The 922746-nt window shown below is 71.0% G+C and carries 834 protein-coding genes, 10 tRNA genes, 3 rRNA genes, 5 pseudogenes and 4 riboswitches (2 of these 856 running past the window's edge); of the genes and pseudogenes, 354 read left to right on the top strand and 498 right to left on the bottom strand.

What is annotated here, in order from left to right:
- Both DEJ29_RS07280 and DEJ29_RS07275 read right to left on the bottom strand, forming a co-directional pair.
- On the bottom strand, positions 1 to 86 hold the start of the coding sequence (locus DEJ29_RS07280) for a peptide deformylase (protein WP_027465234.1). The gene continues 418 nt to the left of window position 1, outside the view; only the first 86 of its 504 coding nucleotides appear in the window; its start codon is at positions 84 to 86; its stop codon lies beyond the left edge, outside the window.
- Between the two features lies 1 nt (position 87).
- Complete coding sequence (locus tag DEJ29_RS07275) at positions 88 to 3498, bottom strand: pyruvate carboxylase (protein WP_111095398.1); 3411 nt, start codon at positions 3496 to 3498, stop codon at positions 88 to 90.
- A 60-nt stretch (positions 3499 to 3558) separates the two neighbouring features.
- Here DEJ29_RS07275 and DEJ29_RS07270 point away from each other — a divergent pair, with 60 nt between their 5' ends.
- On the top strand, positions 3559 to 4371 hold the full coding sequence (locus DEJ29_RS07270) for a ParA family protein (protein WP_027465232.1): 813 nt from the start codon (positions 3559 to 3561) through the stop codon (positions 4369 to 4371).
- 523 nt (positions 4372 to 4894) lie between these two features.
- On the opposite strand, the gene DEJ29_RS07265 is transcribed toward DEJ29_RS07270, so the two are convergent.
- The 5 genes from DEJ29_RS07265 to DEJ29_RS07245 all read right to left on the bottom strand — a co-directional run bounded on the left by DEJ29_RS07265 (position 4895) and on the right by DEJ29_RS07245 (position 9044).
- Positions 4895 to 5455 carry a MerR family transcriptional regulator gene (locus tag DEJ29_RS07265; RefSeq protein ID WP_027465231.1) on the bottom strand — a complete coding sequence of 187 codons (561 nt, stop codon included), beginning with the start codon at positions 5453 to 5455 and terminating at the stop codon, positions 4895 to 4897.
- 184 nt (positions 5456 to 5639) lie between these two features.
- The gene (ftsR, locus tag DEJ29_RS07260) at positions 5640 to 6344 is read right to left on the bottom strand and encodes a transcriptional regulator FtsR (RefSeq protein WP_111095397.1); all 705 of its coding nucleotides are present in this window, start codon (positions 6342 to 6344) and stop codon (positions 5640 to 5642) included.
- Positions 6344 to 6823, bottom strand: a complete 480-nt coding sequence (locus DEJ29_RS07255; protein WP_051596676.1) for an FHA domain-containing protein — start codon at positions 6821 to 6823, stop codon at positions 6344 to 6346. The genes ftsR and DEJ29_RS07255 overlap by 1 nt, the downstream gene beginning before the upstream one ends.
- Positions 6824 to 6981: 158 nt before the next feature.
- Positions 6982 to 8013 carry a FecCD family ABC transporter permease gene (locus DEJ29_RS07250; RefSeq protein WP_258375976.1) on the bottom strand — a complete coding sequence of 344 codons (1032 nt, stop codon included), beginning with the start codon at positions 8011 to 8013 and terminating at the stop codon, positions 6982 to 6984.
- A complete protein-coding gene (locus tag DEJ29_RS07245; RefSeq protein ID WP_110864611.1) occupies positions 8010 to 9044 on the bottom strand; it encodes a FecCD family ABC transporter permease in 1035 nt (344 codons plus the stop codon). Before DEJ29_RS07245 ends, DEJ29_RS07250 begins: the two co-directional genes overlap by 4 nt.
- Positions 9045 to 9203: 159 nt before the next feature.
- Between DEJ29_RS07245 and DEJ29_RS07240 the strand changes: the two genes are divergently transcribed.
- Positions 9204 to 10694: a trypsin-like peptidase domain-containing protein gene (locus DEJ29_RS07240; protein ID WP_258375975.1), complete on the top strand. Its 1491-nt coding sequence runs from the start codon at positions 9204 to 9206 to the stop codon at positions 10692 to 10694.
- 21 nt (positions 10695 to 10715) lie between these two features.
- On the opposite strand, the gene DEJ29_RS07235 is transcribed toward DEJ29_RS07240, so the two are convergent.
- Positions 10716 to 11873 (bottom strand): hypothetical protein, encoded by a 1158-nt coding sequence (locus DEJ29_RS07235; RefSeq protein WP_111095396.1) that lies wholly within the window; start codon positions 11871 to 11873, stop codon positions 10716 to 10718.
- A 553-nt stretch (positions 11874 to 12426) separates the two neighbouring features.
- The gene (locus tag DEJ29_RS07230; protein WP_258367174.1) at positions 12427 to 12684 is read right to left on the bottom strand and encodes a hypothetical protein; all 258 of its coding nucleotides are present in this window, start codon (positions 12682 to 12684) and stop codon (positions 12427 to 12429) included.
- 33 nt (positions 12685 to 12717) lie between these two features.
- On the opposite strand from DEJ29_RS07230, the gene DEJ29_RS07225 reads away from it, so the two are divergent.
- Positions 12718 to 13080, top strand: a complete 363-nt coding sequence (locus tag DEJ29_RS07225; protein ID WP_071405402.1) for an RNA-binding S4 domain-containing protein — start codon at positions 12718 to 12720, stop codon at positions 13078 to 13080.
- Here the strand turns inward: DEJ29_RS07225 and DEJ29_RS07220 are convergent.
- From DEJ29_RS07220 to DEJ29_RS07200, 5 genes are all read right to left on the bottom strand, one after another.
- Positions 13074 to 13451 (bottom strand): hypothetical protein, encoded by a 378-nt coding sequence (locus tag DEJ29_RS07220; RefSeq protein WP_181438194.1) that lies wholly within the window; start codon positions 13449 to 13451, stop codon positions 13074 to 13076. The two genes, DEJ29_RS07225 and DEJ29_RS07220, sit on opposite strands and share 7 nt — an antisense overlap.
- Positions 13452 to 13551: 100 nt before the next feature.
- Positions 13552 to 14481: a J domain-containing protein gene (locus tag DEJ29_RS07215; RefSeq protein WP_071405400.1), complete on the bottom strand. Its 930-nt coding sequence runs from the start codon at positions 14479 to 14481 to the stop codon at positions 13552 to 13554.
- Positions 14482 to 14594: 113 nt separating this feature from the next.
- Complete coding sequence (locus DEJ29_RS07210) at positions 14595 to 15671, bottom strand: winged helix DNA-binding domain-containing protein (RefSeq protein ID WP_111095033.1); 1077 nt, start codon at positions 15669 to 15671, stop codon at positions 14595 to 14597.
- Positions 15668 to 16414: a phosphotransferase enzyme family protein gene (locus DEJ29_RS07205; RefSeq protein WP_111095034.1), complete on the bottom strand. Its 747-nt coding sequence runs from the start codon at positions 16412 to 16414 to the stop codon at positions 15668 to 15670. Before DEJ29_RS07205 ends, DEJ29_RS07210 begins: the two co-directional genes overlap by 4 nt.
- A gap of 102 nt (positions 16415 to 16516) precedes the next feature.
- Positions 16517 to 17485 carry an NUDIX domain-containing protein gene (locus tag DEJ29_RS07200; protein WP_111095035.1) on the bottom strand — a complete coding sequence of 323 codons (969 nt, stop codon included), beginning with the start codon at positions 17483 to 17485 and terminating at the stop codon, positions 16517 to 16519.
- Positions 17486 to 17553: 68 nt separating this feature from the next.
- Positions 17554 to 17649: riboswitch (TPP riboswitch) on the top strand.
- Here DEJ29_RS07200 and thiM point away from each other — a divergent pair.
- The 3 genes from thiM to thiD all read left to right on the top strand — a co-directional run bounded on the left by thiM (position 17638) and on the right by thiD (position 20932).
- A complete protein-coding gene (gene thiM / locus DEJ29_RS07195; protein WP_181438195.1) occupies positions 17638 to 18504 on the top strand; it encodes a hydroxyethylthiazole kinase in 867 nt (288 codons plus the stop codon). It overlaps the preceding riboswitch by 12 nt.
- Positions 18501 to 19250, top strand: a complete 750-nt coding sequence (gene thiE, locus DEJ29_RS07190) for a thiamine phosphate synthase (RefSeq protein WP_111095036.1) — start codon at positions 18501 to 18503, stop codon at positions 19248 to 19250. Before thiM ends, thiE begins: the two co-directional genes overlap by 4 nt.
- Complete coding sequence (gene thiD / locus DEJ29_RS07185; protein ID WP_284174262.1) at positions 19247 to 20932, top strand: bifunctional hydroxymethylpyrimidine kinase/phosphomethylpyrimidine kinase; 1686 nt, start codon at positions 19247 to 19249, stop codon at positions 20930 to 20932. The genes thiE and thiD overlap by 4 nt, the downstream gene beginning before the upstream one ends.
- A gap of 103 nt (positions 20933 to 21035) precedes the next feature.
- On the opposite strand, the gene DEJ29_RS07180 is transcribed toward thiD, so the two are convergent.
- From DEJ29_RS07180 to DEJ29_RS07165, 4 genes are all read right to left on the bottom strand, one after another.
- Complete coding sequence (locus DEJ29_RS07180; protein ID WP_111095037.1) at positions 21036 to 21545, bottom strand: metallophosphoesterase family protein; 510 nt, start codon at positions 21543 to 21545, stop codon at positions 21036 to 21038.
- Positions 21542 to 22012, bottom strand: coding sequence for a MarR family winged helix-turn-helix transcriptional regulator (locus tag DEJ29_RS07175; protein ID WP_051596672.1), 471 nt, complete (start codon positions 22010 to 22012; stop codon positions 21542 to 21544). Before DEJ29_RS07175 ends, DEJ29_RS07180 begins: the two co-directional genes overlap by 4 nt.
- An 83-nt stretch (positions 22013 to 22095) precedes the next feature.
- Complete coding sequence (locus tag DEJ29_RS07170) at positions 22096 to 22557, bottom strand: VOC family protein (protein ID WP_071405394.1); 462 nt, start codon at positions 22555 to 22557, stop codon at positions 22096 to 22098.
- A gap of 21 nt (positions 22558 to 22578) precedes the next feature.
- On the bottom strand, positions 22579 to 22875 hold the full coding sequence (locus tag DEJ29_RS07165; protein WP_027465216.1) for a GNAT family N-acetyltransferase: 297 nt from the start codon (positions 22873 to 22875) through the stop codon (positions 22579 to 22581).
- A 76-nt stretch (positions 22876 to 22951) separates the two neighbouring features.
- Between DEJ29_RS07165 and DEJ29_RS07160 the strand changes: the two genes are divergently transcribed.
- Complete coding sequence (locus DEJ29_RS07160) at positions 22952 to 23587, top strand: NADPH-dependent F420 reductase (protein WP_071405392.1); 636 nt, start codon at positions 22952 to 22954, stop codon at positions 23585 to 23587.
- 148 nt (positions 23588 to 23735) lie between these two features.
- Here the strand turns inward: DEJ29_RS07160 and DEJ29_RS07155 are convergent, their stop codons facing one another.
- Positions 23736 to 24704, bottom strand: coding sequence for an aldo/keto reductase (locus tag DEJ29_RS07155; RefSeq protein ID WP_111095038.1), 969 nt, complete (start codon positions 24702 to 24704; stop codon positions 23736 to 23738).
- A gap of 97 nt (positions 24705 to 24801) precedes the next feature.
- Between DEJ29_RS07155 and DEJ29_RS07150 the strand changes: the two genes are divergently transcribed.
- A complete protein-coding gene (locus DEJ29_RS07150) occupies positions 24802 to 26049 on the top strand; it encodes a hypothetical protein (protein WP_146248339.1) in 1248 nt (415 codons plus the stop codon).
- 169 nt (positions 26050 to 26218) lie between these two features.
- Here DEJ29_RS07150 and DEJ29_RS07145 read toward each other — a convergent pair whose 3' ends face one another.
- Complete coding sequence (locus DEJ29_RS07145) at positions 26219 to 27076, bottom strand: LysR substrate-binding domain-containing protein (RefSeq protein ID WP_071405389.1); 858 nt, start codon at positions 27074 to 27076, stop codon at positions 26219 to 26221.
- A gap of 136 nt (positions 27077 to 27212) precedes the next feature.
- Between DEJ29_RS07145 and DEJ29_RS07140 the strand changes: the two genes are divergently transcribed.
- Positions 27213 to 28535 carry an MFS transporter gene (locus tag DEJ29_RS07140; RefSeq protein WP_110865086.1) on the top strand — a complete coding sequence of 441 codons (1323 nt, stop codon included), beginning with the start codon at positions 27213 to 27215 and terminating at the stop codon, positions 28533 to 28535.
- Positions 28536 to 28712: 177 nt separating this feature from the next.
- Here the strand turns inward: DEJ29_RS07140 and DEJ29_RS07135 are convergent, their stop codons facing one another.
- The gene (locus DEJ29_RS07135) at positions 28713 to 29360 is read right to left on the bottom strand and encodes an NAD(P)-dependent oxidoreductase (protein ID WP_111047413.1); all 648 of its coding nucleotides are present in this window, start codon (positions 29358 to 29360) and stop codon (positions 28713 to 28715) included.
- Between the two features lie 108 nt (positions 29361 to 29468).
- Here DEJ29_RS07135 and DEJ29_RS07130 point away from each other — a divergent pair, with 108 nt between their 5' ends.
- Entirely contained in the window at positions 29469 to 29831 is a 363-nt protein-coding gene (locus tag DEJ29_RS07130) for a winged helix-turn-helix transcriptional regulator (RefSeq protein ID WP_071247254.1), read from the top strand.
- A 148-nt stretch (positions 29832 to 29979) separates the two neighbouring features.
- Positions 29980 to 31011, top strand: coding sequence for an NADPH:quinone reductase (locus DEJ29_RS07125; RefSeq protein ID WP_111095040.1), 1032 nt, complete (start codon positions 29980 to 29982; stop codon positions 31009 to 31011).
- Between the two features lie 96 nt (positions 31012 to 31107).
- Here DEJ29_RS07125 and DEJ29_RS07120 read toward each other — a convergent pair whose 3' ends face one another.
- Both DEJ29_RS07120 and DEJ29_RS07115 read right to left on the bottom strand, forming a co-directional pair.
- Positions 31108 to 31293 (bottom strand): hypothetical protein, encoded by a 186-nt coding sequence (locus DEJ29_RS07120; RefSeq protein WP_027465208.1) that lies wholly within the window; start codon positions 31291 to 31293, stop codon positions 31108 to 31110.
- Positions 31294 to 31334: 41 nt separating this feature from the next.
- Positions 31335 to 32144, bottom strand: a complete 810-nt coding sequence (locus DEJ29_RS07115; protein ID WP_110865089.1) for a GAF domain-containing protein — start codon at positions 32142 to 32144, stop codon at positions 31335 to 31337.
- Between the two features lie 113 nt (positions 32145 to 32257).
- Between DEJ29_RS07115 and DEJ29_RS07110 the strand changes: the two genes are divergently transcribed.
- Positions 32258 to 33154 carry a patatin-like phospholipase family protein gene (locus DEJ29_RS07110; RefSeq protein ID WP_111095041.1) on the top strand — a complete coding sequence of 299 codons (897 nt, stop codon included), beginning with the start codon at positions 32258 to 32260 and terminating at the stop codon, positions 33152 to 33154.
- The gene (locus tag DEJ29_RS07105; RefSeq protein ID WP_111095042.1) at positions 33151 to 35205 is read left to right on the top strand and encodes a S9 family peptidase; all 2055 of its coding nucleotides are present in this window, start codon (positions 33151 to 33153) and stop codon (positions 35203 to 35205) included. The genes DEJ29_RS07110 and DEJ29_RS07105 overlap by 4 nt, the downstream gene beginning before the upstream one ends.
- 22 nt (positions 35206 to 35227) lie before the next feature.
- On the opposite strand, the gene DEJ29_RS07100 is transcribed toward DEJ29_RS07105, so the two are convergent.
- Positions 35228 to 36409 carry an acyl-CoA dehydrogenase family protein gene (locus DEJ29_RS07100; RefSeq protein ID WP_111095043.1) on the bottom strand — a complete coding sequence of 394 codons (1182 nt, stop codon included), beginning with the start codon at positions 36407 to 36409 and terminating at the stop codon, positions 35228 to 35230.
- A gap of 59 nt (positions 36410 to 36468) precedes the next feature.
- Here DEJ29_RS07100 and DEJ29_RS07095 point away from each other — a divergent pair, with 59 nt between their 5' ends.
- A complete protein-coding gene (locus tag DEJ29_RS07095) occupies positions 36469 to 37077 on the top strand; it encodes a QsdR family transcriptional regulator (RefSeq protein WP_111095044.1) in 609 nt (202 codons plus the stop codon).
- The gene (locus DEJ29_RS07090) at positions 37074 to 37517 is read left to right on the top strand and encodes an acyl-CoA thioesterase (RefSeq protein WP_111039501.1); all 444 of its coding nucleotides are present in this window, start codon (positions 37074 to 37076) and stop codon (positions 37515 to 37517) included. Before DEJ29_RS07095 ends, DEJ29_RS07090 begins: the two co-directional genes overlap by 4 nt.
- 5 nt (positions 37518 to 37522) lie before the next feature.
- Here DEJ29_RS07090 and DEJ29_RS07085 read toward each other — a convergent pair whose 3' ends face one another.
- Together DEJ29_RS07085 and DEJ29_RS07080 are read right to left on the bottom strand one after the other, a co-directional pair.
- Positions 37523 to 37963 (bottom strand): VOC family protein, encoded by a 441-nt coding sequence (locus tag DEJ29_RS07085; protein ID WP_071405380.1) that lies wholly within the window; start codon positions 37961 to 37963, stop codon positions 37523 to 37525.
- A gap of 224 nt (positions 37964 to 38187) precedes the next feature.
- On the bottom strand, positions 38188 to 41670 hold the full coding sequence (locus tag DEJ29_RS07080) for a proline dehydrogenase family protein (protein ID WP_111095045.1): 3483 nt from the start codon (positions 41668 to 41670) through the stop codon (positions 38188 to 38190).
- Positions 41671 to 41775: 105 nt separating this feature from the next.
- On the opposite strand from DEJ29_RS07080, the gene DEJ29_RS07075 reads away from it, so the two are divergent.
- From DEJ29_RS07075 to DEJ29_RS07060, 4 genes are all read left to right on the top strand, one after another.
- Positions 41776 to 42678 carry a LysR substrate-binding domain-containing protein gene (locus tag DEJ29_RS07075; RefSeq protein ID WP_111047392.1) on the top strand — a complete coding sequence of 301 codons (903 nt, stop codon included), beginning with the start codon at positions 41776 to 41778 and terminating at the stop codon, positions 42676 to 42678.
- A 178-nt stretch (positions 42679 to 42856) separates the two neighbouring features.
- The gene (locus DEJ29_RS07070; protein ID WP_111095046.1) at positions 42857 to 44707 is read left to right on the top strand and encodes a hypothetical protein; all 1851 of its coding nucleotides are present in this window, start codon (positions 42857 to 42859) and stop codon (positions 44705 to 44707) included.
- Positions 44708 to 44960: 253 nt separating this feature from the next.
- Entirely contained in the window at positions 44961 to 46565 is a 1605-nt protein-coding gene (locus tag DEJ29_RS07065) for a putative Ig domain-containing protein (RefSeq protein WP_111095047.1), read from the top strand.
- 141 nt (positions 46566 to 46706) lie between these two features.
- The gene (locus DEJ29_RS07060; RefSeq protein WP_111095048.1) at positions 46707 to 47339 is read left to right on the top strand and encodes an FMN-dependent NADH-azoreductase; all 633 of its coding nucleotides are present in this window, start codon (positions 46707 to 46709) and stop codon (positions 47337 to 47339) included.
- Between the two features lie 21 nt (positions 47340 to 47360).
- Here DEJ29_RS07060 and DEJ29_RS07055 read toward each other — a convergent pair whose 3' ends face one another.
- Positions 47361 to 48404, bottom strand: coding sequence for an MBL fold metallo-hydrolase (locus tag DEJ29_RS07055; protein ID WP_181438196.1), 1044 nt, complete (start codon positions 48402 to 48404; stop codon positions 47361 to 47363).
- Positions 48405 to 48561: 157 nt separating this feature from the next.
- Between DEJ29_RS07055 and DEJ29_RS07050 the strand changes: the two genes are divergently transcribed.
- The 3 genes from DEJ29_RS07050 to DEJ29_RS07040 all read left to right on the top strand — a co-directional run bounded on the left by DEJ29_RS07050 (position 48562) and on the right by DEJ29_RS07040 (position 50072).
- Positions 48562 to 49605, top strand: coding sequence for an ATP-dependent DNA ligase (locus DEJ29_RS07050; RefSeq protein WP_111095050.1), 1044 nt, complete (start codon positions 48562 to 48564; stop codon positions 49603 to 49605).
- Between the two features lie 165 nt (positions 49606 to 49770).
- Entirely contained in the window at positions 49771 to 49932 is a 162-nt protein-coding gene (locus tag DEJ29_RS07045) for a hypothetical protein (RefSeq protein ID WP_156155271.1), read from the top strand.
- Positions 49929 to 50072 carry a hypothetical protein gene (locus DEJ29_RS07040; RefSeq protein ID WP_017886554.1) on the top strand — a complete coding sequence of 48 codons (144 nt, stop codon included), beginning with the start codon at positions 49929 to 49931 and terminating at the stop codon, positions 50070 to 50072. The genes DEJ29_RS07045 and DEJ29_RS07040 overlap by 4 nt, the downstream gene beginning before the upstream one ends.
- 34 nt (positions 50073 to 50106) lie before the next feature.
- Here DEJ29_RS07040 and ligD read toward each other — a convergent pair whose 3' ends face one another.
- A complete protein-coding gene (gene ligD / locus DEJ29_RS07035; protein WP_111095051.1) occupies positions 50107 to 51129 on the bottom strand; it encodes a non-homologous end-joining DNA ligase in 1023 nt (340 codons plus the stop codon).
- 153 nt (positions 51130 to 51282) lie between these two features.
- Here ligD and DEJ29_RS07030 point away from each other — a divergent pair, with 153 nt between their 5' ends.
- The 3 genes from DEJ29_RS07030 to DEJ29_RS07020 are packed head-to-tail and all read left to right on the top strand — an operon-like array spanning position 51283 to position 53939.
- Positions 51283 to 52119 carry a DUF429 domain-containing protein gene (locus tag DEJ29_RS07030; protein WP_111095052.1) on the top strand — a complete coding sequence of 279 codons (837 nt, stop codon included), beginning with the start codon at positions 51283 to 51285 and terminating at the stop codon, positions 52117 to 52119.
- Positions 52120 to 52128: 9 nt separating this feature from the next.
- A complete protein-coding gene (locus tag DEJ29_RS07025; protein WP_111095053.1) occupies positions 52129 to 53331 on the top strand; it encodes a glycosyltransferase in 1203 nt (400 codons plus the stop codon).
- Positions 53328 to 53939 (top strand): uracil-DNA glycosylase, encoded by a 612-nt coding sequence (locus DEJ29_RS07020; protein WP_111095054.1) that lies wholly within the window; start codon positions 53328 to 53330, stop codon positions 53937 to 53939. Before DEJ29_RS07025 ends, DEJ29_RS07020 begins: the two co-directional genes overlap by 4 nt.
- Positions 53940 to 53990: 51 nt before the next feature.
- Here DEJ29_RS07020 and DEJ29_RS07015 read toward each other — a convergent pair whose 3' ends face one another.
- On the bottom strand, positions 53991 to 54419 hold the full coding sequence (locus tag DEJ29_RS07015) for a DUF6892 domain-containing protein (RefSeq protein ID WP_051596670.1): 429 nt from the start codon (positions 54417 to 54419) through the stop codon (positions 53991 to 53993).
- 97 nt (positions 54420 to 54516) lie between these two features.
- On the opposite strand from DEJ29_RS07015, the gene DEJ29_RS07010 reads away from it, so the two are divergent.
- A complete protein-coding gene (locus DEJ29_RS07010) occupies positions 54517 to 55971 on the top strand; it encodes an APC family permease (RefSeq protein ID WP_071404196.1) in 1455 nt (484 codons plus the stop codon).
- A 380-nt stretch (positions 55972 to 56351) separates the two neighbouring features.
- Positions 56352 to 56972 (top strand): hypothetical protein, encoded by a 621-nt coding sequence (locus tag DEJ29_RS07005; RefSeq protein ID WP_111095055.1) that lies wholly within the window; start codon positions 56352 to 56354, stop codon positions 56970 to 56972.
- Between the two features lie 4 nt (positions 56973 to 56976).
- On the opposite strand, the gene DEJ29_RS07000 is transcribed toward DEJ29_RS07005, so the two are convergent.
- From DEJ29_RS07000 to DEJ29_RS06990, 3 genes and pseudogenes are all read right to left on the bottom strand, one after another.
- Positions 56977 to 57411 carry a hypothetical protein gene (locus DEJ29_RS07000; protein ID WP_111095056.1) on the bottom strand — a complete coding sequence of 145 codons (435 nt, stop codon included), beginning with the start codon at positions 57409 to 57411 and terminating at the stop codon, positions 56977 to 56979.
- 96 nt (positions 57412 to 57507) lie between these two features.
- Positions 57508 to 57996, bottom strand: a pseudogene (locus tag DEJ29_RS06995) (DUF6264 family protein); the annotation flags it as partial.
- Positions 57966 to 58346 (bottom strand): DoxX family protein, encoded by a 381-nt coding sequence (locus DEJ29_RS06990; RefSeq protein WP_111095058.1) that lies wholly within the window; start codon positions 58344 to 58346, stop codon positions 57966 to 57968. The gene DEJ29_RS06990 and the pseudogene DEJ29_RS06995, both read right to left, overlap by 31 nt.
- 90 nt (positions 58347 to 58436) lie before the next feature.
- On the opposite strand from DEJ29_RS06990, the gene DEJ29_RS06985 reads away from it, so the two are divergent.
- Entirely contained in the window at positions 58437 to 58769 is a 333-nt protein-coding gene (locus DEJ29_RS06985) for a hypothetical protein (RefSeq protein WP_111095059.1), read from the top strand.
- A 7-nt stretch (positions 58770 to 58776) separates the two neighbouring features.
- On the opposite strand, the gene DEJ29_RS06980 is transcribed toward DEJ29_RS06985, so the two are convergent.
- On the bottom strand, positions 58777 to 59277 hold the full coding sequence (locus DEJ29_RS06980) for a DUF427 domain-containing protein (RefSeq protein ID WP_181438197.1): 501 nt from the start codon (positions 59275 to 59277) through the stop codon (positions 58777 to 58779).
- Between the two features lie 136 nt (positions 59278 to 59413).
- On the opposite strand from DEJ29_RS06980, the gene DEJ29_RS06975 reads away from it, so the two are divergent.
- Positions 59414 to 60826: an amino acid permease gene (locus DEJ29_RS06975; protein ID WP_111095060.1), complete on the top strand. Its 1413-nt coding sequence runs from the start codon at positions 59414 to 59416 to the stop codon at positions 60824 to 60826.
- A 49-nt stretch (positions 60827 to 60875) separates the two neighbouring features.
- Here the strand turns inward: DEJ29_RS06975 and DEJ29_RS06970 are convergent, their stop codons facing one another.
- Complete coding sequence (locus DEJ29_RS06970; protein ID WP_111095061.1) at positions 60876 to 61859, bottom strand: AraC family transcriptional regulator; 984 nt, start codon at positions 61857 to 61859, stop codon at positions 60876 to 60878.
- A 116-nt stretch (positions 61860 to 61975) separates the two neighbouring features.
- Positions 61976 to 62173: a hypothetical protein gene (locus tag DEJ29_RS06965; protein WP_027465181.1), complete on the bottom strand. Its 198-nt coding sequence runs from the start codon at positions 62171 to 62173 to the stop codon at positions 61976 to 61978.
- Positions 62174 to 62295: 122 nt separating this feature from the next.
- On the opposite strand from DEJ29_RS06965, the gene DEJ29_RS06960 reads away from it, so the two are divergent.
- The 5 genes from DEJ29_RS06960 to DEJ29_RS06940 all read left to right on the top strand — a co-directional run bounded on the left by DEJ29_RS06960 (position 62296) and on the right by DEJ29_RS06940 (position 68805).
- Positions 62296 to 65727 (top strand): DEAD/DEAH box helicase, encoded by a 3432-nt coding sequence (locus tag DEJ29_RS06960; protein ID WP_146248341.1) that lies wholly within the window; start codon positions 62296 to 62298, stop codon positions 65725 to 65727.
- Between the two features lie 71 nt (positions 65728 to 65798).
- Positions 65799 to 66581 carry an HNH endonuclease family protein gene (locus DEJ29_RS06955; protein WP_258375948.1) on the top strand — a complete coding sequence of 261 codons (783 nt, stop codon included), beginning with the start codon at positions 65799 to 65801 and terminating at the stop codon, positions 66579 to 66581.
- A gap of 76 nt (positions 66582 to 66657) precedes the next feature.
- On the top strand, positions 66658 to 67323 hold the full coding sequence (locus DEJ29_RS06950) for a GOLPH3/VPS74 family protein (RefSeq protein WP_111095063.1): 666 nt from the start codon (positions 66658 to 66660) through the stop codon (positions 67321 to 67323).
- Positions 67324 to 67480: 157 nt separating this feature from the next.
- Positions 67481 to 68284 carry an SDR family oxidoreductase gene (locus DEJ29_RS06945; protein WP_110865118.1) on the top strand — a complete coding sequence of 268 codons (804 nt, stop codon included), beginning with the start codon at positions 67481 to 67483 and terminating at the stop codon, positions 68282 to 68284.
- A 95-nt stretch (positions 68285 to 68379) separates the two neighbouring features.
- On the top strand, positions 68380 to 68805 hold the full coding sequence (locus tag DEJ29_RS06940; protein WP_146248342.1) for an SseB family protein: 426 nt from the start codon (positions 68380 to 68382) through the stop codon (positions 68803 to 68805).
- A gap of 208 nt (positions 68806 to 69013) precedes the next feature.
- Here DEJ29_RS06940 and DEJ29_RS06935 read toward each other — a convergent pair whose 3' ends face one another.
- Both DEJ29_RS06935 and DEJ29_RS06930 read right to left on the bottom strand, forming a co-directional pair.
- Positions 69014 to 69328: a hypothetical protein gene (locus tag DEJ29_RS06935; protein ID WP_111095065.1), complete on the bottom strand. Its 315-nt coding sequence runs from the start codon at positions 69326 to 69328 to the stop codon at positions 69014 to 69016.
- 83 nt (positions 69329 to 69411) lie between these two features.
- Complete coding sequence (locus tag DEJ29_RS06930; protein ID WP_111095066.1) at positions 69412 to 72921, bottom strand: TM0106 family RecB-like putative nuclease; 3510 nt, start codon at positions 72919 to 72921, stop codon at positions 69412 to 69414.
- Positions 72922 to 73057: 136 nt separating this feature from the next.
- Between DEJ29_RS06930 and DEJ29_RS06925 the strand changes: the two genes are divergently transcribed.
- The 5 genes from DEJ29_RS06925 (at position 73058) to DEJ29_RS06905 (ending at position 76511) form a co-directional block, all read left to right on the top strand.
- On the top strand, positions 73058 to 73312 hold the full coding sequence (locus DEJ29_RS06925; RefSeq protein WP_111233936.1) for a hypothetical protein: 255 nt from the start codon (positions 73058 to 73060) through the stop codon (positions 73310 to 73312).
- Between the two features lie 17 nt (positions 73313 to 73329).
- On the top strand, positions 73330 to 74112 hold the full coding sequence (locus tag DEJ29_RS06920) for an ABC transporter ATP-binding protein (RefSeq protein WP_181438198.1): 783 nt from the start codon (positions 73330 to 73332) through the stop codon (positions 74110 to 74112).
- A 1-nt stretch (position 74113) separates the two neighbouring features.
- On the top strand, positions 74114 to 74359 hold the full coding sequence (locus DEJ29_RS06915) for a hypothetical protein (protein ID WP_110865124.1): 246 nt from the start codon (positions 74114 to 74116) through the stop codon (positions 74357 to 74359).
- Positions 74356 to 75813 (top strand): hypothetical protein, encoded by a 1458-nt coding sequence (locus tag DEJ29_RS06910; protein WP_146248343.1) that lies wholly within the window; start codon positions 74356 to 74358, stop codon positions 75811 to 75813. Before DEJ29_RS06915 ends, DEJ29_RS06910 begins: the two co-directional genes overlap by 4 nt.
- A 203-nt stretch (positions 75814 to 76016) precedes the next feature.
- On the top strand, positions 76017 to 76511 hold the full coding sequence (locus tag DEJ29_RS06905) for a hypothetical protein (RefSeq protein WP_146248344.1): 495 nt from the start codon (positions 76017 to 76019) through the stop codon (positions 76509 to 76511).
- Between the two features lie 63 nt (positions 76512 to 76574).
- Here the strand turns inward: DEJ29_RS06905 and DEJ29_RS06900 are convergent, their stop codons facing one another.
- The gene (locus DEJ29_RS06900; RefSeq protein ID WP_258370832.1) at positions 76575 to 76793 is read right to left on the bottom strand and encodes a DUF1653 domain-containing protein; all 219 of its coding nucleotides are present in this window, start codon (positions 76791 to 76793) and stop codon (positions 76575 to 76577) included.
- Positions 76794 to 76884: 91 nt separating this feature from the next.
- Here DEJ29_RS06900 and DEJ29_RS06895 point away from each other — a divergent pair, with 91 nt between their 5' ends.
- The 18 genes from DEJ29_RS06895 to DEJ29_RS06810 all read left to right on the top strand — a co-directional run bounded on the left by DEJ29_RS06895 (position 76885) and on the right by DEJ29_RS06810 (position 106282).
- Positions 76885 to 77637, top strand: a complete 753-nt coding sequence (locus tag DEJ29_RS06895; RefSeq protein ID WP_111095069.1) for a hypothetical protein — start codon at positions 76885 to 76887, stop codon at positions 77635 to 77637.
- Positions 77638 to 77728: 91 nt separating this feature from the next.
- On the top strand, positions 77729 to 78208 hold the full coding sequence (locus tag DEJ29_RS06890; protein ID WP_111095070.1) for a thioredoxin family protein: 480 nt from the start codon (positions 77729 to 77731) through the stop codon (positions 78206 to 78208).
- Positions 78205 to 78684, top strand: a complete 480-nt coding sequence (locus tag DEJ29_RS06885; protein ID WP_111095071.1) for a DUF4395 domain-containing protein — start codon at positions 78205 to 78207, stop codon at positions 78682 to 78684. The genes DEJ29_RS06890 and DEJ29_RS06885 overlap by 4 nt, the downstream gene beginning before the upstream one ends.
- A gap of 103 nt (positions 78685 to 78787) precedes the next feature.
- On the top strand, positions 78788 to 79390 hold the full coding sequence (locus tag DEJ29_RS06880) for a hypothetical protein (RefSeq protein ID WP_146248345.1): 603 nt from the start codon (positions 78788 to 78790) through the stop codon (positions 79388 to 79390).
- A 5-nt stretch (positions 79391 to 79395) separates the two neighbouring features.
- Complete coding sequence (locus DEJ29_RS06875) at positions 79396 to 79989, top strand: hypothetical protein (RefSeq protein ID WP_146248346.1); 594 nt, start codon at positions 79396 to 79398, stop codon at positions 79987 to 79989.
- An 87-nt stretch (positions 79990 to 80076) separates the two neighbouring features.
- The gene (locus tag DEJ29_RS06870) at positions 80077 to 80820 is read left to right on the top strand and encodes an ATP-binding cassette domain-containing protein (protein WP_111095074.1); all 744 of its coding nucleotides are present in this window, start codon (positions 80077 to 80079) and stop codon (positions 80818 to 80820) included.
- The gene (locus DEJ29_RS06865) at positions 80820 to 82112 is read left to right on the top strand and encodes a DUF7224 domain-containing protein (RefSeq protein WP_111095075.1); all 1293 of its coding nucleotides are present in this window, start codon (positions 80820 to 80822) and stop codon (positions 82110 to 82112) included. The genes DEJ29_RS06870 and DEJ29_RS06865 overlap by 1 nt, the downstream gene beginning before the upstream one ends.
- Positions 82109 to 82696: a hypothetical protein gene (locus tag DEJ29_RS06860; protein ID WP_146248347.1), complete on the top strand. Its 588-nt coding sequence runs from the start codon at positions 82109 to 82111 to the stop codon at positions 82694 to 82696. The genes DEJ29_RS06865 and DEJ29_RS06860 overlap by 4 nt, the downstream gene beginning before the upstream one ends.
- 56 nt (positions 82697 to 82752) lie before the next feature.
- Positions 82753 to 83649, top strand: coding sequence for a MurR/RpiR family transcriptional regulator (locus DEJ29_RS06855; protein ID WP_181438199.1), 897 nt, complete (start codon positions 82753 to 82755; stop codon positions 83647 to 83649).
- A gap of 8 nt (positions 83650 to 83657) precedes the next feature.
- Positions 83658 to 84581, top strand: coding sequence for an N-acetylmuramic acid 6-phosphate etherase (murQ, locus tag DEJ29_RS06850; RefSeq protein ID WP_111095077.1), 924 nt, complete (start codon positions 83658 to 83660; stop codon positions 84579 to 84581).
- Positions 84582 to 84624: 43 nt separating this feature from the next.
- Positions 84625 to 86133 (top strand): PTS transporter subunit EIIC, encoded by a 1509-nt coding sequence (locus tag DEJ29_RS06845; protein WP_111095078.1) that lies wholly within the window; start codon positions 84625 to 84627, stop codon positions 86131 to 86133.
- Between the two features lie 19 nt (positions 86134 to 86152).
- Positions 86153 to 87190 carry a MupG family TIM beta-alpha barrel fold protein gene (locus DEJ29_RS06840; protein WP_258375952.1) on the top strand — a complete coding sequence of 346 codons (1038 nt, stop codon included), beginning with the start codon at positions 86153 to 86155 and terminating at the stop codon, positions 87188 to 87190.
- Between the two features lie 414 nt (positions 87191 to 87604).
- Complete coding sequence (locus tag DEJ29_RS06835; RefSeq protein WP_181438201.1) at positions 87605 to 88462, top strand: PASTA domain-containing protein; 858 nt, start codon at positions 87605 to 87607, stop codon at positions 88460 to 88462.
- A 323-nt stretch (positions 88463 to 88785) separates the two neighbouring features.
- A complete protein-coding gene (locus tag DEJ29_RS06830) occupies positions 88786 to 91758 on the top strand; it encodes an SNF2-related protein (protein WP_258375949.1) in 2973 nt (990 codons plus the stop codon).
- Positions 91759 to 91761: 3 nt separating this feature from the next.
- The gene (locus DEJ29_RS06825) at positions 91762 to 96450 is read left to right on the top strand and encodes an Eco57I restriction-modification methylase domain-containing protein (protein WP_111095082.1); all 4689 of its coding nucleotides are present in this window, start codon (positions 91762 to 91764) and stop codon (positions 96448 to 96450) included.
- Positions 96447 to 102845, top strand: a complete 6399-nt coding sequence (locus DEJ29_RS06820) for a DEAD/DEAH box helicase (RefSeq protein WP_111095083.1) — start codon at positions 96447 to 96449, stop codon at positions 102843 to 102845. The genes DEJ29_RS06825 and DEJ29_RS06820 overlap by 4 nt, the downstream gene beginning before the upstream one ends.
- A gap of 1 nt (position 102846) precedes the next feature.
- A complete protein-coding gene (locus tag DEJ29_RS06815; protein WP_111095084.1) occupies positions 102847 to 105084 on the top strand; it encodes a 3'-5' exonuclease in 2238 nt (745 codons plus the stop codon).
- 10 nt (positions 105085 to 105094) lie between these two features.
- Complete coding sequence (locus DEJ29_RS06810) at positions 105095 to 106282, top strand: PDDEXK-like family protein (protein ID WP_258375950.1); 1188 nt, start codon at positions 105095 to 105097, stop codon at positions 106280 to 106282.
- On the opposite strand, the gene DEJ29_RS06805 is transcribed toward DEJ29_RS06810, so the two are convergent.
- From DEJ29_RS06805 to DEJ29_RS06795, 3 genes are read right to left on the bottom strand one after another with little or no spacing between them, the layout of a single operon-like run.
- A complete protein-coding gene (locus DEJ29_RS06805) occupies positions 106283 to 107737 on the bottom strand; it encodes an McrC family protein (RefSeq protein WP_111095085.1) in 1455 nt (484 codons plus the stop codon).
- Positions 107709 to 109313: a hypothetical protein gene (locus DEJ29_RS06800; protein ID WP_111095086.1), complete on the bottom strand. Its 1605-nt coding sequence runs from the start codon at positions 109311 to 109313 to the stop codon at positions 107709 to 107711. The genes DEJ29_RS06805 and DEJ29_RS06800 overlap by 29 nt, the downstream gene beginning before the upstream one ends.
- Positions 109303 to 111831 (bottom strand): GmrSD restriction endonuclease domain-containing protein, encoded by a 2529-nt coding sequence (locus DEJ29_RS06795; protein ID WP_111095087.1) that lies wholly within the window; start codon positions 111829 to 111831, stop codon positions 109303 to 109305. The genes DEJ29_RS06800 and DEJ29_RS06795 overlap by 11 nt, the downstream gene beginning before the upstream one ends.
- A 270-nt stretch (positions 111832 to 112101) precedes the next feature.
- Between DEJ29_RS06795 and DEJ29_RS06790 the strand changes: the two genes are divergently transcribed.
- From DEJ29_RS06790 to DEJ29_RS06780, 3 genes are read left to right on the top strand one after another with little or no spacing between them, the layout of a single operon-like run.
- Complete coding sequence (locus DEJ29_RS06790; protein WP_220037332.1) at positions 112102 to 113937, top strand: nuclease-related domain-containing DEAD/DEAH box helicase; 1836 nt, start codon at positions 112102 to 112104, stop codon at positions 113935 to 113937.
- A complete protein-coding gene (gene proA / locus DEJ29_RS06785; RefSeq protein ID WP_111095088.1) occupies positions 113934 to 121928 on the top strand; it encodes an anti-phage protein ProA in 7995 nt (2664 codons plus the stop codon). Before DEJ29_RS06790 ends, proA begins: the two co-directional genes overlap by 4 nt.
- Before the next feature lie 8 nt (positions 121929 to 121936).
- A complete protein-coding gene (locus DEJ29_RS06780) occupies positions 121937 to 123910 on the top strand; it encodes a hypothetical protein (RefSeq protein ID WP_111095089.1) in 1974 nt (657 codons plus the stop codon).
- Between the two features lie 102 nt (positions 123911 to 124012).
- Here the strand turns inward: DEJ29_RS06780 and DEJ29_RS06775 are convergent, their stop codons facing one another.
- Positions 124013 to 124945 carry an NADP-dependent oxidoreductase gene (locus tag DEJ29_RS06775; RefSeq protein WP_111095090.1) on the bottom strand — a complete coding sequence of 311 codons (933 nt, stop codon included), beginning with the start codon at positions 124943 to 124945 and terminating at the stop codon, positions 124013 to 124015.
- A gap of 139 nt (positions 124946 to 125084) precedes the next feature.
- Between DEJ29_RS06775 and DEJ29_RS06770 the strand changes: the two genes are divergently transcribed.
- The 6 genes from DEJ29_RS06770 (at position 125085) to DEJ29_RS06745 (ending at position 129316) form a co-directional block, all read left to right on the top strand.
- Complete coding sequence (locus DEJ29_RS06770) at positions 125085 to 125210, top strand: hypothetical protein (RefSeq protein WP_258375951.1); 126 nt, start codon at positions 125085 to 125087, stop codon at positions 125208 to 125210.
- Between the two features lie 84 nt (positions 125211 to 125294).
- On the top strand, positions 125295 to 125657 hold the full coding sequence (locus DEJ29_RS06765; RefSeq protein ID WP_111095091.1) for a hypothetical protein: 363 nt from the start codon (positions 125295 to 125297) through the stop codon (positions 125655 to 125657).
- 164 nt (positions 125658 to 125821) lie between these two features.
- The gene (locus tag DEJ29_RS06760; protein WP_181438203.1) at positions 125822 to 126661 is read left to right on the top strand and encodes an ABC transporter ATP-binding protein; all 840 of its coding nucleotides are present in this window, start codon (positions 125822 to 125824) and stop codon (positions 126659 to 126661) included.
- Positions 126658 to 127455, top strand: a complete 798-nt coding sequence (locus DEJ29_RS06755) for an ABC transporter permease (RefSeq protein WP_111023905.1) — start codon at positions 126658 to 126660, stop codon at positions 127453 to 127455. Before DEJ29_RS06760 ends, DEJ29_RS06755 begins: the two co-directional genes overlap by 4 nt.
- A 29-nt stretch (positions 127456 to 127484) precedes the next feature.
- Positions 127485 to 128687, top strand: coding sequence for a sensor histidine kinase (locus tag DEJ29_RS06750; protein ID WP_181438204.1), 1203 nt, complete (start codon positions 127485 to 127487; stop codon positions 128685 to 128687).
- The gene (locus DEJ29_RS06745) at positions 128684 to 129316 is read left to right on the top strand and encodes a response regulator transcription factor (RefSeq protein WP_111095094.1); all 633 of its coding nucleotides are present in this window, start codon (positions 128684 to 128686) and stop codon (positions 129314 to 129316) included. The genes DEJ29_RS06750 and DEJ29_RS06745 overlap by 4 nt, the downstream gene beginning before the upstream one ends.
- Positions 129317 to 129443: 127 nt before the next feature.
- Here the strand turns inward: DEJ29_RS06745 and DEJ29_RS06740 are convergent, their stop codons facing one another.
- The 11 genes from DEJ29_RS06740 to DEJ29_RS06690 all read right to left on the bottom strand — a co-directional run bounded on the left by DEJ29_RS06740 (position 129444) and on the right by DEJ29_RS06690 (position 140804).
- Positions 129444 to 130775 (bottom strand): hypothetical protein, encoded by a 1332-nt coding sequence (locus DEJ29_RS06740; RefSeq protein WP_111095095.1) that lies wholly within the window; start codon positions 130773 to 130775, stop codon positions 129444 to 129446.
- On the bottom strand, positions 130772 to 131092 hold the full coding sequence (locus DEJ29_RS06735; protein WP_071247159.1) for a hypothetical protein: 321 nt from the start codon (positions 131090 to 131092) through the stop codon (positions 130772 to 130774). Before DEJ29_RS06735 ends, DEJ29_RS06740 begins: the two co-directional genes overlap by 4 nt.
- A complete protein-coding gene (locus DEJ29_RS06730) occupies positions 131089 to 132372 on the bottom strand; it encodes a hypothetical protein (RefSeq protein WP_111095096.1) in 1284 nt (427 codons plus the stop codon). The genes DEJ29_RS06735 and DEJ29_RS06730 overlap by 4 nt, the downstream gene beginning before the upstream one ends.
- The gene (locus DEJ29_RS06725) at positions 132369 to 132686 is read right to left on the bottom strand and encodes a DUF6507 family protein (protein ID WP_071247155.1); all 318 of its coding nucleotides are present in this window, start codon (positions 132684 to 132686) and stop codon (positions 132369 to 132371) included. The genes DEJ29_RS06730 and DEJ29_RS06725 overlap by 4 nt, the downstream gene beginning before the upstream one ends.
- A 70-nt stretch (positions 132687 to 132756) precedes the next feature.
- Positions 132757 to 132942, bottom strand: coding sequence for a hypothetical protein (locus DEJ29_RS06720; RefSeq protein ID WP_111095097.1), 186 nt, complete (start codon positions 132940 to 132942; stop codon positions 132757 to 132759).
- A gap of 143 nt (positions 132943 to 133085) precedes the next feature.
- Positions 133086 to 135200 (bottom strand): glycoside hydrolase family 36 protein, encoded by a 2115-nt coding sequence (locus tag DEJ29_RS06715; protein ID WP_111096097.1) that lies wholly within the window; start codon positions 135198 to 135200, stop codon positions 133086 to 133088.
- Positions 135197 to 136090 (bottom strand): ABC transporter ATP-binding protein, encoded by an 894-nt coding sequence (locus tag DEJ29_RS06710; RefSeq protein WP_110865154.1) that lies wholly within the window; start codon positions 136088 to 136090, stop codon positions 135197 to 135199. The genes DEJ29_RS06715 and DEJ29_RS06710 overlap by 4 nt, the downstream gene beginning before the upstream one ends.
- The gene (locus DEJ29_RS06705; protein ID WP_111055606.1) at positions 136087 to 137043 is read right to left on the bottom strand and encodes an ABC transporter ATP-binding protein; all 957 of its coding nucleotides are present in this window, start codon (positions 137041 to 137043) and stop codon (positions 136087 to 136089) included. The genes DEJ29_RS06710 and DEJ29_RS06705 overlap by 4 nt, the downstream gene beginning before the upstream one ends.
- Positions 137040 to 138080, bottom strand: coding sequence for an ABC transporter permease (locus DEJ29_RS06700; protein WP_111023919.1), 1041 nt, complete (start codon positions 138078 to 138080; stop codon positions 137040 to 137042). The genes DEJ29_RS06705 and DEJ29_RS06700 overlap by 4 nt, the downstream gene beginning before the upstream one ends.
- Positions 138081 to 138094: 14 nt before the next feature.
- Entirely contained in the window at positions 138095 to 139084 is a 990-nt protein-coding gene (locus tag DEJ29_RS06695; protein WP_071247140.1) for an ABC transporter permease, read from the bottom strand.
- Positions 139085 to 139118: 34 nt separating this feature from the next.
- Positions 139119 to 140804 (bottom strand): ABC transporter substrate-binding protein, encoded by a 1686-nt coding sequence (locus DEJ29_RS06690; RefSeq protein ID WP_111055607.1) that lies wholly within the window; start codon positions 140802 to 140804, stop codon positions 139119 to 139121.
- A 116-nt stretch (positions 140805 to 140920) separates the two neighbouring features.
- On the opposite strand from DEJ29_RS06690, the gene DEJ29_RS06685 reads away from it, so the two are divergent.
- On the top strand, positions 140921 to 143476 hold the full coding sequence (locus tag DEJ29_RS06685) for a glycoside hydrolase family 2 protein (protein WP_111096098.1): 2556 nt from the start codon (positions 140921 to 140923) through the stop codon (positions 143474 to 143476).
- 343 nt (positions 143477 to 143819) lie between these two features.
- Here the strand turns inward: DEJ29_RS06685 and DEJ29_RS06680 are convergent, their stop codons facing one another.
- The 9 genes from DEJ29_RS06680 to DEJ29_RS06640 form a co-directional block, all read right to left on the bottom strand.
- Positions 143820 to 145979, bottom strand: a complete 2160-nt coding sequence (locus DEJ29_RS06680; protein WP_258376042.1) for an alpha-galactosidase — start codon at positions 145977 to 145979, stop codon at positions 143820 to 143822.
- Entirely contained in the window at positions 145976 to 147991 is a 2016-nt protein-coding gene (locus tag DEJ29_RS06675; RefSeq protein ID WP_111096099.1) for a beta-galactosidase, read from the bottom strand. The genes DEJ29_RS06680 and DEJ29_RS06675 overlap by 4 nt, the downstream gene beginning before the upstream one ends.
- 105 nt (positions 147992 to 148096) lie before the next feature.
- Complete coding sequence (locus tag DEJ29_RS06670) at positions 148097 to 149227, bottom strand: ROK family transcriptional regulator (protein ID WP_111096100.1); 1131 nt, start codon at positions 149225 to 149227, stop codon at positions 148097 to 148099.
- Between the two features lie 127 nt (positions 149228 to 149354).
- A 5S ribosomal RNA gene (rrf, locus tag DEJ29_RS06665) occupies positions 149355 to 149471 on the bottom strand.
- 152 nt (positions 149472 to 149623) lie between these two features.
- A 23S ribosomal RNA gene (locus DEJ29_RS06660) occupies positions 149624 to 152752 on the bottom strand.
- A gap of 433 nt (positions 152753 to 153185) precedes the next feature.
- Positions 153186 to 154707, bottom strand: a 16S ribosomal RNA gene (locus DEJ29_RS06655).
- The 16S, 23S and 5S rRNA genes sit together here, the layout of an rRNA operon.
- A 556-nt stretch (positions 154708 to 155263) precedes the next feature.
- Positions 155264 to 156496, bottom strand: a complete 1233-nt coding sequence (rlmN, locus tag DEJ29_RS06650; RefSeq protein ID WP_017885785.1) for a dual-specificity RNA methyltransferase RlmN — start codon at positions 156494 to 156496, stop codon at positions 155264 to 155266.
- A 93-nt stretch (positions 156497 to 156589) separates the two neighbouring features.
- Positions 156590 to 157543, bottom strand: a complete 954-nt coding sequence (locus tag DEJ29_RS06645) for a C40 family peptidase (protein WP_110865562.1) — start codon at positions 157541 to 157543, stop codon at positions 156590 to 156592.
- A 182-nt stretch (positions 157544 to 157725) separates the two neighbouring features.
- A complete protein-coding gene (locus DEJ29_RS06640) occupies positions 157726 to 158475 on the bottom strand; it encodes a pyridoxamine 5'-phosphate oxidase family protein (protein WP_111096001.1) in 750 nt (249 codons plus the stop codon).
- A 21-nt stretch (positions 158476 to 158496) separates the two neighbouring features.
- Here DEJ29_RS06640 and pdxR point away from each other — a divergent pair, with 21 nt between their 5' ends.
- Positions 158497 to 159939 carry a MocR-like pyridoxine biosynthesis transcription factor PdxR gene (pdxR, locus tag DEJ29_RS06635; protein ID WP_111096000.1) on the top strand — a complete coding sequence of 481 codons (1443 nt, stop codon included), beginning with the start codon at positions 158497 to 158499 and terminating at the stop codon, positions 159937 to 159939.
- Positions 159940 to 159973: 34 nt separating this feature from the next.
- Here pdxR and DEJ29_RS06630 read toward each other — a convergent pair whose 3' ends face one another.
- Entirely contained in the window at positions 159974 to 160168 is a 195-nt protein-coding gene (locus DEJ29_RS06630; protein ID WP_071406076.1) for a hypothetical protein, read from the bottom strand.
- A gap of 258 nt (positions 160169 to 160426) precedes the next feature.
- Positions 160427 to 161188 (bottom strand): SDR family NAD(P)-dependent oxidoreductase, encoded by a 762-nt coding sequence (locus DEJ29_RS06625; protein ID WP_111095999.1) that lies wholly within the window; start codon positions 161186 to 161188, stop codon positions 160427 to 160429.
- Between the two features lie 80 nt (positions 161189 to 161268).
- On the opposite strand from DEJ29_RS06625, the gene DEJ29_RS06620 reads away from it, so the two are divergent.
- Positions 161269 to 162864 carry a D-apionate lactonase family protein gene (locus DEJ29_RS06620; protein WP_111095998.1) on the top strand — a complete coding sequence of 532 codons (1596 nt, stop codon included), beginning with the start codon at positions 161269 to 161271 and terminating at the stop codon, positions 162862 to 162864.
- 32 nt (positions 162865 to 162896) lie between these two features.
- On the opposite strand, the gene DEJ29_RS06615 is transcribed toward DEJ29_RS06620, so the two are convergent.
- From DEJ29_RS06615 to DEJ29_RS06595, 5 genes are read right to left on the bottom strand one after another with little or no spacing between them, the layout of a single operon-like run.
- Positions 162897 to 163814 carry a phosphogluconate dehydrogenase C-terminal domain-containing protein gene (locus tag DEJ29_RS06615; RefSeq protein ID WP_071406073.1) on the bottom strand — a complete coding sequence of 306 codons (918 nt, stop codon included), beginning with the start codon at positions 163812 to 163814 and terminating at the stop codon, positions 162897 to 162899.
- Entirely contained in the window at positions 163811 to 165469 is a 1659-nt protein-coding gene (locus DEJ29_RS06610) for a triose-phosphate isomerase (RefSeq protein WP_258376032.1), read from the bottom strand. The genes DEJ29_RS06615 and DEJ29_RS06610 overlap by 4 nt, the downstream gene beginning before the upstream one ends.
- Positions 165469 to 165954, bottom strand: coding sequence for a ribose-5-phosphate isomerase (locus tag DEJ29_RS06605; protein WP_071406070.1), 486 nt, complete (start codon positions 165952 to 165954; stop codon positions 165469 to 165471). Before DEJ29_RS06605 ends, DEJ29_RS06610 begins: the two co-directional genes overlap by 1 nt.
- Positions 165955 to 165979: 25 nt before the next feature.
- A complete protein-coding gene (locus DEJ29_RS06600) occupies positions 165980 to 167743 on the bottom strand; it encodes a dihydroxyacetone kinase family protein (protein ID WP_111095997.1) in 1764 nt (587 codons plus the stop codon).
- The gene (locus tag DEJ29_RS06595; protein ID WP_111024851.1) at positions 167740 to 169158 is read right to left on the bottom strand and encodes an MFS transporter; all 1419 of its coding nucleotides are present in this window, start codon (positions 169156 to 169158) and stop codon (positions 167740 to 167742) included. Before DEJ29_RS06595 ends, DEJ29_RS06600 begins: the two co-directional genes overlap by 4 nt.
- 284 nt (positions 169159 to 169442) lie before the next feature.
- Here DEJ29_RS06595 and DEJ29_RS06590 point away from each other — a divergent pair, with 284 nt between their 5' ends.
- The 4 genes from DEJ29_RS06590 to DEJ29_RS06575 all read left to right on the top strand — a co-directional run bounded on the left by DEJ29_RS06590 (position 169443) and on the right by DEJ29_RS06575 (position 172379).
- Positions 169443 to 170192 carry a FadR/GntR family transcriptional regulator gene (locus DEJ29_RS06590; RefSeq protein WP_110865573.1) on the top strand — a complete coding sequence of 250 codons (750 nt, stop codon included), beginning with the start codon at positions 169443 to 169445 and terminating at the stop codon, positions 170190 to 170192.
- Positions 170193 to 170399: 207 nt separating this feature from the next.
- Entirely contained in the window at positions 170400 to 171077 is a 678-nt protein-coding gene (locus DEJ29_RS06585; protein ID WP_111095996.1) for a class I SAM-dependent methyltransferase, read from the top strand.
- Positions 171078 to 171087: 10 nt separating this feature from the next.
- Positions 171088 to 171897 (top strand): DUF6807 domain-containing protein, encoded by an 810-nt coding sequence (locus tag DEJ29_RS06580; RefSeq protein ID WP_111095995.1) that lies wholly within the window; start codon positions 171088 to 171090, stop codon positions 171895 to 171897.
- The gene (locus DEJ29_RS06575; protein ID WP_111095994.1) at positions 171894 to 172379 is read left to right on the top strand and encodes a tetratricopeptide repeat protein; all 486 of its coding nucleotides are present in this window, start codon (positions 171894 to 171896) and stop codon (positions 172377 to 172379) included. Before DEJ29_RS06580 ends, DEJ29_RS06575 begins: the two co-directional genes overlap by 4 nt.
- Positions 172380 to 172385: 6 nt before the next feature.
- Here DEJ29_RS06575 and DEJ29_RS06570 read toward each other — a convergent pair whose 3' ends face one another.
- Together DEJ29_RS06570 and DEJ29_RS06565 are read right to left on the bottom strand one after the other, a co-directional pair.
- The gene (locus DEJ29_RS06570) at positions 172386 to 172598 is read right to left on the bottom strand and encodes a PLDc N-terminal domain-containing protein (RefSeq protein WP_258376034.1); all 213 of its coding nucleotides are present in this window, start codon (positions 172596 to 172598) and stop codon (positions 172386 to 172388) included.
- A 133-nt stretch (positions 172599 to 172731) separates the two neighbouring features.
- A complete protein-coding gene (locus tag DEJ29_RS06565; RefSeq protein WP_110865578.1) occupies positions 172732 to 173637 on the bottom strand; it encodes an AraC family transcriptional regulator in 906 nt (301 codons plus the stop codon).
- Between the two features lie 110 nt (positions 173638 to 173747).
- On the opposite strand from DEJ29_RS06565, the gene DEJ29_RS06560 reads away from it, so the two are divergent.
- Positions 173748 to 174545, top strand: a complete 798-nt coding sequence (locus DEJ29_RS06560) for an SDR family NAD(P)-dependent oxidoreductase (protein ID WP_111095992.1) — start codon at positions 173748 to 173750, stop codon at positions 174543 to 174545.
- Between the two features lie 594 nt (positions 174546 to 175139).
- On the opposite strand, the gene DEJ29_RS06555 is transcribed toward DEJ29_RS06560, so the two are convergent.
- A complete protein-coding gene (locus tag DEJ29_RS06555; RefSeq protein WP_284174174.1) occupies positions 175140 to 176552 on the bottom strand; it encodes a protein kinase domain-containing protein in 1413 nt (470 codons plus the stop codon).
- A gap of 248 nt (positions 176553 to 176800) precedes the next feature.
- Here DEJ29_RS06555 and DEJ29_RS06550 point away from each other — a divergent pair, with 248 nt between their 5' ends.
- Positions 176801 to 177220: a CBS domain-containing protein gene (locus tag DEJ29_RS06550; protein WP_111095991.1), complete on the top strand. Its 420-nt coding sequence runs from the start codon at positions 176801 to 176803 to the stop codon at positions 177218 to 177220.
- 208 nt (positions 177221 to 177428) lie between these two features.
- Here DEJ29_RS06550 and DEJ29_RS06545 read toward each other — a convergent pair whose 3' ends face one another.
- A complete protein-coding gene (locus tag DEJ29_RS06545) occupies positions 177429 to 179384 on the bottom strand; it encodes a glycoside hydrolase family 43 protein (RefSeq protein ID WP_111095990.1) in 1956 nt (651 codons plus the stop codon).
- 104 nt (positions 179385 to 179488) lie between these two features.
- On the opposite strand from DEJ29_RS06545, the gene DEJ29_RS06540 reads away from it, so the two are divergent.
- Positions 179489 to 180094 (top strand): dihydrofolate reductase family protein, encoded by a 606-nt coding sequence (locus DEJ29_RS06540; RefSeq protein ID WP_111095989.1) that lies wholly within the window; start codon positions 179489 to 179491, stop codon positions 180092 to 180094.
- Between the two features lie 12 nt (positions 180095 to 180106).
- Here DEJ29_RS06540 and DEJ29_RS06535 read toward each other — a convergent pair whose 3' ends face one another.
- From DEJ29_RS06535 to DEJ29_RS06525, 3 genes are all read right to left on the bottom strand, one after another.
- The gene (locus DEJ29_RS06535) at positions 180107 to 180595 is read right to left on the bottom strand and encodes a hypothetical protein (RefSeq protein WP_111095988.1); all 489 of its coding nucleotides are present in this window, start codon (positions 180593 to 180595) and stop codon (positions 180107 to 180109) included.
- Positions 180596 to 180689: 94 nt separating this feature from the next.
- Positions 180690 to 181553: an ABC transporter permease gene (locus tag DEJ29_RS06530; RefSeq protein ID WP_111055522.1), complete on the bottom strand. Its 864-nt coding sequence runs from the start codon at positions 181551 to 181553 to the stop codon at positions 180690 to 180692.
- Complete coding sequence (locus DEJ29_RS06525) at positions 181550 to 182482, bottom strand: ABC transporter ATP-binding protein (protein WP_111095987.1); 933 nt, start codon at positions 182480 to 182482, stop codon at positions 181550 to 181552. Before DEJ29_RS06525 ends, DEJ29_RS06530 begins: the two co-directional genes overlap by 4 nt.
- A gap of 289 nt (positions 182483 to 182771) precedes the next feature.
- Here DEJ29_RS06525 and DEJ29_RS06520 point away from each other — a divergent pair, with 289 nt between their 5' ends.
- Positions 182772 to 183305, top strand: a complete 534-nt coding sequence (locus tag DEJ29_RS06520; protein WP_111095985.1) for an ArsR/SmtB family transcription factor — start codon at positions 182772 to 182774, stop codon at positions 183303 to 183305.
- Positions 183302 to 184531 (top strand): MFS transporter, encoded by a 1230-nt coding sequence (locus tag DEJ29_RS06515; RefSeq protein ID WP_111095984.1) that lies wholly within the window; start codon positions 183302 to 183304, stop codon positions 184529 to 184531. The genes DEJ29_RS06520 and DEJ29_RS06515 overlap by 4 nt, the downstream gene beginning before the upstream one ends.
- On the opposite strand, the gene DEJ29_RS06510 is transcribed toward DEJ29_RS06515, so the two are convergent.
- From DEJ29_RS06510 to DEJ29_RS06490, 5 genes are read right to left on the bottom strand one after another with little or no spacing between them, the layout of a single operon-like run.
- The gene (locus DEJ29_RS06510; RefSeq protein WP_111095983.1) at positions 184532 to 185389 is read right to left on the bottom strand and encodes a hypothetical protein; all 858 of its coding nucleotides are present in this window, start codon (positions 185387 to 185389) and stop codon (positions 184532 to 184534) included.
- A 27-nt stretch (positions 185390 to 185416) separates the two neighbouring features.
- Positions 185417 to 187165, bottom strand: coding sequence for an AMP-binding protein (locus DEJ29_RS06505; protein ID WP_111095982.1), 1749 nt, complete (start codon positions 187163 to 187165; stop codon positions 185417 to 185419).
- A gap of 19 nt (positions 187166 to 187184) precedes the next feature.
- On the bottom strand, positions 187185 to 187835 hold the full coding sequence (locus DEJ29_RS06500) for an HAD family hydrolase (protein WP_111095981.1): 651 nt from the start codon (positions 187833 to 187835) through the stop codon (positions 187185 to 187187).
- Positions 187832 to 188494: an HAD-IA family hydrolase gene (locus tag DEJ29_RS06495; protein ID WP_111095980.1), complete on the bottom strand. Its 663-nt coding sequence runs from the start codon at positions 188492 to 188494 to the stop codon at positions 187832 to 187834. Before DEJ29_RS06495 ends, DEJ29_RS06500 begins: the two co-directional genes overlap by 4 nt.
- On the bottom strand, positions 188491 to 189006 hold the full coding sequence (locus DEJ29_RS06490; RefSeq protein ID WP_111095979.1) for a GNAT family N-acetyltransferase: 516 nt from the start codon (positions 189004 to 189006) through the stop codon (positions 188491 to 188493). The genes DEJ29_RS06495 and DEJ29_RS06490 overlap by 4 nt, the downstream gene beginning before the upstream one ends.
- Before the next feature lie 197 nt (positions 189007 to 189203).
- Between DEJ29_RS06490 and DEJ29_RS06485 the strand changes: the two genes are divergently transcribed.
- Positions 189204 to 189887 carry a hypothetical protein gene (locus tag DEJ29_RS06485; protein WP_110865654.1) on the top strand — a complete coding sequence of 228 codons (684 nt, stop codon included), beginning with the start codon at positions 189204 to 189206 and terminating at the stop codon, positions 189885 to 189887.
- 710 nt (positions 189888 to 190597) lie between these two features.
- Here DEJ29_RS06485 and DEJ29_RS06480 read toward each other — a convergent pair.
- The 4 genes from DEJ29_RS06480 to DEJ29_RS06465 form a co-directional block, all read right to left on the bottom strand.
- A complete protein-coding gene (locus DEJ29_RS06480) occupies positions 190598 to 190819 on the bottom strand; it encodes a cold-shock protein (protein ID WP_306789659.1) in 222 nt (73 codons plus the stop codon).
- 4 nt (positions 190820 to 190823) lie between these two features.
- Positions 190824 to 191933 (bottom strand): fatty acid desaturase family protein, encoded by a 1110-nt coding sequence (locus DEJ29_RS06475; protein ID WP_110864824.1) that lies wholly within the window; start codon positions 191931 to 191933, stop codon positions 190824 to 190826.
- A gap of 134 nt (positions 191934 to 192067) precedes the next feature.
- On the bottom strand, positions 192068 to 193108 hold the full coding sequence (locus DEJ29_RS06470) for an AraC family transcriptional regulator (protein ID WP_181438152.1): 1041 nt from the start codon (positions 193106 to 193108) through the stop codon (positions 192068 to 192070).
- Positions 193102 to 193434, bottom strand: a complete 333-nt coding sequence (locus DEJ29_RS06465; RefSeq protein WP_181438153.1) for a hypothetical protein — start codon at positions 193432 to 193434, stop codon at positions 193102 to 193104. The genes DEJ29_RS06470 and DEJ29_RS06465 overlap by 7 nt, the downstream gene beginning before the upstream one ends.
- Before the next feature lie 183 nt (positions 193435 to 193617).
- Here DEJ29_RS06465 and DEJ29_RS06460 point away from each other — a divergent pair, with 183 nt between their 5' ends.
- The 4 genes from DEJ29_RS06460 to DEJ29_RS06445 all read left to right on the top strand — a co-directional run bounded on the left by DEJ29_RS06460 (position 193618) and on the right by DEJ29_RS06445 (position 196958).
- The gene (locus DEJ29_RS06460) at positions 193618 to 194406 is read left to right on the top strand and encodes a helix-turn-helix transcriptional regulator (protein ID WP_146248308.1); all 789 of its coding nucleotides are present in this window, start codon (positions 193618 to 193620) and stop codon (positions 194404 to 194406) included.
- Positions 194399 to 195112 carry a GAF and ANTAR domain-containing protein gene (locus DEJ29_RS06455; protein ID WP_111094625.1) on the top strand — a complete coding sequence of 238 codons (714 nt, stop codon included), beginning with the start codon at positions 194399 to 194401 and terminating at the stop codon, positions 195110 to 195112. Before DEJ29_RS06460 ends, DEJ29_RS06455 begins: the two co-directional genes overlap by 8 nt.
- Positions 195109 to 195822: a GAF and ANTAR domain-containing protein gene (locus DEJ29_RS06450; protein ID WP_111094626.1), complete on the top strand. Its 714-nt coding sequence runs from the start codon at positions 195109 to 195111 to the stop codon at positions 195820 to 195822. Before DEJ29_RS06455 ends, DEJ29_RS06450 begins: the two co-directional genes overlap by 4 nt.
- An 89-nt stretch (positions 195823 to 195911) precedes the next feature.
- Positions 195912 to 196958, top strand: coding sequence for a LacI family DNA-binding transcriptional regulator (locus DEJ29_RS06445; RefSeq protein WP_111094627.1), 1047 nt, complete (start codon positions 195912 to 195914; stop codon positions 196956 to 196958).
- Between the two features lie 124 nt (positions 196959 to 197082).
- Here DEJ29_RS06445 and DEJ29_RS06440 read toward each other — a convergent pair whose 3' ends face one another.
- Genes DEJ29_RS06440 through DEJ29_RS06425 form a run of 4 tightly spaced genes read right to left on the bottom strand, consistent with a single transcriptional unit; the run spans position 197083 to position 202774 of the window.
- Positions 197083 to 199587, bottom strand: coding sequence for a glycoside hydrolase family 31 protein (locus DEJ29_RS06440; protein ID WP_111094628.1), 2505 nt, complete (start codon positions 199585 to 199587; stop codon positions 197083 to 197085).
- A gap of 10 nt (positions 199588 to 199597) precedes the next feature.
- Positions 199598 to 200509 carry a carbohydrate ABC transporter permease gene (locus DEJ29_RS06435; protein WP_111038946.1) on the bottom strand — a complete coding sequence of 304 codons (912 nt, stop codon included), beginning with the start codon at positions 200507 to 200509 and terminating at the stop codon, positions 199598 to 199600.
- Positions 200506 to 201477, bottom strand: coding sequence for a carbohydrate ABC transporter permease (locus DEJ29_RS06430; protein WP_111033103.1), 972 nt, complete (start codon positions 201475 to 201477; stop codon positions 200506 to 200508). The genes DEJ29_RS06435 and DEJ29_RS06430 overlap by 4 nt, the downstream gene beginning before the upstream one ends.
- A gap of 25 nt (positions 201478 to 201502) precedes the next feature.
- The gene (locus DEJ29_RS06425) at positions 201503 to 202774 is read right to left on the bottom strand and encodes an ABC transporter substrate-binding protein (protein WP_111094629.1); all 1272 of its coding nucleotides are present in this window, start codon (positions 202772 to 202774) and stop codon (positions 201503 to 201505) included.
- 365 nt (positions 202775 to 203139) lie between these two features.
- Between DEJ29_RS06425 and DEJ29_RS06420 the strand changes: the two genes are divergently transcribed.
- The gene (locus DEJ29_RS06420; protein ID WP_258375916.1) at positions 203140 to 204969 is read left to right on the top strand and encodes a BCCT family transporter; all 1830 of its coding nucleotides are present in this window, start codon (positions 203140 to 203142) and stop codon (positions 204967 to 204969) included.
- A gap of 76 nt (positions 204970 to 205045) precedes the next feature.
- Here the strand turns inward: DEJ29_RS06420 and DEJ29_RS06415 are convergent, their stop codons facing one another.
- The gene (locus DEJ29_RS06415) at positions 205046 to 206200 is read right to left on the bottom strand and encodes a low temperature requirement protein A (RefSeq protein ID WP_181438154.1); all 1155 of its coding nucleotides are present in this window, start codon (positions 206198 to 206200) and stop codon (positions 205046 to 205048) included.
- 151 nt (positions 206201 to 206351) lie between these two features.
- Here DEJ29_RS06415 and DEJ29_RS06410 point away from each other — a divergent pair, with 151 nt between their 5' ends.
- The 4 genes from DEJ29_RS06410 (at position 206352) to DEJ29_RS06395 (ending at position 213007) form a co-directional block, all read left to right on the top strand.
- Positions 206352 to 211823 carry a discoidin domain-containing protein gene (locus DEJ29_RS06410; RefSeq protein ID WP_111094631.1) on the top strand — a complete coding sequence of 1824 codons (5472 nt, stop codon included), beginning with the start codon at positions 206352 to 206354 and terminating at the stop codon, positions 211821 to 211823.
- A gap of 59 nt (positions 211824 to 211882) precedes the next feature.
- Complete coding sequence (locus DEJ29_RS06405; protein ID WP_258375917.1) at positions 211883 to 212239, top strand: nuclear transport factor 2 family protein; 357 nt, start codon at positions 211883 to 211885, stop codon at positions 212237 to 212239.
- Positions 212240 to 212447: 208 nt separating this feature from the next.
- A complete protein-coding gene (locus DEJ29_RS06400; RefSeq protein WP_146248309.1) occupies positions 212448 to 212693 on the top strand; it encodes a hypothetical protein in 246 nt (81 codons plus the stop codon).
- Complete coding sequence (locus DEJ29_RS06395; RefSeq protein ID WP_284174163.1) at positions 212690 to 213007, top strand: hypothetical protein; 318 nt, start codon at positions 212690 to 212692, stop codon at positions 213005 to 213007. The genes DEJ29_RS06400 and DEJ29_RS06395 overlap by 4 nt, the downstream gene beginning before the upstream one ends.
- Here the strand turns inward: DEJ29_RS06395 and DEJ29_RS06390 are convergent.
- Both DEJ29_RS06390 and DEJ29_RS06385 read right to left on the bottom strand, forming a co-directional pair.
- Complete coding sequence (locus DEJ29_RS06390; RefSeq protein WP_111094634.1) at positions 212976 to 213896, bottom strand: NmrA family NAD(P)-binding protein; 921 nt, start codon at positions 213894 to 213896, stop codon at positions 212976 to 212978. The two genes, DEJ29_RS06395 and DEJ29_RS06390, sit on opposite strands and share 32 nt — an antisense overlap.
- Positions 213893 to 214486, bottom strand: coding sequence for a MarR family winged helix-turn-helix transcriptional regulator (locus tag DEJ29_RS06385; RefSeq protein WP_071404274.1), 594 nt, complete (start codon positions 214484 to 214486; stop codon positions 213893 to 213895). Before DEJ29_RS06385 ends, DEJ29_RS06390 begins: the two co-directional genes overlap by 4 nt.
- 93 nt (positions 214487 to 214579) lie before the next feature.
- On the opposite strand from DEJ29_RS06385, the gene DEJ29_RS06380 reads away from it, so the two are divergent.
- Positions 214580 to 215761 carry an epoxide hydrolase family protein gene (locus DEJ29_RS06380; protein WP_111094635.1) on the top strand — a complete coding sequence of 394 codons (1182 nt, stop codon included), beginning with the start codon at positions 214580 to 214582 and terminating at the stop codon, positions 215759 to 215761.
- Here DEJ29_RS06380 and DEJ29_RS06375 read toward each other — a convergent pair.
- Genes DEJ29_RS06375 through DEJ29_RS06360 form a run of 4 tightly spaced genes read right to left on the bottom strand, consistent with a single transcriptional unit; the run spans position 215667 to position 218732 of the window.
- Complete coding sequence (locus tag DEJ29_RS06375; RefSeq protein WP_181438156.1) at positions 215667 to 216326, bottom strand: signal peptidase I; 660 nt, start codon at positions 216324 to 216326, stop codon at positions 215667 to 215669. The genes DEJ29_RS06380 and DEJ29_RS06375 overlap by 95 nt on opposite strands.
- Positions 216323 to 217591 carry a fibronectin type III domain-containing protein gene (locus DEJ29_RS06370; RefSeq protein ID WP_111094637.1) on the bottom strand — a complete coding sequence of 423 codons (1269 nt, stop codon included), beginning with the start codon at positions 217589 to 217591 and terminating at the stop codon, positions 216323 to 216325. Before DEJ29_RS06370 ends, DEJ29_RS06375 begins: the two co-directional genes overlap by 4 nt.
- Positions 217588 to 218139 (bottom strand): hypothetical protein, encoded by a 552-nt coding sequence (locus tag DEJ29_RS06365; protein ID WP_111094638.1) that lies wholly within the window; start codon positions 218137 to 218139, stop codon positions 217588 to 217590. The genes DEJ29_RS06370 and DEJ29_RS06365 overlap by 4 nt, the downstream gene beginning before the upstream one ends.
- A 23-nt stretch (positions 218140 to 218162) precedes the next feature.
- On the bottom strand, positions 218163 to 218732 hold the full coding sequence (locus tag DEJ29_RS06360) for an alternate-type signal peptide domain-containing protein (RefSeq protein ID WP_111033128.1): 570 nt from the start codon (positions 218730 to 218732) through the stop codon (positions 218163 to 218165).
- Positions 218733 to 219072: 340 nt separating this feature from the next.
- Between DEJ29_RS06360 and DEJ29_RS06355 the strand changes: the two genes are divergently transcribed.
- The 7 genes from DEJ29_RS06355 to DEJ29_RS06325 all read left to right on the top strand — a co-directional run bounded on the left by DEJ29_RS06355 (position 219073) and on the right by DEJ29_RS06325 (position 226392).
- Positions 219073 to 219720 carry a MerR family transcriptional regulator gene (locus DEJ29_RS06355; RefSeq protein WP_111057399.1) on the top strand — a complete coding sequence of 216 codons (648 nt, stop codon included), beginning with the start codon at positions 219073 to 219075 and terminating at the stop codon, positions 219718 to 219720.
- Positions 219717 to 220679: an NAD-dependent epimerase/dehydratase family protein gene (locus tag DEJ29_RS06350; RefSeq protein ID WP_111094639.1), complete on the top strand. Its 963-nt coding sequence runs from the start codon at positions 219717 to 219719 to the stop codon at positions 220677 to 220679. The genes DEJ29_RS06355 and DEJ29_RS06350 overlap by 4 nt, the downstream gene beginning before the upstream one ends.
- Positions 220676 to 221620, top strand: coding sequence for a hypothetical protein (locus tag DEJ29_RS06345; RefSeq protein WP_258375918.1), 945 nt, complete (start codon positions 220676 to 220678; stop codon positions 221618 to 221620). Before DEJ29_RS06350 ends, DEJ29_RS06345 begins: the two co-directional genes overlap by 4 nt.
- A 131-nt stretch (positions 221621 to 221751) precedes the next feature.
- Entirely contained in the window at positions 221752 to 222924 is a 1173-nt protein-coding gene (locus DEJ29_RS06340; RefSeq protein WP_027464817.1) for an ROK family transcriptional regulator, read from the top strand.
- A gap of 196 nt (positions 222925 to 223120) precedes the next feature.
- A complete protein-coding gene (locus DEJ29_RS06335) occupies positions 223121 to 224233 on the top strand; it encodes a sugar ABC transporter substrate-binding protein (protein WP_111094640.1) in 1113 nt (370 codons plus the stop codon).
- A gap of 129 nt (positions 224234 to 224362) precedes the next feature.
- Positions 224363 to 225127 (top strand): ATP-binding cassette domain-containing protein, encoded by a 765-nt coding sequence (locus DEJ29_RS06330; RefSeq protein WP_111038920.1) that lies wholly within the window; start codon positions 224363 to 224365, stop codon positions 225125 to 225127.
- Positions 225124 to 226392, top strand: a complete 1269-nt coding sequence (locus DEJ29_RS06325; RefSeq protein WP_071404281.1) for a sugar ABC transporter permease — start codon at positions 225124 to 225126, stop codon at positions 226390 to 226392. Before DEJ29_RS06330 ends, DEJ29_RS06325 begins: the two co-directional genes overlap by 4 nt.
- Positions 226393 to 226578: 186 nt before the next feature.
- Here DEJ29_RS06325 and DEJ29_RS06320 read toward each other — a convergent pair whose 3' ends face one another.
- The 3 genes from DEJ29_RS06320 to DEJ29_RS06310 all read right to left on the bottom strand — a co-directional run bounded on the left by DEJ29_RS06320 (position 226579) and on the right by DEJ29_RS06310 (position 228883).
- Entirely contained in the window at positions 226579 to 227586 is a 1008-nt protein-coding gene (locus DEJ29_RS06320; protein ID WP_152377666.1) for an SPFH domain-containing protein, read from the bottom strand.
- Between the two features lie 225 nt (positions 227587 to 227811).
- Positions 227812 to 228729: a phosphotransferase family protein gene (locus DEJ29_RS06315; protein ID WP_110864791.1), complete on the bottom strand. Its 918-nt coding sequence runs from the start codon at positions 228727 to 228729 to the stop codon at positions 227812 to 227814.
- A 22-nt stretch (positions 228730 to 228751) separates the two neighbouring features.
- The gene (locus DEJ29_RS06310) at positions 228752 to 228883 is read right to left on the bottom strand and encodes a hypothetical protein (RefSeq protein ID WP_258370797.1); all 132 of its coding nucleotides are present in this window, start codon (positions 228881 to 228883) and stop codon (positions 228752 to 228754) included.
- Positions 228884 to 229107: 224 nt separating this feature from the next.
- Here DEJ29_RS06310 and DEJ29_RS06305 point away from each other — a divergent pair, with 224 nt between their 5' ends.
- Positions 229108 to 229257 carry a hypothetical protein gene (locus DEJ29_RS06305; RefSeq protein WP_181422693.1) on the top strand — a complete coding sequence of 50 codons (150 nt, stop codon included), beginning with the start codon at positions 229108 to 229110 and terminating at the stop codon, positions 229255 to 229257.
- Positions 229258 to 229263: 6 nt separating this feature from the next.
- On the opposite strand, the gene DEJ29_RS06300 is transcribed toward DEJ29_RS06305, so the two are convergent.
- Both DEJ29_RS06300 and DEJ29_RS06295 read right to left on the bottom strand, forming a co-directional pair.
- Positions 229264 to 229866: a hypothetical protein gene (locus tag DEJ29_RS06300; RefSeq protein WP_111094641.1), complete on the bottom strand. Its 603-nt coding sequence runs from the start codon at positions 229864 to 229866 to the stop codon at positions 229264 to 229266.
- Positions 229860 to 230726 carry an SMP-30/gluconolactonase/LRE family protein gene (locus DEJ29_RS06295; protein WP_111094642.1) on the bottom strand — a complete coding sequence of 289 codons (867 nt, stop codon included), beginning with the start codon at positions 230724 to 230726 and terminating at the stop codon, positions 229860 to 229862. The genes DEJ29_RS06300 and DEJ29_RS06295 overlap by 7 nt, the downstream gene beginning before the upstream one ends.
- 70 nt (positions 230727 to 230796) lie before the next feature.
- On the opposite strand from DEJ29_RS06295, the gene DEJ29_RS06290 reads away from it, so the two are divergent.
- Entirely contained in the window at positions 230797 to 231189 is a 393-nt protein-coding gene (locus tag DEJ29_RS06290) for a VOC family protein (RefSeq protein WP_110864788.1), read from the top strand.
- A gap of 73 nt (positions 231190 to 231262) precedes the next feature.
- Positions 231263 to 232294, top strand: coding sequence for an LLM class flavin-dependent oxidoreductase (locus DEJ29_RS06285; RefSeq protein ID WP_111094643.1), 1032 nt, complete (start codon positions 231263 to 231265; stop codon positions 232292 to 232294).
- 161 nt (positions 232295 to 232455) lie between these two features.
- Here DEJ29_RS06285 and DEJ29_RS06280 read toward each other — a convergent pair whose 3' ends face one another.
- From DEJ29_RS06280 to DEJ29_RS06270, 3 genes are all read right to left on the bottom strand, one after another.
- Positions 232456 to 233670, bottom strand: coding sequence for a glycosyltransferase family protein (locus tag DEJ29_RS06280; RefSeq protein WP_027464806.1), 1215 nt, complete (start codon positions 233668 to 233670; stop codon positions 232456 to 232458).
- Positions 233667 to 234479, bottom strand: a complete 813-nt coding sequence (locus DEJ29_RS06275; RefSeq protein ID WP_111094712.1) for an HAD-IIB family hydrolase — start codon at positions 234477 to 234479, stop codon at positions 233667 to 233669. The genes DEJ29_RS06280 and DEJ29_RS06275 overlap by 4 nt, the downstream gene beginning before the upstream one ends.
- A gap of 185 nt (positions 234480 to 234664) precedes the next feature.
- On the bottom strand, positions 234665 to 235357 hold the full coding sequence (locus DEJ29_RS06270) for an SDR family NAD(P)-dependent oxidoreductase (RefSeq protein WP_111094644.1): 693 nt from the start codon (positions 235355 to 235357) through the stop codon (positions 234665 to 234667).
- Between the two features lie 116 nt (positions 235358 to 235473).
- Here DEJ29_RS06270 and DEJ29_RS06265 point away from each other — a divergent pair, with 116 nt between their 5' ends.
- From DEJ29_RS06265 to DEJ29_RS06255, 3 genes are read left to right on the top strand one after another with little or no spacing between them, the layout of a single operon-like run.
- Entirely contained in the window at positions 235474 to 236358 is an 885-nt protein-coding gene (locus DEJ29_RS06265; protein WP_111094645.1) for a helix-turn-helix transcriptional regulator, read from the top strand.
- Between the two features lie 42 nt (positions 236359 to 236400).
- Positions 236401 to 236940: an RNA polymerase sigma factor gene (locus DEJ29_RS06260; RefSeq protein WP_083389453.1), complete on the top strand. Its 540-nt coding sequence runs from the start codon at positions 236401 to 236403 to the stop codon at positions 236938 to 236940.
- 25 nt (positions 236941 to 236965) lie between these two features.
- Entirely contained in the window at positions 236966 to 237745 is a 780-nt protein-coding gene (locus DEJ29_RS06255) for a hypothetical protein (RefSeq protein ID WP_111094646.1), read from the top strand.
- Between the two features lie 61 nt (positions 237746 to 237806).
- On the opposite strand, the gene DEJ29_RS06250 is transcribed toward DEJ29_RS06255, so the two are convergent.
- Together DEJ29_RS06250 and DEJ29_RS06245 are read right to left on the bottom strand one after the other, a co-directional pair.
- Complete coding sequence (locus tag DEJ29_RS06250; RefSeq protein WP_111094647.1) at positions 237807 to 238877, bottom strand: magnesium and cobalt transport protein CorA; 1071 nt, start codon at positions 238875 to 238877, stop codon at positions 237807 to 237809.
- Positions 238878 to 239116: 239 nt separating this feature from the next.
- Positions 239117 to 239680: a hypothetical protein gene (locus DEJ29_RS06245; RefSeq protein ID WP_111094648.1), complete on the bottom strand. Its 564-nt coding sequence runs from the start codon at positions 239678 to 239680 to the stop codon at positions 239117 to 239119.
- A gap of 99 nt (positions 239681 to 239779) precedes the next feature.
- Here DEJ29_RS06245 and DEJ29_RS06240 point away from each other — a divergent pair, with 99 nt between their 5' ends.
- A complete protein-coding gene (locus tag DEJ29_RS06240) occupies positions 239780 to 240475 on the top strand; it encodes a helix-turn-helix transcriptional regulator (protein ID WP_111094713.1) in 696 nt (231 codons plus the stop codon).
- 131 nt (positions 240476 to 240606) lie between these two features.
- Positions 240607 to 240984 carry a VOC family protein gene (locus DEJ29_RS06235; RefSeq protein ID WP_111094649.1) on the top strand — a complete coding sequence of 126 codons (378 nt, stop codon included), beginning with the start codon at positions 240607 to 240609 and terminating at the stop codon, positions 240982 to 240984.
- Between the two features lie 10 nt (positions 240985 to 240994).
- On the opposite strand, the gene DEJ29_RS06230 is transcribed toward DEJ29_RS06235, so the two are convergent.
- Complete coding sequence (locus DEJ29_RS06230; protein ID WP_111094650.1) at positions 240995 to 241390, bottom strand: MerR family transcriptional regulator; 396 nt, start codon at positions 241388 to 241390, stop codon at positions 240995 to 240997.
- A 55-nt stretch (positions 241391 to 241445) separates the two neighbouring features.
- On the opposite strand from DEJ29_RS06230, the gene DEJ29_RS06225 reads away from it, so the two are divergent.
- Positions 241446 to 242156, top strand: a complete 711-nt coding sequence (locus DEJ29_RS06225; protein WP_111094651.1) for an SDR family oxidoreductase — start codon at positions 241446 to 241448, stop codon at positions 242154 to 242156.
- Positions 242157 to 242165: 9 nt separating this feature from the next.
- Here DEJ29_RS06225 and DEJ29_RS06220 read toward each other — a convergent pair whose 3' ends face one another.
- The gene (locus tag DEJ29_RS06220) at positions 242166 to 242819 is read right to left on the bottom strand and encodes an FMN-dependent NADH-azoreductase (RefSeq protein WP_111094652.1); all 654 of its coding nucleotides are present in this window, start codon (positions 242817 to 242819) and stop codon (positions 242166 to 242168) included.
- Between the two features lie 124 nt (positions 242820 to 242943).
- On the opposite strand from DEJ29_RS06220, the gene DEJ29_RS06215 reads away from it, so the two are divergent.
- The gene (locus DEJ29_RS06215) at positions 242944 to 243378 is read left to right on the top strand and encodes a winged helix-turn-helix transcriptional regulator (protein ID WP_308201655.1); all 435 of its coding nucleotides are present in this window, start codon (positions 242944 to 242946) and stop codon (positions 243376 to 243378) included.
- A 336-nt stretch (positions 243379 to 243714) separates the two neighbouring features.
- Positions 243715 to 247572 (top strand): TIM-barrel domain-containing protein, encoded by a 3858-nt coding sequence (locus DEJ29_RS06210; RefSeq protein ID WP_220037324.1) that lies wholly within the window; start codon positions 243715 to 243717, stop codon positions 247570 to 247572.
- Between the two features lie 257 nt (positions 247573 to 247829).
- Here the strand turns inward: DEJ29_RS06210 and DEJ29_RS06205 are convergent, their stop codons facing one another.
- Positions 247830 to 248669 carry a helix-turn-helix domain-containing protein gene (locus tag DEJ29_RS06205; RefSeq protein WP_111094653.1) on the bottom strand — a complete coding sequence of 280 codons (840 nt, stop codon included), beginning with the start codon at positions 248667 to 248669 and terminating at the stop codon, positions 247830 to 247832.
- 162 nt (positions 248670 to 248831) lie between these two features.
- Between DEJ29_RS06205 and DEJ29_RS06200 the strand changes: the two genes are divergently transcribed.
- Genes DEJ29_RS06200 through DEJ29_RS06190 form a run of 3 tightly spaced genes read left to right on the top strand, consistent with a single transcriptional unit; the run spans position 248832 to position 251676 of the window.
- Positions 248832 to 249737, top strand: coding sequence for a hypothetical protein (locus DEJ29_RS06200; RefSeq protein ID WP_111094654.1), 906 nt, complete (start codon positions 248832 to 248834; stop codon positions 249735 to 249737).
- The gene (locus DEJ29_RS06195; RefSeq protein WP_111094655.1) at positions 249725 to 251017 is read left to right on the top strand and encodes a hypothetical protein; all 1293 of its coding nucleotides are present in this window, start codon (positions 249725 to 249727) and stop codon (positions 251015 to 251017) included. The genes DEJ29_RS06200 and DEJ29_RS06195 overlap by 13 nt, the downstream gene beginning before the upstream one ends.
- Positions 251014 to 251676 (top strand): ABC transporter ATP-binding protein, encoded by a 663-nt coding sequence (locus DEJ29_RS06190; protein ID WP_111094656.1) that lies wholly within the window; start codon positions 251014 to 251016, stop codon positions 251674 to 251676. Before DEJ29_RS06195 ends, DEJ29_RS06190 begins: the two co-directional genes overlap by 4 nt.
- 70 nt (positions 251677 to 251746) lie before the next feature.
- Here DEJ29_RS06190 and DEJ29_RS06185 read toward each other — a convergent pair whose 3' ends face one another.
- Positions 251747 to 252130, bottom strand: a complete 384-nt coding sequence (locus DEJ29_RS06185; RefSeq protein WP_111094657.1) for a hypothetical protein — start codon at positions 252128 to 252130, stop codon at positions 251747 to 251749.
- Between the two features lie 82 nt (positions 252131 to 252212).
- On the opposite strand from DEJ29_RS06185, the gene DEJ29_RS06180 reads away from it, so the two are divergent.
- A complete protein-coding gene (locus DEJ29_RS06180) occupies positions 252213 to 252518 on the top strand; it encodes a hypothetical protein (protein ID WP_111094658.1) in 306 nt (101 codons plus the stop codon).
- 49 nt (positions 252519 to 252567) lie between these two features.
- Positions 252568 to 252942, top strand: a complete 375-nt coding sequence (locus tag DEJ29_RS06175; RefSeq protein WP_146248311.1) for a hypothetical protein — start codon at positions 252568 to 252570, stop codon at positions 252940 to 252942.
- A 495-nt stretch (positions 252943 to 253437) separates the two neighbouring features.
- Here the strand turns inward: DEJ29_RS06175 and DEJ29_RS06170 are convergent, their stop codons facing one another.
- The 3 genes from DEJ29_RS06170 to DEJ29_RS06160 form a co-directional block, all read right to left on the bottom strand.
- Positions 253438 to 253644, bottom strand: coding sequence for a hypothetical protein (locus DEJ29_RS06170; RefSeq protein ID WP_111094660.1), 207 nt, complete (start codon positions 253642 to 253644; stop codon positions 253438 to 253440).
- A gap of 107 nt (positions 253645 to 253751) precedes the next feature.
- Positions 253752 to 254330, bottom strand: coding sequence for an NADPH-dependent FMN reductase (locus tag DEJ29_RS06165; RefSeq protein ID WP_111094715.1), 579 nt, complete (start codon positions 254328 to 254330; stop codon positions 253752 to 253754).
- Positions 254331 to 254768: 438 nt separating this feature from the next.
- A complete protein-coding gene (locus DEJ29_RS06160; RefSeq protein ID WP_111094662.1) occupies positions 254769 to 255281 on the bottom strand; it encodes a GvpU-like protein in 513 nt (170 codons plus the stop codon).
- A gap of 937 nt (positions 255282 to 256218) precedes the next feature.
- Here DEJ29_RS06160 and DEJ29_RS06155 point away from each other — a divergent pair.
- The 3 genes from DEJ29_RS06155 (at position 256219) to DEJ29_RS06145 (ending at position 262456) form a co-directional block, all read left to right on the top strand.
- The gene (locus tag DEJ29_RS06155; protein WP_111094663.1) at positions 256219 to 257058 is read left to right on the top strand and encodes a hypothetical protein; all 840 of its coding nucleotides are present in this window, start codon (positions 256219 to 256221) and stop codon (positions 257056 to 257058) included.
- Entirely contained in the window at positions 257055 to 258542 is a 1488-nt protein-coding gene (locus DEJ29_RS06150) for a Shedu anti-phage system protein SduA domain-containing protein (RefSeq protein ID WP_111094664.1), read from the top strand. Before DEJ29_RS06155 ends, DEJ29_RS06150 begins: the two co-directional genes overlap by 4 nt.
- A gap of 194 nt (positions 258543 to 258736) precedes the next feature.
- Entirely contained in the window at positions 258737 to 262456 is a 3720-nt protein-coding gene (locus DEJ29_RS06145; RefSeq protein ID WP_111094665.1) for a YobI family P-loop NTPase, read from the top strand.
- Between the two features lie 222 nt (positions 262457 to 262678).
- On the opposite strand, the gene DEJ29_RS06140 is transcribed toward DEJ29_RS06145, so the two are convergent.
- The 4 genes from DEJ29_RS06140 to DEJ29_RS06125 form a co-directional block, all read right to left on the bottom strand.
- A complete protein-coding gene (locus DEJ29_RS06140; RefSeq protein WP_146248312.1) occupies positions 262679 to 262969 on the bottom strand; it encodes a hypothetical protein in 291 nt (96 codons plus the stop codon).
- A gap of 193 nt (positions 262970 to 263162) precedes the next feature.
- Positions 263163 to 263236: transfer RNA gene (locus DEJ29_RS06135), tRNA-Pro, on the bottom strand.
- Between the two features lie 83 nt (positions 263237 to 263319).
- Positions 263320 to 263922 (bottom strand): DUF2238 domain-containing protein, encoded by a 603-nt coding sequence (locus DEJ29_RS06130; protein WP_146248313.1) that lies wholly within the window; start codon positions 263920 to 263922, stop codon positions 263320 to 263322.
- Positions 263919 to 264749 carry an endonuclease/exonuclease/phosphatase family protein gene (locus DEJ29_RS06125; RefSeq protein WP_111094668.1) on the bottom strand — a complete coding sequence of 277 codons (831 nt, stop codon included), beginning with the start codon at positions 264747 to 264749 and terminating at the stop codon, positions 263919 to 263921. Before DEJ29_RS06125 ends, DEJ29_RS06130 begins: the two co-directional genes overlap by 4 nt.
- 70 nt (positions 264750 to 264819) lie before the next feature.
- On the opposite strand from DEJ29_RS06125, the gene DEJ29_RS06120 reads away from it, so the two are divergent.
- Entirely contained in the window at positions 264820 to 266295 is a 1476-nt protein-coding gene (locus tag DEJ29_RS06120) for a hypothetical protein (protein ID WP_111094669.1), read from the top strand.
- Positions 266296 to 266371: 76 nt separating this feature from the next.
- On the top strand, positions 266372 to 268528 hold the full coding sequence (locus DEJ29_RS06115) for a RecQ family ATP-dependent DNA helicase (RefSeq protein WP_220035331.1): 2157 nt from the start codon (positions 266372 to 266374) through the stop codon (positions 268526 to 268528).
- 93 nt (positions 268529 to 268621) lie between these two features.
- On the opposite strand, the gene DEJ29_RS06110 is transcribed toward DEJ29_RS06115, so the two are convergent.
- The 15 genes from DEJ29_RS06110 to DEJ29_RS06040 all read right to left on the bottom strand — a co-directional run bounded on the left by DEJ29_RS06110 (position 268622) and on the right by DEJ29_RS06040 (position 282612).
- Entirely contained in the window at positions 268622 to 269143 is a 522-nt protein-coding gene (locus tag DEJ29_RS06110) for a hypothetical protein (RefSeq protein ID WP_017885892.1), read from the bottom strand.
- Between the two features lie 58 nt (positions 269144 to 269201).
- Positions 269202 to 269828 (bottom strand): hypothetical protein, encoded by a 627-nt coding sequence (locus DEJ29_RS06105; protein ID WP_146248314.1) that lies wholly within the window; start codon positions 269826 to 269828, stop codon positions 269202 to 269204.
- 114 nt (positions 269829 to 269942) lie between these two features.
- A complete protein-coding gene (gene der, locus DEJ29_RS06100) occupies positions 269943 to 271463 on the bottom strand; it encodes a ribosome biogenesis GTPase Der (RefSeq protein WP_071405612.1) in 1521 nt (506 codons plus the stop codon).
- 109 nt (positions 271464 to 271572) lie between these two features.
- Complete coding sequence (gene cmk / locus DEJ29_RS06095; RefSeq protein WP_111094716.1) at positions 271573 to 272268, bottom strand: (d)CMP kinase; 696 nt, start codon at positions 272266 to 272268, stop codon at positions 271573 to 271575.
- A gap of 215 nt (positions 272269 to 272483) precedes the next feature.
- Positions 272484 to 273596, bottom strand: coding sequence for a prephenate dehydrogenase (locus DEJ29_RS06090; RefSeq protein ID WP_111094672.1), 1113 nt, complete (start codon positions 273594 to 273596; stop codon positions 272484 to 272486).
- Positions 273597 to 273654: 58 nt separating this feature from the next.
- Positions 273655 to 274443: a pseudouridine synthase gene (locus DEJ29_RS06085; protein ID WP_231495626.1), complete on the bottom strand. Its 789-nt coding sequence runs from the start codon at positions 274441 to 274443 to the stop codon at positions 273655 to 273657.
- Positions 274444 to 275764: 1321 nt separating this feature from the next.
- Positions 275765 to 276454 carry an SMC-Scp complex subunit ScpB gene (gene scpB / locus DEJ29_RS06080; RefSeq protein ID WP_258375919.1) on the bottom strand — a complete coding sequence of 230 codons (690 nt, stop codon included), beginning with the start codon at positions 276452 to 276454 and terminating at the stop codon, positions 275765 to 275767.
- A complete protein-coding gene (locus tag DEJ29_RS06075; protein ID WP_181438159.1) occupies positions 276444 to 277247 on the bottom strand; it encodes a segregation and condensation protein A in 804 nt (267 codons plus the stop codon). Before DEJ29_RS06075 ends, scpB begins: the two co-directional genes overlap by 11 nt.
- On the bottom strand, positions 277231 to 278106 hold the full coding sequence (locus DEJ29_RS06070) for a ParA family protein (RefSeq protein ID WP_017885900.1): 876 nt from the start codon (positions 278104 to 278106) through the stop codon (positions 277231 to 277233). Before DEJ29_RS06070 ends, DEJ29_RS06075 begins: the two co-directional genes overlap by 17 nt.
- Before the next feature lie 59 nt (positions 278107 to 278165).
- The gene (locus DEJ29_RS06065; protein ID WP_111094675.1) at positions 278166 to 278981 is read right to left on the bottom strand and encodes an SseB family protein; all 816 of its coding nucleotides are present in this window, start codon (positions 278979 to 278981) and stop codon (positions 278166 to 278168) included.
- Between the two features lie 4 nt (positions 278982 to 278985).
- Positions 278986 to 279732 carry a bifunctional 1-(5-phosphoribosyl)-5-((5-phosphoribosylamino)methylideneamino)imidazole-4-carboxamide isomerase/phosphoribosylanthranilate isomerase PriA gene (gene priA / locus DEJ29_RS06060; protein WP_017885902.1) on the bottom strand — a complete coding sequence of 249 codons (747 nt, stop codon included), beginning with the start codon at positions 279730 to 279732 and terminating at the stop codon, positions 278986 to 278988.
- 97 nt (positions 279733 to 279829) lie between these two features.
- Positions 279830 to 280468, bottom strand: a complete 639-nt coding sequence (hisH, locus tag DEJ29_RS06055) for an imidazole glycerol phosphate synthase subunit HisH (protein WP_111023215.1) — start codon at positions 280466 to 280468, stop codon at positions 279830 to 279832.
- Entirely contained in the window at positions 280465 to 281067 is a 603-nt protein-coding gene (gene hisB / locus DEJ29_RS06050; RefSeq protein ID WP_027464776.1) for an imidazoleglycerol-phosphate dehydratase HisB, read from the bottom strand. The genes hisH and hisB overlap by 4 nt, the downstream gene beginning before the upstream one ends.
- Entirely contained in the window at positions 281064 to 282170 is a 1107-nt protein-coding gene (locus DEJ29_RS06045) for a histidinol-phosphate transaminase (RefSeq protein ID WP_111094676.1), read from the bottom strand. Before DEJ29_RS06045 ends, hisB begins: the two co-directional genes overlap by 4 nt.
- 64 nt (positions 282171 to 282234) lie before the next feature.
- The gene (locus tag DEJ29_RS06040; protein ID WP_111094677.1) at positions 282235 to 282612 is read right to left on the bottom strand and encodes a LysM peptidoglycan-binding domain-containing protein; all 378 of its coding nucleotides are present in this window, start codon (positions 282610 to 282612) and stop codon (positions 282235 to 282237) included.
- Between the two features lie 236 nt (positions 282613 to 282848).
- Between DEJ29_RS06040 and lexA the strand changes: the two genes are divergently transcribed.
- A complete protein-coding gene (gene lexA, locus DEJ29_RS06035; protein WP_027464773.1) occupies positions 282849 to 283493 on the top strand; it encodes a transcriptional repressor LexA in 645 nt (214 codons plus the stop codon).
- A 199-nt stretch (positions 283494 to 283692) separates the two neighbouring features.
- Here the strand turns inward: lexA and hflX are convergent, their stop codons facing one another.
- Positions 283693 to 285234: a GTPase HflX gene (hflX, locus tag DEJ29_RS06030; RefSeq protein ID WP_111033176.1), complete on the bottom strand. Its 1542-nt coding sequence runs from the start codon at positions 285232 to 285234 to the stop codon at positions 283693 to 283695.
- A gap of 61 nt (positions 285235 to 285295) precedes the next feature.
- On the opposite strand from hflX, the gene DEJ29_RS06025 reads away from it, so the two are divergent.
- A complete protein-coding gene (locus tag DEJ29_RS06025; RefSeq protein ID WP_111094678.1) occupies positions 285296 to 285907 on the top strand; it encodes a class I SAM-dependent methyltransferase in 612 nt (203 codons plus the stop codon).
- A gap of 133 nt (positions 285908 to 286040) precedes the next feature.
- Here the strand turns inward: DEJ29_RS06025 and dapF are convergent, their stop codons facing one another.
- From dapF to DEJ29_RS05955, 14 genes are all read right to left on the bottom strand, one after another.
- Positions 286041 to 286931, bottom strand: a complete 891-nt coding sequence (gene dapF, locus DEJ29_RS06020; protein WP_027464770.1) for a diaminopimelate epimerase — start codon at positions 286929 to 286931, stop codon at positions 286041 to 286043.
- Positions 286928 to 287866 (bottom strand): tRNA (adenosine(37)-N6)-dimethylallyltransferase MiaA, encoded by a 939-nt coding sequence (gene miaA, locus DEJ29_RS06015; RefSeq protein WP_258375920.1) that lies wholly within the window; start codon positions 287864 to 287866, stop codon positions 286928 to 286930. Before miaA ends, dapF begins: the two co-directional genes overlap by 4 nt.
- A gap of 31 nt (positions 287867 to 287897) precedes the next feature.
- Positions 287898 to 289394: a tRNA (N6-isopentenyl adenosine(37)-C2)-methylthiotransferase MiaB gene (gene miaB, locus DEJ29_RS06010; protein ID WP_111094679.1), complete on the bottom strand. Its 1497-nt coding sequence runs from the start codon at positions 289392 to 289394 to the stop codon at positions 287898 to 287900.
- Between the two features lie 26 nt (positions 289395 to 289420).
- On the bottom strand, positions 289421 to 290335 hold the full coding sequence (locus tag DEJ29_RS06005) for a regulatory protein RecX (RefSeq protein ID WP_111094680.1): 915 nt from the start codon (positions 290333 to 290335) through the stop codon (positions 289421 to 289423).
- On the bottom strand, positions 290332 to 291393 hold the full coding sequence (gene recA / locus DEJ29_RS06000) for a recombinase RecA (RefSeq protein ID WP_027464767.1): 1062 nt from the start codon (positions 291391 to 291393) through the stop codon (positions 290332 to 290334). Before recA ends, DEJ29_RS06005 begins: the two co-directional genes overlap by 4 nt.
- Before the next feature lie 272 nt (positions 291394 to 291665).
- The gene (locus tag DEJ29_RS05995) at positions 291666 to 291890 is read right to left on the bottom strand and encodes a DUF3046 domain-containing protein (RefSeq protein WP_071405602.1); all 225 of its coding nucleotides are present in this window, start codon (positions 291888 to 291890) and stop codon (positions 291666 to 291668) included.
- A gap of 86 nt (positions 291891 to 291976) precedes the next feature.
- On the bottom strand, positions 291977 to 292285 hold the full coding sequence (locus tag DEJ29_RS05990; protein WP_027464765.1) for a helix-turn-helix domain-containing protein: 309 nt from the start codon (positions 292283 to 292285) through the stop codon (positions 291977 to 291979).
- Positions 292286 to 292439: 154 nt separating this feature from the next.
- Positions 292440 to 292967: a CinA family protein gene (locus tag DEJ29_RS05985; RefSeq protein WP_110864739.1), complete on the bottom strand. Its 528-nt coding sequence runs from the start codon at positions 292965 to 292967 to the stop codon at positions 292440 to 292442.
- Positions 292964 to 293608 carry a CDP-diacylglycerol--glycerol-3-phosphate 3-phosphatidyltransferase gene (gene pgsA / locus DEJ29_RS05980; RefSeq protein WP_502866890.1) on the bottom strand — a complete coding sequence of 215 codons (645 nt, stop codon included), beginning with the start codon at positions 293606 to 293608 and terminating at the stop codon, positions 292964 to 292966. The genes DEJ29_RS05985 and pgsA overlap by 4 nt, the downstream gene beginning before the upstream one ends.
- Before the next feature lie 5 nt (positions 293609 to 293613).
- Entirely contained in the window at positions 293614 to 296547 is a 2934-nt protein-coding gene (locus DEJ29_RS05975; protein ID WP_111094682.1) for an FtsK/SpoIIIE family DNA translocase, read from the bottom strand.
- 124 nt (positions 296548 to 296671) lie between these two features.
- Complete coding sequence (locus DEJ29_RS05970) at positions 296672 to 298348, bottom strand: ribonuclease J (protein WP_111094683.1); 1677 nt, start codon at positions 298346 to 298348, stop codon at positions 296672 to 296674.
- A gap of 49 nt (positions 298349 to 298397) precedes the next feature.
- The gene (gene dapA / locus DEJ29_RS05965) at positions 298398 to 299375 is read right to left on the bottom strand and encodes a 4-hydroxy-tetrahydrodipicolinate synthase (RefSeq protein WP_017885921.1); all 978 of its coding nucleotides are present in this window, start codon (positions 299373 to 299375) and stop codon (positions 298398 to 298400) included.
- A 125-nt stretch (positions 299376 to 299500) separates the two neighbouring features.
- Positions 299501 to 299998 carry a dihydrofolate reductase gene (locus DEJ29_RS05960; protein ID WP_111094684.1) on the bottom strand — a complete coding sequence of 166 codons (498 nt, stop codon included), beginning with the start codon at positions 299996 to 299998 and terminating at the stop codon, positions 299501 to 299503.
- A complete protein-coding gene (locus DEJ29_RS05955; protein ID WP_111094685.1) occupies positions 299998 to 300828 on the bottom strand; it encodes a thymidylate synthase in 831 nt (276 codons plus the stop codon). Before DEJ29_RS05955 ends, DEJ29_RS05960 begins: the two co-directional genes overlap by 1 nt.
- 38 nt (positions 300829 to 300866) lie before the next feature.
- On the opposite strand from DEJ29_RS05955, the gene DEJ29_RS05950 reads away from it, so the two are divergent.
- Positions 300867 to 301781 carry a TIGR01777 family oxidoreductase gene (locus DEJ29_RS05950; RefSeq protein ID WP_111038871.1) on the top strand — a complete coding sequence of 305 codons (915 nt, stop codon included), beginning with the start codon at positions 300867 to 300869 and terminating at the stop codon, positions 301779 to 301781.
- A gap of 19 nt (positions 301782 to 301800) precedes the next feature.
- On the opposite strand, the gene DEJ29_RS05945 is transcribed toward DEJ29_RS05950, so the two are convergent.
- Together DEJ29_RS05945 and DEJ29_RS05940 are read right to left on the bottom strand one after the other, a co-directional pair.
- On the bottom strand, positions 301801 to 302265 hold the full coding sequence (locus DEJ29_RS05945) for a tetratricopeptide repeat protein (protein WP_017885925.1): 465 nt from the start codon (positions 302263 to 302265) through the stop codon (positions 301801 to 301803).
- Positions 302266 to 302279: 14 nt separating this feature from the next.
- On the bottom strand, positions 302280 to 303026 hold the full coding sequence (locus DEJ29_RS05940; RefSeq protein WP_258375921.1) for a 4-hydroxy-tetrahydrodipicolinate reductase: 747 nt from the start codon (positions 303024 to 303026) through the stop codon (positions 302280 to 302282).
- A gap of 23 nt (positions 303027 to 303049) precedes the next feature.
- Between DEJ29_RS05940 and DEJ29_RS05935 the strand changes: the two genes are divergently transcribed.
- Positions 303050 to 303541, top strand: a complete 492-nt coding sequence (locus DEJ29_RS05935) for a GNAT family N-acetyltransferase (RefSeq protein WP_111094687.1) — start codon at positions 303050 to 303052, stop codon at positions 303539 to 303541.
- A 49-nt stretch (positions 303542 to 303590) separates the two neighbouring features.
- Here DEJ29_RS05935 and DEJ29_RS05930 read toward each other — a convergent pair whose 3' ends face one another.
- The gene (locus DEJ29_RS05930) at positions 303591 to 304193 is read right to left on the bottom strand and encodes a histidine phosphatase family protein (RefSeq protein ID WP_111094688.1); all 603 of its coding nucleotides are present in this window, start codon (positions 304191 to 304193) and stop codon (positions 303591 to 303593) included.
- A gap of 8 nt (positions 304194 to 304201) precedes the next feature.
- Positions 304202 to 305536: a M16 family metallopeptidase gene (locus DEJ29_RS05925; protein ID WP_111094689.1), complete on the bottom strand. Its 1335-nt coding sequence runs from the start codon at positions 305534 to 305536 to the stop codon at positions 304202 to 304204.
- 251 nt (positions 305537 to 305787) lie between these two features.
- Between DEJ29_RS05925 and DEJ29_RS05920 the strand changes: the two genes are divergently transcribed.
- Together DEJ29_RS05920 and DEJ29_RS05915 are read left to right on the top strand one after the other, a co-directional pair.
- On the top strand, positions 305788 to 306435 hold the full coding sequence (locus tag DEJ29_RS05920) for a TetR/AcrR family transcriptional regulator (RefSeq protein ID WP_110859266.1): 648 nt from the start codon (positions 305788 to 305790) through the stop codon (positions 306433 to 306435).
- A 308-nt stretch (positions 306436 to 306743) separates the two neighbouring features.
- Complete coding sequence (locus DEJ29_RS05915; RefSeq protein WP_111094690.1) at positions 306744 to 307271, top strand: YbhB/YbcL family Raf kinase inhibitor-like protein; 528 nt, start codon at positions 306744 to 306746, stop codon at positions 307269 to 307271.
- Between the two features lie 89 nt (positions 307272 to 307360).
- On the opposite strand, the gene DEJ29_RS05910 is transcribed toward DEJ29_RS05915, so the two are convergent.
- On the bottom strand, positions 307361 to 309640 hold the full coding sequence (locus tag DEJ29_RS05910; protein ID WP_111094691.1) for a polyribonucleotide nucleotidyltransferase: 2280 nt from the start codon (positions 309638 to 309640) through the stop codon (positions 307361 to 307363).
- A gap of 281 nt (positions 309641 to 309921) precedes the next feature.
- Here DEJ29_RS05910 and DEJ29_RS05905 point away from each other — a divergent pair, with 281 nt between their 5' ends.
- On the top strand, positions 309922 to 311139 hold the full coding sequence (locus tag DEJ29_RS05905) for a coiled-coil domain-containing protein (protein ID WP_111046605.1): 1218 nt from the start codon (positions 309922 to 309924) through the stop codon (positions 311137 to 311139).
- A 34-nt stretch (positions 311140 to 311173) separates the two neighbouring features.
- Here the strand turns inward: DEJ29_RS05905 and DEJ29_RS05900 are convergent, their stop codons facing one another.
- From DEJ29_RS05900 to DEJ29_RS05865, 8 genes are all read right to left on the bottom strand, one after another.
- Positions 311174 to 311500, bottom strand: coding sequence for a ferredoxin (locus tag DEJ29_RS05900; protein WP_284174134.1), 327 nt, complete (start codon positions 311498 to 311500; stop codon positions 311174 to 311176).
- Positions 311497 to 312762, bottom strand: a complete 1266-nt coding sequence (locus DEJ29_RS05895; RefSeq protein ID WP_111094693.1) for an NADH-ubiquinone oxidoreductase-F iron-sulfur binding region domain-containing protein — start codon at positions 312760 to 312762, stop codon at positions 311497 to 311499. The genes DEJ29_RS05900 and DEJ29_RS05895 overlap by 4 nt, the downstream gene beginning before the upstream one ends.
- Entirely contained in the window at positions 312759 to 313316 is a 558-nt protein-coding gene (locus DEJ29_RS05890) for a ferric reductase-like transmembrane domain-containing protein (protein WP_111094694.1), read from the bottom strand. Before DEJ29_RS05890 ends, DEJ29_RS05895 begins: the two co-directional genes overlap by 4 nt.
- On the bottom strand, positions 313316 to 314278 hold the full coding sequence (locus tag DEJ29_RS05885; RefSeq protein WP_111094695.1) for an FAD:protein FMN transferase: 963 nt from the start codon (positions 314276 to 314278) through the stop codon (positions 313316 to 313318). Before DEJ29_RS05885 ends, DEJ29_RS05890 begins: the two co-directional genes overlap by 1 nt.
- Positions 314275 to 314607, bottom strand: a complete 333-nt coding sequence (locus tag DEJ29_RS05880) for a hypothetical protein (RefSeq protein WP_146237708.1) — start codon at positions 314605 to 314607, stop codon at positions 314275 to 314277. The genes DEJ29_RS05885 and DEJ29_RS05880 overlap by 4 nt, the downstream gene beginning before the upstream one ends.
- Before the next feature lie 134 nt (positions 314608 to 314741).
- The gene (locus DEJ29_RS05875; protein ID WP_071245007.1) at positions 314742 to 315359 is read right to left on the bottom strand and encodes a CE1759 family FMN reductase; all 618 of its coding nucleotides are present in this window, start codon (positions 315357 to 315359) and stop codon (positions 314742 to 314744) included.
- Positions 315360 to 315682: 323 nt separating this feature from the next.
- On the bottom strand, positions 315683 to 315952 hold the full coding sequence (gene rpsO, locus DEJ29_RS05870; RefSeq protein ID WP_017885935.1) for a 30S ribosomal protein S15: 270 nt from the start codon (positions 315950 to 315952) through the stop codon (positions 315683 to 315685).
- A 100-nt stretch (positions 315953 to 316052) separates the two neighbouring features.
- Positions 316053 to 316502, bottom strand: coding sequence for a VanZ family protein (locus DEJ29_RS05865; protein WP_084741173.1), 450 nt, complete (start codon positions 316500 to 316502; stop codon positions 316053 to 316055).
- Positions 316503 to 316684: 182 nt separating this feature from the next.
- Here DEJ29_RS05865 and DEJ29_RS05860 point away from each other — a divergent pair, with 182 nt between their 5' ends.
- The 3 genes from DEJ29_RS05860 to DEJ29_RS05850 are packed head-to-tail and all read left to right on the top strand — an operon-like array spanning position 316685 to position 319168.
- Positions 316685 to 317761, top strand: a complete 1077-nt coding sequence (locus DEJ29_RS05860; protein ID WP_146250689.1) for a glycoside hydrolase family 6 protein — start codon at positions 316685 to 316687, stop codon at positions 317759 to 317761.
- Between the two features lie 58 nt (positions 317762 to 317819).
- Positions 317820 to 318869, top strand: coding sequence for a M4 family metallopeptidase (locus DEJ29_RS05855; RefSeq protein WP_111094697.1), 1050 nt, complete (start codon positions 317820 to 317822; stop codon positions 318867 to 318869).
- A gap of 29 nt (positions 318870 to 318898) precedes the next feature.
- Positions 318899 to 319168, top strand: coding sequence for a protealysin inhibitor emfourin (locus tag DEJ29_RS05850; protein WP_111094698.1), 270 nt, complete (start codon positions 318899 to 318901; stop codon positions 319166 to 319168).
- A 150-nt stretch (positions 319169 to 319318) separates the two neighbouring features.
- Here the strand turns inward: DEJ29_RS05850 and DEJ29_RS05845 are convergent, their stop codons facing one another.
- The 3 genes from DEJ29_RS05845 to DEJ29_RS05835 all read right to left on the bottom strand — a co-directional run bounded on the left by DEJ29_RS05845 (position 319319) and on the right by DEJ29_RS05835 (position 322848).
- Positions 319319 to 321562 (bottom strand): HelD family protein, encoded by a 2244-nt coding sequence (locus tag DEJ29_RS05845; protein ID WP_258375922.1) that lies wholly within the window; start codon positions 321560 to 321562, stop codon positions 319319 to 319321.
- A 78-nt stretch (positions 321563 to 321640) separates the two neighbouring features.
- Entirely contained in the window at positions 321641 to 322477 is an 837-nt protein-coding gene (locus DEJ29_RS05840) for an aldo/keto reductase (RefSeq protein ID WP_111094700.1), read from the bottom strand.
- Positions 322477 to 322848 (bottom strand): FKBP-type peptidyl-prolyl cis-trans isomerase, encoded by a 372-nt coding sequence (locus DEJ29_RS05835; RefSeq protein WP_173035534.1) that lies wholly within the window; start codon positions 322846 to 322848, stop codon positions 322477 to 322479. The genes DEJ29_RS05840 and DEJ29_RS05835 overlap by 1 nt, the downstream gene beginning before the upstream one ends.
- Positions 322849 to 322917: 69 nt before the next feature.
- Here DEJ29_RS05835 and DEJ29_RS05830 point away from each other — a divergent pair, with 69 nt between their 5' ends.
- The gene (locus DEJ29_RS05830) at positions 322918 to 324237 is read left to right on the top strand and encodes an MFS transporter (protein WP_111094701.1); all 1320 of its coding nucleotides are present in this window, start codon (positions 322918 to 322920) and stop codon (positions 324235 to 324237) included.
- 191 nt (positions 324238 to 324428) lie between these two features.
- The gene (locus DEJ29_RS05825) at positions 324429 to 325514 is read left to right on the top strand and encodes a YihY/virulence factor BrkB family protein (protein WP_111094702.1); all 1086 of its coding nucleotides are present in this window, start codon (positions 324429 to 324431) and stop codon (positions 325512 to 325514) included.
- Between the two features lie 51 nt (positions 325515 to 325565).
- Here DEJ29_RS05825 and DEJ29_RS05820 read toward each other — a convergent pair whose 3' ends face one another.
- From DEJ29_RS05820 to DEJ29_RS05810, 3 genes are all read right to left on the bottom strand, one after another.
- Complete coding sequence (locus DEJ29_RS05820; protein ID WP_258367025.1) at positions 325566 to 327026, bottom strand: aspartate ammonia-lyase; 1461 nt, start codon at positions 327024 to 327026, stop codon at positions 325566 to 325568.
- Between the two features lie 673 nt (positions 327027 to 327699).
- The gene (locus tag DEJ29_RS05815; protein WP_111094703.1) at positions 327700 to 327996 is read right to left on the bottom strand and encodes a hypothetical protein; all 297 of its coding nucleotides are present in this window, start codon (positions 327994 to 327996) and stop codon (positions 327700 to 327702) included.
- The gene (locus tag DEJ29_RS05810; protein WP_035807670.1) at positions 327996 to 329252 is read right to left on the bottom strand and encodes an inorganic phosphate transporter; all 1257 of its coding nucleotides are present in this window, start codon (positions 329250 to 329252) and stop codon (positions 327996 to 327998) included. The genes DEJ29_RS05815 and DEJ29_RS05810 overlap by 1 nt, the downstream gene beginning before the upstream one ends.
- Positions 329253 to 329367: 115 nt before the next feature.
- On the opposite strand from DEJ29_RS05810, the gene DEJ29_RS05805 reads away from it, so the two are divergent.
- The 3 genes from DEJ29_RS05805 to DEJ29_RS05795 all read left to right on the top strand — a co-directional run bounded on the left by DEJ29_RS05805 (position 329368) and on the right by DEJ29_RS05795 (position 332985).
- Positions 329368 to 331056 (top strand): cation:proton antiporter, encoded by a 1689-nt coding sequence (locus tag DEJ29_RS05805; protein ID WP_111094704.1) that lies wholly within the window; start codon positions 329368 to 329370, stop codon positions 331054 to 331056.
- 52 nt (positions 331057 to 331108) lie between these two features.
- On the top strand, positions 331109 to 332539 hold the full coding sequence (locus tag DEJ29_RS05800; RefSeq protein ID WP_111094705.1) for an ABC transporter permease: 1431 nt from the start codon (positions 331109 to 331111) through the stop codon (positions 332537 to 332539).
- Between the two features lie 158 nt (positions 332540 to 332697).
- Positions 332698 to 332985, top strand: a complete 288-nt coding sequence (locus DEJ29_RS05795; RefSeq protein ID WP_027464737.1) for a hypothetical protein — start codon at positions 332698 to 332700, stop codon at positions 332983 to 332985.
- Positions 332986 to 332995: 10 nt separating this feature from the next.
- Here the strand turns inward: DEJ29_RS05795 and DEJ29_RS05790 are convergent, their stop codons facing one another.
- A complete protein-coding gene (locus tag DEJ29_RS05790; protein WP_181438160.1) occupies positions 332996 to 333520 on the bottom strand; it encodes an 8-oxo-dGTP diphosphatase in 525 nt (174 codons plus the stop codon).
- A 64-nt stretch (positions 333521 to 333584) separates the two neighbouring features.
- Between DEJ29_RS05790 and DEJ29_RS05785 the strand changes: the two genes are divergently transcribed.
- Both DEJ29_RS05785 and DEJ29_RS05780 read left to right on the top strand, forming a co-directional pair.
- Positions 333585 to 333935: a tryptophan synthase subunit alpha gene (locus DEJ29_RS05785; protein WP_111038858.1), complete on the top strand. Its 351-nt coding sequence runs from the start codon at positions 333585 to 333587 to the stop codon at positions 333933 to 333935.
- Between the two features lie 19 nt (positions 333936 to 333954).
- Positions 333955 to 334845: an aminodeoxychorismate lyase gene (locus tag DEJ29_RS05780; RefSeq protein WP_111094707.1), complete on the top strand. Its 891-nt coding sequence runs from the start codon at positions 333955 to 333957 to the stop codon at positions 334843 to 334845.
- An 88-nt stretch (positions 334846 to 334933) separates the two neighbouring features.
- Here the strand turns inward: DEJ29_RS05780 and DEJ29_RS05775 are convergent, their stop codons facing one another.
- Positions 334934 to 336133, bottom strand: a complete 1200-nt coding sequence (locus DEJ29_RS05775) for an amidohydrolase (RefSeq protein WP_111094708.1) — start codon at positions 336131 to 336133, stop codon at positions 334934 to 334936.
- Positions 336134 to 336309: 176 nt separating this feature from the next.
- Between DEJ29_RS05775 and DEJ29_RS05770 the strand changes: the two genes are divergently transcribed.
- Together DEJ29_RS05770 and DEJ29_RS05765 are read left to right on the top strand one after the other, a co-directional pair.
- On the top strand, positions 336310 to 337509 hold the full coding sequence (locus DEJ29_RS05770; protein WP_111096048.1) for a Fic family protein: 1200 nt from the start codon (positions 336310 to 336312) through the stop codon (positions 337507 to 337509).
- Between the two features lie 29 nt (positions 337510 to 337538).
- On the top strand, positions 337539 to 339710 hold the full coding sequence (locus DEJ29_RS05765; RefSeq protein WP_111096049.1) for a S9 family peptidase: 2172 nt from the start codon (positions 337539 to 337541) through the stop codon (positions 339708 to 339710).
- 111 nt (positions 339711 to 339821) lie between these two features.
- Here the strand turns inward: DEJ29_RS05765 and DEJ29_RS05760 are convergent, their stop codons facing one another.
- Entirely contained in the window at positions 339822 to 341351 is a 1530-nt protein-coding gene (locus DEJ29_RS05760; protein WP_181438293.1) for a CYTH domain-containing protein, read from the bottom strand.
- A gap of 58 nt (positions 341352 to 341409) precedes the next feature.
- On the opposite strand from DEJ29_RS05760, the gene DEJ29_RS05755 reads away from it, so the two are divergent.
- Positions 341410 to 341682 carry a mycoredoxin gene (locus tag DEJ29_RS05755; protein WP_071405571.1) on the top strand — a complete coding sequence of 91 codons (273 nt, stop codon included), beginning with the start codon at positions 341410 to 341412 and terminating at the stop codon, positions 341680 to 341682.
- Positions 341683 to 341794: 112 nt separating this feature from the next.
- Here DEJ29_RS05755 and DEJ29_RS05750 read toward each other — a convergent pair whose 3' ends face one another.
- The gene (locus DEJ29_RS05750) at positions 341795 to 343921 is read right to left on the bottom strand and encodes a DEAD/DEAH box helicase (protein ID WP_071405570.1); all 2127 of its coding nucleotides are present in this window, start codon (positions 343919 to 343921) and stop codon (positions 341795 to 341797) included.
- 567 nt (positions 343922 to 344488) lie between these two features.
- Positions 344489 to 345733 carry an aminoglycoside phosphotransferase family protein gene (locus tag DEJ29_RS05745; protein ID WP_111096052.1) on the bottom strand — a complete coding sequence of 415 codons (1245 nt, stop codon included), beginning with the start codon at positions 345731 to 345733 and terminating at the stop codon, positions 344489 to 344491.
- Between the two features lie 80 nt (positions 345734 to 345813).
- Between DEJ29_RS05745 and DEJ29_RS05740 the strand changes: the two genes are divergently transcribed.
- Positions 345814 to 346908 carry an FUSC family protein gene (locus DEJ29_RS05740; protein WP_111096058.1) on the top strand — a complete coding sequence of 365 codons (1095 nt, stop codon included), beginning with the start codon at positions 345814 to 345816 and terminating at the stop codon, positions 346906 to 346908.
- 10 nt (positions 346909 to 346918) lie between these two features.
- On the opposite strand, the gene DEJ29_RS05735 is transcribed toward DEJ29_RS05740, so the two are convergent.
- Positions 346919 to 347233, bottom strand: a complete 315-nt coding sequence (locus DEJ29_RS05735) for a hypothetical protein (RefSeq protein WP_110864838.1) — start codon at positions 347231 to 347233, stop codon at positions 346919 to 346921.
- Positions 347234 to 347428: 195 nt separating this feature from the next.
- On the opposite strand from DEJ29_RS05735, the gene DEJ29_RS05730 reads away from it, so the two are divergent.
- Together DEJ29_RS05730 and DEJ29_RS05725 are read left to right on the top strand one after the other, a co-directional pair.
- Positions 347429 to 348106, top strand: coding sequence for a response regulator transcription factor (locus tag DEJ29_RS05730; protein ID WP_017885962.1), 678 nt, complete (start codon positions 347429 to 347431; stop codon positions 348104 to 348106).
- On the top strand, positions 348103 to 349614 hold the full coding sequence (locus tag DEJ29_RS05725; protein WP_111030518.1) for a sensor histidine kinase: 1512 nt from the start codon (positions 348103 to 348105) through the stop codon (positions 349612 to 349614). Before DEJ29_RS05730 ends, DEJ29_RS05725 begins: the two co-directional genes overlap by 4 nt.
- Before the next feature lie 10 nt (positions 349615 to 349624).
- Here the strand turns inward: DEJ29_RS05725 and DEJ29_RS05720 are convergent, their stop codons facing one another.
- The 15 genes from DEJ29_RS05720 to rplU all read right to left on the bottom strand — a co-directional run bounded on the left by DEJ29_RS05720 (position 349625) and on the right by rplU (position 365912).
- On the bottom strand, positions 349625 to 353035 hold the full coding sequence (locus DEJ29_RS05720; protein WP_111096053.1) for an error-prone DNA polymerase: 3411 nt from the start codon (positions 353033 to 353035) through the stop codon (positions 349625 to 349627).
- Positions 353036 to 353069: 34 nt separating this feature from the next.
- On the bottom strand, positions 353070 to 354698 hold the full coding sequence (locus DEJ29_RS05715; RefSeq protein WP_111096054.1) for a DNA polymerase Y family protein: 1629 nt from the start codon (positions 354696 to 354698) through the stop codon (positions 353070 to 353072).
- Positions 354695 to 355564, bottom strand: coding sequence for a DnaE2-dependent mutagenesis accessory factor ImuA' (gene imuA', locus DEJ29_RS05710; protein ID WP_181438294.1), 870 nt, complete (start codon positions 355562 to 355564; stop codon positions 354695 to 354697). The genes DEJ29_RS05715 and imuA' overlap by 4 nt, the downstream gene beginning before the upstream one ends.
- A 46-nt stretch (positions 355565 to 355610) precedes the next feature.
- The gene (locus DEJ29_RS05705; protein ID WP_111096055.1) at positions 355611 to 357128 is read right to left on the bottom strand and encodes an anthranilate synthase component I family protein; all 1518 of its coding nucleotides are present in this window, start codon (positions 357126 to 357128) and stop codon (positions 355611 to 355613) included.
- The gene (locus DEJ29_RS05700) at positions 357107 to 358030 is read right to left on the bottom strand and encodes an aldose 1-epimerase family protein (protein ID WP_111096056.1); all 924 of its coding nucleotides are present in this window, start codon (positions 358028 to 358030) and stop codon (positions 357107 to 357109) included. The genes DEJ29_RS05705 and DEJ29_RS05700 overlap by 22 nt, the downstream gene beginning before the upstream one ends.
- Before the next feature lie 79 nt (positions 358031 to 358109).
- Positions 358110 to 358182, bottom strand: a tRNA-Ala gene (locus DEJ29_RS05695).
- A gap of 108 nt (positions 358183 to 358290) precedes the next feature.
- Positions 358291 to 358665 carry a ribosome silencing factor gene (gene rsfS, locus DEJ29_RS05690; RefSeq protein WP_027464721.1) on the bottom strand — a complete coding sequence of 125 codons (375 nt, stop codon included), beginning with the start codon at positions 358663 to 358665 and terminating at the stop codon, positions 358291 to 358293.
- A 132-nt stretch (positions 358666 to 358797) separates the two neighbouring features.
- Entirely contained in the window at positions 358798 to 360312 is a 1515-nt protein-coding gene (locus tag DEJ29_RS05685; RefSeq protein WP_284174133.1) for a hypothetical protein, read from the bottom strand.
- On the bottom strand, positions 360309 to 360908 hold the full coding sequence (nadD, locus tag DEJ29_RS05680; protein WP_110859233.1) for a nicotinate-nucleotide adenylyltransferase: 600 nt from the start codon (positions 360906 to 360908) through the stop codon (positions 360309 to 360311). Before nadD ends, DEJ29_RS05685 begins: the two co-directional genes overlap by 4 nt.
- An 11-nt stretch (positions 360909 to 360919) precedes the next feature.
- Positions 360920 to 361120, bottom strand: a complete 201-nt coding sequence (locus DEJ29_RS05675) for a hypothetical protein (RefSeq protein ID WP_110859232.1) — start codon at positions 361118 to 361120, stop codon at positions 360920 to 360922.
- A gap of 40 nt (positions 361121 to 361160) precedes the next feature.
- Positions 361161 to 362426 carry a glutamate-5-semialdehyde dehydrogenase gene (locus tag DEJ29_RS05670; RefSeq protein WP_111096112.1) on the bottom strand — a complete coding sequence of 422 codons (1266 nt, stop codon included), beginning with the start codon at positions 362424 to 362426 and terminating at the stop codon, positions 361161 to 361163.
- Between the two features lie 405 nt (positions 362427 to 362831).
- On the bottom strand, positions 362832 to 363650 hold the full coding sequence (gene proB / locus DEJ29_RS05665; RefSeq protein ID WP_258376045.1) for a glutamate 5-kinase: 819 nt from the start codon (positions 363648 to 363650) through the stop codon (positions 362832 to 362834).
- A 7-nt stretch (positions 363651 to 363657) separates the two neighbouring features.
- A complete protein-coding gene (gene obgE / locus DEJ29_RS05660; RefSeq protein WP_111054875.1) occupies positions 363658 to 365235 on the bottom strand; it encodes a GTPase ObgE in 1578 nt (525 codons plus the stop codon).
- Positions 365236 to 365339: 104 nt separating this feature from the next.
- Positions 365340 to 365591 carry a 50S ribosomal protein L27 gene (rpmA, locus tag DEJ29_RS05655; RefSeq protein WP_017885976.1) on the bottom strand — a complete coding sequence of 84 codons (252 nt, stop codon included), beginning with the start codon at positions 365589 to 365591 and terminating at the stop codon, positions 365340 to 365342.
- A 12-nt stretch (positions 365592 to 365603) separates the two neighbouring features.
- The gene (gene rplU, locus DEJ29_RS05650) at positions 365604 to 365912 is read right to left on the bottom strand and encodes a 50S ribosomal protein L21 (RefSeq protein WP_027464715.1); all 309 of its coding nucleotides are present in this window, start codon (positions 365910 to 365912) and stop codon (positions 365604 to 365606) included.
- Positions 365913 to 366091: 179 nt separating this feature from the next.
- Between rplU and DEJ29_RS05645 the strand changes: the two genes are divergently transcribed.
- On the top strand, positions 366092 to 366364 hold the full coding sequence (locus tag DEJ29_RS05645; RefSeq protein ID WP_071405560.1) for a DUF4031 domain-containing protein: 273 nt from the start codon (positions 366092 to 366094) through the stop codon (positions 366362 to 366364).
- Positions 366365 to 366459: 95 nt separating this feature from the next.
- On the opposite strand, the gene DEJ29_RS05640 is transcribed toward DEJ29_RS05645, so the two are convergent.
- Together DEJ29_RS05640 and DEJ29_RS05635 are read right to left on the bottom strand one after the other, a co-directional pair.
- Positions 366460 to 367389 carry a hypothetical protein gene (locus tag DEJ29_RS05640; protein ID WP_111096111.1) on the bottom strand — a complete coding sequence of 310 codons (930 nt, stop codon included), beginning with the start codon at positions 367387 to 367389 and terminating at the stop codon, positions 366460 to 366462.
- Position 367390: 1 nt separating this feature from the next.
- Positions 367391 to 370420: an Rne/Rng family ribonuclease gene (locus DEJ29_RS05635; RefSeq protein ID WP_181438303.1), complete on the bottom strand. Its 3030-nt coding sequence runs from the start codon at positions 370418 to 370420 to the stop codon at positions 367391 to 367393.
- A 347-nt stretch (positions 370421 to 370767) separates the two neighbouring features.
- On the opposite strand from DEJ29_RS05635, the gene DEJ29_RS05630 reads away from it, so the two are divergent.
- Positions 370768 to 371370, top strand: a complete 603-nt coding sequence (locus tag DEJ29_RS05630; RefSeq protein WP_244993419.1) for a vitamin K epoxide reductase family protein — start codon at positions 370768 to 370770, stop codon at positions 371368 to 371370.
- 31 nt (positions 371371 to 371401) lie between these two features.
- Entirely contained in the window at positions 371402 to 372265 is an 864-nt protein-coding gene (locus DEJ29_RS05625; RefSeq protein WP_111096110.1) for a DsbA family protein, read from the top strand.
- A gap of 80 nt (positions 372266 to 372345) precedes the next feature.
- Here DEJ29_RS05625 and DEJ29_RS05620 read toward each other — a convergent pair whose 3' ends face one another.
- The 5 genes from DEJ29_RS05620 to ileS are packed head-to-tail and all read right to left on the bottom strand — an operon-like array spanning position 372346 to position 378968.
- The gene (locus DEJ29_RS05620; protein WP_111039262.1) at positions 372346 to 373194 is read right to left on the bottom strand and encodes a DsbA family protein; all 849 of its coding nucleotides are present in this window, start codon (positions 373192 to 373194) and stop codon (positions 372346 to 372348) included.
- A gap of 14 nt (positions 373195 to 373208) precedes the next feature.
- Positions 373209 to 373628, bottom strand: a complete 420-nt coding sequence (gene ndk, locus DEJ29_RS05615; RefSeq protein WP_017885984.1) for a nucleoside-diphosphate kinase — start codon at positions 373626 to 373628, stop codon at positions 373209 to 373211.
- Positions 373629 to 373663: 35 nt separating this feature from the next.
- Entirely contained in the window at positions 373664 to 374149 is a 486-nt protein-coding gene (locus tag DEJ29_RS05610; protein ID WP_146248368.1) for a DUF4233 domain-containing protein, read from the bottom strand.
- The gene (locus tag DEJ29_RS05605; RefSeq protein ID WP_181438234.1) at positions 374146 to 375714 is read right to left on the bottom strand and encodes a bifunctional folylpolyglutamate synthase/dihydrofolate synthase; all 1569 of its coding nucleotides are present in this window, start codon (positions 375712 to 375714) and stop codon (positions 374146 to 374148) included. The genes DEJ29_RS05610 and DEJ29_RS05605 overlap by 4 nt, the downstream gene beginning before the upstream one ends.
- Positions 375711 to 378968 (bottom strand): isoleucine--tRNA ligase, encoded by a 3258-nt coding sequence (gene ileS, locus DEJ29_RS05600; protein WP_111095434.1) that lies wholly within the window; start codon positions 378966 to 378968, stop codon positions 375711 to 375713. Before ileS ends, DEJ29_RS05605 begins: the two co-directional genes overlap by 4 nt.
- A 244-nt stretch (positions 378969 to 379212) precedes the next feature.
- Here ileS and DEJ29_RS05595 point away from each other — a divergent pair, with 244 nt between their 5' ends.
- Positions 379213 to 380235 carry a cation diffusion facilitator family transporter gene (locus tag DEJ29_RS05595; protein ID WP_111095435.1) on the top strand — a complete coding sequence of 341 codons (1023 nt, stop codon included), beginning with the start codon at positions 379213 to 379215 and terminating at the stop codon, positions 380233 to 380235.
- Between the two features lie 143 nt (positions 380236 to 380378).
- On the opposite strand, the gene DEJ29_RS05590 is transcribed toward DEJ29_RS05595, so the two are convergent.
- Complete coding sequence (locus DEJ29_RS05590) at positions 380379 to 380978, bottom strand: acyl-CoA-like ligand-binding transcription factor (protein WP_110864855.1); 600 nt, start codon at positions 380976 to 380978, stop codon at positions 380379 to 380381.
- Positions 380979 to 381010: 32 nt separating this feature from the next.
- Between DEJ29_RS05590 and DEJ29_RS05585 the strand changes: the two genes are divergently transcribed.
- From DEJ29_RS05585 to DEJ29_RS05570, 4 genes are read left to right on the top strand one after another with little or no spacing between them, the layout of a single operon-like run.
- Positions 381011 to 382630, top strand: a complete 1620-nt coding sequence (locus DEJ29_RS05585) for an ABC transporter substrate-binding protein (protein ID WP_111095436.1) — start codon at positions 381011 to 381013, stop codon at positions 382628 to 382630.
- Between the two features lie 5 nt (positions 382631 to 382635).
- Positions 382636 to 383631, top strand: a complete 996-nt coding sequence (locus DEJ29_RS05580) for an ABC transporter permease (protein WP_111095437.1) — start codon at positions 382636 to 382638, stop codon at positions 383629 to 383631.
- Positions 383628 to 384527: an ABC transporter permease gene (locus DEJ29_RS05575; protein WP_111095438.1), complete on the top strand. Its 900-nt coding sequence runs from the start codon at positions 383628 to 383630 to the stop codon at positions 384525 to 384527. Before DEJ29_RS05580 ends, DEJ29_RS05575 begins: the two co-directional genes overlap by 4 nt.
- Complete coding sequence (locus DEJ29_RS05570; RefSeq protein WP_111095439.1) at positions 384524 to 386263, top strand: ABC transporter ATP-binding protein; 1740 nt, start codon at positions 384524 to 384526, stop codon at positions 386261 to 386263. The genes DEJ29_RS05575 and DEJ29_RS05570 overlap by 4 nt, the downstream gene beginning before the upstream one ends.
- A 148-nt stretch (positions 386264 to 386411) precedes the next feature.
- Here the strand turns inward: DEJ29_RS05570 and proP are convergent, their stop codons facing one another.
- On the bottom strand, positions 386412 to 387977 hold the full coding sequence (gene proP / locus DEJ29_RS05565; RefSeq protein WP_258375982.1) for a glycine betaine/L-proline transporter ProP: 1566 nt from the start codon (positions 387975 to 387977) through the stop codon (positions 386412 to 386414).
- 266 nt (positions 387978 to 388243) lie between these two features.
- On the opposite strand from proP, the gene valS reads away from it, so the two are divergent.
- Positions 388244 to 390838, top strand: coding sequence for a valine--tRNA ligase (gene valS, locus DEJ29_RS05560; protein ID WP_258375983.1), 2595 nt, complete (start codon positions 388244 to 388246; stop codon positions 390836 to 390838).
- 65 nt (positions 390839 to 390903) lie between these two features.
- Entirely contained in the window at positions 390904 to 391155 is a 252-nt protein-coding gene (locus DEJ29_RS05555; RefSeq protein ID WP_027464702.1) for a hypothetical protein, read from the top strand.
- Between the two features lie 176 nt (positions 391156 to 391331).
- Here the strand turns inward: DEJ29_RS05555 and DEJ29_RS05550 are convergent, their stop codons facing one another.
- Entirely contained in the window at positions 391332 to 392171 is an 840-nt protein-coding gene (locus DEJ29_RS05550) for an alpha/beta fold hydrolase (protein WP_111095440.1), read from the bottom strand.
- Positions 392172 to 392293: 122 nt separating this feature from the next.
- On the opposite strand from DEJ29_RS05550, the gene DEJ29_RS05545 reads away from it, so the two are divergent.
- A complete protein-coding gene (locus DEJ29_RS05545; protein WP_071245042.1) occupies positions 392294 to 392875 on the top strand; it encodes a TetR/AcrR family transcriptional regulator in 582 nt (193 codons plus the stop codon).
- Between the two features lie 227 nt (positions 392876 to 393102).
- Positions 393103 to 395127, top strand: coding sequence for a M3 family metallopeptidase (locus DEJ29_RS05540; protein ID WP_111095441.1), 2025 nt, complete (start codon positions 393103 to 393105; stop codon positions 395125 to 395127).
- Positions 395128 to 395244: 117 nt separating this feature from the next.
- Here DEJ29_RS05540 and clpX read toward each other — a convergent pair whose 3' ends face one another.
- On the bottom strand, positions 395245 to 396525 hold the full coding sequence (clpX, locus tag DEJ29_RS05535; RefSeq protein WP_017886000.1) for an ATP-dependent Clp protease ATP-binding subunit ClpX: 1281 nt from the start codon (positions 396523 to 396525) through the stop codon (positions 395245 to 395247).
- A gap of 236 nt (positions 396526 to 396761) precedes the next feature.
- On the opposite strand from clpX, the gene DEJ29_RS05530 reads away from it, so the two are divergent.
- Together DEJ29_RS05530 and DEJ29_RS05525 are read left to right on the top strand one after the other, a co-directional pair.
- On the top strand, positions 396762 to 397490 hold the full coding sequence (locus DEJ29_RS05530; protein ID WP_181438026.1) for a YcnI family copper-binding membrane protein: 729 nt from the start codon (positions 396762 to 396764) through the stop codon (positions 397488 to 397490).
- A 50-nt stretch (positions 397491 to 397540) separates the two neighbouring features.
- Positions 397541 to 398149 (top strand): copper resistance CopC family protein, encoded by a 609-nt coding sequence (locus DEJ29_RS05525; RefSeq protein WP_181438235.1) that lies wholly within the window; start codon positions 397541 to 397543, stop codon positions 398147 to 398149.
- 63 nt (positions 398150 to 398212) lie between these two features.
- On the opposite strand, the gene DEJ29_RS05520 is transcribed toward DEJ29_RS05525, so the two are convergent.
- The 5 genes from DEJ29_RS05520 to DEJ29_RS05500 form a co-directional block, all read right to left on the bottom strand.
- Positions 398213 to 398872 (bottom strand): ATP-dependent Clp protease proteolytic subunit, encoded by a 660-nt coding sequence (locus DEJ29_RS05520; RefSeq protein ID WP_027464696.1) that lies wholly within the window; start codon positions 398870 to 398872, stop codon positions 398213 to 398215.
- Between the two features lie 26 nt (positions 398873 to 398898).
- Complete coding sequence (locus DEJ29_RS05515) at positions 398899 to 399528, bottom strand: ATP-dependent Clp protease proteolytic subunit (RefSeq protein ID WP_071405541.1); 630 nt, start codon at positions 399526 to 399528, stop codon at positions 398899 to 398901.
- Between the two features lie 167 nt (positions 399529 to 399695).
- Positions 399696 to 401003 carry a trigger factor gene (gene tig / locus DEJ29_RS05510; RefSeq protein WP_027464695.1) on the bottom strand — a complete coding sequence of 436 codons (1308 nt, stop codon included), beginning with the start codon at positions 401001 to 401003 and terminating at the stop codon, positions 399696 to 399698.
- Between the two features lie 53 nt (positions 401004 to 401056).
- Positions 401057 to 401133: transfer RNA gene (locus DEJ29_RS05505), tRNA-Pro, on the bottom strand.
- Positions 401134 to 401227: 94 nt separating this feature from the next.
- Entirely contained in the window at positions 401228 to 401503 is a 276-nt protein-coding gene (locus DEJ29_RS05500) for a hypothetical protein (protein ID WP_111095444.1), read from the bottom strand.
- A 54-nt stretch (positions 401504 to 401557) separates the two neighbouring features.
- Here DEJ29_RS05500 and DEJ29_RS05495 point away from each other — a divergent pair.
- A tRNA-Gly gene (locus tag DEJ29_RS05495) sits at positions 401558 to 401631 on the top strand.
- Positions 401632 to 401654: 23 nt separating this feature from the next.
- Here DEJ29_RS05495 and DEJ29_RS05490 read toward each other — a convergent pair.
- The 7 genes from DEJ29_RS05490 to DEJ29_RS05460 all read right to left on the bottom strand — a co-directional run bounded on the left by DEJ29_RS05490 (position 401655) and on the right by DEJ29_RS05460 (position 410783).
- Complete coding sequence (locus tag DEJ29_RS05490; protein ID WP_111095445.1) at positions 401655 to 401945, bottom strand: DUF1905 domain-containing protein; 291 nt, start codon at positions 401943 to 401945, stop codon at positions 401655 to 401657.
- A 221-nt stretch (positions 401946 to 402166) separates the two neighbouring features.
- The gene (locus tag DEJ29_RS05485) at positions 402167 to 403144 is read right to left on the bottom strand and encodes an endo-beta-N-acetylglucosaminidase H (protein ID WP_111095446.1); all 978 of its coding nucleotides are present in this window, start codon (positions 403142 to 403144) and stop codon (positions 402167 to 402169) included.
- Between the two features lie 40 nt (positions 403145 to 403184).
- The gene (locus tag DEJ29_RS05480; protein WP_111095447.1) at positions 403185 to 406211 is read right to left on the bottom strand and encodes an alpha-mannosidase; all 3027 of its coding nucleotides are present in this window, start codon (positions 406209 to 406211) and stop codon (positions 403185 to 403187) included.
- 14 nt (positions 406212 to 406225) lie between these two features.
- Positions 406226 to 407623 (bottom strand): glycoside hydrolase 5 family protein, encoded by a 1398-nt coding sequence (locus tag DEJ29_RS05475; RefSeq protein ID WP_111095448.1) that lies wholly within the window; start codon positions 407621 to 407623, stop codon positions 406226 to 406228.
- Positions 407623 to 408600 carry a carbohydrate ABC transporter permease gene (locus DEJ29_RS05470; protein ID WP_220037351.1) on the bottom strand — a complete coding sequence of 326 codons (978 nt, stop codon included), beginning with the start codon at positions 408598 to 408600 and terminating at the stop codon, positions 407623 to 407625. The genes DEJ29_RS05475 and DEJ29_RS05470 overlap by 1 nt, the downstream gene beginning before the upstream one ends.
- Positions 408597 to 409475: a carbohydrate ABC transporter permease gene (locus DEJ29_RS05465; protein WP_027464687.1), complete on the bottom strand. Its 879-nt coding sequence runs from the start codon at positions 409473 to 409475 to the stop codon at positions 408597 to 408599. Before DEJ29_RS05465 ends, DEJ29_RS05470 begins: the two co-directional genes overlap by 4 nt.
- A 33-nt stretch (positions 409476 to 409508) precedes the next feature.
- The gene (locus DEJ29_RS05460) at positions 409509 to 410783 is read right to left on the bottom strand and encodes an ABC transporter substrate-binding protein (protein WP_111095449.1); all 1275 of its coding nucleotides are present in this window, start codon (positions 410781 to 410783) and stop codon (positions 409509 to 409511) included.
- A gap of 118 nt (positions 410784 to 410901) precedes the next feature.
- On the opposite strand from DEJ29_RS05460, the gene DEJ29_RS05455 reads away from it, so the two are divergent.
- The gene (locus DEJ29_RS05455) at positions 410902 to 411933 is read left to right on the top strand and encodes a LacI family DNA-binding transcriptional regulator (protein WP_110864883.1); all 1032 of its coding nucleotides are present in this window, start codon (positions 410902 to 410904) and stop codon (positions 411931 to 411933) included.
- A 368-nt stretch (positions 411934 to 412301) separates the two neighbouring features.
- Here DEJ29_RS05455 and DEJ29_RS05450 read toward each other — a convergent pair whose 3' ends face one another.
- A complete protein-coding gene (locus DEJ29_RS05450; RefSeq protein WP_111095450.1) occupies positions 412302 to 413132 on the bottom strand; it encodes a helix-turn-helix domain-containing protein in 831 nt (276 codons plus the stop codon).
- Positions 413133 to 413264: 132 nt separating this feature from the next.
- On the opposite strand from DEJ29_RS05450, the gene DEJ29_RS05445 reads away from it, so the two are divergent.
- Genes DEJ29_RS05445 through DEJ29_RS05435 form a run of 3 tightly spaced genes read left to right on the top strand, consistent with a single transcriptional unit; the run spans position 413265 to position 416438 of the window.
- Positions 413265 to 414848 carry a sensor histidine kinase gene (locus DEJ29_RS05445; protein ID WP_111095451.1) on the top strand — a complete coding sequence of 528 codons (1584 nt, stop codon included), beginning with the start codon at positions 413265 to 413267 and terminating at the stop codon, positions 414846 to 414848.
- A gap of 39 nt (positions 414849 to 414887) precedes the next feature.
- The gene (locus DEJ29_RS05440) at positions 414888 to 415550 is read left to right on the top strand and encodes a response regulator transcription factor (protein ID WP_027464682.1); all 663 of its coding nucleotides are present in this window, start codon (positions 414888 to 414890) and stop codon (positions 415548 to 415550) included.
- A gap of 30 nt (positions 415551 to 415580) precedes the next feature.
- Entirely contained in the window at positions 415581 to 416438 is an 858-nt protein-coding gene (locus DEJ29_RS05435) for an EamA family transporter (RefSeq protein ID WP_111095452.1), read from the top strand.
- Between the two features lie 16 nt (positions 416439 to 416454).
- Here the strand turns inward: DEJ29_RS05435 and DEJ29_RS05430 are convergent, their stop codons facing one another.
- The 9 genes from DEJ29_RS05430 to DEJ29_RS05390 form a co-directional block, all read right to left on the bottom strand.
- The gene (locus tag DEJ29_RS05430) at positions 416455 to 416607 is read right to left on the bottom strand and encodes a hypothetical protein (RefSeq protein ID WP_181420993.1); all 153 of its coding nucleotides are present in this window, start codon (positions 416605 to 416607) and stop codon (positions 416455 to 416457) included.
- Between the two features lie 102 nt (positions 416608 to 416709).
- Positions 416710 to 417039, bottom strand: coding sequence for a hypothetical protein (locus DEJ29_RS05425; RefSeq protein WP_111095453.1), 330 nt, complete (start codon positions 417037 to 417039; stop codon positions 416710 to 416712).
- A gap of 248 nt (positions 417040 to 417287) precedes the next feature.
- Positions 417288 to 418949, bottom strand: a complete 1662-nt coding sequence (locus DEJ29_RS05420) for a dipeptide ABC transporter ATP-binding protein (RefSeq protein ID WP_111095454.1) — start codon at positions 418947 to 418949, stop codon at positions 417288 to 417290.
- Positions 418946 to 419527 (bottom strand): GbsR/MarR family transcriptional regulator, encoded by a 582-nt coding sequence (locus tag DEJ29_RS05415; RefSeq protein ID WP_110864889.1) that lies wholly within the window; start codon positions 419525 to 419527, stop codon positions 418946 to 418948. The genes DEJ29_RS05420 and DEJ29_RS05415 overlap by 4 nt, the downstream gene beginning before the upstream one ends.
- Positions 419524 to 420933, bottom strand: coding sequence for a serine hydrolase (locus DEJ29_RS05410; RefSeq protein ID WP_258375984.1), 1410 nt, complete (start codon positions 420931 to 420933; stop codon positions 419524 to 419526). Before DEJ29_RS05410 ends, DEJ29_RS05415 begins: the two co-directional genes overlap by 4 nt.
- A gap of 70 nt (positions 420934 to 421003) precedes the next feature.
- Positions 421004 to 421894: an ABC transporter permease gene (locus DEJ29_RS05405; protein WP_110864890.1), complete on the bottom strand. Its 891-nt coding sequence runs from the start codon at positions 421892 to 421894 to the stop codon at positions 421004 to 421006.
- On the bottom strand, positions 421891 to 422832 hold the full coding sequence (locus DEJ29_RS05400) for an ABC transporter permease (RefSeq protein WP_027464675.1): 942 nt from the start codon (positions 422830 to 422832) through the stop codon (positions 421891 to 421893). The genes DEJ29_RS05405 and DEJ29_RS05400 overlap by 4 nt, the downstream gene beginning before the upstream one ends.
- Positions 422832 to 424226 carry a M14 family zinc carboxypeptidase gene (locus tag DEJ29_RS05395; protein WP_111095455.1) on the bottom strand — a complete coding sequence of 465 codons (1395 nt, stop codon included), beginning with the start codon at positions 424224 to 424226 and terminating at the stop codon, positions 422832 to 422834. Before DEJ29_RS05395 ends, DEJ29_RS05400 begins: the two co-directional genes overlap by 1 nt.
- Before the next feature lie 8 nt (positions 424227 to 424234).
- Positions 424235 to 425821 carry a peptide ABC transporter substrate-binding protein gene (locus DEJ29_RS05390; protein WP_258375985.1) on the bottom strand — a complete coding sequence of 529 codons (1587 nt, stop codon included), beginning with the start codon at positions 425819 to 425821 and terminating at the stop codon, positions 424235 to 424237.
- Positions 425822 to 425999: 178 nt separating this feature from the next.
- On the opposite strand from DEJ29_RS05390, the gene DEJ29_RS05385 reads away from it, so the two are divergent.
- On the top strand, positions 426000 to 426659 hold the full coding sequence (locus DEJ29_RS05385) for an FMN-binding negative transcriptional regulator (protein ID WP_110864894.1): 660 nt from the start codon (positions 426000 to 426002) through the stop codon (positions 426657 to 426659).
- Complete coding sequence (locus DEJ29_RS05380) at positions 426656 to 428128, top strand: amidohydrolase (RefSeq protein ID WP_111095456.1); 1473 nt, start codon at positions 426656 to 426658, stop codon at positions 428126 to 428128. Before DEJ29_RS05385 ends, DEJ29_RS05380 begins: the two co-directional genes overlap by 4 nt.
- 41 nt (positions 428129 to 428169) lie before the next feature.
- Here DEJ29_RS05380 and DEJ29_RS05375 read toward each other — a convergent pair whose 3' ends face one another.
- From DEJ29_RS05375 to DEJ29_RS05365, 3 genes are read right to left on the bottom strand one after another with little or no spacing between them, the layout of a single operon-like run.
- Entirely contained in the window at positions 428170 to 429099 is a 930-nt protein-coding gene (locus tag DEJ29_RS05375) for an Fpg/Nei family DNA glycosylase (RefSeq protein WP_071246661.1), read from the bottom strand.
- Positions 429100 to 429135: 36 nt separating this feature from the next.
- Positions 429136 to 429624 carry a ribose-5-phosphate isomerase gene (locus DEJ29_RS05370; RefSeq protein WP_027464669.1) on the bottom strand — a complete coding sequence of 163 codons (489 nt, stop codon included), beginning with the start codon at positions 429622 to 429624 and terminating at the stop codon, positions 429136 to 429138.
- 46 nt (positions 429625 to 429670) lie between these two features.
- On the bottom strand, positions 429671 to 430312 hold the full coding sequence (locus tag DEJ29_RS05365; protein WP_110864896.1) for a helix-turn-helix domain-containing protein: 642 nt from the start codon (positions 430310 to 430312) through the stop codon (positions 429671 to 429673).
- On the opposite strand from DEJ29_RS05365, the gene DEJ29_RS05360 reads away from it, so the two are divergent.
- Positions 430311 to 430829: a GNAT family N-acetyltransferase gene (locus tag DEJ29_RS05360; protein WP_111095457.1), complete on the top strand. Its 519-nt coding sequence runs from the start codon at positions 430311 to 430313 to the stop codon at positions 430827 to 430829. The two genes, DEJ29_RS05365 and DEJ29_RS05360, sit on opposite strands and share 2 nt — an antisense overlap.
- A gap of 121 nt (positions 430830 to 430950) precedes the next feature.
- Here the strand turns inward: DEJ29_RS05360 and DEJ29_RS05355 are convergent, their stop codons facing one another.
- Positions 430951 to 431511, bottom strand: a complete 561-nt coding sequence (locus tag DEJ29_RS05355; protein ID WP_244993485.1) for a mycothiol-dependent nitroreductase Rv2466c family protein — start codon at positions 431509 to 431511, stop codon at positions 430951 to 430953.
- Between the two features lie 213 nt (positions 431512 to 431724).
- Here DEJ29_RS05355 and pepN point away from each other — a divergent pair, with 213 nt between their 5' ends.
- The 3 genes from pepN (at position 431725) to DEJ29_RS05340 (ending at position 435962) form a co-directional block, all read left to right on the top strand.
- On the top strand, positions 431725 to 434304 hold the full coding sequence (pepN, locus tag DEJ29_RS05350; RefSeq protein ID WP_111024196.1) for an aminopeptidase N: 2580 nt from the start codon (positions 431725 to 431727) through the stop codon (positions 434302 to 434304).
- A gap of 75 nt (positions 434305 to 434379) precedes the next feature.
- Positions 434380 to 435444, top strand: coding sequence for a mechanosensitive ion channel family protein (locus DEJ29_RS05345; protein ID WP_111095458.1), 1065 nt, complete (start codon positions 434380 to 434382; stop codon positions 435442 to 435444).
- Positions 435441 to 435962 (top strand): globin, encoded by a 522-nt coding sequence (locus tag DEJ29_RS05340; RefSeq protein WP_284174118.1) that lies wholly within the window; start codon positions 435441 to 435443, stop codon positions 435960 to 435962. The genes DEJ29_RS05345 and DEJ29_RS05340 overlap by 4 nt, the downstream gene beginning before the upstream one ends.
- 305 nt (positions 435963 to 436267) lie before the next feature.
- On the opposite strand, the gene DEJ29_RS05335 is transcribed toward DEJ29_RS05340, so the two are convergent.
- Both DEJ29_RS05335 and DEJ29_RS05330 read right to left on the bottom strand, forming a co-directional pair.
- Positions 436268 to 437110: an NAD-dependent epimerase/dehydratase family protein gene (locus DEJ29_RS05335; protein ID WP_111095459.1), complete on the bottom strand. Its 843-nt coding sequence runs from the start codon at positions 437108 to 437110 to the stop codon at positions 436268 to 436270.
- A 76-nt stretch (positions 437111 to 437186) separates the two neighbouring features.
- On the bottom strand, positions 437187 to 437888 hold the full coding sequence (locus DEJ29_RS05330) for a DUF8185 domain-containing protein (protein ID WP_071405518.1): 702 nt from the start codon (positions 437886 to 437888) through the stop codon (positions 437187 to 437189).
- A gap of 91 nt (positions 437889 to 437979) precedes the next feature.
- Between DEJ29_RS05330 and DEJ29_RS05325 the strand changes: the two genes are divergently transcribed.
- Complete coding sequence (locus DEJ29_RS05325; protein ID WP_111047794.1) at positions 437980 to 438843, top strand: acyl-CoA thioesterase; 864 nt, start codon at positions 437980 to 437982, stop codon at positions 438841 to 438843.
- On the opposite strand, the gene DEJ29_RS05320 is transcribed toward DEJ29_RS05325, so the two are convergent.
- Both DEJ29_RS05320 and ettA read right to left on the bottom strand, forming a co-directional pair.
- Positions 438830 to 439282, bottom strand: a complete 453-nt coding sequence (locus tag DEJ29_RS05320; protein ID WP_071405517.1) for an acyl-CoA thioesterase — start codon at positions 439280 to 439282, stop codon at positions 438830 to 438832. The genes DEJ29_RS05325 and DEJ29_RS05320 overlap by 14 nt on opposite strands.
- Before the next feature lie 32 nt (positions 439283 to 439314).
- Entirely contained in the window at positions 439315 to 441000 is a 1686-nt protein-coding gene (gene ettA, locus DEJ29_RS05315; RefSeq protein WP_071405516.1) for an energy-dependent translational throttle protein EttA, read from the bottom strand.
- A gap of 189 nt (positions 441001 to 441189) precedes the next feature.
- On the opposite strand from ettA, the gene DEJ29_RS05310 reads away from it, so the two are divergent.
- Positions 441190 to 441927: a hypothetical protein gene (locus tag DEJ29_RS05310; protein WP_111033444.1), complete on the top strand. Its 738-nt coding sequence runs from the start codon at positions 441190 to 441192 to the stop codon at positions 441925 to 441927.
- Positions 441928 to 441999: 72 nt separating this feature from the next.
- Here DEJ29_RS05310 and DEJ29_RS05305 read toward each other — a convergent pair whose 3' ends face one another.
- The 3 genes from DEJ29_RS05305 to msrA all read right to left on the bottom strand — a co-directional run bounded on the left by DEJ29_RS05305 (position 442000) and on the right by msrA (position 443577).
- On the bottom strand, positions 442000 to 442689 hold the full coding sequence (locus tag DEJ29_RS05305; RefSeq protein ID WP_111095460.1) for a single-stranded DNA-binding protein: 690 nt from the start codon (positions 442687 to 442689) through the stop codon (positions 442000 to 442002).
- Between the two features lie 119 nt (positions 442690 to 442808).
- Complete coding sequence (locus DEJ29_RS05300; protein WP_027464651.1) at positions 442809 to 443012, bottom strand: hypothetical protein; 204 nt, start codon at positions 443010 to 443012, stop codon at positions 442809 to 442811.
- Positions 443013 to 443049: 37 nt separating this feature from the next.
- Entirely contained in the window at positions 443050 to 443577 is a 528-nt protein-coding gene (gene msrA, locus DEJ29_RS05295) for a peptide-methionine (S)-S-oxide reductase MsrA (protein WP_111095475.1), read from the bottom strand.
- Between the two features lie 150 nt (positions 443578 to 443727).
- On the opposite strand from msrA, the gene DEJ29_RS05290 reads away from it, so the two are divergent.
- On the top strand, positions 443728 to 443994 hold the full coding sequence (locus DEJ29_RS05290) for a hypothetical protein (protein ID WP_111095461.1): 267 nt from the start codon (positions 443728 to 443730) through the stop codon (positions 443992 to 443994).
- Positions 443995 to 444083: 89 nt separating this feature from the next.
- Positions 444084 to 445421, top strand: coding sequence for a hypothetical protein (locus DEJ29_RS05285; protein ID WP_181438236.1), 1338 nt, complete (start codon positions 444084 to 444086; stop codon positions 445419 to 445421).
- Between the two features lie 62 nt (positions 445422 to 445483).
- On the opposite strand, the gene DEJ29_RS05280 is transcribed toward DEJ29_RS05285, so the two are convergent.
- Positions 445484 to 445556, bottom strand: a tRNA-Arg gene (locus DEJ29_RS05280).
- A 152-nt stretch (positions 445557 to 445708) separates the two neighbouring features.
- Between DEJ29_RS05280 and DEJ29_RS05275 the strand changes: the two genes are divergently transcribed.
- From DEJ29_RS05275 to DEJ29_RS05265, 3 genes are all read left to right on the top strand, one after another.
- A complete protein-coding gene (locus DEJ29_RS05275) occupies positions 445709 to 446500 on the top strand; it encodes an acylneuraminate cytidylyltransferase family protein (RefSeq protein ID WP_111095462.1) in 792 nt (263 codons plus the stop codon).
- On the top strand, positions 446497 to 447369 hold the full coding sequence (locus tag DEJ29_RS05270) for an N-acetylneuraminate synthase family protein (protein ID WP_071405510.1): 873 nt from the start codon (positions 446497 to 446499) through the stop codon (positions 447367 to 447369). The genes DEJ29_RS05275 and DEJ29_RS05270 overlap by 4 nt, the downstream gene beginning before the upstream one ends.
- A 67-nt stretch (positions 447370 to 447436) precedes the next feature.
- A complete protein-coding gene (locus tag DEJ29_RS05265) occupies positions 447437 to 448990 on the top strand; it encodes a DUF6716 putative glycosyltransferase (RefSeq protein ID WP_111095463.1) in 1554 nt (517 codons plus the stop codon).
- Here DEJ29_RS05265 and DEJ29_RS05260 read toward each other — a convergent pair.
- On the bottom strand, positions 448934 to 449194 hold the full coding sequence (locus tag DEJ29_RS05260) for a thioredoxin family protein (RefSeq protein WP_027464648.1): 261 nt from the start codon (positions 449192 to 449194) through the stop codon (positions 448934 to 448936). The two genes, DEJ29_RS05265 and DEJ29_RS05260, sit on opposite strands and share 57 nt — an antisense overlap.
- Before the next feature lie 29 nt (positions 449195 to 449223).
- Complete coding sequence (locus tag DEJ29_RS05255; protein WP_071405508.1) at positions 449224 to 449514, bottom strand: hypothetical protein; 291 nt, start codon at positions 449512 to 449514, stop codon at positions 449224 to 449226.
- Between the two features lie 83 nt (positions 449515 to 449597).
- Here DEJ29_RS05255 and DEJ29_RS05250 point away from each other — a divergent pair, with 83 nt between their 5' ends.
- The 5 genes from DEJ29_RS05250 to DEJ29_RS05230 all read left to right on the top strand — a co-directional run bounded on the left by DEJ29_RS05250 (position 449598) and on the right by DEJ29_RS05230 (position 453336).
- Entirely contained in the window at positions 449598 to 450047 is a 450-nt protein-coding gene (locus DEJ29_RS05250; RefSeq protein ID WP_110864908.1) for a MarR family winged helix-turn-helix transcriptional regulator, read from the top strand.
- Positions 450044 to 451285, top strand: a complete 1242-nt coding sequence (locus tag DEJ29_RS05245; protein WP_111095464.1) for an MFS transporter — start codon at positions 450044 to 450046, stop codon at positions 451283 to 451285. The genes DEJ29_RS05250 and DEJ29_RS05245 overlap by 4 nt, the downstream gene beginning before the upstream one ends.
- 778 nt (positions 451286 to 452063) lie before the next feature.
- Positions 452064 to 452702: an oligoribonuclease gene (gene orn, locus DEJ29_RS05240; RefSeq protein WP_071405505.1), complete on the top strand. Its 639-nt coding sequence runs from the start codon at positions 452064 to 452066 to the stop codon at positions 452700 to 452702.
- A 75-nt stretch (positions 452703 to 452777) separates the two neighbouring features.
- Positions 452778 to 452853, top strand: a tRNA-His gene (locus DEJ29_RS05235).
- Positions 452854 to 452991: 138 nt separating this feature from the next.
- A complete protein-coding gene (locus tag DEJ29_RS05230) occupies positions 452992 to 453336 on the top strand; it encodes a metallopeptidase family protein (RefSeq protein WP_035807616.1) in 345 nt (114 codons plus the stop codon).
- 36 nt (positions 453337 to 453372) lie between these two features.
- Here the strand turns inward: DEJ29_RS05230 and DEJ29_RS05225 are convergent, their stop codons facing one another.
- Both DEJ29_RS05225 and DEJ29_RS05220 read right to left on the bottom strand, forming a co-directional pair.
- Entirely contained in the window at positions 453373 to 454638 is a 1266-nt protein-coding gene (locus DEJ29_RS05225) for an acyl-CoA dehydrogenase family protein (protein WP_111095465.1), read from the bottom strand.
- Positions 454635 to 456068, bottom strand: coding sequence for an LLM class flavin-dependent oxidoreductase (locus DEJ29_RS05220; protein WP_111095466.1), 1434 nt, complete (start codon positions 456066 to 456068; stop codon positions 454635 to 454637). Before DEJ29_RS05220 ends, DEJ29_RS05225 begins: the two co-directional genes overlap by 4 nt.
- Positions 456069 to 456170: 102 nt before the next feature.
- Here DEJ29_RS05220 and DEJ29_RS05215 point away from each other — a divergent pair.
- A pseudogene (locus DEJ29_RS05215) lies at positions 456171 to 457412 on the top strand (MFS transporter); the annotation flags it as partial.
- 282 nt (positions 457413 to 457694) lie between these two features.
- Here the strand turns inward: DEJ29_RS05215 and DEJ29_RS05210 are convergent.
- From DEJ29_RS05210 to DEJ29_RS05190, 5 genes and pseudogenes are all read right to left on the bottom strand, one after another.
- On the bottom strand, positions 457695 to 458423 hold the full coding sequence (locus tag DEJ29_RS05210; protein ID WP_258376043.1) for a nucleoside/nucleotide kinase family protein: 729 nt from the start codon (positions 458421 to 458423) through the stop codon (positions 457695 to 457697).
- Positions 458416 to 459129 (bottom strand): annotated as a pseudogene (locus DEJ29_RS18365) (energy-coupling factor transporter transmembrane component T family protein); the annotation flags it as partial. The gene DEJ29_RS05210 and the pseudogene DEJ29_RS18365, both read right to left, overlap by 8 nt.
- Before the next feature lie 237 nt (positions 459130 to 459366).
- Positions 459367 to 461085 (bottom strand): annotated as a pseudogene (locus DEJ29_RS18360) (ABC transporter ATP-binding protein); the annotation flags it as partial.
- 2 nt (positions 461086 to 461087) lie between these two features.
- The gene (locus DEJ29_RS05195) at positions 461088 to 461726 is read right to left on the bottom strand and encodes an ECF transporter S component (RefSeq protein ID WP_110865637.1); all 639 of its coding nucleotides are present in this window, start codon (positions 461724 to 461726) and stop codon (positions 461088 to 461090) included.
- A riboswitch (TPP riboswitch) is annotated at positions 461721 to 461832 on the bottom strand. (Overlaps the previous gene by 6 nt.)
- A gap of 81 nt (positions 461833 to 461913) precedes the next feature.
- Positions 461914 to 462234 carry a hypothetical protein gene (locus tag DEJ29_RS05190; RefSeq protein WP_027464636.1) on the bottom strand — a complete coding sequence of 107 codons (321 nt, stop codon included), beginning with the start codon at positions 462232 to 462234 and terminating at the stop codon, positions 461914 to 461916.
- A 128-nt stretch (positions 462235 to 462362) separates the two neighbouring features.
- Here DEJ29_RS05190 and glgX point away from each other — a divergent pair, with 128 nt between their 5' ends.
- Genes glgX through treZ form a run of 3 tightly spaced genes read left to right on the top strand, consistent with a single transcriptional unit; the run spans position 462363 to position 468843 of the window.
- Positions 462363 to 464594 (top strand): glycogen debranching protein GlgX, encoded by a 2232-nt coding sequence (glgX, locus tag DEJ29_RS05185; RefSeq protein ID WP_111055658.1) that lies wholly within the window; start codon positions 462363 to 462365, stop codon positions 464592 to 464594.
- The gene (gene treY, locus DEJ29_RS05180; RefSeq protein ID WP_111096103.1) at positions 464591 to 467092 is read left to right on the top strand and encodes a malto-oligosyltrehalose synthase; all 2502 of its coding nucleotides are present in this window, start codon (positions 464591 to 464593) and stop codon (positions 467090 to 467092) included. The genes glgX and treY overlap by 4 nt, the downstream gene beginning before the upstream one ends.
- Entirely contained in the window at positions 467089 to 468843 is a 1755-nt protein-coding gene (gene treZ / locus DEJ29_RS05175; RefSeq protein WP_110865629.1) for a malto-oligosyltrehalose trehalohydrolase, read from the top strand. The genes treY and treZ overlap by 4 nt, the downstream gene beginning before the upstream one ends.
- A gap of 106 nt (positions 468844 to 468949) precedes the next feature.
- Here treZ and DEJ29_RS05170 read toward each other — a convergent pair whose 3' ends face one another.
- Together DEJ29_RS05170 and DEJ29_RS05165 are read right to left on the bottom strand one after the other, a co-directional pair.
- Positions 468950 to 469744 carry a polyprenol monophosphomannose synthase gene (locus DEJ29_RS05170; protein WP_111096102.1) on the bottom strand — a complete coding sequence of 265 codons (795 nt, stop codon included), beginning with the start codon at positions 469742 to 469744 and terminating at the stop codon, positions 468950 to 468952.
- Between the two features lie 183 nt (positions 469745 to 469927).
- Positions 469928 to 470932 (bottom strand): aldo/keto reductase family protein, encoded by a 1005-nt coding sequence (locus DEJ29_RS05165; RefSeq protein WP_027464631.1) that lies wholly within the window; start codon positions 470930 to 470932, stop codon positions 469928 to 469930.
- A 620-nt stretch (positions 470933 to 471552) separates the two neighbouring features.
- Between DEJ29_RS05165 and DEJ29_RS05160 the strand changes: the two genes are divergently transcribed.
- The 4 genes from DEJ29_RS05160 (at position 471553) to DEJ29_RS05145 (ending at position 475081) form a co-directional block, all read left to right on the top strand.
- Positions 471553 to 472332, top strand: coding sequence for a putative endonuclease domain-containing protein (locus tag DEJ29_RS05160; protein WP_284174108.1), 780 nt, complete (start codon positions 471553 to 471555; stop codon positions 472330 to 472332).
- 109 nt (positions 472333 to 472441) lie between these two features.
- Complete coding sequence (locus tag DEJ29_RS05155) at positions 472442 to 473002, top strand: YceI family protein (protein WP_111096071.1); 561 nt, start codon at positions 472442 to 472444, stop codon at positions 473000 to 473002.
- A 526-nt stretch (positions 473003 to 473528) separates the two neighbouring features.
- Complete coding sequence (locus DEJ29_RS05150) at positions 473529 to 474095, top strand: TIGR03086 family metal-binding protein (protein ID WP_111096070.1); 567 nt, start codon at positions 473529 to 473531, stop codon at positions 474093 to 474095.
- A complete protein-coding gene (locus DEJ29_RS05145) occupies positions 474092 to 475081 on the top strand; it encodes an aldo/keto reductase (RefSeq protein WP_111096069.1) in 990 nt (329 codons plus the stop codon). The genes DEJ29_RS05150 and DEJ29_RS05145 overlap by 4 nt, the downstream gene beginning before the upstream one ends.
- An 82-nt stretch (positions 475082 to 475163) precedes the next feature.
- Here DEJ29_RS05145 and DEJ29_RS05140 read toward each other — a convergent pair whose 3' ends face one another.
- Entirely contained in the window at positions 475164 to 476090 is a 927-nt protein-coding gene (locus DEJ29_RS05140; RefSeq protein WP_111096068.1) for an oxygenase MpaB family protein, read from the bottom strand.
- A 95-nt stretch (positions 476091 to 476185) separates the two neighbouring features.
- On the opposite strand from DEJ29_RS05140, the gene DEJ29_RS05135 reads away from it, so the two are divergent.
- Positions 476186 to 477868 (top strand): long-chain-fatty-acid--CoA ligase, encoded by a 1683-nt coding sequence (locus tag DEJ29_RS05135; protein ID WP_111096067.1) that lies wholly within the window; start codon positions 476186 to 476188, stop codon positions 477866 to 477868.
- Positions 477869 to 477921: 53 nt separating this feature from the next.
- Here DEJ29_RS05135 and DEJ29_RS05130 read toward each other — a convergent pair whose 3' ends face one another.
- The 4 genes from DEJ29_RS05130 to DEJ29_RS05115 all read right to left on the bottom strand — a co-directional run bounded on the left by DEJ29_RS05130 (position 477922) and on the right by DEJ29_RS05115 (position 482696).
- Entirely contained in the window at positions 477922 to 478929 is a 1008-nt protein-coding gene (locus tag DEJ29_RS05130) for an EamA family transporter (protein ID WP_111096066.1), read from the bottom strand.
- On the bottom strand, positions 478926 to 480827 hold the full coding sequence (locus DEJ29_RS05125; protein ID WP_217500037.1) for an APC family permease: 1902 nt from the start codon (positions 480825 to 480827) through the stop codon (positions 478926 to 478928). Before DEJ29_RS05125 ends, DEJ29_RS05130 begins: the two co-directional genes overlap by 4 nt.
- 154 nt (positions 480828 to 480981) lie before the next feature.
- Positions 480982 to 481260, bottom strand: coding sequence for a hypothetical protein (locus tag DEJ29_RS05120; RefSeq protein WP_111046348.1), 279 nt, complete (start codon positions 481258 to 481260; stop codon positions 480982 to 480984).
- Between the two features lie 11 nt (positions 481261 to 481271).
- Positions 481272 to 482696, bottom strand: a complete 1425-nt coding sequence (locus DEJ29_RS05115; RefSeq protein WP_181438296.1) for a PspC domain-containing protein — start codon at positions 482694 to 482696, stop codon at positions 481272 to 481274.
- Positions 482697 to 482810: 114 nt separating this feature from the next.
- Between DEJ29_RS05115 and DEJ29_RS05110 the strand changes: the two genes are divergently transcribed.
- Both DEJ29_RS05110 and DEJ29_RS05105 read left to right on the top strand, forming a co-directional pair.
- Entirely contained in the window at positions 482811 to 484049 is a 1239-nt protein-coding gene (locus DEJ29_RS05110) for an ATP-binding protein (protein ID WP_111096064.1), read from the top strand.
- On the top strand, positions 484046 to 484708 hold the full coding sequence (locus tag DEJ29_RS05105) for a LuxR C-terminal-related transcriptional regulator (RefSeq protein ID WP_111096063.1): 663 nt from the start codon (positions 484046 to 484048) through the stop codon (positions 484706 to 484708). The genes DEJ29_RS05110 and DEJ29_RS05105 overlap by 4 nt, the downstream gene beginning before the upstream one ends.
- Positions 484709 to 484766: 58 nt before the next feature.
- Here the strand turns inward: DEJ29_RS05105 and DEJ29_RS05100 are convergent, their stop codons facing one another.
- From DEJ29_RS05100 to DEJ29_RS05060, 9 genes are all read right to left on the bottom strand, one after another.
- Positions 484767 to 485615: an ABC transporter permease gene (locus DEJ29_RS05100; RefSeq protein ID WP_051596514.1), complete on the bottom strand. Its 849-nt coding sequence runs from the start codon at positions 485613 to 485615 to the stop codon at positions 484767 to 484769.
- The gene (locus DEJ29_RS05095) at positions 485612 to 486613 is read right to left on the bottom strand and encodes an ATP-binding cassette domain-containing protein (protein WP_111022661.1); all 1002 of its coding nucleotides are present in this window, start codon (positions 486611 to 486613) and stop codon (positions 485612 to 485614) included. Before DEJ29_RS05095 ends, DEJ29_RS05100 begins: the two co-directional genes overlap by 4 nt.
- A 59-nt stretch (positions 486614 to 486672) precedes the next feature.
- Positions 486673 to 487470, bottom strand: coding sequence for a hypothetical protein (locus tag DEJ29_RS05090; RefSeq protein WP_071405482.1), 798 nt, complete (start codon positions 487468 to 487470; stop codon positions 486673 to 486675).
- A gap of 877 nt (positions 487471 to 488347) precedes the next feature.
- Positions 488348 to 489949, bottom strand: coding sequence for an inositol monophosphatase family protein (locus DEJ29_RS05085; RefSeq protein ID WP_111096062.1), 1602 nt, complete (start codon positions 489947 to 489949; stop codon positions 488348 to 488350).
- The gene (locus DEJ29_RS05080; RefSeq protein WP_258376040.1) at positions 489946 to 491022 is read right to left on the bottom strand and encodes an ABC transporter ATP-binding protein; all 1077 of its coding nucleotides are present in this window, start codon (positions 491020 to 491022) and stop codon (positions 489946 to 489948) included. The genes DEJ29_RS05085 and DEJ29_RS05080 overlap by 4 nt, the downstream gene beginning before the upstream one ends.
- 83 nt (positions 491023 to 491105) lie before the next feature.
- Positions 491106 to 491918, bottom strand: a complete 813-nt coding sequence (locus DEJ29_RS05075) for an ABC transporter permease (protein WP_017886992.1) — start codon at positions 491916 to 491918, stop codon at positions 491106 to 491108.
- On the bottom strand, positions 491915 to 492730 hold the full coding sequence (locus DEJ29_RS05070) for an ABC transporter permease (protein ID WP_284174107.1): 816 nt from the start codon (positions 492728 to 492730) through the stop codon (positions 491915 to 491917). The genes DEJ29_RS05075 and DEJ29_RS05070 overlap by 4 nt, the downstream gene beginning before the upstream one ends.
- A gap of 229 nt (positions 492731 to 492959) precedes the next feature.
- The gene (locus DEJ29_RS05065; RefSeq protein WP_110891788.1) at positions 492960 to 494114 is read right to left on the bottom strand and encodes an extracellular solute-binding protein; all 1155 of its coding nucleotides are present in this window, start codon (positions 494112 to 494114) and stop codon (positions 492960 to 492962) included.
- Positions 494115 to 494565: 451 nt separating this feature from the next.
- Entirely contained in the window at positions 494566 to 495516 is a 951-nt protein-coding gene (locus tag DEJ29_RS05060) for a hypothetical protein (protein ID WP_111094774.1), read from the bottom strand.
- A gap of 125 nt (positions 495517 to 495641) precedes the next feature.
- Here DEJ29_RS05060 and DEJ29_RS05055 point away from each other — a divergent pair, with 125 nt between their 5' ends.
- Positions 495642 to 496064: a DUF3054 domain-containing protein gene (locus tag DEJ29_RS05055; protein ID WP_220037328.1), complete on the top strand. Its 423-nt coding sequence runs from the start codon at positions 495642 to 495644 to the stop codon at positions 496062 to 496064.
- Entirely contained in the window at positions 496061 to 497074 is a 1014-nt protein-coding gene (locus DEJ29_RS05050) for a LacI family DNA-binding transcriptional regulator (RefSeq protein ID WP_027464613.1), read from the top strand. Before DEJ29_RS05055 ends, DEJ29_RS05050 begins: the two co-directional genes overlap by 4 nt.
- A gap of 301 nt (positions 497075 to 497375) precedes the next feature.
- Here the strand turns inward: DEJ29_RS05050 and DEJ29_RS05045 are convergent, their stop codons facing one another.
- Both DEJ29_RS05045 and DEJ29_RS05040 read right to left on the bottom strand, forming a co-directional pair.
- Positions 497376 to 498029 (bottom strand): spermidine/putrescine ABC transporter substrate-binding protein, encoded by a 654-nt coding sequence (locus DEJ29_RS05045; protein ID WP_111094772.1) that lies wholly within the window; start codon positions 498027 to 498029, stop codon positions 497376 to 497378.
- A gap of 70 nt (positions 498030 to 498099) precedes the next feature.
- Positions 498100 to 499074, bottom strand: coding sequence for a DUF3097 domain-containing protein (locus DEJ29_RS05040; RefSeq protein ID WP_111094771.1), 975 nt, complete (start codon positions 499072 to 499074; stop codon positions 498100 to 498102).
- 80 nt (positions 499075 to 499154) lie between these two features.
- Between DEJ29_RS05040 and DEJ29_RS05035 the strand changes: the two genes are divergently transcribed.
- Entirely contained in the window at positions 499155 to 500204 is a 1050-nt protein-coding gene (locus tag DEJ29_RS05035) for a zinc-dependent alcohol dehydrogenase family protein (protein WP_111094770.1), read from the top strand.
- Positions 500205 to 500313: 109 nt separating this feature from the next.
- On the opposite strand, the gene DEJ29_RS05030 is transcribed toward DEJ29_RS05035, so the two are convergent.
- The 9 genes from DEJ29_RS05030 to mnmA form a co-directional block, all read right to left on the bottom strand.
- Positions 500314 to 501036 (bottom strand): methyltransferase domain-containing protein, encoded by a 723-nt coding sequence (locus DEJ29_RS05030; RefSeq protein WP_111038782.1) that lies wholly within the window; start codon positions 501034 to 501036, stop codon positions 500314 to 500316.
- Positions 501033 to 502208 (bottom strand): type III polyketide synthase, encoded by a 1176-nt coding sequence (locus DEJ29_RS05025; protein ID WP_181438166.1) that lies wholly within the window; start codon positions 502206 to 502208, stop codon positions 501033 to 501035. Before DEJ29_RS05025 ends, DEJ29_RS05030 begins: the two co-directional genes overlap by 4 nt.
- 109 nt (positions 502209 to 502317) lie before the next feature.
- Entirely contained in the window at positions 502318 to 503823 is a 1506-nt protein-coding gene (gatB, locus tag DEJ29_RS05020) for an Asp-tRNA(Asn)/Glu-tRNA(Gln) amidotransferase subunit GatB (RefSeq protein ID WP_035807593.1), read from the bottom strand.
- On the bottom strand, positions 503823 to 505370 hold the full coding sequence (gene gatA / locus DEJ29_RS05015) for an Asp-tRNA(Asn)/Glu-tRNA(Gln) amidotransferase subunit GatA (protein ID WP_027464607.1): 1548 nt from the start codon (positions 505368 to 505370) through the stop codon (positions 503823 to 503825). Before gatA ends, gatB begins: the two co-directional genes overlap by 1 nt.
- An 11-nt stretch (positions 505371 to 505381) precedes the next feature.
- Positions 505382 to 505681 (bottom strand): Asp-tRNA(Asn)/Glu-tRNA(Gln) amidotransferase subunit GatC, encoded by a 300-nt coding sequence (gene gatC / locus DEJ29_RS05010; protein WP_017887005.1) that lies wholly within the window; start codon positions 505679 to 505681, stop codon positions 505382 to 505384.
- A 138-nt stretch (positions 505682 to 505819) separates the two neighbouring features.
- A complete protein-coding gene (locus DEJ29_RS05005; protein WP_111094769.1) occupies positions 505820 to 508174 on the bottom strand; it encodes a transglycosylase domain-containing protein in 2355 nt (784 codons plus the stop codon).
- Between the two features lie 260 nt (positions 508175 to 508434).
- Positions 508435 to 509841 carry an alpha/beta hydrolase gene (locus tag DEJ29_RS05000; RefSeq protein WP_111094768.1) on the bottom strand — a complete coding sequence of 469 codons (1407 nt, stop codon included), beginning with the start codon at positions 509839 to 509841 and terminating at the stop codon, positions 508435 to 508437.
- 186 nt (positions 509842 to 510027) lie between these two features.
- Positions 510028 to 512358 (bottom strand): NAD-dependent DNA ligase LigA, encoded by a 2331-nt coding sequence (gene ligA / locus DEJ29_RS04995; protein WP_110864472.1) that lies wholly within the window; start codon positions 512356 to 512358, stop codon positions 510028 to 510030.
- Positions 512359 to 512424: 66 nt separating this feature from the next.
- Positions 512425 to 513531, bottom strand: a complete 1107-nt coding sequence (gene mnmA, locus DEJ29_RS04990) for a tRNA 2-thiouridine(34) synthase MnmA (RefSeq protein ID WP_031259645.1) — start codon at positions 513529 to 513531, stop codon at positions 512425 to 512427.
- Between the two features lie 56 nt (positions 513532 to 513587).
- Here mnmA and DEJ29_RS04985 point away from each other — a divergent pair, with 56 nt between their 5' ends.
- The 3 genes from DEJ29_RS04985 (at position 513588) to DEJ29_RS04975 (ending at position 516036) form a co-directional block, all read left to right on the top strand.
- Entirely contained in the window at positions 513588 to 514895 is a 1308-nt protein-coding gene (locus DEJ29_RS04985) for an MFS transporter (RefSeq protein ID WP_111094767.1), read from the top strand.
- A gap of 208 nt (positions 514896 to 515103) precedes the next feature.
- Positions 515104 to 515184: transfer RNA gene (locus DEJ29_RS04980), tRNA-Leu, on the top strand.
- 144 nt (positions 515185 to 515328) lie between these two features.
- Positions 515329 to 516036 (top strand): DedA family protein, encoded by a 708-nt coding sequence (locus DEJ29_RS04975; protein WP_027464603.1) that lies wholly within the window; start codon positions 515329 to 515331, stop codon positions 516034 to 516036.
- 87 nt (positions 516037 to 516123) lie between these two features.
- Here the strand turns inward: DEJ29_RS04975 and rdgB are convergent, their stop codons facing one another.
- From rdgB to murI, 3 genes are read right to left on the bottom strand one after another with little or no spacing between them, the layout of a single operon-like run.
- Complete coding sequence (rdgB, locus tag DEJ29_RS04970) at positions 516124 to 516717, bottom strand: RdgB/HAM1 family non-canonical purine NTP pyrophosphatase (RefSeq protein ID WP_027464602.1); 594 nt, start codon at positions 516715 to 516717, stop codon at positions 516124 to 516126.
- Positions 516714 to 517451: a ribonuclease PH gene (gene rph, locus DEJ29_RS04965; protein WP_111094766.1), complete on the bottom strand. Its 738-nt coding sequence runs from the start codon at positions 517449 to 517451 to the stop codon at positions 516714 to 516716. The genes rdgB and rph overlap by 4 nt, the downstream gene beginning before the upstream one ends.
- Positions 517448 to 518293 carry a glutamate racemase gene (murI, locus tag DEJ29_RS04960; protein ID WP_111094784.1) on the bottom strand — a complete coding sequence of 282 codons (846 nt, stop codon included), beginning with the start codon at positions 518291 to 518293 and terminating at the stop codon, positions 517448 to 517450. Before murI ends, rph begins: the two co-directional genes overlap by 4 nt.
- A 115-nt stretch (positions 518294 to 518408) precedes the next feature.
- Between murI and DEJ29_RS04955 the strand changes: the two genes are divergently transcribed.
- On the top strand, positions 518409 to 519698 hold the full coding sequence (locus DEJ29_RS04955; protein ID WP_084741090.1) for a nicotinate phosphoribosyltransferase: 1290 nt from the start codon (positions 518409 to 518411) through the stop codon (positions 519696 to 519698).
- Positions 519699 to 519869: 171 nt separating this feature from the next.
- Here DEJ29_RS04955 and DEJ29_RS04950 read toward each other — a convergent pair whose 3' ends face one another.
- The 3 genes from DEJ29_RS04950 to DEJ29_RS04940 all read right to left on the bottom strand — a co-directional run bounded on the left by DEJ29_RS04950 (position 519870) and on the right by DEJ29_RS04940 (position 523099).
- Entirely contained in the window at positions 519870 to 520130 is a 261-nt protein-coding gene (locus DEJ29_RS04950) for a DUF3039 domain-containing protein (RefSeq protein WP_099051947.1), read from the bottom strand.
- A gap of 129 nt (positions 520131 to 520259) precedes the next feature.
- A complete protein-coding gene (locus DEJ29_RS04945) occupies positions 520260 to 521831 on the bottom strand; it encodes an ABC transporter permease (RefSeq protein ID WP_111094765.1) in 1572 nt (523 codons plus the stop codon).
- The gene (locus DEJ29_RS04940; RefSeq protein ID WP_258375926.1) at positions 521807 to 523099 is read right to left on the bottom strand and encodes an ABC transporter ATP-binding protein; all 1293 of its coding nucleotides are present in this window, start codon (positions 523097 to 523099) and stop codon (positions 521807 to 521809) included. The genes DEJ29_RS04945 and DEJ29_RS04940 overlap by 25 nt, the downstream gene beginning before the upstream one ends.
- A gap of 297 nt (positions 523100 to 523396) precedes the next feature.
- Between DEJ29_RS04940 and DEJ29_RS04935 the strand changes: the two genes are divergently transcribed.
- From DEJ29_RS04935 to DEJ29_RS04920, 4 genes are all read left to right on the top strand, one after another.
- A complete protein-coding gene (locus DEJ29_RS04935; RefSeq protein ID WP_110862735.1) occupies positions 523397 to 524092 on the top strand; it encodes a phosphocholine cytidylyltransferase family protein in 696 nt (231 codons plus the stop codon).
- Between the two features lie 44 nt (positions 524093 to 524136).
- Positions 524137 to 524961 carry an ABC transporter permease gene (locus DEJ29_RS04930; protein ID WP_258375925.1) on the top strand — a complete coding sequence of 275 codons (825 nt, stop codon included), beginning with the start codon at positions 524137 to 524139 and terminating at the stop codon, positions 524959 to 524961.
- Positions 524961 to 525731, top strand: coding sequence for an ABC transporter ATP-binding protein (locus DEJ29_RS04925; RefSeq protein WP_111094764.1), 771 nt, complete (start codon positions 524961 to 524963; stop codon positions 525729 to 525731). The genes DEJ29_RS04930 and DEJ29_RS04925 overlap by 1 nt, the downstream gene beginning before the upstream one ends.
- 116 nt (positions 525732 to 525847) lie before the next feature.
- Positions 525848 to 526150 carry a hypothetical protein gene (locus DEJ29_RS04920; RefSeq protein ID WP_071405447.1) on the top strand — a complete coding sequence of 101 codons (303 nt, stop codon included), beginning with the start codon at positions 525848 to 525850 and terminating at the stop codon, positions 526148 to 526150.
- Positions 526151 to 526197: 47 nt separating this feature from the next.
- Here the strand turns inward: DEJ29_RS04920 and DEJ29_RS04915 are convergent, their stop codons facing one another.
- From DEJ29_RS04915 to DEJ29_RS04895, 5 genes are all read right to left on the bottom strand, one after another.
- The gene (locus DEJ29_RS04915; protein ID WP_111094763.1) at positions 526198 to 527430 is read right to left on the bottom strand and encodes a CDP-glycerol glycerophosphotransferase family protein; all 1233 of its coding nucleotides are present in this window, start codon (positions 527428 to 527430) and stop codon (positions 526198 to 526200) included.
- 42 nt (positions 527431 to 527472) lie between these two features.
- On the bottom strand, positions 527473 to 528348 hold the full coding sequence (locus DEJ29_RS04910; protein ID WP_110864506.1) for a glycosyltransferase family 2 protein: 876 nt from the start codon (positions 528346 to 528348) through the stop codon (positions 527473 to 527475).
- Positions 528349 to 528392: 44 nt separating this feature from the next.
- Entirely contained in the window at positions 528393 to 529214 is an 822-nt protein-coding gene (locus tag DEJ29_RS04905; RefSeq protein ID WP_110864465.1) for a CDP-alcohol phosphatidyltransferase family protein, read from the bottom strand.
- Positions 529215 to 529218: 4 nt separating this feature from the next.
- A complete protein-coding gene (locus tag DEJ29_RS04900; RefSeq protein WP_071405450.1) occupies positions 529219 to 530262 on the bottom strand; it encodes a glycosyltransferase family 2 protein in 1044 nt (347 codons plus the stop codon).
- A 183-nt stretch (positions 530263 to 530445) separates the two neighbouring features.
- Entirely contained in the window at positions 530446 to 532383 is a 1938-nt protein-coding gene (locus DEJ29_RS04895) for a S1C family serine protease (RefSeq protein WP_258375924.1), read from the bottom strand.
- 191 nt (positions 532384 to 532574) lie between these two features.
- Here DEJ29_RS04895 and DEJ29_RS04890 point away from each other — a divergent pair, with 191 nt between their 5' ends.
- Positions 532575 to 533783 carry an aminotransferase class I/II-fold pyridoxal phosphate-dependent enzyme gene (locus tag DEJ29_RS04890; protein ID WP_111094762.1) on the top strand — a complete coding sequence of 403 codons (1209 nt, stop codon included), beginning with the start codon at positions 532575 to 532577 and terminating at the stop codon, positions 533781 to 533783.
- A gap of 32 nt (positions 533784 to 533815) precedes the next feature.
- Here DEJ29_RS04890 and DEJ29_RS04885 read toward each other — a convergent pair whose 3' ends face one another.
- The 4 genes from DEJ29_RS04885 to DEJ29_RS04870 form a co-directional block, all read right to left on the bottom strand.
- A complete protein-coding gene (locus tag DEJ29_RS04885; protein WP_111094761.1) occupies positions 533816 to 534655 on the bottom strand; it encodes a carbon-nitrogen hydrolase family protein in 840 nt (279 codons plus the stop codon).
- A gap of 153 nt (positions 534656 to 534808) precedes the next feature.
- Positions 534809 to 534885, bottom strand: a tRNA-Met gene (locus tag DEJ29_RS04880).
- 63 nt (positions 534886 to 534948) lie between these two features.
- Positions 534949 to 537963: a UPF0182 family membrane protein gene (locus DEJ29_RS04875; protein ID WP_181438165.1), complete on the bottom strand. Its 3015-nt coding sequence runs from the start codon at positions 537961 to 537963 to the stop codon at positions 534949 to 534951.
- Between the two features lie 165 nt (positions 537964 to 538128).
- The gene (locus DEJ29_RS04870) at positions 538129 to 539238 is read right to left on the bottom strand and encodes a YlbL family protein (RefSeq protein WP_111022636.1); all 1110 of its coding nucleotides are present in this window, start codon (positions 539236 to 539238) and stop codon (positions 538129 to 538131) included.
- A 152-nt stretch (positions 539239 to 539390) separates the two neighbouring features.
- Here DEJ29_RS04870 and DEJ29_RS04865 point away from each other — a divergent pair, with 152 nt between their 5' ends.
- Both DEJ29_RS04865 and DEJ29_RS04860 read left to right on the top strand, forming a co-directional pair.
- Positions 539391 to 540809 carry a zinc-dependent metalloprotease gene (locus DEJ29_RS04865; RefSeq protein ID WP_110864460.1) on the top strand — a complete coding sequence of 473 codons (1419 nt, stop codon included), beginning with the start codon at positions 539391 to 539393 and terminating at the stop codon, positions 540807 to 540809.
- A gap of 60 nt (positions 540810 to 540869) precedes the next feature.
- Positions 540870 to 541727 (top strand): TOMM precursor leader peptide-binding protein, encoded by an 858-nt coding sequence (locus DEJ29_RS04860; RefSeq protein ID WP_111094760.1) that lies wholly within the window; start codon positions 540870 to 540872, stop codon positions 541725 to 541727.
- On the opposite strand, the gene DEJ29_RS04855 is transcribed toward DEJ29_RS04860, so the two are convergent.
- Together DEJ29_RS04855 and nudC are read right to left on the bottom strand one after the other, a co-directional pair.
- On the bottom strand, positions 541618 to 543384 hold the full coding sequence (locus DEJ29_RS04855; RefSeq protein ID WP_181438164.1) for an ATP-dependent helicase: 1767 nt from the start codon (positions 543382 to 543384) through the stop codon (positions 541618 to 541620). The genes DEJ29_RS04860 and DEJ29_RS04855 overlap by 110 nt on opposite strands.
- Positions 543381 to 544316 (bottom strand): NAD(+) diphosphatase, encoded by a 936-nt coding sequence (nudC, locus tag DEJ29_RS04850; protein ID WP_111094759.1) that lies wholly within the window; start codon positions 544314 to 544316, stop codon positions 543381 to 543383. Before nudC ends, DEJ29_RS04855 begins: the two co-directional genes overlap by 4 nt.
- Positions 544317 to 544432: 116 nt before the next feature.
- On the opposite strand from nudC, the gene DEJ29_RS04845 reads away from it, so the two are divergent.
- Positions 544433 to 545431: a phosphotransferase gene (locus DEJ29_RS04845; RefSeq protein ID WP_110864457.1), complete on the top strand. Its 999-nt coding sequence runs from the start codon at positions 544433 to 544435 to the stop codon at positions 545429 to 545431.
- A 220-nt stretch (positions 545432 to 545651) separates the two neighbouring features.
- Here DEJ29_RS04845 and DEJ29_RS04840 read toward each other — a convergent pair whose 3' ends face one another.
- Positions 545652 to 548960: an ATP-dependent helicase gene (locus DEJ29_RS04840; protein WP_258375923.1), complete on the bottom strand. Its 3309-nt coding sequence runs from the start codon at positions 548958 to 548960 to the stop codon at positions 545652 to 545654.
- Entirely contained in the window at positions 548957 to 552112 is a 3156-nt protein-coding gene (locus DEJ29_RS04835) for a UrvD/REP family ATP-dependent DNA helicase (RefSeq protein ID WP_181438163.1), read from the bottom strand. The genes DEJ29_RS04840 and DEJ29_RS04835 overlap by 4 nt, the downstream gene beginning before the upstream one ends.
- A 127-nt stretch (positions 552113 to 552239) precedes the next feature.
- Here DEJ29_RS04835 and DEJ29_RS04830 point away from each other — a divergent pair, with 127 nt between their 5' ends.
- Complete coding sequence (locus DEJ29_RS04830; protein ID WP_031259670.1) at positions 552240 to 552464, top strand: DUF3107 domain-containing protein; 225 nt, start codon at positions 552240 to 552242, stop codon at positions 552462 to 552464.
- A gap of 4 nt (positions 552465 to 552468) precedes the next feature.
- Positions 552469 to 552765 (top strand): hypothetical protein, encoded by a 297-nt coding sequence (locus DEJ29_RS04825; RefSeq protein WP_027464580.1) that lies wholly within the window; start codon positions 552469 to 552471, stop codon positions 552763 to 552765.
- 73 nt (positions 552766 to 552838) lie between these two features.
- On the opposite strand, the gene DEJ29_RS04820 is transcribed toward DEJ29_RS04825, so the two are convergent.
- Positions 552839 to 553552, bottom strand: coding sequence for a ferritin-like fold-containing protein (locus tag DEJ29_RS04820; RefSeq protein ID WP_239001467.1), 714 nt, complete (start codon positions 553550 to 553552; stop codon positions 552839 to 552841).
- A 158-nt stretch (positions 553553 to 553710) separates the two neighbouring features.
- Here DEJ29_RS04820 and DEJ29_RS04815 point away from each other — a divergent pair, with 158 nt between their 5' ends.
- Positions 553711 to 555231, top strand: coding sequence for a DEAD/DEAH box helicase (locus DEJ29_RS04815; RefSeq protein WP_111094757.1), 1521 nt, complete (start codon positions 553711 to 553713; stop codon positions 555229 to 555231).
- 177 nt (positions 555232 to 555408) lie between these two features.
- On the opposite strand, the gene DEJ29_RS04810 is transcribed toward DEJ29_RS04815, so the two are convergent.
- A complete protein-coding gene (locus DEJ29_RS04810) occupies positions 555409 to 556281 on the bottom strand; it encodes a PHP domain-containing protein (protein WP_110864454.1) in 873 nt (290 codons plus the stop codon).
- 70 nt (positions 556282 to 556351) lie between these two features.
- Between DEJ29_RS04810 and DEJ29_RS04805 the strand changes: the two genes are divergently transcribed.
- Both DEJ29_RS04805 and DEJ29_RS04800 read left to right on the top strand, forming a co-directional pair.
- Positions 556352 to 557836: an aminopeptidase P family protein gene (locus DEJ29_RS04805; RefSeq protein ID WP_111094756.1), complete on the top strand. Its 1485-nt coding sequence runs from the start codon at positions 556352 to 556354 to the stop codon at positions 557834 to 557836.
- 15 nt (positions 557837 to 557851) lie between these two features.
- Complete coding sequence (locus DEJ29_RS04800) at positions 557852 to 558322, top strand: GNAT family N-acetyltransferase (RefSeq protein ID WP_071405472.1); 471 nt, start codon at positions 557852 to 557854, stop codon at positions 558320 to 558322.
- Between the two features lie 380 nt (positions 558323 to 558702).
- On the opposite strand, the gene DEJ29_RS04795 is transcribed toward DEJ29_RS04800, so the two are convergent.
- A complete protein-coding gene (locus tag DEJ29_RS04795; RefSeq protein WP_111094755.1) occupies positions 558703 to 559590 on the bottom strand; it encodes a YflT domain-containing protein in 888 nt (295 codons plus the stop codon).
- A 130-nt stretch (positions 559591 to 559720) separates the two neighbouring features.
- On the opposite strand from DEJ29_RS04795, the gene DEJ29_RS04790 reads away from it, so the two are divergent.
- From DEJ29_RS04790 to DEJ29_RS04775, 4 genes are read left to right on the top strand one after another with little or no spacing between them, the layout of a single operon-like run.
- Positions 559721 to 561040, top strand: coding sequence for a magnesium transporter MgtE N-terminal domain-containing protein (locus DEJ29_RS04790; RefSeq protein WP_027464574.1), 1320 nt, complete (start codon positions 559721 to 559723; stop codon positions 561038 to 561040).
- Between the two features lie 52 nt (positions 561041 to 561092).
- Positions 561093 to 561590 (top strand): DUF1003 domain-containing protein, encoded by a 498-nt coding sequence (locus DEJ29_RS04785; RefSeq protein WP_042539423.1) that lies wholly within the window; start codon positions 561093 to 561095, stop codon positions 561588 to 561590.
- Positions 561583 to 562743 (top strand): P-loop NTPase, encoded by a 1161-nt coding sequence (locus DEJ29_RS04780; RefSeq protein ID WP_111094754.1) that lies wholly within the window; start codon positions 561583 to 561585, stop codon positions 562741 to 562743. The genes DEJ29_RS04785 and DEJ29_RS04780 overlap by 8 nt, the downstream gene beginning before the upstream one ends.
- A gap of 9 nt (positions 562744 to 562752) precedes the next feature.
- Entirely contained in the window at positions 562753 to 563601 is an 849-nt protein-coding gene (locus DEJ29_RS04775) for a class I SAM-dependent methyltransferase (RefSeq protein WP_111094753.1), read from the top strand.
- 82 nt (positions 563602 to 563683) lie between these two features.
- Here DEJ29_RS04775 and DEJ29_RS04770 read toward each other — a convergent pair whose 3' ends face one another.
- Positions 563684 to 564052, bottom strand: a complete 369-nt coding sequence (locus tag DEJ29_RS04770) for a twin-arginine translocase TatA/TatE family subunit (protein WP_110894138.1) — start codon at positions 564050 to 564052, stop codon at positions 563684 to 563686.
- A 64-nt stretch (positions 564053 to 564116) separates the two neighbouring features.
- Here DEJ29_RS04770 and DEJ29_RS04765 point away from each other — a divergent pair, with 64 nt between their 5' ends.
- Positions 564117 to 564749, top strand: coding sequence for an O-methyltransferase (locus DEJ29_RS04765; RefSeq protein WP_017887052.1), 633 nt, complete (start codon positions 564117 to 564119; stop codon positions 564747 to 564749).
- Positions 564750 to 564776: 27 nt separating this feature from the next.
- On the opposite strand, the gene DEJ29_RS04760 is transcribed toward DEJ29_RS04765, so the two are convergent.
- The 4 genes from DEJ29_RS04760 to dapE form a co-directional block, all read right to left on the bottom strand.
- The gene (locus DEJ29_RS04760) at positions 564777 to 565496 is read right to left on the bottom strand and encodes an AAA family ATPase (protein ID WP_111094752.1); all 720 of its coding nucleotides are present in this window, start codon (positions 565494 to 565496) and stop codon (positions 564777 to 564779) included.
- A gap of 123 nt (positions 565497 to 565619) precedes the next feature.
- Positions 565620 to 565790: a DUF3117 domain-containing protein gene (locus DEJ29_RS04755; protein ID WP_017887054.1), complete on the bottom strand. Its 171-nt coding sequence runs from the start codon at positions 565788 to 565790 to the stop codon at positions 565620 to 565622.
- Positions 565791 to 565937: 147 nt separating this feature from the next.
- Positions 565938 to 567182 (bottom strand): hypothetical protein, encoded by a 1245-nt coding sequence (locus tag DEJ29_RS04750; RefSeq protein ID WP_111094778.1) that lies wholly within the window; start codon positions 567180 to 567182, stop codon positions 565938 to 565940.
- Positions 567167 to 568249 carry a succinyl-diaminopimelate desuccinylase gene (dapE, locus tag DEJ29_RS04745; protein WP_111094751.1) on the bottom strand — a complete coding sequence of 361 codons (1083 nt, stop codon included), beginning with the start codon at positions 568247 to 568249 and terminating at the stop codon, positions 567167 to 567169. The genes DEJ29_RS04750 and dapE overlap by 16 nt, the downstream gene beginning before the upstream one ends.
- Before the next feature lie 152 nt (positions 568250 to 568401).
- On the opposite strand from dapE, the gene dapD reads away from it, so the two are divergent.
- The 3 genes from dapD to DEJ29_RS04730 are packed head-to-tail and all read left to right on the top strand — an operon-like array spanning position 568402 to position 570233.
- Positions 568402 to 569367 (top strand): 2,3,4,5-tetrahydropyridine-2,6-dicarboxylate N-succinyltransferase, encoded by a 966-nt coding sequence (gene dapD / locus DEJ29_RS04740; RefSeq protein WP_111094750.1) that lies wholly within the window; start codon positions 568402 to 568404, stop codon positions 569365 to 569367.
- A 34-nt stretch (positions 569368 to 569401) separates the two neighbouring features.
- The gene (locus DEJ29_RS04735; protein ID WP_220037327.1) at positions 569402 to 570031 is read left to right on the top strand and encodes a hypothetical protein; all 630 of its coding nucleotides are present in this window, start codon (positions 569402 to 569404) and stop codon (positions 570029 to 570031) included.
- A gap of 25 nt (positions 570032 to 570056) precedes the next feature.
- Positions 570057 to 570233, top strand: coding sequence for a hypothetical protein (locus DEJ29_RS04730; protein ID WP_163343370.1), 177 nt, complete (start codon positions 570057 to 570059; stop codon positions 570231 to 570233).
- 123 nt (positions 570234 to 570356) lie between these two features.
- On the opposite strand, the gene DEJ29_RS04725 is transcribed toward DEJ29_RS04730, so the two are convergent.
- The 7 genes from DEJ29_RS04725 to typA form a co-directional block, all read right to left on the bottom strand.
- Positions 570357 to 571655: a citrate synthase gene (locus DEJ29_RS04725; protein ID WP_111022616.1), complete on the bottom strand. Its 1299-nt coding sequence runs from the start codon at positions 571653 to 571655 to the stop codon at positions 570357 to 570359.
- A gap of 164 nt (positions 571656 to 571819) precedes the next feature.
- Positions 571820 to 572938 carry a succinyldiaminopimelate transaminase gene (gene dapC, locus DEJ29_RS04720; protein ID WP_111094748.1) on the bottom strand — a complete coding sequence of 373 codons (1119 nt, stop codon included), beginning with the start codon at positions 572936 to 572938 and terminating at the stop codon, positions 571820 to 571822.
- Between the two features lie 13 nt (positions 572939 to 572951).
- A complete protein-coding gene (gene fdxA / locus DEJ29_RS04715; protein WP_017887060.1) occupies positions 572952 to 573269 on the bottom strand; it encodes a ferredoxin in 318 nt (105 codons plus the stop codon).
- A 35-nt stretch (positions 573270 to 573304) separates the two neighbouring features.
- Entirely contained in the window at positions 573305 to 574489 is a 1185-nt protein-coding gene (locus tag DEJ29_RS04710; protein ID WP_111094747.1) for a PIG-L family deacetylase, read from the bottom strand.
- 19 nt (positions 574490 to 574508) lie between these two features.
- The gene (locus DEJ29_RS04705) at positions 574509 to 575057 is read right to left on the bottom strand and encodes a hypothetical protein (RefSeq protein WP_110864442.1); all 549 of its coding nucleotides are present in this window, start codon (positions 575055 to 575057) and stop codon (positions 574509 to 574511) included.
- Positions 575058 to 575174: 117 nt separating this feature from the next.
- Entirely contained in the window at positions 575175 to 576368 is a 1194-nt protein-coding gene (locus tag DEJ29_RS04700) for an amidohydrolase (protein WP_220037326.1), read from the bottom strand.
- A gap of 100 nt (positions 576369 to 576468) precedes the next feature.
- Entirely contained in the window at positions 576469 to 578391 is a 1923-nt protein-coding gene (gene typA / locus DEJ29_RS04695; RefSeq protein ID WP_027464562.1) for a translational GTPase TypA, read from the bottom strand.
- A gap of 121 nt (positions 578392 to 578512) precedes the next feature.
- Between typA and DEJ29_RS04690 the strand changes: the two genes are divergently transcribed.
- The 3 genes from DEJ29_RS04690 (at position 578513) to DEJ29_RS04680 (ending at position 580563) form a co-directional block, all read left to right on the top strand.
- Complete coding sequence (locus tag DEJ29_RS04690; RefSeq protein WP_035807570.1) at positions 578513 to 579262, top strand: CPBP family intramembrane glutamic endopeptidase; 750 nt, start codon at positions 578513 to 578515, stop codon at positions 579260 to 579262.
- Positions 579263 to 579338: 76 nt separating this feature from the next.
- Positions 579339 to 579818 (top strand): peroxiredoxin, encoded by a 480-nt coding sequence (locus DEJ29_RS04685; protein WP_111094745.1) that lies wholly within the window; start codon positions 579339 to 579341, stop codon positions 579816 to 579818.
- A gap of 193 nt (positions 579819 to 580011) precedes the next feature.
- Entirely contained in the window at positions 580012 to 580563 is a 552-nt protein-coding gene (locus DEJ29_RS04680) for a PH domain-containing protein (protein WP_181438022.1), read from the top strand.
- A gap of 71 nt (positions 580564 to 580634) precedes the next feature.
- Here the strand turns inward: DEJ29_RS04680 and DEJ29_RS04675 are convergent, their stop codons facing one another.
- A complete protein-coding gene (locus DEJ29_RS04675) occupies positions 580635 to 582353 on the bottom strand; it encodes an ABC transporter family substrate-binding protein (protein WP_111094743.1) in 1719 nt (572 codons plus the stop codon).
- Between the two features lie 255 nt (positions 582354 to 582608).
- On the opposite strand from DEJ29_RS04675, the gene DEJ29_RS04670 reads away from it, so the two are divergent.
- From DEJ29_RS04670 to DEJ29_RS04660, 3 genes are read left to right on the top strand one after another with little or no spacing between them, the layout of a single operon-like run.
- Positions 582609 to 583589: an ABC transporter permease gene (locus tag DEJ29_RS04670; RefSeq protein ID WP_110864437.1), complete on the top strand. Its 981-nt coding sequence runs from the start codon at positions 582609 to 582611 to the stop codon at positions 583587 to 583589.
- 3 nt (positions 583590 to 583592) lie between these two features.
- Positions 583593 to 584531 carry an ABC transporter permease gene (locus DEJ29_RS04665; protein WP_083404166.1) on the top strand — a complete coding sequence of 313 codons (939 nt, stop codon included), beginning with the start codon at positions 583593 to 583595 and terminating at the stop codon, positions 584529 to 584531.
- The gene (locus tag DEJ29_RS04660; protein WP_111094742.1) at positions 584524 to 586668 is read left to right on the top strand and encodes a dipeptide ABC transporter ATP-binding protein; all 2145 of its coding nucleotides are present in this window, start codon (positions 584524 to 584526) and stop codon (positions 586666 to 586668) included. The genes DEJ29_RS04665 and DEJ29_RS04660 overlap by 8 nt, the downstream gene beginning before the upstream one ends.
- A gap of 104 nt (positions 586669 to 586772) precedes the next feature.
- Here DEJ29_RS04660 and DEJ29_RS04655 read toward each other — a convergent pair whose 3' ends face one another.
- The 8 genes from DEJ29_RS04655 to gcvT all read right to left on the bottom strand — a co-directional run bounded on the left by DEJ29_RS04655 (position 586773) and on the right by gcvT (position 597774).
- On the bottom strand, positions 586773 to 587279 hold the full coding sequence (locus tag DEJ29_RS04655; RefSeq protein WP_071404172.1) for a PH domain-containing protein: 507 nt from the start codon (positions 587277 to 587279) through the stop codon (positions 586773 to 586775).
- A 62-nt stretch (positions 587280 to 587341) separates the two neighbouring features.
- A complete protein-coding gene (locus DEJ29_RS04650) occupies positions 587342 to 589084 on the bottom strand; it encodes a dipeptide ABC transporter ATP-binding protein (RefSeq protein ID WP_111094741.1) in 1743 nt (580 codons plus the stop codon).
- Positions 589081 to 590031 carry an ABC transporter permease gene (locus tag DEJ29_RS04645; RefSeq protein WP_071404174.1) on the bottom strand — a complete coding sequence of 317 codons (951 nt, stop codon included), beginning with the start codon at positions 590029 to 590031 and terminating at the stop codon, positions 589081 to 589083. Before DEJ29_RS04645 ends, DEJ29_RS04650 begins: the two co-directional genes overlap by 4 nt.
- A complete protein-coding gene (locus DEJ29_RS04640; protein WP_110864435.1) occupies positions 590021 to 590950 on the bottom strand; it encodes an ABC transporter permease in 930 nt (309 codons plus the stop codon). The genes DEJ29_RS04645 and DEJ29_RS04640 overlap by 11 nt, the downstream gene beginning before the upstream one ends.
- Before the next feature lie 221 nt (positions 590951 to 591171).
- Positions 591172 to 592797 carry a peptide ABC transporter substrate-binding protein gene (locus tag DEJ29_RS04635; RefSeq protein WP_110864434.1) on the bottom strand — a complete coding sequence of 542 codons (1626 nt, stop codon included), beginning with the start codon at positions 592795 to 592797 and terminating at the stop codon, positions 591172 to 591174.
- Positions 592798 to 593328: 531 nt separating this feature from the next.
- Positions 593329 to 596250: an aminomethyl-transferring glycine dehydrogenase gene (gene gcvP / locus DEJ29_RS04630; protein ID WP_111094740.1), complete on the bottom strand. Its 2922-nt coding sequence runs from the start codon at positions 596248 to 596250 to the stop codon at positions 593329 to 593331.
- A complete protein-coding gene (gcvH, locus tag DEJ29_RS04625) occupies positions 596247 to 596624 on the bottom strand; it encodes a glycine cleavage system protein GcvH (protein ID WP_111094739.1) in 378 nt (125 codons plus the stop codon). The genes gcvP and gcvH overlap by 4 nt, the downstream gene beginning before the upstream one ends.
- A 4-nt stretch (positions 596625 to 596628) precedes the next feature.
- On the bottom strand, positions 596629 to 597774 hold the full coding sequence (gcvT, locus tag DEJ29_RS04620; RefSeq protein WP_111094738.1) for a glycine cleavage system aminomethyltransferase GcvT: 1146 nt from the start codon (positions 597772 to 597774) through the stop codon (positions 596629 to 596631).
- 49 nt (positions 597775 to 597823) lie between these two features.
- Positions 597824 to 597925: riboswitch (glycine riboswitch) on the bottom strand.
- Positions 597926 to 598062: riboswitch (glycine riboswitch) on the bottom strand. It abuts the riboswitch before it with no gap.
- A 96-nt stretch (positions 598063 to 598158) separates the two neighbouring features.
- On the opposite strand from gcvT, the gene DEJ29_RS04615 reads away from it, so the two are divergent.
- The 3 genes from DEJ29_RS04615 (at position 598159) to DEJ29_RS04605 (ending at position 599852) form a co-directional block, all read left to right on the top strand.
- Positions 598159 to 598533 carry a BlaI/MecI/CopY family transcriptional regulator gene (locus tag DEJ29_RS04615; RefSeq protein ID WP_111094737.1) on the top strand — a complete coding sequence of 125 codons (375 nt, stop codon included), beginning with the start codon at positions 598159 to 598161 and terminating at the stop codon, positions 598531 to 598533.
- A gap of 13 nt (positions 598534 to 598546) precedes the next feature.
- Positions 598547 to 599284 (top strand): M48 family metalloprotease, encoded by a 738-nt coding sequence (locus DEJ29_RS04610; protein WP_110864430.1) that lies wholly within the window; start codon positions 598547 to 598549, stop codon positions 599282 to 599284.
- 85 nt (positions 599285 to 599369) lie between these two features.
- A complete protein-coding gene (locus DEJ29_RS04605; protein ID WP_027464546.1) occupies positions 599370 to 599852 on the top strand; it encodes an FBP domain-containing protein in 483 nt (160 codons plus the stop codon).
- Between the two features lie 298 nt (positions 599853 to 600150).
- Here DEJ29_RS04605 and DEJ29_RS04600 read toward each other — a convergent pair whose 3' ends face one another.
- Positions 600151 to 601035, bottom strand: coding sequence for a LysR substrate-binding domain-containing protein (locus DEJ29_RS04600; protein ID WP_111094735.1), 885 nt, complete (start codon positions 601033 to 601035; stop codon positions 600151 to 600153).
- Between the two features lie 68 nt (positions 601036 to 601103).
- Between DEJ29_RS04600 and DEJ29_RS04595 the strand changes: the two genes are divergently transcribed.
- Together DEJ29_RS04595 and DEJ29_RS04590 are read left to right on the top strand one after the other, a co-directional pair.
- Entirely contained in the window at positions 601104 to 601592 is a 489-nt protein-coding gene (locus tag DEJ29_RS04595) for a GNAT family N-acetyltransferase (protein WP_111094734.1), read from the top strand.
- An 80-nt stretch (positions 601593 to 601672) separates the two neighbouring features.
- Entirely contained in the window at positions 601673 to 601858 is a 186-nt protein-coding gene (locus DEJ29_RS04590; protein WP_017887087.1) for a hypothetical protein, read from the top strand.
- Positions 601859 to 601886: 28 nt separating this feature from the next.
- On the opposite strand, the gene DEJ29_RS04585 is transcribed toward DEJ29_RS04590, so the two are convergent.
- The gene (locus tag DEJ29_RS04585; protein WP_111033251.1) at positions 601887 to 602267 is read right to left on the bottom strand and encodes a hypothetical protein; all 381 of its coding nucleotides are present in this window, start codon (positions 602265 to 602267) and stop codon (positions 601887 to 601889) included.
- 148 nt (positions 602268 to 602415) lie between these two features.
- Entirely contained in the window at positions 602416 to 603603 is a 1188-nt protein-coding gene (locus DEJ29_RS04580) for a MalY/PatB family protein (RefSeq protein WP_245164561.1), read from the bottom strand.
- A 112-nt stretch (positions 603604 to 603715) separates the two neighbouring features.
- Here DEJ29_RS04580 and DEJ29_RS04575 point away from each other — a divergent pair, with 112 nt between their 5' ends.
- Entirely contained in the window at positions 603716 to 604492 is a 777-nt protein-coding gene (locus tag DEJ29_RS04575; protein WP_110864425.1) for an isocitrate lyase/PEP mutase family protein, read from the top strand.
- A gap of 84 nt (positions 604493 to 604576) precedes the next feature.
- Here DEJ29_RS04575 and DEJ29_RS04570 read toward each other — a convergent pair whose 3' ends face one another.
- Both DEJ29_RS04570 and DEJ29_RS04565 read right to left on the bottom strand, forming a co-directional pair.
- Positions 604577 to 606448 carry an amidase family protein gene (locus DEJ29_RS04570; RefSeq protein WP_111094733.1) on the bottom strand — a complete coding sequence of 624 codons (1872 nt, stop codon included), beginning with the start codon at positions 606446 to 606448 and terminating at the stop codon, positions 604577 to 604579.
- Positions 606445 to 607254, bottom strand: a complete 810-nt coding sequence (locus tag DEJ29_RS04565; RefSeq protein WP_111094732.1) for a hypothetical protein — start codon at positions 607252 to 607254, stop codon at positions 606445 to 606447. Before DEJ29_RS04565 ends, DEJ29_RS04570 begins: the two co-directional genes overlap by 4 nt.
- Positions 607255 to 607393: 139 nt before the next feature.
- On the opposite strand from DEJ29_RS04565, the gene DEJ29_RS04560 reads away from it, so the two are divergent.
- Positions 607394 to 608005 (top strand): HD domain-containing protein, encoded by a 612-nt coding sequence (locus DEJ29_RS04560; RefSeq protein WP_111094731.1) that lies wholly within the window; start codon positions 607394 to 607396, stop codon positions 608003 to 608005.
- A gap of 272 nt (positions 608006 to 608277) precedes the next feature.
- Positions 608278 to 608565: a hypothetical protein gene (locus tag DEJ29_RS04555; protein WP_017887091.1), complete on the top strand. Its 288-nt coding sequence runs from the start codon at positions 608278 to 608280 to the stop codon at positions 608563 to 608565.
- Positions 608566 to 608647: 82 nt separating this feature from the next.
- Here the strand turns inward: DEJ29_RS04555 and DEJ29_RS04550 are convergent, their stop codons facing one another.
- Positions 608648 to 609112 carry a DUF8821 family protein gene (locus tag DEJ29_RS04550; RefSeq protein ID WP_111094730.1) on the bottom strand — a complete coding sequence of 155 codons (465 nt, stop codon included), beginning with the start codon at positions 609110 to 609112 and terminating at the stop codon, positions 608648 to 608650.
- 101 nt (positions 609113 to 609213) lie between these two features.
- On the opposite strand from DEJ29_RS04550, the gene DEJ29_RS04545 reads away from it, so the two are divergent.
- Positions 609214 to 609420, top strand: a complete 207-nt coding sequence (locus DEJ29_RS04545) for a helix-turn-helix domain-containing protein (protein ID WP_111094729.1) — start codon at positions 609214 to 609216, stop codon at positions 609418 to 609420.
- Here DEJ29_RS04545 and DEJ29_RS04540 read toward each other — a convergent pair.
- The 3 genes from DEJ29_RS04540 to DEJ29_RS04530 are packed head-to-tail and all read right to left on the bottom strand — an operon-like array spanning position 609392 to position 611481.
- Positions 609392 to 609763, bottom strand: a complete 372-nt coding sequence (locus DEJ29_RS04540; RefSeq protein ID WP_111094728.1) for a hypothetical protein — start codon at positions 609761 to 609763, stop codon at positions 609392 to 609394. The genes DEJ29_RS04545 and DEJ29_RS04540 overlap by 29 nt on opposite strands.
- A gap of 12 nt (positions 609764 to 609775) precedes the next feature.
- Positions 609776 to 610849 (bottom strand): redox-regulated ATPase YchF, encoded by a 1074-nt coding sequence (gene ychF / locus DEJ29_RS04535; RefSeq protein ID WP_027464533.1) that lies wholly within the window; start codon positions 610847 to 610849, stop codon positions 609776 to 609778.
- A gap of 59 nt (positions 610850 to 610908) precedes the next feature.
- Positions 610909 to 611481, bottom strand: coding sequence for a hypothetical protein (locus DEJ29_RS04530; protein WP_111094727.1), 573 nt, complete (start codon positions 611479 to 611481; stop codon positions 610909 to 610911).
- 74 nt (positions 611482 to 611555) lie between these two features.
- Between DEJ29_RS04530 and DEJ29_RS04525 the strand changes: the two genes are divergently transcribed.
- Both DEJ29_RS04525 and DEJ29_RS04520 read left to right on the top strand, forming a co-directional pair.
- Positions 611556 to 612191 (top strand): exonuclease domain-containing protein, encoded by a 636-nt coding sequence (locus tag DEJ29_RS04525; protein WP_111094777.1) that lies wholly within the window; start codon positions 611556 to 611558, stop codon positions 612189 to 612191.
- 139 nt (positions 612192 to 612330) lie between these two features.
- On the top strand, positions 612331 to 613089 hold the full coding sequence (locus DEJ29_RS04520) for a GntR family transcriptional regulator (protein WP_027464530.1): 759 nt from the start codon (positions 612331 to 612333) through the stop codon (positions 613087 to 613089).
- A 143-nt stretch (positions 613090 to 613232) separates the two neighbouring features.
- On the opposite strand, the gene DEJ29_RS04515 is transcribed toward DEJ29_RS04520, so the two are convergent.
- From DEJ29_RS04515 to iolC, 11 genes are all read right to left on the bottom strand, one after another.
- On the bottom strand, positions 613233 to 613640 hold the full coding sequence (locus DEJ29_RS04515; protein WP_111038829.1) for a tautomerase family protein: 408 nt from the start codon (positions 613638 to 613640) through the stop codon (positions 613233 to 613235).
- Positions 613641 to 613701: 61 nt separating this feature from the next.
- Positions 613702 to 614895: a Gfo/Idh/MocA family protein gene (locus DEJ29_RS04510; protein ID WP_071405738.1), complete on the bottom strand. Its 1194-nt coding sequence runs from the start codon at positions 614893 to 614895 to the stop codon at positions 613702 to 613704.
- A 218-nt stretch (positions 614896 to 615113) separates the two neighbouring features.
- Positions 615114 to 616226, bottom strand: coding sequence for a transaldolase family protein (locus DEJ29_RS04505; RefSeq protein WP_111029577.1), 1113 nt, complete (start codon positions 616224 to 616226; stop codon positions 615114 to 615116).
- On the bottom strand, positions 616223 to 617092 hold the full coding sequence (locus tag DEJ29_RS04500; protein ID WP_110864413.1) for a sugar phosphate isomerase/epimerase family protein: 870 nt from the start codon (positions 617090 to 617092) through the stop codon (positions 616223 to 616225). Before DEJ29_RS04500 ends, DEJ29_RS04505 begins: the two co-directional genes overlap by 4 nt.
- 3 nt (positions 617093 to 617095) lie before the next feature.
- Positions 617096 to 618169: a Gfo/Idh/MocA family protein gene (locus tag DEJ29_RS04495; RefSeq protein WP_110864412.1), complete on the bottom strand. Its 1074-nt coding sequence runs from the start codon at positions 618167 to 618169 to the stop codon at positions 617096 to 617098.
- A gap of 44 nt (positions 618170 to 618213) precedes the next feature.
- Positions 618214 to 619167, bottom strand: a complete 954-nt coding sequence (locus DEJ29_RS04490) for a sugar phosphate isomerase/epimerase family protein (RefSeq protein ID WP_111029580.1) — start codon at positions 619165 to 619167, stop codon at positions 618214 to 618216.
- Positions 619168 to 619200: 33 nt separating this feature from the next.
- The gene (gene iolD, locus DEJ29_RS04485) at positions 619201 to 621090 is read right to left on the bottom strand and encodes a 3D-(3,5/4)-trihydroxycyclohexane-1,2-dione acylhydrolase (decyclizing) (RefSeq protein WP_111094776.1); all 1890 of its coding nucleotides are present in this window, start codon (positions 621088 to 621090) and stop codon (positions 619201 to 619203) included.
- Between the two features lie 17 nt (positions 621091 to 621107).
- Positions 621108 to 622031, bottom strand: a complete 924-nt coding sequence (iolB, locus tag DEJ29_RS04480; RefSeq protein ID WP_110864411.1) for a 5-deoxy-glucuronate isomerase — start codon at positions 622029 to 622031, stop codon at positions 621108 to 621110.
- Positions 622032 to 622039: 8 nt separating this feature from the next.
- Positions 622040 to 623551: a CoA-acylating methylmalonate-semialdehyde dehydrogenase gene (locus DEJ29_RS04475; RefSeq protein WP_111094726.1), complete on the bottom strand. Its 1512-nt coding sequence runs from the start codon at positions 623549 to 623551 to the stop codon at positions 622040 to 622042.
- A complete protein-coding gene (locus DEJ29_RS04470) occupies positions 623548 to 624537 on the bottom strand; it encodes a class I fructose-bisphosphate aldolase (protein ID WP_035807563.1) in 990 nt (329 codons plus the stop codon). The genes DEJ29_RS04475 and DEJ29_RS04470 overlap by 4 nt, the downstream gene beginning before the upstream one ends.
- Positions 624530 to 625570 carry a 5-dehydro-2-deoxygluconokinase gene (iolC, locus tag DEJ29_RS04465; RefSeq protein ID WP_110864409.1) on the bottom strand — a complete coding sequence of 347 codons (1041 nt, stop codon included), beginning with the start codon at positions 625568 to 625570 and terminating at the stop codon, positions 624530 to 624532. The genes DEJ29_RS04470 and iolC overlap by 8 nt, the downstream gene beginning before the upstream one ends.
- A 190-nt stretch (positions 625571 to 625760) precedes the next feature.
- Here iolC and DEJ29_RS04460 point away from each other — a divergent pair, with 190 nt between their 5' ends.
- Together DEJ29_RS04460 and DEJ29_RS04455 are read left to right on the top strand one after the other, a co-directional pair.
- On the top strand, positions 625761 to 627023 hold the full coding sequence (locus DEJ29_RS04460; protein WP_111094725.1) for a DNA recombination protein RmuC: 1263 nt from the start codon (positions 625761 to 625763) through the stop codon (positions 627021 to 627023).
- Between the two features lie 23 nt (positions 627024 to 627046).
- On the top strand, positions 627047 to 628147 hold the full coding sequence (locus tag DEJ29_RS04455; RefSeq protein WP_111094724.1) for a DUF1266 domain-containing protein: 1101 nt from the start codon (positions 627047 to 627049) through the stop codon (positions 628145 to 628147).
- 30 nt (positions 628148 to 628177) lie between these two features.
- Here the strand turns inward: DEJ29_RS04455 and DEJ29_RS04450 are convergent, their stop codons facing one another.
- The 9 genes from DEJ29_RS04450 to glpX form a co-directional block, all read right to left on the bottom strand.
- A complete protein-coding gene (locus DEJ29_RS04450) occupies positions 628178 to 628753 on the bottom strand; it encodes a hypothetical protein (protein WP_111094723.1) in 576 nt (191 codons plus the stop codon).
- 179 nt (positions 628754 to 628932) lie between these two features.
- Positions 628933 to 629499 carry a PoNe immunity protein domain-containing protein gene (locus tag DEJ29_RS04445; protein WP_220037325.1) on the bottom strand — a complete coding sequence of 189 codons (567 nt, stop codon included), beginning with the start codon at positions 629497 to 629499 and terminating at the stop codon, positions 628933 to 628935.
- Positions 629500 to 629693: 194 nt separating this feature from the next.
- Positions 629694 to 630245 carry an RNA 2'-phosphotransferase gene (locus DEJ29_RS04440; protein WP_111094721.1) on the bottom strand — a complete coding sequence of 184 codons (552 nt, stop codon included), beginning with the start codon at positions 630243 to 630245 and terminating at the stop codon, positions 629694 to 629696.
- Between the two features lie 3 nt (positions 630246 to 630248).
- Positions 630249 to 630749: a hypothetical protein gene (locus DEJ29_RS04435; protein WP_284174092.1), complete on the bottom strand. Its 501-nt coding sequence runs from the start codon at positions 630747 to 630749 to the stop codon at positions 630249 to 630251.
- Positions 630750 to 630779: 30 nt separating this feature from the next.
- Entirely contained in the window at positions 630780 to 631325 is a 546-nt protein-coding gene (locus DEJ29_RS04430; RefSeq protein ID WP_111094719.1) for a suppressor of fused domain protein, read from the bottom strand.
- Positions 631322 to 632092: an ankyrin repeat domain-containing protein gene (locus tag DEJ29_RS04425; protein ID WP_111094718.1), complete on the bottom strand. Its 771-nt coding sequence runs from the start codon at positions 632090 to 632092 to the stop codon at positions 631322 to 631324. Before DEJ29_RS04425 ends, DEJ29_RS04430 begins: the two co-directional genes overlap by 4 nt.
- A gap of 9 nt (positions 632093 to 632101) precedes the next feature.
- On the bottom strand, positions 632102 to 633580 hold the full coding sequence (locus DEJ29_RS04420) for a GH-E family nuclease (RefSeq protein ID WP_284174091.1): 1479 nt from the start codon (positions 633578 to 633580) through the stop codon (positions 632102 to 632104).
- A 107-nt stretch (positions 633581 to 633687) separates the two neighbouring features.
- On the bottom strand, positions 633688 to 634584 hold the full coding sequence (locus tag DEJ29_RS04415) for a hypothetical protein (protein WP_111038843.1): 897 nt from the start codon (positions 634582 to 634584) through the stop codon (positions 633688 to 633690).
- 83 nt (positions 634585 to 634667) lie between these two features.
- Positions 634668 to 635657 carry a class II fructose-bisphosphatase gene (gene glpX / locus DEJ29_RS04410; RefSeq protein ID WP_017886722.1) on the bottom strand — a complete coding sequence of 330 codons (990 nt, stop codon included), beginning with the start codon at positions 635655 to 635657 and terminating at the stop codon, positions 634668 to 634670.
- Between the two features lie 159 nt (positions 635658 to 635816).
- Between glpX and fbaA the strand changes: the two genes are divergently transcribed.
- Both fbaA and DEJ29_RS04400 read left to right on the top strand, forming a co-directional pair.
- On the top strand, positions 635817 to 636845 hold the full coding sequence (gene fbaA / locus DEJ29_RS04405) for a class II fructose-bisphosphate aldolase (RefSeq protein WP_017886723.1): 1029 nt from the start codon (positions 635817 to 635819) through the stop codon (positions 636843 to 636845).
- Positions 636846 to 636950: 105 nt separating this feature from the next.
- Positions 636951 to 638210, top strand: coding sequence for a M18 family aminopeptidase (locus DEJ29_RS04400; protein WP_111029591.1), 1260 nt, complete (start codon positions 636951 to 636953; stop codon positions 638208 to 638210).
- A 450-nt stretch (positions 638211 to 638660) separates the two neighbouring features.
- Here the strand turns inward: DEJ29_RS04400 and DEJ29_RS04395 are convergent, their stop codons facing one another.
- Together DEJ29_RS04395 and DEJ29_RS04390 are read right to left on the bottom strand one after the other, a co-directional pair.
- Positions 638661 to 639407: a DUF6264 family protein gene (locus tag DEJ29_RS04395; RefSeq protein WP_111096021.1), complete on the bottom strand. Its 747-nt coding sequence runs from the start codon at positions 639405 to 639407 to the stop codon at positions 638661 to 638663.
- Positions 639404 to 640468: a 4-hydroxy-3-methylbut-2-enyl diphosphate reductase gene (locus DEJ29_RS04390; RefSeq protein ID WP_502866887.1), complete on the bottom strand. Its 1065-nt coding sequence runs from the start codon at positions 640466 to 640468 to the stop codon at positions 639404 to 639406. The genes DEJ29_RS04395 and DEJ29_RS04390 overlap by 4 nt, the downstream gene beginning before the upstream one ends.
- A 126-nt stretch (positions 640469 to 640594) precedes the next feature.
- On the opposite strand from DEJ29_RS04390, the gene xseA reads away from it, so the two are divergent.
- From xseA to DEJ29_RS04365, 5 genes are all read left to right on the top strand, one after another.
- A complete protein-coding gene (gene xseA / locus DEJ29_RS04385; RefSeq protein WP_111055645.1) occupies positions 640595 to 641830 on the top strand; it encodes an exodeoxyribonuclease VII large subunit in 1236 nt (411 codons plus the stop codon).
- Positions 641831 to 641901: 71 nt separating this feature from the next.
- Positions 641902 to 642147, top strand: a complete 246-nt coding sequence (locus DEJ29_RS04380) for an exodeoxyribonuclease VII small subunit (RefSeq protein ID WP_017886728.1) — start codon at positions 641902 to 641904, stop codon at positions 642145 to 642147.
- Positions 642144 to 642779, top strand: a complete 636-nt coding sequence (locus DEJ29_RS04375) for a DUF4245 domain-containing protein (RefSeq protein WP_110864396.1) — start codon at positions 642144 to 642146, stop codon at positions 642777 to 642779. The genes DEJ29_RS04380 and DEJ29_RS04375 overlap by 4 nt, the downstream gene beginning before the upstream one ends.
- A 56-nt stretch (positions 642780 to 642835) precedes the next feature.
- Positions 642836 to 643450, top strand: coding sequence for a carbonic anhydrase (locus tag DEJ29_RS04370; protein WP_027464510.1), 615 nt, complete (start codon positions 642836 to 642838; stop codon positions 643448 to 643450).
- Positions 643451 to 643576: 126 nt separating this feature from the next.
- Positions 643577 to 644980, top strand: a complete 1404-nt coding sequence (locus DEJ29_RS04365; protein ID WP_111096022.1) for a class II fumarate hydratase — start codon at positions 643577 to 643579, stop codon at positions 644978 to 644980.
- Between the two features lie 93 nt (positions 644981 to 645073).
- Here DEJ29_RS04365 and phoH2 read toward each other — a convergent pair whose 3' ends face one another.
- The 3 genes from phoH2 to DEJ29_RS04350 all read right to left on the bottom strand — a co-directional run bounded on the left by phoH2 (position 645074) and on the right by DEJ29_RS04350 (position 648936).
- Positions 645074 to 646435, bottom strand: coding sequence for an RNA 5'-3' helicase PhoH2 (phoH2, locus tag DEJ29_RS04360; protein ID WP_181438288.1), 1362 nt, complete (start codon positions 646433 to 646435; stop codon positions 645074 to 645076).
- Positions 646436 to 646956: 521 nt separating this feature from the next.
- Entirely contained in the window at positions 646957 to 648066 is a 1110-nt protein-coding gene (locus DEJ29_RS04355) for an aminotransferase class V-fold PLP-dependent enzyme (RefSeq protein WP_111096023.1), read from the bottom strand.
- Positions 648067 to 648150: 84 nt separating this feature from the next.
- Positions 648151 to 648936, bottom strand: coding sequence for an isoprenyl transferase (locus tag DEJ29_RS04350; protein ID WP_111096032.1), 786 nt, complete (start codon positions 648934 to 648936; stop codon positions 648151 to 648153).
- Positions 648937 to 649032: 96 nt separating this feature from the next.
- Here DEJ29_RS04350 and trhA point away from each other — a divergent pair, with 96 nt between their 5' ends.
- Positions 649033 to 649746, top strand: coding sequence for a PAQR family membrane homeostasis protein TrhA (trhA, locus tag DEJ29_RS04345; protein ID WP_258376037.1), 714 nt, complete (start codon positions 649033 to 649035; stop codon positions 649744 to 649746).
- A 202-nt stretch (positions 649747 to 649948) separates the two neighbouring features.
- On the opposite strand, the gene DEJ29_RS04340 is transcribed toward trhA, so the two are convergent.
- On the bottom strand, positions 649949 to 650254 hold the full coding sequence (locus DEJ29_RS04340) for a hypothetical protein (RefSeq protein WP_111096025.1): 306 nt from the start codon (positions 650252 to 650254) through the stop codon (positions 649949 to 649951).
- Complete coding sequence (gene mca, locus DEJ29_RS04335) at positions 650251 to 651141, bottom strand: mycothiol conjugate amidase Mca (protein WP_027464504.1); 891 nt, start codon at positions 651139 to 651141, stop codon at positions 650251 to 650253. The genes DEJ29_RS04340 and mca overlap by 4 nt, the downstream gene beginning before the upstream one ends.
- Before the next feature lie 19 nt (positions 651142 to 651160).
- Between mca and DEJ29_RS04330 the strand changes: the two genes are divergently transcribed.
- Together DEJ29_RS04330 and greA are read left to right on the top strand one after the other, a co-directional pair.
- Positions 651161 to 651652 (top strand): DUF4307 domain-containing protein, encoded by a 492-nt coding sequence (locus tag DEJ29_RS04330; protein WP_017886738.1) that lies wholly within the window; start codon positions 651161 to 651163, stop codon positions 651650 to 651652.
- Positions 651653 to 651723: 71 nt separating this feature from the next.
- Positions 651724 to 652212: a transcription elongation factor GreA gene (gene greA, locus DEJ29_RS04325; RefSeq protein WP_017886739.1), complete on the top strand. Its 489-nt coding sequence runs from the start codon at positions 651724 to 651726 to the stop codon at positions 652210 to 652212.
- Positions 652213 to 652344: 132 nt separating this feature from the next.
- Here the strand turns inward: greA and ilvA are convergent, their stop codons facing one another.
- Together ilvA and DEJ29_RS04315 are read right to left on the bottom strand one after the other, a co-directional pair.
- Complete coding sequence (gene ilvA / locus DEJ29_RS04320) at positions 652345 to 653604, bottom strand: threonine ammonia-lyase (protein ID WP_111096026.1); 1260 nt, start codon at positions 653602 to 653604, stop codon at positions 652345 to 652347.
- Between the two features lie 48 nt (positions 653605 to 653652).
- Positions 653653 to 654912 (bottom strand): AI-2E family transporter, encoded by a 1260-nt coding sequence (locus DEJ29_RS04315; RefSeq protein ID WP_258376038.1) that lies wholly within the window; start codon positions 654910 to 654912, stop codon positions 653653 to 653655.
- Positions 654913 to 655005: 93 nt separating this feature from the next.
- On the opposite strand from DEJ29_RS04315, the gene DEJ29_RS04310 reads away from it, so the two are divergent.
- A complete protein-coding gene (locus tag DEJ29_RS04310; RefSeq protein WP_111096028.1) occupies positions 655006 to 656289 on the top strand; it encodes a winged helix-turn-helix domain-containing protein in 1284 nt (427 codons plus the stop codon).
- A 4-nt stretch (positions 656290 to 656293) separates the two neighbouring features.
- Here the strand turns inward: DEJ29_RS04310 and DEJ29_RS04305 are convergent, their stop codons facing one another.
- Positions 656294 to 657196 (bottom strand): M48 family metalloprotease, encoded by a 903-nt coding sequence (locus DEJ29_RS04305; protein WP_111096029.1) that lies wholly within the window; start codon positions 657194 to 657196, stop codon positions 656294 to 656296.
- A gap of 19 nt (positions 657197 to 657215) precedes the next feature.
- On the bottom strand, positions 657216 to 657797 hold the full coding sequence (locus DEJ29_RS04300) for a LemA family protein (protein ID WP_027464499.1): 582 nt from the start codon (positions 657795 to 657797) through the stop codon (positions 657216 to 657218).
- 218 nt (positions 657798 to 658015) lie between these two features.
- Between DEJ29_RS04300 and DEJ29_RS04295 the strand changes: the two genes are divergently transcribed.
- Both DEJ29_RS04295 and DEJ29_RS04290 read left to right on the top strand, forming a co-directional pair.
- Positions 658016 to 660406 (top strand): Ig-like domain-containing protein, encoded by a 2391-nt coding sequence (locus tag DEJ29_RS04295; protein ID WP_284174087.1) that lies wholly within the window; start codon positions 658016 to 658018, stop codon positions 660404 to 660406.
- 210 nt (positions 660407 to 660616) lie between these two features.
- Positions 660617 to 662398 carry a class I adenylate-forming enzyme family protein gene (locus DEJ29_RS04290; RefSeq protein ID WP_284174086.1) on the top strand — a complete coding sequence of 594 codons (1782 nt, stop codon included), beginning with the start codon at positions 660617 to 660619 and terminating at the stop codon, positions 662396 to 662398.
- 67 nt (positions 662399 to 662465) lie between these two features.
- On the opposite strand, the gene DEJ29_RS04285 is transcribed toward DEJ29_RS04290, so the two are convergent.
- The 8 genes from DEJ29_RS04285 to DEJ29_RS04250 form a co-directional block, all read right to left on the bottom strand.
- Entirely contained in the window at positions 662466 to 663806 is a 1341-nt protein-coding gene (locus DEJ29_RS04285) for a threonine/serine exporter family protein (RefSeq protein ID WP_027464496.1), read from the bottom strand.
- 270 nt (positions 663807 to 664076) lie between these two features.
- Positions 664077 to 664150, bottom strand: a tRNA-Leu gene (locus DEJ29_RS04280).
- Between the two features lie 71 nt (positions 664151 to 664221).
- Positions 664222 to 665697 (bottom strand): NAD(P)/FAD-dependent oxidoreductase, encoded by a 1476-nt coding sequence (locus DEJ29_RS04275; RefSeq protein WP_017886746.1) that lies wholly within the window; start codon positions 665695 to 665697, stop codon positions 664222 to 664224.
- A 40-nt stretch (positions 665698 to 665737) separates the two neighbouring features.
- Positions 665738 to 666286 carry a DUF501 domain-containing protein gene (locus DEJ29_RS04270; protein ID WP_071406119.1) on the bottom strand — a complete coding sequence of 183 codons (549 nt, stop codon included), beginning with the start codon at positions 666284 to 666286 and terminating at the stop codon, positions 665738 to 665740.
- 75 nt (positions 666287 to 666361) lie between these two features.
- Entirely contained in the window at positions 666362 to 666895 is a 534-nt protein-coding gene (locus tag DEJ29_RS04265; protein ID WP_110865051.1) for an FtsB family cell division protein, read from the bottom strand.
- Positions 666896 to 667360: 465 nt separating this feature from the next.
- A complete protein-coding gene (gene eno, locus DEJ29_RS04260; RefSeq protein ID WP_111095798.1) occupies positions 667361 to 668644 on the bottom strand; it encodes a phosphopyruvate hydratase in 1284 nt (427 codons plus the stop codon).
- 123 nt (positions 668645 to 668767) lie between these two features.
- Positions 668768 to 670012, bottom strand: a complete 1245-nt coding sequence (gene hisS / locus DEJ29_RS04255; protein WP_110865050.1) for a histidine--tRNA ligase — start codon at positions 670010 to 670012, stop codon at positions 668768 to 668770.
- 270 nt (positions 670013 to 670282) lie between these two features.
- On the bottom strand, positions 670283 to 671032 hold the full coding sequence (locus tag DEJ29_RS04250) for a MazG family protein (protein WP_111095799.1): 750 nt from the start codon (positions 671030 to 671032) through the stop codon (positions 670283 to 670285).
- A 90-nt stretch (positions 671033 to 671122) separates the two neighbouring features.
- Between DEJ29_RS04250 and nhaA the strand changes: the two genes are divergently transcribed.
- Positions 671123 to 672301 carry a Na+/H+ antiporter NhaA gene (gene nhaA, locus DEJ29_RS04245; protein WP_110865048.1) on the top strand — a complete coding sequence of 393 codons (1179 nt, stop codon included), beginning with the start codon at positions 671123 to 671125 and terminating at the stop codon, positions 672299 to 672301.
- 159 nt (positions 672302 to 672460) lie between these two features.
- Here nhaA and mfd read toward each other — a convergent pair whose 3' ends face one another.
- The 15 genes from mfd to DEJ29_RS04170 form a co-directional block, all read right to left on the bottom strand.
- The gene (mfd, locus tag DEJ29_RS04240; RefSeq protein ID WP_111095800.1) at positions 672461 to 676069 is read right to left on the bottom strand and encodes a transcription-repair coupling factor; all 3609 of its coding nucleotides are present in this window, start codon (positions 676067 to 676069) and stop codon (positions 672461 to 672463) included.
- 81 nt (positions 676070 to 676150) lie between these two features.
- A complete protein-coding gene (pth, locus tag DEJ29_RS04235) occupies positions 676151 to 676735 on the bottom strand; it encodes an aminoacyl-tRNA hydrolase (protein ID WP_110865046.1) in 585 nt (194 codons plus the stop codon).
- A gap of 29 nt (positions 676736 to 676764) precedes the next feature.
- A complete protein-coding gene (locus DEJ29_RS04230) occupies positions 676765 to 677388 on the bottom strand; it encodes a 50S ribosomal protein L25/general stress protein Ctc (RefSeq protein ID WP_071405234.1) in 624 nt (207 codons plus the stop codon).
- A 328-nt stretch (positions 677389 to 677716) separates the two neighbouring features.
- Complete coding sequence (locus DEJ29_RS04225; RefSeq protein WP_111095801.1) at positions 677717 to 678691, bottom strand: hypothetical protein; 975 nt, start codon at positions 678689 to 678691, stop codon at positions 677717 to 677719.
- Positions 678692 to 678699: 8 nt separating this feature from the next.
- Complete coding sequence (locus tag DEJ29_RS04220; protein ID WP_111095815.1) at positions 678700 to 679356, bottom strand: response regulator transcription factor; 657 nt, start codon at positions 679354 to 679356, stop codon at positions 678700 to 678702.
- Positions 679353 to 680612: a sensor histidine kinase gene (locus DEJ29_RS04215; RefSeq protein ID WP_111095802.1), complete on the bottom strand. Its 1260-nt coding sequence runs from the start codon at positions 680610 to 680612 to the stop codon at positions 679353 to 679355. Before DEJ29_RS04215 ends, DEJ29_RS04220 begins: the two co-directional genes overlap by 4 nt.
- A gap of 84 nt (positions 680613 to 680696) precedes the next feature.
- Positions 680697 to 681623: a hypothetical protein gene (locus DEJ29_RS04210; RefSeq protein WP_111095803.1), complete on the bottom strand. Its 927-nt coding sequence runs from the start codon at positions 681621 to 681623 to the stop codon at positions 680697 to 680699.
- A gap of 31 nt (positions 681624 to 681654) precedes the next feature.
- Positions 681655 to 683007 carry a D-mannonate dehydratase ManD gene (manD, locus tag DEJ29_RS04205; RefSeq protein WP_246521547.1) on the bottom strand — a complete coding sequence of 451 codons (1353 nt, stop codon included), beginning with the start codon at positions 683005 to 683007 and terminating at the stop codon, positions 681655 to 681657.
- Entirely contained in the window at positions 683004 to 684287 is a 1284-nt protein-coding gene (locus tag DEJ29_RS04200; RefSeq protein WP_111095804.1) for a mannitol dehydrogenase family protein, read from the bottom strand. Before DEJ29_RS04200 ends, manD begins: the two co-directional genes overlap by 4 nt.
- Complete coding sequence (locus tag DEJ29_RS04195; RefSeq protein WP_110865040.1) at positions 684284 to 685171, bottom strand: sugar phosphate isomerase/epimerase family protein; 888 nt, start codon at positions 685169 to 685171, stop codon at positions 684284 to 684286. Before DEJ29_RS04195 ends, DEJ29_RS04200 begins: the two co-directional genes overlap by 4 nt.
- Positions 685168 to 686379, bottom strand: a complete 1212-nt coding sequence (locus DEJ29_RS04190; protein WP_110865039.1) for a Gfo/Idh/MocA family oxidoreductase — start codon at positions 686377 to 686379, stop codon at positions 685168 to 685170. The genes DEJ29_RS04195 and DEJ29_RS04190 overlap by 4 nt, the downstream gene beginning before the upstream one ends.
- Complete coding sequence (locus DEJ29_RS04185; RefSeq protein WP_111095805.1) at positions 686376 to 687212, bottom strand: sugar phosphate isomerase/epimerase family protein; 837 nt, start codon at positions 687210 to 687212, stop codon at positions 686376 to 686378. Before DEJ29_RS04185 ends, DEJ29_RS04190 begins: the two co-directional genes overlap by 4 nt.
- Before the next feature lie 93 nt (positions 687213 to 687305).
- Positions 687306 to 688265, bottom strand: a complete 960-nt coding sequence (locus DEJ29_RS04180) for a carbohydrate ABC transporter permease (protein ID WP_220037362.1) — start codon at positions 688263 to 688265, stop codon at positions 687306 to 687308.
- Entirely contained in the window at positions 688262 to 689284 is a 1023-nt protein-coding gene (locus DEJ29_RS04175; RefSeq protein WP_027464479.1) for a carbohydrate ABC transporter permease, read from the bottom strand. The genes DEJ29_RS04180 and DEJ29_RS04175 overlap by 4 nt, the downstream gene beginning before the upstream one ends.
- Positions 689284 to 690639, bottom strand: coding sequence for an ABC transporter substrate-binding protein (locus DEJ29_RS04170; protein WP_181438268.1), 1356 nt, complete (start codon positions 690637 to 690639; stop codon positions 689284 to 689286). Before DEJ29_RS04170 ends, DEJ29_RS04175 begins: the two co-directional genes overlap by 1 nt.
- Positions 690640 to 690759: 120 nt before the next feature.
- Here DEJ29_RS04170 and DEJ29_RS04165 point away from each other — a divergent pair, with 120 nt between their 5' ends.
- From DEJ29_RS04165 to DEJ29_RS04155, 3 genes are all read left to right on the top strand, one after another.
- Positions 690760 to 691902 carry a LacI family DNA-binding transcriptional regulator gene (locus DEJ29_RS04165; RefSeq protein WP_181438269.1) on the top strand — a complete coding sequence of 381 codons (1143 nt, stop codon included), beginning with the start codon at positions 690760 to 690762 and terminating at the stop codon, positions 691900 to 691902.
- A 47-nt stretch (positions 691903 to 691949) separates the two neighbouring features.
- A complete protein-coding gene (uxaC, locus tag DEJ29_RS04160; protein ID WP_111095806.1) occupies positions 691950 to 693389 on the top strand; it encodes a glucuronate isomerase in 1440 nt (479 codons plus the stop codon).
- A 140-nt stretch (positions 693390 to 693529) separates the two neighbouring features.
- Entirely contained in the window at positions 693530 to 694138 is a 609-nt protein-coding gene (locus DEJ29_RS04155; RefSeq protein ID WP_111095807.1) for a class I SAM-dependent methyltransferase, read from the top strand.
- A 32-nt stretch (positions 694139 to 694170) separates the two neighbouring features.
- Here DEJ29_RS04155 and DEJ29_RS04150 read toward each other — a convergent pair whose 3' ends face one another.
- From DEJ29_RS04150 to DEJ29_RS04140, 3 genes are all read right to left on the bottom strand, one after another.
- On the bottom strand, positions 694171 to 694548 hold the full coding sequence (locus DEJ29_RS04150) for a type II toxin-antitoxin system death-on-curing family toxin (RefSeq protein ID WP_110865036.1): 378 nt from the start codon (positions 694546 to 694548) through the stop codon (positions 694171 to 694173).
- On the bottom strand, positions 694545 to 694802 hold the full coding sequence (locus DEJ29_RS04145; RefSeq protein ID WP_254699648.1) for a ribbon-helix-helix protein, CopG family: 258 nt from the start codon (positions 694800 to 694802) through the stop codon (positions 694545 to 694547). The genes DEJ29_RS04150 and DEJ29_RS04145 overlap by 4 nt, the downstream gene beginning before the upstream one ends.
- Before the next feature lie 122 nt (positions 694803 to 694924).
- Positions 694925 to 695464: a gluconokinase gene (locus DEJ29_RS04140; protein ID WP_111054909.1), complete on the bottom strand. Its 540-nt coding sequence runs from the start codon at positions 695462 to 695464 to the stop codon at positions 694925 to 694927.
- Positions 695465 to 695576: 112 nt separating this feature from the next.
- Here DEJ29_RS04140 and gnd point away from each other — a divergent pair, with 112 nt between their 5' ends.
- Positions 695577 to 697034, top strand: coding sequence for an NADP-dependent phosphogluconate dehydrogenase (gnd, locus tag DEJ29_RS04135; RefSeq protein ID WP_027464472.1), 1458 nt, complete (start codon positions 695577 to 695579; stop codon positions 697032 to 697034).
- A gap of 81 nt (positions 697035 to 697115) precedes the next feature.
- On the opposite strand, the gene DEJ29_RS04130 is transcribed toward gnd, so the two are convergent.
- A complete protein-coding gene (locus DEJ29_RS04130) occupies positions 697116 to 697808 on the bottom strand; it encodes a hypothetical protein (RefSeq protein WP_146243532.1) in 693 nt (230 codons plus the stop codon).
- Positions 697809 to 697980: 172 nt separating this feature from the next.
- On the opposite strand from DEJ29_RS04130, the gene DEJ29_RS04125 reads away from it, so the two are divergent.
- On the top strand, positions 697981 to 699615 hold the full coding sequence (locus tag DEJ29_RS04125) for a molybdopterin-dependent oxidoreductase (RefSeq protein WP_111095809.1): 1635 nt from the start codon (positions 697981 to 697983) through the stop codon (positions 699613 to 699615).
- A gap of 363 nt (positions 699616 to 699978) precedes the next feature.
- On the opposite strand, the gene DEJ29_RS04120 is transcribed toward DEJ29_RS04125, so the two are convergent.
- The 10 genes from DEJ29_RS04120 to DEJ29_RS04075 all read right to left on the bottom strand — a co-directional run bounded on the left by DEJ29_RS04120 (position 699979) and on the right by DEJ29_RS04075 (position 711701).
- Entirely contained in the window at positions 699979 to 700758 is a 780-nt protein-coding gene (locus DEJ29_RS04120) for a putative protein N(5)-glutamine methyltransferase (RefSeq protein ID WP_111095810.1), read from the bottom strand.
- Positions 700755 to 701732 carry a ribose-phosphate diphosphokinase gene (locus DEJ29_RS04115; protein WP_027464468.1) on the bottom strand — a complete coding sequence of 326 codons (978 nt, stop codon included), beginning with the start codon at positions 701730 to 701732 and terminating at the stop codon, positions 700755 to 700757. The genes DEJ29_RS04120 and DEJ29_RS04115 overlap by 4 nt, the downstream gene beginning before the upstream one ends.
- 61 nt (positions 701733 to 701793) lie before the next feature.
- Positions 701794 to 703221, bottom strand: a complete 1428-nt coding sequence (gene glmU, locus DEJ29_RS04110; protein WP_111095811.1) for a bifunctional UDP-N-acetylglucosamine diphosphorylase/glucosamine-1-phosphate N-acetyltransferase GlmU — start codon at positions 703219 to 703221, stop codon at positions 701794 to 701796.
- Between the two features lie 150 nt (positions 703222 to 703371).
- Positions 703372 to 704754: an MFS transporter gene (locus tag DEJ29_RS04105; protein WP_111095812.1), complete on the bottom strand. Its 1383-nt coding sequence runs from the start codon at positions 704752 to 704754 to the stop codon at positions 703372 to 703374.
- A gap of 514 nt (positions 704755 to 705268) precedes the next feature.
- On the bottom strand, positions 705269 to 706300 hold the full coding sequence (locus DEJ29_RS04100; RefSeq protein ID WP_111095813.1) for an NAD(P)-dependent alcohol dehydrogenase: 1032 nt from the start codon (positions 706298 to 706300) through the stop codon (positions 705269 to 705271).
- On the bottom strand, positions 706297 to 707574 hold the full coding sequence (locus DEJ29_RS04095) for an ROK family transcriptional regulator (RefSeq protein ID WP_284174075.1): 1278 nt from the start codon (positions 707572 to 707574) through the stop codon (positions 706297 to 706299). The genes DEJ29_RS04100 and DEJ29_RS04095 overlap by 4 nt, the downstream gene beginning before the upstream one ends.
- A gap of 39 nt (positions 707575 to 707613) precedes the next feature.
- Complete coding sequence (locus DEJ29_RS04090) at positions 707614 to 708663, bottom strand: sugar phosphate isomerase/epimerase family protein (protein ID WP_110865026.1); 1050 nt, start codon at positions 708661 to 708663, stop codon at positions 707614 to 707616.
- A 34-nt stretch (positions 708664 to 708697) separates the two neighbouring features.
- Positions 708698 to 709816, bottom strand: a complete 1119-nt coding sequence (locus DEJ29_RS04085) for a Gfo/Idh/MocA family protein (protein ID WP_111095646.1) — start codon at positions 709814 to 709816, stop codon at positions 708698 to 708700.
- The gene (locus tag DEJ29_RS04080; RefSeq protein WP_071405217.1) at positions 709801 to 710508 is read right to left on the bottom strand and encodes a ThuA domain-containing protein; all 708 of its coding nucleotides are present in this window, start codon (positions 710506 to 710508) and stop codon (positions 709801 to 709803) included. Before DEJ29_RS04080 ends, DEJ29_RS04085 begins: the two co-directional genes overlap by 16 nt.
- A complete protein-coding gene (locus DEJ29_RS04075; protein WP_258376001.1) occupies positions 710505 to 711701 on the bottom strand; it encodes a Gfo/Idh/MocA family protein in 1197 nt (398 codons plus the stop codon). The genes DEJ29_RS04080 and DEJ29_RS04075 overlap by 4 nt, the downstream gene beginning before the upstream one ends.
- 97 nt (positions 711702 to 711798) lie before the next feature.
- On the opposite strand from DEJ29_RS04075, the gene xylA reads away from it, so the two are divergent.
- The 3 genes from xylA to DEJ29_RS04060 all read left to right on the top strand — a co-directional run bounded on the left by xylA (position 711799) and on the right by DEJ29_RS04060 (position 715553).
- Complete coding sequence (xylA, locus tag DEJ29_RS04070) at positions 711799 to 712992, top strand: xylose isomerase (protein ID WP_111095671.1); 1194 nt, start codon at positions 711799 to 711801, stop codon at positions 712990 to 712992.
- Positions 712985 to 714469 carry a xylulokinase gene (gene xylB, locus DEJ29_RS04065; RefSeq protein WP_111095647.1) on the top strand — a complete coding sequence of 495 codons (1485 nt, stop codon included), beginning with the start codon at positions 712985 to 712987 and terminating at the stop codon, positions 714467 to 714469. Before xylA ends, xylB begins: the two co-directional genes overlap by 8 nt.
- Positions 714470 to 714551: 82 nt before the next feature.
- Positions 714552 to 715553, top strand: a complete 1002-nt coding sequence (locus DEJ29_RS04060) for an acetylxylan esterase (RefSeq protein ID WP_111095648.1) — start codon at positions 714552 to 714554, stop codon at positions 715551 to 715553.
- Here the strand turns inward: DEJ29_RS04060 and DEJ29_RS04055 are convergent.
- The 3 genes from DEJ29_RS04055 to DEJ29_RS04045 form a co-directional block, all read right to left on the bottom strand.
- On the bottom strand, positions 715546 to 715737 hold the full coding sequence (locus tag DEJ29_RS04055) for a hypothetical protein (RefSeq protein ID WP_111095649.1): 192 nt from the start codon (positions 715735 to 715737) through the stop codon (positions 715546 to 715548). The two genes, DEJ29_RS04060 and DEJ29_RS04055, sit on opposite strands and share 8 nt — an antisense overlap.
- A gap of 10 nt (positions 715738 to 715747) precedes the next feature.
- Entirely contained in the window at positions 715748 to 716608 is an 861-nt protein-coding gene (locus tag DEJ29_RS04050; protein ID WP_220037358.1) for a helix-turn-helix transcriptional regulator, read from the bottom strand.
- Positions 716609 to 716706: 98 nt separating this feature from the next.
- A complete protein-coding gene (locus tag DEJ29_RS04045) occupies positions 716707 to 716874 on the bottom strand; it encodes a hypothetical protein (protein ID WP_181438252.1) in 168 nt (55 codons plus the stop codon).
- 196 nt (positions 716875 to 717070) lie between these two features.
- Here DEJ29_RS04045 and DEJ29_RS04040 point away from each other — a divergent pair, with 196 nt between their 5' ends.
- The 3 genes from DEJ29_RS04040 (at position 717071) to DEJ29_RS04030 (ending at position 719394) form a co-directional block, all read left to right on the top strand.
- Positions 717071 to 717829: a helix-turn-helix domain-containing protein gene (locus tag DEJ29_RS04040; protein WP_110865022.1), complete on the top strand. Its 759-nt coding sequence runs from the start codon at positions 717071 to 717073 to the stop codon at positions 717827 to 717829.
- Between the two features lie 106 nt (positions 717830 to 717935).
- Positions 717936 to 718313, top strand: a complete 378-nt coding sequence (locus tag DEJ29_RS04035; RefSeq protein WP_071245963.1) for a DUF7882 family protein — start codon at positions 717936 to 717938, stop codon at positions 718311 to 718313.
- A 55-nt stretch (positions 718314 to 718368) separates the two neighbouring features.
- On the top strand, positions 718369 to 719394 hold the full coding sequence (locus DEJ29_RS04030; RefSeq protein WP_110865021.1) for a glycosyl hydrolase family 18 protein: 1026 nt from the start codon (positions 718369 to 718371) through the stop codon (positions 719392 to 719394).
- A gap of 97 nt (positions 719395 to 719491) precedes the next feature.
- On the opposite strand, the gene DEJ29_RS04025 is transcribed toward DEJ29_RS04030, so the two are convergent.
- The 4 genes from DEJ29_RS04025 to DEJ29_RS04010 form a co-directional block, all read right to left on the bottom strand.
- The gene (locus DEJ29_RS04025; protein ID WP_502866897.1) at positions 719492 to 721894 is read right to left on the bottom strand and encodes a glycoside hydrolase family 3 N-terminal domain-containing protein; all 2403 of its coding nucleotides are present in this window, start codon (positions 721892 to 721894) and stop codon (positions 719492 to 719494) included.
- 113 nt (positions 721895 to 722007) lie between these two features.
- Positions 722008 to 722889, bottom strand: coding sequence for a carbohydrate ABC transporter permease (locus DEJ29_RS04020; protein WP_017886791.1), 882 nt, complete (start codon positions 722887 to 722889; stop codon positions 722008 to 722010).
- Entirely contained in the window at positions 722889 to 723911 is a 1023-nt protein-coding gene (locus DEJ29_RS04015) for a carbohydrate ABC transporter permease (RefSeq protein WP_111095650.1), read from the bottom strand. The genes DEJ29_RS04020 and DEJ29_RS04015 overlap by 1 nt, the downstream gene beginning before the upstream one ends.
- Before the next feature lie 2 nt (positions 723912 to 723913).
- Entirely contained in the window at positions 723914 to 725209 is a 1296-nt protein-coding gene (locus DEJ29_RS04010; protein WP_111088877.1) for an ABC transporter substrate-binding protein, read from the bottom strand.
- Positions 725210 to 725355: 146 nt separating this feature from the next.
- Between DEJ29_RS04010 and DEJ29_RS04005 the strand changes: the two genes are divergently transcribed.
- Positions 725356 to 726399 carry a LacI family DNA-binding transcriptional regulator gene (locus tag DEJ29_RS04005; RefSeq protein ID WP_181433144.1) on the top strand — a complete coding sequence of 348 codons (1044 nt, stop codon included), beginning with the start codon at positions 725356 to 725358 and terminating at the stop codon, positions 726397 to 726399.
- 13 nt (positions 726400 to 726412) lie between these two features.
- Here DEJ29_RS04005 and DEJ29_RS04000 read toward each other — a convergent pair whose 3' ends face one another.
- Positions 726413 to 727345 (bottom strand): AraC family transcriptional regulator, encoded by a 933-nt coding sequence (locus tag DEJ29_RS04000; protein WP_284174070.1) that lies wholly within the window; start codon positions 727343 to 727345, stop codon positions 726413 to 726415.
- Positions 727346 to 727514: 169 nt separating this feature from the next.
- Between DEJ29_RS04000 and DEJ29_RS03995 the strand changes: the two genes are divergently transcribed.
- Positions 727515 to 727961 carry a MarR family winged helix-turn-helix transcriptional regulator gene (locus DEJ29_RS03995; RefSeq protein WP_111095674.1) on the top strand — a complete coding sequence of 149 codons (447 nt, stop codon included), beginning with the start codon at positions 727515 to 727517 and terminating at the stop codon, positions 727959 to 727961.
- Positions 727962 to 728056: 95 nt separating this feature from the next.
- Here DEJ29_RS03995 and DEJ29_RS03990 read toward each other — a convergent pair whose 3' ends face one another.
- From DEJ29_RS03990 to DEJ29_RS03975, 4 genes are all read right to left on the bottom strand, one after another.
- Positions 728057 to 728905, bottom strand: coding sequence for a carbohydrate ABC transporter permease (locus DEJ29_RS03990; protein WP_258376002.1), 849 nt, complete (start codon positions 728903 to 728905; stop codon positions 728057 to 728059).
- Positions 728905 to 729873, bottom strand: coding sequence for a carbohydrate ABC transporter permease (locus tag DEJ29_RS03985; RefSeq protein ID WP_181438254.1), 969 nt, complete (start codon positions 729871 to 729873; stop codon positions 728905 to 728907). The genes DEJ29_RS03990 and DEJ29_RS03985 overlap by 1 nt, the downstream gene beginning before the upstream one ends.
- Positions 729870 to 731189, bottom strand: coding sequence for an ABC transporter substrate-binding protein (locus DEJ29_RS03980; protein WP_111095652.1), 1320 nt, complete (start codon positions 731187 to 731189; stop codon positions 729870 to 729872). Before DEJ29_RS03980 ends, DEJ29_RS03985 begins: the two co-directional genes overlap by 4 nt.
- A 373-nt stretch (positions 731190 to 731562) precedes the next feature.
- Positions 731563 to 732579 (bottom strand): LacI family DNA-binding transcriptional regulator, encoded by a 1017-nt coding sequence (locus DEJ29_RS03975; protein ID WP_258376003.1) that lies wholly within the window; start codon positions 732577 to 732579, stop codon positions 731563 to 731565.
- A 201-nt stretch (positions 732580 to 732780) separates the two neighbouring features.
- Between DEJ29_RS03975 and DEJ29_RS03970 the strand changes: the two genes are divergently transcribed.
- The 8 genes from DEJ29_RS03970 to DEJ29_RS03935 all read left to right on the top strand — a co-directional run bounded on the left by DEJ29_RS03970 (position 732781) and on the right by DEJ29_RS03935 (position 741000).
- Positions 732781 to 734016, top strand: a complete 1236-nt coding sequence (locus tag DEJ29_RS03970; protein ID WP_071405204.1) for a sugar ABC transporter substrate-binding protein — start codon at positions 732781 to 732783, stop codon at positions 734014 to 734016.
- 2 nt (positions 734017 to 734018) lie between these two features.
- The gene (locus tag DEJ29_RS03965) at positions 734019 to 734984 is read left to right on the top strand and encodes a carbohydrate ABC transporter permease (protein ID WP_027464443.1); all 966 of its coding nucleotides are present in this window, start codon (positions 734019 to 734021) and stop codon (positions 734982 to 734984) included.
- On the top strand, positions 734977 to 735864 hold the full coding sequence (locus DEJ29_RS03960) for a carbohydrate ABC transporter permease (protein WP_084740987.1): 888 nt from the start codon (positions 734977 to 734979) through the stop codon (positions 735862 to 735864). The genes DEJ29_RS03965 and DEJ29_RS03960 overlap by 8 nt, the downstream gene beginning before the upstream one ends.
- A 32-nt stretch (positions 735865 to 735896) precedes the next feature.
- Entirely contained in the window at positions 735897 to 736730 is an 834-nt protein-coding gene (locus DEJ29_RS03955) for a ThuA domain-containing protein (RefSeq protein ID WP_110865016.1), read from the top strand.
- Positions 736727 to 737830, top strand: coding sequence for a Gfo/Idh/MocA family protein (locus DEJ29_RS03950; RefSeq protein WP_111095654.1), 1104 nt, complete (start codon positions 736727 to 736729; stop codon positions 737828 to 737830). Before DEJ29_RS03955 ends, DEJ29_RS03950 begins: the two co-directional genes overlap by 4 nt.
- 180 nt (positions 737831 to 738010) lie before the next feature.
- Entirely contained in the window at positions 738011 to 739384 is a 1374-nt protein-coding gene (locus tag DEJ29_RS03945; RefSeq protein WP_111095655.1) for a sensor histidine kinase, read from the top strand.
- Positions 739381 to 740004 (top strand): response regulator, encoded by a 624-nt coding sequence (locus tag DEJ29_RS03940; RefSeq protein WP_111095656.1) that lies wholly within the window; start codon positions 739381 to 739383, stop codon positions 740002 to 740004. Before DEJ29_RS03945 ends, DEJ29_RS03940 begins: the two co-directional genes overlap by 4 nt.
- Positions 740005 to 740118: 114 nt before the next feature.
- Positions 740119 to 741000: a hypothetical protein gene (locus DEJ29_RS03935; RefSeq protein ID WP_111095657.1), complete on the top strand. Its 882-nt coding sequence runs from the start codon at positions 740119 to 740121 to the stop codon at positions 740998 to 741000.
- 82 nt (positions 741001 to 741082) lie between these two features.
- On the opposite strand, the gene opgC is transcribed toward DEJ29_RS03935, so the two are convergent.
- The 4 genes from opgC to DEJ29_RS03915 all read right to left on the bottom strand — a co-directional run bounded on the left by opgC (position 741083) and on the right by DEJ29_RS03915 (position 747024).
- Complete coding sequence (gene opgC / locus DEJ29_RS03930; protein ID WP_146248379.1) at positions 741083 to 743581, bottom strand: OpgC domain-containing protein; 2499 nt, start codon at positions 743579 to 743581, stop codon at positions 741083 to 741085.
- Complete coding sequence (locus DEJ29_RS03925; protein WP_111095659.1) at positions 743578 to 743988, bottom strand: ATP-binding protein; 411 nt, start codon at positions 743986 to 743988, stop codon at positions 743578 to 743580. The genes opgC and DEJ29_RS03925 overlap by 4 nt, the downstream gene beginning before the upstream one ends.
- Complete coding sequence (locus DEJ29_RS03920; protein ID WP_258376004.1) at positions 743985 to 746057, bottom strand: glycosyltransferase; 2073 nt, start codon at positions 746055 to 746057, stop codon at positions 743985 to 743987. Before DEJ29_RS03920 ends, DEJ29_RS03925 begins: the two co-directional genes overlap by 4 nt.
- Positions 746058 to 746247: 190 nt before the next feature.
- On the bottom strand, positions 746248 to 747024 hold the full coding sequence (locus tag DEJ29_RS03915) for a TetR/AcrR family transcriptional regulator (protein ID WP_111095660.1): 777 nt from the start codon (positions 747022 to 747024) through the stop codon (positions 746248 to 746250).
- A gap of 155 nt (positions 747025 to 747179) precedes the next feature.
- On the opposite strand from DEJ29_RS03915, the gene DEJ29_RS03910 reads away from it, so the two are divergent.
- Entirely contained in the window at positions 747180 to 748103 is a 924-nt protein-coding gene (locus DEJ29_RS03910) for an NAD-dependent epimerase/dehydratase family protein (RefSeq protein ID WP_111095661.1), read from the top strand.
- A gap of 88 nt (positions 748104 to 748191) precedes the next feature.
- On the opposite strand, the gene DEJ29_RS03905 is transcribed toward DEJ29_RS03910, so the two are convergent.
- The 3 genes from DEJ29_RS03905 to DEJ29_RS03895 form a co-directional block, all read right to left on the bottom strand.
- Positions 748192 to 749526, bottom strand: a complete 1335-nt coding sequence (locus DEJ29_RS03905) for a fibronectin type III domain-containing protein (RefSeq protein ID WP_181438255.1) — start codon at positions 749524 to 749526, stop codon at positions 748192 to 748194.
- 319 nt (positions 749527 to 749845) lie between these two features.
- Positions 749846 to 751654 (bottom strand): DEAD/DEAH box helicase, encoded by a 1809-nt coding sequence (locus DEJ29_RS03900; RefSeq protein WP_111093013.1) that lies wholly within the window; start codon positions 751652 to 751654, stop codon positions 749846 to 749848.
- A 91-nt stretch (positions 751655 to 751745) separates the two neighbouring features.
- Positions 751746 to 752210, bottom strand: coding sequence for a MarR family winged helix-turn-helix transcriptional regulator (locus tag DEJ29_RS03895; protein WP_181438256.1), 465 nt, complete (start codon positions 752208 to 752210; stop codon positions 751746 to 751748).
- A 96-nt stretch (positions 752211 to 752306) separates the two neighbouring features.
- Here DEJ29_RS03895 and DEJ29_RS03890 point away from each other — a divergent pair, with 96 nt between their 5' ends.
- Together DEJ29_RS03890 and DEJ29_RS03885 are read left to right on the top strand one after the other, a co-directional pair.
- Positions 752307 to 754526 carry an MDR family MFS transporter gene (locus DEJ29_RS03890; protein ID WP_258370873.1) on the top strand — a complete coding sequence of 740 codons (2220 nt, stop codon included), beginning with the start codon at positions 752307 to 752309 and terminating at the stop codon, positions 754524 to 754526.
- Positions 754527 to 754602: 76 nt separating this feature from the next.
- Positions 754603 to 755190: a TetR/AcrR family transcriptional regulator gene (locus tag DEJ29_RS03885; protein WP_051596480.1), complete on the top strand. Its 588-nt coding sequence runs from the start codon at positions 754603 to 754605 to the stop codon at positions 755188 to 755190.
- Between the two features lie 311 nt (positions 755191 to 755501).
- Here the strand turns inward: DEJ29_RS03885 and DEJ29_RS03880 are convergent, their stop codons facing one another.
- The 3 genes from DEJ29_RS03880 to DEJ29_RS03870 all read right to left on the bottom strand — a co-directional run bounded on the left by DEJ29_RS03880 (position 755502) and on the right by DEJ29_RS03870 (position 757357).
- Positions 755502 to 755924 (bottom strand): hypothetical protein, encoded by a 423-nt coding sequence (locus DEJ29_RS03880; protein WP_111095663.1) that lies wholly within the window; start codon positions 755922 to 755924, stop codon positions 755502 to 755504.
- A complete protein-coding gene (locus DEJ29_RS03875) occupies positions 755921 to 756487 on the bottom strand; it encodes a nucleotidyltransferase domain-containing protein (protein WP_181438257.1) in 567 nt (188 codons plus the stop codon). Before DEJ29_RS03875 ends, DEJ29_RS03880 begins: the two co-directional genes overlap by 4 nt.
- A 111-nt stretch (positions 756488 to 756598) precedes the next feature.
- Positions 756599 to 757357 (bottom strand): SDR family NAD(P)-dependent oxidoreductase, encoded by a 759-nt coding sequence (locus DEJ29_RS03870; RefSeq protein WP_111095665.1) that lies wholly within the window; start codon positions 757355 to 757357, stop codon positions 756599 to 756601.
- Between the two features lie 68 nt (positions 757358 to 757425).
- Here DEJ29_RS03870 and DEJ29_RS03865 point away from each other — a divergent pair, with 68 nt between their 5' ends.
- Together DEJ29_RS03865 and DEJ29_RS03860 are read left to right on the top strand one after the other, a co-directional pair.
- Complete coding sequence (locus DEJ29_RS03865; RefSeq protein ID WP_111095666.1) at positions 757426 to 758004, top strand: TetR family transcriptional regulator; 579 nt, start codon at positions 757426 to 757428, stop codon at positions 758002 to 758004.
- Between the two features lie 48 nt (positions 758005 to 758052).
- Positions 758053 to 758463: a VOC family protein gene (locus tag DEJ29_RS03860; RefSeq protein ID WP_111095667.1), complete on the top strand. Its 411-nt coding sequence runs from the start codon at positions 758053 to 758055 to the stop codon at positions 758461 to 758463.
- 19 nt (positions 758464 to 758482) lie between these two features.
- On the opposite strand, the gene DEJ29_RS03855 is transcribed toward DEJ29_RS03860, so the two are convergent.
- On the bottom strand, positions 758483 to 758752 hold the full coding sequence (locus DEJ29_RS03855; protein ID WP_071245932.1) for a hypothetical protein: 270 nt from the start codon (positions 758750 to 758752) through the stop codon (positions 758483 to 758485).
- Between the two features lie 94 nt (positions 758753 to 758846).
- Here DEJ29_RS03855 and DEJ29_RS03850 point away from each other — a divergent pair, with 94 nt between their 5' ends.
- Positions 758847 to 759722, top strand: coding sequence for a DUF808 domain-containing protein (locus tag DEJ29_RS03850; RefSeq protein WP_111095680.1), 876 nt, complete (start codon positions 758847 to 758849; stop codon positions 759720 to 759722).
- 318 nt (positions 759723 to 760040) lie between these two features.
- On the opposite strand, the gene DEJ29_RS03845 is transcribed toward DEJ29_RS03850, so the two are convergent.
- Positions 760041 to 760922 (bottom strand): NAD-dependent epimerase/dehydratase family protein, encoded by an 882-nt coding sequence (locus tag DEJ29_RS03845; RefSeq protein WP_111095668.1) that lies wholly within the window; start codon positions 760920 to 760922, stop codon positions 760041 to 760043.
- Between the two features lie 85 nt (positions 760923 to 761007).
- Here DEJ29_RS03845 and DEJ29_RS03840 point away from each other — a divergent pair, with 85 nt between their 5' ends.
- From DEJ29_RS03840 to DEJ29_RS03830, 3 genes are all read left to right on the top strand, one after another.
- Positions 761008 to 761586: a TetR/AcrR family transcriptional regulator gene (locus DEJ29_RS03840; protein WP_071405182.1), complete on the top strand. Its 579-nt coding sequence runs from the start codon at positions 761008 to 761010 to the stop codon at positions 761584 to 761586.
- Between the two features lie 59 nt (positions 761587 to 761645).
- Positions 761646 to 762080, top strand: coding sequence for a VOC family protein (locus tag DEJ29_RS03835; protein ID WP_110894521.1), 435 nt, complete (start codon positions 761646 to 761648; stop codon positions 762078 to 762080).
- A 61-nt stretch (positions 762081 to 762141) separates the two neighbouring features.
- Entirely contained in the window at positions 762142 to 763539 is a 1398-nt protein-coding gene (locus DEJ29_RS03830; RefSeq protein WP_111095669.1) for an FAD-binding oxidoreductase, read from the top strand.
- A gap of 120 nt (positions 763540 to 763659) precedes the next feature.
- Here the strand turns inward: DEJ29_RS03830 and DEJ29_RS03825 are convergent, their stop codons facing one another.
- A complete protein-coding gene (locus DEJ29_RS03825) occupies positions 763660 to 764055 on the bottom strand; it encodes a hypothetical protein (protein ID WP_111024640.1) in 396 nt (131 codons plus the stop codon).
- Between the two features lie 277 nt (positions 764056 to 764332).
- Between DEJ29_RS03825 and DEJ29_RS03820 the strand changes: the two genes are divergently transcribed.
- Positions 764333 to 765016: a hypothetical protein gene (locus DEJ29_RS03820; RefSeq protein WP_110865654.1), complete on the top strand. Its 684-nt coding sequence runs from the start codon at positions 764333 to 764335 to the stop codon at positions 765014 to 765016.
- A 140-nt stretch (positions 765017 to 765156) separates the two neighbouring features.
- Positions 765157 to 767580 carry an excinuclease ABC subunit UvrA gene (locus tag DEJ29_RS03815; RefSeq protein WP_111095476.1) on the top strand — a complete coding sequence of 808 codons (2424 nt, stop codon included), beginning with the start codon at positions 765157 to 765159 and terminating at the stop codon, positions 767578 to 767580.
- Between the two features lie 54 nt (positions 767581 to 767634).
- On the opposite strand, the gene DEJ29_RS03810 is transcribed toward DEJ29_RS03815, so the two are convergent.
- From DEJ29_RS03810 to DEJ29_RS03800, 3 genes are all read right to left on the bottom strand, one after another.
- Entirely contained in the window at positions 767635 to 767790 is a 156-nt protein-coding gene (locus DEJ29_RS03810) for a hypothetical protein (protein ID WP_155896774.1), read from the bottom strand.
- 236 nt (positions 767791 to 768026) lie between these two features.
- Positions 768027 to 768734 carry a 5'-methylthioadenosine/S-adenosylhomocysteine nucleosidase gene (mtnN, locus tag DEJ29_RS03805; protein ID WP_110864380.1) on the bottom strand — a complete coding sequence of 236 codons (708 nt, stop codon included), beginning with the start codon at positions 768732 to 768734 and terminating at the stop codon, positions 768027 to 768029.
- Between the two features lie 57 nt (positions 768735 to 768791).
- Positions 768792 to 769748: a serine hydrolase domain-containing protein gene (locus DEJ29_RS03800; protein ID WP_111095477.1), complete on the bottom strand. Its 957-nt coding sequence runs from the start codon at positions 769746 to 769748 to the stop codon at positions 768792 to 768794.
- Positions 769749 to 769814: 66 nt separating this feature from the next.
- Here DEJ29_RS03800 and DEJ29_RS03795 point away from each other — a divergent pair, with 66 nt between their 5' ends.
- The 4 genes from DEJ29_RS03795 (at position 769815) to DEJ29_RS03780 (ending at position 772592) form a co-directional block, all read left to right on the top strand.
- The gene (locus tag DEJ29_RS03795; protein ID WP_111025009.1) at positions 769815 to 770147 is read left to right on the top strand and encodes a hypothetical protein; all 333 of its coding nucleotides are present in this window, start codon (positions 769815 to 769817) and stop codon (positions 770145 to 770147) included.
- Between the two features lie 107 nt (positions 770148 to 770254).
- A complete protein-coding gene (locus DEJ29_RS03790) occupies positions 770255 to 771382 on the top strand; it encodes an NAD(P)/FAD-dependent oxidoreductase (RefSeq protein WP_181438238.1) in 1128 nt (375 codons plus the stop codon).
- Positions 771382 to 772404 carry an arsenic resistance protein gene (locus tag DEJ29_RS03785; protein WP_181438239.1) on the top strand — a complete coding sequence of 341 codons (1023 nt, stop codon included), beginning with the start codon at positions 771382 to 771384 and terminating at the stop codon, positions 772402 to 772404. The genes DEJ29_RS03790 and DEJ29_RS03785 overlap by 1 nt, the downstream gene beginning before the upstream one ends.
- Positions 772401 to 772592, top strand: coding sequence for a hypothetical protein (locus DEJ29_RS03780; RefSeq protein WP_146243421.1), 192 nt, complete (start codon positions 772401 to 772403; stop codon positions 772590 to 772592). The genes DEJ29_RS03785 and DEJ29_RS03780 overlap by 4 nt, the downstream gene beginning before the upstream one ends.
- A gap of 8 nt (positions 772593 to 772600) precedes the next feature.
- Here DEJ29_RS03780 and DEJ29_RS03775 read toward each other — a convergent pair whose 3' ends face one another.
- The gene (locus tag DEJ29_RS03775) at positions 772601 to 772894 is read right to left on the bottom strand and encodes a hypothetical protein (RefSeq protein WP_111033864.1); all 294 of its coding nucleotides are present in this window, start codon (positions 772892 to 772894) and stop codon (positions 772601 to 772603) included.
- A gap of 155 nt (positions 772895 to 773049) precedes the next feature.
- A complete protein-coding gene (locus DEJ29_RS03770) occupies positions 773050 to 773652 on the bottom strand; it encodes a TetR/AcrR family transcriptional regulator (RefSeq protein ID WP_111095480.1) in 603 nt (200 codons plus the stop codon).
- 153 nt (positions 773653 to 773805) lie between these two features.
- Here DEJ29_RS03770 and DEJ29_RS03765 point away from each other — a divergent pair, with 153 nt between their 5' ends.
- The 4 genes from DEJ29_RS03765 (at position 773806) to DEJ29_RS03750 (ending at position 777738) form a co-directional block, all read left to right on the top strand.
- Positions 773806 to 774750 (top strand): alpha/beta hydrolase family protein, encoded by a 945-nt coding sequence (locus DEJ29_RS03765; protein ID WP_181438240.1) that lies wholly within the window; start codon positions 773806 to 773808, stop codon positions 774748 to 774750.
- Positions 774747 to 775724, top strand: coding sequence for an SDR family NAD(P)-dependent oxidoreductase (locus tag DEJ29_RS03760; protein ID WP_111095482.1), 978 nt, complete (start codon positions 774747 to 774749; stop codon positions 775722 to 775724). Before DEJ29_RS03765 ends, DEJ29_RS03760 begins: the two co-directional genes overlap by 4 nt.
- Before the next feature lie 61 nt (positions 775725 to 775785).
- Complete coding sequence (locus DEJ29_RS03755) at positions 775786 to 776241, top strand: GNAT family N-acetyltransferase (protein ID WP_258375987.1); 456 nt, start codon at positions 775786 to 775788, stop codon at positions 776239 to 776241.
- 30 nt (positions 776242 to 776271) lie between these two features.
- Positions 776272 to 777738, top strand: coding sequence for an SDR family NAD(P)-dependent oxidoreductase (locus DEJ29_RS03750; protein WP_111095484.1), 1467 nt, complete (start codon positions 776272 to 776274; stop codon positions 777736 to 777738).
- 25 nt (positions 777739 to 777763) lie between these two features.
- Here DEJ29_RS03750 and DEJ29_RS03745 read toward each other — a convergent pair whose 3' ends face one another.
- From DEJ29_RS03745 to DEJ29_RS03725, 5 genes are all read right to left on the bottom strand, one after another.
- Entirely contained in the window at positions 777764 to 778222 is a 459-nt protein-coding gene (locus DEJ29_RS03745; protein WP_220037352.1) for a MarR family winged helix-turn-helix transcriptional regulator, read from the bottom strand.
- A complete protein-coding gene (locus tag DEJ29_RS03740; RefSeq protein ID WP_111095485.1) occupies positions 778219 to 779490 on the bottom strand; it encodes an FAD-dependent monooxygenase in 1272 nt (423 codons plus the stop codon). Before DEJ29_RS03740 ends, DEJ29_RS03745 begins: the two co-directional genes overlap by 4 nt.
- Before the next feature lie 113 nt (positions 779491 to 779603).
- On the bottom strand, positions 779604 to 779984 hold the full coding sequence (locus DEJ29_RS03735; RefSeq protein ID WP_111040179.1) for a hypothetical protein: 381 nt from the start codon (positions 779982 to 779984) through the stop codon (positions 779604 to 779606).
- Positions 779985 to 780028: 44 nt separating this feature from the next.
- Entirely contained in the window at positions 780029 to 780640 is a 612-nt protein-coding gene (locus tag DEJ29_RS03730; protein WP_181437931.1) for a nucleotidyltransferase family protein, read from the bottom strand.
- A 180-nt stretch (positions 780641 to 780820) separates the two neighbouring features.
- Positions 780821 to 780892, bottom strand: a tRNA-Gln gene (locus tag DEJ29_RS03725).
- Between the two features lie 79 nt (positions 780893 to 780971).
- Between DEJ29_RS03725 and DEJ29_RS03720 the strand changes: the two genes are divergently transcribed.
- Together DEJ29_RS03720 and DEJ29_RS03715 are read left to right on the top strand one after the other, a co-directional pair.
- Positions 780972 to 781466, top strand: a complete 495-nt coding sequence (locus DEJ29_RS03720; RefSeq protein WP_111095487.1) for a MarR family winged helix-turn-helix transcriptional regulator — start codon at positions 780972 to 780974, stop codon at positions 781464 to 781466.
- 47 nt (positions 781467 to 781513) lie between these two features.
- Positions 781514 to 781990: a VOC family protein gene (locus DEJ29_RS03715; RefSeq protein WP_111095488.1), complete on the top strand. Its 477-nt coding sequence runs from the start codon at positions 781514 to 781516 to the stop codon at positions 781988 to 781990.
- Between the two features lie 6 nt (positions 781991 to 781996).
- On the opposite strand, the gene DEJ29_RS03710 is transcribed toward DEJ29_RS03715, so the two are convergent.
- From DEJ29_RS03710 to DEJ29_RS03680, 8 genes and pseudogenes are all read right to left on the bottom strand, one after another.
- Entirely contained in the window at positions 781997 to 783352 is a 1356-nt protein-coding gene (locus DEJ29_RS03710; RefSeq protein ID WP_411913892.1) for an ABC-F family ATP-binding cassette domain-containing protein, read from the bottom strand.
- A gap of 23 nt (positions 783353 to 783375) precedes the next feature.
- A pseudogene (locus DEJ29_RS18355) lies at positions 783376 to 783844 on the bottom strand (ATP-binding cassette domain-containing protein); the annotation flags it as partial.
- A gap of 212 nt (positions 783845 to 784056) precedes the next feature.
- The gene (locus DEJ29_RS03705; protein ID WP_111095489.1) at positions 784057 to 784731 is read right to left on the bottom strand and encodes a hypothetical protein; all 675 of its coding nucleotides are present in this window, start codon (positions 784729 to 784731) and stop codon (positions 784057 to 784059) included.
- A gap of 2 nt (positions 784732 to 784733) precedes the next feature.
- Complete coding sequence (locus DEJ29_RS03700) at positions 784734 to 785132, bottom strand: PLDc N-terminal domain-containing protein (RefSeq protein WP_042537802.1); 399 nt, start codon at positions 785130 to 785132, stop codon at positions 784734 to 784736.
- Positions 785133 to 785217: 85 nt separating this feature from the next.
- Complete coding sequence (locus DEJ29_RS03695) at positions 785218 to 785658, bottom strand: molybdenum cofactor biosynthesis protein MoaE (RefSeq protein WP_111046707.1); 441 nt, start codon at positions 785656 to 785658, stop codon at positions 785218 to 785220.
- On the bottom strand, positions 785655 to 786167 hold the full coding sequence (locus DEJ29_RS03690; RefSeq protein WP_111095490.1) for a MogA/MoaB family molybdenum cofactor biosynthesis protein: 513 nt from the start codon (positions 786165 to 786167) through the stop codon (positions 785655 to 785657). Before DEJ29_RS03690 ends, DEJ29_RS03695 begins: the two co-directional genes overlap by 4 nt.
- Positions 786164 to 786679: a cyclic pyranopterin monophosphate synthase MoaC gene (moaC, locus tag DEJ29_RS03685; protein WP_220037353.1), complete on the bottom strand. Its 516-nt coding sequence runs from the start codon at positions 786677 to 786679 to the stop codon at positions 786164 to 786166. Before moaC ends, DEJ29_RS03690 begins: the two co-directional genes overlap by 4 nt.
- Positions 786676 to 787920: a molybdopterin molybdotransferase MoeA gene (locus DEJ29_RS03680; RefSeq protein WP_111095491.1), complete on the bottom strand. Its 1245-nt coding sequence runs from the start codon at positions 787918 to 787920 to the stop codon at positions 786676 to 786678. Before DEJ29_RS03680 ends, moaC begins: the two co-directional genes overlap by 4 nt.
- A 107-nt stretch (positions 787921 to 788027) precedes the next feature.
- On the opposite strand from DEJ29_RS03680, the gene DEJ29_RS03675 reads away from it, so the two are divergent.
- The 11 genes from DEJ29_RS03675 to DEJ29_RS03625 all read left to right on the top strand — a co-directional run bounded on the left by DEJ29_RS03675 (position 788028) and on the right by DEJ29_RS03625 (position 800155).
- Positions 788028 to 788960: an MTAP family purine nucleoside phosphorylase gene (locus DEJ29_RS03675; protein ID WP_110864360.1), complete on the top strand. Its 933-nt coding sequence runs from the start codon at positions 788028 to 788030 to the stop codon at positions 788958 to 788960.
- Positions 788957 to 790027: an NAD-dependent epimerase/dehydratase family protein gene (locus DEJ29_RS03670; RefSeq protein WP_111095492.1), complete on the top strand. Its 1071-nt coding sequence runs from the start codon at positions 788957 to 788959 to the stop codon at positions 790025 to 790027. Before DEJ29_RS03675 ends, DEJ29_RS03670 begins: the two co-directional genes overlap by 4 nt.
- 384 nt (positions 790028 to 790411) lie before the next feature.
- On the top strand, positions 790412 to 791161 hold the full coding sequence (locus DEJ29_RS03665; protein WP_027465082.1) for a glycosyltransferase family 2 protein: 750 nt from the start codon (positions 790412 to 790414) through the stop codon (positions 791159 to 791161).
- Positions 791158 to 791829, top strand: coding sequence for a TIGR04282 family arsenosugar biosynthesis glycosyltransferase (locus DEJ29_RS03660; protein ID WP_111095493.1), 672 nt, complete (start codon positions 791158 to 791160; stop codon positions 791827 to 791829). The genes DEJ29_RS03665 and DEJ29_RS03660 overlap by 4 nt, the downstream gene beginning before the upstream one ends.
- A complete protein-coding gene (locus tag DEJ29_RS03655) occupies positions 791826 to 792488 on the top strand; it encodes a class I SAM-dependent methyltransferase (protein ID WP_071406012.1) in 663 nt (220 codons plus the stop codon). The genes DEJ29_RS03660 and DEJ29_RS03655 overlap by 4 nt, the downstream gene beginning before the upstream one ends.
- A gap of 137 nt (positions 792489 to 792625) precedes the next feature.
- Positions 792626 to 793576, top strand: coding sequence for an alpha/beta hydrolase (locus DEJ29_RS03650; RefSeq protein WP_181438241.1), 951 nt, complete (start codon positions 792626 to 792628; stop codon positions 793574 to 793576).
- Positions 793573 to 794736 (top strand): sensor histidine kinase, encoded by a 1164-nt coding sequence (locus tag DEJ29_RS03645; protein WP_111095495.1) that lies wholly within the window; start codon positions 793573 to 793575, stop codon positions 794734 to 794736. Before DEJ29_RS03650 ends, DEJ29_RS03645 begins: the two co-directional genes overlap by 4 nt.
- Complete coding sequence (locus tag DEJ29_RS03640; protein WP_111039929.1) at positions 794733 to 795329, top strand: response regulator transcription factor; 597 nt, start codon at positions 794733 to 794735, stop codon at positions 795327 to 795329. Before DEJ29_RS03645 ends, DEJ29_RS03640 begins: the two co-directional genes overlap by 4 nt.
- Before the next feature lie 126 nt (positions 795330 to 795455).
- A complete protein-coding gene (locus DEJ29_RS03635; RefSeq protein WP_111095496.1) occupies positions 795456 to 795701 on the top strand; it encodes a hypothetical protein in 246 nt (81 codons plus the stop codon).
- A gap of 143 nt (positions 795702 to 795844) precedes the next feature.
- Positions 795845 to 797464, top strand: coding sequence for a phosphoglucomutase (alpha-D-glucose-1,6-bisphosphate-dependent) (gene pgm / locus DEJ29_RS03630; RefSeq protein WP_111095497.1), 1620 nt, complete (start codon positions 795845 to 795847; stop codon positions 797462 to 797464).
- A 222-nt stretch (positions 797465 to 797686) separates the two neighbouring features.
- On the top strand, positions 797687 to 800155 hold the full coding sequence (locus tag DEJ29_RS03625; protein ID WP_111095498.1) for an MDR family MFS transporter: 2469 nt from the start codon (positions 797687 to 797689) through the stop codon (positions 800153 to 800155).
- Positions 800156 to 800364: 209 nt separating this feature from the next.
- Here the strand turns inward: DEJ29_RS03625 and DEJ29_RS03620 are convergent, their stop codons facing one another.
- Positions 800365 to 801255: a DNA-methyltransferase gene (locus tag DEJ29_RS03620; RefSeq protein WP_111095499.1), complete on the bottom strand. Its 891-nt coding sequence runs from the start codon at positions 801253 to 801255 to the stop codon at positions 800365 to 800367.
- Positions 801256 to 801369: 114 nt separating this feature from the next.
- Between DEJ29_RS03620 and DEJ29_RS03615 the strand changes: the two genes are divergently transcribed.
- The gene (locus DEJ29_RS03615) at positions 801370 to 801660 is read left to right on the top strand and encodes a GNAT family N-acetyltransferase (protein ID WP_027465074.1); all 291 of its coding nucleotides are present in this window, start codon (positions 801370 to 801372) and stop codon (positions 801658 to 801660) included.
- Positions 801661 to 801697: 37 nt separating this feature from the next.
- Here DEJ29_RS03615 and DEJ29_RS03610 read toward each other — a convergent pair whose 3' ends face one another.
- The 3 genes from DEJ29_RS03610 to DEJ29_RS03600 all read right to left on the bottom strand — a co-directional run bounded on the left by DEJ29_RS03610 (position 801698) and on the right by DEJ29_RS03600 (position 804243).
- Positions 801698 to 802027: a hypothetical protein gene (locus DEJ29_RS03610; RefSeq protein ID WP_110864355.1), complete on the bottom strand. Its 330-nt coding sequence runs from the start codon at positions 802025 to 802027 to the stop codon at positions 801698 to 801700.
- Positions 802028 to 802192: 165 nt separating this feature from the next.
- Positions 802193 to 803242 carry a lipoate-protein ligase LplAB gene (lplAB, locus tag DEJ29_RS03605; protein ID WP_110864354.1) on the bottom strand — a complete coding sequence of 350 codons (1050 nt, stop codon included), beginning with the start codon at positions 803240 to 803242 and terminating at the stop codon, positions 802193 to 802195.
- Between the two features lie 131 nt (positions 803243 to 803373).
- On the bottom strand, positions 803374 to 804243 hold the full coding sequence (locus DEJ29_RS03600) for an alpha/beta hydrolase (RefSeq protein ID WP_181438242.1): 870 nt from the start codon (positions 804241 to 804243) through the stop codon (positions 803374 to 803376).
- An 87-nt stretch (positions 804244 to 804330) separates the two neighbouring features.
- On the opposite strand from DEJ29_RS03600, the gene DEJ29_RS03595 reads away from it, so the two are divergent.
- From DEJ29_RS03595 to DEJ29_RS03585, 3 genes are all read left to right on the top strand, one after another.
- On the top strand, positions 804331 to 805488 hold the full coding sequence (locus DEJ29_RS03595) for an inorganic phosphate transporter (protein ID WP_110864352.1): 1158 nt from the start codon (positions 804331 to 804333) through the stop codon (positions 805486 to 805488).
- A gap of 11 nt (positions 805489 to 805499) precedes the next feature.
- Positions 805500 to 805769 (top strand): hypothetical protein, encoded by a 270-nt coding sequence (locus tag DEJ29_RS03590; RefSeq protein ID WP_111095501.1) that lies wholly within the window; start codon positions 805500 to 805502, stop codon positions 805767 to 805769.
- A gap of 175 nt (positions 805770 to 805944) precedes the next feature.
- Entirely contained in the window at positions 805945 to 806886 is a 942-nt protein-coding gene (locus tag DEJ29_RS03585) for an acetamidase/formamidase family protein (protein WP_111095502.1), read from the top strand.
- A gap of 180 nt (positions 806887 to 807066) precedes the next feature.
- Here DEJ29_RS03585 and DEJ29_RS03580 read toward each other — a convergent pair whose 3' ends face one another.
- Positions 807067 to 807819 carry an SDR family NAD(P)-dependent oxidoreductase gene (locus tag DEJ29_RS03580; protein WP_111095503.1) on the bottom strand — a complete coding sequence of 251 codons (753 nt, stop codon included), beginning with the start codon at positions 807817 to 807819 and terminating at the stop codon, positions 807067 to 807069.
- Between the two features lie 95 nt (positions 807820 to 807914).
- Here DEJ29_RS03580 and DEJ29_RS03575 point away from each other — a divergent pair, with 95 nt between their 5' ends.
- Together DEJ29_RS03575 and DEJ29_RS03570 are read left to right on the top strand one after the other, a co-directional pair.
- Positions 807915 to 808325, top strand: coding sequence for a MarR family winged helix-turn-helix transcriptional regulator (locus DEJ29_RS03575; RefSeq protein ID WP_111095504.1), 411 nt, complete (start codon positions 807915 to 807917; stop codon positions 808323 to 808325).
- Complete coding sequence (locus tag DEJ29_RS03570; protein WP_349775194.1) at positions 808322 to 809659, top strand: MFS transporter; 1338 nt, start codon at positions 808322 to 808324, stop codon at positions 809657 to 809659. Before DEJ29_RS03575 ends, DEJ29_RS03570 begins: the two co-directional genes overlap by 4 nt.
- 170 nt (positions 809660 to 809829) lie before the next feature.
- Here the strand turns inward: DEJ29_RS03570 and DEJ29_RS03565 are convergent, their stop codons facing one another.
- A complete protein-coding gene (locus tag DEJ29_RS03565; RefSeq protein ID WP_071406023.1) occupies positions 809830 to 810723 on the bottom strand; it encodes an alpha-E domain-containing protein in 894 nt (297 codons plus the stop codon).
- Positions 810724 to 810855: 132 nt separating this feature from the next.
- Between DEJ29_RS03565 and DEJ29_RS03560 the strand changes: the two genes are divergently transcribed.
- Together DEJ29_RS03560 and DEJ29_RS03555 are read left to right on the top strand one after the other, a co-directional pair.
- The gene (locus DEJ29_RS03560; protein WP_111091855.1) at positions 810856 to 811374 is read left to right on the top strand and encodes a MarR family winged helix-turn-helix transcriptional regulator; all 519 of its coding nucleotides are present in this window, start codon (positions 810856 to 810858) and stop codon (positions 811372 to 811374) included.
- A gap of 10 nt (positions 811375 to 811384) precedes the next feature.
- A complete protein-coding gene (locus DEJ29_RS03555; RefSeq protein ID WP_017886198.1) occupies positions 811385 to 811588 on the top strand; it encodes a hypothetical protein in 204 nt (67 codons plus the stop codon).
- 50 nt (positions 811589 to 811638) lie between these two features.
- Here the strand turns inward: DEJ29_RS03555 and DEJ29_RS03550 are convergent, their stop codons facing one another.
- From DEJ29_RS03550 to DEJ29_RS03525, 6 genes are all read right to left on the bottom strand, one after another.
- Positions 811639 to 812475 (bottom strand): NAD(P)-dependent oxidoreductase, encoded by an 837-nt coding sequence (locus tag DEJ29_RS03550; protein WP_284174400.1) that lies wholly within the window; start codon positions 812473 to 812475, stop codon positions 811639 to 811641.
- Positions 812476 to 812548: 73 nt separating this feature from the next.
- Complete coding sequence (locus DEJ29_RS03545) at positions 812549 to 813163, bottom strand: M23 family metallopeptidase (RefSeq protein WP_181438243.1); 615 nt, start codon at positions 813161 to 813163, stop codon at positions 812549 to 812551.
- 325 nt (positions 813164 to 813488) lie between these two features.
- Positions 813489 to 813833, bottom strand: a complete 345-nt coding sequence (locus DEJ29_RS03540; protein WP_111095508.1) for a hypothetical protein — start codon at positions 813831 to 813833, stop codon at positions 813489 to 813491.
- Between the two features lie 135 nt (positions 813834 to 813968).
- On the bottom strand, positions 813969 to 814715 hold the full coding sequence (locus DEJ29_RS03535) for a lysophospholipid acyltransferase family protein (RefSeq protein ID WP_111095509.1): 747 nt from the start codon (positions 814713 to 814715) through the stop codon (positions 813969 to 813971).
- 87 nt (positions 814716 to 814802) lie between these two features.
- On the bottom strand, positions 814803 to 816671 hold the full coding sequence (gene recQ, locus DEJ29_RS03530) for a DNA helicase RecQ (RefSeq protein ID WP_111095510.1): 1869 nt from the start codon (positions 816669 to 816671) through the stop codon (positions 814803 to 814805).
- A 9-nt stretch (positions 816672 to 816680) separates the two neighbouring features.
- Positions 816681 to 817829 (bottom strand): CPBP family intramembrane glutamic endopeptidase, encoded by a 1149-nt coding sequence (locus DEJ29_RS03525; RefSeq protein ID WP_111095511.1) that lies wholly within the window; start codon positions 817827 to 817829, stop codon positions 816681 to 816683.
- A 36-nt stretch (positions 817830 to 817865) separates the two neighbouring features.
- Here DEJ29_RS03525 and DEJ29_RS03520 point away from each other — a divergent pair, with 36 nt between their 5' ends.
- Entirely contained in the window at positions 817866 to 818789 is a 924-nt protein-coding gene (locus DEJ29_RS03520) for an EamA family transporter (protein ID WP_111095512.1), read from the top strand.
- A gap of 151 nt (positions 818790 to 818940) precedes the next feature.
- On the opposite strand, the gene DEJ29_RS03515 is transcribed toward DEJ29_RS03520, so the two are convergent.
- On the bottom strand, positions 818941 to 819402 hold the full coding sequence (locus DEJ29_RS03515) for a GNAT family acetyltransferase (protein ID WP_111095513.1): 462 nt from the start codon (positions 819400 to 819402) through the stop codon (positions 818941 to 818943).
- A 94-nt stretch (positions 819403 to 819496) separates the two neighbouring features.
- Here DEJ29_RS03515 and DEJ29_RS03510 point away from each other — a divergent pair, with 94 nt between their 5' ends.
- Positions 819497 to 820306, top strand: a complete 810-nt coding sequence (locus DEJ29_RS03510; protein ID WP_244993373.1) for a class E sortase — start codon at positions 819497 to 819499, stop codon at positions 820304 to 820306.
- On the top strand, positions 820303 to 820479 hold the full coding sequence (locus DEJ29_RS03505; protein WP_156463787.1) for a hypothetical protein: 177 nt from the start codon (positions 820303 to 820305) through the stop codon (positions 820477 to 820479). The genes DEJ29_RS03510 and DEJ29_RS03505 overlap by 4 nt, the downstream gene beginning before the upstream one ends.
- Before the next feature lie 22 nt (positions 820480 to 820501).
- Here the strand turns inward: DEJ29_RS03505 and DEJ29_RS03500 are convergent, their stop codons facing one another.
- The 4 genes from DEJ29_RS03500 to DEJ29_RS03485 form a co-directional block, all read right to left on the bottom strand.
- The gene (locus DEJ29_RS03500) at positions 820502 to 823492 is read right to left on the bottom strand and encodes an AAA family ATPase (protein WP_111095514.1); all 2991 of its coding nucleotides are present in this window, start codon (positions 823490 to 823492) and stop codon (positions 820502 to 820504) included.
- A complete protein-coding gene (locus DEJ29_RS03495; RefSeq protein WP_111095515.1) occupies positions 823492 to 824655 on the bottom strand; it encodes a metallophosphoesterase family protein in 1164 nt (387 codons plus the stop codon). The genes DEJ29_RS03500 and DEJ29_RS03495 overlap by 1 nt, the downstream gene beginning before the upstream one ends.
- A gap of 61 nt (positions 824656 to 824716) precedes the next feature.
- Positions 824717 to 825916: a S24/S26 family peptidase gene (locus tag DEJ29_RS03490; RefSeq protein WP_111095516.1), complete on the bottom strand. Its 1200-nt coding sequence runs from the start codon at positions 825914 to 825916 to the stop codon at positions 824717 to 824719.
- Between the two features lie 68 nt (positions 825917 to 825984).
- Positions 825985 to 826584 carry a M73 family metallopeptidase gene (locus DEJ29_RS03485; RefSeq protein WP_110864334.1) on the bottom strand — a complete coding sequence of 200 codons (600 nt, stop codon included), beginning with the start codon at positions 826582 to 826584 and terminating at the stop codon, positions 825985 to 825987.
- 208 nt (positions 826585 to 826792) lie between these two features.
- Here DEJ29_RS03485 and DEJ29_RS03480 point away from each other — a divergent pair, with 208 nt between their 5' ends.
- Entirely contained in the window at positions 826793 to 827371 is a 579-nt protein-coding gene (locus DEJ29_RS03480) for a MarR family winged helix-turn-helix transcriptional regulator (protein WP_111095517.1), read from the top strand.
- Positions 827372 to 827407: 36 nt separating this feature from the next.
- The gene (locus DEJ29_RS03475; RefSeq protein ID WP_071406037.1) at positions 827408 to 827917 is read left to right on the top strand and encodes a mycothiol transferase; all 510 of its coding nucleotides are present in this window, start codon (positions 827408 to 827410) and stop codon (positions 827915 to 827917) included.
- A 141-nt stretch (positions 827918 to 828058) separates the two neighbouring features.
- Here DEJ29_RS03475 and DEJ29_RS03470 read toward each other — a convergent pair whose 3' ends face one another.
- Positions 828059 to 830206 carry a DEAD/DEAH box helicase gene (locus tag DEJ29_RS03470; protein WP_111095518.1) on the bottom strand — a complete coding sequence of 716 codons (2148 nt, stop codon included), beginning with the start codon at positions 830204 to 830206 and terminating at the stop codon, positions 828059 to 828061.
- A gap of 270 nt (positions 830207 to 830476) precedes the next feature.
- On the bottom strand, positions 830477 to 831331 hold the full coding sequence (locus tag DEJ29_RS03465) for a polyphosphate kinase 2 family protein (protein WP_181438244.1): 855 nt from the start codon (positions 831329 to 831331) through the stop codon (positions 830477 to 830479).
- A 106-nt stretch (positions 831332 to 831437) separates the two neighbouring features.
- Between DEJ29_RS03465 and DEJ29_RS03460 the strand changes: the two genes are divergently transcribed.
- Together DEJ29_RS03460 and DEJ29_RS03455 are read left to right on the top strand one after the other, a co-directional pair.
- A complete protein-coding gene (locus DEJ29_RS03460) occupies positions 831438 to 832454 on the top strand; it encodes an alpha/beta hydrolase (protein WP_111091869.1) in 1017 nt (338 codons plus the stop codon).
- Between the two features lie 124 nt (positions 832455 to 832578).
- Positions 832579 to 832875 carry a hypothetical protein gene (locus tag DEJ29_RS03455; RefSeq protein ID WP_111095519.1) on the top strand — a complete coding sequence of 99 codons (297 nt, stop codon included), beginning with the start codon at positions 832579 to 832581 and terminating at the stop codon, positions 832873 to 832875.
- On the opposite strand, the gene DEJ29_RS03450 is transcribed toward DEJ29_RS03455, so the two are convergent.
- The 3 genes from DEJ29_RS03450 to yczR all read right to left on the bottom strand — a co-directional run bounded on the left by DEJ29_RS03450 (position 832872) and on the right by yczR (position 838677).
- A complete protein-coding gene (locus DEJ29_RS03450; protein ID WP_111095520.1) occupies positions 832872 to 836333 on the bottom strand; it encodes an efflux RND transporter permease subunit in 3462 nt (1153 codons plus the stop codon). The two genes, DEJ29_RS03455 and DEJ29_RS03450, sit on opposite strands and share 4 nt — an antisense overlap.
- A 109-nt stretch (positions 836334 to 836442) precedes the next feature.
- Positions 836443 to 837117 (bottom strand): DUF6518 family protein, encoded by a 675-nt coding sequence (locus DEJ29_RS03445; RefSeq protein WP_111095521.1) that lies wholly within the window; start codon positions 837115 to 837117, stop codon positions 836443 to 836445.
- Positions 837118 to 837225: 108 nt separating this feature from the next.
- Positions 837226 to 838677 (bottom strand): MocR-like transcription factor YczR, encoded by a 1452-nt coding sequence (yczR, locus tag DEJ29_RS03440; RefSeq protein WP_258320810.1) that lies wholly within the window; start codon positions 838675 to 838677, stop codon positions 837226 to 837228.
- Between the two features lie 61 nt (positions 838678 to 838738).
- On the opposite strand from yczR, the gene yczE reads away from it, so the two are divergent.
- The 3 genes from yczE (at position 838739) to DEJ29_RS03425 (ending at position 841019) form a co-directional block, all read left to right on the top strand.
- Complete coding sequence (gene yczE / locus DEJ29_RS03435) at positions 838739 to 839422, top strand: membrane protein YczE (protein ID WP_284174038.1); 684 nt, start codon at positions 838739 to 838741, stop codon at positions 839420 to 839422.
- A 167-nt stretch (positions 839423 to 839589) separates the two neighbouring features.
- Positions 839590 to 840441: a DUF4097 family beta strand repeat-containing protein gene (locus tag DEJ29_RS03430; protein ID WP_111094942.1), complete on the top strand. Its 852-nt coding sequence runs from the start codon at positions 839590 to 839592 to the stop codon at positions 840439 to 840441.
- Entirely contained in the window at positions 840438 to 841019 is a 582-nt protein-coding gene (locus DEJ29_RS03425; RefSeq protein WP_027465044.1) for a PadR family transcriptional regulator, read from the top strand. Before DEJ29_RS03430 ends, DEJ29_RS03425 begins: the two co-directional genes overlap by 4 nt.
- A 79-nt stretch (positions 841020 to 841098) precedes the next feature.
- On the opposite strand, the gene DEJ29_RS03420 is transcribed toward DEJ29_RS03425, so the two are convergent.
- Positions 841099 to 841887, bottom strand: a complete 789-nt coding sequence (locus DEJ29_RS03420; protein ID WP_111094943.1) for a MerR family transcriptional regulator — start codon at positions 841885 to 841887, stop codon at positions 841099 to 841101.
- A gap of 130 nt (positions 841888 to 842017) precedes the next feature.
- Between DEJ29_RS03420 and DEJ29_RS03415 the strand changes: the two genes are divergently transcribed.
- The 4 genes from DEJ29_RS03415 to DEJ29_RS03400 all read left to right on the top strand — a co-directional run bounded on the left by DEJ29_RS03415 (position 842018) and on the right by DEJ29_RS03400 (position 845964).
- A complete protein-coding gene (locus DEJ29_RS03415) occupies positions 842018 to 844264 on the top strand; it encodes an APC family permease (protein WP_111094944.1) in 2247 nt (748 codons plus the stop codon).
- Positions 844265 to 844275: 11 nt separating this feature from the next.
- Positions 844276 to 845031, top strand: coding sequence for a hypothetical protein (locus DEJ29_RS03410; RefSeq protein WP_071248333.1), 756 nt, complete (start codon positions 844276 to 844278; stop codon positions 845029 to 845031).
- 107 nt (positions 845032 to 845138) lie between these two features.
- A complete protein-coding gene (locus tag DEJ29_RS03405; RefSeq protein ID WP_017886246.1) occupies positions 845139 to 845414 on the top strand; it encodes a DUF3072 domain-containing protein in 276 nt (91 codons plus the stop codon).
- Positions 845415 to 845523: 109 nt separating this feature from the next.
- Entirely contained in the window at positions 845524 to 845964 is a 441-nt protein-coding gene (locus DEJ29_RS03400) for a DoxX family protein (protein WP_071405836.1), read from the top strand.
- Between the two features lie 127 nt (positions 845965 to 846091).
- Here DEJ29_RS03400 and DEJ29_RS03395 read toward each other — a convergent pair whose 3' ends face one another.
- Positions 846092 to 847237, bottom strand: a complete 1146-nt coding sequence (locus tag DEJ29_RS03395; RefSeq protein ID WP_111094945.1) for an NAD(P)-binding domain-containing protein — start codon at positions 847235 to 847237, stop codon at positions 846092 to 846094.
- A 158-nt stretch (positions 847238 to 847395) separates the two neighbouring features.
- Here DEJ29_RS03395 and DEJ29_RS03390 point away from each other — a divergent pair, with 158 nt between their 5' ends.
- Complete coding sequence (locus tag DEJ29_RS03390) at positions 847396 to 847614, top strand: DUF3073 domain-containing protein (protein WP_017886249.1); 219 nt, start codon at positions 847396 to 847398, stop codon at positions 847612 to 847614.
- A gap of 423 nt (positions 847615 to 848037) precedes the next feature.
- Here the strand turns inward: DEJ29_RS03390 and purM are convergent, their stop codons facing one another.
- A complete protein-coding gene (gene purM / locus DEJ29_RS03385) occupies positions 848038 to 849153 on the bottom strand; it encodes a phosphoribosylformylglycinamidine cyclo-ligase (RefSeq protein WP_110858852.1) in 1116 nt (371 codons plus the stop codon).
- 73 nt (positions 849154 to 849226) lie between these two features.
- Here purM and purF point away from each other — a divergent pair, with 73 nt between their 5' ends.
- Positions 849227 to 850684: an amidophosphoribosyltransferase gene (purF, locus tag DEJ29_RS03380; RefSeq protein ID WP_027465037.1), complete on the top strand. Its 1458-nt coding sequence runs from the start codon at positions 849227 to 849229 to the stop codon at positions 850682 to 850684.
- A 145-nt stretch (positions 850685 to 850829) separates the two neighbouring features.
- Here the strand turns inward: purF and DEJ29_RS03375 are convergent, their stop codons facing one another.
- A complete protein-coding gene (locus DEJ29_RS03375; protein WP_110858851.1) occupies positions 850830 to 851231 on the bottom strand; it encodes a hypothetical protein in 402 nt (133 codons plus the stop codon).
- Positions 851232 to 851339: 108 nt separating this feature from the next.
- On the opposite strand from DEJ29_RS03375, the gene DEJ29_RS03370 reads away from it, so the two are divergent.
- The gene (locus tag DEJ29_RS03370) at positions 851340 to 853928 is read left to right on the top strand and encodes a helix-turn-helix transcriptional regulator (RefSeq protein ID WP_146248329.1); all 2589 of its coding nucleotides are present in this window, start codon (positions 851340 to 851342) and stop codon (positions 853926 to 853928) included.
- A 320-nt stretch (positions 853929 to 854248) separates the two neighbouring features.
- On the opposite strand, the gene DEJ29_RS03365 is transcribed toward DEJ29_RS03370, so the two are convergent.
- Positions 854249 to 854620 (bottom strand): sterol carrier family protein, encoded by a 372-nt coding sequence (locus DEJ29_RS03365; protein ID WP_071248502.1) that lies wholly within the window; start codon positions 854618 to 854620, stop codon positions 854249 to 854251.
- Between the two features lie 57 nt (positions 854621 to 854677).
- Here DEJ29_RS03365 and purD point away from each other — a divergent pair, with 57 nt between their 5' ends.
- Positions 854678 to 855946: a phosphoribosylamine--glycine ligase gene (gene purD / locus DEJ29_RS03360; RefSeq protein WP_110864321.1), complete on the top strand. Its 1269-nt coding sequence runs from the start codon at positions 854678 to 854680 to the stop codon at positions 855944 to 855946.
- Complete coding sequence (locus tag DEJ29_RS03355; RefSeq protein ID WP_111094947.1) at positions 855943 to 856812, top strand: phosphoribosylaminoimidazolesuccinocarboxamide synthase; 870 nt, start codon at positions 855943 to 855945, stop codon at positions 856810 to 856812. The genes purD and DEJ29_RS03355 overlap by 4 nt, the downstream gene beginning before the upstream one ends.
- Positions 856813 to 857312: 500 nt before the next feature.
- Here the strand turns inward: DEJ29_RS03355 and DEJ29_RS03350 are convergent, their stop codons facing one another.
- Positions 857313 to 858536, bottom strand: a complete 1224-nt coding sequence (locus tag DEJ29_RS03350) for a PP2C family protein-serine/threonine phosphatase (protein ID WP_111094948.1) — start codon at positions 858534 to 858536, stop codon at positions 857313 to 857315.
- Positions 858537 to 858624: 88 nt separating this feature from the next.
- On the opposite strand from DEJ29_RS03350, the gene DEJ29_RS03345 reads away from it, so the two are divergent.
- Entirely contained in the window at positions 858625 to 858942 is a 318-nt protein-coding gene (locus DEJ29_RS03345) for a hypothetical protein (RefSeq protein ID WP_071405843.1), read from the top strand.
- Positions 858943 to 858981: 39 nt separating this feature from the next.
- Here the strand turns inward: DEJ29_RS03345 and DEJ29_RS03340 are convergent, their stop codons facing one another.
- Entirely contained in the window at positions 858982 to 860601 is a 1620-nt protein-coding gene (locus DEJ29_RS03340; protein WP_284174037.1) for an MFS transporter, read from the bottom strand.
- Positions 860602 to 860682: 81 nt separating this feature from the next.
- Entirely contained in the window at positions 860683 to 861414 is a 732-nt protein-coding gene (locus DEJ29_RS03335) for an alpha/beta fold hydrolase (RefSeq protein WP_111094949.1), read from the bottom strand.
- A 282-nt stretch (positions 861415 to 861696) separates the two neighbouring features.
- Between DEJ29_RS03335 and DEJ29_RS03330 the strand changes: the two genes are divergently transcribed.
- The gene (locus DEJ29_RS03330; RefSeq protein ID WP_111094950.1) at positions 861697 to 862236 is read left to right on the top strand and encodes an MmyB family transcriptional regulator; all 540 of its coding nucleotides are present in this window, start codon (positions 861697 to 861699) and stop codon (positions 862234 to 862236) included.
- 41 nt (positions 862237 to 862277) lie between these two features.
- On the opposite strand, the gene DEJ29_RS03325 is transcribed toward DEJ29_RS03330, so the two are convergent.
- From DEJ29_RS03325 to DEJ29_RS03310, 4 genes are read right to left on the bottom strand one after another with little or no spacing between them, the layout of a single operon-like run.
- Entirely contained in the window at positions 862278 to 863135 is an 858-nt protein-coding gene (locus DEJ29_RS03325) for a helix-turn-helix domain-containing protein (protein WP_111094951.1), read from the bottom strand.
- Between the two features lie 38 nt (positions 863136 to 863173).
- The gene (locus DEJ29_RS03320) at positions 863174 to 863992 is read right to left on the bottom strand and encodes a helix-turn-helix transcriptional regulator (protein ID WP_146248330.1); all 819 of its coding nucleotides are present in this window, start codon (positions 863990 to 863992) and stop codon (positions 863174 to 863176) included.
- The gene (gene lepB, locus DEJ29_RS03315) at positions 863989 to 864636 is read right to left on the bottom strand and encodes a signal peptidase I (protein WP_111094953.1); all 648 of its coding nucleotides are present in this window, start codon (positions 864634 to 864636) and stop codon (positions 863989 to 863991) included. The genes DEJ29_RS03320 and lepB overlap by 4 nt, the downstream gene beginning before the upstream one ends.
- Positions 864633 to 865208 carry a hypothetical protein gene (locus tag DEJ29_RS03310; RefSeq protein ID WP_146248331.1) on the bottom strand — a complete coding sequence of 192 codons (576 nt, stop codon included), beginning with the start codon at positions 865206 to 865208 and terminating at the stop codon, positions 864633 to 864635. The genes lepB and DEJ29_RS03310 overlap by 4 nt, the downstream gene beginning before the upstream one ends.
- Before the next feature lie 127 nt (positions 865209 to 865335).
- Between DEJ29_RS03310 and DEJ29_RS03305 the strand changes: the two genes are divergently transcribed.
- Entirely contained in the window at positions 865336 to 866121 is a 786-nt protein-coding gene (locus DEJ29_RS03305) for an SDR family oxidoreductase (protein ID WP_111094955.1), read from the top strand.
- Between the two features lie 26 nt (positions 866122 to 866147).
- On the opposite strand, the gene DEJ29_RS03300 is transcribed toward DEJ29_RS03305, so the two are convergent.
- The 6 genes from DEJ29_RS03300 to DEJ29_RS03275 all read right to left on the bottom strand — a co-directional run bounded on the left by DEJ29_RS03300 (position 866148) and on the right by DEJ29_RS03275 (position 870855).
- Complete coding sequence (locus tag DEJ29_RS03300) at positions 866148 to 867032, bottom strand: VOC family protein (protein ID WP_111094956.1); 885 nt, start codon at positions 867030 to 867032, stop codon at positions 866148 to 866150.
- Between the two features lie 207 nt (positions 867033 to 867239).
- Entirely contained in the window at positions 867240 to 868316 is a 1077-nt protein-coding gene (locus DEJ29_RS03295; protein ID WP_111094957.1) for a hypothetical protein, read from the bottom strand.
- A gap of 11 nt (positions 868317 to 868327) precedes the next feature.
- The gene (locus tag DEJ29_RS03290) at positions 868328 to 868930 is read right to left on the bottom strand and encodes an ATP-binding cassette domain-containing protein (protein ID WP_111094958.1); all 603 of its coding nucleotides are present in this window, start codon (positions 868928 to 868930) and stop codon (positions 868328 to 868330) included.
- Positions 868921 to 869964: a peptidoglycan-binding domain-containing protein gene (locus DEJ29_RS03285; RefSeq protein WP_111094959.1), complete on the bottom strand. Its 1044-nt coding sequence runs from the start codon at positions 869962 to 869964 to the stop codon at positions 868921 to 868923. Before DEJ29_RS03285 ends, DEJ29_RS03290 begins: the two co-directional genes overlap by 10 nt.
- Positions 869964 to 870317 (bottom strand): hypothetical protein, encoded by a 354-nt coding sequence (locus DEJ29_RS03280; RefSeq protein WP_111094960.1) that lies wholly within the window; start codon positions 870315 to 870317, stop codon positions 869964 to 869966. Before DEJ29_RS03280 ends, DEJ29_RS03285 begins: the two co-directional genes overlap by 1 nt.
- 253 nt (positions 870318 to 870570) lie before the next feature.
- Positions 870571 to 870855 carry a hypothetical protein gene (locus DEJ29_RS03275; protein ID WP_111029808.1) on the bottom strand — a complete coding sequence of 95 codons (285 nt, stop codon included), beginning with the start codon at positions 870853 to 870855 and terminating at the stop codon, positions 870571 to 870573.
- Between the two features lie 104 nt (positions 870856 to 870959).
- On the opposite strand from DEJ29_RS03275, the gene DEJ29_RS03270 reads away from it, so the two are divergent.
- Positions 870960 to 871526, top strand: a complete 567-nt coding sequence (locus DEJ29_RS03270) for a GNAT family N-acetyltransferase (protein ID WP_071405850.1) — start codon at positions 870960 to 870962, stop codon at positions 871524 to 871526.
- Between the two features lie 138 nt (positions 871527 to 871664).
- On the opposite strand, the gene DEJ29_RS03265 is transcribed toward DEJ29_RS03270, so the two are convergent.
- A complete protein-coding gene (locus DEJ29_RS03265; RefSeq protein WP_111094962.1) occupies positions 871665 to 873182 on the bottom strand; it encodes a catalase in 1518 nt (505 codons plus the stop codon).
- A 95-nt stretch (positions 873183 to 873277) separates the two neighbouring features.
- A complete protein-coding gene (locus DEJ29_RS03260) occupies positions 873278 to 873742 on the bottom strand; it encodes a Fur family transcriptional regulator (RefSeq protein WP_071404389.1) in 465 nt (154 codons plus the stop codon).
- Positions 873743 to 873911: 169 nt separating this feature from the next.
- Here DEJ29_RS03260 and DEJ29_RS03255 point away from each other — a divergent pair, with 169 nt between their 5' ends.
- On the top strand, positions 873912 to 875225 hold the full coding sequence (locus tag DEJ29_RS03255; RefSeq protein WP_111094963.1) for an acyltransferase family protein: 1314 nt from the start codon (positions 873912 to 873914) through the stop codon (positions 875223 to 875225).
- A 166-nt stretch (positions 875226 to 875391) separates the two neighbouring features.
- Entirely contained in the window at positions 875392 to 876213 is an 822-nt protein-coding gene (locus DEJ29_RS03250) for a cytochrome c oxidase assembly protein (RefSeq protein WP_111094964.1), read from the top strand.
- Between the two features lie 98 nt (positions 876214 to 876311).
- On the opposite strand, the gene DEJ29_RS03245 is transcribed toward DEJ29_RS03250, so the two are convergent.
- Positions 876312 to 877856 (bottom strand): DHA2 family efflux MFS transporter permease subunit, encoded by a 1545-nt coding sequence (locus DEJ29_RS03245; protein WP_111094965.1) that lies wholly within the window; start codon positions 877854 to 877856, stop codon positions 876312 to 876314.
- Positions 877853 to 878461 (bottom strand): PadR family transcriptional regulator, encoded by a 609-nt coding sequence (locus DEJ29_RS03240; protein ID WP_111094966.1) that lies wholly within the window; start codon positions 878459 to 878461, stop codon positions 877853 to 877855. The genes DEJ29_RS03245 and DEJ29_RS03240 overlap by 4 nt, the downstream gene beginning before the upstream one ends.
- A gap of 178 nt (positions 878462 to 878639) precedes the next feature.
- Between DEJ29_RS03240 and purS the strand changes: the two genes are divergently transcribed.
- From purS to DEJ29_RS03220, 4 genes are read left to right on the top strand one after another with little or no spacing between them, the layout of a single operon-like run.
- Entirely contained in the window at positions 878640 to 878891 is a 252-nt protein-coding gene (purS, locus tag DEJ29_RS03235) for a phosphoribosylformylglycinamidine synthase subunit PurS (protein WP_017886272.1), read from the top strand.
- A gap of 5 nt (positions 878892 to 878896) precedes the next feature.
- Positions 878897 to 879592, top strand: coding sequence for a phosphoribosylformylglycinamidine synthase subunit PurQ (gene purQ / locus DEJ29_RS03230; RefSeq protein WP_111095030.1), 696 nt, complete (start codon positions 878897 to 878899; stop codon positions 879590 to 879592).
- A gap of 17 nt (positions 879593 to 879609) precedes the next feature.
- A complete protein-coding gene (gene purL / locus DEJ29_RS03225) occupies positions 879610 to 881991 on the top strand; it encodes a phosphoribosylformylglycinamidine synthase subunit PurL (protein WP_258370675.1) in 2382 nt (793 codons plus the stop codon).
- A 13-nt stretch (positions 881992 to 882004) separates the two neighbouring features.
- The gene (locus DEJ29_RS03220) at positions 882005 to 882925 is read left to right on the top strand and encodes a 2-hydroxyacid dehydrogenase (RefSeq protein WP_111094967.1); all 921 of its coding nucleotides are present in this window, start codon (positions 882005 to 882007) and stop codon (positions 882923 to 882925) included.
- Between the two features lie 140 nt (positions 882926 to 883065).
- Here the strand turns inward: DEJ29_RS03220 and DEJ29_RS03215 are convergent, their stop codons facing one another.
- Positions 883066 to 884154 carry a lactonase family protein gene (locus DEJ29_RS03215; protein ID WP_111094968.1) on the bottom strand — a complete coding sequence of 363 codons (1089 nt, stop codon included), beginning with the start codon at positions 884152 to 884154 and terminating at the stop codon, positions 883066 to 883068.
- The gene (locus tag DEJ29_RS03210; RefSeq protein WP_111024253.1) at positions 884151 to 884474 is read right to left on the bottom strand and encodes a chorismate mutase; all 324 of its coding nucleotides are present in this window, start codon (positions 884472 to 884474) and stop codon (positions 884151 to 884153) included. The genes DEJ29_RS03215 and DEJ29_RS03210 overlap by 4 nt, the downstream gene beginning before the upstream one ends.
- Before the next feature lie 60 nt (positions 884475 to 884534).
- Between DEJ29_RS03210 and DEJ29_RS03205 the strand changes: the two genes are divergently transcribed.
- Positions 884535 to 884939, top strand: a complete 405-nt coding sequence (locus tag DEJ29_RS03205) for a DUF1304 domain-containing protein (RefSeq protein WP_111094969.1) — start codon at positions 884535 to 884537, stop codon at positions 884937 to 884939.
- A 114-nt stretch (positions 884940 to 885053) separates the two neighbouring features.
- On the opposite strand, the gene DEJ29_RS03200 is transcribed toward DEJ29_RS03205, so the two are convergent.
- On the bottom strand, positions 885054 to 886061 hold the full coding sequence (locus tag DEJ29_RS03200) for an iron-siderophore ABC transporter substrate-binding protein (RefSeq protein WP_258375939.1): 1008 nt from the start codon (positions 886059 to 886061) through the stop codon (positions 885054 to 885056).
- A 58-nt stretch (positions 886062 to 886119) separates the two neighbouring features.
- Here DEJ29_RS03200 and DEJ29_RS03195 point away from each other — a divergent pair, with 58 nt between their 5' ends.
- Positions 886120 to 886986 (top strand): shikimate dehydrogenase family protein, encoded by an 867-nt coding sequence (locus DEJ29_RS03195; protein ID WP_181438185.1) that lies wholly within the window; start codon positions 886120 to 886122, stop codon positions 886984 to 886986.
- Positions 886987 to 887019: 33 nt separating this feature from the next.
- Here the strand turns inward: DEJ29_RS03195 and DEJ29_RS03190 are convergent, their stop codons facing one another.
- The gene (locus DEJ29_RS03190; protein ID WP_111094972.1) at positions 887020 to 887406 is read right to left on the bottom strand and encodes a YchJ family protein; all 387 of its coding nucleotides are present in this window, start codon (positions 887404 to 887406) and stop codon (positions 887020 to 887022) included.
- 10 nt (positions 887407 to 887416) lie between these two features.
- Positions 887417 to 887848: an organic hydroperoxide resistance protein gene (locus DEJ29_RS03185; RefSeq protein ID WP_111094973.1), complete on the bottom strand. Its 432-nt coding sequence runs from the start codon at positions 887846 to 887848 to the stop codon at positions 887417 to 887419.
- 258 nt (positions 887849 to 888106) lie between these two features.
- On the opposite strand from DEJ29_RS03185, the gene DEJ29_RS03180 reads away from it, so the two are divergent.
- The 3 genes from DEJ29_RS03180 to DEJ29_RS03170 all read left to right on the top strand — a co-directional run bounded on the left by DEJ29_RS03180 (position 888107) and on the right by DEJ29_RS03170 (position 890271).
- Positions 888107 to 888793 (top strand): hypothetical protein, encoded by a 687-nt coding sequence (locus DEJ29_RS03180; RefSeq protein WP_111094974.1) that lies wholly within the window; start codon positions 888107 to 888109, stop codon positions 888791 to 888793.
- A gap of 3 nt (positions 888794 to 888796) precedes the next feature.
- Positions 888797 to 889432 carry a hypothetical protein gene (locus DEJ29_RS03175; RefSeq protein ID WP_111094975.1) on the top strand — a complete coding sequence of 212 codons (636 nt, stop codon included), beginning with the start codon at positions 888797 to 888799 and terminating at the stop codon, positions 889430 to 889432.
- 107 nt (positions 889433 to 889539) lie between these two features.
- Complete coding sequence (locus DEJ29_RS03170; protein ID WP_111024260.1) at positions 889540 to 890271, top strand: SOS response-associated peptidase; 732 nt, start codon at positions 889540 to 889542, stop codon at positions 890269 to 890271.
- Between the two features lie 86 nt (positions 890272 to 890357).
- Here the strand turns inward: DEJ29_RS03170 and DEJ29_RS03165 are convergent, their stop codons facing one another.
- The 3 genes from DEJ29_RS03165 to DEJ29_RS03155 form a co-directional block, all read right to left on the bottom strand.
- Complete coding sequence (locus DEJ29_RS03165) at positions 890358 to 895889, bottom strand: Ig-like domain-containing protein (RefSeq protein WP_146248332.1); 5532 nt, start codon at positions 895887 to 895889, stop codon at positions 890358 to 890360.
- Between the two features lie 225 nt (positions 895890 to 896114).
- Complete coding sequence (locus tag DEJ29_RS03160; protein ID WP_258375940.1) at positions 896115 to 896444, bottom strand: hypothetical protein; 330 nt, start codon at positions 896442 to 896444, stop codon at positions 896115 to 896117.
- A 119-nt stretch (positions 896445 to 896563) separates the two neighbouring features.
- Complete coding sequence (locus DEJ29_RS03155; protein ID WP_111094978.1) at positions 896564 to 896893, bottom strand: hypothetical protein; 330 nt, start codon at positions 896891 to 896893, stop codon at positions 896564 to 896566.
- Positions 896894 to 897152: 259 nt separating this feature from the next.
- On the opposite strand from DEJ29_RS03155, the gene DEJ29_RS03150 reads away from it, so the two are divergent.
- Complete coding sequence (locus tag DEJ29_RS03150) at positions 897153 to 897617, top strand: VanZ family protein (protein ID WP_111094979.1); 465 nt, start codon at positions 897153 to 897155, stop codon at positions 897615 to 897617.
- A gap of 69 nt (positions 897618 to 897686) precedes the next feature.
- On the opposite strand, the gene DEJ29_RS03145 is transcribed toward DEJ29_RS03150, so the two are convergent.
- The 4 genes from DEJ29_RS03145 to gmd form a co-directional block, all read right to left on the bottom strand.
- Positions 897687 to 898250, bottom strand: coding sequence for a hypothetical protein (locus DEJ29_RS03145; protein ID WP_110864288.1), 564 nt, complete (start codon positions 898248 to 898250; stop codon positions 897687 to 897689).
- A 379-nt stretch (positions 898251 to 898629) separates the two neighbouring features.
- On the bottom strand, positions 898630 to 900450 hold the full coding sequence (locus DEJ29_RS03140) for a DUF4012 domain-containing protein (RefSeq protein WP_111094980.1): 1821 nt from the start codon (positions 900448 to 900450) through the stop codon (positions 898630 to 898632).
- A 35-nt stretch (positions 900451 to 900485) separates the two neighbouring features.
- Positions 900486 to 901457 (bottom strand): GDP-L-fucose synthase family protein, encoded by a 972-nt coding sequence (locus DEJ29_RS03135; RefSeq protein WP_111094981.1) that lies wholly within the window; start codon positions 901455 to 901457, stop codon positions 900486 to 900488.
- The gene (gene gmd / locus DEJ29_RS03130) at positions 901457 to 902485 is read right to left on the bottom strand and encodes a GDP-mannose 4,6-dehydratase (RefSeq protein WP_111094982.1); all 1029 of its coding nucleotides are present in this window, start codon (positions 902483 to 902485) and stop codon (positions 901457 to 901459) included. Before gmd ends, DEJ29_RS03135 begins: the two co-directional genes overlap by 1 nt.
- A 243-nt stretch (positions 902486 to 902728) precedes the next feature.
- Between gmd and DEJ29_RS03125 the strand changes: the two genes are divergently transcribed.
- Together DEJ29_RS03125 and DEJ29_RS03120 are read left to right on the top strand one after the other, a co-directional pair.
- Positions 902729 to 903853: a glycosyltransferase family 4 protein gene (locus tag DEJ29_RS03125; RefSeq protein ID WP_181438186.1), complete on the top strand. Its 1125-nt coding sequence runs from the start codon at positions 902729 to 902731 to the stop codon at positions 903851 to 903853.
- Complete coding sequence (locus DEJ29_RS03120) at positions 903850 to 904281, top strand: serine O-acetyltransferase (RefSeq protein WP_111094984.1); 432 nt, start codon at positions 903850 to 903852, stop codon at positions 904279 to 904281. The genes DEJ29_RS03125 and DEJ29_RS03120 overlap by 4 nt, the downstream gene beginning before the upstream one ends.
- Positions 904282 to 904306: 25 nt before the next feature.
- Here the strand turns inward: DEJ29_RS03120 and DEJ29_RS03115 are convergent, their stop codons facing one another.
- Entirely contained in the window at positions 904307 to 905557 is a 1251-nt protein-coding gene (locus DEJ29_RS03115; protein WP_258375941.1) for a glycosyltransferase family 4 protein, read from the bottom strand.
- Between the two features lie 119 nt (positions 905558 to 905676).
- Here DEJ29_RS03115 and DEJ29_RS03110 point away from each other — a divergent pair, with 119 nt between their 5' ends.
- From DEJ29_RS03110 to DEJ29_RS03100, 3 genes are read left to right on the top strand one after another with little or no spacing between them, the layout of a single operon-like run.
- On the top strand, positions 905677 to 906207 hold the full coding sequence (locus DEJ29_RS03110; RefSeq protein WP_239001400.1) for an LbetaH domain-containing protein: 531 nt from the start codon (positions 905677 to 905679) through the stop codon (positions 906205 to 906207).
- Entirely contained in the window at positions 906200 to 907315 is a 1116-nt protein-coding gene (locus tag DEJ29_RS03105; RefSeq protein ID WP_111094987.1) for a glycosyltransferase, read from the top strand. Before DEJ29_RS03110 ends, DEJ29_RS03105 begins: the two co-directional genes overlap by 8 nt.
- Positions 907302 to 908435, top strand: a complete 1134-nt coding sequence (locus tag DEJ29_RS03100; RefSeq protein ID WP_181438187.1) for a glycosyltransferase family 4 protein — start codon at positions 907302 to 907304, stop codon at positions 908433 to 908435. The genes DEJ29_RS03105 and DEJ29_RS03100 overlap by 14 nt, the downstream gene beginning before the upstream one ends.
- 12 nt (positions 908436 to 908447) lie before the next feature.
- On the opposite strand, the gene DEJ29_RS03095 is transcribed toward DEJ29_RS03100, so the two are convergent.
- A complete protein-coding gene (locus DEJ29_RS03095; protein WP_111094989.1) occupies positions 908448 to 909077 on the bottom strand; it encodes an acyltransferase in 630 nt (209 codons plus the stop codon).
- A gap of 49 nt (positions 909078 to 909126) precedes the next feature.
- Here DEJ29_RS03095 and DEJ29_RS03090 point away from each other — a divergent pair, with 49 nt between their 5' ends.
- Complete coding sequence (locus DEJ29_RS03090) at positions 909127 to 910596, top strand: O-antigen ligase family protein (RefSeq protein WP_111094990.1); 1470 nt, start codon at positions 909127 to 909129, stop codon at positions 910594 to 910596.
- Here DEJ29_RS03090 and DEJ29_RS03085 read toward each other — a convergent pair.
- The 6 genes from DEJ29_RS03085 to DEJ29_RS03060 are packed head-to-tail and all read right to left on the bottom strand — an operon-like array spanning position 910486 to position 917401.
- Positions 910486 to 911232, bottom strand: coding sequence for a hypothetical protein (locus tag DEJ29_RS03085; protein ID WP_146248333.1), 747 nt, complete (start codon positions 911230 to 911232; stop codon positions 910486 to 910488). The two genes, DEJ29_RS03090 and DEJ29_RS03085, sit on opposite strands and share 111 nt — an antisense overlap.
- The gene (locus DEJ29_RS03080) at positions 911229 to 912428 is read right to left on the bottom strand and encodes a lipopolysaccharide biosynthesis protein (protein ID WP_146248334.1); all 1200 of its coding nucleotides are present in this window, start codon (positions 912426 to 912428) and stop codon (positions 911229 to 911231) included. The genes DEJ29_RS03085 and DEJ29_RS03080 overlap by 4 nt, the downstream gene beginning before the upstream one ends.
- Positions 912429 to 912457: 29 nt before the next feature.
- Positions 912458 to 913534: a glycosyltransferase gene (locus tag DEJ29_RS03075; protein WP_111094992.1), complete on the bottom strand. Its 1077-nt coding sequence runs from the start codon at positions 913532 to 913534 to the stop codon at positions 912458 to 912460.
- Complete coding sequence (locus DEJ29_RS03070; protein ID WP_111095031.1) at positions 913531 to 914973, bottom strand: sugar transferase; 1443 nt, start codon at positions 914971 to 914973, stop codon at positions 913531 to 913533. Before DEJ29_RS03070 ends, DEJ29_RS03075 begins: the two co-directional genes overlap by 4 nt.
- Positions 914974 to 914987: 14 nt before the next feature.
- A complete protein-coding gene (locus DEJ29_RS03065; RefSeq protein WP_111094993.1) occupies positions 914988 to 915935 on the bottom strand; it encodes a beta propeller repeat protein in 948 nt (315 codons plus the stop codon).
- A 14-nt stretch (positions 915936 to 915949) separates the two neighbouring features.
- Positions 915950 to 917401, bottom strand: coding sequence for a tyrosine-protein kinase domain-containing protein (locus tag DEJ29_RS03060; protein WP_110864273.1), 1452 nt, complete (start codon positions 917399 to 917401; stop codon positions 915950 to 915952).
- Positions 917402 to 917553: 152 nt separating this feature from the next.
- On the opposite strand from DEJ29_RS03060, the gene DEJ29_RS03055 reads away from it, so the two are divergent.
- Both DEJ29_RS03055 and DEJ29_RS03050 read left to right on the top strand, forming a co-directional pair.
- Positions 917554 to 918276 carry a CPBP family glutamic-type intramembrane protease gene (locus DEJ29_RS03055; protein ID WP_110864272.1) on the top strand — a complete coding sequence of 241 codons (723 nt, stop codon included), beginning with the start codon at positions 917554 to 917556 and terminating at the stop codon, positions 918274 to 918276.
- Between the two features lie 74 nt (positions 918277 to 918350).
- Positions 918351 to 919634 carry a PP2C family protein-serine/threonine phosphatase gene (locus DEJ29_RS03050; protein WP_111094994.1) on the top strand — a complete coding sequence of 428 codons (1284 nt, stop codon included), beginning with the start codon at positions 918351 to 918353 and terminating at the stop codon, positions 919632 to 919634.
- 177 nt (positions 919635 to 919811) lie between these two features.
- Here the strand turns inward: DEJ29_RS03050 and DEJ29_RS03045 are convergent, their stop codons facing one another.
- Positions 919812 to 920450, bottom strand: a complete 639-nt coding sequence (locus DEJ29_RS03045) for a TetR/AcrR family transcriptional regulator (RefSeq protein WP_111094995.1) — start codon at positions 920448 to 920450, stop codon at positions 919812 to 919814.
- A gap of 116 nt (positions 920451 to 920566) precedes the next feature.
- On the opposite strand from DEJ29_RS03045, the gene DEJ29_RS03040 reads away from it, so the two are divergent.
- A complete protein-coding gene (locus DEJ29_RS03040) occupies positions 920567 to 921061 on the top strand; it encodes a hypothetical protein (protein ID WP_111094996.1) in 495 nt (164 codons plus the stop codon).
- Positions 921062 to 921092: 31 nt separating this feature from the next.
- On the opposite strand, the gene DEJ29_RS03035 is transcribed toward DEJ29_RS03040, so the two are convergent.
- Both DEJ29_RS03035 and DEJ29_RS03030 read right to left on the bottom strand, forming a co-directional pair.
- Positions 921093 to 921764 carry a response regulator gene (locus DEJ29_RS03035; protein WP_110892023.1) on the bottom strand — a complete coding sequence of 224 codons (672 nt, stop codon included), beginning with the start codon at positions 921762 to 921764 and terminating at the stop codon, positions 921093 to 921095.
- Positions 921761 to 922746: the 3' portion of a sensor histidine kinase gene (locus tag DEJ29_RS03030; protein ID WP_111094997.1), read on the bottom strand. 385 nt of this gene lie beyond the right edge of the window; 986 of the gene's 1371 nt are visible here — the last part of the coding sequence; the start codon falls outside the window, past its right edge; the stop codon is at positions 921761 to 921763. Before DEJ29_RS03030 ends, DEJ29_RS03035 begins: the two co-directional genes overlap by 4 nt.

Below are 922746 nucleotides of genomic sequence, written 5' to 3'. Positions count from 1 at the left end.
GCGCTCCCGAGCAGTTCGGGGCGGATCGGGTCGGCCGGCGAGCGGAGGACGGGGTCGCCGAACAGGCGGATGGGACGAACGGTCAATTTACTGCAGCACCACCAGGAGGTCGCCGGCGTCCACCTGCTGGGTCACCGGGATCGCGAGTCGGCCCACGGCGCCCGACACGGGCGCCGTGATGGCCGCTTCCATCTTCATCGCCTCGATGCTCGCCACCGGCGTACCGGCCTCGACGACGTCACCGACGGCGACCTTGAGCGTCACCACGCCGGAGAACGGCGCGGCCACGTGCTTGGGGTCGGACGCGTCGGCCTTCTCGGCCGCCTTCGTCTCGACCTCGACCGAACGGTCGCGGACGGCGACCGGGCGGAGCTGCCCGTTCATCGTCGCCATGACCGTGCGGATGCCCTTCGCGTCCACCTCGCCGATCGCCTCGAGCCCGACGAACAGGTCGACGCCCTTGCCGAGCGGGACGCTGTGCTCCTGCCCGGGGCGCAGCCCGTACAGGTAGTCGACGGTCGGCACGACGGACAGGTCGCCGTACTGCTCCCGCACGCGCTGGAACTGCTGCGTCGGCTTCGGGAAGAGCAGGCGGTTGAGCGCCTGCTGGCGCGCCGGCCCGGGGGTCTCGAGGTGCGCGCGCTCGTCCGCGGGCACGGGGGTGATCTCGAGTCGGACGTCGCGCCCGGCCAGGACCTTCGAGCGGAACGGCTCGGGCCAGCCGCCGGGCAGGTCGCCCAGTTCGCCGGCCATGAACCCGACCACGGAGTCCGGGATGTCGTACTTGTCGGGGTTCTGCTCGAAGTCGACCGGGTCGGCACCGACCGCTGCGAGCTGCAGCGCGAGGTCACCGACGACCTTCGACGACGGCGTGACCTTCGTGGGGCGTCCGAGGATCCGGTTCGCCTCGGCGTACCAGTCCTCGACCTGCTCGAACCGGTCACCGAGGCCGAGGGCGATCGCCTGCTGCCGGAGGTTCGACAGCTGACCGCCGGGGATCTCGTGCTTGTAGACACGCCCGGTCGGACCGGCGAGCCCGGACTCGAACGGGGCGTACACGCGACGAACCGACTCCCAGTACGGCTCGAGGTCACCGACGGCGTCGAGGGACAGACCGGTGTCGCGCTCGGTGTGGGCCAGCGCGGCGACCAGGGCGGACATGCTCGGCTGGCTGGTCGTGCCCGCCATGGGTGCTGCGGCCACGTCGACGGCGTCGGCCCCGGCGCGCGAGGCTGCGAGCAGGGTCGCGAGCTGGCCGCCGGCGGTGTCGTGGGTGTGCACGTGCACGGGCTGGTCGAAGCGCTCGCGCAGCGCGGTGACGAGCTTCTCGGCCGCACCGGCACGGAGGAGCCCGGCCATGTCCTTGATGCCGATGACGTGCGCGCCGGCGTCGACCATCTGCTCCGCCAGGCGGAGGTAGTAGTCGAGCGTGTAGAGGTCCTCGGCGGGGTCGAGGAGGTCGGCGGTGTAGCAGAGCGCCGCCTCGGCGACCGCCGTGCCGGTCGCGAGCACGGCCTCCAGGGCTGGACGCAGCTGGCTGACGTCGTTCAGCGCGTCGAACACGCGGAAGACGTCGACGCCGGACCGGGCCGCCTCGTCGACGAAGGCGTCGGTGACCTCGGTCGGGTACGGCGTGTACCCGACCGTGTTGCGGCCGCGCAGCAGCATCTGAATCGGGATGTTCGGCATCGCTTCGCGCAGCGAGGACAGGCGCTCCCAGGGGTCCTCACCAAGGAACCGGAGTGCCACGTCGTACGTGGCACCTCCCCAGGCCTCGACGCTGAGCAGCTGCGGGGTGAGCCGCGCGACGTGCGGCGCGACGGCGACGAGGTCCTTCGTGCGGACCCGGGTGGCGAGGAGCGACTGGTGGGCGTCGCGCATCGTCGTCTCGGTCACCGCGAGGGCCGTCTGGGCGCGCAGGGCCTTCGACCACTCGGCCGGCCCCATGGCCAGCAGGCGGTCGCGCTGTCCCTCGGGCACCGGCGCCGTCAGGTCCGTGGCCGGGAGCTTGTCGGCCGGGTCGGTGACCAGCGGCGACCGCTCCCCGTTCGGCTTGTTCACCGTGACGTCGGCGAGCCAGGTGAGCACCTTCGTGCCGCGGTCCTTCGAGACGTGGCCGCCGAAGAGCTGCGGGCGTTCCTCGATGAACTTCGTCGAGACGTCACCGCGGGCGAAGTCCGGGTCCTCGAGTACGGCCTGCAGGAACGGGATGTTCGTGCTGACGCCGCGGATGCGGAACTCGGCGAGGGCGCGCTTGGCACGGGACACCGCCGCCGGGAAGTCCCGGCCGCGGCACGTCATCTTCGCGAGCATCGAGTCGAAGTGCGGGCTGATCTGCGCGCCGGTGGCGACCGTGCCGCCGTCGAGCCGGACGCCGGCGCCGCCGGGGCTGCGGTAGGTGCTGATCCGGCCGGTGTCCGGACGGAAGCCCTGCGTCGGGTCCTCGGTCGTGATGCGGGTCTGCAGCGCGGCGCCGTGCACGGCGACGGTGTCCTGCGACAGTCCGAGGGCGGCGAGGGTCTCCCCCGCCGCGATGCGCATCTGCGACTGCACCAGGTCGACGTCGGTGACCTCTTCGGTGACCGTGTGCTCGACCTGGATGCGCGGGTTCATCTCGATGAAGACGTGCTGCCCCTCGCGCTCGCCCTCGGTGTCGAGCAGGAACTCCACGGTGCCGGCGTTCACGTACCCGATCGACCGGGCGAAGGCCACAGCGTCACGGTGCAGTGCCTGCGCGATCGCGGGGTCGAGGTTCGGCGCCGGCGCGATCTCGACGACCTTCTGGTTGCGCCGCTGGACCGAGCAGTCCCGCTCGAACAGGTGGATCGTGCCGGCGTCGGTGCCGGTCGCGTCGGCGAGGATCTGCACCTCGATGTGGCGCGGACGGATGACGGCCTGCTCGAGGAACATCGTCGGGTCGCCGAACGCGCTGTCGGCCTCGCGCATGGCTGCTTCGAGGGCGTCGCGCAGCTCGGGCTTCGTCTCCACCCGGCGCATGCCTCGGCCACCACCACCGGCGACGGCCTTGGCGAAGACCGGGAACCCGATCGCGTCGGCGCCGGCGATCAGTTCGTCGATGTCGCGGCTCGCCGGGGTGCTCGCGAGGACCGGGACGCCGGCCGCGATCGCGTGCTCCTTCGCGGTGACCTTGTTGCCGGCCATCTCGAGCACGTGCTCGCCCGGACCGATGAAGGTGATGCCGTTCGCGGCTGCTGCCGCGGCGAGCTCGGGGTTCTCGGACAGGAATCCGTACCCCGGGTAGATCGCGTCGGCCCCCGACTCGCGGGCGACGCGGATGATCTCGGAGACGTCCAGGTACGCCCGGACCGGGTGGCCCCGCTCCCCGATCAGGTAGGCCTCGTCGGCCTTGAGCCGGTGCAGGGAGTTCCGGTCTTCGTACGGGTAGACGGCCACCGTACGGGCCCCCAACTCGTAGGCGGCACGGAACGCGCGGATGGCGATCTCGCCACGGTTCGCAACGAGGATCTTCGTGAACACGACGTCCCTTTCAGCCCGGGTTGAGGTGAGACAACCCTAGTGGCGGTAACGTTGCTCAACGTGCATGTACTCAGCGTGAGCTCCCTCAAGGGTGGTGTCGGCAAGACGACGGTGACGCTCGGCCTGACCTCGGCCGCGTTCGCCAAGGGACTGCGCACGCTGGTGGTGGATCTGGACCCGCAGTCCGACGTCTCGACGGGCCTCGACATCAACCTCGCCGGCCACCTCAACGTCGCCGACGTCCTCGAGAACCCGAAGGAGAAGATCGTCCGTCAGGCGATCGCCCCCTCGGGCTGGACGAAGGGGTCGCAGGGCAAGATCGACGTCATGGTCGGGTCGCCCTCCGCCATCAACTTCGACGGGCCGCACCCGTCGATCCGCGACATCTGGAAGCTCGAAGAGGCCCTGGCGAACGTCGAGCAGGACTACGAGCTCGTCCTTATCGACTGCGCACCGTCGCTGAACGCCCTGACCCGCACCGCGTGGGCCGCGTCCGACCGCGTCACCGTCGTCACCGAGCCGGGCCTGTTCTCCGTGGCCGCCGCTGACCGTGCGCTGCGCGCCATCGAGGAGATCCGCCGCGGGCTCTCCCCGCGCCTGCAGCCCCTCGGCATCATCGTGAACCGTGCCCGGGTGCAGTCGCTCGAGCACCAGTTCCGCATCAAGGAACTCCGGGACATGTTCGGCCCGCTCGTGCTCTCCCCGCAGCTGCCGGAGCGCACGTCGCTGCAGCAGGCGCAGGGTGCCGCGAAGCCGCTGCACGTCTGGCCCGGCGAGTCCGCGCAGGAGATGGCGAAGAACTTCGACCAGCTGCTCGAGCGCATCATGCGCACCGGCAAGATCGGTCCGTACGCCGAGGGTGGCGCCGCGTAGGTCGGTGCTCGTGCGGTCGCGTGTTCGCGGTCGCGGTCGCGTGACATGCCGCTCACATCCGCCGAGCGGTCACCAACTGTCGGCAGGCGGCGTCGCAGGCGACAGTTCGTGACCCCCCGGCGCCGCGCACACGACGGTTCGTGACCGCGCGCCGACTGCCGGGAGGCCCGCCCCGGCCCCGGCAGACACGCCCGACCCCGGCTCGCCCAGCGGCTACAACACACCGCTCACATCCGCCGAGCGGTCACCAACTGTCGGCAGGCGGCGTCGCAGGCGACAGTTCGTGACCCCTCGGCGCCGCGCACACGACGGTTCGTGACCACGCGCCGACTGCCGGGAGGCCCGCCCCGGCCCCGACAGACACGCCCGACCCCGGCTCGCCCAGCGGCCACAACATGCCGCTCACGTCCGCCGAAAGGTCACCAACTGTCGGCAGACGGCGTCGCAGGCCACGGTTCGTGACCCCTCAGCGACGCGCACACGGCGGTTCGCGACCGTTGAACCCGGGCCCGAACCCGAAAGGTCAGGAAGCGCGGGAAGCGCGACGAGCGGCGAGCTCGTCGGAGGGGTCGGCCGCGGCGGTGGCGTCGAGCTCGACCAGGGAGCTCTCGACCTCACGCAAGACCTTGCCGACCGCGATGCCGAAGACACCCTGGCCGCGGGACACGAGGTCGATGACCTCGTCGTCGGAGGTGCACAGGTACACCGAGGCGCCGTCGGACATCAGCGTGGTCTGCGCCAGGTCGGAGACGCCGGACTCACGGAGCTGGTTGACCGCGGTGCGGATCTGCTGCAGCGAGATGCCGGTGTCGAGCAGGCGCTTCACGAGCTTGAGCACGAGGATGTCGCGGAACCCGTACAGGCGCTGCGATCCCGAGCCGGCGGCCCCACGGATCGTCGGCTGCACGAGTTCGGTGCGGGCCCAGTAGTCGAGCTGGCGGTACGAGATGCCGGCTGCCCGTGCGGCGACGGTGCCACGGTAGCCGTTCTGCTCGTCGTGCTCGGGCAGACCATCGGTGAAGAGCAGCCCGAGGTCGTACCGGGTCACATCAGACTCGGTGCCAGGGGTGTCGTTCCCACTCATGAGCTTGCCTTCCACGACGATCGAGCTCCCACCCGAAGCTTCAACGACGGGTTGAGAGTTGTTCCGAGGTCCACGGTAGCGACTCCGACCGCTCCCGCGCGGGACATCCGACCCGGCGCGTCCGGCGTGTCGAGGATACGCCTCGGCCACTGACACACAAGCCCTGTCGGAGCACCGGACGGCGTCATGCGTCGAGACGACCGATGGCCTGGCGGATGAGGTTCGACCGGATGATCTCGAGGTGCCCGGCGATCTCGCGCGCGAGCTCCGTGGCCTTCGCGCGAGAGGTGGCGTCGCCCCGGCGGGAGACCGGCATGAGGGCGGACTCGATGAGACCCACCTCGCGCTCGGCGGTGCTGCGCAGCGTGCGGAGGTGTCGCGGCTCGATACCCGTGCGCTGCAGTTCGACCAGGGCCTTCAGCACGGAGACGCCGTCGTCGCCGTAGGTGTCGGTGGCCGGGAGCAGCGAAGCCGAGACCGCATCGGCGAGGAGCATCGGGGAGGCGCCGGCTGCCCGGACCGTCTCGTCGCGGGTGTACCGACGCTCACGGCCGAGGATCGACGGCTTGGGTGCGTCTCCGCCGCCGGGCAGGACGGGTTCGCGCCCGGCATCGAGGTCGGCGAGGTACTCCTTGATGACCTTGAGCGGCAGGTAGTGGTCACGCTGCAGTCCGAGGATCACCCGGAGCCGCTCGAGGTCGCCAGCGGAGAACTTGCGGTACCCGCTGGCCGTGCGGATCGGGGTGACGAGCTCGCGCTCTTCGAGGAACCGCAGCTTGGAGCTCGACAGGTCCGGGAACTCGGGCTTGAGGCGAGCGAGGACCTGCCCGATGGTGAGCAGGTCCGGTGCCGCGGACCCCGCCCGGGCCGCAGCGGACCGTGCGGCCACTACGCGTTCGCCAGGCGCGCCAGGTCGACCCGAGATGCGTAGAACGTCAGGCGGAACTTGCCGACCTGGACCTCGGCCCCGTCGGTGAGCAGCGCTTCGTCGATGCGGACACCGTCGAAGTACGTGCCGTTCAGCGAACCGTTGTCCTTGACGCTGAAGCTCGTGCCGTGGCGCAGGAACTGCGCGTGCTTGCGCGACACGGTGACGTCGTCGAGGAAGATGTCGGCGTCGGGGTGTCGACCGGCCGTCGTGACGTCGGAGTCGAGGAGGAACCGCGCACCCACGTTGGGGCCGCGACGGACCACGAGCAACGCCGACCCGGAGGGCAGTGCGTTGACGGCTTCACGTTCTTCGGTCGAGACACCGGACTCGGCGGTGAGCGCCGCGCCCATGTCCATGCTGAAGGTCAGCGTGGTGTCGACCAGCCGCTGCTCCGGGGTCTTCTGACCGCCCGGCTGCGGGACCACTGGATCTGGCATCGGTGGACCTCCTCCTCTTGGCCCACCAGCGTATCGGAAACGACGGCCCGAGCGGCAGCCCCGATCTGGGACTGTGGAGGGACTTCCGCGATCCGCGAACGCACGAGCCGCGTCGGCGACCCGTGGGACCCGACGTCAGCGCCCCGTGGGACCCGTCGTCACCGTCCCCGCGCGAGCAACCAGAGCAGGTACGGCGCCCCCACGACGCCCGTCACGACGCCCACCGGCAGCGCGGTGCCGGGGAAGGCGAACTGTGCCAGCAGGTCGCTGCCGAGCGTGATCGCGGCTCCGACGGCAGCGGCCGGCGCGAGCGCCACCCGTCCGCCGCCGACGAGGCGTCGGGCGATCGGCGCAGACATCAGCGCCACGAACGAGACGGGTCCCGCGGTGGCGACGGCTGCGGCGGTCAGGCACACGGCGGTGAGGAGCAGGAGCACCTTCGCTCGGTCCGGCCGGAGTCCGAGCGCGGCGGCGACCTCGTCCCCGAGGCTCAGGACCTGCAGACGGGCGGACTGCAGCAGCGCGAGCACGCCGAGCACGACGAACGCGACGCCGAGCACCCCGACCAGGTCGCGGTCGACGGCGTTCAGGCTGCCGGAGAGCCAGAGCAGCGCGGTGCCGGCCTGGGTGACGGTGCCGCTCGTGAGCATCCAGCCGGTAATGCTCAGGCAGATGGCCGCGACGCCGATCCCGACGAGGATCACCCGGTTGCCGGTGATCCCCCGTCGCCAGGCGAGCCCGGCGATGACGATCGAGACCACCACGGCGCCGACGAGCACGACCGAGAAGAGCGTGCCACCGCTCGCACCGAACAGCACGATGGCGGTGAGTCCGGCGGCGCTGGCCCCCGAGGTGATCCCGATGACGTCGGGGCTCGCGATCGGGTTCCGCACGACGCTCTGCACGATCGCGCCGGCGACGCCGAGACTGGCCCCGACGAGGACGGCACCGAGCACCCGCGGCCCGCGGAGCTGCCCGATCACGAAGTCCGAGATCCGGTCCCCCTGGCCGAACAGGGAGGCGAGCACCTGGCCCGGGGTGAGCGGGATCGAACCGGCGCCGAGCCCGACCAGGACGAGCACCACGACGACCACGAGCACGGCGACGAGCACCGCGACCTCACGACGCAGGCCGGCCGAGCGGCGCAGACCGCCGGACCGCGGGCGGCCGGAGCCGAACAACTGCCTCACAGTCCCCGCACCGCCCTCGACCGCACGAGCGCGATGAACACCGGCGCGCCGATCAACGCCGTGACGATGCCGACCTGCAGCTCCCCCGGGTACGCCACGACGCGGCCGATGACGTCGGCGACGAGCAGCAGTGCTGGGGCGACGATCGCCGACAGCAGGATGGTCCAGCGGTGGTCCGGGCCGCTCAGCCGGCGGACGGCGTGCGGCACGGCGAGCCCGACGAAGGCGATCGGCCCGGCGGCGGCCACCGCGGAGCCGGCCAGCAGCACCGCGACCAGACCGCCGACGGCGCGGACGAGCACGACCCGCTGCCCGAGCGACGCCGCGAGTTCGTCCCCGAGCGCGAGGGTGTTGAGCGACCGACCGAGACCGAACGCGATCACCAGCCCGACGAGCACCGGCGCCGTGATGATCCCCGCCGTGCCGAGGTCCTTGCCGGCGAGGGCACCGACCTGCCAGAACCGCAGCTGGTCGAGCAGGCTCTGGTCGGTCACGAGCACCGCGGTGGTGACCGACGACAGCGCTGCGGCGACCACAGCTCCGGCGAGGGCGAGCCCGACAGGAGAGAGGCCGCGTCGGGCGACGGTCGCGATCCCGTACACGAGCACGGCGGCGAGGGCGGCCCCGACGAACGCGAACGGCAGGTAGGCAGCCGTGCCGCTCACGCCGAAGACCGCGATCCCGGCCACCACGGCCAGGGTCGCTCCGGAGTTGATGCCGAGGACGCTCGGGTCGGCGAGCGGGTTCCGCGTCACGCCCTGCATGACCGCCCCGGCCACCCCGAGCGCGGCCCCGGCGAGCAGTCCGACGACGGTGCGGGGCACGCGGTTGCCGAGCACGATGAGCCCGATCTCGTCGCTCCGCCCGGGATGCATCACCGTGTCGAGGACGGTGCCGAGCGGGATCGGCCGCGAGCCGTACGCGATCGACAGCGCACACGCCACGGCGAGGACGACGACCGCCAGCACGGTCGCACCGACGAGTCGGGGGACGGAGCTGGGAGCCGGGGGCGTGGACGTCGATGGAGGCATGGAAGTAAGGCCACCCTAACGCCGGAGCACCACTCGGCGTCCCCCGAGCAAGCCCGGAGCGTGCGCAGGGTTCGTTCATAGGCTCGTCATGGGGAAGCGCCCTGTACTGGTCTCCATCGACGCCCGACCGGGTCGTCGAGGGACGACCGGAGAGCACCGATGAACGAGACCCCGAACCCCGCAGCCGCCGACCACGACGAGGACGGCACCCCCGCCGCGCAGCAGCAGGCTCCCGGGATGTACTGGGAGGCGCCGCACGCCGACCCGGCCTCCCTGCGCCCGGCGTACGCGTTCGACGGCTCGGGTCCCTACCTCTACGGTCCGGACGGCTCCGGCCCCTACGCCTACACGCCGGACGGCCGTGGACCGTACCTGATCGGCAGCCCCGCCCTCGCCGGCGCGAACCACGCCTGGGCGTACTCGGCGGCGACCGCGAACCACCCCGGTACGACGAAGCGTCCGCGTCGCCTGGGACTGATGATCGGCTCCGGCATCGCTGCACTCGCCATCGTCGGTGCGGCCGGTGGCACCGCCCTCGGCCTGTCCTCGCAGGGGACGACCACGACGTCGAGCCAGTCGCAGGGCACCACCACGCTCCCCGGCACCGGATCCGGCACCGACGGGACCGACGGCACCGGCAGCAGCGACGGCACGAACGGCTTCACGGTGCCCGGGGACGGCAGCGGCACCAGCGGCGACGGCAGCACCGGCACCGGCACGACCCAGTCCCCCGCCACCGCGGCGACGGCCGCCGACAAGAAGGGCGTCGTGACCATCAACACCGTCCTGAACTACGACGAGTCGTCACAGGCGGCCGGCACCGGCATGGTCCTGACCTCCGACGGCACGATCCTGACGAACAACCACGTGATCCAGGGCGCGACGAGCATCACCGTCACCGACGAGACCACCGGCAAGGAGTACAAGGCCGACGTGGTCGGGGCCGACGCCACCAACGACGTCGCCGTCCTGAAGCTCGAGAACGCCTCGGGGCTGTCCACGGTCACGCTCGACGACGACGGCGAGCCGAGCACCGGTGACACCGTCAAGGACGTCGGCAACGCGGAGGGCACCGGCAACCTCGTCGCCGCCGAGGGCACCGTCACCGCGACCGACCAGGACATCCAGGTGCAGAGCGAGTCCGGCACCGGCACCGAGTCCCTGACCGGCCTGATCGAGATCTCGGCGGACATCGTCTCCGGCGACTCCGGCGGACCGGTGCTCGACAGCGAGGGCGAGGTCGTCGGCATGGCCACGGCAGCGTCCTCCGGCACGGCCGACGTCACCGGCTACGCCATCCCGATCACCACCGCGAAGACGATCGCCGAGAAGATCCTCGCCGGGGAGTCCTCGAGCACGATCACCATCGGGCTGCCCGCGTTCCTCGGGGTCGAGGTCAGCAACACCTCCGGCACCACGGGCGGCGTCGCCGTCGCCGGCACGGTCGAGGGCTCCGGCGCCGCGAGCGCCGGCCTGACCGCCGGGGACACGATCACGAGCATCGACGGCACCGCGGTCACGAGCTCGGACCAGCTGACCAAGGTCGTCCAGTCGCACTCGGTCGGCGACAAGGTGAGCGTCCGGTACACCGACAGCACCGGCGCCGCGAAGACGGTCACGATCACCCTGACCGCCGGCCCCGCCGCGTAGCGCGGGAGAACCCGGGCGCGCTCAGCCCAGCAGCGCCCGCACCACCGACCGGTAGACGTTGGCCGGGGAGTCCGTCCGGAAGGCGGTCTCCCCGGCCTTCGTCGCGCCCACCCGCGCGAACCCGTGCCCCTCGGCCCGCACGATCGTGATCGGCTTCGGCTTGCCCGGTCGACGCAGGTACGAGACGGTCCACGGCGCGGCCCAGAACCGCGCGAGGCGCGGGTCCGCCTCGGCGAGGGCCTCCGGCAGGTCCGGTGCGTCCGGACCGCCGGCCAGCTTGCGGCCGAGCAGGTGCCCTGGGAGCGACCCCGTGCGGAACGGGAAGGTCCACGTCGGACCGATGCCGAGCCTCCCGGCCAGCAGCGCGACGGCCCGGTCGGGCGTGACGGACGCGACCACGGCACCCGCCGCGTCGGTCCCGTCGACAACGGTCTGCGACCAGGCCTGGAGGCGCGGCTCGCCCCCGTCGGGCAGGTGCTGTTCCAGCGTGACCGGCTGGGCATCGCCCTGCCAGGGTTCGAGGAGTGTCTGGGTCGACTCCGGCAGCGTGCCGAGCCGGCCGACGAGGCCCGCCTCGATGAGTTCGCGGCCCGCCGCGGTGCGGAGGAGCGTGGGGTTCCACCGGCGTCCGGCGAGGCTCTGCAGGGTGCCGATCGCGTCCGTGCTGAGCCGTGGGCCGTCGAGCGGTGCCGACGGGGCGGGGGCCGGCAGGGGTTCGAGGTCACGCTCGGGGCGGACCGGGGCCGTCTCGGTGGCGCGGACGCTCTCGAGGACGGCGAGCACGAGGTCGTCGGTCTCGAGCAGCCGGGCGAGCGGGCGTTCGATCGTCAGGTCGACGCGGTGCCGACCGGTGACGAAGAGCAGGTGGGTGCCGGCGACGTCGCCGTGCTCGTCGGGCCGGACGTACTCGACCAGCCGGGCCGGGGCGCCGGCGGTGGTCCACGGGTCGCAGCCGACGAGCAGCAGGCCCTCGACGGAGCCGGGCAGCCGTTCGAGCAGCCCGGTGTTCTCGTCGCCGATCGCGCGGTCGCTGGGGCGGGATCGGACGGTGAGGACGACGTCGTCGCCGGTGACGCGCAGGTCCGCGTGGGCTGAGTCCTCGCGGCGCCAGGAGTCCGGGCGGCGGAGGGTGAGGCGGGCGGTGCGGTCCTCGGTGCCGAGCGGGACGGGGACTGCCATGGGATGAGCGTATGTCGGGAGCGGGGCGCGGGGGCCTGCGGCTCGCCGGGGTGGGCGGGGCCGGGTGGCGCGGCGGGGTGGGGTGGGGTGGGGTGGGGTGGGGTGGGGTGTACGGGGGGGGCGGGGCGCGTCGGGTTCGCACGGTGCGAGGTTCGTCAGCCGGTGCGGGGCTGGTGGCTCCGTGCGGCACCACAACCCCGCACCCAGCCTCCGACGACGCACCCGCCGACGAAGTCCGCACCGTGCGACCCCGGCTCCGCGAATGCCGCACGGTGCCGCCTCCGCCACACCGTGCGGGGCTGGTGGCTGCGTGCGGCACCACAACCCCGCACCCGGCCTCCGACAACGCACCTGCCGACGAAGTCCGCACCGTGCGACCCCGGCTCCGCGAATCCCGCACCGTGCCGCCTCCGCCACACCGTGCGGGGCTGGTGGCTCCGTGCGGCACCACAACCCCGCACCCAGCCTCCGACGACGCACCCGCCGACGAAGTCCGCACCGTGCGACCCCGGCTCGACAGCACGACAAGTCCGCACGGTGCGAGCCGAGCGCGTCAGCGCCGCGCGGGCCGCGCGGGCGGGGGCGGCGGGACGGGCTTCGCGGCGACGACGTCGGCGAGCCGGACCTCGACCGGGCCGCGGCGGGTGGCGATCGTCACGGCGTCGGGCGTCTGGGCGACCAGGTCACCGAGGGCGTCCTGCGCGCCGTCACCGTGGTGCGCCCGGACCACCAGGCGGTCCCCGATCGCGGCGTCGTGCAGCACCCCGAGGGCACGGGCCCGGGCGATCGCCGCCTGTTCGTCCGCATGCACCGCCCCAGGGTACGGGCCGCCTAGAGTGTCGGCATGGAGAAGGCCCGGGTCGACAGCTGGATCTGGGCCGTCCGGATCACCAAGACCCGGTCGGCCGCGACCGCCGCGTGCAAGGCCGGTCACGTCCGGGTGAACGGGGAGCGCGCGAAGCCGGCGCAGCCGATCGGCCCCGGCGACGAGGTGCGGGTGCGCCAGAACGGCTTCGACCGGATCGTCATGGTGACCGGCATCATCCTGAAGCGGACGAGCGCCCCCGAGGCCGCGAAGCACTTCGAGGACAAGACCCCGCCGCGGCTGTCGAAGGAAGAGGCCGGGTTCGTCCCGATGCGTGATCGCGGCGCCGGACGGCCGAGCAAGCGGGAACGCCGCGACCTCGAGAAGCTCCGCGGCTACTGACGCTTCCCGGGCCCCGACCCGGGCACGTGGACATGGACCACGATCTCGAACGTGTCGGACTCGACCTCGATCCGTTCTCCGGTCCAGGGCACCTCGAGGTGCCCGTCGTCGTCCGGATCGGATCCGCCCAGCGCGCGACCGGACGGGATGCGGTGGACGGGGATGCGGGTGCCGTCCTCCGCGACGACGAGCAGATCGGCCACCCGACCACGGAACTCCGTGATGCCGAACGGGTCGTCGTGGTGCCGGGACTCGGCGAACCGCGGCGTCCTGCCGTACGCGGTGAACGCCGCCGTGGTCTGCCGTTCGTAGGCGGGCCCACAGCAGTCGTGCTCCCACCCGCCGACCACGACGACGACCTCCTTGCGCATGCCGTGATCGTACGACGCGTCGGACGGTGACGGTCGGAGCCCGGAGCCCGGAGCCCGGAGCCCGGGGCCAGCGCCACGCGTCAGGCCGCAGGCGTCAGGGTCAGACGAAGCGGACGGTCTGCTGCAGGCGGTCGCGGATCTCGAACACGTCGACGGAACCGGCCGGCGACCAGACGCCGTTCAGCACCTGGGCGAGCGCACTCCGGCGGACGACGAGCGCGGTGGGCTTCTTCGGGGAGCCGACGAGCTGCACGTCCTCGGTGACGGCGGCGTCCGGCACGACGAGCAGCCGCCCGGAGAACCGCACCCGGGTCTGCTTCTGCACGGCACGGGCGGCGCGGACGAGTTCCTTGACGGGTCGCTCCCCCGGCGCGAGCGTCTCGCCGACGATCTCGCCGTGCTCGACGCGGACCGGAGCGCCCCAGTCGATGGACTCGACGGCCCAGAGTCCGCTCGGGGTGAGGACGGCGTGGTCGAGCTTGCCCTCGGCTCCGGCGTCGAGGTCGTGCCACACCGTGACGCCGATCCCCATGTCGGAGACGATCAGCGCGGTCGCTTCTTCGGCCAGGGCCTCGGCGAGCAGGCGCCGGATGTGCCGCGGCGCGGAGCGGATGAGCGTGGGGTCGTAGGGGTCCTCGATGGGGTCGCCGAGCCCGACCCACTCGCGTTCGGCCTGCAGGAAGACCTCGCGCGACCGACCGCCGGGGTGTCCGTGGGACCGGGCCCGGGGGCGGGTGTCGCGACGCGCTGCCGGGGGCGCGTAGGCGTCGCGACCGGTGTCACCCCTGCCGGCGGTCGCCCCGGACGCGCCGTACGCGCGGGACCCGACGTCGTACGCCCGCCGGGCTGCCGGCGTGCCGATGCGCTCCCATGCGAGCTGGACCTGGCGGAAGCGCTGGGCGTCGCCGCCGAGGTCGGGGTGCGTCTCGCGGGCGGCCCGCCGGTAGGCACGGCGGAGCGCTTCGTCGTCAGCCGTCGCGGGGACGCCGAGGACTTCGTAGGGGGTGGCGTCGGCCGGGCTGTCCGTCATGGCCCTGCGACATTACCGGAGGCAGTGTCGGAGTCCGCCGCATGGTTGCTGGGTGCGGTCTGGAGGGGCGGTGCGGCCGGGCAGCCTCGGCACACGGTCCGCAGGTGGTCGCGTCAGACCACCGTGGTCGCGACGGGCGCACCGAGGAACGCCGCGTACCGCGCGGCCGCCGCCTCGAGCGCGCGGACCGATGCCGCGTCGAGGGCACCGAATTGTGTGACGGTGACGAGGTGCCCGGCCCGGCGCTCGGTGCGCTTCCAGGTGCCGACGACGCGACCCCGGACGACGGCCATCGGCAGGAACATGCCGTTGGCCCCGGGGACGACCCGGTCGGCGTGCGCCGGGTCGAGCTGCGCGGACCGGTCGGCGTACCCGAGCAGGTACTCGTCGAAGCCGGGGAGCAGGTGCCCGGTGGGGACGCGCGCGGCTGCCGGCCGGTCGGCGAGGTCGAGGAGCCCGTCGCCGAGGTCCTCCACCGCGTTCCCCGCCGCCGACCGCGCTCGGCGGAGGTCACCGAGCGGCAGCTTCGTCCAGCTCGCGGCGTCGGCCTCGGTCGCGGGGCCACGGCCGCGCAGGTACCCGAGCAGGACCCGGCGGAGGGCTTCGTCGCGGTCCGGCAGCTCAGCGGTGGCGGGTGCCCACTCGTTGAGCAGCACGAGCCCCTGCCCGACGCGGGCGGTGGGGCCCCAGGCGACGAGGCCCTCCTGCGCGAGCTGCAGGACCAGGTGGTAGCCGCGGCCTCCGGCCGGGTCGATGCCCGCAGCGCGGTACGCCGCGAACAGGTCGTCCCGGACCAGCGCACGACCACCGACCAGGGCCGCGATCGTCGCGTCCCGGGCCCGGCCGAGCAGGGCGTCGTCGATGCCGAGCTCGGCGGCGCGTCGGGCGATCGTGCGGAGCGTCCGCTCGGCGGTGAGCGAGAGCAGCAGGCGCAGGTCGTCGGACCGCAGGGCGTGCAGGGTGCCGCGCATCGGCCACGAGCGGACGAGTTCCCCGCGGTCGAAGGCCTCGCGGACGTCGTCCCGCGTCGATCCGGGAGCGCGGACCCCGATGGCCCAGAGCACCTGGCCGAGGTCCTGCCCCTGCACCGCCAGCATCCGCTCGACGACCTCGGTGGGTCGCAGCCCGGGCACCGCGATGCCCTGCGCCGCGAAGCGCGCCGTGCGGAGCCGCGCGGGGCTGGTGGTCACGCGACGGCGGCGGTGACGGCGTCGGCGTGCTGCTCCAGGTAGGCGACGTCGGCGCGGTACAGGTCGGCGTGGCCGTGCTGCAGGTCGCTGACGAACTTCGGGTTGCCGGCGGCGGCCTCGTGCTCGATCGTCGTGACCAGGGCGACGAGGGACGCGATCATCGTCTCGGCCAGGACGCCCCGGGAGCGGTCGTCGAGGGCGTAGGCGCGGCAGAACTCGGCGGCCCGCGCGAGCCGCTCGTCGAGGTCGGGGGCGGTCGATCCCTCGACAGCGCCGGTGGTGAACGGCGCGAACCGGTAGACGGCACTCGCGACGTCCCAGACGCGGGGCCCGGGGTGGGCGGTGTCGAAGTCGATCAGGCCGACGGCGGCGATGCCGTCGTAGACGCAGTTGTACGGGGCGAAGTCGCCGTGCACGATCGTCTCGACGGGGGCACGGTCGGCCTGCGACCAGAGGTCGTCGGTGGCGCTGCGCGGGAAGCTGGCGGCAGCGTCGTGGAACTGGCGGAGCAGGCGGGCGCTGGTGACGAGGGCGGCCTCGCTGGCGATGTCCTCGGTCCAGGGGTACTCGCCCGCGACACCGGGCACGAACGAGACCGTCTCGAGGGTGTCACCGAGGGCGATCGGTTCGGGGGCTGCGACGAACCCCTGCTCGTGCAGGTGGGCGAGCAGCCGGTGCACCGTGGGGGTCCACGGCCCGGCGGGGCGGTGGACTCGGTCGTCGGCCCTGGTGATGCGCTCCAAGGGGAACCTCCTGCGTGTTGCGTCTCCGTTGACGGAGGGTCAGCGTACCGGCAGCGACCGACGGCCGCTCGGTCACCATCCGGAACACGGCGGTCCAGGCGGCTACAGCTGGTCGCGCAACCAGGACGGCCCGTGGACGACCGCGCCGAGGGCCTCGACGCGGTCGCGGAGTTCGCGGTCGGCCGTCACGACGACGACCGGCCCGTCGCCGGCCTGCACCGCGGCCCGCGCGGACTCGACGATGGCGTCGTCGCCGGAGGCCGGAGCACGGACGACGTCGACGGCGCCGGTGGCGGCGCCGGTGGCGGCGCCGAGGCCCGCGCCGGCACCGCGATCCGTGTCGGCACCGCGGTCTGCACGAGCACCGCCCACGTCTGCGGCGGCCCGGGCCTCTCCCTCGAGCACCACGGTCCACCGCGGCCACCACCGTGCGAACGGCAGGTCGAGCAACGATGCGGAGACACCGCCCGCGGCGAGCGCCGACACCTGTGCGAGCAGGCGTGACGCGGCGCCGGCTCGGTCCTTCCACCAGCCGTCGGGCACGCTGCCGACGACGTTCGCCGCGTCGACGACGACGTGCGGGGTGGTCGCGACCGTGGCGCGGAGCGCCGGCCACGACCTGCCGAACCCGGGGTGCAGGGGCAGGTCGTCGACCTGGTCGATCGGGATCCACGACAGCGCGAGGCTCTCGCGGTCGGCGATGACGGGTTCGAAGGGTCGGGAGGCGCGCCCGACGACGGTCGTGTAGGTCCAGAACCCCAGGTCGAGCAGCGCGGTGTGGCGCAGGGTGATCGCGTCGTCGGGGACGCCGGCCTCTTCGGCGGACTCGCGGAGGGCGGCGGTCACGGCTGCTTCGCCCTGGTGCCGTGCGCCGCCGGGGATGCCCCAGGTGCCGCCGTGGTGGCTCCACTCGACGCGGTGTTGCAGGAGCACGCGGCCGGCGCCGTCGTCGACGAGCAGGCCGGCGGCGCCGAAGCGTCCCCACGCCCTGGTGCCGTCGGGGCCGACCGCCCAGGCGTCGCCGGGATCGCGGGGGCCGGGTGGGGGCCCGGGGGGCGTTGCATCTGGCACGGTCCAACCCTGGCACACGGTGCCCGGAGCGGGCCTCGAAGTGGTCACCGGGCGTCGTGTACGGTGTCGCTCGAGACACGGGGTGCCGCATCCAGCGGCTGAGATCACACCCGTCGAACCTGCTCGAGCTCGTACTCGCGAAGGGATCGTCCATGGAAACCGCTGCGCCCTCCCCTGCCTGGGCCCACCGAACCGCCGAACTGCTCGAGGCCGTGCGTGCCCGGGCGCCGCTGGTGCAGTGCATCACGAACACCGTGGTGCAGAACGTCACGGCGAACGTGCTGCTCGCACTCGGGGCCTCGCCCGCGATGGTCGACGTGCCGACCGAGGCGGGGCCGTTCGCCCGCGTCGCCGATGCCCTGCTGGTGAACACCGGTACCCCGCACGCCGAACCGCGGGTCGCCGCGCTCGAGGCCGTGCACGCCGCCCGTGACGCGGGGACCCCGTGGGTCCTCGATCCGGTGGCGGTCGGCTCGCTGCCGGTGCGGACCGCCCTGGCGCGCGATCTGCTCGCGCTGCGCCCGACGGTGCTGCGGGGCAACGCGTCCGAGGTGCTCGCCCTGCTCGGCGACTCGGCCGGTGGCCGCGGGGTCGACAGCACGGTGGGCACGGAGGACGCCCGGGTCGCGTCCGTCGCCGCTTCGGACGGGAGGCTCGTGGCCGCGGTGGCCGTGTCGGGTGCGGTCGACCTGCTGGTCGCGCCCGGCATCGGTGTGGTCCGGGTCGCGAACGGGACCGACCTGCTGACGCGGATCACCGGTGGCGGGTGTGCGCTCGGCGCGGTCGTCGCCGCGTTCACGTCGGTCGCGCCGGAGGACGCGGGTGCCGCTGCCGTCGCCGCCACCGCCGTGCACACGATCGCCGCGGAGCTCGCGGCGCGGGATGCCGGTGGGCCGGGGACCTTCCAGCCGCTGTTCCTCGACCGGCTCGCGTCGCTGACCCCGGAGGACGTCGTCCGCGAGGCCCGGATCACGGTCGAGACGACTCCGGTGGTCGATGCCCGGGCGGTGTCGGCATGAGCGGGCTGCAGTCTGCGGGGTTCGGCGTCTACCTGGTGACCGACGGCGCTCTGGCCGACCGGCACGGCATCGGGGTGCTCGGGGTCGTCCCTGCCGCCGTGCACGCCGGGGTCCGGATCGTGCAGGTGCGGGACAAGGACGCCTCGGCGCGTGACCTGCTCGCCCTGACCGCCGCGGTCGCCGGCGCCGTCGGGGACCGTGCGACGGTGGTGGTCGACGACCGGCTCGACGTCGCCCTCGCCGCACGGCACGCGGGACACCGGGTCGCGGGCGTGCACCTCGGCCAGTCCGACGTCCCCGTCACCGCTGCCCGTGCCCTGCTCGGCGCGGACGCCCACGTCGGTCTCACCGCGAACACGCTCGCGCACCTGGCTGCCGTCGAGCGACTCCCCCGCGGCACCTTGGACCTGCTCGGCGTCGGGGTCGTGCACCCCACGGCGACGAAGGCGGACCACCCGCCGGCGCTCGGCCACGACGGGTTCGCCCGGCTGGCCGCCGCGACCGACGTGCCGTGCGTGGCGATCGGTGGGGTGACCCTCGACGACGTCGCGCCGCTCCGGGCTGCCGGTGCCGCGGGCGTCGCGATCGTGTCGGGCATCTGCGCCGCAGCCGACCCCGGATCCGCGGCGGCGGCGTACGTGGCCGCGTGGGGCCCTGGACCCGGCCACGGGACGGAGGCGAGGCCGTCAGATGCCGGCGATCCGTCCCTCCAGGCCGACGCCACGCACCACGGGGCGGACGCATGAGCGTCCCACGGGTGCTGACCATCGCCGGGACCGACCCGACGGGCGGGGCCGGGATGCAGGCGGACCTCAAGGCGATCGCCGCGCACGACGGGTACGGGATGGGGGTCGTGACGGCGCTCGTCGCGCAGAACACGCACGGGGTGCGGTCGGTGCACGTGCCGGACGTCGGGTTCCTGCGGGAACAGCTCGACGCGGTGTCGGACGACGTCGTGGTCGACGCGGTGAAGATCGGGATGCTCGGCACCGCCGACGTCGTGCGGGTCGTGACGGACTGGCTGCGGGAGCACCGGCCGCCGGTGGTCGTCGTCGACCCGGTGATGGTGGCGACGAGCGGGGACCGGCTGCTCGACGAGGACGCAGCCTCGGCGATGGGTGCGCTGTTCGGGCTCGCCGACCTGGTGACGCCGAACGGGGCCGAGCTCGTGGTGCTGGCGGAACTGGCCGGGTCCGGTGTGCCCGGTCGTGGTGCGTCGGCGTCGGCTTCGTCGCTGGCGGCGGCGCGTGCGGTGGCGGCGCGCTGGGACGTCCTGGTGCTGGCGAAGGGCGGGCACGACGAGGGGCCGACCTCGGACGACGTGCTCGTGGCACCGGACGGCACCGTGCGGGTGTTCACCGGTCCCCGGGTCACGACGACGAACACGCACGGCACCGGGTGCTCGCTCTCCAGTGCGATCGCGACGCTCGCCGCGCGGCACGGCGACTGGGAACTCGCGGTCGGCGTGGCGAAGGAGTGGCTGACGGCGGCGCTGCGCGGGGCCGACGCACTGTCGGTCGGGAGCGGCAACGGCCCGGTCGACCACGGGGCGCAGGCGCGATCAGCCCTGCCGGCGCTGTCGTACACGGACGTGTGGTGGGCGGATGCGGCGTCGGTGCTGCAGGAGACGATCGGCTGCGCGTTCCTGGTGGGGCTCCGGGACGGGACGCTCGAGCCGGAGGTGTTCGCGGGCTACCTGGCGCAGGACGTCCACTACCTGCGGGCGTACGAGCGGCACCTGGCGGCACTCGGGGTCGGTGCGCGCGGTGCTGGTACTGCTGGCGATGCTGCTGCGTTCTGGGCGGCGGCTGCGCAGGGGTGTGCCGACGAGGCGCGCGACCTGCACCACCGTCGGCTGGCCGATTCGCACGCCGACGATCCCGTGCACCCCACGTGTGCCGGGTACCTCGCGCACCTACAGCAGGCCGCCGACTCCGGCTCCCGTGCGGTGCTCGCCGCCGCGGTGCTGCCCTGCTTCCGGGTCTACGCCTGGGTCGGGTCGCAGCTCGGGGTCGCGCCGGACGGGCACGCCTTCGCGGACTGGATCACGGCGTACGGTGACCCGGGGTTCGCGGCGTCGAGCGCCGAGGCGACCCGGCTCGTCGAGGAGGCAGCCCGTGCGGCGACACCCGACGAGCGGGGGCGGATGGCGCGGGCGTTCCGGCGTTCGGCGGAGTGGGAGCTCGCGTTCTTCCGGATGCCGACGGCAGGGGCTGCTGGTGCCGGGGCCACCGCGGCTGCGGGCGACGCGGTCACGGCGGGCGGTGCGGTCGGTGCCGCCGCGGCTGCGGGCGACGCGGTCACGGCGGGCGGTGCGGTCGGTGCCGCCGCGGCTGCGGGCGACGCGGTCACGGCGGGCGGTGCGGTCGGTGCCGCCGCGGCTGCGGGCGACGCGGTCGGTGCCGCCGAAGCGACACTGCTGCACTGACGGCCGTCGAACACCCCGCGAAAGCGACAGATGTCCGGAGAAGTTCCGCGGGGATCTGTCGCTTTCGGGAACGGGGCGCGCCGACACAGGCCGGCGACCTGGGCTAGCGGGCGACCGGGGGCAGCCGCACCAGTTCGACGGAGAGCTCGGCACCGTTGACCGTGCCGCGCATCCACGTGTGGTCGGGCTGGCGACGGCGGTCGGTCGGCGAACCGGGGTTGAGCAGGCGCATCCCCGACGGCGCCACGGTGTCCCACGGGATGTGCGAGTGGCCGAAGACGAGCACGTCGGTGTCCGGGTACTCGGCGTCCATCCGGCGCTCCCGACCGGTCGACGCCCCGGTCTCGTGCACCAGGGCGAAGCGCAGGTCCTCGACACCGAACCGGGCGACGAGCGGCAGCCGGTCGTCGAACTCCGGACCGTCGTTGTTGCCCCGCACGCCTTCGAAGCGGCTGGACCGCGCCTGCACGGCGTCGAGGGTGGCCAGGTCGACCCAGTCCCCCGCGTGCACCACGAGGTCGGCCGCGTCGACGTCGTGCCACAGTCCGGGCGGCAGGTCCTTCGCGCGTTTCGGCAGGTGCGTGTCGGACAGCAGGACGAACGACGTCGTCACGACTCGGTGGGTGCCGGCATCGGGAGCCCGGCCTCGTCCGAGGCGCCGAGGCGCTCCAGCAGCCCGGCGAGCAGTGCGATGTCGTCGTCCGACCAGTCGGCGAGCCGTTCGTCGAGCGCGTCCCGGTGCAGCTGCACCGACCGCTCGAGCGCGGCGCGGCCGGCGTCGGTCGCCTCGAGCGGCTTCGCGTTGCCGCTGCCGCCGTCGGTCGTCCGCACCAGTCCGGTCGCGAGGAGCCCGGACAGCTGCCGCGAGATCGTCGAACGGTTCAGGCGCAGGTAGCGGGCGATGTCGATGGCCATGCAGCCCGGGTGCTGGACGACGAAGTCGACGAGGGACTGGTCGACGACGCTCAACACCTGGTCGGAGCCGCGGGCACGGATGCTCGCCCGACGGGTGATGCGGGCGAGCTCCGTGTACGCCCGGCTGATGTCGCTGTTGCGGACCCTCGAACTCGGGTGGTCCATGGTGGCTCCAGCCTGTCTGTGCCGGCGCCGGCCGGCGGTCTTCTGGTCCGGTCACACTACCGGCGGGTCCGCGGAGAGTGGGGTCAGCGACCGGCCGCGGCAGCCTGCAGTGCGGGGATGTCCAACTTGACCATCTGCATCATGGCCTCGAACACGCGGGCGTTGGCCTCCGGATCACCCGATCCGCTCATCAGCTCCCCCAGCATCGACGGGGTCACCTGCCACGCCAGACCCCAGCGGTCGGTCAACCACCCGCACGCCGTCGGGCTCCCGCCGTCGGCGAGCAGGGCGTCCCACAGCCGGTCGAGCTCGTCCTGCGTGTCCACGTCGATCTGGAACGAGACGGCGTCGGTGTGCGGGTGCCCGGGGCCGCCGTTCATCGCGCGGTACGGGGCACCGAGCAACGTGAACTCGACGACGAGCGCACGGCCGTCGGGCATCCGGCTCACGCTGTCGACGTGACTGTCGGGGAACAGTCCGACGTAGTACTCGGCCGCTTGTTCGGCCTGGTCGTCGTACCAGAGGAACGGGGTGATGGTGGGCACGGGAGCCCCTTCGTTCGGTGCTCAGTCCGCGGCGCTGCGGCTGAGCAGGTCGGCTTTCTCGGGGTGTTCGTCGAACCACTTGCCGACGAACCAGCACATCGGGACGATGCGCTTCGTGGTCGACGACTCGACGTCGGCGACGGCGTACTCGACGAGCTGCGCCGCGTAGCCGTGGCCGCGGTGCTTCGGGACCGTGTAGGTGTGCGGGAAGGCAACCGCGTCACCGTTCACCCGGTAGTCGAGCACGCTCACGAGCTCGCCGCCGACGTACATCGCGTAGCGGTCCTGGTCGGTCTCGTCGCGGAACTCGTGGTCCATGCCGCCATCATGCTCCCGGCGGGGCGTTCGCGCCTCCCGGGGAATGCACGACGGCGGGCAGCGTTGCAGGGACACCATGACAACCATCGGAATCATCGGCGCCGGCAACATCGGATCCCAGCTCGCACGACTCGCGGTACGGAACGGCCACCAGGTCGTCATCGCGAATTCCCGCGGCCCGGAGACCCTGACCGACCTGGTCACGGAACTCGGCGACGGCGCACGCGCAGCGACCCGCGACGAGGCAGCCGCAGCGGGCGAGATCGTCGTCGTGACGGTGCCGCTCGCCGCGATCGAGACGATCCCCGTCGAGCCCCTCGTCGGCAAGGTCGTCATCGACACGAACAACTACTACTGGGAGCGCGACGGCCACATCGCCGCCCTCGACGACCAGTCCACGACCACGGCCGAGATGCTGCAGGACCACCTGCCCGGCGCCCGTGTCGTGAAGGCGTTCAACCACATCGGCGCCGACGACCTGACCGGCCACGCGACGCCCGCCGGCACCCCTGATCGTCGTGCCCTGGTCATCGCCGGCGACGACGACTCCGCCAAGCAGACCGTCGCCGAGCTCATCGACGCGTTCGGCTTCGACGTCGTCGACGCCGGACCGCTCGCCGAGGGCTGGCGCATCCAGCGAGACACCCCCGGCTACGGCCCGCGGATGACCGCCGCCGAGCTGCGCGACGCCCTGGCCGCCGCGACGCGCTAGTCCGCAGCGCCGCGCGGCACCGCACCGCCGCTGTACCGCGCCGCCGACGCCGTTTCGCGCTGAGCGACACCTCACGGGCTCCGCAGCCCGTGACCTGTCGCTCAGCGCGAAACAACCGGGCGCGAAACCACCCGGCGCGAAGGCCCGCTCAGGCCCGGTCGAAGATCGTCGTCATGTCGGCGATGTCGTCCTCGGTCGGCGTCCACGTTGTGCCGGCCTCGACGTTCTGCGTGATCTGCTCCGGCTTCGTCGCCCCCGCGATGACGCTCGACAGCCCCGGCTGCGCCAGGAGCCACGCGAACGTCGCCTGCAGCATCGTCACACCCCGGTCGTCGCAGAACCGCTGGTAGTCGTCGAGCACGTCCCACGGGGCGTCCTCGAGCACCTGCGGCTTCGAGGTCGTCAGCCGACCGTCGGCCGGGCCGCCCGCCTTCGTGTACTTGCCGGTGAGCAGCCCGTTGTACAGCGGGAAGAACGGCAGGAACCCGAGCGCGTACGCCCGCACGGCCGGCAGGACCTCGGCCTCGGCATGCCGGGCGAGCGGGCTGTACTCGTTCTGCGCGGACACGAACGCGGTGGTGCCGGCGATCGATGCGGTGAGCTCGGCCTCGGCGATCTGCCACCCCGCGAAGTTCGAGTGCCCGACGTACCGGATCTTGCCCTCGCGGACCAGGTCGTCGAGGACCGACAGGGTCTCCTCGATCGGGGTCACCTCGTCGGGCCGGTGCATCTGGTACAGGTCGATCCAGTCCGTGCCGAGGCGGCGGAGCGACGACTCGACCGCGAGCCGCACGTACCGGCGGGACCCGCGGACGCCCCAGTCCGGGCCGTTCGCGCCCTGCATGTCCATGCCGAACTTCGTGGCGAGGACGATCTCGTCGCGGCGGCCGCGGATCGAGCGTCCGAGCATCTCCTCGGACATGCCCGGCACGCCGCCGTACATGTCCGCGGTGTCGAAGAGCGTCACCCCGGCGTCCAGGGCCGCAGCGACGACGGCGTCGGTGCCCTCCTGCGACTCGGACGCGGTTCCCCGCCGCCCGAAGTTGTTGCAGCCGAGGCCGACGGTGGAGACGACGAGCCCCGAGGGGCCCAGCGGACGGTGTTCGATTCCGGTCATCACCCGAACGTACCGGCGACCCCGAACTGGGGCTGCGATCCACACAGCGGTTGCCGCTACAACTGAGCATGGATCAGTCGACGGAAGGAGCGCCGCAGTGGCAGCGCATCGCATGCCCGAATCGGACCGGCCCCGTCGGCCCGTCCCGGCCTGGGTGACCGCGCCGCCCGTCGACGAGGTCGCGCCCGAGCGGGTCGCCGCCGCCGGTCACGTGAACGCCTCCGGCCGGGAGGCCCGCCCCACCCCCGCCTCGTCACGCGCCGCCCACGCGGCGCCGGTCCCACCGACCACGGTCGCCCCGGCAGGGAACGCCGCGGCTGAGCAGGCACCCGCCGCGCATGTGCCGGTCGCGCACGCACCGACGTCCGAGCCCGCGTCGATCGCCGCCCTGGTCGAAGCCGACGCCCCGGTGCCCGACTTCCCGCCGCAGCAGGACCTGCTGCCCCCGGCCCCGACGTCGCCGAACGTGCACACCGTGCCGTTCGAGACCCCCGCGGTGCCGCCGTCGTCGGTCGTCCCCGCCTCCGGGCTCGTGGTGCCGGTCTCCCCGGTCGCCGCCGCACCCGCCTCGGCGGACGCCGCACCACTCGTCGCGCCGCTCACCACCCCCTCGCCGGAGGCGTCCCCGGCAGCGCCGACCGCCACACCCGCGGTGCCCGTCGCCGGACAGCCCCGGTTCTCGGTGCCCGGCCTCGAACACGTGGTCGTCGAGGGCACCGAACCCGAGCCCGTCGGCCCGATCGGCTACCGGACGCCCCGACGCTTCGCCCACCAGCAGGCCGCCGCACGGTCGGCCGCACCAGCACCCGCAGCCGCGGGGTCGTTCGACGCCGTGCTGCACGCGGCGCCGACCACCGCCGCTCCCGGCGGCACCGCCGTCGCGACCCCGAAGGCCCGGGCGACCACGGCTCTGGTCGCACCCACCCCGGTGCCGCAGGGTGCCGGCGGGGGCGAGGCGGGCCTCCCGACCGAACTGCTCGACCAGCCCGTGGCCGCAGCCGCCCTGCCAGAGCCACGCCGTGCGCTCGGTGCGACCGCCGGCGCAGTGCTCGGCGCCGTCGCCGGGATCGCGACGATCGGTCTGGCGGCCTGGTGGTTCACCGCTCCCGCGATCGTGCACGGCGTCGGCGTGGTGCTCGGACTGCTCGCGTTGGTGCTCTCGATCGTGACACTTCGCGACCGGACGGCCACGTGGCAGCGGCCGGTCGCGCTGCTCGGCGCCGTGCTCGGTGGCGTCGGCACGATCGTGCTGCTGTGGGCGGTCGCGGCGGCGCTGCTGCCGCTCGCGGGCGTGACGCTGCCGGACGTCACCGGCACCGGCACGACCCCGACGCTCGCCCCGTAGCGCGGCGAGCGCTCAGACGCCGTCGTCTCGGCAGGACGCCGCGTCGACGTCGAGACGCCCCCGAAAGTCGCGGCGTCTCGACGGCTCGGCGGTGTCGAGACAACACGCCGGCGTCTCGTCGCGCTCTCCATCCCGGAACACGCCGGCGTCTCGCCGCCCATGCACGCGCTCAGACGGCGCGGACGACCCCGCGGGACAGGATCGCGTTCGTCAGCGCGTCGATCGGCTCCCGCTGCACCGTCGGGTTCGCGATGAGGACGTAGTCCACCGCAGGCAGGTCCGGCAGCCCGAGCCGCTGCGACACCTTCACCAGGTCGGCCGGGATCAGCGAGTGCGGGAACACCGCGACGCCGATGCCCGCGCGCACCGCGGCGAGCACCCCGTTGACGTCGCGGGTGTTGCAGGTGATCCGCCAGGTGCGGCCGGCGGCCTCGAGGGCGTCGATCGCCATCTGCCGGCTGATGCTCGGCGCCTGGTACGCGATCAGCGGGACGGGTTCGCCGGGTTCCAGGGCGATGCCGTCCTGCGCCATCCACACCATCTGGTCGGTGGCGACCCGGGTGCCCTCGGCGGACTCCCCCGCCGTCTGCTTGATGAACACCAGGTCGAGCTGGCCGGCGTGCACCCGGCGGAGCAGCGGTGCCGACTGGTTCACCGTGAGCTCGAGGTTCACCTGCGGGTGCAGCCGTCGGAAGTCCCGCAGGATCCGCGGCAGCTGGGTGATGGCGAGGTCGTCCGCCGCCCCGAACCGCAGCCGCCCGCGGGTGGCCGCGCCGGAGAAGTAGGCGTCGGCGGTGGCGTGCGCGGCGAGGATCGTCCGTGCGAACCCGGCCATAGCGTCCCCGTTGTCGGTCAGGGCGACGCCGCGGGTGTCCCGGGCGACCAGGGTGCGCGCCACCGCGGTCTCCAGGCGCCGGACGTGCTGGGACACCGTCGGCTGGCTGATGCCGAGCCGGGTGCCGGCCTGCGTGAAGCTGCCGGTCTCCGCCACGGCCAGGAACGTCTGCAACAGGACCGGATCGAGCACGTCGCGCCTTCCGTCGGTGCGACCTCATTCGACATCGCAATGGAGTGATAGCCACCATAGGGGTATCGAATGGCCCGGCGCCACGTAGTTTCGTTGGGGTACCAGATCCACACCGACGTCCGGAGAACCCCGCACCGTGAGCGCGTCACCGACGACCCTCCCCCCGCCCACCGAACCGCTCCCGATCCAGGCCACGCGACCGCCGTGGCGCCACACGCTCATCGCCCTGTCCGTGCCGAACTTCCGGCTGTTCACGGCGACCAACCTGGTGGCGATGACCGCCGGCTGGATGCAGCGCATCGCGCAGGACTGGCTCGTGCTGCAGCTGACCGGGTCGGTCGCGCAGGTCGGCATCACGGTCGCCTGCCAGTTCGCGCCGATGCTGCTGTTCGGGCTGCTCGGCGGCGTCCTGGTCGACCGGTTCTCGAAGCGCGCGCTCATGATGATCACGCAGGGAGCCTTCGCGGTGCTGTCCGCGCTGCTCGCCGTCCTGACACTCGCCGGCGTCGTCGAGGCGTGGCACATCTGGGTGATCGCGTTCCTGGTCGGCATGGTCACCGTGATCGACAACCCGGCACGGCAGGTGTTCGTCACCGAGATCGTCGGGCACAAGCACCTGCGGAACGCCATCAGCGTGAACTCGTCGGTGTTCCAGCTGGGCGGCATGATCGGTCCGGCACTGTCCGGTGCCCTGCTCGTCGCGGTCGGCGCGGGGTGGTCGTTCGGCGTGAACGCGATCGCCTGCGTCGCCGTCGTCGTGACGCTCGGGTTCCTGAAGGTCTCCGAACTGCACCGCACACCCCCGGCGCCCCGCGGCAAGGGGCAGCTCGTGGAGGGCCTGCGTTACGCCGTGCACAAGCCGACGATCATCGTGCCGGTGATCCTCGTCGCGTTCTTCTCGGTGTTCGCGCTGACGATGCCCGTGCTGCTGTCCGCCTTCGCGTCACAGGTGTACGACGTCGGCGCTGGCGGCTACGGGGTGTTCAACTCCGCCGTGGCGATCGGCGCCCTGGTCGGTGCACTGCTCTCCACCCGGAGGGCCGTCGTCCGGCTCCGCACCATCGTCGGCGGGGTGTTCTGGACGGGCGTGCTGCTCGTCGTATCCGGGTCGATCCCGGCGATCGCACCGTTCACCGTCGCGCTCGTGGCGGTGGGGATGTCGCAGCTGCTGTTCCAGACCGCGTCGAACTCGCTCGTGCAGCTGTCGTCGAACGTGGCGATCCGCGGCCGGGTGATGTCGCTCTACGTCCTCGTGCTGCTCGGTGGACAGGCGATCGGCGGACCGCTGATGGGCCAGATCGTCGACCGCTTCGGTGCGCACGTGGGGATGATGGTCGCCGGAGGCGTGCCTGCTGCTGCCGCCGCCGTGATCGCGCTCGTGCTCGCCCGCCGGGGCGGCCTGCACCTGGCGGTGCGGATGCGCCACCACCTGCCGGTGCCGGCGATCGTTGCGCACTGACGCGGGCCCTGGCGGTGACCACCCGCCGGCCTGGAGGCCCGTGGCGGCCCCGCCCCGCGCCTCCCGGCCGCCCGTTGGTCGGGTCCGGCGGTGTGCAAAACACCGGTGTTCACGCTCGACACCGCGGGATCCCGCGGTGCGTTGCGTGAACACCGGTGTCTTGCGAGGGGCAGTGCCTCAGTAGGCGACGCCGAAACGCGTCTGGTGGTGCGCCGGGGTCACGATCTCGTCGACGAACGCGATCGCGTAGTCGGCGCCGGAGATGTCCGAGTTGCCCTCGGCGTCGGCGAGCAGGACCTCGTCCGAGGCGCGGTAGGTGCCGCGACGCTCGCCCGGGTTGTAGCTGCCGAAGGCCGCGGCGGGGCTCACGTAGAACCAGTCGACGTCGGTGTCCGACGCACGGAGGGCGTCGAGGATCTGCGCGTGGCTCTTCGCCTCGCCCTTGAAGGCGTCCGGGAAGCCGTCGGTGTCGAAGAGGCGGGGGCCGTCCTCGGACACGCGCATCGAGCCGGCACCGCCGACGATGCCGAGCCGCGCACCGGCTGCAGCGGCGGCGTCGACGAAGTGCTGGAACTTGTCCTTCAGCTCGCTGCCGTCGGCCTGCACGGCGTGGAGCGAGACGATGACGACGTCGGCACCCTTGGTGACCTCGGACACGAAGTCGGCGTCGAACGCGTCACCCTGCGCCAGGGTGAGACCCTCGGCCGGCTCGAGCTTGCTCGTGTCGCGGGCGACCGCGGTGACGGTGATGCCGCGGGAGAGTGCCTCGTGGGTGATGGCGGAGCCGGCGTAGCCGGTGCCTCCGAAGACGACGATGTTGGTCATGGTGTTCCCTTCGTGGACGTGCTGGGCGTCGGTGACGTTGACAGTCACCGTACAAGAGTTACTCTCTTTGAGTAAGTAGGCACCTGGCGGTGCGTGACGGAGGACACCATGTCAGCACTCGAGTACAGCCCCTACGCGGCGGACTGCCCTAGTCGGCAGCTGCTCGACCGCATCGGCGACCGGTGGAGCGTGCTGACGATCGGCGCCCTCGCCGACGGTCCCGCACGGTACTCGGCGGTGGCAGCCCGGGTGCAGGGGGTCTCGCAGAAGATGCTCACCCAGACGCTGCGGGCCCTTGAGCGCGACGGCATGGTGACGCGGACGGTGTTCCCCGAGATCCCGCCGCACGTGGAGTACGAACTGACCGAGCTCGGGCGGTCGCTGCGCACGGTGCTCGTGCCGCTGGAGGACTGGGCCACCTCGCACATGCCCGACGTCGCCGAGGCGCGCGAGGGGTACGACGCGCGCTGAGGCGGTGCGCGGGCGCGGGGCGCGCTGGGCGCTTGGTGAGCAGAAACGGTCGGGTCCGAGGACCGCACGCGACACCTTCTGCTCACGATGTGGCCCCGCGGCCCACGCACTCGGAATCCCCGACGGCGACGAGTGGTTGCCTGGGGACATGCGATCGATCGTCTACACGAAGCCCGGTGCCAGCAGCGTCCTCGAACTCGTCGAGCAGGAGATCCCGGAGCCCGGTGCCGGTGAGGTCCGCGTCCGCGTCGTCGTCTCCGGCGTCAACCCGACCGACTGGAAGGCCCGTGCCGGCGGCACGTACGGCGACGGACTGCCGTTCCCCGAGATCACGCCGAACCAGGACGGCGCCGGTGTCGTCGACGCCGTCGGCCCCGGAGTCGACGGGCTGACCGTCGGTGACCGCGTGTGGCTCTTCATGGCGGCTGCGTCACGGCCGACCGGCACGGCACAGGAGTACACGGTCGTGCCCGAGTCGCGCGTGGTCCCGCTGCCCGACGGCGTCTCGTTCGACGTCGGCGCCTCGCTCGGCGTCCCCGCGATGACTGCGCACCGAGCGCTCACCACCCACGAGGACGGCCCCGCACGCCTGGGGCCCGGAGCCCTCGACGGCTTCACCGTGCTCGTCGCCGGTGGTGCCGGTGCCGTGGGGCACGCCGCGATCCAGCTCGCCCGCTGGGCCGGAGCGACCGTCATCACGACGATCAGCTCGGACGCGAAGGCAGCCCTTGCCACGGCAGCCGGCGCCCACCACGTCGTGAACTACCGCGAGGAGGACTCCGCCGAGCGCATCCGGGCGATCGCGCCGGACGGTGTCGACATCGTCGTCGAGGTGTCGATCCCGCAGAACGCCGCGCTGGTCGCCGACGTGCTGGCGAACCACGGTGTCGTGTCGATCTACGCGAACAACGGCGGCGACGAGGCGAGCCTGCCGATCCGCCCGAACATGAGCGTGAACGCCCGCTACCAGTTCCTGCTGCTCTACACGATCGGCGACGAGGCGCTGTCCGCGGCGGCCGAGGACGTCACCGAGGCGCTGCACGACGGTGTGCTGCCGGTCGGCGAGGACGCCGGGCTCCCGCTCACCCGCTTCACGCTCGGGCAGACCGCCCAGGCGCACGACGCGGTCGAGCAGGACACGGTCGGCAAGGTGCTCATCGACGTGACCGAGGCGCCGTAGCTGCGACACCGGGGCCGGCTCCGGCTCCGGCTCGCAGACGACGAACGGCTCCCACGCATGCGTGGGAGCCGTTCGTCGTGGACGATGCGGGAGGGGTCAGCGACCCAGACGCGCGGCGATTGCTGCGGTGACCCGGAGCCGGGCTGCAACGCGCTCGCGTTCGATGTTGGCGGCGATGACGTCGAGGTCTTCGTAGTCGGCGTCGGTGGTGGTGTCGTTCCAGTTCGGCGAGGAGATCCGGGCACGCCCGAACGACGGCGGAGCAGGGTTCACGGTCGTCATGGGGGCATCGTACGTCGAGCGTCCGACAGAGCGTGTGAGCATCACGGGCCTTTCCTTGGATTGCGGTCGCGCTCGGGGAACGAGTAGGTCAACGAGAACGCGACGGCCATGAACGACGCCATCATCGCGATGTTCTTGGCGTCGAGTTCGGTGAAGGCGTCGGGGACCGGGGAGTCGACGGTGAGCATGCCGAACGAGTACTGGTCGGACCGGATCACCACCGAGACGTACGAGGTGTACCGCGGCTCGAAGCCCGGCAGGTCCTGGTCGACGTCCACGTCGGCCGAGCGGTCACCGACGATCCGGGGTGATCCCCCGACCAGCACCCACTCGAGGTTGCGGTCGCCGTAGGGCGTGCCCGCTCGGAAGACCCCGGCGGTGTCGCCGGCGCCACCGTGACCGATCGGCTCGAGCGCCCGCAGATCGGTGGACAGCTGGTACACGTTGGCGCGGACGTCGGGCACCTTCGGCAGCAGGTAGAACGCCAGGGCCACGGCGACGCGGTCGGCGACGACCGAGAGTTCGCCGTGGCGCTCGGACCGGGGCAGCTCGGTGAACCGGACGAGCCGGGTGGCGATCTGGCCGAACGCGTACCGGACCGCCGTCGACTGCTCGAGCTCCGCCGCGGTGGCGTTGTCCTCGGCCACCGACCGAGCTGCGTCGCTGCGCCGGGTCCGGACCACCTGCACGGTCACGGCGCCGACGAGCACGACGAGCCCGAACGCGACGAGCGACAGCCGGACCGCCGGCGTGACGAACAGGTTCGGCAGCTGGAACGCCGCGGTGGGCGCAGCAGCCACCACGATCGGCCACACGACCGTGCCGACCCGTCCTGAACGCTGGTTCCCCATGACCACGACGCTAGGTCACGCCACCGACGCGGACGGAGTTGTCCACAGGCGGGTTCTCCACAGGATCCATCGGCCTCCACCGGCCCGTCGCACGCAGCTGGTAAGCAGGACCCATGACCGACGTCAGCACGCCCGTTCCCGGATCCAGAGCCCTCGTCCTCGGCGGCGGAGGTGTCGCCGGCATCGCGTGGGAAGTCGGTGTCCTCGTCGCCCTGCAGGAAGCCGGCGTCGACCTCGACGCCGCCGACCTCGTGGTCGGCACCAGCGCCGGCAGCGTCGTCGGCGCGTTCGTCCGGAACGGTGCCGTCCAGCAGGCCTACGACCAGCAGCACACCCCGGCGCCCACCACCTACGAAGAGCCGGCCCCCATCGACGTCGAGGCCGTGCAGCAGCACATCGGCGCAGCACTGCAGGGTGCGACCGGCGAGCAGGACGCCCGCGCTCGACTCGGCCAGGCCGCCCAGCAGGTCGTCGGCGGGCAGAGCGACGACGAGCGCACGGCGACCTTCGGCGAGACGCTCCCGTCCACCGAGTGGCCGGAGAAGCCGCTCGCCGTCACCGCGGTTGACGCCACCGACGGCACCTTCCGCCTGCTGACGGCAGCCGACGGCGTGCCGCTCCCCCGTGCGGTCGCGGCCAGCTGCTCGGTGCCCTTCGTCTGGACCCCGGTCACCATCGACGGCCGCCCGTACGTCGACGGTGGTGTCCGCTCGGGCACCAACGCCGACGCCGCCGCCGGGTACGAGCGCGTGCTCGTCATCGCCTGCGGCCCCGAGGGCCCGTCACCGTGCGGGCCCTGGCTCGACGTCGCCGTCGAGACCCTGCGGGCCGGCGGTTCGTCGGTCGAGGTCGTGGTGGCGGACAGCGCGTCCCAGCAGGCCTTCGGCACGAACTCGCTCTCGCTCGCCACCCAGGCACCGTCGGCCGAGGCCGGCCACGCCCAGGGCACCGCGGTCGCCGAGCAGGTCGCCGCCTTCTGGGCCGAGGACCTGGCGAGCGTGCACGCATGAGCACCCCGTTCTCCGACCTCGACCAGTACATCGCGCTCCCCCGCGTCGACGGGATCGACATCAGCCCTGACGGCACCCGCGTCGCGCTGACGGTCGGTGCGCTCGACACGGACGCAACCGGGTACCGCCGATCGATCTGGCAGGTGCCCGCGACGCCGACCGTCGACACCCCCGCGCGCCCGGTCCGCCTGACACGCTCCGCCAAGGGCGAGGGCGGCATCGCCTTCACCCGCGCCGGCGACCTGCTCTTCGTCTCCGCCCGGCCCGACGCCGACGCCACCGACCTCGAGGCAGCCCAGCTCTGGGTGCTGCCGGCGACCGGTGGCGAGGCACGTCCGCTCACCCGCCTGGCCGGGGGCGTCGGTGGGGTCCTGTCCACCGCGGCGTCGTCGGACGTCGTCGCGCTGACCGCCGACCTGCTGCCGGGGGCCGGCTCCGACCCCGCGACCGTGCTCGAGGCCGACGCGGAGCTCCGGAAGAGCCGGAAGGACAAGCAGGTCCGCGCGATCCTGCACGAGACCTACCCGGTCCGGTCCTGGGACCACGACCTCGGGCCGGCCCAGACGCACGTGCTGACGCTCGACACGGCCGACAGCGACACCGGCAGCGACGCCGTCGGCGCCAGCGCCGAGCCCGTCCAGCCCGTCGACCGCACACCGGCCCCCGGCCGCTCGCTCGACCACGTCAGCGGGGCGCTCACGCCCGACGGCTCGGTCCTGCTGGCATCCGTCGGCGTCCGGGAGGCCCGTGGGGACCGCTCGACGCTCGTCACCATCGACCTGTCCAACGGCCACCGCACGGTGCTGTTCGACGACGTCGACGTCGACCACGAGATGCCGGCGCTCAGCCACGACGGCCGGACGATCGCCTGGGTCCGCACCGTCCGCTCCACCCCGGCCGGCGCGAACCAGCAGGAGGTCTGGGTCGCCGGCATCGACGGCTCCGACGCCCGCCGCGTCGCGACCGACTGGGACCGCTGGCCGGGCGAGCTCGTGTTCGAACACGGCGACCGCGCGCTCCTGGCGGTCGCCGACCAGGACGGCCGCGCGCCGGTCTTCCGCATCCCCCTCGACGGCGGCGCCGTCGAGCAGCTGACGCACGACGACTGGGCGTACTCGAGCCTGCGCGTGGCGGCGGCGACCGGCGTGGTCGTGGCGCTCCGGGCCTCCTGGGCGGCCCCGCTGCACCCGGTGCGGATCGCGACGGACGGCACGGTGACCCCGTTGGCGACTCCGGCGCCCCTGCCGGACGTGCCCGCCCACCTGGAAGAGGTCGAGACGACCGCAGCCGACGGCGCCCGCGTGCGCGGCTGGCTGGTCGTGCCCGAGGGTGAGGGGCCGCACCCGCTCGTCCTGTGGATCCACGGCGGACCGCTCAACTCGTGGAACCAGTGGTCCTGGCGCTGGAACCCGATGCTGCTCGCAGCCCGGGGCTACGCCGTGCTCCTGCCGGACCCCGCGCTGTCCACCGGTTACGGACTCGACTTCGTGAACCGCGGCTGGAACGCCTGGGGGCAGGCGCCGTACACCGACCTGATGGCGATCACCGACGTGGTCGAGGCGCGGGCGGACATCGACGCGACCCGGACCGCAGCGATGGGCGGGTCGTTCGGCGGGTACATGGCGAACTGGGTCGCCGGGCACACCGACCGGTTCCGCGCGATCGTCACCCACGCCAGCCTGTGGGCGCTCGATCAGTTCAACGGCACGACGGACATGTCGCAGTACTGGTCGTCGATCTTCGACGCCGACGGGATCGCGGCGAACGACCCGCACCGGTTCGTGGCCGAGATCACGTCACCGATGCTCGTGATCCACGGCGACAAGGACTACCGGGTACCGATCGGCGAGGGGCTGCGGCTCTGGTCCGAGCTCGCGGAATACCACGCGGCGCCGGACGGCTCGATGCCGCACCGGTTCCTGTACTTCCCGGACGAGAACCACTGGGTCCTCGCCCCGCAGCACGCCGTGGTCTGGTACCAGACGGTGTTCGCGTTCCTCGGGCAGCACGTGCTCGATCAGGAGTGGGAGCGGCCAGCGCTGCTCGGGTAGCGCGGGCGGGCCGGGCGGGCCGCTAGACGAACGCGGCCTGCCCGGTGATCGCCCGCCCGACGATCAGGGTGTTGACCTCGCGCGTGCCCTCGTACGAGTAGATCGCCTCGGCATCGGCGAAGAACCGGGCCACGCCCTTGTCGAGCACGATGCCGTTGCCGCCCTGCACCTCGCGACACCAGGCGACGGTCTCCCGCATCTTCGCGGTGGCGAACGCCTTGGCCATCGCCGAGTGCTCGTCGCCACCGACCCCGGCGTCCTGCATGGCCGAGGCCTGCGTGCAGAGTGCGATCGAGGCCGTGATGTTCGACAGCGACTTGACGAGCAGGTCCTGGACGAGCTGGTGCGCGGCGATCGGCTTGCCGAACTGGACCCGCTCGCGGGCGTAGGCGAGCGCGGCCTCGTACGCACCGACCGCGATGCCGACGGCCTGCCAGGCGACCTCGGTGCGCGTCAGTCGGAGCACCTCGGCGGTCGAGCGGAACGACGTCGCGTCCTGCAGCCGACGCGACTCGGGCACCCGGACGTCGTGCATGACGATGTCGGCGTTCTGCACGCCGCGCAGTGCGATCTTGTCCTCGATCTTCGTCGCGGTGAAGCCCGCGGTGTCGGTGGTCACGAGGAAGCCCTTGACCTGGCCGTCGGCGACGTCCTTCGCCCAGATGACGACGACGTCGGCGAAGGTGGCGTTGCCGATCCAGCGCTTCTCGCCGTCGAGCACCCACTCGTCGCCCTCGCGCCGGGCGGTGGTGCGCAGACCCTTCGCCGAGTCGCTGCCCGAGTACGGCTCGGTGAGCCCGAACGCCCCGACGACCTCACCCGTGGCCATCCGAGGGAGCCACTCGCGCTGCTGCTCGTCGCTGCCCGCGACCGCGATCGAGTTCATCGCCAGGCCGGACTGCACGCCGATGAAGGTGGCGACGCTCGCGTCCACGCGTCCGAGTTCGAGGGCCGCCCAGCCGCGGTACACGGCCGAGTTCTCGAACTGCCGCACGAGCGGGACGCCCGGCCCGTACATGCCGAGCTCGGCGAGCGGCGCGATGACCTGCATCGGGAACTCGGCGCGCGCCCAGTACGCGTCGGCGATGGGCGCGACCTCGCGCTCGAGGTACTGCCGGAGCTGCCCGAGCGACGCGCGCTCCTGCTCGGTGAGCTGTTGCTGGAAGCCGTAGAAGTCCGATTCGAGCAGGGGCGTCGCGGGCATCGTCGTTGACATGGGAACCACGATGCATCATTCTCGAAAACGTTGCAAGAGAGGATCGCGTGTACACATCAGACTCTGCGCTGCGCGCCTTCCGGGAGGCCCGTCACACCTTCATCGCCGGCTCGCGGATCGACATGGGGGCGTTGGCTGCTGCACTCGGCGTCGACCGCACGTCGCTGTTCCGCTGGGTCGGCAACCGTGACCGGTTGCTGTCCGAGATCCTGTGGTCCCTCGCAGTCCCGACCCTCGACGGAGCCACTCACGCCGCCGACGAGATCGGGGCGTCCGGAGCAGCCCGGCTCGTCGTCGTGCTCGACCGGTTCACCGCCGACCTGATCGACGCCCCGTACTTCCGGGCGTTCCTGACGCGCGAACCCGCTCGGGCGATGCGTCTGCTCACCACCTCGGACAGCGACGTGCAGAGCCGGTTCGTCGCCCGGGTGACCGCTCTCATCGAGCAGCAGGAGTCGTCCGGTACGTTCGATCCGGCACCGTTGTCGGCTGAGGAGCTCGCACGGCTGCTCGTCCGGATCTCCGAGTCGTTCACCTACGCCGAGTTCATCTCCGGTGAGACCCCTGATCCCGACCGGGCACGTGCGGCGTTCGAGTACGTCCTGCGGCCCGACGCGGTGCACGCCACACCCGCACCACCGATCGGAGACCGATGACCATCGACGAGTACCCGTTCCGCCGCTCCTACCCCACCAGGTGGAACGACAACGACATGTTCGGGCACGTCAACAACACGATCTACTACTCGGCGATGGACAACGCGTCGACGTACTGGTTCCGCGAGGCCGCCGGGCTCGACCCGTTCTCGTCGGAGTGGATCGCCGTGCTGGTGTCGTCGAGCTGCCGGTTCGTCGAGTCCGCCGTCTGGCCGGACGTCATCGAGGTCGGGATGCGCTCGAAGCACCTCGGCACCACGAGCCTGTCGTGGGAGTTCGGGCTGTTCCGGCAGTCCGACGGCGCCCTGCTCGCCACCGGTGAGTTCGTGCACGTCATCATCGACCGCGAGGGTGCGCGCCGACCGATCCCGCTGCCCGCCGAACTCCGCGAGCTCGTGACCGGGTCGATGGTCGCGCAGCAGCCCGCCGTCGCCGACTGACGACCTCAGCCCTTCAGAGCGGCCAGCTCGAGGTTGATGTCGTCGGGGTCCTGCACGGACAGGATCACCATGCCGGCGTCGCCGAGGTCGGTGACCTCGCCGTGCTCGACACCCGCGGCATCGAGTCGGGCGGCCGCTTCGTGCAGCTCGTCGACCGAACCCACGACGAAGCTCACGTGGTCGAGGCCGACGGTGTCCGGATCGAACGTCTGCCCCGCGGGAGCGACCGGACGGAGTCCGAACACCTGGTCACCGAGCCGGAACACCGATCCGCCGTAGAAACGCTCGCGGTCCTCGCGGACACCCGGCTCGTCGACCTGGTCGCTGAAGTCGATCGCCGGATCCGTGCCGAGCAGCAGCTGGTAGAAGGCCTTGCTCCGGTGGATATCGGTCACGGTGACACGGACGTGGGCCAGGGCGGTCGGGCGTGCGAACGGCTCGGTCATGGTGGAGCTCCTCAGGGGTTGCGCGCCGTGGTTGCGACGCGCACCCGAGGCAACGCTCGGTCCCTCCGAAGCACCCGAGGCGGTGCGGCGACCGGACAGCCCCGTGCACGGCGTTCCGCACGCCGCTCAACCGAAGTGCCCCCGAACCACGCGATCGCGCGGTTCGGGGGCACTTCGGTTGTGCAAGCGGCGCTGGACCCGAACGCCAGCGCCGCAGTCCGGGGTCAGATCAGGTCGTCGGTCAGGTGGTTCGGCGTGCCGAAGCGGTGCGCCGTGATGGACACCGCCTGCTCGCGGACGAAGGGCAGGATCTCGAGCCGCCCGGCCTCGGTCACGGGGCCGCCGTAGACCGCGACGTCCGGGCGACCACCGACGGCCGAGTACAGCGCCGAGGTGTCGCCGCCGATGAGCCGCACCCGGGTCGACGGACCCGAGGCGACCGAGCTCGCGAAGGCCGCGTCGGACACTGTCTGCGACAGCGAACGGACGATCGGCAGCGAACGGATCGCCGCGGCGACGGACGACGGCAGCGTCGCGGCCGTGGAGACCTCGATCGTCGTGCCGGCACGGAGCGCTGCGGCGACGACGCGGACGAGGTCGACCACCGAGGCCTCAGCGTCCGTGTCCGAGTCGGCAACCGCGGCCAGCCGCACCTGCACCGACGGGAACGGCAGGTACCGGGCGATGTTCCGCTCGGCGGAGAGCGCCGAGACGTCGGTCGCGGTGCCGAACAGCGTCGACCACGCCTGCTCGTCGGAGGCCAGCGCACGGTCGAGCATCGGCGAAGCGACCTCGGCAGCCCGGGCGAACGCCGAGACCGGACCCGACACGGCGACACCGGACGCAGCGACCGCCGGTGCGGGCGTCCAGGACCCGAGCCCGAGCAGGTAGTTCAGCCCACCGGCCTTCGTGCCGGCGCCGACCGCCGACTTCTTCCACCCGCCGAACGGCTGGCGGCGGACGATGGCGCCCGTGATGCCGCGGTTGACGTAGAGGTTGCCCGCCTGGATCCGCGACAGCCAGGTACCGATCTCGGCCGGGTCGAGCGAGTGCAGGCCCGAGGTCAGGCCGTAGTCGACCTCGTTCACGATGTCGATCGCCTCGTCGAGCGAGTCGGCGGTCATCATGCCGAGGATCGGGCCGAAGTACTCGGTGCGGTGGAACTCCGAGCCGCGGCGGACGCCCTGTCGGACACCCGGGCTCCAGAGCTTGCCGGTCTCGTCGAGCGGCTTCGGCTCGACGGCCCAGGACTCCCCCGCGCCGAGCTTCGTCAGGCCGTCGAGCAGCTTGCCCGAGGCCGGCTCGATGACGGGGCCCATCTGCGTCGCGGCGTCGGTCGGGTAGCCCACCGTGAGCGAGGCCACCGCGTCGAGCAGCTGGTTCCGGAAACGCTTCGACTTCGCGACCGAGCCGACCATGACGACGAGGGACGCGGCCGAGCACTTCTGGCCGGCGTGCCCGAACGCCGACGCAACGACGTCCTTCACGGCGAGGTCGAGGTCGGACGACGGCGTGACGATCACGGCGTTCTTGCCCGAGGTCTCGGCGAGCAGCGGCAGGTCGGGGCGGAACGAACGGAACAGCTCGGCCGTCTCGTACGCACCGGTGAGGATGACCTGGTCGACCATCGGGGACGCGATGAGCTGCTGCCCGAGGTCGTTCTCCGACACCTGCAGGAACGCGAGCACGTCGGCCGGGGCCCCGTGGGCGTCGAGCGCGGTCTCGATGATCGAGGCGAGCACGGCGCCGGAGCGCTCGGCGGGCGGCGCGGGCTTCAGCACGACGGCGGACCCGGCCGCCAGCGCGGCGAGGGTCGATCCGGCGGGGATCGCGACGGGGAAGTTCCACGGCGGCGCGACCAGGGTCAGCGCAGCGGGCGTGAAGGTGGCGCCGTCGACGTCGTCGAGCGAGGACGCCAGGGTGCCGTAGAAGTGCGCGAAGTCGATCGCCTCGGACACCTCGGGGTCGGCCTGGTCGATGGTCTTGCCGGTCTCCGACGCCATGACCTCGATGAGCGCAGCGCGGTTCGCCTCGAGTGCGTCGCCGACGGCGTGCAGCACGGCACCACGCGCACCACCGGACCAGGTCCCCCAGACCGCACCGGCGGCCCTGGCGCGGCCGAGCGCGGAGTCGAGGGCCGTGGCGGAGTCGACCCGGGCCTCCTGGACGGCGCGGACGCCGAGCGTCGACGAGGCGACCCGTGCGGTGATGGCGTCGCCCCAGGCGCGGACGGCGCCGACCGAGGGGTCGCTGTCCGGGGTGTTCTCGAAGTGGCCGGGGCCGGGGCGGCCGACGGCGGCGTAGCGGTCGGCGACACGGTGGGAGGCCGGCGCTTCGAGACCCTCGGGCGTCGCGAGCGGCACCAGGGAGGCGCGGAAGCGCTCCTCTTCGCGGGCGAACAGTGGCGGCGAGGACACCAGCGAGAAGACCGCGGACATGAAGTTGTCCTGCGAAGCGCCCTCCTCCAGGCGGCGGATCAGGTACGCGATCGCGACGTCGAACTCGCCCGGGTGGACGACCGGCGTGTAGAGCAGGAGCGAACCGACGGTGTTCTTCACGGCCGATGCCTGACCCTGCGCCATGCCGAGCAGCATCTCGAACTCGATGCCGTCCCGCACGCCGCGCTCACCGGCGAGCAGCCAGGCGTGCGCGACGTCGAACAGGTTGTGCCCGGCGACACCGACGCGGACGTTCTCGACGCGCGATGGGGTGAGCGCCCAGTCGAGCACGCGCTTGTAGTTGGTGTCCGAGTCCTGCTTGGTGTGCCAGGTGGCGAGCGGCCAGCCGTGGACCGAGGCCTCGACCTGCTCCATCGGCAGGTTCGCGCCCTTGACCAGACGGACCTTGATGCCGGCACCACCGCGGGCACGGCGGGCGGCGGACCACTCCTGCAGCTCCTGCATCGCGGCGAGCGCGTCGGGCAGGTACGCCTGCAGCACGATTCCGGCTTCGAGGCCGAGGAACTCGGGCTCGTCGAGGAGCTTCGTGAAGACCGCGATGGTGAGGTCGAGGTCCTTGTACTCCTCCATGTCGAGGTTGATGAACTTGGCCGGGGTGGCGGCTGCGGCACGCTGGAAGAGCGGTCGGAGCTGCTCGACGATGTCGTCCACTGCGTGGCCGAACGCCCACGGCGAGTGCGGGTGCACGGTCGAGGACACCTTGATGGAGACGTAGTCGACGTCGTCGCGGGCCAGGAGCTTGTGCGTGCCCTCGAGTCGGCGGGCGGCTTCGCGCTCCCCCAGGACGGCCTCGCCGAGCAGGTTGACGTTGAGGCGGACGCCGTCGCGCTTGATGCCGGCGATGGCCGGGCCGAGCTTGGAGTCGGTGGCATCGACGATGAGGTGGCCGACCATGTTGCGGAGGACGCGTCGGGCGATGGGGACCACGACGTTCGGCAGCACCGGGGCCATGCCGCCGCCGAGCCGGACGAGTCCGCGGAGCGCGGCGGGCAGGAACCCCGGGGCATCGGGGGCGATCTGGCGGAGCTTGCGGGCGGCGACGGCGAGGTCTTCCGGTCGCACGACCCCGTCGACGAACCCGACGGCGAAGTCGAGTCCGGCGGGGTCGGCGAGCACGCCGGCGAGCTGCTTCGCCGAGCCGTCGACCGGGTAGGTCTCGGCCTCGGCGAGCCACTGTCGGACGAGCGCGACGGACTGGTCCGCCAGGGCGTCGTGGTCGATGGCGGAGTCCTCGTGCAGCGTCGTCATGGGTTCAGTGTGGAGGTTGGGGATGCGGTAGCGGAAGTGAGCGTTCCTGATGGATACCGTTCAGTTCCGCTACCGTTCCGGTCCTGATCCGGCTAGCGTCGGACCATGCTCGACGTCCGCCGTCTCGTGCTCCTCCGTGAGCTGTCCATCCGCGGCACGATCGCGGCCGTCGCCGAGGCCGTGAACTTCACCCCGTCGGCGGTCTCGCAGCAGCTGAGCGCCCTGGAGCGGGAGGCCGGCGTGCAGCTCCTCCGCAAAGCCGGTCGTCGGCTCCAGCTCACCCCGCAGGCCGAGGTGCTGGTGGCCGCAGCGGGCCAGGTGCTCGACGTCCTCGAGCACGCGCAGTCACAGGTCGAGGACACCCTGTCGTCCGTGCAGGGGCGTGTGCGGGTCGCGGTGTTCCAGTCCGCGGCCCTCGCCCTGATGCCGAGCGCCCTGCACGAGATGGCCACGGAACACCCCGACGTCCGGGTCGAGATGGTCCAGCGGGAACCGGAGACCGCACTGAACGAGACGTGGGCTCGTGACTTCGACATGGTCATCGCCGAGCAGTACCCGGCGCACGCCGCTCCGCATCTGCCCGGGCTCGACCGCTCCGACCTGACGACCGACGCCGTCCGGCTCGCCCTGCCCCCGCTCGACACGGCCCTGCGCCCGGTGTCGTCGCTGGAGGACGCCCGCACCATGCCCTGGGTGATGGAACCCCGCGGCACCGCGTCGCGGCACTTCGCCGAGCAGGTCTGTCGGCGCTGGGGCTTCGAGCCCGACGTCCGGTACGAGACCGCCGACCTGCAGACGCAGATCCGTCTGGTCGAGTCGGGCAACGCGGTGAGCCTGATGCCGGACCTGATGTGGACCGGGCGGACGACGACCTGTCGGCTGCTCGAGCTGCCGGAGGGCCCCCGACGCACGATCTTCACCGTGGTGCGGTCCGCGGGGTCGTCGTCCCCGGCGGTCCGCGCACTCCGTGACGCGCTCGAGCGTGCGGCGGCGGCCGTCGGCGACTGATCCGCCGGCGCGCACGCCATCCGGCGCACTCCAGCCGACGCGCACGCCAGCCAGCGCGCACGCGAGACGGCGCCGTGACCGGATCGAGACCTGTGCATCCGTCAGGATCTCGTCGACGCAGACATCTCCTGGATGAGGGCACCTCCCGGTGCCCCGACCGGCATCCGAGGGGGATCCCATGAACCAGCCCTGCACCTCCACCACGCGACGGGTCGCTGCCATCGGCGCAGCGGTCGCCATCGTCACCGCGTCGTCGGTGTTCGGCATCGGCACCGCGACCGCCGTCGCGGCCGAGCCCACGGCCGCCACGAGCACGGCGACACCCGGGACGCCGGCCGAGCCCGGTACGCCGGCCGAGCCCGCCGCGCCCGTCGCGACGGTCGACACCGACGAGCAGCCGGGAGGCCCGTCCACCGACCCGACGCCGACTGCGGTCCCGGAAACGGCGACACCAGAGCCCACGGCACCCGCCGCACCGGCGACACCTGCGGCACCCGCGGCACCCGCGGCCGACGACGGCAGCGACCTCGCCTTCACGGAACCGTCGACCGCCGAGGACCCGATCGAGCTCACCGCCACCAGCGGCACGCCCTTCACTCGCACCTTCGAGACCACCGGCGGCGACGGCACCGTCGGCTACGCCATCCAGGACGCCCCGTCCTCCGACTACTGGGTCAACGTCGACACCGGCGTCCTGAGCGGCGACCCGAAGGAGGCCGGGACCTTCCGGTTCCAGGTCGTCGCCCTGAGCGCCTCGACCGAGATCACGCAGTACGTCGAGCTGACGGTCGCACCCGGCGACCCCGTGGGCGTGACGTTCGGCGTCGCCACCCCCGACTACAACGGGCTGTGGCAGGTCGAGACCGACGGCACGATCTGGGAACAGGCAGCCGGTCAGGGCCGCGTCCGCATCGTGCCGAGCATCCCCGTCGCCGAGGACACCCCGCTCACGCTCGCCGGGCTCGCGGTCGACGCGTACGGCAACCGGACCACGCCGGGTCTGGACTACCCCCGGTCGACGGTCACGAGCACGGACGACTCCGACTCGGCGGTGTGGAACGACGGGGACTCCTCGAACACCGTGACCTTCGGTGGCACCGGCACCCGGACCGTGACGGTCTCCGAAGGGGGCGTCTCCACGTCCTTCGAGGTCGTGGTCGGCGCCGAGGACACCGACGAGCCCGCCGCCCCGGACACCATCACGTTCACCGAGCCCTCGACGCCCGAGTCACCCATCCGCATCGAGACCACCGCGGGCGAGCAGATCGAGCGCACCTTCACCGCGACGGGGTCGTCGACGGAGCTGCGCTACGTCCTGCTGACCGGCCCGACGGCGTTCCCCGTCCCGGGCAACGAACACCCGATCGCACCGCTCGGCCTCGCCGTCGGTGACACGAGCGGGGTCCTGAGCGGCGCTCCGACGGTGGCCGGCGAGTACGACTTCCAGGTCATGGCCATGAACGGGTCCCGCGCTGCCACCCAGTACGTCCACCTGTCCATCCGTCCCGCCGCGACGGAGGAACTCAGCCTGCTCGTCGGCACGATCGGGTCGCCGAAGGGGTGGCTCCGTGACGCCGAGGGCCTGCGCGAGATCTTCGCGGAGAGCCCGAAGTCGATCCCGGTCGACGCCGTCCCGGTGGCCCAGGGGGCGACGATGGTCGTCCGGGTGACGGCCCTCGACGCGTTCGGGAACAGCACGAAGGAGTCCGACGGCGCGCAGCCCGTCGTGACGAGCAGCGTGGCCAGCGACGAAGTGACGCTGCCGTACGGCGAGTGGGAGCCCCGCGTCCGGTTCCCGCGCGCGTCGCCGCACACCATCACGGTCGCCCTCGGTGACGTCTCGACCACGTTCGACGTGGACGTGCGGCCGTCGGTCGCGACCGTCGGCGACACGACCCCGACGGCCGGCGGCGGTGGGCACCTCGCCTACACGGGCGCTGACGCCTCCGGGCCGCTCGCGTGGGCGCTGGGCCTGCTCGCCGTCGGCGGCGGTCTGCTGGTCCACCGTCTGCGTCGCCGTCGCGCCTGAGACGCGGCCCCGGACGGACGGGAGGCGCGGTGCGGGCCCGCACCGCGCCTCCCGTCCGTCCTGCCGCGCCCACAGGGCGCGCCGCGCGTGCGGGGGTCCGGCGGTTTCCCGCACGCACCCCCAACCCGGGTCACATTCCGGTGAATCGTCACAGCCCGGCAACGTCATCCCGCTACGATCCGAGAACGCCGACATTCTCGGCAAATTCACATGATCTGGGCGATGAGCCCGGACCGAATCCCTGGGGGATCCCGTGCACCGCAGCACCTCCACCGTCCGTCGCGCCTGCGCCGTCGGCACCACCGTCGCCCTGGTCGGCCTGACCACCGGCCTCGGCATCATGACCGCGACGGCCGCCAACGCCGAGACGCTCGACACCACGCAGCCGATCGTGGCCGCCGAGACGCCGGCCCCGACCCCGGCCGAGGGCAGCGAGACGCCCACGCCGACGGACCCGCCCGTCGAGACCGCGCCCGAGACCCCGGCTCCGGCCGAGGAAGCCCCGGCGCCCACCCCCGAGGCCACCGAGCCCGCCGCGCCGGAGACCACCGCGCCGGCCGCCACCGAGGCTCCGAAGCCGACCGAGACCCCGAAGCCGGACGTCACGGCCAAGGCCGCCGACGCCGCCGTCACCATCGAGGGCACGGCCAAGGTCGGCACCCGACTCGTCGCCGTCGTCACCGGCTTCGACGACGAGGCGGGGTACAAGTACTCCTGGACCGACCAGGACGGCAACGTCCTGTCGAAGGCCGCGAGCTACGTCGTCGACCCGACCGACGTCCGCAAGACCATCACGGTCGCCGTGACGGGCACGCTGCCCGGCGCGACCGAGACCTCCACGGTCGAGTCCGAGGCCACCGCCGCCGTGACCCAGACCCCGGCGTTCCTCGGCGAGGACGGCCAGCCCACCAAGGCCGGTGCCACGCAGGACAGCCCGCTCGAGCTGAGCACCGCCGCCGGTGACGCCTTCTCGCACACCTTCCGTGCGCAGGGCTTCCCGGAGCCGAAGTACAGCCTCGCCTGGTTCGACGACGAGGAGCTCGAGGACACCACGTACTTCGACGAGAACGGCGACGAGTACATCCCCGAGCCCGACGAGCAGCTGCCCTACGGCATCTCCTTCGACGCCTCGACCGGTGAGCTCAGCGGCGTCACGACCGACGCGTGGGACTACCAGTTCGCGGTGACCGCGACGAGCGGCACCGAGTCCGTCACCCAGTACGTCTCAGTGACCGTCGAGGCGGGTGCGCCCGCGGGCGTGATGGTCTACACCACGGATCGCGCGACCCTGCTCGCCGACGAGGAGAGCGATGACCAGAAGACCTGGATCATCGAACCGGACGGCAGTGTCATCACGCTGACCCCGGACGAGTTCATCATGGGCGGCCGACCGACGATCAAGCAGGGCGGCACGCTCGTCGTCACCGGCGATCTGGTCGACCGATGGGGCAACTCGATCGAAGACGGTGACGATGAAGAGGTGCCGGAGTCCGCGATGACTCCCCCGACGGTCACGTCCGACGTGGCCAGCGACGTGATCGCGCCCGATCCCGAGTACGGGCCCGACCTGGTGAACGTCACGTTCCCGCACGCCTCGATCCACAACCTGTCCGTGACTGCAGGCGCGTTCAGCACCACGTTCGCCGTGGACGTCCAGCCGACCGCGGTCGCCGGCATCGCCGACCCGACCCCGGTCGCGCCGGCAGCAGCCCCGGTCGCCCCGGTCAACACCGGCGGCCAGCTCGCCTACACCGGCTCGGACACCACCGACGCACTGCCGTGGGCCCTCGGCCTGCTCGTCGCCGGTGCCGGCCTCATCGGCGCCCGCTTCGCGCGTCGTCGTCGCGCCCAGCGCTGACACCCTGAGACGTCTCCCGTCCGTCGCGTGCCCGCGCGGTGGACGGGAGGCCCGTGACGGCCCCGCCTGCTCCTCCACCGGAGCAGGCGGGGCCGTTTCGCATCCGCGCCCGGCCGGGTCCGCGCCGGTAGCGTTGGCGACATGCCCACGCTGCTGCACATCGACTCCTCGGCCGACCTCTCCCACTCCCGCTCGCGCGCACTGACCGCGGCCTTCGCCGACGCCTGGCGCACCCGCGGCCCGGAGTACACGGTCGTCCGGCGGGACCTGCACGTCGACCAGCTCCCCCACCTGGAGACCTCGGCGTTGCACTGGGCCGCAGCCGACCGCACCGCCGAGGAGGCCGTCGCGCCCGAGGCCGAGGCCCTGCGTCAGGAGGTCATCGACGAGCTCCTGGCCGCCGACGTCGTCGTGGTGGGTGCGCCGCTGTACAACTACACGGTGCCGTCGACCCTGAAGGCCTGGATCGACCGCATCCACGTGCCCGGCATCCTGACCGGCGGCGTGCAGCCCCTGGCCGGTCGACCCGTCGTCACCGTGGTGAGCCGCGGCGCGACCTACGACGCCGGCACCCCGACCGAGGGCTGGGACCACGGCTCCCCCGTCCTGCACATCGTGCTCGGCACCGCGCTCGGCATGAAGCTGTACCCGATCACCGTCAGCGCGACCCTGGCCGACCGGCTGCCGGACCTCGCACCGCTGGCCGACCACGCCGCCGCGGAGTTCGCCGACGCGAAGACGACGATCGAGCGCCTGGCGACGACACTCGGCTGACCCGCGCGGCTGCGGCGCTCGTCAGACGGGTCGCACCTCGTCTGCCCGCCCGAGCAGGTCCGCGTGGAAGGCCGTCTGCGTCAGCGCGCTCGCGAGCAGGAACCCGGTCATCGACTCGATCCCGCCGCTGAAGGGCACCCGAGCCGCGACCTCGAACAGGGTCGGTCGGTCCATTGCGTCGAGGGCATGGGCGACGTGGCGGGAGCGTTCCTCCCGGTGCCGGGCCAGAGTCCGCGCACGGGTGACGACGTCGCGGAACCGGTACTCGTGCCCCGGGCAGACCTCGAGATCGGCGTAGGGGTCGAGCCGCGCGAGCGACGCCAGGTAGTCGCCGAGCGGGTTCGTCCCGGTCCGGCCGCCGAGTCCGATGCCGGAGTTGATCCGCGGCAGCACGTGGTCGCCGGAGAACAGCAGGCCGTCGGCCTCGTCGAGGAAGCACACGTGCCCGCTCGTGTGCCCCGGGGTCCAGAGCGTGCGGATCGTCCGGCCGGGGATCGGCAGCAGATCGCCGTCCTCGAGCAGCACGTCGGCGTACGGCGCCTCGATCCGGCCCATCCCGATCCGGCGTCCGCTGCCCCACGCCTCAACGACCCCCGCCCGCAGGTCTTCCGGCAGCCCCCACGTCGCGATGTCCGCGTCGTTCCACTCGGCGTCGGCGCGTTCCCGTTCGAGCGCCCGGACCTCGAGGCCGTGCATCGCCACGCGTGCACCCGTCGCCCGACGGATCGCGGCCGCGGCGCCCAGGTGGTCGGCGTGCAGGTGCGTCACGGCGACGAGCGACACGTCGTCCAGGGTGCGTCCGATCGCGGCGAGCCCGTCACGCAGCTCGGCGAGTCCGCCGTCGGCCGACCACCCGGGGTCGATCACCGCGAGCGAGCCGTCCGCCCCCTCGACGACGTACACCAGGGTGGCGTCGGGCACCCCGAACCGGAACGGGACCGCGAGGGTCCAGATGCCCGGCCGGACCTGCTCGACGGGTGGCAGGACGCCGTCGCGGAGCGCGGCGGCCTGCACGGGGCTGATCGGTTCCGGGGCCGGCGCTGCCGGCGGGGGCACGGTCGTCACGCCGGCCACCCTACCGACGCTGGCCGACCTGCCCGGGGTGATCCGGGCCTCCCGGCCGCGCATCGTGAGCAGAAGATGTCGGGTCGTCGAGCCGAACCCGACCATTCCTGCTCACGAAGTGCGCAGCCCCGCCGACTCTCGCGAGTAGACAGGACCCATGGAGATCGCACCGATGCTCGCCAAGGCCGTCGCCACCGTCCCCGACCCGGACAGCACCAAGGGCGGGCTGCGGTACGAACCGAAGTGGGACGGCTTCCGCGGGATCGTGACCATCGACGGTGACGACGTCGAGATCGGCAGCCGCGGCGCCAAGCCACTCACCCGCTACTTCCCCGAGCTCGTCGAGGCCTTCCGTTCGCAGTTCGGCGGCCGCGACCACCCGGTCGTCCTCGACGGCGAGGTGATCCTGCGTTCCGGCGAGCCCGGTGCCGAGCGCCTGGACTGGGAAGCCCTGTCGCAGCGCATCCACCCCGCGGCCTCGCGGATCGCCAAGCTCAGCGTCGAGACGCCGGCGCAGTTCGTTGCCTTCGACCTGCTGGCCGTCGACGGACAGGAGCTCCTCGACCTGCCCTTCGACGAGCGGCGCGAGCGCCTGGAGCAGCTCGGCGGCGACATGACCGATCCGCTCTTCGTCACCCGCACCACCCTCGACGTCGAGCAGGCCCGTGAATGGCTCACCACGTTCGAGGGCGCCGGGCTCGACGGCGTCGTCGCGAAGCCGCGAGCGCGGCCGTACGAACCGAACAAGCGCTCGATGCTCAAGATCAAGCACCACCGCACCGCCGACGTCGTCGCGCTCGGCTACCGCGTGCACAAGAGCGGCTCCGGCGTCGGGTCGCTGCTGGTCGGCCTGTTCGACGCCGACGGCGAGCTCCGCCAGGTCGGCGGCGTCTCCGCCTTCTCCGACAAGCGCCGGGCCGCGTTGATCGACGAGCTCGAGCCCGTCGTGCTCCTCGATGCGGACGGGAGGCCCGTCACCGGTGACGGGGAACGCTCGCGGTTCTCGTCGGGTCGCGACACGTCGTTCGTCCGGCTGGAGCCGGAGCTGGTGCTCGAGGTCCGGTACGACCAGATGGAGGGCGACCGGTTCCGGCACACCGTGCAGTTCGAGCGGTGGCGGCCCGACCGAGAGGCGACGTCGTGCGGGTTCGAGCAGCTCGAGGTACCGAGTGCGTACGACCTGAGCGACGTGCTGTCCTGACGCGTTCTCTGCCGTGTCCTGACGGCCGAACGCACTGCGGTGTCCGTTTGTCGCTGTTCTGTCACGTTCCGGGTTGAGTAGTTAGCCGAACTAGCGAAGCCGTGTCAGGATGTTCCCAGCAGCACGAGGCACCCAGTCCGGATGCCCAGATCGAAAGCGGTCGACATGAGCACCAGCACGCTTGTCCGCCACCCTCAGCGGAGCCCCTTCACCGAAGTCCGAGAGGCACGGCGCCAGCGCGTCCTGCAGCTCAGCGCGGTCATCAGCGCCATCGCCGGCGTGACCGCCACGGCACTCGCACTCGTCACCATCGGACTCGGCGCGTGATCGTCGACGGCATCACCGACGCGCACCGCGGCACCTGGTCGCGGCTCACCCGCCTGCACACCGCGAGCGTCGGGCTGCCGACGCACACCACCCGCGTCGAGGACCCGGACCGCCAGCGGGACGTCTCCTCCGCAGCCTGAGGCTCGGCACGGCCGGCTGCCCGGCCGCTCGGCCTCAGCTGGGCTTCTTCGCCCGTGAGGGCTGCACGCGCGGCGGCTCCCCCGGCATCTTCGGGAAGTCGGGCGGGAACGGCAGCTCACCCTCGCCGTTCGCCAGGTCACGCTCCCACCACTCCAGGAGCGGCGCGATGCTGCCCGGCTGCTCCCCCATCGACTCCCACGGGTCGCCAATGGTGTGCAGCCGCTCCGGCACCGTCCGGATCGTGAAGGTCGTCGGGTCCGCGGTGCGCAGTTCGTCCCACGCGATCGGCGTGGACACCGACGCGTGCGCCAGGGCACGGGGGCTGTAGGCGCCGGCCATCGTGCGGTCGCGGTTCGCCTGGTTGAAGTCGACGAAGATGCGCTGCCCCCGCTCCTCCTTCCACCACGCCGTCGTGACCCGGTCGGGCATCCGTCGTTCGAGTTCGCGCGCCGCAGCGATCACCGCGTGCCGCACGTCGAGGAACTCGTGCTCGGGGCGGATCGGCGCGAACACGTGCAGACCACGGTTGCCGCTCGTCTTGATCCAGGTGGTCAGGCCGACCTCGTCGAGGACCTTCCGCAGTTCCTCGGCCACCGGCACCGTGTCGCCGAAGTCGGTGCCGGGCTGCGGGTCGAGGTCGATGCGGAGCTGGTCCGGGTGGTCGCTGTCCTCGGCACGAGAGGCCCACGGGTGGAACACCACCGTGTTCATCTGTGCGGCCCACACCGCCACGGCCGGCTCGTCGATCACGAGCTGCGGGTGCGACCGGGCACTCGGGTAGGTCACCGTCACCGAGCGGACGTAGTCGGGGGCACCCTTCGGCGGGTTCTTCGAGAAGAACTGCTCGCCGTCGACGCCGCCCGGGAACCGCTGCAGCGAGATCGGCCGGTCGCCGTTCGCCCGGACGAAGGCGTCGCCCACTGTGACGAGGTACTCCGCCAGGTCGAGCTTCGTGATGCCCGCCTCGGGCCAGAGCACCCGCGAGGGGCTGCTGATCCGGACCTCGCGGTCACCGTCGGGGCCGGGCACCCGCACCGTCGTCGCTTCGCTCGCCATGCAGCGGACCGTACACGTGTGCCGGATGCCCGCCCGCAGCCGGGACCGCTCTTGTTCCCGCAAGACACCGGTGTTCCCTGGTCGAACACGCGCACGCCGGTGTTCAGCGCGCGGACACCGGTGTCTTGCGGGCAGGGTCGGCAGGATGGGCGGGTGAACGCGTACCTCGGCATCGACCTGGCGTGGGGGCTCGGCTCCGAGCGGAAGGCCGCGAACGAGACGGGGCTGGTGGCGATGGACCACGACGGCACGATCACCGACGCCGGGTGGGCCCGCGGGGTCGACGCCGTCACGGACTGGATCGCCGAGCACCTCGGGCCACGATCCCTGATCGCCGTGGACGCCTCGCTCGTCGTGACGAACCCGACGGGCATCCGCGAGTCCGAGCGGCAGGTCGGGCAGCGGTACGGCCGGTGGAAGGTCGCCGCGAACCCGACCAACCAGGCATCCGCGGCGAGCGCCGGCTCAGCGCTGCTCGACCGGCTGACCACGCTGGGCGTCGGCTACGTCTCCGACACGGACTCGATGCGCCGACGCACCGGTCCTGCGATGTTCGAGTGCTACCCGTACACGACGCTGGTCGGCGTGGAGGAGCTCGGGTACGACGTGGAACGACCCCGGTACAAGCGGCTCGACCTCCGGATCCCTGCCGCCGAGGCTCGTGCCCGTCGCGCCGAGGCCTTCGACGAGCTGGTGCTGCGGCTGCGCGAGACCCCGCTCGACCCGCCGCTGCTGCTCGACTCGCACCCGCTGACGCGGCGGCTCGCCGACCCGTCGGTGCTGCACGGTCCGACGCACAAGCACCGCGAGGACCTGCTCGACGGGGCGCTGTGCGCGTGGACGGCGGCGTTCTGGGAGCGAAACGGCGACGACCGCGTGCAGATCCTGGGAGGTGATCGGGGCCTCCCCGCCGACCCGCTGGACGAGGCGGGCCGCCGGCCCGTCGTGGTGGCACCCGCACGCCCGTCGCAACGGAGGCCGCGCGGCTAGGGTTGAGCGGTGAGCGCGACGACCGAACCCCTGCACATCGGGCTGGTGTCGCTGCACACCTCCCCCGGAGACGAACCCGGTTCGGGCGAGGTCGGCGGCATGAACGTCGTCGTCCGGCACCAGGCCGAGGCACTGGCCGACCTGGGCCACCACGTGGACATCATCACGCGCCGGTCAGCCCCGACGCAGCCGGACTCGGTGTCGCTCGTGCCGGGCGTGTGCCTGCGGTTCCTGTCCGCGGGGCCGGCCGAGCCAGTGCCGAAGGGCGAGCACGACGCGTTCATCGAACCGTTCCGTCACGAGCTGCAGCAGCTCGGGCCGTTCGACGTCCTGCACTCGCACCACTGGTTCTCCGGTGCCGCCGCGCTGCCCGTCGCCCGCGAGCGCGGCATCCCCCATGTGCAGTCGTTCCACTCCATCGCCGCCGACCCGGCCACGCCGCTGTCCGAGGGCGAACGCCCCGAGTCCGCGGGCCGCATCGCCGGCGAGGAACTGCTGGCCCGCGAGTCGGACGCCGTCGTCGTGGTGTCCGAGGCCGAGGCGTCGACCGTGCGCACCCGGCTCGGCGGCGACGACGCCCGCATCTGGATCGTGCCGCCGGGGGTCGACGGGTCCGTCTTCCGGCCCGCGGCGGTCGGTGCGCGCCGCGCCGCCACCCCCTACGTGGTCGCGGCGGCCCGCGTGCAGCCGCTCAAGGGCCTGGACCTGGCGATCGAGGCGATCGCCGACATCAGCCTGGAGGCCCGCCCCACCCTGGTCATCGCGGGCGATGTCTCGAGTGAGGCGGGCGACTACGTGGACGAACTGCGTCGGCTCGCCGACGCGCGGGGCATCGCCGACCACGTCACCTTCATCGGGCCGCAGTCGCGTGCCGACCTGGCGTTCCTGTTCCGTGGCGCGGCAGCCGTGCTCGTGCCGTCCCACTCCGAGACGTACGGGCTCGTCGCACTCGAGGGCTCCGCTTCCGGGGTGCCGGTCGTGGCCGCCGCTGCCGGGGGCCTGCGTGAGGCCGTGGTGGACGGGGAGACGGGCGTCGTGCTCGAATCCCGCGACCCGCAGGCGTGGGCGGACGAGATCGAGCGGATCCTGACGGATGCGCCGTACGCCGCCGGGCTCGCCGCTGCAGGCCGGGAGCACGCGGAGCGCCTGAGCTGGGAGCGGTCGGCCGCGGGACTCGAGGACGTCTACCGCCGGGTGCTCGGGCGCTCGTGAGCGGGACGGGCGGGCGGTTCGCGGCGTTCTGGGCCGCGCTCGACGCCGTGCCCGTCGAGTCGGACGCCGAGGCGCTCTACGACGTCGGATCGGCCGAGGGACGGCTGCGGCGCGCGAACCTGACGCGGTACCTGGAGCTGTCCGGGGCGGGGGCCGACACGTTGCTCGTGGCCGAGGCCCCGGGGTGGCGCGGCATGACGAACACGGGTGTGCCGTTCACGAGCATGCGCGAGCTCGGGCCCGGGTTCTCGTCTCCACCGGAGCCGACGGCACCGTGGGAGGCCTCGTCGCGCGTCGTGCACGCTGCGCTGGAGGGCTGGCGCGGTGCGCTCCCGGTCGCGTGGGCGATCTTCCCGCACCACCCCTTCGTGACACCGGACCGGCTGACGAACCGGACGCCACGGCCCACCGAGGTCCGCTCGGGCGCACCCGTCGCGCTCGCGCTGCTGGAGGCCCTCGGCGGTGCGGACCGGCTCCGCGTGGTCGCGGTCGGTCGGAAGGCGCAGGGAGCGCTCGCCCTGGCCGGCATCGAGGCGATCGCCGTGCGGCACCCGGCGCAGGGCGGCGCGACGCAGTTCACCGAGCAGCTGCGGGCGCTGGACCGCTAGCCAGCTGGTCGATCGCGCGGGCGTCCCGGTCGTGTCCCGGTCGCATCCCGCTCAGGCGGAGCGGACCTCGACGCCCTTGGCCGCGAGCCGTTCGGCCACGTGGGCGGGCAGTGGAGCGGCGGCGTACACGGTACGGAGCTCCGGCAGGTCGAGCAGGTCGTCCCAGTTCTGCGGGTCGAAGCGGTCGTCCGAGCCGTCCCAGCCGGGGTGGACGTCCCGCAGCACCTCGAGGTCGGAGTCCACCGTGATCTCGGTGACGAGCGACAGGTGCGACGGCAGCAGGTCGAGGTCGTCGTAGTACTCGCGCGCCCGGTCGTCCTGCCCGTCGACGTCGAGGTCCTCGTCGGTCTCGTCCTCGGCGTCCGGGTCGTAGGGGTCCAGGACGTCGAGGTCGTAGCAGAGGACGTCGAGCACCAGGAGCTTCGCGTTGAAGTCCGCGAACTCGATGGGCTCCTCGGTGGTGTTCGACTGCTGGTCCATGGCCGGAGCGTATCCGTCGCCGAGCGACCGTGTTGCGATCGCGAGAAACCTTCCTGTGGGACTGGACAGAAAGGCATTCCGCGCGCAAGGGTGACGCATGGCCACCACCAAGACGGACCGCCCACAGCAGGAGCAGCACGAGCTCCGCCGGGTCATCGGTCCCAAGCTCCTGCTGCTCTTCATCGTCGGCGACATCCTCGGCACGGGTGTCTACGCGCTCACCGGCCAGGTCGCGGCCGAGGTCGGCGGGGCAGCGTGGCTCCCGTTCCTCATCGCGTTCGCGGTCGCGCTGCTGACGGCCTTCTCGTACCTCGAACTCGTGACGAAGTACCCCCAGACCGCCGGTGCCGCGCTCTACGTGCACAAGGCGTTCGGCATCCACTTCGTCACCTTCATCGTGACGTTCATCGTGATGTGTTCCGGGATCACGTCGGCGTCGACGGCATCGCGGGCGTTCGCTGCGAACCTCGGCGCCGGGTTCGGCATCGAGCTGCCGAACGGCGTGGTGATGCTCATCGCGATGGGCTTCATGCTCGCGGTGATGTTCATCAACTTCCGCGGGGTGAGCGAGAGCGTCAAGACGAACGTCGTGCTGACGCTCGTCGAGCTGTCCGGTCTCGTCATGGTGATCCTGATCGGGTTCTGGGCGATCGCGGGCGGCAACGCGGACTTCTCGCGGGTCGTGATGTTCGAGACGCCGGAGGACAAGTCCCTGCTGCTGTCGATCAGCACCGCGACGTCGCTGGCGTTCTTCGCGATGGTCGGGTTCGAGGACTCGGTCAACATGGCCGAGGAGACCAAGGACCCCTCGCGCATCTTCCCCAAGATCATGCTCACCGGCCTCGGCATCACCGCCGTGATCTACGTCCTCGTGTCGATCTGCGCCGTGGCCGTCGTGCCGATCGGTGAGCTGGCCGGCAACGAGACCCCGCTCGTCACCGTCGTGCAGACCGCCGCGCCGGACTTCCCGATCGCCGACCTGCTGCCCTTCATCTCGATGTTCGCCGTCGCCAACACGGCCCTGATCAACATGATGATGGCGTCGCGCCTGCTCTACGGCATGAGCAAGCAGGGTGTGCTGCCGGGCTTCCTGTCCCGCATCTCCCCCGCCCGTCGCACCCCGTCGACCGCGATCGTCTTCACCACGCTCATCTCGCTGCTGCTGATCGGGTGGGTCTCGCTCGACCCGGACTCCCCCATCGTCGTCGTCCTCGGTGGCACCACCTCGCTGTTGCTGCTGACGGTGTTCGCGGTCGTGAACGTGACCGTGCTCGTGCTGCGCCGCGACAAGGTCGACCACAAGCACTTCCGCGCGGGCGTCATCATCCCGGTCATCGGCATCATCACGTGCCTCTGGCTCGTCCTGCCGTTCTCGTCCGGTCGTGACCCGCAGCAGTACCAGATCGCCGGCGCACTGCTGGCCCTGGGCGTGCTGCTCTGGATCCTGACCTGGTTCACCCACGGACGGAAGCAGGCCGAGAAGGCCCCGACCGGACTCGTGACGGAGCCGACGAAGGTGCAGCGCCCGCCGCACGACCACCGCGACGTCTGATGGACGCGACCAGTGTCATCTGGACCGTCGTCATCGCGGTGATCGCCGCGCTGTCGCTGTCCGCCGGAGGCTGGCGCCTGCGTCGGGGTCGACGGGCCGACCGACGCGACCGGTGACCGCCGCGCACGAGTGACCCGTGACGGTTCTGGTTCGCGAAGCCCCCGCTTCGTGAACCAGAACCGTCACTCGTTGCCGGGGAGGCACCTTCCCCGCGGCGAGCAACCCGCGGCGAACCCCGAACGCCGAACGCCGAACGCCGAACCCCCGAACGGGCGATCACGGCGGGCCGCCGCAGGCTTCCCAGGAGGCGCCCGTACGCTCGTGCTGCTCTTCCCGCTCCGCCCGCCCAGCACCCGCCCAGCCCCTCGAGAGGTCCCGTCATGCGCCGTGTCGGCATCACCCTCGCCTCGGTGTTCGGCGCCGGGATCGTGGCGGTCGGCATCGGCGTGGTCGTCCTCGTGGTGATCGCGGTCAACTCGCTCGCCGGCATCGCGAAGTCGAGCGCCGCCACCCCGACGCCCGCGTGCCCGGCCGTCGCCTCGAAGACGATCGGCGGGATGGTCGTGCCGGCCGGCCCCGTCGGTGGTTTCTGCCAGGACCGCCTGGTGAACGCCGCACACGTGATCGAAGCCGCCCAGGCGCTCGGCATCGGCCCCCACACGCAGGCCGTCGGGGTGATGACCGCGATCGGCGAGTCGAGCCTGGTGAACCTGGACCACGGCGACGCCGCGGGCCCGGACAGCCGCGGCCTGTTCCAGCAGCGCGACAACGGCGCCTGGGGAACGTACGAGCAGCGGATGGACCCGTACACGGCCGCGACGATGTTCTACACGAAGCTCGTGAAGGTCCCCGGCTGGAAGACGATGAGCCCGACGCAGATGGCGCACGCGGTGCAGATCAACTCCGATCCGGAGCACTACGCAAAGTCGTGGCCGCAGGCGAAGGCGATCGTCGAGGAGCTCACCGGCCAGGACGTGCCGGACGCCGCTCCCCAGGGCTGACCGCTCACGAGGCCACCGCCTGCGTCTCCTCGTCGAACTCGACGATCGCGGCTCCCCCGGAGTGCACGACGACCTGGGCGCGGAGCCGGACCGACTGCTCGTCGAGGGCACAGGCGCAGGCGTCGACCCACTCCCAGTCCACCGGGTAGAGCCGGTCGGCGTCGGGGCGTTCCCACACGAGCACGACGTCGACGGCCCCGAGCTGCGCCACGATGTCGGCGACCAGGGCCGCGAAGTCGTCGACGTGTTCGTCCGGGGAGTACGGCAGGTCGGCGATCGGCAACAGGAACGGGATCGACATCCCGCGGTCGTCGAGGAACAGCACCCAGCACTGCCGGCGCAGCGGCCGTTCGACGACGGCTTCGACGAGTCTGACGACGTCGTCGTCGGTGCGGACGGGTTCACGGATCAGGCGGTCGAGCATCTCGGTGTCAGGCATGACTCCAGCGTGGCTGCCCGACCGCCGCCACCGAGGCGCACCCCGGCTTCTGTGGAGAGACACGCGACTCTCCCCCACCTGTGGAGGAAGAAGCGTTCAGATGCCGTGCGTGACCGAGCTGTCGACGAGCAACAGCGAGGCGAAGAACACCGCGACGATCGCCGCCATACCGACGAGCACCACCGGCCAGGTCAACCGCCGCCGCACGAGCCGCAGCACGCACACCACGATCGTCGCGACGAGCACCGCCGCCACGATGATCGGCCCCGCGACGACCACGGAGTCACCCAGCGTCTCGTTGCAGGTGTTGCCCGGCGCCGCACACGACACGAACGCCAGCGACATGAGCTTGATCCCCCACCCCGCTGCCAACGCGCCGACCGTGAGCACCACGAGCAGGGCGGTGGAGGCGACCACGTCCGCGACGCGGCTACGGCCTGCCAGGGGGTGGCGGGCCTCCCGACCGAAGCGTGCCGGACCGGACCCGAGCGGATCGGGGCCCGACCCGGGGCCCACGCCGGAGGCCGGGCCGGTCTGCCGCGCGGGCGCGCCCATCAGGAGCGCCGACCGCGCGTCGACCACAGGGCGAGCGCGATGAGGACGGGCTGGCCGAACAGGCGGACGAAGCGCTTCTCGTCGCTGTCCAGGCCGAAGGCGTCGCGCCGGTTGACCCACTGCGACAGGTTGCCGGGGAAGATCACCGTGAAGAACAGGGCCGCGACCGAGCCGACGAAGCGGCGGGCCGGCTTCGGCGCGAACACCAGGGCCGAGCCGAGTGTGATCTCCGCCACCCCCGAAGCGAGCACCGTCGCGTCGTCGTCCAGGGGGACGAACTCGGGCACCTGCGCCGTGAACTCCTTGCGCGCGAAGGTGAGGTGACTCGTGCCCGCGACGACGAGGGCCAGGCCGAGCAGGACGCGGAAGACAGAACGCATGCCCCCATGGTGCCCGTTCCCGCGATCGGGTGCCCGCGCTGCGCGACCTGGACGCGCACGAAGCGAGGTTCACTCGCTACCATGCGGTCCATGGGAGCAGTCGCTCGGGACCACGAACCGCCGGCAGCTCCGGCGACCTTCGCGGTGGTGCTCGGACCGGTCGCGTTCTACCTCGGCATCATCGTGCCCGCCCAGTCGACCGTGCAGCACGTGCTGCTCGGTGCGGTGTTCGGGCTGGTGTGCGTGCTCAGTGGCTGGCGGGCGATCCGGATCGCCGGCCGTCGCCGGGCCGTGCAGGTGTGGTCGTGGATCGGCATCGTGATCGGGAGCGCCGGGCTCGTCATGCTCGTCTGGCAGGTACTCGTGATCGTGACCGGGGGCGCGTTCCCGCCGCCGTTCTGGTCGCCGTACGCCAACCGATGACGCCGGGTCACCAGCCGAGCGTGCCGGGGGCGCCCTTGAACGGCCCGACGATGTCCGCCGTGATCCAGCCGCCGTAGAAGTCGCCGTCCTGCGCCTGGACCCGTTCGCCGCCGACCTCGCACGAGTCCATCGCCGACGGGTAGATCGCGACGCGTTCCCGCAGCGACTCGTAGCCGGGCACGGGCGTCGGGTAGTTCCAGGCGGCGCGGCTCGCGACCGTCCCGTCACTGCCGACGACGTCGAAGTAGCGCGCCAGGCCCTTGAACTCGCACATGCTCGAGCCGGGTGCCCCGACGAGCGCACCCTCGGCCAGGTCGGCCATCGGCAGGTAGTAGACCGGCGGGTGCGAGGTCTCGAGCACGCGGACGGCGTCGGTCGTGTCGGCGACGACCGTGCCGCCGAGACGGACGACGACGCGGGCGGTGACCCGCTCGACGGCGGGTGGGCGGGGGTAGTCCCAGACGGATTCCTGGCCGGGGCCGGGCTCGATCCTCTTCGGGTGGCGCATGCTCCAGGTGTACGCCCGGTGCCTGCGGTGCAGCCGCGTGCGTGCGGGTGCGGGCGGGCCGGGGCGTTCTTCGCCAGCCGCCGGAACGCCCGCAGCCGACCGTGCGCACGACCGCCTCCGGGTGCACCATGGGCGGGTGACGACGACGACACGCACCCTGTTCCGACGGAAGCCCATCGACACGATCGATGACGAGGCCGGGGGCGAGGGCGGCCTGAAACGGCACCTCGGCCTGTGGCAGCTCACCGCGATCGGCATCGGCGGCATCATCGGCGCCGGCATCTTCACCCTCGCCGGCACCGTCGCGAACGGCGTCGCCGGGCCCGCGGTGCTGATCAGCTTCCTGGTCGCCGGGGTCGCGAGCGCCGCCGCTGCCCTGTCGTACGCCGAGTTCGCCGGGCTCATCCCGAAGGCCGGCAGCGCGTACACGTACGGCTACGCGGTGCTGGGCGAGATCGTCGGGTGGTTCATCGGCTGGGACCTGCTGCTCGAGTACACGGCGATCGTGGCGGTGGTCGCGATCGGCATCTCCGGCTACGTCGGGTTCCTGGTCGGTCAGTTCGGCATCGACCTGCCCGCGTGGATGCTCGGCGCCCCGGGCACCGGTGACGGGCACGTGATCGACGTCTTCGCGATCGCGTTGTGCCTGCTCACCGCGTTCGTGCTCACGCGCGGCATCCGCAGCGCCGCCCGGTTCGAGTTCGTGGCCGTCGGCATCAAGGTGGCGCTCGTCGTGCTCATCGTGGTGCTCGGGGTGTTCCACATCAACAGCGCGAACTACTCCCCCTACTTCCCGTTCGGCTTCGGCGGCGTGATGACCGGTGCCGCCACAGTGTTCTTCGCCGTGTTCGGCTACGACGCGATGTCCACCGCGGCCGAGGAGTCCACCGACGCCCGCAAGCACATGCCGAAGGCGATCCTGCTGTCCCTCGGCATCTCGATGGTGCTGTACGTGCTCGCGACGCTCGTGCTCACGGGCATGCAGGACTACAAGGACATCGACCCGGCCTCGGGCTTCTCGTCGGCGTTCGCGTCGGTCGGGCTCGGCGGTGTCGCCAACGTCATCGCGATCGGTGCCATCGTCGGCATCGTCACGGTGCTGGTGACGTTCATGCTCGGTGCCTCCCGCGTCTGGTTCTCGATGAGCCGCGACGGCCTGATGCCGAAGTGGTTCGCGAAGACCGACCCGAAGCGGCACGTCCCGACCCGGGTCACGTGGATCCTCGGCATCGCGTCGGCGATCCTGGCCGGGGTGCTGCCGATCGGTGTCGTCGCCGAGCTCACGAACATCGGCATCCTGCTCGCGTTCGTGGTGGTGTGCTCGGCCGTGGTGGTGCTGCGCTACCGGCAGCCCGACCTGGACCGCCAGTTCCGGCTGCCGTTCATGCCGGTCATCCCGATCATCGGCGTCATCGCGTCGCTGTGGCTCGTGACGTTCCTGCAGTGGGAGACGTGGGTGCGGTTCGCGATCTGGTTCGCGATCGGGCTCGGCGTCTACTTCGGGTACTCGCGGAAGCACAGCAAGCTCGCCGCGCCAGCGAAGCGCTGAGGACAGCAGCCGTAGCAACCGACGTCGGCAGCGCCCACGCCCCCGCCGTTCAGCGCCGCAACGTCTCCCGCGGGTACTCCCCGAACCGGTTCGCGTACACCGAGGCGAAGCGCCCCATGTGCGCGAAGCCCCACCGCCGGGCGACGTCCGCCACCGAGGTGGCCTGCGGGTCCAGGATCCGCAGTTCCTCGTGCACCCGGCCGAGCCGCACCTCGCGCAGGTACGTCATCGGCGAGCGCTCGAACGCCCGCTGGAACGACTCCTGGATCCCGCGGATGCTCAGTCCAGCGGCCTCGGCGATGTCGGCGACGGTCAACGGCTGGTGGGCGTGCGCCTGGATGAACTCGACCGCGGCCCGGAGCCGACCGTCGCTGCGCGTGCCGTAGCCGGCGGGGAACCGTTCGGCCTGCAGCGGGTAGATCCGGAACAGCGCACGGGCGACGTCGCGCTGCGCCTCGTGCCACGCGAGCGAACCCTCGCCCTCCTCGCGCAGAGCCCGGAGCGCTCCGGACACGGCGGTGCGCCACAGGGCCACCGCGGAGGGGTCCGGCGCGACGGTGGTGTCGAAGGCCATGGTGCCGTCGACCAGGTGGTCCTCGGCGGCGACGTCGAGCACCAGGTCACGGCGCAGGTGCACCAGGCGCTGGTCCCAGTCCTGGTACTCCATCTCGAACCGGCGCTCGACGGGGAACATGGTGGGGACGCCCGGCTGCATGCGCACCTCGTCGCGGCCGACGTCGACGCGGGCCTCGCCGCGTTCGAGCCACTGCACGACGACCTCGCCCTCGGTGGCGACGTCCCCGCGCAGGTACCCGTGCATCTGCGAACGGCGGATGCTCAGTCGTTCGTCACCGACGCCGACGTACTTGAACCAGTACTCCTGGTCGAGGGCCCGCGAGTACCAGGCCTTGCCCGCGTACATCCCGGCGAGCGAGCTGATGGCTTGGTCGATGTCCTGTCCCGCCACGGCGACGAGCGAACGCGGCGGAGCGGGCAGGTGTGCTGGTGACTGCGACGGGGTCGTGTCGGTCATGGGAACACCTCTCTCTCCTGGAGCAGAGCGGTGTGGTCACCTCCGGGTGACCCCCGGCCTGCTCTCTCACGCTAGGGAGCAGCGGGTGGACGTACAACCGGGTTGCGCTCTGCGGCCTAACGGCCGGTCCAGCGAACCCAGCCGTGCACCTGAGCCGCCGCGCTCTCGAAGGACGAGTGCCCGCCGGTCAGCGAGTGGTCCGGGGAATCGACGGTGTACGTGTCCGTCCGGGTGATGTCGCACACGACCTCGGCGTCGATCCACCCGTTCCAGTGGTCGGCTGAGTCGCGTACCCACCGCAGTCGGTCCGGCATGCGTTTCCAATCGGTTCCGTGGACCGCAGTCGTCGCGCTCCGAGTCGGACGGTAGTCCTGTCAGATGTTCGTCGCACAGGGTGGCGGCCCGGATCGTCGGTGGTGACTGGCACGATGGTCCCGTGCCTGCTGCCCCGATGATCGACGCCGTGGACGTCATCCGCTTCGTCGGGCCGCAGACCTTCGGTCGCGCACGCGACGTCGTCCGCGCCGGCCTGGTCGACGACGCCACCTGGCACGACGACGACGGCACGGTCACCGCGGTCGTGTCCGGCACCGCCGACGACCCGTACGAACTCCGCGTCGACACCACCCCGGCGCGCGGCGACTTCGTCCGCCCGGTCCGCAGCACCTGCAGCTGCCCGCTCGGCGGCGACTGCAAGCACGTCGCGGCCGCGCTCCTCACCATCAACGCGCGTGCCCTCGCCGCGAACGCCGGCCCACGCCCGGAAACGCCGGCTCCGCCGCCCTCGGACTGGAGGCACGACCTCGCCCGCCTCGCCGGTGACGACGAGCGGGCGCCCACCCCGCAGGGCACCCGGATGGGACTGCAGTTCGAGTTGCGTGACGCGGTCCCCGCCAAGCTCGCCTCGCGAGCCCGTGCCGCCGGCCGCGCCCTGCCGGCGCCCTCCCGCAGCGTGCGGCTCGGGGTCCGTCCGGTGACCCGCAGTGACGCCGGCAACTGGGTGCGCGGGCAGCTGACCTGGGGCACGCTCCCCTACTCGCAGAACCGGCTCGGTGTCGGTGCCGAGCAGCACGCCTGGTTCCTGCAGCTCGCCGCCCTGCACCGCGCCGGGCAGCTCGCGGGCCTGCCGGGTGAGACCGATTGGCTGCACCTCGACGACTTCCGGAGCCCCCTGCTCTGGCCGCTCCTGCAGCAGGCCGCGGCGCTCGACATCGCGTTCGTCACCGGGAAGCGCGAGGGCGGTGCGGTCCTCGGCACGCAGGCCCAGGTGCTGCTCGACGTCGCCCGGCACGACGACGCCGTGGTGATCGGCGCGAGTGCCGTGCTCGACGGCCGACCCGTGGTGCCCGGAGCAGCGCGGATGATCGGCGACCACGGCGTCTACGTGTTCCGCGAGAGCCCCGAGTTCACGGTCGCCGTCGCCCCGACCCCGGCGCCGGTGCCCGAGGACCAGCGGCGGATGCTCGTCGAGGGCACCCGGATCACCGTGCCGACCGCCGAGGTCGACGAGTTCCTGGCCGACTGGTCACCCCGGTTGCGCGGTGCCCTCGGCCTGGTCAGCTCCGACGGCTCGGTGGAGCTGCCCGAGCGCACCCCGCCGGAGCTCGTGCTCACCGCGACGTTCGAGCCGGCCCGGGCGCCGCGCACCGACGACCGCGTGCACCTGCACTGGCGCTGGCACGTCGACGGCCGGAAAGACCCGGTGTCCCTGCACGGCCCGCTCCCCGACCTGTCCGGGCTCCGTGCCGCCGACGATCCGACGGGCGCCGACGACGCCCCCGTGTCGGATCCGGCCGCGGCGGTGGAGCCGACCACGGCGACGACGCCGGCCGACGACGCGACGCAGGCCGGGCCTCCCGTCCGCCCTGCCGGACCCGGTGGCGGACTGGACTGGTTCCAGGACGGCACCATCGACGGGGCCGACGTCGCGGTGTTCGCGAACGAGTTCCTGCCCGAGCTGCCGTCGCTCGGCGTCCGCACGGTCGTGCAGGGCGAGCGGCTCGACTACGAGCGGTTGAGCGGGCGGCCGCACATCCGTGTCACGACGATGCCGTCGGACAAGCACGACTGGTTCGACCTCGGCATCATCGTCAGCGTCAACGGCAAGCAGATCCCCTTCACGCCGCTGCTCACCGCGCTCGCGGGTCGGCAGCGACGACTCAAGCTCGTCGACAACTCGTACCTTTCGCTGGCCGACCCCGCGTTCGACCGGCTCAAGGAGCTCATCGACGAGGCCCGTGACCTGGACGAGTGGGAGCCCGACCAGCCGATCGCCGTCACGCCCCTGCACGCAGGGCTGTGGTCGGAGTTCGACCTGCTGGCCGACGAGACCTCGCACGATGAGCGGTGGCAGGCGATCGCCTCGGGGCTGCTCGGGGCGACTCCCCCGGCTGACGTCCCCGTGCCGGACACCGTGCACGCCGACCTGCGGCCGTACCAGCACGCCGGGTACGCGTGGCTGTCGTTCCTGGTGACGCACGGCATCGGCGGGGTGCTCGCCGACGACATGGGGCTCGGCAAGACGCTGCAGGTGCTCGCGATGGTGGCCGCCCGTCGTGCCGCGGAGCCCGACGCGCCCCCGTTCCTGGTCGTCGCACCGACCTCGGTCGTCGGCAACTGGGCGGCCGAGGCGGCCAAGTTCGTGCCGTCGCTGCGGGTCGCGACGGTGACCTCGACGTCGTTGAAGGACCCGGGGCTCGTCGCGCGCACCGCCGCCGCGTCGGACATCGTCGTCACCTCGTACGCGCTGCTCCGGCTCGACGCCCGCGCCTGGACCGACCTGCCGTGGTCGGCGCTGGTGCTCGACGAGGCCCAGTTCGTGAAGAACCCGCAGTCCCAGACCCACCGTGTGGCCTCGGAGCTGCAGGCACCGGTGAAGTTCGCGATCACCGGGACCCCGCTCGAGAACGGCCTGACCGACCTGTGGGCACTGTTCCACATCGTCGCGCCCGGGCTGCTGTCCACCTGGACCCGGTTCGGCGACGACTACGTGAAGCCCCTCGCCTCGCCCGAGCTCCGCGGCGAGGCCCGGCAGGAGCTCACCGGGCGGCTGCGCCGACGGATCCGGCCGCTCATGCTCCGCCGCACGAAGGAAGCCGTCGCGGCCGACCTGCCCCCGAAGCAGGAACAGGTCGTCCGGGTCACGCTCGACCCGGCGCACCGGGAGCTGTACGAGCGCACGCTGAACCGGGAGCGCCTGAAGGTCCTCGACCTGATCGACGACCTGTCGAAGAACCGGATGATCGTGTTCCGGTCGCTGACGCTGCTGCGGATGCTCGCGCTGTCGCCGGCGCTGGTGTCGGCCGGAGCGTCCGCATCGGCCTCGTCCGACACGGACGTCACGTCGGGCTCGACCCCGATCCCCTCGGCGAAGCTCGACCTGCTGCTCGACGAACTCGAACAGCTCGCGGCAGAGGGCCGTCGCGCCCTGGTGTTCAGCCAGTTCACCTCGTTCCTGCGGATGGTCTCGGACGCCCTCGACGCCCGAGGGATCGGCTACGAGTACCTCGACGGCTCCACCCGCAAGCGCCCCGAGGTCATCGAGCGCTTCCGGCAGGGCACCGCCCCGGCGTTCCTCATCTCGTTGAAGGCCGGCGGGTTCGGGCTCACCCTGACCGAGGCGGACACCGTGTTCGTGCTCGACCCGTGGTGGAACCCCGCCGCCGAGTCCCAGGCTGTCGACCGTACGCACCGCATCGGCCAGACCCGGTCGGTCAGCGTCCAACGGTTCATCGCCGAGGACACCATCGAGGAGAAGGTCCTCGCCCTCGCCGCGCGCAAGGCCGAGCTGTTCGCCACGATGATCGACGACGACGCCCTGTTCGCCGACGACCTGACCGCCGACGACATCCGCTCCCTGCTGACCTGAGGCGCCTCCCGCCGCCGCACCACCGTTCCGCCCGCACCACGTTCCGCCCCGCACCACTGGAGTCCCACCGCATGACGTCCCGCCGACGCCGCAGCCGCATCACCCTGACCTCCGTCCTCGTCGTCCTGGCCCTCGCCGTCGGCGGGTACGCGCTCGACGCCACCGGTGTCCTCGGACCCGACACCGACGCCGATGCCGCGGGCGGTCCCACGGCGGTGGAGACCACCACCATCGGACCGCAGCAGGCGTCGGCGGGGGCGAGCGCGGCCTCCAGTCCGACCGTCAGCCGCGGAACCGACGCCGACGCGGTCCGCGCACGCACCCAGCTCGCCGACCTGCCCGTCAAGGGCAAGGCACCGGCCACCGGCTACGACCGCACCGGTGACTTCGGCAGCGCCTGGCTCGACGTCGACCACAACGGGTGCGACACCCGGAACGACGTCCTCGCCCGCGACCTCGCCGACATCACCCGCGAGGGCCGCTGCAAGGTCCTCACCGGCACCCTCGTCTCGCCGTACACGGGTGCGACGGTGGACTTCGTGCGTGGCAACACGACCTCGACCCTCGTGCAGATCGACCATGTCGTCGCACTCGAGAACGCCTGGCGCACCGGAGCGCAGCGGCTCACCGAGACCGAGCGGCACGCGCTGGCGAACGACCCGGTGAACCTGTTCGCCGTCGACGGCCGGTCCAACTCGCAGAAGGGCTCCGGCGACGCGGCGACCTGGCTCCCCGCGAACAAGGCGTTCCGCTGCACCTACATCGAGCACCAGGTCACGGTGAAGGCGAAGTACCGCCTGTGGGTGGCTCCGGCGGAGCGGGACGCGATGGTGCGGGTGCTGGACGCCTGCTGACGTCCGGCAGGCTGCCGCCGCTGGGTGTCGGTTCGGAGGCCCGGCGCACCTCCGCCCCGCGTGGCAGGCTGCGGGCATGGCTGAGCAACTCACGGTCCCACAGGCGTTCGCGCTCCTCCAGGTCGAGCCCGACGGACGCCACGCTCTCGATGGTTCGACGCTCGACACGGGTCTCGCGGGAGCGGTCCTCGCCGACCTCGCGCTGCGCGGCGTCGTCTCGCTGCAGGACGGACTCGTGGCCGTCGTGAACGGCACCGCAACGGGCGACCACGTGCTCGACGGCGTGGTCGGCTCCATCGCGGCGGCCGGTGCACCGCGCAAGGCGAAGTGGTGGGTGAGCCGACTCGGCAAGCGCCAGCTGCGCGACGACGTGTTCGCCGGACTCGTCGAGCGCGGCGTCATCAGCATCGAGCAGGGGAAGGTGCTCGGCCTCTTCCCCACAACGAAGCACCCGGAGCGGGACGGAGCTCCGGAGGCGCTGCTGCGATCGGGCATCGCGGACGTGCTGGCTGGCCGGGCGCGACCCACGCCGTTCTCTGCCGCGGTCATCGGCTTGCTCGACGCGACGAACACCCTGCGCAAGCAGTTCGGTGCCGTCGACAAGGACCTGGTCAAGGAGATCACCTCGGGCACCTGGGCGAGCCCGGCGGTGAAGGCCGTGCTCGAGGAGATCGAGGCCGCGACGATGGTCGTCATCATGGCGGGCACCATCGCAGCGACGGGTTCGATCACCGCGAGCTGAGGTCGGCAGCGCGACGGGGCGCCTGCACGCCGGCTGACTGCGTCGTTAAACGACAGGTGTAGTCTAGGCATCTCGATGCAGATGCATCGATCGGACTCGCTGCCCCACCGCGGACCCCGAGCCCTTCACCGTCGAAGACCTCAGGAGGCCTCCCACCATGCCCGAAACCACCACCGGCACCACCCGCTTCGCCGACCGCGTCGTCCTCATCACCGGCGGTGGCTCCGGCCTCGGCCGCGCGACCGCCGTCCGCCTGGCCGCCGAGGGCGCTGCGCTCTCCCTCGTCGACGTCTCCGAGCAGGGACTCGAGGCGACGAAGGCCGCCGTGCTCGAGGCCACCCCCGACGCGCAGGTCCTGACGACCGTCGCCGACGTGTCCGACGAGGCCCAGGTCGACGCCTACGTCACCGCCACCACCGAGCGCTTCGGCCGCATCGACGGCTTCTTCAACAACGCCGGCATCGAGGGCAAGCAGAACCCCACCGAGTCCTTCACCGCCGCCGAGTTCGACCGCGTCGTGTCGATCAACCTCCGCGGCGTGTTCCTCGGCCTCGAGAAGGTGCTCAAGGTCATGCGTGAGCAGGGCTCCGGCATGGTCGTGAACACCGCGAGCGTCGGCGGCATCCGCGGCATCGGCAACCAGTCCGGGTACGCGGCCGCCAAGCACGGCGTCGTCGGGCTCACCCGCAACTCGGCCGTCGAGTACGGCCGCTACGGCATCCGCATCAACGCCATCGCCCCCGGCGCCATCTGGACGCCCATGGTCGAGAACTCGATGAAGCAGCTCGACGCGGAGAACCCGCGCAAGGCCGCCGAGGAGTTCATCCAGGTCAACCCGACGAAGCGCTACGGCGAGGCTCCCGAGATCGCTGCCGTGGTCGCCTTCCTGCTGTCCGACGACGCGTCCTACGTCAACGCGACGGTCGTCCCGATCGACGGCGGGCAGTCGGCCGCGTACTGAGTCCGTCACCTCCGACGCCCGGCTCACGTCCGCGTGCGCCGGGCTTCGGCCTGGAGGCGCGGCTCGGCCCCGCCGTGTCCGCCGACCGTGACAGCATGGCTGGTGTGAGTACCGATCAGACCAACGGGTCAGCCTTCGGCCGAGGCGTCGACAAGGCCCCGCCGACCGCTGCTGCCGAACTCCGACGGAGGATGGCGGCCTCGCCTGCGGGCTTCCTGCGCAGCGCGGCGTGGGTCCCCTGGAAGGCGGCGGGTACCCCGGAGGCCGGCAGCGTCGCCCACGTCATGATCCGGGACAAGCCGTTCGTGCCGGTCTTCACCGACCCGGGCGAACTCGCCGCTGGGCTGCCCGACGCCGAGGGGCGTCCGGTGCCGATGTCCGAGCTCGTGTCCGCGCTCCCCGAGGAGTTCGGCATCGTGGTCGACCCCACGAGCGCGGCCGAGGCGAACTTCCTGCACGCCGACGTCCTCGCCGAGATGCGGGCGCAGATGCAGGGCGGCGTCCCGACCAGCGACGACTGACCCGCTCCGTCGGAGAGTCAGACCGTTCGGCGGTGGCACGCTCGCCCTCGACCAGCGCAGGGTGCAGGTGTTCCAGGAGGACGCTTGGTCCGGCCAGCCCTCGTTCTGGCGTCACAGCGCGGCGGGCGGACCCATGGTTTAGCGCCGTTGACGGTTCTGGTTCACGATCCCCGGGGTTCGTGAACCAGAACCGTCACGCAGCGCTGACTCAGCCGGCGTGCTCCGCGACGACCACCCAGGTCACGGAGACCACGATCGCCATGACGGTCGCGGTGCCGAAAGCGACCGCCCATCCCTGCGGCCTCGTCCGCCGAACTCGGGCGGCCACGATCGCACCCCCGACGAAGACGGCGACGAGCACGATGCTCTCGACCAGGCTCGGGAGCCACGCGACCCACGGCGTGCACGGACGCGTCGACGTCTCCCAGTCACAGCTGTACTGCGACAGTCCTGCGAACACCCACCCGATGAGCACAGCGGCGATCCCAGCCAGCGCTGTCGCGACGAACAGTGAAACCGTCACGACGAGGTCCGCCGTCGACGCCCGAGAGCGCCACGGCGAGCGTCGGCTTGCCCATTCCTCCAGCATGTCCCTTGCCTTCGCGATCAGGCTCGGACAGCCTGCGGGCGCGGCTCGACGAGCTCGATGAAGCGGGACAACAGGGACAGGCCCGCGATCGACGGGGGCAGTCCGGTGGTCAGCGCCGGTGAGTGCACGAGGTAGGCCGCCCACTTCGCCCGCGAGATCGCCACGTTCAACCGGTTCGGCATGAGCAGGAAGTCGAGGCCGCGTGGGATGTCCGCCGCACTCGACGCCGCCAGGGACACGATGGACACGACGGCCTCGCGACCCTGGAACAGGTCGACGGTGCCGACCTGGGTGCCGGTGAAGCCAGCGCGGTCGAGTTCCTGCCGGATCAGTGCCCCCTGCGCGTTGTACGGCGCCACCACGATGACGTCCTCGTCGGTCAGAGCCCGTGTATCGGAACCGTCCGTCCACGTGCGACCGACGACGTCGCCCACGAGTGCGACGACCCGGGCGGCCTCTTCAGCAGAGGACGTCGTGTTGCCCACGTGCACGACCGGCACGGGGTGCACCCCGGCGTCGATGCCGTCGAGGTGCCGCCCGGAGACCATCGAGGCGAGCTGCCCGTCGTAGGACAGGGCCGAAACGGACTCGGTGAGCGCAGGCTCCATGCGGCGGGTGCGAGCCAGGAAGTACCCGAACTTCGGCGGCAGGACGTGCTGTCCGTCAGCGAGCCAGCCGAGCGCGGACTCGTCGACGGGCTCCGGGTGCGAGCCCTGGGACACCTGGGGCAGCTGCTGGGGATCCCCGAGCAGCAGGAGCCGGGTCGCGGCGACGGACGACGCGATGGTCGGGGCGAGGGAGAACTGCCCGGCCTCGTCGACCACGAGCAGGTCGAGGGAACGGCGCTCGATCGTCGACTCGTTCGCGAACGTCCAGGCCGTGCCACCGACGACACCGCCGGTGCCCGAGGCCTCGCACGAGGATAGGAACGCGGCGACCGCGGCGCCGTTCTTCACCGGGGTCCAGGCTGCGGAATCGAGCTCGTCCTCGGTCGCGCCGGACTTCGGCACCTTCACGACCCGGTCCGCGAGGACACCGGCGTTCACGACCGAGGTCAGGAAGTTCTCCGACGTCGCGTGGGACTGCCCGACGACCCCGACGCGCCAGCCGTACTCGCGGACGAGCCGGGCGACGACGTTCGAGCCGACGTAGGTCTTGCCCGTACCGGGAGGGCCCTGGACCGCCAGGTACGACCGGTCGAGGCCGAGCAGGGTCGACACGACGGCCGACACCGTGTCGTCGCCCTGCACCGGGACGATCGGGCCACGCGGGGGCACCCGACGCAGCAGGTCGAGCGCCGGGTCGGGCAGCATCGCCGGCAGCTCGTCGAGCACGGCCTGGCCCCACCACGCGATCGCCTCGGGCTGCGGCTTCGCGCGGGGCGGTGCCGACGGGGCGAGCGCGACGGGGAACTCGTGGTGCGGCTCGCCACCGACGGGCAGCCCTTCCTTCACGAGGACCTCGACGGCATCACCGTTGTCCCACACGTCCACGATGACGGCGCGCGACGACGCGCCCTTCGACCCGGGGCCCGGTGAGGCGACCGATGGCGGAAGCGGGTCGTCGTAGACCAGGGGGGGCGTGCCTCCCGGCCGGAGCCGCGAACCGGGCGCGAGCGTCCCCGACAACCGGAGTTCCCGCGACTGCGAGCGGGCACGCGGCAGCGTGTCCCAGTCGCGCTCGACGGACGCCCGCTCCACGACCAGGACGTCACGCGTGTCGGCCCAGTCGTCGACCGGGTTCCGCAGGCGGTCGAAGTGGTCCTGCCAGAAGGTCTTGGCCTCGCGGCGGTGGTAGTCGATCGCGGCTGCGGCGAGCGCCAACGCGGTCTGGTCAGGGGTGCGGTCGAGGGCGTCGACGTCCTCGAGTTGCGCGGCGAGCGCGACGTACACCGGATTGGGCTCGCGCTCGACGGGGATCGGCGGGACCTCGAGCTCGAGCACGGGGTCGGCCGCGTCGGGGTCGTCGGTGCGCAGCGAGCGGAGCCAGTCGCGCAGGCGCAGGGTCGAGCGGCAGTCGTAGGCGTTGTAGTCGGCGACCTGGTCGAGCATCCGCTGCCCCTCGACGGCGTCACCGTTCCGGAGCTCCTCGATCGCGTCGACGTAGGCGGTGATGCTGTCCGCGGCGTTCGTGACGTCGCTCTCGCGCAGGTCCGAGCCCATGTACAGCGGTTCGAGTTTCTTGATCGAGTAGCTGTGGCTGCCGACGACCAGGGCCTTGCGGACGATCGGGTACAGGTCGACCAGGACGCCGGCTCGCAGCAGGTCGTCGACGGCCTCTTCACCCACCCCGTGCCGGGCGGCGAGCGACAGCAGGTGCGTCCGCTCATAGGCCGCGTAGTGGTAGATGTGCATGCCCGGGTACTGCTGCCGCCGGGCCTCGATGAACGCGAGGAACTGCTCCAGCGCGACCCGTTCGTCGCGGATGGTGTGCGCCCAGAACGCGGTGAACTCGGCGCGGTCGTCGACCAGGCCGAACAGGTAGTCGAGGCCCCAGTGCACGCCGTCCTCGGTGTGCAGCGGGTCGCCCTCGAAGTCGAAGAACACGTCGCCCGGGTCGGGTGCCGGGATCGCGTCGAGCGCACGGGCGTCGAGGACCTCGAAGCGCGGCTTGACGGGTTGGCCCGGCCCGTCGGCGCCCGTCCGTCGGGCGTCTTCCGATTCGATCTGGAGGCTCGCCTGATGTACCAGCCGATCCAGCGTCGCGCGGGACAAGCCCGGTACTGCCCGGGTGCGGACCGCCAGGTCGTCGATCGTCCGCACCTCGTGCTTGATCAGCTTCGCCCGTTGGTCCAGGCGCATGCCCGCGACGAGGACGAGGTCGCGGTGCTCGGCAACCTGGGTCGAGCAGACGGCGCATCGGCCACAGCTCGAGTAGCGCGGGTCACCCCATCGCAGCGACTCGTCGGCGGCGATGCGCTCGGCGATGACCCGCTGCAGTTCGGCGCGCTGCATGCGGTACACCGGCGCGATGTCGGCGAGGTCGTGCGTGGTGGTCGTCCGGTCGCCGAGCACCAGGTGCACCTGCTGCCCGGTCGGGATGCCGTGCGCCTGCATCTGCTCGGCGTACGCGGCGAGCTGCAGCAGGGCGCTGATCTTGGCGTGGCGGGCGAGCTTGGTGTCGTAGACCTCGTACTCGCCGCGGTCGTTGCGGATGATGAAGTCCGCGAAGCCGATGAAGCCGGGGGCGTCGGCGCTCGGTGCTGCGTGGAACGTCGGCTGGTACAGGACGTCGGCACCGTCGGCGAAGGCCTGTCGCGCTTCGGCTGCGGCGCGTGCGTAGGCCGGCGGTGCGGGACGGTCGAACTCGACGACGTCACGGGTCTGCTTGAGGATCTCGAGGTAGTCGAGCTCGTGCTGGTCCCCCAGCCGAGCCGTGCGCTCGAGCATGTCGTCGTGCACGTCCGGCAGGGCCTCCCCGCGGCCGAGCTTGGCGTCGAGGCGGCGGAGGAACGCCCACTCGCAGGCCGACCACGTGCTCAGGTCACTCGGGCTGAGCAGCACGTGCCCGTCGACGCCGATCTGCATGCGCTCCCCCTTGCTGTCCGGTGCGCTGAAAGCCTAGGGGCGGCGTCAGACAACGGGACGGGTTCCTCGAATTCGCTCTTGACATACTAGATTCCGTCGGTGATACGTTAACGCTCGACCAGAAAGGGGATGGTTCATGTCGAACCTCGTGCTCAACGGAGCGCTCTATTCACAATCGGCGATCACCGACAGAGTCGAATCGATCCGTGATCGGCTCGCTCTCAAACAGGACCGAGTCGTTGTGCTCGTGCTCATCGCGATCGCGCTGTTGCTCGCGGTCGGCCTCATCACCGCGTGGTGGATCACCTGCCAGAACAAGGGCATGTACCCGGCAATGGACATGCCGTCCTTCAGTGCCGGCGGCACATGGAAGGTGTACTGCCGAAAGTGAACATGCACGAGGAGCCCGTGAATCCTGTCCTGGAGGTGATCGGAGTCGACAAGTCGTACAGCGGGCGCCCTGCACTGGTCGACTTCTCGATGACCATCGTCCCCGGAAGCATTCACGGGCTCCTCGGCTCGAACGGCTCCGGGAAGAGTACAGCCTTGCATGTGATCACGGGCATCATCGACCCGGACCGCGGATCAGTCCTTCACCATGGCGTGACGGTCAGCCAAGCCGTCGCTCGGATGCGGTTCGGTTTCGCACCCGATGATCTCCCGCTTCCCCAGTCTTTGACGGGCCGCGAGTACCTGCGCCTGCATGATTCACTCCGTCGCCGCGATGACTCGTCCCGAGCAATGTCCCTCGCACGTGTCCTCCAGGTACGAAACGCACTCTCAAAGCCGATCTCCTCGTACTCCCACGGCATGAAGCGAAAGCTTCAATTGGTGTGTGCGCTCGCGCACAGTCCCTCGCTCCTCATCCTCGACGAACCGTTCAGGGGGTTGGACCCGGACACAGCGCAAGTCCTCCAAGAATGCCTCTCCTTGTTCACCGCGGCAGGCGGAGCGGTCCTCATGGCGACGCACGACCTGTTGCGCGCCGAGACGCATTGTGAGGCCATAACCATGCTGCACAACGGAGCAATTGTTGCTTCAGGTCGCACCCGGGAGATCGTTTCCAGCCATGGCTCGGTCGGCCAGTGCTTCTCCGCGCGGATCAGCAGCGCTTCGTCGATGGCTACCCGCGCCGACCGGCTCCGTGCCCTGTTCACCCCCGACGAAAAGGAAATTCATGAAGACCGCTAGCGTGACGTTCATCGGGCTCGTGCTCGGCATCGCTATCACTTTCCTTGCCATCGCTGCCACGATCGCCACCTCAGCCGTCAGTGGGACACCCGCTGAGATTCCGTTCGTGTTCTCGGCCACAGTCGGCACGGAGAACGGGCTGCCATCGGTGGAGTTCACGCCGAACGGGTTGGGGCTTCTCGTGACGGTCGTTCTCATCACGGTCGGCTACGCCGCCCTGCGCCTTCGCGCTCGCCCCCACCCGTGAGTCAGACCATCACGGTCGCGCGCGCCACCGCGTTGGTCTGGATGTCAGAACTCGCTGGAGCCTTCAACGTCTCACGTCGGCGAGTCCTCCTCTGCGCTGCGTTCACAGTTGCAGGCATCCTTGCACTCGGACTTGCCCTCGGGTTGACGACAGTCTCGACGTTGAGCGGCCAAGTGCCGGCACCGATCGCAGCGTTCATGGTGGAGACCGCGGCGAGTGGTGCTTTGCTGAGCGCGGCGCTGGTGACGGTCGTCCTCGCGCTCACTGCCCCAGCGGGCTCGGCCCTCGACCACCTTCTGTGCCTCCTACCGGTGACGAACAGCGCTCGAGCAATGGGCAGATCGCTTCCACTGACCGTGCTCACCACAATCGGCTCGACGGCGCTGTGCGTCCCGGCGATGCTCGTGGCAGGCCGTGTTCTCGACCTCAGCGAGGCGACGCGATACGTGGTCGCGCTTCTCGCGGGCGTCGCTCTCGTTGAAGCGCTCGCCCAAGGCCTGCTGCACGCAGTAGGGAGCTTGATGCAGTCTTGGCTCCGAACACCCTTCGCCGTCTCGTCGACGATCAGTGGCGCAGTGACGATCGGCGCTGCGCTCGTCGCTTTCGGCCCCGGCGTCATCGTGCCCTCGGGTTTGGCTACCGATGACGCGCCCGCATTGTCCCTCCCAAGGCTGATCAGCGATGTCGCGACCAGCCGGAGGCCTGATCTGGCGTGGCCGGTCTTCGTGAGCTACTTCGTCGTGACGATTGTGTTCGTGTGGGCAGTCAGCAAGATCTCGACTTCAAAGGCGGTCCCGTCCGCGTTCGCGCTTCTCCCTGCCGATCGGATACTCCGTGGACCGCAGGGGCCTTTCCTCTCTCAGCTCCTGGTGATGATTCGTGCGCCGCAGACTTCCCTAGCGATTGCTGGCTCAATCTGCTTGTTGGCGACAACGGCGTGGGCGCTCCCGCCGAACGTTCCAGCAGAGGTACGCGACGGCTTGGCCATGGCGGTTCCTTCGGCGGGATGTGCTCTCGTCCTCTTCGGCCCGGGGCGCGTCCTGCCATGGGCTTGGACCGGCACCGCGCTCGGTCGTCGCCGCACGTGGTGGTTCGCGCCCGTTGCAGTGGCGCACATCGTCGCCGCTGCCCTTGCCTGGACAGGCTTGAGCGGCGCAGCCCTCCTCCTGGGCGTCGTCCAATTCGACGAGCTCCCGGGGATGGTCTTCCGTGCGACGCTGCTCTTCCTGTCAGCGGCACTCGCTGGCGCCCTCGTCCCGTGGAGCGACACACAGCCCATGTCAGGCAGCGTCGGCCTGATGCTGACGACCGTGCTGTACCTGGGATGCAGCTCCCTCATCTCCTATCTGGATCAGCTCGCTGGACCATTGAAGGTGCTCGGAAGTATCTGCTGTATCTGCCTGCTGGTAGCAGGGTCGGTGACCACGTGCATCCGACTGACCTCGTCCCGATGATCTCCCGACTGCTGCCGCCGTGCTGTAGTCCGGAGGGCCCTGCCGTTCGATGTGAAGAGTTCGCACTGTCGCTCCGGACCGACACGAACGCGAGGCGTCGCGCAGCGATCGACCACGGATTCATCGCTGGAGGCGAGAGCCGATGGAGAACGGCCTTCACTGCGGGAGCGCTTGTGGATTCTGGCGATGCGAAGAGATTCTCGGTGTACGTGCGCCTCGTCCTGGCAGTCGTCGGTTCTGCGGCACTTCCTTTGACGGTGACGACCGCACTCGCAATGGCGACGCTTCTCGGCAGCGGAGCGACGTACGGACCGTTGCTGGCGGTGCTCGCGTTTCTCGTCTCAAATCTCTGCCATGAACTCGGTCATCTCCTCGCCATTGGCCTGCTGTCGGCGCAACGGTCGCACGTCCACGTCGTCGCGAGGCTCGGTTTCGCCCACGTTGTGCGCAACTCCTTGCCACCTCTCCGCGAGGCCGTCGTCGCGGTGAGCGGGCCGCTCCTGGTTGCGTCGTGTTGCGCCGCCGGGATGATCTTCGCGACCCACGTCATCGAGGTGGTCGTTCTCGCCTCGATCGGGGTAGGTCACCTTGGCACCCTGCTTTTCCCGGTCGGGGACGGCGCCAATCTGCGCGACGCCGTCAGGTCTGCCCGCTCGTCAAAGGTCCCCGAGCGCCGAGAACAGTCCAGCCGACAGTGAACCCTCGCGAACCGCCGGACATGAGCGCTCTCAGCGGGCCGGCAAACAGTCCGGCCTCCGCGATCAGTCGGTCAAGGGTACGAACCGCGGGCCGTCGTACCCGTCACGTGTCACGTGTGCCGTGAACTCGGCGAGCGAGCGCACCCAGTGCCCGCGTTCGCCGTACAGCGCCTGGTACACGACCACGGGCTCCTCGGTTTCCACGTCACGAGCGACGAGCAGCACCTCGTAATCGTTGCCCTTGAAGTGCCGGTAGCGGCCCGCGGTCACGTCGTCAGTCACCCGACCGAGGGTACGGCGCGAGCGGTGGGACCATGACCGCGCGTTCTGCTTGACTGAGCAGCACGGGGAACGAGCACCACGGGGGAACCAGATGACCGCACTGAGCACGCGCGAGCGGGACCGTCGCGCACAGCGCGTCTTCTTCGTCGTGATGGCGGTCGTCATGGCGGGGGCGGACGTCTGGCTGCACTACCACGCCGGCGCCGTCCGCCCCTCGGCCTTCTGGGTCCCCACGGTCGTCGGACTCGTGTACGGCGCCGTGCTGTGGCCGCTCGGCCTGCGTCAGGAGTCGAGGTGGTGGCCGAACCTGGTCTGGGCGGGGTTCCTCGGTGGCTTCCTCGTCCTCATCGCGACGAAGACGTTCTCGCCGTACGCCTGGTTCCTCGCGGTCGTGATCGGGACGTTGCTGTTCCAGGCCGTCCTCACGCCGAGACGACCCGCGGCGCGGGTCGCCGCCAGGCTCCCCCTGACCGAGGTGCGACCGTGGACCGGCTCGGGAGTCAAGGCCACTGCCGTCGAGCACCCCTTCGGCAAGAGTCGGACGAAGCCGGCCGTCGCCCTCACCACGCAGGACGGGGCCACCGCGTTCCTGGTGATGGAGCTCGCCTCGTTCTTCGACGGTGAAGCGGCGATCGCAGAATCGACGAACGGCGAACAGCTGACCTTCCTCACCAGGAAGGGCGTCGCGGCGAAGTCGTCCATCCTCAGCGACGCGACGCCGGGGATGGCCGACGGCACGCTGTTCCTGCACTCGGCGAAGGACGAGTCGCGGCCTTCCGCCGTCTTCAGCGACGACGACGCCGCCGCGTTCGAGCAGTGGGTCCGCACGCTCCCCGAGGACTGAGCCCCTGCCAAGCCCGGCACGACGCGCACACCTCGGCGTCACATCCGGTCACGTTCGACAGCAGTTCGTCGGCTGCGCGTACCGTCGCCGTGTGACCTTCGGAACCGCAGTGGCCGTGCTCGTCGGGGTCATCGCGCTCGCGACGGTCCTCGGTCTCCTGCTCCGCCACCGGACCGGTCGAGCCCGATCGACGGGCACCGCCTCGTCGACGAGGCAGGACGCAGACGGTCTCGCGCTCGACACCGACTACGGCACCGCCGCCACGTTCGTCCAGTTCTCCACGCCGACCTGTGCGCGGTGCCCGGCCACCCGGCGCCAGCTCGCCGTCGTCGCGGACCAGCACGAGGGCGTTCGCCGCATCGAGGTGGACCTCGTCGAACACCCCGAGCTCGCCCGGCGTTTCGACGTGATGCAGACCCCGACGGTCCTGCTGCTCGACGCCGACCGCTCGGTCCACACCCGCTTCGGAGGCCCACCCCGCCCACCCGAGCTCGCCGCAGCCCTCGACACCGTCCTGACCGCAGGAACCGCAGGCACCGCAGACACGACCGGCACCCAGGAGTCCCGATGACCACCACGAACGACACCGACCGCGGCATCGACCCGCGCTCCCCACGCTTCGGCGCCGCCATCACCACGGTGCTCCTCGCCGCGACGATCGTCCTCACGCTGATCCCCGAGACGTGGGTCGCCGGCATCGTGCTGCTCGCGGTCATCGTCGCGCTGTTCGCCGTCGGAGGCATCGCCGGCATCCGCCGCCACCCCTACGGCGCACTCTTCCGACGGGTCGTCCGCCCACGCCTGGCCCCGCCCGCCGAACTCGAGGCCCCGGAACCCCCGACCTTCGCCCAGCAGGTCGGCCTGTTCGTGACCGCGGTCGCCCTGCTCCTCGCGCTGCTCGGCGTGCCGTACGCCGCCCCGATCGGTGCCGCGGTCGCCCTGGTCGCCGCGTTCCTCAACGCTGCCTTCGACGTCTGCATCGGCTGCCTGCTCTACGTGTGGCTGGTCCGGGCGGGCGTCTTCCGTCCGCGGCGCGGCGTCGCCTGACGGCGTCCGGCCTGGAGGCCCGCCCCACCTCGACCACACCGCCAGCGTCCGACAGGTGCTCGGCTCCAGAACACGGCTCTGCCCCGCCCCGTAGGGTGAGCGGGTGGGGGAAGACGAACAAATCATCCGGCGCGCGTGGCGTCGTACCGCCCTGGTCGTGGCGATCGCCGCGGTCGCGGGGGCAGTGGCCGGTTGGGCAACCTCGCGGGACGAGGACGGTTGGACCGTCGCCCTGGCGATCTGCACGTGCGTCGCCGTGCTCGTCGGCTTGGCCGGGATGCTCTCGTTGCTCCCCACCACAGCACGCGCGTCGTCGATCATCACGCAGGCGACCGAGGACCTGACGAGAGACCGTCGCAAGATCATCAAGGGAGCCATCCGCTCGGGCGTTCCGCTCAAGGAGGACGCAGGCCCAGAACTGCAGCACCGCGCGCTCACCCTCGCCCGCGGGACCGCCGCGTTCAACGGGCTGATCCTCGTCCAGAACCTCATGCTGTTCGCAGGAGCCGCAGCTCCCCAGTTCGCCCGGGTCGTCACCGGCGATGGCAACGCGATCATCAGCCGGATCTTCCTCGCGCTCTTCGTCATCGAGATGGTGTTCGTCGCGCCGTTGCTGGTCGTCCGAGGCCGCCGAGCTCAGCGCTACGCGGATGCCGCGACGGCCGAGAACGATCGCCGCGCCACTACTGCGATCCCTCTCGCATGACCGCCGTGTCGGAAGCGACAGCCACCCCCGAGGCCGTTGCCCGCCGAGCCTGGCGCAGAACCGCCGTCATCGTCACGATCGGTGTGGTCCTCGGTGCGGTCGGCGGGTCGCTCTTCGCACGGCAGGACAGCGCGCTCGAGACCACCCTCGCGATCGTCGGCATCGCTGCAGGAGTGGGTGGTCTTCTCGGCACCTTCTCGATGCTCACCACGACGCTCCGCCGATCCTCCGACATGCAGGCGCCGATCGATGGGCTCTCACGCTTCGGCCGGAAGACGCTCGCGCAGGCGATCGCGAGCGGGACCCCGATCGAACCAGCCGACTCCGACCTCGCACGACCGGCATTCGACCTCGCCCGTCTCCGCGCCGCCTACCAACCGGTCGCGCTCGGCCAGTTCCTGCTGCTCTACGTGGGGATTGCTGGCCCGCAGATCCCGAACCTGTTCGACGACGACTCGTTCGTAGCTGGGCTCAGTCGCATCATCTGCGGAGCACTCCTCGTCGTGGCTGCCGCCATGTCCCCCGTCATCCTCCGCCGGATCCGGGCTGCCCGACGCTACGTGCAGGCGGCCACCGAAGCAGCCGCCCGCCAGCGCTGACTCAGGAGGCCTGCCGCACCTCGTGCTCCTACGGTGATCCTTCACCTTGTACGGTGAAACACCAGTACAAGGTTTCAAGGGGGCGCAGTGGGCATACAGATCGACGAACTCACCTTCGGGTACCGGCGCGACCACACGGTGCTCTCCGGGTTGTCGACGGTGTTCCCGACCGGAGCGAGCGTCCTGCTCGGGCCGAACGGCGCTGGCAAGTCGACCCTGCTCGGGCTCGTCGCCGACACGCTCCGCCCCCGCGCCGGGACGATCAGCATCGAGGGACTGGGGGAACCGGGGACGCGCGGAGACCGCCGACGGTACCGCCGAGGGGTCGCATGGCTTCCGCAGCGGAGCGGCGCCTTCCCGGGCCTGACCGCTCGAGAGCACGTCGCCTACTGCGGCTGGTTGAAGGGCTTGTCGCGCGCCGACGCCTGGGATCGCTCGACGGCCGCCCTGACCTCCGTCGATCTCGCCACCCGAGCCGACGCACGAGCGTCCTCGTTGTCGGGCGGCCAGATCCGGCGGCTCGGCGTTGCCGGGGCGCTGGTGTCTGGCGCACAGTGGATCCTGCTCGACGAACCGACGGCCGGACTCGATCCGGCACAGCGCGCGCGGTTCGCTCGGGTGATCCAGAACCTGCCGACGGAAGTGTCCGTCGTCGTCTCGACGCACCAGACCGAGGACGTCGCCGCGACCTACGACCACGTGACCGTCCTCGTCGACGGCCGGGTGCCGTTCGCTGGTTCGGTCGGGGCGTTCGCCGAGCCGTTCGCTGGCTTCTCGCCCGCCGAGGCGATGACCGCTTCGTACGCGCGGTTCACGGGCGAGGACGACTGATGCGCCCGATCATCCCGTGGCGCAGCCGAGCGGCAGTGTGGCTCCTCATTCCTGGGCTGCTCGGCGTCGTCGCGTACAGCGTGCAGTTCGCAGATGAGACGACGGTCGCCGGCTACTGGCCCGCGGCGATGGCCGGCTCCGCGATCTACCTGGTGTTCTCGTGCGGCGTCGCTGCCACGGCTGGGGCCTGGGAAGGGAAGCGCTTCCGGGCTGCGGCGCCCGCAATCGAGACCAGCAGCCGATCCAGTGCAGCAGTCGTCACCGATCACCTGTGGACACCACTGGCCGCCGGGCTGTTGCTCCAGCTCGTCGCGGTCGCACTCATGAGTCGGGACACCTGGGGCGCTCCCGGTGGCCCGTCGCCCTCCGTCGGCCTGGCCTTCGCGGGGATCCTGTTCTTCCACAGCTGCATCGGATTCGCACTGGGGCGGTGGCTCCCGCCGGTGGCGTCCATCCCCCTGAGCCTGCTCGTCTCGTACAGCTGGCTCGGCTTCACCTGGTCCGTGGACTACTTCCCACTCCGGTACCTCGCCGGTCTCGTGATGGCGGACTGCTGCTCGGTCGAGACCGCGCTCGACATCCGGGCACCCGTCATCGCGACGGCGTTCAGTCTGCTCGCCGGGTGCAGTCTGCTCGTCATCGCGGTCGCCCGACGCTCGAGTGGTGACCGTGCGCGCCGGTTCGGACTCCAGATCGGCGCGAGCTCGTTCGTCGCGATCACCCTCGTCGCGCTGACCGCCGGCTCCGGCCTCGGTGCGGCACCGATCGTCGACCGCCCGCAAACGCAAGCGATCTGCAGCGGCGCAGCGCCGACGATCTGCCTCTTCCCGGAGCAACGCACCGCCGACGACTCGCAGTCGGTGATCCGGAAGGCCGTGGAGAACCTCGGCCGCTCGGGCATCACGGTGCCGTCGACCATCCGGGCGAGCAACGCACCGTCGTCGCCCGACGTCCTGAACATGATCGTCCAGGTCGGGATGACCGACGCGGACGTGCTCCACAGCATCACCACCTCCTTGCTCGGCGACGCCGAGGTGGCGTACTGCGGCACCGAGCAGGACGACGCCGAACGCCTCAACGATGCCGCTGTCGCCAACCGATGGCTCATCGACGTCGCTGCCGAGGGCATCGTGAACGCCGACCAGGTGGAACCCGCCCTCGAGCTGGATGACCCCGACGTTCTGCGAGCCCTCCGTCGTGCTCCGGTCCCCGCTCAGGCCGCGTGGGTCACCGCGACGGTCGACCGGCTGACGGATTGCTCGGTCGGCCACATCCCGGTGCCGTCCTCGTGATCTGGTGGCTGCGCGTCCACCGCACCCTGCCGTTGCTCGGACTCACGACCGCCCTGACGGTGCTCTCGATCGCGCTCGGCCCGATCGGCATGCTCTTCCCCTCGTTCGGCGGCGGCGCACCGTTCGCGCTGATCCCCGTCGCGGCCGTGCTCCCGCTGGTGATCGCCATCGCGACGAGCGCTTCGGTCACCCGCGCACCGTTCCCCGCGCCCACTCGGCGGACGGACTTGCTCGAGCTGGCCACCGTCATCGCGGTGGTCGCGCTGGTGAGCGTCACCGCGAGCATCGGCCTCGCGGTCGGCGCCGAACCCGAGGCCGCGGTCGCGACCGCCCGGAACACGATCGCGTTCTGCGCACTCGCACTGGTCAGCCGAGCGGTACTCGGCGACCGGTACCAGTCCGTGCCGGGCGTGCTCTACCTGTTCGTCGCAGCGCTGTACGGTCGCGGGATCCCGGATCAACCAGCCGGATGGGCCGGAGTCGTGTCGACGAACACCGACCCGGCGTCGTGGGCGTTCGTCCTCCCCCTGGTGATCGCCGCCACCGTCAGTCTGCTGGCACACAAGTCGGGCAGAACGACGTAACACGCAATTTACTTTCAGCACTGGCGCTCACCTGCGAAAGACGCTTTCATAGCGGGATGACGATCACCGAGCGGCCCGAGCGGTCCGAGCGCGCCGACGCCTTCGCCCTCGTCCGCACCCAGTCGGCGAGCATGCCGTCGAGCATGCGCGCCATCGCCGACGCCGTCCTCGACGACCCGGCAGCCGCGGCCACCACGAACGCCACCGACCTCGCCGGCCGAGCCGGGGTCTCCCCTGCCACGGTCTCCCGCTTCGCCCAGCACCTCGGCTTCGCGAACTTCGCCGCCCTGCAGCGCAGCATGACCCGGGCCGTCGAACGCGGGATCCACGAGCGTGAGTCCACCGAGATCCACGCCGGGGTCGCGGTCGATGACGACGTCGCCACCGTCATCGCGAAGGTGACCGAGGACGTCCGCGCCGTGATGGCCGACACCCGCGCCGCGCTCGACCCGCACGCGCTCGAGGCAGCGGCAGCCGCCGTGAGCGATGCCCGCCGCGTCGTCCTGTACGGCGTCGGCGCGAGCGGCATCGTCGCCCGAGACCTGCACCTCAAGCTCGAACGCATCGGCATCGTGAGCTCGATCGCCGATGATCCGCACAACGCCCTGACCCTGGCGAGCGTCATCGGCGAACACGACGTCCTGGTGCTCGTCAGCCACTCGGGCTCCACCGTCGAGACCCTCGAGGTCGCCCACGCCGCCCGCGCCCAGCACGCCACGATCATCGCGATCACCGGCCACGCCTCCGCTCCGCTCGCCACGACCGCCGACCACGTCCTGCTCGGTGTCGCCGGTGCCGAGAGCGCCCTGCGCCCCGCGGCCATGGGCAGTCGGATGAGCCAGCTCGCCATCGTCGACACCCTGTTCATCGTCGTCGCGCAGCGCACCGACGAGCGCTCCCAGCCGCTCCTCGCCCGCAGCCGCGATGCCGTCCGCACCCACCACCGGAACTGAGCACCACCATGACCACAAGGCACGAGACCCACGACACCCTCCGCGACGAACTCGCCGCCCTCACCACCGAGGCGACCGACCACTCGCTGGACGACATCGACACGATCTCCACGCTGGAAGCTGCCCAGCGCATGAACGCCGGAGACCGCAGCGTGCCTGCGGCACTGGAGCCGTGCCTCCCGGCCATCGCCTTGGCGGCAGACTCGATCGCCGCAGCCTTCGCGCGTGGCGGCCGACTCGTCTACGTCGGCGCTGGCACGCCGGGCCGGCTCGGCGTCCTCGACGCCAGCGAGTGCCCGCCCACCTTCGGTACGGACCCGAGCCAGGTGGTCGGCGTGATCGCCGGCGGCGGCCCCGCCCTGACCACCGCGGTGGAGGGCGCGGAGGACGACGCAGCGGCCGCCGTCCGCGACCTCGACGCGCTCGGCCTGACGGCCGACGACGTGGTCGTCGGGATCAGCGCGTCCGGCAGGACGCCCTACGTCATCGCAGCCATCCTGGAGGCCCGGCGCCGCTCCGCCCTTTCGGTCTCCGTCGCGTGCAACCCCGACTCGGCCGCGGGGCGGGAAGCGGACATCGCCATCGACGTCGTCGTCGGCCCCGAGTTCATCGCCGGGTCGACCCGCCTGAAGGCGGGCACCGCGCAGAAGCTCGTCCTGAACATGCTCACCACGCTCGCGATGGTGCGCAGCCACAAGACGTACGGCAACCGCATGGTCGACGTGCGGGCGACGAACGCGAAGCTCGTCGCCCGGGCGTTCTCGCTCGTGCAGGACGTCACCGGCGCTCCCCCCGCCGAGGTCCAGGCAGCGCTCGACGCCTCGGACGGCGAGGTGAAGACCGCCATCGCCGTGATCCTGACCGGCGCCTCTGCTGCCGACGTCCGTTCTCGCCTCGATGCTGCTGCCGGCTCGTTGCGCGCCGTGCTGTAGACCCCGTTCCCTTTTCCGTTTCCTTTCCCCCGAGGAGCACGCCATGCCCGATGCACAGCAACTCGCCCAGCAGATCCTCGACGCCGTCGGCGGTTCCGCGAACATCGCCGATGTCGAGAACTGCATGACCCGCCTGCGGGTCGAGGTCGTGTCCGACTCCTCCGTCGCGCTCGAGGACCTCAAGGCCACCGACGGCGTCATGGCCGCCATCGCGGCCGGCTCGAACCTGCAGATCGTGCTCGGCCCGGGTCTGGTCGACCGCGTGGCAGACGGACTGGAGGCCCTGCGCGCGACCGCCCCGCCGGCTGCGGCTGTTGGGCCTGGTGCGTCGCCCGAGGAGCTCGCTGCTCGCGGTGCGTCCATCAAGGCGACCGCGCGGTCCCGTTCCGACGGCCGCACGATGCGCGCGATCCGGAAGATCTCCGCGATCTTCATCCCGCTCATCCCCGCGCTGATCGCCTGCGGGCTCATCGCCGGGATCAACGGCATCCTGACGAACCTGGGGTGGGTGCCCGGCGTGACGCCGTTCCTCGGGGTGCTCTCGTCCGGCTTCCTGTCGCTGCTCGCCGTGTTCGTCGGGATGAACGCCGCGAAGGAGTTCGGCGGCACGCCCATCCTCGGTGGTGCGGTCGGCGGCATCATCGTCGCGGCCGGCGTCGCGAACGTCACCGTGTTCGGCGAGACCCTGGCCCCCGGGCAGGGCGGTGTGCTCGGCGCGCTGGCCGGTGGCATCCTCGCCGCCTACGTCGAGCGCTTCATGCGGCGCGTGACTCCGGACGTGATCGCGCTCATCGTTGTGCCGACCGTCACCGTTCTGGTCGCCGGTTCGGTGACGCTGGGGATCCTGATGTCCGTCGCCGGTGTCGTCTCGGTCGCGATCGGGACCGCTGCGACCTGGCTGCTCGCGAACGGTGGAGCCTTCGCCGGCTTCGTGCTCGGAGGCCTCTTCCTGCCGCTCGTCATGACCGGGATGCACCAGGGACTCATCCCGATCCACACCACCCTGATCGACCAGACCGGGTGGACCGTGCTGCTGCCCGTGCTGGCGATGGGTGGTGCCGGGCAGATCGGTGCGTGCATCGCGCTGTGGGTGCGGTTCCGGTCGAACGCCTCGCTGGTGCGGACCATTCGGGGTGCGCTGCCGGCCGGGTTCCTCGGTGTCGGCGAGCCCCTGATCTACGGGGTGACGCTCCCCCTGGGTCGGCCGTTTATCACCGCATGCATCGGTGGTGCGTTCGGCGGTGGCGTCGTCGGGCTGTTCGACCAGCTCGGGCACTCCGTCGGGGCGATCGCCATCGGGGCCTCGGACCTGTCGCTGATCCCGCTGCTGAACGGATCGTCCGGCTACGGGTGGGCGCTGCTCGGGTACGGGTCGGGGCTCGTGGTGGCGTACGTCGTGGGGTTCGTGGCGACGCTGCTGTTCGGGGTGTCGGCGTCGGTGCGGGCTGATCTGGAGGCGCAGTCGTCCGCGCCGTCCGGCGACCCCGTCGCTCCGCACGCCCCGCTGGACGTCCAGGTCACGCCGGCCGACTCCGTTGAAGCTGCGCGCTGATGCGATTGGGCGCGAGCGCGTGCCTGGCGCACGGTCCGCTGGCTGGTCCCACCTTCGAGGCCGCCGCGACCGCGGGTACGACGCTCGCATTCACCTCGTTGCACATCCTGGACGACTCGCCTTCGGGCGCCCGAGCCGCTGCGACCACGATCGTGCGGCCGCTGCCTCCTCGGGGCTGTTAGCCGTCGCCGGTGTCTCCCCCAACACCGCCCGGTTGCTCGGTGCTTCGCCGTGGGAGTTCCTGCGGTCGATCGGAGTGGCGCGGGCGCGGATCGACTTCGGGTTCTCGGTCCCTGAGATCCTCTCGATCGCTGCCGTCCTGCCGATCGCCCTCAACGCGAGCACGCTGCGAGCCGCCGACCTGGCGCCGTTCGCTGACCTGGACGTCGAGCTGATCCACAACTTCTACCCGCGGGAGTGGACCGGGCTGGCGTTGTCCTCGGTCGCGGCGTCGGTGTCAGTCGCCCGCGAGTTCGGGTGGCGGGTCGGGGCGTTCATCGCCGGCGACTCCGTGCGGCGTGGGCCGCTCGGCGAGGGGCTGCCGACCGTCGAGGGGCACCGAACCATGCCGCCGTTGTTCCAGGCGCTCGAACTCGTCGACGTAGGTGCGGACGATGTGTACGTCGGGAATCCGGCGCTGACGGATCACTCGTGGTCTCGGTTGGGGTCGTTCGTGCGCGATGACGTTATCGTGCTCGACGGGACTGCTGCCTCGGGTGTGCACCCGGCGGTCATCGAGGCGCTGGCGATCCCCGATCGGAACCGGCCCGATGCTGCCGAGGCGATGATCCGGCTGGAGCATTCGCGGGAGCGGTTCGCCGGGTTGCCGCTGCCCGAGGTGGGTGGGCAGTCGAGGCCGACGGGCTCCGTCACCGTTCAGCTGCCGTCAGCCGGGAGGTACTGCGGCAAGGTGGCGATCACGCTGCGCGGTTTGCCCACCTACGACCGCGTCGCGTTCCTTGGCTCAGTGCCGATGGGAGTGCGCGCGATCCATGCCAGCGGCCGGAACCTGATGTTGGCGATGGCTTGCGGCCCGCAAGCCTCCGGAGGGCGATAGCGCCAGGAGCCTGTCTGCCGGTGATCGCTCTGCGACCTGGCCGGCCTAGCCTCCGCTGCGCGATACCGCAGATCTCGTGAAATACCCCGTCTTGGGGGCGACCGTCCACTTTCGTGAGTGGACGTCAATCCGTAAGGTGAGCCCGTCTGCTCATCTGCTCTTCTGCTCGAACACGGAGTCGCCATGTCCGGGATGTACCCGCCAAACGGTCAGCCGCCCATGCCGCCGAACGGGCAGCAGCCATATACGACCAACGGACCTCCGCTGTACCAGCAGAGCAATCAGCCGCCGTTCTCTCCCGGGTCGCCGTTCCCTCCAAACGGACGACCGCCATTTCCGCAGGACGGCCAACCGCCGTTCATGCAGGGCCCGCCTCCTCAGCCCCGCGGCAACGGCTTTGCAACGGCGGCCCTGGTGCTCGGCATCCTCACGCTCCTCTTCGCCTTCGCCTCGGCGGCAGCGTTGGCGGTTCTTCTCGGGGCGCTGGCGCTGACGTTCGGCCTCATTTCGCTGCGGCACCGAACCGGTCGAGGAATCGCGGGAACGATCATGGGTTCCGCAGGCCTCGTCATCGCGATCGCGATCGGAATGATCAACATCAGCAGCAGCGACGAACCCGTGGACGCCTCTGAACAAATCGTTGCTGAGCCAGATGGCAGCTCTGGTGACAGGACTGTCCCAAGCGTCACCGGCAAGACAATCGACGAAGCTCGCGCAGAGCTCGAGAAAGCGGGCTTCGAAGTCGCGTCACCGGGCGCGGGCAGCGAAGACGAGGTCTCGAGGCAGAGTCCGACCGCGGGCACGCCGGCCGAAGCCGGCAGCACGGTCACCCTAAAGGCGACCAGCTCTGCCGGCATCTCGGTCACAAACCCCGCGAAGGCCGGAACGAAGTTCGGGATGGATTCCTGGGGTCGACCTGGCGACGACGACCCGGAGTATCGGATCTGGTTCGACGGGTATACCGGGAGTCAGCCGGCAACTGACTCCTGGAACGCTCCGGACACCGGCATGAAGTACGTGACGGTCGTTGTACACGTGGAGGCGCTCCAGGCAGGCGTGCACACCGGCGTCGAGACCTGGGACGTCAACCTCACGGACAAGCAGGGCAAGGTCTACGAGGAGTCGTACCTGTCCGGTGTGGAGGACATCCCGAGTGTGACGCTCGGCAAGGGCCAGTCGTCCAGCGGCCGCATCGCGTTCGAGGTTCCGAACGACTTCAACGGCGGGGTGCTTTCGTTTGCAGACGCAACAATCTTCGTGCGAACGAACTAGAGCCCAGCTTTCGTGCTTTGCCCGGCAATGTGCCTCCGACCGGTCATCGTTTCGGCTCGTTCATTACCGGACATCGGAGGATGCGGCAATGGGACGCGGACGAAGCTCGGCGATGACAAAGGCGGGTTTCGGCCGACGAGACACCTCACCCAAACGCGGACTGCGACTAGAGCTGCAGGGTGTCGCCCTGGCCGGAGACATCTGGCCAGCCCATCAACTGGACGGTGAGCCCCGGCGTGGGCGGTGTTCGAGTCCACGGCCCTTAGGGTGAGAGATGGTGCAGCCAACCAAGCTGGCTACACAGGGGCGAGAGGGAAGAACGCGTGTCGTTGATCGACGTCGATTCGACAACTGCCAGCCGAGCGTGGCCGAATATCGCCCCGGGCAGCGTGGTGCTCGTCCGCGACGCCGAGTGGCTCGTGCTGTCGACTGCGCCGACGGGCTCCGGCCTCCTCGTCACCGCGCAGGGACTGTCCGAGCTCGTCCGGGACACCACCGCGACCTTCTACAGCGACCTCGACGCCATCGAGCCGCTCGACCCCGCTCAGGCGAAGGTCCAAGCTGATGACTCGTCGGGGTACCGCCGCGCGAAGCTCTGGCTCGAGGCCACCCTCCGGAAGACCCCGGTGCCACTCCACGAGGATGCTCTGACGGTCTCGACGCAGATGCTCGCCGACCCGCTCGACTACCAGCGCGCAGCGGTCCGCAAGGCCCTCGACCGAGACAATCTCCGACCTCGTCTGCTCATCGCTGACGCAGTCGGACTCGGCAAGACGATCGAGATCGGCATGATCCTCTCCGAGCTCGTTCGTCGCGGCCGCGGCGAGCGGATCCTCATCGTGACGCCGAAGCACGTGCTCGAGCAGATGCAACAGGAGATGTGGACGAAGTTCGCACTCCCCTTCGTCCGCCTCGACTCCCTCGGGATCCAACGCGTGCGCCAGAAGCTCCCCGCGACACGCAATCCCTTCAGCATGTACAAGCGCGCCATCATCTCGGTGGACACTCTGAAGCAGAGTCAGTACCGCAGTCACCTCGAGAAGCAGCGATGGGACGCGGTCGTCATCGACGAGGCGCACAACGTCATGAACAACACGACGTTGAACGGCGAACTCGCGGTTCGTCTCGCACCGCAGACCGACGCACTCATCCTGGCGTCCGCGACGCCGCACAACGGCAAGAAGGACTCCTTCGCACGACTCGTGCGCTTGCTCGACCCGACAGCGGTGACGCCCGAGGGCGACCTCATTGAGGACGAGGTCAAACGGCTCATCATCCGCCGGCACCGGAACAGTCCCGCAGTCGCGATGGAGGTCGGCGCCGCCTGGGCGGAACGGCAGGAGCCGAACAACGTCCTGGTGGCCCCGTCAGCGGCTGAGGCTGTTATCGCTGCCGAGCTCTCCACGACCTGGCTCCACCCGAAGGGCGGGCACTCCCCGTACTCCGGGGAGAACGCTTCGCTCTTCCCGTGGACGCTTGCCAAGGCCTTCCTGTCGTCACCGAGTGCGCTCGACGAGTCGGTGCGCGAGCGTCTCAAGCGACTCCGGAAGGGCGATGCTGACGCAGACGTGCAGCAAGAGATCGACGCGTTGGAGCGGCTGGAGCAGCTGATCGTCACTGCGCTCAGCTCGAGCTCGGGCAAGTACGACGCACTCCTGCAGCACGCGAAGAGCATCGGCGTTGGACCGAAGTCCGAGGAACGCCTCGTGGTGTTCTCGGAGCGCGTGGCCACCCTGCACTGGCTCCGGCAGAAGCTCGCGAAGGACCTCAAGCTGTCGGACAAGCAGATCCGTGTGATGCACGGTGGTCTGACGGACCAGGAGCAGCAGGAGCTCGTCGACAGCTTCAAGCAGTCCGCCTCCCCCATCCGCGTCCTGATCACCGGCGACGTCGCGAGTGAGGGGGTGAACCTCCACTCGCAGTGCCACGAACTCGTGCACTTCGACATCCCGTGGAGCCTCATCCGCATCGAGCAGCGCAACGGCCGCATCGACCGGTACGGCCAGAAGCACTCCCCGCGCATCACGACCCTGCTGCTCGACGTTGACGACGACGAGTTCTCGGGCGACATCCGCGTGCTCAGGAACCTGCTCGAACGCGAGACCGAGGCACACACGGCACTCGGCGACGTCGCATCGCTGATGGGCGAGTACAGCGCCGCCGCTGAAGAGTCGGCGATCCGCGACGTGCTGCTCCGCAAGCGCACCTTCGATGACGCTGTGCCGTCGGTGGAAGCGACCCTCGAGGACGGCGACGAGATCACGAGGCTCATGGCCGAGCTTGCAGCGGAGCAGGCGAGCGAAAGCAACAAGGACTCCGCAGGTGCGCCCGGGAGCGCGCCGGTGGTCACCACGGGTGGCGGAGAGCAACACGACAACGTAGACATCGGTACCGGCCTGTTCCCGGACCTCGTTTCGTTCCTCGACACAGCGTTGGCCGAACGCTTCACCACGCCGACTGCCGACGTCGACCACGGCGGCGTCGCCTGGTCTCGCACCAACGCCATCGCGCAGATCGAACCCACGGCCGATCTCCGACAGCGGCTCGAAGTCCTGCCGCAGTCGTACCTCCGCGACCGGCGCGTCACGGAGCGACTGCTCCTGGCGACCACATCGATCCAGGGCAAGGCCGAGGTCGTCAACGCGATCAACGACAAGTCGAGCCCCTCGACCTGGCCGCACGCGCACTTCCTCGGCCCGCTGCACCCAGTCCTCGACTGGGCGGCGGACAGCGCGCTCTCCCGACTCGGCCGCAACCGGGTCTACGCCGTCCGCGGTGCCGTCGATCATCCGGTCGTGGTGGTCCACGCCACCCTGACGAACCGCGCCGGTCAGGTCGTCGCAGGGTCGTTCCTCACCGTCGACTTCCCCGACGTCGAGCAGCACTCGTTCCACTTCACCCAGCCGCACGCCGATGCGCGCGCGGCGCTGGCCCACGTCGGGTTCACGTCCGAAGTGAAGACGAACCCGGGTGCGGTCGACGCCGCACCGCTACAGCGGTTGATCCCCACGGCAGTCGAGGCCGCTCGCAGCCAGGCGGTCCAGCAGATGGAGGCAACGGCAGACGACATCCGCCGTCGCGTGCACCAGTGGGCCGCGCGGATCGACGACTGGCAGGGCTCAGCCGCCGAACAGACACAACTGCGCGGGCTGCGCGAACACCGCGACCGTGTCGACGACGAATCGAAACTCGTGGACCGCATGACGCCGAACCAACACTTCGTGCGCCCCCTGCTGGTCGTCGTCCCCGCGGACAGCCCCACAGCCCCCGAAGAACACCCTGGAAGCGAGCACTGACGCGTGGGAAACCTAACCTCGGAAGCGATCGTCGTCGGCGAAGACTGGATCAGCGAGCACTACCTCACCACCGACGCGAAGTCGCAGTCCTTCCAGAGCCGGGTGCTCGAGCGTCGGGCGGCCTGGGACGCCGAGGACGCAGAGGGCGGTGCATCGACGCGCTCTCGCTTCACGGCGAAGCGCGCCGAGCTGATGGACCTCCTCGCCACCGTCAACCCGGAGGGCGCCGATGACGCTGCTGACGGCCAGGAGGCTCTCCACGCCCTGTCGACGCACCTGCGGTCCGTCCTTGGATACGTCCAGGGCGTCTTCCACCTCGACGAAGCAGGTCCGGTCCGACACGTGGCCATCCACGGGCTCGAAGACGCTGCGCCGCTGGCCCTCATCGATGCCAAGCCAGTCGCGCAACTGGAGGACGTGCTCGCCAAGGACGGCGACACGCTGTTGGCCCCGTGGACGCCGGACGACGACGACCCGAAGCCGCTGACCTCGGTCGTCCGCGCACTGTCCGTCGTGTTCGAGGGCAGCGCGAAGTTCGCGCTCGTCTTCGCCGGCCGGTGGCTCCTGGTCGCCGAACGCGACCGGTGGTACGAGGGCCGCCACCTCGCACTCGACCTGCAGCTCGTGTGCGAGCGCAACGACATCAAGCGCGGCGGCGAGATCGACCGCGTCCTGACCTGCGTGGAAGCCGCATCGCTCGCACCCGACGGTGATGGCGATGTCTGGTGGACCTCAACGCTCGACGACGCGGTCAAGCACACGGTCGGCGTCTCCGAGGACCTCCGTGAGGGCGTCCGCGAGTCGATCGAGATCATTGCGAACGACGTGGTGCAGCGTCGACTCGAGCAAGGACTCGAGCCCCTGCCGAAGGACCAAGCACAGCCGCTGGCGAAGCAGTCGCTGCGGTTCCTCTACCGGATCCTGTTCCTCCTCTACGCCGAGGCTTCGCCACAGCTCGGCGTCCTGCCGGTGAACGCGCCGGAGTACGAGAACGGCTACAGCCTCGATCGTCTCCGTGAACTCGCGCTCGTCGTGATCGAGAGCCCGCAGGGCGAGCGTGCCACGCACCTGTACCAATCACTCGACGTGCTGTTCCGCCTGGTGGACCGCGGCCACACAACCGAGGCGAGGGATGACGACGGAGCCGAGCCGGGCCTCAAGTTCGAAAGCCTGCGAGCAGACCTGTTCAAGCCAGAGGCGATAGCCCTGATCGGCGAAGTCGGTCTCAGCGACCGCAACCTGCAGCAGGTGCTGCGCCGACTGCTCCTCAGCAAGGAGACCAAGGGCAGGGACCGGGGCTACATCAGCTACGCCGACCTCGGAATCAACCAGCTCGGCGCGGTCTACGAGGGCCTGATGTCCTACACGGGCTTCTTCGCCGATGAAGACCTGTTCGAGGTGGCGCCGAACGGCGACCCGTCGAAGGGCTCGTGGGTCGTCCCCGTCGGGCGTGAGAACGGCATCGAGTCGCACCACTTCGTGACACGGGAAGATCCGATCACGGGCCAGCCGAAACGGGTGCGTCATCCCGCGGGCTCGTTCGTCTACCGGCTCGCCGGCCGTGAGCGCCAGCAATCGGCATCGTTCTACACGCCCGAGGTGCTGACGCAATTCACGGTGTCGCAGGCGCTTGAGGAGTTGCTCGACCAGGACGGTCAGCGGACGAGCGCGGAGGACATCCTCTCGCTGACGGTCTGCGAACCGGCGCTCGGCTCAGGCGCGTTCGCGATCGAGGCCGTCCGCCAGCTTGCTGAGCAGTACTTGAAGCGCCGAGAGGAGGAGCTCGGCGAGCGCGTCGATCCGGACGACCGGCCGCGCCAGCTGCAGAAGATCAAGGCTGCGATCGCGCTCCACCAGGTCTACGGCGTCGACCTCAATGCGACCGCCGTCGAGTTCGCCGAGATCACGCTGTGGCTCGACACCATGTCGGAGGGACTCGACGCTCCGTGGTTCGGCCTGCACCTCCGCCGTGGCAACTCGTTGATCGGTTCCCGCCGCGCCGTCTACGACCGCTCATCGATCTCGAGCAAGGCGTGGCTCAAGCAGGTGCCGCGGGACGTCCCGCTCCTCAACGAGACGGAACTCGGCGAGGGTCAGCTCTGCGCGTCGATGGCAGGCGCTGTGCACCACTTCCTCCTCCCCGCTGAGGGCTGGGGTAGCGCGGTCGACGCGAAGGAAGCAAAGGAACTCGCACCGGAAGCGCTCGCGGCGTTGAAGACGTGGCGGCGCGGCATCCTGGCGAAGCCGACGACAAAGCAGATCGACCAGCTCGTTGCGCTCGCCTACCGCGTCGAGACCCTCTGGGACCTCGCGCGTCGCCGACTGACCATCGCCGAACAGGAGATTCGACGCGAGATTCCGCTATGGGGCCGCGATCGACCGGACTCTGTGCGGAAGCCCGTCGTTTCTCGTGAGGAGATCGAGCGGACCCTGAACGACCCGGACGGCGCGTACCAGCGACTCCGTCGGGTGATGGACGCGTGGTGCGCGATGTGGTTCTGGCCGCTTACGAACGCGCTCACCGACGGCGCAACGCCACCGAGCCTCGACGAGTGGATTGCGACCCTTCGCGAGATCCTCGGGGAACAGACTGTCTCGAAGCCTAAGGCAGTCGCCCATGGCCAGGTCACGCTCGGCTCGTCTCGGTCCGGATGGGACGCACTCAACGACGAGGAGCGCGACGACCTCGATTTCGCGAGCGCACGCCACGTCGATGACGTTCTCCGGGACCACCCGTGGCTTGCGGCCTCGCAGCGGATCGCCGAGCAGCAGGGCTTCTTTCACTGGGAACTCGACTTCGCGAGTGTGTTCGAGCGCGGTGGCTTCGATCTGCAGGTTGGGAATCCGCCGTGGGTGCGACCCCGCTCGGACGTCAATGCGCTCCTCGCCGAGGGTGACCCGTGGTGGCAGCTCGCGGTTAAGCCGACGCAGTCGATCGTTGCCTCGAGGCGGTCGCAGACGCTCGAGTTCCCTGGCATCCGGGACCTGCTGGTGGATGGCACGTCCGAAATCGCGGCCCTGTCGAGCTTCGTCGGTTCGCCCGTGAACTTCCCCGTGCTGTCAGGGCTTCAACCGGACCTTTACCGCTGCTTCATGGCACAGACATGGAGCCACAGGAGCGGATCAGGAATGATTGGGCTCATCCACCCTGAAACACATTTCACGGATGAGAAGGCCGGCGCACTCCGTGCCGCCACGTATGCGCAACTTCGACGCCATTGGCAATTTGTCAACGAGCTGAAGTTGTTCGATATCGACAATCACGTCACTTATGGCACGCACGTCTACTCGAGTCCCGGCGAAGTCGGCTTCTCGCAAGCGACCAACCTTTACCACCCTCAGACCGTGCTCGGATCGCTCCGCCACAACGGTGAAGGGGAAGAACCAGGTTTGAAGAACCGTGACGGCAAGTGGGACCTCCGACCGCATCGCTCCCGTCTCGTCCGCGTAAATCTTGATGAACTCGCGACATGGCATGCAGTTTTGGAGAACGACTCCACTCCGATCATCCAGTCGCGCATGATTTACACCGTCAATCGCTCCATCGCGGCCGTTCTCGGCAAAGTCGCCCGTTCGCCGCGGACAGCAAGTGATGAACATCTCCTCTTCTCCCCGGGCCTCACCGAAACACAGGCCCGCGAAGACAAGGTCATCGCCTTCGACTGGGGCGAGGCACGCACACCGCGCGATGTTGTCCTTCAGGGACCGAATATCTTCACATTGAATCCGTTCTATAAAGCACCCAATGAATCAATGCGGAACAATAAGGATTGGGTACAGCTAGATCTGGAGCAACTCGCAAGGGACGCTCGACCAGTTACCTCATACACCCCAGAAGCCGGATTCGACGCTTACAGAAACAGTTACACGAACTGGGGGCAAGGAAGGCCGATCGACTACCCTCGAGTGAGCTGGCGCGCCATGGCAGCAAACACGGGGGAACGCACGTTGATACCGACCGTTCTTCCTCGCAGCTACGGGCACGTGAATGTTATATTCAGCGCCGGAAGCCCCGCTGCGAAAGTAGAAGACCTGTTGCGGATTGCGGCCGGTATGAGCTCAATGATCGCCGACCTAAGCGTGCGAGCCGCACCGAAGAGCAACATTTACATGTCAGTCACGAACAGGCTCCCGGTGCCAGCGCAATCTTTTCGAGGGAACCCCGGCCTACGCTTGAGGGCAGCGCGGCTTGCTGCCCTCACCGAGGACTTCGCCGAATTCTGGGTTCCGAGCGCCTTCGCTTCCGGCACGAGGCTCGGAGAGTGGGCAGGAGGAATTCCTTACGAAGGACGCCCGCCACTCAGCATCGAATCAGCCTCCTGGGATGCCGACGTGCCGCTTCGCCGAGCGTCCGACCGGCGTCAAGCTCTCGTTGAGATCGACGCGCTTGTCGCGCTGGCGCTTGGCCTGAGTGCCGACGAACTGTGCACGGTCTATCGAACCCAGTTCCCCGTGCTGTACGGCTACGACCGCAACGTGTACTTCTACGACGCGAACGGACGGCTGGTGCCGAACGAGGTGCTCAAGGTGTGGCGTCAGAAGCAGGACGCGATCAGTGAGGACGAGCGCACTGCGACGAACGCGTCGGGCAACACCTACACGTACGAGCTGCCGTTCCGGACACTCGACCGCGAGGCTGACATGCGCCACGCGTACGCCCACTTCGAACAGCTCTTGAAGGACGAAGAATGAGCGAGCTGCTCCCCTCCGTGCAGGCTGGCGAGATCACCAAGGGCCTCGTCGACTTCCTGACGACCACGTTCGCGCTCTCGGAGCCCGAGGCGCAGGCGACGCTGGAGCAGTTCCTGCAGACCCCTGAGGACGGGATCTTCCGTGGGCCGTACGTCCGGCTACGTCTGCCGTTCCGCGCAGCAGATCCCGGCTGGGAAACGGCGCTCGAGTGGACTCCCGCGTTTCCGCCCTACGGGCACCAGGCAGAAGCAATCGCCCGGCTCTCCAGCTTGCGGACGCCCGAGCACGACGGCCCGCAGCCGACGCTGGTCACGACCGGGACCGGTTCGGGCAAGACCGAGGCGTTCCTCTACCCGATCCTCGACCACGTCCTCCGCGCGAAGCGCCAGGGCGTCGAGGGGATCAAGGCGCTCATCCTCTACCCGATGAACGCGCTGGCGAACGACCAGGCGCGACGCATTACCGACCTGATCACGACCGACCCGGCGCTCGGCGGAATTCGTGCAGCGCTCTACGTCGGTGAAGAGGGCCCGCAGCGATCGACCGTTACACCGGACGGCCTCATCACCTCGCGTCCCGCGATGCGTGAGCAAGCGCCTGACATCCTGCTCACCAACTACAAGATGCTCGACCAGCTGCTGCTGCGTCCATCGGACGCGACCCTGTGGGACCAGAGCGCCACGAGCCTCCAGTACCTGGTCCTTGACGAGTTCCACACCTACGACGGTGCGCAGGGGACGGACGTGGCCATGCTGCTGCGGCGGCTCGGCCTCGCACTGAAGGGGCGCTGGGCCGACGATGACTTCGACGCTGCGGCGCGTCAGCGCCCGCTCGGCGTCGTGACGCCGATCGCGACGTCAGCGACGCTCGGTGACGGCAGCGACCCGAGCGCGATGGTCGCGTTCGCGAACACGGTGTTCGGTGGAGGGTTCGACGAGTCGAGCGTCGTCACCGAAACGCGACTGTCGGTGGACGAGTGGGCTCGTGAGTCCATCGAGTCGATCGAGAAGCTACACCTGGCACCGGTTCCGGTGATCGACGCTCGCGCCGCGCAGCTCCAGGAGCGACTCGGTGGGCAACGCCGCAGCCCGGAGGAGATCACGGCCGCGGTGCTCGAGCTGTTCTACGTCGCGATGGAGGCTGAGGAAGGTCAGGAGCGCTACGAAGCCGCGCTTGCTTCGGCGACCGACGACGCAGACCGACTCGAGCTCGAGTTCGCGCTCATGCTGGCTCATCCCTTCGTCCGCACGCTCGTGAGCGCGAGTGAGCAGGCGACCTCCCTCGCAGAGCTCGCGCGGACGCTGTTCCCCGACGAACTCGTCGCCGGCGAGCGGCCCGCAGACCGTGACGACGCTCGCCGAACCACGATCGTGATGGTGCTCGCCGCGCTCAGCCACCTCCGTAAGGAGTTCGGACGCAGGTCCGTGTCGGTCGATCTCCATCTCTGGGTCCGCGCGCTCACACGCGTCGACCGGGCGGCACAGTCGCTGCCGGAGTTCCGCTGGGCCGACGATGGGGAGCTGCGCACCGATGTGGGGGCTGGAGACACCGCCGCCCTGGTCGCCCCCGCCTTCCCTGCCCTCTACTGCCGGCACTGTGGTCGGAGTGGCTGGGGCGTCGAGCTGGCACCGACCGGCTGGGACTTGGCGCAGACCGACGCGAACATCCGCCGGAACCACGCCACCAAGCAGTCGAAGAGCCGGTTCCGCGCACTCATCCATGCCCCCCGCGAAGGAGAACTGGCCCTCGCTGGGGCGAGTGACGACGACGGTCTGACCACCGGCCCATGGTGGTTCCGCATCGTCGACCGGCAGATCACCAGCGAGCGCCCGAGCGCGGACGACGAGGGCGTCGCCGTGCCGGTCCTCACCCTGACGGGCAACGACGCGGACGAGGAGTCACGCGACGACGTCTGCCCGAACTGCGGCAAGACGAACGGCGTCCGGTTCCTTGGATCGGCGATCGCCACGCAGTTGTCGACCGTCGTCACGACCCTCTTCGGCGATCGGCACCTCGACGACGGCGAGAAGAAGGCGCTGGTCTTCACCGACAGCGTGCAGGACGCCGCGCACCGAGCCGGCTTCATCCAGAGTCGGGCGCGCGTCTTCAACTTGCGCAATGCCGTGCGACAGTCCGTCGCAGAGGAGACGACGCTCGATGACATCCCGGCGGCGATGATGACATCCGCCCGGACGCCGAGCGAGCGGTACCGGCTCCTCCCGCCAGACCTCGCTGAGCGCGAGGGCTTCCGTGCGTTCTGGGACACGGAGAAGGCAGCGTCGGCAGTCGTCAAGAAGCGCGTCCAGCGACGGCTCGCGTTCGACCTCGCACTCGAGTTCGGTCTCGAGTCGCGGGTCGGGCGGACTCTCGAAGAGACCGGCAGCCTGGCGGCGCACGTCGAAGCGGGGCCAGCCACCCGACTGGAGGCTGTTGGTCGCGTTGCCGTCGAAGGTCTCGAGGTCGACTGGTCACTCGACGATGCCCGTGACGGACTGATCGACGCCGCTTCCGTCGTTCGATGGGTGCGCGGCACATTGGAACGGTTGCGTGAACGCGGCGCGATCGACCATCCGTGGCTGAACAAGTACGTCGAGAACGACGGCAACCGCCATTGGGTCTGGAGCGGCCGTCCGCGCCAAGAGGGGATGCCTGCGTTCCCTCGCGGACGCGAAGCGCCGGCTTTCGCCCGGGTGGGCAAGAAGACGACTGGTGCACGCGAATCAGCGCTCGACACGGTCACCTCCTCGCAGAGCTGGTACGCACGATGGACCGCTCGCTGCCTCGGCGTCGTCCCGTCCGCGGGTGAGAAGCTCGCTCGACGGCTCTTCGAGACGCTCGACCGCGAAGGGATCGTGACGTCGAGACCGATCGCAGGCGGTGACACCCGTGCCTACGGGCTGGCGCCGAGCAGCATCATCATCGGACCGGTCTCCGGAGCCGGAGTCGGCCAGACACTCGTGTGCGACACGTGCGAGACCGAGACGCCGTCCGCTCACATCACCGCCGATCAGCTCGCTGGTGGCCCGTGCACCACGGCGCGGTGCCCGGGAACGCTCCTGCGCAAGGACGCGAAGCCGGAGAACTTCTACCGGGACCAGTACGACAACGGGCAGATGCGCCGGGTCGTCGCTCGTGAGCACACGAGTCTGCTCGCGGACAAGCTCCGGCTCGACTACGAAACCCAGTTCAAGAACAGCGAGGCGAAGCCGGACGCCCCGAACGTGCTCGTCGCGACACCGACCCTCGAGATGGGCATCGACATCGGTGACCTCTCGACCGTGTTCCTCGCGGGGCTCCCCCGCACCGTGTCGTCGTACCTGCAACGGGTCGGTCGCGCCGGCCGGCTGACGGGAAACGCTCTCATCCTCGCGTTCGTCCTCGGACGCGGTGACCAGCTCCCGAAGATCGGCGATCCGTCGTCGGTCATCAACGGAGTCGTACGGCCTCCTGCGACCTACCTGAACGCGGTCGAGATCCTGCAGCGTCAGTACACCGCCTTCGTCATTGACCAGCTCGCCGCGGACGGAGCGTTGCCAGAGATCCAGTACGCGCCGAAGGTCTTGAACGACTCCGAACCGGGCTCGTTCCTCGACCTGGTCATCACGAGTGCCGAGCAGCACGTGGACCAGCATCTGGCACGCTTCACCGGCGCCTTCGACTCGCTGAACGAGGAAGTGGTCAGTGGGCTGTCCGACTGGGCCCGGCCCGTCGGTTCAGAGGCTCGGTCGAGCCAGCTCGCTCGGTCGTTGCTCGACGCGAGCCTGCACTGGAACCAGGAGCTCGAGCGGCTCCGGGTCCGGACGAAGGCCATCGAGGAGTCGTTACCGGAGCTCAAGCGCATGGCAGAGCTGACGAAGGAGAGCGAGGACGTGTCGGCCCACAACGCGGCTCGGGCCTCGCTGCGCTTGACGAAGAAGCAGGCCGGCCAGCGACGGACGGAGTTCTGGGTCGCGGCCCTCGAACGGTACGGAGTGCTCCCGAACTACACGCTGCTCGACGACCGGGTCCAGCTGGACGTCGGACTCACCTGGGTCGACCCGGAGTCCGGTGAGTTCGCGGAAGAGCAGCGGAGCTACGAGCGAGGACGCAGCCGGGCGATCAGCGAATTCGCCCCCGGCGCACACTTCTACGCGCAGGGGCTCGACGTGACCATCGATGCCGTCGACCTCGGGACCGACGGCGAACGCGTCCGGACCATGGCCTTCTGCCCAGACTGCGGTTTCGCCCGAGACCTGGACGAAGGTGCGGTCGCGACGTGTCCGCGGTGTTCGAGCACCGCCATCGCAGACGTCGACCAGCGGCTGCGGGTCGTCGAGATCGAGCACGTCTCGGCGGAGGTCCGCCGCGACGAGTCGAGCATCAGCGACTCCAGCGAGGACCGCGAGCGGGTTCGCTTCACAGTCCAGCTCGCTGCCGACCTGGACGAGGCGACCATCTCGGCGCAGTGGTACGTCGACGAGGTCGGGTTCGGCTGCAAGTTCGCGCGTGCGATGACCTTGCGCTGGGTGAACCTCGGTCGGGCAGGCCTCGGGGCGACGCGGTTCATCGCCGGCGCCGAGCACGCTTCGCCACTGTTCCGTTTGTGCAAGGGCTGCGGGAAGCTCGACCGCGAAGGTGACACGAACTACACGTGGGAACATCGCGTCTGGTGCCGCTATCGGAAGGACCGGTCCGAGCACACCGACACGATCGCGCTCACGCGGACCCTCACGACGCAGGCGATCGTGCTGCGCATCCCGCCGTCGATGACCGTCGGTGACGCGTTGTCCATGCCGAGCCTGTCCGCCGCGATCCAGCTCGGTCTGCGCGAGGTGATCGGTGGTGACCCCGACCACCTCCAGCTCAGCACCATGGCCGAACCCGTTCCGGGCGAGGACGTCAACAATCTCGCGCTGCTGATCCACGACACCGTCCCCGGTGGGACCGGCTACCTCGCCGACCTCGCGGACCCGTCGCGCATCCGCGAGGTCTTCGAGCGGGCCCTCGCCGCACTCGAGCGCTGTGACTGCGCCACTGACCCCGTCCGAGCAGCATGCGACAAATGCCTGCTGCCCTTCGCTCCTGGTGGGGACGTGGGCAGCGTGTCGCGAACGAGCGCGCTGCACAACCTCCAGGTGCTCCTACAGTTCCGGGATGGTTCCGCGTCGGGCTGGTCGACGACGGAGATCGATCCGGGCGTCCAGGACCCGGAATCGCATCTCGAGCAATGGTTCCGCAAGGTCTTCAAAGAGCGCGTGACCGCCCTCGGTGCGAGCCTCAAGGAGATCCCGGGTGAGTGGGGTTCGACGATCCAAGTCACTCTCCCTGGGCAGCACCGCACGTGGTCGTTGCGACCGCAACAGCTCGTTGGAGGCACTCGACCGGACTTCGTGCTCGAGGCATCGGGAGCTCATGTTCCACCGGTCGCGATCTACACCGACGGGTTTGCCTACCATGCATCACCGGCGAATCTTCGACTCGCGGACGATGCGATGAAGCGCCAGGGTCTGCGCGATCTCGGCTACCGCGTCGTTGCGCTGACATGGGACGACCTGCGCCGCCTGCGGGACGGCGAAGCGGAGCCCGATCTGAACGTCTTCGACCCCAGCTCCTCGTTGAAGTTCGCCGGGCCGTTCCAGCTCACCCCGGCAGACGTGGGAATGCTCGAGGAGAACCCCGTCACGATGTTGATGGGTTGGATCCAGAACCCTGAAGAAGCCGCTGCGCGAACGGAGCGTCTTGCAGATGCGCTCCCGATCCTCGCGATACCGCGCGGCCGGATGGTCGCCGAGTCCGGCTCGATCGTGGAGCAGGCCATCGTGCTTGCGCTCGACAGCGCGGGCTCACTCTCGGCCGGTCCGACGTCCTGGACGCTCCGCTCTGCGCATCTCGCGATGCTCGCGCGGCGTCCCGTCGGTGTGAAGGGCTCGACGCCGCCCGAAACAGCGCTCGTGCTCGACGACGGCCCAGAAGCGCTGACCGCGCCCGACTTCCGGGAGGCTTGGCAGCGGTGGCTCCGACTGTCGAATCTGCTCGGTGCCCGCCTGGCGGAACCAGTGACCATCACAACGGCCAGCGCCGCTGCTGTCGTTCCGGTGGGCCATGCAACTCTGGTTCCTGAGGAGACGCGTGATGATCTCGCGTCGGAGTGGAAAGAGTTGATCGCGCTGGCTGAGCCAGAAGAGGCATCGATCCTCGGACGACTCGCCGAGCTCGGCGTCTCAGTTCCCGTCCTCGGTCACGAGACGACCAGTGGGCTCCCGGTCCCAGTGGCCTGGCCGGGGGAACTCATGGCACTCGACGCAGGGTTGAACGACGCGGACCGCGACGAATTGCTCAGCGACGGTTGGTCGCTCGTGTCGCCGTTGGACAACCCCTCGCTCCTCCGACTACCGCGCAACCGGAAGGACTCCTGACATGCCCTTGCTCGTCATGGCGAACATGCAGCAGAAGCTCGAAAAGGTCGTCCAGTTGAAGCTGTTCGCTTTCATGGCGAAACTGCAGACCGACGATGCCCTGCCCGGGCTGCACATCGAGCCGATGGTGAATGCAGCGGACCAGCGCGCTCGTACCGGTCGTGTCGATCAGGGCCTCAGGGCTGTGCTCTACAAGATCGAAGTGCCGTCTGGACCGACCACGTACGTGTGCGCAGGTGTCTACGAGCACGACGAAGCCATCAAGATCGCCAAGTCGCAGATCCTTCGGGTGAACCCGGTCAACGGGGTCACAGAACTGATCGCTGCGCCAACGCCCGTGACGCCGGCGCCGCAAGACGCGTGGAATGCGCCGAAGCTGCAAACGGCGTCGCCGCAGGTGTTCCTCGACCAGTTCGGGTACACGATCGACGACTTGACGACCTCACTCGGGTTCGAGGCCGAAACCGCGGAACGTCTCCTCGCGATCCGTGCCGAGGACGAGCTCCTGGCATTCGCCGAGTCGCTGCCCAACCAGTGGCAGCAGAACGCGGCGCTCGGCCTCGCGGTCGGGGACTCGATCGAGGGGATCAAGACGTCGCTCGGCCTCGGCGATCCGGAAGCAGACGCGGCCCGCCCGGGAACGGACGAGCGTCTCGACGAAGTGGCGCCCGGCGTCACTACGGATGAGGCCGAGGCCTCGAAGCTCTTCGTGTCGCTCACCCGCCCTGCATCGCAGATGCAGTTCACGTTCGTCGAGGACGACGAAGAACTGCGGCGTGTCATCGAAGGTGGTGATTTCGGAGCGTGGCGGGTCTTCCTGCACCCCGAACAACGCGCCTACTCGACGCGCGCGTACAAGGGGCCGTTCCGCCTCACAGGCGGCGCAGGCACCGGCAAGACCGTGGTCCTCCTCCACCGTGCCCGCGAACTCGCTCGGGACGACAAGGCACGGGTGGTGCTCACCACCTTCACTAGAACTCTGGCCGGGATGCTCGACCGTGACCTACGACGGCTCGATCCGCAGCTCCCGCGCGCAGCGCAGCTCGGCGAGACCGGTGTCCTCACCGCCGGAATCGACCAGCTCGCTCACTCGGTCAGGGACGCCGCGGAGCCAACTGGGTGGGAACGGGCGTCGATCGAGGCCATCGGTTGGGACGCCGAACGTTCGGCTTCCCTGGTCTCGAACGCCACCGGGTGGGACGAAGCCCTGTTCGATGCCAAGCCCGACCTGCCCGGTGAGCTGCTGTCGCCCGCCTTCATGGAGAGCGAGTACCTCCAGATCATCCTGCCCAATGGAGTGACGTCACGAGCGGACTACTTCGCTGCCCGACGTCCCGGCCGTGGGGTGGCGCTTGACCGGACGAAGCGCGCGCAGGTGTGGTCCGTCGTCGAGCAGTTCCGGCGCAACGCACGAGCCCATCGCCGGCTCTCGTGGGCGGAGCTCTCGTCCGTGGCGGCTGCGTACCTCAATGCGCACCCCGAGGAACGGCCTGCAGATCACGTCCTCGTCGATGAAGCCCAGGACCTGACCCCGAGCCACTGGGCAATGCTCCGCGCTCTGGTCGGGGAGCACGGCAACGACCTCTTCGTCGCCGAGGACTCGCACCAACGGATCTACGGGCAGCGCGTCGTGTTGTCGCGTCTCGGGATCAAGATCGTGGGGAGGTCGCGGCGCCTCACCCTCAACTACCGGACGACGCAGCAGAACCTGCGGTACGCACTCGGTGTCCTCGAAGGCGGCGAGTTCACGGACGGTGAGGGCGGGCCGCAAGACGAGCACGGATACCGGTCCGCGCGGCTCGGGCCCGAGGTGCAGGTCCGCGGACATCAGACGCCTGCGGCACAGTACGACGCCCTTGCGGCACAGCTCGGGGAATGGACAGCGAAGTCGGGCGACCCGGAGTCGATCGCCGTGCTCGTACGGACCAAGACCGCGACCGAGACGGTCGTCCAGCAGCTCACCACGCGCGATGTGCCCGCGACGGAGAAGTCCGCACGCGGCAAGGTACGGGTGATGACGATGCACAGCGCCAAGGGCCTCGAGTTCTCCCGGGTCGTCCTGTTCGACGTGTCGGAAGGTGTCGTCCCGAACAAGCTAGCCCTGCAGCATGCTGCCCCTGAGGAGGGGGCCGACGCCGAGCTCCGCGAGCGATCACTGCTGTACGTCGCGGCCAGCCGTGCGCGTGACGAGCTGATCGTCAGCTGGCAAGGAGCACCTTCTTCGCTCCTGGCGCGGTGACGAGTTCGCTGTGGCTCTGGACGAAGTTGCGCTGACGCGCTTGGTGACGGGGCTCGTGCCGACGATGTCGAGGAGCCTGGCCGAGCAGTTCAACGTGTTCCGGGTGATGCACCACGGAACCCACGAGAAGCAGTTGTCGAACGTGTTCGCATGGCTCCTGCGCGCGGAGGCGACGCACCACCTCGGAGACCTGTTCCAACGCATCCTGCTCCTCCGCGTCAACAAGGCGCGCCCCTCCGGCGACCAGCTGCCGCTCTCAGGTTTCCGCGTGCTGCAGGAGGTGGACACTACGATCTCTGCCGAGCCTGGCAAGGACATCGCCGACATCGTCCTGCTGGGTGACGACACGGCAGTCATGATCGAGAACTTCGAGACGTCGGACGGCCATGGGCACGACTACGAGAGCTACCGCACGTACGGCAGCGCGAACGAAAGACGGAGCGTCGTCGTGATGCTCTGCGCGCGCCGGGAACGTCAACGCTTGTCCATGGGTTGGGAGGACGCCGTCGTGGTCACCTACTCCGAGGTGCTCGACGATCTCCGCACCCACCTCGACACAGATCGCGGTTGGCGCGAGGAGAACCCCCGGCAGAACGTCTTCATCAACGAGCTCGTCGACCAATTCGTGGAAGGACCGCAGGCGATGACGGTGCACGATCAGTTGGAGTTCATCAAGACGATGTGTGAGACCGGCGAGTCCGCTCGCTACGGGCGGCGCAACCGGGAAGCAGTGGCGGCCGAGTTCGCCGCGCAGGTCGCTCAGCACGCGCAACGACAGTTCGAGGACAGCCGCAAGACGCTGGGCCTGATCAAGCAGTCGTTGCGTCGGTACGCGGAGCCAACGCTTCGCGTGCTGGTCAGCGAGGCAACCGGCGGCGTGGTCCAGTCCGTCTCGGCAAACTTCCAAGGGCGGTGGGAGTGGAGTACGACTCTCGTGACAGGGGACGGTGAGCCGAACATCTTCCTGGCGTTCGGCCCGACTGCCGCGACGGAAAACGAGCGAGCACCGGAGCCTGTGAGCGATCCCGACTACTCGAGGGTGTTCGTGGCGAGGCAAGCGGGAGCGCGAGCGGGGATCGACCGGATCGTACAGACCGAGGTGACGCTCGAAGAAGTCCTCGCGGGGCTCGCCGACGACGACCAACGCCTTTCCCGAGCCGTCATCACGCTGGTCCAGGATCGTCCGACCGATTACTGATCAGGAGAGTTCTACTTCCGGCTCGAAGAGCGACCACAGCCGGGTAGTGATGCGGTCGACTGGTTGGTCGAGGTCGAACGCATGCTGTCGCACGTCAGGCCCGTCGATGACTACGACCTGACGCGGTTCGGCATCCCCCGCCGCGTACACAAGGTGCCCCTCCGCCAACCCGAACCGCCTGCAGTAGGCCGCCATCTGGTACAAATCCGCGTTCGGGTACTGCCCGTGCTTCTCGACCTTGTACTTCACGTCGATGCACGCCCGCACCTCCCCGTCGACGAGCCACACGAGGTCCGGCGCGATCTTCACCGTCCCCTCTACGTCGAGCGTCGACTTGTACTGCGACACCAGCACTCCCCCGTACGGCCTGAAAGCCTCACGCAGGGCAGCCGACACGAAGTCCTCGAACACCGACCACATGTCCACCAGGAACCCCGACGCGACGACCGCCCCGGCGCGTTGCTCGACCGACGACCCTGACAACACGAGGGACGCCAGAGCTAACGCCGATGAGTACCGCGCGTTCCGTCGATCCGGCCGGACGACCGGCACCGGCGCCCCGACGGGGATCACCGACACCCCATCGAGCACCCGCAAGATCCGCCGCAGCGCCCCGAGCACGTCGGCAGGCACACCCGGCAGTCGCAACAACCGCGTCGCTGCGGACAGCAGCACCTGGTTCTCCGCGATGTCCTCGACGTAATCGTCGAACGACACCTCGACCGGCAGCGGCTGCCCGCCTCGACGCGTCAGCTGGTCTCCGATTCGCCACCGACCACGCACGAGCGGCAGCGCGTCCTCGCGCGTGACGTACCCGCGGAGCGGTCCTCCGGCCAACGTCCGCGAGGCCTGCCGCACGAATGCGTGCGCCAACGCTGGCACGAGGTCCTCGTCCTCTTCGAACTCGAAGTCGTCATCCGTCCAGATCGCGCTCACGGCACGCGCGTACCCGAGCATCGCGAACAGCCGCCGCACCGGCGTCTTCGGCTTCAGCCACACCGTGTGCTCGGCGATCCGCACGACGCCGACCTTCCGGACATCGCTCACGCGGTACTCGTCTTCTCCAAGAGTCGGCGCGACCGTCGCGATGCTGGCCGATGCGAGTCCGACGGCAACAGCGCGCGGCAGCCGGTGCACCACCGGCTGGTCTGCTTCCCGCAGCTCAATCGTCGAAGGAGGCACCTTCGGCCCCGTCCGCAGCCTCGCGCGTCGCCTGGTGACGCAGCGTTGCCAGGCGTAGCGTGCCTCTAGGTCGACGCCTTCGCCGTAGTGGTGCTCCGCCTGGAGCGGCAGGATCTCGTACCGCCACTCGTCCTGCAGACCGGTCCCGGGGAGATCGCGCATCAGGAACGACGGCCCGACCTTGGCATCGTGGTCCTGGATCTGCGCGTTGACTCGCGTCAGCAGGTCGACGCCGCTATGTGGATCAGCTTCGAACTGAGCGCAATCCTTCATCTGAAGCGGCGGCCTCGAGCAGGCTGACCGCCGGGATCTCCTCCGCAGGCAGGTTCATGAAACTGGCGATCAGCTCCCCGAAGCCTGCCGCGGATCGGCGCGCTGGACCCGTCTTCGCCCACGCGGGGAAGCGGAGGGTTACGTCCGCGTCCTTGGTGATGATCTCGACGACGGGTGGCCGCTCCGGAGCGTCCGAACGACGGACGTACCGGATGTTCGCGAGGCTCAACTCGGAGTCGATCGCACCAACCCGTCGCAACGAGTCCTGCTTGGTCAGGAGCAGACGTCGGTCGGTAACGGCAACCCATCCGTCGCTCAATCGGGGAAGGGTGATCCGGTCGAACGAGACGTCAGCAAGCGCGAGGACCTGCTCCCCGGGCTGGAGGCGGAAGGGGAGGATCCGAGTGAGCTCCTCCGGAACGTCGCCCTCGAAGACCAGCAAGGACGGAAGCTGAAGGGGCTCTCGGTCGCGGGCCGCCTCGAGGCCTCGGATGTGCCCGAGGGCGTCCTGGAGCTCGCGCACCATGAGGTGCGACTCCTTCGCCGCTCGTGCGGTGCCCCCGATCTTGAACGTCCGCTTGCCCGGCAGTTCGGCGATGATCGCGAACTCTCGAGCGAGTTGGTCCAGCAGTTCGTCTGTCTGGGCAAGCGACTGCTCGTGCAGGTCGCGGGCGTCGGTCACCAATCCATCGAGCAGCTTGGCGTCTGCGTCGTTCGTCTTCGCACTCCGCAACAGGTGGCCGGCGCGGAGGGATTGGTAGACGAACCAGGATGTCTGCGAAAGCAGCAGCGCCTGGACATCGGCGATGATCGCCTGTCCGTTGTCGGCGAGGTACTGCTGGCGGTCCTTATGCCCGATCTTCTTCTCGAGCTCGTCGGCATATCGCTTCACTGCATGCTTGTTCGCATCCCACTGCGAAGTGAGTTCACCCTGGTAGCCGCGCACCTCAGCGAAGACCGCGTCGGTTACTTCCCCGATCCGTCGGGCGTGCCGCAGCTCGCGGATGAGAGTCTCGTAGTGGCCGGTCACCGCGGACCACTGGCCCTGGCGCACGACCTGCAGCACCTTCGAGGTCAGTTCCAGATTGTGCTGAGCAACGGCAGCGATCTGGTTCAGCTGGAACTGGATGACCATCAACGTGATCGCGGGCCCCATCGAGGCGAGGACCGAGGCAGTCGTCGCCGCAGTGGCGGGGAGCCAGCGGACTGACGCTGTGAACGAACCGCCGCCGCTCGCGAGGGTCCCGAGGTTCCAGCCGTCCTTGACTATCGGAGTCGCTGTCTTGAGCGCTTCGAGAGTCTGCGGTGCAAGTCGCACGAGTCCCTGGGCCTGCATCGCTGCGGTGACGCCCTGCGCGCCGACGCTTCCGAGGCCGACGGCGTTTCCGACGGCCGTCGAGACCGCGCGCAGCGTTGGCTCGTCGATGAACGAGAAGGGAACGACCTCGAGTCCATCCGGGACATCGGTGCCGAAGAAGATGGCGAGACCGTCCTCGAACTCGACCAGCGCCGACGAGGGTGCCTCGTCGTTCTGTGGCTCATCCTCGTGCACTTGGTCGTGGAGCTCATCGCTCATCGGTGTCTCCTTCAGCGTTCTGTGTGTTGGGGTTGAGCTGGTCGACAAACCACCGCAGCGCATCAATGACCTGCTCGCGGGCAGCGGTCGCGTTGAGCACGTCGATCGGGAACGACGGCCTCTTGTCGATCCTGCTGGCTGCGAGGTCGATCCCTGGCACGGCGTTGAGCCGGCTACGGAACTCCTGTCGCAGTGAGAGGTCATCGAACGGCGGGCGGACTCGTAGGTGCTGGAACACCACCTCGATGCTCCCGGAGATCGGGTAGATCGCGAAGGGCCAGTGCGACGGCCCCTCTTCGGAACGACGCGGTGCCGTCATGAACGCGCTGCTCTCCCGGTTCGACCCGAACTCGACAGTCCCGCCGAGTTCCTTCCACGCGACGAAGAGCTCGGAGACCGCGTGGAACGTCGTCGGAGGGTTCGCGCTGGAGAGCTGTCCCATGAAGGTGCCGTCTGACTCCGCATCCGTCCCGTTGCGTCCATCGGCGACGAGGCCGACGCGCTCGGCGAGCGCCGCGGTCGAGAGACGGGCCGCCTCGTCAGCAGCGCCGTTCGTCCAGAATCGCAGGCCCTCTTCTTCGAGCACGTCACGTGGGTCTCGATCATCTGACGGATCCGGCCAACGGAACCCCGGTGAGATCGTCCCACCACCCTGAAGGACTCGGTGTGCACCCGCGACCTTGGTGGTGCTCAAATGGTTGCCGAGCGGAACCGGGTGCGTGCCGATGAGCGCCGCGACGTCACCGTACGACGACCAGTGGCCGGCGGGGATGGCCATGATCGCCTGGTGCACGAGCGACCAGTCGCGCCCGGTGTCGGATGACTGCATCCGTTCGTTCGGGCCGGCCCACTGTTCGACGATCCGTTCGGCGAACCATTCACCACGAGCAAGGATCTCTGCGCGTCCCCACGTCGAAGCTTCGAGGACAAGCCGATTCAGACCGCTGAAGCTGCTCTTCCGGAAATCTTCCTGCTTCGAGGGGAAGGGCCGGTTGCTGAGCTCGGAGTTGTAGCCGGTGAGGGTCAGGTTTCCGAGCGAGTGCACGAGCTGCTCGTGCACCAGGTCCACGGTCTCGTCGTCGGCGAGGTCGACATCGAGTGCTGCACGCCATTCCGGGGTCAGCGTCTGCGGCAAGATGTGCTCGATCGTCGACTTCTCGACGTCGACGGGTTCCTTCGCGTTGAGTTCCTCCTGCACCCACTTCAGGATCAGCTTCTGCTGGGTCCGCAGACCACGCAGGTAGAACGGCTGGGTGCGGACCGCGTCGCGGATCTGGTCGTCGGTCGAGAAGTACTTTCGCCCGGTCGAGAAGTAGTCGACGAGAACCCGGTCGACCGGTCGATCATCAAGGACGCCGCACGCCTGCAGGATGGTGCGGTTGAGGCCCTGGCCCGAGCGCCCACCGATGGTCCGGCGAACGATGTAGGACTCGACCGCTGCGAGCGCGCCCGCGACCTGCTCCGTGCTGCTGGCGCCGGCGGCGCGCCGTGCGAGGAGCCGAAGGGTGAGCGGCACGGTGGTCGTCGATCCCCACTCCGCCAGGTGCTGCAGGTGCTTGCGAACACCGGCGTCAGGCTCGCGGGAAGGCTCCCGGATCACCTCGAGCTGCTCGGACAAACGGCTGAAGCGTTCGATCTCTGCGAGGATCTGCTCGTCGTCCATCTTGGCAAGCCGCGCCTGCTGGTAGCTGTAGATGTCGCCCTGCTTGAGCAGCGGTTCGTCTGCGACGGCGTCGAGCCAGAAGATCAGCTCGAGGTCGTTGACGCTGAGCCGGCGCTGCATCGGGAGCCACCACGACGTGTACACCGACTCCCCACGGGACCCGAGTCGCATGAACAGGTAGTTGCGGACGAGGTCACCCTGCGTCAGTCGGAGGCCCGTGTTGTTGAGCGACTCGAAGATCCGGTAGACGTTGTCTTCGTCGCGAGCAGTGATGGACACGAAGCTCAGACCGCCGAGGACGGCCTCGCGGATCCGTTCGATGTCGTGGGGATCATCCGGGTCGTCGGCGAGCTCGAGCTCGCGACGGAAGAACGAGTAGGCGTCGCCCACCCCGGACGTGGAGTCGGCACCGACTGCGCCGTCGACGACGGCTCGGAAAGAGTCGCGATCCGCCTGCGTGGGCAAGAGCTTGAGTCGGGCGTCGCCGGGCTTGAAGCGGTCCGCGATGTACTGCTCGTGGATGCTCTCGGCAAGCATCGGTTGGTCGGTCTGGTGCATCCGCTGGTAGTCCCGGAGCGCGCACAGCAGGATCGACAACGTCGTCAGTCGCTGCTGGCCATCAACGACGAGGAACTCCATGCCGGTCGGCACGATTGCTCCGGTCGAGAGCACGAGTGAGCCCATGAAATGCGTCGCGCTCGGGTTCGTCCGGCGGGTCTCGGCGAGTTCGAGGATGTCGCTCCACAGGCGCTTCCGCTGACGCACCTCCCACGCGTAGGGCCGCTGGTAGAGCGGCACCAGGTACTGCTTGGGTCCGCCGAGCAGTTCCTGCAGGGTGGTTTCACGTACGTCCATGTGTCGTCCTCCGTCATCGAGATCCTAGGGACAGAACCGAGTCCTTCTCGACACTGGCGGCCGCTGTCCATGCTTCGTCTCGGCACTTCGGCGGGAACCCGCAAGCGATCGTTTACTGATGTGTAACGTATCGATTGGAAAGCCGTCGCGCCGAAGCACCCCAGAACAGGTGCTCCCGGAGCGGCGTCGCATCCACGAGGATGAATCAGCACCGCACGCTCCGGGGACGGCGAACGGTCGAGACGAACAGATCCTCCGAGGGGCAACACCATGACGATGGCCGGAGAATCCGCAGGGGTCGAGGCACACCGCCAGCGCAGCCATGCACGCGAACTCCGCCGCCAGGCGGACGACGCCGAGCAACGCGCTGCCCGCTTCGAGATCGCCCACCGCACCGAGAGCGAGACCGCGCGGATCCTCGCCCCCCTCGCCGGCATCGGCTACCACCTGCTCGCGGACCGCAGCTGGCCAGGCAGCCGCACAGCGCAGGTCGACATGGTCGTCGTCGGCCGCGCCGGCGTCTTCATCGTCGACACGAAGGCCTGGCGCGAGGTCGCGGTCCACGGCGACCGGATCACCCGCGGCCAAGAGGACGTCACCGACGACATCGCCCGACTCGCCGATCTCGCGTACAGCACCGAGGCAGCACTGGCGGACACGGGCCTGGCGCCCGGCGAGGTGCATGCGGTCGCCGCACTCGCAGGCCAGAAGCGCATGCACGCTCGCGTCGCCTCGGTCGATGTCATCGGGGCACACGACCTCGTCGGCCACATCACGAAGCGTGGAGCCCGATTGTCCGCGTCCCGCGTCGACGAGGTCCTCGCCGCGATGCTGCACCACTTCCCCGTGATCGGCGACGGCGGAGCAACACCGCCACAGGTCGTCGTCCCGGCACCGGTACTCCCCCGCGAACCCGACGTACTCGTCCCGACGGTCGACACCGCGGACGACGAGCTGACCGACCAGCTCCTCGACGGCGTGCTCGAAGCGCCGATCGAGGACTGGATGGCGTTCCTCGACCCGGCACAGGCCAAGCTCGTCCGCCGCAGCTTCAACGGCCCGGCACGCATCCGCGGCGCTGCCGGCACCGGCAAGACCGTCGTCGGCCTGCACCGGGCCGCGTACCTCGCACGCGCGACCGGCGGTCGCGTGCTGTTCACGACGTACATCAGCACCCTGCCGAAGGTCCTCGAGTCCCTCCTCGAACGCCTCGCGCCCGACATGGTCGGTCGCGTCGACTTCATGGGCGTCCACGCGTTCGCCACGCGCCTGCTGAAGGAACGCGGCATCGCGTTCCGCACTCCTGGACGGGAGGCCCAACGCGACGCGGTCCGCGCGGTGCCGCTCGAGCGGTACGACGCGGTCATCGTGGACGAGGCGCAGGACCTGTCCTGCGCGATGGTCTCGCTGGTGCACCAGCTCGTGGGTGACCGGACCGACGGCCTGACGCTCATCGGCGACGGCCAGCAGACGATCTACCCCGGCGGGTACACGCTCGGCGAGGTCGGCATCAGCCTGTCCGGACGCGGTGTCGTGCTCGACGTGAACCACCGGAACACCGCCGAGATCCTCGAGTTCGCGAAGGAGATGGTGGCGGACGACCAGTTCGTGGACATCGAGGGTGTCGACGGAGTCGGTGACGCGGTGTCCGACGTCTCCCGCTCCGGTGCCGCCCCGACGACGACGCAGTTCGCGAGTCGTGCGGACCACGACCGGGCGATGCTCGACCGGTTGACCGAGGTCCTCCGGCTGGTCGGGACCGGTCACGGTGACGTCGGCATCCTCACGGCGACGAACCGGCAGGCGAACGATGTAATGGAGGCGCTCGGGCGAGCTGGCGTCGCGACCGTCTCACTGCAGCAGTACGCGGGGCGGAGCTCCGACGGGGTTCGAGTGGGGACCGTCAAACGTGCGAAGGGTTTGGAGTTCAAGCAGGTGCTCCTCGCGCACGTCGACCCCCGGCTGCTCGATGCCGCGGGCGAAGGATGGTCCGACGCAGCCCGTGAACGTCACGAGCGCGGAAAACGAGAGCTGTACGTCGGTATGACACGAGCACGGGACGGGCTCTGGGTAGGAGTCCGCGCCCGGGAAGGAAACAACCGGTGACCAACAAGGGCTTCGCAGTGGTCGACCTCGAGACGACGGGGCTGTCTCCCAAGACAGGCCACCGAGTGATCGAGATCGCCGTCGTCCTCGTCGACGAACACGGGCGGATCGAGCGCGAGTTCGAGACAGTCGTCAACCCGAACCGAGACCTCGGGCCCACGCGCATCCACCGTCTCCGCGGAGCGGACGTCATCGGTGCGCCGACGTTCGGGGACATCGTCGGCGACCTGACCGACCTCCTTCAGGGACGGACGCTCGTCGCCCACAACGTGCGCTTCGAGGTCTCCTTCCTGCAGGCGGAGTTCGCTCGCGCCGGCGCGCCGTTCCCGTGCACGACGGACAACTCGGTGTGCACGATGCGGCTCGCGAGCACCTTCCTGCCCGGCGCCGCGCGGAACCTCGCCGACTGCTGCTCCGCGTTCGACATCGACCTGGTCGACGCGCACGAAGCACTCGCGGATGCCCGCGCGACCGCTCGGCTCCTCGGCGCCTACATGCAGGACCCCGCGGAGGACCGGCGGCGCTGGGACGAACGTCTCGAGACCGGCGTCACACTCACGTGGGGACACCCCCGAGCGAGTGGACCGGAGTGGCTGCCCCGACGCCGCACCTCGGCCGCCCCAGCCACGAGCGCGATGGACCGCGCGGTCGAACTCCTGCCGGCGAGCACCGACCACATCGAGCGGGAGTACCTCGCACTCGTCGACCGCGCCGTCGCGGACGGGTTCCTCAGCATCGACGAATCAGTCGCGCTCGACGATCTCGCCGAGCACCTCGCGATGCCGGCGGATCAGCGTGCCCAACTCCACCAGGAGTACGTGCACACGCTCGCCCGCGCCGCCCTGTGCGACGGCGTGCTCGATCCCTCCGAACGGGCGCAAGTCGACCTCGTGGCCGAACTGCTGCGCGTCCCGTCCGACGTCGTGCGGGCGGCGCTCGCACGGTCCGCCGGGAGCCCGATGCCGTTCGGCACACCGGCTGCTGAGCCGCGGCCACAGCTCGACGCAGCGACGATCGTCGTGCTGACGGGCGAGATGCGTCGCCCCCGAGCGGAAATCGAAGACGAGCTGCGCGCGCTCGGTGTCACCGTGGGCGCCGCGGTGACGAAGAAGACGACCCTCCTCGTCGCGGCAGACCTGGACAGCCTGAGCGGCAAGGCGAAGAAGGCGCGGCAGTACGGTGTCCCGATGGTCGACGAGGCGACGCTCGATTCAGCGCTCATTTCAGCCCGTGCCAGTGATGACGGCGGCTCGTGGCAAGGTGAGTCGGTGTCGGCGGGGGTTCCCGTACAACCGTCGGCTGCTCCGGAAGCGCCGTTCACCGAACCGCGCTCACGACCTGCACGAGAGGACGCTGCGATGATGAACGGCCCCGAGGACGTCGAGTACGTCGGAGCAGCGCTACGAGTCGCGGTCGCCGGCCTGGAGCCGTTCGTCAGTGACGTCCTGCAGCCCCGCATCTCGTCCGGAGCGCGGTGGCCCCAACTCATCCAGCTGCTCGACCAGCAGAAGCACGGCCGGTCGAACACCCAGTACGACGAACACGACCTGCAGGTGGTCCTCCGTGCCCTGACAGAGAAGTTGCCGCAGCTCGGATTCCCCTTCGACCTCGACCACAACGGGCGACGACTCGCCGGCGAGCTGCGCGATGTCCGGAACCGATGGGCACACAACGCCGTCTTCGACGAAGCAGACACCTACCGGGCCCTCGACACGACAGTCCGCCTCCTCGAGGCCGTGGGTGCCGAGGAGCAAGCTGCGGAGGCGACCGAGCTCCGGCGGGCGTTCCAGTCGTCAATGGCAGAGCGGACCGCGACGCGCGCGACCACGGCGCCCGTGGAGGCGACGCACGCAGCCTCGGCAACCTATTCTGCCTCGGCTGCATCGGCATCGGGCGCGGCAGGGGCCGCGACGAGGTCCACGAAACTCGCGATCGAGTGCGCACCGCTCATCAGCTACGCGATGGCGCACAACCGGATCGCGGTGGTGAACGCTGTCCGCATCCGTCACGACGGCGCGAACGTCCGAGACGCGCGGCTCACCATCGAGGTCTCCTCTGCCGGGCTCTCGCTCGGCGAGCCGAGGGAGCACTTCTTCGACCTCGCGCCCCAGTCCGAGATCGAGAAGCACGACCTCGGGTTCCGGCTCGACCCGGCCGTCACCGCGACGGTCGAGGCCGCTCGTCCTGCCGTCGTCACGGCCACGCTTCGCGACGGCGACGAGCTTCTCGCCACGGCCGCCGCTGAGGTTCACCTCGTTGCCGCCCACCAGTGGGTCGACGGCGGCACCCAGCTGTCGGAGGAGATGCTCGCGGCACACGTGCAGCCGAATCATCCGGCGCTGACCTCGCTGCTCGACGAGGCGTCGACGATCTTGGCGGCCGAGACGGGGCGAGCGAGCCTGAGCGGCTACCAGGAGGGGCCGGAGCGCGTCGATGAGACGGTCGCTGCGATCGTGCGGGCGATGCGGGACCGACAGGTCCGCTACAGCATGCCGCCCGCGAGCTGGGCCGGCGCGGGTCAGCAGGTGAGGACCCCGGCAGAAGTGCTCGAAGGCCGGTTCGGCACCTGCCTCGACACGACGGTGGTGTTGGCTGCTGCGCTGGAGTGGGCGGGGATCCGCCCGCTGCTAGTCGTCATGCGCCGGCACGCCTTCCTCGCCTACACGCGCTTCGACACACCGATGCCGTCACTCGTCTCCCCCGGGGTCACGCTGAAGAACCTGGTCGACATCGGTGCCGTGACGCCGATCGAGACCACGATGCTCACCACGGACGGCTTGGCGGCTTCGCTCGCCGACGTGATCGCCGCCGGGGCACGTCACCTGTCGGAGGAGCTCCACGACATCCAGGGTGTCGTCGACGTCTTCCTCGCACGCCGGAGCGAGATCCTCCCGTTGCCGGCGAGGACCGTCACCGAGGACGGAGAGGTGCGAGTCGTTGAGTACCAGGTCGAGCACGCGCGTCTCGCTGAGTACGTTCCAGCGAACTCCGGTGCAGCGACCGAGTCCGCAGAGGACTCCACGCCCCCTCGCGTGAAGCAGTGGAAGAACAACCTGCTCGACCTGAGCCTGCGGAACCGCCTGATCAACTTCACGGACCGGGCCCGCTTTGAGCTGCACCTGGCGTCGAATGGACTCGCCGAGTTCGAGGACTACCTGAACTCCGGCAAGCCCTTCACGATCCGGGCCTCGAACGACCTCCCCGAGGTGCTCCTGCAACGCGGAGTGCGGTCAGCGGCGTCCCTCCCCGATGATGACAAGACCGAGCTGTTCCGAGGCAATAAGACGGTCTACGGGGACGTCTCCGTCGACCGCTACTCACGCCACTTCCAGACGCTCGCGCACAAGGCGAAGACCGTCGTCGAGGAGACCGGATCCAACAACCTGTACATCGCACTCGGGTCGATGGTCTGGACGGTCAAGAGCAAGCAGGTCCGTTCCCCGCTCATCCTCGTGCCCGTCACGCTGAAAGCCCGGACGCGCGGCGGCGCGTATGAAGTCGTCCTCGACGAATCCGGCATGTCCACTCCGAACTACTGCCTCCTCGAGAAGATCTGGGCCGAGCACCGCATCCGGATCCCTGCGCTCGCCGACCCGAAGTCCGACGCGTCGGGCATCGACGTGGAGCAGGTCCTGGCGGGCACGCGAGCGGCGATCCTCCGTGCCGGCATCGACGCCGTCGTCGAACCCACGGTCGACCTCGCCATCCTGCAGTTCGCGAAGTTCCGCCTCTGGAAGGACCTCGACGAGAACTGGGCGGCACTGTCGACCAATCCGCTCGTGCAGCACCTGATCGAGTCACCGACCGAGCGCTTCGTCGGCGACCAGGTCGACCTCGAACACGCCTCGGCCGGGACGGACGAGCTCGACGAGCTGTTGTCCGACCTCCCCGTGCCGGCTGACTCTTCGCAACTCGAGGCGGTCGCTGCTGCGATGGCCGGCCGCACGTTCGTGCTCGAGGGCCCGCCTGGAACGGGGAAGTCGCAGACCATCACGAACCTGCTTGCGAAGTCGATCGCCGACGGCAGGCGCGTGCTGTTCGTTGCAGAGAAGCGCGCCGCCCTCCAGGTCGTTCAACGACGACTCGACGCGGTCGGACTCGCGCCCTTCACCCTCGACCTGCACGACAAGGGAGCGAAGCCCGCTGAGGTTCGCGCTCGTCTCCGAGAGGCTCTCGCGCAACGGCCGCGGGTCGACCAGGAAGCAGTGGTCCGCACCGGCGACGCAGTCTCGCAGAACCGCCGCGGCCTCAGCCGGTACGCCCGGAGGCTGCACGAGACGAACGAATCTGGTCGCTCGTTCTACATGGCACGCAACTCGGAGCTCGCGACCGCAGACATCACGCGGACACTCGAGATCCCGGTCGACGTCGCGGCACGCATCACCGAGTCGGACATCAACTCGATCCGTCGAGCGCTCAGAGAAGCGCCGGACGTCGCACTGCGGGCGCGCCCGGTCGCCGACCACCCATGGGCCTTCGCCTCGGCCGGTACTGATCCCGAAGTCCTGCGTGCCCGCGCCGTTGCGTTCGATCGTGCGGTCGACATGGTCCCGGCGCGCGACGACCCGACGCTCGGCTCCTACGCCGAAGCCCTGACCAACGCTACGAGGCCAGAGCACTTCCGAGCCCTCGCCTCGATCGTCGAGGCACCGCCGGTCACCGCGGCCGTCCTCACCGAAGCCGGGACGCAGCGGTGGCGTGATGCGACAGCCGCCGTTCAGGACCAGGTCCACTCGTTCTCGCAGCGCTACGCCGACGTGCTCGCAGTGATCCGCCCGGAGTCGCTTCGAGCGGATCTCGCTGCGATCGCCAGGGAGGCCGCCACCGCCGCGACGTCGAGCATCTTCGGTCGCAAGAAACGCCTTCAGAGCGTTGCCGACGAACTCGCGCCGCACGGGGTTCCGGGTGTGGTCGTCGACCCGGACCGGCTCGTGGCGCTGACGGCGCGCGCGGCGGACATGCAGCAGGCTGCTCGGGACCTCGCGAGCAGCATCGCTGTGATCCCGGGCCTCGTCATCCGCGCGGGATGGAGTCCGCTCGACCAGGACGCCCCTGCGTCGCTCGCGACCGAGGTCCGGTGGTTGAGCTGGTTGGCCGATGTGACCGGCGGTACGAGCGAGGATGCGAAGGACCGACAGTTCCGTCGATCGTTGTTCGCCTACACGACCCGTTCCGGTGCTCCGCAGCCCGAGCTCCGCGACCAGGTCGTCGCATTCTCGTCCGCTCTCGAAGTGCTCGCCTCGAGCGCGGCGTGGCTCCGCTGGCTCGGCGAAGAGCTGCCGACCAACCGCTGGAACGCGACCCGCGACGGGCGTTCGGGAGCATCTCGTGAGGGGTGCACTCCCGAGGCCTGGGCGGACTGGCTGTCGGTCCTCGAGCCGCTCCGCGTCGCGGGACTGCTCGACGCGTACGAGGTCCTGCTGACCGGCGCCCAGGGATCCGAGGACGCGCTCGAGGCCTTCGACCGGGGGCTCGCGACCGCGATGCGACTCGAACGGGCACGCGCCACGGGGCTCGACCAGTTCGACCCTGCCGCCCACGAACACAAGATCGGACGGTACGTCGACGCCGCTCGTGACCTGCGGGAGCACCTCCCGCGTGTCATTCCCGAGAAGGTCGTCACCCGGCGGACGTTCAACGAGACCACCGCGTCCGGCGGCGCCGGGCAGTTCCTCGCCGAGGTGCGCTCGTCGAAGGTGCGCAAGCTCATGCCAGTCCGCGAGCTCATGTCGCGATACGGCCAGTACGTGACCGAACTGACCCCTTGCGTCCTGGTGAGCCCCGACTCAGTCGCACGGTTCTTCGAAGCAACACCGGGCCTGTTCGACCTCGTCGTCTTCGACGAAGCCTCGCAGGTGCGAGTGGCGGACGCGATCGGTGCCATGGGGCGGGCGAAGGCGGTGGTCGTGGTCGGTGACTCGAAGCAGATGCCACCGACCTCGTTTGCGGAGACCTCGATCGACGACTCGGACGACGACGAGAACGGCGCCGCCGAACAGGTGGCGGTCGACGAGGAGTCGATTCTCGCCCAGTGTGTGCAGGCCCGCGTGGACCGTTTCCAGTTGACCTGGCACTACCGCAGCCAGGACGAGTCGCTCATCGCGTTCAGCAACCGGTACTACTACGACGACCAGCTCACGTCCTTCCCCGCACCTGCTCTCGGTGAGGCATCCGCAGGCGTCGACGGTCACGGGGTGTCCCTCCGACGCGTCGACGGCCAGTTCATGCGCGCAGGGCAGGAGGGTACGACCCGGCAGAACCTCCGGACGAACCCGGTCGAGGCCCGCGCGATCGTCGCGGAGATCCAGCGGCGGTTCGCGGCTTCGTCCGACCTCGTCCCGTCGCTCGGTGTCGTGACCTTCAACGCGCAGCAGCGGTCCCTGGTGGAGGAACTCCTGCGTGCGCTCGAAGACCCACGCATCAACGAGGCGCTCGATTCGGCCGTGGACGGCTTGTTCGTGAAGAACCTCGAGAACGTGCAGGGCGACGAGCGCGACACGATTCTGTTCTCCACCGCCTTCAGCAAGAATTCGCGGGGCATCCTCCCGCTCAACTTCGGGCCGCTCACGAGCCCTGGCGGTGAGCGGAGACTGAACGTGGCGGTGACCCGTGCACGACGGCAGGTGGTGCTGTTCTCGAGTTTCGACCCGCAGGACCTCCGCGCTGACGAGACGACCTCATTGGGCATCAAGCACCTGCGCGCGTACCTCGAGCTCGCACAGCGCGGTGCCCGAGCGGCCCTCGGCGCACGGGACGACGCCATCTTGACGGATCGGCATCGCGACGAGATCGCCTCGGAGCTGGCTGCGCGCGGGCTCGCCGTCCAGACGGACGTGGGTCTGTCCGACTTCAAGGTCGACATCGCGGTGGCCCACGCGTCGAACCCGACGGAGCCGCTGCTCGCGGTGTTGCTCGACACCCCCGCCTGGGCAGCACGCGCTACGGTCGCTGACCGGGACGCACTCCCCCTGGAGGTCCTCGAGAACCTGATGCACTGGCCGAGCGTCCGACGGGTGTGGATGCCGCAGTGGCTGGCGGACCACGACGTCGTGGTCGACTCGATCGTCGACTCGCTCCAGAAGGCGCATGAGGAGCGAGTCGTTGCCGCTGAGGCGACAGCCGCCGTTTCGACGGCGATCGACGAGGCGCTCGAGGAGCTGCGAGGGGAGCTGGCGTTCTCAGGAGGTCCGGACGGGTCCACTGTTGACCACTCGCTTCCGGTGTCCCCGATCGACTTCGCAGCCCGGGCAGACCTCGTCGAACCAACTCCCGAGCCCTCGGATGACCCAGTCGACGTCCGCCTCGACGCTCGCGCTGGGGGCGGCGGCCCCGATGGGCCAGGCACGTCGCGCTCGCACGTCGCCCCTGCCACGCAGGTCGAGCAAAACGACCTCGCTCGTGAAGTGGTCGCGACCGGAGAGGTCGAACGGTTCCGTCCGTGGTCGCAGGCTGATCTGCACGGGGATGTCTCCGTCCTCGACGCGATCGATCTTCCGCAGAACGCTGCTCGTGTCCAGGCGCTGTTGGTCGAGGTGGTCCAGGCGGAGGGGCCGATCGCCGAGGAGCGTTTGGTGCGCCTGGTCGCGAACTCGTTCGGGCTGGATCGCGTGCACGCTGCTCGGGCGCTGGCGATCTCGGCGCTCGTGCCACCCATGCTGCGCTGGAGTGCGTTGGAGCGCTTCGTCTGGCCGATCGGCGTCGACCCCGAAGGCTGGTCGGGCTTCCGGGCATCCACTCCTCAGGACTCCCGGCCGGTCGAGGTCGTCGCGCTCCGGGAGATCGGCAATGCGATGGTCCACCTGGTCCGTCACGGCGGACCTCGGTCCGAGACGTCACTCTTGCGCGAGACGCTCGCGCTCTTCGGTGGAACGAGGATGACGCAGAACGTCAGCGACCGTATGACGATGGCGTTGATGGTAGCGCTGACCTCTCAGCGGGTCGCTCGGACTGCTCAAGGCGATGTTGACCTGGGCCGGATGGCTGATCGATGAGGAGAAACGTGGCAACGCAGGAAGTCGCCGGGAGCGCCGGCGCGTCAGCTGCGCAGGCAGCAGTGCTCGACCACGCAGTCGGCTACCGGGCAGTGCTTCGTCTGCCAGAGGACGTCTCTGCGCTGGACTTGTCCGATGAGGAGCTGCGGCAGTGGCTGCGCTCCAAGCTTCGCTCAAAGCACCGCGGAACTCTCGAATCTGCGGACTGGGACGGCGAAGGCGACGTCCGGCTCGGGAAGAGTGCAGTTGTATCGGTCACCATCGACGACGATGCTCACGGGGCCCGGAGGCGCCTTACGCGTTTCGTCGAGACCAACGATCGTGGTACCTGGCTCATCTCGGTGTTCGCGCTGTCGTCTCGGTCGAACGGCGAGGCGGTGGTGATCGAGGCGGGCATGCTCGACGTTGAGCCGGAGCGAGCGATGCGAGATGTCGCACCTCCTCGCATCGTCAAGAACCTCCTCGCTCGGACCATCGTCCGCGACGGGGCGGCTCACCTCACATCGGCGCCGGTCCGTGTCGATGTTGATGACGTCGCAGCGCTCGTGGCCGTCATCAACGACGCAGAACGCCGAGTACCGGTGGTCGTGGCGACCTCCCTGAGCCGCGACACGGACGAGGTCTGGCAACGGACGATCGCCGACTTGACCACGATGAGCGTCGGCGTGGCGGCCACGTATGTCGTGACAGATGCCGCTGCCGTTGCTCTCGCTGCAATGCTCCCGCCGTCACATGCTGTCTCACCGGGACGGGTCCGCACCTTTGTGACGGACGTCGACTTTGCACTTCCCGCCGACGGTGCTCGACACCGTGTCCTCGGCCCGGCGACCTTTGCTCGCTCGATCCGTGGCGGCCGAGTTGCTTTGCCCCTCCAGTCTTTGCACGCGGAAGGCATCCGGAAGCACTTCCTCGGCCACGAACTCCCGAAGGACGTTCGCCGTGGAATGCGACTGCTCATCGACGCCGAAAGTCGGAGGATTCGGGACGCTCGGATCAGTACGATCGTCGCGGAGCGCGTCGAGACAACGCTCGCGACGGACGAGGCTCACGAAACGCCCTCGGCCACGGACACGGGGACGACCGCGACGACGGTCGGTTCTTCGATTGAGTCGCCAGAATCCGGTGCCTTCTCCGTCGGGCTGAAAGACCGGATCGCCCGATTCGTGCGACGGTGGCTCGGTGCTTCGAACTTGGAGCACGACCACTTCGATGCTCTGGATTCGCTCCTCGCGAAGGCTGCGGGCGAGAAGTCAGCCTACGAAGAGCTGTTCGCTGAAGCCGGTGCCCGAGAGGGTCGGCTCGCCGATCAACTTCTCGCGCTCAACGAGCGCATCGATGAGCTTGAGTTGGTCGCGGCCAGCGAAGCGCAGGATGCCCTGGACCTGAGGCGGGAGCGGGATTGGCTCCGCACTTCGATGACCAGCGAGCAGCGTGCCGAACTGGCGATCGTGCCCGATGACAGCGCCTGGGCGGATCCTGAAAGCGTGAGGGAGCTGGTTGCGCGACTGACGCCCGGTGACGAAGAACACGCGGCGATTGCAAGAGTTCAGTTCACCGGCGACGATGCTGGTCCCCTGTCTGTCGACGAGCGAGATCCCATCGGGCGCTACGCTTCCGCGCTGTGGTTGTACGTTCGCGTTCTTCACGACTACGCCGAGGCGAAGGCGGGCGGCTGGAGCGGAAACCTACACATGTATCTCACCAATGACGATGGACCAATCGGAACCCGATGCCCACGCGATCGGCACGCCTCCACGGAGAGCGATTCAGTTCTGCAGAACAAGGGCTGGCGTCAGGAACGCGTTTTCGCTATCCCCGATTCCACGGGCGCCCTGGTCCCCAGGGAGATGTTCGCGCACTTCAAACCAACCCATCGCGACACGTTCGCTCCACGCATGCACTACTTCGATGACACGGACCGGACCGGCAAGGTCTTCGTCGGCTACATCGGGCCGCACCTCACGAACACGAAAACCAACTAGCCCTCGTCCGCGTACGGCGCGCCCGCCGCAATCTCTCGCTGACGACCGAGAGCCACAGCACCAACCGGCACCGCGCCTCCCGTGCATCACCGCATCATCAACTCACCACCTGAGCACGAGCCGCCCCCGCGTCCCCCCAGCCTCCAACCGCTCATGCGCTTCCACAGCCCGAGCAGCCGGCAGCACCTCGGCGACCCGCGGAGTCAACGTCCCACTCTCCACCGCATGCCGCAGCTGCTCGAGCTTGTCGAAGGACCGGTACTCCGAGAAGACCATGATCTGCACGAACTCGATCCCCCGGTCCCCGTTGCCCTGCCACCCCCGCACGTCGAAGAACACTCCCCCGTCGCGAACGGCGTCCACGACCTCGTCGCGCTGCACGGCAGCATCGGCGAGCGCATCGACCCCGTCCGGCACGAGGTCACGGACAGCGGAGGCGAAGGAAGCACCTCGCGGCACCACGTGGTCCGGCCCGAGCGACCGGACCAGAGCCTCGTCCGCCGGAGCAGCATCCGCGATCACGGTCAGCCCGGCGGCCTTCGCCAGCTGCACCACGTAGTTCCCGAGCAGCCCAGCAGCCCCGGTCACGGCGAGCGTCTGGCCCGGCGCGAGCGAGGCGTGCGACAGGATCTGCAACGCCGTCAGCCCGTTCATCGGCACCGTGGAGGCGAGCGGAAGAGACGTCCCACGAGGAATCCGCGTGAACGACCCGACCGGCGCGACGAGCTCCTGCACGTAGGCGCCACCGTGGGCGCTGAGCGGCAGCGCCATCGCCATGACCTCGTCGCCGACCTGCCATCCGGTGACGTCGGGCCCGACCTCGTCGATGACGCCGGCGGCGTCCATCCCCGGCACGTACGGCGGCGAGGCCTGCGAGCTGTCCCGCTGCCCGGCACGCACCCCCGTGTCGGTCGGGTTCACGGCGAACGCCTGCACCCGGATCCGCACGGATCCCGCACCGGCGTGCGGCTCCGGCACCTCGTGGACGGCGAGGGCCTCGGGCCCTCCGAACTGTTCGACTCCGACAACCTGCATCCTCCCCGTCTACGCGCACGTTGCTTGACGCAACCTGACGCGAACACCCCACGGCCTGGAGGCACGGCGCCAGGTCACCACGGGCCTCCAGTCCGTCACGGGGTGACGTCCACTGCGCGTGGTGCGCCATGCTGACAGCGTGCGTTTCGACGAACTCCTCACGCAGTCCGACGGTCCCGCGATCGCCGAGGAGCTCGCCGCCCTCCGCCGACGCGCCCGGTACGTCCTCGAGGGCATCCACCAGGAGTCCCGGCAGCAGCACTGACAGTTCCGCGTCGACATCGACGAGCCCGCGCAGACCTGGACGCTCGTCCGCCAGCGCGCCAAGCCGGTCTCCTACTGCGACGGCGTGCTGCACGACCCCGACGACGGCCCGCACGAGGTGTCGTTCGCCCGGAGCATGGTCTCCGATCCCGTCGTCCGGATGGCCGTGCTCGACCTGATGCTCCGATGGGGTCGCGGCCCCGAGAGCTTCCACCCCGTCCTGGTCCAGCACATCGGCGAGCACTCGATCCTGGTGACCTCCGAGCACCGCGGGGACCCGGCGACCCGCGCGACACTGGTGATCGACGAACGCGACGGCATCGCCCGCCTCTTGTCGGAGTACGGCGAGGACACGATCATCACGAGCGTGCGGACTGCCGAGCCGGACGAAGTCCTGCCCCGCGCCCGCTTCGTGCAGCCGACGGACTGGATCCGGCCGCAGTACTGAGACGGTGACGGTTTCGGTTCACGATCCCCGACGATCGCGAACCAGAACCGTCACCGGCCGGAAACCGAACCACCTCCCCCGCCGGCACCATCCCCCGATCGGACGATGCCGAGACCACCGCCCCGGCCGATCCCCCACGGCCACCGGGCGGCGAAGCTGGACCCATGCCCGAGTCCCCCGCCATCGAGGTCCAGCACCTCGGCAAGCAGTACGCCACCGGCAAACGTGTCGTGGACGACGTCTCCTTCACGATCGAACGGGGCGAGACCTTCGCCCTCCTCGGCCCCAACGGTGCCGGCAAGTCCACGACGGTCGAGATCCTCGAGGGCTACCGCTCCCGCACCGCCGGCGAGGTCCGCGTCCTCGGCCACGACCCCGCCCGCACGAGCCGCAGCCACAACGCACGCATCGGCATCGTCCTGCAGACCAGCGCGGAGTCCCCGAACGTCACCGTCGCCGAGCAGCTGAACCACTTCGCCACGCTGTACCCGAAGCACCGCAGCTTCGAGGAGCTCCTCACCGCGACGGGGCTCGAGACGCAGCGCAACACCCGCATCAGCCGCCTTTCTGGTGGCCAGCGCCGCCGCGTCGACGTCGCCCTCGGCATCATCGGCCGCCCGGAGGTCCTGTTCCTCGATGAACCGACCACGGGCTTCGACCCCGAGGCCCGCCGGCAGTTCTGGGATCTCCTGCGCCACGTGCAGCACGAGGGCACGACGATCCTGCTCACCACGCACTACCTCGACGAAGCCGCCCAGCTCGCCGACCGGGCCGCGGTCATCGCCGACGGGAAGCTCCTCGACCTCGCACCCATCGACGAGATCGGCGGCGCCGAGGCCCGCACGCCCCGGGTCCGCTGGCGTGACGACGACGGCGGACACCACGACGAGCGCACGACCGACCCGACGGCGCTCATCCGAAGCAGCACGACGCCCATGCACGACCTCGAAGTCATCCGTCCGTCCCTCGAGGACGTCTACCTCGACATGGTGGGACAGCAGTGAAGACAGCAACCAGCCGCATCTCGTACGAGATCCGCACCTACTTCCGCGCTCCCGACGCGGTCTTCTTCACCTTCCTGTTCCCGATCATCATGCTGGCGCTGTTCTCGGTGGCGTTCTCCGGCGCCGCCGACATCCAGGCCGGCCCCGACGTCAGCGTCGACTACGCCACCTACTACCTGCCCGGCCTGGTCGCGACGGGCATCCTGCTCTCCGGCACGCAGTCCCTGGGCGTCGACATCGCCACGGAGCGCAGCGACGGCACGCTGAAGCGTCTCGGCGGCACACCGCTCCCGGTCCTGTCGTACTTCGTCGGCAAGATCGGCATGGTCCTCGTCACCACGCTCGTGCAGACCGCGCTGCTGCTGGCGATCGCGAGCCTGGTGTTCGGCGTCGACCTGCCGACCGACGCGAGCAACTGGGGTGTCTTCGCCGGCGTGATGGTCCTCGGCATCGCCACCAGCTGCGTCCTCGGCATCGCGGTCTCGGCACTCCCCCGCGAGGGCCGGCGCGCCACCGCCACCATCGTCCCGATCGTGCTGGTGCTGCAGTTCATCTCCGGCGTCTACCTGCCCTTCACGCAGCTCCCCACCTGGTTGCAGGACGTCGCCTCCGTCTTCCCCCTGCGCTGGATGGCGTCCGGCATGCGGTCCGTCTTCCTGCCCGGTGCGTTCGAGTCGGGTGAGCCGGGAGGCGCGTGGCACCTCGGCCTCGGAGCCCTCGTGTTGGCAGCGTGGCTGGTCCTGGGCACGGTGGCCTGCCTGCTGACGTTCCGGTGGAACCGCAAGGACGCCTGATGGCGCCCCGCTGGTGGGATGCTGGGCACATGAACGGCGAGACGTGGATGCGCAACCGGTGGTTGCACGTCTTCTTCGCGGGCACGATGCTCCTCACCGCCGTGATCACCGTGTTCGGCTGGTCCCCGTGGTCGATGCGCTGGCCCGCGTACACCGCGGTCGTGGTGCTCGTCGTCGCCTACGCCGTGTTCGGCCACCGCGGCTACGACAGCCCCCGTGCCGCCGCGGCCTTCCTGCCGCTGGTCCTCGTCGCGGCCCCGGTGCTGCCCGCCGTCGTGCCGAGCACCGCGTTCGTGCAGTGCATCGCGTTCCCCCTCGTCTGGGTGCAGTCCGAACGGGTCCGGACCGCCGTCCTGCTCTCGGTCGCGGTCGGCGTCGCGAGCGGCATCGGCCTGCAGGTCTCCGGCGGCCCGGACGCCCTCGTCAGCACCGTGCTCATCGAGGGCATCAGCGTCATCGGTGCCTGCGCGATGGGCGTGTGGATCTCGAGCGTCGCCGGCCTGTCCGAGGAGCGCCGCCAGCTCCTCGACGAACTCCGCGCCACCCAGCAGTCCCTGGCGAATGCCCACCGCAGCGCCGGCGTCGCGAGCGAACGGGAGCGCCTGGCCCGCGAGATCCACGACACCGTCGCGCAGAACCTCGCCGGCATCGTCATGCTCACCGAACGTGCCCGCAAGGACCTGGCGAACGACCGCGCCGATGCCCTCGACGAACGGCTGGCGGTCCTCGAGGAGTCGGCACGAGCGGCGCTCGAGGACTCCCGCGCCCTCATCGCCGCCGGGGTCGCCGGTGCCACGAGCGGCAGCCTCGCCGGGGCCCTGCACCGCCTCGCCGAGCGGTACACCCGTGAGACCGGCACACCGGTGACGGTCGACGCGACCGACGGCCCGCTCGACCGCGACGCCCAGGTCGTGCTGCTCCGGGTCGTCCAGGAGTCCCTCGCGAACATCCGTGCCCACGCCGATGCCAGCTCGGTCCGCATCGTCCTGCAGCACGCGCCCGAACGGGTCGGCGTCCGTGTGACCGACGACGGCGTCGGGTTCGACACCGGCGTTCCGACGGCCGGGCACGGTCTCCGGGGCCTCCACGAACGGTTGGTGCTCTCCGGCGGTGCCTGCGCCATCACGAGCAGCCCGGGCGGCGGCACCGTCGTCGACGCGAGCCTGCCCACCGGACCCGAGCCGAGCCTCCCGGCCGTCGATCGTCACCCCGTGGCAGAGGTGACCCGGTGATCCGCGTCGTGGTCGCCGACGACCACCCGATCGTCCGGTCGGGCATCGTCGCGCTGTTGCAGGACGCCGACGACATCGACGTGGTGGGGCAGGCCAGCGACGGCCGTGCAGCGGTGTCGGTCGTGCTGGCCGAGCGCCCCGACGTCGTGCTGATGGACCTCAGGATGCCCGAGCTCGACGGGGATGCGGCGACGGCGGAGATCCTCGCGGCGGAACCGGGTGTCCGTGTCCTGATCCTGACGACGTACGAGTCCGACGACCAGATCCTGTCGGCGATCGAGGCCGGGGCCACCGGCTACCTGCTCAAAGCGGCCCCGGAGTCCGAGATCCTCGCCGGCGTCCGGGCGACCGCGCGCGGCGAGACGGCGCTCGCTCCTTCCGCGGCCGCAGCGCTCGTCCGTCGAGCGACGGGCACGCTCCCCGCCGCGGCCGGCCCGTCGCTGACCCCGCGCGAGCTCGACGTCCTGCGCCTCGTCGCCCAGGGCAACAGCAACCCGGCGATCGGCCGGGCGCTGTTCCTCAGCGAGGCCACGGTGAAGACCCACCTCGGCCACGTCTTCGAGAAGCTCGGCGTGAACGACCGCACCCGCGCCGTGACCCGGGCGATGGAGCTCGGTCTGCTCCGCTGACACCTCGTCGACCTATTTTCGAATAGTCGACTACGGGATCGAGGAACGCGCCTCCGGAACGAGAGGAACCTCACCGCAGTCATCGCTCTTGACGAAGCAGAGTTCGAATGGCATGGATCCGCCCGGACTACTGAGCGTTCGACCCGTCCGGCGCGCTGAAGACCGCCAGCACGGATCGGAGGACGGACCCGGACGGCATCGGCTCCAGACGCACCCGTCCGTCGTCCAGCACATCGCGGCGGAACCATCCAGCAGCACCGGCAGCGATGACGTCCAGCCCGTACGGCGTCCGGTCTCCCCACAGACGGAGGCGGATCCAGACGGGCTCACGCCACAGGCGATCTGCGACGAACCCGGAGATCGGGGCGGCACCGTCGGGCATCCCGATTGACGCGATCCGTGCGTCGACGACCTGCGCCGGCAGGACGAGTTCGTCGTCGCTGGCGATCGCCCAGGCCGGCGATACCCGCGCCCAGGCGAGCAGGTGCCCGACGGCGCGGCCCGCGGGCACCACGTCGTACTGCGCGATGGTGTCGTCACGCAGCCGGTCGTCGACCAGGTCGGCGACGTTGCCTCGTGCGCGCACCAGCGCGGTGTCGCCGCCGAGCCACATGCTCCACTCGACCGAGCGACCAGCGTGGTCCGCCGCGGCTCCGTACCGGTAGCCGGGTCGTTCGAGCAGGTTCGCGATCCGCTGCCCGTCGCCGGCGAGCGCACCGAGCGCGCCGGTGAGACCTGCCTCGGCGAGTTCGACGCCCTCGGGCGACCGACGCTTCCCGCGCGAGATGATGCCCCGGCCCCGTAGCGACCACAGGTGCTGGAGCGCTTCGTCGCTGAGCATCCAGCGGCCCACCGGGCGGGGCTGGGCGAGGACGACACCGTCGAGGGCTTCGAGTGTCGCGCCGATCCGGTCCGATGCGCCCGGATCGATCCGTGGCGACGCCGACGGGCTGTCCTCGGGGACGTCGGAGTGGTCGATGCGTCCGGTCGACGGGTCGTCGTCGTCCGTCCCGGTGTCGGCGATCGATGCCGCTGCCAGCACACTCCGGAAGAACGGGACGAAGTCGATGAACTCCTCGACCGCACAGCTGCCGGTGACGTGCACCTGGTGTCGACCGATCACGGCGATCCACTGGCGCACCAGCACCGTGGTGTGCTCCGCTTCGTAACCCCACTCGACGGTCCGGGACGGCACGCCGAGCACGTCGTCGAGGTCGTTCGGTTCGACCGCGAACACCTGTGCGCGAGGCTGCAGCGCGAGGATCGACGCGATCGCGTTCGACGACACCACGTGCAGTGGCGCCTCGGCGAGCGCCGTGGTCAGCACGATGTTGGGGCGGAACCTCGCCTCGGGGACCTCGGGCGCGGCGAGGACGACGACGTTGTCGGACGACTCGATCCGTTCCCAGTTCGAGGGCAGCGGCAGGCTCATCGGTCCGACCTCGGTCGGGGCGCTCACCGTTCACGCTCCACTCGGTACCAACGGGGCTGGAGCCGTCGCGGAACGCCGGACAGCAGGATCCACAGGCCGAGCGCACCGGTCACGGCGGCGGCGACAGCGAACACGAAGGAGAACCCGAAGACCGGCGTCCGGATGAAGCTCGCCGCGAGTCCCATCGACAGCACCGCGAGTCCCAACCAGAACCACCCGAAGACGACGTTCTGGTGGAGCCGACCGATCCACGAACGCCAGACGCCGGCGTAGGCCAGCGCTCCGAGGCCGCCGAAGAGGAGCCCGATGGCGAACAGCACGACGACGAACCCGAGCGGGGTCATCCGAACACCTTCTTCCACGTGTCTCGCACCCATCGCTGGGCTTCGGACCCATCGTAGAAGTTCTCCTTGCCCCAGGTGCCGAGTGCTTCGCCCGCTTCGCCGCCCGCCCAACCTCCGGCAGCACCGCCGACGACCCCGCCGACGGCTCCACCGAGTGCGCCGACACCGATCGTCCCGATGACCGGCAGGACGACCGTGCCCCCGCCCGCTCCCGCTGCCGCACCGGCAGCGGCACCGACCGATGCGCCGACGGACGCTCCGATGGTTCCGAGGATGACCGAGGGCCCGCCGACGATGACGACGTTCTCGAGGCTGCTCTCGATGCGCTGTGAGGTCGACCACTCCGGGTGTTCTTCCTCGTCCTCGACCCACTGCTCCTGGCCGGCGGAGTAGAGGGTGAGCGCGGCGCCACCGATGCCGAGCGCTTTCCCGAGGTGCTTCGCCCAGGTCGGGAGCGCTCCGCGCGACACCTCGGGATCGGTGACGACCGTGCTGTGACTCGACGTCGGTCCGGTGAGCCGGAGTTCGGGCGGCGTCGGAGGATGCGGCGACAGCACACCGCTCGGCGTCTTCCAGTACTTGACGCCGTTCTCCATCTCGTCCCACATGGGGATCGTCAGCTGCACGTTGATCGACGATTCCGGCACGATGTGGATGCGTCGCCACCGCTCGAGCGCGCCCTCCGCGACCGACGATCCGACACCGACACCGGTGCCGACGACACCCGATCCGCCGACGACTTCGACGAAGGACTGCACGGCGGTCTTGCTGTACTTCTCGAGCCGACCGAGTGCGTCGGCGCAGTCCTGGTCGGCCTGCTGCGCGTTCGCGTTGAAGGTCGCGATGAGCTCTCGGACGTGACTCGACGACGTCGCGGGATCAGGGCCGGGGGTCGGGGACGGTGTGGGTTCCGCGGTGTTCGAATCGGGCTGCTGCGCCACTTGCCGCTCCGCCTCGTTGGCATCGGCGATGTCCGTGAGGATCGAGGCCCGTCGGGTCTGCAGCCCGGACACGGTCGACGCGTAGGTCTGCAACGCCGTCGCCGCGAAGTCCGCGTTCTGCTTGATCATCTCGGCGATGAGTGCAGGGTTGTTCATCGCGTCGAGCACGATGTCACGTTCGGGCGTCTGGTAGACGTCGGCGGCGGCGAGTCCCTTCCACTCGGTCGACACCGCCTCGACCCGCGCGACGACGTGTGATCCGAAGGTACCGAGCGCTGTGGCCGCCGATTCGAGTGCAGCAGGGTCGGGCAGTTCCTGCAGGTCGCTCGTGGAGATCACTGCGGGATACCGTTCTCGTAGGTCGCCGCCATCTGCTCGTCGCCGGCCTCGTAGGCGCCGATGGCTTGTCGCGTGGCACTGATCGCCCGCTCGATGTGCTGCTGGGCGGCGAGCAGGTCGATCTCGAACGGGTTCGACTGGATCGACGCGAGCTTCGCCGCGGTCGAGGGCCCGTGTCCGCCGAGCGCCGCGAGGGCGTCGCTCAAGGCCGACACGAGGTCCGTCTCGAGGGTCGGGAACTCCTGGGTCTCCCCTTCCGCGTTGTCGATGGCACCGCGCGCGGGTCCCGGGTCGATTCGCCAACCATCAGTCACGTTCTGCTCCCCCTGTCGTGATGCCCGTCCACGATAACGAGTCCGGCGCGCGCGGGCGAGCTTCTGTCGCTCACCGCTGGTCGAGCACGTCGCGGTACCAGCGGGGTGTCATCCACCGTGGCACCCCGAGCACGAAGAGGAAGACCGACGTGACGATGAGGACGAACGCGAGCACGATGGCGACCGCTGTCACGACGAACAGCCTGGTCTCCAGCAGTGCGGCGAACGTCGCCAGGAGCATCCCGCCGACGTGCACGAGCGGGGATCCCGTCCTGCGCCCCCCCCCCCCCCCCCCCCGCCGTGGACGCGACCACCGACGAAACGCGAGGCACGGTGCCTGCCCGCACCGTGCCTCCCGTCCGCTCCAGCACGCGCCCTGCCATCGCGACGCGCGCCCGCTCAGGCCCCCGCGTCCGCCTCCTGCGACCGGACGCGGAGCACCCGCGCTGTGGGGGTCGATCCACCGTTCGCGACCTCGAGCGAGCCCGAAGCGGCGTCCCACGCCACGGACCACGACCCGAGTGCCGTCGGGAACAGCGGCTCGACGACCACCGCCTGCCCGGCGAACGCCGGCAACGGCAACGACACCGACGCTGACGCCGACGCACCGGGCAGCGACCACACCGACAGGTACAGGTCGCCCGAGGCGGCGTGCAGACCGAGTGCGGTCCAGGGGTCCTCCCAGGCGGGCAGCCCGAGGGGCCAGACCGGGACGGACGCCTCGACGACGTCCAGGATCTGCCGGTGTGCCGCGACAGCGTCACCGACCACCGCCCGCTGCGACGACGACATCTCGTTCAGGTACCCGGACAGGTACATCCGCCCGAGCACCCCGTTCACGAGCGACAGCGTGAACAGCTCCGGGTCCATCGTCGGCGCCGGGTACGCCCAGTTCCCCGCCTGTTCGGGCAGCATCGCAGCGGGAGCGGCGGCGGCGATCGTGGCGGACAACACCGGGTCCTGCTGGTCCGACGTCGACTGCATGTGCAGGCGGGACAGCATGGCCCAGTCGGCGCGCATCGCTCCCGAGGCGCAGTTCTCGATGAGCAGTGCCGGGTACCGCTCCTGCACCGCGTCGAGCCAGTCGAGCAGCGCACGCTCGTGGTCGAGCATCCCGGCGAACGACCCGGTCATCGTGTTGTTGTCCATCTTGAAGAACGTCACCCCGAGCTCTCCGACGAGCCGGTCGACCACCGAGTCGAGGTGTGCGCGGGCCTCCGGCGAGCGCAGGTCGAGCAGGTGCCGCCCGTGCTCCGCGACCCGGACCCCGTGGTGCTCGACGAACGCGGACGACGGCAGGGTCGAAGCCAGCGGCGAGTGGATGCCGATGACCTCGGGTTCGAGCCAGAGGCCGGCCTGCATGCCGCGCGCACGGATGTGGTCGATGACGGCCCCGAGCCCCGTCGGGAACCGCGACGCCGCTTCCTCCCACGCTCCGACGGTGTCCCACCAGTGCCCCTCGGCGTACCAGCCGGCGTCGATGCAGAACAGGTCCGCTCCGGCGTCGGCGGCCGCGTCGATCAGCGGCAGGAGCTTCTCGGTGGTCGGGTCGCCCATGAGCGTGTTCATGTAGTCGTTGAACACCAGGGGCAGGGCACGGTCGGCCTCCCGCACGTGCCGGAACGCCCGACGCTGCCGGGTGAGCACCCCGAAGGCGTCGTCGATCGACCCGGCGATGCCGACGGACACCGGCACCGAGGTGAACGGCTGCTCCGGCGTGACGACGGTGGTCCACTGGTGTTCCTGGTCGGTGGGGCCGCTGAGCAGCACGTACGCGTGCCGCCGGGTCTCGCCGAGCTCGTACAGCCACGGCCCGTTGTGCTCGACCTGCCAGACGAGTGCGTACGGAAGCGACACAGCGCCCTCCGCCCGCAGCACCCCGATCGGCAGCGCCTCACCGGTCGACCACGAGCCGCGGTTCTGCACGACGGCGCGGCTGCGGGGCGGGTGGTGCTGGGCCTCCCGGTCGATGCGCGCGAGCCCGATCGATCGCAGCGGATCGGTCCGCCACCGGCTCTCCGCTGCCCAGTCGTTGTCGGCGTGCACGAGGGAGAGCTCGTCGACGGTGGCGCCCGAGTCGGTCAGGAACGCCCCGGTCGCGAACGACGACACGGAGTCGATGACGTGCTCACCGTGCTCGGCCGACACCTCGGTCCACGTCTGGAACGCGGGCACGCCGGCGCGCGCCCGGAACACCGACTCGGCCTGGAGGCCCGTGGCCGCGTCCGCCTGCACGATCCGGAACCACAGGTCGGTCCCGTCGTCGTGCACGTGGTGCGACACGGGGCGCAGTCGAGCCCCGATCGTGGAGTCCACGTGCCGGAACCCACCCGGGAACCGCCCGTGCCCGATCGTCGTCAGCTCGACGAGCGGCTGCGGGTCGTCCGGCCCGTCGGCGAGCACTCCGCCGCTCGGCACGAACGACACGAGCGCCGCGGGCTGGTCCGCACCGACCCGGAACCGTGCCGCGAACCCGTCGGTGACCCAGTCGACGAACGTCGACCCGTCGCTCATCGCGCCCCGACCGGTGCGGGCTCGCTCGACACCCAGTCCCCGACCGTGTGGTCGTAGCAGGTGGTGTTGTCGATCTTCGTCCGGTCGAGCGGCGGCCCCGCGGTGATCCGGCGCTCGATGCGCTCCGGGTCGGGGGCGGCCTCGGCGAGCAGCCGGGTGTAGTCGTGGTGCGGGTCGAGGATGACGGCGTCCGACGGACCCCGCTCGACGACCCGGCCGCGGTAGAGCACGAGGATCTCGTCGGAGAAGTGCCGCGCGGTCGCCAGGTCGTGCGTGATGTAGAGCACGGCGAGCTCGTCCTCGCGCTGCAGCCGACCGAGCAGGTTGAGCACGCTCAGGCGGATCGAGACGTCGAGCATCGACACGGGTTCGTCGGCGATGAGCACCTGCGCGCCCGGGGCGAGTGCGCGGGCGATGGCGACGCGCTGCCGCTGCCCGCCGGAGAGCTCGTGCGGCCGCCGCGACGCGAAGTCCTCGTCGAGGTTCACCCGGCCGAGCAGTTCCCGCACCTTGTCGGCGGTCTCGTCGGCGCCGCGGGCCCGGTGGTGCAGCTGCAGCGGCCGGGCGATGTGGTGCTCGATCGAGTGGAACGGGTTGAGCGAGGCGAACGGGTCCTGGAACACCATCTGCACGTGCCGCCGGTACATGCTGCCCTCGACGGGGGTGCCGTCCTCGAGCCGCACGTCGATCGAGCCGCGCGTCCGGGTCTCGAGCTTGGCGAGCATCCGCGCGATGGTGGACTTGCCCGAGCCGGACTCCCCCACGAGCGCGACGGTCCGGCCGGGCAGCAGGTCGAACGACACGTCGTCGACGGCCCGCAGGGTGGTGCGCTTCAGGCCCTTGCGGGTGTGGAAGTCCTTGCCGAGGTGGCTGACGGTCACACTGGTCATCGGTCCGTCTCCTGTGCTGCCTGGACCACGACGGCCCGGGTGTCGGTCTCGGGTTCGGCGCCGTCCTCGACCCCGGTGCGGATGAACGCGCCGCGGGCTCCGGACAGGCTCGGGAACGACTGCAGCAGCTTCCGCGTGTACGGGTGCTGCGGGTCGTGCTGGATCACGCTGGCTCGGTCGCACTCGACGACCTCGCCGCGGAGCATGATCGCGATCCGGTCGCTGATCTCGAGCAGCAGTGGCAGGTCGTGCGTGATGAACACGACGGCGAACCCGAGCTCGTCCCGCAGTCGGACGATCTCGCGCAGGATCTCCCGCTGCACCACGACGTCGAGCGCGGTGGTCGGCTCGTCCATGATCATGATCTGCGGTTCGAGCAGCATGGCCATCGCGATCATCACGCGCTGCCGCATGCCGCCCGAGAGCTCGTGCGGGTACGCGGTGATGCGGGACGGGTCCACGCCGACGCGGCGCAGGGCGTCCTCGGCGATCGCCCGACGTTCCTTGCGCGGCAGGCCCTTGCGGTGTTCGACCAGGGCATCGTCGAGCTGGGCGCGGATCGTGGTGACCGGGTTGAGCGCGTTCATCGCTCCCTGGAACACCATCGACAGCTTCGACCACCGCACTGCCCGGAGCTGCTCGTGCGGCAGGCCGAGCAGGTCGACGTCGGTGCCGTCCCGGTCGTGGAACGTGATGCTGCCCGATGTGACCTTCGCCGGCGGCCGGTGCAGCCGGGTGATGGCGTACGCCAGGGTCGTCTTGCCGCAGCCCGACTCCCCCGCGAGCCCGAGGATCTCGCCGGGTGCCAGGGTGAGCGAGACGTCCTTGACGGCGTGCACGGGGTGCTCGGTCTCGTAGACGACGTCGAGGTGGTCGATGGTCAGCACGGCCGGCCGGCGGCCGTCGCCCGTGACGTCGGAGGTGACCGGTCGTGCGGTGTCGGTGGCGCTCATCGGGCGACCCCCTTCGTGTCGTGACCGGCGGTGGCGACGCGGGCCGGGCCTCCCGAGCGGGCCGCACGCTTCGCACGACGGTCGCGCCGTCGCTGCGCACGCACGTTCGCGAGTCGCGGGTTGATGACCTCGTCGATCGAGAAGTTCACCAGGGACAGGCCCATGCCGAGCAGGGCGATGAGCAGGCCCGGCGGCACGAACCACCACCAGGCGCCGTTCGCCAGCGCGAAGCCGTTCTGGGCGTAGAAGAGCATGGTGCCGAGCGTCGAGGAGTTCGACGCCCCGAGCCCGAGGAACGACAGCCCCGCCTCCCCGAGGATCGCGGCGATCACCGCGAACACGAACTGCGACGCGAGCACCGGCAGCAGGTTCGGCAGGATCTCGACGGCGATGACCCGCCAGGGCCGTTCGCCGGCGACCCGGGCGGCGGACACGTAGTCGCGGTTGCGGATCGACATCGTCTGCGCCCGCAGCACCCGGGCGGACCCGGCCCACGACGTGATCGCCAGGACGACCGCGATGGTCCAGAGCCCTCGGGCCTCACGCGGCACCAGGCCGGAGATGACGATGACGAGCGGCAGGCCGGGGATGACGAGGAACACGTTCGAGAACAGCGAGAACGCCTCGTCCATGATCCCGCCCAGGTAGGCGCCGAGGATGCCGAAGAACGCGGACAGCACCGTGGCGAGGACGCCGACGATGAGCCCGATCTGCAGGCTGCCCCGGGTGGCGAAGGCGAGCTGGGCCAGGACGTCCTGACCGGTCTGGGTGGTGCCGAGGACGTTCGAGCCGCTCGGTCCCTGCAGCCCGGTGTCGCGGATGGTGGTCGGGTCGCCGACGAGCAGCGGTCCGATCACCCCGAACAGTGTGACGCCGGCGACGAGCGCGATGCCCGTGACGAGCCACGGCGTGAGCGTCGGGAGGAACCTGCGGATGCCGCCCTTCGACGCGCGCCGGGTGGCGATCGACGTGGTGCTGTCGGCCTCCTCGGTCAGTGCGCCGATGGTGGGCTCGGTCTCCTGCTGGATGTTGGTCATGGTCGTCTCCTCCCCTAGCTCCGGGCCCGCGTGCGCGGGTCGATCAGTCCGTACAGCAGGTCGACGACGAGGTTCGCGCCGAGGACCGCCAGGGTGATGAACAGGAAGATGCCCTGCATGAGCGCGTAGTCGTTGTTCGTCACCGCGGACAGCAGCTTCGACCCGATGCCCGGGTACGAGAACACCTGCTCGGTGACGACGGAGCCGGACACGATGAACCCGAGGGAGATCGCGAACCCGGCGACGGACGGCAGCACGGCGTTCCGGGCGGCGTAGTTCCGCAGGATCTTGCCGTCGGACAGGCCCTTCGCCTGCGCGGTGGTGATGTAGTCCTCGGACAGCGTCGACACCATCATGTTGCGCATGCCGAGCAGCCAGCCGCCGAGCGACGCGAGCACGATCGTCACCGCCGGCAGCACTCCGTACTGCACCGCCGAGACGATGAAGTCCCAGTTGAACCCGGGCGTCAGGATGACGTCGTAGCCGCCCTGCGCCGGGAACAGGTGGAGCCCGGTGGCGAAGAAGTACACCAGGATCAGCGCGAGCCAGAAGTACGGCACCGCGGCGAGCAGGGTGGTGGCCGGCACGAACGAGTCGAGCCAGGTGCCGGGCCGCCACCCGACGAAGGCCCCGAGGCCGACGCCGATGATCGCGGCCACGATGGTGGCGATCCCGACCAGGGCGATGGTCCACGGCAGCGAACTGCCGATCACCTCGGTGACGGGTGCCGGGAAGTAACTGACGGACACGCCGAGGTCACCGCGGAACACGTTGACCAGGTAGTGGCCGTACTGGGAGATGAGCGGCTCCGAGGAATCGCCACCGAGGAGCAGCTCGTACGCCTCCCGGGTCGCCGGGGTCACCTGCCCGCCGCGCTGCTGGAGCTTGGCGAGCAGGATGTCCACCGGGTTGCCGGGTAGGAGCCTGGGGATGATGAAGTTCAGCGTCAGGGCCGCCCACAGTGCGACGACGTAGAAGCCGATCTTGCGCAGGAAGTAGGTCATCGTCGAGTGCCCCTCGGTCGCGATCCCATCGGTGTCAGCCCTTCGCCGGCTTGAGCGCCTTGAAGATCTCGGCGTTGTCCGGGCTCGCCCAGACCGCCGGGAACGCGTACAGGTCGTCCTCCGTCGGCCAGCCGGTGAACTTCGCCGCGTGGAACTCGCTCGTCGTGCCGCCGGTCATCACGGGGATGTAGGGCAGGTCCTCGACGATGTGCTCCTGGATCGTGTCGAGCTCGGGCTGGGTCGCCGCGGTGTCCTCGGGGTTGATCGTGGCGAGCTTCGCGATGGCCTTGTCGACGTCGGGGTTGCTGTACCGCGAGATGTTCATCGGGGCCGCTTCACCGACCTTCGCGGTGTTGGCCGTCGTGAAGTAGTTGTTGTACAGGTAGTACGGGTTCGCCGTCGGGCCCTGGCCGAGCGAGTCGATCGCGAGCTCGAAGTTGCCCTTGGTCTTCTTGTCGGTCCACTCGTTCCACGACGACTGCTGCGCCTTGAGCTCGATGCCCGCGGCCTTGAGCTGCTGCGTCATCGTGTCGATCGCGGTGATGTAGTCGGTCCACCCGGTGACGACCTCGACCGTCAGGGACAGCTTCTTGCCGTCCTTGGCGTAGATGCCGTCGGAGCCCTTCTTCCACCCGGCGTCCTCGAGGGTCGAGGCGGCCGCATCGGTGTCGGCGGTCTCCGGCATCACGGCGGGCTCGATGTCCTTCGAGATGGTGTCCTTCTGCGTCGTGGTGAGCGCGAAGGTCGGCGAGATCTCGCTCGCGGTGTTCTCGAACGCCAGCGAGTTGAGCTGCTTGCGGTTGATGGCATCGGCGATCGCGTGGCGGACGGCCGGGTCGGTCTGCGGGCCGGCGCAGCCCAGGTCGGTGTTCGCGCAGGTCAGCAGGGCCATCTGGTTCTGGCCGACGGTGATGCCGTCGTAGCCGTTGTAGTTCGCGGGGATGTCGTCCATGTTCGGCACCGGGCCGGTCTGCCAGTCGATCGACCCCTGCTTCAGTGCGTCGGCGCCGGCGGTGTTGCCGGAGAGCGACAGGTAGCGGATGGTCTTCACGGCCGGGGCGCCGTCCCAGTACTTCTTGTTCGCCTCGAGGGTGAACGCCTGCGCCTTGAAGGTGCCGAGCGTGTACGGGCCGGTGCCGACGGGCTCGCGCACGACGTCGGTGGTCGGGTCGATGTCCTTCCACAGGTGCTCGGGCACGATCCAGGTCTTGCCGAGCAGGTTCGGGCCGAGCACGAACGACGGCTTGTCGAACGAGACGACCACCTTGTCGTCGCCGTCGGCCTTCGCGGTGCCGTCGTAGCCGATCGAGTTCAGGGCCTTCTGCTTCTTGAGCATGTCGAGCGTGAACACGACGTCCTTCGAGGTGAAGGGCTCGCCGTCGCTCCAGGTGGCTCCGTCGCGCAGCGTGATGGTGAGCTGCGTGCCGTCGTCGTTCCACTCGTAGGACTTGCCGAGCAGCGGCTTCGGGTCCTTCGTGTTGACGTTGGTGATGAAGAAGAGCGACTCGTAGATCGTGCCCACGCCGCCGATGTTGGACGGCGACCACGGGTTGAAGTTGATCTGGTAGTCGCCGGACTGGCCGGTGTACGCCACCAGGGTCGAGGCAGCGGCGTCGTTCGTGCTGGCGGTGCCGCTGGAGCTGCAGCCGCTGAGCGCGAGGCCGGCTGCGAGGAGAACGGCGCCGCCGATGGCGAGCCGTGAACGGGTTGGGTTGAACATCGTTGTCCTCTCGGTCTGCGTCGTCGCAGGGTCCACGTTGTGAGCGTGATTGTTACACGCGTAAACTAAGGCGGTCAAGGGGTCGGGTCACGGCCCCGTAACGATGAGGAGACGCAATGGAGCGGACCACCCTGGACGGCACGTGGACCCTCGAGGCGGTGACCGGGCCCGAGCAGTCGGCGGAGCACCGCGAACCGGTCGAGGCACAGGTCCCCGGCTGCGTGCACACCGACCTGCTGCGGGCCGGCCGGATCCCCGACCCGTTCGACGGTGACGGCGAGGCCGCCACGCAGTGGATCGGGGACACCGTCTGGCGCTACCGCCGCACGTTCGAGTGGACCGCGCCGGACGAGACCCGCCACGACCTCGTCGCCGAGGGCCTCGACACCCTCGCCACGATCGAGCTCAACGGCATCGTCGTCGCGACCACCGCCAACCAGCACCGCTCGTACCGGTTCCCCGTCGGGCACCTGCTCCGACCGGGCACGAACGAGCTCGTCGTCACGTTCGACGCGCCCGTCCCCGCAGCCGAGCGCCTGTCCGCCCTGCACGGCGGCGAGCTGCCGCACGTCAACCACCACCCCTACAACGCACTCCGCAAGAACGCGTCGAACTTCGGGTGGGACTGGGGCGTCGACGTCGCCACGAGCGGCATCTGGAAGTCGATCGGCATCGAGTCCTGGAGCGGCGTCCGCATCGCGGCCGTCCGCCCGCTCGTCGACCTCGACGGCACCACCGGGGTGCTGACGGCCCACGTCGACGTCGAGCACGCCGGCTCCACCGGCTCCTTCTCGCAGGCCATCGGCAGCGCGCCCGTCGAGTCCGCGGACGGTTCCGCGGGCACCGGCCTGGAGGCCCGGATCACCCTGGCCCCGCACCCCGCGTCCGCAGGACACACGGTATCCGACACCGCCGGCCGGGTCGTCGGCGCACGTCCCGTCGTCGACGGCGCCGCGACCGTCCGCCTCGAGGTCCCCGACGTCGCCGTCTGGTGGCCCCGCGGCGAGGGCGACCAGCCGCTGTACGACGTCCGGGTCGAGGTCGGCGACGACGTCTGGACCGGCCGCGTCGGCTTCCGCACCGTCACGCTCGACACCGCCGCCGACGCCGGCGGGGCACCGTTCCTGCTCCGCGTGAACGGCCGTCCCGTCATGGTGCGCGGCGCGAACTGGATCCCCGACCACGCCTACCTGACCGAGATGACGCCCGCGCGCTACGCGGACCGGATCCAGGACGCGATCGACGCGAACATGAACCTGCTCCGCATCTGGGGCGGCGGCATCTACGAGTCCGACGACCTGTACGACCGGTGCGACGAGCTCGGCGTGCTCGTCTGGCAGGACTTCCTGTTCGCCTGCGCCGCCTACGCCGAGGAGCCCTGGCTCGCCGACGAGGTCGAGCCCGAGGTCCGCGAGGCCGTCACCCGCCTCAGCCCGCACCCGTCACTCGTGGTGTGGAACGGCAACAACGAGAACCTCGTCGCCTACGCCGAGTGGGGCTGGCGGCCGTCGCTCGTCGGCCGGACCTGGGGCAACGGCTACTACCGTTCCCTGCTGCCGTCGGTCGTCGCCGAGCTGGACCCGACCCGGCCGTACACGCCGGGCAGCCCGTTCTCGTTCGACGAGTACCTGACGCCGAACGACCAGCGGAACGGCAGCGTGCACATCTGGGACGTCTGGAACCGCCTCGACTACCGCGCCTACGCCGACTGGGAGCCGCGGTTCGTCGCCGAGTTCGGGTTCCAAGGTCCGCCGGCGTGGTCGACCCTGACCGCGGTGGTGCACGACGAGCCCCTCGACCCGGACGGCCACGAGATGCTCGTGCACCAGAAGGCCGACCGGGGCAACCGGAAGCTCGCCGACGGCATGCGCGGGCACCTGCCCGAGCCGACCTCCATCGAGGACTGGCACTTCGCCGCGCAGCTCAACCAGGCGCACGCGATCCGCTTCGGCATGGAGTGGTTCCGCTCCCGCACGCCCGACAACACCGGCATGGTCGTCTGGCAGCTCAACGACGACTGGCCGGTGGTGTCGTGGGCCCTCGTCGACCACGCCGGCATCCGGAAGCCCGTCTGGTACGCCGTCCGGCAGGCCTACCAGCCCGTGCTGCTCACCGTGCAGCCGTCGTCCGGTGCCCAGGGCGGTGACGGCGACGGCGAAGGAGGTCTGGACGTCGTCCTCGTCAACGCGTCCGGGGCGCCGGTCGCCGACGAGGTCACGGTCTCCCGCGTGGCCTTCGACGGCACCGTGCTCGAGTCGTCGTCGTTCATGCTCGCGGCCGCTCCCGCCGATGCCGACCGGGTGCCGCTGCCGTCGTCGCTCGCGGCACCGGGCGACCCCGGTTCCGAGGTCCTCGTCGTCACGGGAGCCGGCACCCGCACCGTGCACGACTTCGCCGAGGTCGTCGACCAGGCACTCGAGCCCTCGCCCCTGTCCACGGTGGTGTCGGCGACGGAGGTCGGCGCAACGGTCACCGTGACGGCGACCGCGTACGCGCGCGACGTCTCGCTGTTCCCCGATCGCGTGGATGCGTCCGCCCGCGTCGACGACGGCCTGGTGTCCCTGCTCCCCGGCGAGTCGGTGACCTTCACGGTGACGGGTGCGCCGGGCATCGCTGCACAGGAGCTCGTCCACCCGCTCGTCCTCCGCCACGCGGGTTCGCTGCTGCCCTGACTCGGGCGCCCTAGGGGGGACGGCGACGTTCCCTCGCGCCGCTGACGGTTCCGGTTCACGATCCCCCGGGTTCGCGAACCGGAACCGTCAGCCGAGCACGCCCGCACACCTCCGCTGCACCCGCAACCCGGCAGCCCGCAGCACCGCAGCCCGCGGACGGAGGGGCCGTCCCGCACCGCCGCCTCGTTCACCGCGCGACACCCCACACCGAGCGCCCCGGGACGGACATTTCCTCTCGACGCGTGACGGTTCTGGTTCACGATCCCCGAGGATCGCGAACCAGAACCGTCACGTCGCCGGTCAGGGAACGCTTCCCCCGCCGAAGGAGCGCGGCTGACGGCGCTCAGTCGATCGCGCGGAGCTCCAGCACGATCGCGGTCGCGGGTGCGAGCAGCGGGAGCCGTGCGCCGACGTCCTCGAGCACGGCGCCGGTCAGCTCCAGGTGTCCGCGCACGAGCCACTCCGGCGGCACCATGTCGAGCCCACGCGGCACAGCGAGGCCGGACACCGGAGCGAGCCGGTAGCGCCGCGACCGGTCGAGTCCGCGCACCCGGAGCGGCACCGGCAACGACCTCGGCCCCGTCTCCGTCCGCGCCACCCGCACGAGCGCCCGCGAACGGTCGGTGGCCACGACCGACGTCGCCACCGTCCCCGGGTCCCCGAGGTCCAGGTGCCGCAGCCGCCCGGAGTGCAGCAGCCCGCGCTCCCGTCGGTACAGCGCCGTCCAGGCCCGGAGCCGGTCGAGCTCCTCGGGCGACAGCTTCGTGATGTCGGTCTCGATGCCGGCCGAGCCGAACAACGACACCGCCATCCGGAAGTCCAGGTCGAGGTGCCGGCCCGTGGTGTGCGAGATCTCCGGCCCGACGTGCGAGCCGATCAGCTCGAGCGGGAGCAATGCCTCGGTCCAGCGCTGGATCGGCAGTCGCTCGAAGGCGTCGTTCGAGTCCGACGGCCACACCCGGTCGGTGCGCTCGAGCACGCCGAGGTCGATCCGGGCACCGCCGCTCGCGCACGCCTCGATCTCGAGCCACGGGTGCCGCGCACGCAGCTCGTCCATCAACGCGTACACGCCGCGGGTGTGCGCGTCGATGCCGGCGCGTCCCGCGTGCACCGCGTGCACGATGTCCCGGTTCTGGTCCCACTTCACGAAGTCGACGTGGTGCTCGCCGATCACGCGGGACATGCTCTCGAGCACGTGGTGCCGGGCCAGTGGGTTCGCCATGTCGAGCACGTACTGGTTCCGCCACGTGCGGACGTCGTCCTCGGGGCGCTGCAGCATCCACTCGGGGTGTGCCTCCGCCAGCTCGGACACCGGGCTGACCATCTCGGGCTCGAACCACAGCCCGAACTCCATGCCGAGGGCACGCACCCGGTCGACGAGCGGTGCCAGCCCGTCCGGCCACACCGTCGGGTCGACGCGCCAGTCCCCGAGCGAGGTCGAGTCCGACCGCCGGCCGAGGAACCACCCGTCGTCGAGCACGAACCGCTCGACGCCGATGTCCGCCGCCGTCTCCGCCAGCGCCACCAGGGGCTCGAGCTCCTGCCGGTAGTAGACGGCCTCCCACGTGTTGAGCACCACGGGCCGGGGTCGTCGCGGGTGCCCCGGACGGCTGCGCAACGAGTCGTGCAGGCGGTCGGACAGCCCGTCGATCCCGGTGTCGCTCCACACGAACACCGCATCCGGGGAAGCGAACGAGTCCCCCTCGCCGAGCACGACCTCGCCGGCGCGCAGCAGTTCTCCGGCACCGACCAGTGGTCGTGCCTCGGCGAGCTGGTCGTACCGGTACACGGAGTCCGCGCTCCAGGCCAGGTGCACCGCCCACAGCTCACCCTCGGCGTCCGAGAACCCGGGCGTCCCGAGCACGAGCAGCGTCGGCGAGTCGTGGCCCGTCCGCCCGCGACGACTCTCCCGCGCGTGGCTCCCGGCCGTCGCCGCCCGGCGCTGCGGTGTGCGCTCACGGGTCCACCGTCCGCCCAGGTCGAGCACCTCGGCGATCCGCTCCCCCACGGGCAGCGTCGCCTCGAGCGCCTGCACGTGCACGGGTTCGGCGTGCGTGTTCGTCACCGTGTGCCGCACGCGCAGCACCCCCGCGGTGTCGAGCGCGAACTCGCTCCGGAGCGCCAACGAGTCCGACTCGGCGGTCACGACGATCCGTTCGTCGTCACCGATCACCACCACGTCGCGCCACCGCGGCACGAGCGGCATCCCGTCCACGTGCCCGGCGATCCCCGGTCGGCCCTCCCACCCGTCGCGCTCGGTCGGCAGCACCGTGAGCGGCCACCGCGCGTCCAGCGCACTCGGCCCGAGCGGCCGGCCGAGTGCGAGCAGCAGATCGGCCGCGTCCTCCGGTGCGACGGGCCCGACGTCCCGACCCCAGTGCAGCACCTCGGGCAGCCCGTCCGCCGCGGACGCCAGCACCAGCGACACCCCGGCTGATCGCAGCACGTACACACGTCGATCGCGTGCACCGACGGCTGTCGACTCGCGCTCCACGACGGTCACGAGGCCCGCTCCTCGCGCAGCACGCGGACGCGTCCGGCCGGCACGATGGTGTCCGGCCCGTGGCCGGACCCGTCGAGCAGGTCCGTGCCGGACGCGACGACCGTGACGTCGTCAGCGCGGTGGTTGACGAGGAACAGGAAGGCGGAACCGTCGTCGCCGACGCGACGCACCGCCTCCAGGCCGGGAGGCCCGGTGACCGTCCGCAGGATCCCCCGCTCCGCGATCACCCCGTCCACGAGCCGTTGGATGCTGTCGTCCGCGAGCATCGCGGACACGTACCAGGCGCCGCCGCCGACGGCGCGGCGCGTGACGGCGGGCCGGCCCGCGAGCGGGCCGTCGGTGTACCGGAGCACGGACTCGGCGTCCTCGAGCACGACCGCTTCGGCCCAGTCGGTGACGACCTCGCCGTCGTCGAGGGTCCAGCGTTCGTCGCGCTGCAGCGGGGTGAACTCCTCGCTCCAGGCGCCGAGCACCTGGCGGAACGCTCCCGGGTACCCGCCGGTACGGATGCGCGCGGTCTCGTCGGCGACGCCGGACAGGTACGTGACGATCAAGCTGGCGCCGCGGTCCACCACGGCGGACAACCGCGCGGCGGTCACGTCGTCGACGATGAGCATCGTCGGCACGACGACCACGTCGTAGCCGTCCAGGTCGGCGTCGGCGGGGACCACGTCCGTCAGCACCTGCCGGTCGTGGAACGCGCGGTGCCAGGCGCGGAGCTCCCGGCCGTAGCGCAGGCCCCGGTGCGGCTTGAGCCCCGACTGCACGGCCCACCCGGAGGCCTCGTCCACGACGATCGCGACCCGGGCCGGCTCGACGCGGGTGCCCTGCACGGGTGCGAGGTCCTGCAGCGCCCGGCCGAGGGCGAGGACCTCGTGCCAGATGCGTGTGCGGGTGCCGGCGTGCGGGAGCATCGCCGAGTGGAACTGCTCCGCACCCGCGGTGGAGGCCCGCCACTGGAAGAACAGCGCCCCGTCGGACCCGTGCGCGACGTGCGCCAGGGCGTTCCGGACGAGCTCCGCGGGTTCCTTGGCGCGGTTGCGCTGCTGCCAGCTCGGGCCACCCGTCGAGTGCTCCATGAGCAGCCAGGGACGACGGTCCGCCGACATCCCGCGCATCCGGTCACCGGCCAGCGCGAGGTCCTGCTCGCGTCGGGCGTCGTCGACGAGCGTGTAGTGGTCGTTCGCGACGATCGCCACGTGCTTCGCCCACCCGGCGTAGTCGACGACCTGCGAGCCGGCGCCCACCATGAAGTTCGTGGTGACCGGCACGTCCGAGTGCTGCTCGATGACGGCCTTCTCGGCGTCGTACTGGCGGAGCAGCGCGTCGGAGGAGTACCGCTCGAAGTCCAGCGCGAGCCCGGGGTTCGGCGCGCCGCCCACCCCGCGCGGCGGCGAGACCTCGTCGAACGAGGTGTACGTGTGCCCCCAGAACGCCGTGCCGCAGGCGTCGTTCGCGGCCTCGACGTCGCCGTACTTCGCAACGAGCCAGTGCCGGAAGTCCGCTGCCGACTCCTCGCAGTAGCACCGGCCGTTGCCGCCGCCGAGCTCGTTGCTCACGTGCCAGAGCCGCACCGCCGGGTGTCGGCCGTACCGCTCGGCCAGCGCGTCGACCATGCGGAGCGCGTGCTCCCGGAACAGCTGGGAGGCCGGGCACCACCCGAGTCGCCCACCGGGACGTTCTCGCCGTTCCGTGGCGTCCACCGGCAGGATCTCCGGGTGCGCGGTCAGCAGCCAGTTCGGCGGGGCAGCGGTCGGCGTCGCGAGGTCCACCGCGATGCCGTTCTCGTGCAGCAGCGCGAGGACGTCGTCCAGCCACTCCCACGTGAAGTCCCCCGGCGACCGCTCGAGCAGTGCCCACGAGAACACCCCGACGGTGACCAGGTTCACCCCGGCCTCGCGCATGAGCCGGACGTCCTCGAGCCAGGTCTCCCGGGGCCACTGCTCGGGGCTGTAGTCGCCGCCGAACGACAGGCCGTCGGTCGGCCACGGGACGGTGGGGGCTGCGGTCACGGCATCTCCTTCGATGGTGTGGACCGCTCAAGCCTCCCGTCTGCGTCCGTGTTTGTCAACGTGTGTAACTAACGCGCCGAGACCTCTGCCTGATGCCTCGGCCGCTCACTCCCCCAGCAGCCGACGGATGGCGAGGACCGCCCCGGCGCGTGCCCACTCCGAGAACTCGAACGGCTGTACCTCCACCGTCACCGGCTCGGTGTACGGCGCCAGTGCGGCCCGCATCGACTCGTCCACGGTCGCCCGCGCCAGGTCGTACACGGGCAGCCCGTCGCCCGTCAGCACGATCGCCGAGGGGTCCGCGATGTGCACCGCGGTGGCGAGCAGGACCCCGAGGGCGCGGCCGGCATCCTCGAACGCTGCGAGGGCGCCCTCGTCGCCGTCCCGGGCGAGCTCGACCACCTGGTCGTAGGTCTTCCCCGCGTGGCCGGCGTTCCGCACGATGACCGGACTCGGCAGGTAGCTCGAGGCGCACCCGGCGTGACCGAGGCCACAGTCCGGACCGCCCCCGAGGACTGGAAGGTGCCCGATGCGCCCCAGTCGCCCGTGCTCCCCGGTGGAGACCTGCCCGTTCGCGATGAGCCCGAGGCCCAGGCCCTCACCGACCGTCACGAGCACCATCGACCCGCGACCGGCACCCGCACCGAACCAGTGCTCCTTCGCAGTGAGCGCGTGCACGTCGTTCGCGGTGAACGTGGCGATGCCCGTCCGCTCCTCGAGCATCCGGGCGAACGGCACCTCGTGCCACCCGAGGAACACCGACGCCGCGACGACGGACTCCCCCGCGCGCACCATGACGTCACCGGGCAGCGAGACCCCGATCGCGCAGATGTCTGGATGCGCAGCACGGAGTCGGCCGAGCACCGCCGTGATCTGCTCCGCGAGCGGCTCGGCGGCGGTGTCGTCGATCGCCTCTTCGTGCAGGGCGAGGACCCGTCCGCCCAGGTCCGTGACCGCGGCGTACAGGCGGTCCTTCGTGAGCTTGATGCCGAGGAACTCCCACTGCCCGCTGCTCACCTGCAGGAGCTCCGACGGGCGACCGGTGGCGCCGCGCACATCAGTGCCGACCTCGACCACGAGCCGCTGTGACACGAGGATGCGCATGGCCCGGGTGAGGCTCGCCCGCGAGAGCCCGAGTGACCGGGCGATCTCGGCGCGGGAGAGCACCCCGTGGATGAGGATCTCCCGCAGCGCCAGTCGGGAGCCATCGGGCAGGGCCGGCCAGGCTTCGGTCATCGTTCCTCCGTCGTCGGCTGATCCTACGGCCTCACCGGACCCCTTCGACAAGGACCCCAAACGGGCCGGGAACGCAGAAAACCCCTGACCACGAATGGTCAGGGGTTCCCTGGTTCTTCTACGTTAAGTCCGGCGGCGTCCTACTCTCCCACAAGGTCCCCCTTGCAGTACCATCGGCGCTGAGAGGCTTAGCTTCCGGGTTCGGAATGTGACCGGGCGTTTCCCTCTCGCTATGACCACCGGAACACCTTCGACCATGATCTGGTCTCAAAGCTGTCCCAGCTGCTGCCCTCCGTGAAGAGGGCAGAGCGGTGTATTCAGTTTCGATTCCCGATCGTCTGTCGGGAACCACAAAGTGGACGCGAGCCCGTGCAACAAGTGCACGGAAATCAGTGTGTTATCAAGTCTTCGGCTTATTAGTACCGGTCAGCTCCACGGGTCGTTAGTCCCCGCTTCCACATCCGGCCTATCAACCCAGTAGTCTGCTGGGAGCCTCTCACACTCAAGGTGCATGGAAATCTCATCTCGAAGACGGCTTCCCGCTTAGATGCTTTCAGCGGTTATCCGGTCCGAACGTAGCTAATCAGCGGTGCCCTTGGCAGAACAACTGACACACCAGAGGTTCGTCCATCCCGGTCCTCTCGTACTAGGGATAGATCTTCTCAAATTTCCAACGCGCGCAGCGGATAGGGACCGAACTGTCTCACGACGTTCTAAACCCAGCTCGCGTACCGCTTTAATGGGCGAACAGCCCAACCCTTGGGACCTACTCCAGCCCCAGGATGCGACGAGCCGACATCGAGGTGCCAAACCATGCCGTCGATATGGACTCTTGGGCAAGATCAGCCTGTTATCCCCGAGGTACCTTTTATCCGTTGAGCGACAGCGCTTCCACAAGCCACTGCCGGATCACTAGTCCCGACTTTCGTCCCTGCTCGACCTGTCAGTCTCACAGTCAAGCTCCCTTGTGCACTTACACTCGCCACCTGATTGCCAACCAGGTTGAGGGAACCTTTGGGCGCCTCCGTTACTCTTTGGGAGGCAACCGCCCCAGTTAAACTACCCATCAGGCACTGTCCATGAACCCGATCAGGGTCCTACGTTAGACATCCAAAGTGACCAGAGTGGTATTTCAACAATGACTCCACGAACACTAGCGTGCCCGCTTCACAGTCTCCCACCTATCCTACACAAGCCACTCCGAACACCAATACCAAACTGTAGTAAAGGTCACGGGGTCTTTCCGTCCTGCTGCGCGTAACGAGCATCTTTACTCGTAGTGCAATTTCGCCGAGTTCGCGGTTGAGACAGCTGGGAAGTCGTTACGCCATTCGTGCAGGTCGGAACTTACCCGACAAGGAATTTCGCTACCTTAGGATGGTTATAGTTACCACCGCCGTTTACTGGGGCTTAAATTCAGAGCTTCGCCCAAAGGCTAACCCTTCCTCTTAACCTTCCAGCACCGGGCAGGCGTCAGTCCGTATACATCGTCTTGCGACTTCGCACGGACCTGTGTTTTTAGTAAACAGTCGCTTCCCACTGGTCTCTGCGGCCTTCAACGCTCACGGAGTAAATCCGGTCACGTGTCCGGCCCCCCTTCTCCCGAAGTTACGGGGGCATTTTGCCGAGTTCCTTAACCACGATTCTCTCGATCTCCTTGGTATTCTCTACCTGACCACCTGAGTCGGTTTCGGGTACGGGCGGCTGCAACCTCGCGTCGATGCTTTTCTCGGCAGCATAGGATCACTGATTTCCCCTTACGGGTACGCGTCGGATCTCAGGCACACAGACGACGGATTTGCCTATCGTCAGCCCTACATCCTTACACCAGGTTCACCTTACGGATACCATCGCCTGGCTCAGCTACCTTCCTGCGTCACACCTGTTCATACGCTAACCGCACCAGCATGGGGTCGAGCGTTAGACCGGCCACCATCACCCCGAAGGGATCCGGTTGTACCGGGTTAGGACTCTTAGCACCACTGGATTAGCTTGGGCGGTTGTTCGCCGGTACGGGAATATCAACCCGTTGTCCATCGACTACGCCTGTCGGCCTCGCCTTAGGTCCCGACTTACCCAGGGCGGATTAACCTGGCCCTGGAACCCTTGGTCTTTCGGAGGACGGGTTTCTCACCCGTCTTTCGCTACTCATGCCTGCATTCTCACTCGTGTAGCGTCCACGGCTGGATCACTCCGCCGCTTCACTCGCCACACGACGCTCTCCTACCACTCCGCACGACTGAACCACGAAGGCTTGTCTATAGTGCGAAATCTACAACTTCGGTGGTGTGCTTGAGCCCCGTTACATTGTCGGCGCGGAATCACTTGACCAGTGAGCTATTACGCACTCTTTCAAGGGTGGCTGCTTCTAAGCCAACCTCCTGGTTGTCTGTGCAACTCCACATCCTTTCCCACTTAGCACACGCTTAGGGACCTTAGTTGGTAGTCTGGGTTGTTTCCCTCTCGACGATGAAGCTTATCCCCCACCGTCTCACTGCTGCGCTCTCACTCACCGGCATTCGGAGTTTGGCTGACGTCAGTAACCTGTTGAGGCCCATCGGCCATCCAGTAGCTCTACCTCCGGCGAGAAACACGCAACGCTGCACCTAAATGCATTTCGGAGAGAACCAGCTATCACGAAGTTTGATTGGCCTTTCACCCCTATCCACAGCTCATCCCCTCCATTTTCAACTGAAGTGGGTTCGGTCCTCCACGACGTCTTACCGTCGCTTCAACCTGGCCATGGATAGATCACTTCGCTTCGGGTCTAGAACATGCGACTCAAACGCCCTATTCAGACTCGCTTTCGCTACGGCTGCCCCTCACGGGTTAACCTCGCCACATATCACTAACTCGCAGGCTCATTCTTCAAAAGGCACGCCGTCACCCCTACTAAGGAGGCTCCGACGGTTTGTAAGCAAACGGTTTCAGGTACTATTTCACTCCCCTCCCGGGGTACTTTTCACCTTTCCCTCACGGTACTTGTCCGCTATCGGTCATCTGGGAGTATTTAGGCTTATCAGGTGGTCCTGACAGATTCACACGGGATTTCTCGGGCCCCGTGCTACTTGGGATACACATCCGGCCATAACACCATTTCGTCTACGGGGCTGGCACCCACTACGGCCCGGCTTTCAAACCGGTTCGACTATGATGCGCTGTAACCGTCCCAGTCCGGCAGAACTGAGTGACGTGTCCCACAACCCCGACCATGCAACGCCCGCCGGCTATCACACATGATCGGTTTAGCCTCATCCGCTTTCGCTCGCCACTACTCACGGAATCACATGTTGTTTTCTCTTCCTGTGGGTACTGAGATGTTTCACTTCCCCACGTTCCCTCTACCCGCCCTATATATTCAGGCGGGAGTCACCAGGTCGCAAAAGCGCCTGGCGGGGTTTCCCCATTCGGAAATCCTCGGATCACAGCTCGATTATCAGCTCCCCGAGGCTTATCGCAGATTTCTACGTCCTTCATCGGCTCCAGATGCCAAGGCATCCACCGTTTGCTCTTAGAAACTTGACCACAAAGATTAAAATTGCGATCCAACGTCACACCACACCAACCCGAAGGCTGATCATGGATGACGCGAATCAAAGATGCTCGCGTCCACTGTGTAGTTCTCAACATACGATCGGCACCAGCACTCCCCCACCACAACGGTAGGTTCACCCTGGCCCGACGAAGGACCCGTAGGCCCAACCCCCACCATCACTCACGTGACAGTAGGAAGCCTGGTCCCTCAGGACCCAACAACGTGCACCAGCCAGCAGCTCCACCCACGACCCGTCCCAACCCTGCAAGCAGAGCGTACTGAGGTCGGAAGCATCACTCCCAACTGCACTGTCAATGTTCCACCCATGAGCTACCCGTCGGACACGTTCGGTCCGAAACAGGCGCCTGGACCAGCAACCAACCACCCCTAATGGGCGACCAGCACTGACCAGATGCTCCTTAGAAAGGAGGTGATCCAGCCGCACCTTCCGGTACGGCTACCTTGTTACGACTTAGTCCTAATCACCGATCCCACCTTCGACGGCTCCTTCCACAAGGGTTAGGCCACCGGCTTCGGGTGTTACCGACTTTCATGACTTGACGGGCGGTGTGTACAAGGCCCGGGAACGTATTCACCGCAGCGTTGCTGATCTGCGATTACTAGCGACTCCGACTTCATGAGGTCGAGTTGCAGACCTCAATCCGAACTGAGACCGGCTTTTTGGGATTCGCTCCACCTTACGGTATCGCAGCCCTTTGTACCGGCCATTGTAGCATGCGTGAAGCCCAAGACATAAGGGGCATGATGATTTGACGTCATCCCCACCTTCCTCCGAGTTGACCCCGGCAGTCTCCTATGAGTCCCCGGCATAACCCGCTGGCAACATAGAACGAGGGTTGCGCTCGTTGCGGGACTTAACCCAACATCTCACGACACGAGCTGACGACAACCATGCACCACCTGTACACCGACCACAAGGGGGCGACCATCTCTGGCCGTTTCCGGTGTATGTCAAGCCTTGGTAAGGTTCTTCGCGTTGCATCGAATTAATCCGCATGCTCCGCCGCTTGTGCGGGCCCCCGTCAATTCCTTTGAGTTTTAGCCTTGCGGCCGTACTCCCCAGGCGGGGCGCTTAATGCGTTAGCTACGACACAGAAACCGTGGAAAGGTCCCTACATCTAGCGCCCAACGTTTACGGCATGGACTACCAGGGTATCTAATCCTGTTCGCTCCCCATGCTTTCGCTCCTCAGCGTCAGTTACGGCCCAGAGATCTGCCTTCGCCATCGGTGTTCCTCCTGATATCTGCGCATTCCACCGCTACACCAGGAATTCCAATCTCCCCTACCGCACTCTAGTCTGCCCGTACCCACTGCAAGCCCGAGGTTGAGCCTCGGGATTTCACAGCAGACGCGACAAACCGCCTACGAGCTCTTTACGCCCAATAATTCCGGACAACGCTTGCACCCTACGTATTACCGCGGCTGCTGGCACGTAGTTAGCCGGTGCTTTTTCTGCAGGTACCGTCACTTTCGCTTCTTCCCTACTAAAAGAGGTTTACAACCCGAAGGCCGTCATCCCTCACGCGGCGTTGCTGCATCAGGCTTTCGCCCATTGTGCAATATTCCCCACTGCTGCCTCCCGTAGGAGTCTGGGCCGTGTCTCAGTCCCAGTGTGGCCGGTCACCCTCTCAGGCCGGCTACCCGTCGTCGCCTTGGTGAGCCATTACCTCACCAACAAGCTGATAGGCCGCGAGTCCATCCCCAACCAAAAAATCTTTCCACCACCAGACCATGCGGCCAGTGATCATATCCAGTATTAGACGTCGTTTCCAACGCTTATCCCAGAGTCAGGGGCAGGTTACTCACGTGTTACTCACCCGTTCGCCACTAATCCACCCAGCAAGCTGGGCATCATCGTTCGACTTGCATGTGTTAAGCACGCCGCCAGCGTTCGTCCTGAGCCAGGATCAAACTCTCCGTAAAAAAATACAGACCCAACACCCGAAGGCATCAGACCGAGTTGATTCTGACTGTTGACTGTCTACTGACAATCTTCAATCCAAAAGGAATTGCTTCATGACCCAGTCAGCAAGCCGACCAGGCACGAGGTCAATCAATAAATTGGCATTGACAATGTGCACGCTGTTGAGTTCTCAAGGACCAGACGCACTCCCCGCTCGACCCCGAAAGGTTCCGCCAGAGAGGCATTCGTCTTGTTCCACCGTCAGACACGTCGAATCACTTCGACTTCTTCGGGGGGATGTTGCCTGAGCGGGACCCCGTCCGGACTGCGCATCCAGGACTTGCACCCTGTGACCGTCTCGGCCGTTCCGTTCTCCGCCTCAGCGGCAACGAGTGATTACTTTACACACGCCCCGGGGGCCCTGCCAACCGTCGTCCCTCCCGGGCGTGTCGCAGCTGGGTGAACGGCACGTGTCCCCCGGGTTTCCGGGGATCGAAGGGGGGTGAGCGCGACCCCTGGAACGACGGAAGGCACGGTGCGAACCCGCACCGTGCCTCCCGAACGAACAGGACCGACCTACTCGGCCGCGGCCAACTGGCCGCACGCCCCGTCGATCTCCTTGCCGCGGGTGTCGCGCAGGGTCGTCGGGATGCCGGCGGCGTTGAGTCGGCGGACGAACTCGTCCTGCACGTGCACCTCGGACGAGGTCCACACCGAGCCCGGCGTCGGGTTGAGCGGGATCGGGTTGACGTGCACCCACCCCTTGCCGCGCTTGTTGAGCTTCTCGGCGAGCAGGTCGGCTCTCCAGGCGTGGTCGTTCATGTCCTTGATGAGCGCGTACTCGATCGAGACACGACGGCCCGTCTTGACGTAGTAGTTGTGCGCGGCGTCGATCGCCTCGTCGGCCTTCCAGCGCGAGTTCACCGGGATGAGCTCGTCGCGGAGCTCGTCGTCGGGTGCGTGCAGGGACAACGCGAAGGTGAGCGGGATCCCTTCGTCCGCGAGCTTGATCATCGCCGGCACGAGTCCGACGGTCGACACCGTGATGCCGCGGGCACTCATGCCGAGACCGTTCGGCTGCGGCGCGACCATCAACCGCACGGCGTCCATCACCCGCTTGTAGTTCGCGAGCGGCTCCCCCATGCCCATGAACACGATGTTCGTCACGCGCTCGGCGTCGACGCGGTCGTTGCCGCCCTTGCGGGGATCACCCCCGAGCTCACCAGCGGCGATCGCGGCGTTGGCCCGGACGATCTGCTCGATGATCTCGGCGGTGGACATGTTGCGGGTCAGCCCCGCCTGGCCGGTGGCGCAGAACGGGCAGTTCATGCCGCACCCGGCCTGGGACGAGACGCACAGGGTGATGCGGCCCGGGTAGCGCATGAGGACCGACTCGACCAGGGCGCCGTCGTGCAGCTTCCAGAGGAACTTGATCGTGTCGCCGTTGTCCGTCGCCAGCCGCCGGGTCTCGGTGAGGAGCGGCGGCAGCATCCCGGCGACGAGCTGCTCCCGCTGGGCGGCGGGCAGGTCGGTCATCTTGGCCGGGTCGGACGTGTAGTGCTGGAAGTAGTGGGTCGCGAGCTGCTTGGCGCGGAACCCGGGCAGGCCGAGTTCCTTCACGCGGGCCTCGCGTTCCTCGGCCGTCAGGTCGGCCAGGTGCACGGGCGGCTTGCCACGCTTCGGGGACGCGAACTGCAGCAGCGGGCGACCGTCGGTGTCGGTGGCCTGCTTCCAGCCCTCGGTGCGCGGGCGCACCTGCGGACGAGCAGACTGCTGCTGTTCGAACGGGGTGCGGGTGTCGGAAGCCATCACTCCAGGATACGGGAGGCCCGTGATCGGTGGGGACGCCCCGTCCGGGTGGTCCTGGTGGTCACCACCAGGGCCGCGCCACGGCTGGTCGGGTCAGCTGCCGGCGGGCAGGACACGCGCGAAGTGGTGCGCCGCCGAGTACATCGGGACGATGTCGACGACCTCGCCCGGGTGCGGTGCCTGCAGGACGAGTCCCTGGCCGAGGTACAGGCCGACGTGGTCCTCGTCGTCGTACACGACGAGGTCGCCCGGCAGTGCCTCGGACTCGGGGATCGTGGTGGCGACGGCGTCCTGCGTCGGCACGTAGTGCACGAGCTGGATCCCCACGGCCTGGTACGCGACCATAGTGAGCCCGGAGCAGTCGATGCCCTCGTGGCTCGCTCCGCCTTCGACGTACGGGTCCCCCATGTACTGCAGGGCGGTCTGCACGATCGTGGCCCGGTCGCCGCCGGCCGAGAGTGCGGCGGACAACGCGGACTGTGCCTGCGCGGTCGTCACCCCGAAGCGGAGGTCGAGCGTCGGGTACGACACGATCGTCGTCGTGGTGGTCATGCCGTCGGTGGAGACCACGGGGACCTGGACGTCGTGCGCCACCGTGAAGGTCTGGGCGGCCTGCGCCGTGGTCGTGCCCGAGCGGGTGTCCGCGGGCAGGGTGTCGGCGTTCGCGGGCAGGGCGAGCGTCAGGCTCGAGGTCACTGCGATCGCGGGGGCGAGCAGGATCGCGGCACGCTTCGCGTTCGCGGAACGACGGATGTGCCGCGGGTCGACGGCGCGCTCGGCACGCAGGGTGGCGGTCCGGCTCAGCACCGCACTGCCGGCCGACGACGCGACGGGGGCGGGACGCGGCTGCATCCGCACGGTCCGGGCCGGCTTCGGGTGCTCGACGAAGGTGGAGCGGGCGGCCGCGGGGCCGAGGGCCGAGCGGCGACCACGGGGACGGGACTGCTGCGTGTCCGGCGTCAGCGGCGCGGGGTCGACCGCGGGGTGCGTGTGCGTTCGCGCGGGCTGACGGTCGTCGGCTGCTGCAGGCAGGGTGTGGCGTCCCATGGGTCCTTCCGGGTCGGGACCACTCGGCGGTCCGGAAAGTAACGTATTGGTCACGACGGTGCTCGCGGCTGGGCAGCGCCGGAGTGTTCCTGCGGCTGGTCACAGGAACGAGCACCGCTCGCAGGCCACTCCGACGGCACGCACCGGCGTTCCGGAGCCGGCCCGCGGCGGTGGACCCGGGCTCAGACCGGCGTGACCCGCATGACGGCGGCGATCCGGGCCTCCCGGTCGGCGGCCAGGCGGTCGAGGCGAGCCGACAGCGCGACGACCGATGCGTCCACCGGGCTGTCCCCCGAGATGTCCCCCGGGATCGGGACACCGGCGCGCACCGCGAGTGGCAGGACGCCCGCCCAGACGGAGTGGTCCTCGCCGTCGGCCGGGTCCTCGCCGACACCGTGGGCGCGGACCTTGACGCTCGCGCGGTCGAGGGGCAGCTGGAGGACCTGGGTGGCGCGGACCTCCTTCGCGGTCATCTCGCGCACCTCGGCTCGGCGGCCCGGCATGAGGTGGTCGGCCACCTGCCAGAGGGCTTCGGCGCGGAGGTCGGTCGGCACCACGGTCGCGCGCCCGGCGATCATCGCGCTGCGGTAGTTCGCCGAGCTGTCGTTGGTCGAGCGTGCGAAGACGAGGCCGTCCAGGTGGGTGACGGTGGCGGCGACCGGGACGCCCTCGGCGCCGGCGTCGAGGAACAGACCGCCACCGGTCGAGCCGTGCAGCAGCAGGACGGGACCGTCGCCGAGGTCCCCGACGGCGCAGAGGAACGGCAGGACGACGGGGTGGCCGCCGCGGACGATGCCGACGTGGGCGAGGTGGGCCTCGGCGAGGATCGCGCGCAGGACGGCGGGGTCGTCGGACTGGCGGTCGCGCAGGCGGCGGACGCGGAGCGAGGGGTCGTCGGCGGTCGGTTCTGGTTCGGGGCTCGAGGTGGGCATGTCGTCACGCTAGGGTCACCAGTGGTCCGGCGCCTGGACCAGATCGGGGCGATCACGGTGGACCAGTCGAGCAAGGTGTCCGGTGTGGTGGCACGGGTGCGTGGGATGGTGCACGACGGCACCCTGCGCGAGGGCGATCCGTTGCCGTCGACGCGGGCGCTGGCGGCGGAGCTCGGGGTGGCCCGGGGCACGGTCGTCGCGGCGTACGAGCAGCTCGACGGCGAGGGGTACCTGCGGACGCGGCACGGTGCCCTCGCCCGGGTCGCGGCGAGTGTGACGGTGGACGCGGGCATGACGCCGGATTCGGCTCCGGTCGGCGCCCGCTCCCCCGATCCGGACGGTCCGGACCCGACGTCCTCGCTCATCGACTGCCGTCCGGGCATCCCCGCCGTCACCGCCATCCCGCAGCGGGACTGGCGGGCAGCCTGGCACGCAGCGGCGTCGGCACCGCTCCGGAACGCGATCGCGGACCCGCTCGGCTCCCCCGACCTGCGCGCACAGGTCGTCGCCCAGCTCGGCCTGACCCGCGGGTTCACGACGTCGGTCGACCGGGTGCTCGTGACCGCGGGGACCTCGGAGGCGCTGTCGCTCGTCACCGAGGCGCTGCGGGGGCTGCTGGGTCGCGCTCCCGTCGTCGCCGTCGAGGACCCCGGCTACCGCACCGGACACCGTGCGGTCACGAGTGCGGGCGGGTCCCTGGTGGGCGTCCCGGTCGGCGAGGACGGCCTCGACCTCGACGCACTCGAGGCCGCCGGACCGGTCGACGCCGTCCTGGTCAGCCCGACCCACCAGTACCCGCTCGGATCGGTGATGCCCGTCGCCCGGCGCCGGCGGCTCCTCGCCTGGGCCGCCAGCACCGGCACCGTGGTGGTGGAGGACGACTACGACTCCGAGTTCCGGCACCGCGGCACGCCCGTGCCCGCGCTGGCCGCACTCGACGCCGAGGGCGTGGTGCTGCACGTCGGCGGCTTCTCGAAGACCCTCGACCCCCGGCTGCGCTGCGCGTACGTCGTGCTGCCGATGGTCGCAGCGACCGGTTCCCCGGTGACGGAGGCGGTGCTCGCCGCTCGTCGGGCTCGGGGCGCGGTCGTCGCCGAACCGGTGCAGGCCGCGCTCGTGCACCTGCTGCGGACGGGTGCGCTGCGGCGACACCTGGGTCGGGTCCGGCGGGACTACACGCACCGCCGGGCCCGGATTGCGGCTCGGCTCGGCGGCGTCGCCGGCCTGGAGGCTCGTGCTCTGAACGGCGGGCTGCACGCGGTGGTCACGTGGTCGGGTCCGACCACCGGGGCGGAGATCACGCGTCGGCTGGCGGACGCCGGGGTGCTCGTGGCGTCGCTCGAGGAGTACGGGCTCGCTCCCGGCAGCACGCCGCCGGGCATCGTGTTCGGCTACGGCGCCGTGACGATGCCGGAGCTCGACCGGGCGCTCGACGCGCTGGTGGCAGCCGTCGCGCAGGGCTGACCGTGCGCCCGACGCGGCCTCTGGCCAGTCCGCGTCAGCGGGAGTCTGCGGTGCCGTTCTTCCGGGCGTTCACGAGGTCGGCGAGCGAGGGTTCTCCGGCGTCGCCGGGCAGTGCGTGTCCGCGACGGGCGGCCTTGCGGACCTGTCGGTAGGTGGTGACGTGCAGGGGGTCCACGCCGTCGGCGGACTCGTAGTTCGACGGGGCGGTGGTGGTGGGTGATTCGGTCATCGCGACGGACGGTACGCGTGCCGGGAGCCGCGGAACCACGTGCTGCGTTCCGCGGCCAAACGGCGGGCGCGGCACGGCCTGACGGGGCCGCCCCGGGCCTCCAGGGTGGTGTGGCGGGGTCGGTGGCGGGTGCAACGTGTCCGCGGAAGCGACAGACCTCGTCACCGCTGCGGCGACTGTCCCGTCAGGGCGACAGTGTGCCGCGAACGTTCGGTGGAACACTGTCGCTTTCGCAGGACGGGCGGGGCGTGAGACGGGTCAGAGGCTCGTCATGCCGCCGTCGACGCGGAACTCCGCTCCGGTGGCGTAGGACGACTCCGGGCTGGCCAGGTAGACCATGATGCCGGTGACGTCGTCGGGGGTGCCCGGGCGACCGAGCGGGGAGCGGGCGACGATCGCGGCTCGGGCCTCGGGGTCACCGGAGATCGCCGACACGAGGCCGGTCTCGGTGTAGCCCGGCACCACCGTGTTCACCCGGATGCCGTCCCGCGCGTAGGCCATCGCGGTCGCCCGGACGAGTGCGTGGATGCCGCCCTTGGTCGAGGAGTACGCCGCGAAGTCGGCGCCCTCACCGTTCAGGCCGGTCGGCGACCCCGTGGCGATGACCGACCCGCCGGTGCCGCCCGCGAGCATCGCCCGGACGGCGTGCTTGATCGTCAGGAACGTGCCGGTGAGGTTGACCGCGACCGTGCGGTCCCAGGTCTCGAGCGACAGGTCGGCGACCTTCGCGTCGTGGCCGAACAGCTGCACACCGGCGTTCGCGACCACCACGTCGGGGCTCGCACCACGGTCGGCCAGATCGGCGAACCCCGCGGCCACGCTCGCCTCGTCGGCGATGTCCATCGTCAGGCCGATCGCGGTCGGGCCGGCTGCGGCGGCGGCACCGGCGGCCGCATCGGCGTCGCGGTCGGCGTAGACGACGGTGGCCCCCTCGGCCACGAACCGGTCGGCGATCGCGCGGCCGATGCCGGCCCCCGCTCCCGTGACGAGTGCGGTCCGGCCGTCGAGTCGTGCGGTCATGTGGGACTCCGTCCTCGGAGCAGCGCTGCTCCGTCACACCCATCATTGCCCAACCGGTTGACCGGTGCTAGGCATGCACCATGACCGCGACGTCGAACGACGAGATCGTGTCCGTCGGACCCTGGCGTCTGGCCCTGCGCGGAGCCGAACTCGCCGACGTCACGTTCCGGGGCGTGCTCGTCCTGCGTGCCGTCCGGTTCGTCGTCCGCGACCACGACTGGCGTACGGCCGACGACACGGTGTCGACACGGACGGTGGACGGCGACGAGGGCCGCATCCGCATCGAGACCAGTGCACGATACGACGGCGTCGAGGTCGTGCGCGCCGTCCTCGAGGTCACGCTCGACGACGACACCCTGCGGGTCGCCGCGGTTGGGACGGTCACGCGGGCCTTCCGCCGCAACCGCATCGGACTCGTCGTCCTGCACCCGCCGACCCTGGCCGGGCAGCCGCTCACGGTGCGGCATCCGTCCGGTGACACCACCGCGACGGCGTTCCCGTTCTGGATCGCGCCGCACCAGCCGGCCGTCGCCGTCGCCGGGCTCGACTGGTCGGTGGGCGCGACCGCGCTGTCGCTCGACCTGACCGGTGACGTGTTCGAGACCGAGGACCAGCGGAACTGGACCGACGCCTCGTTCAAGACGTACTCGACGCCGCTCGCCGAGCCGTTCCCGATCGCCCTCTCACCGGGGACGACGGTCCGTCAGGGGCTCACCCTGCGTGCAACGGCGGTCGGTTCGGCAGGTGGTCCGGGCACCCGGTCGGGAGGCGCGGCCTCCCCCGCCCCGGACCTCGCGGCGCTCGACGGGCCGGGTCCCGGTGCCGTGGTCACGCCGCCGCCGACGCTCCAGCTGCTCGCGGGTTCGGCGCCGGTCGCTGCGCGCCCGGACGACGCCGACCTGCTCCGCGGGTTCCCGATCCTGGTCGAACCGGTCCTCGGTGCCCCGAACGTCGAGGCGGTGCTCGCCTCGGCCCGGCGGGACGCGGGTGGTGCACCCCTGGACGTCCGGTTCGTCACCGACGACCCGGCACTGCTGCGCGCGGCGATCGACGCGGTGCTCGACGGCGGGCCGGTGGCTCGCGTCGGGGCGTTCGACCCGGTGTCGCACGTGACGACGCCGGCGCTGCAGCGGGCGCTGCGCGAAGCGGTGGCAGCGGTCGGCACGCTGGAGGTCGTCGCCGGTACCCGGGCCCACTTCACCGAGCTGAACCGGTCGATCGCGCTGTTCTCGGGCTGGGACGGCCCCCTGACCTGCAGCGTGACGCCACAGATGCACGACCGGTCGTCCGAACAGGTGACCGAGTCGATCCGGATGCAGCGCTGGGTGGTGAGCAGTGCCTCCAGGCTGGCCGCCGGCAGGGCGCTGCACGTCGGACCGGTGACGCTGCGACCACGGTTCAACGCGGTGGCGACGGCGCCGACCCGGGTCGTGACGCACACGACCGTCGAGCACGGGTACGGGCCGGAGACCGTTCCGGACGCGACCGACCCGGCGCAGCACACGCCGGCCGCCGAGCGGTGGTTCGCCGACGCGGTGCGGGCGCTGACCGTGCCGGGCGTGGCCTCGATCACGCTGACGGAGGCGTGGGGGCCGCGCGGGTTCGTGGCCGCCGACGGCACGGGGAACGCCCCGCCGGAAGGGGGTCGGCGGGGCGTTCCGGTCCGGGCGCGCTGACGGGTCGGCGCGGTGGTCGGTGGCGGTGCGGCTCAGCGCCGGACGGCGTCGATCTTGAGCATCTTCGCGATGACCGAGTCGAGCTCGCTGTCGTCGAAGACCTGCTTCCAGTCCTCCTTGATGAGCTTCTCGCGGCCGTAGCCCATCGCGATGTGGCAGGCGTCGGAGAACGGGTTCGAGCCGCGCAGGCCGTTCGTGAGCGCGATCCAGGTGTGGCCGTAGAGCATGGCGCGGGCGGCCTCGCGGGGCACGCCGACACCGGTGACGGTCTCCTCGAGGGCGTCGTTGAGGAAGTCGCCGATCATGCAGGCGATGGTCTCGACCAGGGTCGGCTCGAGCACGGCCAGCTGCTTCACCGTGACCCAGTGCACCTGGATGACCGGGGCGTACATCGTGGTGATGACGGCCTCGGCGACGGCCTTGGCGCGGTCGCCCTCGTCGCCGAGCGACTCCGAGGCGTCGAAGGCCGCGATGACCTCCTGCGGGGCGGCGATGCCACCGAAGGTGTCGTCCCACTCGGCCTTGGTGGTGCGCTCGAGGAACACCGACGGGTGGCACGGGTGCGCCACGGCGTAGTGGATGTCCTCGCGCTTGGCGAGGAGACCCGCGTAGGCGGCGGCCGGGTCGAGCGTCAGGATCGACGCGCCGGGCTTCATGACGGGGACGAGCTGCTCCGAGATGGTGCCGAGCAGGACGTCCGGGACGGCGAGGATGACGACGTCGGCGGCCTTCGCCGCGTCGAGGCTGTCGGTGATCTCGCGGCCGAGGGCCTGGATGCGCTCCTGGCCGGCGGGCGAGGCCTCGCTGTACAGGGTGGTGTACTCGCTCTTCGCGAAGTTGTTCGAGACGCGGGTGCCCATCTTGCCGCCGGCACCGATCACGGCGACGGTGACGTCGGCCGTGCCGGATCCGGCAGCGACGGTGTGGGTGGTGGTGACGGTGTCGGTCATGATTCCTTGCTCCTGATGTACTCGATGGTGTGTTCGGTCCACGCCGCTTCGATGCGGGTGGTGGTCTGTGCGGGGGTCTCCCCCGGCAGGGGTTCGGCGCCGGCGTGCTCGTCCTGCCACGGCAGCCAGAACTCGATGACGCGGTTGATCCCCCGGGTGTCCGGCTGGAGCGCGGCACGGACGGCGTCGTGGTCGAGGACCCCGGTGCCGATCGGGACGCCGGTGTACTGGAACCCGACCCAGCCCGGTGAGCGGGTGAAGGCGGAGTCCTTGACGTGCCAGTTGACGACGTGCGGGGCGGTCATCGCCACGACGTCCCCCGGGTGTTCGAGCCGTGCCACGGTGTTCGCCGGGTCGAGGCAGATGCCGAGGTGGTCGGAGCCGAACGCCTGGACGACGGCGACGAGGTCGGCGGTGGCGACGACCTCGTAGGTCTCCAGCGCGAGGGTCACGCCCGCGCGCTCGTAGGCGGGGAGCGCCTGCCGCAGGCGTCGTTCGGTCTCGGCCGCGTCGGGCTGGTCGTCGCCGCTCGTCCACATGCTCCGCACGAGGGTCGCGCCGAGCTGCTGTGCGACGTGCAGGTACCGGGCGAGGTGCTCCGGCCGGGTGCCGCGGGTGCCGACCTCGAGCGTGAGACCGAGGTCGGCGGCCAGGGACCGGATCGAGGCCAGGCGCTCGTCGGTCGCGGTGTCGAGCGGCAGGTGGTCGCAGATCTGGAACAGGTCGACGCCGTCGTGGGTCGCGGCGTCGCGCAGGGCGTCGTCGAGGGACATCGGCGACGGGACGCGGTCGGACATGCGCCAGAAGTAGGCGTAGGTGGAGAGGCCGAGCAGGGAGGTCACGCCGGTGCTCCGTCCTGCGTCGCGTCCAGCGCCTCGGGCTTCGTCGAGGATCGTGCGGATCGCCTCCGGGTCGTGGGCGAAGCGGCCGAGGAACAGCCCGCCGATGCGTCCGGCACCGCGGGTCAGCAGGCCCGGGCCGGCACTGCCGCCGTAGATCGCGGCGGAGCCGGCGAGCTCCGGCCGGGTCGCCAGGTGCTGCTCGATGCCGGCCAGGACCGCGACGATGTGCTCGTCGGGCGCGGGCTGCGGGGCGCCGATCGCCCACACCGGCTCGTACGCGGCGATGAGCGGTCCGGCCAAGCCGTCGGCGGTCGCAGTGGCGGTGAAGCGGTCGAGCTGCGCGGTGACCTCGGCGATTGCTGCCGCGGGGTCGCCGTCGGCGGCGCGCTCGGTCTCGCCGATGCAGATCAGGGGCCGCAGGTGGTTGCGGTACGCCGCGTGTACCTTCCCGGCGATCTCGTCGTCCGTCTCGTGGAACAGTTCGCGTCGCTCGGCGTGTGCGATCTCGACGAGGTCGACCCCGATCTCACGGAGTTCGGCGCCGGAGACCTCGCCGGTGAAGGCGCCGCTGTCCGCCCACGCCAGGTCCTGGGCGCCGAGCGTCACGGGGGCGTCCCCGATCACCGCACGGACCGGGACGAGCGACGGGAACGTCGGCACCACGAAGAGCTCGACCGCGCCGGACCGAACCGCCGGGTGGCTCCGGGCGATGTCGGCCACGGCGGCCGCCCACTCGAGCGTCCGGGCGTGCGAGAAGTACATCTTGAGCGACACCCCGATCGTCACCGGGGCGGCCGCCGTGGTCGCGGGCATCAGGCGTCGGTCCCGACCGGGGCGGAGCCGTCGTAGGCGCAGATCGCGTTGACCTTCTCGGCGCTCGCGCTCGTCTGGTCGAAGGTGTAGCCGAGCCACTCCTTCGCCATCCGGCGCGCGACCTCGACCCCGACGACGCGCTGCCCCATGCAGAGGACCTGGGCGTCGTTCGACAGGATCGAGCGCTCCACCGAGAACGAGTCGTGCGCGGTCACGGCGCGGATGCCGGGGACCTTGTTCGCCGCGATCGCGACACCGAGGCCGGTGCCGCAGATCAGGATCGCGCGGTCGGCCTCGCCGTTCGCCACCAGACGGGCGGCGTCGACGGCGACGTGCGGGTAGGCGGTGTGACCGTCGGCGTCCACGCCCACGTCGACGACCGAGGCCACGCGGGGGTCCTTCGCGAGGTCGGCCTTGATGACTTCCTTGTAGTCGAAGCCGGCGTCGTCCGAACCGACGACGATGCGGAACTGCTGCTCACTCATGCGGGTGTGCCTTTCGTGGTGGGGGTCAGGCGGGGACGGCGATGGTCGCCAGGACCGCTGCGGTGATGAGCGCGAAGGAGATCGCGCCGGCGTCCGGGGTGCCGACGGCGTCCTCGCCGTGGGTGCGGGCACGGCCCATCCGGGGCAACAGGTCGGCCGTGGCGTCCGCCGCGGTCTGTGCTGCGGCCGAGGCGGCCGACCAGGCGTCGACGAGTTCGTCGCCGGCGTCGACCCGGGCGGCGAAGACCTGGTCGAACGGCACGAGCGCGTCGACCATCGTCTTGTCGCCGGGGACGGCTCCGAAGGCCAGGACGGCTTCGGCGGCGGCGTGCACCGCGCTCTGGACGGTGGCGGGTGTCGGACGGGACTCGTCCCCGAGGACGCGACCGAGGGCCTCCAGGGCGGCACCCCAGATCGCACCGGACGTCCCACCGGCCTTGTCGGACCACGCGTCGCCGGCGATCGCGAGGACCGAACCGGCGCCGGCGCCACGGGCGGCGGCGTCCTGTGCCGCACGGTCGGCGGCGGTGGAGCCGCGCTGCATGCCGATGCCGTGGTCGCCGTCACCGGCGACGGCGTCGATGCGGCCGAGCTCGTCGGCGTGGTCGTCGATGGTGGCGCGGATCGCTGAGATCGCGCTCGCGACGCTGACTGCTGCGGCCTGGGACTCCTCGGTGCCCGGCGTCACGGGCACGACCACGCCGGCTTCGAGGACCTCGACCGGCACCGGCTGCTGCGGGACCGCGCCGCCCTTGCGGTACGCGGGGGCGTCGGCGGGGGCGGCCCAGAGCTGCTCGAGTTCGTCGTCGAGCCAGAACAGGGTGAGCGAGACGCCCGCCATGTCGAAGCTGGTGACGAGTTCGCCGACCTCGGGCTCGACGACGACGATGCCGGCGTCGGTGAGCTTCCGCTGGACGGCGCCGAAGACGACGAAGAGTTCCTCGTACTTGACGGAGCCGAGGCCGTTGAGGATCGGGACGACGCGGGGGGTGGCGGGTGCTGTTGCGGTGTCTGGTGCGGTGCGGGTGCCGGTGCCGGTGCCGGTGCCGTCGGGTCGCTCGGTGAGGAGTTTGTCGACGAGCAGGTCGGCCAGGCCGTCCGCGGTGGGGACGTCGGCCTCGGCGATGCCGCGTTCGCCGTGGATGCCCATGCCGATGGCCATGCGCCCCTCGGGGACGGTGAAGAGCGGCTCGTCGGCACCGGGCAGGGAGCAGCCCGAGAACGCGACCCCGAAACTGCGGGTGCGGTCGTTGGCCCGGGTCGCGATCGCGGTGACCGCGTCGAGGTCGTCGCCGCGTTCCGCGGCCGCGCCGGCCACCTTGAACACGCAGAGGTCCCCCGCGATGCCGCGGCGCTTGTGCGCCTGGTCGGCGGGCGCGCATGCGACGTCGTCGGTCACGCGGACCGTGCGGACGTCGATGCCCTGCGCCTCGAGTGCCCGTGCCGCGGCGTCGAAGTTGAGGACGTCGCCGGCGTAGTTGCCGTAGCTCAGCAGCACGCCGCCACCGTGCTCGGACGCCTTCGCGACCGCGGTGACCTGCTGGGCGCTCGGGCTGGCGAACAGGTTGCCCATCGCGGCACCGGCCGCCAGGCCGTGCCCGACGAGGCCACCGAAGGCCGGGTAGTGGCCGGAGCCACCGCCGACGACGAGCGCGACGGTGCCCTCGGGGCTGGTGGTGGAGCGGGCGACCCCGCCGTGCACCTTGCGCACCCGGGCGTGGTTGGCGGCGACGAAGCCGTCCACCATCTCGTCGGCGAAGTCCGCCGGGTCGTTGAACAGGCGGGTCATGCGCCGGCCTCCTTCGCGATGGCGGTCGGTCCGTCCGTGGCAGCGACCGCGGTGTCGGCTCCGGACGCCGCGGCGGCCGCTTCGTTGCGCTTCGTGTTCCGGCCGAGCACGAACATGAGCACGCTCGACAGCACCATGAAGAACCCGACGATGAACATCGGCACCTGGTACCCGCCGGTCCACTCGCTCACCGCACCCGTGATGTACGGGGCGGCGAACCCACCGAGATTGCCGACGGTGTTGATGAGGGCGACCCCCGCGGCTGCGGCGGCACCGGTCAGGAACTGCGTGGGGACCGTCCAGAAGTTCGGCAGGGCCGCGAAGATCGCACACGCGGTGATCGCGATGACCGCGACGGTGGCGGCCGGGCTGTTCATGTAGAGCGCGACCGGGATGCTCAGGCCACCGACCAGGGCCGGGACGGCGATGTGCCAGACCCGGACACCACGACGGAAGGCGTCACGCGACCAGAAGTACAGGACCACCGCGGCGGGCACGTACGGGATGGCCGTGATCAGGCCCTTCTGGAACAGGTCGAACGTGGTGCCGAACTGCTCCTGGAAGCCGTCGATGATCGTCGGCAGGAAGAAGCTGAGCGCGTAGAGGCCGTAGATGAAGCCGAAGTACACCGCGGCGAGCATCCAGACGCGGCCGGAGCCGAAGGCCGCACGCAGGCCGCCCTTGCCGTGGCCGTCGCCGCCGCCCTTCGCGGCGCTCTCGGCAGCGAGCGTCGTCTCCAGCCAGACCTTCTCGTCCTCGTCGAGCCACTTCGCCTGCGACGGCTTGTCCTTGAGGACGAAGAGGCACAGGACGCCGACGATGATCGCCGGGATCGAGACGCAGAGGAACATGAAGCGCCATCCGGCCAGGCCGCCGAGGATCCCCTCGTGGGTCATCAGCCAGCCGGCGAGCGGGGAACCGATGACGCTCGTGAGCGGCTGCGCCAGGTAGAACAGCGCGAGCATCTTGCCGCGGTGCCGTGCCGGGACCCAGGTCGACAGGAACAGGATCGCGCCGGGGAAGAAGCCGGCCTCGGCGATGCCGAGCAGGAAGCGCAGGCCGACGAGCTGCGGGTAGTTCTGCACCCACGTGAAGAGCAGGGACACGATGCCCCACGTGATCATGATGCGGGCGAGCCAGATCCGGGCGCCGAACTTGTGCAGCGCCAGGTTGGAGGGCACCTCGAGCACGAGGTAGCCGATGAAGAACACACCGGACGCGAAGCCGAACTGGGCGGCGGTCAGGCCGAGGTCGGCCTCCATGCCGTTGGGGGCGGCGAAGGAGATCGCGGTGCGGTCGAGGAAGTTGATGAAGAACATCAGTGCCACGAACGGCACGATGCGGATCGCGATCTTGCGGATGGCCGTCTTCTCGACGACCGAGGTGGGGATGCCTCGCGTGGCGGGGATGTCCACGATGACTCCTGCTCGGTGGGGGTGGTACGACTCCCGTCCCGGCGGCTGCGCCGGGATGGCCCGTGCTGCTGGGCCGGGGTGTTCCGGTCGGCTTCGCGGGGACGCTCCGTGCTGCTGCGCGGATCGAGAGCGGGCGCATCGGCGCGCCTGATCCAGTGTGCGTCGCGGTCGGACAACTTGTCAACCGGTTGACCATTTCGCCCGCGCCGCTGCCTTCTTCGCGACGCTGGTCGCCTCGGCGCTGCTCCCGCCGCAACCGGTTGACCGACCGGTACGCTCACTCCATGCCCGCGTTCAGCCCGGACGACCCCCTCAACATCCGACTCGAGCTCGAGTCCGTGCCCGTCGGGTCCCCCGCCTCGGTGGTCGCCCGACAGCTCGTCTCGCTGCTCACCGCCGGCGAGCTGGCCCCCGGCTCACGACTGCCCTCGGAGCGGATCCTGTCCGAGCGGCTCGGCGTCGGACGCTCGGCCGTCCGTGAGGCACTCGCCGCGCTCGAGATCCTGGGCATCGTGCAGATCCGCCCCGGCTCGGGCACCTACCTGCGCGGAGGCACCTCGGACCTGCTCCCGACGACCCTGTCGTGGGGCCTCATGCTCGCGTCGAACCGCACCCGCGAGCTGCTCGAGATCCGGTCCTCGCTGGAGCGCACGGCCGCGATCCTCGCCGCGCAGCGCGCCACCGACGAGCAGATCACCGAGCTCGGCGAGTACCTGGTGCGGCAGGAGGCGACGCTCGACGACCCGCAGGCCTTCATCGACGCCGACGTCCGGTTCCACGTCCTGCTGGCGCGGGCGTCGGGCAACGACGTGCTCGCCGACCTGCTGCAGAGCCTGCGCTCGATGCTGAGCGTCTGGGTCGCGCGGCGCGTGCAGACCCGGCAGGCGACCGAGGCCGCGTTCCACGAGCACCGCGCCGTCTTCGAGGCGTTGCGGGCCCGCGACGTGCCCGCCGTGCAGCGCGCGATGGACGAACACATGGCCACGGCGAGCGCCCGCATCGAGCACGCCGAGCCGTTGCCCGCCGACGAGTAGGGGGCGCGCGCGCCCGTGCGCGCGCTCGTGCTCGTGCGCGCGCGCTTCGTGAGCAGGAATGGTCGGGTCCGTCGAGCCGACCCGACATCTTCTGCTCACGATCGGGGCGGACGGGAGGCCCGGGTCGCGCCCGCCCCGCACCGTGCGGTGTTGCCGGGTCGGCAACACCGCTTGGGTCCGGCCCGGCAGGTGCGCTGGAGTACGTGCATGCACACCCACCACGACGGCTCCGCCGCCGGAGCCAACGACGCCACCGCCGCACCGTCCGCCCGGGAGTGGTGGGAGACCCGCTACGCCGAGCGCGACGGCATCTGGTCGGGCCGGGTGAACGCCGTGCTCGCCTCGGTGACCTGGGGGCTGCCGGTGGGGCGGGCGCTCGACCTCGGCTGCGGCGAGGGCGGCGACGTGGTGTGGCTCGCCGAGCAGGGGTGGGACGTGACGGGCATCGACCTGTCCGTGACGGCGCTCCAGCGCGGTTCGCGGGCCGCCGTCGCCGCCGGGGTCCAGGAGCAGACGGCGTTCGTCGCCGCGGACCTCGCCCGGTGGGACACCGCCGCGCGGTTCGACCTGGTGACGGCCTCGTTCCTGCAGTCGTGGCCGGTGGAGATCCCCCGAGCCGACATCCTGCATCGGGCCGCCGGCTTCGTCGCCGCCGGTGGGCACCTGCTCGTCACCGCGCACGCCGCTCCCCCGCACGACGAGCTGCCGCCCGAGCTGCGGGAGTACCGGTTCCCCGTGCCGGCCGACGACCTCGCCGCCCTGCAGCTCGACGACCGGTGGGACGTCCTGGTCGCCGAGGTCCGGCCGCGCACTGCGACGACGCCGGAGGGTGATCCGCACGAGGTGCTCGACAGCGTCGTGCTCGCCCGGCTGACGCGCGGGTAGCGTCGGTGGCGTGAGCACCGACGACGGCATCCGCGGACTCGTCGTGGACGGCGTCGAGGTCGCCGTCGAACGCAGCGGCGCCGGCACGATCGCCACGTCGTCCCCTCGTCCGTACCTGCACCCGGTCCGGACCCTCGGTGGCACCGTCGTCAGCGAACACCACCCCGGCGACCACGACTGGCACTGCGGTGTCGGCGTCGCGATCCCGGACGTCGACGGCGTGAACTGCTGGGGTGGCCGGACCTACGTCCGCGGCTCCGGCTACGTGTGGCATGACGACCACGGCTCGGTCGAGGTGGTGCACGCGGAGCAGCACGACACGACGTCCGCCGAGCAGCTCGTCTGGCAGGGCCCGGACCGCACGGTGGTCCTGCGCGAGGACCGCACCCTTCGCTGGCGCGCCGTCACCAGCGGGTGGGAACTGTCCTGGTCGTCGTCGTTCCGGGCCCCCGGTGACTCCCCCGTGCACCTCGGCGGTCCGGGCAGCAACGGCCGGACCGGAGCGGGCTACGGCGGCTTCTTCTGGCGGTTCCCCGAGTGCACGGGAGTGGTCATCCGGACCGCCGATGCCGAGGGCGAGGCCGCCGTGCACGGCTCGGCCGCACCCTGGATCACCTGGTCGGCGGTGTTCGACGGCGGCCCGGCGACGATCCGCGTCGAGGCCGTCGACCACCACGATCCCTGGTTCGTCCGCGCCGAGGAGTACCCCGCGATGGGCTCGGCACTGGCGTGGGACGCCCCCGCCGTCGTGCAGCCCGGCGCTCCGCTGATCCGCTCGTTCCGCGCGACGATCACCGACGGCGGTACGCTCGCCGGATGAGCACCGGGGACTGGGAGTCACGCGTCGCGGCGCTGTGGGACGACGAGACGATCGACGATCAGCAGCGGATCGAGCGGATGCGCGACCTCGCCGGCGGCGCTCCGCACCCTGCACTCGGCGCGTTCGAGCTCGGCGGCGCCTTCGACTCGGGCGGCCACGAGGCCGACGCCGACGTGCAGTATGCCGCCGCGACCATGGCCGGCCTGGACGCCGTCGACCCAGATCGCGCCGCCAGGATGGTCGTCCAGCACGCCTCGACGCTCCGCAACCTCGGCCGGATCGACGGCGCCATCGCGATGCTCCGGGACGCCCCGGAGCACCCCGCCACCGGGGCGGCGCCGAGGGTGTTCCTCGCGCTCGCACTGCACAGCGCCGGACGCTCCGCCGAGGCCCTGCGCGTCGCGATCGAAGCCGTCGAGCCGACGCTCCCCCGGTACCACCGGTCCGTCCGTGCCTACGCTGCGGCCCTCACCGAGGACTGACGCGCGTCAAGCGTTCCGGCGCTGGAGCGCGTCCGCAGCCTTGCCGAGCAGCCAGTTCACGGCCCACCCCAGCACGCCGATCACGGGCAGCGCGAGGATGACCACCGTCCACAACACCTTGACCACCTGCGTCCGGCGACGGTTGCGCCAGACCTGCACCAGCGCCACGGCCTCGAGCGCCAGCAGCACGAGGAGCACCACGGCGTGTGCTCCCGACACGTTCGTCAACACGAGCGGTCCTCTCCGCGGCGACGGTCGTCGCCCGCATCGATGACAGTAGGGCCTGCCCGGACTCGTCCGCGTCATCCGTCCGACTGACCGCGCGGGTCGGTCTGGCGATCACGCTGGCAGATCAGGCGATCGCGACCTCACCCCGCGCGAGCAGTTCACGGGCCCGACCGGCGTCGGCAGCCGGTGGCCGACCGTGCAGGGCGCGGTAGTCGCGCGAGAAGTGCGAGGCGCTCCGGTACCCCACCGCGACCGCAGCCTGGGCGGCGGTGTCACCGAGCACGATCATCCGACGACGGGCCTCTCCGAGTCGCAGCCGCCGCAGGTACTGCACCGGGCTCATCCCGGTGACCTGCCGGAAGCGGGCGAACAGCGTCGACTCGCTCGTCCGGACCGCCGCGGCCAGGCCCGCCACCGACCACGGGTCCGCCAACCGGTCGGTGAGCAGGGCGGTGGCCGCTGCGACGACGTCGCCGTCGCGGTTGCCGATCGCGGCCAGGATGCGCGGTGCCTGGTCGGTCTGCAGCAGACGGAGCACGACCTCGCGGGTGACGAGCGGGGCGAGGACCGTCATGTCCTCCGGAGCATCGAGCAGTCCGACGAGTCGGGCGAACGCGTCCGCCAGGGCCGGGGTCCAGCTGCCGAGTCGTGCCGGCGGCGCCTCGTCCTGGTGGGGGCGGGACATCGCCGTCGCGACCTCGGCGACCACCGCGGGGTCGAGCTGCCAGACGACCGCGACGAACCCCGCGGGTGGTTCGACCTCGACCACCCCGGCGATCACGGGCAGGTCGACGGGCGTGATGATGAAGCGTTCCCGACCCCAGAGCTGGTCGTCATCCCCCACTACCGAGCGCTTCCGCCCAGCGAGCACCACCGACACCGACGGCGTGTAGCGCTGGTACCCGAGGTCGGTCGGACGGTCCACCCGGGCCAGGCGGAGGCCGATCCGTCCGGCGCGCTCCGTGTCGTCCAGGTGGGCGAGGACGCTCTGCAGCGCACGGTCCAGCCGGTCCGAGGTGACGTCGTCCATGTGCCCATTCTGTCGAGGCATCCGGCGCGAGTGGTGCCCGTGCGGGATCCGGCAGGCACTCCGGAGTCCTGGGCAATCACCGCCGGGTCCGTCGGACCGAGCATCGGAGCATGCAGACCAACGAAGCACTCCTCGACTCCCTGACCACCGACGACCGACTGGCCGGCCGCACCGCACTGGTCACCGGCGCCTCGAGCGGCATCGGTGAAGCCGTCGCCCGTGTCCTCGCCGCCTCCGGCGCCACCGTCGCCGTCGCCGGCCGCGACCCCGAGCGGACGCAGGCCGTGGTGGACGCCATCACCGTGTCCGGAGGAACCGCCGTGGCTGTGATCGGCGACCTGAACACCCACCCCGATGCCGTCCGCGACCTCGCCGCCCGCGCCACCGAGGCCCTCGGCGGCCGGGTCGACGTCCTCGTCAACAACGCCGGCGTCTACCCGGTCGGCCCCACCGCACTGCTCGCCGACGGCGACGCCGAAGCGCTGTGGGCCACGAACGTCCGCGCGCCGCACGTGCTGGTCGGAGCGCTGGCTCCTGCGATGGTCGAACGCGGCTCGGGCGTCGTCGTGAACATCGGCTCGTGGATGTCCCGCGTCGGCGTCCCGTTCACGGCGCTCTACCCGGCGACGAAGGCCGCGGTCGAGCAGCTGACCCGCGCCTGGGCAGCCGAGTTCGGACCGCACGGCGTCCGGGTGTCGACCGTGTCGCCCGGGGCCACCGCGACACCGGGCAACGCGGACTCGCACGACGTCCTCGCGCAGATGACGGCCGGCACCCCGGCCGGCGCACCCGTCCGACCGGTCGACGTGGCGTTCGCCGTGCGCTGGCTGGCCTCCGACGAGGCGACCTTCGTGCACGGCGCCACGATCGACGTGGACGGCGGCCTCGCCGCGACCCGCCTCGGCTGAGCGCGCCCCGCACGAGCGGGCGAAACACCCGGGTCGGCGCGCGGAGGCACCCCAGCATTCCGCCCGCTCGGCAGCGCCAGCCGACGCGAGCGAACCCCCACCACCACGAACGGGCGAAATGCCCCGGTCCTCTCGCGGAACCACCCCGGCATTCCGCCCGCTCGGCAGCGCCAGCCGCCCCGCGCGAACCCCCACCACCGCGAACGGGCGAAATGCCCCGGTCCTCCCGCGGAACCACCCCGGCATTCCGCCCGCTCGGCAGCGCCAGCCGCCCCGGGCGAACCCCCACCACCGCGAGCGGGCGGAACACCTGGGTCGGCACGCGGAGGCACCGGGCATTTCGCCCGCTCGGCAGGAGTCGGTCAGCCGGGCATCGGTCCGCGAGTGGTCACGACGCGCCGCTGGCGGGTGGTCGTGCGGTCACGGACCGTCGCGCGGGAGCGCGCCAGGCGACGGATCGTGACCGCTCGGCGGACGGCGTGGGCGGGGCGGTGGGCGACGGGGCGCGACCGCTCGGCGGACGGCGGGGCGCGGCGGTGGGCGCGACCACCACACGGTCTGGAGGCGCGGTGCGGGCTGGCACCGGGCCTCCCGTCAGGCGGTGTGGTCGCCGACCACCCGTGGGACCGGCAGCGAGTCGCTGGTCGTGCGGAGGGACTCCTGGCGGATCTCGAGCTGCGACACGGCGAGCGCCGCCAGGTCGCGGAGGTTCGCGAGGTCGTCCTCGGTGGCCTGCCGCGGACGGGTGTCGAGCACGGCGAGCGTGCCGATCGGCGAGCCGTCGTGCTTGACGAGCGGGACGCTGACGTAGAAGCGGATGCCGAGCGGACCGGTGACCAGGGGGCTGTTCCGCATCTCGGGGTGTGCGGAGCCGTCCGGGATCACGACGGGGACGGGGACCGGGGCGAAGCCGTTGCGGAAGCTGATGCTGCGGGCTGCCTCGTCGACGCCCTCGGCGATGTACGACTGGGACCACTCGCGGTCCTCGTCGAGGACCTCGACCAGGGCGATCGGTGCGTCGAAGAGCCGGGCGGCCATCGCCGTGGTGCGCTGCAGCGACTCGTCGGGCAGGGTGTCGAGGGTCGCCGGGCGGTCCGTCTCGGGGCGCGTCGGTACCGGGGCCGTCTCGTCGGTCGGCTCGACCACGTGGTCGGCCGTGGCGGTCTCGGCGATCACGACGTCGCGGAGCATCGTGACCAGCTCGGCGCCGAGTGGGCGGGCCGCGGGGTCCTGCGCGGTCATGGCGCGGAGCAGGTGCTTCCAGTGCTCGGGCAGGGGCTCGGGGACCACGGGGTCGCGCGACAGCCGGGCGACGGCGGACTCGACGAGCGAGCCCGGGAACTCCCGGCGGCGGGTGAAGCACTGCAGCAGCACGAGGCCGAGCGAGTAGACGTCGCTCGGCGGGCCGACCTCGCCGCCGCGCGCCTGCTCGGGGCTGAGGTAGGCCGCGGTGCCGGTGGTGACGCCGTCGGCGGTCAGGCGTTCGACGCCGGCGGCGAGCGCGATGCCGAAGTCGGTCAGGCGTGCGCGGGCCCGCTCGGAGGCGTTGCCGTAGTCGACGAGCAGGATGTTCGACGGCTTGATGTCGCGGTGCACGACGCCGTGGGCGTGGATGTAGTCGAGGGCCTCGGCCATGTCGTAGCCGATCTCGGCGATGTGCCGTGAGGCGAGCGGGCCGACGGCCAGGCGCTCCTCGAGGTCCTGCCCGACGACGAGCGACATCACGATGTAGCGCTGCTGCGTGCCGTCCTGCCCGGTGACGACTCCGGCGTCGAGCAGGCTGACGAGGTTGTGGTGCTCGAGCGATGCCAGTACGCCGAGTTCGGCCTCTTGCCGGGCGATGTCGACGATGCCAGCGTGGAAGAGCTTGATCGCGACCGGGCGGTGCAGGCTCTCGTCCACACCCCGGTAGACGACGGACATGCCGCCCTGGCCGATCGCTTGCTCCACGCGGTACCGACCGTCGAGCAGCGGCGCGCTCGCGTCGTGGTCTTCCGTCGGGATCATCCAACCCTCGTTCTCGGCTCCGGCACCAACGATGCATCTTCGCATCCCGACGGGTACCTCGTTCACCGGTGACGTTCTCCGGCTGAACCTGCCCGTCGGGGCAGGCTCGTCGGGACGCCGCACCGTGCAGGCAGGCGGGCCGTCGGCTGTCCGCACCGCGCGGGCGCCGGCGGGGTCTGCGTCGGGGTTGAACCGGAACCGCGTACGCCGGGGAACCGGACAGACCCATGACCCTGAGGAGGATCGACATGACCACTGCACGCGAGATCATGACCGAGGGCGCCGAGTGCGTCGGTGAGAACGACACGCTTGTCGACGCGGCGAAGAAGATGGCCGACCTGGACGTCGGCGCCCTGCCGATCTGCGGCGAGGACGACCGACTGAAGGGCGTCGTGACCGACCGCGACATCGTGGTCGGGTGCGTCGCGAAGGGTGGGAACCCCGGTGACTTCACCGTCACGGACCTGGGACTCGGCGAGGTCGTCACGATCGGTGCCGACGACGACGTCCGGGAAGCTCTCACCACGATGGAGCAGCACCAGGTGCGGCGCCTCCCCGTGATCGACGGGCACCGGCTGGTCGGGATGATCAGCCAGGCCGACGTCGCCCGGAACCTCGAGGCGGCGGAGACCGGTGACACGGTGAGCGCGATCTCCGAGGACGCCTGACCGGACCGCCGACGAGGCAGCCGCGACGGTGCGGGGCGGCAGCGGCGGCTGCGCGGCAGCGGCGAGGCACGGCGGGGCTGCGGCGGCAGCGCGGCGCGGCTGCAGCGGCAGCGCGGCGGGGCAGCACACCGGTGTTCGCCGATCGAACACGCGCGTCACCGCGGTTCGATCTGCGGACACCGGTGTTCTGCAGCCCCGACCCGCGCCGTCAGCGACGCGTCGCGACCGTGCTCACGCGGAGATCCTCGAAGGTGCTGGTGAAGCCGGGGCCCCCGAGCGAGATGAGCCCGACGCGGGGTGCACTGCCGAGGTCCGCCGTCCAGGTGCCGCCCCGGACGAAGTGCCGCCCGTCCAGGCTCGTGTAGGCCGTGTACCGGTCCTCACCCCCGACCTCGCGGTGCACGATCCGGAGCGTGGTGGTGTCCCCGACCGGACCGACGACCATGTTGCCGTAGCTCGGCGCCCCGGCCGGTTGCCCGGACACCTGCTTGCCGAACTCCGTCTGGCGCGTGTTGAAGATCGAGTTCGACGTGAGCCGGACGTAGTTGCCGTCGTCACCCCAGACGATCAGGCCGCCCTGCACGTAGTTCAGGCCGTCGCCGGTGGCCGGGGTGTCCACCCCGACCGTGGTCTGGAGCACGTAGTCCCCACGGGGCGCCGGTTCGGACAGCACCGATGCGAGCGGCGTCACCGGCGGGTGGATGTCGGCGTCCTGCGTCTGCCAGCGGAACGTGCCGTCGGCAACGGTCCAGGTGGACGGGTCGGGCGCACGCGTCCAGGCGAGCTGGGCCGGCAGCGCTCCGGGCGCTGCCCCGGGCGCCGCCCCCGGCAGCGCGGCACCGTCGAACGAGGTCGACAGTGCCCGGATCGTCCGCCCCGGCACATCGACGGGAGCGGTCGACGCCCGGTACGTCGGCCGTTGCCCCGGCTGCGCGACCGGCCCCGGCTGCACCGTGTCGGACGGCCCGGCTCCACCGCGGACGACCGGCCAGCCGCCCTGCCAGTCGAGCGGGTCGATCAGCGCCGGCCGCTTCGTGTAGGTCGGCTGCCCCGCGTAGTACGGGTCGGTGCGATCGGCCGCGTGGTAGATGATCCAGTCCTGCCCGGCGTAGTCGGTGACCACGGTGTTGTGGCCGGTCCCGACCCAACGGTTACCGTTCTGCGCGAGCAGGGGTGTGCCACCGACCCGGGTGCTCGTGATCGCTACGCCGTCGCGGTCGGTGAACGGTCCGAGCGGGCTGCGCGACCGGGCGACGAAGACGCCGTAGCCGGTCAGGGCGCCGTTGCAGCAGTTCGTCGCGGAGCCCATGAAGTACCACCAGCCGCCGTGCCGCATCAGGTACGCGCCCTCGTAGCGGTTGTCGATCGCGATCTGCCGCTCGGTCGACGGGTCGGAGCGCAGGCCGTCCGCGCTGAGGCGTCGGACGTTCACGCCGCCGAAGTAGCTGCCGAAGTACAGGTAGGTCGTGCCCTTGTCCGTGATGACCTCGGGGTCGAACGCCCACCGCGCTCCGTCGCCGTTCGGTGCGGTCTGCGGCGCCACGACCGGTCCGCCGGAGTCCTTCCACGGCCCCGTCGGGCTCGAGCTCGTCGCCACCCCGACCGCGGAGCCGCCGCCGGTCGGCCCCGTCGCCGACGGGGTGTCCGAGGCCGCGTAGTACAGGTACCAGGTGCCGGCCCGGCCACGGTCCCCGGCACGGTACACGACGTCCGGCGCCCAGATCCCGTTCGCGTCGCCCACCCAGGCGGGCTTCGTCGGGAAGGCATCGTTGACGTACGTCCAGTGGGTCAGGTCGGTCGACCGGTACGTGGGCACCGCGTGCTGCACCAGGGACCCGTCCGGGTTCTGCTCCGTCGCGGTGAGCGCGTCGGTGGTGCAGTACAGGTACCAGTTGCGGTCGCGTCCGGCTCCGTGGATCACGGTCGGGTCCGCGCAGCTCGACGCCGTCTGCCCGTCGGGCAGGCTGAGCGCGACCGGGTTCTGGTGGCTGGGCGCCGCGCGGCCGTGCCGGCTGGCGGCGCTTGACGCCACGGTCGTGGTCGTGGTCGCCCGGGTGGTCCCGCCCGGCACCGCGGACGCATCCGCTGGTGCGGCCTGGAGGCCCGTGGTCGCGACGCCGAGGAACGTCACGACGGCGAGGAGTGCGGTGGACGATCGGCGCATGCCTGACCTGCTCTCGTCGTTGAGGGAGGTGCTGCTGGAGGGACTGCGGGTGTCGACGGGCGACGTGCGCGAGCGTACGCTCGGCTCGACGAAGGAGTCATGCCATGCCCGCGAGGTTCGTCTACTGGATCAACGTCTCCGTCGACGGGTTCGTCGAACGGGCCCCCGGCGAGCACGACGGACTCGACGGACCCGACTGGATCCGCATCGACGAGCCGCTGCACCGCGAGTTCAACGCCCGCGCCGCCGCGATGACCCTGTCCGTCGAGGGCCGGGTGGTCCGCGACATGATGGACCCGTTCTGGCCGGATGCCCGGCACGACGAGTCGATGCCGCAGTACCTGCGCGAGTACGGCGAGATCTGGACGGCGCAGCCGAAGATCCTGGTGTCCCGCACACGGACCACCGCCGACCACGACACCCGGGTCATCGGCGGCGACGACGACGCGATCGCCGAGCTGGCTGCGATCCGTGCCGCCGGCGAGGGCGACATCGGCGTGGGCGGACCGAGCATCGCGAGTCAGCTGCTCGATGCCGGGCTGCTCGACGAGGTCATGCTCTTCACGCACCCGTCGGTGCTCGGCGCCGGCCGCCCGTTGTTCGATCCGCCGCGCTCGGGGCACCGCCCGCTCGTGCAGCTCGACCTGCTCGAGCAGCAGCGCTACGACAACGGCGTCACCCTGCACCGGTACGACGTCCGGCGGTCCTGAGCGCTCGGGGGGTCAGTCCTCGACGGGCTCTGCGCCGATCACGCGAACGTTCCAGGCGCTGTCCCGGTCGCTGTCGAACCCGTTGAAGGAGACGCTGTCGACCTCGGCACGCCAGGTTCGCCGCAGGTCGATGCGTTGCTCTCCGTCGCCGCAGGGCATCGCCTCGGTGATGTGGTTCCGAGAGGTGCCACCGGAGACGATCATGACGGAACCGCTCATGTGCCCGTCACCGAAGCACGAGAACTCGAGGTGGTCGACCGTTTCCGGGTGCGCGAACGTGATCGTGACGCCGCGGTCGATCTCGTCGTCGTTCCCCGTCGCGCTCTGCCCGGCGGACTCGTCGGCGGACATCGCCCCGAGATCCCGGTCCGAGTGGGTGGCCATCTGGCGCTTCTCCCAGGCGGACAGCGCTGCCTCGTCGACGGGCGGCGGCCCGGCGCAGCCGGCCAGCAGGAGCACACCAGCGCTCGCGGGCAGGAGCAGGGCGGGGACGGAACGCACGCTGTGAGCCTAGTGACGCGGTGGACCCGCCCGCGGAACGACGGGAGGCGCGGTGCCGGCTGGCACCGCGCCTCCCGGCCGTGGGGTGGTCGCGTCAGACGTCGCGACGGCGCGCGAGCGTCAGGGCGAGGCCACCGACGACGAGCACCTCGGCGGCGAGGACGCCGAAGCCGCCCCAGCCGTTCAGCACGACCCCGCTGTTGTCGACCGTGCTCGCGCCGTCGTACGAGTAGGCGTAGAGCTGGCCGCCGGCCGAGTCGGGCAGGAATGCCGCGATGTCCATCGGCCAGTCGACCTTCATCAGTCCGCTCATGAGTGCGAGCACCCCCGGAACGACCAGCAGGAGGCCGAGCGTGATCGCGATGCCGCCGGCGCTCGACCGGACGAGCAGACCGATGCCGTACGCGAGGAGCGCCAGCAGGGTCAGGAAGACCGACGAACCGAGGATCGGCAGGAACACCGACGGGTCACCGAGCTCCGGCTCGACACCGTTGCCGGCCAGTAGCGGGAGCGAGATGAGGACGCCGATCCAGGTGGCGACGGCGCTGACGACGAAGGTCGCGATGGCGAGGACGGTGGCCTTCGCCAGGATCACGCCGGTGCGCCGCGGGTCTGCGGTGAAGGTCGAGCGGACCTGGCCCGTGCCGTACTCACCGGTGATGATGAGGACGCCGAGCACGCCGACGACGAGCGACGAGAGCAGGACACCCACGGCGTTGGCGTTCACGAAGGTGCCGTTGGCGAGGTCCGTCGGCAGCTCCTGGCCGCCGCTGTTCGTGTTCGCCCCGATCAGCGCGGCCATGCCGATCGTGAGGACGACCAGGATCGCGTAGCACCAGAACGTGGACCGGATGCTGCGCAGCTTGATCCACTCGCTCCGCACCAGGTGCGGGAACGACAGGCGGGTCGAGCCGGACATCCGGGTCGACGGCGTGGTGGGCGAGGTGGTGGCGCTCATCGGGTGCCCTCCGATCGGTACTCGACGTCGTCGCGGGTGAGGGCCATGTAGGCCTCCTCCAGGCTCGCGCCGGTCGGGGTGAGTTCGTGCAGGGGGACGCCTGCCTGTGCGGCGATGTTGCCGACCGTCGGTGCGTCGGGCCCGACGACGAGGAACGAGCCGTCCTCGCGCTGGGTGACCGCGGCGTTCGGGCCGATGGCGTTGAACAGGCCGTTCGGGTCCGGCGTGCGGACGATGACACGGCTGACGGCGGCATCGGTGCCTGCAGCGGCGCCACCACCGGCGACGAACTCGGCGATCGGGGCGTCGGCGAGGACCTTGCCCCGGCCGAGCACGACCACGCGGTCGGCGGTCTGCGCCATCTCGCTCATCAGGTGGCTGGAGAGGAACACCGTGCGGCCGTCGGCGGCCATGCGGCGAGCGAGCTGACGCACCCACACGACACCGTCGGGGTCGAGGCCGTTGACCGGCTCGTCGAGGATCAGGGTCTTCGGGTCGCCGAGCAGTGCGGCAGCGATTCCCAGGCGCTGCCCCATGCCGAGCGAGAACCCGCCGACGCGCTTCTTCGCGACGGAGTCGAGGCCGGTCATGTCGATGACCTCGTGCACGCGGGACTTCGGGATGCCGTGGGTCGCCGCGAGCGAGAGCAGGTGGTTGTAGGCGCTGCGGCCCGAGTGCACGGCCTTCGCCTCGAGCAGGGCGCCGACCTGCCGGAGCGGGTCGCGGAAGCTCGTGTACGGCTGGCCGTTCACGGTGGCTGTGCCCGACGTGGGCCGGTCGAGCCCCATGATCATGCGCATCGTGGTGGACTTCCCGGCGCCGTTGGGCCCGAGGAAGCCGGTCACACTGCCGGGACGCACGACGAAGGAGACGTCGTCCACGGCGGTCTTCGGACCGTACTGTTTGGTGAGATGGCTGACTTCGATCACGGCCTCGACGCTACGGGAGCGGCCGTCGGCGCCGCGTCCGCCGTTGGGGGGAGATGTGTGCTCCCACAGGGTGACGCGGGGGGTGCTGGGGCGCTGGGGCCGGGGCGCGGCGCGTGGGTGCGGGCGCGGGTCGGCATCGGCGTCGCGCGGGTTTTCGTGCTGGGCGACAGTTCACGCGCGCGGCCGGCCGTGAGGTGTCGCTGGGCGCGAAAGGTCGCAGCGCAGATCAGTCCGGACGACCCCCAAAGAGCCATTTGACGGTACCGGGTGCGGGGGCAACGATGGGCACATGTCCAGCCTCCAGTCCCTCCGGGCGACCGCCCACCCGATACGGCTCCGCCTGCTCTCGCTGGTGACGAGCTCCGCGATGAGCGCAGCCGAGGCCGCACGGGAGCTCGGTCTCTCGCAGGCCACCGCGAGCTACCACCTGCGTGTCCTCGAACGGGCCGGGCTGATCGCCGTCGTCGAGGTCGTCCGGCTCCGGGGCGGCGAGGCGAAGCGGTACCGGCACGAGTCGTCGTCGCGGGCGTTCGACCCCGACGCCCGATCCGGCAGTGGCGCCGAGGACGTCTCGATCGAGGACCAGCTCGTCTACGTCGAGGCGCAGGTCGAGGAGCTCCGGCGACGCGTTCGACAGCGGACCACAGGGCCCGGCGTCTCCACCGACGCCGAACTGTGGGTCGGCCCCGAGACGTGGCGTCGCGTGGTGCACCACGTCGGCCAGGCCTCTGCCCTGCTCCACGCCGCAGCGCAGCGCCCCCGTACCCCGGGCACCGTCCCGGTGTCGATGACCGTCTCGATGTTCCCGATGCGGCGACCGTGAGCACGCCGACCACGGGCGTCCTCCGGCACGCGCCGTTCCGTTGGCTGCTCGCCGCCCGCACGGTGAGCATCCTCGGCAACGCCGTCGCCCCGATCGCGTTGGCGTTCGCCGTCCTCGACCTCACCGGCTCACCCGTCGACCTCGGCCTCGTCGTGGCCGCACGTTCGGTCGCGAACGTCGCGGTCCTGCTGTTCGGCGGGGTCATCGCCGACCGTCTCCCCCGTGACGTCGTGCTCGTCGCCACGTCACTCGGTGCTGCCCTGACGCAGGGCGCCGTCGCCGCGCTGGTCCTGACCGGCACCGCGACGGTCCCGCTCCTCGTCGTCCTGAGCATCCTGAACGGTGCGGTCGCCGCGGTCAGCCTGCCGACGACCGCTGCCATGGTCCCCGAGACCGTGCCCGAGTCACTGCTCCGTCCGGCGAACGCCGTGATCCGGTTGAGCATCAACGCCGGCACCATCGTCGGGGCCTCCGCCGGCGCCGGCATGGTGGCGCTCGTCGGCGCCGGGTGGGGATTGGCGGTGGACGCCGCCGGCTTCGCCGTCGCTGCATCCCTGTACGCACGGATCCGACTGCCACGTCGCACGTCCGTCGCGCCGGCCGACCGCCCGTCGGTGATCGCGGACATCCGGGAGGGATGGGTCGAGTTCGCGGGACGACGCTGGGTCTGGACGGTGGTCGCCCAGTTCGCGGTGCTCAACGCCGCCTTCGTGGGTGCCACCACCGTGCTGGGTCCGGTGGTCGCGGACGGTTCGTTCGGCAGGGCGGGTTGGGGACTCGTCGTCGCCGCGCAGACCGTCGGTCTGGCGCTCGGAGCGCTGATCGCGCTGCGGTGGCGGCCGCGGCACGCCCTCGGCATCGGCGTCGCCCTGATGGCCGTGACCGCGCTCCCCGTCGTGGCGCTCGCTGGCGCACCGGCCCTGCCGACCCTGCTCGTCGCGTTCGCCCTGGGCGGGGTGGCCATCGAGCTGTTCGCGATCGCCTGGGACCACGCGCTGCAGTCGAACGTGCCCCGGGCCGTGCTGTCGCGGGTCTACTCGTACGACATGGTCGGGTCGTTCGTCGCCGTCCCGCTCGGCGAGGCCCTGGTGGGACCGCTGGCGCACGCGGTCGGCACGCCCGCGACCCTGATCGGTTGCGCCGTCGTCATCGTCGTCGCCACCGTGGTCGCCGCGTCCACACGGAGTGTCCGGCGCGTGACCACCGAGGTGGCCCTGCCGGTCTGATCAACCCGGGGAAGCGTCCGCGTCGACCTCGTACGCCTCGAACCGGGCGTCGGCGAGGACCGCGTCGACGAGTGACCGTGAGCCTGCGACGATCGTCGAGTCCCAGTCGATCTCGGTGGCGAGCACCCACTCGTGCCCCTCGGGCCAGAGCATCTGCGGGGTGTGCCCGAAATCGACGTACGTGCCCACGCGGGCGTCGTCCGTCCAGGACGGGTCGCTGAGCTGCGGCAGGGACATGGAGAGCAGGAAGCACTCGCGTGCCGGCCACAGGAAGCGCGGACCCGCGAGCGACTCCCGGAGCGCAGCCTGCTCCCGCCGGTGCTGCGCCTGGGCCCGGGCCATGTGCGCCTGCATATCCACGCGCTCGGCCGCCGTCGGCTCGCCGCTCCCCTGCCACCCGAAGCCCAACGTCGACGTCCCGTTCAGGTCGCCCCATCCGTCCCAGACCGCCCCGACCAGGTCGTCCGGCGTCGACGTCGCGTCGGCGAGAAGCTCGGTGAGCGCGGCGAGTTGCGTCGGCTCGTACCACCCCTCTTCGGGCGGATGGACGACCCAGCCGTCCTCGAAGGGCAGGTCCGACTCGTCGTCCCGACCGCTGAGCGTCTGCCACGACACGAGCGGGTCGATCGTCCGACGGGTGCGCTCGGCGACGTCGGCCCAGCGCCACTCGGCCGACTCGAGGACCGGGTGCTCGTCGTGCTCGTCCACGGTCGTCCGGTCCTCGCGATCCGCTCGGAGCGGGTGCAGGATCCGGGCGTACGCCTCGAACCCGGTGCCCGCGACGCCGCCGAACGTGGCGAACGCGCCGGCTCGGGCCAGCAACCAGTCGCCGCGCGTGACGTCCTTGATCAGTTCCACGTGCCGAGCCCTCGGTGCCCGTGCGGGTCAGCTCGCCTGCGGGCGGGGTGCTCGGAGGCCGGGGAACTCGTCGTCGCGCCACTCGCCCTCGGCGCGCGTGCCGTTGCTCACCGACTGCTCCTCGCGCTCCCGCAGCTCCACGCGGCGGATCTTGCCCGAGATGGTCTTCGGGAGCTCCGCGAACTCGACGCGGCGGACGCGCGCGTAGGCGGGGAGAGCCGTGCGTGCGTACTCCAGGACCTGCCTGGCGGTCTCGGCCGACGCCTCCCATCCGGTGGCCAACGTGACGTACGCCTTGACGACGTTCAGACGGGCGTCGTCAGGGGCCGGGACGACCGCGCTCTCGGCCACGGCCGGGTGCTGCAGCAGGGCGCTCTCGACCTCGAACGGCGACACCTTGTAGTCCGAGGACTTGAACACGTCGTCGGTGCGGCCGATGAAGGTCAGCTCGCCGTCGGCGTCACGGACGGCGATGTCGCCGGTGTGGAACAATCCGTCGCGCATCGACGATGCCGTGCGGTCGGGGTCGCCGAGGTACTCGGCCATCAGGTTGACGGGCCGCTCGGTGAGGTCGAGGCAGACCTCACCCTCGTCGCCCGGCTCGCCGGTGACGGGGTCGAGCAGCGTCACGGTCACGCCGGGGAGCGGCTTGCCCATCGCGCCGGGCGTCACGGCGGCGCCCGGGGCGTTGCCGATGATCGCCGTGGTCTCGGTCTGCCCGTAGCCGTCGCGGATGGTGAGCCCCCACGCCGCTTCGACCCGGCCGATGACCTCGGGGTTGAGCGGCTCGCCGGCCGAGATGAGCTCGCGGAGCGCCCGCGGCTTCACGCCGAGGTCGGACTGCAGCATCATCCGCCACGCGGTCGGCGGCGCGCAGAACGTATTGACCTCGGCCCGCTCGAGCTGCGCGAGGAGTGCGGCGGGGTCGAAGCGCGCGGTGTTGTGGATGAACACGGTGGCCTCCGCGATCCACGGCGCGAAGAAGCAGCTCCAGGCGTGCTTGCCCCACCCGGGCGAGCTGATCGTCAGGTGCACGTCACCGGGCCGGACGCCGAGCCAGTACATCGTGCTGAGGTGCCCGACCGGGTACGACGTATGGGTGTGCACGACCATCTTCGGCTTCGACGTCGTGCCGGACGTGAAGTAGACCAGGCACGGGTCGGTCGTGCGGGTGACGACGTGGGGACGGACCTCGTCGGCGGGAGCGGGCTCGCCCAGGTCGCTCGGGTACTCCGTCCACCCGTCAGCGGGACCGCCGATGACGATGCGTGTGAAGGACCCGCGGACGTCGTCGTACTTGTGCGTCTCGCTCCGGTTCGTGACGACGTGCGCCACTGAGCCCCGGTCGACGCGGTCCTGCAGGTCGGCCGTGTCGAGCATGGTCGACGTCGGCAGGATGACCGCACCGAGCTTGATCACGGCGAGCATGGTCTCCCAGAGCTCGAGCTGGTTACCGAGCATGACGAGGACGTGGTCGCCCTGCTGCACGCCGAAGCCGTGCAGGCGCGCGGCGAGCCGATCGGACCGTGCGGCCATCTCGGCGTAGCTGAACCGCTGCTCACGGCCATCCTCCTCGACGATCCAGAGCGCGGTGCGGCTGTTGTCGGTCGCGATGACGTCGAACCAGTCGGTCGCCCAGTTGAACGTGTCGCCGACGTCCGGCCAGCGGAACCCGGCGCGTGCCGCTTCGGGAGAGTCCGCGGCAAGGAGCTGGTCGCGGGCGGCACGGTACGCGGCAGTCGGGTTCACATCAGGCACGGACCGATCATGCCGCATCCGTCTCAGAGCCGATCGATCAGGCGAGTTCCCGGAGCCAGCGGTCGAGCCAGGGAACGATGCGCCAGAGGTCTTCCGCGTCGATCGCGTCACTCGCGGCCGCACGTGCCGCCGGACCCGCGTTGAGCGCCAACGCACTGGGGAGCGCCTGGAAGAGCGGGATGTCCGAGCGGCTGTCGCCGATGGCGCAGCAGTGTTCGATCGGCACACCGAGGTCGCGAGCGAGCGCGAGCGCCCGGTCCCGTTTGTCGAACTCGTCGAAGTGCTCGGCGACGGTGCCGTCGTGGATGCCGCGGTGCTCCCCCACGCGGGGCCCGCCGTTCGGGACGAACCCGAACCGCCGCGCGAGGGAACGGGTCACGGGCTGCCACGCGAGCGACGCGAGCACGGGTTCGACGTCGTGGGCACGGCACCACGCGACGACGGTCTCGGTTCCGGGCAACACCGGCAGGCCGTCGAGCCACCGGTCGACCGTCGCGACGGACGTGCCACGCCACCCGCGTGCGTCGACCTCACTGACCTGCTGGTTGGTGAGACCGCCGTCGGCGTAGCGGGCTTCTGCATCGTCGAGCGCGTCCTGGTGCCCGAACCGGGCGGCCAGGAAACTGCTGCTGGAACCGGGGCTGACGAGGGTTCCGTCGACGTCGAAGAACACGATGCCGACGGTCAATGCTGACCGCTCCCCCGCACGACCGCCTCGAGCACCCGGATCGTCTCGTCGGTGTCGACATGCAAGTGCGCCCCGATGCCGAGCGCACGTGCGGCCTCGATGTTCTCGGGCACGTCGTCCACGAAGAACACCTCGTCCGGGTCCGCCCCCAAGCGCTCGAGCGTGATGCGGAACGCCTCGGCGTCGGGCTTGTTCACGCCGATCTCGTGGGAGTAGCAGATCGGATCGAACACCGCCGAGAACCGGAAGCGCCGCTCCTCTTCCTCGCGAGCACCATCGCCAGAGTTCGACAGGATCGCGAGGCCGATCGTTCCGCGGAGTCCGGCGAGGAAGTCGTACAACGGCTGGTTCAGCGTTCCGCAGTACGCATCCCAGAAGTCGGCCCGCATGACGGCGAGCTGGTCGGCCCCCAGCCCGAGCGCCGTACCGATCGCACACCAGTACCGGTCGACGACGCCGGTCTGGCGGGAGGCGTCCGGCAGGTCGGCCGCAGTGAGGCGTGCGGAGAAGTCGTCCGTCGTCATCCCGAGACGCTCGGCCCACCGCGCCCGGAAGCGTCCGGGCCAGGCGGCGTCGTCCACGAGTTCGAGGACGCCGCCCACGTCGGACAGCAGCCACCGCACGGCGGACCCCGCGGCCCTGGCCGTCCCGCCGGTCACAGCGATCCCCGCAGCTGCCGGATCATCTCGAGCTCGAGTTCGCTCGGATCGAGGACGTACGCCTCGGTCGCACCTGTCGGCTCGTAGCCACGTCGGGCGTAGAAGGCCTGCGCGCGGGTGTTCCCCTCGTGCACGTGCAGCCGAAGGGCCGATCCGTGCGCCGCCGCCCACACCTCGATCTCGTCGAGCAACGCATCGGCGACACCGGCGGAACGACCCCGGTGCGACGGTGCGACGTAGACGCCGACCAGGAGCGGCCCGACGCGGGGGCCGGGGACGAACACCCCCATCGTCCCGATCCACCGGCCGTCGGCACCGATCGCGGCGAGAGTCGTCCCGCCGACGTCGTGCTCACGGCGGCCGCGTCGACGCCAGTCACGCTCCTGCAGCCGCTCCGCGTCGGCAAGCCGCTCCCCGTACGCCTTCGGGGTGTCCCGGAGCATCTCCAGCCGCAGTGCCCGCACGGACTCCCAGTCGTCCTCCGTGGTCGGTCGGATCGTCGTTCCCCGCATGACCCGAGCCTAGGGGTGGCAGGCCCGGAGAAATCGTTCCAATCCGACTGGCGGACGACGCCGAATCACCTGCAACGACCGGGAAACACCCGGAGCGCTCACCAGCCGCACATCGCTGGTTCTCCACCCCATCCAAGGGTGTGTTCGGCGCGCACAGCAGCCGCGCCGAGCGCGACAACAGCAAAGGACTGATCACGATGCGTAAGAGCCTCAAGACCTCCATCACCCTCGCCACGACCGGCGCCCTCGTCCTCGGCGGTGCCGCGTTCGGGATCTCCTCCGCCCAGGCCGCGACCCCGAACGTGCACACGGTGTCCTCGTCGTCCGAGTCGAAGATCCCCGCACCCGTCGCCTCGGTCCCCGAGGTCCTCGGTGGCTCCACCGCCGTGAAGCTCGACTCCGGCTTCACCGACGCCCTCACCGCCCTCAAGCTCACCCCCGGCGTCTCGGGCGATGCGACCCTGGCTGACGGGTCGGTGTCGTTCCCGATCACCGCCGGGTCGGTCACCTACTGGTCGCCGGATGGCAACTACCGCCCGTACGTGCAGGGCCTGCTGAACCACGACGACTCGGGTCTGACCCTGAAGGCCGGCGACACCACCGTCACGCTGGAGAACTTCGTCGTGAACCCGGGCTCGTCCAAGCTCTACGGCGACGTCCTCGTCAACGGCAAGGTCGCCGCGGCCAACGCGTTCCTGTTCGAGCTGCACGGCGGCTCCCTCAAGCCCCTCCAGCTCGAGGGCGACAACGCCATCCTCACCGGCACCACCGTCCACATCTCCGAAGACGCCGCCGGCCTGCTGAACAAGACCTTCGGCACCGACGCCGTCAAGCGCGGCCTCCTCGTCGGCACCGCCACCATCACCGCCCAGATCAAGTAACACCCCGCACCACCACAGTCGGCCCGGACCACGCAGCAGCGTGGCCCGGGCCGACTTGCGTTGCGGCTCGTGCGTCGAGCGGTACCGGGCGTACCTGGCGGAAACGGGCGTACCTGGTGGGACCGCGTGTACCCAGCGGAACCGGGCGTACCTGGCGGAATCGGGCGTACCTGGTCGGTTCTTTCGACCAGGTACGCCCGTTCTTGCGAACCAACACGCGCGCGATGGGAAAGAACGGGCGCACAGACGGACGGGAGGCCCAGTGCCAGCTGGCACCGGGCCTCCCGTCCGTCGTGTGGGTACGCCGGGCCAGCGGCCGCCGCCGTCGTCACGGGCTGGGCGGCACCTCACGCGGTCGCGTCCGCGTGGTCTGTCGCTCAGCGCGAAAGACAGCCCAGCCCGCAGCCGTGGACTGCGCGCAGGCAGACGGGAGGGCCCATCCGCCGGTTCCGCCGTCACTCGCCAGCGGCTCGACGGCCGTGCCGGGAGGGACGGTGCCAGCTGACACCGGGCCTCCCGTCCGTCCCGTGGTGCGCCGGGCCGGCGGCCCCTGCCGAGACTCGGTTCCGCCGACACCCTGCGGATGCCGGGTCACGCAACGTGTCCGGCAGGGCGAGACTCGGTCGGCCGCGGCCGCGGCCGCGGCCACGTCCGCGCAACGAGCAACGCCCCGACCGGACCGGTCGGGGCGTTGCTCGTGGTGGTGCCGATCAGCGGATGATCGAGATGTTGTCCGCCTGCGGGCCCTTCTTGCCGGGCCCGATCTCGTACTGCACGTGGTCGTCCTGGGCGAGCGGCCGGGAACCGGTCGCCGCGACGATGCTGGAGAAGTGCGCGAACAGGTCCTGGGACCCGTCGTCGGGGTGGATGAAGCCGAACCCCTTGCTGTGGTCGAACCACTTGACGGTGCCCGTGGGCATGGCGGTCAGCACGGCGTCAGTGGATGCGCAGCTGCGCGACCATGGGGCACGCGAAGGGGTCGCGGGCGGCGAGGCCGACGCGGTTGAGGTACCGGACGACGATGCCGTACGAGCGCAGCAGCGTGGTCTCGGTGTACGGAACGTCGAGGGTGTCGCAGTGGTCACGCACGAGCAGGCGAGCCTGCTTCAGCGCCGGACGCGGCATCGACGGGAACAGGTGGTGCTCGACCTGGTAGTTCAGCCCACCCATCAGGAACGACACCCACCAGCCGCCACGGATGTTGCGCGAGGTGCGCACCTGGCGGGAGAAGAAGTCGACCTTCGCGTCGTGGGCGATGGTCGGCATGCCCTTGTGGTTCGGGGCGAACGAAGCGCCCATCATCACGCCGAACACGGCCAGCTGCACCCCGAGGAACGCACACGCCATCCCGAACGGCAAGAACCAGAACACCACCGTCAGGTAGATCGCGAAACGGGCCACCAGCAGGGCGCCTTCGATGAGGCGGTGCTTCTTGTCGGCCTTGGTGCCGTTGCCGGTGACGATGGACATCACGGCGTAGCGGTGCAGGTTCAGGCCCTCGAGCGTGAGGAGGGGGAAGAAGAGCCACCCCTGGAAGCGCATGAAGGTCTTCATGGCGCCACCCTTGACGGCGGCGGCGTCCTCCGGCAGGAAGCGGATGCCGTCGGGGGCGATGTCGGGGTCCTTGCCGACGGTGTTCGGGTTGCCGTGGTGGCGGGTGTGCTTGTTCATCCACCACGAGTAGCTGAGGCCCACGAGGAACGTGCCGAGCCAGCGGCCCGCGCGGTCGTTCCACTTCTGGGACTCGAACACCTGGCGGTGCGCGGCTTCGTGCGACAGGAACGCGAACTGTGTGAACAGCACGCCCAGCGCACCGGCCACGATGAGCTGGAACCACGAGTCGCCGAGGAACGCGAACGCGACCCAGGTGAGGGCGAGGCTGCCGACGAGTGCGCCGAACAGTGCCCAGTAGAAACCGGTACGACGGCGCAGGAGGCCGTTCTCCTTCACCTGCGCCAGGAGCGCGGAGTAGGTCGAGGTGCCCTTGCGGGCACCCGTAGCGGGACGAGTGCGGGTGTAACCCGGAGCGAGCGGAGTGGTGGTCATGTGGACCGCCTTCCGGTACGGATCGGTCCTTCAACCGGTTCGAGGGAGTTCACGCGATTGCGCTTGCGGCGACCCTAGGGGCCGAACTTGCGTGTTCACCGTGGTGTCCAGAACACGTTGCGTAGTGCACGAATTCAACCCGTGTGGCGCTCCGGACCGTCCGCGCACCGACCGGACGATGCACGCAACGTCTGCCCCGGGTACTCCCCGAACCGACGGAAGTACGTGCCCGAGAACCGCCCCAGGTGCCGGAACCCCCAGGCCATCGCGGCCTCGCTCACACTCGTCTCGTGCCGGCTGCTGGACTCCAGTGCCGCGTGCACCCGGTCGAGCCGCATCCGCAGCAGGAACGTCATCGGCGAGACCCCGTGTTCCCGCATGAACGCCGTCTGCAGGGTCCGCGGGCTCACGCCCACGGCGTCGCAGATGTCGGCCAGGCACAACGTCCGCTCGCAGTGTCCGTCGAGGTAGGCCTCGGCGAGCTCGACCGTCGACGGCGTCACCGCCCGGCGGAGGACCGCGGGCGTCCGCACGCCGAAGGCTCCGAGTACGGCCTCGACCAGCGCGACCTGCGCACCGGTCCGGGCACCGGACGTGAACCCGTCGCGCGTCGCGGTGACGGCCACCTGCTCGACGCACCGGCGCAGGTGTTCGAGGGCAGCGACGGCGGGCTCGGCACCCCGCGTCGGCAGTTCGGACGCTGCTCCCAGCGACGAGCGCACCTGGTCGAGGAGCGACCGGTCGATGCTCACGAGCTGCAGCGTGCCCTTCGGGGCGCGCACCGAGAACTCCCCGGACGTCGGCATCAGGACGGGCGTGCCCGGGCGGGTCTCGAGGACGACGCCGTCCTCGACGGCGATGTGGACACCTCCGGTGCTCGACCACCCGACGACGATGCGGTCGATGGGCTCGAAGACCCCGGAGAAGCCGGAGGTCGCCGACGCGGTGACGAGGCTCACGCAACCGTCCCGTCGGGTCCGGTAGCGGAACCGGAACGGCAGCCGGAAGGCGTCGTCCTCGACGTCGAAGCGCACGTCACGGCCGTGCCCGGCCTGGGCGAGCACGCGTGCGGCGAAGGCCCGGTCGGTACCGGATCGTTCGGTGCGGCGTCGCTGCGCGTCGATCCTCGCGGTGACGGTCCGGGCGGCGTCGGTCCCGTGGACCGCGGTCAGCACGGTGCCTCGTCGAAGCGCTTTCCGCAGCGGTGTTCGAACCAGGCGCGGGCGTCCTGCAGGCTCGCTCGCCGGTCGTGCTCGTGCAGCGCCGCCATGAGCGTGCAGTCGAAACCGTCCACCGTGCGCTCGATGAAGCCGAGGAGCATGTCGGGGTCCCCCCATGCAGCTGCGGCGTCGACCACCCGCCAGCACCCGGCGTCGACCGGCTGGACGCGGATGTCCGTCGGGTCCGTCGCGGCGAGCGCGCGGATCCGATCGGTGTGGACGACCTGCTGCCAGACGGCGGAGTCGGTCACCGTGGTCGAGATTCCCTGTGCGTGTCCCATCGCGCCTCCCTGTCGGTTCGATGTGGCGCACTGCTTCCGCAGCAGTGCACGAGACACTTTCAGTATTGACAGGACAGTTCCCGTCACGTCAGGGGTTGACAACAGACCGCGTAAGGCGGACCATCCGCGCCCCGTTCGGCGGCGCTGGGAGTGTGCGCCGCGACGGTGTCGTACGGTCAGTCCATGAGCGACGGGAGCACCGCGGTGCCGGACGGACCGCCTCGGATCTCCCGCGCAGTCCGCGATGCCGTCCGGTTCGTGCAGGAACGTGCCGCGACCCACATCACCGTCGCCGACGTCGCCGCGGCCGTGCAGCTGTCGCCCCGGAGCCTGCAGAAGCGGTTCCAGGCCGAGCTCGGGCAGACGCCCGGCGTGTACCTGCGGGCGGTCCGGCTCGAGGGCGTGCGCCGTGATCTGCAGGCAGCGTCGGCAGCGCCGGACCGTCGGACCATCGCGGAGATCGCCGAGCGCTGGCAGTTCAGCAACGCGGGCCGGATGGCTGCGGCGTTCCGTGCCGCCTACGGGATCGCGCCCTCGTCGGCGCTGCGCTCCTTCGTGCCCGAGGACGACGAGGACGGCGCACCGAGCCTGTCGGACCGGAACCAGCGGCGCTTCCGCCTGGTGCTCGACTGCGAGGTCGACGTCGACGACGCGAAGGCGGTGCTCGCCGGTGCGCTGCAGCGAGCGGGGGCCGGTCCGTGGCGGGACTACCGGCCGGACGGCGGCAGCGAGGACCTGATGGCGTTCCTGCTCGGCAACGCGGTGCGGACGGTGGTGCGCGAGACCTCCGGTGTGACGCTGCTGGCGCTGGACGCGATGCTCCGGGTGCAGGACGAGCAGGGGTCGTACCCGCCCGCAGAACTCCCCGCCTGGCGCGCCGGCCCACCGCCGAACACGCCTGCGCCGTCCGGATCGTCCGACACCGACCAGCGCGTAGGATCGACAGACGGCAGGGAAGGCGCCCATGGATGACGCATTCGAGCGTGCACTCCGTGCGCTCCGGTCGGCGGAGATCGCCGACGATGAACTCAGTCGGCCGCTCGCGCTCGCGCTGCCGATGGGCGGTGTCTCGATCTCGACCTTCGGTGACCTGTGCCCGAGCGAGACCGTGTCCGCGACCGACGAGGTCGCCACCCGGATCGACGAGATCCAGCTCGACCTGTCCGAGGGACCGTGCTGGACCGCGCTCGCGACCGATGCCCCGGTACTGGAGACGGATCTCGTGCGGCGCCCGAACGCCGCGTGGCCCGCCTTCAACGATGCGGTTCGGAGCGAGCCCCTCGGCGCGGTCTTCGCGTTCCCGGTCGCCTTCGGGCCGTTCCCGCTCGGCGCGATCGACGTGTACGTGCCGGAGCCCGCGACGATCGAGGACGACACCGTGCGGCAGGCCATGACCCTCGCCTCGGCCGTCAGCCGCCGGGTCCTGCGCCGGGCGCTCCGCTCCATCGCGGACGAGGACGACGCCTTGCTCGATCGGAGCCCGTCGTCGCGGCGTGTGGTGCACCAGGCCACAGGGGTCGTGCTCGCGCAGCTCGACATCAGCCCCGAGGACGCCTACCTGCTGTTGCAGGGGCACGCCTTCGCTCGCCGGACGACGATGCGGCGGGTGGCGGAGGGGATCCTCGACGGCACGGTCCGGTTCGAGAAGCGAGGCGACCTGATCGAGGAGGTCCAGTGACGACGGCAGGCCGAGAAGCCCGGATCCTCGAGACGTTCACGTCGCTCGCCGACACCCTGGTGGACGCCTACGACGTCGTGGAGCTGCTGCAGACCCTGGTCGAGACGTGCGTCGACGTGCTCGGCATCGACGCCGCGGGCATCCTGCTGGCGAACGACGACCAGGAGCTCGAGGTCGTGGCCTCGACCTCCGAGGCGACCCGGCTCGTCGAGGTGCTGCAGCTCGACGCCGAGGCCGGCCCCTGCATGACCTCGTTCGCGACCGGACGGGTCGTGACGTGCCCGGACATCGAGGTCGCCCCGGCGGAGTGGGCGATGTTCCGCACGGGTGCGCTCGCGCTCGGGTTCCGGTCCGTGCACGCCGTCCCGCTCCGGCTGGGGAGCAACGTCATCGGCACGCTCAACCTGTTCGGTGCCGGCGTCGGTGCGCTCGTGGAGTCGGACCTGCGCGTCGCCCGCGCCCTGGCGGACGTGGCGGCGATCGGCATCCTGCACGAACGCTCCCTGCGCGAGCACGAGGTCGTCCGCGCGCAGCTGCAGCGGACCATCGGCTCGCGCGAGGTGATCGAGCAGGCCAAGGGCGTCGTGTCGTACCTGCGCGGCGTCTCGATCGAGGACGCCTTCGCGGTGATCCGTGGGTACGCGCTCGAGCACCACGAGCAGCTCTCCGAGGTCGCCCGCGCGATCGTGCAACGCCGACTCGTCCCCTGACGACCGCGGGCGAGCAACCCCGACTGCGGGCGAGCACGCACGACCGCGGGCGAGCAACCACGACCCCCTCCGCCCGCTACGGTGAGCGGATGGGCAAGGTCACGCTGCAGGACGTCGCCGCACACGCCGGCGTCTCGATGAAGACCGTGTCCAACGTCGTCCGCGGCTACCAGCACGTCAGCGACCCGATGCGCAGTCGGGTGCAGGCCGCGATCGACGAGCTGGGCTACCGCCCCAACGTCTCGGGCCGGTCCCTGGCGACCGGACGCTCGAACATGCTCGCCTTCGCGTTCCCCGACCTGCGGCGTCCGTACTTCGCCGAACTGGCCCACGTGTTCTCGCGGGTGTGCGCCGACCGCGGCTACCAGCTCCTGCTCGAGGAGACCGGCGGCGACCCCGACGGTGAACGCTCAGCGGTGCGGGGACGTGAGGCCGGTGTGGTCGACGGGGTCGTTATCCACCCGCAGGTGCTCACGCCCGAGGCCATCGACCGGATCCGCGGGGACACCGCCGTGGTGTTCCTCGGCGAGGACGTCCGGCCCCCGCACGCCGACCAGGTCGTCATCGACAACGCCGGGGCCGCCACCGAGGCCGTCGCACACCTCGTGGCGCTCGGCTGCCGCCGCATCGGGTTCTTCGGGCACGAGACCGGTCCGTCGTCGCGCACGTCCGGACTGCGTCTGGACGGCTACCGTGCCGGACTCGTCGCCGCAGGTCTGCCGCTCGACGACGCGTTGCTGGTCCCCCGCGAGGTCGGTGACGCCGCCGGTGCCGAGGTCGCCTTCGGCGCCGCGCTCGACGCCGGACTCCGCGTCGACGGTCTGCTCTGCCGCGACGACCTGGCCGCGCTCGGGGCGCTCCGGGCGATGCGCCTGCGCGGCCTGGACGCCCCCGGCGACGTCGCCGTCGTCGGGTGGGACGCGGTCGGCCTCGGGTCGAGCCTGGTGCCGAGCCTGACCTCCGTCGCGCCCGACACGGTCGCCCTCGCCGACACCGCGCTCGACCTGCTGGTCGAGCGGATGGACGGCTCCGACGTGCCCGGCCGGCTGGTCACGGTCGGCCACCGCCTGCTCGTCGGCGAGAGCGCGCCGTACGCGGACGGCACGTCCGACCGGGCGGCGCACCGGGGCGCCTGACGACGGACGGGAGGCCCGGCGCGCGCCCGGCCACGAGCCTCCAGTCTGCAGTGCGGCCGGTCCCACGGCACGTGGCGGGCCCGGCCACGAGCCGCCCCTCCGCCTCGTCCCCCGTCGCGTGCCGTCAGCGGCCTGCGGGAGCCGACTCCCCCGGGTGCACGCTGCCGAGCAGCTCGACGACGACGTCCCGCAGGGCGTCGGGCAGCCCGACGGTGCCGAGCTCGACGATGCGGTCCGCACGCGGCAGGTCCTTCGCCACGACCTCCCACGCCTCGAGCTTCTCCGGGTTGCAGGCCTGCGCGCCCTCGAGGACCCGCCGCACGGCCTCCCGCGCGTCGACACCGACGACCGGAGCGCCGACCAGCGTGACCGATCCGCCCGACGCCGAGTCGACGGACACGTCGACCGAGAACCGGTCGGCCCAGCGTGCCGATGTCGGTTGCCCGTCGGCCGGTGCGGCGAGGAACGTGATCCGCCAGTCGCGGTGGGCGGGGACGACGTCGAGGGCCCCGGTGGTGGCGTGCACCCGGAACTCGGCGTGCTCTGGGTCCCAGGTCAGACGGGTCCGGGCGGTGCGGCTGCCCTCGCCCTCGTGGTCCTCGACCAGGGTGAAGTCACCCGCCGCACCCGGTGCGACGAGGACCTCGAACGCCGTCGGGTTGACGGTTGCGTCGAGCTGATCGGCCGCCGCGAGTGGCAGGATCCCTCCGGCGCGCAGCAGGACCGGCACGGTGTCGAGCGTGCGGTGCAGGTCGACGAACCGGTCACCCGCGTACACCGTGCCGGAGAAGACGTCGGTCCAGGTGCCCGGCGGCAGCCAGGCCCGGGCGACCCCGTGTCGGCTGACCGGGTCGCGCGGCGCCACGATGGGGGCGACGAGCAGCTCCGAACCGAACGCGTAGGTGTTCGGCACCCGGTACGCCTCGTCGCGGCGCGGCTCCAGGTGGTACAGCGGCCGGACCAGCGGAGTGCCCTCGGCGGTGCCGTGGTTCATCGTGTGCAGGTACGGCACCAGGCGGTGACGGAAGCGGAGTGCCTCTCCCATCGCGGCACGGGCCTCGGCCGGGAACACCCACGGCTCCTTGCGGATGAACGGGTTGTTCGCGGAGTGCAGGCGCATGATCGGTGAGAACACCCCGAACTGCACCCAGCGGGTGGCGAGCTCGTCGTCGCGGACGCCGCGGGTGTGGCCGCCGATGTCGTGGCTCCACCAGGGGTAGCCGATGTTCGCGGCGGTGGCGGTGAACTCGGGCTGGAACGCCAGGGACGTCCACGACACGACGGCATCGCCGGAGAACCCGACGGCGTACCGGTGGCTGCCGGGGCCGGCGTAGCGCGAGAAGGTCATGCCGTCGACGGGGGCTGCAGCTTCGTCTTCGTCTGCGTCTGCGTCTGCGCCTGCGCCTGCGCCTGCGCCTGCGCCTGACGCGGCGTGTCGCGCCGAGTCGAGCAGGTGGAAGTGGTTGAGCAGCCACAGCGGGTCGACCCCGGGCAACCCGGTCTCACGACCCTGCTGCCAGTCGATCCACCAGAAGTCGACTCCCTGCTCCTCGAGCGGGCGGTGCAGCTGCTCGAAGTAGGCCTGCAGGAACCGCCGGTCCGTCGGGTCGAACGGGATCGGCTGCTCGGTCTCCGGGTCGACGCCCATCGCCCGCGCCACCGCGGGGTAGGCGTCCTCGAACGCCCGCACGCCGTCGGCCGGGTGCAGGTTCAGCGTCGTGCGCATCCCCCGGCGGTGCAGCTCGGCGAGGAAGGCCTCGGGGTCCGGGAACAGCGACGGCTCCCAGGAGTACCCCGTCCAGCCGTTGCCGAAGCGCGGCGGGACCGAGTCCACCCGGTGCCAGTCCATGTCGATGACGGCGACCGAGAACGGCAGGTGTTCGGCGGCGAAGCGGTCCAGCAGCTCGAGGTACGAGGTGTCGCTGTACGGGTGGTACCGGCTCCACCAGTTGCCGAGTGCCCACCGCGGCATCCGCGACGGCGGGCCGGAGACGGCGTGGTACGTGCGGAGCGCGGCGTCGTAGTCGCGGCCGTACGCGAAGACCGTGACGTCACGGCGCCCGGGGACCCGCGTGCCGATCCAGCCGTCGTCGGCGAACAGGAACGACTCGCTGTCGTCGAGCGCGGTGATGCCGTCGCGCGCCAGGATCCCCGGCTCGAGCGGCATCCGGCCGTCGACGTCGTCGAGGGTGCGGCCGGTGCCGCCGAGGTCGCGCGGCTCCTGCCCCCAGCGCCAGCGGTTGGCGTCCGGACCGGTGGTCTCGACGACCAGGCCGCTCGGGCTGAAGGGACGGCCGTCGTAGCGCAGTCGGGCACGGTCGGTGGTGACGACGACGCCGGCGGTGCCGGTGCCGGTGCCGTCGGCGCCGTGGCCGTCGGCGGCTGCCGTCTGCTCCACGGTGAACGCCGGCACGGGCAGGCGTCGGCGCATCGCGAAGGTCGATGCGCGGTCCTCGAACCCGCCGTCGTCGCTCCACTCGACGCGGAACGCCCCGGCGTCGAGCACGGTGATGCGCCAGTGGTCGCCGGTGACGACGGCTTCGGGGTCGGCGACCGGGTCCGAACCCGGGAACGGACGGATGGTGGGGAGGACGGCGTCGGTGCTGCCGGTGGTGCTGCTGCTGCTCACGTGGTGCCTCTCAGCTCTTGACCGCGCCCTGCGTCACGCCGCTGATGACCCAGCGCTGCGCGAACAGGTAGACGATGATCGTGGGCGCCATCGCCATCAGGTACGAGGCGAAGGCGACGTTGTAGTTGGTGCCGAACTGACTCTGGAAGATGTTCTGCACCACGGGCAGGGTCTGCAACCCCGGATCCGCCGTGATGAGCGACGGCATCATGAAGTCGTTCCACGATGCCAGGAACGCGAAGATGCCGACCGTCGCGTTCATCGGGCCGAGCAGCGGCAGGATGATCCGCCAGAAGATCTGCCACGTGGACGCCCCGTCGATGCGGGCGCTCTCCTCGAGCTCGACCGGGATCGACCGCAGGTACGCCGAGTAGAGCAGCACGCTGAACGACAGTTGGAACATGGCGTGCAGGATCCCGACGCCGATCGGGTTGTCGAGGCCGATCTCGGCGGTCAGCTTGATCTGCGGCAGCGCCACCACCGGGAACGGCAGGAACATCGCCGCGAGCAGGTAGACGAACGAGTACCGGAAGAACCGCTTGTGCCAGTTCCGGACGATCGCGTACGAGGCGAACGAGCTGAGCAGCAGCGTGGCGACGACGGTGAGCGCCGCGACGCCCAGCGACACCGAGAAGGACACCGGGAACCGGGTCAGCTGCCAGGCCTCGGCGAACGAGCCCGGGTTGAACGGGAACGGCAGCGAGAGTGCATTGCCGTCGACGGACTGCTCGGTCGTCTTGAACGCCATCGAGAGCGTCACGTACAGCGGGATGAGCACGGTCAGCGACGCGAGGCCGAGGACCACGGTCAGCGTCCAGTTCGTGCCGCCCAGTCGTCGGCGGGGGCCGCGGCCGGAGCGACCGGTGCCGCCGGTGGTCACGGCGCGGGTGTCGGTCGGGGGTCGTGTGTCGATGGCGGTCATGCGAGTCGCAGGTTCCTTCCGCGGGTCGCCGCGAGCTGCAGCACGGAGATGAGGACGGTGATGATGAAGAACACGGTCGCGTTCGCCATCTGGTAGGCGTAGTCGCCGCCGGTGAAGCCACCGAAGATGGTCATCGCGACGCTGCTCGTCGCGCTGCCGGGGCCGCCGTTGGTCAGACCGACGATCACGTCGTAGGCGCCGAGGTAGCCCTTCACACCGAGCACGGTGTTGATGACGATGAAGCCGCCGAGCAGCGGGAGCGTGATCGAGCGGAGCTGCTTCCAGCCGGTCGCGCCGTCGAGCGCACTGGCCTCGTACAGCTCCTCGGGAATGGACGTCAGCCCCGCCGTGTAGATGAGGAGCGCGCCCGGCACGGTCTGCCAGGCGGACACGATCACGATCGCGAGCCAGGCGAGGTTCGGGTCGCCGAGGATGCTCTGCTCGAGCGGGCCGAAGCCGACGCTGGTGGCCAGGGCCGGCACGGTGTTCGAGAACAGGAAGTTGAACACGTAGGCGACGATGATCCCCGAGATCACCATCGGGATGACGAACACCGACCGCAACCCGGCGGCGAACCGGATCTTCTTCGCCAGCGCGATCGCCAGGGACAACGCGACGACCTGCGTCACGACGACGGTGACGGCCGCGAAGCCGAGCGTGAAGCCGTACGACGCCAGGATCGCCGGGTCGGAGACGAGCGCCTTGTAGTTCTCGACGCCGATGAAGTCCCACTGCCCGAACCCGAGGTAGTCGGTGAAGCTGTAGAAGACGCCGACGCAGGCGGGGGCGACGACGAACGCCGTGAACAGCACGAGGGCCGGCACGAGGAACAGGTAGTACATGCCCTCGGTGCGGCTGAGTGAACCGACACCGCGGGAACCCACACGCCGGTGCGTGCGGGCTGCGTCGGTCGCCGGTCCGGAGGTGTCCGGGTCGGTGTCGCGGGAGAGCGGGGTCTGCATGGTCATGGTGGCTCCTGTGTCCTGGTCCGGCTCAGACCGTCGCGGAACGGCCGGCGAGCCGCCGCCAGTCCGAGTCGAGCCGCTGCAGCATCGAGGTGAAGTCCCCGCTCCGGATCGCCGACTGCAGGTAGTTGCCGAGCGGGATCGACGTGGGGATGAAGGTGCCGGCGCCCTGGTAGAACGCGGCGTCGTCGACGTACTGCTGCAGGCCGGCGAGGCGCTCGTCCTGCTGCGGGGGTGCGTCGATGCGGGGCGAGTACGCCAGGTTGTCGCGGTTGTAGGCGTCGATGACCTCGGGCTGCATGAGGAACTCGACGAGCTCCTTCGCCTGCTCCGGGTGCTCGGACGCCGTGGGGATCCAGAGCCCGAGGTCGATGTTGACCCGGGCCTTGCGGTCGGCCGGGTCGTTCGACACCGGCAGGGCGAAGGTTCCGACGGGCAGCTTGTCGTCGATCAGCGCGATCTGCCCGAGCGCCCACGGGCCCTGCAGGTACATCGCGGCCTCGCCCTTGCCGAACGCCAGGTTGCCGTCGGCGTAGGCCCGGGTGGCGTGGTCGCGGTTGAAGAACGACGAGATGGTCTTCGCGCGCTCCATCGGCACCGCGAAGTCCTTCTCGAACGACACCTCGGAGTCGGGGCCGACGTCGGCGCCGAGGGCCTTCATCTTCCGGAAGAACGAGCCGGTGTCGACGAGGCTGCCCACGGAGTAGTCGAACAGGCCCTGCCAGAGCGTCCAGGTGTCCCGGTCGGTGGCGTAGATCGGCGTGACGCCAGCCTTCTGCAGTGTCCGGCAGACCTCGACGAACTCGTCCCACGTCGTCGGGACCGGCAGGTCGTGCTCGGCGAAGATGCGCTTGTTGTAGATCACTCCCGCCGCCGCGAGCGAGTACGGCAGCACGCTCGTGCGGTCCTCGAACTTCGCGTACTGGTTCGTCAGGGTGTCGATGTCCGGTCGGACCCGCGCCGCGGACGGCAGGTCGCTGAGGTCGCTGAGCACGCCGCGCGAGATGTACCGGGCGAGCTCGAGGTTGTCGTTGAAGCACCCGACGTCCGCCGGTTCACCGCGCACGAACTGCGGCGCGATGGCCGCTGTGCTGTCGTGCACGACCGACAAGCCGGCGTGCTCCCCCTCGAACTTCCGCAGCAGCTTGTCGAAGTACGCGATGACCTCCTGCTTCTGCTCGTAGAAGCGGAGCGTCGTGGCACCACCGGCGGCACGCCCCGGGGTCGCGCACCCGGCGAGCGCCATCGTGCCGAGTGCGATGCCACCGGCCGCGCCCGCGAGGAACCCCCGCCGGCTCACCGCCGCCTGGAGTGTTGCGGTCCTGCTTCCCACCATCGGGTCTCTCCCTCGTCGCGCATCGTCGCGCAGGCTCTTGTTTACAGCGCTGTAAAGCGTACGTCAACGTTGTAATCGCATGTGGCAGTGGTCCGTGCGCCCCACGGACGGGAGGCACGGTGCCAGCCCGCCCCGCGCCTCCCGTCCGCCGCGCAGCGCGTCCACCGCCGCGCGCCGCCGCTTGGTGCGAGGTTGCACACTCCGTGCGAGGGCCGGAGCGCCGCACCGAGTGCGGAACCTCGCACGGAGCGCTCCGGGGGCGCACCACGGCAGCGCCCACGACACGCCTGGGCGAACGCACAGGAACGCGAGCAGGCACCATGGGCTGCATGGCAAGCACCACTCCTCCCCTGCCCGGACCCGCGACCACGACACCGCAGTTGCGGCGGTGGGTGTTCTGGCCCGCCGCCGTCATCGTGCTGGGGTTCGTGGCCTTCACCCTGATCTCCCCCTCCACCGCCGAGGCGCTGTTCCTCGGTCTGCAGGACGGCATCGTCAAGAACTTCAGCTGGTACTACGTGCTGATCGCCGCGTTCTTCGTCGGCTTCTCGCTGTTCGTCGGCTTCAGCCGCTTCGGTGACATCAAGCTCGGCAAGGACCAGGACGAGCCCGAGTTCTCGACCGGTTCGTGGTTCTCGCTGCTCTTCGCCGCCGGCATGGGCATCGGCCTCGTGTTCTACGGCGTCTCCGAGCCCCTCAGCCACTTCGCCTCCCCGCGCCCCGGCGTCACCGGGAACGAGAAGGAGCTCGCGCAGCAGGCACTGACCCAGACGTTCCTGCACTGGGGCCTGCACGCGTGGGCGATCTACGTCGTCCTCGGCCTGGCCCTGGCGTACGCGATCCACCGCCGGGGTCGCCCGGTGTCGATCCGCTGGGCCCTCGAGCCGCTGCTCGGCAACCGCGTCCGCGGTGGCTGGGGCAACCTGATCGACGTGATCGCCCTGGTCGGCACGCTGTTCGGTGTGGCGACCTCGCTCGGCCTCGGCGTCATCCAGATCGGTGCCGGACTCGAGAGCGCCGGCATCGCCGACAGCAGCATCGTCAGCCAGATCGCGATCATCGCGGTGATCACGGCCGTCACGATCGTCTCGCTCGTCACCGGTGTGACCAAGGGCATGAAGATCCTGTCGAACTTCAACCTGCTGCTCGCCGCCGCACTGCTGTTGTTCGTGCTCATCGTCGGCCCGACGCAGTTCCTGCTGCGGGACTTCGTGCAGTCGATCGGCTCCTACCTGCAGAACATCGTCGGCCTCTCGTTCAACGTCACCGCACAGCAGGGCGCCGAGGGCGAGGCCTGGCAGGGTGCCTGGACCACCTTCTACTGGGGCTGGTGGATGTCGTGGGCCCCGTTCGTCGGTGTCTTCATCGCCCGCATCTCCAAGGGCCGCACGGTCCGCCAGTTCGTGTTCGGTGTCCTGCTGGTGCCGACCGCGCTCACGTTCCTGTGGTTCGCCGTCCTCGGTGGCACCGCGATCCACCGCCAGACCGACGGTTCGGGTGGCCTGATCGGCTCGGACGGCTCGGTCGACATCGAGGGCTCGCTGTTCGCGGTCCTCGGCGACCTGCCCGCCGGCATGGTCCTGACCTACGGCGCGATCCTGCTCATCGGCGTGTTCTTCGTGACCTCGTCGGACTCCGGGTCGCTCGTGATGGCGATGATCGCGTCGGGCGGTGACATCGAGCCGAAGAACTGGCTGCGGGTCTTCTTCGCCGGTGTCGCTGCGCTGCTCGCCGTCGCCCTGCTGCTCAGCGGTGGACTGAACGCCCTGAAGACGGCGGCGATCACGACCGCGTTGCCGTTCAGCATCGTCCTGCTGCTCACCTGTTGGTCGACGATCATCGCCTTCACGCGCGAGCGCCGGGCCTACGACAAGGCCGAGCGCGAGGTCCTGCTCGAGCACGTCGGCGCGTACTACGGCCTCGAGGTCGAGGCGCCGACCGAGCGTCCGGCACGGTCCGGCCTCGGCCGTCCGTGGGCCGCGGTGAAGAACCGCGTGCGCGGCGGTCGCGGAACCACGTCCCCGACGGTGGGCGCGGGTGCGCTCGACGGCTTCCCGGTACGGCCGGAGTCGGTCTCGGCCGACCCGGCGGTGGACCCGAGCCTCGACGCGCGACCGGCGTCGGACGACGGACCCGCGACGGCGCAGCCGGAGCGCTGACGGGCCGTCGACACGACCACCTGACGGACGGGAGGCACGGTGCCAGCTGGCACCGTGCCTCCCGTCCGTCAGTGCGTCAGGTCTCGGTCCGTGCGGACGCGACCTCGAGGGTCACGACGACCGCCACCACGGCGAGCGCCGTGACCGGCAGCGACACCGTCGGCACCGCGATCGACGCGAGGACCACGAGCACCAGGACCACCACGACGGCGTTGGCCCGTGCCGACAGCGACGGCCGGATCGCGAGCGCCCAGATCGACAGCACGAACACCGCGACCGGCACCGCGACGGTCGCGGCGACCGAGGCGGACGACAGCGCAACGTGTCCGGCGTCGGCGCTGACCGCGACCTCGATGCCGGCGGGCAGGGCACCGGCGGCGGCGAAGACGAAGTAGTGGCCGTAGCCGAACACGAGCGCGGTGGGCAGCGAGCGGATGTGTGCGTGCTGCTCACGGGAGAAGTAGATCCACCACATGCCCACGGTGATCACCAGCCCGCACCCGGCGAGCGCCAGCAGGGCCCCGAGGTGCTCGGTGTGCGAGAGGGCGTCGATCACCGCGCCGGCCGAGGCCACCAGCCCCTCGCCCAGGACGATGAGGGTGAACAGGGAGAACCGCTCGGCCAGGTGCCGGGTGTGCCACGGGGCCGTCCCCGTCGAGGTCTGCGCCCAGATCGGCACGGACAGCTCGGCGAGCACGAGGAACGGTGCCGCATAGGACCAGACGTCGTCGGGCAGGGCCAGGGAGACCACCCAGAGCACCTGCACGACCGTGATGCCAACGGCGTGCAGGGTGGCGGTCCGCCGGTAGCGGGTGGAGGACGCGGCGGCGCGGATCCACTGCCCGACCAGGGCCAGCCGCATGACGACGTAGCCGATGACGCCGATCGTGAAGTCGTTCTCGACCATGGCCGCATGCACCCCGGCGGCGAGGACGAGCACCCCCGCCATCTGCACGAACGTCATCACCCGGTAGAGCCAGTCGTCGGTGTCGAACGACGTGGCGAACCAGGTGAAGTTCATCCACGCCCACCAGATCGAGAAGAACACCAGCCCGTAGGCCAGGACGGCGGAGGCGACGTGTCCCTCGAGCTCGATCTCGTGCAGGTTCGTCGCGGCGAAGCCCACCGCGACGACGAACACCAGGTCGAACAGGAGCTCCAGGGGGCTCGCGGCGCGGTGTCGCTGGTCGGGGTCGCGCGGCACCATCCGGCGCAGTCCGATGGTCGGCATGGGGCCAACGGTAGGGCATCCCGAGAACGCGGACTGCTGACGGCGGGACCGGTGCGGCCGATCTGTCCGGGTGCAGGCCCCGCACCACCAGACCCCGCCGTCCACGGCCGTGTACGTCGTGCACGGCCGAACCGTTCCGACAGGAGTCCCGGTGACCTCACCGCGTCCCGCCGTCCGTCCCCGGTCGTTCCGCGCAGCGGCGGTCAGCGCCGCTGCCGGCGCGCTGACCGCTGCCACACTGCTGGCGTTCGCCGTCACCCCGGCGAACGCCGCGACCTCGGACACCCCGCGCTCACCGGCCGATCCGACCGCTGCGGTGGCCGCACCGGAGGGCCAGCCTGGAGGCCCGTCCAGCGTCGGTCCCGCCGCCGACGGCGTGCAGGTGGGTTCCGGCTCCTACGCGCCGACCCCGCCGGACGAGATCACCGACATCGCGGACGTGCGGAAGACGCTGGACCAGCGGCTGTACATCGACCCGTCGAAGGCCGGCGAGCCGGTGCCGACGAACCAGTGGTGGACGGACCTGCTGGTCAGCAAGTACTCCGGCGACATGTGGGCGTACCCGTTCGTCTCGTCGAACAGTGCTGCGGGCACGAAGCTCACGATCCCGACGCGGTGGAACAGCGACGGCACGGCGATGCGCCTGGAGGCCCCGGTGACGGTGGGCGGGACCGTCGAGCCGAGCCCGGACGCGAGCGATCGCACCCTCGCCGACTTCGAGGACGGCGTGCCCGACGGCTGGACCGCGACCGGTGACGCGTTCACCGGCACGGCCACGGGGACGGCCGCCGGGCAGAGTGCTGTCTCCGGCTGGCTCGGCGGACGCTTCCTGAACTCGTTCAGCGACGAGGACGGCGACGGCGCGACGGGGACGCTCACCTCGCCGACCTTCACCATCGACCGGTCGACCCTGGCGTTCCTGGTCGGCGGTGGCCGGCACCCCGACCACGAAGCCGTGCAGCTCCTGGTCGACGGCGACGTCGTGGCGAGCAGCACCGGGACGGACAGCGAACAGCTGCGCTGGGACAGCTGGGACGTCTCCGCCCACCGGGGGCAGTCCGCGCAGCTGCGGATCGTCGACGACCTGCGGGCCGGGTGGGCACACGTGCTGGTCGACCAAGTCCTGCTCACCGACGCCCCGGACGGTCTGGCCGACCGCTTCGCGACCACGTTCCGGGCGAAGCAGGCCGATGCGCTCCGCTGGGGTGACTGGAACGTCAGCTGGCGGATGCCGCAGGACGGCCCGGGCGGGCAGTACATGGACGTCACGAGCGTGCAGGGTTCGCCGTACGAGTGGTTCGAGTTCCACGGCATTACCCCGCGCCTCACCCTGCAGGACGGTGCCGAGATCACCGACGGGGACGGCGAACCGCTCGACCTGCCGGTGACGACGGACCGGTTCGAGATCCGCCAGGACGGCCACGTCTTCGGCGTGCACGCCCCCGACAGGACGACCTTCACGCGTGTCGGAAACGCGCTGGAGGCCTCATCCGGCACGCTCTACCTGGTGCTCAGCGCGGTGCCCGAGCGGGGCCTGTCCCTCGACGACCTGCACCGCACCGCCTTCGCGGTCCCCCGTGACACGACGATGACGTACTCGTACGACCCGGCGGCGGCGAACGTCCGCCAGCAGTGGGCGATCCGCACCGACGCGCTGCAGGGCGACGACCACGACACCGTGCAGGGCTGGCTGCAGCACCAGTACGCCGACGCCACCACGAACCTGCGCTTCACCGGCGCCACGTACGAGACCCCGCGCGGCACCATGCGGACCACCGTCGGCCACGGCGGCTGGACCCTGGACTACGCGTTCACGGGCATGACCCCGATCGGCGCCACACCCGAGGCGGTCGGCGACGACCCGTACTCCGAGCAGGTCATGCGGGAGTACCTGCACGACTACGCCGCGAAGACGACGTACGGCGGGGACACCTACTGGGGCGGCAAGGACGTCTTGCAGCTCGCCGAGTACATGACGATCGCGCGGCAGATCGGTGCCACCGAGGACGCCCGGACGCTGCAGGACACCCTCGAGCGCGCCCTGACCGACTGGTACACGTACACGGACGGCGAAGCGGAGCACTTCTTCGCGATGTACCCGACGTGGAAGGCCCTGATCGGGTTCGCCGACTCGTACGGGTCGGCCCAGTTCAACGACAACCACTTCCACTACGGGTACTTCGCCGTCGCGACCGCCATGCTCGGCCGGGTCGACCACGAGTGGGCCGCGAAGTACCAGGGCATGGCGACACTCGTCGCGAAGCAGTACGCGAACTGGGACCGCGACGACGCCCGGTTCCCGCACATGCGCACGTTCGGCGTCTGGGAGGGCCGGTCGAACGCCGGCGGTGTGTCGTCACCCGGCGGCAACAACCAGGAGTCGTCGTCCGAGGCGATCCAGTCCGAGGCGGGGCTCTTCCTGCTCGGCTCGGTCCTGGGCGACGACGAGATGCAGGCCGCCGGTGCGGTGCAGTACGTCACCGAACGCGCGGCCGTCCGCGACTACTGGCAGAACGTCCGCGGCAACCCCGCCTCGGCGTCGTACGACGGCAACGGCGCGTTCCCGGACGAGTACGAGCACGGGCAGGCGGGGATCCTGTTCGACTCCGGGCAGGCCCACGCCACGTACTTCTCGGGCGACCCCGCCTGGATCTCCGGCATCCAGTGGATGCCGATCGCCCCGTGGTTCGACTACTTCGGCTGGGACCCGGGCTTCTCGAAGGCACTGATGCGCGAGATGATGGCCGCCCGCCCGGAGTCCATCGGGCAGGCCGGCGTCACCGACGGCAACGCGGCACGCATCCAGATGCTCACGAAGAAGTGGTGGGGCGTCGGCAGCTACGGCGACGTGAAGATCACCCGCGACCGCCCGGCCGCGATCGGTGAGCTGCAGGACGCGATCCGCGCGGTCGAGACGAACCACCCCGGGTACGTCACCCGGCGAACCGCGGCGAACCCCCTGTACGACCCGGCCACCGACACCCTGCTGGTGAGTGTGGACGACGACGGACGGGTGGTGTTCCCGGACCGGTACTGGACCCCGGAGAACCTGCCCGACTCGCTGGTGCCCACCGAGCTCGACGGTCCCACCGCCGACCGGAAGCCCCAGGACTGGCCGACGCCGTCCCCGCTGATGCCGTTCCTGGTGGACGACTTCCGCGCCGACACCGCGACCATCGACCAGCTGTACGGCGTCGACCTCACCGACCACACCCCGGGCGAGGACACCGAGCACGCCGCGCGGGTGTTCAGCGGCATGGGTGACGCCCTCGGCAACGTCGTCCTCGGGTTCCTCGGGCAGTACGACCCCGACACCTACGCCGACGTGCACGCCGCACTGTGGGCCGCCGACGACCCGGCCGTGACCGGACAGTCGATGGCCGGCCTCGTCTACCACCAGGCGATGTCGAACCGGACCGTCGGCACCGAGGTCACCGACCGCCACACCTCGGACCCGCTCAGCCAGGTGTTCCGCGCACCGGACGGCACGATCAGCTACGTGCTCGACAACCCCGACATAGTGCAGCACACGTACGACGTCTACGAGGGCACCGAGGTGATCGGCCAGATCGCGGTCCCGGCGCAGACGCAGATCACGTCGCACCTGGACGCGCGGCTCACCGAGGTGGTCGTCAGCACCGAGGGCGCCCCGAAGACGATCGTCCCCGGTGCGACCACGACCTTCACCGCCACCGGCTACGACCAGTACGGCGCCACCGTCGCGCTGGACGACGTCACCTGGTCGACCGACACCGGCACGATCAGCGCCGACGGCGTCCACCGTGCATCGGAGCGCGCGGAGCGGGCGACCGTCACCGCCACGATCGGCGGCGTGCACGGGTCGTACGCCTTCCGGGTCGCACCGGCACCGGTCCTCACCGGGTTCGATGTCACGCCCGGCTTCGACCGGCTCATCGTCGGGACGCCACAGCGGTTCCGTGCCGCCGGCCACGACCAGTACGGCGACCCGGCGGCCCTGCCCGCCGACGTCACCTGGTCGTACACCGGTGCCGGAAGCGCCGGGACCGACGGCACCGTGACGACCACCGCCGCGGGCTCCGGGTACGTCGTCGCGACCGGTGGCGGTGTCGAGGGCTCGGCGGTCGTCGCCTCGGTGACGTCGATCCCCGACGCCGCAGCGGGTGCCGACGTCGACGCGAGCTCCTCGGACGGCGGGAACGTCGCCGGGAAGGCCGTCGACGGGGACCGCAGCACCCGGTGGGAGAGCGCGCACGGTGTGGACGAGGTCGACTACACGATCGACCTCGGGCGGCTGACCGACGTCGACACCGTGCGGGTGGACTGGGAGAACGCCGCCGCCGCACGGTACGTGCTGCAGGTCCGGGACACCGCCGACGGCCCCTGGCGCGACGTGCGGACCGTCGACAAGACAACGGCCGACATGGACACGGTGCCCGTGGGCGAGACCGCCCGGTTCGTGCGCCTGCACCTGACCGACCGCCTCACCGGGTACGGGTACTCCATCTGGGAGGTGCACGTGTCCGGCACCCCGGCGGCCTCGACCGTCGACGTCGAGGACGTCCTCGTCGCGCCGCGCACCGCGACCGTCCGCACCGGTGACACGGTCCGGATGGCGGCCTACGGGTTCGACCGCCACGGGTTCGGCGGGCGGCTCGCCGCGGACCGCCCGGAGTGGGCCGTCGACGGCGGCGGAAGTGTCGAACCGGACGGCGTCGTCACCGCAGCGACCGAGGGCGGCGTGACCGCGACGGTTACGGCCACCGTGCCAGGAGCATCCGGGACGGCCACCGTCACGACCCTCGACGAGGCGACCGACGGTGACGACGACGGCGGAACGGCACCCGCCCGCTCTCGTGACGTGGCCGCCGGCAAGCCCGTCACCACCTCGTCGGACGAGCGCGGCGACCTGTCCGGCGGCAACGCGGTGGACGGCGACGACCGGACCCGGTGGGCCAGCGCAGCACGCGACGGTGAGTGGTTGGCGGTCGACCTCGGGCAGGTCGTGCCGATCGACCAGGTGCAGCTCGACTGGGAGGCCGCGTGGGCCGAGGCCTACCGCGTCCAGGTCCGTGACGACGAAGACGCCCCCTGGCGGACCGTCGCGGAAGAAGCCCACGGGACCGGCGGCGAGGTGATCCACCGGTTGGAGGGCGACGACGTCACCGGCCGCTGGGTCCGGGTCGTCGCAGACCGCCGGCACACTGCGTTCGGTGTCTCCCTCTGGGACCTCCGCGTCACCTCGACGCAGGGCGAACCGACGCCGGACCTGGCACGACGGGCGACCGTGTCGTCATCGGCCGACGAGGGCGACGGCGTCCCCGCACGGAACGCCGTGGACGGCGACCCGGGATCGCGCTGGGCGAGCGGGCACACCGACGACCAGTGGCTCGCCGTCGACCTCGGCGCGCCGCACCGCCTGCACGGCGCGGTGCTCCGGTGGGAGGACGCCTTCGGACGCTCCTACCGGATCGAGGCGCGGAACGCGGGCGACGACGGGTGGACGACCCTCGCCACCGAGACCGACGGTGACGGCAGGACCGACCGGCACGCCCTGGACGGCTCGTGGCGGTACGTCCGCGTGCACGGTGTCGAACGGGCGACCCCGTACGGCTACTCGCTGTACGACCTCGAGATCCGGTAGCGCTGACGCCCCCGCTTCACGCACACTCGACCGAACAGCCGACAACCGACGGAGACACGATGTCGCAACCGCTCGAATCGCTCATGCACGCGAACCTGTTCGAGGTGTTCGGGGAGCGGGACCCCGAGCGTCGCCGCGCCGCGATCGAGCGGACGTACGCTCCGGACGTCGAATTCCTGGACCCTGACGAGGTCGTCACCGGCCACGACGCCCTGCACGCCAAGGCGCAGCGCCTGCTCGACGACGCCCCCGGGTTCGTGTTCTCGCCGGCCGGCCCGGTCTACGAGAACCACGGGATGGGATACCTCGCCTGGCACTTCGGCCCCGAGGGAGCACCGCCCGTCGTGTCCGGCATGGACATCTGCTTCATCGAGGGCGATGTCATCGCGAAGGTCTACACGCTGCTGACCGACTGACCGCCACCACCCGCAGGTGGTGGCGATCAGTCGGGCGCGAGCGATGCGGTCACCGTGAGCGGCTGACGGACGGGAGGCCCGGTGCCAGCTGACACCGGTCCTCCCGTCCGCCTGTCGGTACGGTCGAGTCGTTGCCGGATCGAGACACCGGTCCGGCCCGGCGTGCGGCATGGTTGAGCCACCGATGGCAGGCAGGACGGAGCGCACGGTGGAACGAGTGGTGGGGTGGGCCACGGTCGCGGTGGTCGTCACCGTGACGGTGTCGATGTTGCTGCTGGTCCAGACGACCACCTGTCTCGACGCCGTCCCCGGAGCGGGCGCGACCTCCTGCACGACCACGCCGATGATCGGAGTCGCCGGCACGTGGGTCGCGGCTGTCACCGGCGCGGTCGTGCTCGCGGTCTGCGGCTGGCAGATCGTCCGGGCGGTCCGGTCTGGCAGGGCCGTCCGATGACGCGCACAGGCCCTGCGGCAAGTCCTCGCCCGTGGACATTGATCGCCGTCGTGGTGCTGGTCGGCTGGGCGGTCGTGACGGCACTGCTGTTCCCGGTCACGGGGATGGACGAGCACGAGGGGCCCGGCGACCAGGTCTGGCGGACCTCGTCGAGCACGCTCGGCGTGCCGCTCTCACCGGAGTGGGACGTCCTCGTCTGGCTCGCCGCACTCGCGCTGGTGCCGGTCGTCGTCGTCGGGCTCGTGTTCCTGCTCCGTCGCCGACGACCGCACACCGCGCCCGTCAGTCCGTCGCCGGGTGGCCCTGTCCGCTGAGGTGCGCGCGGAGCACGTCACGGACACTCGTCCACGACTGCACGCCGTAGCGGTCGTTGTCGACGTGGTGCAGCTGCGCCTGCCCGCTGAACATGCTCACGAAATACTGCATCCCCTGCCATGCCGGGAACGTCTCGTCCGGGTCCTTCGACAGGCGCCTGCCGACGGCGCTCATCGCGGACAGGGTGCCGGTGGTGCCGGCCCACTGCAGCCGGAAGCGCTCCCCCGTCAGCTCGCTCATGGTGCGTGCGACGTCGCGTGCGGTGACCTGGTCGCCCGCCATCTCGATCACCCGCGGAGCATCGTCGTCCAGGGCGGCGAGGGCCGTGACGCGGGCGACGTCGTCCTTCGTGGTGAAGTCGAGCACCTGGTCCGCCGACGACCAGAACAGCACGAGCCGACGGCCGGACAGGATCATCGGGGCCTCGCCGGTCAGCAGGTCGGTGAACATGCCGGTCAGGATCGAGGTCGCCTGCACCGGGGCCGCATCGAGGTCGGCGGCGAACTCGCGCCGCAGCTCGAAGTTGCGGTTGGTGCCGGGTGTGATCCGCCGGTAGTCAGCCGAGTAGTCGGACGGGATGAACCGCCGGACGCCCGCCGCCACGGTCGCCGCGAGCAGCGCGCGCTGGGCGTCGACGATCACCGGGCGGGTCCCGCTCACGGCGGAGACCACGACGTCGGCGCCGCTCACGGCCCGGGTCAGGGCGTCGTGGTCGCCGTACTCGGCGGCGACGACGTCGACACGGGCGTCGTCGCCGAAGCGTTCTGCGGCGGTCCTGCTGCCGGGCCGGGTGAGGACCCGGACCCGCACGTCGTGCTGGGTGAGCTCGCGGACGATGCGGTGCCCGAGGTCGCCGGTGGCGCCGGCGACGAGGATGGTGGTGGTCATGGGCGGGGCCTCACTGCAGTGGTGGTCGACGTGGTCGTCGCGGTGCGCCGTCGGGATCGCTCCGGGACGGCGAGGGGGTGTTGGAACGTGGGGTCCGCCTGGTCCGGTCCGGCGGTGCCGAGCCCGGCGGTGAGCGCGACGCGGGCCAGCAGCCGGCGCAGTGTCGTCTGTTCGTCGTCGTCGAGGTGCCGCATGAGCACGCCCTCGGCGCCGCGCAGGGCGGACCGCGTCCGGGCGAGCAGGGCACGCCCGGCGTCGGTGGGGTGGACCTGCCGCACCCGCCGGTCCGTCGGGGCAGGGCGGCGTTCGACGAACCCGCCCGCCTCGAGCGCGTCGACGATGTAGGTCATCTGGGTCTTGTCGATCCCGAGGCGCTGCGCGAGCCCGAGTTGCGACGACGGCTCCTCGGTCGTGGTCGCGACGAGCACCTGGTAGCCACGGGGACCACCCGGCACGTCGGCGACCGCCTCGCTGCCCAGCCGCGTGAAGCCCTGGAGCGCCAGCGGCAGCGCCCACCCGAGTTCGGATTCGATGCCCTCGGCACCCCAGTCGATCTCGGGGAGCGCGTCGGTCGGCGTCGGACTGTCCATACCGGAGACCGTACCGGAACAAGATCGTCTTGTGCAAAGATCATCTGCGGTCAAGACGGACAACCGCCCTGACGCCGAGCAGCCGAGGACCCCATGTCGGACACCGCAGCCATCACCCCGTTCACCCTCGACGTCCCCCAGGCGGAACTCGACGACCTGCGCCGCCGTCTCCTGACCACCCGCTGGCCCGATGCCGAGACCGTCGAGGACACCTCGCAGGGGCCCCGACTCGAGAAGGTCCGCGCCCTCGTCGAACACTGGACGACGGAGTACGACTGGCGCCGGACCGAGGCACTGCTGAACGGCTGGGGCCAGCACACGACCCACATCGACGGGCTCGAGGTCCACTTCCTGCACGTCCGGTCCGCCGTCCCCGGTGCCCGTCCGCTCCTGCTCACCCACGGCTGGCCCGGTTCCGTCCTGGAGTTCCGCCACGCGATCGGTCCGCTCACCGACCCGGTGGCGCACGGCGGCGACGCGGCGGACGCTTTCCACGTCGTGATCCCGAGCCTGCCCGGGTTCGGCTTCTCCGGGAAGCCGACGTCGACCGGGTGGAACACCGCCCGGACCGCGAGTGCCTGGTCGGTGCTGATGTCCCGGCTCGGGTACACGGACTGGTTCGCCCAGGGCGGTGACCTCGGCGCCACCGTCACCGCGGAGCTCGCGGCACTGCAGGCCGCCGACGACATCGGGCTCGCCGGGATCCACCTCAACATGGCGCTGTTCATGCCCACCGACGACGAAGCCCGGAACGCGTCCCCCGACGAGCAGGTCATGCTGCAGGAGAGCGGCCACTACTGGCGGGAGCTGTCGGCCTACTCGCAGCAGATGTCGACCCGCCCGCAGACCATCGGCTACTCGTTGGCGGACTCCCCCGTCGGGCTGGCGTCGTGGATCTACGCGATGTTCCAGGACGTCGGCGGCTCCCACGACGAACACGGCGATGCCGAACGGCTCTTCCCGCTCGACGAGATCATCGACGACGTCATGCTGTACTGGCTGCCGAACACCGCGGCGTCGTCGGCGCGCATCTACTGGGAGGCGACGCGGACCGGCTGGGCCACCCCGGGCACCGTCGAGGAGCCGCTGACCCTGCCCGTCGGCCTGAGCATCATGCCGGGCGAGTACGTCCGCCCGTCGCGCCGCTGGGCAGCGCGCCGGTACACCGACCTGGTGTTCTTCAACGAGGTGGCGCGCGGCGGGCACTTCGCGATGCTCGAACAGCCGGAGCTGCTCGTCGACGACGTCCGTGCGACGTTCCGCGGGCTCCGGTGACGGCGACCGAGCGGATCACCAGCAGCAGGGCGTAGCCGATCATCACGCCGCCCAGGGTCGGCACGAGCCAGGCCCGCGCGTCGCCCGCGACGGCGGTGTTCACGAACCCCAGGCCGGGGATCGAGTACCAGACCCGGCCCATGACCTGCGCGGCGACCACCCGTTCGGGATCGACGGCGGAGTTGTTGTCGCCCTTGAACGTGAACAGGCGGCGGCCGTCGGCCCCGATCGCGACGGCGACCACCCGGTGCGAGATCACGCCGGGCCGGTCGACCCGGATCTGGTAGGTGACGATGTCGCCGACACCGATGTCGGAGGGGTCCACCGGGCGGACGACCGCCAGGGTGCCCGGTGGCATCCCCGGCTCCATCGAGCTCGTCAGCACGGTGAGCGGCACCGAACCGGTGATCCGCGGCACCAGGATCGCCAGCGCCGCGAGCCCGACCACGACGATCAGGAGCAGGACCGCGGCCGTCTGGCCCAGCAGCCGGAGGGCGCCCGACCAGCGGGCACCCAGCGGCTGCGGCTCCCGCTCCGGCTTCGCCTGCGGCACTGCGGTCGTCACGACGTGGCCCGGAGGGAGAACAGCTGGAGTCCGGACGTGCTGCAGTCGGCGACCGTCATCGGGTTGGTGGCGGCGGACCCGCTCGACGCCGTCAGGCAGAGGTCGTTCCGGTTGCGGAACCGGAAGAGCCCGCTGCCCGCGCCGACCGCTTCGGCCGTCCACTTCTGGGCACTGATGTCGTTGTCGGGACGGAGCAGGGCGGACCGGTCGCTCGGGGCGTCCCAGTACAGCGACGGGTTCGAGGGCGACGTGATCCGGAGCCAGTCGTCCTCGGGCGTGAAGCGCCAGGTCTGCGTCGCGCTGGTCGTGCAGGACGTCGTGGTGATCGGCGAGCCGGACGCCGACCCACCACTCGCGACGCACGTGCCGGTGGCGTCGTTCCGCAGGACGTACCGGCTCGTCGACGTGTACCAGCCGGTGGCGTGCTGGATGCCGGGAGACGACGGCGACGCGTGGCCGCCCGCCCCGCTGGCGACCGCTCGCACCGTGTACGCGTAGTACTTCGAGACCTGCAGACCGGTGTCGGTGAAGGACCGGACGGACGCCGACGTCACGCTGACCAGGACGCCGTCGCGGTACACGGCGTAGGACCCGATGCCGCTGGTGTCCGCGGGCGCTGCCCAGGTGACGGTGATGCTGCTGTCGGTCTCGGCGGTCTTCGACGGCACCGACGGGGTGACGGTGTCGGCGACGCTCTGGGCGGCGCGGGCGTGCGCGGTGCCGACCCAGGCCCCCTGACGGGCGGTGACGGTCGCGTCGAGGGTGGTCGAGCCTCCGGAGAGGTCGAAGCGTTGGCCCTGGTTGACCGACGTCCGCACACAGGTCGAACGGCCCGCGCCGGCGGCGAGGGTGGCGACCACGGGGGCGATCGTCGTGCCCGAACCGGTGATCGCCGCACTCGACGGAGCACCGGAGCAGGGGTTGGCGTTCGTGGACTGCCAGACGTCGACCCGGACGGCGCTCGACACCGCTGACCCGGCGGTCGCCGCGAGCGAGAGCGAGGTGGTGGCGGGGACGGACCCCGAGTTCGACACCGTGACGAGCGCCGTGTGGGACAGCGCGGCCGATGAGTACGTGGTGGCGAGGTCCTCGACACCGCGGATGACGACCGAGACGGAGCCGGTCGTCGCGGCGGCCCGGACGGACTGCGCGGGGGCGGTCCACGTCGCCCACGCCGTCCCGCCGCTCACGAGTTCGAGCGCGACGACCGCGGCGGCCGTCGCTCCGAGCAGGAGCACGCGTCGACGTGGAGTGCGGTCGGTCATGATCCTGCCTGCGTCCCGCTGATGGTCGTGGTGAAGTCGGTGGCGAGGCCCTGCTGCGAGGCGGCTGCATCGGCCGGCATCGCGACGGCGAGGCAGAGGACGACGGCGGCACCCGGGGGCAGTGCGATGCCCGCGGACCGTGGCGAGGTCGAGTCGAGCGTGCCGGACCACGTGGGGCGCACGCCGCCGGCCCGGCACACGGCCGCCGACGTCGCAGCACCGACGGTCACCCGCAGGTCACTGCGGACGCCGGAGGTCGACGTCGTCGTGCCGGCTCGCGCCATCGCGACGCCGAGGTCGAGGGGGACGTCGCCGGTGTTCGTCGCGGTGACCACGCCGAACTCGGTGGCACCGGGGTAGAGCGGTGCGGACGGCAGCGCGAGACTGCTCAGCGACAGGTCCGCGGACCCGGCGGTGATCCTCGCGGGCTCGGTCGAGGACCGGGCGCTGAGGAGTGCGAACGTGCCACCGTCGGTGGAGATGGCGACGACCGCCACGATCCCCACCGCGGCGACGGCGAGCAACGTCGCCGTCGGCCAGCCGGTCATCGCGCCCCCTCGGCGCCGGCGGCTCACGCCTGGGTCAGGGTCACGGCGATGGCGTCGAGGTCGACCGACCCGTTCTGCGTGCCGTCCTCGACACCGGGGGTGGTGCTCTTCGGGAAGGCGATGGTCACGCCGACGCGGACGTCCTGCTGCGAGCCGGTCTGCCCGGTCACCGTGTACGGCGCAGCGGCACCGGAGACCCCGTCACCGGACGCGGTGAGCACCGCGTTCGCCGACAGGTACTTCGCCAGTGCGACGTCCGCCGGGGCCGACGTCGAGGTGGCCTCGACCGAGGCCGGGTCCACGGCCAGGGTGGCCTTCAGGCCCTTGCCGTTCGCGGTGACGACCATGTCCTGCGAGTAGGTGACGACGTCGCCCGGCACGATCGGGTAGCCGTCCAGCGTCGAGAGCGGCGACCCACCGTTGACGGTCCAGCTCGCCGCCTGCGTGGTCGGCTTGATCGAGAGCGCGCCGGCGACGATGGTGCCCCCGGCGGTCTCGGCGCTGGAGTTCCAGAGCGCGAAGGTGCCGGCGCCTCCGAGCAGGAGGGCGACGCCCGCTGCGCCGATGATCGAGGCGGTGATGATCTTCTTCATGGTGTGCTCTCTGCGACGTCGAACGTCGGATCTGCGTCGACCACGTGCGGGCGGACAGCTCGATGAGCTGCTGGCAGCCAGGCCCCGGGGAAGGGCGCGGCGCATCGACCGGAGAACGTGGTGCTCGACCTGCTGGGAGCGGCAAGTGCAGGAGACGAAGCCCTGCGAGCAGGGACCCGCCGACGGCCGGTCGTGCTGCTTCGCCGAGTATGACATGACAATGCCCCGCGTGCCGATCTGCGCGGAGGCACAGGCGGACTGGCAGGTTGACATACCCTCACCTGCCTCCTCGGAGGCGAGAGCCTTGTGGACTGAGAGTAGATACCACTACTCTCCGATAGTGCGAATATCTGAACTTGCCCGAGCGGCGTCCACGCCGGTCACCGCCGTCAAGTACTACCAACGCGAAGGCCTCCTGCCCCCCGGCGAGAAGTCGGCGCCGAACCAGACCGCCTACGACGACCGGCACGTCGAACGGGTCCGGCTCGTCCGGGCACTCCTGGAGACCGGCGGGCTCTCGGTCGCCGTGACGAAGCAGGTCCTGGCCGTGCTCGACGCCGAAACCGCACCGCTGGCCGAGGTCTTCGCCGTCGCCCAGTACGCCATGACCACCCCGCGCTCCCCCGAGTCCGAGGCGACCCCGGAGGCCCGCGCCCGGATCGAGGAACGGGTGTCGGCCGCCGGCTGGTGCGCGACGTCGGACAACCCGGGACTCGAGACCGCGGCCCGGGCGCTCGACGGGCTGCGCACCATCGGGTTCGACGCTCCGGACGACTACCTCGACGCCTACGTGTCGGCAGCGGCGAGCGCGGCACGGGCCGACGTCGCAGCACTGCAGCACCGCGACGGCCGGACCGCGATGGCGGAGCTGATGGTGATCGGGACCGTCCTCGGCGATCCGCTCTTCGCGGGACTCCGGCGCCTGGCGCAGCAGGACGCCACCCACGACCTGTTCCCCGTCGCCGACACGGACGAGGCTGGCGCATGACCGCTCCGCTGCACGTCGTCCTGGGCGGCAACGGTGTCGTCGGGCGCGAGACGCTCCGTGCACTACGTGAGCACGACGTCGCCGCCGTGTCCGTCGGCCGGCGCCCGTCGACAACAGCAACGGCAGGCAACAACGAGAGCGAGAGCGGCAACGCCCGCACCGACCACGTCATCGCCGACCTGCTCGACCCCACCGCCGTCCGCCGCGCACTGCACGGCGCCGACGTCGCGTACCTCGTCGCCGGACTGCCGTACTCGTCGAGGGTCTGGACGGACCAGTGGCCGCGGATCGTCGACAACACCGTCGAGGCAGCCCTGGCCGAGGGCACCCACCTGGTGTACTTCGACAACGTCTACGCCTACGGCCGCGTCACCGGACCGATGACCGAGGACACACCGGTCAACCCCTCCGGCCGGAAGGGTGCGGTGCGCGCGGCCGCCCTCGAACAGCTGCGGACCGCGGCCGACCGCGGACTGGCCGTCACCATCGGGCGGAGCGCCGACTTCACCGGCCCCGGGGCGACGACGAGCGTGTTCAACGGGTTCGTCGTCGACCGGATCGCCGCCGGCAAGCGCCCGACCTGGCTGCTCGACGCCGACCAGCCGCACTCCCTCACCGCCACGACCGACATCGGCGACGCGCTCGTGGTCCTCGGCACCGACGACCGCGCGACGGGCCGGACCTGGCACCTGCCGACCGCCCCGGCGCTGACCGGGCGGCAGTACGTCGAGCTCGCCGGGATCCCTGCCGCTCGCACGGTCGTGATGTCGTCGGCCACGCTGCGCTTCGGCGCCCTGTTCAACACGTCCGCCCGCGAGACGCTCGAGCTGCGGTACCAGTACACCGCCCCCTACGTCTTCGACTCGTCGGCGTTCGAGCAGACCTTCGGCGTGCACCCGACCCCCACCGCTGACGTCGTGGCCGCCGCCCTGCTGCACGCCCGGAGCGTGACCAGGTGATCGCCGCCGTCCGCCGAGCGGTCGCGTGGCACCCGGCACTCATGGCCGTGGCAGGCCTGATGGTCGTGTCCACCGCGGTCTGCCTCGTCGGACTCGTCGTGGATCCCAGGACCATCCTCGGGGCACCAGCATGGATGAAGCCCCTGAAGTTCTCGCTGTCGATCCTGCTCTACGCCGTCACGTGGGCGTGGCTCATCGCCCACCTGCCGAAGTGGCGGACGCTGGCTCGCCGACTCGGCACCGTGGTCGCCGTGGCCCTGGTGGTGGAACAGGTGCTCATCGCGTGGGCCGCCGCGACCGGTACGACGAGTCACTTCAACGTGTCGAACAGCGTGCACGTGGTGGTGTGGGCCGTGATGGCGACGGCGATCACGACGCTGTACCTCTGCACCTTCGTCACCTCGATCGCGCTGTTCTTCCTGCGCCTGCCGACCCCCGCACTGACGGTCGCCGTCCGTGCCGGTGCCGTCATCGCGCTCGGCGGCATCGGGGTCGCCTTCCTGATGACCGGCCCGACCCCCACCCAGCTCAGCGCTCCGGACGGGATCGTCGGCGCCCACACGGTTGGGATCGCGGACGGCGGACCCGGTGTACCGCTGCTCGGGTGGAGCACGGTCGGCGGCGACTACCGGGTCGCCCACTTCGTCGGCATGCACGCCCTGCAGGTGCTCCCGCTCGTGGCGCTCCTCGCCGCCGCCGCGGGTCGGCGCCTGCCGTGGCTGGCCCACCAGACCAAGCAGGTGCGGATCGTCGTCGTCGTCGCGGTCGCGTGGGCGGCGGGCACCGTGCTCCTCACCGTGCAGGCCGCGGTCGGACAGTCGGTCGTCCACCCCGCCGGCGTGGTCGCCACGGTGGCGTGGGCGCTCGTGCTCCTGGCCGCGGCCGCGAGCGCGGCCGTCCTGCTCCGCGCCCGCGGCGTTCCGGTGGCGCGATCCCGCTGACGGTCGGCTGCCGGGCGGCGGCAGCGGGCTCCGGACGCGACCACCCACGGCCTGGAGGCACGGTGCCAGCTGGCACCGTGCCTCCAGGCCGTCACGGCGAGCGTTCCGGACCCGCCCGTTACGCTGTCCCCGTGTCAGAGCCGCGCCGCAGTCCGGGGAACCAAGCTTCACTGCGTGAAGCCAACCGGGGCCGGGTCGTCAGCGCGGTGAAGCGGCACGGCGGACTGACGCAGGTCGAGCTCGCCGGGGTGACCGGGCTCTCCCCCGCGACCGTCTCGAACATCGTCAAGGAACTCGTCGCGACCGGTGCCCTGCACGCGACGCCGAGCACCTCGAGCGGCCGGCGGGCGCTCCGCGTGACCCTGCCGCACGGCCTCGGGCTGGTCGCCGGGGTGCACGTCTCGCCGCGGCACCTGCGGCTGGCGCTGTCGGACCTGAACGGCGCCGTCCTGGCCGAGCGGCACATGCCCCTGGCCCGTGACCACCGCGCGGACGCCGAGCTCGACAAGACCGCGCTGCTCGTGCTGGACATGGTGGAGTCCATCGAGTCGTCGATGGACGAGGTGCTCGCCGTCGGCTTGGCCGTGGCCGCCCCGATCGACGCCCGCACCGGGATGACGGCGCGCGGTGGGATCCTGCGGGGTTGGGACGGCGTCGCGCTCGGCCAGTCGCTCGCCCGGCGGATGGACAAGCCCGTGCAGGTCGACAACTCCGCCAACCTCGCCGCCCTGGCCGAACACCGGAGCGGAGCGGCACGCGGCCGCGACACCGTGGTGACGCTCGACGTCGGCAACGGCATCGGCGCCGGACTCGTGCTGGGCGGGCACCTGTTCCGTGGGCACCACGGCATCGCCGGCGAGTTCGGGCACACCCCCGTCCTGCCGAACGGGCCCCTGTGCCGGTGCGGGAACCGCGGGTGCCTCGAGGCGATCGCCGGCGCGCCCGCCGTGCTCGAGGGCGTCCGCGACGAGGTCGGCACCCTCAAGCTGGCGGACCTGATCCTGCGCGCGATGGGCGGCGACCAGGTCTGCATGCGTGCCGTGGCGGACGCCGGGCGGGCGATCGGTTCGGCGGCGGTGGGGCTCTGCAACGTCCTCGACCCGGAGCGGGTCGTGGTCACGGGCGAGTTCGCACGTGCCGGGGAACTCCTGCTCGGCCCGATGCGGCACGCCCTCGAGTCGTCGTTGATCGTCGACGTGGACGGCACGCCGGACGTGGTGCAGGGGCAGCTCGGCGAGAAGGCCTCGGTGACCGGCGCGCTGGCGCTGGCGATCGAAGCAGTGGACGTGACGCGCGCACGCTGAGCGAAGACGCTCCCTGCCGGGCCCCACGCGCCCGCCGACGTGGCCGCCCCGCCGCTGGCCTGGCCGCCCCGCGCCCTCCGGATAACGTTTTCGTCACGGCGCGCGGTCCTTGCGTTCAACTCTTGCAGCCAAGAACGCTCGCTGTCACACTCAGGGCACCGCCGATGGGGGCGGTCCACTGTTGGAGGACGTTTCAATGAAGAAATCCACCACACGAGCGATGCTGGGCGTCAGCGCCCTGCTGCTCGCGATCACCACCCTGGCGGGCTGTTCCAACGGCGCGGACGCCGGGACCGGTTCCGGCGGGGGCGGCGGGGACGCGTCGAAGGCCAAGATCGGCCTGCTCCTGCCCGACTCCGTCACCGCCCGCTACGCCAGCGCCGACCGCCCGCTCTTCACCGCCGAGGTGAAGAAGCAGTGCAGCGGCTGCTCGGTCATCTACGCGAACGCCGACGGCGACGCGTCGAAGCAGCTGCAGCAGGCCCAGTCGATGCTCACGCAGGGCGTCAAGGTGCTGGTCCTCGACCCGTTCGACGGCGAGGCCGCAGCGTCCATCGTCCAGCAGGCGAAGGCGAAGAAGGTGCCGGTGATCTCCTACGACCGGCTCATCAACAGCCCCGACCTGAGCTACTACATCTCGTTCGACAACGAGAAGGTCGGTGAGCTGCAGGGCCAGGCACTCGTCGACGCCCTCAAGGCGAAGAAGGTCCCGGAGGGCTCGGGCATCATCATGGTGAACGGCTCCCCCACCGACAACAACGCCTCGCAGTTCAAGAAGGGCGCCCACTCGGTCATCGACGACAGCGGCTACAAGGTGCTCGCCGAGTACGACACTCCCGGGTGGGACCCCGCCAAGGCGCAGGATTGGGCAGCCGGCCAGATCAGCAAGCTCGGCAAGGACAAGATCACCGGCGTCTACGCGGCGAACGACGACACCGGCGGCGTCATCGCGGCCCTGAAGTCGGCCGGCGTCACCGAGCTCCCGCCCGTCACCGGGCAGGACGCCTCACTCGCGGGCATCCAGCGGATCCTCGCCGGTGAGCAGTACATGACCGTCTACAAGGCCTTCAAGCCCGAGGCGTCGAAGGCCGCCGACCTGGCGATCCAGTTCGCCAAGGGTGAGACCCCGAAGGGCGACACCACCGTCGACACCGCCGGCGGCGCCAGCGTCCAGTCGACGCTGCTCGACCCGGTCGCCGTCACCACGGACAACGTCCAGTCGACGGTCGTCAAGGACGGCCTGTACGAGGTGTCGAAGATCTGCACCGCGCAGTACATGTCGGCCTGCGACAGCGCCGGCATCAAGTAGGCCCGACCCCCTCTGCCCGCCCGGTCCGACTGCGGACCGGGCGGGCCTCACCGATCGAGGACGACACCCGTGAGCACGACACCCGTGAGCAACGCGTCACCAGCAGCACACCCCTCCGCCGACCCGGTGATGTCCCTGCGCGGGATCACCAAGCGGTTCGGCGCCGTCCAGGCCCTCAGCGACATCGACTTCGACGTCTACCCGGGCGAGGTGGTCGCCATCGTCGGCGACAACGGCGCCGGCAAGTCGACGTTCGTGAAGATCCTCGCCGGGGTCTACACACCGGACGGCGGCACGATCACCTTCGGCGGCGACGAGGTCACCGTCCCGAACCCCGCCGCGGCCCAGACCCTCGGCATCGCCACGGTGTTCCAGGACCTCGCCCTCGCCGACAACCTCGACGTGGTCTCGAACCTGTTCCTCGGTCGCGAGATCGCCCACCCGTTCCTCGACGAAGAGGAGATGGAGCGCCGCTCGTGGGAGCTCCTCCAGCAGCTCGCCGCCCGGATCCCGTCGGTGCGGATCCCGATCGCGTCGCTGTCCGGTGGGCAGCGGCAGACCGTGGCGATCGCCCGCTCGCTGATCGGCGACCCGCAGGTGGTCGTCCTCGACGAGCCCACCGCAGCACTCGGCGTCGCACAGACCGCCGAGGTCCTGAACCTCGTCGAACGCCTGCGCGAGCGCGGACTCGGCGTCGTCCTCATCAGCCACAACCTCGCGGACGTGCAGGCCGTCGCCGACCGGGTCGCGGTCCTTCGGCTGGGGCGGAACAACGGCACGTTCCGCATCGACGACGTCTCCTACGAGGAGATCATCGCGGCCATCACCGGCGCCACCGACAACGCCGTCACCCGTCGCGCCGCCGCCCGCACCGAGCAGGAGACCAGCGCATGAGCAAGACCGACGAGACCCTCACCGCGGCGACCCCGACTCCTTCGGCCGCGGACCTGCAGGACGAGCGGCTCCTGCGCGACCAGGGGATCGGCGGCGCGGCGAAGGCCTTCGTCCGCCGAGTGCGCGGCGGTGACATCGGTTCGCTGCCGGTGGTCGTCGGGCTCATCGTCATCTGGGCGGTGTTCCAGGCGCTCTCCCCCGACTTCCTGTCCCCGGGCAACCTGGTCAACCTCGCCCTGCAGTGCGCCGCGGTCGGCACGATCGCGATCGGCATCGTCCTCGTGCTGCTGCTCGGCGAGATCGACCTGTCCGTCGGCAGCGTCAGCGGGCTCTCCGCCGCGATCCTCGGCCAGGGGCTCACGACGCTCGGCTGGCCCCTGTGGCTCGTGCTCACCGTCGCCCTGGCCGTCGGTGCCGCCGCCGGTCTGCTCTACGGCCTGCTGTTCACCCGCTTCGGGGTGCCGAGCTTCGTCATCACGCTCGCCGGTCTGCTCGGGTTCCTCGGGCTGCAGCTGCTCATCCTCGGCCCGAACGGCTCGATCAACCTGCCGTACGACTCCCCGATCGTGCAGTTCGCGTCGGCGTCGTACCTGCCGCCGTGGCTCGCGTACCTGCTCGCCGTCCTGGCCGCCGGAGGACTCTTCTTCACCGAGATCCGACGCGCTGCCCGCCGCCGCCGTGCCGGGCTGTCGACCGGGGCGATGTCGCTGACCATCGTGAAGGCCGTCGCCCTGTTCCTCGGCCTCGCACTGATGGTCTGGTACCTGTCGCGCGACTTCGGCACCGGCACCTCGTTCGTGTTCTTCATCGTGCTGGTCGTGCTGATGAACTTCGTGCTGAAGCGCACCCGCTGGGGCCGTTCGGTCTTCGCGGTCGGTGGCAACGTCGAGGCCGCACGGCGCTCCGGCATCCGGGTGAACCGCATCTACATCTCGGTGTTCATGCTGACCTCGCTCTTCGCCACCGTCGGCGGCATCCTCGCCGCCGCCCGCCTGAACTCGGCGAGCCTGTCGTCCGGGGCCGGTGACACGAACCTCAACGCGATCGCCGCCGCCGTCATCGGCGGGACCAGCCTGTTCGGTGGCCGAGGCAGCGCCTGGTCGGCACTGCTCGGCATCATCGTGATCCAGTCGATCTCGAACGGGCTCACCCTGCTGAGCCTCGACTCGTCGATCCGCTACATGATCACCGGCGCGGTCCTGCTGCTGGCCGTCATCATCGACTCGCTCTCGCGGCGCAGCCGCGCCAGTCACGGCGCGGCCTGAGCGGGGCCCTGGACCCCGCCACGCGGACGGACGGGAGGCACGGTGCCAGCTGGCACCGTGCCTCCCGTCCGTCTCGGCGCGCGTCTCGGATCCGGAAGACGCCGTCGTGTTCCCGCGACGCCGCCTCGTGCGCGAGACGCCTCCGAAAACGGAGGCGTCTCGGCGACTGGGCGGCGTCTCGGCGCGCTACTTGCTCTTCGAACCCGAGGTCCCCGGCAGGCTGAGGATGTTGTCGGTGCCCTGCGGCACGACGATCAGCGAGCCGTTGTCGCCGGCGCTCTTGAGCGCCTCGATCTCGCGCTGCTTGAGGGCGGCGTCGGAGAGCGGGTGCTCGTTGAGGACCTCGTTGGCGTCGGCCTGACCCTGCGCCTCGGCGACCTGCTGCTGCGCCTGCACCTTCTTGGCATCCAGGAGCGCGCGCTCCTTCGTGACCTGGATCTGCGCCTGCTGCGCGGTGGCGTACGCGTCGATGACCGACTTCGGCGGGGTGATCTCCTGCAGGGCGAAGTTGTCGACGTGCACACCCGAGCCCTTCCACCGCGTCTCGAGCGCCTGGATCATCGCCTTCTCGACGGTGCCGCGCTTGGTGATGAGCTCGATGGTGGTGAAGTCGTTCGGCACCTGGCGGACGACGCTGCGCACCGAGTTGCCGATGAACTGCGTCTTGAAGTTCTCCTCGGTCTTGTACGACCGGTAGATGTCGGTGACCGACTTCGCGTCGATGCTGTACTGCAGGTTCAGGCTGACGTTCGACGAGACGCCGTCCTGGTCCTGCACCGTGACGTACGGGCCGGAGCGGACGTTGCCGTTGTTGTCCGAGTCGGAGCCGTTGACCGCGTTGATGTAGGTGACGGTCTGGTTCCGGATGTTGAACGTGTGGAGCGTGGCCCACGGTGCCTTGAAGTGGAACCCGGAGTCCGTGGTCTGCCCGACGATGTTGCCGGAGATGTCCACCTGCACCTTCGACTCGCCCGTGTCCTGCGCGTACAGGGTGCTGCCGAGCGTGAGCCCGACGAACAGGACGCCGGCGGCGGCCGCGGTCCACGTCGCGATGAGGTTCGGGCGGCGGGTCGGGACGGCGGGACGTGCCTCGCGACCGGGTGTGGCCGGTCGTGCGGGGGTGGAGTAGGTGCGTGTTCGGAAGAAGAGCGCGACGAGCGCGATGACGAGGAAGACGATGGCGGCGACGAACATGACGATCACTCCTGGATGCTTGTCCGTGCAGTCTGCCGTACCCGGAGGGGTGCGGGTGACGCGGGGGTGCGTGGTGGCGGGCGGTGCGCGCCGTCCGTGTCGCCCCGGTCGCCTGGCGCCGGTTCCGTCTGGTGCGAGGTTGCACACGTGGTGCGACCCCGGATGCCTCGCACCACGTGTGCAACCTCGCACCGCGCGGACGCGCTCGGGTCGGGGCCGCGTGGGCTAGGCCGGTCCGACGATCTCCTCGATGCGCTCGAGTCCGATGCGGCAGCGTCCGAGGTACTCGTCGTACAGGTCCGGTCGCCGGTCACGCGCCCACCGTGTGACGTCGAGCAGGTGCAGCGCAGTCATCGACGCGAGCCGCCGGTGGTCGTCGTCCGACGTGAGTCCGGCAGCCGTCATGAAGTCGTCGTGGTCCGCGCGGGTGACGGACCCGTCGATGAACGTCCACGTGAACACCCGGCGGGCATCCGTCCACGGTGCCGGCCCGGTCTCCGCGGCGCCCCAGTCGATGAGCACCGGCCGCTGGCCCGGACCGCGGGAGATCAGGTTGCGAGGTGCGAGATCGCCGTGGGCCAGCCCGAACTCGAACTGCGCCTCCGACAGCGGAGCGAGACGATCACGCAACCGGTCCGGCGACGCGTAGGCACCGTCACGGAGCAGCGGATCGTCGTCGCCGAGCGCATCGAGGTTGTAGTCGAGGTGCGCCGTCCAGGCGAGCCGGAGGTCGTCGCCGAACCTCGTGAACAACGACCGAGGCGCATCGACGAGCGGGATCATGGCGACGGCTCGCGCGGCGCTACCGAGCCACCGCCACGGGCGGTCGATCGGTCGTGGGTCAGGTGCGACGTACTCCGACACCGAGAAGGGGACACCGCCCTCCGACCCGTGGGCGAGCGGTTCGGGGACCGGGATGCCGACCCGGCTCGCGCTTCGTGCGGCCCACGACTCGACGGGGTACTCGTCCTGCCGGAGCGGGTCAACCGGGAAACGCAGCACGACCGGAGCAGCACCCGCACGGTCCACCCGGTAGGTGTGGTTCACCGCCCCGCCGGGTAGCCGTTCGATCCGGTCGACCGATCCGCCGACGGAGCGCAGGACGACTCGGAACCACTCCTGCTCGACCACCTCGTCCGACATGGGACCAGCATGGCCGCTCCGATCAACCGTCGCGCGGAACGCTGTTCGCAGCGCGGGATGCGGCAGCGACCGACACGATGCCCCAGATCGCCGCGTCGACGATGAACAGGAGCACGGCACACCCGATCGCCGCCCACCAACCTGGACTGTCCATCACGACCTCCCCGCACCACGCTGACGAGCGCGAGGAGAACGACCAGCACCACCAGGTCGACGACGCGGCTGCCCCGACCGGTCGTCGGGAGCACATGATGACGTGTGCGAATCCTGACGATCAGTGCGACGACGATGCGTGTCTCCGCACAGCAAGAAGCTGTATGGCCGCAGCTGGCTGATGCGGCGCTCCACGACGCCCGGGCAGGTCGGACGCCCGCACCGATGGTCTGGTTCAGGACCGACCTCGGAGTGTCCGGCGTGATCCCGATCTCCCCTGCCGACCCGGTCCGCTTCGACGAGGTCGACAAGGAACCGGAACGGTTCCTCGGCACGGTGATCGCACTCGGGCCGGGAGCGCAGCCGAGCGACTGACCCGGCTCAGGAGACGGGCGCGCCCGCCCGATCGATCTGGGCCAGGACTCGGCGGCTTCGACGCACGCCGATCACCGTCGCGACCGTGACGAACACCACGACGACGGCGATGAACACCAGGAACGCCAAACCCCAACCGAACGTCGTGGCCGCGGCGCCGCCGAGTCCCAACAGGCTCAGCCCGGTGCCGACCAGGGTCGGGGCCGAGGTCCGGGTGGACCGACGCTGCCACGCGAGCATCGCCCGTACGAGCGGCACGGCCTCCGGCGGCACCGGTGCCTGACCGCTGACCTGTCGTCTCACGGACTTGCGGTCCGCCGGGGTGAGCGCGCCGAGCGGCTGTTGCGGCGTCTCGACGAGGTAGGGCAACAGCCTGCGGTGGCGTCGAGCACGGCCCCATGCGGTCACGTTCACGACCGCTCCGGCCAGGGCGAACAGGAACCAGATCACCGATTCGGTGCGGAGCACGGAGGGAACGCTGGTGAACGCCCACAGGATCGACAGGCCGGCGAACCCCGCCTGCTGCGACATGGCGACCACCGTCGGCCCGTGCTCGACCAGGTACTCGGCACGACGCGTCGCCTCGGCGAGGTCGCTCGGGTTCACCACCCCGGCACCTCGACGCGCACCGAACTGATCCGACCGGCGCGCGTCGTCGCCGTCACGGCCGGGTCGTAGCTGTCGGCGGTCGCCAGGTAGAGGGTGCGGCCGTCCTCGCCACCGAGCGCACAGTCGATCGCGCAGTCCCCGGGTACGTCGATGCGGTCCGTCACCTCGCCACCCTCGACGACCCGCAGGAACTCCCCCGTGTCGACCGAGCAGACCCAGATCGCGCCGTCACGGTCGACGGTGCTGCCGTCCGGGGTCACGCCACCGGGCAGGGCTGCCCACTCGCGCCGCCCGGTCAGCGAACCGTCGTCCTCGATGTCGAACGCGGTGAGCCGGCCACCCCACGTCTCGCTGACCACCAGGGCCCGGGTGCCGGGCAGGATGTTGGCGCTGTTCGGGAACACCAGGCCCTCGGCGGCCAGGCGGACGGAGCCGTCGGGGTCGATCACGTAGAGGGGGCCGGGGCGCAGTTCCTCGCCCGCGTACAGGTCGTAGCCGAAGGCACCGATGTAGGTCCGGCCGGTCTGGGCGTCGACGACCAGGTCGTTCACGAGCGACGACTCGATCGTGGACAGGTCGGCGAACACCGAGGTGCTGCCGTCCGGCTCGACGGCGACGACCGTGCGGGACTCCATCGAGCTGACGATCAACCGCCCGTCGGCGAGCCACCCGAGCCCCGACGACTGCCCGTCGACGGTGGCCTCGAGCCGGGGGCCGTCGGTCGAGGACGGGTCGACCGAGAACACCTCGCCGGTGTGCATGTCCGAGTACCAGAGCCGTCCGTCGTGCCAGCGGTTCCCCTCCGGGAAACGGATGCCGGAGATGACGATGTCGGTCGCGGAGTCCAGGGTGATGTGCACGGATCCAGCCTGCCAGCGGGACCGGGAAGCTGCCCGGACGGATGCCGTGACGGCGGCCTAGGGTCGTCCCATGCCGGGTCGTCATCTCATCCACCACCTGGGCGTCTTCGCCAGCGACTTCGCCGCGAGCGACGCGTTCTACACCGCCGCCCTCGCGCCCCTCGGCATCGGAGCGGGCTACCGCACGGACGCCGTCGCCGAGTTCTGGCAGCACGGGGACGACACCCCGAGCGTCTCGCTCGAGACTGCCCGGACCCCCGAGGCGACGACGCGCGGACTCCACCTGGCGTTCGAGGCCGGGTCACGGAGCGAGGTCGACGCCTTCCACCGCGAAGCCGTCGCCGCCGGCGGGGTGTCCCGGCACGAACCGCGCTACTGGCCGGAGTACCACGCGTACACCGCGTTCGTGTCCGACCCGGACGGGAACAACGTCGAGGCGCTGATCAAGGAAACCCGGCCCTGACCCACAGGACCGAGGTCTGCGCGACGGACCGGGCACGACGGCCCCGGCACCACGGATCTGGCACGATCGACCCATGCCCCTCGACGGAACTCCCCTGCACCGGCTCGGCTTCCTGACGATCGGGTCGTTCGACCCCGCACGACCGTCCGAGGGCCACGAGGACACCCTGCGCGTGATCGAGCGCGCCGAGGCCCTGGGCTTCGACAGCGCCTGGCTGCGCCACCGGCACCTGCAGCACGGCATCTCCTCCCCCGTCGCGGTGATGGCGGCCGCCTCGCAGCGCACCTCGCGCATCGACCTCGGCACCGCGGTCACCCCGATCGGCGCGGAGAACCCGTTCCGCCTGGCGGAGGACCTCAGCACGGTCGACGTCCTGCTCGGCGGCCGTCTGAACCCCGGGTTCTCGGTCGGCACGCCGATGAACTTCGACCTGTACCGCGACGCGATCTACCCCGACACCCTGGAGCACGAGGACCTCGGCAACGACCGGCTCCTGCGCTTCCGTGACCTGGTGCGCGGTGACCCGGTGACGGCCACCGCGACCGTCGAACGCCGCGGCATCGAGGAGTTCGCGAGCACCGTCCAGCCGCACAGCGCCGGTCTGGCCGAACGGATCTGGTACGGCACCGGCAGCACGAAGTCGGCCGTGTGGGCGGGTGAGAACGGCTTCCACCTGCTCACCTCGAGCGTCACCCGCAGTGAGAACGGCACCGACTTCGCCACGAACCAGCGCGCCCAGATCGACGCCTACCTCGACGTCCACCCCGACCCCGCTGCCGCCCGCGTCTCGCAGGGCCTGGTCGTCATCCCGACCGACACCGCGACCGCCGAGCAAGCGGCCCGCTACCGCGCCTACGTCGAGAGCCGCTCGGGTCGCGTCGGCGTGCCGCAGGGCCCTGCCGGGATGCTCTTCGCCGCCGACCTGGTGGGCACGTCGGCCGAGATCGCGGACCGGCTGCGTGCCGACGTCGGCTACCAGGCGGTCACCGAGGTCGCCTTCGCGCTCCCCTTCTCGTTCGAGCCCGACGACTACGCGCAGATCATCACGGACATCGCCGAGCGGCTGGGTCCGGAACTCGGCTGGGCGCCGAAGCGCGCGGCCTGAGAACGGCGCCAGACCGACGGACGGGAGGCACGGGGCCAGCTGGCACCGTGCCTCCAGGCTCGGCCGTCGCCCCGCTGGCGCGGTGCGCCGGTACCGGCTGGTGGGGCCCACCTCCCGTCCGCCGTCGACTCGCGCCCAGGGCGCGCGCTCTGGGCACCGGGTCAGTCCTGCTGGTCCGCCTCCACCGCGTCCCGCAGCCGGTCGAGCACGTCCGGCACCGCTGAGCGCACCCGGCTCCAGCTCGGGATGAACGGCTTGTCGTTCGGCCGCGCCGTGAAGGCGCCGCCGGCGTCGAGGATCGCCTTGGTGAAGAGCTCCACGGCGGCTTCCTCGGCGTGCTGGTCGAACGCGAGCCCGCTCATCTCGGCTTCGTGCCGGTACACCTCGACGATGTCGAGTGCGTTCCGGTAGTACGTCGCCTTGAGCACCCGGAACGAGTCGGAGGTGAGCGGGACGCCCATCGTCGCGAGCTTCCGGAGCAGCGACTGCACGATGTCGTTGCCCATCCGGGCGAGGCCGCCGGTGCCGTCGGCCTCGGCGAGGGGCTGGTGCTTGTGGTCGTACGCGTCGGCGATCTCCACCTGGCACACCTGCCGGGTCGCGTAGTCGCGGTAGACCTCGGAGAGCATGCCGATCTCGAGTCCCCAGTCGCCGGGGATCTTCAGGCCGTTCAGCACGTGGGCGCGCATCGCGAACTCACCGGACAACGGGTACCGGAAGCTGCTGAGGTACTCCAGGTACTCGGACTCCCCGTAGACCTGGCGGAGCGAGCGGAGCAGTGGCCCGACGAGCAGCCGTGCGGCGCGGCCGTTGATCCGGCCGTCGGCGACGCGGGCGTAGTAGCCCTTCGAGAACTCGTAGTCGAACGCGGGGTTCGCGACCGGGTAGAACAGCCGCGCGAGCATGCCCCGCTCGTAGGTGGTGATGTCGCAGTCGTGCAGGGCGATGCAGTCCGCCCGCTCCGACGCCAGGGCGTACCCGGTGCAGTACCAGACGTTCCGGCCCTTGCCGGGCTCCCCCGGCGCCAGACCAGCACGCTCCAGTTCGGCGTCGAGCTCGCGCAGTCGCGGCCCGTCGTTCCACAGGATCCGGTGCCGCTGCGGCAGCCGCGAGAAGAACTCGCGGGCGTGCTCGAACTGCGAGCGGTCGGCGCGGTCGAGCCCGATCACGATCTCGCTGAGCCAGTCCGCCTCGGCCAGCTCGTCGACGATCCGCGACAGTGCCGGACGCTCGAGCTCGGAGTACAGCGCCGGCAGGATCAGGCTCATCGGGCGCTTCTCGGCGAAGCCCCGCAGGTCCTCTTCGAGACTCGCGGTGCTGCGGCGACCGAGGTCGTGGAACGTCGTGATGACGCCGTTCTGGTGGAAGTCGCTCATCGGTGGCTCCTGACGGACGGGGTGGTGAACCGGGTGAGTCCCTCGGTCCAGCCCTGCGGGCCGGGGGCGGTCGTGCGGTGGACGCGCTCGGGGCGGTCGTCGGCGAGTGGTCCGGGTGCCGGGCCGTGTCCGCGGACCACGACGGCGAAGTCGACGACGTCGAGCAGCGCGGTGTCGTTCGGGCCGTCACCGAGTCCGACCGTGCGCGGGACCGAGCCCGTCCGACGCTCGTGGTCGGCGATCAGCGTCCGGACGGCCGCGCCCTTGTCGCGGCCGGCCGGCAGCACGTGCCAGAACCGGCCGCCGCGCACCAGGTCGAGGCCGACCGCGGCGAGCGCCGCGCGGAACGCGTCCGCCCGGTCGTCGTCCTCGGCGTGCCAGAGCAGCACCTCGGACGCCTCGCGCTGCTGTGCTCGTCCGGCCGCATCGAGGTCGAGTCCGGTCCACGCGGCGACGACCGCGTCGATCACGCCGCCGAAGGTCTCGAACCGCAGCTGCAGTGACTGGCGGACGCGATCGAGTTCTGCGTGCAGCCGCTCGAGGTCGCCGTCGCGCGGTCCGACCAGCACGTCGCCCGCCGGCCCGACGACGACCGCGCCGTTCTCCGCCACGAACGCGTGTCCGTCGAGCCCGGTGCGTGCCTGCAGCGCCGTGATCTCGGCACGCGTCTTGCTGCTGCAGAACACCACGGGGACGTCGTCCGCCCGCAGCTGTTCCAGCATCGGCAGGGCCGCGTCGAACGAGTAGTCGTGGTGGTCGAGGAACGTCCCGTCGAGGTCCGTGACGATCATCAGGTCGGGTGTTGGCATCGTGCTCCGCTGGCGGCTGGCTGGGCTGCGGGCGACGATGCCCCGGACCACCCTGCCACGCGCATGCGTCGGTTGGGTGAACAAGCCGGCGTCGGTCGCGCGACGTGACCAGCGGACGGACTGGAGGCGCGGTGCCAGCTGGCACCGCGCCTCCAGTCCGTCACGGCGTGGGGACCGCCGCGCCGTCACCAGGGCAGGGTGCCCTCGCGATCGGTGACGGTGCCGGTCGGCGTGTCCGCGCCGAGGGTCGCGACCCGGACGGCCGCGTCGGCGCCCTCCTCGACGCTGTGCCCGAGGTTCCCGGTGAACTCCGTCGCGGTCTGGCCGGGGTCCACCGCGTTGAAGCGGACGTCCGGCGTCGTCTTCGCGTACTGCATCGTCAGCATCGTGACCGCGGTCTTCGACGACCCGTACGCCGCGAGCGGGTACTGCGACTCCACGCGTTCGGGGTCGTGGATCATCGTGAACGACCCGAGGCCGCTCGTCACGTTGATCACCGAGGGCGCAGCGGACCGCCGGAGGACCGGTAGGAACGTGTTCGTCACACGGACGACGCCGAAGACGTTCGTCTCGTAGACCGCGCGCAGCTGGTCGACGGTCATGCCCTCGGGTGCGGTGACGTCCCCGAGGATGCCGGCGTTGTTGATCAGCACGTCGAGGTGCCCTGCCTGGTCACCGATCGTCGCGGCGGCCGCGGCGACGGAAGCGTCGTCCGTGACGTCGAGCTGCACGAACGAGGCGCCGAGTTCGTCAGCGGCTCGCCGACCGCGATCGGTGTCGCGGGCGCCGATCCACACGGTGTGCCCGGCGGCGATCAGCCGTCGCGCGGTCTCCCGGCCGATGCCCTTGTTGCCGCCGGTGATGAGGGTGTTAGTCATGGTGTTCCTTCGAGCTCGTTGTGGTGGTGAGGTGACCAGCGTGCGGCGCTGCCGGATCTCCAGCCACGGAAGGACAGTCCTACCCAGCGGCGGGTCCACACGCGGAGAATGGTTGGGTGTCCGCAGACCAGGTCGAAGCCCTCGGCGATCTCCTCCGATCGTGGCGGGGGCGGCTGACCCCCGAGGACGTCGGGATGGAGTCGTACGGTCGACGCAGGACGGCGGGACTCCGCCGTGAGGAACTCGCGCAGCTCGCCGGTGTCAGCGCCGACTACGTGATGCGGCTCGAGCAGGGCCGCTCCCGCACCCCCTCGGCCCAGGTCGTCCAGGCACTCGCTCGTGCGCTCCAGCTCGACCGCGCCGAGACGGACCTGTTCCACCGCGCCGCCGGCCTCGCGTCGCCCCGGGCCGGTGTGGTGTCCCGCCACATCCCGCCCGGGGTCCAGCGGATGCTCGTCCGGATGGGTGACCTGCCGCTCGCCGTGTTCGCCGCCGACTGGACACTGCTGCACTCCACGCCGCTCTGGCAGGCACTCTTCGACGCGCCGTCGGTGCGCAAGGACCCCGAACAGAACCTGATCGTGCAGACGTTCCTCGACAACAGCGTCGCCGAGATCGCTACGGCGCACGGTGGACCGGAACCGTTCGAGCGGGCGCTCGTCGCCGACCTCCGGCGCACCGCCGGAAGCCTCGGCGGCGACCCGGCGTTCCGCGCGTTCATCGTCCGGCTCCGGACCGAGAGCGAACGCTTCGCCGGGTACTGGGACGAAGGACGAGCCACGGCGCACCAGTCGCTCGTGAAGACGGTCCACAACCCGATCGTCGGTGACGTGGTCCTGGACTGCGACGTCGTCACCGTTCCCGACTCCGACATCAAGCTCGTCGTCTACTCCACGCCCGAGAGCGGCCCCGACGCCGACAAGCTCGACTTCCTGCGGGTGCGCGCCATCCGCGCAGCGGCGGCCCCGGTCGCGACACGCCCGGTGGCGACCGATCTGTGAGGATGTCCCCTCCGTGCACACTGCGGAGTGAAGGGGGTGGACATGAACCGATCAGCCGAGCCGGACAGCGCGCTCGTGGCGGCAGCAGCGCGCGGCGACCGCAGTGCGGTCACCGCGTTGTTCGACCGTCACGCCGAGACCATGACCCGCTACACGTGGGCACTGGTCACGCGGCGCATGGACGTCGAGGAGATCGTGCAGGACGCGTTCCTGACCCTCTGGCAGAAGGCCGACACCGTGGAGGTCCCCGGGGAGTCGCTCCTGCCGTGGCTGCTCGTCGTGTGCCGGAACCACGCCGCGAACCTGCGGCGACAGCAGCGGCGGCACGAGGGTGTCGACCTGCCCGACGAGCTCGCCGCGCCCGAGCCGGACGACGACGCCCGCGAGCGACTGCGGTGGGTCCGCGCCGAGATCGACGCGCTTGCACCACTCGATCGCCAGGTGTGCGAGCTCTGCCTCATCGAGGGCCGCTCCTACGCCGAGGCCGCCGACCTGCTCGGCATGAGCGTCGGCGCCGTCACACAGCGCGTGTGGCGGTCCCGTGCACGGATCAAGAAGGCGGTGACGAACGATGAACGATGAACGACGAACCGACCACGGGTCCCCGATGAGCAACGAGCCGCCCGGAGGTGACGAGATGCAGCGGATGCTCGCCGGCATGCGGCAGCAGGTCGTCCGGGGCATGCACGACAAGCCACGCCCGGCTTCCACACACCGTCGCGTCGGCCTCATCGTGGCGTTGATCGCCGTGCTCGGCATCGGCACCGCGAGCGGTTCGGTGGCGCTCGGACTCGTTCCGACGCCCTTCGCCGCAGCACCCGCACCCACGCCGTCCTCTGCACCGCCGACACCGGCACCGACCGGGTCACCGTCCCCGTCCGCGGCCCGCATCACGCCGACCCCCGCGCCGGCCGACACCACGGCGACGATCCCCGGGGCGTGCACCGATGCCGTGCCGGCCGCCGATGCTCCGCGCTTGTTCGGTTCGCTGGTGCTCGACCAGCTCCGACCCGCGGTTCCCGGTGGGAAGACCGACTACTACGTCCACCCGGAGGAACCGTTCACCGCGGACGCCACGCTGGTCTGCCACTGGTCGCCGAGCGGCAGCACCGAGGACGTCGACAACCTCTTCCTCGAGATGGGCACCGTCGACCGAGGCGTCCTCCAGGCCCGGCTCCAGTCGCTCGCAGGCAAGGGCTGGACCTGCACCGACACGCTCGCTGGACGTTCGTGCCAGCAGACCGAGACGGCGATGTACTACTCGGACCGGGTGGAGACGACGCACACGTTCTTCGTGCGCGGCGACACCTGGATCTCGATCACGCAGTCGAACGTCCCGACCGACGGCCTCCTGAAAGCGCTCGTCCAGCAGACCTGGACGGACTGACCGGCGGACTGGAGGCACGGCGCCACCTGGCACCGCGCCTCCAGTCCGTCATCACGCACGCTCAGAGCCAGTGCCGCCGCTTGAACACCGCCCACAGCACGACCGCCAACAGCACCATCGCGACGATCGCCGCCGGGTACCCCCACACCCACCGCAGCTCGGGCATGTGCTCGAAGTTCATGCCGTAGATCGACGCCACCAACGTGGGCGCGAACAGGATCGCCGCCCACGACGAGATCTTCTTCACCTCTTCGCCCTGCTCCATCGACGCCCGCGCCAGCCGCCGGCTCTCCTCCCCCTGTGCCAGGCTCGCGCTGGTCATCCGGCGCATCGCGTCGTTCTGCTCCTGCGTCACCAGGGTCGAGTGCAACGTGAGGGCGTTCTCGAGCAGCGTCCGGAACGTGTCGACCCGCTCGGTCACGCGGATCGCGTGGTCGAGCACGTTCCGCAGCTGGTTCTGCACCTCGGTGTCCGTGCCGTACTTCTCAGCACCGCGCAGCAACGCGTTGAGCATCCCGGGCAGCGGGCCGATGGCGCGCTGGAACCCGATGACCTCGCTGAGCAGCTGGTAGATCCGCCGCGAGGACGCCGGGTCGACCTCACCGTCGAACAGGTCGTCCTCGATGTCGTCGATGTCGTCCTGCAGCCCGGCGACGACCGGGGCGTAGCTGTCGATGACCTCGTCGAGGACCGCGCAGAGCACCGCCTCGGACCCGCGCCCGAGGGCGTCCGGATCGGCTTCGAGTCGCTTCCGCACGTCGGCGAGGTTCGGCTGCTCCGCATGCCGGACGGTCACGACGAAGTCGCGCCCGGTGAACAGGTGCACCTCACCGAACTCGACGGTCTCCTCGTCCTCGTCGTACCAGGCGGGTCGCAGCACCACGAACAGGGTGTCGCCGTAGCGCTCGAGCTTCGCGCGCTGGTGCCCCTTGTGCGCGTCCTCGACCGCGAGCGGGTGCAGCCCGAACTCGTCCGCGACCGAGGCCAGCTCGGCGGCGGTCGGTCGGAACAGCCCGATCCAGGCCATCGCGCCGCTTCCCGCGGCGTCGAGCGCCTCGTCGGTCAAGCTGAGGTCCTGCGGCGACTCCGTTCGGGTTCCGTTGACGTAGATGCCGTTGTCGATGAGGGCCACCGGTGTCCTCCTGGTTCCGTGGTGCATGCGGGCAACCTGCCGATCATGCCGGACCGCCGACGGCGGGCGCGCTTCCCTGACGGAGCCCTCACGCTTCGCGCCGGATTCCTGTCGGAGTCCTGACACGCCCTGGGCGCGACCCCGGGACGGACTGGAGGCACGGTGTCAGCTGGCACCGTGCCTCCAGTCCGTCAGCCGTCGCGTTCAGGACCGCCGGCAGTCCGATCCGCTCGTTGCGTTCAGGGCACGTCCTCGCCGAAGGCGAGCAGCGTCCACGGCTCCAGGTCGTGCATCCCGACGCTGGTCTCCCGCTCGGTACGATCCGGCCGGAACTCCCGCTTGACGTAGTCGACGAGATCATCGCCGTAGATGATCACGTCCGTCTGGTGCACCGAGAAGACCGGCGCCCCGCTGCCGAGCGGCGCGGCAGGCAGGTAGCGGTGCGAGTACAACGGCACCAGCTGCGGCCACTGCCGCAGGTGCCGCTCAGCCACCTCGAGACGCTGCGACTCGTCGCCGGGTCGCTCGCCCCACGACCCGGGCCAGAAGGCGTCGTGACGGACGTCGAACAGGGCACCCTCGACCGGCCACCGGATCGCTCGCCGCAGTCGCTCGTCGTTCCGCGCGCGCCAGTCGAACCAGCCGTCCCCGCTCGGCAGCGCGAGGGAGAGCAGGGCTCGGTGGTCCGCGCCGAACCGGACGCCGTACCGACGCTCGGCCCGCGCCAGTTCCCGTTCGGACAACCCGGGCTCGAGAGCGACGCCGAACCTCCGGAGGAGTTCGACGGTCAGGGCTGCGGACACCCCCGCAGCCTAGGCCGACGGACGCGAGACCCACGAGCACGTGGCAGACGAGACGGCGTGGATCTGACGGAACGTCGGGACGACAGCGAAGATGGCGTGGTGAATCGCACCGACCGGCTCTACGGCATCGTGGAGGAGTTGCGCGCCGTCGCCCCGCAGCCGCGGAGCGCGCGTCGTCTCGCGGAGCGGTTCGAGGTGTCGGTCCGGACCATCGAACGGGACATCTCCGCGCTGCAGCAGTCGGGTCTGCCCATCTGGGCGGAGCCCGGCCGGACCGGCGGGTACGTCATCGACGCGTCCGCGACGCTCAGCCCGGCGGGCTTCACGCCGGACGAGGCCCTCGCGGTGCTGATCGGGCTCGGCTCGCTGGGGCGCAGTCCGTTCCGGCACGCGGCGCAGACCGCGGCCAGGAAGACGCTCGCGGTCATGCCCGCCGGCGACGCCGCACGAGCCAGCGCACTGGCGTCCCGGGTGCACTTCCTGGAGGACGACGAGGACACGGTCGCCCCGGCCGAGTTCGCGGCTGCCCTGCGTGCGGATCGAGTCGTGCGGCTCCGGTACCGGGATGCCGGCGGAGCGGAGTCCGTCCGCGACGTCGAACCGCTGCGGTCGATCGGGAAGGACGGTCAGTGGTACCTGATCGCCTGGTGCCGGACCCGCGACGGGGTGCGGGCGTTCCGCGGCGACCGGATGTTGTCGGTCGAGGTCACCGACGAGCGGCCGGCGCAGCGCGTCCTGCGATCCGAGGACCTCGCGATCCAGTACGGACGGCTCCGGCCGGTCCTCGACGACTAGCGCGGTCGGTCCCCGGAAACGCGGTCGGTTTCCGGAAACGCGGTCGGTTTCCGGAAACACCGACAGGACGGTGTCGCGGCGGCCGGTGAAGCTGGTCGCTCCGAGTCAGCAGCACCACCGTGAGGAACCCCATGTCGTTCGCATCCGTCCGCATCATCACCGACGACCTCGAGGGCATGGTCGCCTTCTACGAGCGGATCACCGGCCAGCCGGCCGAGCGCCCCGCACCGGTCTTCGCGCAGTTCACCGGCCCGGGTGGGACCCTCGCGATCGCCAGCACCGCCACGGTCGCCATGCTCAGCGGCGCGCTGACGCCCGCGACGAACCGTTCCGTGTTCATCGAGTTCGAGGTCGCCGACGTCGACGGCGACTTCGCCGGACTGCAGCTCGGCAGCGACGACGTCGTCCTGGAGCCGACCACGATGCCGTGGGGCAACCGCTCCGCACTGGTCCGCGACCCGGACGGCAACGTCGTCAACCTGTTCAGCAGGCCCGACGCCGCCAACTAGGCGGAGCGGCTCAGGCGGCGGCGGCGTTCGCGGACGAGCGGCACTCCTCCGGTGGTCGCCCAGCAACGGACTCCGCCGCGATGTCGCGGAGCCGCGCGAGGCGGTCATGGGTGGCACCGAGGGACTCGATCTGGCGTCGGATGCGATCGCTCTCCTCGTCGAAGTGGTCGAGCATCGTCCGCGTCGCGACCCCGGTGTCGAGGAAGGGCAGGAGTTCGACGATCCGACGACTCGGCATGCCCGCCGCGTAGAGCATCTGCATGAAGCGCACCCGCGCGACATCGGGCTCGCGGTACTCCCGGTGTCCGCCCGTGGTCCGCTCCGACTCGAGGAGCCCCTGCTCCTCGTAGTACCGCAGTGACCGGACGCTGACGCCGGCCCGTTCTGCGAGTTCACCGATCCGCATCGTTCTGTCCCTCGGCTTGATTCTCACGTTGACGTCAGGTTCTACCGTAGCGGGCATGAACCTCTCTGGAGCCACTGCCCTCGTCACCGGCACGAACCGCGGTATCGGACGCCACCTCGCCGCGCAGCTGATCGCCCGCGGGGCGAAGGTCTACGCCACGGCCCGACGCCCGGAACTGATCGACCTCGAGGGCGTCGAGCGTCTCGCCCTCGACATCACCTCCCCCGCGTCCGTCGCAGCGGCCGCCGCGGTCGCGACCGACGTCGATCTCCTGATCAACAACGCCGGGATCGCGACCACGGCGACCCTGCTGGGCGACCTGGACGCAGCGCACGCCGACATGGACACGAACGTCTGGGGCACCCTGTCCGTGATCCGCGCATTCGCACCCGTCCTGGCGGCGAACGGCGGTGGGAGCATCGTGAACATCGCCTCGGGTGCCTCGTGGCTCGCCATGCCCGGAGCCTCCGCCTACGCAGTGTCGAAGGCCGCCCTGTGGAACATGGGCAACGCGTTGCGGCACGAGCTGGCCGGCCAAGGGACCGCGGTGATGTCCGTACACCTCGGAGTGGCCGACACCGACATGACCGCGGGGATCTCGATGCCCAAGACCGACCCGGCGGACGTGGCGCGCGCGACCCTGGACGGGGTCGAGCGCGACGACTACGAGGTCGTCGTCGACGAGCAGACCGCGTTGATCAAGCAGATGCTCGCCGGCCGCCCCGAGGAGCTGTACGCGGTGGTGGCGCAGATGCTCGCGTCGTAGGAGTCGGCTTCACGCAGCCTTCGGCACGGCCGCCAACGTGCGGCCGTGCCGGGCCGCCTGCTCTTCGGCGCGGACCCGCAGCTCGTCGGCCAGCTCCGTGAACTGGTCGAGGGCGGGGTTCACCCCGACGAGCGTGAACTCGCGCGTCACCACGTCGAGGTCGAGCTGCCAGACGTCCTCGAGGATGCGTCGCATCCAGGCCGTGGCGTGGTCCCAGCCCTCCCGGGGTGTGCCGGCGGAGTAGTTGCCACCCTGCACCGTGACGAGGACGGCCGGCTTGCCCGCGGTCGCGGGCACGGCGCCGGGTGCCATGCGCGGGTCGGTCAGCACGAGGTCGACGTAGGACTTGAAGTGCTGCGAGACGCCGAAGTTGTAGAGCGGCACGGCGAACAGCAGGGCGTCGGCACCGGCGAGCTCATCGGTCAGCTCGGCGGCCAGGGCGACCGCGGCGACCTGGGCCGCCGTGCGCTCGGACTCGGGCGTCGCGGATGCGGCGACGGCGTCGGCCCAGCTGTCGGCGGGCACGGGATCGGTGCCGACGTGACGGCGGGCCACCTCGGCACCCGCGTGCACGGCACTCCACTCGGTCTCGACGATGTCGCCGAGTGCTCGACTGGTGGAGCCCTCGGTGCGGATGCTGGCGTCCAAGCGGAACAGGGTCATGACACTCCTTCGATCGTTCCCGAGTCGACGACCCGGGCTTCGGTTACGATGAGTAACCCTGCCCGCCGGGTTCCCGTTACCGCAAACGATCCCCTGTTACCCGGCAGTAACCACGGGAGACCCCATGACGGACCAGACCGCGCTGGACCAGTTGCAGGCCCGGCTCCACCAGTCGATGCCCACGATGGCCGAGCTGTGCACGAGCGAGGACCCGGAACTCTTCCGGTCGCTGCTGTCCCGGATGGGCGACAAGTGGACGTTGTTGGTGATCGGGGTGCTCGGTGACGAGCGGCGGCGGTTCACCGAGCTCTCCGAGGTCATCCCCGGCATCTCACGCCGGATGCTGACCGTGACGCTGCGTGCACTCGAGCGCGACGGGCTCGTCTCGCGGACGGTCCATGCCGAGGTGCCGCCGCGCGTCGAGTACGAGCTCACCGACCTCGGACGGTCGCTGCAGTACGTGGCCCTCGCCCTCGCCGACTGGGTGCGGGAACACCAGCAGGTGATCGCCGGCAACCGGCAGGTCTTCGACGGTGACGGGGACGCCCGAGATCGATGACGACGGCGACGCTCGCGCGCGACAGCCGAACGACCCCACCAGCCGGTACCGGCGCACCGCGCCAGCGGGGTGACGGCCGGACTGGAGGCACGGTGCCAGCTGGCACCGTGCCTCCAGTCCGTCAGCGTCTCGAGTCCAGGGCCACGGACGACGCGACCACGCCGCTCACGATCGCGGCGGAAGCCGCGAAACGAGCCGACGCCCAGCTGCCCCTTCCTCGGGAGCCCTCCGGGTCGTATGGTTTACAGCGTTGTAAACGGGCCGCCGCAGGGACGGCCCGCAGGTCACGGCCGTTGCACGGCCCGATGGACGACGACGTCCACGAGGAGCACCCACTTGCGCCCCATCTCCTTCCGATCCCGAGGGCTGCGCCGTGCGCTGTCGTCGGGCATCGTCGCTGCGACCGCCCTCGGCATGCTCGGGATCGCCGCGATCCCGGCCGCCGCGGACCCGGCCGCTGACCGCACCGTCGTCTCGGGCCAGGCCCGGTTCGAGGTGCTCTCCCCCACCCTGATCCGCACCGAGTACGCGGGTGACTCGCAGTTCACCGACGGCAGCACCTTCAACGTCATCGGCCGCGACGACTTCGCACCGACGACGTTCACGAAGACCGAGCGGGACGGCTGGCTGACCCTCGACACGGGCGCGATGACCGTCCGGTACAAGGAGGGCTCGGGGGCCTTCACGCAGGACACCCTGCGGACCACCGTGACCACGGCGTCCGGGCAGCGGGTCACTGGCACGCCGTGGGTGTCGACGCCGACCCCCTCGTGCACGATCGGGTCGCTCTGCGAGGCCGAGACGCTCGGACTCACCGGCCTGTCCCTCGCGACGGACCACGCGGGCTTCACCGGAGCCGGGTTCGCCGCGGGCTTCGAGTCCGTCGGCAACGCGATGACCTTCACGACCACGACAGAACGTGCCGGCCTGTACGACCTCGCCCTGCGCTACGCGAACTCGCAGGGCGGCGACGGCCAGGTCGCCACCCGCACCCTCAGCGTGACCGTCGACGGCGGTGCCGCGAAGACGATCCGGCTCGCTCCCGGCGCGAACTGGGACGACTGGAAGACCACCGCCGCCACGACCCTCGACCTGACGGCGGGCGAGCACCGCGTGCGCATCGAACGCACCGCGGACGACTCCGGCCGGGTGAACGTCGACAGCCTGGCCCTGGTCGGCACCGGCGCCGCCTACCCGGCACCGTCCACCACGGTCACCGGCGAGGACTGCGCGTTCGGCACCGTGTGCCAGGCCGAGGACTCGGCACGCACCGCTCCGGCGACGACCGCCACGAACCACAACGGCTTCGCCGGGGACGGCTTCGTCGCCGGGTTCGAGCGTGCCGGGGCGCAGCTGACGACCCACGTCACCGGGGTGCCGGCCGCGGGCGACTACGCCCTGCAGGTCCGTTACGCCAACGGCTCCGCCGGGGCGCCGACGCTCACCGCGGCCCCGACCGGTCAGCAGTCGACCACTGCACCGCTCCCGAAGACGAGCGGCTGGGACTACTGGAACACCGCCACTGTGCCGGTGCAGCTGGCCGCCGGCACGAACGACGTCGTGATCGGGTGCCCGACCGTGGCGAACAACTGCAACGTGAACTTCGACACCGTCGCCGTGGTCGACACCGCGTCGCCGGTCCTCGCCGCACATGCACCGCTCGGCGGGTACCGACGCGACCTCGACACCGCCAACGGGTCCGTGAAGACGAACCCGGGCCTGCTCTACCAGGACGGCTGGTCGCTCCTCGACGACAGCGCCTCGGCGCTGTACGACCAGGCGACCGACACCATCACCCCCGCGGGCGACCACGGCGGCGAGCGCTACCAGGACGGCTACGTCTTCGCGTACGGCTCGGACTACCGCCATGCCCTGCAGGAGCTCGCCGTCCTGACCGGTCCGACGAAGCTGCTCCCCCGCTGGGCGTACGGCGTCTGGTACTCCGAGTACTACGACCGCTCACAGGCCGACTACCTGGCCATCGCGAAGCAGTTCGACGACGAGGACGTCCCCGTCGACGTCATGGCGATCGACACCGACTACAAGATCGGCAGCCCCACCAACCAGGGCGACAGCAAGTGGAACGGCTGGTCGGTCGACCCGTCCCGGATCCCGGACATGACTGGCCTGCTCGCCGACTGGCACGCCGAGGGCATCCACAACACCCTCAACATCCACCCGTCGATCTCGAGCCAGGACCCGCAGTTCGCGAAGGCGCAGGCCACCGCGAAGGGCAAGCTCACCAAGGGCGACGGCGACCGGTACCTGTTCGACTGGTCCGACCCCGACCAGCTGAAGGCCTACTTCGACCTGCACACCTCGCTGCAGCCGAAGGGCGTCGACATGTGGTGGCTCGACTGGTGCTGCAGCGAGAACTCGAAGTACTCCGCGAACGGCGTCACCCCCGACGCGTTCATCAACCAGCAGTACGCGAAGTACACCGACCAGGCGCTCGGCGGCCGGGGGCTCGCGTTCTCGCGGGCGTACGGCTCGCTGACCGCCGGTGGCTACGGCAACCCGCAGGCGGTCCCGACCGGACCGTGGGCGGACAAACGCACGACCGTGCACTTCACCGGCGACACCACGTCGTCGTGGGACATGCTGCTCGCCGAGGTCGGGTACACCCCGGGTGAGTCCGCTGCGACCGGCCTGGCCTCGGTCAGTCACGACATCGGTGGCCACAACGGCGGGCAGTACGGCATCGAGGGCGCCGAGGAAGGCACGACCCAGCTGCCCGAGGACCTCTACGCCCGCTGGGTGCAGCTCGGGACCTTCCAGCCGATCGACCGCCTGCACAGCAACCACAGCGACCGGCTGCCGTGGCAGTACCCGGCCGCCGCCGAGGCCTCGGCCAAGCAGTTCCTGAACCTCCGCGAGGCCCTGGTCCCCCTGACCTACACGCTCGCGGCCCAGGCAACCGAGACGGGCACCCCGATCCTGCAGCCGCTCTACCTGCAGTACCCCGAGGCGCAGGAGTCGTACGCCCAGGCCGGCTCGGAGTACCTGTACGGGCCGGACGTGCTCGTCGCCCCGGTCACCACCGCGAACGACGACTCCGGCACGGCAACCCGCTCCGTCTGGTTCCCGGCCGGCAGCTCGTGGACGGACTGGTTCACCGGCAAGACGTACGCCGGAGGCACCACCACCGACGTGACGACCGACCTGAACAGCATGCCGGTGTTCGTGAAGAGCGGTGGCATCGTCCCCACCCGGACGGAGCAGGTCAAGAACGACGCCGCACCGCTCGACGCCGTCACCCTGACGGTGGCGACCGGCGCGAACGGTTCGTTCGACCTGCACGAAGACGCCGGCGAGGACAGCGCCGCGGACAGCGCTGCGAACGGCGCTGCGAAGTCGAGCGCGATGACCACGGCCAAAGCGTCCGCGAAGGCCACGGCGGGCAGCGCCTCCACCGCCGTCCGCTACACGCAGCAGGCGACCGGCGGCTCGCTCGCCATCGCCCCCGCCGACGGTTCCTTCGCCGGCCAGGTGCAGGACCGCTCGTGGACGGCGACGTTCACGAACGCGGACCGCCCCCGCACCGTCACCATTGACGGCCGGGTGATCGCGGACACCGCCTGGACGTACGACGCCGACACCCGCACCATCAGCGTGCCGGTCGGCGAACGGTCCGTGACGAAGCGAACGGTCGTCGCCTTCAGCAGCAAGGCGGCGGCGACCCCGGTCCTGCGGGTCGAGTCGCCTCGGGTGGACGCGGGCGACACGCAGACCGTGACCGGCACCGGGTTCCCGGCGGACACCGACGTGGCGCTGGCGACCGCGCCACGCATCGGTGGTGCCACCGCGCACACCGACGCGACTGGTACGTTCTCGACCGACCTGCGGGTGCCGAACACGGCGTCCGGTCGGGTGACCGTCACCGCATCGGTCGGCGGTGCGGCCCTGGCTCGGGCCGCCTTCACCGTGGTGGCTGCGGCTGCTCCGGCGCCGACCACGTCGCCGGGTGCGGGCACGCCGGGCAGCGGCGCTCCGACGCCGGGTGGCATCGGATCCGGTGCACCGGGCGCGGCAGCGCCGGGCAACGGCGGCGCGGATGCGGGTAGCGACCCGGGCGGCGCACTGGCCTGGACGGGCGCGAACCTGCTCCCCCTCGGGCTGCTGGCGGCGGCACTGCTCGCGGCCGGTGGACTGGTGTGGACGCTGCGGAGCCGACGACGGCGCGCGCGTGCCTGAGACCGCCTGAGCGGTCACCCGTCACGGGCGGATGACGGACGGACGGGAGGTGGGCCCCACCAGCCGGTACCGGCGCACCGCGCCAGCGGGGTGACGGCCGTGCCTGGAGGGACGGTGCCAGCTGGCACCGGGCCTCCCGTCCGTCCGTGGTCGCGCTGCAGATCCCCGATCACCGGACCGCGATGCGGCGGCAGCGGCGACCGCGGGCATCGCCCGCTCGCTCGCGTGCGCCGCGTCCGTTCTGCCGCTGATCGACGTCACGATGGCGACGGAGGAGCCACCTGCGTCTGTGCCTGGAGGAACGCGACCGCTGCAACACTCTCGGGCGAGGAGGGGAACAGTGGCGTGATCGTCAGTCCGTCCGTCCCCGGGACGACGAGGAGCTCCCACTCGAAGTCGAGCCGCCCGAACGGCGGCACGTCCTGGACGAACGTGCCGTTGGTCAGGATCGCCACGTCGTGCCGTTCCCAGAGGTCCGCGAACTCGTCGGAGCGCGTCATCAGCCCTCTGAGCACCTCGCGCATCCGCTCGTCGCCGGGGTCGGCGCTGAGCCGGAAGACAGCGACGATCTGCGCGGCCCGTGCACGCCATTCCTCGACCGGGTACTTCGCGCGGCAGGCCTCGGAGAACACGTACTCGATCCGGTTCTGCCCACGGCTCAGGACACCGCCGCCGATCGCTTCGCACAGTGCGTTCGACGCGACGATGTCGAGGTTCCGATCGGCGACGAAGACCGGGGTGCCGTCCCAACGGCGCACGAGCCGTCGGAGTTCGTCGCCGCTCGGCTGCCGGCCGCGCACCGTGGCAGCCGGTGCCGGAGCAGGTTCCGCCACGCTTCTGAGGTACGCCGCGCCGTCGGCGTCCAGTCGCAGGGCGCGCGCCAGGGCCGCGATCACCTGGGCCGAGGGCACGTGCTCCCGGCCCTGCTCCAGCCGCACGTAGTACTCCGTGCTGATGCCGGCGAGCTGCGCGACCTCGGCCCGCCGGAGGCCCTGGACGCGGCGCCGGTCGTCCGCCGGAAGACCGACGTCGGACGGACTGAGCGCCGCGCGTCGCGCCCGGAGGTAGCTGCCGAGCAGCGAGGCGTTGGCCGTCAAGGGGACCCGTGCTCGCCGTCAGATCCGACCATGCGCCGATCCTAGACGGACACCGCTCCGTCGCACGCTCGCAGCTCGGTCGCCACTGACGACGCGCTTCCTCGACAAAGAGCTCTCGGTCTGACATGTTGACGGTCGTACACCGGTCAGTGAGGAGAAGCCGTGACGAAGCAACAGATCACGGCAATCGCGGGCCTGCTCCTGTTGGCCATGCTGTTGACGGTCTTGATCGGGGTGTTCGACGCTCGCCGACGTGTCATCGCCGCGGAAGGCAATGACCTCCGTACGGGCCAGAGCGCGTGGGTGACCGCGACGCTCGACGATCTCGAGCGTGCGCGGAGCGCGTTCGAACCGGGGACGAAGGTGTTCGTGGGTCTGGACGGTGACGTCCGCGCCGTCGTGGTCCTGTCCGGACAGTGGACAGACGTCCCATTGCACGACGGGCACGCACTGACCGGGCGCCCCGGCGAAGCCCTCGCCGGCGCTGACGTTGCCGTCCGCGGCGAGGACATCACCGTCGGTGGCACGACGTACGAGGTGGTGGGGCGTCTCGGTGTGCGGGCCGACAGCCTGCTGTCCGATGACGTGGTCCTCGCCGATCCGGCGCAGTTCTCGGCGTCACCACAGCGACTGCTCCTCGACGGCCCGAGCAGCGCCCACCACTACAGCGCACAGTTCCCCGGCCGAAGCGTCGAGATCATCGACGACGGCACGAACCGCAGGACGAACGTCGACGCCGCGTCGCCGGTCCTGGTCGCGCTCGGTTCCCTCGTCGTCGTGCTCATCGCCGTGGTCGCCGGGCTGCAAGCTGGACGATGGGAACTCCGCGCTGCCGCCGTACGCTTCACCACGGGGATCCGACCGTTGACCACCCTTCGCAGCGCCGCCATCCGAGTCGGCGTGATCAGCATCGCCGCCAGTACGACCGCGCTCGCGGGCGCGGCAGTCGTGAGGCAGACCACCATCCTCGACCTCGACGTCACCACCGCAGTCGTCGCGGTCGGAACCGTCGTGCTTGCCGTGTCCGTCACTTCGCTCTGGCAGGGAACCCGACGATGGAACTGCTGAACGATCTTCGATCCAACTGGACGATCATCGTCGCCAAGATCGTCTTGCTCGTGCTGCTCGCACTCTGCTGGTACAACGTGGCGTCGTTCACCCAGTCCACCTCGCAGGCAGTGGCCCAGGGCCTGTCCGCTGATGCCGACGTCGACCTCTACACCGTGATCGACGATCTCGACCCGGGTGCTTTCGAAGCGATCCGGCGAGACCAGCACGCGGTCGACGGAGTCGCCTCGTTCGTCGACCGTATCGACGATGAGCCCGGATTCGACTTCATCTCCTCGTACGACCAACCCGTCACCGTCCAGGACTTCCGCGGCGACGACCGCTTCGACGTCGGTTACGGGACCGAGTACACGCTCAACGGGAAGTACCAGGACGAGTCCGGACGGAGCGTCCAGGACATCAAGTCCATCCAGCTCAACGAGACCGCGTACGAGTTCGCGGGGCTCTCCGTGCAGGACGGCAAGCCGATCGAGTGGGACGGCGTCGACTGGGGATCCGGCCGGATCCCGGTGCTGCTCGGCAACGAGTACCGCGGCGTGTACGAGCTCGGGGAGCGATTCACCGGAGCGGTCATCCTGCAGGAGCAGGAGCTCGAGGTCGTCGGATTCCTCGAACCGAACAGCGCCATGTACTTCCGCGGTGAAGCGAACCACTACCTCGATGACACCGTCATCGTGCCCTACCCACCGACAATCGCCGGACTCGACCGAGCAGCACTCGACCGGCTGGATCCCGAGCTGTTCGGACGCCTGGTGTTCCAGGTGCTGAACTCCGACCTCGCCGTCGATCACAGCCTCGATTTCGGAGGCGTTGTCGCGCGACTCGACGCACTCGGAGACGACACCGGCTTCCGGTCGTACACGTTGCTCGGAGTTCCGACCTACCTCGTGCAGCTCTCCCTCGTCCGCCAGCTCATCCAGGACAACCTGGTGCTCGTCAGCGCGCTGCTCGTCGTCCTCACCGCGGGCGTGGGCATCATCACGGCGTTCCTCAACCGGCTCCTGCATCACCGTCGAGCGCCAGTGGCACGGGTGCACCATCTCCTCGGGAGGAGCCCGGATGCCACGAACCGACTGTTCCGCGCCAGCCGCCTGACCGAGTACACCGCCGCGCTCGGGCTGTTCCTCGCGTCCAGCGCGCTGCTCCCCAACGACAGTGCGATGGCACGACTCGGAGCCGGCACCGCCCTGCTCCTCTGGTGCGTGGTGGACGGCGTACTCGGTCGACGAGCCGTTCGCATCGAACTGACCACCCAACGCCGAAGAGGTACCCCACGATGATCGTGCTGCGCGACGTCTCGAAGACCATCACCGAGCCCGACGTCTCGACCCGAGCACTGTTCGACCGACTCGACTTCGACCTCCGCGAAGACGATCGCTCAGTGGCGATCACCGGGCGCAGCGGATCCGGCAAGAGCACGCTGCTCCGGATCCTCGCCGGCCTCGACACCGACTTCGGCGGGACCTACGAGCACGACGGGCACGTGCTCGAGCGCACCGCACGCAGGATGGCGGCGCACCGACTCCGACACATCGGCATCGTCACCCAAGACCACAGCCTCCTCGGCGACCGCAGCGTGCTCGACAACGTCCGGCTCGGCGTTCCTGCTCGCGCTGACTCCGCCGACCGAGCACATGAGGCTCTCGAGGCGGTCGGCATCAGCCACCTCGCTGGCAAGCGCCCACGACGACTGTCAGGAGGAGAAGCGCAGCGCGTCGCGATCGCTCGAGCCATAGCGAAGCGCCCTACCGTCGTCCTCGCCGATGAGCCCACCGGCGCACTGGACGAGACGACCGAAGACGACGTGCTCGCCCTCTTCGACCGGCTACAGCAAGCGGGAACCAAGTTCGTGATCGTCACCCACAGTGAGCGGGTTGCACAGCGATGCGGACGGCAACTCCACCTCCACCACGGGCAGCTCCTCGCGCGCGGCACGTGATGGACTGGAGGCTCCGTGCCAGCTGGCACCGGGCCTCCAGTCCGTCAGCGGTTGCGCTCCAGATCCTCGATCACGCGTGCGCGGTACGGTCGCGGCTGAAGAACTCGGCGTACATCTCCCGTTTCGCCGCGTGCGCATCGGGCTCGAGCTCGAGTCCCTCCATGTTGAGGTCGGTCCCGAACAGTCGCAGGATTCCCGGGCCGTTCGGCTCCGCGGTCTCGAGGGACACCGAGAACAGTGTCGGCGACATCTCGCCTGCAGCGATCCGTCGGGCCTCCGCAAACGCCGCACGGTACGTCGCGTCGGTGACGCGGATCACACTGACCGAGATGCTCGTGGCGTCCCAGTCGGGCGCGACCACCTCGCCGCTCGGGCCATGGAAGAAGTGCACGACGAACGTGTCGCGCTCGCCTTCGGCGCCGTAGTGCCGCTCGTCCACTTGTTCGATCTGCACGAACTCATCCTGTCAGCGTCAGCCGGGGCGTTCGAGGGCGCGGAGCAGCCGAAGAATGCACCTTCGCCGGTACCATCTCGCCATGGCTGAAGCAGGTCTGCTCGCAGCGAGCATCGCAGTCCTGGTGGGTACGGTCGCGATCCTCGTGCATCGTGTGCGGACCCCGGCCTGGGTGCGTGACGCGCAGCTCACCTTGAACGCCAGCCCCGTGACCAGCCTGCTGCTGCTCCTCTGCGGTGCGCTCCTGGTCGCCCTCGTCCTCGCCTTCGGGATCTTCTTGCTCGCCACCGGGCACAGCGTCGTCGGGTGGGCCATGGTCTGTCTCGCTGCGACCGGCATCGCTCACCTCGGGGTGACCGTGTGGATCCGGCGACAGCCGCTCTCGTGATCAGGTGCAGAGCTCGCCGGTGGAGAAGAAACGATCGAGGTGCTCGTCAGTGAAGACACGCACCACAAGTCCACCTCAAGGAGGGCATGCTGCTCGCGGCGACCTGGTCATCATCCGGGCTCTCGTCATGGTCGGGATCGTCGCCGTGATCATCTCCGCCGGCTACGTGTTCAACGGGAACCTGTACGCCTACGGGCTCTGCTCAACACCTCCACACACCGGGTGCTCGGACGCACCCTGGTTCAGCAGCATAAGCCTTTCGTTCTTCGGAGGCATTGCCGCGGTGGGTGTCGGCGCTTTCCTCGGCCTCCGCCGGCACGGAAATGGCCGTCACGGCATGTTGTTCCCGCTCGCTGCACTCGGAGCGGTGGCTGCGCTAACGGGACTGTCGATCGCCATCCTCAAGATCGCGACCCCGCTGTAGGGCTGTCACGCCTCCGCGCGCGCAATACAAGCCATCGCCTATTGGCTCCCTGAGTAGCCCGGCTCGCCCGTCGAAGCGTGGGCGACGAAGTTCGAGGGTTCCGCCCCCGAGGTCGCAGACGCCCTTCGGCAAGCCAAGTCTGGAGTCGCGCGCGACACATGTACTTCTGACGCTGTCCACGAGGAGGACGCGCGAAGGGCCGCGCGCTGAGCGGTCCGCTACGGGCAGCACGCGAGCGGAAGAACTAGTCTGAAAAGACGACTCGTCGAGGGATTAGCTCGGCGGATTGCGATCGATCGGAGCGTCTTGTTCACCCCAACCTCTCACTACCTAGCAGTGATGAACCCTGGCGGGGGCATGCCGTTTCCCATTTGGATCGTCATCGTCCTGGCACTCGTGGCGGTAGGCGGTGTCCTCGCCTTCACACGAGGACGACGCAGGTGACGTCATTGGCCTGGCTCCAGCCGGCTGAATGCGGGGCGGTTGGCTCCGTGCTCATTCGAACCCTTGCCCGTGTGTGGTGCACACTCCGAGTAGCACTCCGACAGCGGCAAGCACCCAGCCGCTGATTATGATCGGGAACCAGGGAAGCTTTTTCCGGTAGAGCTTGCCTGTCCGGCGGTAGTCGACGAGGTAGTAGACGATGCCGCTCGCGAACGGCAGTGCGCCGACGATGAACAGCGTGATGGCGAGAGAACGCATGCTTTCGACTTTGCCGAAGCGGTCGCGTCTTCGCCGCCGACGTCCTGACGGACCGCCCCCGGCGTTTCTCGATAGCCGATCGACTACCGGACACGGGCTTGTCTGGCTCACACCTCCCAGTCCGACCGGTAGGTTCTGCCCCGGAGCAGACTCGCGAGCTCAGCGTGCACCGTCATGGTCTTGCTCAGGCGGGCTGCCCGCTCCTCACTGAGCGCGTCTGCTTCCCAGTCCCGCTCCGAGAAGTACGCCGTGTATGGGTTCACCACGCACTTGAAGTCCAACATCAGGGACTCCGCGAGGGTGCCGGTCGCCATGTAACTGTGCGGCAGCCCAGCAGCGCACACGAAGGTAACGACCTTGTCGAACCAAGCCGCGCGACGTCTGCCGCCGGTCGCGCCTGTGGCCTCGATCAGCGATTTGACGGTGGACGACGGAGCCCAGTTGTAGACCGGGAACGCCAGCACCACCCCATCAGCCTCACGAATGAGATTGTGAAGCGCGCCGAAGGCATCACTGTCGAACACCCGGTCATTGTCGAAAGCCGGCAACGCGACCGTTGCGAGATCAACGACATCGGACCGGTGTCCAAACGCTGTGAGGAGGGCTGCCGATTGCTCGGCGAGCCGGCGGCTGGAGCTGACGGGGTCGAGGCTGCATGAAATGACGGGCAGACGCAAGGAGACCATCAGGTCACGGTACCGAGTGAGTCGCAGCCCGAACTGGCACGATCTGCGCGGCCGGTGGCACGACGTACGACGGTGGGGCCTCCTCGAGCAGAAGCAGCTCAGCCCCTTCGTGAGGGGGTTCAGCATCTTTCGAGCTCACGACATCGTTGTGACGCTCGCAACGCTCTTCAACGCGGCGCTCAATCTTGTCGCCCGCTTGATTGAGCTGCACGAGACCCGAAGCGCGTCTCGATAGCCGATGGTCCTATGAGACACGAAACCGGACGAACCAGTCAGCGGGCCCGGCACCCGTTCCGAGCTGTCCGCACGGCCCTCGAAGCGGTCGATCCTCTGCTCGACGTCGTGGCTGTTGTCGCCGTGATCGTGGTGGGTGCCGGGCTGATGATCGGCGCACTCACGGGCCACCATCCCGGAGGCCCGCTGTAAATCGTTGGTGACCTACTCGGAACCAGACGTCGCGTTCCAAGATCCGGGAGCCCACCCCGTGACGTCGCTCAAAGCACCGCGCCAGAACGGCACCAGCACCGTGGCAGCGTTGGGACCTGTGCCGATTCGGACGTCCTTCATGTGGAGGAACTGGCGAGCGAGGACCGGCAGTTCCGCATCGAGACGGTGCTTCACTTCCGCTGAATCGCCGTCGTGGAGTTCCGCGAACGTCTCTGCGAGGGCGCTGTTCTCAACGCCGGATTGCTTGAACTGATCGATGATCCCGGTGACCCAGGCTTGGCGGCTGATTGCGCGGCCGGACACGACGACTCCGTTCGAGATGACGGTCAGGGACACAAACGAATCCATGCGGTCCTCGGCGGCACCAGTGACGAGGCTGAGGAAGGTGTCGAGGTACCAGTCCTTGGGTTCGACGTCTTCCCATGTGTACCCGTCCGGGTCAGTCTTGGGATCCCACTTCTCCACGGGCTCGTCAGCGGGGCTGGTTGCGGTGTCGTCAGTCATGTTGCTCCTATCGGGATGCCCCGAACGACAGTCACGATGAGGGGCGTCGGATAGACGACTCTCACCCAATGCGTTCGTTGACGTCGCTCCTCGAGGCAGTGATCGCGGACGGTGTCCGATAGACGGTCCTCCCACGGACCTCGGTGTCCAACTCGGACTCGGGCTCGAACCGGACGATCCGCGAGAAGACTCGTGTCGCACATAGGCGGTCCGCTGAACGTCGCGATGAGGCAGCCCTATGCGAACGGCCCCACGACAGGCACAGGAACGAAGAAGCCCACCGAGATCCTCGGTGGGCTTCTGTCGTCGTGTCAGACACGTTTCGGTGGGCTGTCTTAAGAACCTCCAGATCCTTGAGGCGACGCGGTCGTCCGTCGGTCGATGGGAGCCCGTATCCCCTCACGCGCACCTGACTATCCTCTGACGCAGGCGGCCAGACGGACGAAGCGGTTCTGATCGGGCATTCCTTTGAGGGCTGAACCGTGCTGCCACACGCGGCACAGCAGCCTGCGACAGGCAACGGATCACCGTGGGACCCACAGCATCCGACCGCCGCGGTCGCCCACGAACCGGCGTCTGGCACTGGTGCACCGGCGCTTTCCTCGATGACGTTCGACCGACACCGGCAGTGATGCTCGCGAGCGTGCACCCCATCGGGGGGCTGAGGCTGAGCACCCGTCACCTCTAAACTCGCAATATGGGGTTCTCGGTGAAGATGGCGCCCGGCGTTCGAGTTCGAGTGTCAAGCCGTGGGGTGCGGACGAGTGTCGGTCCGCGCGCCGCGCGAGTTCACATCGGCGCTGGGGCAACCGGGTTCTCCTCGGGTGTGGGGCCCGTGACGTACTCGACGAGTCTCGGGGTAGGGCGCCGCAGTTCCTCCGGGAGCTTGACGCGATCTGTTGCTGCTTCGAGTCGAGCCGAAGATGCCGAACAGCTCGTGGATGTCTACACGCGGATCGCCGCCCTGCACCACGAGACGTTCCGGCCTGCCGCGCACCTGACCGAACCGCCTGCAACTCCCGTGTACGAGGCAGATGTCTTGAAGCGAGTGCAAAAGGAGAAGCTGAAGGGTGTCAGCGTGTTCGCGCGTGCACGCCGGCGAGAGGCTCTTGCCGACGCCGCTGTCGAAGCTCAAAACGAGCTCAGCGCGCGCCGGAACGAGAACGAACGACAGCAGCGAGCACGCCAGGCGCAGCTCGACTACGATTGGGCCCGACTCGTCGACAATGACTCCGACACGGTCATGGCCGCCCTCGCCGCTGCGTTCGAAGACAACGATGCGGCAGCGGCGCCCCTTGGCATATCCGGCGACGAAGCGACTCTAGTCGTCATCGTGCCCTCGGCGTCCGGAATGCCGCAGAAGAAACCAGACGTCACCGCAACGGGTCGGCCAACGATCAAGGCTGTGCCGAAGAAGGAGGCTGCCGATTGGCACAAGATCGCCGTCGCAGGCTGCATTCTCGTCTCCGTGAAAGAAGCGTTCGCGGTCGCGCCTGGCCTGCGGAGCGTGCGCATCGTCGCAACGACGATGCCGACGCCTGACGCATACGGGAATCGGAAGCCAGAAGTGCTCGTCGCCGCACAGTTCGAGCGGAGCCGGCTGGACGGGGTGAAGTGGACGTCGGTCGACTCCATTCGCATCCTGAACGACGTGAGCAGCGAGCTGCAGCTCAAACAGGTCGGAGTGACAAAGGCCCTCGCGCCACTGATGATGGACGATGAGCCAGACCTGCAGGCCCTTCTCGCGGTCATCGACTTCGCGGAGCTGGGCAAATGAGCACGGGCCGTCCGCAACAGGCCGAGCCCAACCGTGGCGCGTCCGCCTTCGATCTGGACCTTGACGAATCCAACCCGGAGGCTGCTCGCGCGCGAGCGTCCGCAGCCGCGGTGCCCGCATTCGACTCCGATGACGAGGAGCTGAGCGATGAGGCTGGCGAGGTTCACAAGACCCTCGACGGCGATGAAGTCGTCGTGACGTGGGAGCCGCGCAGCAGCGGCGACCGAATCGAAATGATGCGATTCAACCCCACCACTCACCTCGCTCGGATCTTCCCCCGAGCACGCGGAGGGGCTCTATACGAGAATCCCTTCGAACGCGTGACCGAGCTGCAGTTATTCATGCCGAAGTGGACGGACACGCCCCCGACTGAAGTAAGCGATCTCAACTTCCTCGTCCGTCTGCAGGGTCTGCCGCGTGGATTCAACCCCGTATTCGTGTATGGCCTCGGCATTAGCCGCCCCTACCGAGGGATCATTCAAGAAATCGAAACGGAATCTGCCTGCACCGTGGTGCGTCTCACCCTCGACGGTTCCGAAGGCGCGCACGGTGAACGATTTGACATCACGGTGGACCGATTCGAACGTTTCCGACAGGCAGTCGAACGAACGAAAGGTCGCGCGGCGACTGCGGCGAACCGGGTCATCGAAGCGGAGCAGCGTAACTCCGTCAACGAACTCTTCGGGAAGGTCGCCGCCACACCCAAGTTCGGGAAGAATCCGACTATTCGCGCGTTCACCGAGGAAGTGGCAACAGGTTACGTCACCAACGCCGCTGATAGGTCTGCGCTCGTCGACGAAGTTGCCCGTCAAGCACCCACCGTCGCACAGGAGAATCCCGAGCGCTTCGGGAAGCTGCGCGAAGACATCGAGCTGGTGTCTCTCGAGACCCTCATCGAGCAGTACGGGAGGGGACTGACGGGCGCACGAGCGAAGGACGAAGCGCACTGGCAATCGTTCTTCATGACGAATCCGTTCTCACTGCAGCAGATCTTCTCCGCTCCGATCCTCATCGTCGGCGAGCAAATTCACGTGCAAGGAACGAATCCTCTCGGCGGCGAGAGCCGAATCACAGACTTCCTCTGCGTGAACGCCGTCACCCGCTCAGCGATCGCGGTCGAGATCAAGACGCCAGCCACGAAGCTGATGACATCGACGCAATACCGCGGGGAGGGCGCTGCGCGCATCTACCCGACGCACAAGGAGCTCAGCGGAGCTGTCGCGCAGGTGGAAGCCCAGATGGAATCTGTGATGCATGAGCTCAAGGATCATCCGAGTTTCGGCACAATCGACAAGTGGCATGTGAGCGGTGCAGTCGTGATTGGGACGGTCAGCTCCCTGAGTACCGAGCAGAATGAGTCCTTCCTCCGGTTCCGGGAGGGCCTCGGGAAGGTTCAAGTCATCGGATTTGACGAGATCAGTGAACGACTCAAGCATCTACACACGCTTCTCTCGGATCCTGGCGCAGGCAGCACAGCGTCGTAGCTGGCCAAGCCGTGAGCGATGCACAATCCTGAAAATCGCGCTTTGAGCGCTGCGCTCGCCATCGTGTGGGACGTCGGACGCGCGTTCGCCCCCGAACCAGGGTTCCCGCGGCTCACGACCCCGCTCACGATTCGACGGGACGCTGCGGCACGCCCTGAGGCTGCAATGTCCGAGACCGCAGGTATTCTGTCGCTGTGACAAACGCGGCAACCCCTTCGACTCCGAGCACGCTTGCGTCCGGACCGGATGACGGAGTTCCGACTCTCTCAACCCTCTCTGCCACTTATGAACCGCAGCACCATCAGCTCTACTACGACTTGCTCAACTCCGCGATCGGGCATCCGTCAAGCCGGAACATTGCGCTCACGGGCCCCTACGGCTCAGGCAAGAGCAGCGTGCTCGAGAAGCTTCGAGTCGACCACATCGACCGCATCGTCAGTATCTCGCTTTCCACGATCGCTCCTGACCTTTCCGATGAAAGTGACGAGCCAACAGTCTCCGCCAGATCGAATCTGATTCAGAAAGAGATCGTCAAGCAACTGCTGTACCGGCTCGCTCCTCAGCGGGTCCCCCGCTCCCGCTTCCGACGCGCAACAGTGCAGCCGCACCTGCTCGACCTCCTGAAAGCGACCGTCGTCGGCGGAGTCATCTTCCTCATCGCCGAAGTTCTCGGCCTGGTCAGCACGCTGGCGGCGACGCTCGCGCCGGCGGACAGTATCCCCGCAGCCGCCGTAGCGCGTGGGGTCATTGCAGCGTTCTGCATCGGCGCGACATGGATCGTCTTCCGAGTAGCCCAGGCCCGGCCGCATCTTGATGCCGCACTGCGAGCCGGTCCCGCCACTGTCAACCTCTCCCGCACCTCGAACTACTTCGATGAGTACCTCGATGAAATCGTCTACTTCTTCGAATCCAGCAAACGTGACATCGTCGTCATCGAAGACATCGACCGCTTCGATGACGCTCGAGTATTCGACACGTTCCGAGCATTGAACAACCTTCTCAACGAGTCCGAACAAATCGGCAGCCGCATCGTTTTCGTGTATGCGATCCGGGACAGCATCTTCGAGACTATTGGCACCAGTGCCGCTCCGACCGAAACAAAAAGCGAAGCGCGTTCAGATGCAAAAGACCGGGCCGTGGCAACACTGGAACACGCAAGCCGGACAAAGTTCTTCGATGTCATCATTCCAATCGTGCCGTTCGTCAGCGGCGACAACGCACGTGATGTCATGACCGACGCGATGACGAGCCCCGACTTCACCATTAACCCGGCACTCATCCGCGTCGCCGCCCGCCACGTCCCCGACATGCGTCTAATACGCAATCTGAGGAACGAGTTCGAGGTGTACCGTCGCCGTCTGATCCTCACTCCGGATCGCTTGCCGGGAATTGACGACGACCTCGTGTTCGCAATCGTCGTTTTCAAGAACACGCATGCGTCCGACTTTGAGGCTATTCAAAAAAAGACGAGCAGTCTCGACACGTTGTATGCGGTGTGGCGGGAACTCGTTCGACAAAACGCCCGCAAGCAGACAACGGTGATCAACAACCTGCGAATTCAGCAACGGAATGGGGCGCAGGCCAGGGTCGTCGAACGCCTCGCACAGAAGTACGAAGCGTTCATCGATGACCTGACCTCATCGGCCGATATCGACAGCGGCCGCTACACAACGACAGTCGAGTCGGTTGGCCCGCTGACGACCGGTACCATGCTCGATCCAGCCGCATGGAGGGAGCTCGCCTCCGGAACATCACAGAGGGTGACTCTCCGGAATTCGAGAACAAATTGGACGATTGAACTGCAATTCACCGCGGACCAGTTGAGGAGCCGTCTGGGGGTGAACGTCGACCCCGACGCGGGAGTCAATGAAGAAACACTTGAGCAGTCCCGCGTAGCGGAAGCGGACCTTGAGTTTCTCCACCACCACACCTGGGAGCAACTCAGCGCTCGCGACGACCTCACAGTCGACCTTACCGCGCTCAAGATGGTACCCACGGGCGCCAATGACCTCGGCCCGATCAGTTTCCGAACTGCCGTCGACGCCATCCTCGAGTCTGCACTCGCGAAGGAACTCGTTCGACGCGGCTTCATCGATTCACACTTCGCGTTGTACTCCTCCACGTTCTACGGCGGTCACGTCAGCCAGGATGCGATGGAGTATATCCGCCGAAGCATCGAGCCCGGCGAGCCGGACGCCTCTTTCTCGCTTTCACCTGAAGACGTGCGACAGATCCTTACCGAGCAAGACGCCACAGAGAGCGATACGGCAGAGTTCTTCACCGACCCGAGCGTTTTCAACGTCAGCATCGTCAACTACTTGATCGAGCATCGCGAGGGCGCGGCTTGCACCGTTGCCCGTCGCCTCGCCCGAGCGCAGGACGTCGAAGTTGACTTCTTGGAAACATATGTTCGCGAAGGACAGAAACCTGATCGGCTTCTCGCACTGATGACGCCGGAGTGGTCGAACGCTTTGAACTTCGTAGCGAGATCGGAATCGATCCGCGCCGAGGACCGCGTTCCATACCTCAACATCGTCCTCGCAAACGCTTCCGTCGAGACAGCGGCCCCTGATGAGCACACCGCCGCGGTCATCAGCGACGCATACAGCTCTATGTCCTCCATCACGCATCCATCAAATGCGGCCGCGGCTCGCACGGTGCTGACACTGCTCGACCGCGCTCACATTCGGTTGACAACTCTGAAGCCGCTATCCAAGGCAGCCCGCCGCGAGGCGCTTCGGCTCCGCATGTTCCCGCTTACTCCGCAGAACCTTCGTCTCCTGCACCCTGAGGGCCCAATCGGTCTCGACACCCTTCGAGCTGACGAAGATCTCTACGGCTACGTGTCGGACAACCTCGACACCTACCTTGACATGGCCCACAGTCGCCGCCGAGAGATCGGCGCAGTCACGAGCAGCCAGAACTTCATCGCCGTCCTGACAGATCTCTCTCCGATGGCTAGCGCCGAGCAACTCGATCGGATTGTCGCGTCCACGCCGCGGACCTTCACTGTCGACTCGCTGGCCGCTGTGCCCGCAAACTCATGGCCCGCGCTGGCCCACCATCGACGCATTCCTCCGACTTACACGAACGTGCGCAGTTACATCGACGAGCACGGCCTCGACCATCATCTTGGGCGAATCTTCGGACGGCGCCGAGTCGTCATCGACGGTCTGGAACAAGATCCAGCAGAGCGGTCGGCGCTCGCGATCGAGCTCGTCAACGCGGCAACGGCGATTCCATCAACCGCACTTCGTGTCGCACTCGCGAAAAGTCTGAAGCCCGGTCCGCTCGCGCCCGTTGACGTTCAGCCAGAGCCCGGGGACCTCGTCGCCCGCCTCCTGATCAATAAGCTTCTCCCGGACGCCGCCGCAACCTTCGAGCCGCGACTGATGACCGACTGGGCCACACTCGAGGCGACCATGGCGAAGTCAAAAGAACTCGCGTCTTTCATCATCCCCGGGATCCTGCCGACCGAGCGTGTTGCTCCCGCGCTCCGGAGCCCTGCGGTCCCGTACGAAACGAAGCAGGCGGTAGTCAAGGCCCTCCCCGACTGGTTGAGCGCAGTCAAACCCCGACACGCGGAAGACATGTCGCGCGCGCTACAGGAACATGGTTGGAGCTTGCCGCCCAACCTCATCCTTGCCCTAAAGACCGCAGGCGCCTCACCCCAAAGCCTGATTCCGATCATTGCTCAAAGCGAGGACAAGGTCGACATTGACGACCTTCGCGAACTCCTCCGAGGGTTCGGCGCCAACTGGACACGGGTCGCGAATGGAGGTCGCGGTCGACCCACCTTCACAGTCACGGAATCGAACCGACAGGTGCTGCAACGTCTGGTAGGCAGAACCATCAAAGCGGTCGAAGACCAAGCATTCAAGTCCGGGCCGCTGCTCGTCGCACCGCTGCGTTGACCCCTCTGGGTGTCCTCGATCGCGTTAGAATACGGCTTCGGTGTCCGCTTCCCCTCTGGTCCGAGCTTCGCACAGCTATCGGCCTCACTCCTCGCCCCGTCGAGTGTTGGCTGAAACGCTCGCCGTCATCAGCTGTCCTTGGTCGCTGGCCGCCCGTCAGTCGTCCGAAAGTTCGCTGCGCCGGCGCGGGCGCGTTCGCGGGCCGCGAGCCGCGAGCCGCGGTCAATAAGTCGGGTGCCGCTCAGTGACACGCAGCCAGTCGTCGAAATGCAAGATCACAATCCGCTGCGCGGAGCGTTCACTCCACTCGTTCTCCCACTCCCGGATCCGCGAGAGGCACAGCGCGAGGTAGTCGGCGGCGTAGCTGGACCATCGGGCGCTGTAGTCGATGGAGTCGCTGAGGACGTCGTCTCCGGTGTCGAGGAAGATGAGTCCGTTGCCGAGCGCTTCACCAAGGCAAGCGCGTGTGGAACGCTTGAGGTGTCGCCATTGACGTGGGAGCCGGATCTTCATCGCGTCCAGGCTGCGGTAAGCAATCGGGATGTGCTCGACCCAAAACGCGGTGTCGCGACGGTCGCGCAGGTGAGCTACGAAGCAGGGCTGAGCCCACAAGACCCAGAACAACGAAGAGAGGCCCGCAGCCAACCGGCTGCGGGCCTCTCTTCGTTGTTGGGTTCTTAAGACAGTTCTTAAGACGCCCCTTCGGTCGGGCTGACAGGATTTGAACCTGCGACCCCTTGACCCCCAGTCAAGTGCGCTACCAAGCTGCGCCACAGCCCGCGAGTTCCGGAGAACTCAGGACCCCGGAGGATCCTCGCCCACGTCCGACCGGAGCGCGAGCGACCGGTCCAGCATAGCGGACGTCAGACCCCCTCCGTGCCACGGCGAGTCGGCCGCACCACCTCGCGCTGCGCCGCCAACCACGGCAACCCGAGCCCGACGAGCAACCCACCGGACCCGTCCGCCGCCAGGTCCCCGATCGTGTCGTCGTACCCGACGAAGATCTTCGAGTCGACGAAGTTGTGCCCGAGCCACTCCCCCATCTCCCAGACCGCCCCGACCGCGAGTCCCGCACACAGCGCGAGCACCGCGACGACCACCCGGCGCTCGGCGTGCGGGGCCGGTACCGCCCGCAGATCGGCACCGATGACGTAGAGCACCGCCGCGAGCAGCCCGGTCAGCACGACGTGCATGAACTTGTCCCACAGGAAGACGGTCGTGTACCACTCGAGCACGCTCGACCACCCGGCGAGGAGCACGAGCACGCACACCGCCACGTCGAACGCGGGCCGCAGCCCGAGCATCCGCGGCACGACGACCCCGAGCAGCGCCAGCGCCATGACCGGGAACGCCGTCCCGCCCCACCCGACACTCGCCACGACGACGCTCACGAGCGTCAGCGCCCGCACCACGTCGGCCACCAGGAACCGCGGCCGCAGGAACGTCGGTCCGAGCGTGCGGATCACGACGCCCACCGCACCACCGCGTGCACGGCGGCGTGGTCGGACGGCCACACGCCGCCCGGCCGCCGCACGTCGACCGCGACGCGGTCCACCTCCGCCTCAGCGGTCACGAGCACCCCGTCGATCCGCCGGCCACCGACGCGCGGACTCCCGTAGTGCGGGTACGTCCCGGAGGGCTCACCCACCTGCCTGGAGGCCCGCCCCCAGCTGTCCTCGACACCCGCCTCCGCCAGCGCTCGCCATGGTGCGGAACCGGCGGGGCTGTTCCAGTCGGCCATGACCACGGCGGGCAGGCCGCGCTGCCGGACGATCCGGCCGAGCAGTTCGGCGGAGCGGAGTCGGGCCCACGGCGAGGCGACGTCGAGGTGGGTGGCGACGGCCAGGAACCTGATGCCGGTCGCGCGGTCGTCGACGACGGCTCCGACGGCGTGCCGAGGGAAGGACGTGGCCCACGACCGCGAGCCGGGGCGGTGGGGTGTGCGGGAGAGCGCCCAGGTGCGGCGCTCGACGACGTCGAGGCGGGAGCGGTCGAGGAACAGGCCGACCTGTTCGCCACCGCCGCGCGCTCCCCGTCCGGCCAGGACGGGCTCCCAACCCGACCCGAGGCCGGACGTCAGGTCGTCTGCCTGCGTGGGCAGGGCCTCCTGGACGGCGAAGACGGTCGGCGCTTCGGACGTGACGAGCGCGAGCACGGCATCGCGGCGACGATCCCAGGCGTCCGGGTGGGTCGGCTGTCGCGGCACGCGGCGACGCACGTTGAGCGTCATGCAGTGCACCTCGGGCGACCCGACCGGTCCGATGAGCGGGCGGTCGTCGGGGTGGTGGGGCATGCCTCCCTTCTACGAGACGACACCCGTCGGATTCCCAGGGACCTCTCCGTCTGGCTCGTATGGTGGCTCGATGCGTTCTCGTTCCACCCCTCGTTTCCTGGTCGCGATCGCGGTCTCCGGGCTGCTGCTCGGAGCCGCCGGGTGCACGTCAAGCGGACCGGACACGAGCCGCCCGACCCTGGCGAAGGCCTCGGCCGACACCGTCACGGTGGCCGATGCCTCGGACGCCGCCGCCCGGTCGGTCCGCGTCAGCAAGGCCCTGTTCGCGAGTGCTCCCGGAACGGTCGTCGCCCGGGCCGGCGATGCCGACGGCATCCGCGATGCGGCCGAGGCTGCGGCGAGCGCCCACGTCCCGGTGCTGCTGACGGCCAAGGACACGAGCGCTGCCGTCGCCCGCGAGCTCGACCGGCTCGGTGCCGACTGGTACCAGGCCGAGGGCGACGTGTCGGTCGACACGGACGTCGAACAGCGGCAGGCGCCGGACGGCGGTGACGCGCCGGAGTCGACCCGGGCCTCCCGGCAGGCGACCGTGGTGGTGGCGGACGCGAGTGCGGACGCTGCTGCCGTGGCGACCGCGAAGGCCGCCGGCGCCCGCGTCGTGACCATGCCGGAGGGCGTGACCGACCCGGCTGCCGCACCCGACGTGGTGACGGCGCTGCACGAGCGGGCGAAGCACCCGACCGTCCTGGTCGGCGCGGCGTTCGACGCCCTGCCGGACGCGGAATGGACGGTGCGGGCGGCCGAGGGCGGGTTCCAGCTGCGGAACGGCGGCCAGCGGCCGTTCGACGGGCACCGGTACGTCGCGCTGTACGGGGCTCCCGGAGCGCCTGCGCTGGGCGTGCTCGGCGAGCAGGGGCCGAAGGAGACCGTGCAGCGTGCCGAGCAGGTCGCCAAGCCGTACCGGGCGGAGTCCGACGAGCTCGTGACGCCCGCGATGGAGGTCATCGCGACCGTCGCCGCCGGGGACGCCGGAGCCGACGGCGACTACTCGACGGAGCTGCCGGTGTCGACGCTCGAGCCCTACGTCGACGCCGCGCACGAGGCGGACATGCCGGTCATCATCGACCTGCAGCCCGGGCGGTCGGACTTCCTGTCGCAGGCCAAGAAGTACGAGTCGCTGCTGAAGAAGCCCGGCGTCTGGCTGGCGCTCGACCCGGAGTGGCGGCTGACGAAGGACCAGGTGCCCCTGCAGCAGATCGGGAGCGTCTCGGCGTCCGAGGTGAACGAGGTCTCCTCGTGGCTGGCTGCGCTCGTGAAGAAGGAGGGGCTGCCGCCGAAGGCCCTGGTGCTGCACCAGTTCCGGCTGTCGATGATCCAGGACCGCTCCGCACTGCAGACCCACCCGGAGCTCGAAATGCTCGTGCACGTCGACGGGCAGGGGTCGCAGCCCGACAAGCAGGCGACGTGGAAGGCACTGCACCAGGGCGCGCCGGAGGGGTTGCACTGGGGCTGGAAGAACTTCACCGACGAGGACACGCCCATGCTGACGCCCGCGCAGACGATGCGGGACGTGCGGCCGACGCCGTCGTTGGTCACGTACCAGTAGGGCCCGGTCGGTCCGGTTGTCCACAGCCTGGGGGCGCGGGTCGGGTTTCGTCGGTTGCTCCTGACAGCATGGGGGCATGTCTGGTCTTGGTGTCGGGTCCACCGCGTCGTCTTCCGTGTCCCCCTCTGCGGACATCGCCGCCGAGGCGCAGCAGGCGCTCGCTGCGCTCACGGGGCGCCCCGACGCGGTGTTCCACCCCGGCCAGCTCGAGGCGATCTCGGCGCTGGTCGAGCACCGGCAGCGCGCCCTGGTCGTGCAGCGCACCGGGTGGGGCAAGTCCGCGGTGTACTTCCTCGCGACGCTGCTGCTGCGCCGACGCGGGGGCGGCCCGACGGTCCTGGTGTCGCCGCTGCTCGCCCTGATGCGCGACCAGGTCGCCGCCGCCGCGCGGGCCGGTGTTCGTGCGGTGTCGATCAACTCCGCGAACGCCCACGAGTGGGGCGAGACCCAGGCGGCCCTCGCCCGTGACGAGGTCGACGTACTGCTGGTCTCCCCCGAGCGGCTGAACAACCCGAAGTTCCGCGACGAGCAGATGCCGACCCTGATCGCCCGGATGGGCATGCTCGTGGTCGACGAAGCACACTGCATCTCGGATTGGGGCCACGACTTCCGGCCGGACTACCGGCGACTGGCCGAGCTCATCCGGTCGCTCCCCCATGGCGTCCCCGTCCTGGCCACCACCGCGACGGCGAACGAGCGCGTGGTCGAGGACGTCGCCGAACAGCTCACCGCTGGCCCGGCCGACCCGGTGTTCACGATCCGTGGGTCGCTCGCCCGCAAGTCCCTGCGCCTCGGTGTGCTGACGCTGCCCGATGCCCGGCAGCGCCTCGGCTGGCTCCTCGCGCACCTCGGCGACCTGCCCGGCAGCGGCATCATCTACACGCTCACCGTCTCGGCGGCCGAGGACATCGCCCGGCTGCTCCGCGACAACGGGTACGCCGTCCGCGCCTACACGGGGCGCACCGACACCGACGAGCGCGAACAGCTCGAACAGCAGCTCAAGGGCAACGAGCTGAAGGCCCTGGTCGCCACGAGTGCGCTCGGCATGGGGTTCGACAAGCCCGACCTCGGGTTCGTCGTGCACGTCGGCGCTCCCTCGTCGCCCGTCGCCTACTACCAGCAGATCGGTCGTGCGGGTCGTGCGACCGACAACGCCGACGTCCTGCTCCTGCCCGGGCGTGAGGACCGCGAGATCTGGCAGTACTTCGCCAGCGCCTCGATGCCGACCGAGGCCCGTGCCGCCGCCGTGCTCGGCGCCCTGTCCACCGACACCGCGATGTCGACCGTGGCGCTCGAGGGCCTGGTCGACATCAAGCGCTCCACGCTCGAACTCCTGCTCAAGGTGCTCGACGTCGACGGAGCCGTCCGACGCGTCACCGGCGGCTGGGTGTCGACCGGGCAGCCGTGGGAGTACGACGCGCCCCGGTACGAGCGGGTCGCAGCGGCCCGTGCTGCGGAGGCCGCGTCGATGCTCGACTACGAGTCCACCTCGGCCTGCCGCATGCAGCTGCTGCAGCAGGACCTCGACGACCCCTCGGCGGAGCCCTGCGGCCGGTGCGACAACTGCGCCGGCGCGTGGTTCCCGACCGCCGTGTCCGACACCGACTCGTCCGGAGCGGCGGCCGCGCTCGACAAGGTCGGCGTCGAGATCGCCCCTCGTGCCCAGTGGCCCTCGGGGATGTCGTCGCTCGGGGTCTCGGTGCGGGGCAAGATCGGCGCGGACGAGCTCGTGCAGCCCGGCCGTGCGGTGGCGCGTCTGACCGACCTCGGCTGGGGCGGTCCCCTGCGTGCGCTGTTCTCGCCGTCCACCCCCGATGCCCCGATCTCGCGGGAGCTCGTCGACGGCTGTGTCAGGGCGCTCAAGGACTGGCCGTGGGAGACCCGGCCGACCGGCGTCGTGGCGATGTCGTCACGGTCGCGGCCCGAGCTCGTGGGGTCCCTCGCCCAGGCGCTGTCCACCATCGGGCGGCTGCAGTTCCTCGGCACGCTCGGCCGCGCTGGCGGGACCCCTCGTGGCGACGGTGCGACGAACAGCGCCTACCGACTGTCCGGCGTGTGGGACACCTTCGTGGTCGATCCGTCGCTCGCCGCCGCCCTGCAGTCGCACGAGGGCCCGGTGCTGCTCGTCGACGACCTGGTCGACAGCCGGTGGACGATGACCGTCGCCGGCCGGGAGCTCCGGCGCGCCGGGGCCTCCGCCGTGCTGCCGTTCGCCCTGGCCACGGTCGCGTAGCCCCCGCACCGCCCCCTGCACCTGTTTTGCGACAGAACGCGCGTCGATCGACTCGTGTTCTGTCGCAGATGCGGTCCGCCGGCTGACGGCGCCCTACCGCCGCGCGGGCTTCGGGAACGTGGCCCGCATGTGGTCGCTCGTCAGCACGTCGCCGATGCCGACCATGAGCACCGAGAACAGGATCTGCTCGATGACCATCCAGAACGGGTAGAGCCCGGGGATCGCCGCGACGATGAGCGTCACGATCGGGAAGATCCGGCTGAACAACCGCAGCCGCTGGTACGCCCAGTAGTACCCGAGCTGTGCCCGCCAGGCGAACACGTAGAGCGTCAGGGTGATGAGCAGCACCACGGTGGACCGGAACCACACCGCCCACGACAGGGACTCCCCCGCGCGGGTCAGCAGCACGGCGACCACGATGGCGGTGAGGCCGACGACGGTCTCCGCGACGAGCAGCCACCGGATCCACCGGAACGAGCGGACGGTGTCGGGGTGTTCGAGCATGTCCTCGCGGATCACGTACCCGGACTGCCGACCTCCGGCCAACCGGTCGAGCCGCAGACGGCACCACACGCGGTCGGCGAGAACACCGAGTCCGTCGTTCTGCTGCGTCACCAGTACATCGTGCCCCATCCCGAGACCGACAGCAGACGCAGACCCGAGCGGGGACGGCTCAGTCCGACGGGACGAGTGCCGCGCCGCCCAGCACGGTGCCGGTGTCGGCGTCGAGCAGGACCAGGGAACGGACCTCGTCGGGCAGTGCCCACGGATCGCTGAGCACGACGGTCAGCCCCTGTTCGACCCCGGCAGCCTGGAACAGGTCGTAGGACTCCCCGGCGGGCGTCCACACCGGCTTCGAGCCACCGCGCACCGTCCCCGCGGACAGCACGACGTCGACCGGGCCGTCCCCGCCGGTCTCCAGGTGGTCGATCTGCACCGCGAGGGTCTCGTCGCCCGTGTTCCCGGCGATCCGGACGTGCCCGGAGGCCGCAGCCCCGATGCCGACGATGTCACCGGAGACCGGCGGGACGCGGCGCCACCACGGGTCGATGGGCGAACCGTCGACCGGACGGACGGGTTCCTGCTCGATCGGTTCCTCGAGGCCGTTGGACGGCGGCAGTCGGACGTCGGGCGACTGCGCCGGCTCGGAGGGCACGGAGTCGGCACGGGTGACCGAGTCGCCGTCGTCCGGTGCGTGCGAGATCGTCCACACGGACACCGAACCCACGACGACCACACCGACGAGGACACCCACCAGGGCGAGCCGACGTCGGTCCGCTGCCCACGGCCCGGTACGCACGCACCCATGATGCCGCACCGGCGCGCCGGACCGGCCCCGGGCCTCCAGACCGACCGCGAACGCAGAACGCGCCCCGACGGATCGAGGCGCGTTCTGCGTGACGGGTGGGAGCGCTCAGCGCTTCCGGCGCTCGCGCACCCGCATGTTGACGTTGATCGGCGTGCCGGAGAAGCCCCAGACCTCGCGGAGGCGACGCGTGATGAAGCGTCGGTACTGCGGGTCGAGGAACGCCGACGTGAAGAGCACGAAGGTCGGCGGCTGGCTCGACGCCTGGGTCCCGAACAGGATGCGGGGCTGCTTGCCGCCGCGCACGGGGTGGGGGTGTTCCTGCACGAGCTCGGCGATGAAGGCGTTGACCTTGCCGGTCGGGATGCGGGTGTCCCACGACTCGAGGGCGGTCTCGAGCGCGGGCACGAGCTTCTCGAGGTGGCGGCCGGTGCGGGCGGAGATGTTCACGCGCGGGGCCCAGGCAACGTGCGCCAGGTCCTGCTCGATCTCGCGCTCCAGGTAGCGGCGGCGCTCGTCGTCGAGCAGGTCCCACTTGTTGTAGGCCAGTACGAGGGCACGGCCGGACTCGAGGACGAGGTCGATGATGCGGAGGTCCTGCACGGACACCGGCTCGGTGACGTCGAGGACGACGACGGCGACCTCGGCCTTCTCGAGCGCTGCGGTGGTGCGGAGCGAGGCGTAGAAGTCGGCGCCCTGCTGCATGTGGACGCGCTTCCGGATGCCGGCGGTGTCGACGAAGCGCCACACCTTGCCGCCGAGCTCGATCTGCTCGTCCACCGGGTCGCGGGTGGTGCCGGCGATGTCGTTCACGACGACCCGCTCTTCACCGGCGGCCTTGTTGAGCAGCGAGCTCTTGCCGACGTTCGGGCGGCCGAGGATGGCCACGCGGCGGGGGCCGCCGACCTCCTGCTTGGCGACGGCCGAGGTGTCGGGCAGCGTCTTGATGATCAGGTCGAGCAGGTCCGCGACGCCACGGCCGTGCAGGGCCGACACCGGGTGCGGCTCGCCGAGCCCGAGGTTCCAGAGTTCGTAGGCGTCGAGTTCACGGCGCTCGTCGTCGGCCTTGTTCGCGACGACGATGACGGGGCGGTCGGTGCCGCGGAGCATCTTGACGACGTGCTCGTCGGTGGCGGTGATCCCGACCGTGACGTCCACGACGAACAGCACGGCGTCGGCGAGGTCGATCGCGACCTCGGCCTGCGCGGCGACCGAGGCGTTGATGCCCTCGGCGCCGGGCTCCCAGCCGCCGGTGTCGACGAGCGTGAAGCGCTTGTCGTTCCAGTCGGCCTTGTAGCTGACACGGTCGCGGGTGACGCCGGGGACGTCCTGCACGACGGCCTCACGACGACCGAGGATGCGGTTCACGAGCGCGGACTTGCCGACGTTCGGGCGGCCGACGATCGCGAGCACCGGGTAGGCGGGCAGGTAGTGGACGCCGTCCTCGCCGACCTGACCGGCCTCGAGCAGGGCGAGGTCCTCGTCCTCGAGGTCGTACTCCTCGAGTCCGGCGCGGAGCGCGGTCGCGCGCTGCTCGGCCTCGGCCTCGTCGAGTCCGGCGAGCCGCTCGCCGAGGGCGTCGTCGTACCGGGGGAAGTCGTCGTTGTCCGGGTTGTCCAGCTGAGCCATCTTGGGTTCCTCGCGAGCGGCCGGGGCCGCGGTGTCGGTGGCCGTTGCCGGCCGGGGCCGGGGGTCCGGCCGTGGTGTGACCAGGCGGCCGAGGCCGTCCGGTCGTGCGTCAGTGCGTGGCCGCGCGGGCCAGGTCGACGACCGCCTGCACGGTCTGGTCGAAGTCGAGGTCGGTGGAGTCGAGCGTCGTGACGCCGTCGGCGGCGTTCATGAAGTCGACGACCTTCGCGTCCGCCGCGTCGCGACGAGCGAGTGCTGCGGAGGTCTCGGCGGCCGACTGGGTCGTGACCTCTGCCGAGCGTCGGGCCATTCTAACGGACTCGTCGGCCGTCAGCAGGATCCGGACCTCGGCGTCGGGTGCGACGACCGTGGTGATGTCGCGGCCCTCGGTGATGATGCCCGGGGCGTCGGTCTTCCGCATGACGTTGCGGAACAGCTGGACCAGGCGCTTCCGGACGTCCGGGAGCTTCGCGATGTGGGCGACCGCACCGGTGACGTCGGGGGTGCGGATGGCCTCGGTCACGTCGGTCTCCCCCACCTTGACGTAGTAGTCGTCGGGGTCGGTGCCGATGGCGTAGTCGAAGGTGTCCCAGCTCGCCAGGATCGCCGCGGCGTCGTCGAGGTCGACCCGCTGCTGCAGGACGTGCCACGCGAGCGCACGGTAGGCGGCGCCGGTGTCCTGGTACCCGTAGCCCAGAGCGCGTGCGGCCGCGCGGGAGACGCTCGACTTGCCGCTGCCGGCGGGACCGTCGACCGCGATGACGATCTTCGCCACGTAGGCACCGTCGGCCAGGCCGGACGGCATCGGGGCGCTGGTCGAGCCGGGCTCCCCGCCGGGTTCGCCGAGGCCACCGGCCGGACCGCCGAGCGGACCGCCCTCGCCGCCGGAGCCGTCACCCGGGCCACCGAGCGGGCCGCCGGCACCGCCGGTACCGGGCGTGGGGAGGCCCGAGTCGGGCCCGTCGGTCCCACCGGCCGGAGCGCGTCCACTGATCACGCCGGAGTCGTTCGTGTCGTCGTTCAGGCCCATGCTGCTGCGATCCTCCATCCGCGCCCCTCGAGTTCCTCGACGAGTCGCTGTTCCTGCTCGGGCAGCACCGACACCTCGACGATGCCGATCTGTGCGCCCGGTGAGTGCTCGAGGCGCATGTCCTCGAGGTTGATGCCGATCTCCCCGATGAACGTCAGGAGTGCGGCGATCTGCCCGGGGGTGTCGTCGACCAGGACGACCACCTGGGCGAAGCGCTTGGTGGTGCCGTGCTTGCCGGGGAGCCGTTCGACCCCGCGGTTGCCGTCGGCGATGGTCTCGGCGATGGTGCGCGGCGATCCGGCACCGTCCGGGTCGCCGAGCGCGTCGATCACACGGGACAGGTCGTCGCGCAGGTCGGTGAGCACCGGCCGGATGTGCCCGGCGTTCGCCCCGATGATCTGCACCCAGAGCCCCGGGTCGCTCGCGGCGATCCGGGTGACGTCGCGCACGCCGCCGCCGGCCAGGCCGAGCGACCCGTCGGGGGCGTCCCGCAGGCGCGAAGCCATCAGCGTCGACACGAGCTGCGGCGCGTGCGAGACGTAGGCCACGGCGAGGTCGTGCGACTCGGGGTCCATCGGCACGACGGTGGCGCCGACGTCGAGCGCGAGGTCCTCGACCACCGCGGCACGCTGGTACGTGATGCCGTCGTGCCCGGCGATGACCCAGGGGCGGCCGACGAACAGGTCGGCGCGGGCGGCGGTCGGACCGCTGCGCTCGCGTCCGGCCATCGGGTGCGACCCGATGTAGCGGGAGACGTCGGCCCCGGCCGCCATCAGGGCGGCGAGCGGCCCGGACTTCACGCTGGCGACGTCGGTCACGACAGCGTCGGGGTGGGCAGCGAGCTCACGCTCCACCACCATCGCCACGACGTCCGGCGGCACCGCGACGACGATGAGCTCCGGCTGGTCGCCGGCGGCCGGTCGACGCCCGGCGCCGTAGTCCACGGCGAGCGCCAGTGCGGCGGGCGAGACGTCGTCGAGGACGACGTCCACGCCCTTCTCGCGCAGGGCGAGACCGATCGAGGCGCCGAGCAACCCGGCACCGACGACCCGGACCGGGCCGCGCAGACGGCGGTCGATGTCGGTCGGGGTCACGTCGGTCACCGGGCAAGCCTACCGATCGAGGCTCGGGCATCGGTCGATGCCCGAGCGTCGGGTTCGGTCAGTCCGCCGACTCGTCCTCGTACTCGTCGTCGTCCTGGTCGAGCGCGACGTCACGGTCGTCACGAGCGGACGGCTTCGCGTCACGGACGGTGCTGAGCAGCTTGCCGACCTCGACGGTGCCGAGCTCGCGCATCTTGCCCGGCGGCAGGCTGCCCAGGTGCAGCGGTCCGAACGACCGGCGGACGAGTTCGAGGACCGGGTGGTCGACGGCCTCGAGCATGCGACGGACGATGCGGTTGCGGCCGGAGTGCAGCGTGATCTCGACGAGCGACTCACCCCGCGAGGACTCGAGCAACCGCACCTTGTCGGCCTTGATCGGACCGTCCTCGAGCTCGACGCCCTCGGTCAGGCGCTGCACCACGGCGGGGTTCACGTTGCCGTGGACCTTCGCGATGTACGTCTTCTGCACGCCGAACGACGGGTGCGCCAGCACGTGTGCCAGGTCGCCGTCGTTCGTCAGGACGAGCAGCCCGGAGGTCTCGGTGTCGAGGCGGCCGACGTTGAACAGGCGCTCCTCGTAGCGGTCCACGAACTCGGTCAGGTCGCGGCGACCGCGCTCGTCCTGCAGGCTCGAGACGACACCGGTCGGCTTGTTCAGCACGATGTAGCGCCGCGACGAGTCGATCTGCACGGGCACGCCGTCGACGCTGATCGCGTCCTTCTCGGGGTCGACGCGACGCCCGAGGGCGTCCACGACCTCGCCGTTGACCGTCACGCGGCCCTCGACGATCAGGTTCTCCGCGACCCGGCGGGATGCCACGCCGGCAGCGGCGATCACCTTCTGCAGGCGCTCACCCTCTGCCTGGAGGCTCGGCTCGGCCCCGGCAGGAGCCGTTCCGTCCGCCGCGTCCCAGTCCTCGATGATCGGCCGTTCGGGCGTGCCCTCGGCCGGGTTGCCCCGGTCGTCGCGCTGCCCGCTCGGCTTCGGCGTGGTGCGGTCGCTGTTGCGGACGCTCGTGGTGCCGCCGACGTAGCGGCGGCCGTTGTGCCAGACGCGGCTTTGCTGGCCGTCCGGCGTGCGGCGGTCGTCGCGGCCGCGGTCGTCGCGCCGGTCGTCGCGGGGAGCGGAGCTGCCACGGTCATCGCGGCCGCGGTACCCACCACGGTCGTCGCGGGGAGCGGAGCTGCCACGGTCATCGCGGCCCCGGTACCCACCGCGGTCGTCGCGCGGAGCGGAGTTGCCGCGGTAGCCACCACGGTCACCGCCACGGTCACCGCCACCGGAACGGTCATCGCGACCCCGGTAGCCGCCACGGTCATCGCGCGGTGCGGAGCTCCCACGGTCGTCGCGGCCCCGGTACCCACCACGGTCGTCACGCGGCGCGGAGTTGCCGCGGTATCCACCACGGTCATCGCGCGGTGCGGAGCTCCCGCGGTCGTCGCGACCCCGGTACCCACCACGGTCGTCACGCGGAGCCGAGCCCCGGTAGCCACCACGGTCGTCACGCGGAGCCGAAGCCCCACGGTCGTCACGTCCGCGGTACCCACCGCGGTCGTCACGCGGAGCCGAGTTGCCGCGGTAGCCACCACGGTCGCCGCCACCGGAACGGTCATCGCGACCGCGGTACCCACCGCGGTCGTCACGCGGAGCCGAGTTGCCGCGGTAGCCACCACGGTCGCCGCCACCGGAACGGTCATCGCGACCGCGGTACCCACCACGGTCGTCACGCGGAGCGGAGTTGCCACGGTACCCACCACGGTCGCCACCGCGGTCGTCGCGCGGCGCGGAAGGCCCACGGTCGTCACGACCGCGGTACCCACCGCGATCGTCACGCGGAGCTGAGTTGCCGCGGTAGCCACCACGGTCACCGCCACCGGAACGGTCGTCACGACCCCGGTAGCCACCACGGTCGTCACGCGGCGCCGAAGCCCCGCGGTACCCACCACGGTCGCCGCCGCGGTCGTCACGCGACGGGTACCCGCCACGACGGTCGTCGTCACGCGGCGGGCGTGCGCCCCCGCGGTCGTCGCGACCGTACCCGCCGGAGCGGCCACCGGCACTGGAGCCGGCCCCACCGCGTCCGCCGGCCGGGCGGCCGGAGCGATCCGGGCCTCCCGAGCGTCCGTTGCGGTCGTCTCGGTCTCGGGGCGCGCCGCGCCCCCGGTCGTCAAACCCTGCCATCGGGGATCCCTTCGTTCTGCTCGAAGCCGTCCGCACCGTCGTCCAGGAGGGGCGAGATGAGCGGCAGCTCGTCGAGCGAGTTGATGCCGAGCTGCTGCAGGAGCAGGTCGGACGTGACGTAGTTGATGGCGCCGGTCTCGGCGTCGGTGAACGACTCCTCGATGAGGCCGCGTGCCACCAGGGTTCGGACGACGCCGTCGACGTTGACGGCGCGGATCGCAGCGATCTGCGAGCGGGTGATCGGCTGCTTGTAGGCGACGACCGCCAGGGTCTCGAGTGCGGCCTGCGACAGCCGCGAGGGGCGCTCGGCCTCGACGAACTGCTCGACCACGGGGTCCAGGTCGGCGCGGACGTAGAAGCGCCAGCCGCCACCGACCTCGCGCAGTTCGAAGCCACGGCGGATCGTGCCGTCGACGCCGTCGAAGTCGGCGACCAGGCGTTCGATCGCCTGGCGGACGACGGGGACGGGCGACCCGACGGCAGCGCCGAGGGCGACGAGTGACTGCGGCTGGTCGGCGATCATCAGGATGGCCTCGAGCTGCCGGTCGATGGGGATGGTGGGGTGGGACTGCGATGCGGCGCGCTCGTGGATCTCGTGCTCGATCGCGCGGGCGTCGGCCATCTCGTCAGCGCCGCCGGGTTCGGCGCCGGACGTGTCGTGCACGTCATCCGTCATAGTCGGCTCCCAGGTTCGCGAGGCTCTCGTCGGACCAGTCCTCGGCGGTCCACCGCAGTGTCAGCTCCCCGAGCGGCTCGAGCTGCTCGAACGAGATCGACGCGTTCCGGTACAGCTCGAGGATCGCGAGGAAGCGAGCCACCACGATACCCGTCTGGTCGACGCCCGCGACCAGTTCGCGGAACGAGACGCCCTCACCATTGCGGGTGCGGAGGATCGAGACGACGATCGCGGCCTGCTCGCGGATGCTGATGAGCGGGGCGTGCAGGTGGTCGAGGCCGACGGTCGGGATCTCCCGCGGAGCGAAGGCCAGCGCGGCCAGGGCGGCGAAGTCCTGCACCGACAGGGTCCAGACGAGCTCCGGCGTCCGCGCGCGGAACCGCTCCTCGAGCCGGACGCTGCGGACGTGCCGGCGCGACTCGACGCCCCAGCGCTCCCCGAACCAGTCGGCGGCCTGCTTGAATGCCCGGTACTGCAGCAGTCGGGCGAACAGCAGGTCGCGGGCCTCGAGCAGGGCGACGTCCTCGGCGTCCACGAGCTCACCCTGGGGCAACAGCCCGACGATCTTCAGGTCGAGCAGGGTCGCCGCGACTACCAGGAACTCGCTGGCCTCGTCGAGCTCGTCGGCGGACTCGGCCTGCCGGACGTACTGGATGAACTCCCCCGTCACGGCACCGAGCGACACCTCGGTGATGTCGAGCTCGTGCTTCGTGATGAGCGACAGCAGGAGGTCGAACGGTCCGTCGAAGTTGGCGAGCCGGACCCGGAACCCCGCGTCAGGCGACGGCGCCACGCTGGACGAGCTCTCGTGCGAGCTGCCGGTAGGCGTGGGCGGCAGGGTGGTCCGGCGCGGTCTGCGTGATCGGACGTGCGGACACCGTGGCGTCCGGGAACTTCACGGTGCGGCCGATGACGGTGTCGAGCACGCGGTCGTCGAAGGTGTCGACGACCCGCTCCATGACCTCGCGCGAGTGCAGCGTGCGCGAGTCGTACATGGTCGCCAGGATGCCGTCGAGCTTGAGCGCCGGGTTGAGACGGTCGCGCACCTTGTCGATCGTCTCGATGAGCAGCGCGACACCGCGGAGCGCGAAGAACTCGCACTCGAGCGGGATGAGCACGCCGTGCGCCGCGGTCAGGGCGTTCACGGTGAGCAGGCCGAGCGACGGCTGGCAGTCGACCAGGATCACGTCGTAGTCGTTCGCGACCTTACGCAGCACGCTCGCCAGGATCTGCTCGCGGGCGACCTCGTTGACCAGGTGCACCTCGGCCGCGGACAGGTCGATGTTCGCCGGGATGACGTCGAGGCCGGGGGTGTTCGTCGGCTGGATGACCTGGTTCGGGTCCTTCACGGCACCCATGAGCAGGTCGTACACGGTGTGGATGTCGTGCGTCCTGACGCCGAGGCCCGCGGACAGCGCGCCCTGCGGGTCGAAGTCCACGGCGAGGACCTTGCGGCCGTACTCGGCGAGCGCGGCGCCCAGGTTGATGGCGGTCGTGGTCTTGCCGACGCCGCCCTTCTGGTTGCAGAGCGCGATGATGCGGGCGGGTCCGGTGCTGTCGAGCTCCTCGGGCACGGGGAAGTCCCGGACGGGACGCCCCGTCGGACCGTGGGTGGTCGCGCCGGTGGGGTTGGTCGTCGGGTTCGGGCTCACCCCGTCATCGTACCGGCGACCTCGGGCTGGGCCGGGTCGCACCGCCGCACTGCTGCTCGTCAGGCAGCGCGCAGGGCGACGCGCATGCTGTCGACCCGCTCCGCGATCACGGGGTCGGTCGACCACCGCTGCTGCAGCCGACCAACGAGCTCGCCGACCCGCTCGCGGTCGAGCCCCGGGTGCAGCGCCAGGCCCACCGTCAGCTCCGGCCCGGCGAACCGGCCGACCGGGTCGCCCGGCGCGAGTTCGACACGGGCGACGCTGGGCTCCCCCTCGACCGAGGCCGCGAAGGCCCGGGCCACCTCGGGGTCTTCGAAGCACGGGGTCCACGGCAGGTCCTGCCCGAGCGCCCACACCGCCGGACGTCGCAGCACGAACTCGGTCGGCGACTTCGGGTCGAGCACGACGAGCTGGGTGTCCTCGCTCACCGCTGCCATCGCCACACGGCGGGACTCCACCGGCACCGGGCGCGCGTCCGGGTCCCACGCGTGCATGGCGTCGACCGAGGTGAACGCCGGCATCACGCTGCGACCGTCCGGACCGGCGACCGTCACGATCGAGAGTTCCTGGGTCTTGTCGACGAGCTTGCCCTCGTCGGTCTCCCCCACGTCACCAGCCTCGGCGATGAGCGGGATGAGCAGGCGGGCGGTCCGGAGCGCCTCGACGATCGCCGCCTGGGACGCACCGTCGGCGATCGCACCGATGGCCGCGACCACCGCGGGGTCGGCGAGTCCGTCGTCATCGGCGAACGCGGTGTCGTGGTGGTCGAACGTGCGGCCTTCCCACGAGAAGCCCGCCGAGTCCGCGGCCCCGCCAGGGGTGTGCGCGTCGTCGGCGTCCGGCCCGGTGCCGCGGCCGTTCGAGATGCCCGCCACGGCGCTACTCGGAGGCGATGTCGAGTGCGGCCGGCAGCGTGAACGCCCCGGAGTACAGCGCCTTGCCGATGATCGCGCCCTCGAGCCCGTACGGCACGAGTTCGCGGAGCGCACGGAGGTCGTCGAGCGTGGAGATCCCGCCGGAGGCCACCACGGGCTGGTCGGTCCGGTCGCACACCTGGCGGAGCAGTTCGACGTTGGGCCCCTGCAGCGTGCCGTCCTTCGTGACGTCGGTCACCACGTAGCGGGCGCACCCGGCGGCTTCGAGCCGGTCGAGCACCTCCCACAGGTCGCCGGCGTCCTCGGTCCAGCCGCGGCTCGACAGCGTGGTGCCGCGGACGTCCAGCCCGACGGCGATCTGCTCGCCGTACTCACCGATCACCCGCGCGGCCCAGTCCGGGTTCTCGAGCGCCGCGGTGCCGAGGTTGACGCGTGCCGCACCGGTCGCCAGTGCCGCTTCGAGCGAGGCATCGTCGCGGATGCCGCCGGACAGCTCGACCGAGACACCCTCGACCTCGCGGACGGCGTGCGCGATCACCCGGCGGTTGTCGCCACGACCGAAGGCTGCGTCGAGGTCGACGAGGTGGATCCACTCGGCACCCTGGTCACGCCAGGTCCGGGCAGCGGCGACGGGGTCGCCGTAGCCGGTCTCACTCCCCGCCTCACCCTGGGTGAGTCGCACGGCCTGTCCGTCGACGACGTCGACAGCCGGCAGCAGGACGAGGGGCGGGGTGTCGGTGAGGTCGGTCATGGTCCTGTCGGTTTCGTTGCGGTGGAGAAGGGGCTGCGGACAGCCGGGAGGCCCGGTGCGCGTCCGGCACGGCCGTCGCGCCCGGTGCCGGCCGGGTTCAGAGCGAGCGGACCCAGTTGGAGAGCAGGCGGATGCCCGGCTCGCCGGACTTCTCGGGGTGGAACTGCGTGGCGGTGAGCGGCCCGTTCTCGACCGCGGCGATGAACGGCTGCCCGTGCTCGGCCCAGGTCAGACGGGGCGCACGGAACGGCCCGTACGCCTCGAGCGGGAAGTCGGTCACCCCGTAGGAGTGCACGAAGTAGAAGCGCTCGTCGTGCAGCCCGTCGAACAGCACGGAGTCCTCGGGCGCCCGCACGGTGTTCCACCCCATGTGCGGCAGCACCTCGGCCTGGATCTCCTGCACGGTGCCGGGCCACTGGCCGAGCCCTTCGACGTCGGCACCACGCTCGATGCCCCGCGAGAACAGGACCTGCATGCCGACGCAGATGCCGAGCACGGGTCGCCCGCCGGCCAGACGGTGATCGACGATCTCGCCGCCCTGCACGCCCTCGAGCTGGTCGATCACGGCGGCGAACGCCCCGACGCCGGGGACGAGCAGGCCGTCGGCCTTGAGCGCCGCCTGCTTGTCCGAGGTCAGGGTGACCTCGGCGCCGGCGCGCTCGAGCGCCTTGGCGGCGGAGTGGACGTTGCCCGACCCGTAGTCGAGGACGACGACGTTCGGCTTGGCGGCGGTCACAGGGCGCCCTTCGTGGAGGGGATGCCGTCGACGCGCGGGTCCAGCTCGACCGCCTTGCGCATGGCTCGGGCGAACGCCTTGAACTCGGCTTCGGCGATGTGGTGGGGGTCGCGGCCCTCGAGCACGCGGACGTGGACGGTGATGCCGGCGTTGAACGTGATCGCCTCGAACACGTGGCGGACCATCGAGCCGGTGAAGTGGCCGCCGATGCGGTGGAACTCGAAGCCCGCGGGCTCGCCGGAGTGCACCAGGAACGGACGCCCGGAGACGTCGACGACGGCCTGGGCCAGCGCTTCGTCCAGCGGGACCAGGGCATCGCCGTACCGGCCGATGCCGGAGCGGTCGCCGAGGGCCTGCTTGATCGCCTGACCGAGCACGATGCCGGTGTCCTCGACCGTGTGGTGCACGTCGATGTCGGTGTCACCCGTCGAGCGCACCCGCAGGTCGATCAGGGAGTGCTTGCTGAACGCGGTCAGCATGTGGTCGAAGAACGGGACGGAGGTCGAGATCGACGAGGTTCCGGTGCCGTCCAGGTCGAGCTCGAGTTCGACACTCGATTCGCTCGTCGAACGGCTGATCGAGGCGGTGCGGGCGGTCATGCCTCAACCCTAACCGGCGGCTGCTCGGCGGCGACCTGCCGCATGGCGTCGAGGAAGGCGGTCGTCTCGGCTTCGGTCCCCGCACTCACCCGCAGGTGGTTCGGGATGCCGAGGTCGCGCACGATGACGTCGCGCTCGAGCAGCGCCTCGAACGCGGCGTTCGGGTCGGCGACACCGCCGAACAGGACGAAGTTCGACCAGGTCTCGTATGTGCGGTACCCCATGGCCCGCAGCTCGGTGACCATGCGGTCGCGCTGCGCCTTGATGTCGTCGACCATCGCCAGCATCTCGGGGGCGTGCCGGAGTGCCGCGATCGCCGCCGCCTGGGTCAGCGCGGACAGGTGGTACGGCAGCCGGACCAGCCGGACGGCGTCGACGACGGCGGGGTGCGCGGCCATGTACCCGACCCGGGCACCGGCGAACGCGAACGCCTTGCTCATCGTGCGGGAGACCACCAGGCGCTCACGACCGGGCAGCAGCGTGAGGGCACTCGGGGCGTCGGACGGCATGAACTCGGCGTACGCTTCGTCCACCATCACGATGCCGTCGGTCGCGTCGTAGGCGGCCGCGATCGTCTCGATGTCGAGCGGGGTGCCGGTCGGGTTGTTCGGCCCGCACAGGAACACGATGTCCGGCTGGTGCTCTCGGATCGCCGCCACGACGGTCTCGGGCGAGATGCGGAACTCGTCGTCGCGCTGGGCAGGGATCCACCTGGTGCCGGTGCCCGACGCGAGGATCGAGTGCATCGAGTAGGTGGGCGGGAACCCGAGCACCGAGCGACCTGGTCCGCCGAACGCCTGGAGGAGCTGCTGCAACACCTCGTTCGACCCGTTCGCCGCCCAGAGTTGCTCGGCGGTCAGGTCGTGTCCGAGGTAGTCGGCGAGCGACTGCCGGAGCTCGGTGAACTCGCGGTCCGGGTAGCGGTTGACCGTCAGCAGGGCCTGCCGGATCGACTCGACGATGTCAGCAGCGACGTCGTCCGGAACGGGATGCGTGTTCTCGTTGACGTTGAGCTGCACGCGGACGTGCTTCTGCGGGGCGCCGTACGGGCTCTGCCCGCGCAGGTCGTCTCGGATCGGGAGGTCTTCGAGCGTGAATGCCACCGATCCATCGTAGGCCGCTGTCACCGTGCGACGACCAGCCGTCTGGACGGCGCTGCCCGAGTGGCTACTCGCCGTCGGTGTACTTGGTGGGGATGGCGAGCTCTTCGCCGGCCTGCAGCGCGGAGCCGTCGAGCGCGTTGAGGCTCACGACGTCCTGCACGAAGTCACGCGGGTCCGAGTTCGGCGCGGTCTGCTCGGCGAGCTGCCAGAGCGTCTCGCCCGGCTGGATCGTCACGGTCTCGAACTGGGTGCGTGCGCCGCCGGCGGTGGCGTCTCCGGCGGAGGCCTGCCCGCCGTTCAGCACGCCGAGGGCGACGACGATGAGGAGCGGGAGCGCGGCGAGCGTCGTGAAGACGATGCGGCCGCGACGCGTCAGACGCAGGCGGGTACGCACGGCGGGCGCCGCGGTGCGCTGGATGTCAGCGATGGCGATGGTGCTCATGTCGTTCTTGCCTTCCCGTTCGGTGGAACCGAAGTCGTGTACCGAACATAGTTTCGAATCAGACGACGCACAAGTCCCGGGAGTGGATTTCTGCGGGGTTTTCTTGCGACACGCTCGAACAGGTGTTTGTCCGGCCCTGTCTGGTCGGATACTGTTTCGATCGACTGGGACAAGCCTGACGGGGACCACCGACATTCCCGCCGCGGCCGGACCGGCACCGACGAAAGCGAGACGACGTGGTGGACGAACTGCGGGGCCAGAAGCCGCTGACGCCGAAGCAGCAGGCGATCTTCGACGCGATCCGTGCGTCGATCGCTTCACGGGGCTACCCGCCGAGCATGCGCGAGATCGGCGACGCCGCCGGGCTCTCCTCGCTCTCCAGCGTCTCCCACCAGCTCGGCCAGCTCGAGCTCGGTGGCTGGATCCGCCGCGACCCGAACCGCCCGCGCGCGCTCGAGGTCCTGGTCGACGAGCCGTCGTCCGACGTCGGCGGCCCGGACATCGATGCCACCACGCTCGTGCCGCTCGTCGGCCGGATCGCCGCCGGTGTCCCGATCACCGCCGAGCAGCACGTCGACGAGATCATCCCGCTCCCCCGACAGCTCGTCGGCACCGGCGAGCTGTTCATGCTCAAGGTCGTCGGTGAGTCGATGATCGACGCCGCGATCTGCGACGGTGACTGGGTCGTCGTCCGGTCGCAGCAGACCGCCGAGAACGGTGACATCGTCGCGGCCATGCTCGACGAAGAGGCGACGGTCAAGGTCTTCCGCCAGCGCGACGGTCACACGTGGCTGCTGCCGCGCAACTCCGCCTTCGAGCCGATCCTCGGCGACGCGGCCTCGGTGCTCGGCAAGGTCGTCGCGGTCCTCCGCTCTCTCTGACCGCGGCTCGCGCTGCACCGACGCGAGACGCCGTCGTCACCGCACGACGCCCCCGGAACACACGAAACGCCGCCGGATCCGGCGGCGTTTCGTGTGTTCCGGGGCGTCTCGGCGACGTGACGGCGTCCGGCGGACCCGTGACGGGCCTCCAGGCCGCGCGGCAGCGCTTCCCAGCGCCAGCGCCCGCCGGAGGTGACCGTCAGACGGTGGGAACCGGCGTGACCACGTAGGGCTCGAGCTCGGAGACCTGCCGCTGGAAGACGCGCACTCGCAGGCGCGTGCCGTCCTCGACGTAGTCGACGGACTCGACCGAGCCGGTGTCGTGCAGCGACGACACCAGGTCGCCGCGGTCGTACGGCACCACGATCGTCAGGTCGACGTCGGGCTCCGGCAGGCGGTCCTCGATGACGCTGAGGAGCTCCGGGATGCCCTCGCCGGTGCGCGCCGACACGAACACCGCGTCCGGCACGAGTCCGATGAGCACGAGGCGCTGCGCGTCGTCGATCAGGTCGGCCTTGTTGAAGACGACGATCTCCGGGATGTCACCCGCACCGACGTCGCCGATGACCTCGCGCACGGTGGACAGCTGCGCACCGGGGTCGGGGTGCGAGCCGTCGACCACGTGCACGATCACGTCGGCGTCGCCGACCTCTTCGAGGGTGGAGCGGAAGGCCTCGACGAGCTGGTGCGGCAGGTTGCGTACGAAACCGACCGTGTCGACGAACGTGAACTCCCGGCCCTTGGCGCTCTCGGTCCGACGGACGGTGGCGTCCAGCGTCGCGAACAGCTGGTTCTGCACCAGCACGCCCGCGCTCGTCAGCCGGTTGAGGAGCGACGACTTGCCGGCGTTGGTGTAGCCCGCGATCGCGACACTGGGGACCTCGTTGCGGTTGCGCTCGGCACGCTTGGCCTCGCGGGCCGGGGTGAACCCGGCGATCTGCCGGCGGAGCTTCGCCATCCGCGTGTGGATCTTGCGGCGGTCGAGCTCCATCTTCGTCTCACCGGGGCCGCGCGAACCCATGCCAGCGCCTCCGGAGACCTGGCCACCTGCCTGTCGGGACATCGAGTCACCCCAACCGCGCAGTCGAGGCAGCAGGTACTGCAGCTGGGCGAGTTCGACCTGCGCCTTCCCCTCGCGGGTCTTCGCGTGCTGGCTGAAGATGTCGAGGATCACGGCCGTGCGGTCGATGACCTTCACCTTCACGACGTCCTCGAGCGCACGACGCTGCGAGGGTGCCAGTTCGGTGTCGGCGATGACCGTGTCGGCGCCGGTGGCCTTGACGACCATCGCGAGCTCCTGGGCTTTGCCCTTGCCCAGGTAGGTGGCCGGGTCCGGGTTCGGCCGACGCTGGAGGAGCCCGTCGAGCACCACGGCGCCCGCGGTCTCGGCGAGTGCCGCGAGCTCGCGGAGGGAGTTCTCGGCGTCCGAGGCGTCGCCCTGGGGGTAGACGCCGATGAGGACGACCTGCTCGAGCCGCAGCTGGCGGTACTCGACCTCGGTGACGTCCTCGAGTTCGGTGGAGAGGCCGGCGACACGGCGCAATGCCGCACGGTCCTCACGGTCGTACTGGTCGCCGTCGCCGGTCCAACTGCGGTCGTCGACCGACTGCGTCTGGATGGCCTGGGCGGGTGCGAAGATGGACGATGCTGCGCGGTGGTCTGCGTTGCGCAACACCCTCTCGACGACACCGTCTGCGCTGTCGTCGTTGGTCTGGTGGTTCTGCTGATGGGTATCCGTCATCCTGTGCACAGGCTACCTCTGGAGGCCCTGCGACACACTCAGTTGCCGGTACGGTTCATCCATGGCGAACGACCACTACTTCTCGGCCAGCCCCGAGAGCGAACTCCGGCCGCGCCAGGTGCACGTCACGCTCGCCGGTCAGCCCCTCACCCTGTCGACCGCGGCGGGGGTCTTCAGCCCCGACGGCGTCGACCGCGGCACGAAGGTTCTTCTGGGTTCGGTGCCCGCACCCGCCGCCGACGGAGCGCTGCTCGACATCGGCTGCGGCTGGGGCCCGATCGCGATCACGATGGCCCTGCAGTCCCCCGACGCCCAGGTGTGGGGTGTCGACGTCAACGAGCGGGTGCTCGGGCTCGCGCGCGCCAACGCTGCTGCTGCGGGGGCATCGAACGTCACGGTCGCGCTGCCCGACGACGTGCCGGCCGACCTGCGCTTCCGCACGATCTGGTCGAACCCGCCGATCCGTGTCGGCAAGGACGAGCTGCACCAGATCCTGCTGACGTGGCTGCCCCGGCTCGAGGTCGGGGGCGACGCCTGGCTCGTCGTGTCGAAGGACCTCGGGGGTGACTCGTTGCAGAAGTGGCTCGTCGGGGCGCTCGGCTCGGGTTTTGTTGTCACGCGGGAGTCGACGGCGAAGGGGTTTCGCGTGATCCGGGTGCAGCGCAGCGCGTAGGGCGCGTGCGCACTTCGTGTGCGTGCACTTCGTGAGCAGGAATGGTCGGGTCGCCGCTGGGCACCCGACCATTTCTGCTCACGAAACGGCAACGAGCCGAAGCGCCGCCGCTCCGCGTCAGACCGTCAGACCGTCAGACCGTCAGGTCGCCGGAGAACACGAGCTCGGCGGGACCGGACAGCGAGACGTGCTCGCCGTCCTCGGTCGCCGTCATCCGCACCGTCAGCAGGCCGCCCGGCACCCGCACGCGCCAGGTGTCCGGCGCCCCCGCACCGACCCAGTAGCGCGTGGCGAGGGCAGCGGCGACCGCCCCGGTGCCGCACGAGAGCGTCTCACCGCTCCCCCGCTCGTGCACCCGCATCGTGATCTCGCCGACGCCGTCCTTGATCAAGGGGTCGCCGGGCAGCACGAACTCGACGTTCGCACCGTGCTCCGGTGCCGGGTCGAGCACCGGAAGGAAGGTCAGGTCGAGGTCCGCCAATTCATCCTCGGTCTCGACGGCGACGACCACGTGCGGGTTGCCCACGTCGATGCCGATGCCGGGCCGCGCCCCGTCGAGGTTCTTCGCCCGGACGAGCACGTCGTCGGAACCACCGCCCTCGATGCCCAGGCCCCAGCGGCCGAGGTCGGCGGCGAAACCGTTCGTGGTGCGCTGGATGTCGACCAGCCCCTTGCGACTGCCGACGGTGAGCGTCTCGCCGGGAGCGAGCTCGACCAGGCCGGACTCGGTCAGGTACCGGGCGAACACGCGGATGCCGTTGCCGCACATCTCCGCGACCGTGCCGTCAGCGTTGTGGTAGTCCATGAACCAGGTCGCCTCGGGCTCGACGGCCACGAGCGCCCGCCCCTCGGGGATCGCCTCGGACCGCACGGCGCGGATCACGCCGTCGCCGCCCACGCCGAAGCGCCGGTCCGCGATGGCGCGGATCCGCTCGGGGGTCAGGTCGACGGTGGCGTCGGGGTCGGCGAACAGGACGAAGTCGTTGCCGGTCCCCTGGCCCTTGGTGAAGTGCAGCTCGGTCACGGCACGATCCTACGGGCCAGTTCCGTCAGGTCGCCGCGGTCCGCGCCCGTGACGTCGAGCGTCTCGGCATCGGCGTACCGGCGGAACCACGACACCTGCCGCCGGGCGTACTTCCGGGTCGCGATGCCGGTCGCCTCGACCGCCTGCTCGCGGGTCGCCGTGCCGGTGAGCACCTCGAGCGCCTGCGAGTACCCGATCGCGCCCCGCGCGGTCTTGCCCTGCTCGAGTCCCTGCTCGCGGAGCGCCGCGACCTCGTCGACGAGTCCAGCCTCGAACATCCGCGCGGCCCGCTCGTGCAGCGCCGACACGAGCTGCTCGCGGTCACGCCGCAGGTGCAGGATCCGGGACGGTCGCCAGGCGCGGGGCGCGGCCGGGAGGCTCGGGGTCACGACCTCGGATCGGCTCGCGATCTCGAGTGCACGGATCAACCGCCGTGGGTTGCGCGCGTCGATCGTCGCGGCGGCCGCCGAGTCGAGGGCGCGGAGTCGCTCGAGCAGGATGCCCGGGCCGAGCTCCTCGTGCTCGCGCTCGAGCTGCGCACGGAGCTCGGGGTCGGTGCCCGGGAACGCCAGGTCGAACAACACCGCGGAGACGTACAGGCCGCTGCCGCCGACGAGGACGGCCACGCCACCGTCGGCCTGGATCCGGTCGACGTCGGCCCGGGCGGCGACCTGGTAGGCGGCGACACTCGCCTCGTCGGTGACGTCGAGCACGTCGAGCTGGTGGTGCGGGATGCCGTGCCGCTCGGCCGGCGGCAGCTTCGCGGTGCCGATGTCCATGCCCCGGTACAGCTGCATGGCGTCCGCGTTGATGATCTCCGCGTTCCGGCCCGCAGCACGCAACCGTTCCGCGATCGCGATGCCGAGGTCGGACTTCCCGGTGCCCGTCGCCCCGACGACTGCGATCAGGTCCGCGGCGTCACCGGATGCGAGCAACGCGGCGCTCGTCGGCACAGCCCCGGGGACCTCAGCGCCCGACACGGAGCGTGGGCAGCCCGAGCGAGACCGGACGGGGCCCGTCGCCCGCAGCGGCAGCGGGCGTGGGCACCCCGCAGCTCTCGGCCTGCGCGCGGTCCCAGGCGTCACCGGCCCGGGTGCGTCGGATGCGCAGCGGAGCGTCGTCGTCGGCGAGCAGGAAGTGTGGCGCGGCACGGGTGATCTCGACGGTGACGACGTCGCCGGGACGCGGGACCGCGGACCCGGCGGGCACGGTGAAGTGCACGAGCCGGGAGTCCTCGGCGCGACCGGAGAGCCGGCGGGTGGCGTCGTCCTTGCGGCCCTCACCGGAGGCGACGAGCACTTCGACGCTCCGGCCGACCTGCAGTGCGTTCTCTTCCGCGGTGATGTGTTCCTGCAGGGCGACGAGTCGCTCGTAGCGCTCCTGCACGATGTGCTTCGGCAGCTGGTCGTCCATCGTCGCGGCCGGGGTGCCCGGGCGGATCGAGTACTGGAACGTGAACGCCGAGGCGAACCGTGCCTGCTCGACGACGCGCAGGGTGTCCTCGAAGTCGGCGTCGGTCTCGCCGGGGAACCCGACGATGATGTCGGTGGAGATCGCCGCGTGCGGGATCTTCGCGCGGACGCGGTCGAGGATGCCGAGGAACCGCTCGCTGCGGTAGCTCCTGCGCATGGCCTTGAGCACCCGGTCGGAACCCGACTGCAGCGGCATGTGCAGCTGGGGCATCACGTTCGGGGTCTCGGCCATCGCGTCGATGACGTCGTCGGTGAACGCCGCCGGGTGCGGGCTCGTGAAGCGGACGCGCTCGAGGCCCTCGATGGCCCCGGTGGCCCGCAGCAGCTTTCCGAACGCCTGACGGTCGCCGAACTCGACCCCGTAGGAGTTCACGTTCTGCCCGAGCAGCGTGACCTCGATCGCGCCGTCGTCGACGAGCGCCTGGATCTCGGCAAGGACGTCACCGGGACGGCGGTCCTTCTCCTTGCCACGGAGCGAGGGGACGATGCAGAACGTGCAGGTGTTGTTGCAGCCGACGGAGATGGAGACCCACCCGCTGTGCGTCGAGTCGCGCTTGGTGGGCAGCGTCGACGGGAAGACGTCGAGCGCCTCGAGGATCTCGATCTGCGCCTCGTCGTTGTGCCGCGCCCGCTCGAGCAGGGTCGGCAGCGACCCCATGTTGTGCGTGCCGAAGACGACGTCGACCCACGGCGCCTTCTCGAGGATGACGTTCTTGTCCTTCTGCGCCAGGCACCCGCCGACGGCGATCTGCATCCCCGGGTGCTCGCGCTTGATCCCCGCGAGCTGCCCGAGGTTGCCGTACAGGCGGTTGTCCGCGTTCTCGCGCACCGCGCAGGTGTTGATGACGACGACGTCGGCCTGCGCACCGTCCGCCGCGGTGTAGCCCGCGGCCTGCAGTGACCCGCTCAACCGCTCGGAGTCGTGGACGTTCATCTGGCACCCGTAGGTGCGGACTTCGTAGGTGCGGGGGCGCGCTTCGACGGTGGCCATGGTCGTCCCAGTGTAGGTCGGAGCGGCTACTCGAAACGGACGGTCCCGCGGCCGGAAGGCGGCCGTTTCCCGCCGCCGTCGAGTGCCCGCGCAACGGCGATCCGGACGACACCGGAGCTGTAGCCCTTGCGCATCAGGAAGCCGGACAGCCGGCGTTCCGCAGTGGCCCGGTGGAGTCCGCGCATCTGCGGTGCCCGCTTGTCGGCGAGTTCCTGCGCGCGGAGGAACTCGTCGTCCTCGTCGTCGGCGGCCTCGTCGAGTGCGGTGTCGATCGCCACCTGGTCGATCCCCCGGCGACGGAGCTCCGTCACGACACCCTGTCGACCGAGGCCCTTGCGGGCGTGCAGTCGATCCACCAGGTCGGTGGCGAGGGCGACGTCGTCGAGGAGCCCGACACGGGTCAACCGCTCGATCTCGTGCTCGACCACGTCGGGGTCGAGGTCCTGCTGCAGCAGCAGGGTCCGCATCTCGGACTCGGTCACGCCCTTGCGCCCGAGGGCACGCAGGCTGAGCCGTTCGGCGTCGGCGCGCTGTTCGTCGAGCGGACGGGGTGCGTCGGCCGGGTCGATCTCCCCGCCGCCGGCGATGGAGAACACCGACGCCGTGGTGGCGTCAGCCGTCTCCGAGTCGTAGCCGTCCTGCTCCGCACGGGTCGAGCGCCCGCTGCCGTCACCGATGACGGGCGACACCCATGCTGCCGGCCCGCGGGCACCGTGCAGGGGCACCGGCGAATCGGCGTCGAACGATGCGGGGAACTCGTCCGCACGACCTTCGTCCGACTCGGGCAGCGCCCAGCCGTCGGTGTCGCGCGGTTCGTCCGGTGACACCGGAGGCTCGGGGATCGCGGGCGTCACCGGGGTGACGGGGGCACGGCGACGCGACCTCGCACCGAACAGGTCGGTGACCGGTGCGAGGCCGTCGTCGTCGTGGTCGGTGCTCACGCGCCCTTGCGCTCCGCGAGCTTCGGCGCGATCGACTCGACCGGGGCGTCCTCGGCCTTGGCGCCGCCGACGCCGAGCTTGGCGAGGATCTTGCCTTCGATGTCGGCAGCGATCTCGGGGTTCTGGATCAGGAAGGAACGCGAGTTCTCCTTGCCCTGCCCGAGCTGGTCGCCGTCGTAGGTGTACCAGGCACCCGACTTCTTGACGATGCCGTGGTCGACACCGAAGTCGAGCAGCGAGCCTTCGCGCGAGATGCCGACGCCGTACAGGATGTCGAACTCGGCCTGCTTGAAGGGCGGTGCCATCTTGTTCTTGACGACCTTGACGCGCGTGCGGTTGCCCACCGCGTCGGTGCCGCTCTTGAGCGTCTCGATGCGGCGGATGTCGAGGCGGACGGACGCGTAGAACTTCAGCGCCTTACCGCCCGAGGTGGTCTCGGGCGAACCGAAGAACACGCCGATCTTCTCGCGCAGCTGGTTGATGAAGATCATCGTGGTCTGCGTCTGGTTCAGGCCACCGGCGAGCTTTCGCAGGGCCTGGGACATGAGGCGGGCCTGCAGACCGACGTGCGAGTCACCCATCTCGCCCTCGATCTCGGCACGGGGCACGAGGGCCGCGACGGAGTCGATGACGATGAGGTCGATGGAGCCGGAGCGGACCAGCATGTCCGCGATCTCGAGCGCCTGCTCGGCGGTGTCGGGCTGCGACACGAGCAGGGCATCGATGTCGACACCGAGCTTCTTGGCGTACTCGGGGTCGAGCGCGTGCTCGGCATCGATGAAGGCCGCGATGCCACCGGCGCGCTGGGCGTTGGCGATGGCGTGGATGGTGAGGGTCGTCTTACCCGACGACTCCGGGCCGTAGATCTCGACGATGCGGCCACGGGGCAGGCCACCGATGCCGAGCGCGACGTCCAGCGCCACCGATCCGGTCTGGATGACGTTGACGGGGGCGCGTTCGTCCGAACCGAGGCGCATGATCGCACCCTTGCCGAACTGCCTGTCGATCTGTGCGAGTGCGGTCTCGAGGGCCTTTTCGCGGTCTGCCGGTGATGGCATGGGGTGCTCCTTCGTGCTCGTGTTCGGCCGCCTGTAGGCTGTCGCGTCCACGCCAACCGATGGTGCAAGGCCGATGGTTCTGCGACAAGGCTTCGGGCTGTTCCCGATGTCCATCAACCTATGGCGAGCCACCGACATCACTGCCGACGGTCACGCGATCTGTGGATGGAACATCCGGGCGACGCCGCTGTGGAGGAAGCTACCACCGATCGAACACGCGTTCGAGCAACACGCCGAACACAGTTTCGGGTGCGCGGCCCCGCGGGACCCGCTCAGTCCTGGGGTTCGGCGAGGCCCTTGCCGTGCCGCCGGTCCATCGGGACGTCCTGTGAGTCGCACAGTGCGTCCCACACCCGGCGGGCCTCGATGCCAGCCGCGAGGGCGTCCACGGCGGAGCGACCGCCCAGCCCCTCGAGCACGACGTCACGGGTGACCACGGAACCGTAGGCCTCACCGAACACCTGGTCGACGGCTCGCCAGAACTCACTCACGCGCATCCGACCAGCCTAGGCGCGTGGTCGTGGGCCGGAACGCAGAACGCCCCCGCCGGGAAGGACCGGCGAGGGCGTTCGGTGCGATGCGCTCAGCGCACCGCGAGGTCGTTGTCGAACTCGGCGACGAGGTCGTCCGGGAGCGTATCGGGGACGGGGGTCAGCCCCTCGACGATCGCGAGGCGGTCGCCCACTTCGCGCATGATGGTCGAGATGGGCGTGTCCAGAGCATCCGCGACGGACGCGAGGATCTCCGAGCTGGCTTCCTTCTGCCCGCGCTCGACCTCACTGAGGTACCCGAGCGCGACACTGGCCTTGGACGCGACCTGACGGAGGGTCCGGCCCTTCTGCAAGCGGAAGTCCCGGAGCACATCGCCGATTTCCTGACGAACGAGAACCATGAGAACTCCTCCTCTCTGTCGTCTCCGCGCCCGCTCGGTCCGGTGGATCGAGTTCGGGTTCAGCAACAATAGCGTTGCCGGTTGCAGCATGTTAGCCAGGCTGGCTGCCGTACTGCTGGAGATTTCGTGAGATGTAACCCAGTGGAAACGGGACCTATTCCCGGCCCCGGACCTCGGACGACATCCGTGCAAGGAGTTCGGAGACGGTGGCGTGCCGGATTGCTCCCCGGTCACCGTCGAGGTGCAGCTCGAAGGCCTCAGCCCCCGCGGCGGAGGCGATCCCCACGTACACGGTGCCGACGGGCTTGCCGTCCTGCGGGTCCGGGCCGGCGACGCCCGTCGTGCTGATCCCCCACGTCGCGGGTTCCCCGTCGACGGACAGCGCGATGCGGACACCGGCGGCCATCTGCCGGGCGACCTCCGGGTGCACGGCGCCCTCGGCCTCGAGCAGCTCCGCCGAGACCCCGAGCACGGAGTGCTTCACGGGCGTGGCGTAGGCCACGACGCCGCCGCGGACGACGGCGCTCGCGCCCGGCACGTCGACGAGCGTCGCGACGACGAGGCCCCCGGTCAGCGATTCCGCCACGGCGAGGGTCTCGCCCCGTGCCGTCAGCTCGGCGATGAGTCCCGGTGCGACCGGGACGGGAGGCGCGGCCTGCGTCGAGCGGTCGGGCCCGGTCATGCGGTGGTGCGGTTGTGCTTCCATGCCTGCCAGAGGTAGTCGATCCCGCTCAGGATCGTTGCCAGGAACGCGGCCGTCATCAGGATGCCGTTGACCCAGTGCGCCCAGTCGCCGACCAGGTTCCACCACGGGAACAGCGCGGCCGTCAGGGCGACGGCCTGCAGCACGGTCTTGATCTTGCCGCCACGGCTGGCCGGGATCACCCGGTCGGAGAGCACCGCGAACCGGAAGACCGTGATGCCGATCTCGCGCACCATGATCAGCACGGTCACGTACCACGGCAGTTCCAGCAGGATCGACAGGGCGACGAGCGCACCGCCGATGAGCACCTTGTCGGCGATCGGGTCGACGAGCTTGCCGAAGTCCGTGACCAGGTTCTGCCGACGGGCGATGATGCCGTCCGCGCTGTCCGTGACGATCGCCACGACGAAGACGACCGCCGCCCAGATGCGCAGGGGGCCGTCGTCACCGGCGTCGGTGAGCAGCAGGACGAAGAACAGCGGCGCCATCAGGATGCGGATGACCGTGATGATGTTCGCGACGTTCGCGGTCGACGCCGGGCCGGGGCCCTTGCGCAGCAGCCGCCCGCGCCACGGGAACCGTGCGCCGTGCGTGGTGTTCGTGCTGTCCGAGGCGGTCATCGCCGTCACTCCCTGCCCGTCAGTCCCCACGCGTCCTCATCGGGCTCGTCGTGGACTTCATCGTACCCGCGGGTCATGTCCCCGACGGGGTCTGCTCCGTAGCGGTCACCGTCGCCGGACGGCGTCGGGGCCGGCGCTGCCGGAGCGGCCGCGGCGGGCGGCCCCTCGCCACGGAGCTTCGCGAGCACCGCGGGCAGCTGGTCGGCGGTCACCAGGACGTCGCGGGCCTTCGAGCCCTCGGACGGCCCGACGATGTCGCGCGACTCCATCAGGTCCATCAGGCGACCGGCCTTGGCGAAGCCGACGCGGAGCTTGCGCTGCAGCATCGACGTCGAACCGAACTGGGTCGAAACGACCTGCTCGACGGCCGCGAGCAGGAGTTCGAGGTCGTCACCGATGTCGGCGTCGATCTCCTTGCGCTCGACCACGGCCTGGACGTCCTGGCGGTACTCGGGCTGCGCCTGCCGCGTGACGTGCTGGACGACCTCGGCGACCTCGCCCTCCTGCACCCAGGCGCCCTGCACGCGGAGCGACTTGGACGAGCCCATCGGCAGGAAGAGCGCGTCGCCCTGACCGATGAGCTTGTCGGCGCCCGGCTGGTCGAGGATGACGCGGGAGTCCGTGACGCTCGTGACCGCGAAGGCGATGCGCGACGGCACGTTCGCCTTGATCAGGCCGGTGATGACGTCGACCGAGGGACGCTGCGTCGCGAGCACCAGGTGGATGCCGGCAGCACGGGCGAGCTGGGTGATGCGGACGATCGACTCCTCGACGTCACGGGGCGCCACGAGCATGAGGTCGGCGAGCTCGTCGACGACGACGAGCAGGTACGGGTACGGCTTGAGCTTCCGCTCACTGCCCGCCGGCAGGACGATCTCGTTGTTCTCGATCGCCTTGTTGAAGTCGTCGACGTGGCGGAACCCGAACGACGCCAGGTCGTCGTACCGCATGTCCATCTCCTTCACGACCCACTGCAGCGCTTCGGCCGCCTTCTTCGGGTTCGTGATGATGGGCGTGATGAGGTGCGGGACACCGGCGTAGATCGAGAGCTCGACGCGCTTCGGGTCGACCAGGACCATGCGGACCTCGGACGGCTTCGCACGCATCAGCAGCGACGTGATCATCGAGTTGATGAACACCGACTTGCCGGAACCGGTGGAGCCGGCCACGAGCAGGTGCGGCATCTTCGCCAGGTTCGCGACGACGAAGCCGCCCTCGACGTCCTTGCCGACGCCGATCGTCATCGGGTGCTTCGACTTTCGGGCGGCGTTCGAGCGCAGCACGTCACCGAGCGAGACGATCTCGCGGTCGGTGTTCGGGATCTCGACGCCGATGGCGCTCTTGCCCGGGATCGGCGACAGGATGCGGACCTCGTTCGAGGCGACCGCGTACGACAGGTTCTTCGACAGGGCAGTGACCCGCTCGACCTTGACGCCGGGGCCGAGCTCGATCTCGTACCGGGTCACCGTCGGCCCGCGGGAGAACCCGGTGACCTTCGCGTCGACCTTGAACTCGGTGAGCACCCCGGTGATGGCGGCGACGATGTCGTCGTTCGCCTGGCTGCGCGCGACCGAGGGCGTTCCGGAACTCAGCGTCGTGGCGGCGGGCAGTCGGTAGGGCTTCGACGGATCGTCATCGGAACCGGCGGCGGCCGCGCTCAGCTCGGCGGCGGCGTCGATGTCCTCCGGCTCGTCGACGATCTCAGGCTCGGACAGCACCTCGGGCACCGCGGGACGGATGTCGGCGGTCGGCTCCGGCCGCGCGGGGACGTCGGTGCCGAACGCGCGGAGGGCCTGCTCGGCGTCCTGCAGGTCCTGCTCGACGGAGTCGTTGAGGTTGACCGACGCGGGCTCGGCCGGCGTGAGGTCGACGAGCCCGGCGGCGGCACCGGCGTTCGGGCTCACGGCGGGCGCAGCGGGCACGACGGGGGCAGCTGGTGCGACGGCAGCGGCAGCCGGGGCGACCCCGCTGGCCGGGGGCAGCACGGGGCTGTCGTACGCCGGGTCCTCTTCACGCCCGGACTTGTTCCGGCGCCACCACGGCACGTTGTCGCCACCGGCTTCGGCGTCGGCAGCGGCCTGCTCGTCACCGAACCCGAGGTCGTCGAACAGCTGGAAGTCGGTGTCGCCCTTCTTGCCGCGCTTCGACGTGCGGGCACGGGCGGCGGGCTCCGCCACGGCGGCGGCGTCGGCCTCGGGTTCTGCTGCGGGGGCCGGGGCGCCGAACAGGTAGGCGTAGAGCTCGTGCAGGCGTCGCCCGAGCTTGTTCGGCGGCGTCTTGGTGATGATGAAGAGCGAGAGCACCAGCAGCACGATCGCCACGGGGACGGCCACCCAGGCGGTCGCGATCGTGACGAGCCAGCCGATGACCACCCAGCCGAGCACCCCACCGGCGGCGGCCAGCGCGGGCATGCCGTCGGCCGCGCTCGGTCGGCCGCCGAAGACGTGGCAGAGCGAGGCGATCGACACGATCAGGATGCCCAGGCCGATGCCGATCCGGGTGTTGTCGTGCACCGAGGCCGGGTGCCGGAACAACCACCCGGCGAACACGATCATGATGACGGGCAGGGCGAAGGCCAGGCGGCCGAACAGCCCGCCGAACGTGTACGCGTCGAGTGCGACGGAGACGCTGTTGGTCGGGTTGAGCCACTCGACGACCCCGCCGGCGATGGCCAGCAGGAACAGCAGGAACGGGAACCCGTCCCGCCGCTGGTCCTTCTCGAGGGTCTCCTTGCCGAGCAGCCGGAACATCGCGCCGACGCCGTGCGCCATCGCGAGCCAGAAGGTCACGAGCGGGTTCTGCTCGCGGAACACCGGCGTGGGTGCGGCCTGCGGCAGCTTCTTCGTCGTGGCCTGGGTGCGCGACGAACCGCGCGTCCCGTTGCCACGGGACGACGTGGACGCGCGCGAGCGCGTGGTCGACTTGGTGCCTCCGGCCATGGGCAGAACCCTAACGCCCGCTCAGGACAAACGCAGGAAGGCCCGCCGCAGCGTCCGTGACGGACGCTGGACGGGCCTCCCGGGCCGGACGGACGCGAACGCGCGCCCACCCTGCGAACGGGCCCTACGCCTCGATGACCACCGGGACGATCATCGGACGACGGCGGTGCTTGGTGTTCACCCAGCGACCGACCGTGCGACGGACGACCTGCGCGAAGGCGTGCGAGTCGCGCGTGCCGTTGGCCGCGGCCTCGGAGATCGCCTTGGCGATCTGCGGGCGGACGTCGTCGAACACGGAGTCGTCCTCGGCGAAGCCACGCGACTGGATCTCCGGGCCGATCACGCACTGCCCGGTGGTGAAGTCCACCGCGCAGAAGATCGAGATGAAGCCCTCTTCCGCCAGGACGCGGCGGTCCTTCAGGTCGGCGTCGGTGATCTCGCCGACGGTGGAGCCGTCGACGTAGACGTAGCCGATGTCGAGCTGGCCTGCGACCGTCGCGACGCCGTCCTTCAGGTCGACGACGATGCCGTCCTGCCCGAGGATCACGTTGCGCGGCGGGACACCCGTCTGGATCGCCAGGTCGGCGTTCGCGTACAGGTGGCGGTGCTCGCCGTGGACGGGGAGCACGTTGCGCGGCCGCAGGATGTTGTAGCAGTAGAGCAGCTCGCCGGCGGAGGCGTGTCCGGAGACGTGCACCTTCGCGTTGCCCTTGTGCACGACCTTCGCACCGAGCTTGGTCAGCCCGTCGATGACGCGGTACACGGCGTTCTCGTTGCCCGGGATGAGCGACGACGCGAGGATGACGGTGTCGCCCTCGCCGATCTCGATCTGGTGCTCGAGGTTCGCCATGCGGGCCAGGACGGCCATCGGCTCACCCTGCGACCCGGTCGACATGTAGACGATCTGGTCGTCGGGGACGTTCTTCGCCTTCTTCGTGTCGATGAGCACGTTCTCCGGCACCCGCAGGTACCCGAGGTCGGCGGCGATCGTCATGTTGCGGATCATCGAGCGCCCCATGAACGCGACCTTGCGGTTCCCGGCCGCGGCGGCGTCGAGGACCTGCTGCACGCGGTGCACGTGCGACGAGAAGCTCGCCACGACGACCTTCTTGCGGGCGCGCATGATGATGTTCTCGAGCACCGGGCCGATGTCGCGCTCCGGAGCGGTGAAGCCCGGCACGTCGGCGTTCGTGGAGTCCGGCAGGAACAGGTCCACGCCGGCCTCGCCCAGACGGGCGAACGCACGGAGGTCGGTGATGCGGTCGTCCAGCGGGAGCTGGTCCATCTTGAAGTCACCCGTGTGCAGCACACGACCGGCGGGGGTCGTGATCGCGACGGCGAGGGCGTCCGGGATGGAGTGGTTCACGGCGACGAACTCGAGGTGGAACGGGCCGATCTGCTCGGTCTGGTCCTCGGCCACGACGAGCGTGTACGGCTTGATCCGGTGTTCCTTGAGCTTCGCCTCGACGAGCGCGAGGGTCAGCGTGGAGCCGATCAGCGGGATGTCGTCGCGGAGCTTGAGCAGGTACGGGACGGCGCCGATGTGGTCTTCGTGGCCGTGCGTGAGCACGACACCGAGGACGTCGTCGAGGCGGTCACGGATCGGCGAGAAGTCCGGCAGGATCAGGTCGACACCGGGCTGGTGCTCCTCGGGGAACAGCACGCCGGCGTCGACGATGAGCAGCTTGCCCTCGTACTCGTAGACGGTCATGTTGCGACCGATCTCGCCGAGGCCCCCGATGGGGACGACGCGGAGGGTGCCGGCTTCGAGCGGCTGCGGTTCGGAGATCTGTGTGGGCATTCGGTCCTACGGATTCGGGCGACGCGCGTGCTGCGCGCCGCGGTGTTCGCTAGCGGGTGGTGCCTGGCACCTTCGGTAGTGCACCGCCGGCCGCCGCGTTGCGGTCGGGGCGGAAGTTCGAGAAGTCGGCGCCGGGCACGTCGCGCACGGCTTCGAGGGAGGTCTCGATGGCGTACGCCTCGGAGTCCTCGGGGCCGACGAGCGGCAGTCGGACACGCGGGCTGCCGATGCGGCCGAGCCCGTGCAGGATGTACTTGGCGGCCACGGTACCGGGAACGTGCGTCATCACGGCGCGGACGAGCGGCTCGAGTCGCTTGTGCTCGGCCGTCGCGGTGGCCAGGTCGCCCCGGTTCACGGCGTCGACGATGGTGCGGTACGGCGCGCTCGTGATGTTCGCGGTCACGCCGATCAGGCCGGTGGCGCCGATCGACAGGTGCGGGAGCACGTTCGTGTCGTCGCCGGAGAAGTACATGAGGTCGGTGTTGTTCAGCACCCGCGAGACCTCGGCGAAGTCGCCCTTGGCGTCCTTCACGGCCAGGATGTTCGGGTGCTTGGACGCACGCAGGATCGTGTCGTACGTGATCGGGATGCCGGTGCGGCCCGGGATGTCGTACAGGATCACCGGCAGGTCGGTGGCGTCCGCGATCATCCGGAAGTGGGTGAGGACACCCGACTGCGTCGGCTTGTTGTAGTACGGCGTGACGATCATCACGCCGTCCGCGCCGGCCTTCTCGCTCTGCTTGTACAGGTGGATCGCGTGCGCGGTCTCGTTCGAGCCACCGCCCGTGATGATCTTCGCGCGGCCGGCGGCGACGGACTTGCCGACCTCGACCAGACGGAGCTTCTCCGGGTCGGTCAGCGTCGACGTCTCGCCGGTCGTGCCGGTGACGACGATGCCGTCGGCGCCGGCGGTGATGCAGTCGTCGATGTGCTGCTCGACGCCGGGCCAGTCGACCTCGCCGTCGGCCGTGAACGGGGTCACGAGGGCGACGAGGACCTGACCGAAGGGATTCTCACGCGGGGACACGGGCACCAGCGTACCGGGGATGCGCGCGAGGACCGCCGTCCGTGTGGACGGTGGACAGCCTGCGGCGCGGCCGGGAGGCCCGGATCACGTCCGTCCCGCCGGTCACGCCCGGCGCGTGCGGGCGCTCAGGCGCGGCGTTGCCACTCCAGGAACCGGTAGCGGGTGCCCGTGCGGGATTCCTGCCACGGGCCCTCGTCGGCGAGCGTCCAGCCGGCCGCCTCGTCGAGCGTGGGTGCGACGGTGTCGCCGGGCACGTCGACGTCGATCAGCGTCTCGGAGACGTGGTCGGCCGCGTCGAGTGCGGCGGCGTAGACCTGACCGCCGCCGATGACCCACACGGTCTCTTCGGCGCCCTCGGCACGCTCGAGTTCGGCCTGTAGGTCGTGCACGACCTCGGCGCCGTCTGCCGTCCACGTCGTGTCCCGGGTGAGCACGACGTTGCGCCGACCGGGCAGCGGCCGGAAGCGCTCGGGCAGGGACTCCCAGGTGCGCCGGCCCATCAGCACGGTCGCGTCGCCGGTGACCTGCTTGAAGTGCGCCAGGTCCTCGGGCACGTGCCAGGGCATGCCGCCGTCGGCACCGATGACGCCGGTGGTCGAGCGGGCCCAGACCATGCCGATCATCAGACGGCGACCGCGGCCTTGATCGCCGGGTGGTGCTCGTAACCGACGACGGTGAAGTCCTCGTACTCGTAGTCGTCGATCGAGTCGCGCGGTGCGAGTTCGAGCGTCGGCATCGGGTACGCCGTGCGGGACAGCTGCTCCTCGACCTGTTCGACGTGGTTGTCGTAGATGTGGCAGTCGCCGCCGGTCCAGACGAAGTCGCCGACCTCGAGCCCGGTCTGCGCCGCGATCATGTGGGTCAGCAGCGCGTACGAGGCGATGTTGAACGGGACGCCGAGGAACATGTCGGCGCTCCGCTGGTAGAGCTGGCACGAGAGCTTGCCGTCGTTGACGGAGAACTGGAAGAAGGCGTGGCACGGGGCGAGCGCCATGTCCGGCACGTCGGCGACGTTCCACGCCGAGACGATGAGCCGACGGCTGTCCGGGTTCGTCCTGATCTGCTCGATGACCTGGGCGATCTGGTCGACGTGCTCACCCGAGGGGGTCGGCCACGAGCGCCACTGCACGCCGTACACCGGGCCGAGGTCGCCGTCGGCGTCCGCCCACTCGTTCCAGATCCGGACACCGTGCTCCTGCAGCCAGGTGGCGTTGCCCTCGCCACGGAGGAACCAGAGGAGCTCGTACGCGACCGACTTGAAGTGCACGCGCTTGGTGCTGACGAGGGGGAAGCCCTTCGACAGGTCGTAGCGGAGCTGTGCGCCGAACAGGCTCCGGGTGCCGGTGCCGGTGCGGTCACCCTTCGGCGAGCCCTCCGTCAGGACCCGGCGGAGCAGGTCTTCGTAGGGCGTCGGGACGGAGGCGTCGGGCTGTACGGTCTCGCTGTCGGTCACACACAGAAGCCTACGTCGGTGTGAGTAGCGTTGCGGGCATGCCCGACACGACGGAACAACCGCTCTCGATCCTGGTGGCCGGCTCGTCCGGGTTCATCGGGACGCCCCTCGTCCGCGCCCTGCGCGAGGCGGGGCACCACGTCACCACGCTCGTCCGCCGCGAAGCGCGCACCGCGACCGAGTTCCGCTGGGCACCGGGGCGGCGTCCGCTCGATCCGGCGATCCTCGACGGTGCCGACGTGGTGATCAACCTGGCCGGCGCGAACATCGGCAAGCTGCCGTGGACGGACGCGTACCGCAAGGAGATCCGCAGCTCGCGCATCGACGCCACCGACACCCTGGTCGAGGCGATGCGGCACGCCGCCACTCCCCCGGCGCTGTTCCTGTCGGGCTCGGCCTCGGGCGTGTACGGCGATCGCCCGGCCGACGTGCTGCAGGACGACGCCGCCGCGGGCACGGGCTTCCTCGCCGACGTCTGCACCGCGTGGGAAGCCGCCGCGAACGCCGCTCCCGCCGGGGTCCGGGTCGTCACGCTCCGCACCGGCATCGTCATCGGCAAGGGCGGCGGTGCGCTCGCGCCGCTCGTCCCGCTGACGAAGCTCGGCGTCGGCAGCCGGCTGGGCACCGGCGGCCAGCACTGGCCGTGGATCGCGCTCGAGGACGAGGTCGGCGCCATCGTGCACCTGGCGACCGCGGCACCGGACGTGTCCGGCCCGGTGAACCTGGCGGGCCCCGAGCCCGTCGTGGCCGACCGCATCACGAAGCACGTCGCCGAGGTCCTGCACCGCCCGTACCTCTTCCGGATCCCCGAGTTCGCCCTGCGCCTGGCGCTGCGGGACGCCGCCGACGACATGCTCCTGTCGAGTCAGCGGATGGTCCCCACGAAGCTGCTCGAGTCCGGCTACACGTTCCGGTACACGCAGGCGGCGGACGCGATCGACGCCGTCTTCTGATCCGCCTCCGGCCCCGGGGTCAGCGGTCGGCGGCGCGCGCCAGGGCGGTGCGCATCGCCGAACGCGCGCGCTTGCGGTCACCGGCGGCGTCGTAGACCACACCGAGCCGGTACCAGGCACGCCAGTCGGCCGGGTCCTGCTCGACCGCGTCGCGGTACCGCGGGAACAGCTCGTCGGCGGCGTCGCGGATCGGCCGGCCCGACGGTCGCACCGGGACGACGTCGTCCGGGGTGCCGCCCTCGGCCTCGAGCCGCGCGCCGAGTCGGGTGATGCGGATGCCGAAGCGGAACTCCAGCACGAGCAGGAGCGCCCCGATCGCGGCGACGACGAACAGCGCGACGCCGATGCCGATGCCGATCGGGATCCCGGTCGCGATGAAGGCGACGGCGCGCTGCCCGACGAGCACGATGTACAGGGCGAGCAGCACCGCCATCAGCGCTGCACCCCAGAACGGCGAGCGGATCGTGCGTCCGGCCCGCTCCATCCGACCCACGGCGGTCAGCCGATGCCGAGGACGCTGCCGAGGCCCACGGTGAGGCCGCGCGCCGACACCACGTTCGCCAGCGCCGCACGGATGCCGGCGACGTAGGCGACGTCGTCGTTGGTGTCGTGCCGGATCGTCAGCGTCTCGCCGGGGCCGCTCAGCACGACGTCCTGCACGGCCTTCACCCCGGGCAGGCGGAGCGAGTGGATGGGCACGCTGGCGACCTGCTGGCCGCGGGCGCGCTGGTCGACGTGGGGGGCGTCCACGGGACCGACCTCGCGCCGCGCGTCGGCCATCAGCTCGGCGGTGCGCACCGCGGTGCCCGAGGGCGAGTCGATCTTGCCGGCGTGGTGGGTCTCGACGATCTCGGCGGCGGGGAACCACGGTGCCGCGATCGTCGCCAGGTGGGTGCCGAGCACGGAGCCGATCGAGAAGTTCGGGACCACGAGCACCCCCTGGTCCGGGCGTTCCCGCAGCCCGGTGCGGAGCTTCGCGAGCCGGTCGAGCGACCAGCCGGAGGTGCCGACGAGCACGTTCGCGCCGCTCGACAGCGCGTTCTCCACGATCGCCGGGCTGAGCGACGGCACCGTCACGTCGACCACCAGGACCGCGCCGCCGAAGACCGACGGCGGCGCCTCGTGCGCGCCGTCCTTCGACGACAGGCGGGCGACGAGCTCGAACTCCGGGAGTTCCTCGACGACGGACGCCACGAGGCCCCCGAGACGACCGGTGGCGCCGACGACGGCGACGGGAGTGACCATGCGGTCCATCCTAGGATCGACGCATGTCAGTCGAGGTCAGGACCGTGCCGGCCGATCTGCCCGAGGTCGACGCGCTGCTCGACGCGTACCTGGACGAGCGCGAGGCGACGTTCCCGAGCAAGCAGGGCACGTACTCGCGGAAGCGCACCCCCGCGGCCGAGTTCACGCCGCCGAACGGGGTGTTCGCGGTGGCGTACGACGACGACGTCGCGGTCGGCTGCGGCGGCATCCGTCGGATCGCGGACGGCGTCGACGCGACCGGTGCCGTCGACGTCCGGTTCGAGGTCAAGCACGTCTTCGTGGCGCCGGCCGGGCGCGGCACGGGCGTGGCGACGGCGGTGATGGACCTGCTCGAGCGGGCCGGGGCGGACCTCGGCGCGACGAGCATCGTCCTCGACACGAACGACTCGCTCGTGGCGGCCGGCGCGATGTACCGCGGCCGCGGGTACCAGCGGGTCGAGCCGTTCAACGACAACCCGAACGCGACCGCCTGGTACCGCAAGCCGATCGTCTGAGCCGCCACGGGCCTCCCGGCCGCGCCGCCGCGGACCGGACGGGCAGCCGCTAGACGGGCTGGTCGACGGGCAGACCCGTGCGCAGTTCCACCGGCAGGTGGGCCAGGTCGTTCAGCGTGACGACCTCGGCGGGCTTCGCCGACCGGATCCGGATGATCGTGAGCGCGGTGTGGGCGACGTTCGTGCCCATCCAGCGCCACTCGGGGGCCTGGAACGCCTCGCGCACGAACCAGCCGATCACGGCGTTGTGGGTGATCAGCAGGTCGTGCCGGTCCTCGCGCGCCGGCGTGAACCACTCCGACACGGCGTCGCCCATCTGGGCCTGCCCGGCGACGATCTCCTCTTCGGTGATGCCGCCGTACCAGCCCTGGTAGGCGTGCGGCATGTCCGGGGTCGGGCCCGAGGGGATGCAGTCGAACAGCAGTGTCGAGGGCTCGGGCTGGATCGACAACAGGCGCTGCGACAGGAACGCGGCGGTCTCGCTCGGGGCCTCGAGCGGCGAGTGGTAGACGCCGTCGAAGGGCACACCGCCGAGACGGTCCGCGATCAGGGTCGCCTGGCGCTTGCCGCGTTCGGAGAGCTTGCCGTCCCGCAGGCCGTGTTCGGCGTCCTGGTGTTCGCCGTGCCGGACGAGGTACAGGTAGTGCGACATGTCCGTGCTCAGCTGCCGATCCCGATGGCCGCGGCGAGTTCGTCCTGCTGCACGGCACCGACGACCGAGGTGATCGTCGGCCGGGTGAGCAGGTCGCGCGCGAGTTCGAGCACGCCGTCGGTCGTGACACCGTCGACACGCTCGAGTGCCGTCGACAGGTCGGTGTACTCGCCGGTGCCGAGCTCGGAACGGCCGAGCCGGGTCATGCGGGCGTCGGAGTCCTCGAGCGAGAGCGTCAGCGCGCCCTCGATCTGGCCCTTGGCACGTCGGAGCTCGTCGTCGGTGATGCCGTTGTCGACCATCCGGCGGAACTCGGCGTCGACGATGTCGATGACGCCGGCGACGTTGTCCGGCGCGCAGCCGGCGTAGACACCGAAGGCACCGTTGTCCAGGTACGCGGGGGCGAACGACGACACCGCGTAGGCCAGACCGCGGCGCTCGCGGACCTCTTGGAACAGGCGCGAACTCATGCCCCCACCGAGCACGGCGTTCAGGACGCTGAGCGAGGGACGGCGGTCGTCGCGCAGGTCGAGGCCCTGCGAGCCGCGGAGCATGCTGACCTGCTCGGTCGGGCGGTGCACCACGGACAGCTTCGCCTCGACCGGGTCGGCCACGGTCTCGGGCGTGCGGCGAGGCAGCGGCTCGGCATCCGGGGCGTCGTGGAAGACGCCGTCGACCAGTTCGCAGAACCGGTCGTGGTCGACGGCCCCGGCAGCGGTCACGACGATGCCGTTCGGCGCGTAGTGCTCGCGGTAGTGGGCCAGCACCTCGTCGCGCTGGACCGCACGGATGCTGTCCGGGGTCCCGCCGATCGGACGGCCCAGGGGGTGTCCGCCGAAGGCCGCGGCGAAGAACGCCTCGCCCGCGACGTCGGCCGGGTCGTCGGCGGCCATCGCGAGTTCTTCGAGGATGACCCCGCGCTCGACGGCGAAGGCGTCCGGTTCGAGCACCGAACCGGTGACCATGTCACCGATGACGTTCACGGCCATCGGGACGTCGGTGTCCCGGACCCGTGCGTAGTAGCAGGTGTACTCCTTGGCGGTCGCGGCGTTGTGCTCACCGCCGACCGAGTCGAACGCGATGGCGATGTCGAGCGCCGATCGGGTCTCGGTGCCCTTGAAGAGCAGGTGTTCGAGGAAGTGGGTCGACCCGAACTGCCCGTCGCGCTCGTCACGCGAACCGACGCCGACCCAGAACCCGATGCTCGTCGACGCGGCACCCGGCACCGCCTCGGTCAGCACACGGACACCCGAGGGCAGCACGGTGCGACGGACGAAGGCCCCGCCGGACGTCAGGAACGACGTGTCCGGGGCCCCGAGCGGCAGTGGCACTGGCTGGTTCATCGCAGACGAGCCTACTGATCCGTCGATGCCTCCCGCCCAGTTTTCCGGTCTCGGTCGCGTGCCACTCGAAGTGGGGTACAGAAAATGTGGACAGACCGACTCGTCTGTCTGTCCTCCTTGTGCTACTGTTGGTCACGCCGGATCGAAAGCCCCCCTAAGTTCCGATCCGGCGGCTCGGGACATCAGTCCTGCGCGACCACCGAGTCCCCCCACTCCGGTCGCGGAGCCGATGAGTCCGAGGAGTACACGCTGTGACGGTCGATTCCCCCCAACCGGCCGTCCAGCGTCTCCCCGGCCCGAGCACGAACCTCGCGTCGCCGGACGGGTCGAGCGTCCCCCCGACTCCCCGCTCCGGCGGCGCGAAGGTCCGTGTCCTCGAGACCGCCACGCGACTCTTCTACGAAGAGGGCATCCACAGCGTCGGCGTCGACCGCCTCATCTCCGAGGCGAGCGTCACGAAGGCGACGTTCTACAAGCACTACGGGTCGAAGGACAACCTGATCCTCGCCTACATCCGCACCCAGCACGAGCGCGTGCAGGAGCGGATGGAGCAGCTGATCGCCGATGCTGGCTCCCCCGACCGTGCCGTGCGTGCGTGGGTCGCCGCACTGGCCGACGACGTCAACGACCCGGCGTTCCGCGGCTGCGCGTTCCTGCACGCCGCCGCCGAGTACCACGACCCGCGCGACCCGGTCCGCCAGGTGGTCGCCGTGCACCGCGACTGGTACACCGAACGGCTGGCGACCCTGCTGCAGGAGGCCGGACACCCCCTGCCCGGCGACGGCGCCGACGAGCTCATGCTCGCGCGCGACGGTGCGATGGCCGGCGCGTACGCCGGTGACGCGATCGCCGCCACCGCTGCGCTCAACCGCGTGGTCGACCGGGTGCTCGCGGGCTGACGCCCGGCTCGCCGCCAGCGCTGTCGCCGTCGGCTGTCGGCTGTCGGCTGTCGGCTGTCGGCTGTCACTGTCGCTTTCGCGAAAGCGACAGATCACCGCGAACAGTTCGCGGCATCCTGTCGCCTTCGCGGCACCGACGCACCCGCGCGACGCACATGTGTCGCTTTCGTGGGGCGGTCGAGGCGACCGCGGCCGGACGGGAGGCCCGTGGCGGGCCCGCACCGCGCCTCCAGGCCGTCACGTGCGAACTCCCACAGCCCCGCGCGCGCACCGAGCGCAGCCCGAGCCGGCGGGTGTTGGCTGGAGGCATGGCCAACGACCCCAACTGGAACCTGCCCGACGTCCCGTCCTTCACCCTGACGAGCCCCGACTTCACCGACGGAGGCGAGCTGCCCACCTCGGCACGCGGCTCCGACGTCGGCGGTGAGGACCGCTCCCCCGCACTCGAGTGGTCGGACGCGCCCGAAGGCACGAAGAGCTTCGTCCTGACCGTCTACGACCCCGATGCCCCGACCGGCTCCGGCTTCTGGCACTGGAGCCTGACGGACATCCCGGGCTCGGCGACGTCGCTCCCCGCAGGCGCCGGTACCGATGACGCCCTGCTGCCCGCGGAGGCACTCCGCCGCCGCAACGAGTTCGGCACGGACACGTTCCTCGGGGCTGCTCCGCCCGCGGGCCACGGTGTGCACCGCTACTTCTTCACGCTGAGCGCCCTCGACGTCCCCGTGCTCGAGGTCCCCGCCGACGCGACCCCCGCGGTCGTGGGCTTCATGCTCCGCGGGCACCTGCTCGGGCGCGCGCAGCTCGTGGGCACGCAGGAGACCCCCGCGGCCTGACCGGCACGCGTGGCACCTGCCCTGCAACGGCGAACGGCCGCCGCCCCGGAGGGGACGGCGGCCGTTCGTGCGTCAGGACGCGGAGAGGATCAGCCCTCGGCCGGGTCCTCGGCGTGGGCGCGGACCGTCTCGGCCGAGGTGGAGTCACCCTCGGTCTCGTCGGCCACGACCGGCGCGAGCGACAGCTTGCCGCGGTCGTCCACCTTGGTGACCTCGACCAGGACCTTCTGGCCGACGCCGAGCACGTCTTCGACGTTCTCCACACGCTTGCCACCGGCAAGCTTGCGGACCTCGGAGACGTGGAGCAGACCGTCACGGCCCGGGAGCAGCGACACGAAGGCGCCGAAGGTGGCGATCTTCACGACGGTGCCGAGGAACTGGTCCCCGATCTCCGGGTTGGTCGGGTTCGCGATCGCGTTGACCTGGGCACGAGCGGCCTCGGCCGACGGACCGTCGACGGCGCCGATGTAGACGGTGCCGTTGTCCTCGATCGAGATGTCGGCACCGGTGGTGTCCTGGATGCCGTTGATCGTCTTGCCCTTCGGGCCGATCAGCTCGCCGATCTTGTCGACGGGGATCTGCACCGAGATGACGCGAGGAGCGGTGTCCGCCATCTCGTCGGGGGCGTCGATGGCCTCGTTCAGCACACCGAGGATGGCCGAGCGGGCCTCCTTGGCCTGCTTGAGCGCGGCGTCGAGCACCGTCGACGGGATGCCGTCGAGCTTGGTGTCGAGCTGGATCGCGGTGACGAACTCCGAGGTACCGGCGACCTTGAAGTCCATGTCGCCGAGGGCGTCTTCCGCACCGAGGATGTCGGTCAGGGCCGCGTAGCGGGTCTGGCCGTCGACGGTGTCGGACACGAGGCCCATCGCGATGCCGGCGACCGGGGCCTTGAGGGGCACACCGGCGTTGAGCAGCGACAGGGTCGAGGCGCAGACGGAACCCATCGAGGTCGAGCCGTTGGAGCTCAGTGCCTCGGAGACCTGACGGATGGCGTACGGGAACTCGTCACGCGACGGCAGCACCGGCACGAGGGCGCGCTCGGCGAGGAAGCCGTGCCCGATCTCGCGACGCTTCGGCGAACCCACGCGGCCGGTCTCACCGGTCGAGTAGGGCGGGAAGTTGTAGTGGTGCAGGTAGCGCTTCTTCGTGACGGGCGACAGCGAGTCGATCTGCTGCTCCATCTTGAGCATGTTCAGCGTGGTGACGCCGAGGATCTGCGTCTCGCCGCGCTGGAAGATCGCCGAACCGTGGACGCGCGGGATCACGGCGACCTCGGCGTCGAGCGGACGGATGTCGGCGAGGCCGCGGCCGTCCATGCGGATCTGCTCGGTCAGGATGCGGCCGCGGACGACCTTCTTCGTGACCGACTTGTAGGCGGCGCTGACCTGCGAGTTGGCGACCTCGGGGAGTTCGCCCGCTGCCACCTGCGACGCGATGGCCTCCTTGACGCGCGACTTGAGCGCGTCGTCGGCGTCCTGGCGCTCGGTCTTGGCGGCGATCTTGTAGACGTCACCGAGCTCGGAGAGCGCGAGGGCTTCCACGGCCGAGTAGACCTCGGGCGCGTACGGCGGGAAGACCGGGAAGTCCTGGATCTCCTTGGCCGACTGCGCGGCGAGCTTGGCCTGCGCGTCGACGAGGGACTTCAGGAACGGCTTCGCCGCCTCGAGGCCCTGGGCGACGACGGCCTCGTCGGGCTTGGTGGCGCCGCCCTGGATGAGGTCCCAGGCGTGCTCGGTGGCTTCGGCCTCGACCATCATGATCGCGACGTCCTCGTTGCCCGCTTCGTCCGTGACGACACGGCCGGCGACGGTGAGGTCGAACACGGCTTCGGCCAGCTGCGAGGCCTTCGGGAACGCGACCCACTGGTCACCGATCAGCGCGAGGCGCACACCGGCGATCGGGCCGGAGAACGGCAGACCGGAGATCTGCGTCGACGCGGACGCGGCGTTGATCGCCAGCGCGTCGTAGAACTCGTCCGGAGCGATGCTCAGGACGGTGATGACGATCTGCACCTCGTTGCGGAGGCCGTCGACGAACGACGGACGCAGCGGCCGGTCGATCAGACGGCAGACGAGGATGGCCTCGGTCGACGGACGGCCTTCACGACGGAAGAACGAACCGGGGATCTTGCCGGCGGCGTAGGAACGCTCCTCGACGTCGACGGTCAGCGGGAAGAAGTCGAAGCCCTCACGCGGGTGCTTGCCGGCGCTGGTGGCCGAGAGGAGCATCGTTTCCTCGTCCAGGTACGCGGCGACCGCGCCCTGGGCCTGCTGTGCGAGCCGACCGGTCTCGAACCGGACGGTGCGCTTGCCGTACTTGCCGTTGTCGATGACGGCTTCGGCGAACTTGATCTCGGGACCCTCCAAAAGGGCGCCTCCTTGATGTGTTTCCGGCAGGCCATGGCGACGGCACTCGATGGTGCGTGCGCGCCGATCGTTCCGGACGCATGTCTGGCCAGCAGTAGAAGCACTCGGGAAACCGTTCCGGCCCGCGAGCCACCACCGATGACCAGCTCCGTGCCCGGCCTGCGCAGTGTTGTGTGTGACGTCCGGGGAATGAGTCCTCGGACACGATGGACTTTACCAGTCCTCAGGCTGTCGGCGGCGCGGCTCGCTGGACTCCTGGTGAACATCGGTAGCCTGCCGACATGCGCCTCACCCCCTCGCGGGGCGTGCTCGTCGCGGCCGCCGTGGTCGTCGGCGCGCTCGTCGCCCCGGCCCTGACCGCTGCCCCCGCGAACGCCACCGAGTACCCGACCTGGCAGGACGTCCAGCGCGCCAAGGGCAACGAGACGGCGAAGCGCGCCGAGGTGCAGAAGGTGCAGGCGGCGCTGCAGTCGGCGCAGGACGAAGCAGCCGCGAAGTCGCAGGCCGCCCTGGTGGCCTCGTCGAAGGCGGACGCGGCCGAGTCGGAGTTGGCGTCGGCCACCCAGGCCGCCACGAGCCTCCAGGCCCAGGCGCAGCACGCGAGCGAGACGGCGGACCGGGCCCAGCAGCGGGCCGGCCAACTGGCCGCGAACCTGTACCGCGACGGCAGCACGAACCAGATGACCACCCGCATCGCGACCGCGAAGAACCCGGACCAGCTGCTCTACCAGCTCGGCGCCCTCGACCAGCTGTCGGAGACCTGGGCCGGCGTCATGGACGACGCGTCCGTCGCGGCCGGCACGGCGTCGTCGCTGCACGAGCAGGCCGAGCGGGCCGAGACGGAACGCGCGACGCGCGCGCAGGCGGCCGAGGAGCGCTCGGCCGCGGCGAAGTCGGCGGAACAGGCGGCGGACGCCGCCGTCGAGTCGACGGAGCAGCACAGCGACGAGCTGTACGCGCAGCTCGCGTCGCTCAAGGACAGCACCGCGAAGCAGGAGGCCGGGTACGAACTCGGCCAGCGGGTCGCCGCGCAGAAGGCGGAGCAGCAGCGCAAGCGGGCCGCAGCGGCGGCGGCCGAGGCGGCGGCGAACGCGGCCGCGGCGAACGCCGGGAGCAGCGCTTCCAGCGGCGGCGCGACCAGCGGCGGCACCGGCTCGTCCTACCCGAGCACCGGGGGCGTCGCCGTGGACCCCGCGGCCGCGCAGGCCTACGCACGGAGCGCGCTCGGGTCGTACGGGTGGGGCTCCGACCAGTTCTCGTGCCTGGTGTCGCTCTGGACGCAGGAGTCCGGGTGGCGGGCCAACGCCCTGAACGCCTCGAGCGGCGCCTACGGCATCCCGCAGTCGCTGCCGGCCGAGAAGATGGCGGTCGCCGGAGCCGACTGGCGCACCAACGCGAACACGCAGATCGACTGGGGGCTCGCGTACATCAAGAGCGCCTACGGATCACCCTGCGGGGCGTGGGGCCACGAGATGAGCGTCAACCCGCACTGGTACTGAGCGCTGGGCCGGCCGGGCGCCGGTCGCCGGCTGCTCACCGCTCCACCAGTCGGAGCGCCTGCAGGGGGCACATCGCGACGGCGTCGGCCGCAGCGGCCCGCTCGTGCGGACGGACCGGGACGTCGCGGGTGCCGGCACCGGGGGTGCCCGGGTCGCCCGGGTTGCCGGCCCGGACACCGGGATCGCCGGGGTCGCCTCCGGCCCGGGCGCCGGGGGTGCCGGCCCGGGCGATCGGGTAGCCCCACTCGTCGCGCTCGAGCCGCTCGGCGAACAGTTCCGTGCACAACCCCCGGCCCCGGCAGCGCGTCCAGTCGACGTGCAGCGAGACGACACCCGCGCCTGCGCCCGCGCCCCCGCTCACCACGCACCCCCGCGCCGCAGCAGGCACCGGCCACCGAGGTGCGCCTGCACGTCGTCGTGGAACACGTCGAGCGCGCTCCGCACCATCCGCGCCACCCCGTCCGGGTGGTGACACGCCCCACGACCGTCCACCAGCGCGGCCACCCGACGCACCTCGCCCGCCAGGTCCCCCGCTGCTCGCCCCGAGGCCAGGTCCCCGACGACGTCGGCGATCCGCGGCAGTCCGTTCACGCAGGGTCCGCACCGTCCGGCCGACGCTCCGGCGAGCGCCGCCGCCAGCCGTGCCGTCACCGCGATCGGGCAGGTCCGGTCGTCGAGCACGGCGAGCACCCCGGCCCCGGGCGCGGCACCCCACCGAGCCAGTCCCTCGGGGTCGAACGACGTGTCGAGGGCCGCGGCCGGCAGCCACGTCCCGCCCCATCCGCCGACCAGTACGGCGCGTGTGTGCGCCGGATCGGTCACGGGCAGCCGGGAGGCCCGCAGCAGTTCCCCGAGCGGCGCACCCCCGGCGGTCTCCAGCACCACCGCGGTGGTCGGGTCCGTCACGTCGCTCACCGTGACGAGCCGGGTGCCGGGGGCACTCGGGCTGCCGACGCCCCGGGCCCACGCCGCCCCGAAGCGCACGACGAGTGCTGCCTGGGCGAGGGTCTCGACGTTCGACACCAGGGTCGGTCGCCCGCTCGGGCCCCGTTCGGCGAGCCGCACCACGCGGTCCTCGGGCACACCCCGGCCACCGGCGACGGCCGAGGCGAGGGCGCTGGCCTCCCCGGAGACGAAGGAGGCGTGGGGCAGGACCCGCAGGCTGATCGGCACGGGGTCGCCGCCGCGGTCGGCGCGTTCCGCGAGGGCCCGGCGGACCGGACCGGCGAGTCGGTCGCTCGTGGCGAGCACCGCCTCGGAGGCACCGATCGCGGCGGCCGCGACGACGATGCCGTCGAGTACCAGGTGCGGTGCGCGCTCGAGCAGGACGGCGTCCTTGCGGCTGGCGGGTTCGCCGTCGGCGGCGTTCGCGACCACGAGGGGCGCACCCCGACCCCGACGTCGACCATTCGCGGTCACGGCGGCGAGCTTCCGGGCGAGCGGGAACCCGGCTCCGCCGCGGCCGTCGACGCCGGCGCGGCCGAGTTCGTCGACCAGCCACGGGCCGAGCTGCGGCAGCGGGCCGAAGGTGTCCTCGTGGTCGGTGCGGGCCGGACCGGGTGCGGCCAGGAGCCGTCGGGTGCCGGTGGGTGGGACGACGGTGCGGGGGTGGGTCAGGGTCATCGGACGACCTCCAGCTTCGCGGAACGGAACTCGGTGACACGGGCGGTGCAGCGCCAGACGACGGCGCCGACGACGGCCGCGGTGCAGACGCCGGCGAGCACGAGGAACCACGCGGAGGTGCCGTCGGTCCCGGTGCCGACCGCGTGGGCCAGGGCGATCGGCCACATGGCGTAGGCCGCCCAGTGCACGGCGCGGAAGGCCCGCGGCCCGATCACACGGCGGAGCAGTGCGGTGACGACGAGCACGACGAGCAGGTCGACGGCCAGGGTGCCGAGCCCCAGCCAAAACCACCGGTCGGCGCCGACGAACGGCACGACCGTGTCGAGGAGGCGCAGCTCAGCCTCGGTGTCGAGCAGCAGCGAACCCACGTGCACCGCGACGAACACGGTGGCGGCGAGGGCGACGTCCCGGTGCACGAGCTGCACGGCGAACCGGGGCAGCCCGGGCAGCGGTCGTCCGCTCCTGGTGACGATGCCGAGGAGCACTGCGAGGGTGAGGAGCAGGACGGCGGTGACCCCGAAGCCCCGGCCGATCACCCAGAGAGCGGTGTCCATCAGGCGACCGCCGATCGGTCGTCGTCGGCGCGCTGGCCGTCGGTGCCCTGGTCGTCGGGCCAGCCGCCGAGCCGTACGACCGTGCCGTCGGCGGCGACGAGCCGGGCGGCGCGTCCGCTCTGCCGGAGCCACTCGGCGGCGGTGCGACCGCGCACCACGGCGGCGGTCGTCATCGTGTTGGCGGTGGTGCACGACGGGGCGACGACGGTCACCGTGCGCCAGACCGGCTCGGCGGGCAGACCCCACCGGGGGTCGAGGATGTGGTGCCGGGCGGTGCCGTCCTGCTCCCAGCGGCGCTTCTGCGTGCTCGAGGTCGCCACGGACCACCCCGAGGCGATCCGGACGTGGTCGACCGGGTCACCCTCGAGGTCCTCCACCCGCACCTGCCAGCCGCCGGACGGATCCGGGCCGGCGGTCGCGACGTCACCGCCGAGGGACACCAGCGCCCCGATGCCGAGCCGTGCGGTGATGCTCGCCGCGGCCATGTCGGCGGCAGCGGCCTTCGCCGTGGCACCGAGGTCGAGGGTGACGCCCTCGGGGATGCGCAGGAACGTGCCCGACAGCAGGATGCGCTGCCACGCCGGACGGTCGTCGCATGCACGCGACAGGGCCTCGGGCGACGGGACCGGCTGGGCGTCGGCGAAGGCGGCGTCGTACCCGAGGGAGACCATCCGGCGCCCGAGGGTGGGGTCGACGTCACCGTCGGAGAGCCGGGCTGCGTCGAGCGCCTGCTGCACCAGTGCGGCGAGGAGCGGCGACACCTCGGTGCCACGCACGAGGTCGTCGGCGCGTGCGGTGAGTTCGGAGTCGTCGCGGAAGCGGCTGCACGCGGCGTCGACGGCGGAGGTGACCTGCCGGACGCAGGACTCCGCGTCCGCGAGGTGCCGACGGTCCCGGTGGTCGAGGACGACCCGGGCGGTCGTGGTCCAGAGGTCCCACTCGGTGGCGGCGCGCACGGTCACGACCCCGTCGTCGTGGTGTCGGAGGTCCCGCCGGTGGTGCCCTGCGACACCCCGGTGTCCGAGTCGCTGGTCCCGGAGTCGCTCGTGGCGGAGTCGGTCGGCTGGGTCGACGAGTCGGTGCTCGTGTCGGTACTGCTGCTCGAGTCGCTGCTGCTGGACTCGCTGCTGCTGGAGCTGCTCGTGCTCGTGTCACTGCTCGTGCTCGTGCTCGCCTGCTCGTGCCCGAGCCAGAGCCCCGCACCGGTGACCATCGCCACCACGAGCCCGCCCACGCTGACGAGCGCACTCGTGATCCGTGCGGATCGCCTGCCGCTGCCTCTGGTGTCCATCGGTGCTCCTCGTCGTCACGACGAGGTTCCCGAGGGCACCGATGAGCCAGCCGCGCACCCGCCGCGCACCGACCGTACGAACCCTGTGGTCCGTCTAAGAGCACGTGCTCCCGTCGACGACGGCGGGACGCGGGTCAGTGGCCGAGGCCGCCGAGCAGGCTCGCGAAGTCCGGGGTCGCGGGGAGCGCATCGGCTTCCTGCGGGGCCCGCCTGGAGGCCCGGATCGCCCAGGCCAGGTCGGCTCCGGCCCGGCGGATGCGACCGTCCAGGGCGGCCGCGTCACCGTCGGTCCCCCAGTCGTCGGTCGCGGCGAAGACCCCGGTGGGCACGATCGCCGCGCGCAGGTACGCGAAGACGGGCCGGAGGGCGTGGTCGATCGCGAGGGAGTGCCGCGAGGTCCCGCCGGTGGCCCCGAGCAGGACGGGCATGTCGGCCATCGAGTCCTTGTCGAGCACGTCCAGGAACGACTTCGCCAGTCCGCTGACGCCCGCGGTGAAGATCGGCGTGACGAACACGACGGCGTCGGCCTCGACCACGGCGGCCATCGCTGCGGAGAGCGCCGGGGCTGCGAAGCCGGTGAGCATCGCGTCGGTGATCTCGTGCGCGAGCGGCCGGAGTTCGACGTGCACGACGTGTGCCGGGGTGCCCTCGGCGACGAGCGACGCGACGGCGGCCTCGCCCAGGCGGTCGGCGAGCAGGCGGGTGGAGCTGGGCTCGGAGAGTCCGGCGGAGACGACGGCGATGGTGGTCATGATGCTTCCCGACTTTCGATGCGTTTGCATGAACATAGCATCCAACCGGGTTGCCCTCGCAACCATTCCCGCCATCGAACAGCGTGCCGATCGGTCACGACTCCCCGCGCGCCGGCCGCCGATCGGTCATGAAGTGTCGAGTGGGGCCGTGGTGGCCGACGAGTCGTGACCGCTGGACGAGCGCGGGCGACGTGTCGTGACCGACCGAGGACGGAGTGCGGCCGGAGCGGGGCCCCGCCGAGCGTCGAACGCCCCGCGGAACGAAGAACGCCCCGGTCCTCACGAAGAGGACCGGGGCGTTCGGTCAAGCGTGTGTCGGTCGACTAGCGACGCAGGCCGAGGCGCTCGATGAGCGTGCGGTAGCGGGCGATGTCGACGTCGGAGAGGTAGCCGAGGAGACGGCGACGCTGACCGACCATGAGGAGCAGGCCACGACGCGAGTGGTGGTCGTGCTTGTGCTCCTTGAGGTGCTCGTTCAGGTCGTTGATACGACGCGTCAGAACGGCGACCTGGACCTCGGGGGATCCGGTGTCGCCCGGGTGGGTCGCGTACTCTTCGATGATCTCCTGCTTGACCTGTGCGTCAAGTGCCATGGTGATCCCCTTCCTGTCCGTTGCGCGGTGCCCGTGCCTGATGCGCGAGCGCTCTTTGTCCGCGGCCGTTCGACGGCAACCGCACAAGACTACCAGAGTCCTAGGCGGTCCTGGGGTGCAGACGGCGTCGGCGGCGACGCTCCGGCAGCAGACTGCGGACGAGTCCGACCAGCGTGGCGCCGAGCAGACCGCCGAGGCCGTTCGACAGCACGTCGCGCGGGTCCGCGACGCGGTACGGCAGGTAGGTGGCCTGCGCGAACTCGATGCCCGTGGACAGGGCGACCGCGACGAGCGCGCCGAGGATCCACCAGCGCCGGGGCAGCCACAGCGCCGCGAGCATCCCCACGGGCACGAACATCGCGATGTTGGCGAGGAACTCGGTGCGCTCGTACGTGAACCAGGCACCGTGCGGCAGCTGCTGCACCCAGGCGATCGCGTGCAGCACGAGGGAGTTCTGGGCCGAGGTGAAGACCTGCGGGGTCAGCGTCATCCGCCAGATCACCCAGGCGTAGCCCGCGGTCAGGGCGAGGAGGAGGAGTCGACGGAACATCCGCACAGTGTGCTGCACGGTCCTGCGCGGTCGCTGGAGCGCTCCTGTCAGCCGTCGGTACGACACCTGGGCGATCGCGGATCGGCGCTGGTCATGACTCCCCCGCACCTGTCAGCATGGGTCCGGGCGCGATCGGTGCCCGCACCACCGACACCGCACGGTCAGATCAGGAGCACCGCAGCATGCCGGAGCACGAGGCACCCAGCACCCCACGCCGCAACCGCACCGGCGGCCTGCGGCAGTGGGGGTGGATCGCGGCTGCGGCCGTCGTCGTCGCCGCGGTCGTCACGACCCTCGTGGTCGTCGGCCCGTGGAACGGCGGCCAGCCGGACGGTGACCGTACCCCGAGCGGCCGCAGCGTCGCCGAGCGGAAGTCCGCGGCCGAGGCGTTCCCGGGCGGGCTCGCGCGCCAGCCGACCGCCGTGAACCAGGCCGGCCTCCGCGAGCGCCAGGCCCGTGCCGACGGTGACACCCAGACCGCCGAGCAGATCGCGGTGATCGCCGACCAGCCGATCGCGACGTGGCTGACGAACACCTCGCGGGCCGAGACCCGCTCCACGATCCGGTCGGTGGTCAGCACGGCCGAGCAACGCGGTGGCACCCCCGTGTTCGTCCTCTACAACATCCCGGACCGTGACTGCGGCAGCTACTCGAAGGGCGGCACCGAGGACGACGCCTACCTGCCGTGGGTCCGGTCCGCCGTCCGGGCGATGGCCGGTTCGCACGCGGTCGTGCTCGTCGAACCCGACTCGATCGCCCAGGTCCAGAACTGCGAGCGGCTGCGCGACGAACGCCTGCCCCTGCTGCGGAAGGCCGTCGACGCCCTGACCGGCCACGGGCTCACCGTGTACCTGGACGGCGGCAACGAGAACCGTGTGCCGACCGCCACCATGGCCGACTGGCTGCGGCAGGCCGGCGTCGACGAGGTGCAGGGCTTCTTCACGAACGTGTCGAACTTCTACCGGGTCGACCAGGAGCGCGCGTACGCCGACGAGCTCGCCGACGCGATCGGCGGCGACCCGCACTTCGTCATCGACGTCTCCCGCAACGGGCAGGGGTGGCGGGGCACCTGGTGCAACCCCGAGGGCGCCGGCCTCGGCCAGGAGCCGCACGTCACCGGCGGCAGCACCCGGCTCGACGCCCTGCTCTGGGTGAAGACGCCCGGGCTCAGCGACGGCACCTGCAACGGCGGCCCCGCGGCCGGCCAGTGGTGGGAGTCGTACGCGCTGGCCCTCGTCGAGCACCGCAAGCGCGACTGACGACGCCGCAAGACGGCCCGCGCAGGGCCGTGTCGGTGCCCGGTGGTTGCATGTGCGCATGACCGCGACCGACCGCATCCGCTCCGTCGTCCCGCCCTACTTGCTCCGCGCCGTCGCCGACGCCGATGCGTTCCCACGGGCGGCCTCGGCGGCACACACCGCACTGGCCTCGCTCGACGCCGTGCAGGCGCCGAAGCACGCGCACCTGGTCGCACCGCGCAGCGTCAGCGGCGCCGTCGACCGCTCCCCGCAGCGGACGATCACCGACGCGCACGGCACCACGACGCTGCCCGGCACCGTCGTCCGGCGCGAGGGCGACGCCGACTCCGGTGACGCCGCGGTCGACGAGGCGTACGCGGGCCTCGGCGCCACGCACGCCTTCTGGCTCGAGGTGTTCGACCGGGTGTCGATCGACGGCGCCGGACTCCCCCTCGACGCGACCGTGCACTACGGCCAGGACTACGACAACGCCTACTGGGACGGCAACCGGATGGTGTTCGGCGACGGCGACGACGAGGTGTTCCGCCGCTTCACCGTCGCGCTCGACGTCATCGGCCACGAGCTCGCGCACGGCGTCACGCAGTACACCGCCGACCTGACCTACCAGGGCCAGTCGGGCGCCCTCAACGAGTCGATCAGCGACGTCTTCGGTTCCCTGGTCGCCCAGTACGCGGCGGGGCAGACGGCGGAGCAGGCGAGCTGGCTCATCGGCGAGGGGCTGTTCACCGACGCCGTGCAGGGCGACGCGCTCCGGTCGATGCGGGCCCCAGGCACCGCGTACGACGACCCGGTGCTCGGGAAGGACCCGCAGCCGGCGACCATGGCCGGTTTCGTCGTCACCACGGACGACGCCGGCGGGGTCCACACGAACTCCGGCATCCCGAACCACGCATTCTTCCTGACGGCCACGGCCATCGGCGGCCCCGCGTGGCTGGGTGCCGGCGCCGTCTGGTGGGACGCCCTGACGTCGGCCGAGGTGACCGCCTCGATCGACTTCGCGGGGTTCGCGACCGTCACCGTCGACGCGGCCGGGCGGCGGTTCGGGGACGGTTCCGCCGAGCAGACCGCGGTCCGTCAGGCCTGGCAGCAGGTGGGCGTGCTCGACTGAGCAGGCCACCCGGGCGTAGCGTCGAGGGCATGCGCATCGAGGTCCGCCGCTCCGGGGGCTTCGCCGGCACCACACGGCGCTGGCGGGTCGACACCGACACGAGCAGCGACCCCACGGCGTGGTCCGACGTCGTCGACGCGCTGCGGCGCACCCCGGCACCGACGGCACCGCCCGTCCCCGACGACTTCAGCTGGACGATCACCGTCGAGCGCACCACCGTGACGATCCCGGGTCGCCGCCTCGACGGTCCGTGGGCCGACCTGGTCGCGCGGGTGCGGTCCGAAGGCGACACGACCTGAGCCGGGAGGCCCGTGGCGGGCCCGCACCGGGCCTCCCGTCCGCCCCGCGGGGACGCCACCACCCACCGATCGTGCGCAGGAACGGTCGCGTGGGACCGACGGAGCCGACCGTTCCTGCTCATGAAGCGCGCGGGGACGCGCGCACGACCGTCAGTCGACGTCGATGACCGTCAGGCGACGGGTCGGACGCGTCATCGCGACGTACACCGCGGCGGCGGCACGGGCGGCGTCGGCACCCACGCCGTCCGGGTCGACGAGCAGCACGCCGTCGAACTCCAGGCCCTTGGCGTCCGCCCCTGTCAGCACCGTGAGCGAGCCGGCGTTCGGCGAGGCGAGCCCCCGGACGTCCGCCTCGGTGCGGGCGAGCCGCTGCCGGACCGTGTCGACCTGGGCCTCGGGGACGATGACGCCGATGGTGCCGGAGCCGATCCGGGCACGCTCGGCGTCGGCGACCGCCACGACGGTGTCGAGCAGGTCGGCCCGGGCGACGCGGACGCGCTCGACGGGGTCACCGTCGCGAACGGCCTCGTTGCGGGTGACCGTGAGGCCGGCGCTGTCCGCGAAGGCCCCGGCGGCCTCGACGATGGAGCGCGGGGTGCGGTAGTTCACCGTGAGCTGCTCGATGCGGTGGTCGAGCGGCACCTGCGGCGCACGGCCGCGTCGGCGACGCGCGAGCGCCCCGATGACGTCGTCCCAGGTGCGTGCGGCACCCGGCGAGGAGCCCTGCGCCATGTCGCCGACGATCGTGAAGGAGCGCAGCGGGTTGCGGCGGGCGAGCACGCGCCACTGCATCGGCGAGAGCTCCTGCGCCTCGTCGACGACGATGTGCCCGTAGGTCCACTCGCGGTCGTCGGCGGCGCGCTCGGCGGTGGAGCGGGGGTCGCCGCCCTCGGCGAACGAGCCGGCGACCTGCTCGGCGCTGACGATGCCCTCGACACCCATGTTCTCGATGGCCTGGCGGGCGTTCTCGATGTCGCGGTTCCGGCTGGCCTTCGCCGCGCGCTTGGCGGCGCCGCCGGTCGGGTCGAACGGGCCGAGCAGTTCGGCGGCCTCGTCGAGCAGGGGGACGTCCTCGACGGTCCAGGCCGTGCCGCGGGCGCGCTGCAGCAGGGCTCGGCGCTCCGGGGTCCAGTCGGGGGTGAGCGAGGCGAGCCAGTTCGGCCGGGCGTAGAGGTCCTCGAGGAACTTCTCCGGCGGCAGCGGCAACCACGCGGTGTTGAGCAGCACGCGGGCGTCGTACGAGCTCCGGATGTCCTCGCGCAGGACCTTCTCGTCGGCCTCGTCCACCGTGGTACCACGCTCCCGCAGCTGCTCGGCGAGCAGGCGGGTCATCGCGTCGAGGGCGGTCTTGTTGAACGTGACGCGGGCGGCGTTGTGCGGCTTGCCGCGGTCCTGCGCACGCTTCATGGCGTCGGCGACGAGCTGGGGCGGCACGACGAGCCGCTCGCCCTCGATGTCGAGCGTGACCGAGTCGGTCGGCACGACCTGGCGCGAGCGCACGGCCCGGCGCAGCAGTGACGCCATCTGCGCGGCGCCCTTCGCGGCAGCGACGTCGCGGGTGTCGTGCGTCGTCGCGTGCACGCCCGGGTAGAGCGAGCCGAGCGACGCCATCACGACACCGGTCTCGCCGAGCGACGGGAGCACCTGCTCGATGTACGTCAGGAACGCCGGGGACGGACCGACCATGAGCACGCCGGAGCCCCGCAGCCGCTCGCGGTACGAGTAGAGCAGGTAGGCGGCCCGGTGCAGCGCCACGGCGGTCTTGCCGGTGCCGGGGCCGCCCTGCACGATGAGCACGCCCTCGAGCGGAGAGCGGATGATGCGGTCCTGCTCACCCTGGATCGTCGCGACGATGTCGGTCATCCGGCCGGTGCGCTCGGCGGTCACCGCGGCGAGCAGCGCCCCTTCACCCTGCAGGTGGGTGCGCTCGTCGTCGTAGAGCGAGGCGTCGAACACCTCGTCCTCGACGCCGACCACGCGACGGCCCTGCAGGGACAGGTGCCGACGGGAGCGCATGCCCATCGGGTGCGCGGCGGTGGCCTGGTAGAAGGCGCTCGCACCGGGGACGCGCCAGTCGAGCAGCAGCGGCCGGTGCTCGGCGTCGCGCAGCCCCACACGGCCGATGTACCGGAAGGTGTCGTCTGGGCTGTCGGGCTCGGCGACCTCGAGCCGGCCGAAGACCAGACGGTCCCCCACCCGCTCGAGCGTCGCGACGGTGTCCTCGTAGAGCCGCGCGTACGCGTCGCGCTCGCTGCGGCTCTGGTGGTTCCCGCCGACCGCCTGTCGGCGGGTCTCGGCGAGGCGCTGTTCGGCCTCGGCGGTCAGCTCGTCGAGACGACGGAAGAGGCCGTCGACGTAGCCGCGTTCACGGTCGATCTCGGTCGGTTCGGACACACGCAACCCTTCGGGAAGAGGGGGAACCAGTGTACTGCCCACTGGGAGCCCCGCTGTCCCCGAAGGGTCGCGTCGGAGTCACATCTCTTCGTGCGTGTCCGGGTCGCCGTCCCACAGACGACCGCGCTCGAGCGCGGAGATCGCCTGCACCTCGTCGTCGGTCAGCTCGAAGCCGAAGACGTCGAGGTTCTCCTTCTGGCGGGCGGCGTCGCCCGACTTCGGCACCGGCACGGCACCGAGCTGGACGTGCCAGCGCAGGACGACCTGGCCGGGGGCCACGCCGTGCGCCGCGGCGGCGTCGACGATCGGCTGCTCGGTGAGCAGTTCCGAACGCTTCGCGAGCGGGCTCCAGCTCTCGGTCACGATGCCGAGCTCCTGGTGCACCTTCCGCAGTTCCGCCTGGGGGAAGTACGGGTGCAGCTCCACCTGGTTGACGGCCGGGGCGACCCCGGTGGCGTCGACGATGCGGCGCAGGTGCTCCGGCGTGAAGTTCGAGACGCCGATCGAGCGGACCTTGCCGCTGTCGCGGAGGTCGACGAACGCCTTCCAGGTGTCGACGAACTTGTCCACCGACGGGTTCGGCCAGTGGATCAGGTACAGGTCGACGTGGTCGAGCCCCAGGTTGCCGAGGGTCTCGTCGATCGAGCGGTGCGCCTCGTCGTAGCCGTGGTGCCGGCCGGGCAGCTTCGAGGTGACGACGAGGTCCTCGCGCGCCACCTCGGACTCGTGGACGGCCGTGCCGACGGCGTCCTCGTTGCCGTAGTTCAGCGCCGTGTCGAGCAGCCGGTAGCCGCTCGCGATGGCGGTGCCGACCGCGGCAGCGCCCTCGTCGCCGTTCAGGCCGTAGGTGCCGAGGCCGAGCTCCGGGAACCGGTGGCCGTCGTTCAGCTCGATCGTCGGGGCACCGACCTGCATCAGCGGACCCCGAGCAGGTCGATCACGAAGATGAGGGTCTTGCCGGACAGGAAGTGGCCACCACCGGCGGGGCCGTAGGCGAGCTCCGGCGGGACGACGAGCTTGCGGCGTCCGCCGACCTTCATGCCGGGGATGCCCTCCTGCCAGCCGCGCACCAGGGCCGCGAGCGGGAAGTCGATGGGCTCGCCGCGGTTCCAGGAGCTGTCGAACTCCTCGCCGGTCTCGTACTCGACGCCGGCGTAGTGGACCTTGACGGTCGAGCCGGCGGACGCTTCCTCGCCGGAACCCTCGACGATGTCGGTGATGACGAGCTCGGTGGGGGCGGGGCCCTCGGGGGCGTCGAACTCGGGCTTGCTGTTCAGGTCAGTCATGCCGATCAGTCAACCAGAGCGCGCACCGGGCACGCGCAACGAGCGTCCAGCCCGCAGAATGGTTCCACCGTGACACCATCGACTCCCGCACCGCCGCGCCGCCGCCTGCTCGCCGACCTCACCCCGCTCCGCCGCTCCCCCGCCTTCGCTCGGCTCTGGGCCGGCACGGCGATCGCCGGCATCGGCACCCAGATGACCACCGTCGCCGTCGGGCTCGAGGTCTACGAGATCACCCGCTCGACCTTCGCCGTGGCCCTGGTCGGTGTCATCGCGCTCGTGCCGATGATCGTCGCCGGCCTGTACGGCGGCATGCTCGCGGACGCCTTCGACCGGCGCCTCGTCGCGCTCGTGTCGTCGATCATCGCGTGGGTCGCCGTCGCCCTGATCGCCACGCACGCCTGGCTCGACCTGCACAGCGTCGCACTGCTCTACGTGCTCGCGACGGTGAACGCCGTGGCGGCGACCGTCAGCAACGCCTCCCGCTCGGCCATCGTCCCGCGGCTCGTCGGCACCGACCTGCTGCCCGCGGCGAGCGCCCTGGGCGGGATCGCGTCCGGGTTCCAGGTCACCGTGGGTCCGGCGATCGCCGGCGTGCTCATCGCGAGCGTCGGGTTCGCGCCGACGTACACGATCGACGTCGTGCTGTTCACGTTCGCGTTCCTCGGGGTGTTCACGCTGCCCCGGATGGCCGCCGACCACGATGCACTGCGGCCAGGGCTCGGCTCACTCATCGAGGGCGCGAAGTTCCTGCGGCGGTCACGCAACATCACGATGACGTTCGTGCTCGACATCATCGCGATGACCTTCGGGCAACCGCGTGTGCTGTTCCCTGCGATCGGCGCGCTCGTCATCGGCGGTGGGTCGATCACCGTCGGTACCCTGACCGCCGCGTACGCGATCGGGGCGCTGCTGTCGAGCGTGTTCTCCGGGCCGCTCGGGCACGTCCGACGCCAGGGTGAGGCCGTCGGCTGGGCCATCACGGCGTACGGCGGCGCGATCGCGGCGTTCGGTGTGGTCATCGCGCTGGCGCACGTGCTCGGCGGGCGCTCGGGCGAGGCGTTCGGGGTCGAGATCCTGCCGGCACTCGGGCTCGCGGCGCTGTTCCTGGCGATGGCCGGTGGCGCGGACAACGTCAGCTCGGTGTTCCGGAACACGATCCTGCAGGCGGCGTCGCCGGACGGCATGCGCGGTCGGCTGCAGGGCATCTTCATCGTCGTGGTCACGGGCGGCCCGCGGCTCGGCGACCTGTACGCGGGCCTGGTCGTCGCGGCCGGCATCGCGTACCCGCCGGTCATCGGCGGCGTGCTGATCATCGGCCTCGTCGCGCTGCTGCTCCGGATGGTCCCCTCGTTCCGCCGCTACGACGCCCTGCACCCCCACGCCAACTGACCGCGGGCCGCGGTCGAGTGCGGGTCCGCAAGACACCGGTGTTCGCACGTCGAACACCCGCGTTCCGCGGTGCGGAGCGTGAACACCGGTGTCTTGCAGGAGCTCGCGACGCGACCGAAGGGCGGACGGGAGGCCCGGGGCGGGCCCGCCACGCGCCTCCAGGCCGTCACGTGTCGGGTACCGTACGACACATGCCGGACAGCGCATCGCGCGACCTCCAGCGGACGGGAGTCCGCGCCGTCGTCCGGCGCACCTACCACTCGGTCATCCGGCACCGCGTCGTCGACGCGGCCGCGTCGCTGACCTTCTTCGCGCTGCTGACGGTGTTCCCGACCGCGCTGGCGGTCGTGTCGGCGCTGTCGATCGTCGACCGCAAGGGCGACAGCCTGACCGACATCGTCGAGGTCCTCGGGTTCATCGTCCGGCCGGAGACCGCCGAGCACCTCGAGGGGCCGCTCCGGCAGCTGCTGACCCTGGACAACCCGTGGCTCGGGTTCACGATCGGCGTCGTGCTGACGCTCTGGTCGCTGTCCGGCTACGCGACGGCGTTCGGGCGGGCGATGAACACCGCCTACGAGGTCGAGGAGGGCCGGCGGATCTGGAAGTTCCGCAGCATGATGCTCCTCGTCACGCTGCTCGTCATGGTCGGCGGTGCCGTCGCCATCGTCATCCTGCTCGGGACGCCGACGATCTCCGAGGCCGTGATCCGGCAGCTCGGGTGGGCGCCCTGGATCGACGACGTGTGGAACGTGGTGAAGTGGCCCGTGCTGGCAGCCGACCTCGTCGTGATGGTGGCGGTGCTCTACTACGCGACGCCGAACGTGAAGACCCCGCAGCTGCGGTGGGTGTCGGCCGGTGCCGCGTTCGCGATCGTGACCTGGGCCATCGCCACGGTGGGGTTCGCCCTCTACGTGGAGACCCTCGGTGGCGGGAACCGCGCCTACGGGTGGCTCGGTGGCGCGATCCTGCTGCTCGTGTACCTGTACATCTCGAACTTCGTGCTCGTGGTCGGCGGGGAGCTCGACTCCGAGGTGATCCGGATGCGGCAGCTGCTCGCCGGCATCGAGGCGGACGAGTCGATCCGGCTGCCGCTGCGGGACGTCACGCGGAACTTCACGCTCGCGCGCTGGCGGGACCAGGACATCGCGGCCGCCCAGCACGTCCGGGCCGAGGCCGCGCGGGTCGCCGAGGAAGAGGACGCCGAGCTGACCCCGAACGAGGAGCACCTGCGGGCGCTGGCGCAGCAGGTGCGGGTGGGCGAGCGACCGCTGCCCTGACGGGCGTGTGTGCGTGCGGTGCTTGCGTTCTTGGGGCGCGGACGCCCCGCGTCAGCGCTTGCGCGCCTCGGCGTCCAGCATCTCCTCGGTGATGATCGGGATCGCACCCGTCGCCAGCTCGATGCCCGACAGCCGTGCCGGGCTGAGCACGCGCATGACCTGGTCCTCCTCCATCAGGCCCGCGGCCACGACGAGCGTCGAGATCGGCGTCGAGGTGGTCAGCGCCGTGTGCGCGATCGACGCAGCCGCCGCGTACCCGATGTACGGCGTCAGCGCGGTGACGACGCCGACGTTCGTGTCGACCTGGGCTGCGAGCTTCGCCTCGTTCGCCTCGATGCCGACGACGCAGTGCTCGCGCAGGGTCGCACAGCCGCGGGACATCCACTGCAGCGACTGCAGGATCGAGTGGGCGATGATCGGCTCGAAGGCGTTGAGCTGCAGCTGCCCGCTCTCCGCCGCCATCGTCACGGTGGTGTCCGCCCCCGCGACCGCGTAGGCGATCTGGTTCACGACCTCGGGGATCACCGGGTTGACCTTGCCCGGCATGATCGACGAGCCGGCCTGGCGAGCCGGCAACGTGATCTCGCCGAGGCCCGCCTGCGGACCGGACGACAGCAGCCGCAGGTCGTTGCAGATCTTCGAGAGCTTCGCGGCGCTGCGCTTCACGGTGCCGGACAGGGTCATGAACGCACCGGCGTCGCTCGTCGCCTCGATGAGGTCGGGGGCGGTGACGACGTCGATGCCGCTCGCCTCCTGCAGCTGTCGGCGGACCTCGTCGCGGTAGAGCGGGTCCGCGGTGATCCCGGTGCCGATCGCCGTCGCGCCGAGGTTCATCTCGGCGAGCAGCGGCATCACCTTGCGGAGCAGGTCCGCGTCCTCCTGGATCGTGTGCGAGAACCCGGTGAACTCCTGCCCGAGGGTCATCGGCACGGCGTCCTGCAGCTGCGTCCGGCCCACCTTCAGCACGTCGGCGAAGGCGCGGCCCCGCTCGGCGAACGCCGCGGAGAGCTCCTCGAGCTGCACGATCAGACGACGGACCCCGAAGATCATCGCGATCTTGATGCTCGTCGGGTACGTGTCGTTCGTGGACTGGCTGCGGTTCACGTGGTCGATCGGGTGCAGGTACGCGTAGTCGCCCCGCTCCCGCCCGAGGAGTTCGAGTGCCCGGTTCGCGAGCACCTCGTTCGTGTTCATGTTCGTGCTCGTCCCGGCGCCGCCCTGCACGACGTCGACGACGAACTGCTCGCGGAGTGCTCCGTCGCGGACTTCCTGCGCTGCACGGTCGATCGCGTCGGCGCGCTCTTCGTCGAGGACACCGATCGCCCGGTTCGCCCGCGCGGCCGCCTGCTTCACGGTGACGAGCGCCTCGATGAGGTCCGGGTACACGGCGATCGGTACGGAAGTGATCGGGAAGTTCTCGAGTGCCCGCAACGTGTTGATGCCCCAGTACGCGTCGTTCGGGACCTCCCGTGATCCCAGCGAGTCGCTCTCGGTCCGCGTCGTCGTCGTCACAGGTGCCTCCTCGTTGCCGGTCACACGTCGAGGCTAGTCCCGTCCGTCCGGCCGGTCCGAGAACGCGCCGGGGCTGGGCGGAGCGGGCGGCGTGCCGCCCACGGGCCTCCCGTCGCTTCGTGAGCAGAAGATGTCGGCTCGCGCTGCGGGACTCGACATCTTCTGCTCACCAAGCGCGCCGCCAGCGCGAGCGGGCGAAATGGCGTGGTCGCCTTCGCGACGCACGGCGGCATTTCGCCCGCTCGCCCGCGACGGCCTGGAGGCCCGGTGCCAGGCCGCCACGGGCCTCCCGTCCGCCGGCGGTCGCGCCCCGGACGCGAGCGGGCGAAATGGCGGGGTCGGCGGAAGCGCGCACGCGGGCATTTCGCCCGCTCGCGCCGCGGGCGCCTCCCGTCGCTTCGTGAGCAGAAGATGTCGGGTCGCGCTGCGGGACGCGACATCTTCTGCTCACCAAGCGCGCCGCCAGCGCGAGCGGGCGGAATGCCGGGGTCGCCTTCGCGACGCGCGGCGGCATTTCGCCCGCTCGCGCCGCGACGGACTGGAGGCCCGGTGCCAGGCCGCCACGGGCCTCCCGTCCGCCCCGCGGTCGCGGGGAACGCACGACGAGTAAGCAGAAGACGCCGGGTCACGAGGGGCGACCCGGCGTCTTCTGCTCACGCGGTGAGCGCGCGCGTCAGTGGAACTGCGGGACGATGAGGTAGATGCCGTAGAGCACGACGGCGGCGCACACGACGAAGCACGCGATGGCCGCGGCACGGAGCCCACGTGCGGCCGCCGAGGCTCCAGCGGGGTTCGGGAAGCCGGCGGTGGCCGGGCCGATCGTGCCGTCCTCCTTCACGGTGAACTTGCCTTCGCGGGTGTCGGCGGCGCTCCAGAGACGGAGGCCGACCGAGTACACGGCGACGACGAAGCACGACGAGACCACGGCGACGAGCGCCACGGTGAGGAATGCAAACCAGTCGATGCCCATCAGCGACGGCCTCCCTTGCGGGCCGCCATGCGACGGAGCGTGCGCTCGCGGCTCAGTTCGGCGCGACGCTGGGCGACCGCGTCGGCACGCTTCTTGCGCTGCATGTCACGCAGCTCCTTGCGGGTCAGGACCGCGTTCGCGGCGACGTCGACCTCGATCGCGGAGGCCTGCTCGTGCGGCTTGCGGAGCGACCACAGGTACAGGCCGAGGATCACGACGGCGCCGATCACGGCGTCGAGCACGAGCCCGATGACGCCGAGGCGGGCGATGCCCGAAGCGACCGCACCGACCGCGGCGGCCGCGGGCAGGGTGATGAACCAGGCGATGACGATCTTGCCGGCGGTCGACCACTGGATCTTCGAGCCGCGGCGGCCGAGACCGGCACCGATGATCGAGCCCGAGGACACCTGCGTGGTCGACAGTGCGAAGCCGAGGTGGCTGGAGGCGAGGATCGTCGCGGCGGTCGAGGCCTCGGCGGCGAAGCCCTGCGTCGCACGGATCTCGGTGATGCCCGATCCGAGGGTGCGGATGATGCGCCAACCGCCCGTGTAGGTGCCGAGGGCGATCGCGAGGGCACAGGCGACGACGACCCAGAACTGCACGCCCTGGTTCGACGACTGCGCGCCCGAGGCGATGAGGGTCAGCGTGATGACACCCATCGTCTTCTGCGCGTCGTTGGTGCCGTGCGCCAGGGACACCATCGAGCTGGTGAAGACCTGCCCGATGCGGAACCCGCCGCGCTCGTTCGGGAACACCGGACGCTTCGTGATCCGGTACGCGATGCGCGTCGACAGGAACGACACGAGCGCGGCGATCACGGGCGAGGCGAACGCCGGGATGATCACCACCGTCAGCAGCGCGACGTAGTTGACCGACTGGAACCCGGCACCGACGATCGCGGCACCGATGAGCCCGCCGAACAGCGCGTGCGACGACGACGACGGCAGCCCGCGGAGCCACGTGATCATGTTCCAGACGACTGCCCCGATCAGGCCCGCGAAGATCATCTCGGGGCTGATGGCGACGCCACCGGGCCCCTCGTTGATCAACCCGTGCGAGATCGACGTCGCCACGGCGGTGCTGAGGAACGCACCGACCAGGTTGAGCACCGCAGCGACGGTGACCGCCACCTTGGGCTTCATGGCGCCGGTCGCGATCGGGGTCGCCATCGCGTTGGCGGTGTCGTGAAAACCGTTTGTGAAGTCGAAGAAGAGGGCCAACGCGATGACCAGGACGACTATGAGTGTGATGTCCACCGCGGGCAAGTGTCCCAGGCGTCGGCCCTTCGAGCAAACCTGATCGGCAACCTGTTGTTCACCGCAGCTTCACACTCGTTCAGCTTCGGAACCATGCCGATGGGAGAATACGTCCATGGACACCGCTGAGCTCCTCATCCTGCTGATCGGATCGCTCGCGGTGACGGGGTTCGCCCGGGCCAAGGGACTCCCCGCTCCACTGCTCGTCACGGCGGTCGCCCTGGCCGCCTCGTTCCTGCCCGGGCTGCCGCCGATGGAGATCGACTCCGAGGTCATCCTCACGGTGATCCTGCCGCCGCTGCTCTACTCGGCGGCCCTCGACGTGTCGTGGCAGAGCTTCCGCGGCTCGATCAAGCAGATCCGACGGCTCGGCATCTTCCTGGTGATCGTCACCGCCCTGGTCGTCGGCGGGGTGGCGTACCTGCTCATCCCGGACATGACGCTGCCCGCGGCGATCCTGCTCGGCGCGATCGTCGCCCCGCCGGACGCGGTGTCCGCCGCCGCGATCGGCCGGAAGCTCGGACTCCCCCGCCGCGTCATGACCGTGCTGTCCGGCGAGAGCCTGATCAACGACGCGGCCTCGCTGACCCTGGTGCGGGTGTTCACGCTCATCATCGCGGGCACGTCGCTGACCATCTGGCAGGACCTCGGCATCTTCGGCCTGGCGATCGGCGTCGGTCTGGTCGTCGGCATCGTCCTCGGTGTCGTCGTGCACTGGATCCGGATGCGCATCAACGACCCCGTGGTCGAGACGATCATGAGCATCCTGCTGCCCTTCGTCGCGTACATCCTCGCCGAGGACCTGTCCGGCTCCGGCGTCATCGCGGTCGTCACGGCCGGCCTGTACATCGGCTACAACTCGCCGAAGGAGGGCTACGCCACCCGCCTGCAGGAACGTCCGCTCTGGACGAGCATCGACGTCATCCTCGAGGGCTTCGTGTTCGCGCTCATCGGCCTGCAGCTCAACACCGTCGTGCAGGACCTGGTCGACAGCGAGCGGAGCCTCGGGCAGACGCTCACCGCCGCGGCCGTCGTGCTCGTCGTCGTGATCCTGGTGCGACCGCTGTTCGTGTTCGAGTCCTACGCGCGCAACCGCATCAACGGGAAGTGGCTCCGGCCACTGCGGATCAAGCTGTCCCGCGGGCACCCCTCGCTGCGGTGGATGCGCGGTTCCGCGGAGCCGAAGCTCAACTGGCGGGAGCTCACCGTCATCTCCTGGACGGGCATGCGCGGTGTGGTGACCCTGGCCGCAGCGGTGTCGGTCGTGGCCAGCCCGACACAGATCCCGGCACAGGACACGATCTTCATCATCGCCTTCTTCGTCACCGTCGGCACCCTGCTGCTGCAGGGACTCACCCTGCCGTTCGTCATCCGCGCGCTCAAGGTGCAGGACCCGGCCGAGGGCGAGGAGGACGTGCGCAGCGAGATGCGGCTCAACCAGCGCACCACCGAGGCCGCGATCGAGCTGCTCGAGAAGCGGCGTCCGGCGTGGGCGAAGCAGTTCGGCTCGGAGGCCGTCGACTCGGTGGTGAACCGGCTGAAGGCGCGGCTGGAGCGCCAGGCCGAGACGTTCCGTCAGGACGCCGAGGAAGAAGAGGACGAGGGGCGGAACGTCGCACTGCGCCTCCGGGGCTCGCAGATCCAGGACATCCGACGCGAGCTCCTCGACCGCCGCCGCGAGATCGTGCTCGAGGAGCGGGAGAAGGGGAACCTCGACGAGGAGGTCATGCGCCGCGTGCTCGTGACCCTCGACGCGGAAGAACTCGCCATGGACTCGGCGCAGGCGTCGCGCAGTCGCTCCTGAGTACCCCGGGCGTATCCTGGCGCTCCGATCGAGAGCAGGAGCAGAGCGCCGAGTGAGCACGCCGCGGAACGACGTCCCCAGGAACGACGACGGACCGGAGCGCCCCGGCGGTTCCCGTCCCACGCCGCCGAAGCCGCGCGGGACCCGGCCCTCCGCACGTGGGACCAAGCCGCGTCGTGGTGGCAAGGTCGCCGGGCACACGCGTTCGGGCCCCCGGCGACAGGCTCCGGTACCCGCGCCCCAGCAGCACGGCGCCTACCGCCGGTGGTACTCGACCCTGCACCCGTCGCTGCAGCTGATCGGCCTGCAGCTCTGGATGCCGCTGTTCTTCATCGTCGGGTTCTGCCTGTGCTACGTCTTCGCGTTCCATGCCCCGCACCCGCACGACGTCCCGATCGCGCTGATCGGCAGCGACCCGGCGTTCGTGCAGGCGGTGCAGCAGGCGTTGCCGGGCGAGTTCGTGTTCCACACGTACGACTCGCTCGCGCAGGCGAAGCGTGACGTGGTCGGCGGCTCCATGGCGGTCGCGTACGACCCCGCCGCGAACGAGTTCTTCAAGGCGAGCGCGCACCAGTTCCAGGTCGCGAGCCTCGTCCCGGCCACCCTCACCGCGGTACTGACCGGCCTGGGCGTGGCGACCCCGAAGGTCACCGAGCTCGCACCCCTGCCCGCTTGGGACGAGTACGGCACCGTCGCGATGTACGTCATGCTCGCGTGGTGCATCGGCGGCTACATGGTCGCGATGTTCATCGGCATCATGGGCGGCCCGCTCCGGCACCGCACCCGGATGACGGTCATCGTGGTCGGCGGCCTGGTCATCTCGCTCATCACGAACACCCTCGCCGGGCCCGTGCTCGGCGCCATCCACGGGCACTGGATCCAGCTCGTGCTCATCGCCTGGGGCTGGATCGTGGCGATCGGCCTGGCGGTGAACGGCCTGAGCTACTTCGTCGGCCGGTTCATCGCCGCACCCGCGATGATCTGCTTCGTCTTCCTGTCCATGCCGTCGTCCGGCGGCGCCTACCCGAAGTGGTTCATGCCCGAGCCCTTCGCCTGGCTGAACAACGTCGTCGTCGGCTCGAGCATGGTCGACATGATCAAGCACCAGGTCTACGGCGTCGGCCCCGGCCCGGCCCGCGGCCTGATCACGATGGCCTGCTACGCCACGGCCGGCCTGGTGCTGATGTACTTCGGCAAGAAGTGGTGGGAGCGCCGACGGATCCGCGCGATCGTCACCGGCCGGACCACGATGTTCCAGGACGCCAACACCGCCAACCGCGAGTTCCTCGGCGGGCAGCGCGACGCCGAGCTCGCGCGCCACGGCCTGACCTCCACCGAGACCGGCACCCTGAGCGTGCTGCGGGACGACGCCTGGGAGGACGAGCGCACCGGCGGTGACGTCTTCACCGGCGGTCGCGACGGCCTCGAGCCGGACGCGACACCGACCGGTCGCATCGCCGTGCAGCGTCCCGCGGACCGGTAGCTCGTTCCTGACGATCGCACCGCTCCCGCAGACCGAGTGCGTGCGCATGTTGCGACGATGCGCCAGTCGAACGACGCGTGCTCTGTCGCACGATGCGCGCGCATCATCCGTGCCGGCACGCGCACCGGTGCGGTACCGCTGACGCGTATCCTGATCGGATGAACCCGCGCATCACCTGGCACCGCGTCCTCATCACCGTCGTCGTCGTGTTCCTCGTGCTGACGGTCGGCTTCTACGCCGCGAGCGTCCTGCTCGCGCCCGCCGACGGCCGCGGCACCGCCGGGCTGTTCGTGGGGTGGGCGATGTTCTCGATGATCGGCGCGATCGTCGTCGGCATCATCGACTTCTTCGTGCGGCCCCTGGGTGGCCGGAGCGGCGACGCCGACGTCATGGCCGCCGCCGAGGAAGCGCGCACCGGCAGCACCCGCACCCAGCAGCCGCGCTAGCAGCCAGCACCTAGTCTTCCACGCCGACGCCGACACCCGTCCCGGTGAACCCGGCGACGGTCGCGTCGTCCTCGGCGAACGTGAACCGCGCGCGGACGCTGCCGCCCGCGAGCACCCCCGGCAACCAGTACCGGGCGTCGTCCCACATGGCGTCGTACGGGACGGTGTCGACGGGGATCCACCGCGGCTCCAGTTCGTCGGAGCCCGACGGGTCTCCCTGCCAGCGGCGGCAGACGAAGACGTCCGAGACCTGGGACCAGGACGGTCGGTACGGGAACCGGTAGTCCAACGTGCCACGGGCCTCCAGGTCGACCGCGTCGATCCGCAGGCCGACCTCTTCACGCACCTCGCGCACGGCGGTCTCGACCGCCGACTCGCCGGGCTCGCGCTTGCCGCCGGGGCCGACCAGACGGCCCGTGCCGAGGCCGCGGCGCTTCTCCCCCAGCAGGACCTCGGGGCCTGCCTCGCCGTCGCGCAGCAGGTACACGACCACCACCCGGGGATGCTGGGACTTGCTCTCGTCGCGAAGGGTCACGCGTCCAGTGTGACCGATGGAGTGTCGTACGCTTTTCCCATGGCAGGCGTGCTGCGGGGGCACCATGGCTGAGCCCCGCAGGACCGGGCGCAGCCTCGAAGTGCTGCGCGCCGAGGCCGCCGAGGAGATCTCGATGCTCGTCGAGCACCGGAGCCGTCAGGGTGAGGACCCGTGGGAGTTCATGCCGACGCTCCCCACCGTCGACGAGCAGGTCGTGCTGATCCTGCGCGCGGACGCCGTCGACCTGGACGAGGCGATCGGCAAGCGGCACGCACAGTGGTCGAGCCACCCGGCGTCCGGGCAGGGCACCAAGCTGGGCGAGGAGTACCACCGGCTGCGCCGGATCGCGCTGCAGCACCCCGAGCTGACGCCCGCCGTGTGGAAGCTGCTGGGCGCGCTGCCCGAAGCCGGCTGAGCTGCGGTTGGATGGACGCATGACCGAAACCGTGCTCGCCGTCCTCAACCAGCCCTCCCGCGACGCTGCGCCGCACGACCCCGCGGCGGACGCCTTCACCTGGGCGAAGCCGCTCGAGGAGCACGTGCAGGTGCAGGACCTCGGCGTCACGCGCGGCGACGGCGTGTTCGAGACGATCACGGTGATCGACGGTCGGCCCCAGGCCCTCGAGGCGCACCTCGCCCGCTTCGGCCGCTCCGCCGCGATGCTCGACCTGCCCTCGCCCGACCCGGAGGCCTGGCGCCAGGCCATCGAGGCCGTCTGCGCCCGCCTCGACCCGGTGCGGGAGGCCTTCGCCAAGACCGTCCTGACCCGTGGCGTCGAGGGCACCGACCGCCCGACCGGGTGGGTCTACGCCGCGCCGTCGGGCGACTCCACGGCCGCACGTACCGAGGGCATCTCCGTCGTGGTCCTGGACCGCGGGTACCGGCACGACGTCGAGCGCACCTCGCCGTGGCTGCTGCAGGGCGCGAAGACGCTGTCGTACGGCGTCAACATGGCCGCCCTGCGCGAAGCCGTCCGCCGCGGCGCCGACGACGCCCTGTTCGTCTCGAGCGACGGATACGTGCTCGAGGGCACGCGCGCCAACCTGATCATGAAGGTCGGCGACCGGCTCGTCACGCCCCGCACCGACATCGGGATCCTGGCCGGCACGACGCAGGCCGACGTGTTCCGCTTCGCCGAGCAGGAGGGCATCGAGACCGCCTACGAACTCGTCACCCTCGCCGACCTGGCAGCGGCGGACGCGCTCTGGCTCGTGTCGAGCGTGCGGCAGGCTGCGCCGATCCGTTCGGTGAACGGCGACGCGCGTCCGATCGACGCCGAGCTCACGACGCGCATCAACGACTTCCTGCTGGCGCGCGAGGTCTGAGCACGCGGCGCCCCCGGCGCAACGGCCTGGAGGCCCGGATCGCGACCCGCAGGCACGTCGCGATCCGGGCCTCCCGGCTCTGCACCCGCTACCAGCGCGGGGTGGTGACGCCCGCTCCGTCGGTCCACGTGAAGACGGGCTTGCCGTCGATCCAGACGCGCGTCGCGCGGCTGGTCGCGTCGAGCGGATCGCCGTCCCAGAGCACGAGGTCGGCGTCGTAGCCCTCGGCCAGCCGACCGACGCGGTCCCCGAACCCGAGGAACTCGGCCGGGTTGACGGTGAGCGCCTCGAGTGCGGTCTGGGCGGGCAGGCCCTCCTTCACGGCGGCGGTCGCCTGGTCGACGAGCATGTTGATCGGCACGACCGGCGCGTCCGTCGTGATGGCGACCCGGACCCCGGCGGCCGCGATGGTGGCGAGGTTCGGGATGCCGCGGTCGCGGAGCTCGACCTTCGAGCGGTTGGTGAAGAGCGGGCCGTAGATGACCGGGATGTCCTTGGCGGCCAGCACGTCGGCGATCTTGTGCGCCTCGGTGCCGTGGTTCACGACGAGGCGGTAGCCGAACTCCTCGGACAGGCGGATCGCGGTGGCGATGTCGTCGTGGCGGTGGGTGTGCTGGTCCCAGACGAGCTCGCCGTCGAGCACCCGGACGAGCGTCTCCTTCGTCAGGTCGCGGGCGAACGGCTCGTCCTTCGCGGCTGCGGCGTCGCGGGCGGCCTTGTAGTTCTGCGCCTCCACGAAGGCGTCACGGATGATCTTCGCGACGCCGAGCCGGGTCGAGGGCGTCTGGCCCTTGCCGCCGTAGACGCGCTTCGGGTTCTCGCCGAGGGCGCTCTTCACACTGACCGAGTCGGAGATGAGCTGCTCGTCGATCGTCCGGCCGCCCCAGGTCTTGATGGCGACGCTCTGCCCGCCGATCGGGTTGCCGGAGCCGGGCTTGACGACGATGCTCGTGATCCCGCCGGCCAGGGCGTCCCGGAAGCCCTCGTCGTCGATGTCGATCGCGTCGATCGCGCGGACGCCGGCCATGTTCGGGGCGGTCATCTCGTTCGTGTCGTTGCCGGCCTCGCCGTTGGCCTCCTCGTGGATGCCGACGTGGCCGTGCGCCTCGACGAAGCCGGGGACGAGCCACGAACCCGCGGCGTCGATGACCGTCATCCCCTCGGGCGGGGAGACGTCCGGACCGATCGCGGTGATCCGGCCGTCCTCGACGACGACCGCGCCGCCGTCGAAGGCTGGAGCGGAGACGGGGACGACGTGGGCACCGGTGATCGCGAAGGAGTTGCTCATGGCACCAACGGTACGCGGGGGCGCGGTGCGCGGGCGGGCGCGCCGTCGCACGGGCGCGCGCGGCGGGGCCGGGGGGGGTCGGGCGGCGGCGCGGGGCGGGCCCGCGGCGGCAGGCGGCGAGCGGGCGAAATACCGATTCCTGGCGTCGAGCGTCCGGGTGGCTCTACCGTCGCGGGATGGCACACCGGAGCGACACCTGGCCCACGCACGAACGCAGCGAGCGACCGTGGCGGAGCACCGTCCGCGGGTGCCGTGACGACCGGCTGGTGACCACCGTGCGGGTGTCGCTGGCCCCGTCCATCGCGAGGGCTCGGTGGACGCCCGACGACGACACCGTCGCGCTGCTCGACCGGAGCGCCACGGCCCTGCGCGCCCTCGACGTCCACCACGGCTCCCGGCTCGCGCCGCTCGGGTCCGTGCTCGGCCGGACCGAAGCCGTGGCGTCGTCGCGGATCGAGGACGAGTCCGCGTCGATCGACGACCTGGCACGGGCCCTCGTCGGCATCCGGGCGAACGCCGGTGCCGCCGCGGTCGTCCGGGCCGGCGGCGCCGTCGAGCACCTGGTGTCCGGAGCGGACTCGGGCACCGTCACCGAGGCCTCCCTGCTCGAGGCGCACCGCCTGCTGATGCGCGACGACCCGGTGGACGGACGGTACGCCGGCCGGTACCGCGACGTGCAGAACTGGATCGGCGGCGGTGCCACGCCCCGCGATGCCGTGTACGTGCCACCACCGCCCGAGCTCGTGGCACCGCTGATGGCCGACCTGTTCGCGTTCGTGCACCGTGTGGACCTGCACCCGATCGCCCAGGCCGCGATCGCCCACGCCCAGTTCGAGTCGATCCACCCGTTCACCGACGGCAACGGTCGGATCGGGCGCGCGCTGATCGGTGCCGTGCTCCGGCGACGCGGGGTGACGACCACGGTCACGGCACCGGTGGCCACCGCGCTCGCTACGGATCGGCGGCGGTACTTCCGGCACCTCGAGCAGTACCGCGACGGCAAGGTCACCGGGTTCGTGGTCGACCTGGCCCTCGCGATCGGGACGGTCTGTGATGAGGCGACCCTGAGCGCCCTGCTGCTCGCCGAGCACGACGCCGATCGGTCCGCCGGCCCCTGTGCCTCGGGCCCGCACGCGGTCGTCGGCCGTGCGCTCGCCGACGACCCCGTCCTGACCGAAGCGCACCTGGACACCCTGCTCACCACCGACGAGGTCGAGCGCGTCACCCACGACCTGGTGCTGGCGGGAGTGCTCCGTCCGGTCACCGGTCGTCTCCGAGACCGGGCGTGGGTCGCACCCGCCGTGGTCGACGAGCTCGAGGCGTTCGAGCAGCGGGTGCAGGCGGCGGTGGGCGGGCGCGAGCGCACGGCGGCCTGACCGGGGGCGCGGGCGAATAGGGTGGGACGGTGAGCAACGAGCACACCGCATCCACCCCGCCCAGCGCCGCCAAGCGGCCCGTGACACGGACCCACCACGGCATCGACTTCGTCGACGACTACGAGTGGCTGCGGGACAAGGAATCCCCCGACACCCTGGCGTACCTCGAAGCCGAGAACGCCCACACCGACGCCGCCACCGCGCACCTCGCGCCGCTGCGCGACCGCATCTTCGCCGAGGTGAAGAGCCGCGTCCAGGAGACCGACCTCTCGGTACCGGTCCGCATGGGCGACTGGTGGTACTTCACCCGCACCGCCGAGGGCAGCCAGTACGGCGTGCACTGCCGCGTGCCCGTCGCCGGCCCCGACGACTGGACGCCGCCCGCCGTCGTCGAGGGCGAGTCGACGCTCCCCGGCGAGCAGGTGGTCCTCGACGGCAACGCGCTGGCCGACGGCCACGAGTTCTTCTCCCTCGGCACCTACGACATCAGCGACGACGGCACACGCCTGGTCTACGGCATCGACGTCGAGGGCGACGAGCGGTACACCCTGCACGTGCGCGACCTGGCCCCGGGGACCGACCTCGGCGACGCCATCCCGAACACGGGCGCCGGCGCCACGTTCGACCCGGCCGGCCGCTACGTCTTCTACCCCACGGTCGACGAGTCGTGGCGTCCGGACAAGATCTGGCGCCACACGGTCGGCACCGCGGCGTCCGAGGACGTCCTGGTGTTCGAGGAGCCCGACGACCGCTACTGGGTCGGTGTCGGTGTCACCCGTTCGTCGCAGTACATCGTCATCGAGCTCGGCTCGAAGATCACGTCCGAGGCGCACGTCCTCGACGCCGCGGACCCGACCGGTGAGTTCCAGGTCGTCTGGCCCCGGCGCGAGGGTGTCGAGTACGAGATCGAGCACGCCATCGTCGGCGGCAGCGACCGGTTCCTGGTGCTGCACAACGACGGCGCCGAGAACTTCGAGCTCGTCGACGTCCCCGCCGACGACCCGACGTCCGAGCGTGACCGCCGCGTCGTCGTGGCGCACCACACCGAGCGCCGCATCGAGTCGGTCGACGCCTTCGCCGGACACCTCGCCCTGGAGTACCGCTCCGAGGCACTGCCCCGCGTCGCGATCATCCCGATCGAGGGCGACGGCTACGGCGACGCGCACGAGGTCCCCTTCGACGAAGCACTGTTCTCGGCGGGGCTCGGCGGCAACCCGGAGTGGGAGCAGCCGACGCTCCGGATCGGGTACACGTCGTTCGTGACCCCTTCCGAGGTCAGCGACCTCGACCTGACCACCGGCGAGGTCACCGTCCTGAAGCGCCAGCCCGTGCTCGGCGGCTACGACCCGGCCGACTACGTGCAGGAGCGCGACTGGGCGACCGCGTCGGACGGCACCCGCGTGCCGATCTCGCTCGTCTGGCGTCGTGACGCCGTCGAGGACGGCACCCCGGCACCGCTGCACCTCTACGGCTACGGCTCGTACGAGCACTCGATCGACCCCGGCTTCAGCGTCATGCGCCTGTCGATGCTCGACCGCGGTGTCGTCTTCGCCGTCGCGCACGTCCGTGGTGGTGGTGAGCTCGGCCGGCACTGGTACGAGAACGGCAAGACCCTGACGAAGAAGAACACCTTCACCGACTTCGTCGCGGTCGCCGAGCACCTGATCGAGTCCGGCCGCACGAGCGCCGACCGGCTCGTGGCCGAGGGTGGCAGCGCGGGCGGGCTCCTGATGGGTGCGGTCGCCAACCTCGCACCCGAGCGGTTCGCCGGCATCCTGGCCGCCGTGCCGTTCGTCGACGCGCTGACGAGCATCCTCGACCCGGACCTGCCCCTCACCGTCATCGAGTGGGACGAGTGGGGCGACCCGCTGCACGACGCCGAGGTCTACCGCTACATGAGCGAGTACACCCCGTACGAGAACGTCCGTGACGACGTGCAGTACCCGCAGATCCTCGCCGTGACCTCGATCAACGACACCCGCGTGCTGTACGTCGAGCCCGCGAAGTGGACCGCGAAGCTCCGCGAGGTCGGCGCGCCGGTGCTGCTGAAGACCGAGATGTCCGCCGGCCACGGTGGTGTCAGCGGTCGCTACGCGTCGTGGAAGGAGCGGGCGTTCGAACTCGCCTGGCTGCTCGACGTGCTCGGGCTCGCCGACGAGACGCCCGCCGCGGCCACCGCCAACCCCATCGCCGCGGGCTGAGCAACGCCTCGCACTTCGTGAGCAGAAGAGGTCGGGTCCGAACGCGGGACCCGACCTCTTCTGCTCACCAAGCGCACCAAGCGAACGAAGCGCTCGCAGCGCGCACCCCGCTCACACGCGGTTGAGCGCGTGCACCGCCTCGTCGTAGGACTCCTCGGCCAGGCGCACCCGGTCCCCCGCGAGTACCCCGTACCCGAAGGTGCCCTCACCCCCACGCTCGGCGATCGCCGCGTTCGCCCGCAGGATGTCGAGGGCGTGCAGGGACCGCACCCGTTCGGTCAGCACGTCGGCGGCGGTGCCGATCCGCTTCCACAGCGCGTGCGGGAACGCGTCGTCGCCGAGCACGTCCATCGCCATCCGGGCGCGCATCGTCTCCTGCCACGCGGCCTCGGTGGTGGTCCGGTCGGCAGCCTCGCGCTCGGCAGCGGTGTCAGAGGTGTCGTCGGCGACGGCGGCCCGGACGAGCTCGCGCACGCGCGGCTTCACGTCGGCGCCGACGTCCTGCGCGACCTGCTTCGGTGCGCGGAGCGACCACGCCGTCGGAGCCGGTCGCTCGGCCGCGTCGTCGAGGGCGTCGAGCAGTTCGAGGAACGGCTCGCCGTGCAGGAACGCGACGACGTCCCGCACCGCCTGGTCGCGACGTTCCCGGGTCGAGGCGAGGATGCGCTCGCGGGTCATCGCGTCGACCAGGTCGTCCTGCGCCGGCGACGACGCCCGCGGCAGCCGGTCGATCAGGTACTCGGCCAGCGCCGCACGCGCGGTGACGCCCGCCAGGCCGTCCGCCGCCTCGGCGGCGCGGTCGACGGCCTCGCCGTCGGGGAACGCCGGGCGGTAGGCGCCCAGGATCGCGGCGATCTCGAGGGTCGTGTCGGCCGCCTGCCGGAGGTCGGCCGTGTCGCCGGAGCGGAGCCGGGCCTCCTGGCCGAGCAGCGCGACGCGCAGCTTGCGGACGCGCTTCGCCAGGATGCGTGCGGTCGTGCCCTTGGCCGGCTTCTCCTCGGTCTGGAGGCGCGGTGCCGGTGCTCCTGCAAGCCCGCGTGCCAGCTTGGACGCGACGGCGGCGGGGCCGGCGCCGACGGCCGCGAAGCGTCCGTCGAGTGCCGCGAACAGCTCGTGGGCGATCTGCGGGTCGACGCCGTCGACGGTCTCGACCTCGACCTCGCGCCAGGTGCGCGGGGTCTCGGGGGCGTCGTCGTCGAGGCGCTGGGCGGTGACCTGGTCGTCGGCGAGCTCGGCGATCTGGTCGCCGTCCTCGTCGAGCAGTCGGGTGACGGTGCGGGTGGTCGTGATCCGGACGACGGGACGCAGCCCGCGGCCACGACGCTCCGTGAAGAGCGCGGCGAGGACCTCGTCGGGCACCGTGTCGGCGTCGTCGGTCAGGGGGAACTGCTGCTCGTGGCGGACCGTGTCCGACTCCGAGCGCTTGATGTGCCAGCCGGCGTCGGGGCCGCCCGTGCGACGGCGGACGGTCACCCGCGCGGCCACCAGGTCGTACCGCTCGGTGTCCCAGTAGGTCGCGTCCAGTTCGAACGGCTCCTGGTGCTCGGTGCGGAGGATGCCGCCCGCGCCGACGAGGTCGGGGAGGGCACCGCCCTCGGCCAGGTCGTAGGTGCGCTCGATCTCGAGGTGCGTGTGGCTCACACGCTCTTGTCTACCAGGCACTGCGGGGTTTCCCCGCACCCGGGGTTAGCCTGCAGGGATGAGCGACACGATCACCCGCGAGCAGTTCACGCCCGAAGCCGGCGGCGTCACGATGTTCACCACCACGTGGTGCGGCTACTGCGCCCGGCTGAAGAACCAGATGTCGAAGGCCGGTGTGCCCTTCACCGAGGTCGACATCGAGCAGACCCCCGGTACCGCCGAACTCGTCGCCGAGGTCAACGGCGGCAACCAGACCGTGCCGACGCTGGTGTTCCCCGACGGCTCGACGGCGACGAACCCGTCCCTGGCCGAGGTGCAGTCCCGCATCTGAGCAGGTCCTCCTCGCAAGACACCGGTGTTCACGCTCCGAACACGCGCATGACGCGGTTCAGAGTGCGAACACCGGTGTTTTGCTGTCCGGGACAGCGCCGGACGCGCCGGCGCTAGCCGCCGAGCGCCTCGGTCAGCAGCGCAGCCATCGCGTCGAGCTGGATGTCACCGGAGTCGACGACCTCTTCGTCCGAACCGTCGAGCGCGCGGGCGGCCAGGGACGCCTTCGAGTCGATGAGCTCGGCGATCTTGGTGTCGATCGTCTGCGCGGCGATGATGCGCCACGCGGTGACGGGCTCTTCCTGCCCGATGCGGTGCACGCGGTCGATCGCCTGGGTCTGCTCGGCGCTCGTCCACGACAGCTCGGCGAGCACGACGTTCGACGACACCTGCAGGTTCAGGCCGACCCCGGCCGCGGTCAGCGAGCAGACGATGACGGCGACGTCGGGGTCGTTCACGAACGAGTCGATCTCGGCCGTGCGCTGCGTCGGGGTCTGGTCGCCGCGGATCGTGGCGGTGCGCAGGCCGCGGCGGGCGAACACCTCTTCCGCCTGGTCCATCACGTCGAGGTGCTTCGCGAAGAACACGACCTTGCCGACGTTCGAGGCGAGCTGCGCCGCGTAGTCGGCCGCGAGCTGGGCCTTGGCCCGGCCGATGCGGCGGACCATCGAGAACACGTTCTCGCCGGTCGACGAGGCGTCCTGGTCCTCGAGCTCCCAGCGGGCGACCTGGCGGACCAGCTTGTGGTCGATGCCGACGACCGGGTCCTGCCCGGTGCGGGCGTCGAGCGCCTGGTGGTAGCGGCGGACGAGCTTCGCGGTGAGCTCGCGCTCGGCGTCGCGGATGGAGCGACCCTCGTCACCGTCGAGCTCGACGGGGATGTCGGCGATCCGGCGTGCCGGGATGTCCGCGGCGACGTCGACCTTGCGGCGTCGGACGATGCCCTGGTCGATGACGGCACGGCGGGCCTCGACGAAGAACCCGGGGTCGGCCGGCGTCAGGCCGATCTCCTCGAGCTCGTTCATGAGCTTCGCGCGCGGCTTCTTGTCGTCGATCCAGCCGAGGTACTCCCAGATGGTGCGGAAGTCCTCGACCGAGTTGATCAGCGGGGTACCGGTCAGCGCCATGAGCAGCGGCGCGGCGGTGCGCTGGCGGATGCGCTCGGCGATCTGCAGCACGAACCGGGCGCGCTGCGAGTCCCTGTTCTTGATGAAGTGCGCCTCGTCGACGACCATCCCCTTGAACCCGAAGTTGCCGAGCCACCCGGCGTGCCGGTCGAGGATCTCGTAGTTCACGATGACGATGTCGGCGAACCCGTCGAGGTCGTTGCCGTCCCCGTGGATCACCGTGGCGCGGTGGTTCGGCACCCAGCGCTCGGCCTCACGCGCCCAGTTCGTCTTGACGACGTTCGGCACGACGACGAGCAGCGGGAACGCGTTGGCGGCATCGGCGGCGAGCAGCGACTGTGCGGTCTTGCCGAGGCCGGGCTCGTCGGCGAGCAGGAACGTGCGGTGCCCCTGCGCCGCGGCGGCGACGAGTTCCGCCTGGTGCTTCATGAGCGTGGTGCCCGAGCGCGAGTGCAGCGTCGTGGGCTCCGGCAGCGGCATCGTCGCCGCTCCCCCGCCCGCGCCGTACTCGAACGACTTGAACAGCGGTCCGAACAGTTCCCAGTTCGCCAGGCGACGCGGGTGCGCGACGGGCTGGTCGGCGAGGGCGAAGTCCGGTGGCATGAAGGGGTTCGCGAGCTGGCGCTGCACGACCGCCTGCGGCACGACGGCCCGCACCGGGGTCTCGACGACCGCGGCGGGCTCGGACGCGATGACGAGGTCCTCCGGCTGCAGTTCCATGCCGCCGGCGATCATCATGTCGCGCTTGACCGCACGCGTCGCCTCGGACACCTGGACCTCTTCGGCGAGGAGCTGGATGACGCTGGTGTCGCGCGCAGCCGTCTTCGCCAGGATCGTGGCCACGCCGTCGAGCCGCTTGAGCTGCTCGGCGCGCTGCGCGTCGGTGAGCTCCGAGTCGGCCTTCACCCGCGCGCGCTCTTCGCGCATGAGCAGGGCGACCGCCTGGAACTTCGTCCGGTTCGATGCCTTGAGCGGTCCGCGCTGCGCCGCGGCCTCGACCTCGCGCACAGCGCGGGCGAGGACGGGGATGACGCCGTCGTTGTCCAGCGGCCTGGTGCGACGTGACGCGGTCCGCGTCCCGCCGGCAGCACGCCGGGTGCCTGATCGAGCCAACGCTCCTCCTGTTCCGCCCACACGTCGGGGCGATCCGCCCGTGGGGCGGGAAGTCCTGCACCGGTGCCTGGCGCGGCTCCGGTTCAGCTGCGGGCCACCGTGGCCCACCGCATCGCCGGTCCCCGCATCGGGACGTCCGGTGGACTCCCGCGAGCCGTTCCACACGAGCACCTGCCGGGAGCAGGTTCGGACGGTCCGCGCCGGGATCCGGCGTCGTCACACGCACGTGATGCCCCCTCGGGGCGGTCACGGCCCGGTCCCCGCGTCGATCAAGTGATCGACGGCTGCGTCCGGAATCGACGCGGCACGCGGGAACGCGGTGCGTGCGCGCTCAGTTTACTCCCGGACCACCGACGGAGGCGACCGGCGCGTTGCCCGCGCGCGTCGCGACGGCGGACGGGAGGCCCGTGGCGGGCCCGACCCGGGCCTCCAGTCCGTCCTCCGGTCGTGTTCACCCCACCGAAGCGACACGTCTCCGGTTCCCTGCCCCGGTGACCCCGCGAAAGCGACAGGACGCCGCGGATGTTCCGCGCAGAACTGTCGCTTTCGCGACAGCGGCGTCGCGTCTCAGACCTGCGGTGCGGACCGCGGGCGGGTCGAACCACCGGTCGGGAGGCTCGGGGCCGCGTCCGCCAGGGCGGCCTGCGTCGCGGCGAGGAGCTGCTGGGCGGTCTGGATCCCGTTGGCGGAACCGGTGGTCGCCTGGCCGCCGGCGTGGGCGAGCAGCTGGGCGCCGATGGCGGGTCCGATGCGGTCGGCCTCGCGCGGGTTGCGCGCGACCCAGTCGCGGGCGATCGCGTCGGCGAGGCGCTCGGCGGCGGCGCCGCGCTCGGCGTCGCCTCGGGACCGGTGCCAGAGCCCGGTGACCACGAGGTGGGCGACGACGGCACCGACGTCACGGACCGGGAAGCCCCAGCCCGCGGTGTCGATGTCGAGCAGGCCGGAGATGCGCCACGGCTCGTCCTCGTCGACGAAGACCTGCTCCAGGTGCAGGTCGCCGTGCACGACCTGCTTGGTCGAGCTCGACCAGCCGATGGAGCGGCGGCCGATGGCGTCGTACAGGCGGTCGATCTCCTCGGCGTCGTGCGGCAGCGCGGCGATGAGCGTGCGACGGTGCCAGTCGGCGTGGTCCATCGCGTCGGCGCGCGCCTGCTGGGTCATCGGGACGGTGGCGACCCGACCACTCAGCGCGGCGAGCGACGCCACGAAGCGGGGGTCGTCGGCGATGTCGAGGATGCGGCTGCCGGCGGGCACGCCGCGGATGCGCTCGAGCACGAGCAGGCCGTCGCCACGGCTGGACAGCACACGCGGCACCGGCAGACCGGCCGCGACGAACTGCTCGTGCGACTGCACGATCGGCGCGACCCGGTGCGGACGGACGATCTTCAGGAACAGGGTGCGCTCGGGGGCGTCCACGCGGACGACCGCGCGCTTGCCGGGGCGGTACGCCGCCACGGTGAGCACCGGGGCGGTGACGGGCATGCCGAGCGTGGTCAGCAGCTCGGCGACGGCGTCGCGGTAGGTGACCTGCGGCAGCACCGGCAGGCCGGGGTCGTTGGGGTACGCCCACACCGACACCGGGTCGCCCGTCGCCGGGTCGGTGACGATCGCGCTGTTCTGGTCGTGGGTGCCGCCGGTGTCGACGTAGGTCAGGACCGTGGCGCGCTGGCCGTTGCGGTCCACCGTGTCGACCTCGTAGCCGTACAGGTAGCCGTTGCCCGAGGGCTCGACGGAGTGCGCCCGCGCGGCCACCACGGAGGTCCCGGAGCCGGCGAAGGCCTGCGGGATGACGCGCTCATGGTTGGGCCACACGACATCAGTCAACCGTGTCGCGCGGGTTTCGTCGCGTTCGTGCACGGCTCGGCGCGCGGCCGGTGGCTACCGTGGTCGGTGTGAACCCGGTCGCGCGTCTCCGCAGCTCCAGTCGCACGCCGTTCCTGCAGGTCGTGAAGACCGCCGTCGCGGTGGTCGCCGCCGTGCTCCTCTGCCGCCTGGTCATCCAGGGGCCGTTCCCCACCTTCGCGGCGATCGCTGCACTGCTCGTGGTGCAGCCGAGCATCAACCAGTCGTTCGTGAAGGGGCTCGAGCGGAGCGCGGGCGTGGTGATCGGCGTCGTGCTCGCCACCGGGTTCCACCTGCTGCTCGGCGACGGCGTGTTCGTCGTGCTGCTCGTCATCGTGCTCGCGATCCTCATCGCCTGGGCACTCCGGCTCACCCCGACCTCGGCCACCCAGGTGGGGATCAGCGGGATGCTCGTGCTCACCGCCGGGGTCGTGACGCCGAACTACTCCGCCGACCGGATCCTCGAGACCGTGATCGGTGCGATCGTCGCCCTGGTCGTGAACGCGCTCATCGTGCCGCCCGTGCTGCTCGAACCGGCGCACCTCGCCGTCGCCCGGCTCGCCCGTGACACCGCGGTGGCGTTCGAGCGGATCGCGATCGGCCTGACCGAGGGGTGGGACCGCGAGCGCTGGGACGAGGCGCTCGTCGCGGCCCGCGCACTGCGGCAGCAGCACGCCAAGGCCGAGGCGTCCCTGGGGTCGGCGCGCGAGTCCCTGACGATGAACCCGCGCAGTGGACGGCACCGGACGATCCTCGACCGCGACGTGGTGACCACCGACCACCTGCGCGTCCTGGTGACCCGGGTCACCGGGATGACCCGGGCGATCCGCGACAACACCGCACCGGACCTGCGCGACGACCCGGTGGTGCACGGCATCGCAACCGAGGTGGCACGGATCGGTGCGGACGTCCGGGCCCTCAGTGCGCGGGTCGAGTCGACACGGCTCGACCCGGTGGATGGGGTCGGCGGAGCGGACGCCGCTGCCTCCGGGCCGGACGTCGGGCCGTGGGCAGCGGCGTCCGAGCCGGCGCTCACCGCGCCGCTCGAGGTGGTGCGGCCGAACTCCCGGCACTGGGTGCTCATCGGGGCACTGCTCGAGGACATCCGACGGGTGCGTGGCGAGCTGCTCGGCGAGGACGACTAGTCAGTCCGCTTCAGCGCGCTGCGCAGGCCGCTTCCGACGCCGTCCGCACGACGTCCGACCAGATCACCGCGGTCGGCACGACGTCGGTCGCGGTCGCACCCGGGATGCCGGCGTCGGCGTACCGGCTGATCTCCGCGACGACGGCCTCGGTGCCGACCTCGCGTGCAGCACGGCTCGCCACGTCCGGCACGGCCGTCCGCAGTTCCGCGACCACGCGGTCGCGCGGTGCGTCCTCCAGTTGCGCGAGCGCGCCGATGCCCTTCCACGCGGCGTCCAGTTCGGCGCGCAGGCGCACGATGGCCGGGTGGTCGATCGAGTCGTTCATGATCCCCCAGTGCGGGCGGCGCATCGGGTCGCGCTGTCCGCTGCCGGAGCCTAGCAACGAAGCAAGCGGCGCTCACGTCCCTAGAACGTGGGACAGACCGTTCTGCTTTGACCTGTGACGAGATTCAGCGAGTCGGACCCGGAGAACGGCCCTCCGCGCCGGTTCGATGCCACGATGGGTCCGAGGAGGTCCACTATGCGGCTGTTGGTGGTCGAGGACGACGACGAGATGCGTGCCCTGATGGAACGCGGACTCGCGGCCGAGGGGTACCGGGTCACGGCCGTCGAGAACGGTGTCGAGGCGCTCATCGCCCTTGGCGAGCAGGCGTTCGACCTTGCGGTCGTGGACGTGATGATGCCCGGCATGTCCGGCTTCGAGCTCGCCCGGCGGATCCGTGAGCGCGAGGACCCCGTGCGGATCCTGCTCGTGACCGCGCGCGATGCCGTCGACGACCGCGTGTTCGGGCTCGACGCCGGCGCGGACGACTACCTCACCAAGCCCTTCGCCTTCGCCGAGCTCACCGCTCGGCTGCGTGCGCTCGGCCGTCGTGAGTCCGCCGGGGCACCCCGCACGATCGAGGTCGGGGACGTCTCCATCGACTCCGAGGCCCGCCGCATCTCGATCAAGGGCCAGCGCGTCGCCGTGAGCCCCACCGAGTTCGCCCTGCTCCGACTGCTCGCCCGGTCCGCCGGCAGTGTCGTCGACCGCCCGAAGATCCTCGAAGAGGTCTGGGACGGTTCGCAGCACGTCGACCCGAACGTGGTCGAGCAGTACATCTCGTACCTCCGCAAGAAGCTCACCGCGCACGAGGCCACCGTCGCCATCGCCACGGTCCGCGGTCGCGGGTACCGCCTGGATCTGCTCGGGGCGTGAGCGGGGCCGACGACGCCCCACGATCGGACCGCCGACGCGGCGGTCCGATCCGGCCGCTGCGTCTGCTGTCGCTGCGTGCCCGGATCACGATCGGGTCGACGGCGATCGCCGCGATCGTCATCCTGCTGCTCGTCCTGGTGATGCGCTTCCAGGTGGTGAGCGTCGTCGCGAGTGCGACCCGCACCCTGCTCGACGCCGATGCCGACCCGTACGTCGCCACGCTCGAGGTCGACAGCGACCCCGACCTCTCGCCGCCCGGCAACGCGCAGCTCGTCGCCGTCGTGTCCCCGTCCGGCGAGATCGTGCTGTCGACGATGCCCGACCGTGTCGAGCAGGCGCTCGGCAGTCTGCGGTCCACCCCCGCCGGCACCTCGATCATCACGGCATCCGGCTCGGAGTACCGCGTCGTGGTGGAGCACCCCGTCAACGAGGCCGGCCGCTGGACCGTCGTCGCCGCCCGCAACTCGCAGGCCGAGGCCATCGTCGTCGACGACCTCACGACGACGCTGTCGCTGACCGGTCTGGCCATCCTGCTCGCCTTCGGCGTGGCGTCCTGGGTGCTCGCGACCACCGCGCTGCGCCCGGTGAACCGGATGCGCCGCGAGGCCGAACGGCTCTCCGTCGCCCCGGAGCGTGCCGAACTGCCGGTGGGCCCGGCCCAGGACGAGCTGGCGTCCCTGGCGACCACGCTCAACGCCTTCCTCGCCCGTACCCGGCAGGCGACCGAGCGCGAACGCCAGATGGTGTCGGACGCCAGCCACGAGCTCCGGACGCCTCTGGCGATCCTGACGACCCAGCTCGACCTCGCCTCGCTCGACGGCAACGACGCCGCCGCCCTCGCCGCCCACATCGAACGCGCGAAGCACAGCGTCGCGCGGTTGTCGCGGCTGGCGAACGACCTGCTCGCCCTGTCGCGGATCGAGGAGTCGGAGCGCCGTGAACAGGACGGCGACCGGCGCCCCGAGACCGCCTGGTCGGACCTCGGCGACGAGGTGATGGCCGCGGTCGACCGCGTCCGGCTCATCGCGTCGGCGAAGGACGTCACCGTCGACTTCGACCTCGAGCCGCCCGTCGCCGTCGGCGGTTCCGGCCCGGGCATCGGCGGCGGCACCGTCGAACCGCGGTACCGGATCGACACCGGCGGGATGGCCCAGCTCGTCACGAACATCGCGGGCAACGCCGTGGCCGCACTCCCCCGCGGCGGCGGCATCTTCGTGTCCTGGCGGAGCACCGGCGGCGAGGGCGTGCTGCAGATCACCGACGACGGCCCCGGCGTGCCCGAGTCCTTCATCCCGGTGGCGTTCGACCGCTTCACCCGTCCGGACGAGGCCCGGACGTCCCGCCCGAACCCGGACCCGTCGACCGGTGCCGGCGCCCTGCCCGGCGGCTCGGGGCTGGGACTCGCGATCGTGCGTGCGGTGGCGGAACGGGCGGGAGGCACGGCGTCGCTCCGCAACGTGCCCGCCGGTGGGCTCGAGGTCACGATCCGCCTGCCCGAGGTGCGCTGAGCACGACCGCTCACTGGAAGTCCCGCGAGCGGGTGCGGACGGACAGCGACAGGTGCTCGATGCGGTCCGCCACCAGGTTGACCACCCCGTCGGGCGAGCGCTCGAGGATGCCCCGGACGATCACCGCCGGGGACTCCCGCGCCACCCGGCGGAAGCGCCCCCAGACCCCGACGCTGCAGATGACGTTGACCAGCCCGGTCTCGTCCTCGACGTTCAGGAACGTGATGCCGGAGGCCGTCGCCGGACGCTGCCGGTGCGTCACGATCCCGCCGACCTCGACCCGTCGTCCGGTCTCGGCGGTCGCGGTGTCCTGCACGCTGAGCACCCGGCGGGCCGCGAGCCGGTCGCGCACGTGCCGGACGGGGTGGTCGTCGGTCGTCATGCCCGTCGACCACATGTCGGCGATGAGCACGTCCCCGCTCGTCATCTGCCCGAACAGCGGCGGCTGCACGAACACCTGCGTGTCCGGCAACTGGTCCGGACGCTCGGCGGCTGCCTGGGCAGCCGACCACATCGCACCGCGGCGGTCGATGTCGAACGGGGCGAAGGCGTCGGCGGCGGCGAGGGCCTCGAGCTGCGGCGTGGTGAGCCCGACCCGGCGGGCCAGGTCCGACATGTCGCGGAAGGGACCGTTGGCGTCCCGCTCCGCGACGATCTTCTCGGCGCTCTTCCGGCTGAGCGACGCGACCTCGGCGAGCCCGAGCCGCACGGCGAAGGCACCGTCGCGTCGGTGGCTCGCGGTGTCGTCGGGGAGCGCCTTGTCGAAGGGCAGCACCGGTGGCTGCTCGGCGGCCAGGCACGCGTCGTCACCGGCAGGGGCGTCCCCGTCCGGCAGCGGTTCGAGCGTGGCGTCGACCCCGGACCGCAGGATGTCCGGTCGCAGCACGCGGACGCCGTGCCGCCGGGCGTCGGCGACCAGGGTCTGCGGTGAGTAGAACCCCATCGGCTGCGCCCGGAGCAGTGCCGCCAGGAACGCCCCCGGGTAGTGCAGCCGCATCCACGCGCTCGCGTAGACGATGAGGGCGAAGCTGATCGAGTGGCTCTCCGCGAAGCCGAAGTTCGCGAACGCCTGGATCTTCGCGTAGATCGCGTCGGCATCTGCACCGTGGATGCCGTTGTCCGCCATCCCCGTGTAGAGCTTGTCCCGCAGCCGGTCGATCTTCTCGTGCCCGCGCTTCGACCCCATCGCCCGTCGCAGCAGGTCGGCGTCGTCACCGGAGCAGTTGCCGACCGCGATCGCCATCTGCATCAGCTGTTCCTGGAACAGCGGGACCCCGAGGGTGCGTTCGAGCACGGGTTCGAGCGCCGGGTGCATGTAGGTGATCGGTTCCTCGCCCGTGCGTCGGCGGATGTACGGGTGCACCGCGCCGCCCTGGATGGGCCCGGGGCGGACGAGTGCGACCTCGATCACCAGGTCGTAGAACCGCCGCGGGAGCAGTCGGGGCAGGGTGCCCATCTGCGCACGGGACTCCACCTGGAACACCCCGATCGTGTCCGCGCGGCAGAGCTGGTCGTAGACCCCCTGTTCCTCCTTCGGGATGGAGTGCATCTCCCAGCGCTCCCCGCAGTGCTCTGCAGCCAGGTCGAACGAGTACTGCAGCGCCGCGAGCATGCCGAGCCCGAGCATGTCGAACTTCACGAGCCCCATGTAGGCGCAGTCGTCCTTGTCCCACTGCAACACGGTGCGGCCGTCCATCCGGGCGTGCTCGATCGGCACGACCTCGCCCACCGGACGGTCGGTCAGCACCATGCCGCCGGAGTGGATGCCGAGGTGCCGCGGGAACCCGAGGACGTCGCTCGCGAGCCCGACGACCGCCGGCGGGATGTCGTGGTCCTGGCTCTCGGTCACCGACCCCCACCGCTCGACCTGCTTCGACCAGGCGTCCTGCTGCCCGGGGCTGTGGCCGAGCGCCTTCGCCATGTCGCGCACCGCGCCCTTGGGCCGGTAGGTGATGACGTTCGCGACCTGGGCGGCGTTGTGCCGGCCGTACTTGGCGTACACGTACTGGATCACCTCTTCGCGGCGGTCCGAGTCGAAGTCGACGTCGATGTCGGGTTCCTCGTCGCGCATCGCCGACAGGAACCGCTCGAACGGCAGCCCGTACCGGATCGAGTCCACCGCGGTGATCTCGAGCAGGTAGCAGACCGCCGAGTTCGCCGCCGAGCCCCGCCCCTGGCAGAGGATGCCCCGACCGCGGGCGTACTGCACCATGTCGCGCACGATCAGGAAGTACCCCGGGAAGTTCTTCTCCTCGATCACGGACAGCTCACGCTCGATGCGCTCCCGCTTGCGGGGGTCGACGCCGTCGGCGCTGCCGGGGTAGAACCGCCGGGCACCCGTCCACGTGAGCTCGCGGAGCCACGACATCGCGGTGTGCCCGTCCGGGACGTCGAGGTCGGGCAGCCCGGGCTGCACGGTCTTCAGCCGGAACCCGAGCTCGTCGGCGAGCTCCACGGTCCGCTCGATCGCGCCGGGGTAGCGCCCGAACCGTCTGGCCATCTCGGCGCCGGAGCGCAGGTGGGCGGTGTCGGCGGCCGGCAACCAACCGTCGATCTCGTCGAGGCTGCGGCGGGCACGCACCGCCGCGAGTGCGGTCGCCACCGGGAACCGGTCGGGGGTGGCGTAGTGCACGTTGCCGGTGGCGACCAGGGGCAGCGCGTGCTTCGCGGCGAGGGTGGCCAGGGCGTCGTTGCGGGCGCTGTCGAGCGGGTCGCCGTGGTCGAGCAGCTCCACGACGACGTTGCGGCTGCCGAACCGGTCGAGCAGCACCCGGAGCGCGGTCTCGGCGGCGGACTCGCCACCCTGCTCGAGGGCCTGCCGCACGGATCCCTTCCGGCAGCCGGTGAGGACCCGCCAGTGCCCGTCGGCCCGCGCGGCGAGGTCGTCGAGGTCGTACTGCGGGCTGCCCTTCTCGGACCCGGCGGCCAGGTGTGCGCTCGTCACCGCGCCGGCGAGCCGGTGGTAGCCGTCCTGGCCGTCGGCGAGCAGGAGCAGGTGCGAGCCCTCGGGGTCGGGCACACCGTTCTGCGGTTCGGTCAGCCCCAGGGACAGCTCGGTGCCGAAGACGGTGCCGACCTGCGGGTACGACTCGGCGACCTCGGCCATCCGGGCGGCCCCGTAGAAGCCGTCGTGGTCGGTGAGCGCGAGGGCGTGCAGTCGGAGCCGAGCGGCTTCTTCGAACAGGTGCTCGGGCTGGCTGGCGCCGTCGAGGAAGCTGAAGGCCGAGTGCGCGTGCAGTTCGGCGTACGGCACCACGGGCCCGCCGTCGGTGTCGAGCGGCGACGGGACGTACGGCTCGCGCTTCCGCGACCACGCCGGGCTGTCGCCGCCGTCGCCGTCGTGCGCCGTGCCCGGGTTCCGCTTGTCGGACAGCGCGCGCTCGAACTGCGACCACGGGATGGGTGGGTTGCTGTAGCCCATCAGGTCACGCTCCTGTCGGTGGTGGTGGTCGGGGTCACGTCGCGATCGCCTCGGCCCACCAGCGGTGGTCCGCCAGCACCAGGTACCAGGCGCGCCCCTCGGCGTCGACGAGCTGCAGCCGGTGCAGGCGTCGGCCGCCGGACTCCCACCACCGGACGACGAGCGGCCACGGCCCCGCCCAGGCCGTCACGGCGGAGAACCCGCCGCCCCGGTCGCCCTCGGCGCGGAACCGGTCGGGTGCGCCGGACAGCACGCCGCGCTCGTCGACGTCGACGCTCGCACCGCCGACGGCGACGACGTCGACCGGTCGGGGGCGCTCGAGCACGGTGGCGGGGGGCGGGCCGGGCAGCTTGCCGGGCCACGGTCGGTCGCGGACGGTCGCCAGGGCTCGCTCACCGCCGGCGGGTGCGTCGCCCCACGGCACGAGCACCACGCGCTCGGACAGGGTGCGGCCACCACCGATGCGCGGACTCACCACACCGTCGTGGCCGACCATGCCCTGGATCCGGGCGAGGCCGTGGTGCACGCGCTCGTCCGGGCCGGAGCCCCACAGCCCGCGCTCGTGGTTCGCCATGTCGTCGACGGCGACCGGCTCGAGCACGACCGAGGTGACCGGCGCCTCGAGCCCGCTGGGGTCCACCCCACCGGCGAGCTGCCACCGCACCCGGTCGACCACGTCGGCGGCGTCGAACCAGCGCGGGTGCGCCCAGGTCCGTTCGAGCAGGATGTCGCGCTCGTCGACGATCCCCACACGGATGGTCGTCGCCACGAGCCCCGCGGCCCGGAGTCGCTCGGCGAAGTCGTCGGCGGAACGCCGGAACGCGAACGCGATCTGGTCGGCACGGTCCAGCGGGGGTTCGAACGACGCCTCGACCCGGAGTTCCGGCGGGATCTCACGCGCCGCGATCTCGCGGGGGTCGCGGCCCCCGGCCAACCGGTGCAGGAACGCCCCGGCCACGCCGAAGCGGTCCCGCACCTGCTCGTCGCCGAGTGCCGCGAAGTCGCCGAGCGTGGTGATGCCGAGCCGGTCGAGCACCGTCGTGAGGTCGGGGTCGCCGAGCACGCCGAGCGGCAGGTGCGCGAGGAAGTCCGCCGATCCCCCGACGGGCACGAGCCGCACCCGTTCGCCGGGACGCACCGGACGGGCCCGGGCGGCCTGGTCCGCCGCGAACGGGGTGTCGGCCACCCCGGCCCGCACCGCGGGTGCGCCGTGGTCGGCCGCGATGCCGGCAAGGGTCGCCGCCGCAGCGCGCTCACCGCCGTAGTACCGGGCCGGGCCGCGGGCACGGAGCGCGAGGGTGCCCGGCCGCAGCACCTCGACCCCGGGGACGGCCGCCTCGACCGCACGGATGACGGGCTCGAAAGTGCGGTGGTCGAGGGCGTCGTCGTAGGGCTGCACGAGGAGCTCGGGGCACCGCGCCTGCGCCTCACGCACGCGGAGCCCCCGCACGACACCCTGCTCACGCGCGGACGCGGAGCTCGCGAACACGAGCCCCTTCGCGGTCAGGGCGAGGGGCTGCTCCGGCGGGGTGCCACCGGCCCGAGCCGCCGCGATGACCGGCCAGTCCGGGCACCAGAGCACGATCGTCCGGGTCGGGGGTGGTTCGGGCAGTGCCGCTCCCCGCGTGATCGCGTCGGTCCGGACGCGCCCGGAGGCGATCACGACGCCACCGCCACGGGCCGCAGCACGCGGGTGTCCCCGGAGCCCACCATCGGCACCGGTGTGGCGGCCCGGACCGCACCGTCGGCCGCGGGCAGGAGCAGCTCGGCGGTCGCCGGACGCACCGCGCCGGCACGCCCGGTCGCGGTCACGGTGGCCCGGCGCTCCGTCAGGTGGCCGTGGCCCTGACCGATGCCGCTCCACGTCGAGGACGTGACCCGCAGCGTGACGTCCGCCCCGGGCCAGGAGCCGAGCGCGACGAGTGCGCCACCGCGCTGTCGCAGCCGGGCCGACAGCCGTGCCACGTCGCCCGGCACGACCCGGCCGAGCGGTCGGGTGAGGACGATCTGGGCGACGTCGGCCATCGCCGCCGTCACGGCGAGCCACTGGTCACCCGGATCGGGGACGAGCACGAGCCGTTCGAGGTCGATCCCCGCGGCGGCGGCGGCTTCGATCCCGAAGGACGGCACCCCGACGACCGCACACCACGCCCCGGCCGCCGAGGCCGCCTGCAGCATGGTGATCGCGAGCAGCACCGACTCGGGGACGGCGTAGGTGCCACCGACCCGGATCGCGCCGCCGGGCAGCAGGGGTTCGAGTGCCGGGGCGGTGGGGAGCCCGGCGGTGTCGACCCGGGTGGACTCCATGTCGGCCACCCGGGACCGCAGGGACGTGATGCGGTCGAGCGCGGCCCGGGCATCGCTCAGGTGGTCCGGCCCACGGCGCGCACCGCCACCACCCGCACCGCTGCCACCGCGTGCAGCACCGCTCCGCCCGCCCCGGTCCGGGGTGGGCGACCGGAGTGCCGCCGCCGTCTGCATGCCCTCATATTCGAACATGTGTTCGATGATGTCAATCGCGTCCGACATCCGTGGACAGTCCTGGTCGAACGCGTGTTCGGATCAGGGCATCAGCTCACCAGCTGGCGACCGCCCCGACCCCGCCGAGCACCGACCGCGTCTTGGTCTCGACCTCGTCCGCCTCGTCCGCGGGCACCGACGACCAGGTCACCGCTCCCCCGGCTCCGAGGGTCCGGGAACGCACCGCACCCGACTCGTCGAGCACGGTCACGAGGCTACGGATCGCCACCGACAGGTCGACCGCCCCGCTCGCCGAGAAGTACCCGATCGCGCCCGAGTACACCCCGCGCGGCGCCCCCTCGAGCCGGTCCGCGATCGCCGTGGCACTGCTCTTCGGCGCCCCGGTCATCGACCCCGGCGGGAACGCCGCGTGCACCACGTCGGCCCGCGACGTCCCCGGCGGCAGCACCGCCCCGATCGTCGAGACCAGCTGGTGCACGCTGGCGTACGTCTCGACGGCGCACAGCCGCTCGACGTGCACCGACCCGGGCACCGCGGTCCGCAGCAGGTCGTTCCGCAGCAGGTCGACGATCATCACGTTCTCGGCGCGGTCCTTCGGGCTCGCCGCCAGGTCGTCCCGCGCGGCCGCGTCCGCCTCCGCGTCGACGAGCCGCCGCCGCGTGCCCTTGATCGGCTCCGCGAGCACCGCTCCGGCCGCGTCGATCCGCAGGAACCGCTCCGGTGACCGGCTCGCCACGCGCAGCGCGCCGAGCCGCAGGAACGCACCGAACGGGACGGGATCGGCCGCCCGCATCCGCAGGTACTCGTCCAGGTGCGGGTCCGTACCGGGGCCGCCACGGGCCTCCAGTCCGACCGCGAAGGCGGTGGTGAGGCAGACCTGGAACGCGTTCCCCTCGCGGATCTCCGCGCGGCACGCGTCGACCGCCCGCTCGTAGGCGGCGCGCGTGACGCGTCCGGTCGCCGTGGACACCCCGGCCGGGAGGCCCGTGGCCGCGTCCACGACGCCGGTCGACGTCGTGGGGGTGGGCACCTCCTCGAGCCACACGCGGTTCCGCGCACTGGCCGCCGGTTCCACGTCGGCGACGAGCGCGAGCGCCCAGGCGCCACCGGTGTGGTCGACGACGACGGCGCGGTCGACGAACCGCAGGTCGGCGTCGGCGTACCCGTCGGCGGTGCGGTCCGGGCCGCCGGACTCGCGGCCGAGCTCGTAGCCGAGGAACCCGACCCAGCCCAGCGCGAACCCGCACCCGACGACCGGCTCGGGCAGGCGGGGCGTGCGTCGGAGCAGGTCCGCCAGCACCGCGAAGGCCGGACGCTCCTCGGATCGGGCGGGCCCGAACCACCCCTCGGCGGGCGCGGCGACCGTCAGGTGCGCGCGACGGTCCTGGTGCCGGAACCGTGCGGCGAACGGCCCGTCCGTCCACGCCAGCACGGACCACCGTGCCCGGGGTCGAGCCGTGGCGGGAGCACCGTCGGGCAGGCCGGAGTCGAGCCACACCAGGTCCCCGGGGACCTGCGCCGCCAGGGCCGCGAGGTCGGGGACCGGGTCGAGTCGGCGGACCTCGACGCGGACGCCGGGGTCGGGGGTGCTCAGATCGCGGCGATCGTCCATGCGGCGGCGTGCGAGGCACCGGGCGCGAGCACCACGAGGCCGCGGTCCTCGCCGTCGTTGAAGGCGTCGGGGGCGCACGTCATCGGCTCGACGGCGAGACCGGCGCGGTGGTACTCGGGGACGACGTGGTCGGCGGTGTGCACCTGCGCCCAGCCGCACTCCGGCCCGAAGGTCGCACGGACCCCGCGACCGTCCGCCGCCGTGACCGCGATGGTGGCGAGGCCGGCGGTGTCGCGATCGAAGCCGGTGAAGGCGTGGTCGATGAACCGGTCGCCGATCAGCGTGGGCGTGCGCAGGTCGAACTCGTCGTGCACGGGGACCAGGTCGGTCGGGACGAGCCGGTCCGGCGTCACCTCGAGCACCTGGGCGGCGGGGAGCGTCAGGGTCCAGTCGTCGACGGTGCCGGTACCCGCGACGAGGTACGGGTGCGGGCCGGTCCCCCACGGTGCGTCCTCGGCTCCGGTGTTCGTCCCGGTGATCGTCGTGTGCAGCCCCTCGGCGTCGAGCCGGTACTCCACGGTGACCTCGACGCGGTACGGGTAGCCCTGCTGCGCCTGGACGGTCGTGGCGAGCACCACGCGGTCGTCCGCCTGCTCCTGCACGCGGAAGTCCGTCCACGCGACGAGTCCGTGCAGGGCGTGGTGCCGTGCGGGCTCGGTGAGGGCGAGCTCGTGGTCGACGCCGCCGAAGGAGTACTCGCCGTCGATGATCCGGTTCGGCCACGGGGCCAGGACGGCACCGCGGAAGACCGGGCGGACCTCGTCGGCGTCGAACGGGACGACCAGGTCTCGGCCCTCGTGCCGCAGGGTCCGCAGCGTTGCTCCGACGGTGGCGATGTCGGCCGTGTACCCGGCGGAGGCGATCGTCAGCGGGGACCCGGACAGCGGCGCGTCGTTGCTCATGCGCTCAGCGTATCGGGCCGCCGAGGCCTGACGGGCGCACGAAAAACCCCGCCGTTCCGAGGAACGACGGGGTTGAGGGTGGATCTGAGGGGACTCGAACCCCTGACCCCCTGCATGCCATGCAGGTGCGCTACCAGCTGCGCCACAGACCCAGATCGTGTTGCTTTCGTACCAACCGGTTCCCCGGAGGCACCATAGAAGCGTACACCATGCGAACGCCGGGCGACGAAATCGAAGCCGTCACCCGGGCGCGTCGCTGATCAGGCGGTGTGGTCCACCGGGAGCTCGAGCGGGATCGTCGGGCAGTCGGCCCAGAGACGCTCGAGCGAGTAGTACTGGCGGTCTTCGTCGTGGAAGACGTGCACGATGATCTCGCCGAAGTCGATGAGGACCCAGCGGCCCTCGGTACGGCCTTCGCGGCGGAGCGTCTTGGCACCGAGCTCGAGGAGGCGTTCCTCGACGGCATCGGCGATGGACTGCACGTTGCGCTCGTTCCGACCGGTTGCGAGCAGGAACACGTCCGTGAGCTGCAACGGCCCGGTCACGTCGAGAGCGACGAGGTCCTCGGCCTGCTTGGCGTCGGCCGCGAGTGCTGCGGCCTGCACGAGTTCCAGTGCGCGAGTGGAGGCGGTCACGGATTCCTTCCGGTCGTCAAACCGACGGACAGCCGGTTCGCTTGATGGGTCACGATCATAAGCCACCCCGCCGACAGCGGCCAGGCCAGGGTCGGCGGGGTGGTGGAGAACGGACGTCGAGGACGGCAGCGGTCAGCCGCCGAACGCGTGGGTGGTGAGCAGTGCGGTGATGATGACGCCGGCCGCAGCCAGCCCGACCGCGCCGACCGTCACACCGAGGATCAGCGGCGTGCGCGACTCCTTCGGCTTGGCGGCGGCGAGCACGACCTGACGGGTCGAGGTGTGGCTGGACACCGCGCGGCTGGCCCGCACCGGGCTGGCATCGGTCTCGGGCTGCTCGTCCTGCTGCTCGAGCAGGCGGTCGACCTCGGCGCCGTCGATCGGCCGGTGCGACCCCGTCGACGACAGCGACGCCGGCAGGTCGATCGACCCGGTCAGGATCACCTCGCCCGTCGCGTTGAGCGCACCGGTGGGGTCGGCCAGGGCCGAGTTCGGCAGGATGATCGCGTTCGTGTTCGTCACCGCGACACGGCGGGTGCCCGTCTCGGCGTCGTGCACCTCGGAGTCGTTCGAGTCGTGCGCCTGCTGCGACCAGTGGCCGGCGGGCGGCGCGAAGGCCGTGGTCACCGGCTTCGGCTCGGTCGGACGCTGGAACGCCGCGGGGACCTTCGGGGCCTCGGTCGCGGGCTCGGGCAGCGGCACCTCGTTGGTGTCGTCGTCCTCGGCGTCGAGCGAGAGCGGGAACACCGCGGGGGTCGCTGCGGCGGCGTTCGTCGGGATCGGGACCGGCGTGACGGCGGGCTGCGACCCGGCAGCGGGAGCGGGAGCGTCGTCGGCAGACCGGGCCGGAGCGTCCTCGGACGACTCGTCCGCCGGTGCGACGTCGGTCGTCTCGTCCGCAGGAGCGTCGGACTCGGGGACGTCGCCCGCCGGGGCGTCGGTCTCCGGCGCTCCAGACTCCGGGACGTCGGTCGCGGACGCGTCGGACTCGGTGACGTCGGCGGGCGGCGACCACGTCGACCGGTGGCGGCGGGGCTCCTCGGCGTGCGCAGCGGCCTCCTCGAGGGGCTCGAGCGCGTCCGGGGACCCGTCGGCCTCGGTGGCCTGGGCGACCGCGGCCTGGTCGAGGACCGTCGGGGCAGCGGGCTGCTCGTCGTGCGCGGCCTCGGCGTCCGGAGCGCTCTGCGGCGCGGCGGAGGGGTCGATCGTGTCCACCGACCCGAGGACGTCCTCGACGGTGCGGTCGGACGACTGGGGCGTGGGGTCCTGCAGCGGGACCGGCTGCACCGCCTGGCGCTCGGCGGCGCGGAGCTGCCGGATCTGCCGACGGGTGAGCCCACCGCTGCCGGGGACGATCTCGGTCGCGGAGGCCGGCGGGAACGGCGGCACACCGGCCGCGGGTGCCGACACCCGGACGGACGCGGCGGATCCGGGGTCGGTCTGCGCCGATGCCGGCGCGGACGACTGTGCGGGGCCACCGGGGGCCGGGGCGACGTGCGACCCGGGGCGGCGGGACCCGGGGGTCTCGGCGGCGGGTGCGGCGACGGTCGGGGGCGGCGTCGCGGGCTGCGAACCGGCCGCGGCGGCACGCTCCCGCTCGCGCGCCTGGCGCCGCGACAGGGGCGGCTGCGCGTCGGACGAACTCATGCAACGCTCCGATACAGATGGTGCTTGGAGATGTACTGGACGACACCGTCGGGAACCAAGTACCAGACGGGGAACCCCCGTCGAACCCGGTCACGGCAATCCGTCGAGGATATGGCCAGTGCAGGGACTTCGAGCAAGCTTACGTCCCGCTCGGGCAATCCGGTGATGCTCAAGGCGTGTCCCGGACGTGTCACGGCCACGAAGTGCGCGAGGTCCCAGAGACCATCATGGTCTTTCCAGTCGACGATCTGCTGAACGGCGTCTGCGCCCGAGATGAAGACCAGCTGGGCATCCGGTCGCTGTTCGTGCAGGTCCCGCAGGGTGTCGACGGTGTACGTCGGCCCTGGGCGGTCGATGTCCACGCGGCTGACGGTGAACATCGGGTTCGACGCGGTGGCGATCACGGTCATCAGGTACCGGTGCTCGGCGTCGGTGACGTCGGACTTCATGTACGGCTGTCCGGTGGGGACGAAGACGACCTCGTCGAGGTCGAACGCCCGCGCCACCTCGGACGCCGCGACCAGGTGCCCGTGGTGGATGGGGTCGAACGTGCCACCCATCACGCCGATGCGTGGCCGTCCGGTGGTCTCGAGCATCGAGTGGTCGGTCAGATCTTGGTGTGGCCGAACTCGTCGACACCCGTCTCGTGGTGGCGGGTGGCCTCGAACTTCTGGGAGTGGCGGTAGGCCACGTCGCGGAAGCTCCAGGTCACGAAGCCGAGGAAGATGAAGAAGAGGGCGCCGACCATCGGGAACACGAACGCGGGCGCCCCGGAGGCGTGCTCAGCAGCTTCTGCGAGGAAGGTCATCGTTCGTGCTCCGTTCGGTCGGGGAAAGACGCCGTTCAGTCTAGCCGCGGATCTGCCCGGAGCCGCGCACGATCCACTTCGTGCTCGTCAGCTCCGGCAGGCCCATCGGACCGCGCGCGTGCAGCTTCTGCGTCGAGATGCCGACCTCGGCCCCGAAACCGAACTCGCCGCCGTCGGTGAACCGGGTCGACGCGTTCACCATCACGACCGCCGAGTCGACGGTCGCCAGGAACCGTTCGGCGGTGTCGACGTCGTTCGTGACGATCGACTCCGTGTGGTGCGTCGACCACCGCGCGATGTGCGCCATCGCCGCGTCGACGTCGGGCACGACGCGGATCGACAGGTCGAGGTCCATCGACTCGGTCGCCCAGTCGTCGTCGGTGGCGCGGAGCACCCCGGGCACGATCGCCCGCGTGGCGTCGTCGCCACGCAGCGTCACACCGGACGCCCGCAACCGGTCGGCCAGCACCGGCAGGAGCCGTTCGGCGGCGGCCTCGTGCACCAGGAGGGTCTCGAGGGCGTTGCACACGCTCGGCCGCTGCACCTTGCTGTTCAGGACGATGTCGACCGCACGCTGCTCCGGCGCGGAGGCGTCGAGGAACACGTGCACGACGCCCGCACCGGTCTCGATGACGGGCACCTGCGACTCGGTGACGACGGTCTGGATGAGTGCGGCGCTCCCCCGCGGGATCAGCACGTCGACCAGGCCACGTGCGCGCATGAGCTCGGTGGCACCGGCGCGGCCGAACTCGTCGATGGTCTGCACCAGGTCGCGGGGCAGGCCGACCGACTCGACCGCGTCCTGGATCCGGGCGACGAGCACGGCGTTCGTGTGCTGGGCCGCCGATCCGCCACGGAGCACGACGGCGTTGCCCGACTTGAGCGCGAGCGAGGCGATGTCGACGGTGACGTTCGGGCGTGCCTCGTAGATCGCCCCGACGACGCCGAACGGCACGCGCACCTGGGTGAGCTGGAGTCCGTTCGGCAGCTGCGACCCGCGCACGTGCTCCCCCACGGGGTCGGTCAGCCCGACGACGTGCTCGACCGCGGCGGCGAGGGCTTCGATCCGGACGGGGTCGAGTCGCAGCCGGTCGAGCAGCCCGGACGAGAGCCCGCCGTCCTCGCCGGCGACGAGGTCGTTGTGGTTCGCGGCGACGATCTCGTCGGTCGCGGCACGCACCGCCGAGGCGATCGCGCCGAGGGCCGCGTCCTTGACGGCGGTCGTCGCGGTCGCGAGCGCCGACGAAGCGGCCCGTGCCGCCACGAGCTTGTCGGTGAGGGTCGGGGCGGGCGCGATCGACGACATGGACCGATTGTAGGTCCGCCCCTCGGTTCGTGACGGGCGTGCCGGACGCTCGCCGTGCCTCCAGGCCCGGTCCGCCCCACCGACCGGTCACGACACGTCGTCACCCGCCTGCCGAGCGGTCACCGATCGTCGCTCCGTGACGCCCGCGCCGACGGTTCCCGACCACACAACCGCGTCCCGTCGACCGCCTGGAGGCCCGGCACCGGTCCCCGGGACCGGCGCCGGGCCTCCAGGCGGTCGTGTCCACCCCACCGACCGGTCACGACACATCGTCCTGCGCCACGCGAGCGGTCACAGACCGTCGCTCCGCGACGCCCACACCGACGGCCTCCGACCAGTCGGCGCCGTCCCGACGGGGAGTCGTGACCACTCGCTGCCGCCGCTCCGGGCGCGGTGCGGGCTGCGTCAGGAATGCGGTGCGGCGTGGAACCAGGTACCGAGGTGTTCGCCCGCCAGCGCGCGGTCGACCAGCGCCGTGTCGGTCACGAGCACCGCGGTGCCCGCCTCGGCCGCGAGCCGTGCGGCGGCGACCTTGGTCCCCGCTCCCCCGGTGCCGACGCCGGCGGTGCCGATCGAGCCGAAGGTGACCCCGGCGAGCTCGTCGCCGAACGGCACCTCGTCGATGCGGGTCGCGCCGGGCTGCTCCGGGGGTGCTGTGTAGAGCGCCTCGACGTCGGAGAGCAGCACGAGGGCATCGGCCCCGAGCAGTCGGGCCACCAGGGCCGCGAGCCGATCGTTGTCGCCGAAGCGGATCTCGTGCGTGGCGACGGTGTCGTTCTCGTTCACGATCGGCAGCACCCGCAGCGCGAGCAAGCGGTCGATGGCGCGCTGGGCGTTCACCCGGTGCGTGGGGTTCTGCAGGTCACCCGCGGTGAGCAGGATCTGCGCCGCGACGACACCGTGCCGGTCGAGTTCCTTCTGGTACCGGAACATCAGGACGTTCTGCCCGGTGGCGGCCGCAGCCTGCTGCGTGGCGAGGTCGTCCGGCCGACCCTCGAGTCCGAGGAACGGGAACCCGGTCGCGATCGCACCGGACGACACGAGCACGACCTCGGTCCCCCGGCCGTAGGCGGCAGCCAGCGCGTCCACCAGGGGGCCGATCTGGCCGGCGGCGTCACCGCTGACCGAGGACGAGCCGACCTTGACCACGATCCGCCGCGCACGCGGGATGTCCTCCCGCCGTGTGACGGGTCCGAGGTCGGTGCGGGCGGTCGTGTCGGTCATGCCGCGGTCAGTCCTTCTGGTCGCTGGTCTCGACCTGGTCGGCGTCGAACTGGTCGCCGGTGCCGAGCTGGTCGCTGGTCACCACCTCGTCGTCCACCCAGAGCCCGGAGACGCGCTCCTGCTCGAGCTCGGCCCGGGCGGCCGCCTTGGCGTCCATCCGCTCGAAGTACTCCTCGCGCCGCTCGTTGCGGGTCGGACGCGACGTCGCACCGATGCGGGCGTCGGTCCCACGGGCGCTCGTGATGAGCTCCGCGGTCGACGTGAGCGTGGGCTCCCAGTCGAACACCATGCCGCCGTCGCCACCGATGACGACGGTGGAGCCGGCGACGGCTCCGGCCTTGAACAGGCCGTCCTCGACGCCGAGCTTGGCGAGCCGGTCGGCCAGGTAGCCGATCGCCTCTTCGTTGGTGAAGTCGGTCTGCTGGACCCAGCGCTCCGGCTTGGCGCCGCGGACGCGGTAGAAGCGGTGCTCCTCGCCGCCCTCGGCGCGCACGGTGAACGGCTTCTCGTTGACCGAGCGGGGGCGGAGCACGATGCGCTCCGGGACCGGCTCGGCGGCACGGGCGGCGCGGGCCTGCTCGACGATGTCGGCCAGAGCGAACGTCAGCTCGCGGAGCCCCTTGCGGGACGCCGTGGAGATCGGGAAGACGCGGTAGCCGCGGCCCTCGAGCTCGGCGGTGACGAACTCGGCGAGCTCCTGCGCCTCGGGCACGTCGATCTTGTTCAGGGCGATGAGCTGCGGGCGCTCGAGCAGCGGCACCTGGCCCTCGGGGACCGGGTAGCGCTCGAGCTCGCCGAGGATGACGTCGAGGTCGCTGATCGGGTCGCGGCCCGGGTCGAGCGTGGCGCAGTCGATGACGTGGAGCAGCGCTTCGCACCGCTCGACGTGGCGCAGGAACTCGAGACCCAGGCCCTTGCCCTCGGACGCGCCCTCGATCAGACCGGGGACGTCGGCGACGGTGAAGCGGGTGTCACCGGACTCGACGACACCGAGGTTCGGGGTGAGGGTCGTGAACGGGTAGTCCGCGATCTTCGGCTTGGCGGCGGAGACGGCCGCGATCAGCGAGGACTTGCCGGCGCTCGGGAACCCGACCAGGGCCACGTCGGCGATGGTCTTCAGCTCGAGGCTGATGTCCCCCGCCCAGCCCTCGGTGCCGAGCAGCGCGAAGCCGGGGGCCTTGCGCTTCGTGGTGGAGAGCGCCGCGTTGCCGAGGCCGCCCTGTCCACCGGGGGCCACGACGACGCGCATGCCGGGCTCGGTGAGGTCGGCGATGACCTCGCCGGACTCGTCGTACACCACGGTGCCGACGGGCATCGGGAGTTCGAGGACCTCGCCGCTGACACCGCTGCGGTGGTCACCCATGCCGGGCTGCCCGTTCTTCGACGAGCGGTGCGGCGAACGGTGGTAGCCGAGCAGCGTCGTCACCTGCGGGTCGGCCACGAGCACGATGTCGCCGCCGTCACCGCCGTTGCCGCCGTCGGGCCCGGCGAGGGGCTTGAACTTCTCACGGCGGACCGACACGCAGCCGTTGCCGCCGTGTCCCGCGCTGAGGTGCAGGGTCACGCGGTCGACGAAGGTCGCCATGGGTCCACTCCAGGTGTTTCGTTGTGCCGACGGGATCGTCGGCGGGAAAAGCGAAGGAGGGGCGGGCACTCGGCCCGCCCCTCCAGCTGCAGTCGTTCGAACGACTACGCGTTGACGATGTTGATGACCTTGCGGCCACCCTTGGTGCCGAACTCGACCGAACCGGACGAGAGGGCGAACAGCGTGTCGTCGCCACCGCGGCCGACGTTGGCGCCCGGGTGGAAGTGCGTGCCGCGCTGGCGGACGATGATCTCGCCGGCGTTGACGACCTCGCCACCGAAGCGCTTCACGCCGAGGCGCTGTGCGTTCGAGTCACGACCGTTGCGAGTGGAACTCGCACCCTTCTTGTGTGCCATGAGTTGACTCCCTTACGCGATCTTGGTGATCTTGACGCGGGTCAGCTCAGCGCGGAAACCCTGGCGCTTCTTGTACCCGGTCTTGTTCTTGAACTTCTGGATGATGACCTTGGGACCACGGAGGTCGTCGAGCACCTCGGCGGTGACGGTCACGTTAGCGAGCTCGGAAGCCGCCGACGTGATCTTGTCACCGTCCACGAGGAGCACGGGGGCGAGGTCGATGTTGCCCTTGTCGTCCGCCTTGGCACGGTCGATGGTCAGGATGGTGCCGACCTCGACCTTCTCCTGACGGCCGCCGGCGCGCACTACTGCGTAAACCACGTGGAAATCCTTACGTAACTCTGCTTGAGGGAAGTCTCGGGTGCCCACTTCTGCACGAGCGGCTCCCGGAAGGCCGGGCCCGATCGGCGACGCAGGCAGAACGGCCCGCTGACACCAGGGACCGAGAATACTCGATCACCCTGGGTCCGGTCAAACGGCGACACCCGTACGATTGCACGGTGACCGTGTTGATCGACCCACCGACGTGGCCCGCCCACGACACACTGTGGTCGCACCTCGTCAGTGATGAATCCTACGCGGAACTCCACGCGTTCGCTGCGCGGGCCGGTGTGCCGCGCCGTGCGTTCGACCACGACCACTACGACGTCCCGCTCTCGCGGTACGACGAACTGGTGGCCGCTGGCGCCTCGGCCGTGACCGGACGCGAGCTCGTGCTGCGGTTGATCCGCAGCGGGCTGCGCGTGGCGCAGCGGGACAAGCGCGGTCTCTGACCGACCGTCCGGACGCCCGGGAGGCGCGGCGTGCGTCCGCCCCGCCCGGCACCGCGCACGGCGCGCCGCCGGCTCGCAGGGCCGCGCGAACGGGCTCAGCGGGGCGCTGGACCGCCCCAGGGGTTCGCCGGGGGCTGCTGCTGGTCTGGGCGTGGCCCGACGCCGTACTGGCCGCCGTACTGGCCGTGGGGGTCGGGCTGCACGCGCCCCTGCCCGTACGGTGCCGGCGGCTGCTGCTGTGGCTGCTGTGGTGCCTGCGGCTGGATCGTCGAGGGCGGGACCGCGTCGGCGGGTCGGACGGTGCCCGGCATCCCCGGGGTCGTCGACGAGCCACGTCCGCGGCGCGGCCGACCGAGCCAGAGCCAAGCTGCCGTGGCGGTCGCCAGGAGCATCACGGTGAACGGCAGACCGTTCTGCAGCGGCCGCGTGAGCACGTCGATGACGAGCTGGGAGCCGCCGGCGGTGGCCGCTCCGAACGAGCCGGTGAACACCCCGACGAGCATCAGGGCCACCGTGCCCGCGGCGCCGGCGAGGACCACGCGGAGCAGGAGCCTCGGCAGCGGGCTGCGGCGGTCGATCGGCGTCAGGAACGCCAGGGCCAGGAACGCGCCGACGTAGTACGGGAACGGAGCCACGAAGACCCCGGTCGTGAAGCTGCCGAGCAGGCTCGTGCCGGCGCCGTAGTGCCGGAACGGACTGACCACGAGCGAGGTGCCGAGCAGCCCGAAGAGCCCGGACACGAACTCGACGAGCACCAGGGCCACCACGGCGATGAGCGCACCGGCCGTGTTCGTCACCGAGGCGCCGGGCGCGAAGGCCCGGCGGGGGTCGGCCGGGGCACGGGGCGGCCGCGGCGGGGCGTACGGCGCGCCGGCACCGGGCTGACGCCCGTACTGCGGCACGCCGCCCTGCTGCGGCGGCACCGGGCCGCCGGGCTGCTGGGCACCCGGGCCGGGCGGTGCGGGCTGGGACCAGCCCGCACCGTAGTACCCACGCTGCTGCTGCGGGTCGCCCGGGTTCGACACGTCAGTTCCCCAGGATCACGGAGCCGTCGGAGCCGTCGGCGTCGTCGGTCGACTCCTCCGTCGGCGTGGCGGGAGCGCTGATGCTCGGCGACGAGACCCGGCGGGAGCGCGAGCGCCCCTGTCCGGGCTGCTTCGGCTCCGGGAGCGCCTGGAGCACCGAGTCGAGCAGGGACTCGGCGTCCGGGGCGACCGCGCGGGGCTCGCGCTTGGGCGCCGCGGCGATCGGGATGTCCAGGATCGCCACGGTGTTGTCGGTCGGCGTCACGGTGGCGCTCGAGCTCACGCGACGGCGGGCCGGGGCCTTCGCCTTCGGTGCGGCTGCGGGCTCGGTGACGGCCGGAGCAGCGACCTTCGGCGCGCGCGCCTCGGGCTCGACGATCACGGCGGGCTCAGCGATGACCGACGACCCAGACGGGTCCGACTGCTCGGCAGCGGGTGCCTGCAGTGCATCGGTGGCCCGAGCGTCGGCAGCGGCCTGCTGGTCGCCGCCCTGCTGGTCTCCGCTCTGCGGCTCTGCCCCGCGGCCGCCACGGCCACGGCGACGACGCTTCGAACCGGTCGGCTGCTCGCCACCCGTGCTGTCCGGGCCGGTCGACGCGTCGGCCGACGACGGTGCCGTGGCCTCCGTCGCGGTCGCGGTCACGGCAGCTGCTGCGGCCTCTTGTTCGTCGTGCGAGAGGGTCGAGGCGGCGATCCGCGACAGCGCGTTCTTCACGTCGTCGGTGATCTGGTGCGCCTGGCCGGAGGCACCGTTCGACGACCCCGAGGAACCGGAGTTCCCCTTGCCACCGTTGCCGTTGCCGTTGCCGTTGCCATTGCCGTTGTCGGATCGGCCGTTCTCGTTGCCGTTCCCGCCGCGGCCCTTGCGACGGCCCTTGCTCGGGCCCGGGTCGGCGTTGTTGTCGTTGATCTTGGCGTTGACCTCGTCGAGGGACTCGCGCAGGCCGACACCGATCTTCTTGCGGGTCATCTGCACGAGGCCGAGCGAGGTGATCTCGGCGACCTGGTGCTTCGTGCGGTCACGGCTCAGGCACTCGACCAGGCGGCGGAGCACGAGGTCGCGGTTCTCCTCGAGCACCATGTCGATGAAGTCGACGACGATGATGCCGCCGATGTCGCGCAGGCGGAGCTGGCGGACGAGCTCCTCGGCGGCCTCGAGGTTGTTCTTCGTGACCGTCTCTTCGAGGTTGCCCCCGGAACCGACGAACTTGCCGGTGTTGACGTCGACGACCGTCATGGCCTCGGTGCGGTCGATGACGAGCGAACCACCGGAGGGCAGCCAGACCTTGCGGTCGAGCGCCTTGTCGATCTGCTCGTTGAGGCGGAACTCCTCGAAGGAGTCCGGGCCCTCGTAGCGGACGACGCGGTCCTTGAGGTCCGGGGCGACGGCCGACAGGTACTCGTCGATGGTGCCGCCGGCGGCCTCGCCGTCGATGATCAGCTTCGTGAAGTCCTCGTTGAAGACGTCGCGGACGATCTTGATGAGCAGGTCGGGCTCGGAGTGCAGCATGACCGGGGCGTGACCACCGGCGACCTTCTTCTGGATGGCCTCCCACTGGCTGGTCAGGCGCTGCACGTCGCGGGTGAGCTGCTCCTCGGTCGCGCCCTCGGCGGCGGTGCGCACGATGACGCCCGCGTGCTCCGGCAGGACCTCCTTCAGGATCTTCTTCAGTCGGGCACGCTCGGTGTCCGGCAGCTTGCGCGAGATCCCGTTCATCGAGCCGTTCGGCACGTAGACCAGGTAGCGACCCGGCAGCGAGATCTGGCTGGTGAGGCGGGCACCCTTGTGGCCGACCGGGTCCTTCGTGACCTGCACGAGGACCTTGTCGCCCGGCTTGAGCGCTGCTTCGATGCGGCGACCGTGGTTGCCGGTCTCGACGGAGTTCCAGTCGACCTCACCGGCGTAGAGCACGGCGTTGCGGCCACGACCGATGTCGACGAACGCCGCCTCCATCGAGGGCAGGACGTTCTGCACCTTGCCGAGGTAGACGTTGCCGATGAGCGACACGTTCTCGGACTTGGTGATGTAGTGCTCGGCGAGGATGCCGTCCTCGAGCACGCCGATCTCGATCGTCGACGAGCTGGAGCGGACGATCATCTGGCGGTCGACGCTCTCGCGGCGAGCGAGGAACTCGTCCTCGCTGACCACCTGACGGCGGCGTCCGGCATCGCGGCCGTCACGACGACGCTGCTTCTTCGCCTCGAGCCGGGTCGAGCCCTTGATGCGCTGCGGCTCGGTGATGAGCTCCGGCTCGCGGCGGCGCGGCTCCTGGTGGTCGCGCGGCTCGCGGGCCTCGCGGTCGGCGCTCGAACCACGGCGACGCGAGCGACGGCGCGAGCCGCCCTGGTCGTCGCGGTCGTCGCGGTCGTCACGGTCGCGGTCGCGGTCGCGGTCGAAGCGGTCCTCGCGGTCGTAGCGGTCGTCCTCGTCGCGGTCACGGTCGCGGTCACGATCGCGCTCGAACCGGGGCGCGCGCTGCGGCAGCTCCGGCAGCACCGGCGCGTGGAAGATCAGGCTGAGCGTGCTCGTGGCCTTCGGCACGAACGGCTCGTCGGCGGGTGCGGCGTCGTCGCTCGCCTCGGCCGTCGGTGCGGCGTCGGCCGGACGGGAGGCGCGGTCCGCGTCCGCCCCGTCGGTCGCGGTGGCCGACCGGTCGCCCGTCACGACCGGCAGGTCACCGGTCAGCGTGCTCCCGTCGTGCGGCTCGGCACCGCTGTCGGCGACGGCCTCGACCGCGACGGAGACCGCCCCGGTGTCGGTCTGCTCGACGGGCGACGCGGGCGAGGCCGGAGAGTCGGGCGAGTCCGGCGAACCGGGAGAGTCCGGCGAACCGGCCGACGCGACGCTGGCCGCGGGACGGGCGTCAGCGCCGCCCGTCAGCGCGAGGGTCTCGTCGGCGTGGGGTGCCTGCTCGGCGCCCCCACGGGCCTCCTGGCCGGACGACCGGGCGCGGCGACCGCCGAACAGGCGGCTCCGGCGCTTCGGCGCGTTCTCGTCGTTGGTCGTGTTGTCGTTGTTCTGCTCCACCATGGACTGGTGCACTCCTCGGCCCCACTCGCACCCTTTCGGGTGGCGGGAATTCTGTGTCGTGGCGGGCGGCGTCGACGCCCCCGCGCTCGCTGTCTCGTGATCGGTCCGCGTCAACTTCTCGTTGCGTCCGCGCCCGTTCCGGTCCGGGCACCCGGCCCGTTCCGGCTCGGCATCGGAGTGACGCTGCCCGACCACAGTGCGCTCTCACCGCACCGGATCGTCCGGGTTCGGCCCGGTGGGGCGTCACTCGGAAAGCTCTCTTCGGTGTGCGGTTGGCCGCACGACCTCCAGGCATTATCGCATGCCGCACCCGGAAAGCACCGGAACCCGCATGCGATGATGACCGCGTGACCGCGTCTGCACCTGCCCCCCGTCGTCCGATCGCGATGGCGGTCTTCCTGCTCGTCACCGGGATCGTCGGCCTGTTCGGCTCGTTCCGGCTCGTCCTCGACGAGTTCACGAAGTACGAGAACCCGAAGGCCGTCCTGAGCTGTGACGTGAACCCGTTCATCAACTGCTCCGACGTGATGGCCAGCTGGCAGGGGCACCTGTTCGGGTTCCCGAACCCGCTGCTCGGCGTCATGGGGTTCGTCGCCCCGATCGCGGTCGCCGTGCTGCTGCTCGCTGGGTTCCGGAACGGTTCGCGCTGGTTCTGGATCGTCTTCAACGCCGGTGTCTTCCTGGCGTGGGTGTTCGTGACCTGGTTGTTCACGCAGACCGTGTTCGTCATCGGCGCGCTGTGCCCGTGGTGCATGCTCGTCTGGTCGATGACGATCCCGATGTTCTGGGTGTTCACGATCTGGAACACGGCCCAGGGTCGCTTCGGCGCCGGGGCACAGCGTGTCGGGCGGTCGCTCCTGCCCTTCAGCTGGGCGTTCGCGCTGGCGAACTACCTGGTCATCATCGTCACGATCATCATCAAGTTCCCCGCGGTCCTCACCAGCTTCTGAGCCGTCCCCGCTGCCCCTACGCTCGGGATCGATGAGCGAGATCGAGAGCACCAGGGCGCGCCGGGACGCCGCACGGGAACGTGCGCGAGCGGCACGGGCGGCGGAGCAGTCGCGCCGTCGTCGCCTCCGCACACTCGGCATCAGCGGGATCATCGTCGGGGGCCTCGCGGTGGTCGCGGTGGTCGTCCTGGTCATCGCGAACTCCGTGCAGCCCGCCGGACCGGGTCCGCGGAACACGGCGAGCGACGGCGTCCTGCTCACCGGGGTGCACGGCAGGATCGCGCCCGTCGAGACGCGAGCGGTGCCCGACGGCGGGACCCCGACGCCGACCGAGCAGGACCGCTCGAAGACCGCGATCACGATCTACGCGGACTACATGTGCCCGTACTGCAACCAGTTCGAGACGGCCCAGATGCCCCGGATCCGGCAGTGGGTGGAGGACGGAACCGCCACCCTCGAGCTGCACCCGCTCGGGCTGCTCGACCGCGTGTCGCTCGGATCGCGGTACTCCACCCGCTCGGCCGCGGCTGCCGCGTGCGTCGCGGACCACGACCCGGACGCGTTCCTGGCCTTCAACAGCTCGCTCTACGACCACCAGCCCTCGGAGAGCACGCGCGGACTCACGAACGACGAGTTGGCGTCCCTCGCGCACGAAGCCGGGGCGACGGACCCGGCCGTGACACCGTGCATCACCCGGCAGGACTTCGCCGGGTGGGTCGCCGACGCCACGAACCGGGCGATGAACGACCCGGTGCCGAACTCGTCGCTCGACGGGATCACGAGCACGCCGACGATCATCGTCGACGGCGAGCAGTACAACGCGGACGGCGCGGCGTCCCTCGCCGACGTCGACGCGTTCGCGGCCTTCGTCCGGGAGCACGGCGGGACGTCCTAGCCGTGCCCCCCCCCCCCCCCTCACGACGAACGGCCCCCGCTCCCGGATGGGAGCGAGGGCCGTCGGTCGTGCGGGGAGTGCTACTTCGCCGCGGCGTCGATCGCGGTGATGACGGTGCTCAGGTCGTCCAGGCGCTTGCCGTCGACGACGATCGTCGGCGTGCCGAAGCCCTGCGTGCCCGCGAGCGCCTCGTTCGTGGTGACGGCCTGCGTCGACTTCGTCACCCAGCCCTTGAACTGCTCGGACGACAGGCACTGGGACAGGTCCGAACCGGTCGCGCCGCCCGCCTTGACGAGCTTCGCGATCTCGGAGTTGGTCAGGCCCTTGGTGCCCTCGGCCGGCTGGTTCTCGAAGAACTGCGTCTGCACGTCGAGGAACTTGTCCGGTGCGTAGTTCGCCACGCACATGGCGGCGTTCGCGGCACGGCTGGCGTAGCGGGAGCCCGCGTAGCTGCGGTCCAGGATCGACACCGGCTGGATCGCCAGGGTCGCGTCACCCGACTTCACCTTGTCGAGGATCTGGTCGGAGTAGGCCGCCTCGAACTGCTTGCAGACCGGGCAGGCCCAGTCGACGTACTCGGTGACCGTCACGGCACCGTCGCTGTTCGCCGTCGGGACCGGCGAGGCCGAGCCCGTCGGGGAGACGGCCGGCGTGGTCACCGGGGTGACCTTGCCGTCCTGGCCGGTGAACTGGATCGCGCCGGTGGCCATGTTCTTCGGCCCGGCTGCGGACACCACGGGCGCGTTGTTCACGTTCACCACGACGATCGCGATGATCGCGGCGATCGCCACGATGCCCAGGCCGATGCCGCCCTGCAGGAACCACTTGTTGCGGCGCTTGCGGCGCTTCTCGGCGTCCGCGCGCTGGCGTGCGACCTCTCGGGCGTGCTGACGCCGCTCGTTCTTGGTGGGTCGGTCGTTGTTCGTCACGTCGTCCCCGTCGCTCAGGCGAACCAGAGCGCGAGCTCGCGCGCGGCCGACTCAGGGCTGTCCGAACCGTGGACCAGGTTCTGCTGCACCTTGAGGCCCCAGTCGCGGCCCAGGTCACCACGGATGGTGCCGGGCGCGGCCGAGGTCGGGTCGGTGGTGCCGGCGAGCGAGCGGAAGCCCGCGATCGCACCGTTGCCGGCGACGCGCACGGCGACGACGGGACCGGACTGCATGAACTCGACGAGCGGCTCGAAGAACGGCTTGCCCTGGTGCTCCTCGTAGTGCGCGTCGAGCAGGTCGCGCGGTGCGGTGAGCATCTTCAGGTCGACGAGCTCGTAGCCCTTCGCCTCGATCCGGCGGAGGATCTCACCGGTCAGCTGGCGGGCGACGCCGTCGGGCTTGACGAGGACGAGGGTCTCTTCGAAGTCGGACACGCAGTACTCCCTGTGTTCGGGGTCGAATGTGGTGGTCAGTCCTCGCCCATGGCCGCTCGGCGCGCGGCGTTCTGACGGTCCAGTTGACCGCCCTTGACGAAGCAGAAGACCCACAGCGCCACGAACACCACGGCGACCGCGAACATGAACGGTTCGATGAACCCGGTGGCGAGGATGGCCGCCTGCAGCAGCCACCCGAACCATACACCGGCCCGGTTGCCCGTCAGACGTGAGGCAGCTGCGAGGACGATGATCGCGCCGATGCCCCCGCCGAAGGCCGCGGCGGGCGGCAGCGTGCCCTTGCCGAAGACGACGAGCATGGGGAAGAAGAACATGATCGCCTCGAGCACGAGCGTGATCGAGAGCAGGCTCTCCTGCGCCCCGCGTTCGCGGCGCGGCTTCCGGGTGCGCGGTGCGCGGCCCGGCCGGGAGGTGGGCCCACGCGAGCCGGTTCCAGACGACCGCGGAGCTTGCGGAGAGGTCGGCTGGCCGTGCTCGTGGGGACGTGGTGCGTCCGTCACTTCGCCTCGCCTTCGCGGTGCACGAGGTCCATGACCGCGCCCACCATCACGATGGAGCCCGCGACGAGCACGAGGGCGTCCTCGGCGTCCGCCTCGTCGGCCAGGCTGCGCGCTTCCTGCAGTGCGGACGCCAGGGACGGCTCGACGACGACGCGGTCCTCGCCGACCTCGTCGACGACGACCCGGGCGAACTCGTCCGCGTCGAGCGCTCGCTCCCCCGGCGGCTGCGTCACGACGAACGTCGCGACGGTGTCCTTGAGCGCGCGGACGAACCCGCGGGCGTCCTTGTCGCCGAGGATCCCGACGACGCCGACGACGTGCTCGGACGGGAACGCCACCGGCAGGGCATCGGCCAGGGCCTTCGCACCGTGCGGGTTGTGCGCGGCGTCGACGACGACGGTCGGGTCGGTCGCGATGGGCTGCAGGCGGCCGGGGCTGGTCGTGCCGGCGATGCCCTCGGACAGGACGTCCTCGTCGAGGGCCTGGGCCCCGCGACCGAGGAACGACTCGACCGCCGCGATCGCCACGGCGGCGTTCTCGGCCTGGTGCCGGCCGAACAGCGGGAGGAACAGGTCGTCGTAGCGGCCGGCGATGCCCTGCACGGTGATGAGCTGTCCCCCCACGGCCGGGGTGACGTCGACGACGCTGAATCCTCCCTGCAAGCTCGGACTGCCCGCCGCTCCGCGACGGTCAGTGACCGGCTCGAAGGGGCCCATGCCTTCAACAGCCAGGGTGGACTCGGTGAGCTCGGCGGCACGCTCGAGTTCGGCGAGGGCCTCGGGGACCTGCCGACTCGACACCACGGCGGACGACGGCTTGACGATGCCCGACTTGGTGCGGGCGATCTCGGCCACGGTGGCACCGAGCTGCTTCGCGTGGTCGATGGCGATCGGCGTGAACACCGACACCTGGCTCTGCACGACGTTGGTGGAGTCCCACTCGCCGCCCATGCCGACCTCGATCACGGCGACGTCCACCGGGGCCTCGGCGAAGCACGCCAGGGCGAGGACCGTGAGCGCCTCGAAGAACGTCAGCGGGAGTTCGCCCTTGTCGGCGAGCTCGCGGTCGGTGATCTCGAGCACCGGGGCGATGTCGTCCCAGTTCTCGACGAACCGGTCGGCCGCGATCGGCTGGCCGTCGACCACGATGCGCTCCCGGATCGACACCAGGTGCGGGCTCGTCATCAGGCCGGTCCGCAGACCGTGGGCCCGGACGATGCTCTCGATGGTGCGCGCGGTCGACGTCTTGCCGTTCGTGCCCGTCACGTGGATCACCGGGTACGCCAGGTGCGGGTCGCCGAGCAGCTCGACGGCCCGACGGGTGGCGGTCAGACGGTGCTCGGGGGCCTGTTCGCCGATGCGGGCGTACAGGGCGGCCTCGACGCGCCGGACCTCGTCGTCGTCGCCGCCGTAGGGCACGGCGTCGGCCGAAGCGTCGCCGGAGGGGCCGACCGGGATCCGGACGCCGTCCTCACTGCGCCCGTCAACACCGTGACCGTCGAGCTCGTCGTGTCCGACGAACTCCTCGTTCGCCTCGTGGTCGTCGTACTGGTCGTCGTCACTCATGCGCGTGCTACCTCCACGGATACCTTCGCACCGTCACCGACGTCGGTGGTGGTGTCGTGCGCCCCGAGGGGCACGATCTCGACGCTCGTCGCCAGGGTCTCCCCCGCGATGAGTTCCTGGTGCGCGCGGACCGCGCCGTCGGCCGTGTCGTCCACCCGGAGGGTCAGGGCGATGCGGTCGCTGACGTCGAGGTCGGCGTCACGGCGAGCCTGCTGGACGGCGCGGACGACGTCGCGCGCGAGCCCCTCCGCCTCGAGCTCGGGCGTGGTCACGGTGTCGAGCACCACGAAGCCGCCCTCGTCGAGGAACGCCACGGCCACCGAGGCGTCGGCCACGGTGAGGTCGAGCGAGTACTCGCCGTCGATCAGGTCGACGCCGCCGACGGTGACGCCGGAGTCGGTCGCGGTCCAGTCGCCCTTCTTGGCGGCCGGGATCACCTGCTGCACCTGCTTGCCGATGCGCGGGCCGGCGACGCGGGCATTCACGGTGAGCTTCCGCTCGATGCCGTACTGCGCCAGCGATTCCTCGGCCTGGGCCTCGAGCACCACGCGCTTGACGTTGAGCTCGTCACGCAGGATGTCGGCGAACGGTTCGACCGCGGCCGGATCCGGTACCACCAGCGTCAGTGTGGCGAGGGGCAGGCGGACGCGCTTGCCGGTGGCCTTGCGGAGTGCCAGGCCCTTCGAGGCGACGTCGCGCACGCGGTCCATCGCGTCGACGAGCGCGTCGTCGGCCGGGAACTCGTCGGGGTCCGGGAAGTCCGTCAGGTGGACGCTCCGCCCGCCGGTCAGGCCCTTCCAGATCTCCTCGGTGACGAGGGGCGCGAGCGGGGCCGCGACCCGGGTCAGGGTCTCGAGCACGGTGTACAGCGTGTCGAACGCCGCGCGGGTCTCGGCCCCGGCGTCCGCGTCGGCCCCGGTCCAGAACTTGTCGCGCGAGCGGCGGACGTACCAGTTCGTGAGCACGTCGGCGAAGTCGCGGACGGCCTGGGCTGCGAGCGGGGTGTCGAGCGCGTCGAAGTGCGTCCGGACGTCGGTGACGAGGACCCGGGTCTTCGCGAGCAGGTAGCGGTCGAGCACGTCGGTCGAGTCGGTCCGGCGCTGGGCCCGGTACCCGTCGGGGCCCGAGGCGTTCGCGTACAGGGTGAAGAAGTAGTACGTCGACCACAGCGGCAGCATGAACTCGCGGACGCCCTGGCGGATGCCCTCCTCGGTGACGACGAGGTTGCCGCCGCGGATCACCGACGAGGACATCAGGAACCAGCGCATGGCGTCGGCGCCGTCGCGGTCGAAGACCTCGGAGACGTCCGGGTAGTTCCGGAGCGACTTCGACATCTTCTGGCCGTCCGAGCCGAGGACGATGCCGTGGCTGATGACGTTCTGGAACGCCGGCCGGTCGAACAGCGCGGTGGAGAGCACGTGCATGACGTAGAACCAGCCGCGCGTCTGCCCGATGTACTCGACGATGAAGTCGGCCGGGCTGTGCGACTCGAACCACGCAGCGTTCTCGAACGGGTAGTGCACCTGGGCGTACGGCATCGAGCCGGAGTCGAACCACACGTCGAACACGTCGGTGATCCGGCGCATCGTCGAGTTGCCCGTCGGGTCGTCGGGGTTCGGCCGCGTCAGGTCGTCGATGAACGGCCGGTGCAGGTCCACTTCGCCCTCGGCGTTCACCGGCAGGCGACCGAAGTCGCGCTCGATGTCGGCGAGCGAGCCGTACACGTCGGTGCGCGGGTACTCGGGGTCGTCGGACTGCCACACCGGGATCGGCGTGCCGAAGTATCGGTTGCGCGAGACCGACCAGTCGATGGCGTTGCCCACCCACTTGCCGAACTGGCCGTCCTTGACGTTGTCGGGCACCCAGTTGATGTCCTGGTTGAGCTGGCCCATGCGGTCGCGGAGCTCGGTGACGCGGACGAACCACGACGAGACGGCCTTGTAGATGAGGGGCTTCCGGCACCGCCAGCAGTGCGGGTAGCTGTGCTCGTAGGACGCCTGGCGGAGCAGTCGGCCGGCGTCGCGGACCGCCTTGGTCAGCGGCTTGTTCGCGTCCGACCAGAGCAGGCCGGCGACCTCGCCGAACTGCGACGTGAAGACGCCGCCCTCGTCCAGCGACAGCACGACGGGGATGCCGGCCGCGGCGCAGACCTCCTGGTCGTCGGCACCGTACGCCGGGGCCTGGTGCACGATGCCGGTGCCCTCACCGGTCTCGACGTACTCGGCGACCAGTACTCGCCAAGCGTTCTCGTACCCTTCCTGGTCGGCTAGGAAGTCGAACAGCCGCTCGTACTCGACGCCGTCGAGCTCGGTGCCCGTCAGCGTGCGCGCGACGGCGGCGAGCGCCTCGTCACCCGAGGCGTAGCCGAGCTCCTTCGCGTGCGCGGCCACGGTGTCCGACGCGAGCAGGTAGGAGACGGAACCGGCGTCGGCACCGTCAGCCGCGCCTCCAGGCCCTGCCGGGACGACCGCGTACGCGATCTCCGGACCGACTGCCAACGCGGCGTTCGTCGGGAGGGTCCAGGGGGTCGTCGTCCAGGCGAGCGCCCGCACACCGGTCAGGTCGAGCGCGGAAGCGCGGTCGCCGTGCAGCGGGAACGAGACCGTGACGGACTGGTCCTGGCGCATCTTGTAGACGTCGTCGTCCATGCGCAGCTCGTGGTTGGACAGCGGCGTCTGGTCGTTCCAGCAGTACGGCAGGACCCGGAAGCCCTCGTACGCCAGGCCCTTGTCCCAGAGCTGCTTCCAGGCCCAGAGCACGCTCTCCATGAAGGTGACGTCGAGGGTCTTGTAGTCGTCCTCGAAGTCGACCCAGCGCGCCTGGCGGGTGACGTACTCCTGCCACTCGTCGGTGTACTGCAGCACGGACTTCTTGGCGGCGGCGTTGAAGACGTCGATGCCCATGGCGTCGATCTCGTGCTTCTCGGTGATGCCGAGCTGCCGCATCGCCTCGAGCTCGGCGGGCAGGCCGTGGGTGTCCCAGCCGAAGCGGCGGTGCACCTGCTTGCCGCGCATGGTCTGGTAGCGCGGGAAGACGTCCTTGGCGTACCCGGTCAGCAGGTGCCCGTAGTGCGGCAGGCCGTTGGCGAAGGGCGGGCCGTCGTAGAAGGTCCACTCCGGGCAGCCCTGTCGCGCGTCGATGGACGCCTGGAACGTGTCGTCGCGCTTCCAGAAGGCGAGGATGCCCCGCTCGACGGCGGGGAAGCTCGGCGAGGGGACGACGCCATCGGCGTCGGCGTTCAACGGGTACGGCACCGGGACTCCTTGTGGGTTCGCTCGATCTCCACGAGGACGGAAACAGGTTCCGCGGTACCACCTCGTTTGCCGCCCAACGTGCGCTGTGCGACCACTCTGTGTCGGGGGTGGTGACGGTCCCGAACCCGCCCGGTTCTACTGACGGAGCCGCTGGTGCGCTCCGCGTTCTTCCGGAAGCTCCCCGGTGATGGCCGGATCGACGCTCTTGGAACACGACTTTACCGGACGGGAGCATGCTTGAGTGATGCCCGCAGAAGAACGCCCCGAGTCACTCGTCACCGTCCTGATCGCGTTCGGGGCGAACCTGCTCGTCGCGATCGCGAAGACGGTCGCCTCGCTCGTCTCGGGTTCGGCCTCGATGGTGGCCGAGGCGGCGCACTCCTGGGCCGACACCGGCAACGAGGTGTTCCTGCTCGTCGCGGAACGACGGGGCGGCAAGAAGCGGGACACCGCGCACCCGCTCGGGTACGGACGCGAGACGTACATCTGGTCGATGTTCGCCGCGTTCGGCCTGTTCACGGCCGGTGCGATCGTCTCGATCTACCACGGCATCTCGGAGTTCGGGGACACCGGGCCGGCCGAGGACGTCGTCCTCAACTACGTCGTGCTCGGGGTCGCGTTCCTGCTCGAGGGCACGAGCTTCCTGCAGGCGTACCGGCAGGCGCACGGCGCCGCGACGAAGCGCAAGGTCCCGGTGCTGCGGCACGTGCTGCAGTCGTCGAACCCGACGCTCCGCGCGGTGTTCGCCGAGGACGCGGCGGCGCTGATCGGCCTGGTCGTGGCGTTCCTCGGGGTGTTCCTGCACCAGGTCACCGGGCTGGCGGTCTTCGACGCGCTCGGCTCCATCGCGATCGGTGTGCTGCTCGGGGTCGTCGCGATCATCCTGATCGACCGCAACCGCCGGTTCCTGCTCGGCGAGAGCACGTCGCCCGAGCTCGAGAACGCGGTGCTCGTCGAGCTGCTGGGCCGGTCGCAGGTCGAGCGGGTCACCTACCTGCACCTGGAGTTCGTGGGGCCGTCGCGGGTGTACCTCGTCGCGGCCGTCGACCTGACGGGCAACGAGACCGAGGAGCACGTGGCGGTGCGGTTGCGCGACGTCGAGCAGTCGCTCGAGGACAGCCCCTACATCGAGGAGGCCGTCCTCACCCTGAGCTACCCGGGCGACGAGTCGCTGGTGCCGACCGACGGCGACGTGCCCGAGGTCGTGCGGGACGGCACGGCTTCGGACGTGGCGTCCGGTGGCGCGGGGACCCTGCGCACGGAGTGAGCGTCGACTGGGTGGGTGGCCGGCGGCGGGGTTCGTGTCGCAAGACGCCGGTGTGTCAGCAAGACGCCGCCATGTGCTCGAGACGCCGCCGGTTTCAGCGGCGTCTCGCCGTCGAGGCGGCGTCAGGTGAAGACGCCGGCGCGTCAGCGGGCGTCGAGGCCCGCGACCACCGGGGTGAGTGCCGCCGCGACGTACTCGACGAGCGCACGGCGGCCGACCCCGTCGGTGACCCACACCCCGAACGCCGCGGCGGCGGCACCGAGCATCGCGCCGGACACCGTCTGCGGCCAGAGTGAGCGCGCCTGCTCCCCCGTGCGGCCCGCGACGAAGGCGGCGACGGCCTCGTGCTGCGCCGTCACCCGGACCGCGACGCCCGCCACCAGCTCGGGCCCGATGCCCATGACCTCGGCCTGCGCAACGGCCCACGGCACCCGCTCGGGGTCGTGGGCACGGGCTGCTGCGAGCAGCGCCTGCTCGACGGCCCGGACGACGCTCGGCTCGGTCGAGGCCGCGAGGTACCCGGGCAGACCGGCGACGGCGGCGTCGAGCTCGAGCCACATCACGTCGGCCTTCGCCGGGAAGTAGTTGAAGAACGTCGCGCGGCTGACCCCGGCGCGAGCGGCGATCTGGTCGACCGTGGTGCGTCCGTACCCCTGCTCGAGGAAGAGCTCGGCGGCGGCGTCCGCGAGCACCTCGGCGCTCGAGCGTCGGGGTCGGCCACCGCGGCGGATCGGTTCGTCCATGGGCCCCAGTAAACCGCTAGACTCGGTCAGCCATGATCTTGGACTCAGTACAGAAAACCCTCACCGCAGTCGCGGGCGCCTCGGCGGTCCTGCTCGTCCTGGCGGCCTGCAGCGGCCCGGGCACGAGCACCGGGAGCAGCACCCCGGTCGCGGGCGGCACGCTCACCTACGCCTCCGGCGACGCCGAACCGACCTGCCTCGACCCGCACGTCGGCGGCAACTACCCGCAGGCACTCCTGGCGACGCAGTACATCGAGGAGCTCGTCGGGCTCGAGGACGGCAAGCCCACGCCCGAGCTCGCGACGAAGTGGACCACGAGCGACGACGGGAAGACCCTGACGTTCACCCTGCGCGACGACGTCTCCTTCACCGACGGCACGCCGTTCGACGCTGCCGCGGTCGTGGCGAACATCGAGCACGTGCAGGACCCGGCCACCGCCTCGAGCACCGGGTACCTGGCGCTGCAGTCCATCACGAAGGCGACCGCCACCGACGAGCACACCGTCACGCTGACGCTGAGCCGACCGGACAGCGCGCTGCTCGAGTCCTTCTCGCAGCCCTGGGTGGGCATGGAGTCCCCGAAGGCGCTCGAACGGAAGCAGGCGACGAACTGCGAGTCCCCCGTCGGCACCGGCCCCTTCGAGGTCACCGGTTGGAAGCACGGCGACCGCGTCACCCTGACGAAGAACACCGACTACTGGGGCGCGACGAAGCCGCGCCTGTCCGGCATCACGTGGCGGTTCCTGCCGGACTCGACCTCGCGCTACGCCGCGCTGCAGTCCGGTCAGGTCGACGTGATCGACAACGCCCAGCCCGACCAGCTCAAGGCCGCGTCGGCGAAGGGCGCCATCCGCGACCTCGACGCCCCGCGCCCCGGCGCCTCGAACCGGCTCGAGCTGAACTCCGGGCACGGGGTGTTCCGCGACGAAGCGGTGCGCCAGGCCTTCATCGCCGGTGCCGAGATCGACCCCGGCCTGCAGTCGCTGTTCCTCGGCACCGCGAAGCGCTCGTACTCGGTGCTCTCGAGCGCTGAGCCGCTCGCGTACTCCGAGAAGAGCCGGTTCGACTACTCCCCCACCAAGGCGAAGCAGCTCCTCGACGACGCCGGGTGGAAGGTCGGGTCCGACGGCATCCGCGAGAAGGACGGCCAGCAGCTCACCGTGACGTTCCCCGTCTCGACGAACCAGTCGGTGCCGGCCGAGCGCAGCCTGTTCCAGCAGATCCAGGCGTCCGAGAAGGCCGTCGGGTTCAAGGTCGTGCTCGACGAACTCGACCTGTCCAGCTGGTACGCCGCCCTCGCCGCGAACGAGTACGACGTCGTCAGCGCCCCGTACACGAAGGTCGGCCCCGACGTCCTGCGCATCCTGTACGACAGCGCGAGCATCGAACCGGCACCGTCGGGCTACTTCGCGAACCTGGCCCAGCTCGACGACCCCGCCGTCGACCGGCTGCTCGAGCAGGCCGCCCGCACCTCGGACGCCGACGACCGTGCCGACCTGTACGAGCAGGCGCAGAAGGCGATCCTGGCGCGCGACACCGTGCTCCCCCTGTACGACCAGCAGAACCACTTCCTGGTGCGCTCGGCCGTGCACGGCATCCGGACCACCCCGGTCTCGACGCCGTGGTTCGGCACCGCCTGGATCGACCGCTGACCCGGATGCGGTGGGTCTGGTGGGCCGTCCGGCGGCTCGCCGGGGGCATCGGCGTGCTCTGGGCCGTCGCGACGATCGTCTTCGTCGCGATCCGGCTGATCCCCGGTGACCCGGCGCTCGCGATCCTGGGCGGACCGGGGTCGCAGGCCTCGGCCGAGGCCGTCGCCCAGGTCCGCCACGAGTACGGCCTCGACCAGCCGGTCCTGGTGCAGTACGCGGTGTTCCTCGGAGGCCTGGCATCCGGGCAGCTCGGCGACTCGTACGCCTTCCGCACCCCGGTCGCGACGCTCCTCGCCCAGCAGCTGCCCGTCACGCTGACGCTCGCGGTCGCCGGCCTCGTCGTCGCCTGGGTGCTCGCGATCGTCGCCGCGTGGGCCTCGACGCAACGCGGCCGGATCGCCGCCGGGCTCACCAGCGCCCTGAGCGTCACCGCGAGCGTGATGCCGCACTTCTGGCTCGGCAGCGTGCTCATCGTGGTGTTCGCCACGTCCCTGGGGTGGGTGCCGGCGGTCAGTGACGGCACCGCGCGCGGCTGGGTGCTGCCGGTACTGACCGTGGCCGTGCCGGTCGCCGGGTACTTGGCCGAGACCGTGCGCGACGGCGTGGTCGACGCGCAGCGCTCGGCCTTCGCACTCGCCGCCCGGGGTCGGGGCGAGACCCGCCTCGGCCTGTTCGGACGGCACCTGCTCCGGCACGCCGCCCTGCCCGGGATCGCGCTGTCCGCGTGGGCCTTCGGGTCGCTCGTCTCCGGGGCCGTGGTCGTCGAGTCCGTGTTCGCCCTGCCCGGCATCGGCCGTGCCTTGGTCACCGCGGTCACCCAGCGGGACATGCCGCTCGTCGCCGGCATCGCGATGGTGTCGGCGGCCGCGTACGTGGTCGTACTGGCCGTGGCCGACCTCGTCGAACGTGCCGTCGATCCGCGCAGCACCGCACGGAACGCGGCCCTGCGCCCCGGTGCTGCGCGACGCCGTGGGCCCGGCCGTCCGGCGGGCGCGCGGTGAGCGGGATCGCCGACCCGGGCCTCCAGACCGGAGCGCCCGGCCACCAGACCGCCGCCGGCACCGAGCGCGTCCGTGGGGGGACGCTCGGCGCCGGCGGCATCGCCGCGGGGGTGGTCGTCCTGGTCGCCGTGGTGGCGGCGGCGTGGCCCGCCCTGCTCGGCGGCGGGGACCCGCTCGCGGTGCATCCCGCAGATGCCCTGGCCGCGCCGAGCGGCGCGCACCCGTTCGGCACCGACGAGTCCGGACGCGACGTCCTGGCGCGGGTGGTCGCGGGGACCCGGGCATCGCTCGTCGTCGGCGTCGCCGCGACCCTGATCGGCGGCGGCGTGGGCGTCCTGCTCGGCGTCGTCGCCGGTCTCGGTGCCGGGGCCGGACGACTCGGACGACTGCTCGACGCCGTCATCGGCCGCGTCACCGAGGTCGCGTTCGCCCTGCCGCTGCTGCTCGTCGCGCTGGTCGTCATCGCCGTGACCGGTCCGGGTCCGGTGCCGGCGGTGCTCGCCGTCGGGTTCGCGACCGCTCCCGGGTACGCCCGGATCGTGCGCGGCCTGGTCCGGGCCGCCCGGAGTTCGCAGGTGGTCGAGACGGCGGTGCTGCTCGGCCGCTCCCCCGTCCGCACCGTGGTCCGGCACGTGCTGCCGACGGCGCTCTGGCCCGCCGTCGCCGTCGCCACGCTCGGGGTCGGGCAGGCGGTCGTGTGGGCCTCGGCGCTGAGCTACCTCGGCGTCGGTACGCCCCCGCCCGCGCCGGAGTGGGGGGCGATGCTCGCCGACGGCCGCACCTACCTGCAGACCGCGCCGTGGATGAGCACGTTCCCGGGGCTCGCGATCGTCGTGCTCGCCACCGCCGTCACCGTGCTCGGTCGGGCGATCCGACGGACCGGGGCTGCGCGGTGAGTGCCGTCCTCGACGTCCGCGGACTCACCGTCGCCATCGGCGGGACCCCGATCGTGCACGGCGTCGACCTGCGGGTCGACGCCGGCGAGTGCGTCGCCCTGGTCGGCGCCTCCGGCTCCGGCAAGACCGTCACCGCCCGTGCCGTGCTCGGCCTGTCCGCACCCGGTGCCACCGTGCACGCCGACGTCTTCGAGGTCGACGGCGTCGATGTCCGCGGGTACCCGGACCGGCGCTGGCGTCGGCTGCGGGGATCGCGGGTCGGCTACGTCGGCCAGGAGGCCCTGGGCGCGTTGGACCCACTGCGTCCCGTCGGGCGCGAGGTCGCCGACAGCCTCCGCCTGCACACCGAGATGCGTGCGGCCGAGCGCGTGGACGCCGTGCGGGACGCCCTCGCCGCGGTGGGCCTCGACCCGGACACCGCGACCGACGGTCGGCTCGCCGGAACGCTGTCGGGCGGGATGCGGCAGCGAGCGCTCATCGCCGCGGCCACCGTGGGGTCCCCCGCGCTGCTGGTCGCCGACGAACCGACGACGGCGCTCGACGCCGGGGTCGCGGTGACCGTGATGGAACAGCTGCGGGCGGCGCAGACACGCGGTGCCGGACTGCTCGTCATCACGCACGACCTGGGGCTCGTCGCGGGATGGGCCGACCGGGTCGCCGTCGTGCACGAGGGCCGGATCGTCGAGCAGGGCGCGGTCGCCGAGGTCTTCGCGGCGCCGCAGCACCCCGCGACCCGGGCGCTGGTGCGCGCGGCCGGCGCTGCCGCGGCGGCTGCGCCCGCGCCGGCGCACGGTGCCGATCTCGCAGACCGGTGCGAGGTCGATGGCTCCGTGCAGCCCTCTGACGATGCACCGAGCGGCCAACCTCGCACCGACCGCACGACTCCGCACCGTGCGCCGATCGGCAGCCGCGGCACCGAGCGGGCAACCCCGCACGGTGCGAGGGACGTGCTCGCGGCGCACGGGCTCTCGCGGGAGTACGACGGGGTGCTCGCGGTCGACGACGTGTCGTTCGGGCTCGAACGCGGCCGGGTGCTCGGGGTGATCGGCGCCTCGGGCTCGGGCAAGACGACGCTGGCGCGGATGCTCCTCGGGCTCGAGCCACCCGACGCCGGCACGGTCACGCTCGACGACGAACCCTGGGTTCCGCTCCCCGAGCGCGAGCGACGCCCGCGACGGCACCGGGTCGCAGCCGTCGTGCAGGACCCCGGCGCGACCTTCGACGAACGGTGGAACGTCGAGCGGGTCCTCGCCGACGCGTTCTCGCGCGGTGACGAACGGCGGGCACGCGGTGCGCTCGGCGAACGGGTCGACGCGGCACTGCGGCAGGTCGACCTCGACCCCGTGCTGCGGTCCCGCGCCCCCCGCACCCTGTCCGGCGGGCAACGACAGCGGCTCGCGATCGCCCGTGCGCTGGCGACCGACCCCGAGGTGATCGTGCTCGACGAGCCGGTGACCGCCCTCGACGCCACGGTGCAGGACGCCGTGCTGCGGCTGCTCGAACGGCTCCGCGACGAGACCGGCGTGGCGATGGTGTTCGTGTCGCACGACCTGCGGGCAGTTCGGCGGATGGCCGACGACGTGCTGGTGGTGCACCGCGGCGCGGTCGTCGAGCACGGCCCCGCCGCCGAGGTCTTCACGCGCCCAGCACACCCGGTGACCGCGCGGCTGCTGCACGCCGCGGAGCGGCTGGCTGCGGGCCCCGCCGCAGGGACCGCAGCCGGCCTCTCGGGCTGAGCGACAGACCACGCGCGCTCGCACCCGTGGACTGTCGCTGCGCGCGTGACGTCACCGACGGCCCGGGAACGGCCAGGAGGCCCGGCGCGCGTCCGTGACGGACGTGCACCGGGCCTCCTGGCCGGGTTGCCGCGGGGCGGCCCCGTGGTCAGGAACCGGAGGGTTCCTTCTTCGCTGCGTCGGCCGAGATGATCGGGATCTCGCTCGTCGAGAAGTCCTTCGCCCAGTCGGACTGCGCGAGCTCCGACGTCGGGTCGTTGTAGTCCTCGATGACGCCCGCGATCTCGTCCTCGGAACCGACCGTCGGACCGGAGCCCATGAGCGGGGTCGAGGCCGTCTCCTTGGTGAAGTACACCGCGACCAGACCGATCACGGCGGCGAGCATCAGGTAGAACGCGGGGATGTCCTCGGCCCAGCCGTACCCGGCGTCCTTCGCCGCGTTGATGAGCGCGGCGGTCGCGAGCGGGGTGGTCCCCCCGAAGAGCGACACCGACACGTTGAACGCGATCGCGAGGGCGCCGTAGCGGATGATCGTCGGGAACAGCGCGGGCAGCGTCGAGGGCATGGTCGAGGTGAACGTGACCAGCACGACGCCGAGGATCAGCAGTCCGGCGAAGACGCCGACGCCGGTGCCCGTCTGGACCAGCTTGAGGGCCGGCCAGGACAGCACGATGAAGCCGATGCAGCCGGCGGCGAGCACGGGACGGCGCCCGAACCTGTCGGACAGCCGGCCACCGAAGGTGATGACGACCATCATCAGCAGCATCACGATGACGATGAGGATCAGGCCGAACGTGGCGTTCTGGCCGAGGTTCTGCTCCAGGTAGGTCGGCATGTACGACAGCAGCATGTAGTCGGTCACGTTGAAGACCAGGACCAGACCGATGCAGATGATGAGCGAGCGCCAGTTCTCGGCGAAGAGCTTGAGGAACGGGGTCTTCTGCCCCTCGCGCTCGGCGGCCTGCTCCTGCTGCTTCTGGAACGCCGGGGTCTCCTCGAGCTTGAGGCGCAGGTAGAGACCGATCAGGCCGAGGGGGCCCGCGATGATGAACGGGATGCGCCAGCCCCAGCTCAGCAGGGCGTCCTCGGAGAGGCCGAACTGCAGGCCGGTGACGATCGAGGCACCGAGCACGTAGCCGGCGAGAGTGCCGAACTCGAGCCACGAGCCCATGAACCCGCGGCGCTTGTCCGGCGAGTACTCGGCGATGAAGGTCGCGGCGCCGCCGTACTCACCACCGGTCGAGAAGCCCTGCACGAAGCGAGCGACGAGCAGCAGGACCGGAGCCCAGAAGCCGATCGAGTCGTACGACGGGATCAGGCCGATCATCAGCGTGCCGGCGGCCATCAGGATCATCGTCAGCGCGAGGACCTTCTGCCGGCCGATCCGGTCGCCGATCGGGCCGAACACGGCACCGCCGATGGGGCGCACGATGAACGCGGCGGCGAAGAACCCGAACGTCGCGACGATGTTCGCGGCCGGGTCGCCCTGCGGCAGGAACACCTGCGAGATGGTCACCGTCAGGTAGGCGAAGATGCCGAAGTCGAACCACTCCATGGCGTTGCCGAGCGCGGCGGCCGCGACGGCACGCTTGAGCAGCGACTCCTCGACGACGGTGACGTCGTCCTTCGTGAGATCGCGACGAGCGCGCTTCGCGGCGCCCTTCGTGCGCAACGGCCGATCGCCGTGCGGGTGGGGTGCGTTGTTCGGTGCCAAGTCGTTCCTCCGGGGTGCGGTGCTTCCTTCGGGCGTCCGGCGGACGGCGACGTTGCAGCTCCTGCGAACTCTGCGCTCGCCGGACAAACCCCGGAAGACTAGCAGGCTCCGGGCGTGTCCGACAGTTGGGTGTGCTAGTCGCAGCTCGGAAGGTACTCCGGCGTTCCTCGGCCGCCGCTACGATTGGGGCACCGCGCGTCAGGCGCGGCACACTCAGGCACCTCATCACGGACTCGGTGCCGCACACACGTACGGAAGGCACACCCATGACCAAGCCCATGCCCGAGAAGCCCAGCGTCGACGGACTGGAGCAGGTCTGGGGGCCGGTCTGGGAGCAGGACGGCACCTACCGCTTCGACCGCGACGCCGCCGGTCACCGCGACGCCGTCTGGTCGATCGACACCCCGCCGCCCACCGCCTCCGGCTCGCTGCACATCGGGCACGTGTTCTCGTACACGCACACCGACCTCAAGGCCCGGTTCGAGCGCATGCGCGGCAAGCACGTCTTCTACCCGATGGGCTGGGACGACAACGGTCTGCCCACCGAGCGCCGTGTGCAGAACTACTACGGCGTCCGCTGCGACCCGACGCTGCCGTACGACCCCGAGTTCACGCCGCCGTTCGAGGGCGGGGACGGCAAGTCCTCGAAGGCCGCCGACCAGCTGCCCGTGTCGCGCCGCAACTTCATCGAGCTGTGCGAGCGCCTGACCGTGCAGGACGAGCAGCAGTTCGAGGAGCTCTTCCGCACGCTCGGGCTGTCGGTCGACTGGACCCAGTCGTACCGCACCATCGACGACACCTCGCGGGCGAGCGCCCAGCGCGCGTTCCTGCGCAACCTCGAGCGCGGCGAGGCCTACCAGGCCGACGCCCCGACCCTGTGGGACGTCACCTTCCGCACCGCGGTCGCGCAGGCCGAGCTCGAGGACAAGGAGATGCCCGGCGCGTACCACGGCATCGCCTTCCACCGCACCGACGGTGGCGACGACGTCGTCATCCAGACCACCCGCCCCGAGCTCCTGCCCGCCTGCGTCGCCCTGGTGGCCCACCCGGACGACGAGCGGTTCCAGGACCTCTTCGGCACCACGGTCCGCTCCCCCCTGTTCGACGTCGAGGTCCCGGTGCTCGCACACCACCTGGCGCAGAAGGACAAGGGTGCCGGCATCGCGATGGTCTGCACCTTCGGTGACACCACCGACGTCGTGTGGTGGCGCGAGCTGCAGCTGCCGAACCGCGCGATCATCGGCTTCGACGGCCGCGTGCGCTCGGACGAGCCCGCCTGGATCGAGTCGGCGACGGGCCGGGAGCTCTACGCCGAGATGGCCGGCAAGACCGTGTTCTCGGCCAAGAAGGTCGTCGTCGACGCCCTGACCGCGTCCGGCGAGCTGATCGGTGACGTCAAGACCATCCAGCACCCGGTGAAGTTCTTCGAGAAGGGCGACAAGCCCCTCGAGATCGTGTCGACCCGCCAGTGGTACATCGTCAACGGTGCGCGCGACGAGCAGCTGAAGAGCACGCTCCGCCAGCGCGGCGAGGAGATCGCGTTCCACCCGGACTTCATGCGCGTGCGCTACGACAACTGGGTCGGTGGCCTGTCCGGCGACTGGCTCATCTCGCGCCAGCGCTTCTTCGGCGTGCCGCTGCCGGTCTGGTACCCCCTCGACGCGGACGGCAACCCGGTGTTCGACCAGCCGATCGTGCCGACCGAGGCGCAGCTGCCCGTCGACCCGGCCTCCGAGCCCGCCCCCGGCTTCACCGAGGACCAGCGCGGCGTGCCCGGCGGGTTCCAGGGCGAGCTCGACGTCATGGACACCTGGGCCACCTCGTCGCTCACGCCGCAGCTCGCGGGCAAGTGGGAGACCGACCCGGCGCTCTACGACCTGGTGTACCCGTACGACGTCCGCCCGCAGGCGCAGGACATCATCCGCACGTGGCTGTTCACGACCGTGCTCCGCAGCCAGCTCGAGGCCGACGTGGTGCCGTGGAAGCACGCCTCCATCTCCGGCTTCATCGTGGACCCCGACCGCAAGAAGATGTCGAAGTCGAAGGGCAACGTCGTCACGCCGCTGTCGATCCTCGAGCAGCACGGCGCCGATGCGGTCCGCTACTGGGCGGCCTCGTCCAAGCTCGGCACCGACGCGGCGTTCGACCCGCAGAACCCGAAGCAGATCAAGGTCGGCCGTCGTCTGGCGATCAAGGTGCTCAACGCGGCGAAGTTCGTCTACGGCTTCCCGCTGCCCGAGGGCGCCACGAGCGTCACCGAGGCGCTCGACGTCGACATGCTCGCCGAGCTCGGTGCGGTCGTCGAGCAGGCCACCGCGGCGTTCGACGGGTTCGACCACGCCCGTGCCCTCGAGATCACCGAGCGCTTCTTCTGGACGTTCTGCGACGACTACCTCGAGCTCGTGAAGGAGCGCGCCTACGGCACCGCGTCCGACGCGACGCACGAGACGCAGGCGAGCGCGGTCCTGGCGCTGCGCGGCGCGATCGACGTGCTGCTCCGACTGCTGGCACCGTTCCTCCCGTACGCGACGGAAGAGGTGTGGGCCTGGACCCACGACTCCAGCGTGCACCGGGCCTCCTGGCCGACCGCGGCCGACCTGCCGACCGACGCGGCCCCCACCGGGCTGCTCGCGGCCGTGGGACAGGCGCTGATCGGGATCCGCGGGGCGAAGACGGCGGCGAAGGCGTCGCAGAAGACGCCCGTGACGCGTGCGGTCGTCGCGGCGCCCGCCGAGACGCGGGTGCTCATCGAGCGCGCGGCGGTCGACCTGGCGGCCGTCGGCCGCATCGAGAACCTGTCGTTCGTCGACGGCGACGAGCTCGCCGTCACCGAGATCGAGCTCGCGGAGCAGCAGGCGTAACGTCGCCTGTCCGGGCCGGGTCGCCTTGGTGACCCGGCCCGTCCACCACCGGACTGGAGGCACGGATGCAGTTGGGCACACGCTGGAACGTGGGTGGGGAGCCGCCTGCGCGACTGCCCGAGACGATGGTCGTCGCCGTGCGCGGGGTCGAGGACGAGCTCGCGGCGGAGTCCGTCGACACGGCGACGTGGGGCTGGACCCTGACGTTCCTGGAGGGCAAGCCGATCGTCGAGCTCGACGACGGCACCTCGATCCACCTCGACGCGCTCGGGCACGCCCAGGTGACGAACCCGGACGACGCGGGCGAAGAGGACTAGCGCGCGCTGCGCGCGGGCGCGCTGCGCGGGGGCGCGCTGCGCGGGGGCGCGCTGCGCGCTGCTCGCTGCGCGGCGCTTGGAGTGCAGAAATGGTCGGGTCCCTGGTGGGGACCCGACCATTTGTGCTCACGATGCGGGCGCCCCCGCCGGGGAGCGCCCGCGTGATCGCCGAGGGATCAGGACTCGGCGAGCCAGGTGCGCAGGACCTCGTTCACCTCGGCGGTGTGCGTGGTGAGCAGGCCGTGCGGGGCACCCTCGATCTCGACGTACTTCGCCGCGGGCAGCGCCTGGGTGAAGCGTCGGCCGGTGGCGTCGATCGGGAGGATGTTGTCCGACGTGCCGTGCACGATCAGTGCGGGGACGGTGACCTTCGGGATGTCCTGACGGAAGTCGGTCGGCCAGGTCAGGGGTGCGGCCGCGGACGCGATCGAGCCGGAGCCGGCCGCGATGTTCCAGGCGTTGCGGACCTGCTCCTCGGAGATGCGGGTGCCGAGGTTCTCCGACAGGTTGAAGAAGTCCTGGTAGAAGTTCGTGAAGTACGCGTAACGGTCCTTCGCCACGTCGGCGGCGATGCCCTCGAAGAACGACATCGGGCCGGCGCCGTCGGGGTTGTCGTCGGTGATGGCGAGGAACGGCTCGAGCGAGGCGAGGAACGCGACCTTCGCGATCCGGTCCTCACCGTGGCGGCCGATGTAGCGGGCGATCTCGCCGGTGCCCATCGAGAAGCCGACGAGGATCACGTCGCGCAGGTCGAGGGTCTCGAGGACCGTGTGCAGGTCGTCTGCGAAGGTGTCGTAGTCGTAGCCGGTGGACGGCTGCGAGGACTGGCCGAAGCCACGGCGGTCGTACGTGATGACGCGGTAGCCGGCCTCGAGGAGCATCGGGACCTGCCCCTCCCACGAGTTGCCGTCGAGGGGGAAGCCGTGGATCAGCACGATCGGCTGCCCCTGGCCCTTGTCCTCGTAGTGGAGTTCGATGTCGACGCTGTTCTCGGTTCCGACGGTGATGGCACCCATGATCGTTCCTTCCCTGAGTATCGCGGAGAACGATCGTTCTCCGCCGATGTGGACTACAGTAGAGAACGCCCGTTCCCGGCGCAAGTCGAGAACGGTGAACACTCAGGGAACGGGGTACACACATGGCCACCAGCACCGTCGAGCCGGACGTCCGAGCACACATCGTCGAGGTCGCGGACCAGCTGTTCTACACGCGCGGGATCCAGTCGGTGGGGATGGACGAGATCCGCACGGGCGCCGGGGTCTCCCTCAAGAAGCTGTACGCGGCGTTCCCCGGCAAGGAGCAGCTCATCGCCGCGGTGCTCGCCGGCCGCCACGACATGTGGGAGCAGGGTGTGCACGGCGCGGTCGAGGCTGCGACCAGCCCGCGAGACAAGCTCCTGGCGGTCTACGACTTCCTGGAGTCGTGGTTCGGCGACGACACGTTCCGCGGCTGCGGGTTCATCAACGCCTTCGGCGAGCTCGGCGCGACCTCGCCCGCCGTCGCCGAGATCGCGCGCGAGCACAAGGACTCGTTCCAGCAGTTCGTGCAGCGGCTCACCGCCGAGGTCGTCGCCGACCCCGAGCACGCCGAGGAACTCGCCGCGCAGCTCGCACTGCTCGCCGAGGGCGCGCAGACCACCGCGGCCATCGCCGGCACCACGGCGCCGGCCGCGCACGCGCGTCGTGCCGCGGTGACCCTGATCGACGCCGCGATGCGCTGACACGCGACCAGCGAGCGGACGGGAGGCCCGTGGCGGCGCCGCCACGGGCCTCCCGTCCGTCCGCTGGTCGCGCCGGGCGCGGGTGCGCGTGCCGGGTCGTTCCGGGCGTCCCTGGTCGTTCCGGGCGTACCTGGTCGGTTCTTTCGACCAGGGACGCCCGATCCCGCTTCCCAGTCCGGGCGTCATGGGAAGGAACGGACTCCAGCACCCGTGCATAGGGTGGGCAGATGGCAACCCCGTTCGACGTCCCGAGCACCCTCCCCTACGCCCTGCCGCCCTTCGGCGACGTGCGACTCGAGCACTACCGACCGGCGTTCGAGGCCGGCATGGCCGAGCAGCGCGCCGAGGTCGAGGCCATCGCCACCGACCCGCACGCCCCGACGGTCGAGAACACCCTGGTCGCACTCGAGCGATCCGGGCAGCTGCTGACCCGCGTCAGCCACGTGTTCTTCACGCTGTCGTCGGCCGACTCGACGCCGGAGCTGCATGACCTCGAGGCCGAGGTCTCCCCGCTCCTCGCCGCCCACCGTGACGCGATCACGCTCGACTCCCGCCTGTACGCCCGCGTGCAGGAGGTGCTCGACGGTGCCGAAGCCGCCGGGCTGACCGGTGAGGCGCTGCGCCTGGTCGAGCGGACCCACGCCGAGATGACCCTGGCGGGCGCGGGCCTCGACGACGCGGGCAAGGAGCGTCTGACCGCGATCAACCAGGAGCTCTCGACCCTGACGACGACCTTCGAGCGGAACCTGCTCGAGGACACCAACGACTCCGCCGTGCACGTGACGAGCGAGGACGAGCTCGAGGGGCTCGACGACGGGGCGAAGTCCGCCGCGGCCGCCGCTGCCGCCGACCGGGGTCTGGACGGCTGGCTCATCACGCTGCCGCTCTACACCGGACACCCGTGGCTGTCGTCACTGGCCAACCGTGACCTGCGCGAGCGGATCATGCGCGCCTCGCTCGCCCGTGGTCGTCGCGGCAACGAGAACGACAACCGCGACGTGTTGCTCCGCATCGTCCGGCTCCGCGCCGAGCGCGCCGAGCTGCTCGGGTTCCCGAACCACGCCGCCGTGGTCACCGCCGACGAGACCGCGAAGACCCCCGAGGCCGTCGACGGGCTGCTGTCCTCACTCGTCGGCGCCGCCGCCCGGAACGCCGACGACGAACGCGCGGTCCGATCGCGCACGGTCGGGTTCGACATCGAGTCGTGGGACTGGGCGTACGCCACCGAGATCCTGCGTGGCGAGCAGTTCGCCGCGGACAGCACCGCGCTCCGCCCGTACTTCGAGGCCGACCGGGTCCTGCACGACGGGGTCTTCCACGCCGCCGGCGCCCTGTACGGCCTGACCTTCACCGAGCGCCCGGACCTGCGCGGCTACAACGACGAGGTCCGGGTCTTCGAGGTCACCGCCGACGACGGCGAGCCCGTGGGGCTGTACCTGCTCGACCTCTACACACGTGACGGCAAGCGCGGCGGCGCGTGGATGAACCCGGTCGTCGAGCAGTCCGAGCTGCTCGGCACCCTGCCCGTCGTGGTCAACAACCTCAACGTCGCGAAGCCGTCCGCCGGCTCCCCCACCCTGCTCATCCAGGACGAGGTCGAGACGCTCTTCCACGAGTTCGGCCACGCCCTGCACGGCCTCATCGCCCGCACCACCTACCCGCGGTTCTCCGGCACGAACGTCGAGCGGGACTTCGTCGAGTTCCCGAGCCAGGTGAACGAGATGTGGCTGTCGTGGCCGTCCGTGCTGGCGAACTACGCGAAGCACCACGAGACCGGAGCACCCCTGCCGCCCGAGCTCGTCCTGGGGCTCAGCGAGTCCGAGGGGTTCAACGAGGGCTTCGGCACGACCGAGTACCTCGCCGCCGCACTGCTCGATCAGGCGTGGCACCGGCTCTCGGCGGCCGACGCCGCAGCGGTGACGTCCGTCGAGGACTTCGAGCGGGACGCCCTGGCCGCCGCCGGCATCGCGGTCGAGGCCGTGCCGCCGCGCTACTCGTCGACGTACTTCGCACACACGTTCTCGGGCGGGTACGACGCCGGTTACTACGGGTACATCTGGTCCGAGGTGCTCGACGCCGACACGGTGGAGTGGTTCCGCGACAACGGCGGGTTGGACCGTGCAGCCGGCAGGCGGTTCGCCGAGCGTCTGCTCGGGGTCGGCGGGGCGAAGGACCCGCTCGAGGCGTACCGGGACTTCCGCGGCCGCGACGCCGAGGTCGGCCCGCTGCTGCGGCGCCGCGGGCTCGAGTAGGCGCGCCGGCGCAGGCCGCCGAGCGCCGTCGCACCGCACCGCACCGCACCGCACCACGAAACGGACACAGCACCACGGAATCCCGTGGTGCTGTGTCCGTTCGCTGGTTCCGGAGGGCTACGCCGACTTCTCGACGCGCTTGGCCCGGGGCCGCGGCACGATCGTCGGCGCCGCGTTCTCGAGCACGGACTCGCGGGTGATCACCACGCGGGCCACGTCGTCGTCGGACGGGACGTCGAACATCACCGGGCCGAGGACCTCTTCGAGGATCGCCCGGAGCCCGCGGGCACCCGTCTGGCGCAGCACCGCGAGGTCCGCGATGGCCTCGAGCGCACCCTGGTCGAACTCGAGCTCGACGCCGTCGATCTGGAACATCCGCTGGTACTGCTTGACCAGCGCGTTCTTCGGCTCGGTCAGGATCTGCATGAGCGCCGCCTGGTCGAGCTGCGACACCGTGGTGACGACGGGCAGACGACCGATGAACTCGGGGATCAGACCGAACTTGTGCAGGTCTTCCGGCAACACCTCGGAGTACAGGTCCTGGTGGTCGGTCGCACTGTGGAGGGGTGCCCCGAAGCCGATCCCGCGCTTGCCGACGCGCGAGGACACGATGTCCTCGAGCCCGGCGAACGCGCCCGCCACGATGAACAGCACGTTCGTCGTGTCGATCTGGATGAACTCCTGGTGCGGGTGCTTGCGGCCGCCCTGCGGCGGGACCGAGGCGACCGTGCCCTCGAGGATCTTGAGCAGCGCCTGCTGCACGCCTTCACCGGAGACGTCGCGGGTGATCGACGGGTTCTCGGCCTTGCGGGCGATCTTGTCGACCTCGTCGATGTAGATGATGCCGGTCTCGGCACGCTTCACGTCGTAGTCGGCGGCCTGGATGAGCTTGAGGAGGATGTTCTCGACGTCCTCGCCGACGTAGCCGGCCTCGGTCAGGGCGGTGGCGTCCGCGACGGCGAACGGCACGTTGAGGCGCTTCGCCAGGGTCTGCGCGAGGTACGTCTTGCCGCAGCCGGTCGGGCCGATGAGCAGGATGTTCGACTTGGCGATCTCGATGTCGTCGCGGTCTTCGGCGGCGGTGATCTGCCCCTGCGCCCGGATGCGCTTGTAGTGGTTGTAGACGGCCACGGCGAGGGCGCGCTTCGCCGGGTCCTGCCCGATGACGTACTCCTGCAGGAAGTCGAAGATCTCCCGCGGCTTGGGCAGTTCGAAGTCCCCGCTCGAGGTGTCCTCGCCGGCTTCGGCCAGACGTTCCTCGATGATCTCGTTGCAGAGCTCGACGCACTCGTCGCAGATGTAGACGCCCGGTCCGGCGATGAGCTGCTGGACCTGCTTCTGGCTCTTGCCGCAGAACGAGCACTTGAGGAGATCGCCGCTCTCTCCGATGCGTGCCATTCCCGTGCCTCCCTGATTGGACATGCCGGCCGCGCTGTCGCACCACCGCTGGTGCACCGCTGCTGGTGGGCACCTCGTCGTGGACACGAGCCTAACCGCAACCGGTGACACCGACCGCGATGCCCCTCCGGAATCCGCCCGCGCGTTCGCCCAGGGCGTGCGAGCCTGCTACGGTGATCCGGACTTCTCTACATCTTGTAGAACAGCAGGTGCAGAACCACCCCGGAAGGAACCCCATGCAGAAGCGTCTCGCCGCCGGCGGCGCCGTCACCCTCGGTGTCGCAGCCGTCATCGTCCTCGGCAGCGCCACGGCGGCCAGCGCGCACGTGTCCGCCACGGCCACGTCGACCGCAGCGAACTCGTACACCACGGCGACCTTCTCGGTCCCGCACGGCTGCGACGGCTCCCCCACGACGAAGATCCAGTTCCAGGTGCCGGAGTCCGTCATCGAGGTCACGCCCACCGTGAACCCGAACTGGACGATCACGAAGGCGACCGAGCCCTACACCGACCCGTCGGCGTCGGCATCCGACGAGGACCACGCCGAGACGGCCGCCGAGCGCGTCACCAGCGTCACGTACACCGCGAAGACCCCCCTGCCCGCCGACGAGCGCGACACCTTCGCGCTCTCGTTCTCGCTGCCGGACGGCAAGGCCGGCGACCTGGTCGAGTTCCCCGCGATCCAGACCTGCGAGAAGGGCAGCGTCGAGTGGAACCAGGAACAGAAGGCCGGCGAAGCCGAGCCCGAGCACCCGGCACCCTCGATCACGCTGACCGCCGCCGAGGCGACGGACGACGACGGCGACCCGATCGCCGCGACCCCGACGGCCGAGGCCGCCGGCTCGACCGCCTCGAACGACCCCGACCTGGTCGGCCGCTTCCTCGGCCTCGGCGGCCTGGTGCTCGGCGCCGTCGCCCTGGTCGTCGCCGTCGCCGGCACGCGTCGTCGGAGCTCCGCCAAGTGACGCAGCGCGGCTCGCGTCGGTCCCGGCCTCGGTCCTCTGCCTGGAGGCTCGTGGCCGGGACAGCCGCGGCCGTCGCGATCGCCGGTGGTGCGGTCCTCGGGCTCGCGGGTCCGGCCAGCGCGCACAACTACCTGATCTCGTCCGACCCGGAGGTCGGCGGCACCCTGACCGAGCTGCCGAAGACGTTCGACATCACGACGAACGACAAGCTGCTCGACATCGGCGACTCGGGGTCGGGCTTCGCGTTCCGCATCGTCGGCCCGGACGGCAAGTACTACGAGGACGGCTGCGTCGACGTCGAGGGGCCGTCGATGACCACGGCCGCAGCCCTCGGCGACTCGGGCAAGTACACCGTCGAGTGGCAGATCGTCTCCGCCGACGGGCACACCGTGTCCGACGAGTACCCCTTCACGTGGAAGGCGCCGTCGGGCTTCACCCCGGCCTCGGGTGCGGCGAAGCCCCCGACCTGCGCCACCACTGGTGACGACGATGCCGGTTCGGACACCACCACGGGCACCGCCTCGGGATCGAGCGACTCGGCGGCGTCCGACGCGATCTGGATCGGCGCCGGTGGCGTCGTGCTGGTCGGCGTGGTCGTCGCGGTGCTGCTGCTCCTGCGCCGCAAGCCGGCCCCGGAGTCCGACGACACCGAGGACTGACCACCGCGCTACGACGAAGGCCCCGCACCGTTCGGTGCGGGGCCTTCGTCGTTCCTGCTGGTGCTACTTGACGAGCGCCGGCAGGTTCTTGCGGCTGGTGAGGACCTGGTCGATCAGGCCGTACTCCACGGCTTCCTGCGCGGACATGATCTTGTCGCGCTCGATGTCGTGGTTGATCTCCTCCGGCGTCTTGTTGGAGTGCTTCGACAGCGTCTCCTCGAGCCAGGTGCGCATGCGGAGGATCTCCGCCGCCTGGATCTCGATGTCGGACGCCTGACCGCCACCCTGCTGGGTCGCGGGCTGGTGGATCAGCACACGGGCGTTCGGCAGCGCGAGGCGCTTGCCGGGGGTACCACCGGCGAGGAGCACCGACGCGGCCGAGGCAGCCTGGCCGAGGCAGACCGTCTGGATCTGCGGACGGATGTACTGCATCGTGTCGTAGATCGCCGTCATCGCGGTGAACGAGCCACCGGGCGAGTTGATGTACATCACGATGTCGCGGTCGGGGTCCATCGACTCGAGCACGAGCAGCTGGGCCATGACGTCGTCAGCCGACGCGTCATCGACCTGCACGCCGAGGAACACGATGCGGTCCTCGAACAGCTTGGCGTACGGATCCTGGCGCTTGTAGCCGTAGGCCGTGCGCTCTTCGAAGCTCGGCAGGATGTACCGATTGGACGGAGCCGGGACGTTCTGCGCGCCACCGAGCATGGGGAGATGCATTCTCGTTTCCTTTTCTTCGGTGGTGATCAGGACTGGGCGTCGGGCTCGGCTGCGCTGGTGGGCGTCTCGCCGTCGCCGACGGTGCCACCACCGCCGATGACCTCGGCACTCGAGGCGCGGAGGTGGTCGACGAAGCCGTACTCGAGCGCTTCCTGCGCCGTGAACCAGTTGTCGCGGTCGTTGTCCTTGAGGACCTGCTCGACCGACTTGCCGGTCTGCTCGGCCGTGAGCTCCGCCATGCGCTGCTTCATGTCGAGGATGACCTTGGCCTGCGTCTGGATGTCGGCAGCGGTGCCGCCGAAGCCACCGGACGGCTGGTGGAGCAGCACGCGCGCGTTCGGCGTGATGTAGCGCTTGCCGGGCGTGCCAGAGGACAGCAGGAACTGTCCCATCGACGCGGCGAGGCCGATGCCCACGGTGACGATGTCGTTCGGGACGAACTGCATCGTGTCGTAGATCGCCATGCCGGCGGTGATCGAACCACCGGGCGAGTTGATGTAGAGGTAGATGTCCTTCTCAGGGTCCTCGGCGGCGAGCAGCAGCAGCTTGGCTGCGATCTCGTTCGAGTTGTCGTCGCGGACCTCGGAGCCGAGCCACACGATCCGGTCTCTCAGAAGGCGGTCAAAAACACTGGGGTTCAGTGTTGCTTCGGCCATGGAAAAGCTCCCGTTCAGTTGTCGCTTGTTGTCGAACTTATCGGGTGCAACGCACCAGTTCTCGTCTGTTCGCCGACAGCAATGCGGTGGTGCGGAAATACGGACGGGAGGCGCGGTGCCAGCTGGCACCGCGCCTCCCGTCTGTCGTACTGGTGGCGTCGAGATCGTTACTCGGCGTCCCCTGCCGGCTCCTGCGCGACGCCCGCCGTGAAGGCGGAGAGGTCGACGGCGTCGCCGTTGGTGTCCTTGACGGTCACCTTGGACAGGACGGTCGCGACCGCCTTCGAACGAGCGACCTCGCCGACCATGCCGGGGATCTGGCCGTTCTGGTCGATGACCTTGATGAACTCGGCCGGCTCCATGCCGTACTGCGCGGCGGCCTGGATGAGGTACTGGGTCAGTTCCTCCTGCGAGACCTGGATCTCTTCCTTCTCGGCGATCGCGTCGAGGAGGATCTGCGAGCGGAAGGCGGTCTCGCTGGACTCGGAGACCTCCTTGCGGTGCTCCTCGTCCTCGAGGCGGTTCTCCTGCTCGAGGTGACGGTGCACCTCGTCGGCGATGAGCTGCTCCGAGATCGGGATGTTGACGTCCTCGGTGAGCTTCTCGACGAGCTTGTCGCGAGCCGCGGCGCCCTGACCGAAGGTCTTGGACTTCGCGATCTGCTCCTTCAGGTCGGCCTTGAGCTCGTCGATGGTGTCGAACTGGCTGGCGATCTGGGCGAACTCGTCGTCGGCCTCGGGGAGCTCGCGCTCCTTGACGGCGGTGACGGTGACGGCGATCTGAGCGGTCTCGCCCTCGCGGTCGCCACCGACGAGCTTCGACTCGAAGGTCGTCGACTCACCGGCGGTCAGGGACTCGAGCGCCTCGTCGATGCCCTCGAGCAGGTCACCGGAGCCGATCTCGTAGGAGACGCCGGTGGCCGAGTCGACCTCGTCGTCGCCGATGCTGGCGGTGAGGTCGATCTGCGCGAAGTCGCCGGTCTTCGCCGGACGGTCGACCGTCACGAGCGTGCCGAAGCGGGTGCGGAGGTTCTGCAGTTCCTCTTCGATCTCGTCGTCCGACACCTCGACGGCGTCGACGGTGAGCTCGTACGAGGAGTAGTCCGGCAGGTCGAACTCGGGGCGGACGTCGACCTCGAAGGTGAGGACGAGGTCGCCGGTGAAGTCCGCGACGTTCGGCAGCTCGGCGACGTCGGCCTCGGCACGGCCGAGGATGCGCAGCTCCTGCTCTTCGACCGCCTGGCGGTAGAAGTTGTCGATGGCGTCACCGACGGCGTGGTTCAGGACCTCGCCGCGGCCGACGCGCTGGTCGACGATCGCCGGCGGGACCTTGCCCTTGCGGAAGCCGGGGATGTTGATCTGCTCGGCGATGTGCTTGTAGGCGTGGTCGATGCTCGGCTTGAGATCGTCCGGCGTCACGTTCACGGTGAGCTTGACGCGGGTGTCGCTCACCTTGTCGACGGTGCTGGTGGCCAAGGGATGTTCTCCTGTTGGTTGACGTTCGTGTGGTCGGTGGTGCTCGGAGGACCTGGTCGGGGCGACAGGATTTGAACCTGCGACCTCCCGCTCCCAAAGCGGGCGCTCTACCAAGCTGAGCTACGCCCCGTTGCTTCGTGCCAGGGATCAGCCGCGCACGCCGAGGGGCGCATGCGACCCCGGTGAGTCTAGCGGTCCGACGGCGCGCTGTTCCCGGGGGTTGCTCAGTCGTCCTCCGCGGCGCGTCGCAGACCCCGCCGCCACCGGATCCCGACGGCCACCTGGACCCCGAGGGCAGCCACCGCCAGCAGCAGCCCGACGACGATCCGCCCGACGTGCAGCAGTGCGTGCGCGGGCTGAGACTGCGGGTCACCGAACAGGTCGGGACGCAGGGACAGCACCGCGGCGGCGAGGACCACCAGTACGTACGAGACCACCCGCGACCAGCGGATGGTGCGCTCGGCACCGCCGTCCGGCTTCGGGATGACGCGCGTCGGCATGTCGGTGCTCGTTCGTCCGCTACGATGGTCGGGCTGCGCCTGGTGCGCAGGCGCGGGGATGTAGCTCAATGGTAGAGCCCCAGTCTTCCAAACTGGCTACGCGGGTTCGATTCCCGTCATCCCCTCCACAGAACCCCACGGTGCACGCGCGTCAGGGGTCGGCGAACTCGAGGTTGATCTCCGGGGAGTCGCCGAGTTCCACCCGGGCACGCTTCCGCTCCGCCGCCCGCAACGGGACGAGGTACCCGCCGTCCTTCGGGAACAGCGACGTCGTCCACGTCACCGAGCCGATCGTCACGCGGGCCGGGATCACACCCCACCCGTAGGTGAGCACCGGCGCGAGGTCGGCGATGACCTCGGCAGCGTCCGGTGGCACGACGACGAAGAAGAACGGTGACGGGCCGCGCCACTCGATCACCTCGCCGCGGGACTCGAGCTCCATGCGGCGATCGTACGGCCGCGGCGTCGAGCGCGCCGGGTCGGGATTCGTTCTCGGTGGATGACGGTTCCGGTTCACGATCGCCGGGGTCTGCGAACCGGAACCGTCACGGGCGAGGAGGAACTGGTGCCTCCCCCGGGCCAGCGGGACCTGGACGACGCGCCCCGTGCCTCCAGGCCGGAGCCGGGGAGCACGGGGCGCGAGTCGCCGTCAGGACGGACGCGTCAGCGGTATGACGCGGCCTGTCCGTACAGCACCTTCGTGAAGGAGGAGACGTAGGAGGACTCGTCGCCTCCCGGCAGGTTGTACGTCATGAAGACGCCGTAGCCGTCGGCCTTCGTGCGCTGCGCGAGCGACACTGCCGTGGCCTGCGGGGTGTTCTGGATGTCGACCGCGGCGGCGGAGATCTTCGACTTCGGCAGGCCCGGGATCGTCGGCGCCGTGTAGGTGCCGTAGTACGGGTTCCAGGCGTAGTCGAGCTTCCCGCCGGTCGACGGGTTCGCCGTCTTCAGGGCATCGGAGGACGGGCCGATGTCGTAGAACGAGATGATCTTGCCCGGCATGTCCGCACGCAGGGCGCTGATGAGCCAGCCGATGGACTGCTGGTTCGGCTGCGGGGTGCCGTTCACGCCGTAGTCCGAGTACTCGTCGTCCAGGTCGACGCCGTCGAGTCCGTACTTCTTGACCGTCGCGGAGACCTGCGCCGCGAAGTCCCGTGCCGCGGCCTTCGTCGGGAAGTTCGCCAGGCCGGCGCCCTGGTGGTTGCCGAGCACCGAGAGCGTCACCTTGATGCCCTTGGCCTGCAGCGGGCGGATCTGCGTAGCGGCCTGGTCGAGGGTCCGCTGCACGTTCTCGTTGTTGTATAGGACCGCCTTGCCGTCCTCGTAGTTGATGTTCGCGGCGAAGATGATCGCCACGTCGAACGCGTTCGCGCCGTTCTCCAGCGTGTACCGCCCGACGTTGGCGAGCTCGTCGTTGTTCACCTCGACGTAGGCGATGCTCGTCGGCCCCGACTTGGTGGGCTCAGCGTGGTGCCCGTGTCCATGACCGTGACCGTGCCCGCTGCCGTGGGACGAACCGTGTCCGTGCCCGTGGCCGGCCCCGGACGAGGAGGGCGCCGCGGACGCTGCGGCGGGCACCAGTGGTGCCGCGAGCATGGCGACCAGTGCGGTCGCGATGCTGAACTTCGTGGACTGCTTCATGTGGTTCCTCCTTGGGTGGGACGGTCGGTCAGTCGGTCGGTCAGTTGCGCGGGAACCGGAAGGTGCGGACCTCGTAGGCGTCGACGGCGAACGAGGACGCGGCCGCGTCGGACGACGGCACGGCGTCACCGAGCGGTTCTTCGAGGAGGGTCACCTCGACGGCAGCGCCGAAGGTCGCCTCGTCGGCCGAGACCGCGATGCCCCCGGTCCCCCGCTGCCCGGACGGCTCGTAGACGCGCACGACCAGGTCGCCCGACCGGTCGTCGGCGAGCTTGACACTCGACAGCACGACGTCCCCGGACACCTGCACCAGCGGCTCGAAGCCGTGCGCGCCCGTGATGGTCCGCGCGCCCGCGTTCATCCGCACGCCGGCCGACGTGGCTCCGAGCTGGTCGGTGCCGATGACGATGCCGTACCGGTGCGTCTGCACGCCCTGGTCGGTCTCGGGGTCCGGGAACCGCGGTGCCCGCAGCAGCGACAGCCGCACGGTGGTGGTGACGTGCCCGTCGACGGCGTCGCGCGTGGTGTCGAAGCCGTGGATCGAGTCGTTCACGAGCGCGACACCGAAGCCCGGCTCGGACACCAGCACGTAGCGGTGCATCGAGGTCTCGAACTTCGCGGCCTCCCACGAGGTGTTGGTGTGGGTCACCCGCTTCTGCGCGCCGAACTGCGTCTCGGCGACGGTGTGCTCGGCGCGGACGTCGAGCGGGAAGGCCACCTTGAGGAACTTCTCGGTCTCGTGCCAGTCGGTCACCTGGTCGAACTCCAGGGTGCGGGACCCCGGCGCCAGGACGATCTCCTGCGTCACCGTCGAGTCACCGAACGCCCGGGACACGACGACCCGTGCGGCCCCGGTGTCGTCGACCGACGCGGTCAGCCGGGTGGTCGACACGAGGTCCTCGACGCGGTTGCGGTAGTACCGGTCGACGTCCCACGCGTCCCACATGTTCGGGAAGTCCTGGTGCAGCTGCAGCAGGTTCGCCGCTTGCCCGGCCGCGATCGCCTCGCGCCCGCTCGCCAGGTCGACGGCGCTCATCACGAGCCCTTGCGCGTCGACCACGACCCGCACCAGGTCGTTCGCCAGCACGTACCCGCCGTCCTGCTCGGTCAGGGACACGTCGGTCGCTGCCGCCACGTCGGTCGCCACCACGGCGCCCTGCGCGGGTGCACCGGCCTGGAGGAACGGGGCCGGGTTCACGACGACGGCCGCGTCCCCGGTGCCGGCGAGCGCCGAGAGCGCCTGGTCGATGATCGCGGTCAGCGCCGCGGCCGTCTCGGCGTACCGCTCGACCGCTTCGCGGTGCACCCACGCGATCGAGGTGCCCGGCAGGATGTCGTGGAACTGCTGGAGCAGGACCTGCTGCCACAGGGCGTCGAGCTCGTCGTACGGGTAGGCGAAGTCGGTGCGGGCGGCGGCGGTCGCTGCCCAGAGCTCGGCCTCGATGAGCAGCTGCTCGCACCGGCGGTTGCCCTGCTTCGTGCCGTGCTGCGACGTGAGCGTGGCCCGGTGCAGCTCGAGGTACAGCTCCCCCACCCACACGGGCGGATCGGTCAGTTCGGACTTCGCCCGGTCGAAGAACGTGTCCGGGTGCTCCCAGCGGACCTTCGCGCTGCCCTCGAGGTCCGCCAACCGTGCGGCGGTGCCGGTCATCTCCCGGGTGGTGCCACCGCCGCCGTCACCCCAGCCGACCGGGGCAATCGAGCCGGTCGCGAGCCGGTTCTCGCGGAACTGGCGGGAGGCCTTCGCGACCTCGCTGCCGGACAATCGCGAGTTGTAGGTGTCCATCGACGGGAAGTGCGAGAACACCCGCGACCCGTCGATGCCCTCCCACAGGAACGTGTGGTGCGGGAACTTGTTCACCTGGTTCCACGAGATCTTCTGCGTGAAGAACCACTCGAAGCCCGCGCGGCGCATCAGCTGCGGCAGCGCCGGCGAGTACCCGAAGCTGTCCGGCAGCCAGACGCCCTTGGGTCGGATGCCGAACTCGCGCTCGAAGAACCGCTGGCCCTGCGAGAACTGCCGGACGATGCTCTCGCCGGTCGGCATCACGGTGTCGGACTCGACCCACATGCCGCCGATCGGCAGGAACCGGCCGGCCTCGACCGCGGCCTTGACCCGGGCGTAGACCTCGGGGCGGTGCTCCTTGATCCACGCGTACTGCTGCGCGCTCGACATGCCGTACAGGAAGTCGTCGGTCTGGTCGATGAGCTCGGTCATGGTCGACGTGGTGCGGGCGACCTTGCGGATGGTCTCTCGCACGGGCCAGAGCCAGGCGGAGTCGATGTGGGCGTGCCCGACGGCCGAGATCGTGTGCGCCGAGGCCTCGGCGGGAGCGGCCAGCACCTCGGCGAGCGCCGCACGGGCGTCCCCGGCGGTCTCCGGGATGTGCTGCAGGTCGAGCGCGTCGAGGGCGTCGTCGAGGGCCTGCAGGATCCGCATGCGTCGGGGTCCGGCGGGCAGCTCGGCCTGCAGTTCGAGCAGGACGTCGATGTCCAGGGCGAGTTCGTGCACCTCGGACTCGAAGACGGCGAGCTCCATCCGGCGGGTGGCGTAGAGGCGCTTCGAGGACGCGGTCTGCACGTCGCCCTCCTGCGTCGGCAGGAAGGGGTGGTAGTCGAGCAGGACGGGGTTCGATGCGGCCTCGACGAACAGTTCGACGGTCTCGCCGCCCTCGGCCCGCTCGGTGACCAGGACCCACTGGTTGCGCGGGTTGATCGACTTCACGGGGGTGCCGTCGGCCAGGTAGACGAGTCCCTCGCACTGGAACCCGGGCATGTTCTTGTCGAAGCCGAGGTCGATCACGGCCTCCACCCGGCGTGCGGCCCACTCGGTCGGCACGGTCCCGGTCAGCCGGAACCACGTCGTGCCCCAGGCCGCGCCCCACGGGGTGCCGACCTCGTAGGGCTCGAACGTGAGCGCGAGCCCCTCGGTCGGCGGGACCGGCTCCCCCGGCAGCTCGTGCCAGGCGGCCCGGAGGGCCGTCGTGGTCGCGTGCACCGCGGGGGTGATCCGCTCGTCGAGCACCCGTCGGGCGCGTCCGGTGGTGAGGGGGATGTCGTCGTGCATGGGGCCTTCCGGGGTCAGGGCGTCGTCGCCGGGTGGGCGACGCGGACGGTGGTGGTGTCGAGGTCGGAGGGCACGTCGACGCAGCGGTCGATGCCGCGGTCGGCCAGCAGCGCGGTGTCCGACAGTCGGGAGCCCAGGACGACCTGGGGCCCGCGGCCGTCCGGTGCGGCTTCGGCCAGGGCGAGCCAGGCGGCGGCGAACCGGCCGCCAGGGGCGCAGTCGGCGCGGGTGCCGTGCCGGTCGGTGCCGTCGGACAGCACGTCGTCGAGGACGAGCGCGGTGGTCGGCGGTGCGGCACGGGCGTCGCGGGTGTGCTCGGCGCGGGCGAGGACGGCGAACGCCTCGCCGGCGGGCTTCAGGCGTCCGTCGTTCGTGAACAGCCCGAGGTCGTACTCGAGCTCCGGGAAGTCCGCGAGCGACCGGGCGACGTCGTGGGAGCACCACCACGTCACCCCGAGCACCTGCTGCGCGTCGAGGACGTGCCGGATGGTCTGCTCGGTGAACGCGGCGGCGTCGGCGGGGTCGACGACGTTGGTGGGGGCGCCGACCTCCTGCAGCCAGTTCGGTCGGGCGGCGTCGCGGTTCCAGGCCGCGGCGAGCTGGAGCAGGTACTCCCCGTGCCGCACCGACCCTGCTCCGAGGGCGCCGTGCAGGGCCGCCGAGCCGTTGAACACCCACGAGTGCGTGACCGTGGCGTCACCGTGGTCCGCCGCGTGCTCGGGGCCGAAGGGCTGGGCGTCGTCGTACCAGGCCGCGTCGTACTGCGCGACGGTGACCAGTGGCCCGGGACGCGACCCGGTGGCGGAAGCGACCGACGAGGCGGGGTCGAGCCGCGCCTCCAGGCCGACCGACACGGACGAAGCGGCCGACGCCGACGACCCGTCCGACAGCCCCGCCCGCGCCGCCGCGACCATCGCCGCCGCCCACGCGTGCCCCTGCTCCCCCGTGATCGTGTGCGGTGCGGGGTGCGGGGCGTGTGCGAACTGGTTGACCTCGTTGCCGATGGTGATGCCGAGCAGGTTGGGCTTGTCGGCGACGGCTCCGGCGAGCGCCCGGACGTACGCGGCGGTCGACGCGACCACGTCCGGGTCGGTGAACATGTTGCGGCGGTGCCAGCTGTCCAGCCAGGACGGCACGAAGTCGAAGCTCGACAGGTGCCCCTGCAGCGCGTCCACGTTGACGTCGAGTCCGAACGAGCCGGCGAGGTCGACGACCGTCGCGACGTCGTCGAGGGCCTGCTGCCGGATGAGCGTCCGGTTCGGCTGGACGACCGGCCAGAGCGGGAAGATCCGCACGTGGTCGGCGCCGATCGACGCGATCGCCTCGAGGTCCCTCGCGGTGTCCGACCGCGAGAAGTCGAGCCACGAGTGGAACCACCCGACCGAGGGCGTGTAGTTGACCCCGAACCGCATCAGCCCTTCACACCGCCCTCTTCGACGCCCTTGAAGAAGAAGCGCTGCAGGACGGCGAAGATCACGGCGATCGGGATGAAGGCGATCATGGTGCCGGCCGCGATCATCCGCTGGTCGGTGGCGAACGTGCCCTGCAGGTACTGCAACCCGACGGTCAGGGTGAGGTTCTCGGGCGACTGCAGCACGATGAGCGGCCAGAGGAAGTCGTCCCACGCGCCGATGAACGAGAAGATCGCGATGACCGCGATGGTCCCCTGCACGGCGGGCAGCGAGATGTAGCGCAGACGTTGCATCGCGTTCGCACCGTCCATCACCGCGGCCTGGTCGATCTCCTCGGGGATCTGCCGGAACGCGTTGAACATCAGCAGGACGTTGAGCGCCGCGATCATGCCGGGCAGGGCGACGCCGACCAGGTTGTCGGCGAGGCCGAGGTCCTTCACGGTGACGAACTGCGAGATGATCGTCGCCTCGCCGGGAAGCACGAGGGTGCCGAGGAACAGGCCGAGCACGAGCTTCCGGTGCCGCCACTGCAGACGGGCGAGGGCGAAGCCGGCCAGGGTCGCGAACACGATGTTGCCGAGCACGTCGATCGCGGCGACGAGCAGGGAGTTGCCGATGTACCGCCACACCGGGATCGCGGCGGCGACCTTCAGGTAGTTCTCGATGGTCGGTTCGGACGGGATGAACGACGGGTTCGCCGTGTAGATGTCCTCACCGGCGCCCTTGAGCGACGTGGACAGCTGCCAGAGGAACGGGCCGATCGTGATGAAGAGCACCACGATGAGCAGGACGTAGCGGACGACCTTCTCGCGGGTGGACATGACGCCCCAAACCGCGCGGCGCCGCTTGCGTCCGTCACGTCCGTTCTGCCTGGAGGCCCGTCCAGCGCCCGTCACGCCGGTCACGTCCGGCGTCGGGCTGGCTGCGCCCTGCGCGCCGCCGATGACGGGTTCGGTCGTGCTGGTCGTGTTCGTCACTTGTCCGCCTTGCTGTTCATCCGGGCGAGGGCGAGCATCGGCACGAGCGTCACGACGAAGAGCAGGAGGCTCAGGGCGGACGCGTAGCCGAGGTTGCCGGTGAAGCCGCGGGCGTACTGCTGGATGAGCATGACGAGCGAGTTGTCCTGCCCGCCGGGTCCGCCGGTGCCGTTGGTGAGGATGTAGAGCTCGCTGAACACCCGGAGCGCGGAGACGCACACCAGGATCCCGACGAGTGTCATGGTGCCGCGGACCCCGGGCATCGTGACCGACCAGAAGCGTCGGACGGCGCCGGCACCGTCGAGGGCGGCGGCCTCGTGCAGGTCCTTGCCGACGTTCCCGAGGGCGGCCAGGAAGATGATCATGTAGTAGCCGAGCCCCTTCCACACCGTCAGGCTGATGGCACTGAGGAGCAGCAGCCACCGGTCGGTCAGGAACGGGACGCTGCCCTGCACGACGCCGAGGGCCTGCGCCATCTCGTTGATGACACCGCGGTCGTCGAGGATCCACGTCCAGATGAGCCCGACGACCACCGCGGACGCGATGACCGGCGTGTAGAACGCGGTGCGGAAGAACGCGATCCCGGGCAGCTTCTGCTGCACGAGCACCGCGATGAGGAGCGGGAGGACCGTCAGCAGCGGCAGGCACACCGCCATGTAGATGACGCTGTTGAGCAGCGCCTCCCACACCTGCGGATCGGCGAGCAGGGTCTCGAAGTTCTGGACCCCGACCCACTGGCTGACGCCGCCGAGCGGGCTGGCGTTCGTGAACGACAACCGGACCGTGTTGATCGAGGGCCACAGGCTGAACGCGACGAGCCAGATCAGTGCCGGCAGGACGAGCAACCAGGGCGTGTACCAGCGGTTCGCACGCATGACGATCCTCCCTCTTCCTTCTCCGGGGCCGGATCAGCCGTTGGCCAGCAGGCTGTTCATCTTGGTCTGGGCGGTCTGCAGCGCCTTCTCGGGCGCCACCTGGCCCTTCATCGCGAGGGCGATCTGCTGGTCGAGGAAGTCCGTCATCGCGGAGTTCGCCTCGACCGGGTTGATGACCTTCGCCGTCTTCAGGGCCTCGTTCGCGAGGACCCGGGCCTCGCCGTTCACGGTGCCGTCGTCCTTCGAGAAGTACGGGTCGGACTGCGACGACGTGGTGGACGGGAAGATGTTGACCTTGTGGGCGAACGCCTCCTGGTTCTTCGCGTTCGTCATGAACTTCGCGAAGGCCTCGGCGGTGGCGAGGTGCTTCGACTTGCTCGAGACCGACAGGCCCTGCACGTAGAGCGGCGGGGTGTCGAGTGCGGGGCTGACGGTGACCTTGCCCTTGAGCGACGGGTTGTTCTTCTCGAAGTCGGCGAGCGAGGTGGCACCACCGGTGGTCCAGGCGACCTTGGCCTGCGTGAACAGGGTGGAGTTGCCGAGGTAGTCGCTGTTCAGCACGTTGGAGGGCATGTAGCCGTCCTGGTACGCGTCCTTGTAGCGGTCGATCAGGTCGGCGGCCTTGGACGAGTCGGCGAAGGTGAACTTCGTGCCGTCGGCGTTGAGCACCTTGACGCCGGCGAGCGTGAAGTCACCGAGGCCGGGCTTCCGGCTCATCAGGTAGTCGGTCGGGCAGTTGTCGTGCATGGTCTTCGCCTGCGTGAACAGCTCGTCGGTGGTCTTCGGCGGGTTCTTCGCGTCGAGGCCGCACTTGGCGAACATCGTCGAGTTCCAGTAGTTCACGTCGGTGTTGAGGTACCAGGGGTACCCGAACGTGCCGTCGACGCCCTTGTACTCGTACGAGTCCAACGCGCCGGCGACGTACGTGCTGTCGAGCTTCGAGTCGTCCTTCGCGACGTCCTGCAGGAACCCGCGCTTCGCGAGCGGCAGGGCGATGTCCGGCGGCAGGTTGATCACGTCGGGCAGGCTGTTCGACGAGGCCTGGCTGAGCACCTTGTCGGCGTACCCGTCGCCGGGCTGGTCCTGCAGCTTGACCTTCGCGTCCGGGTGGGCCTGCTCGAAGTCCTTGATGACCCCGTTGAGGTAGCCCGTGTAGGTCGGCGTGAGCGCCCAGGTCTGCAGGGTGATGGCGCCGCTGATCTCGCCGCCGCCGTTGTCGGCCGCGTTCCCGCCGCTCGAGCAGCCGGTCAGGACGAGCGCCGTGGCGGCGGCCGTCGCGAGCAGCGCGGTGGCGCGGCCCCTCGTCATGCGTGTGGTGGTCCTCATGGCGTCTGACTCCCTCGTCATAGCTGAACCGGTTCAGCAGCAGTCACCGAACCCGTGTGTGGCAGCCACTGTGAATGACTAAAGCGCTATAGTCAACCCCGTGGCCACCAAGCGTCGAACGACGATCGCCGACATCGCCGCGCGGGCCGGCGTGTCCATCAGTGCGGTGTCGTTCGCGTTGAACGACCGCCCCGGCGTCTCCGACGAGACCCGTCGCCGCGTGCGCGAGATCGCCCGCGAGCTCGACTGGCAGCCGCACACCGCGGCCCGGGCACTCGGCGGCGCGAAGGCCGGTTCCATCGGCTTCGTGCTGAACCGCCCGGCCCGGACCCTGGGCACGGAGTCGTTCTTCGGCGACCTGATCTCCGGCATCCAGCTCGGGCTCGCCGGCACCCACGTCGGCATGAACCTGCTCGTCGCGCGCGATGCCGAGGAAGAACTCGAGACCTACCGGGACTGGTGGCGCGGACACCGTGTCGACGGCGTGATCGTGATCGACCCTCGTCGCGACGACGCCCGGCTCGCCCTGCTCGCCGACCTCGGCCTGCCCACCGTCGTCGTCGGCTCGCACCCCTCCCCCGACGGCGCCGCCCCCACGGTCTGGATCGACGACTCGGACGCCACCGACACCGTTCTGCGGTACCTGCACGCCCTCGGGCACCGACGCATCGCGCACGTCGCCGGCCGGCCCGAGTTCGAGCACACCGCCATGCGCATGGACCGGCTCCGGGCGTTCGCTGCCGACGAGGGGCTCGACGACACGGTCTCGGTGCCGACGGACTACTCGGCCGAGGCCGGCGCGAGCGCCACCCGCACCCTGCTGTCCCGGAGCGTCCGACCGACCGCGATCGTCTACGACAACGACGTGCTCGCCGTCGCCGGGCTGGGCGTGGCGAGCGAGATGGGCGTCGCGGTGCCCGGCGACGTCTCGATCGTGTCCTTCGACGACTCGGCGATGATCCGGCTCGTCCGCCCGGCGATCACCTCGCTCACCCGCGACACCGTCGAGCTCGGACAGCGTGCAGCGACCCTGCTGCGCGCGCAGATCGACGCCAGCGCCCCGCTCCCCTCACGCCCGGGCCCCTCGCTCACCCTGAGCGTCCGCGAGTCCACCGGCCGCGCCCCCGCCTGACCCGCTCCGGACGTCGGCGCCGACGACCCGCTCCCGCTCCCGCCGCTGATTCCGCCCGCTCCCGCTCCCGCCGCTGATTCCGCGCGCTCCCGCTCCCGCCGCTGATTCCGCGCGCTCCCGCTCCCGCCGCTGATTCCGCGCGCTCAGGCGCCCGCCGTGCTCGCCGGTCCGGCTCCCGCTGCCGCCGCTCCCCCTCCCGCAGCGCGGCGCGGCTGCCTGCAACTGGCGCACGCACCGCACTGCACTGCACCGACGCGGGACGACGTGGTCTTCTCCGCGCCGTGACGGTTCTGGTTCACGAAACCCGAGGATCGTGAACCAGAACCGTCATCGATGCGGATCGGAACCTCCTTCCCCGCGGTCGACGGTCACCGGCGGTTCGTCGGGGGTCGGACCCGCTCGAGGGCTCGCCGCATGGACGACGTCGTGCTGAAGCCGAAGCGGGTCGCGACGTCGGACGGGCGGTCTCCACGGGTGAGTGCGCTCCGGACGGCGAGACTGCGGTACCAGCGGCCGAGCTGCGCGGGCGAGCATCCCGTCGCTGCGGCGCACCGGCGCTCGAGGGTGCGCTCCGACATTCGGACACCGACGAGGAGGGCCTGCGGAGACGACGGACCGGCCGGATCGAACAGGCGGTCGAGGACCCGCGCGAGACCTTTGTCGCCGAGCATCGGGGGCGGGTTGTCGCGGAGCACCGTCGTGACGACGAGCCGGGCGAGGGCCTGCTGCTGCGCGCCGTGCCACCTCCCGCCGTCGAGGTGCCCGACGTGGCGCAGCGCGAGGCCGACGTCCGGCGAGGGCGCACCGGGTGGGCCGGTGCTCGCGATGGGCGGGAGTGCGAGGACCTCGTCGGCGAGCGGGCCGAGCGTTGCGGCACCGACGAGGACACCGGTGAGCGCGAAGAGTGCCTCGTGCGGGAACGCGTACGTCTCCGCGATTCGGGGCGGGCCGGAGCGTCCCGGGCCCGTGCTGATCGAGATCGCCGTGTGCCCTTCGACGAGTGCGGCGGTGCCGGCGTCGACGATCGCGATGTCGTCGCCGCGGCGGAGCCACACGGGGCGGGACCGCGTCGCCACCCAGACGTGGGTGCCCGTCGTTTCGACGTCGAGCGTCCACGTCTCGTCGTCGGACAGGACCTCGGTGCCCGGCCCGACCTGGAGCCCGACGGCGTCGATCAGTGCTCGGAGCGCGTCACCCATCCGACGAGCGTGGTCCACCGGCAGGACGCGCGGGCGTGGATCGGGCGGCCTGTGGAAGAGGGGGGATAACCCCACCCGGGGTGGGGAGAGGGCAGGATGGGGGAACGGCTCCGCGATCACGAAGCTGGATGCATGACCGACACCGACCGCCTCGACCAGGCGCGAACCGTCCCGCTGGACGACGTCACGCCTTCGCCCGACCAGGCTCAGACCGTCCCACTGGGCGACTCCGTGCCCCCTGGAGTCACCAAGCCGATGCCCCAGTACCCGCGCCAGCACCACCAGGACGCCCAGGACGCCCGGCAGTCGCCGCCGGCTTCGTGGAGCGCCACCCCGCGCGTCGGGTCCGGTCCGGTCGGGTCGGCGCCGGTCGGTGGTTCCGGTCGTGGTTCCGGCATGACCGCCGGACAGTTCTACCGCGACGCCTGGAAGCGCCTGCCGCGGGACTTCGGGTACATGGCGCTGACCGCCGTGCTGCTCTGCACGCTGTACTTCGCGTTCCCGACGGCGATCTTCGGTGGCGGGTTCCGGGACCTGTTCAACCCCTTCGTCCTGCTCATGTTCTTCATCGCGCTGTTCGTGGCGCGGTGGCTCGGACAGTTCGAGAAGCTCCGCATGAGCTGGGCCGACCCGAGGCCGATCCGCCCGGTGGACTGGACTCCCAGGTGGCAGCAGAACTGGTGGACCCGCACGGGGTCGGCCGTCGCCAACCCGCACTACTGGCTCTACCTGCTGCACGCCGCGGTCGTGTACCCGCTCGTCGCGCTCTTCACCGTGGGTGCCGGAGCCCTGCTGTTCGCCGGCTTCCTCTGGCCCGTCGGGCTCGCGGTGGTGGCGTTCGCCAACGGCCTGAGCGCGCAGTACTTCGGCTGGGACACGACGGCCGTCGTCGGGTTCGGTGCCCTCGGGCTGCTGTCGATGGCCGCCTCGGTCGTGCTCTTCCCGCTCTGGGCCCGCGGGTCCGTCCTGGCGCACTACTGGGTCGACTTCGGCCTGCTGGGCGGCTTCCGGGCCGAGCAGCTCGAGCAGCGCGTCGCCGGCCTGCAGGCCTCCCGCGCCGGTGCCGTCACCGCCGAGGGCCAGGCACTGCGCCAGATCGAGCGCGACCTGCACGACGGCCCGCAGCAGCGGCTGGTGCGACTCCGCATGGACCTGTCCGCCGCCGAGCGCGCCTTCGAGAAGGACCCCGAGAAGGCCAAGCAGCTCATCGGTGAGGCGTCCGAGCACGCCCAGGACGCCCTCGACGAACTGCGCGCCCTGTCACGCGGCTTCGCCCCGCCGATCCTGCTCGACCGCGGACTCGTCGCGGCGCTCGAGGCACTGGTCGCCCGCACCCCGATCCCGGTGGGCCTGGACGTCCGGCTGCCCGAGGGCCTGGAGCTCGCCACGGAGATCCAGCGCAACGTGTACTTCACGGTGAGCGAGCTGCTGACGAACACCATGAAGCACGCCGGCGCCACCACCGCCGGGGTGTACCTCGGGCTGGTCGTCGACGCCTCGGGCCTCTGGTACCTGACCGTCAGCGTCACCGACGACGGCCGGGGCGGTGCCCGACCGCAGCAGGGCCACGGGATCGAGGGCCTGATCGGCCGCATGCGGGCCCTCGACGGCGACCTGGTCGTCTCGAGCCCCGAGGGCGGCCCGACCGAGGCCACCGCCCGGATCCCCCTCGGTGCCCTGAACGGCGTCCCGACGGCGGCGAACCAGCGGCCGTGACCCCACGGGGGCGTCCGCGCTCCCACTAGGCTGGTCGGCATGACAGACGGCCCGGATGCAGCACGCATCCGGGCCGTCGTCGTCGACGACGCCGTCCTGCTGCGCGAGGGCCTGGCCCGCGTGCTCGACGAGGCCGGCATCGACGTCATCGGGCAGTACTCCGACGCCCGGGCCTTCCTGGCGACGCTGCCCGAGGGTGCACCCGACGTCGTGGTGATGGACGTGCGGATGCCGCCGACCTTCACCGACGAGGGTGTCCGCGCCGCCGTCGAGACCCGCCGGATCGCTCCACGGACGGGTGTGCTCCTGCTCTCCCAGTACGTCGAGGCCACCTACGCCGAGGACGTCCTCGCGGCCGGCGCGACCGGCATCGGCTACCTGCTCAAGGACCGCGTCACCCGGCTCGAGGAGATCGACGACGCCGTCCGCCGCATCGCCGCCGGGGGCACCGTGCTCGACCCCGAGGTCGTCACGCAGCTGATGAGCCGCCGCCGCGACCCGCTCGCAGCCCTGACCCCGCGCGAGCGTGACGTGCTCGGGCTGATGGCCGAGGGCCGCACGAACGCCGCGATCGCCCGCGCCCTGGTGATCGGCACCGGAGCCGTCGAGAAGCACGTGTCGAGCATCTTCGGCAAGCTCGCCCTCGAGGACACCGGAGAGGACCACCGCCGCGTCCTCGCCGTCCTCGCCTACCTCGGATGAGCCGAGCCCGAGGATGAGCCGAGCCCGAGGATGAACCGGGTCCCCGCACCCCTGCTGGCCCTCACCGCGATGGTGTCCGTCCAGCTCGGCGCCGCGATCGCGAAGACCCACTTCGACGACGTCGGCGCGGTCGGGGCCGCCACGCTCCGGCTCGTCATCGGTGCCGTCGTGCTCGCCCTGGTGGTCCGTCCCCGCGTCCGGCACTGGACGCGGGCGCAGTGGCTCGGTGCGGTCGGCCTCGGCCTGGCGCTCGGCGGCATGAACGTCTTCATCTACCTATCGTTCGCGAGCATCCCGATCGGTGTCGCCGTGACGATCGAGTTCCTCGGGCCGCTCGCCCTGTCGCTCGTGCACACCCGGCGCTGGCGCGATGCCCTGTGGGCCGTGCTGGCGCTCGCGGGGGTCGTGCTGCTCGGCGTCGGCCCGACCGCGGTGACCGAGGTGGGCGGGGTCGTCTGGGCGGTCCTCGCCGCCGCGTGCTGGGCGGGCTACATCGTGATGAACCGGCACGTCGGCGCCGCGATCCCCGGCGTCGACGGGCTCGTCGTGTCGATGGTGGTCGCGATGCTCGTGTCGTTGCCGTTCGGGCTCCGGTCCGCGGTGGACGGCGTCCTGCGCGAACCGACGCTCCTGCTCGTCTTCGGCGCCGTCGCCGTGCTGTCCAGCGTGCTGCCGTACGCCCTCGAGATGCTCGCGCTCCGCCGGATGCCGACACGCGTGTTCGGCGTGCTGCAGAGCCTCGGCCCGGCGATCGCTGCCCTGGCCGGCCTCGTCGTGCTGGCCGAGGGGCTCTCGGTGCTCGAGACGGTCGCCCTGGCGTGCGTCACCGCCGCGAGCGTCGGCGTGACGCTCTCGGCCCGTCGCCGACGCGGCGGAAGCACGGGGTGAACGAAGAGGAGGCCGTCTACTCGTCGCGCAGGAAGTCTGCGTACGTGGGTTCCGACTGCTCACCCGACAGGAGGGCCGGATCGTTGATCCGGCGCTCGACGTAGGCGCTGATGACCTCTGGCGGGGTGAGCACGTGGGCGACCCAGGACGGCACCGCTGTGTTCTTCATGGTGCCTCCTTCTGCGGAACAGCCCTCGGACCGAATGCCTCGATCAGTGAGTTACTTGCTGAACCGGTGTTCGCTAAACCATCCTCGGGGTGGCGGCGGAAGTCAACGCAGTGCGTCCTGCGGACTCCGGTTCACGCGGTCCCGGTCGGCCCGGAGCGTGCGGTGCTTCACCGCCGAGCGCCACACCCACGCCTCGGCCTGCTGCCCGAACTGCGCCCACTCCACCAGTACGGCGTCGCGGGTCCAGCTCTTCGCGAAGGCCTTCACCCGGACGTGGAAGGTCGGGAACTGGATCCAGGCCCAGACCGGCTTCGGGGTGACCGCGTGACAGACGTCATCGCCTCGGGCGTCCTCGGACAGCGAGTACGCGCGCGGACGCTCGACCTCCGGGTGTTCCGGGGGCTGCCACCGGTTCTCGCGACGCCGTCCCACGACGGTATTCGAACGTGTGTTCGAACGACAGTCAAGTCGACCGCGCCGTCTGGACGACGACCTGGCGTCGGACGGGCGTGTCGTCGGCGAGCGGCGAGCCGGGGCGGATGGGAACGCGTTCCCACCTCGTTGACGGTTCTGGTTCACGATCCCCGGGCGGCGCGAACCGGAACCGTCATCGCGCGGACACGAACGTCCGTCCCTCGCCGGGCAGAGCAGCGGGAGTCGACGCACACTCCGGCTCCGGCTCAGCCCGCGCGGGCCGCCAGACGCTCGGAGCGTCGGCGTGCCTGCTCCCCGGGGTCCGGCACCGGGGCTGCCTGGATGAGCCGTCGCGTGTACGGGTCCCGGGGCGAGCGCAGGATGGCGTCGCGCGTCCCCTGTTCGGCGACCCGGCCCCCGTGCAGGACGACGACCCGGTCGCACAGGGTGTCGACGACGGCCAGGTCGTGCGTGACGAACAGGCACGCGAACCCGAGGCGCTCCTGCAGCTCGCGGAACACGTCGAGCACACGGGCCTGCACCGACACGTCGAGCGCGCTGGTCGGCTCGTCGGCGATCAGGAGCGCGGGGTCGAGCGCCACCGCGCGGGCGATCGCGACGCGTTGCCGTTGGCCGCCGGAGAGTTCGTGCGGGTAGCGCTCGGCGTACCCGCCGTCGAGACCGACGTCGGCGAGGAGCCGTTCGACACGCTCCTCGACCTGCACCGCCGGCAGCCGGAGGATCTGGCGGAGCGGCTCGGCGACGGTCTGCCCGACGGTGTACCGGGGGTTGAGCGACCGGAGCGGGTTCTGGAACACCACGCCGACGTGCTGGCGCATCTGCCGGCGGGCGGCTCGTCGTGCGCCGGCGACGTCGGTGCCGTCGACGACCACCGAGCCCGAGGTGATCGGCGCGAGGCCCACCGCGGCCCGGCCGATGGTGGTCTTGCCACTGCCGGACTCCCCCACCAGGCCGACGATCTCGCCACGGCCGACGGTGAACGACACGTCGTCGACGGCACGGAAGCGCCCGCGCAGGGCGCCGCCGTACTCGACCACGAGGTGCCGGACGTCCAGGACGGCGGCCGGGGGCTCCGTGGCGGAGCCGAGCCGGGCCTCCAGGCCGGACCCGGTGCCCATGCGCGGGACCGCAGCGAGGAGTTCGCGCGTGTAGTCGGCGGACGGTGCGGCGAAGACCGCCTCGGCGGTTCCGGTCTCGACGACGCGGCCTCGGCGCATCACGACCACGCGGTCGGCGAGGTCCGCGACGACGCCCATGTCGTGGGTGATGAGCAGGATCGCGGTGCCGGTGCGCTCGCGCAGCGCGCGGAGGACGTCGAGCACCTCGGCCTGCACGGTGACGTCGAGGGCGGTCGTCGGCTCGTCCGCGATGAGCAGGTCCGGGTCGGCGGCGAGCGCCATCGCGATCATCACGCGCTGGGCCTGCCCGCCGGAGAGTTCGTGCGGGTACTGGCCCAGGCGGCGTTCGGGTTCGGGGACCTCCACGGCGCGGAGCAGCTCGAGCGAGCGCTCCCGGACGGCGGCGCGGTCGTGCTGGCCGTCGGTGCGTCGGACGGCCTCGGCGAGCTGGAACCCGATGGTGAACACCGGGTTCAGCGCCGCGGACGGGTCCTGGAAGATCATCGACACGCTGCGGCCCCGGACCGACCGGAGGGTGCGCTCGTCGGTGCCGATGACCTCGAGGTCGCCGAGCCGGATGCTCCCCGAGGCGCCCGCACCGTCGGGGGCGATGCCCATCGCGGTCATCGCGGTCATGCTCTTGCCGGAGCCGGACTCCCCCACGACCGCGACGACCTCGCCCCGGGCCACGGTGAACGAGGCGTCGTCGACGGCGCGGACCACCTCGCCGTCCACGTCGAAGGTGACGGTGAGGTGCTCGACGGTCAGGACGTCGGTGGTGCCGCTCATGGGGTCTCCGGGGGGTCGGTGTCGTCGCGGGCGGCCTTGAAGGCCTCCCACTCCTCGAGCATCTTGCGGTGGTAGCCCTGCAGCCACTGCATGTAGTCGCGGCCGTTGAGCAGACGCTCGCGGACCTCGGCGTCCACGTCGCCCGTGCCGGTGCGGCCGGCACCCTCGACGACGGCGAGCCCGCGGCCGATGATGTCGCGCTGCCGGTCGAGGTACTTCCGTTCGCTGGCGAGCCAGGAGCCCCAGACGTCGGCCTCGGCCCGGAAGTAGTGACTGCGCTCGCCGGGGACGATGTGGCGCTTCACGAACCCGGAGTCGACGAGCCGTCGGGTGGCCATCGACACCGACCCCGAGCTGGCACCGAGCGCTGCCTGCAGGTCGGACGACGACGAGTGCGGTGCGCGGGTCATCATCAGGTAGCCGAGCACCCGGGCGTCGGTGAGGGGCATGCCCGCGCCGTCGTTGAGCATCAGGGCGAACTCCTCGACGAACGCCTGGCGCTCCGGTCCGAGCAGCCGGTCGTCGTCGGCGTCGGTGCCGGCGCCGTCGGTGCCGTCGGCGCCCCTGTCGTCCGTCACGAGGCCAGCCCGGCGGCCACCTCGGGTCGCTCGTCCGGGATCGACCACGGCTCCTGCGACATGCCACCGCCGCCACGGATCGCCCGCACGGTGCCGTCCTCGTCGCGGGTGTAGGTGATGTCCTCGTCGACCGAGCCGAAGCGGTTGCCGTGGGTCATCCGCAGCGTGTCGGCGTCGACGACCTCGAGTCGGGTGGGGGTGTCCATCGGCTCGGCGCCGGACGGGTCGACCTCGACGAGCCGGTCACCGATCCGGGCGACGTCGGTGACGCCCCACGGGTTGGCGAAGCGTCCGGTGAACGTGGCGGTGTCGACGTCGTCGGGTACCGGGGTCCCCGGGGCGTCGGCGTCGGCCGCGGCGTCGAGCATGGCGATGACCGCGGTGGCGATGAGCGTGGCGGGTCCGGCGGCGGCACTCGTGAGCACGGACACGACGAGCCCGGACGCCGGGTCGAACATCGACTGGGTGATGTGGCCGGGGAACCCACCCGAGTGGCCGCGGATCTCGCGTCCGTCGATCCGGTCGACGATGAACCCGGCACCGTAGCCGCGGGCCGCGGGGTCGTCGGTGGCGCTCCAGGCCTTCCGCTGCGCGAGGCGCTTGGAGTGGTCGTCGAGCAGGGTGCCCTGCCCGATCACGTGCTGCGAGAAGTAGCGGACCAGATCGGACGCGGTGCCGTGGAACCCGGTGGCGGCGGCCATCGCGCGGGTGTCGACGTGGTCGATGCGCTGCCGGTGCCGGGCGGTGTGGAAGCCGGTGTACCCGACCACGAAGTCGTCGGCGCGTGCGGGGTCCCAGTCGGGGCCGGTGTTCCGCAGGCCCAGGGGTTCGGTGATCGACTCGCGCACGAAGTCGTTGTACGACTGCCCGGACACCGCGGCGATGACCAGGCCGAGCAGGGAGTAGCCGAGGTTCGAGTAGTTGAACGACGAGCCGGTCGGCACCTTCTGGCCCCGGTCGAGCACGAGCGCCAGGAGTTCCTGCTCGTCGGGGAACGGGCGGAGCAGGGACCAGTAGTCGCCGTCGTGTCCGTCGCGGATGACGCCGGCGCCCATCTCCATGAGCTCGCGCAGGGTGGCGTCGGCGAGCGGCGAGCCGCCGTCGACCAGGGCCGGGACGTACGTGCCGACGGTGTCGTCGAGCCGGAGCGACCCGCGCTCGGCGAGCTGCAGCAGGGCCGTCGCGGTGAAGGTCTTCGAGTGCGAGGCGATGCGGAACAGGTCGGAGGTGGTCAGGCGGCGCCCGGCCTCGACGTCGGCGTAGCCCCAGGCCTCGTCGAACAGGACCTCGCCGCCGAAGCCGACGGCGACCTGCACGCCGGGCACCCGCAACTGCCACACCTTGTACGACACCCACTCGCGGATGTAGGGCAGGGTCTTCCGGTACGCGGAGAGGGTGTCGGTCACGGTGGTCCTTTCGAAGGGCGGTGGTTCGAGTCTGGCGCGTCGGTCGCGACGGTGCCCGCCGCGACGCACGTCAGCGCCGACGCGGGTCGAGTGCGGCGCGCAGCGTGTCGCCGAGCGCGATGACGGCGAGCACGGTCACGGCGAGGAACGCCGCCGGCGCGATGAGCATGTGCGGGGCCCGGAGGAACTGCGACGTCGCCGCGGACAGCTGCAGCCCCCACGAGATCGCCGGACGCTCCAGCCCGATGCCGAGGTAGGTCAGCGACGACTCGGACACGATGACCCCACCGACGGTGATGGTGGCGAGCACGAGCAGCGGCGAGATCGACGACGGCAACACGTACCGGGTGGTGATCCGCCACGTCGACAACCCCATCGTCCGGGCGGCGAGCACGAACTCGGCGCCCCGGACGCTGCGGACGCTCGACCGCACGAGCCGGGCCATCGTCGGCCACCCGAACAGGGCGAGCACGAGCGACACGGTGAGCACCGACCGCTCCCCCACGCTGTTCAGCACGACGACGGCGCCGAGCAGGAACGGGAACCCGAGGAACACGTCGGTGAGCCGGGCGAGGACGGCGTCCACCCATCCGCCGACCATGCCCGCGACGGTCCCGACGACGACCGCGACCATGCCGGCGAGCAGGGTCGTGAGCACCGCGACGGCGATCGACGACCGGGTGCCCCAGATGACGTTCGCGTACACGTCGCAGCCCTGCAGGTCGAAGCCGAACGGGTGCCCGGCGGTCGCTGACGCCCCGCTCCGGCCGAGGTCGCACACCCGGGGGTCGCCGTGGCCGAACAGCCCGGCGAACAGCTGCGGGAACGCCGCGATGAGCAGGACCACCACGAGCACCGACGCGGGCACCCAGAACCCCGGCGTCCGTGCGGCGGCGAGCAGTGGCCGACGCCGGACCCCGACGACGGGGTCGACGGTGGCGCCGAGGGCTTCGGTGGTCATCGGGAGGCTCCTGTCCGGACGCGCGGGTCGAGGGCGGCGTGCAGCAGGTCGACGAGCACGCTCGTGACGAGGAACACCAGGATGAGGGCGGTCGAGATGCCGACGACGACGGCACCCTCGTGCGAGCGGATGCCCTGGAACAGCAGGTTCCCGACGCCCGGCAGGTTGAAGATGCCCTCGATGATGACGGTGCCGCCCATCAGGTACCCGAGGTCGGTCGCCAGGTAGGTGGCGGTCGGGATGAGCGAGTTCCGCAGCACGTGCACGCCGACGATCCGGCCCGGCGCGAGCCCCTTGGCGCGGGCCGTCCGGACGTAGTCGGCGTCGAGCGTCTCGATCATCGACGTCCGGGTGAGCCGGGACACCGCGGCCAGGCCGAACAGGGCGATCACGAACGCCGGCAGGACGTACGCGGTCGGCCACCCGGCGGTGACGCCCGCCACCGGGAACCAGTGCAGCCGCACCGAGAACACCAGCTGCAGGGCCACGCCGAGCACGAACACGGGGACCGCGCCGACGACGATGGTGCCGACGAGCACGGTCTTGTCGAGCACGGTGCCGCGCCTGAGCGCCGAGACCACGCCGAGCCCGATGCCGAGGACGATCTCGAGCGCCCACGCGCTCAGCGCCAGCGTGATCGTCACCGGCCACCGTGAGGCCATCTGCTCGCCGACGGACTGCCCGTTGAAGTCGGTGCCGAAGTCACCCCGGAACAGGCCGCCCAGGTACTGCACGTACTGCAGCCACAGCGGCTGGTCCAGGTGGTACTCCGCCCGCAGCGCCCGCACGACCGAGTCGGTGAGGGGGCGCTCACCGCCGAGCGCCTTGATGGGGTCGCCGGGCAGCGCGAACGTCATCGCGTAGATGAGGAAGGTCACCCCGAGGAACACGATGACCAGGCCGCCGAGTCGGCGACCGACGGCGAGCGTCGGACGCATCACGCGCCTCCCGACACGGCCGCCGACACCGGACGGGAGGCGCGGGTCGGGTCCGCCACGTGCGCCGCGCAGGCGAGGATCGCCCCGTACTGCACGCCCACGAGCTTCCCCACCGGGATCGGCTGCGCACCCGTCGACGCGTCCGCCTGCCAGCGCGCGTAGCGCTCCGCCAGGCGGTCGCGGAGCCGCCGGAGCGGCGCGGACGCCGTGCCGGCGGTCGTCTCCGCCTCGACGGCGCGCAGGAGCATGCCGCCGTAGCGCAGGCGGAAGCAGCGGACGAGGTCCTCGCAGCCGAAGCGCTCCGCGACGGTGGCCGTCCGGTCGGCCGGTTCCCGTTCGGCACGGCGGCGGTCGGTGTCCGCCATCCCGACGAGCATCGGCACGAACGCCCGGGAGGCCTCGACGAACGGGGACGGGATCGTGAGCATCGGCGATGCCTCGTCGAGGAACGCCTGCAGCTCCGCACCCGAGGCGCCCAGCTCGTCCGCGCACCGGCGCAGCAGGTCGGCGTACGGCTCGCCGGTCGGGGTCTGGTCGTCGGCGTCGGGGTGGCTCCAGTACGGCAGCTCGGCCACCATGCAGAGGGCGCCGTGCCGCATCGCCCACGCCGCGCTCGATCCGCCGTGGATGTGCTCGCCGGGGTCGACGCCGAGTTCCTCGAGGTAGGCGTACGCCGTCTCGATGCCGTCCATCGCGAACACGGCCGGGGCGAGCTCCCGCAGGTACGGGGACTCCGGCTCCCCGGTGTCGAGCGGCAGCCCGAGTGCGGCCGGCACCGCGTGCAGGGTCTCGACGACGTCGGGCAGGTCCTCGGACAGGTAGTAGTAGACCCCGCCCATCTCACCGTTGTGCAGGCTCACGAGCAGGTCCGGCTCGGTGTCGTCGATGAGCCGCATGAACGCGAGCGTCTCGGGCAGCACCTGGTCGAAGTACACCGACTTGTAGCTGTTCGGGAACGTCCACTCGACCTGGCTGTCCGGAGCGGGCCGGTAGAAGTGCCGCGAGTAGAACACGCGGTCGTGCGGGTCGTGGAACCACGCCTCGTTGAGCCGCATGCCGTCCGGGTCGATCGTCGGGACGATGTGCCAGGTGACGTCGAGCGCCTGCACCCGCTCGTCACCGAGGGCCGTCTCGGCGAGGTGCAGTGCCGTCCACGAACCGATCGGCTCGTTCGGGTGCACCCCGCCGACCACGACGGCCGCGTGCGACCCGGTGCCGATGCGGTAGCTGTGCAGGGGTTCGCCGAGGCGGCTCGTGCCGATCCGGGTGACCGTGACCCGGTCGGGGTGCGCCGCGGCGAGCGCGGCGAACCGGGCGTGCAGGTCGTCGACGAGCGGGAAGCCGTCGCGGTCGGGGACGTCGCGGACCAGGTCGAGGACGGTGTGCTGCTCCATGCCCCGCCCTACTTCACGGCGATCTGCGCGATCACGGGGCTGCCCGCCACCGCCGGCAGCTTCGCGATCTTGTCGCTCGTGACGTACGAGTACTTGTCGAAGAAGGTGGGGACGATCGGGAAGTCCTGCAGGACGGCCTGCTGCGTCTTCGTGTAGTACCCGTTCGCCTCGTCCTGCGACCCGGCGGAGTCGGCCTTCTCGAGCAGCGAGTCGACGTCGTCGGACTGGTAGTAGCCGGTGCACGGGGAGCAGCCGCCGGCCGTGGTGAACAGCGCACGGAGCGTGTTCTGCTGGCTGATGTACAGCGCGCCCCAGTGGCCGAAGTGCGGGCCGGCGACGGTCTTGTCGGTGAGCTCCGAGTAGTAGGACGCCCAGTCGGTGGTGGCCTTCGCCTCGGCGTCGACGCCCAGGTTCTGCCGGATCTGGTTGGCGTACGCCTCGTACAGGGAGTCGAGGCCGGTGCCGCCCGGGTAGACGAGCGTCATGGTGCCGTCGAAGCCGCCGGCGCTGGCGAGGAGCTTCTTCGCCGCTGCCGGGTCGAACTCGCAGGCGTCGCCGCAGATGCCCTCTTCGGTGCCGGACATCGACGGTGGGGTCAGCGCGGTGGCCGGGTCGTACAGGCCGCCGTAGATCGCGTCGTTGACCTCGTCACGGTCGATCGACATCGAGATCGCGCGGCGCACGTCGGGGTCGGAGTACCGGTCGTCCCACAGCGGGAACCCGAGGTAGTCGATGCCGGGGGCGTCGAAGGAGTGCAGGCGGTCGCCGAAGTCGGCCTTCGCGCTCGTCATCTTGTCGGTCGGCAGGAACAGCACGTCGGCGTTGCCGGCCAGGACGTCGGTGTACGCGGTGTTCATGTCGGAGTAGCTGCGGAAGGTCACCTCGTCGGTGGCGGGCTTCGTGCCCTCGTAGTCCTTCCAGGCCGTGACGGTGAACTCCTGGTCCGCCTTCCACGCCTTCGTCATCTCGTACGGGCCGTTGCCGATCGGCTTCTTGTCGTACGCCTTCAGGTCGTCGTACGCGGCCTCGGGCATCGGGTAGAACGCCGTCTGGGCCTGGCTGAGCTGCAGGGGGAACTGGCTGTCCGCGTGGGTGAGCGTGACCGTGAAGGTGTCCTTGCCGGTGACCTTCAGCCCCGACATCTCCTTGGTCTTCGGCGTGCCCTTCGCCGGGTTGAGGTCGGTGTACCCGACGATCCCGGCGAGCTGACCGCTGTTCTCCCACGCGTTCGGGCCGTAGGCGACGTGGTTCCAGGCCTTCACGTAGCTCTCCGGTGTGACGGCCTCGCCGTTCTGGAACGTCCAGCCGTCCCGCAGCGTGATCGTCCACGTGGTGGCGTCGTCGCTCTCGACGCTCTTCGCCGCGACGTACCGCAGGTCACCGTCGGCGTCGGTCTGGGTGAGCGGCGCGAACACGCTCATCACCTGGTCGAAGGCCACGGTCTGCCGGCCCGGGGTCAGGTGATCGGGCTCGCCGGTCGCGTAGACCAGGCTCGAGGGAGCGTCGTCGTCAGCCGCGCCGCCCGCCGAACAGCCGGTCGCCACCAGTGCCAAGGTTGCCGCCGCGGCCAGCGCGGCGATCGTCCTGCGTCGCATGATCTCTCCTCGATCGGGTGCGGCCGGATCCCTGCCCGGTCGTCGTGGTGGGAAAGCTAGGACGGTTCGAATCCGACCACAAGACTTCTTTCAATGCGCTCTGAGAGTTTTACCGCGCAGAAACACTGACGAAACGACACCCGTCGCGCGACCGGGCCCGTTGTGCCACGCTCGGAACATGCGCCACACACCGCACTTCCTGATGACCGACGTCGACGAGGTCCGACGCCTCATCACCGGGAACCCGTGGGCGACGATCGTGTCGCACACCGCGGCCGGGCTGGTGGCGTCGCACTACCCGGTGCTGCTCGAGACCCCCGGCCCCGACGACGACCCGGACGCCCTCGTGCTGGTGTCCCACGTCGGCCGCCCCGACGAGGTCGCCCACGAACTCGGACGGCACGAGGTCCTCGTCGTGTTCCAGGGTCCGCACGGCTACGTCTCCCCCGCCTGGTACCCGCCGGAGCAGTTCGTGCCCACCTGGAACCACGTCACCGCCCACGTCTGGGGCACCCCCGAGATCCTGTCCGACGACGAGAACTTCCGGGTGCTCGGCGAACTCGTCGACCACTTCGAGCGGGTCATGCCCTCGCCCGTGTCGTTGCAGATCGACGAGGAGACCGCTCGCCGGATGGCCAAGGGCACCGTCGGCATCCGGATCCGCGTCACCCGGTTCGACGCGCGCGCCAAGCTGTCGCAGAACAAGGCTCCCGAGGTGATCGACCGCATCGTCGCCGGGCTGCGGGGCGACGGTCCCTACGCGTCGCCGGCGCTCGCCGACGAGGTCGAGCGGGTCCGGCCCGTCCCGTCCCCGGCGAACGGCCTGGAGGCGTCGTGACGGACATCCTGCTCCGCACCGTCCGGCGGGTGGGCACCTCCGGGGCCCCTGCCGACGTCCGCGTCGTCGATGGTCGCGTCACCGAGATCGCGCCGACCGGCACCCTCGACCCCACGAGCGTCGACACCGACGTGGTGGAGGCCGCCGGCGCCTGGCTCGGCCCGGGGCTCCGCGACCACCACACGCACTTCGACCAGTGGGCGCTCGTCCGCCGCCGCGTCGACGTCACCGGCTGCGACTCCGCCGAGGCGACCGCCGACCTGCTCGCCGCCGTCGCGCGGGCGGGCGTGACGGACCGCGTCCTGGTCGGACACGGCTACCGCGACGGGATGTGGCCGCGCCCTGCGCGACGCGAGCTGCTCGACCAGGCCGCACCGGGCCTCCCGGTCGTCGTGATCAGCGCGGACCTGCACGCGGTGTGGTGCAACGCCCTCGCGCTCGCGCACTTCTCGGCTGCTGTCGGCCGCCCGCTCGAGGCGGGTGAGGACGGGGTCCTGCGCGAGCAGGACGCGTTCGACGTGACCGGAGCGCTGTCGCAGGTGCCGGACGACCTGCTCGACGCCTACGTGGCGGACGCTGCCGAGGCTGCGGCAGCCCGCGGGGTGACGGGCGTGGTCGACCTCGAGATGCGCTTCGGGCTCGACCGCTGGCGCCGCCGGATCCACGCAGGCACCGACGCGATCCGGGTCGCGTCCGGGGTGTACCCGGCCGAGCTCGACGAGGCCATCGCCCGGGGACTGCGCACCGGCGACGTGGTCGACGGCACACGGGGCCTGCTCACGATGGGGCCGTTCAAGGTGGTCACGGACGGGTCGCTCGGCACCCGGACCGCCGCCATGACCGACGGCTCCGGTGTGCTCGCCTGGCCGTTCGAGGAGCTCGTCGCCATCACCCGCCGTGCCGTCGACGCCGGACTCGTCCCCGCGATCCACGCGATCGGCGACCGTGCGAACACCCTGGCGCTCGACGTCTTCGAGTCCGTCGGGGCCCGCGGCACGATCGAGCACGCGCAGTTGCTCGTCGACACCGACGTCGACCGGTTCGCCCGGCTGGGAGTCGCCGCGTCCGTGCAGCCCGAACACGCCATGGACGACCGGGACATCGCCGACCGGCACTGGGCCGGGCACACCGACCGGGCGTTCGCCTTCGCCTCGCTCGCCCGGGCCGGCGCGCACCTGCTGCTCGGGTCGGACGCGCCGGTGGCGCCGCTCGACCCGTGGGTGTCGATGGCGGCGGCCGTCGGGCGGGACCGCGACGGGCGGGACCCGTGGCACCCCGCCGAACGGCTCTCGGCACTCGTCGCGTGGCAGGGGTCGACCGACGGGCGCGTCGGGGTGTCCGTCGGCGACGTGGCGGACCTGGTGCTCGTCGAGACCGACCCGCTGGCCACGTCCTCGTCCGCCGCACTGCGTGGCATGCGGGTGCTCGGGACGGCCGTCGCCGGGCGGTTCACGTACCGGGAGCTGTGACCGGGAGGTGTGAGCGGGCGGGTGCGCCTGTGCCCCGTGAGCTACTTCTGGTCCTTCGGGCACCAGTAGAGCTTCCGACCGGCCATGTCGGCCATCCGGATCTCGGTGCCGCACACCCGGCACGGCTCGCCCTGGCGGTGGTAGACCCAATGGCGGTCCTTGCGGGAGCGCAGGGCCTTCTTGTGGTCGGCCTCGGACAGGTCGTCCATCGTCATCATCAGGCCGTCGCGGACGCCGTCGTGCAACAGCTTCGACCAGTCGGCCCAGAGCGCCTTGGCCTGCTTGACGGTGATCTTCTTGCCGGGCTTGTACGGGTCGATGCGCTGCCGGAACAGCAGCTCGGCGCGGTAGATGTTGCCGATGCCGGCCACGACGGACTGGTCCATGAGCAGCTGCCCGATCGCGACGTTCCGACGGCGGACGTTGTCGACGAAGGTCTTCTCCGCCTCGGGCCCGTCGTCGTTCATCGGGTCGGGGCCGAGCTTGTCGAGCGCGCGCTGCACCTCGGCCGGGGTCTCCACGACGCACGCGGTCGGGCCACGCAGGTCGGCGACGGTGTCCTCGGTGAGGATCCGCACCCGGACCTGGCCGACGGGGTCCGGCGGGAAGGACTCGATCGGGTCCTCCGCCTTCTCCTGCTCGGCCATCCGGTAGCGGGCGAGCCGCGGTGCGCCGATCGAGCTGAGCGACTCTTCGCGGTCGTCGTCGTCGGACAACGCCTCGGCGGTGGAGATCACGCCCGCGAAGTCCCACGCCCCGTACAGCCCGAGGTGGACGCGGAGGAACAGATCGCCCTCGAACTCCAGGAACATCTGCTTCGCCACCGCACGCGCTGCGATCATGCGCTTGCCGTCGAGCTGCGCGGCCCCGGCGGCGAAGCGCCCCTGGGGGCTCGACACCTCGCAGCGCTTGCCGACGAAGTGCCGGGTGAACTGGTTGGCGATGCGGTGGACGGAGTGACCCTCGGGCATGACTACCGTTCTACCCGGTACCCCTGACGGGCCGGACTACGCGTCGATCTGGCGGCCGGCGATCAGCCCGGTGGTCTCGTACTCGGCGAGCTGGGCGATGCGGCGGGCGTGGCGCTCCTCGCCGGAGAACGGCTCGGCGATGAACAGGTCGACGAACCGGATCGCTTCGTCCTCGGTGTGCTGGCGGGCACCGATGGAGATGACGTTGGCGTCGTTGTGCTGCCGGGCGAGCAGGGCGGTCGACTCGTTCCAGACGAGCGCGGCGCGGATGCCCTCGACCTTGTTGGCGGCGATCTGCTCACCGTTGCCGGAACCGCCGAAGACGACACCGAGGGCCTGGACGCCGGCGCGCTGGTCCTGCACCACGGCGTGCGCGGCGTTGATGCAGAACGAGGGGTAGTCGTCGAGCGCGTCGTACTCGGTCGGACCGTGGTCCACCACCTCGTGCCCGGCTTCGGTCAGGTGGGTTGCGAGGGTCTTGTTGAACTCGAGGCCGGCGTGGTCCGTTCCGAGGTGGATGCGCATGGAACCGATCATATTCCTGCGGCTCCGGGGCCCGGACCACCACGGACTACGGCGCGCGGACCACCACCACGAGGTACCGGGTGGGGTCCTCGCCCGGGTTGCGGTAGACGACGTCGGCGGGGTCGCCGAGCTCGATCCGGTCCCCCGCCGCCAGGCGCGTCGGCTCGCCGCCGACGACGACCTCGAGCACGCCGTCGACGACCCAGATGCAGTGCCGCAGGAACGCGTAGGCGGACGCCGGGTAGGCCACCTCGCGGCCGGCCGGGAGGCGCACCTCGGTGACGTCAGCGGGGAACGCCGCGCTCGAGACCGGACGGCGGCGGTACCCGGTGTCGGGATCGGTCCAGGAATCGGCGGTCGCGCCGCGCTGGACCCCGCGCGCCTCGTCGGGGTCCGTCACCCTGGGCACCTCGTGCTCCAGGGCATCGTCGAGGAGCTGCGAGATCGTCAGACCGAAGGCACCCGACAAGCGACCGAGGATCGTCGCGGTGGGGCTGGAGACCCCGCGTTCGACCCGGTTGATCATCGCGCGGGAGACGCCGGACTCCTCGGCGAGCTCGGTGAGGCTCCACTTCCGCTCGGTGCGGAGTCGCTGGAGGCGTTCACCGAGCGCCCGCTGCTCGGCGACCGAGGTGTCGTCGGCGCCGGTTGCGGGATCGGCGTATGCGTCGTCTACGATGTGAGACATGACGACAGCATATGCGACGAACGGGGTCGTGATCCGCGACTGCTCCCCGACCGACCTCGACGTCGTGCACGCCCTGCACGTCGATGCGGTGCTGCACTCCACCGCCATCTGGCAGGACACCCCGCACCCGCGTGCGTACTTCGACGGGTGGCTCGCCGAGCGGCAGGGCGGCGGGTACCCGGTGGTCGTGGCCGAGGTCGACGGCGTCGTGGCCGGGTACGCCACGTACTCGCAGTGGCGGCAGCCGGACGGGTACCGGCACACCGTCGAGCACAGCGTCTACGTGGTCGAGGCGTTCCGCGGCCGGGGCATCGCGACGACCCTGATGGCCGAGCTGGTCGCGCGGGCCACCGCCGAGGGCCGGCACGTCATGATGGCCGGGATCTGCAGCACCAACACGGGGTCGATCGCCCTGCACGAACGCCTGGGGTTCACCACGGTCGCGGTCGTGCCCGAGGTCGGACGCAAGTTCGACCGCTGGCTCGACCTGACGCTCATGCGCCTGCCGCTCGTCTGACGGGACGGGCGGGGCGGGCGCACCACGGGCCTCCCGGCCGCCCGTCGACGAACGGAACCTGGTTCCGGACACGGAACCACGCGATCCCGCGGTGCTGTGTCCGGAACCTGGTTCCGGAGCGTCAGTCGGTGGTGTCGAAGATCGGGCCGACCGTGCGCGAGCGCTTGAGCTCGAAGAACCCGGGGTACTTCGCGACGGCGACGACGCCGTCCCACAGGTCGAGCGCCTCCTGGCCCTTGGGCGCCGGGGAGATGACCGGTCCGAAGAACGCGGTGCCCTCGACGGCGATGACCGGCGTGCCGACGTCCTGTCCGACGCGGTCGATGCCGTCCTGGTGGCTGGCGCGCACGGCGGCGTCGACCTCGTCCGTCCAGGCGTACTCGAGCAGGTCGGCGTCGAGGCCGAGCTCGGCGAGCACGGCGGGGACGACCTGCTCCGGGTCGGACTCCTGGCGGTGGTGGATGTGCTCGCCGAGGGCGTCGTAGAGCGGCTTGACGACGTCCTGCCCGAGCCGGAGCCTCGCCGCCGTCACGATGCGCGGGTAGACCTGGCCGGCGTGCAGGCGCTCCTTGTAGCTCTCCGGCACGTCCTGGTCCTCGTTGAGGACGAACAGGCTCATCACGTTCCAGGTCACGTCGAGGTCGCGGTGCTCGGCGACCTCACCCACCCAGCGGCTCGTCATCCAGGCCCAGGGGCAGTTCGGGTCGAACCAGAACTCCACGGCGGTGCGCGCGGTGGTGGGGTCGGTCGGGTTGTCCACAGTCGTCTCGGTCACGATCCGAGCGTACGCGGCGTCGCTAGGCTGGAACCCATCGTCCCGCCGGCGCACGACGCCGTCCGGGGCCCCGTACGCGGACACCGATCGTCCGCGTCCCCAGCGAAGATGGAGCGTTGCGTGCCCGGAGAGAACCTCACCCGAATCGAAGCCCAGGAGCGCGCGGCCGTCGTCGCCGTGCAGACGTACGACGTCGAGCTCGACCTGACCCGCGGCGCCGACAGCTTCGGCAGCACCACGCGGGTGCGCTTCACCGCCACCGCCGGCGCATCGACCTTCATCGACGCCATCACGAAGACCGTGCACTCGATCACGCTGAACGGCACGGCGCTCGACGTCGCCGCGGTGAACGACGGCGTGCGCATCCAGCTCGACGACCTGCAGGAGCAGAACGAGCTCGTGGTCGTCAGCGACGCGCTGTACACGAACACCGGTGAAGGCCTGCACCGCTTCGTCGACCCGGTGGACGACGAGGTGTACCTGTACTCCCAGTTCGAGGTCCCCGACTCCCGCCGCATGTTCGCGGTGTTCGAGCAGCCCGACCTGAAGGCCGAGTTCTCCTTCACCGTGACGGCGCCGTCGCGGTGGCAGGTCGTCTCGAACTCCCCCACGCCGGAGCCGCACGTCGACGGCGACGTCGCGACCTGGGCCTTCCCGCCCACCGCGCGCATCTCGAGCTACATCACCGCGCTCGTCGCCGGCCCGTACGAGGTCGTGCGCGACGAGCTGACCAGCCGCGACGGCCGGACGATCCCGCTCGGTGTGTTCGCGCGCAAGTCGCTCGCCTCGTACCTCGACCCCGAGTACGTGTTCGACATCACGAAGAAGGGCTTCGCGTACTTCGAGGAGAAGTTCGACGTCGCCTACCCCTTCGACAAGTACGACCAGCTGTTCGTGCCGGAGTTCAACGCCGGTGCGATGGAGAACGCCGGCGCGGTCACCTTCACCGAGACCTACGTGTTCCGGTCGAAGGTCACCGACGCCATCAAGGAGCGCCGGGTCGTCACGATCCTGCACGAGCTCGCCCACATGTGGTTCGGCGACCTGGTCACCATGAAGTGGTGGAACGACCTGTGGCTCAACGAGTCCTTCGCCGAGTGGGCCTCCACGATCGCCACGGCCGAGGCCACCGAGTGGACCGAGGCCTGGACCACGTTCCAGGCCATGGAGAAGTCCTGGGCCTACCGCCAGGACCAGCTCCCCTCGACGCACCCGATCGTCGCGACGATCAACGACCTCGAGGACGTCCAGGTCAACTTCGACGGCATCACCTACGCGAAGGGCGGCTCGGTCCTCAAGCAGCTCGTCGCCTGGGTCGGCATCGACGCGTTCTTCGCCGGTGTCTCCGCGTACTTCAAGAAGCACCACCACTCGAACACCGAGCTCCGCGACCTGCTCGTCGAGCTCGAGGCGACGAGCGGCCGTGAGCTGACCGAGTGGTCGAAGCTCTGGCTCGAGACCGCGGGCGTGAACACCCTGCGTCCCGAGATCGAGACCGACGAGTCCGGCGTCATCACGTCGTTCACCGTCCTGCAGGAAGCCCCCGCCGACTACCCGACGCTGCGCCCGCACCGTCTGGCGATCGGCGTGTACGCCTTCCGGAACGACGAGTCCGCGCCGTTCGGCGCCGACACGGCCTCCGCCGGCGGCAAGCTCGAGCGGGTCCACCGCGTCGAGATCGACGTCGACGGTGCCCGCACCGAGGTGCCCGAGCTCGTCGGCGTCCAGCGCGGCGACCTCGTGCTGCTGAACGACGACGACCTGGCCTACGCCAAGATCCGTCTCGACGAGCACTCCCGGCGCACCGCGATCGAGCACCTCGCGTCGATCGCGAACCCGCTCGCCCGCTCGATCGTCTGGGGTTCCGTGTGGGACGCCACGCGCGACGCCGAGTCCCCGGCCAGCGACTACGTCCGCCTGGTGCTGGGCAACATCGCGACCGAGACCGAGTCGACGACCATCCGCACGACGCTCTCGCAGCTGCTGCTCACCGCACGCAACTACGTGGCACCGGGCTCGGTCGAGGCCACGGTCCGCACCGTCGGCGACACGCTCTGGCAGCTCGCGTCCTCGGCTGAGGCCGGCTCGGACGCGCAGTTCCAGTTCGTGAAGTTCTTCGCGCAGGTCCCGTCCACGCCCGAGCACGTCGCGACCCTGCAGGGCCTCCGCGACGGATCGGTCACCCTGCAGGGCCTCGAGATCGACACCGACCTGCGCTGGGAGCTGCTCGAGGGCCTCGTGCTCGCGGGTGCTGCGGACAACGCCGAGATCGACGCCGAGCTCGCCGCGGACAAGACCGCGTCAGGCGAGCAGGCTGCTGCCCGCGCCCGGGCGACGATCCCCACGGCCGAGGGCAAGCTGGCGGCGTTCTCGTCACTGGTCGACTCGTCCGAGCTGCCGAACGCCATCGTGCGCCAGACCACGGTCGGGTTCCAGCACGTGAACAGCCCGGTGCTGCTCGAGGGCCTCGTGCCGAAGTACTTCGAGGTGCTCACGCGCATCTGGGCCGAGCGCAGCTACCACATGGCGGACACCATCGTCTCGGGCCTCTACCCGGCGCCGCTCGCGTCGGCCGAGCTCCGTGACGCCGCCGCCGCGTGGCTCGAGGAGCACCCGGAGACGCCGGCGCTGCGCCGCATCGTGTCCGAGAGCCTCGCGGGCACCGAGCGCGCACTCCGGGTCCAGGCCGCCGACGCCTGACCCCTGCTCTGATCCGGCGGGGTCTTGGTGTTCCTCCAGGGATGCCGAGGCCCCGCCGCTTAGCATCGACCGGATATGAACTTGGCTGCAACGACCGAAGACACGTCCAAACTGGTCTCGAACGCGTTCACGGACTTCGTCGACACCTGGCAGGCACCGATCACGATCGTCATCACGATCATCGCCGCGATCATCCTCCGGCTGATCCTGCGCCGGATGATCAAGCAGGTCGTCGACCGGATCGTGAACGGCGTCAAGAAGCGCCAGGGAGCCGCTGACACCCAGGCCCTCATCGCGTCGCCCGTGCAGACCGCTCGGGTCGTCCAGCGCACCCGGACGCTCGGCAGCGTCCTCGAGAACCTCGCCACCGTCGTCGTGGTCGCGATCGCACTCGTCATCATCGCCACTGCTGTGTGGAAGGGCGCCGCGGTCGGCATCGTCGGTGGTGCGTCCCTCGTCGCAGCCGGCCTCGCCGTCGGCGCCCAGTCCATCGTGAAGGACCTGCTGTCCGGCATCTTCATGATCCTCGAGGACCAGGCCGGCGTCGGAGACGTCGTCGACACCGGGCAGGCCACCGGCGTCGTCGAGAACGTCGGGCTGCGCGTCATGCAGATCCGCGACGTGAACGGCATCCTGTGGTTCGTGCCGAACGGCCAGATCCTGCGCGTCGGCAACCTGTCGCAGGGCTGGTCGCGCGTGCTGGTCGACATCACCGTGCCCTACGACACCGACATCGACGCCGTGCAGGACGCCCTGCTCAAGGCCGCCGTCACGATGTCGCAGGAGTCCCGCTGGCGGCAGCGGATCGTCGAGAAGCCGGAGATCTGGGGCCTGCAGTCGATCACCGACGCCGGCATGGTCTTCCGCCTCGTCGTGAAGACCCGCGCGTCCGAACTCGACGTCGTCGGCCGGGAGCTCCGCACCCGCCTGAAGCACGCCGTCGACGAACTCGGCATCACCCTGCCCGCGATGGCGATGATCATGCCCGAGGGCTGGGAGAACGCCACCTCGATCAACGGCCTGCGCACCGTCCGCACCCAGCCGACGCCGGCGCCCACAAAGCCCCGGCGGACCAAGCGCAACATCCTCGGGCAGCCGATCCGCACCGACGACCCCGACAGCGGGAAGGACGCCCGATGACCGACCCCACACCCCCGAGCGGCACGGGCGGGCCCGCAGCACGCGGCTCGCTCGGCATGCCCGGCGCCCCCGGCATGCCCGGCTCGGTCGGCGTCCCGGCGCAGCCGATCACCCTGCGCGTCGGGGAGCACGGCGCCTCGGCCACCGGGTCGCTGTACGAGCGGATCGGCGGCGCTCCGACCTTCGACCGGCTCGTCCGGCGCTTCTACGAGGGCGTGCAGCAGGACGAGGTCATCTGGCCGATGTACCCGGCCGACGACCTCGAGGGTGCGATCTGGCGCCTCTCCGCCTTCCTGCAGCAGTACTGGGGCGGCCCCGGCACCTACAGCGAACAGCGCGGCCACCCCCGCCTGCGGATGCGGCACAACCCGTTCCGCATCACGTCCGAGGCGCGGGAACGCTGGCTCCACCACATGCACGAGGCGGTCGAGTCACTCGAGCTCGCGCCCCTCGACGAATCCGAGCTCTGGGGCTACCTCGACCGCGCTGCCCACGCGATGACGAACACCTTCGACTGACCCGCGCGGCACACGCCGTCGTGTCGTCGAGACGCCGCCGAATCCGGCGGCGTCTCGACGCTCCCGCGGCGTCTTCCGCTGACGCCGGCGTGCAGTGATCGTCGCGAGCGGCGGACGGGAGGCCCGTGGCGGCGCCGCCACGGGCCTCCCGTCCGACTGTTCCCGCGTCTCGTGCCCGCGGAACGCCGGCATGTCCGTCCGACGCCGCCATGTGCGTTCCACGCCTCCGAATTCGGCGGCGTCTCGCGGGACCGGCGGCGTGTTCGCGGGACGCCGGCGTCTTCGGGCAGCGCGTCTCAGCGCGGTCAGCGCACGTATGAGCCGGAGGCGAGGTCCTCGACCAGGGACGGCCGCGACGGCCGCCAGCCGAAGGCCGACCGGGCGTGTGCGCCGGACGCCTCCTGGTGCAGCAGCAGTGCGTCGGCGTAGTCCCGCCCGAGCCGTTCGCGGGTCGCGTCCACGCTCTCGGCGACGACCGGTGCACCGTGGGCCCCGGCCTCGGCGATCTGCCGGACGGTCGGGTTGTCGCCGGTCGCGGCGACGATGTACCCGTCGGGCTCGCCGCGGTGCAGCGCGAGGACGTAGAGCTCGCCGAGGTCGTCGACGTGCACCGTCGTCCAGCGCTGCGAGCCGTCGCCCACCAGCCGCACCGGCTGCTCGCCGTCGCTGACGAACATCGCCGGGATGCCGGCGCCGCGCCCGTACACGATGCCGGGGGCGACGATGGTGCTCCGCACGTCGCTCCCCCGCAGCAGGGCCTCGTTCGGTCCGCGCCAGGCGGTCAACGCCGGCGGGTCGATCGGCGACTGCTCGGAGATGTCCATCGAGTCACCGAAGGTGAAGATCCCGCCGGTGTGCACGAACGGCTTGGGCGTGCCGGCCAGGGCACCGATCGCGGTGCGGATGAAGTCCGGGTCGACGCCGGGCGCCGATGCCGTGTGGACGACGCCGTCGCTCTCGTGCAGCAGGCGTTCGACGACGTCGGTGTCGGTGACGTCACCGACCAGGGCCCGGCCACCGGCGTCACGGACGTGCTGGGCCTTCTCGTCGGACCGGACGAGCGCGGTGACCTCGTCGCCGTGGGCCACGAGGGAGCGGAGGACGGAGGAGCCGATGTAGCCGGACGCACCGGTGAGGAAGACGTGCATGCGGCCAGCCAACCACGGCGGCCGGGCGGCGTCGCGGTCGGCGGTGGTCGGTGCCCCGTCGTCCTTGTCGTCGTCGCTAGGAGCTGAGGGTCCAGGCGCGGCGCTTCACGAGCACGTGGCCGCGCGAGGTCGTGAGTCGGCTCCACGGACCCGTCTCGAACAGCCGGACCGGGTCGTGCCCGAGGAACCCGAGGCTCTCGCCCGCGAAGCCCGCACCGGCGGGCAGGTGCTCGACGCCGGGAACCGGTCGGCCCCAGACCTCGGCACGGATCCGCCGGACGATGGCCTCGCCGGCGTTGGACGGCACGGCGTCGGCGACCTCGGCGATGCCGTCGCGGGTGGCGCGGCGGAGGAGTTCCGGTGAGACGTCCGGCAGCGGGACCCAGCCACCGCGGGGCGGGGAGATGGCCGCCCACGTCACGGTGTGCACCTCGTGCGGCAGCTCGACCTCGATCGGGGTGGCCCGCGTCGGGTCGGCGCCCTCGGCGTGTTCGGCGTCCTGCGCCTCGGCCAGCAGGCGGAGGCGCTCGAGGAGCGACTGCAGCGGGACCACGGTGTCGATCGACGCGGGTTCGGTGAGCGAGAACGTGCGGAGGCCGAGCACCGTCGGCAGTTCGTCGAGCAGCCCGAGCGGGTAGAGGATCGCCGTGTAGACGGCCAGGACGCCGGAGTCGGCGATGAGCCGGACCGAGCCGTCCTCGATCCGAGCGGCACGTCCGAGGTACGTGCGGAGGTCACCGAGCGAGGCGGCGTCGGGAAGCGTGAACGAGTTGCCCATGTCGTCCCCGATCCTACCGGCCGTCGACGCCGCGGCACCTGAGCGCGACGACCTGCGACGGCGGCGGGCAGCCGTTCGTAGACTGCACAGCGTGAACGGCGAACCCGACTTCCTGCGGACCCTGCGACTCGAGGACACCGGCGCGAGCACGGGCGAGACGATCCTGACCGGTGCCAGCCACTGGTCCCCCGGCGGACGGGTGTTCGGCGGGCAGGTGCTGGCGCAGTGCATCGTCGCCGCGCAGCGCACGATCGAGGGACGCGACGTCCACTCGATGCACGGCTACTTCCTGCGGCCCGGCGACATCGACGTGCCGATCACCTTCGGCGTCGAGCGCATCCACGACGGCCGGTCGTTCGCGGCTCGTCGCGTGCAGGCCTACCAGCGCGGTGTCCCGATCTTCTCGATGATCGCGTCGTTCCAGGTGCCCGACACCGGCATCGAGCACCAGGACCCGTACCCGGTGGACACCCCGGACCCGGAGTCCCTGCCGTCGGCCGCGTCGATCCTGTCCGCGATCGACCACCCGGTCGCACGTGCCTGGGCCGCGCGGTCCATCGACCTGCGACACGTCGAGGGCCCGGTGTTCGTCGACGTGCAGGGCGAGCACGTGCCGCACCAGGCGGTCTGGTTCCGCGTGCAGGGCGACCTGCCGGACGACCCGGCGCTCCACCGCGCGGTGCTCGGGTACGCGAGCGACCTGTCGATCCTCGAGCCGATCATGCGGCGGCACGGCGTCGCCTGGGGCACCCCGGGGGTCAAGAGCGCGAGCCTCGACCACGCCATGTGGTGGCACCGTGACGGTCGCGCCGACGAGTGGATCCTGTACACGCAGGAGTCCCCGAGCGCACAGGGCGGACGGGGACTCGCGTTCGGTCGGATGTTCTCCCGTGACGGCACGCTGCTGGCGACCGTCGCCCAGGAGGGCATGATGCGGGTGCCTACGGCCGGCTGAACTGCACGGGTTCCTCGAGGTAGCGCTCGCACGCGGCACGCTCGGTGTCGGTGAGCCGACGCGGACGGTTCGTCGCCGCGTCGACCATCACGAGTGCCGTCGTCGCCCGGGTGTACAGGACGGCGGGGTGCTGCCCCACCGGTGACCAGACCTCGTACGAGACGTCGATGCTCGCGCCCCCGAGCCGCCCGATCCACATCTGGATGTCGAGCGGTTGGCGGAGGTACGGGATCGACGCCAGGTACTCCAGGCGCTGGCCGGCGATCACCGTCATGGTGCCGGAACCCGGCCGGCCGTCGATGATCGGCTCGGGCAGGTCGCCGTCGGGGTCCTCACCGGGATCGGCACCCCAGAACCCCACGATGCGCGCCTCTTCGAGGAGGCGCAGCATCGCGGAGTTGTTGACGTGACCGTAGGCGTCGATGTCGCTCCACCGCATGCGGATGGGAGCGTGCAGTCTCGCCACGAGGATCAGTCGCGGGTGAGCTTGCGGTACGTCGCGCGACCGGGCTTCGCGGCATCGGCACCGAGGCGCTCGATCTTGTTCTCCTCGTAGGCCTCGAAGTTGCCCTCGAACCAGTACCAGTTCGGCGTGCCGTCCTCGTTGAGACCCTCCCACGCCAGGATGTGCGTGGCGATGCGGTCGAGGAACCACCGGTCGTGGGTGATGACCACGGCGCAACCGGGGTACTCGAGCAGGGCGTTCTCGAGGCTGCCGAGCGTCTCGACGTCCAGGTCGTTGGTCGGCTCGTCGAGGAGGAGCAGGTTGCCGCCCTGCTTGAGCGTCAGCGCCAGGTTCAGACGGTTGCGCTCACCACCGGACAGGATGCCGGCGCGCTTCTGCTGGTCCGGGCCCTTGAAGCCGAACTGCGACACGTAGGCGCGGGACGGGATCTCGGTCTTGCCGACCTGGATGTAGTCGAGTCCGTCGGACACGACCTCCCACAGGTTCTTGTTCGGGTCGATACCGCCGCGGGTCTGGTCGACGTAGGAGATCTGGACGGTGTCGCCGATCTTCAGCGTGCCGCCGTCGAGGGGCTCGAGGCCGACGATCGTCTTGAAGAGCGTGGTCTTGCCGACACCGTTCGGGCCGATGACGCCGACGATGCCGTTGCGGGGCAGCGTGAACGACAGGTCGCCGATGATGACGCGCTCACCGAACTGCTTGCGCAGGTGCTCGGCGTCGATGACCTGCGAACCCAGACGCGGGCCGACCGGGATCACGATCTCCTCGAAGTCGAGCTTGCGGGTGCGCTCGGCCTCGGTGACCATCTCCTCGTACCGGGCGAGACGGGCCTTCGACTTCGCCTGGCGGCCCTTGGTGTTGCTCCGGACCCAGTCGAGCTCGGACGACAGGCGCTTCGCGAGCTTGGCGTCCTTCTTGCCCTGGACCTCGAGGCGAGCACGCTTCTTCTCGAGGTAGGTCGAGTAGTTGCCCTCGTACGGGTACAGGCGGCCGCGGTCGACCTCGGCGATCCACTGGGCGACGTGGTCCAGGAAGTACCGGTCGTGGGTCACGGCGAGGACGGCGCCGTGGTACTGCTGCAGGTGCTGCTCGAGCCAGAGCACACTCTCGGCGTCGAGGTGGTTGGTGGGCTCGTCGAGGAGGAGCAGGTCGGGCTTCTGGAGCAGCAGCTTGCAGAGCGCGACGCGGCGCTTCTCACCACCGGACAGGTGGGTGACGAGTTCGTCCCCCGGGGGGCACTGCAGCGCGGCCATGGCCTGCTCGAGCTGGGAGTCGAGGTCCCACGCGTCGGCGGCGTCGATGTCCTCCTGCAGGGTGCCCATCTCGGCCAGGAGCGCGTCGAAGTCGGCGTCCGGCTCGGCCATGAGCGCCGAGATCTCGTTGAAGCGTGCGAGCTTGCCGTGGATCTCGCCCACGCCTTCCTGCACGTTCTCGAGCACGGTCTTGCTCTCGTCGAGCTCCGGCTCCTGCATGAGGATGCCGACGCTGAAGCCCGGCGTGAGCTTCGCCTCGCCGTTGGACGGCTGGTCGAGACCCGCCATGATCTTCAGGATCGTCGACTTGCCCGCGCCGTTCGGTCCGACGACGCCGATCTTGGCACCGGGGAGGAACGACATCGTGACGTCGTCGAGGATCAGCTTGTCGCCGACCGCCTTGCGGGCGCGGACCATCTGGTAGATGTACTCAGCCATATCGGCCCCAAGTGTAGTGACACCGTCGGAGCACCGCTCGCCCGACGCCGGATCGCCGCTTCCCGCACCTGTACGAACAGGCCTGTTGTTCGTGGCACGGACGACGTAGCTTGGCCTCACCCCGCTACCTCGGGCCCGTCGCCCACCACGACGAGGACCAGGATCAGGACCACGGACAGGACGAGGACCATGACCACGCACACGACCACGACCCCGTCGCGGCTCCGCCGCCTCGCACTCCCCTTCGTCGGAGCGATCGCACTCACCGTCGCGCTCATCGCCCCGGTGTCGCCGGCATCGGCCGCCGGTGCCGTGCCGAAGGGCAGCCCGTACCTGCTGTACACGGCGAGCATCAGTGCCAACGGCACGGGCACCGGCTACTCGTCGTACATCAACGTGCACGACGCCCACAACAACGCGTACTCGTTCGGGATCCAGTCGGACAAGGGCTCCCCGCAGAGCAAGGGCAAGCCGCGTTACATCTGGGAGCGCGTGCAGAACGGCAAGTTCACCTACGGCTACCTGGGCCTGGCCACCAACAAGCTCACCCCCATCGGCATGCGCTGGTACAAGAACGACGTCGCGACGATGATCGTGAACCACAAGACGATCGGCACCCTCAAGCTCAACCTCGACGGTCGCCTGTTCTTCAACGCCGAGGCCAACGCCCGCCTGAACGGTGACGTCGTGCACTCGACGGTGCAGAACACCCGCATCACGGTCGGCGACCGCAAGTCGAACACCGGCCTGAACGGCAAGTGGGACACGAGCTTCTCGTTCCACGGACTGAAGGCGAAGCAGACGAACAGCCCGCGGGTGCAGGGCGCCAGCTTCAAGATCGACGGCCGCGTGACCGGGCTGCCCCGGGGCGGCAACTGGGACACCGCCCAGGTCTCCGGCATCGGGATGATCGCCCAGAAGTGGTGACCGACGCGACGCGGTGAACCGCACGCGTCCCCGGCGGCCTGACCCGCACCCCGACTCCGGTCGGCGTGCGGGTCAGGCCGCTTCGGCGTCGTGGGCGTCGTCGTCGAGGGGCGGCGCGGGGTCCCAGGGGGCGGCGTCCTGTTCGAGGACGTGCTCGGACGGCCCCGCGGGCTCCTCGCCGTCGCCGGGCGGCGGTGCCCCGTGCACCCCGTCGACGTCGCCGTCACCGTCACCGTCACCGTCCGGACCGTGCTCGGTCGCCGGTGCGTGGTCGTGCGGACCGTCCGGCTCCGCCCCGTGGTCGGAGCCGTGAGCGGCGCCGTGCCCCACGGGGTCGCGGACCTCGCCGGTGCGGGGGTCCACCCCGCGCAGACCACCCTGCCCCGAGGCGCCGTCGCCGACCTGCCGCGGCACCCGCAGCCAGTTGCTGATCCCCCACGCCAGGTCGTGGCCGATGCCGTCGGCGTCGATCTCGACCGAGGTCCCGCCGCGACCGTCGCGTTCCCACGTGCGGATGCGGACCCGGCCGGCGACGACGATCCGGTCGCCCTTCTTCAGCGACTTGTACACGTTCGACGCGAGCGACCGGAACGCCGTGACGGTGTACCAGTTGGTGGCGCCGTTGACCCAGGCGGCGGTGGCCCGGTCCCAGCGGCGAGAGGGTGAGGCGAGTCGGAGACTCGTGATGGCGATGCCGGTCTCGGTGACGAGGTGCCGGGGCTCGGTGGCGACGATTCCGCAGACGGTGATGATGTCGTTCATGCGTCGATCGTTACGGAGCCCGGGGCCGCGTCAGCGACCCCGGGCTCGATCTGTGGCGTGTGGACCCGATCAGGCGACCTGTGGAGGACGAGTCCCCCGGGCCTCCTGTCCGGACCCGGTCAGTGCGCTCGGAACTCGGGCCGGGCGGCCAACGGTCCGAGCGCGGCGTGGACCGCGCCCTTCGCGGACTCGAGGGACGGGTACGGCCCGCCCGCCCGTCGTCGCCCGTAGAGCTCGACCTGGAACCCGTCCGCCGCGCGGTGGATGCTGCCCACCGCTCCGGCCGGACCGATCGCGACCCAGGTTCCCGTGTTGTCCGTCATGTTCGAACCACCTCCTTGTGGCCCTGCCGCCCCGGGGTCAGGACGCCAGGATGTACTGACTGTAGGCCTTCCGCACCTTGTTCACCTTGGGCAGCGCGACTGCGAGGCAGTAGCCCTGTCCGGGGTTCTTCGCGAAGAAGTCCTGGTGGTACTCCTCTGCCGTGTAGAACGTCGAGAGCGGCTCGATGGTGGTGACGATCCCGCCGTCCCAGATGTCCGACGCCCGCTCGATCGCGCGCTCGAACAGCTCGCGCTGCGTGTCGTCGGCCGGGAACATCGCGGAGCGGTACTGCGTGCCGACGTCGGCCCCCTGGCGGTTCAGCTGCCGGGGGTCGTGCAGCGTGAAGAAGACGTCGAGGACCACGTCGGCCGGGATCACCGACTCGTCGAACGTCACCGCGACCGCCTCGGCGTGCCCCGTCGTCCCGGTGCACACCAGTTCGTACGAGGGCTCCTCGACCTGTCCGCCGACGTAGCCGGACACCACGTCCTGCACACCCTGGAGCGTGCGGTACACGGCGTCGAGACACCAGAAACATCCACCTGCGAGCACGAACGTGGTCATGGCCACAACCTCTCTCCGGGCTGCCCGTGCAGCCCCGTCGTTCCTCCACAACAGTGTGCGCGGGGACCCTGTTCCCCAGATCGGACGGCACTCCTCGGCGTGTCGGTGGTCCCCCGTAGCGTCGGCACCACACCGACCAGGAGGCCAGCGATGCAGACCATCACCGAACCCGCACTGCGGATCCGCACCGTCCCGCTGGCCCGCGCCCGGGGCGACTACCGCATCCTCGACGTCCGCGACGACCTGAGCCGGATCACCCGGGCCAACGGAGAGATCGTCGGGTACGTCGACCGCATCGACGTCGCCGGCGACACCGCCTACCGTGCCCGCCGGTACGTCGCGACCGAGCGCCGGTTCGTCGAGCTGCCGAGCGTGTGGTCCGCCGACGACGCCGTGGACACCCTGCGCTGGTCATGATGTTCCACATTGGAATCATCTGCACCGGGATGCACGGAACGCCGTCCGGCCTCCCCGACGCCTGACCGTTCCGTGGGTATGGTGCGCGCATGGACTGGTGGAACGACCTGACCGACTGGACTTCGTCCGACACGGGTTGGCGGGTGCTCTCGGGCGCTGTGATCCCCTTCGTCGCCATCGTCGTGGCGGGCGTCATCGCGGCGCTCATCGGGCGCAGCGCGACCAAGCGGGTCGTGGCGCTCCAGGAGCGGGAATCGAAGAACGCGGCCGTCGCCGCGATCCTGACGGCTGCGCGCAAGGCAGCGGCGTGGGGATCGCTCGGACACGACGAGCGTGCGTACGCGGACCACCTCGCCGAGGACGCCGACATCCGGCTGCGCCTGCTCCCCGTGCAGGGTGCGCCGCTGGCCGCCAACTGGGCCCAGCACGAGATCGCCGACATCAAGAAGAACTCGTCGACGTTCAGCTTCCAGGCCGACCAGTCCCTCGCCGAGTTCCGTGACCGCCTGCTCGACTGGCAGGCGCGACCGAGCCGTGCGCGCAAGCTCTTCAAGGCCGACCTCGAGCGCTGGAAGTTCGAGTCCCCGGACCCCGACGCCGACCTGATCAAGCGCCAGCAGGACTGGAACGCCGACCAGGCCGAGCCCCCGCGCACGCAGGCACCGGCCCCGGCGGCGGCTCCGGCTCCGGCTGCTCCCGCCGAGCGCCCCACCCCGACGACGACCTCGCTGCGTCCGGCCCAGCGCCCCGCGTCCGCACCCTCGACTCCTCCGGCGCCGACCGCTGCAGCTGCCACAGCCGGTGCTGCCGCGCCCGCTGCGTCTGCCGGTGCCGCCGGCGGGACGACCCCGTCGTTCTCGGTGAACCGTGGCGCGGGCACGAACCCGAACCGCGGCAGCGCCGACCAGAACGCCACGCGCTCCTTCGGTGACAACACCACCCGCGTCTACGGCGACGACGACGAGGCTGCACCCCCGGTCCGTCCGGCGCTCGGCACCCCGACTTCGCCCGCCCGCTCCGTCCAGGGCCGCGGCACGGACGACACCGAGGTCGTGGACGACGACCGCGCCACGCGGGCCTTCGGCGATGCGAGCGCCACTCGCGCGTCCGGCGACGCCAGCGCCACCCGCGCCTTCGGTGACTCCGACCGCGCTCCGCGGAACGACCGTCCGTCCTCGTCCGACCGCCCCGTCGCGACGCCCACCGCGGCCGACGCCCACGTCAACCGGGCGCCCGCGAACGACGTCCCGCCCGCATCGGCACCCCGGGTCGACTCCCCCGGCGCGACGAACACCACGTCCGTCCCGACGCGTCTGAACCAGGCCCCCGCCGAGCCCGCGGACGCGAACGAGACGTCGGAGGCGCCGTACACGCAGCCGATCAGCGCCGCCGAACTCCGACGCCGCGCCGCGGACGACGACGAGTAACCACCCCCACGACGAGAACAGGGCCGCCATCCGGAGAGGATGGCGGCCCTGTTCGTCTTCGGCGCCCCCGGCAGGAATCGAACCCGCGGCACGGTGGGTAGAAACCACCTGCTCTATCCACTGAGCTACGGAGGCGAGCAGCGTCGATTGTAGCGGCGAGCGGCCACCGGACGCTCGATGCGCGCCCCGCCGCGTCTCCGTGACAGGACCCGGCGGTCGCCCAACGGTCGGCCGCCGTCTGCCGCCCGTTCCCCTCCGCGACACCCGCGCTTCGTAGCGTCCGGAGCATGCGCACCACCGGTTCCGTCCTCGCCGTCGTGCCAGCACGTGCCGGGTCGAAGGGGATCCCCGGCAAGAACCTCCGCACGGTCGCGGGCCGTTCGCTGGTCCGTCGGGCGGTCGAGTCGGCACGACGTGCCACGCGCATCGACGAGGTCGTTGTCACGACCGACGGTGACGCCATCGCTGCCGAGGCGGTCGCCGCCGGTGCCGCCGTGGTCCGCCGTCCGGCCGAGCTCGCCGGTGACGAAGCGTCCTCGGAGTCAGCCCTGCTGCACGTCCTCGACGCGATCAGCACCCCGTTGCCCGAGGTCCTCGTCTTCCTGCAGGCGACCTCGCCGTTCATCGACCCGGCCGACCTCGACGCCGCCGTCGCGCGCGTGGTCGACGGCCACGCCGACGCGGTGTTCGCCGCCGCGCCCTCGCACGCGTTCCTGTGGCGGACCGCCCCGGACGGCACCGCGGTCGCGGTGAACCACGACGCTGCGACCAGGCCCCGCCGCCAGGACCGGGAGCCCGAGTACCGCGAGACCGGCGCCTTCTACGTGATGCGGACGGCGGGGTTCCTCGAGAACCGGCACCGGTTCCACGGCCGCGTCGAGCTGGCCGTCGTCGACGGCGCCGGCGCGATCGACATCGACGACGAGGCCGACCTGGCCCTCGCCGAAGCCCTCGCCGAAGCGCCCGGCGCGCCCGGCGCGCTGACCGACGCACGCGTCGGCGACCCGGCCCCAGCACCCACCACGACCCGAGACCCATCCCCGACGCGGGCCACCCCCGCACCGAACGGAGCACCATGACCGTCACCATCGGTACGTCCACGATCGGCGCGGGCCACCCCGCGTACCTCATCGGCGAGATCGGCCTCAACCACAACGGCGACGTCGACATCGCGAAGCAGCTCATCGACGTCGCTGCCGACGCGGGCCTGCAGGCCGTGAAGTTCCAGAAGCGCACCCCCGCGATCTCCACGCCGGAGCACATGAAGAACACCCCGCGCAGCACCCCGTGGGGCGACATGACCTACCTGGAGTACCGCTACCGTGTCGAGTTCGACCGGGACCAGTACATCGAGATCGGCGACCACGCGACCCTCCGCGGGCTCGACTGGTTCGCGTCGCCGTGGGACGAGCCGTCGGTCGACTTCCTCGAGGACCTCAACGTCGTCGCGTACAAGATCGCCTCGGCGTCCGTCACCGACCTCGGCATGCTCGCCGCCGTCGCCGCGACCGGCAAGCCCGTCATCCTGTCGACCGGCATGTCCACGCTCGAGCAGATCGACGCCGCCGTCGAGGCCCTCGGCACCGACCGCCTCGTCCTCATGCACGCGACGTCGACCTACCCGCTGCCGGCCGAGGAGGCGAACCTCCGCATGATCGACACCCTCGCCCACCGCTACGCGGGCGTCCCCGTCGGGTACTCCGGCCACGAGCCCGGCCTGCAGATCTCCATCGCCGCGGTCGCCCTCGGCGCCACGGCCGTCGAGCGCCACATCACGCTCGACCGCACGATGTGGGGCTCCGACCACGCCGCGTCGCTCGAGCCGCACGGCCTGAAGACGCTCGCCCGCGACATCCGCATCATCGAGACCGCCCTCGGCGACGGCGTGAAGAGGATCTTCCCCGGCGAGCAGGCACCGCTCGCGAAGCTGCGTCGCGTCGGCGCGTGAGCGGATGCAGTCCCCATCCGACCGCCGGCGAGCAGGCACCGCTCGCGAAGCTGCGTCGCGTCGGCGCGTGACCGGCCCGGTCGACGGGACCCGCGCCTTGGAAGCGCCGGCCGACGGCAGCGGGTCGACAGTCGGACTGGAGGCGCGCCTCCCGTCCGACGCGTCACCACGCGTCCGACGCGTGGTCGGCCTGGTCGACACCGACTCGTTCGCGAAGTGGGGCGCCCACCTGCTGGCGAGCGCCCCGGCGGACTGGGACCTGGAGCTGCGCACCGTGGCGACCCCGCGGTCGGCGAGCCCGAAGCAGCTGCGGTCGGCGTTCCGCGGGCTGGACCGGCGCCTCGCCCACCTGCACCGCGAACCGCCCGCGCCGAAGGACGTCGACGCCGTCGTCGAGGAGCTCCGACAGGACCCGCCGGACGCCGTCCTGGTGTCGTTGATCGGACCGGTGGCCGAGCTCGTGATCGACGAGGTGCACCGGCGGATCCCGGACCGGCCGGTGCTGGTGTCGGGGCTGCCGGGGATCTCGTTCCCGTCGAAGTGGAAGGGCATCTTCTTCCGCGCTCGGGCCGACCTGTTCGTGCTGCACAGCCATCGTGAGGTCCGTGCGTACGAGGAGATGGCGCGCCAGGGTGGGGTCGAGCCGCACTTCGCGCTCGCCACGCTGCCCTTCGCGCGGGGCGCCGGCGCGACCAGCGGTGCCGGCGCAAGCGATGGTGCGGACTCGACGGGCCGTGACTCCGTCGTCTTCGCTGCGCAGCCGAGTGTGCCGTTCGAGCGGGCCGACCGGGCACTCGTCGTGCGGTGGCTCGTCGAGACGGCGCGGGCGCACCCGGAGTGGCGCGTCGTCATCAAGACGCGCGCTGCGGCCGGCGAGCACCAGACACACCGCGAGGAGCACCCGTACCCGGACCTGGTGCCCGCGGACGCGCCGACCAACCTCGTGGTGGAGAGCGGGCCGATGGCTGAGCACCTCGACCGTGCGGTGGCGCTCGTGACGATCAGCTCGACCGCGGTGCTCGAGGCGGCGGCGCGAGGCGTGCCCGCGCTCACGCTGACCGACTTCGGGATCGGCCGGCACCTGATCAACGAGGTGTTCGTGGGGAGCGGCCTCGAGGGTGACGCCGTCGACCTGGTCGACGGACGGTTCGGCGTCGTCCGGTCGGAGTGGATGCGGGACAACTACTTCCACCCGGCCTCGGAGGACGACTGGCAGCACCGGCTCGTGGAGCTGATGGCCCGACGGGACGCCGGCACGTTGGTGGATCGGGCACCGGCACGGCGGAGTCGCGGTGGGGTGCTGCGCCGGGCGTGGGAGCGGAAGAACGCCCTCGGTGGGGCCGATCGCAGCCCGCTCGGACTGGTGGCACTGGGCATCGGGGCGCCGATCCGGGGCGCGAAGCGTCTGGCACGACGCGTGCGGGCACTGGTCGATCCGCCGGAACCCGTGGTGGTGGCGGCGCCGACGTCGCAGCGTGCGGGGGCGCGGGCCGCTGTGCCCGCGCCGGGGGCCACCGCTGGGACGGCTGCGGCGGCGGCCGCCCCGGCCGCGGCGGCGGCTCGTTCAGAGCGCCTTGGCCACCGCGAGCAGGAGTTGGTCGCGGGTCGGGACGCCGGGTGAACGGAAGACCTCGGTGCCGTCGTCCTGCCGCACGATGATCGTGGGCGTGGACCGGATACCGAGGTCTTCCGCGTCGTCGGGGTGCGCCGCCACGTCGCGTTCGGTCACGGTGAGCCCGGGGACGAGCGCCGACGCCTCGGCCGACACCCGGCGGGCGGCGGCACACGGCGCACAGAAGGCGGACGTCCAGAGGTCGAGCTGCATGTGGTCCTGCAACGCGGCGGGTGGGGGTTCTACTCCCGGTCGAACTCGCCGCTGCGGTCGCCGCGGTCCTGCAGGTCGTCGACCGGGTCGGACTCGCCGGGCTCGTAGGTGAACTCGACCGAGATCTGGTCGAGGACCTGGCGGGACTTGGTGGCGCGGTAGGTGAAGGCCGTCTGCAGGCCCTCGACGTCGGCGAACACCGTGACCTCGTCGTCCAGCGCGTCGCTCGTGGCGGTGCGGGTGTCGGTCGTGCCGTCGAAGGGGCCGCCGTGGAAGATCGCGGTGTACTCGTCGCCTTCGTGGATGGTGATGTCGCTCATGCCTCCCTTCTACCAGGCGGCGGCTGGTGCAGTCTGTCCAGCCCGTCGTTGCGCTATTTATAGCACGGCTATATAGTTCAGCTATGGAAACACCGCGTGAGCAGACGATCGAGACCCTCCTCGTCTCCGTCAACCGCCTGATCCGCAGCGCCGTCCAGTCGACGGGCAACACCACGTCCACCGCGGTCTGGCGCACGCTCGGCATCCTCGAGACCGACGAACCCCTGCGACTCGGAGAACTGGCCGCCGCCTCCCGTGTGGCGCAGCCCACCATGACGCGACTCGTCGCCGGCATGCTCGCCGACGGCCTGGTCAGCCGCAGCGTCGACCCGGACGACTCCCGCGGGCAGCTCATCGAACTCACCGAGGCCGGACGCGAACGGCTCGCTTCCTGGCGCTCCACCCTCACCAGCACGGTCGGTCCGTTGTTCGCCGACCTGACCGACGACGACTGGGACGTCCTGCACCACGCGGCGAACCTGATCGCCCAGCGCACCCGGACAACCCCCAACGGAACGGAGATCCCCGCGTGAACGCCCACGCACCCGCCGGCCAGTCCGGCTCCATCCTCAAGCAGTCGTCCGCGGTCTGGGCGATCGCCTTCGCCTGCGTCGTCGCGTTCATGGGCATCGGCCTCGTCGACCCGATCCTCCCGGCGATCGCGGCGTCCCTCAAGGCGACCCCCGCGCAGACCGAACTGCTCTTCACGAGCTACCTCGCCGTCACCGGGGTCGCGATGTTCTTCACCAGCTGGGTCTCCAGCCGCATCGGCGCGAAGCGCACCCTGCTCATCGGACTCGCCCTGATCGTGCTCTTCTCGGTGCTCGCCGCGACGTCGAACAGCGTGTGGAGCATCATCGACTTCCGCGCCGGCTGGGGTCTCGGCAACGCGCTCTTCATCTCCACCGCGCTCGCGACCATCGTCGGGGCAGCGTCCGGCGGCACCGCCTCGGCGATCATCCTGTACGAGGCAGCACTCGGCCTCGGCATCGCCGTCGGTCCCCTGGTCGGAGGTCTGCTCGGCTCGGTGAGCTGGCGCGGCCCGTTCTTCGGCGTCACGACCCTGATGGCCGTCGCGTTCATCGCCATCGTCGCCCTGCTGAAGACCGGCAGCCTCGAGAAGCCCACGCCGACGAAGCTCTCCGCACCCTTCCGCGCCCTGACCCGTCCGGCACTCGCCGCCCTCGCCGCGACCGCGCTGTTCTACAACATCGGCTTCTTCGTCCTGCTGGCGTACACGCCGTTCCCGCTCGGCTTCGGCGCCCTCGGCATCGGGTTCACGTTCTTCGGCTGGGGCGTCGGTCTCGCAGTCACGTCGGTGTGGGTCGCCCCGATGCTCACCGCCCGTCTCCGGAGGACGACGGTGTTGAAGATCGCACTGCCCCTGCTCGCGCTCGACCTGTTCGCCGCGGCCCTCGTCGTGCGCTCCCAGGTCGGCCTGATCATCTGCGTCGTCATCGGCGGCCTCGTGCTCGGTGTCCTGAACACCGTGCTCACCGAGTGCGTCATGGAGGCCACCGACCTCCCCCGCTCCGTCGCCTCGAGCGCCTACTCCGCCGTCCGCTTCATCGGCGGCGCCATCGCCCCGCCCGTCGCGACCCTGCTCGCCGACGCGTACTCCCCCTCGGCCGCCTACGTCTTCGCGGGTGCATCCGTCGCGGTCGCCTTCGTCGTGATCCTCTGCACCACCAGGGTCCTGCGCCGCGTCGACGACGGTCCCGAGCCGGAGCGCGTCGAGGCCGAGGCCATCACCGCCGGCGACATGGCCTAGTCGCCGAGGCGCGCGGTGGGGGCCTTCCCCCTTCCCCACTTCTCCACGAACGGGCGAAATGCCGGAGTGTCCCCCGTGGGCACCCCGGCATTTCGCCCGTTCGTGCGTCCGCGCGGGGGCTCGCTCGCCCCCTGTTGCACGCTCCACCCGCGAGCGGGCGAAATGCCCGGCCTCGACCGCAGAGCGAGTCCGGCATTTCGCCCGCTCGCACGGGGCTGGCCAGAACCGTGCGGCAGGCGGGGTGGAGAGCTGCCGCCTGGAGGCGCGGGTCGGCCTGCCGGGGTCGCCCCGGGCCTCCAGGCGGTCGCCTGCACTGCATGCGGCTCGCGTCGCGGACGAGCGGGCGAAACATCCGGGTGCGCCCGCAGGGCAACCGCGGCATTTCGCCCGCTCGGCTGGACGCGGGCGGGCGGAGCCACGACCGCAAGGCGCCGTCGGCGAGCGGGCGGAATACCGCGGTCCGTCCGCAGGGCGACCGCGGCATTTCGCCCACTCGTGGTGAGGAGGCGGGAGCGGGCGGGATCGGCGCGGCAGGCGGGGTGAAGGGCGACCGCCTGGAGGCGCGGGGCGGCCTGCCGGGGTCGCCACGGGCCTCCTGGCGGTCGCCTGCACCGCATGCGGCTCGCGTCCCGGACGAGCGGACGGAACGTCCGGGTGCCTCCGCAGGACGACCGCGGCATTTCGCCCGCTCGCGGAACGGGCGGACACGGTCGGGCACGGGTGGGACGACGCAGCGGCACGTACGGGAGGCACGCGGGGCGGGAATAGGATCGAGGACATGGCAACCGCGAATGACCGCCTCGTCTGGATCGACTGCGAGATGACCGGCCTCGACCTCGAGGTCGACGAACTCGTCGAGGTGGCCGTGGTCATCACCGACTTCGACCTCGAGCCAGTGCACCCCGGCTTCGACATCGTCATCAAGCCGGACCAGTCGGCGCTCGACAACATGAACGAGTTCGTGACGAACATGCACGTCACCTCGGGGCTCATCGACGAGATCCCGAACGGCGTGAGCCTGGCGGACGCCGAGTACCAGGTGCTCGAGTACATCCTCCAGCACGTCCCCGCCGAGGGCTCCGCCCCCCTCGCCGGCAACACCATCGGCACCGACCGTGCGTTCCTGTCGAAGTACATGCCGCGGGTCGACGGGCACCTGCACTACCGCAGCGTCGACGTGTCGAGCATCAAGGAGCTCTGCCGCCGCTGGTTCCCCCGCGTGTACTTCAACGCGCCGGAGAAGCACGGCGGGCACCGGGCCCTCGCGGACATCCTCGAGTCGATCCGCGAGCTCGAGTACTACCGCCGCGCCGGCTTCGTCGCCGAGCCCGGCCCGAGCACCGACGACGTGCGTGCCGTGCAGGCCGACGTCGTGGCGAAGTGGGAGTCACGGCTGGCGCAGCCCGCGGCCGAGTAGCGACACGGGTGGTCCGCACCCCGTCCCGCATGTACTACTATTGAGTGGTCGCGCCGGTCCGCCGGTTCGAACATGGTGGATATAGCTCAGTTGGTAGAGCGCCTGGTTGTGGTCTAGGAGGTCGCGGGTTCGAGACCCGTTATTCACCCCAGTCGAGGGAGAGTCCTGTTGCGTGTGACGCAACCGGGGCTCTCCCTCAGTGTTTGTCAGGGCGCCTCCGGCGCCGAGCGGCTTCGCCGCGAGTGGTGAGCCGCGAGTGGTCAGCGCGGTGTGGGACGATCCACCCGTGATGGAGATGTCCGCCGACGCGTTCGAGCAACTCGTGACCGACGAACTCGACCTGCTCCCCGACGAGATGGTCGACGGGCTCGACAACGTGGTGTTCGTCGTCGAGGACGAACCGGAGAACGGCGAAGAGCTCTTCGGCGTGTACGACGGCATCGCGGCCACCGAGCGAGGGCAGTACGGCTTCGGCGAGCTGCCCGACCGCATCGTGGTGTTCCGCAAGCAGCACCTGGCCGAGTGCGACACCGTCGAGGAGCTCAAGGACGAGGTGCACACCACCCTCGTGCACGAGATCGGCCACTTCTACGGCATCGACGACGAGCGGCTGCACGAGCTCGGCTGGGCGTAGCGGCCAGCGACGCGCCCGCGCACCCGCCCACGCACCTCAGAACCGCGTCGGCCCCACCTCGTGGTACTTCTCCCACGCCCCCACCGGCCCCCGCCCGTGCAGCGCGTACTCCCCCACCATCCGCTCCTTGTAGACCGCCGGGTTGTGCGACGCCACGACCCGGGCGTTCCGCCAGTGCCGATCCAGCCCACGCGTCCGGTCGGCCGCTGACGCCCCGCCGACCTCGAACAACTCGGACGCCGACCGCAGCACCCGCGGCCCGATCTCGACCTGCGCCTGGTACACGGCGTTCTCGGCCGCGTCGAGCAGCACGCGGTCGACGCCGACCCCGGGCTCGTTCGTCGCGACGACCCCGTCGAGCAGCCCGGCGGCGGCGACGACGAGTGACCGGGCGGTGAACGCCCCGGCCGACAGCCGCCCGAGCACCGAGAGCACCTGCGGGTCCTCCCCCGGCACGGCCGCGTTGGCGTGGATGTACGTGCGGGTCCGTGGTCGCACGAAGGTCACGGCATCGTCGGACACGGCCTGCCCGATCCCGGCGAGGACCGCCAGCAGGTACAGCTGGTAGAAGGCCTGGATGTGCGACAGCGGAGCGTCCCGGTACGCCGACACCACCGACGGGTCGACCGACACCCCGTCGAACACGGTCGTGCCGGACGCGGTCAACCGCTGCCCGAACCCGTCCCAGTCGTCGATGCTCGTCACGCCCGGCGCGGAGGCGTCGACGGCGAACGTCACGCGCTCTCCGTCGCGGTCCGCCGCCAGGTAGATCCAGTCCGCGTAGAGCGTGCCGGTCGAGTAGTACTTCCGCCCGTCGAGGCGGAGGGAACCACCAGCCGGCGTCACCGTCGTCGAGATGTCGGCCAGGGTCGTCCCGGTCCGCTCCGAGGTCGCGTTGCCGACGATCGCTCCGTCGACGATGCGCTGGAGCCACTCGTCCCGGCCGGCGGACGATGGCCGCAGCAGCACCAGTTCGGTGTACCCGAAGTGGCCTCGCCACAGGTGCGCGATGTTCGAGTCCGCCGCCGCCAGGTCCGCCACCAGGTGCGCGAGTTCGACCAGCGTCACGCCGAAGCCGCCGCGGTCCTCCGGCACGCGCAGCCGCCCGAACCCCGCGTCGGCGAGCGCCCGGACCTCGGTGTGCGGCAGCGCCCGGTCGCCGGGCTTCCCGGACGCGAGTTCACGCTCGACCGCGCCGTCGCGGATGGTCGCGAACATGGGCGCGAAGCGTTCGCGCAGGGTCGCCAGGCGGTCGGCCGGGAGGCCCGTCCCGCGTCCGGTGGTCGTCGTCGCGGCCGTCACGCGGACACCTCCACCGCACGGGTCGCGTCGTCCGGGTGGGCCGCGGTCGCGCCGGCACCGCCCGAGAACGCCCCGCGCCACTGCCGGGCGGGGTGCGAGTCCGGCAGCTGTGCGTGGCCGAAGAGCTTCTCGCGCAGGGTGCCCTCGCGGTACTCGGACTGCATCAGTCCGCGCTCCTGCAGGGTCGGCGCGATGTGGTCGACGAACTCCTCGTACGAGCCGGGCAGCGTCCAGTTGATGACGTTGACGCCGTCGACGCCCACCCGCTGCCAGTCGGCGAGCTCGTCGGCGATCTGCTCCGGCGTGCCGACGACCCGGGCGCGGAGCTTCGCGGACAACCGGGCGAGGTCGGCGATGGTCGGTTCGCGGTCCCCGGCGGCCTCGCGGAGCCACTGCAGGTGCGACTGTCCGGCGCGGGTGCGGACCTCGGAGAGCGGGGTGTCCGGGTCGAGGGGCTCGCCGGTGTCCGGGTCGAAGCCGAGGTTCGAGTGCACCAGGAACCCGTCGGCGGCCAGGTACTCGTCGATCTCCGCTTCCTTGGCCTTCGCCTCGGCCTCGGTGGAGCCCGTGACGAAGGTCAGGCCGAGGAAGAACGCGATGTCGTCCCGCTGGCGGCCGGCGGCCTCGGCCAGGTCGCGGGTCTCGCGGATGAGCTGTTCGGTGGCGTCCCGGTTCGAGGTCAGGATGAACTGGGCCTCGGCGTTCCGCGCGGCGAAGGCACGGCCGGCCGGCGACGACCCGGCCTGGAACAGCACCGGGGTCCGCTGCGGCGACGGTGCCGACAGGTGCGGGCCCTGCACGTCGTAGCGCGTGCCGTGGTGGTCGATGCGGTGCACCCTGTCGGGGTCGGCGTAGCCACGGACCGGGTCCTTCAGCACGGCGCCGTCCTCCCACGAGCCCTCCCAGAGCTTCGCGCAGACCTCGAGGTACTCCTCGGCCCAGACGTAGCGCTCGTCGTGCTCCTCGAGCCGGTCGGCGCCGAAGTTCCGGGCGGCGCTGTCGAGGGCGCTCGTGACGACGTTCCAGCCGATGCGGCCCCGGGTGATGTGGTCGAGCGTGGAGACCTTGCGGGCGAAGTCGAACGGGTGCGCCTGGATGACGCTCGAGGTGAACGCGAGCCCGAGGTGCTCGGTCGACACGGCGAGCGCGGAGAGCAGCACGGAGGGGTCGTTCGAGGGGATCTGTAGCCCCTCGCGCAGGTTGGTCGAGTAGTCGCCGCGACCGGGTCCGTAGGTCCCGACGACGTCGGCGAAGAACATGGCGTCGAACTTGCCGCGCTCGAGGGTCCTCGCCAGGTCGGTCCACAGCGTCACGTCGTCGAAGTCCGCCTGCCGGGCGTCGGGGTGCCGCCACAGGCCGTGCTGGATGTGCGAGGTCGTGTTCATGACGAAGGCCGCGAAGCGCAGCGGGCGGTTCGGTGCATCGCTCATGTGTCCCATCGTGGTCGGCGGGCACCGCCCGACGACAGCGACGTGACCTCCCGTTACGCGCGGTGTTCCCCGGGGCCCTGGACGCGACCATGCTCCTGAGGCATGCCGAGCCAGACCACCGTCACCGCGCCTCCAGGCCGTCCCGCTGCACCGTCGACCACCGCGACCCGTCGTCGGGTCGCCCTCGCGTCGTTCGTCGGGACGACCGTCGAGTACTACGACTTCTACCTCTACGCGACGGCCTCGGCGCTGGTGTTCGCGCCGACGTTCTTCCCGTCCGTGACGCCGGCTGTCGGGGTCATCGCGTCGTTCGCGACCTACGGCGTCGGGTTCGTGGCGCGGCCGCTCGGCGGGGTGATCGCCGGCCACCTGGGTGACCGGATCGGGCGGAAGAAGCTGCTCGTCGCGTCGCTGGTGCTGATGGGCATCGCGTCGACGTTGATCGGGGTGATCCCGTCCGCCGCGACCATCGGGGTCGGCGCCGTCGTGGCGCTCGTGTTCCTGCGGCTGCTGCAGGGCGTCGCGGCCGGTGCGGAGTGGGGCGGCTCGGCGCTGCTGTCCGTCGAGCACGCGCCGGAGCGGCACCGGGGGCTGTTCGGGGCGTTCACGCAGATGGGGTCGGCCGGTGGGATGCTCCTGGCGACCGGGGTCTTCACGCTCGTGCGGTCGCTGCTCGGCACCGAGGCGTTCCTGGCCTGGGGCTGGCGGCTGCCGTTCCTGTTCTCCGCGGTGATCGTGGCGGTCGGGCTCGTCATCCGGCTCGGTGTGCAGGACGCCCCGGTGTTCCAGGAGCTGCGCGCCTCCGGTGGGGTCGAGCGGTTCCCGGTGTGGCAGGCGATCCGGCAGCACCCGCGGTCGATCCTGGTGACGGCGGGCCTGCGCCTCGTGCAGCCGGCGCTGTACTCGATCCTGACGACGTACTCGCTGACCTACCTCGGCAACGTGCGGGGGCCATCGGGCTCGGACGCGGGGCTGCAGGCCGTGCTCGTGATCTCGGCGGTGTCGCTCGTGTCCACGCCGTTCTGGGGGTGGCTGTCGGACCGGGTCGGGCGGCGGGTGCTGACGATCTGGTCGGCGGTGGGCATCGCGGTGCTCATCTGGCCGTTCTTCGCGTTCCTCGACGCCGGGCCGCTCGTGCTGCTGCCGCTCGTGGCGCTGATCGGGATGTGCGTGTTCCACGACAGCATCTACGGGCCGCAGGCGGCGTGGTTCGCGGAGCAGTTCCCGACCGGGCGGCGGTACTCGGGGATGTCGCTCGGGTACCAGATCGGGTCGATCTTCTCGGTGGGGCTGACGCCGCTGCTGGCCGCGGTGTTCGTGCAGCTCGGGGGTGGCTCGCCGTGGATCCTGTGCGGGTACCTCGGGGTGTACGCGGTGCTGACGATCGTGGCGGCGGTGTTCGCGGTGGATCCGCGGGCGGTGGCGCGGCGGGAGGCGCGGGCGGGCGCGGGGGCGGGCGCGGGCGCGGGCGCGGGCGGCGGGCGCGGCGGGCTGACGTTTCGCGCTGGGCGACAGTTCTCGCCTTCCCGAGGCCGTGAGGTGTCGCTCAGCGCGAATCCTCGGTGCCGCCACGTGCCGCCGCGCGCCGCCATGTGCCGCCGTGCGGCGCCGCGGGCCCGCCGGGCGCTACGTCGGCAGGACCACGTCGGCCAGGGCAGCCGGGTCCTCGGCGGCGATGAAGGCCTGCTCCTGCGCGGCCCAGCGGTCCCACTCGCGCGCGAAGACCTCGCCGTCGCGGCCGATCGCCCGGTCCCACCGCACGGCGTCGTCGGCCTCGAGCCACACCCGCAACGACGCCAGCGGTGCCGACGCCTGCGACAACGCCCCGCACCCCTCGACCACGATCGGCAGGTCGGGGTCCACCGACGCCCAGCCCGCGGGCGCATCGGCCGCCCAGTCCCAGCGTCGGTACCCGCTCGGCGCTCCGAGGACGTCGGTCACCACGGCATCGGCAGCCGCACGCAGGCCGTCCCACCCCGGGTACACGTCGTCCAGGTGCACGAGCTGCGCGCCGAGCTGCTCCGCGACCTGTGCTCCGAGGGTGGTCTTGCCCGTGCCGGACCGGCCGTCGATGAGCACGACGGCGCGCCGGCCCGTGGCACCGGCGACTCCGGCAGCAGCAGCGGCCAGACCGGGGGCGAGGTCACCGGCGGTCGTGCCCGTCGGGCCCGTCGTGGCCGTCGGGCCCGTCGTGGCCGTCGGGCCCGTCGTGGCCGTCGGGCCCGTCGTGGCCGTCGGGCCCGCCGCGCCCGTCGTGCCCGTCGCGCCCGTCGCGGCCGTCGCGCCGTCGCCGGCCGACGTCTCCGTCGGCCGGTCGGTGCCCGTCGTGCCGGCTGCGCGCTCCGTGTCAGGCACGCCACGTCCCCACGCTCACCGCGACCGCGATCGACACCACACCGATGCCGACCAGCACCGCCACCATCGCCCACTCCGGCCCGGCGAACCGTGCGACCCGCGCCCAGGTCCGCCGTCCAGGAGCACCGAACCCCCGCGACTCCATCGCCACCGCCAACGTCGTCGCCCGGCGCAACGCGAGCACGAGCAGCGCGAACGCCATCGTCGCCCCGCGTCGCAGCCGTCCGGAGTCGGCCAGCCCTCGGGCACGTCGCGCCATCGCGAGCTGTCGCCAGTCGTCGACGAGCAAGGTCATCATCCGGACAGCGGCGAGCGCGCCGAGCACGAAGCGCGCGGGCAGCCGGAGCACCTGCGCGAGCCCGTCGGCCAGGTCGGTCGGGTCGACCCGCACGAAGAGCGCGATGGCTGGCACCCCCACCGCGAGGACCCGGAGCGCCGTCGCCAACGCGAGCGTCAGTGACCCGTCGGTGACGTGCGCGAACCCGAGGTCGAACCATTCCCGACCCGAGGGTCTGCCGTACAGCGCGATGCTCACCGCCGTCAGCGGCACCGCGAGGAGCACCGGTGCGAGTCGGAGCAGCAGGGTCCGGACCGGCAGGCGCAGGAGCGGCAGGAGTGCGAGTTCGAGCGCCAGGGCGACGGCGGCGGAGACGACGTCGAGGCTGAGCACCAGGCAGACGCCGAGGGCGAGCACACCGATCAGCGACGCGACCGGCTGGACACCGGGGATGCCGGTCGCGCGGGCCGGCAGCGGTCGTCGCACGGGGTTTGTCGCGTCGGTTCCGTCCACCGCGTCCGCCGCGTCCGCCGTGTCCGTCCGGTCGGCCGTGTCGATCCGGTCTGGAGGCCCGGGGCGACTTCCGACTGTCGGCCCGGTCTCCGGGGCGGTCGCGACCGACGGCCCCTGGTCGCTCCTGACGGACCGGGCGCCGTCCGGCCCGAGCACGACCTCGTCGGCGTCGAGTGCCCGGACGAGATCGCGGTCGTGGGTGACCGCCACCACAGCGGTGCCGGCGTCGGCGAGGGCCCCGAGCCGCCCGACGACGGCCTGCCACGTGGCACGGTCCTGCCCGGAGGTCGGCTCGTCGAGCACGACGACCGGCGGCCTGGCCGCGATGACCGAGGCGATCGCGAGTCGTCGTTGTTCGCCCCCGGACAGCGTGAAGGGGTTGGCGTCGGCCAGGTGTGCGAGCCCGAACTCGTCGAGCAGCGCGGTGGCTCGTTCGGCGGCGTCCGGCGCATCGAGTGCTCGGGGTCCGGCCTCGATCTCCTCGCGGACGGAGCGGGCGACGAACTGGTGCTCGGGGTCCTGGAACACCGTGCCGATCCGGGCGGCGAGTTGACGGCTCGTCCAGGCGTGGGGCGCTGCGCCGATGCCGTCGGCGAGGGCGTCCGTGGCGTGGAGCTCACCGGCTGCCGGTGGGAGCAAGCCCGCGAGGGTCAGCCCGAGCGTCGACTTGCCGACGCCGTTCGGTCCGGTGACGGCGAGGACCTGCCCGGCCCGGAGCCCGAGGTCGATGCCGTTCCCGACCGGTTGCTTCCCCCGTGCCGTGCCGAGCCCCCGGGCGTCGAGCAGTACCGCTGTTGCCTGGTCACGCTCCCCCGCGCCGACCCCCTCGCCGGGCTCCCCCTCGCCGAGCGGGCGGAATGCCGCGGTCACCCCACCGGACGCCCCGGGCATTTCGCCCGCTCGTCCCGCCGACGTCATCTCCCGCGCTCCCTCGCCGGGCTCCCCCTCGCCGAGCGGGCGGAATGCCGCGGTCGCTCCGCCGGACAACCCGGGCATTTCGCCCGCTCGCCCGCGCGCACGCCGCAGCCGCCGGGCAGAACCACGCGCCGGCTCGGCACCGGGCACCCAGACCCCGGCCGCCGTGAGCGCCTCGCCGTGGTCCGCCAGCACCCGGGCCGGCGGGCCGTCCGCGACCACGCCGCCGCCCGGTTCGAGCAGCACGAGCCGATCGACCAGGTCCAGCCAGGTGCCGATCCGGTGCTCCACCACGAGCAGCGTCGCCCCGGTCTCGTCGAGCAGTGCCCGGACGGCGTCGTGCACCTGCGCCACGCCGTCCGGGTCGAGGTTCGCGCAGGGTTCGTCGAGCACGAGCGCACCCGGCCGCATCGCGAGCACGCCCGCGAGCGCCAACCGCTGCCGCTGCCCACCGGACAGCTGCGCGGTGGAGCGGTCGAGCGGCAGGTCGAGGCCGACGACGTCGAGCGCCGTCCGCACCCGGTCCCAGGTCTCGTCGCGGGGGACGCCGACGTTCTCGCAGCCGAAGGCCACGTCGTCGCCGACCCGGGACATCACCGTGTGTGCCTCGGGGTCCTGCATGACGAGACCGACACGCCCGCGGACCGCGCGGGGGTCGGCCTCGTCGACCAGGAGTGTCCCCTGCACCGAAGCAGCGGTGTCGTCCGAGGCGTCGGGCTCGTCGGGGAGCACGCCGGCGACGGCTCGCAGGAGGGTCGACTTGCCGGCACCGGACGGCCCGACGACGGCGACCCGCTCCCCCGGCGAGACGGTCAGGTCGACGTCACGGACGGCCCAGGCGTCGCGCTCCGGGTACCGCCAGCCCCAGCCACGGAACACGATGCGCGCCCCGCGGACGCCGGCACCTGCGCCGGCGTCGCCGCCGGTGGAAGGGGACGTCGCCGACGGAGCGGGCACGGTCACACCAGGGCGCGGGGTTCGCGACGGCTGTGCTCGCGGCCGGCCGCGAAGGACGACAGCACCCCGGTGCGGGCGAGAGCCCGGACGATGAGCCACGATCCCGCCCCCGCGATCACGGCACCCGAGACGACCGCACAGATCACGTAGACGACCTTGAAGGCGACGTCGAGCCCCGGGTACCAGAGGACGGTGTCGTTGATGCCGAGCGCGAGTCCGGCCGCGGCACCGGCGAGCACGACGACCGGCAGGCGGTAGACGCGGTACAGGAACAGCGCGAGGATGATCTCGGCGCCGAGACCCTGGACGAGTCCGGCCTCGAGCGTGAGCCATCCCCACTGGGTGCCGAACAACGCCTCGACCGAGGCAGCGACCATCTCGCCGTAGAGCGCGGCGCCGGGCTTGCGGACGACGATCGCGACGATCGGGCCGGCGAGCAGCCAGACCCCGCCGAACAGGGCCTTGGTGCCGGGGAGCACGAGGTCCATGACGGCGCTGATGGGTTCGTAGCCGAACTCCCAGAGCCGGAAGACGACTCCGAGGGCCACCGCGAGGACACTCGCGACGACGATGTCGACGACCCGCCAACGCAGCGATCGCCGCGGAGCGGTGGTGACGGTTGTGGACGTGCCTGAAGGCATGCTGCTGACTCCTCCCTGCGCCGGCATGATCCGGATCAGGTTCGACGGTCGGAGCGCCGATCGCTCCCTCTCAGCCCGGCGGTCCCGGACTCCCGTGTGTGTGCCAGCAGTCTAGACGCGGTCGCGACCGCGTGACGGACGGGAGGCCCGTGGCGGCGTCGCCACGGGCCTCCCGTCCGTCAGGTGGTCACTTCTTGAGCGCGCGCACCAGCTTGCGGAGGACACGCCCGGCCACCCACACGAAGGGGATGCCGACGACGATCAGCGAGATCGGGTTCGGCTCGAACACGAGGTCCTTGCCCGGGCGGCGGACGTAGGCGCCGACGGGGGCCGACAGGCCGCCGCCACCGCCGCCACCGTTCTCGTCGTCTCCGCCGCCGCCGAAGCCGAACCAGCTGACGGACACGGGGATGAGGGTCTGGTCGCCGACCTCGACGGGTTCTCCGTAGTTCGTGGAGACCCCGAGCGGGCGGACCTGGTCTGCGATCTTCGAGACGATGTTGGCCATGCGCGCGACGCTACTCGTCCGTTCCTCCACAGGCCGCGGGGCGCAGTGGGCATCCACAGCTGGGGCTTGTCTGCGGACGCGGACGAGCGCCGCCGATATGTTGGCCGCACCCACACCTGGAGGACCGTTTGCACACCTGGCCCGGAAACCCGTACCCGCTCGGGGCGACCTACGACGGGAGCGGCACGAACTTCGCGCTGTTCTCCGAGGTCGCCGAGCGCGTCGAACTCTGTCTGTTCGATTCCGACGGCAACGAAGAATGCGTCCGCCTGCTCGAGGTGGACGCCTACGTCTGGCACGCGTACCTCCCCAACATCGGCCCCGGGCAGGAGTACGGCTTCCGCGTGCACGGCCCGTACGACCCGGACTCCGGCGCGCGCTGCAACCCGTCGAAGCTCCTGCTCGACCCGTACGCCAAGGCGACGAGCGGCGAGATCGACTGGGACCAGTCGCTCTTCTCGTACACGTTCGGCGACCCGGACTCGACCAACGACGAGGACTCCGCGTCGCACATGATGAAGGGCGTCGTGATCAACCCCTTCTTCGACTGGCAGGGTGATCGCCCGCCGCGCACGCCGTACGGCGAGACCGTCATCTACGAAGCGCACGTCAAGGGGCTCACGGAGACCCACCCGGACGTGCCGGAAGAGCAGCGCGGCACCTACGCCGGCGTCGCCCACCCCGCGGTCATCGAGCACCTGCAGCGCCTCGGCATCACCACGCTCGAGCTCATGCCGGTGCACCAGTTCGTGAACGACTCCACCTTGCAGGACAAGGGGCTGTCGAACTACTGGGGCTACAACACCATCGGTTTCTTCGCGCCGCACTCGGCGTACTCGTCGTCGGGCGACCAGGGCCAGCAGGTCCAGGAGTTCAAGACGATGGTGCGCGAGCTGCACCGCGCCGGCATCGAGGTCGTCCTCGACGTCGTCTACAACCACACCGCCGAGGGCAACCACCTCGGCCCGACGCTGTCGTTCCGCGGCATCGACAACGCGGCCTACTACCGCCTGGTCGACGACGACAAGAAGTTCTACATGGACTACACGGGCACGGGGAACTCGCTCAACGTCGGGCACCCGCACTCGCTGCAGCTCATCCTCGACTCGCTCCGCTACTGGGTGACCGAGATGCACGTCGACGGGTTCCGCTTCGACCTCGCCTCGGCGCTGGCCCGCGAGTTCTACGAGGTCGACCGGCTGTCGGCCTTCTTCGAACTGGTGCAGCAGGACCCGATCGTGTCGCAGGTCAAGCTCATCGCCGAGCCGTGGGACGTCGGCCCCGGTGGCTACCAGGTCGGCAACTTCCCGCCCCAGTGGTCCGAGTGGAACGGCAAGTACCGCGACACCGTCCGTGACTTCTGGCGCGGCGAATCGTCGACGCTCGGCGAGTTCGCCTCCCGGATCTCCGGCTCGGCCGACCTGTACGAGCACGACGGCCGCACGCCCAAGGCGAGCATCAACTTCATCACCGCGCACGACGGCTTCACGCTGTACGACCTGGTGGCCTACAACGAGAAGCACAACGAGGCCAACGGCGAGGACAACAACGACGGCGAGAGCCACAACCGGTCGTGGAACTCCGGCGCCGAGGGCCCGACCGACGACGAGTCCGTGAACGCCCTGCGGCTGCAGCGTCGCCGGAACTTCCTGGCGACCCTGCTCCTGAGCCAGGGTGTGCCGATGATCGCGCACGGCGACGAGCTCGGCCGGTCGCAGTCCGGCAACAACAACGTCTACGCGCAGGACTCCGAGCTCAGCTGGATCGACTGGGACAGCGCGGACGAAGACCTCATCCAGTTCACCGCCGACGTGGTGAAGCTGCGGCACGACCACCCCACGTTCCGCCGGACCCGGTACTTCAACGGCCGTCCGGTTCGTCGTGGCGAAGGCGAGCCGCTGCCCGACGTGGTCTGGCTGACCCCCTCGGGTGACGCCATGGACCCCGAGGACTGGGACTCCGGCTTCGGCAAGAGCGTCGGCATGTACCTGAACGGCGAGGGCATCCGCGGACGCGACGCCCGTGGTGAGCGCGTCACCGATGTCGGCTTCATCACGTACTTCAACGCCCACGACGACGTCGTGACGTTCACGCTCCCGCCCGAGGAGTACTCCCCCGGCTGGACCGTCCGGATCGACACCGCCGACCCCGGCGCCCGCGACGAGGTGCTCGACGCAGGCACCCCGCTCGACGTCCCCGCCCGGTCGATGATCGTGCTGCGTGCGGAGCCCGACCACGAGGTCACGAGCACCCCGGTCGACGCGGAGCAGGACGGCGCCCCCGAACCGGACGCCCCGCAGGACGCCGTCACCCCGGTGAACCCGGCCGGTTCCACCGCACCGAGCGGAACCGCCCGATGACCGCCGGAACGCCCGGCGCCGCGAACCGCGTCCCCGCGTCGACGTACCGGCTGCAGGTCTCGGCCGACTTCGACCTCGACGCTGCACGCGACCTGGTCGACTACGTGCACGACCTCGGCGCCGACTGGCTGTACCTGTCGCCGGTGCTGCAGGCCGAGTCCGGGTCGAACCACGGCTACGACGTGGTCGACCACACGCGGGTCGACACCGACCGTGGTGGCGACCAGGCGATGCGGGCGTTGGCCGAGGCCGCGCACGCCGTCGGGCTCGGGGTCATCGTCGACGTGGTGCCGAACCACGTCGGCGTCGCGACCCCCGAGTCGAACCCGTGGTGGTGGTCCCTGCTCGAACTCGGGCAGGGCTCCCCCGTGGCGTGGGCCTTCGACGTCGACTGGGAAGCCGGCGACGGCAGGCTCCGCGTCCCCGTGCTCGACGACCGGCTGCTCGAGGCGGTCACGCTGGACACGTCCGACGCCGAGCGTCCGGTGCTCCGCGTCGGCGAGACCGCCTACCCCACCGCACCCGGAACGGTGCACGACGGCGACACCGTCGAGACCGTCCACGACCGCCAGCACTACGCGTTCGTGCACTGGAAGCGTGCCGACCACGACCTGAACTACCGCCGGTTCTTCGCGGTGAACACCCTCGCGGCGATCCGGGTCGAGGAGCCCGAGGTCTTCGCGGCCTCGCACGGGGTCATCGGCGGCTGGTTCCGCGACGGGCTCGTCGACGGCCTGCGCATCGACCACCCGGACGGGCTGTACGACCCGGCGGGCTACCTGCAGGACCTGGCGGAGCTGACCGGCGGGGCCTACACCCTCGTCGAGAAGATCCTCGAGCCCGGCGAGCAGCTGCCGAGCTCGTGGCCGGTCGACGGCACCACCGGGTACGACGCCCTCGGGGTGCTCGACCGCGTGTTCGTCGACCCCGCGGGCGAGCAGGCGCTGACCGCGGCGTCGGGCGCCGAACCGACCGACTGGCAGCAGCTCACGCACGACACCCGACGGGGCATCGCGGACGGCATCCTCGGCAGCGAGGTCGAGCGGCTCGCACGCCTGCTCGCGCCGAGCGCCGCGACGGAGACGATCACGCACGAGCGGATCGTCGACGCGGTCGCCGAGATCGTGGCCTCGTTCGACGTGTACCGCACGTACCTGCCCGAGGGCGCCCACCACCTCATCACCGCGCTCGAGCGCGCCGCCGAGGCCCGCCCGGACCTCGACGACGTCATCGACCGGATCGCACCGGCACTCGTCGACCCGACGAACGCCGCGGCGGTCCGACTGCAGCAGACCAGCGGCATGGTGATGGCGAAGGGCGTCGAGGACACGGCGTTCTACCGCACCTCGCGCCTGTCGTCCCTGAGCGAGGTCGGCGGCGACCCGAGCGTCTTCGCGGTCTCGGTGGCGGACTTCCACCAGGCACAGCGCGAACGGCTCGGCAGCTGGCCGCACACCATGACGACGCTCACCACCCACGACACCAAGCGCAGCGAGGACACCCGCGCCCGCATCGCCGTGCTGGCCGAGCTCGGCGACGAGTGGGCCGCCACGCTCGAGCGTCTGCAGTCGCTCGTGCCGTTGCAGGACCGCGTGTTCGCCGACCTGCTCTGGCAGGCGATCGTCGGCGCCCGGCCCGCCAGCCGTGAGCGTCTGCACGCGTATGCCGAGAAGGCCTCCCGCGAAGCCGGTGACAGCACCACCTGGACCGAGCCCGACGAGGCGTTCGAGCAGCAGATGCACGCGATCGTCGACGCCGCGTTCGACGACCCGGACGTGGTCGCCGTACTCGACGCCCTCGACGAGCAGATCGACGCCGCCGGGTGGTCGAACGGTCTCGCCCAGAAACTCGTCCAGCTCACCGCCCCGGGCGTCCCCGACGTCTACCAGGGCACCGAGTTCTGGGACCGCTCGCTCGTCGACCCCGACAACCGTCGTCCGGTCGACTACGCCGAGCGGCGCCACGTGCTCGCCGAACTCGACGGCCCGGACGACGACGGCCCCGAGGACCTGCCGACCATCGGCATCGACGGTGCCGCGAAGCTCCTGGTCACGACCCGCGCACTGCGCATCCGTCGGGACCACCCGGAGCTGTTCACCCGGTACCTGGAGCTCGAGGCCACCGGCAGCGCGGCCGACCACGTCATCGCGTTCGACCGCGGCGGTGCCGTGACGATCGCGACGCGTCTGCCGATCGGCCTCGACCGAGTCGGCGGTTGGGGCGACACGCTGGTGCACGCCGTCCCCGTCGAGCGCATCGACCTGCTCACCGGCCGACACGTCCCCGCCGACCGCGGGATCGCGCTGGCCGACCTGCTCACCACCTACCCGGTCGCGCTGCTCGTGCCCGCCGACGCGGTCGGTGCAGCCGGCCACGCCGACGCGGTGACCGCCGTGTCCGACGCGAGCGGTGCCTCCCGGCCCGCCGCCGACCGCACGACGGACGCCACCGAGACCGACGCGCAGGCCGAGATCGACATCCTGGAGGGTCACGCATGACCGCACCCGACCGTTACGCCGTCTGGGCGCCCGAGCCGGACCGGGTCCGGCTCGTCGTCGACGACGTCGAGTACCCGCTCACCAAGGGCGATGACGACTGGTGGTCCACCGACGCCGTGATGCCGGTCGTCGGCGCACGCTACGGGTTCCGTATCGGCGACGACGACGCGGTCCGACCGGACCCGCGAAGCCGGTACCAGCCCGAGGGCGTGCACGGCCCGTCCGAGGTCGTCGACCCCGCACGGTTCGCGTGGACCGACGAGTCGTGGACCGGACGCCCGGCCCGCGGTGCCGTGATCTACGAGATGCACATCGGCACCTACACGCCCGAGGGCACGCTCGACGCCGCCGCCCAGAAGCTGGACCACCTGGTCGAGCTCGGGGTCGAGTTCGTCGAGCTGCTCCCCGTCAACGCCGTGAACGGCGAGTGGAACTGGGGCTACGACGGTGTCGGCTGGTTCTCCGTGCACGCCCCGTACGGCGGCCCGGACGCCTACGACCGGTTCGTCGACACGGCGCACGCGCTGGGGCTCGGGGTCATCCAGGACGTCGTCTACAACCACCTCGGACCGAGCGGCAACTACCTGCCGCTGTACGGCCCGTACCTGCTGGCCGGGCTCGGCAACACCTGGGGTGACTCGGTGAACGTCGAGCACCCCGAGGTCCGCCGGTACGTGCTCGACAACGTGCGCATGTGGTTCCGCGACCACCACGTCGACGGGCTCCGGCTCGACGCCGTGCACGCGATCCGCGACACCACCCGCCCGCACGTGCTGGCCTCGATGGCGGACGAGACCGACGCCTACTCGTCCTTCATCGGTCGTCCGCTGTCGCTCATCGCGGAGTCCGACCTCAACGACCCGGTGATGTTCCGGCCGCGCGAGGCCGCCGGGTACGGCCTCGCCGGGCAGTGGTCGGACGACTTCCACCACGCCGTGCACGTGGCGCTCACCGGCGAGACGAACGGCTACTACGCCGACTTCGCTCCGCTGTCGGCGCTGGCGAAGGTGTTCGAGGACGGCTTCTTCCACGACGGCACGTGGTCGTCGTTCCGCGGCAAGCGGCACGGCCGGCCGATCGACCGTGGCACCTCCCCCGTGACGGCCCTGGTCGTCGCGAACCAGAACCACGACCAGATCGGCAACCGCGCCGCCGGCGACCGGCTCGCCGCGACGCTCGACGACGAGGGGCTCGTGATCGCCGCGGCCCTGACCCTGCTCGGGCCGTTCACGCCGATGCTGTTCATGGGCGAGGAGTTCGCGGCCTCGACGCCGTGGCAGTTCTTCACCTCGCACCCGGAGCCCGAGCTCGGCAAGGCCACCGCAGAAGGGCGCATCGCGGAGTTCGCCGAGCACGGGTGGGACGAGTCAGCGGTGCCGGACCCGCAGGACCCGACGACGTTCACCAACTCCAAGCTCGACTGGGCCGACGTCAGCTCGGAGCGGGGCGCGGCGATCCTGCGTGCCTACCGGGTGCTCATCGCCCTGCGGCGCACCGACCAGGCGTTCGTCGACCACCGCTACGAGGCGAACGCCGTCCGCTTCAGCGAGGACCGCCGCTGGCTCGTGCTCACGCGCGGGCTGCTCGGCCCCGACGTGGCGCCGGTGCACGTCGTGGTGAACTTCGCCGACGACGCAGCCGAGGTCCCGGTGCCCGACGCCGTGGGCGAAGAGCTCTACGGCTTCGGCGCGACAGAGGTCGATGCTGGCGTCGTCCGGTTCCGCGGCCGCGGCGTGGTCGTGCTGCGCTAGCCGACCGCGGGGTGCGCGAGCCACCCGCTGGCAGCACACACGAACGGCGACGAACCCACTGGGTCCGTCGCCGTTCGTGTGTTCAGGCGCTCGCGTGTCCCCGGCGTCAGCCCGCGTGGTCGGCCACCGCGTGCGCGTTCTTCCGCACGGACGGCAGCTTGCGGTGGTCCTTCACCAGGGAGCGGGTCTCGCGGATCCGGCGGTCGATGCCCCACTTCGTCACGAGCGCCAGGCTCTCGCGCACGATGTTGCCGCTCATCTTCGAGACGCCGAACTCCCGCTCGGTGAACGTGATCGGGGTCTCCACGACCCGCAGACCAGCCTCGAGGGCACGCCAGCACAGGTCCACCTGGAAGCAGTACCCCTTCGACGCGACCCCGGCGAGGTCGATCCGCTCGAACGCCCGCGACGTGAAGACCCGGAACCCGCCGGTCGCATCGCGCACCGCGATGCCCAGGGCGAGGCGGGTGTACAGGTTGCCCCCGCGGGAGAGCAGGAGCCGGTACCAGGGCCAGTTCTCGACCTTGCCGCCCTTGATCCACCGGGAGCCGAGCACCAGGTCGTTCGAGTCGGCGAGCTCGAGCATCCACGGCAGGTACTCGGGGTGGTGGGAGCCGTCGGCGTCCATCTCGACGAGCTTGGCGTAGCCGTGTTCCAGGCCCCACGCGAAGCCGGACAGGTACGCGCCGCCCAGGCCGTCCTTGACGGTGCGGTGCATGACGTGCACCCGGTCGGTCTCGCGGGCGATGGCGTCCGCGATGTCACCGGTACCGTCGGGTGAGTTGTCGTCGACGACGAGCACGTGCACGGAGTCGTCGGTCGCGGACAACGTGCGCTCGACGATCGGCCGGACGTTCTCGGCTTCGTCGTAGGTCGGGATGATGACCAGGGTCTCGCTCATGGTGCTCCTCGTGCTCCACCCGAATGTACCGGGCCGTGGCTGCGCTCCTCCGCGGAGCGCGCTGCGAACACGATCAGCGTGACCGGTCCTCGCCTGGACGTGGGCGGGGTGGACACGCACCGAGACGGACGGGAGGCCCGGTGCCAGCTGGCACCGGGCCTCCCGTCCGTCGGTCGGTTGCGTCTACGCGGGGCGCGACGACGGGGACACGTTCTTCGACGCGTCCCGTTCCGGGATGTCGCCGAGTGCCTCGTCGATCGCCGCGAGGGCGTCCGCGTCGAGCTTGACTCCGGCGGCCTTCACGTTGTCGGTGACCTGCTGCGGACGCGAGGCGCCGACGATGGCGCTCGCGACGTTCTCGTTCTGCAGGGTCCACGCGATCGCGAGCTGTGCGAGCGTGAGGCCGGCCTGGTCGGCGACGGGCTGCAGGCGCTGCACGGCTTCGAGGACCTCGTCGCGCATGAAGCGCTTGATCATGTCCGCGCCGCCCTTCTCGTCCGTGGCACGCGAACCCTCGGGCAGGGGCTGACCCGGCTTGTACTTGCCGGTCAGGACGCCCTGCGCGATGGGCGACCAGACGATCTGCGACAGGCCGAGCTGCTTCGAGGCGGGGACGACCTCGCCCTCGATGACCCGCCACAGCATCGAGTACTGCGGCTGGTTCGAGATGAGCTGGAAGCCGAGCTCCTTGGCGAGTGCGGCACCGGCGCGGATCTGCTCGGCGGACCACTCGCTGACGCCGATGTAGAGCGCCTTGCCCTGGCGGACGACGTCGGCGAAGGCCTGCATCGTCTCTTCGAGGGGGGTCTCGTAGTCGTAGCGGTGTGCCTGGTAGAGGTCGACGTAGTCGGTCTGCAGTCGCTCGAGCGAGCCGTTGATCGACTCCATGATGTGCTTGCGGCTGAGGCCGACGTCGTTGTGTCCCTTCGGGCCGGTCGGCCAGTAGACCTTCGTGAAGACCTCGAGCGACTGGCGCCGCTCGCCCTTGAGCGCCTCGCCGAGGACGGTCTCGGCGGCAGTGTTGGCGTACGTGTCCGCGGTGTCGAACGTGGTGATGCCGGCGTCGAGCGCTGCCCGCACGCACTGGGTGGCGACGTCGTTCTCGACCTGCGAGCCGTGCGTCAGCCAGTTGCCGTAGGTGATCTCGGAGATCTTGAGTCCGGAGTTGCCCAGGTACCTGAATTCCATGGTCCCGACGCTACTGGAGTGAGCGCGCACGTGAGGGGTCCCGCGAGTGCCTGTCGGGGTGGGTGTGGCGTGTGGGCGTGCGGTTGGGTGGGTCCGAGGTCAGGTCAGGGTCGGGGTCGGGGTCGGGGTCGGGTCGGGGTCGGGTCGGGGTCGGGTCGGGGTCGGTGGTCGGTGGTCGGTGGTCGGGACCGGGATACGCGAGCGGGCGAAATGCCACGGTGCTCTTGCCAGCCCACCCACACATTTCGCCCGCTCGCCCGGATGACCCCGGGCTGCGGCTTCCGTGCTCCCTGCCGTCGCCTCCACCCCGCGAACGGGCGAAACACCGCGGTGCGGTCGGCGGCGGGCGCGGTGTTTCGCCCGCTCACGGGGGCAACCGTCCCTCCACATGGGCGAGAGCGGGCAAGCCGTCCACAGAGGAGGCCCGAATCCCGTCCTCGGGGTCGGCTCGCCGTCACGCTGTGGAGATGACCGCAAGACGCCGACTCCCGATGGCACTCCGCGACGCTTCGTTCCGGGTACGGGATGCGCTGCACCGAGGCGTTTCGCGTGGCCGACTCGACGCTCGAGATCTCGTCCGCCCGTTCCACGGCGTCCGATCAGCGTTCCCACCGGAGTCCGTGGATGAACGAGCAAGGGCGCTCACTCCTCGACTCCGCCCCGATCAGGTCTTCAGTCACGTCACTGCGGCAGCGATCATCGGCGTCCCGCTCCCCCGCCGTCTCGAACGCGACCAGCGGTTGCACGTCACGACGATCGGTACCGACCAAGCGCTCCGGGTTCGCGGCACGGTCGGCCACCGAGCTCGGTACGGTTCGGTCCGCGCGACGATCGCACGAGGAGTGCCGCTGACCACTCCGGCCGACACGTTCATCGCACTGGGCTCGATGCTGACGCTCGACGAACTCATCGTCGCGGGCGACGCGCTCGTGGGGTGGCTCGGCTGGGCGACGCTCGACGAACTCGCCCAGGCCGTCCGACGACGACGCGGCATTCGCGGCATCGTGAAGCTCCGCCTCGCGCTCGATGAGATCCGGAGGGGATCTCGGTCTCCCGGAGAGACCCGGACACGGCTGGCACTCGTTCGCCGCGGGCTCCCAGAGCCGGCGCTCAACCACGATGTCGTCGTCGACGGGCAGTGGGTCGCATGTGTGGACCTCGCCTACCCCGATGCCAGGGTCGCGATCGAGTACGAGAGCGATCTGCACCGCACCGATCCAGCCACCTTCCGGAAGGACCTGACGCGCGGGGAGCACCTCAAGGACGTCGACTGGTGGCTCGTCAGAGCAACAGCAGACGACGTCGCGCACGGTGCCGACCGTTTCGTGCACCGCATCCGTCGGCTGCTCGAGGTCGGTGCCGGAGGAGCTCACGACACGCGGTTTGCGACACTTGGGTGAACAATGGTTGACGCTTCAACCAAAACGGTGCACACTGTCGTAGTATCAACTCGATGCAGGCGCATGGAACGCGTCGCACCGCAGACTCTCGTTCGGAAGAAGGACCACCATGACGCTCACCGCTGACACCGTTCCCGGCTACAAGACCGGCACCTGGAAGATCGACCCGACCCACTCCGAGGTCACCTTCTCGGTCCGCCACCTCGCCATCAGCAAGGTCAAGGGCAAGTTCGAGACGTTCGACGCCACCGTCGTCACCGCCGAGAACCCGCTCGAGTCGACCATCGAGGCCAACATCGACGTCGCGTCGATCAACACCGGCCAGGAGCAGCGCGACCAGCACCTCAAGACGAGCGACTTCTTCCTCACCGAGGAGCACCCGCAGCTGACCTTCCGCTCCACGAGCATCGAGGCGAAGGGCGACGACCTGCACATCGCCGGCGACCTGACCCTGCGCGGCGTCACCAAGCCGGTTGTCCTCAAGGCCGAGCTCGGTGGCTTCACCACGGACGGCTACGGCCAGGTCAAGTTCGGTGCTGAGGCGACCACGAAGATCGACCGCACCGAGTTCGGTGTGAACTGGAACGCGGCGCTCGAGGCCGGCGGCTTCACGCTCGGCAACGACGTCACGATCAACCTCGACGTCCAGTTCGTCCTCCAGGCGGCCTGAGCCACCTCTGACTCAACGCCCGACTGAGGGCACCGAGCGGCACTCCCCGAACCCGAGAAGAACGCCCCGACTCCGCACGGAGTCGGGGCGTTCTTCGTTGTCGGCACCGCTCCCCCGACCACGAGCGGGCGAAACACCCTGGCCCTTCGTCCTGTCACGTCAGGCATTCCGCCCGCTCGACGATGCCGGGCGCCGAAGTCGACGCTGATCCCCGCAATCACGCCCACGCCGGCGCCCGTGCGCACGCCCACGCCCACGAGCGGGCGAAAGACCGTGAAGATCCCCGTGGCAGGCCGGACATTTCGCCCGCTCGCGCAACGAGGCGCGAGCACGCCCGGGACAGGGAGCCAGCGGGCACGAGCGGACGAGCGCACGAGCGCCCGAGCACCCGAGCGCCCGCCACCGCCCCCGCCCCCGCGTACCGTTGGCACGTGCGACGGCACCAAGGGAATCCGCGCGCCGGACCCCGAGTTGCACGAGAAGCACCAACCACGAGCACGCCCGCACGACGAACAGGAGCACCACCATGGCCACCGACTGGATCGCGATGCAGGCCCTCGCGGCAGCCGAGTTCGGCCGCCGCGTCGCCGCCGTCACCGACTGGGACGCCCCCACCCCCGACTCCGAGTGGATCACCCGCGACCTCGTCGCCCACGTCGTCGACGAGCAGCGCTGGATCCCGAAGCTCCTGACCGGGTGCGACTACGCCCAGGCCCAGGCCGACCTCGAGCCGATCGGCGACGACCTGGTGGCCGAGTGGCACCGGTTCGCCACGGCGGCCAGCGACGCCTGGCGGAACGCCCCGCAGGACACCCCCGTGCACCTCAGCACCGACGTCGTCCCCGCCGCGCAGTACCTCACCGAGCAGACGAGCGACATCACCATCCACACGTGGGACCTCGCCCGGGCGACCGGCACCGAGGAGTCCCTGCCCGACGAGCTCGTCCGCGCCGTGTGGGAGTACTTCGAGCCGCAGATCGAGTACCTCGCCGCCACCGGGCTGTACGCACCCCCGGTCGACGTCACCGAGGACTCCCCGCTCCAGGTCCGTCTGCTCGCGGTCACAGGCCGTGATGCCAGAGTGACTGCATGACCACCGACACGAAGCGCCTCGGCAACTCGGGGCTCGAGATCAGCAGCGTCGTCCTCGGCATGATGTCGTACGGCGACCCGGACCGGGGATCGCACGCCTGGAGCGTCGGCATCGACGACGCCCGCCCGTTCGTCCGTCGCGCGTTCGAGGCCGGCATCACGACCTTCGACACCGCGAACGTCTACTCGGACGGCAGCAGCGAGGAGATCACCGGCACCCTCCTGGCCGAGCTGGCTCCGCGCGAGGACGTCCAGGTCTTCACGAAGGTCTTCAACCGGATGCGTCCCGGCCGGAACGGCGCCGGACTGTCGCGCGCGGCGATCATGCACGAGATCGACGCGTCCCTGACCCGGCTGGGCACGGACTACGTCGACCTGTACCAGATCCACCGCTTCGACCCGGTGACGCCGATCGAGGAGACCATGGAGGCCCTCCACGACGTCGTCAAGGCCGGCAAGGCGCGCTACATCGGCGCGAGCAGCATGTGGACGTGGCAGTTCGCCGAGATGCAGCACACCGCGGAGCGCCACGGCTGGACGAAGTTCGTGAGCATGCAGGACCAGTACAACCTGCTCGAACGCGAGGAGGAGCGCGAGATGCTCCCCTTCTGCGAGCACACCGGCGTCGGCGTGATCCCGTGGAGCCCCCTCGCCCGCGGCCGAGTCACCCGCCCTTGGGACGCCTCCGGTTCGGGCTCACGCGCGCAGACCGACGAGTTCGGCAAGACCCTCTACAAGCAGGACGAGGACGCCAACCGCGCGATCGTCGACGCGGTCGAGGCCGTCGCCACGGAGCGCGGCGTCCCGATGGCGCAGGTCGCCCTGGCCTGGGTCGCCGGCAAGCCCGCGGTCTCCGCGCCCATCGTCGGCGCGACGAAGGAGCACCACATCGACGACGCGGTCGCAGCCGCCTCGCTGACGCTCACCGACGACGAGGTCACGCGACTCGAGTCCGCCTACACGCCCCGGGTGCCGTCGGGTTTCTGACGCCCCCACGAGCGGACGGGAGGCACGGTGCCAGCTGGCACCGTGCCTCCCGTCCGTCACGTGGTCGCGGTGACCGCCGTGCTCAGGCGACCGCGCTGCCGTCGGCGCGCTGCAGGCGCGCGATGCGCCGCCGCGCGGCCCGTTCGGAACCGGTCTGGTCATCGAGCACCGCACCGATCCCGTCGAGCACGAGCTTCGTGGTGCGGACCACCGGCAGCTCCACCGGGCCGACGATCGGCGCACGGAGGCCGAGGAGCGACCGGTGCCGCGGGTCGAGCGTGGACACCGCTCCCTGGAACACGGCGCGGTAGCCGGGTCGCAGCAGGCGGGACAGCGGCGGGTCCTTGATGAACCGGACGACGTCTCGGGTGCGCGAGTCGACCAGGAGTTCGCCGCGGTCGAGGTACCCGTTCATCTGGGCGCGGAGCTCCGCCTCGGACTCGGGCGGGTCGACGATGCGCATGAGCCGCCCGGCCTCGGCCCATTCGCACACGTAGGCGTCCGCGCCTCCGGGGATCGGGCCGCCCCAGCGCTGGGCGGCGCGGAGGAACGCGTCGGTGAAGGCGAGGTGCACCCAGCGCGCCAGGTCCGGGTCGTTGGCCGCGTAGGGACGGGTGGTGCCGTGCGCGTCGACGTACTGCCCGCGGACGCGCTCGTGCAGCCGGAGCACCCAGTCGCTGCCGCTGCGGGCGGTCTGCCGGTCGCCGTACGTGACCGTGGCGATCCACCGGCTGGTGCCCGCCAGGCGACCGAACGGGTCCTCGCGGTAGCGGGAGTGGTCGGCGACGCCCGCGAGCGCGCCGGGGTGCAGCGCTTGCACGAGCAGTGCCCGCACGCCGGCGACGATGCCGTGGCTCCCGCCGTGCACCGCCCACGTGGCGGAGCCCGGACCGAAGAAGCCCGCGTCGGTGCCGTGTTCCAGGTCGTCCATCCAGGCTTCCGTGCCGGTCGAACCACCCGTGAACGTCTGGTTGAGGCGGGACCGGAAGACGTCGGAGACAGTGGACATGTCGTCATGTTCCGTCCGTCACCTGGGCGCGGGGGTGGCATCGCGCAAAGTGGCCCTCCCAGCGTGCACGGGGGTGGCCCACTAGGTTGGGTCGGGTGAGCATCGACACGCCTCGTCCCTGGCTTGCCTCGTACGCCCCGGGGGTCCCGCACGACATCGAGGAACAGAGTGGTTCCCTGTACGACCTGGTCGAGCAGTCGGCCCGGAAGTTCCCCAGGCAGGTCGCCCTCGAGTTCTTCAAGCGCACCACGAGCTACGCCGACCTCGAGGAGCAGATCCTCCGCGCGGCGAACGGCCTGCGGAAGCTCGGCGTGGGCGCGGGTGACCGCGTCGCCATCGTCCTGCCGAACTGCCCGCAGCACATCGTGGCGTTCTACGCGGTGCTGCGGCTCGGCGCGATCGTGGTCGAGCACAACCCGCTGTACACGCCGCGGGAACTCCGCCACCAGTTCGAGGACCACGGCGCCAAGGTCGCCATCGCGTGGGACAAGTCCGTCGCGACGCTGCAGGACTTCCCGGCCGACGTGCACCTCGACGCGATCGTCTCGGTCGACATCACCCGGGCCATGCCCCGGAGCACCCGGCTCGCCCTGTCGCTGCCGGTCGCGAAGGCCCGCGAGTCCCGCGCGAAGCTGACGGCGAAGGTCCGCGGTACGGTCAAGTGGGACGACCTCGCCGACACCCGCAAGCTGTCGAAGCGGCACCCGCGGCCGGCCACCGACGACGTCGCGCTGATCCAGTACACGTCCGGCACAACCGGGACGCCGAAGGGCGCGGTGCTGAGCCACCGGAACCTGCTGGCGAACGCCGCGCAGGCCCGGGCGTGGGTGCCGCAGATCCGCCGCGGCGACAACGTCGTGTACGCGGTGCTGCCGATGTTCCACGCCTACGGCCTGACGCTCTGCCTGACCTTCGCGATGAGCATGGCCTCGCGGCTCGTGCTCTTCCCCGCGTTCGACCCCGCCCTCGTCCTGACGGCGATCAAGCGCCACCCACCGACGTTCCTGCCGGCCGTGCCGCCGATCTACGCCCGGCTGCAGCACGCGGCCGACTCGGCGAAGGTGTCGCTCAAGGGCATCGAGATCGGCATCTCCGGCGCCATGCCGCTGTCGCAGGACATCGTCGAACCGTGGGAGGCCCGGACCGACGGCTACCTGGTCGAGGGCTACGGCCTGTCCGAGTGCTCCCCGGTCCTGATGGCCAACCCGGTCTCCCCCGAGCGTCGACTCGGGTCGATCGGCCTGCCGCTGTCCTCCACCGAGGCGCGCGTGGTCGACCCCGACGACGACACGAAGGTGCTCGGCATCGACGAGCCCGGCGAACTGCAGGTCCGTGGCCCGCAGGTGTTCCGCGGCTACTGGGGCAAGGCCGAGGCCACCGACGAGGTCTTCACGCCCGACGGCTGGTTCCGCACCGGTGACATCGTGGCCATCGACGCCGACGGGTACGTCCGGATCGTCGACCGCCTCAAGGAACTCATCATCACCGGCGGCTTCAACGTGTCGCCGTCCGAGGTCGAGGACACCCTGCTCAAGCACCCGAGCGTCAAGGAGGTCGCGGTCGTCGGCATCCCGCAGGGCGGCAACGAGCAGGTCGTCGCCGCGGTCGTGCCGAAGGACCCCTCGACGTTCGACGCGGCCGCGCTCCGGGCCTGGTCGCGCGAGCACCTGGCGGCGTACAAGGTGCCGCGCCGGGTCGTCGTGGTCGAGGACCTGCCGCGCTCGATGATCGGCAAGGTGCTGCGGCGGAAGGTGCGGGACCAGATCCTGGACGGCTGACGGGCACTCCCGGGGCGGCGCCGCACCGGCTAACGCGCGGGCGCCGCCGCTGATCAGCGGGCGCGCCGCGCCGGCAGCGCCAGCACGGACAGCCCGGCGACCACCAGCACGATGCCGGCCCATCCGCCGAGCCCCAGGCGCTCCCCCACCACGAGCACCGCGAGCACCGCGGCCACGACGGGCTCGAGCAGGGACAGCAGCGTCGCGACCGACGCCGTCACCGTCCGGAGCCCGAGCGCGTACAGCGAGTGCCCGATCACCGTCGGCACCAGCGCCAGGTACAGGAACACCGGCCAGTTGCCGGCGTCGGTCAGGAACGGCCCGCCCGCCACCACGGCGAGCACGACGAGCGGCACCGCGGCCACCCCGAACACCGCGCCGACGAGCCCGCGTTCGTTCGGCCCGCGGGCAGCCCGTGCGGCTGCGACCCCGACGTCCCCACCGACCGGCATGCTGTCGGACTCCGCGCGACCGACGGCGATCGGCATCCGGCTCGTCGCGGCGTGCATCCCTCGCGCCACCGCCCACGAGTACAGCGCGTACGTCAGACCGGCGACCAGGGCGCTGCCGACGCCGACCGCGAGTGACCGCCCGCCACCGTCGTGCTCGGAGCGCGCGAGGGTGACGACGACCATGCCGACCACGCTCACCAGGGTGGCGACGACCCACCGCCGGGTGACGCGCCTCCGGTCGGCGACCCACTCGACCAGGCCGGCGAAGACGGGCGACGAGCCGATGGCCAGGGTCGTGCCGAGCGCGACCCCGGCGTCAGCGAGGGCCGCGTAGAACGCGACCGCGTAGACCACGAGCGATGCGGCCCCGAGCAGTGCCCAGCCGCGAGTCCGGCGCTGCGTGACGGCACGCAGCGTGCCCCGACCAGCGGTCGCGGCGAGCACGAGTCCGCCGAGCCCGAAGGTCACCGCACCGAACACGAACGCCGGCACACCGGGCGCGAAATGCGTCGCGGTCCCGGTGGTGCCCCAGACCGCCGCGGCGACCGCGATCGCCGCCAGGCCGCCGACGGGCCTGGAGGCACGCCCCGCGCCCGGTCCGTGGCTCACGAGACGTGGACGCTCGGCCGTCGGTTCACTTCGGGTTCCGCTTCGCGCAGGACCTCTCGCGTGACGGGGGCGACGTCGCCGGCGCCGGTGAACACGAAGCGCAGGGCGTTCCGGATGGGGCTGCCCTCGTTCCACTCGAAGTAGATGCTCGGCACCACCCCGGCGAGGTCGCGGATGGCGAGGAGCGTCGACGCGATGGTGTTCGGGACGTTGCCGGAGCGGACCTTGAGCACGCGGAACCCGTGGATGACGTGGCCTTCGACCACCAGGTCCTCTTCGAAGTCGGAGGAGTCGGCGGGCAGGACCTCGAGGAACATCGTCGGCACGCGGGCCGGGATGCCGGAGTCGCGGCGTTCCTCGCGCCCCTTCGCCCGGTACGCCTCGGCCGTGCCGGCACCGGGTTCGTTCGCGATGATGCAGACGGAGCTGAACTGGTCGGCGTCGGCCTCGACGAACTGGCGGGCGGTCGCGTCGAGCTCGATCGACGACGCCCGGAGCTCGAACGAACGCCGCACGCGCGAGATGAGCGACACCACGACGATCGCGATGATGAAGATCGCCGCGATCCGCACGCCGTCGGGCCGCTCGATCACGTTGGCGACGGTGGTGTAGACGAACACCACCGAGATCACGCCGAACGCGATGGTGCGCTTGCGCTGCTGCTTGCGGCGCGCGGACAGCGTCACCGCGACCGCGGCGCTCGTGATGAGCACGAGCACGCCGGTGGCGTAGGCGCCGCCCTGGGCGTCGACGTCGGCCTGGAAGATGATCGTGATGACGAACGCGATGAGCGTGAAGATGATCACGAGCGGACGCACCGCACGAGCCCACTGCGGTGCCATGCCGTAGCGCGGCAGGAACCGCGGCACCAGGTTGAGGAGCCCCGCCATCGCACTCGCGCCGGCGAACCACAGGATGGCGACGGTCGAGAAGTCGTAGATCGACCCGAACACGCCGCCCATGTACTCGTGCGCCAGGTACGCCAGGGCGCGCCCGTTCGCACCGCCGCCGGGCTGGAACTCGCGCTGCGGGATGAGGAACGTCGTCACGATCGACGACGTGATGAGGAACGAGCTCATGATGAGCGCCGCGACGGTCAGCAGGCGCTTGGTGCCACGGATCCGGCCCTCGGGTCGGTCGCTGGTGTCGTCGGTGGCGTCGCCGCGGACCTGTGGCATCACCGCGACACCGGTCTCGAACCCGGAGAGCCCGAGCGCGAGCTTCGGGAACACGATCAGGGCGATGCCGACCATCACGAGCGGGTTGCTGTGCTGCGCCGTCAGCCCGGACCACCAGTCACTCGCCACCATCGGGTTCTCGAACACGTGCCAGAGGGCGACGATGATGACGACGGCGTTCAGGGCGAGGAACACCGCGACGAGGCCGACCGCGATGCCGATGGCCTCCTTGAACCCGCGCAGGAACACGATGCCGAGCAGGAGCAGCAGCGCCAGGGTGAGCGGCACCGGGATCTCGGTGAACCAGTGCGGCGTGTACGGGTTCTCGGCGATGTGCGCCGTGGCGTCGGCCGCCGACAGGGTCATCGTGATCATGAAGTCCGTCACGGCGAACCCGAGCAGCACCAGCACGAGCAGCTTGCCCGCCCACCACGGCAGGAGCTTCTCGAGCATCATGATCGACCCGGCGCCCCGGAAGCTGTCGTGGGCGATCCGGCGGTAGACCGGCAGCGCCCCGAACAGCGTGACGAGCACGAGGACGATCGTCGCGATCGGCGACAGCAGCCCCGCGGCGAGCGCGGCGATGGCGGGCTGGTACCCGAGGGTGGAGAAGTAGTCGACGCCGGTCAGGCACATGACCCGCCACCACGGGTGGGTCTTCTCGACCTCGACCTGGTGCGGGCCCTGGTGGGAGGCTCCCTGGTCGGCCCCGTGCAGCATCCACCGGCGCAGGCGGGTGCTGCGGTCGAGGGGCTGCTCGGTGGCGTCGCGCTGGGCGGCCCGCTCGGCGTCTGTCGCGGTCACGTGGATGATGGTAAGCCGTCCGGGTGACCCCCGTGCACACCCGGACGGTCCTGTGGACAGGGCGCTCCCACTACCGCCGTGTGCGGGACAGTGTCGCCACGATCCCCGCCACGACCAGCAGCACACCGGCGGCGATGCAGGCGGCCAACAGCAGGGTCGTGGTGTCCACTGAGAACATCGGCAGCGCACTCACGGCCATCGCCCCGGCGAACACGAGCATCAGGACACCCCACAGAATCGTGCCGAAGCGCGCGCCACGGCGTGCGGGCCGCCGGACGGGCCCGTCGGGAGCCGCCGGTGGAGCCATCGGCGGAGTCGTCTCGTCGTTGGTCGTTCCGTCGTTCGTCATCGTCCCGTTCCTCACTCGCCGACCGTGATCGCCCGTGGCACCTCGACGCCACCGCCGAGGATCCACAGGTGCACCGTCGTCGTCTCGTCCGCATCGGCCGTGCGTGCCGCACGGTTCTCGAGCGTGGTGGTCCGGAGCACCCCACCGGTGCCGTCGTCGTCGCCTCCGCCGGTGTCGACCCCGTAGCCGACACCGCTCACCTCGACCCGCACCGGCAGGTCGGTCGGCAGCAGCACCTCGGCTCCGCCGGCGCCCAGCCAGAGGTTCACGTCGCCCCCGACCGCCGACGGTTCGAGCTCGCGGAGGTCCAGCGTCGGACCGCCGGCCAGCATCGCGAAGTTCCGTTCGGTCCCCGAGGCGGCGCGTTCGACCTGCCACGTGGTGCCACCGATCAGCGAGACCTGGGTGCCGGCAGGCAGGACCCCGGTGACCACCAGGGCCACCGCGGCGACCGTCGAGAACAGTCCGAGCACGTCGTCGTCGCGGCCGCGGATCCCGGCGACGATCGTGGCGATCGCCAGCACCGCGAGCGCGGCAGCGATCCCGAGGACCAGGACGGGCCACCCGGCCTGCTGCGCCCAGAACGCGACCCCGGCTCCGGCGACGAGTGCGAGTCCGAGGGACACGGCGACGTACGCCGCCCCGGGTCGCCGCTCCACCCGCTCGGCCCGCCGTTCGGCCGCCCGCTCGCGTTCGGCGCGCATCCGCTCCTCGTGCTGCCGTCGCCGGTCCTCGGGGCTCGCGGGTGCACCCCACTGCCAGGAGGCCCGTCCCGCGTCCGTCGCGCTGGTCGCCTCCGCGGTCCACGCGTTCCGGGCCGGGTGCGGCTCCTCGGGGCTGGTCCAGAAGTCGCCCCGCGGTGCAGCGGTCGGGTCGTTGCCGGTGCCGGTGCCGGTGCCGGTGCCGGTGCCGGTGCCGCTGCCCGCTGTCCGATCGCCGTCCACCCCGCGTCGGGCCAGGACCACGATGAGCCAGACGATCCCGCCGACGAGCACGATGCTCCACGCGGTGGCCAGGGTCGCCTCGAGCCAGCCGGGCATCCCCCAGGCATCCTGGACCCCCTGCCACCACAGGCCGCGGGCGGCGGGCACGAAGGTGAGCGCCACGAAGGCGCCGATCGCGATGAGCGCCGGGTCGAGGACACCGCGGATCATCCGCTCGACGTGGATGCGTCCGGCGGTGTCGGGCAGCAGCGCCCAGCCGACGGCGTAGGCGAGGAAGACCGGCCCACCCAGCAGCGCGACGACGATCGTCACGCCGCGGACCACGAGCGGGTCGAGCCCGGTGCGGCGGGCGACGGCACCGCACACGCCGGCGAGCCAGCGGTCGTCGGTGCGCGCGATGCCGAGGCCGCGGACCCAGGCGAAGAACCGGGTCGTCGAGTCGGCGCTGCCGGCGGCGGTGCCGGGAGCGGAGTCGTGCTGGTGATCGGTCATGGCCACCAGCATCCCGGCAGTGCTGCGCCGACACCATCGGGGTTCCCCCTGACCGGTCCCTGATCCCGGCCCCGAACACTGCTGCGGGGGCCGTCCGGGTGCCAGGATTGCCCCATGGCCACCGCGACGATGACGCGCCCGACCCCCAGGGTCGTCGGCGGGGTCTGCAGCGGGTTCGCGGCGCACACCGGGCTGCCGGTCGGGGCCGTCCGGCTCGCCACCGCGGTCCTGGTGGTCTGCGGTGGCGCCGGGCTGCTGCTCTACGCCTGGCTCTGGGCGACCGTCCCGAGTGCGCCCGCCGGTTCGGCCTCGGGCCGCGCACCGCTCAAGTCCTTCTTGACGCCTGCCGTCGGCGTCGACGGAGACGACGACGACCCCGTGTCCGCCCGTCGCGCCCCGGTCGTCGAGATCCTGCTCGGCGTGGCACTGCTCGCCGCCGCCGGCGCGGTGGTCGCAGCGCGGATGGGGGTGGCCGTCCCCCTCGAGTTCATCGTCCCCGGCGTCGTGGTCGTCACCGGCGCCGCGCTCGCCTGGCGGCAGTTCGACGCGCTCCGCAACGTCCGCACCGCCGGGTCCTCCGCCCTCGTCGTCCGGGCGCTCGGGGCCCTGGTGCTCGTCGTCCTCGGCATCCTGCTGTTCTTCACGACGAGCAGCCGCCCGAACGTCTGGACCGTGCTCACCGCCGCGGTCGCCGTCCTGGTCGGGGTCGCCGTCGTGGTCGCCCCGTGGGTGGTCCGGCTCGTCCGCGACCTCGCCGAGGAACGCGCCGCCCGCGTCCGCGACCTCGAGCGGGCCGAGTTCGCGGCGCACCTGCACGACTCGGTGCTGCAGACCCTCGCACTCATCCAGCAGAAGGCCGAGCCGGGTTCGGACGCGGCACGGCTGGCGCGGGCGCAGGAGCGCGAGCTGCGGTCCTGGCTCTTCACCGAGCGTGCGGAACCGGCGCGCGACCTCGGCACGCAGCTGCGGGACGCCGCCGTGGACATCGAGGCCGAGTACCCCGCCCGCATCGAGGTCATCGCGGTCGGACCCGCCCGCTCCGACCTGCCGGACGGGCTCGTCGCCGCCGCCCGCGAGGCGATGCTCAACGCCGCCCGGCACGCCGGTGGGACCGTGAGCGTGTACGTCGAGACCGCCGGCGACCGGGTCGAGCTCAGCATCCGCGACCGCGGCCCGGGCTTCGACGTCGACTCGGTGCCCGCGGGCCGGTACGGCGTCCGCGAGTCGATCGTCGGCCGGATGCAGCGCCTCGGCGGCCACGCGACCATCGCGCCGGGGCCGGGGCGCACCGGCACCGAGGTCCGACTGACCCTGCCGCTCGCACCCGCGGCCCAGGACGAGGAGCACGCATGACCGAGCCCGCCCCGTTGACCGTCGCGATCGTCGACGACCACTCCATCTTCCGAGCCGGCGTGCGCGCCGGGCTGCCACCGGGCCTCCAGGTCGTGGGTGAGGCGGCGACCGTCGACGAGGCCGTGACACTCGTCGCGGCCACGCGCCCGCGCGTCGTCCTGCTCGACGTGCACCTGCCGGGTGGCGGCGGTGGCGGTGGTGCCGAGGTGATCACGCGGTCCGCACCGGGGAACCCGGACACCCGGTTCCTCGCGCTGAGCGTGTCGGACGCCGCCGACGACGTCGTCCGGGTCATCCGGGCCGGCGCCCGCGGGTACATCACGAAGAGCTCGTCGAGTGCCGAGGTCGCCGAGGCCGTGGCGCGTGTCGCGGACGGCGACGCGGTGTTCTCGCCGCGCCTGGCCGGTTTCGTGCTCGACGCGTTCGGAGCGGTCAGCGGCGAGACCGCGCAGCACGACGCCGAGCTGGACCGCCTGTCCGCGCGCGAGCAGGAGGTCATGCGGCTGATCGCGCGCGGGTACGCCTACAAGGAGGTCGCGACGGAGCTGTTCATCTCGGTGAAGACCGTCGAGACTCACGTGTCGAAGGTCCTCCGGAAGCTCCAGCTGTCGAACCGGCACGAGCTGACCGCGTGGGCGCTGCAGCGCAAGCTGCTCTGATCACTTCGCGCTGATGCGGGGGTGGATGGCGCAGCCTTGTTGACCGCCCACAGCGGCCTCACTTCGCGCTGATGCGGGTGTACTTGTTGACCGCCCACGGCACGAAGACCACGAGCATCACGGCGATCCCGATCAGGACGGTCAGCACGGGGTGCTGCATCGTCCAGATGTCCGGCACCGGGGCGGACCCGACGTTGCCGAACAGTTCGCGCGCGGCCTGCACGAGCGACGACACCGGGTTCCACTCCGCGAACACGCGCAGCACCAGCGGCAGGGTGTCGCTCGGCACGAACGCGTTCGAGATGAAGGTCAGCGGGAACAGGATCATGAACGAGGCGTTGTTGATGACCTCGGGCGTCTTGACGCTCATGCCGAGCAGCGCCATGACCCAGCTGAACGCGTAGCTGAACAGCAGCAGCAGGGCGATGCCGGCCAGGAACTCGAGCGGCGACGAGTTCACCCGCCACCCGACCGCCAGGCCGGTGAGCATCATGATCGCCATCGAGATCGAGTTCAGGACGAGGTCGGAGTTCGTGCGCCCCACCAGCACGGCGGACGCCGACATCGGCAGCGTCCGGAACCGGTCGATCAGCCCCTCCTTCAGGTCCTGCGCCATCGCCGACCCGGAGAACGTCGCACCGAACACCACGGTCTGCGCGAAGATCCCCGCCATCAGGAACTGCGTGTAGTCGGTCCCCTGCACCTGGATGGCTCCGCCGTAGACCTGGCTGAACAGCAGCACGAACATGATCGGCTGCAGCACGGCGAACACGAGCATGTCCGGCGACCGCTTGAGCTTGATGAGGTTCCGCTTGGTGACGGTCCAGCCGTCCTCGACCCAGACGGCGAGCGGCGAGGTGACGACGACGGGCAGCTGGCGGCCCGGCGCGAGGGACGTGGTGGTCATCGTGCCGTCTCCTTCTGCTTGGTCGCCGCGGGTGCACCGGCGTCGTCGTCCGTCGCGGCGTGTCCGGTCAGGCGGAGGAAGACGTCGTCGAGGGTCGGACGTCGCATGCCGGCGTCGTGGAGTTCGATTCCGGCCTCGCCCAGGTCGGCGAGCACGCGCTGCAGGGCGGCCGGGCCGGCCTCCACCGCGATGGCACGGGTGCGGCCGTCGCCCGAGGTCTCGACCTCGCCGACCCCGTACCGGCGCAGCACCGTCGTCGCCGCGTCGCCGTCGGCCTCGTCGACCAGGGTCACGACCACGCGGTGCCCGCCGACCTGCGCCTTGAGCTGGTCCGCGGTGCCCTCGGCGATGACCGCGCCGTCGTCGATGACCGCGATGTCGTCGGCGAGCCGGTCGGCTTCTTCCAGGTACTGGGTGGTGAGGAGCACCGTCGCGCCCTCGGCCACGAGGTCCTCGATGATGCCCCAGAGCGCCAGACGGCTCCGGGGGTCGAGGCCCGTCGTCGGTTCGTCGAGGAACAGCACGCGCGGGTTCATCACCAGCGCCCCGGCGAGGTCGATGCGTCGCCGCATGCCGCCGGAGAAGCCCTTCACCGGACGGTCCCCCGCCTCGGACAGGTCGAAGACGTCGATGAGCTCCCGGGCACGGTCGCGCGCTGTCCTGCGGCCCAGGTGGTAGAGCCGCCCGATCATCTCGAGGTTCTCGAACCCGGTCAGGTTCTCGTCGACCGCCGCGTACTGCCCGGACACCCCGATGGACCGCCGGGTGGCCTGCGGGTCGGCGATCACGTCGATGCCGTCGATCGTCGCGGTGCCCGAGTCGGGCGTGATGAGGGTGGTCAGCACCTTCACCACCGTGGTCTTGCCCGCGCCGTTCGGCCCGAGCAGCGCCTTCACGGTGCCCTGCGGCACCGACAGGTCGAGTCCGGCCAGCGCGTGCACCGGCCCGGACTTCGACTTGTAGGTCTTGGTCAGCCCGGAGGCTTCGATGATGGCCATGTCGCTCCTTCGTCGGACACGGTGGGTACCCGGGGGTCCGGTGGAGCGACGGACGTCACTCAGACGTCGAAGTCGCCACCACCGAAGTCGCTGAAGCCACCGCCGAAGTCGGATCCGCTGTCGCCCCAGCCCGCATTGTCGAAGCCGCCGCCGTCGGATGCGCCGCCGTCGGACGCCCCGGCATCGCCGGATTCAGCACCAGTGTCCTCCGAACCACCGTCACCCGCAGCGTCGGTACCGCCATCGAACGAACCGGGGTCCGGCAGGAACGCGCTCATGATCGCCGAACCGATGACGTAGCCGGCCACCGTCCCGAGGATCGAGGCGCCGATCATGCTGCCGAACGACGGACCGCCGCGCTGACCGCCGAAACGTCCGCCGCCACCGCCGACGCCGCCGAGCGAGCGCTCCATGAAGCCCGGCTGGCGGATCTCGGAGCGGGTCGCCGACTGGGCGAGCGAGCGCGGGTCGTCACCACGGGGTGCCTCACCGGGAGGCGCGGTCCGGGTGAACTCGTCGTAGACCATGCGGCGCTGCTCGTCGGTCAGCTTGGCGAAGGCCTCGGCGTGGACCTCCTCGATGCGCTCCGGCGGTGCCGTGCGGAGCAGGTAGCGGTAGCGCTCGACCGCACGCTCGTCGTCGGTCGTCGCGCCCTGCTGCTGCGTCGGCGCACCGCCCCACTGCGGGACGCCGTACTGGTCGCCTGCGCCCTGCGGTGCGGACGGCGCCGGCTGCTGGTAGGACTGCTGGCCGTACCGGTAGCCCTGCTGCTGCGGCGGCTGCCCCCACTGGTTCTGCTGTGCGTCAGCGGATCGGTCACGCTCCGGACGTCCGAGCAGGCGGTCGAGGAATCCCATGGTCGATGCTCCTTCGGGTGCACGGTGGGCCCGGTCGAACCCGTCGTGGACTGCAACACTACGAACCCCCGGCGTCGGATGACTGAGCGCCCGCTCAGAGTCGGCCGGGAGGCGCGTGCCGGGCTGGCACCGTGCCTCCAGCCCGCACCGTGCGCACCTGCACACCCCGTGCGCGGTTCCCAGCCACGTGCGCGATTGCAGCGCCGCACCCGGCAGCCAACCCCGCACCGGATCGCCGACCCCGCACCGTGCGCACCATCCACCGGCCGGGAGGCGCGTGCCGGGCTGGCACCGCGCCTCCAGTCCGCACCGTGCGCACCTCCGCACCCCGTGCGCCGTTCCCAGCCCCGTGCGCGCTTGCAGCGCCGCACCCAGCGGCCAACCCCGCACCGCATCGCCGACCCCGCACCGAATCGCAGACACCGCACCGTGCCCACCTGCACACCCCGTGCACCGTTCCCAGCCCCGTGCGCGCTTGCAGCGCCGCACCCAGCGGCCAACCCCGCACCGCATCGCCGACCCCGCACCGTGCGCACCACCCACCGGCCGGGAGGCGCGTGTCGGCCTGGCACCGCACCTCCAGTCCGCACCGTGCCCACCTGCACACCCCGTGCACCGTTCCCAGCCCCGTGCGCGCTTGCAGCACCGCACCCAGCGGCCAACCCCGCACCGCATCGCCGACCCCGCACCGTGCGCACCACCCACCGGCCGGGAGGCGCGTGCCGGGCTGGCACCGCACCTCCAGTCCGCACCGTGCGCACCTACGCACCCCGTGCGCGGTTCCCAGCCCCGTGCGCGCTTGCAGCGCCGCACCCAGCAGCCAACCCCGCACCGGATCGCAGACCCAGCACCGTGCCTCCGGTCTGCGCCGCGTGGCTCACCCCGCGGCGAGCGCCGCCGTCCACACCGCGTGCAGCTCGTCCGCGGCCCCCGGGTGCGCCACGAGGAACGGCTCCCCCATGGGCGGGAAGCCCTCGACGGGGCCGGACGGCGTCAGCACGACACCCCCGGCCTCGTGCACGAGCAGCACCGCGGCACCGTGGTCGACCGGGTTGAAAGCCGAGACACAGCCGCCGATCCCCCGCCCGGCCGCGACCTGCGCGATCGTCAACGTGCCCGATCCCTGCACCCGCAGCGTGCACGACCGGTCGGCCAGGGCGTCGAGGAACGCCCCGAACCCCGGCCACGGGCGGTGTCCGTCGAGCTCGGTGCCGACGACGGCACCGGCGAGCGGCCGGGGTGTGTCGTCGAGTCGGAGCTGGCGGTCGCGCAGGGTGGCGCCGCGGCCACGTCGGGCCTCGAGCACCTCGCCGCGCCAGGGGTCCGCGACGACGCCGACGAGCGGACGGCCGCCGCGGGTCAGGCAGAGCGACATCGAGGTCCACGGCACGCCGTTGGCCAGGTTGGTGGTGCCGTCGACGGGGTCGAGGAACCAGCGGTGCCGGTCGCCGGGGGCCTCGCCGTACTCCTCGCCGGTGAACCCGTGCGTCGGGAACACCATCCGCACGCGGGAGCGGACGTGCTGCTCCACCAGGCGGTCGACGTCGGTGACCAGGTCGGCGGGGTTCGCCTTGGTGTGGACCTCGCTGACCGGGTGCTCGCGCGTGTAGGCGATGACCTCGTGGGCGATGCGGTGGGCCAGGGCCTGGGCGCGCGAGGCGACCTCGGTCTCGGTGGGCTCGCGGTCGCGCTCGGGCCAGCCGTCGCGCTCGGCCGCCGACAGGGCTGCTCCGATGGACCCGACGTCGTTCGTGGTGATCGAGTCGACACCGAGCCGGGCTGCCCAGATGGCGGGCTCGACGTCGTCGATGGTCCAGACGGCGACGCGCAGGCCCAGGGCGTGCGCGACCTCGACCGTGCGCGGGGTGAGGAACGCGACGTCGAGGTTGAGCGTCGACGGCGCGAGCGCCTCGAGGTCCGCGGCGACGGGCGGGTCGAGCGACTCCCACGCCAGCCAGACGTCGGCGTCGGACAGCACGGAGCGGACGGCCGTCATCGCCGCCGGTGCTCCGCACCAGGCCACCGCGGTGGAACCGGTGAAGCCCGCCACGGTGCGGGCGGCGACCAGGGCGTCCTCGGCGTCGGTCAGGTCGACGAGCAGGGTCGACCTGCAGCCGTCGAGGCGTTCGAGCGCGCCGTCGAGCCGCGGGATCCGGTCGAGGCCGTTGCCGAGCCGGGCGACGTCGCACCAGTCGACGTCGGACACCCGGCGGGCGTCGCCCCACATCCGGCCGAGGGTCTCGTCGTGCAGCAGGACGGCGACGCCGTCAGCGGTGCGGCGGACGTCGACCTCGATCACCTCGGCGCCGAGCGCCTCGGCGACCGCGATGGCGGGCAGGGTGTTCTCACGCCGGACGCGCGGCGCGCCGCGGTGGGCGACGAGGCGTGGCGGACGCACGCCGGGCCTCCCGTCCGGGCTGGTGGCGACCACACGGTCGACCGCAGCCGCAGCGGAGACCGCCGACACGGCGGCGCTCATCGGGCGACCTCGAGCAGCACGCCGTCGCGGTGGACGAGCACCTCGCCCAGCCGCACCCCGGTCTCGGTGCCGACCGCCGGCGGTGGCCCGGTGACGTAGGCGCGGAGCTCCGCGCCGTCGGTGCTGAGCACGACCTCGGCGAAGTGCCCCCGCATGAGCACCCGCGCGACCGTCGCACGGATCGGCGAGTCGTCGGTGAGCGCGACCTGCTCGGGGCGGACCAGCACCGTGTCGGCCGCCGTCGGGCTGACCGAGGTGCCGGCGAGGAACCGTCCGGTGACGACGCTCGTCGACCCGATGAACGACGCCACGAAGCTCGTGGCTGGGCGGGCGTAGAGCTCGGTCGGGGTCGCGATCTGCTCGATGCGGCCGTCGTGCATCACGGCGATCCGGTCCGAGATGCTGAGCGCTTCGTCCTGGTCGTGCGTCACGATCACGGTCGTGATGCCGAGCCGCTGCTGGATGCGGCGGATCTCGTCGCGGACGCTCACACGGAGCTTCGCATCGAGGTTCGACAGCGGCTCGTCGAGGAGCAGGACATCCGGCTCCTGCACGATGGCGCGGGCCAGGGCCACGCGCTGCTGCTCACCGCCCGAGATCGCGGTCGGCTTCGAGCCGGCGTGGTGGCTCAGGCCGACGAGCTCGAGCGCGTCGCGCACCCGCTCGGCGACCCGCTGCTTCGGCACCCGTCGGGTCCGCAGTGGGAACGCGACGTTCTGCGTCACCGTCATGTGCGGCCAGAGCGCGTAGTTCTGGAACACCATCGCGCTCGGCCGGCGCTCCGGACCGAGCGACGTGACGTCGCGGTCCCCCATGGTCACGACGCCGCCGTCGGCGGGCAGGAACCCCGCCACCATCCGGAGCGTCGTGGTCTTGCCGCAGCCGGACGGCCCCAGGAGCGAGACGAGCTCGCCCTTCGCGACGTCGAGGTCGATGCCGGCGACGACGTCGCGTCCGCCGAGCGTCTTGCGCAGTCCGCGGATGGTGAGGCCGCCGGATCGGGTCCGGTCCGTCGTGCTGCCGTCGGCCTGGAGGCCCGGTGCGCGTTCCGCGACGAGCGTTGCGTCCGTCATCTGGTCGCCTTTCGTGCTGGTGTGGGTCATCGGTGTCGGTCCGGGTGTCTGTCCGGGTGTCGGCCCGGTCGGTCGCGGCCGGGTCATCGGATCTGGAAGCCGTCCGCCAGTCGGCCGCCCATGATGTGCTTCCGGGCGAGCAGCAGCAGGACCACGGACGGGATGCTCAGCGCGATCGCGAACACCGCCGAGACCTGGCGCGGGGAGTTCAGGACGAGCGAGTACATCGCCGTCGGCATCGTCATGTACGTCGGGGCGCCGACCAGGTACGTGCCCTGCGCCTCGTCGAAGGACGCCAGGAACGACATCACCATCGCGACGAGGATCCCGGGCCAGGCGATCGGGAACGTCACCTTCCAGAAGGTGCGCCAGCGGCTGGCCCCGGCGTCGCGGGCGGCTTCCTCGAGGGACCGCGGCACGGCCGAGAACGCTGCGGCGGGCAGCCAGGTCATGAACACGACGCAGCCCAGGACGTGCACGATCAGGATGCCGGTGACCGTGTTCATGAGGTTCAGCGCGGTGAACATCGCCGACATCGTGACGAAGAGGCCCATCTTCGGGAACGCGTTCGTCGCGAACAGCCCGACGAGCACGAGGCGCCGCCCCGGGAACTCGATGCGGCTGATCGCCCACGCGGCGGGCAGGCAGACCACCGCGGCGATGAGGACCGTGAGCGGGGCGAGGACGAGCGAGTTCTGCACCGCGACGGCCAGGCTGCGGTCCTCGAACACGGTGCCCCACCACTGCAGGGTCCAGCCGTCGGGCAGCAGGTTCGGGTAGGTCCACGTCGTGGCGAAGGCCCGGGCCGCCAGCCAGACGAGCGGCCCGAGGATGAACACGGCCAGCACGATCGCCGTCGCCCAGACGAGGGCGTTGCCGGTCAGACGCTTGATCACTGCTGCTCCTGACGCTTCTCGTCGAGCTCGCCCGCGTTCGAGCGGACCGTCGAGCGGAGGTAGAAGACGCTCGCGGCCGCGGCGAACGCGAACACGATGAACGCCATCGCCGTCGACTGCTGCGGACGGTTGTAGGCCTGGAAGTACTTCGAGATGTCGACGCCGAGCATCGTCGGCGCGTTCGGACCGGTGAAGTACGGCACGGTGAATGAACCGAGGACCCCGATCACGGTGAACGTCGTCGCGATGACGAGCGGGGTCGCGGCCATCGGCAGGAGCACCTGCCAGACGACGCGCCAGGTGCTCGCCCCGGCGTCCTTCGCGGCCTCGACCAGGGCGTCCGGGGTGCCCTGCAGCGCCCCGGCGATCATGAGCACCGCGAACGGCAGGCTGGTCCAGACGCTGCCGAACACCACCGCGACGAGGGTGTAGCCCCACACCGGGACGTCCAGGCCGAACTGCGCACCGAGGCTCCGGAGGAACCCCTGCGCGTCGGTGAAGGTCAGGACCGACCAGCTCGCGATGACCACCGGCACGAAGATCGGCACCACGGCCAGGACACTGAGGGTCTTGCCGAGGAAGCCTCCGCGGAGCCGCAGGATCACCGCGACGACGACGGCAAGCCCCACGGTCAGGCCCGTCGACAGCGCGGTGACCCCGAGCGTCGCGACCAGGTCGCGCAGGAACGTGGCGTTGCCGAGCAGGGTCGCGTAGACCGCGAACGAGAAGCCGCGCACGGTGTCGCCACCGATGTCGGCGAGCGCCTGGTTCAGGCCGCCCGTGAACCCGAGGCTGAAGAGGGCGGCGTTCACCACCGGGACGCCGACGAACAGGACGACGACCAGGACCGGGGCTGCGACGAGGGCGAGGCCCTGCCACCGCCGGCGGCTGGCCAGCCGCTCCTGCGCCGTGCGCCCGCTGGCGGGGTGCGCCGGGCCCTGTGCGTGGGGCGGGACGCGCGGGACGCGCCGAGCGAGCCTGCGAGCTCGGAGTCGCCACGGGCCTCCCGGCCGGTTGCCGGGCCGTCCTGGACGGTCTGGGTCACTGCGGGACCTTCGCGTCCCACGCCGCGTTCATGTCGGCGGCGAAGTCGCTCTGGAACCCGAGGCGGAGCTGCGAGGGGTTCGCGTCGGCGAACTGCTCGGCGACCGACGCCGGCAGGCTGTCGAGCGGGATCACCGGGTAGCCGGAGACGGCGCTCGCGACGAGCTGCTGCCCCTTCGAGCTCAGCACGAAGTCGGCGAGCTTCTCGGCTGCCGCCTTCTTGGCCTTCGGCTCGGTCTTGGGGATGCCGAGGAAGCTCGCGCTGCCGGTGAACGACGGGTCGTCGATCTGCACGGCCTTGACGGTCTTCGGGATGATGCCGGTCTTCTGCGAGGTGATGAACTGGTCGCTCCAGACCGGGGCCATCGCGATCTGGCCGCTGCCGAGCAACTGCACGACCTGGTCGTTGCCGTTCGGGTAGACGCCCTTCTGGTACGTCGACGGACCGAGGTCCTTCAGGGCCGCGAAGCCCTTGTCCCACTTCGACTCGAGGGACTTGTCGTACTTCGTCTGCATCGTCTCCTGCTCGGCGGGCGTCAGGTACTTCGCGAGCACCGTGGCCACGAACGAGCCACCCGAACCGCCGGACGACGGGGAGTTGTAGGCGAACTCGCCCGGGTTGGCCTTGATCCAGGCGAGCAGGTCGTCGAGGGTCTTCGGCGGGTCCGTGACCTTCTTCGCGTCGTACGCCAGCAGCACGCTCGAGGCGCGGTACGGGATGGCGCTGTCGCCGCCCTGCTGCTTCGTGGCGTCCGGGACGTCCTTCAGGTTCGGGATCGTGCTGTCGCTGACCGGTGCCATCAGCCCGGCCTTGCCGGCGGTGGTGACGAAGCCGGCGTCGACGAGGTCGTACGCGACGGACTTGCCGGCCTTGACCGCGGTGGCGAGGTTCGCCTGGGTCTGGGCGTCGTGCTCGCCGTGCAGGTCGATGCTCGTGCTGACGTGGATCTTCGGGTTCGCCTTCTCGAAGGCGGGGATGAGCGACTTGTCCCAGAGGTCCTGGACGTTGGTGTCGCCGCTGATGAACACGGTGAGGTCGGTGGTGCCGTCGGTGTCGGAGGCGTTCGAGGCGTTGGCGCTCTGGACGCAGCCGGAGAGTGCGACGGTCGCGGCTGCCGCGATGGCGAGGCCGGCGAGGACTCGGGTCTTCACGTGGGTTCTCCCTGTTCCGTGGTGCGTGGGGTGTGGGGGTGGGGCGTGCGGGTGTGCGGGGTTCGTGCGGGCGGGCCGTGTGGGAACGTTCCCGCGCCGGGGTCGAGTGTGGCGCTGCCGGGTGAACTCCGGGTGCCGCCGGCGTCGCCGCCGGGTGAACTCCGGGTGCGGTGCGGTGCGGGCGGCGGGCGCGGTGCTGTGCGTCGGATGCGGTGACGGCGCACGGTGCGAGTTCCGCCGCCCCGTGCGAGGTTGACCGCTTCGTGCCCGGTTACAACCCTGCACGGAGCGGGCTGCTCGCCCCCGACCGGCGAAGGATGCACGGTGCGCGGCCCCGTTCGCTGCCGACGACCCCGCACCGAGCAGCCAGGTCGACGGTGGGCGACGAACCGCGCACCGTGCGCACCGGCAAGAGGCCGAACAAACTCGCACGGTGCGTGGCTGACACCCCTCAGCGCGACATGCGGACTCCGGCCTGGCGGAGCTTCGCGCGGAAGACCCACTCGTTGCGCAGGTCCGACCAGGTGAGCCGCACCACGGTTCGTACCTCGGGGAACGCGCGGAGTCGGTCTTCCCGGATCTTCTCGTCGAACAGCGCTTCCTCCGGCGTCCGTCCCCGCAGGTACGCACTGCTCCGGTACTTCACGGCTCCGTCGAACTCGACCACGACCCCGGCGTCCGGGAACCAGAAGTCCACGACGATGTCCGGCTCGCCGGGCGCTCGGAAGCGGTGCTGGAGGACCGGCGGTGGTGTCCCGAACTGGTCGAACCGCGCTCGTGCGTACGACTCCCCCGGTGAGTCCGATGCGGCATCGGCGAACCCGATCGCCCGGAGCGCGCGACGTCGTCCCTTCTGCCCGCGCCGCTCGATCGCCGACCGGACGTCTTCGCGCTCGACCTCGCGACGGAGGAGCGCATCGAGGGACACGACTGCGTCGGTGAACGGCAGTGTGAGTGCGAGGTCAGTCGCCAGCCGATCGAGTCCGCACAACAGCAACCCGTCGGGCGTGGCGACCGGACGCTCGTTCCGTTCGGCGTCGAGGTCGGCGTGCACCACGAAGGTCGCGTTCGTGGTGCGCCGGTCGGCACCGCGTGAGGTCACGTGGATCCGTGTCGGTGGTGGGGTGAGCAGGGGCACACCGAAGACGACGGCGGCGGAGACGTGTGAGATCAGGTCTCCGGGGCGGATCCGGTCGGCGAACGAGCGCAGCCGGACGTGGTGCTGCTCACTTGGGCGGAGCGCGGCCCATCCCGCAGACTCCGCGTACAGTCCGCGTGCTACCCGTGTGAGCTCGCCCGCAGCGGCCCGACGTCTGATGACATCGGACTCGTCGGGGCGCTGGGCGGAGGTTCGGAACGTGAGGACTTCGGGGACCGGTGCGAGCTTGAGGTTCATCGACATACTCGTGATGCTCCGGATCCTCCGCCTTCGGAGCAGCACCGCATGGGCGTGCTGTGGAGGACCAGCCGCGCCGAGCACCTTGTGGAGGAATGAGCGAGCAGCCCGGGGCCTGCGAGAATGAGCGGGTGAACGCACGCACCTGGGGTTGGCTCGCAGCCGTCATCGACGTCGTCCTCATCGTCGTCTTCGCGCTCATCGGGCGCTCGTCGCACGGTGAGGCCAACACGGCGCTGGCGCTCTGGACCACCGCCTACCCGTTCCTGGCCGGTTGGGCGATCGGGTACGTGACGAGCGGTGCCTGGGCTCGACCGCTGCGCTTCTGGCCGACCGATGTCGTGGTCTGGGTCCTCACGGTCTTCGTCGGTCTGGCCATCCGCGTCGCCACCGGGCAGGGGGACGTCGACGGCAACCCGCTGCCGATCTCGTTCGTCATCGTCGCGACCATCGTGCTCGGGGTGTTCCTGCTCGGCTGGCGCGCGATCGCCCGCGGTGTGCTCCGGTTCACCGCGTCGCGGTCGCGACGGGACGCCGCAGCGTCCGACGCGTGAACGGCAGCCGCGGTTCCCAACCGACGATCCTCGACGTCGCCGCACGTGCGGGGGTCTCGAAGTCGGCGGTGAGCCGGGTGCTCTCCGGGACCGGACGGTTCTCGGACGAGACCCGCGAGCGCGTCGAACGCGCGGCAGCCGAGCTCGGGTACGTCGCGAACGCGATGGCTCGCGGGCTGGTCAGCGGGCGGACGAACACGATCGGGATGCTCGTCCGGGATGCATCGTCGATGGTCTACACCGCACTGCACGCCGTGATGGAGCGCCGCGCATCGGAGCTCGGCTACCGCGTCGTCACCACGACGGGCGTCGGTCGGGTCGAGGACGAGAAGTCCGCCCTCGCCGCACTCGTGTCCATGCGCGTCGACGGGCTCGTCGTGTGCAGCGGCCTGATGCCGTCCGCCGACATCGCCGAGTTCGCGCCCCGCATCGCCACCGTCGTCGCGGGTCGGCCCGAGCTGCACCCGGCGCTCTCGAGCGTCTACTGCGACGAGGTCGACGGTGGGGCTTCCATCGCGGACGCCGTCGCCGATGCCGGCCACACCACGGCCGTGGTGTTCACCGTCCCGCTCGACAACGCGATCACGCAGCACGCGCGATCGTCGGCGATGCTCGAGCGGCTCCGAGCACGAGGCGTCCGGGTGATCGACATCGACGCGAGCTTCGTGCGGCCACCCGACGACCTCGCCGCCGACCTGGTGGACGCCGTGCAGGAGTCGGGCGTGACCGCGGTGATGTGCCCGACCGACCGGCTCATGCTCGACGTGTGCGAGGCGCTCGCCCGCCGAGGTGTCGAGGTCCCGCGCGACCTCTCAGTCACCGGGTTCGACGGCGTCTACCCGCTGGCGAGCGACTGGATCGGCTTCACGACACTCGAGCAACCGATCGAGCGCATCGGCCGCGAGGCCATCGACCTCGTCATCGGCCGCATCGACGACCCCACGCGCCCGGTCGAGCACCGCTCACTGCGCGGCACCGTGATCCCCGGCCGCACCCTGCTCCCCCGCTGACGCCGATCCCCTGACCCGCCGACCCGCCGACCTCGCACGGTGCGCGTCGACTCAACCCGTGCAGGCTCCGGGCCTGGCGCACGGTGCGAGGTCGCTCAAACCGCGCACGATTCGTGATGCCGTGCGAGGCTCGAGAAGCACGCACGGCGCGAGGTTCGTCACACGGTGCCACCGTGGTGGCTCCGTGCGGCGCTACAAGCGTGCACCGAGCGGTCAACCTCGCACGGGCCGACACAGACAGCACCGTGCGGCTTCGACCCACGGTCGCCGCCCGCGCCCGCGCCCGCGCCCGCGCCCGCGCCTAGAACAACCCGCTGCGCGGCCCGTCCTCCGGCCCGTCGAACCCGCGGAACATGTCCGACACCAGCGCCTCGATCTGCGGCTCCACCAGGCGTTCCACGGCCTCGGCGATCCGCGGCCGGTGGTCGATGAGCGCCAGGCACACCGCGGTGCCGGCCGACCGCGCACTCTCGTCGGACAGCGCGATCTCGTGCCGGAGCGCGGCCTTCGCCTCGTCGGACAACGGCTCGCGCGGCGTCTGCTCCCCCGCACCGGTGCCGGCCAGCTCGCCGAGGGTGAACAGGAACGGCGACCCCGGCGACGGCTCGGGGTCCACGTCGAGGCCCTGGAACTCCGGCGACAACCCTTCGGCAGGCTGGTACCCGGCGTGCCGCTTCCGGGCCGCCGCCCGCTCGAGTTCGCGCTGCAGCAGCGGCAGGTTCTTCGCCGTGTAGTCGTCGACGGCGTCCTCGACGATCGTCGAGATCCGCCCGATCAGCGCGTGCTGGACGGCGTGCGGCACGTCGGGTCCGAACCCCGCGGCCGCGGCGATCGGGGACCCGGTGCACTTCCGGCAGATGCGCGTGCGCGGGCGGGCGGTCCCGATCTGCCAGCGCGGCAGCCAGCGCAGCCACAGGTCGACCGCGCCCCGCACGCGACCGTCGATGCCGTCCATCCCTCAACAGTAGGCCTGGAGGCGCGGATCACCCCCGGCACACCGCGCCGGTCGGGCAATCCGCCGGTTCTCAGGCCTGTGGTTCCGTCACGAAGTCGATCAGCTCCTCGACACGGCCGAGCAGCTCCGGCTCGAGGTCGGCGAAGGTGCGCACCTGCCCGAGGATCCGCTGCCATGCCCGGGCGATGTCGGCCTGCTCGGCGTGCGGCCAGCCGAGCGCCTGGCAGATGCCCGCCTTCCACTCGATCGAGCGCGGGATCGTCGGCCACGCCCGCAGCCCGACCCGCGCCGGCTTGACCGACTGCCAGACGTCGACGAACGGGTGCCCGACGACGAGCACGTGCGCGCCCCACTTCCCGCGCATCACGGCGTCGGCGAAGCGGGACTCCTTCGACCCGGGCACCAGGTGGTCGACCAGGACCCCGACCCGGCGCTCCCGCGTCGGCTGGAACTCGTCGAGCACGGCGGCCAGGTTGTCGACGCCGGAGAGTTCCTCGACCACGACGCCCTCGACGCGCAGGTCGGCGCCCCAGACCTTCTCGACGAGTTCCGCGTCGTGCTTGCCCTCGACCATGATGCGGCTGGGGAGCGCCACCCGAGCACGCTGCGACTCCACGGCGAACGATCCGGACGCGGTGCGGAGGCGACCACCGTCGGACGCCTGCCGCACGGCGGGCGCGCCCCCGGGCCTCCAGTCCGCATGGACGGAACCGACGGCACCGACGGAACCAGCGGCACCCGCACGGCCAGCGGAACCAGCAGCACCAGCCCCGGCTGACCGCCCGACCGGCGCCGACGGCCGCCCCAGCGTCACCAGCTCACCCTCGAGCAGGAACTGCCCGGTGAACGGGAAGGAGCGCGTGCGGCCCTTCCAGTCCTCGAGCGCGATGTTGCCGGCTTCGAGCCCCACCACGGCACCGGCCCACCCGGAGTCGGGGTCCTCGAGCACCATGTCCCGTTCGAGCGGCACCTGCCGCACCTTCTTCACCCCGCGCGAGCGCCAGTCCCCCGAGAGCACATCGCCGCCGTACCGGTCGTCGTCCACCCGCACGAGGGTACTGTCGACGACGGCCCGGACGACGTCGACCGCGCCGGTTCCCCATCATCTCGACGGAAGGCCCCCCCGTGCGCGCAGCGATCATCCACGCCCCGAACGACATCCGCGTCGAGGAGCGCGACCGACCCGGGCTGCTGTCCGGCAAGGACGTCGTCGTCAAGGTCCTCGCGGCCTGTGTCTGCGGATCGGACCTCTGGCCCTACCGCGGCGTCACCGAGACGAAGCAGCCGCGGCCGATCGGCCACGAGCTCGTCGGCGAGGTCGTCGCCGTCGATGACGACGTCACCGGCCTGCACGAGGGCGACTTCGTCATCTCCCCCTTCACCATGAACGACGGCACCTGCCAGGCCTGCCGCAACGGCATGACCACCGGCTGCGACCACCTGTCCGGGTTCGGCAGCACGGACGCGTACGGCGACCCCGTCGGCGGCGCACAGGCCGAGTACGTGCGGATCCCGGACGCCGATGCCACGCTCGTCGCGGTCCCCGGTCCGGTCGACCCGGCCCTGGTGCCGTCGCTGCTCACCCTGTCCGACGTCTTCTCGACCGGCCACCACGCCGCCGTGTCGGCAGCGGTCGGCCCCGGCAAGACCGTCGTCGTGGTCGGCGACGGCGCGGTCGGCCTGTCCGCGGTGCTCGCCTCGAAGCGGCTCGGTGCGGACCGCATCATCGCGATGAGCCGGCACGCCGACCGTCAGGCGCTCGCTCGCGAGTTCGGTGCCACCGACATCGTGGCGGAGCGCGGCGACGAGGGAGTCGCGGCGGTCCGCGCGCTGCTCGGCGGCGACCTGGCCGACTGCGCCGTGGAGGCCGTCGGCACCGAGGAGAGCATGGACCAGGCGCTGCACTCGGTCCGCCCCGGCGGCAACGTCGGTTTCGTCGGGGTCCCGCACGGGGTGCCGACCATCGGCACGCGCTACCTGTTCGACACGAACATCGCCATCGCGGGCGGCATGGCCCCGGCCCGGAAGTACATCCCCGAGCTGCTCCCCGACGTGCTGTCCGGCGCGATCGACCCCGGTCGCGTCTTCGACCTCGAGCTGCCGCTCGACGAGGCCGCCGAGGCCTACCGCGCGATGGACGAGCGCCGGGCCATCAAGGTGCTGCTGCGCCCGTAGCGGCGCGCGTCGTGGACGCACCGGCAGACGGACGGGAGGCCCGTGGCGGCGTCGCCACGGGCCTCCCGTCGGTCGTCTGGTCGCGTCGGACAACCGGCGGCCCGCCCGCTCACGCGTCGCGGATCGCCAACACCCGGTGCGGCGCGGCCGCCTCGGCCCGCCACCCGCCGGGCAGCACGTCGCGGAGTTCGGGCACCGTGAAGCTCCGGCGGATCGACCGCAGGCCGTCGACGCGGATGAACGTCCCCGCCGCCACGAGCGGTGACGCCAGCGCGTACGCCCGGTAGGCCGCCGGCGACCGACGGATGTCCGAGTGCAGGCTGCGCCCGCTCGCGAGCAGTTCGGAGTCAGCCAGGAACCCCCGCCGTTCCTCGTCGCCCAGGTGGTGCAGCACGTGGTTCGACACGACGACGTCGAACCGCTCACCCGCCGCGACGAGGTCACCGCTCGACTGCTGCCGGAACGTCACACCGGTCGGGGACGACCGCCGTGCTGCAGCGATGGCACGTTCGTCCGGGTCGACCCCGACGACCTCGAGGTCGAATCCGTCGCTCGCCGCCCACCGCACCAGCGAGCGGGCCAGGTCGCCGCCGCCGCACCCCAGGTCGAGCACCCGGCCACGGCCGCTGGCGGGCAGGGCCGGCACGACGTGGGACCGCCAGGCCGCGCGCCAGCCGCTCACGAGCGCGTTCACGACGGCGAAGCGCCGGAACGTGCGCGCGAGGGCGCGCGGGTCGCAGTCCGGGTCGTCCATCAGTTCGGTCAGGTCGAGCGCGCGGGTGCGCAGGTCGACGGCCGGGAGGCCCGTGGTGCCGCCGTCCTGACGGCTCACGCCGCGCCCGTGGTCGCGACGGGCTCGCGGGCGGCCGCGACGGTGGGTTCCGCCACGGGCCACGCCGCGGCTTCCGCTGCGAGCGACGCCTCGGTCCGCACCGCGGTGAGCCGTGCGCTCTCCACCGTGAGGCCGGGGCCGAAGGCGAGCGCGACGACGGCGCTTCCGTCCTCGAGGCCGGCGTCGACGGCGTCCCGCAGCACGAAGAGCACGGTGGCGCTCGACATGTTGCCGTGTTCCCGCAGCACCCGCCGGCTCGACTCCATGGCGCTGTCGGGCAGGCCGAGCGACTCCTGGGTGCGGTCGAGGATGGCCCGGCCGCCCGGATGCACCGCCCACACCGGCACGTCCGACGCCGGCCCACCGTCGAGAAGCGGTTGCACGGCGCTCGGGACGTGCAGGCCGACGAGCTTCGGCACGGCGGTGGACAGGACCATCTCGAAGCCCTCGTCCCCGATGTTCCACGCCATCTCGGACGCCCCTTCGGGCACCACGGCCGTCGTGAAGTCGTCGAAGCGCAGACCGGCTCCGTCGCGGGCGACCACCGCGGCGGCCGCACCGTCGCCGAAGACGCTGTTCGCGACGATCTGGTCGGGGTCGTTCGAGGCGCGGACGTGCAGGGTGCAGAGTTCGCCGCAGACCACGAGCACGACGGCGTCCGGGTCCTGGTCGACGAACGCCGCGGCGATCCGGAGCGCGGGGAACGCGGCGCAGCACCCCATGAAGCCGATGTGGTGCCGGAAGACGCCACCGGGGAGCCCGAGCTGCTCGACGACGTCGATGTCCGGACCGGGCTGCGTGAACCCGGTGCACGACACGGTCACCAGGTGTGTGACGGCCTCCGGCGCGATGCCGGCACGTTCCACGGCGTCGCGGGCGGCGGCGACGAACAGCGGCGGTGCGAGTTCGCGGTACCGGTCGTTGCGTGAGCCGGTGGACGGCGAGCGCAAGGTGCCGTCGTCGTCACGGAACGCACCACCGGCACGCGCGGAGTCGAGTTCCTCGAGGACGGTGTGCCGCTGGTCGACCGCAGACCCGTCGAACGCGGCGGGGACGAGCCGTTTGCCGAGCCGCCCGAGGTCGGGTTGGGCGGAGAACAGGTCACGCACCCGGGGCTGGTCGAGGGTCGTCTCGGGGACGGCGGTTCCGATGGCGCGGATCGTTGCGGACACGACTCATCCTGTCACCCGATCGCTGACGTGTCCCCAGGATGCCCACGGCGACCGGGACGCACGGAGGGCACGGCACCGACCGGTGCCGTGCCCTCCGTGGTGGGACTGCCTACGACTGCTGTGCGCGCTCCAGCACGAGTTCCCGCACGCGGGCGGCGTCGGCCTGGCCCTTCATGGCCTTCATGACCGCACCGATGATCGCGCCGGCTGCCTGGACCTTGCCGTCCTGGATCTTCGCCAGCACGTCGGGCTGCGCCGCGAGTGCTTCGTCGACCGCGGCCGTCAGGGCGGAGTCGTCCGAGACGACCTTGAGCCCACGGGCCTCGACGACCTGCGCCGGCGAGCCCTCGCCCGCGATGACACCCTCGAGCACCTGGCGTGCCAGGCGGTCGGTCAGGTCGCCGGACTCGACGAGCGCGATGACCTCGGCGACGTGCTTCGGCGACACCAGGTCACCGGGGGCGGCGTCCTGCGCGTTGGCGACGCGGCTGATCTCGCCGGTCCACCACTTGCGGGCAGCCTGGGGTGCGGCGCCGGCGGCGACGGTGCCCTCGACCTCGTCGAGCAGCCCGCCGTTCACGACGTCCTGGAACTCCAGGTCGGCGAAGCCCCAGTCACCCTTCAGGCGACGGCGGCGTGCGACGGGGGCCTCGGGCAGCGAGGCACGGAGCTCCGCGATGACGGCGGGGTCCGGCACGACGGGCAGCAGGTCGGGCTCCGGGAAGTACCGGTAGTCGTCGGCGTCCGACTTCGGTCGACCGGCCGACGTGCGACCGGTGTCCTCGTGCCAGTGGCGGGTCTCCTGCGTGATCGTGCCACCGGCGGCGAGGATCGCGGCCTGACGCTGGATCTCGTAGCGGATCGCACGCTCGACGGCGCGGAACGAGTTGACGTTCTTGGTCTCGGTGCGGGTGCCGAGCTTCTCCTGCCCGCGAGGGCGCAGCGAGATGTTCGCGTCGCACCGCAGGTTGCCGCGCTCCATGCGGGCTTCGGAGACACCGAGCGCCCGGACGAGGTCGCGGATGACCTGCACGTAGGCGGCTCCGAGCTCGGGGGCACGGTGCTCAGCGCCGAAGATCGGCTTCGTGACGATCTCGACCAGGGGCACACCGGCGCGGTTGTAGTCGACGAGCGAGTACTCGGCGCCCTGGATACGGCCGGTGGCACCACCGACGTGCGTCAGCTTGCCGGCGTCCTCTTCCATGTGGGCGCGCTCGATCGGGATGTTGTAGATCGTCCCGTCGGCGAGCTCGACCTCGACCTCGCCCTCGTAGGCGATGGGCTCGTCGTACTGCGAGACCTGGTAGTTCTTCGGGTTGTCCGGGTAGAAGTAGTTCTTCCGGGCGAACCGCGAGGACTCGGCGATCGAGCAGCCGAGCGCGAGCCCGAGCTGGATCGAGTACCGCACGGCCTGTGCGTTCACGACCGGCAGCGACCCGGGCAGCCCGAGGTCGACCGGGGTGACGTTCGTGTTGGGTTCGCCGCCGAAGAAGTTCGGGGCGTCCGAGAACATCTTGGTCTTCGTCGCGAGTTCGACGTGGACCTCGAAGCCGAGCACCGGCTCGTAGCGCTCGAGCGCCTCGTCGAAGTCCATCAGCGCGTCCTTCTGCGCCATCAGATCACACCTTCCTGCGCAGCGGACTGCTGACTCTGGTCGAGGTCCGGGACGGACGCGATGAGCGGCGCGCCCCACTGCTGTTCGAGCAGACGCTCGAGGGCGGCACCGTAGCGGTACAGCCGGGCGTCCTCACGCTGGGGCGCCATCAGCTGCACACCGACGGGCAGGCCGTCCTCGGGCGCGAGGCCGTTCGGGATGCTCATGCCGGGAACGCCGGCGAGGTTCGCCGGGATCGTGGTGAGGTCGTTGAGGTACATCGCCAGCGGGTCGTCGATGCGCTCACCGATCGGGAACGCGGTCGTCGGGGCCGACGGGCTGACGAGCAGGTCGACCTGCTCGAAGGCGGCCTGGAAGTCCCGCTGCACGAGCGTGCGGACCTTCTGCGCCGAGCCGTAGTAGGCGTCGTAGTAGCCGGCGCTCAGGGCGTAGGTGCCGAGGATGATGCGCCGCTTGACCTCGGGCCCGAAGCCGGCTTCACGCGTGGCGGCCATGACGTCCTCGACGGTGGCACCGTTCTCGGGTGTGACCCGGAGGCCGAAGCGCACCGAGTCGAACTTGGCGAGGTTCGACGATGCCTCGGCCGGGAGGATCAGGTAGTACGCGCTGATCGCGTACGCGAACGACGGGGCGTCGATCTCGACGACGACCGCGCCGGCCGACTCGAGCAGCGCGACCGTCTCCTGGAAGCGCTGGGTGACCCCGGCCTGGAACCCGTCGCCCCCGGCGAGTTCCTTCACCACGCCGACGCGCAGGCCGCGGAGGGTGTCCGCCTGCAGCCCTTCGCGTGCGGCGGCGGCCATCGAGGGCCAGGCGTCCGGGATGGACGTGGAGTCCTTCGGGTCGTGCCCGCCGATGACGTCGTGCAGGAGCGCGGCGTCGAGGACGGTGCGGGACACCGGGCCGATCTGGTCGAGGCTGGACGCCAGGGCGATGGCGCCGTAGCGGCTCACCCCGCCGTAGGTCGGCTTCACACCGACCGTGCCCGTCACCGCACCCGGCTGACGGATGGAGCCACCCGTGTCCGAACCGAGGGCGAAGGGTGCTTCGTGCGCGGCGACCGCAGCGGCCGAGCCACCGCCGGAGCCGCCGGGGATCCGGTCGAGGTCCCACGGGTTGCGGGTCGGCCCGTACGCCGAGAACTCGGTGGTCGAGCCCATCGCGAACTCGTCCATGTTGGTCTTGCCGAGCGGCACGAGGCCGGCGGCGCGGAGCTTCGCGACGGGGGTGGCATCGTACGGCGGCACCCAGCCCTCGAGGATCCTGGACCCGGCGGTCGTGGGCATGTCCTGCGTGCACAGGACGTCCTTGACGGCGATCGGCACACCGGCGAGCGGCCCGAGGTCGTCGCCCGCGGCACGGCGGGAGTCGATCGACTTCGCCACTGCCAGGGCGTTCTGGTTGACGTGCAGGAACGCGTGCACGTCGCCGTCGACGGCGGCGATCCGGTCGAGGTGGGCCTGGGTGGCCTCGACGCTCGAGACGTCGCGCGCCACGAGGGCGTCGGCGAGCGCCGCGGCGCTCAGCTTCGTGATGTCGTCAGTCACTGTTCTTCGCCCTACTGTTCTTCGCCGAGGATGGCGGTCACGCGGAACCGTTCGCCGTCGGAGTCGGGCGCCCCGGAGAGCGCCTGCTCCTGCGTCAGCGTCGTGCCGACCACGTCGGGTCGGGTGACGTTGCCGAGCGGCACGGGGTGGCTCGTCGCCGGGACGTCGTCGGTCGCGACCTCGGCGACCTTGGCGACGCTCTCGACGATGTGCGACAGCTCCCCGGTCAGCTTCTCGATCTCGTCGGGCGTGAGTGCGATACGTGCGAGGTTCGCCAGGTGTGCGACCTGCTCGCTCGTGATGTCAGGCATGGTGCTCCGTCGATCGGTTCGTGGAATGCCCCACAGTCTATTGGCTGCGTCGAGCGCGCAGGCGCGGCTGTGGACAACCCCTTGGAGGCCCGGTGCCGGTCCGCCGGACCGGCACCGGGCCTCCAGGGGGTCAGACGGTCACTTCCCGTTCTGGTCCCCCGCCGCCGGTGCCGCCGGGGGCACCGTGGCGGCGGGCGCCGGCGCAGCCGGGGCAGTGGGTGCAGCCGGAGCGGCAGGTGCAGCCGGAGCAGCCGTCGGCGTCGTCTGGTCGTCCTGCGCAGTCCCCTGCCCGGACGAAGTCCCCGACGACGACGACGAAGACGAAGACGAAGACGAAGACGACGATGACGACGACTTGCTCGCCTGCCCGATCATCGCCTGGCTCGGCGCCGGCAGCGCTCCCCCGCCGACGGTCTGGTCGAGGTACGCCATCATCGACTTCCCGACCCCGAACTTCGCGCTGTACCCGGTGGTGCCCTGCAGGAACGGCCAGTTCGCCAGGCTCACGCTCCCCTGCACGTTGCCGACCCAGGTGGCGTTCGTGTACTTCGTCGACGACGCGACCAGCCAGTTCTGCACGTCGCCGTCGGTGGTGCCGGTCTTCGCGAACTTCGCGACGCTGTCCCCGGGGTTCGCGCTCGCGGCCGTCCCCGACCCGGACAGCACGCCCTGCAGCGCGTAGTCGACCGTGCCCGCGACGTCCGCCGAGACGCCCTGCGTGCAGGACGACGGCGTCGGGGTGATCTTCGTGCCGTCCGCCTCGGTCACCGAGTCGATCGCGGTGGGCGTGCACACGATGCCGCCGTTGGCGAAGCCCGCGTAGGCCTCGGCCAGGTCGATCGGCGACAGCTCGTTCACGCCGAGGATCGACGACGGCGTCTGCGTCAGGTCACCGCCGTCGGCGCGGTGGATGCCCATCGACTGCGCGAGCTGGGCGATCTTGCACAGGTCGAGCTGCTTGCCCATCTGGGCGTACGCCGTGTTGATCGACTCGACCGTCGCCGCCTCGACCGACATCGACGACGGCACGCTCTCGGCGTTGGCGACGTTCCAGGTGCCACCCGCGACGTTCTGGCAGCTGTTGGTGAACTCGGCGTTCGCGAACTGGTGCTCCGAGGTGGTGACCGAGTCGGACAGTGTGTGCCCGCTGGCGAGCCACTCAGCCAGGGTGAACACCTTGTAGGTCGAGCCGGTCTGGAACCCGCCCGAGTTGCCGTACCCGGAGTCGGCGCTGTAGTTCACCGCCGTGGCCCCGGCGGCGGCGTTGTCCCCCTGCGTGTACGTGGTGTTCTGGACCATCGACATGATCCGGCCGGTGCCGGGCTCCACGGTGACGTTCGAGCCGCCGACGTCGACGCCGGCCATCGTGGCCGGCACGTAGGTGGACAGGGCGGACTGTGCCTGGCCCTGCAGGTCGAGGTCGAGCGAGGTGTGGATCTGCAGGCCCTTGGTGTCGAGTGTGGCGATGCGTGCCGCCGCGGTCTTGCCGAACGCGGGGTCCTGCAGCACCTGGTCGCGGACGTAGTCGCAGAAGTACCCGGCGTCGTAGTGCGTCGCGGCGGTCGAGCACCCGTTGGCGGTCTCGGTGATCTTCGGCGTGACCGGCGTCGCGATCGCCTTCGTCATCTGTGCCTTCGTGATCGACCCGTGCGCCTGCATCCGGCGGAGCACGTAGTCGCGGCGCTCCTTCGTCAGCTCGTACCCGTTGGCCTTGCCGTTGTCCTTGTCGCTCGGCACGTCGATGCGCAGGTTCGACGGGTTGTTGAGGATCGCGACGAGCGTGGCCGACTGCACGAGCGACAGGTCCTTCGCGTGCACGCCGAAGTAGTACTCGGCCCCGGCCTCGGCCCCGTAGACCCGCCCGCCGAGCCCGACGATGTTGAGGTACCCGGTCAGGATCTCGTCCTTCGAGTACTTCTTGTTCACCGCGATCGCGTACCGCATCTCCTGCAGCTTGCGCTGCGGCGTGACGCCGGCCGCGTCCTCGTAGCAGGCTTCGACCTTCTTCTCGGTGGCGGCCTGGTCCTTGCCCGTGAGCTCCTCGCACTGCTGCACCAGGACGTTCTTGACGTACTGCTGCGTGATGCTCGAGCCGCCCTGCACGTCCCCGCCGACGACGGTCGCGGCGACCCCGCGGAGCGTCCCGAGCACGTCGATGCCGCCCTCGTCGTAGTAGCGCGGGTCCTCGGTGTCGATCGCCGCCTGCTTGAGCGAGTCCGCCATCTGGTCCGCCGTCACGTTCGTGCGGTTCTCGGCGTAGAACGAGGCGATCTTGACCTGCTTCCCGCCCTGCTCCGCGTACACGGACGACACCTGCTGCGGGGTCTGCACGTCGAGGTAGGTCGGCAGGTCCTCGAAGAACGAGACTGCCCCGGACGTCCCCTCACCCGCGACGGCGACCGCCGGGGTCACCGCGACGGCGACGAGCATGCCGGCGAGCACGGACATCACCACGAACATCAGGAGAGCACCAGGCCATCGCACCACACGCATGACGGCACCGTAGGCAGCAGGGCTGTACTGGTTCTGCCCTGGAACGAGTGCAGGCTGCGGTCGCGCTCAGGTTGCCACCCAGGCGGTTCCGAGGACGCGTCGCGATCCGCGCGGGCGCACCGATCCGGCCGGGAGGCCCGCAACGACTCCGCCACGTCGGACGCCGGTCACGATCGGGTCACGTCCACCGAGTCGCCACGACCGGTGGGTCCGCCGGGTCGGTCAGGGCCGGCCGCCCACCGTCCGTCGGTCACGGCCGGTCAGTCACGGGGCTGCAGGTCCTGCGGGCGCACGAGGTACATGTCCGGCGAGGCGCCGACGATGCCGTCACCACCCGACTTGCCGCGTCGGACCTGCTCGCGCACCAGGTCGCCGCGTCCGATGCCGATCAGGGCGACGTCGTGCAGCGATGCCGTGCCCGGCTTGAAGTAGTCGTTGTGCCCCACGGGTCGCCGGAAGACGTCACCGGCCGACAGCGCATCGGCGCCCCCGGCCAGGTCGAGCACGGTCGACCCGAACGACGCCCCGCCCGGGTCGGTGCCGAAGTACCCGGAACCCGCGATGGGATCGCTGTGCGCACCGCCGACGAAGACCTGCCCGGTGGCGACGGCGAGGTCGTCCGCCGTCCTGACGTCGCTGCCCGGCGACCCGAGCACGGTCAGGGTGTCGGCGGTCATCCGCCCCGACGCCAGGGCCGTCATCGCCGTGGTCGACCCGTACGAGTGCGCGACGATGTTCACGCGCGGTTGGTCGCCCGCCCGGATCACACGCAGCCCTGCGACGGTCCGTTCGAGCCGCTCGGCCCCGGTCCGGGCGAGCCCGAGCGACAGGATGTTCGACAGGTCCGGCGTCCGGTACCCCATCCACGCGACGACGGCGGCTCCCGACCCGTTGCCCGTGGCGGCGAGCGGCGCCAGGGTGGCCTGCTCACGGGACAGGTCGTTGGCGGTGTTCGTGAAGTCGGTCATCTGCCCGGTGACCGTGAAGAACATGCCCGGCACCACGACGGTGACGTCGGCCGCGGTGGCGAGGTCGCCGATGCTGATCGCGGCACGGCCCGACCCCCGGGTGTCGAGCGCCACCAGGAAGCGCCGCGGGTCGCCGGGTTGCTGCACCAGGGAGTCCCGGACCTGCCCGAGCATCGCGGCCCGGGCTGCTCCGAGGTCGGCGTCGGCGAGGCCGGACGTCAGCGTCGCGCGGTTGGCCTGGTCACGGACCGCGTACGGCACGCCCTCGAGGTTCCCGACCAGGGCGGGCGCGTGCACGAGGAGGCGGTCCTGCTCGTCGGCGGGCAGGTGCGACCACCACTGCGCGACGGTCTGCGCGGGCGGCGGGTCGTCCTGCACCGTCGCCACGACGCCGCGGTCGGTGGCCGCGCTCCGCAGGTCTGCGGCACCGAGCGCACCGAGGTCCTCGACGAAGGCGCGTCCGTGCGCGGCGGCGAGGTCGTCGACCCGCACCGCTGTCGTGGACGACGCCGCTGCAGCCAGCGGTGCCGCCACGGGAGCCGACGCCGACGCCGACGAGAGCACGTCGTCGACCGGGACGATGCGGGTCGTGGCGGTGCTGGCGACCGTGACCTGGTGCGCCGGGGGCATGCCTGGGGCCTCGATCACTCCGAGCGAGTGCACCGAGGCGGTGAGCAGAGCCGCAGCGATGAGCAGCATTCGGGTCTCCCCCGGGAAGGCCGTCCCGACGTCCCCCTGCAGACGACGGGTGATGCTCGGTCGAGTCTATGGAGATGTCCGCGGATCATCCATGCGCGATGCAACTTGTCCCCCGAACTGGGCGCGTTCGACGGCGCGCCGCGCTCAGCGGATGCGACCGGGCGTGCTGTGTGCCCCGGTCGGTCCTCAGTCCTCGGTCGTGGGCGCTTCCGGTTCGGCGAGCGCCGCGGGCCCCTCGGTCACGAGCAGGTGGAACTGCTCGGCGTCGATGATCCGGACGCCCAGCTGCTCGGCCTTCGTGAGCTTCGAACCGGCACCCGGACCGGCCGCCACGAAGTCGGTCTTCTTGCTCACGCTCGAGGCAGCCTTGCCACCGGCGGTGATGATCGCCTCCAGCGCACCTTCGCGCGTGTAGCCCTCGAGTGACCCGGTCGCGACGACGGTGACGCCGCTCAGCACGCCGCCCTCGACGTCGGCGCTGCCCGGGCCGGGGTGGCCCGGGGTGGTGAACTGCACGCCGGCCGTGGTCCAGCGGTCGATGATCTCGCGGTGCCAGTCGACATCGAACCAGGCGAGCAGGGCGTCGGCGATGATCCCGCCGACCCCGTCGACGGCGGCGAGGTCCTCGCGCGATGCCGACCGGATCGCGTCGAGGGACCCGAAGTGGTTCGCCAGGGCCCGGGCGGCGACGGGTCCGACGTGGCGGATGCTCAGGCCGACCAGGATCCGCCACAGGGGCTTCGTCTTCGCCGCGTCGATGTTCGCGAGCATCTCGAACGCGTTCTTCGACGGGTAGCGGCTCGGCTCACCGGTGTAGTCGGCGCCGCGTGCCTCGGGGTCGAACGGCGGGTCGGTCTTCTTGCGCGCCCGACTGAACGGCGTGACGCGCTTCGGGGTGCCGTCGTCGTCGACCTTCTCCATGCCGGTCTCGGCGTCGCGGACGATGACCTCGATCGGGACGATGTCCTGCATCGTCAGGTCGAACAGTCCGGCCTCGGTGACGAGCGGCGGGGTCTCCGGGCGAAGGGGCTGCGTGAGCGCCGCGGCCGCGACCTCGCCGAGCCCCTCGATGTCGAGCGACCCGCGCGAAGCGATGTGCTCGACCCGACCGCGCACCTGCGCCGGGCAGCTCTTCGCGTTCGGGCAGCGCAGGTCGATGTCGCCTTCCTTCGCGGGGGCGAGCTCAGTGCCGCACTCGGGGCAGTTGGTCGGCATCACGAACTCGCGCTCGGAGCCGTCACGGAGCTCGACCACCGGGCCGAGCACCTCGGGGATGACGTCGCCGGCCTTCCGCAGCACGACCGTGTCGCCGATCAGCACGCCCTTCGCCTTGACGACCTGCTGGTTGTGCAATGTGGCCTGGCGGACGACGGACCCGGCGACCTCGGCCGGGGCCATCACCGCGAACGGGGTGGCACGGCCGGTGCGGCCGACGCTGACCACGATGTCGGTGAGCGTCGTGTGCACTTCTTCCGGCGGGTACTTGTAGGCGATCGCCCACCGCGGCGCCCGCGACGTCGACCCGAGTTCCTCGTGCAGGGCGAGGTCGTCGACCTTCACGACGACGCCGTCGATCTGGTGCTCGACCGACGAACGGCGCTCCCCCGTGGTCCGGACGAAGCCGTTGACCTCGTCGATGGTGTCGAACACCCGGTAGTGGCTGCTCGTCGGGAGGCCCCAGGTCTGCAGCAGCTCGTACACCTCGGACTGGCTGCGGACGTCGGTGCCCTGCTCGAGTTCACGGACGGGCCACGCCCCGATGCCGTGCACGAGCATCCGCAGACGCCGCAGCCGGTCGACCATCAGTGCCCGCTTCGCCTCGGACTTGCCCTCTTCCTTCTGGCGGAGGGACCCGGCGGCGGCGTTGCGCGGGTTGGCGAACACGCGCTCCCCCGCCTCGCGCTGGTTGGCGTTGAGCTCGTCGAACTCGGCGACCGGGAAGAAGATCTCGCCCCGGACCTCGACCAGGGGCGGGTGACCGGTGCCGGACAGGCGGTCCGGGATCGTGCCCATCGTGCGGACGTTGCCGGTGACGTCCTCGCCGACCACGCCGTCACCGCGGGTGGCGGCGGAGACGAGCCGACCGTGCTCGTACCGCAGGTTGATGGCCAGGCCGTCGATCTTCAGCTCGGTCAGGAACCGCACCCGCTCGGCACCGGCGTCCCGCTGCACCTTGAGGGCCCACTCGGTGAGCTCGTCGGGGCTGAAGACGTTGTCGAGCGAGAGCATGCGCTCGGCGTGCTCGACCGGTGCGAACTGCGTCGTCTGCGCCTGCCCGCCCACGGTCTGCGTGGGGCTGTCGGGCGTCAGGAGTTCCGGGAACCGCCGCTCGATCGCGTCGAGGCGGTGCACCAGGGCGTCGTAGTCGGCGTCCGACAGGGGCGAGGCGTTGCCCTCGTAGTAGTCATGCCGTAGCTCGGTGACGCGGGCGCGCAACCGGTCGACCTCGCGCGCGGCCTGGGCGGCGTCGAGCCCGTCGGGGTCGATGGTCTCGAACGTCGCGTCGGTCTCGCTCATGGCATCAGTTCTACCGTGCACCACCGACGCGGCGTGCAGCGAGCGTGTGCCCCGGGAGCGGCGGGGTCAGGCGTCGACGGGGACGGCGCTGACCGTGGTGTCGATCGTGCACTGGCCGAGCACCCGTGTGCCGACGTAGACCACGGCCGTCTGCCCGGGAGCGACCCCGTGCAGCGGCTCGTCGACGTCGATCACGAGCACGTCGTCCTGCACCCGGGCGGTCGCGGGCACCGGGTCGGCGTGCGCGCGGATCTGCACGTCGCAGGCGAACGGCGTCGCGGGGTCGGCTGGCGCCGTGCCCGCCCAGGTGAACCGTGAGCCGGACATCGAGGTGACGGCGAGGGCTTCCTTCGGGCCGACGACGACGGTGTTGTCCTTCGGGCGGATCTCGAGCACGAACCGGGGCTTGCCGTCCGGTGCCGGGCGACCGAGGGCCAGGCCGCGGCGCTGTCCGACGGTGTAGCCGGTGGCGCCCTCGTGCGAGCCGACGACCGTGCCGTCACGCTCGACGACCTCGCCGGGGGCGGTGCCGACGCGGTCCGCCAGCCAGCCGCGGGTGTCGCCGTCCGGGATGAAGCAGATGTCGTACGAGTCCGGCTTCTGGGCGACCGTCAGCCCGCGCTCGGCGGCCTCGGCCCGGACCTCGTCCTTCGACGGCGTCGCGCCGAGCGGGAACATCGCGTGCTGCAGCTGCTCGGCGGTCAGGACCCCGAGCACGTACGACTGGTCCTTCGCCCACGCGGCCGACCGGTGCAGCTCGCGGGAGCCGTCCGGACCGGTGACGATCGACGCGTAGTGCCCGGTCGCGACGGCGTCGAAGCCCAGGGCCAGTGCCTTCTCGAGCAGCGCCGCGAACTTGATCCGCTCGTTGCAGCGCATGCAGGGGTTCGGGGTGCGGCCGGCCTGGTACTCGGCCACGAAGTCGTCGACGACGTCCTCCTTGAACCGGGCCGAGAAGTCCCACACGTAGTACGGGATCCCGAGGGCCGACGCGGCGCGCTGGGCGTCCATCGAGTCCTCGATGGTGCAGCACCCACGGCTGCCGGTGCGCAGGGTGCCGGGCATCCGGCTCAGGGCCAGGTGCACACCCACCACGTCGTGGCCGGCGTCGACCGCCCGGGCTGCGGCCACCGCCGAGTCGACACCACCGCTCATCGCCGCAAGAACACGCATGCGTCCAGGGTAACCCGCCGACGAAGCGGTACCGCTGGCGTACCGTTGGTCGGGCGATGGCCACGACGGGGAACGACTCATTCGACTTCCGGTCCGTCCTGCTGTCCGGGTTCCTGCCCGCTGCGCTCTTCGCGATCGGCGAGGGCGCGATCATCCCGATCATCCCGATCGCGGCCGACTCGCTCGGTGCCAGCCTGGCCTTCGCGGGCTTCGTCGCCTCGCTCATCCTGGTCGGCGAGCTCATCGGCGACGTGCCGTCCGGCATCGTCGTCGCCCGCATCGGCGAGCGGAACGCCATGATCGGCGCCGCGCTCGTGTCGGTGGTCGGGCTCGTGGTCGCCACGACGGCCGCGAACGCCTGGGTCCTGGCGCTCGGGGTGTTCCTGGTCGGTGTCTCCACCGCGGTGTTCGCCCTCGCCCGGCACGCCTACATGACCACCGCGATCCCCCTGCGGATCCGGGCCCGGGCACTGTCGAGCCTCGGCGGCGTCTTCCGCTTCGGCTACTTCGTCGGCCCGTTCATCGCCGCCGGCGTCATCCACCTGACCGGCACCACCAGCAGCGCCTTCTGGATCCACGTCGTCTGCTGCCTGGCGGCGGCGACCGTGCTCCTGGCGCTGCGCGACCCCGCGACGGGCACACGCGGCCTGCGGTTGCCGCCACGGGCCTCCCGGCTGTCGGCCGACCACGCGACGGACGCGAGCGACCACGCGACCGAACCGCCCGCCGACACGGGCGCGCAGTTCGTCCAGCAGGAGGCGCAGGGCCTCTTCCGCACCATCCGCGCGAACGGGGCGGTCCTGCTGCGGCTCGGCAGCGGCGCCGGCCTGATCGGTGCGATGCGCGCCGGGCGGCAGGTGATCCTGCCGCTCTGGGCGGTGAGCGTCGGTCTCGACGACTCGACCGCGGCCCTCGTGATCGGCATCGCCGGAGCCGTCGACTTCGCGCTGTTCTACACGAGCGGGCAGATCATGGACCGGTGGGGACGGCTCGCGAGCGCCCTGCCCTGCATGCTCGGCCTGAGCATCAGCTACTTCCTGCTCGCCTGGAGCGGCCACCTGGACGCCCGGATCGGCTGGTTCGTCGCGATCGCGATGGGCATGTCCCTGGCGAACGGGGTCGGTTCCGGCATCCTCATGACGCTCGGCGCGGACCTCGCCCCGCGCGACGCCCCGGCACCGTTCCTGGGGGCGTGGCGGTTCACCGGCGACTTCGGGTCGGCGGCCGCACCGCTCCTCATCTCCGGCGTGACCGCCGTCGCGTCCATCGCCGTCGCGAGCGGGGTGATGGGCGTGCTCGGCCTGGTCGGCGCGGGCATCCTGCTCCGGTACGTGCCCCGGTACCTGCCGCGCCCGCTGCGCTGACGCGCTGTCGCGCTGCCGCGCTGCCGCGCTGGCGCACCGTGCGCGCTCCTCCGCTCCGTGCGCGGTTGACCGCACCGTGCACACCCACAGCGCCGCACCCAGCCGCCGAGCTCGCACCGGGTCGCGGACCGCGCACGGTGCGTCCCACGGCCTGGAGGCCCGGCGCACGTCCGCCCCGCACCCCGCGCTCGGTAGACTGCCGCTGCTCGCGGGAGTGGTGGAATCGGTAGACACGCAGGATTTAGGTTCCTGTGCCCCAGGCGTGAGGGTTCGAGTCCCTCCTTCCGCACCGAGTCCGTCCTGGCGCACCGTTGCGGTCATCCGCACGCCTCGTGCAGGTCAACCCTGCGAGGGATGGCCCGGTCACTTCCGGGCGGTACCCTCATCCCGCGGGAGTCCTCCCCGTGACTCCCGCTCCACGACCGGAAGAACCATGCACTCCGTCGCACTCGCCCTGATCCCGTGGCTCGATCCGCAGTACATCCTCGACCACTTCGGGGCCATCGCCGTGCTCGTGGTCTGCGCGATCGTGTTCGCCGAGACCGGTCTGCTCATCGGCTTCATCTTCCCCGGCGACAGCCTGCTGGTCATCACCGGCCTGTTCGCCTTCGACCGCGGTGGCGAGATCGGCGGCATCCCGATCTGGGTCGCGGCGCTGATGATCGGCGCCGCCGCGTTCCTCGGTGGCGAGCTCGGGTACTACATCGGCAAGAAGGCCGGGCCCCCGATCTTCGAGCGGAAGGACAGCGGGCTCTTCTCGAAGGCGAACGTCGAGCGCACCAACGCGTTCTTCCACCGCTTCGGCCCCCTCGCCGTGATCCTGGCGCGCTTCGTGCCGGTCGTCCGCACCTTCGCCCCGATCGCCGCGGGTGTCGGCCGGATGGACTACAAGAAGTACTCGCTCTACAACGCGATCGGCGCCGTGGTCTGGGGCGTCGGCGTGACGTTCCTCGGGTACTTCATCGGGCACATCCCCTTCGTTGCGCACATCGTCCGCGAGTACATCGACATCATCCTGCTCGCCGCGGTCGTCGTGACCGTCGTGCCGATGGCGCTGACGTACCTGCGCAACGCCCGCAAGGCGAAGCACACGAACGAAGCCGAGGCCACCACGGCCCCGACGGTCGACCCGACGCTCTAGCACCCTGCACGACCGAAGTCGCCCCGAACCACGTCATCACGTGGTCGGGGCGACTTCGGTTGTGCGGAACGAAGAGAGCGCCGGCGCTCAGACGCCGAAGTGCTCCCGCACGATCGGCGCGATGCCCCGGAACGCCTTGCTGCGGTGCGACAGGGCGTTCTTCTCGTCGCGGGTGAGCTCCGCCGACGAGCGGTCGGCGTCGTCCGGCCGGAACACCGGGTCGTAGCCGTGGCCGCCGTCACCGACGGGCTCGGTCAGCACCTCGCCGTTCCAGACCGCCTCGACGACGTGCTCCTGACCGTCGGGCGTCACGAAGGCCGCTGCGCAGACGAACGCGGCGGTCCGCTCGACGACACCCTGCAGGTTCGTGAGCAGCAGCGCGATGTTGTCGGCGTCCGAGCGGGTACCGGCGTAGCGGGCCGAGTGGATGCCCGGTGCGCCCCCGAGGGCGTCGACGGCGATCCCGGAGTCGTCGGCGAGCGCCGGCAGCCCCGTGTGTGCGACGGCGGCACGCGCCTTGATCAGGGCGTTCGCCGCGTAGCTGTCGCCGTCCTCGACCGGCTCGGGGCCGTCGTAGCCGACGAGTTCGACTCCCTCGCCCAGCGCCGACCCGAGGATCTCGCGCAGCTCGACGACCTTGCCCTGGTTGTGGGTGGCCAGCACCACCTCGCGGGACGTCACGCCAGACCCAGGACCGAACGCTGGATCGCCGCGAGCGACTGGTTGCCGGCCAGGCCGAGGTCGAGCAGGACGTTCAGCTCGTCACGGTCGAACGGCGCGTGCTCGGCGGTGCCCTGCACCTCGATGAACTTTCCCGACCCCGTCGTGACGATGTTCATGTCGGTGTCGGCGGCGGAGTCCTCGGTGTAGGCCAGGTCGAGCATCGGCTCCCCCTTGACGATGCCGACCGAGATCGCCTGCACGCTGTCGGTGAGCGGGGTGGCCTTCTTCGCGATGAAGCCCTTGGCACGGCCCCACTCGATCGCGTCGGCCATCGCCACGTACGCGCCGGTGATCGACGCCGTGCGGGTGCCGCCGTCGGCCTGCAGCACGTCGCAGTCGATGACCAGGGTGTTCTCACCCAGGGCCTTCGTGTCGACGACCGCGCGGAGCGAACGGCCGATGAGGCGGGAGATCTCGTGGGTGCGGCCGCCGACCTTGCCCTTGATGGACTCGCGCTGCATGCGCTCGTTCGTCGACCGCGGCAGCATCGAGTACTCGGCGGTGACCCAGCCGGTGCCCTTGCCGACGAGCCAGCGGGGCACGCCGTTGGTGAACGACGCGGTGCAGAGCACCTTGGTGTTGCCGAAGGAGATGAGCGCGCTGCCCTCGGCCTGCGTGCTCCACCCCCGCTCGATGGTGACGGGACGGTGGTCGGTGGCGGTGCGGCCGTCGACGCGGAGGGTGTCGGTCATGGGGTCCTTTCGGTGCGGGGCAGCGTGATGGCCCCCGTCTGGAGATGGCCGACGCTCGAGACCTCGGGGCCGAGGAAGCGCCGGGCGAGCCGGATGAAGCTGTTCTTGTCGTCGCCCGTCGCCTCGAACGAGTACGTCGGGGCGGTGGTCGTGGTGCGCTCGAGCCCGTGCTCCACGAGCCGGCGGTAGACGTCGTTCGCGGTCTCCTCGGCGCTGGAGACGAGCGTGACCTCCGGACCCATGACGAACTGGATCGCGGCGGACATGAGCGGGTAGTGGGTGCAGCCGAGCACGAGGGTGTCGACGTCGGCGGCGCGGACCGGGTCGAGGTAGCCGGCGGCGACCTCGCGCAGGGACGGCGACGAGGTGTCCCCGGCCTCGACGAACTCGACGAACCGGGGGCACGCGGCCGTGGTCAGTCGGACGTCGGCGGCGACCGCGAAGGCGTCCTCGTAGGCGCGCGACGCGATGGTGCCGACGGTCCCGATGACCCCGATGCGGCCGGTGCGGGTCTGCTTGACGGCGGCGCGGGCCGCTGGCTGGATGACCTCGACCACGGGGATGCCGTACGCCTGCTCGTACCGTTCGCGGGCGTCGCGGAGCACCGCCGACGACGCGGTGTTGCAGGCGATCACCAGGGCCTTGACGCCCTGCTCGACCAGGTCGTCCATGACCTCGAGCGCGTACCGGCGGACGTCGGCGATGGGCTTCGGGCCGTAGGGCGAGTGCACGGTGTCCCCGACGTACCGGATGCTCTCCCGCGGGAGCTGGTCGATGATGGCTCGGGCCACGGTGAGCCCGCCGACCCCGCTGTCGAAGACTCCGATCGGTGCATCCGTCACGGCACCAGCGTACCGACGCAGGCCGACCGGCACCGACGCGACCACGTGCGCCACGCAGGCCGGGCGCCCGGGGTGATGCGGGCCTCCAGGAGGTCACGTCACTAGTGTCGGAGGGGTGACCAGCGCGCTCCTCACCGACCAGTACGAACTCACCATGGTCGACGCGGCCCTGAAGGACGGGACCGCCGACCGCCGATGCGTCTTCGAGGTGTTCGCCCGGCGGCTGCCGGACGGCCGCCGCTACGGCGTCGCGGCCGGGCTCGGACGCTTCCTCACCGCCCTCGGGGACTTCCGCTTCGGCGACGAGGAGATCGGGTTCCTGCGCGACCGCGGCGTCATCGACGCCGGCACCGCCGCGTGGCTCGCCGACTACCGGTTCAGCGGCGACGTCCGCGCGTACCGGGAGGGCGAGGTCTACTTCCCGAACTCCCCCATCCTGCAGATCGAGGGCACCTTCGCCGAGGCCGTCGTGCTCGAGACCCTCGCCCTGAGCATCTTCAACGCGGACTCCGCGATCGCTTCGGCCGCGGCCCGGATGGTGTCCGCCGCCGACGGCCGGCCGCTCGCCGAGATGGGTTCCCGTCGCACCGGCGAGTGGAACGCGGTCGCCGCCGCCCGTGCCGCGTACATCGCCGGCTTCGGTGCGACGAGCAACCTCGAGGCCGGGCGCACCTGGGGGATCCCCACGATGGGCACCGCCGCGCACGCCTTCACGCTGCTGCACGACTCCGAGGAACAGGCGTTCCGGTCGCAGCTCGACGCGCTCGGCAGCGGCACGACCCTGCTCGTCGACACCTACGACATCGAGGCCGCGGTCGAGACGGCCGTCCGGCTCACCGACGGCAAGCTCGGCGGCGTCCGCATCGACAGCGGCGACCTGCCGTCCGTCGTCGCCGCCGTGCGTGCGCAGCTCGACCGCCTCGGCGCGACGGGCACGAAGATCACGGTGACGAACGACCTCGACGAGTACACGATCGCCGCGCTCCGAGCCGCCCCGGTCGACTCGTACGGCGTCGGCACCTCGGTCGTCTCCGGCTCCGGGCACCCGGCCGCCGGCATGGTGTTCAAGCTCGTCGCGCACCGGGACGCGGACGGCGGCGACTGGGTCCCCGTCGCCAAGAAGTCGGCCGACAAGGCGTCGATCGGCGGCCGGAAGGAAGCGGGCCGACGACTCCGCAACGGCGTCGCGACCGCCGAGATCGTGCTGACGGGTGCGCAGGTCGGCCCGGACGAGCGGCCGCTGCTGGTCCCGGTGGTCACCGGCGGCGAGGTCGACCCGGCGTTCCTCGGCACGCAGGGTGTCGAGGCCGCACGCGCGCACCACAAGCGCGCGAAGGCGGAGCTGCCCGCCGACGCGTCGCGCATCGGGCGCGGCGACCCCGCCATCCCCACCCTGGTGATCTAGGGCGCGCGCACGCGTGCGCGTCACCTCGCGCGCCCCGTCGCCGCTTCGTGAGCAGCAATGGCCGGGTCTGCGTGACGGACCCGACCATTGCTGCTCACGAAGCGACTGAATGACGGACGGGAGGCCCGTGGCGGCGTCGCCACGGGCCTCCCGTCCGTCTGTTGGTCGCGTCTACTCGGCCTTCATCTTCTCGTAGATGGCCTTGCAGTCCGGGCAGACCGGGAACTTCTCCGGGTCGCGACCCGGGATCCACTTCTTGCCGCACAGGGCCTTGACCGGCTTGCCGGACAGGGCCGACTGCAGGATCTTGTCCTTCTTCACGTAGTGCGAGAACCGCTCGTGGTCACCGGGTTCGATCGCTTCGTCTTCGAGGAGCTTCTCGAGCTCCCGGTCCATCACGTCGAGGCCGCCGCCTGGTTCCGTCATGCTCATGGGTCCAGGGTACGACGGTCCGCCCTCGGGCGCGCCGCTCGTCCGCGCTGGGCGATAGTCGCGCGGAGTCGCTCGGTGCCCGATGCGCTGCGCCGCTCGTTGCGCTGTGTCGCTCGTTGCGCTGTGTCGCTAGTTGCGCTGTGCCGCGGCGAGCAGGTCGGGTCCGCGGCGGTCGAACAGGCGTCCGCCGGCGGAGACACCGATCACGAGCACGACGGCACCGACCCCGATGCCCACCAGGAGCGTCAGCACCGACCAGGGCTCCGGACCCTGCACGACGGCGAGCACCGCGAGGCAGGCTGCGGGGACCGTGCAGAGCACGATGCCGATCACCATGGACGCCTGCGCGACGGTGGCGGTGACGCCGGCGGCCTGGGGCTGCTGGAACGGGTGGTCGCCCGGGCGCACCGTCGGGTATGGCATGAGCACGGACAGGACGCTCGACAACCCGAGCCCGGACAGCAGCGCGCTCGCACTCACGCCGATGAGCAGCGGGAACGCCGCCCAGTCTCCGAACAGCCGGGCGGACAGTGCGGCCCCGGCGACGATCGCGGGCGCCCCCACGACCAGCACGGGCACGACGCGGCCGAGCCGGTCGCTCCACCCGGGCGCACCCGAGGCGACGTGCAGCCACACGGCGGTGTTGTCGTACGAGACGTCGTTGTGCGGCAGGAACCCGGCGATCAGCGCCATCAGCGGCAGGGGCACGAGCGCGGTCCACTGCCACGGCACCCCGGCGACACCGAGCGGGATGACGACGATCGGCACGAGCAGGATGATCAGGTACGACGTGCGGTACCGCGGGTCGCGGACCCAGTAGGTGAGCGCCCGGGCGGCGACGGCCGACACCGGGGCCGAACCGAACCGGTCGAACCAGCCCAGGCCCTGGTAGCGGCGGGTGCGGGCACGGTCGTCGACGGTCTCGAGCGCACGGCCGACGAGTACCCACCACGCCCAGGCGAGGAGCGCGACGACGGCGACCGCGACGAGGAGCTTCAGGACACCGGCGCCGACGTGGCCGCTCGCGACCTCGGCGGGCACGGCCCACGCGGCACCCCACGGGGTCCACCCGGCGACGTCCGCGACGCGCTGCATCTCGGCGCCCTGCGGGTCGAGCCAGTCGACGCGCAGCAGCAGCGCCACCGTCGGGATCGAGAGCGCGATGATGACCAGGGCCACCAGCCACCCGGCGTCGCGGGAGCGGTCCGGCCCGATCAGCCGGGAGCCGACGGTGCAGCAGACCCGGATGAGGAGCGCGCACGTGGCGACGCCGAGCAGCCCGCCGAGCACCGCGAGCAGCCCGAGACCGGGGTCGCGAGCCCAGGCGACGACCTGGCCGACCGCGACGACGACCACACCGATCACCGGGATGCCGACGAGGCCGGCGACGACGAGTCCGATCGCCAGGCGACGGCGCTCGATGCCGAACACCGCGAAGCGCCGCGGGTGGAGCTGGTCACTCCGGCCGACGACGAGCGGCACGACCGTGAACCCGAAGGTGATCAGGGTGCCGACGGGCACGATGACGGCACGTGCGACGTCCGGGTCGGCGTCACCGAGGGCGATGGTCTGCGACGCGACGAACACGGCGGCGAGGAGCCCGGCGAGGCTCCCGAGCACGACGGCGACGGACCGGCGGGCGGTGCCGCGGACCTCGCCCGCGAGCAGGTCCGCCCTCAGCCGGAGAAGCTGTGCAACCATTCCATGCTCTCCGCGACGACACGACCGCCGGCGAGTTCGACGAACTTGTCCTCGAGGCTCTTGCGCCCGCGGACCTGGGCCATGGTGCCGGACGCCAGGACCTTGCCGCCGACGATGATGGCGACCGAGTCACAGGTGCGCTGCACGAGCTCCATCGAGTGGCTGGACAGCACGACCGTGCCGCCACCCCGGGTGTACCGGCGCAGGATGTCCGTGATCGTCGCCGCACTCACCGGGTCGACCGACTCGAACGGTTCGTCGAGCACGAGCACCCGCGGCGAGTGGATCAGGGTCGCGGCCAGGGCGATCTTCTTCGCCATGCCGACGGAGTAGTCGGCGACCTGGCGGCCGAGCGCCTCGCCCAGCCCGAAGGCCTCGGCGAGGTCGGCGCTGCGCTTCCGGGCGGTGGCACCGTCGAGCCCACGGAGTGTGGCCGAGTAGTAGAGGAGCTGCGCGCCGGTCAGCCGGTCGAACAGGCGGAGCCGGTCCGGCAGCACACCGAGACTGCGCTTCGCCGCCGTCGGGTCGGCCCAGACGTCGTGGTCGAGCACCGTCACCGAGCCGGCGTCGGGGCGCAGCAGTCCGGTGATCATGGAGAGGGTCGTCGTCTTGCCGGCGCCGTTCGGGCCGACCACGCCGAAGATGGAGCCCTGCCGGATCTCGAGGTCGACCTCGTCGACGGCCAGGGTCTGCCCGTACCGCTTGACCAGGCCGCTCGCTGCGAGCACCACGGGCTGGAGCGTCTGCGGCTGCTTCGGGGCGGCGGTGCGGGGCGCACGCTTCTTCGCCGCGGGCGCGGCTGCGGTGGTCATCCGGTCGGCGACGTCCGTCGCGTCGTCCGCGTCGGTCGGGACGGGAGGCGCGGCGTCGGTCCGCGGGGCGGCCTTCGTCGGGCGCTTGGTGCGTCCCTTGCCGTTGCGCGCCTTCGCGGGGCGGGGCGCTGCGGCCGTCGCGTCGTCGGTGCGGTTGTCCGTCGTCGTGTCGTCGGTGCGGGTCTCGGTCGTCGCGTCGGTGCCGGTCGTCGCGTCGGTGCCGGTCGTCGCGTCGTCCGGGTGGTTCTCCGTCGTCGCGTCGGTGCGGACCGCCGTCCCGTCGGTCATCGCGTCATCAGTGGCGGCGTCGTCCGCATCAGTGTCCCCCGTGTCGTCGTCGGCTGCGTCGTCCTCAGCAGCCGCGGCGGTGTCCGCGTCGTCGGCGTCCCCCGCCTCGGTCATCCAGGCAGCGTCGGCCGTGGCGTACACGTCCTCGTTCTCTGCTCGCGCTGGCATCGACCCACCGTACCAACGCTCTCCGACCGTCGGGAACCGTCGCGGCCAGGGTCACGAATTGAGTACGAAGCACGCAAACCCGTACCCCACGAGGGGGTGTTTCCGTATCATTCACCAGGGCACGAAGGAGTGTTCACCACTTGGAAACCTGCTCCAGCAGGCGATCCCGGCAGCCTCCTCGCTGCGACGACCACGTCGACGCGACCGGTTCTCGGGCAACTCGGACGTTGGAAGCGCAGACTCGACGAGGCCCGCCCGTACCCCAGGGTGCGCGGGCGGACACCAGAAGGGACCAGCATGACCACGCAGATCGTGATCCTCGCAGCGGGGATGGGCAGCCGTCTCGGCCGCAGCCTGCCGAAGCCGCTCACGGAGCTCAGTGACGGCCGCACCATCATGCAGCAGCAGTTCGACAACATCCGCGCCGCGTTCGGTTCGAGCGCCCGCGTGACGATCGTCGTCGGCTACAAGTCGGAGCACATCGTCGAGGCGTTCCCCGACGCGAACTTCGTCTACAACGAGTCCTACGACTCCACCAACACCTCGAAGAGCCTGCTGCGTGCCCTCAAGGCCACCGGCAAGAGCGGTGTCCTCTGGATGAACGGCGACGTGGTCTTCGACCCGATGGCGCTCGTCCGTGCGGCCGACATGATCGACGAGGGCCGTTCCTTCGTCAGCGTCAACACCGACAAGGTCTCAGACGAAGAGGTCAAGTACACCGTCGACGCCGAGGGCTTCATCCACAAGCTCTCCAAGCAGGTCGTCGGGGGTCTCGGCGAAGCCGTCGGCATCAACTACGTCTCCGCCGCCGACAAGCAGGCCCTCATCCGCCAGCTCGGGCGCGTCGACGACCAGGAGTACTTCGAGGGCGGCATCGAGGCTGCCATCGCCGAGGACGGGCTACGCTGGACGCCGATCGACATCTCCGACCTGTACGCGGTCGAGATCGACTTCGCCGAGGACCTCGAGCGCGCGAACAACCTGTTCGCCTGAACCACCGTCAGGACCCCCTCGGCGGTTCCGCCCGGAGGGAAACCGTGACCACAGCGAGTGCGCCGACCGCGCCCGTGGCTCCCGCACCCGCGAAGGCCCGGAGCGCCGGTCGGCGCTATCGTCAGGCCCTGTGGTTGCTGACCGTCCGCGACCTCCGGGTCCGCTACTCGACGTCGGCGCTCGGCTACGTGTGGTCGATCCTCGACCCGCTCGTGATGTCGGGGATCTACTGGTTCGTCTTCACGCAGGTCTTCCACCGCGGCTCGGTCGGTGAGGATCCGTACATCGTGTTCCTGCTGTCCGCGCTGCTGCCGTGGATGTGGTTCACCGGCGGCGTCTCGGACTCCACCCGGGCGTTCATCAAGGAATCGAAGCTCATCCGTTCGACCACCATCCCCCGCACCATCTGGGTGGCACGGATCATCGCGTCGAAGGGCATCGAGTTCCTGCTGAGCCTGCCGGTCCTGGCGGCCTTCGCGATCGCGACGGGTGCCCACCTGCACTGGCAGGTCGTGTTCTTCCCGCTGGCGATCGTGCTGCAGTGCGCGCTGGTCTACGGCCTGGGCCTCATCGTCGCGCCGCTCGTGGTCTTCTTCCGCGACCTCGAGCGCGCCACCAAGCTCGTGCTGCGGTTCCTGTTCTACGCGTCCCCCATCATCTACGGCACGCACGCGCTGCCCTCCGCCCTGCGGGACATCGCCGCGATCAACCCGCTCACCGGCGTCTTCGGCATGTACCGAGCGGCGTTCTTCCCCGGCCAGCTCGACTGGCTCGAGGTCGGCGCCTCGGTGGTCGTGACCGGCATCGTCCTGGTGATCGGCTTCGCGGTGTTCCGCCGCAGCGAGCACCGCGTGCTGAAGGAGCTGTGATGACCGCGACCGACCAGACCCGTCGCACCGAGACCGTCGCACCGGTCATCTCGGTGCGCGACGCCGGCATCTGCTTCAAGCGCAACCGTCGCGCGAGCCGGAACTTCAAGGACCTGTTCGCCGGACGCGGGCGCCGCAAGCGTGCCGATGAGTTCTGGGCGCTCCGCAACGTGTCGTTCGACGTCCGCCCGGGCGAGGCGATCGGCGTCGTGGGGCGGAACGGGCAGGGCAAGTCGACCCTGCTGAAGCTCGTGGCCCAGGTCATGCTGCCCGACGAGGGCCGCGTCGACGTGGGTTCCGGTGTCGCCCCCCTCATCGAGATCACCGGTGGCTTCGTCGGGGACCTCACGGTGCGCGACAACGTGTACCTGACGGCGGGCCTGCACGGCATGTCGCGGACCGAGATCCGCGACGCCTTCGACGAGATCATCGACTTCGCCGAGATCGCGGACTTCGTGGACACCCCCTACAAGCACCTGTCGAGCGGCATGAAGGTCCGCATCGCGTTCGCGGTGATCTCGCGGCTCGACGAGCCGGTCATCCTGGTCGACGAGGTGCTGGCGGTGGGCGACAAGGCCTTCCGCGAGAAGTGCTACAAGCGGATCGAGCAGCTCCTGGCCGGCGGCCGGACGCTGTTCTTCGTCTCGCACAGCGACAAGGACCTCCGTCGTTTCTGCGACCGGGGGCTCTACCTCGACAAGGGTCGTCTGCAGCTCGACGGCACCATCGAGGCCGCGCTGGCCCGGTACGCGGCCGACTACGGCTCCTGACCGGCCGGGGTACTCCCCCTGCACCAACACCGGTATCGCCGGCTCCCTCCACAGCCCCGGCCCTCGTGAGCGCCCCCGGGGTCCCGCCGTCGGACCCTCCCCCTAGCGTTCCACCCATGCACCACCCACCAACCGCGTACGCCGTCCCGTTCGCCGTCGACCGATCGCACGCACCGCGTCGGTACGACCTCGTCAACACCGGCCCCGAGCCGGTCGACGGGCTCTCCCTCACCCATCTGGGCAACGGCTACTGCCCGCCGCTCGCGGTGCGCCGCCTCGACCCGGGCAGGTCGTTGTCGCTGGCGGTGTTCGGCGCCGACCCTGAGGACACGGGGGTCGTCATCGTCCGGTGGCGTCGGCCCGACCGGTCCGAGTACCTCTGGCGGATGTCGCTCGTCGGGCCGGGGCTCCAACCGTGACCCTGCCCCGACCTGCGCCACGGAGCACCCGGGGTGTCGACCGACCGTCAGTGCCCGTCGCGTTCGGCCGCGACGGTCCGCCACCGCTCGAGCAGCCACTCCACGGCCTCGTGGAACCGCTCCGTGGCGGCACCCGGGGTCGTGTCGCCGAAGTACCGTGCGACCCAGTGCTGCAGGCGTGCGAGCTCCTCGGCGTCGCTCGCGGCCGCGTCGACACGGGCGAGCACCGACGGGGCGTCCGCCGCGGTCAGCCAGTTCGCGTCGCTCAGGTACCCCCGCTCGTCGACGTCGGCCTCGGGCGAAACCGGCCGCGTGACGATGAGCGGCTTGCCGACCGCCAGCCGGTCGTAGATCATCGCGCTGATGTCGGTGATCGCCACGTCGGCGTCCGCCAGCTGCCAGCCGAGGTCACCGCCGTCGTCGTACAGGTGGTGCGCGGCGGGGTCGGCGGCGTTGGCCGCGCTGATCGCCGCAACGATCCGCTCGTGCGCCGCGCGGTACGCCGGGTCGAGCACACCACTGCGCGGGTGCGGGCGGTAGACCAGGCGGTGGCGGCGCGACGCCAGCACCCGCTCGGCGATGACCGTGCCGTGCGACGCGATCGACCCGTACGCTGCGGCACCGCGGTCGCCCTCCCACGTCGGGGCGTAGAGCACGACGGTCCGGTCGTCGTCCGGGTACGGGGCCGCTCCGGCGAAGTGGTCGGCCTGCGGGCGTCCGATCGCGATGGTCCGGGCGTCCAGGTCGTAGTCCCACAGCGCCTCGGCCAGGCGATCGCGCGCTGCATCCCCCGCGATCAGGGCGTAGTCGTACGCCTTGAACTGGTTCGTGGTCATGTACATCTTGTCGCTCTCGCCGTGGTTGACGAAGACGTGCCACATCCGCCCGTACCGCATCATCTGGAAGTTGCGGGCGTTCTGGTTGACGTACAGCACCACCTTCGGCGCCTGGGTGTCGACGAAGTGCTCGAGGTCGACCACCTGCCGGGCGTAGACCGCGGGCACGGGCGACTCGTCGAGCAGGGTCAGCATGGTGCCCGGACTCCGCGAGACGATCGCCACCGGATGCGTCTTCGCGAGTTCGGCCAGCGGCGCGTACCACTGGCGCACCTGGTACATGTTGACCGGACCGTCGGCGAAGTACACGGCGATCTCGACCGAACCGGGCGCCGGCTTCGGCGCGGACGGCAGTCGCTGTGCGAGCTGCCGCCGGCTCCGGCGCGACGTCAGGAGTCGCTCGACGAGCCGCAGTGCGGTCCGCAGGTCGCTGATGATCGACATGGTCCTTCTCCGGGTCTGCTCGGGCGGTACGGGGCGGGCGGGTCAGACGACCGGCGGCCGCCCTGCGATGGTCATCCGTGCGACTGTGAGCCAGCCCATCGGGCGGACCGGACCGCAGTCGGTCGTCCATCCTTCACGGATCCCACCGAACCAGGTGGCAAGTCGGCGGGGGTGACGCCACCAGCGCGCGATCTGGATCGCGGCCCACGACCCCACGTACAGCGGTCGCAGCACCGCCGGCAGGTTGCGCCGAGCGAGCCACACCCGGTTCCGGGCATTCAACCGGTAGTACTCGGTGTGCCGCGCCGGGTCGATCGCGGGGTGGTGCGCGACGAGGTCCCCGGCGTACCAGGTCCGACGGCCGGCGTCCCACACCCGCCAGGCGAGTTCGATGCCCTCGTGGGCGTAGAAGTACTCGGCACCCCAGCCGCCGACGGCCCGATACACGTCCATCGGCAGCACGACGGCGCCTTCCCAGACCGAGAAGACCGGCGACGAGTGGTCCGGCTCGCCCTTCCGGATCCGCGGCACCCACCGGCGGGGGTTCGCGGCGCCAGTGGGGTCGACGACCCGCGGCTGCACGAGGCCGAGCGACGGATCGTGCTCGAACACCGCGATCGCGTCGCGCAGGAACGTCGGCGACGGCACCGACGCATCGTCGTCGAGGAAGAACACGTAGTCGCCGTCGACGACCTCGGCCCCGGCGTTGCGCCCGGCCGGGATCCCGACGTTCTCGGGCAGGGCCAGCGCCCGAACGCCGTCCGGCAGCCCGGTCGGCGCCCAGCCGTTGCCGACGCAGACGACGTCGAGCTCGACGTCCTGCTGCGCGAGCACGCTGTCCAGCCCGCGGCGCAGGTCGTCCGGCCGGGTGCCCTGCGACAGGCTCACGACGGCGACGCGCGGTCGTCCGCGGTGCACCACCGCGTGGCGGCGCAGCGTTCCGGGCACGGTCGTGTCCTCGGTCACGCCTTGACCCGCTTCGAGGCGATAATCGCCAGGAAGTGCCCGACCGTCGCGAGCACCGCGAGCGGCAACAGCGCACCGACCAGGATCCGGCTGGCGAGCGGGTCGCCGATCACCAGGGCGAGCAGGGCGAAGACGAACGCGAGCATGCTCAGCTCGACCGAGTGGTACAGGCGGTGGAACGGCAGGAACTTCGCCAGACGGCGGAGCGATGCGAGCTTCCGACCCGACGGCGCGGTGGAGGCGTCCCGCCGGTCGACGAGCTTGTCGAGCCCGGCGTTCGCGCGGGCCACGTGCACCATGTCGTTGAGGGCCTTGTTCAGCACGATGACCAGGCCGAGTGCGCAGCCGATCGTGGTCCACATCCAGTCGGCGTCGTGGATCGGCCAGGTGGCTGCCCGGATGCCGAGCGCGACCGGGATCAGGCCCTCGGTCGTGTAGTGCCCCACCTTGTCGAGGAACACCCCGGCGGGCGACTTGGTGCCGCGCCACCGGGCGACCTCGCCGTCGGAGCAGTCGACGAGCATCTGCAGCTGGCCGAGCACGAGCGCCAGCGCGGCGCCCCAGATGCCGGGGATGAGCAGGGCGGCGGCGACGCTCCAGCCCACCAGGATCATCAGGCCGGTGACCTGGTTCGCGCTGACGCGGGTCTTCAGGAGCACCCAGGTCAGGTACGGCGAGACGTCGCGCAGGTACAGCGAGGCCGTCCAGTGCTCGGCGTTGGCGCGGGCACGGACCTCGTCCGGCTGGGCGACGGCCCGGAGCTCGGCGATCGAGGTCGGCCGTGCGGATCCGCGGCCGGTCGTGGGCTGGTCGGTCATTCGGTCACCGTCCCGTGTGGGTGGTCAGCTCGGACGTGCGGGTCAGGAACCCGATGATGAACCCGAGCCCCCAGCCCACGTGGATGCAGGGCAGCACGACGAGCAGCCAGAGGAGCGTCGGCAGCCCGGAGCGGCGCGCCACGGCGATCGACCCCAGGACGACGAAGAGCAGGTAGACGACGGGCACCACGAACCCGAGCAGCGCCCAGGCGAGCGGCGTGCCGAGCACGGCGCCGACGATGCCGACGAGCCCGGCGACGATGCCCAGCGCCATCGCCGCCACCATGGCCGGCGGCACGAAGTAGCGCAGGCCGTTGTTCGCCGGGAACCGACGGGCGAGCTCGCCGCGCCACAGCCCGGTGGCGACGAACTGCCGCACCAGGCGCTTCAGGCTCGGCCGCGGGCGGTAGGTGACGACGAGTTCGGGCGTGAACCAGACGGTCCCGCCGGTCTGGCGCAGCCGCCGATTGAGTTCCCAGTCCTGTCCGCGCTTGATGCCCTCGTCGAAGAGTCCGACGTCGAACAGCCGCTCGCGTCGGAACACGCCGAGGTAAGCGGTCTCGGCCGGGCCCGCGGTGCCGCCGACGTGGTGCGGCGTGCCACCGAGCCCGACACGGCTGCCGTAGGCCAGGGCGACGGCCCGCTCGAAGGGGGTCCGGCCCTCGGCGCGCATGATGCCGCCGACGTTGTCCGCGCCGGACTCGAGGAGCGTGTGCACCGCGATGCGCGTGTAGTCGGTCGGCAGGACCGAGTGCGCGTCGACCCGGATGACGACGGGGTGCACGGACGCACGGATCGCGACGTTCAGCCCGGCGGGCGTCGACCCGACGGGGTTGTCGATCGCACGGATCCGGGGGTCGGCAGCGCTCATCTCGGCGACGAGCTCGTTCGTGCCGTCGATCGACGGCCCGAGCGCGAGGATGACCTCGAACGGGCCCGTGTAGTCCTGGTCGAGCAGGCTGCCGACGGCGGCCCGGACCTCGGTGACCTCGTTGAGCACGGGCATCACGTACGAGACGCCCGGCAGGGGCTGTCCGTCTGACTGCATGCGTACCTCGGGGTGCTGGCTGGCGGCACGGGACGCACCGGGGCGGTGCCGCCCCGCAGAGCGACCATGAGCCTATCAAGAGGCCGAACCGCCCACCTGCGTCCGTCACGGGACGCGCCCCGTGACGGACTGGAGGCCCGGCGCACGTCGTGCCCCGGGCCTCCTGTCCGTCGTGTGGTGGCGTCAGCCCTTGCTGTCGAACGTTCCCAGCTTCACGTCGGCCTGGCGGGTCTGGCCGTCGCGGACGTAGCTGATCGTCGTCGAGGCGCCGCCCGCGAAGAAGCGCACCTGCGCGGTCAGGTCGGTGGCGTCGGAGACCGACGCCGAACCGATCTTCGTGACGACGTCGCCCTTCTGCAGACCGGCCTTCGCCGCGGCACCACCGTTGGACACCGACTTGATGAGGGCGCCGACCTGGGTGGCGCTGGCGTCCTCGGTGGCGTCGCCGACCGTTGCGCCGAGGAGACCGTGGGTCGCCGAGCCGTTGTCCTTGATCTCGTTCGCGACCCGCTTGACCAGGTTGGCCGGGATCGAGAAGCCGACGCCGATGCTGCCGGCGGCCGACTCCGACGACGACGAGCTGCCAGCCGAGGCGATGGCCACGTTGATGCCGATCAGCCGGCCCTTCGAGTCGAGCAGCGCACCGCCGGAGTTGCCCGGGTTGATCGATGCGTCGGTCTGGATGACCGGGAGCGAGACGGTGGTGTTCGCGGACGAGCTGCTGCCGTTGTCCCCGTTGCCCCAGAAGTCGAAGGGACCCGAGCCGCCGTTGCCGCCCTCGTTCGAGTCGCCGCCCTCGCTGGGGGCGCTCGAGGTGACCTGGATGCTGCGGTTCAGCGTCGAGACGATGCCGTCGGTGACGGTGTTCGACAGGCCCAGGGGCGCGCCGATCGCGACCGCGGTGTCGCCGACGTTGAGCTTGGACGAGTCCGCGAACTCCATGGGCTTGAGGTCCGTCGCATCGATCTTGATGACCGCGAGGTCGACCGTCGGGTCGGTACCGATCAGCTTGCCCGCGTAGATCTTGCCGTTCGAGGTCGTGACGGTGATCCGGCCGTTCGAGCTGTCGCCGTCGAGGGTGACCACGTGGGTGTTCGTGACGATGTAGCCGTCCTTGCTCATCACCACGCCGGAACCGGTGCCGGCCTCGTTGCTCGCGGACACGTTGATGGTGACGACGGACGGGGTCGCCTGTGCCGCGACGGCCGTGACCACGGTGGCGGAGTCGTAGTCGTTGACGGTCAGGTTGCCGCCCTGCGACGAACCGGAGGACACCACGCTGCCACCGTCGTTGCCCGAGGAGACGGCCCAACCGGCACCGCCGCCGACCAGACCACCGGCGATGACCGCGGCGATGACCGGCAGGAGCAGCTTGCTGCGGCCCGAGCGGTCCTTGGTCGTCGTGGTCGCCGCGGCGCCCGAGGCGTCGTCGCTGAAGTAGTGACCGTTGCGCTGGTTCGCGCCGTCGACGTCACCGAACGCGCTCGTGGCCGACTGGGGGGCCTGCGCGGACGCGTTCGCGTACTCGGAGGACGAGCTCGGAGCGGTCGAGGACGTCGGCTGGGCGTACTCGCCGTAGCGGGGGCGTTCGCCGCCCGACTGGCCGTACTGGGACTGCTGGCCGTACGGGTTCTGGGGCTGCTGGCCGTACTGGCTCTGCTGCCCGTAGGGGTTCTGGGGCTGCTGCCCGTAGGGGTTCTGGGGCTGCTGGCCGTAGGGGTTCTGGGGCTGCGGCGTCTGCTGCCCGTACTGCGACTGCTGTCCGTACGGGTTCTGGCTCTGCTGCGACTGCTGGCCGTACGGCGACGTCTGCTGGCCGTAGCCGCCCTGCTGCGCCCCCGAGGAGTCGCCGGAGACGGCGGGGTACGGCGCGGTGTAGCGGTCGGTCGGGTGGTCCGTCGACGACGGGATCACGTCCGTGTGGTCCGGGGTCGTCTCGTCGTTCTGGTTCTGGTTCTGGTTCTGGTTCGGGCGAGGGGTCTCGTCCGGCTGGTCGGAGTCGTTCGGCATCGACGTGTTCCCTCTCGTGGCCGCTGCTGCGGCGTCCTCACTGGCGGCAGGCGGAGCCGCATCGTCCGGACGGCGGTCGTCGCCCTGCCCGCTGGGCGTGGTGTCGGTCATGCTGGACGTGCTCCTTTCAAGCTCGTGCAGTCTGTCGCAAGCACCTGAGCGGTCCTTCTGGCGAGGCTGCGAGCCACCCCTGGCGATCTTATGCGTGCGCTGTACACGGTGGCCCGGTCCGCCGCGGGACGGACAGCTAGGTTGGGGTCCGTTCAGCGCGACACGTCGTCGCCCGCACGGGAGGGAACCACATGCGCCAGGCAGGACCGTGGCTGCGAGCCGCCGACGGAGCGATGCTGCTGGGACCGGACGGGGTCCCCGCACCGACGGTGTTCGCCGAGATGAGCGCCCTCGCCGCCAGCACCGGCGCGGTCAACCTGGGGCAGGGCTTCCCCGACGAGGACGGGCCGGCCGAGGTGCTCGAGGCCGCGGTGCAGGCGATCCGCGACGGCGTGAACCAGTACCCGCCGGGCCGGGGCACCCCTGACCTGCGGTCGGCGATCGCCGAGCACCAGCAGCGGTGGTACGGGCTCGAGGTGGACCCCGACCGCGAGGTCCTCGTCACCGCCGGCGCCACCGAGGGGCTGGCCGCCACGATCCTCGCGCTGGTCGAACCCGGTGACGAGGTGATCACCTTCGAGCCGTTCTACGACGCCTACGGCGCGCTCATCCGGCTGGCCGGCGGGGTGCACGTCACGGTCCCGCTCACCGCGCCCGACTTCCTGCCCGACGAGCGCACGCTCCGCGCGGCCTTCACCGACCGCACCCGCGCCGTGCTCGTGAACACCCCGCACAACCCGACCGGCCGGGTCCTGCCCACCGAGGTGCTGCAGACGATCGTCGACCTGGCCACCGAGCGCGACGCGGTGATCATCACGGACGAGGTCTACGAACACCTGACGTTCGACGTCCCGCACACGCCCATCGCGACCCTGCCCGGCGCTGCCGAGCGGACGGTGTCGGTCTCGAGCGCCGGCAAGACCTTCAACACGACCGGGTGGAAGGTCGGCTGGCTCACCGCTCCCCCGGCACTCGTCGACGCGATCACGACGGTGAAGCAGTACCTGACCTTCGTGAACGGCGCGCCCTTCCAACCGGCTGTCGCCGTGGGACTCCGTCTGCCCGACGCGGTCTTCACCGGCATCGCCGCCGACCTGCGCGCGAAGCACGAACTGCTCGCCGACGGACTGACGGCGGCGGGCTTCGACGTGATGCGACCCGACGGCGGGTACTTCGTGCTCGCCGACGCCGCACCGCTCGGGTACGACGACGCCCGTGCGTTCTGCCTCGAACTGCCCGCGTTGGCCGGTGTCGCGGGCGTGCCGGTCTCGGCGTTCGTCCGCCCGGACCGGGTCTCCGGCTACCGGTCCCTGGTGCGCTTCGCGTTCTGCAAGCGCCGGAGTGTCCTGGAGGACGCCGCCGCACGCCTGGCGACCCTCGGAGCGCGCCCCCGCGCCTGAGACGCGACCGCGTCAGGGACGCGACCGACGCGTCAGGGCTGCCCCGGGCCTCCAGGCAGGGTGCGCGGTGCGACGACGTAGCGCCGCAGCGACAGCGACGGGTTCACCCGTCGGACGGCGTCGGTGACGGTGGTGTCGATCGTGGCGGTGAGCGTGGTCGGCGAGGCGCCGGCCGAGGCGACCGCGACGCCCGACGGGTCGAGGACGACCGAGCCGCCGATCCCGATCGGCGGCGTCTGCCCGACCCCGACGACCCAGACGGTGTTCTCGATCGCGCGGGCGGTGAGGAGCGTGTGCCAGTGGTGCTCCTTGCCGGGGCCGCGCACCCACTCCGCCGGGAGGACGACGACGTCGGCCGCGCCGGTCTCGGGAGCGGCGAGCCGTCGCGTGACCTCGGGGAATCGCAGGTCGTAGCAGGTCTCGAGCCCGACGCGGACTCCGCCGAGCACGAAGACCGGCAGCTGCTGCGGGTCGCCGGACTCGATGCGGTCCGACTCCCGCGAGCCGAAGGCGTCGTAGAGGTGGACCTTCCGGTACGTCGCCGCCAGGTCGCCCGACGGGAGCACCGCGACCAGGGTGTTCCTGAAGCGCTCCGGCGTGTCCGCCGACTCGGCGACCCCGACGATCAGGGCGATGCCCGTCTCGCGGGCGATTTCACGCAGGCCGGAGACGAACGGACCGTCCAGGGGCTGCGCGGCCGCCACGAACCGATCGTCGATGTCGGCGGCGAAGTACGAGGTGTACTCCGGCGTGATGAGGAGATCGGCGCCACGGGCCGCCGCGTCGACGGCGGCGGTGCGCACGGTGTCGAGGTTGGCGACGGGGTCGTCCACGGGGGCGAACTGCGCCGCCGCGATCGTGAGGGTGGCCATGGGGTGAGCGTACCCGGGGGTCTGCGGCGGGCGGGCCTGCGGCGGGGGGTCCTGCGCCGGGCGTCCTGCGCCGGGCGTCCTGCGCCGGGCGTCTCGCGTCGGGGACACGAAGAAGGCCCCGGTCCTGTTGGACCGGGGCCTTCGTGTGACGCTTGGTTGCGGGGGCAGGATTTGAACCTACGACCTCTGGGTTATGAGCCCAGCGAGCTACCGAACTGCTCCACCCCGCGGCACGTTTAGAAGCCTACACGGGGCCGTGGCGGGACACAAATCGAGTGCCCCGCCACGGTGTGTCAGTTGCCGTTCTCGGCTGCCGTGGCGGCCTCGATCGCGTCCTGGAGGCGCTGATCGGCTTCCGCCGCGGCCACCAGGTCGTTGTCGGCGTAGGCCTCCTGGCGGTCCTGCAGGGCTGCCTTGGCGTCGGCCAGGGCTTCTTGCAGAGCGTCGTTGTCGGTCGAGCCGGAACCCGTCGAACCGGTCGAGCCGGTCGAGCCGGAGCCCGAGGAACCCGTGTCGGAACCGGACCCCGTGTCGGAACCGGACCCCGTGTCGGAACCGGATCCACTGTCGGAACCGGAACCGGAACCGGAACCGCTGTCGCTGCCGCTTGCGCCGGAGTCGCCGGCCGCCGCACCGGAGTCGCCGCCGAACAGCGAGTTCAGCGCTTCGTCGAGGGTGTCCTCGAACGCGATCTTGTCGCCGAAGGCCACGAGGACCTTCTGCAGCAACGGGTACGAACCACTCGAGGTCGACTGGACGTAGACGGGCTGCACGTAGAGGAACCCACCGCCGACCGGCAGCGTGAGCAGGTTGCCCTGCTTCACGGTCGAGTTGCCCCGCTTCAGGATGTTCAGCTCCTGCGACACGGTCGAGTCACCGTTGAAGAGGCTCTGCACCTGCCCGGGGCCCGGGATGTTGTCGGTCTTCGGCATCGTCAACAGCGTGAGTTTGCCGTAGCCCGACGCCTTCTCGCCCTTGCCGGCACCACCCGCGTCGGAGTTCACCGCCAGGTAGCCGGTCAGCACGTTGCGGTTGTTCGCCCCGGCCGACTGCTGCGGGATGTAGGTCGTGTACAGCGAGTACGCCGTCCCCTGCCCCGGCACCTTCATCGTCAGGTAGTACGGGTCCTGCAGGTTCGCCCTGTTGGCGGTCGTCGTCGTCTGCGCGCCGAGCGCGTTCGTCGACGTCGCCGCGGTGTCGGCGTCACTGTCCGACGTCGCCGTGCTGGTCGGTTCCTGCGGGGTGTTCCACGCGTCGTCACCCGAGTAGAACGAGTTGGCGTTGGTCACGTGGTACGTACCGAGGATCGAGCGCTGCACCTTGAACAGGTCCGTCGGGTACCGCACGTGGTCGAGGAGTTCGGCGCTCATGCTCGACACCGGCTTCATCGACGTCGGGAAGATCTTCTGCCACGTCTTCAGGACCGGGTCCTTCGTGTCCCACGTGTACAGCGTCACCTTGCCCGTGTAGGCGTCGACGGTGGCCTTCACCGAGTTCCGGATGTAGTTCACCTGGTCGGTGCGGTACGTCGAGGACTCGGCGCCGGCGATGCTGTCCGACAGGCTCTGGCTCTGCGAGTACGGGTACGCGTCGCTCGTGGTGTATCCGTCCACCACCCACTGGATGCGGTGGTCGACGATCGCCGGGTAGGCGTCGCTGTCGACGGTCAGGTACGGCGCCGCCTTCTGCACGCGGGTGATCGGGTCGCGGTCGTAGAGGATCTGCGAGTCCTTGTTCACCGCGTTCGAGAGCAGGATCTGCTCCGACTGGAACTTCGCGGCGTAGACGAGCCGGTTGAAGAAGTTGCCGAGGCTCGGACCGCCGTCGCCGGCGTAGGTGGTGGTCGCGTTGCCGCCGTTGTCGTCGTCGGAACCGGACGGGTAGTCGAGCTCCACGTCCTTCGTGCCCTTCGGCGCACCCACGATTGAGTAAGGCGGCGAGGTCTCACCGAAGTACACGCGCTGCTGGAAGTCGCCCAGTGCACCGTTCGACGGGATCCCGGACTCGAGGAACACCGGCTTGCCGTCGCTCGCGCGCTGGTTGCCGTAGGCCGCGGTGACGCCGTAGCCGTGGGTGTAGACGAACGCCCGGTTGTACTGCGTGTTCGCGGCCGAGCTGAGCCCGGCGAGGTCGATGTCGCGGACCGCGATGACGGTGTCCTCGGTCTCGCCCTTGACGTCGTAGCGGTCGACGTCCAGCTCCTTCGGGAACTGGTAGTACTGCCGGTACTGCTGCAGCTGGCTGAACGTGTCGGAGACGATCTTCGGGTCGATGAGACGGATGTTGGCCGTGGTCTGCGCGTCCTTCGCGAGCGCACCCGAGCTCGTCTCGGTCGTGGCGTCGTAGTTCTGTTCCTCGACACCGGCGACACCGTAGGCGTCTCGCGTGGCCTTGATGTTCCGCTCGATGTAGGCGGACTCGAAGGTGCGCTCCGACGGCTTCACCTGCAGACGCTGGACGACCCACGGGTAGATGCCGCCGACGACGATCGCGGCGACGAGCAGCAGGCCCGTCCCGACGATCGAGATGCGCCAGCGGCCGATGACCGCCGTGACGATGAAGAGCAGCGCGACGATCGCCGCGATGCCCGCCATGATCTCGCGGCCCGGGATCACTGCGTTGACGTCGGTGTACTGGGCACCGGTGATGAGCGAGTTCGACTTCGTCAGCGCCGCGTACTGGTCGAGCCAGAGGCTGACGGCCTGCAGCGCGATGTAGAGCGCAGCCGTGACCGCCAGCTGGATTCGCGCAGCACGGGAGATCCGGACCTCGCGACCACCGAAGCGGAGCGCGCCGTAGAGGTAGCTCGCAGCGAGCGCGGCGAGGCCGGCGATGAGGACGACGGCCGACGAGTAGGCCACGATCGAGCGCCAGAACGGCAGCTCGAACACGTAGAACCCGATGTCCAGTCCGAACTGCGGGTCGGTCTTGCCGAACGGCGTGCGGTTGAAGTACTCGAGGACCATGCTCCAGCGACCCGCGGTCGAGAGCCCCGCGAAGATGCCGAGGACCACGGGGATGCCGATCATCACGGCGCGCCGCAGCGGCTCGATGACCTGCTGGTAGCGGTCGAGCTGCGAGTTGAGCTTCGCGTAGACCGGCCGGAACCGGAACGCGAGCGCGATGCTCACGAAGACCGGGGCCGCCATGCCGAGGAAGCCCGCCAGGAACATCAGGGTCCCGGCGATCCACCGGGTGGTGAGGACCTGCTGGAACCCGAGCTGCGCGAACCACGCGTAGTCGGTGTACAGGCTGGCGAAGATGAAGAAGGCGATCACCAGTGCGGCCAGCACGATGATCGTGACCACGATGGGGACCCGCGGCGAACGCCGCCCCGAGGTGGACGAGGTTGTCGTCACTTGATGTGCTCCAGACGTGTCGGACCGGCGGGCCCGGCTCGCGGCGGGCCGTCAGTGACACTGATCCTATGGGACCGGACCGAGCGTGAACCTGTACGGGGACTCAGGACCGGGTCAGGACCCGCAGCGGGCGAGCTTCGCGGTGCTCCCGCCGTCGGCGATCGTCTGCAGGTCGGTGACGGCCTGGTCGAGCGTGGAGACGCTGTAGACGTCGAGCCCGTCCGGCACGTGCCCGACGACCTCGTCGCAGTTGTCCGCGGGGGCGAGGAACACCGTGGCGCCCGCGTCCGCGGCGCCGTAGAGCTTCTGCCGGATCCCGCCGATGGGCCCGACCTCGCCGTCTGCCGTGATCGTGCCGGTGCCCGCGACGTGCTTGCCGCCGTTGAGCTTGCCCGGCGTGATCTCGTCGATGATCCCGAGCGCGAACATCATGCCGGCGGACGGACCGCCGACGTCCTGCAGGCGGATCGACACCTTGAAGGGGAACTCGTAGCGCTCGGTGACGCCGACCCCGAGCAGCGCCGTGCCCTGCTCGCTGCGCGGCGTCACCCGGACGTCCTTCGTCGCGCCGTCCCGTTCGACGGTGACGGTCGCGGGGCTCGAGGTGCCGTGCTGCGCGACGGCTTCACGCAGGCTCACCGCGTCGGCGTTGGTCGTGAGCGACTTGCCGTCGAACGCCGTGATGACGTCGCCCTTCTCGATCGCGCCGTCGGCCGCTGAGCCCTCCTGCACGGCGCTGACCTCGAGTTCGGTGGGCAGGTCGTTCCCCTGCTGGATGAGCGCGGCGGCAACGGCCGACTGCTGCGACGCCTGCATGTCGGCGGAGTCCCGCTCGTTCACCTGCTCGGTCGTGGTGCCGCTCGGGTAGATCGCCTCGACCGGGATCACCGCCTGCGACCTGGTGAAGATCGCGCGGATCACGCTGGTCCACGACGGGCGGTTCGTGGCGTCGCCCTGGATGCCGACGGTGAGCATGTCGAGGGCGCCGGCCGTCGGGTACGTCTCGTGGCCGGACACCTGGATGAGCTTGACGTCCTTCGCGTCCTTGCCCGTCCCCTGCTCCTGCGTGCCGATGGTGTTGTAGACCGGCCCGGGGACCTCGATGAGGTACGGGCTCGGCAGCAGGCTCGCCAGCAGTCCCAGCACGACCGCGCCGATCAGGAAGGCCCACCCGACGGTCCGGGCACGCGAGCGACGACGGGGCGCGGGGGCGAAGAGGGTCACGCGGAGTCCTTCCGAGGTGGGCACCCGCGCCTGGCGGCAGGGTGGTCGCACACGTCTCGCGACGGGGCTGTTCGCCCTGGGCGCAGCGCTTCGGGCGTTCCCACGGGGGCATCCCAGGTGCGGCCCCGTGAGCAGCGATTAGCGTAGTCGGCATGCCTGATGAACCACAGCCGGGGCCGGACGACGACTTCCAGGAGATGCTGCGCAAGCTGCTCTCGGGCGAGGGGCAGATCGACCCGTCGCAGCTCGCCGGTGCCGCCGGTCTGCCGAACGACCCGGCCTCCGTGGCGAACCTGATGAGCCAGCTCCAGCGTGCCGCGCAGTCCGGCGGTGACGGCATCGACTTCTCGGCCACCGCCGAACGCGCCACCGCGATCGCTCGGGACGGCGGCCACCCCGTCGACCCGGCCACCTCGCAGGCGGCAGACCAGGCCTTCCAGGTCGCTGCACTGTGGCTCGACGAGGTCACGACGGTCGCCGAGCTGACCGCGACCCCGAGCCTCTACACGCGTGAGCAGTGGGCCAAGGCGACCGTCCCGGTGTGGACGCAGATCGCCGAGCCGGTGGCCTTCAGCATCGCCGATGCCCTGACCGAGGCGATCGACCAGCGTGCTCCCGAGCAGCTCAAGGCGATGCTCGGAGACGTCTCGAAGGCGATGCGCGGTATCGGCGGGGCACTGTTCGCGATCCAGCTCGGCCAGGTCGTCGGGCAGCTGTCGAAGGAGGTCGTCTCCGGCGGTGACGTCGGCGTGCCGCTCCTCGACGAGCAGGTCGCAGCGCTCCTGCCCCAGAACGTCGCCGAGTTCGCCGAGGGCCTCGACGTCTCCGAGGACGAGGTCCGCATCTACCTCGCGGTCCGCGAACTCGCCCACGCCCGGCTCTTCCGGTCGGCACGGTGGCTCCGGCTGCACATCATCTCGTCCATCACGGACTACGCGCGGGGCATCCACATCCCCTTCGACCGCGTCGAGGAACTCGCGGCCGACATCGACCCGACCAACCAGGAGCAGCTGCGCGACGCACTCGCCTCGGGTGCCCTCATCCCGCCGCGGACCGCCGAGCAGGACGCCGCCCTCGCCCGGCTCGAGACGATGCTCGCCCTGGTCGAGGGCTGGGTGGACACGGTCACCGCCGCGGCCACCGTCCGTCTCCCCAAGGCCGGAGCGATCGCCGAGATGGTGCGCCGTCGCCGTGCGGCCGGCGGCCCGGCCGAGTCGGCGTTCGCGACACTCGTCGGCCTCGAGCTGCGTCCGCGTCGTCTACGTGAAGCCGCCGCGATGTGGCAGCGGGTGACCGACGAGCTCGGCGCCGAAGAGCGTGACGCCCTCTGGTCGCACTTCGACCTGGTGCCGACCTCGGACGACGTCGACGCACCCGACGCCCTCGTCGCACGGCTGCGGAACCCGTCCCAGACCGACGAGGACGACGCGTTCGACAAGGCCCTCGAGGACCTGCTGAACGACTCGACCGGTGCGCGTCCGCACGAGGACGAGTCCGGCCGCGTGGCCGACGACCCCGAGGGTGGAGCGGGCGACGAGCCCGGGAACGACACGGGCGATCAGCCCCGCTGAGTTCTCCACAGATCCCCCTGGTGACCCCACGCGTGCCGCGTACTCCGGCACCGTGGGGTCATGGGCATCCGCATCGATCCGACGCTCGAGTTCGTCTGGCGTGACCCCGCCACGGTCCAGCTCGGGGTCGATCCTCCACGCGCCGTCGTCGCGGTGCCCACCACGGGGGAAGAACGGTTCCTCAACGGTCTGCGACGCGAGACCGGCCACGACGTGCTGGCAGGCCTGGCGGCCGCGTCGGGGTGCTCGCCGGAACGTGCTGCCGGTGTGCTCGGTGCCGCGTCGCCCGCGGTGGTCGAGGTCCTGCCCGAGCCGCTCGAACGCATCGAGGTGCACGGCGCCGGTGTCCTCGCCGACACCGTGGCGACGTTCCTGTCCGGCGAGGGCGTGACGGTCAGCCGCACCACCGCGCCCGCCGGGGGCCCGATCGTACTGCCCGAGCCCGAACCGCGCCTCGCCGTGGTGGTGGCCGACCACGTCGTCGACCCGGCGCTCCGCGCCGCGTGGACCCGCCGGGGCGTGCCGCACCTGGCGGTCGTCGTCGGCGACGGACGCGTCCGTCTCGGTCCGTTCGTCGTGCCGGGAGCCGGGCCGTGCCTCCAGTGTGCTGAGTACGCACGCGTCGACGACGACCCGGCCTGGCCGGCCATCGCCGCTCAGGTGTGGGGGCGGCACCCGGCACCGCTGTCACCGTGGCGGGCGGCGGCGGTGGCCGCCGCCACGACGCGGATGCTGCTGGAACGGCTCCCGCTCCGGACGCAACGAGCCGAGCCCGACCAGCTCGTCTTCGAGCGCGACGACCTGTCGGTCAGCCGTTCGCCGGTCCGGCCCCATCCGCGGTGCGCGTGCCGAGCGCTGCCAGGAACCGACTCGGAGCCCGGGCTCCCCCACGCGTGGAGCCCTGTTGCGACCACGTGATCGTGACCGAACGGCGGGCGCGCGTCAGCCCGACGTAGAACAGGCGTCGTTCCTCGTCCACCTCGGTGTCGGTCGACGCGTGCGAGATCGGCAGGAGCCCCTCGGCGGCGCCGGCGATGACCACGTGCGGCCACTCCAGACCCTTCGACGAGTGCAGCGTCGCGAGCGTGACAGCATCGACCTCGGGCTCGTGGTGCGTCGCCGCACGGTCCACCAGGTCCTGGGTGAACTGCTGCATCGTCGTGCCGGCGGGGGCGTCCTCGGCCAGGCCCATGATCGCCTGCAGCGCTTCCCACTGCTCACGGACTGCGCCGGTGCCCTCCGGCGGCGTCTCCGTCCAGCCGCTGACCTGCAGCACCAGCCGGACCCGTCGGGTCAACTCGTCGTCGGTCTGCCGGATCGCCTCGCCGCGCATGTGGTGGACGGCGAGCTTGACCTCCGGGCGGTTGAAGAACCGGGTCCCGCCCTGCACGCGGTAGGGGATGCCGTTCCGGCCGAGCGCGGACTCGAGCGCAGCGGACTGCGCTCCGACGCGGAAGAGCACGGCGCAGTCCCCGTAGGACGCTCCGGCCCCGACGAGCTCGGCGATGCGCCGGGCGATGGTCTGTGCCTCGTCACCGTCGTGGACGCAGGCCAGCACCACCGGTTCCGGGCCCGGTTCCTGGCTCTGGGCCACCAGGTCGAGCGCGCCGGGCTGGCCGCGCATCAGCGTGTTGGCCGCGGACACGACCTCGCGGGTGGAGCGGTAGTTCCGCTCGAGGCGCAAGACCGACCCGCGCGGGAACTCCGACCCGAACCCGAGCAGGTAGTCGCTCGAGGCGCCGGCGAACGAGTAGATGGTCTGACTGGCGTCGCCGACGACGCACAGGTCGTCACGGCCGCCCAGCCAGGCCCGCAGCAGGTCGTGCTGCACGGGCGAGACGTCCTGGTACTCGTCGACGACGAAGAACCGGTACTGCTGCCGCACGTACGACGCCACGCGGGGCTCGGACTCGACCATGCCGAGGGTCGCCAGCAGGACGTCCTCGAAGTCCAACTGCCGCCGGTCGTCCTTCAGTCGCTCGTACGCCTTCATCAGGTCGATGACCCGGCGCGGCGTGGTGTCGCGCGGCATCACCCGGTCGGCGGCGGCGGCCTCGTACTCGTCGAGCGAGAGCATCTGCACCTTGCGCCACTCGACCTCGGCGGCCAGGTCGCGGAGCACCGGGGTGTCGACGTTCATGCCGACCGTGTCCGCGGCGTGGGCGATCATCCGCCCCTTGGACTCGACGATCTTGGGGGCGTGCCCGCCGACGGTGTCCGGCCAGAAGTAGCTGAGCTGCGCCATCGCGGCGGCGTGGAAGGTGCGCGCCTGGACCGTCCCGGCCCCGAGCGCGCGCAGGCGCGACCGCAGTTCGCCGGCGGCACGGGTCGTGAACGTCAGCGCGAGGACGTGGTTCGGCGCGTAGGTCCCGGTGGCGACGCCGTAGGCGATCCGGTGCGTGATCGCGCGGGTCTTTCCCGTCCCGGCGCCGGCGAGCACCGCGACCGGACCGAGCAGGGTGCGGGCGACCGTCCGCTGCTCGGCGTCGAGCGCGGCGAGCAGTTCGTCGGGCGAGGGCGGCCGGGGTTCGACTGCCCCGGCACCCGGTGCACCGCGCGGACCGGTGACGCTCACGGCAGGTCCAGCGGCCCGCCGTACCACTCCTCGATGATGGCGCGGGCGATCGAGGTGCGTCCCGGCAGCAGCAGGGTGTCGCCGGCGCGCTCGCGGATCTCGTCGCGCGAGAACCACCGGACGTCCAGGATCTCCACGCCGTCGGGGCGGGCGGTCGTCGGGTCACCGCCGGCTGCGCGGGCGCGGAAGCCCACCATCAGCGACGCGGGGAACGGCCACGGCTGCGAGCCGAGGTACTCGGGCTCCTCGACACGGACGCCGGACTCTTCCCAGACCTCGCGGCGGACGGCGTCCTCGAGCGACTCCCCCGGCTCGACGAACCCGGCCAGCAGCGAGTACCGGTCGGCGTCCCACGCGGCGTTGGAACCGAGCAGGATCCGGTCGTCGGCGTCGACGACCCCGACGATGATCGCCGCGTCCGTACGCGGGAAGAGGTCGTGTCCCTCGGGGTCGCGGCGGACCCATCCGCCGCTCACAACGGCAGTGGGTGAGCCGGTGCGCGGCGAGAAGCCGTGCACGGCGTGCCAGTTCGCCATCGCGACGGCTTCGACCGCCAGGCCCTGGTCGCGCGGCGAGAGCTCGGTGCCGAACATCCGGAGGCTCTGCCAGGCGTCGTCGTCGGGTTCGATCGCGGTCGCCGTCGCGCTGTCGATCAGGGCGGCGACGAAGCGGGTACCCGCCGGGGCATCGACGGCGTCCGACACTGCACGGCCGAGGTACAGAGTCACGATGTCGACCGGGATCTCCGTCGCGGTCACGAAGCGCAGGGTGCCGTCGGCGTTCCGGAGCATCTCGGCACCACGCACCGGCAGGTACCGGGTGCGCTCGTCCTCGCGCAGGACACGCTCGACGTCGTCGGTCGTGCGGAACTCGGCGTCGCGGTCGAGTTCGTTGCGGGACAGCGGGAGCCGGGCGGCGAACTCGACGGTCACGGCGGGAGAGCTCCTCGGATCGGGTGCGGACGTGCAGGAGACGTGCGGTGGGTGTGCGGGCCGCCGAACAGCGTGGCGTGCAGCCGTGCACGCAACACGCGCCTACCCTGAGGGGCATGGCGGGATCCCAGTTCACTCTAGCCGCGTTGGCGACGACGGCCGTTCCAGGTCTCCTCGTCACGGGCACGCGCACGCTCGGCTCGGCCGCGGCCGGCGACTACGAGTCGGCGCTCCTCCGAGACGCCGACGGCACCGAGATCGTCATCCGCCGCCCCCGGAACCAGCGCGCCGAGGCGCGGCAGTCGGCCGACCTCGTCGCCATCCGCGCGCTGAGCGCCGGCATCCGCACACGCCTGCCGTTCGGCGTCGCCGAGTACCGCGGCCAGGCGCCGATCGGGTCGACGCGCGCCATCGTCACGACGCGGCTGGCCGGAGCTCACCCGACCCTCGCGTCGCTCGTCGAGCGCCCCGACCTCGCCACCAGCGTCGGCCGTGCCCTCGCCTCGATCCACCAGCTGCCGACGAGCTTCGTCTCCGACGCCGGCCTGCCGTCGCTCACGCCGTTCGAGGTGCTCCGGTCCGCCGTCTCGGTGATGGACCGCGCCGTGGCGACCAAGCTCGTCCCCGCCGCGCTCGTCGAACGCTGGGAGGGTGCCGCCCGCGACCAGCAGCTCTGGCAGTTCACGCCGACCGTCGTGCACGGTTCGCTCGGCACCGGCGCCCTGCTCGTCGACGGCGACGCGGTGACCGGGATCCTCGACTGGGGCGAGCTGCGGCTCGGCGACCCGGCGAAGGACCTCGCCTGGGTGCTCGCCGGCCGCCGCGATGCCTTCGACACCGTCCTCAGCGCCTACGAGGCGAACGGCGGCGGACGCGACCGCCAGCTCGCACAGCGTGCACGCGTGCACCACGAACTCGAGACGGCGCACTGGCTGCTGCACGGCGTCCAGGCGAAGAGCACCGAGGTCGTCGACGACGCCGTCGCGATGATGCACCGCCTGGTCGACGCGGTGCACGCCCCGAGTGCGGAACCACTGCAGTCCGTGTCACCCGAGACGATGGAGATCGGCGAGGTGGAGCAGCTGTTGTCCTCCACCGAACGCCGCCACGGCTGACGCTTCGTGAGCAGGAATGGTCGGGTCGCTGCGGCGCACCCGACCATTTCTGCTCAACAAGGTGCGGCAGGAGTCGTGGACGCGACCGCCTGGAGGCCCGGCGCGGGTCCGGCGGACCGGCACCGGGCCTCCAGGGCGGAGCGCGACACGGGCGGAGCGCGACACGGGCGGAGCGCGACACGGGCGGAGCGCGACACGGCCGCAGCGCGCCCGCAGGACGTCAGCCGACGGCCTCGGACCACGCGCGCTCGAGTCCGGCTCGGTCGAGCAGCTCGGTCGGACGGACCTCGAGGTCGTCGGCGACGAAGTAGAACACCGCGTCGACCTGGTCGAGCGGTCGCCCGGTGAACTCGGCGTAGGCGACGCGGTACAACGCGAGCTGCAGGGTGCGGCGGGCCAGGTCGTCCGCCCCCGACGGCGCCTTGCCCGTCTTCCAGTCGACTACCTCGGCGCGCCCGTCGATCTCGTACACGGCGTCGAGCTTGCAGACGACGCTGTGCCCGAGGAACGGGATGTGGATCTCGCGCTCGACCTCGATCGGAGTCAGCCCGGCCCACCGTGAGCGCGCGAACGTCGCCTGGAAGTCCGCGAGTCGACGGGCGTCGTCGTCGGTGACCACGGCGTCCGGCGACGAATCGGCGAGGTCGTCGGCATCGAGGTCGAGCTCGCCGTCCCACACGTCGAGCGTCTCGAGCGCGCCGCCGCTCCGTGCCCGCTGTTCCACCCACTGGTGGAACAGCGTGCCGAGCCGGGTGGCGCGGTACGGGCGCTCCGGCATCGGCCGGCGGAGCCGCTCGGCCACGGAGTCGGGTTCGGTCAGGTAGTCCTTGAAGCCCGACGCCGGGACCCGGTGCGGGACGGCGACCGCGTGCTTCGCGTTCCGGGTGGCGTGCCGTTCGGCGAGCAGCAGGTCGATGTCGGCGGCGAAGCGCCCCGCGGCACCGGGGTTCGCGTTCCGCACCCGCTCGGAGGCAGCCAGGACCCGCGGCGCACGCTCCCCGAACGGCACGTGCGGCCAGGTCTGGGTCGCGCCGCTCTCCCCCATCGGGTTCTCGTCGTGCACCGTCGTCTCCGGGATCGCCGCACCGTCGATGACGCCGGCGTCCACCAGGTCGCGCAGGTAGCGGCTCGGCTCGGTGGGTCGGACCCCGCCGGCCCAGAACGAGCCGGACACCAGCAGGTCGTGCTTGGCACGGGTCAGGGCGACGTAGGTCAGCCGGCGTTCCTCGTCCTCGTTGCGGGCCTTCACCTGTTCCTTGAAGGCGTCGATCGCCGTGGTGACGTCCTTCTGGGTCTCCTGCCCGCGCCATGCGAGTCGCGGCAGCTCGGCGGCGTCTCCACGGAACTCGTACGGCAGTCGGCCGAACCCGAGCCAACCCGACGAGCCCTCCTGCGGACGCGCCGGCAGGCCGCCCTCGACCATCCGGGGCACTGCGACGGCGTCCCACTCGAGCCCCTTCGACCCGTGGATCGTCAGGATCTGCACGGTGCCGGCCTCGGGCTCCTCGGACCGCGGGCCCATGTCGTCCCGCCGGGCTGCGGCGTCGATCCACCCGAGGAACGAACCGAGGTCGGCGCGGTCGTCGGTCGACACGAAACCGGCGAGCTCGTCGATGAAGGCGTCGAGGTACGCGCCGCTGCCCTGTTCGTGCGCGGCGACCTCGATGTCGAGTCGCATCTCCTGCACGACGAGCGTCACGAAGTCGACCAGGTCGCTCCCCGCGCGTGAGCGGAGCATCGCGAGCTGCCCGCCGAGCGCTCGCATCCGGCTGCGACCCGCGGGGGTGATTCCCTCGAGCGCGCCGTGCTCGTCGGGTGCGGTCGCGACGAAGTCGAGCGCGTCGACGATCGACCCGTGCTCCCCGGCAGCCACCGAGGCACGGAAGGCCGCGGTCAGGTCGTCGTCGAGGCGCTGCTGGGTGTGGTCGCGCTGGAACAGCCACCGGGCGAGCTGGTGCAGGGCGACGATGTCCGCCGCCCCGACCCGCCACCGTGCACCCGCGAGCAGCCGGATCAGGTCGTTGCCGGCCGCCGGGTCGTGCAGGACGCGCAGGCACGCCACCAGGTCGACGATCTCCGGACGCTGGAGCAGTCCGCCCGTGCCGAGCACGTGGTACGGCACCCCACGGGCACCGAGCGCCGCCGTGAACGCCGCGAGGTCCTTCCGAGCCCGCAGCAGCAGCGCCATCGAGCCCGCCGGGTTCTGCCTGCGGTGGTCCTGGAACCACGCCGCGACCTCGTCGGCCTCTTCCGGCAGGGTCTCGGGGAACACCACCCGCACGGTGCCGGCGTCCGCACCCGGCCGGGGCGAGAGCCGTTCGACGTCGACCTCGGACGCCTCGGACAGCGGCGACACGATCGCGTTCGCCCCCGCGAGCACGTCCACCGGGTTCCGCCAGCTGGTCGACAGCGCGAAGGTGACGGGTTCGGCCACGCCGGGTTCGTCGCCGCCGAAGTCGTGCGGGAACCGGGCGAGGTTCGCGGCGCTCGCACCACGGAACCCGTAGATCGACTGGTGCGGGTCGCCGACCGCCATCACCGAGTGCCCGCGGAACAGCCGCGCGAGGAACCGGGTCTGCACGACCGAGGTGTCCTGGTACTCGTCGAGGAGCACCACCCCGTACCGGCTCCGCAGGTCCGAGACGACACGAGGGGCCGACTCGGCCGCGGCGAGCGCGAGGGCGATCTGGTCGGAGAACTCCACGAACCCGCGGTCGACCTTCTGTCGTCGGAACTCGGCGACCAGGTCGGCCAGGGGTTCGAGGGCGCCGATCGCGGCGACCGCGTCCGTGATCGCCTTGTACGGCTTGCCGCGGTTGCCGGGGAGTTCGAGCAGCTCCGAGAACTCGATCGCGAACCGGCGCAGGTCCTCTGGCTCGACGAGGTGTTCCGAGGTGGCACCGGCGAGCGCGACCACGGCTGCGGTCAGGGTGTCGACGTCGCGGTCGAGTCCGGCGAGCCGGTCGTCGCGGGCGGCCACCACGACCCGACGGGCGAGCTGCCAGGCCGACGGTTCGGTCAGCACCTGGGACTCGCCGTCACGCCCGACGAGCAGGGCGTTCTCGCGGAAGACCGCGTTGGCGAAGGCGTTGTACGTCGAGACCGTGGGTGCCTCGAAGGCGTCCCCGGGGGTGATCAAGCCCACGTCCTCGAGCGCACGGATGCGGTCGTTGATGCGGACGGAGAGCTCGCCGGCGGCCTTGCGGGTGAAGGTCAGGCCGAGGACCTCGTCGGGGCGGACGAGTCCGTTGGCCAGCAGCCAGACGACGCGCGAGGCCATCGTCTCGGTCTTCCCGCTGCCGGCACCGGCGACGACCAGCGCCGGCACGAGCGGTGACTCGATGACGGCGCGCTGTTGGGCGGTGGGACGAGGGCGGCCGAGGGCGTCGGCGATGGCGTCGGCGCCGTGCCGGATGACGGGCGGTGCAGCGGCAACCGTGCCGTCCGCAGCAGCAGCAGCAGCCGTGCCGGTCGCGTCACCCGTGTCGGTCGTGCCCGCCGTGTCGGTCGTGTCCGCCGTGTCGCTCACCAGGTCACCTCCGCCACCACGTGGATCCGGCACTCGACCCCGGTCCGGGCCTTCTCGCAGTGGTCGTCCACGTTCGCCACGAACGTGCGTCCGGCCATGCCCCGCGCCACCCCGTGCAACCGCTCGCGGTAGGCCTCGCGCGCCTCGGCGTCGAACGCGTGCTGGGTCCGCTCGGAGTACGCCTGTCCGCCGCGGGGGTTCTGGACGAAGACCAGCCGGGCGTCGGTCATCGGAGACCCCGCCGGCACGCCCTCGACCGTGCCGTCCTCGACCGCGAGTTGGTAGGCCCCGAGCTGCGGGTGTTCCGGCATGTCGTTCTTCTCGCTGGGCATCGAACGGCCGGTCTTCAGGTCGACGACGCTCACCCGCCCCTCGGGGTCGACCTCGATGCGGTCGATGCTCCCCCGGATCCGGGCGGGCCCGGTCACGAGCGCGAACGAGGTCTCGGCGCCGAGCAGTCGACGGCCGGCGCTGGCGAAGGTGCGGAGGTAGTCGCTCAGCCCCTCGATCATCCGCCGGGTCCGGGCACGTTCGCGGTCGGCGACCCAGGGCGACTCGAACGTGAGCTCGTCCCACCGCGCCTCGACCCGCTCCCACAGCGACTCGACGTCGATCTCGGTGGCGTGCTCCATCGCTTCGTGCACGATCGTGCCGATGCCCATCGCCGGGCTCGGGGCACCGCCGCCGAAGGTCTGCGCGAACCAGTGCACGGGGCACTCCTCGAAGGTGCCGATGCGCGACGGCGACACCGACACGGCCGGAGTGACGGGCTCGCCGCCCTCGACCTCGGGCGCGGGCTCGGCGTCGAGGTCGACCAGGGGGTCGTCCGTCGTCGGTTCGGCGAGCCCGTACCACTCGTCCGGAGCCGCCCCGGGGACCTCGGCCTCGGCCAGGCGTGCCAGGGCGGACGCGGCCTCGTGGTCCCCCGAGCCCACCACCCGGCGGCGCAGCGACCCGGCCAGCCCACGCAGGGACAGTGGGTGGACGGTCGGCTGACGGTCCGGCGGCACCGGGACGAGCCGGACGAAGGGTGACGGCGACTCGTCGTCGTTCGCGACCGTGCCGATGATGACCTGGGTGGTAGCGCGCGAGACGGCCCGGGCGAACAGCCGGAGTTCGTCGGCGACCACGGCGGCACGGTCGTCGATGGGCGAACGCTCGACCCCGGCGGCAGCGCGGACCAGTCCGTCCGGGTCGAGCAGACTGCCGCGCACCCGGGTGTTGGGCCAGACGCCGTCCTGCAGACCGAGCACCACGACCACGTCGCACTCGAGCCCGATCGTCGCCGACGGCGTCAGGACCCGCACCCGGCCGGCGGTCCGGTCGGGGCCGATCGAGTCCTCCGGTAGGTCGGCGCCGAGCAGGTCGTCGACGAAGACCCGCGCGGGGGCGTCCGGCGTGCGCTCGACGAAGCGCTTGGCGGCGGTGAACAGGCCGACGACGGCGTCCAGGTGCCGGTCGGCTTCCCCGGCGCCGACCCCACCGGCGGCGGACTGGGCGCCCCACGACTTTGCAAGACCGCTGCGTTCCCAGAGGCCCCAGAGGATCTCCTCGATGCTCGATCCTGCCTGGGCGTCGGCACGCGCCTGCACCAGGCTCCGGGCCAGCCGGGTCGCCCGGCGCGCGAACCCGGCGTCCACCGTCACCAGGCGCTCCGGTGCGCCCAGGGCATCGACCAGCAGTTCGTCGGCGGTGCGGCTGCCGTCGCCCGCGAGTTCCTCGCGCCGCAGGGCGAGCCGGAGCCGACGCATCGCCAGGGTGTCGAGGCCCCCGAGGGGCCCGGTGGCGAACGCGGTGGCCAGGGCGGCGTCGAGCGGCAAGACGTCGAGCGCCACCGCAGCCGCGTCGAGCAGCGCCCGCGCCGCGGAGTCGTCGCGCGGGCGGACGGGCGCGGCACCGGCGGTCGCCGGGACCTCGGCCACGGAGAGTGCCCGGACGAGTTCGGGGATGGCAGCACCGCTCCGGGTGACCACGGCCATCCGGTGCCATGGCACGCCGTCGAGCAGGCGGTGTTCGCGGAGTCGACGGGCGATCGCCACGACGAGCGCGGACCGGCTGGCGGCCTCGAGGTGCACGACGGCGTCGGGCCGCGCATCCTGGTCGCCCGCCGACGCGCTGCGCTGCCGACCGGCCGCCGCGGTGCCGATGCGACCCGTGACGCCGGTGACCAGGGCACGGATCGGCGCGGGGTGCCGGTGCACCGCGCCGAGGAACAGCTCGTCGACGCGGTCCACCCCGAGGCGCACGGCCAGCCGACCGAGCACGTCCGGTTCGGCGCCGCGGAACGCCGAGGCGGCGATGTCCGGGTCGCCGAAGGCCACGACCTGCACGCCGGAGCGCGCGAGTGCCCCGAGCAGCGCGATCTCACCCTCCACCAGTTCCTGCGTGTCGTCGACCACGACCAGGCGCAGGGCGGCGATGCTCGCGGGGAGCTCGTGCCGCAGCACCGCGGCGGTGGCGTACGCCACGAGTTCGCCGGAGTCGAGCCCGGTCGGCCGGAACGCGGTGACCGATGCCCGGTAGTCGTCCACGAAGTCCCCGACGGCCCGCCACTCGGGCCGTCCGAGCTCGTCGCCGAGTTCCCGCATGTCGTCGGGCTCGACGCCGGCCGCCACCGCACGCATCATGACGTCGCGCAGGGCGGTTCGGAACCCCGCTCGCTCCCGGACGACGGCGGTGATGGGGTCGGGCCAGGTCGGACCAGCTCCGTCGAGTTCGTGCCCGGCGAGCAGGTCGGCGATGATCCGGTCCTGCTCCCCGCCGGTCAGCAGCGTCGGGGGTTCCTGCCCCTGCACCGACGCCGCGTGGGTGACGATCTGGAACGCCAGCGAGTTCACGGTGCGTGCGAGGGCACCCGGCACGACCCGGTCGACCGCCCGAGCGAGCCGGTCACGCAGCGCCGTCGCGGCCGTCCGCGCCGAGGTCAGGGCGAGCACCGTCGCGTGGCCGTCGGGGGTGATCGCGTCGGGACGGGTCAGCCGGTCTGCGACGAGCCGTGCGAGCGTGGTCGTCTTGCCGCTGCCCGGCGCACCGATCACCGCGGCGTGACGCCCGTCCGGCAACGCGAGCACCGCGGCCTGCGAGGGGTCATCGACCAGTGCGCGCGCGAACCCGGTGTCCTCGGGAGCGGGCATCAGCAAGGTCTGCGGCACGCTCGTACGGTACCCAGGACCGCCGACAGCACCGCTGCGGACGCGCGGGGCACCGGTCGTCACGCCGTCGAGTGCGCCCGCGGCGAACGCCCGATGCCGCACGGGACCGCTCGGATACGCTGTGCTCGTGGACATCAAGATCGGCATCATCAACAGCCCCCGCGAGATCGCCTTCGAGACCGCCCAGACAGCGGACGAGGTCGAGAAGGCCGTGTCCGAGGCGCTCACCGCCAAGTCGACGCACCTGTCGCTCCAGGACGACAAGGGCCGTCGCTTCATCGTCCCCGTCTCGGCCCTGGCGTACGTCGAGGTCGGCGCGGAAGAGGCACGGCGCATCGGCTTCGTCGCCTGACGACGTGGAACTGCTCTTCGCCGTCCTCGGCGGCGTCATCATCGGTGCGGTCGCGCACGTGATCCTGCCGTGGCGGTCGAACCGTGGCGTTCTCGTCGGCCCAGCGGTCGGCGGCATCGCCGCAGCAGTGCTCTGGGAAGCGCTGACCTGGGCCGGGTGGCGGTACGACGGCACCTGGATCTGGGTCGTGGCCCTCGTGGGGTCCGGCGTGGTCGTCCTCGTCGTCGAGTGGCTCCTCGGCACGCAGCGCGACAAGCGCGACGCCGAGTACTACGAGCAGCTCAAGACCCGCGGCGCCTGACGCTCGAGCAACTCAGACGCGCGGCGCCTGACGCTCGAGCAACTCAGACGCTCGGCGCCCGACGCTCGACCGCTCAGGCCGTCAGGCCGAGCGCGTCCATCCGTCGGGTGTGCGCGGCGATGAGCTCGGTCCAGACCGGCTCGAGCCGCTCCTGGTCCTCTCGGGCGTGCGACGCCAGCGCCGACCGTGCGACGAGCAGGGTGTCGCCCACCAGACGTCGTCCCCACATCGCCAGACGCGAACCGATCTGCGGGTCGTCCTCGATGTGAGCCGTCAGCTCCTCGACGACCGCCGCTTCCTCGCGCGCGTCGAACACCGACCGCAGCCGCTGCCGCACGTCGAGCGGCAGCGAGCGGAGAAGGTTGCCGAACAGATCGTTCAGGATGCCGGCCGTCACGTAGCCGGTCAGCATCGACTCGTACCAGTCGGCGCCGCTCGTCCGTTCGAGGAACAGGTCGATCGCCTCGCGGTGCGGGGCCATCAGCGCCGCCGGGTCGCCACCGCTGCGCTCGATCTCGGCCACGATCGTGCGGTGCCGCTCGAGCGCCGTGGTCGCGAGGACCCCGGTGACCAGACGGCCGGAGAGCGTCGGGGCCGAAGCACCGGCTCGTCCCATCGTCTCGTAGACGGAGAGCTGCAGGTACGCGGCCTGCCCGAGGTAGACGTCGAGCTCCGGGGTGACGTCGTCGAGCGCGAGGCGCTTGACCTGAGCGGCTCCGCGCGGGTTCCGCGACGCGAGCCATGCGGCAGCGAGCTGCGCCGCGCGCTTCCGGTTCCACCACGACACCACCCGACCAGCATAGAGGGCACCCGCCGGTCACCCGCCCGACGCCCAGCGGCACCCGCCGGGCGCGCGCCCCGACGCCCCGACGCACCCCGGAGCGCCCCGGACCACGCGCCCGTCGGTAGACTGGCCCGGACTTCCACCAGAACTAAGGTGATTCTTTGACTTTCTCAGACCTCAACATCGACCAGGACATCGTCGATGCACTGGCCGGCAAGGGCATCATCGAGCCCTTCCCGATCCAGGAACAGACCATCCCGCTCGGCCTGACCGGCCAGGACATCATCGGCCAGGCCAAGACGGGTACTGGCAAGACGCTCGGCTTCGGCCTGCCGCTGATCCAGCGACTCGGCGCCGACCCGGCGCACGGCGTGAAGGCGCTCGTCGTCGTCCCGACCCGTGAACTCGCGGTCCAGGTCACCGAGGACCTCGAGCTCGCGGCCTCGAACCGCCCGACCACGGTCGTCTCGATCTACGGCGGCAAGGCCTACGAGGGCCAGGTGGAGCAGCTCAAGGCCGGTGCCCAGATCGTCGTCGGCACGCCCGGGCGGCTCATCGACCTGCAGCGGCAGCGTCTGCTCGACCTCTCCCACGTGCAAGAGGTGGTGCTCGACGAGGCCGACCGCATGCTCGACCTCGGGTTCCTGTCGGACATCGAGCGCATCTTCCAGGCCGTCCCCGAGGTGCGGCACACGATGCTGTTCTCGGCGACGATGCCCGCGCCGATCGTCGCCCTCGCCCGCCGGTTCATGAGCCGTCCGGTGCACATCCGGGCGACCGACCCGGACGAGGGCCTCATGCAGGCCAACATCAAGCACCTCATCTACCGTGCGCACTCCCTGGACAAGGACGAGGTCATCGCCCGCATCCTCCAGGCCGAGGGCCGCGGCAAGACCGTGATCTTCACCCGCACCAAGCGTGCCGCGGCGAAGCTCGTCGAGGAACTGAAGGACCGCGGGTTCAACGCCGCAGCGGTGCACGGCGACCTCAACCAGGAGCAGCGCGAGCGCGCGATGGCGGCGTTCAAGGCCGGCAAGCGTGACGTGCTCATCGCCACCGACGTCGCCGCCCGCGGCATCGACGTCGACGACGTCACGCACGTGATCAACCACACGATCCCGGACGACCCGGACACGTACCTGCACCGCGCCGGCCGCACCGGCCGTGCCGGCAAGACCGGCATCGCGGTCACGTTCGTCGACTGGGACGACCTGCACAAGTGGACGCTGATCGACAAGGCCCTCGAGTTCGGCATCCCCGAGCCCGTCGAGACCTACTCGTCGTCGCCCCACCTGTTCGAGGAACTCGACATCCCCAAGGGCACCAAGGGCCGTCTGCCCGGCTCGTCGTCGCACGCCGCTTCTGCCGGCGTGCCCGTCGAGAAGCGCAGCAGCGACCGCCCGGCCTCGGGTTCGGGTTCGGGTTCGCGTGACGCGTCGCGTTCGCGGTCGCGCAGCCGCACCCGGTCAGGAGGCTCGGAGCAGTCCGCCCCGCAGGCTCCAGCCACCGAGTCGGTCGCCCCCACCACCGCGGCGGGCACCGAGGACGGCTCGGCCGTCGAAGGTGGTTCCACCACCGACGGCGCCGCGAAGCGTCGTCGCCGTCGCCGCCGTCGCGGAGCCGGCACCGGCGATGCCTCGGCGACCGCCTCGGCACCGCAGGGCACGTCGGACGGCGAGTAGCGCCTCCAGACCGAAGGGCCCGTCGCTGACGCGACGGGCCCTTCGTCGTCTCCACCCGCCGACTGCCCCGCGAGGGCGACAGATCGCCGCGAACTGTCAGCGGGAATCTGTCGCTTTCGCGGATGGGTCAAGCCGCGCCGAGCGAGATGTGTCGCTTCGGTGGGACGGCGCGACGCGTCAGGACAGGCGCGAGCCGGGTCCGACGACGGGAGCGCTGCCCGTCGCCTCGGACACGATCGCGTCGAAGGAGACGCGTGCGGTGCGGTGCTCCCCCAGCCGGTTCGGCTTGCCGGTGCCGTGGTAGTCGCTCGAACCGGTGACGAACAGGCCGTAGCGCGTCGCCCAGTCGAGCAGGGTGCGCTTGCCGTGTGCCAGGTTCTCGCGGTGGTCGACCTCGAGCCCGCCGAGCCCGGCGTCGACCAGGTCGCGGAGCATCGGCTCGTCGATGACGATCCCGCGCGAGGACGCCGCCGGGTGCGCGATGACGGGCACGCCGCCGGCCTGCCGGATGAGTTCGACGCCACGCAGGGGCGAGGGTGCCTCGTGGGGTTCGTAGTAGCCGGACGCCGGGTGCAGGATGCCGCGGAACGCCGCGGACCGGTCGGACTCGAGCCCGCGGGCGACCAGGGCGTCGGCGATGTGCGGACGGCCGATCGTGGCACCGGGGCTGGACTGGGCCAGGACGTCCGCCCAGGTGATCGGGTGGTCCTCGGCGATGCGGTCGACCATGCGGTGCGCGCGGGAGAGCCGGCCGTCGCGGATCCGGGTCGTCTCCTCGACCAGTCCGGGGTGCTCGGGGTCCACCAGGTAGCCGAGCACGTGCACGCTGCGGTAGCCGATGCGGGTGCTCAGCTCGAGGCCCGGCAGCAGGGTCAGGGGCAGCTCGTGCGCCGTGGCCGTGGCGTCCGCCCACCCCGCGGTCGTGTCGTGATCGGTCAGCGCGACGGCGTCGAGTCCGGCGGCCGCGGCCGCTCGGACGAGCTCCGCGGGCCGCTCGGTGCCGTCGGAGACACTGGAGTGCGCGTGCAGGTCGATGAACGGGTCTGGCACGTGGCCAATGCTATCCACAGGTGAGCGGCCGCACAGGCCGGGTGTCGCCCGGCGGTGCGATGATGGACGCATGGCCGACACGACTCCCCGCGCGACGAGCAACCGATCCACGACCCCCGGGTCCTCGACCTTCAAGGACTTCATCGGGTCGCAGTGGGCCGAGCGCTCGGAAGCGCAGCCCGAGCCCCGCGAGCAGGCCGCGTTCGCCGCCGAGCGTCGCGCGCGCGTCTCCGAGCTGCACCCGGGCCGCACGATCGTGGTGCCGGCCGGGCAGGCCAAGGTCCGCTCGAACGACTGCGACTACCCGTTCCGCCCGCACTCCACCTTCGCGCACCTGACCGGTTGGGGCACCGACACCGTCGTCGGCTCCGTGCTCGTGATGACGCCGAACGGCTCCGGCCACGACGCCACGCTGTACTTCCGCGCCACCGCGGGCCGCGACTCGGAAGAGTTCTACGCCAACCCCGAGATCGGGGAGTTCTGGGTCGGTCCGCGCCCCTCGCTCGACGCCGTCGCCGCCGACCTCGGGCTGGCCACGGCCGACCTCGGGGCGTTCACGGCCGTCGCCGACGCACTCGACGCGTCGGCGCTGCTCGTCCGTGAAGCCGACGACGACCTGACCCGTTCGCTCGACGCCCGCATCGGCGCAGCGATCGGTGGCGCGGACGAGACCGAGGGGTCGCCGGCCACCGACGACCTGCTCGCCCGCGACCTGTCCGAGCTGCGACTGGTCAAGGACGCGTACGAGGTCCGTGAGCTCCGCAAGGCCGTCGACGCCACGAAGCACGGGTTCGACGACGTCATCGGCGACTTCGACGCCGTGCTCGCGCACCCGCGCGGTGAGCGCATCGTCGAGGGCACGTTCAACCGCCGGGCGCGCGCCGACGGCAACACCGTGGGCTACGACACCATCGCCGCCTCCGGCCACCACGCCTGCATCCTGCACTGGACCCGCAACGACGGCGCCGTGCAGCCGGGCGACCTCATCCTCATCGACGCCGGGGTCGAGGTCGACTCGTTCTACACCGCCGACATCACCCGCACGCTCCCGGTGAGCGGCACGTTCTCCCCCGTGCAGCGGATGGTCTACGAAGCCGTGCTCGAGGCCGCCGACGCCGCGTTCGCGATCGTCAAGCCGGGCATCACGTTCCGCCAGGTGCACGCCACCGCGATGGAGGTCATCGCGCGCAAGACCGCCGAGTGGGGCTTCCTGCCGGTCTCGGCCGCCGAGTCGCTCGAGCCGGACAACCAGTTCCACCGTCGTTACATGGTGCACGGCACGAGCCACCACCTGGGGCTCGACGTGCACGACTGCGCGAAGGCCCGTCGTGAGATGTACCTCGACGGCACCGTGCAGGCCGGCATGGTCTTCACGATCGAGCCCGGGCTGTACTTCCAGCAGGACGACCTGACCGTGCCGGAGGAGTTCCGCGGCATCGGTGTCCGCATCGAGGACGACATCCTGGTGACCGAGGACGGCGCCGAGAACCTGTCGGTCGGCATCCCCCGGACCCCCTCGGAAGTGGAGGGGTGGATCGCCCGCTCGGGCCGCTAGCCTGATCGGGTGACCATGCCCGAGGCCTCCCCGAACACCATCTCGATCGAGGTCGAGCACTTCGACTCCCCCGACGCCCAGCGACTCCGCGCCGCCCAGCGCCTGGAGATCGACCGGGCGCACGGCGGCGACACCGAACCGGGTGAGAAGCCGACCGCCGAGTCGATCGCGGTGTTCTTCGTCGCACGCGACGAGTCCGGGACTCCACTCGGGTGCGGGGGCCTGCGCATCGTCGACGACGGCATCGCCGAGATCAAGCGGATGTACGTCCGACCGGAGTCCCGCGGCTCCGGCGCCGCGGCTGCGTTGCTGCGCCGGCTGGAAGAAGCGGCGCTCGACCTCGGGTCCCCGGCGCTCGTCCTCGAGACGGGCACGGAGCAGCAGCGCGCCGTCGGGTTCTACCAGCGCGAGGGGTTCCGGCGGATCGCGAACTTCGGGCCCTACGTCGGGGCGCCCCTGTCGGTCTGCTTCTCGAAGGTCCTCTAGCCCGCACGAGCCTGCCCGGACCGCGCCGCGCGCAAGCCCGGCTCGCGCGCGCCCGAGCCCGCTCGGCTCTCGGTCACGACGTGCCGTCTGCCCGAGGTCGAGCGGTCACGAACCGTCGCCTGGGCCGGCGCCGAACGACGATCTCTGACCGCTCGAGGCCGTGCGCGCGGGGTGTTGCGACCGCCCGGACCACCCGGACGCCGCCGAGGTCGCACGAAGTGCCGTCCGCGGAGCTCAGCGGCGACAGTTCGTGCGACCTCGGCGAACGCGAACGGCGTGTCGAGCGATCTCGCACGACCCGACCTCGCGCGACCCGATCTCGCACGACCCGATCTCGCGCGACCGCAGGACGAAGCCCGAGCGCCGCAGCCGGAGCCCGGCTAGCGGCGGTCGCTGTCCCCGTCGCCGTCGCGCTGGGCGTCCGGCGAGGACGAGGGCTCCGGCGGCGTGGCACCGGCGACCCGCTCGCCGTAGCGCGGCGGCTCCTCGGGTCGATGCTCCGGCACCGGCGGGGCCGCGGGGGCGGCAGCCGTCTCGGGGGTCTCCCCGTACCGGGGTCCGTCGTTCGTGCCGTAGCGCGGTGGGCCCGAAGGCGCACCCGTCTGCGCGCCGGGGGCCGACGTACCGGGGTGGTGCGGGCCTCCCGGCTGCTGGTGCGGTGTGGCGTGCCCGCCGTACGGCGACTGCTGCTGCGGCGGGACCCCACCGGGGCCCGGACGCCACTGCTGCTGCTGCTGCTGCTGCTGCTGCTGAGGAGCGTCATTCCAGTGCGTGGACGGGGTCGCCCCGTGCTCACCGAGGATGCGCTGCGCCTGCCCGGTCAGCTGCGGGTTGACGACGATCTGGTAGTTCGTGGCGAGCACCTGGTGCACGCTCGTGAAGTCGCGCTGCCGCTTCGTGATCGCGAACGAGACGATGCCGTAGAGCATGCCGAACGCGGCACCGATGATCGCAGCAGCCAGGATCAGGCCGCCGGCGCTCGGCGAGAAGAGCGTGAGCACGATGCCGAAGAAGATGCCGAGCCACAGGCCCGACAGCGCGCCGGCGATGGCGGCACGGCCGTAGGTCATCTTGCCGGTGACCCGCTCGACCGTCTTCAGGTCGTTGCCGACGATCGAGAGCTGGTTGACGGGGAAGTCGGCCTCGGCCAGCTTCGCCACCACGCGCTGCGCGTCGGGGTAGCTGTCGTACGTTCCCAGGACGTCGCCCTTGGGCAGCGTCGGGAACGCCTGGGCGGTCCTGCCGGCGAAGGGGCTCTGATTGCTCACACAGCCATCATTCACCGCACACCTTGCAATCGCACGTGCACTCTCAGGGAAGCAGCCGATCGCAAGCCGTCGACCGGTGCCGTCGGCGGCGCGAGCGAACGCCCACACCCGAGCGACTACGCTGGGTCGGGTGAGCGCCACGAAGGTCTTCGTCGCCCGCCTCGCCGGGTGCTCCGTCTTCGACCCCGCGGGCGACCGCGTCGGCAGGGTCCGGGACGTCCTGGTCGTCTACCGCCGGGCCGATCCCCCGCACGTCGTCGGGCTCATCGTCGAGGTGCCCGGCAAGCGCCGCATCTTCGTGAGCATCGGCCGCATCACCTCCATCGGTGCCGGGCAGGTCATCACGACCGGCCTCGTGAACATGCGCCGCTTCGAGCAGCGTGGCGGCGAGGTCCGCGTCATCGCCGAGATGCTCGGCCGCAAGGTGCTCATCAAGAACCAGCGGATCCGCGCCACCATCGAGGACGTCGCGATCGAGGATCGCGGGCAGGGCGACTGGGAGGTCGCGCAGCTCTTCCTCCGCAAGCCGAAGACGACGCCGTCACCGTTCGGCAAGGGTCCGACGACGTTCGCGACGTGGAACGAGGTCACCGAGGACGAGCTCCCCGGCGAGGCCCAGTCCGCCGAGCACGTCATCGCCGCCTACTCCGACCTGCTGCCCGCCGACCTCGCGTCGACGCTGCTCGACCTGCCCGCCGAGCGCCGGTTCGAGGTCGCCGAGGAGCTCCCGGACGACCGCCTCGCCGACGTGCTCGAGGAGATGCCCGACCAGGAGCGCATCGAGATCCTCACCCGGCTGGTGGATGCCCGCGCCGCCGACGTCCTCGACCAGATGCAGCCGGACGACGCGGCCGACGTCCTCGCCCAGTTCTCCGACGAGCGGAGCGAGGCCCTCCTGCAGCTCATGGAGCCGGAGGAGGCGCAGGACGTCCGCATGCTCCTGGAGTACGAGCCGGACACCGCCGGTGGTCTGATGACCACCGAACCGGTGATCGTCTCGGCCGACGCCACCGTGGCCGAGGGCCTCGCGCTCGTCCGCCGCCACGAGCTCGCGCCGGTGCTCGGCGCCGCCGTCTGCGTCACCCTGCCGCCGTACGAGCCGCCGACCGGTCGGTTCCTCGGGCTCGTGCACTTCCAGCGGATGCTCCGCTACCCGCCGAACGAGCGGCTCGGCACGCTCATCGACCAGCAGACCGAACCGGTCCGGGTCGACGCGAGCGCCGCCGAGGTCACCCGCATCATGGCGACCTACAACCTGCTGTCCGTCCCCGTGGTCGACGACGCCCACCGTCTCGTCGGGGTGGTGACGATCGACGATGTCCTCGACCACGTCCTGCCGGACGACTGGCGAAGTCAGGGCGAGGGGGAACCCTCACCGCTTCCACGCCAACGCCCGCGCAGGACACCCGTGACGACGGGAAGGAGGACCACCCGTGGCCCGAACGGATGACAACCGTCGCGACCGTGACCGCCAAGAGGTCCGGCTCGACTCCCCGAAGGGCATGCGCACGCGTGTGCTCCCCAGCCGCCGGCGTGGTCGCGGGGACACCTTCGGTCGTGCGACCGAGGGCATCGCCCGCGGGATGGGCACGCCGTGGTTCCTCATCGGCCTCACGCTGTTCTGCGTGGTCTGGATGGGCTACAACACCCTGGCGCCGAAGCCGTGGCAGTTCGACTCGGCGGCGATCGGCTTCACGGCTCTGACGCTCGTGCTCTCGCTGCAGGCCTCGTACGCCGCCCCGCTGATCCTGCTCGCGCAGAACCGGCAGGACGACCGCGACCGCGTGCAGTTCGAGCAGGACCGCCAGCGCGCCGAACGCAACCTGGCCGACACCGAGTACCTGGCCCGCGAGGTCGTGGCCCTGCGCCTGGCGATGCGGGACATGGCGTCGAAGGACTTCATCCGCGCCGAGCTCCGCTCCCTGCTCGAGGAGCTCGACCGCCGCGACGCCGACGAGGCCGGCTACGCGGACGAACACGACAGCTCCACCCGTGGCTGACGCCGCCCCCACCGACGAACAGCTCGGCACGGCGGTCCTCGCTGCGCTCGGCCGCGTCATCGACCCCGAGATCCGCCGCCCGGTCACAGAGCTCGACATGATCCGCGGTGTCGACGTGCAGCCAGGAGGCGCGGTGCGCGTCGACCTGCAGCTCACGATCGTGGGGTGCCCCGCCGCCGACACCATCGAGCGCGACGTCCGCGTCGCCGCCGGGTCCGTCCCGGGGGTCGCCGCGGTCGACGTCGACGTGTCCGTGATGGACCCGGCCACTCGTGCCGCGCTGACCGAGCGGCTGCGAGCCGGCCGGCCCAAGGGCATCCAGTTCACCGCGGACTCGCTCACGCGCGTCATCGCCGTCACGAGCGGCAAGGGCGGCGTCGGCAAGTCCACCGTCACCGTGAACCTCGCCGTCGCGCTCGCCCGCCGGGGTCTGCGGGTCGGGGTCGTCGACGTCGACGTGCACGGCTTCAGCGTCCCCGGCCTGATGGGTCTGACCGACGAGCACGGGGTCGCACCCCGCCCGACCCGGGTGGACAGCATGATCCTGCCGCCGGTGGCGCACGACGTGAAGGTCGTGTCGATCGGCATGTTCGTCGACGACGTCTCGACCGCGGTGTCGTGGCGCGGACCGATGCTGCACCGCACCGTGAACCAGTTCCTGACGGACGTGTTCTTCGGCGACCTGGACGTCCTGCTGCTCGACCTGCCCCCGGGCACCGGCGACGTCGCGATCTCGGTGGGGCAGCTGCTACCGCACGCCGAGGTCCTGGTCGTCACGACCCCGCAGGCCGCCGCGGCCGACGTCGCCGAGCGCAGCGGCATCGTCGCCCGGCAGACCGGGCAGCGGGTCATCGGTGTGGTCGAGAACATGGCCGGGCTCGTGCAGCCCGACGGCTCGGTGCTGCACCTGTTCGGCGAGGGTGGTGGCGCCGAGACCGCCGCACGGCTGTCCCGTGGCCAGGACGCCCCCGTCCCGGTGCTCGGCAGCGTGCCGCTGTCGGTGCCACTGCGCGAGGGCGGCGACGCCGGGGTACCCGTGGTGCTCGGCAGCCCGGAGGACCCGGCCGCGGCGGCCCTGACCGCGATCGCCGACCGGATCACCACGATGGGACGCGGGCTCGCCGGCCGGAAGCTCGGGTTGTCGCTGTCCTAGGCTCGGGGCATGAGCACCGATCACGTCGATGTCGACTGGGACCACGCACGCGCCACGAACCGCGCGAACTGGGACGACCGGGTGCCGATCCACGAGGGCGCCTACGCGATCGACGCCCTCGCCGACCCCGGCCACCGCTCGGACGTCGTCCGCGAGGACCTGCCGGCCCTGACGCCCTGGTTGCCGAACGGCTCGCTCACGGGCCTCGACGTCTGTCACCTGCAGTGCCACATCGGCACCGACACGGTGTCGCTCGCCCGCGAGGGTGCCCGACTGACCGGTGTCGACTTCTCCCCCGCCGCCCTCGCCTCGGCCGCCGGACTCGCATCGCGCCTCGGGCTCGACGTCACCTGGGTCGAGACCGACGTCCTCGATGCCCGGGCCGCCGTCACCGGTGACTTCGACGTCGTGTACACGAGCATCGGCACGATTTGCTGGCTCCCCGACCTCGACCGCTGGGCTGCGCAGGTCGCCGGCCTGCTCCGCCCCGGCGGGGTGTTCTTCATCCGCGACGGACACCCGGCGCTGTACGCCCTCGACGAGGACGCCGACGAGCTCGTCACCCGGTACCGGTACTTCCCGGACGGCACCGCGCAGCAGTGGGACGACGCCGGCACCTACGCCGGTGACGGCACGGTGGCGAACACCCGCACCTTCGAGTGGCCGCACCCGCTGTCCGAGATCGTGAACGCCCTGCTCGGTGCCGGGCTGCGGCTCCGACGACTCGACGAGGGCCGGACCCTGCCGTGGCGCTTCAGCTCCCGCATGGTCGAGACCGACACCGGCTCGTGGGCCTGGCCGGAACACGACCGCGATCGGATCCCCACGACCTACACGATCGTCGCCACCCGCGACTGACGACGCAACCCCCTGACGGACTGGAGGCCCGGTGCCAGCTGGCACCGGGCCTCCAGTCCGTCGCGTGGGGACGTGACGGGCGTCAGGTCGCCTCGGCGTCGAAGGGTGCCGGTTCACCGGCGGCTAGGGGCACGACGGGAGCCGTCGCGCGCACCTTGGAGGCCGTCACCTGCGCGGTCTGCACGGCGGCCGCACTGGAACCGGAGTCGAGCAGGGCGTCTCGGATGATGCGGCGCGGGTCGTACTGGCGCGGGTCGAGCTTCTGCCACTCGATGTCGTCGAACTCTGGGCCCATCTCGTCGCGCATCCGCTCCTTCGCGGTGTCGGCGAACCGACGCACGGCCTTGACGAACTCGGCCAGCTTCTGGGCGTACATCGGCAGGCGCTGCGGCCCGAGCAAGAGGACGCCGATGACCCCGATGATCAGGATCTTGTCGAGCGGGATGTCCACGCGAGCGAGCCTAACGCGTGCTGCTGCGTTGCACCTCTAGAGTTGTCTCCCGAACGGAGTGTGCGTGTCAGAGAAAGAGTCGAACTGGAAGTTCGCCGAGGACATCGTCTCGGAGACCGAGGCGATCGCCCGTGCTCGTGAGCACTCCCTGGAACTCGGGGTCGAAGCGATCTCGCCCGCGATCGGTGCGCAGATCGGGGTCATCGCCGCAGCCTCGCGAGCCACGAGCATCATCGAGATCGGCACCGGCCTCGGGGTCTCCGGCCTGTACCTGCTCGCCGGCGCCCCGAACGCGACCCTGACGACGATCGACGTCGAGGTCGACCACCAGCAGTTCGCCCGCGACGCCTACATCAGCGCCGGCACCGCTCCCGCACGGATCCGGCTCATCCCCGGTCGGGCGAACCAGGTGCTCCCCCGCATGAACGAGGCCTCGTACGACGTCGTCCTCGTCGACGCCGACCCCGAGCACGTCATCGAGTACGTCGAGCACGGTCTCCGGCTCGCCCGCCTGGGTGGCACCGTCCTGGTGCCGCACGCCCTGTGGCGCGGACGCGTGGCCGACCCGGTGAAGCGCGACCGCGCCACCACGGACTTCCGGCTGCTCCTGACCGAGGTGTCGACCTCGGGTGCGGTGCGCAGCGCGCTGTCGCCCGCCGGTGACGGGCTGCTGCAGTTGACGAAGGTCACCAACTAGCGCTCGACCCGCCGGCGCTCGCGCAGGTCAGTCGAGGTGCCGCAGGTACCGCTCCGGGGACTCGAGGAACGCCCGCTGGTTCCGCACCAGGTCGAGGTCGCGCCACTCGGTGCGCCGCAGGCCCCACTCGCCGACCTCGTGGATCTCGGCCCCGGGGAACGCGGCGAGCACGGGTGAGTGGGTCGAGAGCACGACCTGGCCGACACCCGTCTCGACGATGGACTGCAGGAGCCCGATGAGCGCCAGGCACCCCGAGAACGACAGGGCGGACTCCGGCTCGTCGAGGATCCAGAGCCCGGGCCACTGCGATCGGTGGATCACGAAGTCGAGGAACGACTCACCGTGGCTCCGCTCGTGGAACAGCGGCTCGGCTCCCCCGGGGTGCTGTTCAAGGTAGGTGAAGACCCCGTGCATGGTCTCCGCCCGCAGGAAGAAGCCGGACCGCACAGCGCCGGGTTCCCGGTGCAGGGCGATGTGCTCCCAGAGCTGCGATTCGCTCGGGCGGGTGCTGTGCCCGGACTTCGTCGAACCGCCCTCGGGCCCCATGCCGAAGGCGAGCGCCATCGCCTCGACCAGGGTCGACTTGCCGGCACCGTTCTCACCGACCAGCACCGTCACCGGAGCGAGGTCGAGCCCGTCGTCGAGCAGCTGCCGGACAGGCGAAAGGGTCGCCGGCCAGACGTCGCGCGGCATCGGGTCGGGCGCGTACTCCTCGACGCGGCGGATCGGCAGTCTCGTCCTCGGCACGGCCCCATCCTGCCGGAGCCGACCGACAGCACCGGGGACGCTCCCGCCGTGGGATCATCGGCAGACAGACGGAAGGCCCGGAGCGTACACGCTCCGGGCCGTCCGTTCTGGTGCTTCGACGTACTAGGCCGAGACGACCTCAGCGAGTGCGTCGTGGAGTTCCTTGGCCTCGGCATCGTTGACCGAGACGACCAGGCGGCCTCCACCTTCGAGCGGAACCCGCACGATGATGAGTCGACCCTCCTTAACAGCCTCCATCGGCCCGTCACCGGTCCTCGGCTTCATGGCTGCCATCAGATGTCCCCTTTCGTGCAGTAAATGCAGCCCCATTATCCCGTATGGAGGGGGCAACTGCGAAACCGCCCAGGTTGGGGGTGTCGGATGCCCCGTCCGGATGCTCCGCAGAACGCGGTTCCACGGGCCTCCGGCGCCCCGCATCGATCACGGCGGGGTCCAGTCGTAGCCGTCGATCCACCACGTGTAGTACAGCCAGACCCACTGCAGCCCGACGAACGCGACGACGACGGCCACGCGGTACACCCGCGACCGCGGCAGCGCCACGATCCCGAGCAGCGGTGCGATCGGCACGAGGATGCGCCAGGTGCTCGACTGCGGGAAGAACACCGCGAGCAGGTACACGAGGTACGCCACGCCCCAGAGTCGGAGCTCGATGCCGATCCGGCGTGCGGCGGGCATACACACGAACGCCGCGAACCCGACGAGCACGACGACGAGCAGCACCGTGCCGGCCGGCTGCCCGAACCACCACCCGAACCCCTGCACCCACGGCGCGAACGGCACGAGTTCCTTCCACCCGATGTAGGACGACCGCCAGGCGAGCTCGGTGTCGGTGTAGGCCTTCGGCACCCCGGTGACCGCCCACGCGATCGCAGGCCAGGCCAGACCGACCAGGCCCGACACCGTGGCGACCACCACGGGGGGCACGAGTCGGCGGAGGGTCAGCGGTTCCGACGAGCGCACCCACGCCGGGCGGATCGCCCAGGCGGCCACGAAGAGCACCACCAGGAACGCGAAGGCGAGCCCCGTCGGTCGGGTCATGCCGAGCAGGAGCACGACGGGCAGCATCGCCCACCACCGTCGATCCACCATGAGCAGCAGCGCGACGAGCAGCAGGAACAGGCCCATCGACTCCGCGTAGGCCACCTGGAACATCGCCGACACCGGTGCGACACAGAACAGCACCGTGGCGAACGTCGCCCGTGCGGGGTCGAGGAACCGGCCCATGAGTCGGCGGAACACCAGCGCGGCCCCGAGTCCGGCGAGCAACGACACCGAGACCGCGACGAACTCGAACGACGCTCCGGTGAGCAGCGTGAGCGCCCGCACCAGGAACGGGTACGCGGGCATGAACGCCCACGCGTTCTCGGTCACGTGCCCGGCGGCGTCGACGGGCAGCGTCGACGGGTACCCGCCCGTGGCGATCACGCGGTACCAGGCACCGTCCCAGATCGACGCGAACGACAGGTAGCCCGGGCTCTGCACGGTGAACGAGTTCGCCGCCTGCACGCGGGCGAACGCGAGCATCATGGCGCCTGTGACGAGCCGCGCCAGCACGTAGACGACCGTGATGCGCACCCACCACGGGATGACCCGGTACCGGGCCCGCCAGCGGTTCCGAGCAGGGGTCCTCCGGGTGGCCCCCGCCGTCGTCAGGCCGTCAGCCACCGACGCAGCCCGGCCTCGACCGCGGTGATCTGCGCGACCGGGACCTGCTCGTCGTCGTGGTGGGCGAAGACCGGCTCGCCGGGGCCGTAGTTGACCGCGGGGACCCCGAGCGCCGAGAAGCGTGCGACGTCGGTCCAGCCGTACTTCGGACGGGGCTCCGGTCCGCCGACGGCCGCGACGAAGTCCTGCGCGAGTGGGGCATCGAGTCCGGGGCGGGCACCGGCGGCGAGGTCGACGATCGTGACCTCGTACCCGTCGAACAGCTCGCGGATGTGGGCGACGGCTTCGTCGGCCGAGCGCGAGGGTGCGAACCGGTAGTTCACGTGCACCATCGCCTCGTCGGGGATGATGTTGCCCGCGATGCCGCCGCTGATGCCGACCGCGTTCAGGCCTTCGCGGTACTCGAGCCCGTCGACCGTGACGGTGCGGGGCTCGTAGGCGGCCAGGGTGGCCAGGATCGGGGCGGTCTTGTGGATCGCGTTGTCGCCGATCCAGCTCCGGGCGCTGTGCGAACGCTTGCCGAACGTACGGATCTCGGCGCGGAGGTTGCCGTTGCACCCGCCCTCGATCTGCGCCCCGGACGGCTCGCCCAGGATCGCGAAGTCGGCGGTGAGGAGTTCGGGTCGTGTCCGGGCCAGGCGGCCGAGGCCGTTCAGGGCGTCGCTGACCTCCTCGTGGTCGTACCAGACCCAGGTGACGTCGACCGAGGGGTCGACCAGGTCGTACGCCAGCTTGAGCTGCACCGCGCAGCCGGCCTTCATGTCGACGGTGCCGCGGCCCCAGAGGATCTCGGTGCCGTCCTCGGTGGTCCGGAACTCGGTCGGCAGGTTGTCGTTGAGCGGCACCGTGTCGATGTGACCGGCGATGACGACCCGGCGGTCACGGCCCAGGTTCGTCCGCGCCACGATGGCGTCGCCGTCGCGGATCACGTCGAGGTGCGGCAGCGGTGCGAGCACCGCCTCGATCGCGTCGGCGAGGGCCTGCTCGTTGCCGGACACCGACTCGATGTCGCAGATGGCACGGGTGATGTCGATGGACGAGGCGGTGAGGTCGAGGTGCTCCGGCATGCGGGCAGCCTACCGGCCGTCCCTCGCACCGCCCCGGCAGTCCGGACGGTCGGGAACCCCACCGCCCCGGCGGTCCGGACGGTCGGGAACCCCACTGCCCCGGCCGTCCGGCCGGACGGTGCCCGCCGACGGCCGCTCGGTACCCTGGAGCCGTGACCGACACGACTGCCTCCGACCGCCCGACCCACGCCTGGGGCCACGGCCTCGCGACGATCGCCGCCGACGGCACGACGCTCGACACCTGGTACCCGGAGACGCACCTCGGGGCGCTGCCCGCCGGCGCCGTGTTCCCCGCCGAGCTGCAGGCGCACGTCGGTGACGACCCCCGCCGCGAGGTCCGGATCGAGGCCGTCACCACCGAGATCACGATCGACGCCGGCCCCACGAGCACCCCGGACGCGTACCTCCGCCTGCACCTGCTGAGCCACCTGCACGTCCGCCCGAACGAGGTCTCCCTCGACGGCGTCTTCGGCCACCTGCCGATCGTCGCGTGGACGAACGCCGGCCCGGTGCACCCCGAGTCCCTGACGCGCCTGCGCCCGTCCCTGCAGCGCGCCGGCATCGCCGTGCACGCCATCGACAAGTTCCCGCGCCTGCTCGACTACGTCGTGCCGGACCGCGTCCGCATCGGCGACGCCAACCGCGTCCGCCTCGGCGCGCACCTGGCACCGGGCACGACCGTCATGCACGAGGGCTTCGTCAACTTCAACGCCGGCACCCTCGGTGACGCCATGATCGAGGGCCGCGTCTCGCAGGGCGTCGTCGTCGGCAACGGCACCGACATCGGCGGCGGCGCCTCGATCATGGGCACGCTGTCCGGCGGCGGCACGCACCGTGTCTCGCTCGGCGAGCGCGCGCTGCTCGGCGCGAACGCGGGCCTCGGCATCTCGCTCGGTGACGACTCCGTCATCGAGGCCGGTCTCTACGTCACGGCCGGCACGAAGGTGGTGCTGGTCGGCGCGGCACCGAACCCCGACGGCACCCCGAAGACCGTCAAGGCCGCGGAGCTCTCCGGCACCCCGAACATCCTGTTCCGCCGCAACAGCATCAGCGGCGCCGTCGAGGCACTGCAGCGGAAGGGCGAGGGCATCCAGCTGAACACCGCGCTGCACGCGTAGCACCCGAGGGCTCCCCTGCCTGATATTTCTTCTCTTGCACGTCACGTTTCACCTCGGTACGGTGAGGTCAGCGTCGCACTGTCGCGGCGCTACGAGCCAAGGGGAGAACATGTCACTTCGCACCACCGGCATCACGCTCGGGGCGACCGTCGCGATCATCGCGTCGAGCGTGCTCGTCGCGCCGTCCGCGCAAGCAGTCGACCGGTCCGCGCCCAGCAGCGCGGCCGGTCAGTCGACAGCACAACCGCAGACGGACGTCACGCCGGAGCAACTGGACGTCGCCGTCGCTGAAGCCCGCGCCAGCGGGTACGTCATCGACGAGCAGATCGGGCGTGACGGCGCGCGCACGACCACCATCGAGCTGGGAGACGGCTTCTCGTTCGACATCGTGCAGGGCGATCCTCGAGCTCGTCTCGGTGCGGGCAGCGACAAGTACGGAACCTACGTCTCCTTCAACGCCACTGATCAGTCCGCGATCATCAGCGGTGCTGGCTGGGCGCTGGGCGCAGGTGTCTGCGCCATCAGCGCCGGGACGTTCTGCGTGGTGGCCGGAGCGATCATCGCCGCCGCGACGTGGGCAGTGACCACCAACGGGATCCGATGCGGATCGAAGTCCCTCCGTATCTACCCCTTCAACGGCTCACGGAATCCCCGATGTGTGTGAGGCCACGACCGGTCGGAGTCAGCTGATGCAGGTACTCGTCGCGACCGCCGTCAGCATCTGCCTGGTGGCGTTCGCCGTCGTCGTCACGACGTCTCCAGCGACGGCAGGACTGTGGACGAGCAACGCTCTGGGGACGGTCGCGCTCTTCGCAGCGATCCTGATCACCGGGACCGCGATCCGGCATCACCGGAAGCGGCCCTGAAACGATGCCTGGAGGCCCGGTGCCGGTCCGCGAGACCGGCACCGGGCCTCCTTTCCGTCACTTGGTGAGCAGCAATGGTCGGGTCCTCTCGCAGGACCCGACCATTGCTGCTCACCAAGCGCGCTAGCGCCCGGGGACGTCGCGCTCGGGTGCACCCACGTAGAGCTGCTGCGGGCGACCGATCTTGTTGAGCGGGTCGTTGTTCAGCTCGCGCCACTGGGCGATCCAGCCCGGCAGGCGACCGATGGCGAACAGGACGGTGAACATCCGCGGCGGGAAGCCCATCGCCTTGTAGATGATGCCGGTGTAGAAGTCGACGTTCGGGTAGAGCTTGCGGCTGACGAAGTACTCGTCCTCGAGCGCGATCTGCTCGAGTTCCATCGCGATGTCGAGCAGGTCGTCCTGCACGCCGAGGGACTCGAGGACCTCGTGCGCGGACTCCTTGACGAGCTTCGCGCGCGGGTCGTAGTTCTTGTAGACGCGGTGCCCGAAGCCCATGAGCTTGACGCCCTGCTCCTTGTTCTTCACCCGCTCGACGAAGCGCGTCACGGGCTCGCCCGAGTCCTTGATCTGCTGGAGCATCTCGAGCACGGCCTCGTTCGCACCGCCGTGCAGCGGGCCGTACAGGGCGTTGATGCCGGCCGAGATCGAGGCGAACATGTTCGCCTTCGTCGAGCCGACCATGCGCACCGTCGAGGTCGAGGCGTTCTGCTCGTGGTCCTCGTGCAGGATGAGGAGCCGCTCGAGCGCCTTCGAGAGCACCGGGTTGGGCTTGTAGGTCTCGGCCATGGTGCCGAAGTTCAGCCGCAGGAAGTTGTCGACGAACGACAGCGAGTTGTCCGGGTACAGGAACGCCTGCCCGATGGCCTTCTTGTGGGCGTAGGCCGCGATCACCGGGAGCTTGGCGAGGAGCCGGACGGTCTGCAGCTCGACCTTCTCGGGGTCGTCCACGTCCATGTCGTCCTCGTAGTACGTGGACAGGGCGCTGACGGCGCTCGAGAGCACGGACATCGGGTGCGCCGAGTGCGGCAGGGCGTCGAACAGACGGCGGAGGTCTTCGTGCAGCAGGGTGTGCCGACGGATGCGGGCGTCGAACTGCTCGAGCTCGGTGGGGGTCGGCAGCTCGCCGTATATCAGGAGCCACGCGACCTCGAGGAACGTGCAGTTCCCGGCGATCTGGTCGATGGGGTACCCGCGGTAGCGCAGGATCCCCTGGTCGCCGTCGATGTAGGTGATCGCGCTCTTCGTCGCACCGGTGTTCACGAACCCGTAGTCGAGCGTGTTCATCCCGGTCTGCTTCTTGAAGGTCGAGATGTCGATCGCGGACGCGCCGTCGACGCTCTGCAGGATCGGGAACTCCGCCGTGCCACCCGGGAACGTCAGCGTCGCGGTCGCGCCCTGCTGTTCGGCGGCGGGACTCACGGGGACGGGCGTGGTGGGCGGTGTGGCCGTCTTCTGAGCGTCATTGGCAGTGTCAGTCACGAGGACAGCCTAATCGCGGCACCTGTCGGTCGTGCACACATCCCAGGTGACGATTTGGTGGTTCCCACGGATTGCGGGCACCACCGGAACGACTCGTGTCCGTGCTACGCGGTGCCGAGGCGACGGCTGCTCGCCAGTCGCTGCGACGCTGCGGCGATGCGCTCGTCGGTCGCCGTCAGGGCCACGCGGACGTGCTCTCCCCCTGCTGCGCCGTAGAACGTGCCCGGTGCGACGAGGATCCCGCGGTCGGCGAGCCAGGCCACGGTGTCGAGAGCGGGTTCGCCGCGGGTGGCCCAGAGGTAGAGCCCGGCCTCGCTGTGGTCGATCCGGAACCCGGCATCCTCGAGTGCTCGCCGGAGCATGGTCCGTCGCGCCCGGTAGCGGGCCTTCTGCTGCTGCACGTGGGTCTCGTCCTGCAGCGCGACGACCATGGCCTGCTGCACGGGCAGCGGCGGCATGAGCCCGGCGTGCTTCCGGACGGCCAGGACGTCGGCCAGGATCGCGGCGTCACCGGCGACGAAGGCCGCACGGTAGCCGGCGAGGTTCGACTGCTTCGACAGCGAGTACACGCTCAGCACGCCGTCGAGCGAGTCGCCGACGACCCGGGGGTCGAGGATCGTGGGCGTCGGCGTGGTGGCGTACTCCGGCTCCCACCCGAGCTCGGCGTAGCACTCGTCGCCGACGATGACGGCTCCGAGCTCGCGGGCGCGCACCACGGCGGCACGGAGTTCGTCGAGGGTCAGCACGCGGCCGTCCGGGTTGCCCGGGGAGTTCAGCCACACGAGCTTCGTGGTGGACGGCCACGCCGCGGGGTCGTCCGAGGCCAGGGCATCGGCGCGGACCAGTGCGGCGCCGAGCTCGTACGTCGGGTACGCGGCGGCCGGGAACACCACGGTGTCACCGGGGCCGATGCCGAGCCAGAGCGCCAGGCCCGCGATGAACTCCTTCGAGCCGATCGTCGGCAGCGCGTTCGCCTCGGTCAGGGTGACGCCGTGCCGCCGGCCGTACCAGTCCGCGATGGCCTGCCGCAGCGCCGGGGTGCCGGCGACCTGCGGGTAGGCGTGCGCGTCGGTCGCGGTGGCCAGAGCGGTGCGGACGACCTCGGGCGTGGGGTCGACGGGCGATCCGACGCTGAGGTCGACGATGCCGCCCTCGTACGCCGCGGCGCGCTGCTTGAACGGGACGAGCTGGTCCCAGGGGAAGTCGGGGAGGTCGAGCGCCACGAGGGGGGTCCGGTCAGCCGCGGACGGGCTCGGCCGCGACGACGGGGTGGTCCTTGTGGATCACGCCGACCTTCGCAGCGCCGCCGGGCGACCCGACCTCGTCGAAGAACTCGACGTTGGCCTTGTAGTAGTCGGCCCACTGGTCGGGCAGGTCGTCCTCGTAGTAGATGGCCTCGACGGGGCAGACCGGCTCACACGCACCGCAGTCGACGCACTCGTCGGGGTGGATGTAGAGCGAGCGGTCGCCCTCGTAGATGCAGTCGACCGGGCATTCGTCGATGCAGGCGCGGTCCTTGACGTCGACACACGGCTGGGCGATCACGTAGGTCACGGTTCGGGTGCTCCCTTCGACGAGCGGCTTCGAGTCTACTCGCGGCCCGGGGCCGTCCGGGACCGCAGCCCCGACAGGTCCGGCCACGCGAGGACCAGGGCTGCGATGACCGCGGGGGCGAAGGTCCAGACGTACCCGGCCGCGTTGGCGAGGACGAGCGGCGAGCTCTCCCCGCCGACCGACACGAGCACCTGCGTCGCGACGAGGATCCCGATGCCGATCGCGGCGACCATCGCCCGCGAGCGGTAGACGAGCCGCACGCCCACGGTCAGGCCGAGCACGATGAGGGTGGTGACGACGAGCCCGACCGGGAACGCGCCGAGCGTCTGCTGGTGTGTGACCGTCCCGAGGCCACCGGCGAGCAGCCCGAGCAGCAGCGAGACGACGACCGCCGCGGCCTTGCCCTGGCCGGACATCTCGGCGTAGGTCTGCGGCGCCGCCGGCTGCGGGGCCGCGTCGTGCCGGAACGCCTCGACCGCCGGGGCGTGCTGCCGGACGCCGTGCGGCATCACCCACGACAGGGCCGCGGGGTCGGCGGGGTCCACGGGGTCGACGGCGACCTGGGAGTGGTACTGCTCGACGGCCGCACGCACCTTGGCCCGGACCGGCAGGACGTCGACCGTGACGTCGGCCTGGCCGCTGGCGGGGTCGACGATCGTCGAGAACGGGACCTCTTCGGCACGGGCCGCGTACTGCGCCGCGTGGTGCATCCGCACGTGGTCAGGGTGCCCGTAGCCGCCGTCGTCGGCGTAGCTGATCACGGCGTCGGCACCGGAGGAGCGGATCGCGGCGCGGACGTCGTCGACGACCTCGCCCAGGTCGGCCGCCGTCAGCGAGTCCGGCGAGGCGTCGTCCGCGGCGGTGGCCCGCCCGTCCGGGCCCCACTGCATGCCCGAGTCGACGTAGCGACGCTCCGGCAGGTCGGTCGGCCGCGCACCGCGCCCGCCGAGCCACAGGTGCTGCGGCCCGCCGAGGGCGGCGAGGGCCGCATCGATCTCGGTCTCCCGGTGCCGTGCCACCCGCGCGGGGTCGCCCGCCAGCGGGGCCAACTGCTCCGTGAGCATCTCACCGCGCTCGCCCCGGGTCGCGGTGAGCACGGTCACCTCGGCGCCGCGCTCGAGCAGGGTCGCGATGGTCCCGCCCGACGAGAGCGTCTCGTCGTCGGGGTGGGCGTGCACGATCAGGACGCGCTCGGGGCGCGTGGCGGGGACCTTCGACATCGTCCCCAAGGGTACGGGACTAGCGGGGCGTGACGATGTAGGTCGCCGTGACGCCGCCGCTGTCCTTGGTCTCCGAGAAGGTCAGGACGACGCGGTAGGCGTCGCTCCGGAACATGCCGAACGCGCTCGACGAGTCCGCACGCTTGGCCGACTCGGTGTACCCGGCGTCGGTGAGCTGCTGGACAGCGGCCTGGAAGTCATCGACGGAGGCCGCCCGGACCTGCGCGACCCACCCCGAGCCGTTCGGTCCGGCTCCCCCACCGAGCACGGTGCCGTCGACGAGCGGGACGTCGGCCGACGGGAACCCGTCCGGCACCTTGCCGTCGGAGGTCACATCGGCACCCTTGAGCGCCGTGTCGAGCGCGCCGTCGATGCCGCCGGCGACCGAGGACATGCCGTCCTGGATCGCCTTGCCGTCGATGCCCGCGATCCCGTCGGCGACGTTCGACGCGACGGAGGACCCGAGGTCGGTGGCCTGCTGCACGGCCTGGGTCGAGCAGCCGGTGAGTCCGGCCAGGGCGATGCCGGCAGCGACGGCGGCGATCAGCGGGGTACGGAGGGAACGCATGGCGCGACCGTAACGGACGAGCCGGGAGGCCCGGCGCGAGTTGGCTGTGAACGTGCCGCCCCCGGGGCGGTCACGTGCGCGGCGGGGCCGCCCCGGGCCTCCTTCCCGAAGAACGTGTCAGGCGACGTAGGCGCGCGTCGCCGCGACCAGGGCGTCGACGCCGACCGGGATCGCGGTCTCGGCCTGCGGCGCGTAGAACGGCGAGTGGTTGCTCGGGATCTCCTCGCCGCGGCGGAAGCGCTCCGGGTCGGTGATGCCCGTGAACCAGTACACGAGCGGCGCTCCGGCGGCGGTGGCGAGCTGGCCGACGTCCTCCGACGCCATGGCGAGCCCGATCTCCAGGTCGCGGGCTCCCGGCACCTCGGCGCGGATGGCCTCGAGCACGGTGGCGGCGGCCTCGGCGTCGTTCACGGTGACCTCGGCGCCCGGCGCGCGCACGATCGTCGGCTCGGACAGGCCTCCGGCCGTGCTCTCGGCCCGGACGATGCGCTCGATCGAGGCGATGATGCGCTGGCGGGTCTCCTCGTTGCGGGCCCGGGTCGAGATCTCGATCACGGCCTCGTCGGGGATGATGTTCGCCCGCGTGCCGGCGTGGAAGCTGCCGACGGTGACGACCCCCGCGTCGCTCGGCGAGACCTCGCGGGCGACGACCGTCTGCAGCCGCACGATGGCCGAGGCCGCGGTGACGACCGGGTCGAGCGAGGCCTGCGGTGCCGAACCGTGCGCCCCACGACCGTTGAAGGTCACCGTCAGCCGGTCGCTCGACGCCATCACGGGGCCGGTGCCGACCGCGACGATGCCGACCGGTGCGGGCGCGGAGTGCTGCCCGAGCACGACGTCCGGCTTCGGGAACCGCTCGGCCAGGCCGTCCTCGACCATCGCGCGGGCGCCGGAGATGACCTCCTCAGCAGGCTGGAAGACGGCGACGACCGTGCCGCGCCAGTCCCCCGTGGTGGCGACCAGGCGCTCCAGCGTGCCGAGCAGCCACGTGACGTGGATGTCGTGGCCGCAGGCGTGCATGGTCGGGACCTCGCGGCCCTCGTCATCGATGCCGACGTGCTCGCTGGCGTAGGACAGGCCGGTGCGTTCCTGCACGGGCAGGCCGTCCATGTCGGCGCGGAGCCAGACCACGGGGCCCTCGCCGTTCGACGCGACACCGACGACGCCGGTGCCGCCGACGCCCGTCGTCACCTCGATCCCACCGATCTCGGCGAGCTTCGCAGTGATGACACCGGCGGTGCGGTGCTCCTGGAAGCCGAGCTCCGGGTGGGCGTGCAGGTCCTGGTAGATCGAGAGCAGGTCGAGAGTCACGCTGACCACGGTACAACCGCGAACGGCCCGGCCACCTGTTGCAGGTGACCGGGCCGTCGGACGGAGGACGGGCCTCCGCGCGTGTTGCTCGTGCTGGTGCTTACGCGTCCTGGCGCTTGAGACGCGCGTAGGAGCGCTGGCGAGCCGAGGCGTCCAGCTCGACCTTGCGGATGCGCACGGCGGCGGGGGTGACCTCGACACACTCGTCCTCACGGGCGAACTCGAGGCACTCCTCCAACGAGAGCTGACGCGACGGCGTCATCGACTCGAACGTGTCGGCGTTGGCCGACCGCATGTTGGTGAGCTTCTTCTCCTTGGTGATGTTCACGTCCATGTCGTCGGCGCGCGAGTTCTCGCCGATGACCATGCCCTCGTAGACCTCTTCGGTCGGGTTGACGAAGAACGACATCCGCTCCTGGAGGTTCGTGATGGCGAACGGCGTCACCACACCGGAGCGGTCGGAGACGATCGAGCCGTTGATGCGGGTCTGGATCGCGCCGGCCCACTCGTCGTAGCCGTGGAAGATCGCGTTGGCGATGCCGGTGCCGCGGGTCTCCGTGAGGAAGGACGTGCGGAAGCCGATCAGACCGCGCGACGGGACGATGAACTCCATGCGCACCCAGCCGGTGCCGTGGTTCGTCATGTTCTCCATGCGGCCCTTGCGAGCGGCCATGAGCTGCGTGATCGCGCCGAGGTACTCCTCCGGCGTGTCGATCGTCATGTGCTCGTACGGCTCCTGCAGCTTGCCGTTCTCGTCACGCTTCGTGACCACCTGCGGCTTGCCGACGGTGAGCTCGAAGCCCTCGCGACGCATCTGCTCGACCAGGATGGCGAGTGCGAGCTCACCACGGCCCTGGACCTCCCACGCATCGGGGCGGCCGATGTCGAGGACCTTGAGCGAGACGTTGCCGACGAGCTCGCGGTCGAGGCGCTCCTTGACCATGCGGGCGGTCAGCTTGTGACCCTTGACCTTGCCGACGAGCGGGCTGGTGTTCGTGCCGATCGTCATCGAGATCGCCGGGTCGTCGACCGTGATGGTCGGCAGCGGGCGGACGTCCTCGGGGTCGGTCAGGGTCTCGCCGATGGTGATCGTGTCGAAGCCGGCGACGGCGACGATGTCACCGGGGCCCGCCGACTCGGCCGGGTAGCGGTCGAGCGCCTTCGTGATGAGGAGCTCGGTGATGCGGGCGTTGACGACGGTGCCGTCGTGCTTGACCCACGCGACCGTCTGGCCCTTCTTCATGGTGCCGTGGAAGATGCGCAGGAGCGCCAGGCGACCGAGGAACGGGGAGGCGTCGAGGTTCGTGACGTGCGCCTGCAGCGGGTGCTCGTCGTCGTACTTCGGGGCCGGGACGTGCTGGAGGATCGCTTCGAACAGCGGCTCGAGGTCGTCGTTGTCGGGCAGCTCGCCGTCGTTCGGCTTGTTGCGCGACGCGGCGCCGTTGCGACCCGAGGCGTAGACCACCGGGACGTCGAGGATCGCGTCGAGGTCGAGGTCGTCGACCTCGTCCGACAGGTCGGAGGCGAGGCCGAGGAGCAGGTCCTGGGACTCGGAGACGACCTCGTCGATGCGGGAGTCGGGCCGGTCCGTCTTGTTGACGAGCAGGATCACCGGGAGCTTCGCGGCGAGCGCCTTGCGCAGCACGAAGCGGGTCTGGGGCAGGGGACCTTCGGAGGCGTCGACGAGCAGCACGACACCGTCGACCATGGAGAGGCCGCGCTCGACCTCACCACCGAAGTCGGCGTGACCGGGCGTGTCGATCACGTTGATGGTGATGGGGCCGTCCGCGCCGAACTCGGTCGCGTGCTTGCCGTTGTAGAGCACCGACGTGTTCTTCGCGAGGATCGTGATGCCCTTCTCGCGCTCGAGGTCGTTCGAGTCCATCATGCGGTCTTCGCCCTCGAAGTGGGCGTCGAACGAGTTGGTCTGCGTGAGCATCGCGTCGACGAGGGTGGTCTTGCCGTGGTCGACGTGTGCCACGATGGCGACGTTGCGCAGGTCGGACCGGGTGGCGAGCGCCATACAGGACATCCTTCAATTTCTGGGAGAGTGTCGGGCCAGTGTTTTCACAGCACCGCACCCGTGGGCAGAACGCCCGACACGCCAGTCTACCGGTAGTTCGCAAGCGACAGGAGTACAGCGCATGAGCCGTCGGCGAACGTGGGTCGAGATCACCATCGTCCTGCTGCTCTCGCTCGGTGCCAGCGCCCTCTACTCGATCCTGCAGATCATCGACGACCTGTCCCAGACGACCCCGCTCGGCGAGCAGTCGACGGCGCTGAACACCTCGTCGACGACGGTGCAGTACGTCGACCTCGCCCGGCAGCTCCTCGGCATCGCGGTGGACCTGGCCCCGGTCGCGCTCGTCTGCTACCTGCTGTGGAGCACGTCGCGACCACACCTCGGCCGGCTCGGGATCGACCGGTTCCGGGCGAAGCCGGACCTGGGCGGCCCGGCGCTCATCGCCCTGTGCATCGGGATCCCGGGGCTCGCGCTGTACTTCGCGGGGCGGGCGCTCGGCATCACCGTCGCGGTCGACCCTGCCGCGCTCAACTCGTACTGGTGGACGGTCCCGGTCCTGCTCCTGTCCGCGATCCGCTCGGGCCTGCAGGAAGAGGTGATCGTGATCGGGTACCTCTACGCCCGTCTCGGCGACCTGGGCTGGGGCCGCTGGCAGATGATCCTGTCGACCGCTCTGCTGCGCGGCAGCTACCACCTGTACCAGGGGTTCGGGGCGTTCATCGGCAACGCGGTGATGGGCGTCGTGTTCGGCTGGATCTACACGAGGTGGGGCCGACTCCTGCCGCTCGTCATCACGCACGCACTGCTCGACGCGGTGGTCTTCGTCGGGTACCCCTGGGTGGCGCACGCGTTCCCGCAGTTGTTCTCGTAGGCCGCGGAGCGCATCCACAGCCCCCACTCAGCGCGCCGAGGGGCAACCACCGCCGGGCCGCCCTACCGTGAGACGCATGAGCATCCCCGCGATCGGCGAGTCCGCCCCGTCGTTCACCCTGCCGGGGATGGTCGTGCGCGGCGGCGTCCGCACCGACGACGAGTACGACCTGTCCGCCGAGATCGGCCGCACCGTGGTGCTGGCCTTCTACCCGGGCGACGCGACGGCGGTCTGCACGGCCCAGCTCTGCAGCTACCAGGCCGAACTCGACGAGTTCACCGACCTCGGCGCGACCGTGTGGGGCATCAGCCCGCAGGCACTCGACTCGCACGAGGGGTTCGCCCGCGGGTCCTCGCTCGCGTTCCCGCTGCTCAGCGACACCGCGGGCTCGGTGATCCGCGCGTACGGGGTGCAGGCCCCGGGCATCGGCCTGCGTCGGTCGGTCTTCGTGATCGGCCCCGACGGCGTGGTCCGGTGGCGGCACATCGGTCTGGTCGGTCTGCGGTTCCCGAAGGCCGAGACCATCCGCGAACAGATCGAACTGCTCGTTTCGTAGCCCCCGGCGTGGGATTCCCCTGAATGCGTCGCGATGGGGTATTGACACCCCAACTGGGGGCGACGACCATTGACGGCACGAGGGTCCGTCCAGGATCTGCCTCCCCGGGGAATCGGGTCGTCCGGAGATACGCGCCGGTGTGTCACACCCGCTCCCCGGGCGTCTCCGGGGAGGCATCTCGTACCCTCGTCCGGTGCCCACCACCATCGTCGCCCCCGGCCTGCGCGCCCTCGCCGTCGTCCTCTGGGTCGTGGCCGTCGTGCTCGTCCCACTGGCCCTGCTCGGCGGCGGCGCCCCCTGGCTCGTGCCGATCCCGAGCATCGCCGTCGCGTTCGTCGCCTGGGCAGCGCTCTGGCGTCCCCGGATCGAGCTGACGCCGGAGCACCTGCGCATCGTGGACGTCCGGCGGACCAGCACCTACACCTGGTCCCGCATCAGCGAGGTGCGCACGAAGTACGGCATCGAGGTGGTCACCAGCGAGGGCGTCCGCCGCGTCTGGATCGCGACCCGCCCGACGGCGCGCCTCGCCGCGCACAGCGGTGACCAGCCGGGAGGCCCGGATCACCTGGACGTCGATGCTGCGGCCGCGCGGATGCTGGCCCACGTGCCCGCCCCGGCCGAGCAGGACGGCCCACCTCCGTCGACCGTGACGGCTGCGCCGATCACGCACCGCACCCACGGCTGGACGATCCTGGCGATGGTCGTCCTCGGGGTCGCGGCGTCGCTGGCGGCGGCACGGTTCTAGCGGTCACGCAGCAGAACGACACCCCCGACGTCGTGCGACGTCGGGGGTGTCGTTCGTGAACGGGGCGGCGACTACTTCGTGTAGCCGACGTCCTGCCACTTGACCGAGGACTGCTGGAACTGCGCCGGACCGTAGTTCACCAGGTCCTTGCGCACACCCCAGGCGTACGGCTCGGCGAACAGCGGGATGGTGCCGGCGACCGCGACGATCTTCTTGTCGATGGCCTGCGCGTCCTTGATGCGGGCATCCGGGTCGAGCTCGCCGTTCGCCTTGTCCCACGCGGCACCGAGCGAGTCGTCCGTCACGCCGGAGTAGTTCTGGCCGGCGTCGGCGGGGTAGTAGATCGACTTCAGCGACGAGATCGGGAACGGCGTGCCCTGCCACGCGAAGTACGTGGCGTCGAAGTCACGCGTCGTCGTGGTGATGTACTTCGTGAAGAAGTCGTCGGTGGGCACGGTGTCGATGGTCACCTTGAAGCCGGCGAGCTTGGTCTGCTGCTGCACGAGCTGCGCGACGTTCGCCGAGTTCGGGTTGTCCGACGGGATCACGAAGCGGACGTCGAGTTCCTTGCCGCCCTTGGTCGCGTAGCCGTCCGAACCGATCTTCCAGCCGGCGTCCTCGAGCTTCGACTTCGCCTTGTCGGTGCTGTAGCCGTAGACGCTCGACGCGTCGTCCTCGTAGCCCTGCTGTCCGGGCAGGTAGACGAGGTTGTTGAGCACGTCGCCCGGGCTCTTCACCGGCGACAGGATCGCCTGGGCCACGACCTTGCGGTTGATGGCCTGTGCGAACGCCTGGCGCACGTCCTGGTCCTTGAAGACGTCCGAGGTGCCGTTCAGCGTGATCTGACGCTGCGTGGTGCCGAGCGAGCGCTCGATCTTCGAGTCGGACCGCGAGTTCGCCGTCTTGAGGTTGTCGGCGCTGCCGTTCAGGTTGAACGCGTCGAGCTCCTTGTTGCCGTACGCCTGGGCGACGCCGTCACGCGAGACCGTCTTGAAGACGATCGTGTCGAGCTTGCCCTCGTCACCCCACCACTTGGAGTTCTTCTCGAAGGTCACGACGCCACCGTTGGTGTCGAAGGACTTCAGGATGTACGGACCACCGGAGACGTAGGTCTTGCCGTCGGCGGCGTACGGCGCCTTGGCCCAGGCCTTGTTGAAGTGGTCCGGGGTGTCGACGGCCCAGTACGGGTAGATGGCGGTCAAGACGCTCGCCCAGTCGGCGTTGGTCTTCGAGAACGTCATGATGACGTCACGCTCGTCGGAGCCCTGCTTGACCGAGTCCACGTCCTCCCACACGTTGGTGGACAGCGGCGCGAAGGCCTTGTCGGAGCCGTTCAGCGCCTTCCAGTTCGCGATGACGTCCTTCGCGCTGATCGGGGTGCCGTCCGACCACACGGCCTTCGGGTTGATCTTGATCTCGACGGTCTGGGGCGAGTCCTTGGTCAGCTCGACGGACGTCGCGTAGTCCTTGTTCGCCTCCCACTCACCGTTCTCCTTGAACTGGATGAAGCTCGGCAGGTAGGTCTGCGAGATCGTCGTGTCGTCGACGGTCCCCGAGTCCAGGTTGAGCAGCTGCCAGTTCGCCGGAGCGGTGTCGATCGGCAGGGTGATCGACCCGCCGTCCTTGACGTCCGCGCGGTCCGCGACGGTCCAGCCGGTCGACTTCAGCGACGACTCGGCGACCGCGGAGTTGTCGCCGCCCGCTTCTCCGCCGCCGGAGCAGCCTGCCAGCACGACGGCAGCTGCCGCAGCGGTGGCCAGGGCGGCGATGCCCTTGATCCTCTTTCGCATGGCGAGGATTCCCTTTCGTTGTGGTTCGCGCAGATCGCGCTGGACCGCGGCGGCCCCCGCCGTCGCGCCTGTTGGTTGAGAACCCTAGCCACATCCGAAGGCGGCACAAGGGTCTGTGCGATGAATCGAAACACGCTCGTAACGAATGTTGCATAGCGTCACTTCCGTTGTCCCACCCAGTCGCTCGAACGGCTAGCCTGTCGCCACCGACAACGCCGTCCGGTCGGACGGCCGCACCCAGAGGTCACGAACCACATGCTCGCCTTCATCGCAAAGCGGATCGTCAACTACATCGTCCTGACGATCGTGGCGACCACGCTCGGGTACATCCTCGCCAGCACGACGCTCAACCCGGCAGCCCGGTTCCTGGGGCGCAACCCGGCCGTGCCGCCGGGCACCATCCAGGCGTCGCTCCGCAAGCTCGGCGCCGATCCGGACACCCCGCTCCTCGTCCGCACCTGGGACTGGTGGGTCGGGCTGGTGACGCACGGCTCGCTGGGCATGAGCACCCGCGGCACCGAGGTGACGGCCGACATCATCGCCCGCTCCGGGACGAGCCTGCGGCTGCTCGTGATCGGCACACTGCTCGGCGCGATCCTCGGGGTGCTCCTCGGCGTCTGGAACGCGGTCCGGCAGTACCGCACCTCCGACCAGGTGTCGACGTACCTGTCGTTCGCTGTGCTCGCCACCCCGACCTTCGTCATCGCGGTCGTGCTGATGATCCTCGCGACCACGCTCAACCAGGGCGTGGGGACGCAGGTGATCCGGTTCACCGGCGAGTACACGCCGGGGGTGACCGGGTTCTTCCCGGTGCTCGGCGACCGGCTCGTGCACCTGTTGTTACCGACGATCTCGCTGACCATCGGCGCCGTCGCCACCTACTCGCGCTACCAGCGCTCGGCGATGCTCGACGTGCTGTCGAACGACTTCATCCGGACCGCACGGTCGAAGGGCCGCACCCGCGGCTCGGCGATCATGCGCCACGGTGTGCGGGTCGCCCTCATCCCGATGTCGACCTTCTTCGCGTACTCGTTCGGACTCATCCTGACCGGCGCGAGCATCACCGAGCTGGTCTTCAGCTGGCACGGCATGGGCGAGTACTTCGTCCAGAGCATCAGCAACAACGACATCAACGCGGCGTCGGGCACGATCCTCTTCACGGCGATCCTCGTGCTCATCGCAGGGACCCTCGCGGACCTGCTGTACGCCGCGCTCGACCCGCGAGTGAGGGTGTGACCCGTGTCTGTTCTCGACCCCACGACCACGACCACCGCCGGTGACCCCGGCGACGGCAACGCCGGCACGCCGGCGCACGTCATCGAGGTGAAGGGCGGCCGGACCCCGCTCTGGCGCAAGGTGTTCGGCACCTGGCGCGCGCGCATCGGCGGCAGCGCCCTGCTCCTCATCATCCTCTGGGCGTTCCTCGGCCCGTACCTGTACCACTGGAACGCCGTCGACTCCGACGGCCTGGCGTTCGGCATGCCGCCGAGCGCCGCGCACTGGTTCGGCACGAACGACATCGGCCAGGACATCTACGCGCAGACCCTGGTCGGCCTGCAGAAGTCGCTGCTCATCGGCCTGATCGCCGGACCGGCAGCGACCCTGATCGCCGGCATCGTCGGCGCGATCGCCGGGTACTTCGGCGGCGTCACCGACCGGCTGCTCGTGTGGGTGATCGACCTGCTGCTCGTGATCCCGTCGTTCTACGCGCTCGTGCTGCTCAGCCCGGTGTTCAAGAACCTGACGTGGGTGGCCCTCATCGTCGGGCTCGCGGTGTTCAGCTGGATGGTGATGGCCCGGGTGATCCGCGGGCAGACGATGTCCCTGCGTGAGCGCGACTACGTCAAGGCCGCCCGGTTCATGGGCGTCCCGGCGTTCACGATCATCCGACGGCACATCCTGCCGAACGTGGCATCGCTTCTCATCATCGACGCCACCCTCGGCGTCGGCGCCGCGATCCTGGCGGAGAGCTCGCTGAGCTTCTTCGGCTTCGGCATCCAGATCCCCGACGTGTCGCTCGGCACCCTGCTCGCCGCCGGAAGCCAGTCCGCCGTCACCCGTCCGTGGCTCTTCGTCCTGCCCGCCGCGACGCTCGTCGCCACCGTGCTCTCGACCAGCCTGCTCGGCGACGCCCTGCGCGACGCCATCGACCCCACCTCCGGAGCAAACCGTGACTGAGCCGCTGCTCACCGTGTCCGACCTGTCGGTCACGTTCAACCCGAAGACCAAGCCCGTCTACGCCGTCCGGGGTGTCGACTACTCGGTGGCACCCGGTGAGTTCCTCGGCATCGTGGGCGAGTCTGGCTCCGGCAAATCGGTGTCCTCGATGGCCGTGATGGGTCTGCTGCCGTCGTCCGCCCAGGTGCAGGGCAGCATCCGGTTCGATGGGCAGGAGCTCGTCGGCCGGAACGACCGCGAGATGTCCGCGCTGCGCGGCCGGGACATCGCGATGGTGTTCCAGGACCCGCTGTCGGCCCTGACGCCGGTGTACACGATCGGCCAGCAGATCATCGAGGGCCTGCGCCTGCACGACCGCTCCCTCACCCAGCACGCCGCACGCACCCGCGCCGAGGAACTCCTGCGCATCGTCGGCATCCCGAACCCGGCGCGACGACTCGACGCGTTCCCGCACGAGTTCTCCGGCGGCATGCGCCAGCGCGCGATGATCGCCATCGCAATCGCGAACGACCCGAAGCTGATCATCGCGGACGAGCCCACCACGGCGCTCGACGTGACGATCCAGGCGCAGATCCTCGACGTGCTGCAGACCGCCAAGGACATGACGGGTGCGGCCGTCGTGCTCATCACCCACGACCTCGGCGTCGTCGCCGGCAACGCCGACCGCGTCGCAGTGATGTACGCCGGCCGGATCGTCGAGACGGCGCCGGTGCTCCCCCTGTTCCGTGAACCGGTGATGCCGTACACGATCGGGCTGCTCCGCTCGATGCCGAACATGACGTCCGCCCGCACCGAGCGGCTCGTCCCGCTCGACGGCCGCCCGCCCCTGCTCACGCAGAAGCCGACCGGCTGCCCGTTCGCCGACCGCTGCCCCGCCGTCATCGACGCGTGCCGCGACGGCGAACCCGCCCTCGTCGCACCGTCGGTGCCGCAGAGCGCCGACAACCCGGTCCTGACCGGCGCCGTCCAGACGATCGGCAACGGCACCCTGCTCGACGACCACACCGCCGCGTGCATCCGTCGCGACGAGATCGCCGCGGGCACCCTCGAGCGCTCGGAGATCTTCCCCCGCCCCGAGGACGTCCCCGAGGCAGCGGTCGACCACGGCGACGAGGTCGTGCTCGAGCTGCAGGACGTCGTCAAGACGTTCCCGCTCACCAAGGGCGCGCTCTTCCGCCGGCAGATCGGCGAGGTGCACGCGGTGGACGGCATCTCCCTGACGCTCAAGCGCGGCCAGGTGCTCGGTCTGGTCGGCGAGTCCGGCTGCGGCAAGACGACCACCATCATGGAGATCCTCGAGCTCGCCGGGGCCCAGCACGGCACCATCCGGGTGAACGGCGTCGACACCGCCTCGCTGTCCAAGAAGGACCGTCTGGCACTGCGCCGCGACATCCAGGTCGTGTTCCAGGACCCGATGGCGTCGATCGACCCGCGCCTCGACATCGGCTCGGTGATCGGTGAACCCCTCACCGTGCACGGCGTCGCGAAGGACGAGATCCGCCGGCGGGTGCGCGAGGTCCTCGAGCTGGTCGGGCTCGAGCCGAGCTACATCGACCGGTACCCGCACGAGTTCTCCGGCGGCCAGCGGCAGCGCATCGGCATCGCCCGAGCACTCATCGTGGAGCCGAAGATCCTGGTGCTCGACGAGCCGGTCTCCGCGCTCGACGTCTCGGTGCAGGCCGGTGTGATCAACCTGCTCGAGGACCTCAAGCACCGCCTCGGGCTGTCCTACCTGATCGTGGCGCACGACCTGTCCGTCGTCCGGCACATCGCCGACGACGTCGCGGTCATGTACCTCGGCCGCATCGTCGAGTACGGCGACGGCGACGCGGTCTTCTCGGACCCGCAGCACCCGTACACCCGAGCCCTGCTGTCGGCCGTGCCGGTGCCGGACCCCATGGCCGAGGCCGCCCGCGGGCGCATCCTGCTCGACGGCGACCTGCCCTCCCCCACGGAGCGCATCGACGGCTGCCGGTTCCGCACGCGCTGCCCGCTCTACCAGCTCCTCGACGAGGGCCGGCAGGAGCAGTGCCGCACGATCGACCCGGGTCTCGAGCCCGTGCACGGCCGCGGTGTCGCCTGCATCCAGACCGACCAGGAGCACCTGCTCACCGAGCGGGTCGGCGCGGTCGTCTGACGACGCCGGTCACGCCGTGGACGTGACCAGCAGACGGACGGGAGGCCCGGTACCAGCTGGTACCGGGCCTCCCGTCCGTCGTGTGGTCGCGATCGTGAGCCGCGTCAGGCTCCGAGCCACAGGCTGAGCAGCGAAGCGGCGAGCAGCGCCAGCGCCGCTGCGCCGACCGCCAGGGCCGGCACGTCCCAGCCGCGCACGGCGTCGCCGGCGCCGGTGCCGTCGCGGTGTTCGGACCAGCGGTCGAGCAGCACCGTCATCTCATCGGGCTGTCGTAGGACGGCCCGCTCACCGCGCCGGGCCGGTTTCGGCCGCGGCAGCGACGGCCCGCCCCAGCACTGGACCTTCCGGCCGGCGACCGTCTCGATCACGATCTGCCAGCGGAGCCGCACGTCGGCGACGGCCTGCCACGGCACCACGGTACGGCGGAGCGGGTTGACCACGGTGACCGCGCGCTCGTCGATGACGATGCACGGGCGGTAGGTCAGGACCCAGAGCGCCCAGACGAGCACGGCGATCGGGCCGGCGGCGCGGAGGACGACGTCCCAGCTGCCCCGGAACGCCGCATCGCCGAGCAGGAACAGCCCCAGGACGGCGACGAGGCCGGACGCCACCGCGCCCCCGCGACCAGCGCGGAGGACGACGGGGCGTCCGGCCTCGTTCGTGTCCAGGTGGATCAGCGTCCGAACTCGAACCCGGCGCCGGGGATGGCGGCCAGGAGGTCCTTCGTGTACTGCTCCTTCGGGGCGGCGAAGACCTCGTCGGTCGTCGCCTTCTCGACGATCTGCCCACGGCGCATGACGCACACGTTGTCCGCGACGAGGCGGACGACCGCGAGGTCGTGCGTGATGAACAGGTACGTCAGGCCGAGCTCGGTCTGCAGCTCGGTGAGCAGGTCGAGGATCTGCCCCTGCACGAGCACGTCGAGCGCGGAGACGGCCTCGTCGAGGACGATGACCTCCGGCTTGAGCGCCAGCGCGCGGGCGACGGCGATGCGCTGTCGCTGGCCACCGGACAGCTCGTTCGGGTAGCGGTTGACCATCGACTTCGGCAGCGCGACCTGGTCGAGCAACTCGAGCACCCGGGCGCGACGCGAGGCCTTGTCGCCCACCTTGTGCGTGGCGAGCGGCTCGGCGATCGTGTTCCCGACGTTGTACATCGGGTCCAGGGACCCGTACGGGTCCTGGAACACCGGCTGCACGCGGCGGCGGAAGTCGAAGAGGTCCTTGCCCTTCAGCGCGCCGATGTCGATGCCGTCGAACTGCACGGTGCCGCTCGTGATGCTCTCGAGCTGCAGGACGAGCTTGGCGACGGTCGACTTGCCCGAACCGGACTCGCCCACGAGCGCCGTGGTGGTGCCCTTCTGGATCGAGAACGACACGTCGTCGACGGCCTTGAGCTCGCGGGTGGCGAGGCTCTTGCCGCGCAGCTTGTAGACCTTCTCGAGGTTCTTCACCACGATGAGGTCCTCGGCCGGACGGTGCTCGCGCTCCTGGGCCCGGGCGATCAACTCGGCGTCGTCGTTGCCGGCGTCGGCGATGTCGACCCGCTCGTGCTGCACCTTCGACTGGATGCGACGGCTGGCCAGCGACGGTGCCGCCGCGACGAGCCGCTGCGTGTACGGGTGCTGCGGGTTGGCCAGGATCTCCTTCGAGGGACCGGCCTCGACGACCTGGCCCTTGTACATCACGACGAGCTTCTCGGCGCGCTCGGCGGCGAGGCCGAGGTCGTGCGTGATGAACAGCACCGAGGTGCCGAAGTCGCGGGTCAGGCTCTCGAGGTGGTCGAGGATGACGCGCTGGACGGTGACGTCGAGCGCACTCGTCGGCTCGTCGGCGATGAGCAGCTGCGGGCGGCTCGACAGACCGATACCGATGAGCACGCGCTGGCGCATGCCGCCGGAGAACTCGTGCGGGTACTGCTTCAGGCGGGTCGAGGCGTCGCCGAGGCCGGCCTCCTGCAGGACCTCGACGGCACGGTCACGGACGGCCTTCTTGCCGGTCGCCATGCCGTTCGCACGGATCGCCTCTTCGACCTGGAAGCCGATCGACCACAGCGGGTTGAGGTTCGACATCGGGTCCTGGGGGACGTAGCCGATCTCCTTCCCGCGGATCTCCGACATCTCCTTGTCGCTCAGCCCGACGAGCTCGCGCCCGTTGAACTTGATCGAGCCGCCGGTGACCTCACCGGTGCCGGGGAGCAGCTTGATGATCGCCTGGGCGCTCGTCGACTTGCCCGAACCGGACTCGCCGACGATGGCCAGGCGCTCGCCCTGCTCGAGGGTGAGGTTGACGCCGCGGACGGCCTGTACGAGGCCGCTCTGGGTCTTGAAGCCGACCTGCAGGTCGGTGATCTCGAGCAGCGGTGCGCCGGAACCACCGGTGCGGCTGCTGTTCGTCTGGGTCAGTGTCTCGCTCATCGGCGGGCCCTCGCCTTCGGGTCGAGCGCGTCGCGCACCACGTCACCGAGGAGCAGGAACGCGAGCACGGTGATGGACAGGGCTGCCGACGGCCAGAAGATCGTCGACGGGTTCGTGCGGATCGATGTCTGGGCGGTGCCGATGTCGAGGCCCCAGCTCAGGGCCGACGGCGGCAGACCGATGCCGAGGAACGACAGCGTCGCCTCGGCGACGATGAACGTGCCGAGCGACACGGTCGCGACCACGATGACCGGAGCCAGCGAGTTCGGGATGACGTGACGCACGAGCGTCCGGAACCGGTTGACACCCAGGGCCGCCGACGCCATGACGTAGTCCGCCTGCTTGGCGCTCAGCACGGCGCCACGCATGATGCGGGCGATCTGGGGCCACGCGAACGCAGCGAGGACGAGCGCGACGGTGATCGCGTTCCGCGCGGGGATGACCGACATGATCACGATCGCACCGAGGACGGTGGGGATCGAGAAGAAGATGTCACCGATGCGGGACACGATCGTGTCGAGCCAGCCGCCGTAGAAGCCGGCCAGGGAACCGATCACGATTCCGACGATCGACACCAGGATCGTCGCGACGATGCCGACGATGAGCGAGTTCTGGGCACCCCAGATCACGCGGGCGTAGACGTCCGAGCCCTGACGCGTGAAGCCGAGGATGTGCCCGGCCTCGGGCCCGCCATCGCTGTTGTCGAGGTTCGACGCGCGCGGGTCGACGTGGGCGAAGAGCCCCGGGAAGACCGCGACGACGATGATCAGCAGGATCAGGATCGAGGAGATCCAGAACGTCGGGCGGGTCCGCATGGACTCCCAGGCGTCGGTCCACAGGGAACGGGTCTTCTCGTCCTCGTTGACCTGGTCGACCGCCTGCAGGGGGGTTTCTTCGAGCGGGGCGACGTAGTGCGTCGCCGAGCGGGGTGCGGCGTTACTTGGCATAGCGGATCCTCGGGTCCAGGACGGCGTAGAGCAGGTCCACCAGGAGGTTGGCGAGCATGAAGATGATGACCATCACGGCGACGAAGGAGACCACCGTCGGGCCTTCGCCGAGCTTGACGGCGCGGAACACCGTGCCGCCGACACCGTTGATGTTGAAGATGCCCTCGGTCACGATCGCGCCGACCATCAGGTTGCCGATGTCGACGCCCAGGTAGGTCACCACGGGGATGAGCGAGTTCCGGAAGATGTGCACGCCGACGACACGACGGCGGGGCAGGCCCTTGGCCGTGGCTGTGCGCACGAAGTCGGCGCTCATGTTCTCGGCGACGCTGGCCCGGGTCAGACGCACGATGTACGCGAACGAGACCGAGGCGAGGACGATCGCCGGCAGGACGAGTTCGCTCCACGGCGCCTCGCCGGACACCGTGACGCGGAACAGCCCGAGCTTGATGCCGAAGACGTACTGCAGCACGAACCCGACGACGAAGGTCGGCACCGAGATGAGCAGGAGCGACACGACGAGCGCGGTGGCGTCGAACAGCTTGCCCTTGCGCAGACCCGCGACGACGCCGACGACGATGCCGGCGACGGCCTCGAACACGAGCGCGAGGATCGCCAGGCGCGCGGTGATCGGGAAGGCCGATGCGAGCTGCTGGCTGACCGGCAGACCCGAGTAGGTCACGCCGAGGTCGCCGCGGAACACGCCGCCGATCCAGAGCAGGTACTGCACGATGAACGGCTTGTCGAGGTTGTACTGCTGACGCAGCGTCTCGATGACCTGCGGCGACGGCTGCCGGTCGCCGAACAGCGCGGCGATCGGGTCGCCGGGCAGCGAGAAGACCAGGAAGTAGATGAGGAACGTGGCCCCGAAGAACACGGGGATGAGTTGCAGGAGGCGCTTGCCGAGGTACCAGAGCATCAGATCACTGCCCGGTCCGGAGCGATGTCGATCAGGTTCATTGTGGTGAGGGGTGGACGGTCCGAGGGTCGGCACGGATGTCCGGTGCGGGAGGGCGCCCGCTGTGTGGGGGTGTTGCCACCGTGGTACGGGGGTTCGGGGACCTGTGCGGTCCCCGAACCCCCGTCCGGTGATCGCGAAGCAGGATACCTGCTCGCGCTTCGGTCTCTAGGAGACCTGGATCAGTTCTTGACCTCGATGTCGTAGTACAGCGGCACCGAGTTCCAGCCGAACTTGACGTTCGACACGTTGTCCGCGTTCCAGACACCGGTCACGTTGGAGTACCAGAGCGGGATCTCGGGCAGGTCCTCGAACAGGAGTTCCTGTGCCTGGTCGAAGGACTTGTTGCCCTCTTCGACGGTCGCAGCCGAACGGCCCTTGGCGAGCAGCTCGTTGTACTCCTTGGAGTCGTACCGCGAGTAGTTGTTCGACGAGCCCTCACCCATGGTCGGGCCGAGGAAGTTGTACAGCGACGGGTAGTCGGCCTGCCAACCGGTGCGGCTGCCGCCCGTGAGCTTGTCGTTCGTCTGGAGGTCCAGGGCTTCCTGGAACGTCGGGATCGCGTTGCCCTCGGCCTTGATGCCGAGCGTGTTCGAGATCGAGTTCGTGACCGCGGTCACCCAGGCCTCGTGGCCACCATCGGCGTTGTACGTGATGGTGAGCGTGTCGTCGTACTTCGAGATCTTGTCGGCCTCGGCCCAGAGCTTCTTGGCCTCGGACTCGTCGTAGTCCAGGACGTCCGAACCGTCGAGGTCGTCGTTCCAGCCGGCGATCACCGGGGAGGTGAAGTCCTTGGCCGGGGTGCGGGTGCCGTCGAAGATCTTGTCGGTGATCTGCTTGCGGTTGATCGCCATCGAGACGGCCTCGCGACGCAGCTTGCCCTCTTCACCCTTCCAGTGGTCGAGGTAGTAGGGCAGGTAGATCGCCTGGAAGATCGCGGCGGGCTGGTTGACGTTCGAGTCCGGGAAGTCGGACTTGTAGGTCTTGAACGCGCTGTCCGGCACGGCGTCGAGGACGTCGAGGTTGCCGCCCTGGGCGTCGGAGTACGCGGTGTCCTGCGAGGCGTAGAACGTGATCGTGAGACCACCGTTCTTCGGCTTGCGCTTGCCCTCGTAGTCCTTGTTGGTGACGAGCTTGATGGACTGGTTGTGGGTCCAGGCCTTCTTGCCGTCGAGCTTGTACGGACCGTTGCCGATCGGGTTCTCACCGAAGGCCTTGGTGTCGTCGTAGAACGCCGACGGCAGCGGCACGAACGCCGAGTAGCCGAGCGACAGCGGGAAGTCGGACTGCGCCGACTTCAGCGTGACGGTGAACTCGTCGTCGTCCACGACCTTGAGGCCGGTGAGCTCGGAGTCCTTGTCGGCGTTGTAGCCCTCGATGTTCTCGAAGAAGTAGCTGGCGCCCTGGGCGTTCGACTTCTGGGCTGCCCAGTTCCACGCCTTGGTGAACGACTCGGCCGTGACCTTCTCGCCGTTGGTGAAGGTGTAGCCGGTGTTCAGCGTGATGTCGAACGTCTTCGAGTCATCGGTGTCGATGCTCTTGGCGACCTCGTTGACCGGCTTGCCGTCGGCGTCGTACGAGACGAGACCCTCGAAGAGCGAGTCGATGATCTTGCCGCCACCGGTCTCGGTGGTGTTCGACGGGATCAGCGGGTTCTGGGGTTCGCTGCCGTTGGTGGTGACGATCCCGGACGCGTTCGCCGAGCCCGAGCCACCCCCGTCGGAGCTGTTGCTGGAGCAGGCGGTCAGGGCGAGTGCTGTGGCCCCGAGCACGGCGAGGGCGGAAAGCCCGGCGCGCTTCTTGATCAAGGTTCCTCCTGGTGCATGGGACGCGCAAGGGCACAGCGGTGTCACCCGGGCGCGTTTGACCTTTGCAGCGTAGGCAAGGTGAACAGCGGCGTCCAAACCCAGGGGCGAACGGTTACACGCCGGTAACCAACTTGCACGATCCTTGCGACAAGATGCAACATTCGCGCGCGTGCCGGTGAAGGGTGCGTTTTTGTTGCATGTGCATGAAATCCGTTGCACCGCGGCACACTTCTGTGCAAGTCGGGGACCGCCCGAGCATCGCTCAGGCGTACGGCTGAGGGGCTGTGTCGAGCGGTCACAACTTGCCGTGGGTGGCGCGCCGAGTGGTCACGATCTGTCGGTGGGAGCGGGTCCGGACGACGGTTCGTGACTGCTCGGCGGAACTGAGCGGGGTGTCTTGACCGCCCGGGGTCGCCCGGGTCGCCCCGCCAGACCCGGACACGACCGTGCCCCGCCCGGCGGACCGGACGGGGCACGGGGCGCTCGGCGACGGAGCGCGCGGCGACGACGGGGTGTCGGCGCCCCTCGGGATCAGGCGAACGCCTCGATCGGCGGGCAGGCGCACACCAGGTTGCGGTCCCCGTACGCCTGGTCGATGCGACGCACCGGCGGCCAGTACTTCCGGCCGCTGATGCCCGGCAACGGGTAGACGGCCTGCTCGCGGGTGTAGGCGTGCGCCCACTCCCCCGAGATCACCGACGAGGCGGTGTGCGGCGCGTGCACGAGCGGGTTGTCGTCCGCCGGCCACTCCCCGCGCTCGACCGCTGCAGCTTCGGCCCGGATCGCGAGCATGGCGTCGACGAAGCGGTCGAGCTCGGCGAGGTCCTCGCTCTCGGTCGGTTCGACCATGAGCGTGCCCGCCACCGGGAACGACATCGTCGGCGCGTGGAACCCGTAGTCGACCAGGCGCTTCGCGACGTCGTCGACCGTGATGCCGGTGGTGTCGCGCAGCGGGCGGAGGTCGAGGATGCACTCGTGCGCGACCAGTCCGTCGTCGCCCGTGTACAGCACGGGGAACGCATCACGCAGACGGGCCGCGATGTAGTTCGCCCCGAGGACCGCGGCCTCGGTCGCACGGGTGAGGCCCTCGAGCCCCATCATCCGGACGTACGTCCACGTGATCGGCAGGATGCTCGGGCTGCCGTACGGCGCCGCACTGACCGGGCCGCCGGCGTGGGCTAGGCGGTCGTCCGCCTCGGCGGCGGTCGCACCGGAGCGCCGGTCGGCCTGCTGCGCGAACGGGTGACCGGGCAGGAACGGTGCCAGGTGTGCCTTCGCGGCGACGGGTCCCACGCCGGGGCCACCACCGCCGTGCGGGATGCAGAAGGTCTTGTGCAGGTTGAGGTGCGAAACGTCGCCGCCGAAGTCACCGAAGCGGGCGTGCCCGAGCAGCGCATTGAGGTTCGCGCCGTCGACGTAGACCTGGCCGCCGGCGTCGTGCACGGCGTCGCAGATCTCGCGGATGTCGTGCTCGTAGACGCCGTGGGTGGACGGGTACGTGATCATCAGGGCCGCGAGGGTGTCGGCGTTGGCGGCGACACGGGCCCGGAGGTCCTCGAGGTCGACGTTGCCGTTCTCGTCGCAGGCCACCACGACGACCTTCATGCCGGCGAGCACCGCGGACGCCGCGTTCGTGCCGTGCGCGCTCGACGGGATGAGGCAGACCGTCCGGTCCTCGTCGCCACGAGCCTGGTGGTACCCACGGATGGCCAGCAGGCCGGCGAGCTCACCTTGGCTGCCGGCGTTCGGCTGCAGGGACACGGTGTCGTAGCCGGTGACCTCGGCGAGCCACGACTCGAGGTCGCCGATCATGTCGAGGTACCCCTCGACGTCCTCGCGCGGTGCGAACGGGTGGATGTTCGCGAACTCCGGCCAGGTCACGGCAGCCATCTCGGTCGCCGCGTTGAGCTTCATCGTGCAGCTGCCGAGCGGGATCATGCCGCGGTCGAGCGCGTAGTCCTTGTCGGACAGGTGCTTGAGGTACCGCATCATGCGGGTCTCGCTGCGGTGTGCGCTGAACACGGGGTGCGTCAGGTAGTCGCTCTCACGCTGCAGGGCGGCCGGGAGGCCCGTGGCCGCGTCGCGCACGGCGGTCTCGGTCGCGGGGACGGTCACGTCCACCGCCCCGAGCACGTTCGCCAGCGCCACGACGTCGTCGGGCGTGGTCGTCTCGTCGACGGACAGCTGGAACGTGTCGGCGTCCACGACGTGCAGCAGGTAGCCGGCGTCCTGCGCTGCCGCGACGATCGCCTCGGCGCGACCGACGGCCCGCAGGGTGAGCGTGTCGAAGAAGGCGTCGTGCACGACCTCGACCCCGGCGTCACGCGCCACGGCGGCGAGTGCACCGGTGGTCCGCGCGACCCGACCGGCGATGAACCGCAGGCCCTCGGGCCCGTGGTACACCGCGTACATCGAGGCCATCACGGCGAGCAGGACCTGCGCGGTGCAGATGTTGCTCGTCGCCTTCTCGCGGCGGATGTGCTGCTCGCGGGTCTGCAGGCTGAGGCGGTAGGCCATCTGACCGTCGGCATCGAAGGACACCCCGACCAGGCGACCGGGGAGCTGGCGCTCGAGGCCGGCGCGCACCGCGAGGTAGCCGGCGTGCGGGCCGCCGAAGCCGAGCGGGACGCCGAAGCGCTGGCTCGTCCCGACGGCCACGTCGGCACCCAGGTCGCCGGGGCTGGCGAGCAGGGTCATCGCGAGCAGGTCGGCCGCGACGACGGCGATGCCGCCACCGGCGTGGACCCGCTCGATGACGGACGACGGGTCGACGATGCGGCCCGAGGCGCCCGGGTACTGCAGGATGACGCCGAACGCGCCGTCGAGCTGGTCGTCGCTCGGGCCGTCGGCAGCGTCGAACGCGCGCAGCGTGATGCCCACGGCGTCGGCACGGTGGTCGAGCAGTGCACGGGTCTGCGGCAGCAGGTCGGCGTCGACGAGGAACGCGTCACCCTTGACCTTGGACGCGCGGCGGGCGAGGAGCATGCCCTCGACCACGGCGGTGCCCTCGTCGAGCATCGAGGCGCCGGCGGTGGCCATGCCGGTCAGGTCGGACACCATCGTCTGGAAGTTGATGAGCGCTTCGAGGCGGCCCTGCGAGATCTCCGGCTGGTAGGGCGTGTACGCCGTGTACCAGCTCGGGTTCTCGAGCACGTTGCGCTGGATCACCGCGGGCGTGTGGGTGCCGTGGTAGCCGAGGCCGATCATGGCGCGACGGACGGTGTTGCGGCCGGCCTTCGCGCGGAGCTCGGCGAGCGCCTCGGTCTCGCCGACGGCGGCCGGGATCACCGGGTCGGCGACGGGGCCGACGTGGATGGACTCCGGGATCGCCGCACGGACCAGGGCGTCGAGCGACGGCTGCCCGACGACGTCGAGCATGGCCTGCTGGTCCGCCGGGGTGGTGCCGATGTGGCGGTCGGCGAACGACGTCTGGAGGTTCTCGAACGCGGTCATGCGATGGAGGCCCGGTACGCGTCGTGGTCCATCAGGTCCTCGGGGAACGAGGTGCCGTCGACCTTGATCTTCACGAGCCAGCCGGCACCGAACGGGTCCTGGTTGACGGTGTCGGGGGTGTCGACGACCGCGTCGTTGACCGCGACGACCTCGCCCTCGATCGGGGCGAAGAGCTCGCCGACGCTCTTGGTCGACTCGATCTCGCCGATCTGGTCACCCGCGGTGGTGGCGGTGCCGACGGCGGGGAGCTCGACGTAGACGACGTCACCGAGCTGCTCGGCGGCGTGGTCGGTGATGCCGACGGTGACGGTGTCGCCCTCGACGAGCAGCCACTCGTGGTCGGCCGTGTACTGGAGTGCGGTCTGGTCGGTCATGGGGTCAGCCTTTCGAGGCGCGGCGGTAGAAGGGGAACGCGGAGACCGTGCTGGGGACGGCAGTCCCGCGGACGTCGATGTGGAGGACCTGTGCCCCGTCCGACACGGCGGCGAGCGCGGCCGGGTCGACGAAGGCCATCGCGACGGGGTGGCCGAGCGTCGGCGAGAGCGCGCCCGAGGTCACGGTGCCGACGACCGTGCCGTCGAGCACGACGTCGTAGCCCGCGCGGGGAGCACGGCGGCCCTCGGTCACCAGGCCGACGAGCACGCGGGCGTCCGCGGACGGGGTGACGCCGGACGCACCGACGAAGTCGCCGTCCTTGGCGACGACGCGGCCGAGGCCGGCCTGGGCCGGACGGACGTCGGTGCCGAGCTCGTGCCCGTAGAGGGGCATGCCGGCCTCGAGTCGCAGGGTGTCGCGCGCGGCGAGCCCGGCGGGGACGACGCCGCGGTCGGCACCGGCCTCGAGCAGGGCGTCCCAGAGCACCGGGGCGGTGTCCGGGTCGGTGTAGACCTCGAAGCCGTCCTCGCCGGTGTACCCGGTCCGCGCGACGAGCACGTCGGCACCGTCGAACAGCGCGTGCAGCACGCGGTAGTAGCCGAGTTCGTCGAGCGGGGTCTCGGGCTGCAGGCGGTCGGCGACGACGAGGGCGTCGAGCGTCCCGGCGGCCGCGGGGCCCTGGACGGCGACGAGTGCCGTGGTGTCGGAGTCGTCGGAGACCCCGACGTCGAAGCCCTCGGCCCGGGCCGTCAGCGCGGTCACGGCGACGTCGCGGTTCGCGGCGTTCGCGACGACGAGGAACACGTCGTCGTCGGTCCGGTAGACGACCAGGTCGTCGAGGATCCCGCCGTCCTCGGCGAGCAGCAGCGAGTACTTGGCGCGGCCGATCGGCATCGTGCCGAAGGACCCGGCGAGCGCGTGGTCCAGGAAGGCGACGGCGTCGGTGCCGGTCACCCCGATCTCGGCCATGTGCGACAGGTCGAAGACCCCGGCGGCCTGGCGCACGGCGTGGTGCTCGGCGAGGTCCGACGAGTAGCGCACGGGCATGCGGTAGCCGGCGAAGTCGGTGAAGGTCGCGCCGGCGGCCTCGTGGACGGCTTCGAGCGGCGACGAACGCTGACCCGGCGTGGGCAGTGGGGACGGACTCATGGCGGAGTTCTCCTGGCATCGGCAGGGCCCGGCGACGATCGCCGGGTGGAACTCCCCCTCTGTCATGGGCCTGAGAGTTTCACCGCGGCCCGTGAGGTCCGGCGGCTTTCACCGTGGGCGAGACGACCGAGCGTCTGCTTTTCAGAGTGGCCTGTCCGCTGCGGTGTGGGACCTGAGAGATTGACGGGGGGATTGCTCCTTCGGTGCCGTGCGTGCGCCCGAGGGTGCGACGTACCCGAGGGCACGACGTACCCGAAAGCACTGCACGGCGTCTCCCGCGACGGATGAGCGGCCGGTGTGTTCAGTTGTCCGCGACGAGCATACCGAGGCCGCGTTACGGGCGTGTGTCGCGATCCGGCCTTCGACATCTCGTAGAATGCGGTGATGGCCGGACAACGATCACGCCCTCGGGGGCAGCTGGAGCAGGCGGTGCTCGACGCACTCCGGTCCGCGGACGCCGGGCTCACCGCACGACAGGTGCTCGACGCGTTCCCGGAGCCCCGCCCCGCACTGACCACCGTGCTCACCGTGCTCGACCGGCTCGGCCGCAAGGGCCAGGTCGAACGCGAGCAGCACGACGACGCTCCCCTGACGTTCCGTGCCGTGCACAGTCGTGACGAGCAGACCGCCTCCCTGATGTCGAGTGCACTGGCCGCCTCGGCCGACCGCGAGGCCGCCCTGCTGCAGTTCACCGGGTCGCTCGCCTCGGACGACCTCGAGGCCCTGCGTCGCGCCCTCGACGCCCGCGCACGCTCCTGACCGGCTGCGCACCGTGGTCGTCGCCGGCATCGCGCTCATCGTCCTCGCACTCGCGGTGGTGGTGTTCGCGCCGCGCGTCCTGACCCGTTCCGCCTGGACGATCGACCGGCCCCGCACCGCGCTGGTCTGCTGGTCGGTCGCGGTCCTGCTCGGCGTCGTCGGCTTCGTGGCCGGCATCACCCTCGTGGTGCTCGCCGACCGTCCGGTCACCGAGCTGTTCGGCGGGGACGGCTCCCCCACGCACGGCTTCAACGTCGGCGTCGCGCTCCTCGCGGTCGTCGCGTTCGTCGTCGCGGTCCGGGTGCGCCCCGGCCCGGAACACGAGGCCGTCCGGCAGGCGATGCGTTCCGGCGTCGCCCCGCACCGCGAGATCGACGGCACCCCCGTCGCCGTCGTCGAGGCCGACCACGCACTGGCGTGCGCCGTGCCGGGTCGGAGCGGTGGCGTCCTCGTCAGCACCGGCTTGGCAGACCGGTTGCGCACCGACGAACTGGAGGCCGTGGTCGCCCACGAACGCGCCCACCTGACCCAGCACCACGCGGCTGCGGTCGCGGTCGCGGAATCGATCGAGCGTGCGGTCCCGTGGGTGCCCGGTGCGCGCGCCATGGCGCGGTCGACGCGTGTGCTCGTGGAGTTCGCCGCGGACGACGCGGCGGCCCGTCGCGTCGGACGCGACGCCCTGCGCCGGGCGGTGCTGGTGGCGGACGGGAGCAGCGCGCTCGGGGCGATCCGCGCCTCCAGACTGTCCTGAACGGGGCGATCCGAGACCGCACCGTCGACCACACGACTGTCGTGACGCACCACGTGTCGGGGGCGAGGCATATGGTGATCGGACCGTGAAGCCACTGACCGAAGCCGACATCCGATCGTCGTTCGTGAACGCCACCCCCGACGAACTCGCACAGCTGCCCATCCCGGGCCTGCACGAGACACTCTGGGACGAACGCGAGTTCCTGGGCTGGCGCGACCCGCAGGCCGCCCGCCGCGGGTACATCGTGTCCTGGATCGACGAGCGCCCCGTGGGCATCGTCGTCCGGTCCGCCGGTGGCTCGCTGCGCCCCGGCATCGCCGCGATGTGCTCGTTCTGCCACTCGCCGCAGCCCGCGACCCAGGTCCGGCTGTTCTCCGCCGCGCGTGCCGGTGAGTCCGGGCGCAACGGCAACACGATCGGCACGTACATCTGCGAAGACCTCGGGTGCCCGATGCTGATCCGCACCGCGCCCCCGCACCTGAACCCGCCCGCGACCATCGCGATGCGTGGTGCCTCCCTGCTGCAGCGCGTGCAGAACTTCACCGCGGACATCACCAAGACGGCGTGAGCCGGTTCGGCACCGCCCGCTGGGCCGTGGTCGAGGAACTCGGCGACGGACGGTGGCGGCTGACGCTGCGGGACGAGGCCGACGACGAACTCGGCGCGTTCGGTCTGGGCGTCGAGGGGCCGTGGGACCCCGACGTCGAGCCGCACGTCGGGTTCGTGCTCGTCCAGCTCGGCTTGACACTGCGCGGGGCTCGGCCGTGGCGCATCGACGAACTCGGTGACCACCGGGCGCCCGTACCTGTCGCTCGGCTGAGCGAGGACGCCCGAACGGCGTCCGCTCGCGCAGCAGGTCCGCTCGGTCAGCCCGCGGCGACGAAGTTGCGCAGGATCTCGCGGTCGTCGTCGGCGCGCATCGCCCAGGCGAGCTCGCTGCGGTGGTCGCTGCCCTCGAGCGGCAGGAGCGCCACCGTGTCGGGTGCGGCGAGCGCAGCACTCTCCGGCACCACCGTGACACCGAGGCCCACCCCGACCAGGTGCAGCACGGTCGCCCAGGTCGTGGCCTCCTGCACGATGACCGGGCGGCGGCCACCGGCGGTGACCGGTGCGAGGTTGCGCTCGGTCGCCAGGGCCCCCGCGACCGCCGGGAAGAACACGAACGGCTCGTCGACCAGTTCGGTGCCGCGGATGCGTTCGCGGTCCGCCAGGCGGTGCCCACGCGGAACGGCGGCGACGAAGGCCTCGGACCGGAACGGCAGCAGCCGCACGGCGGGGTCCGGGTCGGCATCGCGGACGACGGCGAGGTCGAGTTCGCCACGGACGATCCGGGCGAGCAGGGTCGACGAGTACCCCTCGGTCAGTTCCACCCGGACCAGCGGGTAGCGCTCCCGGAACGCCTGCACGCGTTCGATCGGACCGAGGGGCAGCGCGGAGACGACGAACCCGACGTCGAGCCGACCGACCTCGCCCCGACCGACCCGCACCGTCTCGTGGAGGTCCCGTCGCACCTGCCCGAGCAGCGATCGCGCACGCCCCTGCAGCACCCGGCCGGCGGCGGTCAGGGCGACGCTGCGGCTGGTCCGGACGAACAGGTCGACCCCGAGCGCGCGTTCGGTGCGCCGGATCTGCTGGGACAGCGCGGGCTGGGCGATCCGCAGCTGCTCGGCAGCACGGCCGAAGTGCAGCTCGTCGGCGACGGCCAGGAACGCCCGCAGCTGCCGGAGGTCGACGTCCGGTTTGCGATCCATGCACACAGCGTATCGATCAGCGCGAACGAGTATTGGACGTGACTGCATCGCCGCCCGAGGATGGTTGCATGCCCGAAGCGACCTCCACCGTCACCATCGCCGACCTCGCCACCCACGCGGACGCCGAGGCCTTCCGCACGCTCAACGAGGCGTGGATCACCCGGTACTTCACCCTCGAGGACGAGGACCGCGTGTTCCTCTCCGATCCCGTCGGCCGCGTCGTGGAACGGGGCGGGGCCGTCCTGGTCGCCCGGCTCGACGACCAGGTCATCGGGTGCATCGGGGTCGTGCCCACCACCCCCGGCGTGTTCGAGCTCGTGAAGATGGCGGTCTCCCCCGACCACCAGGGGCACGGCACCGGGCGGAAGCTCATCACCGCTGCGCTCGACCGGGCGCGCGAACTCGGCGCACGCCGCATCGACCTGGAGAGCAACGCACAGCTCGCCAGCGCCGTGCACCTGTACGAGGCGTTCGGGTTCCGGCACCTGCGCGAGGACGAGGTCGCCCCGAGTCCGTACGTGCGAGCCGACGTGCACATGACCCTCGACCTGCACTGACGTTCGACCTGCGCTGACGTTCGACCTGCACCGCCGTTCGACCTGCACTGACGGCAGCCCGGTCCCGGTACGCTCGCGGCATGGCGACGTACGAGGTGCAGGCGGTCCGCGAGGCCGGCGCGTGGCAGGTCTTCATCGACGGCTTCATGGTGACCGAGGTGTCCCGGTGGCCGTCCGTCGGGTTCGTGGCCCGCGAGCTCCTCGCGATGGACCGTGACGACGACCTGCGCATCCGCGTCGTCGGCCGCAACCAGTACGTGGCCTGACCGCAGCGGAGCGCGATGACCAGGTCGGTCAGCGAGCCGCGGCGACCAGCTGTTGTGCTCGCTGGTGCGAGACGTGGAGCAGTGGTCCGATCTCACGCACCGTGAGCCCGGACTCGTGCAGGACCAACGCCGCGGCGGCCGTCTCCTTTGCCGCCTCGATGCGTGCGCGCTCGGACTCCTCGCGGAGCGCGACCGCCCGATCCAGGTGCGCCTGCGCCGCTTCGGGCATCGCCACCTCGACGACGAGTTCGAAGGACTCCGGATCGCGGTCGTCGTTCATCAGCGAGAGCCAGTCGCGGGCCATCAGCTCGATCTCTCGTTCGCGCTTCGCCTGCGTCCGGATGACGCCGTCGATCCAGATCACCCAGTACTTCCCGTCGCGCTCGGCGCGAACAGTGTGTCGGCTCATTCCCGGCCTTCTCCCCGATGTTGACTCGGCCGATCGGGTAAACCGGTCCACGAGTTCCGCGCGCTTCACGCTAAGCGTCCAATCGGGATTGGGCAAAGCTGTCTACTCGAAGTAGACAAGACCTCTCGGCTGGGTCAGCGGCATGCACTCAGGCAACGTGCCAGACCAGCCCCTCCTGTGCGCTCGACGGGTACGCCGAGGCGATCCGGAACACGGCCTCACGCAGGGTCTCCGGTGAGCACGCCAGGTTGAGCCGGACGAACCCACGCCCCTCGGACCCGAACCCCAACCCGGAGTTCAGCGCGACGTACGCGTTCTCACGCAGCGGCACCGCGGGGTCGTCACCGAGGCCGATGCCCCGGAAGTCGAGCCACGCCAGGTACCCGGCGCGCGGCCGCGTGTAGACGACCCCGGGCAGGTGCTCGGCGAGCAGCTTGGCGAGCAGCCGGTCGTTCGCCACGATGCGCGCCACGACGTCGTCGAGCCAGTCCGTCGCCAGGGTGAACGCCGCCAGGTTCGCGTGCAGCCCGAGGATGCTCGTGCGGCAGGCGACCTCCTCCCACAGGGTGTCGAGGAGCGCGGCGGTCCGGGGATCGCCAGCGACGATGACCGAGCACTTCACACCGGCGAGGTTCCAGCCCTTGCTCGCCGAGGTCACGCACACGCTCCGGGCACCGAGCGGCTCGGCGACGGCGGCGAACGGGGTGAACTGCACGCCGGGGTGGGTCAGGGGTGCGTGGATCTCGTCGCTGATGACGAGGACGTCGTACTTCGCAGCGAGTTCGGCGATCGCGACGAGGTCGGCCCGGTCGTGCACGAGCCCGACCGGGTTGTGCGGGTTGCAGAGCAGGAAGACGCCGACCCCGCCGGCGAACGCCCGCTCGAGGCCCTCCAGGTCGAGCCGGTACTGCCCCCACTGCTCGAGCAGCGGGACCTCCTCGACCTGACATCGGGCCTCTTCGACGAGCTCGAAGAACGGCGGGTACACCGGCGGTGTGATCGCGACTCGGCCGCCGTCAGGCAGCGCGAGCCGCAGCGACTCGACGATCCCGACGCTGACGTCGGTGGCCAGGTGGATCCGCGACGGATCGATCTCCCAGCCCCAGCGGTCCAGCGCGAACTGCGCGAACGCGGGAGCGAGCGGCCCGGGGCCGTCGAGGTACCCGAGGTCGGACTGCGAGACCCGTTCGATCAGGGCCTGCCGGATCGCCGGCGCGACGTCGTGGTCCATCTCGGCGACGAACAGGGGCAGCACGTCGGGCGCGTACCGCGTCCACTTGATGCTCGTCCGGACCCCGCGGAGCGTGCCAACCGGGTCCTGCTCGTCGCTCGCCATGCGTCCCAGCATGCCCCTGCCAGGAGGCCCGGCGCGACTCCCGACGTCATCCCACGTCGTCTTCGGGTGGGGTGACGGCCGGGGGCCGCCCCGTCGGCTTACTGTCGGCAGCATGAGCACGAGCACCGCCGACAAGGCCGTCACCCTGAAGCAGCTGCACGAAGCCCCCGAGATCCTGCGCGTCGTGAACGTGTGGGACGCGATCACCGCCAAGGTCGTCAGCGACCTGCCCGGCACGAAGGCGATCGCCACCGCCGGGCACTCGATCGCCGCGTCGTACGGGTACGAGGACGGCGGCATGCCCCTCGACCTCGCCCTGTCCGGAGCCGCGATCGTCGCCGCTGCCACGGACCTGCCGGTCACCGCCGACCTGGACGACGGCTACGAGGACCCCGCCGAGACGATCCGCCGCGCCATCGGCTCCGGCATCGTGGGTGCCAACGTCGAGGACCGGCTGCGTCCCTTCGACGAGGCGGTCGCCCGCGTCGCCGCGATCACCGCAGCGGCAGAGGCCGAGGGCGTCGACTTCCAGCTGAACGCGCGCACCGACGCGATCGTGCGCGGCGGCGAGCGCCCGGTCGACGAGAGCATCGAGGACGCAATCGCCCGCGGCAAGGCGTTCCTGGACAACGGCGCCGCCCTGGTCTTCGTGCCCGGCGCGGTCGAGCGTTCCGTGGTCGAGCGACTCGTCGCCGGTCTGGGCCGCGGCAAGCTCTCGGTCATCGGCCTGCCCGGCGCCCTGCCCGCCGCCGAGTACGAGGCGCTCGGCGTCGCCCGCATCTCCTACGGCCCGCTCACGCAGCGGGTCGCGCTGCGCGCGCTCCGCGACCTGGCGACCGACCTGTACGCCGACGGCGTCGTGCCGGAGGACACCCCGACCCTGAACTGACGGAGCAGACGGACGGGAGGCCCGTGGCGGTGTCGCCACGGGCCTCCCGTCCGTCCTGTGGTCACGTCACGCGACCCGCTCAGCTCAGCCGAGCGCCGGGTACAGCGCGGGCGTGGTGCGCGCGTGCGTCTCCTGCTCGAAGGCGTAGCCGAGGCCGATGACCGTGCTCTCGTCGAAGGAGCGGCCGAGGAACTCCAGGTTCACGCCGGCACCGGTGATGGTGTTGTCGGCAGCGGTCGCCTGGCCCATCGGGACGGTGATCGCCGGCATGCCGGTGTTCGGGCTGAGGCGCATGTTCGTCGACTGCGTGCCGTACGGCGTGCCCGACGGGTAGACGAGCGCGTCGAGGTCCTGGTCGTCGAGCATCTGCGTCACGAGCTGCTTGCCGGTGGCGAGCTGCGTCGTGTGCGACCCCGTCGGTCCGGCCCACGCCTGGTACTGCGTGTCGGTGATCAGGTCGCGCGACTGGTAGGTGCTCTTGCGGCTCGGCACGTACTCACCCGAGGCCAGGATGCCCTGCAGGGAACGCGCGGTGACGTCGGGGTCGAGGTGCTTCGCGACGTACTCGTCCAGGTCGTGCTTGAACTCGTTCGTGCTGCCGCTGCCCTCGGACAGGACCCGGTTGAAGGCCGTCGTCGCGGTGATCGGGACGACGGTGGCACCGGCGGCCTCGAGCTTCGCGACGGAGGCGTCGAACAGGCGCTTCGTCGTGGCGTTCGTGCCGACCATGCTCGTCACGTAGCCGATGCGGGCGCCCTGCAGTGAGTCGGCGTCGAGCGACGACGTGTACGACGTCGGCACCTTGCCGGCCTGCGCAGCCGTCGCCGGGTCCGCCGCGTCCACGCCGGTGACTGCGTCGAGCGCGACCGCCGCGTCGGTGACCGAGCGGGTGATCGGGCCGCCGGTGTCCTGCGACAGGGCGAGCGGGATGATCCCGTCACGGCTGGTCAGTCCGACCGTGGGCCGGATGCCGACGAGCTGGTTGTACGTCGACGGCACGCGGATCGAGCCGCCGGTGTCGGTGCCGAAGCCGATCCCGGCGAGGTTCGCGGAGATCGCCGCACCGGTGCCGCCGCTCGAGCCACCGGCCGTCTGCGCCGTGTTGTACGGGCTGGCGACCAGGAGCGACGAGCCGGCGGGCTGGTTCGACGAGAACTCGGAGACGAAGCCGAAGGCGAACTCGTCGAGGCTGGCCTTCGCCAGGATCACGGCGCCGGCGTCGCGGAGGCCGGTGACCATGGCGGCGTCGGTGTCGGTTTGGTTGTCGTCCCAGCAGCCGCAACCACCGGTGGTCGGCATGTCCTTCGTGTCGTAGTTGTCCTTCACAGCGATCGGCACGCCGAGCAGCATGCTCGTCATCCCGTGCTCGGCGCGCTCGGCGTCCGCGGTCTTCGCGGCGGCCAGGGCGTCGGCGTTGGTGGTGACGATCGAGTTGAGCGCGCGCCCGGTCGACGCGGTGTCGGCCTTCGTGCGGTCGTACGCGGCGATGCGGTCGAGGTAGTCCTGCGTGATCGCGACCGACGTGGTGACGCCGGCGTTCATCGCGGCCTGCATGTCGATGGTCGACGACTCGACGAGCTGGAACGGGCCGTCGTCGTAGATCATCCGCTGGGACAACCCGGCCAGGTCCGCGACGGTGATGGTGCCGTCGGCGTCGGTGTCCGCGGCGCTGACCGTCGCCCAGTCGGTGCTCACGGTCGTCGCACCGAGGTGGTCGGTGAGCACGGCGAGGTCGGCATTCGTCACCTGGTCGTCGCCGGTCAGGTCGAGGTCCGTGTAGTACGGCGCGAGCATGGCGGCGGGGCTGGCGTCGACGGCTGCGGGTGCTGCAGCGGCCGTGATCGCGGGGGTCGCGGCGAGGACGGTGCCGACGAGGGCGATCAGCGATGCGCCGGCGACGGTGGTGCGCTTCTTGCTGGAGGCCCGCTTCGTGGCGGCCTGCTTCGTGGCGGTCATGCGGAGGCTCCGGTGCGGTCGCGGCGGGCACGACGGGCCCGCAGGGTGATCAGGGTGCCGCCGGCTGCGAGCAGGGCGATGGACGCGGCGATCCACGGCGCGACGTCCGCGCCCGTCCAGGCGAGGTCGCCGCCGGTCGGACGGTCGCCCCCGCCGACTCCCGCCACGGCGGTGGCGCCGTCGGTCGGGTCGGTGCCCGGTGCCGTCGGGTCACCGGGGACAGTGGGTGCATCCGTGCCGCCACCGGCACCGGGCTGCGTGGTCGCGCCCGGCGTCGGCGTGGCCGTCGGGGCGGTGGTCGCGGCCGCGGCGACCACGACGGTGGTGCTCGCCGGGTCGCCGAGGGTCGTCGACGTGCCGTCGGAGCCGACGAGGGTGATGCTCGTGACGTCGAGGTCGACGCTGCCGACCGCGGTCGGGGTCAGCGAGATCGAGGTGGTCAGGTCGCCGTCGAGTGCCGGCGAGGTGCCGAGGCGGGTGTGCACGATCGTCAGGGCGTCGCCGTCCTGCTCGACAGTGTCGAAGCCGCCGTCCGGGCCGGTGACGCTGTCGTCCCGGTACTCCACCGAGTCGGCCTCGAGCGTGATCTCGTACGCGTAGACGTCGGCGGTGTCCGGGATCGTCAGGTCGACGTCGAACGCCGTGCCGACGGTCACGGTGGCCGGGGCGTCGATGGTGGCGGTGGTCGCGGTGGGCGCTGCCTGGGCCGGAGCGGCCGTCAGGACGGCGAGGCCGAACGCCCCGGCGGCGACGAGCGTCGAGGAGACGATCGTCGCGCGTGGGCGCAGCCGTGGTCGGTGCTGCATGGGCGCAGTTCCTTCGGGTGGGGTGGAGGGGTGCTGAGCGGGTACTCAGTGAACCGAAAGCTAACGGGGCGCTGTTTCCGGTTCTGGCCCGGCACGTTTCCGCCCCGTTACGGCTCGTTCCTGCCGCTACTGTCGTGCTATGTCGGTCGATGTCGAAGCCCTGCTCACCCCACCCTCCCCCGTCGCTGCACGGGCGTTGGACGTCGTCCGCACCTGGTCCTCCCCCGCGCTGGTGAACCACTGCCTGCGCTCGTGGGCCTGGGCCGTCCTGCTCGCCCCGACGGTCGACCTCGAACCGGACCCCGAGCTGCTCTTCGTCGCGACGATGCTGCACGACCTCGGCGTGACCCCGTCGTTCGACGCCCACCGGGTGCCCTTCGAGGACGCCGGCGGCGCGGTCGGTTCGGTCTTCGCGCTCGGTGCCGGGTGGGACGCCGTACCAGCCCGTCGGGTCGGCGAGATCATCGAACGGCACATGTGGCGGTCCGTCGACCCGGAGCTCGACGCCGAGGGGCACCTGCTCGAGGTCGCGACCTCGCTCGACGTCTCCGGCGTGGGCTTCGACAGGTGGTCGTCCGACGACCTGCGGGACATCACGGCCGCGCTGCCCCGTCTGGACTTCTCGGCGTCGTTCGACGGGCTGATCCACGAGCAGGCTTCGCGCAAGCCCTCCTCGGCCGCGGCTCGCCTCGACGGCTCGGGCAACGTGGCCGCCGGCGGAGACCGCTGGACGGCGTTCCTGGCGTCCTGACGCTCGGTCCGGTCGCTCGCTGGACTTCTCGGCGGGGTGGGCGTATAGTCTCTGGTTGGTGCACTGCAGCGAACCCATCTGACTCGCGCACACCACCCTCTCGACACCGACTCACCCGAGTCGCATTCCACTCGAGACACCGCTCGATCCGAACGGACGAGCTGCACGTTGAAACTCGACGTGCGCGCCCCGCACTCGATGCGTCGCGCTGGACTGAGACGTCCGCCGACACCGAGTCGCCCTGGCGCCGAATGACCAGGAAGTACAGCACCATGACCAGCAACGAACGAATCACCGTGTTCGGGACCGCACTCGCGGCCCCGACGATCACCCCCGACCGCATCGCCGAGTTCCCGGTGCGCGACGACCGCTCGCAGCGCGAGTACCTCGTCCGCATCGCAGCCGACGACCTGGGGACCTTCGTCACCCGGGGCACCCGGCTCGACGCCGTCGGCGAGGCCGGCTGGACCGTCCCGGGCCGCTCCTGGGCGGGCGAGGCCAGCCGCACCCTGCTGCAGGCACAGTCCGTGCAGGCGGGCGAGATGGCCCTCGCGGCCTAGGTCCGACCAGCACCACCACGAAGCGCCGCCGAGTTCGCTCGGCGGCGCTTCGTCGTTCCCGGGGCAGCCCCGGTGCGACGCGTCAGTACTCGCCCTTGATCACGAAGAACGAGCCGCGGATCGTGCCCGCGAGCTTCGACCGCTGCCGGGCGAACTTGAACTTGTCGGCGAGTTCCTCCGGCACTTCCATACCGTCGGAGAGCTTGAACCCGACCGCACGCTTGCCGCCCGGTTCGAGCGTGTAGAGCACGTTGATCGCCAGGCCGGACTCGTAGAAGACGTAGGTCCAGCGGACGCCGTCGACCAGCGCTTCCGTGGCTTCGAGCGGCGGGGACGCGATCACGAGCCCCCGCTCCTCCACGAGCACGCGGGCGACGTACTCGACCAGCTCGGGAGCCTCGACGGCAGGACGTGTGGTGAGGTCGTGGTCGTACTTGTTCTTGAAGTAGCGGGCCTCGTTCGCACGGAGTCCGGCGAGCGCATCCACCACCGGCGAGGTCTCGAGCCCCACCGTGGAGACGTTCACGAAGTCGACGACGTACGGCATGGGGGCCTCCTCGGGCACTGGACGAGCCGAATCTAGTCCCCCATGCCACTTCATCCGCAAGGGCGAGTCCCTTATAGTCGGGAGCTATAAGGGAGGTCGCCATGCGGGTCGAACGTGCCGCGGAACTCATCCGCGCCGCCCGCGAAGACCTCGGCCTCTCGCAGACCGGTCTCGCTGCCGCCGCCGGCATGCAGCAGCCCACCATCTCGGCGTACGAGAGCGGACGGAAGCGGCCGCGCCCGGAGTCGCTCCGGCGGATGCCGACTCCATCGGTCGGCTTCACTCGTACCCGTCGAAGCGGTAGCTGATCTGTGGGTCGTACAGCGGCAAACCCAGGTCGACCACCGCCGAGATGACGACGTTCCACTGCTCCGGCTCCATGCCGTAGCAGGTCGTGGTCACCATCTGCGGGCTGTAGCTCACGTCGAGCGCGCCGCGGTCCCCCGGCCCGGCGAGCATCGTCTGGTCTGCACCGTCAGCGCGGGTCCTCTCGACGGCCCAGTCCGGGAAGGCGGCGATGAGCGCAGCCTCGACGGCCTCGTGGTCGATGGCCTCGAGTTCGGGGACGTGCTCACCCTCGACCAGGCACTCGTACACCTGCGCGGAATCGAGTCGCTTGCTCGTGCGCCAGAAGGCGAACTGTTGACTCATGCGTCCCCCGACCTAGTTGTTGAAGCGGAACTCCACCACGTCGCCGTCCTGCATGACGTAGTCCTTGCCCTCGATGCGAGCCTTGCCGGCAGCGCGGGCCTCGGCGATCGAGCCGGCTTCCATCAGGTCGTCGAACGAGATGACCTCGGCCTTGATGAAGCCCTTCTCGAAGTCGGTGTGGATGACGCCGGCAGCCTGGGGAGCCTTCCACCCCTTGCCGATCGTCCACGCACGGGCTTCCTTCGGACCGGCCGTCAGGTAGGTCTGCAGCCCGAGGGTGTCGAACCCGATGCGGGCGAGCTGGTCGAGGCCCGACTCGGTCTGCCCGGTCGACTCGAGCAGTTCGGCGGCGTCGGCCGGGTCGAGGTCGATGAGCTCCGACTCGACCTGGGCGTCGAGGAACACGGCCTGCGCCGGAGCGACGAGCGCGGCCAGTTCGGCCTTGCGGGACTCGTCGGTCAGGATCGCCTCGTCGACGTTGAAGACGAAGATGAAGGGCTTGGCGCTGAGCAGGCCGAGCTCGGCGATCGGCGAGAGGTCGATCTTCGTGGCGGACAGCAGCGTGCCCTGCTCGAGCGCGGCACGGGCTTCGCGAGCGGTCTCGAGCACGATCGGCTCGGTCTGCTTGAGCTTCACGGTCTTCTCGTACCGCGGGAGCGCCTTGTCGATGGTCTCCATGTCGGCGAGGATCAGCTCGGTGTTGATGACCTCGAGGTCGTCCTTCGGGGAGACCTTGTTCGCCACGTGCACGACGTCGTCGTCGGTGAAGCCGCGGACGACCTGCGCGATGGCGTCGGCTTCGCGGATGTTGGCGAGGAACTTGTTGCCCAGGCCTTCGCCCTCGCTCGCGCCCTTGACGATGCCCGCGATGTCGACGAACGACACCGGCGCCGGCACGGTCTTCTCCGAGTGGAAGAGCTCGGCGAGCTGGTCGAGCCGCGAGTCGGGCAGGTTGACCACCCCGACGTTCGGCTCGATCGTCGCGAACGGGTAGTTCGCGGCGAGGACCTGGTTCTTGGTCAGGGCGTTGAACAGGGTCGACTTGCCGACGTTCGGGAGACCGACGATTCCGATGGTGAGAGCCACGGAAGAAGAGCCTACCGGCGGCGGCCTGTCGGAGCCGACCCGGGCCTCCAGTCCGTCCGTCAGATCAGCGGACGCAACCCGCTCGTCGGAGGCCGCAGCAGGGCCGTGATGCGGCGCTCGACGACGTCGAGGACGTCGGCCTGCAGCCGCTGCGATCGCCGCCAGTCCCCCGGCACCTGCAGCGAGTGGTCGGCATGGTCGACGGTCTGGAGGCGCGCAGCCGTCCCCGAGACCCGCTCGGGCCGCCACATTGTGTCGTCTCCACCCCCGATCGCGACGTGCGCGTCGCTGGCAGCGGCGAGCGCTGCCGCGACGTCGTCGTGGGTGAGGACCGGCGTCAGCCAGACCCCGGGCACCGCGTGGCGGATCGCCCACGGCAGGGCGAAGCAGCCGAACGACTTCGCGACGACGAGGTCGGGCAGCCGGTCCCCCAGTGCCGCGGCAACAGCGGCCTCGACGAACCCGACCGGATCGGCACCGGCAGCGTCGTCCACGTGCCAGCGAGGCGCGATGACCTCGCACCCGGCCGCGGCGGCGATCTCGCTCGTCCACCAGAGCAGCGGCGCCTGCTGCCCGTACCCGGCGCCGGCGAGCACCAGGACGAGCGGACGTCGGTCGGCCTCGTTCCCCATGCGCCGACAGTAGCCACACGCAACGCCGACGGGAACCGAGGGCGATGTCGGCACCCCGTGCGACGATCGGGACCGTGCCGTTGAACTTCACCGCGATCGACTTCGAGACCGCCAACAGCTCGCCCGCCAGCGCCTGCTCCGTCGGGCTCGTGAAGGTCCGAGCCGGCCGGGTCGTCGATCGGGCGTCGTGGTTCATCCGCCCGCCGTTCGGGCACGACGCGTTCCTGGAGTGGAACACCCGGATCCACGGCATCGTCGCCGAGGACGTCACGCACGCCAAGACGTGGGAGCAGCAGTACCCCGACCTGGTGGCCTTCGCCGAGGGTGACGTCCTGGTGGCGCACAACGCCCGCTTCGACATGGGCGTCATCGCCGGTGGGTGCTCCGCGACGGGCATCGACCTGGCCGAGCACCACTCGCTGTGCTCCCTGGCGGTCGCCCGCAAGACCTACACGCTCGACTCGTACCGGCTGCCGGTCGCCGCGATGGCCGCCGGGTTCGAGGGCTTCCAGCACCACGACGCCGCCGCCGACGCCGAGGCCTGCGCCGCGATCGTCGTGCACGCCGCCGGGCACCACGGGGTCGAGACGGTCGAGGCGCTCGGCGCGGTGACCCGGGTGACGATCGCCCCGGTCCGCGCGCGTGCCGAGAAGCCGAAGGCCGCGAGCCAGCCGCGGCTGTCGAACCGGCCGATGGTGTTCGCCGACTGAGAGTCTGCGCTGGCTGACGGTGTTCGCCGACTGACGCAACGCCCGCTGCGCGCGGCCGGGGTGCCACATCCCCGGTGGTATTGTCACGACAATGCCGTCGGCACCGACGCCGGCATCTCCGCACGTGTGAAGGACCGCGATGACCAACGAAGGCCAGCTGCCGTCCGACCTGTTCATGGACCTGGACCGGTCGGGTCCCATGCCCCTCTACTTCCAGGTCGCCTCGCGCATCGAGGAGTCGATCCGCTCCGGCGCGATGCCACCAGGGGCCCGGCTCGAGAACGAGATCGCCCTCGGTGAGCGTCTCGGTCTGTCGCGGCCGACGATCCGTCGCGCGATCCAGGACCTCGTCGACAAGGGTCTGCTGGTGCGCCGCCGCGGCATCGGGACCCAGGTCGTACACGGGCCGGTGACCCGCAAGGTCGAGTTGACGAGCCTGTACGACGACCTGGCGCAGGGTTCGCAGGCTCCGGCGACGAAGCTCCTGCAGCGCAACGACGTCCCCGCGTCCGACGAGGTCGCCGCGGCACTGAGCATCGAGCCCGGCACGACCGTCGCGCACATCCGGCGGGTGCGGTTCGCCGAGGACGTCCCGATGGCGATCCTCGAGAACTACCTGCCGCCGGAGTTCCTCGACCTGACCGACGAGGACCTGCAGGCGTACGGGCTGTACCAGCTGCTGCGCGGCCGAGGTGTCACGATGCGGGTGGCGAAGCAACGGATCGGGGCCCGTGCGGTCACCGACGAAGAGGCAGGCCTGCTCGAGATCGAGGACGGCGACCCGGTGCTCACGATGAGCCGCACCGCGTACGACGCCTCGGGCCGTGCGGTCGAGTACGGCGTGCACTGCTACCGCCCGGACCGGTACTCGTTCGAGGTCACGCTCGTCGACAAGTAGGTCGCTCGGCGAGAGGTCAGGACACACTGTCAGCGATGCGTCGAGTGGTCACGAACTGTCGCCCGGACGCCCGGCAACCGACAGTTCGTGACCACTCGGCGGAACTGAGCGGGGTGTCGTGACCACCCCGCACCCGCACCACTTCAACCGAGCGCGGGCACCCCGAGCTCACCGGTGACGTACTGTGCACGCCCGAAGCCGAACGACCAGTCCTGCGGCCCGTTCTCGACGTAGCCGATGAAGACGTCCTCGGACGCGACACCGACCGCCGCGAGGGCGTCGTGGATCGCCCGGTACAGCGCCGCCTTCGCCTCGTCGGTCCGCCCGCGCTGCGTGAACACCTGGATGACGATGACACCCTCGGTGCGCTCGAACCCCAGGCCGGCGTCCTCGGCGATGATCTGCTGCGCCGGGTGCTCGGTGATCACCTGGAACCGGTCACGCACCGGGATCCCGTACACGTCGACGATGGCCTGGTGGATGGCGTCGGCGATGCCACGGACGGCTTCCGGCGTGCGGCCGGTGGCGAGGTCGATACGGACGAGCGGCATGGTGCCTCCTGGTTGCTCGGACTTTGTCCTTACATACTAACAACCGGACGCGGCCACGTGTCTAGAACCTCGGCGTCGGTGCCCCGTACGTCAGCGGCCCGTCGACACGAGCGACGTCGTGCCACGCGCCGTCGACCAGCGAGGCCTCCGCCGCCTCGACGATCGACGCCGCGGCCAGCCCGTCGGCGACCGAGGGTGCGAGCTGCTCCCCGCGCTGCACGCTCGCGATGAACTGCGCCGCCTCGATCGTCTTCAGGTCGTCGTAGCCCATCGCGGTCCCGGCGCCGGGCTGGAAGCGACCGAAGTCACCGTCCCCGGGAGCGACGTAGTGCGTCGCGTACCCGTCGATCTCTTGCCCGTCCAGGTACACCTCGAGCTCGTTGAGGCGTTGGAAGTCCCACCGGACCGAACCGCGGGTGCCGTAGATCTCGAGCGTGTACTCGGCGTGCGGCCCGCGCATGACCCGACTCGAGTCCATCGTGCCGACCGCACCGTCCTCGAACCGGAACAGCAGGGCGGCGTAGTCCTCGTTCTCGACGGCACCGAGCTCGCCGGTGGCCGCCGCACTGCGGTCGACGATGCCGGCACCCGGGCGGGGACGCGACTCGATGAACGTCTCGGCGAGCGCACTGACCGAGGCGATCCGGCCGACCACGTACTGCGCCAGGTCGAGTCCGTGCGACAGCAGGTCGCCGAGCACACCCGATCCGGCACGCTCACGCTCGAAGCGCCAGGTCAGCGGGGCCGCCGGGTCGGAGGAGTAGTCGGCGAGCAACGACCCACGGACGTTCGTGATGCGTCCGAGCCGCCCGCTGCGGACGAGCTCGCGGGCGCGCTCGATCGCCGGGGCGTGCCGGTAGTTGAAGCCGACGCTCGTGATGACGCCGGCCCGCTGCACCGCCTGGTGGATGGAGCGCGAGTCGCTGGCGTACCGGCCCATGGGCTTCTCGATCCAGAACGGCTTGCCCGCCTCGGCCGCGGCGACGGCCATCTCGCGGTGCAGGAAGTTCGGCGAACAGATCGACACGACGTCGACCGCCGGGTCGGCGAGGACCTCGTGGTAGTCGGCGACGGCCCGCTCGTACCCGAGCCGCGTCACCGCCTGGTCGCGTGCCGCCTCGATCGGGTCGGCCGCGACGACGAGCCGCGGCTGGACGCCGAGCTCCGGGAAGTGGTCCGGCAACGCTCGGTAGGCACGCGAGTGCAACCGCCCCATCCAGCCGACCGAGATCAGCCCGACGCCGATGCTGTCCATGGAGAACTCCTTCGTTCAGGTGACGCGCATTGGAGCGCGACAACGAGCGTAGCCGATGCGGCGGACTTTGTCAGCACATGACGCAACCGCCTGGAGGCCCGGTGCCGGTCTCGGGGACCGGCACCGGGCCTCCAGGCTGGTGCGTCAGCGCGCGGGGCGCGACCCGTGGTTCCGACTGCGGATCGCACCGCGCATCAGATCGCGTCTCAGACCGCGTTTCAGATCGCGGGGACGATGATGTCGCGGACCAGGGCGTCGAGCTTCGCGTCGGCGTCCAGGAACTGCCGGAGCGTCGTCACGGTCGCACCGAAGCGGTCGAACTCGTCGATCGTCATGCCGTCCACGTCGTAACCGCGGGCGAACTCCGGCGTCGCGGCCCGGAGCGCCTCGATGACGTGCACGGGGACCTCGTCGTCGATGGCGTGCGGACGGAACGGGAACGCGTTGTCGTTGATGTCCTTCGTCCACTGGAACGGCGGCGACACCACCAGGTCCCCGCCCTGGAACTCCGACCACTGCAGCGCATTGCGGAACGCGGCGACCAGCACGCGCGACCGGAACCCACGCTCCTGGAAGACGCGGTAGGCGTTCTTCACCGCGGCGACACCGGCCCACTCGAGGATGCCCGGGTCCACCATCACGTGGTCGCGCTTGACGACGGTCTTCAGCCAGTCGTCGAAGCGGCCGGCCATCAGGGTGACGACGTGGCCGAACTCCTGCTCCGGCAGGCCCTCGGCAGCACGGCGGTCGAGGGCGCGCTCGATGGCCTCGCCCACGGCGACGACCTGCGGCACGGTGAACGACACCGTCGCGTTGATGGAGACCCCGCGGTAGGCGGCTTCCTCGATCGCGGCGATACCGACCTTGGTGGCGGGGATCTTCACGATGATGTTCGGCGCGAGCTGCGAGAACCGGACGGCCTGCTCGACGAGCGCGTCGGCATCGCGGTGGAACCGGGGGTCGGTCTGCATGGACAGTCGACCGTTCCGGCCGCCGGACGCCTCGAACGCGGGCAGCAGCTGCGCCGCGGCGGCGATGGAGAGCTCCTCGACGGCCTTCCAGCCGATCCAGGACTCCCCCGCCGTCGGGTGCTCCTCGGCGATCTCGCGGATGCGCGGGACCCAGGTCTCCGGGTCCTGCTGGATGCAGGTGTACGCGATCACCGGGTTGCAGGTCGCACCGACGGCACCGTACTCGTGGATGGCGGTCGACAGTTCGCGCGGATCGGCGGAGTCGTTCCACAGGGCGGTCGGGGTCTGCTCCGCGGCCTGCAGGGTGACGGGACGGGAGTCGGCGTCGGTGGACGCCTGCGTCTCGAGGGTGGTGGTCATCGGTGGAGTCCCTTCGTGATCGTGTCGAGCTGGAACCGCGACACCGCGTCGGCGTTCTCGTCCTCGGCGAAGACGCTCGAGACGGCGACGGTGTCCTCGCGCGCCGAGAAACCGACCCGGTCGAGTGCCGCCCAGAAGGCGTCGAAGTCGACGTCCGCCTGGCCGACCGGCAGGTGCTGGTGCACGCGGACCGGGTTGCCGGGCGGGTTCGTGATGTAGCGCAGGCCGTGCGAGCGGCGGTGGTCGTACGCGTCGGCGACGTGGACCAGCTGCAGCGAGTCACCGGCGGCGTCGATGATCTCGTCCATGTTGCCGCCGTAGTGGAACGTGTGGCAGGCGACGTAGACGAAGCCGACGTGCTTCGAGTTCAGGCCGCGGATCACCCGGAGCGCCTCGAGCCCGTCCTCGACGAAGTCGTCGGGGTGCGGGTCGATGAGCACACGGATGCCGGCGTCCTCGATGATCGGCAGCAGTTCCTCCATCGACCGGTAGAACTGGTCCTCGGACTCCTCGGCACGCTCGGGGCGGCCGGAGAACTCCGTGTTGATGGTGTCCACGCCGAGGCGCTTCGTGATCTCGATGACCCGCTTCCACTTCCGCACCGCAGCCTGTCGGGCGTCCTCGTCCGGGCCCGACCAACGCAGCACCGGCAGCACGCTCGCCACCTGGACCCCGGCGTCACGGCAGGCCGCGGCGAACGCGTCGACCAGGTCGTCGTCGGCCTTGGGGTGCCGGTAGAAGGGGATGAAGTCCTTGTGCGGGGTGAGCTGCAGGTACTCGTAGCCGAGCTCCGCAACCTTGCGCGGGAACTCGAGCAGCGACAGGTCGTGGTGGAACGGGGTCGGGTCGAGCGCGATCTTCGGCATCGATCAGGCCCCGGCGAGCGCGGCGGTCGCGTCGCTCGTCGCGTCGCTCGTCTCGTCGTAGAACGCCGGCTTCGTGACCGCGTACTCGACCACTTCGTGCGCGCCGGACTGCTGGGCCCGGACCGCGACCTCGGCGACGACGGAGGCGGTGTAGCCGTCCCAGGCACTCGGCCCGTCGATGCCGCCGGTCCGGGCCGCGTCGACCCAGCGCTGGACCTCTTCGTCGTAGGCGGCGGCGAACCGCTCCTTGAACGACGGCGTGACGCCCTGCGAGGTCGCCCCGGCTGCGGCGAGCGAGAGCGAGGTGTCGCGGCCGATGTAGGCGACGCCGGACTCGAACACGGCGTCGGTGGTGACCTGGTAGCCGAACTGGGCGTTGACGTTGATCTCGACGATCGCCATGGTGCCGGACTCCGTGGTGAACAGGACGAACTGCGGCTCGGGCAGGTCGGCCGGCGCCAGGGAGTTCTTGCGCGGCTTCTTCACCTCGACGCTCGTGATCGCTTCGCCGGTGAGGAACGGGATGATGTCGATCTCGTGGATCACCGAGTCGTGGATGAGCATCGACTCGCTGAAGTTCGGCGGCGTCGTCGGGTTGCGGTGCGCGTGGTGCAGGGCGAGCAGGGCGCCGTTCGCCCCCGACTCGCGCAGGGCCTTGAGCTCCTGGTACCCGGCGTCGAACCGGCGCATGAAACCGACCTGGATGACGGGCCGGGCGGCGTGCTGCTGCTCGAGCTCGACGATGCGCAGCGAGTCCTCGGCGCTGGTCGTCAGCGGCTTCTCGCACAGGACTGTGAGTCCGCGCTCGAGCGCGGTCACCAGGATCGGCTCGTGCAGGAAACCGGGCGTCGCGATGATGACGGCGTCGATCTCGGTCTGCTCGAGCGCCTCGTCGAAGGACGCGGCGGTGATCGCGCCGGGCGCCAGGGCGGCTGCCGCAGCGGCGCGGGCCTGGTCGGGCTCGACGACGGCGACGACGTCGGCGTTCGAGATCTTGGCGGTGATGCGGCGGACGTGGTCGGCGCCCATCATGCCGGCGCCGACGACGGCGACGCGGAGGTTCTGCGTGGTGGTCATGGTGGTGTTCTCCTGGTGGTTGTTGACGCTCCGTGGACGGCGCGTCAGGAGGCGCGGGCGGCCGAGGTCGAGCCGAAGATGTGCTGGAAGGTGCGCTCGGCGATCGGGCCGGGGGCGTCGACGGAGCAGCCGTACATGTCCTGCTCGACGATGCCGAAGATGTCCGGGTTGATCGCGGCGACGGCCTCGATGATCGGGGCGAGCTCCGGGGTGCCGTGCGGCGGCTCGGTCATGATGCCCTGCGACACGGCGGTGGCGAACGGCACGTCGTTCTTGAGCACGTCGAACAGCAGGTCGGTGTCGACCTGCTTGAGGTGCAGGTAGCCGATGCGCTCCGGGTGGGCGGCGATGAGCTTGAGGTTGTCGCCGCCGTAGTAGGCGAAGTGGCCGGTGTCGAGGCAGAGGTTGGTGTACTCGGGGTTCGTGACCTCGAGGAACCGCACGGTCTCCTTGTAGGTGCCCACGTGGCTGTCCGCGTGGGTGTGGAACTGCTGGTGGACGCCGTACTCCTCGAGCAGCGCCTTGCCGAGCTGGTCGTGGCCCTTGCCGAGTCGCTCCCACTGCTCGTCGGTGAGCGTGCGGGACTCGAGCACCTCTTCGGTGGCGTCCGAGCGCCACAGGTCGGGGATCGTCACCAGGTGCTCGGCGCCGAGCTTCGCTGCCAGACCGGCGACCGCGACGGCCTGGTCCCACGCGCGCTGGAACTGGTCCTCGCCCTTGTGGAACCCGGTGAAGACCGTGCCCGCCGACAGCTTGAGCCCGCGGGACTCGAGCTCGTCGGACAGCTGCGACGGGTCGGTCGGCAGGTACCCGTACGGGCCGAGCTCGATCCACTCGTACCCGGCGGCGGACGCCTCGTCGAGGAAGCGCTGCCACGGCACCTGCTTCGGGTCGTCCGGGAACCAGACGCCCCACGAGTCCGGGGCGGTGCCGATGCGGATCGAGGCGGGCGCCGCGTCGGTGGCGGGGCTGCCGATGGGGGTGGCGGTGTCGGTCATGACGTCGCTGTCGCTTTCTGTCTCGTGAACGGTTCAGCCGAGCAGCGGACGCTGCGTGGCGACCTGCTGCTCGTACTCGGCGCGGGCGGCCTGGGTGCTGGGGAGGGTGGAGGTCTGCGCGACCGGCACGTCCCACCAGCCGTCGCCCTCGGGGGCGTAGACCAGCGGATCGGAGTTGATGTGCACCAGGGTGGTGTGGTCGTTCGCCTTCGCCTGACGCAGCGCGGCCTTCAGGTCCTCGATGCTGTCCGGGCCGGGCTGCACCTCGATGACGTCGACGCCGTACGAGCGGGCGTTGGCGGCGAGGTCGACGGGCAGGGGCTCGCCGTTCTCGAACGACTCGGTCTCGTCGAGGTAGCGGTACTTCGTGCCGAACCGCTCGGAGCCGACGGTCTCGGACAGGTGCCCGATCGACGCGTACCCGTGGTTCTGGATGAGCACGACGATGATCTTGATGCCCTCGGCCACGGCGGTGACGAGCTCGGTGTGCAGCATGAGGTAGCTGCCGTCACCGACCATCACGATCGCGTCGCGGTCCGGAGCACCGCGGCGGACCCCGATGCCGCCGGCGATCTCGTAGCCCATGCACGAGAACGCGTACTCGACGTGGTACCCGAGCTCGTCCCGCACCCGCCAGAGCTTGTGCAGGTCGCCGGGCAGCGAGCCCGCCGCTTGGATCACGACGTCGCGCGGGTCGGAGACCGACTGCACGGCCCCGATGATCTCGGGCTGGCCGGGCAGGTCTGCACCGGACGGGGCGAAGGCGCCGTCGACGGCAGCGTCCCACGCCGCCTTCAGCGAGGCGATCTCGGACGCGTAGCCGGGCTCGACGACGTACGCCGTGTCCGACGTGAGCGACTCGGTCAGGGCGACCAGGGCCTCCCGGGCGTCCGCGATCAGCGGCAGCTGCGAACCGTGCTTGTAGGCGTCGAACGCGGCCACGTTGACGTTGACGAACGTGGCGTCGGGGTTCTGGAACGCCGTCCGCGACGCCGTGGTGAAGTCGCTGTAGCGGGTGCCGATCCCGATGACGACGTCGGCCTGGGCGGCGATCGCGTTGGCGGCCGCGGTGCCGGTCGCGCCGATGCCGCCGAGGTACTGCGGGTGGTCCCAGACCAGGGATCCGCCGCCGGCCTGCGACGTGCCGACCGGGATGCCGGTGGCCTCGACGAAGGCGCGGAGCTCGTCGGCGGCGTCGGAGTACAGCACCCCGCCGCCGGCCACGATGACCGGACGCCGGCCGGCACGGATCGCGGCCACGGCACGCTCGAGCGGGCCGCGCTCGGGCAACGGACGGCGGATGTGCCACTCGCGCGGCTGCAGGAACGCGACGGGCACGTCGAACTCCTCGGCCTGGACGTCCTCGGGCAGGGCGATCGTCACCGCACCGGTCTCGGCCGGGTCGGTCAGCACCCGCATCGCGGCGAGGGCGATCGAGAACAGCTGCTCCGGACGCTCCACCCGGTCGAAGTAGCGCGAGAGCGGACGGAAGGCGTCGGTGACCTGCAACGACGTGTCGTGCGGCAGCTCGATCTGCTGGAGCACCGGGTCGGTGGTGCGCGTGGCGAAGGTGTCCGACGGCAGCAGCAGTGCCGGCAGCCGGTTCGTGGTGGCGAGCGCCGCGGCGGTCAGCATGTTGGCGGCACCTGGGCCGACCGACGCGGTGGATGCGTAGGTCGCACGGCGGCGGTGCATGCGGGCGAAGCCGACGGCCTCGTGCACCATCGCCTGCTCGTTGCGGGCCTGGTGGTACGGCAGCAACCCGGGCTGCTCGACGTGGAGCTGCTTGATGGCCTGACCGACCCCGGCGACGTTGCCGTGCCCGAAGATGCCGAAGATCCCCGGGATGGTGCGTTCGCGGACGTCGCCGTCGACGGTCCACTGGTTGGCCAGGAACTCGACGAGTGCCTGGCCGACCGTCATCTTCCGCGTGGTGGTGGTCACGCCTGCTTCCTTTCGTAGGGCAGTCGTGGGTCGATCGATTCCGATGCCCACGCCTGCCGGACCCACCCGTGGGCGGGGTCGTCGGTGATGTTCCAGACGCGCTCCGGGTCGGGCCCGGCCATCACGTTCAGGTAGTACATGTCGTAGCCCGGAGCGGCGACCGCCGGACCGTGCCAGCCGTACGGCACCAGGGCGACGTCGCCGGTCCGGACCTGCCGGAACTCGTCGATGGCGCGGTCGTCCGAGGCGTACGTGCGGTGCAGGGCGAACGGGTCGGCGGCCTCGGGCGCGATCGACTCGAGCCCACGGGACACCGCCGCCTCGTAGTAGTAGATCTCCTCGAGGTTCGACTCAGAACCGGGCACGTTCGTGTCGTGCTTGTGGGGCGGGTACGACGACCAGTTGCCGGCCGGCGTGATCACTTCGCACACGATGAACTTGACAGCGTCGAGCGCGGCCGGGGTGCCGAAGTTGTGCACCTGGCGGCTCGACTGCCCGGCGCCGCGGAGTTCCACGGGCACGTCCGGCCGGGCCACGTAGGTGGTCGGCTTGACGGTGTCGGTGGGGGCTTCCGCGACGGCGAACCGGCCGCTGCCGGTGATGGTGGCCGTGGAGCCCGATCCCAGGTACAGGACGTCGGTGGGGCCGTCGAAGACGCTCCCCCGCCCCTGCAGGGTCTGCTCGCCGTCGCCGGCAGCGCTCGAGTGGGTCACGTGGAACGACCCCGCGAGCGGCACGACGATGCGCTCCACGGCGTCGGCCGGGAGGCGCAGCTCGCCCCCGTCGGTCAGCGCGCCGGTCCGGAGTCCGGTGTGCGCCCACCCCTCGATGCGACCGTCGACCACGTCGGTCCAGCCCGCCTCGGGCCGGGAGCCCGCCGGGATGAACCACTGGTCGTGCTGGTGCTGTTCGTTCGCCATGCCGCGGGTCAGTTGTTCGACGGGAAGCCGAGGTTGATGCCGCCGTGCGACGGGTCGAGCCAGCGGCTCGTGATCGCCTTCTGGCGGGTGAAGAAGCTCACGCCGTCGGCCCCGTACGCCTTGTGGTCACCGAACAGCGAGTTCTTCCAGCCACCGAACGAGTAGTAGGCGACGGGCACCGGGATCGGGACGTTGATGCCGATCATGCCGACCTGCACGTCGCGCTGGAACCGTCGAGCGGCGCCACCGTCGTTCGTGAAGATGGCGGTGCCGTTGCCGTACGCGCCGGAGTTGATGAGCTCGAGGCCCTCTTCGTAGGTGGCGACCCGCACGACGCTCAGCACCGGACCGAAGATCTCCTCGGTGTAGACGCGGCTGGTGGTGGGCACCTGGTCGATCAGCGTCGGGCCCAGCCAGAAGCCGTTCTCGTCGCCGTCGGGTCGGACGGTGCGGCCGTCCACCACAACCACCGCACCGTCCTGCTCTGCGACCTCGATGTACGAGGCGACCTTGTCACGGTGCTGCTTCGTGACGAGCGGGCCCATGTCGCACCCGCGACGACCGTCGCCGATGCGCAGGGTCGCCGCGCGGTCCTTGATCTTCTGGATGAGCTCGTCGGCCACCGGCTCGACGGCGACGACGACCGAGATCGCCATGCAGCGTTCACCGGCCGAACCGAAGCCGGCGTTGATCGCGTTGTCGGCGACCAGGTCGAGGTCGGCGTCCGGCAGGACGAGCATGTGGTTCTTCGCGCCACCGAGGGCCTGCACGCGCTTGCCGTGCTTGGTACCGGTCTCGTAGACGTACTGCGCGATGGGCGTGGAGCCGACGAACGAGATCGACTCGACGTCGTCGCTGGTGAGCAGACCGTCGACGGACAGCTTGTCGCCGTTGAGCACGTTGAAGACGCCGTCGGGCAGCCCGGCCTCCTTGAACTTCTCGGCGAGCCAGATGGCCGCCGACGGGTCCTTCTCGCTCGGCTTCAGCACGACGGTGTTGCCCGCGGCGATCGCGATCGGCAGGAACCAGAGCGGCACCATCGCCGGGAAGTTGAAGGGGCTGATGATGCCCACGACGCCGAGCGGCTGGCGGATCGAGTAGACGTCGATGCCGGTCGAGACCTGGTCGGAGAACTCGCCCTTCATCAGGCTCGGGATGTTGGTGGCGAGCTCCACGACCTCTTGCCCGCGGGCGATCTCGCCCATGGCGTCGTCGAGGACCTTGCCGTGCTCGCTCGTGATGATCTCGGCCAGCTCGGCCTTGTCGCGGTTCAGGATCTCGCGGAACGAGAACAGGATCGCCTGGCGCTTGGCCAACGACAGGTTGCTCCAGCCGGGGAACGCCGCCTTGGCGCTGCCGATGGCCGCCTGGATCTCGGACTCGTCGGCCAGCGCGACCTGCTTGGTCGCGACGCCGAGCGCCGGGTCGTACACGGGGGCGGTGTTGCCCGACGCGGATTCGACGCGCTTGCCGTCGATCCAGTGCCCGACGGTGGTGGTGGTCGTGTCGGTGAGCGTCATGCGTTGCTTCCTTCCGAGATGGACGAGTCCATGGTGGTGGCGCCCGCGAGCCGAGCGGCTGGGTCGTGGGCATCTGTGGAGAACCCGCCCCGGGCCTCCTGGCTGTGGACGAGACCGGCGGCCACGTCGACGGCGGCGGCGACGTCGCCGTCCGAGGGGTAGAGCAGGGTGCGTCCGACGACCAGGCCGCGGACGCCGGGCAGGGCCAGGGCGTCAGCCCACTTGGCGTACGTCTCCAGCGGGCGCGAAGCCGGGTCGCCGCCGAGCAGCAGCGTCGGCAGCGTCGTCGCGGCCATCACGCGCTCCATGTCGTCGACGACGGGGATCTTGAGCCAGCTGTAGGCGCTGGATTCGCCGAGTCCCGCAGCGATCGCCATCGAGGTGATCACGGCGTCGGCCGACAGGTCGTTGACGACCCGGCCGTCCCGCCACTCGGACATGAACGGCTCGAGCATGATCGGCAGCTGGAGCGCCGCGGCCTCGCTGACGGCGCGGGCCGTGGCCTCGAGCGTCGGCGCGGTGCCCGAGTCCTCCAGGGCGATGCGCACCAGCAGCTTGGCGAAGTCGAGCCCGGAGTCCTTGATGGCCTGCGCCGAGTACGCCGTGTACCGGTCGTCCATCTCGAAGGTCGCGCCGCGGAGTCCACCGCGGTTCATCGACCCGACGACGACCTTGCCGTCGAGGGCGCCGAGCAGTGCGAGGTCCTCGAGGATGTCGGGGGTGCCGAGCACCCCGTCGACCCCCGGACGGCCGAGGGCCGTGACGAGCCGCTCGAGCAGGTCGTAGCGGTCCGCCATCGCGGACTCGTCGTCGCGCACCGCCAGCGCACCGCGTGCGGGGTGGTCGGCGGCGACGATGAAGAGCTTGCCGTCGTCGGCGAGCAGGGAGCGCTTGCGGCGGGCGTCGAGCGTGGCACGCACCAGGTCCGGCTGGCCGGCACGGATGTCGCGGAGGCGCTGGAAGTCAGCGGGGCTGAGCTCAGGCATGGGTCTTCTCCTCGGTGTGCGTCTCACCCGTGTGCGTCGCACCCGTGTGCGTCGTGCCCTCGGCCGGGTTGTCGGTCAGGAACTGCTCGATCTCGTCGCTCGTCGGCATCGCCGTCGAGCACTCGAACCGCGTCGCGACGATCGCGCCGGCGGCGTTGCAGAACGCCAGGATCCGCTCGAGGCTCCAGCCCTGCAGCAGCCCGTGCGTCAGCGCGCCGCCGAAGCCGTCGCCCGAGCCGAGCCCGTTCACGACGTCGATGTGGTGCGGACGGAACTCGACGAACTCGTCGCGGGTCTTCGCCAGCACGCCCTTCGGCCCCTGCTTGACGATCGCGATCTCGACACCGCGGTCGAGCAGCGCGTCGGCGGCGCGGACCGGGTCGGTCTCGCCGACCGCCACCTCGCACTCCTCGCGGTTGCCGACGGCGACGGTGGCGTGCTCGAGGGCGATCGCGACCTCGCGCGTCGCGGCCTCGGGGCTCGACCAGAACATCGACCGGTAGTCCAGGTCGAGCACGGTGTGGGTCTTCGTGCTGTTCTGCGCGGCGGACCGGGCTTCGTACGCCACGTGGTGCGCCTGTCGGCTCGGCTCCTCGCTCAGGCCGGTCACCGTGGTCCAGAAGATCTTCGCGCGCTCGATCTCGTGCAGCGGCAGGGACTTCGCCGTGATCATCAGGTCCGGCGCCTTCGGGGCCCGGTAGAAGTAGAGCGGGAAGTCGTCCGGCGGGAAGATCTCACAGAAGGCGACGGGGGTGTTCAGCCCCTCCACCGTCTCGACGAACGCGTTCGCGACCCCGTACTCGGGCAGTGTGCGGGCGATGTACCGGCCGAAGGGGTCGTTGCCCGTCCGGGTGATGACCGCGGCGTCCGCGCCGTGTCGAGCAGCGGCGATGGCGACGTTCGTGGCGCTGCCGCCGACGGACTTCGAGAAGGTCGAGACGTCCTCGAGCGGGCCGGTCTGCTGCGGGTAGATGTCGACGCTGACGCGTCCCATCGTGATCACGTCGTAGGCGTGGGGAGCTTGGTTCGTCATGCGACGCGGTGGACCTTCCGTGCGGCTTCATCGGCGGACGATCACGACTGTACACCCTGTTTGCCCTAATGTCATGACATGGATTCCGTGGTCCGTCACGTTGGTCCCGTGGCGCTGGTCACGCTCGTTCTGCGGGGCGCGCCGGAGTGCCGGGAGGCGCGGTGTCGGTGGGTTCTGCCAGGGTCGCGACATGCAGATCCTCGCCCTGGTCATCGGTCTCGTGATCGGCATCGCCGCCGGTGCGGTCGTCGCCTGGTCGCTCGCCCGCTCGCGCGCGGGCGTCGACGCCGCGTCGGCCCGCGCGACGGCCGAGGCACTCCGCGGCCAGCTCGAGGCAGTGCGGCGCGACGCCGAGGAACGCCTCGACGCCCAGGACACGCAGTACCGTCGCCAGGTCGACTCGCTCGAGCGGCGCTCCGCCGAGCTCGAGCACCTGGTGCAGCGCATGCACGGCGTCGACGCGGCACGGAACCAGAACGAGTCCAAGGTGCTCTCCGCGCTCAGCCCCGTGGCGCAGACGCTCGACGTGATGCGCACGAAGATCGCCGAGCTCGAGCAATCGCGGAGCGAGCAGTACGGCGCGCTGTCGGCGCAGCTCCGGTCGGCCGCCGAGTCGGAAGAGCGCCTGCGCGCCACTGCCGACACCCTGGCCAGCGCCCTGTCGTCGAACAGCACGCGCGGCGTCTGGGGCGAGACGCAGCTGCGCAACGTGGTCGAGGCCGCCGGGCTGCTCGAACGCGTCGACTTCGACGTGCAGTCCTCCGTCACCACCGCCGTCGGCTCCGCCCGCCCGGACATGGTCGTGCACCTGCCCGGCGGCAAGACCATCGCCGTCGACGCCAAGGTGCCGTTCAGCGCCTACCTGCAGGCCGCCGAGATCCCGGCGACCGCCACCGGTGCCGAGGCAGCCCGACGCGACCAGCTCATCGCCCAGCACGTCAAGGCGCTCCGAGCGCACGTCGACGCCCTCGCCGCACGGGAGTACTGGACCGGCTACGACGCCTCCCCCGAGCTCACCGTCGCCTTCATCCCGTCCGAGTCCCTCATCTCGAGCGCCCTCGCCGCCGATCCCGGCCTGCTCGACCACGCCTTCCGCAAGCGCATCGCGCTCGCCTCACCCGTGACCCTGTGGTCCGTGCTCAAGACCGTGGCGTTCTCGTGGCAGCAGGACGTCGTCTCGCAAGAGGCCCACGAGCTCTTCAAGGTCTCCCGCGAGCTCTACGGCCGGCTGTCCACGATGGCCGGGCACGTCGACAAGCTCGGCCGCTCGATCCGGGGCTCCGTCGTCGACTACAACCGGTTCGTCGGGTCCCTCGAGCGCCAGGTGCTGCCGAGCGCCCGTCGGCTGTCGCTGCTCGACGAGTCGAAGGTCATCGCCGACCCGTCGTCGATCGAGGACGAGCCGCGGCTGCTCACGGCGCCGGAGCTCGTCGGCGCCGTCGACGAGGACTGAGCCGCTCGCTACGATCGATCGTCATGGGGGAAGCACTGCAGAACCATCCCGGCGACCGCGAGTTCCCGGTCCGTCCACGCTGGCGGCACCGGGCGATGGTCGCCAAGGCGCGGAAGCAGACCGGGCGACGACGGGACCGCGCCGCAGCGTGGATCACCATGGCGATCGCGATCGTGGCATTCTTCGTCGCCCTCGTCGCCGCCACAGCCGGTCCGTACGACGTCCGGGCGCACTTCGGGTACGGCATCCAGGCGGTGTGGCGCTGCTTCCTGATCGCCGTCGTCGTGTGGTTCGTGCTGACCTTCATCACATCGCTCCGTGACATCGGGCTGCCGGTGCGGGAACAGCGGCGGTACCGGGAGCGCACCGGCGCCCGCGAGCTGCCCGTCCGCCGACTGCAGCAGCTGGCCCTCGCCTCGTTCGGCGACTTCCACGACGGATGGTGGCCGGCGTCGCTCGCCCCGTACGGTTCGCGTGTGGAGCTCGGCGGCGAGTACCTGCAGGACACCACGCCGTCGCCCTTCGTGACCATCCCCCTGCCCCCGCTGACGTTCCTGCGCCGCGAACTCGACGAGACCTACAAGATCGCCAGCGGGCGGGACGCACAGGCCTTCGCCGTCGACCTGCTCGGTCCGAAGAGCGTGTCGTGGCAGTTCCTCGCGTTGAGCCGATCCGCCGAGGGTGAGACCCGGCTCACCCGGCTGTCCTCACTGCTCGGCACCGACCCGTGGGCAGGGTCGAGCCTGCTCGAACGCCGAGCGGACCGCCCGCCGAAGCTGCTCTGGTCGATGGACGTCAAGAACGCGGTCACCGCCGTCAGAGGTGCGTACGCCGCCGGGCTCCTGAACGAGGACGATGCCTGGTCGTCGATCGACCTGGTCTCCGATGTCGCCTTCACCCTGTTCGACTCGTGGGACGACTACTTCGACAACCTGCGGGCCGCGTACGCCCTGGTCTACGACGAGCTCAAGACGGTGCAGGAGTTCGATGCTGGGCGGCGTGAGCTCTTCGCCTCGAACTGGCCGATCACGCGGCTGCCGTGGCCGGCGTCGCCGGGGGTGCTGCTGCCCCGGACCGTCAGCGACCCGCTGTGGGCGGACGAGGACGACGCGTCGGTCTCCTGACCACGACAGGATCACCCTCGGGGCGACGGCTCATGCGTCGGAGTACCCGGGGAGCGCGCGGACGGCCTCGGCGTTGCGGTCCCACTCCGCTGCGATCCGCCCGATCGGCCACGCGTCAGACCCGCCGAACAGCCACATGGTCCCCAGGATCACCATGTCCGATGCGAAGGCGGCGAGGTGCCCCGAAACCGGCATGAACTCGTCCATCTCCCATTCCTCGGCGGACCGGTCGATGTGGTGCCGAAGCGCCTTCCCTTGCATCAACGGCTCTCTCACCGTCCATCCGGCAGTCCGTGCCGCAACCGATGGTGGGTCGGAGTCGCGAGCGGCTGCGAATGCCACCGCCGCGTAGGCACCACGCTGCCTCGTCCATTGGGTGTGGGACACACCCTCGTCAGGGACGCGCAGCGCGCGTGCCGCCGTGCTCACACGGGGAGCGTCCCCGTAGACCGCGATCAACACCGATCCCCAGATCAGCGCAGCCCCGCCCGGAACCGTGACGAGCGACTTCACCCGAGCCGCCTTCTCGAAGGCGTTCCGGACCTGCTTCGGAACGTCCATCGAGGACGGATCGAGCGCTGTGCGGAGCACTTCGACGTCGATCACCTTGAACCACCTTCGTTCGTGTCGCGACCAGGAGCCTTCGCAGCGACAGGGCACTGCTCGACCGCCAGTTGACCGCCTTCACCGAGAGTCTCGCTGGGAGGAGTGCACGCGATTGCCCCGTCGACACTCGTTCCTATCGTTGCCTCACCTGGGCTGCCCGACCAAAGATCTGTCGAACTTCACAAGAGATCCGCTGGGAGGAAGGGCGACAGAACGTCGTCGAGGTGCGCATCGATGGCACTGGCCACCGCAGGCAGTTCCATCGCCCAGTACCCGATGAAACCTTGACCGTACGAGTCACCGGGTCTGACCCGTTCCAGGGACCCCATCCAGCTCATCGACTTCATACGCGTTGGCCAGTCCGTCAGATAGGTCTGGATCGTGCGGTCCGCTTCTTCGGGCCGTTGAAGAACCTCCAGCAGAGGCCGCGCAACCCTGGGCGTCGAAGCCGCAGGGGATCCGCTGGGGAGGGCCAGCCGGTGTGCAGAAGCAAGAGCCGAGAACAACGGATCCGCGCCCTGCCTGATCACGGACTCGAGTATCGTCCGCGCGCTGTCGTCCCGACCACAGCCCGTCGTGATCCCGAGAAGTTGCAAGATGCTGATGTAGTACTCGTTCCCGTCGCTGAGGCGGGGCGAAGGACCGGCATCGGAGAGCGCGCAAGTGACCCAAGCACGGTACGAGGCCGCGACGGACTCGGCTACATCGCCGATCTCATCGACGCTGACACCTGCGGAGTACTGCACGACCAAATGCTTGAGGCCCATGTGCCATTCGCCGCGCAACGCCCTCAGTCGCTTCTCCGGATCCGTTGCTCGGTGCACCGCTGCCCTGCGCCCCTCCCAGTTGGTTGAGGTGACTTGGATGGCACTCCGCCAGTAGCGACCGTTGAACTCGCTCGCCCGCTGGCGCAGCCCAGCATTCCGTCGGAACAGCGGCATCAGGATCGGGAGGTTTCCGCCGAGATGTACTGAGCGGGAACGAACAAGGCCAGGGTCACCCGGTCGTGCCCCTCCGAGAACTCCACGCCCTCCAGGTGGGCGCGAGCTGCATCGATTCGCAACAGGACGGGAGCGGTGGACTTGCGCCGCCCAGCCTGCAGAGCCAGCTCGCTATCGGTCGTCAGATGCGCGTACTGGCGCCCCATCGGCAAGAGCCCGTCGCGCAGGATCGACTCAGCCGCAGCGGGGGAAGTTGCGTGCCAGAGCACCGGCTGCGGAACGATCGATTGCTTCACGATGCGCTCGTCGATCGAGTGCCCGCACTGGGCACGGATCCGGGTGCCTTCGACGGCGAAGCGCTGCTTGTCGGATTCGACCACCACACGGTGAACATCGTCCTCGGACGCTGCCACGCCCGCCCGCTGCAAGGCGTCCACGAGGTCTGCGAGCGGGACGCTCCCGTCAGCGTCGAGCTCCAGTCCGTACGCACCCGGTTCGTGCCGCAACGCGTGCGACATCGCCTTGCTGATCGACGTGTCCGTACGAGGCATGTCTCAGTCCTCTTCCTGCTCCGTGAGCCACGCTGCCCGATGCTCCTCCATCTCCTCCCACCAGACGTCGAAGGATGTCCACTGACCCCGGTACTCCGTCCCGGGTGAAGCGAACGTGTGGATGATCAGCACGGGAGGGTTGCCCGAATGGTCGCCACCGTCAAAGCAGAACACATCGTCTGTGTCCTGCTGCTTTGCGAAGGGAACGAGGGAACGGGCCGGATACTGCTCCCCAACGATGTCAACCCAGTTTTTTGTTTGGTTCTCGTCCTCAGACGTCCACATGAAGGGATCGATGTCGGGAAGCGGGTCTTGTGCAAGGGCACGTTGGAAGCGCTCGGGGTACTGAAATCCCTCGGGCGCAATCAAGAGCGCCTCGACTTGCCGTTCCTCAACGGTTGTTAGTCGACGTTCCCTCACTGTGGCCCTCCGGTGAGCTTCGGGAGGTCGTGAGACCCGGCTGGCTTCGCTTTCGACCAGTTCGTACCTCAGCGCACTGTCCAAACCTCGGCCGCTCCGGCTTCCCGAAGTTCATCAGCGCTTGAGGTTCAAGAGATCCCGATCATCGAGTTTCCCGAGCTCCGAATCGCGCTCAGTCTCTGGTGTGCGCGTGAGCGTCTCGAGCTCTTCGTCAGTCAGCGGGAGCATCGAGACGAACGTGGTCTGCACTTCACGGCCATCACGACGCGTCGCTGACTCTGCCGGGAGCCACGGGTTGACATCGGCGATCAAGCCCGAGATGCGCGTTCCGATGAGAAGCGGTTCGCTGTTTCCGACCAGATCGCCGTAGCTGAACCCGCGCCCGCGTTCAAGGGCGACTTCCAACGCGGTCTGCAGCAGAATGAGCGCGCCTTCCCAGTGGTCAGCTTGCACTGTCACGAGGAGTTCTTGGGGAAACATGCTTGCGATCGGACGCTCAGCCAATCCCGCGGACATCACCACGACGAACGGTTCCTTGGGGCCGGAGATCGCCAGAAGGTCGATCCCATCGACCTCGCCGACCTGCTGCGCAGCACCGACGTCGGCTCCGAGGAACGAGGCAATCCATCCTACGTCTTGCACAACACGTGGCAGGGTCATGCACGCTCCTTCTTGGCCGCTGCGTCAAGGGTCTTGATCAGGGGCTTCGGCGCCAGGAATGCTCGCGCGAACCCTTGAGCGGTGAAGCCGTCTGCACCAACCTTGCGGGCTTTGGCTCCGGCACTCAACATCGCATTTGCACCCGACACCGCGTCGCCCACAGCGAGCGGGTGCGGGTTGGGTCGATTTGGTCGCACAGGAAGAGCACGTTGGACGAGGAGACGAAGCGGGGTCTCCCCATCTACCGTCGAGTTAAGCACGGCCGGATCGGCTCGAACCGCCGCTTGAATATCGGCGAGTGACCCGCGCGCAGCGGCCTCAAACACGACTGATCCATCCCCCTCGTCCTCATCGACCGCCCGATCTCGGTGCAGCGCGGTGATGAGACCGGCGGGCGCGTCCGCAAGGATTCGAGCGTAGCTCAGCGGGGTCGCGCCAAGGTCGTTGACGGAGCAGGGATCGGCTCCGGCAGCGAGCAAGAGGGTCACCGGATCGATTCCGCCGTCACCCGAGTTGGCTACTGCGAGTTGCAGAGCCGTCGACCCCCATCGATCCCGCGCGTCTACCTCCACCCCGAGGTCCAAGAGCGCTCGCATCGCTTGCACCGCACCGTTCTGAGCGGCGAAGTGGAGCGGCGTGATGGCATCCGGGTTCACTCGTGACGCTGCCGACGCTTCGAAACCTTCAGCTGCTGTCCTCGCGATCGCCCTCGGATCGTCGGCCGTGATCGCGTCCCAGAAAGCAGAACTGTCGGTTGCAGTGCTCATCGGTTGATTCTATCCAGCGCTTCCGCGTCCGGCCTCGTGCGCATGTGACATGTTCTCGTCAGGATCCTCGAGTCGGAACTTCTTCGGATCGTTCTCGTGTTCGATGACGCGCCGTCGACTCCACCCGTTCTCCGTGGCATGAATGCGGGTCTCGCTCCACTCGTGGCCAGGGCGGTGCCCGTAATGCACCGCTCCGGCCTCCGGCACAGTCATGCCGGTGTCAGACGGACGACCCGTCTTCGGATCATGCAGCACAGGGTGCCCCTCCGGCGTCCGTTTGATCGGGATGACGGTACCGGTACCGGTACCGGAAAGGATGTCACCGTCGGGGGTCCGCTCTGCGTCCCGGATGATCGCCAACTTGGTGTCTTTCCGCAGCTGAACTCTGCTCCGGACGGCCGGGTTGGCGCGCACACGCGCGGCTAGTTCTGGGGAGACGTCCCGCAGCGTTCTCCTGATCTTCGTGCCTGTCTCGACAGCCTTCGTCGAGGCGGCGACCACCTTCGGAGCGCTTGCGAGCTTGCCAGCTACCCGCGCGATCGCCGCGGTTCGTCCCAGACCGCTGGCCAACGGGACGCAGTCGAGCAGGGAGAACGCGAGGTCCCACCCGTCGGCTTCGCCCTTGCTCATCTTGTACAACGTGTCCGCCAACACCACGAGCGCGATCGCCGCGATGACCAACGTCCACGGCCCCGGGATGATCATCGCGATGATCCCACCCACCGCCACGACGACCTTCGCCACCGACACGATGGTCTCCCACGCCTCGGACCCGAAGATCTTGTCCCACGTGGACTGCTTCCCGAGGCCCGCGTCCGCAGCTTCACCGATCTTCGTCGCGGTCCGCTGCTCCGCGTCCTGCCAGTCACCCTTCGCATCCGCCACGAGCCGCTTGGCCGCATCGATCCGCGACTGCGCCGCCGAGATGTCCCCCTGCGCCGACGACACCGACCCCTGCGCGACGGACGCGTTGTCGGATGCTGCCCGCAACTGCGCCGGCGAGGGAACATCCACCCCGTCCGGCACGTCGGAACCCGCCGGGTACTCGTCCGCAACCTTCGACAGGTCCTTCGACGCGGACTCGTAGTGCGACAACGTCGACTGCGCATCCGCCAACCGGTCCTGCGCCGCGGCGAGGTCCCCGGTGGCGTCCTTCGCATCCGCCAACGCACCATCAGCCCGGTACTGGGTGTCATCGACCGTGTCAGCCCACCCCGACAACGCCGTCGCGGCGAGTTCGTACGAATCGACGAGCTTGGTCAGGTCCGACGGGGTGTCCTCGATCGCGTCGACGAACACATCAGCGGCCTCACCCTCCCAGTCGGTCAGCCACCCGGAGCCCTTCACCGACTTCAGCCGGGTCGAGGCGTCGTCGGCCGCGTCGGAGATGCGCTGGTACTCCCGCGCCATCATCCGCAACGTCGACGGATCACCCTTGACCGGATCATCACCCTGATCGACAACGTCCCACCCCGACGGTCGCCCCATCATTCCTCCCCAGGTCCGATCTCTCGCGCCGTTGTCCACAAGCGCGCGAGTGTGACCATATCAGGGGGCAGCGACGGGGACGAGTGCCACCGACCGGGGTCGACCCGTCAGAGGGCCGCGCGGACCGACTCGAGATCCGGGAAACCGCGGAGCCGGTAGCGCGTCGGGCGGACCTCGAGTTCCTCGATCAACCCGGAGGCCAGCTCCCGCAGCCGACCGAACGGCACGGGCTGCGTCTGCCCGTCGAGGGTCACGAGCACGATCGTGTCGACCGCGGCGACGACGGTCTCGACGTCCTCCGTCCACGACGAGTACGAGAAGGCCGGGTCGTCCTCGGCCAGCCGGGCGACCGAGACCGCACCGACGTGGACGTCCTCGCCCCGCCGGTCGAACGACTCCTGCAGGGCGTCCTGCTGCAGGTTCGCGGCGGTCGCCGTCCAGAGCGCGCGGATCGTCCGGAGCTCGCCGTCGAGCGACGGGTGCTCGAACCGCACCCACCCGTCACCGCGCAGCACCATGGGCGGTCCGCTCAGGACCTCGCCCTCGTCGTCGGCCAGGATCTGCTGGGCGACACCGGCCGCGACCTGGAGCCCGTCCTCGTCCTGGTCGCCGGTGACGATGAACGTCGTCGGCGCAACCGGGAAGACCACTGCGCTGCCGCGGAACTCGATCCCCTGGAACGCCTGCGGTGCGAGCACGAGCACCACGGCGAGGTCGGGGTCCTGGATGACGATCGTGCCGGGCTGGATCACCGCCACGTCGCCTCCGGCCTGCTCCTGCGCGGCGGCGACGGCTGCACGCAGGACGTCGTCGTCCGCCCAGCCCATCTCGGCGAGCGCCGGCGCGGTGAGGATCGCACCGTCCTCGTCCGCCAGGATCACGCCGAGGTCGGGCGCCACCGGCACGACGTGCGGCAGCCGGTCGGCCGTGCCGTCCGCCTCCGCGTGCAGCGTGCGGATGCCCGCGGTGTCCAGTCCGACGATCCGTGCCGTTGTCGCAGTCATGCGTCGAGCCTACGCAAGGGCTCGTACAACGGGGCGCCGCCGGAAGACCGGCGACGCCCCGAAGCGGCGGACGATCGTCCGGCCTAGAACCACTTCTCCGCACGGTGGTCCGCCTGGATGCGGCGGATCGTGTTCGAGCGCGAGCGGAGCACGAGCGAGTCGGTGTGGATGACGCCGCGCGAACGACGGACACCGTCGACCAGCACGCCGTCGGTGACGCCGGTGGCGACGAAGAACGTGTTGTCGCCGGTGACCAGGTCGTCCTGGTCGAGGACCTTGTCCAGGTCGTGGCCGGCGGCGATGGCGCGCTCGCGCTCCTCGTCGTCCTTCGGCTGGAGCTTGCCGAGGATCACGCCGCCGAGCGCCTTGATCGCGCACGCCGTGATGATGCCCTCGGGGGTGCCGCCGACACCGACGCACATGTCGATCGTCGAGCCGGGCAGTGCGGCGGCGATGCCACCGGCGACGTCACCGTCGAGCAGCAGTCGCGTGCCGGCACCGGTCGCGCGGATGGCGCGGATCAGCTCGTCGTGGCGCGGGCGGTCGAGCACGGCGACGACCATGTCCTCGAGGTCCTTGCCCTTGGCCTTCGCCAGCGCGCGGATGTTGTCGCCGATCGGCTTCTCGAGGTCCAGGACACCGCGACCCTCGGGGCCGGCGGCGATCTTGTCCATGTAGAAGACGGCGGAGGGGTCGTACATCGAGCCACGGTCCGAGACGGCCATCACGGAGATGGCGTTCTGGCGGCCGGCGGCGGTGAGCGAGGTGCCGTCGATCGGGTCGACCGCGATGTCGCATGCCGGACCGTGACCGTTGCCGACGTGCTCGCCGTTGTAGAGCATCGGGGCGTTGTCCTTCTCGCCCTCGCCGATGACGACGACACCGTCGAAGTTCACCGTGCCGAGGAACTTGCGCATCGCGTCGACCGCGGCGCCGTCGGCGAGGTTCTTCTCACCACGCCCGACCCACGGCTGCGCACGGATCGCGGCGGCCTCCGTCGCACGCACGAGCTCGAGCGCGAGGTTGCGGTCGGGCTGGAGGAACAGGGAGCCGGTCTCAGTCGTGGGAGTCACGACCCGAGCCTACCGACCGGCGGCCGACCGACGGTCCGGACACCGGGCCCGTGCACGCATGTGCACGCCGGACGTGAGCCGACCGCGTAACCCGGACCGCGCCTCCAGAGCTTCTGACTACGATCGGCGGGGACATCACTGAAGTCGAAGGAGATCCACGTGCCCATCGCAACGCCGGAACAGTACGCCGAGATGATCGAACGCGCGAAGGCGGGCAAGTTCGCGTACCCCGCGGTCAACGTCTCCTCCTCGCAGACCATCAACGCGGTCCTCCAGGGCCTGCAGGAAGCCGGTTCCGACGGCATCCTCCAGGTCACGACGGGCGGTGCCGACTACTTCGCCGGCCACACCATCAAGAACCGCGCAGCTGGTGCCCTCGCGATGGCGAAGTTCGCCCACGAGGTCGCCAAGAACTACGACATCACGGTCGCGCTGCACACCGACCACTGCCCGAAGGACGCCCTCGACGGCTTCGTCCTGCCGCTCATCGCGGCGAGCGAGGAAGAGGTCCGGCAGGGTCGCAACCCGATCTTCCAGTCGCACATGTGGGACGGTTCGGCCGTGCCGCTCGACGAGAACATCGAGATCGCGAAGACCATGATCGAGAAGACGCGGAACATCAACGCGATCCTCGAAGTCGAGATCGGCGTCGTCGGCGGCGAAGAGGACGGCGTCCAGCACGAGGGCACGAACGACGCGCTCTACACCACCCCGAACGACGTCGAGAAGGTCGTCGACGCGCTCGGTCTGGGCGACAAGGGCCGCTGGATCGCGGCGCTCACCTTCGGCAACGTGCACGGCGTCTACAAGCCGGGCAACGTCAAGCTCCGTCCCGAGCTCCTCGGCGAGATCCAGGCGTCCGTCGCGGCGAAGCACGGCACCGGCGAGAACCCCCTCGACCTCGTCTTCCACGGCGGCTCCGGCTCGACCGACGACGAGATCCACGAGGCCGTCCGCAACGGCGTCATCAAGATGAACATCGACACGGACACGCAGTACGCGTTCACCCGCTCGATCGCGGACTCGATGTTCCGCAACTACGAGGGTGTCCTGAAGATCGACGGCGAGGTCGGCAACAAGAAGCAGTACGACCCCCGCGCCTGGGGCAAGGTCGCCGAGACCGCCATGGCCGCCCGCGTCGTCGAGGCCGCGAAGGTCCTCGGCTCGGCAGGCCACGCCAAGGGCTGAGCAGGTCCGTCCGGTCGGGTGCACCGGCCTGGAGGAACGGGGTGCGTCCGACGGACGCGCCTCGTTCTGCGTCGGGTCGCCTCCACCCCGTGCCACGATGGGCGGGTGACCGTCGACGCCATCGCCTCCGAGTTCGCCCAGTTCGTCACCGAGTCGCCCACCGCGTTCCACGCGGCGGCGGCGACCCGTGACCGTCTCGTCGCAGCCGGGTTCACCGAGCTGTCCGAGCTCGACGCCTGGCCGACCGAACCCGGTGCGTACGTGGTGGTCCGCGACGGCGCCGTCATCGCGTGGCGCCTGCCCGACGGTGCCGTCCCGACGACGCCGTTCCGGATCCTCGGCGCCCACACCGACTCCCCCGGCTTCCGCGTGAAGCCGAACCCCGGCGTGCGCACCGGGGGCTGGGAGCAGCTCAACGTCGAGGTCTACGGCGGCGCGCTCCTGTCGACCTGGTTCGACCGTGACCTGCGGATCGCCGGCCGGGTCGTCGACGCCGACGGCAGCGTGCGGCTCGTCAGCACCGATGCCGTCGCCCGCATCCCCAACCTGGCCATCCACCTCGACCGCGGGGTGAACGACGGCAAGGAGATCGACCGCCAGCGCCACACCCTGCCGATCGTCGGGGTCGACGGCGACGCCGGTGGGACCTCCGTCGTGGAGTGGCTGCTCGCCCGGCTCGGCGAGGGCGCCGTGTCGTGGGACCTGTTCCTCGCGGACACCCAGGCGCCGGCCCGGATCGGCATCGAGCGGGAGTTCCTGGCGTCCGGCCGGATGGACAACCTGACGAGCGTGCACGCCGGACTCCGGGGCATCGTGGACGCTCCGACCGACGGTGACCACATCCCGGTGTTCGCGGCGTTCGACCACGAGGAGATCGGGTCGTCGACGCCGTCCGGTGCCGGTGGTCCGTTCCTCGAGGACGTCCTCGGCCGTGTGCAGGAAGGACTCGGCGCCACCCGCTCCGAAGCAGCCCGGGCGTTCCGTGCGTCGTGGCTGCTGTCGAGCGACGCCGGGCACCTGGTGCACCCGAACCAGCCGGAGAAGCACGACCCGACGAACCGTCCGCGCCCCGGGGCCGGACCGCTGCTGAAGATCAGCGCGAACCAGCGCTACATGACCGAGGCGAAGGGCGAGGCCGTCTGGGCCGCCGCCTGCGAGACCGCCGGTGTGCCGTGGCAGCCGTTCGTCAACGTGAACACGATCCCCGGCGGCTCGACCATCGGCCCGATCGCGGCGACCCGGCTCGGGATCCCGACGATCGACATCGGCGTCGGGCTGCTCTCGATGCACTCGATCCGGGAGCTCGTGCACGTCGACGACCTGGCTGCCCTGCACGGAGCGGTCGCGGCGTTCCTGGCCGGCTGACCTCCGGCTGCTGGCTGGGGTGGTCACGACTCCCCGCACGCGCAGGGCCGAGGGGTCACGAACTGTCGCTCGCGCCAGTGCCAGACGACACTTCGTGACCACTCGACGGCGGGCCCGCGGCGTGTTGCGACCACTCGGCGGTGGCTGCTGCGCTCGCCCGCGAGGCTGACGAAGCTCGCCGGAGGGACACCGGCACGCGACTGGCCGACGGACGGGCTGCCGAGAGGTCGCGACTCCCCGCACGCGCAGGGCCGAGGGGTCACGAACTGTCGATTGCGCCGGCGCCAGACGACACTTCGTGACCACTCGACGGCGGGGCCGCGGCGTGTTGCGACCACTCGGCGCGCGGAGGCGGGCGCCGCGAGCAGCCCGACGACGCGCGGAGACCGGCGCCGCGAGCAGCCCGACGGTCAGGCGGTCAGGCGGTCAGGCGGTCAGGCGGTCAGGCGGTCAGGCGCCGGACTGTCGCAGCATGAAGTCGACGAAGGCCTGGTCCTGCATGACCACGACGACGAACGCGATCGTGCTGATCGCCGTGGCGACGACCGCGCCGACCAGCGGCACCCAGAACGTCCGCTTCCGTGCGCGGAGCCGAAGGATCGACCACCAGGCGACCAGGGCGAAGACGACCACGTTGGTGATCGCGGCGATGGCGGCGGCCGTGCTCAGGGCGCTCGGATCGTTCAGCGCCGTGTACTGGGTCTCGAGGGTGCGCCGCACGGTCGAGGCGACCTCGCCCACGGACAGGGACTGCACCACGGAGACCAGCCCGAAGGCGAGCAGCCCGACGGTGAGCACGAAGTCGGCCGGCGTGCGACCGAACCGGCTGCGGGCCATCGACCGCTGCGCCCCGGCAGGGACTGCACCGGATCGAGCGTCCGCACCGGCGCGTTCACCGCGGACGCCGTCGCTCGGAGCAGCGTCGCGCACCCCGGTGGCGGGGGCCTGGTCCTGCCGCTCCCGTGCCTGACGCTCCCGCTCCTGGCGTTCCTGCTCGACGAGGACCGGGTTCACCCAACCCTCTGGTGCGTACTCGCCGTACCCGGGGGCGGGACGGCCCTGGGGCCGACCGTTCGCGGGACCAGCGGCTGACGTCGCGGACGCACCCCGGGCCTCCTGGCCGGCACCAGCGCCGGCGTCGCCGTGGTTCGCCGGGTCGCGACGCGGGACCGAGGACCAGCCGTCCGAGCCGCTCATGCCCGACGCCCGCCGAGCGCGCGCGTCGGGTTGCCCGAGGCGTCGGTGCGGAGCTCCTTGGGGAGCGAGAACATCAGGTCCTCGTGCGCGGTGACGACCTCTTCGACGGCGGCGTAGCCGGCGTCGGCGAGCTGTTCGAGCACCTCGGCCACGAGTTCTTCCGGAACGGACGCACCGCTCGTCACGCCGACCGTCTCGACACCGTCGAGCCACTCCTGCTGGATCTCCTCCGCGTAGTCGACGCGGTGGGCGGCGCGGGCACCGTGCTCGAGCGCGACCTCGACGAGGCGGACGCTGTTCGACGAGTTCGCGGAGCCGACCACGATCACCAGGTCGGCGCCGGGCGCGACCTTCTTGATCGCGACCTGGCGGTTCTGGGTGGCGTAGCAGATGTCGTCCGACGGGGGGTCCTGGATGGCCGGGAACTTCTCGCGCAGCAGCCGCACGGTCTCCATCGTCTCGTCGACGCTGAGCGTGGTCTGCGACAGCCAGACGAGGTTGTCCGGGTCGGGCACCGACAGTGCGGCGACGTCGTCGGGGCCGTTCACCAGGATCGTGCGGTCCGGGGCGTGCCCCATCGTGCCCTCGACCTCTTCGTGGCCGGCGTGGCCGATCAGGATGATGGTGCGCTCGGCCTTGGCGAACCGGGTGGCCTCGCGGTGGACCTTGGTGACGAGGGGGCAGGTGGCGTCGATGGCGTGCAGGTCGCGCTCGGCGGCACCCGCGACGACGGCCGGCGACACCCCGTGCGCGCTGAAGACGACGTGCGAACCCCGGGGGACCTCGGCCACGTCGTCGACGAAGACGGCACCGCGCTGCTCGAGCGTCGAGACCACGTGCACGTTGTGGACGATCTGCTTGCGGACGTAGACGGGCTCGCTGTACTGCTCCAACGCCTTCTCGACCGCGACGACCGCACGGTCCACCCCGGCGCAGTAACCACGGGGGGCCGCGAGCAGCACCTTCTTGGGGCCGGCGACCGGTTCGTCACGCAGTCGACCCCGTGCCGCGTGCACACGCGGCGGGGCGAGCGGGACCGTGTGGCCGTTGGTGATCGTCACGTCCCCGATGATAGGTGAGCGGCACGCACGCGACCTGGGCGCGCGGAGTGCCTGTGGAGAACACGACGTGCGTCGCCTGTCACCGGTCTCGGGCACGATGGACGTCCCAGCAGGACGAGGAGCGACATGGCGATCGAACAGGGCCCGCCGACGGCCGACAACCCGTGGCCGGTGGCGCTCCTCGGCGCGAAGCTCCGCGACTGGATCGACCGGCTCGGCACCGCGTGGGTCGAGGGCGAGATCACGCAGTGGAACGTCGCCGGCGGCAACGTGTACGGCAAGCTCAAGGACGTCGAGGTCGACGCCACCGTGTCGTTCTCCATCTGGTCGAGCGTGCGCTCCCGGGTGCCGGCGGACATCAAGCAGGGCGACCGGGTCGTCGCCGCACTCAAGCCGAACTACTGGGTCAAGGGCGGCTCGCTGACCATGCAGGTCGTCGAGATGAAGCACGTCGGGCTCGGTGACCTGCTCGAACGCCTCGAGCGCCTCCGCCGCACCCTCGCCGAGGAAGGGCTGTTCGACCCGTCCCGGAAACAGCGTCTGCCGTTCCTGCCGCACCGCATCGGCCTCATCACCGGCAAGGACTCCGACGCCGAGAAGGACGTCAAGCGGAACGCGCAGCTGCGGTGGCCCCAGGTGGAGTTCCGCACCGTGCACACCGCCGTGCAGGGCGAACGGACCGTGGGCGAGGTCACGGCGGCGATCCTCGAGCTCGACGCCGACCCCGAGGTCGACGTCATCATCATCGCGCGCGGCGGCGGCGACTTCCAGAACCTGCTCGGCTTCAGCGACGAAGGGCTCGTCCGTGCGGCGGCCGCGGCGTCGACCCCGATCGTCTCGGCGATCGGCCACGAGGCCGACCGCCCCATCCTCGACGAGGTCGCCGACCTCCGTGCCTCGACCCCGACGGACGCCGCCAAGCGGGTCGTGCCCGACGTCGCCGAGGAGCTCGCCAACGTGCGGGCAGCCCGCGCTCGGCTCGGGCTCCGGCTCTCGCACACGCTGTCGGTCGAGGCCGACCGGCTCGCCGCGCTGCGGTCGCGCCCGGCCCTGGCGTCGACCGCGTGGCTCGTCGACACCCGTGCGGAAGAGGTCGCCCGCGACCTGTCCCGCGCCCGCGAACTGCTCGACCGCCGACTGGAGCGCGGGCACTCCGAGGTCGGGCACCTGACCGCGCGGCTCCGGGCACTCTCGCCGCGCGACACCCTGCGCCGCGGGTACGCCATCGTGCAGCGTGCCGACGGCGGTGTGGTCCGCGGCACCGACGACCTGTCCGGAGCGACGCCGGTGCACGTCACGCTCGGTGCCGGCACGGCCACGGGCACGCTCGAACCGGACGGCCCCGGCCCGGACGGCTCCTGACCACCGCGGGTGTTCTCCACAGCGTGGGTCCGGGCGACGGATCGTCGGTGGACGCTCGGTAGGATCGACCCGTGCCATCCCAGCAGGAACCCGAGCAGACCGACGTCCAGTCGCTGAGCTACGAAGCGGCCCGCGACGAACTCGTGCGCGTCGTGAGCGAGCTCGAACAGGGCTCCGCGACCCTCGAGCGTTCGCTGGCGCTCTGGGAGCGGGGCGAAGCCCTCGCCGCCCGGTGCGAAGAGTGGCTCGTCGGCGCCCGCGCTCGGCTCGACGCGGCCCGTGCCGCCAGCGACGCCCAGGACGGCTCCGGCCGATGACCGACGCCGACGGCCGCCCGATCGTCGCCGAGCTCGGTCGCCCCGAGACGGCAGAGGAGACGTGGGCCCGCAAGGACGCCGCCCGGACCGCCCGCCGACAGCACCAGACCGCGTTCAACCTGGTCATCGCGCTCATCGCCTCGCTCGGCATCGTGCTGTTCCTGGTGGCGGTCGTCGTCCGGCCCGACACCACGGTGGACCGCACCGTCGACTACCAGCAGATCGCGGCGAAGGCGAACGTCGACGACGTCACCCTGGTGGCGCCGCCGCTGCCCGACGGCTACAGCGCCAACCGCGCGGACTTCGCCAGCAAGACCACCGACGGCGTGGACGTCTGGACCGTCGGCTTCGTGACGCCGGACAAGCAGTACCTCGGTCTGCAGCAGGGCATCGACGCCAACGCCTCGTGGGTGTCGAACCAGCTCGACCAGCGCCCGTCCACCGGTGACCGCACCATCGGCGACACGGAGTGGACCGTCTACGACCGCCGCGCCGAGGGCACCGATGCCGGCAACCACGCGTACTCGCTCGTCTCGACGTTCGGCAAGAACACGATCGTGCTCTCCGGCACCGCCGACGACAAGGCGTTCCGGACCGTCGCGACCGCCGTCTCCCGAGAACTGACCGAGTAGACGACGGGCACCGCCCCGCCAGTCACCACCCCGTCCCACCCGAACCGAGGAGCCCCATGCCCGACCGCGCCGCCTCCACCCCGTCCGACGCCCTGCGCCTGCTGGTCGACGGCAACGCCCGCTTCGCCGCCGACAAGCGCCGGATGGGCCGCGTGGACCCGGACCGCCGCACCGAGCTCGAAGGATCGCAGTCGCCGTTCGCGACCGTCCTCGGCTGCTCGGACTCGCGGGTGCCGTTCGAGCACGTCTTCGACGCCGGCATCGGTGACCTGTTCGCCATCCGCAACGCCGGCCAGATCGTCGACGACGTCGTGCTCGGCTCGATCGAGTTCGCGGTCGTCGCCCTGGGCACGCCCCTGGTCGTCGTGCTCCGGCACACCCGGTGCGGTGCGGTCGCGGCAGCCCGATCCGGTGAGCCCGTCCCCGCCCCGCACCTGCAGGCCCTCGTCGACGCGATCGCCCCGAGCGTCGAGAAGGTCCGACTCACCGACGCCGAGCTCCCGCAGGAAGCCGTCGGCGCCGCGCACCTCGAAGCCACCCTCCGCCAGGTGATCGAGCGCTCCGGCGCGGTCTCCGACGCCGTGGCCGAGGGTAGATTGGCCGTCGTCGGGGCGACGTACGACCTCGCCACCGGAGAAGTCACCATCGACACCGTCGTCGGCCAGGTCTGATCGACCCGACGACGACCGAGCCAGACGAAGAGCGACCCCGACGACGACCGCCCCGGCGACCCCGGGGCGCAGGCACGGGCCGGCGCGACCGCGACCGGCGAGCACCCCAGGAAGGACCACGACGACGTGACCGACACCACCCCGACCGAGTTCCGCATCGAGCACGACACCATGGGCGAGGTACGGGTGCCGAAGTCGGCGCTCTACCGTGCCCAGACCCAGCGCGCCGTCGAGAACTTCCCCATCTCGGGCACCGGGCTCGAGTCGGCACAGATCGTGGCGCTCGCGCGGATCAAGCGGGCGGCGGCCATCGTGAACGGTGAACTCGGCATCGTCGAGCCCGCCGTCGCCAACGCCATCGCCGGCGCCGCCGACCTGATCATCGGCGGCCAGCACCACGACCAGTTCCCGGTCGACGTCTACCAGACCGGCAGCGGCACGTCGTCGAACATGAACATGAACGAGGTGCTCGCGACACTGGCGTCCGACATCGCGAGCTCGGCGGTGCACCCGAACGACCACGTCAACGCCTCGCAGTCGTCGAACGACGTCTTCCCGACCTCGGTGCACGTCGCCGTGACCGAGGCACTGCTCCGCACCCTCGTGCCCGCCCTCGAGCACCTCGCCGAGTCACTCGAAGCGAAGGCCACGCTCTGGGCCGACGCCGTGAAGTCCGGCCGGACGCACCTGATGGACGCCACGCCCGTCACCCTCGGGCAGGAGTTCGGCGGCTACGCCCGCCAGATCCGCCTGGGCATCGAGCGGGTGCAGGCGACGCTCCCCCGCGTCGCCGAGGTCCCGCTCGGCGGCACCGCGGTCGGCACCGGCATCAACACCCCCAAGGGCTTCCCGCAGCGGGTCATCGCCCAGCTCGCGAGCGACACCGACCTGCCGATCACCGAGGCCGTCGACCACTTCGAGGCGCAGGGCGCGCGTGACGCCCTGGTCGAGGCCTCCGGTGCGCTCAAGGTGCTCGCCGTCAGCCTGACGAAGATCAACAACGACCTGCGCTGGATGGGCTCCGGTCCGAACACCGGCCTTGGCGAGCTGCACATCCCCGACCTGCAGCCCGGCTCCTCGATCATGCCCGGCAAGGTGAACCCGGTGATCCCCGAGGCCACCCTGATGGTCGGCGCCCGGGTCATCGGCAACGACGCCACCATCGCCTGGGCCGGCGCCTCGGGTGCGTTCGAGCTCAACGTCGCCATCCCGGTGATGGGCACGGCGCTGCTCGAGTCGATCCGCCTGCTGGCGAACAGCTCGCGCGTGCTCGCGGACAAGACCATCGACGGCCTGCAGGCGAACCTCGAGCGTGCCCGCGCCTTCGCGGAGTCCTCACCGTCGATCGTCACCCCGCTCAACCGGGTCATCGGCTACGAGGCTGCGGCGAAGGTCGCGAAGTACGCCGTCGCCGAGGGCATCACCGTGCGCGAAGCCGTCGTGGCCCTCGGCCACGTCGAGCGCGGCGAGGTCACCGAGGCGCAGCTCGACGAGGCGCTCGACGTCCTGAGCATGACCCACCCGAACTGACGCGACGCTCCTGACGCACCCCCAGGACGGACGGGAGGCCCGGTGCCAGCTGGCACCGGGCCTCCCGTTCGTCAGGTGGCGGCTCGACGCGCGCTACACCAGGTCGGGCGAGTCCAGCAGGTCCGTGACCAGGGCGGCGATCGCGGAGCGCTCGGACCGCGTCAGCGTGACGTGCGCGAAGAGCGGGTGCCCCTTGAGCCGCTCGATGACCGACGCGATCCCGTCGTGCCGGCCGACCCGCAGGTTGTCGCGCTGCGCAACGTCGTGGGTGAGCACGACCCGCGAGTTCTGACCGATGCGGGAGAGCATCGTGAGCAGCACGTTCCGTTCGAGCGACTGCGCCTCGTCGACGATCACGAAGGCGTCGTGCAGGGAGCGGCCGCGGATGTGCGTCAGGGGCAGCACCTCGATCAGGCCGCGCTCGATCACCTCGTCGAGGACGTTGTCCGACGCCACCGAGCCGAGGGTGTCGTAGACGGCCTGCGCCCACGGGTTCATCTTCTCGCCGGCGTCGCCGGGCAGGAAGCCGAGGTCCTGCCCGCCCACGGCGTACAGCGGCCGGAACACCATGATCTTCTTGTGCTGCTGCCGTTCGAGCACCGCTTCGAGTCCGGCGCACAGGGCGAGCGCCGACTTGCCCGTGCCGGCGCTGCCGCCGAGCGAGACGATGCCGATCTCGGAGTCGAGCAGCGCGTCGATGGCGAGCCGCTGCTCGGCCGAGCGCCCGCGGAGGCCGAAGACCTCGCGGTCGCCGCGCACCAGTGCGACGGCGCCGGCGACGTGCACGCGGCCGAGGGCCGATCCGCGTTCGGAGTGGATGACGACGCCGGTGTTCACCGGGACGCCGTCGAGCTTCGAGGACCGGATCTCCTCCTTCTCGTACAGGTCGGACATCTGCTCGCCGGACACCTGCAGGTCGGCGATGCCGGTGTAGCCCGAGTCGACCGCGAGTTCGGCGCGGTACTCCTCCGCCGCCATGCCGATCGAGGACGCCTTGACCCGGAGCGGCAGGTCCTTCGACACGACCACGACGTCGAGTCCGTCGTTCTTGAGGTTCGACGCGACGGCGAGGATGCGGGAGTCGTTGTCGCCGAGCTGCAGGCCCGACGGCAGGACGGACTGGTTGGAGTGGTTCAGTTCGACGCGGAACGAGCCGCCGTCGCCGATCGCGATCGGGAAGTCGAGCCGCTCGTGCTCGATGCGCAGTTCGTCGAGCAGCCGGAGGGCCTGCCGGGCGAAGTACCCGATCTCCGGGTCGTTGCGCTTCGCCTCGAGTTCGCTGACGACCACCACGGGCAGGACCACGGCGTGCTCGGCGAAGCGGAACAAGGCCCGCGGATCGCTGAGGAGCACCGATGTGTCGAGCACGTACGTGCGCTGGGCGACCGATGTGGACGAGTCCGCGGTGTGCTGCTGCTGTGCTCCGCGAGAGACGTTCTGAGAGGTCACGACCACTCCATCCCCGGGCCGCGACGGGCCCGGTCCTGTCCTCGAACGCGGCCACGGAGCGGGTCCCGAAGCACCGACTGTGGCCGCTTCGATCGGGCGCGGTGCCCGATGGGGACAACGTACGTCCGGCGCCCGACACCCCGACAGCGACACGCGGTTTCCGGAGTTACGGTCGCGTGAACAACGCGAGCGCGGCTCGCGACGCCGCGCGCGGCGGTGGCGTCGAGTGGTCACGAACCGACGGGTGCGGCGGCGCCGGCCGACAGGTGGTGACCACTCGGCGGACGTGAGCGGGGTGCCGTGACCGCTCGCGGACTCCGGACTGGAGGCCCGTGGCGGCCTGGCACCGCGCCTCCAGGCCGTCCGTTGGTCGCGAATCGTCGCGCGCGCAGCGCCGAGTGGTCACGAACCGTCGGGTGCGACGGCGCCAACCGACAGGTGGTGACCACTCGGCGGACGTGAGCGGGGTGTCCTGACCGCTCGCGGGCCGCGGACGGGAAGCAGCAAGCGCAGCAGCCGCGCCGCTTCTACTGCATCGTGGCGTACGAGACGCAGGCGTCGCGGAACATGTCCAGGGTCTCGTCGGTGGTCGACGGGAACACGGACACCCGCGCGACGCCGAGCCGCGTGGTCGCGGTGACGCCGTGGTTGTGCATCGCGGCGGACAGGGCCGTCACACGACCCTGCGTCGGCCGGAGCACCACGATGCCGGCGCGCTCGGCCGGGTCGCGGCTGGACTCGACCTCGAGCCCGAACTCGTCGGCGATGGCGAACACACGCTCGACGCGGTCGGTGACCCGCTCCTGCACGGCGGCGACGCCGACCGCGATGAGGCGCTCGAGCGACACCGCGAGCCGGGCCTGTGCGACCGGGTCGATGCGGGACATCTGGAACCCGGCGGCCCCCGGACGCACCGCGGGGACCTCGGTGGGCCAGCCGGACGTGCCGTGCGGGCCGGACAGCGCCGGACGGATCCGGTTCAGCGCACGGTCGCTGAACGCCACGAACCCGGTGCCCCACCCGGCGTGCAGCCACTTCTGCCCGCCGGTGGCGACGACGTCGGCGACCTCGTACGGGGCGTCCACGACGCCGAACCCCTGGATGGCGTCGACGATGAGCAGGCGGTCGCCGATGACCTCCCGGATGGCGGCGAGGTCGGTCAGGTAGCCGGTGCGCCAGTCGACCAGGGACACCGCGACCGCGGTCACCTCGTCGGTCAGGCGCTCGCGGATCAGCTCGGGCGTCACCCAGCCGGCACCGGACTCGATGACGACGGGCTGCACCCGGCCGCCGGTGGCCGAGGCGGCGCTGGCCAGGGCGAGCGGCAGCGACGGGTACTCGTCGGCGGACACGAGCACACCACCGGTCAGGCCGAAGGCGGTGTGCAGCAGACCGGGTGTCGTCGCGGCCTGCGAGACGACCTGGTCCTCGCGGCGGCTGACCAGGCGCGCGGCGACGGCGCGGACGCGGGCGTCCTGCTCGTCGAGGGTCTCCATCGCACCGAAGCGCATGTGTGCCTGGATCGTGCCGAGAACACGCTGCTCCTCGAGCACGGCGGTCTGCACGGGGCCGAACGCAGCGTGGTCGAGGTAACCGGGGTCTTCGGAGAAGCCGGCGGCGTACTCGTCGATGTTCACAGGGGTGCACCTTTCACAGGGTTGAACCCTGAGAGCCTACTGGGACGCGGCTCCGCCGACGAACCCGGTGCGGGAGGTGGCTGGTCAGCCGCCGAAGCGACGCGACCGGAGCCCGAAGTCGCGGACCGCCCGGAGGAAGTCGACCTCGCGCAGGTCCGGGTAGAACGCCTCGACGAAGTAGAACTCGCTGTGCGCGCTCTGCCACAGCATGAAGTCGGACAGCCGCTGCTCGCCCGAGGTTCGGATCACCAGGTCAGGGTCGGGCTGGCCCTGCGTGTACAGGTGGTCGCCGATGAGCTCCGGCGTCAGGACCTCGGCCAGGGTGTCGATGGTGCCGCCACCCGCGCCGTGCGCCTGCACGATGCTGCGCATGGCGTCCGCGATCTCACGGCGGCCGCCGTACCCGACGGCCAGGTTGACGTGGAGGCCGGGGCGGCCGGCGGTGCGCTGCTCGGCCTGTTCGAGCGCGGTCACCAGGTTGTCCGGCAGCCCCTCGTTCGACCCGACGTGCTGCACGCGCCAGTCGCGGTTGTCGGCCAGGACCCCGGCGAGGTCGGCGATGATCCCCACGAGTTCCTCGAGCTCCTCGCCGCCACGACCCGTCAGGTTGTCGGCCGACAGCAGGTACAGCGTCACGACCTCGATGCCGAGGTCGTCGCACCACGTCAGGAACTCCGGGATCTTCGCGGCGCCGGCGCGGTGGCCGTGTGCGGCGGACTCGAGCCCGAGCTGCTTCGCCCAGCGGCGGTTGCCGTCCACGATCATGGCGACGTGCTTGGGCTTCGCTGCCCCCTCGAGCTGGCGGCGGATCCGGCGCTGGTAGGCGCGGTAGAGGATCCCTCGCCCTGTCCATCCCGCCGTCCCGGTCACGCACCGAGCGTAGTGCACCACCGACACCGGATCCCTGAGGCTCCCGCTCTGCGGACACGTGGCTGTCGTTCGGGGTCAGGCCCTATGGTCGGGACCATGCAGGACGAGCACGAGACCGGAACACTCCCCCACGTCCCGTTCACGGAAGAGGCGTCGGCGACCGCGTCCCCCGCCGAACCCCGTCCGGCCTGGCGCGGCTGGATCCACCTCGGTGCGTTCCCGTTCGCGATCGCGATGGGGATCGTCCTGATCACCCTCGCCGACAGCACCGCGGCGAAGGTCGGCAGCGCGGTGTTCATGGCGACGTCGCTCGCGATGTTCGGCGTCTCCGCGACCTACCACCGGTTCCCGTGGGGGCCGAAGGTGAAGGCCGTGCTGAAGCGCATCGACCACACCAACATCCTGCTGCTCATCGCCGGCACCTACACACCCGTCGCGATCTGCGCCCTGCCGCACACGCTCATGGTCGTCGTGCTCTGGGTGATGTGGTCGGGCGCAGCGCTCGGCATCGCGTTCCGGGTGCTCTGGATCAACGCGCCCCGCTGGCTGTACGTCCCGATCTACCTGGTGCTCGGGTGCGCTGCCCTCGGGCTGCTGCCGCAGTTCTTCGCGGCGAGCGTGCCGATGACCGTGCTCATCCTGTCCGGCGGCGTCGCCTACATCATCGGCGCCCTGGTCTACGGCTTCAAGCGGCCGAACCCGGTGCCGACGCAGTTCGGGTTCCACGAGGTGTTCCACGCCCTGACCGTTGTGGCCTTCGGTGCGCAGTGGGTCGGCGTGCTCATCGTCGCGCTGGACCCGGTGCGCTGACCGTCGCACGTTCCTTCCCAGAACGGGTGCGATGCCTGGTGGTTCCGGGCGTACTCACCAGGAAGTTCCGACCAGGTACGCCCGGTTCGACCAGGTACGCCCGGTTCCGGTAGGCGCGCACAAGGCGGACTGGAGGCCCGTGGCGATACCGCCACGGGCCTCCAGTCCGCCTTGTAGTCGCGTCAGCCGCCCTGTAGTCGCGTCAGCCGCGCTCGGTGTCGTCGCCGACGTCGGCCCGGCCGTCCTCGGCCGCACGCCGCTCCGAATCGTCCGTCGCGGCACCGTCGCTCGCGGTGCCGTTCGCCTCGGCCTCCAGGCGCTCGCGCACCTCGGCACGGTAGCGGGTGCGGCGGATGCGCCGGGTCATGTCCACGACGAGCAGGATCGTCACGATGGCGACGAGTGCGATCGCGATGAACCCGACGACACCCGGGGTGACGTCGACGTCGGGGACGACCGAGGGGCTGGGGCTGGGAGTGGCGGCGAGTGCCGCCGCGATGGTGCTCACGAGGTCGGTTCCTTGTCGGCTGGGATCCCGGCGAACAGGTCGGTCTCCGGGAGCTCGGTCGGCACGCGTGCCTCCACGAGCTGGTAGTCCTCGGTCGGCCACACCGTCGCGAGGAGGTCGTTCGGCCAGTAGAAGAAGGCACTGTCCGGTGCGACCTGGCTGGCGTGCGCGCGGAGTGCGGCGTCACGCTGGTCGAAGTACTCGTGCACGTCGACGTGGGTGGTGGCGAGGTCGGGCCGGTCGGCGAACCGCTCGACCCACTCGCGCAGCTGCTCGATCGCGGGGCTGTCCGGGTCGCGCTCCTGCAGGGCTTCGAAGATCGTGCTGAAGCGGCGCGGGTTCATCGTGCGCTCGTAGTAGAGCTTCGCGATCGACCACGGGGCACCGGCGGACGGGTACGCCGACGGGTCGGCGGCGGCGGACCACGCGGCCATCGACACCTCGTGCGTGCGGATGTGGTCGGGGTGCGGGTAGCCGCCGTTCTCGTCGTAGGTGACGAGCACGTGCGGGCGGAACCGGCGGATCACGCGGACGAGGGCCTCGGTGCTGTACTCGAGCGGCACCGTGGAGAACGTGCCCGGCCGGACCGTCTCGCCCTTCTCGGCGTCGGGCAGCCCCGAGTCGTGGTACCCGAGCCACACGTGGTCGATGCCGAGCGCCTGCTGCGCCGCGGCCATCTCGGTGCGGCGGTACCCGGCCATGTCACGGTGGGCACGGCTCGTGGCCGGCTCGCCGAGCTGGTCGTTCAGGATGTCGCCGGCCTCGCCACCGGTGCAGGACACGACGAGCACCTGGTGCCCGTCGGCCACGTACTTCGCGGCGGTCGCGGCACCCTTGCTCGACTCGTCGTCGGGGTGGGCGTGGACGGCCAGCAGACGGTAGGGCACGTGGGGTTCCTCACTGCGGGTGAGCGGCGTCGGACGCGGGCAGCGCACAGCATCGCGTGAACTACCCTGGGATCAGGATATCCACCCCGGGAGCCCCGAACTGTCCGAACAGCACCAGACCGCCACCCTCGACGAGCGCTACGGCCGCACCCCGGCCCGCAAGCGCCGCAGCCGCCTCTTCGCGATCGTCGCAGCCATCGCGGTCGTCGTGGTCTTCGGTGCATGGGTGATCTGGGCCGGGCTCGACCAGTCCGACCGTGGCCTCGACCAGGACGTCATCGGGTACGAGGTGCTGTCCGAGCACAGCACCGTCGTCCACTCGCAGGTGTCCGTCGACCCGGGTGTCGAGGCGAAGTGCGCCGTGCAGGTCCTCGACAAGAGCTACTCGATCGTGGGCTGGAAGGAGATCACCGTGCCGGCGTCCGAACAGCGCAGCCGGAGCATCTCCACGCAGGTCACCACGACGACGCGGGGCGTGACCGGCTTGATCCACGACTGCTGGATTCCCTAGACTGTCCTGATTCGCCTCTCGAGACCGACCACTCGGCCGGTCTCGTTTTTTCATGGTCGAAGGGACAGAACATGAGCAACGACACGCAGGTCACCTGGCTGACCCAGGAGGCGCACGACCGTCTCAAGGCGGAGCTCGACGAGCTGAGCGGCGAAGGCCGTGCCGAGATCGCGCGCCGCATCGAGGCCGCTCGCGAAGAAGGCGACCTCAAGGAGAACGGCGGCTACCACGCCGCGAAGGACGAGCAGGGCAAGATCGAGGCCCGCATCCGCGTCCTCACCGAGCTCCTGAAGCACGCCACCGTCAGCGAAGCGGAGTTCGACGGCACCGTCGAGCCGGGCACCGTCGTCACGGCGGTCATCGCCGGCGACGAGTCCACCTTCCTGGTCGGCAGCCGCGAGATCGTCGCCGAGGGCTCCGACCTGACGGTCTACAGCCCGGTCAGCCCCGTCGGCGCGGCCATCGTCGGCCTCAAGGCCGGCGACAAGGCCACGTACACGGCGCCGAACGGCAAGGAGATCGCCGTCGAGGTCGTCAAGATCGAGCGCTACGAGCCGTAGACCCGGCCCACTCCTGACAGGAGGCCCGTGGCGACACCGCCACGGGCCTCCTGTCTGTCTGCTGGTCGCGCCCAGAGCGCGCGCCGCACTTCCGACAGTCCACGCGTCGAACGACTCGTGGATCGTCGCGGACTAGTGCTCCAGGAGTTCCGGGCGGAAGCCGACCTCGTGCAGGCGTTGGATGACCTCCTGCGCGTGCTCGGGGCCGCGCGCCTCGATCGACAGGTCCAGCGCGACCTCGTTGATGACCAGGCCCTGCCCGTGGCGGGTGTGCAGCACCTCGACCACGTTCGCGCCGGCGTCCGAGATGACCTGGGCGACGCGGGCGAGCTGACCCGGGCGGTCCGGCAGCATGATGCGGATGCCGATGTAGCGCGAGGCGGCGACGAGCCCGCGGGTGATCACGCGCTCCATCATGAGCGGGTCGATGTTGCCGCCGCTCAGCAGCACCACGGTGCGGCCGGTGTCGCGGACGGCACCGGACATGATCGCGGCGACGCCGACGGCCCCCGCTGCCTCGACCACGAGCTTGGCGCGCTCGAGCAGGACGAGCAGGGCGCGGGCGGTGTCGTCGTCCGAGACGGTGACGATGTCGTCGACCAGGTCGCGGATGATCGGGAAGTTCAGGTCGCCGGGGCGTGCCACCGCGATGCCGTCGGAGATGGTCGGCTTCGTGGTGATGGTGACGGGTTCGCCTGCGGTGATCGACGACGGGTAGGCCGCAGCGTTCTCGGCCTGCACGCCGATGACCCGGATCGGACGTCCGAGCCGTTCGGCCATGCCCTTCACCGCGAGTGCGATGCCGGAGATGACACCGCCGCCTCCGATCGGCACCACCACGGTGTCGACGTCCGGCACCTGGTCGATGATCTCGAGGCCGAGCGTGCCCTGCCCCGCGATGACCGCCGGGTGGTCGAACGGCGGGATGAACACGGCGCCGGTGTGCGCGGCGAAGTCCTTCGCGGCGCTCAGTGCCTCTTCGACGGAGTGCCCCCGCAGCACGACGTCGGCGCCGTAGTGGCGGGTGGCCTGCAGCTTCGGCAGGGCGACCCCGACCGGCGTGAAGATGGTCGCGGGGATGCCGAGCTCGCGGGCGGCGAGGGCGACACCCTGCGCGTGGTTGCCGGCGCTCGCGGCGACGACGCCCTTGGCGCGCTGCTCGGCGGACAGGGTCGAGAGGCGGTTGTAGGCACCGCGCACCTTGTAGGCACCCGTGCGCTGCAGGTTCTCGCACTTCAGGTGCACCGGGGACCCGAGCAGCTCGGCGAGGAACTGCGACGTCTCCATCGGGGTGACGCGTGCGACGCCCTTGATGGTCTCGCGCGCCGCCTCGATGTCCGCGAGGGTCGGGATCGCGGTGAGCGTGTGCGGGGAGGCGCTGGTGTCGGTCACTCCCCCATCATCGTCGCTCCGGGCCCCCGCGGCGAACTCGTGTGACGCTCAGTTGGTGCTGGCAGTGCCTTCTTCAGCGGAGGGGCCGGCATCCACGCCTGGTGCGGGGACGTCGTCGCCGACCTTGTGGCGACGGCGGCGGAGCAACTGGATCTGCCCGTGCTGCCCGCGCTTCGGCGTCGCTTCGAGGACGTGGTCGGAGTCGAGCCGTCGCCAGCGTCCGCTCGCGATGGTGGTGACCATGGCGTTCAGCGTGGCGATCAACGGCACGGCGAAGAACGCCCCTGCGATGCCCGCGAGCCCGGAGGCCGCGGTGACGCCGAGGACGACCGCCAGGGGGTGGACCTTGACCGCGTTGCCCATGACGAGGGGCTGCAGGATGTGGCCCTCGATCTGCTGGACCAGCAGGACGACACCGAGCACCAGGACCGCGGCGAGGGGGCCGTTGAAGATCAGGGCGACGAACACCGCCAGGAAGCCCGTGACGATGGCACCGACGACCGGGATGAACGCGCCGAGGAAGACGAAGGCGGCGATCGGGATCACCAGCGGCATGCCGCCGAAGAAGAGCCCGACGATGAAGGACCCCAGGCCGATGCCGACCGCGTCGACGAAGGCGACGAAGATCTGCACCCGGATGAAGCTCGTCAGGGTGATCCAGCCGGCGACACCGGCGCCGTCCACCGCGGCACGCGCCTTCTTCGGGAACAACCGGACGGACCAGCGCCAGACGTTCTTGCCGTCGATCAGCAGGAAGATCGTGGTGAACAGGGTGATGAAGAGCGCCGCGAACACGTGCGTCGCGCCCGACCCCGCGCTGGCGACCCCGGACAGGATCGACGCGGAGTTGTCCTGCAACCACTTCGTGCCGTCGTCGAGCCAGCCGTTCACGTCGGACTGGTTGATGCCGAACCCGGAGTTCAGCACGAAGTCCTTGATGTTGGCGTACTGGTCGATCGTCCGGTCACGCAGCGACGGGTACGACGCGATGATCTGGTCGACGACGAGCCAGATCAGGCCGCCCAGGGCGGCGACGCCGCCGAGCAGGCTCATGACGACCGCCAACCACTTCGGCACGTGGTGCCGCTGCAGCCAGTTCGAGACCGGCACCAGGAGCGCCGAGACCACGATGCCGATGAGGAACGGGATGAGGATCTCGCTGAAGACCGTGACGAGCCAGATGAAGACGGCGATCACGCCCACGACGACGAGTGCCCGCCACGACCACGCGCCGGCGATGCGCACGCCGACCGGGACGGATTCCTCGACCACGGGGTCGGGGTGTGTCTGCTTGCTTCCCCATGCCATGGGCCCGAGTGTAGCGATGTGCTTCCCGTCAGGTGCCAGATACGGCATACGTTCGTGGACGCTCATGTCGGCGGGGTTCGGTAGCGTCGCCGCATGCCCAGGTCGACGCTCTCCGCCGCCGAGGCCCGCCGGGTCGCACTCGCCGCGCAGGGGTTCGGACGGCCACCCACCGAGCCGGTCTCGACGCGGGCGCTGAACGCCGCGTTCGGCCGGCTCGGGCTGCTGCAGATCGACTCCGTCAACGTGTTCGAACGCAGCCACTACCTGCCGCTCTTCGCCCGACTCGGGGCCTACGACCGGTCGACGCTCGACCGGCTGACGCTCGGACGCTCGGGTCCGTACACCGAGTACTGGGCGCACGAGGCGGCGTTCATCCCCCGCGACGACCTGCGGCTGTTCCGGTGGCGGATGGACGCCCTGCGGGAACGGGACGCCGGCCCGACCCGGGTCGACGGCGTCACTCGGACCGCTGCCGTCCGGCGCGAACTGCACGCCCTGCTCCGGGCCGAGGGGCCGATGCGGGCGAGCGCGGTGGAGCACGAGTCGAACGTGCGACGCGGCCCCTGGTGGGGGTGGAGCGACGTGAAGCTCGGGCTCGAGCAGATGTTCCGCTGGGGCGAGGCGGTGAGCGCCGGACGGGCCGGGTTCGAGCGGGTGTACGCCCTGCCCGAGCAGGTGCTGCCCGCGGGCTTCCTCGAGACCGCCCCGCCGCGTGCCGATGCCGTGCTCGAGCTCGTGCGTCAGGCCACACGGGCGCTCGGCATCGGCACCCGAGCGGACATCGCGGACTACTACCGGCTGCGCTCCGACGACACGGCCACCGCGATCGCCGAGCTCACCGACGCCGGCGAGCTCCTGCCGGTGCGGGTGGAGGGCTGGGGCGAGCGGGCCTGGCTGCACGTGGGGGCTCGGGTCCCCCGGCAGCTGACGGCGGACGCGGTGCTGAGCCCCTTCGACCCGGTCGTCTGGTTCCGGCGGCGGGCCGAGCGGATGTACGGCTTCCACTACCGGATCGAGATCTACACCCCGGCCCCGAAGCGGGTGTTCGGCTACTACGTGCTGCCGGTGCTGCAGGACGACCGGCTCGTCGGGCGGATCGACCTGAAGAGCGACCGGCAGCGCGGTGTGCTCCGCGTCCGGACCGCGTGGCAGGAACCCGGCGAGCACCTGGACCCCGAGCGGCTCGCCGACACACTGCGACGGACCGCGAGCTGGCAGGGCCTCGGCGCGATCGAGGTGACCGGCCGAGGAACCGCTGCTGCGGCCGTCGCCGGGGCGCTCGGAGTGCCCCTGGTGCCGCACGAGTCCGCTGACGACACGGACACCCCCGAACCGATCGAGACGGCCGACGACACCGCCGCCGACGGCATCGGCTGACCCGTCAGAACCGGTCGGCGTTCGCCCGCAGCCGCGCGATGCGGTCGGGCAGCGGCGGGTGCGTCGAGAACAGTCGGTCCATCACACCGGGGCGCATCGGGTCGGCGATCCACAGGTGCGCCATCGAGGAGTTCTGCGTCTGCATCGGTCGGCCGTACGCGCCGAGCTTCTCGAGGGCCCGGGCCAGGCCCTCCGGGTGCCGGGTCGTCATCGCACCCGTCGCGTCGGCCAGGTACTCGCGCTGCCGGGACACCGCCGCCTGCACGCCGGCCGCGGCGATCGGGGCCACGATGACTGCGACGATCCCGGCGATGAGCAGCACCGGGTTGGCGCTGCCGCCGTTGTCCGAGTTGCGGTTCCGCCCGCCGGACAGGCCGCTGAAGATCGAGATGCGGAGCAGGACGTCGGCGATGAGGCCGACGGCCACGACGAGTCCGAAGACCATCGTCGACACCCGGATGTCGTAGTTCCGGACGTGTCCGAGCTCGTGGGCCATCACGCCCTGCAGCTCCTGGTCGTCCATGAGCTCGAGCAGCCCGGTCGTCGCCGCCACCACCGCGTGCTCCGGGTCACGCCCGGTGGCGAAGGCGTTCGGAGCGGGGTCGGGGATGACGAACACCCGGGGCATCGGCATGCCGGTCGCGATGGCGAGGTTCTCGACGGTGCGCCACAGCCGCGGTTCCGAGACGCGGTCGATCTCGACCCCGCCGGCGATCGCGGTGGCCTGTCGTGCCGCCAGGAAGTACTGCAGCACCGCGTACCCGAAAGCCACCACGAGGACGATGAAGCCGATCGAGACGTTGCCGGCCATGTACCCGCCGAGGAACCCGAGCGCGCCGATGATCAGCAGGAACACCAGGACGATGAGGACGGTGTTGCGCTTGTTCCGCGCGATGGCGCTGTACACGTCGGATCCGACGCTGGGGTCAGAACTGGACGCGCGGCGGCTCGGCGATGGCCGCCGGCTCGTTCGTCTCGAAGAACGGGGCCTCGGAGAAACCGCGGTTCTTCGCGAACGTGGAGTTCGGGAACACCCGGATCTTCGTGTTCAGCTCACGCACACCACCGTTGTAGAAGCGGCGGGCGGCCTGGATCTTGTCCTCGGTGTCGACGAGCTCGGACTGCAGCTGCAGGAAGTTCTGGCTCGACTGCAGCTGCGGGTACCCCTCGGCCACCGCGAACACGCTCTTGAGCGCCTTCTGCATGTGCCCCTCGGCGGTGGAGGCCGTGTCGGCGTCACCGGCGGACAGCGTCTCGGCGCGGGCCTTCGTCACGTCGTCGAAGACCGCCTTCTCGTGCGTGGCGTACCCCTTGACCGTGTCCACGATGGTGGGGATGAGGTCGGCGCGGCGCTTCAGCTGCACCGAGATGTCGCTCCAGGCCTCGTCGACCCGGACCTTGAGCGTGACGAGGGAGTTGTACGTCACCCAGAGGTAGATCCCGATGATCACCAGGACGACCACCACCACTCCGACGACGATGAGCGTCGTGACGAGTCCGGTGTCCATGCGGGCGTACTCCTTTGCGCGTCGGGATCCGCGGTGCTGCGTTGGCCTGAACGGCCATCGTGAAGTCTATCGACGCGCTGAGCATGCTCCGTTCCGTGAGCAGTGTTCACGGCCGATTCCCGAGTCACGCACACCGGGTTCCCGGACTGCGGGCCGATCCCGAACCTCATCCGCGAGGTGTATTGACCGGAGGCCGCCGATCCCGTGGGATGGGTCCGGTGAACACGACCGGGGAGAACGTGGACGAGAGGGCTGTCGGGGGCGACAGCCCTCGTCGTCGTCCCCGCTTCGCCCTGCTCGCAGCTGCGACGACGGTCCTCGTCGCCGCGCTCCTCGGGGCCGCGGCAGCCCCGGCCATCGCGGTCGCCGCGGACGGCACGTCGGTCGACGCTGCCGCTGCGGACGCCCCGGCAGCCGCCGCCCGGGCAGCCGCCACCCCCACCGCCACCCCCGAGCCGAGCGAGATCGCTCCGCCGAGCCCCGGCCGGCCGGGCGCCCCGACGCCCACCCCCACGCGTCCCGCCGTTCGGCCCACCATCGCCGACCCGGGTGACGTCACGACGGGGACGACGCGCTTCCACGGCACCGGCACCCCCGGGCACACCGTCCGGGTGACCGGCCCGGCCGCGACGGGTTCGTCCGGGTGCACGACCCGGGTGGACCCGAACGGTTCCTGGGCCTGCCTCGGCACCGTCCGCTCGGGCCCGCAACAGGTCTTCACGGTGCGCGACCTCGTCGCCGCACTGCCCGTCGCGAGTGCACCGGCCTCGGACGTCATCGTCCCGCCGACCCTGGCGGCCGCCGGGCCCACCGGCGGAACGGTCTCCGGTACGGGGTACCCCGGATCGACGGTGCTGCTGTCGGTGTCCGGCTCCTCGGCCCAGCAGACCGCCCGGGTCGGTGCGGACGGCCGGTGGGTGGCCGCCCTCGGGTCGCTCGCCGACGGCCGGTTCACCGTCACCGCGTCGCAGACCGCCAGCACGGCGCGCGGCTACCGGTCGGACCTGCGGAGCGCGGCCTCCGCTCCCGTGACGATCACGGTCGACCGCACGGCGCCCGCTGCCCCGCGCATCACGACACCGGACGACGGCCAACGGATCGGCACCCGCTCGACGACGGTCGCCGGGACCGGTGAGCCGGGCGCCCGCGTGACCGTGTACGTCGACCGTGCGCCGGTGTGCGGCGTGGTGGTCGCGCCGGACGCCTCGTGGTCGTGCTCCACCGCGGGGTCGACGCTGCGCGCCGGCGGGCACCAGCTCACCGCGACGCAGCACGACGTCGCTGGCAACTACTCCCGGTCGTCGGCCGCCGTCCGGGTCACGGTGTGGTCCACCACCACGGCCCCGACCGCCACACCGACCCCCGGCGCCACGGACACCCCGGGGACGCCGGGCACGGCGACGCCGGGATCCGGCGCGACGACGGGCACCCCCGGCGCGACCGGCCACGGTGGAACCGGGATCGGCACGAACGCCGCCGGTCACGGGGGCGACGGCGGCAACGGCGGCAACGGCGGCAACGGCAACGAAAGCGGCGGCGCAGCAGGCACCGGCAACGGCCCCAGCGACGGCACCGGCAGCACCCCGGCCGGCGTCGGCAGCGCCGGAGGCCACCCCGACTGGTCCGGCCCCGCCGGCGACTGGACCGCGGCGACGACGTACGACCGCACCGTCCCGACCATCCAGGCCGCGTTCTCGTGGCGGACCGTCCTGGTCGCCACCGCCGTCGCCGCCGGGTTCCTCCTGCTGATCGCCGCGCCGCTCGCCCTCGTGGCCGCGGTCACCCGGGGTCGCCTCCGCTCGCCGTTCGCCGGGCTGCTCGGCCGCAACCGCTCGCGGTCGGACCGCGCACGCGGCGACGACGTCCTGCCGACCTGGGCGTCGATCACCATCGCGGTGTCCGTCGCGGCGCTGTGCACCCTGCTCGGGGTCGGCGTCGAGCTCGAGGCCCGCTACGCCCGTCTGGCGATCGCCGTCCTCGCCGGGATCGGGGTCCTGACCGCCGCCGTCGTGTTCGCCACGCGGTGGGCAGCCGGCAGCGACCACCGCACGATCGGGTTCCGGGTGTCGCCGTGGCTCGTGCTCGCAGCCCTCGTGGCGTGCGGCGTCACCCGCGCGGCGGACCTGTCCCCCGCACTCATCGTCGGGGTCGTCCTCGTGCCCTCCGTCCGCCCCGGACTGGGGACCGGACCGCTCCGCCTCGGTACCGGGATCGCCGCGAGCGCCCGGGGTGCGACCTGGCGGGTGCTGGCCCTCCTCGGACTCGCCGCGGCCGGCTGGGTGCTGCACAGCCTGCTCGCGGGCGGTGGCTTCTGGGTGTCACTCGGTTCGGAGTTCGCCATCACGCTGTGCGTCGGCGGCCTCGGTGCCGTCGTCGCGACCCTGCTGCCCGTCGCGGGGTCCGCAGGCAGCGCGCTGCTCGCCGCCTCCCGCGGTCGGTACGTCGCGCTCGCGGTGGTCGCCGTCGCGCTGACCACCGCGGTCTACTCGGGGACGACCGGCACGCACGCCGCACCGGCCCTGCTCGTCGGCATCGCCGCGGCCTGCGTGGCGGCCGCGATCGCGGCCCTGGTCTGGCTGCGCACCGACCGGCGCGCGGCCCGCGTCTGACCCGCGCCGGGCCTCCAGAGCGGCGCACCGCACCGCCCGTCAGACAGAAGACGCACTTCCGGGCCGGTTCGCGGACAGCGGGCTAGTGTGACGATCGGTGCTGGTCGCACCGCACGGAGGACGCTCGCCGTCCCGCACGGACGACCGACGCCGCACCGGACCAGCGGTGCAGCAGTGCCGCGCGACCGGTGCCCGCGCAGCATCGACGGTGTGCACCGCACGACCGCGGCAGGAGCGATGATGACCGACACCCGGCCCGACCCGGAACCCCGCACCGACACCCGACGCGATCCGGAACCCCACGCCGAAACCCGGTCCGATTCTGAACCCCACACCGACACCCGGTCCGACTACGACGCGACGCGCTTCCGCGAGGTGTTCGAGGGCAGCTTCACCTACGCGAACGGCTTCGCCCGCAACACCCACCGCTTCGCCGGCCGACCCGCGCTGCGCGAGCCGGAGACGGACCGCTCGTGGACCTACGCCGAGCTCGGCGACGTCGTCGACCGGATCGCCGGGTGGCTCGTCCGGCACGGTGGCGGACGGGGTTCCGTCGTGATGGTCGAGCTGTTCAACACACCCGAGTTCGCGATGCTCTACTTGGCCTGCCACCGCATCGGCGCGGTGTTCTCGCCGACGAACTTCCGGCTCGCACCGGACGAGGTCGCGTTCATCATCGAGGACTCCGCACCCGCCGTCCTCGTGCACGACACCGAGCGGACGAGTGCGATCGCCGCCGCGATCGAGTCCTCGCCGCACCGGCCGGACCACGTCGTCCCGGTCGGCGGCGACCACGACCGGTTCACCGAGCTCCTCGCGTCCGAGCCCGTCTCCCCCGAGGAACTCGCGGCGATCGGCCCGCGCACCACCTACGACGAGTCCACCCGGCTCTACACCTCGGGCACCACCGGTCGGCCGAAGCCCGTCCCGCTGCCGAGCCTGGTCGAGGTGCTCAGCGCGCACGACGTGGTCATGCACTTCCCGCTCAGTCCGTTCGACAAGACGCTCAACATGTCACCGCTGTTCCACCGTGGCGGCCTGTACTCCGGCGGCCCGAACCCGGTGTTCTACGTCGGCGCGGAACTCACGACGCTGCGGCACTTCGACGCCGACCGGGTGCTCGACCTGGTCGAGTCCGAGCGCCTGACGTTCCTGATCGGGGCTCCGCCGAACCTGGTGCAGCTCGCCGACGCGCAGGAACGCCGGGCGCGGGACCTGTCGAGCCTCAACGGCATCGTCACGATGGGCGCACCGCTCGACCGAGCCGCGGCACTGCGGTACCAGGAGCTGCTGTCGCCGCGGATCTTCAACGGGTACGGCACCACCGAGACCTTCTGGAACACGTTCCTGCGCCCCGAGGACTTCCCGGACGGCGCCGGTTCCGCCGGTCGCGCATCGACCGACGACGACGTCGCCGTCGTCCGCGTGCACGAGGACCGTCTGGCCGACCCCACCGACACGGTGGCGAAGGACGGCACCGAGATCGGCGAGTTCGCCGTCCGCACCGTGAAGTCCGGCTACTCGTACCGGAACCCCGGGCTCGAGGCCGAGAAGTTCGCGAACGGCTGGTTCTACCCGGGCGACCTCGCCACGTGGGACGAGCACGAGCGGGTGACGATCGTGGGCCGCAAGGACGACATGGTCATCTCCGGCGGCGAGAACGTGCACCCCGTCCAGGTCGAGGCGGTGCTGCAGGAGCACCCCGGGGTCGCCGACTCCATCGTGGTGGGCGTGCCGGACCCGCGGTGGGGCGAGGTCGTCACCGCGTACGTCGTCCGTGCCGGCGACCGGCTGCCGACCGACGACGCCGAGGCAGCGGCCGTGCTCGAGGAGTGGACCGGCTCCCACCCGGGCCTCGCCCGGTACAAGCGCCCGCGGCGGTACCGCTTCGTCATGGACCTCCCCTACAACGCCACCGGCAAGAAGGTGCACTACCTGGCGAAGGACACGGCCGCGGCGGACCAGGCAGCGGGCCGGCTGATCGAGCCGTAGAGGGCCCGGTATCCGGCCGGTGACGGCCTGGAGGCCCGTGGCGGCGCCGCCACGGGCCTCCCGTCCGTCAGCTGGTCGCGTCCACCGCGCGCCGGGGCGCGTTGCGGGCGAAGAGGCCGGGCAGGAGCCCGCCGATCTTCGTCCCGATGCACAGGCTGACGAAGGTCGCGAGCGGGGTCGCGAGCGCCTCGGGATCGAAGGTGGCCACCGCCACCAGCCCGACCGTCCCCGGCACGAGCAGCAGGAACGCCGGGAAGAACGACACCGTCGCCGGGATCGCCGGCACGAGCCGCTCGAGCAACCGGGTCGCGACGAACAGCAGCGCCGCTGCGGCCCCGGTCGCGACGACGCTGCCCCAGAGCGGCGTCGTCGTGCTCACCACGGCGTAGGCGGTGACCATGACCGCCACCGACACGAGCGTCAGGCGCCACCCGGACCGGAACACCAGACCGAGCCCGACCGCGAGCACCACGACGGCCACCCACGACACCCAGTACGCGGGCACGGACTCCCAGCCGGCCAGGTCGGTGCCGACCCCCGCGACCTCGCCGACGAGCGCGGCCGACGACGGGTCGACGTGCAACCCGGTCAGGGCGCTGCCGGACGCGATGCCGGCGGCCATGAAGCCGAGCATGATGAGCCCCTGCACCAGTCGCGACGACCCGGTGACGATGTCGGCGGCGGTGAGTTCGAGCAACGCGTTGGTGATGAGCGCGCCCGGGACGAACACCGCCACCGGGGCGCAGACCGCGAAGAGCGGGACCTGCTCGAACCCGGTGCCCGCGGCGACCAGGCCGACGATCGCCGTCGACACGAACGCGGCCAGGAACGGGATGATCGCCACGGCTTCGCGGAAGCGCCGGAGGACCAGTCCGATCACGCCGACCAGGCCGCCGACGACGAGCGCCAGGACGATCGCCCACCAGGGGCAGCGGAAGACGACGGCCAGGCCGGCCGAGGTCAGGGCGTTGCCGAGGATCCACGGCAGGGCTGGCGGCGGGACGGTGCCGGCCCGGATGGCCCGGACGCGGGCGGGGATCTCGGCGAGGGCGATGGAGCCACTCTCGAGCCCGAGCACGACGCGGTTGGCGCGGGCGGCCTGGCGGGACGACAGTTCGACGCCCTCGGCGTTGACGATGGTGGCGGCGCCCGTCGAGACCTCGCTCACCATCACCAGGGCGGGCAGGACGCCGATCGCGAGCGTCGGTCCGACCCCGGCGGCGTCCCGGGCCTTCTCGAGCGCCGACCGGACGTCGGTGACGGAGCTGCCGGCGTCCAGGAGCAGGGCTCCGAGGGTGCCGAGGAGCATGCCGACCGGGACGCTCTCGCCGTCGACGACCTCGACGTGGGCCTCCGGTCGGCGGAGGGCGTTCTGCAGGTTGGCGAGTGCGCTTCCGAGTCCGACCACGATCGTCGATGCTACTGGGCGGCGAGCCGGTCGTGCAGTCGCGCCGTCTTCGCGGGAAGGCGACGGTCCGCGGGCCGGGAGGCACGTGGCGGGCCGGTTCCGCGCCTCCAGTCCGATGCCCAGGGCGACCCGATCCCACCGTCGAAGCGACAGATGGCAGGACCATCGCTCGGACTGTGCGGCCGGAGCGACAGAACGACGCGAACTGTTCGCAGAGTTCTGTCGCTTTCGCAGCGGCACGCGGCGGGCGCCGCGGCAGAGCCTCGGCGGTACCCCCGGTGGGACTCGAACCCACAACTCAGCGATTTTAAGTCGCGTGCCTCTACCGATTGGGCCACGGGGGCGGGCCGCAACAGCCTACCGATGCACGAAGGCGGCCACCCTTCGCAGGTGACCGCCTTCGTGACGAGTGGTGCTACTTGGCGTCGGCCGGGGCCGTCACCGGCTCGGGGGCGTTGGAGACGTCCTTCGCGGGCTCGCCGTAGACGGGACCGGCGGCACCGGCGACCTTGCCCTCTTCCGGAGCCGGGGCTGCGGCGGGCGCGGCCGGGGCCTCGGCGGCGGGCTTCGGACGGGACGCGAACGCCTCGAACGCGGCGCGCGGGGTCTCGCGGTCGTCGAGCGACACGATGTCGCGGCCCAGGAAGAAGCCACCGACCCAGTCGCCGATGACGCGCCACTTGCGCTCCCACGACGGCATGGCCAGGCCGTGGTAGCCGCGGTGCGCGCCCCAGGCCAGGAAGCCCTTCATGGCGAACTTGCCGGACTGGAACACACCGGTGCCGAGGCCGAGACCCGCGACGGCACCGAGGTTCTCGTGCTTGTAGTCGGTCGTCGCCTCGCCACGGATGGTCGCGACGACGTTCTTCGCGAGCTGCTTGGCCTGGCGCACGGCGTGCTGGGCGTTCGGCACGCAGAACCCGCCGACACCCCCACCGGTCAGGTCCGGCACGGCTGCGACGTCGCCGCAGGCCCATGCGTCGGCGATCACGCCGTTGTCGTCGACCACGCGCAGGTCGGGCTGCACGCGGATGCGGCCACGCTGCTCGAGCGGGAAGTCGGTGCCCTTGACCATCGGGTTCGCCATGACACCGGCGGTCCAGATGATGAGGTCGGACGGGATCGTCTCGATCGCGCCGTCGCTCGTCTTGAGCTCGCAGACGCCACCGACGGCCGAGGCCAGCTGGGTCTCGAGGTGCACGGTCGCGCCACGCTCGGCGAGGTTCTTGAGCACCCAGTGCGAGGTCTCGAGCGAGACCTCGGGCATGATGCGGCCCATCGCCTCGACCAGGTGGAAGTGCGTGTCGTCGAAGGACAGCTGCGGGTGGCTCTTCAGCAGGTCGGTGACGAAGGAGCGGAGCTCGGCGAACACCTCGATGCCGGCGAAGCCACCACCGACGACGACGACGGTGAGCAGGCGGTCGCGCTCGGGACCGGCCGGCAGGTTCGCCGCCTTGTGGAAGTTGCTGAGGATGCGGTCACGGATCGACGCGGCTTCCTCGATGGTCTTCAGGCCGATGGCCTCGTCCGCGACGCCCGGGATCGGGAACGTTCGGGACACCGCGCCGGCGGTCATGACGATCTGGTCGTAGGACTCCTCCCACGCCTCGCCTTCGGTCGGGGTGATCGTCGCCGTCTTGGTGGCGTGGTCGACCTTGGTGACCTTCGCCGTGACGACGCGGGTCTTCTTGAGGTGACGACGGTGCGCGACGACCGCGTGACGCGGCTCGATGGAACCGGCGGCGACCTCGGGCAGGAACGGCTGGTACGTCATGTACGGCAGCGGGTCCACCATGACGACCTCGGCTTCGCCCTGGCGAAGGTGCTTCTCGAGCTTCCATGCGGTGTAGAAACCGGCGTAACCGCCGCCGACGACGAGGATCTTGGGCACGGGGGATGATCTCCTTGGATGGGGGTGTGCGGGAGTCGGGTCAGACTTCGCCGCCACCCGCCCCGACTCCAGCGTCTGCACCGTCATCATACGCCCGGCACTCACACCGGGAGGGCGACCAGTCCGCACGCTCGAGCGCGAGGTCACCGATGGGGTTGACGCCGGGTCCGGCGGCGAGGGCGTGGCCGACGAGGGCGTGCAGGCACTTCACGCGGGTGGGCATGCCACCGGCGCTGATGCCGTCGATCTCGTCGACGTGTTCGATCGACTCGCGATCGGCCAGGTAGGACTCGTGGGCCGCGCGGTACTGCGCGGCGACTTCGGGGTCCTCGAGCAGGGCTGCCAGCTCGGGCATCACCTGGTTGGCCTCGAGGGTGCTGACCGCAGCGGTGGCCGCGGGGTGGCACAGGTAGTAGAACGTCGGGAACGGGGTGCCGTTCGACAGCCGGGGCTTCGTGGAGACGACGGTGGGGTTGCCACAGACGCAGCGTGCCGCGATCCCGATGACGTCACGCGCCGGTCGGCCGAGCTGCGCCGACACGACCTGGACGTCGCGGTCGGAGGGCGGGTCGAAGGGAGGGGTCGTCACGGGAACGTGAGCCTACCGGAGAAGCGGAACCCCTCGCACCGTCGGGCCGGACGGCTCCGCGCCGCGCGGTTCGGACTACTTGCTGTCGCCCGTGCCGGAGACGTCGGGGGCGACGAGGTCGGCTGCCCGCTCGTCGGTGAGCCCGGACTGCAGCACCGACGAGAGCATGGCCTGCACCCAGTCGACCTTGGGCGTCTGCACCTTCGCGCTCACGGGGGTGCCGGAGTCGGTGGTGGGGGTCTTCTCGGCCCGCTTGTCCTCGGTACCCATCACGAGGTAGCTCTCCTCGCCCGGGTACACGTAGAGCAGCCGGTCACGAGCCTGCGCCTCGATGTACGCCGGGTCGTCCCAGCGTGCGACGTCCTTCTTCTTCTGCGTGACGTCGGCCTTCTGGCTCGCGACCTCCTGCTGCTGCTGGGCGATCTGCTCCTGCTGCTGGATGAGCGTCCGGAGCGACGGCGCGAGCACCACCACGAAGAGCACGATGATCGCGAGCATGAGCAGGCTGAACCCGGAGAAGTGGATCGAGCGGTACCAGGGCTGCGCGGGTGTGCTGCCGTCGGGCATCGCCACGGGGACGCGGCGGACGCGGGGCTTCTGGCTGGGCACGGTCCGACGATAACCCGGCACGGTCGGTCGGGCCGCCCGGCACGCGGCCGTTCGGCGCCCTCTCAGCGTCTCGCGTCCCACGGTGCTGCCCAGCAGAAGACGCCGTCGTCTCCTCGAGATGCCTCCGGATTCGGCGGCGTCTCACGGACTTCGCGGCGTCAGGCTGACACGACGGCGTCACGCCGACGGCGGGCGGGTCCGGGTCCGATCGAGGCAGCCGGGAGGCACGGCTCCGGCCCGTCCGTCCGCCCCGCACCCGGAGTGGTCACCACACACCGCCCGGCGCACGTCCGGTGGTCACGTCCTGTCGGCCGGGCCCGGGCCAGCCGACGACTCGCGACCACTCGACGCAGCGCGCGCGGCACGTCCCGACCGCTCGGCGCTCCGGGGCGGCACAGACGACGAGACGCCGCCCTCCTGGAGGAGGACGGCGTCTCGGTGGTGCGGGTACTGCTGAGCGACTGGTTACAGCGACGCGGCGCGCGGGAAGGCCGAGCGACCGGCGTACACCGCGGCGTCGCCGAGCTCTTCCTCGATGCGGAGCAGCTGGTTGTACTTCGCGACGCGGTCCGAGCGGGCCGGGGCGCCGGTCTTGATCTGACCACCGTCGACCGCGACCGCGATGTCCGCGATCGTGGTGTCCTCGGTCTCGCCGGAGCGGTGCGACAGGATCGAGGTCAGGCCGTGACGGTGCGCGAGCGAGACCGCGTCGAGCGTCTCGGTGAGCGTGCCGATCTGGTTGACCTTGACGAGGATCGAGTTCGCGGCCTTCTCCTCGATGCCCCGCTGCAGACGCTTCGGGTTGGTGACGAACAGGTCGTCGCCGACGATCTGGACCTTGTCGCCGAGCTCGGCGGTCAGGTGCGACCAGCCCTCCCAGTCGTCCTCGGCCAGCGGGTCCTCGATGGTGACGAGGGGGTAGTTCGCGACGAGCTCGGCGAAGTAGGAGGTGAACTCCTGGCTCGAGAGCTGCTTGCCCTCGAACTGGTACTTGCCGTCCGAGAAGAACTCGGTGGACGCGACGTCGAGGCCGACGGCGATGTCCTTGCCGGGCGTGTAGCCGGCCTTCTCGATCGCGGTGAGCAGGAAGTCGAGCGCCGCGCGGTTCGACGCGAGCTCCGGCGCGAAGCCGCCCTCGTCGCCGAGGCCGGTGGCCAGGCCCTGCTTCTTCAGCTCGCCCTTGAGGGCGTGGTAGGTCTCGACGCCCCAGCGGAGCGCCTCGGAGAAGGACTCGGCGCCGTAGGGCACCAGGAAGAACTCCTGGATGTCGACGTTGGTGTCCGCGTGGGCACCACCGTTGACGACGTTCATCAGCGGGACGGGCAGCGTGTGCGCGTTCGGGCCGCCGAGGTAGCGGAAGAGCGGCAGGTCGACCGAGTCGGCTGCGGCACGGGCCACGGCGAGCGAGGCGCCGAGGATCGCGTTCGCGCCGAGGCGGGACTTGTTCTCGGTGCCGTCGAGCTCGATGAGCGCGGCGTCGACGAGGCGCTGGTCGGTGGCGTCGAAGCCCTCGAGCGCCGGGCCGATCTCGTCGAGGACGGCGTCGACGGCCTTGAGGACGCCCTTGCCGCCGTAGCGCGAGGCGTCGCCGTCGCGCAGCTCGTACGCCTCGAACGCGCCGGTGGATGCACCGGACGGGACGAGCGCGCGGGACACGACGCCGTCGTCGAGGAGGACCTCGACCTCGACCGTCGGGTTGCCTCGGGAATCGAGGACTTCGCGTGCGCCTACGGCATCGATCAGGGCCACGGGGTACTCCCTACACATTGGTTGTGGTGATTGCGGTGTCGATCCTAGCGAGCGGAGGTGAACGCGACGTCGGCCGTGACGCCCCGCTGTGGACGAGTCCGTGCTGGAACGAGGACTGGGTGCTCAGTCGAGCGGGCGGAACTCGACGCCCTCGAGCGACGCGGTGTCCGCCGAGACGGTCGCGAACGCCGTGAAGCCCTGGGCGGCGAGGCCGGCGAGCAGGTTCTTCGTGTTCTTCGTGCGGCGCTCGAGCCGGACGCGTCGGTGGGACGCCAGCGCTTCGGTCTTCAGCGCGGCGAGCCGGACCGGATCGACGTCCTTGTCGTACACGAGCACGACGGCGTCGGCCTCGGCGGACTCCGGGAGGGTCACGAGGTCGACGAGCCGCTCGAACCCGAGCGAGAACCCGACCGCGGGGACGTCCTGCCCGAGGAACCGGCCGATCATGCCGTCGTACCGGCCGCCGCCACCGAGGCTGTAGCCGAAGTCGGGGTGCGCGACCTCGAAGATCGTGCCCGTGTAGTAGCCCATGCCGCGCACGAGCGTCGGGTCGAAGCGCAGGTCCACCCCGGGCAGCGCCTCGCGCAGGCGGAGCAGGTCGGCGAAGGCCTCGGCGTCGAGCCACGGCGCCCCCTCGACCGACGTCCAGTCGGCGGCCTCGAGCGCGCGGATGGTGTCCTCGAGCCCGGGCAGGTCGGCACCCACGGTGCTGCGGAGCTCCGCCGCGACGCCGTCCGCACCGATCTTGTCGAGCTTGTCGATCGTGATGAGCGCGCGGTCCGCGGCGGCCGGCTCGGTGATCCCCCACGACGCGAGGAGCGCCAGCAGGATCCGGCGGTCGTTGATCCGGATCGTCGTGCCGCGGACCCCGAGGGCGTCGAGGGCCGCGGTCGTCGCGCGGATGAGCTCGATCTCGGCGAGCTGCCCGGGCTCCCCCAGGATGTCGATGTCGCACTGCACGAACTGGCGGTAGCGACCCTTCTGCGGGCGCTCGGCACGCCAGACCGGCGCGATCTGCACGGACCGGAACACCGACGGCAGCTCCGCACGGTGCGAGGCGTAGAACCGGGCCAGCGGGACCGTCAGGTCGAACCGGAGACCGAGGTCGGCGAGGTCCAACGGCGCTTCGGCTGCCTGCAGGTCCTCGGTGGTGAGCCCGCGCTTCATCACCGCGAACGCCAGCTTCTCGTTGTCACCGCCGAGCCCGGAGTGCAGCCGCGCAGCGTCCTCCACCACCGGGGTCTCGATCTCGTCGAAACCGTGCCGCGAGTAGACGTCCCGCACGACACCGAGCACGTGCTCGCGCCGGGCCTTGTCCGCCGGGAGGAAGTCACGCATGCCACGGGGTGCCGTCACGGTCGTTGCCATGCGGTCAATTCTGGCAGACGGGCGTCTCCGGCTTGCGCGCCTGCCGACCCACTGGCATACTGCATGCAGAACCTCGGTCCGGATCGTGCCTGATCCACGCTCCGGACCGATTCGCGGGGCGACGTGCTGCAGTGCGTCCCGCGGTTCGAGCGGGCTTCCCTGTCGGCCCCTCTCCCTGGTGGAGCCGACGCCCGCTCACGGGCGCCCTCTCTTTTTCGGGTTGGGAGGGCGCCCGTTCTCCCCTGCCCGGAGCGATCTCCCGACCGGGGATCACTCCACGGCCCGACCGGCCTCCTCCAGCGCCGCCACCGCGGCCCGCAGGCTCGCGACCGGGTCCACCCCGCGTCCTGCCGCAGCCGCGACCTCGCCGAGCACCGCTCGCCCCCACTCGGCGTCGACCGTCCCCACCCCGTCGTCCGCAGCCGGCGCTGCGGACGCACCACGGGCCTCCAGGCCGACGCCGGAACCGGAGCCGGAACCGAACCCGGCCCCGGCCCCGGCCTCGGCCTCGGCCTCGGCCCCAGCCCCGACGACGGACGCGACGACTGCGTCGGCGTCCCCACGTTCCTCCAGGCGTTCCAGCAGCTTCACCGCGCGCTCCAGCGGCGGCATCGCCCGCGGCACCCCGTCGAACGCACTCCGCCGGCTCGCCTTCTCGGCCGCCTTGGCCGCACGCCAGACCCGCACGACGTCCTCGACGGTGTCCGCGGTCTCGTCGCCGAAGACGTGCGGGTGCCGCCTGGTCATCTTGTCCCGGACCCCGGCGGCGACGTCCTCGAGGGTGAAGTCCCCCGCCCGGGCGGCGATCCCCGCGTGCAGGACCACCTGGTAGAGCAGGTCGCCGAGTTCCTCGCGGACGTCGTCCGGGTCGCCGTCGTCGATGGCGTCGACGAGTTCGTACGACTCCTCGACGGCGTAGCGGGCAAGCGAGGCGTGGGTCTGCGCCCGGTTCCAGACGCACCCGCCGTCCTCGGCGAGCAGGCGGTCGACGACGGTCACGAGGTCCGGTACGGCGGTCATCAGGTCATCGTGCCACCCGCGTAGACTGGTCGTGGTGTGTCGGGAAGTCTGGTCGACGGACACTCACCCGACCCCTCGAGACGGAGATCCATGTCGTCCCTCGTCCGCTCCCCCCGCTTCAGCGCCATCGCGCTCCTCACCGCCGCCGTGCTCGGCCTGGTCGTGGCGAACTCCCCGATCGGCCCCGGCCTCGAACGGCTGCTCGACGCGCACCTGCCGCTCGGTGCCCTGGGCCTCGACCTGTCGATCGCGCACTGGATCAGCGACGGGCTGCTCGCGGTCTTCTTCCTGCTCGTCGCGATCGAGCTCAAGCAGGAACTCGTCGACGGCGAGCTGTCGAACCCCAAGACCGCGATCATCCCCGCCATCGCGGCGGTCGGCGGCGTGCTCGTCCCGGCCGGCATCTTCCTGCTCGTCACCGCGGGCACGCAGTACACGCACGGTTGGCCGATCCCGACGGCGACGGACATCGCGTTCGCGCTCGGGGTGCTCGCCATGTTCGGTCGCGGGCTGCCGAGCGGCATCCGGGTGTTCCTGCTCGCGCTGGCCGTGCTCGACGACCTCATCGCGATCATCATCATCGCCGTGGTGTTCGCGCACGACACCGACTTCCTGGCCCTCGCGGGCGCTGTCGTCACCCTCGCGGTGTTCTGGCTGCTCGGCCGGATGCTCCGTCCGGGGCGCAGCGGGCAGACGTTGATCATCGTGGCGATGGTCGTGGTCGGGCTCCTGACCTGGTGGCTCGTCTACCACTCCGGTGTGCACGCCACCATCGCCGGCGTCGCCCTCGGGCTCGTGCTGCCCCGCCGCCCGGGCCACACCCTGCACGAGAACGTCGAGCCGTGGTCGAACGCCATCGTGCTGCCGGTGTTCGCGTTCGCGTCGGCTGCCGTCATCATCCCCTCGGTCGGCATCAGCGAGCTCTCCCCCACGTTCTGGGCGGTCGTCCTCGCGCTGCCGGTCGGCAAGGTGATCGGCATCACGCTGTTCGGCACGATCGCCACGCGGATCTTCCGCTCGCCCGGCCGCTCGTCGCTGTCGTTCTTCTCGATCATCACCGTCGGCGTGCTCGGCGGCATCGGGTTCACGGTGTCCCTGCTCATGAACGAGCTGGCGTTCGCCCGCAACGAGGAGATCCTCGACGAGGGCGTCCTCGCCGTGCTCGTCGGCTCGGGCATCGCCATCGTCGCGTCGGCGGTCGTCGTCACCCTGCGAGCGCGGGCGTACCGCGCGCGCCGCGAGCTGTCCGAGGCCGAGGACACCGAGTAGCGGGTCGCGGGCCGGGGTTCACACCCGTTCCGCGACAGGGCACGCGTCGTTCGACGCGTGGATCGTCGCGAACGGCGCGCGCGCTGTGGACGTGGCCACGGACGGCCTGGAGGCACGGTGCGGGCCCGCACCGTGCCTCCTGTCCGTCTCCGCTCGCGTCTACGCGGCCGGCGCCTCTGCGGGGGTCGTCGCCCCGTAGACGGCGGTGAGGATGCTCTCCACCCACTGGATGAGGGCATCGTCCGGCAGCGCCTGGTCGTGCGGACGCGGCATCGGGATGCTCGTCGCGTTCTGCTGCGGGAACCAGCGCGCACCCGGGAACATGCGCTTCAGGCGCACCTGCGACGAGTCGGCGAGTTCCTTGCCGGCGACCCGCAGGTTCGAGCCCATCACCACGACGTCGGACAGGCCGACCTGCTGCGCCATGCGACGGAGGCGGGAGACCTCGACCAGGGTCTGAACAGCCTGCGGCGGCTGCCCGTAGCGGTCGGTGAGCTCGTCGAGCACCATGTCGATCGCGTTCGGCTGCGCCGTCGGGGCCGAGGCCGCCGACAGCTTCTGGTACGCCTCGAGCCGGAGTCGCTCGGACTCGACGTAGTCCTCGGGGATGTGCGCGTCGACGGGGATCTCGAGCCGGAGCTCGGTCTGCCCCTCGGCGACGTCGCCACGGAACTGCGACACCGCCTCGCCGATCATCCGCAGGTACAGGTCGAACCCGACGCCCGCGATGTGGCCGGACTGCTCCCCACCGAGCAGGTTGCCGGCCCCGCGGATCTCGAGGTCCTTCATGGCGACCTGCATGCCCGCGCCGAGCTCGTTGTTCGCGGCGATGGTCTCGAGGCGGTCCTGCGCGGTCTCGGACAACGGCTTGTCGGAGTCGTAGAGGAAGTACGCGTACCCGCGCTCCCGCCCGCGGCCGACACGACCGCGCAGCTGGTGCAGCTGCGACAGGCCGTACTTGTCCGCCTTGTCGATGATGAGCGTGTTCGCGTTCGCGATGTCCAGGCCCGTCTCGATGATCGTCGTCGAGACGAGGACGTCGAAGCGGCGCTCCCAGAAGTCGACCATGACCTGCTCGAGGGCGGTCTCCGACATCTGCCCGTGCGCCACGGCGATGCGGGCGTCCGGCACGATCTCGGCCAGGTGCGCGGCGACCGACTGGATGTCCTTCACGCGGTTGTGCACGTAGAACACCTGGCCCTCGCGCAGCAGCTCGCGGCGGATCGCCGCCGCCACCTGCAGGTCAGACTGCGGTCCGACGAAGGTCAGGATCGGGTGGCGGTCCTCGGGCGGGGTCGCCAGGGTCGACATCTCGCGGATGCCCGTGACCGCCATCTCGAGCGAGCGCGGGATCGGGGTCGCCGACATCGCCAGGACGTCGACGTTCGTCTTGAACTTCTTGAGCTGGTCCTTGTGCTCGACGCCGAACCGCTGTTCCTCGTCGATGATGACGAGCCCGACGTCCTTGAAGGTGATGCCCTGCGACAGGATCCGGTGGGTCGCGATGACGATGTCGACCGTGCCGTCGGCGAGCCCGGCGATGGTCTCCTTCGACTCCTTCTCGCTCTGGAACCGGCTCAGGGCGCGCAGGTGCACGGGGAACCCGGCGAAGCGCTCCTGGAACGTCTCCATGTGCTGGCGGACGAGCAGGGTCGTCGGGACGAGCATGACGACCTGCTTGCCGTCCTGCACGGCCTTGAACGCGGCACGGATCGCGACCTCGGTCTTGCCGTAGCCGACGTCACCGGACAGCAGGCGGTCCATCGGGATCGGGCGTTCCATGTCGCGCTTGATCTCGTCGATCGTGGTGAGCTGGTCGGCGGTCTCGGCGAACGGGAACGCCTCTTCCAGCTCGCGCTGCCACGGGGTGTCCGGGCCGAACGCGTGCCCCTTCGACGCCATGCGCGCCGAGTACAGCTTGACCAGGTCGACGGCGATGTCGCGGACGGCCTTGCGGGCCTTCGACTTGGCGGCGGACCAGTCCGAGCCGCCCATCTTCGACAGGGTCGGGGACTCGCCACCGACGTAGCGCGACAGCTGGTCGAGCTGGTCGGTCGGCACGAAGAGCTTGTCGCCCGGGTAGTTGCGCTTCGACGGCGCGTACTCGAGCACGAGGTACTCGCGCTGCGTCTTCACGGCGTTGCGGCCGCCGCTGGAGACCTCGCGGCTGACGAGCTCGACGAACTTGCCGATGCCGTGGGTCGCGTGCACGACGACGTCGCCCGGCTTGAGCTGCAGCGGGTCGACGACGTTCTTGCGCCGGCTCGCGAGCTTCTTGACGGTGCGGGCGCCCTGCTGGACGCTGCGGCCGTAGAACTCCGCCTCGCTCAGGACCGCGATGCGGGGGTCGGGGATCGCGAAGCCGTGCTCGACGGTCGCGGTCGTCACGACGGCGAACCCCGGCTCGGGCGGCGCGTCGACCGCTGCGGCACGGGCGGCGACCCCGGCGTCGGCGAGCACCTGCACCGCACGCTCGACGAGGCCCTGGCCCTGCGCGGTCACCACGACGGCCCACCCGTCGTCGGTCAGCGACTTGACGTGCGCGATCGCCCCGTCGGCGCTGCCGGCGAAGCTCGGGACGGCCTCGGCCCGGACGCGGATGTACTCGCCGGCCTCGGCAGCGGCCTCGGCGTCGGTGAGGACGCGCTCGGTGTCCCCTTCGTCGAGGCCGGAGTCGAACGGCGACACCGTCCACCAGGTGCGCTGCCCCCGGGTGTTCTTGAGCTGCTGCACGGTCAGGAAGTTGCCCGCGTCGAGGTCGATCGGCGCCTGGGCACCGGCGACCGCTGCGCTCCAGGCCGCCTGCAGGAACTCGGTGTTCGTCTCGGCGAGGCTGTTCGCGCGGCCGTTCACCCGCTCGGGCGAGAACACCGCGATGGTGGCGTCGTCCGGCAGGTAGGAGGTCATCGGCACGAGGTCCTGCACGAGCGCCGGGGCGAGGGACTCCATGCCCTCGACCGGGATGCCCTCGGCGATCTTCGCGAGCATCTGCGACAGGTTCGGGAACTCGTGCAGCATCTCGCGCGCCCGCTGCCGGACGTCGTCGCTGAGCAGGAGTTCGCGCGAGGCGGTCAGCTCGACCGAGCCGAGGTCGTCCTCGGTCGTGCGCTGGTCGGCGACGGAGAACGCCTTGATCGCCTCGATCTCGTCGCCGAAGAAGTCGACGCGTGCCGGGTGGCCGGCCGTCGGCGGGAAGACGTCGAGGATGCCACCGCGCACCGCGAACTCACCACGGCGTGTGACGAGGTCGACACGCGAGTAGGCGAGGTCCACCAGCTGGGACGCGATCGCAGCCAAGTCGTTGCCCCGCGAGTCGGTCCGCAGCACCACCGGCGCCAGGGACGTCAGGTTGCTCGCGATCGGCTGCAGCGCGGCGCGGACGCTCGCGACGACGATGGTCTGGCGGCGCTCGGCCGGGTCCGCCGCCTGCCACGCCGCGAGCTTCCGGAGCGTCGCGATCCGCGTGCCGACGGTCTGGGCACTCGGGCTGAGGCGTTCGTGCGGCAGGGTCTCCCACGCCGGGAACTCGAGCACGTCGGCGCCGGGGACGTAGCTGCCGAACGCTTCGCGGACCGCCTCGGCTTCACGCCCGGTCGCCGTGATGACGAGGACGCACTGCGGGCCGTTGCGCTCGGCGAGCAGCGCGCCGAGCAGCGGCACGCGCAGGCCGTCCACGACGGAGAAGTCGGCGTCGCGCGGTGCGGCGCGCAGCACGCGATCGAAGGCGGAGGCGCGCGAGAGCGCAGGGATGATGCCCGAGATCGTCACTCAGGAGATGGTACCGGCCGCCACCGACACCGGCCGCGACGTGCGCGACGGGCGAACAGCGCGACGCCCGGCACGGAGCGCTCAGGACGGAGCGTGCACGCGCTGCTGTGCGGCGAGCAGCCCGACCTCGGCGATCGCCTGTACCGCGTCCGCGGCGTCGGCCAGCAGGATCGGCAGCGTCTTCTTCTCGGCTGCGGAGAAGTCACGCAGCACGTAGTCGGCCGGGTCCTGCCGACCGGGGGGACGCCCGATGCCGACCCGGACGCGCATGAACTCGTTCGTGCCGGTGGCCTTGATGATGTCACGCAGCCCGTTGTGCCCGCCGTGCCCGCCACTGCCCTTCAGGCGGACGGTGTCGAACGGCAGGTCGAGCTCGTCGTGCACGACGACGAGGTCGGCCGGGGTGGCGCTGTAGAACCCGAGCACCGAGGAGACCGGCCCGCCCGAGGTGTTCATGAACGACCCGGGCTTCGCCAGCACGAGTCGTGTGCCGCCGGGCACCAGGCGCCCCTCGGCGACCTGGTTCGGCGTCTTGTGCTTCTTGAACGTCGCTCCCATGCGGGAGGCGAGTTCGTCGAGGACCATCTGGCCGACGTTGTGGCGGTTGCCGGCGTAGTCGGGCCCGGGGTTCCCGAGCCCGACCACCACGAGGATGTGATCCGTCACAGCGTCGACCAGATGTCTTCGAAGGGGTGTTACTCGGAGTCCGCGGCGCCTTCGGCACCCGACTCGGCGCCGGCCTCGGCCGAGGCCTCGTCCGCAGCGTCGTCGTCAGCGGTGCCACGCGGGGTGACGATCGCGACGACCAGCGCCTCGGGGTCGGTCTCGAGCTCGGCGCCCTCGGGGAGCTCGAGCTGCGCGGCGTGGATCTGCACGCCGTCCTCGAGGCCCTCGACGTTCACGGAGACGTGCTCCGGGATGTCGGTGGCGAGCACGAGCAGCGAGATCGTGTTGAGGTCCTGCACGTGGATGGTGCCGGAGAAGGACTCGCCCTCGATGACGACGGGCACGTCGACCGTGACCTTCTCGCCGCGGCGGAGGACCACGAGGTCGATGTGCTCGATGATCTGGCGCACCGGGTCACGCTGGACGTCCTTGACGAGGGCGAGCTGCGCAGCACCCTCGATGTCGAGGTCGACGACCGCGTTGGCGGTACGGACGAGCAGCATGGTCTCGTGACCGGGCAGCGAGATGTGCTTCGGCTCGGTGCCGTGGCCGTAGACGACCGCGGGGATCTTGTCGGCCGCGCGGAGCTTGCGAGCAGCGCCCTTGCCGAACTTGGTGCGGACTTCCGCTGCGAGCTTGGTGTAGTCGGCCATGGTGCCTCCTGGTGTCGGGGACGACGCCGGGGTGCCGGCATCGTGGGGGTCTGTGGTGTTGCAACTCGAACGCGTGCACGCGTGAGGAACGATCCCAGGGTCTTGCCGGGTATCCCACCGCGTCGATCACGGCCGCGCGTACGCAGCCCTCGCCGAAGTCAGGGACTGAGTCTAGCAGGGCCGTCCGGGCGTGTCGCGCGTCACGATCCGGACGCACACCGGGACGGACGGGAGGCCCGTGGCGGTCCTGCCACGGGCCTCCCGTCCGTCGTCCCCACGCGGCGGGCGCGGGGCGCTCCCCCCACGACCGCTCCCCGCGACCGCCGCGTCAGTCGACGTCCGTCGGTGCCGCCGGCGCGAGCCGCGCGATCACCCGGTCGAGGCGGGCGTCCACCTGCGGCTGCCGCGTCGAACCCTTCCGGAGCACCGCCGCGTCGGTCGCGGTGACGTGCAGCAGCCGTTCCCACTCCGCCGCGTACAGCGCGCTGCGGTAGCCGGATGACTCCTGGCACGCAACGTCCCGTTCGGCGACGGCGACCTCGGCCTTCCCCGGATCGTCCGAGAACAGGACGACCTGGTCGCCGTCACGGGCGCTGACGTGCATCGAGGGGGTCGGCATGCCCTCCGGACCCTCCGGCAGGTCCGGCACACCGGACGGCGCCATGCAGGTGCGCCACCCGGCCGCGGCCGTGCGGACCGGGTCGTCCTGGCGTGCGTCCAGCGCCGCCAGGTACGTCAGGCGCTGGGCCAGTTCGGACGCGGTCTGCTCGGTGCCGCGCAGTGTGGTGCCGAGCGTCTTCCGGGCTGCCTTCCAGCAGCGGGCGGCCACGTCGTCCGGGAGCGCGGCGAACGCGGCCTGGCGGTCCGGGTCGTAGCCCCACTTCCGCATGCCCTCCTGGTTCGCACCGGCGACGGACGGCCCGTGGTAACCGCGGGCCTCGGCGAGCGCCGTGGTGAGGGGCCGGGTGGTCGCGAGTGCGGGTGCGGGGTTCGCCCGGGCGGCGGTGTCGGCCGCGTCGTCGTCGGCCTGCAGCCCGGCCGCGGTCGCCCAGGGAGCCGGGTCGTCGATGCCGGCCTTCCGCAGGCAGGGCTCGGCCACGAGGTCCTCCGCGTACGTGGTCTTCGACGAGGCCGGTGCGACGAAGGCGTCGAGTGGCATCGCCCACGCCGTGCTGTCCTGTTCGACGGTGGGTGCGACCGCGACGTCGGCGCGTTCGGGCAGCCCGTGGACGACGGCGGTGGCCAGTCCGGCGAGGACGACGACGAGGGTGCCGGTCTTCGCGACGCGGTTCGTGATCTGCATGGTTCCCCCTAGGCGCGGACGAGGCCGCGTTCGTGTGCGGTGATGACGACCTGGATCCGGTTCCGGAGTCCGAGCTTCGTCAGGACGGCGCGGACGTGGGTCTTCACGGTGGCGTCGCTCAGGAAGACCGACTCGGCGATCTCGGCGTTGCTGAGCCCCTTCGCGACGAGCAGGAAGACCTCGCGCTCGCGAGCCGTCAGCGCGTCGAGCACCTCGTCGCGCCGATCGGTCACGGCCGGGGTGCCCTGCGCGCGCAGCAGGTCCAGCGCCTCCGCTTCCGTCGGTGCAGGTCGGCCCGCGTGCACGTCGCGGATGGTCGCGGTGACGACCTCGGGCAGAGCGTCCTTCGTCAGGAACGCTGCGGCGCCGGCGCGGAGAGCAGCGAGCACGGCGTCGTCGCGGCGGATGGTCGTGAGCGCGACGACCCGCGGGCGGTCCTGGGTCGGCGCGGCGAGCCGCGTCAGGGCCTCGATGCCGTTCATGACCGGCATCCGCAGGTCGAGCAGCAGCACGTCGGGGTGTTCGGCGGCGCAGAGCTCGAGGGCGGCGGCACCGTCGCCGGCGGTCCCGACGCAGGTCATGTCGTCCTGGGCGTCGACGAGCATCTGCATCCCGGTGGCGAACAGCCGCTGGTCGTCGACGACGGCGACGCGGACGGCGCTCATCGGACGTGCTCCGGCCGGACGGCCTCGGTGTCGGTGTCGGTGTCCGCCGTCGCCGTGGTCGGCACGGCGGCGGTCGTCGGCAGCCACGCGGTGACGACCCACTTGTCCGTGGTGTCGCCGACACCGGCACGCAGCCAGCCGCCGGCCAGTCGGGCACGCTCCTGCATCCCGGCGACACCGGACCCGACACCGTCGAGCTCGACGAGGGGTTCGGTCCCCCGTGACGTCACGACGACGCCGAGCCCCGGGCCGCGCCAGTCCAGCGCCACCCGGGCCGTCGCTGTCCGGCCCTGGTGCTTCAGCACGTTCGTCAGGCTCTCCTGCACGATCCGGTGGACCGCGCTGGCGCTGCTCGCGGACAGCAACCCAGCGCCGTGCTCCTCGAACGTCGCGGTCATCCCGAGCTCCCGCATGTCCTCGACCAGGTCGGGGACGTCGAGCAGCCCGTGACGGTCGGCGTCGTCGCTCGCCTGGATGCGTTCCACCAGGGCCCGGACGTCCCCCAGCGCCGAGCGGCTCACGTCGGCGATGTCCTGCAGCGCCCGGGCGGCGTGTTCGTCCCGCACGGCGATGGCCGCGGCACCCTGGGCCTGGGACACGACGACGGCCAGTGAGTGGGCGAGCGAGTCGTGCACGTCGCGGGCGATCCGCGCGCGGTCCTGCTCGGCCCGGAGTTCGGTGGTGGTCACCTCGGTGCGGCGTTGCGCCTCGACCACCCGGACCCGGGCGAGGCCGATCCGCCACGCGGCACCGATGGCCACGCCGACCGCCCAGGCGACACCGCTGACCCCGACGAACGCGAAGGTGATCGTGACGAGGTCGGACCGGGTCCCGCCGGAGTTCCCCACCCAGCTGCCCCAGACGTCCTGGTCGGCAGCGGTCGGGACCGCCATCGCCCAGGCGGCTGCCGCACTCGCGAGCAGGAGCACGGGGACCGCCACGTAGCGGAGCAGGTCGGACCGACCGGCGCCGACGATGCCGACGACGATCGCGATCGCCAGGTACTCCGGCCAGGTCGTGTCGGTCGGCCGGGTGAGCAGCCGGGCCGCCTGCAGGAGCGGGATGCCGACGACCAGCCCGAGCGCGGTCGCGGGCATCCACGCGGCGAGGCCGATGGCGACGGCGAAGGCCGACACGACGACGACGTGGTCGGCGAGCCCCGCGCGTCCGGCTTCGGCGACGATCCAGAGCACGAGGTACACGGCGCCGGCGGCGGGGGCCAGCAGGTGCCGGTACCGGCGGAGGAAGGAGGTCATGACGCGAGCGTATGGGCCTCGCCGGACGGGGACCGAGCCGTGCGGCCGCTTTTCATCCGAGGTGATGAGGTCCGATCGGACGGCTCAGCGACCGACCTTCCGCCGGTGCTCCTGCGCGGCGTGGAGGACGTCGCGCGCCCGGTCGCTCGCCGCCTCAGCGTCGTCGCGGGCTGCCTCGAGCCGGGTGATCTCGGCCTCGGCCTGCTCGAGGGCACGCTGGAGCTCCGCGCGGCGCTCCTCCGCCTGTTCGAGATCGGCCTCGGCGGTGTCGAGTGCGGCGTCGGCATCGCGGGACTCCGTGCGCGCTGCGGTCTCGGCCTGGCGCGCGGCCTTCCGGTCGGCAGCCGGGTCGCGCTGCGGTTCGGGTTCGGGTTCGGGTTCGGGTTCGGGTTCGGCGTCCGGTTCCGGAGCGTCACGCTGCGCGGGCCTGGAGGCACGGCTCGCCTTCCGCGCACCCCTCGCCTGGGAGATGGGGATGGGTGGGGCATCGCTGCCGGACCAGGCATCGGGCACCGCGTCCGGATCCGCGAGCGCCCCGTCGAGGTCAACCGCGTCGAACCCCACGCTCTCGAGCGCCGTCACGAGCAGCCCCGACCGGACGGCCGCGCCGGCGTGCGGATCCGCCATCGCCGCCTCGATCGTCGACCGGACCTGCTCGAGCACCGCCGGGGTGACGGGATGTCCGGCGTCGGACGCCAGGTCCGCACCGGCCTGCGCGAGGGCGTCGACGACCTCGGCGCGCTGCCGACGGAGGGTCCGGATCGCGTCGGGGTCGGCGTCGGCCTGCGCCTTCCGGAGCGCCGGTCCGAGGTCGACGGCGTCGTCGAGGGCACCGTCGTGGGCGAGCAGGTCGATCACCCAGGCGGCCGGTGAGGGCTTCCGGAGCTTCCCGATCGCCGTAGCGAGGGCGCGGTCGTCCTTCCGCACCGCGCGCTGCCGTGCGGTGCGCTCGGCGACGAAGTCCTGCGGCGCGACGAGCAGCAGCTCCCTGGCGACGTCGGCGAACTCCATGCGACCACTGTGCCAGCCAGGATGCCGGGTACTACCAGTCGTGGACGGTGCCGTCGGCCAGGCGGTTGAACGGCAGGTACGCCTGCTCGTAGGGGTACTTGCCGGCCTCGTCGACGTCGAGGCTGACCCCGAGGCCCGGCTCGTCCCCCGGGTGCAGGTAGCCGTCGGTGAACGTGAACGTCTGGTGGAACACCTGGTTGGTCTGCGGTCCGTGCTGCATGTACTCCTGGATGCCGAAGTTGTGGATCGCGAGCCCGAGGTGCATCTGCGCGGCAAGGCCCACCGGGGAGATGTCGGTCGGCCCGTGGAAGCCGGACTTGACCTGGTACAGCGCCGCGTACTCCATCGTCTTCTTGAGCGGGGTGACGCCGCCCATGTGCGTGACGGCACCGCGGACGTAGTCGATGAGCTGGTCGCGGATGATGTCCTTGAAGTCCCAGATGGTGTTGAAGACCTCCCCGATCGCCAGCGGCGTCGTGGTGTGCTGCCGGACGAGCTTCAGGGCCTCCTGGTTCTCGGCGGGGGTGCAGTCCTCGAGCCAGAACAGATCGTAGGGCTCGAGCGACTTGCCGAGCTTGGCGGCCTGCAGCGGGGTCATCCGGTGGTGGCCGTCGTGCAGCAGCGGCAGTTCGGGGCCGAACTCGTTGCGGACGGCCTCGAACACGGTGGGCACGTGGCGCAGGTAGGCGCGGGTGTCCCAGTCCTCCATCGCCGGGTACGCCCCGCGCTGGGCGGGCTCGAAGTCGTAGCGGACGCCGGCGTTGCCCTCGGTGGTCCTGTTCGAGGCGATGCCGTAGATGGACTCGAGGCCGGGGACACCGGTCTGCACCCGGATCGAGCGGTAGCCCTCTTCCTGGTGCTCGCGGATGGAGTCGAACAGCTCGGGCAGCTCCTTGCCCGAGGCGTGGCCGTACGCCATGAGCCCGGTGCGCGATGCCCCGCCGAGCAACTGGTAGAGGGGCATCCCGGCGACCTTCGCCTTGATGTCCCAGAGGGCCATGTCGACGGCGGCGATCGCGGCCATCGTGACCGGACCACGGCGCCAGTACGACGACCGGTACAGGAACTGCCAGGCGTCCTCGATGCGGCTGGCGTCACGGCCGACGAGCAGCGGGACGACGTGCTCGGACAGGTACGCGGAGACCGCGAGCTCGCGGCCGTTCAGGGTGGCGTCGCCGAGCCCGGTGACGCCGTCGGCCGTGGTGAGCTTGAGCGTCACGAAGTTCCGGTTCGGGCTGGTCACGATGACCTCGGCCCGCTCGATCAGCTGGCCGCGGTCCGCCGAGGCCCAGGTGTCCGGACGGCCGGCGGTGGTCTCGGCCGGCCCGCTGTCGGTGGCGCCGGGGACCGGGGCAGCGGGGTTCGTGGTGTTCGTGTCGGTCATGCGTGGACTCCTCCGTTGGAGCGTTCGCGGGCGCGTGCCGCGGCGGTGCGGATGCGGTCGGCCGCCGCCGTCACGGCGGCGACCACGGGGGTGGTCTCGAGTTCGGGCGCGATGGCGGCCAGGACGTCGTGCACGTCCGAGTCTGGCCCCGGGGCACCGGGGTCGTCCACCAGGTCGGACTGCTCGGTGACGTGCAACCACCATGCGGCGAGGGCGGTGGCCGCTCCGGTGCCGATGCCGGCCGAGGGGTCGCGGGCGAGCCGGTGCCGCACGACGTCGACGACACGGACGGGCAGCTTCTGCGAGCCGCCGGACGCGATCTGCCGCAGGGTGTGCCGGATGCGCGGGTTGGCGAACCGTTCGACCAGGGCCGTGCGGGCTTCTCTGACCTCGGCCTCGGGCAGCGGGAGCTCGAGCGCGGCTTCGTCCCAGAGCTGCTCGACGGCGCTGCGGCAGACCGGGTCGTCCATCGCCTCGGCCACGGTGTCGTGGCCGAGCTGCAATCCCAGGTAGGCGAGGAGCGAGTGCGAGCCGTTCAGCAGCCAGAGCTTCCGCTGCTCGTACGGGGTGACGTCGTCGACGATGCGCACCCCGGCGGTCTCCCACGCGGGGCGGTCGATCCCGTCGAAGGCGTCCTCGAGCACCCACTCGGCGAACGGCTCGGTGACGACGGGGACCCGGTCTCCGGCGAGCGCACCCGGCAGTTCCGAGAGGCGCACGACGTCGTCGTCGGTGGTGGCCGGGGTGATCCGGTCGACCATCGAGCTCGGGAACGTGACGTTCGCCTCGATCCAGTCGCGCAGGGCGTCGTCGGTGACGGCGTCGAGCACGGCGTCCCGCAGGACCGCCCCGTTGTGCGTCAGGTTGTCGAGACTGACCAGCGCGATGCGCCCGGAGCCGGCGGCACGGCGGGCGTCGAGCCCCGCGACCAGCCGCGACGGCACGTCGGAACCGGGCCGGTAGCCCTGCTCGGTGACCGTCAGCGTGACGATGGTCGTCTCGGGGGACGCGACCACGTGCCTCCAGGCCGTGTCGTCGCTGCCCGGGTGGGCGGCCACGATCGTGTCGACCACCTCGGCTCCGTCGCCGGACGCGGCTCGGGTGACGAGCGTGTACCGGCAGTCCTGCGCGGCCAACGCATCCGCGGCCGCGGGCGAGCGGCCGGTGAAGGCGGTGATGCCCCACGGCTCCCCCGTGGTGTGGGCGGTGTACCAGGCGAGGTGGGCACGAGCGAACGCGCCCACCCCCAGGTGGACGATGCCCGGACGCCGATCGGTCATGCCGACACCGGCACGAGGGAGCGGAGGTACGCCAGGTTGTCGGCGGTGCGGGTCTCGAGCGGGAGGTCGGTGGAGAAGTCCTCGATGGTGACCCACCCGTCGTACCCGACCTGGCGGAGCGCGTCGAGGTACTCGGACACCGACGCCTGGCCGGTGCGCAGGGGTGCCCACTCGTGCTGCCAGATCGAACTGCCGTCGGCACGGGTGTCGCCGGTGTCCACCCAGCGGGCGTTCTTCACGTGGGCGTGTGCCAGGTACGGCCCGAGCAGTTCGAACGCGGCGAGGTGGTCCTCGTACCCCTCGATCACGAGGTTGCCGAGGTCGTGGATGACGCCGACGTGTGCGGGGTCGAGACCGTCGATCAGTCGCAGTGCCGCGGAGGCCGACGGCGTGATCGTCATGTGGTGCAGCTCGACGAGTGCTTTCACGCCGAGCTCCGACGCACGCGACGCGACCCACTCGAGGTCGGCGCGGGTGCGGTCGAAGAGCTGCGGGTAGGTCTCGCCGGTGCGTTCCTGCTCGGCACGGTAGTGCGGCATCGTGACGCGGACCTGCCGGGCGCCGAGTTCGCTGGTCACGCGCAGCATGGTCTCGACGCCGTCGTGGTCGGCAGCCGGCTGGTAGCCGCCGATGCCCGAGTACTCGAGCCCGGCTGCGTCGGTGACCCGGGCGATCTCGCCGACCCGGTCGCGGATGCCGGTGTACTGCCACGTCGAGTTGTTGCCCGCCCAGAACGACCGCTCGGCGGGGACCTCGGCGCCGTCGGCCGGGCGGTCGTCGACGATGCGCCACTCGATGCCGTCCCAGCCCTGTGCGGCCAGGGTCTCGGCGGCTTCGGACGGGGTCCAGTCGGGGGTGGAGGCGGTGAACACGGAGAACTTCATCGGGTGGCTCCTTCGGTCGCGCTGGCGGTGGCGGGTGTGCCGACGACCGGCACCACATCGTCGTACTTCCCCTCGATCACGTCGTCGATGCGCACGGGGTGTCCGAGCGTCGCGCTGACGTAGAGCCCGCGGACGGTGGCGAGCGACACGAGGGCCGCATCGACGGTGACACCCGGTTCGCGGCCCTGCCGGATCGCGTCGACGATGTCCGTGTACTGCCGAGCGTGCCCCGCGGCGAAGTGGTCGGGTTCGGCCGGGCCGCCGACGACGTGCTCGGGCGGGACGATCTGGTCCTTCTGGTCGACCGCACCGGCGACCGCGGTGGCGTTCGACGTGGTGGACGCGGACTCGAGCGTGGCGGTGTCCGGGGCGATGTGGAAGTACGCGAGCCGGTCGTCGTCGACGATGGCGGAGCCGTGCGTGCCGTACACGGCGTACCGGGCGGAGAGCCCCGGGTACGCGGCGGTCGTGCAGTGGACGACCCCGAGCGCCCCGCCGGCGAACCGGACGGTGGCGACGGCGGTGTCCTCGACCTCGATCCGGTCGTGCGCGAGCAGGCCGGTCTGCGCGGAGATCTCGACCGGACGACCGAGCGCCCAGACGAGCAGGTCGACGGTGTGCACGCCCTGGTTCATCACCGCGCCGCCGCCGTCGAGCGCCCAGGTGCCGCGCCAGTCACCGGAGTCGTAGTACCCCTGCGACCGGTACCACGCGACGCTCGCGAGCCCCGAGGTCACGGTGCCGAACCCGCCGTCGTGCGCGGCCCGGGCGACGGCTGCCGACGCCGGGTCGAAGCGGTGCTGGCTGATGACGCTCGTGACGAGCCCGCGGTCACGAGCGTCTGCGGCGAGCGCCGCGATCTGCCGGGCCCGGGGCATCGTGGTGTCGAGCGGCTTCTCGATGACGACGTGCTTGCCGGCGGCCAGGGCGGCCTCGGCGAGCTGCACGTGCATGCCGGACGGCGAGCAGATCGCGACGACGTCGATGTCGGTCTGTTCGATCGCCTCCTCGATGGTGGACGTCGTGATCGGGCGGGCGACGCCCATCGCCTCGATTGCGTCGGCTGCGCTCGTGGCGGCTTCGGGCACGGCGTCGACGAGGGCGACGACCTGCAGGTCGGGGTGGTGGACGGCGACGGTGGCGTGGTGGCGTCCGATGACACCGGCGCCGACGACGGCCAGGCGGAGCGGGTTGGTGGGTTCGGTCATCGCAGGGTGACTCCGATCTGGTCGGTGAGGGTGCGGAAGGCCCGGCCGGCACGACCGAAGGCCGCGGGGCCGGAGAACCCGCCGAGGGAGGTGAAGTCGCTGAGGTGCGGCTCGAGCGAGGCGTACCCGGAGTAGCCGGCGTCGCGGAGCGCGGTGAGGGTCTGGAGCAGTTCGCCGTCACCCTCGCCCGCGGGGACCACCGACGAGTCGGCGGCGAGGGCGTCCTTGACCTGCAGGTAGTCGACGTACGGGGCGAGCTGCTCCCAGCCGTCGGTGAAGGCCCGGACGCCGCACTGCACGTAGTTCGCGTTGTCCCAGGCCAGGCGGAGCGCCGGGGACCCGACGCTCTCGACGATGTCGAGCACCCGCGCGGGGACGTCACCGTAGATGTCCTTCTCGTTCTCGTGCAGCAGGGTCACGCCTTCGCGCTCGGCGAGGTCGGCCAGCGCCCGCATCCGGACGAGGACGTCGTCGCGGACGTCGTCGGGGCTGCGGCCCTCGAAGTAGAACGAGAAGATCCGGATGTTCGTCGTGCCGAGGGCGTGCGCGGCACGGATCGCACGGGCGAGCCGTGACACCTCGTGCTCGACGGGTTCGTCGACGGGCACCTTGCCGATCGGCGAGGCGATCGCGGACACGGTCTGCCCGCGCTCGTCGAGCAGCCGGTGGAGTCCGGCGAGCTGGTCCTCGTCGAGGTCGACGACGTTGACGCCCCAGGCGCTGCGGACCTCGATGGCGCTCGCGCCGAGCGCCTGGAGGACCGCGACCTGGACGACCGGATCGGCGTCGATCTCGTCGCCGAAACCGGAGAGTTCCCAACTGGGCTGGGTCATTGCATTCCCTTCATGCGACCAGACTGGAGGCGCGGGGCGGGCTGGCACCGCGCCTCCAGGCAGTCTGTGGACAAGTCGGCAGACTGCACAGCGCTACTTGACGGAGCCGGCGGTGAGCCCGCCGACCAGGTAGCGCTGGAAGATCAGGTACAGGGCGACGACGGGGACGGCGCAGACGATCGAGGCGGCCATCATCTGGCCGTAGATCGGGACGGCGCCGCCCTCCTGGGTGGTGCCGAGCACCTGCAGGACCACGGCGACCGTCCGGGTGTTCGGGGTCGTCATGATCGTGGAGAACAGGACGTCGTTCCAGCCGAGCAGGAAGGCGAAGATCGAGGACACGACGATGCCGGGCCACGACAGCGGGAGGACGATCTTCGTCAGGATCTTCGTCGAGCTGGCGCCGTCGATGCGCGCCGCTTCCTCGAGCTCCTTCGGCAGGCCGCGCAGGTAGGTGACCATGACCCACGTCGAGAACGGCAGGGCGAACGTCAGGTAGGTGACGAACAGGCCCCAGCGGGTGCCGATGATCTGCACGCCGGTGGCGCTGGCGATGTTCGAGAACACCACGAAGACCGGCAGGAGCAGGAGCGTGCCGGGGATCGACTGCAGGGCGAGGAGCCCACGCAGGATCGTCAGCCGCCCGAGGAACCGGAACCGGACGAGCACGTAGGCCGTGGACACGGCGAGCGCGGCACTCGCGACGGCGACGGCACCGGCGGTGAGCATCGAGTTCACCAGTCCCTCGCCGAGGGCGACCGTTGACCAGATGTCCACGTAGTTCGACAGCGTGAACTCGGACGGGAAGTACTCGCCGCGGGCGACCGCGACGTCGGAGTTGACCGAGCCGAACAGGATGTAGAGCACCGGGACGGCGATGAACGCGATGATCACCGCGATGACGGTGACGAGCAGCCAGCGCGGCAGCAGCCGGGTGACGTCGGTGTCGTAGGGACGCTTGCTCCGTCGGCCGCCGCTGCCGGTCGTGATGCTCTCGGTGAGCGTCGCGGTGGGGCGGGTGCGGGTGCTGAAGGACGTGCTCGGGGTGGTCATGCGCGTGCTCCGTCGATGTCGGCGGCGGTCGGGGCGGCGGCGAGCGTGGCGCGGTCGGCGCGACGCTGCTTCCGGTTGGGGCCGGCGTCGTCGCCGGTGTCGAGCTTGACCGCCCGCAGGTAGACGAACAGCGGGATCGCCACGATCACGAGCGAGCAGATCGCCATCGCTGCGGACAGGCCGAAGCGGAACGACTGGAAGCTCGCGATGTACGTCAGGACGGGCATCACCTCGACGCTGGACGGCAGCGGGATGCCGAACAGCACGAACGGCAGCGTGAAGTTGTTGATGTTGTGCAGGATCGAGATGATCACCGCGAGGCTGAGGGGTCCGCGCAGGTACGGGAAGATGATGTACCGCAGCTTCGCCCACCAGGTCACCCCGTCGAGCGCGGCGGCCTCGTGCACCTCGTTGTCCACGGCCTGCAGTCCGGCCAGGGACAGCAGGTAGACGAAGGGCCAGCTCGTCCAGATCATCACGCCGGCGAGCGCCCAGTACGACGCCGAGCCGTTCAGCCACAGCACGTCGGTGTGCAGGATCGAGTTCACGACCCCCTGCGGCTGGAGCATCGTGCGGAAGAACGTGCCGACGACGAACGCCGGGAGCACGTACGGGATCAGGTAGATCGATCGGACGAGCCCGCGACCGGGGAACCGGTTCTGCGTCGAGATCGCGGCGGCGACCCCGATCGGCACGGTCACCGCGGTGACGAGCACCGACAGCGACACCGAGATCCAGATGGAGTGCAGCAGCGGCGAGTTCGTGAACGCCTCGGTGAAGTTGGCGAACCCGACGAACGGAGCGCTGAACCACTGGCGGAGCGTGTACTGGTCGAGGTCGAGCATCGCGATCCAGAAACCCACCAGGAGCGGCACCACGATGACGGCGAGCATGAGGACCCCGCCGGGCAGGAGCATCCACAGCGGGCGCTCGCGTTTGTAGAGGGGCGTCTTGCCGGCCGGGCGGACCGGCCGGGGCGGCGCCGCGTCGGTGCGGGGCCTGGTCTGCGTGCTGGTCATCACAGACCTCCGTTCTTCTGACGGTCGAGGGTGGCCTGGGCGTCCTTCTGGGCGTCCTGCAGTCGCTTGCGGAGCTGGTCGTCGGTGACCTCGCCGGACTTCAGCGACGGGATCGACTGCACGACCACGTCGACCAGGGCGAGCTGGATGTCGGACCAGGCGCCGGTGAACGCGGTCGGCTTGGACAGGCGGCCGGCGTCGATGATCGGCTTGAGCTGCGGGTTGTCGGCTGCCAGGTCGGCGGCGGCCGACGCGTTGGTCGGCAGGTTGCCGAACAGGTCGTAGTACTCGAGCTGGGCCTTCGGGGCGCTGAGCTGCTTGACGAACGCGAACGACAGCTCCTGCTTGGTGCCGTAGTCGGCGACGACCCAGTTGTCGCCGGACAGGATGCTGGCGGCCTCGATCCCGTCGGACGGCCGCTCGGACGCCCCCGGCGGGACGGTGGGCAGCAGGGCGAACTCGTACTTGCCGTCGACCTTGGTGTCCGTGAAGGAGTTGATGGCGGTGGTGGTGGTCATCGGGAAGAACGCGGCCTTGCCCTCGGTGAACTGCGCGAGGGCCTGGGCGTTGTTCCAACCGATCGCGGCCGGGTCGACGACACCGTCCTTCGTGACCCAGTCGAAGTAGGTGCGGTAGGCGTTCTCGACGGCCTCGCTGTCGATCTCGGCCTTCGAACCGTCGACGATCGTGTTGCCGGCGTTCTGGGCCATCCCCCACACGAACTTCCAGGGGTCGAAGCCGTCGGCGTAGGCGATCGCCATCCCGTGGCGACCGTCACCCGTGGTGGCCTTCGCGTCGGCGGTGAGCTCGTCCCACGTCGTGGGCATGTCGGTGATGCCGACCTTCGCGAGCAGGTCCTTGTTCACCGCCATCACGAACGGACGGCTGGCGAACGGGATCCCGATCTGCTTCGACGCACTCGGGCCGGAGATGCCGAACGACGCGGGGTCGAACTGGTCCTTGCCGCCGATCGCGTCCCACTCCTTCGTGCCCATCTCGACGAAGGCACCGGTGGCGTACGCGGTCGGGGTGAAGGTCGTGCCGATCGCGTAGACGTCGGGGCCCTGGCCGGAGATGACGCTCGTCTGGATCGCGGTCAGTTCCTCCTGCGCGGACGAGTAGGTCTCCCACTGGATGTCCGCACCGGTCGTGCGCTTGAACTCGGCGGCGGTGTCCCGCTGCCACTGCTTGCGTTCCTTGGGGTAGGTGGTGTCCGCGCCCATCATCACGCGGAGGGTGTTCGGGTCGTCGCCGCTGCCGTTCACCACGGCACATCCCTGCAGGGACAGTGCGGTGAGGGCGACCACGGCGACGGCACCGACGAGGGTGCGGACTTGCAGTCTTCGCGTCTTCACGGGGGTTTCCTCCTCGAGACCTCCTCCGAGCGGCGCTGCTCGGTGGCACCACTGTTCCGCCGTTGGCAACATGCGGCAACCGGTTGCCACTTGTTGCCAGACGCGAATACGTTCGGCCTCGTGAAGGACCTCTCGACGGACGGCGGCGGGCGCACGGGCGGTGCCGCGGGCGCTGCTGGTAGCGCCGCTGGTGCTCGCGCTGCCGCCGCTGGTGCTCGCGCTGCCGGCACCGCCGCTGGTGCCGCGCGTCGCGTCACCATCCGCGACATCGCCGACGCCACCGGGGTCGCCGCGTCCACCGTCTCCCGCGCCCTGTCCCTGCCCGACCGGGTCAACCCCGTCACCCAGGAGCGCATCCAGCGGGCGGCCCGCGAGCTCGGCTACGTCGCCAACTCGCAGGCCCGGGCGCTGACCTCCGGGCGCACCCGCGCCGTCGCCGTGCTCGTGTCCGACATCACGAACCCGTTCTACTTCGACGTCATCCGGGGCACCCAGCACCAGCTCGCCGGAGCCGGGTGGACGCAGCTGCTCGTCGACACCGAGGAGTCCGCCGACGCCGAGATGGCCGCACTCACCGCCGTCGGGGCGAAGGCCGACGGGGTCGTGCTCACGGCGTCACGCCTGTCCGACGCGCAGATCGCACGGTTCGCCGAGCGGATCCCCCTGGTCGTGGTGAACCGCCGACCCACCGGCGTGCCATCGGTGCTCATCGACACCCCCGGCGGGGTGGAGCAGGCGGTGCAGCACCTGGTGTCGCTGGGACACCGGGAGATCCTGTACGTCGCCGGGCCGGACAGCTCGTGGTCGAACGAGCGTCGGTGGCGCGCGCTCGTGCAGGTCGCCAAGCGCCTGGGGATCCGCGTCGCCCGAGTGGGGCCGCACGCACCCTTCGTCGACTCCGGCGCCGCGGCCGCCGACGCCGCCGTGCACGCCGGTGCGACCGCGTGCATCGCCTTCAACGACCTGATCGCCATCGGGATGCTCGCCCGGCTGCGGGAGCGCGGGGTCCGCGTCCCCGAGGACATGAGCATCGTGGGCTGCGACGACATCTTCGGCGCCGACTTCTGCAACCCGCCGCTCACCACGATGACCTCGCCGATCGAGCGGGCCGGCCGGGTCGCGATCCGGATGCTGCTCGGACGGCTCGGCGCCCTGCCCGCCGACGAACTGCCCGGGGAGCACATGTCCGGCGCCGTCGCCCTGCCCACCCACCTGACCGTGCGCGAGTCGACCGGGCCGGCACCGCGCGCCCACAACGACTGATCCCGCACTCGCCACCGGCGAACCCGCCGCCCTCGAAGGAGTCGATGATGACCCGCACCAGCACCCCCACCCGGCTCGCACCGCACCCCGACCGGCTGTTCCCCGCCGACCCCGGAGCGCGAGCCGTGGCACGCACCGTGTACGAGGCGGTCAAGGACGCCCCGATCATCTCGCCGCACGGGCACGTCGATGCGGCGTTGATCGCCTCGAACCAGCCGTTCAGCGACCCCGCATCGCTGCTCATCACGCCCGACCACTACGTGCTCCGCCTGCTGCACGCGAACGGGGTGGACCTGGCCGCGCTGGGACGCGCGGACCGGTCGGGAACCAGCCCCGTTCCTCCAGGCCGTGCCATCTGGCGGCAGCTGGCGGAGCACTGGGACGACTTCCTCGGGACCCCCGTGCGCTACTGGTTCGAGACGGAGCTGCACGACGTGTTCGGGCTCGACCAGGCGCCGTCCGCGGCGAACGCGGACGACCAGTACGACCACCTCGCCGGCCTGCTGGCGTCGCCCGCCTTCCGGCCACGCGCGCTCTTCGACGCCTTCGGCATCGAGGTCCTCGCCACCACGGACGGCCCGGCGGACGACCTCGCTGCGCACGCGCAGCTCGCCGCGGATCCCGGCTTCACCGGCCGGGTGCTCCCCACGTTCCGCGCGGACGCCGTGTTCGACCCGACGCGGTCGGACTGGAGGCCCGTGGTCGCGTCGATCGGCGAGGCCGCCGGCATCGACACGGGCACCCACGCAGGGCTGCTGGCGGCTCTCCGCGCACGTCGCCACTACTTCATCGAACACGGCGCGACCGCCACGGACACCGGAGTGCTCGACGCGGGCTCCGCTCCCCTGCCGTCGAGCGAGCGGGAACGCATCCACGCCGCGGCACTGCGCGATGCGTCGTCGGTCACCGAGGCCGAGGCGACGGCGTACCGGCACGACATGCTCTACCGCTGGGCGGAGATGAGCGTCGAGGACGGCCTCGTCATGCAGCTGCACCCCGGGGTGATCCGGAACCACCACACGCCGACGCTCGAGCGCTTCGGGCCGGACACGGGGCACGACCTGCCCGCCGTCGGGTCCTTCACCGAGCCGCTCCGGCCGCTGCTCGAGTCCTTCGGCACCGCTCCCGGGTTCCACCTCGTGCTCTTCACCGTCGACGAGACCGTCTTCTCGCGCGAGATCGGGCCGCTCGCGGGCTTCTACCCCGCCGTGTACGCGGGCGCGCCGTGGTGGTTCATCGACACCCCGGCGGCCATCGGGCGCTACCGGTCGGCCGTCACCGACTCGGCGTCGTTCACCAAGACCTCCGGGTTCATCGACGACACCCGCGCGTACTGCTCCATCCCCGCGCGGCACGACATGGCGCGGCGGGCGGACGCGGCGTACCTGGCGTCGCTCGTGGTCACGCACCAGGTCTCGGAGGAGGACGCCGTCCGCACCGCCCGGCGCATCGTGTCCGACATCCCGCGGGCGACGTTCAAGCTCTGACGCTGCGGGCGGGTGGTGCGGCGCGGTGCGGCGCCGCACTGCCGCGTGGTGCGAGGTTCCGTGCCTGGTGCGAGGGTTGCCGGGTCGCACGGGACACGGAACCTCGCACGGTTCGGCGCTGCGGCGGTACGGTCGGGCGCATGACGGAGCGGGTGACTGCGGCGTACGGCGCTCGGGCCGACGAGTACGCGGCGCTGCTCGGGTCGATGGACACCGTCCACCCCGACGACCGAGCCCTCGTCGACGCCTGGGCAGCCGGTCGCAGCGGTCCCCTGGTCGACGCCGGGTGCGGCCCCGGTCACTGGACGGCGCACCTCGCACGGCAGTGGCACCGTGTCAGCGGCATCGACGCGGCGCCTGAGTTCGTCGAGCACGCACGACGGACGCACGGCGCCGTGGACGCGGACATCGACTTCCGGGTCGCGTCGCTCGACGCGCTCCCGCTCGCGGACGGCAGCGTCGACGGGGTCCTGGCCTGGTACTCGGTGATCCACCACGAACCGTCGCAGATCGGTGGGGCACTCGCCGAGTTCCATCGGGTGCTCGCGCCCGGCGGTGGGCTGCTGCTCGGGTTCTTCGAGGGTCCCGCGGTCGAGGCCTTCGACCACGCCGTCGTCACCGCCTACCGCTGGCCGGTCGCGTCCCTGGCGGCGCTGCTGGACGGAGCGGGCTTCGACGTCGTGGACGTCCACACCCGCACGGCTCCGGAGCACCGGCCGCACGGGGCGATCAGTGCGGTGCGCCGCTGATCGCCGACGGCTGACGGCCGCCGCGCTGTCGATCAGGCGTCCGAGACCATCGAGGTCAGAGCAGCAGCGATCTCCGGCACGGAATCGAGTTCCCCCTCGGCGATCGCGACGATGAAGTCGTACGCCTGGTCGTTCGAGGCGTGGAGCCGGACGCCGTTCACGCCGAGGAAGACCACGAGCAGCATGAGCCCGAGGCGCTTGTTGCCGTCGACCAGGGCGTGGTTCCGGACGGCGGAGTGGACGAGCGCCGCCGCCTTCTCGACCAGCGTCGGGTAGGCGTCGTTCCCGCCCACCGACGCGGCGGGTCGCGCGACCGCCGCCTCGAGCAGTCCGACGTCGCGGATCGCGTAGTCAGCTCCCAGGGTCCGACGAGCGACGTGCAACGCCTCGTCGGTCGTGAGGTGGATCACTTGCCGAGTCGTTCGAGCGCCTCGGCGTAGCGCGGGAGTTCTCGGTCGAGGATGCCGTCGATCAGATCGCTGCGGCTGTGCTGCTCGACGTACTCGCGGATGGCGGCGCGCGCGACGTCCTGCATCGAGCGCTCCTCGAGGTCAGCACGCTTGCGCAACGCCGCTGCCTCGTCGTCGTCGAGTCGGAGGGTCATGGCCATGGGGTCGATGGTATCAAGAGTGGTATCTGAACGCGCGGCAGTGATCGTGGTCATGGAGCGACGGTACGAGCGTCCCCCTCGACGCGGACGGGACCGGGGATCGGTTGGGGACGGCGACGGCCGCGCTGCGCCCTGTGGAGGAACTGCCCGGATCCGTCGCAGGTCGTCGACGTTCGTCAGGCGGTGGTGACCGCGAGCGCGGCGAGGATCTCCCGCACGGTGTCGTCGACCGATCCGTCGATCGACACCGCGACGGCGGCCTCGTCGGGCTGCGGCCGCTCGAGGGTCGCGAACTGCGAGTCGAGCAGCGTCGTCGGCATGTACTCGTGCTGGCGGTGGGACTGCCGTTCGGCGATCAGGTCGCGCGACCCGTCGAGGAAGGCGATGACGAGACCCGGCGCCGACTCGCGCAGACGGTCCCGGTAGGCACGCTTGAGCGCCGAGTTCGCCATCACGCACCGGGAGCCGTCCGATTCGACCGCGGCGATCCGCTCGGCGCAGGCGTCGAGCCACGGCCAGCGGTCCTCGTCGGTGAGCGGGATCCCCTGCCGCATCTTCTCCTTGTTGGCGACCGGGTGCAGGTCGTCGGCGTCGACGAAGACGCACGGTTCGCCCTGCGCGACCAGGGCGTCGGTGAGCGCCTGGCCGATGGTGGACTTGCCGGAGCCGGAGACCCCCATCACGAGGACGGGCGGGTGGACAGCGAGCTCGCTCATCCCTCCACAGTATTGATCCGGTGAACTCTGGTCCCCAGTTCCCGCAACACCTGTGCGATCCCAGACCGCCGGTCGTAGGTTGGGCGCCAACGTCAGGACAAAGGAGGCCCCCGTGGCAGACAACAACGGTCAGGCGAACATCGGAGTCGTCGGACTCGCAGTGATGGGCTCGAACCTCGCCCGCAACCTCGCATCGCGCGAAGGCAACACGGTGGCGGTCTACAACCGCACGTACGCCCGCACCGAGGAGCTGCTCCAGGAGCACGGTGACGCCGGGTTCATCGCGTCCGAGGACATCGACGGGTTCGTCGCCTCGCTGTCGAAGCCCCGGACCGCCATCATCATGGTGCAGGCCGGCAAGGGTACCGACGCCGTGATCGGACAGCTCGCCGAACGCTTCGAACCGGGCGACATCATCGTCGACGGCGGCAACGCGAACTTCCACGACACCATCCGACGTGAGCACGACCTGCGCGAGAAGGGCCTGAACTTCGTCGGTACCGGCATCTCCGGCGGCGAAGAGGGCGCCCTCAAGGGTCCGTCGATCATGCCCGGTGGCTCGAAGGAGGCCTGGGAGACGCTCGGGCCGATCCTGAAGTCGATCGCCGCGGTGGCCGAAGGTGAACCGTGCGTGACCCACATCGGCACCGACGGCGCCGGGCACTTCGTCAAGATGGTGCACAACGGCATCGAGTACGCCGACATGCAGCTCATCGCCGAGTCGTACGACCTGCTCCGTCGCGTCGGCGGGCTCTCGGTGGAGGACCTGGTGCAGGTCTTCGACGAGTGGAACAAGGGCGACCTCGAGTCCTACCTGATCGAGATCACCGGCGAGGTCCTCAAGCAGCGCGACGCCGACACCGGCAAGCCGCTCGTCGACGTCATCCGTGACGCGGCCGGCTCGAAGGGCACCGGCGTCTGGACCGTGCAGAACGCCGTGGGCCTGGGCATCCCCGTCTCGGGCATCGGCGAAGCCGTGTTCGCCCGCGCCGTGTCGTCGAAGCCGACGCAGCGTGCCGCCGTGCAGCAGTCGGTCAAGAACCGTCCGCAGATCGCCGAGGTTCCGGACACCTTCGCCGACGACGTCCGTGCGGCGCTCTACGCCTCGAAGGTCGTCGCGTACGCACAGGGATTCGACCTCATCATCGCCGGGGCGAAGGAGTACGGCTGGGACATCGATCTCGGCAACGTCGCGAAGATCTGGCGGGGTGGCTGCATCATCCGGGCCCAGTTCCTGAACCGCATCGTCGAGGCGTACGCCGAGAACCCGAAGCTCGAGTCGCTGCTGGTCGACCCGTACTTCGCGAACGCGGTCGCCGAGGGCGAAGCCGCCTGGCGCCGCATCGTCGGCATCGCGGCCGCGTCGGGCGTCCCCGCTCCGGGCTTCTCGTCCGCGCTGTCGTACTTCGACTCGCTCGCGTCCGACCGTCTGCCGGCGTCGCTGATCCAGGGCCAGCGCGACTTCTTCGGCGCACACACCTACCAGCGCATCGACAAGGACGGCACCTTCCACACGCTGTGGTCCGACGACGACCGCCGCGAGGTCGAGCAGGAGCCGTCCACGCACTGACGACCGCACCCGCTGCCGACCACGGAGGTCGGTGCGGGTTCGGCAAGGAGGGCCTCGCTGAACCCGGGGCCCTCCGCTGCGTCAGGCGACGATGCGTTCCCGTGCCAGGTCGGCGACGAGCCGGTCCAGCCGTGGACCGCGCCCGAGCAGCCGACGCGAACCGGGGGCGGTCCGGACGAAGAACGTCGCCACCGCGGGGGTGTCGTCCGGTCGTACGTGGTGGATCGCCACCGCACACGCGCGGCGAGCACCAGCGGAACCGCCAGGGCGCTCGGAGCCACCGTCTCGCCCCGAGCCGTCCGAGCCGTCGACGCCGTCCGCCACGTCTTCCAGTCCGACGTGCACGACACGACTCCACCGGATCACGAGCAGCCGGGTCGCCCGCCGTTCGTCGAGTTCCCACAGGGAGGCCTCGGTGGCACCGAAGGCCCAGGTCACGCGCGAACCGAGGTGGGTGTCCGGACGGACTTCGTCGACGATGCCACGGAGTTCCGGTGTCGGCGCCGCCGGGACGAGCCACACCGTCGGGTCGATCCGCCGGATGGCGAGCGCGAGGGCCTCGTCCGCCTGCCGCCGCCGTGCCGTCGCGGTCCGCACGACGGCGACCACGATGACCACGACGCCGAGCGCGATCGCGCCGAACTCGACGATGCCGTACCAGGAGAGGTCGACGCCCGGCGCCGTCGAGACGACGACGATCCGGGTGATCAGGAGGACCAGCCAGACGGCGACGATGACCCAGCGCAGGGTGGCGAGTCGACGTGCTGGAGACATCAGTGTCCGCCGTGCACCGCGGGCACGACCGGACCGCGGGACACCATCCGGACGCTGCAGCACGGTCCGATCCTCCCACGAGCCGCCCGCCACCTGCTGGCCGAACCCGATGAACGCGCGGGGAAGCGCGCACACACAGCCCACGAGCGGCCGGGCGACCTACGCTCGGGCGGTGACCACCGAGACGACGGACGAACCGATCGGCCAACCGACGGCGGGTCCGTCGGACGGCCCGGGCGGGCCCGATGCCCCTTCGACCCGACGTTGGACGCTGATCGCCGCGATAGTCGGCGTCGTGGCCGCCGCCGCGTTCCTCGGTGTCGCCGAGTTCGGCGCGCTGCTGCTCGGCGGAGCGGGCAGCCCCCTGGTCGCCGTCGGATCCGCCGTCATCGACCTCGCTCCCCCGGGTGCGAAGGACTTCATGGTCGCCGTGTTCGGCACCGGGGACAAGGTCGCCCTGTTCGTGCTCATGACGGTGATCGTCATCGCGATCAGCGCCGGTGCCGGTGTCCTCGAACGTGCACGACCGCCCTTCGGTGCCCTCGTGTTCGCCGCCGGTGGCGTGCTGGCGCTGCTTGCCGTCAGCACCCGCTCGGGCAGCGGGACGCTCGACGGCGCCCCGACGGTCCTCGGCATCGCGGCAGCGGTGGTCGTCCTGCGTCTGCTGCTCCAGCGGTTGCGCCGGTGGGAGGCCGCGGCGACCGTGCCGACGGCGGCACCGCGACCCGCCTCGGCGGAGCGCCGCACGTTCCTGGTCTGGGGCGTCGCGACGGCGACCGTCGCGATCGTGGTGGGCACCGCCTCCCGGCTGGGGTCCTCCGCGATGCAGGCGGCCGCTGCTGCCCGGCGGGCCATCCGGCTGCCCGCCGCGGCGACCGCTGCACCGGCGGTCCCCGCGGGTGCGTCGCTCGACGTCGACGGCATCACCCCCTACATCACGCCGAACGCCGACTTCTACCGGATCGACACGGCCCTGCGGGTACCGCAGGTCGACCCCGCCGACTGGTCGCTCCGCATCCACGGCGCGGTCGAGAACGAGATCACGCTGACGTGGGACGAGCTGCTCGCACTGCCACTCGAGGAGCACGTGGCCACCCTGAGCTGCGTGTCGAACGAGGTCGGCGGTGACCTCATCGGCACGGCCCGCTGGCTGGGCTACCCCATCCGGAAGCTCCTCGCCCGGGCGCGTCCGACGGGCGACGCCGACATGGTGCTCTCACGGAGCATCGACGGGTTCTCCGCCGGCACCCCGCTCGACGTGCTGCAGGACAACGGCACCGTGGCGCTGCTCGCGGTCGGGATGAACGGCGAGCCCCTGCCGACCGAGCACGGGTTCCCGGTGCGGATGGTCGTGCCGGGCCTGTTCGGGTACGTCTCGGCGACGAAGTGGGTCACCGAGCTCGAGGTCACCCGGTTCGCCGACGCGCAGGGCTACTGGACCCCGCGTGGCTGGTCGGAGCGTGGCCCGGTCAAGCTCGAGTCCCGCATCGACACCCCGCGGAACGGGTCGACCGTGACCGCGGGCAAGCCAGTGGCGATCGCGGGGGTCGCGTGGCAGCCGCACAAGGGCGTGAAGGCCGTCGAGGTCCGCGTCGGAGGCGGCGACTGGCAGCGCGCCGAACTCGCCGACTCGGTCTCCGCGGACACCTGGCGGCAGTGGGTGGTGCGGTGGACGCCGACCGCCGGCTCGCACCGCATCGAAGTGCGCGCGACCAGTGCGGACGGCGAGGTGCAGACGAGCGTGGACCGGCCGCCGGCGCCCAACGGTGCGACGGGCTGGCACACGGTGACGGTCGACGCGCGCTGACGCTCCGGCGCAGGATCGCGCGACACGCCCGCTGACTGCCGTCGAGGTGGCAGAAAGCGTCGGTTCGCGGACGCGCAGGCGACACTTCGTGCCGCCTCGGCGAACCTGAGCGGCATGTCATGACCGCTCGGCGCCGGCGCGCTCCGGTCACCCGACGGCCTGGAGGCCCGGTGCCGGCCCGCCCCGCCCCTCGCCCCGGTCGCGCGACACGCCACGTGCGTCACGCCGAGGGTGCAGAAAGCGTCGGTTCGCGGACGCGCAGGCGACACTTCGTGCCGCCTCGGCGAACCTGAGCGGCATGTCGTGACCACTCGGCACCAGGACCAGGCAGGCAGACAGACCGGGCCAGGCGTACAGACCTGGTCAGGCGGGCAGGGTCGCGACGACGCAGGTGCCGTCGACCTCGGCGTCCCGCTCGACCACGGTGGAGAAGCCGGCGGCCGTGAACGCAGCGGCGGACGCCTCGGCCTGGGCCTCGGACACCTCGATGACGACGGCACCACCGGGACGGAGCCACTCCCCCGCACCCGCTGCGATCCGGCGGTGCAGGCCGAGGCCGTCCACACCTCCGTCGAGGGCGACGCGGTGTTCGTGCTCGCGGGCCTCGGCCGGCATGAGCTCGATCGAGGCCGTCGGCACGTAGGGGGCGTTCACCGCCATGACCGTCACGGCCCCGCGGAACCGATCGGGCAGCGGCGCGAACAGGTCTCCGGCGACGACGATGCCGCGGTCGCCGATGTTCTCGGCTGCGACGTCGACGGCGTCCGGGTCGATGTCGCTGGCGACGAGGTCGAGCGCGCCGACGCGGCCGAACAGGGCGACCGAGATCGCGCCGGCACCGCAGCACAGGTCGACCACGCGGTCGTAGCGCTGCAGCCGACGCGCAGCCTGCTCGACGACGACGGTGGTGCGGGCTCGCGGCACGAAGACCCCGGGGGTCACCCGGATGCGATGCCCGTCGAAGGCAGCCCAGCCGAGCACGTACTCGAGCGGCTCACCGGCCAGCCGACGCTGCACGAGGCTCCGGAGTCGCACCGGCTCACCGTCACCTGCCTCGAGCAACAGGTCGGCTTCGTCCTCGGCGAAGACGCTCCCCGCGGCCCGGAGCCGGGCCGCGAGGGCGTCACGCGCGGGATGTGTCAAGCGGCGCCGTCGAACATCGACGTCACGGAACCGTCGTCGAAGACCTCGTGGATGGCACGGGCGATGAGCGGGGCGATCGGCAGGACCTCGAGGCGGTCCCAGCGCTTGTCCATCGGCAGGGGCAGGGTGTCCGTCACGACCACGCGGTCGATGAACTCGCTTTGCAGCAGCTCGGTGGCCGGGTCGGAGAAGACGGCGTGGGTCGCGGCGACGACGACACCCGTGGCGCCGGCGTTCTTCAGCGCCTCGGCAGCCTTGGCGATCGTGCGGCCGGTGTCGATGAGGTCGTCGACGAGCAGGCACACGCGGCCGCTGACGTCACCGACGATCTCGTGCACCGAGACCTGGTTCGGCACGAGCGGGTCGCGGCGCTTGTGGATGATGGCGAGCGGGGCGCCGAGCTTCTCGGACCAGATGTCGGCGACACGGACGCGGCCCATGTCGGGCGACACGACGGTGAGCGTCTTCGGGTCGAGGATCTGGCGGAAGCGCTCGAGCAGCACCGGCATGGCGAACAGGTGGTCGACGGGGCCGTCGAAGAAGCCCTGGATCTGCGCGGCGTGCAGGTCGACGCTCATGATGCGGTGCGCGCCGGCGGCCTTGAACAGGTCGGCGACGAGGCGGGCCGAGATCGGCTCGCGGCCGCGGCCCTTCTTGTCCTGACGGGCGTACGGGTAGAACGGCGCCACGACCGTGATGCGCTTCGCCGAGGCACGCTTCAGCGCGTCGACCATGATGAGCTGCTCCATGAGCCACTCGTTGATCGGCGCGGTGTGCGACTGGATGACGAAGGCATCGCAGCCACGGACCGACTCGTCGAAGCGGGCGTAGAGCTCACCGTTCGCGAAGGTCCGGGCATCGGTCGGCACGAGGTCGACCCCGAGCTCCTCCGCGATCTCGGCAGAGAGCGCCGGGTGTGCTCGCCCCGAGACGAGGACGAGTCGTTTCTGGCCGGTTGTCTTGATTCCGGACAAGTGCGGTGCTCACTCCCTGACCCACGAGGGGTCGATGTCGGCGACGGGTGGTCGCCGGGATCTATTCGCCGTTCGCGAGCCGAGCAGCCTCGGCCGCCGGTGTGCCGGGTCGGTGTTCCTCGACCCATCCGTCGGTGTTGCGCTGTGGGGCGTAGCTGATCGCGAGCGATCCTGCCGGAACGTCCTTGCGGACGGTCGTCCCGGCACCGGTGTACGCACCGTCACCAATCCTAACGGGGGCGACGAACACGTTGTGCGAGCCTGTACGGACGTTCGAGCCGACCTCGGTGCGGTGCTTGTGCACGCCGTCGTAGTTCGCGGTGATGGTGTTCGCGCCGATGTTCGAGTCCTCGCCCACCTCCGCGTCGCCGATGTAGGACAGGTGCGGGACCTTGCTGCCGCGGCCGATCCGGGCGTTCTTCGTCTCGACGAAGGTGCCGATCTTGCCGTCGTCACCGAGGATCGTGCCCGGCCGCAGGTAGGCGAACGGGCCCACCGAGGCACCGTCCCCGATCACGGCGAGGGTGGCGTCGACGCGGTTCACGGTGGCGCGGGCCCCGACCTCGGTGTCGCGCAGCGTGGTGTCCGGTCCGACGACGGCACCGGCGGCGATCGCGGTGGCACCGATGAGCTGGGTGCCGGGCAGGACCTCGGCGTCGGGCTCGATCGTGACGTCGAGGTCGATCCAGGTGGTCGCCGGGTCCTGCACGGTGACGCCGGCGAGCTGGTGGCGGCGGACGATGCGGGCGTTGAGTTCCCGCGCGGCGTCGGAGAGCTGGGCACGGTCGTTGATGCCGGCGACGAGCCACGGGTCGGTCAGGGTGACCACGTCGATGCGCCCGCCGCGCTCGCTGATCAGCGCGGGAGCGTCGGTGATGTACTTCTCGCCCTGGGCGTTCGCCGTGGTGAGCGACGGCAGGGCCGCCCGGAGGCGTGCCACGTCGAACGCGTAGATGCCCGCGTTCGCCTCGGTGATGGTCAGCTGCTCGGCTGTCGCGTCCTTGTGCTCGACGACGCTGACGAAGGCGCCGGAGGCATCCCGCACGATCCGTCCGAGGCCGGTCGGGTCCGGGGCGATCGCACTCACGAAGGTCGCCCCGTTGCCGCCACCGACGTGGGCGTCGACGAGGAGCCGGAGCGATGCGGCGTCGAGCAGCGGGACGTCGCCGGACAGCACCACGACGGCGCCGTCGAAGTCGGCGGGCAGTGCTTCGACCGCGACCTCGACCGCACGGCCGGTGCCGGGGACGTCGTCCTGGTCGACGACGATCGCGTCGGGGGCGCGCTCGACGACCTCGGCCGCGACGAGGTCACGCTCGTGCCGCACGACGACGGCGACGTGCTCGGGGCTGAGCGACGACGCCGTGCGCAGGACGTGCCCGATGAGCGGCAGTCCGGCGAGCCGGTGCAGCACCTTGGGCGTGGACGACTTCATGCGCGTGCCCTGCCCGGCGGCGAGGACGACGACGGCGATGCGCTGGTCGGTCATGCACCCATCCTGGCGCACCGCGACCCGGGTCGCCCGACGCGACCACGGTCCTGTGCGGAACCGTGCGCACAACCGCAGCCTGTGGACGGACGGGCACCGAGCCTCCAGGCCGCCTGACGGGGAGCTCTGGCAGCCCCCGCACGCCGAGGATCAGGCCCGCGCGCCCTGCGGTTCCTGCTTGACGAACGCCATCAGCACCAGCCCGGCGACGAGCACGACCACTACGCCGAGGATCCCGAACCGGGTCGACCCACCGACGGTCACCGCGACGCCGAACAGCGCCGGCGCGAGGAACGACGCGGCCCGGCCGGTGGTGGCGTAGAGGCCGAAGAGCTCGCCCTCGCGGCCGGGGGTCGTCAGCCGCGCCAGGTACGCGCGGGACGACGACTGCACCGGGCCGACGAACACGGCGAGGGTCAGCCCGAGCACCCAGAACCACCGCGTCTCGTTGCCGGCGGCGAAGACCCCGACCCCGCACACGGCGAGGCCGACGAGCGAGACCATGATGAGCGCACGCGACCCGAACCGGTCGTCGAGGCGTCCAGAGACGAACGTCGCGATGCCGGCCACGACGTTCGCGGCGATGGCGAACAGGATGACCTGCGACGGCGTGAACCCGAACACCTGCGCGGCGACGATCCCGCCGAACGTGAAGACGGCCCCGACGCCGTCGCGGAACACCGCGCTGGCGAGCAGGAACGCGAGGACGTTGCGGCGCTCGCGCCACAGCCGCGCGATGTCGCGGCCGAGGTCCGCGTAGGCACTGAACACGCCGCCACCGCGGGTGCGGTCGGGCACCGCTTCGGGCACGGTGAGGAACAGCGGGATCGAGCTGACGGCCAGCCAGACGGCGGCGATGCCGATCGCGACGCGGACGTCCCACTGCCCGGTGGCGACCGTCGCCGGCAACTGCAGGAGCCCGCCGACGACCCCGTCGCCCCGGAAGTCCTGGATGCAGAGCACGAGCAGCAGGACGAGCAGCACGATCCCGCCGAAGTACCCCGCCGCCCACCCGATGGCGGAGACGCGGCCGGTGCGTTCACCCGACGCAACCTGCCCGATCATGGCGTTGTAGCCGACGCTCGCGATCTCGTAGGCGACGGTGCCGATGCCGAGCAGTGCAGCTCCGAGCAGCAGGTACGGCTGGCTCGGCGCGACGAAGACCATGCCGCCGATCGACAGCGCGACGCCGATCGTGGCGATGAGGACGGAGCGGCGACGGTGTCCGGACGAGTCCGCGAGCCGCCCCATGGCCGGTGCCACCAGGGCCACGACGATGCCCGCGATGGTCAGTGCGGTGGACACGACGGCCGCGTTGTGCGCGAGCTCGCGTTCGACGATCGCCTTGCCGGCCGCGGATGTGTCGCCGACGAGCGCCGGGTCCACGAACGCCCGGCTGGCCAGGTACGTGCTGAACACGAAGGTGGTGACGACCGCGTTGAACGCGGCGGAACCCCAGTCCCAGAGCGCCCAGGAGACGAGCGCGCGCCGGTCGGTGCGCTGCGGCACGACGGCGGCCGGTGAAGCGGTCATGCGCGAACCGTAGCGCGTGCCGGTGACGCGGCGGTGGCCCCGTTCCGGGTCACGTGCGGGACGGGAGGCGCGGGGCGGCCCGGCCCCGCGCCTCCAGTCCGCACCGTGCGTGCGTCGCCACCCGGTGCGAGCTTCCACGCACCGTGCCCGGCTGCAACGCCGCACCAGGCGGCTCAGCCCGCACCGTCCGACAGGCCGCGCACCGTGCCGGACGGGAGGCGCGGGGCGGCCCGGCCCCGCGCCTCCCGTCCGCACCGTGCGTGCGTCGTCACCCGGTGCGAGCTTCCACGCACCGTGCCCGGCTGCAACGCCGCACCAGGCGGCTCAGCCCGCACCGTCCGACAGGCCGCGCACCGTGCCGGACGGGAGGCGCGGGGCGGCCTGGCCCCGCGCCTCCAGTCCGCACCGTGCGTGCGTCGCCACCCGGTGCGAGCTTCCACGCACCGTGCCCGGCTGCAACGCCGCACCAGGCGCGCAACGCTGTCCGGGCCGGCGAAGCCCGCACCGTGCCTACTCAGGCGGGGACGCCGCCGGGGTAGACGACGGACTTGAGCGACTCCGGGTCGGTGTCGCTCTCGAGGGCCTCGCGGACGTCGTCGAGCCCGAAGCGACCGGTGACGAGCGAGTCGAGGTCGACCTGCCCGGACGCGACCAGCTCGATGGCGACCGGCCACGTGTTCGTGTACCGGAAGATCCCGGTGACCGTGACCTCGAGGTTCTGGATGTGCTCGACCGGCAGCGTCATCTCGGAGTTGCCGAGCCCGACCAGCACCGCGGCACCCGCCGGACCGACCGCCTTGATGCCGTCCGACACCGCACGGGGTGCACCGCTGGCGTCGATGAACGCGTCGACGGGGACGATGTCGGACGCGACGGACACGGCGGTGGGGTCGACGACCTCGGTGGCGCCGTACTCCAGGGCCCGCGCACGGCGCTCCGGCACCAGGTCGCTGACGACGATGCGCGAGGCACCGAAGGCCTTCGCGACCTGGGCGCAGATGAGGCCGATGGGACCCGCGCCGGCGATGAGCACCGACGAACCGGGCACGATGCCCGCCTTGCGGACAGCGGCGATGCCCACGGACAGGGGCTCCAGGAGCGCGCCGGCCTCGAACGAGACGGCGTCGGGCAGGACGTGCGCGAACTCGGCCTCGATGGTGACGAACTCGGTGAAGGCCCCGTCGACCGGCGGCGTCGCGTAGAAGCGCATGTGCGGGCAGAGGTTGTAGCGGCCAGCCAGGCACTGCGCGCAGCGGTGGCAGGGGCGCTGCGGCTCGATGGCCACGCGCTCCCCCACGCGGGACGGGTCGACGCCCTCGCCGACGGCCTCGATCGTGCCGGAGAGCTCGTGCCCGAGGACGAGGGGCTCCTCGACGACGAAGTCGCCGATGCGGCCGTGGCGGAAGTAGTGCACGTCGGAGCCGCAGACACCCACGGCGGCGACCCGGACGAGCACGTCGCCGGGGTCGACAGCGGGGACGGGGCGGTCCTCGACGGTGAGGTCCTGGGTGCCGAGCAGGACGCTGGTGCGCTGGGTGGAGGTCATGCGGTTCTCGCTTCCTCGGCCGCGTCGTCGCGGCCGGACGTGTGGGTGGTGGAGGGGGCGGCGGGCGCCGCGGGCATGGTCGCCGTCGCCGGGGTCGGTGCCGGTGCCGGTGCCGCCGGCATCGTGGCGTCGCGCAGCAGCTCCGCGAAGCCGATCTCGGCGGCGCCACGGACCAGGACGTCGCGGCCGAGTGCCGCCGGGACGATCCGGAGCCGATCGGTCATGGCGGCCATCGTCTGCGCCCGGACGTCGGTCTCGACCCGGTCGCCGACGTGTCCGAGCAGCGCACCGAGGAACCCGCCGAGCACGACGACCTCGGGGTCGACGGTGTGGATGGCGTTCCGCAGTGCGGTCGCGAGTGCGGTGACCTGTCGGTCGACGACCCGCTCGACCTCGGGGCGGCCCTCGGCGAGCGCCGCGGCGAGCGCATCGAGGTCGTCCGGCGGGGTCCCGGTCACCGCGGTGAGGGCGGAGCGTGAGGCCTCGGTCTCCAGGCAGCCGACCGCACCGCAGTGGCAGCGGATCCCGTTCGCCGCGACGAAGGTGTGCCCGAGCTCGCCCGCGTACCCGTCGGCGCCGCTGAAGGGTCGACCGGCACTGACGATCCCGCCACCGATGCCGCTCGCGCCACCGTTCAGGTAGACGAGGTCGTCGACGCCGCGGGCGCTGCCGTACAGCCGTTCCGCCCAGGCACCGAGGTTGGCGTCGTTCGCGGCCCGGACCGGCAGCCCCAGGCGTTCCGCGAGCGGTGCGGCGAGGGGTTCGTCACGCCAGCCGAGGTGCGGGGCGTCGCGCACGGTGCCGTCCTCGACCCGCACGATGCCGGGCACGGCGACGCCGACCCCGACGATCCGGGCCGCCGGTCCGGTGCGGGCGAGGAGTGCTGCGAGGACCCGGGCGACGGCGTCGATCGCCTGCGCCGCGGTCGGCACGGTGGTCTGCGGCTCGACCAGCCGGTCGCGGACGGTGCCGTCGAGGCCGACGAGGGCGACCCCGACGGCGTCGATCTCGACCGTGACCGCGGCGGCGAGGACGTCGGCGGACGCCCGGACGACCCCGCTCGGCCGTCCGACACCGGCACCGGGGGTCCCCGCGGCGGGGGTCTCCTCGTGCACGAGCCCGGCGTCGACGAGTTCCCCGACGAGCGCGAGGATCGTCGAGCGGTTCAGGCCGGTGCGCCGGGTGAGCTCGGCGCGGGTGACGGGGCCGTCCTCGTGGACGAGCCGGAGGACGCGCGCGGCGTTGCCCGGCGTCGCCGTGGGCTGCCGTGCCATGGGTCCTCCTCGGTGGTGGGTGGGGTCGTGGTCGGCCGGTCAGCGCGACTGCGAGAACGCGGCGTCGAACGAAGCGTCCGGCGGCGCGATGGTACCGAGCTGCCGGACGAACGCCAGCGCCTCGGGCCCGCCGACGAGCCGGTCCATGCCGGCGTCCTCCCACTCGACGCTGGTCGGGCCGGCGTACCCGATGTGGTTCAGCACGCGGAACACCCGCTCCCACGGCACGTCTCCGTGGCCGGCGGTGACGAAGTCCCACCCGCGCCGGGGGTCGCCCCACGGCAGGTGCGAGGACAGCCGACCGTTGCGCCCGTCGAGCTGCTTCACCGACTCCTTGCAGTGCACGTGGTACACCCGGTCTGCGAAGTCGAGCAGGAACGCCGCGGGGTCGAGGTCCTGCCAGACGAAGTGCGACGGGTCGAAGTTGAACCCGAACGCCGGCCGGTCGCGGAACACCTCGAGGGTCCGCGCAGCCGTCCAGTAGTCGTAGGCGATCTCGGACGGGTGCACCTCGAGCGCGAACCGGACCCCGACCTCCTCGAAGACGTCGAGGATCGGTGACCAGCGGTCGTGGAAGTCCTGGTACCCGGCGTCGATCATCCCCGGGGGCACGGGCGGGAACCCGGCGACGGTCTTCCAGATCGACGAGCCGGAGAAGCCGGTGACGGTGTCCACGCCGAGCGCCGCGGCGGCACGGGCGGTCCACTGCAGTTCCTCGGCCGCACGCTGCCGCACGCCCTCGGGGTCGCCGTCGCCCCACACGTGCGGCGGGACGATGTCCTCGTGCCGCTGGTCGATGGGGTCGTCGCACACGGCCTGGCCGACCAGGTGGTTGGCGATCGTCCAGACCTGCAGCCCGTTGCGTTCCAGGATCGCCTTGCGCTCGGCGACGTACGAGGGGTCCGTCGCGGCGCGCCGGACGTCCAGGTGGTCACCCCAGCAGGCGATCTCCAGCCCGTCGTAGCCCCACTCGCCGGCGAGCCGGGCGACCTCCTCGAAGGGCAGGTCGGCCCACTGTCCGGTGAACAGGGTGACCGGCCGGGAGGCCCGGGTCGTCTCCGTCGTGTCGCTCGCGTCCGTCGTCGTCATCGTCGTCGTCCTTCTTCGCGGTGGTCGGGTTCCGTCACCAGGATCCGGGTGCGGACCCGGCGGGGACGGTGGCGGGTCGCTCGACGCGCGAGTGCACGTCGACGACCGAGTGGGCTCGGGCGGCGGCGGAGACCGCCTCCATGACCTCGAGCACGTGGAACGCGAGGTCGCCGGAGGCTCGGTGCGGCCGGTCCGTCGCGATCGCGTGCGCCATGTCGGCGAGACCGTAGCCGCGGCCGGCGTCGGCGTACCCGGCGGTGACCGGCAGGTCGCGCCACGAGCGGTCGTCGGCGGTGGCGATGGCGATGGACACGGTGTCCGAGAACCGGTTCGGGTCCGGGACGCCGAGGGTGCCGGCGGTGCCGTACACCTCGAACAGCGGGGCGCGGGTGGCCCACACCTCGAACGAGACGGTGACGGTGGAGACCACGCCGTTCTCGTGCTCGAGGATCGCGACGACGTGGGTGTCGATGTCGACCGGGATCGACGTGCCGGCGTTCGGTCCGGTGGCGATCGTCCGTTCGCGGGTGGAGCGGGTGGCGCTGCCGCTGACCCGGACGACCGGCCCGAAGAACGTGACGAGGCTGGTCAGGTAGTACGGCCCCATGTCGAGGAGCGGTCCGCCGCCCGGCTGGTAGTAGAACGCGGGCGCGGGGTGCCAGAGCTCGTGCCCGGGGGCGCTCCAGGCGACGGCGGCACCGACCGGGGTGCCGATCGCGCCGTCGTCGAGGGCGGCCCGTGCGGTCTGGATGCCGGTGCCGAGGACGGTGTCCGGGGCGCTGCCGACGCGCAGGCCGGCGGCGCGGGCTGCTTCGAGCACCGGTGCGGCCTCGGCGGTGGACATCGCGAGCGGCTTCTCGCCGTAGACGTGCTTGCCGGCGGCGAGGGCCCGGGTGGCGATGTCGGCGTGCGCGGCCGGGATCGTCAGGTTGAGCACCACGTCGACGTCGTCGGCGGCGAGCAGGTCGTCCACGGTGGTGCCGCGAACGCCCTGTGCAGTACCGACCTGCTGGGCACGGGCGACGTCGAGGTCGGCGACCGCCACGAGCGACAGCCCGGGCAGCGCCGGGAAGTGCTCGAAGTACTGCTGGCTGATGACCCCGACGCCGACGACACCGACGCGGAGCACCCCTTCGTTCACCGTGCTGCCCACAGGAGTCCCCGTTCGATGATGGTGCGGAGTGGCTGCGACTCGACGACCTCGAGGCGGTGCCCTGGTGCGGAGACGAACACGCGGCCTTCGCCCCACTGCCGTGTCCAGATCGCCGGTGCGGTGACCGGGCGGTTCCAGGCGTCGAAGTCGCGCGCATCCTGGGTGGTGGTCGCGAGGACGTCGTTGTACTCGTCGGACAGCACCCAGTACTGCTCGGTGACGAGGTCGAAGTCCTCGATGCCCTGCGTGATCGGGTGTTCGTGCCCGAGGTCGGTGAGGTGCACCGTGTAGGGGATGTAGTTGTCGGACTGTTCCCCGACGCGCTCGTCGGGGTGCTTGCCGGCGTGGTGCGCGAACTGCCCGCCGATCATGTGCAGGTAGTCGGCGGTGTTCCGGAACGCGTCCGCGATGCCGCCGTGCCAGCCGGCCAGTCCGGCGCCGCCCAGGACCGCGCGCTGCAGCCCGGCGAACTCGTCGTCGGCGATGGTCGACATCGTGACGACCTGCACGATCAGATCGACCTCGTCCATGACGGCGGCGTCGGCGTAGACGGCCGTCGAGTCCGACACCCGGACCTCGAACCCGTTCTCGCGCAGGAACGGGACGAACAGGTCGGTGGTCTCGACGGGCTGGTGGCCGTCCCACCCGCCGCGGACGACGAGCGCCTGGCGGGTCTGCTCGGCGGCGCTCACGAGGTCGCCGTCCAGGTGCTGCCGGCGGCGGCGCTGCGTTCGACCGCGTCGAGGACCCGCTGCACGTGCAGGCCGTCGGCGAACGACGGCGACGGGTCGGTGCCGGCGACGATCGCGTCGACGAAGTCCTTCACCTGGTGGCTGAAGGTGTGCTCGTACCCGATGAGGTGCCCGGTCGGCCACCACGCGGCCATGTACGGGTGCTCGGGCTCGGTGACGAGGATGCGGCGGAACCCCTGTTCCCCGGCCGGCGCGTTCGACTCGTACAACCGCAGCTCGTTCATCGACTCGAGGTCGAACTGGATCGCGCCCTCGGACCCGCTGATCTCGAGCGTCAGACCGTTCTTCCGGCCGGTCGCGTAGCGCGTGGCCTCGAACGTGCCGATCGCACCGTCGGCCGCGCCGCCGTCGAGCCGTGCGGTGAAGAACGCGGCGTCGTCGACGGTGACCTGCCCGCGCTCGCTCGATGCGGTGCCGGAGAGCCCCACCCCCTCGGCCATCAGTGGACGCTCCGTCACGAAGGTCTCGAGGGTGCCGGACACGGTGGCGAGCGACGCGCCGGTGACGTGCTCGACCAGGTCGATGGCGTGCGCGCCGATGTCCCCGAGCGCACCGGAGCCGGCGAGCGACTTGTCGAGGCGCCAGGTCATCGGGCCGTCCTCGTCCGCCAGCCAGTCCTGCAGGTAGAGCGCGCGGACCTGGCGCACGGTGCCGATCCGGCCGTCCTGCACCAGCTGCCGCGCGAACGCGATGGCCGGCACCCGGCGGTAGCTGAACCCGACCATCGCCCGGACGCCCTGTGCACGGGCGGCATCGGCGGCGGCGGTCATCGCCTCGGCCTCGGCGACGGTGTTCGCGAGCGGCTTCTCGCACAGGACGTGCTTCCCGGCCTGGAGCGCGGCGATCGCGATCTCGACGTGCGAGGACCCCGGGGACACGACGTCGACGACGTCGATGTCCGGATCGGCGACGACGGCACGCCAGTCGGTGGACGCCGACTGCCAGCCGTAATGCTGCCGGGCGGCCTCGGTGCGTTCGGGATCACGCCCGACGACCACCGCCATCTCCGGCTCGGCTCCGAGGTCGAAGAACCTGGGGGCGGTCCGCCACGCCTGTGAGTGTGCGGCTCCCATGAAGCCGTGCCCCACCATCGCGACCCGCAGTCGTTGCTGCACCGTCGACTCACTTGCCATCCGCTCGCTCCTTTGCGATCACGTGCTTGCCACAGCCAACACTACCGCTTATGTTGGGCGCGGCAACATTTTGTTTCGACGACGAACGGTGACCACCATGGCAACGACGCCCACCCGTGCAGACAAGTTCTCCTTCGGTCTCTGGACCATCGGCTACAACGGCTCCGACCCCTTCGGCGGGCCGACCCGACCCGCCCTCGACGTGGTCGAGGCGGTCGAGAAGCTCGACGAGCTCGGGGCCTACGGCCTGACCTTCCACGACGACGACCTGTTCGCGTTCGGTTCCACCGACGCCGAACGCCAGACCCAGATCGACCGCCTCAAGGGTGCCCTCGAGTCGACTGGGCTCGTCGTGCCGATGGTCACGACGAACCTGTTCTCCGCCCCGGTCTTCAAGGACGGCGGCTTCACCTCGAACGACCGGCAGGTCCGCCGCTTCGCGCTCCGCAAGGTGCTCCGCAACATCGACCTCGCCGCCGAGCTCGGCGCGTCGACGTTCGTCATGTGGGGTGGCCGCGAAGGCTCCGAGTACGACAGCGCCAAGGACGTGCAGGCCGCGCTCGAGCGGTACCGCGAGGCCGTCAACCTGCTCGCCCAGTACGTCACCGACAAGGGCTACGGCATCCGGTTCGCCATCGAGCCGAAGCCGAACGAGCCCCGCGGCGACATCCTCCTGCCGACCCTGGGCCACGCGATCGCCTTCACCGAGACGCTCGAGCGTCCGGAGCTGTTCGGCATCAACCCCGAGGTCGGCCACGAGCAGATGGCGGGCCTGAACTTCACGGCCGGCATCGCCCAGGCGCTCTACCAGGGCAAGCTCTTCCACATCGACCTCAACGGCCAGCGCGGCATCAAGTACGACCAGGACCTGGTGTTCGGTCACGGCGACCTGCAGAACGCGTTCTCGCTCGTCGACCTGCTCGAGCACGGCGCCCCGCAGGGCGGCCCGGCGTACGACGGCCCTCGCCACTTCGACTACAAGCCGAGCCGCACCGAGGACATCACCGGCGTCTGGGACTCCGCGTCGGCCAACATGCGCATGTACCTGCTCCTCAAGGAGCGTGCGCAGGCGTTCCGCGCCGACCCCGAGGTGCAGGCAGCGCTCGAGGCCTCCAAGGTCGGCGAGCTGTCGACGCCGACACTCAACGACGGCGAGTCGTACGACGCGTTCCTCGCCGACCGCTCCGCCTACGAGGACTTCGACGCCGACGCCTACTTCGGCGGCAAGGGCTTCGGCTTCGTCCGCCTGCAGCAGCTCGCGATGGAGCACCTCATGGGCGCTCGTGGCTGAGAACACGGACGAGCGCCAGCTCGTCGCCGGGGTCGACTCGTCGACCCAGTCCTGCAAGGTCACCATCCGTGACGCCGCGACCGGTGCGGTCGTCCGCGAGGGACGCGCGTCCCACCCGGACGGCACCGCCGTCGACCCCCGTCACTGGTGGGACGCCCTCGGTGCCGCCGTCGCGGATGCCGGTGGCCTCGACGACGTCGGTGCCGTCGCCATCGCCGGGCAGCAGCACGGCATGGTCGCGCTCGACGCCGACGGCCGCGTGGTCCGCGACGCCCTGCTCTGGAACGACGTCCGCAGTGCGGACGCGGCCGCGCAGATGGTCGACGAGCTCGGCCAGGAGGCGTGGGTCGCCCGGACGGGGCTGGTGCCGGTCGCGTCGTTCACCGGTACCAAGCTGCGGTGGCTCCGCGACGCGGAGCCCGAGAACGCGGCCCGCGTCGCGGCCGTGGCGCTCCCCCACGACTGGCTGTCGTGGCGGCTCCGCGGGTACGGACCGGCGGACGAGAGCCCGCTCGGCCCCGACCTCGACGCCCTGGCGACGGATGCGTCCGACGCCAGCGGCACGGGGTACTGGGACCCGGTGCGCCGCGAGTACGACCCGGAGCTGTTCGAGCTCGCGCTCGGGCGGCCGATGCGTCCGGCGTCGATGGGTGACGACGACGCCGTGGTCGTGCCGCGCGTGGTCGCTCCCGACGAGGCGATGGGCACCCTGTCCACCGACGTCGAGCTGCCCGGCGGCGCGGTCGCCCGGTCCGGCCTCGTCGTCGGTGCCGGACTCGGCGACAACGCCGGGGCGGCGCTCGGCCTGGGTCTCGGCCCGGGTGACGTCGCGGTGTCCCTCGGCACGAGCGGCACGGTCTTCGGGGTCAGCGACGCCGAGGTGCGTGACCCGAGCGGGACCGTGGCGGGCTTCGCCGACGGGACCGGGTCGCGCCTCCCGATCGTCACGACGCTCAACGCGGCCCGCGTGCTCGAGGTGATCGGCGGCCTGCTCGGCGTCGACCACGACGCACTCGGCGAACTGGCGCTGCAGGCGCCGGCCGGGGCCGACGGCCTCGTCCTGGTGCCGTACTTCGTCGGCGAGCGCACGCCCAACCGGCCGGACGCGACCGCATCGCTGCTCGGCATGACGCCGGCGACCACCGACCGGGCGCACCTGGCCCGGGCGGCCGTCGAGGGGATGCTCTGCGCCCTCGCCGACGGACTGGCCGCGGTGCAGGACACCGGGGTGACCGTCGAGCGGTTGCTGCTCATCGGCGGCGCTGCGCGGAACCCGGCGGTCCGCGCCGTCGCCGCGCAGGTGTTCGGCCGTGACGTCCTGGTGCCGGAGCCCGGCGAGTACGTCGCCGCGGGTGCTGCGAAGCAGGCCGCGTGGGCGCTCACCGGTGCCCTGCCGACGTGGGACACCGCGACGACCACCGTGCCGTCCGACCCGCACCCCGAGGTGCTCGAGCAGTACCGCGCCGCGGCGCGCTGACCGACGCACCGGATCCGACACTCCCCGCCCCCGGCGCCCTCCACCAGGGCGCCGGGGGCATCATCGTCCCCGGAGGACACCCATGCCACTGACCGACCTGCCCCTCGACGCGCTCCGCGCCCACCGCTCGGACGTCCGTCGTCCCGCTGACTTCGACGCCTTCTGGGCGGACACGATCGCCGCCGCCCGGACCGCGGGCGAGGGCGTCGAGGTGACCCTCGTGCCGGCCGAGACCCCGGTGACCGGGCTCGTCGTCGAGGACCTGACGTTCCCCGGGTTCGCCGGTGACCCGGTGCGGGCGTGGGTCAACCGTCCCGTGACGGACGACCCGGGCGCGCTGCCGGTCGTCGTCGAGTTCCTCGGCTACGGCGGTGGCCGTGGTCGGCCGGGCGAGCGCGTGCACTGGGCCCTCGCCGGGTACGTGCACGTGGTGATGGACACCCGCGGCCAGGGCTCCGGGTGGGCCGGCGGCGACACCCCGGACCCGCACGGCTCCGCACCGCACGCCAGCGGCTGGATGACGAGCGGCATCGGCTCGCCCGCCGACCACTACTACCGCCGCGTCTACACCGACGCCGTGCGGCTCGTCGCGGCGGTGCGGACGCTGCCCGGGGTCGACCCGGAGCGCATCGCACTGACCGGTGGCAGCCAGGGCGGTGGCATCACGATCGCCGCGGCGGCCCTGGTCGAGGCACACGTCGGACCGGTCGCCGCGGTGCTGCCCGACGTGGCGTTCCTGGCCGACTGGCGGAACGGCACCGACGTCGCGGTCGGCGGACCGTACCTGGAGCTCGCGCAGTACCTCGCCGTCCACCGCGACGCGGCTGACACCGTGTGGGCCACCGCCGCGTACCTGGACGGGGTGAACCACGCCGCCGGGGTCACCGCCCCGGCACTGTTCTCGGTCGCGCTGATGGACGACGTCGTGCCGCCGCGCACCACCTTCGCCGCGTTCAACGCCCTGGGCTCCGACGACCGCGAGATCGTCGTGTACCCGTACAACGGACACGAGGGCGGTGGCTTCCGGCACTGGGAGCGCCAGGCTGCGTTCCTGGCGGACCGGCTGCAGGCCCGCGTCAGATGAAGTAGTGGTGCCGGTGGTGGGGCCCGGTGCTCCCACCACCGACGTCGTAGTGCACGGTGAGGGTCTGTTCCGAGTCACCGCGGTGGTCGCCCCACTCGAACAGGATGCTGTCCGGCACGACGTCGGGCTGGTGGAGCAGGACCCGCTCCGCCAGCCCGATCAGGCGCTGCTGTCGGGTGCGCACGGGCCGAGCCTCAGGTGCTCGTCCGGAGCGTCTTCTTCGGGTACTCGTCGAAGCGCTGGTGGTACGTGCTCGAGAACCGCCCCATGTGACGGAAGCCCCACCGGTGCGCGACCTCGGCCACCGTCGTCTGCGCGCAGTCGGCGAGCTGGAGCGCGATCCGGACCCGGTCGAGGCGCACCTGCATCAGGTACGTCATGGGGCTCACACCGACGTGCTGCACGAAGTTCTCCTGCAGCGTGCGGGAGCTGACCCCGATGGCCCCGCAGACGTCCGCGAGCTGGAGCGGGCGGTCGCAGTGCTCCGCGAGCCAGGCCTGCGCCAGTTGCACGGTGCCCACGGTCCGGGCCACCGGCCGCGCGACGGGTTCCGTGCCCGTCCCGCCGAAGGCCCGGAGGACCGCCTCGGCCAGCAGCACCTGTGCCGACAGGTGCCCGCCCGGGTTGCGATCGGGGTGCAGCGCGTTGACGGCGACCGCGTCGATGCGGGCGAGCAGGTGCGACACCTCGGCCTCGTCCGGCAGGGGTCGCAGTCGGCCGTCGAAGCGGTGGTCGAACACGACCCCGTTCACGGCGTCGAGGAAGCCACGGTCGACCCGCAGCACCTGGACGGTCCCCGCCGGCACGACCAGCGTGAACGGCCGGTCCGTCGGCAGGAGCACCGGCACGCCGGGCCGGGTCGGCACCGCGTCGTCGACCCGGAGGCACCCCGCGGTCGACCACGCCAGGACCGGCGTGCCGTCCGGTGAGAACGAGGCGGCGGCGGCCGTCGACACCGCCGACGACAGCAGCGCGACGTTGTGGTGGCGCACGGTCCGGTGCCGGAAGGCGAACCGGTCGGTGGGGGCGAACCGTACGTCGCGACCGTCGTACACGGCGCGGACGGTCCGGACGGCGTCGGAGGGTGTCCGACCGCACCGCTCGGCCGCCCGGGGAGCGTGGCCGACCGCGGCCCGCGGGACGGTGTCGCTCCTCACGGGTTCCGCCCCCGATGGGCGCGGAGGTCCGCGAAGGTGAAGCGCTCGCGATCGACGTCGTCCTCGGACTGCACGATCCACCCGCGCCGGGCAGCCCGTGCCCGCGCCCGGTAGGAGGTGATGTGGACCGGGGCGACCCCCGGTGCACGCTCGTAACCACTCATCAGATCCTCCGATCTGCCCCCGCGCCTCCGACCCTGTTCGGAGGGGGACAGTTTGAGTACCTTCTGGACGATAAGCGCCCTCAACGGGGTCCACAATGGCCCCCGAACGGGTGCGATCCACATCCGCGCACGCCGGATAACGGCGGCGTCGTGGCGTCGGAGGCCGATCGGCCCGACCGACTCGTACCCTCCACGTATGGACCAGGCACCGACCACGGCGAGTGGTCCCGAGCACGGCGGAGCACGGCTGTCGCGCACCGTGCACGAGGCGCTGCGGTTCGTGCACGCCCACGCCCGCGAAGCGATCTCCGTACCGGACATCGCCGCCGCCGCACACCTGTCGACCCGCGGCCTGCAGAGCGCGTTCCGGCGGGAGCTGCAGACCTCACCCGCGTCGTACCTGCGCGGGGTGCGGCTCGAGGGCGTCCGCCGCGACCTGCTGTCGATGACACCGGCCGACCGTCGCACCATCGCGGACGTCGCCAAGCACTGGCACTTCAGCAACGCCGGTCGGATGGCGGCCGAGTACCGCGCCGCGTTCGGCACGGCACCGTCGGCGGCGCTCCGGTCGTTCGACCCGGAGGACCCGGACCCCCGCGCCACGTCGGACCTCGCCGGGTCCCCGGGCGAGGGATCACGCTTCCGGATCGTGCTCGACTGCGAGGTGGAGGTCGACGACGCCGACGCGACCTTCGCCCACGCCCTGCGCCGTGCCCAGGGCGACGACCGCCCCTGGCACGGCTACGACCCCGACGGCAGCACGGCGGACGTCGTCGCGTTCCTGCTGGCGAACGCCGTCCGCGGGGCCGCCGGGGACACCTCCGGCATCCGGCTGCGTGCGGTCAACCCGATGCTGCGGGCGCCGGACGAGCACGGCGGGTACCCGTCGGCCGAGCTCCCGCCGTGGTCGGCACCGGCCGTCCCACCGTCGGCCACCGGCACAGAACGGGACTGATCGCGCCGTCGATGGACGAAAAGCGCCAGGGGTCGAGGAACCGGGGGAGGATGGACCTCGCGGGCCCGGCACGTGCGGCGGGCCCCGGCAAACGGAAGGCAGCGCCATGGGCCAGCTCATCTACGACTCGCAACCCCTCGAGCTCCGCCTCGACGACCGTGCGCTCACGCACCTGCAGATCGTCATCGTGAACCTCATCCGCCGCGGGGAGAGCTTCGTGTTCTCGTGGAAGGACGACCCCGCCGTCGGCGGGGGCCGCAGCAGCATCTGGATCCACCCGTACTGTGGACTGCACTTCAAGTTCGCCGGCGGCAAGTCCCCGAGCGTGAACCGCTCGTGGCTCGACGAGCTCTACGCCAGCGCGGCGAGCGGCTCCGGCCTCGTCCTGAGCCCGGAACCGACGGACGCAGAGGGCCCGGTCTCCGCCGACGACGTCGCCGGCGCCCCACCGGCACGACCCACCACGACCATCAGCGCCTCCTGACCGGAGCGCTGACGACGCGCCCCGACCGGGCACGAGCGACAGGATGCCCCTCCCCGTGACCACCACCCCGCGTCGACGCCGCTCCGCGCTGCTCGCCGCCGCGCTCACCGCCGGACTCGCACTCGCCGGCTGCACGGCCCCGACCGCCGCCCACGCTGAGGGGTTCGACGTGACCGGCTTCCAGCCCGAGAACGCCGACACCGCCCTGGTGGACGCGAACGCCGCCGCGATGGACGTGGTCGGCGTCGACGGCCTGCTGCTGAACCGCACGGGCACGAAGGTCACCGCCCCGTCGCGCGCCGCCAAGGCCCAGCGCAACCGGGCGCACGCCAACGGGCTCACCGCGCAGCTGCTCGTCAGCAACTACTCCGAGGCCGACGAGGACTTCAGCGAGCCGATCGCGCGGAAGCTCCTGACCTCGCCCGCGAACCGCGCCCGGGTCGTCCGATCACTCGCCGCCGACGTGGCCACGGGCGGCTGGGACTCGGTCATGATCGACCTCGAGGCGCTGACCCCGGCGGAGAAGCCCGGTCTCACCGCCTTCGCCCGGGAGCTCCGGGCCGCCGTCGGCGACGACGTCCGGCTCGACATCGCCCTGTCCGCGTCGACCACCGCCGCCGGGTACGCCCGCCTCGGCTACGACGTCCGCGCCCTCCGCGCCCCGCTCGACCACCTGACGCTCATGGCCTACGACCAGCACGGCCCCTGGGAGCCGGACACACCCGGCCCGGTCGGGTCGCTCGCGTGGTCGTCGAAGGCTGCCCGTGCGCTCGCGACCCTCGCTCCCGCCGACCAGATCGTGCTCGGTGTCGCCGGGTACGGCTACCACTGGAAGGGGAAGCGTCCGGCCGGTCAGCTCTCCGACGCCCAGGCCCGGCTCCGGGTCCGGAAGGCGGGCGCGACCGCCCGGTGGGACGCGACGGTCGGCGAGTGGACCGCGACCCTGCCGAGCGGTGAGGTGCTCTGGTGGTCCGACGCACGCTCGCTGCGCGAGCGGGTCGCGCTGGCGGAACGGCTCGGCCTGACGGGCGTCGCCGTCTGGTCGCTGGACCTGTCCGACCGGATCGAACCGGTCGGGTGACCGCGACCCGCTGACGGACGGGAGGCGCGGTGCGAGCCCGCACCGCGCCTCCCGTCCGTCACCCGGTCACGCCCAGGGCGCGTGGTCCGTCACCAGGTCAGACGAGCGACCACTCCACCAGGCGGGGGTCGTCGAGGGTGACCTCGTGGACCGAGCCGGTGACCGCGACGGTGGCGCGCGCCGTGGCGGTGCCGGGGACGGGGTGTCGGACCGGCCCGTCGCCCGAGGCGACGATCCCACCCGCTGCCACCGGGCCTCCCGGCCGGGACGCCGCCGCGTGCGACGCGACCCAGACCTGCACGTCGCCGGGTTCGACCACCTTGCGCATCCGACGGTCGGTGAACGCGAAGCGCTGCACCGGGACGCGGAAGCGGACCCGCGCGGACTCCCCCGCGGCGAGCGCGACCCGCGCGTAGCCGAGGAGCTGCACCTCGGGCCTGGTGACGCTGCCGTGCACGTCGTGCCCGTAGAGCTGCACGACGTCCTCGCCGGCACGGGACCCGGTGTTCCGGACCGTCACCCACGCGGTGAAGACGCCGTCGGAGCGGACGTCCTGGTCGACGACGAGCTCGTCGTAGGCGAAATCGGTGTAGCCGAGGCCGAAGCCGAACGGTCGCACCGGCGTCGAGTCGGCGGCGGTGACGTCGGACGGACCGCCGAGCCGCGGGTGCAGGTACGTGAACGGCTGCGCACCGGCGGACCGGGGCAGGGACAGCGGCAGGCGGCCCGAGGGCGAGGCCTCGCCGGTGAGCAGGTCGGCGATCGCCAGCCCGCCGCCCTCGCCCGGGAAGAACGCCTGCACGACCGCGGCAGGACGCGGCTGGTCACCGTCGAGCGCCCAGCCGATCGCGTACGGCCGGCCGGTGAGCAGCACCATCACGGTGGGGGTGCCGGTCGCGACGACGGCCTCGACCAGCTCGCGCTGCACGCCGGGCAGGTCGAGCGACTCGGTGTCGTTGCCCTCGCCGACCGTGCCGCGGCCGAAGAGTCCGGCCTGGTCGCCGACGACGACCACCGCGACGTCCGAGGCGGCGGCCACGGCGACCGCGTCGGCGAAGCCGGCCCGGTCGTCGCCCGTGACGGCGCAGCCCGCGGCGAAGCGGACCGCCGACGGGCCGAGGGCCCGGGCGACGGCCTCGCGGACGGTCGGGATCGCGAATCCGAGCGGCAGGTCGGGATGCGAGGCGAGCACGTGGTTGGCGAACGAGTAGCAGCCCTGCAGGGCCTCGGCGCGGTCGGCGTTCGGGCCGATGACGGCGACGGAGGCCCCCGGTGCGAGCGGGAGGACGGGGGTGGTGCTGTCGACGGTGCCACCGTCGGCGGTGCCGCTGTCGGCGGTGCCGCTGTCGGCGGTGCCGCTGTTGGCGCTGCCGCTGTCGTTCGACAGCAGCACGAGCGACTTCGCCGCCAGCTGGCGTGCGAGTGCCTGGTGCAGCGGGGTGTCGAGGTCGATCCCGGTCGGGGCGTCCTCGGCGAACGCGTCCGGTTCGAGCAGGCCGAGCCGCTCCTTCTGCCGGAGCACCCGGAGCACGGCGCGGTCGACGAGTGCCTCGTCCACCTGCCCGCTGCGGACCCGCTCGACCAGCGGCGCGAGGTACGCGTCACCGGTCGGGAGCTCGACGTCGATGCCGGCCTCGAGCGCCAGCGCCGCGGCCTCGCCACGGTCGGCGGCGATGCCGTGCATGACCTCGAGGAACGCCACCGAGAAGTAGTCCGCGACGACGGTGCCGTCGAAGCCGAGCCGGTCGCGGAGCAGGTCGGTGAGCAGCTCGCCGTTCGCCGCGACGGGCACGCCGTCGATCTCGGCGTACGAGTTCATGACGCTCCGGGCGCCGCCGTCGCGCAGCGCCATCTCGAACGGCGGCAGGTACACGTCGGCGACCTCGCGGGCCCCGGCGTGCACGGGGGCGTGGTTCCGCCCCGCCTGCGACGCCGAGTAGCCGAGGAAGTGCTTCAGGGTCGCGTCGACCCCGGCGGACTGCAGGCCACGCACGTACGCGGTGCCGACCGTGCCGACCAGGTACGGGTCCTCGGCGATGCACTCGTCGACCCGGCCCCAGCGGGGGTCACGGATCACGTCGAGCACGGGTGCGAGCCCCTGGTGGACGCCGAGCTGGCGCATGGACGCACCGATCGCGGCGCCGACCTGCTCGACGAGCTCCGGGTCGAACGACGCGCCCCACGCCAGCGGGGTCGGGAACGTCGCGGCCTTCCACGCGGCGAGCCCGGTCAGGCACTCCTCGTGGACGAGCGCCGGGATCCCGAGCCGGGTCTCGCGCTGCAGGCGGCGCTGTTCGGCCCAGAGCCAGGCGGCACGTTCGTCGGGTTCGACGGGGCGGGTGCCGTAGACGCGGGTGAACTGCCCGATGCCGTCGCGGGTGATGTCCGCCAGGGTGCTGCCCTGCTGCACGGCCGCCATCTCGCCCTGCATGGGGGCGACGACGCCGTTCTGGTCGAGCCAGTAGCCGACGAGCTGCGCGACCTTCTCGTCGAGGGTCATCACGGCGAGCAGGGCGTCGGCGCGGGGTCCGGCGGCGGTCGCGGTCGCGTCCGTCGCGCTGTCGCTCTGGAGGCGCGGGTCGCGTCCGGCGGTCTGCGTCGCGTCCGTCGCGGTCACCCCTTCACCGCCCCGGTCAGGCCGCCGACGATGCGGCGTTGGAAGATCGTGAAGAACACGAGCGCCGGGATCATCGACATCGAGGTGAACGCGAGCACCTTGGCGGTGTCGACGGAGTACTGCGACGAGAACGACTGGACCCCGAGCGGCAGCGTGTACGCGGCCTCGTTGTTCAGGATGAACAGCGGCAGGATGTAGCTGTTCCAGCTGGCGATGAACGCCAGGATGCCGACCGTGACGACCCCGGGCAGCGACAGCGGCACGACCATCCGGAAGAAGAACCCGAGACGGCTCGCTCCGTCGATCGACGCGGCCTCCTCGAGCTCGTCGGGGATCGCCCGCAGGAACGGCACCAGGATGATGACGGTGGTCGGCAGCGCGAACGCGATCTGCGGCAGGATCACGCCGGCCAGGCTGTTCGTCAGACCGAGGTCCTTGACGAGCAGGTACAGCGGGGTGATCGCGACGGTGATCGGGAACATCAGACCAGCAGCGAACAGGGCGTACAGCGCCCCGCGGCCGGCGAACCGGTAGCGGGCGAGCACGAAGCTCACCATCAGCCCGAGCACGACGACCCCGAGGGTGGTCGTGACGGCGCTGATCGTGGAGTTGCCGAGCTGCTGCCAGAAGATACCGCTGGACAGCACGGACCCGTAGTTGCCGAACTCGAACGGTGCCGGCAGTCCGGCGGGGCTCGTGGTGATCTGCGAGTTGGTCCGGAAGCCGCCCAGCACGATGTAGAGCACGGGTGCCAGGTTGGCGGCGACGAACAGGATCGCGACGACGTACGTCAGCGGGTTCGCGCGTCCGATCGCGGCACTGGACCGGCGCTCCCGCACGGCCCGGCGCCCGGGGGCGACGATGCTCGTGGTGGCCATCAGTTCTTCCTCTCGGTGAGTGCACCCGCGGTGTCGCGGCGGAGCACGAAGCGCTGGTAGATCAGGGCGACCACGAGCGAGATCCCGAACATCACGACCGCGACGGCGCTGCCGAAGCCGAAGTTGCCCGAGGTCCGGCCGTTGGCGACCATGTACGTCGCCATCGTCGAGGTGCCCGCGGTCGACGCGATGTACTGCCCCCAGATGATGTAGACGAGGTCGAACAGCTGCAGCGAGCCGATGATCGACAGGAACGCCCAGATGCGGATGGTCGGACCGAGCAGCGGCAGCGTGATGCGCCGCTGGATCTGCCAGTAGCCGGCGCCGTCGATGGCGGCGGCCTCGAACAGTTCCTCGGGGATGCTCTGCAGGCCGGCGAGGAACAGGATCACCGCGAAGCCGATGTACTTCCACGAGATGATCACGAGCAGCGTCCAGATGGCGATGTCGGGGTTCGACAGCCAGTCCGCACGGAGCCCGCCCAGGCCGATGCTCTGGAACAGGTCGTTCACGGCGCCGTTCGACTGGAGCATCAGGCTCCACCCGGTGCCGACGATCACCTCGGAGATGACGTACGGCACGAAGACGAGCACGCGGACGAGCCCGCGGCCGTGCATCTTCTGGTTGAGCAGCAGTGCGAGCACGATCGCGATCGGCCCCTGCAGCACCAGCGAGAGCACGACGATGAAGCCGTTGTGCATCAGGACCGCGTGGAACGCCTTGTCCTGGAAGATGATCAGGTAGTTCTGCAGCCCGACGAAGTCGGTGGGCGGGCCGTAGCCCTGCCACTTGAAGAACCCGTAGTAGGCGGCGAGCGCCACGGGCAGGATCACGAACGTGACGAAGACGATGACCGCGGGTCCGGCGAGGACCGCGATCTCGACGCGCTTCCGCCAGTCCGCGATGCGGCGCTTGGTCCGCCGACCGGCGGGGAGCGGCGAACCGCTCCCCGCCGGGGACGTCCCCGCGGCCGTGTCCGACCCGGTGGCCGGAGTCGTACCGAGCGAGGTGTCGAGGGTCATGCTCAGCCCTTGGCCGCAGCCTGGTTGGTGGTCTCGACGATGTCCTTCGCGCTGCCCTTGTCGGCGAGCAGGTCGACGACGCTGGTGTTCAGCGCGTTGCCGACGTTCTGGCCGTACAGGGTGTCGAGGTACTGCGAGACGAACGGGGCCTCCTGGTAGGCGGCCAGGGCCGACTTCAGGTAGTCCGAGTCGACGACCGACTGGGCTTCCTTGTTCACCGGGATGGCGTTGAAGGCCTTGTAGTAGCCCTCCTGGTTGTCCTTCTGCACGATGAAGTTCAGGAAGTCGGTGCACGCCTTCTTCGGGGCCTGCGCCGAGCAGGAGTTGCCGTCGACACCACCCATCATCGACTTCGGGTCACCCTTGCCACCGTCGATCGCGGGGAACGGGAACCAGCCGAGGTCGGGCAGCGGCTTGGCGTCCGGCGTCAGCGACGCGATCACGCCCGGGTCCCACGCGCCCATGAGCTCCATGGCGGCCTTGTGGTTGGCGAGGAGACCGGCGGAGCTGCCGGCGCCCTGCTGTGCGGCGGTGGTCAGGAAGCCGTTGTTGAAGGGCTTGGTGGCGTTGAAGTCCTCGAGCTGCTCGCCGGCCTTCGTCCAGCAGGCGTTGTCGAACTTCAGCGACTTCGCCGTGTCCTCGAGGGTCTTCTGGCTGCACTCGCGGAGCGCGAAGTTGTAGTACCAGTGGGCGGCCGGCCAGGCGTCCTTCGCGCCGACGGCGACCGGGTCGATGTCCTTGGCCTTGAGCTTCGTGATCGCGTCGTTCAGCTCGTCCATGGTCGTGGGCGTGCCCTCGATGCCGGCTTCCTTGAACAGGTCCTTCGAGTACCAGATGCCCTCGGGGAGCACCGCGCCCGGCATGGCGTAGGTCTTGCCGTCCTTCTCGTACCCGGCGAACGTGCCCGCGCTGATGGACTTCTTCGCGTCGGCGCTGATGGAGTCGGAGATGTCCATGAGCTGCCCGGCAGCGATCATCGCGTCCATCTTGCCGCCGCCGCGCTGCAGGAACACGTCGGGGGCGTCGCCGGAGTTGAGGGCGGTCTGGAGCTTGCCGTCCAGGTCCTCGTTCTGGATCGCCTGGGTCTTGATGGTGACGTTCGGGTACTTCTCCTCGAACGCCTTGACCGTCGAGGCCCAGTAGGCCTTGCCCGGTCCGGTGGTCGAGTTGTGCCAGAAGGTCATCGTGACCTTCCCGCCGTCCTCGGAGGCATCGCTGCCCGCCGAGCACCCACTGGCCACCAGTGCTGTGGCCCCGATCAGCGCGATGGCTGCCGCGGCACGGATCTTCCTCGTCATCGTGGAACTCCTGAAGTGTCGTCGTTGACATGCGCGACATCGACTGCCGCTGCGGAGAGCATGCCTGCTGCTCCAGGTCCATGTCAATCGATATCGATAACGTTTTCTTTACCGTTCGCATGGTGCCGCAGCGGTACGGTGTGCACATGGACTCGGCACTCGGCGCGCGTCCCGGTGCCGGCCGGGTGACGATCGGCGACGTGGCGCGGGTGGCCGGGGTCTCGATCCCGACGGTGTCCAAGGTGATCAACCAGCGGGACGGGGTCGCACCCGCCACGATGCTCCGCGTGCAGCAGGTGGTCGACGACCTGGGGTACGAGACGTCGCTGGTCGCCCGGAGCCTGCGGAGTTCGCGGACCGGGGTCGTCGGCATCCTGGTGCCCGAGTTCGAGCCGTTCTCGACCGAACTGCTCCGCGGTATCTCGCGGGCGGCCACCGGCACCGGCTACGAGCTCCTCGCCTACGCCGGCCTGATGACCGGCGCCGACCGACCCGGGTGGGAGCGTCGGTCGCTGTCCCGCCTGTCCGGCACCCTGATCGACGGCGCGATCGTCGTCACCCCGACCACGGCACTGTCGAGCTCGTCGATCCCCGTCGTGGCGATCGACCCGCACACCGGGCCGGAGGGGCACGCCACCGTCGACGCGGACAACGAGGCCGGCGCGGTGCAGGCCGTCGAACACCTGCTGTCACTCGGGCACACCCGCATCGCGCACCTGCAGGGACGCGCCGACCTGGCCTCCGCCCAGCTGCGCGCGGCCGGGTACCGCTCGGCCCTGACCGCCGCGGGCATCACGGTCGACGAGTGCCTGCTGCGTGACGGCGGCTACCAGGAGGACCAGTCCGCGGCCGTCGCCCGCGAGCTCCTGACCCTCGCCGACCGCCCCACCGCGGTGTTCGCCGCGAACGACTCGTCGGCGATCGGTGTGCTCCGCGCCGCGGCCGAGGTCGGGCTCCGCGTCCCCCAGGACCTGTCCGTCGTGGGCTTCGACGACGTGCCGCAAGCGTCCACCACGACCCCGCCGCTCACCACGGTGTCGCAGCCGCTCGCCGAACTCGGGTCGCACGCCGTGCAGATGCTCCTGACGATGCTCCGTGGCGAACCGACCACGGACCACGTCCGGCTCCCCACGACCCTGCGGGTTCGGGCGAGCACGGGCCCCGCGCCGAGGCCGACGCCCGGCCGCTGAGCACCCGCCGCCGTCAGCGGCGCAGGGTCTGCTTCGGGTACTCGCCGAACCGGGCCGCGTAGGCCGCCGAGAACCGGCCGAGGTGGGCGAACCCCCAGCGGCGGGCAACGTCGCCGACGACCCCGGCCTGCGGGTCGAGCTCGAGCAGTTCGCCGCGCACGCGGTCGAGCCGGACCTCGCGCAGGTACGTCAGCGGCGACACGTCGAAGACCCGGCGGAACGACTCCTGCACCGACCGCACGCTCAGGCCGGCGACCTCGGACAGCTCCTGGACCGTGACGGGCTCGGCGGCGTGTGCGTGGATGTACTCCACCGCTGCCCGGAGCCGGGCGTTCCGGGGCAGGCCGAGCACCGCGGGCAGGTCGTCGGCCTGCGGCGGGAAGGTGTCCAGGAACGCGGTGGCCGCCGACCGCTTGGCGTCGTGCCACGCGTCAGAGTCGAGCCCCTCGGCACGCAGTGCCCGGGACAGCGCCACGAGCGCCCCCTGCCAGCGCTCCGCCGTGTCGGGTTCCGGCGCGCGCGTGGGGTCGAACCGCAGTGGCGTGGCGTCGACCTCCAGGTGTTCGAACGCGACGCGGTGCACGTACTCCCGCCCGAAGTGCACCAGCCGCTGGTCGTGGTCCTCGGCCGTGAACACGAAGTCGTCCTCGGGGGGCAGGAGCACGGGGACGTCCCGGCGCAACTCCATCCGGACGCGCCCGGAGTCAAGGTGCGCGGTCCCGCTGGTGATCCACGTCACCACGTAGTCGGCACCGACGGGCACCGAGCCGCGCACGGCACCGCGGAGCTGCGAACGCCGGATGCTCACGTCGGAGTCCCCGACGGCCGTGTACCGGTACGAGAAGTCGTCGTCGATGCGCCGGACGGACCACCGATCGGCGCCGTGGACGGCGGCGAGGTCGCGCTCGGCCGAGTCGGGGTCACCGCCGGAGACCTCGAAACGCACCGGTTCACCGCGTGAAGCGGACTGCGGAGTCGGGACGGGGTCAGCCACGGTGCCCCGAATCCACCATCGCCACCTGCACCGTTCCACGCTTCGCGTTATGTGGATACGCTGGGGCGGTGACTGCGGCGTATCGTGACCCGGACGAGACCCGTTCAGAGGGGGCGTTGTCGTGAGCGATGTCGACCTGGACGCGGCGCTGACCCGGCTCGAGGCCGCGGTGTCCGAGCTGCGCGGGCGACTGCGCGACGAGCTCGGCGTCTCCGGCGGCGACCTGACGCTGCTGCAGTTCGTCTCGCGCGCCGAGGAAGCGGGTCGGACGGTGCGCGTGAAGGACCTGTCGAAGCACCTGGGGCTCACCGGACCGGCGATCACCGGCATGGTGGACCGACTCGAGCACAGCGGACACCTCAGTCGCGTCCCGAACCCCGATGACGGCCGCAGCCGGTACATCGAGCTGACCGATGCTGCCCGCCGCGACTACGCGCGCGCGATGGACGGCACGAACAAGCACCTGCACGACCTGATGGCCTCCTTCTCGGAACGGGAGCGGGCCAGGTTCGTGCGGATCATCGACCGCATCGTCGCAGCCGTCGATCTCGGCGCACCGAGCCCCTGACGGCAGGTTACGGGCGGTCAGGACGACGCCCCGACGAATGTCCAGCATGCGCAGCTAGGTAAGTTCGCTACCTATCTCCGCATGCTGGACGCCCGTCACCCCTTGACCGCGCCAGAGGTCAGACCGGACACGATCGAGCGGCGGAACACCAGCACCAGGATCACGATCGGCACGGTCGCAGCGACGCTCGCGGCGAAGATCTGCGCGAACGGCACCGTGAACTGCGTCCCGAAGAGCGCGATGCCGACCGGGATCGTCCGGAACGAGTTCTCGCTGTTGAACGTCAGCGCCATCAGGAACTCGCTCCACGAAGCCGTGAACGTGAAGACGCCGACCGTGAACAGGCCCGGCTTCGCCATCGGCAAGATCACCGACAGCACGGTCCGCCACGCACCGGCACCGTCGATCTCCGATGCCTCCTCGATCGTCGACGGGATCCCCTGCAGGTAGTTCCGCATGATCCAGATGGCGAACGGCAGGTTGAACGCCACGTACGGCACGATCAGACCCGGGTACGAGTTGAGCAGCCCGAGGTTGCGCTCGAGCAGGTACAGCGGCGTCAGGACCGCGATCGCCGGGAACACCGACAGCATGAGCAGCGAGGTCATGATCGCCGTGCGCCCCCGGATGAACCGGCCGGCCAGGGCGTACCCGGCCAGGAACGCCAGCGCGAGCACGACCACCGTGGTCGACACCGACACGATGACGCTGTTCACCATGTACTGGCCGAGCGCGTTGTCCCGGAAGGCCACCACGAAGTTGTCGAACGTGATCGCGTGCGGCCACGCGGTCGGCGGCGACTGCCCGATCTCGGACGCCGGCTTGAGCGACGTCGTGACGAGCCAGTAGAGCGGCAGCGCGGTGAGCACCGCGATGACGACACCGCTGACGTTGACGGTGTTGACCCACTTGCGCCAGCCCTTGCGGATCCGTTGACGGGGCATCAGTCGTCCCCTCCCTTCGCCTGGTTCCGGAACGCCCGGAGGAACAGCAGACACCCGGCCGCGACGATGACCGCGGTGGAGGTCGCGATCGCCGCGCCCGGACCGATGTTGATGTCCTGGAAGAGCACCTTGTAGCCCATGATCGCGAGCGACTGGGTGGCGGTACCCGGTCCGCCGTTCGTCAGCACGAACGGCAGGTCGAAGACGCCGAACGCCTGCAGGATGCGGAACAGCACCGCGATCGTCAGGGTCGGGGTGAGCTGCGGCAGCACCACGCGCCAGAACGTCTGCCAGGTGCTCGCGCCGTCGAGCTCGGCGGCCTCGTAGTGGTCCTCCGAGATCTGCACGAGCCCCGCCAGCAGGATGATCGCGACGAACGGCGTGGTCTTCCAGATGTCCGCGACCATCAGTCCGGTGATCGCGGGGACCGGCTCGCCGAGGATCACCGGGGCGTCCCCGAACAACCCGAAGAACCACGTCGCGACGCCGTAGGTGCTGTCGTAGACGTACTTCCACAGCTGCGCGTTGACGATCGTGACGAGCGACCACGGGATGAGCATGAGCGCGAGCATCCAGCCGCGGGTGGCCCCGAGCCGTTCGAGCACCAGCGCGACGAGCATGCCGAGCACGAGCTCGACCGACACCGTCACCACCGTGTAGAGCACCGTGAAGCCGAGCGCGCGGTACCAGTCGGCGCTCTGCAGCAGGGCTGCGTAGTTGTCGAGCCCGAACGACTGGATCGTGAAGCCCTCGTAGCCGACCTCGACGTCCGCGAAGCTCAGGACGACGGAGTACACGACCGGGAAGATCGTCACCGCCGCGACCACCAGGAGCGCCGGGGCCGCGAAGCCCCACGCGCCCCGTGAGCGGATGCGGTCGAGACGCGACCGCCCCGTCGGCCGGGGCGGCGGATCGACGCGACCCGTGCCTCCAGGCCGTGCCGGTCGTGTCGCCGTGCCGGCGCTCACAGCGCTGCTCCCTGCAGGGCGAGCGAGATGGCCGAGGCCATCGCGCTCGTGCCGCCGTCGACGGACGCCTGCCCGCCGAGGATGCTGTTGCCGTTCTGGTAGACGCCCTGCGACACCTTCGGGTAGTAGGCGGTCGAGGTCGGGCGGGGCACGAGCGTGATGCCGGCCGCCGTGTCGTACGTGGGCCGCTGCTGCCGCTTCGCGTCCTCGCTGACGAGCGAGGCGCTGCGTGCCGGCAGGACCCCGCCCTCTCGCGTGAGGAACTGCTGGGCGGTCTCGCTCGACATCCAGCTGGCGAAGGTCAGCGCCGCCGCAGGCTGCTGGGTGTGCGGGTTGATGTAGTTCCCCCACCCGCCGATCGTCGAGTGGTGCTCATCCATGCCGTCGAAGGTCGGCCGGGCGGCGAGCCCCACCTTGCCGGCGACCCGGCTGTCCGGACCGTTCGCGATCCCCCACGCGTACGACCAGTTGCGGAGGAACGCCGCGCGCCCGCCCGAGAACGCGTCGTTGGTGTCCTGCTCCTGGTACGTCAGCGTGGCCCGCGGGGACGCACCCTCCGTGACCAGCGACCGCATGAACTCGAACGCGCGCTTGGTCTCGGAGCTCGTCGTCTCGGGCTTCGTGAGGTCGTCGTTGAGCAGTGACCCGCCCGCGTCGGCGACGAACTCGGTGACGTTGCAGGTCAGTCCCTCGTACACGTCGCCCTGGAACGCGAACCCGTACGACACGTCGCCGGTGTCCACGAGCTTCGCGGCGGTCTCGCGCACTTCCTCCCACGACCCCGGCACCTGCAGGGAGTGCTTCGCGAGCAGGTCCTTCCGGTACAGGAAGAACGACTCGTCGATGTAGAGCGGGAACATGTAGTACGTGCCGTCGACACTCGCCGCGAGCCGGAGCCCCTCGGGGAACTGGTCGAAGAAGTCCTCGCCGACGAGCTGGTTCACGGGTGTCGCGAGCTTGTTCTTCGCGAACTGCCCGGGCCAGGCGACGTCACCCAGGTAGACGTCCGGCGTGCTGCTGCCGGCCGCGATCTGGGTCGTCAGGCTGGTGCGGTTCGTGTCGGTGTCGCTCGGGGCGCTGACGATCCGGACGCGGATGTTCGGGTGCTCCTTCTGGAACTCCGCGATGAGCCGGCGGCGCAGGTCACCGCCGTCCTTCGAGGCGACCTGGCCGGCCCACCAGCTGATCGTCGCCTCGCCCTCGGGCGGTTCGGTGGGCCAGTCCTCGACGCGCGTGCGCTCGGGTCGGGTGGAGCAGCCGGCGAGCAGCAGCACCCCCGCTCCCCCGAGCATGAACGTCCTCCGGTCGATTGCCATCCGTCCTCCTCGACGTGTGGTGCTGCGAACCTGTACGTCCACACAACCAGGCGGAGCCTGGTCTGTCCGCCAGGCGGCGGCGCGGTCGCCGTCGCTGTCACTGTCGCTGTCGCGAAAGCGACACCCTGCCGCGGAACGTCCGCAGGGATCTGTCGCTTTCGCGGGTGGGGGCGTGGGCCCGCGGGGCGGCGGCCTGGAGGCGCGTGGCGGGGCCGACCCGCGCCTCCAGGCCGCCAGGTGGTCGCGAAAGCGACAGAACCCGCACGGCCGAACCCGTCAGTCCCCGCGAAAGCGACAGTGTGCCGCGAACCGTTGGCGGAGATCTGTCACTTTCGCAGATGGGGCCGCGCCGTGCCTCCAGGCCGGCAGGGGGTCAGGCGGGGGCGGGGGCCGTCGAGTCGGCCAGGTGCAGGGCGCACGGGATGAGCGTGTGGGTGCGCTCGGTGCTGCCGCCCTCGAGGCGGTCGACCAGCGACTCGACCGCCAGGCGGCCGAGCTCCGGACCGGGGGCGTTCAGCGTCGTGAGCACCGGTTCGGTCGCGGCGCCGGCGCCGTCGGAGGACACGATCGCGATGACCGAGACGTCCTCGGGCACCCGCCGACCGCCGGCCCGCAACCCGCTGACGAGCCCGAAGTTCGAGTCGTCCTTCATGATGATCGCGGCCGTGACGTCGGGGTCGTGCGCCAGCAGGTCCGCCGCCGCACGACGACCGCCCTCGGCCGAGGCGCCGGCGGCGACCACGGTGCCGGTGAGCCCCCGGCGCTCGATGCCGGCGTGGAACGCCGCCTCGGAGCGGACCTTCGGCCCGTAGTCGGCCATGGTGGTGCCGTCGAGGTCCTCGACGACGAGGCCGATCCGCCGGTGCCCGAGCCCGGTGAGGTGGTCGAGGGCGTCCTCGACGGTGCGCTCGAAGTCGATGTCGACGTACGAGATGCCCGAGGGGTCGGCGGTGCGGCCGATCGCGACGAACGGGACCTCGAGCTCGGTCAGACGGGCGATCCGGGGGTCGTGCATGGTGACCTCCATCACCACGACCCCGTCGGCGAGGCCGCCCGAGATGAGCTCCTGCACGTCGTCCGCCGTCGTCACCGCCGGCCAGAGCACCAGGTGGTACCCGAGCTCCGAGGCGCGGCTCGCGGCACTCGTGAAGAACTGCAGCGCGGTCTGGCCGAGCCGGTGCTCGAGCACCGGGAACACGAGCGCGAGGATCCGGGTGCGGCGCGACGCCAGCGCCCGGGCGACCACGTTGTTCCGGTAGCCGAGCTCGCGCATCGCCGCCGTGACCCGGGCACGGGTGGCGGCGGACACGCGCTTGTTGCCGTTCACGACGAAGGACACCGTCGCGATCGAGACGCCCGCCCGGTCGGCGACCTGCTGCATCGTCGCCATGCCGCTCCCTCACCCTGTCCCGCTCACTGTAGCGGGGGCGGTGTCCGAAAAAGTTCGTCTAAGCGCTTTACCATCTAACCGCTTCGATGCTAACTTCGACCCCACTCGGGACGCGACGGAGCGGTTCTGGTCCGGTCGTCCCCGATCCACGAGCGACACGTTCGACTCGTGTCCGGCAACCATCCAGAGAAGAGCGAAGCAATGAAGCCTCGACACCGCAGGATCGCCCCGGTCCTCAGCGCGGTCGCCATGCTGGCGACCGTCCCCCTCGTCCTCGCCGGCTGTTCCGGCGGCTCGTCCGCGAGCTCCGGCGGCAAGGTGGACTCCATCACCGTGCTCGACTACTACAATCAGGGCAACGACAAGAAGGTCATCGGCGAGTACCTCGACAAGTGCGGGGCCGAGAACGACGTCACCATCAAGCGCAGCCTGGTGCCCGGCTCGTCGCTCATCCAGAAGGTCCTGCAGCAGGCGTCGTCGAAGACCCTGCCGGACGTCCTGATGCTCGACAACCCGGATCTGCAGCAGATCGCCGAGACCGGTGCGCTGTCGCCGCTGTCCGACTACGACATCTCGACCGACGGCTACGCCAAGGGCGTGCTGCAGGCCGGCACCTACGAGGACAAGGTCTACGGCCTCGCCCCCACCGTGAACACCATCGCGCTCTTCTACAACAAGAAGGTGCTGTCCGAGGCCGGTGTCACCCCGCCGAAGACGTGGGACGAGCTGCAGTCCGCCGCGGCGAAGCTGACCAAGGGCGACCAGTACGGGTTCGCCGTCGACGCCAACGCCACGTACGAGGGCACCTGGCAGTTCCTGCCGTTCATGTGGTCGAACGGCGGCGACGAGAAGGACATCGCGACCCCGGAGACCGAAGAGGCCTTGTCGCTCTGGAAGGGTCTGGTCGACGACGGATCGATGTCGAAGAGCGTCGTGAACTGGACCCAGGCCGACGTGAACGACCAGTTCATGGCCGGCAAGGCCGCGATGATGATCAACGGCCCGTGGCAGATCCCCGGGCTGAAGGAGTCGAAGGTCGACTACGGGATCGCCCAGATCCCCGTGCAGTCCGCCAGCGACAAGGCCGTGGCCCCGCTCGGTGGCGAGGTCTGGACCGTCCCGAACACCGGTGACAAGGCGAAGCAGGCCGTCGCGGCGAAGATCGTCGACTGCATGAACAGCGACGCGAACCAGCTCGCGATGGCGAAGCTGCGCTACACGATCCCCTCGAAGACCGACGTCGCCCAGCAGTTCGGCAAGGACGTCCCCGAGGAGCAGGTGTTCGTCGACCTCGTCGCCGACGCCCGCGCCCGCACCGGCGAGCTCGGTGCCGACTGGCCCAAGGCCGCGACGAAGATCTACACGGCCGTGCAGTCGGCGCTGACCGGGCAGGACTCCCCGGCCGACGCCCTGCAGAACGCGCAGTCGAGCAACTGAGCATGACGAGCACCGCGACCCCCGTCGCCCCACGGCGGGCCGCCGGGAACGGAGCACCCGCTCCGTCCCGGCGGCCCCGCCCGGGCCGCTCGCTGCGCTTCGAACGGATCGCGCAGCTGCTGTTCCTGCTGCCGGCCGTCCTGTTCCTGCTGCTGTTCTTCGGCTACCCGGTGGTCAAGAACATCGTCATGAGCTTCCAGGCGTACACGACGTCGACGTTCTACACGGGCGAGGCACCGTGGGTCGGCCTGGCGAACTACGCCTCGGTCGTGTCGTCCCAGCTGTTCGGCACGGCGATGCTCAACACCGCGCTGTTCACGATCGGGTCGATCGTCGGCCAGTTCGTCCTCGGCCTGCTGCTCGCCCTGTTCTTCCGCCGGAACTTCCCGCTGTCCGGTCTCCTGCGCTCGCTGCTCCTGCTGCCCTGGCTGCTGCCGCTCATCGTCTCGAGTGCGGTCTGGAAGTGGATGCTCGACCAGGACTCGGGCGTCGTCAACCAGTTCCTCGGCACCTTCGGCATCCCGTCGGTCCCGTGGCTGACGAGTCCCGCCGTGGCGCTCATCACCGTCATCGCGGTGAACATCTGGATCGGGATCCCGTTCAACACCACGATCCTGTACGGCGGTCTGCAGGACATCCCCACCGAGCTGTACGAGGCAGCGGCGCTCGACGGCGCGACCGGGTGGAAGGCCTTCTGGGCGATCACCTGGCCGATGCTGCGACCCGTCGTGAGCGTCACGCTCGTGCTCGGCGTCGTCTACACGATCAAGGTGCTCGACATCATCCTCGGGTTGACGAACGGCGGGCCGGCGAACGCCACCCAGACCATCGCGACCCAGTCCTACGACCTGTCGTTCAAGCAGTTCGACTTCGGGCAGGGCGCCGCGCTGAGCAACATCCTCATCGTGATCTCCGCCCTGTTCGCGATCGTCTACCTCCGCCTCAACAGGAAGGCCGTCGATGACTGACGCAGCGTCCACCACCGACGCCCTCCGGACCCGCGCGGTGGTCACCCGCGGTGCCCGGCGGCCCGTCCGTCCCACGAGCGCGAAGCAGTGGGTGCTGTCCGGCGTCGGGATCCTGATCCTCGCCGTGATGCTGTTCCCCGTCTACTGGATGATCAACATCTCGCTGCAGCCGGCCGGCTCCGCGATCGAGGCCGCCTGGTTCCCGATCAACGCCCAGCTCGGCGGCTACGCGCAGGCCATCGCCGACCAGGGCGGCGCCCTGGTCACGAGCCTGGTGATCGCCCTGGGCAGCGTCGTCGTCAGCCTGCTCATCGCGACGCCGGCGTCCTACGCGCTCGCCCAGTTCAAGGTCAAGGGCATCAACGCGGTGCTGTTCGGCATCCTCATCTCGCAGATGATCCCGGGCATCGTCGTCGCGAACGCCCTGTACGCCGCGTACAACGACCTCGGGCTGCTCAACACCGTGCCGGGGCTGATCCTGGCCGACAGCACCGCGGGCGTGCCCTTCGCGATCCTCATCATGCGGGCGTTCATGCAGAACATCCCTCCGTCGATCATCGAGGCCGCCAAGGTCGACGGTGCCGGCAACTTCCGGGCCTTCCGCTCGGTCGTCGTGCCGATCAGCGCCAACGCCCTGATCACCGCCGGGCTGTTCACGTTCCTGTTCACCTGGAGCGACTTCCTGTTCGCCCTGACCCTCACCACCACCGAGGACGTCCGGCCGATCACCCTCGGCATCTACAACTACATCGGCACCTTCACCGCCGACTGGTCGACCGTCATGGCCGCCGCGGTGATGGCCTCGATCCCCGCCATCGTGCTGCTGCTCGTGGCGCAGAAGTTCATCGCCGCCGGGGCCACCGGCGGCGCAGTCAAGTGACCGGGTCCCACCACCCCCGAAAGGCACACACCATGACCACCACCCCGCTCCGCATCACCGTCTGGGGCGAGAACGTCCACGAACAGGTCGAGCAGCACGTCGCCGAGCGGTACCCCGACGGCATGCACGGCGCGATCGCGGACGGCATCCGCGAGCACCTGCCCGAGGCCGTCGTCCGGACCGCCACCATGCAGGAGCCCGAGCACGGCCTCACCGACGAGGTCCTCGCGAACACCGACGTCCTCACCTGGTGGGGGCACGCCGCACACCAGGACGTCGACGACGCCGTGGTCGACCGGGTGCACAAGCACGTGCTCTCCGGCATGGGGCTGCTCGTCCTGCACTCCGGCCACTGGTCGAAGATCTTCGGCAAGCTGATGGGCACCACCTGCACCCTCCGCTGGCGCAGCGAGCACGACCAGGAGCTCGTCTGGACCGTCAACCCGCAGCACCCGATCACCCGCGGGGTGCCGAACCCGATCGTCATCCCCGAGCAGGAGATGTACGGCGAGTACTTCGACGTCCCGACGCCCGACGAGCTCGTGTTCATCTCGGGCTTCACGGGCGGCGAGGTGTTCCGGAGCGGCATGACCTACCGCCGCGGCCTCGGGAAGATCTTCTACTTCTCCCCCGGTGACCAGGACTTCCCCGTCTACCACCACCCGGACGTCCGCCGCGTGATCGCGAACGGTGCCGAGTGGGCGCGGCCCGAGCGGGAGCGGGAGATCCCGACGCTCCGCCGCTACGACCTGGGCGAGTACTTCGACGGGCAGCACTACCGCGGCCCGTTCGACGACGCGGAGCCCGACGACGCCGAGCCCGAGACCGCCGAGCCCGTGGCCGAGCGCGACGGGGCACAGGCGTGAGCCCCCTCCGCGTCCTGCAGGTCGGCGCCGGCGGGATGGGGCGGGCCTGGCTCGCCACCGTCGCCGCCGACCCCGAGGTCGAGCTGGTCGGCATCGTCGACCTCGACCTCGACGCCGCCCGCGCCGGGGCCGAGCACGCCGGCGACCCGTCGATCCCGGTCGGCACGGACCTGACCGTGCTGGCCGCCGAGACCGGTGCCGAGGCCGTCCTCGACATCACCGTGCCGGTCGCGCACCACCCGGTCACCCTGCAGGCGCTCCGTGCCGGGCTCCCCGTGCTCGGCGAGAAGCCGGCAGCGCAGACCGTCGCCGAAGCGCTGTCGCTCGCCGCCGCCGCCGAGGCCACGGGCAAGCTGTTCATGGTGTCGCAGTCCCGCCGGTACAACGACCAGCTCGTCGCGTTCCGGCAGCACGTCCGCGACCTCGGTGCCGTGGGCGGGCTGAGCACCCGGTTCGCGAAGGCGCCGCACTTCGGTGGGTTCCGCGAGGAGATGGACGACGTCCTGCTGCTCGACATGGCCATCCACGCCTTCGACTCCGCGCGGTACGTGCTCGAACGCGACCCGGTGTCGGTGTACTGCGAGTCGTGGAACCCGTCGTGGTCCTGGTACCGGGGCGACGCGGCCGCCGCGGCCGTCTTCACGTTCGAGGACGACGTCCGCTACGTCTACGACGGCTCGTGGTGCGCGCCGGGTGCCGAGACCTCGTGGAACGGCGACTGGCGTGCTTCCGGAGCGGCCGGCACGGCACTCTGGGACGGCGACCACGACCCGTCGAGCGACCTCGACGGCACCCCCGGCTCCCCTGCCGCTGCGCCGTCGGTCGGACACGAGATCGCCGGGTCACTGGCGTCCTTCGTCCGGGGGATCCGCTCCGGCGAGGTGCCGGACGGCGAGGTGCACGGCAACGTGATGAGCCTGACCATGGTCGACGCGGCCATCACGTCGGCGCGCAGCGGGCGCCGGGTGGTCATCGACGAGGTGCTCGAACAGGCGCACCGGGACGCCCTGGCCACCGAGCAGGACGACGCGATCCGCGACCGCCTGGCCGGGTGGGAGTCGGTCCGCGGCGCCCTGCGCGAGCGCCTGCCCGCTTCGTGAGCAGGAATGGTCGGGTCCGCACGTCGGACCCGACCATTCCTGCTCACCATGTGCGGTACGACGCACCCCGAGCAGGCCTGGAGGCCCGTGGCGACCCCGCCACGGGCCTCCAGTCTGCGTTCTGCGGCGATCCGGCCCCCGCGCGCGCCCGGCGGGGACGCCTCCGGTTACGGTGTCCGGGTGCACGGACAACGGTCGTCGGACAGTGACACGGCGGCGGAGCCCGTCGTGCTCGTCGCCTCCGACCCGCGCCGGCGGACCGGACGGACGCCCTGGCGTCTGGTCCTGGTCGGCGTCGTGCTCGCCGCGGTCATCGGCGGAGCGGGGGTCGCGACCGCCGGCACCCTCGTGGCGCAGCGCATCGCGGAGTCGTTCGCCGTCCGTGACGCGACCAGCGACACCGCGGCGCTCGCACGCGTCGTCGTCGAACCCGCGCTGCTCGACGCGGTCGCCGACCCGTCCCGGTCCGACGCCGAGCGATCCGCTGCACGGACGCGCCTGGACGACGCGGTGGCGGGTGAGCTGCGCGCCGGATCGGCGGTCCGGATGAAGCTCTGGGCGGCCGACGGCACGGTGCTCTGGTCGGACGAACGTCGACTGGTCGGCGAGCGCTTCCCGCTGTCCGACGAGGATCTGGAGGCGCTGGAGTCGGACCGCTCCGACGCCGAGGTGTCCGACCTGACCGAGCCGGAGAACCGCTACGAGCGCGGGCACGGGCCGCTGCTCGAGGCGTACCAGGCGGTGCACACGCCGTCCGGCGAGGCGCTGCTGTTCGAGGCGTACCAGCCGTACGACCAGGTGCTCGCGCGCGCCGCGGACCTGCGACGGTCGTTCGCCGTCCTGGCGTTCGGCACGGTGGCCGTGGTGCTCGCGCTCCTGGTGCCGCTGCTGCTCGGGTTGCTGCTGCGGATCCGTTCCGGGCAGCGCCTGCGGGAGCGGCTGCTCGGTCGCGCGCTCGACGCCGAGGCCGCGGAACGCCGACGGATGGCCGCCGAACTGCACGACGGACCGGTGCAGGACGTCGCCGGACTCGCACTGTCCCTCGGTGCCGATCCCGCCACGCGCGACGCCGCCACCGTGCTCCGGGGTGCGGTGTCGTCGCTGCGGACCTCGATGGCGACGATCCGGCCGGCGGCTCCGACGCCCGAGGGACTCGGTGCCGCCCTCGACGACGCCTGTGCCCGCGCGCGTGCAGCGGGGCTCGCGACCACCGTGCGGGTGCCGGACGCCGTCGACGCGTCCCCCGCCGCGCTGCTCGCGGTCGTGCGCTTCGTCCGTGAGGCCGTCTGGAACGTCGTCAAGCACGCCGAAGCGACCCGGGTGGACGTCACGGTCACGCAGGCCGGCGGCTCGGTCCGGGTGGTCGTGCACGACGACGGGGCGGGCTTCGACCCCGCCGTGGTCGTCGAGGGCGGCCGCACCGGACACCTCGGCACGACCCTGCTGCGCGAGGTCGCCGAGGACACCGGCGGGTCCCTGCTGCTCCGGACCGCTCCGGGTGCCGGCACCACCTGGGACCTCGGGGTCCCCGTCGACGCGGAGGCCCTGCGGTGAGGGTCCTGCTGGTCGACGACCACGCGCTGGTCCGGAGCGGGCTGCGCGCGGTGCTCGCGACGACCGACGACTGCGAGGTCGTCGGCGAGGCGGCCACCGGCGAAGCGGCGGTGGCGCTCGTGCCGACGCTGCGGCCCGACGTCGTCGTGATGGACCTGTCGATGCCCGGTGCCGGCGGTGTGGAGGCGACCAGGCAGGTGCGGGCGCTCCTGCCGTCGGTCCGGGTCCTCGTCGTCACGACGTTCTCGGACGACCACCGGGTGCGCGCCGCGTTGGCAGCCGGCGCCACGGGCTACCTGCTCAAGGACGCCGCGCCCGACGACGTGGTCGCGGCGGTCCGTGCCGCAGCGCGCGACGAGACGCCGATCGACCCCCGGGTGGCCCGGGCGCTCCTGCCCGGAGCAGCCGCCGGCGCCGCCGCGGACCGGGGCCCGGAGCTCCCGCCCCGGGAACGGGACGTGCTCGTCCGCATCGCCCGCGGCATGTCGAACCGGCAGATCGGCACGGAACTCGGCATCGCGGAGCGGACCGTGAAGGTGCACGTCGGGTCGCTGTTCCGGCGGATCGGCGTCGCGGACCGCACGAGCGCGGCGCTGTGGGCGCGCGACCACGGCTGGTGACCGTGCCCTGCTGCACGCTGCTGACCGGGTACTAGTACCAAGGTCCGATGGTGCGGAGTCGGGCTGGCGGCGACGATCGTCGTACCGGCCAGACAGGCCCACCAGGAGGCACCCATGCACACCCAGCGCTCACGCAGGATCAGCAGCGGCATCGTCGCCGCGATCGCCCTCGGCACCGTCGCCGCCGCTGCCCTCGTCGGGGTCTCCCCCGCGAACGCGTCCGGCAAGACCTCAACCGGTGGCGACTACGCCGTCACCGTGAACGGGGTCACGACCAACCCCGCCCAGGGCAAGGAGCTCAAGGTGCGCGACACCCCGGTCACCGGCACGATCGCGGTACGGGGCAAGCACAACGGCTTCGACATCCGCATCGCCGACCTCGGCGTGTACGACTACACGCTGACCGGCGCTGCCGACACCCAGCGGATGGTGACGAAGCCGACCGTGGTGTTCGCGTCGAAGGTCCCGTCGCTCACCGCCGCGCAGCTCGCCAGCACGAAGCTCTCGTCGCTCGAGGTCAAGGACGACACCCTCGTCGCGATCTTCTCGACGGGGGCCGGGAAGCTCAAGGTCCAGGCGAAGGACGGCGCCCAGGGCGGCATCTTCCAGATGGAGGCCGAGTTCGCGGGGCCGGTGACGTTCACCCACACGCTCGGGGCGGGGCTGTTCTACTTCACGAACCCGTACACGGGCAAGATCAACTTCGGCGACGGGACGGCCGCGGTGTCGTCGGGCAGCGGCGCCCACCAGATGCTCCTCGGCAAGGACAGCCCGCAGGTCGCCACGAAGACCTCGCAGACCACGAGCACCACCACGTGGACGGTCCAGCCCGGCGGGCGTCTGGGCGGAGTGCTCGGCGAGGACGCCGTCGAACTGTCGCAGGGTGCGACGAACTGCACCAGCGACTGCCAGGCGCAGAACCAGATCCGCGGGTCGCTCCCGGTCCCGCCGGACCCCGTGGACCCGACGCCGCTGAACGTCACGCGGATCGCGTGAGCGTCTGCCTCGCTTCGTGAGCAGGAATGGTCGGGTCCGCACGTCGGACCCGACCATTCCTGCTCACCATCCGTGCGCGCGGTCAGCGCGGGATGACCGAGAACAGGAACTTCTTGCGGACCATGTACCAGGCCAGCAGGATCAGCGCCGTGTGCACCACGAACCCGATCCAGAAGTCGCCCCACGGCACACCGGGGATCGACGCGATCGCCAGGGCGAAGAACACCTGCCAGACGAACACGTACAGGCTCGCCTGCCCGAGCGGGATCCAGAGCCAGCCGATGGCGGCGGCGATGGGCTTCCAGAACACGGTGAGGATCGCGTAGGACACGACCGCGAAGAACGCGATGTCCACCAGGCGGCCCCACTGCAGGTCCACCCGCTGGTACGCCGTGTTGTACAGGGACTCGTACATCGTCGCCGGGAACGGCACCGGGGTGAACCCGAAGTGGTCGCCGGCCCACACGTAGACCAGGAACGCCGCGTACCCGGCGACGGCGACGCCGACCAGGACCTTGCCGAGACGCCCGGTGAGCGCGCCGACGATCTGCCGCCGGTAGTACCCGAGCACGAGCCCGTGGGTGAACACGACCTGCCAGGTGAACAGGGGGAACACCGCCTCGAACTGGGAGTTCAGCGGACGGAAGTCGGGGTTGAGCGCCTGGAACACGTACAGCGCCCAGCTGGCGGCGAGGAGCGCCCACCAGAACCCGCGGCGGATCACCCAGATCAACGCCGGGATGAACAGGCTCAGCACCACGAACAGGCCCATGATGTTGAACGGCCACGGCCCCATCTCGAGCAGCAGGAACTGCCGGATGGCGTACCAGGGCGGCGGGTAGGCGAGCAGCTGCATCGCGTTCGGGTACAGGTCGTAGACCCGGCCCTCGGCATCGACGCCGCCGGTGCCCGTGCCGCGGTCGGTGAACGTGGTGATGGCGTCGGTGTTCAGGAACGGGACGAAGCTCAGCGCGAAGACCACCAGGATCACCACGAGCGTGACGATGTACTGCTTGCGGGCGCGCTTCCACGCCCCGATCGCGGCCGCCCACTCGCCGAACTTCTTCACGGCGAACGGGTACGTCATGCCGAGGACCATGCCGGACAGGAACACGAACATCTCGGCGCCGGTGATCGCCCCGACGGCGTGCAGCGTGAGGTACGAGTACGGCCCGCCGATCTCGATGTGGGTGATCACCACGGCGAGGATGATGAACCCGCGGAACAGGTCGAGCCGCAGGTCACGGCCGGGCTTGCCGTCATCCGGGTAGCGCCAGCTCGGCAGGAGGCGGCCGAACACCCCGCTCAGCAGGAACACGATCGCCAGGCCGGCGGCCATCCAGACGATCCACGCCATCTGGTCGCCGCCGGTCTCGTACTCCTGGGAGATCGCGGCGTTGCCCTGCTGCACGGTCACACGATCGGTGACCGGGCCGAAGGCGAAGTCACCGGACCGCTCGAGATCGGCGCGGAAGGCCTCCGCGACGTCCGGGTCCGCGGTGAGCCGCCAGTCGGCCACGCGGTTGCCGGCCTCGGGCTCGCGTCGTTCCGCCTCGAGCACGGTCATGCCCCGGATCAGCGGACGCTCCTGCACGGCGGCGAGCACCTGCCGCCACCAGCTCCGCTTGACCTGGAGTTCGGCGTCACCCTGCAGCTCGCGGTTGTACAGGGCACCCGTGTCGAGCAGCATCGGACGGTCGTCGGCCACCGCGAACCGGTCGTAGAACGTGCCCGACTGCGGCTGGTCGTAGCCCCAGTCCTCGTCGAACCGGGACTCGACCTCACCGCTGCGGGTGAGCGGCACGGCGCGACCGGCGGCCTCGGTCGGGTCGCCCTTGCCGTACGAGAACATCGAGAGCCCGACCCAGTCGACGGCCTCGGCTCCCGGCCAGTACGGCCCGTACGGGTCGTCGGCACCGGTGAGCGCTCCGTCGCCGTTCGTGTCCGCCTTCGCGACGTCGACCGGGGACAGGTTCCGCAGCCGCCCGGCGGACTCGCCGAACGGGTAGCCGGCGCCGTACCCCGGCGACCAGACCATGAGCGCGTCCGACGTGCCCGCGTGCACGGTCGCGGCGAGCGCCCGGAACACCCGGACGAACTGCGTGGGCTGCTGGCCCCAGCGGACCCACGTGCCGTTCATCTGCGGCGCGAACCGGACGAGCACCTGGGTGTCGTACTGGTCGTGCAGGTCCTCGAACACGGTGTTGGCGGCGCGGGTGTCCGCGGTGTCGAGCGTCCGGAGTTCGCGGTCGGGTTCGAGGCTCACGACGAGCACCGCACCCTGGGTCGCGGCCGCACGCGCGGAGCGGAGGAGTTCCTGCTTCGCGGTGCGGTCGAGCGGGTAGTCGACGGAGACCCCGTACATCGACGGCGTCGCACCGAGCCGTCCCTCGTACCCCTCGGGCGAATCACCGGCCCAGTCGAGGTCGGGGCCGAACCACGTCGAGCCCTCGGCCGGCTGCACGGCCGCGGCAGTCTGCGCGGACGCGGCGGACGCCGCGGACGCCGGCAGCGCACCACCGAGCAGGAGCGTGGCGATCGTGACGAGGAGGGCGACCGCGCGGACCACCGGCTGCTTCACCGGTCGCACGCGAGCGTCCAGACGTTGTGGCCGGGCTCGTGCCGGTGCTCGAGGCGGTCGAGCGCGGCGATCGCGAGGGCCAGACCGCGACCGCTCTCCTGCTCGACGTCGGCCATGGTGACGGCACTCAGGTCGATGTCGACGGGCATCCCGTTGTCGGTCAGCACCGCGGTCAGGGCCTGGTCGGTGGCCTCGAGGCGCACCGTGTACCGGCGCCCGGTCCCCCGGTCGGCGCGGACGGTGTGCTCGACGATGTTCGCGGCGACCTCGGCCAACGCGGTCTCGAGTGCGAACCGGAGCCGCACGTCGTCGATGCCCAGGCCGTCCCACCACGCGGCGAACCGGTCCTGCACCTCGTCGAGGGAGTCGGGCATCGCAGCGACCTCGAACGTGGTCTCGGTGCTCACAGGGGTCCTCCGGCGGTGCTCGACTCGTGTTCGGACTGGACTGGGGTGGCCGGGCCGCGGTACCGGACGGCCCGGATCACGATGCTGAAGATGAACAGGTCGAAGACGACCCACGCGGTGTTCACGAGCGGTGCGATCCCCTCGGCCTGGCCGGTCAGGTAGCGGATGCCGATCATGACCAGGGCGGCGACCAGGGCACCCATCGCGTACAGCTGCGGCTTGACCAGGTCCCACCGCGGCTTCTGCTCGGTCTCGTCGCGCACCTTCGGGGTGACGCGGAACCCGAGCGGCTTGCCCCGGTAGACGTTCTGGAACGCGCTGGTCACCGACTCGATCCAGACCGGGAACAGGGCGAGCGAGTACTGCTGCCCGCGCCAGGTCGGTCTGCCGGCGGCCACCACCCAGAACAGCAGCTGGTTGAACACCAGGAACGGGATGAGCCGGGCGAAGAAGTCGACGCTGTAGGCCTGCACCGGGACGACCCCGAACGACAGGCAGAGCACCGGGGCGGCGATGTAGACGATCGCGGCGAACCCCGACAGGTAGCTCCACATCGTCGAGAAGTACATGAGCCGCTGCCCCCACGACAGCCCCTTCTGCACCAGGGGGTTCTCGCGGAAGAACACCTGCATGGTGCCCTGCGCCCAGCGGAGTCGCTGCACGAGCATCGTCGGCAGGTCCTCCGGGGCCAGCCCCTTCGCCAGGATCTCGTCGTGGTACGCCGACTTCCAGCCGAGGCCGTGCAGGCGCATCGCCGTGGCCATGTCCTCGGTCACCGAGATCGTCGCCAGCGGCATGATCGGCTGCGCCTCGTCGTCACGGTTCACGTCGAGGGCACGGGCGAGCACCGCGATGGACTCGATGGCGGCGACCGGTGAAGCCTCGCGCCGGCCGAGCACGTCGAGCGCGGCGTCGTCGAGACCGGCGAAGGTGTTGGCGTCGGTCGACATCGCCGCGAGCTCCTGCAGGTCGTTCCGCACGGACTCGAGGTCGGCGGCGGCGAACCGGAACGCGATGGCGTCGATCCCCCGCTGGAACCCGTACGTCACGTCACCGAGGGGTTCACCGGCGCGGACCTGTTCGCGCGCCTGGTCCACCACGGCCTCGGCGTCGTCGAGGGCGGCGAGCACGCGCGGGTCGGTCTCGGTCTCACGGGAGCGGGCGAGGAGCTTGCGCGAAGTCGCGAAGGTGCGCTGCACGGACGCCTCGACCTCGGCCACGTAGCGCGAGATGCCGAGCTGCATGAGCGCTTCACGTCGCAGGATGGCGTTCGACCCGCAGAAGAACGCGGCGTTCCAGCCGTCCTTCGACTGCTGGATCGGACCGTAGAACAGCGGCGCCTGGCTGCCGAGGGGGTCGTCGTCCGGCACGTTCTCGAACCACTGCGGCGTCTGCACGAGCGCCATCTCCGGGTCCTTGAAGTAGCCGAGGGTGCGGTCGAGGATCGCCGGGTCGGGCACCTGGTCGGCGTCGAGGATGAGCAGGAACTCGCCCTGGGTCGCGAGCAGGGCGTTGTTGAGGTTGCCGGCCTTGGCGTGCCGGGGCCGGTCCACCCAGTCGGCACCGCGGGTGATGACGCCGATGCCGAGCGCGTCGGCCGCCGCACGCATCTCGGGGCGATTGCCGTCGTCGAGGATCCAGGTGGTGTGCGGGTGCGTGATCGCCTTCGCCGCCCGGGCGGTGCGCTCGACCAGGTCGATCGGCTCGTTGTAGGTCGTGATGAAGACGTCGACGGTGACGTCGGTCGACGGCTTCGCCGGCGGTTCGCCGCGCTCCCGGAGCCGCCAGGCCCCGAGGGCGAAGAGCAGGGAGTCGATGACGCTGTAGGTCTCGGCGAGGATCAGCGGCACCGCGATCCACCACGAGTGCCAGTTCACCGAGGCCGCCCAGCGCCACACGATGTAGTTGACCCCGGCGAGGGACGCCAGGAGCGCCACCGTCCGCACGGCCACCAGGCGTCGGCGGGCGGTGCCGGTGCTCAGGCGGCGGCGGTCCTGTCGGCTGACGTCGAGCGCGGTCACCGGGTCGCCCCGTCCGTCGTGCCGCCGCACGTGCTGCGTCGCAAGCATGCCTCCTGATCAGCGCGGGCCCCGGCCGCGTCGCACACGCCCGAGTGTGGTTCCGGCCGGCAGCTGCCCCGAGGGCACCGTGCCGGTCGTCCGCTCCGGTCATCGGGCACGACCTCGGCGTGACGACCTGTCTACCGCACGGGCGGGCGCTCTGTCAGGCTGCGCACCCGATCTGGGGACAGCACGCGCGTCAGAACGTTGCGGTGAACCCCAGGTCATCCGCCAGACGCACGATGACCTGGTCAAAGTAGGCGGCCGGGTCGGACACGGAACCGACGAAGTGCCCGAAGAGCTCGAACGAGATCGTCCCGAACACCGTCGTCCAGGCCATCAGGGTGCGGACGAGGACCTCGTCGGGCAGGGCGATGCCGAACGAGCGCAGGGTGGCGACCCCGTCCGCGACGGCGGGACCGGCCACCCCGGGAGCCGCCGTGGGCGCGGTGGGTGATCCGGGCCTCCCGGCCGGCCCCGGCGTCGACGTGACGGACGAGCCCGCCGCACCGGACGCACCAGGCGCACCGGACGTACCGGAGCCGACGGCGTCCGCGACCACGCGCACCAGCGCCAGCGTCGTCCGCGTCGCGGGCACGACGGTCTCACGCGGCGCCGCGTAGCCGGGCACGGGCGAACCGAACAGCAGCGCGAAGTCCCCCGGGTGCGCGATCGACCAGTCGCGGATCGACCGGCACATCGCGACCCAGCGTGCACCGGGAGCCGGTCCGGCCGCGGCACCGGCGGCCTCGACCGCGGCGCCGAGTTCGTCGTAGTCGGTGATGAGCAGGGCCGTCAGCAGGTCGTCGCGGCTCGGGAAGTACCGGTACACGGCCGACGAGACCATCCCGACGTCACGGGCGACGGCACGCAGGCTGAGGGCGGCCGGACCCTCTTCGGTCAGGCGGGTGCGTGCCGCGGCCAGGATGTCCGCGGTGACCGTCTGCCGTGCGAGTGCTCGGGCGGTGGGTGCCATCCGACGATCCTTGCACGAGAGAGCAGCGCACACAAAGGCGAGCACTGCTCTTGCTTTCGCGTCGGCGAGCCGTCATGCTCGATTCCGAGAGCGGTGCTCTCGCAACGACCACGAAGCGATCGACCAAGAAGCGATCAACCAGGAAGCAGGAGCCCATGCCCCACCACCTCATCGTCGGCGCCGGCCCCGTCGGCCGGCACGTCGCGGAGCTGTTGACCGTCCGGGGCGACCGCGTCACCGTCGTCTCCCGCTCCGGTCGCAGCACGGGCATCGCCGGTGTCGAGCACCTCGCGCTCGACGCCTCCGATGCCGATGCCCTCTCCCGCGCCACCGAGGGAGCAGCCACCCTCTACAACTGCGCGAACCCCGGCGACTACACGCAGTGGGAGCGCACCTGGCCCCCGCTCGCCGCAGCACTGCTCACCGCGGCCGTACGCACCGGGGCGACCTACGCCATCACCGGGAACCTGTACCCGTACGGCCCGGTCAACGGGCCGATGCACGAGGGACTGCCGGACGCCGCCACAGACCACAAGGGGGTGCTCCGGGCGACGCTGTGGGCGGATGCCCTCGCCGCGCACGACGCCGGCCGTGTCCGGGCCGTCGAGGTCCGCGCCTCGGACTACCTCGGTCCCGGGATCGGCGCGAACGGGCACGTCACGCGCGTGCTGCCGGCGGCGCTGCGCGGACGGGCGGTGTCGATGGTCGGTCGCACGGACCTGCCGCACACCTTCACGGACGTGCTCGACGTCGCTCGGACCCTCGTCGCCGCTGCCGAGGACCAGGGCGCGCACGGCCGCACGTGGATGGTGCCGAGCAACGCGCCGCGGACGCAGCGGCAGGCGCTCACCGACGTCCTCGCGGCGGCGGGAAAGCCCGCGGTGCCGGTGCGCCGGATGCCCGCGGCCCTGTTCCGTGTCGGCGGGCTCGTGTCGCCGATGCTCCGCGAGCTGGCCGACCTGACCTACCAGTGGACCGCGCCGTACGTGGTCGACGACCGCGAGAGCCGGGCGCACTTCGGCATCGAACCGACCCCGTGGGACGAGGTGTGCCGCCGGACGGCCGGCGGCGCGGCCTGAACCACCGCCGCCGACACCGCCGCCACCACACACGGAAGGGGGTGGGAGGCGCCGTTGCGTCCCACCCCCTTCCGCCTCGCACCGCCGGTCAGATCACCAGCAGCCTCGAGTACTGCGCCGCGTCGAGCTGCTGCGCAGCTCCACCCGCAGCGGGGACCTTCCACAGCCCGACCGAGGGGCCGCTGTCGATGGAGACGAACACGTCCCCTTCGGCGGAGGCGGCACCCAGGTGCTCGCCACGCGACCCGGCGGTCAGCCCGGTCACCGGCACGGTCGACGTCCCGCCGCTGCCCACCACGAGCTTGTCCGGGATGCCGCGGTCGATCGTGCACCCGCCCGGCCGGTACTCCGACGGGGCGGGGCAGAACTGCGCCGACTGCAGGAGCGAGAAGCCGTCCGCGTTCGCGGCGGCGTACTCGAACGCGTACCGCGGTTCGATCTGCGTCAGTTGGGTCGCCCCGGGCTTGAGCTGGTACCAGACCCACGACCCGGCGCCACCGGTCGATCGGATGTCGACGTAGACGTTGCCGTGCGAGTCCGCGAGCACGCCGGCGGGGTAGCCGACGATCGTGCCGATCGGCCCGGTGAACGTGCGGGGCGCGATGCCGGTGCCCTTGACGTACGGCTGGCTGACGGTTCCGCCGAGCACGACGACCTTGCCGTCCGGGGTGACCGTCCAGAAACGCTGATCGCTCCCGACGGCCTTGCCACCCAGGTCCAGCACGACCTTCGGGGTCGAGGCGCCGACGGACAGCTTCTGCACCGCACCGGTCACCGAGTCCACCCAGTACAGGTTGCCCTCGGCGTCGGAGCGCAGGTCCGGGGTCAGGTGCAGGCCGGACGCGATGATCGAGACCCCGCTGCCGTCGGCCGGGTCCCGCAGGATCTCGGTGCCGTCCGCCGACGGGGTGAACACGTCACCGTCGGCGTTCGCGGTGAAGCCTTCGCCGTCCGTCGCGACGACGGTCTCCGCACCGCTGCCGGAGTCCGCGAACCGCACGACGTCACCGTTGCCGTCGAGCGCGAACAGCGACTGCGTCGTCTCCGGCTCGGGCACCGACGGTGACGTCCAGCGCAGCGTGATCGTGCGTCCGGTCCCCCGGTGTCCGAGGGCACGCACCGAGAACCGGTACGTGGTCGCGGGCGAGAGCTCGTCGAAGCGGTCGGAGCGGGCGCGCGGGTGGAGTCGGTCGACCTGACGGTCGTGCCGGTTCGCGACGGCGGCGACCGCGACCTTCCAGCCGGTCACCTTCGCGCCGTGCTTCGGGCCACGCCACGTCAGCGTGGCACTGTCCGCGTCGCCGGTGACGCGGACGGCGGTCGGTGCACCCGGCACCGACGGAGAGGTGTGCGCCGTCGCCGGCACCGCACCTCCGAAGACGAGCGCCGCGGCGGCGACCGCGGTGATGAGTGCTCGGTACACGATGGTTCCCCTGCCTTCCCCGCGGCTCCCTGCGTCACGGCTCCACGTATCACAGCACCGCGCTGACCCCAGGGGAACGCCTGCGGGAGGGATCTGCGGTTCCCCGCACCGCAAGATGCCGCATGGCCGGACCGGCAGACGCCGTCGTGTTCCCGAGACGCCGCCGAATCCGACGGCGTCTCGCCGACTCGGCGGCGTGGAGCCGACACGACGGCGTCTCGCGGGCACGGGACCGGCACCGATGACGGACGGGAGGCCCGGTGCCAGCTGGCACCGGGCCTCCCGTCAGAAGGGGGTCGCGTCTCGGACGCGGCGCGTCTCAGTAGCGCGGCTTGCGCTCCGGACGGTCGTCGCGGTCGTCGCGGCGGCCAGCGCCACGGCGGTCCGCACGGATCTCGATGAGCTTGCCGCTGATCCGGGTGTCAGTCAGACGGTCGAGCACACCGGGGTCCATGTCGGCCGGCAGTTCGACGATCGAGAAGTCCGGTCGGATCTGGATCGCACCGAAGTCGTCGCGACGCAGGCCGCCCTCGTTGGCAAGGGCACCGACGATCTGGCGCGGCTCGACGCGGTGACGACGGCCGACCTCGATGCGGTACGGGGACATCGGCTGCGAACGGCGAGGGCCACGGTCGCCGCGGTCACCACGGTCGCGGTCGCCACCACGGTCGCCGCGGTCGTTGCGGCCGCCACGGTCGTCGCGGGCACCACGCTCGTCACGCTCGCTGCGGCGGGCGTCGCGCTCCATCTGGCTGCGGAGGGCGTCGTCGGCTGCGGTGAGGAGCAGCGGCGAGTCGCCCTGCGCCACGACGGCCAGGGCGGCGGCGACGTCGTCCGAGGGGACGTCGTGGTGCTCGACGTAGTGCGCGATGACGTCGCGGAAGGCGGCGATCCGGCCCTGGTCCTCGAGCGCCGCCGTGATGGCGTCGTCGAAGCGGGTCAGGCGCGTCTCGTTGACGTCGTCGATGGTCGGCAGCTGCATCTGCGTGAGCGGCTGCTTGGTGTGGCGCTCGATCGCGGACAGCAGGCGACGCTCACGCGGGGTGACGAAGCTGATCGAGTCACCCGAGCGACCGGCGCGGCCGGTACGACCGATGCGGTGCACGTAGGACTCGATGTCGACCGGGATGTCGAAGTTCACGACGTGCGTGATGCGGTCGACGTCGAGGCCACGGGCGGCGACGTCGGTGGCGACCAGGATGTCGAGCTTGCCCGACTTCAGCTGGTTGACCGTGCGCTCACGCTGGGCCTGGGCGACGTCACCGCTGATCGCGGCGGCGGCGTACCCGCGGGCACGGAGCTTCTCGGCCAGGGTCTCGGTCTCGCTCTTGGTGCGGACGAAGATGATCATGCCCTCGAAGTCCTCGACCTCGAGGATGCGGGTCAGAGCATCGACCTTCTGCGGGTACGAGACCATCAGGTAGCGCTGCGTGATGTTCGCGGCGGTCTTCGTCTTGGTCTTGACGGTGATCTCGGCCGGGTCGGTCAGGTACTGCTGCGAGATGCGACGGATCTGCGCGGGCATGGTCGCCGAGAAGAGCGCGACCTGCTTGTCGTCCGGGGTGTCGGCGAGGATCGTCTCGACGTCCTCGGCGAAGCCCATCTTGAGCATCTCGTCGGCCTCGTCGAGCACCAGGTACTTCAGCTCGGACAGGTCGAGCGTGCCCTTCGCCAGGTGGTCCATGATGCGACCGGGGGTGCCGACGATGACGTCGACGCCGCGGCGCAGGGCGGAGAGCTGCACGCCGTACGCCTGACCGCCGTAGACCGGCAGGACGTGGACGTTCTTCATGTGGGACGCGAACTGCTCGAACGCCTCGCACACCTGCAGGGCGAGCTCGCGCGTCGGGGACAGCACGAGCGCCTGGGGCTTCTTGCTGCCGGACTCCATGCGGGACAGGATCGGCAGCGCGAAGGCCGCGGTCTTGCCGGTACCGGTCTGTGCCAGGCCGACGACGTCGCGCCCGGCGAGGAGGGTGGGGATGGTGGCTTCCTGGATGGCGGAAGGGGTCTCGTAACCGATGTCCTTGACGGCCTTGAGCACAGCGTCGCTCAGGCCGAGATCGGCGAACGTCACCACGGGCCCGTCGTCGAGGGTCTCAGTGGTGGGGGTGGTGTCCGTGCTCATACCACCAACGGTATCTCGAATGCGCGCTCCGCAGGGACGGGAGGCCCGTGGCGGCGCCGCCACGGGCCTCCCGTCCGCCGTGTTGGTCACGTCAGGAGCGCGTGGTGCCGATCCCCAGGACCGCGTCCGCCCGGTCGTTCAGTCGCGTCAGCATCTCGGCGAGCGAGCGCAGCTCGTCCGAGGCGAACTCCTCCGTCAGGTCGTCGAACACCTCGGCGCCGGCGGCGTCCAGCTCGTCGAGCAGCCGTCGGCCGGCGGGCGCGAGCGTGACGAGCGTGGCGCGTCCGTCCGCGGGGTCGGGCGACCCGACCAGGTGCTCGGCCTCGATCAGCGAGGCGACCCGGCGGCTGATCACCGGGCGCGACAACCCCGTCGCGTCGGCGATCGCGGTCGCCCGGACCGGCCCGTGCCCGGCGACGGCTCGCAGGATCACGCGGGCCGTCGGGTCGAGGCCACCGCGCGACTCGATGAGCGAGGAGCGCAGGGTCTGCCGGACCCACAGCCGGTCGAGCTGGGATCGCAGGAGTCGCTCGGCGGCACGCCGGTCGTCGGTCACGCGCTCAGCGTAGCGGGCACATTTAGTTGCTTGCCGGAAGCAACAGATGTATCGTTGCGCGGTCTGCAAAGTTTCACAGCCAGAAAAAGGAGTTCGATGACCGCCACCGCACCCGTCCCGGTGCAGCACGGCCGGCACACCGCCGAGGCCCCCGCGGCCTCCGGGGGCGCCGGCCAGCAGCCGCTGATGACCCACCGTCAGATCCTCCTGGTGATCTACGGCCTGATGGCGGGCATGTTCCTGTCCTCGCTCGGCCAGACGGTGTTCGGCACGGCGATCCGCACGATCGGCGACGACCTGCACGGGCTCGACCAGCAGGCCTGGGTGACGACCGCGTACCTCATCACCTCGACGATCGCGACGCCGATCTACGGCAAGCTCTCCGACATCTTCGGCCGCCGCCCGCTGTACATCTTCGGCATCGTCGTCTTCATCCTCGGCGCCGTCCTGTCGTCGATGTCCACCTCGATGCTCATGCTCGCCGCCTTCCGCGCGGTGCAGGGCATCGGTGCCGGCGCGCTGATGTCGCTGCCGCTCGCGATCATGGGCGACATCCTCGCCCCGCGTGAGCGTGCCAAGTACCAGGGGTACTTCCTCGCCGTGTTCGGCATCTCGTCCGTGATCGGCCCGCTCATCGGTGGTCTGCTCGCCGGTTCCTCCGAGATCCTGTGGATCACAGGCTGGCGCTGGGTGCTCCTGATCAACGTGCCGATCGGTGTCGCGGCGCTCCTCATGGTGATCGTGTTCCTGCACCTGCCGAAGGTGCACGGCGCCGGCGACGCGAAGCCGAAGGTCGACTGGTGGGGCGCGACCGCCGTCATCGTCACCCTCGTGCCGCTCCTGCTCGTCGCCGAACAGGGCCGCATCTGGGGCTGGGGCTCCCCCGCCGCCATCGCCTGCTACGTCGTCGGTGTCGTCGGCCTGATCGGCCTGCTGCTCATCGAGTCGAAGATGGGCGACGCGGCGATCATCCCGCTCAAGCTGTTCCGCTCGGGCACGTTCTCGATGGCGACCGTCATCGGGTTCCTGGTCGGCTTCGCGATGTTCGGCGCGATGCTCACGATCCCGCTCTACCTGCAGATCGTCGTCGGGCTCACCCCGACCGAGTCCGGTTTCGCCACGCTGCCCCTGGTCGGCGGCCTGATGATCGCCTCGATCACGAGCGGTCAGATCGTCGCCCGCGTCGGCCGGTACCGGATCTTCCCGGTCATCGGCACCGCGCTCGTCTCCGCCGGCTACGTCGTCCTGACCTTCATGTCGATCGACAAGCCGCTCTGGTTCCTGATGATCGGCATGTTCCTCATCGGTCTCGGCCTCGGCTCGGTCATGCAGTCGCTGACCCTGGCGTCGCAGGGCTCCGTCGAGGCCCGTGACATGGGCGTCGCCACGTCGTCCGCCACGTTCTTCCGCCAGATCGGTGGCACGCTCGGCACCGCCGTGCTGCTGTCCATCCTGTTCTCGGTGATGCCGGCGAACATCCTGACCGCGACCGCGAACCAGAAGGACCTCGGTCCGGCACTCGACGCCGCGCTCAACCCGACCGTCGCCAGCGCGAAGGCGAACCAGGGCGCCATGGACAAGATCTGGACGCCCGTCGTCACCCCGCTGACGAAGACCGTGCAGTCGCAGCTCGACGCAGCCTCGGCCAAGGCGAAGCAGGCCGCCGACGCCGCGGTCACCGAGCAGGTCACCGCGGCCGTGCAGCAGCAGGTCGCCGCCGGTGCCGTGCCCGCCGCAGCCGCGCAGACCGTCATCGACCAGCAGGTCGCCGCGGCCACGCCGGCCGCCGAGCAGTCCGCACTCGAGCAGGTCGCCGACCAGGCGCACGCCAGCGTGCAGGGCGACACCGTGTCCGTCGACTGGGCGGACGCCGACCAGCGCTCCTACTGGGTCGACGAGCTCACCCCGGAGCTGGCGAAGAAGATCGACGACGGCAACACCACGAGCGACAGCGCCACCAGCACGAACGACACCTCGTTCCTGACCGGTGCCGACAGCCGCCTGACCCGGCCGTTCATGGCGGGCTTCAACGCCTCGTCCGTGACGATCTACTGGGTCGGTCTCGGCGTCATCCTGCTCGCGTTCGTGCTGACCTGGTTCTTCCGGGTGCCGCCGCTGCGCCAGCGTTCCGCGCTGCAGGAGCAGGCCGACATGTCCGCCGAGGCGCAGCTCGAGGCCGAGGCGGGCGCCGCCGCAGCCGAGGCCGGCTCGTTCACCGGACCGATGACCGGGTCCGTGCCGACCGGGTCCGTGCCGACCGGTTCGGGTTCGACGGGCTCGGGTTCGACCGGATCCACGCCGACGCACCGTCGGTGACCGACCGGGGCGTCCGTCCGTGCCCCCTTTCCGGGCGGGCGCCCCTCCCACACACACCAACCCACCAGGAGTCCACGTGATCACCACCCCGGCAGCGGCTGCGGCAACGGAGCCGTGCACGCTGCGTGAACGGAAGAAGCAGCAGACCCGGCAGGCACTGCACGACGCAGCGCTCACGCTGGTGTCCGCGCACGGGCTCGACGGCGTCACGGTCGAGCAGATCTGCGCCGACGCCGACGTCTCCCCCCGCACCTTCTTCAACTACTTCTCGTCGAAGGCGCACGCGGCGCTCGGGCTCGACTCGGTCGAGGTCCCGGAGCGCTCAGCGGCCTGGTTCGCCGAGGCCGACGGTGCCCTGGTCGACGACCTGTGCGCCCTGGTCGCGGCCACCGTCCCGCTCTCGCAGGACCGCCGTCGCATGAAGGAGCTGCTCGTGCTCCGGCCGGAGATGTCCTCGATGGTGATGCAGTGGATGGCCGAGTCGCGCCAGTCCCTGCTCAGCGTCGTCGGCACCCGCACGGACGCACAGACCGCCCGCACCGCGGTGACCCTGGTGATGTCGGCGCTCAGCGAGGTGGCGCACCGCGAGACCGTGCGGAGCAACGACGAGCTCGCGGACCGGCTCCGTGCCGTCGTGCGCGAGATGGCGGCGCTCGTCTCCTGAGGCGGGGGTAGCGGGGCCCTTCGGGCGTACCTGGTCGAATCGGGCGTACCTGGCAGGAACTTCCTGCCAGGTACGCCCGATTCCGCTTTCCAGCGCACGTGCTCTGGGAAGGAACCGCGCGTCGTCGACGCGAGCGAAGGGCGGACGGGAGGCCCGTGGCTGCGTCGCCACGGGCCTCCCGTCCGTCAGGTGGAGACGCCCTGACGCCGCCGCGCCGGCCGGTGCCACACGAGTGCCTCACGCGAGCGGTTGCGGGCGAACCGGAGCACCCGCAGCACGACGATGTCGTGGTCGCCCGCTCGACCAGCCCGTCAGACTGACCGCGCGGCCGCCTCGAGTGCCTCGGCGGCTTCGCCGGCGCGCACGATGTCGCCGTCGCTGACCGACCTCGCGTTGTACTCGGCCTTGGTCTTCACAGCCAAGAGCACCTCGAGGTGCTTCGCGACCGCCGGCCCGGCAGCTGCGCGGAGCACGGGCACGGCCTCGTCGTGCGCTCCCGATCGCGAGTACCTGCCGGTCCGAGCCACGCAGATCGCATCAGCCGCAGCGATGCCGCTGAGGACGCACTGTGTGACGAACGCGTTCGCGAACTGTGACCCGGCGCTGAACACCCCTCCGTCACCACCCAACGCGCGGAGGACGTCAGCAGCGTCGAGGAACTCCGTCGCCTTGGCGAGCCGGCCCCTCCGGAACGAATCGTCGCCCGGTGCGGTGGTGCCGGTTCGCGGGGTCATCCGGTCAGCGTACGGAGCTTCCGAGACAGCCAACGACCGTCACCTGCGATGGGAATCCCGTCCCGAGCAACCGACGCGAGGAGCGGATCGGTGCCCTCGATCTCGTCCTCGTCGAAGACGACCGGCCGCACGGCGTTGCCGGTCCAACGACCGGCTGCGCGGCACAAGGCGTGGATCTGGTCCTCGGCGTCCGGGCGTCGGCCGCGAGTGACGACGAAGCAGAGATCGAGATCGCTGTCCGGGCGCATCGCACCGCGGGCCCCGGATCCGAAGAGCGCGGCGTACCGGAGGGGGATCGACCGACAGCCGGAGCGGAGTCGTTCGAGCAGGGCACGCCGGAGGTCGGCCAGGGCGGTGACCGCATCGGCGGCGAGGTGCTCTCGGTTCAGGGTGAAGGACTTCGTCCGTCCGGTCCGATGCCCGTCGACGAGGCCCTGCTCGACCAGCCGATCCGCACTGTTCCGGACCCCGGCGTACGACCGGTCGGGCACCAGGCTGCAGATTCCCGCGATCGTCAGGGGTCCGGGGGCCAGTGCCAACACCGCGAGGACATCGCCGTCCACGGAGGTGGTGACTGTCGCGAGGGGAGATTGCAACTGCATGGAGAGGTCCGATCAGATCGAGTAGAAATCTACCACTCCAGGTAGATTTCTACTCGTATCTGAGCGAATCCGTCAGACCACGGACCAGCCACCGTCGCTCGGCAGCACCGCACCGTTGACGTTCGCCGAGTCGTCGCTCAGCAGCCAGGTGATGGCGGCGGCGAGCTGCTCGGGCTGGGCGACCGGCGGGATGGTGGTCTGCATGATCGGACCGACCCGGCGGGCCGCGTACTCGCTGCGCATCGGCGCCTCGATGTTCGTGGCGACCGCACCCGGTGCAACGGCGTTCGCCCGGATGCCCTGCGGCCCGTGGAAGAACGCGACGCTCTTGGTGTACCCGGCGATGGCGTGCTTGGACGAGGTGTAGGCAGCGCCGGCGGCCGAGGCCTTCAACGCGGCCTCGGACGCGACGTTCACGACCGACCCCCTGCCGGCGGCGATCATCAGCGGCAGCACGGCGCGGGTCAGGCGCATCGGGCCGGTGACGTTGACGCTGAAGACACGCTCCCAGGTGGCGTCGTCGACTTCGTCCGGCGGCAGGAACGCGTCCATGATGCCGGCGACGTTGGCGAGCCCGTCCACCCGGTCGCCGGCGGCGGCGATGAGTGCGTCGATGGTCTCGCTCGCGGCGACGTCGCCGACGACGGTCTCCACGGCGAGGCCCTCGAGCTCCGAGCGGAGTGCGTCGAGCCGCTCGGCCACGACGTCGGTCGCGATGACGCGCCCGCCCTCGTTCGCGATGCGCGTCGCCGTGGCGCGTCCGATGCCGGAACCCGCTCCGGTGACGATGATGGTCCTGCCGGTGAACCGTCCGGCGGTGGTGTCGGTCATGTCGTCTCCTCGATGAGAGGCGCTCACTGCGCCACACCGGTTATAGCACTCAGTGCCGAAAGGTCTCCATGAGCTCGACGAACGGCCGTCCGACGGGGCGCCCGCGCACCATCGACCCCGACGCCGTGTCCCTCGTCGCACTCCGGCTGTTCGACGACCGGGGCTTCGACGCGGTGTCGATGGACGACGTCGCCGCGGCGGCCGGAGTGAGCCGTCGGTCGCTCTTCCGGTTGTTCCCGAACAAGGCAGCGCTGGTCTGGGGCGGTCTCGGCGAGTTCGCCGCACGGTTCCGCGAGGCACTGCGGTCCCGGCCGGCCGACGAACCCTCGGCGGTGGCGCTGCGGGCGGCGTACCGGATCGGTGCGACGTTCCCGGACGACGCCGTCGAGGTCACCCGACGCCGCCTCCGGGTCATCCGCGCGAACCCGTCGCTCGAGCACGTCGGCGCCGCCACGGTCACGGCCCTGACCGACGAGATCCTGCGGTACGTGGCCGAGCGGGACGGGGTCACCGCCGACGACCTCGCCGTCGCCGTGCGCGCCCACACGCTGGCCGCCGCCGCGAGCGCCGCACTGACCTGGTGGGCACTGCACGGCGACGGACGACCGGAGGACGTCCTGGAGCGCGCACTGGCGCTGCTCGACTGACGAGCCCCGGGGTTCCCGCACGCCGCACTCCGGAGTACCTTGCCGGGCATGCACACGACCGGACCCGCGCCGTACTTCCAGTTCGCCGGCACCGCCAGGCAGGCCCTCGAGCACTGGCAGCGGGTGTTCGGAGGCGAGGTGCAGATCGCGACCTACGCGGACTTCTCCCGCACGGACGGCCCGGCCGACGCCGTCGCGCACGGCCAACTCACCGGCGAGCTGCAGCTGTTCGCCGCGGACGCGAGCGAGGGCGACACCCCGTTCGCGGCGACGGGGCTGCTCTTCTCACTGCTCGGCGCTGCGGAACCGGACGTCCTGCGTCGGTGGTTCGACCAACTCGCCGAGGGCGGCACGGTGATCGACCCACTGCAGCAGCGCCCGTGGGGCGACTGGGACGGCACCGTCCGCGACGCGCACGGGGTCACCTGGCTGATCGGGTTCGAGGACTCGGCGCGCTGACTCCCACGCGCTGCAGCGCCTACTGCTGGTCGGACGGCAGCAGCGGTGCCCAGAAGGCGTCGGGACCGTCGGCCTGCACGGCGTCGCGCTCGAACCGGAACCCGTAGTCGCGCACGAAGTCGAGGGCCGCGGCCTGCTCGTCCTCGGCGTCGTCGTGGTCCGCGTCGAACAGGTACACGCCGTGCCCCATCGCGACACCGGCGTCGCTGATGACGGAGAGGTCCCAGCGCCCCTGCTCGGAACGCTCGATCCGGACGACGGCGGCCTGGGATGCGGTGAAGTCAGCCATGCCGCGAGCCTACGGACGCCCCGCGGCTGGCGTTCAGGATGCTCCGCGGCCACTACGCTGTGCACGGTCACAGGTCAGACGAGTGGAGAACGCATTGTCAGTCGGATTGCTCGCCGTGGTGGACGACATCCTCTCCGCAGCCCTCAAGGCCAGCGCGAAGACCGCCGGGGTCGTCATCGACGACGCCGCCGTCACGCCCCAGTACGTCCAGGGCCTCGAGCCCGCTCGTGAACTCCCCGTCGTCGGGCGCATCGCCCTCGGCAGCCTGTTCAACAAGTTCATCATCATCATCCCGCTGGCGTTGCTGCTCACGGCCTTCGCACCCGGGGTGCTGCCGTGGCTGCTGCTGCTCGGCGGCACGTACCTGTGCTTCGAGGGTGCCGAGAAGGTCACCGAGTGGTTCGGTGTGCACCACGAGGGCGGGTCGGACGAGGCCGTCACCGAACCGAAGCTCGTCTTCGGCGCCATCCGCACCGACCTCATCCTGAGCACCGAGATCATGCTCATCGCACTGGCGGGCCTCGACCCCGACCTGGGCCTCTGGCCGACGCTCGGCGCCCTGATCGTGATCGGTCTGGTCATGACGGCCGTCGTCTACGGCGCCGTGGCACTGCTCGTGAAGGTCGACGACATCGGCCTGCAGATGATGAAGAACTCCGTCCGCCGCACCCGCCGGATCGGTGCCCGCATCGTCCGTGCGATGCCGATGGTCTTCCGGGTCATCAGCGTCATCGGCACGGTCGCGATGCTCTGGGTCGGCGGACACCTGGTCATCGCGAACCTCGCCGAGACCGTCTGGCACGGACCGTACGACCTGCTGCACGTGATCGAGCACGCACTCGAGGCCGCAGGCCCCGTCGTCGTCTGGATCGCCGACACCGCCGTGTCGGCCGTGGCCGGCCTCGCGCTGGGCATGGTCGTCGTCGGCATCGTGCTGGGCATCGGCCGCCTGCGCGGCACGCCGCACTGACGCGGCTGCACGGCGCACCGTGCGCAACGCCGACCGGTGCGCGCCTGACCGCCCCGTGACGCGCCACAGGCGCGCACCACGCCATCAACGCCGCACCGCATCGCGCACGCCGCACCGTGCACTGGCAGCGCCCACCGCACAGCCAGGAGGCCCGGGGCGGCCCGGCACCGCACCTCCCGACCGGCGCACCGTGCGCGCAACGCCGACCGGTGCGCGCCTGACCGCCCCGTGACGCGCCACAGGCGCGCACCACGCCATCAACGCCGCACCGCATCGCGCACGCCGCACCGTGCACTGGCAGCGCTCAGCGCTCAGCGCTCAGCGCTGCACGTTCTCCAGGTCCTCGAGCAGGCTCGGGTGGGTCGGGGCCCAGCCGAGCGCGTCGCGCGTGTGGGCACTCGACGCCGGCTGGTCCATCGCGAAGATCGGCGCGAACGCGCCGAACGTCTCGTCGGCCACCCGCTCGACGGGCAGGCCGAGCCGACGTCCGATGACCTCGGCCAGGTCACGCACCCGGTCGCCCTCGTCGGCGACCGCGTGCCAGACGGTCCCTGCCGGTGCACCTTCGAGCGCGAGCCGGAACAGCACCGCGGCGTCCGCTGCGTGCACGGCGGGCCACCGCTGCTCGCCGTCGCCGGGGTAGCCCGCCACCCCTGCCTGTCGGGCCGTCTCCGTCAGGATGCCGGCGAACCCGCCCGTGCCGTCCGCGTGCACAGTGCGCGGCAGCCGGATCGCCGAGACCCGGACGCCCCGTGCCGCCAGGTCGAGGGCGGCGAGGACGGATCGGGCTCGACCCGCGACCGGCCCCTCGAGCGGGAGCGGGTCGGTCTCGACCGAGGCCCGGCCGGGCTCCCACGGCGTGCCGGAGACGACGACGAACGGGCGGTCGCTGCCGACGAGCGCCTCGCCGAGTGCGGCCATGGCGGCGCCTTCCTCGGCGATCCCCCGCTCGAGCGCCTCCGCCGAACTGAAGTCGTTCGAGAACGCGAGGCTGATGACCCCGTCGGCGGCGCGTGCGCCCTCGCGCAGCACGTCGAGGTCGGTGAGTGCACCGCGGGCGGGGGTCGCCCCCGCGGCGACGAGGGCAGCGGCGGACCGGTCCGACCGGGCCAGGGCCGTGACGGCGTGCCCGGCGGTGATGAGTTCGGTGACGACGGCGGTGCCGATGGTGCCGGTGCCGCCGGTGACGAAGACGTGCATGGGTGCTCCTCAGAAGTGATGGGACTTTTGTACCATCACCGTACACCCGTGATGGGACAATTGTCCCGTCGCGTATGATCGTCCCATGGTGCGATGGGAACCCGGGGCCCGGGAACGACTGGTCCTGGCCGCGGTCGACCTGTTCTCCGAGCAGGGCTACGACGAGACGACCGTCGCGCAGATCACCGAGCGCGCCGGTGTCACCAAGAGCACGTTCTTCCGGCACTTCCCGGACAAGCGCGAACTGCTCGTCGCCGGGCAGGAGACCCTGAGCCGGCTGCTCGCCGAGGGCATCACCGACGCACCGGCCGACGCCACCCCGCTCGACGCCGTCGCCGCGGGTCTGGAACGGGCCTCCGACGAGATGGGACCGCTGAACCGCGAGCTCGGACCACGACTGCGAGCGGCGGTCGCCGCCAGCGCCGAACTGCAAGAGCGCGACGCCCTGAAGAGCGTCGGGATGGCCGCGGCCATGACCGACGCCCTGGTCGGCCGCGGTGTCCCCGACGCGCCCGCTCGACTGGCCGCCGAGATGGGTGTCCTCGCCTTCAAGCAGGGCTTCGAGCGGTGGTCGGGTGTGGGGCGCGCCGACGACGACCGACTGGCCGACCACGCCACGGCCGCGCTCGCCGAGCTCCGAGCAGCGGCCGCCCAGCTGGGCTGAGCGGACGTCGAGCGGACGCTGAGCGGACGCCGGTCGTGCACCGTCGTATCCTCGGCGCCATGGCAACGGTGCGACAGGTCCAGGTGACGTTCGACTGCGCCGAGCCGGAGCGTGTCGCCCGGTTCTGGTGCGAGGTCCTCGGGTACGTGGTACCGCCGCCCCCACCGGGCTTCGCCGACTGGGACGCGTTCGACCGGTCGCTGCCGCCGGAGCACCAGGGATCGGCCTTCGCGTGCGTCGACCCGACCGGTGCCGGGCCCCGCCTGTTCTTCCAGCGCGTCCCCGAGGGCAAGACGGTGAAGAACCGCGTGCACCTGGACGTCCGGGTCGGCACCGGGATGGTCGGCGCCGAACGGCTCGCGGCCCTCGACGCCGAGAGCGCCCGTCTGGTCGGGCTCGGCGCCACCCAGGTCCGTCGGATGACGGCGGACCAGGTGAACGAGTCGTGCATCGTCATGCAGGACGTCGAGGGCAACGAGTTCTGCCTGGACTGACCGGCGTATCGTCGACGGACCCGACCCGCATCGCCGCGCCCCGGAAGGACCCGCACCCCGCATGACCGTCATCGCCGCATCCGCCACCGCAGCCGACGCCACCGCCCTCGAACACCTGCTGGGGTCCGACCAGGTCCTCCGCGACCCGGAGTCGCTCGAGCGCTACCGCCACGACGACGCCGAGTGGGCCGACTCCACGGCACCGCTTGCCGTGGTCCTGGCACGCAGCACCGACGACGTCGTCACCGCCGTCCGCTGGGCAGCCGCCGCCGGTCTCCGGGTCGTCCCCCGCGGTGCCGGCACCGGTCTGTCCGGCGGCGCCAACGCGATGGCCGACTCGATCGTCGTGTCGCTCGAGCGGATGAACCGGGTGCTCGAGGTGAACACCGACGAGCGCTACGCGGTCACCGAACCCGGCGTCATCAACGACGCACTCCGCGCCGCGGTCGCCGAGCACGGCCTCTGGTACCCGCCGGACCCCGCGAGCTCGGCGATCTCGACGATCGGCGGCAACGTCGCGACGAACGCCGGCGGCATCTGCTGCGTCAAGTACGGGGTCACCCGCGACTACGTCCTCGGCATGACCGTCGTGCTGGCCGACGGATCGGTGGTCGAGCTCGGCCGCCGGACGGCGAAGGGCGTCGCCGGGTACGACCTCACGGGGCTGATGGTCGGTTCCGAGGGCACGCTCGGCATCGTCGTGTCGGTCACCGTGCAGCTGCTCCCCCTGGCCGGCCGTGACGAACGGGCGGTGATCGGGTACTTCCCCTCGCTGACCGCCGCGGGCGACGCCGTGGCCGCGATCTCGCGCGCGGGCATCATCCCCGCAGCACTCGAGATCGTCGACCGCACCTGCCTGCGCGCCGTCGACGACTGGATGCACCTCGGGCTGCCGGCGGACGTCGACACCCTGCTGCTCGCGCGGGTCGACGAGCGCGGTGCCGCCGGGGACGCGATCGCCGACCACGTCGCGGACGTCTTCGCCGAGGCCGGCGGCACGGACGTCGAGCGGGCCACCGACCCCGGGGACATCGACCGGCTGTTCCAGGCCCGCCGGCTCGCCTACCCGGCTCTCGAACGGCTCGGTCCGGTGCTGACCGAGGACATCTGCGTGCCGCGGAGCGCGGTGCCCGAGATGCTCCGGCGGATCCAGGTGACCGCGGACGCGCAGGACGTCACGATCGCCAACATCGCGCACGCCGGCGACGGCAACCTGCACCCGCTGATCATCGCGCCCGAGGGCGACGACGCCGCGAAGGCCCGCGCGAAGACCGCGTTCGACCAGATCGTGGCGGACTGCCTGGCGCTCGGCGGGACGGTGACCGGTGAGCACGGCGTCGGGCTGCTCAAGCTGCCAGGCCTGCGCGTCGAGCTCGGCGACCGCGTGCTCGCGATGCACCGCTCCGTGAAGGACGCGCTCGACCCGGCGGGGACCCTGAACCCGGGCAAGGCGTTCTGACCCGCGCGGACGACGGACGGGAGGCCCGGTGCCAGCTGGCACCGGGCCTCCCGTCCGTCAGGTGGTCGCGTTCAGCGACCGGTGTGCGTCACGCAGGAGCGCATCTGCACGCACGCGCGCTCAGTGGCGACGGAAGTACCCGTTCGCGCCGCCGACGTACATCAGGATCGTCGCGATGAGCACCGCGACGCCACCGATCCAGCCGAAGGCGTTGCCACCCGAGGCCGCGCCGACGCCGACACCGATGAGCTGCAGGACCGCGAGGACCGTCAGCACGATGCGGGCCCAGTTGCGGCCGTCGCGCATCTTGAAGACGATGATGAGCTCGATCACGGCGAGGATGAACGCGAAGATCGCGCCGCCGACGAGCGGGGCCGTGCCGACACTGTCAGCGACGTCGGCGGAGGAGCCCGACGTGAGGTTGATGATGCCCTGCAGGATGTTCGCCAGGACCACCACCAGCCAGATGACGAACGCGACGGTGACGGACGTGGGACGACTGGACGTCGATGCCATGGGGAGTGCCTTTCTCGATGGACCACGTTCAGCGGCCTCTCAGAGAACGTACTTGCGGGCGTGACCGCTGTCCGGATGTGCCCGAAGGTCACAGAGCGGTAACGACGGCAGATCGGTCCAAACCCTTCGCGGCAGGGTGCCGAATCACCTGCAACGACCGGGAAACACCCGGAGCGCTCACCAGCCGCACATCGCTGGTTCTCCACCCCGCCAAGGGTGTGTTCGGCGCGCACACAGCAGCCGCGCCGAGCGCGACAACAGCAAAGGACTGATCACGATGCGTAAGAGCCTCAAGACCTCCATCACCCTCGCCACGACCGGCGCCCTCGTCCTCGGCGGTGCCGCGTTCGGAATCTCCTCCGCCCAGGCCGCGACCCCGAACGTGCACACGGTGTCCTCGTCGTCCGAGTCGAAGATCCCCGCACCCGTCGCCTCGGTCCCCGAGGTCCTCGGTGGCTCCACCGCCGTGAAGCTCGACTCCGGCTTCACCGACGCCCTCACCGCCCTCAAGCTCACCCCCGGCGTCTCGGGCGATGCGACCCTGGCTGACGGGTCGGTGTCGTTCCCGATCACCGCCGGGTCGGTCACCTACTGGTCCCCGGATGGCAACTACCGCCCGTACGTGCAGGGCCTGCTGAACCACGACGACTCGGGTCTGACCCTGAAGGCCGGCGACACCACCGTCACGCTGGAGAACTTCGTCGTGAACCCGGGCTCGTCCAAGCTCTACGGCGACGTCCTCGTCAACGGCAAGGTCGCCGCGGCCAACGCGTTCCTGTTCGAGCTGCACGGCGGCTCCCTCAAGCCCCTCCAGCTCGAGGGCGACAACGCCATCCTCACCGGCACCACCGTCCACATCTCCGAAGACGCCGCCGGCCTGCTGAACAAGACCTTCGGCACCGACGCCGTCAAGCGCGGCCTCCTCGTCGGCACCGCCACCATCACCGCACAGATCAAGTAACACCTGCCGCAACACCGCACCACGAGCACCACCGCACGACGCGAAGAGTCGCTCCGCCGATCAGGGCGGAGCGGCTCTTCGTCGTTCGCGGTACCGCCCCGGTACCGCTTCTCCCAGTGGCCGAGCCTACGATCGAGCGAATGCCCGCTCCTCGCTCGACCCAGACCGACGACCGACCCGGGCCGGACGACTTCATCCGCGTCCGTGGCGCCCGCGAGAACAACCTGCGCGACGTCGACGTGGACATCCCCCGCGACCGGATCGTCGCGTTCACCGGCGTCTCCGGCTCCGGCAAGTCCTCGCTCGCCTTCGGCACCGTCTTCGCCGAGGCCCAGCGCCGGTTCCTCGAGTCCGTCGCCCCGTACGCGCGGCGGCTGATCGCGCAGGGTTCCACCCCGCACGTCGACTCGATCACCGGACTGCCGCCCGCCGTCGCCCTGCAGCAGCGTCGCGGCGCCCCGAGCTCCCGTTCCACCGTCGGCACCATGACCACGCTGTCGAACTCGATGCGCATGCTCTACTCGCGCGCCGGCACGTACCCGTCCGGCGCCGACCGGCTCGAGTCGGACTCCTTCTCGCCGAACACCGTCGCCGGCGCCTGCCCCCGGTGCCACGGCATCGGGACCGCGCACGAGGTCACCGAGGCATCGGCCGTGCACGATCCGTCCCTGAGCATCCGCGACGGCGCGATCACCGCCTGGCCCGGGGCATGGCAGGGCAAGAACCTGCGCGACGTCACCGCCGTGCTCGGCTACGACATCGACCGCCCGTGGCGCGAGCTGTCGCGCAAGGACCGCGACTGGCTCCTCTTCACCGAGGAACAGCCCGTCGTGCAGGTGCAGCCGAAGCGCGACCGAGTGGCCAAGCCCTACAAGGGCCGGTTCTGGAGCGCCCGCCAGTTCGTCCTGCACACCCTCGCCGACTCGCAGAGCGAGACCCAGCGCAAGAAGGTGCTGCAGTTCGTCGAGTCCGGCCCGTGCGGGCTCTGCGGCGGCACCGGCCTGACCCGGGCCGCCCTCGCCGTGACGATCGGCGGTCACTCGATCGCCGAGCTGAACGCGCTGCCGCTGACCGGCCTGGCTGACGTCCTGCGCCCGATCGCGGCGATCACGGATGCGGCAGCGGCGACGTCGCGAGCATCGTCCGGCGAGCACACCGAGGTCGCCGTGGCGATCTCCCGCGACCTGCTCACCCGCGTCGAGGTCCTGGTCGGCCTGGGTCTCGGCTACCTCGCGCTCGACCGCGCCACCCCGACGCTCTCCCCCGGCGAGAGTCAGCGGCTGCGGATCGCGACGCAGCTCCGCTCCGGCCTGTTCGGCGTCGTCTACGTGCTCGACGAACCGAGCGCCGGCCTGCACCCCGCCGATGCCGAGTCCCTCGTCGACGTCCTCGACGACCTGCGTGCCGGCGGCAACAGCGTCTTCGTCGTCGAGCACGACATGAGCATCGTGCGCCGAGCCGACTGGATCGTCGACGTCGGCCCCCGCGCGGGCACCGGTGGCGGCACGGTCCTGTACAGCGGACCGGTCGCCGGACTGGCCGAGGTCGAGGCGTCTGTCACCCGGCGCTTCCTGGAGCCCCGGCAGCCGACCGCCGACCGTGCCGTCCGGACCCCGATCGGCACCCTCCAACTCCGCGACCTCACCCTGCACAACCTGCGTGGGCTCGACGTCGACCTGCCGCTCGGTGTCCTCACCGCGGTCACCGGGGTCAGCGGGTCCGGCAAGTCGTCACTCGTCGGTGGCGTGCTGCCCGGCGTCGCGACGTCGCACCCGCTCATCGACCGCGTCGTGCAGGTCGACCAGAAGCCGATCGGCCGGACGCCCCGCTCGAACCTCGCCACCTACACCGGCCTCTTCGACGCGGTCCGGGCCGCCTTCGCCCAGACCGACGAAGCGAAGGCCCGCGGTTGGGGCGCCGGGCGGTTCTCGTTCAACGTCGCCGGCGGCCGGTGCGAGGTCTGCCAGGGCGAGGGGTCGGTGTCCGTCGAACTCCTCTTCCTGCCCGGCAGCTGGGCCCCGTGCCCCGAGTGCCACGGCTCCCGCTACACCGCCGAGACGCTCGAGGTCCGGTGGAACGGGGCGTCCATCGCCGACGTCCTCGGCATGACCGTCGACGAAGCGGCGCCGTTCCTGGCGTCCCTGCCGGCAGCCGGACGCGGACTCGAGACCCTCCGCGAGGTCGGTCTCGGCTACCTGCGACTCGGCCAGCCCGCTCCGGAGCTGTCCGGCGGCGAGGCGCAGCGCATCAAGCTCGCCACGGAACTGCAGCGCGCGCGGACCGGCCACACCCTGTACCTGCTCGACGAGCCCACCACCGGCCTGCACCCGGCCGACGTCGAGCTGCTCACCGCCCAGCTCGCCCGACTGACCGACGCGGGCAACACCGTCGTCGTGGTGGAGCACGCCATGGACGTCGTCGCGAGCGCCGACCACGTCATCGACATGGGCCCATCGGGCGGCGATGACGGCGGTCGGGTCGTCGCCTCCGGTACGCCAGCCGAGGTCGCCGCCTCGACCACCAGCCGGACCGCCCCGTACCTGCGGGACCAGCTCGGTCGCTGACGCAGAAGTGCCCGCCAGGATCGCTCCTGACGGGCACTTCGTGGCTGCCGCTGGTTACCGCTGGACCGCTTCCGGGGCGTCGTCGCGGAAGAAGTCGCTACCACTGTGCGTGTAGCCGACCTCGCCCGTCCGACGCCACTGCTTGCGGACGCGCTTGAAGGTGGTGATGCGTGCAGGTTCGACGTTCTCGTCGCTCGTGTAGGCGCTCATGGCTGATCTCCCTGTGTGATTGGCCGTGGTTCCTTGGCCCCCCGAAATGGAGGCTAGCGAGGGGCTCGGAGGCGAGTTCGCAATCCGTCCCGGAACGTCCGTGGAACGCAATTCCGCCCGTCGGATGGCCGCGGAGCGCAGCGCACGCGACCAGGCGGGGTCGGACGGGAGGCCCGGATCACCGCCGGCAGACCGGCGGCGGCGAGTCGCGCCTCCAGGCCGGTGCACGGGTGGACTCAGGAACGCAGGCCGAGCACCAGGTCGTGGACCACGCGCGCTGCGCGTGCCGCGGCGTCGTCCAGGTGCTCACGGAACTCGGCGCCGTCCGGCGCGCAGAGGTCGCTGATGCACCGGACCGACACGAACGGCATGTCGTGCACGTGGGCGAACTGCGCGATCGCGGCCGACTCCATGTCGACCGCGGCCACCTCGGGGAACGCGACCCGGAGTGCGCGGGCACGGCCCTCGGTCACGAAGACCTCGCTCGAGCCGATCGTCGCCGACCGCAGCGGCCACGCGATGTCGGCGCCCATCGCGAGCTCGACGAGCCGGGCGTCCGGCGCGTAGCCGGTCGGCATGCCGGGGACCTGGCCCAGGGCGTAACCGAACGCCGTGGCGTCGGCGTTGAGGTTGACGTACCGGTCGCCGACCACGACGTCACCGATGGCGACACCGTGCATGAGCCCGCCGGCGGTCCCGACGCTGATCACCGGGATGCCCGGACCGAAGTCGTGGAAGCCGTGGGCGACGGCGGCCGTGGCGTTCGTGAAGCCGATGCCGCTGCGGCGCACGACGACCGTGGCGCCCCCGATGTCGAGCAGCTGGTGCGGGTCGTGGCCACCGACGGGGCCGTCGAGGACCGGGACACCGCCGAAGAGGTCGGCGAAGGCCGAGACCTCTTCGCTCATGGCCGCGATGATGATCGCGACGGGTTGCTGCTGCACTGATCGATCCTCCCACGCCAGGCGCTCGCGGACGTGCAGGTCGGATCGTCGAAGGTGCTAGCGGCGGGGGTCCTGGCGGGCCAGCTCGTCGGCGACGAAGGCGGCGAGCGCGTCGGCGCCGAAGTGGTCGTCGGCGGTGATGGTGACGACGGTGCCGGAGTCGTTGCTCGCCTCGGTCTCGTCGAACAGCAGCATCTGACCGTACGCACCGTGCAGCCGCCAGAGTCGGCCGGGACCACCCCATCCGGCCATCGCGTACCGCTCGTAGCCGGGGCCGGTGCCCTCGCGCTCGACCCAGTCGGTGTGCATCGCGTCGCACCACCGCGCGCTGACGACCCGCTGTCCGTCGACGACCCCGCGGTCTCGGATCAGGCGTCCGATGCGGGCGAGCTCCTCGGTGCGGAGCGACAGTCCCTCGCCCGCTGCGACGAACCCGTTCGGGCAGCGTTGCCACTCGACGTCCTGGATGCCGAGCGGCGCGAACAGTCGCTCGGTGACGAACGCGCCGACGTCGCCGACCCGGGTCTCGAGCACGCGCATCGCGGTGTAGGTGCTGGCGTTCGCGTACTGGAACACCCGGCCGCGGGACGGTCGCCGCAGGAACTCGGCCGCCAGGTCCGGCCAGTCCGTCAGCTCGGTCGCCGACCAGGGCATGTCGATCCCGCTGGTCATGGTGAGCAGGTGGCGGAGGGTGACCCGGTCGACGCCGTCGCCGAGCTCGGGCCCGGTCTCCGTCCCGAGGCCGGTGCCGACCAGGGACGTCGCGATCGGTTCGTCGAGGTCGAACAGGCCGTCGTCGGCGGCGATGCCGGCGGCCAGGACGCAGACGCCCTTCGCGGCGGAGTGGACCTCGCGTCGGACGTCGGGGGTCCAGTGGTGCTCGGCGACGTCGCCCGCGGTGCTCTCGGCGCCCGGAGCCGCAGTCCGCGTGCGCACGTGGATGCCGTGTGCGGCGAACCCGGTGGTGTCGATGTGCCGGACGACGGCGTCGAGGATGGTCGCGGCGGTGTGCACAACCCCATCCTCTCGTGGCCGCGCGGCTGCGGGCACGAGCAGGGGCCGTCGCGTACCGTCCGGCTCGTGTCCGACGAACAGCCCCGCCGCCCCGATCCCACCCGCGTCGGCGACCAGCCCGCACTCCGGACGGCGTCGGGCTCGAACTGGCTCGTGTGGGGAGCCGTCACGGCCGTGATCGTCGCCGCGGTGATGGTGCTCATGGCGATCCGGGCGCCGGCGATCGGCTGGCCGGCGCTCGTGCTCGTCGTCGTGTTGTTCGTGACGATGGTCGTGGTGCGGGCCGCCGTCCGGCCGCAGCGCACCCGACTCGTCACCCTGGCCCTGCTCGACCTCGGCATCGTGGTCGTCGGACTGGTGGCGACCCTGGCGGTCCTGTACTCGACGCCGGTCGGTTGATGCCGCGATGGCGTTTTGATAACGGTTCTCACTAAGATGGTCTGCAGCGACCACACGACGGTGGCCGTTCCATCGACGCAGCCGCAGCTGCTGGGAAGACCGACCCCATGCCAGCACCACACCCCACCGAGACCCTCGACGCCCTCGTGGTCGGAGCCGGACCGGCCGGCGTCGGCACCGGCCTGGCACTCCACGCCGTCGACGGCCTGCTGTTCGGCGTCGTCGAACGCGGCGTCGTCGGGGACACGTTCCGTCGGTGGCCGGAGCACCAGCGGTTCCTGACGCCGTCCTTCACCGGCAACGGGTTCGGGGCCACCGACCTCAACGCGGTCCACCCACGCACCTCACCCGCCTACAGCCTGGGGACCGACTACCCCTCGGGTCCCGAGTACGCCCGGTACCTGCGTGGCGTCGTCGCGGCCTTCCACCTGCCGACCCTCCTCGACACCGAGGTCGAGCGCATCGAGCCGGACGACGACGGCTTCCGCGTGACCACGAGCCGCGGCCCCGTCGTCACCCGGAACGTGGTCTGGGCCGGCGGCGAGTTCTCCGACCCGATCCTGCCCCGTTGCGCGGGCACCTCGCTCGGGGTGCACGCCTCCGCCGAGGCAGCCTGGGTGGCACGGCCCGGCCACGTGGTGGTCGTGGGTGGCTTCGAGTCCGGCATCGACCTGGCGTGCCACCACGTCGAACAGGGGGCGACGGTGACGGTCGTCGACCCGTCCCACCCCTGGGACGCCGGCAGCGGGTCGGACCCGTCGTTCCGCCTCGCCCCGCGGACCCGTCAACGGCTCGCGGCCGCACGGGCCAGTGGACGCCTCACCCTGGTCGACGACGGCCAGGTCACCGGCATCAAACGGTCCGGAGAGGGGTTCACCGTCGGCGTCGCCGGACGGACCGCCCTGGTGGCGGACGCGCCACCGATCCTCGCCACCGGGTACGGCCCGGGGCTCGGGCCGGCCGCAAGACTGTTCGACACCCGCGCGGACGGCTGGCCGCTGCTCACCGAGGACGACGAGTCGACCACCACGCCCGGGCTGTTCCTGGCCGGCACCGCGCTCCGGCACGGCGCGCTGCAGTTCTGCTTCGTGTACAAGTTCCGGCAGCGGTTCGCCCACGTCGCCCGTGTCATCGGCGAACGGGCCGGACGCGACTGCAGTGCCCTGCAGGAGTGGGACGACGCCGGGATGCTCACCGACGACCTGAGCTGCTGTGGTGTCGAATGCGCGTGCTGATGCCGGCACAGCGGCCTGCCCGCCCCGCCGGTGCACGACTCTGGGCCACCCCCGCGATCGTCGGCGGCGCCATCCTGGTCGGGTCGGTGATCGGCGGCGCCTCACCCTCGGCCGGCGACGCGATGGGCTCGGTGGTGGACGCGTTGGTGATCACCCTGGTCGTCGCCCTGTTCGTCGACGTCCCCCTGTACCGCCTGCCACGGACGCCCGACGCCTGGAAGGTCATCGGCATCGCCTGGAGCATGAACTTCCTGCTCGCCCCGCTCGTCGCGTTCCTGCTCACCCGCGTGGCCCTGCCCGGACACCCGGCCGTCCAGCTCGGCGTGATGCTGTACTTCCTGGCGCCCTGCACCGACTGGTTCCTGGCGTTCACCCGCCTGAGCGACGGGGACACCGCCGTGGGGGCGACCATGCTGCCGATCAACATGGTCACCCAGCTGCTGCTGTTCCCGGTGTGGATCACGGTCCTGGGCGGCAACGCCGGCATCGATGCCGTGGGCACCATCGGCACCCTGCTGCAGTGGTTCGTCCTGCCCGCCGCGATCGCCGTGGCGATCCGCCTCGGGATCTCGCTCCTGCCGGACGGCGCTCGAGCCCGCGCCGCCGCCCTGCCCGGCCGCGCGGTCCCCTGGATCGTGGGCGCGATGGTCGCCGGGCTCTTCGCCTCGCACATCGCGCTGCTGCTGGCGAACCTGCCGGTGTTCGTCGCCGTGCTGGGGTGCGCGGTGGTCTTCTTCGCCGTGATGTTCATCGCAGCCGAGTGGGCGTCACGCCTCGCCGCCCTGTCGTACCCGCGGTCGGCGCTGCTCGCGATGACGACGGCGGCCCGCAACGCACCCCTGATGATCGGGCTGACGAGCGCCGCACTCCCCCACCAGCCGCTGGTCACCACGGCGATCGTCGTCGGCATGCTCGTCGAGTTCCCGCACCTGCTCGCGGTCCGCCACCTGCTGCTGCGTCGGCGACGTGGTCAGCACGCCGGGCGACGCCTGCGCGGCACCGCCGCGTGGGGGCACCCGTGACGCACCGGGTCCGACTCGTCGTCGTCCCGACCGAGCGACGGGTGATCGAGACCGAGCACGACGACCGGCGGACGGCGCTCCTGCTCGCGCTGGGCCAGGTGCCGCTCGGGTACACGGTTACCGACGTCGACGTGCTGCCGGAGCACGGGGACACCGAGTCCGACCCCGCGGAGCCGGGCCGACGCTGAGCCGGCCGTCAGCGGCGGACGAGCACCCCGGCGACGAGTCGGAGCAGCAGGGCGACCACGCCGACCACGGCGATGCCGACCGACACGACCGTCGCCATCAGCAGTCGAAGGCTGTCCGGCACGGCCGTCTCGTCGGACGTGGGGAGGAACGCCGTCGCGACGAACACGCAGCCCGCGGCGATCAGGAACAACACCCCGATGATCGTCACGGCCCGCAGCGCGGCCGGCGCCGGTTCGTGGTCACCCGGTCGAGCCGGACGAGCCCTGGCCCCCTCGGTCTCCCAGTCCGCCAGTTCCGTCATGGTGGTCCCCCTTCGTCGGGACGATCGTAGGGCCCGGACCGGCCCCGACGGCGCTGGTGCGGCCCGAGACGGTCACGATGCCGGACGGGAGGCCCGTGGCGGGCCCGCACCGCGCCTCCAGTCCGGTGCCGGTCGCGACCAGTGCACGTGGCCGGCTACGCGCTGTCGGTCACCGTCTGCTGCGCCTGCCGCAGCCCGGTGACCAGGAGGGTCACGATCGTCCGGACGTCGTAGTCGGGGTCCTGGGGGCTCCACGCCACCAGGTCGCCGACGGCCCGGAGCAGCTGGTACGGCGGGGTCGGCGCGGCCACCTCGCCGGACGCCCGCGCGGCGTCGAGCAGCCGGCCGAGCACGGGCACGAGCTCGTCGACGAACAGGGTGTGCAGCGCCGTGAAGCCGTCGGCGTCGCCCTCCCAGACGCGCGCCAGACCGTGCTTGGTGCCGAGGAAGTCGACGAACTGGTGCACCCAGCGCAGCAGGGCGGCGAACGGCGTCGGCTCCGAGCCGAGCAGCGCCGGCCCCGCGTCGACCAGGGCCTCGATCTGGTGCCGGTAGACGGCAACGACCAGGGCCGAACGGGTCGGGAAGTGCCGGTAGAGCGTGCCGACCCCGACCCCCGCGGCGGTGGCGACCTCGCGCACCGGTGCGCCGACGCCCGAGGCCGTGAAGACCGCGGCAGCGGCGTCGAGGATCGTGCGCTCGTTGCGCTCGACGTCGCGACGGCGACGCGGCGCGGGGTCGGGCGACGGGGTGCTCATGTGTCGATCATCGCACGACACCGACGCGATGCGGAACAGCGCTCCGCTTCCTCTTGCAATCCGGATCGTTGTTCCGTATCGTCCCGGAACGTCGCTCCGTTTCGGACGACGATCGCTCCGACACGGGCGACACCGCATCCCGGAAAGGCCCACATGGCACCCACAGCACCTCGACCGCAGGTCATCAGCGTGCGCCCCGTCACGCTTCCCGCACCCTCGCGCGGTCAGGACCTCGAGGTCCGGATCACCGCACCGACGACCGGCACCGACCTGCCCGTCATCGTCTTCGCCCACGGCTTCGGCCAGTCCATGACCGGCGGCGACCCCCTGGTCGACCACTGGACCGCGAACGGCTTCGTCGTCATCCAACCGACCTTCCTCGACGCGAAGGCCTACGGACTGACGCTCGAGGACCCGCGCTACCCGACCATCTGGCAGACGCGCGTCGACGACCTCGAGCGGGTGCTCGACGACCTCGACCAGCTCATCGACGCGGTCCCCGGCCTGAGCGGGCGTGTCGACACCGCGCGCATCGCCGCGGTCGGACACTCGTGGGGCGGACAGTCCGTGGGCATGCTGCTCGGGGCCCGCGTCCTGGACGCCGACGGGCGGCCGGGCGAGGACCGCACCGACCACCGCGTGCGCGCCGGGGTCCTGCTGTCCACCACCGGGATCGCGCGCGGCGACCTCGCGCCGTTCGCGCAGGAGCACTTCGCGTTCATGAGCCCCGACTTCAGCCAGCTGCACACCCCGTCACTGGTCGTCGCCGGGGACCACGACCAGTCCCAGCTCTCGACGCGAGGCCCGGACTGGTTCACCGACGTCTACCACCTGAGCCCCGGCGCCCGGCACCTGGTGACCGTCCACGGCGGCGAGCACCTGCTCGGCGGGATCCAGGACTACGAGTCGACCGCCACCACGGACGAGAGCCCCGAGCGTGTGGACCTCGTCCGCCACACCACGACGGCGTTCCTCCGGACCGCGCTCGGCCTCGACCCCGACGCGTGGTCGGCGATCGCCGACGCCGTCGGCCCCGCCACCGCCGTCGGCCCTGCTGCCGCCGTCGGCCACATCGAATCGAAGGAATACCACTCGTGATCACCCACCAGCACCCCCTGCCCACTCCGTTCACCGCCGCGTCCACCGCCGCCGACGTCCTGGACGGCGTCGACCTGACCGGCCGGAACGTCGTCGTGACCGGCGGCCACAGCCGGCTCGGCCGCGAGACCAGCCGCGCCCTCGCGGCGGCCGGCGCCGACGTCACCGTCGCCTCCCGCGACGTCGACCGGGCATCCGCAGCCGTCGCCGGCATCCCCGGCGTCCACGTCGAGGCCCTCGACCTCACCGACCCGTCCTCGGTCGACGCCTTCGCCGCGCGCTGGTCGGCCTCCGGCCGCCCGCTGCACATGCTCGTGAACAGTGCCGCGATGCTCTTCACCCCGGACCGTCGGCTCGACGGCCGCGGCAACGAACTGGCGTTCTCGACGACGCACCTGGGGCACTTCCAGCTCACGCGGGCGCTCCTCCCCGCCCTCCTGGAGGCCCGTGGTGCGCGGGTCCTGACCGTCACCTCCGGTGCGGCGCGGTTCGGGCAGATCCGGTGGGACGACCTGACGTTCGCCCACGGGTACGACCCGGTCACCGCGTACGGGCAGTCGAAGCGCGCCAACGTCCTGTTCACGGTGGAACTCGACCGGCGGTACGCCGACCAGGGCATCCGTGCCTTCGCCGCGCACCCCGGCGTCATCATCGGACCCGGCCCGCACGACGCTTCTCGGATCGCCTCGTACCGGGAGCAGGGACTGGTCGACGACCACGGGGTGACCGTCATCGACCCCGAGGTCGGCAAGAAGACCGTCGAGCAGGGCGCAGCGACACTCGTGTTCGGTGCCGCGAGCCCGCTGCTCGACGGCGTCGGCGGGGTCTACCTGAAGGACAGCGACGTCGCCGTGATCGACGATCGGGTCCTGCCCCTCACCGCGGACCGCATCCCGTCGGACGCGAACTCCGCGATGCTCGACGCCGACGACGCCCGGCGGCTGTGGGAGGTCAGCGAGGGGCTCCTGGTCTGATCGCCGTCGGCCGGGGGCCTCGTCTGCCCACTGTTCTCGTCGTCCTCGCTACTGTGTGACGGTGCTGACCGTGCGGATCGAGAGCCCCCGACAGGACGACGTCCTGCACCTACTGCAGCAGGGCGACGACTACGGACTGAGCCTCTACCCGGCCGAGAACTACCACGCCCTCGACGTCGACGACCTGGACCAGCCCGACGTCACGCTCCTGGTGGCGCGCGAGGACGGCACCGCCCTCGGCACGGTGGCGCTCGTCGACGCCGGCGACGGCACCGGCGAGGTGAAGCGCATGTTCGTGAGCGATGCCGCGCGTGGGCTCGGCGTGGGGACGCGGCTGCTCGACGCCCTGCACGACCGTGCCCGCGCGGTCGGCATCGGGACCGTCCGGCTCGAGACCGGCCTGCCGCAGGCCGCGGCCATCGCGCTGTACCGGAAGGCCGGGTACGCGGACATCCCCCGGTTCGGCCCGTACGTCGACGACCCGACGAGCGTGTGCATGGAGCAGCAGCTCGTCTGATCGGTGCTCGGTCCCGACGTAGGATCGCGTGTGAGCTCCGAGCACCCCGAACCCAGCGGCATCGACCCCGACGACCTGACCGTCGCGCTCCGGGTGCTCGAGCAGCTGCCGTCGATCGACGAGACGCACCCGGACTTCATCCGGGTCCGCCAGGCCACCGCGAAGATGTTCAAGGCCGTCAAGCGTGCGCACCGCCTCGAGAAGCGCGGCATCATCGCCGAGGCCGATCGCCGGGTGATCGCCGCCACCGCCACCGGGGCCGCCGACCGGATCGACGACGAGACCCGCGGCGTCCTGATCAGCGCCTCGACCGCCTCGACGACCGCGGGCACGCTGCTGAAGTCACGGCCCTGCTACATGTGCAAGCAGCACTACACGGTCGTCGATGCGTTCTACCACCAGCTCTGCCCGTCGTGCGCTCGTCTGAGCCACGCGAAGCGCGACGCCCGGACGGACCTGACCGGCAAGCGGGCGCTGCTCACCGGCGGCCGCGCGAAGATCGGCATGTACATCGCCCTCCGGCTGCTGCGCGACGGGGCCCACACCACCATCACCACGCGGTTCCCCCGCGATGCGGTGCGCCGGTTCGCGAGCCTGCCCGACTCCGCCGACTGGATGGACCGCCTGAAGGTCGTCGGCATCGACCTGCGCGACCCCGCCCAGGTGATCGGACTCGCCGAGAACGTCGCCGCGTCCGGTCCCCTCGACATCCTGGTCAACAACGCCACCCAGACCGTGCGCCGGTCGACCGGGGCCTACCAGCCGCTGGTCGACGCGGAACTCGCGCCCCTGCCCGACGGACCGCTGCCCGAACTCGTGACCTTCGGGCACACGAACGACCAGCACCCGCTGGCGCTCGCCCGCTCGGTGGCCGCGCACCCGATCCTCGCGGCCGCCGCAGCCCGAGCCGACGAGCTGACCGAACAGGCGATGGCGCCGGGATCGAGCTCGCTCGAGCGGCTCGCCCTGGGCACCGCGATCGACGCCGGTGGCCTGGTCCCCGACCTGCACGACGAGAACTCGTGGACCCAGCAGGTGGACGAGGTCGACCCGCTCGAGATGCTCGAGGTCCAGCTGGCCAACACCACGGCGCCGTTCATCCTGATCTCGAAGCTCCGCCCCGCGATGGCCGCGAGCACGGGACGCCGCACCTACGTGGTGAACGTCAGTGCCATGGAAGGGGTGTTCGGCCGCGCGTACAAGGGGCCGGGGCACCCGCACACGAACATGGCGAAGGCCGCCGTGAACATGCTCACCCGCACGAGCGCGCAGGAGATGTTCGAGACCGACAACATCCTGATGACGAGCGTCGACACCGGCTGGATCACCGACGAACGGCCGCACCCCACGAAGGTCCGGCTCGCCGAAGAAGGCTTCCACGCGCCGCTCGACCTGGTCGACGGGGCAGCCCGTGTCTACGACCCGATCGTCCGGGGCGAAGCGGGCGAGGACGTGTTCGGTGTCTTCCTGAAGGACTACGCGCCGAGTTCGTGGTGACGAGCGGCTGACCGGACCGGTCTAGTCAGCTTTTCGACGGAGCCGTCTCCTGCGGCAGGACCGCGGCGAAGCGGAGCAGGAAGTCGCGCACCACCATCAACGTGTCGTCGTCGTACGAACCGATCGCCTCGTCGAGCTCCGCGGCACGTGACCCGAGGAACCCACTGCTGCGTTCCCGGGTGAGATCGGTGACGCGGAGGGTGACGACCCGACGGTCGGTGCTCTCGCGGCTGCGCACGATCAACCCGCGCTCCTCGAGCCGGTTGACCAACGCGTTCGCCGCACCCGAGGTCATCCCGATCCGCCGGGCGAGCCGCGTGCCCGTCATCGGCTCGCCCTCGGTCTCCGCCCAGAGGATCTCCCCCAGCGCGACGCCGTCCGAGGTCGGCAGCTCCATCCCTGCTGCGAAGTGGAGCGCCGACTCCTGGTACCGGACGGCGTAGTGGCGGAGCGCCTCGAGGGTCTGGGAGCGCAAGTCGGTCATGCGATCGATTCTGCCGCCTCCCGGGCCCCCTGCAGTGTCGGGTAGTGCGGCAGGACGGGGACGTGCTTCTCGCTCGTCAGCAGGTACTTCTGGGCGAAGCCGCGGACCGGACGGAGCGACGCCACCCGGAGCGCCGCCCGCACCGCGCGGACCCCCGCCTTCGACGACGGGTGCAGCAGGCGCGCACCACCCGGGGGAAGCCCCTGGGCACTGTCGGCGTACCCGCGGAGCATCTCCTCGTAGCGCGCGAAGGCATCCGGGATCGAGTACCCGTGACCAGCGCCGGCGGCCGGCTCGATGGTCCGTGCGAGCTCCCCGGCCAGGATGTGCGCGCCGACCAGGGACAGCGTCGTGCCCATGCCGGTCGGCCCGGAACCCCAGGCTGCGTCACCGAGCAGCGCGATCCGACCCTTGCTCCATCGCGACACCACGACCTGTTCCATCCGCTGCGTGTAGAACTCGTCGGACCGCTCGCTGAACCCGTCGAGGATCCGCTCCGTCTGCCACCCTGCGCCCCGGAAGCGCTCGCGCAGGATCCGCAGCTGCACGTCGACGGGGAGCTGCTCGAAGCCCATCGGCTCCGACTCGAAGGACACACTGGCCCGGATCGTCCCCTCGTTGTCGGGCCGGATCGACGCGACACGTCCACGTGGCGCCGTGTACCAGTCCCAGTGGTCGGTGTCGCTGCCGATCCGGTCGAGCGTGCCGTAGGCGATGCTGACGCCGTGGTCGCGGTACTCCGTCTCGTCGGCGAACAGGATCCGACGGGTGCGCGAGCTGCGGCCCTCGGCGACGACGACCAGGTCGAACCGCTCCGGAGCGCCGCTGTCGTAGCGGACGTTCACCCCGGTGCCGTCCTGTTCGGCGCCCACGACGAAGTCCCCGTAGCGGCGGTCGATCGTGTCCGGCAGCGCATCGACGAGGATCCCGGCGAACGTGCCCCGCAGGATCTCGATCTCGGCAGTCGGACCGTCCTGGCCCTCGGTCTTCGGAAACGTCGCGTACGGGGTGCCGTGCTCGTCCACGTACCGTGTGCCCGCTTCGCCGGTGAGGTGCTGCATCACCGTGTCGCGGAGGCCCATGCGCTCGAGGACCTCGCGCCCGAGTCCCCGGACGTCGATGTTCTGGCCGGTGGTCCGCTGCTCCGGCGACCGCTCGAGCAGCGTGACATCGAAGCCCGATCGGTCGAGTCCCCACGCCAGCGCGGGGCCCGCGATGCTCGCGCCGGTGATCAGGACGCGTGGGCGGTGGTGCGGCGTGGTCGCCATGGGTGGTCCTCTGCTCGTGGGGCGGCGAGTTGCCGCCTCACGAAGAGTATACCTTCACAGCGATAACACTCCATAGAGAAGACGCTTTCGGGTCCGCGTCGATCGGTGAGCTGTCAGACCAGATCCTCCGCGACGGCAACGAGTGCGCGGGCGGCCGCACCGGCATTGTGGATGTCCGATGCGTCTACCGACCTCGCGCTGTAGGCCGCCTTGTTCTTGACCCGAACGAGCGTCTCGAGGTGCTTCGCAATCGGCCGGTCTGTCGCATCCTGCAGGATCGAGACGCCGTCGTTGTGGCTCGCCCCACTGCTGTACCTTCCGGTCTTGCCGATGCAGATGGCGTCTGCCGCGGCGATCCCTGCGTCGACGCACAGGTCGACGAAGGAGTCGGCATGAGGGGACGTCGGCACGAGGATCCCATCCTCGGCACCGAACTCGAACAGCGTCTCGGCTGACTCGAGGAAGCCCTTGGCCTTCTCGAGCCGACCGCGCATGAAAGCGTTGTCGCCGTCAGTGGTCGACGGCAGTTTCGGTGGAGTCAACGTGCGGCCTTCCTGAGGTGGGCTTGGAGCCATCGGCGGTCTTCCACGAGGGGAATACCCTCACTCGCGATGGAACCGATGAGCGGGTCATCGGGGCCGACCCCCGAGACGTCGTACACGATGGGGTTCACCTGGTTGCCGGTCCACCGGTGAACGGCAATGGTGAGGTCGTAGATGCGGTCCTCAGCATCCGTCCGCGAAACGGCGTCCACGGCGAAGAACAGATCGATGTCGCTGTCCGGTCGCATCGCACCTCGCGCGGCCGAGCCGAACAACGCTGCATAGCGGACCGGCATCGATGCGATCTCCCCGCGGACCCTGTCGAGGAAGCGGGTACGAGCTCCGGCGACCTCGAGGACCGCCGACGCGAGGAGATGGTCTCGGTTGAGCGCGTACGTGCTCACGCCGCCGATGTCGTCGAACACAACGATGCCCTGCTCCGTCAGACGGTCAAGCACCTTCTTCACGCCGTTTCGCGAACGGCCTCCGGGCACGAGCCGCTGGACCGCGGACACCGTGAAGGGTCGGTCCGACAGGCCGCTCAGCACCATCAGAACGTCACCATCGAGGCCGCTCGACAACGCCGCGAACGGGCTCTGCAGCTGCACGACGCCCTCCTCACCTCGGTCATCCAGCATCACTATAGTGACGCGTACATCACTATAGTGATGGGGAGCAACCAGAAGGAACCACTTCCGGGCAATCCCCGGACAGATGCAGCGCACTCGCCCCTGCGGTCGGGTTGCTCGAATTGAGCAGCGAAGATGCGACCGGTCAGCCCGGAGTTGCTCCGCCTCCAGGATTCGAACCCGGACCTAACGGCACCAAAGGCCGTCGTGCTGCCATTACACCAAGGCGGAACACACCCAGAGGTGCTCCTCCATCCTCCCACGACCGACGAGGCTGGCTGTCCGCTCCGGGTTCGGCCAAGATGGAGGGATGCCGCATGAGGACGAGGTCGATCGCATCGTCGCGGCGTGGGGTCGAGAGCGTGCCGACCTCGACTTCGGCCCGCTCGAGGTGCTGTCCCGCGTGGACCGGCTCGCCCGGCACCTGGACCGCGCCCGGCGGACGGCCTTCGACGCGAGCGACATGGAACCGTGGGAGTTCGACGTCCTGTCGGCCCTGCGGCGGGCGGGTGAGCCCTACGAGCTGAGCCCGAAGACCCTGCTGCAGCAGACCCTGGTGTCGAGCGGCACGATGACGAACCGGGTGGACCGCCTGGCGGCCCGCGGCTTCGTGGGGCGACGGACCGACCCGAAGGACGGCCGCGGCATCCTCGTCTCGCTGACGGGCAAGGGCCGGGTTGCGGTGGACGCGGCGATCGCGGACCTGCTGGCCGCCGAGCGGGACATCCTGTCCGGGGTCTCCGCCGACGAGCAGGGCCAGCTGGCTGGGGTGCTCCGCCGACTCATCCTGGGCCTCGGGGACTGACCGGGAGCGTGACACGGGCCGAGCGGCTCCGGCGTAGCGTCCGGCGCATGCACGCCATCACCCTCGCCGTCGCCGACGTCGCTCGATCGGCTGAGTTCTACCGCGCCCTGCTCGGCATCGAGGGCAGCGGCGTCATCGGCACCGAGTACCCCGCCACCGAGACGCAGGCCAGCGGCACCACGGCGATGTTCACCCTCGACGACGGCCTGATCGTCAGCGTCTACGGCCGTGACGACATGGCGAAGGACTCCGGCGTGCAGCTGGCCACGGCACCGAGCAGCACGATCGGGCACTTCACGGGCAGCCAGGCAGAGGCCGAGGCGTTCCTCGAGCGGGCGCAGGCAGCGGGCGCCACGATGCCCGAACCGCCGTACACGCGCCCGTGGGGCATGTGGTCCGGCTTCTTCCAGGACCCGGACGGCCACCTGTGGGAGGTCGTGGCGAACCCCGGCGGTGGGGCCCCCGAGGACGCCACACCGACGGACAGCGGCCAGGACGCGGTCGACCCCGCGTCCGTCGAGTAGACCGGCTCAGACCCCGAGCAGCTCCGCGACCTCGAGCCAGCGCTCCTCGAGCTGCTCGACCTCGGCCTCAAGCGCACCGAGCTTCGCCTGCAGTTCGCCGAGTCCGGCGTAGTCGGACTGGTCGTGCGTCGCGAACTGGTCGAGCAGCTTCTTGCGGTCCGCGCCGACCTTCGCGATCTTGCGGTCGAGCGCCGACATCTCCTTCTCGGCCGTGCGTCGGTCCGCACCCGACAAGGCGGACGCACCAGCGGCCGTGGACCCGGCCACGGCACCGGCCGAGCCGGTCCCGCCGACGGTGTCGGGCCTCCCGGCAGATGCGGCGGCAGCCGCAGAGGCGGTCCCGCCACCGGTGCCGGCCTCGCGCAGACGCATGTACTCGTCGACGCCGCCGGGCAGGTGGCGCAGGTGCCCGCCGAGCACGGCGTACTGCTGGTCGGTGACGCGCTCGAGCAGGTACCGGTCGTGGCTGACGACCAGCAGGGTGCCGGGCCAGGTGTCGAGCAGGTCCTCCATGGCGGCGAGCATGTCGGTGTCGAGGTCGTTGGTGGGCTCGTCGAGGATGAGCACGTTCGGCTCGTCGAGCAGGATGAGCATGAGCTGCAGGCGCCGCTTCTGCCCACCGGACAGGTCCTTGACCGGCGTGGAGAGCTGCTCCGAGGTGAAACCGAGCCGCTCGAGCAGCTGCGACGGCGTCATCTCCTTGCCGTCGGCGACGTAGCTCGTCTTCTTGCGGGCCACGACCTCGCGCACGCGGTCGTCGGCGAACTGCTGCAGGTCGGCGAGCTGCTGGTCGAGCACCGCGACCTGGACGGTCTTGCCGGTCTTCACCCGCCCGCTCGTCGGCTGCAGCCGGCCGGAGACCAGGTTGAGCAGCGTGGACTTGCCGGCGCCGTTCGGGCCGAGGATGCCGGTCCGCTCCCCCGGTGCGATGCGCCACTCGATGCGGTCGAGGATCTGCGTGCCGTCGAACGAGACGCTCACGTCGAGCAGGTCGACGACGTCCTTGCCGAGGCGCGCGGTCGCCGTCCGGGACAGCGCGACGGTGTCGCGGATCGGCGGGACGTCGTCGATCAGGGCGTTCGCCGCGTCGATGCGGAACTTCGGCTTGCTCGTGCGGGCCGGGGCGCCGCGGCGGAGCCACGCGAGCTCCTTGCGGGCCAGGTTCTGGCGGCGCTGCTCGATCGTGGCGGCCTGCCGGTCACGCTCGACACGCTGCAGGATGTACGCGGCGTAGCCACCTTCGAAGGGGTCGACGACGCCGTCGTGGACCTCCCACGTGTCGGTCGACACCGCGTCGAGGAACCACCGGTCGTGCGTCACGACGACCATGCCGCCCTGGTTCGACGACCAGCGGCGGTTGATGTGCCCGGCGAGCCACTCGATGCCCTCGACGTCCAGGTGGTTGGTCGGCTCGTCCAGGAACAGGACGTCCCAGTCGCCGACCAGCAGCCGCGCGAGTGCCACACGACGACGCTGCCCACCGGACAGCTCGTCGACGCTGACGTCCCACGGGATGTCCGAGACCAGACCGCCGATGATGTCGCGGATCTTCGGGTCACCGGCCCACTCGTGCTCCTCGAGGTCGCCGACGACGGTGCTGCCGACGGTCGCGCCCTCGGGCAGGATGTCGCGCTGGTCCAGGTAGCCGATGGTCAGCCCGCGGCGGTGCGTGACGCGGCCGCCGTCCGGCTCGAGGCGCTGGGACAGCAGTGCGAGGAGGGTCGACTTGCCGTCGCCGTTCCGGCCGACGACGCCGATCCGGTCGCCCTCGTCGATGCCGAGGGTGACGTTGTCGAAGACGACCTTGGTGGGGAACTCGAGATGCAGGTTCTCGGCGCCGAGGAGATGTGCCACGCGTCAAGGGTAGGTGGCGCGGCGGGGTGGTGGGTGCGGGGCGGGTGGTTCGGGTGGCGCGTGGCGGGCTCGTCGCGGGCGCGTCGCACGGTGCGCGCTTGTTCGAGTGGTGCGAGGTTGCCCGCTCGGTGCGAGCTTGTTGCGGCGCACGGAGCGCGCAACCTCGCACCAGCCGACAGGGGGCGCACGGTGCGTCGGCCTGGAGGCCCGGGTCAGCTCGCCGGGGTCGGCTCGGCTCCGGCGCGGGGCTCGGTCTCCTGCAGGAACGCTCGCCACTGCCGCCGCTTGCGGACGGTCCGGAGCAACGTCGCGAGGAAGAACACGGTGAGGAGTGCGTACAGCAGCCCAAGCCACGTCGGCCAGTTGAGCAGGAGCTGGGCGAACGCGAACGGCGTCCAGCCGAGGGCGAGCCAGAACTCCGATGTGGACTGGCTGAGTCGACGGTCGGCGAGCGCGATGAGCGCGGTCCGGTGCCGCGGATCGGCGGGCTGCTGCCCCCGAGTCATGCGCCCGATCCGTCGGCGGTCGGCACGGGGAAGCCCGAGCGTCGGTTCGGAGATCGCGCTCTGGAACCGTCCACCACCCCGGACGAATGCGGTGACCCAGCAGACGGGGCCAGCGATCATGAGCGGGAGGATGACGAAGAAGGTCCAGTCCGGCAAGTCTGCGCCGGCCTGCGGCAGGTCCAACCCCGGCAGGTAGTCAGCGCCGAGCCACCCCGCCGCGACCGCGGCGACCACGGCCACGCTGATCAGGACGATCCGCCGGACCATCGAACGGCGGACGCGTGGTCCGGCTGGTGCCCCCGCGAGGCGGTCCTCGACCTGCTGCCAGGTCTCGTCCGAGACGGTGACGTCGGTGCGCTCGTGGGTGTCCGGCGCCGACACGGTCAGCTCGCCGGCGCGGTGTCGCCCTCGCCGGCGGCTTCCTTCGCGCGCTTCAGGCGAGCCTGGGCCTCCCAGTACTCGATCTCGCGCTCGAGCTCGGCGAGCTCCTGCTCGGTGCCGGTCACGCGCTTCGCGCCGTGGGCACTGCGGGCATCGCCGAGGGTGGCGTACCGGTCCTCGTGTCGGGTGGGCTCGATGTACCGGCCGTGGTTCCGTTCGCCCGGGGCCCAGTCGTGCCCGATGGCGAACCAGACGATGCTGCCGACGACGGGGACCAGGATCACGAGGATCACCCACGCGATCTTCGGCAGACCGCGGATCTGGTCATCCGTCTTCGTCAGGATGTCGATCAGGGCGAAGACCAGCAGGATGACGGTGATCCCGGGCAGCAAGACGCTCATGTTCGCGATTCTATGGATCCGCTTGGAGTCTCACCATGCCCCGAACGAGCGTCCCGGTTGCGAAGGCGCACAGGGTGGGGGCCGGTCACAGCGCCGCGACCCACTCGTCCGTCCCGTCGGTGAACCGCTGGTGCTTCCAGATCGGCACGCGCTCCTTCACGAGGTCGACCAGGGCACCGCACGCGGCGAACGCCTGCGCCCGGTGCGACGACGACACCGCTGCGGCGAGCGCGACGTCCCCGATGCCGAGCGCCCCGACCCGGTGCAGCACGGCGATCCGGACGTCGGGGTGGTCCTCGGCGATGGTCCGGGCGACCTCGGTGATGACCTCGCCGGCACTCGGATGCCCTTCGTAGTCGAGCGTGGTGACGCCCTTGCCACCGTCGTGGTCACGGACGATGCCGGCGAAGGTCACCACGGCGCCGTCCTGTTCGGTGGCCACCACGGCTGCGACCTCGTCGACGCTGACGTCGCGGTCGACGACGTCGGCCAGCACAACCCGTGCGGCGGACTCTGTGGTGCTCACGAGGCGCTCCGCGGGGCGTGGCCCTCGCCGTGCACCTGTGCGACCACGTGGTCGAGTACTCCGTCGAGCACGGCGAGTCCGTCGGACACCCCACCGCGCGACCCGGGCAGGGTGACGAGCAGACAGCCGGCGTTCGTGACCCCGGCGACGCCGCGGGTGAGCAGGGCGGTGGGGCCGGCACCCGCGAGTCCGCGTCGACGGATCTCCTCGGTGATGCCGGGCAGTTCGAGGTCGATCAGCCCCGCCACCGCCTCGGGGGTCCGGTCGGTCGGGGTGACCCCGGTGCCGCCGGTGGTGATGACGACCCGGGCGTCGGCCAGGAGTTCCGCGGTGATGGTCTCGGTGATCGCGCCGCCGTCGGGGACGATGATCGGGTCGCTTGTGGTGAACCCGTGGTCGCGCAGCCAGTCGGCGATGACCGGTCCGGTGCGGTCGAGTGCGGGGTCGGCGGCGGCCTGCGTGGACACCACGACGACGGCGGCCCGGCCCCTGGTCGGCTCGGCGGTCATCGGTTGCTCCAGTCCCCGGAGCGCCCGCCGTGCTTCTCGAGCACGCGCACGTCCGTGATCACGGCCGCCCGGTCGACGGCCTTCACCATGTCGTACACCGTCAGGGCGGCGACGCTCGCCCCGGTCAGGGCTTCCATCTCGACGCCGGTGCGCGAGGTCGTGCGGACCGACACCTCGATCAGCACGCGGTCATCGGTGCCGGTGATGTCGACCTGCACGCCGGCGATCGGCAGCGGGTGGCACAGCGGGATCAGGTCGGAGGTCTTCTTCACCGCCATGATCGCGGCGATCCGGGCGGTGCCGACGACCTCACCCTTGGGCAGCGAGCCGTCGAGGATGCGTGCGACGACGTCGGGACGGGTGACGACGGTGGCGGTGGCGGTGGCCGACCGGTCGGTGACGTCCTTCGCGGAGACGTCGACCATGTGCGCGGTGCCGTCAGCGCGGATGTGCGACAACTCGTCGGTCGGCGTCGGTTCGGACCGCATCTGGTCAGCGGACGGGTCGGTCATCGGAGGCTCCAGACGGTCAGGGGATCGCCGACCTCGACGGCGTCGACCCCCACGGGGACGTGCACCAGGTGGGTGGCGGCGGCGTAGTGGACGAGCAGGTGCGAACTCGGGCCACCGACGAAGTGCACGGCACCGTCCTGCACCCGGCCGCGACGGACCTGGTGCTTGCCGACGGGTGAACCGGCAGCGGACGCCGCCGGCAGGACCTGCGTGGGCCGGTCCGGCACGAGCCCGACGGCGGCAGCGAGCAGCGGGCGCAGGAACACCTCGAACGAGACGAGCGCCGACACCGGGTTGCCGGGGAAGGACACGACCGGCACGGCGCGACCGGCACCGAACACGACGCTGCCGAACGCCTGCGGCCCACCCGGTTGCATCGCGACCGGCGTCACCGCGAGCCCCCGGGGTTCGAGCGCCTGTCGCACGACCTCGTACGCCCCGGCGCTGATGCCCCCGGTGGTCAGCACGAGGTCGGCCCAGTCCCCCACGGCTGCATCGAGCGCCCGGTCGAAGGCATCGACGTCGTCGGGCACCCGGACGGCCCGTGAGTCCGCACCGACCTGGGCGAGGGCTGCCCGCAGCGCGATGCCGTTCGCGTCGCCGATGGTCGCCGCATCCGTGTCGGCACCCTGCAGCTCGGACCCGGTCGACACGACGAGGACCCGCAGTGGTCGGCGCACCGACACGGTCGTCACCCCCGCAGCAGCCAGCGCGCCGAGCAGCGCCGGCGTGACGGCGGAACCGGCCGGAGCGAGCTCGGCACCGGCGGGCAGGTCGCTGCCGGTCACCCGCACGAAGGTGCCGGCGGTCAGGTCGGCGGGCACCGTCACCCGTGGCAGATCGAGCGCCGCCGGGAACGCGCCGGGCTCGGTCGCCTCGACCGGGAACACCGCGTCGGCGCCGGTCGGGATCCGCGCGCCGGTCATGATCGGCGCTGCCGTGCCGGGCTCGAGCGGCTCGGGCACGACGCCGGCCGGGATCGGATCGACGACCCGGACGGCCTGCCCCGCGTCCGCGGCCTGCACCGCGAACCCGTCCATCTGACTGTTGTCGAACGGCGGCAGCGGAACGGGCGACGCGACGGGAGCAGCGAGCACGCGGTGGGCGAACCCGACACGCGCACCGGCGCCCGCGCCCGCATCGGCGAGTTCGTCGAGCGGCAGTTCTTCTGCTCCGAGGCCCGCCACCACCGGCGCGAGCAACGCCGCCAGGTCGTCGCGGTGCTGACCGATCGTTCGCACAGGTGCCTCCGAACAGGGGGTTGGTGGCGCCGCTCCCGGTTCGCCCGGTGGCGCCGTCAGTAGCGTATCCAGCGCGCAGCCCGCGCCGACGACCAACCGGAGGACCTGTGGAGAACGACGAAGCCGTGACGATCGGTGTGATCGGAGGCTCCGGCCTCTACCAGCTGTTCGAGGAGGGCACCGCCGACGAGCTCGACGTCCCGACCCCGTTCGGCCCGACGTCGAGCCCGATCAGCATCGGCACGATGGCCGGACGACGGGTCGCGTTCCTGACCCGCCACGGCCGTGAGCACTCCGTCGCTCCGCACCGCATCAACCACCGTGCGAACGTCTGGGCGCTCCGTTCGCTCGGCGTCCGCGCGATCGTGTCCTCGAGCGCCGTCGGCGGCCTGCACCCCGACTACGCCCCGGGCACGTTCGTCGTGACCGACCAGCTCATCGACCGCACCTGGGGCCGCGCCGACACGTTCTTCGAGGACGACGTGCAGCACCTGTCCTTCGCCGACCCGTTCGACCCGACGCTCCGGCGCGCGGCGATCGACGCCGTCGCCGGACTCGACGTGCCGTTCCGTCCGACCGGCACCTGCGTCGTCATCCAGGGCCCCCGGTTCTCCACCCGCGCGGAGTCCGTCTGGCTCCGCCAGGCCGGCGGCCACACCGTCAACATGACGATGACGCCCGAGGTCCCGCTCGCCGCCGAACTCGGCATCGCCACCGTGAACCTGTCGTTCGTGACCGACGCCGACGCCGGCCTGGCCCCGACCGAGGACGAGGCCGCAGCCGCAGCCAGCGGCCCCGACGTCGACGACGCCGGAGCCGTCGTCACCCACGCGCTCGTCATGGAACGCCTCGCCCGTGCCAACGAGGTCATCGTCCGCGCCATCGGCCAGATCGTCGCCGCGATCCCCGCCGACTTCACCCCGCGCGAACTCGTCCCGACCAGCGCGAGCGCAAGCATCATGCAGGCCCAGCCGACCACGGGTGTCACCGCCACGAAGGCCCAGTCCGCCGCCACCGCCACCACGGGCGCCACCGCATGAGCCGCCTCCTCGTCACCGGCGGCGCCGGCTTCATCGGCTCCGCGATCGTCCGCCGCGCCCTGGCCGACGGCCACGAGGTCCGCGTCCTCGACTCCCTGCGCGACGACGTGCACGGCGACCCCGCCGAGGTCATCCGCGCCCACCAGCAGCAGGGCATCGCGTTCGTGCACGGCGACGTCCGCGACCGGGTCGCCCTCGACGCCGCCCTCGACGGCATCGACGTCGTGTGCCACCAGGCGGCCAAGGTCGGCCTCGGCGTGGACTTCCAAGACGCCCCCGACTACGTCTCGTCGAACGACGCCGGCACCGCCCACGTCCTCGCAGGCATGGACCGGCACGACATCGGCCGGCTCGTCGTCGCCAGTTCGATGGTCGTCTACGGCGAGGGCGCGTACACCACCGCCTCCGGCGAACCCACCCGTCCGCCGGCCCGCCGCCGCGAGGACCTCGACGCCGGCCGCTTCGACCCGATCGGCCCCGACGGTCAGCCCCTGCTGCCCGGCCTGATCGACGAGTCCGCCGCGCTCGACCCCCGCAACGTCTACGCGCAGACGAAGGTCGCGCAGGAGCACCTCGCCTCGAGCTGGGCCCGTGCCACGGGCGGCCGCGCGATCGCGCTCCGGTACCACAACGTCTACGGACCGGGCATGCCCGCGAACACCCCCTACGCCGGTGTCGCCTCCCTGTTCCGCTCGGCACTGGCCCGCCGCGAGGCACCCCGCGTCTTCGAGGACGGCGCCCAGCGACGCGACTTCGTGCACGTCGACGACGTCGCCGGCGCGAACGCTGCCTCCATCGCGGCGACCGCCGACCTGCCGTCGGACACGTTCCGCGCGTACAACGTCGGCTCCGGCACCGTGCACACCATCGGAGACATGGCCGCCGCGATCGCCGGACCCGACGGCCCGCAGCCGGTCGTCACCGGCGAGTACCGCCTGGGCGACGTCCGCCACGTCACCGCGAGTTCGGCACGCATCGCCGCCGAGCTCGGCTGGCACGCCGAGGTCGACTTCGAGGCCGGCATGCGCGACTTCGCGACGGCTCCGCTCCGCAGCGCCGTCCGCTAGCCGGAACGCGTGCGCGAGCGGCGCACCGCTGGCCGTGCCTGAGAGCGCGACCAGCCACCGGACGGGAGGCCCGTGACGGCGCCGCCCCGCGCCTCCCGTCCGCAGTCCCCACCCCCAGGGTCACGCAAGACGCCGTCGTGTCGGCACCACGCCCCCAGGTTCGCGAGACGCCGCCGCATTCGGCGGCGTCTCGACGACACGACGTCGTCTTGCGCAACCACTCGCGGACCCACACACGCACCCTGTCCCCCGTTCTGGGGACCGTCCGCGAACCAGACGCGCTGAACGACCAGGACCCGGCAGTTTCCTGTACCCCGCCGCGCGTCGTCGTGTTGTGTCGAGTGCATGCCAGGACAGACCCGTCGATCCGACCGACCGCACCGAATGACGGACATGACTGTCGACGTGATCCTGCCGTGCCTCGACGAGGCGGACGCCCTGCCGAAGGTCATCGCACGGCTCCCCACGGGCTACCGGGCCATCGTCGTCGACAACGGATCGACCGACGGATCGGCCGACGTCGCCCGCGCCCACGGTGCCCTGGTGGTGACGGAACCCGTCAAGGGGTTCGGTTCGGCCTGTGCCGCCGGGGTCGCCGCGGCGACCGCCGACTTCGTCGCGTTCTGCGACGCCGACGCCTCGATGGACCCCGCCGAGCTCCCGCCCCTGGTCGACCGCGTGGCCAGTGGCCGCGTCGACCTGGCACTCGGCCGCCGCGTCCCGACGGGCCGCGGTGCGTGGGCTCCGCACGCGCGCTTCGCGAACCGCGTCCTCGCCGTCCTCATGCACCGCGCGACCGGCTACCGCCTGCGCGACCTCGGCCCGATGCGCGTGATGCGCCGCGAGGACCTCGTCTCCCTCGACCTGCGCGACCGCCGCAGCGGCTACCCGCTCGAGATGGTCCTGGCCGCGCACGCCGCCGGCTGGCGCGTCGACGAATCCGACATCGGGTACGCGCAGCGCATCGGCGACAGCAAGGTCACCGGCACGCTCCGCGGCACGATCAACGCGGTGCGGGACATGTCCCGTCTGCTCCGTGCGTACCGCCGGGAGGCCCGTGTCCGGGTCGTCGCGCCGGGACCGCTCCGCCAGGCGGCCGAGTCCACCCCCGTGGTCGAGGAGGCCCGCTCGTGACCGCCGACCCCACCCACGTCCACGCCGGCGACGCTGCGCGCACCGACGTCACCGTCGCCGTCGTGGCGAAGGAGTGCCTGCCCGGCAAGGTGAAGACCCGGCTGACGCCGGCGCTCTCCCCCGAGGGCGCCGCGCGCGTCGCGTCCGCGAGCCTCGGCGACACCCTGGCGACCGTCCGCGTACTGCCCGCGGCACGCCGGGTCCTGTTCTTCGACGGCGACGTCGTGCCCGCAGCGGCCGAGGGGTTCGAGGTGCTGCAGCAGCCCGGTGGCGGCCTCGACGAACGCCTCGGGTTCCTGTTCGACGCCGTCGACGGTCCGCTGCTGCTCGTCGGCATGGACACCCCGCAGGTGTCCCCCGCGGACCTCGCCCCGGTGTTCGACAGCGCCGCCCGCGATGCCTGGTTCGGCCCGGCCGAGGACGGCGGCTTCTGGTCGCTGTACCTGCGAGAGCCCACCGGCGACCTGCTGCGCGGCGTCCCGATGTCCCGCGACGACACCGGAGCCGTGCAGCTCGCACGCCTGACCGATGCCGGACTCGACGTGGGCGTGCTCGGCGAGCTGCTCGACGTCGACACCATGCCGGACGCCGAGCGGGTCGCCGACCTCGCACCCGACTCCGACTTCACCCGGGCACTCCGTGCCGAGACCGTGGGGAGCACCCGATGACCATGCACGCACCCGTCTCGTTCGGTGCCGGCGGCGGCGAGCCGTACGCCCGTGCGCTCCGCACCGACGGCCACCTGCGCCTGACCGACGCCGACCGTCCCGACGCCGTCACCACGATGGACGTCGGCCGCTGGAGCGCCGCCGCCGACCGCGTCGACCGCTCGTTGCTCGACGACGTCGACGGCGGGGTCATCGACATCGGCTGCGGCCCGGGCCGGATGCTCGTCGCCGCACGGTCCCGGGGCATCCCGGCGCTCGGCGTGGACGTCTCCGCCGAGGCCGTCGCCATCGCGCAGCGCTCCGGCGGCACGGCTCTGCAGGGTTCCGTGTTCGACGCCGTGCCCGACGAGGGCCACTGGGACACCGCGCTCGTGATCGACGGCAACATCGGCATCGGCGGCGACCCCACGGCCCTGCTCGCCCGTTGCCGCGAGATCGTACGAGCCGGTGGCCGGGTCATCGTGGAGACGAACCCCGAGGTCACGGCCGACCGCGTGTACACCGCCCGGGTGGTCGACGCCGACGGCAACGAGAGCGCCGGGTTCCCGTGGGCCGAGGTCGGCCTCGACGCCCTGCACCGGCACGCGGCGGAAGCCGGACTGGTCGCGCGGCAGAGCTGGACGGCCGAGGGCCGGAACTTCTGCGAGCTGCTCGCCTGAGCTGGCCGCGGCACGATCGACCATGACATCCGTCACGTTCGATCGTGACACCGGGGCACATCCGCGCGGCGCCCCGCGCCGTTTGACTGATCGGACCCGCCGCGCGCACCCTGCGCGGCCCGATCGAGACGAGCACCGTGCGGAAGTCCCTGCGCATCACCCTGATCACCCTCGGCGCACTGGTGGCGGTCCCGGTCCTCGCCCTGGCGACGACGACGGTCGTCAACGTCGTCGCGACCCACGTCGAAGCGTCCGAGATCGACGACTACGGCGAGCGTGTTCCCGTGGACGGCAAGCGGATGAACGTCGTCGTCCGCGGCACCGGCAACACGTCCGACACCGGCACGATCGTGCTCCTGCCCGGGCTCGGCACCGCCGCCCCCGGACTCGACTTCGGGCCGCTCATCGACCAGCTCGCCCGGACACACCGGGTCGTCGCCGTCGAACCGTTCGGAACCGGGCTGAGCGACCAGACCGACGTCCCGCGGACCGCCGCGAACATCACCCGCGAGGTCCACGAGGCCCTGCAGCACCTGCACGTCGACCGGTACGTGCTGATGGGCCACTCGGTCGCGGGCATCTACGCCCTGCCCTACACGACGGCGTACCGCGACGAGGTGACCGCTTTCGTCGGCATCGACAGCAGTGTGCCGCGGCAGTCGAGCTGGGACGAGCCGATCCCGACCGGCGCGATCGTCGCCCTCGACCGGCTCGGTCTGCTGCGCGCGCTCGGCGGAGCGTCCTCGGACACGTACGGCGATGCCTACGACGACGCGACGAAGCGCCAGATGCAGCTGCTCTCGGCGAAGAACGGCGCCGCCCCGACGATCATCGACGAGATGCGGCACGCGCCGGAGAACTTCCGGTCCGTCGAGGACTCGCGGTTCCCCGCCGACCTGCCCGTGCTGTTGTTCGTGCGGACGAATGACAACGACGTGCCGAACTGGGTCCGGCTGCACGAGCGCCAGGCTGCGACCGTGGACCACGGCCAGGTGATCGGACTGGTCGGCGACCACTACCTGCACCACACCCTGTCGGAACGGATCGCCAGGGACACCGACGCGACCCTCGCTACCCTGGGCGCGTGACGCATCCCGGGCAGGAGCGGCCCCGCGCCGACGCCGACGTCCGGGTGGTCCGCTGGTCCTCGGTCGCGTCGCTGTGGCTCGTGGTGCTGGTGGGCGGCGGCGCGCAGGTCCTGATCGGGACCGACGGTCCGCCGACAGCGCGCACCCCCGTGCTCGTCGTGCTCACCGTCGCCGCGATGGTGGCGGCGCTCGCATCGATCCCACTGCTGCTCCGTCCCGCCGGTGCGGCGTCGGCACGCCACCCGGCCGTGCTCGCCCTGCTGGTGCTCGCGGTCGCCACGTGGGTGGTCGCGCTGGTTCCGTCGGCGACCGGCTCCGCGTGGTCGTTCACCCTGGCGATCGCGGGCGGCACGGTCGGCTGCATGCTGCGCGGGTGGGCTCGGGTCACCGTGCTCGCCGGCACCGTCGTCCTGCTCGTCGGGGCGGCCGACGCCCGTGCCGAGCCAGCCGAACTGGTCCTGGTCGGGACCCTCGCGCTCTTCGCCCTGATGCCGCTGAGCGTCGTGTGGATCCACCGCGTCGTGCTCCGGCTCGAAGCCGCTCGTCGCACCGCGTCCGACCTCGGAGTCGCCGAGGAACGGCTCCGCTTCCCGACCGACCTGCACGACATCCAGGGCCACCACCTGCAGGTCATCGCCCTGAAGAGCGAGCTCGCCGAACGGCTGCTCGACGCCGACCCCGAGCGTGCCCGGAGTGAGCTGTCCGACATCCGGACCGTGGCACAGGAGGCACTCGAGGACACCCGCGCGCTCGTCGGCGGATACCGCACCGTGACGGTGGCGGTCGAGGCCCGGAACGCCGCAGCCGTCCTGCGGTCGGCGGGGGTCAGCTGCCGGGTGCAGCTCGAGACCGCCGGCATGCCCGACGCGGTCGGCGCACTGTTCGCCGTCGCGATCCGCGAGGCAGCGACGAACACCATCCGGCACAGCCACGCCAGCACCGCGTCGATCGAGCTGCTGCCCGACGGCGACGCCTGGCGACTCACGGTGGCGAACGACGCACCGCGGTCGTCCGGACGACACGGTACCGGCACCGGCATCGACGGGCTCCGACAGCGGGTCGCGACGCACGGCGGGACGGTCGACGTCGACCGGAGCGAGGACCGGTTCGCCCTCCTCGTGCGCATCCCGGTACCTGCACGAGCGGCGGTGCGCCCGTGATCAGGATCGTCATCGCCGACGACGAGGAACTCATCCGTGGCGCGCTCGTCGCCCTGCTCGGCCTGGAACCCGACCTCGAGGTCGTCGCCGACGTCGCCGACGGTGCAGCAGCGGTCACCGGGGCCCGGACGCACCGGCCGGACGTCGTCCTGCTCGACCTCGAGATGCCCGTCCTCGACGGCATCGAGGCCGCCCGTGCACTGTCGGACGCGATGCCCACCGTGATCGTCACCCGCCATGCGCGGCCGGGGACCCTCCGGCGGGCCCTGTCCGCCGGGGTCCGCGGCTTCGTCCCGAAGTCCACGCCGGCCGCCCGGCTGGCCGAGATCATCCGTGACGTGGCGGCGGGCGAGCGGTACATCGACGCCGGTCTCGCGGCGGCCGCGCTCACCGAGGACGAGAGCCCGCTCACCCCGCGCGAGGCCGACGTCCTGCGCTGCACCCGTGACGGGCTCGCTACGAAGCAGATCGCCCGGGAGCTCTCGCTCGCGCACGGCACGGTCCGGAACCACCTGTCGTCGGCGATCGCGAAGCTGCACGTCGACAACCGCGTCGCAGCCGCCGCCGTGGCCTGGGACCGAGGGTGGATCTGACCGCAGAACGCATCCTTGTTTTGCATGATGCAAGACAACCGCGTAGAGTGGTGGTCATCCAGCCGACGGCGTCGCGGTCGCCGGCTCGGTGACCTGCGGACCTCGGCACGACGACGAGGAGCACCCATGCAGAACCGTCAGAACCCCCTGGGCGGCGCCTACGTGACCGGCCTCGAGTCCCGCGCCGAGATCGGCACCTTCACCGGCGACGCGACCCGCAGCCCGATCGGCAGCTACACCGGCACCGGCATCGGCCGTGCACTCGGCCGCTTCGTCGACACGCAGTTCCGCCGTCCCGGCACCGCGACGTCCTCGACGCGCACCGTGACCGGTTCGTTCCGCACGGCGACGGGTTCGTTCCGCACCGCCTGAGGCACCTGCCTCCACAGACCGCGAGCGGTCGTCCACCTCGGGGGTCCCCCCTCAACCCGGGTGGGGCGGCCGCTCGCTCGCGTTCCCGGCCTCTGGTGCACTTCCCCCGAACGCGCCAGGGCGGCCGATGCCAGGATGGACGCATGAACGACCGCGCCGGCACCCCAGCGACCGCAGATGACCTCGTCGACCTCGACGAGCTCCTCGCCGCCTACCACGACCGAGTGCCCGACGTCTCGGTCCCCGAGCAGAAGGTCGTGTTCGGCACGTCCGGACACCGCGGGTCGTCGCTCGACACCGCCTTCAACGACACCCACATCGCCGCCATCACGCAGGCGATCGTGGAGTACCGCCGCGACCAGGGCACCGACGGGCCGCTCTTCATCGGCCGCGACACCCACGCGCTCTCCGCCCCCGCGGAACAGACCGCACTGCAGGTCCTCGCCGCCAACGGCGTCCGCGTGCTCGCCGACAGCGAGGACGGCTTCGTGCCGACGCCCGCGCTGAGCCACGCGATCATCCGCTACAACCGCGCCGGCAACCCGGACACGGCCGACGGCATCGTCATCACGCCGAGCCACAACCCGCCCCGCGACGGCGGCTTCAAGTACAACCCGCCGCACGGTGGCCCCGCCGACAGCGACGCCACGAGCTGGATCGCGAACCGGGCGAACGCGATCATCGAGGGCGGCAACGTCGAGGTGCAGCGCACCGAGGACGCCGAGCCCGAGCGCTACGACTTCCTGAACACGTACGTCGCCGACCTCGAGAACATCATCGACATCGCCGCGATCAAGCGTGCCGGCGTGAAGATCGGCGCCGACCCGCTCGGTGGCGCCTCGCTGCCGTACTGGAACGCCATCCGCGACCACTACGGCCTCGACCTGACCGTCGTGAACCCCGAGGTCGACCCCACCTGGGCGTTCATGACGCTCGACTGGGACGGCAAGATCCGGATGGACCCGTCGAGCCCCTCGGCGATGGCCTCGGTACTCGCCCGGAAGGACGACTTCGACGTCCTGACCGGCAACGACGCCGACTCCGACCGGCACGGCATCGTCACGCCCGACGGCGGACTGATGAACCCGAACCACTACCTCGCGGTCGCGATCGAGTACCTCTACGCGCACCGGCCCGAGTGGCGCGACGACGCCGCGATCGGCAAGACCCTGGTGTCGTCGAGCATCATCGACCGCGTCGCCGAGTCCCTGGGCCGTCGCCTGTGGGAGGTCCCGGTCGGCTTCAAGTGGTTCGTCCCGGGCCTGATCGACGGCTCGGTGGCCTTCGGCGGCGAAGAGTCCGCGGGTGCGTCGTTCCTGCGCACCGACGGGACCGCGTGGACCACCGACAAGGACGGCATCATCCTGGCGCTCCTGGCGTCCGAGATCGTCGCCGTCACCGGCAAGACCCCGTCGCAGCTCTACGCCGAGCTGACCGAGCGCTTCGGTGCGCCGGTCTACCAGCGCGTCGACGCCGCGGCCTCGAAGGAGCAGAAGGCCCGCCTCGGCAAGCTCGACGGCGACGCCATCACCGCGGACACCCTGGCCGGCGACCCGATCACCGCGAAGCTGTCGAAGGCCCCGGGCAACGACGCAGCCGTCGGCGGCGTCAAGGTCGTCACGGACAAGGCGTGGTTCGCCGCGCGCCCGTCGGGCACCGAGGACGTCTACAAGATCTACGCGGAGAGCTTCGTCGGGCAGGAGCACCTCGAGCAGGTGCAGCGCGAAGCCAAGGAGATCGTCGACGCAGCACTGGGCGCGTAGCGCCCTCGTCGGACGGGCTGCGGGTCTCGGAGACCGCAGCCCGTCCGACGGAACCGAGCCGGGCCTCCAGGCCGTGTGCCACCGGGGCCCACTGGGCGTACCGTGACTGCCGATCCACTCAGGAAGCCGTCTCGGTGCGACCGAGCACTTGCGGCAGTTGTAACTTTGCAGGCAGCGCAAAAATCGTTCTGCCAGCGCATCGGTACCCGGGAGACCCTGCTCATGACCCAGACGGCGACCGCACCCGCGGCCCCCACCACGGCGTCCAACGTCGTGATGAACCACCGACAGATCCTGTTGGTGATCTACGGCCTGATGGCCGGCATGTTCCTCGGTGCCCTCGACCAGACGATCGTCGGCACCGCGATCCGCACCATCGGTGACGACCTGCACGGGCTCGACCAGCAGGCCTGGGTCACCACCGGGTACCTCATCGCGTCGACGGTGACGACCCCGATCTACGGCAAGCTCTCCGACATCTTCGGTCGCCGGCCGCTCTTCATCACCGCGATCGGCATCTTCATCGTCGGTTCGTTCGCGGCGTCGTTCTCCGACTCGATGCTCATGCTCGCCGGGTTCCGCGCGCTGCAGGGCCTGGGTGCCGGTGGTCTGATGTCCCTGCCGCTGGCGATCATGGGCGACATGCTCGCCCCACGCGAGCGGGCGAAGTACCAGGGCTACTTCCTGGCGGTCTTCGGCATCTCGTCCGTCATCGGGCCGCTCGTCGGTGGCGTCTTCGCCGGCGCGGACCAGCTGCTGTTCATCGCGGGCTGGCGCTGGGTGTTCCTGATCAACGTGCCGATCGGCATCATCGCCCTGTTCATGGTGCTGACGTTCCTGCACCTGCCGAAGTTCGGCGACCGGGGCAAGCCCCGCATCGACTGGTGGGGCGCGACGCTCGTCATCGTCACGCTCGTGCCGCTGCTGCTCATCGCCGAGCAGGGCCGTGAGTGGGGCTGGGACTCCCCCGCCGCCTTCGCCTGCTACGCCATCGGTGCCCTCGGCCTGATCGCGTTCATCATCGTCGAACGGGCCATGGGCGACGACGCGATCCTGCCGATGAAGCTGTTCGGGTCACGGGTGTTCTCGATGTCCGCGATCCTGTCCGTGCTCGTCGGCTTCGGCATGTTCGGCGCGATGCTGACGATCCCGCTCTACCTGCAGATCGTCAAGGGCGTGACCCCGACCGAGTCGGGCTTCGCCATGCTGCCGATGGTGCTCGGCCTGATGATCTCGTCGATCGCTTCCGGCCAGATCATCTCCCGGACCGGCAACTACCAGGTCTTCCCGATCACCGGAACGGCGTTCACGGCGATCGGATTCACGGTCCTGACGTTCCTGACCGCCGACCGGCCCCTGTGGTTCCTGATGCTCGGCATGTTCGGCATCGGGCTCGGACTCGGGCAGCTCATGCAGACGCTGACCCTGGCCGCGCAGAACTCGGTCTCGCCGCGGGACATCGGTGTCGCGACGAGCGCGGCGACGTTCTTCCGTCAGATCGGCGGCACCATGGGTACCGCCGTCCTGCTCTCCGTGCTGTTCACCCTGATGCCGACGAACATCAGCGCCGCGATGCAGAACGAGTCCGACCTGAAGAGCGCGCTCAACGCCGCGATGACGCCCTCGGTCGCGAACGCGTCGAAGAACCAGGGCGTGATGGACGAGATCTGGACGAAGATCGTCGACCCGGTGCAGAAGAACGTGCAGGACGGTCTCGACCAGGGCACCGCGCAGGCGAAGCAGGCCGCCGACGCTGCCGTGACCAAGCAGGTGACCGCAGCCGTGCAGCGGCAGGTCGCCGCGGGCACGGTCCCCGCCGCCGCCGCGGACACGATCATCGCCCAGCAGGTCGACGACGCGAAGCCCGCAGCCGAGCAGCAGGCGCTCGAGACGGCGGCCACGAAGGCGAACGCCTCGGTCGTCGACGGCACGCTGCAGATCGACTACTCGGACAAGGCGCAGCGGGAGAACGTCGTCGACCAGGTCGCCCCGACGCTCATCAAGCAGCTCAAGAGCGGCGACTCGGCCGCGAGCTCGTCCACCGATTCGGCGACGAGCGACACGTCGTTCCTGAACGGGGCGGACCCCCGGCTCAGCCGTCCGTTCCTGGTCGGGTTCAGCGACTCGGCCGTCCGCGTGTACTACGTCGGCCTCGCGGTGATCCTGATCGCGTTCGTGCTGACGTGGTTCTTCCGGGTGCCGCCGCTCCGCAAGACCTCGGCACTGCAGGAGCAGGCGGATGCCGCACGCACCGCTGCCGGAGCGGGGTCGGACGGGAGCACCGCTGCTGCCGCTGCCGCCGCCGCACCTGGAGCTGCCCCGGTGCCGACGGGGTCGTCCTCTGCCGAAGTCCCGACCTCGCCCGACGTTCCGACGTCGCCGGACGTGCAGCCGCGGTCCGCCCGGGCCGCCGGAGCGTCGGACGTCTCGGTGCTGCCGATCGGGGTGGACGACACCCGCGCGCCGCTGCCGAACGCCACGACGCACGGTGCGCACTCGGCGGCTGCGCCGGTCGACGAGCCCCCGACGACGACCGGTGTCATCCGGACCCGGGCTGCCCACGCGGCTGCGGTCGTGGAGCCGGACGCCCCCGGGGCCGGAGCCGACGCGGCGGAGGCGAGCCGGGCCTCCCGGCCGGACGCTGACGACGCTGGCGACGCGCACGCGCACGGGCGGCACTCGGCGGAGTAGTCGGCGCGGGCGCTCGCTCGCTGATGCCGAACGACGAGGTCGCTGTCGTACGACAGCGACCTCGTCGCATCTGCGCGTGTGCAACTGTTGCGGCCGAGCGGGAGCGACACCGCCGATGTCGTACGACGTCGACATCGTCGCTCGGGCGTGTGCATGTTCCGACGATCCACGCGTCGAACGACTCGTGGATCGTCGAGACCGCGCCAGCCTCAGACCGCCGGCGCCGCGTCCCCCGCCGCTGCCGCCGGTGCTCCGGCAACCTCGAACGACGCCCCCGGCAACCGCTTCCGCATCACGTCGATCGCTGCCGGGTTGTCGTCCACCAGCACGTACCGCCGCCCCAACGCCTGCGCCACCGCGCCCGTGGTCCCGCTGCCTGCGAAGAAGTCGAGCACCCAGTCCCCCTCGCGTGAGGACGCCTGCACGATCCGCCGCAGCACCCCCTCGGGCTTCTGCGTGGGGTAGCCGGTCTTCTCGCGGCCGGTCGGCGACACGATCGTGTGCCACCAGACGTCGGTGGGCAGCTTGCCGCGCTCGCGCTTCTCGGGCGTGACGAGCCCCGGTGCCATGTACGGCTCGCGGTCGACGGCCTCGGAGTCGAACCAGTACCGCGACGGGTCCTTCACGTAGACCAGGATCGTGTCGTGCTTCGTGGGCCAGCGCGTCTTGGACTTGGCGCCGAAGTCGTAGGCCCACACGATCTCGTTCAGGAACGACTCGCGGCCGAACAGCGCGTCGAGCAGCACCTTGGCGTAGTGCGACTCGCGGTAGTCGAGGTGCAGGTACAGCGTGCCGTCGGTGGCGAGCAGCCGCCAGGCCTCGATGAGTCGGGGTTCGAGGAACGACCAGTAGTCCTCGAACCGGTCGTCGAAGCGCATCAGGTCGCCGCGCACCCGCTCGTAGGTCCGGCCGTGGAACCCCATCACGGGACCGTCGGCCTTCGGCACGGCAGACGTCGCGTGCCGCCGCTGGTACCGGCCGGTGTTGAACGGTGGGTCGAGGTACACCAGCGTGAAGGAGCCGTCCGGGTAGGCGGGGACCACGTCGAGGGCGTCGCCGAGGACGACGCGGTCCGGGCCTCGGTCGTTTCCCCTGCGCACGGACCCATTGTCGCGCACCGAGCGAGCACGCTCGACGCGCACCGCACCGCGCAGTGCACGGAGCCAGCGTGCAGCACAGAGCGCGCGCTCAGGCCCCGGCGTACGGTCGAGTGCATGGCAGCAGCACCCGAGGTCCGCAACGACACCGACAAGCAGCAGTACTCCCTGATCGAGGACGGCGAGGTCATCGGCCTCGCGGCGTACGAGATCGACGGCGACGAGATCCGCTTCGTGCACACCGAGGTCGATCCCGAGCACCGCGGCGGTGGGCACGCGTCGATCCTGGTGCAGCACGCCCTCGACGACGTGCGTGCGAGTTCGTCACGCCGGGTCGTCGCGCAGTGCAGCTACGTGCACGCGTGGATCGAGCGGCACCCGGACTACCAGGAGCTCACGACGCGCTGAAGCGGGCGACGCACAGACGAGCGCGGCGCCCGTCGGCTCAGTACGACCGGTCGTGCGTCCCCGCGCGGGCCTCGTGCCGCCCGGCGCTCCGCACCGCCGGCACCCGGATGAGCACGCTGCCGCTGAGCAGATCGTGGTCGTGGTCCGCCGGAGACGGGGCCTGTTTCGGCAGGCGCGCCTGCCGTTCGTACTCGGCTTGCGTCTCGTGCCGGGTCGGTGCGAACACCTCGTCCAGCATCCCGCCCATGCCTCCGGATCCGCCGCTGCGCTGGGACTTGTTCGACAGGTCGATCCACCCCATGCGATCGGCGATCCACACCACGACGGCCACGGCGGCCACCGCCCCCAGGAAGATCAACCAGTTCACGGCAGCGACGCTACGTGGGCTGCGCGGCGAGCGGATCAGCCGCGCGGGGGATTCTCATCATCCACACGTCTGGTTCATGAGGTCGAGGCGCACACTCGAAGCAGCGGCGGCCGGGACGTCCCCCCTCAGCTCCGGCCGTCGCGTCCACCGTCGACCGAGCAGGGCTCACGGCACCCGCTCGAGCCACTCCTTCGTCGCGAACTTCGTCCGCACCAGCTCCTGCGCCCGCTCGCGCTCGGCCTCGGTCACGTGCCCCTCGGTCGCCCCGTACAGGCGGGTGAAGGTGCCGATCAGCCGCTCGATGATCTCGGCGCGGGACAACCCCGTCTGCGAGCGGAGCGGGTCGACGCGCTTCGCGGCGCTCGTGGTGCCCTTGTCGCTCATCTTCTCGCGCCCGATGCGCAGCACCTGGACCATCTTCTCGCCGTCCATGTCGTAGCTCATGGTGGCGTGGTGCAGCAGGGACCCGGTGCCGAGGCGCTTCTGTGCGGCCCCGCCGATCTTGCCCTTGGTCGAGGTGATGTCGTTGAGGGGCTGGTAGTAGGCCTCGATGCCGAGCGACTTGAGCGCCTCGATCACCCACTCGTCGAGGAACGCGTACGAGTCGGCGAACGTCATGCCCTGCACCAGGTCGGACGGCACGTAGAGCGAGTAGGAGATGACGGCGCCGGCGTCCATGAACATCGCGCCACCGCCGGAGATGCGTCGGACCACCTGCACGCCGTACTTCTCGGCGCCGGCGGGGTCGACCTCGTTCTTGAGCGACTGGAACGACCCGATCACGACGGCCGGCTGGTCCCACTCCCAGATGCGCAGCGTGGGACCGCGACGGCCGGCACCGACCTCTTCGGTCAGCACCTGGTCGAGCGCGAGGTGCTCGTTCGGGCTGATCGGCCCCTCGTGCACGATCTGCCAGTCGTGGTCGCGCCAGGTCGAGGCCCGCGACAGCGCGCGGCGCACCGCGACGCCGACGGACTCGGGCGTGAAGCCGAGCAGCACCGCATCGGTCGGCAGGGCCGCCCGCACGGCTGCGGCGACGCCAGCAGCGTCGGTGGTGACGGGAAGCCCGTTCACGGCCGCGTCGATGAGCGGCAGCGCGTCGTCGGGTTCCAGGAAGAAGTCACCCGCCAGGCGGAACTGCTGGATCGTGCCGTCGACGACCTCGAGGTCGACGACGACCAGCTTGCCTCCGGGGACCTTGTACTCACCGTGCATGCCGCAACCCTATTCCGGACGGCCGACGGCCCGGCAGTGAGCCGGCCTGGTGACGGCCTGGAGGCGCGTGGCGGCGCCGCCACGGGCCTCCAGTCCGCCGCCGGTCGCGTCGCAGGACGCGGCGAGCGCCGTCAGCGCGCGGTCACCCGGTCGAGCCACGCGACCAGATCGCCGATGACCTCGGCGCGGTTGGTCTCGTTGTAGACCTCGTGCCGCGCGCCCTCGTACACCTGCACGGTCACGTCGGACAGCCGGCCGCGTCGGCGGTACGCCTGCGCCAGACGCTCGATCGAGCGCGGACCACCGAGGGTGTCGTCGGAGCCGACCTGCAGCAGCATCGGCAGGTCGTGCGGGATCCCCCGCCGCGGCACACCGAGCAGCCGGAGGGTGTCGGCGAGCCCGAAGAGCCCGATGACGTCGGCCTCGACCGCCAGGGGGTCGAGCGCCATCGCGTCGATGATCTTCCGGTCGCGGGTGAGCCACTCGTACTTGGTGGGCCCGGACCCCGCGTGCCGGGCGTTGAGGTCGCCGCTGTTCATCCAGCCGGGCAGCCGGTAGGCGCTCGCGGACAGGACGACGCCGTCGTAGCGGTCCGACGAGGTGTTCACGATCCGCTGCGCCATCAGCGACCCCCACGAGTGCCCGAGCAGCACGAGCGGCAGCCCCGGTTCGTCGGCCCGCGCGACCGCGCTCATCTGCTCCACCGCGGCGATCGCCGCGCGCAGGCCGCCGGGGCCGAGCCTGCCGAGCTTGGCGTGGTCGCCGTCCCACTGGGTCAGGCCGGTGCGTCCGTGCCCGCGGTGGTCGTTGGCGTGCACGGTGTAGCCGGCGCGCACCAGGTCCTGCGCGAGCGGTTCGTACCGGAGCCCGTGCTCCCCGACCCCGTGCGCGATCTGCACGACACCCTTCGGCCGCGCCGCACGCCAGGTCGAGTAGACGATCTCGACGCCGTGGGCGTCGGTGAACGAGGCGTCGCCGCGAGCGGCGGAGAAGGTGGGCACGTGAGCATCCTCGCAGACGCGCTCCATCACGGACCTGTTCACCCGGCGTTCACGCAGGGGGTTCCAGGCGGGCCTAGCGTCCTGCGCATGGACGTCATCGTCATCGTCACGCTGGTGATCGTCGTGGCCCTCGTGTTCGACTTCACGAACGGCTTCCACGACACCGCGAACGCCATGGCCACGTCGGTCGCCACGGGAGCGCTCAAGCCCCGGACCGCCGTGCTCATCTCCGCCGTGCTCAACGTGGTCGGCGCGTTCCTGTCCACCGAGGTCGCAAAGACCGTCTCGCAGGGCATCATCCGCGAGGGGCAGGACGGCATCCACATCTCGCCCACGATGATCTTCGCGGGGCTCGTCGGCGCGGTGCTCTGGAACCTGGCGACCTGGTACCTCGGGCTGCCGTCCTCGTCCACCCATGCGCTGTTCGGCGGGCTCATCGGCGCCTCGATCATCGGCGCGGGGCTGAACTCGATCAGCTGGGCGACGGTGGTGTCGAAGGTCGTGCTGCCGGCGCTGCTCTCCCCGGTCATCGCCGGGGTGATCGCCCTGGTCGCGACGTACCTGGCGTACGTGCTCACGAAGAACGCGACGACGCACGGTGCGGCGACCGGGTTCCGGCACGGGCAGACGATCTCGGCGTCGCTGGTGTCGCTCGCACACGGCACGAACGACGCGCAGAAGACGATGGGCGTCATCACGCTGACCCTCATCGCCGCGAACTACCAGGCCGCCGGCACCGGCCCGGCGCTCTGGGTGATCCTGGCCTGCGGGCTCGCGATCGGCCTCGGCACGTACATGGGCGGCTGGCGGATCATGCAGACCGTCGGCAAGAAGATCTCCGACGTGCAGTCGCCGCAGGGCTTCGCCGCCGAGACGAGCTCCGCCGCGACGATCCTCATCTCGTCGCACCTGGGCTTCGCGCTCTCGACGACCCACGTGACGAGCGGCGCGGTCGTCGGCTCGGGCCTCGGCAAGAAGCTCGCCGACGTGCACTGGTCGGTCGTCGGCCGCATCGTCATCGCATGGGTGATCACGCTGCCCGCCGCTGCGGTGGTCGGGGCGCTCGCGACCTGGCTCGCGTCGACCTCGGCCTTCGGGCTGGTGCTCGTCGCGGTCCTCGCCCTGGCCGGCGGGCTCACCTTCTCCGTCCTCGCGAAGCGCAAGCCGATCTCGCACGAGGACATCACCACCGAGTCCGGGCCGGCCGAGCAGGCCGAGCCGCAGCCGACCGGCGCAGCGAACTGAGGGGAACGACGATGGACATCGACTTCACCGCGATCGGCACGGTCGCCGGCGTCGGCTTCGTGGCCGCCGTGGGCCTGGTGCTCGTGTACACGCTCGGCCTCCGGCTGCTCGGGACGGGGCAGCCGGACGACGCGGGCGGCGAGCGCACGCAGTACTCCGAGGAGACCCCACGCTCCGGGCACACCCCGCCGGTCGCGCTGGCGGGAGCCATGGTGTGCTTCGCGGTGTGCATCGCCGCGGTGCTGGCCGGCATCTGGTTGACGATCCCCCAGTTCCACTGAGGACGTTCCTTCCCAGAACACCCGCGATGGTTGGTGGAATCGGGCGTACCTGGTCAGAACTTCCGACCAGGTACGCCCGTTCCGACCAGGCATGCCCGATTCGACCAGGTACGCCCGATCCGACCAGGTACGCCCGGAACCGCCCCGCACCCCACCCGCCTGGGATGATCGAACGGTGACCACCCACCACCTCGACGCCACGGTCGACTCCGCCGTCGACGTCTTCACCGCCGAACGCCAGCCGGTCCTGACCGTCGAACCGGGCGACACGGTGACCGTCCGTACCCTGAGCGCCGCGGGCTACACGGAACGCCAGCCGGGCCCGGGCCTGGACGCCCCAACCCTGATCGACCCGCGCCGGGGCCACTGCCTGGTCGGGCCGATCGCCGTCGCGGGAGCACGTCCGGGAATGGTCCTGGCGGTGCACTTCGACGACCTCGTGCCCGACGACTGGGGCTACACGGCCTCGGGCGGGGTCGACTCCCCGGTGAACCGCGCACTCGGCCTGACCGATCCGGCGTCGCGCGGCCCGCTGCTCTGGGACATCGACGTGTCCGCCGGTGTCGCCGTGAACCAGCTCGGCCTGGGGGTGCGGACGGCACCGTTCCTCGGCGTCGTCGGCGTCCCGCCCGAGCCCACCGGGGAGCACTCGACGATCCCGCCCCGCACGGTCGGCGGCGGCAACGTCGACTGCCGTGAGCTCGTCGCCGGCTCCACCCTGTACCTGCCCGTGACGGTGCCGGACGCCCTGCTCCACGTCGGCGACGGGCACGCGGCCCAGGGCGACGGCGAGGTCTCCGGCACGGCGGTCGAGTGCGGCATGACGACGACGATGACCCTGACGCTCCTCGATGCGGCCCCGGTCGAGGGCGTGCACGCCGACACCCCCGCCGGACGCATCACCTTCGGCTTCGACGCCGACCTCAACGTCGCGACGGCCACGGCGCTCGACCGGATGGTCGACTGGATCGCCGGGCTGCACGGGATCGGCCGCGCCGAGGCCCTCGCGATGGCGAGCGTGGCGGTGAGCATGCGCATCACGCAGGTCGCGAACCGCACGTGGGGCGTGCACGCCCTGCTCCCGCACGACGCGATCCTGACGGACGCGCGGCTCTGAAGGCCGGGAGGCCCGCCCAGCGCGAGCCGACCGGCGCACGCTGGGCGGGCCTCCCGTCCGACGTTCCTTCCCATCGCACCCGCGCTGGAAAGCGGAAACGGGCGTACCTGGTCGGAAGAACCGACCAGGTACGCCCGTTTCGACCAGGTACGCCCGGAACGTCCAGGTGCACCCGACCCGTCAGTGAGCGGAGTAGCCGCCGTCAACCAGGTGGTAGCTGCCCGTGATGAACGACGCCTTGTCGCTCAGCAGGAACAGCACGAGCGCGGCAACCTCGGCGACGGTGCCGAGCCGCTTCGTGGCGTGGTCGTCCTCGAGCGCCGCGACGGCCTCGGGCGAGAGCGACTTCCGGAGCAGCGGGGTGTCGATGAAGCCGGGGCCCACGGCGTTCGTGCGGACGCCCTGCGACGAGTACTCGAGCGCCGCGACCTTGGTCAGCCCGGCGAGCGCGTGCTTCGAGGTGACGTACGCGGCGTTCTGGGCCATCCCGACCACGCCGAGCACCGACGCCATGTTCACGATCGCGCCACCGCCGGCAGCCACCATCGCGGGGATCTCGTAGCGCAGCCCGTAGAAGACGCCGTCCAGGTCGACCGCACGGACGCGGTCCCAGGCGGCGACGTCGTACTCGCCGATCGGCTGCGGCGCCGCAGCGATGCCGGCGTTGTTCACGGCGAGGTGCAGCGCGCCGAACGTGTCGACCGCGAACCGCACCATGCGCTCGTTGTCCGCGGCGACCGCGGAGTTGGCCTCGAACGCGCGGGCGGTGCCACCGGCCTCCACGATCGACGCGGCGACGCGCTCGGCGCCCGCCAGGTTGATGTCGGCGACGACCACCGCGGCGCCCGCCGCGGCGAGCTCCTTCGCGACGGACTCGCCGATGCCGCTGCCACCACCGGTGACGACGGCGACCTTGCCCTCGAACTCGGACATGTTCTCCTTCTCTCTCGGCAACACGTGTTGTCTAAGAGCACGGTACACCCGAAATGAAGTTCGTTCGCTGAACTAATGAGATAGGCTAACGACCGATGAGCGACGCCACCGACCTCCGCATCGCGGTGAACCGGCTGTCCCGCACCCTGCGTGCGCAGAAGGCCGACTCGAGCGTCACGGACGCACAGTTCTCCGCCCTCGCCCGACTGCACCGCGACGGCGCCATGACCCTGGCCGACCTGAGCCGACAGGACGGCGTCACCCCGCCCTCGATGACGAAGACCATCGCGGTGCTGGTCGAGCGGGGCCTGGTGTCGAAGTGCGGGCACGGTGACGACCGCCGCAAGGTGCTGCTCGGCGCGACACCCGCCGGAGCCGCCTTCGTCGAGGAGACCCGACGCCGCCGCGACGGCTGGCTCTCCCCGCGACTCGCAGCACTCACCGCCGACGAGCGGGGCACCCTCGCCGACGCCACCGAGATCATGAGGAGGCTGGCCCAGCAGTGACCGCCATGTTCCGCTCCCTCGCCGGACGCAACTACCGCATCTGGTTCGCCGGGGCCCTGGTGTCGAACGTCGGCACCTGGATGCAGCGCACCGCCCAGGACTGGATCGTGCTGACCCAGCTCTCCGACAACAACGCCGTCGCCGTGGGCATCACCATGGCCCTGCAGTTCGGCCCGCAGCTGCTGCTCCTGCCGCTCACCGGGCTCGCCGCCGACCGGTTCGACCGCCGGAAGATGCTCATGCTCACCCAGGGGCTGATGGGGCTGCTCGGGCTGGGACTCGGCGTCATGGTCCTCACGCACACCGCCACCCTGCTCGCGCTGTACGGCTTCGCCCTGGCACTCGGCATCGTCGCCGCGTTCGACGCCCCGATCCGACAGGCCTTCGTCTCCGACGTCGTGCATGGCGAGGACGTCGCGAACGCCGTCGCCCTGAACTCCGCGTCGTTCAACGCCGCACGCCTGATCGGCCCCGCGGTCGCCGGGGTGCTCATCGCGGCGATCGGCTCCGGATGGGTGTTCGTCATCAACGCCGGGTCGTTCCTGGCGGTCCTGCTCGCACTCCGGTTCGTCGACCCCGCCCAGCTCGCCGAACGGGTCAGGGCCGGCCGCGGCAAGGGGCAGATCGTCGCCGGCTTCCGGTACGTCCGCACCCGCCCGGACATTGTCGTCGTGCTCTGCATGATCTTCGTCGTCGGCACCTTCGGCGTGAACTTCCCGATCTTCACCTCGACGATGGCGCGGGTCGAGTTCCACCAGGGCGCCGGCGAGTTCGGGCTGCTCAACTCGGTGATGGCGGTCGGCTCGGTGCTCGGTGCGCTGCTGTCCGCACGCCGGGACAAACCGCGGATGCGCACCCTCGTGCTCGCCGCCGGCGGGTTCGGGCTCGCGTGCACCGCCGCTGCCCTCGCCCCGACGTACTGGACCTTCGCGATCGTGCTGGTGTTCGTCGGGCTCGCGTCCCTGACCTTCATGACCACGGCGAACGCCCTGGTGCAGACCACGACGAAGCCCGCGATGCGCGGCCGCGTGATGGCGCTCTACATGGCGATCTTCGCGGGCGGCACCCCCATCGGCGCCCCGCTCGTCGGTGCCGTCGCCGACGCCTTCGGCCCACGCTGGGCGATCGTCGTCGGCGCGGCCTCGGGCTTCGTCGCACTCGGGATCGCGCTCGTCTGGCTCGTCCGGTACCAGCGGGTCCGGCTGCGCTACGACGCCGACTCGCGGCTGCACCTGGCGATCACGCACGCCGTGCCGGTGGTCGGCTCGCGCGCGGCGCTCCGCCGCGAGCTGGAACGCGACGAGACGCTCGCCGACCGCTCCAGCGCCGTCTGACGGACCGGCGGGCCGCCCTGCCCGTCGGCTGACGGCCCGTGACGCACGGACCGTCGGACGGGAGGCCCGCACCGGCGCCGCCACGGGCCTCCCGTCCGACGCCACCCGGGCCCACGGCGGCGGTCACGACGCGCGGACCAGCGGCGTTCCGCCACACGCGCCCGGTCGGCTCAGAGGACGGGTGCGGACGACGCGAAGACGCGCTCGTCGAGGGCCGCGGCGACGCGGTCGGCAGCCACGGCCAGCCGTTGCCCGACGTCACCCGCCACCGCGAGCGCCGACTCTTCCGGGATGCCGTCGAGCAGGGCGCGGACCTCGTCGAACCCGGCGACCTCGTCCGCGACGCAGGACGGGGCGACGTCGGCCAGGCACTCGGCCGCTCGGTGCACGGTGAACCGCAACGACCGCGGGCTGTGCGCGTCGAGGAGCAGGAAGGCGGCGGCATCGGACGGCACCGGGGCGTGGTCACGGCCGCGCAGGAAGGCCTCGCCCGCGCCGCACGCCCGGAGCGCCGCCGTCCACGAGGTGACCGCGTCCGGCTCGAGCAGCCGCGACGCGAGCAGCCGGGCGGTGGAGGCGCAGCGGGTGAGTGACCGCCCGAGGGTGAAGAACTCCCACACCTCGTCACGGCTGGCGTCACCCTCGACCACCCCGATGGCGAGGGCACTGCGCTCCCGCACCCAGCCGAGGAACTCGTGCGCCCGGTCGGGGGCGATCTTCCGGGGCATCCGCGACCGCGTGACGTCGAGGCAGTCCCAGAGCTCGCTCGAGACGACCTCGCGGGCACGGCGTGCGTGGTCGCGGGCGACGGCGACCGCGGCGGCGATGGACGCGGGTTCGTGCCGGTCGAGCGCGAGGGCGTCGACGGTGGCGGCACGGTCCGGGTCGTTCGCGGGGCCGGTGGTCCCGATGACGCTGCGGAGCTCGGTGGACACGAGCCGGTCGTCATCGAGGGTGCCTGGTTCTCGGCGGGCGACGTAGACGTCGAGCAACCGTGCGACGACGTCGGTGCGCTCCACCGCGCTCCCCACGTGGAAGACGTTCCCCGCGAGGCGGCTCAGCACGGCTGCTCCTGCATGTCCAGAACCTAACGAGCCGGCGTTGCCGGGGTGTTACAGAACCGCGTCACGGGTGTTGCAGGTGTCCCGTCTCCGCGCTCGCTAGACAATCTAACTAGAGCGTCTAGCATTGGGGGCATGACGTCCGAGGTGATGACCAGCACCGCGGGGTACTGGTACGAGGACTCCGCGGTCTCCGCCGTGGACGTCCTCAACGCCCTGCGGCGGTACCGGACGGCCGAGAGCGCTGCGCAGCGCCGAGCGCGCGAGGCACTGGGGATCGGTGAGAACGCCCTGCTGGCGCTCCGGTTCCTGATCGACGCCGAGCGCGACGGCCGCACCGTCAACGCGAAGGACCTCGCCGAGCGGCTCGAGATCACCGCGGCGTCGACGTCGGCGCTCGTCGACCGGCTCGTCCGCAGTGGACACGTCGAACGGCACGCCGACCCGAACGACCGCCGTGGCGTCATCCTCACCGCCACCGGCACCTCGATGCGCCACGCGCTCCGGGTCATCGAGGAACTCGACGCCCGCGCGCTCGAGGTCACCGAGCACCTGCCGAGCAACGAGATGGCCGTCGTCGTGGACTTCCTGGACGAGATGGTCCGTGTCGTGGACGAGCTCGACGCCGGGTCGGACCACCTCCGTCGCGCGTAGCCTGGACCGCATGGACCCTCGCGGCGAACACCACCCCGAGGACGACATGCCGTTCGCCGAGCTCGACTCGCGGGCCCGTGCCGACGCCGCGCTCCGACGGATCCAGGCCGGGTCAGATCCGGCTCGTGAGGCGTTCGACCTCGCCAACACCATGAACGACGAGGCCGTGGGGCGGCTCACGAAGCGCCTGCGGCAACTGTTCCGCCGGGGCTGATCGGTCGGCGGATCCGTGCGTGTGCGTGTGCGTGTGCGTGTGCCCGTGCGTCAGAACGCGGTGCCGACCGCGGCGATGTCGTCGCCCCCGCGACCGGCTGCGCTGGCATCGGCGTAGACGCGTCCGAGTGCCTCGAGCAGCGTGGTGGACACCCCGGCGGTCCGGGCGGCATCGGTGATGAGTCCGATGTCCTTCCGCAGCCCGTCGAGTGCGAACTGGGCGGGGAACTCGCGGGCGATCATCGCGGCGCCCTTGGTGTGGGCGTAGGCGGAGTCGCTCGCGCTGCCCTCGATCGCCTGCAGGAACAGCGCGGGGTCGAGCCCGAGTGCCGCCGCGAGGGCCAGGGACTGCCCGGTCGCCGCGGTGATCGAGGCGATCCAGGCGTTCGCGGCGAGCTTGAGAGCGGTGCCGTCGCCGACGTGGTCGCCGGCACGGACGGTCTTCGCGCCGATCGCGTCGAGCACGGGGTCGACACGGTCGAGCAGGTCCGCCGGGCCGGCCGCGAGCATCGTGAGCGTGCCCTGTTCGGCGGGGGCCTTCGTGCCGAGCATCATCGCCTCGACCAGGGTGATGCCGTACTTCTCGGCCAGCTGCACGACCGTCGCGGTGCCGTCGACCCCGATCGTCGAGGCCTGCACCCACACGGCGTCGGTCGGGGCGTCGCCGGCGGCCTGCTCGAGGACGTCGACGACCGCATCGGTGTCGAACAGGGTGAGCAGGACGACCTCGGCGTGCTCGACGGCAGTGCCCGGGTCGCTCGCCACCGTCGCGCCGCGGTCGCCCAGGGGCGAGGCCTTGTCGGCACTGCGGTTCCAGACCGTCACCTCGTGGCCGTCGCGGAGCAGTGATCCCGCCACGCCGGCACCCATCGCACCCGTCCCCAACACCGTCACTCGCACGTGCGTCTCCGTCCTGGCGCGACAGCGTGCCGCGACCGCTCCGACGCTACGCCCGACGCCGTCAGAGGAGCCCGCGAGCCCTGAGCCAAGCGGCCGGGTCGATCGGGGTGCCGGCCACGATGACCTCGAAGTGCAGGTGGGCGCCGGTCGAGACGCCCGTGTTGCCGACGGCCCCGAGCCGCTCCCCCGCGCGGAGGACCTGGCCGGGGCGGACGCCGATCGCCGACAGGTGCCCGTACCGGGTCGCCGTGCCGTCGGCGTGCTGCAGGAGGACCTGGTTGCCGTAGCCACCGAGCACACCCGCCGAGACGACCCGACCGGGCAGCGCGGCGACGACCGGGGTCCCGATGGCCGCGGCGAAGTCGACCCCCTGGTGGTTCGACGAGCAGGCCGCACAGCCGACGACCCAGCGGGAGCCGAAGCCACCGGCGTCCGGGATCGCACCGGCCGTGGGGCGGGCGGCGCCACCGGTCGGGCCCGAGCCACCGGGCACCCGGAGCGCTGCGGCAGCACGGCCGACCGAGAAGTCGTCGCGGCCGACGGTCGGCCTGGTCGAACCGTCGGCGACGAAGTGCTGCGCACCGGCCGATGCCGATGTCGGTACCGGAGCGGCCGGAGCGGCGACGGCGGTCTGCGGGGAGCCGACCGCGATGAACAGGCACGTGACGGCGGTCACCGCCGCGGCGGGCAGTGTCCGCCGGGCGGGGATCCTGAAGGACGCGGGGCGGCGGCGTGTGGGAGCGGCCGGCTGCGTGGGAGCGGCCGACCGCGTGGGCCGGCTGGGCTGTGGAGGCCGGATGCGTCGTGCGGACTGGGTGGAAGCCGGGGTGGCGGGAGGGGGCACCGCCACCCCGGCGGCTCGGAGCGGCCCCGGCTGTGCAGCGTGCCGTGCACGGCGTGGCCGGGGCGCGGTCGGTCGGTCGGCGGCGCGACGCTCGGCACCGCGTGGGCGCCGGGGCAGGCCGTCGTCGGGGGTCGTCATCGTGCGGCGCCCGGCCCGGTCAGACGCGGACGACGCCGTCACGGGCGATCCGGTCCAGCTCGCACACGACGGCGTCGACGACCGCGCGGGTGATCGCGTCGGCGACGGTCTCGACCAGGACGAGGTGCTCGGGACGGATCGTGACCTCGGTCACCAGGGCCGATGCCACCCGCACCGGGATCTCGTCGATCGCGGCCACGAGTGCGGCCGGCACCAGCGTGGAGTCACCCGGGCGGACGGGCGCGGACATCGGTGAGGTCGGCACCGGGGTCACGACGGCGAGCGCCGGCGACGGCGTGGAGTGCGGCGCGTCGGCCTGATCGCGGCGCTGGGCGATGGAGTCGAAGAGCGGGGTGGAGGACATGCTGCGGATGGTCCGATCTGGATGTCGTGGCTGGTCGTTCTCGGGCGACCGGCGATGGCGGCGTGCCGAGCGGCACGTCCGCCATTCAACCATCGATATTTCAGATGTGAAATAGTGACCGGACAGACGCAGCGATCAGTCCGGGTCGACGGCCGCCGCGGTCGGGTCGTCCGGCTGCAGTGCACGACGGACCCGTTCCACGATCGTCGCGGGCGGGTTGTTGTAGGCGTTCGCCGGCTCCTGGCCGCTGAGCTCCTGGATCGCCGCCATCACGGCATCGGTCGCGTGGCGCCGAGCACGGCCGGACGACGCCTCGCCGAAGGACGACAGGTCGATCGGTTGCCCGAACTCGATCGTCACGCGGGCGAGCTTCGGCAGCCGTGACCCGACCGGCTGGACGTCCTCGGTGCCGGTGAGCGCGACGGGCACCACGGGGGCGCCGCTCGTCAACGCCAGCCACGCCACACCCGTGCGGCCCTTGTAGATCCGGCCGTCGAGCGAGCGCGTGCCCTCCGGGTAGATCGCGAATGCCTCGCCCTCCTGCAGGCGGGCCAGCCCGAGGTCGAGGGCCTGCTGGGCCGCCGCACCCGCGCCACGCTCGACCCCGATGGCGCCGATGCCCCCGAAGAACGCCCGCGAGACGGCTCCCTTGAGGCCCGAACCCGTGAAGTACTCCTGCTTCGCCAGGAACGCGACCTTGCGCGGTGCCATGAGCGTGATCGCGGGCGAGTCGATGAACGAGCGATGGTTGCTCGCGAGGATCACCGCACCACGCTTCGGGACGTTCCGACGACCGATGATCTTCGGGCGCCACAGCAACCGGGCGAGCGGGGTCACAACCGCGCGACTGAGCACGGTGGCGAACTTCGTCGAACCGGACACCGGACCTCCTCGTGGTGACGAGCTACCGAGTGTAATGAGGCGCGCGGAGGGCACATGCCCGGAACGGCATGCAGTGCTGGTCGGAGATCAGTCGGCCGCGGCGACGACGTCGAGGACCGCGCGTCCGTACCGCTCGAGCTTCGCCGCGCCGACGCCGGAGATCTCGCCGAGCTGGTCGACGTCGGCCGGTCGGACGGCGGAGATCCCCCGGAGCGTCGCGTCGTTGAACACCACGTACGCGGGGACGCCCTGCTCGCGGGCTTCGGCAGCACGCCAGGCACGCAGGGCCTCGAACAGGCCGACGGCTTCCTGCGGCATGTCGGTGACGACCGTGCGTCGGCTGCCGCGTCCGGCCCGCGGTGCCTTGACCGGGTCGCGACGCATCCGCACCTGCACCTTGCCCGTCAGGACCTCGGCGCTCGTCGGGCTGAGGACGACCGTGCCGAAGCCGTCGCCCGACACCGCCGCGTAGCCCTGGGCCAGCACCTGTCGTGCGACCGCGCGCCACTCGCCCTCGGACAGGTCCGCGCCGATGCCGAAGGTCGCCAGGGTGTCGTGTTGGAGTTCCTGCACGCGGGGGGACCGCTTGCCGATCAGGATGTCGACGAGGTGCGAGACGCCGTACCGCTGGCGGCGCTCACGCTCGAGCCGCACGACGGTGGACAGCAGCTTCTGCGCGAGGACCGTGCCGTCCCACGACTCCGGCGGCGCGATGCACGTGTCGCAGTTGCCGCACGCCGTGCTCTCCTGCCCGAAGTACGCGAGCAGCCGAACCCGGCGGCACTCGATCGTCTCGCACAGGCTGAGCATGGCGTCGAGGTGGGCGCTGAGCTGCCGACGGTGTGCGGCGTCACCCTCGGACTGGTCGATCATCCGCCGCTGCTGCACGACGTCGTTCAGGCCGTACGCGAGCCAGGCGGTGGCCGGCAGCCCGTCACGACCCGCACGGCCGGTCTCCTGGTAGTAGCCCTCGACCGACTTCGGCAGGTCGAGGTGCGCCACGAACCGGACGTCGGGCTTGTCGATGCCCATGCCGAACGCGATCGTCGCCACCATGACGACGCCGTCCTCGCGCAGGAACGTCGACTGGTTGCGGGCACGCACCCGGGCGTCGAGACCCGCGTGGTACGGCAGGGCGTTGATCCCCTGCTCGGCCAGGGCGGACGCGGTGCGCTCGACGGAGTTGCGGGACAGGCAGTACACGATGCCCGCGTCGCCGCTGTGCTCCGTGCGGATGAAGGTGAGCAGCTGCTGCAGCGCGCCGGTCTTCGGTTCGATGCGGTACTGGATGTTCGGCCGGTCGAAGTCGGCGACGAAGTGCGCGGCGTCGTCGAGGCCGAGCCGTGCGGAGATCTCGCGGTGGGTCTGCGGGGTCGCGGTGGCGGTGAGGGCGATGCGCGGCACCGTCGGCCACCGCTCGTGCAGGACGCTCAGCTCGAGGTAGTCCGGCCGGAAGTCGTGCCCCCACTGGGCGACGCAGTGCGCTTCGTCGATGGCGAACAGCGAGACGCGCGCCCGGTCGAGGAGCGCACGGGTGGACTCGAGCCGGAGCCGCTCGGGAGCGAGGTAGAGCATGTCGACCTCGCCCTGCACCACGGCACGCTCGACCCGGGACCGTTCGTCGGGGCCCTGCGTGGAGTTGAGGAACGCGGCGCGCACGCCGTTCGCGGCCAGGGCGTCGACCTGGTCCTGCATGAGGGCGATGAGCGGCGACACCACGACCCCGACGCCGTCGCGGACGAGCGATGGCACCTGGTAGCAGAGGGACTTGCCGCCACCGGTCGGCATGAGCACCAGGGCGTCACCACCGGCCACCACCTGGTCGATGATGGCCGCCTGCTCGCCGCGGAAGTCGTCGTAGCCCCACACGCGGTGCAGCACGTCGAGCGCAGCGGCACGGGGTGCGGACACGGCAGCGGGAGCAGACACGGCAGCGGACGCGGGCGTGGTGCTCATGCCACGAGCCTACGGGCGACCGGCGACACCCACCGCACTGTCCACAGCTCCGTCCGTGCCGGAGCCGGCACGGCGGTCGGAGCCGGCCACGTCGTCGGCGCGGGCCGGCGTGGTCGCCCAGCCCGTGCCTCCAGGCCGGGTCCAGCGCACGCCGCCCGCCCAGGCCGGGGTCACACCGCGGAACCGGGGCGCCTCGTGCCCGGCGAACCGGCGGTCCAGCCCCCGCCACCACGCCAGGAACTCGACCATGCCCCAGAAGGCGAGCGACGTGACGAGGGTGACGAGCGTCCCCTGCCAGGTGCCGTTCGCGTCCGACGAGGTCAGGTCGATCCCGGACCAGCCGGGCGCCTGCAGCACGAAGATCATGATGTTGTTGAACGCGTGCTGCAGGACCGTGGCCTCGAGCCCGCCGGTCCGGAGGACGATGATCGCCGCGATCAGGCCGAACGAGCCGACGTCGAGGATGCCCCAGACGTTGTAGCCGTTCGGGATGTGCAGCACCGCGAAGACGACCGTCGAGACCGCCACGGCGATGATCGTGCCGACGCGACGCGGGATCCACGACGCGACGGTCTGCATGAGGAAGCCGCGGAAGATGTACTCCTCGGCAGCGCCCTGGAACGGGACGAGCAGGACGACGAGGACGATCGTCAGGGTGAGGGTGCCGAGGGAGACCGTCGACTGGCCGATCGCGTCGTGGTTCCAGGCGAAGCCGCCGTCCGTCGTGATCATCCCGCCGCCACTGAACAGGCCGGTCTGCCAGACGAACATGAACGCGGCGATGACGAGCGTCGGCAGCAGGCACCACGCCGTCCAGGCCCACCGGACCCGGAACCGCGTCGACGACAGGATGCCGGCCGGTCCGATCCGCGCGATCTTGACGGCGAGCAGGATGCCCGGCAGCAGGACCACGAGTGACACCAGCGACAGCGACAGGATCAGCGGGTCGGTGGGGTCGAGCGCGCCACCGGCCAGGTCGTTCTGCAGGTCGATCAGGGCTTGCGGCCCCTGCGTTGCGCCGATCGGCACGAAGTACGCGACCGCGATGACGATCTGCGACACGAGGTACCACCCCGCCAGGAACGCGAGGGCGACGAGCGGCCGCCACCACCTCCACCGTCCGTCGATCCGGGGCAGGCGCTGGTAGGGAACACTCACGCACCGCAGGGTACCGGGCCGGGCAGGATGGGAGCCGTGCTCACCGTCCTGTTCGGCCTGTCCGGCGCGATCGTCTACGGGTTCGCCGACTTCCTGGGCGGACTCGCCTCGCGCCGGGTCCGCCCGGTCGTCGTCACGGCGGTGGCCGCCGCGATCGGGATCCTGCCGCTGCTCGTCGGACTGGTGGTCCTCGGCGGCGTGTTCTCGTGGCCGGCCGCGGTCTGGGGTGCAGTGGCCGGCCTCTCCGGCGGCGTCGGGGTCCTGCTGCTCTACGCGGCGCTCGCGATCGGGCCGATGAGCGTGCTCTCCCCCGTCACCGCCGTCTTCGCGGCCGTCGTGCCGGTGCTCGTCGCGGTGTTCCGCGGCACGGTGCTGTCGCCCGTGGCGACCGGCGCGCTCGTCGTCGCGGTCGTCGCGGTGGTCCTGGTCGCGGTGGTCCGGGACGCCTCGGGCGCGCGGCTCACCGCCCGGGGCGTGGTCGCCGCCGCCGTCGCCGGGTGCGGCTTCGGCGGGATCGTGCTGGCCTACGACTTGACGCCGTCCGACTCGGGCATCGCGCCCCTCGTGGTCGCGCGGGTGCTGCAGGCAGTGCTGCTGGGTGCGGCGGCGCTCGTCGTCGTGCTCCGGACGGGAGGCCCGGTGTCCGCCCCGACGTCGGCCCGCCCCGACGGGGCTCCCGCCGTCCGCGAGCCTCGGTCGACTCGCGCATGGGGTCCGCGGCTGCTGGCCGTCGTCGCCGTGTGCGGCGTCTTCGACGCGATGGCGAACGTGTTCATCCAGGCGGGGCTGCACAGCAGCGACGACCCGGCGACCCTGCCCGTCGTGAGCGTGCTCAACGCGCTCTACCCGATCGGCACGGTGGTGCTGGCCGGGGTGGTGCTGCGGGAACGGTTGACCGCGCAGCAGTGGGTCGGCATCGTGCTGGCGTTCGTCGCATCGGTGGCGCTGGCGTTGGCGTAGCGGCGCCGGGCGGGGCCGGGCGGGGCCGGCACGGTGCCGAGTCGTTCGAACCGTGCGAGGTTGACCGCCCGGTGCGGACTTGCGGCACCGCACCGAACCGCCAACGCCGCACCGGATGAGCGAACCCGCACGGTGCGACGGGCGGGCGCGGTCAGGCGTCGGGGATGAGGCGCTTGCCGAGCGAGACCGTGCGGTCGTCGGTGTAGCCGAGGGACGCGTAGAACCCGAGCACCTGCTCGTTGCCGGCACGCACCTGCAGGTTGAGCTTCGGGCAGCCGAGGTCGGTCAGGAGCCGCTCGAACTCGGCCATCAGGGTGCGACCGAGGCCGGAGCCCTGCAGGTCGGGGCGCACGGCGAGGTAGTTCACCCAGCCGCGGTGCCCGTCGAAGCCGGCCATGCCCGCGGCGACGACGCCGGTGTCGGTGTCGTCGGTACCGGTACCGGTGCCGGCGGCCTGGGGCTCGGCGACCAGGAAGAGCTCGGGCTGGACGGTCAGCTTGCGGGCGATGTCACGTCGGGGGTCGTTCCAGGGTCGGACGAGGCCGCACGTTTCCCACAGGGCGACGACCGCGTCGGTGTCCTCGGTGCGGAAGGGGCGGATCCGGTACTCCATGCCCCCACGTTAACGGGGGTGGGGAGAACGTCGTCACCGGCCTGTCGCCGTGATCTGATAGACCTGTCCGACCACCCAGCCGATCAGGAGCCCCGTGACCGCACACGACACCCTCCCGTCGCGCCGCAGCGCACGGGACGACGAAGCCGGTTCGCGGTCCCGGCGTTCCCCGCGCAGACGGCAGACGGTCGGCGGTGCGATCGTGTCGCTCATCGCCGAGTTGCTCATCATCGCGGGCGCCGGCACCGGCCTGTACGTCGTGTGGACGGCGTGGTGGACCGACGTGGTCGCCGTGAACGAGCAGACGAAGCTCGTGCAGGGCCTCGACCAGGTCAAGACCCCGAAGGTCGAGGGCACCGAGCACCGCGGCACCGCACCCGTGCTGGACGAACCGCCGGGGTTGTCGGACGTCTTCGGCACGATGCAGATCCCCCGGTTCGGCAAGGACTACAACCGGCCGATCGGCGAGGGCACGGATCGTGAGAAGGTCCTCAACACCATCGGGCTCGGCCACTACCAGGACACCGCGATGCCCGGCGCACCCGGCAACTTCGCAGTCGCCGGACACCGGGTCACCTACGGCAAGCCCCTCAACCAGATCGCGGAGCTCAAGAAGGGCGACTCGGTCGTGGTCCGGGTCACCGACGCGAAGACGAAGTTCGACGTCTGGTACGTCTACAAGGTCACCGACAGCCAGATCGTGACGCCCGACAAGATCGAGACGATCGCGCCGGTGCCGAACAAGCCCGGTGTGGAACCGACCCCCCAGGACCGATGGCTCACGCTGACTGCCTGCCACCCGATGTGGTCGGCGGCGGAGCGGTTCGTGACGCACGCGAAGCTCGACTACTGGATGCCCGCGTCCGAGGGCACCCCGAAGGAACTCTCGGAGACCGCCAAGTGATCTTCCCCCTGGTCTGGCGGCTGCTGCCCGGCCCCACCGCCCTGAAGGTGCTCGAGCTGCTCGTGCTCCTCGTCGCCATCGTGTTCGTGCTGTTCCAGTGGGTGTTCCCGTGGATCGCGGCGGACATCCTGCCGCCGCCGGACGGCACGGTGGAGTCGACGCCGACCCCGTAGCGTCAGGTCGGGTCGGGTCAGGTCAGACCGTGGTCGTCACCTGCGACCCACCGGCCGGGGTGCGTCGCACCGCGATCCGCTCCGGGATCCGCTGCTTGAGTTCCTCGACGTGGCTGACGATCCCGACCTGTCGCCCGCCCGCGGTCAGTCGCGACAGCTGCCCGATGACGTCGTCGAGGGTCTCGGGGTCGAGCGTGCCAAACCCCTCGTCGACGAACAGCGTGCCGAGCGAGACCCCGCCGGCCTCGGCCTGCACGACGTCGGCCAGGCCGAGCGCCAGGCACAGCGACACGGTGAACGTCTCGCCGCCGGACAGGCTGCGGGGATCACGGACGGTGTCGGTCGTGTGGTCGTGCACGGCGAGGGCGAGCCCCGTCCGTCGCGCCCGTGACCCGGATTCCCGTTCATCGGAGGTCTCGAGGGTGAACCGCCCGGCGAGCATGCCGCGCAACCGGTCGTTCGCCGCCGCCACGACGTCCTCGAAGCGCCGCATGAGCACGTAGGTGCCGAGCGTGATGCCGGTCGGGTTGACCGATGCCACCCCGTTCGCGACGTCGGCGAGCCGGACGACCGCGCGGCTGCGGGCCGAGGTCTCCTGTCGCGCACGGACGGTGCGGTCGACCTCGGTCGCACACTGCTCGACGGCTTCGGCACGGTGGGCAGCGGTGACCGCGAGCCGGGTGGCCTCGTCGAGTTCGGCCGTTGCGCGGACCCGTTCGGCCTGGGCCGCCGGTACGTCGAGCTGCCCCGGATCGTCGTCGGCGGCCTGCACCACCGCGGGGTCGTCGAGCCCTGCCCGCACGACGGCGCGTTCGGCCTCGGCTCCGCTGATGCTGCTGCGGAACCGTGCGACGGTGTCGGGGTCGAGCAGGCCGGCTCGTGCGGCGTCGACGTCGGGGAACCCCTGCTCGTCGAGGACCCGGGCGACCTCGGCGCTGCGCTCGTCGCGGGCGCGGGCTGCGGCAGCCGCGCGGTCGTCGGCCTCGGCGACGGCGCGGAGCACCGTCAGCCGTCCGTCGAGCCCGTCGACCACGGCGTGGAGCGTCACCGGCGAGCTGTCGCTGTCGCTGTCGAGCAGTGCTGCGAGCCGGTCGATCGCCTCGTGCACGGATCGCAGGTCGGCCTCGAGCCGCTCGGCGTCGGAGGCCGCGGTCGACGCGAGCACCGTGCGCCGGGCGTCGAGGTCGTTCCGCTCACGCTCGAGCGCCCGCGTCGCGGTGTCGTGCGCCGTCCGCTCGCGCTCGTGCTCCAGCACCAGCGCCGCGGCGTCGTGCGCCGCTCGGACCCGCTCGTCGGCGGCCACCGCCATGGTGTCGAGGGCGACCGTGTCGACGGCGCCGACGACGTCGGTCAGTCGGAGGTGCTCGGCGCGCTCGACGGCCAGGTCGGCCGCGGCGTCGGCGAGCTGCTGGTCGGCCAGACGCGTGGCGTCGCCCGCGGACTCCACCGCCTGGATCGTCGGGTGGTCGTCCTGTGGCGCGGCCACCGACGGGTGCGCCGTCGATCCGCACACCGGGCAGGGGTCGCCGGGGGTCAGCGCGGCACCGAGCTCTCCGGCGAGTCCGGCGATCCGCCGCTCGCGCAGGGAGCGTTCGGCGTCGAGCGCCTCGGTGGCCCGACGGCGGGCATCGGCCACGATGCGTTCGGCACCGGCGACCCGCTGTTCGGCGCGGTCGCGGGCGGCCAGGTCGGCGCGGAGCGACTGCACCCGGGTGACCTCGTGCGCGGCGGCGTCGGCGCCGGCAGCGGTCGTCGAGGCAGTCCGGGCGGCCTCGACGATCCGGGCTCGTTCCGTCGGCCGGGCCTCGAGCGCGGTGTCGAGGGCGGCGAGGTCGTCGGTGAGGCGCGATGCGGTCGCGGTGGCCTCGGCGATGGCGGTGCGCCTGGTGTCTGCCTCGGCCTCGACCGCGACGAGGTGCCGGACGTCGGACAGGGCGTCGGTCAGCGAGTCGCGGCGCCGGGCGACCTGCTGTGCGTCGACGGCGCCGAGTGCGTGCTGCTCGCGCAACCGGGCGGCTGCCGCGACGGTGTCGTCCGCCCGGACGGTTGCGGCGTCGAGGCCGTCGGCCACCGCGGCGACCCGGGCGGCGCGCTCGGCCGTCGCGACCGCGGCCCGTGCCTGCTCGATCGCCGAGGCGTCGTCGTCGAGGAGCGCCTGTCGCCGCAGCAGCCCCGCTCGTCGCTCGAGGGCGGCCGCACGGGCCGTCACCGATCGTTCGTGTTCGGTCGCCGCCGTCGCAGCGGCAGCCGCAGCCGTCCGGGCCGCCCCGGCGGCGTCGGCCGTCGCGCGGAGGGACGCCACCGTGCCGGGGACGACGGACTCGTCGGCGTCAGCGAGGTCGGCCGCCTGCGCGAACCGGGCCAGGGCCTCGCGGACGCGGTCGTCGGCCCCCTCGACCTCGGCCTGCACGGCTCGGCGGCGAGCGGCGAGCTCGTCGGCGGTGCGGTCGTAGACCTGGGTACCGAACAGCGACTGCAGGAGCTTCCGGCGGTCTTCCCCCGGGGAGCGGAGGAACCGTGCGAACTCGCCCTGCGGCAGCACCACGGTCTGCAGGAACTGCGCGCGGTCGAGCCCGACGATCCGGGCGATCTCGACCCCGACCTCGGGGATGCGGGACGACATGGGTTCGCCGGCGACGTCGGTCGGCGCGGCGAGCCGGAACAGCTGCACCGACGCCTGCTGCTTCACCGTGCCGGTCCCCCGCTGCTTCGGGCGGTCGTACTGCGGGGTGCGCCGGACCCGGTACGTGCCAGCACCGGTCTCGAACACGAGCTCGACGAACGGTTCGACCGCGGGGTCGGCGTGCTGGCTGTGCAGCCGGTCGGAGCTGGCGTCGGATCCGGCGAGTCCGCCGTACAGGGCGAACACGACGGCGTCGATGATCGTCGACTTGCCGGAACCGGTCGGCCCCTCGAGCAGGAAGACCCCGGACGCGGCCAGCGCCGCGAAGTCGATGGTCACGAGGTCGGGGTAGGGCCCGATGGCGCGCAGATCGAGTCGGTGCAGGTACATCAGCGGTCCCCCTCACGCTGCAGGGCGAGCACCGCGGCCTCGTACGCCTCGGTCAGCACCGCCCGTTCGTCGTCGTCGGGCAGCCCGCCGGTGGCGAAGGCCACGAAGTCGCCGGCGACCTCGACCGGGTCAGACGTCGCGGTGACGGCCCGCGCGGCGGTGGCGGCCGGCCGGTCCGCCGGTACGTGCGTGATCGCCAGGGCGTGCGGGAAGTGGTCCTTCACGCGGGCGTACATGCGTTCGGGGTGCACGGTGTCGGTCACCGCGACCCGCACCCAGGCGTCGGCGTCGGCCCGGAACTCGCCGGACTCGATGGCGTCGATGCTGCCCCGCACGTCGACGAGCCGCCGCGGTACCGGGGTCGGCACGAGCTCGACGGTGACGGCACCGGCCGCGTCGAGGTCGGCGATGGTCACGGACTTCCGCTGGTGCCGCTCGCCGAACGAGAACGCCAGCGGCGACCCGGCGTACCGGATCCGGTCGCCCTCGCCGACGCGCTGCGGGCCGTGCAGGTGCCCGAGGGCGACGTAGTCGAACCCGTCGAACACCGACTCGGCCACGCGGTCGACCCCGCCGACGCGGATGTCCTGCTCGCTGTCGCTCGGGTCGGCACCGCCGACGAAGGCGTGCGCGACGACGACGCTGCGGGTGTCGGCCCGCGTCGCGAGGTCGGCGCGGATCCGTTCGGTGGCGGCGTGCACGACGGCGTGGTGTGAGCGAGCGAGGGGTTCGTCGGGGACCGCGGCCAGGGCGTACCGCGTGAGGTCGGGGTGCAGGTACGGGATGCCGTACACGGCCACCGGGCCGTCGTCGTCGGGCACGAGCACCGGATCGGCCACGTGGGCGGGCTCGGCGAGGATGCGGACGCGCTGCCCCATCACGCCGGCACCGAAGCCGAGCCGCGCGGCGGAGTCGTGGTTGCCCGGGGTGAGCACCACCGTCATGGTCTCGGCGAGGCGCTCCAGCACGCGGGAGAGCATGCGGACGGCGTCCACCGGCGGGATCGCACGGTCGTAGACGTCGCCGGCGATGACGACGAGGTCGACCGCGCGCTCGCGGGCGAGGTCGACGAGCCAGTCGGTGAACGCGGCCTGGTGCTCGAGCAGGTCGGCACCCAGCAGTGTGCGACCCAGGTGCCAGTCGCCGGTGTGCAGGATGCGCATGCGGCCACGGTAACGCCGGCCGGGGACATCTCCGGACACCTCGCGGTGCCCTGTGGAGGACTCAGGCGGTCACGCAGCTGGCGGACGCCAGGCCGAGGACCGAGACGACCCGGACCCTGACCGTCGGTGTGCTCGTCGCTGTCCAGTTGTTGCCGAGGTTCGTGCGGAGGTGCAGCGTGTACGTGGTGCCGAGGTTCAGGAGTCCGGCGCCTCCGTACGTCATCGAACGGGCACCGACGGTCGTCGTGCTGGCCACCTGCGTCGTCCCGTTCATCAGGTCGAACGACACCGGCACGGTCGCGCCGTTGTCGTAGGTCCAGGCGATCGTCACCGTGTTCGACCCGGCCGGGGCGCAGGTCAGGGTGGGGACACCGGTCGCCGTGCCCGCCGTGAAGGCCGCGGTCGGCGCGACGGTGGTCCGTGACCACGGGGCCGCGTCCGCCGCTCCGGGCAGCAGGACGCCGGTGGCCGCCGCGAGCACGAGCACCGCGGCGCCCCCACCGAGGCGGCGCAGCCGCCGCCTGCGACGGACTCGTCGACGCAGCGCGCGACGGGTGAGGACGGTGGGCGCGGCGGTCGGGACGCCCGTGGCGGCGCCGTCCCGCGCCTCCAGGCCGTCGTCCGTACCGTCCACCGGACCGGTGGCGTCGTCCGGGCCGGCCGCGTCGTCCGGACCACCGGCTGCGCCGTCGGTCTCGTCCTCGTCCTCGACGAGTCGCCGGAGCGACCCGTCGATCGTGCAGAGCGCGAGCACCGCGGTCAGGCCGAGCGCGAGCATCGCGACCAGACCCCACTCCCCCGCGCTGATCCAGCGGATCGGTGTCCCGATGAACGGGATGCGCAGGAAGGCGATGCCGTGCACGGCCGAGCGCTCGATCGGTGTGGAGTCCTGCTGCGGGTTGGCGTCGCCCTTCGTGACCATGGTGCCGCCGGGGCCGTCCTCGACGTAGCGGTGCATGCGCAGGTGGTCCGCCTGGTCCGGGTCGTCGGCCAGCAGGACCTTGCCCGTCGCGATCTCGCCCGAGCCGACCGGGCGCGAGACGACCACGTCGCCGGGGACGATCCGCGGCTCCATCGAACCGGTCATCACGGTGGTCGGCTGCCACCCGATGAGCGCCGGCGCGGCCGCCCAGAGCGCGAGGCCGAGCAGCGTCGCGACCACGCCCCGGGCGAGGGTGGCGACGACGACGCGCCCCCAGTCGACGGCGTCACGGACCGCTGCGTGCGGTGCGGGACCACCGTGCACTGCGATGCTGCTCATGACTGCCTTCGACCGGGGGCGCGTTGCGGGGAGGGAACGGACGGGGCTGGTTCGGCCCCGGTCCCGGCTCAGCTGTTCTGGGCCTCCCAGGTGAAGCCGAGGGCTGCGGTGCCGCCCTGCACGGTGTTCGGGGCGGTGCTCGAGACCGTGTAGGTGACGCGGTAGACGCGCGTCTCGGACGCGGTGCCGGTCGGGGCCCAGGTGCCGACGCCGGTCGCGTAGTTGGTCGAGGCCGCGCCGAAGCCCGCGACGGTGCCGCTGTAGAGCGAGCCGCCGGTGGCGGCCGGGGTGAAGCCGGAGCAGGAGCCGAAGCCGCCGCCGGTACCCTGCTCGACGGTCAGGTTGACGTTCGCCGCCAGGTCCTTCGTGGTCGAGACGTTCGTGCCGTAGAGCTTCACGGCCGAGGGCAGCGAACCGGTCGAGGTCACCGCGATGCAGTTCGCACCGGTCGAGCCGGGCTTCAGGTTGTTCGCCGTGAACAGCGCGGTGTTGTTGTCGTCGTCGGACAGGGCGACACTGCCGGCCGTCCAGTTGTTCGTCGGGTTGACGGTGGTCGAGGAGAAGGCCGCGTACGAGGCCGTCGAGACGACGACCCCCGAGGCGACGAGGGCAGCGGGGATGGCGATCCAGGCGGCGAGGCGGGCAGCACGAGGCGTGACACGAGACATGGTTGGACTCCGTGAGGAAGAGGTCTGATCGGTGGTTCGGACGGGCCCGCGGTGGTTGGTCGCGCTACGTGCCGAGGTGGTACGACGATCAAGCTACTTGGCGTTCGAGCAGCTCACAAGACCTGAGATGTCCCCACTGATGGGGGTATCTTGACGAGTGAGTTACTTGTTGACTGAAGTTCCCACCCTGTACCCGAGAAGAGCTCCCATGACGGACACCGACCCGGTCGTCCTCCCCCCGCACGCACCCGCCGTCCCCGCGGCACGCGTCGCCCCCACCACGCCGCCGGCACCGATGTCGCCCGACGTCACTGCGCTCGACCCCGTCACCGCCGACAAGAACCCCGACGCCGACCTGCCGCGACTGCTCACCGCCTTCCGCGTGCTCCAGATGCAGCACGCGCGCGTCCTGCACCACGAGAGCACGGTCCGCGCACTGAACGCCACGGACACCCGGTTCGTGTTCTTCCTCAGCGCCGCCGGCGGCCACGGCGTCACCCCGAAGCAGGCCGGCGAGTACCTCGAGCTCACCACCGGCGCGATGACGTCACTGATCGACCGGCTCGAGAAGCACGGACACCTGGAGCGTCGCCCGAACCCCGAGGACCGCCGGAGCGTGCTGCTGCACCTCACGCCGTCGGGCACGGCGGTCGCCCGCGAGGTCGGCGCCGTCTACTCCGACGCGTTCCGGCAGGTCGTCGCACCGTCCGACCGCGCCGTGGTCGCCGCCGCGTTCGAGGGGCTCGGTGCCGCCCTGGAGCGCCACCACCGCAGCGCCGCCGTGTGACAGCGGGTGTCACGGCCCGCGCGTAGCGTGAGCGCCATGACCCCCTCTGAACTCCTCACCGAAGCGTTCTCCCGCGTCCCCGAGACGGTCGAGCGGGCCGTCGACGGGCTCTCCGAAGACCAGCTCGCGGCACGACCGGCCGCCGGGGCGAACACGCTGGCGTGGCTCGCGTGGCACATCGCCCGCGGCCAGGACGTGCAGATCGCCGACCTCGCCGGCTCCGAGCAGGTCTGGACGGCGGACGGCTGGTACGACCGGTTCGGGCTGCCGTTCCCGGCCGAGGCGCTCGGCTACGGCATGTCCCGCGACGACGTCGGGCGGGTTCGGGCCTCTGCCGAGCTGCTCACCGGGTACCTGCGTGCGGTGCACGAGCGCACCGTCGCGTACCTCGGCACGCTCGGCCCGGATGACCTCGACCCCGTCGTCGACGACGCGTGGGACCCGCCCGTCACGGCCGGCGCGCGACTCGTCAGCATCCTGGACGACTGCACGCAGCACGCCGGACAGGCGGGCTTCGTGCGCGGGCTGCTGTTCTTCAACCGCTGAGCGCGCGCGGTCGCGCGGTCGCTTCGTGAGCAGGAATGGTCGGGTCCGACGTCGCGACCCGACCCTTGGTGCTCACCATGTCACGGACGGGAGGCCCGGTACCAGCTGGTACCGGGCCTCCCGTCCGTCGTGTGGTCGCGACTAGCGCGCGGCGAGCTCCGACACGATGCCGTCACCGGGTGCGGCCTGCACCAGGTCCGCCTCGATCTCGGCGCGCTCGAGGATGCCCTCGATCTTGCGGATGCGGCCACGCGGGACGATCGTCACGACCGTGCCCTCCTTGCCGGCACGACCCGTGCGGCCGGAGCGGTGCATGTACGCCTTGTAGTCGTCCGGGGCGTCCGCCTGCACGACGAGCGAGACGTCGTCGACGTGGATGCCGCGGGCGGCGACGTCGGTGGCGACGAGCACGTTCACCCGGCCGCTGGTGAGCAGCTGCAGGTTGCGCGTGCGGCGCGACTGGTTCAGGTCACCGTGGAGCGAGGTCGCGCGGATGCCGGCGTCCTCGAACTGGTCGGCCAGGCGCTCGGCGTAGGCGCGGGTCCGGGCGAAGACGATGGTCTTGCCGTCGCCGGCGACCAGTTCCTCGAGGAGACGGTCCTTCTCGCGCTGCTCGACCACGAGGACACGGTGGTCGATGGTCGAGGACGCCTGGTCCTCACCCGCGACCTCGTGCACGCTCGGCTCGTGCAGGAACTGCTCGACGAGCGCCGCGACCTGGGTGTCGAGCGTCGCGCTGAACAGCAGCTTCTGCGCGCGGTTGCCCTGCGGGGTGACCTCGGCCGTGGCTGAGAGGATCTCCTGCACCGGCTCGAGGAAGCCGAGATCGCACATGTGGTCGGCCTCGTCGAGCACGGAGATGATGACCTCGCTGAGGTCGAGCTTCCCCTTGTTCATGAGGTCCTGCACACGGCCGGGGGTGCCGACGATGATGTCGACGCCGCGCTCGAGTGCGCCCTCCTGGCGGCCGTAGGGGACGCCGCCGTAGATCTGCGTCGTGAACAGGCCGACCGAACGGGCGATGGGCTGCACCGTGCGGTCGATCTGCAGGGCGAGTTCACGGGTCGGCGCGAGGATGAGCGCACGCGGGGCGCGGCCCATCTTGCGCTTGGTGCCGCCGCCGTGCTCCATGAGCTTCTCGACCAGCGGCGCACCGAAGGCGATGGTCTTGCCGGAGCCGGTGCGGCCACGACCGAGGACGTCCTTGCCGGCGAGCACGTCGGGGATCGTCGCCGCCTGGATCGGGAACGGGCTCGAGGCACCGAGCTCCTGCAGGGCGCGGGAGATGTTGCCGCCGATGCCCAGGTCACCGAAGGTCACGCCCTCGACGTCGGCCGCGATGGTGGCCTCGGCCTGGAGCTTCTCGAGCTTGACGTCATCGGCCGGCACGAACTTGCCGCGCTCGGGCTCGTCGAACGAGCGGCGCGGGGTGCGGTCGGTGCGGTCGTCGCGGTCGAACTTGCGCGGGGCGCGGTCGTCGCGGTCGGACTTGCGCGGGGCGCGGTCGTCACGGTCGAAGCGACGGGGACGGTCGTCGTTGTCACGACGGGGCGCACGGTCGTCACGGTCGAACGAACGACGCGGACGGTCATCGTTGTCACGACGGGGCGCACGGTCGTCACGGTCGAAGCGACGGGGACGGTCATCGTTGTCACGACGGGGCGCACGGTCGTCACGGTTGAAGCTGCGCGGGGCACGGTCGTCACGGTCGAACGAACGACGCGGTCGGTCATCGTTGTCACGACGCGGTGCACGGTCGTCGCGGTCGAACGAGCGACGGGGACGGTCGTCGTTGTCACGACGGGGCGCACGGTCGTCACGGTCGAAGCGACGCGGACGGTCGTCATTGTCACGACGGGGCGCACGGTCATCGCGGTTGAAGCCTCGCGGTGCACGGTCGTCACGGTTGAACGAACGCGGAGCGCGGTCATCGCGGTCGAACGAACGACGCGGACGGTCGTCGTTGTCACGACGGGGCGCACGGTCGTCACGATCGAAGCGACGCGGGGCACGGTCGTCGCGGTTGTAGCCGCGACCACGGTCGTCGCGGTCGGGTCGACGCTGGCCGCCACTGTCACGCGGCTCCCAGTTCGGACGGGCCGGACGCTCGCCCTGCGACGCGCGACCGCGACGCTCCTCGGCGTCCCAGCGCTGCTTCTGGCGCGGCTGCGACGAGTCGGCGGCGCGGAACCCGCGGTGCTTGCTGCTGCGGGCGGCGGGGGTGCCGTTCGGGTGGCGGACGCGGTCGGAGGCGCGGTTGTCCGCGCCGCCCTTGTTGTACGGGGCCATGGCTGCTTTCTCGGGTGCGCAACGTACCGCAGCGCCCGACAGCGACATCGGCGGGGGCTGCTTGCGGAGAGGGGGTTCATCCCGTCGCGAGTCGACGTGATTCCAGCCCTCGAGCAACACACACCCAGCAGAATTTCCGTGATCACAATGTCACGACGTCGAAGGCCGACCGAGCGAGTCTACGCGAGCCGGTGCCCTGACGCCAGCCCCACGCGGTCCGACCGCGGCGTGCCGGGCGCGGGACGGGCCTCCAGGCCGGGGGTCGTGCGCTCAGGACTCCGCGAGCCGACGACGCTGCTCGGCGACGTCGAAGTCCGCCTTCGGCCACGACAGGTGCATGTCCTCCAGCGCCCGGAGCAGGAGCTGCTGCACGGCGAGGCGGGCGTACCACTTGCGGTTCGCGGGGACGACGTACCAGGGCGCCTGCGGGGTCGACGTGCGGTCGAGGGCGATCTGGTACGCCTGCTGGTAGCGGTCCCAGAGCAGGCGGTCGTCGATGTCGGCCGGGTTGAACTTCCAGTGCTTGTCGGGGCGGTCGAGCCGGTCGCCGAGACGCTCGCGCTGCTCGTCCTTCGAGATGTGCAGCATCACCTTGACGATGGTCGTGCCGGCGGCGGCGAGGCCGTCCTCGAACGCGGTGATCGCGCCGTACCGGCGTTCGATCTCGTCCGGTGCGGCGAGCCCGCGGACGCGCTGGGCGAGCACGTCCTCGTAGTGCGAGCGATCGAACACGCCGAGCTGCCCGGCTGCCGGCAGCTGCTTCTCGATGCGCCAGAGGAAGTCGTGCTCGCGCTCCTCGGTCGTCGGGGCCTTGAAGCCGGCGTAGTGCACGCCGTTCGGGTCGACCGCACCGACGACGTGCGAGACGATGCCGCCCTTGCCCGCGGTGTCCATCGCCTGCAGCACGAGCAGCACCCGGCGCTCGTCGCCGGCCGTCGATGCCGCGTACAGGCGCTCCTGCAGGGCGGCGAGACGGGAGGCACCGGCGGCGAGGGCCTCGAGGCCGTCGATCTTTCGGCCGGGGAAGCCCGGGGTGCCGTCCGGGTCCACCTGGTCGAGGCGGAACCCGGGTTCGACGCGGAGCAGTGGTTCGGGATCGGCGTTCCAGGCCTTGCGATTGCTCACGGGTCCTCCTGCGGTGCTCCGGTCGGCGACTGCCGTGCTCATCCTCGCACTGCCGTCCTCCGCTCGGGTGACGTGGGCGGTCGCCGGGGCGGCTAGCGTGGACGTGATGAAGTCCGGCCGCCGCTCAGTGCTCGCGCTCGTCGCCGCGGTCGTGGCGCTCGGCGCGATGGCGTCCTGCAGCACGGACCCGGTCGGCGACGAGAACGCCACCGTGACCGCGGACAGCGTCATCTACCCGCTGTCGCTGCGGTACCACGGCATCGACGTGGTGGCCGACGTGCCCTACGGCACCGACCCGCTGCAGCGCCTCGACGTGTGCCTGCCCGCCGACAGCGACCCCGCGACGACGGCGACGCCCACTGCGACGCCGTCCGCCTCGGCCACCGCCGACCCCGATGCCGAAGCGGTCGAGGCCACCACCGGACGCCCGGCGGTCCTGATGATCCACGGCGGCAGCTGGTCGCACGGCGACAAGGCGACGGCCGCGTACCGGTCCGTGTGCAAGTACCTGGCGTCCGAGGGCTTCGTGACGTTCAACGTCGACTACCGCCTGGCCCCGACCGATCCGTTCCCGGCCGGGCTCGACGACGTCCGCCGTGCGCTCGACTACGTGTTCCGTCCCGCGACGCTCGAGACCTACGACGTCGACTCCCAGCGTGTGGGCGTGTTCGGCGGGAGCGCCGGCGGCAACCTCGCCGCGATGCTCGCCGTCACCGACCACGACTCCGCCGCGTACGCCGACGGCGACCGGATCCGTGCCGTGGTCGACCTGAGCGGGCCGACGAACCTCACCACCCGGTCCACCGAGCCCGACGGGGTGTCCGCGGCCTTCCAGCGCAAGCAGCTGCTCTACCTCGGGTGCCGGTCGTACGCCAGGTGTCCGGCGGCCACGCGGGCGTCGCCGGAGTTCCACGTCACCTCGGACACCGCGCCGTTCTTCATCGGGCACTCCACCGACGAGTTCATCCCGATGTGGGAGTCGCAGGAGTTCGCCGCGACGCTCCGCTCCCACGACGTCCCGGTGACGTTCGTGGCGGTCGAGGGCACGGCCCACTCCATCGCCCAGCTCGACGAGGCGATGAGCCGCCGGGTGGTCACGTTCCTGCGGACGCAGTTGGGCTGACCACGGGCGGCCGACCGGCTGCCGGCTGACGGCTGCCGGCACAGGAGACCGACCGCGTGCCCCGGGTGGGTGCCACCCGGAGTCGGGACTGCCGCTGCCGACCCCCTGGCCGCAGACTTCGGGGGTGACCGACACCTCGACCCGCCCTGCCCGCGCCGCTGCGACCCGCTGGGACCGCCCTGCGCTGCAGACGTTCGGGGAGCTGCTGCTCGGGCTGTCGTTCCTCGCCGCGGTGTCGTTCGGCGGGTACGCCTCGGTCACCGGACAGCTGGCCGTCGTGTCACAGGTCGCCGCCGTGGTGTTCCTCGTGACGCTGACCCTCGTGCTGGTGTCCTGGTTCCGGGCCGTCGAGCGCGAGGAGCAGACCGAGCGCGTCGTCGTCTCGCCCCTCGCCGCGATCGACGCCGAGTGCCGCCGCTAGGCAGCGCTGCCGGAACGCGCCGCTCGTCGCCGCTGTCGTTCCTGCCGGAGTTCCACGCGTTCCTGGCGTCGCTCGGCGCGCGCCTGCTTCCGGGTCTTGCCCGCGGCGATCCGGTCGTCGTTGCGCTCGCGAGCCCGCTCGACCACGAAGTACAGCGCCGGCAGCACCACGAGCGTCAGCAGCGTCGAGGACACCAGGCCGCCGATCACGACCAGCGCCAGCGGCTGCGAGATGAAGCCGGACTTGCCGGTCAGCCCGATCGCCATCGGCAGCAGCGCGAAGATCGTCGCCATCGCCGTCATCAGGATCGGACGGAGGCGTCGTGTGGCGCCCTCGATCAACGCCTCGCGCACCCGCAACCCGCGCCGTCGGTACTGGTTGACGAGGTCGATGAGCACGATCGCGTTCGTCACGACGATGCCGACGAGCATGAGCAGACCGATCAGCGACGCGACACCGATCGGGACGCCCGACGCGATCTGCAGCAGGATCGCGCCCGTCGCCGCGAACGGCACCGACACGAGCAGCAGCAGCGGCTGGAGCAGGCTCCGGAACGTCGCGACCATGATCACGTAGACGATCAGCACGGCGACCAGCACCGCGAGCCCGAGCTGCGAGAACGCCGACGACTGGCTGGCGGCGACGCCACCGATCGAGGCGGTCGCACCCTTCGGCAGGTCGAGCTCGTCGACGGCGGTCGTGACGGACTGCACGGCCGCACCAAGGTTCGTGGCGTCCGGCGTCACGGTGATCGTGGCGGTACGGGCCGCGTTCGTCGTGGTGACGGTGGTGGGGCCCTCGGACTCCTCGACCGTGGCGACGTCGGACAGCGGGACCGTGCCGGTGCTCGTCGGCACGTCGAGTGCACGGAGCGCGGCGATGGTGGTCGGCGGCTCCGGGTCGGCGATGTAGACGTCGAGCGTCGCGTCGTCGATCTCGATGCTGCCGGTGTCCCGCGGCGAGACCGCGGCGGCGACGAGGCCACCCACCTGGGTCTCGGTCAGGCCGAGTGACGCGGCCTCCTGGCGGTCGACCCGGACGGCGAGGAACGGTTCTGCCGCGGACAGGTTGCTCGTGGCGCCCGTGGTGTCCGGGACCGACTGCATGGTCTGCAGCACCTGGCGCGACGCCGTCTCGAGCTGCGACTGGGTCGGCGCGGTCACGTCGACCTCGATGTCGCTGCTGCCACCGAACCCGCCGCCCGAGGACGCGATGGTGACCTCGCCGACGTCCTTGATCGCCCCGATCGACTTCCGGGCGTCGGCTTGGATCGTGGGTTGGTCGGCCTCGGCGTCGGTCGTCACGGCGTACTGCACCGAGGCGCTGCCGCCCCCGCCGAACGCCGCCTGGATCGACTGGCCGCTCGTGCCGATGGTGGTCTGCACGGTCTCGACGCCGTCGACGTCCTGCAGTGCCCGCTCGACCTTGCGGGCGGACTCGGACTGGACGGCGAGGCTCGAACCGGCCTTCAGGTCCTGCGTGACCGTGAACGTGTTCTGCCCCGAGTCGCCCAGGTAGTTCGTGGTGACGAACGGCAGCGTGGCGACCGTTCCGCCGAGCACGATCACGGCGAGCAGGATGACGACGACCGGCTTGCGGACGACCCACCGGAGCACCGGCAGGTAGACGCGTCGCAGGCGGTCGACCCGGCCGGCGTCGTGCAGGTCCGCGGCGGAGGCGAGCGCACCCTCCGAGCGGTCACCTTCGTACCCGCGCTCGGCATCGATCGCCGACGGTGCCGCTTCCGCGTCCGTGGGCGCTTCCGCTGCCGCCGTCGCGTCACCCGGCTTCACCTTCGGCGGGCGCAGCCACCAGTACGCCAGCACCGGCACGATGGTGAGCGAGACGAACAGCGACGCGACGAGCGCCAGGGTGACCGTTACGGCGAACGGTCGGAACAGCTCCCCCACGAGTTCTGCGACGAAGGCGACCGGCAGGAACACCGCGACGGTGGTCAGGGTCGAGGCGGTGACCGCGCCGGCGACCTCTCGCACGGCGTCCCGCACGGCCTGGCCCCGGTCGACGCCCGGGAGCATGTGCCGCTTGATGTTCTCGATGACGACGATCGAGTCGTCGACCACGCGGCCGATCGCGATCGTCAGGGCCGCCAACGTGATGATGTTGAGCGTGTACCCGGCGGCGCGCATGCCGATCGCGGCGAGGAGCACCGACGTCGGGATCGAGATCGCGGTGACGAGCGTGGAGCGCCACGACAGCAGGAACACCAGGATGACGAGCACCGCGAAGGCGAGCCCGAGCAGGCCCTCTTCGGCCAGGGAATCGATGGACTGCTGGATGTATGGCGCCTGGTCGAAGACGACGGTGAAGCGGGGGTCGCCCTCGATCTTGTCCTCGATGCCGGGCAGGGCGTCGCGGACGGTGTTCGAGACGTCGACGGTGTTGGCTTCCTGCGTCTTCGTGATCGAGATCGTCAGCGCCTGCTGCCCGTCCACGCGGCTGATGGAGGTGCGCGGCGACTCGGTGATGGCGACCTTCGCGACGTCGCCCAGGGTGGTGTCCGTCGGCGTGGCCGCGGTCGTCGACCCGCCCGTCGCGGCGTCGCCCGTGGGAGCGGTGCCGGTCGCGCCCGTGCCGGTCCCGGTCGCACCGGCGCCGGTCGCCCCAGTGCCGGTCGCACCCGCAGCCGTGCCGTCACCGGACGAGGCCGTCCCGTCGGCACCGGCGGCACCCGATCCGGTCCCGTCCGAACCCGACGAACCCGACGAGCTCGTGAGTGGCAGGGCGCGGATGTCCTTGAGCGAAGCGATCCGCTCGCCTGTCTGCACCGACAGGGTCGAGCCGTCCTCGGTGATCGTGCCGCCGGGGATCAGGGTGCCGTTGTCGTCGAGCGCGTCCGAGATCGCCGTCTGGCTGAGGCCGCGGGCGGCGAGCTCCTCCTGGTCCGGCGTGATGACGACGCGACGACCCGGGTTGCCGAAGACGTCCGCCTGCCGCACGCCGTCGAGCTTCTCGAGGTCGGGGATCGCCGAGGCCTGCAGCCGGTCGACGAGCTGTTCCTGGTTGCCGGACGCCGAGACGGCGACCTGCAGCACCGGCAGGTCGTCGAAGGACCCGGTGACGATCTGCGTCTGCACCGAGTCGGGCAGCGACAGCGCGTTCACCGCGGTCTGGATCTTGTCCTCGGCGCTGGCCAGGTTCGATCCGTACTGGAACGACGCCGACACGACGCTCTGCCCGGTCGACGAGGTCGCGCTGGTCGACTCGAGGTCCGGGACGACCTGGATGGCCTGTTCGATCTTGGTCGAGACGTCGTTCGACACGACCTCTGGCGTGGCTCCGGGGTAGGCGCTGACGATCGCGACCTGCGGGAACTCGACGCTGGGGATCAGCTCCTGCTTGAGGCTCGAGAGCGCGATGCCGCCGAAGACCGCGACCACGATCGTGACGAGCGCGATGAGGGCCCGGTTGCGCAGGCTGAAGACCGAGAGGAGGTGCACGTCATCGATCCTCGCAGGACCGACCGACGAACGCTCGGCTGGCAGCCAGAACCCGCCGTCGGATCAGGACGGAGCGGCGAGGACCCGCCGTCGGATCAGGACTGCAGGATCAGAACCCGCCGAGCAACAGGTACGCCCCGAGCACCGCCACCGTGCCGACCACCCCGGTGCCGAGCGCCACCACGCGCCCGACGGGTGAGCGGGTGCCGAGGACCCCGATGCCGAGCAGCACCACGCCGACGACGATCTCGACGGCCCAGGTGACGTGCCCCGTCGTCGCGGCGACCTGCAACAGCCCGCGGATCCCCTCGCCGACGAGCACCGCGGCCGTCACACCGAACGCCCCCGCGCGCCACCGGGCGTCGCGGGACCGCACCGCCACGGCGACCGCTCCGGCCAGCAGCCCGGCCGGCACCCCGAGCAGCACCCAGGGGTTCGTGATCGACAGCACGTCGGGGAACCCGCGCAGGACCGTCGTGGCCCAGTACCCGACGTGCATGAGCTCGAGGAGCACGACGCCGAGCACCATCGCCAGCGGCAGGGCGACCCGGCCCCCTCGTGCTCCGGCCACCAGGCACAGCAGCGCGGCGACGAGGAACCACGGCCCGGCCGAGTTCGACACGGAGGCGAGTGCGGGCACCGCCTGCCCGAACGAGGTCAGGACGCCCGCCAGGAACGCCCCGCTCAGCGCGATGGTGACCCGCACCACGGCGGGGACCGCCGCGGGCGGCTCGACGGGCGTCGGCACAGCGGAGCGGGTTCCGGCGGACAGGGTCGCGTTCATGGCACCAGCCTCGCCGGACCCCGCCGACGCCGCATCACCCCGAGGAGCGAGAACCCCCGACCCGACCTCACCCCAGAGGATGACGCCGAGCCCCGGACGACGCACCGCTCAGACCACCGCCGCCAACGACCCCCGCACGCCGCTCGTCTCGCCGCCCACCCGTTCCCACGACCGCGACAGCACGTCCACCAACCGCCCCCGGTCCGCCGGGGCCATCGTGAACGGCACCCGCAGGAACCGCTCGAACCCACCGTCCGGCCCGAACACCCCGCCCGAGGCGAGCACCACTCCCTCGGCCCGCGCGGCGAGCACGAGCGCGCTCGACACCGGTCGGCCGAGCCCCACCCACGTCGTCAACCCACCCGCCGGTGCCGGGACGTCCCACTCCGGGAGCCGCGCCCGGAGCGCCCCCACGACCGCGTCGCGACCTTCGCGCAGGGACGCACGCCGCGCCTCCAGGAAGGCCGCCGTGCGCGGGACCAGCTCGCGCACGACCAGCTGGTCGAGCACGGGGGTGCCGAGGTCGCCCGTGGGGCGGGCGAGCAGCAGCCGCTGCAGCAGCGCCGGGTCGGCACGGATCCAGCCGATCCGCAGGCCGCCCCAGAAGACCTTGGCGGCGGAACCGATCATCACGACCGACGACCCCGACGGGTCCGACGCCGCCAACGGCGGCGACGGTTCCCCGTCGATCCGGAGCTCCCCCATCGTCTCGTCGGCGATCACGACCGTGCCGACCGAGGACGCGACCGACAGCAGGAGCCGGCGGGTCGATGCGGACATGGTCGCACCGGTCGGGTTGTGGAGCTCGGGCATGACGTACGCGACGGAGGGCGCGGTGCGACGCAGCGTCGTCTCGAGCGCGGCGGCGTCCCACCCCGTCCGCGCGTCGACGGGGACGCCGACCAGGCGGCCTCCGGCCTCGCGGAAGGCCTCGTGCGCGTGCGGGTAGGTCGGGGACTCGACGAGCACGGCGTCGCCACGGCGGACGAGCACGCGCGCGAGCAGGGCGATCGCGTGCTGCGCGCCGAGGGTGACGATGACCTGGGCGGGCTCCGTCGGCAGTCCGCGCTCGGTGTAGCGCGCGGCGATCGCGGCGCGCAGGCCGGGGTCGCCGACGGTGTCGTAGCCGATCCCGGCGAGCGCCGCGGGCACGTGCCGGACCGCCCGCTCGACCGCCTCGTCGATGCCGGGGGCCGCGTGCAGGGCCGCCTTGCGCAGGTCGAGCAGGTCCCCCTCGACGACTCCGCCCAGGCGTTCGGGGTCGGGCCGGCCGACCAGGTCACGGGGCAGGTGGACCACGCTGCCGGAGCCACGGACGGACACCAGGAACCCGTCGGAGCGCAGGCGGGCGTACGCGTTCGCGACGGTGGTGCGCGAGACGCCGAGGGCTGCGGCCAGTCCGCGCTCGGCCGGCAGCCGGACGCCCTGGGCGACCCGTCCGTCGATGACGAGGACCCGGAGGGCATCGGCGAGCGCCTCGTAGGCCGGGGCGTCGGTCCCGGCGCGCCAGTCGGTCAGCAGGTGAGAGGCGGCGCGGGCACTGATCAGGACAGGGGGCACAGGTCCACGGTAGCGCGATTGGCTCTCGACCAGCAGGCCAATCTGTCGGGACGATGGCCACATGCCCCGTCGCACCGCCCTCACCCTGCGCTTCGTCCAGCTCTTCGTCGGACTGTTCCTCTACGGCGCCTCGACCGCGCTGCAGGTCCGAGCGGTCGTCGGCGTGAGCTCGTGGACCGTGCTGACCCAGGGGCTCGAGAACGTCGTGCCGTGGTCGTTCGGCGTCATCACGGTGGTGTCGAGCGGCGTCATCCTGCTGCTGTGGATCCCGCTCCGCCAGAAGCCGGGCATCGGGACGCTGCTGAACGCCCTGGCGATCGGGCCGAGTGCCGACCTGGTGCTCTGGCTGGTGCCGGAGCCGTCGGGGATCGTCGCCCGGATCGCGCTGTTCGCCGCGGGACTCGTGCTGCTCGCGGTCGCGACGGCGTTCTACATCGGTGCGGGCTTCGGCACGGGCGCGCGAGACGGCCTGATGGTGGGGTTGCACCAGCGGCTCGGCTGGCCGATCTGGCTCGCCCGGACCCTGGTCGAGGTCACCGTCGTGATCGTCGGGTGGATCCTCGGCGGGGACGTCGGCGCGGGCACCGTCATCGCGGCGTTCGCGATCGGCCCGATGGTCCAGCCGCTCATGCCGCACTTCCGCCGGTTCCCGTGGAGCCCCGAGCGCACGGCGGCAGCGCGCGCAGCGAACGTCGCCACCCCCACCCTGGAGGCCCACCCCACCCCCGCCACGCCCGCTTCGTGAGCAGGAATGGTCGGGTCCACGGCCCCGACCCGACCGTTCCTGCTCACGATCGCCCGGCGATCGCCCGGCGATCGCCCGGCGATCGCGTGCGACCCCTTGCGGCAGCGGGGAACGCGATATAGCGTGACCTGCACAGACGCGATACATCGCGAGTTCCAGGAGGCAACATGGCGCAGGAGAAGTGGCTCGTCGACGAGCCCAAGGTCATCGACACCGGCATCGTGCGCACCGTGCGTGTCGGCCTCGTCGGCGGGCAGGTGGACGTCGTCGCGCACGACGAACCCACGGCCCGGGTCGAGATCCACAGCGTGTCCGGCAAGCAGATGCTCATCGAGGTCGACGGCGACACCCTCACCGTCGACCACCCCCAGGTCCGGTGGGACGACCCCATCGGGTTCCTGAAGTCCTTCCGCGGCAAGGCCCACGCCGACGTCAGCATCCTGGTCCCCCGCGACGCCGGCATCACGCTCGGTGTCGTCTCGGCCGGTGCACTGCTGTCCGGCACGAACCGCGGTGCCACGCTCAACACGGTGTCCGGCGACCTGGTCGTCGACGGCGTCGCGGGGGACGTCACGGTCAACGCCGTCTCGGGCGCCACCACGATCCGCGACCTCGACGGCGCGCTCGCGGTGCACACCGTCTCCGGCGACGTCGTGGCCACCGGCGAGATCCCGCGGTTCCAGGCCGACGGCGTCTCGGCCGACGTCGTGCTCGACCTGCACGGGGTCCCCGAGTCCGCCCGCGTCAACACGGTGTCCGGGTCGGTGAGCGTCCGCCTTGCGGACGGCGTCGCCTACAAGTGCACGGTGAACACCGCGACCGGCAAGCTGCAGTTCGACGACGCCGAGATCCGCGGTGTGCGCGGTTCCTACGTCAAGCAGGGCGGCGAGCTGTCCGGCCAGTGGCTCGACCTGCGGGTGAACTCCGTCTCCGGCGACATCGCGGTGCTGCACGCCCCGCCGGTCACCGAGCCGACGACACCGACCACCCCGACGAACGAGAGCGAGGTGCCCGAATGAGCCCCGTCTTCGCCCACGGCCACCTGCGCCTCTACCTGCTCGTCCTGCTGGCCGACCACCCGATGCACGGCTACGAGCTCATCCAGGCACTCGGTGACCGCTTCGGCGGCACCTACGTGCCGAGCGCCGGCACCGTGTACCCCCGGCTCGCGAAGCTCGAGGACGACGGCCTGGTCACCAAGACCGCCGACGGCCGCAAGACCGTCTACGCGATCACGGACGCCGGCCGTGCCGAGCTCGCGGCGCGTGCCGACGAGATCGCCGCGGTTGAGTCCGGCGTGAGCGACTCGGTGAAGTCGTTGGCCGACGGCGTGCGCGCCTCGGTCGGCGAGGCCATGCGCTCGCTCCGTGCCGACCTGGCCGCCGCCGCCGAGAGCCCGGCGACGGGTTCCGCCGAGGAGCCCGTGTCCGTGCCGTCGGACAGCGCCCGCGCCCTGCGCGAGCTCGAGATGGCCCTGTCGTCGTTCCGGCAGCAGGTGCGTGCGGACCTGCGCCGTCGGGCGACCCGCGGCACGCTCGGTGCGGACACCGTGACGCGTCTGCGTGACGGCCTGGAGGCCCTGCGCAAGTCGCTCTGACGGCCGGCGGCCGACAGGCGGTCGCGACCACGGGCCTCCCGGCCGTCACCGGGACCGCCCGCGGTCGTGACCGACCCACCTACAGGCCGCGGTCGGCCAAGGCGACCATCGCGTCCCGGAGCGCCGTCGCTGCACCCACCCCGGCTCGGTCGTAGACGCGAGCGAACCGCTCGTCCTGCACGTACATCTCTGCCAGGGCGCGGAACCGTTCCGCGTCGAGCTCGGCTGCTGGCGTCGACCGTGCGAGCCAGGCGAGCTGCCGCCGAGCCAGTGCCTCCCCGGCCGACGAACCGGCAGCGTCTCCGGAGGCGGCGAGCGCGGCGGCGTCCTGGGCGATCGCGTACTGCTCGTCCTGGAACGCCCGACGGGAACCAGCGTCCTGCGCCGCCCACCACGCTGCCCCGCGCTGCCAGGCGTCAGTGCCCCAGCGCTCCTCGACCTCGTGCTTGAACCGGTTCTGGTCGAACCCGTCGAAGGTGTCCGTCGCGTTCATGTCGTCTCCCTGCTCGATCCTGGTGATGGTGGTGCGGACGGCCGCCAGCTGCCGGGCGAGCCGGTCGCGTTCCTGCTCGAGCCAGGCGACGTGCGCGGTGAGCGCGGCCACGTCGTCCTGCTCGCCGTCGAGGACCCGGCGGATATCGGGCAGTCCGAGTCCGAGCCCGCGCAGCAGCAGGATGCGCTGCAGCCGGACGAGCGCACGGTCGTCGTAGCGCCGCAGCCCACCCGCGCCGACGGCGGTGGCCGGCAGCAGTCCGACGGCCTCGTAGTGCCGCAGGGTCCGACTCGAGACACCGGCGGAACGCGCCACCTCGGTGATGACGTGGGGAGCTTTCGCAGCTGGTTCGTCCGGGCCTGTCGATGCGCTCATGCTGGCGACTGTAATGGTTGACGCTGCGTCAATCACAAGGGGTGCGCGATCCCTCGGGTGGAGCACCGGTGGGCAGCCGGGAATATGCGGCAGGCGAACCGTGTTGACTCGCGCCCGGAACTGAGTAGGTTTGCCGCTCGTGACGAACGAGATCCGGTCGTTGAAAGCACGACTGATCGGGGATCCCCTCCCCTCTGAGAAGCTCGAAGGACAGCTCCTCCCGAAGCACCTGGCCTTGCCGATCTTCGCGAGTGACCCGCTGTCCTCTGTCGCGTACGCGCCGCAGGAACTCCTGATGATCCTGCTGCTCGGCGGCATGGCCTTCCTGACGTTCGCGCCGTGGGTCGCCGCACTCGTCGTGCTGCTGCTCGTGGTCGTCGTCGCCTCATACCGGCAGCTCATCAAGGCGTACCCGTCCGGTGGTGGCGACTACGAGGTGGCGCACCGGAACCTCGGTGAGAAGGCGGGGCTGGTCGTCGCCAGTGCGCTGCTCGTCGACTACGTGATGACGGTGGCCGTGTCGGTCGCCTCCGGTGTCGACAACATCATCTCGGCGCTCCCGATGCTCGACCACTTCCGCGTCGAGCTCGCCCTGCTGTTCGTCGTGCTGCTCGCCGCCGCGAACCTGCGGGGTGTGCGGGAGTCGAGCAAGGCCTTCGCGATCCCGACCTACCTGTTCGTGGCGAGCGTCTTCGTGATGGTCGTCACCGGGCTCGTCCGCGTCGCCGCCGGCAACGCCCCGGTCGCCGAGTCCGCGGCGTACACCGTGCAGAACGTCGAGCACACCACGCAGGCGGCGTTCATCCTGCTGCTCCTCCGCGCGTTCGCCTCGGGCTGCTCGGCGCTGACCGGCGTCGAGGCCATCGCGAACGGCGTGCAGGCGTTCCGCCGGCCGAAGATCAAGAACGCGCAGGCCACCCTGGTCGCCATGGGCGGCATCGCGATCGTCCTGTTCATCGGGCTCATCACCCTGGCGCTCGTGTCGCACGTGCACTACGCCGAGCGCGCCTGCGACCTGCAGGGCTTCGCGAACTGTGCGACCACGCCGCAGCGCTCGCTCATCGCGCAGATCGCGGCCGCGACCTTCGGCAACAACTCGGTGCTGTTCTTCGTGATCCAGGCGACCACGGCGGCGGTCCTGCTCCTCGCGGCGAACACGGCCTTCAACGGGTTCCCGCTGCTCGGCTCGATCCTGGCGCGCGACTCGTACGCCCCGAAGGCGCTCTCGACCCGCGGCGACCGGCTCATCTACTCGAACGGCGTCATCGTCCTGGCCCTCGTCGCCGCGGCGCTGCTCGTGGTCTACCGGGCGAACGTCACGAGCCTCATCCAGCTCTACATCATCGGTGTCTTCGTGTCGTTCACGCTCGGACAGACGGGCATGGTCGTGCACTGGACACGACTGCTGCGGGCCGATCGGGACCGGAACGGGGCGCCCGCCGCAGACGGCGAGCCACCCGTGAACCGCGGGCAGGTCGTCCGCTCTCGCACGATCAACGCGATCGGCGCGACCTTCACCCTCGTGGTGCTCGTCATCGTCACGATCACGAAGTTCACCCACGGCGCCTGGCTGGTCTTCCTGATCATGCCGGTGCTGTACGTGCTCATGCTCGGCGTGAACCGCTACTACCGCGACGTCTCGCACGAGATCGAGGCCGACGTCGAGACCAAGTTCGGCGCCACCGGCGACCACGCGATCGTCCTGGTGAACAAGCTGCAGAAGCCCGTGCTCAAGGCGCTCGACTACGCGGTCGCCGCCGAGCACGCGAGCATCGAAGCGGTGCACGTCGCGATCGACGACGCCGAGTCCCAGCGCCTGCGCGACCAGTGGGCGGAGTACGGCATCCAGGTGCCGCTGACGATCGTGCCGAGCCCGTACCGCGACATCTCGATGCCCCTGATCAAGTACATCAAGGCGCACCGGAACGAGCACGGCTCCGAGGTCGTCACCGTCTACACCCCGATCTTCATCGTCGGGCACTGGTGGGAGGGTCTGCTCCACAACCACCGCGGCCGCCGCATCCGCAAGAAGCTGCTGCTCGTGCACGGCGTCACCGTGGCCCTGGTGCCGTGGCTGCTCGACTCGTCCGAGCTGCTCTACGGCCGCCGTTCCCGCCCGCTGCCCGGCCAGGAGCGCCGTGGCGAGCCCGTCCGGCCCCCGCTCCGCCGGCCCGCGCAGCCCGGTTCGTCGGCCGAGGCCGCCGCCTCGGCTTCGGTCGAGGACCGCCTGCTCCGGTCCGCCGAGCGCAACAGCATCCAGCCGCGCCGCGCGACCCGTCCGGCGGGCCCCGCCGAGGGCGTCGACCCCGCGCTCTGCACGGGCGAGATCCACGCCCTCGTGCCCTCCCCGCCGCGACGGGGAGCCGACGAGTCGTAGCATGTGGCCCCATGACCATCAGTGACCTGCGGACGTTCGCGACGTTCGACGGACACGGCGGCAAGGTCTCGAAGCGCGTCGAGGTGCTCGACCACGAACCGCCGGCCGGCAGCCCGCTCGAGGGACTCGTCGCCGTGCGCGGCGAGCACCCCCTCGGTGCGCGCGACGAGCGCGCCGCCGACGAGTCCGCCGCGCTCTCCCGCGGCGTCCCGAGCGTCGGCTGGGTGGACCCGGCCGCGCTCCGCGACTGGTACCGCCCGGACCGCGTCGTCCTCACCCGGCTCGAGGCGCGGCAGTCCGGCATCGAGCCCGGCGTCTACGCCGACTCCCGTGGGCGCGGTCGCGTCCGGATCGACGGCCTGGAGGCCCACCTCGCCCCCGACGGTCGCCCCGCCTTCCGCGCACTGGCCGGCCCCACCGCCGAGCCCGTCGTCGACGTGCCGCTGCCGACCGACCAGGCCGTCCGCCTGGTGGCGGTGACCGCGGTCGACGAGGGACTCGAGGTCGTCACCGCCCCGGTGTCCCCGTTCCTGCAGCCCGGCGAGCACCCGGCGTACGGTGACGACGTGGTCGGGTTGCCGCCACGTCCGGCGAGCGGGCACGTCCGGGTCACGGCGTCGGTGCTGCTCGACGGCGAGCTGCACGAGGTCGACCGGATCGACGAGCGTGCGGCGACCATCTGGATCCGGCGGGACGACCGCGTCGTGCCGATCGCCACGAGTGCCGTCGGGCCCGACCTGGTGCGGTACGCGGCGACGGCCGTCTGAGCCGCTCCGGTGCGGATGCGTGCCGTCGTGCGCGCTGTGCCGCTGAGCCGCTTCGGGGGACGTCGCTGCTGCGTGTCGTGACGGGGGTGCGGCGTACCGTCGCGGACATGAGTGACGCAGACCGCGACCAGCAGCAGACCCCGGACGCACCAATCCAGGGCGAGACCCTCGGCGGCCCCCGACCCGACCCCTCCACCGACGCGAGCAAGGACCCCGAGCAGTGGGTCACCGGCGACGAGCCGATGACCGGACCGCAGCGCAGCTACCTCGACACCCTGGCCCGTGAAGCCGGCGAGGAGCTCCCCGCCGACCTCACCAAGGCGCAGGCGTCGGAGCACATCGACCGTCTCCAGCAGCAGACCGGCCGCGGCGCCGATTCCTGAGAAGCAGTCCGCCCTTCGGCGGACCGCTGTCTGGGCATGTTCTGGCGAAGCGCGGTCAGTCCCCTGTTCGAGGATGATCGATGACGCGTCACCGGCTACCTTCGTGGCCATGCGAACGACATCGACCTCCATCGGCCTGACCGCGCTCCGCATCGTCCTCGGGGTGGTGTTCATCGCCCACGGCGCCCAGAAGTTCGCCCAGGGCATCCCCAACGTGGTGCAGGGCTTCTCGGGCATGGGCGTTCCCCTCGCCGAGGTCGCAGCACCCCTCGTCGCCGGCCTCGAGCTGGTCGGCGGCGTCCTGCTCGTGCTCGGCGTCGCGACCCGCGTCGTCGGCGTGCTGCTGGCAGTCGACATGGTCGTCGCCGGGTTCCTGGCCCACGGCACCGCGGGCTTCTACTCGCAGGACGGCGGGTTCGAGTACGTGCTCGTCCTCGCGGTGGCGTCCCTCGCCGTGGCGCTGACCGGGCCCGGGCGGTTCTCGCTCGACGCCCTGGTGCTCAAGTCGTCGCGCCGTCGTCGTGGCGTCGAGGAGCCCCTGCCCGCCTGAGCGCGCGTCCCGGTTTCGTCTGGTGCGAGGTTCCGTACTCGGTGCGAGCTCACGAGGCCCGCACCGGGAACGGAACCTCGCACCGTTCACGCTGCCCCTCGCACCGTGCGAGGCGTCGCAGTGCCGTTCAGCCCGCCAGCGCGTCCATGACCTGGCGGGCGATGCGTCGGCCGGCCCGGTTCGCCCCGATGGTCGATGCCTGGGGACCGTAGCCGGCCAGGAACAAGCGCGGCTCTTCGCCGGACCGGCCGTCCTCGACCACCACCCCGCCCGCCGTGGTCCGCAGGTGCAGCGGGGCGAGGTGCCGCAGGTCGGCCCGGAACCCCGTCGCCCAGATCACCGCGTCGGCGTGTACGTGGGTGCCGTCTGCCCGCACCACCCCGGTCTCGTCCATCCGGGTGAACATCGGCTCGTCGCGCAGCACACCGCGGTCGATGCCGGCGCGGATCCGCCGCGACACCGGGACCCCGGTGCCGCTGACGATGCTCGGCAGGACCTCGCCGGCACGGGCAGCCCGGTCCTGTTCGTCGACGGCGGCCACCGCGGACTCGACGTCGAGCGACGCGGTCCCGGCCCAGACCATCGGGCGCCGGGTGAACCACCGCGTCGAGCGGGCGACGCCGTCGAGCTCGAGCAGGAACCCGATCGCGCTCGTCCCACCGCCCACCACCACGACGTCCTGGCGGGCGAACTCGGCGGCGCTGCGGTACTCGGTCGTGTCGACCTGCCGCCCGCGGAACACGTCGCGCCCCGGGTACCACGGCACGAAGGGGGTGCCCCACGTGCCGGAGGCGTTCACCACGACCTCGGCACGGATGCGCGTGACGGTGCCGTCGGCGCTCCGGGTCGTGACGCAGAGCCCCCTGTCCGCCGGGGCGTCGCCCGCCACGCCGCCGCCGCCGTCGATGCGTGAGACGGACGTCACCGTGACCGGGCGCCGAACCCGCAGGTCGTAGTGCTGCTCGAACCGCCGGTAGTACTCGCCCACGACGTCCCGCGCGGGTCGGGACCGGTCGGCGTCGTCGAACTCCAGGCCCATCGCCCGCATGCCGGGCAGGTCGTGCACCCGGTGCGCTGCTCCGAGCCGCAGGGCCTCCCACCGGAACTGCCACGCCCCACCGGTGCTCGGCGCGCGGTCGAGGATCACCAGGTCGCTGCCGGGGACGAGCCCGAGGCGACGCAGGTGGTATCCCACGGAGAGGCCCGCCTGCCCCGCACCGATCACCACCACGCGGGCGTGCTGGTCGACCGGGGTCTCGAGGGGTTCCGTCATCACTTCGATTCTGCTGTGCGGGCCAGCCGTCGCGCGACGTCCAGATCGAGGTACATGGTAGAGTGATCGGCAGATTTCAAACCACGAACCGTCTGGTTCCCCGAGTGATCTTCCGTCATTCGCCAGGACCGGACCAGAGCCGAACGAGGGGGTCACGCATGGGGCGCGGCCGTCAGAAGGCGAAGCACACCAAGGTCGCCCGTGAGCTGAAGTACTTCAGCCCGCAGACGAACTACGGTGCGCTCGAGCAGGAGCTCTCCGCCGGACAACACTCCGACGAGAACTACGTCGACCGTTGGGCGGACCAGTACGGTCCGGAACCGGCGGAAGACGAAGACGAGTTCGAGACCCAGGCAGACCAGAACAAGTCCGCCTGACCTCTCTCGCAGTCACGCCGCGCAGCCCTCGGGCAGCGCGGCGTTTCCGCGTGCCCGGACATTCGTCGGCGCGCTCGGTTCCCGGCCTCGAGTGGTCACGACTCACCGTGCGCACGACGCCGAGCGGTCGAGAACCGTCGGATGCAGGCCCGCCAGGCGACGGTTCGTGACCACCCGCCGCAGGCACCATGGCGAGTCCCCGGCACACGAAACACCGGCGGTACGGGAAAGGCTGCCCGAGTCCCGCGCCCGGCACCGCGCCCGAGTGGTCACGACTCCCCGCGGGAGTGATGCCGAGCGGTCACGAAGCGTCGGCTGCAGGCCAGCCGAACGACGGTTCGTGACCACTCACCGCACGCACCACGGCGCGGCGCACCACTGCGCGGCGGAGCCGGAGCCGCCTGCCCGCAGCCGCCCGGCGGGTCAGCCCGCGTAGCTCCCGACGAGCCGGACCGCGCCGCCGTCGACACCCTTGGCGCCCTGCTCGAACCCGGTCAGGTCCCGTGCGGACGTGGCGATCGTGCCGACGGGCCACGTGGGCATGCCGGCGGCACCGAGTGAGGCGATGACCTCGGCGGCAGCCCCGGCCGAGACGACGGCGAACATGCCGATGCCCAGGTTCCAGGTGCCCTCGGTGTCCTCGATCGGGGTGCCGGCCATGTCGGCCAGGACCCGGAACACCGGGAGCGGCTGCCAGGTGGAACGGTCGACCTCGACCCAGGAGCCGACGGGCAGCACGCGCGCCAGGTTCGCGGCGATGCCACCCCCGGTCACGTGCGAGAGCGAGTGCACAGCGCCCGGGTGCTGCTCGAGCAGTGCCAGGAGCGGTGCGGTGTACAGGCGGGTCGGCTCGAGCAGGGCCTCGCCGACGGAGACCGCGCCGCCGAACCCGACGCCGCTCAGCTCGGGCAGCTGGTCCGTGAAGCCGACGCCCCGCGACGCCAGGATGTGCCGCACGAGCGAGTACCCGTTGGAGTGCAGGCCCGACGACTCGATCGCCAGGACCACGTCGCCGTCCTGCACCAGGTGTGCGCCGAGCTGCGCGTCGGCCTCGACGACACCCGTCGCCGCACCGGCCACGTCGTAGTCGTCCGGGCCGAGCAGCCCCGGGTGCTCGGCGGTCTCGCCGCCGACCAGGGCGGTGCCGGTCTCCGAGCAGCCGCGGGCGATGCCGGCGACGATGTCGGCGATCCGGCCCGGCACCACTCGGCCGCAGGCGATGTAGTCGGTCATGAACAGCGGCTTCGCGCCCACCACGACGATGTCGTCGACGACCATGCCGACCAGGTCCTGCCCGATGGTGTCGTGCTTGTCGATCGCCTGCGCGATGGCGACCTTGGTGCCGACGCCGTCGGTCGAGGTCGCGAGCAACGGGTGTGAGAAGTCCTTCAGGAACGAGACGTCGTAGAGCCCGGCGAACCCACCGACGCCACCGAGGACCGAGGCGTTGTGGGTGGCCGCGACCGCGGACTTCATCAGTTCGACGGCCAGGTCACCGGCAGCGGTGTCCACTCCGGCTTCGGCGTACGGGTTGGGCATGCGGAGTCCTTCGCGGTGACATGGCAGACTTGTTCGGTACCCCCCGATTCTACGGTCTGGAGCACACCCGCGAATGTGCGGCATCGTCGGCCTTGTTGCGCAGGGCCCCGCCAACCAATCCATCTACGACGCACTGCTCCTCCTGCAGCACCGCGGGCAGGACTCGACGGGCATCGCCACGGTCGAGGGTCACGTGCACCACATGCACAAGACCCGCGGGCACGTGCGCGAGGCGTTCCGCACCCGCGACATGCGTGCCCTCCTCGGCACCATGGGGCTCGGACACGTCCGCTACGCCACCAAGGGCGCCGCGACGAACGAAGAAGAAGCCCAGCCGTTCTACGTGAACGCGCCGTACGGCATCGTCCTCGTCCACAACGGCAACCTCACCAACACGCGGGAACTCACGCGTGAACTGTTCGACATCGACCGTCGTCACCTGAACACGACGAGTGACACCGAGCTCCTGGTGAACGTGCTGGCGCACGAGCTGCAGGGCCAGGTCCGCGGCGCGAACCTCGACCCGGGTCAGGTCTTCGACGCCGTCGAGCGCGTGCACGAGCGGGTCGAGGGCTCCTACGCCACGATCGCGACCATCGCCGGGCACGGGCTGCTGGCCTTCCGTGACCCGTTCGGCATCCGCCCGCTGATCCTCGGCCACAAGTTCGACGAGGCCGGGCAGCCGGAGTGGGTCGTCGCGAGCGAGTCGCTCGTGCTCGAGTCCGGCGGCTACGAGATCGTCCGCGACATCGCTCCGGGCGAGGCCGTCTTCATCGAGATGAACGGCCAGATGCACGCCCGCCAGTGCGCGAAGAACCCGCGCCTGGTGCCGTGCTCGTTCGAGTACGTCTACCTGGCGCGTCCCGACTCGGTGATGAACGGCATCTCGGTCTACGACGCGCGTCTGCGCCTCGGCAACCGCCTCGCCGACACCATCGAGCAGTACGCGCCGACCGGTGACATCGACGTGGTCATGCCGATCCCGGACTCGAGCCGTCCGGCGGCCATGCAGGTCGCCCGGAAGCTCGGCATCGAGTACCGCGAGGGCTTCTACAAGAACCGCTACGTCGGCCGCACCTTCATCATGCCGGGGCAGGCGGAGCGCAAGCGTTCGGTGCGCCAGAAGCTCAACGCGATGTCGTCCGAGTTCAAGGGCAAGAACATCCTGATCGTCGACGACTCGATCGTCCGCGGCACCACGAGCCGCGAGATCGTCGAGATGGCCCGGGCCGCCGGCGCGAACGAGGTCACGTTCACGAGCGCCGCTCCCCCTGTCCGGTTCCCGCACGTCTACGGCATCAACATGCCGACGCGTGCGGAGCTCATCGCGCACGACCGGAAGATCCCGGAGATCAACCGCGTGCTCGGCAGCGACCACCTGATCTACCAGGAGGTCGGGGACATGCGCGACGCCATCATCGAGGGCTCGGACGTGACCGACCTCGAGATGAGCTGCTTCACCGGCGAGTACGTCACGGGCACCGTGAGCCCGGAGTACCTGTCCTGGGTCGAGGCGAACCAGCTCAGCTGAGTGGGGGTCGCCATCGCGACCACCAGACGGACGGGAGGTGGGCCCCACCAGCCGGTACCGGCGCACCGCGCCAGCGGGGTGACGGCCGTGCCTGGAGGGACGGTGCCAGCTGGCACCGGGCCTCCAGTCCGTTGGTCGGGGGCGGCTACGGCCGCTGGTCACCGTGGTCGTCGAGCTCACCGTCGACCGTCTCGGGCGGCAGTTCGACCTCGACGCGCTCCGCCGTCAGGCGGGCCGACCGCCGGGCGTAGACCCGGTCGAACACGACGGCGACGACCGCACCGACGAAGGCGCCGATCGTGACGCCCCACAGGCTGAAGTAGCCGACCAGGCTGCCGAAGCTGGTCTGGTCCCGCTGGCCGCCGAGGTTCATGGTGAGAGCGACCACGACGAGGGTCGCGAGGAACCCGAGCACGGCACCGCCGACGATGAACACGCCGAACTTCGGTGCACGGCGGATGGTGACCTCGTCGGGGCTGGCGACCGCGCTGGGAGCCGGTGCCGGCGTGGGGAGCGGCTGCTCGTCGGGTTGATCGGTGTTGCTCACCCGTCCATTGTCCCCCACTGTGGGACGTCCCGCGGCCTGTGCGCGGCGACCGATCCGGGAGAGGATGGTCGCTACTGGTCGGTATCCCAAGCGGAGGAGGTGTGTCGGATGCGTGAACGAACCGCACCCGCCCGCCGACGCCGACCGGCCGCCCCCGCCCGCGTGGCCTGGCCCGTCGCACAGCGCGCGGAAGAGGACCGCGCCGTCGCCGTCGTCGCCGAGCACCGATGGAGCGTCGCGCTCGTCGGTGCCCCCGGCATCGGCAAGAGCACCGCTGCGGCGCGGGTCACCGACCGCGTCGCCGGTCGCGACGGCACCGGCCGCACCGTCGTCGTGCCGATCACGGCGGTCGCCGCGAGCCGGTCGATGCCCTTCGGCGCCGTCGCCGAGCGCTTCGGCGAGTTGCCGGCGTCCATCTCGGAGCTGTCCGACGACACCGGCGCCGAGCAGCGCTTCCGTGCGATCGAGGACCTCGTCGACCGCGACGTCCTGCTCCGCGTGGACGACGCCGACCACCTCGACGCGATCTCCGCGCGGTACGTCGCCTGGCTGGTCCGCCGGCAGGGTGCTCGGCTCGTCCTGACCTGCCGCGACTTCACGGCGCTCCCCGAGCCGCTCCGCGCGCTGTGGCAGGACGACCTGCTCGAGCGCATCGACCTGCAGCCCCTGGCGCTGCACGAGACCGCGGCGCTCGTGGCCGAGGCGCTGGGCTCGCCGCTCGAGAACGCCTCGGCCGAGCGCGTCCACCGCGCCACCGCCGGCAACCCGCTGTACCTGCGCGAGGTGGTCCGTGCGGCGCGGGTCTCCGGCGCCCTCGACCACACCGCGACCGGGTGGTACTGGCGCGGGCGCGTGACCGCGTCGGACAGCCTCGCGGACATGTACCGCACCGAACTCGGGTCGCTGCCGGAGGACCTGCGCGACGTCGTCGACATCGTCGCCCTCGCCGACCCGATCCCGCTCGCCCGCCTGCTCGGCCTGGTGACCGGCGGGGACGTCGACCGGGTCGTCGCGCTCGGCCTGGTCCGCATCGACTCGCTCGACGACGGTGCCGCGGTCGTCCGGCCGTCGCACCCGCTCGTCGGCGAGGTCATCCGCACCCTGGTGCCGGTGGCCCGGCGAACGGCACTCTTCGCGCGCGCCAACGCCTTCCGCACCGATCGGCCCGAGGGCGCACCGCCCGCCGCTCGCCTGCGTGCCGCACTGTGGTCGCTCGAGTGCGGGGTCCTGCCGTCGGTCGACCAGCTGCTCGACGCGGCGCAGGTCGCCGTGCGGCTGCAGGAGCACGAGAGCGGGATCGCCCTGGCTTCGGCAGCGCTCCGCACGACACTCACCCCGACCGAGCAGGTCGCGGCGCACTGCCTCCGCTCGCTGGCGTACTCGTACTCGGACGGCCGTGAAGCCGGCCGCGCCGACGCCGAAGCCGCCTGGGGCGTGGCGAAGCGGCACGTCGGCGACGTCACCGACGAGGCCGTCATCGAAGCGTGCGAGACCCTGGCGAACATCCGCCAGTTCCACGACGACGACGTCACGGCGGCGGTCGCCCTGACCGATGCCGCCACGCGCCTGGTCGTGTCCGACGAGGCCGTCGAGCGACTGCGGTTGCTGCGGATGGCGCACCAGGGCTGGGGCGGGGACTTCGCCGAGGTCCGGGCCGAGATCGAGCGCAGCGGCATCGTGGACGCCCCGACGATGCCGATGTCGTTCCTCGCCGTCGCCCCCTGTGCCGTGATGGCGTTGGCGACCGCCGGCCGGCTGGACGACGCGTCCGCGCTCGGCCACCGCGCCCTGGCCACCGCCGTGGCCCACGTCGAGGCAGCGCCCTGGAGCGTCGGGGAGAACTCCTCCGTCCTGCACCAGGTGCAGATGTGGCGCGGCGACCTGGACGACCTGATCATCGAGGTGCCCGCGGGTCGGTCCAGCCCCTACCTGAAGTACGACTTCACGCTCGAGCTCATCGGCCAGGGCAACCTGGCGATCGCACAGCGCCGCTGGGACGACGCCGTCGCCGCGTTCTCGGCGGCGTGCGAGCGGTACGACATCGCCGACCACGGCGGGTTCGCGGCCTACCCCTGGGCGCGGCTGGCCCTGGCGCTCGCGTACGGCGGACGCCCGGAAGCAGCCGCCAGCGCGCTCGAACGAGCCCGGACCACCCCGCAACGGGCGATGCGCATCACCGGCGAGCAGGTCGCCGTGTCGATCGCCTGGACCGAGGCCGTGCTCGGCAACCCGGTCGGACTGCAGCACGCCGACGAGATCATCGAACGCAGCACGGCGAACGGCTCGTGGACGCACGTGATGTACGGGTACGCCCTGCACCACGCGGTCGGCATGGCGCAGGGGCGCGACTCGACCGGCTCGCTCGAGCGGATGCGCGAGGCCGCCACCCGCGTCGACGGGCCCCTCGCCGCCGCGGTGATCGAGTACGCCGACGCCGTGCGCGCCGGCGACCGGACGCGGGTGATCGCGGCGCAGGGACTGCTCGCGGCACACGGCATCTCCGTGACCGCGGGACACTCGAAACCGCCGCTGACGAAGCGCGAGTACGAGGTCGCCGAACTCGCCGCGCAGGGGCTGAGCAACCGGCGGATCGCGGAGTCCCTCGGGCTCTCGACGCGGACGATCGACGCGCACCTGTCGCGTGTCTTCGCGAAGTGGGACCTGCACGCGCGGTCGGAGCTCAGCGAGCTGCTCTGAGCTGCTCGGTACTCGGCGCGGCCGACTCCGCGTTCCGCGTCGGCTGTCGCGCACGCAAGAACGTTGCGGATTGCAGCACGACGCGCCGCTGCGATTGACACGTTGTGTGGAACATCGCGTACCTTGGTGCCTGTCGCCGGGTTCGGACCCGTTCGGGTCGGGTCCGAATCCCGGCGACTTCAAGCTTAGGAACCCGGTCGATGCGAGCGCATCGGTAGGCACTACCTAATTCGCGCGGGAGTTCTCCGCAGGCGCTTTCGCCGCGGCGGCTCGGTGCCGGCGGATCGGTGCTGGCGGATCGGTGCTGGCGGCTCGCAGGGTCAGGCGCCAGGGGCAGGCAGCCGGACCGGCAGGAACGCCGTCAGGTCGGCGCGCGAGCCCGAGGCACTGACGCGCGACTGCGCGACCGCCTCGGCCCAGGTCAGCTCGCCGGACGCGAGTGCCAGCCACGTGGTGGCGTCGGTCTCGACCACGTTCGGCGGCGTGCCACGGGTGTGCCGGGGTCCGGGCACGGCCTGGACGGCGGCGAACGGCGGCACCCGCACCTCGACGCTGTTGCCCGGGACCTCGTCCGCCAGGCACTGCAACGTCCAACGAACCGCGGTCGCGACGGCCGGTCGGGCCGTCTCCCCACGGCGCACGGCGGCCAGTGCCGCGCGCCCGTCGGCGTCCTCGATCCTCCTGGGTGGCATCTCCACAGGCTAGCCCTCGCATCGCGGGCGGCGAGTCGGGCTGGGTAGGGTGATCGGGTGCGAATCCTCGTCCTCGGTTCCGGTGCCCGCGAGCACGCGATCATCACGGCCCTCCTCGCTGAGCATGCGGGTCACGTCATCACGGCAGCGCCCGGCAACGCCGGCATCGCCGCCGACGTCGAGACCGTCTCCCTCGACCCCACCAACGGTGCGCTCGTCGCCGAGTACGCCATCGAGAACGACGTCGAGCTCGTCGTCGTGGGCCCAGAGGCCCCGCTCATCGCCGGCGTGGCCGACCCGGTGCGCACCCGCGGCATCCCGGTGTTCGGGCCGGGCAAGGCCGCCGCGCAGCTCGAGGGCTCGAAGGCGTTCGCCAAGCGGATCATGGGCGAAGCCGGTGTGCCCACCGGGCGTCCGGTCTACGCGGGCACGGCGGACGAAGCCGTCGCCGCGATCGACGAGCTCGGCGCTCCGTACGTGGTCAAGGCCGACGGGCTCGCCGCCGGCAAGGGCGTGCTCGTGACCGACGACCGCCAGGCCGCGATCGACCACGCCACCTACTGGCTCCAGCACGGACACGTCGTGGTCGAGGAGTTCCTCGACGGCGAAGAGGTCTCGTTGTTCTTCCTGAGCGACGGGCACGACGTCCGCGCGCTCAGCCCCGCGCAGGACTACAAGCGCCTGGCCGACGGCGACCTCGGACCGAACACGGGCGGCATGGGCGCGTACTCGCCGCTGCCGTGGCTCGCCGACCGCTGGCCGTCCGAGCAGGCCTTCGTCGACGAGGTCACCGAGCTCGTCGCGCTGCCGACCGTCCGTCGTCTCGAGCACGAGGGCACGCCGTTCGTCGGACTCCTGTACTGCGGCCTCATCGTCACCGAGCAGGGCGTCCGCGTGATCGAGTTCAACGCGCGCTTCGGTGACCCGGAGACGCAGGTCGTGCTCCCCCGCCTGGCCACGCCGCTCAGCGAACTCCTGCTGGCTGCCGCCACCGGGCAGCTCGGTGCCGTGCCCGCGCCCGTGTTCCGCGACGAGGTCGCCGTGACCGTCGTCCTGGCGAGCGAGGGCTACCCGGAGAACCCGCAGACCGGTCGACCGATCACCGGCATCGACGACGCGAACGCCCGCGACGGCGTCTCGGTCGCGCACGCCGCCACCGGCGTCCTCGACGACACGCTCGTCGCCACGGGTGGCCGGGTGCTCAGCGTCGTGGCGACCGGGTCCGACTTCGCCCAGGCCCGTGAGCGTGCCTACGCCGGGCTCGGCGACATCACGCTCGAGGGCGCGCAGTTCCGCACCGACATCGCCGCGAAGGTCGCGAAGTGAGCGCCCCCGCGCCGATCGCCGGCTGGCGGCACGTCTCGTCCGGCAAGGTCCGCGAGCTCTACGTGCCCGAGGGCACCGCCGACCTGGCGAGCGCGTCCGAGCTGCTGCTCGTCGCCTCGGACCGGGTCAGCGCGTACGACTTCGCGCTCGAGCCGCCGATCCCGGGCAAGGGCGAACTGCTGACCCGCCTGTCGCGGTTCTGGTTCACCCAGCTGAGCGACGTCCCGAACCACATCATCGGCCCGTCCTCCGGTGGCACCCCCGTCCCGGCCGAGGTCGAGGCACGGTCCATGCACGTCATGCCGCTCACGATGTTCCCCGTCGAGTGCGTCGTGCGCGGGTACCTGGTCGGCAGCGGCTGGGCCGAGTACCAGGAGACCGGCAGCGTGTGCGGCGTCGCGCTCCCCGCGGGGCTCTCCAACGGTGACCGCCTGCCGGAACCGATCTACACGCCGGCGTACAAGGCGGCCCAGGGCGAGCACGACGAGAACATCTCGTACGAGCAGACCGTCGACCTGGTCGGTGCCGAGACCGCGTCAACCCTGCGCGAGCTCTCGCTGCACGTCTACACCGAGGCCGCTGCCATCGCGCTCGAGCGGGACGTCGTCATCGCCGACACCAAGTTCGAGTTCGGGCAGGACGCCACCGGCCGGATCCGCATCGCCGACGAGGTCCTGACGAGCGACTCCAGCCGCTACTGGGACGCCCGCTCCGCCGACCGCACCGACTCGTTCGACAAGCAGATCGTGCGGGACTGGCTCAGCGCGCACTGGGACCGCCAGGGCACGCCGCCGGTGCTCCCGGACGAGATCGTCGAGCGCACGGCTGCGCGCTACGCCGAGCTGATCGAGCGCCTCGGCGCCTGACGCCGCGCCCGGCCGGCGCGTGGTGTGGCGTGGCGTGGCCCGGACGGTCACGACACCCCGCTCACGTCCGTCGGGCGGTCACGAACCGTCGGCCGAGGCCCCGCCAACCGACAGTTCGCGACCACCCGGCGCCCCACGCACGACACGTCGCGACCACTCGCCGCGTGACGCCCGTCGCCGGCCGGACGGTCACGACACCCCGCTCACGTCCGGCGAACGGTCACGAACCGTCGGCCGAGGCCCCACCAACCGACAGTTCGTGACCACCCGGCGGCCCACCCACGACACGTCGCGACCACTCGCCGCGTGACGCCCGTCGCCGGCCGGACGGTCACGACACCCCGCTCACGTCCGTCGGGCGGTCACGAACCGTCGGCCGAGGCCCCACCAACCGACAGTTCGTGACCACTCGGCGGCCCACGCACGACACGTCGCGACCACTCGGCCGGCGACCCCTCGCCGCGTGACCGTCGACGAGCCAGCCGACAGTTCTCGACCGGTCAGGCCTCGAGCGCCTCGACGGCGTCGCGCGCCACCACGACGACGGTCAGGTCGTCGCCCGGGTCGTGCTCGGCGACGCGTGCGCGCACCCGCTGCAGGAACGTCTCGACGTCCGGGGACTCCCGGTACAGCGACCCCAGCTCCGACAGCGACGCGAGCGTGGAGTCCCAGAGCTCGAGCGCGCCGTCGGTCACGACGATGAGCACGTCACCGGGCCGGAGCACGAGCGACCCGGCGGCGCGGGGCATCCCGGCGGGGTGCAGCCCGATCGGCAGGTCCGACGACCGCAGGATCCGCTCGGCACCGTCGTCACGGAGCTGCAGCACGAGCCCGTGGCCGGCGTCGGCGAAGTCGAGGCGTCCGGTGGACGGGGTCAGCCGACCATGGAACATCGTCGCGAAGGACTCGGCGCGGCTGAGCTCGGGGGCGACCTGCGCCTCGAGCTCGGCGACGGCGACGCCCGGGTCCTGGTCGCCGCGGGCGAGCAGGCCTCCGCGGATGTTCGCGGCGAGGAGCCCGGCGGACATCCCCTTGCCCATGACGTCGGACACGGTCAGGTGGATCGAGTCCTCGCCGGAGCGGTGCCAGTCGTGGAAGTCGCCGGAGACGAGTCCGTGCGGGATCGACATCCCCGTGATCCGGTACCCGGGAACCTGCACCTCGGTCGGCTGCAGGCCGTTGAGCACGGTGCGCAGGCGGTCCTCGTCGGCTCCGGCGAGCAGTTCGCGCTCCGCCCAGATGCCGAGTTCCTGCAGCAGTTCGAGCTCGTCGGCGTCGAGGGTGCGCGGCTCGGGGTCGATCAGGCAGAGGGTGCCGACCTTCAGGTCGTCGTCGCCGGCACGGAGCCCGACACCGGCGTAGAACCGGACGTTGGGGTCGCCGAGCACCATCGGCAGGTCCGCGTACCGGGCGTCCTCGCGGGCATCCGGGACGACCACGGGCCCCTGCTCGCCCAGGGTCCGTCCGCAGAAGGTGTCCTGCAGCGGGATGACCGGCCCGAAGGCGTCGTCGCTCTGCTGCGACTTGATCGTCAGGGTGGTCTCGCCGGCCAGGTTGAGGAACGAGCCGGAGACCCCGAGGGCCTCGCGCGCGATGCGGGTGATCCGTTCGAACCGTTCCTCGACGCCACCGTCGACCACGTCGAGCGCCGCGATCAGGGCCGCTCGCCGGACGGCATCGGCCCCGGTCGGCGCGGGCACGGACATCGCGGTTTCCGGCTGCATGCTCCCACGGTAACGCGCTGAACGGACAGGGCCTGGCCCCAGTCCGGAGGGCGCAGATCGTCGGGCGCGTCGGCGTACCCTGGTCGTCGTGCTCCGAGTCGTCCCCGCAACCGTCCTCGGCGTGGCCGCGCTCCTGGCCCTCGCCGGCTGTGGCGCCCACGACTCCACCGGCCAGGTGTCGGTCACGGTGTCGTCGAACGCCGCCGACCACCCCTACGAGGTCAAGGTGTTCGCCTCGACCGGCAAGCTCTCCGAGCACCAGCGGGTGTTCCCGGGCGGCACGGCCGACTTCGCGGGCGTCCCCCTCGGCAAGGTCACGGTCCGCGCCGGCGACCTCTGCCCGCAGACGACCAAGGTGTCCGACGGCACAGTCGCGACGGTGACCCTCACCACGACCGGCTGCTGACAACCACCCGCCACCACGACCGGCCGCTGACCCCACCCGTCACCCCGACGACGGGCTGCCGACCCCCTCCGCGACCAGGTGCTCCACCCGCGGCTCGCCCGCGACCTCGCGCACCGACTGCAGGGTCCGCGCGTCGTCCCCGGTCTGCCGGACCTCGTGCTGGTCGACGTGCTCCTGCCACGACCCCACCCGGAACGCCTCGACCCAGGCGTCCGGCCCGGTCGCTGCGTCGCGGTAGAGGTTCCAGTCACGGGCACCGGTCCGCCGGCGGCTCCGCCCGAGCCGCTCGGCGCGCGCCCGGAACTCGTCGACCGCATCCGCAGGGACCGTCCAGTGCAGCAGCACGAGGGTCTCCCCCGTCGCCGCGCCGTGGTCGTCCGCCACGAACACCTCGTCCCCGAACGGCATCGGCGTCACGGCGCGCTGCCGGTCGGTGAGCACCGGGAACCCGGACACGAGCAGCACTGCGGCGCTGAGCGCGGTGAGGACGCCGGCCCCGGCGAGCACCCCCATCACCCCGAGCGGCGTTGCGACCGCGCCGGCGAGCGCCGCGCCGATCGCGGTGCAGCCGAAGAGCACGAGCTGGTAGGCGGCGAGCCCGCGGGTCCGGACCCAGGCGGGCAGGAACGCCTGCACGGTGCCGTTCAGCGTCGTCACCACGGCGATCCAGGCCACCCCGCCGACCAGCAGCGCGACGAGGACGACCGCCAGCACGGGGACGAGCGCGACGACGGTGGTGCAGACACCGAACACCACCGAGGCGATGCCGACCGTGCGGCCGATGCCGAGCCGCGCACGGACCGCCGGCATCAGGAACGCCCCGCCGACGGACCCGATGCCGACGGCGGCGAGCAGCAGTCCGTACCCGCCGGAGGACAGGCCGAGCGAGCCGTCGGCGACGAGCGGCAGGAGTGCCCACAGCGCGTTCGCGGGCACCATGAAGACGGCGAGCTGCACGAGCAGCCGGCGGACGACCGCCGCGTGCAGGACGTACCGCAGCCCGGCGCGGGTGGCGTCGATGAACGGTTCGGCCCGCGTCTCGGGGCGCTGGTAGCCGCGCCAGGCGACGAGCACCACCAGGAAGAGCGCGAACGACAGCGCGTTGGCGGCGAACACGAACGGCACGCCGAGCTGCGCGATCACCACCCCGGCGAGCGCCGGTCCGATCGCCCGGGCGACGTTGACGCCGACGGAGCTGAGCGCCGCGGCGTCGGTGATCGCGGCGCGCGGCACGATCTCGGGCACGAGCGCCTGGTACGCGGGCAGCTGGAGCGCCGAGGCGGTCCCGAGCAGGAACGTGACGGTGAGCAGGAGCGCCGGGGTCATGTCGCCGGTCGCGGTGAGCACGGTCATCACGACGCCGACGACCACCTGGAACGCCTGCACCCCGATGAGCAGCTTCCGTCGGTCGACGAACTCGCCGATCACCCCGGCGGGGATCCCGACGAGCAGCACCGGCAGGCTCGACGCGGTCTGCACGAGGGCGACGACGACGGGTGCGGCGTGCTCGTCGACGAGCAGCCACTGCGCGCCGACGGTCTGCATCCAGCTGCCGATGTTGCTCACCAGCACCGCGATCCACAGGGCGCGGAAGACCGGGATCGCGAGCGGCGCCAGGGCGCCGCCGCGGGGTGCTGGGGTGGTGCGTTCCGTGGTCACGTCACCTCCTGGGGTGGGACGGGGACATCCTGGAGGCGCGGTGTGCGCCGGGCGCACGCCGCGCCTCCAGGGATGGTCGGGTCAGGCGGCGGCGTCGGTCGCGCTGGTCGCGGCGACGGCCCGCTCGATGACGTCGGCGACGTCCTTCGGGTGGGTCTGCATGACGAGGTGCGGGGCGGCGAGCTCGGTCACGTCGGTGATGCCGGCGCGGGTGTAGCCGAAGCGCTCGACCTCGGGGTTGATGGTGTGGTCGTCGGACGAGACGATTGCCCACGCGGGGGTGGTCTTCCACGCGGCGGCGGACGCCGGCTCGCCGAAGGCCGCGCCGGAGAGCGGGCGCTGCGAGACGGCGAGCACCTCGGCGACGCGCGGGTCGACCCCGGCGGCGAAGACCTGCGGGAACGCGTCGATCGCGACGGAGACGTCGGTGCCGTCCTCGCCGCCGGCGACCGGGTACGGCGTGTACACCAGGTTCGCGGCGAGGTCGGAGTCGGGGAACCCGCCCTGCAGCTGCCCCAGGCTCTCGCCGACCTCGAGCACGTAGCCGGAGACGTAGACGAGTCCGACGACGTTCTCGGCCTCGCCGGCGACGGTGATCACGGCGCCGCCGTACGAGTGCCCCGCGAGGACGACCGGCCCGTCGACGTGCTCGGCGACGGCGCGGATCGAGGCGGCGTCCTCGGCGAGGCTGCGGTTGTAGACCGGCGGGACGAGGACGGTGTGGCCGCGGTCGAGCAGCTCGCGGGTGACGGGTGCCCAGCTGGCGGAGTCGGCGAACGCGCCGTGGACGAGGACGATGGTGGGTGCAGCCATGTACGGGTCTCCTTCGTGACGAACGTCTGGGGTGGTGCGGGGACCGGGGGTCCCGGCGTCGTCACGCTAGGGCTGGGGGTGCTGCGTCGTCGTGTCCCTGTCGTTGCCCGTCACCCGCGACGACAGCCCGTGCCGGCGGCCCCGGGTGCGGCGCACGGTGCCCTCGGACGGCCGGACACACCGTGCCGGGGTCCCCCTGCGGGGCGGGGGCTCCGCGACGGGGTCCCCGCCGGGGCCCCCTTCTCCCCCCTGCTCCACGGCCCGGCCGGTTAGCGTGATCGCATGGAACACGAGGACGGCACGACGACGACGTCGGCCCAGGACTTCGTGGACGCGCTCGCCGAACCGGTCGTGGTCTTCGACCGCCACCTGGACGTCGTGGCGGCGAACCGGGTCGCCGGTGCCCTGTCCGCGTCCCTCACCGTCGGCACGAACCTGGCGCGGTTCACCTTCCTGAACCCCTGGGTCGAGGACTCGGTGGACGGCTGGGAGGCCGAGGCGCACCGCACCGCCGCGATGCTCCGGGACTCGCTGGACGAGCACGACGCCGACGACCGGTTCCAGGAGCTCCTGGGCGAGCTGATGGCCCGGAGCACGACGTTCGCGACCGAGTGGGCCGGCGGAGCGGTCCGGCCGACTCGCCGCGGGGAGTCGGCGTTCGAGAACCCGCTCGTGGGCCGGATCGACCTGCGGTGGGAGCAGCTGCGTCGGCTGGAGGACCCCGAGCACGTGCTCGTGGTGTGGACGGCGGTGGACGAGGAGTCCGCCGCACGGCTCACGACGCTCCGGGGGCTGCTCGACGAGGGCGCGACGACCGCCTGACCGCGAGCGCAGCGACCGCTGCGACCGCGACGACCGCTCGGCTACCCCACCGCGCTCTCGCCTGCGACCGGTTCCCGGCGCGCGGTGCCCTGCTGCACCTGCGCGGCGAGGTACGCGACGGCCGCGGCTGCGGGGGTGCCGGGGTCGGCCCAGAAGGTCACGAGCACGTGCGAGCTGCCCGGGATCGCGAGGTTCTGCCAGCGGAACTCGACCCAGCCGATCGGGTCGATCCAGTGCCGCGAGACCCCGGTGCGCTGCACCGCGACGTCGTGCCGGGCCCAGATGCGGGCGAAGTCCGGGTCCTGCAGGGTCAGGGTGCCGACGATCTCCTGCAGTCTGGGGTCCTCGGGTTCGGCGTGCAGCCGGAGTGCGGCGACGACCCGGTGCGCGGTGCGGTCCCACTCGGCCGCGTGCTGCCGGGACGCCTCGGAGAACATCTGCAGGACGAGGTTCGCGCCCGGCTCCATGTAGACGGGGCCGAGTGCGCTCGCCAGGGCGTTGGACAGGATGATGTCCTGGTTGCGGTCCATCACGAACGCCGGGGTGTGCGACCACTGCGCGAGCAGCGACCGGACCGAGTCGTCGAGTCCCGGCGGTACGGCCCCCTCGGGGCGGCGGCGTTCGGCATGTGCGAGTCGGCGCAGGTAGTCGACGGCCTCGTGGTCGAGCCGCAGGGCCCGGCCGAGCGCCACGAGCACCTGGTCGGACGGCTGGTGGTCACGACCGCGTTCGAGCCGCAGGTAGTACTCGGGGCTGATGCCCGCGAGCCGCGCGACCTCTTCACGGCGCAGGCCGTCCACTCGTCGTCCGGGCTCGCGGGTGAGGCCGACGTCCTCGGGCTGGACGAGTGCCCGACGGGCGCGGAGGTACTGTCCAAGTTCGGACCGTCGCGCATCCACGCGAGCAGGATAGCCGGAATCCGCAAAGAACGCGAGAACTACCGTTCTCCGGGTGTGCCGCTCCGCGCGATGGTCTGGTGCGGCGGCTCCCCGAACCGTTCCCGGTAGTACGCCGCGAACCGCCCCAGGTGGGTGAACCGCCACCGCCGCGCGACCTCGCTGACGAGCAGCGCGCGGGAACCCGGCCGACCCAGCTCCAGGTGCACCCGGTCGAGCCGGACCTCACGCAGGTACTGCATGGGCGTGACGCCGAGTCGACGGCGGAACAGGTCCTGCAGGCCGCGCTCGCTCAGGTCGCAGGCCGCCGCGACGTCCGCCACCGTCAGCACCCGGTCGGCGTGGTCGTGCACGAAGCCGATCGCCCGCCGCATCCGGTCCGCGACGTCCGTTCGCGACCGGGCGAAGGTCGACAGGACGACGGTCGCGATCCGCCGGTTCAGGGCCGCACGGTCGTCGGCGGGCAGGGCCGGGTCGAGGATGCGCCCGGAGGCCTCGCGCAGCAGTGCGCGCAGCGGTTCGAGTGCGGGATCGGCCGCGTCCGGCTGCCCGAACACCGAGGACTCCCCCGTGTCGCCGAGCAGCGACGGCGACAGGTGGAGCAGCGTCGTGGCGGTCGCGTCGGTCTCGAAGCCGTACGCGACGGACGCCGAGAGCATCATCGGCCGCTCGGCGCCGACCTCCCAGTGCTCGCCGTCGTCCGCGGTCAGGCTGGCCCGGCCGTCGGCGAGCCAGAACACGACGTGGTCGGGGCGTGGACCGATGGTCCCCGTCCGCTTGCCCGGTGTCGCGATCCGGTGGATCGACAGGTCGTCGTCCCCGCCGGTCTCGTAGCCGAAGCCCTCGTCGTCAGCGGTCACGGCGTCGGGACCCGGTCCCACTCATCGCCGTACCGGGACAGCAGCGACCACCGCGAGATCGGCCACGTGGTCACGAAGGCCCGCCCCACGACGTCGTCGACCGGCACGGTGCCGTGCACGCGCGAGTCGGCGGAGTCGTACCGGTTGTCGCCCATCACCCAGATGCGCCCCTTCGGCACGGTGATCTCGAAGTCCTTCCCGGCGACACGGTCCGACCCGCGTTCGAGCACGACGTAGGGCTCGTCCACCGCGTGCCCGTTCACCGACAGGCGGCCCTGGGCGTCGCAGCACGACACCGTGTCACCCGGCAGGCCGATGACGCGCTTGATCAGGTCATCGCCCTGGCCCATGCCGAGCCAGCCGCCCGGGTCCTGGAACACCACGACGTCACCGCGCTGCAGCGGGACGACCCCGGGCACGAGCTCGTTGACGAGCACCCGGTCCCCGATGAGCAGCGTGTTCTGCATCGAGCCCGAGGGGATGTAGAAGGAACGGACCAGGTACGCCTTGACCAGGAACGACGCCAGCAGCGCCACGACGACGATGATGACGAGGTCGCGCAGGAACCGCAGCCCGCCGCGCTTCGGCTCGTCCGCAGCGGTGGGTTCGGAGGGGGGTCCGGTGTGTGCGTGCGGGTCACTCAATGCGTCAGCACCACCTTGACGAGACCGATCACGAACGCCACCGCGGCGAGCACGATCCCGCCCCACAGCCCGAGGAAGGTCGGCTGCTTGCCACTGAACCGCTGCATGAACACGCCCACCAGCCCGATGCGCACGACCAGGATCACGGTCGCCGAGATCTGCGCCCACTCGGCCGGCAGCCAGCCGATCCACGCCGCCGCGTAGAGGACGGCCGGGATGAGCCCGGAGGTCGCGATCGGGTTGGCGTTCCGGACGATCGTCGCGACCGAGTCGCGCCGCGCAGCGCGGTCCGCAGCGGACTCCTCGCCGTCGTCGCCGAGTCCGTGCGCGACCAGGTGCGCGAGCACGTGCGCCAGGTACGTGAGCACCGCGGTCGCCAGGACGGTCGCCACCGCGGCGCCGTGGTGGATCTGCTCCGGGTCCACCGCGATCGCGACGGCGAGCACCGTGATGTTGCCGTAGATGTACGACGACATCCGGTCGCGGACGTGCTCGAGCGGCAGGTCGCGGGGGTCCGGGCGACCGCCGCGGCGTCCGCGCCCCGGTCGGGAGGGCCGTCGTGTTCGTGGCATCCGTCCATCTTGGCCCCCGCGGTCGGCCGTCCGCCGACAGGACACCGGGTGCGATGGTCACACGGGTGGCCGGTTCCGGCAGACTGGGTGCCGATCGGTGCGACGGAGCGCCGGACAGGAGGCACGCATGACGTCCGCACGACCACTCGCCCTGGTGACCGGGGTGGGTCGCAGAGCCGGCATCGGCGCAGCGATCGCCACCCGGCTGGCGACCGACGGCTGGGACCTCGCCATCTCGTGGTGGGGACCCTACGACGACCGCGTGAGCGGCGGGGCGGACCCGGACGGGGTCGATTCGGTGGTGCAGGAGTGCGAGGCGGCGGGAGCACGGGTGACGCGCCTCCCGGTCGACCTGGAGGACCCGGAGCAGGCGGCCGCACTCGTCGGCCGCGCCGAGACGGAAGCCGGCACGCCCGTCAGCGCCCTCGTCATGTCGCACTGCGAGTCCGTCGACTCCGACTTCCGCACCACCACGGTCGAGTCGTGGGACCGCCACTTCGCCGTGAACGCCCGTGCGCCGTTCCTGCTCGTGCAGGCCTACGCGGCCGGGCTCGAGCGTGCCGGGGACGCCGCTCCGAGGGACCGACGCCGGATCGTCGCGCTGACGAGCGACCACATCGCGTACAACCTGCCGTACGGGGCGTCGAAGGGGGCACTGGACCGGATCGTGTTCGGCGCCGCGAAGGAGCTCGGCAGCCTCGGCGTCAGCGCCAACGTGGTGAACCCGGGCCCGAACGACACCGGCTGGATGTCCGACGAGGTCAAGGGGTGGGCCGTCGAGGGCACCCCGCTCGGCCGACTCGGACGCCCGTCGGACACCGCCGCGCTCGTCGGGTTCCTCTGCTCGGAGCAGGGTGCCTGGGTGAACGGGCAGCTGCTGAAGTCGGACGGCGGGATCTCGAACAGCGCCTGACCTGTCGGCCCCTCGCGACCCGATCGTCAGCCGCGACCGGGCGCGGTCACCTCGATGCGGTTCGCCCACGGGTCCTCGAACGCGACCGTTCGGCCGTCGTCCGCGGTCTGTACCCCGGTGTCGTGCATGCGCGACACGAGGGCGCCGAGGTCGTCGGCCCCAGGCACCTCGATCCGCACGAGTCCGAGCCCGAGGGCGAGCTGTCGCCGCCCGGCGCCGCGGGAGTTCCAGGTGTTCATCGCCATGTGGTGGTGGTAGCCGCCGGCGCTGACGAACAGGGCATCGCCGAAGCCGGCGGTGGTCTCGAAGCCGAGGGTGTCCACGTAGAAGGAGCGCGCGGCGTCGACGTCGCCGACGGACAGGTGCACGTGGCCGACCTTGCCCGGGCGTGCCGCGGCGGTGTCCAGGGCGTCCTGCGTCAGGTGGGACTGCAGGAACGCGTTCGGGTCGACGTACTTCGTGTCCATGTCGACCATGCCGTGCGTCCACGACCACTCCGTGCGGTCACGGTCCCAGTACAGCTCGACGCCGTTGCCCTCGGGGTCGGTGAAGTAGAACGCGTTGCTCACCAGGTGGTCGGCGCTGCCGGTGAAGGTCTGCGGGAACTTCGTCGCGACCGAGTACAGCGCCGCGGCGAGGTCTGCCCGGGTGTCGAACAGGATCGCGGTGTGGAACAGGCCGGCGTCGTGGGGGGCCGCGTGCTGCATCGACGGTGCGTGCTCGAGGATCACGATCGGGATCGCCAGACCACCGGCGCCCGGTCGCCCCAGCACGGCGACGCCGCCCTCGTTCGAGAGCAGCGCGAGCTGGACGCCGTCGCGGTAGTAGCCGATCATCCGGTCGAGGTTCGCGACGCGGAGGGTGACGGCACCCATCCCGGTGTCGGCGGCGAGGAGGTCCTGCGTGTGCATGGCACCAGTGTGCGCCCATTTAGTTGACGCGTCAACCAAATGGGCGTCGGTCGCCGGCGCCAGAGCGACAGATCCACGCCATCCCGGTGCGAGGTACCCGCCAAAGCGACAGATCGCTGCGAACAGTTCGCGGCGATCTGTCGCTTTGGCGAACGGGGGCGCGCAGGCGACGGGAGGCCCGGCGCGCGTCCGCCCCGCCGGCCGCGGTCAGCGGGAGCGGAAGTAGCGGTGCAGCGCGCGCTCGCGGATCGCGGCCGCGGCGAGCGCCCCACCGAGCAGCGCGCCCACGAGCCCGAGGGACGCGATCGCGATCGCCTCGCGCACGATCGGCAGCGCATCGTCGACGTCGAGGCCACGCACCGACACCACCGCGACGCTCGTCGCGACCACCGCCCCGACCGATGCCCAGACCAGGTGCTGCAGGACGATGCCGAGGACCTGCGCGCTCCGCGGTACCCCGACGTGCCGATCGGAGGCCAGGGCGAGCCGGCGCCGTGCGACCGCTGCCCCGCCGATCGTCAGCCCCACGAGGGCCGCCGCACCGAAGGGGACGAGCACTGGCTGCCGCGCCACGGGGGTGAAGACCGCGCCCAGCGTCGGGTTGAGCTGCCCGGCGGTCGGTCGGTCCTCGCCCTCGGCCCCGCTCGCCGGCAGGACGGTGCGCCGGAGCATCGAGACCGCGTCGTCGCGCTGCGGCCACACCGTCGCCCAGCAGGCGTCGAACGGCGACCCGTCGTCCACCGTCGGCGCGAGGACCGCGTACTCCAGGTCGGGGTCCCGGCCGTCGTCGGGGTAGTCGTACACACCGGCGACTCCGGTGCCCGCACCGCCCGCCGTCACGAGGCGATCGCCGGCAGCAAGACCCAGGGTCTCGCGCACCGTGGGCGAGACGATCACTCCCGCGGTGCCGTCGGCATCGGAGCCGCCGAGCAGACCACGTACCCCCGCGGTCACCTCGTAGGTCGGGATCGCCGAGCCCGGCAGCGCGGCGGGGACGACCCCGGCGTCGAGGCGCCGGAACGCACCGGACGCGATGACCCCTTCGGTGTCCACGAGCGCATCGCACACGCGGCCGTCGATCCGGCCCTCGGCCCGCTGGACGGTCGTCGCCGCACCGCTCGCGACGAACACCGCAGCCGCTCGGACGTCATCGGCGACCGCAGCTGCGCGCAGGCCCACGACACCGCTGAGCAGCACCGCGAGGACAACAGCGAACGTCGCTGCCCACGAGGCTCCGGAAGCGATGTCGCGCCACGCCTCACGCCAGACCTCGGTCACCTGCATGCGGCGAAGGCTCATCGGTACCGCCCGAGATCGAGCACTCCGTCGCAGGCGTCACGGCTCGCGTCGTCGTGCGTGGCGACGACGACGACCGTCCCCGACGCGGCGAGCGCACCGATCCCACGGTTCACCTCGATCGCGGCCGCTCGGTCGAGTTGCGCCGTCGGCTCGTCGACCAGCATCAGACCCGGCGCACTCGCGATCGCGCGCGCGAGCATCAGGCGTTGCGCCTCACCACCGGACAGTTCGGCGAATCGCGCGTGCGCCCGCGAACCAAGCCCGAAGCGCTCGAGGACCCCGAGCGCGCGGACGTCCGCGGTCCGACGATCCGCGCCCTGGGCGACGAACGGCAACGCGACGTGGTCGAGCACTCGGCGGCGGGCCACCCCGTACGGGTTCTGGAAGACCCAGAGTGGCCGACAGCCCGGCGGACGGACGACGGCACCGCGCGTCGGACGGAGCATCCCGGCGAGGATCGCGAGCAGCGTCGACTTGCCGGAACCGCTCGGCCCGACGACCGCGGTCACGGTCCCCTCGGCGAAGGCGCGGTCGACGCGGTCGAACAGCACGGTGCCGTTCGGCGAGACGTGCCCGACGCCCTCGAGCGTCACCGACACGAGCTGGACCGGTCCGGCGCAGCCCGGATCCGGTCGAGCGTTCGTCCGCCGGGCACCCGGACGAACGACTGCCCGAGTTCCGATCCGAGCACCTCGACACGGAGTGACCGCCCCGCCGTCGGTTGCACACACGCCCGGTCACCTTCGAGGTCCCAGAGGGCCGTCGGTGGCACCACCTGGACGGTTCGTGGCCGGCTGAGCGTCCACGTTGCGGCCACGGTGGGTGCGCCGTCCGCCGAAGCGACCGTCGCCGCGTACTCCGGCAGGGCGGTGATCGCGGCGAGGGCCGTCGGCGACGAGACCACGCCGGCGGCGTCGGTCGGGACGTCGACGTTCCCGATCCGGAGCACGCGCTCCCCCGGCGCCGGATCGACCGGGAGCGCCTCGATGCGCGCGCCGCGGAGTTCGGCCGGGAGTTCGACGAGGACACCGTCGGCGCCGACCACGGCCCCGACGACGGCCACGCACGCCAGGACGGCGTTCTCGGCGGCTGGCACCCATGCGAAGGGGTCCCGCGGCACGATGTCGTCGGGCAGGTCGTCGCGGTCGACACCTCGGTCGACCAGGAACTGCTGCGCAGCACGGAGTGTGCCCCGACCGAGGACACCGTCGATGCTCAGTCCGGCACCGAGGCGCGTGAGTTCCCGCTGCAACCCCGTGACGTCGGCCCCGCGGTCGCCGAGCTCGAGGTCGCGCCACAGCGGCTCGTCACTGGCGAGCGCGATCACCGGCCGCCCGTCGACCCGCGCGAGGACGTCCCCACTCCGCACGGGTGCCCCGGTCGAGCACGTCGACGTCGTCACCGTGCCGCTCCGCGACGTCACGACCGCCCGTGGGGCACCGGTGTCGAGTGCGAGCTGCACCTGTCGTGCATCGGCATCGGTCCGCTCGGTCACCCGTACGGTGCTCGCGGGGGCCGCCGTCCGGAGTGCAGCCGGGACCTCGGCCGGCACAACGACCACCATGGCGGCGGCCGTCGCCGCCGCGACCACCATCGCGCCGAGCGCCAGGAGTGCGGCAGACGGGAAGCGCATCACTGCCGCCAGAGGCCGAGGGGGTCCAGCCGACACTGTACGGCTGCGGGGTCCCACGGCGAGAAGGAGAAGTTCCCGTCGTCGTTCTGGGTGCGCCATTCACGTTCGGTGTACGTGTCGTCGACGAGTCTCGCAGCACGGAGGCACGCGACGGTGATCGTTGCTTCGTCCTGCTTCTCCGGGTTCCGCCGGACCTCGTTGAACAGGTAGGTCACGTCGCTGTCGAAGTCCTTCGCGCACTTCGACTTCGAATCGTTCATGGCCGTGGCGTCTTCAGCCTTCCGCCCGGGGAGCGGCGAGGCTTCGGACGTGCCGTCCTCCGCTCCCGTGTAGTCGTAGCCGAGATCTCGCATGCATGCGCTCATGCGGGACTGCGCATCTGCGACCTCCCGCGCCGAGATCGTTCCGTCCGAGAGGATCTGCCGCTGGTAGGAACTGGTGTCGGAGGCCGATTCCGCGAACTCACCCGCCCACGGCCCGGCCGCGGAGAAGCCTGACGGATCGACGACCCGGGGGGCAGCATCTGCGGAGGCGCAGCCAGCGAGTGCCGTGGCGGCGATCGCCCCGGCGATCGTTGCTCCCCGAAGCCTGCTCCGAATCACCGCGTCAGGCCCGGGTCATGCCGTACTGGGCGATGTTGGTCCAGCAGGCGGCCTGGTAGGACCACTTGTTGCCACCGACCACGTTCCCCCACTTCATCGTCCCGCTCCGCAGACGGTTGAAGTGCTGAGCGCGACCACACCCCGAATCGTTGAACCCCGTGCTCTGCGTCACCTTCCGCCAGCACGTCGCCGCACTCGCCTCCGGCGCCGTCACGGTGTCGACCGCGATCCCGCCGCCCACGACACTCCCCAGCACGACCGCACCCAGTACGACGTTCTTGATCGACATCGATCTCCCCTTTGGTTGTGACATCACTTCGATGTCACCGTTAACGTATTACCGGTCGGTACGAGAACGCAACGATCACCACCACATCCGTGCAGGATGGACCCGTGACTGACGACATCCGGTGGGAGGTGGTCGAGGAGAGCACGCTGTCGCTCCCCGACCACGAAGCGATCGCAGCGCTGCTCGGGCAGGCCTTCCCCGACTGGTCGCACTGGTACGTGGGCGGCCGGAGCTGGTCCGGCATGCAGCCGGAACGCCGGGTCCTCGCGCACGACGCCGACGGGGTCGTCCTGGCCCACGTCGGCATCCGCCGCATGTACATCTCCGTCGGCGGCGAAGACGTCCTGGTCGGCGACACCGGCCTGGTCGCCGTGTCGCCCCGACTGCAGGGCACCGGCGTCGGCCGCGAGCTGATGACCCGGACCGCGGCGGTCCTCGAGGGACTCCGCGTCCCCTTCGGGTTCCTCGGCGCCGGCGAGGACCGCATCCCCTTCTACGCGAAGCTCGGCTGGCACGAGTTCCCCGAGGCCGTCGGCACCTTCTCGGCGTTCACGGCCGAGGGCGCGGGCGTCAGCAACACCGAGCAGGGCGGCTGGATGGCGCTGCCGGTGGCAGCGCAGCTCGAGGACTGGCCCGCTGGCCCGATCTGGCTGAACGGCCAGCAGGTCTGAGCACGAGGACTGGGCACCCCCGACGCGCCGGCCCGATCTGGCTGAACGGCCAGCAGGTCTAGACGCGACGAACGACGGACGGGAGGCCCGGTACCAGCTGGTACCGGGCCTCCCGTCCGTCAGGTGGTCCAGCGGGGCTTACGCCTCGACCGCGACCTTCTCCGGGTCCTCGTTGGAGCCCGGCGCGCTCGGCGCGACCGCGGCGCGCACGCGCGCACCCAGGTCGGCGTCGACGTTCGTCCAGTAGGCGAACACGCGCTCGCGCAGGTCGTCGCGCGTCACCTTCGAGACGTGGCCGGCGATGTTGCCGACCAGGCGCTCGCGGGCGGCGTCGTCCAGGACCTCGCGGACGAGCGTGCCAGCCTGGCCGAAGTCGTCGTCCTCCGGGTGCAGGGTCGCGGCGGAACGCTGCAGCGCACCGTCGGACTCCCAACCCGGGGCGTCGTCGGTCGCGTTCGGGTCGGCGTGCGCACCACCGAGCGAGTTCGGTGCGTACACCGGCACCTCGGACTTCTGGAAGTCGAAGCGCATGCCGCCGTCCTTCGAGTACGAGTGGACCTCGTTCTTCGGGGCGTTCACCGGGAGCTGGGCGTGGTTCGTGCCGACGCGGTAACGGTGTGCGTCCGCGTAGCTGAAGATGCGCGCCAGGAGCATCTTGTCCGGGCTCGCCGCGATGCCGGGCACGAAGTTCGAGGGGGCGAAGGTCGCCTGCTCGATCTGCGCGAAGTAGTTCTCCGGGTTGCGGTTGAGCTCCATCGTGCCGACCTCGATGAGCGGGTAGTCCGCGTGCGGCCACACCTTCGTCAGGTCGAACGGGTTGAAGCGGTAGGTCGCGGCGTCCTCGTAGGGCATGACCTGCACCTTGAGGGTCCAGCGCGGGAAGTCCTGACGCTCGATCGCGGCGTGCAGGTCACGGATGTGGAAGTCCGCGTCCTCACCGGCGATGCGGTCCGCATCCTGCTGCGTCAGGGTCTTGTGGCCCTGCTCGGTGATGAAGTGGTACTTCACCCAGAAGCGCTCGCCCTCGGCGTTGATCCACTGGTAGGTGTGCGAGCCGAAGCCGTCCATCTCGCGCCAGCTCGCCGGCAGGCCGCGGTCGCCCATCAGCCACGTGACCTGGTGCGCCGACTCGGGCGACAGGGTCCAGAAGTCCCACTGCATGTCGTGGTCGCGCAGGTGCGAACCCGGCAGGCGCTTCTGCGAGCGGATGAAGTCGGGGAACTTGATGCCGTCGCGGATGAAGAACACCGGGGTGTTGTTGCCGACGAGGTCGTAGTTGCCCTCTTCGGTGTAGAACTTCAGCGCGAAGCCGCGGGGGTCGCGCCAGGTGTCCGGGGAGCCCTGCTCGCCAGCGACGGAGGAGAAGCGGGCCAGCATCTCGGTCTGCTTGCCCGGCTGCAGGAACGCGGCACGGGTGAAGCGCGAGACGTCCTGCGTGACGGTGAAGGTACCGAAGGCGCCGCCGCCCTTGGCGTGCACGACCCGCTCCGGGACGCGCTCGCGGTTGAACTGGGCGAGCTTCTCGACCAGGTAGTGGTCGTGCAGCGCGAGGGGGCCGTCGGCCCCGACGCCCATCGAGTGCTCGTCGCTCGAGACGGGTGCGCCGCTGTTGGTCGTGGTGGTCGGGGTGCCGGTCGGCGTGTTCTGGTCGGACACGGTTCCTCCTGGAGGTGGGACGTTGGTTCGGTCAGGGGTGCTCGGGTGGTTCGGGGTCCGGCGCGTCGTGCGGCCGGTGCGGTGGGCGGTCGCCGTCAGGCGGGCGTGGGGGCGACGTCTGGGTCGTCGTGCTCTGCCCCGTCGCGCTCTGCCGCCGCGCAGCGTTCGCAGATGCCCCAGTAGGTGACCTCGGCGGTGGTGACCGCGAAGCCGTGGGTCTCGGACGGTGTCAGGCAGGGCGAGTGGCCGACCGCACAGTCGACGTCCTCGATCGCGCCGCACAGGGTGCAGACGATGTGGTGGTGGTTGTCACCGGTGCGGCGCTCGTAGCGCGCAGGGCTGCCGGCCGGTTCGATGCGGCGGACGAGCCCGACGCCGGTCAGGGCGTTCAGCACGCCGTAGACGGCCTGGTGACTGGTGGTCGGCAGCTCCACGGCGAGCGCGGTGACGATGTCGTCCGCGGTGGCGTGCGGCATCGAGTCGGTCGCTCGGAGCACCGCGAGTCGCGGGGTCGTGACTCGGAGCCCCGAGGAACGGAGCAGATCGGCGTCGGCGTCCATGCTGAGCCTTTCTTTTGCAGGAATCAAGACAACGCGTTCACTGTACACGAGCTTCTGCTGCCGACCAGCGAGGTGACGCATGCCGCCACCGGAATACGAAGTGTCACGATCCGGTCGCGATCAGCTGGGACGACACTGGACCGACCGGTCCGCACGCTAACGTCCGGACATGTCCACGAGCCAGGGTCTGCCTGAACAGGCGAACAGCACCGCGGACGTCCGGGGGATCATCGCGAAGCGGGACCTGGTCGTCGACCTCATCCGGACGGCCTGCGTCGTCCTCGTCGTCATCGTGCACGTCTCGATGGTCGGCGTCGCCGCCGATGACCAGGGGGTGCGGGTCACGAGCCCGCTGCAGGAACTCCCCTGGTACGTCGCCGCCACCTGGGTCGGGCAGGTGATGCCGCTGTTCTTCGTGGTCGGCGGGTTCGCGAGCGCCGTGGGCTGGCGCAGCACCGTCGCCCGTGGTGCGCCGAGTCCCGCCCGCGACTACCTGGCCACCCGCCTGGTGCGGCTGTTCCGGCCCGCGGTGCCGCTGTTCGTGTTCCTCGCGGTCGGGCTCGGGGTCGCCACGGCCGCTGGGGCGCCGCCGGAGCTCCTGGCCGAGGTCGCGTTCGGCATCGGTTCGCCGCTCTGGTTCCTGGCGGCCTACGGCATCACCCAGTGCTGCGTCCCCGTGATGATGCGCCTGCACGAGCGAGCACCGTGGGCCACCCTCGCCGTGCTGCTCGTGCTCGCCGGGGCGGTCGACGCCGTCCGCCTGGCCACCGGTGTCGCCGAGGTCGGGCTGCTCAACCTCGGGCCGGTGTGGCTCTTCGCGCAGCAGCTCGGGTTCCTCTGGGCCGACGGCTGGTTCGCGCGCCGGTCGAAGGTGCTCCTGCTCGGCATCGCCGTCGCCGCGTACGCCGTGCTCGTGCGGATGACCTCGGTCGGGCTGTGGGCACCGGACATGCTGCAGGACCTCAACCCACCGATGCTCCCGCTGGCGTTCCTGGCGATCGCGCAGGCCTGCCTGGTCCAGCTCGTGCACGCTCCGCTCACCAGGCTGATGCGCACGCGGGCCGCACTCGGGGCCGTGTTCGTGCTCGGCCGCGACGGCATGACCATCTACCTGTGGCACCTGCCGCTGTTCATCGCGCTGAACGGCGTCGCTCTGCTCGTCGGGGTGCCGTTCCCGGCGCCGGGCTCCGGTCCGTGGTGGGCGTCGCGCATCGTCGCACTCGTGGTGGTGCTCGCCGTCGCGATCGGGGTGGCCAGGGCTCTGCGCTGGTTCGACCGGCCGCTCCCCCGGCTGCTGCCGTCGGCCGACCGCCCGTCGTGGCCGGTCGTCGCGTTCGCTGCCCTCTGCACGATCGGCCCGGCGTTCCTCGTGATGCAGCTGCACCTGTCGTTCGGCGTCGCGCTCGTCGGTGCCGTGGCCGTGCCGGTGGGCGTCTGGCTGCTGTCGCGGACCGTCCCGGCACGCGGGGTCGCCCGGATCTGAACCGGTTCTCACCGTCGCGGGGCCACGACGGACCCCCGGCGGACGTCGGGCGAGCGGAGGATGGTTCCGGCGGCGCGAAGGACGAGTCCGCCTGATCCCCAGGAGGCTCCCCACGCCGTCGACACCCGAGTTCTGGAGCACCTGGCGGTTCGATCCCCTGGCGGCGGTGCTCCTCGTCGTCGCCGCGCTCGCCTACGGCCGGTGGGTCCTCGGCGCGGCTCGACGGGGTGCCCGCTGGCCGTGGTGGCGCACGCTCGCCTTCGTCACGGCGCTCGTGCTGTTCGGCGTCCTGCAGTTCGGCATCGTCGGCGTCGACGACGAGCGGTTGCGCTGGGCCTTCGTCCTGCGGGCCGCCCTGCTGTTCTTCGCGGTCCCCACCTTCGCCGCGCTCGGTGCGCCCGTCGCACTGCTCCGGATCGGAGGCCCGGCTCGCCTCGCGCAGGTCGCCGACGCGGTCATGGGGTCACGTCCGGTGCGCCTGCTCGGCAACGCGATCGTCGCGCCGCTGGTCGCGCTCGCGCTGTTCGCCGTCCTGCTCACCCCGTTCTCGGCGGTGATCCGGGAGTCCCCCGCATGGGCGGCTGTCATCACCGTGGCCGTGCCGGCGCTCGGGTTCGGCCTGCTCGCGCCCCTGTCCGAGGTCGGGGTGCTCGTCTCGTCGACGTTCGCCACGGCCGAGTTCCTGCTGGCGTTCGTCGAGCTCGTCGTCGACGCGGTGCCCGGCATCGTGCTGCGGATCACGAACCACGTGCTCGACGGGTCGATCGTGCCGGTGGTCGGGCGGGCCTGGTACCCGTCGCCGCTGCAGGACCAGCACCTGGCGGGCGACCTGCTGTGGTTCATCGCCGAGGTGGCGGACATCCCCGTGCTCGTCGCCCTGTTCATCCGGTGGCAGCGGACCGACCGCCGCGAGGCCCGGGTCGTCGACGCCCTGACCGACGAACAGATGGACGAGCTGACCCGAGCGCACCTGCAGCGCCGCAGTTGAGCGCGCGCGAGCGCACGCTCCGCAGCACTTCGTGAGCAGCAATGGTCGGGTACCCGAAGGCGACCCGACCATTCCTGCTCACGAAGTGCGCTCGTGCCCTACTTCGACGGGGCCCCCGCCGGCTCGGCGTCGGGCTGCGTGGTGACCGAGCCGGTCCGCTGCCACGCAACGGTCTGCTTCGGCTTCGCCAGGAACAGCGCCGCGACGATGGCCACGATCAGCACGATCGCCGGCAGGTAGAGCGACTCACCCATGGCCTTGGAGAACGGCTCGAGCAGGAAGCCCGGCAGCGCGCCGACCTGCTGCTCCGCGCCACCGGCCGAGGCCCCACCGGACGACGCCGGGAAGTTCGCGGTGATCCGGGCCTCCATCAGGGCGGCGATGCCGGCGGAACCGAGCACCGCACCGATCTGGCGGGTGGTGTTGTAGACGCCCGAGCCGGCACCGGCCAGCTTCGGCGGCAGGTTGCGCGTCGCCGAGACGGACAGCGGTCCCCACATGCAGGCGTTGGCGAGGCCGAGGAGCGCGCTCGGCAGGAGCACCCGGCCCCACTCGGCACCGCTCGACAGCAGGGCGCCGAACCAGAACAGGCCGACGGAGAAGCAGGCGAGCCCGAACGCGGCGACCCAGCGCGGGTTCCAGCGGTTCAGGTTCTTGCCCACGACCGGCGCGAGGGCAGCGGACAGCACCGCCTGTGGCACGAGGAGCAGTGCGGCCTGGGTCGGCGAGAAGCGCAGGACGTCCTGGGCCCACAGCATGATCGGCAGCGCGAACGAGGCGATCGCGACGCCGACGGCCGTGATGGCGACGTTGGCCAGCGTGAAGTTGCGGTCCTTGAACAGGCCGAGCGGCAGCAGCGGCTCGCCCTTCTGCACGCCCTGCCAGACGACGAAGCCGGCCAGCACCACGAGCCCGACGATGATGAGCGACCAAACCGAGATCGGGCCGGCGATGACGCCCCAGTCGTAGGTCTCGCCCTCTTGGATGCCGAAGACGAGCAGGAACAGGCCCGCTGCCGACAGGAAGATGCCGAGGTAGTCGAAGCGGTGTCCGTGCCGCTCGAACGACGGCACGAAGCGCTGCGCGAGCACGAACGCGACGACACCGACGGGGACGTTCACGAAGAAGATCCACTCCCAGCCGAAGCCGTCGACGAGCAGGCCGCCCACGATCGGGCCGACGAGCGACGCGACACCGGCGACGGCGCCCCACAGGCCCATGGCCGCGCCGCGGTTCTGCGGCGGGAAGATGCGCGTGATGACCGACATGGTCTGCGGGCTCATCATCGCGGCACCGAGGCCCTGCACGACGCGGGCGACGATCAGCACCTCGATCGAGCCGGCCAGGCCGCACCACAGGCTGGCGAGCGTGAAGACCACGAGGCCGATCTGGTACATGACCTTCGGGCCGAAGCGGTCACCGAGCCGGCCGGTGATGAGCAGCGGCACGGCGTAGGCGAGCAGGTAGGCGCTCGTCACCCAGATCACGGAGTTGATGTCCGCGTCGAGTTCCTGCGCGATGGTGGGGGTGGCGACCGACACGATGGTCGAGTCGACGAGGATCATGAAGAACCCGACGACGAGTGCCCACAGGGCAGGCCACGGCTTCTTCTCGGTCGTCCGCGGAGGCGTGACGGTGGTCATCGAGTGGTTTCCTTGCTGTTCGTGGTGGTGTCTGCGGACGCGGCGGGGGCGTCCCAGGAGATGTGGCCGGCGGCGATCCGGTCGGCCGTGGCGGCGAGCCACTCGATCTGCGCCGTGAGCATCGCACGCACGTACGACACGTCGAGCCAGTACCGCTCGGGCAGGTCCTTCGCTCGGACGATCCCGAGGATCTCGTCCGCCTCGTCGCGCTGGGCCCGGAGTGCCGTGACCCGCGCCCGCAGCGCCGACTCGGCCTCGTCGATCGACAGGTTCTCGATCTCGGCGACGGCCAGGTGGAAGACGGGGTACTCCTCGGCCGGTTCGGCGATCAGCCGGACGAGCCCGTCGTGCAGGGCCGTCCACCCCTCGTCCGTGATGGCGTAGGTGGTGCGTTCCGGACGGTTGCCCGCCCGGTCGGTCCCCACGACCTCGGCGAGGCCGAGCTCCACCAGGCGGCCGACCTGGTGGTACAGGGTGCCGGGCCGGACCTTGACGTTCCGGCCGTCCCGGCGGTGCGTCATCGTCTGGAACATCTCGTAGGGATGCGTCGGCCCCTCGGCCAGGAGCCCCAGCGCGGCGAACGCGAGTGGCGTGAGCGACGGCACACGTGCCTCCAGTCCGCTTGTTCGTTGTTGACTATTCGAAGTGGAATATACGCATTGGAACAGGCATGAGCAACCGCACAGCAAGGGCCGGTCTGGAGGCCCGCGGCCGTCCCGGCGTGTCGCGCGCGCCCCGTAGACTGGTCACGTCCCCCCACCCCTGAAGTGCTGGAGAGAACACGTGCCAACGATCGTCGTCGAGGTCATGCCCAAGGCCGAGATCCTCGACCCCCAGGGGAAGGCCGTGGGCAACGCCCTGGCCCGCCTCGGCAAGGCCGACCTGACCAACGTCCGCATCGGCAAGCGCTTCGAGGTGACCGTCGACGGCCCCGTCGACGACGCCAAGCTCGCCGAGGTCCGCGACATCGCGGCCGACGTCTTCTCGAACGCGGTCATCGAGGACGTCGTGTCCGTGACCGTCGAAGGCCAGTGACCCGGATGCGCATCGGCGTCATCACGTTCCCCGGCTCGCTCGACGACCGCGACGCCCAGCGCGCCGTCCGTCTCGCCGGTGCCGACCCCGTCGCCCTGTGGCACGGCGACCACGACCTGCAGGGCGTCGACGCAATCGTGCTGCCCGGTGGGTTCTCGTACGGCGACTACCTGCGTGCCGGCGCGATCGCCGCGAAGGCCCCGATCATGGCCGAGGTCATCGACGCCGCCGGCAAGGGCATGCCCGTGCTCGGCATCTGCAACGGCTTCCAGATGCTGGCCGAGGCCCGTCTGGTCCCCGGAGCACACACCCGCAACGCGCACCAGCAGTTCATCCGCCGCGACCAGAAGCTCCGCGTCGAGAGCACCGCGACCGCCTGGACCTCCGGCTTCAGCGCCCAGCAGGAGATCACCATCCCGCTGAAGAACGCCGACGGCCGCTTCGTCGCGGACGCCGACACCATCAAGCGCATCGAGGACAACGGGCAGGTCGTGTTCCGCTACGTCGGTGTGAACCCGAACGGCTCCATCGACGACATCGCCGGCGTCTCGAACGAGCGCGGCAACGTCGTCGGCCTGATGCCGCACCCCGAGCACGCGACCGAGGCCGGTTTCGGCCCGGACACCCCCGCTGCGATGGCCTCGGGCACCGACGGCCTGACCTTCTTCACCTCCGTGATCGAGCACGCGCTCGTCAAGTGACAGGGAACAACGACACCGTGACGACACCCGTTCGCCCGAAGCCCGACACCGTGCAGGACGCGGCAGCCACCCCCGACAAGGAGCAGCCGTACGACGCGCTGGGCCTGAAGCCGGACGAGTACGCCCGCATCAAGGAGATCCTCGGCCGCCGCCCCACCTCGGGCGAGCTGGCGATGTACTCGGTGATGTGGAGCGAGCACTGCTCCTACAAGTCCTCGAAGAACTACCTCCGTCAGTTCGGCAAGAAGGTCACGCCGGAGATGACGAAGAACCTGATGGTCGGCATGGGCGAGAACGCCGGTGTCGTCGACGTCGGCAACGGCTGGGCGGTGACCTTCAAGGTCGAGTCGCACAACCACCCGTCCTACGTCGAGCCGTACCAGGGCGCGGCCACCGGTGTCGGCGGCATCGTCCGCGACATCATCTCGATGGGCGCCCGCCCCGTCGCCGTGATGGACCAGCTCCGCTTCGGCGCGATCGACCACGAGGACACCGCACGCGTCGTGCACGGCGTCGTCGGTGGCATCTCGTTCTACGGCAACTGCCTCGGCCTGCCGAACATCGGCGGCGAGACCTACTTCGACCCGGTGTACCAGGGCAACCCGCTGGTCAACGCCCTCGCGGTCGGCGTGCTCCGCCACGAGGACCTGCACCTGGCGAACGCGTCCGGTGCCGGCAACAAGGTCGTCCTGTTCGGTGCCCGCACCGGTGGCGACGGCATCGGTGGCGCGTCGATCCTGGCGTCCGACACCTTCACCGAGGGCGGGCCGACCAAGCGTCCGGCCGTGCAGGTCGGCGACCCCTTCGCCGAGAAGGTCCTGATCGAGTGCTGCCTCGAGCTGTTCCAGAAGGACCTGGTCGAGGGCATCCAGGACCTCGGCGCCGCGGGCATCTCCTGCGCCACCTCCGAGCTCGCCAGCAACGGTGACGGCGGCATGCACATCTCGCTCGACGACGTCCTGCTCCGCGACCCCACGCTCACCGCCGAAGAGATCCTGATGTCGGAGAGCCAGGAGCGCATGATGGCGGTCGTCCGCCCCGACAAGCTCGACGAGTTCCTGAGCGTCGTCGGCAAGTGGGAGGTCGAGACCAGCGTGCTCGGCGAGGTCACCGGCACCGGCCGACTCGTCATCGACTGGCAGGGCCAGGAGATCGTGAACGTCGACCCGCGCACCGTCGCCGTCGACGGCCCGGTCTACGACCGCCCGGTCGCCTACCCGACCTGGATCGACGCGCTGCAGGCCGACACCGCTGCCTCGCTCGACCGCCCGGCCGACGGCCCCGCGCTGAAGGCACAGTTCCTCAGCCTGCTCGGTTCGCCGAACCTGGCGTCGAAGAACTGGGTCACGAACCAGTACGACACCTACGTGCTCGGCAACACCGCGCTGTCCTTCCCCGACGACGGCGGCATGATCCGCGTCGACGAGGAAACGGGCCTCGGTGTCGCCATCGCCACCGACGCGAACGGCCGCTACTGCCAGCTCGACCCGAAGCAGGGTGCACGTCTGGCCCTGGCCGAGGCCTACCGCAACGTCGCCGTCACCGGTGCCGTCCCCGCCGCCGTCACCGACTGCCTGAACTTCGGCTCCCCCGAGAACCCCGAGGTCATGTGGCAGTTCTCCGAGGCGGTCGAGGGGCTGGCCGACGGCTGCATGGAGCTCGGCATCCCGGTCACCGGCGGCAACGTGTCGTTCTACAACCAGACCGGCTCGACCCCCATCCACCCGACGCCCGTCGTCGGCGTGCTCGGCATCATCGACGACGTCGCCAAGCGCGTGCCGTCGGGGTGGCAGGACGACGGCCACAACATCTACCTGCTCGGCACCACGAGCCTCGAGCTCGACGGCTCCGCGTGGGCCGGCACCGTGCACGGACACCTGGGCGGGCGTCCGCCGGCGGTCGACCTCGAGCGCGAGAAGGCCCTCGCCGAGCTGCTGTACGCGGCGTCCGGCGAGCAGCTGCTCACCAGCGCGCACGACCTGGCGGACGGCGGCCTCGGCCAGTCGCTCGCCGAGTCCGTGCTCCGCTTCGGCATCGGCGCCCGCGTGGTCCTCGACGAGCTCGAGACCCGTGACGGCATCGACACCGCGACGGCCCTGTTCTCCGAGTCGACCGGTCGCGTCATCGTCACCGTCCGCCGCGAGGACGACGTGCGGTTCCAGGGTATGTGCGACGGCCGGGGCTTCCCGGTGCTGCGCATCGGCGTGACCGACGCAACGTCGAACACGCTCGAGGTCCAGGGCGCGTTCGAGGCCACGGTCGACGAGCTGCGCGGCACCCACGCCGCGACGCTGCCGGCGCGCTTCGGCGACGTGATCGTCGAGGACGTCACCGAGGGGTACGTCGGCCGTGGGCCGCTCGACTCCGACGGTGCCTTCTCGCCGCGCACCGACGCCTAGGCCCGGGTCGCGGATGCCGATCGTCACCCTGCCCTTCGCCGAGCTCGTCGACCGGTTCGGCCCCGTGCCGGACGGCATCGAGCTGGACGTCTGGGACGTCGAGTCGCCGTACGGTCGCCCGGACGACGTCGCGATCACGTTCCTGCCGTTCTACTTCGAGGGGCGGCACCGCTGGCAGTTCGTGCACGACCTGCCCGAGCTCCAGCTGCTGCAGCTGCCGAGCGCCGGGTACGAGCACGCCGTCCCGCACGTGCCCGGTCACGCGCAGCTGGCGAACGGTCGGGGCATCCACGACGACGAGACCGCCGAGCTCGCGGTCGGCCTCGCGCTGACGTCGCTCCGTGAGATCTCGGCGTTCCAGGCCGACCGTGCCAACGGCGTCTGGGACTCCCGTGAGACCCGATCGCTCGCCGACCGTCGGGTGACCGTCGTCGGCTACGGGGCGATCGGGTCCGCGATCGCCACCCGCTTCGAGGCATTCCGCACCGAGGTGACCGTGGTCGCCCGGACCGCTCGCGAGCAGGACGGCCGGCACGTGCACGCGTTCGGCGAGCTGCCCGAGCTCGCCCCGACGACCGACGTGCTCGTGCTCATCGCGCCGCTCACCGCCGAGACCGAACGCCTGGTCGACGCGGAGCTGCTCGCGGCGCTGCCGGACGACGCCCTCGTGGTGAACGTGGCGCGCGGCAAGGTCGTGGACACCGACGCCCTGGTCGCCGAGCTGCAGTCGGAGCGGCTGTTCGCGGCCCTCGACGTCACCGACCCGGAGCCCCTGCCCGCCGGACACCCGCTCTGGACGACGCCGAACACCGTGCTCACCCCGCACGTCGGCGGCAACACCGACCTGAGCGTGCCGCGGTCGATCGAGCTGATGCGCAAGCAGGTCGCCGCGCTGGCCGAGGGTCGCCCGTTCGAGAACCTGATCGAGTTCTAGCGCGCTGCGGCTCCGAACACGCCGGCGTATCGCTCGCACGCCGCGGTGTCGTCGAGACGCCGCCGAATTCGGTGGCGTCTCGACGACTTCGGGGCGTCACACGAACACGCCGGCGTCACGCGGGCACGAACACGCCGGCGTCAGAGCGGGACGACGCAGGTCGGCGTGCCGACCGGGATCTGCGCGACGGCTTCGCCGGGCATGCCCTCGGCGTCGAGCGGCAGCACGGCGACGGCGTCGGACATCTGGTTCGCCACCAGGACGAACCCGGGCACCCGCGCGAAGTGCCGCGGCCAGACCCCACCGCAGGGCACCGACCCGACGACGGCGAGCCCGCCGTCACGAGCGTCGAGCACCACGAGCAGGTCCCGCCCGCGCACAGTCACGTACACGCGGCCGGCCTCGTCGACCTCGATGTGGCTGAGCAGCGACTCCCCCACGGCACCGTCGAACGTCGGCACGGCGGCGATCGTCACGAACGACCCGGAGTCGTCGCGGCGCAGGCGGTGCACACGCCCGTCGAGCTCACCGGCGACGAGCAGGTCACCGTCGACCCAGGCCATGTGCCTCGGGCCGGCGCCGGGGGTCACGTGGTGCACGCGGAGCGCCTCGATGGCGGGGACCCCGTCGGCCGACACCGTGACGCGGAACTCGTGCAGGGCATCGCCGCCGAGGTCGGCGACGAGCACCGTGCCGTCCGAGGTGGCGATCGACTGGTGGGCGTGCGGGCCGTCCTGGCGGTCGTCGTCAGGACCCGTGGCGTCGGGCAGCACGGCGACCGCGACGGCCTCGGCCGGCACGGAGCGCTGGTCGGCGTCCCCGTGCAGCACCACGCCGTCGCTGGCGGTCACCGAGGCGGCGTGCGACTCGGCCGGGGCGAGGGAGATCGCCGTGACCGTACCGGAGACGTAGTTCGTGACGACGAGCGCGCCCGAGGGGTCGACCCGCACGTGGCACGGGGCGTCTCCGCCGGCGGGGGCGTCCCACAGGTGCTCGAGTGCACCACCCTGCAGCCGGAAGGCCGACACGGCGCCGTCGTTCGTCTCGGAGACCGCGTAGACCCGGTCACCCGAGACGGCGAGGAACGAGGGGTCGTCGAGCACCGCGACGGTCCGGGGTGCCGGAACGGCTCCGACCGGTCCGGCGTCGACCAGCGAGATGCCCGTGGCGTTGCCGCCACCGGTCGCCGTGTACGACCCGATGAGCAGCGACGGCAGCTCGGCGCTCATTCGTCGCGGCCCGCGATGCGCTCGTGGTGGTGGATGACCTCGGCGACGATGAAGTTGAGGAACTTCTCGGCGAAGGCGGGGTCGAGGTGGGAGTCGGCGGCGAGCGACCGGAGCCGTGCGACCTGGATCCGTTCGCGGTCCGGGTCGGCGGCGGGCATGCCCGACTCGGCCTTCAGGTGCCCCACGCGCTGCGTGTACTTGAAGCGCTCCGCGAGCATGTGGATCACGGCGGCGTCGATGTTGTCGATGCTCTGCCGGATGCTCCGCAGTTCGGCGACGGCGCTCGCGTCGGCCTCGGACAGGGTGACGTCGTCGTTCATGGTCCGAGCCTACTGGCGGACGTGCAGCGGAACCCGGCCCGCTGCTGCGAGAATGTGCACATGTCGGTCCTGCTGGTGATCTCGGGTGTCTGTGCGGTCCTCGCGGGCCTCATCCACGTGTACATCTTCTTCCTCGAATCGGTCATCTGGACCAGTCCGCAAGCGCGCCGGATCTTCGGCATCGCTTCCGAGACCGAAGCCGCGGCGACCCGCTCGCTCGCCTTCAACCAGGGCTTCTACAACCTGTTCCTGGCGATCGGGGCGATCCTCGGCGTCGTGCTCGTACTGGCCGGCAACACCGTGAGCGGCTGGACCCTCGTGGTGTTCTCGACGGCGAGCATGCTCGGTGCCGCGGTGATCCTGCTCGGCTCGGGTCGCAAGTACGTCAACTCCGCGTTCAAGCAGGGCACGCTCCCCCTGATCGCGCTGCTCTTCGCGCTGCTGGGCTCCACCATCGGCGTCTAGCCCCGCTCCCCCTCCCCCGAACTGCGAAAGCGACAGGGTGCCACCGAACATCGGCGGCCCCCTGTCGCTTTCGCGGTGCTGACCAGCGGAACCGGCCAGCAGCGACGACCAGCCCTAGCCGAGCTTCTCCTCGAACTGCGCCGGCAGCTTGTCGAGCGCCCACTCGATCGCGGCCGTGGTGCCCATCGAGAACGCCGACGACACGTCCTTGTCGTCGAAGACGATCGCGTGCCCGGCCTCGACCGACGGCACCTTCTGGAACAGCTTGTTCGACGAGGCCTCCGACGCGTCGACGTAGATCGGCAGGATCAGCGTCAGGTCGGCGTCGAGCAGGTCGAGGTTCTCGTCGGACAGGTGCACGGAGAACTCCTTGCCGGCCTGCTCGTCGATGGCCTTCGGGATCTCGAAGCCCAGGTTCCGCATGAAGGTCGAACGGCTGTCGGTGGAGGCGTACGCCCCGAAGCCCTCGGAGCTGTAGGCACCGACCACGGCGGTCTTGCCCTCGAAGTCCGGGTGCGCCTTGCGTGCTGCGGCGTACGCGTCGTCGAGGCCGGAGAGCAGCTTCTTGCCCTCGGACTCCTTGCCCAGCGCCTTCGCGATCATGGTCGTCTGCTGCTCGGTCGAGGCGAGGTAGTTCTCGCCGCCCTTCGGGATCGCGACGGTCGGCGCGATCGCGGACAGCTTGTCGTACCGCTCCTTGTCTCCCGAGGACTTCACGTCGAGGATGACGTCGGGGTTGAGCTTGAGGATGTCCTCGTAGCTCGGCTCGAGCGTCTGGATGATCTTCGGCGACTTGTCGTACGCACCCTTGAGCCACGGACCGACACCGTCACCGCCGAACGCGAGCCAGTCGCTCGCACCGACCGGCTGCACGCCGAGCTCGAGCGCGGTCTCGGCGTCGCCCCACCCGAGCGCGACGACGCGCTTCGGTGCCGACTCGATGGTGGTGGTGCCGAGGCCGGTCGTGATCGAGACCGGGAACGCGGCGTCGGACGACCCCGACGACGCCGAGTCGGTCGAGGAGCCGGAGCCGGACGCGCATCCGGCGAGGACGAGGGACGCTGCGACGACGGCGCCGGCTGCGGCGAGCACGCGTCGGAGACGCAAGGGAGAACGGTTCACGAAGGGTAGCCTAACCTAACGGGGTGCTCAGGAACACGGCTGGCTAGGCTGGGTGACCGTGGCGTTCACCGATCCAGGCCGCACGCACCTCGCGGTGCTCGGCTCCCCCATCGCGCACTCGCTCTCGCCCACGCTCCACGCAGCGGCCTACGATGCGCTCGACCTGCCCTTCACGTACGGGAGGCACGAGGTCGCGTCCGGCGAGCTCGCCGCGTTCGTCGCGGGGCTGGGCCCGGAATGGCGTGGGCTGAGCCTCACGATGCCGCTCAAGCGCGAGGTCCTGCCGCTGCTCGACCGCACCACCCCGCTCGTCGACGAGCTCGGGGTCGCCAACACGGTCGCGTTCCGCCTCGAGGGCTCCACGGTCGTCCGAGCCGGCGCGAACACCGACGTACAGGGGCTCGTCCGCCCGGTCGAGGCGCTCGGACACCTGCCCGGCGAGGCCACCATCCTGGGCGGCGGAGCCACCGCGGCGAGCGCCCTGACCGCTGCCGTCCGGCTCGGGGCATCGCTCGTCCGGGTGTTCGTCCGCGACACCGCGAAGACCCGCGCGCTGGTCGACCTGGCCGTCCGGCTCGGGGTGACGCTCGAGGTGCATCCCCTGACCGAAGTCGCCGGCACGCACCACGGGTTCGTCCTCTCGACGCTGCCGGGTGGTGCCGCCGACCCGCTCGAGTTCGGTCCGTCGGGGCCCGACGCCGTCCTGTTCGACGTCGCCTACGAACCGTGGCCCACCGTGGTCGCCAGCCGCTGGACCGACGCCGGGGGCCGCGTACTGAACGGCCTCGACATGCTCACCGAGCAGGCGATCGGGCAGATCCGGTTCTTCCTGACCGGTGACGAGGACGAGATTCTCCCCGACGAGGCGGGGGTCCGCCGGGCGATGCGCACCGCGGTCGACCTGCCCGCCGTCATCGGCAGCTAGCCCCGGCGTCGACGACAACGACGACGACGTGGGTCAGGCGACCAGGCCGTCCACGTAGAACCATCGCCCCTGCTCGCGGACGAAGTCGCTCGTCTCCTCGAGCGTGCCGCGGTCGTCGTCGGATCGCCACCACGCGCGGAACGTGACGGTGCCGTGGGAGTCGAACGGGCCTCCCGAGGTGGTCGCCAGCACGTCCAACCGGGTCCAGCGCTGGGTCGGGTCCAGCTCGAGACCCGCGGGGCGGGTGCGCGGGTGCCAGGTGAGCAGCAGGTACTCCGGCAGGCCCAGCGCGAAGGCGCTGAAGCGGGAGCGCATGAGCCGTTCCGCGGTCGGCGCCACGGCCCCGGCGTGCAGGGGGCCGCAGCACTCCCCGTAGGGGTTGCCGCTCAGGCAGGGGCAGCGCGTCGTGTCGGTGACCACCGGCCGAACGCTAGTCGACGATGGACAGCGTGACGGTGATGTTGCCGCGGGTGGCGTTCGAGTACGGGCAGATCTCGTGTGCACGCTCGGCCAGTCGCTGGCGCTGCTCCTGCGGGGCGTTCGGGGCGTAGACGTCGAGCTCCACGGCGAGACCGAAGGCGCCGTCGCCGTTGCCGGTGCCGCCGATGCCGACCTCGGCGGAGACCTCGGCGCCGGTGGTGTCGACCTCGAGCTCCTTGCCGGCGGCGTGCAGGGCACCGAGGAAGCACGCGGCGTACCCGGCGGCGAAGAGCTGCTCGGGGTTGGTGCCCTCGCCGCTGCCACCCATCTCCTTGGGCGGGCGGGTGTCGAGGTCGAGCCGGTCGTCCTCGCTGCGGACGTGTCCGTCGCGGCCGCCTCCGGTGGCGTGGGCAGCGGCGGTGTAGACGATGTCGAGACTCATGGTCCGAGGTCACCGTGCTCGCCTGGACGAACCCTGAGCGGGAGCACCACGTCGCGGGTGCGGCGGCTCCGGGCGCAGGGCGCTCGGGCGTGTCCGGGTGGGGGCTGCGCGGGGCCGGCGCGCGGTGCGGATGCGAGCGCGTCGCTCGGTGAGCAGAAGATGTCGGGTCCCCCGCCCGCACCCGACATCTTCTGCTCACGAACGAGAGGACGACCGTCCGTCCGGGCACCCCGCATCAGCACCGGGTAGACATGATGAGTGTTCAAGATCGGGTGGCAGGTGTTCCGGGAGCGGTTCCCCGCACTCATCGGACCGCAGTACCGCCGTCGTGTCGTGGTCGTCGCCACCATCGTCACGGTGGTCGCGTTCATCGGGCTCCAGGGGCTGGCGCTGCTCGTCGACGACGGTTCGGTCCCCCTCGCGGTGTGGCTGGTCGCATCGGCGCTGTTCGCGGCCGGGGTCGGCGGCATCGTTTCGTGCTTCGTCCCGATCGGCCCGAAGGGGTGGGCGGTCCCGCCGATCCCCGGCATCGGATGGCGCACCCAGGAGGCCGTCGCCCGGTACTACCGCCGCAATCCGCCTCCGGTCGAGCCGGAACACCGCGACGCCGTCCTCGACCGCATGCCCGAGACCCGCGACCTGATCGTCCGCGGCGCGTTCCGCGGCTTCCTGCTGCTCGGCGGCTGGGCCCTCGCACTCGTCGGGACCGTGGTGGTCAACGTCGCCACCGTGCCGGCCGGCGACGGGCTCGTCGGGCTGTCCGCCTTCTGGTTCGTCGTGCCCCTGAGCGGCGCCGTCACCGGGATCGGAGGACTGCGCACCCTCGGACGCCAGGAGCAGCTCCGCGTCGAGGCCGAAGCGCTCCCGCCGGTCCCTCCGCCCCTGCCACCCCGAGGCCGTCCCGGCGCACGGAGCGGCAGCAAGCTCGCCCTGCCGGAGGAATGACCCGTGTTCACGCTCGGCTGGCAGGTCTTCCGCCGGCACGTCACGGACGTGCTGGATCCGGCACGCGTCCGTCGTGCTGCTCTGTGGTCTGGATTCGCGGCGATCGTCGCGCTGGTCGGCATGGCCGTCCTGGAGGCCCGGGTCGACTGGACGGGGACCACCCCGGTCCGCAGTGTGGTCGCGATGGTGCTGCTGGCGCTCGGCGTCGGACTGCTCGCCTTCGCGTGCATCCCGACGTGGCAACCGCCGGACCCCTCGACGACGATCAACGGTCGGCAGGTGCGGCCCTCGTGGCAGCTCGCCGCCCGGGGAGCCACGCAGCTCTACGTGCAGCGTCGGCCGGTGGCGGTCCTGCCGGAGCACCGTGAGACCGTCCGCACCGACACCGTCATGCTGCGGCGGGGGCTGATCGGCATGCTCGCCCGCGTCACACCGTTGCTCGGTTCGGGGCTCGTCGCCGTCCTCGGGGCGTTCGTCCTCGGGCCCGCCAGCTGGTTCCACGTGCTCTTGATCGCCGTGTACACGATCGGGCTGTCGGAGTACTTCGTCCACCTCGGCCGCTCCGAACGAGCCCGCCTGGCCGCCGAGTCCCTCGAGCCCGCACCCGCACCCGAGACCCCCGCACGCCCCACTTCGTGAGCAGGAATGGTCGAGTCACTGTGGGGCACTCGACCATTCCTGCTCACGAAGCGGAACAGGACACCCCGACGCGCACCACTGTCGGCGGCGACGGGCACACTGGGCGCATGTGTGGAAGGTTCGTCGTCTCCGACACCACGGCTGATCTGTTGCCCGAGCTCATGGGCGAGCTCGCCGCCCGGACCGAGCACGTCGACGAGGACACCGGCGAGGTGCACCCCGGCCTCGCCCCGAGCTGGAACGTCGCCCCGACCGACCCCGTGTACGCCGTCCGCCAGCGGCACGGCGAACGGGAACTGCCGCAGATCAGCTGGGGCTTCGTGCCGAGCTGGGCGAAGGACTTCCAGAAGCAGCGCCCGAAGCCGATCAACGCCCGCATCGAGACGGTCGCGACGAGCGGCATGTTCAAGCGGGCCTTCGCCACGAACCGCTGCATCGTCCCGGCGCAGGGGTACTACGAGTGGGTGGTGCGCGAGGACGGCAAGGAACCCCACTTCGTGCACGAACCCGGCGGCGCCCTGGCGATGGCCGGCGTGGTCAGTGCCTGGCCCGACCCCACGAAGCCCGAGGGTGACCCGGACAAGTGGCGGCTGTCGCTCGCGATCATCACCCGTGACGCCCACGTCGCCCCGGGCGAGGTCCACGACCGCATGCCGGCGTTCCTGACGCCCGACGGCTACGACGACTGGCTCGGCGGCGACCTCCGGTCAGACGACCTGCTTGCCCTGCTCGACCACGAGTCGCTGGCGGTGGCCGCGGGCCTGGAGCAGTACGAGGTCTCCCGCACGGTGAACAGCGTGCGGAACGACGGACCGCAGCTCATCGCACCCGTCGCGTAGGCGGTCGCGCCCCGCGCGCGGACAGGAGGCCCGGATCACCGCAGCGGGTCTGCTGCGGTGATCCGGGCCTCCAGTCCGCTGCCCTGTTACGGACGTGTGCTGCGGCGGATGCCCGGCGCGACGCGGACCGCGATCCGTCGTCGGGTCACCAGGAGCACGCCCGCCAGCATGAGCGCGAGTGCCGCGAGCCCGAGGCCGACCAGCCCGGTCGCGCCCGTGAAGGCGAGCTCGGTGCCGTGGACGATCGCGGCGAGCCCGGTCGGGAACCGGACCGTGACGGTCGCGCTGACCGTCTGTCCGGCGCTGTCGGTGACCTCGTAACCGACGAAGGTGGTTCCGGTGAAGCCTTCCTGCGGGGTGAAGACGACCCGGCCGTCGCGGATGGTCCACGTGCCCTGGTCGGCGACGACCACGCGGTCGGTCGGTGTGCCGGACTCGGGGTGGAGCAGGTGCAGCGTGCCCGGCTCGAAGGTGGCGCCGCCGGTGGCGGAGTCGTTGTCGAGCGGATCCACGACGACCCGGTGTCCGACGACCCCGGTGGCGGAGTCGTCGGTGGCGACCGCCGCGGCGACCACGGTCATGGTCGCGGTGGCGGTGGCCGTCTGCCCCGAGGCGTCCGTCACCGTGTAGGTGAAGGTGTCCGTGCCGGTGAAGCCGGCGGCCGGGGTGTAGACGTACGCGCCGTTCCGCTGGATCGTCACCGTGCCGTGGGCGGACTTCCGGGCCGGGGCGGCGGTGAGGCCGGTGCCCTGGTCGTCGGTGAGCAGGCCGTGGCGGGCGTCGCGGGTGACGGGTGTGCCGGACACGGTGTGCCCGGAGTCGTCCGCTGCGGCGATGCCGACCGTGATCGTGACGGTGGCGTCGACCTGCTGCTCCATCGAGTCCTGCGCACGGTACGTGACGGTGTCGGTGCCCGAGAAGCCCTTCGCCGGGGTGTAGACGAACGTGCCGTCGGCGGCGATGGAGGCCGCGCCGTGACGGGCCTGACCCACCGCGACGACCGTCAGGGCGTCACCGTGGTCGTTGCCGAGCACGCCGTGGCCCGCGACCCGGACCGTCTTGCCGGCCGTGGTCGTGGCCTTGTCGTCCTTCGCGGCGGGGGCGACGTCGATGATGACGCGCGCGAACGCCGCGGTGCCGTCGGCGTCGTTGGCCGAGTAGGTGAACCAGTCACGGCCGGACCAGTTCGACGTGGGCGTGTAGACGTACGAGCCGTCCTTCTCGAGCGAGAGTGTGCCGTAGAACGGCTTCGTCTCCATGGCGGCCCAGAGCCCACGACCGGAGTCACCGACCAGCACGCCCTTGTCGGCGGTCATGCGCATGCTGCGGTTGGTCGACATGGTGTGCCAGTGGTCGACCGCGGCGACGCCGACGACGACCGTGACCGTCGCGGTCGAGGTCCGTCCGGCGCCGTCGGTCGCCGTGTACTCGAACGTGTCCGCGCCGGAGAAGCCCTTCGCCGGGGTGTAGACGAGCGAGCCGGGCTCGGTGCCCTCGGTCACGGTGCCGTGCTCGGCGCGGCCGTGCGCGGTGACGGCGAGACCGGTGCCGCGGTCGTTGCCGGTCAGGGTCGCGCCGCTGATCGGCAGCGCGGTGTTCGCCGCGGTGCGCAGGGCGTCGGCGACCGCGGTCGGCGTGACGGTCACGGTGACGGTCGCCGTCGCGGTGCCGCCGGTCGGGTCGGTCACCGTGTAGGTGAACGTGTCCGTGCCGGAGAACCCGTCGGCGGGCGCGTACGTGACCGAGCTGGCTCCGGTCGGGCCGGTTGCGCCGCCGCCGGTGCCGCCGGGCGTCGTGCTGCCCGTGATCGTCGCGGTGCCGTGGCCGGGCTTCGAGACCGCGGTGACGGCGAGCTTCGTGCCCGAGTCGTTGCCGGTGACGGCGACGTCGACCGGGGTCGCGGCGCTCGTCGTCGCGGTGTCCGCGGCGGCCTTCGGGGCGACGACGATCGTCACGGTGCCCGTGGTCGTCCCGCCGGAGCCGTCGGTGACCGTGTAGTCGAACCCGTCCGGGCCGGAGTAGCCCGGCTCGGGCTTGTACGTGTAGGAGCCGTCCTCGTCGACCGTCACGTCACCGTGCGAGGGGTTCGTGTGGTCGGTGACCGCCAGGTCGGTGCCCTTCGCACCGTCGAGCAGTCCGGAGCCGACCGGCACGGTGGTGGTGGCGTCGGCCTCGGCCTCGGTCGACCCACCACCGGCGACCGGGGTGACGGTGACCGTCACGGTGCCGGTGTTCGTGGCGCCCGACGGGTCCGTCACCGTGTAGGTGACGGTGTCCGTGCCGGAGAAGCCGTCCTTCGGCGTGTACGTGATCGTGCCGTCGTCGTTGCGGGTCGCGGTGCCGTTCTTCCCGTCGGTGACGGACACGACCGTCAGGCCGGTGCCGTGGTCGTTGCCCGTCAGGGCGCCGGAGGTGACCGTGGTGCTGCCACCCGCCGCGACGGTGACGGTGTCGGCCTCCGTGCCGGGGCGCACCGTGACCGTCACGGTGCCGGTGGTGGTGCGGCCGGCGGGGTCCGTCGCCGTGTAGGTGAACGTGTCCGTGCCCGAGAAGCCGTCCTTCGGCGTGTAGGCGTACGAACCGTTCGCCGCGAGCTCGACCGTGCCGTGTGCGGGCTGCTGGTCGACGGTCGCGGTCAGGCCGGCGCCCCGGTCGTTCGCGAGCACGCCGTCGCCCTTCGCGACGGTCAGCGTCGAGCCGGCGGTGGCGGTGGCGGTGTCGGCCGTGGCGCGGGGACCGACGACGACCGTGACCGTGCCGGTCGTGGAGCGGCCTGCTCCGTCGACCACCGTGTAGGTGAAGGTGTCCGTCCCCGAGAAGCCGTCGGCCGGGGTGTAGACGACGCGGCCGGTGGCACGGTCGAGGGTGACGGTGCCGCGGGCGGCGCCGGTCTCGCCGGCGCCGCTGCCGGTGCCCGTCTCGCCGGTGCTGTTGCCGGTGCCGCTACCGGCGGCCCCGCCCGGGGTCACATCGGTCACGGTCAGCCCCGTGCCCCGGTCGTTGCCGGTCAGGGTGGCGGCATCGATGGTCAGCGCCTGGTCGGCCCGGGTCGACACCGTGTCGGCGGTCGCGACGGGTCGCACGGAGATCGTGACGGTCGCCGCACCGGTGGTGACGCCGCTGCCGTCGGTCACCGTGTAGGTGAACGAGTCGGTGCCGGACGCTCCGGTGGTCGGCGTGTACTCGACCGAGCCGTCCGCTGCGACGACGGCCGTGCCGTGGGACGGACCGGTGACGATCGTGGTCTCGAGGTCCGAGCCACGGTCGTTCGCCTGCACGTCGATCGTCACCGGGGTGCCGGAGTCCGTCGACGCGGTGTCGGCGCCGATGGTCGGGTTGACCGTGATGGTGACGGTCGCGGTGCTCGGCGAACCGGAGCCGTCGACCGCCGTGTACGTGAACGCGTCGGGGCCGGAGTACCCCTCGGCCGGCGTGTACGTGAACGTACCGGTGGCCTTGTCGAGCGTCAGCGCACCGTGCGAGGGGGACGTGTTCGACGCCACGGTGAGCCCGGTGCCGGAGTCGTTGCCGAGCACGCCGGTCGCACGGGTGTCGGCCGTGGCCGCGCCCCCCGCGGCGACCTTGACGGTGTCGTCCTGCGCGGCCGGGGCGACCTGCACGGTCACGGTGACGGTGTCGGTCCCGCCGCTGCCGTCGGTCACCGTGTACGTGAAGGAGTCGGTGCCGGAGAACCCGGCGGCCGGGGTGTACGAGTACGAGCCGTCCGGACGCACCGTCGCCGAACCGTGCGCGGGGGTGCTGTTGCCCGTGACCGTCAGGCCGGTGCCCAGGTCGTTGTCGAGCACGTTGCCGGTCGTCGTCGACCCGGCCGTCGCGGTGGCGGCATCGGCCGTCGCGGTCGGCAGGACGGTGAGCCGCACCGTCGCGGTGACGGTCGCGCCGGAGCCGTCCTTCGCGGTGTACGTGAACGAGTCCGGGCCGGAGTACCCCTTGTCGGCGCCGTAGGAGAACGACCCGTCGGCGGCGATCTTCACCAGACCGTGCGACGGCTGACCGTGACCGGTGAGGGTCAGGTCCGACCCGCGGTCGTTCGTCAGGACGCCCTCCGCGGCGTTCACCGTGAGCACGGTGCCCGCGTGCACGCTGTAGGCGTCGTCGGAGCCCTTCGGTGCGACGGTGACGGTCACGGTGCTCGTCGAGGTCTGCCCGGAGGAGTCCTTCGCCGTGTACTGGAACGTGTCCGAGCCGGAGAACCCGCCGGCCGGGGTGTACGTGTACGAGCCGTCGGCGGCGACCGTGGCGGTGCCGTGCGCCGGCGTGGTGTTCGAGACCACGGACAGGCCGGTCCCCTGGTCGTTCGCGAGCACGCCCGAGGACGCGGGCACCGACAGCGCCGTGCCGGTGGGGGTCGTGGCGGTGTCGCTGCTGGTGCGGACGTGCGTGGCCTTCAACGTGTTCGTGAAGGTGACCAGGACGTCCGTGCCGTCCGCGGTGGTGGCTGCCGGGAACGTGAAGGTCCCCGTGGTGCCGGTGCCGCTGGCGACGACCGCGTCGCTGTTCAGGTTCACGGCCTTCCAGGTGGTCGTGTAGTTCGACGGGTCGGTGGTACCCACCGCCGTCTGGCGGGCCGTGTAGGTCTTGTTCGGGGTCGACAGGACCGCGCCCGCCTTCTGGGGCTGGGTGCCGGCGGCCGTGCCGTTGGTGGTGGCCGTGTTGCCGGTCGAGACGCCGCCCCCGGTCACCGCCAGACCGAACTGGTCGGACGGACTCCACCGCTGGTCGACGCTCGACTGCGCCGCCAGGGTGTTGGCGTAGTTGCAGGACGCCAGGTCGCTCGGCGCGTAGCCGTTCGCGATCGTGAACGTGCTGACCTGCGCGCCCGAACCCGGATCGATCTTGTACATCGTGGAGCCGACCGAGGCGAACAGGTAGCCGTCGGACGAGAACGCGATGCCGGGGCTGCCGCTCGTGCTCGCGTCGATCGGCAGGGTCGCGACCTTCGAGGTGGTCAGAGCCGTGGTGCCCGCGGTCGTCGGGACCGTCTCGGTGTCGACACGACGGATCTCGTTGCCGGTGACGACGAACAGCAGCCCGCGGGTGCTGAACGCCATGTCACCGTTCTTGTTGGTGAGCAGGTTGCCGATGGTGCCGACCTGGCCGATCTTCGCGCCGGTCTTCGTGTCGTACGCACCGAGGTACGCGGGGTTCGCGCCGCTCGCGTAGTAGTAGATGCCGGTCGCCGGGTTGATCGCACCACGGAGCAGCTGGTGACTGCCGTTCGGGTCCGCGTCGGTCACGTCGGCGATCCGCGCATCGCTCACCGCGTTGTACCCGGTGATCGTGTTGCCGTTGTTGATCGACGCGTACGCCGCGACACCGTTGCGGGCGACCGCGAGGGCGTTGTCGCCCGGCGCCATGCTCGTGACGTTCGTGACGGCACCGGTGGTGGCGTCGATGGCGGCGAGCTGGTTCGCGGCGGTGTTGATGCCGTACAGCGTGTTCTGGTCGCAGGACAGCGCGCCGGCTGCGGCGGCGGGGTCGGCCACGACGGCCTGGGTCAGACCGACGCCGGCGAGGAGCGCGGCGCCGAGCACGGCGACGGCGCGCAGGCCGGGACGGCTTCTGGGCACAGCGGTGCCCGGGTTCGTACGCTGCATGATCACTTTCGGGTCGAGACGATGCGGGCACCGAGACCGACCGGAGGATCAGGGAGAACGGTCGTTGGCGCCAGGTTGATCCTGGCAGTTCTTCGAGTTCGGATGGGGACAAACCGGGTCCCCAATAGGGGGGACCACTCGTTCAGGGGGTACGCCGCGGACGCGAAGAACCCCCGCCGGCAGGGCCGGCGGGGGTTCGAGGATCAGGGAGCGATCAGCAGCGGATCACGCGGTCGGACGGATGACGTCCGGCAGCAGCACGTGCAGGCGCTCGGCCAGACGTGCCTTCGCCTCGTCGAGCGAACGGAAGTCCCCGACGTACTCACCGAAGGTGTCGGAGACGAAGAAGTGGGTGCCCTGACGGTCGACGGTGCCGCCGTAGTAGCCGCCGTAGTTCGCGACCCACAGGCCGGTGTCGGCCTGGGCCCACGAGATGCGGACGGGGGCTGCCTGCACGGGAGCCACGACCTGGGCCTCGATCTCGGCGATGACCTCGATCGTCTGGGTGTCCAGGGTCACCTCGGCCTGCTGGCGGTGGGCGACGGTCGTGCTCATGGTGCTGCTCCTTCGTGCTGTGCTGCGTACTGGGTGGTGCCGGTGGTGCCGGTGGTGCCGGTGGTTCCGGGTGGTGCGGGCGTCGCGCTCGACGCCGGTGGGGCTGGTGTCCGTCGTCGTCACTCGACCGGCCGGATGACCGGCGGGAGCATGACGTGCAGCTGGTCCTCGAGCTTGGCCTGTGCCTCTTCGAGGGAGTTGAAATCGCCCACGACGAGCCCGAAGGTGTCGGAGGCCACGTACCGGTCGTCACGCTTGTCGACGCTGCCGCCGAAGTACCCGCCGTAGCCGGCGATCCACTCGCCCTGGTCTTCCTGCACCCAGGTGACCTTGGCGCGCATGGGGCGCGAGGAGAGGGCTGCATCGGCTTCGAGGATCGCGATGGTGTCCACGGTGTCGGTGTCGAGGGTGACCTCGGCCTGCGTCGCGTTGTTCACGGTGATGCTCATGTCGCTCTCCTTCACGATCCGGGGTACATCTGCTGACACCAGAACGCTACGAGAAGGGCCGAGGGGACCGCCAGCGAGGCCCGTGGATTCACGGGTTCCGTCAATGCCATCCATCGGGCAGCCCCGGATTTCCGGGCAGGTGCGTCGCACTTCCGGGGTACAGCGCCAGGATCGGGGTACTCGTTTTCCGGATCGACGCGATCGGGGGACGAAACGGCGCGGACACCGGTCTGGAGGCGCGACTCGCTAGCGTCGGCACGTGACCTCCGACAAGCCCCGCGTCGACGACCGCGCCCCGGCCACCTGGCGCAGCCGTCGGTTCGCGACGGGGCTGGCGATCGCCTACGGCGTCGCCCTGGCGCTCGTCGGGTTCTGGGGCTCCCCCGTCGACGCCGCAGGCGGCCCGTGGCTCACCCGTGTCCTCGCTGCCGCGCACCGGCACGGCCTGCCGGAGCGCATCGACTACGCCACCGTGGAGTCCCTGGCGAACGTGGTCTACTTCGTGCCGCTCGGCCTGCTCGTGGTGCTGCTCGCCGGTGCCCGCTGGTGGTGGGCCGCCATCACCGCGGGGCTCGTCGTCAGCACGTGCATCGAGACCGGTCAGGCGCTGTTCCTGCCCGCCCGCACCGCGACCATCGACGACGTCGTCGCGAACGGCGTGGGGGCGCTCCTGGGGGCCGTGGTGGGTGTGCTGCTGCTCAGCCGGGCGGCCCGGCGTCGCTGACGACGTCCTCCGCACACGAAGAAGCCCCCGGAGCAGATGCCCCGGGGGCTTCGTTCAGTGTGTCGAGACTCAGACGGACTCGCGCTGGCGGCGGACCGAGCCGCGGACCAGCAGGAGGCCACCACCGAGGACGACTGCGCCGCCGGCGACCCAGAGGGCCAGGGCGGAGACGGTCGAACCCGTGAAGGCCAGCGTGCCGTCGGTGCCGTTGCCAGCACCGGCGCCAGCTGCGGGAACCGCAGCAGCGTCAGCCGGGGCGACGGTGAAGGCCGCGAAGCCGACGACGCCCGAGGTGGCGCCGGTGGCGGTCAGGTTGTAGGTGCCCGAGGCGCCCTGGGGGAACGTGACGTTGACGTCGAGCGAGCCATCCGAAGCGGCCGTGTAGGTCTTCGAGACGGTCGTGGTCGGCAGCGCGCCGAGCGTGACCGCACCGGCACCGGTGACCTGGACGTTGACGGTCTCGTTGTCCTGGAACGCGCCCTCGGTGAAGTTCACCGAAGCGGTGCCACCGGCGACGGCGGAGCCGGAGACGGAGACGTCGGAGTCAGGCGTGTAGCCGGCGGCGTTGGCGACGGCCGGAGTGGCGAGCAGTGCGGCGCCAGCCAGCACCACCGCTGCGATGAGCTTCTTCATGAATGGTTCCCCTAAAGATCTGAAAATCCAGACCCTGACACCCAGAGCCCGCTGTTCGCCGGTGGTTGACCCCAGCCACAGAAATGGCGGTTGTTATGGCGAAGTTGTCTCAATCTAGCGGAGTTTCCCAGCTTGATACCAGATCACGTGGATTTTGTTCATTGGTCGACGTGTGTTCATCCACGTCCGCTGCCCGTCGCCCGGCTCTACCGTCGGTCCATCGAGGCTTCACACACCCGAAACCCCAGTTGAGAGGCCCCAGCGGTGTGAACCAGAGCACGCTGTGCGTCCGATCAAGGGCCTTTGCACCCGGACAGGTTGGCGCGTTGCCCCTCGGAGTGGGGGCGCACCCTCGGTTCGCTTTGCGGAGGTTCCGTTGTCAGCCCGCGGCAAGCGGCTGCTCGCAGTCGAACGTGAGGGGCTTCGTCTCGGTCTGCCGGACGCCAGGAGTCGAGTTCGCCTGCACCCCCGCCTTCGCGTACTTCGCCTCGCCGAGGAACGCGACGCGGTAGGTCAGGCTCTCGCCGGGGGCGAGCAGGGTCTGCAACTGGGCCACGGGGTGCCCGCCGTCGGTCGCTGTCTGCACCGGAACGGTCTTGCCGTCCTTCGTGGCCCCGAGGAAGATCGCGTTCTCCGGTGCATAAGCGGCGAGGAGCGTCTTGATCTTGCCCGGCTCCACGCCGAAGTCCCCACCGCCGGTGACGTACTCGGGGAGGCTCGTTGCCGCATCGGCCGGTGCCGTGTTCTTGATGGTGATCTGGACGACGGACGTCGGACGCCCGTCCTTCCGGCACACCGAACTACCGACCGAGACGCGCTTCTGGAGGTAGTAGTCCATCTTCGCGCCGGTGCCGTCGTTCAGGTAGACGGCGAACTGGCTCGAGTCCGTGGTCGCCGTCGGCAGCTCTCCAGCGACCGGTGTCCCACTGAGCCGGCCCTGCTCCGCCTTGTCGACGCTCCAGAGGCGAAGCCGGCCCTCATTGGAGCTCTGGGTCAGCGCCGACACGAAGGCCTTCGTGTCGAACCCGCCCGACGCGACCTTGTCGAACACCGCGCTGGCGGCGGACGCGAAGAACGCGTCTTGCACGACCGGGTCGGGGTACTTGGCGTACACGTCGCTCAGCAGCAGCTGGACGGCATTGTCCGCGGTCAAGGTGTCGCCGGTCGGCAGCTGCACGGGGCCGGTCGCCCTGAGCAGGTAGCTCAGCGTCACAGGATCCATGGCGAGCACGCCGTCGACCTGCTGCCCGAACCGCTGCTTCCACATCTCCCGGGCGAGCTTCGCCGACACGTCGAAGCGCGGCGTGAGGGTGACGTCCTGCATGTACTCGCCGGTGATCTCCCCGTAGAGCCCACGCGTGTCGGCGGTCAGCGGCAGTACCGGCTTGTCGTACTCCCCGAACGAGGACCCCGATGCCTGGCTCCCCAGGCTGATCGCGCCGTCCTTGACCTGGAGGAGCGCCAAAGCGCCGGGGATGCCACCACCCGCGCGCAACTCGGCGTTGTTCTGGAACAGCAGGAGGTAGTTCCGGTCCCCGTCGTGACCGAGCATGGCCGGCGCGAGCTGCACGATGCGGTTCGCCGCGACCGCCTGCTCGGACGCTGACGACAGCGCGTTCCGCAGCTGTCCCACGGCGGTGGTGACCGGCGACAGCGTTCCACTGGTGTCGATCCGCGACGCGTCGGCACGTGCCTGCTGGAGCGTCTTCGTGGCCTGGGCGACCGCCGGCTGCGCGTCCTCGATCGGCTGGAGGTCGATCCTGCCGTTCTTCGGCGCGAACGAATCTGACCCGAGGCCGTCGATGACGCCGGCGACGGGACTGACGGCATCGCTGGCGACGTCGTCGACGATCACCGAGATGTCGCGCACGGCCCGCAGGTTGGTCCCGAAGAACGGTACGGACTGTGCCGCGCCCCACACGGGGTCGCCGGTCAGTGATCGAGCCGACGCTGCTTCGTCCTCGAGATGCCTCGCGGTCTTCTGCGCGGCGCCGGTGTCACCACTGGTCAGCTGCGACCGGAGGGTGTCGACGTCCCCGACGGCCCGCTCCAGGTGCCCCTTTGCGAGCATGCCGCGGACACCGACCCAGGCGACGGCGAGGATCAGCAGCAGGACAAGGGCGAGGACGACCCACAGGACGACCCGGGCCCTGGACCCCCGGCGTACTGCAGTGCGTCGCGACTCGGGCTGGTCGGACATGAGGCGATCCTACGGTTCCGTACGTCCCACACCCGTCACTGCCGGACGGAGTCCGCGTGTTCGCGGTACCAGTCGATGGTGCTGCGGAGCCCGTCCTCGAGGCCGATCTGCGCCGTCCATCCAGCGTCCGCCAGCTTCGACACGTCGAGCAGCTTCTGCGGGGTGCCGTCCGGCTTGGTGGTGTCCCAGACCGTCTCGCCCTCGAACCCGACGATCTTGCCGATCGTCTCGGCGATCTCCTTGATCGTGACATCCGACCCGGTACCGACGTTGACCTGGTCAGGACCGTCGTAGTGCTCCATGAGGTGGAACACCGCTGCCGCCATGTCGTCGACGTGCAGGAACTCACGACGGGGCGCCCCGGTCCCCCAGTTCTCAACGGTCCGTGCGCCGCTGCGAGCGGCTTCGTCGTACCGGCGGATGAGCGCCGGCAAGACGTGGGACCCGGTCGGCGAGAAGTTGTCGCCCGGACCGTAGAGGTTGGTCGGCATCGCCGAGATCCACGGACGGCCGAACTGCCGACGGACGGCCTGCACCTGCAGGATCCCGGCGATCTTGGCGATGGCGTAGGCGTCGTTCGTCGGCTCGAGGTGGCCCGTGAGCAGTGCGTCCTCGTGGATCGGCTGCTCGGCCATCTTCGGGTAGATGCAGGACGAACCGAGGAACACGAGCCGTTCGACACCGTGCTCCACCGCGGCGTCCATCACGTTGACCTGGATCTGCAGGTTCTCGCTCAGGAAGTCGTGCGGGTACGTGTTGTTCGCCATGATCCCGCCCACCTTGGCGGCGGCGAGCACGACGTGCTTCGGCTTCTGGTCCGCGAAGAAGGCGAAGACCGCGCCGCGGTCCTTCAGGTCGAGCTGGGACGACGTCCGTCCGACCACGTCGGTGAAGCCCTCCGACTCGAGCTTGCGCCAGACCGCCGAACCCACAAGGCCTCGGTGTCCGGCGACATAGACGCGATCAGCCCGGTCGAGCGGACCGGGGGTGAAGTCGGACGCGGCCATCAGGAACCCCAGCTCTCGAGTTGGACTGTGTCGATCCACGGGCGGCCCTCGTGCTCGAGCGCCGAGATGTCGGCGTCGACCATGATCCTCGCCAGCTCGGCGGTGTCGACGGTCGCCTCCCAACCGAGCTTCTCCTTGGCCTTCGAGGCGTCGCCGACCAGGGCGTCCACCTCGCTCGGTCGCAGGTATCGCTCGTCGAACCGAACGTGGTCTTCCCAGTTCAGCCCGGCGTGCGAGAAGGCGGTGGTGAGGAAGTCCTTGACCGTGAAGTCGCCACCGGTCGCCAGCACGAAGTCGTCCGGCTCGTCGACCTGCAGCATCCGCCACATGCCCTCGACGTACTCGGCGGCGTACCCCCAGTCGCGGACGGAGTCGAGGTTGCCGAGGTACACGTGGTCCTCGAGGCCGGCCTTGATCCGAGCGACCGCGCGGGTGATCTTCCGGGTGACGAACGTCTCACCGCGACGCGGTGACTCGTGGTTGAACAGGATGCCGTTGACCGCGAACATCCCGTAGGCCTCGCGGTAGTTCCGGGTCACCCAGTAGCTGTAGACCTTCGCGGCGCCGTACGGAGAACGCGGCCAGAACGGCGTCTCCTCGTTCTGCGGCGGCGGGGTCGCGCCGAACATCTCGGAGGAGGACGCCTGGTAGAAGCGCGTGTGGATGCCGGACACCCGGACGGCCTCGAGCATGCGCATCGTGCCCACGCCCGTGACGTCACCGGTGTGCTCCGGCTCGTCGAACGACACGCGCACGTGTGACTGCGCCGCGAGGTTGTAGACCTCGTCGGGCTTCAGCTCACTGAGGAGGCTGACGAGCCGCGCACCGTCTCCCAGGTCTCCGTAGTGCAGGAACAGCTTCGCGTCGGGGTTGTGCGGGTCCACGTACAGGTGGTCGATCCGCGAGGTGTTGAACGTGGACGCACGACGAATGAGCCCGTGTACCTCGTACCCCTTCCGGAGCAACAGCTCGGCCAGGTACGAGCCGTCCTGGCCGGTGATGCCGGTGATGAGCGCCCGCTTCGTCAAACGATTCCCCAGTTCTCACTATGGAGCCCGTCGGTCATCCGGCGGCCCCTCCGGCTCCTGAGCATACGGACGTCCTCAAGGTGACACGACATCGGCACGGTGCCGAGCGCGCGACATTTCCCTGTCTCGATGCGCGTACGGGACAGTCCTCCGCAGTCACCCACGCTCGGATACGCGAGCGCTACGATCCCACTCACTCCCCAGACTGTTTCCAGGGGACCGACCGATGAGAAATGTGGCGCCGTGGCCCAGATCGTGATCGTGCAGCCTTACGTTCCGGCTTATCGATCGGCGCTCTTCTCCGAACTCGGACGGCGACTCCGTTCCAACGGCCACGAACTGGTGATCGTGTCGGGAGCGCCGGACTTCGAGCAACGCGAGCGCCAGGACAGCGTCGAGCTCTCCGACGTTCGGCACCACATCTTCAAGACCAAGTCGCTGAAGCTGGGTCCGGCGACGTTACGCACGGCCCCGGCGCCGTCCGCATGGGCCTCAGCGGATGCGGTCGTCGTCGAGCTCGCGGCCGGAGCGATCTATTCCTATCGAGCGCTACTCGGCGCCACTCCGACTGGGGTGTGGGGCCACGTGGGTTCCTATGTCACTCGGGACTCGTTCGTCTCGAGGGCCTTGCGGAGCTGGCAGGTGCGGCGGGCAGATGCGGTCCTCGCGTACACGCCGAGCGGAGGGGACCTCGCAGTCGCGTACGGCGCGGATCCAGCCAAGGTCTCGGTTCTCAGCAACACCTCGGACACAGTCGCGCTTCGTCGGGCAGTTACTGCTGCACGTGAACAGCCCGAGGGGGTTGCTCGTGCAGAGCTCGGTGTCGGTGGCGGGCCTCACTTCGCGGTCATCGGTGGTCTCGACGCGAGCAAACGAGTAGACCTCCTTGCCTCGACCCTCGACGTCTTGTGGGAGAGGAGGTCACCGGCGCGATTCGTGGTTGCCGGGCGAGGTCATCTGGAGCATCTCCTGGATCCAGCGGTCGAACGAGGGCAAGTGCACTCCATCGGCTATGCCGGCGATCGCGAGAAGGCTCTCATGGCCCGAATCTGCGTGGGTGTCTTCAATCCGGGCAGAGTCGGACTGATCGCTCCGGAGAGCTTCGCCCTCGGGCTCCCCATCGTCACGGCGGAATCGGCGTTCCACGCTCCTGAGTTCGAGTACCTCCGACCGGGCATCGATTCGATCGTCACGGACGATTCACCCGAAGCGCTGGCCGTCGCTCTCGACGGGCTGGTGGCCCGCCCAGACGAAGCCGGTCAGCTGGCTCGCGCCGCGGAGTCTCGGTTCGGCGAGTACAAGCTCGAAGACATGGTGGACAGGATGGAACAGTCCATCGAACAACTCCTCCGACGTTCGAGAGCATGATGTCGCTTCTGGACCGCGTGATCAGGGCTCGCCGTGGACCATTCCGGCGCGCGGCGCGGGAACTCCTGTCCCTCTACGGGATCGAGATACCGGCGCACGTCGAGATCGGATCCGGGTTGCGGGTCATGCACCGAGGATTCGGGGTCGTCCTCCATCCGCGCACCGTGATCGGGAACAACGTGACGATCTACCACGGTGTGACCATCGGACGCGGTGACGTCTGGGTACCAGAACCCGAGTCTCCCCTCAAAGGCTTCATCATCGAAGACGACGTCATCATCTGTGCCGGAGCGAAGATCGTCTGTGCCCGTGGTTTCCTGACCGTCGGCAAAGGCGCGGTCATCGGAGCGAACGCCGTCGTCACGAAGAGCGTTCCAGCCGGTGAGGTCTGGGCAGGGTGTCCGGCACGGAAGATCGGCACCCGCTGACGACACCGGCTCCTTGAATCAGGCTTCAGCCTCGATGAGACGCGCGACGCGTCCGCTTCGGCGTGCTGGGTCGGCGCGCGTCCTGGAGCGCCTGCTTGAACGCGTCGATGGCCGAATCAGGAGAAAGGAGCCGTTCGTAGTAACGAACTCCTTCGAGCCCCATCTGCGATGAGCGCTCGGCATCAGCACCGACCTCGATCACCGCATCCAACAGCGCTCGTTGGTCGCCCGCTCGGACACACACCCCGGCCTTCGAAGCCGTGACCTCCTCTTCGGTCACGCCCCCTGCGTCCGTCGCCGCGATCACCGGTCGTCCCGCTGCGAAGTACGAAGTCAGCTTGCTCGGCACCGCCATCCCGGAAACGCCGGGCAGCTCGTTGACCAGCAGAACGTCTGCTGCGACCAGAGCGAGCGCGTACTCGTCATCCGGCAGCGAGCCGATGAAATCGACCTGGGTCAGACCATCGGCCATGGCGACGAGACGATCTCGCTGATTGCCTCCGCCGATGAAGACGAACCGGACCTGGGCACCGCGCTGTTCTGCGAGCGCAGCCGCACGCACCACGTTCTCGAGACCCTGCTTGACGCCCATGTTGCCGGTGTGCAGCGCGATGATCTCGGCATCGCCCCACCCCAGCTTCGACCGCGCTGCGGAACGGCGGCTTCCGTCGACCGGGCTGATGTGAGTCCAGTTCCGGATGACTCGCACGCGGTCGGCTCCGACTCCGAGCAGCGAACTGACCGTGTTCCGGAAACGCTCATGGATCACGATCACGCTGCCGACGCTCCGGAACAGCCACGATTCGACTGCGGTGACCACCTTGGCGACCTCCGCGCGGCCTCCGGTCTCGCGGACTCCGAGGCTGTAGAGGTCTTGCACCCAGGCCAGGACCGGCGTACGCGGGTTCAACAGCTTCAACCGGAGCATCGTCACCGCACTCGCGAACATGCTCGGAGACACGAGGACGACCACGTCGGGCCGCCCCCAAGAGGAAAGAGCTGAACGGACGCCGAAGGAGAGTTCCGACACGAGGCGGCGGAGCGCGGTGGGGTGGCGAGGGACGTAGTGCAACTTCCGGCGGAGGCGGACACCACGGAGCGTCTCGTCACGCTTCCACTGCCCGTACCCCGCTCGTATCTTCCAATCTGGGTAGTACGGATGCGCAGCGACGACCGTCACGTCGAATTCCCCGCTCGCCTGCAGCCCTTCCGCGAGTGAGGTGACGTACGGCGCGTTGCCGCTCGGCTCCGGTGCGTAGTTCTGTGCGAAGATCACGACAGAGACTCGGGAAGACACCCGAGGACAGTAACAGCCGGGGACATCCTCGACCGAGTACGGGACGTTGAACTGTGAACCTCGACAAAGAGCCATCGGGGCGGCCCCGGATCATCAGCTTGCGAGCCGCACCCGGAGAGCGCACGTCCTGGGGACGGCCGGCACCGATCGTGTACCTCTGGGGCATCGCAGAACTGCTCTTCGTCACGAACCCCCTCCAGATCAGCTCGCGGCTCCGCGTCGCCGTGCTACGCCGCTTCGGAGCGGACATCGGCGACGGCGTGATCTTCCGCCCCCGCACTCGGGTGCGCTTTCCCTGGAAGCTCCGCATCGGCAACGACAGCTGGATCGGCGAGGGCGTCTGGATACACAACCAGGACCACGTGACCATCGGCCACGACGCCGTCGTGTCGCAGGACACGTTCGTGACCACCGGGAGTCACGCACACCGGCGGGACATGGGGCTGATCACTCGGCCTGTCGTCATCGAGGACGGGGCCTGGGTCACGGCTCGTTGTGTGGTCCTCGGTGGCGCTCACATCGGTCGGTCAGCACTCGTGCAGCCGCTCTCGGTGGTCCGTGGCACGATCCCCGAGAACTCGATCGCGGTCGGGAACCCGGCAGTCGTGACGGGCACGCGGCATGGATGAGCGCCCCGTTCGACACGTGGTCACACTCGTTTCCCCCGACGGCCGCTTCGGTGGTCCCACGAAGGTCGCGCTCGACATCGCGGCTGAGCAACGCCGTCGTGGCATCGAGTCCTCAGTGTTCGCGGGAGCAGACGGCTTCGAGACACTGCCGACGGAGTGGCACGGCGTGCCACTGCAGCTTGCTCGCTCCCGGAGCCTCGTCCCGGGGATGGGTTTCGCAACCACGGTCGCGCCTGGCCTCCGGCGGAAGGTCCTTCGCGGACTCACCGGCAGGGAGATCTTCCACGTCCACCTCGCGCGCGACCTCGTCACGCTGCCGATCGCCATGGCGCTGCGCAGACGATCGCTCCCCTACGTCATCCACACCCACGGGATGATCGATGCCTCGCCGAGGCGGTCGGCGCATATCGTCGATTCGTTGATGACCGCCCGCGTGGTCTCAGCCGCCCGGGCAGCCTTGGTACTCACCCCCGACGAGCGGCAGGAAGTAGCTCGGCTGTCGGACGGGGCGACGCGTTCGGTGCTGTTCGAGAACGGCATCCCGGTGCACGACGATGCCGAGCCACGACGCCGGCAAGGTGCGCTCTTCCTCGGCCGGCTTCACCCGCGAAAGGGAGCGACCGTGTTCGCTACTGCGGCCGCAGAGCTGGCGAGCCGTTACCCGGACGACACCTTCCGGATCGCTGGGCCCGACGAAGGCGACCTCTCCAACGTCCGCAGCGCACTGACCGGATTCCCTGGGGGCGAGCGGGTCGCGCTCGTCGGACCGGTCGCCCCAGACGAGGTCATCGACCACATGAAGTCGGCTGAGGTGTTCGTTCAGCCGGCCACCGACGAGCCCTTCGGCATGACCATCCTGGAGGCGATGTCCGTCGGGACGCCGCCGATCGTGCACCACACCTCCGCGCTCGCCCCCCTCATCTCGGCGGCGCGGGCGGGATGGACCTTCGGATCCGTCGACGAGTTGCGGGTGCGAATGGAGGAAGCGTTGCACTCACCTCAGACGACAGCCGAGACGGGTGCCCGAGCGAGACAACTTGCGCAGGAGCGGTTCTCGATGTCCCAGGTGGTCGAAGGCCTGCAGGATGTCTACGATGCCGGAGCCTGACGCCGTGGCGCGCAGCCGGGGGCGGTTGCCGGTCCTGCATTGGTTCACGAACATCGCGGCTCCCTACCGGGTCCCGGTCTGGGAACACATCGCGGGCCGGGCTGACCTCACGGTGTTCCTCCTTGAAAGCGACCGGCAGCGTGTCCGCGAAGGGCGTCGCCCCGCCGACTGGTCTGAGCGTGGGCTTCGAGGGCTGCGACACCGGACACTTCGCACGCTCAAGCTGCGCAGGGGTGAAACGAGCCTGTACACGCTCCTCGACCCTCGATTCGCCTTCACGCGAAAGCCGAGCGCAGTCCTGCTCGGAGGGTGGGAGTCCCCCGCGTACTGGCAGCTCCTGCTCGTCGCGAAACTCCGTCGGATCCGTACCGTCGGCTTCTACGAATCCACCCTCAAGACGAACCGTCACCGCTCCGGAGTCATCGCACGCGCACGGAGCCTGTTCATGCGTTCTCTCGACGCGATCGTCGTCCCAGGCGCCGATGCGGAGGCCGCTCTCAAGAGTTTCGGTGTCGCCGCCGAGCGCATCCATCGCGGATTCAACGCCGTCGATGTGCAGCACATCGCAGATCGAGCGCGTTCCGTTCGGGCCAGCGACCAGCAGTCGCGCGGACACCGATTCATCTTCGTCGGACAGTTGATCAGCCGAAAACAACCCGCTCTGCTCTTGGAAGCGTTCGCGAATGTCCGTGGGCCGGACGACGTCCTCGTCTTCGTCGGCGACGGGCCCGAAAGAAGCACGTTGGAAGAGCGTGTTCGGACGCTGGACCTCAATGAGCACGTCACGCTCACGGGAACGATGGAGAACGACGCCGCGATCGACGAAGTGATCGCGAGCGACACCCTGGTCCTCCCATCTTCCGAAGAGGTGTGGGGGCTCGTCGTCAACGAGGGACTGGCAGCCGGTCTCCACGCGGTGGTCACCGAGAGCAGCGGCGTCGCCGCCTCGACGAAGCACATGCGGGGCGTCTATACCTGCGCTCCCGACCTCGGCTCCCTCGCGGAGGCGCTCGTCGCATCGAAGTCGAACTGGTGCGGCCACATCAGCGCCCCGGAGATCCTCGAGCACACGCCGGCCGCGTTTGCCTCGGTCTTCCTCGGCGCACTCGACCAGCGCTGAAGCCAGCCCCGGTCAGTCCCAGTCGATCCCTCGGCGGACGACGGAAGCCGGGTTTCCCGCGATGAGGCTGTTCGGTTCGTCGACGCTCCTCGTCACGACGGCGCCGCTCGCGATGACGCACCCGTCGGCGATCTCGACACCCTTGAAGATCATCGCCTTGCTCCCGACCCACACGTGATCCCCGAGGGAGATCGGAGCAGACCGGGGTCGTTGCCGATCTCCACTCCGGAAGACGTGCTGGTCGTCGTCCAGAATCTGGACGTCCCACCCGATCGCGCATCCACGCCCGACGGTGAGTCCGGAGCTCACGATGATGCGCACGTTCGGGGAGAAGTAACTGTCTTCTCCGACGTCCATGAGTGCTCCCGGCGCCACTTCGATCCTCGATCCGACTCCGATCGCGACCCTGCCACGGATCAGCAGCCTGCCGCGCACACGGAGGATGCCGTCGTCTCGACCGGTCGCGAAACCGTACGGGCGCGTCCCGAGCGTCAAACGAGATTGATCATCGGCGAGCTCCGGCCTCCCCTTCAGACGAAAGCGCCGCCCGACGAGGATCCGATGCCCGCGGACCAGCTGGAGGAGCGTGCGGATCCACGAGATTCGGAAATCCCCGAAGAGCAGAAGAACGAGTCGCTTCATGGCCTCAAGATTAGGTCGTCGAGGTCGCCGAACCGGCTAGAGTTCGGACATGCGATCGGGGACACGCACAGGCGCGCTGGTCGTCCTCGCAGTGGTCGTCACGTGCGTGCTCGCGATCGGAGCGTCCGCCGACCCACGCGCGGCGTTGGTCATCCCCGCTGCGCTCGCACTCGTCCTGGTCATCCGCTACTCCTGGGCACGCGCCGCGTTCTTCGTGTTCGGCGCATTCCTGGTCTTCCAGACCTCGAGCGGTCTCAGCGCACCGAAGTTGTTCTACTTCGCGGTGGTCGGCGTATCGGTGTTGGTCAGTTTGACGAAGTTGAGGAGGCTCTCGGAGTCCCCCGCGTTGCGGTCGCTGTTCCCCGCGTACGTGGGCGGGATCGGGATCATCCTGTGGCAGGTCCTGATCGTCCTTCCGTACTCCGTCGCGGTTCAAGGGGCCTCCTTGTCGAACTGGCTCCGAGACGGGGCGACGTACATCCTGATCGGCTGCGCGGTGATCATCGCCCTCGACGCGATCGGCACAACGAGCGTTCGCTCTTCCCGCATCCTGGTGGTCCTGGTGGGTGCACTCGCGGCGTACAGTTTCGCCGCACGCTGGATCGCCGCCCGTGGTCTGGTGTCAGCGCAGCCCGTGGACGGCGACGCCGCGCTCCTGTCCTCGCTGACCGCGCTGACGTTGGCCGTGTCACTCAGCTTCGCGATGGCGCTCGCAGGTTCGCGGATCAACTGGGCGTGGTTCGCAGCAGGCGTCGCCTTCGTGTTCGCGGTCCTGGTGACCGGTACTCGAACCGGCGTGGTCTTCGCAGCAGTCCTGATCGGCATCGTGGGTGCGCGGAGCAAGCGACGCGCACCTGTCCGGCGAATCGTGACGGCCGCCGTGGTCGGCCTCGCGGCGATCGCGGCGGCTGTGCCCCTGACTGCCCAGTTCTTCCAGAACGAGGACTTCTTGGCCCAGCGCTTCGCGAGCATCTGGCAGACGATCCAGAACGGCGTCGGTTCTGACCAGTCGGGAGCGATTCGTTCTCGTGCCTACGAGTACTGCCTCTCGCTCTGGCAGCAGAACCCCCTGATGGGCAGAGGTGAAGGCCAGACCTTCGTCAATCCGACCACGGGTGTCGCCGGTACTGACTTCTCGGTCGACAGCCCACTCGTCTACCTGGCGAAGTTCGGGATCATCGGCTGCATCATCCTGCTCACGTGCCTCGTGCTGATCTTCGTACCGCTTTTGCGGCGTGCGCCCATGTTCGACTGGACGCTGGCGAACACCGCCGTCCGAGGCTGCGTCGCGATCCTCGTGGCGCTCTTGCCCTTCGGCGCGTCCCTGGAGGACAAGGGCTTCGCGATCACGGTCGGCCTCGCCGTGCTGCTCGTCGGTGCGGCGCTCGCCGAGCAGACGCCGGAGGTCTCAGGTCTGCTTCCTCGAAGCAAGACGAGCAAGTCCTCGCTCCGCGAGAAGCGGAAGAGCGGGCACGGCGGACGTGAGGCCACCACGGTAGCGGCGGCCCGTCGAGCCTGATTGCCCGGCGAAGTGCGGCCGTTCTGGGAAGCGCTCGATCCGAATCTGTTGCAACGCTGCTGAACGCGCCACCGACCCGGCGACGACGTGCTCGAAGTAGATCCCGGCCTCTTCGTCGATGGCTGCGGTGTCGGCAAGGAGTACCGTCCGCCAAGCCTGCGCGTGGGCACCGACGAACCGCGTGTCCGCGAACGAGCGGTCGAGGGTCATCCGGACCCGTACGGCGTCGAGCGGGATCGGGCGCACGAGCCGTCGGGCGTTCCGGAGAACGAGTCGACCCGTGGACTTGTAGATGCTCTGGTCCGGGCCTGAATCCTGCTCGACGGCGGCGACCCCGCGCGCGATCGCATCAGCCTCGAGACGGCCCTTGCCACGGCTCGCATCCGATTCAGAAGGGTCGTACTGGATCGTCCGGATGCGATGGCGGAGACCGGAATCGACTGCTGACAACAGCTCCGTTGCGGTCGCACCGCTCGTCTCCACCACGGTGAGGTCGAACGTGGTGCCTTCGAGCTGCGTGGCCCAGGTCGAGATCGCGTGCCGGTACTGTTCCAGCCTTGCGACGGGATCGTGTTGCACCAGGTACATGGTCGTGTTCGGGCGCACCGTGGCGGTGAGCAGCACCGTCCCCGTCATGGTCGTCGTCCCTCCTTCGAGGCAGTGCTCCTGAAGTGCAGGACTCCCGCGATCAGGGCGATGAGGATGAGCAGCTGGGAAACCAACGCGGCCTGACCCGCGCCGAGAGCACCACTCGCATGCCCGAGAACGAGAACGAGGACGAGTTGCGCGATCGCTGCGATCACCATGATGAGCGCAACGTACCGGTCGCGCCCGAAGGCTTGCAGGATCACGACGAGCGGCTGGCAGATGATGGACGGGATCACGACCAGCGCGAGCAGCCGGAGCACCCCCGCTGACCCTGCGTAGTCGTCGCCGAGAAGCACGTCGACGACGAGCGGCGCTGCGAAGAAGACCGCGACGGCGAGTCCGATCGCGGCGATCGGCATCCAGAGGGCCCGTCGGAGCTCGCTCCAGGCGGTTCTGAGATCGGGGCTCCTCGCCGCGTAGGGTGCGAGCGCTGACGAGAAGGCCGCAGCCAGCAAGCTCATGGGCTGGGTCCATCGGCTGACCGCTCCGTAGACACCCGACGCCGCGCTGCCGCTGACGGCCGACAGCAGCGTCAGGTCGAGGGACTGCGCACTCGTCGCCACCACGGTGATGCCGAAGTACCGAGCCCCGACCCAGGGGTTCACCAGTCGCAGGCGGACACCAGCGACACGATCTGGTGCGAGCACCCTTGCGATGAGGGAAGCGAGTACCGAACCCGAGGCGAGCGCGATCCAGAGTGCCACGGTCGACGGCACTTGGACAGCCAGCAGCCCGAAGAAGAACACCGTGGCGGAGGCCCGATCGGAAAGGATGACGAGCGCGACCAGATCGCCGCGTGCTGCGCTCCGGAGCGGCACCTGGTAGGCCTGGTTGGCCACGAGCGCGGCGGCGATGGGTCCAGCGAGCCAGAGATGGGAATCCGGCGCTGCAATCCCCAGCACGACCGTCCAGATCACCGCCAGCGCGATGGTGATGACGATCTTCGAGAACAGGCGAGTGGCGAAGACATCGCGTCCGATGGCCTGCCGTGCCAGTTCGCGGGTCCAGTGGTTGTTCGTGCCGAAGTCGATGAACCCGGCTGCTGCAGTGCCCAGCGCGATCGCCGAGACAACAGATCCGAAGGCCCCGGGGCCGACACCCCGGGCGGCGAAGAGGTAGAGCACCGCGACGAGCACTTGGGACAGCCCGGTCGCTCCGGCGAGCAGTACCGCCTGGTGTGCCATCGGCCGCTCGCCTCTGGTCGGACCGCCGATCACAGGAGCGCGTCGGTGAATGCCGACGTCGTTGCTGGCAGCACCGCCCGGGGTCGTGGCTGACGAGTCGCGCGGTGGAGCAGCGCGGCCAGAGCACCTTCGTCGAGTGGTGCCCAGTCGCCGAGCCCACCCAGCGCCGACACGTCGTGTCTGAGGCTCTCCGCTCCTGCTGCCACCACCCGTGTGCCGGATGCCGCGGCCTTTCCCAGGAGTCCGCTCGGCCCTTCGTTCGAATGGGCGAGGACCAGGCAGTCGGCAGCCCGTACGGCGGTGTCCAGTTCGTCGTCCGTCAGAAGTCGGTCCACGACGACCGCAGAGCCCGCGGAGGCCATCGAACGCAGCCTGACTCGGAGCTCCTCGCTGATGTCCTCGTCGAGCTGGCCGGCGACGAGGAGCCCCCAGGGCGATCGCACGTCCTGGAGCGCATCGACGATGAGTCCCAGGTTCTTCCGTGCAGAGATCGCGCCGAGGACCGCGAACCAGTACCGCTCGCCGTCCATCTGGTGCTCCGCTCGGAACTGTTCGACCGACCGATCTGACGATGTGATGACCACGGGATCGACCGCGACGGGGAACCGCGCAGTGCCGACCCAACCAGCAGACTTCAGAACACGAAGATCGACGTTCCGCAGACGAGCGACCCGGCGGAATGCGATGGTCCTCAACCGTGTCTTCAGACCGTCCGCGACTGGGGACCCCGTGGGCTGCGCCGACTCGCGCATGATGAGCAGGCTCAGCCGCCCGGAGCCCGCCCACCCACGTCGAACTGCCAGGCGCAGGGCGAAGCGATCCGCATCCGGGATGACAACGCGATGCGCTTCGACCTGATGCGAGAGTCGCGCGACGTCGTCGTGGCTCATCAGCGGCCGCCGAAGCAACTCGACCTGGTCGATGACGGAGGCCAAGTGCACCTGTTCTGCTGCAGGAGCCGGGTCCGGCCCAAGGAGGACAACGACACGAGCCCCTGCAGCGAGAGCCGCCTCTGCAAGCACGCGGACGTAGAACAGACGATGCCCCGTGGGGTTCTGCTCGACGATCAGCACGGTGTCCGGGCTCCCCCGCCGCACCGAGGTCATGACGCTTCCTTACCCGGCGCGAGCACAGCTCGGACGGTCTTCCAGAGGATCACGACGTCGCCGGTCACCGACCAGTTCTCCACGTAGAACAGATCGAGGCGGATGGCGTCCTCCCACGACAGGCTCGAACGTCCGCTGACCTGCCAGAGCCCGCTCATACCCGGTTTGAGGAGCAGGCGCCGCCGTGCAGCGTTGTCGTAGAGCGCCACTTCGCCTTCTCGCTGAGGGCGCGGCCCCACCAGGCTCATACTGCCGGTCAGCACGTTGAACAGCTGCGGGAACTCGTCGAGCGAGTGCTTCCTGAGGAATCGGCCCACGGGAGTGACGCGTGGGTCGTTCTCGACCTTGAACAGGGGCTCCCCGCCTCGGCCCTGCTCCGAGAGCAAGGCGGCGAGCTCTGCGTCCGCTCCGACCCGCATCGAACGGAACTTGAGCATGTGGAAGGGCTTCCCGTTGAGTCCGATCCGCTGCTGACGGTAGAGGACGGGACCGGCGCTGCTGATCCGGACGGCGACGGCGATCGCGACGAGCAGCGGGGACAGCACCAAGATCATCAAGCTCGAACCCACGACGTCGAACGCTCGTTTCGCGAAGTGGGTGGCCCCTTCGTACCGCGGCATCTCGACATGCATGAGCGGCAGACCGGCGACAGGACGCATGTGGATGCGTGGACCGTTGATGTCGGTCAGACTCGGAGCGACGACGAGGTGCTGACGGCCACTCTCGAGTCCCCAGCTCAGTTCCCGCACAGCGCGGGCACCGAGCTCGTCGGAGCTCGTCACCGCGACCGTGTCCGCTCCCGTCGTGGCAAGGGCGGAAAGGGCGTCAGGAATGCGTCCCACCACGGGGATGTCACCGCCGCGAAGAGTCGATCCGATGGGGGCGTTGGGTACGCAGGCACCGATCACCTGGTACCCCTCCTCCGGATGCTTTCCGAGCTCACGGCTGATGTACTCGACACTCTCATCCGAACCGACGAGCAGCACGAGCGCGGAGAACCGTCCGTTCCTTCGTTGTGCGCCGAGCCACTGCCGCCACATCCAGCGCGTCAGCAAGAGCAGGAGCACGCCGAGCGGGAACGCGATGAAGATGTAGCCGCGAGCGAGATCGACCTTGAAGCCGTACGCGAGGATGGCGATGAACGCGAAGAGACGGATCGCGGAGTCCACGATTCGCCGGTACTCCCCCGACCCGGCACCGATGTAACGAGGATCCCGAGTGTCGTAGAGCGCGAGCACGACGAGCCACGCAGCGATGATGAAGATCGACACGGCGGTGTAGCCGATCGCGAGGTCCGGGATGCTCCCGTCGACCCGGTGGCTGTCGAGGCCGAACCAGGCGATCTGGACGCCGAACGTCACCCAGATGAGAGCGAGTGTGTCGGTCACGACCAGACGGCGAGCGTACGAGCTCTCCCAACTGTCGCCGGCTTGGGTCATCCGCCCTGTGACGGTCACCACGTCGCGCCACCGTCCGACGACACCCGGACGGTCGTGCCGTCCCAGAGCCACACGTCCTGGCCGGCACGGTCGATGGTGACCGTGTTGTCGGTGTCGGCCCCGTCGGCACAGCCGATCGGCGTGGTCGACGACGAGGGCGTCACGTCCGACGCGGACATGGTCTCGATCTGCACGCCGTCGCACGCTGCTGCACCGACGCGGGCGAGCGTGTAGTTGCCACCGTCGACGCCGATCGAACGGACGCCGCCCATCGGCACGTCGACCCAGGCGGCATCGCCGGTGCGCCACTCGAGCTGGCCGTCGCAGATGACGACGGCGGTCTTCTCACCCTGGAACGCGTCGATCGGGTCGCCGCACGGCGCCTGCTCCGTCCCGCTCGCGAGCACGACACCGTCGGTGCTGATGCCGGCGCCGGCCGCGCCGGGCGCCCCGGCTTCCCACGTCACGCCGGCGTCGGTGCTGGTCCGCGCCGTCGTGGTGCAGTCGTCGCCGACGCCCACCAGGACCGAGAGCTCCGCACTGGAGGCCCGGATCGCCATGAGCGATCCGACATCCGTCCCGAGTCCCACCGGGACCCACGTCGCCCCACCGTCCACGGAGTGTTCCAGCACCGGCCGCGGGCCGCCGCACGACCCACCGGACGCGCGCCACGCCTCCTGGCCGTCGACCGCTGCCAGCAGGCGGCGACCCTGCTGCTTGGTGGAGGCGGCGTCTGCGTCGGCAGACGCACTCGGTCGCGGTGTCTCGCGCCGGTCGGGCGTTCCCGAGAAGGTGGGGATGGGGCCGGCGGGTCCGTTCTCCTCGGGTGCCGTCCGGCCCAGGGCGAGCGCGACGAGCACGACGTCGACGACGATCAGCGCCACCACCACGACGGCCACCAGGATGAACGTGGTCCGGGGCAGTGCGCGGCCGAGGCTTCGGGTCCCCCGGCGAGTCTTCATCTGATCGGCCCCGTTCAGCGCCCGGCGCGGCGGAGCACGCCCAGCTTCTTGCCGGAACGCTTCGGCGGGTGCGTCGACGTGGTCACGGTGTTGTCGTCCTCGTCGTGGCCGTAGCTGTAGCCGTAGCCGTAGCGGCCGTGACCGTAGGCTCCCGGGCCCTTCAGCGGCATCTTCGTCAGGACGAAGCCGGAGACCGGGGCCCCGACGTTCTCGAGGGTGGCGACGGCCGCGGCGAGCTGACCCTTCAGCGTCTGTCCCGAGGCGACCGCGACGATCGCGCCGGAGGCCTTCTTGGCCAGGATCGCCGCGTCGGTGACGGGCAGCAGCGGCGGTGCGTCGAACAGGACGTAGTCGAACTGCTGCTCGAGCAGGTCGATCAGGTCCTGCATCGCGCGCGAGCCGAGCAGCTCGGACGGGTTCGGCGGGATCTGACCGGCGGGCAGGACGACGAGCTTGCCGCGTCCCCACGGGTGGGCGACGTCCTCCAGGTCGGCGCGGCCGATGAGCACGTCGGTCAGACCGGCGTTGCTCTCGACGTCCATGTACTCGGCGACACGGGGGCGGCGCAGGTCGGCGTCGATCAGGATGACGCGGAACCCGGCGCTGTCCAGGGCGATCGCCAGGTTCGCGACGGTGGTGCTCTTTCCCTCGGACTGCATCGACGACGTCATGACGAAGGTGCGGGCACCGGTTCCGATGTCGAGGAACTGCAGGTTGGTGCGGAGCGTGCGGAAGGACTCGGCACGGGGGCTGCGCGGGTCGACCTGCACGATGAGCGGGCGTTCGGCGGCCTTCGCGTCGAAGGCGATGCCACCGACGACCGGCTTGTCACTGATCTTCTCGACGTCGAGTTCGGTGCGGATGCGGTTGTCCAGGGTCTGGCGCAGCACGGCGATGCCGATGCCCAGGGCGAGCCCGACGAGCAGACCGAGCGCCACGTTGACGGGCACGTTCGGGCTGACCGGGACGCTCGGCACGTCGGCCTGCTTCACGCGGGTGAGCTTGACCGTGCTCTTGCCGCTCGCGTCGGTGGCCTCGATGTCCTGCACGACGTTGGTCAGGCTCTGCGAGGTCGCGTTCGCGATGTCGGCGGCCTGCACCGGGTCGGTGCCCTCCACCGAGATGGAGATGAGGGTCGTGCTCGTCGGCGCCGTCGCCGACACCATCGTCGCGAGCTGGTCCGCGTTCATGTCGAGCTTGAGCGACGAGATGACCGGCAGCAGCACGATCGGCGTCGACACCAGGTTCGAGTACGTCAGCACCCGCTGCTGGGTGAACGTGTTGCCCTGCGCCAGGTCACTGGCGCTGCCGGACGTCTCCGTGGAGACGAAGACCTGCGCCGATGCCGAGTAGACCGGCTTCTTCAGCAGGGAGAACCCTGCGGCTGCGGCCACTCCCACCAGGGCGAGTACGACGATCAGCACCCATCCCTTGCGGAGCACCGTGATGTAGTCGCGGAGTTCCACGCCTTTGCCTTCCCCGATCATGGCCGTCCCCGTGGTCCCGACACAGGCACGCCGGGGTACTCCCAGCGCACGGCATACAAATAGTGCCACAGGAACGAGTACTGCTCGGGGGAAGTCGCCATCCGCCGCGCGGTGTCCTCTACGGTGGCCCCATGCGCTCCGAGCCGGCCCAGACCACCACCGAGCCCAGCGTTCGGCGACAGCGGGACCTCATCGTCATCCTCGTCGCACTCGGCGTCGCCGTGATCCTGACCCGGATCGTCGGACAGGTCACCCGGACTGGGGGCATCCCCTCGCCGGTCCTGCAGGTGCTCGCCGCGGACGCCGCCGTCTGGGTGCCGCTCGTCGTCGCGGCCGCCGTGGTGCTCCGTCGGACCCCGCCTGCCGCGATGCTGTCGCGGCTGCGGCTCGACCTGGGGATCGTGGTCTTCGCGATCGGCATCGTGATCGTGTGCCGCGCGGTGGACGTCGTCATGTCGCTCGCGTTCACGGGGACGACCGGGCTGGTCCCCGCACCGTCCCTCGGCACGCCCGACGTCGGGCTGCTGCTCGTGTCGGCGATCGGCATCGTCGTCGTGAGCCCGGTGCTCGAGGAAGTGGTGTTCCGCGGGCTGTTCCAGCGCCGGCTCGCCGCCGAGCTCACACCCCGCACCCGGTTCCTCGCGGTGCTGGTCACGGCGTTCCTGTTCGCGCTGCTCCACCTGCTGCTCGGTGCGGGTGGCACGTCGCTCGGCGGGTTCCAGGTGTTCGTCACGACGTTCCTGCTCGGCCTGCTCACCGGCACGCTCGTCGCGATGACCGACCGCATCGGCGGCGCGATCCTGGCGCACGTGCTGTTCAACGCGGTCGCGGTCGTCGCCACCTGGCCGCGCTGAGCGGCCAGAGCCGCGTCCCCAGATCGGGTCAGGGGCGGTCGCTCGGCCGCGCGGACCACTAGCCTGCACTGAGCATGACTCGCCCAACCAGCATCGTCGACAACCCTCTCGTCCGTCAGGCTCCGATCAGCGGCCTGTTGGCGCTGTCGGCGTTCCTGAGCGTCGTGATGCCGACGCTGGCGATCACCCAGCACCACCTGTTCGTCGCGAGCGTGGTGGGCGTGGTGGTCGCGACGCTGATGAGCGCGATCCCCACGCTGGTGCGCCGCGCGGCCTGGGTGGTGCCGGTCCTGCTCACCGTCGACTTCCTGACGATCGCACTGCTGCGCACCGGGACGGGCTCCGGCTCATCACTGTTCACGGCGATCGTCGTGCTCCCGGTGGTCTGGTGGGCGTCGCTCGAGGGCCGTCGCACCGTGCTCTTCGCGATCGCGGGCATCGTGGTCGTGATCCTCGCCCCGTACGTCCTGACCCCGTCCGACGCGCCCGGCGCGAGTGAACTCGTCCGTCTGGGCATCCTCGTCATCGTGTTCGGCACCGTCGCCGTCGTCGTGCACGAGCTCTCCCGCCGGGCCCGACGGAGCCTGCGGTCCGCCGAGGCGCGCGAGGGCAAGGTCCGCGCCGAGATCGACCGGGCGGCCGCCGTGCAGCGGTCCCTGCTCCCGACGACGACCGGCCGGATCACCGAGGACGTCGTCGTCGCGGGTGCCTGCCTGCCGGCCCGGAGCGTCGGTGGGGATTTCTTCGACTGGTACCCGACACCGACCGGCGTGGCGGTGAGCCTCGGTGACGTCATGGGCAAGGGCGTCGGCGCGGGGCTGATCGCGGCCGCGGTGCGCGCGACCCTGCGCAGCGCCCGGACCGTCGAGGACCCCGGCGAGGCGCTGAAGCGGGCATCCGACGGGCTGACCGCCGAGGGCGTCGGACCCGATCTCGCCTTCACCACGCTGTTCCACGCTCGGATCTCCGACGACGGCACACTCCAGTGGGCCGATGCCGGGCACGGGCTGAGCTTCGTCCTGCGGGCCGACGGACACGTCGACCGGCTGCGCTCCGGCGACATGCCGCTCGGCCTCGGCATCCGCGAGGAGTGGGCGACGACCGACGGCACCCTCGAACCGGGAGACCTGCTCGTCTCGTTCAGCGACGGCGTTCTCGACCTGTACGACGACCTGGACGACACGATCGACTCCGTCGCCGCGATCGCCCGCGCCGGCCGCGACCCCCACGCGGTCGTCCTCGCGCTGTCGGCCCGCGCCGACGAGGTGCCGCACGACGACGACGTCACGGTGATCGCGATCCGCCGGCAGCCGGTCGAGGTGGACACCGAGCGACCGCTCGCGATGCACGCGGACTGACGGCGCGGAACAAGCGCACGGCGGCCGGTGCGGAACGCACGGACGCCGTCCAGAGATTGGTACGCGCCGCCGCTCGAACCCGAATCGTGCGGCGACGCGTGCAGACGGTGAGCGTCTGCCCTCGGACGCCCTAGCGTCCTCGGTCTGTGGGGGCGGCCCGACGAGCCACCCGGAGGGTCAACCGACCCGGGCGAGGTCCCAGACGGGCGGCACGTACGCGCGGGACCAGCCCTCGCGCAGACGCGTCACGGCGCGGTCGAAGGCCTCGAGCAGGTCCATCTCCGGTCGCACCATGGACTGCAGCTGCAGCCCCTCGTAGGTCGCGAGCAGCTGCTCCGAGCCGCGGGCCGGCTCCATCGTGCTCGGCTCACGACCGAGCATGACGTCACGCTCCAGGGCGTGCTGCACGAAGGCGTGGAACCGTCGCCACCGGGCGTGCAGCATCGGCGCGAGCGGGTGCTCGGGCGATGCCGCGATGTTCAACGTCGCCGTCAGGAACCGCATGAGCGACGGGTCGGCCACGTTCGCGGTGACGATCGCGCGCAGGAACCGGATGGTGCCGTGCTGCTCGGCCAGGGGCATGAGCGGCACGGTGCGGTCCTCGTTCCACCGGTCGATGGTCGCCAGCAGCAGGCCGTCCCAGCTCGGGAACGTGCGGCCGACGACATCGGTGTCCACCCCGGCCGCAGCCGCGACGACATCGGGGGTCGCCTCGTGCAGCGGACGGGAACGCAGCGCCGTGATCATCCCGTGGATGACCTCACCCCGCAGGGCGGGGTCGTCGGGGGTGGTCACCGGCGGCGTTTCGATGTGCATGCATACACTGCACCAGCCCGACGCGACCGTGCACAGTCCCCCGAACGGGAACGCGCGTTCCCCGGACAGGCGTGACCACCCTGGTGTCGTCGATCGGAGTGAGCCATACTCGCCCCATGCAGTGGGGACGGATCGCACCGATCGTGGCACTCGTCGTGGTGCTCGGCGGCACCCTGGCGGGCTGTGGCAGCGAGACGAGCGGCGACGCCAGCCCCACGGACCCGAGCACCCAGGCCGGGCCGCTGCACTCCGGGTTCTGCGCCGACTACGTCTCCCTGAAGACCCCGGCCGAACGCCGCGACGCAGCTGAACTCGTCGTCGACGCCGACGTCACCAAGACCGACCGCACGGTGGAGCCGCAGGGCATCTACGAGGTGTACGAGGCGACGGTCACCGACGTCACGAAGGGTGACGCCGCCGCCCCCGGCGACACGATCCAGGTCATCAGCACCTCGGACCAGTGCGAGACGAGCGGCGAACCGGTGGAGTACCTCTCGGGCGACCCCCTCGCCGACGAGGGCGCCTTCCGCCTGTACCTCTCCCACGGCGGAGACGACGACGTCTGGAAGCTCGTCGTCCCCGGCGCCGCCGAGCCACGGCCCGCCGACTGACACCACGGCTCGCCGACTGACACCGGGGCCGCTACGGCTGCTCCGGCACCGTCACGATCCGGTTCTGGTACGCCCACACGACGGCCTGCAGCCGCGACCGCACCCCGAGCTTCGGCAGCATCCGCGCCAGGTGCGACTTGACGGTCGACACCTCGAGCACCAGGGCAGCCGCGATCTCCTCGTTCGACATCCCCTGCGCCAGCAGCAGGAGCACCTCGCGCTCGCGAGCGGTCAGCACACCGTCGGCCCGGTCGCCGGAGACCGGCTGCAGGCTCCGCCGCGACACGAACTCCCGCAGCACCCGCCGGGTCAGGGCCTGGTCGAGCGTGCCGTTGCCGGCGGCGACCTGCCGCACGGCGTCGACGATGGTGTCCGGCTCGGCGTCCTTGAGCAGGAACCCGGACGCCCCGGCCTCGAGCGCCCCGAACACGTAGTCGTCCAGGTCGAACGTCGTCAGCATGAGCGCGGGGATCGCCGGATCGGCGTCCGGTGCGCAGAAGATCCGGGCGAGTTCGATGCCGTTCATCACCGGCATCCGGATGTCCAGGCAGGCGACGTCGGGTCGCGTCTCGCGCGCCAGCGCGAGCGCCTCGCCGCCGTCGGCGGCCACGCCGACCACCTCGATGTCCGGCTCCGCACCGAGGAGCGCGGACACCCCGGCGCGGACCAGGGGCTGGTCGTCCGCGACCAGCACGCGGATCACGCGACCACCCCGGGGCCGTCGGCGGCCTGCGCGGGTGCGGCAGGTGCCTCCCGGCCGAGCGCCAGCTCCACCAGCCATCCGCCGGTCGCGGTCGGGCCGGTCTGGAGGCGCGCCCCGACCAGGTCCGCCCGCTCGCGCATCCCCCGCAGGCCGTTGCCGCCCGAGGGAGAGGTCCCCGCTGCCGGGACGGTGGCCGGTGCGTTCTCCACCCGGATCACCACCCGGGTCGCGTCGCGGTCGTCGATGGTGACGGTGCACGGGGCGGACGGGGCGTGCAGGGCGGCGTTGGCCAGTGCCTCCTGGACGGTGCGGTACGCGGCGAGCTGCGCGAGCGGGCCGACGCCGTCGGCCAGCGGACGGTCCCCCGGCAGCACGTCGAGCCGGACGTCGCTGCGGAACCGGGCACGTTCGGCCAGGTCGACGATCCCGGCGACCGTCTCGACGGCGCGCTCGGCGGGAGCGTCGTCCCGGAGCAGGCCGACCAGGCGGCGGAGGTCCTCGAGCACGGCGGTGCTCTGCTCGCGGACCTGGCGGGCACCCTCGTGGGCACGCTCCGGGTCCGCGTCGATCTGCCGGTCGATGACGGCGGCCATCAGTGCGATGCCGGACAGGTGGTGCGCGGCGATGTCGTGGAGCTCGCGGGCCATCGCGGCACGTTCGCGGGACACCGCGGCGTCGACCAGGGCATCCTGCTCCCGGTTCACGGCGCTGGCCTCGGCGGTGCGGGCGACACGGACCTCGCGGCGGGACTGCACGAGCAGGGTGACCAGCAGGGGCAGGCCGACCGCGCCGATCGCCTGCAGCACGCCCTGCCCGAGCGAGCCGGACACGGCGGCCGTCGTGTCACCGGCGACGGCGGCCAACACCGCGCTGCCGGCGGCGACCAGTGCGCCGGCGACCAGGAGCGTCGGCCACAGGCGGGCCAGCGGGACGCGGAGCGCGGCGAGGACGACGGCGACGACCACGGGCAGTGCGGTGAGGC

The organism is Curtobacterium sp. MCPF17_021 (assembly GCF_003234605.2).
Classification (GTDB): domain Bacteria; phylum Actinomycetota; class Actinomycetes; order Actinomycetales; family Microbacteriaceae; genus Curtobacterium; species Curtobacterium flaccumfaciens.
This window is presented reverse-complemented; position numbering and strand designations above follow the sequence as displayed.

Coding starts and splice junctions, on each gene's coding strand:
- DEJ29_RS06475 (WP_110864824.1), bottom strand. CDS start 191,933: ATGACCACCACTCCGCTCGCTCCGGGTTACACCCGCACTCGTCCCGCT.
- DEJ29_RS03830 (WP_111095669.1), top strand. CDS start 762,142: ATGACCGTCATCGCCGCATCCGCCACCGCAGCCGACGCCACCGCCCTC.
- DEJ29_RS05370 (WP_027464669.1), bottom strand. CDS start 429,624: ATGCGCATCCACCTCGGAACGGACCACGCCGGCCTCGAGTTCAACAAG.
- DEJ29_RS05340 (WP_284174118.1), top strand. CDS start 435,441: ATGACCGACCCCACACCCCCGAGCGGCACGGGCGGGCCCGCAGCACGC.
- ligD (WP_111095051.1), bottom strand. CDS start 51,129: ATGGCGAGCGAAGCGACGACGGTGCGGGTGCCCGGCCCCGACGGTGAC.
- DEJ29_RS05375 (WP_071246661.1), bottom strand. CDS start 429,099: ATGCCCGAGGGTCACTCCGTCCACCGCATCGCCAACCAGTTCACCCGG.
- DEJ29_RS04220 (WP_111095815.1), bottom strand. CDS start 679,356: ATGAGCGCCGTCCGCGTCGCCGTCGTCGACGACCAGCGGCTGTTCGCC.
- treZ (WP_110865629.1), top strand. CDS start 467,089: ATGACCGCACCCGACCGTTACGCCGTCTGGGCGCCCGAGCCGGACCGG.
- DEJ29_RS03860 (WP_111095667.1), top strand. CDS start 758,053: ATGCACACGACCGGACCCGCGCCGTACTTCCAGTTCGCCGGCACCGCC.
- DEJ29_RS07115 (WP_110865089.1), bottom strand. CDS start 32,144: ATGGGGAACCAGCGTTCAGGACGGGTCGGCACGGTCGTGTGGCCGATC.
- DEJ29_RS05485 (WP_111095446.1), bottom strand. CDS start 403,144: ATGAAGCAGTCCACGAAGTTCAGCATCGCGACCGCACTGGTCGCCATG.
- DEJ29_RS05545 (WP_071245042.1), top strand. CDS start 392,294: ATGGCCACCAGCACCGTCGAGCCGGACGTCCGAGCACACATCGTCGAG.
- DEJ29_RS06615 (WP_071406073.1), bottom strand. CDS start 163,814: ATGACCGACACCGTCACCACCACCCACACCGTCGCTGCCGGATCCGGC.
- DEJ29_RS04560 (WP_111094731.1), top strand. CDS start 607,394: ATGTCGGTCGATGTCGAAGCCCTGCTCACCCCACCCTCCCCCGTCGCT.
- DEJ29_RS05285 (WP_181438236.1), top strand. CDS start 444,084: ATGGACTGGTGGAACGACCTGACCGACTGGACTTCGTCCGACACGGGT.
- DEJ29_RS05440 (WP_027464682.1), top strand. CDS start 414,888: ATGACAGACGGCCCGGATGCAGCACGCATCCGGGCCGTCGTCGTCGAC.
- DEJ29_RS07220 (WP_181438194.1), bottom strand. CDS start 13,451: ATGCGCAAGGAGGTCGTCGTCGTGGTCGGCGGGTGGGAGCACGACTGC.
- DEJ29_RS03845 (WP_111095668.1), bottom strand. CDS start 760,922: ATGCACGTCTTCGTCACCGGCGGCACCGGCACCATCGGCACCGCCGTC.
- nadD (WP_110859233.1), bottom strand. CDS start 360,908: ATGCTCGAGACCACCGGACGGCCACGCATCGGCGTGATGGGTGGCACG.
- DEJ29_RS03045 (WP_111094995.1), bottom strand. CDS start 920,450: ATGCACATCGAAACGCCGCCGGTGACCACCCCCGACGACCCCGCCCTG.
- purM (WP_110858852.1), bottom strand. CDS start 849,153: ATGCCCAACCCGTACGCCGAAGCCGGAGTGGACACCGCTGCCGGTGAC.
- DEJ29_RS05310 (WP_111033444.1), top strand. CDS start 441,190: ATGACCACGCACACGACCACGACCCCGTCGCGGCTCCGCCGCCTCGCA.
- DEJ29_RS03425 (WP_027465044.1), top strand. CDS start 840,438: ATGAGCCCCGTCTTCGCCCACGGCCACCTGCGCCTCTACCTGCTCGTC.
- DEJ29_RS07130 (WP_071247254.1), top strand. CDS start 29,469: ATGTCAGCACTCGAGTACAGCCCCTACGCGGCGGACTGCCCTAGTCGG.
- DEJ29_RS06370 (WP_111094637.1), bottom strand. CDS start 217,591: ATGACCGACCGCACTCCACGTCGACGCGTGCTCCTGCTCGGAGCGACG.
- DEJ29_RS07090 (WP_111039501.1), top strand. CDS start 37,074: ATGACCATCGACGAGTACCCGTTCCGCCGCTCCTACCCCACCAGGTGG.
- DEJ29_RS04805 (WP_111094756.1), top strand. CDS start 556,352: ATGGCCGACACGACTCCCCGCGCGACGAGCAACCGATCCACGACCCCC.
- DEJ29_RS04925 (WP_111094764.1), top strand. CDS start 524,961: ATGACCGCGACCGACCAGACCCGTCGCACCGAGACCGTCGCACCGGTC.
- DEJ29_RS06180 (WP_111094658.1), top strand. CDS start 252,213: ATGGCTGAAGCAGGTCTGCTCGCAGCGAGCATCGCAGTCCTGGTGGGT.
- DEJ29_RS06735 (WP_071247159.1), bottom strand. CDS start 131,092: ATGACCCCGCTCGGGTTCGTCGTCGTGCTGTTCGCCATCGGGCTCCTC.
- DEJ29_RS05590 (WP_110864855.1), bottom strand. CDS start 380,978: ATGGACGAACCGATCCGCCGCGGTGGCCGACCCCGACGCTCGAGCGCC.
- DEJ29_RS04095 (WP_284174075.1), bottom strand. CDS start 707,574: ATGGCACGGCAGCCCACGGCGACGCCGGGCAACGCCGCGCGCGTCCTC.
- DEJ29_RS04010 (WP_111088877.1), bottom strand. CDS start 725,209: ATGACGAGGAAGATCCGTGCCGCGGCAGCCATCGCGCTGATCGGGGCC.
- DEJ29_RS06445 (WP_111094627.1), top strand. CDS start 195,912: ATGGGCAAGGTCACGCTGCAGGACGTCGCCGCACACGCCGGCGTCTCG.
- DEJ29_RS03155 (WP_111094978.1), bottom strand. CDS start 896,893: ATGAGCATCACCGTGAACAACGCGACGCAGGCCGAGGTCACCCTCGAC.
- DEJ29_RS04395 (WP_111096021.1), bottom strand. CDS start 639,407: ATGAGCGGCTCGGACGGCTGGTCCTCGGTCCCGCGTCGCGACCCGGCG.
- DEJ29_RS04645 (WP_071404174.1), bottom strand. CDS start 590,031: ATGCCAAGTAACGCCGCACCCCGCTCGGCGACGCACTACGTCGCCCCG.
- DEJ29_RS05860 (WP_146250689.1), top strand. CDS start 316,685: ATGCCGGAGCACGAGGCACCCAGCACCCCACGCCGCAACCGCACCGGC.
- DEJ29_RS05700 (WP_111096056.1), bottom strand. CDS start 358,030: ATGAGCAACGACGCGCCGCTGTCCGGGTCCCCGCTGACGATCGCCTCC.
- DEJ29_RS05195 (WP_110865637.1), bottom strand. CDS start 461,726: ATGCCTTCAGGCACGTCCACAACCGTCACCACCGCTCCGCGGCGATCG.
- DEJ29_RS04440 (WP_111094721.1), bottom strand. CDS start 630,245: ATGCCTCGTACGGACACGTCGATCAGCAAGGCGATGTCGCACGCGTTG.
- DEJ29_RS05865 (WP_084741173.1), bottom strand. CDS start 316,502: ATGTTCCGTCGACTCCTCCTCCTCGCCCTGACCGCGGGCTACGCCTGG.
- DEJ29_RS05435 (WP_111095452.1), top strand. CDS start 415,581: ATGAACCGGGTCCCCGCACCCCTGCTGGCCCTCACCGCGATGGTGTCC.
- DEJ29_RS03400 (WP_071405836.1), top strand. CDS start 845,524: ATGCGAACGACATCGACCTCCATCGGCCTGACCGCGCTCCGCATCGTC.
- gcvP (WP_111094740.1), bottom strand. CDS start 596,250: ATGACCGCGTTCGAGAACCTCCAGACGTCGTTCGCCGACCGCCACATC.
- DEJ29_RS06620 (WP_111095998.1), top strand. CDS start 161,269: ATGACCGCGACGTCGAACGACGAGATCGTGTCCGTCGGACCCTGGCGT.
- DEJ29_RS05930 (WP_111094688.1), bottom strand. CDS start 304,193: ATGTCGCACTACCTGTACCTCGTCCGGCACGGCGAACACCAGGACGCC.
- DEJ29_RS03515 (WP_111095513.1), bottom strand. CDS start 819,402: ATGGAGTACCGGATCCGCCCCTTCCGCACCGAGGACACCGACGCGGTC.
- DEJ29_RS06895 (WP_111095069.1), top strand. CDS start 76,885: ATGACCGCACTGAGCACGCGCGAGCGGGACCGTCGCGCACAGCGCGTC.
- DEJ29_RS03975 (WP_258376003.1), bottom strand. CDS start 732,579: ATGGCGACGATGCAGCAGGTCGCCGACCGGGCGGGCGTCTCGATCGCG.
- DEJ29_RS03625 (WP_111095498.1), top strand. CDS start 797,687: ATGACCCAGACGGCGACCGCACCCGCGGCCCCCACCACGGCGTCCAAC.
- DEJ29_RS05950 (WP_111038871.1), top strand. CDS start 300,867: ATGCCCGACACGACGGAACAACCGCTCTCGATCCTGGTGGCCGGCTCG.
- DEJ29_RS05140 (WP_111096068.1), bottom strand. CDS start 476,090: ATGTCCACTGTCTCCGACGTCTTCCGGTCCCGCCTCAACCAGACGTTC.
- DEJ29_RS03350 (WP_111094948.1), bottom strand. CDS start 858,536: ATGCAGCCGGAAACCGCGATGTCCGTGCCCGCGCCGACCGGGGCCGAT.
- DEJ29_RS03185 (WP_111094973.1), bottom strand. CDS start 887,848: ATGAGTCTCGACATCGTCTACACCGCCGCTGCCCACGCCACCGGAGGC.
- DEJ29_RS03245 (WP_111094965.1), bottom strand. CDS start 877,856: ATGACCACCGTCACGCCTCCGCGGACGACCGAGAAGAAGCCGTGGCCT.
- DEJ29_RS05730 (WP_017885962.1), top strand. CDS start 347,429: ATGCGGCTGTTGGTGGTCGAGGACGACGACGAGATGCGTGCCCTGATG.
- DEJ29_RS05990 (WP_027464765.1), bottom strand. CDS start 292,285: ATGGTTCTCGTTCGTCAGGAAATCGGCGATGTGCTCCGGGACTTCCGC.
- DEJ29_RS03305 (WP_111094955.1), top strand. CDS start 865,336: ATGACGTCCGCACGACCACTCGCCCTGGTGACCGGGGTGGGTCGCAGA.
- DEJ29_RS05150 (WP_111096070.1), top strand. CDS start 473,529: ATGGCCACCGACTGGATCGCGATGCAGGCCCTCGCGGCAGCCGAGTTC.
- DEJ29_RS05400 (WP_027464675.1), bottom strand. CDS start 422,832: ATGCGTCCGACGCTCGCCGTCGGTCGCCGACTCGGCGGCCTGGTCATC.
- DEJ29_RS06220 (WP_111094652.1), bottom strand. CDS start 242,819: ATGACCCTGTTCCGCTTGGACGCCAGCATCCGCACCGAGGGCTCCACC.
- DEJ29_RS04510 (WP_071405738.1), bottom strand. CDS start 614,895: ATGGACAGCATCGGCGTCGGGCTGATCTCGGTCGGCTGGATGGGGCGG.
- DEJ29_RS05935 (WP_111094687.1), top strand. CDS start 303,050: ATGTCAGTCGAGGTCAGGACCGTGCCGGCCGATCTGCCCGAGGTCGAC.
- DEJ29_RS04670 (WP_110864437.1), top strand. CDS start 582,609: ATGCTCGCCTTCATCGCAAAGCGGATCGTCAACTACATCGTCCTGACG.
- DEJ29_RS04590 (WP_017887087.1), top strand. CDS start 601,673: ATGGCGACGTACGAGGTGCAGGCGGTCCGCGAGGCCGGCGCGTGGCAG.
- DEJ29_RS03910 (WP_111095661.1), top strand. CDS start 747,180: ATGCCCCACCACCTCATCGTCGGCGCCGGCCCCGTCGGCCGGCACGTC.
- DEJ29_RS06260 (WP_083389453.1), top strand. CDS start 236,401: ATGAACCGATCAGCCGAGCCGGACAGCGCGCTCGTGGCGGCAGCAGCG.
- valS (WP_258375983.1), top strand. CDS start 388,244: ATGACCAAGCCCATGCCCGAGAAGCCCAGCGTCGACGGACTGGAGCAG.
- DEJ29_RS04100 (WP_111095813.1), bottom strand. CDS start 706,300: ATGACCTCCACCCAGCGCACCAGCGTCCTGCTCGGCACCCAGGACCTC.
- DEJ29_RS05555 (WP_027464702.1), top strand. CDS start 390,904: ATGCAGTTGGGCACACGCTGGAACGTGGGTGGGGAGCCGCCTGCGCGA.
- DEJ29_RS06330 (WP_111038920.1), top strand. CDS start 224,363: ATGTCCCTGCGCGGGATCACCAAGCGGTTCGGCGCCGTCCAGGCCCTC.
- DEJ29_RS07075 (WP_111047392.1), top strand. CDS start 41,776: ATGCTCGACGTCCGCCGTCTCGTGCTCCTCCGTGAGCTGTCCATCCGC.
- DEJ29_RS05165 (WP_027464631.1), bottom strand. CDS start 470,932: ATGGAATTCAGGTACCTGGGCAACTCCGGACTCAAGATCTCCGAGATC.
- DEJ29_RS06775 (WP_111095090.1), bottom strand. CDS start 124,945: ATGCAGGTTGTCGGAGTCGAACAGTTCGGAGGGCCCGAGGCCCTCGCC.
- DEJ29_RS07045 (WP_156155271.1), top strand. CDS start 49,771: ATGAGCACCAGCACGCTTGTCCGCCACCCTCAGCGGAGCCCCTTCACC.
- DEJ29_RS07155 (WP_111095038.1), bottom strand. CDS start 24,704: ATGACCGGAATCGAACACCGTCCGCTGGGCCCCTCGGGGCTCGTCGTC.
- DEJ29_RS03775 (WP_111033864.1), bottom strand. CDS start 772,894: ATGACGGAACTGGCGGACTGGGAGACCGAGGGGGCCAGGGCTCGTCCG.
- DEJ29_RS04505 (WP_111029577.1), bottom strand. CDS start 616,226: ATGACCACCACCCTCGAGACGCAGGCGTCCACCGACGCCGACTCCCGT.
- DEJ29_RS05580 (WP_111095437.1), top strand. CDS start 382,636: ATGCGGTGGGTCTGGTGGGCCGTCCGGCGGCTCGCCGGGGGCATCGGC.
- DEJ29_RS03665 (WP_027465082.1), top strand. CDS start 790,412: ATGACGGACATGACTGTCGACGTGATCCTGCCGTGCCTCGACGAGGCG.
- DEJ29_RS06540 (WP_111095989.1), top strand. CDS start 179,489: ATGCCCGCGAGGTTCGTCTACTGGATCAACGTCTCCGTCGACGGGTTC.
- rpsO (WP_017885935.1), bottom strand. CDS start 315,952: ATGGCACTTGACGCACAGGTCAAGCAGGAGATCATCGAAGAGTACGCG.
- thiM (WP_181438195.1), top strand. CDS start 17,638: ATGGAAACCGCTGCGCCCTCCCCTGCCTGGGCCCACCGAACCGCCGAA.
- DEJ29_RS05835 (WP_173035534.1), bottom strand. CDS start 322,848: ATGACTGACCTGAACAGCAAGCCCGAGTTCGACGCCCCCGAGGGCCCC.
- DEJ29_RS05145 (WP_111096069.1), top strand. CDS start 474,092: ATGACCACCGACACGAAGCGCCTCGGCAACTCGGGGCTCGAGATCAGC.
- DEJ29_RS07100 (WP_111095043.1), bottom strand. CDS start 36,409: ATGCCCGCGACGCCCCTGCTCGAATCGGACTTCTACGGCTTCCAGCAA.
- DEJ29_RS03105 (WP_111094987.1), top strand. CDS start 906,200: ATGGATGAGCGCCCCGTTCGACACGTGGTCACACTCGTTTCCCCCGAC.
- DEJ29_RS03330 (WP_111094950.1), top strand. CDS start 861,697: ATGGAACACGAGGACGGCACGACGACGACGTCGGCCCAGGACTTCGTG.
- DEJ29_RS05330 (WP_071405518.1), bottom strand. CDS start 437,888: ATGGGCAACTCGTTCACGCTTCCCGACGCCGCCTCGCTCGGTGACCTC.
- DEJ29_RS04090 (WP_110865026.1), bottom strand. CDS start 708,663: ATGACGACGACGGACGCGAGCGACACGACGGAGACGACCCGGGCCTCC.
- DEJ29_RS06275 (WP_111094712.1), bottom strand. CDS start 234,479: ATGCCAACACCCGACCTGATGATCGTCACGGACCTCGACGGGACGTTC.
- purQ (WP_111095030.1), top strand. CDS start 878,897: ATGCGCATCGGCGTCATCACGTTCCCCGGCTCGCTCGACGACCGCGAC.
- DEJ29_RS05755 (WP_071405571.1), top strand. CDS start 341,410: ATGAGCGACACGATCACCCGCGAGCAGTTCACGCCCGAAGCCGGCGGC.
- DEJ29_RS06715 (WP_111096097.1), bottom strand. CDS start 135,200: ATGAGCGACGGGTCGACGTTCGTCGACTGGGTCACCGACGGGTTCGCG.
- DEJ29_RS06690 (WP_111055607.1), bottom strand. CDS start 140,804: ATGTTCAACCCAACCCGTTCACGGCTCGCCATCGGCGGCGCCGTTCTC.
- DEJ29_RS03370 (WP_146248329.1), top strand. CDS start 851,340: ATGCGTGAACGAACCGCACCCGCCCGCCGACGCCGACCGGCCGCCCCC.
- uxaC (WP_111095806.1), top strand. CDS start 691,950: ATGACCCGCACCAGCACCCCCACCCGGCTCGCACCGCACCCCGACCGG.
- moaC (WP_220037353.1), bottom strand. CDS start 786,679: ATGACCGACCCGTCCGCTGACCAGATGCGGTCCGAACCGACGCCGACC.
- DEJ29_RS05775 (WP_111094708.1), bottom strand. CDS start 336,133: ATGAGCAACTCCTTCGCGATCACCGGTGCCCACGTCGTCCCCGTCTCC.
- mnmA (WP_031259645.1), bottom strand. CDS start 513,531: ATGCGTGTTCTTGCGGCGATGAGCGGTGGTGTCGACTCGGCGGTGGCC.
- typA (WP_027464562.1), bottom strand. CDS start 578,391: ATGGCGCTCGCCACCCGGTCCGACCTGCGCAACGTCGCCATCGTGGCA.
- DEJ29_RS03275 (WP_111029808.1), bottom strand. CDS start 870,855: ATGTCGATCAAGAACGTCGTACTGGGTGCGGTCGTGCTGGGGAGTGTC.
- DEJ29_RS06230 (WP_111094650.1), bottom strand. CDS start 241,390: ATGCGGATCGGTGAACTCGCAGAACGGGCCGGCGTCAGCGTCCGGTCA.
- DEJ29_RS04940 (WP_258375926.1), bottom strand. CDS start 523,099: ATGCCAGCGCGAGCAGAGAACGAGGACGTGTACGCCACGGCCGACGCT.
- DEJ29_RS06285 (WP_111094643.1), top strand. CDS start 231,263: ATGCCCCTCGACGGAACTCCCCTGCACCGGCTCGGCTTCCTGACGATC.
- DEJ29_RS03075 (WP_111094992.1), bottom strand. CDS start 913,534: ATGACCTCGGTGCGGCGGGGGAGCCCGGACACCGTGCTGATCGTCGAG.
- DEJ29_RS07255 (WP_051596676.1), bottom strand. CDS start 6,823: ATGCCAGATCCAGTGGTCCCGCAGCCGGGCGGTCAGAAGACCCCGGAG.
- DEJ29_RS04800 (WP_071405472.1), top strand. CDS start 557,852: ATGCCCGAGGCCTCCCCGAACACCATCTCGATCGAGGTCGAGCACTTC.
- pgsA (WP_502866890.1), bottom strand. CDS start 293,608: ATGACCGCCTCGGACAGCACGAACACCACGCACGGCGCACGGTTCCCG.
- DEJ29_RS06965 (WP_027465181.1), bottom strand. CDS start 62,173: ATGCCGGACCGACTGCGGTGGGTACGCGACTCAGCCGACCACTGGAAC.
- rlmN (WP_017885785.1), bottom strand. CDS start 156,496: ATGGCTTCCGACACCCGCACCCCGTTCGAACAGCAGCAGTCTGCTCGT.
- DEJ29_RS03420 (WP_111094943.1), bottom strand. CDS start 841,887: ATGAGCGCATCGACAGGCCCGGACGAACCAGCTGCGAAAGCTCCCCAC.
- DEJ29_RS04370 (WP_027464510.1), top strand. CDS start 642,836: ATGCCCGACCGCGCCGCCTCCACCCCGTCCGACGCCCTGCGCCTGCTG.
- DEJ29_RS05805 (WP_111094704.1), top strand. CDS start 329,368: ATGGACACCGCTGAGCTCCTCATCCTGCTGATCGGATCGCTCGCGGTG.
- DEJ29_RS06270 (WP_111094644.1), bottom strand. CDS start 235,357: ATGACTAACACCCTCATCACCGGCGGCAACAAGGGCATCGGCCGGGAG.
- DEJ29_RS06405 (WP_258375917.1), top strand. CDS start 211,883: ATGTCGCAACCGCTCGAATCGCTCATGCACGCGAACCTGTTCGAGGTG.
- DEJ29_RS06590 (WP_110865573.1), top strand. CDS start 169,443: ATGCCCGCGTTCAGCCCGGACGACCCCCTCAACATCCGACTCGAGCTC.
- DEJ29_RS05115 (WP_181438296.1), bottom strand. CDS start 482,696: ATGACCGATCACCAGCACGACTCCGCTCCCGGCACCGCCGCCGGCAGC.
- DEJ29_RS05080 (WP_258376040.1), bottom strand. CDS start 491,022: ATGACGGACGCAACGCTCGTCGCGGAACGCGCACCGGGCCTCCAGGCC.
- DEJ29_RS04185 (WP_111095805.1), bottom strand. CDS start 687,212: ATGACCCAGCCCAGTTGGGAACTCTCCGGTTTCGGCGACGAGATCGAC.
- DEJ29_RS05450 (WP_111095450.1), bottom strand. CDS start 413,132: ATGGGTGACGCGCTCCGAGCACTGATCGACGCCGTCGGGCTCCAGGTC.
- DEJ29_RS05220 (WP_111095466.1), bottom strand. CDS start 456,068: ATGAGCGATGCACCGAACCGCCCGCTGCGCTTCGCGGCCTTCGTCATG.
- DEJ29_RS03295 (WP_111094957.1), bottom strand. CDS start 868,316: ATGCAGGTGACCGAGGTCTGGCGTGAGGCGTGGCGCGACATCGCTTCC.
- miaB (WP_111094679.1), bottom strand. CDS start 289,394: ATGGCCACCGTCGAAGCGCGCCCCCGCACCTACGAAGTCCGCACCTAC.
- manD (WP_246521547.1), bottom strand. CDS start 683,007: ATGACCGACACGAACACCACGAACCCCGCTGCCCCGGTCCCCGGCGCC.
- DEJ29_RS03990 (WP_258376002.1), bottom strand. CDS start 728,905: ATGCCCCGTCAACGGATCCGCAAGGGCTGGCGCAAGTGGGTCAACACC.
- DEJ29_RS05500 (WP_111095444.1), bottom strand. CDS start 401,503: ATGCCGACGCGCGTCATCCCGAAGCCGGACGGCGGTGCCGAGCGCACC.
- DEJ29_RS04775 (WP_111094753.1), top strand. CDS start 562,753: ATGAGCACCGATCACGTCGATGTCGACTGGGACCACGCACGCGCCACG.
- orn (WP_071405505.1), top strand. CDS start 452,064: ATGGCAACCGCGAATGACCGCCTCGTCTGGATCGACTGCGAGATGACC.
- DEJ29_RS06955 (WP_258375948.1), top strand. CDS start 65,799: ATGACGTCCCGCCGACGCCGCAGCCGCATCACCCTGACCTCCGTCCTC.
- DEJ29_RS05395 (WP_111095455.1), bottom strand. CDS start 424,226: ATGGAGCAGCACACCGTCCTCGACCTGGTCCGCGACGTCCCCGACCGC.
- DEJ29_RS05705 (WP_111096055.1), bottom strand. CDS start 357,128: ATGGACGATCGCCGCGATCTGAGCACCCCCGACCCCGGCGTCCGCGTC.
- DEJ29_RS05110 (WP_111096064.1), top strand. CDS start 482,811: ATGGCCACCGCGACGATGACGCGCCCGACCCCCAGGGTCGTCGGCGGG.
- DEJ29_RS06945 (WP_110865118.1), top strand. CDS start 67,481: ATGCCCGAAACCACCACCGGCACCACCCGCTTCGCCGACCGCGTCGTC.
- lplAB (WP_110864354.1), bottom strand. CDS start 803,242: ATGCACGGTGAGTACAAGGTCCCCGGAGGCAAGCTGGTCGTCGTCGAC.
- DEJ29_RS03720 (WP_111095487.1), top strand. CDS start 780,972: ATGCCGCATGAGGACGAGGTCGATCGCATCGTCGCGGCGTGGGGTCGA.
- DEJ29_RS06685 (WP_111096098.1), top strand. CDS start 140,921: ATGGAGCGGACCACCCTGGACGGCACGTGGACCCTCGAGGCGGTGACC.
- DEJ29_RS04035 (WP_071245963.1), top strand. CDS start 717,936: ATGGGCCAGCTCATCTACGACTCGCAACCCCTCGAGCTCCGCCTCGAC.
- DEJ29_RS07010 (WP_071404196.1), top strand. CDS start 54,517: ATGGCCACCACCAAGACGGACCGCCCACAGCAGGAGCAGCACGAGCTC.
- DEJ29_RS04920 (WP_071405447.1), top strand. CDS start 525,848: ATGCACCACCCACCAACCGCGTACGCCGTCCCGTTCGCCGTCGACCGA.
- DEJ29_RS06165 (WP_111094715.1), bottom strand. CDS start 254,330: ATGGTCTCCTTGCGTCTGCCCGTCATTTCATGCAGCCTCGACCCCGTC.
- DEJ29_RS06805 (WP_111095085.1), bottom strand. CDS start 107,737: ATGAAGGATTGCGCTCAGTTCGAAGCTGATCCACATAGCGGCGTCGAC.
- DEJ29_RS05880 (WP_146237708.1), bottom strand. CDS start 314,607: ATGGACACCAGAGGCAGCGGCAGGCGATCCGCACGGATCACGAGTGCG.
- scpB (WP_258375919.1), bottom strand. CDS start 276,454: ATGACGGATGACGTGCACGACACGTCCGGCGCCGAACCCGGCGGCGCT.
- DEJ29_RS03965 (WP_027464443.1), top strand. CDS start 734,019: ATGACGAGCACCGCGACCCCCGTCGCCCCACGGCGGGCCGCCGGGAAC.
- DEJ29_RS03070 (WP_111095031.1), bottom strand. CDS start 914,973: ATGACCCAAGCCGGCGACAGTTGGGAGAGCTCGTACGCTCGCCGTCTG.
- DEJ29_RS04190 (WP_110865039.1), bottom strand. CDS start 686,379: ATGACCGAACCCACCAACCCGCTCCGCCTGGCCGTCGTCGGCGCCGGT.
- DEJ29_RS03560 (WP_111091855.1), top strand. CDS start 810,856: ATGACGTCCGAGGTGATGACCAGCACCGCGGGGTACTGGTACGAGGAC.
- DEJ29_RS03820 (WP_110865654.1), top strand. CDS start 764,333: ATGCGTAAGAGCCTCAAGACCTCCATCACCCTCGCCACGACCGGCGCC.
- DEJ29_RS03040 (WP_111094996.1), top strand. CDS start 920,567: ATGCAGTGGGGACGGATCGCACCGATCGTGGCACTCGTCGTGGTGCTC.
- DEJ29_RS03595 (WP_110864352.1), top strand. CDS start 804,331: ATGGACGTCATCGTCATCGTCACGCTGGTGATCGTCGTGGCCCTCGTG.
- DEJ29_RS05365 (WP_110864896.1), bottom strand. CDS start 430,312: ATGTCTCACATCGTAGACGACGCATACGCCGATCCCGCAACCGGCGCC.
- DEJ29_RS06700 (WP_111023919.1), bottom strand. CDS start 138,080: ATGACCAACATCCAGCAGGAGACCGAGCCCACCATCGGCGCACTGACC.
- DEJ29_RS05770 (WP_111096048.1), top strand. CDS start 336,310: ATGGCACACCGGAGCGACACCTGGCCCACGCACGAACGCAGCGAGCGA.
- DEJ29_RS07005 (WP_111095055.1), top strand. CDS start 56,352: ATGCGCCGTGTCGGCATCACCCTCGCCTCGGTGTTCGGCGCCGGGATC.
- DEJ29_RS05675 (WP_110859232.1), bottom strand. CDS start 361,120: ATGACCTTCCTCGCAGAAGCTGCTGAGCACGCCTCCGGGGCGCCCGCG.
- DEJ29_RS03670 (WP_111095492.1), top strand. CDS start 788,957: ATGAGCCGCCTCCTCGTCACCGGCGGCGCCGGCTTCATCGGCTCCGCG.
- DEJ29_RS05780 (WP_111094707.1), top strand. CDS start 333,955: ATGACCGAAACCGTGCTCGCCGTCCTCAACCAGCCCTCCCGCGACGCT.
- DEJ29_RS03840 (WP_071405182.1), top strand. CDS start 761,008: ATGGTGCGATGGGAACCCGGGGCCCGGGAACGACTGGTCCTGGCCGCG.
- DEJ29_RS03575 (WP_111095504.1), top strand. CDS start 807,915: ATGAGCGACGCCACCGACCTCCGCATCGCGGTGAACCGGCTGTCCCGC.
- DEJ29_RS03715 (WP_111095488.1), top strand. CDS start 781,514: ATGCACGCCATCACCCTCGCCGTCGCCGACGTCGCTCGATCGGCTGAG.
- DEJ29_RS06710 (WP_110865154.1), bottom strand. CDS start 136,090: ATGACCAGTGTGACCGTCAGCCACCTCGGCAAGGACTTCCACACCCGC.
- DEJ29_RS06360 (WP_111033128.1), bottom strand. CDS start 218,732: ATGAAGAAGATCATCACCGCCTCGATCATCGGCGCAGCGGGCGTCGCC.
- DEJ29_RS04300 (WP_027464499.1), bottom strand. CDS start 657,797: ATGGACACCGGACTCGTCACGACGCTCATCGTCGTCGGAGTGGTGGTG.
- DEJ29_RS06150 (WP_111094664.1), top strand. CDS start 257,055: ATGAGCACGGGCCGTCCGCAACAGGCCGAGCCCAACCGTGGCGCGTCC.
- DEJ29_RS03335 (WP_111094949.1), bottom strand. CDS start 861,414: ATGGCTGCACCCACCATCGTCCTCGTCCACGGCGCGTTCGCCGACTCC.
- DEJ29_RS06380 (WP_111094635.1), top strand. CDS start 214,580: ATGTCGGACACCGCAGCCATCACCCCGTTCACCCTCGACGTCCCCCAG.
- trhA (WP_258376037.1), top strand. CDS start 649,033: ATGCAGGACGAGCACGAGACCGGAACACTCCCCCACGTCCCGTTCACG.
- DEJ29_RS03590 (WP_111095501.1), top strand. CDS start 805,500: ATGGACATCGACTTCACCGCGATCGGCACGGTCGCCGGCGTCGGCTTC.
- DEJ29_RS05360 (WP_111095457.1), top strand. CDS start 430,311: ATGACGACAGCATATGCGACGAACGGGGTCGTGATCCGCGACTGCTCC.
- DEJ29_RS05850 (WP_111094698.1), top strand. CDS start 318,899: ATGCGCATCGAGGTCCGCCGCTCCGGGGGCTTCGCCGGCACCACACGG.
- DEJ29_RS07085 (WP_071405380.1), bottom strand. CDS start 37,963: ATGACCGAGCCGTTCGCACGCCCGACCGCCCTGGCCCACGTCCGTGTC.
- DEJ29_RS06140 (WP_146248312.1), bottom strand. CDS start 262,969: ATGAAGATCCGGCTCCCACGTCAATGGCGACACCTCAAGCGTTCCACA.
- DEJ29_RS03095 (WP_111094989.1), bottom strand. CDS start 909,077: ATGAAGCGACTCGTTCTTCTGCTCTTCGGGGATTTCCGAATCTCGTGG.
- DEJ29_RS03980 (WP_111095652.1), bottom strand. CDS start 731,189: ATGGCAATCGACCGGAGGACGTTCATGCTCGGGGGAGCGGGGGTGCTG.
- DEJ29_RS06845 (WP_111095078.1), top strand. CDS start 84,625: ATGCCCGATGCACAGCAACTCGCCCAGCAGATCCTCGACGCCGTCGGC.
- DEJ29_RS03485 (WP_110864334.1), bottom strand. CDS start 826,584: ATGTCTCGTGTCACGCCTCGTGCTGCCCGCCTCGCCGCCTGGATCGCC.
- DEJ29_RS03615 (WP_027465074.1), top strand. CDS start 801,370: ATGGCAGCAGCACCCGAGGTCCGCAACGACACCGACAAGCAGCAGTAC.
- DEJ29_RS03825 (WP_111024640.1), bottom strand. CDS start 764,055: ATGGCATCGACGTCCAGTCGTCCCACGTCCGTCACCGTCGCGTTCGTC.
- gcvT (WP_111094738.1), bottom strand. CDS start 597,774: ATGAGTCCGTCCCCACTGCCCACGCCGGGTCAGCGTTCGTCGCCGCTC.
- DEJ29_RS04375 (WP_110864396.1), top strand. CDS start 642,144: ATGACCGACGCCGACGGCCGCCCGATCGTCGCCGAGCTCGGTCGCCCC.
- DEJ29_RS07135 (WP_111047413.1), bottom strand. CDS start 29,360: ATGACCAACATCGTCGTCTTCGGAGGCACCGGCTACGCCGGCTCCGCC.
- DEJ29_RS03785 (WP_181438239.1), top strand. CDS start 771,382: ATGCCGGCACAGCGGCCTGCCCGCCCCGCCGGTGCACGACTCTGGGCC.
- DEJ29_RS06705 (WP_111055606.1), bottom strand. CDS start 137,043: ATGAGCGCCACCGACACCGCACGACCGGTCACCTCCGACGTCACGGGC.
- hflX (WP_111033176.1), bottom strand. CDS start 285,234: ATGACGGATACCCATCAGCAGAACCACCAGACCAACGACGACAGCGCA.
- DEJ29_RS05855 (WP_111094697.1), top strand. CDS start 317,820: ATGACCGCGACCGACCGCATCCGCTCCGTCGTCCCGCCCTACTTGCTC.
- DEJ29_RS03140 (WP_111094980.1), bottom strand. CDS start 900,450: ATGTCCGACCAGCCCGAGTCGCGACGCACTGCAGTACGCCGGGGGTCC.
- DEJ29_RS04520 (WP_027464530.1), top strand. CDS start 612,331: ATGACCAACGAAGGCCAGCTGCCGTCCGACCTGTTCATGGACCTGGAC.
- DEJ29_RS04895 (WP_258375924.1), bottom strand. CDS start 532,383: ATGACCGACACCACGCCCAGCGGGCAGGGCGACGACCGCCGTCCGGAC.
- DEJ29_RS06695 (WP_071247140.1), bottom strand. CDS start 139,084: ATGACCTACTTCCTGCGCAAGATCGGCTTCTACGTCGTCGCACTGTGG.
- DEJ29_RS03555 (WP_017886198.1), top strand. CDS start 811,385: ATGGACCCTCGCGGCGAACACCACCCCGAGGACGACATGCCGTTCGCC.
- yczE (WP_284174038.1), top strand. CDS start 838,739: ATGCCCCGTCGCACCGCCCTCACCCTGCGCTTCGTCCAGCTCTTCGTC.
- DEJ29_RS06025 (WP_111094678.1), top strand. CDS start 285,296: ATGGCGAACGACCACTACTTCTCGGCCAGCCCCGAGAGCGAACTCCGG.
- DEJ29_RS06930 (WP_111095066.1), bottom strand. CDS start 72,921: ATGCAGATCGGCGTCGACGGGCACGTGCTGCTCAGCCCGAGTGACCTG.
- DEJ29_RS03365 (WP_071248502.1), bottom strand. CDS start 854,620: ATGCCACCCAGGAGGATCGAGGACGCCGACGGGCGCGCGGCACTGGCC.
- DEJ29_RS03900 (WP_111093013.1), bottom strand. CDS start 751,654: ATGAGCACGGACACCACCCCCACCACTGAGACCCTCGACGACGGGCCC.
- DEJ29_RS03390 (WP_017886249.1), top strand. CDS start 847,396: ATGGGGCGCGGCCGTCAGAAGGCGAAGCACACCAAGGTCGCCCGTGAG.
- DEJ29_RS03655 (WP_071406012.1), top strand. CDS start 791,826: ATGACCATGCACGCACCCGTCTCGTTCGGTGCCGGCGGCGGCGAGCCG.
- DEJ29_RS07240 (WP_258375975.1), top strand. CDS start 9,204: ATGAACGAGACCCCGAACCCCGCAGCCGCCGACCACGACGAGGACGGC.
- DEJ29_RS05385 (WP_110864894.1), top strand. CDS start 426,000: ATGCGCCACACACCGCACTTCCTGATGACCGACGTCGACGAGGTCCGA.
- DEJ29_RS05260 (WP_027464648.1), bottom strand. CDS start 449,194: ATGCAGCTCGACCTCTGGACGTCCGCCTTCTGTGCGCCGTGTGCCGCC.
- DEJ29_RS06560 (WP_111095992.1), top strand. CDS start 173,748: ATGCAGACCAACGAAGCACTCCTCGACTCCCTGACCACCGACGACCGA.
- DEJ29_RS05230 (WP_035807616.1), top strand. CDS start 452,992: ATGGAGATGTCCGCCGACGCGTTCGAGCAACTCGTGACCGACGAACTC.
- DEJ29_RS03745 (WP_220037352.1), bottom strand. CDS start 778,222: ATGACCGACTTGCGCTCCCAGACCCTCGAGGCGCTCCGCCACTACGCC.
- DEJ29_RS03145 (WP_110864288.1), bottom strand. CDS start 898,250: ATGAAGAAGCTCATCGCAGCGGTGGTGCTGGCTGGCGCCGCACTGCTC.
- DEJ29_RS04415 (WP_111038843.1), bottom strand. CDS start 634,584: ATGACTGCGACAACGGCACGGATCGTCGGACTGGACACCGCGGGCATC.
- ligA (WP_110864472.1), bottom strand. CDS start 512,358: ATGAGCGAGACCGACGCGACGTTCGAGACCATCGACCCCGACGGGCTC.
- DEJ29_RS04570 (WP_111094733.1), bottom strand. CDS start 606,448: ATGACCGCCACGAAGCAGGCCGCCACGAAGCGGGCCTCCAGCAAGAAG.
- DEJ29_RS06625 (WP_111095999.1), bottom strand. CDS start 161,188: ATGACCGCACGACTCGACGGCCGGACCGCACTCGTCACGGGAGCGGGG.
- DEJ29_RS04020 (WP_017886791.1), bottom strand. CDS start 722,889: ATGGCCACCACGAGCATCGTCGCCCCCGGGCGCCGGGCCGTGCGGGAG.
- DEJ29_RS04500 (WP_110864413.1), bottom strand. CDS start 617,092: ATGCCGAAGATCGCGCTCGACCCGACCCCGTTCCACCACGACCTGTCG.
- DEJ29_RS06815 (WP_111095084.1), top strand. CDS start 102,847: ATGCCCTTGCTCGTCATGGCGAACATGCAGCAGAAGCTCGAAAAGGTC.
- DEJ29_RS05430 (WP_181420993.1), bottom strand. CDS start 416,607: ATGAAGAACACAGCGGTGCCGTCCTGGGTCGCCCACGTGCTCACCCCG.
- DEJ29_RS03480 (WP_111095517.1), top strand. CDS start 826,793: ATGACGGACACCGACCCGGTCGTCCTCCCCCCGCACGCACCCGCCGTC.
- DEJ29_RS07125 (WP_111095040.1), top strand. CDS start 29,980: ATGCGATCGATCGTCTACACGAAGCCCGGTGCCAGCAGCGTCCTCGAA.
- DEJ29_RS05995 (WP_071405602.1), bottom strand. CDS start 291,890: ATGCGCGTGAGTGAGTTCTGGCGAGCCGTCGACCAGGTGTTCGGTGAG.
- DEJ29_RS03100 (WP_181438187.1), top strand. CDS start 907,302: ATGCCGGAGCCTGACGCCGTGGCGCGCAGCCGGGGGCGGTTGCCGGTC.
- DEJ29_RS04515 (WP_111038829.1), bottom strand. CDS start 613,640: ATGCCGCTCGTCCGTATCGACCTCGCCACCGGCCGCACGCCGGAAGCC.
- DEJ29_RS05155 (WP_111096071.1), top strand. CDS start 472,442: ATGACGCTCACCGCTGACACCGTTCCCGGCTACAAGACCGGCACCTGG.
- greA (WP_017886739.1), top strand. CDS start 651,724: ATGAGCAACGACACGCAGGTCACCTGGCTGACCCAGGAGGCGCACGAC.
- DEJ29_RS05625 (WP_111096110.1), top strand. CDS start 371,402: ATGAGCGAGATCGAGAGCACCAGGGCGCGCCGGGACGCCGCACGGGAA.
- DEJ29_RS04905 (WP_110864465.1), bottom strand. CDS start 529,214: ATGACCGACCAGCCCACGACCGGCCGCGGATCCGCACGGCCGACCTCG.
- DEJ29_RS06120 (WP_111094669.1), top strand. CDS start 264,820: ATGCGTTCTCGTTCCACCCCTCGTTTCCTGGTCGCGATCGCGGTCTCC.
- proB (WP_258376045.1), bottom strand. CDS start 363,650: ATGACCGACACGACCGCCCGCACCGACCTCGGACCCGTCACACGGCGG.
- DEJ29_RS06485 (WP_110865654.1), top strand. CDS start 189,204: ATGCGTAAGAGCCTCAAGACCTCCATCACCCTCGCCACGACCGGCGCC.
- DEJ29_RS06190 (WP_111094656.1), top strand. CDS start 251,014: ATGATCGTGCTGCGCGACGTCTCGAAGACCATCACCGAGCCCGACGTC.
- DEJ29_RS03055 (WP_110864272.1), top strand. CDS start 917,554: ATGCGCTCCGAGCCGGCCCAGACCACCACCGAGCCCAGCGTTCGGCGA.
- DEJ29_RS05605 (WP_181438234.1), bottom strand. CDS start 375,714: ATGAGTGACGACGACCAGTACGACGACCACGAGGCGAACGAGGAGTTC.
- DEJ29_RS06235 (WP_111094649.1), top strand. CDS start 240,607: ATGTCGTTCGCATCCGTCCGCATCATCACCGACGACCTCGAGGGCATG.
- DEJ29_RS03790 (WP_181438238.1), top strand. CDS start 770,255: ATGCCAGCACCACACCCCACCGAGACCCTCGACGCCCTCGTGGTCGGA.
- DEJ29_RS07110 (WP_111095041.1), top strand. CDS start 32,258: ATGACCGACGTCAGCACGCCCGTTCCCGGATCCAGAGCCCTCGTCCTC.
- DEJ29_RS04210 (WP_111095803.1), bottom strand. CDS start 681,623: ATGGAGTTCGCCGACGTCGCCAGGGAGCTGCTGCTCGTCGCGCCGCAG.
- xylA (WP_111095671.1), top strand. CDS start 711,799: ATGGCAACGACGCCCACCCGTGCAGACAAGTTCTCCTTCGGTCTCTGG.
- DEJ29_RS04250 (WP_111095799.1), bottom strand. CDS start 671,032: ATGACCGCCGTACCGGACCTCGTGACCGTCGTCGACCGCCTGCTCGCC.
- rph (WP_111094766.1), bottom strand. CDS start 517,451: ATGACCGACACCCTCCGCGTCGACGGCCGCACCGCCACCGACCACCGT.
- DEJ29_RS05595 (WP_111095435.1), top strand. CDS start 379,213: ATGCCCGCAGAAGAACGCCCCGAGTCACTCGTCACCGTCCTGATCGCG.
- priA (WP_017885902.1), bottom strand. CDS start 279,732: ATGACCGACCTCACCGACACCCCGCCCCTCGTCCTGCTGCCGGCTGTC.
- DEJ29_RS05100 (WP_051596514.1), bottom strand. CDS start 485,615: ATGACCACCACGTCCCTCGCGCCGGGCCGCCAGCTGCCCGTCGTCGTC.
- DEJ29_RS05355 (WP_244993485.1), bottom strand. CDS start 431,511: ATGACGAGCCGCTGGGTGGGTGAGGTCGCCGAGCACCGCGACCTCGAC.
- DEJ29_RS03285 (WP_111094959.1), bottom strand. CDS start 869,964: ATGCGCTTCCCGTCTGCCGCACTCCTGGCGCTCGGCGCGATGGTGGTC.
- obgE (WP_111054875.1), bottom strand. CDS start 365,235: ATGGCGACCTTCGTCGACCGCGTGACCCTGCACCTCAGCGCGGGACAC.
- DEJ29_RS04860 (WP_111094760.1), top strand. CDS start 540,870: ATGGGCATCCGCATCGATCCGACGCTCGAGTTCGTCTGGCGTGACCCC.
- DEJ29_RS04885 (WP_111094761.1), bottom strand. CDS start 534,655: ATGGCCACCCTCACGATCGCGGCGGCGCAGTTCGCCCCCGTGGACGAC.
- DEJ29_RS03540 (WP_111095508.1), bottom strand. CDS start 813,833: ATGTCCTCCACCCCGCTCTTCGACTCCATCGCCCAGCGCCGCGATCAG.
- murQ (WP_111095077.1), top strand. CDS start 83,658: ATGACCACAAGGCACGAGACCCACGACACCCTCCGCGACGAACTCGCC.
- DEJ29_RS03215 (WP_111094968.1), bottom strand. CDS start 884,154: ATGAGCGCCGAGCTGCCGTCGCTGCTCATCGGGTCGTACACGGCGACC.
- DEJ29_RS06255 (WP_111094646.1), top strand. CDS start 236,966: ATGAGCAACGAGCCGCCCGGAGGTGACGAGATGCAGCGGATGCTCGCC.
- DEJ29_RS05465 (WP_027464687.1), bottom strand. CDS start 409,475: ATGCGTGCGAACCGCTGGTACACGCCCTGGTTGCTCGTCCTGCCGGCA.
- DEJ29_RS03735 (WP_111040179.1), bottom strand. CDS start 779,984: ATGCGCGGTCGGCTCGAGAAGGCCAAGGGCTTCCTCGAGTCAGCCGAG.
- DEJ29_RS06575 (WP_111095994.1), top strand. CDS start 171,894: ATGAGCACCGGGGACTGGGAGTCACGCGTCGCGGCGCTGTGGGACGAC.
- DEJ29_RS03500 (WP_111095514.1), bottom strand. CDS start 823,492: ATGTACCTGCACCGACTCGATCTGCGCGCCATCGGGCCCTACCCCGAC.
- DEJ29_RS05520 (WP_027464696.1), bottom strand. CDS start 398,872: ATGCATCTCCCCATGCTCGGTGGCGCGCAGAACGTCCCGGCTCCGTCC.
- ettA (WP_071405516.1), bottom strand. CDS start 441,000: ATGGCTGAGTACATCTACCAGATGGTCCGCGCCCGCAAGGCGGTCGGC.
- DEJ29_RS06460 (WP_146248308.1), top strand. CDS start 193,618: ATGAGCGACGGGAGCACCGCGGTGCCGGACGGACCGCCTCGGATCTCC.
- DEJ29_RS04650 (WP_111094741.1), bottom strand. CDS start 589,084: ATGAGCGAGACACTGACCCAGACGAACAGCAGCCGCACCGGTGGTTCC.
- DEJ29_RS05090 (WP_071405482.1), bottom strand. CDS start 487,470: ATGGGATTCCTCGACCGCCTGCTCGGACGTCCGGAGCGTGACCGATCC.
- DEJ29_RS04565 (WP_111094732.1), bottom strand. CDS start 607,254: ATGCAGCACCGACCACGGCTGCGCCCACGCGCGACGATCGTCTCCTCG.
- DEJ29_RS07050 (WP_111095050.1), top strand. CDS start 48,562: ATGGAGATCGCACCGATGCTCGCCAAGGCCGTCGCCACCGTCCCCGAC.
- DEJ29_RS03580 (WP_111095503.1), bottom strand. CDS start 807,819: ATGTCCGAGTTCGAGGGCAAGGTCGCCGTCGTCACCGGTGGTGGCAGC.
- DEJ29_RS07000 (WP_111095056.1), bottom strand. CDS start 57,411: ATGCCTGACACCGAGATGCTCGACCGCCTGATCCGTGAACCCGTCCGC.
- DEJ29_RS06310 (WP_258370797.1), bottom strand. CDS start 228,883: ATGGACAGTCCAGGTTGGTGGGCGGCGATCGGGTGTGCCGTGCTCCTG.
- DEJ29_RS04600 (WP_111094735.1), bottom strand. CDS start 601,035: ATGGATCGCAAACCGGACGTCGACCTCCGGCAGCTGCGGGCGTTCCTG.
- rpmA (WP_017885976.1), bottom strand. CDS start 365,591: ATGGCACACAAGAAGGGTGCGAGTTCCACTCGCAACGGTCGTGACTCG.
- iolD (WP_111094776.1), bottom strand. CDS start 621,090: ATGACGGTCGGCCAGGCACTCGTCGAGTTCCTGGCCAACCAGTGGACC.
- DEJ29_RS04130 (WP_146243532.1), bottom strand. CDS start 697,808: ATGTCTCCAGCACGTCGACTCGCCACCCTGCGCTGGGTCATCGTCGCC.
- DEJ29_RS04595 (WP_111094734.1), top strand. CDS start 601,104: ATGCCCGAAGCGACCTCCACCGTCACCATCGCCGACCTCGCCACCCAC.
- DEJ29_RS05940 (WP_258375921.1), bottom strand. CDS start 303,026: ATGGTCACTCCCGTCGCCGTCGTCGGCGCCACCGGTCGTCTCGGGGGC.
- DEJ29_RS06610 (WP_258376032.1), bottom strand. CDS start 165,469: ATGCCCGCGACCACGGCGGCCGCCCCGGTGACGATCGGGGTGTCGCTC.
- DEJ29_RS03890 (WP_258370873.1), top strand. CDS start 752,307: ATGACCGCCACCGCACCCGTCCCGGTGCAGCACGGCCGGCACACCGCC.
- DEJ29_RS05720 (WP_111096053.1), bottom strand. CDS start 353,035: ATGGGCTACAGCAACCCACCCATCCCGTGGTCGCAGTTCGAGCGCGCG.
- DEJ29_RS03960 (WP_084740987.1), top strand. CDS start 734,977: ATGACTGACGCAGCGTCCACCACCGACGCCCTCCGGACCCGCGCGGTG.
- DEJ29_RS04580 (WP_245164561.1), bottom strand. CDS start 603,603: ATGGCGAGCGACGAGCAGGACCCGGTTGGCACGCTCCGCGGGGTCCGG.
- DEJ29_RS03920 (WP_258376004.1), bottom strand. CDS start 746,057: ATGCTTGCGACGCAGCACGTGCGGCGGCACGACGGACGGGGCGACCCG.
- DEJ29_RS06415 (WP_181438154.1), bottom strand. CDS start 206,200: ATGCCGACCATCGGACTGCGCCGGATGGTGCCGCGCGACCCCGACCAG.
- DEJ29_RS06640 (WP_111096001.1), bottom strand. CDS start 158,475: ATGCCCACCTCGAGCCCCGAACCAGAACCGACCGCCGACGACCCCTCG.
- DEJ29_RS04425 (WP_111094718.1), bottom strand. CDS start 632,092: ATGAGCACTGCAACCGACAGTTCTGCTTTCTGGGACGCGATCACGGCC.
- DEJ29_RS06280 (WP_027464806.1), bottom strand. CDS start 233,670: ATGAGCGACTTCCACCAGAACGGCGTCATCACGACGTTCCACGACCTC.
- DEJ29_RS03255 (WP_111094963.1), top strand. CDS start 873,912: ATGTCCACGAGCCAGGGTCTGCCTGAACAGGCGAACAGCACCGCGGAC.
- clpX (WP_017886000.1), bottom strand. CDS start 396,525: ATGGCACGCATCGGAGAGAGCGGCGATCTCCTCAAGTGCTCGTTCTGC.
- DEJ29_RS04985 (WP_111094767.1), top strand. CDS start 513,588: ATGGCCACGACGGGGAACGACTCATTCGACTTCCGGTCCGTCCTGCTG.
- DEJ29_RS07105 (WP_111095042.1), top strand. CDS start 33,151: ATGAGCACCCCGTTCTCCGACCTCGACCAGTACATCGCGCTCCCCCGC.
- DEJ29_RS03260 (WP_071404389.1), bottom strand. CDS start 873,742: ATGGACGCCGACGCCGATCTGCTCCGTTCCTCGGGGCTCCGAGTCACG.
- DEJ29_RS04060 (WP_111095648.1), top strand. CDS start 714,552: ATGCCACTGACCGACCTGCCCCTCGACGCGCTCCGCGCCCACCGCTCG.
- DEJ29_RS04950 (WP_099051947.1), bottom strand. CDS start 520,130: ATGAGCATGACGGAACCAGGCGGCGGCCTCGACGTGATGGACCGGGAG.
- DEJ29_RS06395 (WP_284174163.1), top strand. CDS start 212,690: ATGACGCGCACAGGCCCTGCGGCAAGTCCTCGCCCGTGGACATTGATC.
- DEJ29_RS03170 (WP_111024260.1), top strand. CDS start 889,540: ATGTGTGGAAGGTTCGTCGTCTCCGACACCACGGCTGATCTGTTGCCC.
- DEJ29_RS07060 (WP_111095048.1), top strand. CDS start 46,707: ATGCCCACGCTGCTGCACATCGACTCCTCGGCCGACCTCTCCCACTCC.
- DEJ29_RS04420 (WP_284174091.1), bottom strand. CDS start 633,580: ATGGGGCGACCGTCGGGGTGGGACGTTGTCGATCAGGGTGATGATCCG.
- DEJ29_RS07080 (WP_111095045.1), bottom strand. CDS start 41,670: ATGACGACGCTGCACGAGGACTCCGCCATCGACCACGACGCCCTGGCG.
- DEJ29_RS04230 (WP_071405234.1), bottom strand. CDS start 677,388: ATGGCCGACTACACCAAGCTCGCAGCGGAAGTCCGCACCAAGTTCGGC.
- DEJ29_RS05120 (WP_111046348.1), bottom strand. CDS start 481,260: ATGACGAACGACGGAACGACCAACGACGAGACGACTCCGCCGATGGCT.
- DEJ29_RS07070 (WP_111095046.1), top strand. CDS start 42,857: ATGAACCAGCCCTGCACCTCCACCACGCGACGGGTCGCTGCCATCGGC.
- DEJ29_RS07165 (WP_027465216.1), bottom strand. CDS start 22,875: ATGGACCACGAGTTCCGCGACGAGACCGACCAGGACCGCTACGCGATG.
- DEJ29_RS04690 (WP_035807570.1), top strand. CDS start 578,513: ATGAGCCGTCGGCGAACGTGGGTCGAGATCACCATCGTCCTGCTGCTC.
- DEJ29_RS03395 (WP_111094945.1), bottom strand. CDS start 847,237: ATGACGGAACCCCTCGAGACCCCGGTCGACCAGCACGCCCGCGTGGTG.
- DEJ29_RS05250 (WP_110864908.1), top strand. CDS start 449,598: ATGGAAACACCGCGTGAGCAGACGATCGAGACCCTCCTCGTCTCCGTC.
- DEJ29_RS03210 (WP_111024253.1), bottom strand. CDS start 884,474: ATGAACGACGACGTCACCCTGTCCGAGGCCGACGCGAGCGCCGTCGCC.
- DEJ29_RS06430 (WP_111033103.1), bottom strand. CDS start 201,477: ATGACCATGCAGACCCCGCTCTCCCGCGACACCGACCCGGACACCTCC.
- DEJ29_RS04040 (WP_110865022.1), top strand. CDS start 717,071: ATGGACCAGGCACCGACCACGGCGAGTGGTCCCGAGCACGGCGGAGCA.
- DEJ29_RS06795 (WP_111095087.1), bottom strand. CDS start 111,831: ATGGACGTACGTGAAACCACCCTGCAGGAACTGCTCGGCGGACCCAAG.
- DEJ29_RS05105 (WP_111096063.1), top strand. CDS start 484,046: ATGACCGAGCCCGCCCCGTTGACCGTCGCGATCGTCGACGACCACTCC.
- DEJ29_RS07265 (WP_027465231.1), bottom strand. CDS start 5,455: ATGAGTGGGAACGACACCCCTGGCACCGAGTCTGATGTGACCCGGTAC.
- DEJ29_RS04315 (WP_258376038.1), bottom strand. CDS start 654,912: ATGGCATGGGGAAGCAAGCAGACACACCCCGACCCCGTGGTCGAGGAA.
- DEJ29_RS05460 (WP_111095449.1), bottom strand. CDS start 410,783: ATGACGAGGGGCCGCGCCACCGCGCTGCTCGCGACGGCCGCCGCCACG.
- DEJ29_RS05000 (WP_111094768.1), bottom strand. CDS start 509,841: ATGCTGCTCATCGCTGCGGCTCTGCTCACCGCCTCGGTGCACTCGCTC.
- DEJ29_RS05490 (WP_111095445.1), bottom strand. CDS start 401,945: ATGGAGCTCGAGTCCCGCGGCGAGGTGATCGAGTGGCGCGGCCCGTCA.
- DEJ29_RS04615 (WP_111094737.1), top strand. CDS start 598,159: ATGGCCGGACAACGATCACGCCCTCGGGGGCAGCTGGAGCAGGCGGTG.
- DEJ29_RS04175 (WP_027464479.1), bottom strand. CDS start 689,284: ATGACCAGCACGCAGACCAGGCCCCGCACCGACGCGGCGCCGCCCCGG.
- DEJ29_RS06420 (WP_258375916.1), top strand. CDS start 203,140: ATGGCAAGCACCACTCCTCCCCTGCCCGGACCCGCGACCACGACACCG.
- DEJ29_RS04015 (WP_111095650.1), bottom strand. CDS start 723,911: ATGACCCTCGACACCTCGCTCGGTACGACTCCGGCCACCGGGTCGGAC.
- DEJ29_RS05815 (WP_111094703.1), bottom strand. CDS start 327,996: ATGGGCATCGACTGGTTTGCATTCCTCACCGTGGCGCTCGTCGCCGTG.
- DEJ29_RS05970 (WP_111094683.1), bottom strand. CDS start 298,348: ATGCCCACACAGATCTCCGAACCGCAGCCGCTCGAAGCCGGCACCCTC.
- DEJ29_RS04915 (WP_111094763.1), bottom strand. CDS start 527,430: ATGTCGATCATCAGCGACCTGCGGACCGCACTGCGGCTCGTCGAGCGA.
- DEJ29_RS06115 (WP_220035331.1), top strand. CDS start 266,372: ATGTCTGGTCTTGGTGTCGGGTCCACCGCGTCGTCTTCCGTGTCCCCC.
- DEJ29_RS06865 (WP_111095075.1), top strand. CDS start 80,820: ATGCGCCCGATCATCCCGTGGCGCAGCCGAGCGGCAGTGTGGCTCCTC.
- DEJ29_RS04455 (WP_111094724.1), top strand. CDS start 627,047: ATGGGGGAAGCACTGCAGAACCATCCCGGCGACCGCGAGTTCCCGGTC.
- glmU (WP_111095811.1), bottom strand. CDS start 703,221: ATGACCGACCAGCGCATCGCCGTCGTCGTCCTCGCCGCCGGGCAGGGC.
- DEJ29_RS03310 (WP_146248331.1), bottom strand. CDS start 865,208: ATGCCACGAACACGACGGCCCTCCCGACCGGGGCGCGGACGCCGCGGC.
- DEJ29_RS06645 (WP_110865562.1), bottom strand. CDS start 157,543: ATGGGACGCCACACCCTGCCTGCAGCAGCCGACGACCGTCAGCCCGCG.
- DEJ29_RS06800 (WP_111095086.1), bottom strand. CDS start 109,313: ATGAGCGATGAGCTCCACGACCAAGTGCACGAGGATGAGCCACAGAAC.
- DEJ29_RS06390 (WP_111094634.1), bottom strand. CDS start 213,896: ATGACCACCACCATCCTCGTCGCCGGCGCCACCGGCGACCTCGGGCAC.
- DEJ29_RS06325 (WP_071404281.1), top strand. CDS start 225,124: ATGAGCAAGACCGACGAGACCCTCACCGCGGCGACCCCGACTCCTTCG.
- DEJ29_RS05190 (WP_027464636.1), bottom strand. CDS start 462,234: ATGGCCAACATCGTCTCGAAGATCGCAGACCAGGTCCGCCCGCTCGGG.
- DEJ29_RS04555 (WP_017887091.1), top strand. CDS start 608,278: ATGACCAGCAACGAACGAATCACCGTGTTCGGGACCGCACTCGCGGCC.
- DEJ29_RS03430 (WP_111094942.1), top strand. CDS start 839,590: ATGGCGCAGGAGAAGTGGCTCGTCGACGAGCCCAAGGTCATCGACACC.
- DEJ29_RS06980 (WP_181438197.1), bottom strand. CDS start 59,277: ATGCGCCACCCGAAGAGGATCGAGCCCGGCCCCGGCCAGGAATCCGTC.
- DEJ29_RS05515 (WP_071405541.1), bottom strand. CDS start 399,528: ATGGCCGAAGCAACACTGAACCCCAGTGTTTTTGACCGCCTTCTGAGA.
- DEJ29_RS04180 (WP_220037362.1), bottom strand. CDS start 688,265: ATGACCACCCCGAGCACGTCCTTCAGCACCCGCACCCGCCCCACCGCG.
- DEJ29_RS03300 (WP_111094956.1), bottom strand. CDS start 867,032: ATGCACACGCAGGACCTCCTCGCCGCCGACACCGGGATGGGTGCCGTC.
- DEJ29_RS05095 (WP_111022661.1), bottom strand. CDS start 486,613: ATGGCCATCATCGAAGCCTCCGGGCTGACCAAGACCTACAAGTCGAAG.
- DEJ29_RS05685 (WP_284174133.1), bottom strand. CDS start 360,312: ATGAGTTCGTCCGACGCGCAGCCGCCCCTGTCGCGGCGCCAGGCGCGC.
- DEJ29_RS04675 (WP_111094743.1), bottom strand. CDS start 582,353: ATGCGAAAGAGGATCAAGGGCATCGCCGCCCTGGCCACCGCTGCGGCA.
- DEJ29_RS06855 (WP_181438199.1), top strand. CDS start 82,753: ATGACGATCACCGAGCGGCCCGAGCGGTCCGAGCGCGCCGACGCCTTC.
- DEJ29_RS04540 (WP_111094728.1), bottom strand. CDS start 609,763: ATGAGTCAACAGTTCGCCTTCTGGCGCACGAGCAAGCGACTCGATTCC.
- DEJ29_RS06385 (WP_071404274.1), bottom strand. CDS start 214,486: ATGGACAGTCCGACGCCGACCGACGCGCTCCCCGAGATCGACTGGGGT.
- DEJ29_RS03495 (WP_111095515.1), bottom strand. CDS start 824,655: ATGCGCATCCTGCACACCGGCGACTGGCACCTGGGTCGCACACTGCTG.
- DEJ29_RS03220 (WP_111094967.1), top strand. CDS start 882,005: ATGCCGATCGTCACCCTGCCCTTCGCCGAGCTCGTCGACCGGTTCGGC.
- DEJ29_RS05270 (WP_071405510.1), top strand. CDS start 446,497: ATGACCGTCACCATCGGTACGTCCACGATCGGCGCGGGCCACCCCGCG.
- DEJ29_RS03085 (WP_146248333.1), bottom strand. CDS start 911,232: ATGACGGGGACGGTGCTGCTCACCGCCACGGTGCGCCCGAACACGACC.
- DEJ29_RS05085 (WP_111096062.1), bottom strand. CDS start 489,949: ATGAGCGCCGCCGTGTCGGCGGTCTCCGCTGCGGCTGCGGTCGACCGT.
- DEJ29_RS06215 (WP_308201655.1), top strand. CDS start 242,944: ATGACGGACCAGACCGCGCTGGACCAGTTGCAGGCCCGGCTCCACCAG.
- DEJ29_RS06520 (WP_111095985.1), top strand. CDS start 182,772: ATGTCCAGCCTCCAGTCCCTCCGGGCGACCGCCCACCCGATACGGCTC.
- DEJ29_RS04490 (WP_111029580.1), bottom strand. CDS start 619,167: ATGACCGACACCGCCACCCCCATCGGCAGCCCCGCCACCGACGCGGCG.
- DEJ29_RS03855 (WP_071245932.1), bottom strand. CDS start 758,752: ATGGCTGACTTCACCGCATCCCAGGCCGCCGTCGTCCGGATCGAGCGT.
- DEJ29_RS05445 (WP_111095451.1), top strand. CDS start 413,265: ATGACCGACACCGACCGCCTCGACCAGGCGCGAACCGTCCCGCTGGAC.
- hisS (WP_110865050.1), bottom strand. CDS start 670,012: ATGGCAACGACCGTGACGGCACCCCGTGGCATGCGTGACTTCCTCCCG.
- msrA (WP_111095475.1), bottom strand. CDS start 443,577: ATGACCACGTTCGTGCTCGCAGGTGGATGTTTCTGGTGTCTCGACGCC.
- gcvH (WP_111094739.1), bottom strand. CDS start 596,624: ATGACCGACCAGACCGCACTCCAGTACACGGCCGACCACGAGTGGCTG.
- DEJ29_RS05005 (WP_111094769.1), bottom strand. CDS start 508,174: ATGCGTGTGGTGCGATGGCCTGGTGCTCTCCTGATGTTCGTGGTGATG.
- DEJ29_RS03880 (WP_111095663.1), bottom strand. CDS start 755,924: ATGACCCCGCGAACCGGCACCACCGCACCGGGCGACGATTCGTTCCGG.
- DEJ29_RS04890 (WP_111094762.1), top strand. CDS start 532,575: ATGCGCCAGGCAGGACCGTGGCTGCGAGCCGCCGACGGAGCGATGCTG.
- DEJ29_RS04730 (WP_163343370.1), top strand. CDS start 570,057: ATGCAGGTACTCGTCGCGACCGCCGTCAGCATCTGCCTGGTGGCGTTC.
- DEJ29_RS03405 (WP_017886246.1), top strand. CDS start 845,139: ATGAGTGACGCAGACCGCGACCAGCAGCAGACCCCGGACGCACCAATC.
- xseA (WP_111055645.1), top strand. CDS start 640,595: ATGGCGATCGAACAGGGCCCGCCGACGGCCGACAACCCGTGGCCGGTG.
- DEJ29_RS06670 (WP_111096100.1), bottom strand. CDS start 149,227: ATGACCGAAGCCTGGCCGGCCCTGCCCGATGGCTCCCGACTGGCGCTG.
- DEJ29_RS06350 (WP_111094639.1), top strand. CDS start 219,717: ATGACCGCTCCGCTGCACGTCGTCCTGGGCGGCAACGGTGTCGTCGGG.
- DEJ29_RS03460 (WP_111091869.1), top strand. CDS start 831,438: ATGAAGTCCGGCCGCCGCTCAGTGCTCGCGCTCGTCGCCGCGGTCGTG.
- DEJ29_RS05060 (WP_111094774.1), bottom strand. CDS start 495,516: ATGTCGATGAACCTCAAGCTCGCACCGGTCCCCGAAGTCCTCACGTTC.
- DEJ29_RS03700 (WP_042537802.1), bottom strand. CDS start 785,132: ATGAGCGTCTTGCTGCCCGGGATCACCGTCATCCTGCTGGTCTTCGCC.
- DEJ29_RS04975 (WP_027464603.1), top strand. CDS start 515,329: ATGCACTCCGTCGCACTCGCCCTGATCCCGTGGCTCGATCCGCAGTAC.
- DEJ29_RS04935 (WP_110862735.1), top strand. CDS start 523,397: ATGACCACGCAGATCGTGATCCTCGCAGCGGGGATGGGCAGCCGTCTC.
- DEJ29_RS03740 (WP_111095485.1), bottom strand. CDS start 779,490: ATGGCGACCACGCCGCACCACCGCCCACGCGTCCTGATCACCGGCGCG.
- DEJ29_RS06315 (WP_110864791.1), bottom strand. CDS start 228,729: ATGTCGGACGAGGTGGTCGAGCAGGAGTGGTTCCGAGTCGTCCTGCGC.
- DEJ29_RS04945 (WP_111094765.1), bottom strand. CDS start 521,831: ATGGTTGCACAGCTTCTCCGGCTGAGGGCGGACCTGCTCGCGGGCGAG.
- DEJ29_RS05840 (WP_111094700.1), bottom strand. CDS start 322,477: ATGCAGGTCGGTGCCCCGACGATCGAGCTGAACGACGGCCACCGGTTC.
- DEJ29_RS05170 (WP_111096102.1), bottom strand. CDS start 469,744: ATGAGCGAGACCCTGGTCATCATCCCGACCTACGACGAAGCCGAGAAC.
- der (WP_071405612.1), bottom strand. CDS start 271,463: ATGGCTCAGCTGGACAACCCGGACAACGACGACTTCCCCCGGTACGAC.
- DEJ29_RS05635 (WP_181438303.1), bottom strand. CDS start 370,420: ATGGTGGAGCAGAACAACGACAACACGACCAACGACGAGAACGCGCCG.
- DEJ29_RS05550 (WP_111095440.1), bottom strand. CDS start 392,171: ATGGGTGCCATCACCGTCGGAACCGAGAACAGCGTCGACATCGAACTC.
- DEJ29_RS04755 (WP_017887054.1), bottom strand. CDS start 565,790: ATGGCAGCCATGAAGCCGAGGACCGGTGACGGGCCGATGGAGGCTGTT.
- DEJ29_RS04310 (WP_111096028.1), top strand. CDS start 655,006: ATGCCCAGGTCGACGCTCTCCGCCGCCGAGGCCCGCCGGGTCGCACTC.
- DEJ29_RS05960 (WP_111094684.1), bottom strand. CDS start 299,998: ATGATCGGCATGGTCTGGGCCCGCTCGACCACCGGCGTCATCGGTGCC.
- DEJ29_RS03770 (WP_111095480.1), bottom strand. CDS start 773,652: ATGAGCACCCCGTCGCCCGACCCCGCGCCGCGTCGCCGTCGCGACGTC.
- DEJ29_RS07015 (WP_051596670.1), bottom strand. CDS start 54,419: ATGGACCAGCAGTCGAACACCACCGAGGAGCCCATCGAGTTCGCGGAC.
- DEJ29_RS06885 (WP_111095071.1), top strand. CDS start 78,205: ATGACCACCACGAACGACACCGACCGCGGCATCGACCCGCGCTCCCCA.
- DEJ29_RS06505 (WP_111095982.1), bottom strand. CDS start 187,165: ATGCGGCATGATCGGTCCGTGCCTGATGTGAACCCGACTGCCGCGTAC.
- DEJ29_RS06630 (WP_071406076.1), bottom strand. CDS start 160,168: ATGACCGAATCACCCACCACCACCGCCCCGTCGAACTACGAGTCCGCC.
- DEJ29_RS06970 (WP_111095061.1), bottom strand. CDS start 61,859: ATGACCGACACGACCCCGTCGCAGTCACCAGCACACCTGCCCGCTCCG.
- DEJ29_RS05125 (WP_217500037.1), bottom strand. CDS start 480,827: ATGCTGCACGGGGCCGACCAGGGAGCCTCCCACCAGGGCCCGCACCAG.
- DEJ29_RS06985 (WP_111095059.1), top strand. CDS start 58,437: ATGGGAGCAGTCGCTCGGGACCACGAACCGCCGGCAGCTCCGGCGACC.
- DEJ29_RS04685 (WP_111094745.1), top strand. CDS start 579,339: ATGAGCATCCCCGCGATCGGCGAGTCCGCCCCGTCGTTCACCCTGCCG.
- DEJ29_RS05275 (WP_111095462.1), top strand. CDS start 445,709: ATGCGCACCACCGGTTCCGTCCTCGCCGTCGTGCCAGCACGTGCCGGG.
- DEJ29_RS04200 (WP_111095804.1), bottom strand. CDS start 684,287: ATGACCGATCGGCGTCCGGGCATCGTCCACCTGGGGGTGGGCGCGTTC.
- DEJ29_RS06790 (WP_220037332.1), top strand. CDS start 112,102: ATGACGATGGCCGGAGAATCCGCAGGGGTCGAGGCACACCGCCAGCGC.
- DEJ29_RS06545 (WP_111095990.1), bottom strand. CDS start 179,384: ATGCGCCGATCGTCCACCGCACTCCTCGCCGTCGTGACGTTCCTCGGC.
- DEJ29_RS06365 (WP_111094638.1), bottom strand. CDS start 218,139: ATGACCGGCTGGCCGACGGCGACGTTGCTCGCCGTCGCCGCGGTGGGG.
- DEJ29_RS06760 (WP_181438203.1), top strand. CDS start 125,822: ATGCCCGAGTCCCCCGCCATCGAGGTCCAGCACCTCGGCAAGCAGTAC.
- DEJ29_RS06490 (WP_111095979.1), bottom strand. CDS start 189,006: ATGCGGGGAACGACGATCCGACCGACCACGGAGGACGACTGGGAGTCC.
- gatC (WP_017887005.1), bottom strand. CDS start 505,681: ATGCCTGACATCACGAGCGAGCAGGTCGCACACCTGGCGAACCTCGCA.
- DEJ29_RS04550 (WP_111094730.1), bottom strand. CDS start 609,112: ATGCCGTACGTCGTCGACTTCGTGAACGTCTCCACGGTGGGGCTCGAG.
- DEJ29_RS04005 (WP_181433144.1), top strand. CDS start 725,356: ATGGACTCGGCACTCGGCGCGCGTCCCGGTGCCGGCCGGGTGACGATC.
- DEJ29_RS06125 (WP_111094668.1), bottom strand. CDS start 264,749: ATGCCCCACCACCCCGACGACCGCCCGCTCATCGGACCGGTCGGGTCG.
- iolC (WP_110864409.1), bottom strand. CDS start 625,570: ATGACGAACCAAGCTCCCCACGCCTACGACGTGATCACGATGGGACGC.
- DEJ29_RS05785 (WP_111038858.1), top strand. CDS start 333,585: ATGGCTGAGCCCCGCAGGACCGGGCGCAGCCTCGAAGTGCTGCGCGCC.
- DEJ29_RS04215 (WP_111095802.1), bottom strand. CDS start 680,612: ATGACCTCCTTCCTCCGCCGGTACCGGCACCTGCTGGCCCCCGCCGCC.
- DEJ29_RS04495 (WP_110864412.1), bottom strand. CDS start 618,169: ATGACCACCACGCAGAACCTCCGCGTCGCCGTCGTCGGCGCCGGCATG.
- DEJ29_RS03280 (WP_111094960.1), bottom strand. CDS start 870,317: ATGCGAGATCTCGGCTACGACTACACGGGAGCGGAGGACGGCACGTCC.
- DEJ29_RS03080 (WP_146248334.1), bottom strand. CDS start 912,428: ATGGCACACCAGGCGGTACTGCTCGCCGGAGCGACCGGGCTGTCCCAA.
- DEJ29_RS05045 (WP_111094772.1), bottom strand. CDS start 498,029: ATGGACGGCATCGACGGTCGCGTGCGGGGCGCGGTCGACCTGTGGCTG.
- DEJ29_RS03065 (WP_111094993.1), bottom strand. CDS start 915,935: ATGAAGACTCGCCGGGGGACCCGAAGCCTCGGCCGCGCACTGCCCCGG.
- DEJ29_RS05585 (WP_111095436.1), top strand. CDS start 381,011: ATGATCTTGGACTCAGTACAGAAAACCCTCACCGCAGTCGCGGGCGCC.
- DEJ29_RS06335 (WP_111094640.1), top strand. CDS start 223,121: ATGAAGAAATCCACCACACGAGCGATGCTGGGCGTCAGCGCCCTGCTG.
- DEJ29_RS05890 (WP_111094694.1), bottom strand. CDS start 313,316: ATGGACACCGCTCTCTGGGTGATCGGCCGGGGCTTCGGGGTCACCGCC.
- treY (WP_111096103.1), top strand. CDS start 464,591: ATGACCGCCGGAACGCCCGGCGCCGCGAACCGCGTCCCCGCGTCGACG.
- DEJ29_RS03470 (WP_111095518.1), bottom strand. CDS start 830,206: ATGGCCCCGTACAACAAGGGCGGCGCGGACAACCGCGCCTCCGACCGC.
- DEJ29_RS05300 (WP_027464651.1), bottom strand. CDS start 443,012: ATGACGGACAACACGGGAACCTGGGTCGCGATCGGTCCGGCCGGAGCG.
- DEJ29_RS05305 (WP_111095460.1), bottom strand. CDS start 442,689: ATGAACGACATCATCACCGTCTGCGGAATCGTCGCCACCGAGCCCCGG.
- DEJ29_RS03870 (WP_111095665.1), bottom strand. CDS start 757,357: ATGACCGACACCACCGCCGGACGGTTCACCGGCAGGACCATCATCGTC.
- DEJ29_RS03165 (WP_146248332.1), bottom strand. CDS start 895,889: ATGCAGCGTACGAACCCGGGCACCGCTGTGCCCAGAAGCCGTCCCGGC.
- DEJ29_RS04195 (WP_110865040.1), bottom strand. CDS start 685,171: ATGAAGTTCTCCGTGTTCACCGCCTCCACCCCCGACTGGACCCCGTCC.
- DEJ29_RS05670 (WP_111096112.1), bottom strand. CDS start 362,426: ATGTCGTCGATCGCGCCCGCCCCGACCCTCACCGACAAGCTCGTGGCG.
- DEJ29_RS05925 (WP_111094689.1), bottom strand. CDS start 305,536: ATGAACCAGCCAGTGCCACTGCCGCTCGGGGCCCCGGACACGTCGTTC.
- thiD (WP_284174262.1), top strand. CDS start 19,247: ATGAGCGTCCCACGGGTGCTGACCATCGCCGGGACCGACCCGACGGGC.
- DEJ29_RS07120 (WP_027465208.1), bottom strand. CDS start 31,293: ATGACGACCGTGAACCCTGCTCCGCCGTCGTTCGGGCGTGCCCGGATC.
- DEJ29_RS03765 (WP_181438240.1), top strand. CDS start 773,806: ATGGCACCCACAGCACCTCGACCGCAGGTCATCAGCGTGCGCCCCGTC.
- DEJ29_RS06160 (WP_111094662.1), bottom strand. CDS start 255,281: ATGACTGACGACACCGCAACCAGCCCCGCTGACGAGCCCGTGGAGAAG.
- DEJ29_RS06565 (WP_110865578.1), bottom strand. CDS start 173,637: ATGGACGACGTCACCTCGGACCGGCTGGACCGTGCGCTGCAGAGCGTC.
- DEJ29_RS03475 (WP_071406037.1), top strand. CDS start 827,408: ATGACCCCCTCTGAACTCCTCACCGAAGCGTTCTCCCGCGTCCCCGAG.
- DEJ29_RS05290 (WP_111095461.1), top strand. CDS start 443,728: ATGCAGACCATCACCGAACCCGCACTGCGGATCCGCACCGTCCCGCTG.
- DEJ29_RS04475 (WP_111094726.1), bottom strand. CDS start 623,551: ATGACGCTCACCGACACGACCACCACCACCGTCGGGCACTGGATCGAC.
- DEJ29_RS06605 (WP_071406070.1), bottom strand. CDS start 165,954: ATGAGTGAGCAGCAGTTCCGCATCGTCGTCGGTTCGGACGACGCCGGC.
- DEJ29_RS03135 (WP_111094981.1), bottom strand. CDS start 901,457: ATGGCCGCGTCCGACTTCACCCCCGGTCCGCTCGACCGGGCTGATCGC.
- DEJ29_RS03445 (WP_111095521.1), bottom strand. CDS start 837,117: ATGAACGCGACCCTGTCCGCCGGAACCCGCTCCGCTGTGCCGACGCCC.
- DEJ29_RS04585 (WP_111033251.1), bottom strand. CDS start 602,267: ATGAGCCGACACACTGTTCGCGCCGAGCGCGACGGGAAGTACTGGGTG.
- DEJ29_RS04640 (WP_110864435.1), bottom strand. CDS start 590,950: ATGCTCTGGTACCTCGGCAAGCGCCTCCTGCAACTCATCCCCGTGTTC.
- DEJ29_RS06530 (WP_111055522.1), bottom strand. CDS start 181,553: ATGAGCGCCACCACCTCGCCCACCACGCCGTCGACCCGGATGTCCGGC.
- DEJ29_RS04430 (WP_111094719.1), bottom strand. CDS start 631,325: ATGACCCTGCCACGTGTTGTGCAAGACGTAGGATGGATTGCCTCGTTC.
- imuA' (WP_181438294.1), bottom strand. CDS start 355,564: ATGTCGGACGCGATTGACATCATCGAACACATGTTCGAATATGAGGGC.
- cmk (WP_111094716.1), bottom strand. CDS start 272,268: ATGCCGTCCGGCCTGGCCGACGGTGCCTACGTGGCGAAGATCGTCATC.
- DEJ29_RS05735 (WP_110864838.1), bottom strand. CDS start 347,233: ATGAACGACTCGATCGACCACCCGGCCATCGTGCGCCTGCGCGCCGAA.
- recQ (WP_111095510.1), bottom strand. CDS start 816,671: ATGAGCACCACGCCCGCGTCCGCTGCCGTGTCTGCTCCCGCTGCCGTG.
- DEJ29_RS05985 (WP_110864739.1), bottom strand. CDS start 292,967: ATGACCGGGCCCGACCGCTCGACGCAGGCCGCGCCTCCCGTCCCGGTC.
- DEJ29_RS03160 (WP_258375940.1), bottom strand. CDS start 896,444: ATGAGCACGACCGTCGCCCACCGCCAGCAGGCCGAGGTGACCCTGGAC.
- DEJ29_RS05915 (WP_111094690.1), top strand. CDS start 306,744: ATGGCCAACGACCCCAACTGGAACCTGCCCGACGTCCCGTCCTTCACC.
- DEJ29_RS06170 (WP_111094660.1), bottom strand. CDS start 253,644: ATGCGTTCTCTCGCCATCACGCTGTTCATCGTCGGCGCACTGCCGTTC.
- DEJ29_RS04575 (WP_110864425.1), top strand. CDS start 603,716: ATGAGCACGAGCACCGCCGACAAGGCCGTCACCCTGAAGCAGCTGCAC.
- DEJ29_RS06195 (WP_111094655.1), top strand. CDS start 249,725: ATGGAACTGCTGAACGATCTTCGATCCAACTGGACGATCATCGTCGCC.
- thiE (WP_111095036.1), top strand. CDS start 18,501: ATGAGCGGGCTGCAGTCTGCGGGGTTCGGCGTCTACCTGGTGACCGAC.
- DEJ29_RS04145 (WP_254699648.1), bottom strand. CDS start 694,802: ATGACCACGATCACTGCCGCGCGTTCAGATACCACTCTTGATACCATC.
- DEJ29_RS06925 (WP_111233936.1), top strand. CDS start 73,058: ATGTCGAACCTCGTGCTCAACGGAGCGCTCTATTCACAATCGGCGATC.
- DEJ29_RS04845 (WP_110864457.1), top strand. CDS start 544,433: ATGGCGGGATCCCAGTTCACTCTAGCCGCGTTGGCGACGACGGCCGTT.
- DEJ29_RS05390 (WP_258375985.1), bottom strand. CDS start 425,821: ATGCGACGCAGGACGATCGCCGCGCTGGCCGCGGCGGCAACCTTGGCA.
- DEJ29_RS04785 (WP_042539423.1), top strand. CDS start 561,093: ATGCGCACGCGTGTGCTCCCCAGCCGCCGGCGTGGTCGCGGGGACACC.
- DEJ29_RS03835 (WP_110894521.1), top strand. CDS start 761,646: ATGGCAACGGTGCGACAGGTCCAGGTGACGTTCGACTGCGCCGAGCCG.
- DEJ29_RS05945 (WP_017885925.1), bottom strand. CDS start 302,265: ATGGAGCGGGCCGGACGCACGATCCGCTCGCCGTTCTGGGGTGCAGCG.
- DEJ29_RS04865 (WP_110864460.1), top strand. CDS start 539,391: ATGCCTGATGAACCACAGCCGGGGCCGGACGACGACTTCCAGGAGATG.
- DEJ29_RS04225 (WP_111095801.1), bottom strand. CDS start 678,691: ATGCAGATCACGAACCGCGTCGCGAAGACCGGCACCCTCGTCGTCGTC.
- DEJ29_RS04075 (WP_258376001.1), bottom strand. CDS start 711,701: ATGGCAAGTGAGTCGACGGTGCAGCAACGACTGCGGGTCGCGATGGTG.
- DEJ29_RS05405 (WP_110864890.1), bottom strand. CDS start 421,894: ATGACCACCGAAGCCCTCGGCGCCACCGTCGACCCCGTCGTCGGGGTC.
- DEJ29_RS04155 (WP_111095807.1), top strand. CDS start 693,530: ATGACGGAGCGGGTGACTGCGGCGTACGGCGCTCGGGCCGACGAGTAC.
- DEJ29_RS05475 (WP_111095448.1), bottom strand. CDS start 407,623: ATGCGGTTCGGGGTCAACTACACGCCCTCGGTCGGGTGGTTCCACTCG.
- DEJ29_RS04710 (WP_111094747.1), bottom strand. CDS start 574,489: ATGTCGAAGGTCCCCGCCACGCGCCCCGAGCGCGTCCTGATCGTGCAC.
- DEJ29_RS05540 (WP_111095441.1), top strand. CDS start 393,103: ATGGCAACCCCGTTCGACGTCCCGAGCACCCTCCCCTACGCCCTGCCG.
- DEJ29_RS06600 (WP_111095997.1), bottom strand. CDS start 167,743: ATGACCCGCCTGTTCAACGACCCGGCGGACTTCGCCGACGAGATGGTG.
- iolB (WP_110864411.1), bottom strand. CDS start 622,031: ATGGCGAACGAACAGCACCAGCACGACCAGTGGTTCATCCCGGCGGGC.
- DEJ29_RS06465 (WP_181438153.1), bottom strand. CDS start 193,434: ATGGGACACGCACAGGGAATCTCGACCACGGTGACCGACTCCGCCGTC.
- DEJ29_RS03815 (WP_111095476.1), top strand. CDS start 765,157: ATGCCCGCTCCTCGCTCGACCCAGACCGACGACCGACCCGGGCCGGAC.
- DEJ29_RS05320 (WP_071405517.1), bottom strand. CDS start 439,282: ATGCGGTGGAGCGACATCGACGCCTACGGTCACGTCAACAACTCCGCG.
- DEJ29_RS05335 (WP_111095459.1), bottom strand. CDS start 437,110: ATGCACGTCTTCCTCACCGGTGCGTCCGGCTACATCGGCTCCTCCGTC.
- DEJ29_RS06290 (WP_110864788.1), top strand. CDS start 230,797: ATGCCGGGTCGTCATCTCATCCACCACCTGGGCGTCTTCGCCAGCGAC.
- DEJ29_RS06555 (WP_284174174.1), bottom strand. CDS start 176,552: ATGATCCCGACGGAAGACCACGACGCGAGCGCGCCGCTGCTCGACGGT.
- DEJ29_RS06585 (WP_111095996.1), top strand. CDS start 170,400: ATGCACACCCACCACGACGGCTCCGCCGCCGGAGCCAACGACGCCACC.
- purF (WP_027465037.1), top strand. CDS start 849,227: ATGTGCGGCATCGTCGGCCTTGTTGCGCAGGGCCCCGCCAACCAATCC.
- DEJ29_RS04025 (WP_502866897.1), bottom strand. CDS start 721,894: ATGACCCTCGACGAGAAGGTCGCGCAGCTCGTCGGCTACTGGCTCGAC.
- DEJ29_RS03810 (WP_155896774.1), bottom strand. CDS start 767,790: ATGAGCGCCTACACGAGCGACGAGAACGTCGAACCTGCACGCATCACC.
- DEJ29_RS04545 (WP_111094729.1), top strand. CDS start 609,214: ATGCGGGTCGAACGTGCCGCGGAACTCATCCGCGCCGCCCGCGAAGAC.
- DEJ29_RS03690 (WP_111095490.1), bottom strand. CDS start 786,167: ATGACCGCCGAGCCGACCAGGGGCCGGGCCGCCGTCGTCGTGGTGTCC.
- DEJ29_RS03410 (WP_071248333.1), top strand. CDS start 844,276: ATGACCATCAGTGACCTGCGGACGTTCGCGACGTTCGACGGACACGGC.
- DEJ29_RS03865 (WP_111095666.1), top strand. CDS start 757,426: ATGAGCTCGACGAACGGCCGTCCGACGGGGCGCCCGCGCACCATCGAC.
- DEJ29_RS06305 (WP_181422693.1), top strand. CDS start 229,108: ATGGTCTGGTTCAGGACCGACCTCGGAGTGTCCGGCGTGATCCCGATC.
- nhaA (WP_110865048.1), top strand. CDS start 671,123: ATGTCGTCCCTCGTCCGCTCCCCCCGCTTCAGCGCCATCGCGCTCCTC.
- DEJ29_RS03120 (WP_111094984.1), top strand. CDS start 903,850: ATGATGTCGCTTCTGGACCGCGTGATCAGGGCTCGCCGTGGACCATTC.
- pgm (WP_111095497.1), top strand. CDS start 795,845: ATGAACGACCGCGCCGGCACCCCAGCGACCGCAGATGACCTCGTCGAC.
- DEJ29_RS03955 (WP_110865016.1), top strand. CDS start 735,897: ATGACCACCACCCCGCTCCGCATCACCGTCTGGGGCGAGAACGTCCAC.
- DEJ29_RS05255 (WP_071405508.1), bottom strand. CDS start 449,514: ATGAGCGACATCACCATCCACGAAGGCGACGAGTACACCGCGATCTTC.
- DEJ29_RS05895 (WP_111094693.1), bottom strand. CDS start 312,762: ATGACCCTGACCCACCCCCGCACCGTCGTCCCACCCACCGGCACCCGA.
- DEJ29_RS04460 (WP_111094725.1), top strand. CDS start 625,761: ATGCAGATCCTCGCCCTGGTCATCGGTCTCGTGATCGGCATCGCCGCC.
- DEJ29_RS07245 (WP_110864611.1), bottom strand. CDS start 9,044: ATGCCTCCATCGACGTCCACGCCCCCGGCTCCCAGCTCCGTCCCCCGA.
- DEJ29_RS06225 (WP_111094651.1), top strand. CDS start 241,446: ATGAACCTCTCTGGAGCCACTGCCCTCGTCACCGGCACGAACCGCGGT.
- DEJ29_RS03970 (WP_071405204.1), top strand. CDS start 732,781: ATGAAGCCTCGACACCGCAGGATCGCCCCGGTCCTCAGCGCGGTCGCC.
- recA (WP_027464767.1), bottom strand. CDS start 291,393: ATGCCATCACCGGCAGACCGCGAAAAGGCCCTCGAGACCGCACTCGCA.
- DEJ29_RS06550 (WP_111095991.1), top strand. CDS start 176,801: ATGACCACTGCACGCGAGATCATGACCGAGGGCGCCGAGTGCGTCGGT.
- DEJ29_RS05975 (WP_111094682.1), bottom strand. CDS start 296,547: ATGGCCGGAGGCACCAAGTCGACCACGCGCTCGCGCGCGTCCACGTCG.
- DEJ29_RS06455 (WP_111094625.1), top strand. CDS start 194,399: ATGGATGACGCATTCGAGCGTGCACTCCGTGCGCTCCGGTCGGCGGAG.
- DEJ29_RS06320 (WP_152377666.1), bottom strand. CDS start 227,586: ATGTTCGTCGCCGCCATCGTCTTCCTCGTCATCGCGCTCGTCGCGCTC.
- gatB (WP_035807593.1), bottom strand. CDS start 503,823: ATGGCGCAGAAGGACGCGCTGATGGACTTCGACGAGGCGCTCGAGCGC.
- dapE (WP_111094751.1), bottom strand. CDS start 568,249: ATGCCGGAGCACCTCGACCTCACCGCCTCGTCCATCGACATCACCCGT.
- DEJ29_RS03635 (WP_111095496.1), top strand. CDS start 795,456: ATGCAGAACCGTCAGAACCCCCTGGGCGGCGCCTACGTGACCGGCCTC.
- DEJ29_RS03090 (WP_111094990.1), top strand. CDS start 909,127: ATGCGATCGGGGACACGCACAGGCGCGCTGGTCGTCCTCGCAGTGGTC.
- DEJ29_RS04900 (WP_071405450.1), bottom strand. CDS start 530,262: ATGCAGTCAGACGGACAGCCCCTGCCGGGCGTCTCGTACGTGATGCCC.
- DEJ29_RS06990 (WP_111095058.1), bottom strand. CDS start 58,346: ATGCGTTCTGTCTTCCGCGTCCTGCTCGGCCTGGCCCTCGTCGTCGCG.
- DEJ29_RS06040 (WP_111094677.1), bottom strand. CDS start 282,612: ATGAGCACCATCGCCATCGCTGACATCCAGCGCACCGCGGCGCCCGCC.
- DEJ29_RS06435 (WP_111038946.1), bottom strand. CDS start 200,509: ATGACCGCCATCGACACACGACCCCCGACCGACACCCGCGCCGTGACC.
- DEJ29_RS05905 (WP_111046605.1), top strand. CDS start 309,922: ATGCGCCTCACCCCCTCGCGGGGCGTGCTCGTCGCGGCCGCCGTGGTC.
- DEJ29_RS06940 (WP_146248342.1), top strand. CDS start 68,380: ATGGCTGGTGTGAGTACCGATCAGACCAACGGGTCAGCCTTCGGCCGA.
- DEJ29_RS03205 (WP_111094969.1), top strand. CDS start 884,535: ATGTCGGTCCTGCTGGTGATCTCGGGTGTCTGTGCGGTCCTCGCGGGC.
- DEJ29_RS04105 (WP_111095812.1), bottom strand. CDS start 704,754: ATGACCGCTTCACCGGCCGCCGTCGTGCCGCAGCGCACCGACCGGCGC.
- DEJ29_RS04470 (WP_035807563.1), bottom strand. CDS start 624,537: ATGCCTGAGCTCAGCCCCGCTGACTTCCAGCGCCTCCGCGACATCCGT.
- DEJ29_RS06750 (WP_181438204.1), top strand. CDS start 127,485: ATGAACGGCGAGACGTGGATGCGCAACCGGTGGTTGCACGTCTTCTTC.
- DEJ29_RS07235 (WP_111095396.1), bottom strand. CDS start 11,873: ATGGCAGTCCCCGTCCCGCTCGGCACCGAGGACCGCACCGCCCGCCTC.
- DEJ29_RS04530 (WP_111094727.1), bottom strand. CDS start 611,481: ATGGGGAACGAGGCCGACCGACGTCCGCTCGTCCTGGTGCTCGCCGGC.
- DEJ29_RS04705 (WP_110864442.1), bottom strand. CDS start 575,057: ATGCGTTCCCTCCGTACCCCGCTGATCGCCGCCGTCGCTGCCGGCATC.
- DEJ29_RS07175 (WP_051596672.1), bottom strand. CDS start 22,012: ATGGACCACCCGAGTTCGAGGGTCCGCAACAGCGACATCAGCCGGGCG.
- DEJ29_RS06950 (WP_111095063.1), top strand. CDS start 66,658: ATGGCTGAGCAACTCACGGTCCCACAGGCGTTCGCGCTCCTCCAGGTC.
- DEJ29_RS07215 (WP_071405400.1), bottom strand. CDS start 14,481: ATGACGGACAGCCCGGCCGACGCCACCCCCTACGAAGTCCTCGGCGTC.
- DEJ29_RS05530 (WP_181438026.1), top strand. CDS start 396,762: ATGCAGAAGCGTCTCGCCGCCGGCGGCGCCGTCACCCTCGGTGTCGCA.
- DEJ29_RS06820 (WP_111095083.1), top strand. CDS start 96,447: ATGAGCGAGCTGCTCCCCTCCGTGCAGGCTGGCGAGATCACCAAGGGC.
- DEJ29_RS05420 (WP_111095454.1), bottom strand. CDS start 418,949: ATGAGCGGCACCACCGACGTCCTGACCGTCGAGCACCTCACCGTCACC.
- hisB (WP_027464776.1), bottom strand. CDS start 281,067: ATGACCGCCCGCACCGCCTCGATCAGCCGTTCGACGAGCGAATCGAGT.
- DEJ29_RS07160 (WP_071405392.1), top strand. CDS start 22,952: ATGACAACCATCGGAATCATCGGCGCCGGCAACATCGGATCCCAGCTC.
- DEJ29_RS05825 (WP_111094702.1), top strand. CDS start 324,429: ATGCCGGACAGCGCATCGCGCGACCTCCAGCGGACGGGAGTCCGCGCC.
- DEJ29_RS05345 (WP_111095458.1), top strand. CDS start 434,380: ATGAACTTGGCTGCAACGACCGAAGACACGTCCAAACTGGTCTCGAAC.
- DEJ29_RS04140 (WP_111054909.1), bottom strand. CDS start 695,464: ATGAGCGAGCTCGCTGTCCACCCGCCCGTCCTCGTGATGGGGGTCTCC.
- DEJ29_RS05875 (WP_071245007.1), bottom strand. CDS start 315,359: ATGACCACCATCGCCGTCGTCTCCGCCGGACTCTCCGAGCCCAGCTCC.
- DEJ29_RS03490 (WP_111095516.1), bottom strand. CDS start 825,916: ATGAGCAGCATCGCAGTGCACGGTGGTCCCGCACCGCACGCAGCGGTC.
- DEJ29_RS03915 (WP_111095660.1), bottom strand. CDS start 747,024: ATGGCACCCACCGCCCGAGCACTCGCACGGCAGACGGTCACCGCGGAC.
- DEJ29_RS05480 (WP_111095447.1), bottom strand. CDS start 406,211: ATGCACGACGACATCCCCCTCACCACCGGACGCGCCCGACGGGTGCTC.
- DEJ29_RS04045 (WP_181438252.1), bottom strand. CDS start 716,874: ATGAGTGGTTACGAGCGTGCACCGGGGGTCGCCCCGGTCCACATCACC.
- DEJ29_RS07225 (WP_071405402.1), top strand. CDS start 12,718: ATGGAGAAGGCCCGGGTCGACAGCTGGATCTGGGCCGTCCGGATCACC.
- DEJ29_RS03050 (WP_111094994.1), top strand. CDS start 918,351: ATGACTCGCCCAACCAGCATCGTCGACAACCCTCTCGTCCGTCAGGCT.
- DEJ29_RS05795 (WP_027464737.1), top strand. CDS start 332,698: ATGAACCCGCGCATCACCTGGCACCGCGTCCTCATCACCGTCGTCGTC.
- DEJ29_RS03935 (WP_111095657.1), top strand. CDS start 740,119: ATGCACACCCAGCGCTCACGCAGGATCAGCAGCGGCATCGTCGCCGCG.